Source organism: Neobacillus sp. 114 (genome assembly GCF_030127045.1).
In the GTDB taxonomy this organism is placed as follows: Bacteria; Bacillota; Bacilli; order Bacillales; family Cytobacillaceae; genus Neobacillus; species Neobacillus rhizophilus.
On record NZ_CP126144.1, the window covers coordinates 3,331,370 to 4,254,115 of the forward strand.

The 922,746-nt window shown below is 39.2% G+C and carries 850 protein-coding genes, 1 other RNA gene, 28 pseudogenes and 4 riboswitches (1 of these 883 running past the window's edge); of the genes and pseudogenes, 209 read left to right on the forward strand and 670 right to left on the reverse strand.

The features are described from left to right. Window positions 1–293, forward strand: partial view of a DUF3298 and DUF4163 domain-containing protein gene (locus QNN06_RS16290; RefSeq protein ID WP_284035436.1) — the 3' end only. Its footprint begins 328 nt before the window's first position; the window shows 293 of its 621 coding nt (coding positions 329–621); its start codon lies off the left edge, out of view; its stop codon occupies window positions 291–293. A 63-nt stretch (window positions 294–356) separates the two neighbouring features. Here QNN06_RS16290 and QNN06_RS16295 read toward each other — a convergent pair whose 3' ends face one another. Continuing rightward, window positions 357–1,016, reverse strand: coding sequence for a DUF429 domain-containing protein (locus tag QNN06_RS16295; protein ID WP_284035437.1), 660 nt, complete (start codon window positions 1,014–1,016; stop codon window positions 357–359). A 173-nt stretch (window positions 1,017–1,189) separates the two neighbouring features. On the opposite strand from QNN06_RS16295, the gene QNN06_RS16300 reads away from it, so the two are divergent. Further along, on the forward strand, window positions 1,190–1,453 hold the full coding sequence (locus tag QNN06_RS16300; protein ID WP_284035438.1) for an HPr family phosphocarrier protein: 264 nt from the start codon (window positions 1,190–1,192) through the stop codon (window positions 1,451–1,453). Window positions 1,454–1,578: 125 nt separating this feature from the next. Here QNN06_RS16300 and QNN06_RS16305 read toward each other — a convergent pair whose 3' ends face one another. From QNN06_RS16305 to QNN06_RS16320, 4 genes are all read right to left on the reverse strand, one after another. Continuing rightward, entirely contained in the window at window positions 1,579–2,847 is a 1,269-nt protein-coding gene (locus QNN06_RS16305) for an MFS transporter (protein WP_284035439.1), read from the reverse strand. Window positions 2,848–3,155: 308 nt separating this feature from the next. Continuing rightward, window positions 3,156–3,956, reverse strand: a complete 801-nt coding sequence (locus tag QNN06_RS16310) for a hypothetical protein (RefSeq protein ID WP_284035440.1) — start codon at window positions 3,954–3,956, stop codon at window positions 3,156–3,158. 31 nt (window positions 3,957–3,987) lie between these two features. Continuing rightward, complete coding sequence (locus QNN06_RS16315) at window positions 3,988–5,169, reverse strand: methyltransferase domain-containing protein (RefSeq protein WP_284035441.1); 1,182 nt, start codon at window positions 5,167–5,169, stop codon at window positions 3,988–3,990. Window positions 5,170–5,346: 177 nt separating this feature from the next. Then, on the reverse strand, window positions 5,347–6,057 hold the full coding sequence (locus QNN06_RS16320) for a potassium channel family protein (protein WP_284035442.1): 711 nt from the start codon (window positions 6,055–6,057) through the stop codon (window positions 5,347–5,349). A 190-nt stretch (window positions 6,058–6,247) separates the two neighbouring features. Between QNN06_RS16320 and QNN06_RS16325 the strand changes: the two genes are divergently transcribed. Together QNN06_RS16325 and QNN06_RS16330 are read left to right on the forward strand one after the other, a co-directional pair. Continuing rightward, window positions 6,248–7,141 carry a permease gene (locus QNN06_RS16325; protein ID WP_481819262.1) on the forward strand — a complete coding sequence of 298 codons (894 nt, stop codon included), beginning with the start codon at window positions 6,248–6,250 and terminating at the stop codon, window positions 7,139–7,141. Between the two features lie 13 nt (window positions 7,142–7,154). Next, entirely contained in the window at window positions 7,155–8,033 is an 879-nt protein-coding gene (locus QNN06_RS16330; protein ID WP_213119708.1) for a TIGR03943 family putative permease subunit, read from the forward strand. Between the two features lie 70 nt (window positions 8,034–8,103). Here the strand turns inward: QNN06_RS16330 and QNN06_RS16335 are convergent, their stop codons facing one another. The 4 genes and pseudogenes from QNN06_RS16335 to QNN06_RS31400 all read right to left on the reverse strand — a co-directional run. Beyond that, window positions 8,104–8,319, reverse strand: a complete 216-nt coding sequence (locus QNN06_RS16335) for a hypothetical protein (RefSeq protein WP_213119707.1) — start codon at window positions 8,317–8,319, stop codon at window positions 8,104–8,106. Window positions 8,320–8,348: 29 nt separating this feature from the next. Continuing rightward, window positions 8,349–8,432, reverse strand: a riboswitch (cyclic di-GMP riboswitch). A gap of 239 nt (window positions 8,433–8,671) precedes the next feature. Next, window positions 8,672–9,889 (reverse strand): metallophosphoesterase family protein, encoded by a 1,218-nt coding sequence (locus tag QNN06_RS16340; RefSeq protein ID WP_213119706.1) that lies wholly within the window; start codon window positions 9,887–9,889, stop codon window positions 8,672–8,674. A 337-nt stretch (window positions 9,890–10,226) separates the two neighbouring features. Next, window positions 10,227–11,168 carry an alpha/beta hydrolase gene (locus QNN06_RS31395; protein WP_213119804.1) on the reverse strand — a complete coding sequence of 314 codons (942 nt, stop codon included), beginning with the start codon at window positions 11,166–11,168 and terminating at the stop codon, window positions 10,227–10,229. Window positions 11,169–12,194: 1,026 nt separating this feature from the next. Next, a pseudogene (locus tag QNN06_RS31400) lies at window positions 12,195–12,830 on the reverse strand (flavin-containing monooxygenase); the annotation flags it as partial. 369 nt (window positions 12,831–13,199) lie between these two features. Between QNN06_RS31400 and QNN06_RS16350 the strand changes: the two are divergent. Next, window positions 13,200–13,979 (forward strand): alpha/beta fold hydrolase, encoded by a 780-nt coding sequence (locus tag QNN06_RS16350; RefSeq protein ID WP_217037073.1) that lies wholly within the window; start codon window positions 13,200–13,202, stop codon window positions 13,977–13,979. 162 nt (window positions 13,980–14,141) lie between these two features. On the opposite strand, the gene QNN06_RS16355 is transcribed toward QNN06_RS16350, so the two are convergent. Continuing rightward, entirely contained in the window at window positions 14,142–15,845 is a 1,704-nt protein-coding gene (locus QNN06_RS16355; protein WP_284035444.1) for an NAD-dependent malic enzyme, read from the reverse strand. A 310-nt stretch (window positions 15,846–16,155) separates the two neighbouring features. Here QNN06_RS16355 and QNN06_RS16360 point away from each other — a divergent pair, with 310 nt between their 5' ends. The 3 genes from QNN06_RS16360 (at window position 16,156) to QNN06_RS16370 (ending at window position 18,361) form a co-directional block, all read left to right on the forward strand. Continuing rightward, a complete protein-coding gene (locus tag QNN06_RS16360; RefSeq protein WP_213119703.1) occupies window positions 16,156–16,461 on the forward strand; it encodes a DUF4257 domain-containing protein in 306 nt (101 codons plus the stop codon). 166 nt (window positions 16,462–16,627) lie between these two features. Next, window positions 16,628–17,431 carry an alpha/beta hydrolase gene (locus tag QNN06_RS16365; RefSeq protein ID WP_217037069.1) on the forward strand — a complete coding sequence of 268 codons (804 nt, stop codon included), beginning with the start codon at window positions 16,628–16,630 and terminating at the stop codon, window positions 17,429–17,431. 126 nt (window positions 17,432–17,557) lie between these two features. After that, a complete protein-coding gene (locus tag QNN06_RS16370) occupies window positions 17,558–18,361 on the forward strand; it encodes a metallophosphoesterase (protein ID WP_217037068.1) in 804 nt (267 codons plus the stop codon). Between the two features lie 63 nt (window positions 18,362–18,424). Here QNN06_RS16370 and QNN06_RS16375 read toward each other — a convergent pair whose 3' ends face one another. Beyond that, window positions 18,425–19,129, reverse strand: coding sequence for a hypothetical protein (locus tag QNN06_RS16375; RefSeq protein WP_217037067.1), 705 nt, complete (start codon window positions 19,127–19,129; stop codon window positions 18,425–18,427). 128 nt (window positions 19,130–19,257) lie between these two features. Between QNN06_RS16375 and QNN06_RS16380 the strand changes: the two genes are divergently transcribed. Continuing rightward, complete coding sequence (locus tag QNN06_RS16380) at window positions 19,258–20,022, forward strand: DUF3891 family protein (protein ID WP_284035445.1); 765 nt, start codon at window positions 19,258–19,260, stop codon at window positions 20,020–20,022. Window positions 20,023–20,175: 153 nt separating this feature from the next. Here the strand turns inward: QNN06_RS16380 and QNN06_RS16385 are convergent, their stop codons facing one another. Further along, a complete protein-coding gene (locus tag QNN06_RS16385) occupies window positions 20,176–21,720 on the reverse strand; it encodes an ATP-binding protein (RefSeq protein ID WP_284035446.1) in 1,545 nt (514 codons plus the stop codon). Between the two features lie 171 nt (window positions 21,721–21,891). Between QNN06_RS16385 and QNN06_RS16390 the strand changes: the two genes are divergently transcribed. Then, window positions 21,892–22,071 (forward strand): small, acid-soluble spore protein, H family, encoded by a 180-nt coding sequence (locus QNN06_RS16390; RefSeq protein ID WP_217037063.1) that lies wholly within the window; start codon window positions 21,892–21,894, stop codon window positions 22,069–22,071. Window positions 22,072–22,584: 513 nt separating this feature from the next. Here QNN06_RS16390 and QNN06_RS16395 read toward each other — a convergent pair. After that, on the reverse strand, window positions 22,585–23,511 hold the full coding sequence (locus QNN06_RS16395; protein ID WP_284035447.1) for an alpha/beta hydrolase family protein: 927 nt from the start codon (window positions 23,509–23,511) through the stop codon (window positions 22,585–22,587). Between the two features lie 339 nt (window positions 23,512–23,850). Between QNN06_RS16395 and QNN06_RS16400 the strand changes: the two genes are divergently transcribed. Then, window positions 23,851–24,291, forward strand: a complete 441-nt coding sequence (locus QNN06_RS16400; RefSeq protein WP_284035448.1) for a GNAT family N-acetyltransferase — start codon at window positions 23,851–23,853, stop codon at window positions 24,289–24,291. A 253-nt stretch (window positions 24,292–24,544) separates the two neighbouring features. Here QNN06_RS16400 and QNN06_RS16405 read toward each other — a convergent pair whose 3' ends face one another. The 6 genes from QNN06_RS16405 to QNN06_RS16430 form a co-directional block, all read right to left on the reverse strand. Then, window positions 24,545–25,855: a TRAP transporter large permease gene (locus QNN06_RS16405; RefSeq protein ID WP_213119693.1), complete on the reverse strand. Its 1,311-nt coding sequence runs from the start codon at window positions 25,853–25,855 to the stop codon at window positions 24,545–24,547. 14 nt (window positions 25,856–25,869) lie between these two features. Further along, window positions 25,870–26,337, reverse strand: coding sequence for a TRAP transporter small permease (locus tag QNN06_RS16410; RefSeq protein ID WP_284035449.1), 468 nt, complete (start codon window positions 26,335–26,337; stop codon window positions 25,870–25,872). Between the two features lie 126 nt (window positions 26,338–26,463). Next, window positions 26,464–27,546 carry a TRAP transporter substrate-binding protein DctP gene (gene dctP / locus QNN06_RS16415; protein ID WP_284035450.1) on the reverse strand — a complete coding sequence of 361 codons (1,083 nt, stop codon included), beginning with the start codon at window positions 27,544–27,546 and terminating at the stop codon, window positions 26,464–26,466. A 72-nt stretch (window positions 27,547–27,618) separates the two neighbouring features. After that, the gene (locus QNN06_RS16420; protein ID WP_284035451.1) at window positions 27,619–28,275 is read right to left on the reverse strand and encodes a carboxymuconolactone decarboxylase family protein; all 657 of its coding nucleotides are present in this window, start codon (window positions 28,273–28,275) and stop codon (window positions 27,619–27,621) included. Window positions 28,276–28,313: 38 nt separating this feature from the next. Continuing rightward, entirely contained in the window at window positions 28,314–29,096 is a 783-nt protein-coding gene (locus QNN06_RS16425) for an enoyl-CoA hydratase/isomerase family protein (RefSeq protein ID WP_213119689.1), read from the reverse strand. A gap of 20 nt (window positions 29,097–29,116) precedes the next feature. Beyond that, a complete protein-coding gene (locus QNN06_RS16430; RefSeq protein WP_284035452.1) occupies window positions 29,117–30,682 on the reverse strand; it encodes a class I adenylate-forming enzyme family protein in 1,566 nt (521 codons plus the stop codon). A gap of 152 nt (window positions 30,683–30,834) precedes the next feature. Between QNN06_RS16430 and QNN06_RS16435 the strand changes: the two genes are divergently transcribed. Continuing rightward, window positions 30,835–31,296: a LysR family transcriptional regulator gene (locus QNN06_RS16435; RefSeq protein WP_284035453.1), complete on the forward strand. Its 462-nt coding sequence runs from the start codon at window positions 30,835–30,837 to the stop codon at window positions 31,294–31,296. Continuing rightward, on the forward strand, window positions 31,293–31,757 hold the full coding sequence (locus QNN06_RS16440) for a LysR family substrate-binding domain-containing protein (protein WP_284035454.1): 465 nt from the start codon (window positions 31,293–31,295) through the stop codon (window positions 31,755–31,757). Before QNN06_RS16435 ends, QNN06_RS16440 begins: the two co-directional genes overlap by 4 nt. 216 nt (window positions 31,758–31,973) lie before the next feature. On the opposite strand, the gene QNN06_RS16445 is transcribed toward QNN06_RS16440, so the two are convergent. The 17 genes from QNN06_RS16445 to QNN06_RS16525 all read right to left on the reverse strand — a co-directional run bounded on the left by QNN06_RS16445 (window position 31,974) and on the right by QNN06_RS16525 (window position 60,787). Then, a complete protein-coding gene (locus QNN06_RS16445) occupies window positions 31,974–32,738 on the reverse strand; it encodes an SDR family NAD(P)-dependent oxidoreductase (protein WP_284035455.1) in 765 nt (254 codons plus the stop codon). 251 nt (window positions 32,739–32,989) lie between these two features. Beyond that, the gene (locus QNN06_RS16450; protein WP_284035456.1) at window positions 32,990–34,654 is read right to left on the reverse strand and encodes a hypothetical protein; all 1,665 of its coding nucleotides are present in this window, start codon (window positions 34,652–34,654) and stop codon (window positions 32,990–32,992) included. A 189-nt stretch (window positions 34,655–34,843) separates the two neighbouring features. Continuing rightward, entirely contained in the window at window positions 34,844–40,675 is a 5,832-nt protein-coding gene (locus tag QNN06_RS16455; protein ID WP_284035457.1) for a hypothetical protein, read from the reverse strand. Between the two features lie 110 nt (window positions 40,676–40,785). Continuing rightward, complete coding sequence (locus tag QNN06_RS16460; protein WP_284035458.1) at window positions 40,786–43,521, reverse strand: hypothetical protein; 2,736 nt, start codon at window positions 43,519–43,521, stop codon at window positions 40,786–40,788. Next, entirely contained in the window at window positions 43,518–47,012 is a 3,495-nt protein-coding gene (locus QNN06_RS16465) for a DUF6603 domain-containing protein (protein ID WP_284035459.1), read from the reverse strand. The genes QNN06_RS16460 and QNN06_RS16465 overlap by 4 nt, the downstream gene beginning before the upstream one ends. A gap of 40 nt (window positions 47,013–47,052) precedes the next feature. Further along, a complete protein-coding gene (locus tag QNN06_RS16470) occupies window positions 47,053–48,225 on the reverse strand; it encodes a DUF2515 family protein (protein WP_284035460.1) in 1,173 nt (390 codons plus the stop codon). Window positions 48,226–48,397: 172 nt separating this feature from the next. Beyond that, a complete protein-coding gene (locus QNN06_RS16475) occupies window positions 48,398–49,567 on the reverse strand; it encodes a CaiB/BaiF CoA transferase family protein (RefSeq protein WP_284035461.1) in 1,170 nt (389 codons plus the stop codon). A gap of 40 nt (window positions 49,568–49,607) precedes the next feature. Next, window positions 49,608–51,164 carry a long-chain-fatty-acid--CoA ligase gene (locus QNN06_RS16480; RefSeq protein ID WP_284035462.1) on the reverse strand — a complete coding sequence of 519 codons (1,557 nt, stop codon included), beginning with the start codon at window positions 51,162–51,164 and terminating at the stop codon, window positions 49,608–49,610. Window positions 51,165–51,204: 40 nt separating this feature from the next. Continuing rightward, window positions 51,205–52,761 carry a class I adenylate-forming enzyme family protein gene (locus QNN06_RS16485; RefSeq protein WP_284035463.1) on the reverse strand — a complete coding sequence of 519 codons (1,557 nt, stop codon included), beginning with the start codon at window positions 52,759–52,761 and terminating at the stop codon, window positions 51,205–51,207. A 25-nt stretch (window positions 52,762–52,786) separates the two neighbouring features. Then, entirely contained in the window at window positions 52,787–53,245 is a 459-nt protein-coding gene (locus QNN06_RS16490) for a hypothetical protein (protein ID WP_284035464.1), read from the reverse strand. A 90-nt stretch (window positions 53,246–53,335) separates the two neighbouring features. Then, window positions 53,336–54,826, reverse strand: coding sequence for a sodium:solute symporter family protein (locus tag QNN06_RS16495; protein WP_284035465.1), 1,491 nt, complete (start codon window positions 54,824–54,826; stop codon window positions 53,336–53,338). A 17-nt stretch (window positions 54,827–54,843) separates the two neighbouring features. Then, the gene (locus QNN06_RS16500) at window positions 54,844–55,074 is read right to left on the reverse strand and encodes a hypothetical protein (RefSeq protein WP_284035466.1); all 231 of its coding nucleotides are present in this window, start codon (window positions 55,072–55,074) and stop codon (window positions 54,844–54,846) included. A 33-nt stretch (window positions 55,075–55,107) separates the two neighbouring features. After that, window positions 55,108–56,661, reverse strand: a complete 1,554-nt coding sequence (locus QNN06_RS16505; protein ID WP_284035467.1) for a class I adenylate-forming enzyme family protein — start codon at window positions 56,659–56,661, stop codon at window positions 55,108–55,110. 140 nt (window positions 56,662–56,801) lie between these two features. Continuing rightward, window positions 56,802–58,397, reverse strand: coding sequence for an acyl-CoA carboxylase subunit beta (locus QNN06_RS16510; RefSeq protein WP_284035468.1), 1,596 nt, complete (start codon window positions 58,395–58,397; stop codon window positions 56,802–56,804). A 62-nt stretch (window positions 58,398–58,459) separates the two neighbouring features. Further along, window positions 58,460–59,380, reverse strand: a complete 921-nt coding sequence (locus tag QNN06_RS16515) for an NAD(P)H-dependent flavin oxidoreductase (RefSeq protein ID WP_284035469.1) — start codon at window positions 59,378–59,380, stop codon at window positions 58,460–58,462. A 204-nt stretch (window positions 59,381–59,584) separates the two neighbouring features. Continuing rightward, window positions 59,585–60,229 (reverse strand): TetR/AcrR family transcriptional regulator, encoded by a 645-nt coding sequence (locus tag QNN06_RS16520; RefSeq protein WP_284035470.1) that lies wholly within the window; start codon window positions 60,227–60,229, stop codon window positions 59,585–59,587. A 174-nt stretch (window positions 60,230–60,403) separates the two neighbouring features. Further along, the gene (locus QNN06_RS16525; RefSeq protein ID WP_284035471.1) at window positions 60,404–60,787 is read right to left on the reverse strand and encodes a VOC family protein; all 384 of its coding nucleotides are present in this window, start codon (window positions 60,785–60,787) and stop codon (window positions 60,404–60,406) included. Window positions 60,788–61,090: 303 nt separating this feature from the next. On the opposite strand from QNN06_RS16525, the gene QNN06_RS16530 reads away from it, so the two are divergent. Beyond that, window positions 61,091–61,402 (forward strand): hypothetical protein, encoded by a 312-nt coding sequence (locus QNN06_RS16530; protein ID WP_213119670.1) that lies wholly within the window; start codon window positions 61,091–61,093, stop codon window positions 61,400–61,402. 113 nt (window positions 61,403–61,515) lie between these two features. On the opposite strand, the gene QNN06_RS16535 is transcribed toward QNN06_RS16530, so the two are convergent. Further along, entirely contained in the window at window positions 61,516–61,785 is a 270-nt protein-coding gene (locus QNN06_RS16535) for a hypothetical protein (protein WP_213119669.1), read from the reverse strand. 204 nt (window positions 61,786–61,989) lie between these two features. On the opposite strand from QNN06_RS16535, the gene QNN06_RS16540 reads away from it, so the two are divergent. Both QNN06_RS16540 and QNN06_RS16545 read left to right on the forward strand, forming a co-directional pair. Then, entirely contained in the window at window positions 61,990–62,268 is a 279-nt protein-coding gene (locus QNN06_RS16540; protein WP_217037024.1) for a hypothetical protein, read from the forward strand. A gap of 155 nt (window positions 62,269–62,423) precedes the next feature. After that, the gene (locus QNN06_RS16545) at window positions 62,424–63,050 is read left to right on the forward strand and encodes a DUF2238 domain-containing protein (RefSeq protein WP_217037022.1); all 627 of its coding nucleotides are present in this window, start codon (window positions 62,424–62,426) and stop codon (window positions 63,048–63,050) included. Between the two features lie 166 nt (window positions 63,051–63,216). On the opposite strand, the gene QNN06_RS16550 is transcribed toward QNN06_RS16545, so the two are convergent. The 10 genes from QNN06_RS16550 to QNN06_RS16595 form a co-directional block, all read right to left on the reverse strand. After that, window positions 63,217–64,890, reverse strand: coding sequence for a thiamine pyrophosphate-binding protein (locus QNN06_RS16550; protein WP_284035472.1), 1,674 nt, complete (start codon window positions 64,888–64,890; stop codon window positions 63,217–63,219). A gap of 179 nt (window positions 64,891–65,069) precedes the next feature. Beyond that, window positions 65,070–66,038: an NAD(P)-dependent alcohol dehydrogenase gene (locus tag QNN06_RS16555; protein WP_217037018.1), complete on the reverse strand. Its 969-nt coding sequence runs from the start codon at window positions 66,036–66,038 to the stop codon at window positions 65,070–65,072. Window positions 66,039–66,775: 737 nt separating this feature from the next. After that, on the reverse strand, window positions 66,776–67,498 hold the full coding sequence (locus QNN06_RS16560; RefSeq protein ID WP_284035473.1) for a DUF4386 domain-containing protein: 723 nt from the start codon (window positions 67,496–67,498) through the stop codon (window positions 66,776–66,778). A 60-nt stretch (window positions 67,499–67,558) separates the two neighbouring features. Next, the gene (locus tag QNN06_RS16565; RefSeq protein ID WP_284035474.1) at window positions 67,559–67,783 is read right to left on the reverse strand and encodes a helix-turn-helix transcriptional regulator; all 225 of its coding nucleotides are present in this window, start codon (window positions 67,781–67,783) and stop codon (window positions 67,559–67,561) included. A 2-nt stretch (window positions 67,784–67,785) separates the two neighbouring features. Then, a complete protein-coding gene (locus QNN06_RS16570; protein WP_284035475.1) occupies window positions 67,786–68,232 on the reverse strand; it encodes a hypothetical protein in 447 nt (148 codons plus the stop codon). 555 nt (window positions 68,233–68,787) lie between these two features. After that, a complete protein-coding gene (locus QNN06_RS16575) occupies window positions 68,788–69,252 on the reverse strand; it encodes a DinB family protein (protein WP_284035476.1) in 465 nt (154 codons plus the stop codon). 29 nt (window positions 69,253–69,281) lie between these two features. Continuing rightward, a complete protein-coding gene (locus QNN06_RS16580) occupies window positions 69,282–70,316 on the reverse strand; it encodes an alpha/beta hydrolase (protein ID WP_217037009.1) in 1,035 nt (344 codons plus the stop codon). 217 nt (window positions 70,317–70,533) lie between these two features. Next, window positions 70,534–72,840 (reverse strand): RNA polymerase recycling motor HelD, encoded by a 2,307-nt coding sequence (helD, locus tag QNN06_RS16585; protein WP_284035477.1) that lies wholly within the window; start codon window positions 72,838–72,840, stop codon window positions 70,534–70,536. An 89-nt stretch (window positions 72,841–72,929) separates the two neighbouring features. Next, the gene (locus QNN06_RS16590) at window positions 72,930–74,108 is read right to left on the reverse strand and encodes a macrolide family glycosyltransferase (RefSeq protein ID WP_284035478.1); all 1,179 of its coding nucleotides are present in this window, start codon (window positions 74,106–74,108) and stop codon (window positions 72,930–72,932) included. A 121-nt stretch (window positions 74,109–74,229) separates the two neighbouring features. Further along, a complete protein-coding gene (locus tag QNN06_RS16595; RefSeq protein WP_213119657.1) occupies window positions 74,230–74,718 on the reverse strand; it encodes a GNAT family N-acetyltransferase in 489 nt (162 codons plus the stop codon). Between the two features lie 310 nt (window positions 74,719–75,028). Here QNN06_RS16595 and QNN06_RS16600 point away from each other — a divergent pair, with 310 nt between their 5' ends. Then, window positions 75,029–75,595 (forward strand): acetylglutamate kinase, encoded by a 567-nt coding sequence (locus QNN06_RS16600; protein ID WP_254124824.1) that lies wholly within the window; start codon window positions 75,029–75,031, stop codon window positions 75,593–75,595. A gap of 139 nt (window positions 75,596–75,734) precedes the next feature. Further along, entirely contained in the window at window positions 75,735–77,189 is a 1,455-nt protein-coding gene (cls, locus tag QNN06_RS16605; protein WP_284035479.1) for a cardiolipin synthase, read from the forward strand. 438 nt (window positions 77,190–77,627) lie between these two features. On the opposite strand, the gene QNN06_RS16610 is transcribed toward cls, so the two are convergent. The 5 genes from QNN06_RS16610 to QNN06_RS16630 all read right to left on the reverse strand — a co-directional run bounded on the left by QNN06_RS16610 (window position 77,628) and on the right by QNN06_RS16630 (window position 82,884). Further along, window positions 77,628–78,998 carry an MFS transporter gene (locus tag QNN06_RS16610; RefSeq protein ID WP_284035480.1) on the reverse strand — a complete coding sequence of 457 codons (1,371 nt, stop codon included), beginning with the start codon at window positions 78,996–78,998 and terminating at the stop codon, window positions 77,628–77,630. Window positions 78,999–79,108: 110 nt separating this feature from the next. Further along, window positions 79,109–79,999 (reverse strand): DUF6282 family protein, encoded by an 891-nt coding sequence (locus tag QNN06_RS16615; protein WP_284035481.1) that lies wholly within the window; start codon window positions 79,997–79,999, stop codon window positions 79,109–79,111. A gap of 63 nt (window positions 80,000–80,062) precedes the next feature. Next, window positions 80,063–80,965: a cupin domain-containing protein gene (locus QNN06_RS16620; protein ID WP_284035482.1), complete on the reverse strand. Its 903-nt coding sequence runs from the start codon at window positions 80,963–80,965 to the stop codon at window positions 80,063–80,065. Between the two features lie 17 nt (window positions 80,966–80,982). Next, window positions 80,983–81,762 carry an HpcH/HpaI aldolase family protein gene (locus QNN06_RS16625; protein WP_284035483.1) on the reverse strand — a complete coding sequence of 260 codons (780 nt, stop codon included), beginning with the start codon at window positions 81,760–81,762 and terminating at the stop codon, window positions 80,983–80,985. 366 nt (window positions 81,763–82,128) lie between these two features. Further along, the gene (locus QNN06_RS16630; protein WP_284035484.1) at window positions 82,129–82,884 is read right to left on the reverse strand and encodes an IclR family transcriptional regulator; all 756 of its coding nucleotides are present in this window, start codon (window positions 82,882–82,884) and stop codon (window positions 82,129–82,131) included. A gap of 1,435 nt (window positions 82,885–84,319) precedes the next feature. Between QNN06_RS16630 and QNN06_RS16635 the strand changes: the two genes are divergently transcribed. Then, the gene (locus QNN06_RS16635; RefSeq protein ID WP_284035485.1) at window positions 84,320–85,420 is read left to right on the forward strand and encodes a DUF4236 domain-containing protein; all 1,101 of its coding nucleotides are present in this window, start codon (window positions 84,320–84,322) and stop codon (window positions 85,418–85,420) included. Window positions 85,421–85,496: 76 nt separating this feature from the next. Here QNN06_RS16635 and QNN06_RS16640 read toward each other — a convergent pair whose 3' ends face one another. Then, window positions 85,497–87,404, reverse strand: coding sequence for a 3'-5' exonuclease (locus QNN06_RS16640; protein WP_284035486.1), 1,908 nt, complete (start codon window positions 87,402–87,404; stop codon window positions 85,497–85,499). A gap of 235 nt (window positions 87,405–87,639) precedes the next feature. Between QNN06_RS16640 and QNN06_RS16645 the strand changes: the two genes are divergently transcribed. Continuing rightward, window positions 87,640–88,026: an ABC transporter ATP-binding protein gene (locus QNN06_RS16645; RefSeq protein ID WP_284035487.1), complete on the forward strand. Its 387-nt coding sequence runs from the start codon at window positions 87,640–87,642 to the stop codon at window positions 88,024–88,026. Window positions 88,027–88,125: 99 nt separating this feature from the next. Beyond that, window positions 88,126–88,827, forward strand: coding sequence for a hypothetical protein (locus QNN06_RS16650; RefSeq protein ID WP_213119636.1), 702 nt, complete (start codon window positions 88,126–88,128; stop codon window positions 88,825–88,827). Between the two features lie 213 nt (window positions 88,828–89,040). Here QNN06_RS16650 and QNN06_RS16655 read toward each other — a convergent pair whose 3' ends face one another. From QNN06_RS16655 to QNN06_RS16660, 3 genes are all read right to left on the reverse strand, one after another. Beyond that, the gene (locus QNN06_RS16655; protein ID WP_284035488.1) at window positions 89,041–90,246 is read right to left on the reverse strand and encodes a YecA family protein; all 1,206 of its coding nucleotides are present in this window, start codon (window positions 90,244–90,246) and stop codon (window positions 89,041–89,043) included. Window positions 90,247–90,824: 578 nt separating this feature from the next. After that, on the reverse strand, window positions 90,825–90,938 hold the full coding sequence (locus QNN06_RS31405) for an SEC-C metal-binding domain-containing protein (RefSeq protein ID WP_217036987.1): 114 nt from the start codon (window positions 90,936–90,938) through the stop codon (window positions 90,825–90,827). Window positions 90,939–91,078: 140 nt separating this feature from the next. Then, a complete protein-coding gene (locus QNN06_RS16660) occupies window positions 91,079–91,414 on the reverse strand; it encodes a hypothetical protein (RefSeq protein ID WP_217036985.1) in 336 nt (111 codons plus the stop codon). 477 nt (window positions 91,415–91,891) lie between these two features. Here QNN06_RS16660 and QNN06_RS16665 point away from each other — a divergent pair, with 477 nt between their 5' ends. Continuing rightward, entirely contained in the window at window positions 91,892–95,743 is a 3,852-nt protein-coding gene (locus tag QNN06_RS16665; protein ID WP_284035489.1) for a hypothetical protein, read from the forward strand. A gap of 238 nt (window positions 95,744–95,981) precedes the next feature. Continuing rightward, window positions 95,982–96,404 carry a hypothetical protein gene (locus QNN06_RS16670; protein WP_284035490.1) on the forward strand — a complete coding sequence of 141 codons (423 nt, stop codon included), beginning with the start codon at window positions 95,982–95,984 and terminating at the stop codon, window positions 96,402–96,404. A 3-nt stretch (window positions 96,405–96,407) separates the two neighbouring features. Here the strand turns inward: QNN06_RS16670 and QNN06_RS16675 are convergent, their stop codons facing one another. The 3 genes from QNN06_RS16675 to QNN06_RS16685 form a co-directional block, all read right to left on the reverse strand. Then, window positions 96,408–98,486 carry a sigma-70 family RNA polymerase sigma factor gene (locus tag QNN06_RS16675; protein ID WP_284035491.1) on the reverse strand — a complete coding sequence of 693 codons (2,079 nt, stop codon included), beginning with the start codon at window positions 98,484–98,486 and terminating at the stop codon, window positions 96,408–96,410. 43 nt (window positions 98,487–98,529) lie between these two features. After that, window positions 98,530–98,733 carry a hypothetical protein gene (locus QNN06_RS16680; RefSeq protein ID WP_217036977.1) on the reverse strand — a complete coding sequence of 68 codons (204 nt, stop codon included), beginning with the start codon at window positions 98,731–98,733 and terminating at the stop codon, window positions 98,530–98,532. A gap of 411 nt (window positions 98,734–99,144) precedes the next feature. Next, window positions 99,145–100,746 (reverse strand): catalase, encoded by a 1,602-nt coding sequence (locus QNN06_RS16685; RefSeq protein ID WP_284035492.1) that lies wholly within the window; start codon window positions 100,744–100,746, stop codon window positions 99,145–99,147. A gap of 229 nt (window positions 100,747–100,975) precedes the next feature. On the opposite strand from QNN06_RS16685, the gene QNN06_RS16690 reads away from it, so the two are divergent. The 3 genes from QNN06_RS16690 (at window position 100,976) to QNN06_RS16700 (ending at window position 101,796) form a co-directional block, all read left to right on the forward strand. Beyond that, window positions 100,976–101,194 carry a DUF1659 domain-containing protein gene (locus QNN06_RS16690; RefSeq protein ID WP_213119627.1) on the forward strand — a complete coding sequence of 73 codons (219 nt, stop codon included), beginning with the start codon at window positions 100,976–100,978 and terminating at the stop codon, window positions 101,192–101,194. 150 nt (window positions 101,195–101,344) lie between these two features. After that, the gene (locus QNN06_RS16695) at window positions 101,345–101,563 is read left to right on the forward strand and encodes a DUF2922 domain-containing protein (protein WP_213119626.1); all 219 of its coding nucleotides are present in this window, start codon (window positions 101,345–101,347) and stop codon (window positions 101,561–101,563) included. Between the two features lie 89 nt (window positions 101,564–101,652). Next, window positions 101,653–101,796: a YvrJ family protein gene (locus tag QNN06_RS16700; RefSeq protein WP_481819220.1), complete on the forward strand. Its 144-nt coding sequence runs from the start codon at window positions 101,653–101,655 to the stop codon at window positions 101,794–101,796. 388 nt (window positions 101,797–102,184) lie between these two features. On the opposite strand, the gene QNN06_RS16705 is transcribed toward QNN06_RS16700, so the two are convergent. Continuing rightward, the gene (locus tag QNN06_RS16705; RefSeq protein ID WP_284035493.1) at window positions 102,185–102,727 is read right to left on the reverse strand and encodes a TetR/AcrR family transcriptional regulator; all 543 of its coding nucleotides are present in this window, start codon (window positions 102,725–102,727) and stop codon (window positions 102,185–102,187) included. A 176-nt stretch (window positions 102,728–102,903) separates the two neighbouring features. Between QNN06_RS16705 and QNN06_RS16710 the strand changes: the two genes are divergently transcribed. Beyond that, window positions 102,904–103,836, forward strand: a complete 933-nt coding sequence (locus QNN06_RS16710; protein WP_284035494.1) for a DsbA family oxidoreductase — start codon at window positions 102,904–102,906, stop codon at window positions 103,834–103,836. A gap of 13 nt (window positions 103,837–103,849) precedes the next feature. After that, window positions 103,850–104,155, forward strand: a complete 306-nt coding sequence (locus QNN06_RS16715) for a monooxygenase (protein ID WP_284035495.1) — start codon at window positions 103,850–103,852, stop codon at window positions 104,153–104,155. Between the two features lie 86 nt (window positions 104,156–104,241). On the opposite strand, the gene QNN06_RS16720 is transcribed toward QNN06_RS16715, so the two are convergent. From QNN06_RS16720 to QNN06_RS16815, 20 genes are all read right to left on the reverse strand, one after another. Next, window positions 104,242–104,934, reverse strand: a complete 693-nt coding sequence (locus tag QNN06_RS16720; protein ID WP_284035496.1) for an aspartate/glutamate racemase family protein — start codon at window positions 104,932–104,934, stop codon at window positions 104,242–104,244. Window positions 104,935–105,025: 91 nt separating this feature from the next. Beyond that, window positions 105,026–105,424, reverse strand: a complete 399-nt coding sequence (locus QNN06_RS16725; protein ID WP_284035497.1) for an ester cyclase — start codon at window positions 105,422–105,424, stop codon at window positions 105,026–105,028. A gap of 350 nt (window positions 105,425–105,774) precedes the next feature. Further along, window positions 105,775–106,146: an SDR family oxidoreductase gene (locus QNN06_RS16730; protein ID WP_284035498.1), complete on the reverse strand. Its 372-nt coding sequence runs from the start codon at window positions 106,144–106,146 to the stop codon at window positions 105,775–105,777. Next, the gene (locus tag QNN06_RS16735) at window positions 106,094–106,387 is read right to left on the reverse strand and encodes an SDR family NAD(P)-dependent oxidoreductase (protein WP_213119800.1); all 294 of its coding nucleotides are present in this window, start codon (window positions 106,385–106,387) and stop codon (window positions 106,094–106,096) included. Before QNN06_RS16735 ends, QNN06_RS16730 begins: the two co-directional genes overlap by 53 nt. Before the next feature lie 173 nt (window positions 106,388–106,560). After that, window positions 106,561–108,108: a long-chain-fatty-acid--CoA ligase gene (locus QNN06_RS16740; RefSeq protein ID WP_284035499.1), complete on the reverse strand. Its 1,548-nt coding sequence runs from the start codon at window positions 108,106–108,108 to the stop codon at window positions 106,561–106,563. Between the two features lie 114 nt (window positions 108,109–108,222). Then, window positions 108,223–109,518, reverse strand: coding sequence for an MFS transporter (locus QNN06_RS16745; RefSeq protein WP_213119617.1), 1,296 nt, complete (start codon window positions 109,516–109,518; stop codon window positions 108,223–108,225). A 19-nt stretch (window positions 109,519–109,537) separates the two neighbouring features. Then, a complete protein-coding gene (locus QNN06_RS16750; RefSeq protein ID WP_213119616.1) occupies window positions 109,538–111,232 on the reverse strand; it encodes a thiamine pyrophosphate-binding protein in 1,695 nt (564 codons plus the stop codon). Between the two features lie 147 nt (window positions 111,233–111,379). Further along, complete coding sequence (locus QNN06_RS16755) at window positions 111,380–111,499, reverse strand: ferredoxin (RefSeq protein ID WP_213119615.1); 120 nt, start codon at window positions 111,497–111,499, stop codon at window positions 111,380–111,382. Window positions 111,500–111,715: 216 nt separating this feature from the next. Next, window positions 111,716–112,417, reverse strand: coding sequence for an LrgB family protein (locus QNN06_RS16760; protein ID WP_213119614.1), 702 nt, complete (start codon window positions 112,415–112,417; stop codon window positions 111,716–111,718). Between the two features lie 9 nt (window positions 112,418–112,426). Next, on the reverse strand, window positions 112,427–112,822 hold the full coding sequence (locus QNN06_RS16765) for a CidA/LrgA family protein (RefSeq protein WP_213119613.1): 396 nt from the start codon (window positions 112,820–112,822) through the stop codon (window positions 112,427–112,429). Window positions 112,823–113,258: 436 nt separating this feature from the next. Then, window positions 113,259–114,236: an MBL fold metallo-hydrolase gene (locus tag QNN06_RS16770; protein ID WP_249366816.1), complete on the reverse strand. Its 978-nt coding sequence runs from the start codon at window positions 114,234–114,236 to the stop codon at window positions 113,259–113,261. A 267-nt stretch (window positions 114,237–114,503) separates the two neighbouring features. After that, complete coding sequence (locus tag QNN06_RS16775; RefSeq protein ID WP_213119612.1) at window positions 114,504–114,695, reverse strand: ferredoxin; 192 nt, start codon at window positions 114,693–114,695, stop codon at window positions 114,504–114,506. A gap of 52 nt (window positions 114,696–114,747) precedes the next feature. After that, complete coding sequence (locus tag QNN06_RS16780) at window positions 114,748–115,950, reverse strand: cytochrome P450 (protein ID WP_213119611.1); 1,203 nt, start codon at window positions 115,948–115,950, stop codon at window positions 114,748–114,750. A 30-nt stretch (window positions 115,951–115,980) separates the two neighbouring features. After that, window positions 115,981–117,141 carry a thiolase family protein gene (locus QNN06_RS16785; protein WP_213119610.1) on the reverse strand — a complete coding sequence of 387 codons (1,161 nt, stop codon included), beginning with the start codon at window positions 117,139–117,141 and terminating at the stop codon, window positions 115,981–115,983. Window positions 117,142–117,143: 2 nt separating this feature from the next. Further along, window positions 117,144–117,536 (reverse strand): Zn-ribbon domain-containing OB-fold protein, encoded by a 393-nt coding sequence (locus tag QNN06_RS16790; protein ID WP_213119609.1) that lies wholly within the window; start codon window positions 117,534–117,536, stop codon window positions 117,144–117,146. Between the two features lie 72 nt (window positions 117,537–117,608). Further along, a complete protein-coding gene (locus QNN06_RS16795; protein ID WP_213119608.1) occupies window positions 117,609–118,445 on the reverse strand; it encodes a 3-hydroxyacyl-CoA dehydrogenase family protein in 837 nt (278 codons plus the stop codon). A gap of 1,030 nt (window positions 118,446–119,475) precedes the next feature. Beyond that, window positions 119,476–120,195, reverse strand: coding sequence for a LutC/YkgG family protein (locus QNN06_RS16800; protein ID WP_249366815.1), 720 nt, complete (start codon window positions 120,193–120,195; stop codon window positions 119,476–119,478). Next, on the reverse strand, window positions 120,192–121,622 hold the full coding sequence (locus QNN06_RS16805; RefSeq protein WP_213119607.1) for a LutB/LldF family L-lactate oxidation iron-sulfur protein: 1,431 nt from the start codon (window positions 121,620–121,622) through the stop codon (window positions 120,192–120,194). Before QNN06_RS16805 ends, QNN06_RS16800 begins: the two co-directional genes overlap by 4 nt. A gap of 39 nt (window positions 121,623–121,661) precedes the next feature. Beyond that, window positions 121,662–122,378: a (Fe-S)-binding protein gene (locus QNN06_RS16810; protein ID WP_213119606.1), complete on the reverse strand. Its 717-nt coding sequence runs from the start codon at window positions 122,376–122,378 to the stop codon at window positions 121,662–121,664. 408 nt (window positions 122,379–122,786) lie between these two features. Beyond that, entirely contained in the window at window positions 122,787–123,512 is a 726-nt protein-coding gene (locus QNN06_RS16815; protein WP_213119605.1) for a FadR/GntR family transcriptional regulator, read from the reverse strand. A gap of 430 nt (window positions 123,513–123,942) precedes the next feature. On the opposite strand from QNN06_RS16815, the gene QNN06_RS31410 reads away from it, so the two are divergent. Next, window positions 123,943–124,152, forward strand: a complete 210-nt coding sequence (locus QNN06_RS31410; protein WP_481819263.1) for a hypothetical protein — start codon at window positions 123,943–123,945, stop codon at window positions 124,150–124,152. Window positions 124,153–124,902: 750 nt separating this feature from the next. Next, the gene (locus QNN06_RS16825) at window positions 124,903–126,027 is read left to right on the forward strand and encodes an NADH:flavin oxidoreductase (protein WP_213119604.1); all 1,125 of its coding nucleotides are present in this window, start codon (window positions 124,903–124,905) and stop codon (window positions 126,025–126,027) included. A gap of 667 nt (window positions 126,028–126,694) precedes the next feature. On the opposite strand, the gene QNN06_RS16830 is transcribed toward QNN06_RS16825, so the two are convergent. Continuing rightward, window positions 126,695–127,075, reverse strand: coding sequence for a GNAT family N-acetyltransferase (locus tag QNN06_RS16830; protein ID WP_249366814.1), 381 nt, complete (start codon window positions 127,073–127,075; stop codon window positions 126,695–126,697). Window positions 127,076–127,339: 264 nt separating this feature from the next. Here QNN06_RS16830 and QNN06_RS16835 point away from each other — a divergent pair, with 264 nt between their 5' ends. From QNN06_RS16835 to QNN06_RS16845, 3 genes are all read left to right on the forward strand, one after another. Continuing rightward, the gene (locus QNN06_RS16835; RefSeq protein WP_213119603.1) at window positions 127,340–127,558 is read left to right on the forward strand and encodes a hypothetical protein; all 219 of its coding nucleotides are present in this window, start codon (window positions 127,340–127,342) and stop codon (window positions 127,556–127,558) included. 236 nt (window positions 127,559–127,794) lie between these two features. Next, on the forward strand, window positions 127,795–128,391 hold the full coding sequence (locus QNN06_RS16840; protein WP_213119602.1) for a hypothetical protein: 597 nt from the start codon (window positions 127,795–127,797) through the stop codon (window positions 128,389–128,391). A gap of 275 nt (window positions 128,392–128,666) precedes the next feature. Continuing rightward, a complete protein-coding gene (locus QNN06_RS16845; RefSeq protein WP_213119601.1) occupies window positions 128,667–128,891 on the forward strand; it encodes a hypothetical protein in 225 nt (74 codons plus the stop codon). 324 nt (window positions 128,892–129,215) lie between these two features. Here the strand turns inward: QNN06_RS16845 and QNN06_RS16850 are convergent, their stop codons facing one another. Continuing rightward, window positions 129,216–129,647 (reverse strand): MerR family transcriptional regulator, encoded by a 432-nt coding sequence (locus QNN06_RS16850; protein ID WP_213119600.1) that lies wholly within the window; start codon window positions 129,645–129,647, stop codon window positions 129,216–129,218. 193 nt (window positions 129,648–129,840) lie between these two features. On the opposite strand from QNN06_RS16850, the gene QNN06_RS16855 reads away from it, so the two are divergent. The 3 genes from QNN06_RS16855 (at window position 129,841) to QNN06_RS16865 (ending at window position 131,860) form a co-directional block, all read left to right on the forward strand. Further along, window positions 129,841–130,011 (forward strand): SPW repeat protein, encoded by a 171-nt coding sequence (locus tag QNN06_RS16855; RefSeq protein WP_284035500.1) that lies wholly within the window; start codon window positions 129,841–129,843, stop codon window positions 130,009–130,011. Window positions 130,012–130,153: 142 nt separating this feature from the next. After that, window positions 130,154–130,348 carry a hypothetical protein gene (locus QNN06_RS16860; RefSeq protein WP_217036955.1) on the forward strand — a complete coding sequence of 65 codons (195 nt, stop codon included), beginning with the start codon at window positions 130,154–130,156 and terminating at the stop codon, window positions 130,346–130,348. Window positions 130,349–131,320: 972 nt separating this feature from the next. Further along, complete coding sequence (locus QNN06_RS16865; protein WP_213119598.1) at window positions 131,321–131,860, forward strand: GNAT family N-acetyltransferase; 540 nt, start codon at window positions 131,321–131,323, stop codon at window positions 131,858–131,860. A gap of 130 nt (window positions 131,861–131,990) precedes the next feature. On the opposite strand, the gene QNN06_RS16870 is transcribed toward QNN06_RS16865, so the two are convergent. The 4 genes from QNN06_RS16870 to QNN06_RS16885 form a co-directional block, all read right to left on the reverse strand. Beyond that, entirely contained in the window at window positions 131,991–132,890 is a 900-nt protein-coding gene (locus QNN06_RS16870; RefSeq protein WP_213119797.1) for an NAD(P)/FAD-dependent oxidoreductase, read from the reverse strand. 305 nt (window positions 132,891–133,195) lie between these two features. Beyond that, the gene (locus QNN06_RS16875; RefSeq protein ID WP_213119597.1) at window positions 133,196–133,930 is read right to left on the reverse strand and encodes a glucose 1-dehydrogenase; all 735 of its coding nucleotides are present in this window, start codon (window positions 133,928–133,930) and stop codon (window positions 133,196–133,198) included. A gap of 107 nt (window positions 133,931–134,037) precedes the next feature. Continuing rightward, window positions 134,038–134,484: a MarR family winged helix-turn-helix transcriptional regulator gene (locus QNN06_RS16880; protein WP_249366812.1), complete on the reverse strand. Its 447-nt coding sequence runs from the start codon at window positions 134,482–134,484 to the stop codon at window positions 134,038–134,040. An 885-nt stretch (window positions 134,485–135,369) separates the two neighbouring features. Then, the gene (locus tag QNN06_RS16885; protein WP_213119596.1) at window positions 135,370–135,939 is read right to left on the reverse strand and encodes a dihydrofolate reductase family protein; all 570 of its coding nucleotides are present in this window, start codon (window positions 135,937–135,939) and stop codon (window positions 135,370–135,372) included. A 341-nt stretch (window positions 135,940–136,280) separates the two neighbouring features. Between QNN06_RS16885 and QNN06_RS16890 the strand changes: the two genes are divergently transcribed. Continuing rightward, complete coding sequence (locus QNN06_RS16890; RefSeq protein WP_213119595.1) at window positions 136,281–136,436, forward strand: hypothetical protein; 156 nt, start codon at window positions 136,281–136,283, stop codon at window positions 136,434–136,436. Window positions 136,437–136,797: 361 nt separating this feature from the next. Continuing rightward, window positions 136,798–136,935: an anti-repressor SinI family protein gene (locus QNN06_RS16895; RefSeq protein WP_213119594.1), complete on the forward strand. Its 138-nt coding sequence runs from the start codon at window positions 136,798–136,800 to the stop codon at window positions 136,933–136,935. Between the two features lie 271 nt (window positions 136,936–137,206). Here QNN06_RS16895 and QNN06_RS16900 read toward each other — a convergent pair whose 3' ends face one another. After that, window positions 137,207–137,536 carry a hypothetical protein gene (locus tag QNN06_RS16900; protein WP_213119593.1) on the reverse strand — a complete coding sequence of 110 codons (330 nt, stop codon included), beginning with the start codon at window positions 137,534–137,536 and terminating at the stop codon, window positions 137,207–137,209. Window positions 137,537–138,647: 1,111 nt separating this feature from the next. Here QNN06_RS16900 and QNN06_RS16905 point away from each other — a divergent pair. Continuing rightward, complete coding sequence (locus QNN06_RS16905; RefSeq protein WP_213119592.1) at window positions 138,648–139,583, forward strand: alpha/beta hydrolase; 936 nt, start codon at window positions 138,648–138,650, stop codon at window positions 139,581–139,583. 1,254 nt (window positions 139,584–140,837) lie between these two features. Here QNN06_RS16905 and QNN06_RS16910 read toward each other — a convergent pair. The 5 genes and pseudogenes from QNN06_RS16910 to QNN06_RS16930 all read right to left on the reverse strand — a co-directional run. After that, window positions 140,838–141,866 carry a YheC/YheD family endospore coat-associated protein gene (locus QNN06_RS16910; protein WP_213119590.1) on the reverse strand — a complete coding sequence of 343 codons (1,029 nt, stop codon included), beginning with the start codon at window positions 141,864–141,866 and terminating at the stop codon, window positions 140,838–140,840. 19 nt (window positions 141,867–141,885) lie between these two features. Beyond that, the gene (locus tag QNN06_RS16915) at window positions 141,886–143,100 is read right to left on the reverse strand and encodes an ATP-grasp domain-containing protein (protein ID WP_213119589.1); all 1,215 of its coding nucleotides are present in this window, start codon (window positions 143,098–143,100) and stop codon (window positions 141,886–141,888) included. 249 nt (window positions 143,101–143,349) lie between these two features. After that, window positions 143,350–144,732 carry a Mur ligase family protein gene (locus tag QNN06_RS16920; RefSeq protein ID WP_213119588.1) on the reverse strand — a complete coding sequence of 461 codons (1,383 nt, stop codon included), beginning with the start codon at window positions 144,730–144,732 and terminating at the stop codon, window positions 143,350–143,352. 189 nt (window positions 144,733–144,921) lie between these two features. Further along, window positions 144,922–145,391, reverse strand: a pseudogene (locus tag QNN06_RS16925) (SRPBCC domain-containing protein). Between the two features lie 332 nt (window positions 145,392–145,723). Next, window positions 145,724–146,005, reverse strand: a pseudogene (locus QNN06_RS16930) (NAD(P)-dependent oxidoreductase); the annotation flags it as partial. Here QNN06_RS16930 and QNN06_RS16935 point away from each other — a divergent pair. Together QNN06_RS16935 and QNN06_RS16940 are read left to right on the forward strand one after the other, a co-directional pair. Then, window positions 145,997–146,101 (forward strand): annotated as a pseudogene (locus QNN06_RS16935) (Rrf2 family transcriptional regulator); the annotation flags it as partial. The pseudogenes QNN06_RS16930 and QNN06_RS16935 overlap by 9 nt on opposite strands. Then, window positions 146,101–146,406, forward strand: a pseudogene (locus QNN06_RS16940) (beta-ketoacyl-[acyl-carrier-protein] synthase II); the annotation flags it as partial. The pseudogenes QNN06_RS16935 and QNN06_RS16940, both read left to right, overlap by 1 nt. 211 nt (window positions 146,407–146,617) lie before the next feature. On the opposite strand, the gene QNN06_RS16945 reads toward QNN06_RS16940, so the two are convergent. The 13 genes from QNN06_RS16945 to QNN06_RS17005 are packed head-to-tail and all read right to left on the reverse strand — an operon-like array spanning window position 146,618 to window position 158,379. Then, entirely contained in the window at window positions 146,618–147,046 is a 429-nt protein-coding gene (locus tag QNN06_RS16945; protein WP_213119587.1) for a bifunctional adenosylcobinamide kinase/adenosylcobinamide-phosphate guanylyltransferase, read from the reverse strand. Next, the gene (locus QNN06_RS16950; protein ID WP_213119586.1) at window positions 147,001–147,636 is read right to left on the reverse strand and encodes a histidine phosphatase family protein; all 636 of its coding nucleotides are present in this window, start codon (window positions 147,634–147,636) and stop codon (window positions 147,001–147,003) included. The genes QNN06_RS16945 and QNN06_RS16950 overlap by 46 nt, the downstream gene beginning before the upstream one ends. Further along, on the reverse strand, window positions 147,588–148,346 hold the full coding sequence (cobS, locus tag QNN06_RS16955) for an adenosylcobinamide-GDP ribazoletransferase (RefSeq protein WP_213119585.1): 759 nt from the start codon (window positions 148,344–148,346) through the stop codon (window positions 147,588–147,590). Before cobS ends, QNN06_RS16950 begins: the two co-directional genes overlap by 49 nt. Further along, window positions 148,346–148,894: a bifunctional adenosylcobinamide kinase/adenosylcobinamide-phosphate guanylyltransferase gene (locus QNN06_RS16960; protein WP_213119584.1), complete on the reverse strand. Its 549-nt coding sequence runs from the start codon at window positions 148,892–148,894 to the stop codon at window positions 148,346–148,348. The genes cobS and QNN06_RS16960 overlap by 1 nt, the downstream gene beginning before the upstream one ends. Continuing rightward, window positions 148,891–149,976: a threonine-phosphate decarboxylase CobD gene (cobD, locus tag QNN06_RS16965; protein ID WP_284035501.1), complete on the reverse strand. Its 1,086-nt coding sequence runs from the start codon at window positions 149,974–149,976 to the stop codon at window positions 148,891–148,893. The genes QNN06_RS16960 and cobD overlap by 4 nt, the downstream gene beginning before the upstream one ends. Before the next feature lie 13 nt (window positions 149,977–149,989). Further along, window positions 149,990–150,964 carry an adenosylcobinamide-phosphate synthase CbiB gene (gene cbiB, locus QNN06_RS16970; RefSeq protein ID WP_249366811.1) on the reverse strand — a complete coding sequence of 325 codons (975 nt, stop codon included), beginning with the start codon at window positions 150,962–150,964 and terminating at the stop codon, window positions 149,990–149,992. Then, window positions 150,961–152,469: a cobyric acid synthase gene (locus QNN06_RS16975; protein WP_213119582.1), complete on the reverse strand. Its 1,509-nt coding sequence runs from the start codon at window positions 152,467–152,469 to the stop codon at window positions 150,961–150,963. Before QNN06_RS16975 ends, cbiB begins: the two co-directional genes overlap by 4 nt. Window positions 152,470–152,502: 33 nt before the next feature. Further along, window positions 152,503–153,054: a cob(I)yrinic acid a,c-diamide adenosyltransferase gene (gene cobO / locus QNN06_RS16980; protein WP_213119581.1), complete on the reverse strand. Its 552-nt coding sequence runs from the start codon at window positions 153,052–153,054 to the stop codon at window positions 152,503–152,505. 28 nt (window positions 153,055–153,082) lie between these two features. Then, window positions 153,083–154,129: a nicotinate-nucleotide--dimethylbenzimidazole phosphoribosyltransferase gene (gene cobT, locus QNN06_RS16985; protein ID WP_284035502.1), complete on the reverse strand. Its 1,047-nt coding sequence runs from the start codon at window positions 154,127–154,129 to the stop codon at window positions 153,083–153,085. Next, on the reverse strand, window positions 154,126–155,514 hold the full coding sequence (locus QNN06_RS16990; protein WP_213119579.1) for a cobyrinic acid a,c-diamide synthase CobB: 1,389 nt from the start codon (window positions 155,512–155,514) through the stop codon (window positions 154,126–154,128). The genes cobT and QNN06_RS16990 overlap by 4 nt, the downstream gene beginning before the upstream one ends. After that, the gene (locus QNN06_RS16995) at window positions 155,501–156,358 is read right to left on the reverse strand and encodes an ABC transporter ATP-binding protein (protein ID WP_213119578.1); all 858 of its coding nucleotides are present in this window, start codon (window positions 156,356–156,358) and stop codon (window positions 155,501–155,503) included. The genes QNN06_RS16990 and QNN06_RS16995 overlap by 14 nt, the downstream gene beginning before the upstream one ends. A gap of 3 nt (window positions 156,359–156,361) precedes the next feature. Continuing rightward, window positions 156,362–157,402 (reverse strand): FecCD family ABC transporter permease, encoded by a 1,041-nt coding sequence (locus QNN06_RS17000; RefSeq protein ID WP_213119577.1) that lies wholly within the window; start codon window positions 157,400–157,402, stop codon window positions 156,362–156,364. Continuing rightward, window positions 157,399–158,379 carry an ABC transporter substrate-binding protein gene (locus QNN06_RS17005; protein ID WP_213119576.1) on the reverse strand — a complete coding sequence of 327 codons (981 nt, stop codon included), beginning with the start codon at window positions 158,377–158,379 and terminating at the stop codon, window positions 157,399–157,401. Before QNN06_RS17005 ends, QNN06_RS17000 begins: the two co-directional genes overlap by 4 nt. 168 nt (window positions 158,380–158,547) lie before the next feature. Further along, window positions 158,548–158,737, reverse strand: a riboswitch (cobalamin riboswitch). A 240-nt stretch (window positions 158,738–158,977) separates the two neighbouring features. Between QNN06_RS17005 and trmL the strand changes: the two genes are divergently transcribed. Further along, the gene (gene trmL, locus QNN06_RS17010; RefSeq protein WP_213119575.1) at window positions 158,978–159,448 is read left to right on the forward strand and encodes a tRNA (uridine(34)/cytosine(34)/5-carboxymethylaminomethyluridine(34)-2'-O)-methyltransferase TrmL; all 471 of its coding nucleotides are present in this window, start codon (window positions 158,978–158,980) and stop codon (window positions 159,446–159,448) included. Window positions 159,449–159,517: 69 nt separating this feature from the next. On the opposite strand, the gene QNN06_RS17015 is transcribed toward trmL, so the two are convergent. From QNN06_RS17015 to QNN06_RS17025, 3 genes are all read right to left on the reverse strand, one after another. After that, entirely contained in the window at window positions 159,518–160,579 is a 1,062-nt protein-coding gene (locus QNN06_RS17015; RefSeq protein WP_213119574.1) for an acyl-CoA dehydrogenase family protein, read from the reverse strand. A gap of 67 nt (window positions 160,580–160,646) precedes the next feature. Continuing rightward, the gene (locus QNN06_RS17020) at window positions 160,647–162,125 is read right to left on the reverse strand and encodes an aminotransferase class I/II-fold pyridoxal phosphate-dependent enzyme (protein ID WP_213119573.1); all 1,479 of its coding nucleotides are present in this window, start codon (window positions 162,123–162,125) and stop codon (window positions 160,647–160,649) included. Window positions 162,126–162,359: 234 nt separating this feature from the next. Then, window positions 162,360–162,641 (reverse strand): hypothetical protein, encoded by a 282-nt coding sequence (locus tag QNN06_RS17025; RefSeq protein ID WP_249366810.1) that lies wholly within the window; start codon window positions 162,639–162,641, stop codon window positions 162,360–162,362. A 333-nt stretch (window positions 162,642–162,974) separates the two neighbouring features. Here QNN06_RS17025 and QNN06_RS17030 point away from each other — a divergent pair, with 333 nt between their 5' ends. After that, the gene (locus QNN06_RS17030; RefSeq protein WP_284037938.1) at window positions 162,975–164,168 is read left to right on the forward strand and encodes a benzoate/H(+) symporter BenE family transporter; all 1,194 of its coding nucleotides are present in this window, start codon (window positions 162,975–162,977) and stop codon (window positions 164,166–164,168) included. Window positions 164,169–164,178: 10 nt separating this feature from the next. Next, a complete protein-coding gene (locus QNN06_RS17035) occupies window positions 164,179–164,406 on the forward strand; it encodes a hypothetical protein (RefSeq protein ID WP_213119571.1) in 228 nt (75 codons plus the stop codon). 61 nt (window positions 164,407–164,467) lie between these two features. Here the strand turns inward: QNN06_RS17035 and hxlR are convergent, their stop codons facing one another. Next, window positions 164,468–164,833, reverse strand: a complete 366-nt coding sequence (hxlR, locus tag QNN06_RS17040; RefSeq protein ID WP_108669074.1) for a transcriptional activator HxlR — start codon at window positions 164,831–164,833, stop codon at window positions 164,468–164,470. Window positions 164,834–165,295: 462 nt separating this feature from the next. On the opposite strand from hxlR, the gene hxlA reads away from it, so the two are divergent. From hxlA to QNN06_RS17055, 3 genes are all read left to right on the forward strand, one after another. Further along, complete coding sequence (hxlA, locus tag QNN06_RS17045) at window positions 165,296–165,928, forward strand: 3-hexulose-6-phosphate synthase (protein WP_217036918.1); 633 nt, start codon at window positions 165,296–165,298, stop codon at window positions 165,926–165,928. Between the two features lie 8 nt (window positions 165,929–165,936). Continuing rightward, the gene (gene hxlB, locus QNN06_RS17050) at window positions 165,937–166,494 is read left to right on the forward strand and encodes a 6-phospho-3-hexuloisomerase (RefSeq protein ID WP_284035503.1); all 558 of its coding nucleotides are present in this window, start codon (window positions 165,937–165,939) and stop codon (window positions 166,492–166,494) included. A gap of 115 nt (window positions 166,495–166,609) precedes the next feature. After that, a complete protein-coding gene (locus QNN06_RS17055) occupies window positions 166,610–167,329 on the forward strand; it encodes a 3-ketoacyl-ACP reductase (protein ID WP_284035504.1) in 720 nt (239 codons plus the stop codon). Between the two features lie 117 nt (window positions 167,330–167,446). Here QNN06_RS17055 and QNN06_RS17060 read toward each other — a convergent pair whose 3' ends face one another. The 11 genes and pseudogenes from QNN06_RS17060 to QNN06_RS17105 form a co-directional block, all read right to left on the reverse strand. Further along, on the reverse strand, window positions 167,447–168,346 hold the full coding sequence (locus QNN06_RS17060) for an aldo/keto reductase (RefSeq protein WP_284035505.1): 900 nt from the start codon (window positions 168,344–168,346) through the stop codon (window positions 167,447–167,449). Between the two features lie 174 nt (window positions 168,347–168,520). Continuing rightward, complete coding sequence (locus QNN06_RS17065; protein ID WP_213119566.1) at window positions 168,521–169,237, reverse strand: SDR family oxidoreductase; 717 nt, start codon at window positions 169,235–169,237, stop codon at window positions 168,521–168,523. Window positions 169,238–169,330: 93 nt separating this feature from the next. Continuing rightward, a complete protein-coding gene (locus QNN06_RS17070) occupies window positions 169,331–169,843 on the reverse strand; it encodes a type 1 glutamine amidotransferase domain-containing protein (RefSeq protein ID WP_217036912.1) in 513 nt (170 codons plus the stop codon). 145 nt (window positions 169,844–169,988) lie between these two features. After that, window positions 169,989–170,288: an iron-sulfur cluster assembly accessory protein gene (locus tag QNN06_RS17075; protein WP_284035506.1), complete on the reverse strand. Its 300-nt coding sequence runs from the start codon at window positions 170,286–170,288 to the stop codon at window positions 169,989–169,991. A 155-nt stretch (window positions 170,289–170,443) separates the two neighbouring features. Then, the gene (locus QNN06_RS17080) at window positions 170,444–171,466 is read right to left on the reverse strand and encodes an LLM class flavin-dependent oxidoreductase (RefSeq protein WP_284035507.1); all 1,023 of its coding nucleotides are present in this window, start codon (window positions 171,464–171,466) and stop codon (window positions 170,444–170,446) included. A gap of 43 nt (window positions 171,467–171,509) precedes the next feature. Then, window positions 171,510–172,316: pseudogene (locus QNN06_RS17085) on the reverse strand (LLM class flavin-dependent oxidoreductase); the annotation flags it as partial. 38 nt (window positions 172,317–172,354) lie between these two features. After that, complete coding sequence (locus tag QNN06_RS17090) at window positions 172,355–172,702, reverse strand: ArsR/SmtB family transcription factor (protein ID WP_213119562.1); 348 nt, start codon at window positions 172,700–172,702, stop codon at window positions 172,355–172,357. A 175-nt stretch (window positions 172,703–172,877) separates the two neighbouring features. Further along, complete coding sequence (locus tag QNN06_RS31415) at window positions 172,878–172,991, reverse strand: zinc-ribbon domain-containing protein (RefSeq protein ID WP_481819264.1); 114 nt, start codon at window positions 172,989–172,991, stop codon at window positions 172,878–172,880. A gap of 9 nt (window positions 172,992–173,000) precedes the next feature. Next, window positions 173,001–173,444: a YfmQ family protein gene (locus QNN06_RS17095; protein ID WP_284035510.1), complete on the reverse strand. Its 444-nt coding sequence runs from the start codon at window positions 173,442–173,444 to the stop codon at window positions 173,001–173,003. Window positions 173,445–173,543: 99 nt separating this feature from the next. Further along, window positions 173,544–174,974 carry a MocR-like pyridoxine biosynthesis transcription factor PdxR gene (gene pdxR, locus QNN06_RS17100; RefSeq protein WP_284035511.1) on the reverse strand — a complete coding sequence of 477 codons (1,431 nt, stop codon included), beginning with the start codon at window positions 174,972–174,974 and terminating at the stop codon, window positions 173,544–173,546. A 111-nt stretch (window positions 174,975–175,085) separates the two neighbouring features. Further along, on the reverse strand, window positions 175,086–175,280 hold the full coding sequence (locus QNN06_RS17105) for a hypothetical protein (protein WP_284035512.1): 195 nt from the start codon (window positions 175,278–175,280) through the stop codon (window positions 175,086–175,088). Between the two features lie 387 nt (window positions 175,281–175,667). On the opposite strand from QNN06_RS17105, the gene QNN06_RS17110 reads away from it, so the two are divergent. After that, window positions 175,668–176,657: an aromatic acid exporter family protein gene (locus QNN06_RS17110; RefSeq protein ID WP_284035513.1), complete on the forward strand. Its 990-nt coding sequence runs from the start codon at window positions 175,668–175,670 to the stop codon at window positions 176,655–176,657. A 300-nt stretch (window positions 176,658–176,957) separates the two neighbouring features. Here the strand turns inward: QNN06_RS17110 and QNN06_RS17115 are convergent, their stop codons facing one another. The 4 genes and pseudogenes from QNN06_RS17115 to QNN06_RS17130 all read right to left on the reverse strand — a co-directional run. Next, window positions 176,958–177,902, reverse strand: a complete 945-nt coding sequence (locus QNN06_RS17115; protein ID WP_217036902.1) for an aldo/keto reductase family protein — start codon at window positions 177,900–177,902, stop codon at window positions 176,958–176,960. 704 nt (window positions 177,903–178,606) lie between these two features. Beyond that, window positions 178,607–178,813 (reverse strand): hypothetical protein, encoded by a 207-nt coding sequence (locus QNN06_RS17120; protein ID WP_213119556.1) that lies wholly within the window; start codon window positions 178,811–178,813, stop codon window positions 178,607–178,609. A gap of 218 nt (window positions 178,814–179,031) precedes the next feature. Further along, on the reverse strand, window positions 179,032–179,358 hold the full coding sequence (locus QNN06_RS17125; protein ID WP_213119555.1) for an antibiotic biosynthesis monooxygenase family protein: 327 nt from the start codon (window positions 179,356–179,358) through the stop codon (window positions 179,032–179,034). Between the two features lie 172 nt (window positions 179,359–179,530). Then, window positions 179,531–179,680 (reverse strand): annotated as a pseudogene (locus QNN06_RS17130) (penicillin-binding protein); the annotation flags it as partial. A 299-nt stretch (window positions 179,681–179,979) separates the two neighbouring features. On the opposite strand from QNN06_RS17130, the gene QNN06_RS17135 reads away from it, so the two are divergent. Beyond that, window positions 179,980–180,225, forward strand: coding sequence for a DUF2164 domain-containing protein (locus QNN06_RS17135; protein WP_213119554.1), 246 nt, complete (start codon window positions 179,980–179,982; stop codon window positions 180,223–180,225). Between the two features lie 620 nt (window positions 180,226–180,845). Here the strand turns inward: QNN06_RS17135 and QNN06_RS17140 are convergent. The 9 genes and pseudogenes from QNN06_RS17140 to QNN06_RS17180 form a co-directional block, all read right to left on the reverse strand. Next, on the reverse strand, window positions 180,846–183,161 hold the full coding sequence (locus QNN06_RS17140) for a xanthine dehydrogenase family protein molybdopterin-binding subunit (RefSeq protein ID WP_284035514.1): 2,316 nt from the start codon (window positions 183,159–183,161) through the stop codon (window positions 180,846–180,848). Window positions 183,162–183,442: 281 nt separating this feature from the next. Next, entirely contained in the window at window positions 183,443–183,826 is a 384-nt protein-coding gene (locus QNN06_RS17145; RefSeq protein ID WP_284035515.1) for a DUF1259 domain-containing protein, read from the reverse strand. 366 nt (window positions 183,827–184,192) lie between these two features. Further along, window positions 184,193–185,116, reverse strand: a complete 924-nt coding sequence (locus QNN06_RS17150) for an ABC transporter substrate-binding protein (RefSeq protein ID WP_284035516.1) — start codon at window positions 185,114–185,116, stop codon at window positions 184,193–184,195. Between the two features lie 544 nt (window positions 185,117–185,660). After that, on the reverse strand, window positions 185,661–186,500 hold the full coding sequence (locus QNN06_RS17155) for a YitT family protein (RefSeq protein WP_284035517.1): 840 nt from the start codon (window positions 186,498–186,500) through the stop codon (window positions 185,661–185,663). 265 nt (window positions 186,501–186,765) lie between these two features. Further along, the gene (gene folE, locus QNN06_RS17160; protein ID WP_284035518.1) at window positions 186,766–187,404 is read right to left on the reverse strand and encodes a GTP cyclohydrolase I FolE; all 639 of its coding nucleotides are present in this window, start codon (window positions 187,402–187,404) and stop codon (window positions 186,766–186,768) included. A gap of 46 nt (window positions 187,405–187,450) precedes the next feature. Beyond that, window positions 187,451–189,187, reverse strand: coding sequence for an aromatic amino acid hydroxylase (locus QNN06_RS17165; protein ID WP_284035519.1), 1,737 nt, complete (start codon window positions 189,185–189,187; stop codon window positions 187,451–187,453). Between the two features lie 539 nt (window positions 189,188–189,726). Continuing rightward, entirely contained in the window at window positions 189,727–191,154 is a 1,428-nt protein-coding gene (locus QNN06_RS17170; RefSeq protein WP_284035520.1) for an aldehyde dehydrogenase family protein, read from the reverse strand. A gap of 16 nt (window positions 191,155–191,170) precedes the next feature. After that, on the reverse strand, window positions 191,171–192,802 hold the full coding sequence (locus QNN06_RS17175) for an acetolactate synthase large subunit (protein WP_284035521.1): 1,632 nt from the start codon (window positions 192,800–192,802) through the stop codon (window positions 191,171–191,173). A 2-nt stretch (window positions 192,803–192,804) separates the two neighbouring features. Beyond that, a pseudogene (locus tag QNN06_RS17180) lies at window positions 192,805–193,086 on the reverse strand (glutamate synthase-related protein); the annotation flags it as partial. 362 nt (window positions 193,087–193,448) lie between these two features. Here QNN06_RS17180 and QNN06_RS17185 point away from each other — a divergent pair. Next, on the forward strand, window positions 193,449–194,219 hold the full coding sequence (locus QNN06_RS17185; protein WP_249366808.1) for a cysteine hydrolase family protein: 771 nt from the start codon (window positions 193,449–193,451) through the stop codon (window positions 194,217–194,219). 489 nt (window positions 194,220–194,708) lie between these two features. On the opposite strand, the pseudogene QNN06_RS17190 reads toward QNN06_RS17185, so the two are convergent. After that, a pseudogene (locus QNN06_RS17190) lies at window positions 194,709–195,056 on the reverse strand (transposase); the annotation flags it as partial. Between the two features lie 289 nt (window positions 195,057–195,345). Between QNN06_RS17190 and QNN06_RS17195 the strand changes: the two are divergent. Then, window positions 195,346–197,028 (forward strand): GMC family oxidoreductase, encoded by a 1,683-nt coding sequence (locus tag QNN06_RS17195; protein WP_284035522.1) that lies wholly within the window; start codon window positions 195,346–195,348, stop codon window positions 197,026–197,028. A gap of 860 nt (window positions 197,029–197,888) precedes the next feature. Here the strand turns inward: QNN06_RS17195 and QNN06_RS17200 are convergent. The 13 genes and pseudogenes from QNN06_RS17200 to QNN06_RS17260 form a co-directional block, all read right to left on the reverse strand. Then, window positions 197,889–197,993, reverse strand: a pseudogene (locus tag QNN06_RS17200) (DUF1048 domain-containing protein); the annotation flags it as partial. Between the two features lie 52 nt (window positions 197,994–198,045). Next, window positions 198,046–198,387 (reverse strand): DUF1048 domain-containing protein, encoded by a 342-nt coding sequence (locus QNN06_RS17205; RefSeq protein WP_217036888.1) that lies wholly within the window; start codon window positions 198,385–198,387, stop codon window positions 198,046–198,048. Continuing rightward, window positions 198,384–198,728 (reverse strand): PadR family transcriptional regulator, encoded by a 345-nt coding sequence (locus tag QNN06_RS17210; RefSeq protein ID WP_213119543.1) that lies wholly within the window; start codon window positions 198,726–198,728, stop codon window positions 198,384–198,386. The genes QNN06_RS17205 and QNN06_RS17210 overlap by 4 nt, the downstream gene beginning before the upstream one ends. A gap of 504 nt (window positions 198,729–199,232) precedes the next feature. After that, the gene (locus tag QNN06_RS17215; protein WP_284035523.1) at window positions 199,233–199,631 is read right to left on the reverse strand and encodes a VOC family protein; all 399 of its coding nucleotides are present in this window, start codon (window positions 199,629–199,631) and stop codon (window positions 199,233–199,235) included. Between the two features lie 468 nt (window positions 199,632–200,099). Continuing rightward, the gene (locus QNN06_RS17220) at window positions 200,100–200,249 is read right to left on the reverse strand and encodes a hypothetical protein (protein ID WP_213119541.1); all 150 of its coding nucleotides are present in this window, start codon (window positions 200,247–200,249) and stop codon (window positions 200,100–200,102) included. A 289-nt stretch (window positions 200,250–200,538) separates the two neighbouring features. After that, window positions 200,539–200,799 (reverse strand): hypothetical protein, encoded by a 261-nt coding sequence (locus QNN06_RS17225; RefSeq protein WP_213119540.1) that lies wholly within the window; start codon window positions 200,797–200,799, stop codon window positions 200,539–200,541. A 244-nt stretch (window positions 200,800–201,043) separates the two neighbouring features. Then, window positions 201,044–201,628: a hypothetical protein gene (locus QNN06_RS17230; protein ID WP_284035524.1), complete on the reverse strand. Its 585-nt coding sequence runs from the start codon at window positions 201,626–201,628 to the stop codon at window positions 201,044–201,046. 407 nt (window positions 201,629–202,035) lie between these two features. Next, complete coding sequence (locus QNN06_RS17235) at window positions 202,036–202,629, reverse strand: TetR/AcrR family transcriptional regulator (protein WP_284035525.1); 594 nt, start codon at window positions 202,627–202,629, stop codon at window positions 202,036–202,038. Window positions 202,630–202,700: 71 nt separating this feature from the next. Next, complete coding sequence (locus QNN06_RS17240; protein ID WP_284035526.1) at window positions 202,701–203,735, reverse strand: alpha/beta fold hydrolase; 1,035 nt, start codon at window positions 203,733–203,735, stop codon at window positions 202,701–202,703. A 304-nt stretch (window positions 203,736–204,039) separates the two neighbouring features. Then, window positions 204,040–204,477 (reverse strand): GNAT family N-acetyltransferase, encoded by a 438-nt coding sequence (locus QNN06_RS17245; protein WP_481819265.1) that lies wholly within the window; start codon window positions 204,475–204,477, stop codon window positions 204,040–204,042. 234 nt (window positions 204,478–204,711) lie between these two features. Further along, complete coding sequence (locus tag QNN06_RS17250) at window positions 204,712–204,900, reverse strand: FAD-dependent oxidoreductase (protein WP_284035528.1); 189 nt, start codon at window positions 204,898–204,900, stop codon at window positions 204,712–204,714. Window positions 204,901–205,028: 128 nt separating this feature from the next. Continuing rightward, on the reverse strand, window positions 205,029–206,147 hold the full coding sequence (locus QNN06_RS17255) for a sensor histidine kinase (protein ID WP_284035529.1): 1,119 nt from the start codon (window positions 206,145–206,147) through the stop codon (window positions 205,029–205,031). Next, window positions 206,144–206,830: a response regulator transcription factor gene (locus QNN06_RS17260; RefSeq protein WP_284035530.1), complete on the reverse strand. Its 687-nt coding sequence runs from the start codon at window positions 206,828–206,830 to the stop codon at window positions 206,144–206,146. Before QNN06_RS17260 ends, QNN06_RS17255 begins: the two co-directional genes overlap by 4 nt. A 214-nt stretch (window positions 206,831–207,044) precedes the next feature. On the opposite strand from QNN06_RS17260, the gene QNN06_RS17265 reads away from it, so the two are divergent. Further along, window positions 207,045–207,443 (forward strand): DUF6223 family protein, encoded by a 399-nt coding sequence (locus tag QNN06_RS17265; protein WP_284037939.1) that lies wholly within the window; start codon window positions 207,045–207,047, stop codon window positions 207,441–207,443. A gap of 27 nt (window positions 207,444–207,470) precedes the next feature. On the opposite strand, the gene QNN06_RS17270 is transcribed toward QNN06_RS17265, so the two are convergent. The 9 genes from QNN06_RS17270 to QNN06_RS17310 all read right to left on the reverse strand — a co-directional run bounded on the left by QNN06_RS17270 (window position 207,471) and on the right by QNN06_RS17310 (window position 217,074). Further along, entirely contained in the window at window positions 207,471–208,007 is a 537-nt protein-coding gene (locus QNN06_RS17270) for an MFS transporter (protein WP_284035531.1), read from the reverse strand. A 141-nt stretch (window positions 208,008–208,148) separates the two neighbouring features. After that, window positions 208,149–209,393: an acyl-CoA dehydrogenase family protein gene (locus QNN06_RS17275; RefSeq protein WP_284035532.1), complete on the reverse strand. Its 1,245-nt coding sequence runs from the start codon at window positions 209,391–209,393 to the stop codon at window positions 208,149–208,151. 153 nt (window positions 209,394–209,546) lie between these two features. Next, complete coding sequence (locus tag QNN06_RS17280) at window positions 209,547–210,323, reverse strand: SDR family NAD(P)-dependent oxidoreductase (protein ID WP_284035533.1); 777 nt, start codon at window positions 210,321–210,323, stop codon at window positions 209,547–209,549. Between the two features lie 16 nt (window positions 210,324–210,339). After that, window positions 210,340–211,485 carry a thiolase family protein gene (locus QNN06_RS17285; protein ID WP_284035534.1) on the reverse strand — a complete coding sequence of 382 codons (1,146 nt, stop codon included), beginning with the start codon at window positions 211,483–211,485 and terminating at the stop codon, window positions 210,340–210,342. A 22-nt stretch (window positions 211,486–211,507) separates the two neighbouring features. Beyond that, window positions 211,508–212,716 carry a CaiB/BaiF CoA transferase family protein gene (locus QNN06_RS17290; RefSeq protein ID WP_284035535.1) on the reverse strand — a complete coding sequence of 403 codons (1,209 nt, stop codon included), beginning with the start codon at window positions 212,714–212,716 and terminating at the stop codon, window positions 211,508–211,510. Window positions 212,717–212,772: 56 nt separating this feature from the next. Further along, a complete protein-coding gene (locus QNN06_RS17295) occupies window positions 212,773–214,053 on the reverse strand; it encodes an acetyl-CoA hydrolase/transferase family protein (protein ID WP_284035536.1) in 1,281 nt (426 codons plus the stop codon). 33 nt (window positions 214,054–214,086) lie between these two features. Beyond that, window positions 214,087–215,394 (reverse strand): TRAP transporter large permease, encoded by a 1,308-nt coding sequence (locus tag QNN06_RS17300; protein WP_284035537.1) that lies wholly within the window; start codon window positions 215,392–215,394, stop codon window positions 214,087–214,089. Beyond that, complete coding sequence (locus QNN06_RS17305; RefSeq protein ID WP_284035538.1) at window positions 215,381–215,902, reverse strand: TRAP transporter small permease; 522 nt, start codon at window positions 215,900–215,902, stop codon at window positions 215,381–215,383. Before QNN06_RS17305 ends, QNN06_RS17300 begins: the two co-directional genes overlap by 14 nt. A 77-nt stretch (window positions 215,903–215,979) precedes the next feature. Next, a complete protein-coding gene (locus QNN06_RS17310; protein WP_284035539.1) occupies window positions 215,980–217,074 on the reverse strand; it encodes a TRAP transporter substrate-binding protein in 1,095 nt (364 codons plus the stop codon). Window positions 217,075–217,310: 236 nt separating this feature from the next. Here QNN06_RS17310 and QNN06_RS17315 point away from each other — a divergent pair, with 236 nt between their 5' ends. Further along, window positions 217,311–218,234: a LysR family transcriptional regulator gene (locus QNN06_RS17315; protein ID WP_284035540.1), complete on the forward strand. Its 924-nt coding sequence runs from the start codon at window positions 217,311–217,313 to the stop codon at window positions 218,232–218,234. Between the two features lie 55 nt (window positions 218,235–218,289). Here the strand turns inward: QNN06_RS17315 and QNN06_RS17320 are convergent, their stop codons facing one another. The 4 genes from QNN06_RS17320 to QNN06_RS17335 all read right to left on the reverse strand — a co-directional run bounded on the left by QNN06_RS17320 (window position 218,290) and on the right by QNN06_RS17335 (window position 221,364). After that, on the reverse strand, window positions 218,290–219,066 hold the full coding sequence (locus QNN06_RS17320; protein WP_284035541.1) for an enoyl-CoA hydratase/isomerase family protein: 777 nt from the start codon (window positions 219,064–219,066) through the stop codon (window positions 218,290–218,292). Between the two features lie 328 nt (window positions 219,067–219,394). Beyond that, on the reverse strand, window positions 219,395–219,718 hold the full coding sequence (locus QNN06_RS31240; protein WP_349654943.1) for a VOC family protein: 324 nt from the start codon (window positions 219,716–219,718) through the stop codon (window positions 219,395–219,397). Between the two features lie 86 nt (window positions 219,719–219,804). Further along, window positions 219,805–220,971, reverse strand: a complete 1,167-nt coding sequence (locus tag QNN06_RS17330) for an acyl-CoA dehydrogenase family protein (protein ID WP_284035542.1) — start codon at window positions 220,969–220,971, stop codon at window positions 219,805–219,807. 30 nt (window positions 220,972–221,001) lie between these two features. Continuing rightward, on the reverse strand, window positions 221,002–221,364 hold the full coding sequence (locus tag QNN06_RS17335; protein ID WP_284035543.1) for a MaoC family dehydratase: 363 nt from the start codon (window positions 221,362–221,364) through the stop codon (window positions 221,002–221,004). A 995-nt stretch (window positions 221,365–222,359) separates the two neighbouring features. Between QNN06_RS17335 and QNN06_RS17340 the strand changes: the two genes are divergently transcribed. Next, a complete protein-coding gene (locus QNN06_RS17340) occupies window positions 222,360–222,857 on the forward strand; it encodes a DUF6431 domain-containing protein (protein WP_284037941.1) in 498 nt (165 codons plus the stop codon). Window positions 222,858–222,897: 40 nt separating this feature from the next. Continuing rightward, a pseudogene (locus QNN06_RS17345) lies at window positions 222,898–223,197 on the forward strand (helix-turn-helix domain-containing protein); the annotation flags it as partial. Window positions 223,198–223,416: 219 nt separating this feature from the next. On the opposite strand, the pseudogene QNN06_RS31420 reads toward QNN06_RS17345, so the two are convergent. From QNN06_RS31420 to QNN06_RS17355, 3 genes and pseudogenes are all read right to left on the reverse strand, one after another. Further along, a pseudogene (locus tag QNN06_RS31420) lies at window positions 223,417–223,542 on the reverse strand (biotin/lipoyl-containing protein); the annotation flags it as partial. Next, complete coding sequence (locus tag QNN06_RS31425) at window positions 223,512–223,679, reverse strand: hypothetical protein (protein WP_481819279.1); 168 nt, start codon at window positions 223,677–223,679, stop codon at window positions 223,512–223,514. The pseudogene QNN06_RS31420 and the gene QNN06_RS31425, both read right to left, overlap by 31 nt. A 411-nt stretch (window positions 223,680–224,090) precedes the next feature. Further along, window positions 224,091–224,753 (reverse strand): TetR/AcrR family transcriptional regulator, encoded by a 663-nt coding sequence (locus QNN06_RS17355; RefSeq protein ID WP_284035545.1) that lies wholly within the window; start codon window positions 224,751–224,753, stop codon window positions 224,091–224,093. A gap of 631 nt (window positions 224,754–225,384) precedes the next feature. Here QNN06_RS17355 and QNN06_RS17360 point away from each other — a divergent pair. Both QNN06_RS17360 and QNN06_RS17365 read left to right on the forward strand, forming a co-directional pair. Beyond that, complete coding sequence (locus tag QNN06_RS17360) at window positions 225,385–225,786, forward strand: hypothetical protein (RefSeq protein WP_284035546.1); 402 nt, start codon at window positions 225,385–225,387, stop codon at window positions 225,784–225,786. Window positions 225,787–226,111: 325 nt separating this feature from the next. Next, window positions 226,112–227,917, forward strand: a complete 1,806-nt coding sequence (locus tag QNN06_RS17365; RefSeq protein ID WP_284035547.1) for a multicopper oxidase family protein — start codon at window positions 226,112–226,114, stop codon at window positions 227,915–227,917. 264 nt (window positions 227,918–228,181) lie between these two features. Here the strand turns inward: QNN06_RS17365 and QNN06_RS17370 are convergent, their stop codons facing one another. The 8 genes from QNN06_RS17370 to QNN06_RS17405 form a co-directional block, all read right to left on the reverse strand. Next, on the reverse strand, window positions 228,182–230,158 hold the full coding sequence (locus tag QNN06_RS17370) for an acetoacetate--CoA ligase (protein WP_284037942.1): 1,977 nt from the start codon (window positions 230,156–230,158) through the stop codon (window positions 228,182–228,184). A gap of 94 nt (window positions 230,159–230,252) precedes the next feature. Beyond that, window positions 230,253–231,041 (reverse strand): enoyl-CoA hydratase/isomerase family protein, encoded by a 789-nt coding sequence (locus QNN06_RS17375; protein ID WP_284035548.1) that lies wholly within the window; start codon window positions 231,039–231,041, stop codon window positions 230,253–230,255. Between the two features lie 44 nt (window positions 231,042–231,085). Beyond that, complete coding sequence (locus QNN06_RS17380; protein WP_284035549.1) at window positions 231,086–232,264, reverse strand: acetyl-CoA C-acetyltransferase; 1,179 nt, start codon at window positions 232,262–232,264, stop codon at window positions 231,086–231,088. Between the two features lie 154 nt (window positions 232,265–232,418). Continuing rightward, a complete protein-coding gene (locus tag QNN06_RS17385; RefSeq protein WP_213119524.1) occupies window positions 232,419–232,715 on the reverse strand; it encodes an antibiotic biosynthesis monooxygenase family protein in 297 nt (98 codons plus the stop codon). Between the two features lie 27 nt (window positions 232,716–232,742). After that, window positions 232,743–233,627, reverse strand: a complete 885-nt coding sequence (locus QNN06_RS17390) for a VOC family protein (protein ID WP_284035550.1) — start codon at window positions 233,625–233,627, stop codon at window positions 232,743–232,745. 200 nt (window positions 233,628–233,827) lie between these two features. Next, window positions 233,828–235,402: a bifunctional 3-(3-hydroxy-phenyl)propionate/3-hydroxycinnamic acid hydroxylase MhpA gene (gene mhpA, locus QNN06_RS17395; protein WP_284035551.1), complete on the reverse strand. Its 1,575-nt coding sequence runs from the start codon at window positions 235,400–235,402 to the stop codon at window positions 233,828–233,830. Between the two features lie 450 nt (window positions 235,403–235,852). After that, window positions 235,853–236,830, reverse strand: coding sequence for a fumarylacetoacetate hydrolase family protein (locus tag QNN06_RS17400; RefSeq protein ID WP_217036875.1), 978 nt, complete (start codon window positions 236,828–236,830; stop codon window positions 235,853–235,855). A gap of 48 nt (window positions 236,831–236,878) precedes the next feature. Next, the gene (locus QNN06_RS17405) at window positions 236,879–237,595 is read right to left on the reverse strand and encodes a FadR/GntR family transcriptional regulator (protein WP_217036874.1); all 717 of its coding nucleotides are present in this window, start codon (window positions 237,593–237,595) and stop codon (window positions 236,879–236,881) included. Between the two features lie 807 nt (window positions 237,596–238,402). Here QNN06_RS17405 and QNN06_RS17410 point away from each other — a divergent pair. Further along, window positions 238,403–238,885, forward strand: a complete 483-nt coding sequence (locus tag QNN06_RS17410) for a sigma-70 family RNA polymerase sigma factor (protein ID WP_284035552.1) — start codon at window positions 238,403–238,405, stop codon at window positions 238,883–238,885. Window positions 238,886–239,143: 258 nt separating this feature from the next. Here QNN06_RS17410 and QNN06_RS17415 read toward each other — a convergent pair whose 3' ends face one another. The 3 genes from QNN06_RS17415 to QNN06_RS17425 form a co-directional block, all read right to left on the reverse strand. Beyond that, complete coding sequence (locus tag QNN06_RS17415; RefSeq protein WP_064551977.1) at window positions 239,144–239,362, reverse strand: helix-turn-helix domain-containing protein; 219 nt, start codon at window positions 239,360–239,362, stop codon at window positions 239,144–239,146. A 10-nt stretch (window positions 239,363–239,372) separates the two neighbouring features. Continuing rightward, window positions 239,373–239,858, reverse strand: coding sequence for a DUF2975 domain-containing protein (locus QNN06_RS17420; protein ID WP_217036869.1), 486 nt, complete (start codon window positions 239,856–239,858; stop codon window positions 239,373–239,375). A gap of 372 nt (window positions 239,859–240,230) precedes the next feature. After that, the gene (locus tag QNN06_RS17425; RefSeq protein WP_284035553.1) at window positions 240,231–245,276 is read right to left on the reverse strand and encodes a lamin tail domain-containing metallophosphoesterase family protein; all 5,046 of its coding nucleotides are present in this window, start codon (window positions 245,274–245,276) and stop codon (window positions 240,231–240,233) included. Between the two features lie 229 nt (window positions 245,277–245,505). On the opposite strand from QNN06_RS17425, the gene QNN06_RS17430 reads away from it, so the two are divergent. Together QNN06_RS17430 and QNN06_RS17435 are read left to right on the forward strand one after the other, a co-directional pair. Further along, entirely contained in the window at window positions 245,506–246,630 is a 1,125-nt protein-coding gene (locus QNN06_RS17430; protein WP_284035554.1) for a HupE/UreJ family protein, read from the forward strand. Between the two features lie 142 nt (window positions 246,631–246,772). After that, window positions 246,773–247,303 (forward strand): DoxX family membrane protein, encoded by a 531-nt coding sequence (locus QNN06_RS17435; protein WP_213119515.1) that lies wholly within the window; start codon window positions 246,773–246,775, stop codon window positions 247,301–247,303. 187 nt (window positions 247,304–247,490) lie between these two features. Here the strand turns inward: QNN06_RS17435 and QNN06_RS17440 are convergent, their stop codons facing one another. The 3 genes and pseudogenes from QNN06_RS17440 to QNN06_RS17450 all read right to left on the reverse strand — a co-directional run bounded on the left by QNN06_RS17440 (window position 247,491) and on the right by QNN06_RS17450 (window position 249,507). Then, a complete protein-coding gene (locus QNN06_RS17440) occupies window positions 247,491–248,447 on the reverse strand; it encodes an ATP-grasp domain-containing protein (protein WP_284035555.1) in 957 nt (318 codons plus the stop codon). 15 nt (window positions 248,448–248,462) lie between these two features. Further along, window positions 248,463–248,724 (reverse strand): annotated as a pseudogene (locus QNN06_RS17445) (LLM class flavin-dependent oxidoreductase); the annotation flags it as partial. A gap of 111 nt (window positions 248,725–248,835) precedes the next feature. Then, on the reverse strand, window positions 248,836–249,507 hold the full coding sequence (locus QNN06_RS17450) for a YrrS family protein (RefSeq protein WP_284035556.1): 672 nt from the start codon (window positions 249,505–249,507) through the stop codon (window positions 248,836–248,838). A gap of 383 nt (window positions 249,508–249,890) precedes the next feature. On the opposite strand from QNN06_RS17450, the gene QNN06_RS17455 reads away from it, so the two are divergent. Beyond that, entirely contained in the window at window positions 249,891–250,631 is a 741-nt protein-coding gene (locus tag QNN06_RS17455) for a hypothetical protein (protein ID WP_217036862.1), read from the forward strand. A 117-nt stretch (window positions 250,632–250,748) separates the two neighbouring features. Here QNN06_RS17455 and QNN06_RS17460 read toward each other — a convergent pair whose 3' ends face one another. Beyond that, entirely contained in the window at window positions 250,749–251,174 is a 426-nt protein-coding gene (locus QNN06_RS17460; protein WP_217036861.1) for a hypothetical protein, read from the reverse strand. Window positions 251,175–252,362: 1,188 nt separating this feature from the next. Here QNN06_RS17460 and QNN06_RS17465 point away from each other — a divergent pair. From QNN06_RS17465 to QNN06_RS17475, 3 genes are all read left to right on the forward strand, one after another. After that, window positions 252,363–252,950, forward strand: coding sequence for a TetR/AcrR family transcriptional regulator (locus QNN06_RS17465; RefSeq protein ID WP_213119510.1), 588 nt, complete (start codon window positions 252,363–252,365; stop codon window positions 252,948–252,950). Window positions 252,951–253,129: 179 nt separating this feature from the next. Further along, window positions 253,130–253,819: an alpha/beta fold hydrolase gene (locus QNN06_RS17470; protein WP_284035557.1), complete on the forward strand. Its 690-nt coding sequence runs from the start codon at window positions 253,130–253,132 to the stop codon at window positions 253,817–253,819. A gap of 103 nt (window positions 253,820–253,922) precedes the next feature. Further along, on the forward strand, window positions 253,923–254,729 hold the full coding sequence (locus QNN06_RS17475) for an alpha/beta fold hydrolase (protein ID WP_284037943.1): 807 nt from the start codon (window positions 253,923–253,925) through the stop codon (window positions 254,727–254,729). Between the two features lie 442 nt (window positions 254,730–255,171). On the opposite strand, the gene QNN06_RS17480 is transcribed toward QNN06_RS17475, so the two are convergent. From QNN06_RS17480 to QNN06_RS17555, 16 genes are all read right to left on the reverse strand, one after another. Further along, window positions 255,172–256,293 (reverse strand): NAD(P)/FAD-dependent oxidoreductase, encoded by a 1,122-nt coding sequence (locus QNN06_RS17480; RefSeq protein WP_217036854.1) that lies wholly within the window; start codon window positions 256,291–256,293, stop codon window positions 255,172–255,174. Between the two features lie 63 nt (window positions 256,294–256,356). Continuing rightward, on the reverse strand, window positions 256,357–257,367 hold the full coding sequence (locus QNN06_RS17485; RefSeq protein ID WP_284035558.1) for an ABC transporter ATP-binding protein: 1,011 nt from the start codon (window positions 257,365–257,367) through the stop codon (window positions 256,357–256,359). Next, on the reverse strand, window positions 257,364–258,353 hold the full coding sequence (locus QNN06_RS17490) for an ABC transporter ATP-binding protein (protein ID WP_217036853.1): 990 nt from the start codon (window positions 258,351–258,353) through the stop codon (window positions 257,364–257,366). Before QNN06_RS17490 ends, QNN06_RS17485 begins: the two co-directional genes overlap by 4 nt. A gap of 15 nt (window positions 258,354–258,368) precedes the next feature. Further along, complete coding sequence (locus QNN06_RS17495; protein WP_481819221.1) at window positions 258,369–259,292, reverse strand: ABC transporter permease; 924 nt, start codon at window positions 259,290–259,292, stop codon at window positions 258,369–258,371. An 11-nt stretch (window positions 259,293–259,303) separates the two neighbouring features. Then, entirely contained in the window at window positions 259,304–260,218 is a 915-nt protein-coding gene (locus tag QNN06_RS17500; RefSeq protein ID WP_217036851.1) for an ABC transporter permease, read from the reverse strand. A 78-nt stretch (window positions 260,219–260,296) separates the two neighbouring features. After that, complete coding sequence (locus tag QNN06_RS17505; protein WP_284035559.1) at window positions 260,297–261,862, reverse strand: ABC transporter substrate-binding protein; 1,566 nt, start codon at window positions 261,860–261,862, stop codon at window positions 260,297–260,299. A gap of 58 nt (window positions 261,863–261,920) precedes the next feature. Then, on the reverse strand, window positions 261,921–263,264 hold the full coding sequence (locus tag QNN06_RS17510) for a M20 family metallopeptidase (protein WP_284035560.1): 1,344 nt from the start codon (window positions 263,262–263,264) through the stop codon (window positions 261,921–261,923). A 31-nt stretch (window positions 263,265–263,295) separates the two neighbouring features. Beyond that, on the reverse strand, window positions 263,296–263,631 hold the full coding sequence (locus QNN06_RS17515) for a DUF1904 family protein (RefSeq protein ID WP_217036847.1): 336 nt from the start codon (window positions 263,629–263,631) through the stop codon (window positions 263,296–263,298). A gap of 107 nt (window positions 263,632–263,738) precedes the next feature. Beyond that, window positions 263,739–264,812 (reverse strand): NAD(P)/FAD-dependent oxidoreductase, encoded by a 1,074-nt coding sequence (locus QNN06_RS17520; RefSeq protein WP_284035561.1) that lies wholly within the window; start codon window positions 264,810–264,812, stop codon window positions 263,739–263,741. Then, window positions 264,813–265,151, reverse strand: a complete 339-nt coding sequence (locus QNN06_RS17525; RefSeq protein WP_284035562.1) for a (2Fe-2S)-binding protein — start codon at window positions 265,149–265,151, stop codon at window positions 264,813–264,815. Between the two features lie 25 nt (window positions 265,152–265,176). Continuing rightward, window positions 265,177–266,265, reverse strand: coding sequence for an NAD(P)/FAD-dependent oxidoreductase (locus QNN06_RS17530; RefSeq protein ID WP_284035563.1), 1,089 nt, complete (start codon window positions 266,263–266,265; stop codon window positions 265,177–265,179). A 4-nt stretch (window positions 266,266–266,269) separates the two neighbouring features. Continuing rightward, entirely contained in the window at window positions 266,270–266,578 is a 309-nt protein-coding gene (locus tag QNN06_RS17535) for a (2Fe-2S)-binding protein (RefSeq protein ID WP_217036842.1), read from the reverse strand. A gap of 44 nt (window positions 266,579–266,622) precedes the next feature. Further along, the gene (locus QNN06_RS17540) at window positions 266,623–267,342 is read right to left on the reverse strand and encodes a GntR family transcriptional regulator (RefSeq protein ID WP_284035564.1); all 720 of its coding nucleotides are present in this window, start codon (window positions 267,340–267,342) and stop codon (window positions 266,623–266,625) included. Between the two features lie 1,181 nt (window positions 267,343–268,523). Next, on the reverse strand, window positions 268,524–268,868 hold the full coding sequence (locus tag QNN06_RS17545) for an avidin-fold protein (RefSeq protein WP_284035565.1): 345 nt from the start codon (window positions 268,866–268,868) through the stop codon (window positions 268,524–268,526). Window positions 268,869–269,110: 242 nt separating this feature from the next. Then, on the reverse strand, window positions 269,111–269,386 hold the full coding sequence (locus tag QNN06_RS17550) for a hypothetical protein (protein WP_284035566.1): 276 nt from the start codon (window positions 269,384–269,386) through the stop codon (window positions 269,111–269,113). 169 nt (window positions 269,387–269,555) lie between these two features. Next, window positions 269,556–270,104: a hypothetical protein gene (locus tag QNN06_RS17555; RefSeq protein WP_284035567.1), complete on the reverse strand. Its 549-nt coding sequence runs from the start codon at window positions 270,102–270,104 to the stop codon at window positions 269,556–269,558. A 454-nt stretch (window positions 270,105–270,558) separates the two neighbouring features. Here QNN06_RS17555 and QNN06_RS17560 point away from each other — a divergent pair, with 454 nt between their 5' ends. From QNN06_RS17560 to QNN06_RS17570, 3 genes are all read left to right on the forward strand, one after another. Continuing rightward, window positions 270,559–270,741: an SDR family NAD(P)-dependent oxidoreductase gene (locus QNN06_RS17560; protein ID WP_284035568.1), complete on the forward strand. Its 183-nt coding sequence runs from the start codon at window positions 270,559–270,561 to the stop codon at window positions 270,739–270,741. Then, window positions 270,729–271,352: an SDR family NAD(P)-dependent oxidoreductase gene (locus tag QNN06_RS17565; protein ID WP_284035569.1), complete on the forward strand. Its 624-nt coding sequence runs from the start codon at window positions 270,729–270,731 to the stop codon at window positions 271,350–271,352. Before QNN06_RS17560 ends, QNN06_RS17565 begins: the two co-directional genes overlap by 13 nt. 828 nt (window positions 271,353–272,180) lie before the next feature. Then, the gene (locus QNN06_RS17570) at window positions 272,181–272,678 is read left to right on the forward strand and encodes a P-loop nucleotide/nucleoside kinase family protein (protein ID WP_284035570.1); all 498 of its coding nucleotides are present in this window, start codon (window positions 272,181–272,183) and stop codon (window positions 272,676–272,678) included. Window positions 272,679–273,083: 405 nt separating this feature from the next. Here the strand turns inward: QNN06_RS17570 and QNN06_RS17575 are convergent, their stop codons facing one another. After that, complete coding sequence (locus tag QNN06_RS17575) at window positions 273,084–273,329, reverse strand: hypothetical protein (protein WP_284035571.1); 246 nt, start codon at window positions 273,327–273,329, stop codon at window positions 273,084–273,086. Window positions 273,330–273,600: 271 nt separating this feature from the next. Here QNN06_RS17575 and QNN06_RS17580 point away from each other — a divergent pair, with 271 nt between their 5' ends. The 3 genes from QNN06_RS17580 to QNN06_RS17590 are packed head-to-tail and all read left to right on the forward strand — an operon-like array spanning window position 273,601 to window position 277,174. Further along, complete coding sequence (locus QNN06_RS17580; RefSeq protein ID WP_284035572.1) at window positions 273,601–274,560, forward strand: AAA family ATPase; 960 nt, start codon at window positions 273,601–273,603, stop codon at window positions 274,558–274,560. Then, entirely contained in the window at window positions 274,557–275,846 is a 1,290-nt protein-coding gene (locus QNN06_RS17585; RefSeq protein ID WP_284035573.1) for a DUF58 domain-containing protein, read from the forward strand. The genes QNN06_RS17580 and QNN06_RS17585 overlap by 4 nt, the downstream gene beginning before the upstream one ends. A gap of 2 nt (window positions 275,847–275,848) precedes the next feature. Then, window positions 275,849–277,174 carry a hypothetical protein gene (locus QNN06_RS17590; protein ID WP_284035574.1) on the forward strand — a complete coding sequence of 442 codons (1,326 nt, stop codon included), beginning with the start codon at window positions 275,849–275,851 and terminating at the stop codon, window positions 277,172–277,174. 181 nt (window positions 277,175–277,355) lie between these two features. Here QNN06_RS17590 and QNN06_RS31430 read toward each other — a convergent pair whose 3' ends face one another. The 8 genes from QNN06_RS31430 to QNN06_RS17630 form a co-directional block, all read right to left on the reverse strand. Then, window positions 277,356–277,511: a GNAT family N-acetyltransferase gene (locus tag QNN06_RS31430; RefSeq protein WP_481819266.1), complete on the reverse strand. Its 156-nt coding sequence runs from the start codon at window positions 277,509–277,511 to the stop codon at window positions 277,356–277,358. Further along, window positions 277,512–277,787 carry a hypothetical protein gene (locus QNN06_RS17600; protein WP_213119489.1) on the reverse strand — a complete coding sequence of 92 codons (276 nt, stop codon included), beginning with the start codon at window positions 277,785–277,787 and terminating at the stop codon, window positions 277,512–277,514. It lies immediately after the preceding gene. A gap of 407 nt (window positions 277,788–278,194) precedes the next feature. Then, window positions 278,195–278,407: a hypothetical protein gene (locus tag QNN06_RS17605; protein WP_213119488.1), complete on the reverse strand. Its 213-nt coding sequence runs from the start codon at window positions 278,405–278,407 to the stop codon at window positions 278,195–278,197. 527 nt (window positions 278,408–278,934) lie between these two features. Next, a complete protein-coding gene (locus QNN06_RS17610; RefSeq protein ID WP_284035575.1) occupies window positions 278,935–280,407 on the reverse strand; it encodes a DUF2357 domain-containing protein in 1,473 nt (490 codons plus the stop codon). Then, complete coding sequence (locus tag QNN06_RS17615; RefSeq protein WP_284035576.1) at window positions 280,382–282,604, reverse strand: McrB family protein; 2,223 nt, start codon at window positions 282,602–282,604, stop codon at window positions 280,382–280,384. Before QNN06_RS17615 ends, QNN06_RS17610 begins: the two co-directional genes overlap by 26 nt. 393 nt (window positions 282,605–282,997) lie before the next feature. Next, on the reverse strand, window positions 282,998–283,960 hold the full coding sequence (locus tag QNN06_RS17620; protein WP_284035577.1) for an alpha/beta hydrolase: 963 nt from the start codon (window positions 283,958–283,960) through the stop codon (window positions 282,998–283,000). Between the two features lie 99 nt (window positions 283,961–284,059). Then, entirely contained in the window at window positions 284,060–284,794 is a 735-nt protein-coding gene (locus QNN06_RS17625) for an SDR family NAD(P)-dependent oxidoreductase (RefSeq protein WP_217036826.1), read from the reverse strand. 110 nt (window positions 284,795–284,904) lie between these two features. Continuing rightward, complete coding sequence (locus tag QNN06_RS17630; protein WP_217036825.1) at window positions 284,905–286,530, reverse strand: flavin-containing monooxygenase; 1,626 nt, start codon at window positions 286,528–286,530, stop codon at window positions 284,905–284,907. A 272-nt stretch (window positions 286,531–286,802) separates the two neighbouring features. Between QNN06_RS17630 and QNN06_RS17635 the strand changes: the two genes are divergently transcribed. Next, a complete protein-coding gene (locus QNN06_RS17635; RefSeq protein ID WP_254124816.1) occupies window positions 286,803–287,414 on the forward strand; it encodes a response regulator transcription factor in 612 nt (203 codons plus the stop codon). Window positions 287,415–287,588: 174 nt separating this feature from the next. Here the strand turns inward: QNN06_RS17635 and QNN06_RS17640 are convergent, their stop codons facing one another. The 9 genes from QNN06_RS17640 to QNN06_RS17680 form a co-directional block, all read right to left on the reverse strand. Beyond that, window positions 287,589–287,747 (reverse strand): SDR family oxidoreductase, encoded by a 159-nt coding sequence (locus QNN06_RS17640; RefSeq protein WP_349654944.1) that lies wholly within the window; start codon window positions 287,745–287,747, stop codon window positions 287,589–287,591. Window positions 287,748–288,074: 327 nt separating this feature from the next. After that, window positions 288,075–288,800 (reverse strand): beta-ketoacyl-ACP reductase, encoded by a 726-nt coding sequence (locus QNN06_RS17645; RefSeq protein ID WP_284035578.1) that lies wholly within the window; start codon window positions 288,798–288,800, stop codon window positions 288,075–288,077. 52 nt (window positions 288,801–288,852) lie between these two features. After that, a complete protein-coding gene (locus tag QNN06_RS17650) occupies window positions 288,853–290,085 on the reverse strand; it encodes a CaiB/BaiF CoA transferase family protein (protein ID WP_284035579.1) in 1,233 nt (410 codons plus the stop codon). Between the two features lie 41 nt (window positions 290,086–290,126). Continuing rightward, the gene (locus tag QNN06_RS17655) at window positions 290,127–290,987 is read right to left on the reverse strand and encodes a helix-turn-helix domain-containing protein (RefSeq protein ID WP_284035580.1); all 861 of its coding nucleotides are present in this window, start codon (window positions 290,985–290,987) and stop codon (window positions 290,127–290,129) included. Between the two features lie 87 nt (window positions 290,988–291,074). Beyond that, a complete protein-coding gene (locus QNN06_RS17660) occupies window positions 291,075–291,782 on the reverse strand; it encodes an ABC transporter ATP-binding protein (RefSeq protein WP_284035581.1) in 708 nt (235 codons plus the stop codon). 3 nt (window positions 291,783–291,785) lie between these two features. Continuing rightward, entirely contained in the window at window positions 291,786–293,594 is a 1,809-nt protein-coding gene (locus QNN06_RS17665) for a branched-chain amino acid ABC transporter ATP-binding protein/permease (protein ID WP_284035582.1), read from the reverse strand. Beyond that, on the reverse strand, window positions 293,548–294,435 hold the full coding sequence (locus QNN06_RS17670; protein ID WP_213119476.1) for a branched-chain amino acid ABC transporter permease: 888 nt from the start codon (window positions 294,433–294,435) through the stop codon (window positions 293,548–293,550). The genes QNN06_RS17665 and QNN06_RS17670 overlap by 47 nt, the downstream gene beginning before the upstream one ends. Before the next feature lie 102 nt (window positions 294,436–294,537). Next, on the reverse strand, window positions 294,538–295,758 hold the full coding sequence (locus QNN06_RS17675) for an ABC transporter substrate-binding protein (protein WP_284035583.1): 1,221 nt from the start codon (window positions 295,756–295,758) through the stop codon (window positions 294,538–294,540). Window positions 295,759–297,302: 1,544 nt separating this feature from the next. Further along, the gene (locus QNN06_RS17680; RefSeq protein WP_213119474.1) at window positions 297,303–297,707 is read right to left on the reverse strand and encodes an ATP-binding domain-containing protein; all 405 of its coding nucleotides are present in this window, start codon (window positions 297,705–297,707) and stop codon (window positions 297,303–297,305) included. A gap of 203 nt (window positions 297,708–297,910) precedes the next feature. Between QNN06_RS17680 and QNN06_RS17685 the strand changes: the two genes are divergently transcribed. Further along, window positions 297,911–298,342: a PaaI family thioesterase gene (locus QNN06_RS17685; protein WP_213145835.1), complete on the forward strand. Its 432-nt coding sequence runs from the start codon at window positions 297,911–297,913 to the stop codon at window positions 298,340–298,342. 268 nt (window positions 298,343–298,610) lie between these two features. On the opposite strand, the gene QNN06_RS17690 is transcribed toward QNN06_RS17685, so the two are convergent. The 10 genes from QNN06_RS17690 to QNN06_RS17735 all read right to left on the reverse strand — a co-directional run bounded on the left by QNN06_RS17690 (window position 298,611) and on the right by QNN06_RS17735 (window position 308,404). Further along, complete coding sequence (locus tag QNN06_RS17690) at window positions 298,611–299,360, reverse strand: SDR family NAD(P)-dependent oxidoreductase (RefSeq protein ID WP_284035584.1); 750 nt, start codon at window positions 299,358–299,360, stop codon at window positions 298,611–298,613. A gap of 12 nt (window positions 299,361–299,372) precedes the next feature. After that, window positions 299,373–301,010, reverse strand: a complete 1,638-nt coding sequence (locus QNN06_RS17695) for an AMP-binding protein (RefSeq protein ID WP_284035585.1) — start codon at window positions 301,008–301,010, stop codon at window positions 299,373–299,375. A gap of 52 nt (window positions 301,011–301,062) precedes the next feature. Next, the gene (locus QNN06_RS17700; protein ID WP_284037946.1) at window positions 301,063–301,767 is read right to left on the reverse strand and encodes an ABC transporter ATP-binding protein; all 705 of its coding nucleotides are present in this window, start codon (window positions 301,765–301,767) and stop codon (window positions 301,063–301,065) included. A gap of 4 nt (window positions 301,768–301,771) precedes the next feature. Beyond that, window positions 301,772–302,488: an ABC transporter ATP-binding protein gene (locus QNN06_RS17705; protein WP_284037947.1), complete on the reverse strand. Its 717-nt coding sequence runs from the start codon at window positions 302,486–302,488 to the stop codon at window positions 301,772–301,774. Next, window positions 302,488–303,432 carry a branched-chain amino acid ABC transporter permease gene (locus QNN06_RS17710; protein ID WP_284035586.1) on the reverse strand — a complete coding sequence of 315 codons (945 nt, stop codon included), beginning with the start codon at window positions 303,430–303,432 and terminating at the stop codon, window positions 302,488–302,490. Before QNN06_RS17710 ends, QNN06_RS17705 begins: the two co-directional genes overlap by 1 nt. Beyond that, on the reverse strand, window positions 303,419–304,303 hold the full coding sequence (locus QNN06_RS17715) for a branched-chain amino acid ABC transporter permease (RefSeq protein WP_284035587.1): 885 nt from the start codon (window positions 304,301–304,303) through the stop codon (window positions 303,419–303,421). The genes QNN06_RS17710 and QNN06_RS17715 overlap by 14 nt, the downstream gene beginning before the upstream one ends. A gap of 72 nt (window positions 304,304–304,375) precedes the next feature. Beyond that, window positions 304,376–305,617, reverse strand: coding sequence for an ABC transporter substrate-binding protein (locus QNN06_RS17720; RefSeq protein WP_284035588.1), 1,242 nt, complete (start codon window positions 305,615–305,617; stop codon window positions 304,376–304,378). Between the two features lie 23 nt (window positions 305,618–305,640). After that, window positions 305,641–306,399 carry an SDR family NAD(P)-dependent oxidoreductase gene (locus tag QNN06_RS17725; RefSeq protein ID WP_284035589.1) on the reverse strand — a complete coding sequence of 253 codons (759 nt, stop codon included), beginning with the start codon at window positions 306,397–306,399 and terminating at the stop codon, window positions 305,641–305,643. A 232-nt stretch (window positions 306,400–306,631) separates the two neighbouring features. After that, window positions 306,632–307,969: a sigma-54 interaction domain-containing protein gene (locus QNN06_RS17730; RefSeq protein ID WP_284035590.1), complete on the reverse strand. Its 1,338-nt coding sequence runs from the start codon at window positions 307,967–307,969 to the stop codon at window positions 306,632–306,634. Between the two features lie 9 nt (window positions 307,970–307,978). Continuing rightward, window positions 307,979–308,404: a hotdog family protein gene (locus tag QNN06_RS17735; RefSeq protein WP_284035591.1), complete on the reverse strand. Its 426-nt coding sequence runs from the start codon at window positions 308,402–308,404 to the stop codon at window positions 307,979–307,981. A 277-nt stretch (window positions 308,405–308,681) separates the two neighbouring features. Here QNN06_RS17735 and QNN06_RS17740 point away from each other — a divergent pair, with 277 nt between their 5' ends. Next, entirely contained in the window at window positions 308,682–309,143 is a 462-nt protein-coding gene (locus QNN06_RS17740) for a hypothetical protein (protein ID WP_284035592.1), read from the forward strand. 129 nt (window positions 309,144–309,272) lie between these two features. Here the strand turns inward: QNN06_RS17740 and QNN06_RS17745 are convergent, their stop codons facing one another. The 3 genes from QNN06_RS17745 to QNN06_RS17755 form a co-directional block, all read right to left on the reverse strand. Beyond that, window positions 309,273–309,551 carry a hypothetical protein gene (locus QNN06_RS17745; RefSeq protein ID WP_284035593.1) on the reverse strand — a complete coding sequence of 93 codons (279 nt, stop codon included), beginning with the start codon at window positions 309,549–309,551 and terminating at the stop codon, window positions 309,273–309,275. Window positions 309,552–311,137: 1,586 nt separating this feature from the next. Next, window positions 311,138–312,463 carry a hypothetical protein gene (locus tag QNN06_RS17750; RefSeq protein WP_284035594.1) on the reverse strand — a complete coding sequence of 442 codons (1,326 nt, stop codon included), beginning with the start codon at window positions 312,461–312,463 and terminating at the stop codon, window positions 311,138–311,140. 611 nt (window positions 312,464–313,074) lie between these two features. After that, window positions 313,075–313,221, reverse strand: coding sequence for a hypothetical protein (locus QNN06_RS17755; protein ID WP_284035595.1), 147 nt, complete (start codon window positions 313,219–313,221; stop codon window positions 313,075–313,077). A gap of 286 nt (window positions 313,222–313,507) precedes the next feature. Here QNN06_RS17755 and QNN06_RS17760 point away from each other — a divergent pair, with 286 nt between their 5' ends. Next, complete coding sequence (locus QNN06_RS17760; protein ID WP_284035596.1) at window positions 313,508–313,996, forward strand: sigma-70 family RNA polymerase sigma factor; 489 nt, start codon at window positions 313,508–313,510, stop codon at window positions 313,994–313,996. 511 nt (window positions 313,997–314,507) lie between these two features. On the opposite strand, the gene QNN06_RS17765 is transcribed toward QNN06_RS17760, so the two are convergent. From QNN06_RS17765 to QNN06_RS17820, 12 genes are all read right to left on the reverse strand, one after another. Then, window positions 314,508–316,094, reverse strand: coding sequence for a class I adenylate-forming enzyme family protein (locus QNN06_RS17765; protein WP_284035597.1), 1,587 nt, complete (start codon window positions 316,092–316,094; stop codon window positions 314,508–314,510). A 20-nt stretch (window positions 316,095–316,114) separates the two neighbouring features. Continuing rightward, on the reverse strand, window positions 316,115–316,672 hold the full coding sequence (locus QNN06_RS17770) for a helix-turn-helix domain-containing protein (RefSeq protein WP_284035598.1): 558 nt from the start codon (window positions 316,670–316,672) through the stop codon (window positions 316,115–316,117). Window positions 316,673–316,747: 75 nt separating this feature from the next. After that, window positions 316,748–318,685 carry an oxidoreductase gene (locus tag QNN06_RS17775; protein WP_284035599.1) on the reverse strand — a complete coding sequence of 646 codons (1,938 nt, stop codon included), beginning with the start codon at window positions 318,683–318,685 and terminating at the stop codon, window positions 316,748–316,750. A gap of 70 nt (window positions 318,686–318,755) precedes the next feature. Continuing rightward, the gene (locus QNN06_RS17780) at window positions 318,756–319,640 is read right to left on the reverse strand and encodes a cyclase family protein (protein WP_284035600.1); all 885 of its coding nucleotides are present in this window, start codon (window positions 319,638–319,640) and stop codon (window positions 318,756–318,758) included. Between the two features lie 11 nt (window positions 319,641–319,651). Further along, window positions 319,652–320,353, reverse strand: coding sequence for an ABC transporter ATP-binding protein (locus QNN06_RS17785; RefSeq protein ID WP_284035601.1), 702 nt, complete (start codon window positions 320,351–320,353; stop codon window positions 319,652–319,654). Window positions 320,354–320,379: 26 nt separating this feature from the next. Then, window positions 320,380–321,123 carry an ABC transporter ATP-binding protein gene (locus tag QNN06_RS17790; RefSeq protein ID WP_284037948.1) on the reverse strand — a complete coding sequence of 248 codons (744 nt, stop codon included), beginning with the start codon at window positions 321,121–321,123 and terminating at the stop codon, window positions 320,380–320,382. 26 nt (window positions 321,124–321,149) lie between these two features. After that, window positions 321,150–322,013 (reverse strand): branched-chain amino acid ABC transporter permease, encoded by an 864-nt coding sequence (locus QNN06_RS17795; protein ID WP_284035602.1) that lies wholly within the window; start codon window positions 322,011–322,013, stop codon window positions 321,150–321,152. A gap of 1 nt (window position 322,014) precedes the next feature. After that, a complete protein-coding gene (locus tag QNN06_RS17800; protein ID WP_284035603.1) occupies window positions 322,015–322,911 on the reverse strand; it encodes a branched-chain amino acid ABC transporter permease in 897 nt (298 codons plus the stop codon). A gap of 65 nt (window positions 322,912–322,976) precedes the next feature. Then, window positions 322,977–324,191 carry an ABC transporter substrate-binding protein gene (locus tag QNN06_RS17805; RefSeq protein ID WP_284035604.1) on the reverse strand — a complete coding sequence of 405 codons (1,215 nt, stop codon included), beginning with the start codon at window positions 324,189–324,191 and terminating at the stop codon, window positions 322,977–322,979. Window positions 324,192–324,219: 28 nt separating this feature from the next. Further along, window positions 324,220–324,633 (reverse strand): Zn-ribbon domain-containing OB-fold protein, encoded by a 414-nt coding sequence (locus QNN06_RS17810; protein WP_284035605.1) that lies wholly within the window; start codon window positions 324,631–324,633, stop codon window positions 324,220–324,222. Between the two features lie 6 nt (window positions 324,634–324,639). After that, a complete protein-coding gene (locus QNN06_RS17815) occupies window positions 324,640–325,788 on the reverse strand; it encodes a thiolase C-terminal domain-containing protein (RefSeq protein WP_284035606.1) in 1,149 nt (382 codons plus the stop codon). Then, window positions 325,775–327,352: a class I adenylate-forming enzyme family protein gene (locus tag QNN06_RS17820; RefSeq protein WP_284035607.1), complete on the reverse strand. Its 1,578-nt coding sequence runs from the start codon at window positions 327,350–327,352 to the stop codon at window positions 325,775–325,777. The genes QNN06_RS17815 and QNN06_RS17820 overlap by 14 nt, the downstream gene beginning before the upstream one ends. A 580-nt stretch (window positions 327,353–327,932) precedes the next feature. Between QNN06_RS17820 and QNN06_RS17825 the strand changes: the two genes are divergently transcribed. Next, window positions 327,933–328,433, forward strand: a complete 501-nt coding sequence (locus tag QNN06_RS17825) for a sigma-70 family RNA polymerase sigma factor (RefSeq protein WP_284035608.1) — start codon at window positions 327,933–327,935, stop codon at window positions 328,431–328,433. Window positions 328,434–328,677: 244 nt separating this feature from the next. Here the strand turns inward: QNN06_RS17825 and QNN06_RS17830 are convergent, their stop codons facing one another. Continuing rightward, a complete protein-coding gene (locus QNN06_RS17830) occupies window positions 328,678–329,004 on the reverse strand; it encodes a nucleoside triphosphate pyrophosphohydrolase (protein ID WP_284035609.1) in 327 nt (108 codons plus the stop codon). Window positions 329,005–329,224: 220 nt separating this feature from the next. Here QNN06_RS17830 and QNN06_RS17835 point away from each other — a divergent pair, with 220 nt between their 5' ends. From QNN06_RS17835 to QNN06_RS17860, 6 genes are all read left to right on the forward strand, one after another. Beyond that, window positions 329,225–329,443: a DUF1659 domain-containing protein gene (locus tag QNN06_RS17835; protein WP_284035610.1), complete on the forward strand. Its 219-nt coding sequence runs from the start codon at window positions 329,225–329,227 to the stop codon at window positions 329,441–329,443. 139 nt (window positions 329,444–329,582) lie between these two features. Beyond that, a complete protein-coding gene (locus QNN06_RS17840) occupies window positions 329,583–329,801 on the forward strand; it encodes a DUF2922 domain-containing protein (protein ID WP_284035611.1) in 219 nt (72 codons plus the stop codon). 104 nt (window positions 329,802–329,905) lie between these two features. Beyond that, window positions 329,906–330,043 carry a YvrJ family protein gene (locus QNN06_RS17845; protein ID WP_284035612.1) on the forward strand — a complete coding sequence of 46 codons (138 nt, stop codon included), beginning with the start codon at window positions 329,906–329,908 and terminating at the stop codon, window positions 330,041–330,043. Window positions 330,044–330,391: 348 nt separating this feature from the next. Continuing rightward, a complete protein-coding gene (locus QNN06_RS17850) occupies window positions 330,392–331,240 on the forward strand; it encodes a hypothetical protein (protein WP_284035613.1) in 849 nt (282 codons plus the stop codon). 150 nt (window positions 331,241–331,390) lie between these two features. Continuing rightward, a complete protein-coding gene (locus QNN06_RS17855; protein ID WP_284035614.1) occupies window positions 331,391–331,654 on the forward strand; it encodes a helix-turn-helix domain-containing protein in 264 nt (87 codons plus the stop codon). Window positions 331,655–332,186: 532 nt separating this feature from the next. Then, a complete protein-coding gene (locus QNN06_RS17860; RefSeq protein ID WP_284035615.1) occupies window positions 332,187–332,702 on the forward strand; it encodes a competence protein ComK in 516 nt (171 codons plus the stop codon). Between the two features lie 1,377 nt (window positions 332,703–334,079). Here QNN06_RS17860 and QNN06_RS17865 read toward each other — a convergent pair. The 27 genes and pseudogenes from QNN06_RS17865 to QNN06_RS18000 all read right to left on the reverse strand — a co-directional run bounded on the left by QNN06_RS17865 (window position 334,080) and on the right by QNN06_RS18000 (window position 378,977). Continuing rightward, window positions 334,080–334,448, reverse strand: a complete 369-nt coding sequence (locus QNN06_RS17865) for a hypothetical protein (protein WP_284035616.1) — start codon at window positions 334,446–334,448, stop codon at window positions 334,080–334,082. Further along, window positions 334,438–335,826 (reverse strand): GTPase, encoded by a 1,389-nt coding sequence (locus QNN06_RS17870; protein ID WP_284035617.1) that lies wholly within the window; start codon window positions 335,824–335,826, stop codon window positions 334,438–334,440. Before QNN06_RS17870 ends, QNN06_RS17865 begins: the two co-directional genes overlap by 11 nt. A 14-nt stretch (window positions 335,827–335,840) precedes the next feature. Continuing rightward, on the reverse strand, window positions 335,841–337,940 hold the full coding sequence (locus tag QNN06_RS17875) for a GTPase (protein WP_284035618.1): 2,100 nt from the start codon (window positions 337,938–337,940) through the stop codon (window positions 335,841–335,843). Between the two features lie 198 nt (window positions 337,941–338,138). Then, a complete protein-coding gene (locus QNN06_RS17880) occupies window positions 338,139–338,861 on the reverse strand; it encodes a macro domain-containing protein (protein ID WP_284035619.1) in 723 nt (240 codons plus the stop codon). Further along, window positions 338,842–339,978, reverse strand: coding sequence for a DarT ssDNA thymidine ADP-ribosyltransferase family protein (locus QNN06_RS17885; protein ID WP_284035620.1), 1,137 nt, complete (start codon window positions 339,976–339,978; stop codon window positions 338,842–338,844). The genes QNN06_RS17880 and QNN06_RS17885 overlap by 20 nt, the downstream gene beginning before the upstream one ends. A 170-nt stretch (window positions 339,979–340,148) precedes the next feature. After that, on the reverse strand, window positions 340,149–341,288 hold the full coding sequence (locus QNN06_RS17890) for a hypothetical protein (protein WP_284035621.1): 1,140 nt from the start codon (window positions 341,286–341,288) through the stop codon (window positions 340,149–340,151). Window positions 341,289–341,510: 222 nt separating this feature from the next. Continuing rightward, window positions 341,511–346,418, reverse strand: a complete 4,908-nt coding sequence (locus tag QNN06_RS17895) for an AAA domain-containing protein (protein WP_284035622.1) — start codon at window positions 346,416–346,418, stop codon at window positions 341,511–341,513. 172 nt (window positions 346,419–346,590) lie between these two features. Continuing rightward, window positions 346,591–346,806, reverse strand: a complete 216-nt coding sequence (locus QNN06_RS17900) for a YdbC family protein (RefSeq protein WP_284035623.1) — start codon at window positions 346,804–346,806, stop codon at window positions 346,591–346,593. A 12-nt stretch (window positions 346,807–346,818) separates the two neighbouring features. Beyond that, on the reverse strand, window positions 346,819–350,028 hold the full coding sequence (locus QNN06_RS17905) for a DEAD/DEAH box helicase (protein WP_284035624.1): 3,210 nt from the start codon (window positions 350,026–350,028) through the stop codon (window positions 346,819–346,821). A 99-nt stretch (window positions 350,029–350,127) separates the two neighbouring features. Beyond that, window positions 350,128–352,674 carry a BREX-1 system phosphatase PglZ type A gene (gene pglZ / locus QNN06_RS17910; protein WP_284035625.1) on the reverse strand — a complete coding sequence of 849 codons (2,547 nt, stop codon included), beginning with the start codon at window positions 352,672–352,674 and terminating at the stop codon, window positions 350,128–350,130. A gap of 114 nt (window positions 352,675–352,788) precedes the next feature. After that, a complete protein-coding gene (pglX, locus tag QNN06_RS17915; RefSeq protein WP_284035626.1) occupies window positions 352,789–356,259 on the reverse strand; it encodes a BREX-1 system adenine-specific DNA-methyltransferase PglX in 3,471 nt (1,156 codons plus the stop codon). 47 nt (window positions 356,260–356,306) lie between these two features. Further along, window positions 356,307–359,786, reverse strand: a complete 3,480-nt coding sequence (gene pglX / locus QNN06_RS17920; protein ID WP_284035627.1) for a BREX-1 system adenine-specific DNA-methyltransferase PglX — start codon at window positions 359,784–359,786, stop codon at window positions 356,307–356,309. Window positions 359,787–359,802: 16 nt separating this feature from the next. Next, on the reverse strand, window positions 359,803–363,351 hold the full coding sequence (gene brxC, locus QNN06_RS17925; RefSeq protein ID WP_284035628.1) for a BREX system P-loop protein BrxC: 3,549 nt from the start codon (window positions 363,349–363,351) through the stop codon (window positions 359,803–359,805). Window positions 363,352–363,369: 18 nt separating this feature from the next. After that, window positions 363,370–363,918, reverse strand: coding sequence for a DUF1788 domain-containing protein (locus QNN06_RS17930; protein ID WP_284035629.1), 549 nt, complete (start codon window positions 363,916–363,918; stop codon window positions 363,370–363,372). A gap of 5 nt (window positions 363,919–363,923) precedes the next feature. Beyond that, window positions 363,924–364,520 (reverse strand): DUF1819 family protein, encoded by a 597-nt coding sequence (locus tag QNN06_RS17935; protein WP_284035630.1) that lies wholly within the window; start codon window positions 364,518–364,520, stop codon window positions 363,924–363,926. A 24-nt stretch (window positions 364,521–364,544) separates the two neighbouring features. Then, window positions 364,545–367,001 carry an RNA polymerase recycling motor HelD gene (gene helD, locus QNN06_RS17940; protein WP_284035631.1) on the reverse strand — a complete coding sequence of 819 codons (2,457 nt, stop codon included), beginning with the start codon at window positions 366,999–367,001 and terminating at the stop codon, window positions 364,545–364,547. A 331-nt stretch (window positions 367,002–367,332) separates the two neighbouring features. Next, complete coding sequence (locus QNN06_RS17945) at window positions 367,333–369,819, reverse strand: pPIWI_RE module domain-containing protein (RefSeq protein ID WP_284035632.1); 2,487 nt, start codon at window positions 369,817–369,819, stop codon at window positions 367,333–367,335. 2 nt (window positions 369,820–369,821) lie between these two features. Further along, window positions 369,822–372,290, reverse strand: coding sequence for a hypothetical protein (locus QNN06_RS17950; RefSeq protein WP_284035633.1), 2,469 nt, complete (start codon window positions 372,288–372,290; stop codon window positions 369,822–369,824). Further along, window positions 372,275–372,907, reverse strand: coding sequence for a pPIWI_RE_Z domain-containing protein (locus tag QNN06_RS17955; RefSeq protein ID WP_284035634.1), 633 nt, complete (start codon window positions 372,905–372,907; stop codon window positions 372,275–372,277). The genes QNN06_RS17950 and QNN06_RS17955 overlap by 16 nt, the downstream gene beginning before the upstream one ends. Continuing rightward, window positions 372,892–373,932, reverse strand: a complete 1,041-nt coding sequence (locus tag QNN06_RS17960; RefSeq protein WP_284035635.1) for a restriction endonuclease-related protein — start codon at window positions 373,930–373,932, stop codon at window positions 372,892–372,894. Before QNN06_RS17960 ends, QNN06_RS17955 begins: the two co-directional genes overlap by 16 nt. Before the next feature lie 20 nt (window positions 373,933–373,952). Continuing rightward, window positions 373,953–374,906, reverse strand: a complete 954-nt coding sequence (locus tag QNN06_RS17965) for a helix-turn-helix transcriptional regulator (protein ID WP_284035636.1) — start codon at window positions 374,904–374,906, stop codon at window positions 373,953–373,955. Window positions 374,907–375,113: 207 nt separating this feature from the next. Further along, window positions 375,114–375,434, reverse strand: a complete 321-nt coding sequence (locus tag QNN06_RS17970; RefSeq protein WP_284035637.1) for a thermonuclease family protein — start codon at window positions 375,432–375,434, stop codon at window positions 375,114–375,116. Next, a complete protein-coding gene (locus QNN06_RS17975; protein WP_284035638.1) occupies window positions 375,400–375,705 on the reverse strand; it encodes a hypothetical protein in 306 nt (101 codons plus the stop codon). The genes QNN06_RS17970 and QNN06_RS17975 overlap by 35 nt, the downstream gene beginning before the upstream one ends. Window positions 375,706–375,777: 72 nt before the next feature. Beyond that, the gene (locus QNN06_RS17980) at window positions 375,778–376,197 is read right to left on the reverse strand and encodes a hypothetical protein (RefSeq protein ID WP_284035639.1); all 420 of its coding nucleotides are present in this window, start codon (window positions 376,195–376,197) and stop codon (window positions 375,778–375,780) included. A 373-nt stretch (window positions 376,198–376,570) separates the two neighbouring features. After that, window positions 376,571–377,976, reverse strand: a pseudogene (dnaB, locus tag QNN06_RS17985) (replicative DNA helicase). Further along, the gene (locus tag QNN06_RS17995) at window positions 377,879–378,202 is read right to left on the reverse strand and encodes a replicative helicase loader/inhibitor (protein ID WP_284035641.1); all 324 of its coding nucleotides are present in this window, start codon (window positions 378,200–378,202) and stop codon (window positions 377,879–377,881) included. Before QNN06_RS17995 ends, dnaB begins: the two are co-directional and overlap by 98 nt. Continuing rightward, a complete protein-coding gene (locus QNN06_RS18000; protein ID WP_284035642.1) occupies window positions 378,195–378,977 on the reverse strand; it encodes a conserved phage C-terminal domain-containing protein in 783 nt (260 codons plus the stop codon). Before QNN06_RS18000 ends, QNN06_RS17995 begins: the two co-directional genes overlap by 8 nt. 625 nt (window positions 378,978–379,602) lie before the next feature. Between QNN06_RS18000 and QNN06_RS18005 the strand changes: the two genes are divergently transcribed. After that, window positions 379,603–380,649 carry a hypothetical protein gene (locus QNN06_RS18005; RefSeq protein WP_284035643.1) on the forward strand — a complete coding sequence of 349 codons (1,047 nt, stop codon included), beginning with the start codon at window positions 379,603–379,605 and terminating at the stop codon, window positions 380,647–380,649. A 195-nt stretch (window positions 380,650–380,844) separates the two neighbouring features. Here QNN06_RS18005 and QNN06_RS18010 read toward each other — a convergent pair whose 3' ends face one another. The 5 genes from QNN06_RS18010 to QNN06_RS18030 all read right to left on the reverse strand — a co-directional run bounded on the left by QNN06_RS18010 (window position 380,845) and on the right by QNN06_RS18030 (window position 387,923). Next, window positions 380,845–382,041 (reverse strand): methyltransferase domain-containing protein, encoded by a 1,197-nt coding sequence (locus tag QNN06_RS18010; protein WP_284035644.1) that lies wholly within the window; start codon window positions 382,039–382,041, stop codon window positions 380,845–380,847. 221 nt (window positions 382,042–382,262) lie between these two features. Continuing rightward, window positions 382,263–382,811 (reverse strand): hypothetical protein, encoded by a 549-nt coding sequence (locus QNN06_RS18015; protein ID WP_284035645.1) that lies wholly within the window; start codon window positions 382,809–382,811, stop codon window positions 382,263–382,265. 201 nt (window positions 382,812–383,012) lie between these two features. Next, entirely contained in the window at window positions 383,013–384,818 is a 1,806-nt protein-coding gene (locus QNN06_RS18020) for a DUF2357 domain-containing protein (RefSeq protein WP_284035646.1), read from the reverse strand. Continuing rightward, window positions 384,802–386,844, reverse strand: coding sequence for an McrB family protein (locus QNN06_RS18025; RefSeq protein WP_284035647.1), 2,043 nt, complete (start codon window positions 386,842–386,844; stop codon window positions 384,802–384,804). Before QNN06_RS18025 ends, QNN06_RS18020 begins: the two co-directional genes overlap by 17 nt. Before the next feature lie 2 nt (window positions 386,845–386,846). Further along, window positions 386,847–387,923: a hypothetical protein gene (locus tag QNN06_RS18030; protein WP_284035648.1), complete on the reverse strand. Its 1,077-nt coding sequence runs from the start codon at window positions 387,921–387,923 to the stop codon at window positions 386,847–386,849. A gap of 553 nt (window positions 387,924–388,476) precedes the next feature. On the opposite strand from QNN06_RS18030, the gene QNN06_RS18035 reads away from it, so the two are divergent. Beyond that, entirely contained in the window at window positions 388,477–390,162 is a 1,686-nt protein-coding gene (locus QNN06_RS18035) for a coiled-coil domain-containing protein (protein ID WP_284035649.1), read from the forward strand. Between the two features lie 719 nt (window positions 390,163–390,881). Here the strand turns inward: QNN06_RS18035 and QNN06_RS18040 are convergent. Beyond that, window positions 390,882–391,100 (reverse strand): hypothetical protein, encoded by a 219-nt coding sequence (locus tag QNN06_RS18040; RefSeq protein WP_284035650.1) that lies wholly within the window; start codon window positions 391,098–391,100, stop codon window positions 390,882–390,884. A 130-nt stretch (window positions 391,101–391,230) separates the two neighbouring features. After that, complete coding sequence (locus tag QNN06_RS18045) at window positions 391,231–391,455, reverse strand: hypothetical protein (RefSeq protein ID WP_284035651.1); 225 nt, start codon at window positions 391,453–391,455, stop codon at window positions 391,231–391,233. Between the two features lie 197 nt (window positions 391,456–391,652). Here QNN06_RS18045 and QNN06_RS18050 point away from each other — a divergent pair, with 197 nt between their 5' ends. Then, a complete protein-coding gene (locus QNN06_RS18050) occupies window positions 391,653–392,276 on the forward strand; it encodes a hypothetical protein (protein WP_284035652.1) in 624 nt (207 codons plus the stop codon). Between the two features lie 391 nt (window positions 392,277–392,667). Here the strand turns inward: QNN06_RS18050 and QNN06_RS18055 are convergent, their stop codons facing one another. The 6 genes from QNN06_RS18055 to QNN06_RS18080 form a co-directional block, all read right to left on the reverse strand. Beyond that, window positions 392,668–392,928, reverse strand: coding sequence for a hypothetical protein (locus QNN06_RS18055; RefSeq protein WP_149870114.1), 261 nt, complete (start codon window positions 392,926–392,928; stop codon window positions 392,668–392,670). 284 nt (window positions 392,929–393,212) lie between these two features. Further along, window positions 393,213–393,575 (reverse strand): tyrosine-type recombinase/integrase, encoded by a 363-nt coding sequence (locus QNN06_RS18060; protein ID WP_349654945.1) that lies wholly within the window; start codon window positions 393,573–393,575, stop codon window positions 393,213–393,215. Window positions 393,576–393,747: 172 nt separating this feature from the next. Continuing rightward, on the reverse strand, window positions 393,748–394,137 hold the full coding sequence (locus tag QNN06_RS18065; RefSeq protein ID WP_284035653.1) for a site-specific integrase: 390 nt from the start codon (window positions 394,135–394,137) through the stop codon (window positions 393,748–393,750). Window positions 394,138–394,439: 302 nt separating this feature from the next. Next, complete coding sequence (locus QNN06_RS18070) at window positions 394,440–395,231, reverse strand: endonuclease NucS domain-containing protein (protein ID WP_284035654.1); 792 nt, start codon at window positions 395,229–395,231, stop codon at window positions 394,440–394,442. A gap of 600 nt (window positions 395,232–395,831) precedes the next feature. Then, window positions 395,832–397,823, reverse strand: a complete 1,992-nt coding sequence (locus QNN06_RS18075; protein WP_284035655.1) for a hypothetical protein — start codon at window positions 397,821–397,823, stop codon at window positions 395,832–395,834. Between the two features lie 5 nt (window positions 397,824–397,828). After that, on the reverse strand, window positions 397,829–399,721 hold the full coding sequence (locus QNN06_RS18080) for an McrB family protein (protein ID WP_284035656.1): 1,893 nt from the start codon (window positions 399,719–399,721) through the stop codon (window positions 397,829–397,831). Between the two features lie 116 nt (window positions 399,722–399,837). Between QNN06_RS18080 and QNN06_RS18085 the strand changes: the two genes are divergently transcribed. After that, entirely contained in the window at window positions 399,838–400,278 is a 441-nt protein-coding gene (locus QNN06_RS18085; RefSeq protein ID WP_284035657.1) for a hypothetical protein, read from the forward strand. Window positions 400,279–400,751: 473 nt separating this feature from the next. Here QNN06_RS18085 and QNN06_RS18090 read toward each other — a convergent pair whose 3' ends face one another. From QNN06_RS18090 to QNN06_RS18205, 25 genes and pseudogenes are all read right to left on the reverse strand, one after another. Beyond that, window positions 400,752–401,015 carry a hypothetical protein gene (locus QNN06_RS18090; RefSeq protein WP_284035658.1) on the reverse strand — a complete coding sequence of 88 codons (264 nt, stop codon included), beginning with the start codon at window positions 401,013–401,015 and terminating at the stop codon, window positions 400,752–400,754. Between the two features lie 58 nt (window positions 401,016–401,073). Beyond that, window positions 401,074–402,918, reverse strand: coding sequence for a DUF2357 domain-containing protein (locus tag QNN06_RS18095; RefSeq protein WP_284035659.1), 1,845 nt, complete (start codon window positions 402,916–402,918; stop codon window positions 401,074–401,076). Further along, the gene (locus QNN06_RS18100) at window positions 402,902–404,860 is read right to left on the reverse strand and encodes an McrB family protein (protein ID WP_284035660.1); all 1,959 of its coding nucleotides are present in this window, start codon (window positions 404,858–404,860) and stop codon (window positions 402,902–402,904) included. Before QNN06_RS18100 ends, QNN06_RS18095 begins: the two co-directional genes overlap by 17 nt. Window position 404,861: 1 nt before the next feature. Continuing rightward, complete coding sequence (locus tag QNN06_RS18105) at window positions 404,862–405,971, reverse strand: hypothetical protein (RefSeq protein WP_284035661.1); 1,110 nt, start codon at window positions 405,969–405,971, stop codon at window positions 404,862–404,864. A gap of 268 nt (window positions 405,972–406,239) precedes the next feature. Then, on the reverse strand, window positions 406,240–406,974 hold the full coding sequence (locus QNN06_RS18110; protein WP_284035662.1) for an SIR2 family NAD-dependent protein deacylase: 735 nt from the start codon (window positions 406,972–406,974) through the stop codon (window positions 406,240–406,242). Window positions 406,975–407,006: 32 nt separating this feature from the next. After that, a complete protein-coding gene (locus QNN06_RS18115) occupies window positions 407,007–407,801 on the reverse strand; it encodes a hypothetical protein (RefSeq protein WP_284035663.1) in 795 nt (264 codons plus the stop codon). Between the two features lie 72 nt (window positions 407,802–407,873). Continuing rightward, window positions 407,874–408,833 carry a winged helix-turn-helix domain-containing protein gene (locus QNN06_RS18120; protein ID WP_284035664.1) on the reverse strand — a complete coding sequence of 320 codons (960 nt, stop codon included), beginning with the start codon at window positions 408,831–408,833 and terminating at the stop codon, window positions 407,874–407,876. A gap of 12 nt (window positions 408,834–408,845) precedes the next feature. Further along, window positions 408,846–409,163 (reverse strand): Ada metal-binding domain-containing protein, encoded by a 318-nt coding sequence (locus QNN06_RS18125; protein WP_284035665.1) that lies wholly within the window; start codon window positions 409,161–409,163, stop codon window positions 408,846–408,848. A gap of 627 nt (window positions 409,164–409,790) precedes the next feature. After that, window positions 409,791–410,687, reverse strand: coding sequence for a sulfurtransferase (locus QNN06_RS18130; protein ID WP_284035666.1), 897 nt, complete (start codon window positions 410,685–410,687; stop codon window positions 409,791–409,793). A 486-nt stretch (window positions 410,688–411,173) separates the two neighbouring features. Continuing rightward, window positions 411,174–411,656 (reverse strand): DUF2975 domain-containing protein, encoded by a 483-nt coding sequence (locus tag QNN06_RS18135; RefSeq protein WP_284035667.1) that lies wholly within the window; start codon window positions 411,654–411,656, stop codon window positions 411,174–411,176. A 379-nt stretch (window positions 411,657–412,035) separates the two neighbouring features. Beyond that, on the reverse strand, window positions 412,036–413,094 hold the full coding sequence (locus QNN06_RS18140; protein WP_284035668.1) for an NADH:flavin oxidoreductase: 1,059 nt from the start codon (window positions 413,092–413,094) through the stop codon (window positions 412,036–412,038). A gap of 5 nt (window positions 413,095–413,099) precedes the next feature. After that, window positions 413,100–413,804: an ABC transporter ATP-binding protein gene (locus QNN06_RS18145; RefSeq protein ID WP_217036595.1), complete on the reverse strand. Its 705-nt coding sequence runs from the start codon at window positions 413,802–413,804 to the stop codon at window positions 413,100–413,102. Beyond that, window positions 413,797–414,507, reverse strand: a complete 711-nt coding sequence (locus QNN06_RS18150; protein ID WP_284035669.1) for an ABC transporter ATP-binding protein — start codon at window positions 414,505–414,507, stop codon at window positions 413,797–413,799. The genes QNN06_RS18145 and QNN06_RS18150 overlap by 8 nt, the downstream gene beginning before the upstream one ends. A gap of 11 nt (window positions 414,508–414,518) precedes the next feature. Next, window positions 414,519–415,514, reverse strand: coding sequence for a branched-chain amino acid ABC transporter permease (locus QNN06_RS18155; protein WP_284035670.1), 996 nt, complete (start codon window positions 415,512–415,514; stop codon window positions 414,519–414,521). Beyond that, entirely contained in the window at window positions 415,515–416,381 is an 867-nt protein-coding gene (locus QNN06_RS18160; RefSeq protein WP_217036598.1) for a branched-chain amino acid ABC transporter permease, read from the reverse strand. Between the two features lie 63 nt (window positions 416,382–416,444). After that, window positions 416,445–417,728, reverse strand: a complete 1,284-nt coding sequence (locus tag QNN06_RS18165; protein ID WP_217036599.1) for an ABC transporter substrate-binding protein — start codon at window positions 417,726–417,728, stop codon at window positions 416,445–416,447. A gap of 16 nt (window positions 417,729–417,744) precedes the next feature. Then, a complete protein-coding gene (locus tag QNN06_RS18170; RefSeq protein WP_217036600.1) occupies window positions 417,745–418,629 on the reverse strand; it encodes a cyclase family protein in 885 nt (294 codons plus the stop codon). Between the two features lie 4 nt (window positions 418,630–418,633). Continuing rightward, a complete protein-coding gene (locus QNN06_RS31435; protein WP_481819267.1) occupies window positions 418,634–419,062 on the reverse strand; it encodes a Zn-ribbon domain-containing OB-fold protein in 429 nt (142 codons plus the stop codon). A gap of 3 nt (window positions 419,063–419,065) precedes the next feature. Further along, window positions 419,066–420,247, reverse strand: a complete 1,182-nt coding sequence (locus QNN06_RS18175; RefSeq protein WP_217036601.1) for a thiolase family protein — start codon at window positions 420,245–420,247, stop codon at window positions 419,066–419,068. After that, complete coding sequence (locus QNN06_RS18180) at window positions 420,244–421,824, reverse strand: AMP-binding protein (RefSeq protein ID WP_217036602.1); 1,581 nt, start codon at window positions 421,822–421,824, stop codon at window positions 420,244–420,246. The genes QNN06_RS18175 and QNN06_RS18180 overlap by 4 nt, the downstream gene beginning before the upstream one ends. Before the next feature lies 1 nt (window position 421,825). Beyond that, complete coding sequence (locus QNN06_RS18185) at window positions 421,826–422,242, reverse strand: Zn-ribbon domain-containing OB-fold protein (RefSeq protein WP_284037951.1); 417 nt, start codon at window positions 422,240–422,242, stop codon at window positions 421,826–421,828. A 5-nt stretch (window positions 422,243–422,247) separates the two neighbouring features. Then, the gene (locus QNN06_RS18190; protein ID WP_284035671.1) at window positions 422,248–423,399 is read right to left on the reverse strand and encodes a thiolase family protein; all 1,152 of its coding nucleotides are present in this window, start codon (window positions 423,397–423,399) and stop codon (window positions 422,248–422,250) included. Window positions 423,400–423,412: 13 nt separating this feature from the next. Then, window positions 423,413–424,195, reverse strand: a complete 783-nt coding sequence (locus QNN06_RS18195) for an IclR family transcriptional regulator (RefSeq protein ID WP_284035672.1) — start codon at window positions 424,193–424,195, stop codon at window positions 423,413–423,415. A gap of 528 nt (window positions 424,196–424,723) precedes the next feature. Beyond that, window positions 424,724–425,194 (reverse strand): annotated as a pseudogene (locus QNN06_RS18200) (SDR family oxidoreductase); the annotation flags it as partial. Between the two features lie 64 nt (window positions 425,195–425,258). Next, window positions 425,259–425,537 carry an SDR family NAD(P)-dependent oxidoreductase gene (locus QNN06_RS18205; protein ID WP_284035673.1) on the reverse strand — a complete coding sequence of 93 codons (279 nt, stop codon included), beginning with the start codon at window positions 425,535–425,537 and terminating at the stop codon, window positions 425,259–425,261. A 768-nt stretch (window positions 425,538–426,305) separates the two neighbouring features. Here QNN06_RS18205 and QNN06_RS18210 point away from each other — a divergent pair. Then, window positions 426,306–427,178 carry a LysM peptidoglycan-binding domain-containing protein gene (locus tag QNN06_RS18210; RefSeq protein WP_284035674.1) on the forward strand — a complete coding sequence of 291 codons (873 nt, stop codon included), beginning with the start codon at window positions 426,306–426,308 and terminating at the stop codon, window positions 427,176–427,178. A gap of 239 nt (window positions 427,179–427,417) precedes the next feature. Here QNN06_RS18210 and QNN06_RS18215 read toward each other — a convergent pair whose 3' ends face one another. From QNN06_RS18215 to QNN06_RS18275, 13 genes are all read right to left on the reverse strand, one after another. Continuing rightward, window positions 427,418–428,806: a hypothetical protein gene (locus tag QNN06_RS18215; RefSeq protein WP_284035675.1), complete on the reverse strand. Its 1,389-nt coding sequence runs from the start codon at window positions 428,804–428,806 to the stop codon at window positions 427,418–427,420. Between the two features lie 227 nt (window positions 428,807–429,033). Further along, complete coding sequence (locus tag QNN06_RS18220) at window positions 429,034–430,845, reverse strand: acyl-CoA dehydrogenase family protein (RefSeq protein ID WP_284035676.1); 1,812 nt, start codon at window positions 430,843–430,845, stop codon at window positions 429,034–429,036. A 110-nt stretch (window positions 430,846–430,955) separates the two neighbouring features. After that, a complete protein-coding gene (locus tag QNN06_RS18225; RefSeq protein WP_284035677.1) occupies window positions 430,956–431,726 on the reverse strand; it encodes a citryl-CoA lyase in 771 nt (256 codons plus the stop codon). Between the two features lie 77 nt (window positions 431,727–431,803). After that, a complete protein-coding gene (locus QNN06_RS18230) occupies window positions 431,804–433,954 on the reverse strand; it encodes an acetate--CoA ligase family protein (protein WP_284035678.1) in 2,151 nt (716 codons plus the stop codon). 3 nt (window positions 433,955–433,957) lie between these two features. After that, complete coding sequence (locus tag QNN06_RS18235; RefSeq protein ID WP_217036612.1) at window positions 433,958–435,865, reverse strand: TRAP transporter permease; 1,908 nt, start codon at window positions 435,863–435,865, stop codon at window positions 433,958–433,960. Between the two features lie 122 nt (window positions 435,866–435,987). Beyond that, complete coding sequence (locus QNN06_RS18240) at window positions 435,988–437,178, reverse strand: TAXI family TRAP transporter solute-binding subunit (protein ID WP_213119405.1); 1,191 nt, start codon at window positions 437,176–437,178, stop codon at window positions 435,988–435,990. Window positions 437,179–437,561: 383 nt separating this feature from the next. Next, window positions 437,562–437,966 carry a Zn-ribbon domain-containing OB-fold protein gene (locus QNN06_RS18245; protein WP_213119404.1) on the reverse strand — a complete coding sequence of 135 codons (405 nt, stop codon included), beginning with the start codon at window positions 437,964–437,966 and terminating at the stop codon, window positions 437,562–437,564. Between the two features lie 2 nt (window positions 437,967–437,968). Further along, window positions 437,969–439,138, reverse strand: a complete 1,170-nt coding sequence (locus tag QNN06_RS18250) for an acetyl-CoA acetyltransferase (protein WP_284035679.1) — start codon at window positions 439,136–439,138, stop codon at window positions 437,969–437,971. A 69-nt stretch (window positions 439,139–439,207) separates the two neighbouring features. Continuing rightward, window positions 439,208–440,380 carry an acyl-CoA dehydrogenase family protein gene (locus QNN06_RS18255; protein WP_284035680.1) on the reverse strand — a complete coding sequence of 391 codons (1,173 nt, stop codon included), beginning with the start codon at window positions 440,378–440,380 and terminating at the stop codon, window positions 439,208–439,210. After that, a complete protein-coding gene (locus QNN06_RS18260) occupies window positions 440,380–441,546 on the reverse strand; it encodes an acyl-CoA dehydrogenase family protein (protein ID WP_284035681.1) in 1,167 nt (388 codons plus the stop codon). Before QNN06_RS18260 ends, QNN06_RS18255 begins: the two co-directional genes overlap by 1 nt. A 119-nt stretch (window positions 441,547–441,665) precedes the next feature. Then, window positions 441,666–442,406, reverse strand: a complete 741-nt coding sequence (fabG, locus tag QNN06_RS18265) for a 3-oxoacyl-ACP reductase FabG (RefSeq protein WP_284035682.1) — start codon at window positions 442,404–442,406, stop codon at window positions 441,666–441,668. 262 nt (window positions 442,407–442,668) lie between these two features. After that, window positions 442,669–443,478, reverse strand: a complete 810-nt coding sequence (locus tag QNN06_RS18270; RefSeq protein WP_284035683.1) for an IclR family transcriptional regulator — start codon at window positions 443,476–443,478, stop codon at window positions 442,669–442,671. A 447-nt stretch (window positions 443,479–443,925) separates the two neighbouring features. Continuing rightward, a complete protein-coding gene (locus QNN06_RS18275) occupies window positions 443,926–445,332 on the reverse strand; it encodes an alpha/beta hydrolase domain-containing protein (RefSeq protein ID WP_284035684.1) in 1,407 nt (468 codons plus the stop codon). Between the two features lie 312 nt (window positions 445,333–445,644). Here QNN06_RS18275 and QNN06_RS18280 point away from each other — a divergent pair, with 312 nt between their 5' ends. Together QNN06_RS18280 and QNN06_RS18285 are read left to right on the forward strand one after the other, a co-directional pair. Beyond that, entirely contained in the window at window positions 445,645–446,961 is a 1,317-nt protein-coding gene (locus QNN06_RS18280; RefSeq protein WP_284035685.1) for a neutral/alkaline non-lysosomal ceramidase N-terminal domain-containing protein, read from the forward strand. Between the two features lie 632 nt (window positions 446,962–447,593). Next, window positions 447,594–447,815 carry a YdbC family protein gene (locus QNN06_RS18285; RefSeq protein ID WP_217036620.1) on the forward strand — a complete coding sequence of 74 codons (222 nt, stop codon included), beginning with the start codon at window positions 447,594–447,596 and terminating at the stop codon, window positions 447,813–447,815. Between the two features lie 991 nt (window positions 447,816–448,806). Here the strand turns inward: QNN06_RS18285 and QNN06_RS18290 are convergent. From QNN06_RS18290 to QNN06_RS18300, 3 genes are all read right to left on the reverse strand, one after another. After that, entirely contained in the window at window positions 448,807–449,784 is a 978-nt protein-coding gene (locus QNN06_RS18290) for a M20/M25/M40 family metallo-hydrolase (protein ID WP_284035686.1), read from the reverse strand. Window positions 449,785–450,155: 371 nt separating this feature from the next. Next, the gene (locus tag QNN06_RS18295) at window positions 450,156–450,485 is read right to left on the reverse strand and encodes a hypothetical protein (protein WP_217036621.1); all 330 of its coding nucleotides are present in this window, start codon (window positions 450,483–450,485) and stop codon (window positions 450,156–450,158) included. Window positions 450,486–450,571: 86 nt separating this feature from the next. Continuing rightward, the gene (locus QNN06_RS18300) at window positions 450,572–451,132 is read right to left on the reverse strand and encodes a hypothetical protein (RefSeq protein WP_284035687.1); all 561 of its coding nucleotides are present in this window, start codon (window positions 451,130–451,132) and stop codon (window positions 450,572–450,574) included. Window positions 451,133–451,770: 638 nt separating this feature from the next. Here QNN06_RS18300 and QNN06_RS18305 point away from each other — a divergent pair. Beyond that, a complete protein-coding gene (locus tag QNN06_RS18305) occupies window positions 451,771–451,908 on the forward strand; it encodes a hypothetical protein (RefSeq protein WP_165976406.1) in 138 nt (45 codons plus the stop codon). Between the two features lie 235 nt (window positions 451,909–452,143). Here QNN06_RS18305 and QNN06_RS18310 read toward each other — a convergent pair whose 3' ends face one another. Together QNN06_RS18310 and QNN06_RS18315 are read right to left on the reverse strand one after the other, a co-directional pair. Then, a complete protein-coding gene (locus QNN06_RS18310; RefSeq protein ID WP_284035688.1) occupies window positions 452,144–452,578 on the reverse strand; it encodes a CBS domain-containing protein in 435 nt (144 codons plus the stop codon). A 220-nt stretch (window positions 452,579–452,798) separates the two neighbouring features. Continuing rightward, the gene (locus tag QNN06_RS18315; RefSeq protein ID WP_213119389.1) at window positions 452,799–453,803 is read right to left on the reverse strand and encodes a DUF3231 family protein; all 1,005 of its coding nucleotides are present in this window, start codon (window positions 453,801–453,803) and stop codon (window positions 452,799–452,801) included. Window positions 453,804–454,120: 317 nt separating this feature from the next. Here QNN06_RS18315 and QNN06_RS18320 point away from each other — a divergent pair, with 317 nt between their 5' ends. Beyond that, window positions 454,121–456,379: a beta-glucosidase family protein gene (locus tag QNN06_RS18320; RefSeq protein WP_284035689.1), complete on the forward strand. Its 2,259-nt coding sequence runs from the start codon at window positions 454,121–454,123 to the stop codon at window positions 456,377–456,379. Between the two features lie 228 nt (window positions 456,380–456,607). Here QNN06_RS18320 and QNN06_RS18325 read toward each other — a convergent pair whose 3' ends face one another. From QNN06_RS18325 to QNN06_RS18360, 8 genes are all read right to left on the reverse strand, one after another. Next, entirely contained in the window at window positions 456,608–456,970 is a 363-nt protein-coding gene (locus QNN06_RS18325; protein ID WP_284035690.1) for a hypothetical protein, read from the reverse strand. Between the two features lie 16 nt (window positions 456,971–456,986). Then, window positions 456,987–457,343 (reverse strand): hypothetical protein, encoded by a 357-nt coding sequence (locus tag QNN06_RS18330; protein WP_284035691.1) that lies wholly within the window; start codon window positions 457,341–457,343, stop codon window positions 456,987–456,989. A gap of 13 nt (window positions 457,344–457,356) precedes the next feature. Next, window positions 457,357–457,539 carry a hypothetical protein gene (locus tag QNN06_RS18335; protein WP_284035692.1) on the reverse strand — a complete coding sequence of 61 codons (183 nt, stop codon included), beginning with the start codon at window positions 457,537–457,539 and terminating at the stop codon, window positions 457,357–457,359. Window positions 457,540–457,568: 29 nt separating this feature from the next. After that, complete coding sequence (locus QNN06_RS18340) at window positions 457,569–457,937, reverse strand: Hsp20/alpha crystallin family protein (protein WP_284035693.1); 369 nt, start codon at window positions 457,935–457,937, stop codon at window positions 457,569–457,571. 125 nt (window positions 457,938–458,062) lie between these two features. Further along, entirely contained in the window at window positions 458,063–458,308 is a 246-nt protein-coding gene (locus QNN06_RS18345) for a hypothetical protein (protein WP_213119384.1), read from the reverse strand. 28 nt (window positions 458,309–458,336) lie between these two features. Further along, the gene (locus tag QNN06_RS18350) at window positions 458,337–458,870 is read right to left on the reverse strand and encodes a spore germination protein (protein ID WP_213119383.1); all 534 of its coding nucleotides are present in this window, start codon (window positions 458,868–458,870) and stop codon (window positions 458,337–458,339) included. Between the two features lie 230 nt (window positions 458,871–459,100). Further along, window positions 459,101–459,613 carry a hypothetical protein gene (locus QNN06_RS18355; protein ID WP_213119382.1) on the reverse strand — a complete coding sequence of 171 codons (513 nt, stop codon included), beginning with the start codon at window positions 459,611–459,613 and terminating at the stop codon, window positions 459,101–459,103. Between the two features lie 107 nt (window positions 459,614–459,720). Beyond that, entirely contained in the window at window positions 459,721–459,969 is a 249-nt protein-coding gene (locus tag QNN06_RS18360) for a hypothetical protein (protein WP_213119381.1), read from the reverse strand. Window positions 459,970–460,517: 548 nt separating this feature from the next. Here QNN06_RS18360 and QNN06_RS18365 point away from each other — a divergent pair. Next, the gene (locus QNN06_RS18365; RefSeq protein ID WP_284035694.1) at window positions 460,518–460,886 is read left to right on the forward strand and encodes a hypothetical protein; all 369 of its coding nucleotides are present in this window, start codon (window positions 460,518–460,520) and stop codon (window positions 460,884–460,886) included. A gap of 151 nt (window positions 460,887–461,037) precedes the next feature. Here the strand turns inward: QNN06_RS18365 and QNN06_RS18370 are convergent, their stop codons facing one another. Further along, window positions 461,038–461,241 (reverse strand): zinc ribbon domain-containing protein, encoded by a 204-nt coding sequence (locus QNN06_RS18370; RefSeq protein ID WP_213119379.1) that lies wholly within the window; start codon window positions 461,239–461,241, stop codon window positions 461,038–461,040. Between the two features lie 215 nt (window positions 461,242–461,456). Here QNN06_RS18370 and QNN06_RS18375 point away from each other — a divergent pair, with 215 nt between their 5' ends. Further along, window positions 461,457–461,750 carry a transposase gene (locus tag QNN06_RS18375; RefSeq protein WP_284035695.1) on the forward strand — a complete coding sequence of 98 codons (294 nt, stop codon included), beginning with the start codon at window positions 461,457–461,459 and terminating at the stop codon, window positions 461,748–461,750. Window positions 461,751–462,023: 273 nt separating this feature from the next. Here QNN06_RS18375 and QNN06_RS18380 read toward each other — a convergent pair whose 3' ends face one another. Then, the gene (locus QNN06_RS18380; protein WP_213119378.1) at window positions 462,024–462,176 is read right to left on the reverse strand and encodes a Fur-regulated basic protein FbpA; all 153 of its coding nucleotides are present in this window, start codon (window positions 462,174–462,176) and stop codon (window positions 462,024–462,026) included. 512 nt (window positions 462,177–462,688) lie between these two features. Here QNN06_RS18380 and QNN06_RS18385 point away from each other — a divergent pair. Next, complete coding sequence (locus QNN06_RS18385; protein WP_213119377.1) at window positions 462,689–462,850, forward strand: hypothetical protein; 162 nt, start codon at window positions 462,689–462,691, stop codon at window positions 462,848–462,850. A 408-nt stretch (window positions 462,851–463,258) separates the two neighbouring features. Here QNN06_RS18385 and QNN06_RS18390 read toward each other — a convergent pair whose 3' ends face one another. The 4 genes from QNN06_RS18390 to QNN06_RS18405 all read right to left on the reverse strand — a co-directional run bounded on the left by QNN06_RS18390 (window position 463,259) and on the right by QNN06_RS18405 (window position 469,310). Continuing rightward, window positions 463,259–464,428: a M20 family metallopeptidase gene (locus QNN06_RS18390; RefSeq protein ID WP_249366796.1), complete on the reverse strand. Its 1,170-nt coding sequence runs from the start codon at window positions 464,426–464,428 to the stop codon at window positions 463,259–463,261. 46 nt (window positions 464,429–464,474) lie between these two features. Then, complete coding sequence (locus tag QNN06_RS18395; RefSeq protein WP_249366795.1) at window positions 464,475–465,815, reverse strand: M20/M25/M40 family metallo-hydrolase; 1,341 nt, start codon at window positions 465,813–465,815, stop codon at window positions 464,475–464,477. 12 nt (window positions 465,816–465,827) lie between these two features. Continuing rightward, entirely contained in the window at window positions 465,828–467,630 is a 1,803-nt protein-coding gene (locus QNN06_RS18400) for a S9 family peptidase (protein WP_284035696.1), read from the reverse strand. A gap of 108 nt (window positions 467,631–467,738) precedes the next feature. Then, complete coding sequence (locus QNN06_RS18405) at window positions 467,739–469,310, reverse strand: ABC transporter substrate-binding protein (protein WP_284035697.1); 1,572 nt, start codon at window positions 469,308–469,310, stop codon at window positions 467,739–467,741. A gap of 127 nt (window positions 469,311–469,437) precedes the next feature. Between QNN06_RS18405 and QNN06_RS18410 the strand changes: the two genes are divergently transcribed. Beyond that, window positions 469,438–470,334 (forward strand): LysR family transcriptional regulator, encoded by an 897-nt coding sequence (locus QNN06_RS18410; RefSeq protein ID WP_217036629.1) that lies wholly within the window; start codon window positions 469,438–469,440, stop codon window positions 470,332–470,334. A 23-nt stretch (window positions 470,335–470,357) separates the two neighbouring features. On the opposite strand, the gene QNN06_RS18415 is transcribed toward QNN06_RS18410, so the two are convergent. From QNN06_RS18415 to QNN06_RS18470, 12 genes are all read right to left on the reverse strand, one after another. After that, on the reverse strand, window positions 470,358–471,581 hold the full coding sequence (locus QNN06_RS18415; protein WP_217036630.1) for a threonine synthase: 1,224 nt from the start codon (window positions 471,579–471,581) through the stop codon (window positions 470,358–470,360). A gap of 172 nt (window positions 471,582–471,753) precedes the next feature. Beyond that, a complete protein-coding gene (locus QNN06_RS18420) occupies window positions 471,754–473,214 on the reverse strand; it encodes a M20 family metallopeptidase (RefSeq protein WP_481819222.1) in 1,461 nt (486 codons plus the stop codon). Window positions 473,215–473,229: 15 nt separating this feature from the next. Further along, window positions 473,230–474,588 (reverse strand): CapA family protein, encoded by a 1,359-nt coding sequence (locus QNN06_RS18425; RefSeq protein ID WP_213119370.1) that lies wholly within the window; start codon window positions 474,586–474,588, stop codon window positions 473,230–473,232. A gap of 35 nt (window positions 474,589–474,623) precedes the next feature. Beyond that, window positions 474,624–476,003, reverse strand: a complete 1,380-nt coding sequence (locus QNN06_RS18430; RefSeq protein WP_307852113.1) for an amidohydrolase — start codon at window positions 476,001–476,003, stop codon at window positions 474,624–474,626. Beyond that, on the reverse strand, window positions 475,985–477,040 hold the full coding sequence (locus QNN06_RS18435; protein ID WP_284035698.1) for an ABC transporter ATP-binding protein: 1,056 nt from the start codon (window positions 477,038–477,040) through the stop codon (window positions 475,985–475,987). Before QNN06_RS18435 ends, QNN06_RS18430 begins: the two co-directional genes overlap by 19 nt. Then, a complete protein-coding gene (locus QNN06_RS18440) occupies window positions 477,030–478,031 on the reverse strand; it encodes an ABC transporter ATP-binding protein (protein WP_217036632.1) in 1,002 nt (333 codons plus the stop codon). Before QNN06_RS18440 ends, QNN06_RS18435 begins: the two co-directional genes overlap by 11 nt. A gap of 49 nt (window positions 478,032–478,080) precedes the next feature. Further along, a complete protein-coding gene (locus QNN06_RS18445; RefSeq protein ID WP_284035699.1) occupies window positions 478,081–478,983 on the reverse strand; it encodes an ABC transporter permease in 903 nt (300 codons plus the stop codon). Window positions 478,984–479,011: 28 nt separating this feature from the next. Further along, window positions 479,012–479,965 carry an ABC transporter permease gene (locus tag QNN06_RS18450; RefSeq protein WP_213119366.1) on the reverse strand — a complete coding sequence of 318 codons (954 nt, stop codon included), beginning with the start codon at window positions 479,963–479,965 and terminating at the stop codon, window positions 479,012–479,014. A gap of 179 nt (window positions 479,966–480,144) precedes the next feature. After that, entirely contained in the window at window positions 480,145–481,737 is a 1,593-nt protein-coding gene (locus QNN06_RS18455; protein WP_213119365.1) for an ABC transporter substrate-binding protein, read from the reverse strand. A 63-nt stretch (window positions 481,738–481,800) separates the two neighbouring features. Then, window positions 481,801–483,057, reverse strand: coding sequence for an amidohydrolase (locus tag QNN06_RS18460; protein ID WP_284035700.1), 1,257 nt, complete (start codon window positions 483,055–483,057; stop codon window positions 481,801–481,803). A 1,008-nt stretch (window positions 483,058–484,065) separates the two neighbouring features. Further along, window positions 484,066–484,563 (reverse strand): DinB family protein, encoded by a 498-nt coding sequence (locus tag QNN06_RS18465; RefSeq protein WP_213119363.1) that lies wholly within the window; start codon window positions 484,561–484,563, stop codon window positions 484,066–484,068. Window positions 484,564–485,201: 638 nt separating this feature from the next. Continuing rightward, window positions 485,202–486,068 (reverse strand): helix-turn-helix transcriptional regulator, encoded by an 867-nt coding sequence (locus tag QNN06_RS18470; RefSeq protein WP_213119362.1) that lies wholly within the window; start codon window positions 486,066–486,068, stop codon window positions 485,202–485,204. Window positions 486,069–486,190: 122 nt separating this feature from the next. Here QNN06_RS18470 and fabF point away from each other — a divergent pair, with 122 nt between their 5' ends. Then, window positions 486,191–487,426, forward strand: a complete 1,236-nt coding sequence (gene fabF / locus QNN06_RS18475) for a beta-ketoacyl-ACP synthase II (RefSeq protein ID WP_213119361.1) — start codon at window positions 486,191–486,193, stop codon at window positions 487,424–487,426. Between the two features lie 216 nt (window positions 487,427–487,642). Here the strand turns inward: fabF and allB are convergent, their stop codons facing one another. The 4 genes from allB to QNN06_RS18495 all read right to left on the reverse strand — a co-directional run bounded on the left by allB (window position 487,643) and on the right by QNN06_RS18495 (window position 492,567). Next, on the reverse strand, window positions 487,643–489,019 hold the full coding sequence (allB, locus tag QNN06_RS18480; RefSeq protein WP_284035701.1) for an allantoinase AllB: 1,377 nt from the start codon (window positions 489,017–489,019) through the stop codon (window positions 487,643–487,645). Window positions 489,020–489,063: 44 nt separating this feature from the next. Further along, window positions 489,064–490,467: an NCS1 family transporter gene (locus QNN06_RS18485; protein ID WP_284035702.1), complete on the reverse strand. Its 1,404-nt coding sequence runs from the start codon at window positions 490,465–490,467 to the stop codon at window positions 489,064–489,066. Window positions 490,468–490,726: 259 nt separating this feature from the next. Further along, window positions 490,727–491,467, reverse strand: a complete 741-nt coding sequence (locus tag QNN06_RS18490; protein WP_284035703.1) for a maleate cis-trans isomerase family protein — start codon at window positions 491,465–491,467, stop codon at window positions 490,727–490,729. 41 nt (window positions 491,468–491,508) lie between these two features. Next, a complete protein-coding gene (locus QNN06_RS18495; RefSeq protein ID WP_284035704.1) occupies window positions 491,509–492,567 on the reverse strand; it encodes a carcinine hydrolase/isopenicillin-N N-acyltransferase family protein in 1,059 nt (352 codons plus the stop codon). A gap of 137 nt (window positions 492,568–492,704) precedes the next feature. On the opposite strand from QNN06_RS18495, the gene QNN06_RS18500 reads away from it, so the two are divergent. Further along, window positions 492,705–493,610: a LysR substrate-binding domain-containing protein gene (locus QNN06_RS18500; protein ID WP_213119356.1), complete on the forward strand. Its 906-nt coding sequence runs from the start codon at window positions 492,705–492,707 to the stop codon at window positions 493,608–493,610. A 78-nt stretch (window positions 493,611–493,688) separates the two neighbouring features. On the opposite strand, the gene cshA is transcribed toward QNN06_RS18500, so the two are convergent. The 5 genes from cshA to QNN06_RS18525 all read right to left on the reverse strand — a co-directional run bounded on the left by cshA (window position 493,689) and on the right by QNN06_RS18525 (window position 498,175). Then, a complete protein-coding gene (gene cshA, locus QNN06_RS18505) occupies window positions 493,689–495,140 on the reverse strand; it encodes a degradosome RNA helicase CshA (RefSeq protein ID WP_217036641.1) in 1,452 nt (483 codons plus the stop codon). 394 nt (window positions 495,141–495,534) lie between these two features. After that, window positions 495,535–495,735 carry a cold-shock protein gene (locus QNN06_RS18510; RefSeq protein ID WP_213119354.1) on the reverse strand — a complete coding sequence of 67 codons (201 nt, stop codon included), beginning with the start codon at window positions 495,733–495,735 and terminating at the stop codon, window positions 495,535–495,537. A 226-nt stretch (window positions 495,736–495,961) separates the two neighbouring features. After that, window positions 495,962–496,231 (reverse strand): HU family DNA-binding protein, encoded by a 270-nt coding sequence (locus tag QNN06_RS18515; protein WP_213119353.1) that lies wholly within the window; start codon window positions 496,229–496,231, stop codon window positions 495,962–495,964. Between the two features lie 701 nt (window positions 496,232–496,932). Further along, entirely contained in the window at window positions 496,933–497,562 is a 630-nt protein-coding gene (locus QNN06_RS18520) for a hypothetical protein (RefSeq protein WP_284035705.1), read from the reverse strand. A gap of 16 nt (window positions 497,563–497,578) precedes the next feature. Continuing rightward, complete coding sequence (locus QNN06_RS18525) at window positions 497,579–498,175, reverse strand: hypothetical protein (RefSeq protein WP_284035706.1); 597 nt, start codon at window positions 498,173–498,175, stop codon at window positions 497,579–497,581. A gap of 1,063 nt (window positions 498,176–499,238) precedes the next feature. On the opposite strand from QNN06_RS18525, the gene QNN06_RS18530 reads away from it, so the two are divergent. Beyond that, window positions 499,239–499,814 (forward strand): hypothetical protein, encoded by a 576-nt coding sequence (locus tag QNN06_RS18530; RefSeq protein WP_284035707.1) that lies wholly within the window; start codon window positions 499,239–499,241, stop codon window positions 499,812–499,814. 56 nt (window positions 499,815–499,870) lie between these two features. On the opposite strand, the gene QNN06_RS18535 is transcribed toward QNN06_RS18530, so the two are convergent. Both QNN06_RS18535 and QNN06_RS18540 read right to left on the reverse strand, forming a co-directional pair. Beyond that, window positions 499,871–500,191: a hypothetical protein gene (locus QNN06_RS18535; RefSeq protein WP_284035708.1), complete on the reverse strand. Its 321-nt coding sequence runs from the start codon at window positions 500,189–500,191 to the stop codon at window positions 499,871–499,873. A 153-nt stretch (window positions 500,192–500,344) separates the two neighbouring features. After that, entirely contained in the window at window positions 500,345–500,512 is a 168-nt protein-coding gene (locus QNN06_RS18540; RefSeq protein WP_349654917.1) for a CPBP family intramembrane glutamic endopeptidase, read from the reverse strand. A gap of 149 nt (window positions 500,513–500,661) precedes the next feature. On the opposite strand from QNN06_RS18540, the gene QNN06_RS18545 reads away from it, so the two are divergent. Genes QNN06_RS18545 through QNN06_RS18555 form a run of 3 tightly spaced genes read left to right on the forward strand, consistent with a single transcriptional unit; the run spans window position 500,662 to window position 504,339 of the window. After that, entirely contained in the window at window positions 500,662–501,747 is a 1,086-nt protein-coding gene (locus QNN06_RS18545; protein WP_284035710.1) for an endospore germination permease, read from the forward strand. Then, the gene (locus tag QNN06_RS18550; RefSeq protein ID WP_284035711.1) at window positions 501,744–503,174 is read left to right on the forward strand and encodes a spore germination protein; all 1,431 of its coding nucleotides are present in this window, start codon (window positions 501,744–501,746) and stop codon (window positions 503,172–503,174) included. Before QNN06_RS18545 ends, QNN06_RS18550 begins: the two co-directional genes overlap by 4 nt. Before the next feature lies 1 nt (window position 503,175). Then, window positions 503,176–504,339, forward strand: coding sequence for a Ger(x)C family spore germination protein (locus QNN06_RS18555; RefSeq protein ID WP_284035712.1), 1,164 nt, complete (start codon window positions 503,176–503,178; stop codon window positions 504,337–504,339). A gap of 415 nt (window positions 504,340–504,754) precedes the next feature. Here the strand turns inward: QNN06_RS18555 and QNN06_RS18560 are convergent, their stop codons facing one another. Next, a complete protein-coding gene (locus QNN06_RS18560) occupies window positions 504,755–506,170 on the reverse strand; it encodes an FMN-binding glutamate synthase family protein (RefSeq protein ID WP_213119345.1) in 1,416 nt (471 codons plus the stop codon). 2 nt (window positions 506,171–506,172) lie between these two features. Beyond that, complete coding sequence (locus QNN06_RS18565) at window positions 506,173–507,585, reverse strand: FMN-binding glutamate synthase family protein (protein ID WP_213119344.1); 1,413 nt, start codon at window positions 507,583–507,585, stop codon at window positions 506,173–506,175. Window positions 507,586–507,807: 222 nt separating this feature from the next. Here QNN06_RS18565 and QNN06_RS18570 point away from each other — a divergent pair, with 222 nt between their 5' ends. From QNN06_RS18570 to QNN06_RS18580, 3 genes are read left to right on the forward strand one after another with little or no spacing between them, the layout of a single operon-like run. Continuing rightward, a complete protein-coding gene (locus QNN06_RS18570) occupies window positions 507,808–508,290 on the forward strand; it encodes a DUF2975 domain-containing protein (protein WP_284035713.1) in 483 nt (160 codons plus the stop codon). Between the two features lie 34 nt (window positions 508,291–508,324). Continuing rightward, entirely contained in the window at window positions 508,325–508,813 is a 489-nt protein-coding gene (locus QNN06_RS18575) for a DUF2975 domain-containing protein (protein WP_284035714.1), read from the forward strand. A gap of 10 nt (window positions 508,814–508,823) precedes the next feature. Next, the gene (locus QNN06_RS18580; protein ID WP_217036647.1) at window positions 508,824–509,039 is read left to right on the forward strand and encodes a helix-turn-helix domain-containing protein; all 216 of its coding nucleotides are present in this window, start codon (window positions 508,824–508,826) and stop codon (window positions 509,037–509,039) included. Window positions 509,040–509,228: 189 nt separating this feature from the next. On the opposite strand, the gene QNN06_RS18585 is transcribed toward QNN06_RS18580, so the two are convergent. Beyond that, window positions 509,229–510,758: a DHA2 family efflux MFS transporter permease subunit gene (locus tag QNN06_RS18585; RefSeq protein ID WP_217036648.1), complete on the reverse strand. Its 1,530-nt coding sequence runs from the start codon at window positions 510,756–510,758 to the stop codon at window positions 509,229–509,231. A gap of 184 nt (window positions 510,759–510,942) precedes the next feature. Here QNN06_RS18585 and QNN06_RS18590 point away from each other — a divergent pair, with 184 nt between their 5' ends. The 3 genes from QNN06_RS18590 to QNN06_RS18600 all read left to right on the forward strand — a co-directional run bounded on the left by QNN06_RS18590 (window position 510,943) and on the right by QNN06_RS18600 (window position 514,070). Continuing rightward, a complete protein-coding gene (locus QNN06_RS18590) occupies window positions 510,943–511,869 on the forward strand; it encodes a TetR/AcrR family transcriptional regulator (protein ID WP_284035715.1) in 927 nt (308 codons plus the stop codon). A 671-nt stretch (window positions 511,870–512,540) separates the two neighbouring features. Beyond that, window positions 512,541–513,449, forward strand: coding sequence for a Gfo/Idh/MocA family protein (locus QNN06_RS18595; protein WP_217036650.1), 909 nt, complete (start codon window positions 512,541–512,543; stop codon window positions 513,447–513,449). A gap of 258 nt (window positions 513,450–513,707) precedes the next feature. Next, window positions 513,708–514,070 carry a VOC family protein gene (locus QNN06_RS18600; RefSeq protein WP_284037952.1) on the forward strand — a complete coding sequence of 121 codons (363 nt, stop codon included), beginning with the start codon at window positions 513,708–513,710 and terminating at the stop codon, window positions 514,068–514,070. A gap of 274 nt (window positions 514,071–514,344) precedes the next feature. On the opposite strand, the gene QNN06_RS18605 is transcribed toward QNN06_RS18600, so the two are convergent. From QNN06_RS18605 to QNN06_RS18615, 3 genes are all read right to left on the reverse strand, one after another. Further along, a complete protein-coding gene (locus QNN06_RS18605; RefSeq protein WP_284035716.1) occupies window positions 514,345–514,839 on the reverse strand; it encodes a DinB family protein in 495 nt (164 codons plus the stop codon). 189 nt (window positions 514,840–515,028) lie between these two features. Then, entirely contained in the window at window positions 515,029–515,466 is a 438-nt protein-coding gene (locus tag QNN06_RS18610; RefSeq protein WP_217036652.1) for a GNAT family N-acetyltransferase, read from the reverse strand. A gap of 174 nt (window positions 515,467–515,640) precedes the next feature. Next, window positions 515,641–515,985 carry an avidin-fold protein gene (locus tag QNN06_RS18615; RefSeq protein ID WP_284035717.1) on the reverse strand — a complete coding sequence of 115 codons (345 nt, stop codon included), beginning with the start codon at window positions 515,983–515,985 and terminating at the stop codon, window positions 515,641–515,643. Between the two features lie 335 nt (window positions 515,986–516,320). Here QNN06_RS18615 and QNN06_RS18620 point away from each other — a divergent pair, with 335 nt between their 5' ends. Then, on the forward strand, window positions 516,321–516,548 hold the full coding sequence (locus QNN06_RS18620; protein ID WP_284035718.1) for a heterocycloanthracin/sonorensin family bacteriocin: 228 nt from the start codon (window positions 516,321–516,323) through the stop codon (window positions 516,546–516,548). 236 nt (window positions 516,549–516,784) lie between these two features. Here QNN06_RS18620 and QNN06_RS18625 read toward each other — a convergent pair whose 3' ends face one another. Together QNN06_RS18625 and QNN06_RS18630 are read right to left on the reverse strand one after the other, a co-directional pair. Beyond that, window positions 516,785–516,940: a hypothetical protein gene (locus QNN06_RS18625; RefSeq protein ID WP_213119337.1), complete on the reverse strand. Its 156-nt coding sequence runs from the start codon at window positions 516,938–516,940 to the stop codon at window positions 516,785–516,787. A 727-nt stretch (window positions 516,941–517,667) separates the two neighbouring features. Continuing rightward, window positions 517,668–518,099 carry a DUF2383 domain-containing protein gene (locus QNN06_RS18630; RefSeq protein WP_213119336.1) on the reverse strand — a complete coding sequence of 144 codons (432 nt, stop codon included), beginning with the start codon at window positions 518,097–518,099 and terminating at the stop codon, window positions 517,668–517,670. 181 nt (window positions 518,100–518,280) lie between these two features. On the opposite strand from QNN06_RS18630, the gene QNN06_RS18635 reads away from it, so the two are divergent. Further along, on the forward strand, window positions 518,281–518,379 hold the full coding sequence (locus tag QNN06_RS18635) for a YjcZ family sporulation protein (RefSeq protein WP_213119335.1): 99 nt from the start codon (window positions 518,281–518,283) through the stop codon (window positions 518,377–518,379). Window positions 518,380–518,540: 161 nt separating this feature from the next. Here QNN06_RS18635 and QNN06_RS18640 read toward each other — a convergent pair whose 3' ends face one another. Together QNN06_RS18640 and QNN06_RS18645 are read right to left on the reverse strand one after the other, a co-directional pair. Further along, the gene (locus QNN06_RS18640; RefSeq protein ID WP_213119334.1) at window positions 518,541–519,812 is read right to left on the reverse strand and encodes a sensor histidine kinase; all 1,272 of its coding nucleotides are present in this window, start codon (window positions 519,810–519,812) and stop codon (window positions 518,541–518,543) included. A 1-nt stretch (window position 519,813) separates the two neighbouring features. Then, window positions 519,814–520,488 (reverse strand): response regulator transcription factor, encoded by a 675-nt coding sequence (locus QNN06_RS18645; protein WP_213119333.1) that lies wholly within the window; start codon window positions 520,486–520,488, stop codon window positions 519,814–519,816. 225 nt (window positions 520,489–520,713) lie between these two features. Here QNN06_RS18645 and QNN06_RS18650 point away from each other — a divergent pair, with 225 nt between their 5' ends. The 3 genes from QNN06_RS18650 to QNN06_RS18660 are packed head-to-tail and all read left to right on the forward strand — an operon-like array spanning window position 520,714 to window position 522,903. Beyond that, window positions 520,714–521,169, forward strand: a complete 456-nt coding sequence (locus QNN06_RS18650) for an FMN-binding protein (protein WP_213119332.1) — start codon at window positions 520,714–520,716, stop codon at window positions 521,167–521,169. A gap of 8 nt (window positions 521,170–521,177) precedes the next feature. Further along, window positions 521,178–522,092, forward strand: coding sequence for an FAD:protein FMN transferase (locus QNN06_RS18655; RefSeq protein WP_213119331.1), 915 nt, complete (start codon window positions 521,178–521,180; stop codon window positions 522,090–522,092). Next, window positions 522,070–522,903, forward strand: a complete 834-nt coding sequence (locus tag QNN06_RS18660) for an RnfABCDGE type electron transport complex subunit D (protein WP_213119330.1) — start codon at window positions 522,070–522,072, stop codon at window positions 522,901–522,903. Before QNN06_RS18655 ends, QNN06_RS18660 begins: the two co-directional genes overlap by 23 nt. A gap of 133 nt (window positions 522,904–523,036) precedes the next feature. Here the strand turns inward: QNN06_RS18660 and QNN06_RS18665 are convergent, their stop codons facing one another. The 13 genes and pseudogenes from QNN06_RS18665 to QNN06_RS18730 form a co-directional block, all read right to left on the reverse strand. Next, window positions 523,037–524,056: an aliphatic sulfonate ABC transporter substrate-binding protein gene (locus QNN06_RS18665; RefSeq protein WP_213119329.1), complete on the reverse strand. Its 1,020-nt coding sequence runs from the start codon at window positions 524,054–524,056 to the stop codon at window positions 523,037–523,039. A gap of 57 nt (window positions 524,057–524,113) precedes the next feature. Beyond that, entirely contained in the window at window positions 524,114–524,953 is an 840-nt protein-coding gene (locus QNN06_RS18670; RefSeq protein WP_213119328.1) for an ABC transporter permease, read from the reverse strand. A gap of 13 nt (window positions 524,954–524,966) precedes the next feature. Further along, the gene (locus QNN06_RS18675; RefSeq protein ID WP_213119327.1) at window positions 524,967–525,737 is read right to left on the reverse strand and encodes an ABC transporter ATP-binding protein; all 771 of its coding nucleotides are present in this window, start codon (window positions 525,735–525,737) and stop codon (window positions 524,967–524,969) included. After that, window positions 525,718–527,088 carry an LLM class flavin-dependent oxidoreductase gene (locus tag QNN06_RS18680; RefSeq protein WP_213119326.1) on the reverse strand — a complete coding sequence of 457 codons (1,371 nt, stop codon included), beginning with the start codon at window positions 527,086–527,088 and terminating at the stop codon, window positions 525,718–525,720. Before QNN06_RS18680 ends, QNN06_RS18675 begins: the two co-directional genes overlap by 20 nt. Before the next feature lie 608 nt (window positions 527,089–527,696). Further along, on the reverse strand, window positions 527,697–528,044 hold the full coding sequence (locus tag QNN06_RS18685) for a hypothetical protein (protein WP_249366791.1): 348 nt from the start codon (window positions 528,042–528,044) through the stop codon (window positions 527,697–527,699). A 31-nt stretch (window positions 528,045–528,075) separates the two neighbouring features. Then, window positions 528,076–528,234: a hypothetical protein gene (locus tag QNN06_RS18690; RefSeq protein ID WP_213119325.1), complete on the reverse strand. Its 159-nt coding sequence runs from the start codon at window positions 528,232–528,234 to the stop codon at window positions 528,076–528,078. Window positions 528,235–528,279: 45 nt separating this feature from the next. Further along, window positions 528,280–528,816 (reverse strand): NADPH-dependent FMN reductase, encoded by a 537-nt coding sequence (ssuE, locus tag QNN06_RS18695; protein ID WP_284035719.1) that lies wholly within the window; start codon window positions 528,814–528,816, stop codon window positions 528,280–528,282. A 71-nt stretch (window positions 528,817–528,887) separates the two neighbouring features. Beyond that, the gene (locus tag QNN06_RS18700; RefSeq protein ID WP_213119323.1) at window positions 528,888–529,106 is read right to left on the reverse strand and encodes a Fur-regulated basic protein FbpA; all 219 of its coding nucleotides are present in this window, start codon (window positions 529,104–529,106) and stop codon (window positions 528,888–528,890) included. A gap of 238 nt (window positions 529,107–529,344) precedes the next feature. Next, the gene (locus tag QNN06_RS18705; RefSeq protein WP_284035720.1) at window positions 529,345–530,100 is read right to left on the reverse strand and encodes an alpha/beta hydrolase; all 756 of its coding nucleotides are present in this window, start codon (window positions 530,098–530,100) and stop codon (window positions 529,345–529,347) included. A gap of 567 nt (window positions 530,101–530,667) precedes the next feature. Further along, a complete protein-coding gene (locus QNN06_RS18710; protein WP_217036666.1) occupies window positions 530,668–530,934 on the reverse strand; it encodes a heterocycloanthracin/sonorensin family bacteriocin in 267 nt (88 codons plus the stop codon). Between the two features lie 531 nt (window positions 530,935–531,465). Further along, window positions 531,466–531,918 (reverse strand): annotated as a pseudogene (locus QNN06_RS31245) (GNAT family N-acetyltransferase). 45 nt (window positions 531,919–531,963) lie between these two features. Next, window positions 531,964–532,224, reverse strand: coding sequence for a hypothetical protein (locus QNN06_RS18725; RefSeq protein ID WP_284035722.1), 261 nt, complete (start codon window positions 532,222–532,224; stop codon window positions 531,964–531,966). A 382-nt stretch (window positions 532,225–532,606) separates the two neighbouring features. Next, a complete protein-coding gene (locus QNN06_RS18730; protein WP_213119317.1) occupies window positions 532,607–533,191 on the reverse strand; it encodes an undecaprenyl-diphosphatase in 585 nt (194 codons plus the stop codon). Between the two features lie 154 nt (window positions 533,192–533,345). Between QNN06_RS18730 and QNN06_RS31440 the strand changes: the two are divergent. Beyond that, window positions 533,346–533,417 (forward strand): annotated as a pseudogene (locus QNN06_RS31440) (DNA-binding response regulator); the annotation flags it as partial. 91 nt (window positions 533,418–533,508) lie between these two features. Here QNN06_RS31440 and QNN06_RS18735 read toward each other — a convergent pair. From QNN06_RS18735 to QNN06_RS18750, 4 genes and pseudogenes are all read right to left on the reverse strand, one after another. Continuing rightward, window positions 533,509–533,982 (reverse strand): divergent PAP2 family protein, encoded by a 474-nt coding sequence (locus tag QNN06_RS18735; protein WP_213119316.1) that lies wholly within the window; start codon window positions 533,980–533,982, stop codon window positions 533,509–533,511. A 472-nt stretch (window positions 533,983–534,454) separates the two neighbouring features. Next, window positions 534,455–535,018 carry a glycosyltransferase gene (locus QNN06_RS18740; protein ID WP_349654946.1) on the reverse strand — a complete coding sequence of 188 codons (564 nt, stop codon included), beginning with the start codon at window positions 535,016–535,018 and terminating at the stop codon, window positions 534,455–534,457. 126 nt (window positions 535,019–535,144) lie between these two features. After that, window positions 535,145–535,638: pseudogene (locus QNN06_RS18745) on the reverse strand (MGDG synthase family glycosyltransferase); the annotation flags it as partial. 745 nt (window positions 535,639–536,383) lie between these two features. Further along, window positions 536,384–536,896: a GNAT family N-acetyltransferase gene (locus QNN06_RS18750; RefSeq protein ID WP_213119315.1), complete on the reverse strand. Its 513-nt coding sequence runs from the start codon at window positions 536,894–536,896 to the stop codon at window positions 536,384–536,386. 446 nt (window positions 536,897–537,342) lie between these two features. Between QNN06_RS18750 and QNN06_RS18755 the strand changes: the two are divergent. The 3 genes and pseudogenes from QNN06_RS18755 to QNN06_RS18765 all read left to right on the forward strand — a co-directional run. Continuing rightward, window positions 537,343–538,577 (forward strand): annotated as a pseudogene (locus QNN06_RS18755) (IS110 family RNA-guided transposase). Between the two features lie 319 nt (window positions 538,578–538,896). Beyond that, window positions 538,897–539,202: a hypothetical protein gene (locus QNN06_RS18760; protein ID WP_213119312.1), complete on the forward strand. Its 306-nt coding sequence runs from the start codon at window positions 538,897–538,899 to the stop codon at window positions 539,200–539,202. Continuing rightward, window positions 539,202–540,590, forward strand: a pseudogene (locus tag QNN06_RS18765) (IS1182 family transposase); the annotation flags it as partial. The gene QNN06_RS18760 and the pseudogene QNN06_RS18765, both read left to right, overlap by 1 nt. A 134-nt stretch (window positions 540,591–540,724) precedes the next feature. On the opposite strand, the gene QNN06_RS18770 reads toward QNN06_RS18765, so the two are convergent. From QNN06_RS18770 to QNN06_RS18785, 4 genes and pseudogenes are all read right to left on the reverse strand, one after another. After that, the gene (locus tag QNN06_RS18770) at window positions 540,725–541,549 is read right to left on the reverse strand and encodes an alpha/beta fold hydrolase (protein WP_158176608.1); all 825 of its coding nucleotides are present in this window, start codon (window positions 541,547–541,549) and stop codon (window positions 540,725–540,727) included. 97 nt (window positions 541,550–541,646) lie between these two features. Continuing rightward, window positions 541,647–541,718, reverse strand: a pseudogene (locus tag QNN06_RS18775) (VOC family protein); the annotation flags it as partial. Window positions 541,719–541,752: 34 nt separating this feature from the next. Further along, window positions 541,753–542,085, reverse strand: a complete 333-nt coding sequence (locus tag QNN06_RS18780) for an antibiotic biosynthesis monooxygenase family protein (protein WP_066303880.1) — start codon at window positions 542,083–542,085, stop codon at window positions 541,753–541,755. A gap of 63 nt (window positions 542,086–542,148) precedes the next feature. Further along, window positions 542,149–542,895 (reverse strand): SDR family NAD(P)-dependent oxidoreductase, encoded by a 747-nt coding sequence (locus tag QNN06_RS18785; RefSeq protein WP_213119311.1) that lies wholly within the window; start codon window positions 542,893–542,895, stop codon window positions 542,149–542,151. A 168-nt stretch (window positions 542,896–543,063) separates the two neighbouring features. Here QNN06_RS18785 and QNN06_RS18790 point away from each other — a divergent pair, with 168 nt between their 5' ends. Next, on the forward strand, window positions 543,064–543,420 hold the full coding sequence (locus QNN06_RS18790; protein ID WP_007085798.1) for a winged helix-turn-helix transcriptional regulator: 357 nt from the start codon (window positions 543,064–543,066) through the stop codon (window positions 543,418–543,420). Window positions 543,421–543,734: 314 nt separating this feature from the next. Here QNN06_RS18790 and QNN06_RS18795 read toward each other — a convergent pair whose 3' ends face one another. The 6 genes and pseudogenes from QNN06_RS18795 to QNN06_RS31445 form a co-directional block, all read right to left on the reverse strand. After that, on the reverse strand, window positions 543,735–544,754 hold the full coding sequence (locus QNN06_RS18795; RefSeq protein WP_213119310.1) for a DUF3231 family protein: 1,020 nt from the start codon (window positions 544,752–544,754) through the stop codon (window positions 543,735–543,737). A gap of 291 nt (window positions 544,755–545,045) precedes the next feature. Then, window positions 545,046–545,501, reverse strand: coding sequence for a C40 family peptidase (locus QNN06_RS18800; RefSeq protein WP_284035723.1), 456 nt, complete (start codon window positions 545,499–545,501; stop codon window positions 545,046–545,048). Between the two features lie 401 nt (window positions 545,502–545,902). Then, on the reverse strand, window positions 545,903–546,493 hold the full coding sequence (locus QNN06_RS18805; RefSeq protein WP_213119308.1) for a thermonuclease family protein: 591 nt from the start codon (window positions 546,491–546,493) through the stop codon (window positions 545,903–545,905). A 197-nt stretch (window positions 546,494–546,690) separates the two neighbouring features. Next, window positions 546,691–547,199: pseudogene (locus tag QNN06_RS18810) on the reverse strand (hypothetical protein). A gap of 25 nt (window positions 547,200–547,224) precedes the next feature. Further along, entirely contained in the window at window positions 547,225–548,268 is a 1,044-nt protein-coding gene (locus QNN06_RS18815) for a DUF3231 family protein (RefSeq protein ID WP_213119307.1), read from the reverse strand. A 375-nt stretch (window positions 548,269–548,643) separates the two neighbouring features. After that, entirely contained in the window at window positions 548,644–548,742 is a 99-nt protein-coding gene (locus QNN06_RS31445; protein ID WP_378582383.1) for a putative holin-like toxin, read from the reverse strand. 1,138 nt (window positions 548,743–549,880) lie between these two features. Here QNN06_RS31445 and QNN06_RS31450 point away from each other — a divergent pair. Further along, window positions 549,881–550,003 (forward strand): annotated as a pseudogene (locus QNN06_RS31450) (hypothetical protein); the annotation flags it as partial. Between the two features lie 206 nt (window positions 550,004–550,209). Here QNN06_RS31450 and QNN06_RS18820 read toward each other — a convergent pair. The 6 genes from QNN06_RS18820 to QNN06_RS18845 all read right to left on the reverse strand — a co-directional run bounded on the left by QNN06_RS18820 (window position 550,210) and on the right by QNN06_RS18845 (window position 560,421). Continuing rightward, window positions 550,210–550,581, reverse strand: coding sequence for a hypothetical protein (locus tag QNN06_RS18820; RefSeq protein ID WP_213119305.1), 372 nt, complete (start codon window positions 550,579–550,581; stop codon window positions 550,210–550,212). Window positions 550,582–550,789: 208 nt separating this feature from the next. Continuing rightward, on the reverse strand, window positions 550,790–554,956 hold the full coding sequence (locus tag QNN06_RS18825; RefSeq protein ID WP_284035724.1) for a 5'-nucleotidase C-terminal domain-containing protein: 4,167 nt from the start codon (window positions 554,954–554,956) through the stop codon (window positions 550,790–550,792). Between the two features lie 458 nt (window positions 554,957–555,414). Then, a complete protein-coding gene (locus QNN06_RS18830; protein ID WP_217036503.1) occupies window positions 555,415–556,716 on the reverse strand; it encodes an MFS transporter in 1,302 nt (433 codons plus the stop codon). A gap of 407 nt (window positions 556,717–557,123) precedes the next feature. After that, a complete protein-coding gene (locus tag QNN06_RS18835) occupies window positions 557,124–558,434 on the reverse strand; it encodes a WD40/YVTN/BNR-like repeat-containing protein (RefSeq protein WP_217036501.1) in 1,311 nt (436 codons plus the stop codon). A 29-nt stretch (window positions 558,435–558,463) separates the two neighbouring features. Continuing rightward, window positions 558,464–559,444, reverse strand: a complete 981-nt coding sequence (locus QNN06_RS18840; protein ID WP_217036499.1) for a hypothetical protein — start codon at window positions 559,442–559,444, stop codon at window positions 558,464–558,466. A 161-nt stretch (window positions 559,445–559,605) separates the two neighbouring features. After that, a complete protein-coding gene (locus tag QNN06_RS18845; protein WP_213119301.1) occupies window positions 559,606–560,421 on the reverse strand; it encodes a lipid II flippase Amj family protein in 816 nt (271 codons plus the stop codon). Window positions 560,422–560,809: 388 nt separating this feature from the next. On the opposite strand from QNN06_RS18845, the gene QNN06_RS18850 reads away from it, so the two are divergent. The 3 genes from QNN06_RS18850 to QNN06_RS18860 all read left to right on the forward strand — a co-directional run bounded on the left by QNN06_RS18850 (window position 560,810) and on the right by QNN06_RS18860 (window position 564,765). Next, window positions 560,810–561,910 carry a CotS family spore coat protein gene (locus QNN06_RS18850; RefSeq protein ID WP_213119300.1) on the forward strand — a complete coding sequence of 367 codons (1,101 nt, stop codon included), beginning with the start codon at window positions 560,810–560,812 and terminating at the stop codon, window positions 561,908–561,910. Next, window positions 561,907–563,547 (forward strand): glycosyltransferase family 4 protein, encoded by a 1,641-nt coding sequence (locus QNN06_RS18855; protein ID WP_284035725.1) that lies wholly within the window; start codon window positions 561,907–561,909, stop codon window positions 563,545–563,547. The genes QNN06_RS18850 and QNN06_RS18855 overlap by 4 nt, the downstream gene beginning before the upstream one ends. A gap of 207 nt (window positions 563,548–563,754) precedes the next feature. After that, on the forward strand, window positions 563,755–564,765 hold the full coding sequence (locus QNN06_RS18860; protein ID WP_284035726.1) for an NAD-dependent epimerase: 1,011 nt from the start codon (window positions 563,755–563,757) through the stop codon (window positions 564,763–564,765). A gap of 74 nt (window positions 564,766–564,839) precedes the next feature. Here QNN06_RS18860 and QNN06_RS18865 read toward each other — a convergent pair whose 3' ends face one another. The 6 genes from QNN06_RS18865 to QNN06_RS18890 all read right to left on the reverse strand — a co-directional run bounded on the left by QNN06_RS18865 (window position 564,840) and on the right by QNN06_RS18890 (window position 571,236). Then, on the reverse strand, window positions 564,840–565,490 hold the full coding sequence (locus QNN06_RS18865) for a FusB/FusC family EF-G-binding protein (protein ID WP_284035727.1): 651 nt from the start codon (window positions 565,488–565,490) through the stop codon (window positions 564,840–564,842). Window positions 565,491–565,633: 143 nt separating this feature from the next. Then, window positions 565,634–565,903 (reverse strand): CD3324 family protein, encoded by a 270-nt coding sequence (locus tag QNN06_RS18870; protein ID WP_213119295.1) that lies wholly within the window; start codon window positions 565,901–565,903, stop codon window positions 565,634–565,636. 219 nt (window positions 565,904–566,122) lie between these two features. Beyond that, window positions 566,123–566,578 (reverse strand): GNAT family N-acetyltransferase, encoded by a 456-nt coding sequence (locus QNN06_RS18875; protein WP_213119294.1) that lies wholly within the window; start codon window positions 566,576–566,578, stop codon window positions 566,123–566,125. Between the two features lie 200 nt (window positions 566,579–566,778). Beyond that, on the reverse strand, window positions 566,779–567,237 hold the full coding sequence (locus tag QNN06_RS18880) for a DUF3995 domain-containing protein (protein ID WP_249366790.1): 459 nt from the start codon (window positions 567,235–567,237) through the stop codon (window positions 566,779–566,781). A gap of 263 nt (window positions 567,238–567,500) precedes the next feature. Beyond that, window positions 567,501–570,188 (reverse strand): metallophosphoesterase, encoded by a 2,688-nt coding sequence (locus QNN06_RS18885; protein WP_284035728.1) that lies wholly within the window; start codon window positions 570,186–570,188, stop codon window positions 567,501–567,503. A gap of 280 nt (window positions 570,189–570,468) precedes the next feature. Then, entirely contained in the window at window positions 570,469–571,236 is a 768-nt protein-coding gene (locus QNN06_RS18890) for a TSUP family transporter (RefSeq protein WP_217036488.1), read from the reverse strand. A 111-nt stretch (window positions 571,237–571,347) separates the two neighbouring features. Between QNN06_RS18890 and QNN06_RS18895 the strand changes: the two genes are divergently transcribed. Both QNN06_RS18895 and QNN06_RS18900 read left to right on the forward strand, forming a co-directional pair. Beyond that, window positions 571,348–572,136, forward strand: coding sequence for a TrmB family transcriptional regulator (locus QNN06_RS18895; protein ID WP_284035729.1), 789 nt, complete (start codon window positions 571,348–571,350; stop codon window positions 572,134–572,136). A 178-nt stretch (window positions 572,137–572,314) separates the two neighbouring features. Then, window positions 572,315–572,998 (forward strand): hypothetical protein, encoded by a 684-nt coding sequence (locus QNN06_RS18900; RefSeq protein WP_284035730.1) that lies wholly within the window; start codon window positions 572,315–572,317, stop codon window positions 572,996–572,998. A gap of 181 nt (window positions 572,999–573,179) precedes the next feature. On the opposite strand, the gene norA is transcribed toward QNN06_RS18900, so the two are convergent. Continuing rightward, a complete protein-coding gene (gene norA / locus QNN06_RS18905) occupies window positions 573,180–574,373 on the reverse strand; it encodes a multidrug efflux MFS transporter NorA (protein ID WP_284035731.1) in 1,194 nt (397 codons plus the stop codon). A 121-nt stretch (window positions 574,374–574,494) separates the two neighbouring features. Here norA and QNN06_RS18910 point away from each other — a divergent pair, with 121 nt between their 5' ends. Both QNN06_RS18910 and QNN06_RS18915 read left to right on the forward strand, forming a co-directional pair. After that, window positions 574,495–575,316, forward strand: a complete 822-nt coding sequence (locus QNN06_RS18910; RefSeq protein ID WP_284035732.1) for a MerR family transcriptional regulator — start codon at window positions 574,495–574,497, stop codon at window positions 575,314–575,316. Window positions 575,317–575,332: 16 nt separating this feature from the next. Next, complete coding sequence (locus QNN06_RS18915) at window positions 575,333–575,773, forward strand: YaiI/YqxD family protein (protein ID WP_217036478.1); 441 nt, start codon at window positions 575,333–575,335, stop codon at window positions 575,771–575,773. Window positions 575,774–575,996: 223 nt separating this feature from the next. Here QNN06_RS18915 and QNN06_RS18920 read toward each other — a convergent pair whose 3' ends face one another. Further along, window positions 575,997–576,473, reverse strand: coding sequence for a hypothetical protein (locus QNN06_RS18920; protein WP_213119284.1), 477 nt, complete (start codon window positions 576,471–576,473; stop codon window positions 575,997–575,999). A gap of 124 nt (window positions 576,474–576,597) precedes the next feature. Here QNN06_RS18920 and QNN06_RS18925 point away from each other — a divergent pair, with 124 nt between their 5' ends. Beyond that, window positions 576,598–577,434 (forward strand): S1C family serine protease, encoded by an 837-nt coding sequence (locus tag QNN06_RS18925; protein WP_213119283.1) that lies wholly within the window; start codon window positions 576,598–576,600, stop codon window positions 577,432–577,434. A gap of 141 nt (window positions 577,435–577,575) precedes the next feature. On the opposite strand, the gene QNN06_RS18930 is transcribed toward QNN06_RS18925, so the two are convergent. The 4 genes from QNN06_RS18930 to QNN06_RS18945 all read right to left on the reverse strand — a co-directional run bounded on the left by QNN06_RS18930 (window position 577,576) and on the right by QNN06_RS18945 (window position 581,143). Continuing rightward, complete coding sequence (locus QNN06_RS18930; RefSeq protein ID WP_213119282.1) at window positions 577,576–578,358, reverse strand: TerC family protein; 783 nt, start codon at window positions 578,356–578,358, stop codon at window positions 577,576–577,578. Window positions 578,359–578,605: 247 nt separating this feature from the next. Next, window positions 578,606–579,664, reverse strand: coding sequence for a DUF3231 family protein (locus QNN06_RS18935; protein WP_249366788.1), 1,059 nt, complete (start codon window positions 579,662–579,664; stop codon window positions 578,606–578,608). Between the two features lie 176 nt (window positions 579,665–579,840). After that, the gene (locus QNN06_RS18940; protein WP_213119281.1) at window positions 579,841–580,500 is read right to left on the reverse strand and encodes a hypothetical protein; all 660 of its coding nucleotides are present in this window, start codon (window positions 580,498–580,500) and stop codon (window positions 579,841–579,843) included. Window positions 580,501–580,765: 265 nt separating this feature from the next. Next, complete coding sequence (locus QNN06_RS18945; RefSeq protein ID WP_213119280.1) at window positions 580,766–581,143, reverse strand: hotdog family protein; 378 nt, start codon at window positions 581,141–581,143, stop codon at window positions 580,766–580,768. A gap of 193 nt (window positions 581,144–581,336) precedes the next feature. Between QNN06_RS18945 and QNN06_RS18950 the strand changes: the two genes are divergently transcribed. Beyond that, window positions 581,337–581,693: a hypothetical protein gene (locus QNN06_RS18950; protein WP_213119279.1), complete on the forward strand. Its 357-nt coding sequence runs from the start codon at window positions 581,337–581,339 to the stop codon at window positions 581,691–581,693. A 43-nt stretch (window positions 581,694–581,736) separates the two neighbouring features. Here QNN06_RS18950 and QNN06_RS18955 read toward each other — a convergent pair whose 3' ends face one another. The 8 genes from QNN06_RS18955 to QNN06_RS18990 form a co-directional block, all read right to left on the reverse strand. Further along, a complete protein-coding gene (locus QNN06_RS18955) occupies window positions 581,737–582,852 on the reverse strand; it encodes a GerAB/ArcD/ProY family transporter (RefSeq protein WP_213119278.1) in 1,116 nt (371 codons plus the stop codon). 10 nt (window positions 582,853–582,862) lie between these two features. Then, window positions 582,863–583,081: a hypothetical protein gene (locus tag QNN06_RS18960; protein ID WP_213119277.1), complete on the reverse strand. Its 219-nt coding sequence runs from the start codon at window positions 583,079–583,081 to the stop codon at window positions 582,863–582,865. After that, on the reverse strand, window positions 583,078–584,238 hold the full coding sequence (locus QNN06_RS18965) for a Ger(x)C family spore germination protein (protein WP_213119276.1): 1,161 nt from the start codon (window positions 584,236–584,238) through the stop codon (window positions 583,078–583,080). The genes QNN06_RS18960 and QNN06_RS18965 overlap by 4 nt, the downstream gene beginning before the upstream one ends. Further along, the gene (locus QNN06_RS18970; protein ID WP_284035733.1) at window positions 584,238–585,782 is read right to left on the reverse strand and encodes a spore germination protein; all 1,545 of its coding nucleotides are present in this window, start codon (window positions 585,780–585,782) and stop codon (window positions 584,238–584,240) included. The genes QNN06_RS18965 and QNN06_RS18970 overlap by 1 nt, the downstream gene beginning before the upstream one ends. 127 nt (window positions 585,783–585,909) lie before the next feature. After that, entirely contained in the window at window positions 585,910–587,466 is a 1,557-nt protein-coding gene (locus QNN06_RS18975) for a glycine betaine ABC transporter substrate-binding protein (RefSeq protein WP_284035734.1), read from the reverse strand. Continuing rightward, the gene (locus tag QNN06_RS18980; RefSeq protein ID WP_284037954.1) at window positions 587,456–588,604 is read right to left on the reverse strand and encodes an ABC transporter ATP-binding protein; all 1,149 of its coding nucleotides are present in this window, start codon (window positions 588,602–588,604) and stop codon (window positions 587,456–587,458) included. Before QNN06_RS18980 ends, QNN06_RS18975 begins: the two co-directional genes overlap by 11 nt. Before the next feature lie 363 nt (window positions 588,605–588,967). After that, a complete protein-coding gene (locus QNN06_RS18985; protein ID WP_213119274.1) occupies window positions 588,968–589,138 on the reverse strand; it encodes a hypothetical protein in 171 nt (56 codons plus the stop codon). 157 nt (window positions 589,139–589,295) lie between these two features. Then, the gene (locus QNN06_RS18990) at window positions 589,296–591,146 is read right to left on the reverse strand and encodes a PAS domain S-box protein (protein WP_349654918.1); all 1,851 of its coding nucleotides are present in this window, start codon (window positions 591,144–591,146) and stop codon (window positions 589,296–589,298) included. A gap of 469 nt (window positions 591,147–591,615) precedes the next feature. Here QNN06_RS18990 and QNN06_RS18995 point away from each other — a divergent pair, with 469 nt between their 5' ends. After that, entirely contained in the window at window positions 591,616–592,050 is a 435-nt protein-coding gene (locus tag QNN06_RS18995) for a hypothetical protein (RefSeq protein ID WP_284035735.1), read from the forward strand. Window positions 592,051–592,233: 183 nt separating this feature from the next. Here the strand turns inward: QNN06_RS18995 and spoIIP are convergent, their stop codons facing one another. Further along, a complete protein-coding gene (gene spoIIP, locus QNN06_RS19000) occupies window positions 592,234–593,385 on the reverse strand; it encodes a stage II sporulation protein P (RefSeq protein WP_284035736.1) in 1,152 nt (383 codons plus the stop codon). Between the two features lie 554 nt (window positions 593,386–593,939). On the opposite strand from spoIIP, the gene QNN06_RS19005 reads away from it, so the two are divergent. Continuing rightward, window positions 593,940–594,761, forward strand: a complete 822-nt coding sequence (locus QNN06_RS19005; protein ID WP_213119771.1) for an MBL fold metallo-hydrolase — start codon at window positions 593,940–593,942, stop codon at window positions 594,759–594,761. A 256-nt stretch (window positions 594,762–595,017) separates the two neighbouring features. Here the strand turns inward: QNN06_RS19005 and QNN06_RS19010 are convergent, their stop codons facing one another. Next, complete coding sequence (locus QNN06_RS19010) at window positions 595,018–595,788, reverse strand: SDR family NAD(P)-dependent oxidoreductase (protein ID WP_213119270.1); 771 nt, start codon at window positions 595,786–595,788, stop codon at window positions 595,018–595,020. Window positions 595,789–596,013: 225 nt separating this feature from the next. Between QNN06_RS19010 and QNN06_RS19015 the strand changes: the two genes are divergently transcribed. Continuing rightward, entirely contained in the window at window positions 596,014–596,232 is a 219-nt protein-coding gene (locus tag QNN06_RS19015) for a hypothetical protein (protein ID WP_213119269.1), read from the forward strand. Between the two features lie 32 nt (window positions 596,233–596,264). Here QNN06_RS19015 and QNN06_RS19020 read toward each other — a convergent pair whose 3' ends face one another. The 5 genes from QNN06_RS19020 to QNN06_RS19040 all read right to left on the reverse strand — a co-directional run bounded on the left by QNN06_RS19020 (window position 596,265) and on the right by QNN06_RS19040 (window position 599,512). Further along, window positions 596,265–596,861, reverse strand: a complete 597-nt coding sequence (locus QNN06_RS19020) for a YdeI/OmpD-associated family protein (RefSeq protein ID WP_213119268.1) — start codon at window positions 596,859–596,861, stop codon at window positions 596,265–596,267. A gap of 14 nt (window positions 596,862–596,875) precedes the next feature. Next, window positions 596,876–597,253: an SET domain-containing protein gene (locus QNN06_RS19025; protein WP_213119267.1), complete on the reverse strand. Its 378-nt coding sequence runs from the start codon at window positions 597,251–597,253 to the stop codon at window positions 596,876–596,878. Window positions 597,254–597,352: 99 nt separating this feature from the next. Continuing rightward, entirely contained in the window at window positions 597,353–598,369 is a 1,017-nt protein-coding gene (locus tag QNN06_RS19030) for a DUF3231 family protein (RefSeq protein WP_284035737.1), read from the reverse strand. Between the two features lie 21 nt (window positions 598,370–598,390). Beyond that, window positions 598,391–598,939 (reverse strand): CBO0543 family protein, encoded by a 549-nt coding sequence (locus QNN06_RS19035; RefSeq protein ID WP_213119265.1) that lies wholly within the window; start codon window positions 598,937–598,939, stop codon window positions 598,391–598,393. 183 nt (window positions 598,940–599,122) lie between these two features. Beyond that, window positions 599,123–599,512, reverse strand: a complete 390-nt coding sequence (locus QNN06_RS19040; RefSeq protein WP_213119264.1) for a cupredoxin domain-containing protein — start codon at window positions 599,510–599,512, stop codon at window positions 599,123–599,125. 335 nt (window positions 599,513–599,847) lie between these two features. On the opposite strand from QNN06_RS19040, the gene QNN06_RS19045 reads away from it, so the two are divergent. Both QNN06_RS19045 and QNN06_RS19050 read left to right on the forward strand, forming a co-directional pair. Continuing rightward, a complete protein-coding gene (locus QNN06_RS19045; RefSeq protein WP_213119263.1) occupies window positions 599,848–600,453 on the forward strand; it encodes a TetR/AcrR family transcriptional regulator in 606 nt (201 codons plus the stop codon). After that, window positions 600,450–600,866, forward strand: coding sequence for a cupin domain-containing protein (locus QNN06_RS19050; RefSeq protein ID WP_284035738.1), 417 nt, complete (start codon window positions 600,450–600,452; stop codon window positions 600,864–600,866). Before QNN06_RS19045 ends, QNN06_RS19050 begins: the two co-directional genes overlap by 4 nt. A 255-nt stretch (window positions 600,867–601,121) precedes the next feature. Here QNN06_RS19050 and QNN06_RS19055 read toward each other — a convergent pair whose 3' ends face one another. The 3 genes from QNN06_RS19055 to QNN06_RS19065 all read right to left on the reverse strand — a co-directional run bounded on the left by QNN06_RS19055 (window position 601,122) and on the right by QNN06_RS19065 (window position 604,898). After that, entirely contained in the window at window positions 601,122–602,237 is a 1,116-nt protein-coding gene (locus QNN06_RS19055; protein ID WP_284035739.1) for a glycosyl hydrolase family 18 protein, read from the reverse strand. Between the two features lie 422 nt (window positions 602,238–602,659). Then, entirely contained in the window at window positions 602,660–603,778 is a 1,119-nt protein-coding gene (locus tag QNN06_RS19060; RefSeq protein WP_284037956.1) for a cysteine desulfurase family protein, read from the reverse strand. 241 nt (window positions 603,779–604,019) lie between these two features. Beyond that, a complete protein-coding gene (locus QNN06_RS19065; RefSeq protein ID WP_284035740.1) occupies window positions 604,020–604,898 on the reverse strand; it encodes an endonuclease/exonuclease/phosphatase family protein in 879 nt (292 codons plus the stop codon). A 288-nt stretch (window positions 604,899–605,186) separates the two neighbouring features. Between QNN06_RS19065 and QNN06_RS19070 the strand changes: the two genes are divergently transcribed. Both QNN06_RS19070 and QNN06_RS19075 read left to right on the forward strand, forming a co-directional pair. Further along, window positions 605,187–607,004 carry a bifunctional metallophosphatase/5'-nucleotidase gene (locus QNN06_RS19070; protein WP_284035741.1) on the forward strand — a complete coding sequence of 606 codons (1,818 nt, stop codon included), beginning with the start codon at window positions 605,187–605,189 and terminating at the stop codon, window positions 607,002–607,004. A gap of 267 nt (window positions 607,005–607,271) precedes the next feature. Continuing rightward, on the forward strand, window positions 607,272–607,589 hold the full coding sequence (locus QNN06_RS19075) for a hypothetical protein (protein WP_284035742.1): 318 nt from the start codon (window positions 607,272–607,274) through the stop codon (window positions 607,587–607,589). A gap of 183 nt (window positions 607,590–607,772) precedes the next feature. Here QNN06_RS19075 and QNN06_RS19080 read toward each other — a convergent pair whose 3' ends face one another. The 4 genes from QNN06_RS19080 to QNN06_RS19095 all read right to left on the reverse strand — a co-directional run bounded on the left by QNN06_RS19080 (window position 607,773) and on the right by QNN06_RS19095 (window position 611,064). Further along, the gene (locus QNN06_RS19080) at window positions 607,773–608,621 is read right to left on the reverse strand and encodes a DUF1002 domain-containing protein (protein WP_284037957.1); all 849 of its coding nucleotides are present in this window, start codon (window positions 608,619–608,621) and stop codon (window positions 607,773–607,775) included. Between the two features lie 355 nt (window positions 608,622–608,976). After that, the gene (locus tag QNN06_RS19085) at window positions 608,977–609,645 is read right to left on the reverse strand and encodes a TerC family protein (RefSeq protein ID WP_284035743.1); all 669 of its coding nucleotides are present in this window, start codon (window positions 609,643–609,645) and stop codon (window positions 608,977–608,979) included. Window positions 609,646–609,811: 166 nt separating this feature from the next. Continuing rightward, window positions 609,812–610,270, reverse strand: a complete 459-nt coding sequence (locus QNN06_RS19090) for a hypothetical protein (protein ID WP_284037958.1) — start codon at window positions 610,268–610,270, stop codon at window positions 609,812–609,814. A gap of 5 nt (window positions 610,271–610,275) precedes the next feature. After that, a complete protein-coding gene (locus QNN06_RS19095; RefSeq protein ID WP_284035744.1) occupies window positions 610,276–611,064 on the reverse strand; it encodes a hypothetical protein in 789 nt (262 codons plus the stop codon). A 156-nt stretch (window positions 611,065–611,220) separates the two neighbouring features. On the opposite strand from QNN06_RS19095, the gene QNN06_RS19100 reads away from it, so the two are divergent. After that, window positions 611,221–611,733 (forward strand): GNAT family N-acetyltransferase, encoded by a 513-nt coding sequence (locus QNN06_RS19100; RefSeq protein WP_284035745.1) that lies wholly within the window; start codon window positions 611,221–611,223, stop codon window positions 611,731–611,733. A 179-nt stretch (window positions 611,734–611,912) separates the two neighbouring features. On the opposite strand, the gene QNN06_RS19105 is transcribed toward QNN06_RS19100, so the two are convergent. The 3 genes and pseudogenes from QNN06_RS19105 to QNN06_RS19115 form a co-directional block, all read right to left on the reverse strand. Then, window positions 611,913–612,656: an SDR family NAD(P)-dependent oxidoreductase gene (locus QNN06_RS19105; protein WP_217036431.1), complete on the reverse strand. Its 744-nt coding sequence runs from the start codon at window positions 612,654–612,656 to the stop codon at window positions 611,913–611,915. Window positions 612,657–613,136: 480 nt separating this feature from the next. Continuing rightward, entirely contained in the window at window positions 613,137–614,615 is a 1,479-nt protein-coding gene (locus QNN06_RS19110; protein WP_284035746.1) for an Lsa family ABC-F type ribosomal protection protein, read from the reverse strand. Between the two features lie 497 nt (window positions 614,616–615,112). After that, window positions 615,113–615,659: pseudogene (locus QNN06_RS19115) on the reverse strand (DUF1697 domain-containing protein). 304 nt (window positions 615,660–615,963) lie between these two features. Here QNN06_RS19115 and QNN06_RS19120 point away from each other — a divergent pair. Beyond that, window positions 615,964–616,971 carry a DUF3231 family protein gene (locus tag QNN06_RS19120; protein ID WP_213119249.1) on the forward strand — a complete coding sequence of 336 codons (1,008 nt, stop codon included), beginning with the start codon at window positions 615,964–615,966 and terminating at the stop codon, window positions 616,969–616,971. 643 nt (window positions 616,972–617,614) lie between these two features. Here QNN06_RS19120 and QNN06_RS19125 read toward each other — a convergent pair. Both QNN06_RS19125 and lepB read right to left on the reverse strand, forming a co-directional pair. Further along, window positions 617,615–618,145 carry an AraC family transcriptional regulator gene (locus QNN06_RS19125; protein ID WP_284035747.1) on the reverse strand — a complete coding sequence of 177 codons (531 nt, stop codon included), beginning with the start codon at window positions 618,143–618,145 and terminating at the stop codon, window positions 617,615–617,617. A gap of 80 nt (window positions 618,146–618,225) precedes the next feature. After that, window positions 618,226–618,768 (reverse strand): signal peptidase I, encoded by a 543-nt coding sequence (gene lepB / locus QNN06_RS19130; RefSeq protein ID WP_217036525.1) that lies wholly within the window; start codon window positions 618,766–618,768, stop codon window positions 618,226–618,228. 387 nt (window positions 618,769–619,155) lie between these two features. On the opposite strand from lepB, the gene QNN06_RS19135 reads away from it, so the two are divergent. The 5 genes from QNN06_RS19135 to QNN06_RS19155 all read left to right on the forward strand — a co-directional run bounded on the left by QNN06_RS19135 (window position 619,156) and on the right by QNN06_RS19155 (window position 625,119). Beyond that, window positions 619,156–619,371 (forward strand): (4Fe-4S)-binding protein, encoded by a 216-nt coding sequence (locus tag QNN06_RS19135; RefSeq protein ID WP_213119248.1) that lies wholly within the window; start codon window positions 619,156–619,158, stop codon window positions 619,369–619,371. Between the two features lie 31 nt (window positions 619,372–619,402). Beyond that, window positions 619,403–619,693: a GNAT family N-acetyltransferase gene (locus QNN06_RS19140; protein ID WP_284035748.1), complete on the forward strand. Its 291-nt coding sequence runs from the start codon at window positions 619,403–619,405 to the stop codon at window positions 619,691–619,693. A gap of 903 nt (window positions 619,694–620,596) precedes the next feature. Next, a complete protein-coding gene (locus QNN06_RS19145; RefSeq protein ID WP_284035749.1) occupies window positions 620,597–621,649 on the forward strand; it encodes a M14 family zinc carboxypeptidase in 1,053 nt (350 codons plus the stop codon). A gap of 697 nt (window positions 621,650–622,346) precedes the next feature. Then, on the forward strand, window positions 622,347–623,321 hold the full coding sequence (locus QNN06_RS19150; RefSeq protein WP_284035750.1) for a metal-dependent hydrolase: 975 nt from the start codon (window positions 622,347–622,349) through the stop codon (window positions 623,319–623,321). 163 nt (window positions 623,322–623,484) lie between these two features. Further along, window positions 623,485–625,119 carry a bifunctional metallophosphatase/5'-nucleotidase gene (locus tag QNN06_RS19155; RefSeq protein WP_284035751.1) on the forward strand — a complete coding sequence of 545 codons (1,635 nt, stop codon included), beginning with the start codon at window positions 623,485–623,487 and terminating at the stop codon, window positions 625,117–625,119. Between the two features lie 536 nt (window positions 625,120–625,655). On the opposite strand, the gene QNN06_RS19160 is transcribed toward QNN06_RS19155, so the two are convergent. Together QNN06_RS19160 and QNN06_RS19165 are read right to left on the reverse strand one after the other, a co-directional pair. Beyond that, window positions 625,656–626,096 (reverse strand): hypothetical protein, encoded by a 441-nt coding sequence (locus QNN06_RS19160; protein ID WP_307852109.1) that lies wholly within the window; start codon window positions 626,094–626,096, stop codon window positions 625,656–625,658. Window positions 626,097–626,466: 370 nt separating this feature from the next. Continuing rightward, entirely contained in the window at window positions 626,467–628,248 is a 1,782-nt protein-coding gene (locus tag QNN06_RS19165) for a PhoX family protein (protein WP_284035752.1), read from the reverse strand. 247 nt (window positions 628,249–628,495) lie between these two features. Between QNN06_RS19165 and QNN06_RS19170 the strand changes: the two genes are divergently transcribed. Both QNN06_RS19170 and QNN06_RS19175 read left to right on the forward strand, forming a co-directional pair. After that, entirely contained in the window at window positions 628,496–630,031 is a 1,536-nt protein-coding gene (locus QNN06_RS19170) for a CehA/McbA family metallohydrolase domain-containing protein (RefSeq protein ID WP_213119241.1), read from the forward strand. Between the two features lie 108 nt (window positions 630,032–630,139). After that, complete coding sequence (locus tag QNN06_RS19175; RefSeq protein ID WP_213119240.1) at window positions 630,140–631,195, forward strand: HupE/UreJ family protein; 1,056 nt, start codon at window positions 630,140–630,142, stop codon at window positions 631,193–631,195. Window positions 631,196–631,539: 344 nt separating this feature from the next. On the opposite strand, the gene QNN06_RS19180 is transcribed toward QNN06_RS19175, so the two are convergent. From QNN06_RS19180 to QNN06_RS19215, 8 genes are all read right to left on the reverse strand, one after another. Next, on the reverse strand, window positions 631,540–632,607 hold the full coding sequence (locus QNN06_RS19180) for a phosphotransferase family protein (RefSeq protein WP_213119239.1): 1,068 nt from the start codon (window positions 632,605–632,607) through the stop codon (window positions 631,540–631,542). Between the two features lie 78 nt (window positions 632,608–632,685). Further along, the gene (locus tag QNN06_RS19185) at window positions 632,686–633,921 is read right to left on the reverse strand and encodes an acyl-CoA dehydrogenase (RefSeq protein WP_284035753.1); all 1,236 of its coding nucleotides are present in this window, start codon (window positions 633,919–633,921) and stop codon (window positions 632,686–632,688) included. 89 nt (window positions 633,922–634,010) lie between these two features. Beyond that, window positions 634,011–634,793, reverse strand: coding sequence for an enoyl-CoA hydratase/isomerase family protein (locus tag QNN06_RS19190; protein ID WP_284035754.1), 783 nt, complete (start codon window positions 634,791–634,793; stop codon window positions 634,011–634,013). Beyond that, complete coding sequence (locus QNN06_RS19195) at window positions 634,790–635,677, reverse strand: 3-hydroxyacyl-CoA dehydrogenase family protein (protein WP_217036393.1); 888 nt, start codon at window positions 635,675–635,677, stop codon at window positions 634,790–634,792. The genes QNN06_RS19190 and QNN06_RS19195 overlap by 4 nt, the downstream gene beginning before the upstream one ends. 63 nt (window positions 635,678–635,740) lie before the next feature. Further along, on the reverse strand, window positions 635,741–636,916 hold the full coding sequence (locus tag QNN06_RS19200; RefSeq protein ID WP_284035755.1) for a thiolase family protein: 1,176 nt from the start codon (window positions 636,914–636,916) through the stop codon (window positions 635,741–635,743). A gap of 34 nt (window positions 636,917–636,950) precedes the next feature. Beyond that, the gene (locus tag QNN06_RS19205) at window positions 636,951–638,087 is read right to left on the reverse strand and encodes an acyl-CoA dehydrogenase family protein (protein ID WP_249366784.1); all 1,137 of its coding nucleotides are present in this window, start codon (window positions 638,085–638,087) and stop codon (window positions 636,951–636,953) included. A 148-nt stretch (window positions 638,088–638,235) separates the two neighbouring features. Next, entirely contained in the window at window positions 638,236–639,678 is a 1,443-nt protein-coding gene (locus QNN06_RS19210) for a sigma-54 interaction domain-containing protein (RefSeq protein ID WP_249366783.1), read from the reverse strand. Between the two features lie 169 nt (window positions 639,679–639,847). Next, window positions 639,848–640,513, reverse strand: coding sequence for a hypothetical protein (locus QNN06_RS19215; RefSeq protein ID WP_217036385.1), 666 nt, complete (start codon window positions 640,511–640,513; stop codon window positions 639,848–639,850). A 290-nt stretch (window positions 640,514–640,803) separates the two neighbouring features. Between QNN06_RS19215 and QNN06_RS19220 the strand changes: the two genes are divergently transcribed. Then, complete coding sequence (locus QNN06_RS19220) at window positions 640,804–641,022, forward strand: hypothetical protein (protein WP_284035756.1); 219 nt, start codon at window positions 640,804–640,806, stop codon at window positions 641,020–641,022. A 228-nt stretch (window positions 641,023–641,250) separates the two neighbouring features. Here QNN06_RS19220 and QNN06_RS19225 read toward each other — a convergent pair. Then, window positions 641,251–641,901: pseudogene (locus QNN06_RS19225) on the reverse strand (IS3 family transposase); the annotation flags it as partial. Between the two features lie 119 nt (window positions 641,902–642,020). Here QNN06_RS19225 and QNN06_RS19230 point away from each other — a divergent pair. Together QNN06_RS19230 and QNN06_RS19235 are read left to right on the forward strand one after the other, a co-directional pair. Further along, entirely contained in the window at window positions 642,021–642,203 is a 183-nt protein-coding gene (locus tag QNN06_RS19230) for a hypothetical protein (RefSeq protein ID WP_284035757.1), read from the forward strand. Next, complete coding sequence (locus tag QNN06_RS19235; RefSeq protein ID WP_284035758.1) at window positions 642,200–642,325, forward strand: hypothetical protein; 126 nt, start codon at window positions 642,200–642,202, stop codon at window positions 642,323–642,325. The genes QNN06_RS19230 and QNN06_RS19235 overlap by 4 nt, the downstream gene beginning before the upstream one ends. Window positions 642,326–642,674: 349 nt before the next feature. On the opposite strand, the gene QNN06_RS19240 is transcribed toward QNN06_RS19235, so the two are convergent. The 7 genes from QNN06_RS19240 to QNN06_RS19270 form a co-directional block, all read right to left on the reverse strand. Continuing rightward, window positions 642,675–643,628, reverse strand: a complete 954-nt coding sequence (locus QNN06_RS19240) for a DUF6282 family protein (protein ID WP_284035759.1) — start codon at window positions 643,626–643,628, stop codon at window positions 642,675–642,677. Window positions 643,629–643,669: 41 nt separating this feature from the next. Beyond that, window positions 643,670–644,698, reverse strand: a complete 1,029-nt coding sequence (locus QNN06_RS19245; protein ID WP_284035760.1) for a hypothetical protein — start codon at window positions 644,696–644,698, stop codon at window positions 643,670–643,672. Between the two features lie 16 nt (window positions 644,699–644,714). Then, the gene (locus QNN06_RS19250) at window positions 644,715–645,227 is read right to left on the reverse strand and encodes a UGSC family (seleno)protein (RefSeq protein ID WP_284035761.1); all 513 of its coding nucleotides are present in this window, start codon (window positions 645,225–645,227) and stop codon (window positions 644,715–644,717) included. Continuing rightward, window positions 645,224–646,111: a DUF1932 domain-containing protein gene (locus QNN06_RS19255; RefSeq protein ID WP_284035762.1), complete on the reverse strand. Its 888-nt coding sequence runs from the start codon at window positions 646,109–646,111 to the stop codon at window positions 645,224–645,226. The genes QNN06_RS19250 and QNN06_RS19255 overlap by 4 nt, the downstream gene beginning before the upstream one ends. Before the next feature lie 390 nt (window positions 646,112–646,501). Further along, the gene (locus QNN06_RS19260) at window positions 646,502–648,118 is read right to left on the reverse strand and encodes an MDR family MFS transporter (RefSeq protein ID WP_284035763.1); all 1,617 of its coding nucleotides are present in this window, start codon (window positions 648,116–648,118) and stop codon (window positions 646,502–646,504) included. Between the two features lie 187 nt (window positions 648,119–648,305). After that, complete coding sequence (locus QNN06_RS19265) at window positions 648,306–648,707, reverse strand: acyl-CoA thioesterase (protein WP_213119224.1); 402 nt, start codon at window positions 648,705–648,707, stop codon at window positions 648,306–648,308. Window positions 648,708–648,790: 83 nt separating this feature from the next. Then, window positions 648,791–648,973, reverse strand: a complete 183-nt coding sequence (locus tag QNN06_RS19270) for a hypothetical protein (protein WP_284035764.1) — start codon at window positions 648,971–648,973, stop codon at window positions 648,791–648,793. A gap of 327 nt (window positions 648,974–649,300) precedes the next feature. On the opposite strand from QNN06_RS19270, the gene QNN06_RS19275 reads away from it, so the two are divergent. Beyond that, on the forward strand, window positions 649,301–650,218 hold the full coding sequence (locus QNN06_RS19275) for a LysR family transcriptional regulator (protein ID WP_284035765.1): 918 nt from the start codon (window positions 649,301–649,303) through the stop codon (window positions 650,216–650,218). A 653-nt stretch (window positions 650,219–650,871) separates the two neighbouring features. Beyond that, window positions 650,872–651,090: a hypothetical protein gene (locus tag QNN06_RS19280; protein WP_284035766.1), complete on the forward strand. Its 219-nt coding sequence runs from the start codon at window positions 650,872–650,874 to the stop codon at window positions 651,088–651,090. 313 nt (window positions 651,091–651,403) lie between these two features. Here QNN06_RS19280 and QNN06_RS19285 read toward each other — a convergent pair whose 3' ends face one another. The 11 genes from QNN06_RS19285 to QNN06_RS19335 all read right to left on the reverse strand — a co-directional run bounded on the left by QNN06_RS19285 (window position 651,404) and on the right by QNN06_RS19335 (window position 663,905). After that, complete coding sequence (locus QNN06_RS19285; RefSeq protein WP_284035767.1) at window positions 651,404–652,171, reverse strand: enoyl-CoA hydratase/isomerase family protein; 768 nt, start codon at window positions 652,169–652,171, stop codon at window positions 651,404–651,406. 28 nt (window positions 652,172–652,199) lie between these two features. Beyond that, on the reverse strand, window positions 652,200–653,372 hold the full coding sequence (locus tag QNN06_RS19290) for an acyl-CoA dehydrogenase family protein (protein WP_213119219.1): 1,173 nt from the start codon (window positions 653,370–653,372) through the stop codon (window positions 652,200–652,202). Window positions 653,373–653,429: 57 nt separating this feature from the next. Beyond that, window positions 653,430–654,215 (reverse strand): enoyl-CoA hydratase/isomerase family protein, encoded by a 786-nt coding sequence (locus tag QNN06_RS19295; protein WP_213119218.1) that lies wholly within the window; start codon window positions 654,213–654,215, stop codon window positions 653,430–653,432. A 24-nt stretch (window positions 654,216–654,239) separates the two neighbouring features. Then, window positions 654,240–655,010, reverse strand: coding sequence for a 2,4-dienoyl-CoA reductase (gene fadH / locus QNN06_RS19300; RefSeq protein WP_213119762.1), 771 nt, complete (start codon window positions 655,008–655,010; stop codon window positions 654,240–654,242). Between the two features lie 62 nt (window positions 655,011–655,072). Further along, window positions 655,073–656,080 carry an ABC transporter ATP-binding protein gene (locus QNN06_RS19305; RefSeq protein ID WP_213119217.1) on the reverse strand — a complete coding sequence of 336 codons (1,008 nt, stop codon included), beginning with the start codon at window positions 656,078–656,080 and terminating at the stop codon, window positions 655,073–655,075. Next, complete coding sequence (locus QNN06_RS19310) at window positions 656,062–657,027, reverse strand: ABC transporter ATP-binding protein (RefSeq protein ID WP_213119216.1); 966 nt, start codon at window positions 657,025–657,027, stop codon at window positions 656,062–656,064. Before QNN06_RS19310 ends, QNN06_RS19305 begins: the two co-directional genes overlap by 19 nt. Window positions 657,028–657,034: 7 nt before the next feature. Continuing rightward, window positions 657,035–657,955 carry an ABC transporter permease gene (locus tag QNN06_RS19315; RefSeq protein WP_213119215.1) on the reverse strand — a complete coding sequence of 307 codons (921 nt, stop codon included), beginning with the start codon at window positions 657,953–657,955 and terminating at the stop codon, window positions 657,035–657,037. Window positions 657,956–657,968: 13 nt separating this feature from the next. Further along, a complete protein-coding gene (locus QNN06_RS19320; protein WP_284035768.1) occupies window positions 657,969–658,904 on the reverse strand; it encodes an ABC transporter permease in 936 nt (311 codons plus the stop codon). A gap of 79 nt (window positions 658,905–658,983) precedes the next feature. Continuing rightward, entirely contained in the window at window positions 658,984–660,606 is a 1,623-nt protein-coding gene (locus tag QNN06_RS19325; protein WP_213119213.1) for an ABC transporter substrate-binding protein, read from the reverse strand. Between the two features lie 13 nt (window positions 660,607–660,619). Further along, a complete protein-coding gene (locus tag QNN06_RS19330; RefSeq protein WP_213119212.1) occupies window positions 660,620–661,774 on the reverse strand; it encodes an acyl-CoA dehydrogenase family protein in 1,155 nt (384 codons plus the stop codon). A gap of 1 nt (window position 661,775) precedes the next feature. Beyond that, a complete protein-coding gene (locus QNN06_RS19335) occupies window positions 661,776–663,905 on the reverse strand; it encodes an acetate--CoA ligase family protein (protein WP_284035769.1) in 2,130 nt (709 codons plus the stop codon). A gap of 210 nt (window positions 663,906–664,115) precedes the next feature. Here QNN06_RS19335 and QNN06_RS19340 point away from each other — a divergent pair, with 210 nt between their 5' ends. Continuing rightward, window positions 664,116–665,018 (forward strand): LysR family transcriptional regulator, encoded by a 903-nt coding sequence (locus tag QNN06_RS19340; protein ID WP_213119210.1) that lies wholly within the window; start codon window positions 664,116–664,118, stop codon window positions 665,016–665,018. Between the two features lie 133 nt (window positions 665,019–665,151). Next, the gene (locus QNN06_RS19345; RefSeq protein ID WP_213119209.1) at window positions 665,152–665,913 is read left to right on the forward strand and encodes an SDR family NAD(P)-dependent oxidoreductase; all 762 of its coding nucleotides are present in this window, start codon (window positions 665,152–665,154) and stop codon (window positions 665,911–665,913) included. A gap of 108 nt (window positions 665,914–666,021) precedes the next feature. Here QNN06_RS19345 and QNN06_RS19350 read toward each other — a convergent pair whose 3' ends face one another. From QNN06_RS19350 to tpx, 6 genes are all read right to left on the reverse strand, one after another. Then, window positions 666,022–667,794, reverse strand: coding sequence for an ABC transporter ATP-binding protein (locus tag QNN06_RS19350; RefSeq protein ID WP_284035770.1), 1,773 nt, complete (start codon window positions 667,792–667,794; stop codon window positions 666,022–666,024). Window positions 667,795–669,060: 1,266 nt separating this feature from the next. Further along, window positions 669,061–669,858: a hypothetical protein gene (locus QNN06_RS19355; RefSeq protein ID WP_284035771.1), complete on the reverse strand. Its 798-nt coding sequence runs from the start codon at window positions 669,856–669,858 to the stop codon at window positions 669,061–669,063. Then, window positions 669,851–672,337: an FtsX-like permease family protein gene (locus tag QNN06_RS19360; RefSeq protein ID WP_284035772.1), complete on the reverse strand. Its 2,487-nt coding sequence runs from the start codon at window positions 672,335–672,337 to the stop codon at window positions 669,851–669,853. Before QNN06_RS19360 ends, QNN06_RS19355 begins: the two co-directional genes overlap by 8 nt. Continuing rightward, on the reverse strand, window positions 672,309–673,016 hold the full coding sequence (locus QNN06_RS19365; RefSeq protein ID WP_213119205.1) for an ABC transporter ATP-binding protein: 708 nt from the start codon (window positions 673,014–673,016) through the stop codon (window positions 672,309–672,311). The genes QNN06_RS19360 and QNN06_RS19365 overlap by 29 nt, the downstream gene beginning before the upstream one ends. Window positions 673,017–673,449: 433 nt before the next feature. Then, the gene (locus QNN06_RS19370) at window positions 673,450–673,593 is read right to left on the reverse strand and encodes a YrzI family small protein (protein ID WP_284035773.1); all 144 of its coding nucleotides are present in this window, start codon (window positions 673,591–673,593) and stop codon (window positions 673,450–673,452) included. A 1,109-nt stretch (window positions 673,594–674,702) separates the two neighbouring features. Next, a complete protein-coding gene (tpx, locus tag QNN06_RS19375) occupies window positions 674,703–675,203 on the reverse strand; it encodes a thiol peroxidase (RefSeq protein WP_284035774.1) in 501 nt (166 codons plus the stop codon). A 239-nt stretch (window positions 675,204–675,442) separates the two neighbouring features. On the opposite strand from tpx, the gene QNN06_RS19380 reads away from it, so the two are divergent. Further along, window positions 675,443–675,604, forward strand: coding sequence for a hypothetical protein (locus tag QNN06_RS19380; RefSeq protein ID WP_284035775.1), 162 nt, complete (start codon window positions 675,443–675,445; stop codon window positions 675,602–675,604). A 157-nt stretch (window positions 675,605–675,761) separates the two neighbouring features. On the opposite strand, the gene QNN06_RS19385 is transcribed toward QNN06_RS19380, so the two are convergent. The 4 genes from QNN06_RS19385 to QNN06_RS19400 all read right to left on the reverse strand — a co-directional run bounded on the left by QNN06_RS19385 (window position 675,762) and on the right by QNN06_RS19400 (window position 680,362). After that, window positions 675,762–676,931 (reverse strand): uracil-xanthine permease family protein, encoded by a 1,170-nt coding sequence (locus tag QNN06_RS19385; protein WP_284035776.1) that lies wholly within the window; start codon window positions 676,929–676,931, stop codon window positions 675,762–675,764. A gap of 241 nt (window positions 676,932–677,172) precedes the next feature. Continuing rightward, complete coding sequence (locus tag QNN06_RS19390) at window positions 677,173–677,823, reverse strand: response regulator transcription factor (RefSeq protein ID WP_213119199.1); 651 nt, start codon at window positions 677,821–677,823, stop codon at window positions 677,173–677,175. After that, entirely contained in the window at window positions 677,823–679,247 is a 1,425-nt protein-coding gene (locus QNN06_RS19395; protein WP_284035777.1) for a PAS domain-containing sensor histidine kinase, read from the reverse strand. The genes QNN06_RS19390 and QNN06_RS19395 overlap by 1 nt, the downstream gene beginning before the upstream one ends. A gap of 188 nt (window positions 679,248–679,435) precedes the next feature. After that, a complete protein-coding gene (locus QNN06_RS19400; protein WP_217036365.1) occupies window positions 679,436–680,362 on the reverse strand; it encodes a hypothetical protein in 927 nt (308 codons plus the stop codon). Window positions 680,363–680,618: 256 nt separating this feature from the next. Here QNN06_RS19400 and QNN06_RS19405 point away from each other — a divergent pair, with 256 nt between their 5' ends. The 3 genes from QNN06_RS19405 to QNN06_RS19415 all read left to right on the forward strand — a co-directional run bounded on the left by QNN06_RS19405 (window position 680,619) and on the right by QNN06_RS19415 (window position 683,832). Beyond that, on the forward strand, window positions 680,619–680,939 hold the full coding sequence (locus tag QNN06_RS19405) for a hypothetical protein (RefSeq protein WP_213119196.1): 321 nt from the start codon (window positions 680,619–680,621) through the stop codon (window positions 680,937–680,939). A 319-nt stretch (window positions 680,940–681,258) separates the two neighbouring features. After that, window positions 681,259–682,431 (forward strand): LVIVD repeat-containing protein, encoded by a 1,173-nt coding sequence (locus QNN06_RS31250; protein WP_349654919.1) that lies wholly within the window; start codon window positions 681,259–681,261, stop codon window positions 682,429–682,431. A 234-nt stretch (window positions 682,432–682,665) separates the two neighbouring features. Continuing rightward, a complete protein-coding gene (locus tag QNN06_RS19415; RefSeq protein ID WP_249366872.1) occupies window positions 682,666–683,832 on the forward strand; it encodes an alpha-helical endospore appendage domain-containing protein in 1,167 nt (388 codons plus the stop codon). Between the two features lie 347 nt (window positions 683,833–684,179). Here the strand turns inward: QNN06_RS19415 and QNN06_RS19420 are convergent, their stop codons facing one another. The 5 genes from QNN06_RS19420 to QNN06_RS19440 all read right to left on the reverse strand — a co-directional run bounded on the left by QNN06_RS19420 (window position 684,180) and on the right by QNN06_RS19440 (window position 690,285). Beyond that, window positions 684,180–684,887 (reverse strand): alpha-helical endospore appendage domain-containing protein, encoded by a 708-nt coding sequence (locus QNN06_RS19420; protein WP_284035778.1) that lies wholly within the window; start codon window positions 684,885–684,887, stop codon window positions 684,180–684,182. 370 nt (window positions 684,888–685,257) lie between these two features. Beyond that, window positions 685,258–686,751 carry a PAS domain-containing sensor histidine kinase gene (locus tag QNN06_RS19425; protein ID WP_284035779.1) on the reverse strand — a complete coding sequence of 498 codons (1,494 nt, stop codon included), beginning with the start codon at window positions 686,749–686,751 and terminating at the stop codon, window positions 685,258–685,260. A gap of 197 nt (window positions 686,752–686,948) precedes the next feature. Further along, complete coding sequence (locus QNN06_RS19430) at window positions 686,949–687,611, reverse strand: DJ-1/PfpI family protein (protein ID WP_284035780.1); 663 nt, start codon at window positions 687,609–687,611, stop codon at window positions 686,949–686,951. A 159-nt stretch (window positions 687,612–687,770) separates the two neighbouring features. Further along, a complete protein-coding gene (locus QNN06_RS19435; protein ID WP_481819223.1) occupies window positions 687,771–688,817 on the reverse strand; it encodes a flavin-containing monooxygenase in 1,047 nt (348 codons plus the stop codon). Window positions 688,818–689,262: 445 nt separating this feature from the next. Beyond that, complete coding sequence (locus tag QNN06_RS19440; protein ID WP_284035782.1) at window positions 689,263–690,285, reverse strand: nuclease-related domain-containing protein; 1,023 nt, start codon at window positions 690,283–690,285, stop codon at window positions 689,263–689,265. A 1,137-nt stretch (window positions 690,286–691,422) separates the two neighbouring features. On the opposite strand from QNN06_RS19440, the gene QNN06_RS19445 reads away from it, so the two are divergent. After that, window positions 691,423–692,679, forward strand: coding sequence for an MFS transporter (locus QNN06_RS19445; protein WP_284035783.1), 1,257 nt, complete (start codon window positions 691,423–691,425; stop codon window positions 692,677–692,679). A gap of 189 nt (window positions 692,680–692,868) precedes the next feature. On the opposite strand, the gene QNN06_RS19450 is transcribed toward QNN06_RS19445, so the two are convergent. From QNN06_RS19450 to QNN06_RS19470, 5 genes are all read right to left on the reverse strand, one after another. Continuing rightward, window positions 692,869–694,188 (reverse strand): alpha/beta hydrolase family protein, encoded by a 1,320-nt coding sequence (locus tag QNN06_RS19450; RefSeq protein WP_284035784.1) that lies wholly within the window; start codon window positions 694,186–694,188, stop codon window positions 692,869–692,871. Window positions 694,189–694,529: 341 nt separating this feature from the next. Next, window positions 694,530–695,204 (reverse strand): DUF2642 domain-containing protein, encoded by a 675-nt coding sequence (locus tag QNN06_RS19455; RefSeq protein ID WP_284035785.1) that lies wholly within the window; start codon window positions 695,202–695,204, stop codon window positions 694,530–694,532. A gap of 28 nt (window positions 695,205–695,232) precedes the next feature. Beyond that, a complete protein-coding gene (locus QNN06_RS19460; RefSeq protein WP_213119188.1) occupies window positions 695,233–696,600 on the reverse strand; it encodes an arsenic transporter in 1,368 nt (455 codons plus the stop codon). Window positions 696,601–697,018: 418 nt separating this feature from the next. Then, the gene (locus tag QNN06_RS19465) at window positions 697,019–697,480 is read right to left on the reverse strand and encodes a heterocycloanthracin/sonorensin family bacteriocin (protein WP_284035786.1); all 462 of its coding nucleotides are present in this window, start codon (window positions 697,478–697,480) and stop codon (window positions 697,019–697,021) included. A gap of 182 nt (window positions 697,481–697,662) precedes the next feature. Further along, window positions 697,663–697,971 carry a hypothetical protein gene (locus QNN06_RS19470; protein WP_213119187.1) on the reverse strand — a complete coding sequence of 103 codons (309 nt, stop codon included), beginning with the start codon at window positions 697,969–697,971 and terminating at the stop codon, window positions 697,663–697,665. Between the two features lie 387 nt (window positions 697,972–698,358). Between QNN06_RS19470 and QNN06_RS19475 the strand changes: the two genes are divergently transcribed. The 4 genes from QNN06_RS19475 to QNN06_RS19490 all read left to right on the forward strand — a co-directional run bounded on the left by QNN06_RS19475 (window position 698,359) and on the right by QNN06_RS19490 (window position 699,004). Next, entirely contained in the window at window positions 698,359–698,445 is an 87-nt protein-coding gene (locus QNN06_RS19475) for a YjcZ family sporulation protein (RefSeq protein WP_213119759.1), read from the forward strand. A gap of 44 nt (window positions 698,446–698,489) precedes the next feature. Further along, complete coding sequence (locus tag QNN06_RS19480; protein WP_213119758.1) at window positions 698,490–698,576, forward strand: YjcZ family sporulation protein; 87 nt, start codon at window positions 698,490–698,492, stop codon at window positions 698,574–698,576. Window positions 698,577–698,629: 53 nt separating this feature from the next. Beyond that, window positions 698,630–698,740: a YjcZ family sporulation protein gene (locus QNN06_RS19485; RefSeq protein WP_213119186.1), complete on the forward strand. Its 111-nt coding sequence runs from the start codon at window positions 698,630–698,632 to the stop codon at window positions 698,738–698,740. A gap of 93 nt (window positions 698,741–698,833) precedes the next feature. Then, on the forward strand, window positions 698,834–699,004 hold the full coding sequence (locus tag QNN06_RS19490) for a hypothetical protein (RefSeq protein WP_213119185.1): 171 nt from the start codon (window positions 698,834–698,836) through the stop codon (window positions 699,002–699,004). 612 nt (window positions 699,005–699,616) lie between these two features. Here the strand turns inward: QNN06_RS19490 and QNN06_RS19495 are convergent. The 7 genes from QNN06_RS19495 to QNN06_RS19525 all read right to left on the reverse strand — a co-directional run bounded on the left by QNN06_RS19495 (window position 699,617) and on the right by QNN06_RS19525 (window position 706,920). After that, window positions 699,617–699,790: a YjcZ family sporulation protein gene (locus QNN06_RS19495; protein WP_213119184.1), complete on the reverse strand. Its 174-nt coding sequence runs from the start codon at window positions 699,788–699,790 to the stop codon at window positions 699,617–699,619. 36 nt (window positions 699,791–699,826) lie between these two features. Continuing rightward, the gene (locus QNN06_RS19500) at window positions 699,827–699,916 is read right to left on the reverse strand and encodes a YjcZ family sporulation protein (RefSeq protein ID WP_372447621.1); all 90 of its coding nucleotides are present in this window, start codon (window positions 699,914–699,916) and stop codon (window positions 699,827–699,829) included. Between the two features lie 249 nt (window positions 699,917–700,165). Further along, the gene (locus QNN06_RS19505) at window positions 700,166–701,746 is read right to left on the reverse strand and encodes a SagB family peptide dehydrogenase (protein ID WP_284035787.1); all 1,581 of its coding nucleotides are present in this window, start codon (window positions 701,744–701,746) and stop codon (window positions 700,166–700,168) included. Between the two features lie 22 nt (window positions 701,747–701,768). Continuing rightward, window positions 701,769–703,709 (reverse strand): TOMM precursor leader peptide-binding protein, encoded by a 1,941-nt coding sequence (locus QNN06_RS19510; RefSeq protein WP_284035788.1) that lies wholly within the window; start codon window positions 703,707–703,709, stop codon window positions 701,769–701,771. Further along, a complete protein-coding gene (locus QNN06_RS19515; RefSeq protein WP_284035789.1) occupies window positions 703,706–705,658 on the reverse strand; it encodes a putative thiazole-containing bacteriocin maturation protein in 1,953 nt (650 codons plus the stop codon). Before QNN06_RS19515 ends, QNN06_RS19510 begins: the two co-directional genes overlap by 4 nt. 171 nt (window positions 705,659–705,829) lie before the next feature. Next, a complete protein-coding gene (locus QNN06_RS19520) occupies window positions 705,830–706,153 on the reverse strand; it encodes a heterocycloanthracin/sonorensin family bacteriocin (protein ID WP_284035790.1) in 324 nt (107 codons plus the stop codon). A 458-nt stretch (window positions 706,154–706,611) separates the two neighbouring features. Next, on the reverse strand, window positions 706,612–706,920 hold the full coding sequence (locus tag QNN06_RS19525) for a heterocycloanthracin/sonorensin family bacteriocin (protein ID WP_213119179.1): 309 nt from the start codon (window positions 706,918–706,920) through the stop codon (window positions 706,612–706,614). Window positions 706,921–707,219: 299 nt separating this feature from the next. Between QNN06_RS19525 and QNN06_RS19530 the strand changes: the two genes are divergently transcribed. Next, window positions 707,220–707,555 (forward strand): L,D-transpeptidase, encoded by a 336-nt coding sequence (locus QNN06_RS19530; protein WP_213119178.1) that lies wholly within the window; start codon window positions 707,220–707,222, stop codon window positions 707,553–707,555. A 180-nt stretch (window positions 707,556–707,735) separates the two neighbouring features. Beyond that, window positions 707,736–708,245, forward strand: coding sequence for a J domain-containing protein (locus QNN06_RS19535; RefSeq protein WP_284035791.1), 510 nt, complete (start codon window positions 707,736–707,738; stop codon window positions 708,243–708,245). Window positions 708,246–708,294: 49 nt separating this feature from the next. On the opposite strand, the gene QNN06_RS19540 is transcribed toward QNN06_RS19535, so the two are convergent. Continuing rightward, window positions 708,295–709,155: an MBL fold metallo-hydrolase gene (locus tag QNN06_RS19540; RefSeq protein WP_284035792.1), complete on the reverse strand. Its 861-nt coding sequence runs from the start codon at window positions 709,153–709,155 to the stop codon at window positions 708,295–708,297. Between the two features lie 164 nt (window positions 709,156–709,319). Between QNN06_RS19540 and QNN06_RS19545 the strand changes: the two genes are divergently transcribed. Next, window positions 709,320–709,946 carry a metal-dependent hydrolase gene (locus tag QNN06_RS19545; RefSeq protein WP_213119176.1) on the forward strand — a complete coding sequence of 209 codons (627 nt, stop codon included), beginning with the start codon at window positions 709,320–709,322 and terminating at the stop codon, window positions 709,944–709,946. 75 nt (window positions 709,947–710,021) lie between these two features. On the opposite strand, the gene QNN06_RS19550 is transcribed toward QNN06_RS19545, so the two are convergent. Continuing rightward, complete coding sequence (locus QNN06_RS19550; RefSeq protein WP_213119175.1) at window positions 710,022–710,210, reverse strand: hypothetical protein; 189 nt, start codon at window positions 710,208–710,210, stop codon at window positions 710,022–710,024. Window positions 710,211–710,533: 323 nt separating this feature from the next. Between QNN06_RS19550 and QNN06_RS19555 the strand changes: the two genes are divergently transcribed. The 5 genes and pseudogenes from QNN06_RS19555 to QNN06_RS19575 all read left to right on the forward strand — a co-directional run bounded on the left by QNN06_RS19555 (window position 710,534) and on the right by QNN06_RS19575 (window position 716,544). Continuing rightward, complete coding sequence (locus tag QNN06_RS19555) at window positions 710,534–711,505, forward strand: LCP family protein (protein ID WP_213119174.1); 972 nt, start codon at window positions 710,534–710,536, stop codon at window positions 711,503–711,505. 106 nt (window positions 711,506–711,611) lie between these two features. Then, window positions 711,612–711,935, forward strand: a complete 324-nt coding sequence (locus tag QNN06_RS19560; RefSeq protein WP_372447626.1) for a YnfA family protein — start codon at window positions 711,612–711,614, stop codon at window positions 711,933–711,935. Window positions 711,936–712,440: 505 nt separating this feature from the next. Continuing rightward, a pseudogene (locus QNN06_RS19565) lies at window positions 712,441–713,918 on the forward strand (flavin monoamine oxidase family protein). Window positions 713,919–714,141: 223 nt separating this feature from the next. After that, window positions 714,142–715,314, forward strand: coding sequence for an MFS transporter (locus tag QNN06_RS19570; protein WP_213119754.1), 1,173 nt, complete (start codon window positions 714,142–714,144; stop codon window positions 715,312–715,314). A 354-nt stretch (window positions 715,315–715,668) separates the two neighbouring features. Further along, window positions 715,669–716,544 (forward strand): DMT family transporter, encoded by an 876-nt coding sequence (locus tag QNN06_RS19575; protein WP_284035793.1) that lies wholly within the window; start codon window positions 715,669–715,671, stop codon window positions 716,542–716,544. A 322-nt stretch (window positions 716,545–716,866) separates the two neighbouring features. On the opposite strand, the gene QNN06_RS19580 is transcribed toward QNN06_RS19575, so the two are convergent. Both QNN06_RS19580 and QNN06_RS19585 read right to left on the reverse strand, forming a co-directional pair. Further along, entirely contained in the window at window positions 716,867–717,133 is a 267-nt protein-coding gene (locus QNN06_RS19580; protein ID WP_213119171.1) for a hypothetical protein, read from the reverse strand. A gap of 323 nt (window positions 717,134–717,456) precedes the next feature. Next, a complete protein-coding gene (locus QNN06_RS19585; protein WP_213119170.1) occupies window positions 717,457–717,942 on the reverse strand; it encodes a DinB family protein in 486 nt (161 codons plus the stop codon). A 351-nt stretch (window positions 717,943–718,293) separates the two neighbouring features. Between QNN06_RS19585 and QNN06_RS19590 the strand changes: the two genes are divergently transcribed. Together QNN06_RS19590 and QNN06_RS19595 are read left to right on the forward strand one after the other, a co-directional pair. Further along, the gene (locus QNN06_RS19590) at window positions 718,294–718,815 is read left to right on the forward strand and encodes an ECF transporter S component (RefSeq protein ID WP_284035794.1); all 522 of its coding nucleotides are present in this window, start codon (window positions 718,294–718,296) and stop codon (window positions 718,813–718,815) included. A 341-nt stretch (window positions 718,816–719,156) separates the two neighbouring features. Next, complete coding sequence (locus QNN06_RS19595; protein WP_213119168.1) at window positions 719,157–719,417, forward strand: aspartyl-phosphate phosphatase Spo0E family protein; 261 nt, start codon at window positions 719,157–719,159, stop codon at window positions 719,415–719,417. A 389-nt stretch (window positions 719,418–719,806) separates the two neighbouring features. Here QNN06_RS19595 and QNN06_RS19600 read toward each other — a convergent pair whose 3' ends face one another. From QNN06_RS19600 to QNN06_RS19685, 18 genes are all read right to left on the reverse strand, one after another. Next, on the reverse strand, window positions 719,807–720,037 hold the full coding sequence (locus QNN06_RS19600) for a DUF3231 family protein (protein WP_349654947.1): 231 nt from the start codon (window positions 720,035–720,037) through the stop codon (window positions 719,807–719,809). A gap of 231 nt (window positions 720,038–720,268) precedes the next feature. Beyond that, on the reverse strand, window positions 720,269–720,817 hold the full coding sequence (locus tag QNN06_RS19605) for an NADPH-dependent FMN reductase (RefSeq protein WP_284035795.1): 549 nt from the start codon (window positions 720,815–720,817) through the stop codon (window positions 720,269–720,271). A gap of 43 nt (window positions 720,818–720,860) precedes the next feature. Further along, entirely contained in the window at window positions 720,861–721,361 is a 501-nt protein-coding gene (locus tag QNN06_RS19610; RefSeq protein WP_213119166.1) for a flavin reductase family protein, read from the reverse strand. 43 nt (window positions 721,362–721,404) lie between these two features. Further along, a complete protein-coding gene (locus tag QNN06_RS19615; RefSeq protein WP_213119165.1) occupies window positions 721,405–721,698 on the reverse strand; it encodes a hypothetical protein in 294 nt (97 codons plus the stop codon). Window positions 721,699–721,782: 84 nt separating this feature from the next. Next, a complete protein-coding gene (locus tag QNN06_RS19620; RefSeq protein WP_284035796.1) occupies window positions 721,783–722,661 on the reverse strand; it encodes an SMP-30/gluconolactonase/LRE family protein in 879 nt (292 codons plus the stop codon). Window positions 722,662–722,723: 62 nt separating this feature from the next. Further along, window positions 722,724–724,631: a sigma 54-interacting transcriptional regulator gene (locus tag QNN06_RS19625; protein ID WP_217036328.1), complete on the reverse strand. Its 1,908-nt coding sequence runs from the start codon at window positions 724,629–724,631 to the stop codon at window positions 722,724–722,726. A 104-nt stretch (window positions 724,632–724,735) separates the two neighbouring features. Beyond that, window positions 724,736–726,046 (reverse strand): TRAP transporter large permease, encoded by a 1,311-nt coding sequence (locus tag QNN06_RS19630; protein WP_284035797.1) that lies wholly within the window; start codon window positions 726,044–726,046, stop codon window positions 724,736–724,738. Between the two features lie 40 nt (window positions 726,047–726,086). Beyond that, window positions 726,087–726,545 carry a TRAP transporter small permease gene (locus QNN06_RS19635; protein WP_213119161.1) on the reverse strand — a complete coding sequence of 153 codons (459 nt, stop codon included), beginning with the start codon at window positions 726,543–726,545 and terminating at the stop codon, window positions 726,087–726,089. A gap of 153 nt (window positions 726,546–726,698) precedes the next feature. After that, a complete protein-coding gene (locus QNN06_RS19640; RefSeq protein ID WP_284035798.1) occupies window positions 726,699–727,763 on the reverse strand; it encodes an LLM class flavin-dependent oxidoreductase in 1,065 nt (354 codons plus the stop codon). A gap of 469 nt (window positions 727,764–728,232) precedes the next feature. Continuing rightward, window positions 728,233–729,852 carry a long-chain fatty acid--CoA ligase gene (locus QNN06_RS19645; RefSeq protein WP_284035799.1) on the reverse strand — a complete coding sequence of 540 codons (1,620 nt, stop codon included), beginning with the start codon at window positions 729,850–729,852 and terminating at the stop codon, window positions 728,233–728,235. Between the two features lie 103 nt (window positions 729,853–729,955). Beyond that, complete coding sequence (locus tag QNN06_RS19650) at window positions 729,956–730,750, reverse strand: enoyl-CoA hydratase/isomerase family protein (RefSeq protein ID WP_213119158.1); 795 nt, start codon at window positions 730,748–730,750, stop codon at window positions 729,956–729,958. 37 nt (window positions 730,751–730,787) lie between these two features. After that, window positions 730,788–731,207: a PaaI family thioesterase gene (locus tag QNN06_RS19655; RefSeq protein ID WP_284035800.1), complete on the reverse strand. Its 420-nt coding sequence runs from the start codon at window positions 731,205–731,207 to the stop codon at window positions 730,788–730,790. Between the two features lie 60 nt (window positions 731,208–731,267). Further along, complete coding sequence (locus QNN06_RS19660) at window positions 731,268–732,500, reverse strand: acyl-CoA dehydrogenase family protein (protein ID WP_284035801.1); 1,233 nt, start codon at window positions 732,498–732,500, stop codon at window positions 731,268–731,270. Between the two features lie 28 nt (window positions 732,501–732,528). Continuing rightward, entirely contained in the window at window positions 732,529–734,652 is a 2,124-nt protein-coding gene (locus tag QNN06_RS19665; protein WP_284035802.1) for an acetate--CoA ligase family protein, read from the reverse strand. A gap of 248 nt (window positions 734,653–734,900) precedes the next feature. Then, on the reverse strand, window positions 734,901–735,650 hold the full coding sequence (locus QNN06_RS19670; protein WP_284035803.1) for an SDR family NAD(P)-dependent oxidoreductase: 750 nt from the start codon (window positions 735,648–735,650) through the stop codon (window positions 734,901–734,903). 332 nt (window positions 735,651–735,982) lie between these two features. After that, the gene (locus QNN06_RS19675) at window positions 735,983–736,729 is read right to left on the reverse strand and encodes an SDR family NAD(P)-dependent oxidoreductase (protein WP_213119153.1); all 747 of its coding nucleotides are present in this window, start codon (window positions 736,727–736,729) and stop codon (window positions 735,983–735,985) included. A gap of 152 nt (window positions 736,730–736,881) precedes the next feature. Next, window positions 736,882–737,967, reverse strand: a complete 1,086-nt coding sequence (locus QNN06_RS19680) for a TRAP transporter substrate-binding protein (protein WP_284035804.1) — start codon at window positions 737,965–737,967, stop codon at window positions 736,882–736,884. Window positions 737,968–737,992: 25 nt separating this feature from the next. Further along, a complete protein-coding gene (locus QNN06_RS19685; protein WP_284035805.1) occupies window positions 737,993–738,760 on the reverse strand; it encodes a carboxymuconolactone decarboxylase family protein in 768 nt (255 codons plus the stop codon). A 458-nt stretch (window positions 738,761–739,218) separates the two neighbouring features. On the opposite strand from QNN06_RS19685, the gene QNN06_RS19690 reads away from it, so the two are divergent. Then, the gene (locus QNN06_RS19690; RefSeq protein WP_217036303.1) at window positions 739,219–740,700 is read left to right on the forward strand and encodes an aldehyde dehydrogenase family protein; all 1,482 of its coding nucleotides are present in this window, start codon (window positions 739,219–739,221) and stop codon (window positions 740,698–740,700) included. A 652-nt stretch (window positions 740,701–741,352) separates the two neighbouring features. On the opposite strand, the gene QNN06_RS19695 is transcribed toward QNN06_RS19690, so the two are convergent. From QNN06_RS19695 to QNN06_RS19725, 7 genes and pseudogenes are all read right to left on the reverse strand, one after another. Then, window positions 741,353–741,727, reverse strand: a complete 375-nt coding sequence (locus QNN06_RS19695) for a nuclear transport factor 2 family protein (RefSeq protein ID WP_284035806.1) — start codon at window positions 741,725–741,727, stop codon at window positions 741,353–741,355. 127 nt (window positions 741,728–741,854) lie between these two features. After that, window positions 741,855–742,355 carry a DUF2975 domain-containing protein gene (locus QNN06_RS19700; protein ID WP_284035807.1) on the reverse strand — a complete coding sequence of 167 codons (501 nt, stop codon included), beginning with the start codon at window positions 742,353–742,355 and terminating at the stop codon, window positions 741,855–741,857. A gap of 200 nt (window positions 742,356–742,555) precedes the next feature. Then, on the reverse strand, window positions 742,556–743,962 hold the full coding sequence (locus tag QNN06_RS19705) for a M28 family peptidase (protein ID WP_217036299.1): 1,407 nt from the start codon (window positions 743,960–743,962) through the stop codon (window positions 742,556–742,558). Between the two features lie 329 nt (window positions 743,963–744,291). Continuing rightward, window positions 744,292–745,392 carry an MBL fold metallo-hydrolase gene (locus QNN06_RS19710; RefSeq protein ID WP_284037960.1) on the reverse strand — a complete coding sequence of 367 codons (1,101 nt, stop codon included), beginning with the start codon at window positions 745,390–745,392 and terminating at the stop codon, window positions 744,292–744,294. A 77-nt stretch (window positions 745,393–745,469) separates the two neighbouring features. Next, complete coding sequence (locus QNN06_RS19715; RefSeq protein WP_284035808.1) at window positions 745,470–745,829, reverse strand: hypothetical protein; 360 nt, start codon at window positions 745,827–745,829, stop codon at window positions 745,470–745,472. Window positions 745,830–745,871: 42 nt separating this feature from the next. Beyond that, window positions 745,872–746,372 (reverse strand): DapH/DapD/GlmU-related protein, encoded by a 501-nt coding sequence (locus QNN06_RS19720; protein ID WP_284035809.1) that lies wholly within the window; start codon window positions 746,370–746,372, stop codon window positions 745,872–745,874. Window positions 746,373–746,576: 204 nt separating this feature from the next. Then, a pseudogene (locus QNN06_RS19725) lies at window positions 746,577–746,777 on the reverse strand (alcohol dehydrogenase); the annotation flags it as partial. A 256-nt stretch (window positions 746,778–747,033) separates the two neighbouring features. Between QNN06_RS19725 and QNN06_RS19730 the strand changes: the two are divergent. Beyond that, a complete protein-coding gene (locus QNN06_RS19730) occupies window positions 747,034–747,747 on the forward strand; it encodes a HoxN/HupN/NixA family nickel/cobalt transporter (RefSeq protein ID WP_284035810.1) in 714 nt (237 codons plus the stop codon). A 600-nt stretch (window positions 747,748–748,347) separates the two neighbouring features. Here QNN06_RS19730 and QNN06_RS19735 read toward each other — a convergent pair. From QNN06_RS19735 to QNN06_RS19750, 4 genes are all read right to left on the reverse strand, one after another. Next, window positions 748,348–748,839, reverse strand: a complete 492-nt coding sequence (locus QNN06_RS19735) for a PTS sugar transporter subunit IIA (RefSeq protein ID WP_284035811.1) — start codon at window positions 748,837–748,839, stop codon at window positions 748,348–748,350. A 127-nt stretch (window positions 748,840–748,966) separates the two neighbouring features. Next, window positions 748,967–750,292 (reverse strand): 6-phospho-alpha-glucosidase, encoded by a 1,326-nt coding sequence (locus tag QNN06_RS19740; RefSeq protein WP_213119145.1) that lies wholly within the window; start codon window positions 750,290–750,292, stop codon window positions 748,967–748,969. A 63-nt stretch (window positions 750,293–750,355) separates the two neighbouring features. After that, window positions 750,356–751,957, reverse strand: a complete 1,602-nt coding sequence (locus tag QNN06_RS19745) for a PTS transporter subunit EIIC (protein WP_284035812.1) — start codon at window positions 751,955–751,957, stop codon at window positions 750,356–750,358. A gap of 129 nt (window positions 751,958–752,086) precedes the next feature. Then, entirely contained in the window at window positions 752,087–752,860 is a 774-nt protein-coding gene (locus tag QNN06_RS19750) for a MurR/RpiR family transcriptional regulator (protein ID WP_284035813.1), read from the reverse strand. 298 nt (window positions 752,861–753,158) lie between these two features. Here QNN06_RS19750 and QNN06_RS19755 point away from each other — a divergent pair, with 298 nt between their 5' ends. The 3 genes from QNN06_RS19755 to QNN06_RS19765 all read left to right on the forward strand — a co-directional run bounded on the left by QNN06_RS19755 (window position 753,159) and on the right by QNN06_RS19765 (window position 755,281). Then, a complete protein-coding gene (locus QNN06_RS19755; protein WP_284035814.1) occupies window positions 753,159–753,329 on the forward strand; it encodes a hypothetical protein in 171 nt (56 codons plus the stop codon). A 139-nt stretch (window positions 753,330–753,468) separates the two neighbouring features. Then, a complete protein-coding gene (locus QNN06_RS19760; protein ID WP_213119141.1) occupies window positions 753,469–754,644 on the forward strand; it encodes an MGDG synthase family glycosyltransferase in 1,176 nt (391 codons plus the stop codon). A 103-nt stretch (window positions 754,645–754,747) separates the two neighbouring features. Then, entirely contained in the window at window positions 754,748–755,281 is a 534-nt protein-coding gene (locus QNN06_RS19765; protein WP_213119140.1) for a phosphatase PAP2 family protein, read from the forward strand. Window positions 755,282–755,356: 75 nt separating this feature from the next. Here the strand turns inward: QNN06_RS19765 and QNN06_RS19770 are convergent, their stop codons facing one another. Continuing rightward, a complete protein-coding gene (locus QNN06_RS19770) occupies window positions 755,357–757,198 on the reverse strand; it encodes a S9 family peptidase (RefSeq protein ID WP_284035815.1) in 1,842 nt (613 codons plus the stop codon). Between the two features lie 314 nt (window positions 757,199–757,512). On the opposite strand from QNN06_RS19770, the gene QNN06_RS19775 reads away from it, so the two are divergent. Next, window positions 757,513–758,442, forward strand: a complete 930-nt coding sequence (locus tag QNN06_RS19775) for an HD-GYP domain-containing protein (protein WP_284035816.1) — start codon at window positions 757,513–757,515, stop codon at window positions 758,440–758,442. A gap of 115 nt (window positions 758,443–758,557) precedes the next feature. On the opposite strand, the gene QNN06_RS19780 is transcribed toward QNN06_RS19775, so the two are convergent. Then, window positions 758,558–759,520 (reverse strand): DUF4097 family beta strand repeat-containing protein, encoded by a 963-nt coding sequence (locus QNN06_RS19780; RefSeq protein ID WP_284035817.1) that lies wholly within the window; start codon window positions 759,518–759,520, stop codon window positions 758,558–758,560. Between the two features lie 3 nt (window positions 759,521–759,523). Continuing rightward, window positions 759,524–760,036 carry a DUF1700 domain-containing protein gene (locus QNN06_RS19785; protein ID WP_284035818.1) on the reverse strand — a complete coding sequence of 171 codons (513 nt, stop codon included), beginning with the start codon at window positions 760,034–760,036 and terminating at the stop codon, window positions 759,524–759,526. A 217-nt stretch (window positions 760,037–760,253) separates the two neighbouring features. Between QNN06_RS19785 and QNN06_RS19790 the strand changes: the two genes are divergently transcribed. Next, on the forward strand, window positions 760,254–761,447 hold the full coding sequence (locus QNN06_RS19790; protein ID WP_284035819.1) for a sensor histidine kinase: 1,194 nt from the start codon (window positions 760,254–760,256) through the stop codon (window positions 761,445–761,447). Beyond that, a complete protein-coding gene (locus tag QNN06_RS19795) occupies window positions 761,448–762,098 on the forward strand; it encodes a response regulator (RefSeq protein WP_284035820.1) in 651 nt (216 codons plus the stop codon). It abuts the gene before it with no gap. Window positions 762,099–762,222: 124 nt separating this feature from the next. Here the strand turns inward: QNN06_RS19795 and QNN06_RS19800 are convergent, their stop codons facing one another. The 5 genes from QNN06_RS19800 to QNN06_RS19820 all read right to left on the reverse strand — a co-directional run bounded on the left by QNN06_RS19800 (window position 762,223) and on the right by QNN06_RS19820 (window position 767,174). Next, window positions 762,223–763,149, reverse strand: a complete 927-nt coding sequence (locus QNN06_RS19800) for an AEC family transporter (protein WP_284035821.1) — start codon at window positions 763,147–763,149, stop codon at window positions 762,223–762,225. 45 nt (window positions 763,150–763,194) lie between these two features. Continuing rightward, window positions 763,195–763,503, reverse strand: coding sequence for a hypothetical protein (locus QNN06_RS19805; protein ID WP_284035822.1), 309 nt, complete (start codon window positions 763,501–763,503; stop codon window positions 763,195–763,197). Between the two features lie 578 nt (window positions 763,504–764,081). Further along, window positions 764,082–764,954 carry a LysR family transcriptional regulator gene (locus QNN06_RS19810; protein WP_213119131.1) on the reverse strand — a complete coding sequence of 291 codons (873 nt, stop codon included), beginning with the start codon at window positions 764,952–764,954 and terminating at the stop codon, window positions 764,082–764,084. 137 nt (window positions 764,955–765,091) lie between these two features. Beyond that, window positions 765,092–765,937 carry an aldo/keto reductase gene (locus tag QNN06_RS19815; protein WP_284035823.1) on the reverse strand — a complete coding sequence of 282 codons (846 nt, stop codon included), beginning with the start codon at window positions 765,935–765,937 and terminating at the stop codon, window positions 765,092–765,094. 13 nt (window positions 765,938–765,950) lie between these two features. Further along, the gene (locus QNN06_RS19820; protein ID WP_217036281.1) at window positions 765,951–767,174 is read right to left on the reverse strand and encodes an MFS transporter; all 1,224 of its coding nucleotides are present in this window, start codon (window positions 767,172–767,174) and stop codon (window positions 765,951–765,953) included. A gap of 199 nt (window positions 767,175–767,373) precedes the next feature. Between QNN06_RS19820 and QNN06_RS19825 the strand changes: the two genes are divergently transcribed. Further along, the gene (locus tag QNN06_RS19825) at window positions 767,374–767,745 is read left to right on the forward strand and encodes a winged helix-turn-helix transcriptional regulator (RefSeq protein WP_217036279.1); all 372 of its coding nucleotides are present in this window, start codon (window positions 767,374–767,376) and stop codon (window positions 767,743–767,745) included. Between the two features lie 171 nt (window positions 767,746–767,916). Here the strand turns inward: QNN06_RS19825 and QNN06_RS19830 are convergent, their stop codons facing one another. From QNN06_RS19830 to QNN06_RS19910, 17 genes are all read right to left on the reverse strand, one after another. Then, window positions 767,917–768,606 (reverse strand): DUF421 domain-containing protein, encoded by a 690-nt coding sequence (locus QNN06_RS19830; RefSeq protein WP_284035824.1) that lies wholly within the window; start codon window positions 768,604–768,606, stop codon window positions 767,917–767,919. A 14-nt stretch (window positions 768,607–768,620) separates the two neighbouring features. Continuing rightward, entirely contained in the window at window positions 768,621–769,133 is a 513-nt protein-coding gene (locus QNN06_RS19835) for a DUF3189 family protein (RefSeq protein ID WP_213119119.1), read from the reverse strand. Window positions 769,134–769,215: 82 nt separating this feature from the next. Beyond that, window positions 769,216–770,199: a quinone oxidoreductase family protein gene (locus tag QNN06_RS19840; protein WP_284035825.1), complete on the reverse strand. Its 984-nt coding sequence runs from the start codon at window positions 770,197–770,199 to the stop codon at window positions 769,216–769,218. Window positions 770,200–770,313: 114 nt separating this feature from the next. Further along, window positions 770,314–771,531 (reverse strand): CaiB/BaiF CoA transferase family protein, encoded by a 1,218-nt coding sequence (locus QNN06_RS19845; RefSeq protein WP_284035826.1) that lies wholly within the window; start codon window positions 771,529–771,531, stop codon window positions 770,314–770,316. Window positions 771,532–771,591: 60 nt separating this feature from the next. Further along, window positions 771,592–772,761, reverse strand: a complete 1,170-nt coding sequence (locus QNN06_RS19850) for an acyl-CoA dehydrogenase family protein (RefSeq protein ID WP_213119116.1) — start codon at window positions 772,759–772,761, stop codon at window positions 771,592–771,594. Window positions 772,762–772,951: 190 nt separating this feature from the next. After that, window positions 772,952–773,752, reverse strand: coding sequence for an enoyl-CoA hydratase/isomerase family protein (locus QNN06_RS19855; RefSeq protein WP_284035827.1), 801 nt, complete (start codon window positions 773,750–773,752; stop codon window positions 772,952–772,954). Between the two features lie 14 nt (window positions 773,753–773,766). Continuing rightward, the gene (locus QNN06_RS19860; RefSeq protein ID WP_284035828.1) at window positions 773,767–774,708 is read right to left on the reverse strand and encodes a hydroxymethylglutaryl-CoA lyase; all 942 of its coding nucleotides are present in this window, start codon (window positions 774,706–774,708) and stop codon (window positions 773,767–773,769) included. 133 nt (window positions 774,709–774,841) lie between these two features. Next, window positions 774,842–775,420, reverse strand: a complete 579-nt coding sequence (locus QNN06_RS19865) for a Fe-S-containing hydro-lyase (RefSeq protein ID WP_213119113.1) — start codon at window positions 775,418–775,420, stop codon at window positions 774,842–774,844. 12 nt (window positions 775,421–775,432) lie between these two features. Then, complete coding sequence (locus tag QNN06_RS19870) at window positions 775,433–776,284, reverse strand: fumarate hydratase (protein WP_349654920.1); 852 nt, start codon at window positions 776,282–776,284, stop codon at window positions 775,433–775,435. 22 nt (window positions 776,285–776,306) lie between these two features. Then, the gene (locus tag QNN06_RS19875) at window positions 776,307–777,824 is read right to left on the reverse strand and encodes an FAD-binding protein (RefSeq protein WP_284035830.1); all 1,518 of its coding nucleotides are present in this window, start codon (window positions 777,822–777,824) and stop codon (window positions 776,307–776,309) included. 53 nt (window positions 777,825–777,877) lie between these two features. Continuing rightward, window positions 777,878–779,233, reverse strand: coding sequence for an MmgE/PrpD family protein (locus QNN06_RS19880; RefSeq protein ID WP_284035831.1), 1,356 nt, complete (start codon window positions 779,231–779,233; stop codon window positions 777,878–777,880). A gap of 61 nt (window positions 779,234–779,294) precedes the next feature. Continuing rightward, window positions 779,295–779,960: a GntR family transcriptional regulator gene (locus tag QNN06_RS19885; RefSeq protein WP_217036264.1), complete on the reverse strand. Its 666-nt coding sequence runs from the start codon at window positions 779,958–779,960 to the stop codon at window positions 779,295–779,297. Between the two features lie 91 nt (window positions 779,961–780,051). Further along, window positions 780,052–781,518 (reverse strand): SLC13 family permease, encoded by a 1,467-nt coding sequence (locus QNN06_RS19890; protein ID WP_217036262.1) that lies wholly within the window; start codon window positions 781,516–781,518, stop codon window positions 780,052–780,054. A gap of 71 nt (window positions 781,519–781,589) precedes the next feature. Beyond that, on the reverse strand, window positions 781,590–782,942 hold the full coding sequence (locus tag QNN06_RS19895; RefSeq protein ID WP_284035832.1) for an MmgE/PrpD family protein: 1,353 nt from the start codon (window positions 782,940–782,942) through the stop codon (window positions 781,590–781,592). Window positions 782,943–783,604: 662 nt separating this feature from the next. Continuing rightward, window positions 783,605–784,468, reverse strand: coding sequence for an HpcH/HpaI aldolase/citrate lyase family protein (locus QNN06_RS19900; protein ID WP_284035833.1), 864 nt, complete (start codon window positions 784,466–784,468; stop codon window positions 783,605–783,607). A 90-nt stretch (window positions 784,469–784,558) separates the two neighbouring features. Continuing rightward, window positions 784,559–785,827 (reverse strand): TRAP transporter large permease, encoded by a 1,269-nt coding sequence (locus tag QNN06_RS19905; protein ID WP_213119105.1) that lies wholly within the window; start codon window positions 785,825–785,827, stop codon window positions 784,559–784,561. After that, a complete protein-coding gene (locus tag QNN06_RS19910; protein ID WP_213119104.1) occupies window positions 785,824–786,381 on the reverse strand; it encodes a TRAP transporter small permease in 558 nt (185 codons plus the stop codon). Before QNN06_RS19910 ends, QNN06_RS19905 begins: the two co-directional genes overlap by 4 nt. Window positions 786,382–786,605: 224 nt before the next feature. Here QNN06_RS19910 and QNN06_RS19915 point away from each other — a divergent pair, with 224 nt between their 5' ends. Genes QNN06_RS19915 through QNN06_RS19925 form a run of 3 tightly spaced genes read left to right on the forward strand, consistent with a single transcriptional unit; the run spans window position 786,606 to window position 789,143 of the window. Further along, window positions 786,606–787,190 carry an amino acid synthesis family protein gene (locus QNN06_RS19915; protein WP_213119103.1) on the forward strand — a complete coding sequence of 195 codons (585 nt, stop codon included), beginning with the start codon at window positions 786,606–786,608 and terminating at the stop codon, window positions 787,188–787,190. Continuing rightward, window positions 787,187–788,140: an NAD(P)-dependent oxidoreductase gene (locus QNN06_RS19920; RefSeq protein ID WP_284035834.1), complete on the forward strand. Its 954-nt coding sequence runs from the start codon at window positions 787,187–787,189 to the stop codon at window positions 788,138–788,140. The genes QNN06_RS19915 and QNN06_RS19920 overlap by 4 nt, the downstream gene beginning before the upstream one ends. Next, the gene (locus tag QNN06_RS19925) at window positions 788,085–789,143 is read left to right on the forward strand and encodes a DctP family TRAP transporter solute-binding subunit (RefSeq protein ID WP_284035835.1); all 1,059 of its coding nucleotides are present in this window, start codon (window positions 788,085–788,087) and stop codon (window positions 789,141–789,143) included. The genes QNN06_RS19920 and QNN06_RS19925 overlap by 56 nt, the downstream gene beginning before the upstream one ends. Window positions 789,144–789,447: 304 nt before the next feature. On the opposite strand, the gene QNN06_RS19930 is transcribed toward QNN06_RS19925, so the two are convergent. The 4 genes from QNN06_RS19930 to QNN06_RS19945 are packed head-to-tail and all read right to left on the reverse strand — an operon-like array spanning window position 789,448 to window position 792,637. Then, on the reverse strand, window positions 789,448–790,518 hold the full coding sequence (locus tag QNN06_RS19930) for a tartrate dehydrogenase (protein ID WP_284035836.1): 1,071 nt from the start codon (window positions 790,516–790,518) through the stop codon (window positions 789,448–789,450). A gap of 1 nt (window position 790,519) precedes the next feature. Then, window positions 790,520–791,104 carry a FumA C-terminus/TtdB family hydratase beta subunit gene (locus QNN06_RS19935; RefSeq protein ID WP_213119099.1) on the reverse strand — a complete coding sequence of 195 codons (585 nt, stop codon included), beginning with the start codon at window positions 791,102–791,104 and terminating at the stop codon, window positions 790,520–790,522. Window positions 791,105–791,116: 12 nt separating this feature from the next. Next, a complete protein-coding gene (locus tag QNN06_RS19940; RefSeq protein ID WP_284035837.1) occupies window positions 791,117–791,959 on the reverse strand; it encodes a fumarate hydratase in 843 nt (280 codons plus the stop codon). Window positions 791,960–791,962: 3 nt separating this feature from the next. Next, the gene (locus QNN06_RS19945) at window positions 791,963–792,637 is read right to left on the reverse strand and encodes a GntR family transcriptional regulator (RefSeq protein ID WP_213119097.1); all 675 of its coding nucleotides are present in this window, start codon (window positions 792,635–792,637) and stop codon (window positions 791,963–791,965) included. A 366-nt stretch (window positions 792,638–793,003) separates the two neighbouring features. Between QNN06_RS19945 and QNN06_RS19950 the strand changes: the two genes are divergently transcribed. Next, on the forward strand, window positions 793,004–794,395 hold the full coding sequence (locus QNN06_RS19950) for an amino acid permease (RefSeq protein ID WP_217036256.1): 1,392 nt from the start codon (window positions 793,004–793,006) through the stop codon (window positions 794,393–794,395). Between the two features lie 109 nt (window positions 794,396–794,504). Here the strand turns inward: QNN06_RS19950 and ytaF are convergent, their stop codons facing one another. The 6 genes from ytaF to QNN06_RS19980 all read right to left on the reverse strand — a co-directional run bounded on the left by ytaF (window position 794,505) and on the right by QNN06_RS19980 (window position 799,497). Then, entirely contained in the window at window positions 794,505–795,110 is a 606-nt protein-coding gene (gene ytaF / locus QNN06_RS19955) for a sporulation membrane protein YtaF (protein ID WP_217036237.1), read from the reverse strand. 167 nt (window positions 795,111–795,277) lie between these two features. Beyond that, window positions 795,278–796,033, reverse strand: coding sequence for a twin-arginine translocase subunit TatC (gene tatC / locus QNN06_RS19960; protein WP_284035838.1), 756 nt, complete (start codon window positions 796,031–796,033; stop codon window positions 795,278–795,280). Window positions 796,034–796,160: 127 nt separating this feature from the next. Further along, window positions 796,161–797,096 (reverse strand): LCP family protein, encoded by a 936-nt coding sequence (locus QNN06_RS19965; protein ID WP_284035839.1) that lies wholly within the window; start codon window positions 797,094–797,096, stop codon window positions 796,161–796,163. A 92-nt stretch (window positions 797,097–797,188) separates the two neighbouring features. Continuing rightward, window positions 797,189–797,836 carry a helix-turn-helix domain-containing protein gene (locus QNN06_RS19970; RefSeq protein ID WP_217036231.1) on the reverse strand — a complete coding sequence of 216 codons (648 nt, stop codon included), beginning with the start codon at window positions 797,834–797,836 and terminating at the stop codon, window positions 797,189–797,191. Window positions 797,837–798,184: 348 nt separating this feature from the next. Further along, window positions 798,185–798,919, reverse strand: coding sequence for a TPM domain-containing protein (locus QNN06_RS19975; protein WP_217036229.1), 735 nt, complete (start codon window positions 798,917–798,919; stop codon window positions 798,185–798,187). Further along, entirely contained in the window at window positions 798,919–799,497 is a 579-nt protein-coding gene (locus tag QNN06_RS19980) for a LemA family protein (RefSeq protein ID WP_213119090.1), read from the reverse strand. The genes QNN06_RS19975 and QNN06_RS19980 overlap by 1 nt, the downstream gene beginning before the upstream one ends. 201 nt (window positions 799,498–799,698) lie before the next feature. Between QNN06_RS19980 and QNN06_RS19985 the strand changes: the two genes are divergently transcribed. Next, window positions 799,699–800,352 (forward strand): hypothetical protein, encoded by a 654-nt coding sequence (locus QNN06_RS19985; protein ID WP_217036227.1) that lies wholly within the window; start codon window positions 799,699–799,701, stop codon window positions 800,350–800,352. Window positions 800,353–800,636: 284 nt separating this feature from the next. On the opposite strand, the gene QNN06_RS19990 is transcribed toward QNN06_RS19985, so the two are convergent. The 13 genes and pseudogenes from QNN06_RS19990 to QNN06_RS20050 form a co-directional block, all read right to left on the reverse strand. Next, window positions 800,637–801,902, reverse strand: coding sequence for a glutamate-5-semialdehyde dehydrogenase (locus tag QNN06_RS19990; RefSeq protein WP_284035840.1), 1,266 nt, complete (start codon window positions 801,900–801,902; stop codon window positions 800,637–800,639). Between the two features lie 88 nt (window positions 801,903–801,990). Then, a pseudogene (proB, locus tag QNN06_RS19995) lies at window positions 801,991–802,761 on the reverse strand (glutamate 5-kinase); the annotation flags it as partial. 23 nt (window positions 802,762–802,784) lie between these two features. Then, window positions 802,785–803,606 (reverse strand): pyrroline-5-carboxylate reductase, encoded by an 822-nt coding sequence (gene proC, locus QNN06_RS20000; RefSeq protein WP_284035841.1) that lies wholly within the window; start codon window positions 803,604–803,606, stop codon window positions 802,785–802,787. A 14-nt stretch (window positions 803,607–803,620) separates the two neighbouring features. Beyond that, window positions 803,621–803,809, reverse strand: coding sequence for a Fur-regulated basic protein FbpA (locus tag QNN06_RS20005; RefSeq protein ID WP_213119085.1), 189 nt, complete (start codon window positions 803,807–803,809; stop codon window positions 803,621–803,623). Between the two features lie 362 nt (window positions 803,810–804,171). Beyond that, entirely contained in the window at window positions 804,172–804,444 is a 273-nt protein-coding gene (locus tag QNN06_RS20010) for a hypothetical protein (protein ID WP_213119084.1), read from the reverse strand. After that, on the reverse strand, window positions 804,444–805,157 hold the full coding sequence (locus tag QNN06_RS20015) for a pirin family protein (RefSeq protein ID WP_284035842.1): 714 nt from the start codon (window positions 805,155–805,157) through the stop codon (window positions 804,444–804,446). The genes QNN06_RS20010 and QNN06_RS20015 overlap by 1 nt, the downstream gene beginning before the upstream one ends. A gap of 267 nt (window positions 805,158–805,424) precedes the next feature. Further along, the gene (locus QNN06_RS20020; RefSeq protein ID WP_213119082.1) at window positions 805,425–806,402 is read right to left on the reverse strand and encodes a ring-cleaving dioxygenase; all 978 of its coding nucleotides are present in this window, start codon (window positions 806,400–806,402) and stop codon (window positions 805,425–805,427) included. Window positions 806,403–806,421: 19 nt separating this feature from the next. Beyond that, window positions 806,422–807,099, reverse strand: coding sequence for a ribose-5-phosphate isomerase RpiA (gene rpiA / locus QNN06_RS20025; RefSeq protein ID WP_213119081.1), 678 nt, complete (start codon window positions 807,097–807,099; stop codon window positions 806,422–806,424). Window positions 807,100–807,144: 45 nt separating this feature from the next. Continuing rightward, window positions 807,145–807,756, reverse strand: coding sequence for an alpha/beta hydrolase (locus QNN06_RS20030; RefSeq protein WP_213119080.1), 612 nt, complete (start codon window positions 807,754–807,756; stop codon window positions 807,145–807,147). A 26-nt stretch (window positions 807,757–807,782) separates the two neighbouring features. After that, window positions 807,783–808,391, reverse strand: a complete 609-nt coding sequence (locus QNN06_RS20035; protein WP_213119079.1) for a flavin reductase family protein — start codon at window positions 808,389–808,391, stop codon at window positions 807,783–807,785. Window positions 808,392–808,413: 22 nt separating this feature from the next. Beyond that, window positions 808,414–809,352, reverse strand: coding sequence for a ring-cleaving dioxygenase (locus tag QNN06_RS20040; protein WP_213119078.1), 939 nt, complete (start codon window positions 809,350–809,352; stop codon window positions 808,414–808,416). Between the two features lie 122 nt (window positions 809,353–809,474). Continuing rightward, window positions 809,475–809,873, reverse strand: a complete 399-nt coding sequence (locus QNN06_RS20045; RefSeq protein WP_213119077.1) for a DoxX family protein — start codon at window positions 809,871–809,873, stop codon at window positions 809,475–809,477. A gap of 61 nt (window positions 809,874–809,934) precedes the next feature. Continuing rightward, window positions 809,935–810,357, reverse strand: coding sequence for a MarR family winged helix-turn-helix transcriptional regulator (locus tag QNN06_RS20050; protein ID WP_213119076.1), 423 nt, complete (start codon window positions 810,355–810,357; stop codon window positions 809,935–809,937). Window positions 810,358–810,562: 205 nt separating this feature from the next. Between QNN06_RS20050 and QNN06_RS20055 the strand changes: the two genes are divergently transcribed. Beyond that, the gene (locus tag QNN06_RS20055; protein WP_213119075.1) at window positions 810,563–810,838 is read left to right on the forward strand and encodes a hypothetical protein; all 276 of its coding nucleotides are present in this window, start codon (window positions 810,563–810,565) and stop codon (window positions 810,836–810,838) included. A 51-nt stretch (window positions 810,839–810,889) separates the two neighbouring features. On the opposite strand, the gene QNN06_RS20060 is transcribed toward QNN06_RS20055, so the two are convergent. After that, on the reverse strand, window positions 810,890–811,189 hold the full coding sequence (locus QNN06_RS20060) for a TIGR04104 family putative zinc finger protein (protein WP_213119074.1): 300 nt from the start codon (window positions 811,187–811,189) through the stop codon (window positions 810,890–810,892). Between the two features lie 210 nt (window positions 811,190–811,399). Here QNN06_RS20060 and QNN06_RS20065 point away from each other — a divergent pair, with 210 nt between their 5' ends. Both QNN06_RS20065 and QNN06_RS20070 read left to right on the forward strand, forming a co-directional pair. Beyond that, complete coding sequence (locus QNN06_RS20065; RefSeq protein WP_213119073.1) at window positions 811,400–811,768, forward strand: recombinase zinc beta ribbon domain-containing protein; 369 nt, start codon at window positions 811,400–811,402, stop codon at window positions 811,766–811,768. A gap of 102 nt (window positions 811,769–811,870) precedes the next feature. Next, the gene (locus tag QNN06_RS20070) at window positions 811,871–812,281 is read left to right on the forward strand and encodes a GNAT family N-acetyltransferase (protein ID WP_213119072.1); all 411 of its coding nucleotides are present in this window, start codon (window positions 811,871–811,873) and stop codon (window positions 812,279–812,281) included. A 109-nt stretch (window positions 812,282–812,390) separates the two neighbouring features. Here the strand turns inward: QNN06_RS20070 and QNN06_RS20075 are convergent, their stop codons facing one another. The 3 genes from QNN06_RS20075 to QNN06_RS20085 all read right to left on the reverse strand — a co-directional run bounded on the left by QNN06_RS20075 (window position 812,391) and on the right by QNN06_RS20085 (window position 814,545). Further along, window positions 812,391–813,161 carry a hypothetical protein gene (locus QNN06_RS20075; protein WP_284035843.1) on the reverse strand — a complete coding sequence of 257 codons (771 nt, stop codon included), beginning with the start codon at window positions 813,159–813,161 and terminating at the stop codon, window positions 812,391–812,393. After that, a complete protein-coding gene (locus QNN06_RS20080) occupies window positions 813,148–814,197 on the reverse strand; it encodes a hypothetical protein (protein WP_213119070.1) in 1,050 nt (349 codons plus the stop codon). Before QNN06_RS20080 ends, QNN06_RS20075 begins: the two co-directional genes overlap by 14 nt. A 168-nt stretch (window positions 814,198–814,365) precedes the next feature. Then, complete coding sequence (locus tag QNN06_RS20085; protein WP_213119069.1) at window positions 814,366–814,545, reverse strand: hypothetical protein; 180 nt, start codon at window positions 814,543–814,545, stop codon at window positions 814,366–814,368. 219 nt (window positions 814,546–814,764) lie between these two features. On the opposite strand from QNN06_RS20085, the gene rnpB reads away from it, so the two are divergent. Beyond that, window positions 814,765–815,149, forward strand: an RNA gene (gene rnpB, locus QNN06_RS20090) — RNase P RNA component class B. Window positions 815,150–815,220: 71 nt separating this feature from the next. On the opposite strand, the gene QNN06_RS20095 is transcribed toward rnpB, so the two are convergent. Beyond that, on the reverse strand, window positions 815,221–815,400 hold the full coding sequence (locus QNN06_RS20095; protein ID WP_213119068.1) for a hypothetical protein: 180 nt from the start codon (window positions 815,398–815,400) through the stop codon (window positions 815,221–815,223). Window positions 815,401–815,518: 118 nt separating this feature from the next. Then, on the reverse strand, window positions 815,519–815,710 hold the full coding sequence (locus tag QNN06_RS20100; RefSeq protein ID WP_213119067.1) for a type II toxin-antitoxin system Phd/YefM family antitoxin: 192 nt from the start codon (window positions 815,708–815,710) through the stop codon (window positions 815,519–815,521). A gap of 226 nt (window positions 815,711–815,936) precedes the next feature. On the opposite strand from QNN06_RS20100, the gene QNN06_RS20105 reads away from it, so the two are divergent. Next, window positions 815,937–816,461: an HD domain-containing protein gene (locus QNN06_RS20105; RefSeq protein ID WP_213119066.1), complete on the forward strand. Its 525-nt coding sequence runs from the start codon at window positions 815,937–815,939 to the stop codon at window positions 816,459–816,461. Between the two features lie 80 nt (window positions 816,462–816,541). On the opposite strand, the gene QNN06_RS20110 is transcribed toward QNN06_RS20105, so the two are convergent. From QNN06_RS20110 to QNN06_RS20125, 4 genes are read right to left on the reverse strand one after another with little or no spacing between them, the layout of a single operon-like run. Further along, on the reverse strand, window positions 816,542–817,561 hold the full coding sequence (locus QNN06_RS20110; RefSeq protein ID WP_213119065.1) for a thiazole biosynthesis adenylyltransferase ThiF: 1,020 nt from the start codon (window positions 817,559–817,561) through the stop codon (window positions 816,542–816,544). After that, window positions 817,558–818,325 (reverse strand): thiazole synthase, encoded by a 768-nt coding sequence (locus tag QNN06_RS20115; RefSeq protein ID WP_213119064.1) that lies wholly within the window; start codon window positions 818,323–818,325, stop codon window positions 817,558–817,560. Before QNN06_RS20115 ends, QNN06_RS20110 begins: the two co-directional genes overlap by 4 nt. 1 nt (window position 818,326) lies before the next feature. After that, window positions 818,327–818,530 (reverse strand): sulfur carrier protein ThiS, encoded by a 204-nt coding sequence (gene thiS, locus QNN06_RS20120; RefSeq protein ID WP_213119063.1) that lies wholly within the window; start codon window positions 818,528–818,530, stop codon window positions 818,327–818,329. Between the two features lie 11 nt (window positions 818,531–818,541). Continuing rightward, the gene (locus QNN06_RS20125) at window positions 818,542–819,138 is read right to left on the reverse strand and encodes a thiamine phosphate synthase (RefSeq protein ID WP_261363817.1); all 597 of its coding nucleotides are present in this window, start codon (window positions 819,136–819,138) and stop codon (window positions 818,542–818,544) included. 150 nt (window positions 819,139–819,288) lie between these two features. Further along, window positions 819,289–819,398: riboswitch (TPP riboswitch) on the reverse strand. A gap of 215 nt (window positions 819,399–819,613) precedes the next feature. On the opposite strand from QNN06_RS20125, the gene QNN06_RS20130 reads away from it, so the two are divergent. Beyond that, a complete protein-coding gene (locus QNN06_RS20130; protein WP_284035844.1) occupies window positions 819,614–820,720 on the forward strand; it encodes a histidine kinase N-terminal domain-containing protein in 1,107 nt (368 codons plus the stop codon). A 262-nt stretch (window positions 820,721–820,982) separates the two neighbouring features. Here the strand turns inward: QNN06_RS20130 and QNN06_RS20135 are convergent, their stop codons facing one another. Beyond that, on the reverse strand, window positions 820,983–822,374 hold the full coding sequence (locus QNN06_RS20135; RefSeq protein ID WP_284035845.1) for an IS1182 family transposase: 1,392 nt from the start codon (window positions 822,372–822,374) through the stop codon (window positions 820,983–820,985). Window positions 822,375–822,710: 336 nt separating this feature from the next. After that, on the reverse strand, window positions 822,711–822,878 hold the full coding sequence (locus QNN06_RS31255; RefSeq protein ID WP_213119060.1) for a zinc-binding dehydrogenase: 168 nt from the start codon (window positions 822,876–822,878) through the stop codon (window positions 822,711–822,713). Window positions 822,879–823,070: 192 nt separating this feature from the next. Here QNN06_RS31255 and QNN06_RS20140 point away from each other — a divergent pair, with 192 nt between their 5' ends. From QNN06_RS20140 to QNN06_RS20150, 3 genes are all read left to right on the forward strand, one after another. Continuing rightward, the gene (locus QNN06_RS20140; RefSeq protein ID WP_213119059.1) at window positions 823,071–823,373 is read left to right on the forward strand and encodes a hypothetical protein; all 303 of its coding nucleotides are present in this window, start codon (window positions 823,071–823,073) and stop codon (window positions 823,371–823,373) included. 256 nt (window positions 823,374–823,629) lie between these two features. After that, window positions 823,630–824,670, forward strand: coding sequence for a tripartite tricarboxylate transporter substrate binding protein (locus QNN06_RS20145; protein ID WP_213119058.1), 1,041 nt, complete (start codon window positions 823,630–823,632; stop codon window positions 824,668–824,670). Between the two features lie 93 nt (window positions 824,671–824,763). Beyond that, the gene (locus QNN06_RS20150) at window positions 824,764–825,549 is read left to right on the forward strand and encodes a class I SAM-dependent methyltransferase (RefSeq protein ID WP_213119057.1); all 786 of its coding nucleotides are present in this window, start codon (window positions 824,764–824,766) and stop codon (window positions 825,547–825,549) included. 84 nt (window positions 825,550–825,633) lie between these two features. Here QNN06_RS20150 and QNN06_RS20155 read toward each other — a convergent pair whose 3' ends face one another. The 11 genes from QNN06_RS20155 to QNN06_RS20205 all read right to left on the reverse strand — a co-directional run bounded on the left by QNN06_RS20155 (window position 825,634) and on the right by QNN06_RS20205 (window position 835,462). Next, entirely contained in the window at window positions 825,634–826,338 is a 705-nt protein-coding gene (locus QNN06_RS20155; RefSeq protein ID WP_213119056.1) for a response regulator, read from the reverse strand. After that, a complete protein-coding gene (locus QNN06_RS20160; protein ID WP_249366776.1) occupies window positions 826,331–827,947 on the reverse strand; it encodes an ATP-binding protein in 1,617 nt (538 codons plus the stop codon). Before QNN06_RS20160 ends, QNN06_RS20155 begins: the two co-directional genes overlap by 8 nt. 146 nt (window positions 827,948–828,093) lie before the next feature. Then, a complete protein-coding gene (locus tag QNN06_RS20165) occupies window positions 828,094–828,540 on the reverse strand; it encodes a PaaI family thioesterase (protein WP_213119055.1) in 447 nt (148 codons plus the stop codon). A 40-nt stretch (window positions 828,541–828,580) separates the two neighbouring features. Then, window positions 828,581–829,912, reverse strand: coding sequence for an MFS transporter (locus QNN06_RS20170; RefSeq protein ID WP_284035846.1), 1,332 nt, complete (start codon window positions 829,910–829,912; stop codon window positions 828,581–828,583). Between the two features lie 37 nt (window positions 829,913–829,949). After that, the gene (locus QNN06_RS20175; protein ID WP_213119053.1) at window positions 829,950–830,372 is read right to left on the reverse strand and encodes a MarR family winged helix-turn-helix transcriptional regulator; all 423 of its coding nucleotides are present in this window, start codon (window positions 830,370–830,372) and stop codon (window positions 829,950–829,952) included. Window positions 830,373–830,621: 249 nt separating this feature from the next. After that, a complete protein-coding gene (uptA, locus tag QNN06_RS20180) occupies window positions 830,622–831,221 on the reverse strand; it encodes an undecaprenyl phosphate transporter UptA (RefSeq protein ID WP_213119052.1) in 600 nt (199 codons plus the stop codon). A 36-nt stretch (window positions 831,222–831,257) separates the two neighbouring features. After that, on the reverse strand, window positions 831,258–832,037 hold the full coding sequence (locus QNN06_RS20185) for a COG4705 family protein (RefSeq protein WP_213119749.1): 780 nt from the start codon (window positions 832,035–832,037) through the stop codon (window positions 831,258–831,260). A gap of 103 nt (window positions 832,038–832,140) precedes the next feature. Then, window positions 832,141–832,830 carry a polysaccharide deacetylase family protein gene (locus QNN06_RS20190; protein WP_213119051.1) on the reverse strand — a complete coding sequence of 230 codons (690 nt, stop codon included), beginning with the start codon at window positions 832,828–832,830 and terminating at the stop codon, window positions 832,141–832,143. A gap of 41 nt (window positions 832,831–832,871) precedes the next feature. After that, on the reverse strand, window positions 832,872–833,537 hold the full coding sequence (locus tag QNN06_RS20195) for a TVP38/TMEM64 family protein (protein ID WP_213119050.1): 666 nt from the start codon (window positions 833,535–833,537) through the stop codon (window positions 832,872–832,874). Window positions 833,538–833,556: 19 nt separating this feature from the next. Further along, window positions 833,557–834,732, reverse strand: a complete 1,176-nt coding sequence (locus QNN06_RS20200) for an MGDG synthase family glycosyltransferase (RefSeq protein WP_213119049.1) — start codon at window positions 834,730–834,732, stop codon at window positions 833,557–833,559. 67 nt (window positions 834,733–834,799) lie between these two features. Further along, window positions 834,800–835,462 (reverse strand): phosphatase PAP2 family protein, encoded by a 663-nt coding sequence (locus QNN06_RS20205; RefSeq protein WP_213119048.1) that lies wholly within the window; start codon window positions 835,460–835,462, stop codon window positions 834,800–834,802. Window positions 835,463–835,639: 177 nt separating this feature from the next. Between QNN06_RS20205 and QNN06_RS20210 the strand changes: the two genes are divergently transcribed. Next, complete coding sequence (locus tag QNN06_RS20210) at window positions 835,640–836,356, forward strand: response regulator transcription factor (protein WP_213119047.1); 717 nt, start codon at window positions 835,640–835,642, stop codon at window positions 836,354–836,356. After that, complete coding sequence (locus QNN06_RS20215; RefSeq protein WP_213119046.1) at window positions 836,346–837,962, forward strand: HAMP domain-containing sensor histidine kinase; 1,617 nt, start codon at window positions 836,346–836,348, stop codon at window positions 837,960–837,962. The genes QNN06_RS20210 and QNN06_RS20215 overlap by 11 nt, the downstream gene beginning before the upstream one ends. Before the next feature lie 113 nt (window positions 837,963–838,075). Here the strand turns inward: QNN06_RS20215 and QNN06_RS20220 are convergent, their stop codons facing one another. The 12 genes from QNN06_RS20220 to QNN06_RS20275 form a co-directional block, all read right to left on the reverse strand. Then, window positions 838,076–840,253, reverse strand: coding sequence for a transglycosylase domain-containing protein (locus QNN06_RS20220; RefSeq protein WP_213119045.1), 2,178 nt, complete (start codon window positions 840,251–840,253; stop codon window positions 838,076–838,078). A 125-nt stretch (window positions 840,254–840,378) separates the two neighbouring features. Beyond that, complete coding sequence (locus QNN06_RS20225) at window positions 840,379–841,056, reverse strand: LrgB family protein (RefSeq protein ID WP_213119044.1); 678 nt, start codon at window positions 841,054–841,056, stop codon at window positions 840,379–840,381. After that, the gene (locus QNN06_RS20230; protein WP_213119043.1) at window positions 841,053–841,421 is read right to left on the reverse strand and encodes a CidA/LrgA family protein; all 369 of its coding nucleotides are present in this window, start codon (window positions 841,419–841,421) and stop codon (window positions 841,053–841,055) included. Before QNN06_RS20230 ends, QNN06_RS20225 begins: the two co-directional genes overlap by 4 nt. 140 nt (window positions 841,422–841,561) lie before the next feature. Continuing rightward, window positions 841,562–842,443 carry a LysR substrate-binding domain-containing protein gene (locus tag QNN06_RS20235; RefSeq protein ID WP_213119042.1) on the reverse strand — a complete coding sequence of 294 codons (882 nt, stop codon included), beginning with the start codon at window positions 842,441–842,443 and terminating at the stop codon, window positions 841,562–841,564. 110 nt (window positions 842,444–842,553) lie between these two features. Continuing rightward, window positions 842,554–843,363, reverse strand: coding sequence for a formate dehydrogenase accessory sulfurtransferase FdhD (fdhD, locus tag QNN06_RS20240; protein ID WP_213119041.1), 810 nt, complete (start codon window positions 843,361–843,363; stop codon window positions 842,554–842,556). A 22-nt stretch (window positions 843,364–843,385) separates the two neighbouring features. Next, entirely contained in the window at window positions 843,386–843,748 is a 363-nt protein-coding gene (locus QNN06_RS20245) for a Na-translocating system protein MpsC family protein (protein WP_213119040.1), read from the reverse strand. A gap of 96 nt (window positions 843,749–843,844) precedes the next feature. Continuing rightward, on the reverse strand, window positions 843,845–844,324 hold the full coding sequence (locus tag QNN06_RS20250; protein WP_213119039.1) for a helical membrane plugin domain-containing protein: 480 nt from the start codon (window positions 844,322–844,324) through the stop codon (window positions 843,845–843,847). Further along, on the reverse strand, window positions 844,324–847,296 hold the full coding sequence (gene fdhF / locus QNN06_RS20255; RefSeq protein WP_213119038.1) for a formate dehydrogenase subunit alpha: 2,973 nt from the start codon (window positions 847,294–847,296) through the stop codon (window positions 844,324–844,326). The genes QNN06_RS20250 and fdhF overlap by 1 nt, the downstream gene beginning before the upstream one ends. A gap of 335 nt (window positions 847,297–847,631) precedes the next feature. Then, window positions 847,632–848,447 carry a formate/nitrite transporter family protein gene (locus tag QNN06_RS20260; RefSeq protein WP_213119037.1) on the reverse strand — a complete coding sequence of 272 codons (816 nt, stop codon included), beginning with the start codon at window positions 848,445–848,447 and terminating at the stop codon, window positions 847,632–847,634. Between the two features lie 276 nt (window positions 848,448–848,723). Continuing rightward, the gene (larA, locus tag QNN06_RS20265) at window positions 848,724–849,986 is read right to left on the reverse strand and encodes a nickel-dependent lactate racemase (protein ID WP_213119036.1); all 1,263 of its coding nucleotides are present in this window, start codon (window positions 849,984–849,986) and stop codon (window positions 848,724–848,726) included. A 223-nt stretch (window positions 849,987–850,209) separates the two neighbouring features. After that, window positions 850,210–851,178, reverse strand: a complete 969-nt coding sequence (locus QNN06_RS20270) for a 2-keto-3-deoxygluconate permease (RefSeq protein ID WP_213119035.1) — start codon at window positions 851,176–851,178, stop codon at window positions 850,210–850,212. Between the two features lie 108 nt (window positions 851,179–851,286). Next, on the reverse strand, window positions 851,287–852,450 hold the full coding sequence (locus tag QNN06_RS20275) for a glycerate kinase (RefSeq protein ID WP_213119034.1): 1,164 nt from the start codon (window positions 852,448–852,450) through the stop codon (window positions 851,287–851,289). 145 nt (window positions 852,451–852,595) lie between these two features. On the opposite strand from QNN06_RS20275, the gene QNN06_RS20280 reads away from it, so the two are divergent. Continuing rightward, a complete protein-coding gene (locus QNN06_RS20280; RefSeq protein ID WP_213119033.1) occupies window positions 852,596–853,690 on the forward strand; it encodes a CdaR family transcriptional regulator in 1,095 nt (364 codons plus the stop codon). 86 nt (window positions 853,691–853,776) lie between these two features. Here QNN06_RS20280 and QNN06_RS20285 read toward each other — a convergent pair whose 3' ends face one another. The 10 genes from QNN06_RS20285 to QNN06_RS20335 all read right to left on the reverse strand — a co-directional run bounded on the left by QNN06_RS20285 (window position 853,777) and on the right by QNN06_RS20335 (window position 861,157). Beyond that, window positions 853,777–854,289, reverse strand: coding sequence for a DUF3231 family protein (locus QNN06_RS20285; RefSeq protein ID WP_213119032.1), 513 nt, complete (start codon window positions 854,287–854,289; stop codon window positions 853,777–853,779). Window positions 854,290–855,269: 980 nt separating this feature from the next. Continuing rightward, window positions 855,270–855,794 carry a GNAT family N-acetyltransferase gene (locus QNN06_RS20290; RefSeq protein ID WP_217036163.1) on the reverse strand — a complete coding sequence of 175 codons (525 nt, stop codon included), beginning with the start codon at window positions 855,792–855,794 and terminating at the stop codon, window positions 855,270–855,272. A gap of 214 nt (window positions 855,795–856,008) precedes the next feature. Further along, entirely contained in the window at window positions 856,009–856,719 is a 711-nt protein-coding gene (locus tag QNN06_RS20295; RefSeq protein ID WP_213119030.1) for a ZIP family metal transporter, read from the reverse strand. A 135-nt stretch (window positions 856,720–856,854) separates the two neighbouring features. Continuing rightward, window positions 856,855–856,977 (reverse strand): YjcZ family sporulation protein, encoded by a 123-nt coding sequence (locus QNN06_RS20300; RefSeq protein WP_213119029.1) that lies wholly within the window; start codon window positions 856,975–856,977, stop codon window positions 856,855–856,857. Between the two features lie 138 nt (window positions 856,978–857,115). Continuing rightward, window positions 857,116–858,351: an MFS transporter gene (locus tag QNN06_RS20305; protein WP_213119028.1), complete on the reverse strand. Its 1,236-nt coding sequence runs from the start codon at window positions 858,349–858,351 to the stop codon at window positions 857,116–857,118. Between the two features lie 64 nt (window positions 858,352–858,415). Then, complete coding sequence (locus QNN06_RS20310) at window positions 858,416–858,994, reverse strand: DUF2087 domain-containing protein (protein WP_217036155.1); 579 nt, start codon at window positions 858,992–858,994, stop codon at window positions 858,416–858,418. Between the two features lie 443 nt (window positions 858,995–859,437). After that, window positions 859,438–859,575, reverse strand: a complete 138-nt coding sequence (locus QNN06_RS20315; RefSeq protein ID WP_213119026.1) for a hypothetical protein — start codon at window positions 859,573–859,575, stop codon at window positions 859,438–859,440. A 275-nt stretch (window positions 859,576–859,850) separates the two neighbouring features. Continuing rightward, on the reverse strand, window positions 859,851–860,255 hold the full coding sequence (locus tag QNN06_RS20325) for a DUF3147 family protein (RefSeq protein ID WP_213119025.1): 405 nt from the start codon (window positions 860,253–860,255) through the stop codon (window positions 859,851–859,853). Window positions 860,256–860,270: 15 nt separating this feature from the next. Continuing rightward, window positions 860,271–860,630, reverse strand: coding sequence for a DUF3147 family protein (locus tag QNN06_RS20330; RefSeq protein WP_213119024.1), 360 nt, complete (start codon window positions 860,628–860,630; stop codon window positions 860,271–860,273). Window positions 860,631–860,851: 221 nt separating this feature from the next. Next, on the reverse strand, window positions 860,852–861,157 hold the full coding sequence (locus tag QNN06_RS20335) for a BC1872 family protein (protein ID WP_213119023.1): 306 nt from the start codon (window positions 861,155–861,157) through the stop codon (window positions 860,852–860,854). 254 nt (window positions 861,158–861,411) lie between these two features. Between QNN06_RS20335 and speD the strand changes: the two genes are divergently transcribed. Beyond that, window positions 861,412–862,692 (forward strand): adenosylmethionine decarboxylase, encoded by a 1,281-nt coding sequence (gene speD, locus QNN06_RS20340; RefSeq protein WP_213119022.1) that lies wholly within the window; start codon window positions 861,412–861,414, stop codon window positions 862,690–862,692. Between the two features lie 133 nt (window positions 862,693–862,825). Here the strand turns inward: speD and QNN06_RS20345 are convergent, their stop codons facing one another. The 3 genes from QNN06_RS20345 to QNN06_RS20355 all read right to left on the reverse strand — a co-directional run bounded on the left by QNN06_RS20345 (window position 862,826) and on the right by QNN06_RS20355 (window position 864,534). Next, entirely contained in the window at window positions 862,826–863,920 is a 1,095-nt protein-coding gene (locus tag QNN06_RS20345; protein ID WP_213119021.1) for a PrsW family glutamic-type intramembrane protease, read from the reverse strand. 106 nt (window positions 863,921–864,026) lie between these two features. After that, a complete protein-coding gene (locus tag QNN06_RS20350) occupies window positions 864,027–864,287 on the reverse strand; it encodes a CGCGG family putative rSAM-modified RiPP protein (protein WP_213119020.1) in 261 nt (86 codons plus the stop codon). 124 nt (window positions 864,288–864,411) lie between these two features. Then, window positions 864,412–864,534, reverse strand: a complete 123-nt coding sequence (locus QNN06_RS20355) for a hypothetical protein (RefSeq protein WP_261363816.1) — start codon at window positions 864,532–864,534, stop codon at window positions 864,412–864,414. Window positions 864,535–864,777: 243 nt separating this feature from the next. On the opposite strand from QNN06_RS20355, the gene QNN06_RS20360 reads away from it, so the two are divergent. Then, entirely contained in the window at window positions 864,778–865,437 is a 660-nt protein-coding gene (locus tag QNN06_RS20360; RefSeq protein WP_284037962.1) for a DsbA family oxidoreductase, read from the forward strand. 95 nt (window positions 865,438–865,532) lie between these two features. On the opposite strand, the gene QNN06_RS20365 is transcribed toward QNN06_RS20360, so the two are convergent. The 12 genes from QNN06_RS20365 to QNN06_RS20420 form a co-directional block, all read right to left on the reverse strand. After that, entirely contained in the window at window positions 865,533–865,757 is a 225-nt protein-coding gene (locus tag QNN06_RS20365; protein ID WP_213119807.1) for a hypothetical protein, read from the reverse strand. A 74-nt stretch (window positions 865,758–865,831) separates the two neighbouring features. Continuing rightward, window positions 865,832–866,920 (reverse strand): threonine aldolase family protein, encoded by a 1,089-nt coding sequence (locus QNN06_RS20370; RefSeq protein ID WP_213119018.1) that lies wholly within the window; start codon window positions 866,918–866,920, stop codon window positions 865,832–865,834. A gap of 51 nt (window positions 866,921–866,971) precedes the next feature. Beyond that, window positions 866,972–867,982 (reverse strand): ABC transporter permease subunit, encoded by a 1,011-nt coding sequence (locus tag QNN06_RS20375; protein WP_213119017.1) that lies wholly within the window; start codon window positions 867,980–867,982, stop codon window positions 866,972–866,974. Then, window positions 867,979–868,851, reverse strand: coding sequence for an ABC transporter permease subunit (locus QNN06_RS20380; protein ID WP_213119016.1), 873 nt, complete (start codon window positions 868,849–868,851; stop codon window positions 867,979–867,981). Before QNN06_RS20380 ends, QNN06_RS20375 begins: the two co-directional genes overlap by 4 nt. 156 nt (window positions 868,852–869,007) lie before the next feature. Beyond that, on the reverse strand, window positions 869,008–869,448 hold the full coding sequence (locus QNN06_RS20385; RefSeq protein WP_213119015.1) for a MaoC/PaaZ C-terminal domain-containing protein: 441 nt from the start codon (window positions 869,446–869,448) through the stop codon (window positions 869,008–869,010). Window positions 869,449–869,453: 5 nt separating this feature from the next. Next, on the reverse strand, window positions 869,454–870,980 hold the full coding sequence (locus QNN06_RS20390; protein WP_213119014.1) for an acyl-CoA synthetase: 1,527 nt from the start codon (window positions 870,978–870,980) through the stop codon (window positions 869,454–869,456). Window positions 870,981–871,003: 23 nt separating this feature from the next. Beyond that, window positions 871,004–872,542, reverse strand: coding sequence for an acyl-CoA carboxylase subunit beta (locus QNN06_RS20395; protein ID WP_481819224.1), 1,539 nt, complete (start codon window positions 872,540–872,542; stop codon window positions 871,004–871,006). A gap of 54 nt (window positions 872,543–872,596) precedes the next feature. After that, window positions 872,597–873,784, reverse strand: coding sequence for an acyl-CoA dehydrogenase family protein (locus QNN06_RS20400; protein ID WP_284035847.1), 1,188 nt, complete (start codon window positions 873,782–873,784; stop codon window positions 872,597–872,599). Window positions 873,785–874,005: 221 nt separating this feature from the next. Continuing rightward, on the reverse strand, window positions 874,006–875,154 hold the full coding sequence (locus tag QNN06_RS20405; RefSeq protein WP_213119011.1) for an acyl-CoA dehydrogenase family protein: 1,149 nt from the start codon (window positions 875,152–875,154) through the stop codon (window positions 874,006–874,008). A 12-nt stretch (window positions 875,155–875,166) separates the two neighbouring features. Continuing rightward, a complete protein-coding gene (locus QNN06_RS20410) occupies window positions 875,167–875,511 on the reverse strand; it encodes an AtuA-related protein (RefSeq protein WP_213119010.1) in 345 nt (114 codons plus the stop codon). A gap of 3 nt (window positions 875,512–875,514) precedes the next feature. Further along, window positions 875,515–876,879 (reverse strand): acyclic terpene utilization AtuA family protein, encoded by a 1,365-nt coding sequence (locus QNN06_RS20415; protein ID WP_213119009.1) that lies wholly within the window; start codon window positions 876,877–876,879, stop codon window positions 875,515–875,517. A gap of 559 nt (window positions 876,880–877,438) precedes the next feature. Then, window positions 877,439–878,224, reverse strand: coding sequence for an enoyl-CoA hydratase/isomerase family protein (locus tag QNN06_RS20420; RefSeq protein ID WP_213119008.1), 786 nt, complete (start codon window positions 878,222–878,224; stop codon window positions 877,439–877,441). A 236-nt stretch (window positions 878,225–878,460) separates the two neighbouring features. Here QNN06_RS20420 and QNN06_RS20425 point away from each other — a divergent pair, with 236 nt between their 5' ends. Then, a complete protein-coding gene (locus QNN06_RS20425) occupies window positions 878,461–880,599 on the forward strand; it encodes a sigma-54-dependent Fis family transcriptional regulator (RefSeq protein WP_213119007.1) in 2,139 nt (712 codons plus the stop codon). A 209-nt stretch (window positions 880,600–880,808) separates the two neighbouring features. Here QNN06_RS20425 and QNN06_RS20430 read toward each other — a convergent pair whose 3' ends face one another. The 6 genes from QNN06_RS20430 to QNN06_RS20455 all read right to left on the reverse strand — a co-directional run bounded on the left by QNN06_RS20430 (window position 880,809) and on the right by QNN06_RS20455 (window position 886,675). Then, window positions 880,809–882,377 carry a class I adenylate-forming enzyme family protein gene (locus tag QNN06_RS20430; protein ID WP_284035848.1) on the reverse strand — a complete coding sequence of 523 codons (1,569 nt, stop codon included), beginning with the start codon at window positions 882,375–882,377 and terminating at the stop codon, window positions 880,809–880,811. Window positions 882,378–882,391: 14 nt separating this feature from the next. Beyond that, entirely contained in the window at window positions 882,392–883,951 is a 1,560-nt protein-coding gene (locus QNN06_RS20435) for an AMP-binding protein (RefSeq protein ID WP_284035849.1), read from the reverse strand. 343 nt (window positions 883,952–884,294) lie between these two features. Further along, window positions 884,295–885,023: a 7-carboxy-7-deazaguanine synthase QueE gene (gene queE / locus QNN06_RS20440; protein WP_213119004.1), complete on the reverse strand. Its 729-nt coding sequence runs from the start codon at window positions 885,021–885,023 to the stop codon at window positions 884,295–884,297. Continuing rightward, window positions 885,016–885,498 carry a 6-carboxytetrahydropterin synthase QueD gene (queD, locus tag QNN06_RS20445; RefSeq protein WP_284035850.1) on the reverse strand — a complete coding sequence of 161 codons (483 nt, stop codon included), beginning with the start codon at window positions 885,496–885,498 and terminating at the stop codon, window positions 885,016–885,018. The genes queE and queD overlap by 8 nt, the downstream gene beginning before the upstream one ends. Before the next feature lie 4 nt (window positions 885,499–885,502). Further along, complete coding sequence (gene queC / locus QNN06_RS20450) at window positions 885,503–886,162, reverse strand: 7-cyano-7-deazaguanine synthase QueC (protein WP_284035851.1); 660 nt, start codon at window positions 886,160–886,162, stop codon at window positions 885,503–885,505. Window positions 886,163–886,214: 52 nt separating this feature from the next. Further along, a riboswitch (PreQ1 riboswitch) is annotated at window positions 886,215–886,257 on the reverse strand. Window positions 886,258–886,372: 115 nt separating this feature from the next. Further along, complete coding sequence (locus tag QNN06_RS20455) at window positions 886,373–886,675, reverse strand: MTH1187 family thiamine-binding protein (protein WP_213119001.1); 303 nt, start codon at window positions 886,673–886,675, stop codon at window positions 886,373–886,375. A gap of 205 nt (window positions 886,676–886,880) precedes the next feature. On the opposite strand from QNN06_RS20455, the gene QNN06_RS20460 reads away from it, so the two are divergent. Further along, window positions 886,881–887,195 (forward strand): DUF3870 domain-containing protein, encoded by a 315-nt coding sequence (locus tag QNN06_RS20460; RefSeq protein ID WP_213119000.1) that lies wholly within the window; start codon window positions 886,881–886,883, stop codon window positions 887,193–887,195. A gap of 54 nt (window positions 887,196–887,249) precedes the next feature. Here the strand turns inward: QNN06_RS20460 and QNN06_RS20465 are convergent, their stop codons facing one another. The 4 genes from QNN06_RS20465 to QNN06_RS20480 all read right to left on the reverse strand — a co-directional run bounded on the left by QNN06_RS20465 (window position 887,250) and on the right by QNN06_RS20480 (window position 892,035). Then, window positions 887,250–888,458 carry an acyl-CoA dehydrogenase family protein gene (locus tag QNN06_RS20465; protein ID WP_284037963.1) on the reverse strand — a complete coding sequence of 403 codons (1,209 nt, stop codon included), beginning with the start codon at window positions 888,456–888,458 and terminating at the stop codon, window positions 887,250–887,252. A gap of 54 nt (window positions 888,459–888,512) precedes the next feature. Next, window positions 888,513–889,700: a CaiB/BaiF CoA transferase family protein gene (locus QNN06_RS20470; protein ID WP_213118998.1), complete on the reverse strand. Its 1,188-nt coding sequence runs from the start codon at window positions 889,698–889,700 to the stop codon at window positions 888,513–888,515. Window positions 889,701–889,930: 230 nt separating this feature from the next. Beyond that, complete coding sequence (locus QNN06_RS20475; RefSeq protein WP_284035852.1) at window positions 889,931–890,494, reverse strand: DUF2062 domain-containing protein; 564 nt, start codon at window positions 890,492–890,494, stop codon at window positions 889,931–889,933. A gap of 266 nt (window positions 890,495–890,760) precedes the next feature. Then, window positions 890,761–892,035 (reverse strand): L-cysteine desulfidase family protein, encoded by a 1,275-nt coding sequence (locus QNN06_RS20480; protein ID WP_284035853.1) that lies wholly within the window; start codon window positions 892,033–892,035, stop codon window positions 890,761–890,763. A gap of 195 nt (window positions 892,036–892,230) precedes the next feature. Here QNN06_RS20480 and QNN06_RS20485 point away from each other — a divergent pair, with 195 nt between their 5' ends. Together QNN06_RS20485 and QNN06_RS20490 are read left to right on the forward strand one after the other, a co-directional pair. After that, window positions 892,231–892,422 (forward strand): hypothetical protein, encoded by a 192-nt coding sequence (locus QNN06_RS20485; protein WP_284035854.1) that lies wholly within the window; start codon window positions 892,231–892,233, stop codon window positions 892,420–892,422. Then, window positions 892,422–892,616, forward strand: coding sequence for a YwbE family protein (locus QNN06_RS20490; protein ID WP_284035855.1), 195 nt, complete (start codon window positions 892,422–892,424; stop codon window positions 892,614–892,616). The genes QNN06_RS20485 and QNN06_RS20490 overlap by 1 nt, the downstream gene beginning before the upstream one ends. Window positions 892,617–892,697: 81 nt before the next feature. Here the strand turns inward: QNN06_RS20490 and QNN06_RS20495 are convergent, their stop codons facing one another. Together QNN06_RS20495 and QNN06_RS20500 are read right to left on the reverse strand one after the other, a co-directional pair. After that, window positions 892,698–893,225: a methylated-DNA--[protein]-cysteine S-methyltransferase gene (locus QNN06_RS20495; RefSeq protein WP_284035856.1), complete on the reverse strand. Its 528-nt coding sequence runs from the start codon at window positions 893,223–893,225 to the stop codon at window positions 892,698–892,700. Next, the gene (locus tag QNN06_RS20500; protein ID WP_217036120.1) at window positions 893,222–893,815 is read right to left on the reverse strand and encodes a bifunctional transcriptional activator/DNA repair enzyme AdaA; all 594 of its coding nucleotides are present in this window, start codon (window positions 893,813–893,815) and stop codon (window positions 893,222–893,224) included. Before QNN06_RS20500 ends, QNN06_RS20495 begins: the two co-directional genes overlap by 4 nt. Before the next feature lie 120 nt (window positions 893,816–893,935). On the opposite strand from QNN06_RS20500, the gene QNN06_RS20505 reads away from it, so the two are divergent. After that, window positions 893,936–894,880: a DNA-3-methyladenine glycosylase family protein gene (locus tag QNN06_RS20505; RefSeq protein ID WP_481819225.1), complete on the forward strand. Its 945-nt coding sequence runs from the start codon at window positions 893,936–893,938 to the stop codon at window positions 894,878–894,880. 81 nt (window positions 894,881–894,961) lie between these two features. Here QNN06_RS20505 and QNN06_RS20510 read toward each other — a convergent pair whose 3' ends face one another. Further along, entirely contained in the window at window positions 894,962–895,270 is a 309-nt protein-coding gene (locus QNN06_RS20510) for a YdhR family protein (RefSeq protein ID WP_213118992.1), read from the reverse strand. A gap of 45 nt (window positions 895,271–895,315) precedes the next feature. After that, window positions 895,316–896,098 (reverse strand): DUF169 domain-containing protein, encoded by a 783-nt coding sequence (locus QNN06_RS20515; protein ID WP_213118991.1) that lies wholly within the window; start codon window positions 896,096–896,098, stop codon window positions 895,316–895,318. A gap of 133 nt (window positions 896,099–896,231) precedes the next feature. Between QNN06_RS20515 and QNN06_RS20520 the strand changes: the two genes are divergently transcribed. Continuing rightward, complete coding sequence (locus QNN06_RS20520) at window positions 896,232–897,113, forward strand: LysR family transcriptional regulator (protein WP_213118990.1); 882 nt, start codon at window positions 896,232–896,234, stop codon at window positions 897,111–897,113. A gap of 32 nt (window positions 897,114–897,145) precedes the next feature. Here QNN06_RS20520 and QNN06_RS20525 read toward each other — a convergent pair whose 3' ends face one another. The 4 genes from QNN06_RS20525 to QNN06_RS20540 form a co-directional block, all read right to left on the reverse strand. Then, window positions 897,146–898,414: an MFS transporter gene (locus QNN06_RS20525; RefSeq protein ID WP_213118989.1), complete on the reverse strand. Its 1,269-nt coding sequence runs from the start codon at window positions 898,412–898,414 to the stop codon at window positions 897,146–897,148. A 22-nt stretch (window positions 898,415–898,436) separates the two neighbouring features. After that, window positions 898,437–899,093 carry a carboxymuconolactone decarboxylase family protein gene (locus QNN06_RS20530; protein ID WP_284035858.1) on the reverse strand — a complete coding sequence of 219 codons (657 nt, stop codon included), beginning with the start codon at window positions 899,091–899,093 and terminating at the stop codon, window positions 898,437–898,439. Window positions 899,094–899,190: 97 nt separating this feature from the next. Next, entirely contained in the window at window positions 899,191–900,567 is a 1,377-nt protein-coding gene (locus QNN06_RS20535) for an APC family permease (RefSeq protein WP_249366773.1), read from the reverse strand. 38 nt (window positions 900,568–900,605) lie between these two features. Further along, on the reverse strand, window positions 900,606–901,799 hold the full coding sequence (locus tag QNN06_RS20540; RefSeq protein WP_213118987.1) for a MalY/PatB family protein: 1,194 nt from the start codon (window positions 901,797–901,799) through the stop codon (window positions 900,606–900,608). 407 nt (window positions 901,800–902,206) lie between these two features. Here QNN06_RS20540 and guaC point away from each other — a divergent pair, with 407 nt between their 5' ends. Continuing rightward, window positions 902,207–903,190: a GMP reductase gene (gene guaC / locus QNN06_RS20545; RefSeq protein ID WP_213118986.1), complete on the forward strand. Its 984-nt coding sequence runs from the start codon at window positions 902,207–902,209 to the stop codon at window positions 903,188–903,190. A gap of 46 nt (window positions 903,191–903,236) precedes the next feature. Here the strand turns inward: guaC and QNN06_RS20550 are convergent, their stop codons facing one another. Genes QNN06_RS20550 through QNN06_RS20560 form a run of 3 tightly spaced genes read right to left on the reverse strand, consistent with a single transcriptional unit; the run spans window position 903,237 to window position 906,147 of the window. Then, a complete protein-coding gene (locus tag QNN06_RS20550) occupies window positions 903,237–905,039 on the reverse strand; it encodes a DHA2 family efflux MFS transporter permease subunit (RefSeq protein ID WP_213118985.1) in 1,803 nt (600 codons plus the stop codon). A gap of 8 nt (window positions 905,040–905,047) precedes the next feature. Further along, window positions 905,048–905,695, reverse strand: coding sequence for an HlyD family secretion protein (locus QNN06_RS20555; RefSeq protein ID WP_284035859.1), 648 nt, complete (start codon window positions 905,693–905,695; stop codon window positions 905,048–905,050). Window positions 905,696–905,712: 17 nt separating this feature from the next. Further along, entirely contained in the window at window positions 905,713–906,147 is a 435-nt protein-coding gene (locus QNN06_RS20560) for a MarR family winged helix-turn-helix transcriptional regulator (RefSeq protein WP_213118983.1), read from the reverse strand. A gap of 234 nt (window positions 906,148–906,381) precedes the next feature. On the opposite strand from QNN06_RS20560, the gene QNN06_RS20565 reads away from it, so the two are divergent. Continuing rightward, on the forward strand, window positions 906,382–906,507 hold the full coding sequence (locus QNN06_RS20565) for a LysR family transcriptional regulator (protein WP_213118982.1): 126 nt from the start codon (window positions 906,382–906,384) through the stop codon (window positions 906,505–906,507). 62 nt (window positions 906,508–906,569) lie between these two features. On the opposite strand, the gene QNN06_RS20570 is transcribed toward QNN06_RS20565, so the two are convergent. The 6 genes from QNN06_RS20570 to QNN06_RS20595 form a co-directional block, all read right to left on the reverse strand. Beyond that, on the reverse strand, window positions 906,570–907,679 hold the full coding sequence (locus QNN06_RS20570) for an FtsZ/tubulin family protein (RefSeq protein ID WP_217036073.1): 1,110 nt from the start codon (window positions 907,677–907,679) through the stop codon (window positions 906,570–906,572). A gap of 89 nt (window positions 907,680–907,768) precedes the next feature. Continuing rightward, window positions 907,769–908,698, reverse strand: coding sequence for an AEC family transporter (locus QNN06_RS20575; RefSeq protein WP_217036071.1), 930 nt, complete (start codon window positions 908,696–908,698; stop codon window positions 907,769–907,771). Between the two features lie 40 nt (window positions 908,699–908,738). Further along, window positions 908,739–908,882, reverse strand: a complete 144-nt coding sequence (locus QNN06_RS20580; protein ID WP_213118979.1) for a hypothetical protein — start codon at window positions 908,880–908,882, stop codon at window positions 908,739–908,741. Window positions 908,883–908,908: 26 nt separating this feature from the next. Further along, a complete protein-coding gene (locus tag QNN06_RS20585; RefSeq protein ID WP_249366772.1) occupies window positions 908,909–910,201 on the reverse strand; it encodes a CitMHS family transporter in 1,293 nt (430 codons plus the stop codon). 242 nt (window positions 910,202–910,443) lie between these two features. Beyond that, a complete protein-coding gene (locus QNN06_RS20590; RefSeq protein WP_284035860.1) occupies window positions 910,444–911,145 on the reverse strand; it encodes a response regulator in 702 nt (233 codons plus the stop codon). After that, window positions 911,129–912,739 (reverse strand): ATP-binding protein, encoded by a 1,611-nt coding sequence (locus QNN06_RS20595; protein WP_284035861.1) that lies wholly within the window; start codon window positions 912,737–912,739, stop codon window positions 911,129–911,131. The genes QNN06_RS20590 and QNN06_RS20595 overlap by 17 nt, the downstream gene beginning before the upstream one ends. 241 nt (window positions 912,740–912,980) lie before the next feature. On the opposite strand from QNN06_RS20595, the gene QNN06_RS20600 reads away from it, so the two are divergent. Beyond that, window positions 912,981–913,631 (forward strand): cell wall hydrolase, encoded by a 651-nt coding sequence (locus QNN06_RS20600; RefSeq protein ID WP_284035862.1) that lies wholly within the window; start codon window positions 912,981–912,983, stop codon window positions 913,629–913,631. 61 nt (window positions 913,632–913,692) lie between these two features. On the opposite strand, the gene QNN06_RS20605 is transcribed toward QNN06_RS20600, so the two are convergent. The 4 genes from QNN06_RS20605 to QNN06_RS20620 all read right to left on the reverse strand — a co-directional run bounded on the left by QNN06_RS20605 (window position 913,693) and on the right by QNN06_RS20620 (window position 918,046). Beyond that, window positions 913,693–914,721 (reverse strand): threonine aldolase family protein, encoded by a 1,029-nt coding sequence (locus QNN06_RS20605; RefSeq protein ID WP_284035863.1) that lies wholly within the window; start codon window positions 914,719–914,721, stop codon window positions 913,693–913,695. Window positions 914,722–914,860: 139 nt separating this feature from the next. Further along, the gene (locus tag QNN06_RS20610; protein ID WP_284035864.1) at window positions 914,861–916,084 is read right to left on the reverse strand and encodes an MFS transporter; all 1,224 of its coding nucleotides are present in this window, start codon (window positions 916,082–916,084) and stop codon (window positions 914,861–914,863) included. A gap of 218 nt (window positions 916,085–916,302) precedes the next feature. Then, window positions 916,303–917,100: a DUF2935 domain-containing protein gene (locus tag QNN06_RS20615; protein WP_284035865.1), complete on the reverse strand. Its 798-nt coding sequence runs from the start codon at window positions 917,098–917,100 to the stop codon at window positions 916,303–916,305. 133 nt (window positions 917,101–917,233) lie between these two features. Further along, window positions 917,234–918,046: an MBL fold metallo-hydrolase gene (locus tag QNN06_RS20620; RefSeq protein ID WP_284035866.1), complete on the reverse strand. Its 813-nt coding sequence runs from the start codon at window positions 918,044–918,046 to the stop codon at window positions 917,234–917,236. Between the two features lie 105 nt (window positions 918,047–918,151). Between QNN06_RS20620 and QNN06_RS20625 the strand changes: the two genes are divergently transcribed. After that, window positions 918,152–919,228 carry an ArsR/SmtB family transcription factor gene (locus tag QNN06_RS20625; RefSeq protein ID WP_284035867.1) on the forward strand — a complete coding sequence of 359 codons (1,077 nt, stop codon included), beginning with the start codon at window positions 918,152–918,154 and terminating at the stop codon, window positions 919,226–919,228. 102 nt (window positions 919,229–919,330) lie between these two features. Beyond that, window positions 919,331–920,167, forward strand: a complete 837-nt coding sequence (locus QNN06_RS20630; protein ID WP_284035868.1) for an RMD1 family protein — start codon at window positions 919,331–919,333, stop codon at window positions 920,165–920,167. On the opposite strand, the gene QNN06_RS20635 is transcribed toward QNN06_RS20630, so the two are convergent. Next, on the reverse strand, window positions 920,148–920,390 hold the full coding sequence (locus tag QNN06_RS20635; RefSeq protein ID WP_284035869.1) for a hypothetical protein: 243 nt from the start codon (window positions 920,388–920,390) through the stop codon (window positions 920,148–920,150). The genes QNN06_RS20630 and QNN06_RS20635 overlap by 20 nt on opposite strands. 179 nt (window positions 920,391–920,569) lie before the next feature. Between QNN06_RS20635 and QNN06_RS20640 the strand changes: the two genes are divergently transcribed. Continuing rightward, complete coding sequence (locus QNN06_RS20640; protein WP_213118969.1) at window positions 920,570–920,716, forward strand: hypothetical protein; 147 nt, start codon at window positions 920,570–920,572, stop codon at window positions 920,714–920,716. A gap of 46 nt (window positions 920,717–920,762) precedes the next feature. On the opposite strand, the gene QNN06_RS20645 is transcribed toward QNN06_RS20640, so the two are convergent. Then, window positions 920,763–921,824 (reverse strand): LLM class flavin-dependent oxidoreductase, encoded by a 1,062-nt coding sequence (locus QNN06_RS20645; protein ID WP_284035870.1) that lies wholly within the window; start codon window positions 921,822–921,824, stop codon window positions 920,763–920,765. A gap of 164 nt (window positions 921,825–921,988) precedes the next feature. Here QNN06_RS20645 and QNN06_RS20650 point away from each other — a divergent pair, with 164 nt between their 5' ends. Then, complete coding sequence (locus QNN06_RS20650) at window positions 921,989–922,735, forward strand: YoaK family protein (RefSeq protein WP_213118967.1); 747 nt, start codon at window positions 921,989–921,991, stop codon at window positions 922,733–922,735. Window positions 922,736–922,746 lie beyond the last annotated feature (11 nt).

The following is a 922,746-nucleotide window of genomic DNA, read 5'->3' on the forward strand; positions in this document are numbered from 1 at the left end:
CCCTGGTACAACTCAAGGATCTGTTCAAACCTGGTAGCGATTATATCAAAAGACTCACTACCCTTATTCAAGAGCAAATCAAAAAACGTGATATTTTCCTTCTTGGAGATTTCACCGGAATTAAGCCTGATCAAGATTTTTACATTGCCGACAAAACACTCGTCATCTATTTCCAGCTTTACGACATCACTCCATATGCCTTCGGATTTCCAATTTTTCCAATATCGGTATACGAGCTGATGGATATATTAGATGAAAGCGGCACGCTTGGAAGGATGGCTGAAAATAATTAATGGCTAAGGTTGACTATGGACATTTTGCTGGGTTTTTTTAAATTTTTGTCCCCACGACCCTATTTAACAACAATAATCAAAAGGGTGCAACGGGGGATCGGCAGCTAAAATCCACTTGGGCTGAAACTGTTTATCCCTCCAATGCCAGGCCCCTAATGCTGCGGCGCAGGCATCTATAGAATGGCTTTCTTCCTCTATTAAAACTGGCAGGTTGGTCAACTTTTGCTCCCCAAGCCACTTTCTAATGAACCTCCTCGCAGTCAAATCCTGCTTGTAGCTTAGAACATAATCCAGATGTGATCGAGAAATTCTTGACCCAATTACGGCACCCGGGTGCACTTCCACCATCGAAATGGGATTCTCCGTTTTCAAATTTCCTATTTCCCTACTGAGCTTAATCCCTCTCAGGGTAAGATAAACCATCCTATTAAAAGTAGGTGGCATAATGGAACCGGATTTCATCCCTAAGGACACAATGTACTGCCTTAGTTCCTTATCGCCCGGCCGATCCCCGCCGCCATCTTGATATGATAAAGGAGCGTCGATTCCGATTACAACTTCATCATTCTGACTTTGATGAGTAACTTCATTTAAAATTTCCAGATCACCAATATTACTTAATTGCTTGATAAATTTTAACGCACCAGCTTGGTTTTCAAATACAGCCAAGACAGTATCTTTATGATTGCTCGGTCCTGATAAATCAATCCCAATGATTTTCATTATATGCTCCATCACTTTCTATAAATATTATGGCAAATCTTCTCACAAATTTTATGACATAAAGCGAGTATTCATTTAAAATTCTTAATAATAAGGGGTACACTACCATACTTTTATAAAGAAGTGATTGTTTCTTTGTCAAGAAATAAGAAAGTTTAGAAAGGAGAGTTTTTATGATGCAACAAACTGTTGAGCTTAATAATAAGGATGTTCTAGGCCTAAAACCTATTACTCAATTAGTTCAGGAAGCTTCACGATTTCACTCCGAAATTTCTCTTACTCACAAAGGCCGAAAAGTGAATTTGAAATCATTGCTTGGTGTAACGACACTCATGTTAGGAAACAAACAAAAAGTGACTATAGAAACTTCTGGTCAAGATGAAAAGGAAGCACTAGAACACTTATTGAAAAGCTTGAATCGTTTAGCTGACACATAGGACGTTCCTTCTTCCTCAAAATTTTTTAAATATAAACCGTGCCTCCGCTTCAACTCCTGCTTTTAAAATCAAAAAGACAACCTTATTGGTCGTCTTTTTGTTTAGTTAACTCCAGTTTACCAATCTCATTGTCCTGTAGTTACGTTATGCTTTTCTCCAAACTTGATCGGCTTAGAGAACGATAGACTTTGAGGTAAAGTTATCGATGCCAAGCTGGCTAGAAGCGCAAGGATACCCGCAGCACTGAACGAAAATAGATGCGTTCCAAACACTTCGTACCCCCATCCGCCTAGGAAGGAACCAATTGCTGCTCCAATTTGATGCCCTACAAAAAATGCTAACCCATTTAAAATTCCCAGCAACTTTACTCCATATAAGTCACCTAATATCGCTGTGGCCATGGCGACTGAACCGGCCCATACCAATCCTCCGATAATGGAAACAAGAAAGAGCTGCCAAGTGTGGGCTGATAAAACAAGACCAAAAAATCCAAGTCCTCGGACAAAAAACACTAAAAATAAAATATTTCTTCTCGGAAAACGGTCCGCGAGCTGTCCCAAAAACAATGTTCCAAAGATCGCGACAATTCCAATCAAACCTACCCCAAAGGAAGCGGTCATTGGCCCAAAATGGTGATCCATCAACATAGGAACCCCGTGCGATCCTAATAGATTCATCCCAAATCCACAAGCAAATAACACAAAAACAATTTTCCAATAGGTTGTTGTCCTTAAAGCATCCTTCAATGTGATGGTTGCCGGAGCTTCCTGTCTAGTAATTCCGCTGGCCTTGCCCGGACTATCGGCCTCTTCCGGGACATCTTCCCGCATGATAAAAATCGCAGAAGGAAGAATAATAAATATAAAAATTCCTCCAAAAAATAAAAGTGTATTTTTCCAGCCGACAAGGCCGATCATCCATGTTTCAACGGGTGTCAAAATCGCAATACCCGCCATTCCTCCGGTCGTCAAATAAAAAAGGACCTTCCCTCTTTGGCGGACAAACCATTTGCTAACAATCGGAGATAAGGTGATATTGCTTAAAAAGGAAAGCCCTATCGACAGGAACACACCAAAAGAGAGGAAAAAGGAAAGCATCCCCTTGGAATAAACCGTCCATATCGTAGAAATACATACAATGGCCAACCCGATCAACAAAACAATACGGGTATTAAAAATTTTTAAAAGAAAACCTGCTAGCACCATTCCAATCCCATAAACAAGCATTCCGACGGAAACAACGAGCGAAATTTCAGTTCGCGACAATTTTAAATCTTCCATGATTGGATTTATAAAAGGTCCGATTCCCATCCTCATTCCTGTTGTAAGCAAACCGATAATGGATGCTGAAATGACAATATACCAGCCAAAATAGAGTTGTTTGTCTTTATTCATGTTGTACACCTGCTTCCATTTCACAAAAGAACCCAATACAAACGTACCTTAACATCACTTCGCATCCTTCCTTCGATAGCCATAAAAAGATAGAAATTCCACATCACGATCCAATTAATGATTTTAATATCATATCCCTTTAAGTAAACATTATAATTAACTATTCCGAAAATTACAAAATCAAAAACTATCTTCGAACACAAAAGTTTATTTTTTTAGGCAAATAAAAAAAGACAAACTTTATTAGATTTGTCTTTTTGGTTTGGAAAAATTCTTGATCTGACTACAATACCCGGATTGCCCTACTTTTATTTTTCAACTTCGACCAACCCATCTGCACTGAGAACTCGTTCTATTTGTAAAAGAATCTGTATAAATTCCTTATAATCGTGATAGATTTTTTCCTGAGAATGGGCTGTATTGTTTCGTAATTCCTCAATTTTCCTGAAAAATTCCTTGCATTGACTATTTGATTCAAAGCCCAGCTTCTCGACTAATTTTGGCGTTTTCCGAATGATCGTGCCTTTATCGGATAACTGTAAATTGTCCACCAAAGTCAGGGCTTCATTTGTTGCTAACCGCTCTTCCAAAAGCTCTTTAGCTTTGGTTAATCTTGATTCTGTTAACTTATCAGCCCAGCTGTCATCCGGATAAAATTCTTTAATAACTGAAATGATGTACATTTCCAGAAGTGAAACGAAACTGAAGGCTAGCATCCTTATTGGCTGCTTTTGTAAATCGGCCACCGTGACGATCCTGGTAACTTTGTTCTTTTCAAGGATAAAGGTGAATTCTCTCTCCTGAAAAATATCCAGCAAATCAATCAAAGAAGTGGAATCTGAGATAAGGTTATCGGCATGAAAATCCTCAACAAACTCACTTATGATTCCTTCTTTTTTTATATCTTCTCTTTTTACGTATCCAATAAGTTTTCCGCACTGATTAACCCCATAAATATCAAAATCGCGATCAAACATTTCCTTTTTAACAGCGACTGCATCATCTTCCGCTTCACATGTCTTGATCTCTTCTGAAAGCAATTCCACTGTCAGATTATTTTCATAAATATCTCTTAATTTCCGATAACCTTTTAGGGCATTGGATTTCAACCGTGACTCCCCCTTCCTGATAAATCAGCTTTTATTCTGGACGGTCTTTCAGGCTGTCGTACTTTACAATCGGTCCTAGGTGACTGAACTGCCCTGCTGCCTGCTCCATTAGCAACTCTGCCTCTCCGTATTTCCCAGCAGGAAGAATGTCCAAATGTCTATGCCCCATATTACCATAGCTATAAACAAGCAGAAAATCATTCGTTTCCCAAAGTTCAAATCGATACATAAACCAGTGGTTGGGCACAGCCAAATACTGCCCTGATTTAAATGTTTTCTCTCCTAGTCGGTGAAAGGCAAACTCCGCATTCACCGTGGTATATGATTGGCCAGCCTCTATTATGAGTGGCTGATTTTTCGTATATAGGTGTTCCATCCCTTCCAAAGTGGAAAGTCCTGTTTCCTTTTTTGTCGCTACAATGATAGGGGATTGCTTTTTTGTTCTAAAATCATAATAGTCGAGGATCTCACTGTCGCTCCATTGTACATGAAGATTTGCTTCTTTTAGCAAATTTGCCCACTTCCCGACATCTGCCGGGTTTTCCAATCGCTCACAAGAGAGATAGGTTCCGTCCGGAGTTAAAAAGAAGTCGACAATTTGTAAATACCAGCTGTCGCCGAACGTTGGTTTTTCCTTCAGGTGATCTGGCAGCGACCAATATTTTTGAATGAAAATGGGCCCCATAATCTCATGAAAGCTGCGTACCGAAATAATCACATCAAAAGAGTGCTTAGAAAAATGATCGAGGAGCTCCATAAAGTCAATTCTATAAAAGCTTACATTAGAAAGGCCTAGCTGCTTGGCCAACCGCTTGGCACACCGGATTCCATTTTCGGACTGGTCGACCCCGATGATTTCCGCATCAGGAAAAAGCTTAGCATACCAGCATGCCGACAATCCATTATCACACCCGATTTCCAAAATTCTATTTGGCTTTAATTGTTTTTGCTGGCTTACCCAGGTGAGCAATGACTTGTGAAAGGACATCGTCCACGATTCTGCTGCTAAACTAAATGCCAGAGTTTGATTCTTCACATCATATATGTTCCCTTTCCTTTTGCGGGAAATAAGCGGTTCCAGTTCCTCTGCCAAGACGGAATCAACAGCAGTGACGTGCTTCCAAAAGGCGAGCTTACTTTTGCATTCTTTGATTCCGAGTGAATTAAAATAGTCGTCAATATTGGGTTTCTTTTGTTTCGTCTCAATTGACATACAATTATCTCCAGTTTATTAAAATCATTACTTATTATTAGGACTTGGTATTAAAAATAGTTAGTATAATATTAATCGTTTTTTATTATTTTTTCAAAAAATTTTATCAATCAATATTGAAAAAGTGCCAGGGACGATCAACAGGTTGGTCGTTCCTGGCACTAATCAGGAAAAGCGTTAGCTCTTCTTTTGTTCTTCTTGATAAGCCTTCAACTGCTCTATCATCACGAGAAGCTCTGGTTCACTAATGGTTGGGTAGTCGTCAATTTTATCTCTTACGTATTTCAATTGGTCGGGCAGATCCGTTTTTTTATTTGAAAAAAGCGAGGCAACCGTTCCTGTTACAACACCTATTAAACCGATTCCGACGAACATAAGTACACTTGCAATTAATCGTCCAACAGTTGTCTCCGGGTATAAATCCCCATACCCTACCGTTGTGGTGGTCACGACAGTCCACCACAGGGCATCACCATAGCTGTCAAAGCTAGGTTCAATCCAGGCCATTGGAATGGCTGTCAGAAATAACAACGCAATAACGGTTATAAATAATTTATCAAAACGGTATTTTTCAATCAAAAGATCTAGAAGCGAATTATTTCTTTTCACTACGAGGATGAGCCGGACCAAGCGGATAAGGCGGATTAAACGAAGGGTTCTAAATAATTGATCGACGGGTATTAGTGCAAGTAGTTCTATCGGGTGATTCTTGACAAATCCCCATTTATTTTTGCTTAACATCAACCGTATCACATAATCGACAGCGAAAAGCCCCCATATAAACCAGCCCAAAACATAATCTTCCCGCTCGGGCAATTCAGCGGCCAAAGAAAAAATAATCAGACCCGCTAGCAGACATTCATAAACAAAACCAATCTTCCTTTTCAACTTACCTCCCCCCTTTCTAAAAGAAATTCCCCATTTACCTAATTAATATTAAGGGAAAAGCTTAGTAGAATACAAGGTTTAATGATGCATGGGGACGGTTCTCGTGCATCACTTCCACTTTTGGAAATAAAACATATAACTATTTGTCTTCCTATCTGTTATAATTGCTATGTTTTTTTATAGCTTTTTCATTTCAGGAGGTTCTCCTATGAATCAATTATTGCAATTAAACACGATATTTATCAGTATCATAATAGAAGCAATTCCTTTTATTGTGATTGGAGCTTTTGTGGCGGCTTTAATCGAAGTATTTGTGTCGGAGAATATGATTGTTCGTATCATGCCGAAAAATAAGATTCTTTCGGTAATAACTGCTAGTTTAGTAGGCGCAATATTTCCAGGCTGTGAGTGCGGGATTGTTCCCATTACGAAAAGATTAGTTGAAAAAGGTGTGGCCCTTCCCGCCGCGATTTCGTTTATGCTCACCGGTCCGATTATCAATCCGATTGTTCTTTTTTCAACGTATATCGCCTTTGGTAATAGCTGGACGATGGTTTGGTATCGAGCTGGGTTTGCCATCGTGGTTTCTATCTTAGTTGGGATTGTTCTTTCTTTTGTCGTTAAAACAAATCAATTGAGAATGAACGCTGACGAACATGTTCATGTCCATGACCATTCGAAACAAAATACGAAGCAAAAATTGGTCAGTGTGATCACGCATACCATCGATGAATTTTTCCACGTTGGAAAGTACTTGGTGATGGGTTCGTTAATCGCTTCAGCGATGCAAACCTATATTCCGACTTCGACATTGGCGACTCTTGGACATTCAAAAGTAGCGGGTGTTCTTGTCATGATGGCGCTGGCGTTCATTTTGTCAATTTGTTCTGAAGCGGATGCGTTTGTTGCTTCGTCTTTCAGAAACACATTTTCACAAAGTTCAATTGTGACGTTCTTGGTGTTTGGTGCAATGGTTGACATCAAGAACCTGCTGATGATGTTCGGAACGTTTAAGCCAAAATTCGTCATCCTGCTTGTTTCGTTAATTTCAGCATTCGTATTTATCGGGTCATTACTACTGTAAAGGAGGGGGAAAAATGTTTCGCGTCGTGATTTTATTATTGTTTACCAACTTGTTTTTCTATTTACATTTATCAGGAAACATTTCTAAGTATATCAATATGAAGTATTCCTTTCTTTCCTACAGTATGATTTATGCGTTATTTTTCCTGACTATTGTAGAAGGAATCAGATGGTATCTTAAAGAGAAAAAGTCGGAGAAGCAATTGGAATGTGTTGAATGCCATCATGATCATGCACATGAACATGATCATGACCATAAAAAACCGTCGTTTGGGAAAAAACTAAAAAGAACAGTTTCTTATACGATGATTATTCTTCCCGCTTTGACAGGAGTGTTTTTGCCGGTTGCGACTCTTGATTCACAATTAGTTAATGCCAAAGGATTTAGTTTCCCTACATTAGAAGACGGGGCCGACCGTTATGGCATGCACCAAATTTTAAATCCGGACATGAGTAAATTTATGGGTCAGGATGCGTTTACGGAATTGGTTAAAAAGGAATTCAAATCGTATAAAGGAAATGACCATATTACCCTAACAGATGAGGACTATTTAAAAGGTCTGGAAGTCATCTATAACTATTCCGGTGAGTTTGTTGGGAAAACCGTAACGATGAAGGGTTTTTCATATAACGGTCCGGGGTTAAACGGCAACCAAATCTTTTTATTCCGGTTTGGGATTATCCACTGTATTGCCGACTCTGGTGTGTTTGGGATGATGATTCAATTCCCTGAAAATGTCCACATTCCAAATGATCAGTGGTACGAGGTTACGGGAACGGTGGACACGATGTATTACCAGCCTTTTAAAATGAAAATCCCTATTTTAAAAGTGACGGATTATAAAATTATTGAGCAGCCAAAAGATGCTTATGTTTATAGGAATAGTTTTTAATATAAAAAAGAAAGCTCCAAGCACTTTAAAAAGTCCTTGGAGCTTTCTTTTTCGAGTGGCTTCTCCACCTCTAATCAGAAAAGCCAGAGTGGAAAAACGTCTTTTTTCTATCGTAGCGTTCTAAGGCAACCAAAAATAACCTTCTCTTCAACAATTCATTTTCTAACAATTTATAATTTTTGTCTGCCATTTTTAGTAATGCCGTTATGTACCCCTCTATAATATTTTCATCACTAAGTTCCACCACATCCAATTCAAATTCTTTGTCACAAGCATAAGTAGTCAAATTGAAATCCCCCTAAAATATCTACTATTTTAGGCAGCTCAGCCATCGTAGTTACAAACCTTAGACCTGAAGCTTTGCGTCCCAACCTTTCGAGTGGTTTGCCTTTTTCTAAATAAACTAATTATTTATATTATATTACAATTTTTTCAAATATTACATAACAAAAATTTTTTCTGGCAAACATAACCAAGAAAAGTGACAGTTTTAAATTTGTTTCCATTGTTAACATCCCTGCCAGCTTTCGTATTGGCAGGGATGTTAAATAAAACTATAATTTTTTTAAACGTCCAGTTTGGATTTGAATTGATTACGTTATGAAAAAAATAATCGAATTGAATTCAATTCCTAAGATCTATCTTCTTACCACTTTTTCATTCTTTTTGCCTTCATCTATTGGCCCAGGTGCAATACTTTGGTCATTGGCTGTCAAATCGATGCCATAATCTTTAGCAAACACCATATGAGTTTCCACCAGCACGTCCTTTGAGTTTTCGTCTAAATTGAAAACCCTGGCACCGCGCAATCTGTTTCGATCAGCCCCCGAAAGGCCGTATGCACCAAAACCAGTGCTGCCGGAATAGCCGAGCAGGATTCCATAATAGTTACCCATATAAGTATTAACGTGGTCATGACCGCAGAAGACCCCCTTGACATCTCCTCTTTCCAGCATAGCTGAAAACATTCCGCTGTTGATTGGCCCCGGACATTCCTCTTCATTTCTTTCTCCAACGATTTTGTGTTTGTTTACAGCATTTGCGTGATCTGCATCCGTTCTTCCGTCCACACTTCCGAACCACATAAATCTATGTTCCCAGAGTGGGATATGAATAAATACAAGCGATGGAACCTTGTGCCCCCATTGCTGCTCCAGTTTTTTCGATGTCTCATAATACCAGCTGACCTGGTTCATACGAAGCCAGTCCCATGTCGGGTATCCTTGAAAATTTTGTCCCGCAATCGTTTGAGGGGCATATCTTCCACTGTCAAGCAGCCAAAGGTTGAATGCCGCATCTGTACCTTTAGAATTTTTGATAAGAAGATTCATGTTTCCAGTACCCGTAATGTCTTTAACCCCAGGTGTGTTCATATTGTATCGGTAAGACATATAAATGCCCAACATGTCCTCCTCATTTAGGCCGCTTTTCGGAGTGGAATCCTCATCATGATTTCCGTATGTAATGGCCCACTTAATCCCTCTTTGCTCCATCGGCTGCGCCACATTGTTGATGGCTTGTTTCATTTCGGTAGGGGTGTCACAGCCCCCAGTGATGTTGTCTCCGTTAAGGACCACAAAATCCGGTTTCTCTGTATCAAGGACTTTTTCCATAAGCTGTATGGTACGGCGGTCAATATTTTCATCATCCTGTGTATCATTAAACTGCACGATCTTGAATTTTCCGTCTGGATTAAATTGAAGTTTCATATCATTATTTAATTCGGCATAAGCTGTCCCAGTAAACAAATCTTTTGGAAGGCCAGCTGCTCCCAGTGTTAAGGCGAGTGTACCTATTCCCCCTATTTTAATAAATTTTCTTCTGTCCATCTCCTTGTGTGAATCTAAATTACTCATAGCAAATCCTCCTCAAGTTTTTATGTGCACAGTTTAAAAAATATATCTATTAATAAAATAGCAAGGAGATTTTAATTCTCTATATGGCTTTTGTAAATTATTGATTATAAATTGGTAAAGAATTCAAGACATAAATAAATCCACCTGAGCCCAGCTACTCGAGGTGGATTTATTTTTATTAAATTCGCAATCAAGGTCAGTTGTTTCACATAAAAAACATGTGATTGGGCCACCCTGTTTTCATTTGACTATTTATTACTTATGTCACTTTTACAATGGTTATAAAAAATATTTGTCCCGTCCAGTTATGAGTTAGACTCCTAAATCAGCATTCTATCTATATAGTTTTTACAGCACTAAAAGCTTGCTTCAATGCATTGGCCGCCTGGTTGATGGCGTTATGCGCTTCTGCCAGCACCCCTGGCATCCAGAAGAAGCCGTGAATCATTCCGTCATAGCGAGTCACTTCCACCGGTACACCTGCTGCTTTCAGCCGTTCTGCGTAGGCTTCCCCTTCATCGCGCAACGGATCAAAGCCTGCCGTAATCACCAGTGCTGGCGGAAGGCCGCTTAAGTCCTCTGCCAATAAAGGCGAAGCATACGGATTTTGACCATCCTCTTCATTTCGAAGATAATGATTCCAGAACCAGACCATTGTATTCTTTGTTAAAAAGTAACCCTCCGCATTATCACGATAAGAGTCCGTGTCATAAGCGTGATTTGTGACAGGATAGATGAGCATTTGATAGGCAAATGAAGGGCCTCCCTGTTCACGAGCCATCAAAGCCACAACTGCAGCAAGGTTTCCGCCGGCACTGTCACCGCCTACGGCAATCCGCTCAGGGTCCACTTGAATGGATGCAGCATTTTCCGCTACCCACTTTGCGGCCGCATAAGAATCCTCGGCAGCAGTCGGGAATTTGTGTTCCGGCGCCAAGCGGTAATCGACGGATACGACAACACACCCGGCTCTGTTTGCTAACATACGGCAAGGTACATCAACCGTATCCAGGTTGCCGATGACCCAACCTCCGCCATGGTAGTAAACCAATGCTGGGAATGGCCCTTCACCCGCCGGCGTGTAAATGCGAACAGGAATTTCCCCTTCAGGCACAGGAATCGTCCTGTTTTCTACTTTGGCTACCTCTTCAGGAGCACCTGCTAATAGACTAAAGTCACCCATCCTGGCAAGTTCAGGAGTAAGCAGCTCCATTGGCGGCGCACCGGCGGACTCTAATTGTTTTAAAATAAACCACGCTTGCGGATCAATGTTTGACATGAAAAATCCCTCCTTCACTTTGCTATCATCTGTGCTATCATGTGCTAGCACAGAAGTAAACCCTTCATAGCCTCTTGCTGCAATATCATCACAAATGATGCGATACAATCCAACTCCTCCGGCAAAGGCAAGGAATCCGCGCGGCTTGCCGTCGATATTCGCACCCATGTACCAGGAATCTGTTTTAGTTAGCAGAGACATGTCGGCAATAGCATGGCATTGCTGGCTCCAGAATGCTTCCGCCTTTTCAGTGGCCTCAAATGCTTCCAAATGATGCTCACGAAGATAATCAATGCAATCAGCAACCCAATCCACATGCTGCTCAATCGAAACCATCATGTTGCTTAGAACCGATGGGCTTTGCGGACCGGTCAGCATAAACATATTCGGGAAGCCGGAAGTGGCAAGTCCAAGATAGGTCTTCAACTCTGAGCCATCTGCCCACTTATCCTTGAGTGAGACATCGTTTTTTCCACGAATATCAATTTTAAATAAAGGTCCTGTCATGGCATCAAAACCAGTCGCAAACACAAGGACATCTAATTCATACTCGTTGTCTGTCGTCTTGATTCCATCTGGAGTAATTTCCATAATTGGCGCGGCCTTAATATCAACAAGTGAGACATTTTCTCGGTTGTAGGTTTCAAAATAGTTGGTATCTATGATAGGTCGTTTAGTGGCGTAGTAGTATGTCGGCATTAACTTTTGTGCTACTTCGGGGTCATGAACAATTTGTTTAATCTTGGAGCGGATAAAGGATGCGGCGGTTTCATTCGACTCTGGGAGCATGGCTATATCATTGTAGTTGTAGGTAAGTGTAAATAGTCCGCCCTCTTGCCAGGCTTTTTCATATAAACGTTCCCGTTCTTCTGGGGAATCCTCCAGGGCAGACCGCATTCGAGGTCCATACGGTACACCGTGCTGCGAGTAACGCATGAGTTGTTTAGTCTCATCATAATTTTCCCAAGTCTTCCTAATATCCTCTTCCTCAAGGGGATGATTTTGTGCCGGACAGCTATATTGCGGTGTCCGTTGAAAAACGGTGAGGTGACCCGCTTCTTTGGCAATAACCGGGATTGCCTGAATTCCACTTGAACCAGTTCCGATCACCCCGACACGCTTGCTGCTAAAGTCCACCTTCTTGTGCGGCCATCTTCCTGTGTGGTACATCTCGCCCTTGAAGCTGTCTAACCCCTTAATTTTAGGGATGTTAGAAGAAGAAAGACAGCCTAACGCGGTGATAAAGTATTCAGTAACGACTGAAGTACCATCGTCCATGCGAATCTCCCAGTTCCGGTTTTCTTCATTGTAGCGAGCGGCTGTTATTCTTGTCTTGAACTGAATGTCTCGCCTTAGGTCCAGTTTATCTGCCACAAAATTTATGTAGCTTAAGATTTCCGGCTGCTCAGCATATCTGGATGACCATGTCCATTCGTTCAAAATCTCTTTTGAAAAAGTATAATTGTAGTAAATACTTTCGATGTCACAACGTGCACCGGGATAGCGATTCCAATACCAAGTGCCCCCAACATCATCTGCAGCCTCATAAACGCGAACCGAATACCCGGCCTCCCGGAGCCTATGAAGCATATACAACCCAGAAAAACCAGCCCCAACTACTACAGCATCAAACACACGACCACTTTGTTGATTCAATGCCATTTACAAATTCCTCCTTTGGGATATGGGGACGATTCTCATGTTTTACTATGTATTTTCCATGACCACCTGATTGAAACGGCATGATGCAACAGAACGTCCCCGCGCCAACTGTAAGCGCTATCAAATATATTCTTTCTGGATGATTAAAAGTCCTTTTAACAGAATAAATTTTTTGGGAGGATCGGTTATGGGATGGTTCCTGTGGTTCATTAGCCAGCACTACAACCACAAATTAAATATTTTTAAAAGTTTATCCTAAAGACAGTATAAAAAACGCTATAATTATAACAACATGCATATTTATCACAATTAAATTAGGATTCTTTGCTCTATAATAATAGAATAATACATTAATAGGAGGAGATTACCTTGCTTTGCGCGTCGGTAAACGGAGTCAATCTCTACTATGATCGATTAGGCAGCGGCGATCCGCTCGTACTCATTCATGGGTTGGGGGAACGAAAAGAAGGCTGGAAATTTCAACATGAGCTGGCCGAACACTTCGATTTAATTATCCCCGATTTACGGGGCTTTGGAAAAACCAGGTGTTCAGAAAGTCAGGAAATAACCATTAACGCGTTTGCAAGAGACATTGTTGAATTATTGGATCAATTAGGCTTGAACGAAGCGCATATCCTTGGCTTTTCAATGGGCGGTATGGTTGCTCAGGAAATTTATAAGATACGTCCGGAAAAAATAAAGTCTCTCATCCTTGCAAACACTCTTTTTTATGTGCCGAAGTGGTTAAAAAAACTATTGCTGCGGACAAACAAAAAATTTACAAGTAACTTGACGATTGAAAAATTCCACACAGGAGCGACTTCGAGATGTTTGCATGATAAAAATGAAGAAACCGTTCAAAAAGTCATGCCTATCTGGTCCGAACATCTTGACGGATTTCTTCCAGGAGTACGCGAATGTTTGGAAATTGATTATCGGCAAACATTGAAAAAAATGAATGTTCCTACTTTAGTCATTTCCTGTCAGAATGACAGAATTTGTCCCCCCTTCAATCAAAAAAGAATGCATAAGTTAATACCAAACTCCAAGTTTTATACGATCAAAAAAGCGGGCCATGTGGGGAAAATTGAAAGGACAGGTGAATTTAATCGTGTGGTATTACACTTTTTAACATCTGGCTCTGCCTGAAAGTATAAGTGGATAGGGACAATCTCCTTTAGAAAAAAAGATAAAACAAAATTTGAAAGACCGAACATGCAGTCCATGTCCGGTCTGATTTCATCTTAGGGGTCAACTCAAAAAACCTGTACCAAGTACGATGCACAAGATCCGTCTCCATGCATCACTCTTTTAAATACTTGTCCAAATTCCTACACTTTTTATTACCTTATATTCAGGTTCCCACATGGCTTCGGTAACTGCTTTCTCCACATTCTGAATGTCCGCCCTCGCTATTCCTTCGTTTATGGCCGCTTTGGCTACTTCAACGGCTACGTATACTGATACTGCATGCAATTTTTCAATAGGTGGCAGGAGCGATGCACCTGATGTGCTAGTGTCTATCATTTGGGCAACGGCATTTGCTGCAGCTGTGAACATACCTTTTGAAATGATTTTAGCTTTTGCCACAACGGCACCAAGTCCAAGCCCTGGGAATACAAATGCGTTGTTTGCCTGCCCAATTTCGTAGGAAACTCCCTTGTATACTACAGGATCAAACGGGCTGCCAGTTGCAATTAACGCCTTTCCTTCCGTCCATTTGATTAGGTTTTCTGGGACTGCTTCAGCCAGTGCGGTTGGGTTGGACATTGGGATGATAATTGGCCGTTCAACATGCTTGGCCATTTCTTTTACAATTTCCTCAGTAAATGCGCCCGCTTGTCCGGAAGTACCGATTAGAATGGTTGGTTTTACCCTCTGGACTACTTCGATTAATGAAATGATGCCATCCTCATTCCGATCCCAGTCCCTTACTTCTTCCGCTTTCCGCAAATAAGGTTTCTGGAATTTCAAGACGTCCCCAGATTCATCAGTCAACAACCCCCGGTAATCAATTGCCCTGAAACGGTCATAGGCCTCTTCCCTCGTTAAACCTTCAAGAATCATAGCATCTACCAGTTGGTCAGCGTTTCCAATGCCGGCCGACCCTGGTCCGAAGATTACAATCCGCTGATCCTTCAGATATGTGCCTGTGACTTTCAAGGCAGACATAATCGCAGCAAGGGTAACGGCACCTGTTCCCTGGATGTCATCGTTGAAGGTAAGGATATTGTCACCATATTTGGCCATGATGTTGCGTGCGTTCACATTTCCAAGATCCTCCCAGTGAAGAAGCACTTCAGGAAAAAACTTTCTGGCTGTATGGATGAATAAATCAATGAACTCCTCGTACCGTTCACCTCTAACACGCGCGAATTTGTTACCGATATAGATAGGATCAGAAATCAACGTCTGGTTGTTCGTACCAACATCTAGGACAACTGGCAGAACGCGGCTTGGATCAATACCGGCAGCTGCTGTATAGACGGCAAGTTTACCTATAGCTATATTAATGCCGCCTACCCCTTGATCCCCTATTCCGAGAATGCTTTCCGAATCCGTAACAACGATTAAATCAATCCCATTTTTAGGCAGATCGAGATTATGAAAGGCTGTTTCAATGCCGTCTGGGTCATCAATGGAAAGATACAAGCCACCCGGTCGGCGGTAGGTATGGGAGTATGTCTCAATCGCTTCACCTACAGTCGGAGTGTAGATAATCGGAAGCATTTCTGCTAAATGCTCCTTCAAAAGACGGTAAAACAAAACAACATTGCGGTTATACAAATCATAAAGCACGCCGTTTTTGAACAGATTGGTGGTCCTCATCGAATATTGCTCATAGACCTTTTTCACCTGTTCCTCAAGCGTGAGCACCCGAGGTGGCAGCAAACCATCGAGTCCAAGATCCTCCCTCTCTTCTTTCGTAAAAGCCGTTCCTTTATTCAAAAAAGGATTAGAAAGAACTTCTTTACCTCTAAGCGATGTAATAATCACATGTTCAGGAACATTCATGGATTCTCCCTCTTTCTAAAGTCTCATTTATCAATAGGTTGATGCATGGGGACGGTTCTCATGCATCATTTACGAGATGGATGATGTATAAGAACGGTTCTCTTGACTCATTTTCAATAAAAATGAGGCAAGAGAACCGTCCCTATGTTTCATATTGGGAAATTTTTTGGAATTTAATGGTACATTCATCAGGATATCAAATATCAGTATTTTTTTCATATACTAGTGAGTTTCCAAGTTTAGTATAATGGTAATACACCAAGATTTACCTTAGGTCCAAAAAATTAGGCTTAAGGAGAGTGAGAAACAGGTGTTAGTAAACATTATTTTCTCTTTATTAATTGGTGGGACAGTTGGTATTTTGGGACATGTTCGGAAGCATGGGAAAATTATTATGCCGCGCCGAACTAAAAAGTTTCTTTATCTCGGGTTTCTTGAGGAAATGCTTCTAGGTGCCATTGCTGCGCTTCTTCTCGTTTTTTATACCGCTCCTAATTCCTTTATCGAGAATATCTTCTTCTCGCTAATTGCCGGAATTTTAGGTGATGCAGCACTTACAAGTTATAAAATTATCAGACAGCACAATGAAGAGAAAGCAAAATCCAACAATCAATAACGGCAAAGGAATACTTTTCAACCCCACAGCATCAGTCTTAACTGATGCTGTTTTTTGTTATTCAATCCATTATAAACACTGGCTTTATCTACATAAGTAATTTTGTAATGAATTGCTAAAGGGAGACAAAAACTAACAAAAATATTTCAGTTAAAGGAGTTAGGACATGCAATTAAAAGCACCCGAACCGTTTACCTTTGAAAGCGGCGACCGCGCAGTTTTGCTTCTTCATGGTTTTACCGGCAACACAACAGATATACGAATGTTAGGCCGTTTTTTAGAAGAAAAAGGCTACTCCTCCCATGCGCCCCTATATAAAGGACATGGCAGCGCCCCGCCTGAAGAGCTTATGAACTCCACATCGGATGATTGGTGGAAAAGTGTATTGGAGGGTTATCAGCTGTTAAAAAATAAAGGCTACGAAAAAATCGCAGCAGCGGGAATCTCACTTGGTGGAGTTTTTTCTTTAAAGCTCGCTACCGAGGCCCCGCTTGTTGGTGTTGTCCCGATGTGTGCACCATTGGGATTCAAAAATAAAGAAACACTGCCGAACATGGTACGTGCCTATGCTAAACAGTACAAGGAGTTACAAGAAAAGACAGAACAAGAGATCAATAGCGAATTGAGTGCATTTCAGGATAACAGTATGCCGGCGGTCGAAGGTTTACTGAGGCTAGTATCCGATGTTTCCTCTCAGCTGCATAAAATAAAAGTCCCAACTTGCATCGTTCAAGGCAGGCTTGATGATATTATTGATATGGAAAGCCCGCAAATCATATTCAACGGGATTCAATCTGCCAAAAAAGAAATCAAGTGGTATGAGAATTCGGGCCATATCATTACACTCGATGATGAACGAAATCGTGTCGAGGAAGATGTGTTTCAATTTTTGGAGCAATTGAATTGGGAAAATGATGAACAGATTATCCCTTCTATTCAAGAAACGGAAGCACCGCAAATATGGTGGTAATTTTTAAAAGGTGCCGGGCACTACTCTTAAATGGGTGGTGCCCGGCACTTTTTTGCTTTAATAAAGGAAATTGGATTGGTTTTAAAGAAATTGTATGAAGGACTATTTTTACAGGGAGGACTGTAGATGAAAATCGCGATTTTGTCAGATATTCATGAAGGCTTGAATCGAAAACGGACTCAGAGCCAAATCATGGATGTTTTGTATAAATGGATAGAAATCAATCGGCCCGATGTGTTTATGATCAGCGGTGATATGACAGCGGGTCCGGATAAAAGCCTTGCTTTTTTGAATAAGCTTCAACATGATTTTCCGAAGACTAAGTTCTTATTTGTCCACGGTAACCATGATGTCTATCATGAAGATTCGCAGGCGGCTTATGAAAAATTGCTTCAATTCCCAGGGAATCTTGGAAATGGCCCGGTTGAATTAAATGGGGACTGGGTCGTTATTGGTGATGGCGGTTGGTATGATTATAGTTATCAAATTGAAGGGTACACGGAAGAACAATTTAGGATCGGCACGTTCAACGACTTTACCTGGCCGGATAAGCAATATGCCCATTGGCCAGGTTCGGATGGCGAAGAAACGGACCGCTACGTCCAAAAGCTGGAGAAGTGGCTGCACGAGTATCGCGGGAAAAATATCATCATGGTCACCCATGTCGTTCCCTTTCAAAAATTCTTGCAAGTGAAGAATGACCCTTCTTGGGACTTTTTCAACGCCATGATGGGCAGTGAACGCTTTGGTGAATTGGCATTGAAATATGGTGTAAAAAAATATATTTTTGGCCATATCCATACCAGATACCATGAGCACTATAACGGAATCGAAATGATCTGCAACCCGTTAGGATACTATCCACATGAATGGAATCACCAATCAGTGGAAGAAGAGATTTTTTCGACAATCAAAGTCATTGAGATTTGATGTCCCCTGTTGACTAGAAAAAGCCGTTTTTTCTCCATAGCTCGAAAAAACGGCTTATATTATTTATCGATTCGGACGCTTATCCACCGGCATTTTAACTTTATAATCTGTCCTAAAAAAACTATAAATAGGCCCTGACAATTTTGAATGCACAACGGTTGTTGCGGACGCGGGATTTCCAATATTTAAGGATATCGTGACATGATCATCGTTCGGGTAATTAGGATCATAGATATTAATGGACAGACTGTTCTCATTCAAGTGATACCCATATGCAAGAACCTGATGATTTTTTCCAAACTGAAAAGGATTGAGGGATTTTATTCTTACCAAACCAAGCGGTGATAGCTTTCCATGATCAAGATCATTTTTAATTCTTGGCCATTCCTTTATTATCATTCTCCAAGACCTTCCGTGGGGAGCAGCCCCTATTTTACTAGCCAATGTTTCATCATCCCGGAGTACAGGATTCATCAAAACTAAATATTTTATAAAACCCAAGGGCAAATTTAAACTATTAATCTGCCGGTTAACGATATAGTCAAATAACGGACCAGCGGATGGGGCTGTCGGATTAGAGGGGATTGGCATGTTTGCTTCAAAGTAGTCCATGACAGCAAAAACCATTCCGCCACAAAGGCCATAAGATGCATCACCAATTGTAATCTGCCTACCCAAAATATCAAATTTCTTTATCGGAACATTTGGAAAGCTGTTTCCGAATTTAAATCCAGCTGAGCTTGGTCGAAACTCTGATAAGTTTGGCATCATGACTTCCCCCAATTGCATGTAAATAAATAAAAACATATAGCCGAATCGTCTACAAAATTATGCATTTCTCCTAATCCCATAAATATTTATTAAGAAAGAGCATTTCTAGAAAGGAGTGAGGGAAAATGATTATTTATGATCAGGAAGACAGCTTTATTATGATAAAACAGGATGACCACGCCAGGATATCAGGCATATTTGCACAGTCCTGGAAAAATGATTATTTTTGCGGAATGGATTTAAAAGATGAAGTGGTTCTAGCCATAAGTGAACACGATCGCGGCTGGATTGAGGCTGATGAATGGCCTTTATGGAATGACGAAAAAGACAAACCATACTCATTTATCGATCACCCCATGACGTTAAAGACTGCTATTTATAAAAAAGGAATTGATGAAGTAGAATTAATGAGCAAGTATGCCAGTCTTCTCTGCAGTTTGCATTTTGTTTCTTTTCTGCAGAACGAAGTCCATCCCCTTGCAAGGGAATTTGTGACGGACGAAAGAAAAAGGCTCCAGTACCTATTTAAGGATTTGGGAATCAAGGGAAATAAGGACATGGAAAACCTGTTCATGTATCACCTTAAAATTCTAAAGTTTTGTGATAACCTCTCCCTTTATATCTGTCTGAACGAACCTGGGATAGAAAAAGCAGATGAGCACCCCTTTTTCCGAAACGGATTTCCGGAAGCGTTTCCATTCGCAAATGACCAGCCCATCCAGGCACACTGGACGGATCGGGAAACAGTTGAACTTTCACTCTCTCCTCTCTCCAAGCAGTTACAGGTTTATTTACCTTTTAAGGAAGTTAACAAAGAAGAAATAATGCTAAACGGTCTATTGAAAGCTTATGCTGAAACACAAGAAACGATTAGAAAAGTCGCGTTCTGATGCACGGGAACGGTTCTCATGTCTCATATGCGCTAGAATGTGAGGCAAAAGAACCGTCCCCATGTTTCATCTTTGTGAATCCAGGACTTTTATTTTCGATTTTTCATCTATATTTGCGAATCTTTTTTTAGCAACAATTTTTTAGAAAAGATTTTAGCTTTCATAAACAATTTTGTTTTTTTGAGGACTTTCAAATGAAATAGTAAAAGTGGTGCCTTGATTCAAGTTGCTATTCACATGAATTGATCCCTTATGGTTTTGGATGATCTTATAGCTCACCATCAGCCCTAAGCCATTCCCATCTTGCTTTGTCGTAAAAAAAGGCTCTCCGAGTTTTTTAATCTGTTCTGTCTCCATCCCTATTCCTTCATCCTTTATGGTGATTACTATATTTTGCGTTGTCCTTTCCAGCAAAATATATATCTTACCTCCAGAAGGCATAGCCTCGATAGAATTCTTTAGTAAATTTAATAACACTTGTTTTAATTGATTTCTTTCGCCAGAAATGATGACATCCTCTATGGGAAATTCGTATTCAATTTCCACATTTTTCAGATTTGCTTCCGGCTCAAGAAACTTAATCACACTGGTTAAGATATTATTAATATTACATTCATTATATTGAATCTGATGTGGCTTAGCAAAAATCATCAATTCACTTACAATGAAATTAATACGATCAATTTCATCAAGAATGGTGTCCGTATAGTAGTAAGGTTCTTTTCCATTTTGATTCATTAGTTGTACAAATCCCCTAATGGTTGTTAACGGGTTTCGAATTTCGTGGGCTATGCCAGCAGCCAATTCTCCAATCATCGAAAGTTTCTCGGTATTGCGTAGCGTTTCTTCTGAATTCCTTTTTTCAGTAATATCATATTGAATGGAGATATGTTTATAACGCTCTCCATTTGAATCAACAAACGGAATGATTGTTGTATCTAGCCAATATTTTGTCCCATCCTTCGCTTGATTAAGAATTTCGCCCTTCCATACATTTCCACTTTCAATTGTTTCCCATATTTCATGGAAGAAAGCTGGCGGATGAAAGTGAGAAGAGTATATATCGTGTGTTTTCCCTATTAATTCTTCTATTGTATATTGATATAAATTGCAAAATTTATCATTTGCATATAAGATTTTATCTTCGTGGTCAGATATTGCAAAAATGGTCGCTTCATTTAAGGCCCTCTCTAAATCTGCATACTCTCTAAGTGTCATTTTTAAATCCTCTTTCGACTCATCTAAGGCAATTTTAATGTCTGACATCTCCACAGAGTAAATATTCAATAGAGTTTTGGAAATAAGCTGGAATAAATATTCAATTATTTTTATCACTTCAAAGTAGTTTTTTATGGAAATCCTCTCATGAAGCAATTCTAGTTCAAGCAAATCGATAATTGAATATCGAGTTAAGTACAAGAAATGGATAGATTGATCCAACGAAGCTTTAGATTTTATTAATTGAAGACCAAAGACTTCAACAAATTTTACAAAGTTCATTTTGTGTTCTTCAGTCTGGCTAATTAAGAACTCTCCTATATGAATGAATAAGTTTTCCACTGAATGCCTTGGAAAATCCAATTCCTCAACTATGGGGTTGAAGAAATTATCTTGTCCAAATGGTGACTCGATTCTTTGAAAAATCTCCCCACTCAATTCTTTTATTTTTGAACCAATATACTCGTAATGTTTGCTCATCGTATCCCTCATAAAAAAGTAATATTATACTTAAATATTAGACACAATTTTACTAAATTCCTCTTTTCGAAAAAATTTCGACAGGTGATGGCATTGCTTTTTTAATTTGTGCTTGGTTTATTTTCTTATAATGTTATGGCTTTTTGGAAAAATAACATGGAGGTGATGGAAATGGATCTAAATAGAGCCAAGGAAATATTGGCAGCAGAAAATGAAATAGCGGTTCAGTACCACGGTATTCCAGTTTGGATTGAAAGCATTGAAGACACTTCGAGTATGGCGTTAGTTTCCCAAAGAGGGACCCATGATGAAAAGCGGCTGGTTTCAATTGATGGTTTGGCGGAGAAATGAAAAGAATGTTAAGTGAAAGGCTGAATCGTAATGGCGATACAGCCTTTTTATTAGAGGAACGGTTTTACTACTTTCGCAGACCCACGAATTTTTCATGCTCTTCTTTTATCAGAAGAATGAATTGCTCCCTTTCCGAATCCATACTAATAATTTTTTTAACATTTGTTTCGTTGCTTAAAAAGCGCTTCACTTTTCGGTTGTTATAAATAATATATTGGTATCGATAATCTTTTTCTAGCTCTGAAAACCAAGCCTCGTCTTTTAACCTGATAATGTTCTTTTCAAACTTGGCGGTGGGATTGGGGATTAAATGTTCAATAATTTCGCCTGCAATATCTATTAGAAAGTCAATAACGAGAATAACTGCTCACCCCTCCGAAAAACCCTACTACACCCATCCCTCAATATATTACCATACAAACCAAAAGACCGTACATGCTGCAACATGTCGGTCTGATATTCGGCGACTCTCTAAAGGACCATAAAATGATGCATGAGAACCGTCCCCATGCCTCAAACTGAATGGATCCAATCGGCGATATCATTTATTACCTTGCTGTCAACGTTTTGGGTAACTTTGTACTCTTTTTGGACTTTTAGGATATTACCATAGATGGCTGGCATAAATAGGTGGTTTAGGTTTGGATAAAGTTTAAATGTTACATTAGGATTTTGATCCAATTGCTTTTTGTAAGCTTCAAAATCATCTTCTACGGTTGATTGAACATCTTTTTCCCCTTGTATGATTAAAACCGGTTTATCCAAGTCCTTAAGATAATCAATGGCTGGGTGTTCACCCATTTCTTTAAGATAATAAGCTTTAACGTGTTTCCCTAAAACGGGTGTTGATTTTGCCTCTTCATCTGTTAGGTTGTAAATGTTATCAAACTTGGATGATAAAGCGGCTACCTGCTTCTTTGCAATGAATCTTATAACCCTGTTCAACGACTTTAATGCAAGGTCATTTTGTGTCATCATGATTTCTTCTAATTTTCGTGGTGATCCAGCCATAATGATAATGCCGGCAAAATTTCCGCCTTCCGCGTCAATTCTTGGTGCTAACATCCCCCCCATACTATGGCCGATGATAAATATTTTATTAGAATCAATCCGTGGATCATTTCGTAACAAATCAGCAGCGAGTATGGCATCTTCAATGGTTTCTTCTCTAACAGACAATCCATTATCGTGTTTCAACTCTTTACCGTAAACGAAGGTTCTCTTGTCATAGCGAATGACGGCAATACCTCTTTCCGACAAACCTTCGGCAAATTCTTTAAAAATATAATTATTTCCTACTTTGCCGTCCATATTACTTGGGCCGGAACCGTGCACCAAGATCACCGCTGGAATGGTACCATTCCTCTCTTCAGGAATGGTCAACATCCCATTAAGCGGGTACTTTGTTCCTGCGCCAACCACAATTTTTTCGTCAACCATTTTATGTCCCTCCACTATTTATCTCAATTTAATCACTTGGCATTTTTGTTTTAAAAGGTAGTTAATTTGACCTATCGCATAACACAGGATTATTTTACCATAAAATTAAGATTTTGTTAGATTGTTAGAAGAAATTAAACAAAGACTTGTACGGCATGCGCGGTATTCGAACTTGAGTTGTGATTGGCTGCCAAAGTCCTTTATATGTACTTTTTTAAAATCCCTTTCTTCGAAGGTGTGCTTATATAAAAATTATATACAACTTTTACCTAATAATTTATAATTTTCCTAATAGATTTGGAATTTATTTTTTAAAACTAAAAGGAGAATAAAAAACACATGTCTATTTCATTGCGACCGATAACTAACGAAAATTGGGAAGATTGCATTGAATTGCAGGTTGCCCCTCACCAACAGTCCTTTATTGCCTCAAATTTATATTCGCTGGCTGAGTCAAAATTTGAGCAATCCTTTGTACCGATGGGAATTTATTTAGATGATAGAATGATAGGATTTCTGATGTACGGCAAGGACCCGGAGGATGGTACCTATTGGATTATTCGCTTTATGATAGATCAGTCCTTTCAAGGAAAGGGCAATGGCCGAGCGGCTTTATCACAAGCCGTAAGCCTTCTTGCAAAGCTCGAGGACTGCAGCGACTCCATCATCCTTGGCGTAAAAGAAGAAAATACAGACGCCAATCGATTTTACCAAGCATTAGGGTTTCATGATACCGGGCGTAGGGAACATGGAGAAATATTGTTAGAATATGTGTGGTGAGACATGGAATGAAACATGAGGACGGTTTTCATGCTTCATTTACCTCTGCCAATAACCTTCAAATATCAAATAAAGTGATGGCTCAAGTCGGAAATTCCATTGAATGGATTGTTACGTAGTTTAAAATTCTGTCTTCCAGTTTGAAAAATATTAGAAAAGTAGAGTAGTCCATTTTTTGAACGGACTACTCTACTTAAAAAGATAGTCTAACATTAAGGTCAAACTGAATATATTGAGGCTGTTGTTTGATTCTTTATGACCTCATCGTATTAGGCAAGAAAAGCGCAATTTCAGGAAAAATATAAATCAAGATTATAAGAAGTAAAATTGGAATCATGAAAATCAATGCGCCCTTGAATATATCAACCAATTCTAAATCATCTGAAACACCTTTTAGTACGAAACAATTCATCCCTACAGGTGGGGAAATTAAGGCCATTTCTACTACAAGGACAATGATGACTCCAAACCAAACTAAATCAAATCCTGCCATTTTGAGAACTGGCATAAGAATAGGAATAGTTACCACCATCATTGCAAGAGTATCCATTAGCGCTCCCAAAATAATGTACATTATGATGATTAATATAAAAATCATTGTTGGTGTTAGATTCTTATCAAATAGGAAATCAGCCAATAAAATAGGAAGACGAGTAATAACCAAAACATAGTTTAAAATAAATGCGCCCATTAAAATAGCAAACATAAATCCTGTTGTTTTTATCGTACTGAAAATAGCCTCAGCAAATTTATGAAATGTTAGTTTTTTCCTTATTAAACCAATAATAAATGCACCAAAAGCACCCACCCCTGCTGCTTCAGTTGCAGTAAATAATCCGAGATACAGGCCGCCAATAACTATTAAAAACATTATGATAATACTAATATTTGACTTTAAAGAAATAAATCGCTCTTTCCAGCTAACACTTACATCTACAGTATTTGATACCAAACTCGGCTTCACGATGACGCTAATGACAATTGTTAGCATAAAGAAAATAGTCAACAATATACCAGGAATAACACCGGCTGTTAAAAGGGCACCTATGGATTGTTCTGTAATCATTCCATAAATGATAAACGTGGTACTAGGGGGAATTAAAATACCCAATGCGCCGCCTGCCACAATGGACCCACCGGTTAAACTTTTACTGTATCCTGCTTTTAACATTTCCTTGGAAGCAATGACTCCCATTGTTCCTGTATTTGCGACACTCGAACCGGAGGCAGCCGCAAACATAGCCGAAGAACCAATCGTTGCTAGTCCGAGTCCACCTTTAAACTTTCCAAACCATTTTCGAAATGTATCAAACAATTCTTCACTTATACCAGCTGTATATAAAAACTGCCCCATCAATACAAATAAAGGGATCGTCGAAAGAGTATAGCTATAACTCTGATACCATACGATACTATCAATTGATGTCATGAGGGTATTCCATCCCTTTAGATAAATGATAGCTAATGCTGCAGGAATTGCCATAGCAATAGCAATCGGGATTCGCATGAACATTAGAATAAAAACTGAAATAATAACGATTACTCCAACCACTTCCACTGACATTTTCTCACTCCTCCTTATGAAAAGCTACGAACTGATTTCATTAACCTTAAAAGGGCTTCTAATCCCCAACCGCTAAAACCGATTATGATGAAAATCTTAAAAGGATAAAAGGGGATTTTTAATAGATCAGAAGCCTGTAAAAAGTTCATTCTTGAAATAAAAACCCAACATATTAAGAAACAAAACAAGAGCATTAATAATTGGGAAATAAAGTTTACTGTAGCTTGGATACGGGGAGGAAGTTTATCTACAATTAGCCCAATTGAAATATGCGAATCAGATTGTTCCGTTAATGCAAGTGAACCCATAATGAGTAAGACCATCGTAAACTGAACTAACTCAATATCTCCAATAACAGGATGTCCTGAGGTTCTGGAGATAGAAAAATACGTAACTGCTAACATCATGAGAGTAAGAGTAAAAAAAGATACCCATTTATTGATGTTGGTGATGAATTGTATAACTTTCATTAAAAACTGCATGACTCTACCTTCTTTCATTAGAAATTCAGAAAAGAAGAAGGATCTTTTGAATAGAAAACTGCGTTATTCAAAAGATCCTATTCCAATTATTTCAAACCAACAAAATGGTACGTTTTATCTTAAAAGTTAAAAAGGAAGTTCAACGCCCTCTTTTTCGATTAATTTTTCAAATTCCTTTAATATTTCGTCACCAGGATATCCCTTTTTATTTGCCTCTTCCGCCCAGTGATTCCATATTTTCTCGCTAGGTTTTTTAAATGCCTTTAATTCCTCACTACTTAATGTAGTCACCTGACCGCCCTTACTTTTTACTTTCTCACCATATTCTTTCATGGCTGCATCAGCTTGGCTTTTGTACATTTCCCCAGTCATTTCACCTAACTTGGGTCCTAATTCTTCAACAAATTGCTGCTTTAGATCATCAGGGAGTTTATTAAGAGCTTCCGTGTTCATTAAAAACAAGAGCGTAGTGGCACCTAAGTCAATTTTTGTTAAATACGGGGCAACTTCATATAATTTAAGTCCTACGGCACCAACTGATGTATAGGTTGTTTGGTTAACAGTATTCTTTTCTAACGACTCATAAATTTGTTCAAGCCCTAGGGATACTGGTACGCCACCCCAGCCTTTAACAGTTTCGATTCTTTCTGATCCTTGAGCAATAATTTTCTGCTCCTTGACATCTTTAATGGATTTAACGGGTTCCTTACTATACAGCTGATAAGAGTCCGTAGAGGATATTGACAAAAGAGTGGACTCCTTAAATGCGTCTTTCATATACTTGTCGCTAAGTTGTCCCAAAACATCTGCCTTAACCTTTGGATCAGTAATCCCAAATGGTAAATCACCGATGGTTAATGGGTAAAGATTACTGTCAAGATGAAGACCCGGGCTTACATACCCAATATCATAAACGCCGCCCTTTATATCATCATAAGCAGTGGCCAAAGTTCCAAGAGCACCACTATTATAAATTTCAATCTTTATTTTTCCATCTGTTTCTTTTTCTACGAGATCAGCCCAAGGCTTTACAACATCCGTATGAAATTTATGGGTAGTTGGAATTTGCACATTAAAGCTTAGTTTGTATACTTTCTTATCTCCGGAGGTTTCTTTTGAACCTGCTTCATTTGCTGACTTCCCACACCCCAGTAAACCAATTGAGATAATGAGTATTATGGTAATCAAAATAGTAAATTTTTTGGACACGAGGCTTCCTCCCTTTTCATTCGAACATGTGCAAATTAAATTATTAATCGATGACAAATCTTCAAACTAGTTTTATTCATCAAACGCATTTAATGCATTTACACCATGTGCCAAAGCAGAACCAGCCTTTAATGCTGTTGCTACCATAATAGCTTCAGCCACTTCTTCCTTACTCGCTTTCGACCTCTTTGCTCCTTTAATATGGATATCAATACAATATGGGCAGCCTGTGGTATGAGCAACAGCAACGGCTATTAGTTCCTTTTCCTTTACACTTAGCAATCCGGATTTTAATGCTTTTTTATCAAAATCTACAAATGAAGCAAAAATGTCGCCATTAAGAGTAGAAAACTCTTTTAATCTATTAAAATATGATTTCTTAAACAACTCTTCATCATCTACATTGTTATAACTATTTAGTGCGTTTACACCATGTGCAAGCGCCGAACCCGCTTTTAATGCAGTTGCTACCATAATAGACTCAGCCATTTCCTCTTTTGTTGTTCCCTGGGATTTCGCTTTTTGTACATGTACATCAATGCAATAGGGACATCCTGTGGTATGAGCAACAGCTATAGCTATTAGTTCTTTCAATTTTGAATTTAGCTGTCCACCTTTTAAAGCAAGGTAATCAAATCTGACAAATGCCTTAAAAGTATCAGGAACTAAGTCACTAAATTCTCCAAGACGTGAAAAATATGATTTTTGGTATAAACTATCATTACTCATTTTTTATTTCCTCCTTAAGTTATCTTTAAAAAATCTGCTTATTTTCTTTTGCTAGAAACAAATTTATCTATTTCTTCTCGAGCTTCCCCATATAGCATCATTTGTTCTTGGAGTTCCGGCTCATAAAAGAGAAGATTTTCAAATCTTGGGGTTGCTGCATTGACGATTTTTTTGGTTAATCGAATAGGCGAAAATGGACTTCTGCTCAACTTGCCTATTAATTCTTCTGTTGCAGCCGTTAATTCTTGTAATGGAACTACTTTATTTACTAATCCAATTTTTAAAGCTTCTGATGCATCAATTGCCTCACATAACATAATAAATTCCTTCGCCTTAGCGGGGCCAATCAGATTGACCAATCGAGGAGTCCCCCCTCCAGAGAAGAACAATCCGCGTTCGACCTCAGGAAGACAGGCTGTTGCATTGTCTGCCATAATCCGAAAATCACAGACCATGGCAAGAGCTAGACCAGCGCCATACATGGGACCATTTATCGCCGCAATGGTAATTTGATCGAGTGCATCAAACTTTCTTAAGAACTCATGTCTTGTGATTTGATCTTCCCTTATGAATGAAGAGCTAAAAGAATTACTCTCAATTCCTTGTAAAACCTCATTCATATCGGCACCAGCCGAAAATGTCTTACCATTGCCAGTGAATACGATAAATTTATAATCTGTATCTTTACGAACCTCAGTAATGATGTCGTCAAGTTCTTCGTTCATTTGTTTATTCATAGCATTCGCTTTATCAGGTCGATTGAAAGTAACCTTTAGAACTGGTTTTCTCCATTCTACCGATATAGTTTGATAGTCTTTCAATTCATCCTCCCCCTTCAAATTTAAATTCTTCTATCAGCCAATTCCCAGTATGGTTCACGTAACACTTTTTTATCAACTTTACCGTAATTTGTTAAAGGGAATTCCTCTACAATTTGAATAGACTTTGGCACCTTATATTTTGAGAGATTAGTTTTGCAATATTGCATTACATTTTCAACATTCAATTGGTTGTTTTTAGGGATAATAAAGGCGGTAACCGCTTCTCCCCAATCCTTATCTGGAACTCCAATAACAGCTACCTGACGGACATCTGGGTGCTTTTGAATGACATTTTCTACCTCTGAAGAATATACATTCATGCCACCACTGATGATCATATCTTTTTTCCTATCCAATAGATAAAGGTAGCCCTTTTCATCCATAACTCCAACGTCTCCGGTGTGCAGCCAGCCATCTTTCAATGTTTCGGCTGTTTTCTCAGGTAATTTGTGATATCCAATCATATTTGTCAGCGCTTTCACAGTGATTTCACCTTCAACACCACGACTTACTTCAAGTCCATTTTCATCGACAATTTTAATTCTGCTCATGATCGTTGATTTACCGCAGCTTTGTAATATTTTTGTATCTTCGCCGTCGATGCGATGATCATACTTTTTCATCCAAGTGGCAGCACTTTGAGTTTCAGTTAATCCATAAATTTGAAGAAATACCTGGCCGAACATCTCCAACCCTTGCCTCAATCGGGCGGCAGTTATTGGTGCAGTCCCATATTGAATGGTTCGAATGGAACTAACGTCAATTTCCTTGTCTTCCATAAAATCAAATAACCGATAGAGTGTTGTTGGAACAGCACTTAGAAACGTAATCTTATTTTTTTCAATATGTTGAAGGACGTTTTCCGTATCAAATTTACTTTCAATATAAATTTGAGCCCCTTTCACCAAACCAGCGTACAAATAAAGTCCTGCAGCGTGAGGAAGTGGTGTGGTCAATAGGATTTTTTCATCCTCTCTCATATTTGTTTCAAGAATGATGGATAGAAATGTAAGAACTGTTCCCTGATGAGTGTGCACTACTCCTTTTGGCTTTCCGGTGGTACCACCGGTATAGAGGATTAATGATAGATCAGTAGGTTTAGTAGAAATCCCTAACAAGGCTTCCGATTCTTTTTCTTGAAAGGATTCCCATGAGATAAATTGATCTGGTAATTTTTCCTTACTGCCAACTCCTATGATCGTTTTAAGGTTAGATAATTCCAATTGTATATTCTTGATTATTGGAAAGAATTGTTCCTCAACGATTAGAACTTCCGAATCCGAGTCGTTTAAAATATAAAGAATATCATTCTCTCTGAGCATATTGTTAAGTGGGACTTTTGTTCCTCCAGCAAAAAAGATTCCTAATTCACTTACGAGATATTCTGGCGTGTTAGATAGTAGCAGCGCCACTCTTGTGTTATTTTTAACTCCGCACCTAATCAAACCATGAGCGACTCTATTGGCTTGATTATGTAGTTCACGATATGTGAGTGATTGTGAATGAAAATGTACCGCTGTTCGATCAGCATGATTTACAAACAAATTGTTTAATAAATCGTTTACAGTTTGAATGGAAAAATCCAATTTACTCCTCCCCCTTTGTTTAATTGTTTGAAAATTTGAATAATATTTAATTCTTAGTAAAAGGGTACCATTTTACATAGTTACGGGTCTAATACATGTTATAATCGTTTTAATATTTAAAAAATATTATTCTGAAAATAAAAGAGGATTTTATGGAGTTAAGACATTTACATTATTTTATTGCCGTTGCGGAAGAACTTCATTTTGGCAGAGCTGCTCAACGTCTAAATATGAGCCAACCGCCCCTTAGTCAGCAAATTGCACAATTAGAGAAAGAATTAGAGGTTGAATTATTTAAACGGACAAAACGCCATACAGAATTAACACCTGCTGGAAAGTATTTTTTAGAACAAGCTTATGAAATCTTAAATAAAATTGAAAAAACCAGTATGGATGTTCGAAAAATATACCAAGGTGAAAAAGGCCAATTATATATCGGATACACAGGAATCCTAAGTAAGTTACTATTACAATTAATTCGTACCTATCGTTCAAGATATCCAAAAGTTGAGGTAGTTTTACAACATTTGTCTTCTGCCAATCAGATTCGCTCTTTATACGAAAATAAGATAAAACTCGGTTTTGTTTGTCCGCAATTGAAAGCAGTACATTGAATTCAAGATTAGTCGGCTATGCACCATTTGTAGTGGCCATTCCTTCAACTCACCCCCTTGCAAGGGATACATCACCATTAAGTCTGAAAGAATTGGAAAGTGAACCCTTCATCATGGCTCATCGAAAAAACGAACCGGGCTATTATGATACAATCATTTCTATTTGCAATCGTGCCGGGTTTAGCCCTAAGGTTGTCCAGGAAGCAGAAGGCATTTTCACCATTCTAACCCTTGTCTCAACAGGGATGGGATTATCGCTTGTTACCAATTTAACACTCGAATATGGGAACTCTGGCATTGTTTTTAGACCTATTTTAGATGACAATGCAAAAATGGACCTTTCTTTGGTATGGAGAAAAAATGAGGACTCGCCATTAGTAACCACTTTTCTTGATGTATTTGATGAAATGTTCAAGAACAATTCTAATTTAAATGTGGAGTTTGACTATCAGCAGGGATAACTTGGAGGTATTCAATTTAGGATTATAATTGGGGACATATCAATAAAACTACAGTTTTTAAAGTGACACACTATATTTATTGTATAGATTAACAATTCTAACAAAATCAAAAAAACCCATCATCGGTAAGGTATTCAGGCGGAGCCAAGAGGACGGTTCTGCCAGCATAAAAAAGCCAGGAGAAAGGTCCCCTGGCGTGTCTTTTTGCCATATGCATTAAAGCCCTAAAGCTGTCCAACCTCCGTCAGCTTTTAAGGTTTCACCTGTAATATAAGATGAAGCATCAGAGGATAAGAAAATAGCTGACCCTATTAATTCATCAGGCATTCCTAATCGATTTAGTGGTGTTCTTGCCTCCACCTTTTGGGCAAACTCAGTTCGTTGATCCTTGATGGCCTTTACCAAAGGGGTTTCAATATATGCAGGTGCAATCCCATTTACCCTTATGCCATGAGGAGCCCATTCAACCGCCAATACCTTGGTCAGCATATTCACGCCGCCCTTACTAGCACAATAAGCTATTGACCCAGTAAGCGCCGTTTCCCCTCCAACGGAGGAAACATTTATGATGGTTCCTTTCTTTTGCTTAATCATTTGACGGCCGACTGCCTGGGCGAATAAAAATACACCTGTTAAATTAACACCGATAACCTTATTCCAATCATTTAGGTCATATTCTTCTGCCGGCCTTTTCGCGGTTATTCCAGCATTGTTTATAAGTACGTCAATTTGGTGGAATTTTTTAACTGCCTCATCTACTACATTTTGAATGTCTTTAGGATTCGTAACATCACACGGAATAACTAAGGCCTCAACTCCTGTTTGTTCAATTTCTTTCGCAACTTCATCCAACTCAACTTTTGTGCGGCTGCAGAGAACAATGTGGCTGCCAGCTTTAGCCAAACCTACAGCTATTGCTTTACCAATCCCTTTACTAGCCCCTGTAACAATACTTACTTTTCCGGTTAAATCAAATAACATATAAATTTCCTGCTTCCGATTTTTTTATTAATCTAGTAAAATCTGATTCAAAATAATGATACTTTGAATCTGGTTTGTTCCTGAATAGATTTATTATTAATATTATTCATTATTCGACACATGGTATAGAAATCCTTTTACATTCGGCTATGATCATATCCTTTTTTAATTTTTTACTTCTTTAAAAAATTTAATGATTCCGCCGTTTCTAGAAGCCTCCAGAACCTTCCGCCCGACCTATCACGAAGCCATTAGAACTGCTCCCCTGGCTCTGCCACATCAAATCTAAGACCGATTCCTCCTTCACCATGCCCAACGCTTTTGCGGTGTCCAATCCAGAGGTAGGGCTCGCCGTTTATCCATCGGGCATATTGGTATGCCCTGCTGACCTTGATTCCTTCTCGTGGAACCTCTTCCTCCTTGATAATCAGCGGATCGGCGGCAAGTATCTTACCGATTGGCTGGATTAGTTGGCCACTTTCGGGATGGAGGACTGTACCGCGCTTAAGCCCAATCGTTCTGGCTTCCTCGGTAGATCCTGGCGGTCGAACTGGAACGAATGGCACCCAATGATCTGGAACAACCGTACTTACCCGATACTCCAACGGACCGGAACGAGTTGCAGTCACACCAGAAGACTTGATCTCCTTTTGCATCTCCTTCCGGCGGAGCACGTCCTGGTAGTCCTCGTGGCGATTAAGCGGCAGACCTGCAGGACTTTCAACGACCATCTCGACTCCCCATGCCATATTAGCAGTCTCATCCCTTAACAGATGCACCTCTTCCAACGGGGACCCCTCAAGGCTTGGTCCAAGCACTGGAGGCAGGAAGAATAGATTAAGAGGATCATTAGGAACCGACAAATTGCCGCGAGTATCCTGTGAGAGCTGGAACATGCGCCAAGGCTTGCCAGTAGGTTCGGTTTTGCTGACCGGATCGATCAGTACCGCTTCACCGAACGTATTCCAAACTCGAACAGAGGAAATTTGACAGATGGATCCAACGTCTAAATCCATTGGAATCAAAAAGAAATCGTTACTATAGACCAACATGAACTCCATCATAAGCATTCGCACGAGATCATCCGGCGGACTGTCAATCGCGCCAATATTAACATTGGCATTCTCGAATTCCCACCAACGGGAAGACGGCATCCCAGGAAAGCTTACCTGCGTAGGCAGAACTGACTTATTGATCGTTTTTACAGATGGAGACCATCCTGGGACGGACAAGTAAGCTTGATGATCAACGGAGAATGAATACCAGTCAAGACGTCCTCCCTGGTATTCCGGTGCTACAATAACAAGTTGGCCGTTCGGAACCCCTGGTGAGGCGGATACCGCCGCTGCAGTGGCAAAGTCGTATTCCATTCTCTCCTCTTTCCACGTATCAGCAGGCTGGGATGGATCTGGCCGGCTGACTATAGATTCATACCAAGAAAGCCATTCCGTCGCCAGTTTTATCATCTGAGGCTGGTCTGCTGGATCGATAAGCGGCTGAGCAGGAAGCTTGAGGGTTCCCTTATTCGGATCCCAACCTTTTTTCATATCTGTGTACAGCCTGCTACCGTTGACCGTACGCCTTGCGAACACATCATGATAGCGGATACTGTCAGAGTCCATTCCCTGCCGCTGTTCTGAAGTTAGTGGCTCAATGGGATATACCTTAAGATACTTCGTTCTGTATTTCATAGTCATTGTATCGCCTAACAAACGTAAAAAATGAAGGCCCGATTCGACCTGATTCCGGGTGCTATCAGCGTGGGGGACGGAGCCTTTCTCTCGCTCCACCATTGTCTCTAGTGGCAGTAGCGTACTGTCGTAAGGACTCGCATCAGTTTTAATTGGAAGCCGCTGCGGTCTTCCTGGAGAAAACATGCTTAACTGACTTTGCTCGGCTTGCAATTGAACAGCCACCGGGGAGCCGTTATCCTCACCTTGAAATTCGCCAAACTGCCACTGGCGGGCGAGCATCCACAAAGGATCATAAACCCTGGCCTGCAGACTTGCCTGTATAGCTTCACTACGGGTCCTCGGCTCGAGACGGGTCCAAGTTGTAATTGAGGGCATCTTATTCTCCTTTCACATTCTTTTTTTAGTAATTATTCAAGACTTTTCTTTAGAAAAATCATACAGATTCATCCCGATCGTCTCGTTCGCGGAGTTAAATGCAAAGTAAAGTGCCGGCAGATATTGTCCCAAATCACCCAAGGCAGCTGAATCCACAGCCCGCAGTTTACTAAGCTCAAGTGTCTCTAGCAGAATGGCTTCGAGCGTATTTTCATCCCAAGGCCGATTCACGTCCGGCGCCACTGCAAGCAGTACGGCCTGGGGTGCAACCGCACCTGGAGCATCATAGTGGAAGGCGACCGCCGTTGTTTCCTTTTTATTAGGAAACACTTCAACTATCTCGTCAATCACCAAACCTGATACCCAATCGTTTCTGTTAAATCCACCAGGGCGATGAGCGACAAGGGACAATTGCCCACCAAGTTTTTCGCCCTGGGCACTCTTTTCTCCTGCCCATTTATCACCAGGCTGATAAGGCAACTGAGCGACATCAAAGGAGATTCTTGCCCTGCCGCCACTAGCAGCTTCCGCATAAAGCAGCAACCTCTCCAGATTTCCAACTTCCTTGCGTACCTTGGCGATTCGTTGAAACCATGGGGTTACCTCTTGAATCCCCAGTTTGTCATCGAATGAATTTTTGAGAAGGGCAGCGTTTTTCGGCTTTAATTTTGGAAGAACGCGAAAGTCTGCGCCAAAAATGGCTTGCAGCCGCTTCCGGTCATGCTCTACCTTGTCGGCCCTCGAGGCCTTATCACGGTCGAATTCAGCCTCCAGGTTTGTCAACTGATCGACCAGTTGGGACAGATCATTTACGAGCCATGATGCTTGCTGTTGAAGCTGATTTATCTTTTCATTAACTGTTCCCCCTGCAGATATAGGAACCGCATCCCCTATGCAGTAAGAAAGCTGAATGAGCGCTTGATACAAATCCACTAATAACGGATGACTCGTGGTCAAATCCCCCAACAATTGCACACGATTCTGCAATTCGGTGACAGCTTGGTCCGCTCTTTTCTTGAAATCGTCTAAATCAATTTCATGGGCTTGATCAACATCTGCACGAACAGCCTCACGAGGTTCTAGCAAATCGCTATGTTCAAGTTCACGGGCCGCAGTAATAACGGCACGGGCTGAACGAACTATCTCGAAGAGCTCAGGAAAACTGAGCTTATCTGCACCCCAACTGCCGTCACGGTCAAGCAGCAACGTCACAAGCATGCCTGGACGCATCTCTTCTGCTAAAAGTTGAGTCCGTTGTTCAATTTCAGATGCAGAGGCCCTGTAATCTTGAGACCCGAAAACCGGTTCAGGCTTCTGAGGAATGGCAGTATATAGAACATCTAGCGGCGACAAACGTAACTGTTTCAACGTAATGGTATCTTCTTCAAACGTTCCGGTTTTTGGATCCTCAAATAGTACCCTGCAAATCACCTGGGACGGGTCGCCAAATAATCTGGCCGCCCAGGCATTCAAAGCCGGCTCGGCTTTAGCGCGCATCTGTCTATCCTCATCAAAATCCCAACTTTGCAGATACTTATCGTCTGTAAAAACATCTCCCAACATCACTATTACCCGATGCGTAACACCAATCCCGCTGCGTGCGGATTGGACGACCTCCGGCTCAGGCGGCAGCAACTCCCCCCTAGATAATCCTTCAAGGCTGGCGGCAGTTCGAGTAGGGTTTCCCTGAACCGTTTGGTAAACGCTCTCTGCTAAAGCGAGATCACTTAAAGCGTCTACTAAATCGGCTATTTTTTTAATCTCTTCCTCCAGCGCAGCATGATCGGAAGTTCCACGCGCAGGCAGCATTGTTCCGAGAACATCAAATGGCACGGTGTCTATGTCCCAAATTCCGTTTTCCGTTCCTTTTTGCCAACGCCGCAGCAGCGCAAGACCGTCCACAACACTGGTTGCAGCTGTAACCTCCACATCCCCGGTTTTGGGAATCAGCTTATTGGCTGACAAAGGAGCAAGATTACGTAAGACCTTAATGTATTTATTCAGCTGACCCGGTGAACGCTCCTCCAAGCCACGTTCGAAGCGGTAGCCAAGTAGGGCACCCATTGGCTGTCCTTGACGGATGCCATCAAGAAGCCATAGTGCTAGCCGTACGCGCTCAGAAGAAAGATCTACTGCAAGCAGATCTCCATTTCCTGAGCCAGAGTGGGCAAGATAACCGCTGCGTAGAATAGCCGCTGTTACAGCATGTGCCGGCGATGGAGCATGAATATAGCCATTGCTGGCACTTCTCTGAGATGGACGCAAGTTCTCAACCCAGCCGTAACCACCAGTATAGATGCCCTGAGGCTTTTTTCTGCGAAGCTCACTAAGACGTTCAGATGCACAAGCTGTTATCCAGGCATCCAGCCTATGCGAACTGAGATCAAGACTTTCCTTTAGCAGCTCTTCCAACACGTCCACAGACTGCTCTGCCAAATACTGCAGTTTCTCCCGTTGCTCGGCAATGGCAGCAATATCTTGATGAGCAGGATCTTTGTAGCTAAGCTTGTGCAAATAGTCCGCTATTTTTATGCCCGGTTCCGGCGGTGCCGGTTTTTGAAGCAAGCGCAGCGGAGTCATCGTGGTCCTTTCGGGGATGTCGACCAGTTCGGGCTCCTTCATCTGCTCCTTTTTGACAAACCCCGCTCTTATGGCTGCACCCGCATATTCCCACAGCATGGAATGCTTTAAAAGTAGATATAAAAGGGACCGGTACGGCTTTGAATTTTGCAGGGTTAGAGGATCGAGTTCAGCAATTTCGGCGATATAATTGGGATTAACTTGGCCTTTCCCCGATATTCCTTCTTGTACAAGGGCTGTTTGAAGCTGTGCGGCCTCGTTTTCTAACACCATTTCCACCAGCCTCGGCTTCCCTGCTAAGCCAATAAGCTTGAGCCCTGTCTCGGCCGCTGCCAGATGGTTCTTCCACCAGACATCGTCAAGGGGCCTCTGCATAAAATTCCACAGCTCATTTGTATAAAGTGGACCCATAACCGGACGGACTGTATAGCTCCCAGAAACTCCGTCCATACCGAGCATCTCCACCAGGTCCTTATTGCCGTTTATGGTCCTTCCATAGTACGGCACGTTCGTCAGCGAACGACGCCAGATGCTGCGCAAAGCACTTAGCAGGTTTGCGCGTCCGCTTGCCGTACCAAGGTAGACACGGCTGCTCTTGCCCACATCGGCAAGGGCTAAAGCCAAACTGCCCCCTTTTTGGTTAGCCGGCCCGTTAGTCAGAAGGCGAACGGCCCATTCATTAATGGCACCACTCACCCGGTCAAAACCGCGTAATTGATGAAGATAAGAGACAGTGCTGGCATCGGATTCTGCCAAATAAACGACGTTCACTTCCGGTATGACTCCTGCATGATTTACGTTGATGCAGAGACCTTTTACTTGCCCGGTTGGCCAATCACGGATAATCTGCTGATTCGTCCACCGGGTAACCACTCCATTGTCCGTCAAATCCCAACCGATTTGGCATTGGGCTGGTCCGCTTCCATCGTCCGGCGCGGTCACGATGATCAGCTCCGGACGACCGTTTTGGTCGAGATCAGCAATAGCGGCAGCAATGTGAACGCTATTGCTTGTGATTGGTATCTTGATTGACATCACGTTGCTCCAACTGGCCGGCTTGCCGCTTTGATCCAATTCCCAGCCAATACAGTAAGATGCATTCCTGATTCCTCTCGAAACTGTTACCCGCAAGATAAACAAATCAGGCTTGCCTGTTCCATTTAGATCGGCACATACTACAGCACTGGCAACCACGTCTCCTGCCGGACCGTTCGGTACCGTCAGAGCATTGCTCCAACTTTTTGCAATCCCCTGTTCATTGACCTGCCAGCCAATCTGATATGCTTCATTACGTCCTAGAATTGTTTGAACAGAAGCAAAAAGAATAAGATCAGATAGACCGGTTCCCATCACATCGGCTGCCGTAAGTGCCAATACAGGCCTAACATTGCTGTTAAGGGTAGTTCGAGAAAAAATGGAAGACAGATTAACGGGAATTTTATACTGATCCGACCAGTGACTGACGCCGCGGTCCAGCGTTACATTCCATCCGATGCGAGACAACAGCTGCAGTTGTCCCTCCGGCAAGTGAACCATAAGGAGATCCGGCTCAAATAGTGGCCTGTACTTATCAAGCGAGGTGACAGGAAGCAGCCCATATGGTTGATTCCCTACTCGGAGTGCTGGGAGCGGACCACGCGCCCTGACGTAATCAGCAAACCAGGAGCGCCACCGTTCAAGATCATTCTCCATTTCGATTCCATCCATCATCTGGAACAGAAAATAACCCCAAGTAGCCGGCCAAAGCACATGATTGATGATTTTTGCGTCAATCTGATCCACCCCGTTTGCATAAGGCACATGCTGAAATGTCGCAGCCGGAATGCCAAAAGCGGAAGCAGCTAACGAACTATTTGCCTCCGGCACTAACGAGGTGTTGAATTCCGCAGCAAAGCTATTCCAATGTCCGGTATCCTGCTCGCCATAACCAGACTGAACCTCTTCTGTATTATTCGATGGGGTGCCAGTCGGAATAAATCCCAAACCGTGGGTATAATGATGGGCATCCATCAGAGCGGCCAAATCACTTGCAGATTCCTGTTCATTCAGCGAAACCTTTACGCCCAACACTACGAGCCGGTCAATTCCTGACAACAGCTCCGTTGTCAGGCGAATACGCAGCGCCATGCCGATCTTGATGGCTTGCTCAAAGTCTGCCATCCACAAGATGCCTTCGTCCAGAAATAGTCCGCTATTTCCAAGCTGCTTGCCTGATTCCGAGGATGGAGAAGTCGCGATGGTATCGATAATGGGGTTGCTCCGGGCTACCACCGCTTTCTTTTCTCCCTTGTACAAAAATACTGTCCATCTGTCGGGCAATAAAGCAGCTTTGGCAGCACTCCCCCAGGCAGAGGCTGCAGGTTCACCGGGCCCGTTTCCATCTGGTTTGGTTTTCTCTTTAATCCAAGCTGCCCGCTCTCCTCCAAATCGCTGAGCAAGTTCGGTCCATGCCTGCTTTGTCTCTTCCTCGCTTTCGGCTTCGTCTGCCTTTTGCCAAAACGCTTGACCCCAGTTTATTTCAATCGGTGTCAGTTCGCGGCGAAGGCTGTCCTGACCGATATCATCCGGGTAGATACGCACGAGCAAGTCAGTGCCGTCTACGGTGATGACGAATCGTGTCTCAATCCGTACGGGAAACAATGCGATTGGCAGGTCTGCTTTTAATTGCCGCAGCAATTGTTCCAACTTGTCATGATAGCGCTGGATGGCATCCTTTTCAGCCTCAATGCGTCCCTGTGCATCAGAAAGCTTTTGCTGCAGTTGTTTCAGCTTTAGTGTGGTTGAAGCTTCTACCATTCGGGCTGCCTTTACCGCTGCTTCTGCAACAGGAATCTGCCCCAAAAGCAGCGAAAGCAAGTCTATTTGCTGTTTGGTATTCGCTGCTATCTGTGCTGCCGCATCAGCCTGAGCCTGCAGCTCCTTCAGTTTTTTTTCCAGTTCCATAAGCTGCATAAGCTGTTGCTGGCGAAAAATGGGGGGCAATCTGTTGACTGCCGCTCTTCTATTGGCCAGCTCAGCTGTAGCAGCCTTAACTGCTGCAGCCAAACGATCTGCCTCCGCCTGCTCTGCCTGAAAGCGTGTTTGCAAGGAAGGCAGCAAACTTGTTTGATTTTTCAAATCATCAAGACGATGCTGCTTATCCTGAGCATTCTTTGATGCCGCAGCACCTTCCTTTTCCGCAAGCTTGACTTGCTCCTTAAACTTTGCCGCTTCTTCAGCCGCGGCACCTGCGGATTTTCGCGCGAGAAGCAATTCTTCTCGTAAGACTTGTAATTCACTATTCGGCATAAAAACCTCCTGTTATAAACCATTGGAATAAGTTGATTATTACATCGAGTCGCTGCTATGTCTCAAAAAAATAATCGACAGTCAGATTCCTCCCGGCAATATCTGTGCCTCTAAATTGGCAGCAAGTCGCTTGCATGTACAGCAATTCGAAATGGACGCTGCAATGTAATATAGGCCAGCGCTGCAGAGTTAGAAGCTGAGCTCCATTTAATGTTTGCAGGCGTTCCAGGCGTTTGAAAACTAGCCTTCAAACCGCCTGAAAGCTGGACATAACGCCCTTCTGATAGATGGACGTCATTCCAAGATAAATCACGCCATGTCAACGGCATTCCGGTTGATGGCTGTGACACATCCAAGCCGAAACGAGGCTCGGTCGGCTGCTGCTGCAGGAAAAAGAACCAGCCGGGATCGGTTGTGTCATTTCCTCGGGCTGTGCTCTCAGACAAATCAAACCCCAGGAAAGTAATATCCGGTTCCAATTTCCCGGAGAATTGGGAAAATTTTTGTTCATCCGTCGACGGGGAAGACTTCGGCTGACGACTCTTTTTTCCGTTTATCGTCATCCACTCCCCTTTGATTGCATATATGGTGGCGTTCGGATATCGGCGAAGCAGATCCCCCCGTATCAAGAGCACCAATTGCTCCTGTACCGACGTATTTGACATATGGTCACCTAGCGCTTTGACCCACTCGTGAATTGGCGGGATATCCTTCGTCGAAGCTTGCCGCGGGATGCGCCCTCTTGCATCCCAAAACTGACGGAAGTAGGTACCGCGCTGATCGGTTGGATATCTCCGCCAAAGCAATTCACGGCTCATCTCATGGTTAAGTCCAACCATAAAAGCTTCGATAAACCGGGGATTGGTTTCCAATAGCGTTAGGGTATTAGGGGGCACATGCTCGAGCCCCGGTAATAGCCAGTCCTGTGAGTGATCTGCCAACGCACGGTACATCGGAGTAGGAAATTCAGGCGCTGCCATGATCTGCTCGAGAGGATCCGCGGGCCGCCACATTGGGTCCGGATTGAAGATACGCGCCTGCATCCGTTTCGTGACCGTCTTCTCTGGGTCAAGCCTATCCAATAAAATTTTCTTTCCTTCTTCAATCGGCAATCTTGGCGGATCCTTCGGGTCCCGCAGGATCGGATCCACTGTACGGAGAATGGCTTCCTGAATGATAATGGCAGCATCCTTAAACCCTTCTAATGTTTTTTTTGCATCCAATTTACTCAATGCCTCTTTATTGGCCTGTTCTAATCTTCTCCTAACTCCGCTACTGTCGGTAATACCCTCTAGCACGGCAGCGCCGCGAAGGCTCTTGAGCGGCTGATTCAGCCTATATTTAAGCGAATTTATTCCCTTGATCAGATCTAGCTTCTGACTACTCCCGCCACCGGTGACCCGTCGGGCGACAGGCCCGTTCGGACGGGTAATCCTGCGGAATGCGGCGGAAGCAGGGACCTCAGTAAGTGTAGTCCCCCGTTCTTTGGCCACGATCGTCTGCTCCTCCCAAAGAAGGCGCGAATGAACAGCTCCGGTTAACTGGAGCAGCGATTCTGCGGGCAGATTGCTCAAATGGCTTTTAAGAATTGCTGTGCCGACCGAACGGCCAAGCTGTGCCTGACGGAGAGCTTGGTTGGCTCGGTCTATCTCGCCTATCTGTTCCCAGGCTGAAGCCATTAGCTGATCCTGCTTTTCCTGAACAATTTTGGTACCCACACCTGATGCAACACGAAGTCTCGGATCCAGATTCAGCTGTTCCAGCCATGGCCTAGAGGTTGAATCGATAGATTTCTTTGCTGCATGCCACCTGCCGTAAATCGGTGGAACGATTACGGAATCGCTCAAGTCTGATATGGTCGTCAATGTTTGTGGCTTGTTCAGCAAATCTTTTAGGGCTTCCCTAAAATTCTTAGGTATACCATTCAAGCCAGGGGAGGTTCCTTCAGAAACACGGAGCGCCCCCTCCAGACCAGGAACATTACAGGAAGGAAGATTGTAGCCAGGACCGGTGACATTTAGCGGTCTTACCCCGACCAAATCCGGGTCCATCCGACGCGGCTCAAGTGCCCATACAAGGGACTCAAAATCACCGGCTTCTCCTGTCGCAAACTCCCAATGATAGTAGACCGGAAGCCTTAGGTCAGTTGTATCTGAAGTGTTTTTTACATCCCAGGCCGGCAGAAGACTGCCGTTTTCATCTACCTGCTCGCCTAGTCCCGCTTTCACGCCAATGTCAAAAGCAGGAACGACGCAGGCGATATAGGACGTACTCGGAAGCAGATAACGCGGGCAGATGAGCCGTGAAAGGTTCAGCTTCGGATCTCCTTTCAACATGCCCTTCAGGCCTTGATCGCCTGCCGCCTCACCATTCACCTGGGTATGCGCCCATGCCCAGGATTCGCCCAAATCAGGCAGCTTTTCATGATACGGAGACTTTATAGTTAGAATGGGAAGTGATTGAGATGTAGCCATTTCCAGCTTCGCTTCTTGTTTGCTTAGAACAATCAGGATAATCCACGGCCGCAGGCGATTGCCTTTGGCGGCAGCAGGTGTAAACATCCAGGGAAAATCAGGACGGTCAAACTCAATTGACGCAAAATAATTCGCCTCAAAACCTGTCGTAAGATGCGGAGGGTCTGTCCGCAGTACCTGGCGCTGGTCAAATCCGGTCACATCACCAGGCCCATAAAGTCGTACTTGTACACTCGCCGTCAATGTATGGTTTACTTGCAGGCTGACAGGCAATTTTACGCGGCTATCCATCGCACCGATGAACGAATCTTCTTTGGGGATATAACTTGCCAAGCCTTCCCTCATCCATGGCAAAAAGGTATATCCTGTCATGATTTCACCACCTCATGGCTTCCGACCACCTGAACTCGCGTGCTCTGGCTGGAGCTGGTCGTATTGTATTTAACCCGAGCAGCCTCTGCCTCGGTATATGTGATTTTGCTCGCGGTTCCAAATAATGAACCATTTAGGGCTTTCATATCATCGGCGTTCACTACACTGTACCCCCGCTCTTTCATCATGATTTTTCTAGCAGGCCCAGCAAACCGTCCCTCACCAGTATGGTTCATTGGAGAATTCGCGGCAGAGCCAAGCTCAGTGAGAATCGTGAAGGTTCCTGGATCCAGTGTGTGGCGTCCCAAACTCCGGGCAACCTTTTCCGTTTTGTCGATAACAGCTGTTTCATATTCAAAATCGGCGGTCATTGCCGTACCGAACGAGAGATCCTGAAGCTGAGCCCGGACGCCGGACTGAAGCTGCTCGAAAGCGGGCCTAGAGAGCTTCTCGGTGTCGCTCATTTCAATAAACATAGCTGGCGCAAACGCGTCCTTGACAGCGGTGAGCTGGTTAACCACGGAATCTCCAAATGACATCGAGGTAATTGCAAAGGTTTGTCTGCCTCCAGCAGGTTTGGCATTGCCAAATTTCGTAATCTCTAGTCCAAGTGGGACCACCTTCTGGCTCACTGACAATTCACCAAGCGGGTGCACCAGCACCTCCGGCCCTGGCAAAAGCTCCCTCGTTGTCACGAGCATTCGGCCATCGCCTGGAAGCCGGGTGCTCCAATTACGCTGGTCCGCCAATGCGGTTTGCAAAGAGGCAAGCGCATCAACCGGAGGCAGTGCGGGAGAGGGCTGTGGATCCCCGATTTTTACCTCGAAGGCAATCTCCCGCTTCCCTAGAAAATCGAACATAGCCTTTCCATGAGCATGAATAGGCTTTGGCCCTGAAAGTGTCATTTCCAGCTGTACCGCGAATAGGCTGTCACCGTTTCGCTTCAGGGCAGCTGCCCCTCCGATATCGACGGTGAAGCCGAATGGATCAAATTGGATCAGGGCATCAAAGCCAAGGTACGCCTGGACACTGAACCGTCCGGCGAACGTGTCCTCTTCAGCATATAAATCCAGCCGGGCACCGACTTGATAAGTGTTGGAGGTGACGGCCATGTAAGCTTCAAGCCGGAGTCGCGGATTGTCCGAATCGGCTAGCGAGATTGTCATTCGGTTCAGCTTAGGGAAACCTGGAGGCGGCTGGAAACGAGGATTAAATCCTCCTGCCGCGAGCGCAAACGACGGACTGGCGCCAAAGTTCAAGCGCATCGCCATGTCACCGGTAATCACAAAGGCAGCAAGGCGAGAATCAAACAGCGTGGCATCAATAGAGACGTCACCTTTATCGAAATCAATGGCGCCCACGACATCCATCTGAAGCTTGGCAACGGCCGCTTCCTCCTGAGGCAGCACTAGCTTCATCCGACCCAGCAACACCAGCCGTACCGGGTTGGGAAGCTCGAGAAGAATACCCAATTCAGCCGTTAGAACAGGCGGTGTTCCCCAGGAAAGCTTCGCCATCGGGCCAAACACGAACCGGCCTTGTGCAGGTGGAAAGCTTGACTTAAGATCATTGATAATCTTGGGGGCATTTTCCACCGGATTACGCGGAAACATGATGGAATCGAGCGCACGGTTCTTTATTCCTGCCCTTAAGACATCGAGCGACATCGTGCGGTTCGCCCCAAAGAGCCCTCCGAGCCCGTTCAGTGTGAACCCGAATCCAAGCTGGATAGGCGGGAATTCCGCAGCGATGATGACAAGCAGCGAGAAGCCCTTGGAACCTTCCGGTAAACGCGTAGTCAAAAGGCCAATCGCCTTGATGGAGATGCCACCCTTGATTTCCAACTGCAGGATGCCAGCGTACTGCTCAGTTGCATGGTCAAAATACAGATAACCGCCCCCTGCTACTACGCTTGCATCAATTTTCAAGCCAATCCCGGTTGGAGGTTTAAAATCAAACCGCAAATCGAGGTTGCCGAAAGTGCCCGGCGGCTCGTCATCATCAAGAGGAACCATGGACAACTTGGCTCCCACCTCTGCAATGCTCGCCGCAAACGGACCCAGCGTGAACTTTCCACTGACTGCCAGGATCAGATCAATGCTATTTTCAGAAGCGTCGATTCCATAAAGCAAGTCCTGGATTTCTACCAATCCGATCGTCTGGTTCACCGGAAGGGTGCGGATCAAACCGGCACGCCCGCCAAAAGTAAGGCCTGATTTTGAAGACCATGTCAGGGAACCTCCAAACTTGAATCTTTGCGGATCGTTGCCCAAAATTTGGGATAGAAAGCCATCGGCATCAGAAAGATCAATAATCAGTTCAACATTATTGACGTCAATTTCAAAGGCAAAATCGGCATCTGCTGCTGAGCCTTTTACTAGGAGGCGGAGTGTATAGTCAGAGAGCTCAACGCGATGTGACTCTTCCGTCCCAAGCAAGACAATCGGGTTTTCCGGATTGACCTTTAGCGCAGCTTCCGCATCACCAAGTGTGCCGGCAGCGGAAGCTCGTGCCTTTACCTTACCAGGGCGAACCTCAAGGCGGATCCCCTGGTCTGAACTGAAACCCCCAACAAGACTAAGACTAAGTTCACCAAAATCAAAGGTGGGAAGAGTGCCGCTGATAGCAGGTCCTACAGCCAAACCGACAGGAGCTGCTCCCCGGTTGCCCTCCGGCGTGATCGGGAGGAAAGAAAACCCAAATTCAAACAGCTGCTTGGAAAAATCGGCGCCTCCAAGTATTGGCAGGCGAAGTTCCTTTACGGCAGAACGGTAGGCGTTGGAGCTGTCAAAATACTCATCAAGTAAGGCTGGATTGGGGAAATAAAGGTCTGCTGAGTAACCTAAGACCTCCAAGAACATTTTGAGGCCCTGCAATAAGCGCTCCGCGTCAAACACCGGCGTCCCCCACCCATAAACCGCTTCGATTAACTCCGCTGGGCGAGTGAGAGCCAGCTGAAGCCGATCCCAGCGGATGACTGACTTTGTATAGTTGATGCGTCCTGTGGTCATCCCCACATTGACCAATTCCTTTTCGACGATTCCCAGCAAGGAAAGTGGGCCATACAAAATTGGCCGGTACCCATGCAGATAGGTGACAAACAAATCATCGATAAGTTCCCCGGGAAACTCTTCCCAGAATTTAGATTGATTGAAAGGAAACGCAAGATCCTGCACATTCAGATCAGTGAGAGTACGCATCTTTGACACGATCCCAGGAAGAAGGTGAAAAAGCCTCTCAGCCATATCCACAAGAGAGTTTGCATCCCCTGTCAGTACCTGATCCATTAGCAATTGGACTTCTTCAAAATCCTGTGTCACGGCAAAAAGGTAACGTACATCCTCGATTAGGAATGCGCCAGAGGCGGTTTGCCAGCCGTGCTTCTCGAGAAGCTGAGAGAATTTCTCCGCACTTTCAAGACTTTGCCGGAGCGGATCCAACACAAGATTCAACTCTTCCATCAAGGAGAGCAAAAAAGTAGGGTTGGCCATGTTTAACCTCCCAATATTGTTTTAAGAATCTTCATCCCTTTTAAAGAAAAATTTCGTCTTGTTCACTGAGCGGCGTTGATACAAGCGGCTTCGGTGATGATGGTGTACTGAGCCAGCGAAGCACGTCAGCACCAGATCTGTCCATTACAGAGATGGGCAGCGGAACTGGTTTCAGATGCAGGTGGGCATACCGCAATGTTGCTCCAGGGAATCGCGGCCATCCATGGCTAGAAGTAGAGGTTTGGATCACTGGCGGGCTGAAAGTCTGCCCCCCTGGCCACAGAGCCGAAAAGTCTGTGCTGTAATTTAATGGGTTGTAATTGGTTCGGGTACCCATATGTAGAGGATGTGACATCACCCAACGCTCGATAAGATTACGCTGTAAATCTGTCTGCTTAAACAACCCAACAAACAAATCGCGGCCAGTATTAATTCTTGATCCTAAGGTACTGAAGTCATCAACTGTATAGATAAGCAGATGGTCAGGGCTGGAATCTGACAGAGATTTTGCAACAGGGAAAAGGAGTTTCGTTTTACCTCGGCTGCCTATCAATTCAATGATGCGCTGTGGGCCGATCACAGCACCCAATTTGCCCAAATATCGGTTATGGGGGTCATGGACCAGCCGATCTTCGATTTGGTTTTGTTCATTAATGATCAATGCGAAGCTATGCCTTTCAACCGCAGGCTCAAACCACCACTCAGGGTACCAACCTTGAGACTTTGCATTGTGATAGAACTCCTTCCACTTATCCCTTATAAACCTATCGCAATCAAATGGAGGACTAATAAGCATATCGAACAATTCATCCGCATGATCTGGATATTGCTTAGCCCAATCATATGCTTCCAACTGCGGGCACACGTCATGATAAATCAGGAAATTGCCTGTTTCTAGAAAGGCAAAGATGGATTGGATTTCAACGGTCTCAAAATGATCCAAAGCCTCCTTTAGAATGGTCCGAAACGGCTCCGATATAGGGGGTTGTGCTGCCCCGTTGATGAATGTCTTCCAGTACTCAAAACGCTTCAAGTCGCTCATCTGATACCCTGCGTTTCGTGAAACCAGATGTGCAAGCAGTGACCACGCCAGTTCCGGATGTTTCTCGTAAACCTTGAGATAATACCAGGTCCGGGTAACATTATTAAAGTTCCCCAGCAAACGCTCGGAGAGGATTTTTGCCTTTACTGTCTCTAAACCAGGCCATGACATAGGTACTGTCCTCCTTCATCGAACTCACTAATCCAAATTGTATAGTGCCTTTGTATTAACCGAAAGGTAATAATTTCCTATTTTTATAATTTTCTAAAAATTCTATGGCAAAGGGACGGTTCTCATGCCTCGTTTTTGCTAGAAAACGAGACAAAAGAACCGTCCCCGTGATTCACATAATGCCTTGTTTTTTCCAACCTGCAATATCCTCGTTTGAATAACCTAATTCCAAAAATACTTCTTCATTATGTTCTCCAATACCTGGAGCACTATTTTTTACTCGTCCTGGCGTGCTGGATAATCGTATTGGCACATCTATGTGCCTGATTGTTTTTGATTCAAGTTCTGGCTCAATGAACATCTGACGGTATTGGACTTGGGGATCGTCAAGAACTTCGTCCAAATTCAAAACCGGGGATACACAAGCGTCCTTCCCTTCAAATAAAGATATCCACTCTGGTAATGTCTTTTTCTTTATGACCAATCCAATTTCTTCTATCATTTTCTGCTGACCTTCAAAATCATCATTTAAACGCGGGATTAAATGCGGAACGCCTATTACATGGCAGAAGACCTTCCAAAATTTTTCTTCCAAGGCACCTACGGACAAATATCGTTGGTCAGACGTTTCATAGATATAATAACAAGCCTTTCCTCCACCAGTCCTTAGCTTTCCACGTTCCGGAAGCTTTTGTTTGGTGAAATAATCAAGGAAAATAGATTGCATCCAAGATAAGACTCCATCAGTCATGGAAATATCGACAAATTGTCCCTCCCCAGTTACATTTCTGGCATGTAAGGCGATCAGGATGCCGATGACAGCCATTTGCGCACCACCACCGATATCCGCTATCTGAACTGATGATAACTTTGGCGGGCCTTTAAAATCCCCTTGCAAGCCCAATAACCCTGCATAGCTCAAATAATTAATATCATGTCCGGCCATTTGAGAATAAGGGCCTTCCTGGCCATAGCCTGTAATGGCACAATAGATGAGTTTCTTATTTATCTTTTTAAGATTTTCATAGTCTAACCCAAGTTTTGCCATTACCCCTGGACGAAAGGATTCAATGACGATATCCGCTGTTTTTGCTAATTGCTTAAAAAGTTCTTTTCCTTTTTCAGATTTAAGATTTAATGTAATACTTTTCTTATTGCGGTTAAGAGAATGAAAAAGGGCACTATTTTCGTCCACTTTTGGTTCAAACCATCTGACATAGTCTCCTAAGCCAGGTTCTTCCACTTTAATAACATCTGCTCCAAAATCTGAAAAAAACATCGAACAATAAGGACCAGGCAGCAGTCTACTTAAATCCAAAATACGCAATGATTTTAGCGGCATATAACTATCAACCTCTTTTTCAAGTAAAATAAAATGCCCTCTATACTTGCTTTACTCTATTTCTCCAATAAGGCTCTCTTAAAATGTTCTTTAAGACCTTTCCGCCGGCATTCCTTGGCAAAGTGGGCAAGATTTCAATAGAAGATGGTTTTTTATAACTAGCGATATTGTTTTTGCAATATTCAATAATCTCAGAAGCTAACAATTGCTGACCTTCCTTGAAAACTACGAATGCTTTAACCGATTCCCCCCATTCACGATCCGGAACGCCAATAACCGCGGTTTCAAGCACTTGAGGTATTTTTTCAATGACCTTTTCAACTTCAGCTGGGTATATATTCTCTCCCCCACTTATAATCATGTCTTTTTTCCGATCCATGATATAAATATAATGCTGCTCGTCCCTTATTCCAATATCTCCAGTATAAAGCCAGCCATCTTTTAAAGTCTTAATAGTTTCTTCTTCTCTCTGCCAATATCCATTCATCAGTTGTCGCGTTTGGGCAATAATTTCCCCCATTTCACCAGGCCCTACTTCATTTCCATTATCATCAACAATTTTCACTTGACCAAGGACGACCGACCTGCCCGCTGCCTCCAAAAGCTTTGGTTGATGTTCCAGTGCATACCGATGATCCCCTGGAGTTAATATCAATAACGGCGTCCCTTCGGTTAATCCATACCCTTGCAAGAAATCGCATTTAAAAATTTCCATCGCCTTTGTCAATGTCTTCGTGGGGATGGATGCTCCACCGTACATAAGCAAGCGTAGACTGGAATAATCGAACCGCTGTAGCTCCTTCACTTCCAGCGCTTTTGTAATCATCGTTGGGACAGGCAGTGAAAAGGTGATTTTGTAATCACTAATGGTTTTTAGAAATAATTCCGGATCATAATTTTTCATGGTGATGACTTGGGCACCTTGAATTACGGATGGCAGTAATGTCCCAAATCCTGAAAGATGAAAAAGAGGAGAAACAATTAATGTATGGTCCTTCTCTTCGACACGGGCCTCTATTATAAATCTGACAGCTATCTCAATTAAACTCCTATGGGTGTGAATAACCCCCTTCGGCATGCCAGTAGTACCACTCGTATACATAAGTCCAAAAATATCCTGTTCCTGAATGTTTTCCTTAGGTTCATCAGGTGCGGCGGCTTGAATCAATCTCTCATAATGTAGAAACTGGCTATTGCAGTCGTCCCCATTCACCATGATAAGGTCTAGTTCTTCCTGTTCAAGTGAACAATTTTGGCCAATCTCACGATATTCATTGCCAACAATAAATAGCTTTGGAGTACAATCCTGAATGATGAACTTAATCTCTTTTTCTTTTAGCCTGTAATTTAACGGTACCATGATAGCGCCAAGTTTGGCCGCTGCATACGTGATTTCAACGTACTGAAAACAGTTTACCAATAGAATTGAGATTCGATCACCTTTTTGAATTCCCAATGATAATAAGGCATTTGCTAATCTGTTTACTCTGTTATTGAGATTTTTGTATGATAGCTTAATATTTTGAAATGTATCTACTAATGCTGTTTTATCAGGGTAACGGGAACTTGTTACCAGTAACGTCTGTCCGATATTCATTAGGATTCCTCCAATCGTCGTTTTGAGCGGGAACGAAAATTCATCCAATCAAGTTTGGATCTGCGTAAATATCCTTTAAACTTCTGCGCAGGATTTTTCCCGCTGCATTTTTTGGAAGTTCATTGATGAACCTAATATATTTCGGTTTTTTGTAATTCCCAATTTCCCCGTCACAATGACTAAGGATATCTTCGGAAGATAATGTCGAACCATCCTTTCCTACAATAAAGGCGCTGACGATTTCACCCCATTTTTCATTAGGAAGCCCAACCACACAAACTTCCCAGACGGACGGGTGGGTCAAAATGATTTCCTCAATCTCAGTGGGATAAATGTTTACCCCACCACTAATAATCATGTCTTTCTTTCTATCTACAATATAAAGAAAACCTTCCTCGTCCACATAGCCCATATCTCCAGAAGATGCCCATTCCCCTCTGTAACACTTATTCGTTTCGTCTAAATTTTTATAGTACTCCGCTCCTAACAATAACCCTTTTTTATATACCTCTCCCACTTCGCCCTGTTTCACTTCATTTCCATTTTCATCAAGAATTTTTATGTTTACCCCGTAAAATGGCAATCCACTGGACCTATTTTTTCTAAGCTGATCCCTTGGTTTGAGCAAGGTATAAAAACCATGTTCAGTTGAACTATACATGGTATATAATCCGCACTTAGGAAAAAACTGTAATGTATCCTCCTTAAGCTTGGTCAATAGAGCGGCTCCCCCACAGATCAATACACGTAAAGAGGAAACATCATAGTTATCTTTATCAGAATCATTTAAAATCTCACTAAGCATGGTCGGTACCACCGGCGTCACCGTAATTTTATCTTCTTCAATAATGCTAAGAATCAGTTTCGGATTAAATGTTTTTGTAATGTACAATGATCCGCCAACACTTAACAGCTGAAGCCCAAACAAAAATCCCAGACCATGATAAAAAGGGCTGGATATTAATAAATAATCGTCTGGCAGCATCGTGAATTCAATGGCCACCCTCTTCCAATGTTCAATCATCGATCGGTGGGTTGTTAAAGCTGCTTTAGGGGCACCTGTCGTACCGCCAGTTAAACCCAACCAGAAATTATCATCTTCATGAACATAAACGTCAAAATTTTTATCATCTTTCTTTTTTATTCTAGATTCGTAGTTTGCCATTGCACCGTTTCCAATGATTAGTATGTTATCTTTTGGAATTTGGACCTCATGTTCAATTTCACGATATATATCCCATAATTCTTCTGATAAAATGAGGGCTTTAGTGTCCGAATGTTCAATCGCATATTTCAGCTCCCTGGAAACAAACCGAAAACTTACCGGGGCAATAATGATTCCGGCTTTCGCCAACCCAAAAATGATTTCTGGATATTGTCCGCAATTGGTTAAAAAGGTGACGACGGTATCGCCTTGTTTAAGCTGAAAATCCTCGATCATCAATCTGGCAACCTGGTTACTTCTATTATTAAGTTGTGTGAATGTCAATACAAAGCCTTCATTCGTTTTAACCGCGACCTTATCTTTTGTATCTAACTTGCTGGCAAAATAGTACGGGATTTCCCCTACAGTCAATTGGTCATGACGCAAAGACATCAAATATCCCTCCAAAATCAATCAATTAATTTTCTATAATCATAAAATTTTTCCAGCGCCTTTTTACATTCAGCCTTAATATCCAGGCAAATTGAAACATGGGGTGACTTTTAAGATCCCAAGGTTTCTTGTCTAATTGATTGAAAAATTGAGATAATAATTGTTTTACCTTACGGAAGTCTTCTTTATCTACTGTTTCGATGATGATAAAACAAACATTCTCCAATTTATCGCTATTTCCAGTAAAATTAATCAACAACCTCTCAACCGGACTTGCCGTCGCTTTGATTAGACTTAATTTAAATGGAGTGGAATGATTGGCTATAAAGGTATACCCCTTTTTATTGCTAAGAAGATATGATCCTGAATTTTCTTCCCAATTTCCTTTTACACTATTAACTTCAAAAAAATGAGTTATGTCTTTCCTAAACTTTTCTATGTCATAGGCTAAAAAGTTTTTCCAAATGCTTTTGAATTTTGCCATAAGCCCCCTCCTTTCCTTACGTAAAGAAAAAGTACCTTGATATGAAAAAAACGTGAAGGGACAATTTCTCCATATCAAGGTTTTTCTTATTTATCCAACAACGGATTGTGCATTCTTATGAACTTCATCCATTTTATGAATCATTTCCTGTGATTCACTTGATGAAGCGTTAAAGGTAGCATTCGAAACGATGATATTAGCAATTAAACCTAGCGGCAATGCGATTAAGAACTCTGCAAAGGTAGGGAGGGTGATAACTTTTAACGAATTCAGTGCATATAAAACAGCGAAACCACCGCTTCCAATAATCATATTTGCCAAAGCCCCTTGCCTTGTAGCCTTTTTCCACCAGATTCCAAGTACTAGAGGACCAAAGAATCCAGATGTCATCATCGCTGTTGCCTGTGAATACAAAATGACCAATAGTGCAGGAGGATTTAGTGCAAACAGTGCAGAAACAATCCCTGCTACAAAGATGGATATCTTTCCAATCCGCAGAACTGTTTTTTCCTTTGTATTTGGAAAAATGGAAGACCAAATGTCATTACTTACAGCAACGGAAATAGCCAGTAATAATCCACTTGTTGTTGACAAAACCGCTGCGATGATGGCAGCAGTCGCAAAACCTTGAAGAACGGGAGGGAAATATTGCTCCATTACAGCAATATAAGCATAGTCGGGATCTTTTAATGCCTGTTCTGTACCAATTGGAAATAAGTTTAGGGCTGCTGCACTAACCCCAATAAAGCCTACCAAACAAAAGATTCCGTAAAGAAGGCCAGTATACCCCATCGTCTTTTGTGCGACATTGCTGGATTTAGAGGCGAGAATTCTCATTGAAATATGCGGAAAACAGGAAACGGTAAACGTCCATACAAGAGCAAAACCGATCGCTGTGGTAAGAGGTACACCTAATGCAGACCAATTCGGGCTAATTTCAATTGCTTTAGAAATCATCTTGGCTGGTCCGCCTAAGTTAATGACTGCAAATATTGGAAGAAGGATCATGAAGATAAACATAAGTACGGCTTGTATGGCCTCGGTCATCGTAACGGCCCACATACCACCAATTGAGGTATAAAACACAAAGATAATCGTCACAAGTAAAAGTGTCCAAACATAGTCCCAGCCTAATAAATACTCTGCGGTAATCCCTGCCGCTTTATACTGTGATACCAGATATAAAGTGAATGCCACTACAACAATTGCACCGCCAACAATTCTTAGAACTTTCCAATTGTTATACCTTTCTTTAAAAAAGTCTACCAAACTATTGAGCTTCATCGAACTCAGATATGGGGCAACTAATACAGAAGCAATGATAAAGCCGGATACCGACCCAACAATGGCTGACCAAATATAGCTTAAGCTAAAAGAATAGGCTACTCCAATCGATCCCAAGAAGGAACCACCACTAGCAAAAGCCGCAAAGGTAGCTAACGTATTTATTGGCAGGTTTACTTTTCCTGAAGCAACATAAAAATCACTACGGTTATTCAAAGCCTTCCTATTAAAATACACACCAATTAAAATATAGGCCAAAAAGAACGCACAAACTAACAACGTTTCAAAAATTTTCATTTAAACACCACCTATATTTATAGATTTTGATTTTTATCTTGATCTATTATCGTCTCTTTTTCCTTGCTGCCTCCAGATAAGAAAATAGCGAGTAATGGTGTTAAAATTAAAGTAGCTCCAGATGATATAGCAACCCAAGAGAATTTACCAGGTTCTGGATCTCCACCCCATGGTCCATAAATGACTACAATCGTTGCGAAACACCAGATTAATAGAAATGCCGCTTTACTTGGAAGTTTATACCACATACTAATCCCTCCATTTGAATTCATTGAGTATCATTACACAATACCAGATTTAGATTTCGAATCTCGCAATTCTCTCCTCAAGATCTTTCCGGCTGCATTTTTAGGAAGTGAATCAAGAAATTCAATGTATTTTGGTTTTTTATAATTCGCTAACCTCCCATCGCAATAACTTACTATATCTACTTGGGTCAATTCGTCTTGATCACTCTTGACAATAAAAGCGCTTACAACCTCTCCCCATTTCTCATCAGGTAGTCCCACAACTGAAACTTCTTTTATTGAAGGATGTGATTGAAGGATTTCCTCGATTTCCGTAGGAAAGATATTTACACCCCCGCTGATAATCATGTCTTTCTTCCGGTCTACAATGTAAAGGAAGCCTTCTTCATCCAGATACCCCATATCACCGGAGGATGCCCAATCTCCCCGAAAATTCTGTTCCGTTGCTTCCTTATTTTTGTAATATTCCTTCCCAAGGAGCAAGCCTTTCTTATATATTTCACCTACCTGGCCTTGCTGAACAGGATTCCCATTTTCATCGAGAATCTTTATTTGCATCCCGTAAAAAGGAAGTCCGCAGGATCGATTTTTCCTCAATTGATCCTTTGGTTTGATGATAGTGAAGAAGCCATGTTCGGTAGAACCATAATATTCGTATAAACCTGCATTCGAGAAATACTCGATAGTACCCTTTTTTGTCCTTGTCAATAATGCCGAGCCGGCACATACAAGGACTCGCATCGATGTCACATCGAAATCCTTTTTCTGAGGATAATTCAGGATATCATTGTACATAGTTGGAACCATCGGAGTGGCGGTAATCTTTTCTTCTTCAATAATTTCTAATACCAACGAAGGATTAAACGTATTGCAAATGTACAGTGAACCCCCAACACTTAATTGCTGAAGTCCAAATAAAAATCCAAGTCCATGATAAAAGGCACCGCAAATTAATTCATAGTCATCTTCCAGTACGGTAAATTCAATCGTAATTCTTCTCCAGTGCTCAACCATACTTCGGTGTGTTGTTAAGGCAGCCTTTGGATATCCCGTCGTACCGCCAGTAAGTCCCATCCAGAAATAATCATCTTCCTCTGCCGTAATCTGAACATTTTGACCGGACTTTTGGCTGATCCTATTTTCATAGTTGGCTAATTCTCCATTTCCGATAATTAATACATTTTCAGGGGGTATTTGGATATCATCCTTTATTACCTTAAAGACTTCGTACAAAGATTCCGACAAAATAATAGCTCTTGCATCAGAATGATCAATAGCATATTTAAGCTCCCGTGCTACGAAACGAAAGCTAATGGGGGCAACTATTAGCCCAGCCTTTCCAATTCCATAAATAATTTCCGGGTATTGACCACAGTTATGCAAAAAGGTGATAACGGAATCTCCTTTTTTTAACTGAAAATCTTCCGTTATTAATCTGGCTATTTTATTACTTCTCTCATTCAACTCGCCCCAAGTGATGGAAAAGCCGTCATTGGACTTCACTGCCAATTTATTCTTTGTATCAAATCTCTGCCCAAAAAATTGAGGAATTTCACCTACGGTAAACGTATTATGTTTTACAAACATCCGACTACCTCCATTATTGACCTATTTTCTTCATTCTGTTCCACATGCTGGAGTATGATAAACCTGAACCACCTCCTTGAATTAATAGGAAAAACTTATTATTACTGAATATTCGGACATTTTTATACAAAATTTTCCTTCTAAATCGGACTAATTCCATGTTTTCTTGGCGGTACTTGAAGTGGTAAATGTTGAGGCAATCTTTCTAGTGTTTTTGCGATCAGATATCTCGTATCGAGTGGATTCACAACATCATCTACACCAAAACCTTCTGCCCCTCGTATTGCCCCTGTTTGTGATCGAAATTTACTTATTAATTCCTGTCTTTTTTCTTCTTTATTTTCTACACCTTCTAATTCTCGAGAATAAGCTACCTCAACTGCACCTTCGATACTCATCGCACAGATTTCCGCAGTCGGCCAGGCAATCTGATAATTTGATTGATTGGCCAAAACTAAATAGGCAAACCCATACGCTTTTCGAACCACAACCGAAATTTTTGGTACTGTCACTTGGGCAATTTCATATTGAAGTTTTCCAGACTTACGGACTAAACCAGCCAATTCAGATTGCTGCCCCGGTAAAAACCCTGCAACATCTATGAAGGTGATCAAAGGAAGGTGGAAAGCATCACACAAACTAACAAATCTTGCTGCCTTTGTACAAGCAGCTGCATCCATAATTCCTCCTAGATAACGAGGCTGATTCGCGATAATCCCAACAGTCCTGCCATCGATTCGGGCAAAAGCGGTGATGATATTTTTGGCATATTGAGGTTTTAATTCATAAATGCTGTCTTTGTCAAAAATAAAATTGAGAATTTTCCGCATATCATAGCCTCTGTTTAACGATTCAGGTATCACCGATAACAGTTCAGGATTCACCTGATTCAGCGGCTGCTGATTTGGTACTCTCGGAGAACTTTGACTTGCATTTGAAGGAAGGTAGCTTAAGTATCTTTTAATCTCTTTTATACATTCTTCTTCACTTTCCACAACCAAATCGGCCATCCCAGTTCGCTGTGTTTGAAAAATGGCTCCGCCTAGTTCTTCCTTCGTTAAATCTTCACCAATTGCAGCCTTCACTAATTTGGGGCCAGCGATTCCCATTGTTCCATCTTTTACGATTGGAACGAAGTCACATAAAGAAGCAAAGTTAGCTGGACCTGCAAACCCAGGTCCCATAATGCCGCAAACTAATGGAACCCATCCTGACATCAGAGCTAAATCTGCAAATGCAGTTAAATGAGTTTCTATAGCGAACTCCTGTGCATCCAATCCCTCTTGTATCCGATGCCCTCCGCCTTCCATTAAAAGAACGACGGGATATCCTGAATCCTTAGCCATTTTAATGATACGTTCTATTTTTTGCATTCCCTTTCGCCCCATCGATCCACCCAATACAGTAACATCCATGGCGCATACGGCAGCCGTTCTGCCTTCAATCTCTCCAATCCCCGTAATAACACCATCAGCTGGAGCATCCTTTCCTTCCATCATTTCCATACCCTTATGCTGAACTAACATGCCAAATTCAATAAATGTGCCCTCATCCAAAAGCAGGTTGATTCTTTCTCTGGCAGTTAATTTTCCTTTGGAGTGCTGTTTTTGAACGGCCTCCTCTCTTTGCTCATCCAGTTTAGAGCTCTTCTTCTCGGATAACTCCCTAAGTAAATCATCCATATATCCTTGTTTTTTTTCAGTTACATGTACTCGTCGATATACATCTGAATTCATCAGCTGTCCTCCCGCATTTTCATTTTTTTTAAATAGAAAAATAAAGTCAAATCCAAGATAATTTAGAGTGTCTTTCTTTGTTTTTCGGAAACGGTATATTCTAAATATAGCTGTTCAACTATTTGTGCAGTAGGAAGGACCTCTTTCACTGCCCCCACGCCTTGACCTGCGGACCAAATGTTTTTCCATCTTTGCTTTCGAATATCCCCCTTATTAAATTCTTCATAGGGCGGTAGATTTTTAGGGTCTAGACCCGCTGCTTCAATGGTGGAACGAATAAAATTCGCTGGCATTCCGGAAATTTTATTCGTTGTCATTACATCATCTATGTTGGATGCCAAAAGCTTTAATTTATACTCATCAACTGCCATACTCTCATTTGCACTGATAAATCTCGTTCCCATATACACCATGTCTGCACCTAGGGCTTCCGCTGCACGAATGGAAGCACCATCCATAATGCAGCCCGCTACGACAACGATTCCATCAAAGAACTCCCTTACTGCCCGAACGAAGGCAAATGGATTTAACCAACCTGTATTGCCTCCTGCTCCTGCACATAGCAAAATTAAACCATCTACCCCTAATTCCACTGCTTTCTGTGCATGCCGGAGTGTTGCAACATCTGATAAAACCAATCCACCATAGGAATGAATATGTGGTACAACTTGTTCTGGAGACCCAACACTCGTAATCACAATCGGAACTTTGTGACGTTTCACAACATCTAGCTCTTCTGATAATTTTTCACTGCGGATAACTATATTTACTGCATATGGCGCTGGGTTTAGGGTATGTTCAAGTGCAGTTGAAATTTGAGTCAGCCAATGGTCTAGTTCTTCTGTCGTGCGAGGATTTATTGCTGGAAAGGATCCAATCACACCGCTGCGGCAAGCCGCAATGACAAGATCAGGACCCGACACTCTAAACATCGGTGCAACGATTGCGGGGAGTTTAAGGTTGGAAATAGGTCTATTGTCCATTTATTTAATGCCTCCATTCAAAGTATTATTTCTTAAAAACTATCCTTACAAGCTCATGGAGTTTGGAACCTTTTAGATGAAGTTATGTACAACTTATAAATATACTTTTTTGCACAAAAAAATTACTATTGAGTTACAAAAATATAGTAACTCCATAGTAACAAAAAGTCAACTGAATTTTCAGAATATAAAATCTTTTTAGTGTTAACTCGATACATGTTTAATTCCATCTACCAGAATCGCTACTACATTTTTTGCAATTTTGGTTGGGTCACTTTTTCCATCCCACCATCTAGGCACTGAATTTGCTGCGTTGAAAAAAGTATTAATGATAATCCTATCATCCATATCCTTAAGCTGATCGGGGCTCTCACACCGCCAATCTTTCAAACATTTAAAATATGGTTCTTCAACCATTTTTCTATATTCTTTTACCTGGTTTTTATATTCTTCAGGAAATGAGGAAAGCGACAACAAAGTTGGGTACGATAAGGGAAAATCTTCGTGAAAATAACTAAGAATATGAGATTCTAACATTTTTGTCATGCGTTCAGAAGGACTTTGAATGTCTTGCAGCTGTTTCAGATTATTCAAGGCAAATTCATACACCACTTTGTGACATTGAAATAATAGTTCATCCTTCGATGAAAAATAGCGATAAAGGGCTGCTCTGGTAATTCCAATCTCGTGGCCGATATCCTCCAAGGTTGTTTTGTAATAACCTTTTTGGCCAAAAAGCCTAAAAGCAGTCTTAATGATTTCCTTTTTTTGATTCATTCTATTTTGATGTACTTTTTCACTTACATTTTCAGGCTTTTCGTCATATATATATTCATTTAAGAATTCCACACTTACTCCCTCCCAAAGGCAAGATTTTGTTACTATAAAGTAACTAAAATGATAATGGCTTACAAATATATTGTCAATAATGAGACACGGGGACGGTTCTCGTGTCTCATTTCGGCTAGAAAATGAGGTAGAAGAACCGTCCCCGTGTTTTGAGATTTAGTCCACTTAATGTTTTTACCTTATATAATTTGAAACCTCAATTAAGTTAAGATCCGGATCCCTAAAATATACTGAATTGATGCTTCCTAACGCACCAGTTCGTTCTATAGGACCCTCAATAATGGTAATTCCATGCTTTTCTATGGATTCTACTATTTGTTCTATTGGAGTATCCGCAATAAAACATAAATCTGCCGAGCCAGGTGAAGGCTGTATTGCTTTTGGCTCGAACTCCTTCCCACTTTGATGCAAATTTAATTTTTGATTTCCAAATTTAAGTGCTTTTCTCCCTTCACCAAAGGTTTGAACCTCCATACCCATTACTGAAGAGTAAAATTCACATGTAACTTCAATATCTTTAACTGTTAAAACTAAATGGTCTAGCCCCTTAATATTCATCTCGCTCACCCTCTTAAAAACAATTAATTTTATTCAAAGACGTACTGAATCGATGTTGATATAAATACTCTTTTAACAATCGGTAGCTCAAAAATATCACAAATATTTCCAGCTGCCAATATAGAAATTTGCCTCGGTTTTGTCCTTAATCCAAAAGTGCGATTTTATCAAAGATTTACTAGGTCCCAAACACCAAATTATAGTCCAGTAAAAGCGAAAAAAAATTTCCATAAAATTTAACAATTTGTTAAGAAATGATAAATTGCGATTCCTATATATTAGGAGAAAAGGAGGTGAGCAGGAATGTCAGATGAACCACGAGAGCTTCCTCATGAAGAACCTCAAAAGCAACCTTTAGAACGGAATCAAGAAAACATCAAAACTCTTAAAGATGAGATTAAAAATGAAATTAGAAATGAATTAAAAGAAAAATTCACCCAATCCCGCAAGAAAAGAAAGCATCGAATTATATATTCTGTTTGTGTCTTTGCACTCGGTGTTTTGATTGGCTTTAGCGGCGGTAGGGCAACCCATTCAGAACATCACTTTAACCAAGTACACAAGGGCCACTTTGAACATGGTCAATTTCAAAAATGGCATGATATGCGAAAATAGTATACAAATAAATACAGCCTGGGAAGAACCGCTCCCCCTTCCTAGTCTGTATTTAATCGTATTTTAGTGTGATTTGAGGTAGTTTTGATTTATTAATTAGACCACAATTTGATTTACTTAAGTTTTCCTTGAAATTGATCATATTTTTTCATTTCATGAATCGTCTCTTCAATTTCCCTGATAAAATATTTAAATACTTGATGATTCCCTGAATCACTAAAGTTCTTTTTATCAATTGAATTAAGCAGCCCTATAACTGCTTTAAACTTTAAATCATCAAAAAATGGGATTTCGCTTTTCCCATTGATTTCACCTTCAACTTCCACCTCCCCTTCGTCATTCTCCAGTCTAAATGTAAATTTTCCCGTGTTATCAACGTTCAATTAAGTTCGCTCCCCTATTTAGATGCATGGGTAGATGCATGGGGACGGTTCTCGTGTCTCATTAGCGCTCAAAAATGTGGCACGAGAACCGTCCCCATGTTTCACCCTTATATTTTTTAATTGATTTGTAAAAATATACACAGATAACAATCAATAAATAGGGCAAAATAATATAACTGAATACTAAAGAAAGAGGGTCTTAGGATGTTTTATACCTATAACCTATACAGTTCGGATCAATTGGGATTTACAAACTCTTATCACATCCAATCCGAATTGCCACCGCATAAATTTCGGGCCATTATGATGGAATTTCGGCGTGGAGGAAATAATGATCCGCAAGCATTTGTGAAATACATGCGCGAACATTTCCCAGATAGCTTTCGTTTATTCGAGTATGATGATGTTGTGCAATATGATGCCGACCAAGAAAACTCGGTTATCCTTTCCAACCTTTTAGACCAAAATAATCAAACTATTTAGGGCTGTTGAAAAAATAGGTTCAACAGTCTTTTTTCAGCTAATTGAACCTATTGGATATCAAGCTGAGCTTTTTTGAAATGTCTCTTATCAGTAATTGGTTTATGAGATTAAATGATAAAAGTGATCCTGGAAACCCTATAGGAGTGAAATAAGAAATGAAAGGAAAAAGTGTCAAGACGATTCATGTTCTGTTATTACTGGTTGTAATCGCCGTTTTAATTTGGTCACTTATCAAACCTGCAAGCTTCATGTCATGGACATTGGAAGCCACTCCTGCCATCATCATATTAATAATCGCACTATTAACGTACAAAAAGTTTCGTCTTACTACCCTCTCTTACGTCATTATTGCTATTATGGCTATCTTGGTGTTTGTCGGCGGCCATTACACCTTTTCAAAGGTTCCTCTATTTAATTGGATAAAAGATAATTTTGATTTCAAAAGAAATCACTACGATCGATTTGGACATTTTTTAAAAGGCATGTCAGGTATCGTAATTAGAGAATTATTATTAAGGAAAACCCCATTGAAAAAAGGTAAATGGTTATTTTGGATTGTGACAAGTATTTCTCTCGCCATTTCTGCTATGTATGAAATCATTGAATGGATAAGTTTTCTTATACTCAAGGGAGGAAAAACAGCTAAAAACTTTCTAGGGAACCAAGGTGATATATGGGATGCACAATGGGATATGGTATTAACCTTAGTTGGTACCATCATTTCCTTACTATTTCTTTCCAAACTGCATAATAGGTTGTTGCGAAAAGAATTAGGAAAGTGATACACGGGGACGGTTCTCATGCTTCATTTTCGCCAGAAAATGAGACAGAAGAACCGTCCCCGTGCTTCATTAAGGAGTTACAATATTAATTTTATGATTAAAGTTATCCAGCATTTATTTCATATTTCTATACTGCCCTGTACAAATCATGTTGACTTTAATAGCTTTACTGAAGATAAACTTTAACGGTTGAATCAATAACCACATCCAGCAAAATCGGCTTTTTTTCTTGAAAGGCTTTTTCAAATGCCGGTTGAAGTTCCTCGGACCTTTCAATTCTGACAGAATCAATTCCAAACCCTTTAGCAACATTAACAAAATCTACTGGGGGTTCGTTTAAATCCATCCCCGGGAAAACGTTGTGCTTGGCGGATTCCCCTTTGATATTAAGAATTCCGCCTTTCAGAATCATGTAGCTTTGGTTATTCATAATCACAAAAACTACTGGGAGTTGATACTTGGCAGCATTCCATAATGATTGAATATAGTAAAGGGAAGAACCATCCCCAATGATATTGACAACCCTTTGGTCAGGACGCCCCAGCTGAGCGCCAAGGGAGGCCGGCATACCGTACCCGAGACCACCGCCCTTCAATGCGATAAGGCTTCCAGGCTGGTTCAGTTCCAAATAACTGTGGGTATATCTTCCTGAAGTCACGGATTCGTCCACAACTAAAACATTTTCCGGCAGTGCTTTATTTAATTCATACATGACTTCGGCAGGAGATAAAGGAAATTGGCCTTTTGTTTCTTCTAGTTCCTTTAAACGTTGCGCATCACTATGTATTTTCTTCTGAATAGTCTTTTCTTTTAACCTATCGAACCGGGCTTTTTCCTCATCATTTAATTGAGTTTCAATTAACTGTGTAATCTCCTGAATCGCAATCCTTGGGCTGGCGGCAATGGCAATATCTACGTGCATGTTCTTGCCAAGCTCCCATTCACCACTGTCAATAGCGATTACCTTGGTTCCCTCTTGGATAATCGGCTGGTCAAAGTAAAGGAGCGGGGCTTGACTTGTGACTCCCACGAAAATCACAACATCAGCTTCAGAAAGGGCTTTCTTGATAAAGGGCCCATTTGGCAGGCATCTTCCCGCGTATTGGCGGTGACCATAAGGGAAGTTTAATCTGGAGGCCTGATGCTCTACATATACTGGAGCACCAATCTTCTCCGCAAGTCGAACCATCTCATTCACTCCTTGGCTGCTTGCCAAGTGATCCCCGACCATAAAGACAGGGTTGCTGGCATGCCGAATCCAACTAGCCGCCTTTTGCACGGCTTCAAGATCTCCCCTGATATTGGAAGAAACAATGGTAAGCGGGATTGTTTCTGCCTCAATCTCCTGCCAAAGCACATCCGAAGGAAGAGAAAGAAAAACAGGACCCATCGGTTCTGTCATAGCCACTTTAAAGGCCCGATGTAGGACAATAGGTAATTCCTGCGCATTTTTGACTTCCCAGCTCCATTTTGTGTAATTTTGGGCCATGCTTACCATATCTCCCCAAAGTGCTGGTTCCTGGATAGCGAGTCTGGTATCCTGCTGGCCGGCGGTCACAATAAGTGGTACCCCCGCACGATAGGCATTGTAGATGTTCCCCAATCCATGAGCCAAGCCGGGGGCAGCATGAAGATTCACTACGCCTGGTTTTCCAGTTGCCTGGGCATAGCCTGCAGCCATCCCAACACACACATCTTCGTGTAAGGAAAGAATATACTTAAGATCCGGATAGTGCACCAGCCCGTCAACCAATGGCAATTCAGTTGTCCCAGGGTTTCCAAACAAATACTCTACTTCATATTTTTGAAAAGTCTTTAAAATAAAATCTCTAGCAAGCATCTCTCTCACCCTTTACACATTTTAGTAGTTTTTTTCTTTTCAGAAAATATTATACTACAAAATTCTGAAATTTTTATATATTTAAAAAATAGGAGAAAATTAGAGGCTGATTAGAAAAGACGATACCACTCAAAGTATCGCCTTTCTTCATTCTATCCGTTATGATTCCTTAAAAGTTTTCATACTGTAATGACAACTTTTCCTTGAGCGTGCCCCTGTTCAAAGTACTTGAAAGCTTCTTCCACTTCACTCATCTTAAAAGTTTTATCAATAACTGGTTTTACTTTTCCGGCTTCAAGGAGTTCTTTTATATAAATTAAATCATTTTGGTTTTGCCTTTGTAATAGGCTAGACATTTTATTCCTCCCAGTGAGCGAGAACCAAGGCCCTAAGGTCATGGTTTGAAACAGCTGTGCACCCGAACCTCCGACGTGAACAAAATTTCCATTAGCATTTAAGGACCGCTTATAAGCTGAAATCGGATGGTGCCCATTCACACCGAGAATCAGGTCATACTTCTGTCCTTTTTCGGTAAAATCCTCTTTTGTATAATCAATGACATGATCTGCCCCGATGGAACGAAGGATTTCTAAATTTCTCGTACTGCAAACACCTGTTACTTCAGCTCCGTAAGCTTTGGCAATTTGTACCGCAAAAGTCCCAACACCACCAGATGCACCATTTATCAAAACCTTCTGTCCCGCCTTAATCTTGCCTTTATCCCTTAGACCCTGTAAGGCTGTAACTGCCGCCATTGGTACCGCAGCAGCTTCCTCAAATGTGATATTTTCTGGTTTTAACGCCAATGCGCTCTCAGGAACAGATACATATTCAGCAAAACCACCCCAGCCAGCTCTGGAAAGATCTCCAAATACCTCTTGGCCTGGCTGAAACTGTTTAACATCTTTACCAACTGCTTCGACCCGGCCCGCAATGTCACCCCCGGGTATGGGGTATTTTGGTTTTAGAAGACCGAAGGCAAAACGGGCTAAGAAGGGCTCTCCTTTAAGAAGCACTAGATTACCATAGTTCAAGGATCCTGCATGTATCTTTACCAGTACCTGATGGTCCTCAGGAATAGGTTTATCTACTTCTCTCAGATTAAGAACATCGGGTGAACCATATTTGTTATAAACGATGGCTTTCATTGATTTTCCTCCACATCCTTCGAAACTATCAAATTTCTTCCTTTAAAAACCTATTCTTTTATTAAAATATATAACACCTTTACAATCACGTAGAACACTCCTACGTGACCAGTTACTCTGTTTCAGACCCATTTTGGTCACGTAGATTATTCCTACGTGACCAGTTACTCTGTTTCAGACCCATTTCGGGCACGTAGATTATTCCTACGTGACCAATTACTCTGTTTCAGACCCATTTCGGTCACGTAGTTCATTCCTACGTGACCAATTACTCTGTTTCAGACCCGGTTCGGGCACGTAGATCATTCCTACGTGACCAATTACTCTGTTTCAGACCAGGTTCGGGCACGTAGATCATTCCTACGTGACCAATTACTCTGTTTCAGACCCGGTTCGGGCACGTAGATCATTCCTACGTGACCAATTTCTCTGTTTCAGACCCGGTTCGGTCACGTAGATCATTCCTACGTGACCAATTACTCTATTTCAGACCAGGTTCGGTCACGTAGATCATTCCTACGTGACCAATTTCTCTGTTTCAGACCCGGTTTGGGCACGTAGATCATTCCTACGTGACCGGTACTTCGTTTGAACCCGTTTTGGACCTTTTTGGAAAATATCCTCGCTGCTTATTTACTAATAAGCTTTTGCCACCAATTTGAATGACATTATGAGGTAGTCAAACTATCAGTTCTTAATTAAGTCTGCTATCTTAATTGTTTCGGAACCGCATTATCTCAAGTGGAGCTTCCAAACGTATTCTTTTTTGTAGACAAGGCAGCAAGTGCAGATACATTGAATCCTTTAAAGATGAGCCATACGGCTAAAATCATTTCATTAGCCGCTACTGGCAGCGACAGTAATGCACCCCAAATCGAAAGTTGTTGAATGACTCCAAACATTTCTAACAATGCTGCGATAAAAACAAGTGCAGCCCCTGTCATACCCAAGATGGGAATAAATCTTGGTACGAGCTTCGATTTAAAAAATATATAACTGTACATCATCGTATTAATGCCCAGCATGAAATTCGGACCAAGCAAAAATGTCCAGTCATGTATTGCTATTAGTACTGTGCCTGAAGCATGAAAAGAGGCAATATCCGGAGCACCCGCTGCTGTATATTCCCGGCTTAAGGTTAATAGGGACAGGACGCTTATTACACCAACCGTGATGATAATCGCTTCAAGAAATCTGAAACAAACATGCCAGAGAGCAATCGTTTCATTGTACTTTCGTAAAAAAGGAAACATAATCGTTGCTGTACCAACAGCTGAAACGACAAGTATTAGCTCCATAAGCGCTCCTGTTATCACTTGGTTGGCTTGTTCAGAACCTTTTATCAGGTAATCAGGACCTTTTAGGATAGGATTATATAAGTTTAGACCAATTACCGCCGTAACTGCTGCAAGTATAAACAGTATTCCCACCATTTTTGCCGCTTTTTTATTTGAATTCATTTTGTTATCCCCTTCTCTTAATAAATTCAAAAACGGTAAAGCATATAACCATCATAGTTTTTATTTCTTTGTGTTTTCCCCATAGAAGAATACCTCTTCCAACGGTAAGTTAAAGGCGTGAGCAATGCGAAAAGCAAGTTCTAGGGATGGGGAGTAATTTCCCTTTTCGAGAGCCACAATGGTTTGTCTTGTAACGCCCACCTTGTCAGCCAGTTGCTGCTGGGTCATTTCATTATGGTCAAATCGTAATCTCCTGATATGATTGCCGACAAGATTTTTACCCATTATTAGACTCCTTTCCGATAGTGATAAAGTTTCGTAACGGATCCAGTCACATCCGAAACGAACCCCGAAATGATCAGGATCATGAACATGACCTGTGACGGCTGAAAGATAACCAGCGATCCCATTGCAAGTAAAAAGCCGAGTATAAAGACAAAAAAGGAATTTCGATTTGCTTTCAAGTCAATTAACTTATCCAGTTCATCCGCAAATGTTGGTTCCTTTTCCCCAGTAGTTATTCTAAAGATGATGTTAAAAAGAATGCTGATAATGATGTGTGCAACTATTGAAAGCAAAGTCAGGATGAGGACGAATGAACCCCAATAGCGAAAGGTTTCCAGCGACTCCAGCCCTCCTTCAGGTTGCCGTGGGTACATGTACAAGCAATATGTTCCGAAAATGAGTATGGCGCTAATCAACGATACGATGCTTTTCTTTTCTTGATAGGTCATGGTTTCCCCCTTATTGTATTTTTTATATAATTTGGTAAAGCATGTTATACATAATGTAATATAAACTTTACATAAAGTAAAGTATAAATTACAAAAATAAAACCGGACATCGCAAAATGGGCAATGTACCGGCAGGTCCTCCTTATATGTTGTTGTTCTAAAGATGCTCAGGGCTATTTAAATGAACCGCGTCCGCTTTTTTCATATAATCACTTTGAACATATGAAAAAACAAAAAACCACACGTGTGACAAAATCACCATATGGTTATTAGTGAACACTACAATAATCTTTTAGATCCTCCTTTTATTAAAATAAATGGTCGCAAACTTCTGTTTTACACAAATTATACTCACGAGCCGAATAAACGGCTTATTTTTACCAGTGCGACACTTTTCTTGTATTCCCGGGCCGAATAGAGGGCTTCTTTTTACCAGGAGCGCTATTTCTTGCGCTCACGGGAAGAATAGGACTGCTTTGTGTTTTTCAGTAGTCACGGACAGTTCTCATGCCTCTTTTTCACTAGGAAATGAGGCAGAAGAACCGTCCCCGTGTTTCATTCCTTTTTAATATGTTCCTCTATTTGTTCCTTATGTTTTAAGTCATGCTCGATCATTCCTGCAAAGTACTCTCCTATTGTCATGTGTTCTCTTCCGGGGTAAGGTTCGGTGAATGTTTCTTCTGGGATCTTTTGTAAAAAGGACACAAGTTCCTTTCGAACAGTGATAAATTCGGTAATAAGGTCCTCTTTGGAAATACCTGATCTAGCATATTCGGATGCCATTTTATTAACAGCTTCCACATCTATATTTACCTCCGGAAAATCCTCATTATAATAAATATAGGATACTCTATTGGTTATTAGAAATTTGTCCCACGAAATAAAATGGGAAATGACGCCTGCAATCCCCCATGCCCCTTCTTTAAAGGGTCTAAACCAAAGATCATTTGAAATTTCCTTTAGAGAATCAACCCATTCTATTAAACTTGTTTTTTCTTTAAGAATTTGATTTTTTCTCATTTTTCCTCCTACTCCTAACTCTTGGTAAGTTAAGAACCTTGCGCCTCTAATAAATGGCTAATAAGTCTTTGCTCATTTTCTCTTGCATCATCAGTGTGAAAAGCATGGGAAGATTTCTCAGACCAATATAATGATTTTCCTTTGGGGGCATCAAGTTCTTCGAAATATCGAGTGATGAGTTCAGGCATGACATGTTTTTCTTTACTTCCATGGATAAACATAACCGGTATATTTAAGCGTGGCACCTCACTGAAAAAATCAAATGTATTGATATCGTGGATCAATGCATCTGTATAGGAGAGCTTAAAACCTCTCAAAAGGGAATTATATATATCTATAAGAGAATAATCCGGCGAACGCAACATGATTTTTAACCCCGAAAAAAAGGTAGCAGACTTTTTGTCACCCGCATCATAAAACATAGTACGATATTTTAACTGCCATTTCCTGATAACAGACCACTGTTTAAAATCCTTCGTATAAGGCGGTTCTCCTACCGCCGCAAGCTCCGCTAACGCACGTTTGTTGTTTGTCTCAGTGGCCATCTCAATCAACCACTTATAGCTTAACTTATCATTTTCAACCCAGTTCGTAATCTGAGAAAAACCCGTATAAGAATAGTATTTTTCCGGATATTTGTAGGCAAGGTTTAATCCGATCACACTGCCCCAGGAATGAGCCGCCAGATGGAGTTTGTCTTGTTTGAACCGAGATCTTAAATAATCTGTGACATCTTTGGCATCATCGATAAATTGCTTCAAGTTCATGGTTTCTTTTGGTATATCTTTGGAAAAGGATTTTCCTGTACCGCGTTGGTCCCAAAAAACCACTGTAAAATTTTTAATTAATTCTTTGGTGGTCATGACCAATGTGTAATCAGTGCCTCGATTTGAGACACCAGGAACAGGCATACTGGGACCTCCATGAATAAAGAGCAGGATTGGACTTCCTGGTTTTTCAGTCTGAATAAGAATGCTTTGTTTTATACCGCCAATGGGAATGGTTTCAAGTTGACTGATTCCGTTCTTCGTGATCGTATAATCACTTTTTTTAAAAATTTTCATTTGTATGTTCCCCCGCTTTTTCATTCATATAAAATATAAATCTTATAAGCTGATTATAACCTAATTACATTATCTGGATTGCAATCTTTTCCAACAAAAGAGAGAAATCCTGAACACAAAAAACTGCTAGAATATTTCTAGCAGTTTTGAGACACAGGGACGGTTCTCATGCCTCATTTTCGAAGTGAAAATGAGGCAGAAGAACCGTCCCCATGCTTCAATTTTCAAAATGCAATGACTCCGCCCTATTTAATAAAAAGTCCGCCTGGTCTCTCCCATACAGATATAATCGGTGCATCGGTCTTGTCATCGAGACGTACAACAATTTGATGTCCAGGTCCGCTTGTGAATATGGTTCATCCAAGCAGACAAGCAAAACAGCATCAAACTCCAAGCCTTTTGATAAATATGAAGGCAAAATCACGATATGCCCCTTCTTCATTTCCTGTTTTTCTTCTAATGATTGAATAGGAAGTTCACTATTTTTAAAGAGCTGCTGAATTCTCAGGCATTCTTTTTCTGTACGTCCAATAATCGCGATGGAGTTCAGCTCTTCACTTTTGAGTGAGGATATATCCTGTTCCAGCAGCAGCCTAACCTGTTCCAGATTCTCAGGATCAATCTTTTTATAGTATGGTTTTTGACCATGACGAATGACGGGTTCGACTTTTGGCAAGTCCAGATCAATCAGCATCAGGATGTCGTTTGCCAAATTCATGATTTCGACGGTTGTTCGGTAACTTTTTTGCAAGGCTTGATAATTCGCGTTCGGGAAGATCTCATTCAAAACCGGTGTCCAGCTATTCAAGCCACGATAGGAATGAATCCCTTGTGCCAAATCCCCCACAATGGTAAACAATTCCGTTTCAAATCCTTCCTTTAGTGCGGCAAATTGAAAATAGCTGTAATCCTGAGCCTCATCAATGAAAATACTGCGCATTTTATGTTTTTCATCGATGCCTTCTAGCTTTGCTTTCATATAAAATAGCGGTGCTAAATCCTCCAGTTCATATGCACCCCGTTCAAAGATACGCTGACAATATTTACTTAGAACCTTACATTCTTGTTCTGTTAGAGTGGTGGAATGCTTTTGAAGCATATCTGGAGAAGTCATCAGTTCCTTATACAAGGTAAAAATATCTTTCATGTCAAATGCACCCATATATTTTTTTACAGCGACTTTTGCCTCCTGCTCAATCCTCTTTATCCGTTGCTCTTTTCTCTCCATTAAGGTGACCACTTTTTGCTTTCTTTTTTCTGGATCCTGCCTCCAGTTATAAAGGACCTTTTCGAGTGCTTCTTCGTATTTCTTATTCAGTTTTGATAACATAATGGATTTTTTCCTTTTTAGATCATCTTCTAAAAGGTTTTTTATTTTTCCAAGCCTTTTGTAGATTGGTAAGTACGTATATTCTTTTAAAAATAGTCTTTTAAGCTTTTTCCCTTTCATGAGCACGGAAATTTCAATAACAAAATCCTCTTCTGGGGCAAGATTGCTTTCCAATTCCATGATATATCGATTGATTAATTCCATAAATTCTAGGGAACCTTTAAAACTTGATACCCATTGAATCGATTTATTGGTTCCGTTACTTTCAAGGATCTTCATCAGCTTGGAATTGGGTGAAAAAAGTTTTATTTTCTGGCCTAGACAGCTTCTCATAAAATCGATATAGGTGGTTTGATTGATTTTGTTGACACCGAGTTCCGGTAAAACGGCAGAAATATAATCAATAAACAGTCGGTTTGGCGCGAGTATCATTAATTTTTCGGGAGGAAATTGAAAGCCAAAGGAATAGAGAAAGTAGGATATTCTATGGAGTGCGATCGTTGTTTTCCCGCTTCCCGCCGCTCCTTGAACAATAATAGGGTGCTTCAGAGATGCCCTGATTACTTCATTTTGCTCGTTTTGAATGGTCGCCACGATTTCTGTTAAGCGATTGTCAGCTTTACCAGACAAAGACTTCTGCAAAAGTTCATCGTGTGTGGTTAAATCGATGTCACTGATTTCTTTTAATAATCCATCGACTATGTCATATTGCCTCTTTAAGGATAGATAACCAGTTTGTGTCTCCCCATAGGCGTCATAGGACACCTCTCCGAGCCGACCATCATAGTAAACATTGGCAATCGGCGACCGCCAATCCACAATAATCGGCTGCTGTGTGACACGGTCGAACAACGACACCTTGCCAATGTACAAAATTTCTTCTTTTTTCGTACTATCGCTTGTGAAATCAATCCTTGAAAAATATGGTTTGCCAATCACACTCTCCAACCGTTTCAATTCACTTTCCGCTAATTCAAGAAAGCTTGCATTCGCGAGGAGATCGGTGTAGCTCGTACTGCTATCCTTAGAATTCAGTTCAGCAAAGGATTGCCTCATACTTTCAACGAAAAATTCTCTATTACCCTGCGAAATTTCCAAAACGGTCCGGATATATTCCTTCGTAAACTCTAAGCGCTCCAGTTCTGCTTGATAATCTTTATGGCCACTTACAGAAACTTGATCTTTAGTACCCATCCTATAGTCACCTCACTAAGTGACACACGGGGACGGTTCTCGTGCCTCACTTTCTCTAGAAAATGAGGCAAAAGAACCGTCCCCATGCGTCAATTTTTATATTTGAAAATCTCATCCACAGCTTGGTGGTATCCACCCGATTTTTGAAAAGATTCTCCGATGCTTGCAGCAGCTTTTTGGTAAGATGGTTGTTTTAACACTTGATCCAAAGTTTCACTGAGTTGATTTGCAGTCAGGTTTTGCATCTGTAGTGTAATACCGGCTCCGAGTTTGGCAACTTGCCCGGCAATGATTGGCTGATCCGCGCTTTGAGGGATGACAATGAGCGGAACCCCATAATAGAGACCTTCATGGACACTGTTCATTCCACCATGGGTGATGAAAACACTCGTGTATTTCAATACTTCTGTTTGTGGAACGTAATTTTTCACAATGAAGTTCTTAGGAATCTCCCCTAAATCGGATAGTTGCGTTTTTTCCCCAATAGACATGACAACAGTATGATCAGTGTTTCCAAATGCCTGAAAACAAAGCTTATAGAAATCTATTGCTTGGTTAAAGACAGTACCTAGTGAAATGTAAATTAGGCTTTTTCCCTTGATCGGAGTATGGTCAAAGTTTTCTTGGGTTGCTCGTAAAGAAATGGATGGACCCACAAATTTGTACGACTGGTCAAATGATTCTCCAAAAGGTTGAAATTCCCTTGTTGTATAAACGATGGTAAGTGGTGCCGGGTTACAAAAGACTTCGTAAGGAGAATCGATCTCCACATCATATTTTTCTTTCATTTTTTTTGTGAGGTTCTGATACTCATTATGAATTTCTGTTGGGATATTTTCTGAAAGATGGTCCAGCATTTGATCAAATGATGCTTTTGTCTGTGCAAAAGAAGTACAAGAATTAACGGCCGGAAGCTTCAGTATTTGTGCTAGTATCCGTCCGCAGCCAAACATGGAATCGTGGATGATATAATCAAACTGTTCTCCTTCAATTTGCTCAAGAACACTAGGAATCATGATATCCGCCGTACGCAAAAGACCGTTGATTCTTTCCAGTAAATAATTTCTTCCACCTGAAATAAAAGCTTTTATAAATTTCTCACCATCAAACGTTCTTACAGTAGCGCCCGTCTTCTCAACACGTTCTCGAAAAGCCTCTATTGTAAAGTATACTACCTCTTCTCCACGCGAAACAAGTTCCCTTACAACTCCAAGAGTCGGATTAACATGTCCTTCAGAACCACCATTAATAAACAAAACACGTGCCATAATCAACACTCCTTAGCTAATGAGGCATGGGGACGGTTCTCGCTCCTCACTTTATCGACAAAAGCGAGGCAAAAGAACCGTCCCCATGTTTCATTCACTCCATCTAAATAGAGTAAAACCATTATGATAATATTTTAACCATATTGTACCAGATTACACCACCATGCTCTGAGTTTGAATCCCCCATGTTGACATATCCAAATTTTTCATAGAAGACAATTAAGTCTTCTTTACAAGTAAGTGTGATGGTCTCACGTTTTTTGGCAGTCGCTGCTTCTTCGATATGAGCAAGAAGCGCTGCCGCTACACCGCGGGTTTGAAAATGCGGAGTAACCGCTATTCCAAGAACACTTTGATGTCCACCTGTCAGTGGATTAGCTTTGATTTCTCGAAATAAGTCATCTGTAATATATGGTGTTTCGATCACGGGTCCATTAACAAAACCTACAATTGCACCTTTCCTTTCAGCCACAAAGAAACTATCTGGTATTAAACGAATCCGCTTTTCAAATGCTTCTTTCGTCGCAGCCTCTTCTATTGGAAAACACAGGCTTTCAATGATAGTAATCTCAGTTAGATCTTCCATTTTAACATTACGGATATTCAACATTTTCAATTTGCCTCCAAATTCCAATAACTTCTAGATGCTAATTCCCATCTGCCCCTACAAAATATATAAGACTTCCACTTTATAAATTATTATTATCTCCATCTACTACTATAATAGGTTTTTGTTCAGAACAAAAGTAAAGTTTTACATTTATGAGGCATGGGGACGGTTCTTTTGCATCACTATCACTAGAAAATGAGACAAAAGAACCGTCCCTGTGCATACAACACCTGTGCATACAAAATTGTACAGGCACTTTTTTTAAATGGGAATATACTGAAACTGAGTTTGAGTGTTTGGGGGTGAGACTATGAATCCGTGGTTCAACACTGATGGTGTTAGCGAACGGGAAGATCGTTTGAAAAGCTCCATGCGTATGGTTTGGGAACAGCACGTATTTTGGACAAGATTGGTGATCAATAGCATAGCTTTTAATTTACCTGATCTAGCCGCGAATACTGCACGACTTCTCCGGAATGCCACAGATATGGGAAATTTATTAAAGCCTTTCTATGGAAATAAAATAGCAGCACAGTTCGCCAACCTAATAAGGGAGCACCTGGTCATTGCTGCAGAACTGGTTACAGCTGCGAAAGCAGGCAATCAAAAAGCTGTGGCAGATGCTCGGAGAAGATGGTATGCAAATGGAGCAGAAATTGCCGAATTCCTAAGTAAGATCAATCCATTTATATCAAGAAAAGAATTCCAAGAAATGTTTTTCGAACATCTAGCCCTTACTGAAAGGGAAGCAGTATTAATACTCCAACAAAATTTTAAAGAAAGTATTGCAGTATTTGATAAAATTGAGTTGGAAGCTTTAGAAATGGCGGACACCATCACCTTTGCCATTGTGAAACAATTCCCTAGGAAGTTTTGATAAGACTATAGGGGACGATTCAACCGGCTCTTTTTCCAAAAACAAATAGCCATAGGAACCGTCCCTGTGGCTTTTCCTTGGCTTTTGCTGCAAGAATTATATATATTGAAGTAAAGAACTTGGCGCTGGAGAGGTACCAATGGAATTACAAAATATTAATACTATACTCATCGCACTTATTACTGTCTTGAATATATTATTTGCCATAGTGGTGATTTTTGTTGAGAGACGGGATGTCAGTTCTACCTGGGCGTGGCTTTTGGTCTTATTTTTTCTGCCTATTATAGGGTTTTTGGTCTATATCTTTTTAGGCCGCCAGTTAAAGCAAAAGAATTTCTATAAACTTTCAGAAGAAGAGAGACGTTTTTTAAATGAAGCTGTAAATGTGCAGATGGACAACTTAACTCGTTCAGATTTTCTACATAATCCTATGCTTCAAAGGTATGGGGATCTTATTAAAATGAACATGAAGTCGTCGAACGCCTTACTATCTAACGATAATGATGTACAGATTTTTCATCACGGAAAAGACAAGTTCGATGCGTTGTTTCAAGATATTCAGAATGCAAAAATCGAGATTAATCTGCAATATTACATCATTCAGCGTGATTCCTTGGCGGTAAGGTTACGGGATGAACTGACAAAGAAAGCAAAGGAAGGGATACGAGTTCGCGTTCTCTACGATGAAGTGGGTTCACGGCGGATGAATCGTTCCTTTTTCAAGGAACTGATCGAGTGTGGCGGCGAAGTGGAAGTGTTTTTTCCTTCTTTTTTAAAATTAATCAACTTTCGGATTAATACGAGAAACCATAGAAAAATCTGTATTATTGATGGCGAGATTGCTTATATTGGCGGATTCAATATTGGTAATGAATATTTGGGGCTGGATAAAAAGTTCGGAAATTGGCGCGATACTCATCTACGAATAATGGGTGAGGCAGTCAATCATATTCAAGGGAGATTTGTGCTGGATTGGAAGCAGGCAACGGACCAAGAAATAATCAATCATGAAGCCTATTCTATGAATCAGGAGCGGCATAGCGGAAGCAGTACCATCCAAATTATAGCCAGCGGTCCGAACTCCACAACCGAACATTTGAAAAATATGTATTTGAAGATGATCATGTCAGCGCAAAAAAGTGTCTATATCCAAACACCCTATTTTATTCCTGATAGCAGCTTTATGGATGCCTGCAAAATCGCCTTACTTTCCGGGGTAGATGTTCGGATCATGATTCCCAGCAAGCCTGACCATCCCTTTGTGTACTGGGCAAACTTGGCTTATGCCGGTGAGCTTTTGTCATATGGTGCGAAGATTTTGTTATATGAAAATGGATTTTTACATGCCAAAACGATATTGGTGGATCAAGAGATAGCCTCTGTCGGGACCACTAACATTGATATGCGCAGCTTCAGGCTAAACTTTGAAGTCAACGCCCTCATTTATGATGAAAAGATTGCTCAAGATTTATATGATTTATTCGTAGAAGATTGCAATCATAGCTCCGAACTAACCCTTTCACGATACCAGGAACGATCCGGGTTCGTGCGATTCAAAGAATCCATATCCCGCCTTCTGTCGCCGATTTTGTGAAGATGCATGGGGACGGTTGTTTTCGTGCATCACTTTTATTAGTCTAGTTTAAAACATGCATAAATCAATATAAAGTGCTCTAATGATGTTAACATTAAGGTTGCCACTCGATCCCTTTTTTTATGCCAAAAGCTAATAACCAGTGTGCATATTCATTAATTTTTTCTTGAAATTCCATATGTGTAACTGATTTCATATTTTCTTTTTGAATCATTGCACTTGATGCGATCAATATGGATTCATTGTTATTGTTATCCATCACAAATTTAGACTATTGAGTTTCATGAATGAAATCCCAATAATCCGTATTCTAGAAAAAAAGGGTGACAAAAAAGTCTGTTTAGTAAGACCTATTTGCACCCTTACAATTTTAAAAAATAAATATAATTAGAACTAGTTTTTTCTCAATATAAATCTATATCTTTTGGTTTCGCAACATCAATTCCAAGAAGCCCCTAAGTCCGCCCCAGTCCCATCTGCCTCTTGGATACTATTATTGTTTGAAGAATTAAATACTACGTCCTTTGTCTCTGGTCCAATTAGAGCAGCAATTGTTATTAAAATCCCTGAAATTACTATTAATACAACAGGTGTATATATATAAGGCATGAAAGCTGACAATCCTAACATATAAAAAGGCGAAAACGCAGGAATAATTATACCAAAACTGTAACCAATTCCATACCCCGATGCCCGAACACCTGTATGAAAACGCTCAGTTATATATGCGGTTAAGACACCAAAAACACTCTGTGAAAGCACCGTTACTAAAACAACAAGTATATTTAGAGTTATAGTATTTTGGAATCCACTTTTCAACATCCAGAAATAAAGGATTGGAACAATAGTAAAGGTGATTATACCAAGGATGGATATTGTTGGTTTTCTACCAATCTTTTGACTTATTAACCCTGCCAGTAGATACGCGGGAATACTGAAAAGTGATGCTAGTAACTGTGCATTGGAAATATCAAGACTATTTACGCCTAGGATCTTTAAAATTCCGGGAAGAGCCGAGGTTAATCCATTTACCGTGAACCAAATTCCAGTCATTAGAATTAAAACCTGAAGCAATTGTTTGAAATTATCGCCCTTAAATAACTCTTTTAAAGGGCTAGAATTCTTGTTTACGCTTTCTTTCCATACTTTTGATTCGTCAACTTTGCGAGAGTAATAAATATACATTACAAAAGTTAAAAAGGCTCCAATAAGGAATGGTATTCTCCACCCCCAAACCGTGTATATGGAATCACTACTACTAGACATAGTTACTAATAACGCGGAAGTAATTAGAGAAATCAAAAGATTCCCCGTAGGAGCCCCAGAGTTGATAAATCCACCCAAAGGACCTCTTTTGTTGTGGGGGCTATATTCCATTGCCAATGTGTTTGCAGAAGTGTACACTCCACCCATGAAAATACCTGAAACAAACCGAAGTATTGCCAGAATTGTGATTCCCCACAGCCCCCATATACTATATCCAGGCAGCAAGGCCATAAATAATGTGCATAAAGCAACTCCGGCGAGCGATGTTTGATTAGTCCTTTTGCGCCCAATTTTGTCTGCAAGATTACCAAATATAAATGAGCCTACTGGGCGGCCTAACATTGAAAGAATAAACACAAGATAAAACAGTGTTGTAGCAATCGTGGGCGATAAAGTACTTGGTTGGAAATAGATCATCGCTGGAGTAAGAGCTACAATAGGAAGATAAACATCGAACATATCCACTGTAAAACTGAAATACGCACCAAGGAAAGCCTTTCTCCCTTGGGGGCTTAACTTTTCTTGATTTCCTACCTCACTCATATGAAACCACCTTTCGTAATTTTAAAAGAATATTTCCACCAAAGCCAATCAATATAACATCCTATAAAATTCATAGTTTCGGGTATTGAAACATGAAGGGCTCGTATCATTTAATTCTCTACTAAAAACGATGTATTTACAGAACTCATTCTCTTGACTTCGTCTTCCGTGAAACCATTCTGAATAAGATTAGTAACGAAGGTGGTAAGCCCTTCATCAGGATATGGGCTTTCTATTTGACCAAGATCGGAGGATAAAATACAATTTTCCGGCCCAATGTATCGGATTTGATTGTATAATTCATTCCACGTAACTCCATATTCGGGCTGTATACATCCAAAACACAAATCCATGAAAGCCCCCATTTCTGCCAATTCCTTTTGTTCTTCTTTATTTAAGGCAATCGATGGAAAAGTGGGATGGGTTACTTTTACTTTTTTAACACTTTGCTGCTTTGCGGCTGTTACAAGTGCAAATATTTCCTTCTTGTTTAAGTGCCCGGTTGCTAGAATTAGATTATTTTCTGCGATAAGGTCAAGAACCTCACGAATTGAGGAAGTCAGCTTTCCATCCTCCAGAATTGTAATACCCGCCTGTCCCTTTCCTTGTTCTTTCCGCTCCATTTGTACCTTTGCCCAAGGAGGCAGTTTTGCATAACCAGTCCGACTAAACATATATTCAATCTCGTTTGCAGCATCAAACGTTGGCATCCAAACGATTTTCGCCCCGTCCCGTGCTGCCATTTCGACAGCAGAAGGATTAATACCGCCCACCGAGTTATTTAAAGTGATTGCACCAATCGGATTTACATCGGGATAAAGTTTCTTTACCAGTCGGGCTCTTTCCGCAGAACAAAAATAATGGGATTTTATACCAAACCCTTTCATTCCGAGTTTTTGGGCACGTCCTGCATATTCAAAGTCATCTAATTTTCTTTGGCTTATATCAGGACCAGTATGAACATGCAAATCGTAAGCACCTTCAAGAAGTTCTTCATACATATTATCCTCTCCTTTAATAGAATTCATTGGCAGTTAGAAAATCTAGTTTGGCTGTTCACCCTTTTATTCTTCGGGAATCGGGTATTCATCAGCGTTAAGGACCCATCCTTCTTGTTTTGAAAAATCGATTCGTGGCGGGCAAAAGATGTCAACTAATTGGTTTAAATTAGGGTTAATAGCCTGTGATGTATGGATAGCCTGTGCAGGAATGACTGTAGCGGAAGGGCTTCCACAACTCTCGTGCTCATCTGCACGCCATTGGGTCATATCTGTCGTCCACGGCCAGCGAATATGGTGAACGAATTCCCCTTCCAGTGCCAATGAACATTGTTCAAAGTCATCATGAGCATGAGGAGAAAGTTTAGAAGGATCACGCGGACCATAATTAGGCTCCAAAAAATTAACCATGAATGTCGAACATCTCCAGATACGGCCAAATCGTCCTTCTTTTTTAGGAACATTGAGACTATATACTCTTACCTTTGACCCAGATGGGGGATTTGGCCACGGTTGAAACAGGGCCACATTTGGATGATCATTTTTATAGGATGATTTGTTGTAAGGCAACTCAGCAAGATCAGAGTTTACCGTTGTAAAAAGTCGGATAACTCTTCCGCCTTTGGTAACCTTAACTTCACTTTCACCTGGAGGAACGATAATAAGACTGTAACCTTCAGAGATGGTCTCCGTATCACCAACTTTGACTATCGCTTGACTCTCCTTGTCTGGCAAGAGAATAACATATTCATCTTGTTGGTATTTGCGAAAGAACATACTACCTTCAGAGGCCTCTGAATAAGCTAAAAAGAAATTTTGGCCACGATGCCACCATGTCTTTGTGTAGTCATCAGATTCAACGGGAGCTAATTCATAGAACTTTCCATATTCAGTACCAGCGAACTGAGTTGTATTAGTCTTTGAAGTTTGATTGTTAAGTTTCGACCGCGGGTCTTCCGTATCAAACATTTGGACACCTCCTATATTTATTTACTAGATATTTCTTCGTATGTTTCGCGTAGAGATGACATGAGAGATTTAGCTCCCTTTGAGAGGAAAGAAATATCTCCACTAATTGCAAGATAGCGATAACCAGCTGCCAAATACCTACGTACATCCGCAACTGTTCCTGCAAAAGCTCCCATTATTGTTCCGGAATTGGCTGCTGCCCTCTCAATCTCCGCTACTCTACGCTGGACTGTAGAATCGATGAAATTTCCTGGGACCCCGAAATCGACACTTAAATCCATTGGGCCGATAAAAGCAACGTCTAAAGTCTCGAACATCGGTTCACAAGGGTGATCAATTTCTTGCGTTTCAAATTGGCCAATTGTAAGTACACGGGCATTTTCATTTACTAAGTACTCTGGTATTGGGATGGTGCCATAACCAGCAAAACGGTTGGCGTTTCCAACAGACCGAGTTCCTTGTGGAGGAAAATGCATCATCCTGTATAATTCCAGGGATTCCTGTGCTGTTCGTAACCGTGGCATTTGAATACCGTCAGCTCCTGCCTCGAGAAGTCGATTTACCAATCCTTGAGTGGGTTCTGGCAATCGTACAACAACAGGTAATTCAGCAGCTACACACGCTTGAATAACTGATCGTGCCTCCGACTCCGAAATTTGGGCATGCTCCATATCACAGATTACGAAATCAAAGCCCGCAATGGCCAAGATATCAATAATTTCTGGCCGTGGCAATTTAACAAAAGTTCCGAAACATGGGCCCACCTCTAATTTCCGTTTCAAATCTGAATCCTTCAAGTCTTTTCCTCCTTTGTTCTTCATGATTTACTTGATAGTCACTATTTGCAAGTGCTTACGAATAATATAAATGATAATTCAGAATTTTTCAATATGAAATTCAAATTTCACATAGTGAAATAAAGTGATAAAAGGTTACAAATATACTTCATTTGATAAAAGATGATTGGTAGTAATTTTTTAAATATGAGGTTTTAGAGAAAACTTAAATTTTTTTAAGCTTTAGGATTTTAAAAGGGGCCTTTTTCAAAAATTGGAAAATAAAACAGTAGAATTGAAAGGTTCTGAAAAAAATCAAGTTCTTTATAAAGCAATTAAGGAGGCCCCCCAATGGTGACCTCCTTAAAAATATTAGACGTTTGATGTCTATTTAATAATTATCCCCAAATTTTCTGCTTCTCTAGAAATTTGCGTGGAAACTTCTTGCATTCTCCCAATTATGGACGGTATGTGTTCACTTTCGAAACGTACTGAAGGCATTCCCAATCCCAAGCTTCCAATAATTTGCCCTGATACCTTTATGGGTACCGCCAATGCAGTGACTCCTGTGTCCACTTCTTCTTGACTAATATCATAGCCTATCCGCTGAATCTGTTTTAACCGCTCAAGGAACTCCTGTCTATCTATGATTGTTTTATCAGTATGTGGCACCCAATTAGTTTGACGCATGATAACGCTCAACTTTCTGTTTGGTAAATTGGCTGCGATAACTCGAGCAAAAGAACCAGCATAAATACCAATTCGATTTCCGATTGTATATTTAGTACTTAAGGGTAGTTGACTTTCCACGGCATAAATACAAATTACATCATTTCCTTCCAACTTGCATAAGGCGATAGTTTCATTTAAGTCATGAGCCAGGGCAGTAATTGGCTCTTTGGCAATAGTTGTCAAGTGGTCTTGCTTCCAAAACAAATTGATAAATCTAAGAATCTTCGCTGATAATTGTACTTTGCCTTCATCAAATAATAGCATTCCTGATTCACTTAACACTTTTATATAACGATAAGCAGTGATTGGGGCAATTTGAAGTTCAGCAGCGATCTCTTCCAGTGTCAGTACAGGACGATCAACCGAAAATAAATCCAGTATCATTAAACCCCGTTTAAATGATTGGGACATATGACTCAGCCTTTCATTAATAAAAATTCAATAAATTCCCTTGTGAATATGTCGATTCTTGATTAATTATAATATGAAATTATATATTCACATAGAAGAACTTAATTAATTTGTTAGTTCTTTAATCCAATATGCTTTATTTGTATCTACATATCTTACAATGTTATCAAATAGGTTTCTATCCTCTGAATATAAATATAGCCTTTCACCTATTTTATACAAATGTCATCAGTCAAATCTTCATATTCCAACCAGTGCATTCTAATAAAATGATTTATAGGGTGTTCCTTTTGGTTATCGCCTCTAGTACTCAAAGACAAAGTTTATACATTAATTTTTACTAATATAGACCTTATTTCCATATGTATATTGCAATCTGCTTAAGTTTTTATTCGTTAAATGGTGTCTATCTTTTAATCAAAGAATAAACCTGTTGAATTTTCTAAAAATCCCAATATACCAAGCATATTAAGTTCTGTATCAAAATTGATCATAGGTACTATATCTCTTATTACTTCGGGTAATATATAAAAGGTGTCCTTTACAAATAAACTATAATTGTCTTCTTTATACAAGTTTAAAGCAATTTCTTATAAGATTACTGCACAAGAACTTTTTAATAAATAATTTAATGGGAATAAATTATTTATTATTTCATGACTATTCATTCACCTCCAGATTTCTCTTGTATACATCTCAGGGCCTCATTTTAAGCACTCTTTGAAAATCATCAAGATAACTGTATTATACCGTAAAGGGAAATTTCGGAAATATAGAGTAGACTTTTTGGGGGAGGTTTTTGTCTTCTTACGCCAAATCTCGCCCCGCCCTCTTCCATCCCGATAAACCAAATGGGACTATTCATATTTCCATAACCCAACCACTTATAAAGACATTTTTTCTAAAAAACGATTAGATTCTGTTTGATCCAGATCCATAAGCCCCTTTCAACTGATTTCCTGTAACTTGGAAAAAACGTCAAGCTGCCGAACCATTAAAATTGGAATGATATGATAATAAAATGGCTTCATTCTATATTCAATTCCCTTTTCCTTGAAGATGGTATGCTGCCTAATTTCATATGTTCCTTAGGCAGTAAGAATCGGTCCTCTACAGCTGTTTAGTATAGACGCTAAATCATTTTTTCTGTCTTGTAAAAGAAAACTGTACGAATAAAATCCGGCTAACCATACCTTTTCTAACAGAATCATAAAATCATTGATATTACCTGCCCTTAAATCCGATAGATTAATAATGGCAACACAATTCAATCCCTTCAGCCGCATTAACCGTATAACCTGGTATTTTTGTCATTCAGCTTTATTAAAGGTTCAATTCATTTAATAAATAAATAGCGATGTCTTAGGTGGTTCCGTTAGGGCTTTTTCCTCACAACCTTTGTTTGATATAATTTGTAAAAAGGAGGAATGTTACGATGGGCTTTGGTTTTAGGAAAAGTTTCAAGATTGCTCCAGGAGTTCGTTTGAATGTTGGCTCTAAAAGTATTGGGGTAAGCGCCGGTGTAAAGGGATTACGATATAGTGTTAATTCAAGAGGCGGGAGCAGGATGACTGCAAGTATTCCTAATACAGGAATATACTACACATCCACCGGTGGAAAAAGAAGAAGAACGACAGCTTATAGTAGACAAAGAGAAATCCAAGCAAGACAAAAGGAAGCTGCTCGACTAAATGAACTAGAACAAGCAGCTCTTGCGGTTGATGCATATCAAAATACATTGGACCGAATACATTCCATTCATAAGGAAGCAGATGATTCGATTAATTGGGTCAAAGTGAGGAGTACAAACCCGCCTTTTCGAAAAAATGAAGGACAAATTGGTCTCCATGAAAATGCTGCAATTGAAAAATTACATAATTTCAAACCAAATTTAGTGACAAAATTGTTTGGACATCAAGAGAAAGAGCTAGAAAAGCTGCAAAAAGAAGTAATGGAAGCAAGAAAAAAAGATGACGAGGAATACCGTTCGTGGGAAAGAGACGTTAGAATAGCGACAAAGGTCATTGAGGGTGATATTGATACATACTTCGAAGTCATTCAAGAATTTGAACCATTCGATGACCTTACCGAATTTGGCAGCGGTTTTGAATTTTTCGCCGAAAATCCAAAAGTAATGGAAATAGAGTTTGACGTCCACAGTGATACAGTAGTTCCAAAAGAACAACTATCATTAACCAAAACCGGTAAATTATCTGTAAAACCAATGCCAAAGAGCAAATATTTTGATATCCAGCAGGATTACGTCTGCAGCTGTGTTCTAAGAATCGCCCGGGATATGTTTGCCCTTCTACCATTAGATACAGTCTATATCCATGCTACTGATACGATATTGGATTCCATAACAGGATATCAAAGACAGATGACAATTCTTTCTGTAAAGATCGATAAAAGAACATTAAACAAATTAAACTTCGAACACATTGACTGCTCTGATTCCATGCAAAACTTCAAACATAATATGAAATTTAAAAAAACCGCTGGCTTTAGTGAAGTGGAAAAATTAACGGTTGAATAAGATGCACGGGGACGGTTCTCGTGCATCACTTTCACTAGAAAAAGAGGCCAAAGAACCTTCCCTATACATACTTAAATTAATTGACCTTTTCCATACCATCCCTCTTCTGCTTTCTTAACATGAGGATTTGATCCAAATATTTCGTGTACTCCGATTCCCCCGAATAGGACAAGCAAAGATACTCCTTGGCTCTTGTCATCCCAATATAAAGGAGCGATACCTCCCTCTCCTTATCTTCTTCGAGCGGAAATGGCATCGAATCTACATTGACAATAAAGACTGCACGAAAATCCAGGCCCTTGCTGCTGTCGATAGTGCTAATTTTAACCTTGCCATCGTCCTTTTTATAGGAACGCTTGGAAACATCATTTTCCGTAATCCAGAAAAACGGCAAACCTGCTTCAGATAATGAACGCTTAATAATATCAATGATCGGATACAGATGAGTTCGTTTAACCCGGTATAGGATTAACATTTCATCAAGAGATACTTTTCGCTCTTCATGCAGCTTTTTAATTTGTCGGGCCACAAGTCTCATCTCATCAAAAAAATTGGCAGCCTTTAGGATTCCGGGCTCTGGTCCTTTTCTCTTTGTGCTTTGCGGGGCAATAATTTCCCCTTCCAAATCACGATTGACTACTTTATTTTTAAACATGGAATGTTCACGGTAGAAATCCCAGGCAAACTTGACAATCTGCTGGGTATTTCGATAATTGATCGACAACACCTTCGAACGTCCTTGAAAGCTCAAACCTGTGTCTTGAAGGTAAGAGCGTTTTCGTTTATAGATGGTCTGCGCTCTATCTTCCACCAATAAAAGTGATTGGGTATCGGCATTGATAAGCAAACTGACCAAACGAAGCCAGTCAGCTTCAAAATCCTGTCCCTCATCAATCAAAACAGCATCATAGGTCGGAAGAATCGCTTCCTTCCTCTCTATTTTTTCGATGATTTCAGGTAGCTGCTGCTCCCTGATTTTTAAATCATTTCTTAACCAAGAATGAAAGTTACGAACAATGATGTTTTGATTTTGCACAGTCTTTACATTTGAATCAAAATCGAACAAATCCTCCGGTTCATTCAGCATGTGGGTAATCATTTGCTGGATGGCATTGGCCAGTGAAATATTATAGCAAAGGATCAGGATTTTCCAATCAGGATTCTGCTTGGACAACATTTTCGCCCGGCTTGCTAAAATAATCGTTTTCCCGCTCCCGGCAACCCCTCGTATCAAACGGTTCTTATCACCAATCTGTTTAGCCAAATTCTCCTGATGAAGATCCATTGTCTTAATATCATGTAAGGATAATAAAAGCTGATCTTGATATGGGACAGGCGCTTTAAATTCAGCACTAATCCGGACTTCTGGGAATAGATGATAACGAATAGCATTAATGTCCTCTAATGAAAGTGGTTCCCTAAGGCGAAACGGGACTACAAACATATTCAGGATCTTTTCCATTAGAACTTCTTCAGAAAATCCTTCCTTCTCCGGGTCAATTTCATCCCTTGTCAAACAAAGGTGTGGTTCAATAACCGTGTAAAGCCCCTCTTGTACAAAATCCTTGGAAAACATCCTCGTAAAAACAACACCATGGCCATACGGGAATTTTAATTGAAATTTATATTTTCCATCCAATTGAATCAGGTTTTTATCTTTTTTCAAGACATCCACAACATGGAACATATTATCCCTGGCCTGCTTCATTGGACTTTTGATGACTGCCTGATCGCCGGAATTTGTCACAATATGCCATTCATCGTGATTAAGTTGAAATAATGTATTTTTTGTATAATCTTTCACTTCCAGCACAACGATACCGAGGTCCGGACCTATAATCACAAAGTCAGGCCTTTTCCCTTGTATCTCAGGCTCGAAGTATACTATGTAATCATCTGGAAGATAAGTCTTTAAAGTTCGAAAAAATAACCGTTCCCCCGTCGTGGCAGATGATCGAATAGTTTCAGGAATCGTAATCGCCATAACAACCGCTCCAAAACTTGAAATTTTCTCCATTATACTACAAATAGTGCGATTGACCTAAATAAAAGATGCATGGGGACGGTTCTCGTGCCTCACTTTTGCTAGAATATGAGGCAAAAGAACCGTCCCCATGTTTCAACAAAAGTATTGTCATTTCTATAGGACTTATTTCATAATAGAATGGAAGATATATCCTAGTAAAATTGATAAATATGAGAACTCTTATGAAAGTGGAGTGGAAATATTGATTAAAGAAATCCTTGATAAATTTTTTAAGACAACACAAACTACACCTCAACCAAAGGAACCTCCCATCAGCCAAGCGGAAGTCGAGGCATTAATTAATGCGAAACTGAAAGAACATGCAGCAACTATTGAAAATGGCGTTGCGGAAAAAGTCATCGAAAAACAAAATGCCGGCGAAGATGATTATAAATTAACTTCTAAACAGGTGGAGTATGCCCTTTCTTTAATCGATAAAGTAAAGGACGAATTCGAATTGGCAATAGCCCCGACTGAATTAACCGTTAAAGATTTGAATAGGTTAATTGCTTATCAAAGGTATAAGAATAAAGGGACCCTAATTAATCTTTTGAAAAAGGGAGTATTAAAAAAAAAATAATCTCAATATTTTCTTCATAAAAATCCCCTTGGTATTCAACACCTCATTTAGAAACAAAATTAATGATCAATTCGTCTAATCTTAAAAGGGGTGCTGACTATGAAAAATTGGGCTATCTTTATTTTGATTATATTCGCCTTAACAGGTTGCCGGTCTACACCATTTGATGGACATGCAGTAATTGATTGGGTTGATTTTTTAAAATGGGACGGTATTGAATACGATGGGATTTACTCGGGTGTTTTGGCTGACGAAGAGTACCTTGGAGATAAAATTGGGACAGTAAAGTTCAAAGTAGCGGATAATGTGACGAATCCAAATTATAAAATTCGCAATGGAGATGCAGCGTTTCATGAAAAAGGCACAGAAATTTATGCAATTAAAGGTGTTCCACAATTTATTGCCGTTAAATCTCCCCGCGATATTCATGGGTATCGTGTTTATTATTCAAGAAAGGATTTCGATTATAAATGGCACTTTAAAGATATGCCAATGGAGAAAGTGAACCGAATAGAGATTTATCTTGCTTACCAGCCGGAAGGGCCAAAAAAATTGGTAAACATAGATAACCCAGAAGAGATAAAGAAATTTCTTCAAGTATTAAATGAAGGTGAGAGTAGTCCAAATTTCCAGCCAAATATGGATAAAGGTGATCCCACTGTTTATGACATGGTCTTTTATACGGATCAACCTATTGCCTATAAATATGATTTGCTGTTTGATGGTATCACCTATTATTGGCATCCATGGGATACAGCGATATTATCAAATGGAATCGGTGATTTCCTGCCAAAACAATAAAAATATAAATATAGAATAGTATAGTTCATCTAAATGGGCAAAGCTATTAAAAAACTCTCATTGTTTAACAATGGGAGTTTTAATAAACGGTTTTAGTTTAAATAATATTATTACGGTAATTAAACTACCGTTCAGAGGCACGGGGACGGTTCTCGTGCATCACTTTTATTAAAAATGAGGCAAAAGAACCGCCCCCATTCATCACACTACCCCCTATCTCCCGCAACAAAATTTAAACTTTTTCCCTCTCCCACAAGGACATGGGGCGTTTCTGCCAACTTTCTTTTTTGTATGAATATCAACTACATTCGTTTTCTGATTTGGCTTCAGCGCTGACGCTTGCTGCTTTTTGGGGGACAACTCCACTGGGGTATAACCTTTAAGAATCCATTTTCTCGTGTTATTTAATAGGACTACAGCTTGATCCATGCAAGCTCTAACGTTGTCAATATTTTGGAATTCCAGTCTGTCCGATAAAAATTGCATGACTTGATTAGGACTCACGTCATTGTTAGTCATATAAACACATTCTTCGGCTATATGGTCTGCTTCTTTCCCCGTGATTTCGTAATTTCCAGTTAGAAATTGAACGAATTGTGTATAGCTCTCGTTTCTTTCAACATAACCAGGTTCACCTGCCATTAGCAGCTGCTCTTTAGAAAACGGATAAAACTCCAGATTTTGTCTCATCTGTTGTTCCTGTTTTACTTTTTCCGGATTAGAAACTCTCTCATGCGAATATCCCTTAGAATCGATATGGATTAGGTTATAGTAGGATCTCGCTTGGCGAATGATTTTTAGATAATCTGCAAGTTGGATTGGTCCTTCCAAATATCGATTAAGCAAATCTTCTAATTCATTAATATCGGCTGTTCCGTAATAGTAAAGAAGCCCCTGGGTTAGTTTAGTCCATTCGGAATTTCTCCGACAGACCGATTGCACTTGCTGGTCATTTCCTTGGAAAAACGTACTTTTAACAATCTCTTCAGGGACGACCAAAATCCTTTTGCCGTTATTCGTGCCGGTGAAAACAATCCCGTAGTTACGGAAAAAACTAATCTGCCGTGATTCAATTTTCGGCGCTTCAATAAATCCGCCATTACCCACGATTTCTTTTACAAGGCTATATTGCTCGAAGTCCATATTCTTGAAAGTTTGTTCCAGCATGGTTGGAATCTTCGAACTCAATAATTCAGCTAATTCCCCTTTTTTCAACTGGCTAGCACCACTTATTTCCAAATGCTGCCTGATCTTAATTAAATCATCTTTTGAAAGACGCATGAGGACGTCTCTTAACGAAATAGGAAAAGAAATCTCACTCCAGTTTTTTAAATCCTGTTTCTGCTGAATGGTACGTTGTGTTTCCTTTAATCCGTGTACCATATTATTTATGGCTTTTTCTACATTTCTATCAGTCAAACCGGTCCACCTCGAAAAAATTTTGCATTTCATATATTATATCAAAATAACATTATATCATATTGATGCACGGGGACGGTTCTCGTGAATCACTTTCACTAGAAATGAGGCAAAAGAACCGTCCCCATGCATTTTAAAATAGTTTCTTCTTTAAAACATCGGTTATAATAAACTGTATAGTGTATATTATAAAAAGACCGAACATGCAGCAACATGTCCGGTCCAGCAATAAATGATTCCCTCAGCAGGGGATCGGCGTGTAGGCAGGATAATCCACCCGAGCCATCAACTCAAGGGTGGGTTATTTTTTTCGGTTAAATGACAGAATGCTTACAATCAATCCAGCAAATCCAATTGCAAACATTAATGTTTCAAAAACTGTCACCCAGCATCACCCCCATTCTATTTGGGAGTGTGCCGACCACCCTTGAGAAATCCTATTCTATTGCATTTAAATTATACTACTCAATCGAACACAGGAACATATGTTTCAATAAGATTTTTTGTCCCCTCTAATTGCTGTTTTAAAACCATTTGAATCTTCAAAGTTCCTCGCTACAATCAAAAATCCTTAACCTCTATCTCCAGCAAAAAAGTTTAAACTTTTTTCCACTTCCACAAGAACACGGGGCGTTATCCATTTCCAACTGAATATTGATATAGAACAAATTATTTCTTGTATATTCACGCATATTTTATAAAAAAAGACCGACCATGCAGCAACATGACCGGTTAAGCAATATACGGTTCCATCAAACGGGTAGGTTTGGTAAAAATAATCCACCAGAGCACCTCTGATTAAGGGAAAGTAATATTTTGCTATATTTTTTGTTTATTCGCAAAATCTCGAATTAAAATTCGAAAGGAAAGTATTTAATTCATTGTCTGATTGAAATTTAAAAGAATAGCCATAATTGATTGGCTGTTTTCCCTTATTCCTTTTCTTAGGAAACTGTTTTAAAGCAGTACTATGATACTTCTTAAAGCTTTTAGTTTCTAATTCTTCATTTCCTTCAACTATTTTCGGATTTAAAACAATTGAAATCTCCTGATTTGGTAGTAAATAAACTACTTGCTTTACAATAATATTCTCAAATTCTACAGCTTTTGTTGTTTCTTTTTTTATATTATAGTTATTTTTCAAAAAGATTTCTTTCAGATTATTCATTGCTAAATACTCCCTCTGATAATTTTTTCTATGAACTACTGTTCCAATTTATCTTTCCTTGCCCATTAAAAATGATTATGTACATAAACCCTGGTGGATAAGCTCTTATGCGGAAAGGTCTCCTACAAGGGCTTTTTAAGAATAATTATAATTCTAACAGATTTAGAAAAAATGTATCTACCATATTTGGTAAAACTGAGTGATTAATCACGCAAAAATAAAAAGTACTGTTTTAATATATCTTTATTAATGCATGTTTTTCCTTCATGCTTTCTAACCAAAGACCCTCAAAGTTTATTAAGTTGAAAAGATGTTTACAAAGAGAATTAAGGGGATTATAATTAAAATCACAATTGTCAAAATTATCAGGTTATAATTCTCCCTTCATTTGTTCAACTATTGATAACAGGATTCTTGCGACAGTGAAGATATTAAATAAAATCATGAGAGATATGCTCTCTAAATTGGAGGTAAGCTATGCCGCTTTGGCCGCTTTCACAACCAACGCACCTCGGCATTTTCGTGACCGATCCGGTAACTGGTCAACCCACGAAAAACCTTTCCCTTTATGCAGAAGTCGCAATTCCACAAATAGTTCCATCACCCCCTCCCGAGACACGATTCATCGAACATATATATACAGCACTTAACGAAATTGATCCATCAATTACAGCTGCCATTCGCACTTCGGTAGAGCGGGCTGTGTCACAAGCACTGACGAAAATGATAGACAAGGCGAGTCTAGACGCGCTTCGTACTCAAGATTTTAACAAAGCTAGAAATGTATTTGTGTACATTTTCAAGGAAGTGCTCAACATGGCCGGGCGCGACCACTACACCGACATTAAGTCATCTGATCTCGAACCGTTGATCATTACCGCTCTTAAGCAAGCGGCAAAGGAGTTCGGACTCATTCTTTTGGAAACGCCCGAGGATTCAAGTTACATATGGGCCGATCCCCTCGGCGTACTGACGACAGACCATGTTGGCTATGCTTCCTTCGATTTAAGACGCCTGCGCCCTGAGGTTCGCCAAATGCTGACGGATGCAATCGAGATACGCCGCAACGATCCCAATTCGGTTCTCAAAATCGCAATATGGGTACAGCCATACGGACAAGATGAGCGGTTCGATGCACTAGCGCAGGCACGCTTTGCTTTTGATGCCGTGGTGGCTCGCTTGTCGATCAAAGCCCCTGTCATGCCTGCCGCTTTAAACAATATGGGACTACGGGCGCTCCAGAATCCTGCGCTAACCGATTGGCGGCTGTCACCCGCATCATTCGCCGCCAGTCCAAAGACGCTGGTCGGAGAGGACGGCTGTGAGGAACTTGTGCCTGCGAACCTGGCGCTGCAAGAATTCGTCCTTCGTCAAGTAGTGCGTGTAACGGATCCGACGGATGACCTGAAACTGCCCGGTGAATGCAAGTTTGCCTATGTCGATGAGTACAAAGTGTCCTGGTACCAGCTAGGTCATTCACTAGGTGAAATTTTATACAGCCTTCCTCTTGCACCCGGTGAGAACGTGAAGCTAGCGGTCATAGACTGGTCCTGGGACAATTTAACAAAGCGTGATGAAAAGACCAAACTGACCGAGGAGTTGCTGCATCAAACCCATCGAGATCGCACTATCACCGAAATAATGAGAGCTGGACTTAAAGAATTTCAGCACGGCTCGTCGTTCATGGGCGGAACCGCAATCTCGGCAGGTGCGACAGGCGCATTAGGTCCGATTGGCGCCGCGCTTGGCGTTACTGGAAGTCTCGGCGGTTCAACTGCAACCACGGACGGAAGTCGTGAACTAGCGGCAGAGAACGTTCAGCGACTAATGGACACCTTCTCACAAGCAAGCTCGGCCCAGCGCGAGATCAATTCGACGGTAGTCATTCAAGCCCGTCAGGAGGAGAAGGAGAGCATCCAGACAAGGACATTCACCAACTATAACCATAGTCACACGCTCACAATTCTTTATTACGAGGTACTCCGCCATTTTCGGGTCGAGGTTGATTGGATTCGTAGACGACCTGCTTTACTAATCCAGCTACCGGAAAGAAAAAAGGAATTCACTGACGAGGATCTTATTAGTTACCGCTATCAGTTTGAACCGATGCTACTGGATCCGACACTAAGGACTGCCTTTGATGCTTTAGAAAAGAGAGAGGCAATCAAAGAATACCAAGAAGTGAACGGGATTAAGCCAAAAGAATCAGTACCCTCCGGCTGGGAAGGTGATATCGAGTTTGGTCTTTTTGAAATCGGACTTAAAACGGCAGAGGGCTTAAAAGATAAAACTGACGAGTTGGTTATGGCAAACCTCATTATTTGGGACGGACAACAAGTACACCGTCCTCTGCTTCAATTATGGGAAAAACATAATCCAACTGACAATGTCAACATAGGTAATCGCCTAAACGACACTGCGATGGGTTGGTTTATTGCCGTGCCAAAAGATTATGCTTCAGGCAAAGTCAAGTGGTCACATCTGGTTGGCTTTGAGTTTGTATTGTATGATTCTGACGAGTGGCGGCTGGATCGCCTAGCAATAAACGGCTTTCATGCCAATGGTGCCATCGCCTTAATCGAAAACAGCGATGTTGATTACTATTTCGATACAAATGGAAGCTCTAACACTGTAACATTCATTAAGCGGCCTGGCCCGCACCCTGCTCCAATTCCGGGGATCCCCAATCCGGAGCAAAGTTTAACGCAGGAAGAGTTACACCAGATAAAAAAGCTGGACGCACATTTCAAAAATAATATAGACTACTACAATCGCGTTCTGCTGCTAGGCACTGAGCCAAGCTCCATTGCGATACAAATGGAGGGAAAGGGCTATGCTGACAAAGTAGATCCTACACCACTCGAGGTGATGGGAAGCTACGTTGCCTACCCCCTCGCGAAAACGGAAACGCAAATCGACGAAACGCTGGCTGTCGATCTTTCTGCTGCCCTAAACGGCAATGACCCAAACCGGCGGCAATGGGCACAAAACAAGCTGGACGCCATGGGCGAAGCGGACCGCAAAAAGATGCTTGAACATGTCGCACTAGCATCAACAAAGTCTGAACGATTAATCACACTTCCGACGCGCGGTGTATTTGCTGAAGGCAAGCTCGGTCACTGCAACATCTCAGAAGAGATCGACAACACGAGATTTTGGAAATGGGAAGAACATCCGATTCCTTTCGAGGCTACTGGGATAAATCCGGTCACTCCAATACAGCCGCAGCCACAGCAAATAGATGCAATGCCTACACCGTTTCCGCAATCTCTTGTTAATATTGTGAATCCGTCATCGGCGCCTGATCCATCGGGTCTAGCGGCAGCGATGAGCCTTCTAGCAACACCTGATATTTTCCGCGATATGTCTGGGCGGCAAGAAGTTTCAGACCTGCTAAAAAGACTCTCAGACAATACCATCGAGATTGCCGAAGCCGGTAACAAAGCGCGCGAGATTCAAACAAAATACATGAACGATCTCGATCGCCAACAGAAAGAATACGACCTTGGAATATATAAAGCTGCAGCCGAGGTTGAAGGTAAAAAAGTGGAAGCTGAAGCGAAAAGAGCTGCGCAGGCTCAAGCAGCAAAGGCAGAGGCTGATGCCAAGAAAGCCGAAGCGGATGCAAAGAAAGCCGAAGCGGATGCTGCAAAAAGCCAGTCAGAAGCAGCCACATATTTTCCTAAAAAACAACGTGATGCAATTAGAGAGAATGCAGCCCAAAACTTAATCAAGCCTAATAAAAACGTGGAATTAATTTTTCAAATGAACCATTCTATTACCAATCAACCGTTAGATGGAGAGTTTAATGTCATTGTGGTTGGTGGTCAACAAGAAGAATTTTCAGAGTTCAACTCTTCGGCTGGAATCGGTAAAGTCTCCATTCCACTCGAACCGGGAGAATATGCGATTACTATTAGCGGCAGAAGAACAAGTTTGCCTCGTGCCATGTTATCCCAAGTTACAATTCCAGCAGTAGGCAATCAACCTGCTTTTAACGTAAACTTATCAGAGCGTATATCGCCTAAAGAAATTTTACTTAGTGGTACCGGAAAATTTTCAGTTCCTGCCAACGCAAAGCGTATAGTCCTCTCGATTAGTGCCGTAGAAAAGGATGATGGAAAGGTTACGATGGAAGTTGATTATTCCCGGGAGCAAGGTGTAGAAATTCAAGGGGGATTCGAGCTAGGAGCGAAATTGAAAGACTTTGAACTTGGGAAAGTCGGTTTCACTGGTACCTCCATTGACATAGGTACAAACGGAACGAAACATTCAATTCCGATCACTTTTGTCTACTTGACGGGTGGATTGAGTATCTCTCAACACTGAAATAATAGGATAGCCACGAGGACGGTTCTCGTGGCCTTTTTCATTCATTTCTTTAATTAAAAAAGCCAGCAGAACCGTCCTTCTGGCAGAAGGAATTTTTAATTCAATTTATTAAACTGAAAAATTTCAGTTCTTTCTTCACCCGTTAACATATCTTTGATTTTAAAATTATTATTTTTTACTTCGTCCTCCCCAATTATAATTACATTACGTACTTTTTCTTTATTTGCTATTTCAAGTGCAAACGATCGTTTCCCGTCATGTTAATCCAATTGATACTGCTGTTGTTTCCTGTACAGAAATGCATACAGACGGAATTAGAAATGCGATTCCTACGAATGTAGAAATAAAGGGAGATACCAGAAGCTTCACGCCGGAAGTTCAAAAGTTACTTGAGAACAAAATGAGAAAAATTTGTGAGGGTATCTGCGATATGTATGGAGCCTTGGTTACCTCTGAAATGGTAGATATGGCATCAAACCCTAAAAATGATAAAACCGCTAGCGTTGTTATGGAGAAAATCTTATCTTATGACCATTCAGTGTTGCAGTTTAAAGCGGGATTGTTGATGGATCAAAAACTTGCGAATGAAGTACTAGAGATTTTAGATTATTCGATGGCTGAAGCTGCAAATATGTATGACAAAACAGGTAAGCGATAATTTTTATTTCAAAGAAATCTTCACAACATCATCCAAATATTTCGTTGTATTATATCCATAAATTTCAAGATTCTTAGGAATCACTTTCTCTCCAGCTTTTTTACCTTCTATCCGCATGCTTTGAACTGTAGCGAAATATTGGGGCTGCTCGATTTCTTCAAATGAGACAGGGGTTACAGCATTCATATCGTATTTTACCCCGTTTTTATCAACGATCACTACTTCAGAATTCATCTCCACTGAGCTGAGCTCATTTTCATCCTCAACCACAATATTAAAGTTAAGCGCCTCAAATGCTCGATTCTCGATTTCATTATTGCTTATGACAATCACGGTAGGCTGTCCAACTTCCAGCTTGTCGATGGAGATTGTACTGCCTGCATATTCAAAGGTTTGAGGGTATTCCAGAGACGCATCCAGCTCAATGGATTTTTGGTCTTCAACAGCTATATTAATAAATCCGAATTGAACGTTAATCTCTTTTGGTTCTTCTCCATAAAGTGGGGCAAAGTTTGTTTGAAAAGTACTCCAATTCAGGTCTTGATGTGAATCCAAAAAAGAGCCGCCATATCTATCAGCTTTCAATTTTTTATTGTTCACTTCGATATTGTCAATATTAAGAACTTCTATCCGCTTCTTTGGCTGCACATTATTAATAGCATATTGAAGAAGTGTCGCTGTTGGAGCAATGGTTAGCTTATCAATTCGAACTGGGATCCCCTCGACAACTGTTTCTCCATCCAACGCATATTCGATGGAGGACTGCTTTGTTACAGGAATCTCGAAGTTCCACTCCCCTGTTGCATTTTCCATATTCTCATACCCATTAAAACCATGCTTGTCAGATGAATCACGTAACAATTTCTGAAGTTTTGTAATCTTCAGCTTGATGGTCCCGTTATCCTTTGTCAGTGGCCGCAAACTGATCTTTCCTTGATACACGTTCTTTTCTTTATTATTTATATCCGATTTAAGGTCAGGTGGATAGTACCTTGGATTTGTTTCACGACTCATGATTTCATATTCGTTCTCCACAAAAACCCCATCATCGTAATTCATCATATATTGGTTTTCTTCATCCATATCTTCTATTTCATAAAAAACAAGCGTCTGAACATCATCAGCAATCGCGCCTTTAATTCTAATTTTCACCCCATCGCTTTCCGCTTCCAGGTTTAGCCTATCACCCAGGTCATGTTGCAAAAAGGCACGCAACTCTTGATTTTCTTCAGTCCAAGAATAGTAGAGGTTGGTAATGGTCCCTGTAAAAACTTCTAGACCTAGTAACAACACTAAAACACCAGCAATAACAATCCCTATTCTTCTCCGTTTCTTGGTCTTCAATTGTCTGTGCTTTTCTTTTTCAACCAGCCTTGCTTTGACGTTCCCTAAGAAATCAGATGGAACACAGAAATCCTCCATCCTTTCAGTAAGGTTTAACATCGTTAACATAACATCCTGAAAGGCAGTTAAATCCTCCTGACAGACTTGACAATGATAAATATGTATCTCGAAATCAATCTTTTTCGACCGTTCCAGGTTTCTTTCTAAGTAATCGATGTAATACCTATGGTACTCCTTGCAGCCATTAAAGGATGACCCGTACCACATTTCTTTTTTTAGTGACTGGATACCAGAAAACAAATACTCTTTCATCTTTTCCACTGAAACTTGGAGAAGATGAGCTGCTTCCTCGTGAGAGACTCCTTTTATATATGTAAGGGCAACCGCTTCTTTCTCATACTTCTTCAACTGATCAAGGGCTTTAAATAAATCCTGTCGTGGTTCACTTTCTTCTAAAGTTTGTAAACTTCCATCGTGAGAAAGCTCCCGGCAGGTATGTATGAAAATGGATGTAACCCATGTATCGAATGATGTTTGATTATTAAATCGAGGTAACTCCTTGTGGACTTTTATAATAGCCCGGTAAAAAAGCTCTTCCATTTGCTGCTGATTCCTAAGATAGGTCCAGCCAAGTGTAAAGTATAATAGTTTATGCTGATCGAACCAATCAACGATAGATTCCACGTTTTTTTCTCTAATCATAGTGATTGACATGGAATCTATTTTTGCAGGGATCATAAATGTGTTTCCCCCTTTTAACTATCACTTGTATTATCAGAATTTATTTACTTTTTCTTTGATTGATATATTTTTGTGTTAGTATTCCTGCATTATAGACTGAAAAAATCATCACAAGGTAAAGTATAAATTGAGAAAAATGGAATTCTCCTTCACCAGTAAACTTTGTATAATTAAAAGAATTGTAGATAAAGCAAATTGCAACTAAAATTGATAAGATGAATTGACCTTTTAAAGATTTAATCATCGTACCCCTCCAATCGTGATTCAGACAAATTCTACGTTTCTAGTAAAAACCTTTCCCCTAAACAACAACCATATTATACCATATTAGGGTTGTTCCATCTCTACACAGATATGTATGGTTGGAAGATTATGTGGATTGCAAAAATCTCACTTGAAAACATCTTTTATACTATTGCTTCAAAATATCCAAAATCAGCATCAAATTGGAAATACAACAGTAAATACAACTAGTTTTTGGTGTCGATACAGAGTACACATGAGCGGATGAAGCTTTGAAGGATATTTCCGACGTCATAAATAAAGCCAACTACTCTATTTTAGGAATAGTTGGCTAATATTCATGCGGAATTTAGGTATTACTGATGATAATTGTTTCAATAAAATCGTTAAGAACTTCTCCATGGTTTAAAAATTAATAAGGATCTGCTTCTTGTCCCATCTGTTTTGCTTTGTGGGCTGCTTCATCTGCTGCTGCGGAGCTGGTATTGTTTGAATCCTTGCTCATTTCCATTGCCTGGGCTAAACCTTCTTTGACTCGTTTTCCATATTCCTCATCCGCATTCGTAAAATATTCAAGCATCTTATCTTGGATTTCAGGCCGGCAGATTTTAAGTGCCTCTACCAAATTACCGATGAGTTCATCCCTTTCCCAATCCTCGAAGCTACGATAGGTCTCTCCAGCTTGACCAAAATCATTGGTGCGGTCAATTTTTTCACGAACCAATTTATCGTTATAGTGCGGTTCATGGACTTTACCTATTTGCTCTGCTTCCTTTAGGCCTCCTATCACGGAAGGCTCATAATTGACATGTGGATTTTGACCAGGGGCGAGATCCACATGATAGGACATTTGGCCTCCGCGCTGATTGGTTGCCACGCGCTTTTTCGGCGCATTAATCGGAAGCTGTAAATAGTTCGTTCCTACTCGATAGCGCTGGGTATCGGAATAGGAAAATGTTCTGCCTTGGAGCATCTTATCATCCGAGAAATCCAGTCCATCAACCAATACACCTGTACCGAACGCGGCCTGCTCGACTTCATTAAAGTAGTTTTCTGGATTTTTGTTTAAAACCATTTTTCCAACTTTTAAAAACGGATATTTGTCTGTCGGCCATAGTTTTGTATCATCCAAGGGATCAAAATCCAACTCTGGATGGTCATCATCACTCATAATTTGAACGCAAAGTTCCCACTCCGGAAAATCACCACGCTCAATTGCCTCATACAAATCCTGGGTAGCATGGCTTACATTTTTAGCTTGGATCACCTCTGCTTCCTTTTGGGTAAGATTCTTAATTCCTTGTTGCAGCGGTTCCCAATGGTACTTAATTAAAACAGCCTCACCGTCTTTGTTAACCCATTTGTATGTATTGACACCCGAACCCTGCATCTGACGGTAATTAGCAGGAATACCCCAAGGGGAAAATAGAAATGTAACCATATGGGTGGCTTCCGGGGTACGAGAGAGAAAATCAAACATTCGCTCAGGGTTACTTAAATTAGAGACCGGGTCGGGCTTAAAAGCATGAATCATGTCTGGAAATTTCATCGCATCCCGAATGAAGAATATTTTTAGATTATTTCCAACAAGGTCCCAATTCCCATCCTCTGTATAAAATTTAACTGCAAAGCCTCTTGGATCACGGGCAGTTTCAGGAGATTCCGCGGCACCCGCAACGGTTGAAAAACGAACAAAAACTGGTGTGCGTTTTCCAGATTCCTGGAACAACTTGGCTCTTGTATATTTGGCAATGGACTCATCTCCTACTTTACCATACGCTTCAAAATAACCATGTGCACCCGCTCCGCGAGCATGTACAACTCTTTCAGGCACTCTTTCACGATCAAAATGAGAAATTTTCTCTATAAAATCATAATTCTCAAGCGTGGATGGACCCCGATTCCCTATTGTTCTAATATTTTGGTTATCTGTTACAGGATGACCTTGACGATTCGTTAAGGAATCAACACTTTCACCAGTCCCCTTCAGTTTTTCCGATTGATTTTCTTTCAATTTCGCTCCTCCATCTCTGCAAATTAATTCTATTTATTTATTTCCAATTCACATTCATGTATGTGCTTTCCATATTAAAGTTTCAAATGGACTGTTTTCATGTTTTTTTCAGGTCCACTGAAAAAGAGCAGATGGACCATCACTTCGAAAAAAATAGAATAAATTTTTCTCCCCCCTGTCCTTTTCGCCTCCAAAAAGCTAAATAAAAGGTGAAAGGAGGTGAACTACGATGGCACAAGCATTATTAGAAGGTTCAAAGCTTCGGTTGGCATTTCAGGTCGACATTGATGAAAAAGGAAATCCAGTCGTAAAAACCAAAACGTTTAGCAACATCAAAAAGGAATCAACTGCTGACCAGTTATTCCAGGTTGCACTAGCCATTTCTGCATTATGCAACGATCCGCTTAACAAAACCGAGCGCAGCGACAGCACTGAATTAACTGCGTAATCAAGAATGATGCACGGGGACGGTTCTCATGGTCTAAAAGCTGTAACAGGCTATATATCATCGAATCTTCCAATCTAACATGGATGTAACCATTTAAAAATTGAGGCAAAAGAACCGTTCCCATGCCTCAAAGAAAGGAGGTGAAAAAGTATGGCAATGACGTTGGAGTTGTTGTTTGGTACGGAGTTTGGGAAGACTGCTCGGATTGCGGTTGATAATCCTAAGGAGCCTGTTGATGAGGCTGCTGTTAAGCAGGCTATGGAACAAATTATTGCTGCGGATGTATTTACATCTGCTAGCGGACGATATGTTTCTTCGAAAGGCGCGAGAGTCATCGACCGCAATGTGGTTGAGTATGAAATTGTCTAAACTTAAGGTAGTCTAGTCAAATTCGATAGTGTTTAGGAAAGAGGCCGGTTCTGAATCCGGCCTCTTTTTAAAAATTGGAAAGGAGGAGAATGACTGTGGATCAAATCATTTCATTCATCAACGAGGTAGGATTCCCCATCGTTGTGACACTTTATCTGCTTTATCGGATTGAATCAAAGCTGGATTTAGTAGTGCAGTCGATACAGAGTCTGCCTGTGCGGATGAAGGTGTGAAGGTAAATTTCCAATCATCATTTAACGTTTCAAGTATAAAGAGGTAGTTTGAATACTGACAGCTGAGGAACCTATAGTTGAATAAGAAAAAAAGCTGCCAGAGTGACAGCCTCAAACTTTAATAAAAACACAGGTTTAACAATAACTCATAAAAATGCAGTTGCAATTAAGATAAGTTCTTATTCAGCTAACCTGTCCAATATATACAGTATTCCAAGGCGTAGTATTTAACGTAAATAATGTTAAATACTACGCCTTGGTTTTCTTTAAATATAATTATTCACAATCTTTTTGTCATACCTAATGGTTTATAGCCTCAGGCTATTAATCAAGGAACCTTCAAACCTCCCATACAGGAGTTTTAAGGCAAAAGAACCGTCCCCATGCATCACTTTATGATGAATGGGATGAGTGGTTTGATGTATTCTTCTGGCGGTACTTCCCTATTTCTTCTCCATTCTACTGCTGTTCCGTAGAGTCCCCAGCTTTGCATGACGGCTGTTTGTTTTAGTGCTTGATTTTCATCATTCGGTTGTCTTTTTAATAGCATTTTGTAAAAAATGATTTCTAGTTGTTCCCTTATAATACGAGCGATGGTGTCTTCGTAGCCTCTGTGGCAGCGATTGGATAAGGAATTTTGAAAATTTGTAATGGCTACGAAGATACTAACAATTGTTTCTTCATTTAGTTCGTTTTGATCGACCTGATCGGAATTCAAATTGATCAATAGGACTTCCGATAGGACCTTTTCTAATAAGTCATATTTATCCTCGAAATGATAATAAAAGGTTGCACGATTGACCATTGCCTCTGTTGTAATATCTTTAATGGTAATATCCTTGAATTCCTTTTTACCTGAGATTTCAATAAACGAATCCATGATTAATTTACGTGTCCGAAGAATTCGGGGGTCCGTTTTTTCCTGTTCCATTCAAAAATACCTCCTACTTTTTCGACAATTTTTCAAATGTGTTGTATATACGATAAATCCAATTATCTATTGGTATTGGTGTTTTTCATTATGTACTACAATGCAATTGTACAACAAATATGAAATCAATTCTAAGTAAGCAACTTTTTTAACAAACACTAAGGAGGTATCTCGAAATGAATGAAAATAATAACATGATTTGTGATTTAGAAACAGGCGTATGTGGTGTAGTTGAAGAGGAAAATATGGAAATCATTGATTTCAATCAACCAAAGAAAACCGTTAATGTATATTATGTGACAGACCCGATCTGCTCCCATTGCTGGGCACTCGAACCAGTTCTTCGCCGTTTTTTAGAGCAGTATGGCCAGCATTTTAACTTCCATACGGTTATGGGCGGCTTGCTGGAAAAATGGCATGATGGCCCCATCGATCCGGCAAATGGCATCTTTAAACCTGCGGACGTGGCTGGTCACTGGAGAGAAGTTGGTGAATATTCCCGCATGCCTATTGATGGATCGCTCATGATTGACAATCCCGTTCAATCATCCTATCCCCCTTCTCGTGTCTTTAAAGTGATTCAAAAAAATCATAACGACGCATTGGCCTTTGAATATTTACGACGTGCAAGAGAAGCCCTTTTCGCCTTTAATCAAAATATTTCAGATGAATCCATTTTGATTGAGATTGTCAACAAGCTGGGACTTGATGGAAAAGCAATTGTACATGAAGCTGAACAACAAACCGGACAGCAATTATTAAATGAGGATTTCATGTTGGCACGAAACCTCGGTGTTCGTGGGTTCCCAACCATTATCATCGTCAATGAAGAAAATAAAGGAGTAAAAATTGTCGGTGCCCGTTCATTGGAAAACTATGCTGCTGGGTTAAAGCAAGTTCTAAATCTGGAAGAACTGCAGCCAAAACAACAACCATCCCTCTCTAACTTGCTTGAAAAAGAAAAACTTCTGTTTTCAAAAGAAATTGAAGTGATGTATGATGTTGAAAAATCGGAGATTAACAGCTTTGTTGGCAAAGAACTTTCACCAAATAGCTATCAAGTGAAGGAAATTCTTGGAGAACTGTATTTTACTACTACTACAAAATAAGGGAGATTAAAAAATGGCATACGTATTACAAGTGGATTTCAACATGAATGGTCCATTCGGGGATGAAATGGCGGAGGCGTTTTCGAATTTGGCGAAAAGTATTAATGAAGAACCCGGCTTCGTTTGGAAAATCTGGACAGAAAGCCCTGAAGCGAATGAAGCAGGTGGAATTTATATTTTCGAAACAAAAGAAACAGCTGAACAGTATTTAGATATGCATTCTAAACGATTAGCCGACTTTGGTATAACTAAAGTTAACGCGAAAATCTTTGCCATCAATTCTAAGCTTACTGAAATTACTAATGGTCCAGTAAAATAAATGAAGAAATAAGATGCACGGGGACGGTTCTCGTGCATCACTTTCGCTATAAGAAATGCTGCACGAGAACCATCCTTGTGGATTTTTCATAATTCTAACGCTTTATTTACTGATTCAATAGCATGGATGACTGTTGTATCGAACAGTGGAACTACAGAATCCTCTCGTTTCACCAGTAATCCAATTTCCGTACATCCTAATATAATCCCTTCGGCTCCCCTGTCCACTAAATTATTGATCACTTTTTTATAATATTCTTTCGAGGTTTGCTTGATCGTACCTACACATAATTCATCATAAATGACACTATTTATTCGATCAATCTCCTCATTATCTGGTATTAATACCTTTATCCCATTTTCCATAATCCTAGATTTGTAAAAGTCATCTACCATAGTATACTTAGTGCCAAGTAACCCAATTCTATTTAGCTTCATATTCTGTATTTGTTTTACGGTTGCATCTGCTATATGGAGAATCGGTATAGTTATTTTTTCGTAAATATAATTGATGACCTTGTGCATAGTGTTGGTGCAAATCACAATGAAATCTGCTCCTGCTTTTTCCAAGGACAAAGCGGCTTCAGCCAAGGCGAGCCCCGCAGATTCCCATTCTCCACTAGCCTGGTAACGTTCAATTTCATCAAAATCAACACTGTATAAAATGCACTTTGCCGAATGTAATCCGCCCAATTGGCGCTTAACTTCCTCATTGATGATTCGGTAATATTCTATGGAAGACTCCCAACTCATTCCGCCTATTAAACCGATTGTTTTCAAATGCTTCTCCTCCATTTAATAGATAAGTAATCAAATTGTTTTCTTAATTCTCCCTATTCCGTTAGCTTCTTAGCTATGTTCCATTTTGCTTCTAGTTTTCGAAAGTTTCATGAGTTCCCTTTGGAAGTGCATCTAATTGATACAGCACATTTGCATCTGACAACTCGCACCAAAGCTCTTTAACCTTTTTTCCCTCAAAATAATAGATCATCATGCCAGTTTCCTTAACCCTTTGATTTGTAGAAGGGATATTAAACCAGCCTCCTTTATATGTGCTGAAACCTGTATATCTTACAACCAGCTTATTATCTTGTTCAATTAAGTCGTTTATTTCCCATTGATCGTCTTGAAAACAGGTACGGTACCACCCCATAAAGTCCTTTAGCTTCTGACGAGTAGAATCACCACTAGACCCATGATAAATAAAATCTTCTATGGTTACTTCATCTATAACGCTTAAATCTCCTTTTGTAAAAAGTTCAAAAACCACCGCTCTACTACTTTCTTTTCTCTGAACTAATCATAATTTGACTCCATTTCTCTCTATCTAAACTTTAAAAACGCTAAATTATTATTTTCGTTACTAATGAAATAATTTCCTTCTTACCCTCACCAGAAAAAAATTACCATAGCGGCCCCATCTTACCTTTTGTATTGCTTGTTATATATCCAACAAAAAGACTAAAAGCCAACTACCAATTTGAGATAGTTGGATTTTAGTCTTTTTTTGATTTTGCCCTTACCTTTTGCGGCGGCACATGCAAAACAATCGTCTATTTCCGGGAGTGAAATTCATCCACATTCTCCCAATCACTGATGCACGAGAACCATCCCCACGCATCACATACCGCCTGTTACACCAATGCCCTCACCTGTAATGGCTGCGTCACCGGCTGAGGCTAGAAAAACAGCGGTTGCTCCAATTTCTGATGGTTCTAGCAGGCGTTTCATCCATTGTTTTCCTAAGATATGATGGTTTAGGGCTTCCTCTACAGTGGTTCCATTTTCTGCTGCTAATTTAGGTAATTGTTTTTCAATTAATTCTGTTCGTACAGGTCCAGGCATAATTGCATTTACCGTGATGCCGTCTTGAGCGGTTTCAAGAGCTGCTGTTTGGGTGAATCCAACGACACCAAATTTAGCCGCTACATAGGCTGATTTATAAGCGTCTGGAAGTCTGCCATTTAGCGGAAGAAATGTTAATGATTCCAATTGTTCCGCGCTCAGCCATGATTTGATCGACCACACTTTTTACCATTTCTTCATTCGCAACGTCGACCTTATAACCCTTTGCATTTCCTAATTTAGCTGCAGCGTTTTCAGCAGCTTCCAAATTTAAATCCAAAATCGCAACAAAGTCACCATTATTGATGAATGATTTTGCAATTGCATAACCGATACCTTGTGCGGCACCTGTTACACAAATGTCAACGCAAAAATTTTTGCCATCAATTCTAAGCTTACTGAAATTACTAGAGGTCCCGTAAAATAAAAAATTAGAAAAACTTCAAAAAGAGTGGCGCGACCGCCACTCTTCTTCTTAGCAAAATAATGTACCGTAATGTTCTCGATAAAAAGCCTGAACTTATACAACATTAGTGTACCAACGTAAATATCTAGGAGGTTTCAACAGTTTACGGTCCTCTCGGAATACTGTTCTTTTATAGTACGGCGAACAATTTTCCCTGTCGGATTTTTTGGCAGCTTTTCGACAAAGTCTACCGACTTAGGTATTTTATAGCCAGCCAATTTATCACGACAATAATCAATAATTTCTTGCTCTTCGACTACTTCTCCCGATTTCAACTCAACCACTGCATGCACTTTTTCGCCCCATAGTTCATCATATAACCCAATGACTGCTACTTCGTACACTTTTGGATGACTTGCAATTACGTTCTCCACTTCTGTAGGATAGACATTTTCCCCTCCGCTGATGATAAGGTCTTTTTTTCTGTCTCCCAGGTAAATATAACCTTCCTTATCCATTCTGGCCATATCCCCTATTGATAACCAATCTTCTCGGTGTGCTTCGCTCGTCGCTTCAGGGTTCTCCCAATACTCATCTAATACTACGCAGATGCCTTTAACATAAATCTCTCCAATCTCACCTACGGGAACTTCATTTCCACTTTCATCCAGAAGACGCACTTCCTGACCCACTACGACTTGACCGACTGAACGAGCTTTTCTCGACTGATCCACAGGTCGCAATAAGGTTACGATACCTGCTTCAGTAGCACCGTAAAATTCATATAAATCTATCCCTTCAAAAAATTTAAGGGTATCTTCTTTAGTTTTTGACATAATTGGAGCTGAACTACTCAAAAGCATCCGAAGAGATGACACATCATACTTATTTTTAATTTTTTCAGGTAAATTCAATATCATAGTAAGCATAGTCGGAACCAACGAAGTAAAAGTAATTTTCTCTGTTTCAATAATACGTAATAACTCTTCTGGATTAAAGCCAGTAGAAGGAAAGACGACACTTGTTCCACCATTCAAAGCCACCATTTGTACGAACCAAGTGGAATTCCCATGGAACATTGGCATTATTAACAGCATTTTATCTGTACAATTAATTCCCCCAAATTCCTTGGAGAACACGAAATGATTTGTTACCAGTTTCCGGTGAGTAATCACTGCTCCCTTTGGAAATCCCGTCGTACCGGAAGTATATCCTATTAAAAGAGGATCGTTTTCTCTAACATCCACCTCGGGATTATCTGATGATGAGGATCTTAAACACTCATCATAATTAATGCCTTTACCCTCTTCACCTAAACCTACATAATGTGCAAGACTAGGTGTATCTTCTTTAATCTCTTCGACTATTTCAGAAAAGGATTCTTCGTATATAATCGCCTTAGCTCTAGAGTTATTAATTACATACTTAACCTCCGTGGCAGTAAAACGAAAATTTACCGGAACCACAATAATACCTGCCTTGGCCAAACCATGGTGTACCTCAAGCCATTCTGCACGATTGTAAAACAAAACTGCACAACGATCCCCTTTTTTCAGTCCCATATTCATCAAGGCATTAGCTAATCGATTAGCTCTTTCTTCTACTTCAGCATAGGTATATCTCGTCTCACCAAAAATTATTGCCGTTTTGTTAGAGTATTTTGCAGCAGTAATAGATAGTAATTTTCCAAGTGTGAATTCCATTATGAACCCCCCTCACATTTATACTCTATTAGAGACCCGAAATCTTATATCTTCAAGGTTTTCGGGTCCACCCATTATTGATAATTTAGAATTAAAAATTCACTAAGAGGTTAACTACAATGAAGGCGGTTTCATATAACTTTGTTCCAAACTTTTACTATCTCTATTTGTTGAAAAACTTAATAATACGGATAATAGGGCAGCAAGAAGCATTCCAAAACCTAGTATATAAAACCCAGAACCAACATTTGAACCGTCACTAGCTAAGGCTACAATTGGTGGACCAATGACCCCACCAAAATTGCCAAATAAATTTATGAAACCATTATGCGAACCCGTGTGTTCTGGGGGGATATTATCCAAACACCAAGCCCACCACGCCCCAAATGGTGTATAAATCCCAATCGCACTTATGCAAAGCAAGAGGTAACTCAAAACCGGATCATGGATAAAATGACTCACTAAAAGCGCTGTTCCACCTAGTGTAAGTGGCCGAATTACATATTTTCCACGAGTCATATTCCTATCAGAAAGTCGTGAATTCAAAAACATCGCAATAGCACCCAGTAGTGGTGGGATGGCACTTAACATTCCTACGGTTGTTAGCGTGCCGCCGTTTATTGACTTTACCACTGTAGGCAGCCACAACCCATATGCGTATAATCCTGTCAACCAAAATAGGTAAATTAAACCGAGGACCCACAGACGGGATGACAGTATGGATTTTATAAAGGGTTGTTTTTGAGTAGGACCATCATTTATTTGAATACCCCTATTGTTAAGAATGAACTCTCGTTCTTTCTCAGAAAGCCTTTTATCCTCCATGGGGTCGTCAGCTAATAGGAAGATTGCAAATACCGCTAAGAGTATTGGGGGCAGGGCTTGTAGGAAAAACATCATTTTCCAATCCCATGTATCAATCATCCAACCTGCCAATGGAGACAAAATAACACTGGATAAAGGAATGGCTAAAAGGAATAATCCTGAGATTTGTGCACGTTCATTTACTGGAAACCATTTAATTGTCAAAACCATGAATGAGGGCCACATAGCACCTTCTGCCAATCCCAACAAAAACCGAACAGCTACTAGACTCTCATTTGACTGCATGAATCCAGTCAAGCAGCTGAAAATCCCAAAGAACGTCGACGCAGTAATAATAACCCACTTTGCACTAAATCGTTGGGCGATCCATCCTCCTGGCATTTGCGTTAAAATATAACCCCAAAAGAACGCCGACAACAATAAGCCCATTTCTTTTGATGTAAGACCCAATTCACTAGTCATGCTTGGTGCAGCCATTCCGATATTCGACCGATCTATAAAAGCAAATAAATATACTAGGAACAAGAACAATCCTATACGGTACCATCTGGTTTTTGGTGGTTGGTTACCTGATTTCAATCGCATATCATTCCCTTCGATAAGGTTATTCAGTTACACTTTTATAGTTAATAGGTTGATCCTCTGGAACTTGGGCAAGCCCCCTTGCCAAGTCGGGAGAAACGACATTTGCATCCGTTTCTACATTAACCAGCGCTGGAACACCGGCTTCGATAGATCTTTGCAGAGCATCTGGTAACTGCGACAGCTCTGTCACCCATTCTCCATGTCCCCCGAATGCTTCCATAATTAAGTCGTAGCGCGTACGATTTAAAGTAGTTCCAACTGTGTATTCTGGACCAAAGTCTAATTCCATTGCCTTTCTTTCAATATTCCAGCCTCCATTGTTACTAACAACGATTACGATTGGAATTTGGTGTCTCACTGCAGTGTCTAATTCGGATAAGGTAAATCCTAATGAGCCATCTCCAACTACCAATATTACTGGTGATTCTGGACGGGCAATTTTGGCAGCTATAGCTGCAGAAATGCCAATACCAATTGTGCCTAATGCTCCAGGATCTACGTAATGTCCTGGCAAGTCACGACCAAACGCAAGCCTGCCATAGGAAAGGATATCTCCGCCATCAGCAACTAAGGTTGTATCTTTCGTCAAATACTTATTTACTTCGTAACAAAGTCGAAGCGGATGGATCGGCGAAGATGTCAACTCGGCTGCTTGTCGATCTAATCGATCCCTGTTATCGCGATCCTTCTTTTGCAATTTCTGTACCCATGAAGTAAACTGTTTAGATACATTAGGATGATCTTGTAATGCCATATCTAGTTCCAAGAGAAATTTTCGAACGTCACTAATCACAGGTACATCAATAGGACGAGTTCGGGCGATTTCAGTTGGATCCGTATCTACCTGAACGAATATAGAATCTTTTGAGAACCGCGGCTCATAACCATAGCCTAAAATAAAGTTAAGTCGTGCACCGAGAATAATAACTACATCCGCAGTTGCCATTGCGAGCGAACGTGCTGCTCCTACATGCAATGGATGTGTATCTGGAAACACACCTTTGTTCAGAGATGTCGTCAAAACAGGTACTCCATGGCGCTCTGCAAAATCGATCAATGCTTCGTGAGCACCAGAAAAGAATGTACCACCTCCGGCAATAATTAATGGTCTCTCTGCATTCCTCAGAATAGATGTCACTTTTTGGACAGCAGACAGATCAGGAGCTGGTGGGTCCACGACTAATGTGTCACTTACCTGTTCCAACCACTTTGGATCTGCCTCGGCTTTAAATACACTTGTCGGTATATCTAAGAAAACAGGTCCTGGCTTTCCACTACTCGTTGTTTGAAACGCTCTATTAACCCACATAGGGATTTTCTTTGTTTCAAAAATGAGTTCCGCAAATTTTGTAATTGGCTTCATAATACCCGCTTGATCAATTTCCTGCATCGCGCCCATTCCCATTTGAGGAATAGGTGCATGTGCTCCAATTACCACCATAGGTGTGGCAGCCTGAAAAGCTGTAGCAACACCGGTTGTTGTATTTGTTACTCCAGGGCCAGCCGTTGCTAATACAACAGCAGGTTGTCCCGTAAGACGAGCCCATGCATACGCCATATGAGCGGCAGCTTCCTCATGCCGTACATCAACAATACGGATTCCATAGTCAATCAACGCCTTGTATACCAAACTAATGTGTCCACCATTAAGTGAAAAGACCTGTCGTACTCCCTTTTTATAGAGAGCCGCAACAAGCAGCTCAGCTCCATTCATGAATTTTCCCTCCAAAGTTTATAATTAAAATTACATTGATAACAAATCTAGCAAAAGATGAAAAACTAAGTTAAATTTAGTCAACTTCTCATCCAATATGGCACCTGCAGGACAATTCTCTTCAACTTTACAAATTAGCTCTAATAACTAGGGATCTGATTGGTAAACACTCGACTTACCTTCCTTTCCGATTTTAAAAACTTCTGGTGCGATTTCTAAACACATTTCTTTTCCTAAACATACGTTTTGATCAATAGTGACCTTCATGAAGAATCACCTCCTTTCAAGAAAATGCCTTCTTCACCAAGCATTCTTTCTTGCTCTTAACTTCCAATGAAAATAAACATATGAGCTTGTTAATTTAGAGTCGCCGTTTTTTATAAATTTAGAGTTTTCGGATAGTTTTGGTCGTAAAAATACCTTGATGTGTAGTAAGCACTCTCTAGTTGTTTCAGTTCGATCTTTCGAGTAGTATTTGGGCAATTATAAAATAGTCTTAAACCATATTAATAGAATTGGAGTTATGAAGCTTGTAATAGTTCCGGTAATAATAAATGCTATACTGCCAATTGCACCGGTTAATTCCCCCTCTTCCATGGCACGTACTGCTCCTAGTCCATGATATGAAACACCTATAACTAAACCTCTTGAAATAGGATCTTTAATCGAGAAACGATCCAAAAAGTATCCGACAGTTAGAAATCCAAATATTCCCGTGAAAAAGGTTATTCCGACAGTAATGGAGGGGTCTCCTCCCATAATCTTAGATAGTTCCATCGCTATAGGGGTAGTAACGTGCTTCGGTACAATCGAGTACACCAAACTTGGAGGAAATCCTGCAGCGTAAAACAGCCAAAAGTTACTTAAGATTGCGGTTAAGGAACCAACGAAAGTACCTAAGAAGATTGCTTTCTTAAATTTTATTAAAACGGCCACATTTTTCTTGATAGGTACTGCTAGTGAAATGACAGCTGGACCTAAAAACCAAGATATGAGTTTTCCACCCTCATAATAGTCTTCATATGGAAATTTAAATCCTATTAATACAGAGCCTACCATCAAAATGCTTAATATCATTGGGCTTGTCAATAAGGAAGGAATCTTTCCATGTACCCAAACAGCAATGCAGTAAACACTTACGGTTAATATCAAACCATAACCAATAGTGTAAGGATGTATCCCCATTCTTTACAGTCACCCTTCCACTTTTTGGTCATTATTTATTTGTTTTTTATCCTTCTGCATGTAAATGGATGTAATAGCTGTTAAAGACATGACCAATATAGTAGAAATCAAAAACATGACTAACAACATAACCCCGTTATTTTTTAAAATATCTCCGGAATATAACAAGGCTACTCCATCAGGTACAAACATAATGGGCATAAACTTAATTAAGCATTGAGATCCATCTTCAATAAAATGTAGTGGAATAATATCTGCTATCAATAAAATTGCTAGAAGAACCATTCCCAATACACTCGCTGGAATTGGTATATGGATCCAAACAACTACTTGCTGCACCAGCCAATAAAAAATACAAAGCACCAAGATTTGCAAGGGGATTAGAAAAAATTTAAGTATTCTCATACACTTTTCCTTCCAATTAATAAATTATTTAGCTTGTTTATGAATTTTTTACCATCACTGATAATTGGTATATTAATTGTACGTGTACGACCTTTCTTACTTTAATCAGTCTCTTTAATCTTTGAAAATCTTGATGGATGACCATAACTAAATATAAAATGTAGTCTTACCCCTAAAATTTTTAATACATTTACATTTGCAGTTGCAAGTTAACGTGCAGCTAATACTTGAGTGGGATTGAGATGAACCGGTGATCAGGTGACTAGTATAAATAAAAAACAATATTGATATAAGAGAGAATACTCTCCACAATTTGTAAAATGGTAGTTTTCTAATTTATAAGACCATTGAGGCGTAAAGTATGTCCGTTCTTAAGGTTCATCCCGCTTTTGTTGAACTACTGCTCAATCAGGAGAAATTTGTTTTCGAAGTCTTACTAAACCCTTAGATGAGTTTTATCGATTTTTTTGCTGAAATAATCGGCAATACCCATTGCACTAATAGGTAATTCCAGTTGTAAGTAATCATATATTTGATGCGAATCAGGTACTCCTAATCTTGTTAATTCACCTTTAATACGATCAAACATTTGATCAGCAATCCATGTGTGGTCCTTATTTAGTTGTACAGCTTTTTCACCAATTTCTACATAAAGCGGTAACCATGACTTGATTTGTTTAAACACTTCTTCTACATCTGAGGCAACGCCAAAATGTCCAAAATAAATGCGACCTACATTAAGTTTTTTTATTCTTTCAAGAGAATGCAGAGTTCCATCTGGTTTAAATTGATTCGGAGAAGTTAAAGGTAAAATTAATTTAATCCCAAGGTCTGCAAGAACTACCTCGCAGTTCATTCCTAGTGTATCACCCGTAAATATTCCATTACTAACTGAATCTAAAATGCAAAAATGGTGATCACTGTGACCCGGAGTATCAAAGAAAGTCAGTGCGCGGTTCTTACCAATCTGCAATGTTTCGCCATCTTCTTTAATGATGATTTTCTCTTCTGGTACGGGCAGAATTGGTTCAAAAAAACGGTTAAAATCATCGCCATAAACTGCTTTTGCTCCCAATTTTAGTCTAGAAGGATCAATTAAGTGACGAGCACCTTTAGGATGAACAAAAATGGTAGCGTTCGGACAGTCTTGCAATAATAATCCAGCTCCTCCAGAATGGTCAAGGTGAATATGAGTAATTATAATGTTTTTCACATTTCTTGGATCAATGTCTAATTCTTTTAATCCATTTAATATATGAGGCACAGACTTGCTAGAACCGGTCTCCACTAGTGTAATGTCATCCTCAATAATTACATATGTACCTGTACGATTAGATAATCCTAGGTCAAATACGTCGATTAGATGAATACGATTGCCGAGATCATATAATTTATTTAGCATATTTATTTCCATTCCTTTTGCTTCGCTCAAAGTATAAAAGCAGTAAAATTTGTTTGTATCGAGTGTATTATTAATCTAATCAAACGAGGACCAGTGCCAGATAAACATATATAGTTTAATAGTGTGTCTACTTAACCTATTGCTCCACTGGTCCTCATATAAATACTTCCCCGAAGTCTTATTCCCAGATATTCATCCCTTCTGCAAGCGGAGGACGGTTCGTTCACATATGTTCATGGTTATTCTAATAGCTCCCTAGGCTGAAAATTTAGACCCCCATTAGTCATCTTCCTCGATTATTATTGCGCCAACAGGACAATTCTCTTCTGCCTCACGGATTAAATCTGCTAATTCGGGATCCGTGTTATAGGCTTGCGACTTACCATCTTCACCAAATTTAAAAGCTTCTGATACAATTCCGATACACATTCCATTACCTATACATACGTTTTTATTAACTGTAACCTTCATGAAGAATTACCCCCATTCAAGAAAGAATTAAAAGTTTTTTATATAAATTTAGTTATATTTTTATATAAACATCAAGTGATTTTAACAGGCGGCCTACCATTGTCGATTCCCAGCTTAATTGATCATGTGCTAATTCTAAATGGTTAATTCTTTGCAAAAAGGTGCTGACAGCAATTCTTACTTCTAATCGCGCTAATTGATTACCAAGACAATAGTGAGCTCCATGACCGAATCCAAGATGAGGATTTGGATCCCGAGTAATATCTAATTGATCTGGATTTTCAAACTTTTCCTCATCCCTATTAGCAGATGCATTTACAATTAGTAGTCGCTCACCTTTTTTTATGACTTTATTACGAATTTCGATGTCTTCGGTAGCAACTCGAACCACTGATTTGGCAGCCCCATCATAACGAACAAACTCCTCTACAGCTGTGTTAATTAATGACGGGTTTTCTTTTAACAATTTCATTTGATCTGGGTTTTTTAAAAGAGCTAGTAAACTATTAGCAATCATTCCTGTCGTTGTTTCATGTCCAGCTTGAAACAAAAGAATACTCTGAGCAATTAATTCTTCAGGACTTAAAATCCCTCCTTCATTTGCTTCAATAAGGGAACTTATAAGATCTGTTCCTGGGTTTCTTTTTCTTTCTTCGAATTTTTCTTCAAAGTAAGCCGACATCTCTTTAACAGCAAGAAAAGCTTTCATGTGTCGATCTTTTACTGATAAATCAATGAAAACTAAAGTATTAAGATCATGTGTCCAGGTTTTGATTTTGTCAAAATCTTCCGATGGCAGCCCCATCATTGCTGAAAGAACATTTGACGGAATTGAGAATGCATAGTCTGAAACAATATCTATACGTTCTCTTTTTTCAATTTCATCTATAGCTTGATTTACTATATTCTGTATTGTATCTCTCATTGCCCCGATAACTCGAGGAGAAAAGGCCTTTTGTAATACCTTGCGAATACGAGTGTGATTTGGAGGATCGGTTAAGGGCATCCACTTTTTCATTACTTCAGCAACATATTTTCCCTCTGTCGGCATTTTATCCATTACTTGTTTGCTAATACGATCCGCGGAAATTCGAGGATCTTGTAAAAGTGCATACACATCATCATATTTAGTGATGATCCATCCTTTCCAGCGATCATTCCAATATACCGGATCTTCTTGACGTATTTGTTTAAAATAGGAATAGGGATCACTTACAGCTTGAGGATCCAACAGGTCATTAGTAATTGCAATCATTAATAATTCCTCCTTAAAATAGGTTTAATTTTATCTTGCTAATATAATAATGGAACAAATGTTACCGCTTAAGTTCGAAATACCTCCTCCTCCCATCGTCTCTGCCACACCGACAAGAGGGAGTTTCCCGTTTCTCTCTATTTGTCTATTTTCTGCTCTTCCATGAAGCTGCAAATAAATCTCATAAAGCTGTGCTACGCCTGTCGCTGCTAATGGGTGACCTTTGGACAATAATCCTCCACTTGTATTCACTGGTTTAGCTCCAGTTAATTCGGTTACACCATCACTAAGTAATTTCCCGCTGTCACCAGGTTTGCAAAATTGTAGACCCTCATAAGCTAAAAGCTCTGCGATCGGATATGCATCATGCACTTCAGCAAAATCAATGTCATTAGGTCCCAATCCTGCATCTTCATAGGCTTTAGAAACAGTCTTATTAATTAACTTTTGACTCCAAACGCTTTCTTCAGGTTCGTAAACGGTATCTCCACTCATCAGCACCGAAGACTTTACACAAACAGGATTTGAAATTCCTAATTTTTTCGCATATTCCTTTGACACTAGTATGGCAGCAGCTGCACCATCACCAATTGGGCAGCATTCTAATAGTTTAATAGGATCAGCGATTGGTCTTGATGACATAATTTCTTCAAGGGTCATTTTTTTACGATATTGAGATTTTGGATTTAAGGTCCCATTATAGTGGTTCTTGACCGATACTTGAGCGAGTTGTTCTTCAGTTATGCCGTACCGATCCATATATCTACGACTCATTAATGCATACTGAGCAGGTAGAATTAATCCTTGACTAACTTCATAATCTTCCAAATTTAAGGGTATTGGCCCGCTTATACTTGTTGATAATTGTTCAATACCAACAGCCAAAGCAACGTCTATGGCTCCCATTGACACTTGTAGCCATGCTTCCCTAAATGCACTTGAACCACTTGCGCAGGCATTTTCAACATTTGTTACAGGGATTCCTGTTAAACCAATTTCCATTAAAATTTTTTGCCCGATTCCCATTTCCCCGTAAACGCTCCCAATAAAGGCAGCTTCAATTCTTTGTTTTTCAATCCCGCTATCTTTCAAAGCTTCAATAATTGCAGTGTACCCCAGTTTACTAATTGGTGTTTCTGGAAATTTTCCGAATGGTGTCATTCCCATCCCAATTACCGCAACATCTCTCATTTTTAAACCTCCTCTATTATCTTGAATTCAAATGCGTTGATTGTTTCTCCATCTTTTGTAGTGATTGGAGTACGAACTCCTTTCACACGTTTGTTACTATCAAGTTGTTGGTGACTCTCGACATTTACCCTTGCTAGTAGACGGACTCCCTCATCTAAATCTACAAAGGCTAGTGTATATGGTGCTTTATAAAACGGTGAATCTGTCCGAATGGTTGTATAGGAAAATATGCGGCCATTTGAATTAATCTCAATATTCGTCAATGAGTCCAAACAATCAGCGCATATTTCCTTTAACGGAAAATATTTTCGTTCGCATTTAGGACAATAAGAACAATTCAGTTTAAGATTATCGTCATGAGAATCAGGGACGATCAACTTTTCTAAGTTATACAATCAAATCACTCCAATTCATAAAATTCAGTTTAATGGATTTAAAAGATCTTTCCGAATATGTAGGCTAAGAAGTTATGCGTATTTATAAAACCCTTCTCCTGTTTTCTTACCCAACATTCCTGCCTCCACATATTGCTTTAAAGTACGAGATGCTCTAAACCGGTCTCCATAAGCTTCAAACATGTCAGAACTTAACATTAAAAATATATCTAGACCGATATGGTCAACTAATTCTAGGGGGCCCATCGGATGATTTAAACCTGTTTTTACAATTCCATCGAGTGTTTCTTTATCACATACGCCTTCTTCTAAAATTCTTATACCTTCTGAAATTACAGCTGCCGCGATACGGCTCACTACAAATCCCTGGACATCGTTCACTACATAAGGCTTTTTGCCAATTTGCTTTGTAATATCTACTACCATATCAACCGTATTCTCATCTGTTTTTAAACCGCGAATAATTTCAACTAATTCCATACGATGCGGTGGATTAGAAAAATGCATTCCTAAAACCCTACAAGTATTTTCACAAGCACTAGCAATGGAAGTAACACTTATTTGTGATGTATTCGTTGCTAGAATCGTATCTTCTGGCACCAAAGGTTCAATTTCACTAAAAATACGTTTCTTTAACTCAAGATTCTCCGGAACCGCTTCCACAATCAACGAATATTCAGCAATTTGACTGTCAATTTGTTCACTTGTTGAGATACGTGCAATAATTTGTTCAATTTCAGTATTGTTATAGTTAAAAGACAAATATTTCCTAATATATTGAAATGCTATCGTTAGCTGTTCTTTACTTTTATCAATCAGCAAAACATCAAAGTTTGCTTCCGCAAAAACTTGAGCAATGCCGCGTCCCATTGTTCCTGCACCCACAACACATACCTTTAATTTATTCACTTTAATTCCCCCAAATTTTCATATTGTTATGACCTGCCTTCAATCCATTTTGCATCGTAGTTACCGATCGTAACGGATTAAATCGAATTCCATTTGGTTATAAACAGTCTCAGATTTTTAAAGATTTATTGATCTTTTTCAACCTAGAGTAGTATCCACCTCCTTTATTGAATTTACAAACATTTACTATCAGTAATGATTAGGGACATGCTTGCTAAATTCCCCACAATTGACCACTACTCTCAATAAATATATCAATAAGGTAACCGTGTGATCTGATCACTATATCGAGCGCATAAATTAGATAACAGCTGTTTTGAAGTCGATTATACGGGATATCACCTTTATATAAGTTACCGACTGGATTTGGTGTCTGTGTGATTCTTCTATTTTCACTATTCATATGTTGTAAATTATACAAAAAATATTTTTTAGTTTTTTAATATGTGGTTTAATTCCAATATTCACCCAACACTGTGATCAGCGAGAACGAAACATGGTTATTAGGTGACCTGATCACTTTGGACAAAAAAATATATTTCACTTTTTATCGATAAAATCCAAACAAGGTATTATGTTAATTTTTAAGAAGACATTTGAAGATATAAAGAATTTAAACATAACAATTACTATGCAAATTAACTAAATTAATGTGGTTATTAGGTGATCTGATCAATAATTATAAAAAATATAATTTCAGCTAGTCTTCTTTGTGCAACAAGGGCTACCAGCCCCCTCTCCAAAATCTTACGAACATCCATAGATCTGTTTACAATAATAGATTGAGAGTCTATCTTGTTAGTATAATTATAATAACTTAGTCAATTTTCTGTCAATAAAAAATATTCTTTATTTTGGAAAACCTTTATTCCCTGCAACCTTCTTAATTAACAGATTATTGATGGTTTTTATACAGTAAATATAGTAAGAATGAATAAATAATAGGTTCTTTCAAATCACTTTTGGAGGAAATGACTGTTAGTTGAGATTCCGGCGTTACCCCTTTTAGGGATTTGCTAGAGTAGTCCCCTTATATGTCATTTATCACAATATACGTTGCTTTTATCGGACCATGTACTCCGACAACAAGGTTCAGTTCAATATCAGCTGAGTTACTCGGGCCCGTGATAAAATTGATACAGGAGGAAACATGTCCTGTATTTTGGTACATTTCCCGCATTTTCACCGCTGCTTGAGTCATTCTAGGAACCAGCGAACTTTTGGGAATCAGTATAATAGAGGTCTTCGGCAAAAAGCTGACAGTTCTTCCCCTGTCTTTGTCACTGAACAAAACGACCGTTCCAGACTCAGCAAGCGTTATTTCACTAATGGTGATCCCGACATTTGCATGCTCAGCCTGATGAACATTTTCTTCCCATAATGTATAATCCCATTCAAAAACATCAACATTTTCAGATGGCCACTTTTCTTTCATCAGGGAATCAAGACCCCATTTAGAGAACCGTTCATCCTTCCATGTTACAACGGGACCGCCGCCATATTCAGAGACCACCTCATTTACCACCTCTGGAAGTCCGGCCAAATCAACGGTAAATATCTCCGTATGGATTTTTTTACAATGTTCTTTTAACATCTCCAGCAGTTCATACTGGTCAGCATCCTTATAGATTTCGTACTGAGGCTCATATTTCCATTTCGTCCTTTCCATTGGAGCAGAAATCCGCGGACGGTTCAATCGGCTAGCAATTTGATTTAAAAACTTATCTCGATTATAGATGGTGCCAATCATGATTTTTCTCCTTTCTCCCGATTTTTAAACCAATCTCTGAGTCTCTCTTTATTTGGTGCCGGAAAATCTCGAATTTCCGTCCAAGCCTTTAATAGTCCTGGTCCTTTAGAAATTTTATCCCCTGAGATAAATGGAGACATTGCAGCAGGGACGATCTTCGAACCAATTTTATAAAGAGTTGGTGATGCAGCACCTAACCCGAATGCCTTCATTAATAATTTTTCCGAAACTGGTGCTTTACCTTCCTTTTCTACAATGACTTCCCGATGTTTATGAAGCAGGTTGTGAAGCGGAATTTTCACTGGACAAACTTCTGTACAGGCACCGCAAAGGGTGGATGCATATGGCAACTCCTTGTATTCATCATAGCCCCCAAGCAGCGGTGTAAGAACGGCACCGATTGGTCCAGGATAAATGGAACCGTAAGAATGTCCGCCAATATGACGATATACCGGACATACATTGATACATGCTGCACAGCGGATACATTGCAATACTGACTGGAATTCACCACCAAGAATGTTGGATCTGCCGTTATCCACAATGACCAGATGGAATTCTTCTGGTCCGTCAACATCAAGTTCTTCCTTAGGCCCAGTCAATACGGTGATGTAGCTTGTCAGTTTTTGTCCAACTGCATTTCTTGTTAGCATACTGACGAGCACTTCCATTTCTTCAAAGGTTGGAACCAGCCGCTCCATTCCCATTACGGTGATTTGTGTTTTCGGCAGTGCGGTCACCAAGTCGGCATTTCCTTCATTTGTGACCAAACAAAAGGAACCAGTTTCTGCAACCGCAAAGTTACAGCCAGTTATCCCGATATCCGCTGCTAAAAACTTTTTCCGAAGAGTAACCCGTGCCTGATAAGCAAGTTCTTCAGGATTGGATGATTTCGTGTATCCTAATTTCTTTTCAAAAACTAACCTGACCTGCTCTCGATTTTTATGCAATGCCGGTGCTACAATATGGGATGGCGGATCATGCTCATCAAGCTGAAGTATGTATTCACCGAGATCTGTTTCAACAACCTCACAGCCCTCCTCTTCCAGCATTGGATTCAAGCTTATTTCTTCAGTCATCATCGATTTTGATTTCACAATTTTTTTTGCTTTTTTCTTTTGCACAACACTTCTGATGTATTCATTCGCTTCTTCCTTTGTCTGGGCGAAAAAGACATGCCCGCCAAGTTTAGCAACGTTTTCACTTAATTGCTCTAAGTAATAATCCAAATATTTAAGAACATGCTGCCTGATTTCTTCCCCATGATTGCGCCATTCCTCCCAATTGCCCAAGTCTTCAGTTGTCGCTGCCTTACGCTTCATGCTCATCCCGTCTTGTGCAGAAGCAACTGCACCACGCATGAAATCATCATGAATTCCGTTATCAACACGTTCCGTAAACTGTTCCGTGCCAATCTTAATTGCCATTGGAAATCCTCCTATTATGATTTCGAAAAAGTAAATAACTTAATGACTATTCAATACTTCCGCTATATGTAGGACCTTAACCGGTTTCCCCAATCTTTCCATTCGACCGCCGATGTTCATCAGACAGGCAGCATCTGCACCGACAAGATAATCTACTCCGGTTTCTTCAACATGACGGACTTTCTCATCAACCATTTGCTCCGAAATTTGTGCCATTTTGACAGCAAAGGTACCTCCAAAACCGCAGCATTGTTCCTTACCTGGTAATTCAGTGAACTTCAAGCCTTTAACATTTTGCAATAGAATCATCGGCGGTTCTTTAACTCCTAATAATCTTGTCATATGGCATGAGGTGTGATAGGTAACATTCCCTTCGAAACTGGCCCCGACATCTTCAATTTTTAAAACTTCCACAATAAATTGAGTTAACTCATATGTTTTTTCTGCCAGTGTCTGTGCCTTAATTTCCCAGACAGGATCTCCCGCAAAAATATGAGGATACTCATTAAACATAAAAGCACATGAACCGGAAGGAGAGACAACATATTCGGCATCACTGAACGTTTCAATCATCCGCTTCATGGCCTCTTTTGATTCCTTTACATAACCACTGTTATATGCCGGCTGGCCACAGCAAACCTGCGACTCAGGGAATTCAATTTCACACCCAAGTCTTTCAAGCAGTTCAACTGCCGCTTTGCCAACATTACCCTGAAACATATCAACCATACACGTTGCAAAAATAGTAACCTTCATTTTTCACTTCCCCTTAAAAATATTCCACTTTACTTAACAGGTCATCTGATGACCTAATTATTTAATATTCTATATATTACAACAATTAACCATCTTTAGAAAGGGTTTTCAGCAAAATATTTCTTAAAATTAACTAAGCAATTCACTTTTTGTTGAGAAACAGTTGAAATAAAAGAGTAAAAAAGTCCAAATAACAATATTTGGACTTTTTCTTAATTGTATTTACATTCATTGCACCGCGTAAGGAAATTAACTATACCTAGTAAAAAACCTAAACCCCAGTTAGAAACTTGTAAATAAACATAGAAAATTACGTAATGAATGAAACAATTATTATTTTGGGTAAGTTATTAGATATAAATAATTAATATATTTAATATCTTTCTCTCGCTTTGTCAAACGATCATATCAATTTTCTTCCACCATTTCATCGTATTGGTCAAATAGCTCCTGGGCACTAACTAAATGTGCAACTATTCGTTCCTCGGCTTTGTTAACATTTTGTTCCTTGATTGCTAAAAAAATCTCGCGATGTTCTGCCAATAATTTTTCTGGCATGTCTGGAGAGACATAAAATTTATCCCTGATAGCCCTCAATGCCTTTTGCATTGTAGTTGAAAGTTGTTCCATCAACGATATCAAAATTTTATTCTGACTGGCTTCTGCAATTGCAAAATGGAAGGCCCAGTCCGCTTCCCCACCAATATTAATAGATGTTAAATCCGATTCCATTTTGTTAATAGCTGTTTCTATTTTTTTTAAATCTTCGGTTGTTCTTCTTTGAGCAGCGAATGCTACTGTCCCCTTCTCTAAGATCTTACGAACATCTAACAAATTTGTTATGTCATCTTTTGTAATGAAAAGATAATCGGGAATCGACTGGTTTAGAATAGAGGAATCAAAATTACGAATGAATGTCCCTTCTCCATGTCTTGTTTCTATCAAACCAATCGTTTTTAATACACTCAATGCTTCACGTATTGTTGATTGCCCAACATTAAATGAACTTGATAGTGAACGTACCGATGGTATCTTATCTCCAGGTTTTAAATCTCCATTAGATATAATTTCTTTTAGTTGTTCAACAACATCCTCGTATAAATTTCTTGGCTTAACTTGCTGAATTTCCCACACATCCACCACTCCTTTTTGTATATACCTATTTGAACCTAAAGTTATTAGGTTTTTGATGCTAGGTAAATATATGTGAGTTTTTTTTCAAAATCAGTTTTACAAAGAGTTTTTTTGCAATTATTCCACATATAATTTTATGTCTATTAGAAAAATAAATTTTACATTAAACATCTTTCTTTTATTTTTGTTAAATATCATCCTCAACTTTTTTCGTTGTCGCCTTGCTCATTTATTCACATTTAACTAATGTATAAATGGTTATTAGGTGATCTGAACACTTGGTTACTATTTGAGTATATGAGCCAATGACCCCTTCTGTCAATATATATACTGAAGATTATAATAATTAATTATATATAGGTGATCTCTTCACTAGGATGTTATGTGTCATGTGGTATAGAATGCATACATCATGCCAGATCATGTTCATATGGTGGTTAATGTTCCTTCCAAAGTATCGATTTCAAGTTTCATACGATATTTAAAAAGGAAAAGTGCATTTAGTTATGTAGACCCAATCACATCATTAGTGATTTCTGCTGTGGTCTTGCAGGAACAAAAGACATTAGTTCAATTGTGTAGCGGGCATTACTTTTTATTAACGAAACTCAATATTTGGAATTTTCAAAACCATTCATGAAAAAACCAGTTAAATAACGAAATAAACAGTGGAAAGCTTTGGCTTCCCACTGTTTTGTAAAAACATGTTTATTGCCTAAAAAGTTTTTCATTTTGGGTTTCCACATTAAAAACCCGTTTGTTTAATGCAGTCGTTTTATCATCTGTATATTGAATCATTTTCTCTGTATAATCAACCTAAGCTTTGGATTAAATTCCTTTGCAATTTTTCTTGACCATTTTTTATTTCTATTACATCTAAACGCAGCTTATCCTGACGCTCTTTTAATGCGCAGATTTCTACTTCTAAACCTCTTTGTCCTGCTACAAAACCTACTTGGCCATCTTCTAAAGCCTTTTGACGTTCTACTAAAGCTTGTTAACCTGCTTCTAAGCCCTTTTGACTTGCTATTAATCCTGCTTGACCTTCTTCTAAGTTTCCGAGACGACCATTAATTTTTTGTAAATCGTTGAGGATTAATTTAACGCTCTCTTCCATTAAAAACTCCCCCTAGTATCCTTAATTGTCGTAAAAACCAAACGTGTTTTCTTATTTTATTATAGCATCTTCAAAAATCCTGGCACTTATATAAAAAGACATTCATTTGTCTACGTTACTACCTCAAAAATAATTTGTGTTGATATAGCGATATTTACAAACACTTTTTTGAAAATTATAAAAACATAAGACTTATATGTTTATATTTATATAGAGTAATTGGTAGAATAAAGGAAGCATGATTAAACAAATAAGTAGAAGGAAGTGCTCGACTTGGATCAAAAGTACGCAGGTTATACATTGTTTCAATCTGTACCATTTGGAAATGAAAAGTTAGCAAGCCGGTTAGTAATGGCTCCCATGACAAGGATGTTTTCGCCAGAAGGTGTACCTGGAGATAATGTTGCTCAATATTACCGCAAACGTGCAGAGAATGGGATTGGGCTCATCATAACTGAAGGAACAGCAATCAACCACCCAGCTGCCGTAATGAGCCCTGATATTCCCCGTTTTTATGGTGAGGACGCCTTAAATGGCTGGGCAAATGTAGTACATGAAGTCCACCAGGCAGGTGGTAAAATCATTCCACAATTATGGCATGTTGGTGCAGCACGAAGAGCAGGCAGTGAACCAAATGTTGACGCACCTCCTGTCAGTCCGTCTGGATTTACTTTAAAAGGCCAGAGAAATGAGAAAATAAAGGCTTTAACGAAAGAAGAAGTCGCTGAAATGATTAACGCATACGCCGAAGCTGCAGCAAATGCGAAGCGCATCGGCTTTGACGGAATTGAATTGCATGGAGCACATGGATACTTAATCGATCAATTTTTTTGGGAACTAACGAACAAACGTACAGATGAGTATGGCGGGGATATAGGCGAGCGATCAAAGTTTGCGGCAGATGTTGTTCGTGCTTGCCGGAAAGTAGTCGGGCCAGATTTTCCGATTGTCTTTCGTTATTCACAATGGAAAGGAACCGATTATCAAGCGAAATTAGCTACCAACTCTAAAGAGCTTGAACAATTGCTCACCCCTTTGGTTGAAGCGGGCGTAGATATTTTCCACTGCTCTACAAGACGTATCTGGGAACCTGAATTTAAAGATGAAGATTTATCATTAGGCTTAGCTGGCTGGACGAAACGAATTACTGAAAAACCAACGATTGCCGTCGGTTCCGTGGGTATTAACCGCGCTTATCTAAGCAATCAGGATAATGATAATGTCACAATTGTTGACAATCTTAAAATCATAGATGAAAAAATCAAAGCAGGCGAATTTGACTATGTGGCAGTCGGCCGTGCCGTGCTAGCTGATCCAGAATGGGCAGTAAAACTCAAAAATGGTAAACTGGATCAAGTAGTGCATTATACCAAGGAATCCGAGAAGCAACTGATTTAAGAACCGTCCGTTTTTTCAACCTTCAACTAACAACTTTCAAACAATGGGTAAGCCCTTCTTTAATTGAAGGGCTATCATTGTCGCCTTGTTCAACTAAAGCACCCTAGCTTAAGTCCATTAATTTTGCAATCTTCCTTCTTAGTCATTCCTGTCTTACTTTTATTTAAACAAGTGTTAACGTTTATAATTTATAGTTTCATCAATCAATATCTTAACTTTTATGTCCTTAATTAAATCTTTCTTAAAATTGTTGATTATATTTTAGCCTTTCTATGCACCCTAACGCTTTAAAATACCAGCGGTTCGATCTCATAGAGGAAAAAACCACTATATATAACGAAAACAGCATTAAAAAAAGCCTAACAAAAAAGAAAGCTCAGAAAAATCTCAGTTATTTCAAACTACAACATTTAAAAGATTCTTGTTTTAAGCTTTTAATAAATACGTTTCAAGCACCTGAGGCCTTACATTTTTTATCATGTAATTACATCGCAATTGGAGATTAGCAGATAATCATGTAGTTTTATTCTTCTTCCATACATAATACTGAGACATCATTCCAGCCATAAGCAACATCATCTACTATGCTGCCTCCAAACTTACTTTTCCTATGAAGATATGCCTTACCTCCCAAACGTTCATAAAAACCAAGACCAGATTTATTTCGTCACATTACCCATACCAATATAGAAGGAATGCCCTTTTCTTTAAAATGCTTAGCAATAGCTGAAACCAGTTGTTTTCCTATTCCTAATCCCCTACATTCCTGCAACAGATAAAGTGAGTATAATTCTCCTTCAAAATTTTCGTCATCAATACTTTTACCAGCTGCAAAACCAATAATTTTTCCTGCATCATTAATTGCAATATAGATAAAGGGTTCATTTTCATTATTTAAAAAGTGAAGCCACCTTTGTTCTGCTTCTTCGTACGATAATCTGTCCAAATAATCGTCTGGTACTAAACCGTGATAAGTAGTTCTCCAACCATCAACATAAACTCTTGCTACGGCTTTTATATCTTCTTTATTTGCTTTTTTAATCTTCAAACTATCACCTCTAATAGTACGAATTGAGATTATTATAACATTCTTATTGAGCTGTTCTGCTTCGATCGTTCAATATCTAACGTTTCCATTTTACAATAAGGTGGCTGTCCGTTTTAACTCCACAATCATATAGAACAACCAAAACTCCCCTCTAATTATGAAGGGAGTTACACAGAAACGATAAACTATTTTAATTACATAAACAAAGTAGATTGGGTGATAATGAAGGATAGAAATTAACTTTAGTAAGAAAAGGAGTTCATGATGACTGGACAAAAACCAAATTTTCGTAAAGAACCGATTAAACCGTCACACGAAAATGAACCCGCTTTTAATGTTTTTCTTGATGAGAAATTAGTTGCTGAGATACGCGGGCGTGACCCTCAACATCAAACAGTGATCCCGATGAGGGAATTAAGCGATTATGAAGAGGATAAACTTCATGAATTTATTGCTGCAATGTATTCCGACGACGAATATTAATCCACAAGCTACTTAGGCATGAGTTCGATATTGAACCGGACTCATGCCTTTCATTTGCCTTAAGTTACTTGTAATAATAGTATCTATACTTTTTTAATTCCACTTTAAAAAGCGCTTCCCCGCTCTCCTTTGACTAATAAAAAATTACGCTTCGGGGATATCTTTTGCATTTCAGATAAATTCAGGAAAACAATAGTGTGATAAAATAGGAGTAAAACCTGCTACCGGAGGATTCTATGATTTGGATTTTGGTTCTAGTCTTTTTGTTTGCTTTTTTGATGGGCGTTTTTCAGGTTCCCATTTGGATCATGTTTGGCGTATTAGCTGTTGCGGTTGTTTTTATCCTTTTACGAAACCCGCTTATATTTGGAAAAGATGCCGAAAAGATGATGGTGTACTTAAAAAAATCCAAATCTCCACATTTGCATTTCCTATACCATTATCTCCACGGGAACCTACCAGCTGCCGAACAAGCCATGGGGAAAATCCGTTCCAAAAAATTAAAACAAAACTCCGAATTGATGCTCTTAATGGAGCATAAACAATACGAAAAAGCAAAAGAGCTTCTTTCGAAAATGGCTAGACATAAAACAAAGTGGTACACTTTGGCGGATATCGCTATTAATGAAGGTGACAATGCGTCATTCAAACAATATAAAGATAAGATTGCAGACACCTTTTTCATAAAGATATTGGAAGTCGATCAAGCCGTTTATGATGGGAAAAAGGAAGAGGCGGTTGCGCTGCTAGATAAAATGCTTCCTAACCTTAGAGGTTATAAATTACTAACCGCCTTTCAGTATCGAAAGCAAATACTTAAAGGAAGAGTCTGAACGAATTTACCAAATACGGAATGCCCGAAAGCTTATGTTTTCGGGCTTTTATTTATGTAATATACTAAACCCCTTTTTTGCCATCACTTTCACTGTACAGTATGTGACAATTGAATGCGCAGCCCTCTCGCGCCTGCTTTGAAAAAGCCACCTATTTTTCAGGTGACTTTAGAGATGTTTTTTTAACTTACAGTCACAATAAATAATATCGACACTTTTGGAGAATACTTTAAGAAGTTTTAATTTAAATGCGATCTGTAAAAGGAGCGGAAATAATGGAAAATATAGCTGATAATGTACATATAGGTGAATTAATAGCTGTTTCCAAGGTTTTTCTATTAAATCCTTATCAAATGGTAACATTACTAGAAAATGGTGAAATGGAAGTATTCGAAAATAAGGAAGCTTTTTTTGAAAAATACGGGAATAAGGAAACCTATGACGAATTATCAGATTGGTGTGAGTTAAATAATGGAAAAATCTTTACTAAAACAAAATAAGAAGAAAACCTCGCAAGGCTATCTCCCCAAACATCAGATTTGAGCAACGAATGCCTTGCCATCGTTTTTTTGTGTACATGGAAGGTTCTTGTCACCAAGGGGCTGTCCTTTTGAAACAGGCTCTTTCTGTTTTGTTATTTTTCCTGTGAATTAAAATGCCTTCACTTAGTTTATTTTCAAAGAATTTTTAAAGCTCTATATCGATTTCTATATAGGTTCAATACCTTCACATTTATCACCTCAACTATTTTAACTATTTCTTGTTCAATTAAACTCAGTTCAACAAAAAAGGACCACCTGCATGTGATCCCGTATACGTTAGTGTTATTCATTATTCTTTAGTTCAATCAACGCTCGTGCACGTTCCCTTAGAGTCACTAGCTCGGTTTGGACAGTATGTATTCTCCTAATCTTTTGTTCAATGATCTCGAGTTCGCCATCGAGGATTTTAATGATTTCAGTCAATTTTGCTTTTTGTTCTTGTGGATCAGATACCTTTTTGTATTCTTCTTTTTGACTTTCTAACATTTCCGTGAGTGATAGAAATTCCTGTAGTTCTTGTAAAGTAAACCCTAGTACCTCTTTGGCAGCCGAAATTCGCTTTAAGAACTTAACATGCTTCTGTTTATAAAGCCTTGTTCCTCCCCCGCTGCGTTCTGGGGAAGGTAAAATACCCAACTCTTCATAATACCTAATAGTCCGTTTACTCAAACCAGTCTGATTTGCTACCTCATCAATTTTCAGTAACTCATCCATCAAAAACTGACCTCCTGATATGTTAAACAATATTATAAATAAATTTTACGTTTACGTCCAATATCAATTTAACTTAATTTTCCAAATTTCACAGTTAATTAAAATGTGTAACCCCGTGAATATTTATTTTTGAAAGACATATATATTTTAATGACATTGACGTCAACGTCAAATATTAATGGAGGTGTTGATTGTGTGGCAACTTTGGCTTACCGGTTTGATTGGTATCTGGCTCATCATATCTCCTTGGGTGTACGGTTTCTCCAGTGATGCAGGGGCAATGTGGAATAGTGTCATTTTTGGAATCATCGTCTTCATTCTTGCTATTTGGGTAGGTACGGGTCAGAAAAACAATAAATCCTAGTGGAAGTCTAATCGGACAACAACAGCGGGGAATAACCGTAATTCCCCTGCTGTTGTGTAAAAATATTTATAGAGGATACTTTGATATAGATTAGTTAATTAATATGTTGAAAATATTTCAATTGTTCAGAGGAGCGGGCGTTATGGACTTCACTATCCGCAAGATATGTACAAAGATCATTACAGGTGCACAAAGTGATGTCGAGGAACAGGCCAATGATTTTTTGAGTAAACTCGACCTATTGAATTACGTGGATGTTAAAGTGGCAAATTCGGACAATGGAACAATTTCCGTAGTAATAGTATACAAGGAAGTGCGAAAACTTAATCATACTTAGTTCTAACTGAATCACTGAAGGGCCGATATATGATTGTACCGGTGGCTGCAAAAGAAAAGGAGTAAATTCTTAGGAGCAAAATTAAAAACAGCCGTTTATATATATGAAAGATAAAAAAATATTAAATTTGATATGTTGTGGGTTAAGTAGTTCCTAGCGTTTAATTTCTCTAGGTTAGCTTTCATATAAGAGGGTGTCGCCTGGAATTAATAATACGCTATTTGCAAGATAAATATATAGCCGACATCATGGTTAAAGCCAACTCCTATATTATGGGAAGTTGGCTTTAATTCCTTTTGTGACGATATACAAATTAAGCTTTCCCCCTTTCCGAGCAAAAGCAAATTTTACTCCTAATCCTGAGAGCGGATTTCTTCCAGTCTTTCAATTTGTGAGGCACAAGAACCGTCCCCATGCCTCACCACAAATTGGTAAAAATTATCATTTTATGTTATATTAAATTAATGTAACATTACAACTATTCGAATCTTCTTCATTGTTATTAGTTATAGACGGGTTAACTTGAAATGAGGGGATATTCTTATATGCAACGGATTAAATTAATGGTATTTCATTTTTTAAAACAACCTTTATGGTTTAAGATGTTAATCAGTATAACTTTTCTCATCTCTGTTGTTTTTAGCAGTTCTTTCTTTTCTGATAATCACTATTTTCAAAGTCTTTCAAAATTATCTGCCAGTATCTTCTTTTTTGCTTTTGGAATAAATATGAAAAGTAATACAAAAATTTCTATCCTTTTCTTCAGTTTGGCTATAGTTTGTATATTTTTAAGTGTCATCTCAATAATTTAATTAATTTAGGTCCTTTACGCTTACTAAAATCTGTATCTAGTTTTATTCATTTTTCCATCCTTTCTCTTGGTACAAACTTCATCTTCATATACAACCCGAACAATTAAAATTAAAAAATGATATATAAATTCACACAATTCTTGTAATGGAGAGAAAAATTATGCTTAAGACCCAGAATATTTATATAAGATTACTAACATTAAATGACTCTAATGATGTTCTTCAGTTTGAAATAGATAATCAAGAATTTTTTCAAACCTATACAATGAAACGCCCTTCTGATTATTTCACATTGGAGTTTCAAACAGACCTAATGAATCAAAAAATAGAAAAGGCAAACAAAGATACTGAATACAATTTTGGGATTTTTACAACTGATAACCATGAACTTATCGGAACGATTGGACTCTATCGCATTTTACTTGATCCTTTACAGAGTGCCATTATCGGTTACAGTTTAAGCAAGAATCATAATGGTAAAGGTTATGCCACAGAAGCCGTAAGACTTGTATTAGACTATGCATTTACAACCCTTAAATTACATAGAATTGAAGCTGGTGTTATGCCGAATAATATTGGTTCAATTAGAGTGTTAGAAAAGGCGGGTTTTGAAAAAGAAGGCATTTCTAAGAGCAATGTTAAAATAAATGGTAAATGGGAAGACCATCAGGTTTTAGCCATCATAAATCCTCAAGAATAGAAATTAATCCACTCCTATCTAATAAGGAGTGGATTTCCTTTTCAGCTATAAAATAATATATTTTATAAAAGCACAAACCATCTTAGTGAACTCTCCCGTTCGCGCTGTAAGTATTTGTTTTAATAATGTTTTAAAAATCCTCTTGAGTTAAGTCTGTATTAACTCCAATTGCGGCTCTACTGCCCTCGGCCGCGGCAATAATCACTTGTGAGGGAGCAATAACGGAGGCATCACCTGCAGCATAAACACCTTCTATATTAGTCCTGCCGAACTCATCTGTTATAATTCCACCAAGCTGGTTTAGTTCGCATCCTAAAGATTTTCCAAAAGGTGAAGCCTGAATCCATTCGGGTGTTACAAATCCACCATCCCTCTTTTCTATCTTATCATCCTCAAAAATGACAGCTTCTAGAATTCCATTTTCACCAACAAGTGTTTTGATTTTTTGTTCAAATACCTTTATTCCTTTTCTTTGCAGCACCTCTTTTTGCTCGGAAGTTAAAACCTTGTGTCCATTGGTACAAACGATTAAGTCTTTGCTCCAATTATAAACAATTTTAACCATATGGTAAGCAGATGGGAATTCTGATATGACTATAAGCGGACGGTCTTTCAACTCCCATCCATCGCAATAGGGACAATTAAAAAGACTTTTTCCGTAATAATCCATTACGTTTTTCACGGACGGATGGATTTCCTTTAGACCAGTCGCTAAAATAACTTTCTTTGCTAGAATACATTCCCCTGCTTTTGTTACAAGTTCAAATAGAATTCCCTTTTTTTTAATGTCAGTAATTTTTTCATTTCTGATCACTACAGAAGGATATTTAGCTATGTCTTGGTGAGCAATTTCTCTAAATTCCGTAGGTTCAATTCCATCTCTGGTTATAAAGCCATGCGACTCACGGGTGACAGCGTTTCTTGGAGAATTATGATCAAATAAAACCACATTCCTTCTTGCCCTGCCTAATACAAGTGCAGCATTTAAACCTGCTGGTCCCCCTCCTACAATTACACAATCAAACATAATATGCACTCCTTTAATTAAGTGGAAGTTTGATTATTGTCTACCCTTATCATCTACTCTTACATTGTATTCACCTTGAAGATGTTAAAAACCGCACTCTTTTTGTGGAATACCGCAGAATTTCGTGGACCCTCCGCTGCGTAGTTGCACAAAGCAAGGGGAAAACGTACTTGTTTGAACCATTGAGTTTAGTTTGTAGTTAAAAAGTAATTGACATTACTTGTCACCAAAGTGAAAAGGCTAGAATCCTTGATGTAACAAGAATTCTAGCCTAAATTAGGTTATTTCATTTCTTCACAATCTTACCTTTACATTGCAGTTATTCCGCCATCAACGATAAATTCAGCACCAGTTGAGTAGCTTGATTCATCAGAAGCTAAATAAAGAACAAGGTTGGTTACTTCTTCCGGCTGTGCAACTCGTTTTAAAGGAATATGTTTTGCGAATTCCTCTACCGCTGCTTTTGTATCTTCCTGCACGACCATCGGAGTTGCAATTACACCTGGATGTACAGAATTTACGCGGATGCCATAGTGGGAACATTCCATCGCAGCTGCTTTTGTTATGCCGCGGACGGCGAATTTTGTATCTGTATAGCCGACAGCACCGCCAACAATACCATTGATGGAAGATATATTAACAATAGAGCCGCCGCCAGCTTTTTGCATGGATGGAATAACTGTTTTCATTCCTAAGAATACAGATACTTGGTTAATATCCACGATGCGGCGGTATTCTTCTTCTGTCGTTTCTAGGATAGATTTTGCCATTGTAATACCAGCGTTGTTTACTAAAATATTGACAGGTCCAAATTTTTCTTCAGCCTTACCAACAACATTGGCCCAATCTACAGCACTCGTAACATTTTGCTTTATAAACAGAGAGTTTTCACCTAATTCACTTGCTAACGCGCTACCCTTTTCTTCACTTAGATCGGTTAATACAACTTTTGCTCCTTCTTCAACAAAGCGTCTAGCGTGAGCTGCCCCCATACCTTGGGCAGCACCAGTGATAATTGCAACTTTTCCTTCTAAACGAGCCATTAATAATTCTCCCTCCATTACTACAACAATTTTTTGTTTTCATTTATATTTGTAAAGTGCATAATACTTCAGGTATTCAGATAGTCCGGAAAATAATTGTTAAGAGACTAGTATGTCAACTTTTTATTAACAGAAATATTAGCTAATAATTTTTTCTGAATTTCAATGTAATTTGTAAGTTCTTCCTCAGAAAGAATACTAAATAATTCCTTATGAATTTTTTCACCGATAGATTCAGCCTCTTTTATAGCTTCCATACCTTTATCTGTGATTCTGAGATAGACCGTCCTTCGATCACCTATATCATAATTTCTTTCTATCAAATCAAGCTTAACAAGTTTTTCAGCCATATTCGTGATAGTACTTTTCGAATATCCTAATGCTTCTGTTAAATCAATTTGTTTTAAAGGTCCCCTAGCTTCTATCTCAGCTAAAACAACAATTGTTGATATACCAATGGGATAAGAAAATTCATTTGTAAATCGAACAATATTTTCATTGGTTATCTGTTGAATCATATGTGTAAGATCGAAAATATTATTATAACTGTCCATTTAAAACCCCTTCTAGCTAAAGTATTTGGATCACCCCCCCATCTAACCATGAAAGTTTGATCTGTATTATATTTTGAATCTGGAAGCTAAGGATACATAAACATTAAAATGTTTACTCATGAACATTATAAATTCAAAATGTTTATATGTAAACTAAATTTTATCGTAACGTTGCAACTTTGTGGCGGGTGGGAAGTTGATGATCTCAGAAAAATATTAATAAAGCTTCCTCAACTACCCCAAGTACCATCTTTCTGCCCGTGAGTGCAAGAAAAGTGCCGCGCCGGTAAAAAAAAACCGGTCTATTCTGCCCGAGACCATAAGAAAAATGCCGCACCGGTAAAATAAACCGGTCTATTCTGCCCGTGAGCATCAAAAAAATGCAGCACCGGTAAAAATAAACCGGTCTATTCTGCCCGTGAGCACAAGAAAAGTGCCGCACTGGTAAAAATAAGCGGTCTATTCTGCCCGTGAGCACAAGAAAAGTGCTGCGCCGGTAAAAATAAACCGGTCTATTCTGCCCGCGACCACAAGAAAAGTTCCGCACCGGTAAAAATAAACTGGTCTATTCTGCCCGCGACCACAAGAAAAGCGTCGTACCGGTAAAAATAAACGGTCTATTCTGCCTGTGAGCACAAGAAAAATGCCGCACCGGTAAAAATAAACCGGTCTATTCTGTCCGTGAGCACAAGAAAAGTCCCGCGCCGGTAAAAATATGCCACTTAGGTTGCCCGTGTAGGCTAAAAAAATAGCACTCCAGCTCCTTAGAATGATGTATTTTTCAGTGGTCTCGAACCGTTCCAGTCTGTTTACCAGCTAGATTACAGCTTTGTTAGCTCGTGTTCCACAAAGATTTGTCCAGCTGGTCAAGTATATTCAATTTGATTAATTCCTATTCAAATGATAGATGAGTTGCACAACACCAGAGGAGAACGTTCTTGTATTTACCAGTTTTAAATTCAACCTCTGCTTTATATCAATAAACAACGGTTTTCCTTCTCCTAAAATAACAGGGTGAACCGATAATCTAAATTCATCAACAAGCCCTAAATTAATAAACGTTGTAATAAGACTTGCGCCGCCATATAACCAGATGTCTTTGCCAGGCTTATTCTTTAATTTAATGACTTCTTCCAAAATTTCATCGTTGATGTATATGGCTTTATTACCGGTTCCTTTTTGCGTTCTGGAAAACACGTATTTCTCTTTGCTATGAACTAATTTCCATATTTCTTTATCGGTATCAGAATCTTCGATACCTGGAGTAAATTGTCCCCACAAATCGTAGCATTTTCTTCCATACAGAATCGTATCAATTTGATGTAAGAAATCATTAAACCCCATTTCAGGATCCATGATGCACCAATCAATTTCCCCATTTTTTCCTTCAATAAACCCATCTAACGTAACAGCTAAATCTAAAATTATTTTTCTTGGTCTTACGTTATTAGACATACCTCTTCCTCCCTTTAATTATTTAAATATTGTTTCTACATTTAACGTTTTTTATTTTTCACTAATGGGAGCATTTATTTCTAATTAAAGTTACTTCCTTATTAAACTGAACCGTTATTTAGTTAATATTCTTTATTATCCAGTCTATTCCTTCTTCTGGTCGAGTCGAGCATTAAGAAAGTCAATTTGTTATGCGTTGTCTGCGAAGAAAATCGACCCAGTCCAGATCATTTAATTCTTTGTAATGATAGTCATGAAAACTTAAAACAACGATGACAAGCATTGCTGCATAGAGATAAAAAAAGCAAAAAATCAACTTTTAATTGAAGGAGGTTTTTATAATGGGTATTTTAGCGAAAATCAACTGTAAATTAAAAGGTCATGTTTATGAAGAAACAAATCAGAGACCCGATGGATTCGGATATATTGCCACTTGGTTTGTATGTAACCGATGTGGTGATGAAAAAGTAGTCACCGAGCGCGAAGATGAAGTTTAAGGCTAGTCATCAACTGAATGTGCCTACGGATCCATTTTTAGAAATTTGTTAAAAGAAAACGTTTTGAATAACTGAGGAGGATTTGGGGATGTCCCAATCCTTCCTCTGTTCCTTTAAATCAAAAAATAATAGGAGCTGCCGATTGCAACTTCTATTTCCTCTAAAGCACATGTCTGATTAGTAAATTAGTTTCACAATCTGAGAGCCACATTAATTACATATTACGTATTTATCAATTATTTTTCATTCTTTTCTATACCACATAAATTTACCGTTATGTTTCGAAAATTATATTGAGAGTAGTTTTAATCTCGATTGCATACTCTTTTTTAATAAATCTGTTTTAATTGGAGTGGTAAATATGAAAAAAAACGAGTCTGATCTTCCTAAAGAATGGATTGAGTTAGTAAAAGAAGCAATGAAATCTAATATTACTAAAGACGATTTTAAGATTTTTTTAGAAAAAGAAAAAGAGAAAAGAAAAAAACATAAATTGTAGAGTTTATAGTTAACGTACATAGATAAAAAAAGCCTATACATAAAGATTTATTTTAAATCTTTATATGTATTGGTTTTTTATTTAACTCAGTGTTATTACATAAATACAACCTTAGATCAAGAAAAAGAGCCGCCACAGCAACTCTTAACTAAGCAAAACAGCCAGTTAGATAAACTGGCTGTCAGACTGTCATATAAGGTAATTGCTACTTTAGCCGTTATAATAAAATAGCAGCGAAACAGAAGAATTAAGCAAACAATCTATAATAATATTAGCCAAAAAACACCTTTACACTACCTTCTTTTCGTGCTGCTACCAAACAATTTAGAATGAAATTCTGGATTTGTTTTTGATCCCAAGTTTCGGAATAACTTTCTGCCTGGGAATTATCATTACTGAAAAATTGATTGTAATCATTCAAGGCTTTTTCAATTTGTTTAATTGAAAAGGTAGAACTGTCGCCACATCCACTGACTCCTGCATAGAATTGATTTGCATCCAGTAAATCGTAGAGTATGATAGCATTATAATTTCCCATGCTAAAACGTGCATAGGCAATTTCTTCTCCTGCTTTATTGTATCCGGAAATATCGTGACCCATTAATGATCCTGCTCCTTTTTAAAAATAGCTTTGATTTGACCAGCAATGTTCCCTCTTCTTAAGTTTTTAAATGAATTTATGCGTTTAAGGATTTTATAGGAAGTTATAATAAGACGGCATGGAAGGTTAAGGTTGATGAAAGTGAAAGGGGAAAATTGCAGCTTTTAATAGACTAGTATACAAAAATGATAAATACTTATTATTTTCAATATAATTTCGACATTTTTCAGCCTCCCTTCCGGTAAAGTATATCATATCTCACTTTATAATAATTCTGACTCCTCATAAATTTTTCTACAATTATGTGAACTGCCATTTCACCGTGATCATTCAGGAGACTCTTTCTTTATTTTCATTAAAAAATGTAGAAAATTGCCCGCGCCACACGAACTTACTTCTGTCAATTGCAGTGCCGTTTAGAGTAGCAATTTTATTGAACTTTGCTGCTGAATCCCGCATCTAGGATCAAGAGGGTCCGCACTTATCGGTTATCGGTTGGGGGATCAGCTTAAGCACCCGAGCTGAAAAAATAGACGGAAAAATTTCGTTTATTTAGTGATTATTATTAAAAAAAGCTTAAATAGACGGACAGATTCCGTCTATTGACTCGAAAAATGCGAAAATGGGGGATTTTTCTTTGCATAATCGGAAATTCTTCCCTTATTTGCCCCGAAACGAGCTCCATTCTGCATCTAACCGGAAAATCTCCACTTATTTTACTAGAGTCTTAGAACATAATTAATTATGGAATCTCCGACAATTCATTAACAAAAATTGATGCACCTATGGATTAAGTAAGTTTATATTCACACTTGATTTTTAACTTGAATGATTATGAAGCCAACTACCCAGCCTTTGGGTTAGATGGCTTTTATCCTTAAAAGGCGAAAAATTAAACTTTCCACATTCACGCAGTACAAACAAATATTCATCCTTATCCGCAGAGCATAATCATTCCAGCCTGCCAATCATTGAGGCACGAGAACCGTCCCCATGCCTGTGCCTCCCTATTCAAAAACAGGCATAAAATGGCCACTTTAGAATTTCCGTTTCTGTGTTTCCTTACATATGATAATGTACCGATGACATCAAATGGAAAGGAGGAGTTCAGTTGAGTGATGAAACGAATGGGGAATCAAGTAAATCAGGGAAGTCACTGTGGAAACCGCTTTTGGCTGCACCTGCTTTATTTTTTCTTGCCCCATTAGGGATCGGTTTGTATCTAACTCATCCATTCCCGGCAAAAACGACAAAAAATCCAAGGGAATATGGTCTTGCATTTGAAGAGATTGAATTTTTCAGCCGAAAAGATCAAGTAAAACTGTCTGGCTGGTGGATTCCAGCAGTGTCAAAGAAAAGCAAAAAAACAGTCATTACGGCACACGGTTACATGAATGAACGTGCCATGGAAAAAATTGAAGGACTGCGGCTCGTTAAAGTTCTATCAGACCAAGGTTATAATGTACTAATGTTTGATTTTCGCAATGCAGGTAAATCGAAGGGAAAAACCACGGGGATCGGATATTTCGAAAGACACGATTTGTATTCAGCGATTGAGTATGCGATTCAGGAAAAACATCAGGAAAAGGTTGCTCTCCTTGGCTGGAGTATGGGAGCTGCTACAGCGCTTATTGCTGGATGCGAACACCCTGCTGTTTCCGTAATCATTGCCGACAGCCCCTTCTGTGATTTAGAACCCTTTCTAAAAGAAAACCTTTCGCATTGGACCAAGCTGCCAAAACGGCCATTCACACCGATTGTTTATCATTCCATGCGCAAGCTCCTTAAAATTGACCCCAAAGAAGTTTCACCAATTAATCACGTGAAAAACACAAAAGGAAAATCCTTCTTCATCATTCATAGTAAGACAGATAAAGCCATTCCTTTTGCCGAGAGCGAAAAATTATATCATTCGATCTCATCTGATAACCCAAAAGAATTGTGGCTAACAAAAGATTGCGAACACATTCATTCGTATCGTTTGCATAAAAATGAGTATACACGACGTGTAATTAGGTTCCTAAATAGGTACTTAAAGCTTGATTAAGCCCATTTCCTACCACTTTATATCAAAAAAAGAATAAATACTTCTTTTTCAGAATGATCCACTTGACAATCAACTAAGTCTTCAAGGAATTCAAAATCTTAATTAAAAAAAGTGCCCTATCACACCCCGAATTTTGTTGAATCATTCGACAATATTCGGGAGTTGACAGCGGCATTTTTTAATAGTCTGTAAACATTACATTCTATGGCTCAGTGGATGACTTTTTTTCAAAAAATCAAGGTGAGTTTTACTATATCGAGACGTTTGGCGAAAATGCGATTGGATTTATTTATTTTTTGGTCTTAAAAAAAGTGATTGGTCAATCACCTCAGATAAATCTAATAATAGGTACTCTGTTTTCACAAGTTCATTTACCTCTTGTATCATTTCCTCTAATTCACGCACACCTTCTTTGGGGTGGTTTAACAAAATTGAGGTAAAGCGATTAAATGTGTTTCTCGGGACAATTTTCATAGCTTCTAAAGAATGTTTTTGCCATTTAAAAGCCGGATGATGTACATATAATCAATTTAAGCCAAAGAGTATTCCCATTAAATTTGTTTGCACAGAGACGATTACCTTATATAGCATCAACCAATCTGACCGTTAGTCGAATAAGAAAAAGCCACCAATATGATAGCTCCGATCTTTAACTCTTGCACCTGAGTTTAAGTACAATTATTCACGCCTTTATTTGTAGGGCTGAAAGTCCATTGAGTTCATGATAGTTTTCTGCAATATCATATTGCTTTTTTCACGAACAATCACATTCCACTCGAACCAAAGAAATTAATATTATTAAAGATTATTTTAAAACCGTATCTAATTGCCATTATTAAAATTGTAGCTGAACAAGGGGCAGGTTGGGTTTAATCTGTCCTTTATTATTTATTCTTTCTATTACTCGATGAAATACCATTAGTAGGTGGCTAGTAGGAAGGTCGTTTAATGTAGATTATATGATTCGAATAGAGGTAGATTTTTTTATAACAAAAATAAAAGATGAACTGTACTAAGTTATATGTAATGGTGACGACATAACGGAGAACATAAAAGAAATAGATATAAACAGGACGCAATAACAGCGTCCTTAATGTCAGGGGATTTTTTCACTATATAGACTATGATTATATTATACTGGATTGAACAAACGTTTATTTCGTGTTTTATTTTATTTTCCGTTTAGTTTAAATGAGGCGTGTTTGAGTTTTTTCCCAAAAAACGTAATGTAATAAACGACAGAAAGTTTTCGATTTAATGTTTATTTTTATCAGCTAAATATTTTGCATACAGAATCGTATTTTTAGCTACATCTAATTCAACATTATATATATTAGGTGGACCGGGTCTCCAATTTACTTCAAAAAGCCATAGTTTTTGGTTTTCATCAATTCCGACGTCAATTCCTAATTCATCCAATTCATTGCCATATAAAGAATCAAAATGATTTGAAAACCTTATTGCAAACTGTTCAAGATATCTTTGAATATCATACCATGAGTCACCAAACTCTGTTTTTAAAAAAATATCCAGGTAAGTACTATAACCACCACTACCCATATTAGAAGTTATGGTCCCCAACCTCCCAATCCTTGGATAAATAGATGTAATAACCCATTTTCCTTCTCCATTTTTTTGTACATGCAATCGGAAATCAAAAACATGGCCGGATTTTGTTTGACTTGTAATAAACTGTTGGATCAAGTAATCTTTTTCTTGTATTTTATGGGATATCCAGTCTAACAATTGTTTTTCATTAAGAGATGATTGCACTTCTGCAGCATTCATTTTGTATTGATGGGATCCATATTTTTCAATTAAAACAACGCCACCACCTTGATGGCCTGACAACGGCTTGATAATAACTTTTTTATAGTGGTTGATCATGTTTAAAAATATTTGAACGTCAGTTAATTTATAAAAAGGTATTAGATATTCGCTATATTTTTTTGCTTTATTTATTCTGTTATATACCGATAATTTGTCCCCAATCGAATGACTTGTGAACGGAATCCTATCGAATAAATAATCAATGATTTGTTCGGCTTTATCACTGACAGGATAACTTGCATTATAAATCACATCAGGAAAAGGAAATTCACTTTCAATCCACTGTCCATTTTCATACACTTTCCCCACTATTTTGTGCTGTTTTATATTTACCCTTCCTGGGGTAAAGTAAAAAAAGTCGACACCTTCAGCTTTTGCTGCGGCGGCATACGCATATGCTTTCTTTACTTTATTTGGATCTGCACGATGATGAAGCATGCCAATCAGCGTCATGATCTATCACTCCATATTATTAAATTGGGGCAAGGTAGAAACGGATCTCACTTGCTGCATTCCTGGCAATTCTTTTCGCTTCTTCTTTAACATCTGAGGATGCCAAAATGTATCCGCAACGATCTCCCATTGATAAAGGCGGGCGTACTATCTGTCCTTGTTGGGGTTTTATATGCACCTCTTCTACACCGGGATATTGAGAGATGCGATTTTTCCCTGTTACCTTGATTAATTTTCCTCTAGAATCAACAGTTAAATAATGTGCGTATACATACTTACTGCGTTTTTTAGTAAGGGAAGGCTCATTTCCTAACATTAATTGAATGGTTTCCTCTACTAAATTAATTCCAAATCCGACTTCAATGATTCGATTCATGGCTCCACCTGAGATTCTTGGGTTTATTTCAATTAATTTCCACGCCCCATTTACAAAGCGCATTTCTAAGTGACAAGCACCATTTTTCATTTGAAAAGCCTTTACGATGGAACTTACTGTTTCAAGGATACTATAGTATAAACGTTGATTGATATCTGGTAGTAAACAATATCCGGTTACGATAAATCGTTGTAAAAAAGTAATTTGTTGTTCGATTATCGCGACAATATGAACTTTTCCATTGTGTACTAAAACTTCAATTAAATATTGGGGTCCTGTTAGATACTCCTCCAGCAAAATCTGTTCACTTTTTTTTAGTAATTTTTGTATTGCCAGTTTCAACTGATTCTCGCTTTTTGCTAACAGAACATCTTTTGAGCCGGCAGATAAGGGAGCCTTTACAATAAGAGGTAAATATCTCTTTTGTTTCTGGATAAATTTCTCTAAGGATTCATCTGCTGTATAAATTGCATAATGAGGAGACATAGGGAGTCCTTTGAGAAGCTCACGAGTTAAAACTTTATTTTCCATTTTTAGAATTGGATCAGCAGAAACAACATTGTGACAAAATTCTTCTGATAAGGCTGCTGCTACATGAACAAAAGAATCTACAAAACTCAAAATGCCTTTTATTTGTTTACCTTGTTTTTGCAGTTTGACGAGGTTTTTTTTTAATTTATCGTAATCGGATAATTCCACTAAAATCATTTGATGGACATCGGGAAATTCAGTTCTTTGATAAATGAAATTTTTTCTATTGGTTAATAACACCGTAAAATAGCCGAGTCGTTCTGCAGCTTTTATTGCTTCTCTACTTGATCCCGATTTGTTTGTTTCAATAAATACAATGGTTCGCATAAGCTTTGTCATCCTATCTTTGATGGTTTTTATGTAAGGTTTAGCTTTAACGTCTTTGTTTAAGTGAAAAAACACAGCTTACCTTTTTAATATATTGTCTTAAGACATGAATGGTCTGGACAATTGTCATAATTCTTAAGATGTAAATTAATAAATTTGTAAAAATGAAAAGAGCGTCTGCAATATAAGCAAAACGCTCTTCAAAAGTATTATAAATGGAAGGGTGTTGTTGGTTCGACGGCTTCCAATTTACCTTCTTAAATATTCGATGACACCCTTGAAGTCTGAGTCATTCCCGCCCGTTTTGAAATAAACAATGTCATTTGGGATTAAAAATGAATCAAAAAACCTCTTCATTTCATCTCCATCCGAAAAATGATAAACATTATGCGGATTTATACCTGCCTCTATAGCTGGCTTTGCAAAATCTTTTGCAATGGATCCTTTTGTGATGAGAACATCGACCCCCAAATCACCGAGTAGATATCCTGCCTTTTCGTATTCTTCATCTGCATATTTTCCCAGAGATGCCATTCTTCCCAAAACAGCAATTTTTCTTTGGGATGGAAATGCTATATGGCTTAATGTTTCTAAGCCTTTTCTTAAGGAAGCAGGATTTGACTTCCAAGTATCATCCACCAACGTAATTCGATTTCGTCCTTCAATTATTTGAAAATGGGATCCCATATGATGATAAGTGGATAATCTCTTTAAAGCATAGTGAAGATCCACTCCTAAGATTGCAGCGGCTGCTAATGAAGCGGCAGCATTATATACATTATGCTCACCAAGACCCGGTATATATCCTTTATACTCATTTTGCCTTAATTCAATCCAAAAAGTCATACCGGATGAATGATATTGAATCCCCTTTATCCTAAAAGTGGCATCTTTGTTTTTTCCGAACGTTATAATTTCTCCTTTAAACTTAGAAGTATCGAGGGAGGAGAGGTAGGGGTCGTCCCTATTTAGAATGAGAGTTCCCTGATTATTCATGCCTGTCATTATTTTTGCCTTTTCTAAGAGATAATCATCGAATGATCGAATTTCATCCGTATGATCCACATCAATCATGGTCATAATCCCAATTGTCGGGTAAAAATAATTACAGGATTCCATCATATCCCCTTTTGTAGATACAGCTGTTTCAAATACAGCCACATCCGTATTTTCATCAATTCCCATTAAATAAGGAAGGTTGTAATATTCGGCATTTTTGCTGGATATGGTTGCCTGGACATTGTGTGTTTCTTCCAAAATGTGTTTTAGCATTTCTTTCGTAGTAGACTTTCCACATGTACCAGTAATGGCGACTACAGGAATGTTAAACAGATGCCTGTAATACGAAGTGAATTTAAAGAAACTGTATTTAACATCCTTTACCATAATGATTTGCTCAAGATTTAATCTTTCTATATCAGAAAATGGTGTATCTGTAACGATGAATACATTCTTATACCTCTTTATCTTTTCAACAGGTACTTCTTCTTTGTTGTTCCTACGAAAAAATAACGTATGACTCCTAATTTCAGATCTGTCATCAGTGACCGTCTGGATCCGTATACCTTTTTGCTTTTTTTTAGGCTGAATGTTCATTGCAGTTAAAATGTTCTCCAATAATAATGTCTTCAAAATGTCCCTCCTAATTTCTTTTTAGAAAATAAAGCATCTCCCCTAATATTACTTTTTTTATATAGGTAGCAGTGGCGAATCCCTTTGATTTCAAAAGCTAATGTATTATATGACATGTCCCCTATTGCAGGTGTGTGATAAACTAAGTCCAAAAATTAAAGAAAACTTCTCCAGTTCAAATTCTAAAACTCATAAGTTTATGACGGTCTTGAGGGCCTCTTCGGAAACATATTCAGCACGGTTTATCATCTTAGTCTTTCCACCAAATCCATGAATTCCAATGTGATCTCGGTAGACGGCATGGAGTCATTCAAATTGCCTTCGGCATCCGAAAAGTAATCGGTGTAGACGATCTTCTCCGGATCGATAATCTCCTTATAAACCTCTTTGCCCCATGATTCCATACCAAAAAATTGACCCTGATTCTGATCGACACACTTCATACAGTAGTGGCCAACGCCTCCCGGACGGAAATCGACTGTGCAGACCGGAATCTCCCAGCCCCTCGGCCCCCACCAGCGTATAAGATGCTCCGGCTCTTTAATCATCCTGAATACAAGATAGCGTGGCGCATCGAAAACGCGCTCCAGTACCAATACCCGATCGTTCTCTACTCTCGATAACAATGTGTTGTTTAACCTCGATATACAAACCCACATAAATCAACGATTATACATAAATAGCCAAAAGTAAGTGTTTCCTAGACTGTAGGTCGGAGGTTCGAATCCTCTCTGGGACGTCTAAAAACCTTGATAATTCAAGGTTTTAATTTTGGATTAAATTGGAGGTTTAGTTATTGCCGGAAATTTGCCGAAACGAAAGGAAGCCTTCAATGGATTGAGCCCGTTTATACGTTTCTTATAAGTATCATTCATAAATCTCAACCATCAACCTTAATTTAATAATAAAAAATTGCACCCAATAACCAGATAGCAAAATGCCATTAGCATGAACACTAATGGCATTTTTTACATTTTTATTTTATAACTACTTATTCTGCTTCACCAACAACTGTAAAGCGTTCGTTTATATGTTGTGGATTTTCAATTTCATCCAATACAGCAATAGCAAAGTCTGCATAGCTAATATAACTGTCACCTTTTGAATTAACCAATAGATGGTCTTTTCCAGACTGATATGAACCAGTTCTTTTTCCTTCTGAATCAAACATAGCGGAAGGACTAATGAATGTCCATGTAATATTAGATGTTTCCTGTAGTTCTTGAAGGTTGCGTCCTTGCCCTTTAGCAGTTGGTTTAAACATATTCAGGAAAAAGAGTTATTTACTGTGCATGACAATCCAAATCCTGAATGTCCCGTAGGCAGGAACATCCAAAATACAATTGAACCATTATTCACAGCAGCCCAGAAACAATGGCCATAAAGAGGTTGTTTGGAGATCATGCCTATCAAATACCAGTTACCGCCGCCAATAAATCAATGCTTGGGCACATGCTTGGTGCTGCTGGCGGAGTAGAGGCCATTGCATTGGTGAAAAGCCTACAAGAAGGAATCGTACCTCCAACTATTAATATAGAAAATCAAGACCCTAATTGTAATTTAGATTATGTATCAGAGGGTGCAAGGAGTATGCCATTATCAATCGGTATATCCAATTCATTTGGCTTTGGAGGTCATAATTCATCCATAATATTGAAAAGATATGAAATATAATAAAATGTTTCATTTTTTTATTATTATATAATTAAGTATTGAATAAATTAAAAAAGACCAATCATGCGGTAACATGTCCGGTCCAGCAATAGACGGTTCCCTCACTATGGGATCGGCATATAGGTAGGATAATCCACCCGAGCCGTCAACTCAAGGGTGGGTTATTTTTTTCGGTTAGATTCCTTATTAATAATTTAAACTCAGCGTAAAACTATTTGAGTCTCTTTGATAACCCATTCCATACAAAATCCACTTCATCTGAAACACTTACTGCATCCTGTGCGATCCACCCAGCTAGATCCCTTAGTCTTCTTTCATCCTTGTGCAAAGGAACAATCCCCTTCCCAACCTCTAACATGATAAGGACTATTCTGTTGTTTCTATTTTTCTCCTCCTTAAGGAGGGTCTTAAATATGGTTTTAAATCCCCTTCGAATCTCGTCATTGTTTTCATCATTCTGAAGCTCAGACGCAATCCATTTTTCCCAGCCCTCCATTACTAACGTTGAACCATTCTCCCATTTTGCTTCCCAATCTCCCACCCTATCTCCTTCATAGGCAGATACCCAGCTGAATGTTCCATTATTTGCTTTTACTACTTTTCTTTTTCCTGAAAAGGCACCGCCAATAACGAGCTGCATACCCATTCCCCCTTCTGATGCTCAAATGTTAATCGAATACCATGTCCATGTGAAATAGTAAGATCCCAAAAAGACCTGGAGGATACATATTTTGAAACAAGGTAGCGTATGACACCTCCATGGGTCATAACAAGAATTTTCTTTTTATTGCCAGGGCTAGTTTCAATCGCTTGCTGAAATAACTCATAAAAAAAGGAATCAATTCTAGATTGGAATACATCAGCTGACTCTCCATTCGGTATGGAATAGACCTCCCAATTCTCCAGCCAGTTCCGATAAGCTATCTGATTCTTTAGCTCGTCATACGTCTTTCCTTCCCAGTCTCCAAAATTAATTTCTCTTAATCTACAATCTATTGAAACCTGTGAGGGAATGCTTAAATATGCTAAGGTCTCCTGACAACGTAGTAAATCACTAGTAAATACATGGTCAAAGTTTAATCTCGATAACACTTTTTGTAGATTATTCAACTGAGAGAGTTCGCTTTTTATTACACCGATGTCAGAATGGCCTAAATACCTTTTCTCCTTATTCCAATTTGTTATCCCATGACGAACGAGATATACATCCATGTGATCACAAGTCCCCATAATTCGCCTCCTTCAATCGCTGTACCTAATAAATCTCCATTCGTCCCCTTAAAAGTATGTTTAATCCAAGCTCCAAATAAGCCAATAAATACAAGGTATGCTGGAAGTAAATATAGAAAGTCGTGAAAGAAGAATAAAAGTACACATACAGGGATTACTGCATACAAACTATCAAGCCGATTTACGTTTTTCTTCCACTCCCATGCTAAGCCATGTTGTTTAGCGGTAGGTAGATAAATCATTAAAACAACGGCTCCTAACCGTGAAAACGCCATGATAAAAAGAATAGAATACAGGGGGAAACCAGATTCAATCAACGAATAAATCAATAATGATTTCCATGCTAGTAAAAAAAGAAGTGAAATGATACCAAAGCTTCCTACATGTGGGTCTTTCATGATCTCCCATTTTCTCTCTAGGGGAGCATTTGAACCTACTGCATCTGCTACATCCATCCAACCATCTAAGTGTAACCCTCCAGTGAGATATACCCATAAAGAAACAATGAGCAATGTCATGATAGGTATAGGAAGATAAAACTGAAATATGTATAAAATGATCGTGATGATAGACCCCAGCAATGCACCGACAAACGGATAACTCCTTAATGCCCATCTACTTGTCTGTTTGGTCCATGGACATTCAAAGGATAGAGGAATTCGTGTTAGAAATTGAACCGCAAGTATAAATCCAAAGAACATTTGCTTCATCAAATTTCTCCCTTCCAATACATTGGAATCCCTGCTTGGACCTGGGCAGCAATGTCTGATTGCTGCACAATCGTTTGATGGAGACGCTGTAAGGTATACATATATCTTTGTACAGCTTCATCAGTGGAAGGAATCCCTTCATTCACATCATTCGAAACAATGAGAAGGTGAAATTGCTTTTCATGTGCAAGATATAACCAGCGATTTACACTGTTTTCTATCCTTTCCATTCTATGTTCAAGCTCGAACATGACATTACTTAACCATATGGTTAAACAGTCTATTAAAATAACATCACCTTTTTTAAATTGTGACAGAATCGGTTCAAGGTGAAAGGACTCTTCAACCGTTTGCCACTCCTTCCCTCGATCTTGCTGATGGAATCGAATCCTTTCTTCCATTTCATCATCACTTTTTTTAGCTGTCGCAATGTAATAAAGAGAACTTCTTTGATGTTTCTCCTTCAATTTATGAAAAAACGAAAGAGCCGTTTGCTCTGCAAAATGACTTTTCCCCGACCTGGCACCACCTGAAATAAAGAGAATCATGACTCATTTCTCCACTTTTGAAGCGCAGCTAGTAACTGTTCATTTTCAAAGTTTGAACGTATGGCAATTCGTAAGAACTCACCATTTAGTCCTTTAAAGTTGTGAGTGTGCCGCGTAAGGATTCCGTGCTCCAATAAAAAGGAATAAAGCTCGTTAGTTCGTTGCGGCTGTTTCTGATCTCGCAAAAGATAAAAGTTTACTTGTGATGGGGAAAGGTAAAATCCTAATGAAGTTAATCTCTTAAACACATTTCTAGATTCCTCTTGCAGCCATGCTCTTGTTTTGTCAACAAAACTACGATCTTCAAGTAATCTCGGAATTAAAGCATCTACTAAAGAGTTAATACTCCAAGGAATTTGTTCGTTTTTCAAAACATTTATGATAGTTGGATGGGCAATTATATATCCGATTCTCAGCCCAGGGATGGTATACATTTTTGTTAAAGAACGTAATAATATTAAATTTGGGTAGGACGATAACCATGGAGTAAGTGTAGGAATGGAAATCGGTAGAAAATCGACAAAGGCTTCATCCACTACTACATATGTACCCGTTTTTTTCCCTACTTCTAACAATAGCTTCAAATCTTTTTCAGCTATGACAGTTCCAGTTGGGTTATTAGGGCGGCAAAGAAACAGAACATCTTTTTTGATAAACTTTTGTTGAATCAATTGGACTGGTAATGTAAATCCACTTTCATGACCTACTAAAATATCTTCCACATCAATATGGTAATGATGACAGGCTCGTTCATATTCCAGGAAGGTAGGGTGAGCAATGAGCGCTTTCCCTTTTTCGAAATATTTTGCTACTAAAAAAATGGCCTCTGCTCCCCCATTGGTTAATAGGATCCTGTCTTGGTCTATACCTTCATGCTCTGCTACCGAAGCGCTACTATTCGAATATGTTGGCTCTGGATAACGTGTGATCGTCTTATAATGTTCTTGTAATGCATCTTGCAACCAGGAAGGAGGTCCAAAAGGGTTTAAGTTTGCGCTAAAATCGAGTAATGCTTTATCTCCTTCAATATGGAAGAGTTTTTTTATTGTTTCAGGTTGTCCGCCATGATTTGGCCATTTCATCATTTCACCTCATTTACGATCTAACTAACAGGAGCAAGCATACACCAATCAGGAAAAATACAATCCATCCTCCATGCATAAAACGAATGGCTTTTTCGATGTCGGAGCACACCAAATTCCTTAAAGGATCTCCCATTTGTGCACGAACTGACTTTCTTCCCCGATAGTAATTGATTCCACCAAGCCGAATTCCGATTAACCCCGCTGCCATTGCCTCTGACCAGCCACTATTTGGACTGGGGTGTTTTCTTGCATCCCTCCACGTTATGTTCCATCCATTTCTCTTTTTAGATCCTTTTATAAAAAAAGCTGCAAGCCACATCGAAAGTGCTGTTAATCTCGCGGGAATCCAGTTTACTAGATCGTCAAACTTGGCTGATGCCCATCCAAATTGCTTGAATCGCTCATCTTTATGTCCAACCATAGAATCTAACGTATTGATGGCGCGGTACACCATAGCAAGTGGTGCTCCTCCGATGATTGCCCAAAATAATGGCGCTGTTATGCCATCGACTGTATTCTCAGCAACAGTCTCAACAGTTCCTCTAACAATTTCACTTTCCGGTAAGCTTTCCGTATCGCGACCTACGATCATACTAAGCTTTAATCTTGCTTCTACTATATTCCCATTCACTAAAGGAACTAGGACTTCTTTTGCGGCAGACGAAAGACCTTTTATCGCAATCGTAGTGGAAATAAGATAGATCTGTGCAAAAACACCAACAACTGGATGTAATTGATAGGCGACAAAGACGAGAAATAAGGAAAGGAAAAAAACGACTAGAACGACTGTTGCGGTAAGGCAAATCCCTTTCCAGACTCTACCTTCTCCTCTATTCCAGCTCTTTTCTAAAAATGTGATTAATTTCCCCATTAGTACAACAGGATGCGGAAGCCACCTAGGATCACCAATCAATAAATCTAATACAATTGCTGCAAATAAAATCGTGCAGAATAAAATTGTTGGTTCATATACCATTACCATCATTTCGATTCCTTTTGAAAGTCCGTTATGAGCTTATTAATTCGGTCTAACTGGATATTTTCTCTCACAACCTTGGCTAATACATCGAATCCTTCTTCTCTTTTTTGGGAAAAAGAGGCTCGGTTCTTGATCGGCTCTAATCCTTTCTTTAACCTTATTTCATTTAGAAAAACCTCACGAAATAGATCATTATTGAAAATACCATGAAAGTACGTTCCGATAATTTGTTTATCCTTTGTTATCGTTCCTTCCCTTCTGTCAGCTAACTGAACAAAATGGTCGCATTCCTCTTCAAAGGACGATTCACCCATATGAATCTCATAACCCGCAACTAGAATGCTTTCCTCGCCAAAACGTGCCATTCCTACAGAATGAACAGTTGTCTTATGTGTGGTCATGGAGGTTTGCATCGGAATGAGCCCTAGTCCTTCTACACTTTTATGTGATGATTCAACTTCGTATGGATCTTCGATACGATTCCCCAACATTTGGTAACCACCACAAATACCAACGATCATCGTATCCTTTTGTGCCAAATCCAATATCCGATTGGCTAGTCCTGTGCTGTGTAAAACCATCATATCCTCAATGGTATTTTTACTCCCAGGTAAAATCAGTAAATCTGGTTCTCCTAAGTCTTCTACAGCTTTTACAAAGCGAACATGACAATCCTTTTCCGCAAATAAAGGATCGATATCAGTAAAATTAGATATCAATGGATGACGTATGACCGCAATATCAATTTCCTTTGAAGCATCGAATTTAGAAGTATAGTTGTTTAACACAACTGAATCCTCTGCCTCAATTAGTAAGTTATCGATAAACGGAACAACACCTAAAATCGGAACGACAGTATATTCTTCAAACCAGGTTAATCCCGGCTGAAGTAATGATACATCACCTCTGAATTTATTAATGATGACTCCAATTACTCTATTTCGATCTTCCGGTTCTAGCAGCTGCAAGGTTCCTACTAAACTGGCAAATACTCCACCCTTTTCAATATCTCCAACTAAAATCACGGGTGCGTTAGCGATTTGGGCAACCCTCATATTGACAAGCTCCCGATCATTTAAATTAATCTCAGCAGGACTGCCTGCTCCCTCAATAACGATCCGGTCATAACGAACAGACAATTTTTCAAATGAATCTCGAATTAATGTTAAGCCTTGTTGAAAAAAGTCCTGTCGGTATTCTCCTGCCTTCATCTTTTTAAATGGCTTTCCATGAACAACAATTTGGGATTCACAGCTACTGCTTGGCTTAATCAAAATGGGATTCATATCCGTTGTTGCAAGAATGCCTGCTGCTTCAGCTTGGACACCCTGTGCACGACCGATTTCTTTCCCATCAAATGTAATATAAGAATTTAAAGCCATGTTTTGTGATTTAAAAGGGGCTGTTTTAAATCCATCCTGAACAAATATCCGGCATAAAGCGGTAACAAGCGCACTTTTGCCGGCATCTGAATGAGTACCTTGAATCATTAAAGGAACAGCTTTCCCCATAAACATTCACTCCTCAATTTTGGGACTTGCCCCTTAAAATTCAATTCCTTTTACAGCTGGTATACCCTCATCGTAGTAATGCTTTTCCACTTCAATAACAGATACCAGATCCGCGATATCTCTAATTTCCCGCTTAGCATCTCTTCCTGTCAAAACGAGATGAACATGAGCTGGTTTATTTTTTATTAGATCAATCACTTCATTTAGTGGTAAAACATCTTCAATAGGAAATGTATCAATTGCTAACGCATTGTTTATTTCATCTAAAATCACTAAATCATATTCTCCGCTCATTACTGTTTCCTTTGCCTTTGACCAACCGGTCTTTAACGCTTCTCTGTGCTCCTCAGGGGTTTTTGTCCAGGTGAATCCTCTTCCTAGCTGTTCCATCTCAATACCAAGTTTACTTAAGGCAATTTGTTCCCCGTATGAACGCTCTGGTGATTTAATAAATTGATAAATCTTTACTTTTAGCCCTCTACCAACTGCTCGTACTGTTAAACCTAATGCAGCTGTCGTTTTTCCTTTACCGTGACCTGTGTACACAAGTGTTAAGCCTTGTTTCCTTTTGTTAACTTGATCCATGTTGGGGCCTCCTAGTTTTGTGAAGTTTTCATTTGTCATTCTTTGAAATTCCTGCTGAGTGAAAGGTTGCCATTTCTTTTAACATTAATGTAGCCGATTGGATAATTGAATGGGAAATGGCTGCTCCTGTTCCTTCTCCAAGTCTTAGTCCTAAATCAATAATGGGCTTCTTCCCTAGTAGTGAAAGTGCGATCTGATGACCAGGTTCAATAGATTGATGTGTGACAATCATATAGTCATCAACACCATGAAAGATTGATTTTGCAACTAAAGCTGCAACGGTACAAATAAATCCATCTACAAGAATCGGTACTCTCTTGCTCGCCGCAGCAAGCATTGCACCTGCTATTCCTGCTATCTCTAGTCCTCCCACTTTAGCAATGATATCGATGGGATCATTTGGATTAGGGCTCCTTCTTTCAAGTGCCTGTTTAATAATTTCAGCTTTATGTACTAATGTTTCATCTGAAATCCCCGTACCTTTACCTACTAGTGAAGAAATATCTCTATTGCTAAGAACAGCTAAGATTGCACTACTTGAAGTCGTATTCCCTATTCCCATCTCGCCGAGTATGAGACACTGTGCCCCTTTTTTGATGATTTGTAAGCCTTGCTGATAGCCTACTTCAATCGCTTGTTCAGCTTCTTCACGGCTCATAGCATTCTCACGATAGAAATTGGCAGTACCATAACGAATCTTTTTATTTATTAGACTCTCATGTTCAATATCGTTTGCTACTCCAATGTCGATTACCTCAAGTAAGGCACCTATTTGTCTACTAAAGACATTTATAGCGGCACCACCGTTTAAAAAATTCCGAACCATCTGTTCTGTCACGGCTTGCGGATAGGCAGAAACACCTTCGTGAGTAATTCCATGATCCGCTGCAAAAACCAGGACTCCAGGTGGTGTTACACTTGGAAATGCTTCATTTTTCATTTCTGCTAGTTTAATCGCCAATTCTTCTAGCCTCCCAAGGCTTCCAATTGGCTTTGTCAACGTATTAATATATTCACTAACCTGTCTGCCCATTTCCTTATTAACTTTTGGAATCGATTCGAAAAGTTGTTTCATCCTATTCTCCCCTTACTAGCTTTAAACTCCAAACATTTTTCAATCCAATTCTCAACCAGCGCCGGATTCGAGCCAAAGTGAAAATGAGTGTAGCCAGCTACTAAATTGTGCTGTAGATATCCTTCCTTGCTTACACCCCGCATCCCTTTCGTTTCATAGGCATGTGGGAGCTTCTCTTCGTTAGGCAAAAAGGAGGAATAATGAAATTCATGCCCTCTTGCACTTTGGTTTTTTAGAATAAAATTGTCATTTAGACCACTAATCTCTCTGTACCCTAAAGCTTGCAAAGATGTTTTCATTTGTACCTTGCCTGGGATTACCCCAATCATTTGATACTTCTTCTTTTTCGTCGTTTCAATGGACTCGGTTAAATACATGAACCCGCCACATTCAGCAAGAGTAGGCAATCCAGCTTCAATTGAATTCTTGATAGAATTCTTTGTCTTTACATTACATTCCAGCACATGAGCGAATTCCTCCGGGAAGCCTCCTCCTATATAAAGGCCATCAACATCTTTTGGCAGTTCTTCATTAGCCAAAGGTGAAAAATATACAATCTCTACACCATTTGCTTCCAACATTTCTAGATTCTCAGGATAATAGAAATTAAAGGCTTCATCCTTTGCAACTGCCATTTTCATGATTTTTTCTTCCTTCTGTTCAAACATGGAGGATGTTTCACTTACAGTTAGCGGCTCAGCTTCAGCTAATTCAAGTAGCTTGTCCATATCAATCGTCTCTAAAACCAAGTCTCCTAATTTATCGAAAAATGGTGTAAGTTCTCCTCGTTCAATGGAAGGAATAAGTCCAAGATGTCTTTCTGGGATTTCAATGTCTAGCTCTCGTTTCAAGTAGCCGATAACAGGAACATGACATTCTTGTTCAATCGCTTTTTTGACAAGCTGAAAATGACCTTCACTCCCAACTTTGTTGGCAATTACTGCTGCAATATTTGGCCCTTCTGCAAACATTTGAAAACCCTTCACAATCGCTGCTGCACTTCGGGCCATACTTTCACAATTGACAACAAGCAATACCGGACTTTTGGTTATTATACTAATCTCTGCAGTACTTCCTTCATTCGTTTCCGGACTTTTCCCATCAAAAAATCCCATAACTCCTTCTATAATCGAAATATCAGCTTCACGACTTCCATGCGTAAAAATATCCAAAACTCTATCATGTGTAAGCATCCAACTGTCTAAATTACGAGAAACTCGATTGGTGACAGCTGTATGATAAGAAGGGTCAATATAGTCAGGTCCGCATTTAAAGCCTTGAACCGTTAAACCACGCTTGATTAACGCTGACATTAAACCAATTGTCAGTGTTGTTTTTCCAACACCGCTTCCCGTACCTGCAACTACAATTCTATTGATGGACATAGCCATTCCTCCGCTTTCTGCTGATTCCTTCTTTACCACTCTTCATAGAAAGTGTACGCTGCGCTATACTTTCTCCTTGAAGGATAATTTGTGGTACTCCAAAAACAGGGTGTTCCATTACAATGGGTGTAGTACCGTAGATGTGTTGAATCAAATCTGCTCGAATGATGTGCTTTGGAGCTCCAGCCGCTACTACTCTCCCATTATGTAACAGGAGCAACCGATTACAATACAGTGCAGCTATATTTAAATCATGCAGAACCGCGATTACGGTCAGATCATCTTCTTGCTGCCATTCTCGAATCCGATCCATCAAAAGTACCTGATGACCAATATCGAGATAGGTGGTCGGTTCATCAAGCATCAGAAGCTTTGGCTGCTGTGCCATTGTCTTTCCAAGAGCTACTCGCTGCCGCTCGCCCCCGCTAAGGCTTTCAAGCAGGCGATCACTTAACTCAGATAACCCCATTTTCTCTATAATGGAATCGATTAGTGGTTCAATCTCTGTTTTTTCTTCACCGAGCCAATTTTGAAAAGGAAACCTCCCCATTTCTATAACCTCTCTTACTGTAAATCCAATTGGAGGTAGAGATTCCTGCTGCAATACTGCCAACCATTTGGCTAGTTCCTTGCGTGTATAAAGTTCAATCCGTTTCCCATTTAATTCAATTCTTCCGGCTGTTGCACGATCCACTCCCGACAATAGCTTTAACAATGTAGACTTGCCGCTACCGTTCGGTCCAATGATCCCCAAGCATTCTCCACGTTTCACAGAAAAGCTAATTTCATCAAGCACAGACTGGTTGTCAAACCGTTTACTTAAGCTTTCCACTTCAATAAACATCCATCAACTTCCCCCTGTCATTTGCTTATTTCTACGAAGCAAGTACGCAAAGAATGGAGCGCCAAGAAATGCGGTCACAACCCCGAGCGGAATCTCCGTTGGGCTAAGTAATGTACGGGCAATCGTATCTGCCCAAAGGACATATATGGCACCAAATATCACGGACAATGGCAGTAATAATCGGTAATCCGGCCCAACTATTAGCCTCACTAAGTGTGGGACGACAAGCCCGACAAAACCAATCGTTCCTACAATTGACACTGCGGCAGAGGTGATTAGGGTGGAAACGACCAACACAACGAGCCGTGTACGTTTAATGTTGACACCCAAATGGGCTGCCTGCCGCTCTCCTAATGCAAATAAATTTAATGTACGTCCATATGACAGCAACACCACTATTCCAATTGCTAAATAAGGCATGAGCACAAAGGTAAATGACCAACCTCTTAAGGCTAAACTCCCCATCAGCCAAAAGACGATTTCATTCACCACCTGATCTGACAATGACACCATAAAGGAAACAAGTGATCCAAGAAAAGCAGAAACGACAACCCCAGATAAAATGATTGTTTCTACTTTAAACTTTCCATGTACATTTGCTAAACGGAGTACAACAAGCAAACTAATCAGGCCTGTCATAAATGCAACCAGTGGTATGGTCCAAATACCAAATAAACTAGTATGAAACCCGAATAGAATTATGAAAGCAGCACCTACCGCTGACCCAGATGCTACCCCTAATGTATACGGGTCAGCTAACGGGTTGCGCAACACTCCTTGAAAGCCAGCACCAGCAAGTGATAAGCATGCTCCAACAAGAATGGCAAGAAAAACCCGTGGCAAACGAACTTTTAAAATGATTTGCTCAGCTGATTCAGGCCAGTTGGAATCTATGAGACTTTGTAAAAAAGGCAGCTGGTGCAAGAGAATTCCCCAAACTTGCGAAAGAGCTAGATTAGCAGTACCAAGCGATAAACTAATGACCACTGAGAAAAGCAGGAGAACGAAACCCGCTCCCCCCCATATTGCTAATCTTCTTTTCATTTCTTAAACGATTCCGGATAAATTGCCACAGCAATTTGCTTCAGTGCATCTGTTATTCTTGGTCCGGGTCTGGACATAATATTTCCTTCAATCCCCGTCAGTCGACCTTCTTGAATGGCTGTAATCTTATCCCAGCCACTTCTAGATTTAATTAATTCCTCTAGCGGTTTGCCAGACTTATCATCAACAACATTAGCGGAATACAAAATGACATCCGGGTTATCCTGAATGATCTTCTCTTCATTGATGGCATTCCAGCCTTCCAGATCTGAAGCAATATTAACGCCGCCAGCCAGCGTAATCAGTTCATCCATAAATTCACCCTTGCCAACCGTCCAGCCTGGAGAAAATTCAATATAGACTTTTTTCTTATCTTCTTCCTTAATTTTTGCAGCAGCTTCTGTGACAGTGCGAATATCTTCCTTCATTTTAGCCACTAGTTCCTCTGCTTTTTCCTGAGTATCTGTTATGATGCCAATTTGGATAATATTATTTAAAATATCCTCCATCTTTTTCGGCTCAGTTTTATATAACTTAAGGTCTAAACCACGAAATTTCTCAGCAATATCATTTTTCATGGAAATGCCACCGATTACTAAATCCGGATTAGCAGCAATAATGGCTTCCTCATTTGGCTTAGTCACCCCGCCTACTTTTGGCTTTGTCGTTGCTTCTTTAGGGTAATCATCATAATCAGATACACCAAAAATTTTATCGCCCAGGCCTAGAGCGAAAAGAATTTCCGTTTCTGATGGAGAGGTAGATACAATACGTTCCGGTGCCTTATCAAAAGTTAATTCAGCACCCGTTGCATCCTTCACTGTAAGCGGGTAAACTGTTTCTTTAACCTTTACCTCTTCAGTTGCTGTTTCGGATTTTTGTTTTTTATCAGCACCTGAAGATTCTTTTGATGTCCCACATGCGCTGATTGTCACCATCATCAATACAGTCAAAATTAATGCCAAAAACTTTCTCATTACTCAATTCTCTTCCCTTCGTTTATAGTTCGAGATGAGCTTGATATCTTGAAGTCTTTCCCATAACAACGAAAAAAGCCCTGCTTCCATTCGGAAACAGGGCGCGCGAAATCAGAAAAAATAAATATATTTATACTGATTATGCCGATCCTTTTCCACGAAGGATTTCGTTGGCAAGCTTAATAGGCAGGTTTCCTGGCTTACGGGTAACGTGACTTCCTCTCCTTCCCATTCCTAAGTTGGAACAGTGGTACTGCGAGGTTATCCCCGAATAACAGTGGCGGGACCGCGCCGGATTCTCACCGACTTCCCTTTTAACCTTATCCAATGATAAGGCACCTACTAGCTATGTAAGATTCAATTGGTCAAGCAAATTACTCAACTAGTATTATAGCAAATACTTCATGATAAGCAAATATTTGGTTTTGCGATATAAGATTAGAATAGACCTGTATCGCCGGTAAACATAAATGGATCCACAAACTAAACTTGAAGAATTTCAAATGCACATTTATAAAAGACCCTTTTACAAAGTACATTTCTTCACAAACTGTATGCTATAATTTGTAGGGTAAAAGAAAGTAAGAGGTGACCATTCTTGGCAATACATGTTGTACTATATCAACCAGAAATTCCGTCTAATACGGCAAATATTGCACGGACGTGTGCCGCAACGGATACAGCCTTGCATTTAATACGGCCGCTTGGCTTTTCAACAGATGAAAAAATGATAAAACAAGCTGGTTTAGATTTCTGGCAGTCTGTAAACATAACGTATTATGACTCATTGGATGACTTTTTTTCAAAAAATCATGGTGAGTTTTACTATATTGAAACGTTTGGTGAAACAGCACATTCATCCTTTGATTTCAGCGATGTTTCAAAGGAACATTATTTTATGTTTGGAAAAGAAACAACGGGTTTACCAAAAGATTTACTAAGAACACATAAAGATCACTTTTTGAGAATACCAATGAATGACCATGTTCGTTCACTGAACCTCTCGAATACAGCTGCGATATTGGTGTATGAGGCTTTGCGACAGCAGGGATTTCCTAATTTAAAATAACAAAATCTTCCTAACTGGAAGATTTTGTTTAATTGTTTAAACTAAGTTAAATATTATTTAAAAAAATTATTATCCACCTAACTTAATCATCTCTAAATGCTTGATTGTTGGACTAAGATTTACTAAAAAGTAAGCTTCTCTCAGCCTTCTAAATGGTGCACTCCCTTGTAAATAAGCTTGGCCACCGGAATAGAGCATGTCGGCATGGACCACTTTCAAGGTCAATTTAGCTATTTCTAATCGTGTTAACAATATTTCCTTCCAAATAAGCGATAGATCTAAAGTATTTGCAAGTTTATATGCTTTTTCGCGGATGCACTGTAGTTCTTCAATCAATTCCTTTGGCTGCGGTTTTAAATGTTGATTAACTTCTACATCCCTGGAATAACACTCTTCCATAGATTTAAGAGAAGCATAAGATACTCCTATTCCCAAAGGAATTTGGTAGAGTGCTAATGTTGGTCGTACTTTTTGTATAAATGAGTCTGCTTCTTCGGCGATAATCCAATCATCTGGAACGTACACATTATGCAAGGAACAAGAGTAAGTTGCACTACCATTTATACCAACAAAATTTGTTTTACTTTCTAACGCTAAACCTTCAATTTTTACAGGTATCATACACATTATTCGCTGGTGGTGATTTAGAGATGCTAGGATAACAAACCAGTGATCGTCCTTCAAATTTGAAACACTAGGCAAACTGCCATTTATGATATATCCCCCATCAACTCTTTCAGCTTTAAGCCTGATAGTTTCCAGCCCAGCATAAAATTTTAATGCGTTTGATAAACCAGTCCCTACCAGTTTATCTCCTGATTCTAATAATGGTAACAAATTTTTATTAATAAAAAAATTGTTGCTCAATCTCACAGACGCTAGACCGGCTAAATGACACCATAATGTAAAAGCTGATGTCATGCAATACTTCGCAGTTTCTTCTATTAAATACATCTCTCTATTATTGACATGTTCCTTTTGTAATCCGTTTGGATGAAAAAAACCTGCTTTACCGACCGAACTCAGAAATTCTTTAGGATAATAAGCATGTTCATCTATTTGCCTGATAAATGGTTGAAGATATTCATCAATGATTTGTTTTAAAACTACCTCTTCTTTATTTGTTATCACATTTGCACCCCTAATCCTGATAGGATATTTCTATTTCCTCCATTCAATGCTCTCTTGCTTCTGTTTGTTAACTATTAAATGGTATATATTCCTTGATAACTCGAATAGTTCTTAGTTGTTCATCCTCTGCACCTTGAACAGGAAGACCGACTTCGATATTTTTTCTTGTGTATACTATATTCTCTTCCGTAATTATTTCACCCGGTATAAAAATTGGGATGCCTGGCGGATAAACCATTACAAATTCTGCAATGATTCTTCCAACAGACTGTTCAAATGGAATCACTTCCGTTTCAGCGTAATAAGCATCCCGTGGTGTTAAAGCCAACGAAGGAATTTCAGGTAACAAGACTGAACTGTTTATATTCATGTCCGCTTGAACTTTATATTCTTGTGACAATACAGTTAATGCTTTTATAAGTGTGTTTAAATCCTCCTGAGTATCTCCAGGTGTTACAATACAAAGGATGTTGTACAAATCGGACAATTCGACTTCAATATTAAATCGATTTCGCAGCCATTTTTCAACATCATATCCTGTAATCCCTAACTCTTTTACAGATATTAAAAGCTTGGTAGGATCCATCGCGACGGCTGCACTTGATTCCAGAATTTCATGCCCCATACAATAAAGATGAGGAATTTCATTAATTTTCGAACGTGTTTCTTCTGCTTTTCGAATCGTGCCCTCCAACAGTGCTTGTCCTTCTGTAGCTAATGATTTTCTGGCTACGTCTAATGATGCCAGTAATAAATAAGAGGTCGAGGTTGTCGTTAACATACTCAGAACCGATTGTACCCGTTTGGGTGAAACAAGTTTTCCCCGTAAATTTAGAATGGAGCTCTGAGTAAGGGAACTGCCTAATTTGTGCACACTTGTTGCAGCCATGTCAGCCCCTGCCTCCATGGCAGATAACGGCAGTTCCTTATGGAAATGAATATGCGCTCCATGGGCTTCATCTACAAGAACCGGAATGTTTCTAGAATGTGCAATGTTGACAATTCTTCTTAAATCCCCAGAGATTCCATAATAGGTTGGATTGATAACAAGAACAGCTTTTGTATCCGGGTGTAAAACTAATGCACTTTCTATGGAATCTGGTGTAATCCCATGAGAGACACCAAACTTGGAATCTACTTCCGGATGAATAAAAATAGGAACTGCACCTGAAAAAACGATCGCACTCATGATTGATTTGTGAACGTTTCGCGGTACCAGAATTTTATCACCCGGTGCGCAAACAGACATAATCATGGCCATTATGGCCCCGCTCGTACCCTGAACAGAGAAAAAGGTATAATCCGCACCGAATGCTTTTGCAGCCAACTCTTGTGACTGTTTGATGATTCCTTTTGGAAGATGTAAGTCATCAAGAGGTCCAATGTTAATTAAATCGATTGAAAGTGCATTTTCACCAATAAATTCTCTAAACTCAGGATCCATTCCATTCCCCTTTTTATGACCGGGAATGTGGAATTGGATTGGATTTTTTTCTGCATGTTTTTTTAAAGCTGTAAATAACGGAGTTTCAAATTGGTTTACCAATCCTTTTCTCACCCTTTCTCATCTTGCAAAGTAAAGTGAATCAGAGTTGTAATAGATGATGAAAGTGTTCTCTTGAAACATACTTTCCTAACCCATCAAGTGTTTCTGTAGCATTAGACATTATTTTCTACTTCCTTTGCCATCACTTCATTTATTCCTAAATATACCAATTCAAAAAGTTCTTCTAAATCCTCTTCTTCCACGCAAGAAAAAGCGATTCTTAATTCAGTTGTGTTAATGGCTATAGTGCCTACTCCATGATGCAATAATCTTCTTCAACTCAATGGCATGTGCATCTGGATAACGATTAAGTCCTGTAAGACTACCAGAGATTGCTTCAATGGCTTTAGGAGATGGTCCGAGGGGATTCTCATTAGATGCTAGTTTTATTACCCTTTTTAATCCAAATTCTTTTTTATCTCGTTCATAACCAATCCCCACAATCAATTTAGTTTTAAATCTAACAACATTTGAATAATTAAATAGACTGGTAAAGATAAAAATTTGTGAACACATTCACACAATAACCTATAATATTAATAGAACGTGTTGTTTACTTCATATACACAATATAAAGGAATTAAAATTTTTTTAATCATCCACTTATACTCTTTTTTAACCATCCATTCCTAAAAAAAGATAGAATACATTCCTGATATAGGAACTTTTTTTAAAAATGTAAATGGATGGTAATAAAAACTGATGATTGGATGATGTAAAAACTGATAATCCTTTATAAAATTAGATTAGTATACAATGGGTCTACTTGAGCAAAACGCAAAAAGGTAAATATTGTATAAGCAAAAGAGGGGAAAACACAGATTACATGTGGAATAGGGGGAATCCATTATCTTTAAAGACTTAAATCATAAAAATATTTCGGCAGGTATGGTTGCGGGAATATTCGTCATAACAGGTCCGACTGCGCTTATATTGGAAGCATCTTCAAACGGAAACTTCAATACAACACAGTCGATCTTATGGATATTTGCAGTCTACGTATTTGGCGGGTTATTTGGAATTATTCTTCCTTTGTATAGTAAAATACCAATTGTTGGAGGCCATACACTTACGGGTGTAGCATTTTTAGCAACGATGACATCTCAGTTTACCTTTAATGAATTAATTGGGGCATATTTAATTTCAGCATTACTAATGGGCATCATTGGATTTCTTGGTTTTTTCTCAAAATTTATTAAGTTAGTGCCTAAAGAAATAATTTCTGCAATGTTGGCAGGAATGATAACCCACTATATGGTGAATTTTATTGTTTCCATAAACACTCTATTTATTGTTGGATTTATTTCTTTAATCACCTTTTTGATTTTTTTGAGATGGAAACTTAAGTTTCCACCTGTTATTTCAGCAATTATTATCGGGTTTATTGTATTGAACCTGTTCTATCCATTGAATAGCATTGAAGGTACTTCAGCAGCGTTTATGCCTAAAATTCAGTTTCCTGACTTTAATACATCTAGTTTCCTTTCAATCGCTATCCCTCTTACTCTTCTAATTCTAAGTAATGATATAGCGGTTGCTATTGGTGCATTGGAACAAAATGATTATCGGGCTCCTATAAATAAAATTATCTCCTTTAGCGGGTTATTTTCATTAATAACTAGCTTTTTTGGAGGTCAATCTGCAAATATCGCAGGTATGGCAACGGCAATCTGTTCAGATAAAGAAGCAGGACCAAAGGAAAAAAGATATATGGGGGCTGTAATAGCTGGTGTTCTTCTTTTAGTTTACGGATTATTTTCCTGGAAATTGGTTCCACTTATTCAAACCTTGCCAAAAGAGTTTATTTCCATAATTGTTGGATTTTCTTTATTAAATGTGTTCGGAAATAGTTTATATCAGGCTTTTTCGAAGCATTCAATAAAAACTAGCACTGTATTTGCCTTTATTATTAGTTTATCCGGCACTACAATTCTAAGTATCAGCGCGCCGGTTTGGTCCTTACTTATAGGTTCATTCATTGCTCGATATATAGAAAATATTACTGAAGAGAAAGGCGAAAAAAGTGTAAACAAAACAGCATAAGTATGAACTGATGCAGCTTAATAAGGAAATTGAAACTGAATTAGAAATGAAAACTACGGACCTCATAAAAAAAATGCAAGAGCTGAAGGTGGCTCTTCAAATTGGGACACACACCCTTAGCCCCTTTTCCAAACCCATCAACGAAAAGGTATGGTTAGCCGCTTTGGGAAAAATGAAAATAAAAGTTAATTATCAGCTTTATTTTGAGACATTACAAAATACTAAAAATAATTATTAAATTATCATGAAAAGAGGCTGACCCCCTTGGCCGGAGTCAACCTTAGATTACCAGTTAAAATTTACCTAATCGACTCTTGTCTTACTAAAGGATTCAACCCAGCAGTTTCCATATAATCTTTTCCCCAGTTATACATAGCATCGAGAATCGGCATCAAGCTTCTTCCTTGTTCAGTAAGGGAGTATTCTACTTTTGGAGGAACCACGGGATAGACTTCGCGTTTTACAATCAAGTCTTCTTCCAGTTCTCGCAATTGATTAACTAGCATTCTCTGCGTGATCCCTGGCATAAGAGCTTTCAGTTCACCAAATCGCTTCGTTCCCTCTTTTCCTAGATGCCATAATATAAGCATCTTCCATTTACCACCGATAACAGAAAGAGTTAATTCTTTTTCACAATTAAACATCTTATCCTGCATTCGCGACATTTCACATCACCTCCATATTTATTATAACCCACAGTATACTTTTTTCACTATATGAAATAAAAGTCTGTACTTGTAATATACTTCCATACATTATATATATACAGTGAATATATAATTCAATTCTGCTGTTCAAGAAAGGGGTTAAAGAATGATGGAACAATTTAAAGCTGAGGTGAGTGGCTTAACTGGTGGAGGAAGCGTTCCAACAACTGTATTTCCCTTTATTTTAAGCAGTTTGTCTTATAGTATACTTTTTAACACTATGTAAAATAAAAGTGCGTACTTTTATTGTTGTTATATACGTTGTATACTTGCTATTGTTCAGCGGGAGAATATGATATCCCTTATTGCTGGCCGGTACAGATAATGCACTATAAGGATATTTTACTGTAAAAGTATTATTACTCTTTGGAGATATTATCACTGTACAACAATAAAAAAAAATTATAGGAGTGAATATAGATGGAATTACAATTAGCATTAGATTTAGTTAATATCCCAGAAGCAATTGAGCTGGTAAAAGAAGTAGAGGAACATATTGATATCGTTGAAATTGGTACACCGGTTGTAATTAACGAAGGTCTTCATGCTGTAAAAGCAGTTAAAAAAGCATTCCCTAACTTAAAGGTATTAGCAGACCTAAAAATCATGGATGCAGCTGGTTATGAAGTAATGAAAGCTTCTGAAGCAGGTGCAGATATCGTCACAATACTTGGAACTGCGGAAGATATGTCAATCAAAGGTGCTGTTGAAGAAGCGAAAAAACAAGGTAAAAAAATCCTTGTTGATATGATTGCTGTAAAAGACCTTGCTGGACGTGCAAAAGAAGTGGACGCTATGGGTGTTGATTATATTTGTGTGCACACTGGCTACGATCTTCAAGCTGTTGGAAAGAACTCTTTTGAAGATTTACAAACCATCAAAGGTGTTGTAAAAAATGCTAAAACTGCAATCGCAGGTGGTATAAAGTTAGACACACTTCCAGAAGTCATCAAAGTACAACCAGACCTTGTCATTGTAGGTGGCGGGATTACTGGACAAGCTGATAAAAAAGCTGCTGCTGCCAAAATGCAAAAAATGATTAATCAAGGGTAATTCAGATCATGAATACAACTCAATACGTAGCTGAAATCATAAAAGAGTTAAATCGCTCCGTAGATTTAATTTCGATTGATGAAGCTGAAAAATTAGTTAATGGGATACTTGAATCAAAAAAAATCTTTGTTGCAGGCGCAGGTAGATCTGGATTTATGGCTAAATCATTTGCTATGCGAATGATGCACATGGGGATTGATGCCTTTGTGATTGGCGAAACAGTAACCCCTAACTTTGAAAAAGATGACATCTTAATCATTGGATCAGGTTCAGGAGAAACGAAAGGTTTAGTTTCCATGGCTGGGAAAGCAAAAAGCATCGGTGGGACGATTGCAGCTGTAACCATTTTCCCTGAGTCCACTATTGGACAATTAGCGGATATCACAATTAAGTTGCCTGGCTCACCTAAAGATCAGTCGGAGAGTGATTTTAGGACGATTCAACCAATGGGCTCATTATTTGAGCAAACACTTTTACTATTTTACGACGCTGTGATTCTTCGGTTCATGGAGAAAAAAGGTTTGGATACCAATAAGATGTACGGTAGACACGCCAACTTAGAATAAATATATTATTCCTCGAGTTCTAAATAGGAAAGACCGCAAGCTGTTTCCATGCAAGATTGCGGTCTTTCTGTTAGAATGTACTACTTCAATTTGTAATAATTTTAGGAGTGAAAAAATGATTTCTTTAAATGGAAAAACTGCAATAGTTACTGGCGCAGGAAGAGGCATTGGACGTGCTACTGCTATCGCCTTAGCAAAAGAAGGAGTTCATTTAGGCCTAATCGGCTTAAATATGTCTAATCTAGAAAAGGTAGCTGCTGAGCTAGCACAATTTGATGTAAAGGTTTCTGCAGCAACAGCAGATGTGACCGATCTTGAATCCGTTACCCATGCTGTTGAACATATCAAATCAGACTTAGGCCCAATTGATATCCTAATCAACAATGCTGGTGTTGCTAAATTTGGTGGGTTCCTTGAACTAACACCTGAAGAATGGGAAAAAATCATCCAAGTCAATTTAATGGGTGTGTATAATGTAACAAGAGCAGTATTACCAGGAATGATCGAAAGAAAATCAGGGGATATCATCAATATCTCTTCATCTGCTGGCCAAAAAGGTGCTCCTGTTACAAGTGCTTACAGTGCTTCTAAATTCGCTGTTTTAGGGCTAACAGAATCACTTATGCTAGAAGTAAGAAAACATAATGTCCGTGTTACTGCTTTAACACCAAGTACGGTCGTTACAGATTTAGCCATTGATACAAATCTTGTTAAAGGCAATGAAGAAAACGTGATGCACCCAGAAGACCTTGCAGAATTAGTCGTGGCTAGTTTAAAATTTAATCCAAGAGTATTCGTAAAAACAGCTGGATTATGGTCAACAAATCCATCATAAAACGAAGCAGATCCGTTTGGGTCTGCTTTTTTAGTTGGTACGAACTTCTCCTATATGTATCAGTGATACAAGGACAAAAAGACAGAAAGATACAAAAATACTCTCTTATAGTAATTTCTATATAATGTCCAAAGGCATTTTTCTAGTCGGTTGCGGAAATACTTCATCAAGTCTATTTAAATCCTCTTTTGTTAATTCAATAATAGTAGCTTCCGCATTTGCTAGTACATGTTCTTCTTGAACAGCTTTTGGAATAGCTAGACAATTGTTAGAACGGATTGTCCAAGCGAGAGCGATTTGTAAGGGTTGTACAGCGTATTTTTCTGCAATCTCTTTAATGGTTGGATCCGTTAACAGTTGTCTTCTTAAAGAACCTCCTTGAGCTAGCGGGCTATATGCCATAATAGGCATGTTATGTTCTCGCTGCCATGGTAAGAGATCATAATCTATACCCCTTGAACCAAGATGGTATAACACTTGATTAGTCATACAATTTTTTCCCTTAGGGGTGTTCCATAACTCTTTCATATCATCGGTATCAAAATTGGAGACTCCCCACCTTACTATTTTTCCTTCCTTGCGTAGCTTTTCCATTCCTTCAATGGTTTCTGCTAATGGCACACGTCCTCGCCAGTGTAAAAGGTACAAATCAAGATAATCGGTTCCCAGCCTATTTAAACTGTTTTCACACGCTTTGGCAATCATATCTAATCCTGCATGATGAGGATACACCTTTGATACTAAAAAGACGTCATCTCTACGTCCTTTAATTGCTTCACCTACTAAGCGTTCAGAATTGCCATCACTATACATTTCCGCCGTATCTATTAGTTTCATGCCTAATTCTATTCCGAGTTGTAAAGCTTTGATTTCCCTTTCTCTCATTTGAGGATTTTCTCCCATGTACCAAGTTCCTTGTCCTATTCTTGGTAGAGAAGTTCCATCAGGCAATGTAACTACACGACTTTCAAGGGAATTTTTTATTTTTGTTAATTTATTTTCGTCCTGTACACTCATTAAAAATCAACACTTCCTTTTGTATCTTTTTATGTACCTAATAACAAAAAAGGCGGCAATACTCTTTTGCAGTATTGCCACCAGTAAATTACTTAATTCTTACCTTATTTCTATTTTAGTTAGAACCGCTGCTTGGCAGGGTGATAAGCTTCCGTTCAACATCCATTTAGGCCATTATACTAAGTGGGCTCCACCATCAATAAGAACAGCTGTCCCAGTAGTAAAACCATTTTTAGCAAGGTATACATAGGTTTCAGCTATGTCTTCCGGCTTTGCAATCCGTCCAACAGGGAGCTGTTGTGCAATACCGTTGAACAGTGCTTTCCTCTGATCATCTGGCATTCCAGCATAGATTGGAGTGTCTACAATTCCAGGTGAAACCACGTTTACCCTAATAGGGGCTAGGTCTACGGAAAGTCCTCGAACCAATCCTTCAATGGCTGAATTGATTGCCGCTAACGTAGTAGCGCCTTGAGGAGGACGAACGCCATATACACCAGAGGTTAAGGTGATTGAGCTCTCATTGTTTAAATATGGAAGTGCTGAACGGACGGTAATATATTGCCCCCAGAACTTACTATCAAACGCCTCTTTAGCACTTGCCACAGGCAATTCGCTAAAGTGCCCCATTGCGCCTTCTCCTGCTGTTACCACAAGGTGGTCAAATTTTCCAACCTTGCTGAAAAATTCTGCTACTTTTTCTTCGCTTCGAAAATCGATTTCAATTCCTTCTACATTGCCACCAAGAACTTGTTTTGCTTCATTTAATTTGGAAACAGAACGGCTGGCAATAATCACTTGAGCAGATTGATCGAGAAACGCTTTGGCAGTTGCTAAACCAATACCAGAAGTACCCCCTAAAACAACTACTCTTTTACCATTTAATGACATAGTAAAAACCCTTCCTTCTTAAAACCTTTTTTGTATTGAAATTCATTGTGAAATATTAATTTCTAAAACGATACTATTCAGTACCTTACGCTATTATTCAGCTAATAATTTTAAGGATTCACGATTAAAGGCAGGAATGTCATCCGGAAAACGGCTTGTTACAATATTATTGCTTACCACAACTTCTTCATCTTTGTAGTTAGCACCTGCATTTTTGAGATCGTTCCTTATTGATTTGAAACCTGTTATGTCGACGCCTTTTAATAGGTCTGTATCAATTAATACTTGTGGGCCATGGCAAATGGCAAAAACAGGTTTACCTTCTTGTATAAATGATTTTGCGAATTCACCAAAACGGTCGTCTTCACGTAATAAATCAGGAGAGAAGCCGCCAGGAATTAGTAAAGCATCAAAGTCTTGAGGATTAACTTCCCCAATTCCTTTATCTATTTTTACTGTTTCACCTTTTTTACCAGTAATATCTTTTCCAGCCTGTATGTCGATTGTGATCACTTGATGACCAGCATCTTTAAATGCTTGTGCTGGTTCTGTGAATTCTACATCTTCAAATAAGTCTGTTATTAGTGTAGCGATTTTTTTGCTCATTATGATAAGCTCCCTTAAAATTGTAAAAGCATTGTGGTATTATTCCCATTTAACACAATAAATACAAGTAATCTACTGTGTTTAGTATATGTTACTGCTAGATATATGGGGGTATAAAAATATTTAGTATCGCTCTGTCACGTGTTTAATGATGGTGATGCTCTTTGGAAGAATTCGTGATGTCAAATCCTGCTTGCGGCACATAGAAATACTTGATCCAGACCCCATCTAAAAACGGTTCTCTTTTATCAAGTAAAACATCAATGTCTTTGTCTGTTTTCACAATTTCATCGTGTTCTGTAGAAGTATCAAGCTTTATATCGTAATGGGCATGGTCCCCATGGTCCAGTGTAACGTATACCCGAACCATTTTCCCATCAGCCTCTTCACTTTCCAACATTTGTTTCAGCACTTTAGCAGCATTCCGGTTAATTTTGCATTGCATAATTTATGTCTCCTATTCTAATCATTTTTATATTTTTAAAATACACCATAATCCAATAAATCCCCTTTGTTAAAGAATCCTGTAAAATCTAGCGGTTTCAGGTCATGTTGTCAACGTTTTAAGAAATTCACAAAAGGATTTCCCTTGCTTCCTTTTTAACTTTCGTTTTTTGTAATCTCTGCCAGAATTTCATACGAACGGAGGCGGGCTTTGTGGTCGAAAACTTGGGCAATGGCCATGATTTCATCAGCCTGGCTCTCCTCCAAAAATGTATGCAGCTTGTCCTTTACCGTCTGCTGGCTGCCAACAATCGATGAGCCTAATTGCTGCTCGAGAGCCTTTAATTGGTAGCTGGTGGCCACTTCGGATATGTCATCTACCGGTGGTTGAAGCGGTGTAAGGTTGCCACTCATCAGATTCAAAAATTGCTGCTGTATTGTTGTAAAAAGGCGCTTTGCCTCTTTATCCGTTTCTGATGCAATGATATTCAATGCCACCATCGCATACGGCTTATCGAGAACTTTCGAAGGCTTAAACGCCTTGCGATAGATCTGTAGAGCACCCAGAGTGTTAAGTGGCGAGAAATGGGCGGCAAACGCGAATGGCAAACCCAGTTCTCCGGCCAGCTGCGCACTGAAGCCGCTTGAACCCAGCAGCCAGATTGGAATATTCAAACCTTCACCTGGAATCGCTTTTATAGGGTTCCCTTGTGCCAGGGATGGATCAAAGTAACCGCGGAGTTCCGCTAATTGCTCAGGAAAGTCATCTCCGGTACTTCCCAAGTCGCGTCTCAATGCACGAGCGGTCCCCTGATCTGTACCAGGTGCCCGCCCCAGACCAAGGTCAATTCGCCCAGGATATAATGATTCAAGAGTGCCAAACTGCTCAGCGATGACGAGCGGTGCGTGATTCGGCAGCATGATTCCTCCTGAACCAATCCTGATTTTTGATGTACCGGCTGCCACATGGGACATCACCACAGAAGTGGCGGAACTAGCGATAAACGGCATATTATGATGTTCAGCGAGCCAAAAACGGTTGTAACCAAGTTTTTCAGCAAGCTGTGCGAGTTCCAATGTATGGCGGAAAGAGTCGGCTGGAGTACTTCCGGCTGTTATCGGTGAAAGATCAAGCACCGAGAATGGAATTTCGTTTAGTTTTTTTGCATGTTTAGACATAAGTTCATCTTCTTCCCTTATCTAATTTTTTTATAAACTAATCTCATACTGGAATTTCATGAGTCGGAAAGTAAGGCCGCACAAACTCTCCAAGCTCCTGTATGACTTCCTCGGGAGGGCGCTTTGAAAAATACAATACAAATGCCAGGTGATTGACACCAATGGATTGAAATTGATATAGAATTTCTAATAACTGTTTGCGCCCTACACGAAATCCTAACGGAATCGGAACAGGAGACGCATCGGGATTTTCCGATAAATCGATAAATAAAGTCTGAGTGAAAGGTTTAAACACTCCTGGGGCGTGAATTTCCGACAACTCGCGGTACTCGTTAATCAATTGAGTTTGTTGTGGGATAATCCTCGGGTACTGGATCCAGCCGTCCCCATTCTGGGCGATCCATTCAATCGATTGATTGCTGAATCCTGTCACCATGGTCGGAATCGAAGAAAAAGGCTTGGGGATCATTCTCATATCCGTTCCTTCGATGACGCCTAAATCGCTGTTGATTGTCGGACTATCCTCCTTTAACAGCCGTTCAAGGAATGCATAATTCTTTTTAAACAGCCCTTCACTTTCGAGCTTGGATATTCCCAAAGCTGTGAAATCTTTATCCCGGTCTCCTGAAGCCACTCCCATGATCAGGCGTTCGGGAAACAACCGGTCAACAGATGATGCTTCCTTTGCCACTCGGACAGGATGGCGCAGCGGGAGAACCACACTCGCCGTTCCAAGTGCAATATCCTTGGTATGGGCCGCAAGATAGGTCAAATAAATCCATACATCATACATTTGACCATTATCATCAATATTCAAATTCTGAATCGTAACGTCCCGAAGCCACAATGCCGGGAAACCATGATAAACTCACTTCAATTCAATTCTCCTTAAATTTTTGTGCCGATGTATTTTTCGAACTTTTTAATCGTCTCCTCATTACGGCGATAATACGTCCATTGTCCGATTCGCTTCATTTCAACCAGCCCGCTTTGCAGCAGAATCGATAAATACTGTGAAGTAGTGGATTGCGAAATCCCGGCCTTGCTTCGGATATCCCCTACGCAAACCCCGCCTTCAAATCCTTCATCAGCAAAAATATGGGCTTGCGGTGAAAAATGACTGTAGGGATCTTTTAACATTTGAAGAATGCTCACCCTCGTCTGGTTCGACAATGCCTTAAAAATTTCAACGGCTTGTTCATCATTTAAGCGTTCCAATTCCTGCTTCAATGTCATTGCCTCTTTCTATATCGATTATCACTATCCCAATGGAAGCTGGATAGATGATCTGAAAGAATCACGCCAAATCGGTAATTCGCGATATTAATATATTAGCCATCTGGTCCGTCCAAATCAAATGATATGTTTCGAAGAAAATACGGCGAAAAGCTCCCATCTTAAAAAAGACCACTTAAAAACCTACATATAACACCCTATTATATATGGCAACTTTCCATTCATGACCCTTAGAACACTTCCAAAAGACCTTTTTCTGACTGGCAATTGTCAGTTCGTCTGGTTTTATGTGCTTCTTTTATACGTCTATACTATTTGAAATAGTTAACTTTTGGAGATGCTCAGAACTAAGACTATAGGAAGCAACTTTCTTCTTCCATTGCTTTACTACATCAACGCGATCATTGTAACAATATAAGAAGAGATTTACCTCTTTTTTCTTCCTTTTTACGTTTATAATAAACGGAATAACATTAGTCTCTGGATGTAGAAATAATTTCTCATTGCCTGGAAATATTGGATATTTTTTTAAAAAGTTAGCCTCATTAAAATAATTAATCAAACTAATTTTTTCCACCTCTTCTAGGTACTTTCCATTAAATGTTATTGTAATATTTTTTGAATCAAGTTGTGGATGTAGTGCAAATTTGCTTACAACCCAACCTACAACTGCACTTGGGGGACTCATTAATAATTTGAAAGTTACACCAATCACTATAATAACAGCAGCCGTCCATGTCATTTCATATCTACTCCTTGATAAATATCTGGTTTACCTCAAGCTCTTATTTTAAAAATTAATAGATTAAGAATCTTAAAATTTTCAACAAAGTAGTTGTCATTAAAGGAATTTAAGCGCAGCTGCAAACCTTTTGATTCCTTCATGTATGGATTCTTCATCTTCCCTTGCAAAAGTAAAACGGACGAATCCCTTTTTAGAACCCATGGTTGAACCTGGGACAAAAATGACTCCTCTTTTGATTGATTCCTCAAGCAATTGCATTTCATTATAGTCTTTTTTCACATTGCACCATAGATGAATTCCTCCTTGAGGGATGAAAAATTCCACTTGATCCGCTAAAAAATAATTTAGGGAGGTGACAATTTGATTCCTTCGTTTCTCTAATTCCTTTACCAATCCTTTGATATGTGAATTGAAATTTTCCGATTCTAGAAAATCATTGGCAATCCATTGAGTATAACTTGCATGCCCGAAGTCAATTTGTTGTTTCGCATCTGATAATCTTTCAATAACCGGTCTTGGTCCAATAATCCAGCCAATTCTTAACCCAGAAGCGACGATTTTTGATAAGGAGCTAATATATAATACATTTCCGTGGATATCCATCGATTTTAATGTTGAGACTTCTTCTCCTGTAAAAGAAGTTAAACTATATGGATCATCCTCGACTACGGGAATCCCGTATTCAGAAGATATGTCTAAAATAGCTTTCCTCTTAGTTTCACTAAGCAGAGTTCCTGTCGGGTTTTGATAAGACGGATTCAAAAATATCATTCTGATTCGGTGTTTTTTATATAATGTCAGCAAATCATCCGGTTCAATACCATCCTTGCCTACTGGTAAATAATACGGTTTAATTCCTGCTGATTTAAATATTGGAAGATTGTAATTGTAAGAGGGATCCTCTAAAGCAACTGCATCTCCTGGTTTTAACAGACATTGAACAACTAAGTGCAACGCTTGTTGTGCTCCAGATGTAATTAAAATAGAAGAAGGATTTGTTTCAATTTTACGAAACTGCTTAACATGCTTTGTAATGGTACCCCTTAATAGCTCGTTCCCCTGTGGATGATCATATCCTAAGCTTCCAATAAATGATCTAGTTGAGGTAATCTCACGTAAGAATTTCAGAGGAAAAAGATCTTCCGACAGTTCCCCGCTCGCAAGATTGATCAACTTATGTTCTACTGCTTCTTTTCGAATCCTTTGTATTACAGGTTGATTTGGTAAAAACGAGCCAGCCTCGACATACCTGTTCCAACTCGGTATACGCTTCTTGGTAATTCCCCAAATATCTTTACTAATTGTCGTCCCGCTTCCCCTATTTCTTTGAATGAGTCCATTTGATTCCAATTCGTCATATGCAGCAACCACTGTACTTCTGTTTACATTAAGTTCCTTAGCTAAATTTCTTTCGGAAGGTAGTGGTTTATCAGGGGGAAAAGTACCATCTGCAATTCCATTTTCGATAAATTCTGCAAGCTGCTTATAAATAGCTTTTTTGGCGTTTCGATCTGGTTTCCAATCCATATTCAACATTCCTTATTTAGTGATTATTCGTGATCTTATTATTCTTCTTTTTTTTCAGGAAAAATCTTTTATTATAAAAAAACCTATCGTCTACGACAATAGGCATTTTTATTAGGTAAAAAACACAATAAATATTCCAAGAGCTATTAAAATTAGTGGAATAGAAATAGCATAAATCAACGTCAAATTTGTTGTGTTTCTTTTTGTGGAACTACTATAATTATCGTCAGCCTTTCCAGCGATAAATAATGTTGAAATAATTGCGATTAAGATGACAACGATTACCAAGGTAATTAATATCTTCATATAACACCTCTTATGAATAAAATATAGATATATTAATGATTGTAGTTGGACCACTAAAGTCCTATTTTATTTGTCTTATTATTAGGAATATCACTTTTAAAATTATAATATATGGAGTTTATCTAATGACCATCCAATTATCCTTAAATTCAACCATCCACTTTATCGAAATCATAATTACATTTAAAACTAAACTTCCAATGGGTGATTTTATAACAGTTAGTTTTTATTTATAATCAATAAAAGTTTTAATAATTCCAGGTTAGGTTTTCTAAAAGATAAAAAAGGCTGTATAATACAAAAGTTAAGATGAAATTTTATGACCTATTTTGTTTAATCGATGTTTCTCCGGTTATATAAAACTATAAGAATTAAAGAGGTTAGGACATGGGAAGATATAAAATCGGTTATCGCACATTAAAGACAGCCATTGGCACGGCAGCAGCGATCATCATTGCTCAATTTTTCGGCTTAGATTTTTTTGCTTCTGCCGGCATTATAACGATTTTATGTATACAAAACTCCAAGAAAAAATCCCTTAAAACCGCGTATGCCCGTTTTATCGCTTGTATTCTCGGCATTGGCTTTTCCTTTATATTCTTTGAAGGGATCGCCTACCATCCTCTCGTTATTGGATTATTACTTTTGCTATTCATACCGGTTACTGTTCTTTTTAAGGTCTCCGAGGGCGTGGTAACGAGCTCCGTCATCATTCTCCATATCTACTCAGGGCACCAAATAACGACGGGGATCGTTTTAAACGAGGTCTCTCTTATTGTCATTGGCATAGGAACTGCCCTTCTAGTCAACTTGTATATGCCAAGTCTAGATTCCAAGCTAAAGCAGTATCAAGTAGAAATTGAGAAAAATTTTCGCAAAATTTTTGAGGAAATGGTATCTTATTTACGGACAAATGAAAGCCGTTGGATGGGGAATGAAATTACGGAGACGGCCGGCTTGCTGGAAGAAGCTAAAAGTTTGGCGTTTAGAAATGTAGAGAATCATTTTTTACGTTCAGAAAATTACTTTTATCATTATTTTCAAATACGTGAAAAACAATTTGAAATTATTGAACGGGTCTTACCGATCGTGACATCCATTGAACCGTTAGTCAAACAGAGGTATATGATTGCAGATTTTCTTGAAGTAGTAAGCAGTTATATTCACCCGGGGAACACGGCACAACAGTTGTTATTTCGTTTATATGATTTACAGACCCAATTTAAGGATGAACCTCTCCCGGAATCACGGGAGGAATTTGAGGCCAGGGCTCAATTATTTCAATTGATAAAAGAGATGGAACAGTATCTACTGATAAAGAAATCTTTAAAAGTAAAATCGAAAGTAATTACCAACCACTTAATAACCGAAAAATAAAAACGTAAATAAACTGGAAATGATGGTTTAAGGAAGAACCCTCCCCCTTATTGACAGGGTGAGGGTTCTTGTATTTTTTTCTATTTATTGACTTTAAGTTTATAGGAAGTATTTTTAAAAAGGGCCGTAAGAAAAGCAATGCTGAAAAAATGTATTGCTTTTCTTCAATTCTTGCACCCTTTAGTTGAACAAGAACTCACAGTGAAAAGGTATTTAATTGATATTCGAATACGAAGAAACACCAATTCTACGGTGTTTCTTCCTAATCTTTCAAAGAAAAAATAAATTCTTAACAGAGCCTTATCTTAAAATGTCCTCAATTCGAGCGAGGGTTTCAGCATTTAACTTTACGCCTGATGCTTTTACATTTTCCTCCAACTGTTCAGGGCGACTTGCCCCTACAAGAGCACTGGAGACATTTTGTTGTCGTAAAATCCACGATAGTGCCAGGGTGACAAGTGACATGTCATTTTCTTTGGCGACCTCTTTTAGTAATTCCACTTTATCAAGATTATCCTCAGTGAGTAATCCAAAAAGATTACTGAATTTTTCTTGTGATGCACGGCTTCCTGCAGGAGCCTGAGAACCCTTCTGATATTTACCAGTTAAAACACCCTGGGCAAGAGGAGACCAAACGACTTGGCCAATGCCATGTTTTTCACATACTGGGATGACGTCCTTTTCAATATACCGTTGAAGCATGCTGTATTGTGGCTGATTCACAACAATTCGGTCAAGGAGCTTTTTGTCTGCAAGATGAACTGCTTCAGTAATTTGCTCAGCTGTCCATTCACTAACCCCGATATATAATACTTTTCCTTGGCGTACAAGGTCATCTAAAGCCCGCAATGTTTCATCGAGCGGCGTTTCCTGGTCAAAACGATGACAATAATAAATATCCACATAATCGGTGTTCAGGCGTTTTAGACTCGCATGACATTGTTCCATTACATGTTTTCGGGATAACCCACGATCGTTCGGCCCATCACCCATTGGCCAGAATACCTTTGTGGCTAAAACATAGGAATCACGTACGAACTTCTTTAGGGCTTTTCCGACTACAATTTCTGCTTCCCCGCGCATATAAACATTGGCAGTATCAAAAAAGTTTATCCCAAGGTCATAGGCTTTATCGATTGAAGCTGTAGCATTTTGTTCCTCTACATACCCACCATAAGTAAGCCAGCTGCCTAAACTTATTTCACTCACTTTTAGTCCTGTTTTTCCTAAACGACGGTATTCCATGATTATCCCTCCCAAATAATTTCGTGACACAAAATAAAAATACTATATGTTTAATCTCTATGTCCAATATTTTGTAACTTGTTCCAAAATAAAGAAAAAGCCAAAATGAATGGGCTTTTTGCATTACACCAAATCCATTTCTGTTGTTTAAGGAACCTGCCTGTTAGTTGAAGAAGTAAAGCTGCCGCATTTGCACAGCATCTATACAACAAGATAGCCGTTTGTGCAATAAAAATGACCTTACCTCCTTAAGGCAAAGTCATTTCATGCTTCTTAATTCATTTGATTTAATACTATGTTGTTCAATCTTTTGGAACAATTTATTTCGAATTTCTTTATCAATGCAACCATCAAGCAATATTTTATTGTACTTAATATGGAATTGATGCCAAGCTATACTATAAGTAACAAAAAATTTCATATCAAATCCACTTTAATATATAGTTTTCTTGCAATTGTTCTAAGCGTTTTTGCTGATACCACTCAACAACTTTCAGTTGCTTTGCAGTGAGGTAACCTTCTTTACTTCTCGGTGCATTTTTTCTCAAATGTGACCGAAAAAGGTGGTTTAAATGCTTGAGATAGTAGTTTGTAAGAGTAATTTTTTCAAGGTCAGGACAGTCATTTACAACTCTTGTGAGCAGCTCTGATAATCACCCCTGGCATATGATCCAACAACTGCTACTCAGGTAAAAACTATTTAATCACTCTGTCGATTGGACTTGAGAAGACTTTTGTACTTGTGTTACGGCGGTTAAAGCAGATGAAATTTCGTTTGATGCCTGTTTAATCGCCTCCTGGGCGAGTGTAGGATCGGAATTTGCCTTTTCAATTGCTTTTGTTAATAAGTCCTGTGTGAGTGTTACATTTGCTTTTGCTTGATTTAGTTGATTTACATCAATTTGAGTCATAAGAATCTCTCTCCTTTTATTTTGAATACTTCTATATAATCACCTTACATTTTATTTTTATTTATGGAAAAAACTACATCAAAATTGTAATAGTGTTTAGTATTTTTGTTTTAATTCTTATAACTAAGTTAAAAACTAATATTCATTTATATCATTAAAATGTACTAATATTTCTTCCCTAGTTCCCTTCTTAGCAAACAAACAAGTAAAACAATTAATTACATTTCAAAAAATTTATGTCTTTCTACCTTACAAACCCTAAGAGAAAAATTTTTATACCATTCTATTTTTCCTTTTTCTTGTGCCATTCTATGGGCTGAATTTTCCTTCCAATCTTTTATGGATTCTAAAGAGTCCCAATATGAAACTGTAATTCCTAACTCCCCATCACGAGCACTTTCTACCCCTAAGAATCCCTTCTGCTGAGAAGCTAACTCAACCATTTTGTCCGCCATTTTTCCATAACCTCTGTCACCCTCAGTTCGCTGTGATGCAAAAATTACTGCGTAATAAGGTGGTTCAGGAGTTTTTGCAATTCCACTCATATTTCATTCCCCCAAATTCACTGATTTCTTAAATTCTTACTTTTTCATTATAAAATTTTATTACACTAAACTTTGTTACTTGAATAAGAAAATAGCATTACCCCATTGTTGAAGTAATGTCCCCTTTAAGTGTATTTTTCACAAATTTTTATTATAAAAAATGCTGCCATTAGCGTGAAGATGCTGTGATAGGTGATGCTTCAAATGAATTAGAATGATAACCATTGTAGTGTTCCAATATCACTTTATTGTCCTTTAGAATATACAATGCAAAAGCACTACTCTTATTTTTTTCATTTATGATCTCTACCCAAGAAATCAATTATTCAAGCTTCTCCAAAGTTTCTACTCCTTTTTCCCCTTCAGACTGCAGTTATCTCTATTTATTCGCTAAAGGTAATTACAATCCTTCTTTCATTAATCTGGCCCTATAGAGTTGAAGAAGCACCTTCTTATTTGCTGCACATTTTCTCTGAATTGCACAATAATAATAGTCCTGTTTAAAATTAGGAAGCTGCTTGAGTCATGCGTGTACATATATTTTCATAAAATTACAGCCTTTAATTTCTTGATTTTCAGATATATAGTTACTGGGTAATAACTATTTAAGGAGTGTCTCAAATGTTTATTAAACTAAAAAAAGAACAACAAGAATTAATGATTTCTGACATCCAATATTTCTTTTCTCAAGAAAGAGATGAAGAAATAACTGAATTTGCTGCAGAAAGGGTATTAGATTTCATTAAGGAGAAGCTTGCTCCTCACTTTTACAACGCTGCTGTCTTGGATGTTAAACATGTAGTTGAACAGCAATTTTCTTCTCTTGAAGATGAAATCCTAACACTTGAACGTCCGATTAAAAGATAAATAATTATACAGAGTGGAATATTTCATTTTCCACTCTTTTATGTCGATTTTGGTGTCAAATGCACCGTTGATCATTAATTGCATCTTCAGCTCAACTCCCGTTACTGAATAATAAAAAAGCGTTTTTTTATTGAAGATTTGCACCCGTTCAATAAGGCGAATTCAATACTCCTCTTCGGTATCAAATAAATAACTAATAAACTCTTCGTGTAATGCGGTTTCTCTTTGAAGTGACTCCCTCGTGTCTCTATCCCCGTATAAATTACACTATTCTTATCCATAGCATCAATTAAAGAAACCTTCATGTTTTTACACAGCCTTTTAGCCTGTTTTACAATATAATCTTGTATTTTTTTTTGAAATTCCTTGTTGTACTAACCTGCCCCCTATTAGTGGAACAAGAAAAAGAGTCGCAACTTCGACTCTTCGTTATTGATTATAAGGTTCCTGTTCAATTCTTTGATGAACTAGCACAGTTTGATGGTAGTTTATATCCAGACTGAACAGCTGGTGAAGTAACTGCTAAAGGCGATCAAGAAGCGGCATAATTACTTTGCTGTAACTAACCTGCTCAGTCCTCATATATGACGACCTTCAAATGGAACTGTATCGGATAAACTTTATTGTTTTTCCTTTGCTTTCCAAATCAATTCTGGAATTAATGGAAGATTATGAAGCGAAACACCAGCTGCTAAGGACAACGCATTCCCTAGTGCCCCAGGCATTCCCATTAAACCTAGTTCTCCTATTCCACGAGCTCCATATGGTGCATCAATCTGTGGATTTTCAACAAAACCAACCAAGTAATTAGGATTCTCTCCATAGCGAAGTGGACGATACGTCCGAAGCTGCGGATTCAAAACCCTCCCTAAATCATCAAAGTAAAATGTTTCTCTTCCAGCGAATGCCAGCCCCATACTCATTGCTCCCATAACCTGACCTAATGCGGTTTTTTCATTCAACACCCTGCCAGCATCCACCACCGCTGCAGCATTAACCAATCTATACGTATAATCTTTACGATCAAATTCTACCTCTACACCATAAGCCGCAACAGACCACTCTGGACCGGGTTTCCCAGCTCCAGTTTCGGGATCCAAAGATGTTATATGACGTAAAATATATTTTCCTCTGCCAATGATTTGACCACCTATAGCGTTACCATTTGGATACTTATATCCATAACCAATTTCTTTAAAATCGAGACCCATGGATGGATCATCCCTCAAAAACACCCGGCTATTTGCCACTTCCAAATCTTCTTTCGGTGCTCTTAGCACACATGAGGCCACTTCTTTTAATTGGTTAATCACATCTTCTGCGGCATTTAAGGTAGCCCTGCCTGCCATAAATGTACCCCTGCTGGCAACGGTCTTCCAATGTTCTGGCATGGTCTGGGTATCAATTTCCATTCTGACATGAATTTTATCGACATCCATTTTGAGTCTCTCGGCGAGAATTTGAGCAAGCACAGTCTTAGTTCCAGTTCCAATTTCAATAAGGCCTGACATTAAATTGATACTACCATCTCGATTAAAGGTTAAAGTAACACCGGAGGGAGCGTTGGCATCAATCGTTGACGTTTTCCAACTGCAGCTCACGCCTTTTACTCTAACAAAACGTTCATCTATCTCTTTAACCGGCCCTTCGTCCCATTTCATTAAATGTTTTACTTTCTCAATACAATGTGGTAAATCCCCTAAATTGCTTTTATTTAAAGGAACCCTTGTCGGTGTTGTATTTCCTGGCCTAATGGCATTTAAAAACCTAAGTTCCAGCGGATCCATCTGCAGTTTTTGTGAGAGTAAATCCATTGTTCTTTCAATCACAAACGTAAGCTCGGAATGTGAAAATCCTCTGTAAGGGGAGGCATACGGATGGTTGGTATACATACAGTATGAATCACACCATACATTCTCCACATTGTAGGGTCCTGTGCAATCGACCGCCCCAGATCTCGTTACATCAATTGCTTTATCCGAATAAGCTCCCCCATCCCACAAAAAAAGGATTTCCATAACTTTAATTTTTCCGTTACGGTCAGCCCCAATTTTAACAGTTGCATCTAAACCAATGTGACATGGAGATGTAATGATATCTTCTTCACGCGTATTAAAAACCTTTACGGGTCGGCCACCAACAGCCTTCGATGCTAAGTACGCGAGTATTTCAAGCTGAACGGGCGCTTTTCCACCGTAGCCTCCTCCAACAAACGGCGTGTGAACAACAATTTTCCCTATATCTTCACCAAGGTATTCCGATATCAGCGTTTTGACCATATAAGGTGCCTGAGATGAGGTCATTATATTGATTGTTCCATCGCGTGAAATCTCACAGGTTGAACATCTCGTTTCCATTGCGGCATGATCTGATGGGGCAAAGGAATAGCTTGCTTCTACTGTTACCTCACTCTCAGACCAACCTTGTTCCATATTGCCCTTGCGAATTTTTATATGGTTTGCAATATTTGTTCCCGGGACCGGGCTTGAATCTTCCTCCTTTTTGTATTCACCTAACCTTTCATGAACGAGTGGAGTATTCCTTTGGAATGCCTGTGTAGGTGAATTTACCACAGGTAATAATTCATATTGCACCTTCACAAGGTCAGCGGCTTTCTTAGCCTGTGAAGGATTATCAGCAACAACTAAGGCAACAACTTCACCGTGATAACGGACCTTATCGACAGCAATCGGCGGGCGGTCGCGAATAGCCTCACCTGTGAGTGGAAAATGGTCTCCTGTGATAATTGCCCTAACTCCCGGTATTTTTTGTGCTTCTGTCGTGTCAATCGCAGTGATCCTAGCGTGCCCATATGGACTGATGATCTTGGTACAAGAGAGCATCCCGACTGACTGGTAATCATCTGTGTATTTCGCATCTCCTGTCACTTTATCCCAAGCGTCTTTACGAATGATTCCTTTTCCAATTACATCCAAGCCAATCCCTCCTAACCGTCGGTTTTCATGAACCTTTCCAATTAAATTAATATTCGTGTAAATTAAGATAAATACACTACGTTGAAATAACCCAAATATTTAATGATACCCGCTAAAAAAATCGTGCTTATTCAAGTAAACTGCCCCTTTAGGACAATAAAAAATGGTATCCTTTGATATTTCATAACATAGTGTCCCTCTTATTGAGCTAACCTGCTTCTTTAGTGCAGTAAGAAAAAAGAGCTGTAGATCAATTCATCGATCTTCAACTCTTGCGCGATTTATCTCCTTAACGCTCTTCTGACCTTCCTTGCAAAAACTAATGGATCATCAACAGATTCGATATTAACGTAAATCAAATTCGGATTATCAAAAAGCCACTCATTGTGTATTGATGAAACTATTATCCCTTGTTTAAGAATGGAAGCAACAAAATTCTCAACTTCTTTTTGCAAGAGTGCTACCCTACCTAGGCACAATGCTCGTCTAGTCTGATTATTTCTTGATTCAAATGAGAAAGAAGAGGTTACTCTGAAACGTTTTCCTAAAATTATTACTTTTATGTCATTTCGATTTATGGTTGCTACGCATTTTCCACCTGCAAAACCCTCTTGTCCGCCGATAATTCTAGCAAACTCTTGACAAATTAATTCATCATTAGACAATGCTATTCATCTCCTCCCTGGTATTACGAGGATATGAATAAATAAATAAATCTGAAACGGACATACATCTATTTTGAAATAAAAAATTAAGATATTCAACGAACGCACCCAGTTAGCTTAAGTACATTCCTTTACAATCTCTATTATATTTCAAGTGTGTTCCTCCATAATCTGGCCCTTAACATAAAAAAGAGCACAATTCTTGCTACAGAATTGCGCCCGATTACGGAATAAAAAGTTTAAATTTATTAAACAGTATGTTCGATCTACGACACAACAACTTTTTCTTATACTATGGCATGTTAAAGCTTAATGTTGATTTTTTACTAAAGGAAACCCACCAAATCCTTGTTGAGGAATTATCACTTACACCCATGATAATTCTGTATCTGAAATAGCTACAACCTTTTTCATGCATGTTTCTGGAATATCAAACAGTTGTGGATTGAAGAGGGCAGCTAGTAACTCAATTCCGTCTACCAATGTGGTACTTGGCCTTGTAAAGTAATCTGCATCTGCAAGATAGACTGCTTTGTTTTTTACTGCATTCAATTCGCTCCACCCCGGTTTACTTGTTAGCTGATCGATTTCCTGTATCGATCGTTCCACCTGAAAACCACAAGGTGCAATAACCAATACTTCTGGATCATATTGTCGTACTTTTTCCCAAGGAGTCACTACAGAGTAACCTGCAGGATTTGACAACATATCCACTCCACCCGCCAAAGAGATTTGGTCAGGAATCCAATGCCCACAATTATAAATGGGATCTAACCATTCCATAATCATCACTCTTTTTGGTTCTACTTGATGTTCACGAAGTTTGTCAGTAATTGCATGTACTCTCTTTTGTAAGGAAGCTAAGTAATCAAGCCCAATCTTTTCTTCTCCAAGCTCCGTTGCAATGGTTAGAGCATTCTGATAAACATCCCGTAGCCTTCGCGGTATTAATGGTACCACTTTTGGTTGCTTTTTAAGGGATCCAATGGCTCTTTGAACAACAGAGGTACTAATTTGACATACGTCACATACATCTTGAGTAAACACAAGATCAGGTGCTATTTCTGATAATAATTCCATATCAACATAATATAAACTTTTTCCCATATTTGATGATTCTGTTACAAAAGTTTCAATTTCTGCACTTGAAAGATTACGTCCCTCGAGATGGGTACGTACAACTTTTGGTTTATCCGATGGACATTCAAATGTGACTCCATTCAGATATCTTTCTAGTCCCATTTCATAAATCATATTAGTAGCGGCGGGCAAAAACGAGCAAACCTTCATTTTGATAGCCTCCTCAAGTTAAATTCTATTAATATTTTGTTTTCAATTTTTTCCAATCGGACGTTTCTTCAGCAATTGATTTCTTATCTAATATAAAATCGAGTGAAGTTAAAAATGTGTAAATTTTTACCATTCTATTATGTTCATTCCAAACACTCTGATTTTCAACTAACCTGCGAGTTGATTTAAGTTCACCCCTTCAGAATCTCATTTGTATTTTAACATAAATATCCAGTTTTATTAAAGGAAGTTATTCAATAAAATGGCCCTATACATAAAGAAAGAGCACAATTTTTACTGCAGAATTGTGCCCTTTCATGAAATAAACAATTATTAACCAAATTTTTAATATATGGTGTTATATAACTTCAGTTAAACCTTCAGGTAATCTACATCCACGAGACAACTTTTTTGCAGAAGTATTGTCAAAAAAAAGAAGGCATTAAAAAGGGGCTAACTTTACCTGTAGATTAGTAATTAAAACAGGTAGATATCTATCTAATACCAACACTTCAAATTTAAACTCTTTTAAATCAGCTTCTTATTATGCTTTAGAAATATCAATAAATCCTTCTCCGAACACATCACGAACATCGTGTATAGCGATGAAAGCATTCGGATCAGTAGATTGAACAATTCGTTTCAACTTTATTACTTCTTGCTTACTAATAACAATATAAAGAATTTCCTTTGGGGTTTTTGTGTAATAACCATGACCAGAGTATACGGTTACCCCTCTGTCCATAGATGTAGTCACCTGTTTGGCAATGTCATTCGGTTTATCAGAAATAATCGTAATGGCCTTCTTCGGATTCAAACCTTCGATTACAAATTCCATCACTTTCGTTCCTACATATAGCATAATAATTGTCAGCATCAGCTTTTCTGCACCAATGATAAAATAAGATGAAAAAGCAACGATTAAATCAAAAAACAATAGACCATAGCTAATACTCCATCCTAAAAACTTATGTGTAATCCTTGCTAAGATGGTAGTACCTGCTGTTGTTCCGCCAACCCGAATAATTAAGCCAATCCCAGCCCCAATAATGATACCTCCAAAAATGGCATTCACCATCAATTCATCAGAAGCAATATTCCAGCCCTCTGTCAGATGAAGAAAAAGCGAATTAAAAACCACTGCAATAATGGTATAAATCGTTGTTACCTTATTCAAAAATTTATAACCAATAATTAACAAAAACGCATTCAGAATTAAGTTAACTAAACCTGGTGACCACTCAAATAAATAGTAGGTAATAATTGTGATACCAGTTACCCCGCCTTCCCCAAGCTCGTTCGGAATAACAAATACATTAACACCTATTGCAAAAAGAAAGGCACCAATAATGATAAAAATGATGTCTGTGGTTGTTTTTTTCATACTCTACCTCACTGCTTATAAAAAAATTTATTCAGGCACAAAACTCTCACCATTATATCGTGGAACATTTAAATCGTACAATAGTCTGTTATTTATTAGGAGTAAAGTTCAGGGGGAGAGTCTACTAGCCTCCTTACCTTTGCTTATAGGGGTCCTGCCACAAATACGTATTTTTTACAACGTTGAGGAAATCCAAATAAAAAAGGGCATTTCTCCTTCTTGGAGAAATACCCACTTTTTATTGCTTCAGGACCAAAAAAATCTTTTATCTTTGTAAAAGTGATAAAAATTCAGCCCTTGCGTCAGATTGATGGGCAAAAACCCCTCGAACCGAGGATGTCGTTGTAGAAGCACTGGATTTCTTTACCCCTCTTCCACACATACACATATGCTTGGCTTCAATGATCACCATCGTTCCTTTTGGACGAAGAACTTCCTCTATTGCCTCAGCTATCTGGTTCGTCAGGCGTTCCTGCACCTGAAATCTCTTCGAGTATCCCTCAACTAGTCTTGCCAATTTGGAAAGACCCGTTATTTTTTCATTGGGAATATAACCAACATGTGCCACTCCAAAAAATGGGGCAAAATGGTGCTCACATAAAGAATGAAATTCAATGTCCTTCACCAATATTAATTCCCTATGGTTTACATCAAAGGTTTTCCCCAAATGGATTTTAGGCTCCTCACGGAATCCTTCCGTATATTCAAGAAAAGCTTTAAGCGCCCTGTAAGGCGTTTCTTGAAGACCATCCCGCTCAGGGTCATCCCCGCATAATGCAATCAGGTCTTTAAATGCCTGCATGATATTTTCCATTTGAAACGTTTTTTGTTCGATCCCAGTCGAATCACCCTGAAAGACTTCCGGAAATTTTTTAGAAATAATATCTAACTCTTTTATAAACATATTTTCTCCTCACTTGCTAAACTTTTAAAACTAGCCTCTACTTTCTTTATTCTTTTGCTAACAGTAATCCTCTTTCTATCATTTCCGGGAAGTCCGGATGAAGCTTTTTGATGTCGTTCAGCTGTTGGAGCAAGATCGTTTTCCATGATGGTAACAAATTTTGCTGTTCCAAGAGTTCTATTATTTCTAGACGTAACAGCCAATCTTGTGGAAACTCGACTGACAGCCTATCAAATACTTGATTAAGTCTTTGTTGCATAACGTCTCTGTCGATGCTTGTTTCTCTTAATGCCCTTACTTCACTGTATAGCTTTTCAAGAACTGTTTCTTCCTTAGACTGTAGTGGATTCTGCTCTAATTCATTCAAATCGCAGAAAAACTGTTCTGAATCTGCTGCACCAGCGAAAACAGAAGTAATCGACTCACCAACCGCTAAATCAAACGTGCCCCAATCTGAAGCAAAAAGGATTTCTTCGTTGAGGGATACCGTACAATTCTCGATGGAAATCACCAGGAGCTTGTTCTTAACTCGAAGGAATGTCTGTGGAGTACCTGTCACGGTCACTCCGCTTTCATATTTAAGGACACATTCTTTTCCAATTTCAATTCCGTTCATTTTCAGTACATCGTCGGTCATCTCATCTAGAGGTTGAGAAAGTGCCCTAATTTTTCCAATCGGTGCACCGAAGCCCTCACCATGCCTTACCCTTCCGTGCTCTGGAAGCTCTTGATAATTAAAGGCTAACGCGGAAGGTCCTTCAGTTCGAATATAAATCGCTTCACCTTTCGCATCTTTTATAATAGTGTTTAAAGTTCCTGTAAGTTGAAGGCCGGAATCAAATTCCATGGTGGTCGTATTCCTAGACCGCAATGCCTTTTCCAAGCTTTCTGTTCCACCTTTTTTGAATGCCATGGTTTCTGCAAATTCCTTGACTGCGTCAATTAATTGCTCAAAGCTTTCACATACAAATAATTGCGGCTGGGGTTTTGTGATATCAAAGCCCGTTTCAATCACTCGTTGCAAATCAAACGGGATTTTTTCAACCGACTCCGTTAAACTGCTTCTCCCTTCTGCCACAGAAGAAAGCAAACCCGCACCGTATATTTTAGGTTCATCAATACTTCCAATTAAACCGTATTCAACCGTCCACCAGTATAGTCTTGAAATTTTTTCTGCCTCTGATAGTCCGGTAACACTAGCTTGTTTTTCCTCAAACAGGACTTTTGCTGCCACAATCTCTTCCTCTGTCGCTGTACCTGATTCTAACAAGTTGGAATAAGCTCTTGTCGCTTCAAATAATTCATGTTCTTCACCTGTGGCAAGGGCTTTTGAACCAATGTGTCCAAATAATTTTACATATTGCGAGAATTTCTCATCAACCAGTATGGGAGCATGTCCTGCCGCTTCATGAATAATATCAGGAGCTGGGGTATATTGGATGTTCTCCAGCTTCCGAATATCTGACGCGATCGGTAGAATCCCATTTGCCTGAAAGTCGAAGAATACGACACCTGGAATGAAACCGTCAATATTGGACGCTCTCCATCCGAATGGTGATAGGGCTTCATTCATATCATGAACATTCGGTATTTTTTCTATTGAAATACCCGAGGATTTCAATCCCCCTGTGTATGCAGGATGGGCAGAATTTTTTAAAAAATAATGGTTTTGCCTCATCACATAACGCCAAACTGCCTGATCAATGGCTGTATATTTTTCGTACTGCTGGTTCACAACATATTTTTGTAAGTGCTTCGGAATTCTTGCTGATGTTTTTTCCATTTGTTATTCCTCTCCTTTAAAAAATAAAAAAGAGAGTCCTCACGTCCCCACAAGGGACGAAGAAACTCTCCGCGGTACCACCCTTTTTGACCCGCATAATTTCACAAACAGGTCCACTTAAAAGAATTAGCCTTTTTGGTTGCATGTGTATTTCATAAGACTTCTAACCTGGACTTTCACCACCCGTCCAGTCTCTATTTGCTGATAGAAGGTACTACTAGAATGCTAGGCTGATATAATTTTACTAACACACTTAAACGCTAAAACGCTTTTAAGTATTAAAGTGTATTTATAAAATACAAGGATTTTTACTTCTTGTCAAATGGTTTTTTGTATTTTTTAATTCCTGTTATTAATTTTTGAATTAATCCCCTCCTATCCTATTGAGTACACCGGAAAGTCTTAATAAAAGTTTGCTTTCGATAAAACTCAATCCAACTGAAAAAAATTAGGACCTTGGGGAAGGTCCAGACTCATTTCAAGGTGATATCTTTCAAAAAGGATACAATTTATGAGCCATGAGAACCGTCCCCACGGTGCTATTTTAATTTAATGCCAATAAATTTCAGTTCCGTCATTTCTTCTATGGCATATTTAATTCCTTCTCTGCCTATACCACTTTGTTTTACACCTCCGTAAGGGATATTATCCTGCCGGTAGGTAGAAATATCGTTAATCCAAACACCGCCTATTTCTAATTGGTCTGCTACCCGGATTGCCCGGTCAATATCCTGGGTGAAAACACCAGCTTGCAAACCGTAAATGGAGTCATTAGCATATCCGATAACTTCCTCTTCTGTATCAAACGGAATAACTGATACAATCGGAGCAAAAACCTCTTCTGCGATGATTTTCATATTACGATCGACATCAGTCATGATGGTTGGAGAAAGAATGGTCCCATTTTGTTCACCGCCCACTTCTATTTTCGCACCATTTTTGACCGCGTCTTCAATCCAAAGCTTAGCCCGCTCTGCTTCTTTCTCAGTGATCATGGGCCCGATATCTGTGGCTTCCACCATTGGATCTCCAATTTTCAAAGCCCTAGTTTCTTTAATGAACTGTTCCAAAAATGGCTGATAAACATTTTTTTGTACAAAGATTCGTTGAGCATGGATACAAACTTGTCCTGAAAAAGAAAATGCTCCAACCACTAATCTTTTTACAGCCGTTTCTATGTCTCCATCTTCGAAAATGATATTAGGGGAATTGGAGCCTAATTCAAGGGTTACTTTTTTAAAGCCGGCAGTTTCACGAATTTTCTTTCCGACTGCTAAGCTTCCTGTAAACGAAACTTTATGGACTTTTTCATGTGTGACAAGTAGTGCCCCTACCGCTCCCGTTCCCATTAACAAATTTAAAGCACCATCCGGAAGGCCTGCTTCCTGAAATAACTTGACTAATTTATAACCCGACACAGGTGTTTTCTCGGCAGGTTTGAACACAATCGTATTACCTGCAGCAATTGCTGGTGCAATTTTATGCAATGACAAATTCAGCGGAAAGTTAAAGGGTGTGATGGCTCCCACCACACCTAATGGGATTCGTTTCACAAGCCCCATTCGATTTTCGCCGCCAATGGCTGCATCCATTGGCAGGACTTCTCCTGTAATATTTTTGGCAAGTTCAGAAGCAAACCGTAGGACTTGAACGGAACGATTGATCTCATCTCTGCTATATTTGATTGGTTTACCAGCCTCTTGGACAATTGTGTCTGTAAAATCTTCCTGCTTTTCCTCTAATAGGTCGGCTGCTTTTCGCAAAATGTCACTCCGTTGATAAGCAGGCATCGTCTTCATCGTAGAATGAAAAGTTTCAAAGGCATTTTCTACTGCTTCATTCAGATCAGTTTTTGTCGCTAAAGCCAATTCCGCTACAATTTCTTGGTTGTAGGGATTTTTTACTTCAAGAGTTTCCCGATTAGGTTCATTTCTCTCTTGACCATTGATAATCGAGCCGAGCCGCATGTTGATCCTTCCTTTCTTAGCATTGAAGATGACTTAATTTCTCCGTTAATTTCATGTTTTCACTATAATCAACTGGGCAATCAATAAAGACTGGTTTGTTCATGGCAATGGCTTTTTCTAGTGCAGGCTTAAGTTCCTCTGCATTTTTAATTTGCATTGCTTCAAATCCGTAGGACGAGGCCAGCTGCACAAAGTCAGGATTTCCAAATTTAATATGGGAAGGACGGTTAAACTTTTTCATCTGATGCCATTCGATTAAGCCATACCCTTCATCTCTCCATAATAAAACAATAATTGGGAGATTCAGCCGTTTAGCTGTTTCTAACTCAGCGCCGGTCATTTGAAAAGATCCATCCCCGCAAACAGCGACAACGGTTCGATTCGGCTGGGCAAGTTTCGCTCCTATCGCTCCAGGGACCGCGATCCCCATTGATGCCAAGCCATTAGAAATTAGACAGGTATTCGGTTGATAGGTATGGAACATTCTCCCTATCCATACTTTATGTGCCCCCACATCAGAAACCACAATATCCTCTTCTTTTAAAACAGCTCTTAGATCGGAAATAATTTTCTGAGGTTTGAGTGGGAAGCTTGTATCATCACGAAATTGCTGCAGCTCAGCGAGTGCCTTATTCCTAACGTTCAATACCCATGAATTATTCCTTTCTTTTTGGGAAAGAACCATATGTATCTCATCTAAATTCCGTTTGATATCTCCTACTACATTTAGTTTTACTGGATAATTTTGATCGGTCTCTGCTTCTTCTGTATCAATGTGTAAAATGGAGGTCGTACCATTAGGATTCCATTTAGATGGGGCATATTCTGAAATATCAAAACCAATTGCGATAATTAAATCGGAGTGATTAAATCCACAAGTAATGTAATCATTCCCGCCCATGCCTGCTGTAAATAAACTTAAGTCATGGGTCCAGGGAAGAGCTCCTTTTCCCATGAAAGTATGGACGACAGGGATATTGGCCTTTTCCACTAGAGCCCTTAATTGTTCAGCAGCATTTCCTCTCGTTATTCCGTTACCAGCTAGTATGATTGGGTGTTCAGCTTGTTCAATAAGTTGAGCTGCCTCTTTAATTACCTGATCCCCTGCTTCAGTTAAAGTATGGACTGTTCCCTTTAATGGAGTTCCCTGAACTTCCATTCCAGCAACATCATTAGGGAGATCTATGTGGACAGCCCCTGGTTTATCCTGAGTCGATACTTGAAATGCCTTACGAACTGCCTCAGGTATGATTTCTCCCTTTTTTATTTGTGCATTCCATTTTGTTACAGGTTCATAGATATGAATTAAATCATAATATTGATGACTAATTTTATGCTGCCGGTCTAAACTAGCTTGGCCTGTTATTGCAACAATTGGATTTAAATCCATGTTGGCATTTGCGACACCTGTTAAAAGGTTTGTTGCGCCTGGCCCTAATGTTGCTAAGCACACACCAGGTTTTCCCGTTAACCTTCCGTAGGTCCCTGCCATAAAAGCAGCACTCGTTTCATGTCGGGTTACGATAAAGTTAATCGTTGAATCCAGTAGAGCATCCATAAGATCGATATTTTCCTCACCTGGTATCCCAAAAATATATTCTACGCCCTCTTTCTCTAAACACTTAACTAATAATTCAGCTGCCTTCACTATTAAACACCCTTTACAATGGATTGATACACTACTTCTAATGAATAAACATGATCTCTTTCGTCTTTGTAAACGATATGTTCAGGTTTAAAATGCACTGGTGAATCTAATCCAGCTGCTGCAGCCAGACGGAACAGCCCTGTTCGCATATAAATTAAATATTGGCCGTACGATACTTTTTCTCATCCATTACAAGAGCCTTTTGTAAATCGGGATCCGGTTGTTGCTACCCCGACTGGACAAGCATTTGAATGGCCTTTTAAGGCTTGGATATAACCTACTGTGTATTTTTTGTATAGTTATTCATGTAAAGCCACCTTAATTTAAAACAAATTGTTCACCATAGTTTTCCACAAATTTATTTCCTTATCCTAACCTCTAACTAACACTTACCTCCCGTTAGTGAAACAAGAAAAGCTGCCAAAATGACTGTCTAGATCTTTAACTCTTGCACCCTTTTAAGTATATTTTCTTCACAATCTTCCGCTAAGCCCCCTCATTTACTCATATCTTTTTTTTTTATTATTTTTGTTTTAAATTTCCAAACGAAAACTTTATTCAAGATGAAGAACTTTTTCTCACATGAATTTCACCAGATTAATAATCACAAAATAGGCGTAAAGAACTTTATTGAAGGAGAATCTTAATGAGAAAAATTCTACAATGTTTTTTTCTGTTTTCATTTATTGTCAATCTTAATCTTTATTGTTTTAATCAAAACGTAGTTGCAGCACAAATCAAACCTCTTCCAACACCTGGTATGAAGGTCTCTCCAAAGAATACTGCTTTGGTGATTACAGATCCTCAAAATGACTTTTTAAGCCCAAAAGGTGTGGCATGGAATTTAGTCAAAGACAGTGTTGCTAAAAATCATACGATTGAAAACATTGATTTATTATTCAAAACAGCAAAGGAAAATAATTTCAAAGTGTTTGTGTCCCCTCATTACTATTATCCATATGATTTAAAATGGGTGTTTGGGGGAGCTATGGAACATTCAATGCACGAACTTAAAATGTATCAACGAAAAGGTCCATTATCGCTTGAAGGCTTTAAAGGCTCTGGTGCTGACTTTCTTGATAGATATAAGCCATATATTGAAGATGGCCAAACTGTAATCACAAGTCCTCACAAAATTTATGGACCCGAAGCCAATGATTTGGTTTTGCAACTGCGAAAACAAAGAATTACCCGCGTCATTCTTGCAGGTATGTCTGGGAATCTTTGCGTTGAATCCCATATGCGTGAACTAATTGAACAAGGCTTTGAAGTGTCAGTGGTTCACGACGCAACAGCAGCAGCAAAAATAAATAATTTAGATGGAGATATGGCTGCAAAAATAAATTTTCGTATGATTGCCAGTGCCTCATGGTCTACAAATGAGACTATAGATAAAATGAAATCAAGTCAGAAATAAAAGCCTCGAGTTTGGAGGCTTTTTTTGATAGATGATAATTGCAAATAATAATCACATAAAAGATGTACTTGTTGTTAATCGCCCGAATACTTGCTTATTCGCAGGATATCATATCCCTTTAAATAGGTTTAACGGATAAAAGAAATGATTTCAGATCATTATGACTTCGTAAAGGCATAGTTAACTAAAGGAGTGAACTTCTACTCCATATTTACCATATAATGTACATGCTCCACGCCGCCCCTAGAGGCTTTCTCTCCCATGTCTCAACGGGTCTTTTGCCCTTACATTCCTTCGTCATGCCTATTCCAAGGGGTGGAGGCCAGTTATGCTAACCTGATGGGTCAGTGCCTTGAATGGAAGAAACCTGGTACTCCGTACATATATGAAATCCTACTAATAAGCCAACGATAAAAACAATTTGTTATATCCTAAATGGGAACGAATCTCAGATTCTATAAATTATTAAGACGCCAATGGTGTTAGTGGTTAAATTTTATCAGAGCAATAGGACTCATTTCGTTTCGAAATATCTACAAAAATTCTTGCCAACTTGCCAATTTACTTCATAATTGATTTCATTTTCTTCATTTTTTTGACTTTGACGTTATGAGAATGTAAAACTTGAAATTCTGGATTATTCATCACAAGGCTCATAGTCGATAAGTAAAGGAATCTCCTTAGTCTAGATCGTCCACGCTTAGAAATCACAATTTGGTCTTTCCACCTAGCTGTACTAGTTTCAGCTAAATGCAACCCTGCATGGCGAAGAAGAGAATTACCGTGAGAAAATTGAATTAACTCCCACGCCTCACCTAATATACCAGCTAAAGTAAGCTAGGATATATTTCCCAATTGAGCTTTATGACTGTTAAACATTTGAGGTGAAATTGCATAAAGATTTCCCGTTAATACAAAAAAATAACTTGCCGCACATCTACAAATACACACTATTTCCTTTAAAAGAAGCAACTAATATTAATTACAATTGTCCCTAAAAAGTAAAACGGCTACCAAAAACTCAGAGGTACGAACTAATATGGACACTCACATATAGGTGATGTTTGTAATACATTTAAAATAAGACTTTTGTCAAAGTTAATAGGCTTTGGAGAGGAATGATGAAATGTCCGCAAAAAATACCTTCGATTATATTGTAATAGGTGCGGGAACTGCTGGTGGGGTAATTGCAAAGAAATTATCGGATGATATAACAAACTCTGTAATTGTCCTGGAACCAGGAACAAATATGGTTAAAGAACTTAGCAGTCCTTCTGGGGCAGTATCAGGGATATTGGCTTCTGATAATAGGCATTCCTTTAATATGCTTACAAATGCAGAGCCAAGTATTGGGAATCAGCAGCTTAGAATATCAAGCGGAAGAACAATCGGAGGAAGCTCCGAGCATAATGCCATGTATGCTGTACGGGGAAGCAGTGAACTTTATGATGAATGGGCACAAATGGTTGGATCTCAATGGAGTTATAATAATGTCAGTTCTTTTTTCATAAAAAATGAAACTTATACAGGAAAGACGCAGGAACCCGAAGAACGCGGAAGAAAAGGCCCTATTTTTGTCAGACAGCAAAACATTCCCGAGGATGGGCTTACCTATACGCTAGCAAAAGCTGCATCAGATGTATTAAATATTCCCATTGTCGAGGATTACAATACTGGTATAAGGGATTGTACATTTTTTAAATCACAATTTTTAAATAAGGAAGTGAATGGACAATTCGTTCGTTCATCCACTGCCACTGGATATTTAAATAGACAAATTGTCACACAAGGAAATGAGTTCCATCCAGATGAAGATGGGGTTGGCCGCAGAAATTTAGTTATTTTGGCTAAAACAACCGTGAATAAAATTCTATTTGAAGAGGATGGAGGAATTCAAATTGCCGTAGGTGTTGAATTTGTCCGAAACGGTATATCAAATAGAGTATATGCTACAAAGGGGATTATTGTTAGTGCAGGCAATTTTTCGTCTGTTATATTACAACGTTCTGGAATAGGGAACCCTGATGATCTGGCTAAAGCAGGTATTAAAACACTTATAAACAGCCCCAATGTGGGGCATAACTTTCAAGCCCATTTTACGACGGGAATGGGAGTAGAAGTTAAAACTGAGTTGATTTTAGATCTTATGACTGCAGACCCAGACAATCCATTTCCACTGGGTGCTTTTAAAGGAGACGGCAGAAGTGAAGGCCGACGCCTACAAATATATGGATCCCCAACACCAACGTTTCTCCCTACTCAAGATGTACTGGCTAATAACTGGGCTTTTGATCCTAAAAAGAAGAGCAATATTATGAGCATTGGACTTTTTGACCTAAACCCAAAAAGCAGGGGTACTATATTGGCTGCACACAGCGATCCTGAAGCTTATCCTTCCATCGACCTTAATCCGCTTGGCGACCCTGATGACCTGGCTTTCATGGTTGATCAATATATTCAGACATATCACATTATGAAGAAAGCACGTAAAATCGACCCTGAAGGCATTTACAAAGTGGTATACCCACCTGAAAAAATCTTTGAGATAAGCAATAAGGAAGAACAACGTAAAAAATTAGAAAGTTACGTTAGGGCTTCATATCGCAATATCTTTCACTTTGGAGGTCAATGCAAGATGGGCAGAAGTATTCGTGACGGCGTTGTAGATGGATATCTAAATGTTTTTGGCACTAAGAACCTGAAAGTCGCCGATCTTTCTATCTCCCCCATTTTACCAGATGGCAACACTACCATACCGGCACAAATGATTGGTTTAAATGCTGTTAAATTTATTCAGGACCAAGAATGACTAGATGAAATCTGGTTTAATTTAAGACTAAAATATCTAACAAGAAGTCCATCTGTTTTTAATGATGAAAAAGGATGTTGGTTAGAAATTGACCAACGTCTTTTTTTATCCCATAAATAATTCGAAATATCCTGTGCTTAACAATCTTTGGGTTCAATTTCTCCGAATCACCTTTCCGTTATGAATAACAAAATGCCGCATTGATTCGCAGCAATATCCTGTACAGGTTATTTTTACACTATGGTGGAAGCACAGCTTTTACATTGGCGACACAATTCAATAAAAACCGAAATGACAACCTTGTGAAGGTAGTTGTTGTTTTTATTAATGTGAACTATACTGCACGGTTGGTTGTATACCCCTTTTTATATAAATATTGGTAATTTGATAAACTAAGCATCCATCCAATCATATTTAGATGAACACTTATAATTTACTGTAACTTTAAATGAGAGAATGATAATGGTTTACTACATATTTTTGCATCACTACAATCCATGGTATAAACCAACCGTCGTTCCATTTATTCCCCCATCACCGATACCACCAGCTGCTATCACCTATCGAAATTTGAACGAGTATGGTTTAAAATACCCTTATTAGACTAGACTGCAGTACAGCAACTAGATCTTGTATGAAAGCCCTCGTTACGGGAATCGCTGCATGGATCATACTTTTTTCCTCCTTATAAAAAGCGCAGTAAGGCGCTAGATTGCCTATACTCCTCTACTCAGTCTGACTGATAATAAGTATTACTTACTACCAGGTTAAAAATATAACTGAATAGAGAAGGTGACACATTACATTTGTACTAGCTATTCAGTAGGATGAATTATCTATTGAATTTACTTTATTTCCAATCACTTCATGATACCCTGATTCAAATTTTCACGATACTTGTCGACAAAGGTTTTAGCGGTTGCCACTAGTTCGTCGGCAAAGGAAGCCACTTCGTCCTCAATGATGGTTTACATTTTTAGTGTCGATGCCAGGCGAAAATCCACTAGGAGTTCGACGTTAGCCACGACCAATCGTATCGTTTAACTTCTTCCGATACTTATCCTTCCAAGTTTGCTCATCCTTCACTAGGTCGTCGCAGAAAGCAGCCACATCCTCGCCCGTAAGGTCAGTGACTTTCTTGCCTTCCGCTGCACCTTCCTCGAAGAGGTCGAGAATGCCGCCAAAGATACGGCTGCTGTCCTTCCAGTTGGTGGGACCACCACCAGCAGTCCACATATATTTTTGGATAGCTTTGTAAGCATTGTGGTACTCACTTGGAAGTGCCTTCGCACGCGCCTCCATCGCCTTCCATTCCCGCTTGTCATCCAGACTTCCGATAATTTTTTCAAAAATACTCATATTAATTCTCCTTTTAATTTTATTTTAGTTTTAAGTTCGTTAATTTTGCTTGAAACAAAATCCCATTTTTTCCAAAATATTTCAAGCTGCTCTCGACCTGCTGCGTTAAGTGTGTAAAATTTTCTCGGTGGTCCCATAGTGGATGGCTTTTTTTCGATGTCCACCAGATTGTGTTTCTCAAGCCTTATTGTAATTGTATAAACTGTGCCTTCAACTACATCAGTGAAGCCAAGTTCTCGCAGCTGTTGCGTGATTTCATAGCCGTAAGTTTCGCCACGGCTGATGATTTCAAGCACACACCCCTCAAGCACCCCTTTCAGCATTTCTGTGATATTTTCCAATTTTTTACCTCCATTTATATTTTTTTCAGTACTCTGTAACACAGGTATTCAGTGTTACTCACTACTAGTATATAGTATTACCGAATAGTGTAATTTGTCAATAAAACTTTTCGTCAAAAAAGCCCATTATTACGGCTTCAAATGTTTTTTTATCAAAATTGACAGCTTAGACTTTTGCCAGACATGTGATTAATCTCAAGAAGATCTAAATAATTTAAAAATAATTGGTGAAGAGGTTGATGACCAAGAACTCGCTATTTTGGTGGACTTGATATACATGTTAAGGTGACCAAGATGATGATTAGTAATACAAACGGTCTCGACTTCGCAAAAAAACAAGCGACTATTTAGTTACAAACGCATTGAGAGCAATCAATGTCTTAATATTTTTTGAATAAAAAAAGCCGAAAATATGCAAGAATTGAATAAAGACTTGCATATTTTTCGGTCAATTGATAATTGAGATATTTTTAACAAAAGAACCCGTTAATTTAAGTTCAATGTTTACTTAGGAAGATTTATTTGCCATGAAACGCCGAAACGGTCATTTACCCAACCAAACTTTTTACTGAAACCATAATTGTTTAAAGGCATAAGTGCTTGTCCACCTTCAATAAGTTTCTCATAAAGAAAGTCAAGCTCTTCTTCAGTATTACAAGTAATAAAGATTGAGAAAGAAGGTGTAAAGGAGAATTGATGTTTGACAAAACTGTCAATACACATAAATTCTTGGCCTTTCAAGGTAAAAGTAGCCTGCTTGACGGTGCCTTCTGGACCAGCTTCATTAGCCCCATATCTAGCTATGCTTGTAATTTGAGAATCCTCAATGATAGATGTATAAAAATTCATCGCTTCTTCTGCGTTGCTTTCTTGAAACATTAAAAATGGTGTTACCTTTTCCATTTTTATCTACCTCCTAATTATATATATTAAATTATACTATAGTTGATTTTCTTTTTAAAAGGATGTTCCTACTATAAAAGCTAGTTCCTTCTTTACTAGACTCGTAAGCACATAAAAAACCGAGTTAGCCGCAGACATCCCAACTTTAACATAAGAGCCTGTTACTTAAAGAAGAGAACTTTTTTCCTTTCCTTTCAGCCCAGTGTCCTTAAAAACAATCACCGTTTATTTGAAATTAACTTTTTCAATTTTACAAATCCATTTATAATATGCAATCAAAATTAATAGCAAAAAAGGGTCCTCGATTATTGAATACCAAAACTTCCACAAGAGCATCTATACCTTTTTTTCTTTATGAGGTCGGGTATTGGAAAATCTGGCGCGGATCTCAAATACTTTTTAATTGCAAATAAAAAGGAATATCTGATTAGAAGATATTCCTATAATTGATAATTAAAAACGATTTACTTACTCTTTATTTTTAAGATTGATACGTTCCGGAAGTTCGTTATCAGGTATATCCCCCTCGTCCACTCGATCATTTTCTAAATTTTTCCGAACGCTTATTTTATAAGGTCCTTCTTGATAAGTGTCTACCCTCCATGATTTGTCACTCATACATTCTACCCCTTTCATTTTATATTTTTATACACGCATAACCAGGGAGTCCTTTTTGTACAACATCCGCCTTCATTCTTTTGCCATATCGGCCAACTGCTTTAGCCCCCCATTCATAATCCCTCATTTCATTATTCTTATTTTTGGAAGAAATATCATTTATAATTAATAAATTAATTTGTTTTATTATGGTAATTATATAAAACTCACTTGAAAGTTTCAAAATAATGGAAATAACAAGAACGAGATTAACTTACAAAATAAAACAAGGAGAGTATTACTCTCCTTGTTACCGAGGTTCCTGTCCGTTTATCGGCGAACCTGTTGAAGTATGTTCATTTACCCAATCAAGAGACACTTTCGAAACAGCTGACCAATTTGGAATTTCGTTGCGATGTTGCTCAACCCAACTCATACAATATTGTGGGTCTATGCTCTTTTCACCACATTGTTCTAAGAAAGACTGGATGTTTTGCTCCGTACAATTTTCCCATGAACCACACGTTTCAGCCCAAATCCGTTCCATTTCCTGCTTGATATCGTTTACCATATTTCATTCCTCCTTGATTAAATCTGACAAAATAAGTTTGTCCAAGGAGAAGAAATATATTTACAGAAGTGCAAGCAAAACAGTTTGATATGATAGTAATGACATATTAAGTTTACTGTCTGCTTATTACTCACTAGTGCGGATTTTTCACTGGCTCAACCAAGACATTGTGTTTGGAGGAGCGGATTACTTAAAAACCTATATATATGTATTCTAATGTATAGATTTGCGAACCAGGAGCTTTCTATTGAGTCGAATTCATCGCGTTTATCTCTTCTAGAATATGATTGGAATAAGTTTGGCAATAGTGCATAACGGCATCAACGACCACTTTGGAAGAATATTCCAAGTAATTGTCCATATAATTCCTATTATCCGGTTCCAGAAATATCCCGATAAACCCAATCAATAAATCGTTGACTAGCTTGGTATGGAAGTAAACACTTTCCGCATAGGCTATATGTTCTTCACTAGTTGAGCCTTTATAGACTAACTCCTTAAACCTAGGCGTGTTTTCAGCTATGAAATTAGAATCTTTCACTTGGTTAGGAACATTTGCCATGATCGATTGGAAGCTTTCATGCGAAAGAAACTGCTCTTCTTCAATGCACTCCGTTAAAAAAGATATGGCAGTATTAGTATAGGCAGATTGAAGGGTAACATTTACCAATAATGACTCTAAGTACTCTTCAGGAGAACCCACACTGTCTCTTGCTTGTAGTATAATCTTTTTAATTCCTTCTAGCAGCTCCGTTTTATCCCAATTGGGCTCCCTAACAATTGCATTAAAAACATCCGCTGTGTTTTTCGATAGCAATTCTATTGACAATGCTTTCATCCCCTCAAATTAGTATATTTTCGTTAATATTTATTAGCCAAAGGTTTGGCTCGTCCTTTACAACTATGTTTTAGCTTAAAGAACATTTCTGACAATCTCACAAAAATTTTGAAAACATACTTTAATTATAACGTAGACATCAAACGACATAAACTTGAATTTAAAAATAAGTGTGTGGAGTAAATAACTTTTTTATGAAAGTAAACAAGAAGACATACCTATTCATCAGATTTTTGAGGCAGTAGAACCGTCCCCACGTTGCATTTCAATGTTATGAAAATCAAATTTAAAAAGCCTAATTTCTCGATATTTTAAGGAGAAGTTAGGCTTTAGTTATTTCGTAAATACTCCAGATTATTAAAAAAGAAGTTATTAAATATCGAAATCCTCTTTGGAAATTAATTTGTCAATATACGTATTAACACATCCACATTTGGCAACCCATACTCTTCATCAATCTCGTCTTGGGTAAGAAGACTGTTGATGATGGTAAAATACCATGACAACATCATTCGAGGTTCGCCTGGCGAAAATTCACCCGATTCCTGACCTTTAACAAAGATAGGAATTATTGGTTCAATCAGAACATTTGTTGAAACTCCTTCAAAGATCTGTGTGACCTTTTCGGGAACATCCTCAGCCGTGCGGGCACGTTCCATTAACATAAAGGCGTGCATATTGTCCTCATCAAGCATGTGTTTCGTTAATGTTCTAATTTGTTCAAAAGGTGTTCCCGGTAAATACCCAACATTCTTTAGTTCCCTTCTTGCTTCTTCCATCAATTCTTGGACAAGAGTGATGAAAAGTTCCTCTTTAGAATTAAAATAGCGGTAAATTAAACCTTCACTAATGCTTGCTTCCTTCGCAATCATGCTCGTTTTCGTACCTGTATATCCTCTGCGGGCAAACATTTTAAGCGCCGCTTGTTTTATTTGTTCCCTGCGTTCGTCACGGATTTGATCAAGCTGCTGCTGTCTGTTTAATGGAGACACCCTTCCAACCTCCGGATCTATAAATGTCATATTCATTATATCATTCAACTAGAGAATTTTTACTTTTACTATTAGTGGATAGTCGATGGGGCAAGTGGACGCACTCTCTTGATCAATTCCTCAAGAAACTGATTAGGCCGGGCAAAACACGCAAGATGGCCAGCGTTTTTGATTAGAACAAACTCCTTTTGAGGGGCCTCAATCTCATCGTAATATGCTCTCGCCAGTTCAGTTGGCGTGATAATATCATGATCTCCGTGAAAAATAAAAACCGGCAGCTCAAATTTACTGTACTTTTTAAAATCAAAGTTTATTAATTCATTAAATAAATGGTCAAGGGAATAACTCATACCTTTAAAAATATCCATCATATCACGTATTTTATGTTCCGGGGAAGAGAGCATGGAGGGCAAAATTAAATCTGTAATCATATTGGGGACATCCTTAATTGTTTTAACAATAAGTCGATTCTTCTTGTCAAAATCTTTACGGCTCCATTTGGATTGATCAGCTCCCATTTTCTCAAGCAGCTGAACACCCCTCATAATACCTGCACCACGGAGAGCGTTGACTGTTAAAGTATACACAAGATTTTGTGAATCCGGGGCATTCTGATCTGTGCCGACATAGGCGTAAAAAAGATCTGGCCGAAGCTTTGCCATCATGATACCAATCAGACTGCCCACAGAACTTCCAATCAGAATGACCTTCTGATGACCAAGATTATCACGCAAGTATTCTGCTATTTCTATCCCATCCTCCGCGAGACGGTCGAACGTGATGGCTCCGCTGCCCTCTTTACCGTTCTTGCCAAAAGTCTTTCCTGCTCCACGCTGATCCCACTGAACCACAATGAAGTGTTTCTCCCATGAACGCAACAACGGACTGAAGATGGAATAGGTCGAAGCCGGACCACCGTGAATCAATAACAAAACAGGGTTGTTCCGATTCTCGCCACGAATTGTAATCCACTGATCGATACCGCCAATTTTCACATAACAGCCCTCTACGATGCTGTTAGTTGTACTGATTTGAAGATCTTTGGCATTCTTTCTCTGGTTTCTCTTCCTCAGAACGATCCCTCGCAGGAAATTAAATTGGCCCATTTGAACATGCCCTCTTTCCTTTTTAGTCTATGAGTGAGTAATTTACTCATTATCAGGATGAGGTATTTTACAGAAATTGTCAACAAAGAAATTTCATCAAGAAGTTATGTCATTACTCGTACCTTTCTGTGGCGATAATCATTCAATTGAATCCTTTTTTTACAGTAGATGCAGTATTTACAAGATCAAGTATCTCTTTGAAAGACAAGGTGTTGATAAAGTGAGGAGCCAATGGAATGAAACAAAATACATCTTCTACCTTACAAAAAGTGGCGATTGGGGGGGTGGGATACGTTACCAATTTTTAAAGCTTCAGCTTTAAACCTTCATGTGTTGCTTTAAAACCTAATCGTGCATAAAACCTTAACGCATCTGGTCTTTTTTTATCAGTTGTCAATTGTACTAAATGACAACCACGTGCTTCTGCACGCTGAATTGCCCATTTTATAAGTTCAGTACCTACACCCTTACCTCTTACAGAAGCTGATGTTCTCACTCCTTCGATAGTAGCTCTCCATCCACCTTGATGTGTTATATAAGGTGTAAAAGTAATTTGTTGTACCCCAATCACTTCATCACCGTCACAAGCCACTACTAACTCGTTATTAGGGTCAGATGTAATAGCCTCAAATGCTTTTATGTAACTATTAGGAAGTGGATGCTCATAACACTCACGTTTACTTCCCAAAACATCATCAGCAAGCATTGCAACAATACTGTCTAAATCTTTTTCAGTCGCCATTCTAAACCTTATTCCTGTCTTCAACAAAATCCCCCCTCTTATTAGTAAACCTTTTATTAAATTCTATGCTACCTGAATTCACTCCATAAGTTAATTGCTATTATTTTATCACATTTAATAAGTTTCACTTATTGATAGATTTTCTTATTCAACTATTTTGCCCCTGTTAGTGCAGTAAGAGCTAAGTGGATACGGTGGAATGGATACCGTCAGCTGCTATGAGCGCATCTCCTTCTATGGTATTCCCATCTCCAAACGGGCAAGTCCTTTCCAAGCGTTAGCTCCTAGACCCAGCCCTGCCCCAACCTCTTTTAATTCTTTGGTACGTTCAAGAACTTTAACCCGAAATCCTTCTTTTTGTAATGCGATTGCTGTAGTTAATCCAGCTATCCCGCCTCCTGCAATAATAAAGTCATATTTCATTTTAATATCCTCCATTTTACTTACCGATTTTCAATACCAGTTGTAGCGATGGCAGCTATAAAGGGATAAAAAAATACCCATCTCAAATAGACTTGAATAAATTTGTCTAAAAAGAGCCTTTTTTACTATCATTTACCCAAAGGCAAATAAACAGTAAATGTCGTACCTTGATCAGGCTCACTCATGACGCGGATGAACCCGCCGTGGGCTCTGACAAAATGATGAGCGATCGATAATCCGAGCCCCGTTCCGCCTGTATGCCGCGAACGAGCTTTTTCTACGCGATAAAATCGATCGAATAGGTGGTCCAGCTCTTCGGCTGGAATTCCGATGCCGGTATCTATCACTGAGACACATGTATAGACTGCATGCCGATCTAGGACATTGTCTTCAATTACAACTGAAATCTTCCCTCCATCCGGCGTATAGCGGATTGCATTTGTCAACAAATTGATGAACACCTGGGTAATCCGTCTCGCGTCGGCCATCACCGTTACCGGCCTCGTGTTCGAATAGAAGCGCAATTCCAGTCCGTTCTCCTCAGCCTCCATTTTCACATCTGCAACAACTTGTTCAAGTCTTGCCGACAGATCTAGAGGTTTGCAGTCCAATGCCAACCGGCCCGCCTCAGCCAACGACAAGACATGAAGATCTTCTACAAGCAGGCCTAAGCGGATCACTTCGTCATGGAGTCTAAGCAGCATTTCCGGAGGGACGTATTGACCTGTTTGTTGAGCATTTTCTAATTTTAGCTGCATGATAGACAGCGGAGTTCGAAGCTCATGTGCGATATCAGCTACTAACCGCCTGCGGGCATCCTCAGCTTCCCGGAGGCGAAGTGTCATGTCATTGAATGTCTGGATTACTTTACCGTATTCGTCTTTTGATTGTACAGGAACGTTCACGTCCAGATCCCCCTCTGCGACGCGTTCGATAGCGGCAACGAGCTTTCTAAGCGGAATCGTCAGCACCCCCGAAATCCATAAACTGAATAACAGTCCGGTTGCTACAAATAATACCCATTTCCCAAGCCAAAATTGCTGCATCTTACCTAAAACGTAAGTCTTCAAGATCTCGATTTGTTCCCCGGGCGGTGAGTTCAAATAAGATGCTCCCATTTCTTCCTTACGAAATTGCTCGAACAAAAAATCAATGTAAAAGTGATTGGTAAGGATATGAAAGCCGCCGAGGATAACAACGAGCACTCCCATGCAGACAAATATTTTTTGGCGTACCGTCAACGTCATGATTGTTCACCGAACCGGTAACCGAAACCGTATACCGTTTGAATATAACGAGGATTGGACGGATCATCTCCCAGCTTACGGCGAAGATTCCGGATATGGGAATCCATCGTCCTTTCATATCCCATATATTCGTCCGAGAGTGCGGTTTTTAATAATTGAAGGCGGCTGAAAACCATTCCGGGTCTCGCAGCCAATGTGTACAAAATTTTGAATTCCGTTGGTGTCAGTTGGATCTCCTGGCTGTCCTTGAATACCTGACATTTGGCCTCGGAAATGATCAGGTTGTCTCTTTCCAAGAACATCAGCCTGTCTTCAGGTCCGCGCAAGCGACGAAGCAAAGCACGAATGCGCGATGCAAGCTCGCGTAAGCTGAACGGCTTCGTCAAATAATCGTCTGCCCCGATTTCCAGACCGACGATTTTATCCGCTTCCTCCGATCGGGCCGTGACCATAATAATACCGCAATTTGAAGTATGCCTAATTTCGCGGCATACCTCGATACCGCTTTTCTCAGGGAGCATCCAATCAAGCACGATGATTTCAGGCCGTTCAGACCTGGCAATCGTGAGCGCTTCCTTGCCAGTACAGGCAGTCAATACCCGAAACCCTTCACGTTGCAGATAGGTGTACATTTCTTCAAGCATGCCCGGTTCGTCCTCCACAAGCAACAATTTCGTTTCCATTCCAATCACCTCTTTTCAATTTAGTCTGCTTCCAGTGCTGAAGTACACCACTACCGAAAATTATACCGTGATTTAACATGTTCTGGAAGAAATCCACAGAAAAAGAGGAAGATCTGCATAAGTTCTCGACATTCATTGTTTAAACTGACTGTGAAATGAGAGTAGCAATATTCAGTTTGCAAAAACACCAATTAGGAGGAATTAACAAATGAAAATGAAGCTAGTTTCATCCGTAATACTTTGTGTATTTCTACTTGCACCGACACTGGCCTATGCTGAAGTGGCAAACGGTAATGTCGGATACTCTTTTACCCCTGGGCGACTCTGGGCCACGATGGACGCGATGGTGGGGCTGATCAGCGCAATCCTCGCTGGGCTGTCACTGGCTCGGTCCAACGGTCGTTTCGGTACCGGCAGCGGGCGACGTGGGGCCATCGTGGCCATGGTGGCGGGGTTAATTGTCACAGCGTACGCTGGGGTGCACGTGACCATATTCCCAGGTGGTCCCGGCACCGGTGATGGGCGAGTCGGGGCCATCATTGCCATAGTGATGGGGTTGACCAGCATGGTCCTCGCTGGGCTAACTTTGGCCCGCTCCCGTAACACTGGCTGACCGAACCTATAATTGTATGTATAAGCTCTAAATGGAATATCCTGTATCCTCCTTCTCTTTATATTTATTCCATGACAGTAACAACAGACTGCAAAGAATTTTTGATTTAGCTGAATTCAAAACACCTGTACATCCGTAACATTTAAACCATAAACATGCTGATGCAAAAATAGCACTCAAACTGTAAAACCCAATTCCTTCTCCCTTTCGAGAGGCAGGCAGAATAGAGGCAGCTATTGTTCCCGCAGATGTCCCGATAGTTCCCATGAAAATTCCTTGAGTAAACCGAGTAAATAATAAAAAACCGATATGAATTTTTATCAAATATAAACAGGCGCTAATGAAATAGAATACTACACGTATCATTAATATTTTAGCAGGACCCGCCTTCGCAATTAAATGACCCGCAATAAGACGCCCTGCCAATGAACCGATTAAATAGATACTTGAGACCAAACCTGCAATAGTAGTAGATGCTCGATATATATCCACCGCATAACTGGCAATCGTGACAATTAATAAGTAAAACACTAGCATAGTTAGAAAATTAATTAATCCTACCAAAATAAAATTCTTTGATCATATACGATCCTCCATATTCCTACATTCGCTCCTTTAAAATCATTACCCGCCGATGTGAGAATTAAATGATGATTTAATTCTCTCCATACGACGGGCAATACGAACCAGGATATTAATTTTCTATTAATTGAAGTCAGAGTCCCCTTTTAACAGCCTTCTAGCGATTGTACGGCGTTGAATTTCTGCTGTTCCATCAGGTACACGCATGGAACGCGCCCAGCGCCACACTTTTTCAAATTTCATCTCATTCGTTAATCCCATTCCACCACAAATTTGCATGCAGCGGTCAACGACACGGAATGCCATTTCCGTCGTAAAGGCTTTGATCATGGAAATTTCCTTTAGAGGTAATTCTTTTTGATTTTCCATTTTCCAAGCACAGTGTAGCAGCATATTTCGTCCTGCGTAAATATCCATCGCACATTCGGCAAGCATCATTTGAATGGCTTGATGCTTATCAATCGTCACTCCAAAAGTTTCACGTTGTTTGGCATATTCAATCGCCTGATTTAATGCCCATTGCGCCGCACCAACACAGTTTGCGGCCATAACGACCCGGCCAATGTCTACCCCATGCAAAGCTGCGCCGAATCCATCATGCAGTTCGCCAATAATATGTGATTCAGGCACACGCGCATCTTCCAATGAGATGATCCCCACCCGGCTTCCAACAGAGCCTAGAATAGGAATGACAGAACTGTTTGTACATGTCTCCCCGTCAAATGGTACGAGAAAAGCCGTGATGCCGCCTTTTCTTTTCGATACAAGCTCAGGATCCGTGATAGCAAAAATAATCGCATATTCTGCGTATGGCGCGTTTGTAATCCATTGCTTCGTTCCATTGATGACCCAATGGTCACCCTCTTTAACAGCCCTCGTTTTAATATTCCACACGTCAGAACCAGCATCAGGCTCACTTAATCCGAAACAGAGCATTGATTCTCCACTTTTAACTTTAGGTAAAACTTCCTCTCTTAACTCAGGTGTTAACCCTAATAAAACGGGGGTTAACCCGCCAGTAAATAAACCTGGAGGGAAAATCTCTTGAACTAATAAGCTATGTCCATATTTTTTCATTAAAGCTTCATGAATTAATGCAACAGCAACTGGTCCAAATTCATCGCCCATACCGCCTAATTCAGGCATGCCAAACATGGTAAAAAAGCCGGCTTCAGCTGATTTCAGACGCACCTGTTTCAATGCCTCCTGAAATTCTTTTATGTATTCACCATTTTCATCGTATAAGTAGCGTTCATTTTGATAGGCTTTGACGAACTTTTCCTCTAAAGGAGCGACTTCCACTTTTATAAAACGCTCTAAACTGGCAATAACCTCTTTTACTTCTTCTGATACTTTGAATTCAACCATTTTTCAAACTCCTTTTGATAGATAATCTTGTCTTCAAAAGCCCAATCAAATATGACTAGGCGATTTGCACTAATAGATGTTGGTGACTAAGGCTAAAAGCGCCGCAGTACGAGGCGATGTTAGCTTAGTTCTTCTTCCTTTAGCTGAATAAAGTTAAACTCCTATGTGATAGCCACCCGAAATATTTAGAACGTGACCCGTAATATAGTTCGCATCTGATGAGGAAAGGAATAATACACCTGGTACAACATCCTCAGTCGTTCCAAATCGATTTAACACAATTTTACTTTTATATTTTTCAGCAAATTTCTCATCACCACGAATAGTATCAGTCATTCGTGTCTCGACAACGCCAAATGCAACAGCGTTCGATTGGATACGGTATCTTCCCCATTCTCTACCCGTTGACATCGTTATACCAAGTAGTCCTGCCTTAGAAGCACTATAATTTATTTGCCCAATCGTTCCTGTTAAACCTGCCACAGATGTGACATTAATGATTTTACCGTTTGTTAGTGCCTCGGGGTTTTGTTTTGCTCTTTCTTTGTAAATCGGTGCCACTGCCCGAATGCAATTAAAGACGCCCTTCAGACCAACATCAACAACTAAATCCCATTGTTCGTCCGTCATTTTGTCAATCATTGCCGGTCTGGTTACGGCTGCATTATTGATTAGTATGTTTACAGTTCCAAACTCATTAACTGCTGTATCAATTAACTGACTTGCATTTCGAGAGTCAGCTACACTGCCGACTGACGCGACTGCCTTTCCACCTGCTTCTCTAATTTCCCTTACAACAGAATAGGCAACCTCTTCATCGATGTCATTAATGACCACGCTTGCACCTTCTTGCGCCATTTTAAGTGCAATTGCACGTCCAATTCCTCTTCCAGAACCTGTAATAACAGCTACTTCGTTTTCAAAACGCATACTTTTTCCCCCTGAATTAAATTTTTTCAATAATTGTCGCTGTCGCCATTCCTCCGCCGCAGCACATAACCTGTAATCCATACCGCTTATCCGTATCTTCAAGTTCATGCAGCAAGGTCGTCATGATTCTGGCACCACTTCCACCTGTCGGATGTCCTAGTGCGATTGCTCCACCACGAGGATTCACTTTCTCTACAGGTACACCGATTTCTTTCATCCACGAAAGCGTAACTGAAGCAAACGCCTCATTGCATTCATAAATATCGATATCTTCAGCTGTTAAGCCTGCTTTTTTTAATATTTTGTTCGTTAAAGGTATCGGTCCAGTCAGCATCATTGTTGGATTAGAACCAATCACATCTCTGGCAATAATTCTCGCTCTTGGTTTTAATCCTAATGCTTCTGCTTTTTCTCTAGACATAATTAGAACAGCAGCTGCTCCGTCACTAATTTGGCTGGAATTTCCCGCCGTTATTTTTCCATTTTCAATAAAAGCTGGTTTTAATTCTTCTAAAATCTCTACCGTCGTAGTCGGACGAATTCCTTCATCTTCTTTCACGAAAATTTTTTCACCATTTTTTTCTACTTCAATCGGAAGAATTTCTCTTTCAAATGCCCCACTTTGTCTGGCCTTGTCAGCCAACTGGTGACTTCTTGCCGAGAAACGATCCAATTCTTCACGTGAAAGCTCCCATTTATCAGCAATTCTTTCTGCCGACTCTCCTTGGGATATCATTTCATATAAATCTTTTAATTCTTGAGGTTCAGGTACCCGATCCGCGCCCAATGAGTATCTTGTCATGCTTTCGACACCTGCCGCAATGACAACATCATAATCTCCCGCAACAACACCTTGAGCTGCTAGATTCACTGCTTGCTGGGAAGAACCGCATTTTCTATTGATTGTAAAGGCAGCTGTCTCTTCTGATAGACCAGCCATTAATGTTGCAATTCTGGCGATATTGTTCCCTTGCTCATGAATTTGCGTGACACATCCAACAATCACATCTTGGATCTCTTGAGGATTAACTCCAGCACGTTCAACTAAGCCTTTTAATACTGCTGACAATAAATATTCAGGTCTCGTATCTGCATAGACGCCTCTTCGCCTTCCTATTGGTAACCGGACCGCTTCAACTATGACTGCTTCTCTATTTCCCATTTTTATTCGCTCCTTATTTCAGCTAAATTATTGAGACTGTTGTTTTCCCTGCAACACCTTGCTCAGCTAAATTGATAATTTCTTCTGGTGTGTAACCAATTTCTTTTAAAATTTCGCTCGTATGTTCACCTAGCCCAGGCGGATGGCTTCTAACCGTAATATCCATATCTGAAAATTTCACAGGAAATACCGGTGCTCTTAATCCTTTAATAAATGGATGCGGAATATCTTTAATCGTTTCACGAGCAATCACTTGTTCAGAATGGATCACTTGTTCTACAGAATTAATCGGACTGCAAGGAACACCATTCGCTTCCAATGTTTCAACAATATCGGCACATTTCCACTCAGAAAAACGTTCATTTAAGATGGCCTCAAGTTCTTCCTTATAAGCGACCCGATCTTTATTTCTCTTAAACTTCTCAAATTCCAATAAATCTTCCCATCCTAAAGCCTTACACAATTTAACCCACAAACGATCATTTGCACATGCAACAACAACATATTGATCTTGTGCTCTAAATGCTTGATAAGGGTATAAAGAAGGATGACCAGCACCCATCGGCTTTGGAGATACTCCAGTCGCCTGAAATGCAGGAACTAAATAATTCATCATCATAACTTGACTATCTAGCAAACTACAATCAAGATATTGCCCAATTCCCGTCTTGTCTCTCTGCAATAAGGCTGTTACAACACTCATCGCACCTAAAGTTCCGGTTACTAAATCAACGACTGAAAATCCCGCTTTTACTGGAGGTCTGCCGATTTCTCCGGTGAGTCCCATGAGCCCTGAATAAGCTTGAATCATTAAATCATAGCCTGCCTTATCTTTAAAGGGCCCAGTACGGCCAAATCCAGAAATGGACAAATAAATAATAGATGGATTGATTTCTTTGATCGCTTCATATCCGAAACCTAGTCTTTCTGCTGTGCCTGTTCTAAAGTTTTCAATAATGACGTGGGATTCTTTTGCCAATTTTTTCACGATATTGATTCCTTCTTCAGACTTTAAATCGAGCGTGATGCTTCGCTTGTTTCGGTTATTTGCCATATAAAATGTGCTTTCCCCGTCCCATTCTGGTGGAGTGAAATGACGCGTTTCATCGCCGCTCATTTTTTCAACTTTAATGACCTCGGCACCTAGATCACTTAACATTTGACCTGCAAATGGTCCAGCTAAAGTCTGAGCCAATTCTAATACTCTTACATTTTTCAAAGGTAAAGTCATCATTTTGCCCCCTCAGTAAGTATGGATTACTATTTTCTTATTACTGTTTTAATAGATTAGAAAACATTGTTTTTCCATTTATACATCAATTCTTCACGAAAATCGGGATGGGCTATCGATATTAATTCCTGTGCTCGTTCTTTTAATGACTTTCCAAAAAGTCGAGCCACTCCATATTCCGTAACAATGAATTGAACTTCCGATTTCACCGAGGTGACCTTCTCTACCGTTGCTTTAATGCGTGATTTTGTTCCGTCTTTTGTCGTTGAAGGGAAAGCAATGATTGCTTTTCCACCTTTTGAATATTGGGCACCACGAATAAAGTCCATTTGTCCGCCGACTCCCGCAATCGTGTGGTTATTAATGGATTCTGCATTGACTTGTCCTGCCAGATCGACTTCTAGTGCTGAATTAATGGAATGAAAGTTATCAATCTGGCTAATAATTGCCCCACTATGTGTAAATTCAACTGGATGAAGTTCAAACATAGGATTGTTATCCACATATTGATTCAGCTTTTCTGTTCCAAGCAATAACGTGCACACCATCTTATTCGGTTTGACTGTTTTTTTACGATTCGTAATCACACCACTATCGATTAAATCAATCACCGGGTCAGTAATCGATCCCGAATGGACGCCCAAGTCCTTTTTATCCATTAATGAATACAGGACACTATTCGGTATATTTCCGATTCCCCATTGGATTGTGGCTCCGTCCGGAATTAAACTTGCAACATTTTCACCGATTTTTTTCTCCACACTGCTTAATTTACCTTCGGGGATCGTAAGCAGTGGCCGGGATGATGGAACGAAGCAATCAATTTGATTGACACTTATCCAAGTTTCACCATATGTAATCGGCATTTGTTCATTCATTTCAGCAATGACAAATTTGGCTTTTTCTACTAAAGAATGAATGGCCTCGACCGAAATCCCTAAATTACAATAGCCTTCCTTGTTTGGTGGAGAAACTTGAATTAGGGCAACATCAACTTCCGATTCACGTATAAATTTAGGTATTTCTGATAAATTCATAGGAACGTAGTCACAGTCACCTGTTCGCATCGCTTTTTTTAGCCCTGGCGAGGAAAGAGAGGTTCGAATTCGAAAATAGGGCAAACTTTCTTCTTGAGCATATAATAATGGACTTCCCGCCACATTCACATTCAGAGTCGTTCCTTTTAGACGTTCCCTTTGTCTAACTAATTCTTCAACTACTGTTTGTGGTTCACTGCAGTATGCAGCAAGAAAAAGATTTTGATACGGCTGAATACACTTTATCGCTTCTTGAACAGAACAAATGCGAGAGTTATAGAGCAATTCCCAGTCTTTCATAGCACTCACCTTGCTTCTTTTTGAGTAAATGATTTAATACATCTTACTTGGTAAATAGATTGCAATATCCGGAAAGAGGTAAAGAATGACAATAAGAACGAGAATCGGAACGGTAAACAAAAGTGCACCTTTAAAAATTTCCTCTAAAGACAGCTCAGGCGCAGCACCCTTCAGAACAAAACAGTTCATTCCTACTGGAGGTGTAATCATTGCCAATTCAATGAGTAATACGATAATAACCCCAAACCAGATAAGATCCATTCCCATCCCATGGATGAGAGGCAAAATAATTGGAATTGTAATAACAACCATCGCCAATGCATCCATAATGGCGCCTAAAATGATATACATAATCACGATGATGGCAAATAAAGCTGCTGGTGGTAGCGATAATCCATTAAGGGAATTAGCTAAAAATAGTGGCAACTTCGTAATCGTAAAGAAATAATTCAGCAAAAATGCCATAATGATAATCGCAAACAGAAATCCTGTTGTTTTCAAAGTACTAGACATCGCGCCAACAAACTTCTGAAATGTAAGCTTTTTTCTAATTAAGGCAATGATAAGCGTCGCAAAAGCCCCAATTCCTGCAGCCTCAGTAGGATTGAAGTAACCCATATACATTCCGCCTATTACAATGCCAAATAATACGAGAATCCAACCAGTTGTCTTTAAAGAAATAATGCGTTCTTTCCAACTAACTTTTTCTTTGATAATAGGTGCCAAATCCGACTTGATTAAGGCAGCAATATAAATGGTTATCATGAAAAGCACCATAAGAATAAGGCCTGGAACAAGACCTGCGATTAATAATTGACCAATGGACTGTTCTGTCATCATTCCATAGATAATAAAAAGGGTACTTGGTGGAATTAAGGGACCTAATGTTCCACCTGCAACAATTGTTCCTCCAACAAAAGACTTATTATACCCATAATGCAGCATTTCCTTCGATGCAATAATGCCCATTGTTGCAGTATTTGCTAAGCTTGAACCTGATGCAGCGGCAAACAATGCTGAAGATCCAACAGTTGCCATACCTAAACCGCCTCTCATTCGACTTAACCATGCCCGGAATGTTCCAAATAATTCTGTGCTAATTCCACAAACATATAATAGTTCACCCATTAAAACGAACATCGGAATCGTACTTAAGGTATAACTAAAGCTATGATCCCATACAATCGTCTCCACAGCTGTTTTCAAGGTCTCCCATTCTTTTAAATAGACAATCCCAATAAATGCTGGTATAGCCATGGCGATTGCAATAGGCAGCCTTAAGAACATTAATGCAAACATGACTAGTAATCCTAAAAGCCCAATTAATTCAACTTGCATCATTTAAATCCCTTTCTTTCTCATTCTGAATTGGTTGAGAAATTGCAAGAATAGACCTAATCAACTTTAAAAACGCTTCTAACCCCCACATGATAAAACCAAGGATGATGAGAAAATCAAAGGGATAATAAGGAATCCCTAAAAGGCTTGTACTCAATTTCATTTTGGTCATATGATTTATTGCTACTTCAATAAAAATAAAAGCGATTACAAACGTAACAATAACGTTAAATAGACACGCGATTACATCCATAATTTTTTGCCCTTTATAAGGGAATTTGTCAACGATCAGACCGATAGAGATGTGACCATCCACTTGCTGGGTGTAAGCTAATCCACACATAATTAGAACAACCATGCCTAATTGAACGATCTCGACATCACCTAATATGGGAGTAAAAGTCATTCTACTAACTACAGCAAAAGCTATAAAAAGCATCATGAATGCCATTGTAATTAAAGCAATCCACTTTGTAATCCGAGTTAAATTAGTGATAATTTTCGATAACAACTTGACACCTCTATTCTATTTATAATTTGAAGCTTCTAACTTCAACCTAAAACTAAAGTTAGAAGCTTCGGTAACGATTAAAATGGTTTTGGTAATCCTTCTGCTGCCATTATTTTAATAAGTTCATCAACCATCTCTTGGCCTGGATAGCCTTTTTTATTTGCCTCTTCAATCCATTCATCCCATGATACTTTTCCAGCTTCTTTAAAACGCTGAACTTCTTTATCAGACAATGTAATAATTTTCCCGCGATCCTTCAGTTTTTCTTCTAATGTTTTGTAAGCATTTTCAACTTCTGTTTCATAGCTCTTAATTAGCAGCTCGGAAAGTTTCGGATTTAACTCCTTATCAAATATTTTTTGCAAATCGTCAGGAAGGGACTCATAGAAACTTTTATTCATAATCGGAATAACTGGCATGACAGAGCTATGAACTTTCGTAATATAAGGTGCCGGCTCGTAAAATTTCAAACCAACTGAGCCAATTGGTGTATAAAAGGTTGAATCAATCTGTTTCTTTTGCAATCCTTCATACGCTCCATCGGTAGATATCGTGACAGGAACAGCACCGATCGCTTTTTCTAGCGTGGTTTCACTGTTACTGCTCGAACGCATCTTCGTTTTCTTTAAATCATCGATTGATTTAATCGGTTTAGAAGAAAACAAATCATATGGATCTGTTGTTAGCGGGTTCATCACGATAAACTCTTTAGACAAGGATTCATTGGCATATTTTTCTCCGAATTTTTTCAATACTTTTGAAGCTTCTTCAGCATCATTGAAAGCAAATGGCAGATTTCCAATCGTATACGGGAAAAGATCCGTGTCTGGGAAGTAGGATGTCACCGCTACTCCAACTTCATATAAGCCGCCCTTTACGTCTTGGTAAACAGAAGTAGATTTTCCTAGTGCAGAGCCATGATAAATATTTACTTTTACTCTACCATTTGTTTTTTCTTCAACCAGTTTTTTCCATGGTTCATATACATTGTAAGCGTAATGATGAGTAGATGGGGCCCAATTGTTTACGTTTAATTCATAAACTTTATCAGAACTGCCCTTCTTACTTGATACGTTTTTACTGTTGCTTGCTTCCTCTTTTCCACAACCAACAATTAATCCAATTAATAATAAAATAATGAACAACAAATAGCTTTTTTTGATAGCAGACATTTTTCTCCCCCTTAATTTGATTTAAACTCGGCGTATGTAACCGCATTCAATTCTTTTAATTCATTAATATCTGCTCTGACGATAAAGAATAGATCTTAATCCCCCCTTTTTTACTACCGAAAAATTATTTAAAATATAAAACTTTGTTTAATTATATCACTGGTAATATTTTTGAAAATTCGATAAAATCTATATATATATTAATATTTTCTATATAGGGGGTCTGCACATACATAATGGAACTAAGACATTTAGAAGTATTCAATGCCATAGCACAATCTAATAGCTTTTCTGACGCAGCTAAGAAGCTCTTTATCTCTCAACCTACTGTCAGTGCCCACATGAAAACATTAGAAAACCGACTCGGATTGCAGCTTTTTTCAAAAAAAAATAACCTATCACAAGCTGGAGAAATTTTATATCAATATTCATCTAAAATACTAGCTTCTGTAGAGGAAGCAAAGAATGTTATGGAAAACTATAAAAAAGGCTTATCCGGCTCCTTTTCTCTAGTAACATCGCATACGATTTGTAATTGGGTATTGCCGGATCTTCTGTTAGAATTCAAAAAAAAATATCCTTCCATTGATATCATTCTACATACAGAATTTTCACCAGAATCAATTGAATTAGTACTTAATCACAAAGTACAGTTTGGAATTATTCGAACTCCTAATCAGAACTTTTCACATCCTCAATTAAATTCACAAATAATTGGAGTAGATCATTCCAGTGTTCTAATATCAGCTGAACACAGATTAGCCAAATTAGAAAAAGTAACTTGGAACCAACTAATAAATGAACCTTTCATTATATATGGCAATAATACAAGCTACTGGAAACAAATCGAGGGGGTTTTCACTAAGTTCGGTGTTCGCCCTAAAGTTAGTATGCAGTTAAACGATATTAATGCAGTGATATTAATGGTTAGACTAGGAATGGGGATAACGATTTTACCTGAAATATCTGTCGCTGAAGAATTAAGAAAGGGAATTCTTAAACCATTATCTATAGAAGGTTTTCCATCAATTAAGAGATATTCAAACTTAATTTATCATAAGGATTTAGCAGATGTTGGATATATTAGTCACTTTATCGAATTTATGAATTCAATATCATTTCTCGATTATAAAGGAAATAATAGAGAAAAAAATCGCTAATCATCCCGATCGAAGAATAAATTCTTCTTCGATCGGGATGATTCTTTTAAATCTTTTAAACTTCTAATTTTCGTTTATTCGCCTGAAGAAATTCTTTGATTCTGTTACCTGGTATATCTGTTGCAAATGACATCGCTAATGCATTTTTGCTGTCCTGAATCGCGATATCCAGAAAACTGTTCTGCCATGTTTCCATCAACCTCTTCTGTATGGCTTTCGTTTCCTTTGGATTGCTAATCAACTTCAAGGCGTATTCTCTTGCAACATCCTTAAGTTCTTCTGGTGCTACGGTTTTATTAATCATAGAACCGTTCTCATTGATACGCTGTACTGAAACCGGTTCAGCCATTAACAGCATTTCCTTAGCAAGCCCCAATCCGACATATTGTTGAAGCAATACAGCATCTACCACTGATGGGATACCCAATTTCACTTCTGGCATTCCAAAAACGGCATTCGTGGAGGCCAATCTAATATCGGCTGCAAGGGTCATTTCGAGTGCTGCACCCATACAGTACCCATTGATTGCTGCAATAACCGGAACTGGTAATTTCCGAATCAACTCACAGACACGTCCTACCTCTGAAATCATCTCGTGTGCCCCATGTGGATCCAAACCGATAAACTCGTTTACGTTCATTCCGGTTGCAAAGGACTTGTTGCCACTTCCTGTAATAATAATCGCCCCAACCTCATCACCTTTCCACAACGATTCCAAATGGGCGATGAGTCCCCGCAGCATTCCTCGATCAAGAGAGTTCAACTTAGCCGGATTATTTAAATAAATCCATCCAATCTGTCCTTCACGTTCAAAAAGCAAATGATTATCCATTTTTTAACTCCTTTCATTATTGGGGAGATAGACAGTTCCGGACAATGCATTTTTCACGATGACTATTTAATCAACCCAACCATTTTTTGTTGTTATAGTGATACTATGTAAATCATATCAAAGTGTGGTAGCCTCTAAATTTTGAAAATTCTATACACTCATAGATAAAACAAATGAAGGGGAAGTGTTCGTTGCTGTTATCGGGACCAGACCAATCGATGTCTTAATATTTTCTGAATGAAAAAGCCGAAAAATATGCAAGAAATGAATAAATACTTGCATATTTTTCGGCCTATTGATAATTGAGATATTTTTAAATTACAATGTTTCACATTGGAAGATTTATTTGCCACGAAACGCCGAAACGGTCATTTACCCAGCCAAACTTTTTACTGAAACCATAATTGTTAACTATCCGACAATCAGCTGCTTGACAATCGCCATGTTCTTTCCCAGATACAACTGAATCAACTGCAGTTAAAAATGCAGAAGAACTAGCTATTAAAGAATCCGTTAAATCAGTAGCTCTTATCTCACGCTTAAGGTCTAGTGCATGAGCGATAATTGCAGACGAAGACTTTTCCTTATAAGGAGCAGTTGTAGTCGCAAAATACAGGGCATCAATCTGCTTTTTATCAATTCCCGTTGATATGGCCTTAACTTAGTCCCAATTAATTCTTTTACATCACTCAACATTCAAATTCCTCCTTTTAATCCAGACTTCTACCAAGTCTCATGTTAGTAGGATTTCGGCATTCCTAGAACGTGTTCACTGAGATAGTTTAAAACCATTTGTTGGGATACTGGAGCAATTTTCAACAATCTTGCTTCACGCCAGTATCTTTCTATATGGAACTCTTTGGCATATCCAAAACCACCAAGAGTTTGTAAGGCTCTGTCGCAAGCTTCAAAAACCGCTTCTGCTGCCAAATATTTGGCCATATTGGCATCTGGTCCAGTTGGCAACCCATTGTCATATTTATTTGCTGCTCGTTGCCAAAGTAGTTCTGCTGCCTCTAATTTGGCATGACTTTCTGCAAGAGGATGTTGAATAGACTGGTTTTTACTAATTGGTCTGTTAAAGACGACTCTTTCATTTGCGTAATTGATTGCTTTTTTCAATGCGACTCTACCCAAGCCACAAAATTCAGCAGACAATAAAATTCGTTCAGGATTCAGACCATCAAGTAAATGGTAAAATCCTTTTCCAACTTCCCCCACAACATCACTTTCATCTACTGGTAAATCTTCAATGAATAACTCATTCGAATCAACCGCATTTCTTCCTAACTTATCTATTTCACGAAGTGTACAGTATTTCTCATCAAGATCAGCAAGAAATAACGTCATTCCGTCCGTTTTCTTTTTACAGTCAGATAATGGAGTAGTTCTTGCAAGTAATAAAACCTTACTTGCCTCTTTCCCTTTTGAATTCCATACCTTTTGTCCGTTAATAATATAACGGTCTCCATCTTTACGGGCAAAAGTGGTGATACTAGTTGTATCGGTACCTGCATCGGGTTCTGTTACTCCAAATGATACGTGTAGTTCACCTCTTGCAGCTGAAGGAAGGTACTTCTGTTTCATTTCTTCGGAACCATGTTTGACAACAGGATTTAATCCGAACATGGAAAGATGTAAAGTCGTACCCCCATTCATTCCAGCCCCAGATTCAGCTACAGCGTGTAAGATAATGGCGGCTTCTGTGATCCCTAATCCTGCACCACCGTATTTTTCTGGAATTGCAACCCCTAACCATCCAGCTTCAGCAAAGGCATTATAAAACTCCCAAGGGAATCTATGTGCTTTATCACATTCAAGCCAGTAATTATCATCAAATTTGGAGCAGAGTCTGCTCACTTCCTTTTTTAACAGTAGCTGATCTTCATTCCATTCAAAATTCATATCCATCTTCCTTTCGATTGTTTTCATAGATTAAGTGATAGTAATTGAGTTAAATCTTTTTTTCATTAGTGCAGCACGTTGACATTTCATGACGATTTCTCCATTTTGATTTTTAGCACGATGTTCAAAAAATAAAAGCCCCTCATTTGGACTTGACTTTGATTCACGTTTGTTAATGACTTCTGTTTCAACGTAAATGGTGTCACCGGCAAAAACAGGTTTAGGAAATTCTACTTTATCAAAGCCGAGATTTCCTACAGTTGTTCCAAGAGTTGTATAATTCACAGTAAGACCGATTGCGAGTCCTAGTGTAAACAAGCTATTCATTAGCGGCTTACCAAATTCAGCTTTAGCTGAATATTCTATATCAAGATGCAGTGGTTGATGGTTCATTGTAAGCGTTGAAAATAGTACATTGTCGTATCATAGACAGTTCGTCCTGTTTCATGTTGGTATACTTGTCCAATTTCAAAATCTTCATAATAGTCCTGACAATGGGTTTCCTCCTCTATATTCTAATAATTTTTACTACAGAATTTAATGTGTTTTTTAGCCCTTAAAAAAATTAATAAAAAGATTGCATAAAATTAAAAATAGGACTCAATAATTATTTGAGTAGAAAGATATTAATTTATTCTGTTTCCCACCTAAAATTTTAAATTCCTAAACGTGAAACCTAAATTATATATATAATTCTAAATGTTCAGATTTATTATGTCTAATACATATATTTGATATATTAATAGTTTATCTCTATAAATGTTCAAATGAGTTATTTCGCAATTGGGGTATTTTCATACAGGTTTCAGGGTGTTCCATGAAGCCGGATAGGAGGGAATTTTTTTTCTACCTCTCTACTACATCAAACCGTACTAGAGGTGTTCCTTGCGGTTCACTGGTGACGTAGTCACGGAAGTGGCATATTCCAATAATCCAAGCAGAGGGTTCGTTACATGTCTCGTTCGAAGCTAAAATGGATTCACAATTAGCTAAAACCTATAAATAGTTGAAGGAATTATATAATTTAAACATTCTATTAATCTTGTTACAAAAGTTTATGACAATTCTTCAGGTACTAGTTAAGTTTCCTATTAGAAAGTAAAAGAACATGACTGAATAAATTTGTGAAACTCGAAGGTTCAGTCATGCCTATTGTTCTTGCCATCCCAATATGACCTAAAGTTGACGGTGTTGCCTGTCCAGATTTAGACGGTTATAATGTCCATGTATGCATAATTCGAAAGATTTCGACATTTATAATTCTGGAGAAAGGAAATGACGCCTCCCTTAATGTATATCTGCGCCAACAGATATACAGGAGACGTCCCCTAAAAAAACCCATATGATTATTGTATCAGATTATATATTAATTGAAAACAAAGGAGTTTTTGGTTAGAGGTGCGGGGAGGATTCCTTCGCCCTGTTATGGGAAAAGCATAAGCATAATTGGTACAAGAGAAAGTTCTAGAGAGACAAAAGTGTATAATATCCTGCGATTAGGGTGTGATCAATGGGGCCGGATTCATCATGAATTACCAGATTTCTTAGTTCCATATAAGAGATATAAGGCAGAGTGTATAGAGTCGGTTCTTACGAACCCTTCTACACATGGTGTTCCAGCTGATCAATCTACTTTATTTCGTTGGTTTGATTGGTTTAATTATTTCGTAGATTACTGGGCTAATTGCCTCTTATCCATTGTGCTTCGAACTAAACAGGATAAGATCCCTTTGAATTTGACGTCCGCAAATTCAGAGACTTCAATTCATAGAATTGGACGACTGGTAGGGAATGCCCCCAGATGGCTGGAGAGAATTGTCCGTCCGATTGTGAATTTTAATTTATGGCTACAGACCCGTTCTGCATTCTTGTCCGAAGATAGCTGATTTACCCTCATGATAATCACATATGTAGAGGAGTGTTATCATGAGAGATCAAAAAAAGGCAGAAGAAATCGCAGTACAAAGGTTCCAGCTCTTCTCCCCTCTGTTGGCGGATGGGCTAGATGCTGGAAAAGCAAAGGAATTGAAAAACCATATTTGTAAGACCATCGGTCTTTCTGAAAGAACCATAATGCGTTACCTTGAGCAATATCATAACGAAAGTTTTGAAGGGATAAAACCAAAAGGTATCTCGGGTAAAATGAAAAAAGAGGCCATTCCCTCGCATTTGTTGGACCAGGCGATTCTCCTTCGAAAAGAAGCTCCTACTAGAAGTTTTGCACAAAGTCTTCCCAAGTTGCCTGATTTTCAGGTTCTTTAATGCTACTAGTTCTGGCCAAATTCTCATACGAATCCGTATCAACATTGATTACATGCTCTACTGTATTTTTATTAATAACTCCTTGCAGCTTGCTAATCAACTTATCTTCAGTAAAGATTGCCTTAGGAGAAGCGTTACCTACGATATATTCAATTTCTTTTTCTACGAGACGTATATTCCCTCTTATTCTGGCTTAACAATAAATAACGGCTCCCCATAATCCACCACTCGGCCTTCTTCTACGAGAACCTCAACGATCGTGCCATTTACATCCGAGGTTATCTCTTGGAATAGGTTGAGTGCTTCCACCCATGAGGATATTCAGCCACTTTAGGGAGAGGCTTTTTCATTGAGATCCTTACTCCCCCATTCGTTAATGTGAATTCCTGAGTGGAGGATCGATCGATCAATTTAATCATTTCTCTTAGTTCAAGCATTTTTAACATCGATTTACACTCCTTTAGCGTTTGGTTTAAATAGCTTTCCAACAATTGAATAGAAACTCTCTTTCTCTCAATCAATTTAATTTTCTTTCCGATAAATGCAGTTTTTTTCACTCAAACCGACTAGTTGGTCTCAAAACTTTATAAAAGACCACCCCATATTCCGGGATTTCCTTTTTGTAATGCATACCGACGGACTAGTTGGTCTGTCGAGGTTAAAAAATAATCACGTGCCAATGGAATAATGGATCAGTGAACAAATAGGCCTGTAATCGTTATGTTGGGACCGACTAGTTGGTTTTTATTTTCAAATATTCTAAATAAAATGTCAATACCTTTCTCCAAAAAAAAGACCGACTAGTTGGTCTGCCAAAATCGCAAATAATGGCAAAATTTTAGACAAACCAACTATTTTCACTTAAAAAAGTTATCTCCTAATCGTAATTCTTCGGGATAGGAGTTTAGGAAGAACTTAGAAAACTTATGATTTTCACTCGCCGCTTTTGTTAAGATTGAATGTAGGATAATATCTGAATATATATCCGCAATTTCCTCTATTGTGTATCGTCCGTTTTTTTGATACCACTTATAAATCCAGTTGATCATTCCAAATATCGCCATAGAAATGATGGGTACCGGCAGTTCTTTACGAAACTCCCCACACTCGATACCATCGTGAATAACTTGAAACATTAAATTTTTATACTGATCTCTTTTAATCTCAATGTTATTAAAGTATTCCGGAGGCAGATACGAACTTTCTTGATAGAAGATCGTCACTTCATTTCTGTACAGATCAATCATCGTAACAAAGGATTTAATGATATTATGAAGCCTCTCGGTTGGGGTATTCCACTGCTCGCAAGCGGCTTGTCCCTTTTCCAATACGTAGGAAATAAATTGATCGTGGATAATATAAAGCAGTTCATCCTTGGATTTAAAATTATGATAAAATCCTCCTTTTGAGGCACCGCACTCTTTTACAATCATATCAACCGTGACTCTGTGAAAGCCGTGTGCTTCAAACAATTGAAGCGATGTTTCGATAATTCGTTCTCTTAAAGACTTTTTCGTCATTCATCTTCACCCTATTTTATTTTACCATTCCTTCTAGTAATTCAGTAATATCTGATTTCAAAATTTCAAGTATCGACAAAAATATTAGCAAAATGTAAAAAACAGAAAATCTATATTGTAAAACTTCTCTACCCAATAAATACTGAATAATAAAAAAAAGACCGAACATGCTGTAACATGTCCGGTGGTGCATGGGGACGGTTCTCGTGCTTCATTTTCACTAGAAATTTGTGAGGTTTGCTTTTAAACACACCTTATCTTCATATACATATTATTTGGCCTACTTAAAACATTCATCGACGATAAGATTTATAAAATCCCACCAACAATGTCAACTAAGTTGACATTTTATTGTATTTTAATTAAAATATAATTAGTGAACTTGATTAACAATTAGAGGAATAAGAAAAGCGATCATGTTTAATATAGTAGAAATAGTCACCTATGCTGCACTTGGTTTCTACAATATATATTACCTTAGAACAATAGATTAACAGTTTAAAGGTTTGATTAAACCAAAAATTATGGAATGAAGAAACATGAGTGATTGTTTTGGAGTGGGGATTTGATTTAATCATGAAGTCCATTAAACCCATTTAAAATCATGTATCTTAAGAATGGAGAATATTGCATGTATGAAAAACTTTATTTTATTTATAATCCGTTAACCGGCTGTAAAGATTGGGTATCTGAAAGAGAATTTAATATTGGCTCACTAAAACTGAAAAGTATATTCGGTGTTCTTTATTTTAGCGATTTAAAAATCATGTTACATTTTAATGCCCCTTTCAAGACTGCGATTGTAAAAGAATATAGGTTAGCAAATGAACAATCGATTGCCCTACATCATGTATGCCGATTGATAAGTCAAGCAGAATTGATGGAATTTCTAAACCTGGAAGCGAAAAACAAAGCTCAAAATGATAACAACGATGTTCCCTATCCATCTAGTGTAGAATTGAGAGATGGTTATTTTATTTGGAATGAGCATTCAGGTTGTTATGAAAAGGAAGCAGTTTTAACGACGGACTGATGATACCTAATAGGCGTAATAATGCACCTCAAGGGTGGATTATTTTTTTCGGTTAAATGACAGAATGGTTACGGTTAAACCCATTTAATATCCATTCCAACAATTTTCTGGTGCGCGGTGACGGTTCTCATGATCTAAAAGCTGACTCATGTTATAAATCAACCAACCTTCCTCTCGTACAAGCAGACAAAAAGTGAAGCAAAAGAACCGTCCCCATGCCTCATCATTAAATAAGCTGTTTAAAGTATATACGAATATCCAAACAGATTTATTGTACATGCATAGGATAAACATTGAATCTGTTTTTGAAAGGAGCAGCTAAATATTGTCGTTTTTAACGAAGTTTGTTGATGCTTTGCCTCTGCCTTCCGTGATACAACCTGTTGGTTATCGAGACGGAATCCCCTACTATGAGGTAACGATGAAGCAGGTTAGACAAAAGTTACACAGAGACTTACCGCCTACTACAGTTTGGGGTTATAACGGAATGTATCCTGGTCCTACATTTGAAGTTCTCAGGAATCAGCCTATTCTTGTCAAGTGGGAAAACGAATTGCCATTTGAACATCTTCTGCCTGTGGATAGAACGGTTCATGGTGCAGAACCCGATGAACCTTCTGTTAGAACGGTTGTGCATTTACACGGTGGACGTGTACGACCGGAAAACGACGGGTATCCCGAAGCCTGGTTTACGCGAAACTTTCAAAATTTCGGCAGCAAATTCTTGCATAAAGTTTACTACTATCCTAATTGTCAGCGTCCCACAACGCTTTGGTATCATGACCATGCAATAGGGATTACTAGATTAAATGTTTATGCAGGGCTTGCCGGCTTTTATCTGATTCGAGATAAAAAAGAGGAGAAACTAAATCTCCCACGTGGAAAATATGAAATACCGTTAGTGATACAGGATCGGTCATTCTATCCTAATGGTGAGCTTTTCTATCCATCGCAGCCAGGCCATCAACCACCTCCAGCACAACAGCCGCCTCCACCAATTTTTCCAGCTCCGGAGCCACCTCCACCATTTGATGAAAGTGCATTACCCAATCCATCTGTCGTTCCTGAGTTTTTCGGTAATACTGCTTTAGTTAATGGAAAAGTATGGCCCTATCTTGAAGTGGAACCACGAAAATACCGTTTCCGTATCTTGAACGGCTCTAATGCCCGGTTTTACCGATTACGGCTAAGCTCCGGCCAAGATTTTATTCAAATAGGAACGGATGGCGGCTTTCTAGAGAAACCTGTTAAAGTTTCCAATGCCACAGGGCTATTACTTGCTCCAGGGGAACGTGCAGATGTTATTGTGGATTTTTCAAAACATCGAGGTCAAAAAATCATCTTAACAAACGACGCACCAGCACCATTCCCTAATGGCTCCCCTGATAGCCCTCCCCTTCCGCAAATTATGGAATTTCGAGTTCGTAAAAAACGCTCAAAATCAGATAAAAGTCAAATTCCTAAAAAATTAAGCTGCTTAGAGAGACTCGAACCAAATGGTGTGACGGTTAGACAGAACTTCTTAATGGAAATTGATGATCCAGAATTTCCTGCCCGCTTAAAGCTTTTACTGAACGGTATGGATTGGAATGAATTACCGATTACTGAAACCCCTTATAATGGTACAGTGGAAGTATGGGAGCTGTACAACCTGACGGGTGACACACATCCCATTCACTTGCACCTCGTCCAATTCCAAATCCTTAATCGTGAACCCATTTCAATTGATGAAAATGGAAATGTCATTATTGTAGGTCCTGCACGCGAGGCTGATCCTAATGAAAGAGGCTGGAAAGATATCGTTCGTGCCAATCCCGAAGAAGTCACTCGTATTATTGCCCGCTTTGGACCATTTACTGGAATCTATCCTTGGCATTGTCATATCCTTGAACACGAGGATCACGAAATGATGCGTCCGTATGAAGTACTCCAAAATCCGAATTTCGACCCGTGCATTCCGATTCCAGAAATGTGTCCGGATGATTCGTTTACTCAATGCTGTCAAGAGGAATACGAACAATGTGGATGTAAAGAAGACCATGATGAGTCCAGTTCCCATTATGAATCGAGTTCCTATGATGAGTCCAGTTCCTATGATGAATCCAGTTCCTATGATGAATCCAGTTCCTAGAACCACGTTAATAATATCAAGGAAATGCGATAAAGAAAGACTAGCTTAAAAATCGGAGCTAGTCTTTTCATATTTCTTAATTACTGGAATGCTGCCCTCTAATTTGCCGACAATCCCCCTCTTTATAATTCACAATAAGTGGCTAAAAATTTTTAAAGCTTTTATTTGTATAAAAGAATCTAGGTTTTCAGCAGATGAAGTTAAAAAACAAGACGGTACCCCTTGCCTCAGTTTTTGAGGCAGAAGAACCGTCCCTGTGCTTCCTTATCTAGATTCTAACAATCTTTTAAATTCAACAAAGTAATCCAACGTTTCTGGATTGTTCAGGGAACCCAAGTTAACAGCTTGCTCAATAGGTACACCCATTAATATTTTTTTAATCGGCACCTCTATTTTCTTGCCGTTCAGTGTTTTCGGCAGTTCATTTACAGGAAAAATTTCATTCGGTACGTGCCTTGGAGAACAGTTTTGCCGAATGGATTGATTAATTCTAGTTTTCAATTCATCTGTAATGCTGAAGCCTTCCTTTAAAACGATAAATAAAGGCATGTATGATTGTTCGGCGCTTATTGGAATATCTACAATTAAACTATCGATTACTTCTGGAATACTTTCAAGAGCACTATATATTTCACTTGTACCCATTCGAATACCTCCACGGTTAATCGTCGCATCTGAGCGGCCGTAAATGATCGCCGATCCTCTATCGGTAATCTCGATAAAATCCCCATGTCTCCAAATATCAGGGTAAACATCAAAGTAACTCTCTTTATAGCGTACTCCATTCTTATCATTCCAAAAATAAATGGGCATGGACGGCATCGGTTCGGTTACCACAAGTTCACCGATTTCATTGATCACTCCTTCTCCCGCATCATTAAATGCCTTCACAGCTGATCCCAAAACACGAGCTTGAATTTCCCCGGAATAAACAGGCAGGGTCGGGCTTCCCCCCACAAACCCGGAACAAATATCTGTTCCACCGCTAGTAGAAGTCAGCCATATATCTTCTTTTACATACTCATAAACCCAGTCAAATCCGCTTTCAGGCAGTGGTGAACCTGTAGAGCCTATGCTTCTTAAATGAGAAAGGTCAAATTGTTCTTTTGGTTTAATTCCTGCTTTCAAACTGGCCATTAAAAAGCTGGCACTGGTGCCAAAGGTTGTCATTTTTGTAGATTCGGCAAGGCTCCACAATGTTTCATCATTTGGGTAGCTTGGATTTCCATCATACAAAACAATGGCCGCGCCTGTCAGTAACCCGCTAACGATTACGTTCCACATCATCCAGCCTGTTGTGGTGTACCAAAAAAAACGATCGCCCTTCTTAAGATCCACTTGAAGACCGAGGAATTTTAGATGCTCAAGCAGGATTCCCCCCTGACCTTGTACAATCCCTTTAGGTTTTCCGGTCGTACCTGATGAATATAGGATCCAGAGTGGATGATTAAAAGGCACCGGCTCGAATGTTAAAATGGCATCATCATTATCAGAAATAACCTGCTCCCAAAGGACTGTATTATTCAACTCGGATATTTCCGGTTGCGTTTCTAGATAGGGAACTAGAATTGTCTTTTTTAGTGATGGAAGGTCAGCTTGTATCTTTTTGACAAGCTCCAACCGGTCATATCTCTTACCCCCATACTGATAGCCATCAACAGCAATCATGACCGTTGGTTCAATTTGCTTAAACCGGTCAATGACACTTTGAATGCCAAATTCAGGTGCACAGCTCGACCAAACAGCCCCAATACTAGCACATGCCAGAAATGAAGTTAACGTTTCAGGAATGTTGGGTGCATAGCCTACGACCCGATCCCCACTTTTGACCCCTAATGACTTTAAATATGTAGCTATTGCAGCTGTTTTCTTTCTTAGTTCAGCCCAGGTAACTTCCTGAACTGGACGAATCTCGGATTGATGAATGACAGCAGCTTTTTCTGGATCTTCATTCCTGAATACATGCTCTGCATAGTTTAAAGTGGCTCCCTCAAACCATTTTACGTTTGGCATTTTATTTCCGGATAAAACAGAAGTGTAATCTGTTTCTGATTTTATATTAAAAAACTCCCAAATAGCTGTCCAAAAATTTTCAATTTCTGTTACAGACCAATCCCACAATTGATTGTAATCTTCAAATTTCAGCCCTCGATTTTCCTCCAGCCACATCATAAATTTCTTTATATTCGACTGATTTATCGTTTGTTGGGAGGGCTCCCAAAGCAACTTCCCTTTCAGCATTTCCGTTTCCAATCCGATCCCTCCAATTAAAGATCAAACTATGAATCAATGTAATTTCCTATAAAAAATTCACTATCTTACTAGGAGTCCAATCCTACCCCTTTAAAAAATCAGCTTCGCGCTTTTCAAGAAAGGCAGCGATACCTTCTTTTCCCTCGATGCTGCTTGCTCTTGAAGCGAGTAGCAAGGATTCCTTGCTCATTTGTGATTCCAATGTTTCTTGGAGTGAATGATAGAATAATTTTTTCGTTTCGCCGTATGCATTCATCGGTCCTTTTGCCAAGCTTTCTGCAACGCCTAGGACAACCTCCCATAATTGGTCATCAGGAACGACTTGATTGACAATCCCCCAGTCACATGCCTCTTCTGCGGTTAACTGTCGATTTGTATACATTAACTCAAGTGCGCGACGCATCCCGACAAGGCGAGGTAAAAAATAGCTGCCTGATCCATCAGGTGTTAAACCAATTCGGTTATAAGCCATCACAAATTTTGACTTCTCCGACGCATAGACTAAATCACATGCACATGCAAGACTCATTCCGGCGCCTGCAGCTACTCCGTTAACCGCCCCAATGAACGGTTTATTCATTCTTGCAAAAAAGGAAATCGCTTGATGTAAGTATGCCGTTACAGATTTCAGATGAGAACTTATTTCGTCCCCTTCCTTTGCGAAACTTTTTAAATCACCGCCAACTGAAAACTTATTACCCGCTCCAGTGATCACCACTACTCTAATATCATCACGCTCGGAACAAACAATCGCTGCATCCATTAATTCCTTGGCCATTTGCAAATCCAGTGCATTTCCTACTTCCGGACGGTTTAACGTGACAATTCCAACATGGTTTTCAACGGATAAACTAACAACTTTATTTTCCAAATCGATTCCTCCCTAAACCTAATAGTTTAATTGTTTTTTCAAAATCAGACCCTCTCAATAATCATGGCAATTCCTTGACCGCCGCCAATGCAAAGGGCAGCTAAGCCATATTTTAAATTCCTTTTCTTCAGTTCAAGCGCTAAAGAATAGGTAATTCTCGCACCACTTGCACCAAGAGGGTGTCCCAAAGCGATCGCTCCCCCGTTAACATTTACTTTTTCCTGGTTAATTCCCAATTCCTTTATGACGGCTAATGATTGCGCCGCAAAGGCCTCATTCAATTCAAATAAATCAATGTCAGCCAAGGTTAAGCCTGCTTTTTCTAATGCCCTTTTGCTTGCTGGTACAGGTCCAATCCCCATGATTTTTGGATCAACTCCTGCTACTGCCCAGGAAACAATTTTCGCTAACGGATTTAAACTATTTTCAATGACGTAGTCTTCTGAAGCTAATACGACCGCTGCAGCACCATCGTTAATTCCACTGGCATTACCCGGCGTTACTGTACCGTCTTTCTTAAAAGCCGGTTTTAATTTTGTTAAACCTTCTAAACTGACACTATCTCTAATATGTTCATCCACTTTAATAATTGTTTCTTTTCCTTTTTTATCATGGATGATAATGGGAACTACTTCTTCTGCGAAGCGCCCTTCATCTCTTGCTTTTCCAGCCTTTTGCTGCGAGGTAACCGCAAACCGATCCTGTTCTTCTCGTGAAATATTATACTTTTCTGATAGATTCTCTGCGGTCATCCCCATCCCGCAGCCGACATATTGATCAATTAACGTTTCCCAAAGCATGTCCACCACCACTGGTGCCTTACTAGGGGAGCCGAACCGCGTTCCTTTTAAGATTTGCGGAGCTAAACTCATATTCTCGGTGCCACCAGCCACAATGACCTTTGCTTCCCCTAATTCAATAGACGTTGCCCCTGTTACCATAGCCTGTAATCCTGAACCGCATAACCGATTCAAGGTAAGGGCAGATGATGACTCCGTTAAGCCGCTTTTTAACCCAATATGTCTGGCCAGATAGGCGGAATGTGCTCCGGTCTGGACAACATTTCCAAATACAATTTCATCCACATCGGAAGCAGGTATACCACTTCTTTCAAGTGCCCCTTTAGTTGCCGCCACGCCTAATTCAAGATCACTAATATCCTTTAATGAGCCTCCATACGTCCCAAAAGCTGTTCTTGCTCCATCAACTATATAAGTTGTCATGGTTTCTCCTCCTGTGCATTCATTTTTTCTTTTATTTCTTCTTTCTATATGTAGAATCCTGCAATTTCATTTAGAAAAAAAAGGGGGACGAAATAGTCATCTTATCTTGACCTATGTCCCCTGCGTTAATAAAAATTCATGTAAATAACCAATATTATAGTAATTTTATTTTTTCATAGTGCCCTGCATGTGGAACGTGTAAATAATAAGGGCCAATTATAGACTTCATTTCCTGATAATCTATTGAATTTTTAAACCCTGTTACATGGTCATCTACTGATTCCCATTTAATTAAAACCAAATATTTATTTTCTTGCTCCATGCATCGGTGTAGTTCATTTCCTAAGCAACCCTTTGCAGACGAGACGATAACGGCCGCCCTTTTAAAAGCGTTCTCAAATTCCTGCTCCGTTCCCGGTTTCACTTCAATCAACATGATTTCTTGTACCATAACGTTGGATCCCCTTAAAGAAACTTTTTATACTTTAGCCAAATCCAATTCAAACTCTGTTCCCCAAGCACTCAAAGCTTCCCAAATCTTTGGCTTGAGCGGAAGTACCTCATGCCATGGACGAGGCTCAAATATCCCAAGCTCTGGAATAAACACATCCATATCAATATACAACTCCACAACATTTTCTTCCGGATCATGATGATAAGTCGCAATATTATGTCCTGCAGTATGGCGGGAAGGACCCCAAAGAGTTGGACGCCCCTGCTTGGCCAATAAATCTGAGCTAGCATACTGATGACTTGCATCCTTTAATTGGAAAGCAATATGGTGTAAACGTGTCTCATCGGAAGCAACAACATTTAATACATGATGATCCGTGTTGCATGTTAAGAAATTAGCGAAGCCTACTCCAATTTGGTCAGTAAATGAGAAGCCTAATGCATCCCGGTAAAATTCAATGGTCTCCTGAAAGTTCTTCGCATAAAATGCCACATGCCCTAATTTAAGGGGAACAATGCCTGAAGAACCAAAACCAACAGCTGATTGCTCCATCTCTGTAAATAATTCAATGACATTACCGGCTGGATCCTGTAATTCTAGTAATCTTGAAACACCCGGCTTGGCATCTATTTTCAAGCTAGAAGCAATTCCTTTTGCATGTAATTGTTCCTGTACCTCTTCTAAAGTGAGATTCCCATCTAATTGGTAGCCGTATCTGCGAACCGCTTTTTCTTCTGCTGGCGTGATCACAATATTATGATGGTCGAAACCGTTACTTAAATAGGTAACTCCGTCCTTCTCCTCTGTAATCCGATATCCCATTGTATTAGTATAATAGTCGACCATGGTTTGACTGTTTTTTGCAAAAAAATCCAAGTACACTAAACGAAATATTTTTACGGTTGACATTGCGGATTCCCCCATAAGGTTTATTTTTAAAAAGTTTATAATCCTAAATTATTATTTTTTTAATAAAATATTGTATAATGTACTTCTAGACTTTCCCAAGTCTACCAACTGTTTCTGTTTTGCCCCAAACAAATCAGAAACGAATCATAAAGGATGCCCGTCCTTTATGATCATTCGGCAGCTGTCTTAGAAGTGTATGGTTATCTAACAGCTGCCTTATTCATGAACTGTCCCATTTGTTTGATTAAATCTTCAACTACTAAGGATAATTCAGCCAATTTTGCAGCGCCCCCAAACATATAATAATCAGGGCGGACCACAACAGCCTCTAAGCCAGTTGTATTAAAATACTGTTTGTATTTTCCTTCAATATCTAGTACCTGATTAGCTGATTCTATTTGTGTATCGTAGGCTTCAGAAACTGTTATAAATTTTGCACCTATGTTCTCAAGGAAGGTGATCTGTTCCTCCTGTAAAACGTTCCTAGGGTCACCTACTGGACTCATAATCATCCACCCATTTCCAACGACATCATCAAACAATCCAGTCTTGCCCTGATAGTTTACCTGACTCTGAAAAGATAGTTTTCCCGTGTAATCCCCTGGTTCCCCTAGAATGCCATCAGTCAAAAATGGAAATTCTGGCATAGGCGGCACCTTGCCGGTAAAGAATGCCTCATCCCTTTGTGCAGCAGCCTCTGGATCGGTTACACAAATCACTTTTCCTAAAAACAAGGCTGCTTCAACCACATCACGATTATGTGGTTTCCGTTCTTTCGTATACATATCGAGGAAGTTGTTATCCACTTTTCCACTTAAGACCAAATCAAGCTTCCAAGATAAATTCTTGGCATCACGAAGTCCTGCACACATCCCTTGACCCATGAATGGCGGAGTTAAGTGGACAGCATCGCCAGCCAATACCAGTCTGCCTTTTCTCCATTCATCCACCCATAAGGCTTTAAATGTATAAATCGCTTGCCGTTCCAAAACAGCATTCGCAGGAGTAATATCCCACGGCTCCAATAACTTCCATGCCACTTCTTCCTTATTTAGATCTTCCTTTGTTTCTCCTGGAAGGGCCATGAATTCCCAGCGCCTTCTTCCTGGACCACCTGAAACAACTGTAGTGGGACGAGCTGGGTCACATAGTTGTAAATTCATTGGTTTCCATTCCCTCTCGGTCTGAGGAATGATATCAACCACAAGCCAATCTGCTACAAATCCAAGATCTGTGATCGTATGTTCCATATTTCTTCGGACAAAACTATTAGCCCCATCACAGCCAACCACATATTTGGCATGGACTTTGGTTTCTACTCCCTGAAAATCCTTTACAACTAACTCTACATGGTCATCAAATTCATTTAATGCAACAGCTTCTTTTCCCATATTCACGTCTACTGTTGCCTGTTGGCGGCAGGCTTTGTCCAATAACCCTTCGAGCTCCGGCTGATTAAAGAATAAATGACCCGGCCATCCCGAAACCCCAAATTCAGAAAAGTTCAATTCTAAAAGAGTTTTCCGCTCAGCATTACACCAGGTGTATAAATCGTTGGCAACCTCTGTGATTCTCTCAATTTCACTTGAAGGAATAACCGATTGTAGAATCCGAGCAATTTCATCATCAAAATGAACGGCTCTCGGCAACGGATATTCGTGAGAAAATCTTTCATATATGCCAACCTTCCATCCTTTTTGTCCGAGCAAGGTGGCTAATAGCTTTGATACAGGACCATAACCGACAATAGCAACATCATGAATTTCTTGATTCATCTACCAAACCCCTTTTCAACTATTAATAATTGGATGAACCCTTCGTGTAAGCGGATACATTTAAAACAACTAGGCTCTGTTATAACTGAATGTTGATTTTACTGAGTTTGAAAAATAAACGGAAGAATTCCGTGTATTTTGGGAAATACTCTTATTTCCTTAAAAATAAAGGAAGTTTTTCCGGTTATGTCATCTAAATCTTTGGATTTTGTGTTATTTAGAGCAGTTAATCGAAATATCTTCGCTTATCTCTGCTTTTTAAGCTTCCTCTTTATACAATAGCCGTAAATTCTTCGCCTAAATTTTCATACCTACACGAAAATCAACCATGAATAATAACACTTATGATGCTTTTCAAAATGTAGTGCAAATTGGGTTAAAATAAAGGAAAGCTGGGATCAGGATGATTAGAACGACTTATGTAATTCCCAGCAATATGTGATAAGTAAATTAGGAAATGGCAACTTTACTTGGTACTACTTTGTTTACTTGCTCACCAAGGTCGATGGTTCCATCTGCACTTCTGATTTGGCAGCGAATCACGTCACCATCTTCAAGATATTTACCATTGTTTATTTGGCTTTCCACAAGTAAATCTAATTTCTGTTGGTATGGCAGTGCTAGGCTTGAAATTTGACCAAGTACATCTGGAGAGAGATTTAAGGCGACACCCCCTGTTGTACCGGTAATAATTAAATCTCCTTTTGATAGATTCATAATTTCTGATAGTTCAGTAAGTGTCTCTGCTGGTTTGAAAAGCAGTTGGTTCGTGTTGGCCGATTGGCGCAGCTCATCATTGACAAAACATTTTAATTCAAGGTCATGAATGAGAGCGATTTCATCTTTGTCTAATAAGTATAGGTACGGCCCTGTAGGTCCAAATGTTCGGTAGCTTTTCCCTTTTAACCATTGACCTTCGCAAAGCTGGACATCCCTTGCAGATACATCATTCATAATGACAAGACCCGCAACATATTGATGAAGGGTTTCATCTGTCACTTCTACGGCTTGGGAAATCTCAGTTCCTAAAACTAATCCTAATTCAATTTCATAGTCTAATAGCTGCACATGTGATGGTCGGATAATTTCCGAATACGCTCCACAAAGTGAGCTATCTGCCTTGCCAAAAATCAGGTTAAACGGCGGGCGCGTTGCTTCCAAGCCAGCTTCAGCACGGTGAGAAGAATAATTTGCACCTTGGCAGACAATTCTTGCCGGCTGTGTTACCGGGCTTAGGACCGTCACTTCATCTAATGAAACAGTCTCACCAGTTCCACTTTCTTTTACTTGTCTAGCCTCTTCTACACCTTCTTCTAAAAATTGTGCTAATGAGCTATAAGAATTTTTCAGGGCAAGAATTTGATTGTTTGAAACAACTCCCCAATTCTCTTTACCATCCTTTTCGAATCTTACAACTTGTAATCCCATTTTTTTGCTCCTCTCTAAGTCGATCTATTTTTTAGTAAAAAGTTAGCTTTAAAACCCATATATTTTTTCTAAAATACTTTTCACACGTAAGATTAATTCCGTCATTTTTTGTCGGGCCAACTCTTCATCCCTTGCAATAACGGCATCGTAGATAGCACGGTGTCTATCCAGCACTTCTTTTGTTGGCGTATCATAAGGTGATTCCGGAAAATCCTTGGCAGCCTGTATCGTTTTTTCGCGGCTTTTAACTAGTGCTTTTCGAAGTGTTTTAACTGTGTTAATAATGAGATCGTTGTAGGAAGCCTGCAGGATTCTTTCATGAAAATCATAATCCGCACTTGCCCAGGCCTTTTCATCCCCAATTGATTGCTCCAGACGCTCAAAAGCATCAGTTATTTTCATCATGTCTTGATCAGTTGCCCGTTTAGCCGCCAATGCTGCGGCCGTCGGTTCAAGGCCCAATCTCACTTCTGTCAAATGCACTAAAAAGTCGGTATTATTCTCGTCCTCTACGACCCAAGTTAATACATCAAGATTCCACCATTGCCAATCAGAACGGGGAAGGACAATCGTCCCAGCTTTTTGGTTGGATCTCACAAGCCCAAGTGTTGATAATCCTTTAAAGGCTTCACGAACTACGGTTCGACTTACCTCATATCTTTCACTTATATCTTCTACCTTTGGTAATATCTCACTTTGAGCGAATTCCCCTGTTACGATTTTCTTTCCAAGCTCATGGACTAACTGATCACTTCTATTTTTCATTTTGAAACCTCCTCCTCCCCTAGCATGGCTTTTCACCTTCAAAATAGAATACATAATATGAAATTGGTTTGGAGGTTATTTTGTAAAATAAACCGTGTCGGTGCTATTAAAATTGTAATTAAACACCTGCCTTTTTAAAGGGTATGCCTGAAACAAGAAATATTAAATATTACTTATCTGAATATTATAATAAATAATATTTATTATGCCGTCAATATTTTTTTTAAGAGTCATTATTAAATTTTTTTGCAGCATCCAATCGGAAATGACGGCAGATTTGTATAAGGTAACCAATCTTTTGGACTTCCAAAAACCAATATCGAGGCATGAGAACCGTCCGAGACTACTGAGAAGCAATAAGCCGCCCTATTCTGCCCGTGAGCACAAAAAAGGTTGCAAACCGGTAAAAATTATACCTTCTATTCTGCCCGTGAGCGCTACAAAAGTGCCTCACTGGTAAAAATAAGCAGTTTATTCTGCCCATGAGCACAAGAAAAGTTGCGCACCGGTAAAAATAAGACCTGCTTATTCATCCTGTAAGCCAAAGAAAATTAGCGCTCCAGCTCCTTATTAGGATGTAATTTTCAATGGTCTCGAACCGTCCCATGCCTCATTTTCTATACAATCGGTCGAAACTTTCTAAAATCAGCTCCAAATTGGAATTTAGAGAGGATAATTTGCAGTTATCGGGGGCTAATTCAGCACCAAATTAGAAATGAGTCGATTCGCTGAATTTGAGAATTCCCGCTATGGTAGAGATACCTGGGAATACAATGGAAATGCGCGCTTTCCTGAAAGGGTACACCGTTGGAAAGCTTCGAACAGTTAGCAGAACATTATAAGCCGATGATCCACAAGATCATCCACTCTCTTCATCTTTACACAGACCTGGAGGAATTTTATCAGCAGGGCCTAATTGCCCTTTGGGAGGCTAGCCAAAGATTCAATCCGGAAAAAGGGAATTTTACTAACTATGCTTATACGTTTATTAGAGGCAGCCTGCTTACGGAACTCAATAAAATGGCGAAGTTTAAGGAAATAAGTATTTGTCCAGCCGAAGAATTCTTGGTAATGGTTGCCGATTGCCAGCAAGACCTATCTTCAGAAAAAGAGATTCTATTAACCTACGCGCAAAGGCTGACACCGAATCAACGGAAATGGCTTCTGTACACCATCCATTCCGACCTATCAATCAGAGAAATTGCTGATAAGGAAGGTGTTACTGTATCAGCAGTGAAGCAATGGCGGGAAGGTGCGCGTAAGAGATTGAGGGAGTTAATCACAAACTGAACTCACGTCCTTGTCTGTTCGCTAATATGTATTTGGAATTAATATACGGTATTTATGTCTTATACTTTTGAATGTAAAAAGCCGAAAATATGCAAGAATGAATAAAAACTTGCGTATTCTTCGGCCTATTGATAATTGCTGATATTTCGATAAGTTTTTAAAAATATTATAAAATGAATAAACGCAAAGAAGGGATAGCTTAATGACTATCCCTTAAATTCTCCATTGACTCCCGTTAAATCAATTTGTTGTCTGTTTTTATTGAGTGTCTTCGTCGCTTTTGTACTCCAAAATATCACCTGGCTGACAATCCAAAGCCTTACATATCGCTTCTAATGTTGAAAACCGAACCGCTTTTGCTTTCCCATTCTTCAGAATAGAAAGATTCGCCATAGTAATTCCAACCCTCTCCGAAAGCTCGGTTACGCTCATTTTTCGTTTTGCTAACATCACATCAATATTAATAATAATTGCCATATCCTCCACCTCAGACCGTCAAATCATTTTCTGATTTTATGTTAATCGCTTCTTGTAGAAGCCGTTGGAGGATAGCAGCAAAAACGGCGATAACCAACGATGCAAAAATGATGATGAGTCCCACTAATCCAATAGGAGGGTCAACTTTCTTCGCTATAAAATGAAAGAGTGGCATACCTAATACATACAAACCACTGATTGTAATCGCACACCACTTTATGTTCTTTAACGCCTTTACAGATATTTCCGAGAACGCTGTGTTCTCGTCAATGTACCGTAAAAGGGTGAAAGCCTGATAGAGAGCAAAGTAATAAGGCACAGCCGCTCCATACATCACGATGAAAATGAGATATTTCATTGGGGCAATATTTGGATACAATGCTGCTGCAAAATTCGCCAAACGGGGCACTAAAAATATACATAAAGCAAGCACTGCAATTCCAGCCAGAAAAATAATTACCTTTAAGAAAGTGGTTGAACCTCGTTCACCATTCATTTAAAACACCTCACTTATTTAATAATAACATGATTTTAGCACATGATTTATCGTCTTACAATAAATTAATATTGTTTTTTATTGTATAATTATTGGTTAACAGAACATCCTTTTTATTTAAAGTAAAAGGATACCTAATCGTTGTGCGGATGTTAACTTTTTGCTACCCATTTTCATTGGTCGGCAGATGTTAACATTCTTATATACATAAACCGCTAATCTCTTACCATCGGCTTCATAGTATGTTGGATATACATAAAAGAAAGTATTTCGAGTCTTCCCTTCCATAATGTATGACTAGATAAGAGTTTATCCTATAACAACAAGACAAAAGGCGATGCGGACTCCCGCATCGCCTTTTACTTCTCTAAATTAAACTTCAGTTGTTTTTCTTCTGACTAACCAGGCTATACCACCAATGGTGATGATCATAATTCCGATAAGAATGATGTTAAAAGTATTGGTAGCTGTTGAAGGCAACTGACTGCCATGTGCTGCCGGTTTCTTGTCAGGGTCCTTTGCTGCTGGACTTTTTCCTTTTCCTAAGTCATCTGGCTTAGATGTAACAGGGGAAGTCCCATCGTTACCTCCTGGAATATTTCCCTGATCATCTCCCGGATTATCTCCTGGAACGGATGGTTCTGCCGGTGCGGCACTTTCATCCTTTCCTTTTGTAAAGGTCCAGATATCTGAAACAGCTTTTCCGGTATAGCCATCTTCTGCCACGGCATACCAAGAATAGGACTGATTTTCCGTTAATCCTTTCCACTCGGTTTGGACAATCGAGCTGCTCGGGATATTTTCAACCTTGCCGATTTCAGTATCGGTAAACACATTGACTGTAAAATAATCAGTAGCAACGCGCTTTAGCTGCGGCTGCAGGTCTACCTCTAAATTTCGCTCATCCTTTTCGGGGAATTGAGTTGGATCATAGAAATTATAATTGTCTAAATACGGTGAATACGTATTGACCATTATTTTATTATTTTTTTGATCAAAATGAAGCAGCTTCATGTATCCTTGGCCGCCCTCAGGTCCGCCCTGGTAGTCTCCAAGAATTTGATATACTTGGCGGTCCGGTATCCCATCGCCATTATCGTCGATGGCATCAACCAATGTTTCCGAATCATGATAATGACCGCTAAGCACGGCGATAACATTTTCATTTGGCAGCACGAGTTGATTATAAATCCGATTACCTAATGGACTGCGGTTGCCTGAAACAAGCAGATATTCATGGAAGCTCAGGATTGCTTTACGATGTGGATACTGTTTCAAGACATCACTCATCCATTGAATATCTTCATCTTCCACTCCCCAGCCCATGTACAGCATGATATAGTCATTTCCATTAGCAGAGATTAAATCATAGTGGCCGCGGTTATTTTTATACGATTCACCATAGTACGGCTTGTCCTTAAATCGGTCCTCACCAAACCATTTATAATATTGGGTATAATCACCTGTCTTATGATCGACATCATGATTTCCCGCCAAGACACCATACGGAATATGATTGTCATCAAGCACTTTCATAGACTGGTCGGCATTTTGCCATTCGTCTTCCATGTGGGCTTTGTCAACAATATCACCGGTATGGAAGACATATTTGATTTTCATCTCATCCTGCTTCTCGGCAATCCAATTTGTCATTCGTTCATAAATATGCGGATAGCTTTGTGCATAATATTGTGTGTCTGACATCCATACAAATGTATAATCATACTGGTCTGGTGACGATGGAATTTCGTCCTGGATTAACACATTAATCTTATGATCCTTAACAAAATCGCTGACCGCCACATTGCCTTTCAATTCAAAGTCTTCATCCCCGGCGATTTTATATTGAATCGTTGTCCAATCGCCAAGCTTATGATTCCATGCATACATGGCTACCTTTCTGCCCGGCAAAGACTTCCCTTTCCATTCCAGTTCGACAAGGTCTGTTTCGTTAATAGAAGGATCCACTTCTACCTCAAACCGCTGATATGGAAATTGCGTTGTTGAATCCGTCACTAAATATTGCTGATCCTGCCTCGAAACGATCGAAATATCATCCGCCGTAAATGCTTGCTCGCCTGCAGGAACCATTGTTTTTGGCGGTTCCGTATCTGCAGCATTTTTAAATGCCTTAACACGATCGGTTTGGCTGACATCATATTTAAACCCTTTATAGAAAGTAACGTCTAAATCATCGTTCGTTGGATCGGTTACTTTTACCTTTAAAGAAGGATTTCCATTTACCGGAGTTGCACTTCCATCTGTCGGTGATATAAGCTCAGGTTTGTTTGGATTTTCATTCGCAACCGAAAAACGAATGAGCTTCTCTGCTTTGTTTCCTACTTTATCAAAGGCTGTAATAGTCAGCTTATGTTCTCCAGGAGCCAGCTTGGATGAGGCTGTTTCATATGGTACTGTAATTTCCTGATCATCCAGCATGACTTGAAGTGTTTGCACCCCGGCAATAGCATCAGCTGCATCGGCTTCGATGGTAAACTTGCCTTTGTAATCCTTTCCGTCCTCAAGGTTGGTAGACAGCACAGGTGCGGTATTATCCACTTTTACTGAGGCGGTTACTTCCCCATCAGAGTCTTGCACTTTTACAATATGCTCACCGTCGGCAATCTTCGTGGTATCCCATTTGTATGATTTGGAAGATGCTTGATCCGCTGTAATCGTAAACGTAAAATCTTCAAACGGCCTGTAAGTTCCGTCATCCCCCATATCATAAATCTTGGTAGGATTATTTTTCACAGGGTCTCGTAAAATAGTACCATCTGCCAAAACTAACCTTACGTTTCTAATATCAAAATCATCACGATTTTCTTCGGACTCTTCCAATTGAAATGGTGATGCTTTATTGCCGGAACGAATGGTAATCACATTATCTCCAATTCTAAGGCGATCGGCATCAATAGGTACTGTAATCGTATCCCAATTTGTAATGGTATCATCAAAAATCCGGATAATGTCATCCCCCATGGTGACGCCATTTTGGAAAAAGAGATCCACACCGCTTGCTTCAAAAGCGAAATAGGCATTATGTTCTAGGGATTGGTAGGTATCTTCGGCCACCTCAGTTCCATCGATAAAAAGCTTCACTTTGTCCGGTGACTCCGTCTTGGATGTTCCTTTAAGTATCTTTTGTTTTGAAACAATTTCATTCGAATTCACATTTAGTCGCAAGCTTGAATCGTCAAGATCACTTGTTACGTTGATTTTAAACGTCTCACTTGCCACTTCATTGGCACCATCTGAAACAACAAAGTAATATTCCACGTATTGATTCCCAATGATTTCAGGAGAGTAGATCGTATGATGATACATCATATCATCGAAATCTTCTACTAACAGTACCTGGGTGAATTCCTGTTGATGGTTGGGACGATAAAATAATCGGACTGTTTTTACTTCCCTATCATCAGAAGCATCGGCAACAATATTAATGTTTTCCTTTTGATTCACTTTTGTTTCTTTTGTCATGTTTTCAATTACAGGCTTGATCGTATCATCACTTATGTGGACAGGCTTTGCCGGGACTTGGGATGATTCAACCGCTCCCGGTGTTGCATTTTTGACAGCAGCGCTTATTTTAACCATTTTCATCGATCCATCAAGCGGGTACTTATAGAAAATCCCTTTGTCCGGCTTGGTATCAAGGACATTGGATTCCTCATTATAGTAAGCAACGGCGATTTCCTTTTTCTTATTGGTTGCCACAACAAGGCCTCTTGTCGATGCATTAGCCATCCCTGCACTATAAATCTTAACGATATCTTTGTTTTCCACTAAGCTTGAGCCATAGTTTGCGTTAAAGTCAGCAACTGTTTTTTGCGTGTTTTGTTCATTAATAATCCAGAAGACGAGCGTTTTTTGAGAAGGAACCACCACATCATCCGGGATGGATGCCCAAATAACGTCTGTTGATGGATCGGTGCCGTACCTATACTGAATCTTGTAATCCTTAAAGTTTACATCTTTATCCGTATTATTATAGATTTCAATAAATTCATAGCCATCCGCTGATCCAACATTCGTGGAATCCGGTACAACTTCAGTTACTAAAAAGTCGGGAATCTTTTGAAAATCTACGTTGGGTTTCTTCACCGTAATGAGATTTTCTTCCGTCTTTGAACTATTTGTCCCGTCGGAAGCTTCGATATAGTATGTAAGATTGGACTCTATATTTACACCCGGGATTTCCGCGGAGTATTTAGTGGAATCATCCTTACTTGCATTCATCGAAATCGATGTAAAGGTTTGTTCTCCCATTGTTTTATAATAGAGAGTGACAAATGGCTTGGCCATGTTGTCTGTTACCGTTGCTTCAATTTTTATAGGCGTATAAGCATCACTCCCGGTTACAGGTGTATGGGTAATGACAGGTGCTTCCATATCCACAGGAGTTTCATCGATATTTACTGGCTGAGCCGGAACCTGTCCGCTTTCAATGGTTCCAGGTGTCGGTGGAGCGAGGACACGGTATTTTTCCATCTCTGTTCCCGATGCCGGATATTTGTATTCAATCCCTGCGCCATTGTTATCATTTTCATTCCCTAAATAGCTGGCAGATACAATTTCCGTCCCGGCCATGTCTTTAATCACAAGGGCACGCAACCCGCCGTTGGCAAACCCTGGGAACACATCCTTAAACTCGACAACTTGATCAGCAGTTAAATTCGAGCCAAAATTTGCATTAAAGTCTGCTAATGTATAGTTTCCATTATTGAACCAATAGACAATCGATTGCTGTGGTTCCAACGTAACGGAAGGGACATGGAAAGGCAATTCCTTTCCTGTGTCAGTATATTTATAAACAAATGAATAGTTCTCTAGTGAAAGTCGTTTATTGGTATTGTTATAGAGTTCAATAAACTCGTAATAATCCGTTCCTCCCCCTTTAGAATTTGGAGAAAGCTCGGTAATCAAAAGTTGTGGGAATTGATTAAAATCTTCCCCTTCTTGAATAGCACTATCGGTTTGATTTGCCGCTGATGGATTCGACAGAACTTCCTGCTGTAGGCTGGATTCAGGTGCAGCATTAACAGCCGGGGTATCCGCTGTTTGTTCGATTAGCTGACTGTTATCTAGTTTTGGATTTTGTATGGTATCCAATGAACTAGAATCTACCTGACTTTTACCTTGTTGATTCGGGTCAATCTGTTCAAATTGACCAGTACCAGATTGATTTTGATCTACTGGTTTACCTTGGCTTTCGCCCAACTGGTTCGGATCCGCCGCTTCGCTTTGGCTGATTTCATTCTGAGTAGCATCCACTGATTGTTTGTCAGATGCCAGCTCTTCTGCATAAATCCTATTCGGTGTAGCTGCCAAACTCAAGTTTGATAGAATAATTGCTAACATACATGCAAGTATCAGCAGCTGCCGCACTTTCCTACGTACTTTTACCTTTTTCATGGGCTCCCCCTCTTCTCATTTACATTACAACCATATTCCATTTTACCTAGGTATTGATAAGGGGATTTTAAGTAATTGTTAATATTTTAAAAAAATTGTTATTTTTCTGTAAAAACAAAAAATTCTTATCCTTTTCTTAACATGCTCTTCATACTGGTTTAAAGATTGTTTAATAGACTAAACATGTACCAGAACATCTATTGCTTTTTAGAAAAAGGGAGACATGTTTATGCAGAAAAATAACAAACTTATGGCCAGCATTTGTTTGATTTTTATGGTGGCCGTTTTTCTGCTTCAACCAAATGGAGCGGAGGCGCATTCAGGATCAATAGGATATTCAGAAGTCAAAATTGAAGGAAATAAAGTCAGCTATGATTTATACTTGCTTGCGGATCTCCTTGGCGGGCTTCTGAACATCGATGCAAATCAGGACGGTTATATGAAAGAAGACGAAATAGCCCAATCAAAAACTTCCATTGAGCAGTTTGTTTTAAAAAATCTTACCGTCAACAACAATGGACTCCAGGGTAAGGCAGCCATCAATGATATTTCGCTTGTGAAGCGCTCCAATCTTTCGATGTTCCGCATAAAAATAGAGTTCGTGTTTAAAGAGCCGCTTCAGGAATACGAGATTGATTATTTTATTTTTTTCAACGGAGTGGACATGAACCATCAAAATTTTGCGACCATCCATAATGGTGATCAAGTCATTGAAAATATATTCACGAAGGATCATACCGTTCTTCAAGGAAATACCTATTTGAAAAAAGAGAAAACAACAGGAGAAACAGTGGTACCAAGTAACAATCAAAATAAAGTAATCGGTTTTTGGGAATACGTCCTCATGGGGATGAAACATATTTGGTCAGGAATCGACCATTTACTCTTTTTATTTGGACTTCTCCTCGCCAAAGGGACCTTTCGGGAGTATGTAAAAACCTTAACAGCTTTTACGATTGGACATTGCTTGACATTAGCCTTGGCAGCGACCGAAACTATCTTTATTCCGAGTACCATCATTGAACCGTTAATTGCCCTGAGTATTGTTTATGTAGCCATCGAAAACATTTGGTCAAAATCCTTCAAATGGCGTTGGCTAGTCGGTTTAGGATTTGGGCTGATACATGGGTTTGGCTTTGCCGAATTATTAATTGGAAAATTAGGAAGCCATTTCGTTCTCCCACTCTTTTCTTTTAATCTAGGGGTCGAATTTGGACAAATTCTCGTCCTTATCATCTTTATTCCATTCATTTGGTATCTGCAAAAAGCCCGCTGGCAAAGGCAGTTTGTTAATAGTCTTTCCACTGTGATCTGCGGAATAGGATTTTTCTGGTTTATAGATCGGATTCTTTAGCAGAGGAGCATCTTGTTCAAAAATTTGCCAAAACATTTCGAACAAACTATGAACATATCACTATTGTCATGTTGTTAATGGTAACTATCCCGTATATTGGTAGTAGAAAGAAACAAATTAATCAAGAAAGGTGGAAAGCCTTATGTTTAACAAATTCTTACGCGAAAACAAAATCTCTGCCGTCATTCTTACGGTGATTCGTTTATATCTTGGCTATTCTTGGTTTACTGCAGGCTTGGGGAAATTAACCGGAGGATTTGACGCCGCAGGATATTTAAAAGGAGCCATTGCCAATCCGGTTAAAGGACCGGACGGAGCGCTTGTGTTCGGCTGGTATGCTGACTTCTTAAAAGGCTTTGCCCTGCCAAACGTTGATATTTTCAACTTTGTTGTTCCTTGGGGTGAAACGCTCATCGGTTTGGGATTGTTGTTGGGCTGCTTGACAACAGCAGCAGCATTCTTCGGATTGATTATGAACTTCGCGTTCTTCTTGGCAGGAACCGTATCTCACAACCCTAGAGACATTATTTTGGGCTTCATCATCTTAACAGCAGGCTACAACGCCGGCAGAATCGGTTTAGACCGCTGGGTAATTCCATTCATCAGAAAATTTATCAGAAAATTCATCAAGAAAAATGCCGCCGTTGATAACCATAAAGCAACTGTGAATTAACAACAAGAAAAGAGGCGAACGGAAACCCGGAATCGCCTCTTTTCATTGGAGTAAAGCGTTCCGCCCCGCTCGGAAAACTGCCGTATAACACGGGTCTGACCCCCATCGCGTTAAAGCTTTAGCAAATTGGGGGTCTGACCCTATGGCCCTTATCAGGTACCATGGGAATTTTCGTTACTTCACCAAATTAAGCTGTTGCTGTTGTTACGTATTTTTCTTCTAATGTCTTCTTTAACAATAAAGCCAATTCGAGCATTCCGTATTTTCCTGCTTTAGCTTCTGCATCAGAATTATAGTTTGTGTTAGTATTGATATCGTAAGTAAAAATTTCACCTTCAGCATTTCTGATGAACTCGATGCCAGCAACATGAATATTATTACCAGCTAGAACCTTTTTATATTTTTCTAAAATTTCGTCCTCAAAACCTTCAAAGATTTGAAACTTAGGCTTCTCTTCTACCTCTTCTCCTACCGGGCAGAATAAATCGCCAATTTGGCATGCGTCTGCGGGGCAAAGTTCAAATCCTTCCGAAGTATCAACCTTAACGGCATATACAAAGTTTCCTCCTACAAACTCACAACGGGTGATGTAGCTTTCAGGAGATTTAATGTATTCTTGAATAAGGGTAATGCCATCGACCGGTTCTTCGAAAGCAGGCCCTTCCACATAAGCTTTTAAAGCTTCAACACTATGGAATAATTGAACACCTAAACCTTTACCGGCACGGTTATGCTTCGTAATAAAGGACTGTCCTGCAAAGCTTTTGGCTGCCTTAATAATGTTTTGTTTTCCAACCGCTGCAATTGTTTTTGGCGTCTTCACACCATACTTGTTTAACTCTAAGTATTGTATAACCTTGCTAACTTCTAGTTTAAGAGCGCTCGTTCCATTTAACACCGTCCGGCCATGTGCTTCAAGCCAAGCCAATACTTGTCCAGTAAATTCTGCTGCAAAACGATGATCTCGTGTATGAGAAGATGCACTCATTCGGCTATAGAAGATTCCTTCGGGCGGCTCAGTTGATAAGTCTAGCGTTCCCTCATCTAAATGCCATTCTTCATAAGGAACACCAAGCTCCTCTAATCTTTTTGTTAAATGGATGGTCCACTCACTATTTTCGTGTATCACATATACCTTGCTCATCTTGATGACCCCTTTTTAGTTCATTATTAAACTACGTTTTTGTTCAACTAATGGCCTAACCTGCTTTGCAAAGCGTTCCATTTCCTCTAATTGAGGTGAAATTTGCAACAACAATAATTCTAAGCCAGCTTCTTCATATTGTAAAATCCGATCTGCAATTTGCTCAGGTGCTCCTACTAAGTTCGGCCGCAGATACAGAGTAATCCTGTAATTGGATTTGCTGCTCTAAGTGTGATTTTTTAGTGATGTCTTTAAAGCCAGCATAACCGCTGGAATCTACTATATATTAAAGCATTTTAAACTATTAAAGAATCCAAGCGAAATAAAAGGCTGTCTAGCGTTTCTAGACAGCCTTAGGATGTTCCTTAGGTACATCCTATTTTCCTTTTTATGAAGCTGGTTCAACTTTTGTTGCTGTATAGCCTGAGCCGTTCCATTGTAGATACACACGATATTTTGGCGACCCTTGTTGTTTTGCTGATATCGTCCCGACTGAACCGCCCGGGTTGCTTTTGTCGCTCCCTAAAAACCATACAGTCATATTGCTTTGATCTAATCCAGTAGCAGAAGAGATTGTCTGCAGCATCTGCTGCCAATCTTGAGAACTTGAATCATAGTTAGTAACATGCTGCTGATCCGTTTGTGCCGGTGTTTCCGGTGCAGGTGATGTTGTTGAATTTACCTGTGAGCTATCCGAAGAAGCTGAGGATGCATTGCCTGCTGTAGCATCACTTTTCGTTTGATCTTTTTGAGTTTGACCGCTATCCGTTTGATCACTTTGAGTTTGATCTTCGGACGATAAGTCGTCATTTTTTTGATTACTTGTTGAACTCTCTTTCTCAGCTGGCTTATCATTCTTTATATTTTGAGCAGATTGTTTTTCGTCAGAAGCTTGAACACTTTTTTGAGATGCTGACTTGTTATCTCCCGACGAAAACACCGAATAAGAAACAAATGCAATAAGTATAAGGACGATAACAATTGCTCCGTTTAAAATGATATTGATTTTTTTTCTTTTTGCTCTGTGCGTTGCCCGTGAATTGTCTAGAAAATTATTCAAAATATCCACTCTCCCAAAACTGAGACTCTCAACATTCTACCATGTGTGGAGAATAACATGAAGTATTTCAACACCATATTCCACATTTTGGTACCTTTTATCTATTTTTTTATGCCTTTCGTGAAGCATTTTAACTATTTTGGAAAGCAACTAATGTGCACCTTTTATGACCAGTCACATTTCATTTCAATTTTTTTGTTTCCTGACTTTAAGTACTATGATTCTATTTAAATTTATTTAAATCCAATCCTAATGCGAGCCTCCTCCCCCCCATTTAAACCAATTGCAGTAATTCCAAGCTCCTCTGCTTAAAAAGAGCTTCGAATTTAATAATTATATTAGAATAAGATATAATGATAAAAAATACTTGAGGTGATTTTACATTGGATTATTATTCACAGTCAGACCAACAAGTAGAAAAAGAGAATGAAGAAGAAAATATAGAAAGAGATTATCCGACGAGGCAAGCTGTCAAAAGGGAGCGAGAAAAAAAGGAATATAATAATTTGTTTATGGGGAAAAACAAGAAAAAAGCCGATGATAATGGCTTTGCGGGAGTATCGTCGATATTTAGGTTCTTTTCATCAAATAAGAAAAAGACAGTAAAAATGTTCTGGATAAAACTAATCTTTAAGATTTTTGTTGTAGGGGCTGTTTTTTTCGACATCAAATTCATCCTGAACTTTATGAAAGATCCTATTAGTAATTTTCCGCATACATTATTTGTAGTTGGAATGTGCGCAGGAATTAATTTTATTGCCGTCTGGATTCTATTTTATAAAAATCCATTGATACGGTTTTATCTATCCCTATTTTCAATAGTAGGATCATTTGGGTATTACTCCTATGTAAATTATACGAATCTTACCTTTTTAGGTGTTAACATCATAGCTTCAGTGCTTGTTATTATTTCGTTATTAATAGTCATAAATCCAAAAATAAATTATTATGTAAAAAACATCTTGTTACTGGTGATACCTATTTTAGGTATATATTTTAGTGGTAATAAATTCGCACTTGTATGGACTCTTCTGTTTACTGCCGGATTGATATTATTATTTAGAGTGCCTAAATCAAATAAAAAAGAAGAACGAATAAAAAGAAATAAAAAGCAAGCAGCCTAATAGGTTAAAGTATATGTTTTGAATGAAAATAGGCCGATAATATACAGGTGGTGTAAAACACTTGTATATTATCGGCCTTTAAAAATTAATAATATGTAAGACAATAGACTCATTTAATTACAATTTTAACAGAAGTTTATCCAATTCACGTACTTGGTCATATGCTTTTAATAGATGTACCGGTACGAGTGTTCTTCCATGTTCCCAAGCATTCTCTTCTACTTCTGCTAAAAGCTGTTTCTTTTCTTCTTCTTTGCCATAATAGAGAGTCTTTAAAACTCGTGGATTTTTCCTGAATTCTAAATAATATCCTAGCTGATGATAAAGAATAATTTTCGTAAAATTTTCATCTGATTCTTTCACTTTAAAGTTAATTTTAGCGTTATATCCGTTAATTTGTATGTAGTTAAACTTTATCGTATTTGTCGATACGTTATAACTCATTGGTGCAGTGATTTTATTGCTGAATTCAACATTTATTTTTAGTTTAAGCTCTTTTAATATTTTTATAATGATCTTCTCAATATCCCACATATAAAGCATATAATTTTTCCCTTCCTAAAAAAACATTGGCAACTCTTAATAGTCTTACAATTGGAATAAACTTCATAAACAAAGCAAATGGTAAATGGTCATGTTAAATTTGTTTTAACAATATAATAGGCTGCATAATGTAACAAGAGCCATTTTTCATAATTTTTGTTATAGACTATACTCCCTTTTACTAATAAGGTGGATAAAAAAAACGTGCTTTTCTAATAGATTGTTGCTTTCTGAATATAAAAACTGCTCCAAGTAAGTCGGAATAACTTTTGCCTCCCTGTAAGTGACCAAACACTTGGAAAAATAACTTGTTCAGTCGCATAAAACCTTTCTATGCACCCCTTCTCTTGGTAAAATTAGTGACTCGGTCGCATAGAGCCTTTCTATGCACCCCAACTCTTGGTAAAATTAGCGGTTCGGTCGCATAGAGCCTTTCTATGCACCCCAACTCTTGGTAAAATTAGCGGTTCGGTCGCATAGAGCCTTTCTATGCACCCCAACTCTTGAAAAAATCAGCGGTTCCGTCGCATAGAGCCTTTCTATGCACCTCAACTCTTGAAAAAATCACCGACTCGGTCGCATAGAGCCTTTCTTTGCACCCCAACTCTTGAAAAAATCAGCGGTTCCGTCGCATAGAGCCTTTCTATGCACCCCAACTCTTGAAAAAATCACCGGATCGGTCGTATAGAGCCTTTCTTTGCACCCCAACTTTTGAAAAAATCACCGGATCGGTCGTATAGAGCCTTTCTTTGCACCCCCAACTCTTGAAAAAATTACCGGCTCGGTCGCATAGGAACAAAAACAACAAATTTACGAAAACAGCATAAAAAAGACCGTCCTTCATGTAAACGGGTTCTCTTCAGGGGGGCATAATAGGCAAATCACACATCGTAAATCGCACACCTACTCACAAGTATCGAGTAGGTGTTTTTTTTTTGATAAAAAGGAATTTGTATAAATTTACAAAAAAAATAAATCTTATCATTGACTAACCGTTCATTCAATAATAAAATAATACTGTGAATTATGTTAAATAATGGAAGGTTTGATGTGTATTCATTAAGACATTAACAGTAAAAAGTTTCTGGGTATTCAAGTGAAATAGATTTTGCTGAACTTATGTTGACACTTACTTATTTGAACATTTATATGAAGAAATCACTGCTTTTATGGAGGATTGGAATTAAAATGCCGCGAACACCTGAAGAGAATGATCGTATTCGCCAACTTTCAAAACAAAATATTCGTGCTGCCGCTATGGAATTATTTATTAAACAAGGATATTATGCTACCTCTATAAACGATTTAGCTAAACAAGCGGGCATTTCTAAAGGGTTACTATACAATTACTATAAAGGAAAAGAAGAACTGCTGGCTGAAATGGTCGAGGCTAGAATCAGGGAAGTGATTGAAGTAATGGAAGGAGCAACCGCTCTCGAGAAACCCAGTGAGCAACTTAAACACATTATCGAAGGAGCGATTGATAATATCCATCAAAGTCCAGAAGTCCATCGATTCTATCTGCACCTGCAAACTCAGCCAGAGGCAGACGAAGAGTTGATTAAATACAGTAAATTAATTATTAAAGAGAACGCAAGAATGTTTGAGGTACAATGTGAAATATTTGAAAGGCTGGGAGTAAAGCAGCCAAGGAAACGGTCGTTATATTTTTCATCCGTCCTTCAAGGTATTATGTTGATGATATCTACCTATCCAAAAGAGTTTCCGATTGAAGAAATAAAAAATCAGATCATTCAAGAATTTTGTACCGCATAAAAACGTAAGTGAAAATGTAAACCATTAAAATAGCAGAGCACTCTTAAATTACAGGCCTTCTTTTATCATGCCAGGTTGGATGCAGTTTCCAGGCAATACTCACACATTCGTTGAAATATGTAGGTATGGAAATTAAATATCGGGTTTCAAATGGCGAAGCCCCTTAGGAGATGAGCGAGATGGAAACACGGGTAAATCAAATTGAATTGAATGGACTCACTTTTCAATATCGAGAGAATGGGGACCCTTCTGCAGCACCGCTTGTTGCACTTCATGCACTGGGAAAAAGTGCAGAATCATGGGATCAGGTGGCAGTTGCATTAGGAGAAAAATACCGCGTATTAGCTTTAGATCAGCGGGGTCACGCTGGGAGTGCAAGAGCTGGAACTTACACCTTTGAGTTGATGTGCGATGATTTGCTTCATTTTGCGAATGCGATGAATTTAGAACAATTTACGCTGCTTGGTCATTCCATGGGAGGAACTGTATCCTATCTTTTCTCGGAAAGATTTCCGTCAAGGATAGAAAAGTTGATTGTTGTAGACACCCCACCTCCTTTTCCCGATAAGCCAATCGAGATTCCTTCTAACCCCCCTGGTCCCCTTCCGTTTGATTGGCTGGTTGTACCTTCGATTCTAAGGCAACTTAATGACCCTAATCCCGAATGGTGGGCCCGTCTTAAGGACATTATCAAGCCGACTCTTATTATAGGCGGCGGGTCTAGTCATATTCCCCAAAATAAATTGAAGGAGGTTTCTGAACTAATTCCGAATTGCGAGTTGGTGACGATCGATCATGCCGGGCACTTTGTGCATGATGATAATTTACCAGCCTTCTTGGCTGCCGTAAAAAGGTTTCTTTTTTCATGAGTTTTCGAATGCTTTCGATTTCTTAATTCCTACTAGAAGTACGAGATAATGACGGTCCTGATTTTTTTGATCTTAAAATCTAAAAATGAGTGAGGGATTGGCGATGCCATTTTTCAAAACCAAAGAAGGTTTGCAACTGTTTTACCAAGATTGGGGAACAGGCAATCCGGTAGTTTTTGTTTCTGGATGGTCACTAAGTTCTAGAATGTGGGATTATCAGAGAATTTTTTTAGCAGATAAGGGCTTGAAGTGTATCGCATATGACAGACGCGGTCATGGGCGTTCCGATGATCCGGGGAACGGATACGACTTCGACACCCTGGCAGACGATCTCGCTGAACTGATTGAATACCTGAATCTTCGTAATGTCACGCTTGTAGGTCATTCTATGGGTGGTGGCGAATTGATTCGATATTTAACACGTCATGGCAACGATCGGGTGGACCGTGCAGTGCTTGTCGCTGCCATTGTGCCATTTTTGATGAAAACAGAGGATAATCCTTACGGAGTACCAAAGGATGTCGCAGAAATGGTGCGTGAAATGTGGAAACGAGACTTTCCAAATTGGTTACTTCAAAATGAGCTGCCATACTTCAATCGTTCTGATACCAGCGCAATAGGTGAATGGACTCGGTGGGATATGTTGCAGACTTCGCTTAAAGCAGTGGTTGAGTGTAATAAAGTTATCATCGAAACGGATTTTCGCGAGGAGATGCGGTCTATCACTGTACCTATACTCATTATCCATGGTGATAAAGATCGATCAATCCCGGTAGAAATCTCCGGCCAAAAGTCAGCAATGTTGTTACCCAAGAACCGGTTTATTTTGTATAAAGATGCCCCGCATGGACTATACATCACACATTCAGAGCGGCTAAATGATGACATTTTAACATTTATTAAAGGTTAGAGCTTACTTAAAAATTCCACCAAATGAACCCCCCTAACCAAAACGAACACAAGGAAAAAGAATCAGTTGACTACAAGGCAACTTTTGAAACGGTATTGTTAGTAGAATCCATTTTGAATCATCAATTAATCACAAAAACTACTTTGCTTCCAATTTAATAAATGCAATATAATCCCGGGACTAGATATTAATCCCGGGATTTTCCTAGCTTAAATTTGTGGATGTTCTTTCTATGCCTTATATATCCTGGTTTTCGACTTCAACGGTTTTACAGAGTTATGCCTTGCAACTGCTTTGGCTTGCGATGTGACCCTCCAGTTGATAGAAAAAAACCTTTTAGCATAAATCCGAGTTCGTGCATAACAACTGTTGTATCTGCATTTGCTGATACAGCGAAAAATTGGTGAATAGTCGTTTTTTCTCCCCTTAACGAAAGCTATTATTATTGCACTTTTAATGATGTTCTATAAGGATGATAAGGTGAAATATCTAATTCTAGTTTTTCATTGCTTGCCAGTTTTGCTGCTAAGGTGCCTACATAAGGCCCCATCGTTAATCCCGATGCCCCTACACCGGTAGCAACAATTAAACCATCTATTTCCGGAACAGGTCCTAACAACGGTAAAATATCTGGTCCCATTGGTCTAAAACCAATTCTCGTTTCAATAAAAGTACTATCTGCAAGACCGGGAGCTACAAATAGTGCTTCCTCTAACACTTCTTTCGCTCCACCAGCAGTTACACGATAATCATATCCTGATCCGGTCTCTCTGGTTGCACCAACCACAACTCGGGAATCATCAAAACAGACCATATAATGACTGCTTTGCGGTAGAATAACCGGCCACTTAGAAGTATCTTGACCTGGTAATTTAAGATGCACAATTTGACCCTTTTGTGGTTCAATAGAAATATTTATTCCGAAGGGATCCAGCAACTCTGCAGCCCATGCACCTGCGGCGATGACAACCGAATCAGCTGAAATCAATTCGCCATTTATATTGACGCCCGTTACTTTTCCGTTTACTACTTCAAGACTAGCTTCTCCAATATAATATTTGGCTCCATGTTTTTGGGCTCCCCTTTTCAGGGCATCCCTTAACATTCTTCCATCAACTCGAGCTCCACCCGTTACCAGTACAGCTGATAGGTCATCCCTAAGAGGAGGGAATAACTGCTGTGCCTCAATTGGTGATAGGCGAACAACCTCTCCTACTTCAGGCGTTTCTTCTTGATGTTTTCTAGCCTTTTGTTCGATTGTATTAAGCTCTTCTTCATTACTACTTACAGCAATTGCACCAACGATTCCATATCCAGTTTCTGATTCGCCATCCTCTGTCAATTGGGAAATTAAAGAGGAATAGAAACAAGCACCCGCATTTGCAAGTGTATACCAACTTTGGTTTTCAACACTGGTAATCCATGGACAGACAATGCCCGCACCGGCAGCAGTCGCCTGGCCATCATGAAGTTTATCAACAATAATCACTTCTGCGCCATTTCTAGCCAAATAATAAGCAGCACTTGAACCTACTATTCCCGCTCCAACTACAACTATTTTCAATTGATTCATTCCTTTCACCTTTTTTTAGCTAACAATTAAATAAAATGATATTATCGAAAACAACTAACTTAATGGGAAGTGACATGAAACAAAATGTCCATTACGAGCTTCCTTCAACTGAGGCTTTTCCATTTTGCATTTTTCCGTTTTAAAAGGACATCTGGAGTAAAATTTACAACCATTAGAAATATCGGTTTGATCCGGTAAATCATCCTCTATTATGACTCTATTTTTTCGTTCCCTTAAAGTTGGATCAGGTACAGGAACAGCTGATATTAAACCAGTTGTATATGGATGCATCGTTTTATTGAATAATTCTTCTTTTGACGCAAGTTCCACGATTTCACCCATATACATAACTGCGATGCGATTACTTATATATTTAACCGCAGGTATTCCATGAGCAATGAAAATATAGGTTAAATCAAATTTCTTTTGCAACTCTATCAATAAATTCAAAATTTGGGCTTGAATTGACACGTCCAATGCGGAAACCGGTTCATCACAAATGATTAACTTTGGTTTTAAAGCAAGCGCGCGGGCAATCCCGATCCTTTGTCTTTGGCCGCCGCTGAATTCATGAGGAAATCGTTTCGCATAGGTCCGGTCCAGCCCTACGATTTCCATTAGTTCGTAAATCCTGTTTTCAAGCTCTTTCCCTTTTGCCAAATGGTGGGTGCGAAGCGGTTCTGCAATAATATCAAAGACTCTCATTCTCGGATTTAACGAGGAAAACGGATCCTGAAAAACCATTTGGATGTCCTTCCTGATTTTTTGCATTTCCCGATTAGAAAGTTGGGTTATGTCTTTTCCCTCAAAAATAATTTTTCCTTCAGTAGGTTCAAGCAAGCGTAATAGCATATTTCCCGTTGTAGATTTTCCACACCCTGATTCCCCGACAATTCCCAGGGTTTCACCTTTATTAACAAAGAAATCAACACCGTCTACTGCTTTTACAAATTGCTTTTGTTTTCCAAAGAATCCCGAGGATGTTGGAAAATGCATCTTTAAACCTTCTACTTTTAATAAAGCTTCCTGGTCCGTTTCTGTCAGTACAGTAGAAACTGCCATCATTCATTCACCCCCTGTTCTTCATGAAGCCAGCACCTTACTTGTGCCCCATGAGCTAACTCCATTAAAGGTGGCTCCTGACTCTGGCATTTATCCATCGCAAATGGACATCTTGGATGAAATTTACAACCCAAAGGCAATTCAGAGGGAATAGGTACGTTTCCTTCTATCGACTCCAATTGATCCTTCAATTCATGGATCTTTGGCGTGCTATTTAATAAACCTTTCGTATAAGGATGCAGTGGATTTTTGAATAAATCAAAGACATTGTTGTGTTCAACGATTTGCCCGGCATACATGACAATGACCCGGTCGACCATTTCCGCAACTACACCCAAATCATGAGTGATCATAATGATGGATGTTTGATATTCCTTGATCAAATCCTTCATTAAATTTAATATTTGGGCCTGTATGGTTACATCCAATGCTGTTGTCGGTTCATCAGCTATTAATAATTGGGGATTGCAGGATAGTGCCATGGCGATCATCACCCTCTGCCTCATTCCACCACTAAGCAAATGAGGAAAAGAATAATAAAGTTTTTCCGCTCTTGGTATTCCTACTCGTTTTAGCATTTCAATGGCTTTCTGCTTCGCTTCTTGCTTGGTAACATTTTGGTGCAGCTGAATCGCCTCTGTAATTTGACTGCCAATTGTAAACACCGGATTTAACGATGTCAGTGGTTCTTGAAAAATCATGGAGATTTTATTTCCTCTAATTTTTCTCATTTGCTTTTTACTGAAACTAGTCAAATCTTCCCCTTCAAATAAAATTTCCCCGTTAACAATTTTGCCAGACTCATCAACCAGTTGAAGAATCGAAAGAGAGGTAACACTTTTTCCACAGCCCGATTCCCCTACAATTCCTACTGTTTCGCCTTTATTAATTGAAAAAGAAACACCATTTACAGATGGTACAACCCCATTTTCGGTATAAAAATGGGTATGCAAATTTTTTACTTCTAATAGTGTTTCTGTCGCCCCCATTGATTTCATCTCCTTCTACTTTCTTCCTTTAATTCGTGGGTCTAAAACATCACGGAGCCAATCCCCAAGGAAAATAATCCCAAGGACTGTAATCGTAATGGCAAGTCCAGGAAAGGTTGCCAACCACCAATTTGTTGCTAAATAATTTCGTCCGTCCGTCAGCATTCCTCCCCATGAAACAGCTGGAGGCTGGATCCCCAGTCCAAGAAAACTTAGGGAAGCTTCTAAAATAATAGTGGAGGCTACGCTTAACGTAGAAATTACGATGAAGGATGAAACAATATTAGGAAAAATATGTCGTAACATAATAATCCTATTTTTCGTTCCAATAGACCTGGAGGCTTTTACAAATTCCCGTTCCTTTATACTAAGAACTTCGCCTCTAACCACCCGTGCATATGTAACCCAGTTGGTAAGTCCAATAACGACAATTAAAACCGTAATTCCCGGTTCAAAAACTGCCAGCACGACTAAAATGAATAAAATGCTTGGGATAGCAAGAAACGAATCAACAATTCTCATTAAAATATTGTCGATAATGCCACCGTAATACCCAGCACAGATCCCGACTAAGATCCCAATTATCCCAGCTAAAACAACAGAAAACACCCCTACTGATAGTGAAATTCGGGTACCATAAATAATTCTGCTTAATATATCCCGTCCTAAATTATCTGTCCCTAGAATATAGGTGGAGGACCCTCCATCCGACCAGACGGGCGGCTTTAACATATCTGCCAAATTGTTTTTTTCGGGGTCATACGGAGCCAACACATCTGCGAAAATAGCGACAAAAACGACAGCAAATACGATAAAAAATCCCACTGTTCCTGTCTTGCTTTGAAGTAATAACCTGACCCATCTCCTTAAGGGATTAGCAGTTGATTTTGCCCTTTTATTTTTTTTCGCAATAGTAGTTGTCTTAATATTTGCTTCCACAATATCACCTCCTAGGAATATTTAATTCGCGGATCAAGCAATCGATATACAAGATCTGTTAAAAGATTGATAAAGATAACTAAAAATGCAATTACAAACACAGCCGCTTGGACCACCGCCATATCTCTACCATTTACGGCTTGAACTAGTAAAAGACCCAAACCCGGCCAAGAAAAGACTGTCTCCGTAATTAGAGCACCACTTACCAAGTGGGTTATTTGTAACGAAGTAATCGTAACAACAGTGATAAGTGAATTTCGAAACGCGTGTTTATAAACTACCAACATATCACTTACCCCTTTACTTTTGGCCGTTCGAATATAATCTTGATTTAAGATTTCCAACATACTCGACCGGATAAGCCTAGTCATTTCCGCTGCAATTCCGGTTCCCAAGGTAATGGCCGGGAGAACTAAGTTTGCAAATGTGCCTCTACCTGATACGGGGAATAGTTGATTATTTACAGCCAAAAATAAAATGAGCATGATGCCCAGCCAAAAACTTGGCATTGCTTTTCCAAGTACAGAACCACCCGTAATAAACAAATCAATAAAACTATTTCGTTTTTTTGCTGAATAAATTCCTAGTGGAATAGATAAAACAATAGCCACTAACATGGAAGCCGCCGCAAGCTCAAATGTTGCCGGAAGCCGTTCAACCACAAGCGGCAAAGCTTCTTGATGGTATCGAAAGGATGTACCAAAGTTACCTCTAAACAAATCACCAATAAAATGCAAGTATTGAATAAAAAATGGATCATTCAAACCAAGGGATTCTCTTAACGCTTCCCTGTCAGCTTCAGTCGAATCTTCAGGAAGCATTAACGAGACAGGGTCACCAGCTAAATAAACAAGGACAAAGACTACAAAGGTAATGATAAATAGAACTGGAATAATTTGTAGTAATCGCCGTACCAAGTATTTCATTTAATCCCTCCTCACGATAGATAAACGGGGCTAGACTATGATTCCTTCTAGCCCCGCAAGTTTAATTGTTTGATAGAACTACTTAACGGAAATATCTTGGAAGCTAATCACTTCATCTAATCTTGGTTTAAAATCAATTCCTTTACTTACTCCATAATTAGCATTTTGTTGGAATAAGAAAATATGTGGTCGCTCTTTAGCAACGATTTCCTGAATTTTTTGATACTGCTTGATTCGTTCTTCACCATTTAAATTACGTCCGGCATCATGATACAATTTTTCCACTTCTTCGTTATAATAATCTGTTTGCCCAGCCGCACGGCCTTTTGTGTAGTGGACTAGGGAGTAAGAAGCATCCAGCAGTCCGTCGGCCAAACCAATCATAATTAATTCCTTATTAGAATTAGAATTGTAAACATCTAAAAACGCGCTGGACTCAAGTAGTTTTAAATTCACTTTAATGCCAGCTTCACCCAACATGCTGGCGACTAATTGTGCAACTTCACCATCCAGTGGATATCTTCCTTTAGGTGCTGTTAATTCAATTTCAAGATTATCTTTATATCCGGCTTCAGCCAATAATTTTTTGGCTTTTTCCAAGTCATATACATAAGAATTGTAAAGATCAGGGTTTGATCCAATAACACCTTTTGGAACACGCGAACGGACTGGGACGCCTGTTCCTTTCAATACAGAATCAACAATTGCTTTTTCATTAATTGCTAAATCAATTGCTTCCCTTACTTTAGGGTCGGCTGTTGCATACCCCTTCGTAGTCCGAACAACCAAAAGCATGACACGAGTTGTATCGCCGGTAGAAAGTGTCACGTCTTTTTCATTTTTAATCCGATCCCATTCATTTGGAGGAATATCTGTTGCCAGGTCAACCCCGCCTGTTAATAGTTCTCCAACACGAGTAGAACTTTCCGGGATTGCTCGTACAATAACTTCCTTCCATTTTGGCTTTCCGCCAAAATATTCACCAAAACCTTTTAAGACAACTTGGTCATCTCTTTTCCACTCGACAAATTGGTACGGGCCTGATCCTACAGGTTTTTTCATAAATTCTTCTAGACCAACTTCTTCAAAGTATTTCTTAGGCATTACATCTGCGCCACTTTTTGCAAGCAATGGCAATAAGGTTGGCATAGGACCATCTGTAATAATTTCTAAATTTTGATCGTCGAGAACTTTGATTTCCTTTAGCTGTGTAAAATATGGAAATTCCTTCAGGGATTTATCTGTCATGACACGTTCAAGGCTAAATTTGACATCTTCTGCAGTTAACGGATCGCCATTATGGAATTTTACCCCGCTTTTTAATTTGAATTTCCATGTTACGTCATCAACGTTTTCATATGACTCTACTAACTCTGGCTTAATTTCCATGTTTACATCGCGGGCAAATAGCCGGCTGAACATGTTCCGAAATACACGATCACCATTAGTACTTAAAGAATTTTGTGGATCTAGCGTTGTGATATCGGCGCTCTGCGCTAATAATAATGTGTCTTTGTCCTTTTTACCTTCGGCGCCAGAACTACTGGTCTCTTTTGAACCTGTTGAAGAATTACTGCTGCATCCAGTGATAATCAGCATTGCCATTAACGCTACAACAAACACCAATTTGAATGACTTTTTCATTCTCTTACCCCTTTTTTATTATTTTTAAAAATTTCAGATTTCTCATTTTAAAACTGAGTTATCTGAAATGATGAAGAACCGCTGCTGTTACCTTAATTCCTTGAATATAATCATCAACAAAAATATTCTCATTTGGAGCATGAAAACGTGATTGAGTATTGGCAACACCAATCTGAACAGCCGGAATATCTGTATTTTTTAACATTTTATACATCGGACTAGAACCAGCTAAATTCCTTAAAATAATTGGCTCTTCCTGATACACTTCCTCAACACTTTGAAGTACGATATCGACAAAAGGGTCATTTGGATTTGTATTAAATGGATGCATGCCATGCGACGGTATAACCTCTATATCATTAAACCCATGCCGGTCTAGGTGTTCTCTTAATAATTGGGCAATTTTCTCAGGTTTTTGATTGGGAACCAAGCGAAAATCCAACTTCACTTTGGCGACAGATGGGAGAACAGTCTTAGAACCCTCACCCGTATATCCTGATTCAATTCCACAGATTGTACATGTTGGTTCAGCCGTTAACCTTTCTTTTAACGCATCACCGGTCACATTTTTCAAAAAGCTGTTAATCCCATAGGTATTCTTTACTTCCGCTTCATTATAGGCCATTGATTGAATGAACTTTCGGTCCTTATCCGTTAATGGAAGAATATCATCATAAAACGCTTCAATTAATATTTCTTCCTTTTCATTTTTCAGCGTATTAAGGGCCCAAATCAGCCTCCAGGCAGGATTTTCAATAATGGCTGCCTCCGAAGAATGCAGATCAGTCTTGGCACCCTTGCAAATCAACTCAACATAGCAGATCCCCTTGACCCCAAGCCCGACATGGAGCCGTTTGTCTTCGACTTCACGCTGTCCGCCTTCCCAGATAATCCCATCCGTTTGGAGTTTTTCTGGATATTTACTCGCAAAAAATTCCAAATGCGGGCTGCCAACCTCTTCTTCACCTTCGAAGATAAATTTTACACGGATTGGCAATTCTCCATATATTTGTTGATAAGCATGCACGGCACAAATTCTGGCAATTAAATTCCCCTTATTATCCGCGACTCCACGTGCAAAAATCTTCCCATCCCTTAGTTCAGCTTTAAATGGATCACTTGCCCATTGTTCAATCGGATCTTCCGGCTGAACATCATAATGATTATAAAAAGTAAGACATTTTTCTTTCCCATTTCCAAGTTCGCCATATATGATTGGATAACCGTCTGTCTGTATTTCTTCCACTTTTGACCCAATCTTGCCAAGGAATAATTTGACAAGTTCCTTCATTTCCAGCATTCCACGGTTCTGTGCGGAAACGCTCGGTTGATTGCACGCTTCCAGCAGCCAGTCCAAATACATCTCGGCATGTTCTTCAATATATTTAAATACCTGTTTCATCACAATCTCCTTCATTATAAAAATATTAGATTTAATCACTCTCAAAACTTATTCCATTATGGTAATAGGCTGAAGGATGAAAGACCGTAAAAGCAACTTCCACTTCAGGGATGCCCAATGACTGAACATATTTTGCAACTGCCTTGGCAAATTGATCCTGAACTTCCTTCCCACGTTCAAACCATTTCACTTCAACGAATGGAAATCCCGCAACCTCCGTTCTATCAAATACAAAAGTAGAAGTCAGGACTTCGAGTAAAAAGTTGTTCGTATCACAATCACAAATTTGAGCCAGTTCTTTAACCAATGGGGTGCTGACGAATTTCATCTGGTCAACAGTGAGTCCACTGATCCTTAAATGAGGCATTTACATCACTCTTGTGAAAATTCTAAATTTATACCCTTTTGTAAATTTTCAGATATTATTAGTCGCATTTTCCCTTGTAATTCATTCCTTGAGGTGGTGCGAAATTATTAGGCAAATCTTGTAATCGAATAATGATCAATCGGGATAGAAGTATCGTTATCTATAATTAACTCCGTCATGAGCGTTCCGATTAATGGGGAAAGTGTAATACCACTATGTGTGGCGGCAACAAACAGATTTTCGATTTCAGGGACTTTTCCAAGAATCGGCAGCCCATCCTGCGGCATGGCTCTGATTCCCGAAAAGGCACGGACCACTTTTGCTTTTTTGATCGAAGGGACATAATGAACCGCCATATTGGCTGTTTCTTGTATCACATCCAGTGTAGTGGAACGATCAAAACCAGCCTGTTCCATCGAATATCCAATCAAAACCTCTCCATTGTTAGCTTGTCTCAAACCACTTATCGTATAATTCAAAAATGGCTTTAAGGGCTCGGTTACTAAAATTTGTCCTCTCAACTGGTTGACAGGAATATTAATTCCGACCATTTTCCCCAATTCTCTTGACCACGTTCCACCGCCAAGAACCAAATTTTTAGTTAGATAGGTTTCTTTTTCAGTAACAATGATAAACTTACCATTCGATTTTTGAATCTCCAGGACTTTATTATATGTAGAATAATCGACACCATTTTTCTTGGCCATTCTCATATATCGGTCAATTAATCGAAATGGATTGACATTTCCATCAATAGTACTGTATGTGGCACCTACTACCTCGGGATTCATGAATGGCTCTTTTTCCAATACCTCATCTTTGGTCAGAACCTTAATATTAATCCCAATTTTTTTATAAGATTCCGCCAACTTCAAAGCCTTTACTCTGCTTTTTTCATCGAAAAATGGAGAAAGTCCCCCTGTACGTTTGTATTCAACATCACCAATTTTTTTAGATAAGTAAGGATAGAGCTCTGCACTATACATGCTAAACTCTGCATACCAAGAAGGAGTTTTATTATGGACCCATACCCACGCCTGCGTAGATCCGGAGGTTCCAGTCAAGGGGAATTTTTTATCGATGACCAATATCCCCTGTTGATAACGTTCTGAAAGATGATAGGCAATGGATTCTCCTAGGACTCCCCCACCGATAATAATCGTTTCATAATTTTTGTTCATTTAACCGACCTCCCCATCCTTTACTTCTACTTCATCAAGCACAGATTTCACAGTGGAAAAATCCTTGCTATTTGTTGATAAGGTTTCAAGTTTTATAGGAGATATCGGCATCCGCATCCGCGGTAGGGGTATTTCCTGCAAAGGTTTCCCTAATTCCTCGTGGATAATATTCGCTACTAGAAAGTTACAAATTTTGGCCTGGCAGGCACCCATTCCACAACGTGTCAATCTTTTAATATCATCGAAGGTTCGGGCTCCCAGCCGGATAACCTCTTCAATTTCTTCATAGCTTACCTCTTCACATCTGCAAATAACGACTGATTTATCCAATTCATTCACCTTCTAACCTCTTAGCCTTACGGGATTAAGAGAGAAATTGATCCTTCAGCAAGGGATGTTTAAAGTTTTCAACATGGTTCACTCTTGCATGCCACGAATCAGGGAAAAGTTTCGTTTCAAGTGTTTCTAACTCTTTCCACATGGATGATCTAAGCTGCTCCGCCTTTTCTTTGTCAAGAACACCCAATGCTTCACAAACACTAATCCCCGCTATTCTGCCTGTAACTAACAAAAAACCTTGAGTTGTTATTCCCGCCGCATTCCCTGCTAAATAGACATGTTCATGGCTAGTCTGCATTCGTTTATTATATTGAGGAAGCCATCCCCCCAATGTTTCTTGGTACCCAAAAGAACAGTTACATTGATAAAATACATCTAGGATCGGGGCTCTTCCACCGTCTACACAAACGAAATCAACTTTTTCGGTTATAACTTCTTCTAATAGCCCAATATCGATTTCTTCCACTTTCCCCTGTCCTCTGGCTTCTTTGACTGATGCGTTTAAATAAACAGGAATGCCAGATTTATCAATCAATTCGTGTTTGTCCAGATCCCTTGCAGCTATATTTTGTCTTGATTCGAAAATACCTTTTACTTTGACGCCTACATCTGATAATTGAAGTGCAACGTCTAGAGCAAAATCACTTGATCCTAGGATGACAGCATTTTCGCCAGGGAGAACTAAATCACGATTGATTAACGTTTGGGCAGCACCTATGGTCATAATTCCCGGCAATGTCCATTTTGGAAAAGGTATTCCCTTTTCGGCTGCACCTGTTGCAACGATAATTTTTTTCGCCTTTACCGGAAAAACATTTTTCTCGTCTGTAACACCTATAGTTCCATCTTTATACATACCAATGACACGGTGACCAAGTAAATAATGGACCGGGAGATTTTCTAATTGATCAACCAATTTTTGAGCCAATTCAAACCCGCGCATGGGCGAATAAGAAGCAGGTAAAAAACGTACCAACTGTGTTTGCTGTATGAGCTGTCCACCCTTGGTAAAGGATTCATCTACAATCATTACATCCAAACCTCTCACAGCAGTTTCAAATGCTGCTTCTAGTCCCGCGGGGCCGGCACCAATAATGAGTACATCTGTCTCCATATTTTTACCCCCTTACATCCGGGTCTTCTGAATTAGTGAAAATTTCCATTCCGTCCTCAACCTCTTTCATACAAGTGCGAACATGATCCTCACCATTTACAGTCATATAACAACTACAGCATCTTCCACGTGAACAAAACAGTCCTCGAGGTTGTACCAGCTTTCGGCTTAGACCCAATTTTTTTATTCCATTTGCCATTAATGCCGATGCAATTGATTCGCCTTTATAAGCCTGATATGGTTTGCCTTCGAAAAAAAAGGTTACAGGTTCTCTCAATCGTTCACCAAAAACTGGATGGTCATGAATATGCATGCATACACCTTCTTATCAAAATTAAACTTATAGTTTAATAGTTATTATAAGTAAACTTCAGTATAGTAAGTTTCTTTGTCTTGACGCACGTAAAACTTGGAGTATTCTACAATTTCCTCATGCTTGGAATAAGTGAATCTTTCCCATTCAAATACAGGTGTCCCAGATTCTATTTGGAGTAACTCTGCTTTGTCACCCAAGACTATATATGGTCTTATGAACATCTTAGCCCTGCCCAAGGATATACCAAATTTATTTCTAAGTATGTTATAAACCAGTTCGTTATCTAGATCACTTTGTACAAAATTCGGGCACTTATCATATGGCAGATATGTATATTCCAGTGCCATTGGTTCATTTTTTTCAATTTTATTACGTACAATCCTAATTACTTTTGCATCAGATTCAATTCCTAGCTTTGGGCCTATATCATCCCCTGCCTTATCAATAGAGTAACTAATTAATTCATGTGGATGTTCTTCTTCTTCCTCAGAAGTTAATGATATTAAGGTATTGATATCTTGTTCATTCATTGTTCCGGAAACAAACGTTCCTTTCCCTCTTTGTCTATAAAGGTACCCTTTATTTACCAGTTCAATGACGGCACGTTTGACGGTGATCGTGCTTACGTCAAACAGTTCAGCCAATTCATTCTCAGTTGGCAGCTGATAGCCAATTGGCCATTGGTTTGTTTTTACTTTTTCTTCTAAAACCTGCTCCACTTGCCGATATAATGGAACATGAAGTGTTTTATCAATTTTCATTTGTTTATCACCTTTGAAAAGTTATAACTTTATATTTTTATAATAATGTAATTAATAAGAATAATTTACTATTGTTGCTATTTAATGTCAATCATTTTTTGAATATTTAAAATAAAAAATAATCTAAAATCCCGGGACTAGATATTTATCACGGGATTTACCTTAAATTAAAGGCTTGCCAATAAGGTTTCGACCTTCTATTGGGAATGCCTCTTTCATTTTTTAATTACTGCTGTGTCGTATTCCCACTGAAACTATCTTCAAATTAAGTATTGCCTTTTTAAGAGTCTAGAGGAAATCAATTTTAATAGTAGTTTAATTGCATTTTGTCTATATTTTCTATTGGTATTCCAGCTTCTATATAACTACTTATCTATTCCCAACTAACCGACTAACCTTTTTAAAGGTCTGGAAAAATAGATTTTTAGTATTTAAACTCTTACCTTGCATAACTATAGTTGCGGAAATAATGACCAAAGTTTCATCAACTCTTAATGGATCAATAGATATTTCATTAAACACGGAAGTGGAACTTTTCAACCAATTTCAGCTCCGATAAAACAAAAAAACCAACCTCTTTATTGGTTGGTTATATAAGCAAACCTTTTTTTCTTCTAATTCCCTTAACGGTTTCAATAAGTACCATTATTGAATAACCAAAGAGGAAAATTAAAAATAATACAATACCGTAAAAATACAAAGTAGCCTTATAACCAATTGGGGCAATTAATTGAAGTGATGTAAACAGAAAAATAATCAAATATACTTCAAATAAAATAAGAAAACATAAAAACAGAAGATACGGTATAACTATTTTTTTATGGAAAATCTGTCTCAAAGTAAAGCCTTCCCACATTAAATCAGCTATTCGTCTCAAATAAACCCCTTCTTACATCCTTTTGTATATTATATTCTGAATTTTTCGCAAATATCCTTTAGTCTTATTGCATTTTAGGCAACAAATTTTAAGTGATTTTTCAATCTTCTCATCTTATTTTCTTCTATTAATAATTCGCATAATATCCATTTGTCAAAAAGAGGAAAATTGCTTATGCAAGGAAGGATGTTTGTTGTGCCAGATGATGATTAGGAAAGATGCCGGAATCAGAATAAAAGGCTTTGCTGGTTATTCTAGCAAAGCCCATGTTGGTTAAAGTAAAACTTTTTGATTTTTTAATATTTTATATTACAACTTCCTCAATGATCGAATTTCCCTCAGTTGACTCAGCATCAATCCATTTCCATTTCTCATAAAGTTTAATTCGACCATCAGTTAAGATTTCAGGAGTCGAAACGCATTCTCCTCCTCTAATTTCATTTTTTGTATTTATATGATTATACCTAAACTCTAAGCTGCCATCTTCATTTACGATTCCAATCAGTAAACCTTTGACGATTTCTCCCCCACTATATGTTGCTGAGATGATATTTCCCTCTTGATCATATTTAAAATAAGTTTTTGATGAAACTTCTCCGTTAGCTGTATTTTCAATTGAAACAAATGTACGACCATTATAATTTATCAAATTGTTTTCTCCCCCTCTTTAAATAATTTCTCTTCTCCTTTATGGTGAAACTAGTATATTCTCGAAAATATAATATAAGCGGTTGTTATGTAAAGCTTTATTAAAAACGCTTGGTTTTTTCAAGGGAAAATGAGGCAAAAGAACCGTCCCCGTGTTTCCCATAAAAATAGATAAACGGAAAATGGACTTTCGTTTTCATTTTGATAGCCCCTCCCTCATTAACTGAATAGGATTTTTGAATTTTAAGCACCAAAAATTAAAGTTCCTCCCATCATATAAATAAATGGAAACAAGAATAAAACAGAGTTTGCTATTATAGCACCAAGAGCCATTGGACTCCTTTTAATATGAAACGCTTTTGAAGCAAAAAAAAGACCGACCGAACAAAAAATAAATGGGAAAAATATTGGTAATCCTTGTATTTTCTCAAGTGTGATAATATCGAATAAAAAATTCACAATAAATAAAAGAGGAACTAGGAACAACAAATAGGATAGAAGAATAAATTTTCTTTGCATAATCAATCACCCCTGTATTTGGAAATAAACTCATTTTAATCAACTTCAACCACTTAATTAATATACATATCTAATTAAAACTCTTTACCCCATTCATCATCTAAAATGACTCCATTTTCAGCGATGTATTCGATAATAACCGAACCATGTTGCAATTTGGCTTCGCTTTTTATAAAGATATCAACTCATTAAGAGTTTTTTCGTCCAAGTCTGTCCTTTTTCTAGGAACCGTAATACGGATGGCCGGTTCAACGACGAACTCTTTATAACTTCTAGGATTAACAGGGTCAATACCCAATTCCTGCCCAATCCTATCATTGCTAAAGAAAACATGGATCACAGTTATTTTTCCAAAATTCTCTTTAATAAAAGGACCTATTTCAGTTTCTAACTCCCCCGTCCATTTATCAGCAATATATGTGTCAACCATTTGTTCGGCTTCATTATCATAATAGACTAAAAATTCTGTATTACTTTTCTTATCTCTAACCTTAGCAGCATAATCAAATCCAAAGTTCCCCATATTATCATACAGAGTGTCATAAATCTCAAAATTATCATTAAATTTATCTTCTAAATATTGCTCTGCTTGAATCTTGATCTTTTCCTCTTCATCTTTATCAGGCTTCATTTCTACTAGAAAGACTACTAAAAGTAGACCAATTCCTAATAAGATGACACTCAAAACACCGATTGTAATTTTTAGGAATTTATTCAAAACATCTCCTCCCTTAATTAACATTTTACCATAATAAACCAATAGGACTATAAAAGTATCCTGCATCGTTATTTTAAGTGTAATCCTTTACAATCTACACTCTATATTTCAACCTAAATATCCAGGTATGAACTGGTAAACTGTCTGTCATTCAGTGGTAAAAACTATGTTCAAGGAAGGTACATATCAATGGCTGTAATTACCTGATGTCCTCTCGATGGGGCTTCTTTACAAAAATTGCCCTCTGGCTTTAGTTAAAGCTTTAACTAGCCAGGGGCTGACCCTTCCTTATAATCTTTCAACAGCTTCATCCACAATTTGTTGCTTTTGTTGTTCGATGATTTCGATTGAATTAAAAAGAGGTCTTTCCTACCACATAAAAGAAGAATTTCATCCACTTTACTCACATATGATGAATAGGTAATTTTACATAACAAAAATATGGGGGTATAGGATGAAAGTATCCAATAAAGTGATTATCGTAACAGGTGCTGGTGGCGGGATTGGGAGAGAGCTCGTCCGGCAACTCCTGGAAAAAGGAACTAAAGTCGCTTCCATCATTCACAAAAACGGGCTAGAGGAAATAAAATCATTAGCTACTGTATATGGCGATTCTCGACACACATGGCTGATGTAGCTAACAGAGATGCTGTAGAAAAGCTTCCAGAAGAGATCATCGCGGCTCACGGCTGCATAGATGGAATCATTAATAATGCGGGAATTCTTCAACAGTTTCAGACTGTCAACGATCTTGATTATGATCATATTCAAAAAGTCATGGATATCAACTTTTATGGAACGCTCTATATGTGTAAATCGTTCTTGCCATACCTTTTAATTCGACCAGAAGCGCACATTACCAACGTCTCAAGCATGGGTGGATTTCTTCCGGTGCCGCTTCAATCGATTTACTCCGCTTCAAAAGCGGCTGTCAAAATGTTTACGGAAGGCCTGCATTTAGAGCTTAGAGATACCAATGTAGGCGTAACCCTCGTCTTTCCTGGGGCAGTCGACACTAACCTCGTCCAAAATGCGAAAATAGAATTCGAAGGAGCTGACAACCATTCCTATAAGATGCTCAGCCCAAATGAAGCGGCTGCGCTCATTATTAAAGGGATGGAAAACAATAAATACCGAGTATTAGCCGGAAACGATGCAAAAATCATGGACTTCCTATATCGTTTACATCCAAAAAAAGCAACAGACCTCATTTTGAAAAAAATCAAAACACCTGGCAAAAAAGAATGACCTCTTAATTCCATTTCAATCCCCTTTCATTAGCCCCAAAAAAGCATCTGCTAATCAATATTTCTATGTAACTAAAGAAATGCGGGAAGAAGAGAATGTAACTATTTAATGGCCCAGAGTCTTACGCTCTGAGCCTTCATATATACTTTTTTATTTGGCTCTGTTATTATTCATTGTTGATTTTCGTGTAGGCATGAGAATTCATAGGCGGAGGATTTCCGGCTAATGTATATAGATGAAGATTAAGAAGCAGATATAAGCGGAGAAATTCCGATTAACCGCTCTAAATTAGACAAAATCCAAAGATTTGAATCATATAAACGAAAAAACTTCCTTTATTTTTAAGGAAATAAGGGTATTTCCCAATTTAAACGGAATTTTTACGTTTATTTCAAACACATTGAAATCAACATTAAGCTATAACTGAGCTTTTTATTTAAAAAGCTTGTTATGCTTGAGCAGTCATCCATGCTACCTACAAAGAGTTTCCCTCCAATCCACTAAAGAAATTAAGGTTCCCTAATATGTTTATCACAATAATTTTCATCAGGCTCAGGAATACCATCACAGCCCTCCACCCGACATCGTCTTCTAGCTTTAGGTACAGCCGGAACCGAGCCACCATCATCAAAAGATATTTTCATAATGCTATTCCCATTTTTCCTCTGTCCATTGGTCCAATTCCCTTGCACATGGAGATTGTGGAGGTTTCACTTAAACTAAACCAGGTTTGTTAAAGAAGGAATATAAATGAAATTGGAGAATAATTAAATTGGAACTAAACGAAGTAAAAAGTTTAAACGAAAATAAGCGCGGAGGATTAAAAATATGAAACAATTGGGGACGCTATACTTTTTCTGCGGAAAAATGGGAGCTGGAAAATCAACTAAATCAAAACAATTGGCGATAGATAAACATGCGGTACTGTTGTCTGAGGATGAATGGCTTTCATCTCTTTATCCCAATCAGATTGCATCATTTGAGGACTATCTAAAATTCTCAGCGCAGATCAAGCCGTTAGTGAAAAAGCATGTCCAAAACATATTAAGTGTCGGTACAGATGTAGTGATGGATTTTCCAGCTAACACTCAAAAACTGCGAAAGTGGTTTTTGGATATGGTGTCAGAGGTCAATGCAAGCCATCAACTAATTTTCCTTAATCTAAATAACGAGCAATGCTTACGTCAAATTGCACAAAGGCGTAACGAACAACCCGAAAGAGCGGCTTTCGACACGGAAGCGGTGTTTATTCATGTTACTAAATTTTTTGAAGCACCAGAGGCATCTGAGGGTTTAAATATTTTAGAGTTTAGTGGAAAAGAATAACGAGGAGTTCAATGATTCGTGTGTATAGAGTACCTTTTGTTCTGGAAGGTGCTCTATATGATATAAAATGAAATGTGAGTAAGAAAAGTTTCAATCTGCTAGAATCGATAGTTAAACAACGATTGATTATTGGGAGTTAGAAGATGAAAAATAAAAAAAGAAATAGAGACGGCTTTTTTAAAGATACCCTAGTTGAGTTTATATTCGAAGTGATTTGGAACATCTTAATGTTTATACCAAGAATGATAATTCGCTTAATAGGGAACATTTGGTGAAGTTAGTCAAAATAGAGTTAACAAGGGCGATTGAAAATAATCATTCTCTTTAATGTCTCTGATTAAATTACACGAAAAAATATCCACCAGAGTTTCTAACTCAAGGGTGGATTGTTTTTTCTAGCAAATACTAGTCTTCAATGATGTTGGGAGCATGTTTGAAAGTTTTCACAAAATCAACCAAACAGCTTTCACAAATATCAAATTTCCATCTTTGTTCATCATACATTGATTCATATCCAAATGTTAAATTAAAGGAATGGAATTCATCTTGTTCGAAGCCGAAGTCAGTAATTTTTTTAGACTTTCCACATTTGTTGCAAGTGATAGATTTCAAAACTTTTTTTGTTACTTGTATTTCATCATAATCTTTCATATAGATCCCCCATTCAAAGATTCTGTTATTTACGAGCATCATACTTTCATTTTACTAAAATATTAGCTAAATAACATTTTTTTAAGACAACAAATCGCATGCCTCTCAAGTCACAGCCACTCCCCCATTCATCTAAAAATTGAAAATTAGGGTCATACTCCCCCACCCCTGTCCTACTGCTTGATCCTTTTTCTATGGAAGATATTATGTTATCAATTTTCAAAATATTAAGCTAAAATAATAATAGTAAACCGCTTTCAGGAGGATTCAAATGGCAAAACATCTATCTCAAGAGATCTTGGAAGAGATCTTGCAGGAAATGTCGAAGGTCATTATTGGTAGAAAACAAGAATTGAAGCTGCTATTAACAGCCCTGTTAACAGAGGGACATGTGCTGCTTGAGGATTTGCCCGGTACAGGGAAAACAACGATGGTCAAAGCATTTGCGAAGGGCCTTGACTGTCAGTTTTCACGGATTCAGTGTACACCGGATCTGCTTCCATCAGATGTCCTGGGTGGATCGATTTTTAATCAGAAGACGAGTGAATTTTATTTCAGGAAAGGCCCTGTTTTTACAAATGTACTTTTAGTTGATGAAATAAACCGGACCCTCCCTCGCACCCAATCTAGTTTGTTGGAGTGTATGGAAGAGAGGCAGGTATCGATTGATGGACAAACCTATCAGTTGGAGAGACCTTTTATCGTTCTTGCAACACAAAATCCGGTTGAGATGGAAGGGACCTTCCCGCTGCCCGAGGCACAGCTTGACCGATTCTTAATGAAGCTAACTTTAGGTTATCCTTCTCAAGAGGAAGAAGAATTAATGCTTGAACAGGTTGGCGATGAAACCCCTTTTGGGGACATAAAGAGCCTCTTACATCCACTGCAAATTCAACATCTGCAGCAGCAATCTCAAGAGGTTGTCGTCCATGCAGGCATTCGAAAATATATTACGGAGCTAGCGCACGCGACTAGAAATCATTCGCTTGTATCCATTGGCGTAAGTCCGAGAGCAACGAAAGCCCTTTATAAGACGGTGAAGACATGGGCACTTATGCAAGGAAGGACGTTTGTTGTACCTGATGATGTGAAGGAAATGGTCAAGCCTGTTTGGAGTCATCGTCTTTTTTTAACAACAGAAGCGCAACTGAACGGGACGAATTCAGAGGATGTCCTGGCCAATATCCTTGCTGCACAGGAAATCCCAAATGAAGAGGTAGTTCGTATATGAGTGCGGATCAACAAACCACTCAACAGGAAACGGAAGAAACGGATAAGCCGGGAAAAGCCATAGACACAAGTTATTTTTTTCAAAAGCATGCCATATGGGTGCTGCTTGCTTTCTTTCTAGTAGGTGTTTGGTTTCGATTTGTTCCGCTCATTTTGGTGAGTTCTTTTTTAATTTTCCTAGGCTTCTTCATTATAGCTTGGAAAAACCAATCTTTGAAAAAGGTTCAGCCAACACTAGAACTATCTAAATCCAGGTTATTTGCGGGCGAGGAGTTTCAATTTCATGCTTCTGTTTTTAATGATAAATGGCTTCCTTTAATTTGGCTGGAATGGGAGTTTCCAAAAAATAAAGCCATTACAATCGGTGAAGAAGAGCGAGATACCTATTTCATCCGATTTTTATGGTTACTCTCGCATCAGCGGGTGAAATGGGCGATTGACGGGAAAGCACACAGGCGCGGTGTGTATGATTTGGGAAGTGTAAAGCTTCGATCGGGTGACGGCTTCCGCTTTGCAGAGTCTGAGGAGGAGCACTCACTAACTAAACCGTTATATGTGTATCCCAAATTGGTCCCTGTCATGTTCCCCGCCTTTCGACCTTCGATGCAATGGGCGGCAAAAGGAAAAAATGGCGGATTTTTGGAAGATCCTTTGATCATTAGTGGCATCCGCGATTATCAGTCAGGCGATGAGCTTAGAAGATTAAATTGGCGGGCAAGTGCTCGGACAGGGAGACTTCAGACAAATGTCTATCAGCCTGTGGTGTCGGAGCAGATTATGGTCTATGGCGATGTCTCTGGCTTTGTTATGAATAGAACCTTGTATGATGACCAGGTGGAACAAAAGAAATACACGACAAACCAGATTGAGAGGTTTGAAGAGTTTCTCTCTGTGATTGCCTCGGTTGCGGTGAGATACCATGATCAAGGTATACGGGTTGGTTATGCAACTAATTCGATTTCCTACAAGGGAGAAAAAATGAGCGTCGTCACACCAAACCCCGATTTGGGGCAAATGCTAGATGTATTGGCGAAAAGTACTCAAAGAGTTCCCCAAAACGATTTGGTTCTGACTGAACTACTTTTCAACCGGCTTCTATCGGGGCCATTATTCATTTTTTGTGAAAGTGTGACGAAGGACCATGTTCTTTGGTACCAGAAATATAAACAAAAGCTTCCAGATGTACGGTTTTTTTATCAACAGGAATCGGTCTTTGCCGAGAAAGTATCTGCTAAGAAACTGGATATTTTTCTTAAGACAAGCAGCTCTGTAGCAGAGGGGTCATGAAGATGGAACGGATGAAAGGAATTCTTAACTCTTTTATTGTCGTATTTAGTGAAGGTATATGGATCTACTATACTATTGTACTGTTTACAAGCCTGGAGTGGAATAAGTTCGTTTCTTTCAGTGCAGCATGGTGGTGGATTGCAGGTATTGCCGGCTATTTTCTCAATGTTTTCCTTTCTAAAAGGACTTTTTTAGTTGGTGTTATGGCAAACCTTCTCTTTATGGGAATAGTGCTTTACCAAAATTGGAAGACCATCTCCGTTCCGGATGGTGCCTGGTTCTTTGGGCTAGCAATTAGTATAGCAGCAGGGTTTATATGGATTCGCATTGCTGGTCTTTATGACAAAAAGCCGAAACGACGGGACATGCTGCGTTGCTTTGAAGTGAATATTATTTTGTATCTTGTGTTCGCTTTCACCTATATGAAAAAAGGTTGGGAAGTTGACGCTCTACATGTTTCATTTATTTTAGCAATAGCTATAAGTTTAATTGGGATGATCCTATCTCTACAAAGTCATGCTCAGGATGATGAGGGATACTCAGCAGATATTCGTAAGGTCGGTCATGCAGGGCCGCTCACAAGTTTACTAATCGCGGCGCTCGTCTCCATCCCTTTTTTTTCCTTGGTTTTGTTACTGCCAGGCGTTAATAAGGCTGTGATTTCTGTGGGAGTAAGATTTTGGGAGGGCTTGAAGTGGGCCGGGTCAATCGCTGCACGGTTTATATTATGGGTCGTAGGATTATTTCCAGGCTCCCATATTGGAAAAATGGAAATCTTAGAACCTCGAAAGGATGTTATGGCACATGATGCTGTGAAAGAAACGGTATCCTCCTTTTCAACCATTTGGTTGATCGTTGGAATTGCAGTCGTTCTGTCGGCTGTTTTCATGTTCGTACTGGTGAAGGTTTTGAAAAATAAACAAACCATTAGTGGTATGAAACCAAAGCAGGTTGTGATCTCAAAAGAATCCTGGTGGGGAAATTTTAAAAGAAAACTGTGGGCCCTCATGAATAACGTAAAGGTAAACTGGCGCAAAAGATTTCCTCATTTTTATTATGATTCGGTCTATTGGTACTACTATCAATTGCAGAGATGGGGGAAAAAGAACGGCTTTCCAGTTCATAAAACGGAGACCTCCCAAGAATATATTAATAGAATCATAAAGGAGATTCCACCGGATAAAACGGTGCTGGAATATGAAGGCAAGAAATATGGAGTGAAAAATTTGCTGGAGAAGCTAAATCAAGACTATCAGGCGGCCTATTATGGCGGAGTGCCAAGTGAAGCCCAGGAAGAGTATCGAATTTTGCTGAAGGGACTTTGGTAGTAAAGCTAAATTCTAAAAACTTAGAGCCTTGCTCTTTTGCTGATATCGTCCCGACTGAGATTAGCAAGGAATTTAGCAGTAATTTAGACATTATTAAAGCACCTTTTCGAAGGTGCTTTAATTGTTTATTTATTGGCATCACAACAATTTATATAGGTAATATTCATTTACAAATTTCCCGTTAATTTTTAACCATTGGACGCTTTCTCCATTTAAAACGAACCCATCTTGAAATTCCAACTTCCTCTGCCCATTCAAACACTTCGTTAAATAGTTTGGTCGCAATGCCTTGTACTCGATAGTCTTCAAGAACTCCTTCAACAGTTGTTTTAAATATTTATGTACTCGTACTGGCACCAATGGCAACCAATATCCAAAACCCAAATTTATATATAAACGTAATGATACCTAATACAATTCCAGTCCAACTCATCCCTTTGCTTTGACCTTTTTTAAGTCCAACCGCTCCAAACACAATGGCTAATATCCAAGCTGGCAACATAAACCAACCCAAAAACGGTACAAGTCCCAATACCAAACCGACCAATCCCAATACCAGAGCCGATACCGCCATTCCATTTCCCTGTTGTCTTGCTTCCATTTGATTTTCCATCTAACTCCCCCTCCCATTTAAATGATATTCTGATGGGTTCTTTTTATTACTTTTTATTACTATTGTGTTAAATTCCTACAAATATTCACTATCCAGATTCAAACATCTTAAAACTAAACTAAACAATTTTCTACTCAAAAAGGGTCCAAATCATATGTGATTTGAACCTAAAAAATGAAATGCTAATTACGTTTTTGTACTCCTAATAGGAACCCGTTCTCCTTCATGTTACGGTCTTTTTTTCTATCGTTTTCCACATTGAACCAATAATATATGCATTAAACTAAACGCAGTCATAAGATTGTTTTTCCATAAAAGATTATCAATATCTTTTTTTCTCAGCTGAAGCTTTTAAGAGTGTTACACGAGTTCCCAAATACAAAATGAGCCCTCGCTGTCTGGCTCCCTTAAAACTTATGAGGTTCTTTTTTTGGTGGGTATTCCATTATCTCTCCATTTGCGTCTATAGCTCGATATTCCTCTGCAGAATAATACTTTTCTAAAGCTTCAAAGACAATTTTCCAACAGTTCCTGTTCGTCCATAGCATTGTTTCCCATTCGCCAAAATCGTTATGCTGAATTTGTATTACCGGTGCATTCCAGTAAATTTCTTTAATCATTTCATAGATTCCTCCTCTTTCATTACTATTCTGTCCTTTTCTTATCTGCAATTATTCATGGACAGAATCGTATCCTCAACGTCTGGTATTAAAAATACCTTTCTAGTAGTTCGTAGTAATTATTTTTATTTTTATAAATATCAGTTATAATATGATTAAATGTGGAATAATTTAAAAAAGACCAAACATGCAGTAACATGTCCGGTCCAGCAATAGACGGATCCCTCAGCAGGGGATCGGCATATTGGTAGGATAATCCACCCGAGCCGTCACTAACTCAAGGGTGGATTATTTTTTTCGGTTAAATGACAGAATGGTTACGATTAAACCTGCAAAACCAATCGCAAACATGAATGATTCATAAACTGTCATCCAGCATCACCCCCTTTCTGTTTGGGAGTGTGCCGACCACCCTTGAAATATCCTATTCTATTGCATATATATTATACCATTCCCACACGCCGATAGGAACGTATGTTTCCATTTAAATTCAACTTGAATTTTTCAAAGTTACCCTATTTAATATCCTATCTAGACAACAGCTTAACACTCCCGACAATCTTCGAACTCAAATATTCATCCTCATCCCCTGGCATCACCCGAATGGCCCCCATACCATAATGATCATGGTAATCGTGATGGAAATATCTCATCCCTTCGGACACTTCGTCGGTTGTGGGTGTAAGGATATACACCTCCTGAGCCGCTCGCTCACCGGTGTCCCGCATGAGAATGCCATCACGGTATTTATGCATTTCTCCCAATGCCGTACCAAGATTGTCCGGAACGCGATATTTCGGGTCAAACACAATCAGGCCGTTTTCCCCTTCCAGAACAATATCCGGAATCATTTTTTGCGTAAATGTATGAAAAGTTGGTGAGTTGAATTGATAGGCCCGTTGGTAGTACAGGCTCACACCGCCCCGCAACTGAATTTTGCTTTCCTTATTCTCGGCCAGATTCAAAAAAATGCCATCCTTCGTCATCCGGTACAATCCACCCGTATCACGCACACGATCCGCTTCCCTCAGAATCCTGACCACCTTCATAAAGCACCACATTTCATACAATTGAAAGGTGTCTTTTAATGAAATCGGGTAATCAAAGCCGATGCCCTCGCGGTTATGCTTATAAAGCTGGTCGAACCATTGATACCACAAGCGGTAAACGGGATGCTTCCGGAATTTTTGCGTAATCGTATAAGGACCTTTGTTTGCTGTGACTTCATTCATAAACGCACTGTTTAACCAACGCTTGACAATCCCTTTATATCTCAACGCTTTGCCGGTTACCTCCTCATGTTCAACCACTTCGTACTTGCGGAGGAGCCGATACAAATCCTGCAACTGCTGCTTTAGCACTTGATTTTCGTATAGATTTCGCGTTTCCAATGTCTTCACATTTTGTACCGTACTTGGAATCTCGTCGCCGTGCCCTTGCAGATCCAACCACCTTAAAGTAACGTGTTCCGAATGCTGGACCTTTTCCCGTTTCATCATCATCGTATACTTGTCCAAACGGCGAAGCGGCTGCTTTTCAATTTTTGAAAAAATATGCTTCAACTGATGAATGGATCGATCCAAATAACTCCATTGGGTCCAAGTGATATCACGATTTCGCCCTGATGCATTGACATGGGTCGTTAACCCGCTGAGCTGAAAGCAGCTATTCGCCTCCGACAAGATTTCTTCCAGCATCAGGTTGAACTGTTCTTCCGTCAGTTTCCGGTCATCCGGATTAACAAAGGTCTTAAATTCCTGACCGTTTATAAAAACATGAACCGAGCCAGATTGAAATGGCGTTATAAACGTGGCAAAGCCTTTCCCCTCTTTTTGAAAAAACGGGACTGGAATCCCCTGAAACCTCACATCTATTTGCGTACTATGAAAACGCAGCTTATATTCAGTCGCTTCTCTAAGATACGCATCCAAAAACGGAATCCAGCCTTGCTGCTTATCAAAAAGCTCAAGAAGATTAGCGCCAGAATTGGGTTGCACCATAATACTCTAACTCCTCTTTCATCCGTTTCACGTGCTGAAGTGAGATAGAAGCAGCACCAATATTCATGGTCAGCCATTCCTCCAAATTCGCCAGCATATCAGAAATCCGCTCATCCCCACGGACTTTAGTTAATACCTTTTCAGAGATCACGCGATCCAATGCCTCCATCGCAGCCAGTTGATACTCTTCAGGAAGCTGATGATTGGCATATAGTTTTTGCAGCATTTCCCCCATGGAACGATAGCCAAAATGCAGCTCATAAACGGATAACGTACGATGAAGTTCCCGTAAAATCGTAAACTCGTTCGTAAGCGTAGCTTTCAAATCCTGGTCGACCCTCTCCCAATACGAATCAAAGTCAACATCAGATAGCGTCATGACAAAGGCACGGTCCAGCACTTTATCTGAGATGGAATGGGTGGTTTCGTCAACATTAATTGTTCCCAACACATAGACATTCGGCGGAATCACCAGTTTCTTCGGAATATCGGTAATCAGATCTTCGTGGTGCAGCGGAATTTCCTTTCGGGATTCAACTGCACTTAGGTAATCACTCAAGTAATATTCCACCCGCGCCAAGTTCATTTCATCGAGTAAAATAAAATGCGGCCTATCCCGCTCTTTTAACGCATTCAACAGAACCTGGAGGAACTCTGTTTTGACATAACGTTTCTCAAAGGAACTATAATAACCAAACAGGGCAGTCGCATCTGTCCAATCGGGCCGGACTGGGATGATGGTAAAATACGGATTTTCACCCTCGTATTCCAGACCATAAACGGCATTGGCATATAAACGGCAAAGCTGGGTTTTCCCTGTCCCGGAAATTCCGCTTAAAAGAACAAAATGCTTATCATCCAAAGCGGTCAGATTCAAATGTAAGTCACGAATAATTTCATGAGAAAATGTAAATTGACTGTTGGAAATCATGTTAATGATTTCACTGAAAGTAAAATTCGGTTCCAAACCTGGTTCCATCTCGGAATCGTCCGCTTCTCCAGTCCCTTCAGTATTATCATCAGACGGCAATTCCAGTTTTCCTTTAACATGATGAAAGATTAGGGCAGCATCGATAAACGTTTTCTTGACCTTTTCGGTCCCTTCCACAAAGGACCCTGTTTCATTATTGAAGGTTCCCACATAATAGGAACTCCCATTTACCTGGATATGATGCTCATTCAACAATCTCATCGCATTGGCCATCGCCTTCGTGTTCTCCTGGGTATGTGACGCAAATAACTTGGTTATCCACCATTCGATCGTCCCGTCTCCAATGATCGCCCTGGCGCTCGTAAAAATATGATTATGTCCTTCCAACTGAACGACAATTGACTGGAATGGCGAGCCCTTTTCATCAAATTCTAGGTAGGAAATAAACCCCTTTGTCAGCATTTGCTCCCCATCATAAATATAAAAAGCCTGTCGATTTCCATGTTTTAGATCCTCCAGTGGCCCAATATCAACAGAATAAGGACGGCCTAGCAAATGGGTTTCCTTTATGTTTCGGGTTGCGGCCAAGTGCATCAAGGCATCATATGCTCTTTTTGAAACATCAATTTCTTCATTATAAAAACTTCGGAATGGGCCAAGCTTTTCCCAAGCGGTAACAAGCTCAGCAATCAAGGACTCCTCTTCCAAGCTCCCTTCCAGTGGCACGCTTGTCCCAATTAGAAAGTTAGGCCGTTTCCGTGGTTTAATACAGCTTTTAACAAACGGAACAAATTCCTCTTTTGGGATCACCGACTTCTCCTTCCACCCGGTAAAAATAGAATAATCGGACGGAATCGCATCAAGGACACGGTTTATTTGATCGTTCCGAACCCATGCCCAAAATGGGATGAAATTTAGTTCAGAATGGATAATCATCATACCGCTGATTCCATCAAATTCAAGGGTGAGGAAATTGTACTCCATCCAATCCACTATTCTATTCAGTTTTATATAGTGTTTCCGGCCAATATCAGATTCCTTTTTCTTGTCGGCATACGTTGGATTACGAGCATCATGATAGGTAGTGGTTAGCGTCGTATCATAGCTTTTGATTATGTATTCATTCCCGATAGTAATCCCGATTCTTTCAACAAATTGTTGAAAAATTATTTTTACAACCGGTGAAATTTCGTCCAGCACCTTCCGGCAGCGAATTTCTGTGTTGTCTTCGTTAAATAGTGATTGAAAATATGTAAGATTTAGCATGTAATCACCTGCTTAATATGTTTACCTTTATGGAGGATTTTACTAATCTCCATTTGGAAATTCAAGGTTATTTATATTCTACCAGATTTAGAAAATTTAGATTTGCCAAATTTGGTGAAACTGGAGGTTATGGTCCTACAAAGAAAAAATTAAATGGGGGTAATTTAATTGAATCTATCTCTTAAAGGCCCATTTAAGGAGATTCCTATAGATCCGAATTCTTTGTATAACTCTACAAGGTATAAGAATCCAAATGACACATATCATCCTTAACAAAAAAAACGTGCAGACCTTAAATAGTAGTTAAGAGTGCTGCACGTTTTTGATATTTTACTTCCAATTAGCCCGAGTTAATAATGAGGTTCTTCTCTATTTTTATCTTACTATACTTCATTACTTTTTTTGCAGGAGAACTTCACGATGCAGCACATGTTTGACCGCACCGACATATTCTTCAAGTGCCCGCCTGCTAATGCTTGCGTTTGGCACAACCCCCTCAAACCCATGGAAACATCCCGGATATAAATGAAATTCAACATCTACACCTGCACGGCAAAGTCGTGTCACATAATCAAGTGTTTCATCACGAAAAGGATCTAATTGGCCTACACAGGTGTAAGTATAAGGAAGTCCAGATAAATCAGTTGCCCGGGAAGGTGCAGCGTATGCAGGAACATCATCGGATCCGTTAGCACCATTTAAGTACATCGTCCAGCCTTTTTGATTCAAATCATGATTCCAAACCATGTTTCCAGTTATTTCTAGACTTGATGGAGAATTATTTCGATCGTCGATCATGGGGTACAATGGCATCTGGAAACATAACGCCGGCCCTTTTCGGTCTCTTGCCAGTAAAGAAAGAGCGGCAGTTAGTCCACCCCCTGCACTGGCACCCGCCGCACCGATTCGGGATGGGTCAACCCCTAACTCCTCAGCATGTTCTGAAAACCATTTCAGCGCTGAATAGCAATCCTCCAATCCTGCCGGATAAGGATGTTCTGGAGCTAGACGATAATCAACGGAAACAATGACGCAATTTGCCTCTTTAACAAAGCGTTGACACAAACTATCATCACCTTCCGGAACTCCAAGAACATAACCTCCCCCGTGAATCCATAACATACCAGGCAAAGTTCCGCGGTTTTCTCTTGGTTCATAAATGCGCACCCGAACAGTAGGATTATCATTTGGGCCGGGTACCAGCCTATCATAAATGTTAACAGCCTCGTCCATTGGTAATTCAATAGTTTGCGAGAGGGTAGCCAATGCCTGTCTAGTTGCTTCAACATTTTCTAAGTCAAGTGGCGGAAACAATTCCAGTATTTCTATTAGTTCAGGATCAATCCTATTTTTCATCTATTATTCACCTCTGTTTTTTTATTTCACCTATTAGGCAGGTTTGTTTAATTGTATGCGTTTACAATTTTAAAAAATCACTTTTCCTTCTAAGAAAGTTTATGCGGTTAAACCTCCATCAATAGTTACAATGGAACCATTCATGTAACTAGCTTCATCTGATACGAGAAAGCAGACAACATTGGCAATTTCATCAGGAGAAGCAGGTCTTCCAAGTGGACCGTTCTGGACTGGATCAGACATATCCATGTCCTTCGTCATATTCGTTACAACACCACCCGGGCAAATAGCATTGATCCTGATTCCTTTTGGTCCGTATTCAGCAGCGGCGGTTTTCGTGAGACCTACGACACCATGTTTGCTCGCAGCGTAGCCGCCTAAAAATGGCGTACTTTGAACACCGGCTGTTGAGGCCGTATTAATAATGACTCCCGATTGCTGCTCGTCCATTACTTTTAATACGTGTTTAAGCCCGAGAAAAGATCCTTTCAAATTAACCGCAATGATACGGTCGAATGTCTCTTCACTATAATCGGCCAAAAGTGATGGAATGCCAAGAACACCAGCATTGTTAAAAAACACATCAATTCTCCCAAACTCTTCTATTGTTTTGCTAACATACCTCTCAACATCGGGTCCCTTCGATACATCTGCTTCTATAAAAATTCCTTCTCCCCCATTTTCATTTACAAGGTGAAGCGTTTCTTCTCCCCCTTTTTTGTCATAATCAACGAGGACGACCAGCATTCCCTTCTCTGATAGTTTTAAACTGACAGATCGGCCAATACCGCTTCCGGCCCCTGTAATAACTGCTACTCTATTTTTTAAAGGCATGCCAACACTCCCTTTCTCTTTGTTACGAGATCGAAACTTGCTACAAAAATGCCTATGGCCCAATTTATGCATTGGTCATGGAAAATAGCAAACTACCGAGATCAAAACCATTAACGCAAAGCTTTGATTGTGGACAATGTAAATCCATTGTATCCCGAAGCAGCGACTTCATTGCATTTTTGTGTGTAATGAACAAATCCCCCCAGATAAATAAGAAAACTTCTAGGCTTCCCAGCAATATTCGCTCCAGTGTACCAGGATTCAGTTTTCACATAAAGAGTCGCCTCCGCTACCTCCCGGCAATGCTTACTCCATGCTTCTTCTGCCTCTACAGTAGGCTCAATTGCATCAACACCTTTCTCACGAAGGTATTCAAGACAGTCGATAATCCATTCCACATGCTGTTCAATCGCTGAAGGCATATTGACCAGTACTGACGGACTTTCAGGCCCTGTTATCATAAAAAAGTTTGGAAAGTCGGACGTTGCAAGCCCCAGGTATGACCTTACCATAGAGCCCCCTTCCCATTTTTCTTTCAACGACATCCCGCCTTTTCCACGTATGTCCATTTTAAACAATGGACCTGTCATCCCATCATAACCAGTTGCAAAAACAATGATGTCCAGTTCATACTCGCCATCTATTGTCCGAAGGCCGTTTGGGGTAATCTCTATTATTGGCGCTTCCTTGACATCGACTAAAGTGACATTTTCTCGGTTATAGGTCTCATAATAACCACTATCCAAGATTGGGCGCTTTGTCCCAAAATAATAGTCTGGCAGCAGCTTTGCAGCAGTTTCCGGATTATGAACAATTTCTTTTATTTTTGAACGGATAAAATCACTGACGGTATGATTTGCTTCCTCATTGATTAAAAAATCATTATAAGAAGACGTTAGACCAAAGCCACCTTCTTCCCAAACCTTCTCAAATAACTCTCTTCGTTTTGCAGGTGAATCAGATAATGCTGAGATATTTCTAATTTGAAGGCCATTACCCGTATCGGTTTCGCGCATAAGTCTTTTAATTTCAGCAAAGTTTTCTTTCGTTTGTTTAATAAACGCTGGGTCATAAAGGTGGTTTCTAGCTGGAATTGTATATTGGGGGGTTCTCTGAAAAACAGTCAGGTGACCAGCTTCTTTTGCAATGACGGGGATAGCCTGAACACCACTCGAACCAGTGCCAATTACCCCAACCCGCTTCCCTTTGAAATCGACTTTCTCTTGGGGCCATTTGCCGGTATGATACCATTCGCCCTTAAAACTTTCCAATCCCTTAAAATTAGGGAGATTAGCGGAAGATAAGCACCCTGCACCAGAAATGAAATACTTTGCTGACACACTTGTTCCATCATTTAATTTTACATTCCAAAGATTCATTTTTTCATCATAATGGGCTGCAATAATCCGAGTCTTAAACTGAATGTCCCGACGCAGGTCAAATTTATCGGCTACATAATTAAGGTAACGAAGGATTTCTGGCTGATCAGGGTATCTAGAAGTCCAATTCCATTCTTGATAGAGCTCTTCTGAGAAAGAATAGTTATAATAAATGCTTTCGATATCACAACGTGCACCTGGGTAGCGGTTCCAATACCAAACACCGCCCACACCATCCCCTGCTTCATAGACTCTGGTTGAAAAGCCTGCCTCTCGTAGACGATGGAGCATGTATAATCCAGAAAAACCGGCTCCCAGCACGACGACATCCAAATTATTAACTTGATTTGCGGACATATTTTACCTCCCTAATTTTAAATCTAAATGAAAAAACATCTATTAATTGAAATTGAAGAATACACCTCCTTACCGTGATTTTTATTTCAACCTTGATACTTCAATTATCTATTTAAAGAGTACTACCTTTTTAATCGATTGAATATTCCGTATTTTTAGAGTATAATATCCCAAAAAAAAGGGGATGTTTTATGGTCACATTCACTACCATTCAGCAATCACTACAAAGGCTGGAGCCTATCTTAAACCACGAGGAAAAGTTTTTTAGAATTTTGGAGATTTACATGGAACTCTTCCCTGTCCAAGATTCCTTTTTGTTAAGATATTCTCCTTTAGGTTATCTTGCCGAAGGAATGATTTCTCTTAATCCATCGGGAGGTATTCATATAGGAGAAATTCGTGAAGACATTCGTTCTTTTCCCATTATTTTTTCTGCAATTAATGAAAGAAAAGCAAAATATTGTACTGGGCTTGAATACCTTAAACAAATGAGTATTAAATATCCTATACCTTCTAACCTCAATTCCTTTGTAGTCGTTCCGATTTTCTTTAATTCGATTGTTTTTGGTTATATTTGTAGTACAGAGTTTGAAGAGAACGCAAAAATCGATGATCAACTGCTATTAACTTTTACCTTGTATGGAAAAGAAGTTGGAAAAGAGATTATTGGTAGGAATTATGATAAAGGAATACAATTCTTAAGCCGGCGAGAATTGGAAGTAATGAGGAGAATTTCATTAGGAGAAAGCACAAAGGAAATGTCTGAAAGTATGGCAATTAGTGAATTAACCATTAACCAATATGCAAAAACAGCGATTAAAAAGCTTGGAGCAAAAAATCGATCACACGCGGTCGGAGAATTATTTAGGAAAGGGATTTTATAAAATTTTATAATGGGAGCGTAATCATTTCATTCTAAAAGGCGTATCAGTTTAGTAAATCAGTAATAAAAGGATTGAGTCCTGTGCAGTACAGAATTCAATCCTTTTAGATTTTTCTTTATTTTTTTTATCTATCTGCCTTCTTGTTAAATATTACTTTTTTATATTTAACTTTTTTTAATATTCCCAAGATAAATTTTTCATTTTTACTTGTGGTACCGCGGCGTTCTGAGCAAGAATACCACCATCTGCATTTATTACTTGTCCAGTAATGAAATCAGATTCCTCACTTGCTAAGAATAAAGCTAAGTTTGCAATATCTTTTGGAATACCAATTCGATTTACTAATTTTGTTTATTGCGACTAATTCTGCCAAACCCGAAAATAAAATATACAAAAAGATTGCCAGTATAACTAATTACATATGTTATACTTGATAGCCTGGGCACTTCATTCTTGACCCAAAATTTTATTTTTTGGTCATTTTTTCTACTCTTAATTATTTTTAAAAATGATTATGCATGAGTAATTCTTTTGGTGACATAAAAGGGTAGCTTCGATTTGTGTGGAATCCTAATAATAGACCAATGATAAATTGAAAATAAAAAAAAACTGCCCCTTATGAGCAGTCCTTCAACAACTTTTTATCACTTATGGTGCTTATTATATAGAAAGACCTCCGTCTACCGGTATAACAGCTCCATTTATATAGCTGGAATCTTCGCTGGCCAAGAATAAATAAGTATTGGCGATATCTCTTGGTGTACCTAGCCGTTGAAGTGATACCTTCTCTTTCATTCCATTTAGAATTTTTTCGGGCATTTTTTCTGTCATTGGGGTCATGATAAAGCCTGGAGCCACTGCATTCACATTAATTCCTTTCCGGCCAAGCTCCTTTGCCCAAGTTTGCGTCATCGCAATAACAGCAGCTTTCGTTGCAGCATAATTTGTTTGACCAAAATTACCCATTCTCCCTACTATACTACTAGTATTGATAATTCTACCATATCCTTCTTTAATCATATGAGGTACAACAGCCTGTGTACAATGAAAAACACCAGTTTGATTAATGGATATAACCTGATCCCATTGCTCCTGAGTCATTTTTACAAGAGAAGAGTCCATTGTAATACCAGCATTATTTATTAATATATCAATTCTCCCAAATTGTTCGATAACTTCATTGACCATCCTATCCACTTGATCACGTGTTGAAACATCTACCCCCAATCCAATACCGTCAACCTCTTTTGCTGTTTCTTCCGCTAAACTTTTATTATAGTCAGCCACAACAACATGTGCACCTTCGCTAGCAAATAACAAACTAGTATCTTTTCCAAGGCCGCCAGCGCCACCTGTTATAATAGCAACTTTTCCTTCTAGTTTCATAATTTCCCCCTTTCATTCTCCCAAAACAATCCGCATATCCTACTAATTAATATTATAATTTTAAATCCAGTTCCCTAAGACTATGATTATTCGTTTCAAATCCAATTATATTATTTGCGATAAAATCCTCTATTTCTTTCTCGGAAAAACCCAACTGCCCTAAAATTTCCTCTGAATGTTCACCTAAAGCTGGTGGAGCGGTAAACTCTTGTACGGGTTTTCCTGAAATCTTAATCGCAGCGCCGGGAACAGGAACTTCAACATCTCCCATCGTTAAAGTTCGAATCATTTCTCTATGTTGGATTTGAGGATTATTGATGACTTCCTCTAAATTATTGACTGGACTGCTGGCAATACCCTTTTCTTGTAAAAGTTGAAAAGCTTCCTCTTTTGTATGTTTAATCGTCCAATTCGCAATCGTATTATCCACTATTTCTCTGTTTTTAAATCTTTCTTCTTCCCTCAAGAATGGCGAATCACTTTGACCCCATTCATTTTTGCCTATTAGTTCAGCTAATTCTTTCCACTTTTTCTCTGGTGCATTAATATAGGCTCCTAAAAATACGTACCCATCATTGGTAGGGAATGCTTTCGAATATTGAAAACGATCACTCATTCCCCACCTTTGTTTATTGATGCCATGCAACTTGGCTTCCGCGACGCTAAAGCCTAATAAAGAAACCAAACCATCAAGCATACTAATATCTACAAAGCGGCCTTTTCCTGTTTTTTCTTTATGAAACAAGGCTAACATTGTCCCTAAAGTTGCTTGCAAACCAGCAATATGATCGGCAATAAAAGTTCCAACATAGGTTGGCGGCCCATCTGGATGTCCAGTTAATTCTGCTAACCCACTCATTGACTGAATGACACCATCATAGGCTCCGTAATCCCGATAAGGGCCGGTTGCTCCGAATCCAGTAATATGTACCATGCTAATTCTCGGATTTATAGCAGAAATAGTTTCATAGCTAAAACCTAATTTTTCAGGTACATTGGAACCATAATTGGTTACTAAAACGTCTGACGTTTCTACTAAGCGGTGAAGGATCTCTTTACCCTTCGCACTTTTCAAATCTAATGAAAGCCCTCTTTTATTCCGATTCTCTGAGGCAAAATACAAACTGACATCATCATGCATCGGGGAAGATGTTCTTCCAACCTCCCCTTCCAGTCGTTCAATCTTTATGACATCAGCACCATAATCAGCAAGCATTTGGCTGCAATAAGGTCCAGCAATATAATGGGTTAAATCCAAAACTCTTACTCCAGATAGTACACTCATAAATTCCACCTCATTTTTTTAAAAAATATCTTTAAGAATCGCTATATATCATGCCTTGTCTGTTGAGTTGGAATGGTTGCAATCGCCTTTACTTTAGAACTCACGAGTGCGTTGCCAGTGAGTTCATTTTTTCGGAAGTTCCCTGGTGAAGTACCGACAATTTTCTTAAACGTCTTGATGAAATGAAAAATATTATTGTATCCTACCTCTCTACCAATCTCTGCTACATCGTAATCGGTGTTAAGCAGTAACTCCGCAGCTTTATCAATTCGCACTTTATTGAGATATAGATTGATGGTCATACTTGTATTCTCTTTAAATGTTTTACAAATATAATTTTTGCTATGACCAACAAACTTTGCTAAATGGTCCAAAGAAATTTCATTTCTATAATTTTCTTGAATATTCTCTTTAATTTGATCTACCACTTTAGACTTTTTGGGATTTGTTGATAACTCAATTTTCTGAAATCTAATCATGTAGTATAGCACAGCAATAAATGTATGCGTTGCTATTTCTAAATACCAAGGAAGTGTATCAATTCCTTCTTTAAAGACCAACGCCAGCATTTCTTCAATATTATCTGTTCCCTGGCACACAATTGGTATCTGATTTAGACTTTCTTCAAGCTCGTTATCAAACACAACATACTTTACTTCCAACATTCGTAACGGATTTCCATCTACATCTCGTGTGCTGGAAATGCCATGGATATCATTTGGCCTGGTAAAAAGATACATCCCCCGACCCATTTTCACTGATTCATTCCCTACAATAAAATCTCCTTCTCCACTAATAACATAGTAAATTTGATAGTAATCATGTTTATGAGGAGTAAGACTGCTGCCTGCTGGATATTCACTTTTCGCAAGCCATAGTATATTTAACATATTAAGAGTCATTTACGTAATCACCTTTGTGGTAAAATTATTATTTTTTCGTGTTCATTATATTAATTTAGGTTTATATTGTAAATGCTCATTGATCATTTAAACATTTCCCAGATATGCTTTGGCAATATCTGAGTTAGTCCTAATTTCCTCTCCCCTGCCCTCAAGAACAATCCGGCCGGTTTCTAGGACGTAGGCGCGATCGGAAATTTTCAATGCACTATTTGCCATCTGCTCTACTAATAGCACTGTGACACCTGAAGAACTAATTTGCTTTAAAAGGTCAAAGACTTCTCCTACAATGATTGGAGCAAGCCCAAGTGAAGGCTCATCAAGAATTAACAATGAGGGGTCCGTCATTAAGGCTCGTGCAATAGCCAGCATTTGCTGCTCGCCTCCGGAAAGAGTTCCTCCCATCTGATTTTTTCTCTCCTCGAGCCGTGGAAAACTTTCAAAAATAGATTGCAGTCGTGTCTGGACTTTCTTAGCATTCTTTTCAATGTACGCTCCTAAAAGAATATTTTCCAGAACAGAATGTTGAGGGAATATCTGCCTCCCCTCCGGCACTAACCGAATCCCCCTCCGAACCAGTTGATCAGGCCGATTTTTGGAAATTTCCTTATCCTGAAAACGAATGCTCCCTTGTTTTGCTTGATGCAGACCAACAATGGTGTTGAGGATCGTACTTTTTCCTGCACCGTTTGCACCCAAAATGGTAATAATCTCTCCTTTTTTCACATGAAAAGATATATTGTGTACTACTTCAGTCTTTCCATAACCAATCGTTAAGTTTTCTACTTGTAACATAGATTATGCCCCCTCGCCCAGATATGCTGTTTTTACAACAGGATTAGTATTTACGCTGGCAGGGTCGCCCTCAGCAATTTTTTTACCGTAATCGATTACTGTAATGTAATCGGAAATTTCCATCACAAGATCCATATGATGCTCAATCATCAAAATCGAAATACCGGCATTACGGATTTTATGAATGATTTTTGCAAATTCCATCGTTTCCGTTTCGGAAAGGCCAGCGCATGGTTCATCCAATACTAAAAGATCTGGCTTCATATAAAGGGCTCGAGCAAGTTCCAATAACTTTTGCTGACCTGCAGAAAGGCTTTCCGGATCGTAATTTGCTTTGTCGTTAAGATTGATTATTTTTAAATATTCCATCGCCTCAAGAAATGATTTCCGTTCTTCCTTCTTCATTTTTCGAGTCCGGAAAATAGAGTCGATAATCGAATAGCTATAAAACAAACGTCCCCCGATTGCAACATTTTCAACTACTGATAGATTGTTAAAGAGCCTAACATGCTGATACGTCCGTGAGAGACCCTTCTTCGTTAGATTAAAAAATTTGTCACCGGTAATTTCCTTCCCATTGAAAGTGATGGAGCCTTCTGAGGGTTTGTCTATCCCGGTAATCATATTTACTGTAGTACTCTTACCAGCACCGTTGGGACCTATTAGTGAGTGAACAGTTCCTCTTTTAATGGTCATATCTAAACCGTCTACAGCCGTTACTCCCCCAAATCTCTTTGTAAGTCCCTTAACAACCAGAATGTCTTCGATTTCCGAATTATTCTTAATAACATTACGTTCAATGTCAAACTCATTGCCCTCAGTTTTTTCCACTATATATTTGTTATTGTCGATTTCCTTAAAATACTTCTTAATAGTTCCTGCAATACCAGCGGGCATTACCTGCGGCAAGATGACGAGGAGCGCACCGAATACAATTTGCTTTAAGTCAGGAGCCGCATTAAATAGCATAGGTATAAATGTGACAAAAACAGCCCCGATGATTGGACCACTAAGAGTACCCTCACCTCCAACAACCGCCATCAACAGTATGAATACTGTAAATTCAAAATTAAAGGTATCTGGGCTCAAATAACCGCTAAAGCTGGCATATACACTGCCCGCCAGACCAGCAAGTATAGAACTTAGAAAATAACCAGCAATCCTATACTTGCTATAATTAATACCTACCCCCGCAGCTGCAATTTCATTATTTTTGATTGCTATTAAGTCTCTGCCCCACCGGCTTTTCATCAGATTCCTCTGTAAAACTACACAGAACAACATAATAATGAAAATGACATAATATTTCTGAAAGTTATTCAAACTAATGCTAAAAATGTCCCAGGAAGGTATGTACATTCCCCCGGACCCGCCAGTAAACCATTGCCATTCATTCAGTATTTGCTGCACTATTTCTAATAGTCCTATACTAATAAGGGCCAAGTAATGGTGCTTGACTTTAGAAGCTGGAAGGGAAACTACCAAACCTACTAAACCTGATGCTAATGCACCTGCAAGCAATCCTACAAGGAACGGCATATTATAGCGGGTAATCGCTACTGCGGAAACATATGCACCTACACCGTAATGAGCGGCAAAAGCGAATGAGGTAATTCCGCTAAAACCCGCTGAAATGTTATACCCTACTGCAAGAATAATATAAATAAAGATTAATGATATAAGCCGCATATAATAGTCACCAGCAAATAGAGGGAGAACAAAACTGATCAGTAAGGCAGCTGCACAAACCATTTTAAAAATACGACTATATTTTTTCTGCATTGAGTTCGCCTTTATTAAAGAGTTTGGCACTTAATATCCCCCCCGGTAAAACGATAATAACTATTATCATAATTAAAAAACTGATAGAATCTACGAATCCGCCTGGAACAATCATATTTGCAATTTCCTCTATCAGCCCTAGTAAAAGCCCTCCAACGAATGCACCCCTGGTGTTTCCTAGACCGCCAATCAATGCAGCTGCAAAGGCTTTAATACCCACTGAGTAGGTCATTGTATAACTTGCGAAGGTTATCGGGGCAATAAGAGCACCACTTATTGCTGCTACAGCACCAGAAATTGCAAAACACATCAACACAATGCGATTACTCCTAATGCCCATAATCCGAGCGGTATCTGGACGAAAGGAAACTGCTCTAACAGCACGGCCGAAGTTAGTCTTTTGCATCACAATCTGATAAAGAGCACCTATTAATACTGCAACAAGAATCATCATAATCTCATGTACCATAATCTTCGTGCCAAAAATCGGAATAACTTTTCCATCAAAAAGGAATGGATACGCCTTTGGCTCTGTACCGAACAACATTCGGGCCGTATTGTCTAGAATGATTCCTGCACCAAAGAGAGTGACAATCCATCCTGAATTCTGGGTTAGATCTCCTAATTTTTCTACAGATACTTTATAAATCACTATACTTAGGACTATGTTAATAATGACAGCCAGAATAATAGCCGTAATATAATTCATATGAAAAATACTTAGTAACCAGTAACTTGTCATGGCACCTATCATAATGACAGAACCGTGAGCAAAATTTATAATCTGTGTGGTAGAATAAATTATGCCAATAGCAAGCGCCATTAATGCGTAAATGCTTCCATTGGAAAGGGCAGTTATTATTTCTTGCATCAATAGTCTCCTTTCAAATTTGATTAATAGTTTTATAAAAAATTTCCCCAAATTACTTGATAAGTGCCGGCACCACTAGGTGCACGACACTTATGTTAAGAACTAATCCGCTTTTTTAAAGATTTCACCGTAAGCCATGTCACCTATTTTGACCTTTAACAATTCCGCAACAGGAAATCCTTCGTGAGATTCTTTTGAAAATGCATATTTATTTACATATACAGAATCAAAATCTTTTATATCCGTTTCCAAAACCTTTTTCACCTTATCACTATCAGTTGTACCGGCTTTTTCGATGGCCCATTTCAGCAAATACACTGCATCGTATGCTTGAGCAATCATGCCTGCACTAGTATCTCGTTTGTCTTTTTCGCCATATTCAGAAACGACCTTTTGGTACATCTTCCAATATTTTGGAGCTAACTCTTCTTTGCCAGTGTCTAATGCCCAGCTACCAGCAGTAACAGTTTTCACTTTATTAGCACCAGGACCGGCCAGTTCAGTGAAATTCGGCATGTTTAAACCTGTATAGCCAATAATATCTAAATCATTAATGTAGTCAATCCGTTCAAGGGCCCTAACAATTTTTGCACCATCAGCACCCAAGGTCCAGAATAATGCCACGTCTGCTTTAGCATCCTTGATCTTCTGAGCAACAGGTGTCATGTCTGCATCATCTGCTTTATAGGTAACTTTGACTGCAGGGGTTACACCATGACTTTTCATGGCTTCTTCCATAACGGACATACCATCCGTGCCAAGTGCTGAAGTATCAGCAACCAGTGCAATTTTTTTAGCTTTTTCTTCAACGGCAATTTTCACAATAGCCTTTGCCTGTATAGCATTTGACGGCAGCAGTCTAAATGCATAAGGATTATTTGGATTAATCAGTTGGGTGCTAGTTGCTATCGGAAGTATGGAAATAATTTTGTTTTGCTGAAGAAATGCCATTGAAGCAGCGGCAGGTGTAGAGTTGGTAGGACCAACCATAAAATCCACCTTTTCTTTGTCCACCAACTCCTCCACTAAAGTTTTCGACTTAGTTGGGTCGGCTCCATCATCACGTTTAACTACTTTCACTTTCGCACCCAAGATACCACCATTTGCATTAATCTCCTTAACCGCCAAATCTACCCCCTGAGATTGCGCCACCCCAAGTGTTGCACTAGAACCAGTCATGGCTCCTATATTACCAATTACAATCTCTTTCGGTTTACCACTGGCCTCTTTAGCTGTATCATCATTTGTACTGCTACAACCAGTAAAAATTAATGACAAACTCAGAATGATCGAACTCATAGAAACAGCGCTTTTTCTTCTCATCTTTCTCCCCCATTATTAGTATTCTTATCCGGCTGAACAACATATTAATTTCCCTTGTTGCCCTCAGATCATTTTATTCCTTACATTAAAACCGATATCTTAACTGTTAAATTGTACTTAGAAAAAAAGAATAAGTTTTTCATACTATCATTATTTTCGTTTTCGGGAATTTCGAAAAGAAATGATAGGTTTATAAAATGTAAATTTAAGAGTGCCAACAATAATGAAAAATTAATGTTTTTCAATTAACCACTCTTAAGTGTATCCTTTATCCAATATCATTCAGAAATCTACTTGGTATTAAAAGATTCTTTAGGTAAATTAAGAGAAAGCTTTTTAAAGTTATAAAGCATTTTTGATAACAGCATGTGATAAATTCCCATCGATCAAAATTTTTGTCTAATGCTTCGTTGATACCAAGTCCGAAATATGTAACCCCTTACATTAAACTCAACACCTCCTTTTTGTATTCGAATAATATATAACAACTTTTATAAATTGATTTACTTATATTATCCGAACTATATTTTGCATTGTTTACCAGGTTTGTAAATATCCTTATGATATTTAACCATAAATTAGCATATTAATTACCTACAGTCAATGAGTTATCTTAAAATTTATAAAATTCAAAATTAGGTATTTAATATAAATTTACTTATATCACTCAATTTATTGGATATATAATATGTCAACTTTTTAGCAATAGGCTTAGGATTATTAAAATTGAAAGTTACTAGTAACTACGAAAAAGTATCATTTCACCTGTGTAAATATACTCTAAAGTTTTATAGCCCACGTTAGCTCGACGTTTCTTATTTCTAATTTCAAATTGGAAGATCCCACCACTCCTCGGCTCAAATTCTATCGAAATGAAGCTCAGATATTTTACAAAAATAATGATTATTTTATTAGAATTTTTTCTAAGAAAATATTCAGCAATAACAATAAGGGCCTCTATTAAGGCCCTCAGAATACCACTATATAAAACTGAGTTTTATGAATTTATGGACCTTAGATTACTCACCCATTTAACCTTTACCGGAGTTACTCCCCCTTACGTTCAAATTGATAACATAGTATTGGTTTTATGCCATACTAAAAACAGAACTACTTTTCAAGATTTAGCTTGGAGCAATATCTACCTAAATAAAACAAAACTCTCCAATTAGAGTGCATCGGAAGGTATTTTTGCATGGATTTACATATCAAGCACTATTTACGAAACTTTCCTCAAAGCCATCAATCCAAGCTTCAAAGAGTAATTCTTTTGGTTACATTCATTAAATGTCCTATCTTTTTCCTTATAAATTAGTTTCTTCGGAGTCCAAATATCAGTAAACCCATTTTCCACCGAATAATGGTATAGCTCTTTAAGTTTATTACTAGAATAAACCTTCATATCCTCTCTTCTTCTAAGTTCTGGAATAGCAATTAATGTTTCATTCCTGTCTATTACCGTTCGTATAAAACTATATAAAATCTCCAAATGTAAACACTAATATAAAAAGAAAAGCCGCCCATCATAGGCGCCTTAGTCTTCTTTATAGTATATCATCAAATTTAGATGTCGCTTTTACAAGCTGTTTCACATAGCCATCAAGCAACTCCGAAGGCTTATCTTGATAAAATCCTTTCACTTCCTGTTGGGCCCTTGTTAGAAGGACATATAATAAGCGAGCATGCAGGTCATCTTTCGGGAACGACTCTTCATTGACATTCACTAAAATAACACCATCGAATTCCATTCCCTTACTATTATACGAAGCCAAAACCGACACAAAGCCAGGCTTCACATCTTCTTCAGGATTAATATAAACAACACCTTTTCCGATTTCAGTTGTTAGATAGTCTACTAACTTTTTAGCTTTTTTCTCATCTTTATGAATGATGGCAATCCGTTTATATTTTTTCCTCCACTCCCTAATAGTTGCCTTTATCTTTAACATCAATAATTTCCTTCGTTGAGCGGTAGCTATTTCTCCTGGAATTTGAGAGTATGGAGGCTTTAACGTGTGAACTAGAAAATATATTTACTATTACAATCACAAACGAATTACCTAATTTAGCTTAATTCGGTAATGTATTCTAAGAATTCCGAAAAATATGATATGATATAAAGGGAGAAATTTTAACAATGGGGTGAATATCGGTGAACAAGCAAGAATTTATGGCACATATGGAGCAGGCTTATGATACAAGCGCCATCAAGCCGGAAAGTATATTTATGTTCAATATGTTGCAGTTTGAGTTTGATTATGATGATGAGGCGAAAACATGTACCATTACGTGTCCGGTTACTGACATTATGTATAACCCGGCTGGGATAGTGCACGGCGGCATCTTTACCTTTCTCGCTGACACTGCGATGGGTCATTTAAACTTTCGGCTGAAGGACGTACCTTATGTATCGCTAGAATTGAAGACCTCTTTTTTTAAAGCAACGAAATCCGGAAAATTGATTGCAACGTCTCGTTATAAGAAGGATGGCTATAAAATTTCATTCATGGAAGCGGACGTCCGCAATGAAGAAGGCGAGTTATTGTGCACGACCTCGGGCACATTTTATCGATACGACAAGTAACCGAGGGTGACCAGGGGGATGGCTCTCTACTTTATTTTATTATTACTTCTTCTACATAACTAGTTCAATCTACCATTTATTATTATCTTAGGCACCATCCAAATAATTGAATCAATACCAAGCAATTAATTAAAAAAGGGGGAACATTTCCCCCTTTTCATCGTTTTATGGAAATAACCCTTCATCACTCAGTTAACATAATAAAAATATCGTTTATTACGGTTCCAATGGCATCAACTGGCATTCGAACCGTGACGATAGTTTGCTCCTAATTGATCATACTTTGACCGCCGTTAATGGAAACAACTTGCCCTGTGATCCAGTCTGACCAAGACGATAATAACAAAAGAATACAGCCTGTTATATCGTCCACTTTGCCAAGACGTTTTAACGGATATTGCTTAATTATTTTTGCAAAAGTGGCTTGATCATAGGTTTGTCCCTGATCAATGAGTCCAAGGGAGACGGTATTACACTGTATATTGTTTCTGCCAACTTCTTGAGACAATGATTTGATAAAGCTTATAGTACCCCCTCTAGCAGCTGCGGAAACAATTAAATTCCGGTCCCCTGTCCTTGCTGAATCTCCAACAATATTAATAAATTTCCCGTTATTTTTATTTATCATATCTGGGATAAAGGTATAAGCTAAATGAAGAACGCCATGAAAACAAATATCCACTTCCCTCTGCCATTCACCCGGTTCATATTGGAAAAAGGGCTTAAATTGTGCCCAGCCTGCATTATTCACAATGGCATCAACGCTTCCTAGTTCCCGGCCAATGGATGCCTTCATTTCTTGAACTTCCTCTAAAGAGGATAGGTCCCCCTTTACCATAACAACTTTGACTCCATGCTGCTCTATTAATCTTTTAGTCTCGAGTGCTTCCTTTTCTGAGGTTTGATAATGAAGAGCAATATTGGCTCCCTCAGATGCTGCAGCTAATGCAATCCCGCGGCCAATTCCTTTCGCGGCACCAGTGACAAGAACGTTTTTGCTTTTAATATTAAGCTCCATTCGATTTCACTCCTATTTCTCTATAACCGATGCACCGCGTATCCTCTCTCTCAAACGGTTTTTTTGTATTTTTCCACTTGGTGTCCTTGGGAATTCATCAATAACCTCTACATGTTCCGGCCAATATTGCTTCGCCACTCCCTTCTCAGCGAAGAATTCCTGCAATGTTTTTAATGTTAATGGGTTTTTTCCTGGCTTCATACTGACGAAAGCACAAGCCTTTTCTTGCAGCCTGAGGTCAGGCATCGCAATAATCTGCGCATCAGAAATGTCAGGGTGTTCATACAAAACATTTTCAACATAGGCAACAGGAATATTTTCACCACCGCGAATAATAATATCTTTACTTCGGCCAGAAATCCGAATATATCCGTCCTCATCCATAATTGCACGGTCGCCTGTTATGAACCAGTCATCCTTAAATTCCATTCTGGTTTCTTCAATCCGTTTCAAATAGCCAACAAAATGGAATGGACCTTTGCATAAAAGATTTCCTTCCTGATATGGAGGACAAGGGTCTCCATTTTCATCAACGATTTTCACTTCCATACCTGGAAAAGGAATACCTTCTGAACCTACAAGCTTTTCCTCAGAATCATCTAGTTTTGTTACAGTAACCAGAGCATTTTCCGTTTGACCCCATCCTGCTAAAATAGTGAACGGTAATCTTTCTCTAGCATCTTTTACCAACGCTCTCGGAATTGGAGCACCAAAAGCGCCATAAATTTGAAGTGAGGTAAGATCATAGTTCTCAATTCCTTCCAATGAAAGGATATCTTTCAGGAATGGAGTGGCACCTGCCGTTTGACTAATCTTTTCCTTTTCTACTAATTCAATAAATTCTCTCGGATCCCAAATGTCTTGATAAATACCAGTGCCGCCAATGTGAGTTGGTACTCGGACACCATATATAAATCCTGTCTGATGGGCGAAGGTTGACCCCATATGCACCACATCGTCTTCATTTAAACCTAATCTGTTAATCCACGATTCCGCTGCAATACAAAGGGTGTTGTGTGTATGCATAACTCCTTTGGGATCCCCAGTTGTTCCTGAAGTAAAAACAATTTGGGTCAAGTCATTTGGATCGTGAATAATTTCATCTAACAGTGCCGGATCCTTCCGTTCTTCCCAGGGCACTTCAAGTAAGGAAGAAAATGACTTCATACCGGTCGGAACCTGTTCTCCAATTACATATACATGCTCCAATGCTGGCCATTTATGTTCAAGTCGATTAATCATATCAGGATAGTTGAAATTTCGGAATTGATCTGGAACCACAATCATCTTTGATTCTACAAGCCCCACCATATAACCAATCTCCCGATCACGGTAAATTGGAATCAACGGATTAATGATGGCCCCAATTCTTGTTATTGCATAATGCAGAATAACGAATTCATTCCAGTTTGGCAATTGAACAGAGATGACATCCCCCTTGCCCAAACCTAAGTCCATCAGACCCAATGCTACCCGATCAACCAATTTCCCTAATTCCTTGTAGGTATACCGGCTCTTTTTATCAATAATGGCAACCTTGTTTGGATACTTTTCAATTGCATCATTTAAGTAATCCAAAATGGTATGGTTGGGCCAGTAAGACTGGTAACGCTCAATGTATTCTTGAGTAAGCACTGTTTCGAATCCCAAATTTACCAACCTCCTATAAATCTTCTAAAATCTCTATTATTTTTACACCTGGCTAAATACCTAAATAGGCCATTTTTACTCTTTCATTTTGTAACAACTGGCTTGAGTTTCCAGAAAGCTCTATCAAACCGTTTTGTAGGACATATCCAAACTCCGAGATAGTTAAGGCGATGTGAGCATCCTGTTCAACAAGTAAAACACTCACACCGGTTTGGTTGATATTTTTGATAATTTCAGAGATTTTCTGAACGACGATCGGTGCAAGACCTATCGAAGGTTCATCTAGTATAAGGAGCTTTGGTTGTGACATCAACGCACGTCCAATCGCTACCATTTGCTGTTGTCCACCACTCAGTCTTCCTGCTTCCTGGATTAACTTAGGTTTAAGATCTGGAAAATACGAAAGGACCTTTTCAAAAGTTTCTTGAATTTGATTTTTATTCTTTTGTAAATAAGCACCAAGCTCAAGGTTTTCCTTAACAGTCATCTCTGGGAATAATCGCCTGCCTTCAGGTACCAGAGCAATCCCTTTTTTGACAATTTCCGATGCCTTTAAGTGGGATATTTTTTCATTACAAAAAATCACATCACCACTGTTAGGCTTCTTTAATCCCGTTATGGCTTTTAAAATGGAGGTTTTACCGGCACCATTCGCCCCGATTAACGTTGTAATACTGTCTTGTGTGACATGTAAATCAACACCCTTAACCGCCTCTGCTTTTTCATAATTGATACAGAGGCCCTGTACTTGTAAAATACTGTTAGCTTCCTCCAAGGTATGCTCTAACGACTTCTGCATTCTGACGAACCTCCTCTGGAGTACCCTCGGCAATTTTTTCTCCATAACTAAGCACAACAATACGGTCACAAAGCTCCATTACTGCTTTCATGTTGTGTTCCACAATAACAATGGTAATGTTTTTCTCAGTATTTAATTTTTTCAGAACCTCTACTGCTTCCTTAATCTCTACTATGTTCATTCCTGTTAAAGGCTCATCTAATAGCAATAGCTTTGGCTTTGTTGCAAGCGCCACTGCAATTCCCAGCATTCTTTGCGTTCCATGTGGTAAATTCTTAGTAAGCTCATCTTTAACATGAATTAAATTTAGAAACGTTAATATTTCCTCAATTAATGTTCCCTTTTCTATTTCACTCATTTTTTTGAGGACAGTGCCCATATAAACATTTTCATAAACTGTCATTTCATCAAATAAGACATTATGCTGAAATGTCCGAACCATTTGCCTTTTGTTTAAATATTCTGGATTTTTATTCGTTACATTCTCCCCATTAAAGTAAATTTTTCCGGAGGATAAGTTGTAAAAGCCTGAGATTAAATTAAACGTCGTACTTTTTCCGGCTCCATTTGGTCCGATTAATCCTAAAATGTCGCCGCTATTTACATGGAAGGAAACATCATTTACTGCTGCAATACCGCCAAAAATCCGAGTAACTTTCTCCGCTTTTAATAAGGGCATCAAGCTTTAGCCTCCTTCTGGCGATCTACTTTTGCTTTTTTAGCTCTTTGCAGGTTAGGCGACCTTAATGTTCCTACCAGGCCATTAGGCAAAAACAACATGGCTAGAATAATCGCCAGACCGTAAGCAAGTGTTTCAAACGAACCAAACCCTCTAATATACTCAGTTACAAAGGTTAATAAAATAACACCAACAATTGGTCCAACAAAGTTGTTTCTTCCTCCAATAATCACAAAACTAAGAATAATAATGGATAAATGGAAGGAGAAGTCCTGTGGACTAATAACCGTATTAAAATGTGCAAATATAGACCCGCTCATCCCTGCTATAAAAGAGGAAATGACTAAAGCAAGGACCTTGTATTTCATACTGTTGATTCCAATAGATCTGGATAAATCATCTGAATTTCGAATGGCTATTAAAATTTTTCCAAAGTTTGCTTTTTCAAGCCTGTACAGTGCATATAATAGAAGAAGTGTGAGAATGGCGATAAAGCCATAGTACTTTTCCATAGGAAACGGTATACCGGCAATCCCATTGACTCCTCCTAACACATCGGTCCAGACGTTTTGGAAAAATAACCGTACCATTTCGGCAAAGGCAAAACTTAGCAACAGAAAATATGCCCCTTTCACCCGAAAAGCAATGGACCCAAAAACCATACTGATCAACGCGGCAATCAGACCACTTAAAAGGAGCGCTCCAACAAAAGGAACTCCAAATTGCATGGTTAAGGCAGCAGATACATACGCTCCTATTCCGAAAAAACTGGCATGAGCAAGATTAATCTCACCAACCAGCATCGTAAATCTGAAACTGACTGCCAATACGGCATAGACACAAAGTATAGAGAACAGATGGGCATAATAAGGGTCAACTATTATAAATCCAATGGCTGCAACTACCAACGAAAACACGATCCATTTAAGATTATTTGCTGACATTGCCCATCAGTCCTTGTGGTCGGATTAAAAGCATTACCATCACTAAAATAAACGACAAAGTAGTTGCAAATGCTAAATTAAAATAAAAAGTTCCAAAACTCTCGATTACTCCTAGGATAAATCCGGCAAGGATACAGCCCGGAATACTTCCCATACCGCCTAAAATAATGATGATGAAAGCTTTCATCAGGTAAGCTCCTCCAATATACGGGTCTACAATAGATGCGGGTGACACCAATACACCTGCAGATGCCGCTAAAATAACCCCAACCACAAACCCCCATCTGGTAATAGATTTGTAGTTTATCCCTTGCAGCTCCGCCGCCTCTTTATCTTGGGAAATAGCTCTCATTGCCTTCCCGAATTTTGTTTGCTTAATAATCAGGGCCATTCCAACGGTAAAGAGCAGGGCCAAAATAAAAATGGCTATTCTTTCATTTGAGATGACACCGCCAAATAATGTATTCGTCCCTTTAAAAATGGAAGTGATGTTTTTCGGGTTTGCAGAAAAAAGGATTAGGTATAGGACTTGAAGTACCATTGACAGACCTAAAGAAATAATTAGACCTGAAACCATATCACCATGAAAACGTGAAAAAATAGTCATTTCTATAAAATAGCCAACCATACCGACAATTACGATGGAACAAATAAAGGCTATTAAATAGGCTAAATAGATATTTATTTCTGTTAAAATTCCCCACTGGTCGATAAACAAATAGGTTAAAAACGCACCCGCCGTATAAAACTCGCCATGGGCAAAGTTGACAATTTTCATCACGCCAAAAACCAATGTTAGACCCAACGCAAAAATCACGTAAATGGCTCCTGTTTGTAAAGAGTTAACGATCAATTGAATAATAGAATCCACAGTGCATTCACCTCTTCTCCAGGATAATGTTCTAAGAGCAGGATGAATGTTTCATTCACCCCTGCTCCTAACTTATTTAATCCCTTTTTCCTCTAATTCTTTAGGGATCATTCTTTTTACTTCCACCGGAGTTCCAGCTTGTATTTGGGTAATGGTGATTGGAAGAAGCATTTGCTGGGCTATTCCATAAGTTTCCTTATAACCAAATGCAGTTGGCCCGTAAGAACTTTCTACTTTAACCTCCTGTAAAGCCTTGATTAACTTATCCGGGTCTAGAGATTTGGTCTTGTCAATAGCAGCTTTAAGTGACATCATTCCATCATAAGGCTGCATGGAGATCGCGTTTAGTGTTTGATTTAGATCTTTTTTGGCTTTTTTTGCAAGGTCCTTCTGAACAGTAGTTGCAATTTCGCTGCTAAAATCTGGTGCTAGCCCTAAATAGACGTCATTCGCAGCATCTCCTGCTGCATCAATTAGTTGGTCAGCACTTGTACCTGCACCAATAATTTTGACACCATTCCACCCTTGTTCTGACAACGCCTTCAAAATTAGACCAGCGTCTCCCGGCGGTGTTGCCCCTAAATCAATAATATCCGGTTTTTTTGCTAAAACTTTTGTTACAATTTGTGAAAATTCTGTTGTTCCTCTTTCGTAATAGTCCTCCACTACGATATCAATCCCTTTACTCTTCCAAACTTTAACAGACACGGCTGAAGTATCTGTTCCAGTTGCATCATTTGGGTTGATAACGGCTACTTTTTTTAGCTTATTGTCTTTATCAAGAATATAATTTGCAATCGGTTCGATAACCTCACGCGGTGTATTTAAAGTAGTGAAAGTGTATGGGAATTTTTCCCCTTTAATATCAGGTGTCCATGCAGAAGTAAAATGAATGACTTTTGCTTTCTCCGTTAATGCATGTAATGCAAGGGTTGGTGCACTTCCAACCGAGCCTACAATAAATTTCACTTTATCTTTATTAATAAGAGTTTGTGCAACTTGCCCACCTGTTGTTGCGTTATATTTATTATCATAGGCAATGACCTCAAAGGTATATTTCTTACCGTCAGCTGTTACGCCGCCTTGTTCATTGATTTTGTTGGCTGCTTGTTTTGCGGCCCATTCAGCAGTGATTCCCCAGTTGGCAGCTGCCCCCGATAATGGGACACTAAGTCCTACTTTAATAACATTCTTTGATTTCCCTGAGGTTTCTTTAGTAGATGAAGACTGGCTTCCACAAGCCGCAAGCATTAGTAGAAGAGAAATTAGAAACAGACTAAATAATTTTTTCTTTACAGGTTGTAAAACACCCATTTAAATCACCTCTCCCTTTTCACTTATAGATGCGGCCATATTCCACCCGAAACGGGAAGGATATGGCCGGTTATATAACTCGACTCATCACTTGCTAAAAACAAGGCTGCATTTCCAATATCAGTTGGTTTTCCTAATCTACCCAATAAGGTTTGATTGCGGTACTCTTCAAGTGTTTCATGATCCATTCGTTCAAGGACAGAAGTTTGAATTAACCCCGGGGCAATGCAATTGACATTAATAGTTGGGGATAATTCTTTTGCGGCTGTTTTTGTAAAGGACGCTACGCCTGCTTTTGCTGCACCATAATCTGAATAGCCTTTTTCACCTTCAAAATGAATGGTGGAAATATTGATGATTTTCCCATACCCGTTTTGAATCATGATTGGCGCCACTAATTTTGTGCAGTTAAATGTCCCCTTTAAATTCAACTCCATTGTTTGGTCCCATCGCTCGTCATCAATTTCGAAAATTGACTTTTCAAGTGTCGAATCCCGAATACCTCCGACAACATTTACCAAAATATCAATGTTACCGAATATGGAGCTCACTTCCTCTATCACTTCTCTCATTTCATTAATTGCTAGCACGTTAGCTCTGATAGCAAAAACATGTTTAGGATCCATGTATTCTTGTAATTTTTCTTTCGTCTGATTCAGTCTTCTCTCAGAAATATCTGTAATAGCAATTTTGGCGCCCTCTTCCGCAAAACGTAAAGCAATGGCCTGCCCCATTGGACCTCCAGCTCCGGTTACAAATGCAATTTTATTTTCTAACCTCATTGATCCTCACCCTTTTTTATGAAAGAATTACTCATTCTTCAACCCCCCTTTGACCTATTAATATATGCAAGTCTCATGCCATCTTTTTTTGATGAAAACACTGGATTTTGTTGCATACTTTTGCAATTTTGCAAATTTTTTAACAAAAATGAGAAACATATTTGCGAATAATAGAGTTCTAAAAAAAAAACACACAATTCTTTGTGTGTCATAAATAAAACAATGGGTATGGTTATTTAAGATCATATTTAGCCATTTTACGATATAGGCTCGCCAAATGAATTTTTAACTTTTGAGCTGCTAAGGTTCGATCACCGTTGGATTCCTTTAATGCCCGCTGGATGGCTGAAATCTCCGCTTTTCTAACTTCCGCCTCCAAGCTATGTAAGCTTTCATTTTCTTGAATTTGCATATTTTGTTCCGGTATTTCCGTATATGCAGAAAAATTTAAGCAGTCTAAAGTTAAAGCATTCCCCTCAACAATATTCATGCCGCGTTCAATAAAGGCTTTTAGTTCCCTAACATTTCCGGGCCAGTCGTTAGTTATCAGCCACTCCTGCAGATCAGGTGCAATATACACTACTTCACGATTAAATTTTTCATTAAAATACTTAATCAAATGGAGAGCAATTGGTATAATGTCCTCTCTTCTTTGCCTTAAAGAGGGAATTTTCAATTCGAATACAAATAACCGGTAAAACAAATCCTGCCGGAATTTCCCCTCTTGAACTAGTGATTTTAAATCCCGATTTGTCGCCGCAATAATTCGAATATCCACATTTTTGCTGATAGTTCCTCCTAGCCGCTCTACTTCTCTCTCCTGTAAAACGCGCAAAAGCTTTCCTTGGGCATGATAAGTAAGTTCTGAAATTTCATCTAAGAAAAGTGTACCATTTTGTGCTAATTCTATTTTTCCAGGCTTTCCTTCTTTTTTTGCACCGCTAAAAGCCCCTGCTTCATACCCAAACACTTCAGACTCAAATAATTCATTAGGAATAGCTGCGCAGTTCACAGCAACAAATGGATGATTCCCCCTTAAAGACAGTCCATGTATTGCTTGCGCAAACAGCTCCTTCCCTGTGCCACTTTCTCCTGTTAATAGAACGGTTGAGTTACTCGTTGCAATTCTTGCTGCCAACTCTTTAATTTGAATCATTAACGAACTTTCACCGATAATATCATCAAAGCTGTATCTGTTACTTTTATTCATTTTTTTCATGATTTTTGGCTTTTCAGCCGCTTTTAAAAAAGAATCTATTTCATGAGGGTCTACTTCCCCAGTTTTAACAAGGGCTGAGTAAATAAAATTGCGTCCTTCTTTATGGATTCGAATAAGGCATGGGGTTCCTTTAATTACACCAGAAATGACTGGTTTCTTTGGATCTTTTTGAGGTGATTTTTTGAAAGTATTTTCAATTATGTAGTGAATCCGCGCACCTACTAATTCTGATTCCACAAGAGAGAAATGCCTGCAAAATTCAGGACTTGCCCTAAGGACTATCCCATTTTCATCCACAATCATCATTCCCAAATTACCTGTGTGAAGATTCTTTTCCATAATATACTCCATATTCATCCCCTAAGAACCTTGATTTGATAGAACAAGTAATACTACCTGCCCTTTTACCACTTCAGTTCCTGTCTGATTATAGCAGGTTACCTTTTGAGTAACCCAATTCCGTGATAGATTAATATCAATAATCTCTAACTCTGCCATGACCTCATCTCCAGCATGAACAGGGTGAATAAACACCAATTCCTTTTGAAGCAGTATACAAGGACTACCTGGAAGTTTTTGGCTAATTACCTGGGTGATGAGTCCTTCTGTTAATAGACCCGGGACAATCGGTTTTCTATAAAAATTCTCCCAGCCCTTTTCATTTGCCTGATAAATTGGACTTATATCGTTTGTTAATTCAATACAAAGCTTCACATCTGTGTCCGTAAATATCCTTTTACTCCTAGCTATTTGCCCTATAAATAACTGATCAATTGTCAGAGCCATCTCCTCATTCCTTTTAGAGTTAAAAATATTTAGAATATTTAGTTCTTATATTCAAATATACAGATTATCAAAATATTAAGCAATAATATGTTAACTATACAAATTAATAGAGTCAGTCCCCCATCGCTTTAAAGCAGAAGGCAGAGGTAGTTTCCCCCATTACAAACTTATTTTAGAACCTTACCAACATGTTGGGCTTCCCCGGTGAATGCCAAAATTATAGTCAATTTTAATTGCAACGATATTTATGTTAAGTTCGTCTCATTTTATAGGGGGGATGTATTTGAAAAGAATAATAAATTTATTTTTCGTTTTTCTAATGAGTTTTACTTTTCTTGTTAATACAACTTATGCAGATTGGGCATATGCATTTGTTGTCTATAATGGGAACATTTATATTATTTCAGATTCGAAGGTTGAACCAAAACAAATTGGCAAGAAAATAGGCGAGGTCACTAAGTACTCTGACAATGAAGGTACTTATAGCGGGAACTTTTCGAATAAGTTTCCTAAAGGTACTGAGTACTACGAAATTAAAGATGTAACAACAAAAGAGGCAATCGCCATTAAAGATAGCAGAGATTCATTTATTAAAGCTAAATATGACGGCAAATATGCTAGCAGTGGGGACTACGACCACAGGAATTATATTATAAAAAATACATTAGTCTATTTTGGTATAGGATTAGTTTTGTTATTCGGAATCATTTATTCATTCAATAAAAGAAGAAGAAAATAATACGACGAAAAGGATGTTAGAAACATCCTTTTGACGGTGCGGAAAAAAGTTGTGTGTAAATAAGTTTCAAAGTAAGCGTGAAATAGCCACACCATTCAAAAGAAGTAGGCTATTTCACGCTTACAATTCTTAAAATGGCAAATCGTCGTCATCTTGTTGATGAATTACTTTTCTCTCTGCACTTTTATCCAAATAATAATTCCCTTCATCCTCTTCCATCTCTTCACGAGTTATACCGAAAGGAACTCCATTTTCAGTATACCCCTCTATAAAATAAAACATCTCATCACCAAAATCTTCATCCATTTGTGCGTTTTCAAGCTTTCTTTTTTCCTTCTGTTTCTGTTTAGACATTCTAAATTGTTTGACCTGCTCTTTATACGACTGTTTAAATTGATAGCCCAGCATTTACAATTCCGTAATAGCACATACCAGATCAACTCCAAACCATTTACTATAACCTTTCGCAAGATTTTTTCCATAATACTGTTCAGCCCATTTCTTGGCATTTTGAAGACGGCCAGGCCGAGTATATCACTTCCTTCTTGGGGTGTTATTCTTGTTGCTTTTCTCGTTTCCCATGTAATAGCCTCGCTTATTTTTATTGGAAGGATAATTTATAAACCTTCTTTCAATCTATCATATTTCTTAGCCACTCGAATTTAGACAATTTGCCAGGAAGTTAGCCTCGACACTTTGGAAAGAAAAAATTTGATTATTTACTAATGAAGCTATGAATGAAGCGCCCGTTCATGAAAATTATTAATAGTAAAGATAGACATGATATCTTACTAATGTTGATTTCATTGTGTTTGAAAAATAAACGTAAAATTCCGTTTAAATTGGGAAATACCCACATTTCCCTATAAATAAAGGAAGTTTTTCCGTCTATATGATCCAAATCTTCGGATTTTGTTTTATTTAGAGAGGTTAATCGGAATATCTCCGTTTATATCTGCTTGTTATGCTCCCTTTTTATACATTAGTCGGAAATTCTCCCCCTATGATACCTACAAGAAAAACCACCATGAATAATAACAGAGCCTTGCTTTAACTTCCCCCATTAAAATCGCATGCTACTCTAATTCCATTTACTAAATAAGGGATTATTTTACCCTATCCACAAGTTTAATTACAACAAACGTATTCTTTTGTGATGCATGAGAACCGTCCCCATGAATCTTTTTTTAAAGCAACGAAATCCGGAAAATTGATTGCAACGTCTCGTTATAAGAAGGATGGCTATAAAATTTCATTCATGGAAGCGGACGTCCGCAATGAAGAAGGCGAGTTATTGTGCACGACCACGGGCACATTTTATCGATACGACAAGTAACCGAGGGTGACCAGGGGGATGGTTCTCTTGGCATTTTTTTGCATTTTTAAAATTCTGGAAAGCCAAAGCAGGGATTACTAGCTTTGGCTACAGAAATACGCAACCATAAGAACTGTCCCTGTGGCACTTTTAACATCCATATCCTCTAGAATTACGATGTCATCACTTTACATCGCTATTACTCCCTCTACATAACTACTTCAAACTACCATTTATGATTATCTTAGGCACCATCCAATAATTGGGTGGTGCCTTTCACGATTAATTCCTTTTTGTTAGGCTATGTTATACTGAATGTTGATTTTACTGTGTTTGAAAAATAAACGGAAAAATTCCGTTTAAATTGGGAAATACCCTTATTTCCTTAAAAATAAAGGAAGTTTTTCCGTTTATTTGATCCAAATCTTTGGATTTTATCTTATTTAGAGCAGTTAATCGGAATTTCTTCGCTTATAATTGCTTGTTAAGCTTCCTCTTTATACATTAGCCGGAAATTCTCCGCCTATGAATTCTCGTACTATACGAAAATCAACAATGAATAATAACAGAGCCTTTTGTTAAAAATAGAATTAAATTTGCTTAACTTAATGGCTATAGTGTCATCAGGCATCAAATTGCATAGCTTTTTTTATCGAAAGTAACAATACTTGTTTAATGGTTACAGCTTTATGCCATGCCACTTTTTCAAATGCTCAGCATGGGTGGATAAATAAGAATGCGGGTCAAATAGTTTGTCATAATACTCCAAATCTAGATGGTGCGACTGTAAGTACATTAATGAATAGACAGAAGGTACGGTTGCCGGAAATTTCCCGAATGTATCATACATGTATTGAGCCTGCAGGGCAATAATTTCTTTAAATTCTTCATCATGAACTTGTGCGTTGCTGCGCACGAACGACGGATACTTCCAAATTCCCTTCGTTTCAGGATGAAATGGACCGTCCTTCCCAAATTTGCGTTCCACTAATGCTTCAACTGCATCTCTCATGGTCGGATAATGTGGAGGTGTATACGAAGTAAATACTCCTTCAAGTCCTGTTGGGTTAGGTATTGCCCAACGTTCATCTGTATCATAGCGGAAACCAAGACCGGGAACATCCGGATCACCACTGGCTCCTAAAACGGTTAAGCGATCAATTCCATCAAACATCCAGCCACCGAGCCCAATTGCTTGCTGCAATAACATTCCTGAGTATGTTGCTGTGGCCAATTCTGCAGATAGTTCAGCAAGCGAATATTGATCAAGGAAGCTAAGGGGAACCGGATTATCGACATCCACAATATGTCTGTATTTCTCTAAACCTGGGATTTTCCGTTTATTAATATCGTCATAGATAACTAGTCCATTTTGAACGTAGAAGCATAAATTTAAAAGTGTATGCTGGGCTAAATCCCCAACTGGAAACACTAAGAAGGTACCTGGCTTATTGGCCACCCAAGAATTATGCCCCTCCATATAGGGCTCATAATTTGGAATATTCAGGCGATCGTCAGATAATTTCTCAATTCTTTTTTGATGTGATAGCAGTAGTTCCTTTGTAGAAAGTTTCCCATTTTCTGAACGTCCCACTTCTGGTGCAAAATCCCGGGTACGGAAAATGTATGTCCCTGTGTCATCCGTAAAAAACACTTCAGAAGTATGAAAGCCTGCTGCAGATGGATGGGTTCTGCCCGACGCTGATCCAGAATAATTGGATAGATACGGTTTATAACGTTCATGTCTAGTAACTGAATGATGCCAACCCGTTACACCACTGACCCCCAATAATATTAGTAGTTTTTCTAAATTATTTAGCGGAACTGGTTCGTGTTTTGATTTATATGCAAGCGGTCCGTCAGGTATTTCTGCTCCAAGCAAAAATCGGCGGGAACGCCTTCCAAAAAGTGCTTCAAGAAGTGGGAATTCTGTTAATTCTCTTAGTAAATCTTCATTTATGTCCGCCTCAGAAAGATCAAATCCACTTTGCTTCATTTTTGCCATCGTTATATATTCCTCCCTAATAATAAATTATTTTCTAATCTATTTATAAAAAATTCTTTGCTCACAATAGGTCATGATTTCTTCTTCTACCATTATGTTGAAAAATGGGTTTTGTGTATGACACTTTTTCTTTTTTACCTTTGTCAGCACGGTTTCATTCTCTTTCCATCTGAAATAAATAATATAAAATGTGATTTTGTCTATTTTTCTATTATTCTGTCTATTTAAATTATAATTGAGATATACGTTGATTGAGAATTAACAATATTTAATATGGGGTATAAGTGCCACTTATACCTATAAATTATTTTGATGCTTTCTACACAGCCTCTTGTATGGAGCTTAAAGTGGGCGTCATATCATTTATAATTATGCAGCGAAAGCTATTATAAAGCATCAACATATACTCATGTGGTATTACACCGTCTAATTCTGGACTGGCAACACCGTCAACTTTCGGTCATTTTGGGATGGCAATAACAATAAAGGGACCCGGACCCTACCTTGAATGATGACTCTATCGGATTTCAGGGGTGAATTCACGGTGTGCTAAGTTTATCATGGCGGCGATTAATTAGTATCTATTTCAGCAGCATTTACCCTTGTTCATCTTAAAAAATGAAATTCAATCGTTCCAATGAAGTTTTCGCTGCTTTTATGATATATCCCCCATCGGCACCCATATTTTCAAGGGTTAAAATTTGAAATTTAATTCTCTCCGTTTCCAATGGAGGGAACTCAACAATTTTTGTATACATCTCGAATAAACCACCTCATTGTAATAGCTTCTCATGTAAGGATTCTATTTATGGATCAAAAAATACCCTTTGAGAACCTTCCCCAATCTCAATTTATATAGTTTTGATCGAAACTTCTTAAAATCTGCTCCAAATTAGAAATAAGACAGTAGATTTTGCCATTTTCAGGGGGGAATTCGGCACCAAATTAGAAATTAGTGAATTCGCTCAAATCAAAGAATCTCGCTATGGTAGAGATACCCGGGAATACAGAGGCATAAGCGCGCTTTCCTGAAAGGACCTAGCGTTGGAAAGCTTTGAACAGTTAGCAGAACAATACCAGCCGATGATCCACAAGGTCATTCACTCTCTTCATCTATACACAGACCTGGAGGAATTTTACCAGCTTGGCCTCATTTCCTTATGGGAGGCCAGCCAACGATTCAATCCGAAAAAAGGGAATTTTACAAACTATGCTTATTCATATATTAGAGGCAAGCTGCTTATGGAACTCAATAAGATAGCAAAAATCCAGGAAAGAAGTTTTTGTCCGGAGGAGGAATTCTGGGAGATGGCAGCTGATGGCCGGCAAGATCCATCTTTAGAAAAAGAAATCCTATTATCCTGTTCGGAAATGTTGACCCCGAAACAACAGAAATGGCTGTTTTACACTCTCCATTCCGGTCTATCCGTCAGGGAAATTGCCGACAAAGAAGATGTAACGGTATCTGCAGTTAAGCAATGGCGGGAAGGTGCACGTGGGAGATTGAAGTATTTAAGAGTGAACAATCCTTAACTACGTGGGATTTAGAGGTTAACGTTTAACCGGCTAGATCCAGCGAATACCTAAGACGTGGCGAATAAGATTATTTAAGAATAACTTTATTATGAAATAATTAGCAGGCCGGTACCTTTAGCACCAGTTAATGAGGCAATAGAATCGTCCCTGTGTGCCTCTCCAAATAGTTATCAAGTGAAGGAAATTCCTAAACTTTTTGAGATTACTAAAGTGCCATTAAAATAATTTAAAAAAACTATAAAACTTTACAACAAAGTTTTTTTGGCTTCGATAGGTATTTTACTTCAGGAAAAAAAGAGTAGCTCTGTCACCACTCTTCTACTTGTTGAAGTAATGTTCCGTCTTTTTCTTGTAAAAAAACTGTACTTATTTTACAACTAGGAGCTTTCCTGTATCCATGTTTAACAGCCCGTTGAATAAAAAAAAGGCTAAGATTATTCTTGGCGTATTATTATTGCAGGGGTTGGATATGGATAATTAATTCTTTATTAGAACCAGCATTACTTAATTAAACAAGTTGACGTTTCAAAACTTTTCCGCTAGGGTTCCGGGGCAATTTGTCAAGAAATTCGATAACTTTTGGTACTTTAAAATGTGCAAGTTTTTGGAGGCAATATTTCCGTATTTCCTCACTCGATGATCTCATACCTGGTTTTAATACAATTACCGCCTTGATTTGTTCTCCGAAAATCTTATCAGGAATACCGACCACAGCTGCTTCCAGTACCTTTGGAAACGAATACAGGACATTCTCTACTTCAATGCTATAAACCTTTTCTCCAGCCCTATTTATCATATCTTTTATTCTGTCGAGAATATAAACATATCCTTCATCATCAATTTTTGCTACATCTCCCGTATATAACCAGCCGTTCCGTATTGCTTTGTTGCTTGCCTCTTCGTTTTCCCAATAACCACTGATAACTTTAGGACCACGAATAATTAGCTCTCCAATTCCATTAGTTGGGAGTCCATTTCCATTTTCATCAACTACTTTAACCTCAACAAGTGGTACAGGAAGACCAACTGAATCATGTTTTCGCAATGCATCTTGATCTGGAAGCAAAGTATCTAGGCCATGCCCCTCAGTCAACCCATATCCATTATGAATTTTCATCTGCGGGAATATTTTTCTTAGTTTTTCAATTAAATCAAACGGAGCAGGCGCTCCTCCATAAAGAATCGCTCTAACATTAGATAGAATCTCAGGGCGAAACTTTTGAGAAGAAAGCATAAACCAGTACATCGTTGGTACCCCAACAAGTATCGTTGGCTTATATCTTTGAAGTAGTTCCAATACCGTTTCAGTCTGGTAAGATTTTAGTATATAAACTGGTATTCCTGTATAAATAGCTCCTAGAAATTGCAGCATCCCTGTGATATGAAACATCGGAACCATCATTAATGTACTATCCTTCGGCTGAAGCTGGTACGTTACAGCAAAATTCATTCCAGTAGATACAAAACCCAGATGGGTTAGTAATGCACCCTTTGGATGTCCAGTCGTACCTGATGTAAAAAAAATAGAGCAGGGTTCCGTATCGATTATTACGGGAACATCAATGTCACCCACAAAGGGCTCGGTTAATTCTGAAAACAGTTTTTCCAAATCAGTTGTTTTTTCAGAGACAAACACTTCATCGAGTTGATCCATGCATTGAATTTTGGTGTAGATTCCTTCCCAATACTCTTTTTCTGTAATCAATAACCGTGCCTTTGATTTAACAATTTCATATTCTATTTCAGTTGGCGAAAGCCTAACATTCAACGGTACAGAAATTGCTCCAATATGAGCAAGTGCAAAAAAGCAGATTGGGTATAAAAATCCATTCCCCAAAAGCAGCGCTACTTTTTCGCCCTTTTTGATTCCATATTTATTCTGAAGATTAAAAGCAACTCGACATACTTGGTCCCATAGTTCCAAGTATGTCATTTGTTTTTCCTGAAAAACCAGGGCTGTCTCTTCTGGTACCCGGGTTACTGTTTGCCGTAGTAATTCGGCAACATTTGACGGTCTTGGTTCAAAGACGGGTAATCCGAATTTATTCTTTTGTATGGTTAAATGGTCAGGTAAATTCTTCTCCCAATAAGTCAATGGTTTCACCTCTAAACTTTTTAATAATTTACCTGCATTAAAACACCTAAAAGGACAACTTCCTTTTCAATAGGTAAGAACATATGTGATTTTTGACCATCGAAGTAAACTGAATCCCCTTCTTCCATCCGATATTTATTGCCGTCATAGAAAAAATCTACATTTCCTGATATGACATAAACAAATTCTTCTTCTTCATGAATAAATGGTTTTTTGTCCATTACAATAGCAGGGATTGTTACAACAAAAGGTTGTATTTTTGAGAGTCTTTTTTTATTAGCTAAAGAATAATAGTTGTAACCAATCTCACTATATTTACCTTTCAGTGGTTTTCGATCCTTCTTCTTAATTATTAATGGACCGGTGTCGTCTTCATCCACCTCAAAAAACCAAGACAATTCAACTCCGAAAACCTTTGCAATTTTAGATAAAGTTGCAATAGCTATTGAAATGTTACCTCTTTCAATTTTTGATATAAAGCTTTTGGAATATCCACATTTTCTTGCTAGATCCTCTTGTGTAAAATTTAAATGTAATCTTAGCTTTTTTATTCTGTCAGCGATTATTTCTTCGGTCAATATTCTACCCTTCCTCTCCAATCACTTTATAAATATAAGTATCAAGACTTTTTTTTGTATTAAAAATGGTTAAAATTAAGATAAACTATTTCCTGCTATATACCCTTCTAAAACTGCATCTAGAATTTTTCTTGGCTCTTTGCAGCTACCTATTCGATCGTATTCATTATTTATAAATAGATCATTGGGCTTAAATCCTCTGGCAGATATTATTAAATCAACATTAATACTAAACGTTTCACCTTCATTCGTTATTAAAATCAGCTTATTGTTTTCTACCCGATCAATATCAGTATTCGTTAGAAATTGGATTGGAAGAAACTTTATGTGTGACATTATATCTCTTCTATTCAACGGATCTATATTTCTTCCAATTTCTCTTTTCCCAGAACGACTTATCGCTATCACTTTATTGTTATTCTCAGCTAGGTAGTGTGACATTTCAAGGCCAGCCCCTCTTGACCCCAATACCACTACTTTCTTTCCATTAATGGTCTCCTTATTTCTAAATGCTTCGACAACATCCATAATTGGAATGGAATGGTCTGTTTTAATAGGATCATGTTTAGGGATCATTCCGGTAGCTATAATTAGCTTATCAAAATCCATTTCTAACAAATCAGCTTCAGAAACCTTTTTATTTAGTTGTACGTTTACCTTTGAATACCCAATCCTTTTTATAAGAGAATCGAAGAACCAAGCCCATTTCTCCTTATGGACTCCAGCAGCTGCCACATCCAATAATCCACCTAATTTGTCGTTAGCTTCAAAAAGTGTTACATGATGGCCTTTTTCTTCTGCTGTAAGTGCAGCCACCATTCCGGCTGAGCCTCCGCCAATGACAGCCACCCTTAGAGGTTTGTCAGCCTTAACTAACGGAAGTAAATCAGCTTCTCTACCCGTTACGGGGTTTACTGAACAACGAACCTCAGCATGCTTAGTTACACGTTCAGCACAATAACAGCATGATGTGCATTTGATAATCAAGTCTTGATTTCCTTCTTTGGCTTTTTTGGCCCAGTGCGGATCTGCTAAAAAACTTCTGCCCATTGCAACAAAGTCAATATCTTGGTTTTTTATAATTTTGTCTGCAAATGCTGGATCCCTGATTACTCCGACCCCAATGACTGGAATATTTATTGCTTCCTTCACTCTTCTAGCCATTGGAATTCTCCAACCCTCGGAAAATGACATCGGTTCAACATTTCGATCGATCGATTCAAATATACCCGTAGAGGCATGAATTGCAGATGCGCCAGAATCCTCAAAAAATTTTGCGAATTTTATACCCTCACCTATATTCAAACCTTCCTCGATGAATTCATCCATACTAAATCGAATGATAACTGGAAAATTTCCGTCTACAGTTTTCTTAATACCTTGTATAACATTCTTTATGATTCGCCCGCGATTTTCTAACGAACCCCCATACTTATCTGTCCTTTTATTCGAATATGGTGACAAGAAACCATTTAATAAATAACCATGAGCTGCATGCAGCTCTACACCGTCGTATCCAGCCTTGTATGCTCTATATGCTGCAGATATAAATTTATCTTCAATCATTTTTATTTCTTCTATGGTTAATTCTTTCGGGGATTCCTTCATAACCTTGCATGGTATCGGGGAAGGAGCAAGGGGTTGTCTGCCAATCACGCTTTTTCTAGTTTCTCTTCCGGCATGATGTAGCTGTAGAAATGCTTTTGACCCATGACTTTTTATTTCCATGGCTATAGCACGATGGCCAGAAATAAATGAATCATCATCAATAAGAAGTTGATGGGGCGAACCTAGTCCATGTTCCCTTTCGACACATGTGAATTCAACAATGATTGCACCCGCTCCCCCCTTGGCTCTTTCCGCATAATATTTTATCATTTTGGAAGTTACCTCACCGGAGGAAGAAGCCATATTTGTTTCCATCGGTGCCATAATTATTCTATTTTTTAGATTGATATCACCAATCTTATTTTCGGAAAATAAGTGTGTATAGGTTTCCTTCGTTAAACTCATACAACCAACTCCTTATAATTAATGATAATAATCGTTTTATAAGTATTTCTATTTTATTAATAGGGGCTTTTCATAATATTGCTAGAGGATTAATGGGACTTCCTACACCGCCTCTTATTTTTAAAGGCGTTGCTACAAAGAAAAATTCATATACCTCTTCTTTCGCGAATTCATCAAGATTTAACATTTCCATTAAATATATTCCTAGTTCTCGAATCATTAGAACGTGAAGGGAATCCTTCGCTTTTTCCTCCATAGGTATCGGTTCAACTGCTAAATTATCTACCCCTAATCCAACAATGTCTTGTTTAGCTAAAAATCGGGCTGCCTCAATCCCGATTCCGGGCTGACTTTCATAAAAAGTTTCAGGTTGTGTTTCGAATGTTTTCATAAAGCCTGTTCTTAGGAGAATAATATCCCCCTGTTGGATTTCAACTTTTTGGACATCTAAACATTGCATTATATCTTCTGGAGTAATGACATACCCTGGGTCTAAATTTTGCACCCCTTTTAATAAGGCAATATCCAATAAAATCCCTCTACCTACAATCCATTCAATCTTTTCGACACCGCACTTTTTTGCACCTGTACTTCGAATGTTATTTTGATCATGGCCATTATAAATTTGCTCATCTGTCCAAACATGTCCAAGTCCATCAACATGGGTAGTCCCGTGTGTAGGCATCACAATATAATCATCAGCAATTTTTACCCCGCCCGGTGATTGTATTCCCGATTTATAATCCCCCCCATCGATAGTCATAAAATGGAGCGCAGAATTCCTCCCAGGAAACACAGGAACTTTGGTTTGGCGAATTGGATAAGATAAGCTGTATACCTTTCCCTGTTTAATATATTCCTTTGCTTTTAACAATACTTGAGGAGTCAATAAATTTAAGGTACCTCTTTCATCCTCTCCTCCCCATCGATTCCAGTTCGATAAAGTTTCCAGCATTATATCACTCCCTACATAATTTCTAATAAATTATAATTCTGCGTAAAAGTTTCAGAGTCGTCATGTGCAACTATTTTACCTCTTCTTAATCCATATACTCTGTTGGCGATTCTGAAAAGATGATCAATATTTTGTTCAACGATTAAGATGGATGTTCCTAGGGTTTTGTTAATCTCGCATATCGCATCCATGACCGTCTGAACAAAAGAAGGGGCAAGGCCAATTGATGGCTCATCTATTAACAACAGTTTAGGACTAGTCATTAATCCCATTGCAACAGCAAGCATTTGTTGCTGACCACCAGACATTGTGCCAGCCTTTTGCTTTTCTCTTTCTTTTAATATAGGAAAAAGTTTATATGATACTTCAAGTTTTTCATAGATTTCCTTTTTATTTCTTAAAAAATAACAACCCATTTTCAAATTATCTAATACTGTTAGGGACTTGAAGACTTGATGTCCTTGGGGTATATATGATAAACCTTTTTTTACAATTTCTTCAGGTCTTAACCCACTAATTTTCTCCTCCCTAAAATAAATGTTGCCACTTGATGGTTTTATCTGTCCATGAATGGTACTTAACAAGGTTGATTTGCCTGCACCATTATGACCAATTAAACCGACAATTTCCCCTTCATTAATGTTTAAAGATACATCTTCTATAACTGTTTTTTTACTGTAACCAGCGGTTACATTTCTTATATCTAATATCATATTTATCACTCCGTTAAACCCTATTTTTAAACAACATTCAAATATCGTTCTTTTAGGTCAGGGTCATTCATAATTTCATTAATTGGGCCAGTCGCAACCGCATGGCCATTATCAAGAAAAATTGCATAATCCGCCAATTCGCTGACCACATAAAGATTATGCTCTACAATACAAATAGTCTTTCCCTTAGAAACTAGTTCTTTTACCAATCTTATGACTGTATCCAGCGTTTTTTGATCTAATCCTGAGCACGGTTCATCAAGTAATATCGTATCAACGTCTAGGGCTAGCATCCTTGCAATTGATAATAGTTTCAGTTCAGCATAGGATAAATTATTGGCAACCTCATCCTCTTTCCCGGATAAACCTACATACGCTAAGTGCTGGCTAGCCAATTTACGTCTTTCATTTTCTTCTCGCTTGATATTCCTCCAATTTAAGAAAAGATGTCTCATTTTTTCCCCGGATTGTTGCTGAAATCCGACCATCACGTTATCAAGAACAGTTAAATCTTCAAAAATGCGCAAATCCTGAAAGGTCCTTCCGACCCCAATATTCCCCATTTGATATGCTTGTAATTTAGTAATATCTATATTATCTTGATATATTTTTCCTGAATCTGGTTTTAAAAACCCTGATATTAAATTAAAGATTGTTGTCTTCCCAGCACCGTTTGGGCCGATTAAAGCGGTAATCTGATTAGACTTTATTTCGAAGGTTAAATCTCTGATTGCTTGAATCCCACCAAATGATTTATTAACTCCTTCCACACGAATCAATAAAATCACCCCCAATTTTAACTTTTAGTCGATAGAATGCCCTTCGGTCTTAGTAAAGCGAACAAGACTAAAATCAAACCATAAAATAATTGCTCTATCCCAGCAGCAATAGAATTCGGTAAATGAATAAAACCTATTATCTCCGGAACAAGAACTAGAAAAACAGCCCCAATTATAACGGTCCATAATTTCTTGGTTCCTGCGATAATGATAATGGTTAATAAAAACATCGTTAAATGTACATTAAAATCAGTAGGGTTAATAAAGGTTATATAATGAGCATATAAACTTCCTGAAATTGCGGCAATTGCCCCAGTAACTGTAAAAACCAGGATTTTGTATTGAACAACATTTTTCCCCAAACTTTTTGCTGCCACTTCATTATTTCCCATCGCTCTTAGAACTCTACCAAAAGGACTTTCGATTAACCGGCCGATGATGATATAGCAAACAATTAGAATGATGAAGGAAAAAATTAAAAACTCAGGTTTACCGATAATTGGGTACCCGAATAATTCCGGTTTCATAATTCCTGGGAATCCTCTTCCTCCATTCGTCACTACTGTCCAATTGGAAAATATTTGGTTAAATATTATTAGTAGTCCGAAGCTTGCTACTACCATATAATCCCCGCTCACTCTTAAGGTTAAAAGAGCAAAAATATATCCAATAACTCCTGCTATTAGGATCCCTACGATCATTCCCCCCAAAAAATTTATTCCCAATTTTACAGTAAATATTGCTGTCGAATAGGCACCGATACCGATAAACCCTGCATGTGCTACAGAAAAAATATTTGCGTGGCCAAGTAATAAGTTAAATGACATAGCACCAATTATGTATATGACAATAATGATGCATAAACCTAATACATAATCCATACTATACCTCCACGTTTCCTATTTTATTACCAAATAGTCCTGTAGGTTTAATCAGAACAATGATAAATAATACGAAAAATGCTAAAGTTAATTTCCATTGGGAATCGATGACAAGTAGTCCTAAATTCTGCACAATCCCAATAATTAATCCCCCTAAAAATGCACCATTTAAACTACCTATTCCTCCTACAAATGCAGCAATAAATGCGATTAACATTGCTTCAAACCCAACGGTTGTATACAAACCTGAGTTAAGACTTATAAAAAATGCTGCTGGTGCGCTAACAAAGGAACCAATAAAGAAAGTTAATAAATATATTTTCCGGCTATTAATCCCCAGTACTTTTGCTAAACTTGGATTATCCATTACACAGCGAATAGCCCTACCTAATTTAGTGAACCTTAGTGACGATTCTAGAAGAACAAGCATTACTATTGTGATAAGAATGGTTAAGATATCAGTCGCTGCAATGGATGCCCCAAAAAGATCTATTCCGTTACTCGCACTCCCAATTGTAGATTCTCTTATATTAATAACACTTCTGCCGAAGATAAGTCCGAGTGTATTCTCCAGAATAATTCCTGTTCCAAGAGAAGCTACTACGATAATGAATGGCTTAAATGGACGTTTTCGTATTGGTTCATAAATGATTAATTCATTAGCCAAACCTGCTGCCCCGCCAACTAAACCGCTTATTAAAAATGCAAGAATTAGCGGCAAACCGAGCACGCCAGTACATACATATAAGAAGTATCCCGATAATGTGATTATTGCTCCGTGGGATAAATGCATCGTTTTTGTGACTCCAAATATTAAGGCAAATCCTACTGATACCAATCCAATCTGAGTTCCTAACGCAATCCCATTCACTAATAATTGGATAAATAAATCACTCATAGTAATCCTCCCTAAAAACTGCTTTTGTGAGTCCCCATATAAATTGAGGACTCACTCTATTAAACTTATTTAAATTTTTCAAACACCTTAATATCAACATCTTGTACTTTCTGGAAGGATGCATCTTTCACTGTCATAATTGTTACTGGAAGATTGGCGCTTCCATCTTTATTAAATGATAATTTTCCAAATGGAGTTTCAAATGTTTTGATAGCCAGCAAAGCATTTCTCATTTCTTCCCCTGTCAAAGGCAAATTGTTTTTATATAAATAACTAACCACATCTTTTAACATATAGGCTGCTGCATAGTAACTTGTAGAATTCTGAAGAGGGTCTTCCTTATATTTTTCTTTAAAATGTTCAACAAACTTTTTAGCCATATCGTTCGTCGGGCTGGCTGGATTCCACTGCTGAGTTGAAAATAATACACCTTCCGATGAACCTTTTGCGGCTTTTATTGTATCGGGAACTGTCCAAAAACTTGTTCCTAAGATTTGAGAATCAATACCTAGTTCTTTAGCTTGATTCAAGGCAATGGCAATCTGCTGACCACCTACTGCAATATAAATCGCTTCGGGATTAGCGGCTTTTATTTTACTTAATTGTGCTTTAAAATCTGACGCTCCTCCTTCCGCTACTTCAATGGCCATCACTTTTCCCCCAAGTTGTTCCCAAGCCTTTTTCATCGCATCCTTATCACCATTACCCAAATCATCGTTTGGATACAAAATGGCCAGTTTTTTCTTTCCAAGTTCATTGTACGCATAATCAGCAAGAGCACGGATATGAATCGTTTCTAGTGGAATATTTGAAAAAAGATATGGACTTAGCCCTGCTAATACTGGGCTTGTTCCTCCACCGTTAATCATAACTGTTTTATTTTGTTCACCTATTGGTGTTGTTGCCATTATGACATTACTTACTGAGTTAAAAATCCAAGGTACTTTTTCAACACTTATTAGTTTATTAATTCCGTTTACAGCCGTTGTAGGTTCTCCTACGGTATCCTCGATTTTTAATTCCAGTTTCGTCCCGTCAATCCCGCCAGCCTCATTTATTTCATCAAAAGCTAATTGAACACCCCTACTTTGCTGTTCTCCATAAGATGCAAAAGGACCAGTCATCGCAAATAAACCTCCAACCTTTAATGCAGAAGGTTTTTTATTATCATCTTTCGAATTATTATCGCCAGAGCTTGTTCCAGTAGTCTGATTACATCCAATTAATAAACCCATCAATACGAATAAAATCAAGCCAATTTTCACTTTAGTTTTTCTCATAACTTTCCTCCCAAGAGTTAATAAATAATTAATTTAATAGTTTAAAAACTGGCAGTTTATACGTACCAAAATCCTGATAAGAAGTCTTGACTTTAGCTCCAATACTTATTACAGATTCATCAGACAATTCATCTTGTATGATCCAACTTTCAATCATTACCCCCTCATCTAATTTTATTAAAGCGACAACATATGGAACATATTTTTCGAAAAATACAGATGGTGCTCGGTAAACAACACTATAGGAGTAAATTTCACCAATTCCATTAGATTTTTTCCATTCTATACAGTTGGAAGAGCAATAACGGCAACTTAAATTAGGCGGGAACTGAAATCGCTTACAATCATTACAGTTTTGAATCATAAGCTTTTCTTGCTTACAATGATCCCAATAGTATTGAGTTACTTCATCACTTCCAACGTTTAACATATCATTTTCCAATTTGACTTACCTCCCCAAAATTAATGTACAGTGCGAAGATAAAATCCCTCCATTACCATGAACTAAAGCTATCCTAGGATTGTTAGGAACTTGTCTTTCTTTACCTTCATTTCTTAACTGTGTAACCGCTTCTGTAACATGTAATATTCCACCATTAGCACATGATAACATTCCTCCATTCGTGTTTGCTGGCAGTTTTCCTCCGAGAGATAAATAACCCTTTTCCACTAAAGTACCTGCTTCACCTTTTTCACAAAAACCTAAATCTTCAAGTTCTAATAATACTGTTATAGTAAAACAATCATATAGTTGAACTAGGTCAATATCTTGGTGGGTGATACCTGCCATTGAGAAAGCTGTTTTTCCGGAATTAATTGCTCCAGTATACATTAAGTTTCTCGAATTCATAATATTCTCATGAGTATGTCCTTCACCTATGCCCAAAATATAAATAGGAGTATTTTTAGAATCACTTGCTCTTTCTTTTGAAGTTAGGAGTAAAGCTCCACCAAAATCAGTAACAATACAACAATCCAAAAGATGAAGTGGGCTAGAAATCATTTTTGAATTAAGTACATCCTGAATCGATATTGGTTTTTTCATTTGTGCATCTGGATTTTTTAAAGCATGTTCCCGGAAAGTAACCGCAACCGATGCTAATTGCTCTGGAGTAGTTCCAAATTCATGGATATGCCTTTGAGCTGCAAGTGCATATTGAGTTGGAATCAATGGACCATATGGTACCTCGAATTGTTCGTTACCGTTTTCAGCTAATTTAGAAACAAAATTTCCTCGCATTGTTCCAGAAGCCCGATTATCTGCCCATGCAACTAATATATAATTACAGAATCCAGCTGCAATTGCTAATGCTGCATGCTCCACAAGTGCACAACCGGTTGCTCCTGAAACTGAAATTGTACTGCTGAAATTCGGTGTAATCCCCAATTCCTGGGATAGTCTGGAACTAAAATCCATTTCAGGCTCAACCAATGAATAACCTGTTAAAATACCATCTATCTTGGATTTATCAATACCGGCATTTTTTATCGCTTTATTGGCAGCTTCAATTGCTAAGTGAATCGCTCTCCTACCCGGATTTTTTTCTCTGCTGGCTTCCCCTGACCCAATAATGGCCACTTTTTCACTTAAATTCATTTTTAAAACCCTTCCTCTCCTCCATTGCTCTTAATAACTTTTTTTCAATTTTTCCTACTGCTGTCTTAGGTAATTTATCCATGAATTCTATATACTGTGGAACTTTGAAATTTGCCAGCCTTTCTTTGCAATATTCTTTCAATTGTTGTTCGGTTAAAGAAGCCTCTTTTCGAACAACAAAGGCTTTAGGGACTTCCTCGCGTAATGGATCAAACACGCCAATCACTCCAACTTCCGAAATTAGAGGATGAGATTCTATTGCCTCTTCTATTTCTCTAGCCGAAATGTTTTCACCAGCTCGTTTAATTATGTCTTTTCTGCGGTCAACCATATAGAAATATCCTTCATCATCATAAAAACCGACATCTCCGGTATATAGCCATCCATCCTTTATCGTTTCTTTTGTTTCTTCTAACTTATTATAGTAACCAGACATTATTCCGTATTTAGAAAAACACCTAATCACGATCTCTCCATGTTCGAAAGGTTTCTGCTCTTGACCAAATTCATTTACTATCTTTACCTCGTAACCTAATGTTGGAATTCCGCAGCTTTGCCTCTTCCTATTTAAATGGAAGGGATTTGCGAGCGGAATTGAAATCGATTCGGTTAACCCATATAGTTCAATAAGTACACTTCCAAAAATGGCTTCAAAACGGTCACAAACCTCATTTGACAATTTTAATGAAAAGCCAATCGACTTAAAGGTATCATTTCTATACCGGGAGTCATGAATATGATTTAGTATCATCTTAATATGAGTAGAATTAAGATGTGTAATGGTGGGCCTAAATCTTTCTATTCTTTCGATAAATACACTCGAACGAAATCTCTCAAATAATAGAAGGTTACAGCCTGCTGTCAACACTGCAAAAATTTGTCCTAATCCGTTCATGTGAAATAAGGGGAAATGGTGCATGAAAATATCATTATTTTCAATTTTGAGGGTCCTTGCTACAATTTCTCCGCTGAAAATATGATTGCCATGTGAGTAAATAACTCCCTTAGGCCTGGCTGTAGTACCTGATGTAAATATCATTGTAGCGGGGTCATCTGGTAAAATTTTTAATGTCGGTAAAGGAATATCAATATTAGCATTTTCAATATATTTCTTAATTTCAAATAAACCATCATTGATATCTAAATTTAACTTTTGGTGTAAAAAAATCTTATCTATTTTAAACTTGCTTTGAATGTGGTTTATGTATTCTGTATCACCGGAGCATCCTTCAAAAACAATAAACTTACTATTGGTGTATTCGATAATATAAGAAAGATCATCTTTTGTATTTGCAATATTAGACATGACAACAACTGCTCCAATTTTATACAAACCAAACATTATGGAGAGCAAATCCGGAGTTGTTCGATGATGAACTACAACATATGTTCCTTTATTTATCCCTTGATTAAAGAATGTCCCTGCATATTGGTTGACCTTTATTGAAAAATCTTTCCAAGTAATTGAATCCCCAGTTTCTGTTGTAATAAATGCGTTTGATGGCTGCCTTTTAACGTTCGTATTTAATAGTGAAATTAGATTCCTATTTCCAACTAAATCCATTGAAATCCCTCCATTTTAAAGAATTAATCTTGAAATTAACCCATTCAATTAAAGTTTATAAAAGGTAACTACCAAATTACATATCGGAAACAAAAGTTGAATAATTGCTATAATATATTGACGTGATAATCAGAATATTCCAAATTCAGCGGGCAAAAAAGACTAATATTTTTAATATTTAACTAAATTAATAATGAATTAGTGTAACTATGAGGAAATAGGAGTCAATATACAGTCTCAGAATATGAAGCATAATTAACAATGCCTTTCTGAAAGACATGACTCTCCCCTATTTAATGACATGGCACCAAAAACACAAGTTTATGTAGCCTCTTGTCCGAACAGCACCAACAAAGTAAACATCAGAAATCTTCCAATGGCCCCATCTTTTATACTATGATTCAAAATTCCTAAAATCTGCTTCAAATTGGAAATGTGACAGTAGAATTTGTTGCGATCGGGGGGGAGAATTCGGCACCAAATTAGAAATGAGTGGATTCGCTGAAAATAGGAAATCCCGCTATTGTAGAGATACCCGGGAATAAAATGGCAAAGCGCGCTTTCCTGAAAGGACCCACCGTTGGAAAGCTTTGAACAGTTAGCAAAACAATATCAGCCGATGATTCACAAGATCATCCACTCTCTTCATCTTTACACAGACCTGGAGGAATTTTACCAACTTGGCCTCATTTCCTTATGGGAGGCCAGCCAACGATTCAATCCGGAAAAAGGGAATTTTACAAACTATGCTTATTCATATATTAGAGGCAAGCTGCTTATGGAACTTAATAAAATGGCAAAAAGCAAGGATAGAAGTTTTTGTCCGGAGGAGGAATTCTGGGAGATTGCAGCTGATGGCCGGCAAGACTCCTCTTTAGAAAAAGAAATCCTATTATCCTGTTCGGAAATGTTGACCCCAAAACAACAGAAATGGCTGCTTTACACTCTCCATTCCGGCCTATCCGTTAAGGAAATTGCCGAACGGGAAAGTGTAACGGTATCGGCGGTAAAGCAATGGCGGGAAGGAGCGCGTAGGAGATTGGTTGATAATACGGATACTTTTAAAGAAACTTTTAATTAATAGTATAAAAAATGTTCATATGTAGTCTGTTAAAAAGACTGATTCCCAATTTGGTATCAGTCTTTTTTTAATCATTATAATATTAAATCACGAGGTACTAGAGGGGGTTTCCGTATTTCGATTAAATCCTTAGATTCAAGCTAAAAAACTTTGAAACTTTATCTGTTAAATAAGCGGCTTTCATTTCTCCCACTTGTAATTTATGACTCAATATATTGTCACCTGCTGCTCTTTTGCTTTAACCTTATTTATCTTCAACATTAATTAAATATATCCTATCTTTAAATCCACCACGCTGTTCCAGCTTTCTTTTCCGAATTTCCTCGACTTGTTCAATGGAAAACCCATAATAATCAGCAAGGGAATGAAAAATCTCCAACAAATCAGCTAACTCTTCCAATGTCTCAGTGTTTGTTGTGCTGGATACATACTCATCGAGTTCCTCGTAGCATTTCTCTTGAAGTGCCTTTATATATTCATCATCATTTAATACTTTACAAGAACATTTCTTGCCCGTGCTCTCAATAATTTCTGGTATTTTATCGCGGACCAGTTTATTATAAATTGGCATTTTTACACCCCATAAATCCTCTTCTTTATATCCTATTTCATTTACTCCCTATAGGATTATTTTACCATAATCATTAGTTTAATAAATTATAACTTCAAAAACCGTAGGCATAGCGATGCATAAAAAAACTGCCTCCTCGAAAGAACCAAAATAATTTTTTCTAACCCTATCCTTTTGGCCTCCAAAAAGCTAAATAAAAGGTGAAAGGAGGTGAAGGACAATGGCACAAGCATTATTAGAAGGTTCAAAGCTTCGGTTGTCGTTTCAGGTTGACCTTGATGAGCAAGGAAACCCAATCGTAAAAACCAAAACGTTTAGCAACATCAGAAAGGAGTCAACTGCTGACCAGTTATTCCAGGTTGCACAAGCCATTTCTGCACTATGCAACTACCCGCTAAACAAAACCGAGCGCAGCGACAGTACTGAATTAACTGCGTAACTGGAAAGTAATTAGTGATTAAAATGGACGGTTCTTCTAATCTAGGTCAACGAAGCCTCCAATCTAATAAGCAGGTTATGAGTTAAAGATTGAGGCAAAAGAACCTTCCCCATGACTCAAAGAAAGGAGGTGAACGAGAATGGCAAAAACATTGGAATTAATGTTTGGAACGGAATTTGGTAAAACCGCTCGTATTGCGATAGAAAACCCAAAGGAGCCGATTGATGAGGCTGCTGTTAAGCAGTCAATGGAACAGATTATTGCAGCGGATGTCTTTACATCTGCCAGCGGAAGATATGTTTCCTCAAAAGGCGCAAGAGTCATCGACCGAAATGTGGTTGAGTATGAGATTATCTAAGCTTAAGGTAGTTTAGTCAAATTCGAAATTATTTAGGAGAGAGGCCGGGGCAGTTCAGACTGAAACAGGCCTCTTTTTAAAAATTGGAAAGGAGGAAAATTGTTGTGGATCAATTCATTTCATTCATCAAAGAGGTAGGATTTCCCATTGTAGTGACACTTTATCTGCTTTATCGAATAGAAACGAAGCTGGATTTAGTGGTCCAGTCTATACAACGTTTACCTGAGCGGATGAAGGTGTGAAGGGTTTATTCGACATGATAATCTTTAAAGTACAAAACATGGTAGAGAGAATTATAACTGTTCTCTCTCCTCCCGTGTTTCTCTTTAACCGCTTCTTCTACACAATTCCCCCTCCCTTCTACCATTTTCCATGCAAATATAAAAACTATCAAATCGGTACGAAAATCACAAAATTGGCCTTCTCATTTCCAATTTGGAGCCGAAAATCGCATTTTTCTACCCAAATTCGCTCCAAATTGGAAATGAGTGAATTCGACTCATTCTGCCAAACCCGATATCGTAAAGGTGCCTTAATCATTAAAAAGATAAATGGCCATATACAAATGATCATAAGGGTGGCGCATACATATGAGTTTAAAATCAGCCAGTATTGAAAAATTTAACGAGTTTTCTCAATTTACTAGTCTCACTGAATTTAACCACCATATCGAACAATGGCTGCTAGAGCATAAGGCCGACTTCTCCAAAGGAGAACTTGTTGGTTTAAAACGTCTCGTCAGATTTGCCGCAAAAATCCCTGGTGTCTGCAATGCCAAAATCGGAACCATCCTGAAGGCCATTCACGCGGAATTCCACGACAATGGCATTTCCCGCTCAACCTTTAAACGGATGGTCTTAAAAGCTAAGGAATTCGGAATAATCACCGTCTACGAAACAGAGAGAAAAAACGGCTCACAAACTAGCAACCTGTATGTTTTTAATCGTTTTCTTTCAAATGAACCACCTAAACCAGAAAAAATGAACCAGCCAATAGAAACTAGTAATCTTTTAAAAACTGAAAAAGATCAAAAGAATAATAAACGTAAAGAAGAACCGTTGGAATTAGATCATAGCTATGTTAGCAATCGTGTTCCACAAGAATTTGTCCAGCTGGTAAAGTACTTTTATTCTGACGCAAAGACAATTGAAGAATTCTGGCATATGACACAAATTGCTGCCTATAAATATAACAGCGAAAACGAAACAGATCAGATGCTTGAGATTGCTATTGAATCCTTTAAACAGCTGATTCGCAAATTAAAATCCACTAAAGCTGTCAGAAATCCAATCGCCTACTTTTATGGCGTTTTGCAGAATAAATTTATGCGCCGATTTTATGATGAGCTTGACGCAGAATATGGTGTTGTACCGGGGCCTATGGTTAATGATTCTTGGATCCACAGTATGTTTTTGGCTTATTATGAAGACAAACTTTAATTGTTTATTTTTATCATAGCTTTTGTACAAAGCAAAACAGCTAAACCGTGCCAAGGTCAAAAAAATTCGCAATACCACGTTTCTGTCGGCTATAGCCCGTGGAGCATTTTACATTCTAATTATGTAATGGTCTTAAAAAGGAGAATTCTCTTGAGAAAAGATAAGGCCATTTACATAGGTGAAGTGATTAAAAGGATTCGTTCTGAAAAAGGGTTGACACAAGAGGAACTTGCTCATGACAGCGATCTGGATCGGTCATATATGAGTGATTTGGAGACAAATAAAAAAGGCCCATCCCTCTTTACTGTCTTTAAATTAGCTAAAGGTTTACAGATAGAACCCGAAGATCTAGTAGAGGAAATTAAGGAAGCCACAGAATTTTATAGCACGATTGAAAAGGAAGAGGATGACTAATCTTAACGTCTTATGATAAAGGTTTGAGCCTGCATTGCACGTAAGTTGATGAATTTGGTGGAATATTCCAACAAATTGACAAACACGACATAAATCGACTATTTTTGACACAAAAAGTTACGAATTAGACATTAAAACAATCCCAATTGTGTAATTTTTTGTGTTATTTTTTATTTGTAAATATTTTTTGAAAATAACAATAAATCTTCACCTATTTTTACAGTTAACTGTAAAAAATTCATTAAATAATTGATTTAAATACATACTGAGATCCGCTCTTTATTCACCAGGTTCAATTAGCCATATCTAAATGCTATTGTAATATTCGTATAGTTATAGTGATTCCTCTAGGTGCTTTTTTATTTTGTTTTGGGAGGTGAGGTTAATGTGAGCAGCAAAAAAATAAACCAAGAACAGATGTCCTGGACAGACGGTGTTCTTGGTCTAATAAGTTAGCGGCAAACTAACTTATTGATAGTATACCTTTTTTCAAAGATTTATCAATCAAAACCCTTTAAGGAGCGAAAATTCTTTGGATATTGAAAAATACTATTTTATCAAACCAGATTTTATTCACATGTCAGGTTATTATGATCGAAATGGCAAGAGCTGCACTCTTGTTGAAGAATTACACAGGAAACTGGTTGTGGACCGTTCTCCATTAGAAATACTAGCAGATACCATCAGATGTATTGGTTTTGACTTAAACAGCGCAATTGCCAACGCCAAAGAGCTCCTAGGGAATATCCCGATGTGCCCTATCCAGGTGGATCCGATTCATAACATTTGCATCTTTGCGACCAAATCAGCCAAAAACGAGGATGCCATGTGGTTTAATCCAAATCATATCGTCAGAACCAACGGGTATTATTTAAAAACCCATGTAATACTTACAAATGGGAGTATTCTAACTGTCCCTTGCAAGGTATCAGCCTTTAACAATAAATTGCAAAATGCTGACCAATTACAAAAAATTTCAAAGGCAATTGGAAACGATCCTATCGGTTTTCTGTTAGACCCTAAGCGCTTCCGGTTGCAGCATAGTTAAAAAGTCAATCCTAGTTAGCCTTTGTTTGGTGGCAATATCATTTGGACAAGGAGTCGGGTATAACCGCTCAACAGAGGCTTTAAGCAATACATAAACGGCTAATTAAAATCACAATCCTAACCGAGTTTACCTTGTAAGGTTTAAACAGATGAATTGGTGGCAAGATGATTTGATTTGCCACCAGTCTGTCACCAACTTCACACCAAGTTACACACCCCTCTCTCCTTGGCAAACTTTGACTTAACTAAAAGCTAGCTTTTGCTGGTAAGATGCCTGGAAAGTGATAAATATTTGCCAATATTGAAAACAGGTACTACAAGTTGACTACCGAATAAATATGATATGTTGGTGAGGTGCATGTTGGCGGATATAGCAAAAGAAATGCTAAGTCAAATTTGGAATTCGTTTTGGATTTACTGCAAGGGAAAAATTAAACTTCGGGTGCTTAAAGTTGGAGATTCATACGAAGTCATGGTGTAGGATGGAACAACAGCCGTTTGGCATTGTTTTGGGAGTACGCCGGAAGCTGTAAAGGGGATGGCCCATTACCTATTTCAACTGACATACGAAGAAAAATAATTTAAAGGGCCAAAATTGTCCCTTCTCTTTAAAATTCGAATATTTTTAATTTTCAACTTTTGATTGGGAACTCTTCAAATTATGTAAACGCAATTAGTCAGCTTTCTTCCAATTTGGAATAGCAATTTCATTCAGTCTTGATTGTTGTCTTCACTGGATTGATAAAATAGGCTAAAAATTCAAGGTTCGGGGAACTGCTTAGGAATCGAAACCACCAGAACAGGCACACAAGTCTCAAGCAGTTTTGAAGTTACGGGCGAGGTATTATTGATAGGTATTTTTTTATAACATTTGTTGCCGAGAATCCTTGATTAAAATGGATTCTCGAGCAACATAATATTATTTAGTTATTTATAATTTTTGTTTATAAATTGTGGTATGTTACAAAAATGCTACCACACTGCAATTTTATTTTTGGAGCTATTCCTTATAGTTACCGACAATATCTGCAGACCATTTCTTTAAAGGGACTGAAGATTATTTTTTATTGTCATCCCATTTACTTTTAAACTTTACGTATCGATTTACTGTTATTAATTATCTCTTAAGTCTCGCTTATATCGGGGAAAACAATTATGAAACTCCTCCCTTTTCAGCTAGGAAAAATCCCTTCCCCAAGTATTTAGTTCTACTACTACTATTGATCATTCTTATATTCTTTAACTATTTGATAAAGGAGACGCTGCATGTTTATATGTGTTGTTTGATTGGGGGGTTACCTTTAAATCCTTGTGAAGACCTTCTCTTCAATCAAAAACCTGCATAGAAATAATTCTACACAGGTTAATTTAGTTCTATTTATCTTAGTGTTATATATTTTGATTCATGTTCATGTAAACTACTAATCAAACCTCTAGTCCTTTCAAGTAATCCTACTAATGTTTTAAACAAATCACTTCGAGATTGCTGCATGTCCCGAAGCTCGGCTAGCTGTTGGTCGACATTTTCAATCTGTGTTGTTAGTGTTTTAGCCACATAGGTGCCAGTGGCTTCGTTGAAATGCATCTCAATGGAATGTGCCGCATCATTAAACCCGCTTCTGATTGCTGCTCTGCTTTCCCTTAAATCTACCTCTAATTGAGCTGCATCCATATCCTCTTTAATCTGTAACACAAAAGTGAGAACCGTACCAGCAACAGCAAATACTCGTCCCGCATTAGCATCCACGCGACCATTTTACTGCTTCCCACGGTTTAAACTTATACCCAAAAAAATGACCTATTTGCTTTACCGTTTCATGCATAGACGTCCCAGAATAATGGTTAAGGTTAAATAAACCATTAAATCCTTCCTTCAAAGTGAAGGACCTCTCTATTAGGAATTTTCCCAACTTTTGTGAGATATCCCCAGCCGTCTTAAGATTTCCCAACACCTCAGGTGAGATATTTGCTTCTTTGATTCGATAAGCAAGCCGTTGAAGTAACTCCTTTGCCAGTTCGCTATTGGCGATGGAAGTTATCCGTTCACCTAGATTTTCTAATTGTTTACTAATCACCTGTTGTATTGAGGTATTCAATTCATCTGTGTAAACTTGAACCCGATTTTGCGCCGCTTGTAATTCAAAATCCACTTGTTTTTGGTCTGCTGAACCATTAACCATATCTGCAACCTTACGGCCTTCCTGACGAATTTTACTCCCTGTCCGTTGGATCTCGCTTTCTACAGCTCGAGGTATACGTTCTTGGGTTTCAAGAAGTGCACGCCGCTGTTGTAACAGTAATTCCTCCAACGCATCGACGTCAGCATCCCCAGTCGATTCAGCAACGAGTGCTTCTTGCAATACCTGTTCTAGGCTGTATAAAGCGGTTGTGTACCGTCCAGCAAGGCCCTTTTCTCTAATAAACAGGTTTAATTCTTTTGTGAAAGAGTCAAAGCCGCTTTTGCGCCAAAATATATTTGAAATTTCCTCATCGGTCTCGCGTTTGCTTTCATTTGCTGACTCAGCGTCAATAAAACTAATTCGAAAATCTTCTGGTGAGTACGGGGAGACAACCTTACGCAAGTCCTCCTTAATAACTTCCTGCATTTCAGGTGAATTACCTTTCACTGCTCTGCGCATTTTGTTTACTACAAGCATCATTTCATGTGATTTGTCTCTGTCAATGGCGAGTTTACGAAAATGCTTGCCAAGATGTGAATCAAAAAGTTCATTTGTTATCACAAAAACAAGCAGATCTGCATTCGAAATAGCCTGATAGGTGATCTCATCATGATCAGGCATAACTTCAGTATGAACTCCTGGAGTATCTATTATTTTAACCCCTTCCCACTCATAGGTATGGGCTTTCTGTGTTTTAATAGCAGCACCGGTTTCAATATCCTCACGATTTGTCAGAACCTTCAATATCGTGGATTTTCCGGCACTATATTGACCAGCAAACACAATCTCAATTTCCTTATCTTCCGCGAGAATCTGGGAAGGTATTCGACCAGATAAGTTTCGAACTTTTTCACTGTTTGAATTTGATAATTCTTCCCGCGCATTTTTCAAAAGGGCATTCCCTTGTTCTACCCACTCAAGAATTTCAAAATTTGATTGACTCATAGAATTTCTCCTTTTCATAACATCACATGTAATCCTGTAAGCTGCTGTGCCAGTTTTACCCTCATTAATGTCATTGCATCGATATCGTTTAGTGGGATGTGGGCAACATTTAATTTTGCTTCAATACTAATTTTATTCCTGTCACAACCACGACCAATCGCTTGTGAAAGAATTGATTTTTGGTTTCCTGTATCAATCACAAACCAAATAGACTCATCTAATAAATACCTTAACCCCTTCTTGAGGTCATCCGGAAAATAGGTATCTGGTGCAACTAGAAAAATCGTGGCAAATCCGGGTATCCTTGCAAGGTCACGGATGTGGTACTCCATACCGGCACCATTGCAATTACGTAGAGCCTCTTCTATAAGAGAATGCCCCAATTCTTTTTGTCGAAGATTTAGCTTCCATGCTAACGTACGCTGTGCATCTGCCAGTTCAAAAATGCTGGAAGTGACTACTCCAAAATCATTTAAAAGCATATTTATCTGCTTCGAAAGCACCTCATTATTTAGCCAATTATGAAGTTGCCGTTTGAGATTCTTCTCTATTTTATCTATATTATCGTAAAGGGCCTTTGAAAGTTTTACCCTCCTTTTCCTTGCTTTCTTTTCACGGTCATCAAATAGCAGCGAAATTAACCACCCAGCTAATCCGACACCCGCTGCTGCCCAGCCCAATGGACCACTGCCAATAATGACAGCTGCTAACCCAATTCCTCCGGATAAAATAGATGTTCCCCAATTCCACCATCGCTTCGTATCAAATACTCCATTCATTTTGATGGAGCGATCACCGGAAAATTCAGCAACAAATTTAAGTTCCTTTTCTAATTCTCTAGCAACTTCATTTAAAGCTTTCCTGCAATCTTCCTGAATCTTTTCCTGAAGACGTTTTGCTTTCTCATTTAAACCCGTTGATTGTATATGCTTGTCCCACTTTTCTCCAGCGTACTTATCCTCGTAATGTTCTTCAGCAAAGTCAGATACATCGTTTCGAAGATGATCCATTTGTTGTGATACAAATGTATTGATTCTTTCCCGTGAATCCTCCATAAAAATTTGCGACCAACTTTGAAACTGCCGACGCTTTTCAATAAGGACCCGCCCACTTGCTGAGTTCTGTGCACTAAAATCAAGAAGGTTTTTTATGATTTCCATCATCTGTGCAGTCGTACTATCGATGAAGCTTTTGGTCCTTAGGAAAACTCCGCGACCTCTTACTTCATTAATAATACGCGACTCCAACTCATCAAAATGACTTGCTTTAAGAAGCGATTCACGGTATCTCGTATAATTTGGATTATCAGCTAAGAAGCGAGACCTTAAATGGGTAAAAATAAATGGAATACGTTTACCCGGAACATATTCATCAGTAAAATCATATAGTTGACCAACAAGCTCGTTTAGCCTATTTCGGTTAAAATAATCTGACTTCCGGAGAAACAAAACGAGGTCATCCTCATCATCCACTGCCGCTTTCACATTACAAATGCCTATGACTGGTTTACCTAATTGAATTATTCGCGCCAAGCATTCTGCCTCAGCAGGCTGGGGGGCATCATCCGTAATCATAAATAACACTAAATCTGCCTGCGCAGCAGATTTGAATGCTAATTCTTCGTCTTCTTCTCCTTCAAAAGCTGCAATACCAGGTACATCTGTCACTTCTAGTCCGTTCCACAGATACTTTCTCACATCCCGGGTAGTCCTTTGTGCACCAAGACCAATCGATTCACCTTTCCCTTTTGTTAAAATTTCCATGAGGGTAGATTTACCGGCCATGGTCCGGCCAAATAAGGTGATCGAAAAAGTATCCAGCCTTTTCCTCTTTTCCTCCAAATCTTTTTCTGCTGTGACTTGTAATTGGTTAAGTTCTTTGATGACCATCAGTAACTGATTTCTGAGTTGCTCAACAATTCCTGTGGTTCGCACAGTGCCATCTTCATATTTTTCCAAGCAATCGTGTAGCGTTTGTGTTACGTTCTCAATTGCCTTAGAGGTTTCTTTCAGATTTTGTCTTGCGATTTTATAACCAAGTTGAGCAGATTCACAACATTTAAGCAGAGCTTCTTCTAAGCTATCTTCTCTTAATTTGGGGCGGCTTATCTTCAAGTTACATCTCTCCAGGTCTTTTCTTTTTCAAATTATATTCTTTGAATTACATGATTCTTGTATTTTTAAATCGGGCATCTTTGTATTCAAAAAAACTCTCCACCCACATTAAAAAAAGTAGCTACGGCTTCGGGCTGTATTTTCAAATACAATTACCTTATTTTTATCCCAGCTGGCACCCTATTAGTAAGAATTGAACTAATCAAATAAATTCAACTGTTCATTTTCCTCTTTAATAATAGAATTAGCCATTTTTGAAATCGCCTTCTGATAACAATAAGAATGTAATTTTTCATATGATTGCATACCTAGCCCTTTAATTTTGGTTAAAAGAAAAAATCTCTTCACCGGCAGTGCTTCCTCTATATTATCAATTGCAGCAGATCTTAAGCCGATATTTTTAAAATCTGAAGGTTTCAAAGAATAAAGTACCTCTAACATTTTACCCTCAATACCTTCCGGCGGTATTTCATCTAAACAGATGTAAATTTTCAAATCATTAATCATTTCAAAATAGTATTCCATTACTTGTTTTACATCTGACCAATTTAAACCGCCGTTACTGGTTCCTAATTTCGGAAACGCGATGGATTTAATTCCATAATCACGGTATAGTTGAGAAAAATTTACTAACCCGTCAATAATCCATTTAATATTTGAGGGCTGCTTCCAATCATTTTTAGTGGGAAAGTTAAGGATTTTAATGTCACTATCATAATAGGAATCCAATTTTCCAACTTGTATTTGGTTGTTTTCACATTTTAATTCGTATTCTATAAACATTTTCGGATATCTCAATTTGAATTCAAGTGCAATGCCGGCCCCCATAAACCCCTTACAATTCACTGTATTTACAATCATATCTACTGAATTTTTCTCGGCGCATTCAAATACACTGCCCTTATAATACTCGTATGCCATGTTGATCTCCTTTAACAAATTGGTCTTTATTGACGATAAATCTATAGCCCCGTGTTATTCCGTATTGATTTTTATATGAAAGTAAATCTTCAGTGCTTCTAAATATAATAGAATCAATAAATTTTGTACTGACTTCCTTTGGAATTAACAATTCGGATTGTCTTAAATTTTTTTCATAATTGTTGTTTGTCCTGCCAGATGAATGGAATATTAAATCTATATTTACTAGTTTCAAGTCTTCCACGTTAACATCAATCAATTCACAATACTTGCTACCAGCATTCCCAATTGCTATTTTTGCGTTACTTTCTGATAGTAATGCCTTATTTAGTTTAATTATCGCTATTTTGTCTCCAAGTGCCTGCTCGAAATGATAAAATGTTCCTGTCTTTGGCCTAAAATAAAATCGAACACAGTTTTGAATATATTCGGTAGTATTGCTTAAAACACTGTGTGTTTCTGGTAGCATACTTCTCATATCAATTTTCATCGGACGTTTAGCACGTGAAAAAAATTTCCCTTGCCCTAAAATCGATGCTAGATTTTCAAATGCTGTCATATGATAGAATCCATCGAATTTATACTCACTGTTATTACTTATGCGGGAGTTTATATAATGAACTAATGTATCACTTTTATGTAGGCGATTACAATCGTAACCATCTCGGTCAAAATGGGTTCGTGTATGTTTATTTATACCATGAAAATTAAAGCCATTAGTATCAAACCCTTCACTATCGAAACCCTTTTCATCATAATATGTCCCAGCTAACTTGTGTAAACCGCTTTTATTAAAACCCGAAGAATTAAACCCATTTAGGTCATACCCGTGGCGATCGAAACCATTTTTGTCATGGCCAGTTTTATCATATCCCTCTCTATCAAATCCGTATTCATTATACCCTAACCTATTTACCCAACATTTTCTTTTAGAATCGAAGAACCTGTACTCACTATTAATTTTTAAATAAGGTAATGACAATTCAATTGAAAGGTTTTTTATTCCACTTTTAAAGGCAATAGTCATTTTGTCTATATCTTGATCATTGTAATTTAATTCTAAAACTTTCCCTGTACCAAACTTCACATGTTCAATTTGGTCGCCAATCTTCACCATAAGACAATTCTGCCTCTCTTATAGAATCTAAATTAAATTATTAATCTATTATTTTTCGAAACCTTCTAATTAAATGCGATGACCTTTGTAAAACACATAAGATTATTTCATTTTTGACAATTTGTTTAAATAAGACAATGCCATTTCAAACCTTTTGTGGAATATTCTACTTAGCAAAACTGCTTTTTATTTTTTAAAACCCAACTGGAAAACTCCCCTGTTTTTTCTTCAATTTTAGTTTTTTCCCTAGGTTTTTGGGTTTTTGCATATTCTGTAAATATATTAACAAAGTCAAACATGCTCTGGTTGTCTCGAAATAATGTATGGAAAACTCTTCTGGAGTGTTCCAATGAATATTTATTAATATATTCTTCCAGTTTTTCTTTATCAAAATCAATCTTTTCTTTACCTCTTAGCTTTTCGCGCTTTTTGATGTCAACGTAGTCTAATGGAATAATATCATAGACAAATTTTGCTCCATCTATTTCTGCAAGTTTTTCTAAATCAAAGCTAATTGAACCTAATGTCTCTATTTTTTCAGGTATATCCGAAACTTTCTCAATAACAGGGAGAATATTTTTAGATATCCTATTTCTGAACGTTTCTTTTTTGCCACTATGCACAACAATTCCACGTACCTCAGAGCATGGGAGTATTAGGCCATTGCTATAGATAAGACGATAAACAAAATAGGACGCCTTTATTGCATTTCTTCCGGTCATACCATTTGTTAGTTGAATTCCTATTCTAGAAATATCTTCTGCCTGATTTTTATCTTTAGTAATAATACCAGCTTTATAATTAGGAGAAAGCAGCCTCAAATAAAGACTGGAATTAACCATGTAGCTTTCCTCAATAGAATACTCTGCCATCATATCTGGAAAAACAAGTGATAAATCCTTTAAAAAAGAATGATTACTATACGGCATGTATGAATTACTCACTATACCTGAAACTGTCATGGTATGTAGATTAATAACAAATTGATAATTCTTTAATTTGCTCCTTATACTTGGTTCTCGGAGAAAAGTGTTTAAAACGTTTGAAGCTAAACCTTCTTTAGATAAATTATTAATAATGTAAGGAGGAATATTTATTAATCTGAAAAATGCCATAAGGCCATACTCATTAAAATTGACCCACTCACCATTCCTTCCAAAAAACTCATCATTACAAAATATTGAATTATTATCAAAAAAATCCTCTAAAGGAACAAGGACAAGGCTCTCTTTTTCAAGCTCAACATAATAATTTAATTCATCCCATTTGCTAAATTTCATTTGCTGGATTTCTTTGGTTTTAAACACCATTCTAATCCCCCTAGAAACATTTATTAACGATACAATTCAACAATAATCTAATACTTTCCTCCTAAAGAGACGCAAAAAACCGACAAACTTTTGTCGGTTTTTTTATATTTTATTTATCGCTTATTAGAATGTTGATTTGGTGTACTACAATTTACCTAGTCTAATATAGTCTTTAAATGAATCATTCATACAGTCAACAATATTATCTGTAAAAGATTTCTCTTATTGGTTATAAGAAGTAAACCAAGCAGGTCTTTTCTTTGTTGCACGACCACCATTTTCAGAATAGGTAAATTGAATGCCCTTTATTTTGAGCTCTTGAATTATAGGTTTTAAGCCGGCTTTATCAATAACCCATAAAGCTCCGCCTTTTTGACGCCTATCAATAACTTCAAATCCCTGTTTTTTTAAATATGAAACTATAGGAAATGGTACTTCATTTTTATTACCATATATTTCTTCTTCCTGTATTTTTGTTGATGTTTTCACATAAGGGGTATCAAAAAAAGTTAGCTGTTCTGGCTCGTTAGGTATAAGCTCAGTTTGTTTGCCTTTATTATATTGTTTTTTTAAAGACATATATTTTATGGTAGTATGCTCTTCATCTTGTACTTCTTCTAATAAGGGATCAGGTTTAGTCGGCCTTTTCCTTGGATTCTTAGGATTTTGTACCTTAGTACTCATTACTTCTTCATTAATGACTTCTTGCTCTAAGTTTATCCCTTTTATTTTTATTAGTTCAGGTTCTTGTTCCACATTTGTATTTGTTTTGGTATCTACAAAAACACTCTCGGTCGGTACATAAGGTTCAATCCCCATTTCATCAAGTTTAACCCATAATGACTCCATGGCTTTGGAAGGATTAGCATAAAAGGCACTTCCTCTGACACGCCAAAAAGTCCAGCCAACTCTTTCAAGGACTCGCTGCCTTTCCATGTCTTCTTCCCATTTTTCTAAACCATGCCATCTATCACCGTCACATTCAACAGCTAATCTTGTGCGCATGCCTTCAACAACAAGGTCAATTCGTTTACCGAGTGACCCGACTTTCATTTGCGGAATGACACGGTACCCTCTTGATGAGATTAGGGCATAGACATCCCGTTCAAAATCAGAGTCGAAATCAAGACCATGTTCTTTTAATTCTTCTTGGACCCTATGTGGTTGCTTGCAATATTGTAGTAACTGGTAGCGTACATCATTTGGTTTTAACTGATTAAGATCAACAGAGTGAAACAAAATCATTTGGTCTCTTGCACGACTTGCAGCAACATTATATCGTTGTAAATCGGATCTTTTCGTTAGTGAAGCAAATCCGACGTTTGGTGCAATAACCATTGAAAGAAAAATAATGTCTCGTTCATCACCTTGGAATGCATAAGCATCCCCAGTAATTAACCTTCGATTGATCATTTCCTCTTCGCCTACTTTTTCGCGTAGCAGGTTTTCAATAATTCGTGCTTGGTCATGACCTTGAAGGGATATCACTCCAAATGACTTTCCTTGGTATTTAGGGTTTTCTAAGCAATTAGCAATGAAGTTCACAATGGCCTCTGCTTCGGGTTCATTAATTGTTTTTGAAGTCCCTTCTAGTCTATATCCTTCTTCCACCCTAATAGCCTTGACAGGCGGGGTAAACATATCTTTAGCCAATGGAAGACGAAGTGGATCAATCATACCGCCATACATTAAGTCATTGCTGAATTGAATAATTTCCGGAACACAGCGATAATGCTCTTTTAGCACAATCTTACTATCAAAAACCCTGTTCGCCGTATCATATAAACTTGTGCGTATATCAAATTGCATTTTATTAGGGATATCATAGAGGAATCGTTCAATCAAATCATGAACCTCACTAATTTCCGTTCCGATGCTTTCAGGGCTAATTTGATTTTCATCCCCCACAATAATAGCTTTTTTAGCTCTTAAAAGTGTGCTTAACGCAAATAAATTACTTTGACTACTCTCATCAATAATGATGACGTCAAACAAATCCTCAGTGAGTTCAAAGTTTTCAATGACACGCTGAACCGGCATGATCCAAACAGGAATAGCCCCTTTTGCCATCATCATTTCTTTGCTGGCATCTTTACGATATATATTTGTGTATTTTCCTGTTCCTTTTCCAATCCTTTGAACGGCTTTCAACCAAGCGAAAAGGCTTCTCTTTTGACTTCCAGTTGTTCTATTTATCTGTTCCTTCCAAGTGGCCACAGCGACTAATTCCTTAATAAATTTTTGTTCTTTTAACTGTTCTAGTTTTCTTTCTTCCTCTAACTTTTCGATTATTGGCTTCGATTGGATTTCTTTTATCCAGTATTCAACCTGTTTCCATAACCATGCTTTAGCCAGATCTTCGGGTGGGAAAAGCGGAGTGCCTGTTCCACCTTTTTCCATCAAGTCCATTGTCCATTTAGGGACAACGGTATAAAGTTTATCTCTTAACTCGATAAACTGATTGTAGTCTGCCTTGAGTCCCTCTAATCTAGCCACTTCTACATATCCTGTTTTCCACAACGTTTTATCCCGATGTTTTAGAGCATTGGAGAAGTCATTCCAAATAGGATGTGAGACCGAATGATCTTTTCCATTTATCAAGTAAACCTCGATAGAATCGAAAAATTCTAAAACCTCACTCCTCATTTTTTTATAATTTAATACAAGCAATCCATCTAAAAGCTCCCTAAACCACTCTACACTATTTAATAGAGGTTTCCCAGGTTTTCCTATTGTCACTAAAAGTTCTATATACTCTCTATTTGAAGTAATGCACCAATTGGCCGCTTCTTCAATTAAATTACATTTTTCCCTTAAAAAGATCCCAAGTCTTTTCTGAGTTTCTTCTACCTGTGGCCCTTCAATTTCATTTAATATCCGGTTCCACTTAATTGAAAGCTTATGTTTATTTGTTCTTAACTCAATCTCCTTTAGTAAAAGCGACACATCTTCACCATGCCGAATGGGATTATCGTTTACTTTTATCTCTTCAAATAAATATTTGAGTTTTCTGCCAAATACATTTTTATAAAACCAGTTAATTTTCGAGTTAGCCTCAAACTTTTCCTTTAGGTTTTGAAGGTCTTCTTTTACCTCTTGCAGACTTTTTCCACGTGGAAAGGTAAAAGAATGCTCTATAAGTTCTTTTTCGAGTGCTTGAATTACAATTAATGTACCACGAACTTCCTCCACAACTTGTAGCCAATATTTTGTTTGTTCATTGTCCTTCATACAATCTTCAATAATAGTTCTTAACCAGGGTTCGTTTTGAAGATTAGTTAGTGTTTCAATCGATTTATTTGTTTTATTAATCCAAAGGTCAAAATCAACATTTGAAGTTTCATTTGGTGACCAATTAAGAATGGCCTCATTTGTTTGGTCAATTTTTTCCTCAATACTAAGAATATCATCCACTTTATTCGAAAAAACAGCGGGTATTGGCAATGTGTCACTTAATGGGCGTTCTAATGCTAAAGATTGGATATCTTCTTTTGAAAGAGTACCCAAAAGTTCAAAGAACTTTGATAACAGTTTATCCGAAAGAGGAAAGTCAGTATTTGGCTTTATCTGATCAGGCAACCAGGAATACTCCTTATTTTTTTGAAGCCATTTGGTTCCTTTAAGTGGTGTTAATACTAATTCACCAAATTTTGCAACTTCATTTTCTCTTTCAGCTGCTGCATTAATTTGCGTATCAATTCTTGCAATGTTCCTCTTTGTAGTCTTTAATTCTATTGTTAACCGATCAATATTTTTCTGAAGTATTTCGGTCTGCTTTGAATCTAAATTTTCTGCAATAGTCTTGACAGAATCCTCAATTTCCTTAACTGATTTTGAATCCCCACCAAGCACACTAACGCAAAGAGCCCGAATTTCTTCTGGGATTTTATCTTTTAAAACCTGAAGTGCTCGTTCTTTTTCACTTGTAACAAGAACCCTTTTTCCATGTGCTAGAAGGTGACTGATTAAATTTGCAATTGTATGGCTCTTACCGGTACCTGGGGGCCCTTGAATGACGATGCCACTATTGGTAGCTAGCTTTTGTGCAATTAATTGTTGCTCCTTATTTGTAGGCAGCGGAAACAGCAACTGTTCACCCACTGGTCTCCAATTTTCCTGTGAGTTGTTTGAGTGCTCTGCATCAACATTTTTTGTTTCCGTAGTAGTTAAAATCTGGATAGTCTCTGGTACGGGAAAACCTTGTTTAATTTTTTCAATAACCTTTGTTAATTCCTGCTTCCATAATCTTCCGCCCACATTCCTTAAAAAAAGGCCTGAACTATAAGATATAATTGGTGACTTTAAACCTTTTACAACTTCTTGTTTATCTAATTTATATAAACCATTTGGGCTTAACGTATGGATGACTTCTTGCAGGAATGGTTTAAGCTGCTCTTTATCTAATGGTGATATATCAAAATCTGCTACCTGATTCTCCATCTTCATAAACCTTGTAGCATTTGGTAATTCAATGTGTAAAAACATATCGGTTTCCATTAAGGTGCCTTTACTTGTTGGAACCATAAAAAATATTCCTTTTTTTGCATCGAAGATTAATTCAAGTTTGGTAACAAGGACATGTCTTGAAATTTGAAAAGCTTCAATTTCCCATTGAAGCAATCCATGGCCACATGCTAATTCCAAATCTTCTCCTTCCCGTTGGAATCGTTGGTATAAGGAAAATAACTCCATGTATATATGCTGAACTTTTTTCTTTGGAGATGCTTCCTTTGCCCATGTTTGCCATTCTTTTAACCAGCGGCCGAACGCAGAAACACGTTCCAAGTCATCTTCAAATTGTTCTACAACATCTTCACCCTCATCATCTTTTCCAATAAACAGTCTAGTATGTACTTTCGGCTGCTGATCTGGATCATCATATTTAATAATCCAGTTTTTTATTTCCGATGTTGGTTTGGGAGGGTGGGGAATTTCCTGCTTGTGTACTTCATACCAGGCCTCTTCATTAGTTCCTTGTCCACCCATATAAAAGCCCTCAATATCCGGTAAATCTTTTTCCCACCAAACCTTTTCATAGTCATTAATATTACGAATGACTTTTTCATTTAAATTCTTTACAGCAAGTAAATATTCAAATATCCTCGCTACTTTAGCAGGTTCTATTGACATTGATTCCCCTCCTTTTAAGCAATAAGACCTATATCATGATATTACCATATATCAGGAAATATTATCGATATCTAGGAAATAAATGGATTAAGTAATAAGGGAACGGAAATAATTTATGACAGTTTACCAAAAAAATAACCGAAAGGGAAAGCCTTCGGCTAAGGTTTAAATTTTATAAAGGTTTAATAGCATCCTTCAATTTTTCCAATTCATCCTTGGATAAGGTTACACCTTTCCCCATCTTCTCATGATTTTCCGACCAGTCACGAATATCATACTTTGGTTCCCGTCCATTCCAGCTGACGAGGTTTAGTTCTTTTTTCCAACCTTTCGCAGATTCTGAAAGAACAGCGATTGTTTGGACAATCTCATATTGAATTTCCGCCAAACAAAACACCTCCTAAAATAATTGATTCATTTCAACATGCAATTTCCGTTCGTCCACAATCACAAAATCCTTTATGGTATAAATAATGGTTTGTTCCCTCAGATCCCCTAAATCCTGAATATGATGGTCTGGTATAGAGCCATTTTCTCGGTCTACCAAAATGATAAACCGGACATTTCCATCTCCATCTTCACTCATGAAATCTACCAAGGACATTGCAGGAAAATGTTTAATCAACTTTCGCCCTTCCGAAAGCTCATATTGCTCAATAGACTGCCTGTAATCCACCGGAATTACCCGGTTTACACTCCCACCCGATGGCAAAATTGTAAACTCTACAATTTTTACCGGAGGAATGATATTGATATTTCGCTCTCGTTCCAATTCTTCCAACCGGACTTTACGTCTGTCCTCAATATCGTAAAGCTGTGACTTCATTTGGTTGATCAAGGCTGAGTTTCGGTTGTCAATATTTTCATCTCGGTAGTGATCAAGCTTTCTTGTTATTTCCTGGTATTGAGAGTCAAACGCTCTTCGTAAAAATTGAATCTTCTTATTCAACTGCATTTCATTTGAAAGCAGTAGCCCCTCCCGTTTGGCCATAACCGAATTCATAGCATCCATAAATAGCTCCGAATCATTCCACGACTTATCACTTATCACAACATCTGCAAATGAGTTACCTAATAAGCAGTACGAATCAAGCTCGATTATTTCCCTCGATTTAAGTCTGGCAAAATAAACGACATCCTTTAAAAGTTCCCGCCCTGTCCCATCCATCAGCCCAATTTCATACCCTTCAACCTCTAGCGCCTCGGAAATGGGCAATGAAACCTGAAAATGCGGTAATGGAACGCCTCCAGCTTCCTCTTTCAATAATGTTAACGATAATTCGAATAGCGGGTTATCATTTTGAATCAAGACTACACCTTCATCAATGGCTTCTTCACTTTTGGTAAAACGATACGAGTCTTCTTTGCCCCCAAGGGAAATATGATGTTTCCTAGCAAACTCCCGCAGTGATTTTGGAAGGCGGTCGATTCGATAAAATTGCCCGTTTTGCGACATATTGATTCTCACTCGGTGTCTCTCCAAAGTCTCGACGGTAAGCTCGGCATATACCCGTGGCGGGACTTTCCCAATCGCAATTTCGTATTGTTCCCGATTTAAACCGGGCAGATCAATAGCATCAACGGCTAACCTTTCTTCTTCAGCAATTTTTAACAGCTCTCGATGCTCGTCAGACAGTACATCTTCCAAATCACGCTTGATGTCATCCAGATGCTCCCGGTGGAGAATGGCGTGCTGCATTAACGATGGCAAATCGGCCATCTTATCCTCCAGACGGTCACCGATAAAATCATAGACCAAATCCTGGCCTAAATCCTTTCGCATCTGCTCCATCTTATTGAGCAAGGTAATCAGAACATCCCCTTCCCGGGTATTGCCGGCAACCAGGTTAAACACAAATACTTCATTCTTCTGGCCAATCCGATGAATCCGCCCCATCCTCTGTTCGAGTTTATTAGGGTTCCAGGGTATATCATAGTTAATCATCTGATTGCAGAACTGAAGGTTAATCGATTCCCCACCAGCATCTGTTGCTAACATAATACAACAGTCATTCCTGAATTTTTCCACCTGCTTCCGTCTTTCGTCCATAGAAAACTTGCCAATAATTTTGGAAATCTCCAAGCCATGTGCCGAAAGCTTTTTCTCAAGATAATGCAAGGTATCCGTTGATTCTGTAAAAATAAGAATCTTTTCGCCATTGTTTAATAGCCCATTTTGGCCGAATAACGTATCCTCTAACTCGAGATATTTCCGCTCCACATAATTGGTTCGGATGTAACCAGAATAGGAAATTAACCTTTCTAGTTCACTAATTTCTAGCTCCAATTCTTGCGGATCAATACTATCAAAGGATTCTTCACTTTTCTCCTCGATCAGTTCCTGTTCGCCTAAAGGTGCTTCCTCGTAATCATCTGTTAGGTCTTCAGCAAACTGAATCTTCTCCATCTCCCTTACTTCTTCTAACAGCAAGACCAACCGTGCATGCCTGCGCTGTAGTGATGAATGGATGGCTTCAACCGATGAAGTTAGCCTTCTTTGCAGGAGCATCATGGCAAAGGCGGTGCTGTTATGTCCACGGTTGATCGCTCGATTGAAATGGTCCCTGACATAAGTGGTCACCGCTTCATATAATTCCAGCTCTTGATCGGATAAATCATAGGTAATAGTCTTTGTTGTCCGCTTCGGAAACAGTGGTGCCCCGTTGAACTGTTTCAAATTTTCTTTCAAACGGCGAATAATAAACGGATTACTTTTGTCACGCAACGTCTCTTTTATTCCTATTGATGAAAAAATATCCTCATCCACCAGTCGCATCAGATGCCGAAAATTTTCCACATCCCCTTTGTGCGGGGTCGCGGTTAACAATAAGCAATGCTCACTTTGCCGCAATAGTGATTCCCCGAGCTGATAAATTTTCGTTCGCTTCGTTTTTTTCTTTTTTCCGCCGGTTGTATATGCTGCCATTTTATGAGCCTCATCGACGATCACTAAATCAAAGTCTGCCTCCAATAACAGACTTTTCACATCATCACGGGATGCCCAATAAAGGGATGTGATAATTCGATCATTCTCCACAAAAGGATTTTTCCCAATGGAGTCGTTCAAGGATGACCGGGTAATAATTGTAAACGGCTCGGAAAATTTGTCCTGCAGTTCTTGCTGCCATTGCTTTAACACAAGTGGCGGTACGAGAATCAGAATCCGCTCGGCACTTCTCCGGGCTCTTAATTCACGAATGAGCATACCGGCCATAATCGTTTTCCCTGCCCCAGGGTCATCAGCAAGCAGAAAGCGAACGGTCGGAACCTGGAGCATTCTCCCATAAACCGCCTCGATTTGGTGCGGTAAGGGAATCACATTTTTATTGCCGAGAGCCCTCGATCTCGAAAACTTTTGGTCTATGACCAATTCCTGATAGAGGAGGTAGCTCCATAATTCCTCCGTCGAAAGCCTCTTTTTCTCATTGAGTTGATTTAATATTTCAATGGACGAAAGCTGGTCAGGCAAAATCATCGCCTGATAATATTTGCTTGTTTCTTTGCCAAAAGCTTCGACCCGATAAAAGCTTCCCTGGATGCTTTCGACCTTTTTAATTTCAACCAATTCCGGCCATAATGGACCCCTGACTACGTCCCCAACCTGCAGCATAATTTTCCTCCTAAAAATAAAACAAATCCATAGACTCATTATACCAAAAAATAACAAAGCCTACCCGTCATCTAAATGGACAGGTAGGCCTACAAAAGCTTAGATACTATAAAGTTTCAGCTCGTACTCTTCCTCACCATACAATTCCGTAGTCCGTCCTGAAACATCCTCCAATTTTAATAAGCAAACATCACCCGTGACATAACGGTCTTCAAGAAGATGGAACACCACATCGGTTTGCCGTTCCGTCACCTCACCCGTAGAATCAAAGGTAATCGTTAATTCATTAGAGATTCGCTCATTGTTACGATAGAATGCGGCTCGTAGTGTTCTTGGATATAAGTGGTTCGACACCTTTTCCTCTTGGAAAAAGGGGACGATGAACTGGTAGCTCGTAATTACTTTTTGAATCGAGGCGACACGGACATTAACCCGCTCTTCCTCCGACTTTCGTGCCTTCCCTTTCACCTGGCGGTACTCAATTAACGGAATGATGCACTCCTGCGGCATCGCGGCCCCATGAACGAAGCGCTGGCCGCCGCCAGCCGTAAACCGATTTAAGCCCTTTGCAATGACAGCCTCAAGGTCTATCCCCAGGTAATCCAAGGAAATCTTTATAGTCCCTTCAGGTGTGCTCAGATTCTTTCCAATCGCAAAACGGCGATTTCGGTCAAGGACTTCGCCTTTCATGCTCTCTGTTTTTTGATATTTTTCCACCTGGGAAGATTGAAATAAAAAGCCATGATCGCTAGTCAAATAAATCCGGACAGCTTCATAGGTTCCGGTTAATTTTTTTATAGCCGAATTTAATCGCTCAATCGTCTGTTCTACAGCTTCATAGGTATAGCCTTCCGTTTTACCGGAGTCGCCGATGGCGTCAATATTGTCATGGTACAAATAGACAACTCGCTTTCCCTTAACCAGGGCCATTCCCTCTTCTTTTCCTAAAGGAATAAAATCATCCAATTTTAACGCAATAGAATCAGGTTCGTGGGATTGCAAAATTTTATTTCGATTCACGAGTCCCCTTGTCGAGATTCCGTCCACATAAACCGTACCATCTGTGGCAACATTGGTTATTTTTCCAGGGAGCAAACCCGCCATCCCAATTTGGGTATAGGTCGGCAATGTCGCCTGCATCGGGATTAACTTGATCTCCGTATTCAAGCGCTGGCTAAATTGATTGGACAGCTCCTGTCCAATTTCATAGCGCATCGCATCGGAAATAATCACAAAAATTCGTTCCCGCGACCCTTCTATTATCGGCCGAATCATAGTCCGGTAAAAGTTCTTTTGCTGCAGGACATCGTAAAGCGGCCATTTGTCTTTCAGTTCAGTTTCCATTATTTCATCGGTGTATCGGCTTAATTCGACTAAGTAACGATTTTCGTACCAGAAGGTCAATTTATCAAATAATTCTTGATATCCCTCTAATCCCGATTGACCTAAAAAGGCGAGATACAGGTGCCGGTACGCTTGATCAAGGTTGAAATATTTTTCGCTGTATAGCGTAAACCATTCGGATCCGGACCTCGGAGCATCATCTTTTTCAAAGGCCAGTCCCCACTCGTATAAGCAAAGGGCCTTTTCCAATAGCTGATATGGTTGAAAAAACCGCGTTTTATACCAGTAGCTCTTGCGGCGCTCCGAAAGAATGCTCCTCCACTCTGAGACAATGATACTTTCTTTTAAAAGCAACTCATGAAACACATCGAGAATCTTCCGCTCCACCACTGCAAAGGTGTCGCAGCGGAGAAACGACTGGTACGTATATTTTTCAACTGCCTGTCCAATATTCCATTTTTGTTCAAGAAAATCCAGAGTTTTCTCAAGTGCCGTTCTTTCTTCGGATTTTAACCATTCTTCAATAAAGACCCTGCATATATTGGGAACAGTAGATGGATAATGGACTGTTAAAACCTTTTCATCCAAATGTGACGCATAGTGCTGATATACAATGGTTTCGATAATATGGGCCAGCCGATTTTCTTCTTTCTTTTCAATGCCAAAATACTCTTCCACAAATGTAAAAAATAATTCTTCATCTATGTATTTTGCAATTTTTTTCAGTTCGTCATTGGCATCGGATATACCTGCAGTGGACAATACACTTTTTAACAAATCCTGCGGATGAATGCTTTTAGCATTACAAAGGACGGCAATGATGGTTTGCTTGACTTGGTCCATCGTCGGTTTATTCGGAAGCAGCTTCTGGAATCTCGCGACACGCTGCCGGTTGTCAAAGAATTTTGTATGTTCTTCAAGAAATTTGCGAATCGGCAGGTGATCCAAGCGAAGTTCTTTTATGCGAATCGCAATTTCATCCGCTTGAAACTCGCCATATTTCCCGCTATATAACAGAATATCTAACAAGAAATTTTCTTTATCGTCCGGCTTGGCAAAAGGAGCATAGATCAAATAAGAATGATCCGGATCTTCCAGTTCAAGCAGCACTTTTGTACTAAACGCACGATCCTGGTGCAAGTGATGCACCTTAATTTGTTCCTGATTTAGCGCCTCTTCAATTTCAGATAGATCCCGTGTTTTGCTTTGCGGGTCATACCAAAAAACAACCTGGCGGACAGCGCCATTATTCTCTGATTGCTGCTCCTGAAACAGCCGCAGCAGCTCTTCAGTGATATTCATAAAACACCAACTCTCACAATACTAAATCTTCTTATTTATAAGAATAAAAAAGAAAGGCACAATTGTAAATATTACCGAAAGAATGGATAGAGTCTCCACTCTACCCATTCCAGTTTACTTTATCTTGGCTAAGACATTTTGAAGCTTTTCATAGTTTACTACTACCCCATCATCCAAATCTAAAGCAATCCGCTGATTCGCAAGCTCCGCCAGTTTCTTGTCAAAATCAATCAGCTCTTCCTGCTGGGATTTAATGGTGGCTAGCTGCTTATCATAACGCTTCTTCGTGGCAGCTGATAGATCTGGATTCACGAGATCTTGTTCCAGGCGTTTTTGCTCCTGGCTCAGCTTTTCTTGTAAGTTTTGCACATAAGAGAAACGCATGGTTGCCAGAGTCTCAGGGATATAACGGTGCAGATAAAACAATGCACGGAAACCTTTCTTATTACCGGACTCCGCCATCCAGTATATCGGACGTTTTTGATAAATCTTACAATGGTCTGCATAAAATTCATCAAAGAAATAACGGCGCAACCTCTCAACCGGCGTCTCATTAGCCTTCATCGTCAACGACTCAGCCAACCAACGAAGATTTTCCGCCAAAGTGTCTTGTCCAAATAAAATCACTAACAACTCCTGAAGACGTGCAACTACATCATCTTCAAAATACTCCGTATCCGTAAGGGGAATAATCCCATCAGAATCAGGCTGGAATTGTTTATACTTTGTGGAATCCCACTCACCACCAGCATAAGCTAGACCCTCAAAATCTAGAGAATAACGGCCCATCATGAGACCCATACAATAGGATAAAAAGGATTTTGCATCGCGGTCACGGTCGGCATTGCGGACTGTTACTTCTTCTTCAAGAACTTCAGAAGTTAATTGATCTTCCAAGCCATAAACCTTGAGGAAAAATTCGTTTAAGGTTTCTTCATTTTTCTGGAGCTGCCGAAATCTTTTTCGAGTCTCCATCTCCCAATAAGCAAAGCAATCTGAAAGTTTGGTCAGCGTCCCCGGTTGTTTTAAGAACGGGTTCTTTGTAAAACTCCAAGAATTCTCATAGGAATCCCAATCAGCTTTAGAGATATCAATATTTTCACGAACGATAGAAATAACAACTTGTTTTTTATGACTTTCTTTAATTGGAATACGTTTAAGGTCACCAACTTGGAAACTCAAGGTTGGATTTAAATACTTTAAGATTTCCCTAGTAATCTTGCTTGTCAGTATCCCGTAAATATAAAAAAGCATTTCCTTAGAATCGACAAAGAGGGAAGAACCCTTGACATCAAATAGAAAGCCTTTTGGGGTATAGCGGGCCCCGAAATAACTGGAACTGACATCGGACCAGGTTATTCCTTCCCGTAAATAATATTCTGTGTTTTGCGGACGTGATCGGACCTTTCCATTCTCATCGACAAAATGTCTAATCTCAAATCCATTGTTTTCCCAATTGACAACATAGTCTTGGTTGCCGTACCATTTCCGAAAGGCACCACCCTTATTATATGGAAACCATTTTTTTTCACTTTCTATCGTCTGCTGGATTGATTCATATCCATATCCGATATTTTGGATTTGGACCTCATGCCATAATCGCAAAAACCTGTCATTATTGGCAGTCGCCAGCCCCTGCTTTGGTTCCGCAAATTCACTTAGGCTTGGACAAGTCTCAAAAATCACCCTGATTTCTTCTGTTGCCCAGTAGGCAATCGGCAATCCATTGATTCGACTTATGTTTTTATTATCAAATGTATATCGGTAATTGACAGGATAGCGGATGGCTTCTTTCACTTTGATTGGCTGCTGGTCAGCTCCCTTAAATTGTTCCAGCCTGATATACTCTCCGTTTGAAATCTGATTTTGATTTTGCAGGACAAATGTGCAAATTGGTACTGTCGCCTCTGTGAAGGCCGAATATTCAAGCTGGATTAAACTTGTAATGCTTTGGTTTTCGACGATATATCTTCTTAATTTTTCATGGGTGGCGATAAACATCCATGTAAACGGGGTCATTAAACCCGCAAACCCATTCTTTACAGTCATTTGGCTGCAACGAAATATGAACGCAGAATATAAGTCTGACTTGAAATCTTTATATTGTTGAGTCATAAAACTTTTTAAGACTGGGTTGTATTTATTGTGATAGGGAGGATTGGTAATGACAATTTCATAGTCTAGTGCCAATAGATAAGCCTGCTTCAAAACTGGCAGCACCTTTTCCTTGATTTCGGCTTTGTATACCTCCTCTACCAAATCTTCGGCTTCAAATGACTGTATTAAAAAGATTTGTTCACGATAAAAGGAGGCGGATTCACTAGGAACAATAAGGGACCCGAATTGTTTGGCATTTGCAAATTGTTGATGAAGCTCCCAAGCCCAGCTAATTTCCCCAGCCTTTTTTGAAAAATAATCCTCTGTATCCGTTGATAGTGAGTCACTGTCTTGGATTTCCACAATATTAAGGCTATATTCTTTTGCCTTCTTAATGAAGCGACGGTATTTTTCCTGGCCTTTCATCATGATGGCAAAACTAGCCATTTGGACAGCGCGTTTATCGATATCCAGTCCATAAAGATTCTTTTCAATAATAAGGGCTGGAATATCTCGCTCAGCATATCCTGCAGCTAAGTACATGTCATAAAGTAGGTCAAAAGCGTAAACCAAGATATGCCCCGATCCGCAGGCAGGGTCAATAATCTTGATTTCTTCCAAATTTGTAACGTTTGGTATCGGTAATTTTTCCGTTGACTTTAAATAAAATTCCCAATCTTTGGAAATCGTATTTTCAGGGACCCATTCATCGTATAGTTTGCCCAATGAATTTTGCACCATATATTCCACAATCCATTTTGGTGTAAACAGTTGCGTGACAACAGGAAGATCCTCTTTTTTGACAGCATTGTTTTTCAGTCCGCCTACCTGTTCTTTTTTCTCAGACATATAAAATTGATAAAGCCACCCGATTACTTCAACAACCTGAAAATCTGTTTCGTCTAAATCGGACACTAATCTATTAATTAGTGAATCCGCATATAACAATGATTTAGGCAACAATAATTCTGTAAAATCCTCAACTTTTTCAAAAAGGAACGGCATGATTTCGCTTAGTTCATTACATTGTGCAACTAACAGTTTTCGGAATGCTGCTTCGCGGTTACCCTGAGCCAATAAGATTGCTATCTCCTCTTTATTTACAGGTAAGTCCGTGTATTGGTATTCCGTTAAAATATCCGGATCCACTTTCCCTTTTGTTTCACTCGATAGAATCCGGACTTTGGAAGGGAGATAGTTGTGAACCTCCATAAAGCGGATCGCGATTAAACGATTAAACCAAGTATAAGCTACTTCTTCGATGACATTATCATAGCCCTTTGCCTCTATTTCCTTTAGCAATTTCTGAATACCCTTCCGAAAGGACAACGGAAATTTCTTATGGTTTATTTCAACGTAATCCGTGCCTGATCCAAGCTGAGGGAGACCTTTTGAAGTGATTCCAAAAGTCCCTGCCCGAAGAGCAATTTGATTTCGAAGTTCATTTCGTGCATAGACGGCAAATTCTTTTAAAGCTTTCTTGTTCATTCTCATCACCTATTTTCTATGAGGAGGTTAAGGTTTTCCCCTAACCTCTAATTAATCTTTGCCAATACCGTGCTTAACTGTTCATAGTTCACTACTACCCCATCATCTAAATCTAAAGCAATCCGCTGATTCGCAAGCTCTGCCAGTTTCTTGTCGAAATCGATAAGCTCTTCCTGCTGGGATTTGATAGTGGTCAGTTGTTTATCAAAGCGCTTCTTCATTGCAGCTGATAAATCTGGGTTTATTAAGTCCTGCTCCAGGCGTTTTTGCTCCTGCTGTAACTTTTCCTGTAAGTTTTGTATATAAGAGAAACGCATGGTTGCCAGCGTCTCTGCCGTATAACGGTGAAGATAAAATAACGCCCGGAATCCTTTTTTATTCCCTGACTCGGCCAGCCAGTATATCGGACGTTTTTGATAAGTTTTGCAGTGATCGGCATAAAATTCATCGAAGAAATAACGGCGCAGTCGCTCAACTGGCGTCTCATTCGCTTTCATGGTCAGCGACTCAGCTAGCCAGCGAAGATTCTCCGCCAATGTATCTTGACCGAAAAGAATCACCAACAACTCCTGAAGCCTCGTAATCACGTCGTCTTCAAAATACTCCGTATCCGTCAGTGGAATGATTCCGTCTGAATCCGGCTGGAAGGTTTTGTATTTGCTTGCATCCCACTCCCCGCCGGCATAAGACAGGCCTTCCACATCCAAAGAATAGCGGCCCATCATTAAGCCAAGGCAGTAGGATAAGAAAGATTTCGCATCACGTTCACGGTTTGCTAGTCTTATTGTAACCTCGTCATTCAAAACTTCCGGCGTTAGTTCTTCTTGTAGTTCATATAATTCGATAAATATTTTATTTAACTCAGTTTCATTTTGCTGCAGTTGAATAAATTGATTTTTTAAAAATTCATCCCAACTGGTATGTCGATTCTCTAAAGTAACCCCGTTTTTATTATTAATTAAATACGGATGTTTTTTGTAATTCCACGAAATTTCATAAGAGTCCCATTCGATACGAGAAATATTTATATTTTCAGATACAATTTTTTTAATAGTATCATTATTTTTTTCACTTAAATTCACAGGTATACTTCTAATATGGCCTACCTCATATTGGAGGGTCTGACTTACGAATTCCAAAAGATAAGTTGCGACTTTTGATGATAAAAATCCTAATAAATATAAAGTCTCAGAATAACCTTCTGGAAATATTGCCGATCCACCGTTTATCAAAACTATTCCTTCTGGTAAATATCTTGCTCCAAAATTGTTTGAACTTATTGCGGACCAATTAATCCCTTCCTTTAGGTTATACGCAACATTCCGTACAGTTGATCCTTCGAAGCTTTTTATCTCTTTACCATTATCCTTATAATTTACTAACAACCATAGATTTCCGTACCACTTCCTAAATTCTCCACCTTTTACACACGGATACCACTTTTTATCAAGAAACTGGTTTGTACTTACTTTTAATGTAGAATTATTTATATCAACCTCTGACCAAAATCTTAAAAATCGCTCGTTATCCCCAGTAGTCGTTCCTAAACAAGCTGTATATTGATCACCTAATTTAGGTAACTTTTTATAAAGGTTTCTTACCTTATTAGATGCCCAGTAAGAAATGGGAGCACCAGAAATATAATGATAATCAATTTGTGAAATTTTATATTCACATTCCTTGTTAAGGAATGCATTTTCCTTTTTACTGGAACTTTTAAAGTCCACAAGTCTATAATATTTGGCAACGAAATTTTCTAAAAATAAATTTCGTAAAATAAAACTTGTACTTTGTACAACCTCTCCGCCTATATCTTCAAAAGCTCTTGTCCCTAAATGTATCATATTATAAATAGTAAAAGATTTTATTACTTTGCGTCTTAAATCTTCATAGCTTTTTAAAAACATCCATGAATGTTGATTAATACAACCAATAAATCCTTCACTTTTAGCAAAATATGCACATCTCTCCATAAAAACTGTGAATAGGTCTGACTTTGAATTTGGATAGAATTTCTTAGTGTAATTATTTAAAGAGTTGTTCATCCCTTTTGCATTCATATAAGGTGGATTAGTAATTACTATGTCGAATTTTGAACTTAAAACTTTTGCTTGTTTAAAAATATCATTAATTAGAGATAGTTGATCAAAAACTTCAAATGACTCTAGGGTTTGCTCCCCTTCTTTTTCAAGTTCAAAAACCTTAAGAATTATTTTATCGATATTTAATTTTTCAGGACGAAGTATAGAACCATAATTTTTTGCATCAATAAATGAATTCATTATATATTTAATGTTAGACTCTTCCTCATCTGTTTCCCCGATTAATTTTGCTGCTTCTTCAATAACAACACTATTAGATTCTCGGATAGAAAAAATATTTAATTTAGGTGGATTCCTAAATATCCTTTTAGTTTTTCCCCGCGCTTTCATTAATAGTGCAAATGAAGCTAACTGGGCAGCTCGGTCATCGATGTCAATTCCAAACAAATTTTTTTCAATAATTAATGATGGAATTTCTTTTGATGAATATCCACGTTCCTCATAAATCTTATATAATAAATCAAATGCATATATCAAGATATGACCTGATCCACAGGCTGGGTCAAGGATTGTTATTTCCTCAGGTATTAAGTTCGGATTTCTTAGTAGTTCTAGTTTAGCCTGGACATCTGGAACTTGACCTGCGGATTCAACAAAATATTTCATTTCTTTTTTTATACCAGACTCTGGATGAGATTCTAACCACATTTGCCCTAGTGAGTTTTCTACCATATATCGAACTATCCAATGAGGGGTAAACAATTGTGTTGCAGCTGGAATATTTTCTTTGGTGATTTTTTGATTTTTCTTTAATCCGGCAAATACTTCATCTTTCTTTTCAGATATATAATATTGATACAACCATCCAATGACTTCTACATGTTCGAAGTTTTCATCTTCTAAATCTTTTCCAAGCTTATTTATTAACGAATCCGCATGTAATAACGATTCAGGTAGCAATAACTCCGTAAAATCCTCCACTTTTTCAAATAAAAATGGCATGATTTCGCTTAATTCATTGCATTGTGCAACTAACAGCTTATGGAACGCTTCTTCGCGTTTCCCTTGAGCTAATAAGGCAGAAACTTCCTCCTTATTTACGGGTAAGTCAGTGTATTGATATTCAGTTAAAATATCCGGATCGACTTTTCCTTTGGTTTCGCTTGATAGAATCCGGACTTTCGAAGGAAGATAGTTGTTGACCTCCATAAAGCGGATTGCGATTAAGCGATTAAACCATGTATAAGCAACTTCTTCAAGAACAGGATCGTAGCCCTTTGCCTCAATTTCTATCAAAAGCTTTTGGATCCCTTTCTTATAGGAGAGAGGAAATTTCTTATTATTTATTTCGACGTAATCCGTACCTGCAACAAGCACAGGAGAGCCTTTGGGGGTAATCCCAAAGGCTTGTGCTCGTAATGCGATTTGATTTCGAAGCTCGTTACGTGCATACACGGCAAATTCTTTTAAAGCCTTTTTATTCATCGCATTAAGTTCTCCTTTATTTCTTTATAATGACTTTCCCATGAGCCAATTGGGCTCGTAATTCTTTCTCCAGCTTTTTCAACCAGTCCATCAGGTCTTGTTCGTTCCTTACCTCATATTGTCCGGTCGGCAGGGCAGCGGACATCAACTGTGCTGCGGTTACCTCTACTGGTTCGATTGGGGAAATGGGCGGAGTAACCCTTGTATATTCTTCATACATTTCCCGTACTTTCTCTTCCAAACGTCGATAGTCGTTATTGGCCATTTGAGTATAGGTGTAAACCCGTGAAATGCTTTCAAGATTTTCCATCTGCTCTATACGATCCTGCAGTTCATCGAGTTTCTTCTGAACAACTGCCTTAATTTCATCGATATTCCCGTATTGCGATTGCAGGCTTTCCATATTGTTGCGGATGGCTTCCATCTGTTCAAGCTGTGTACCAATTTCTCGTTTAACAAATACGGATAGCCCGTTTTTCAATTGGTCGTTATAAATTGGCAAATTTGGAATCTGCTTGAACGGATTATCGTTTGTCAAAATAGAGATGATATTATTTTTTACTTTCTGGACTTCCGCATCGTGCTGGGCCACATCTAAATCATCATGACGTTCTTTCAGCAACCGGACACTTTCGTCAAAATGGCGAATGGCATTCCCATTGAAGAAGGAATTCAAATGCTGTACTTCTTCTAGCCATTCTTCCAAATCCTCATCTAATTCAATAAACTCATCAACTAAATTCTCCTGTTTGGAAATGGACAACAGCTCGGTAATGCTGTTCTTAATTTTTGAAAGCTTAATACCTCCCGGGTATGGGAATTGCTGATCCTCCCGCTGCTTGACTCGTTGCATCTCTTCAATCGGACTAACGAAATGCTGACGAACCTGTTCCCGAATGTTTTTAACGACTTCATCATAAGTATCGCCGATATCGTAGAAGTTAAAGAGCTCACGCATAAGTTCGGTTACTTCTTTTCGCAGTCTTGGTGGAAATACCGGCTGTCCCTCAACAATGACCTTTTCCCTTTCCGAGGCTTTGGTCAGACGTGCGATAAATTGCGGATGCGATACGTCAAAGCTCTCGTTTAAATAGGTTAGCTTTATTTTTTTATTAGCAGCCGCAACAAGTCCAGCAATATCATTTTCACTCCAGCCATATGGCACGGCTTTATATTTGTCTACAAGAGATTTCATCGTAATCATTTGACGGTGGCGGCTTTCTTCCAGGAACCGGATCAGCGTTTCAAACGCTAAATGATTGGCAAATGTGCCATCAAGTCTGCCTGGAAGTCCTTTTGTCGCCCATTCATAAATAACGTCGTTCGCATTTTTCACTGGTACCGGTTCATCGATATAGCCTAAATAGCTATATGTGTTACGAACCAAGATTTCAAAAGCGCTTTGCAGCTGGTTTTCCAATGACCCCTTGAATTCATAGTCCTGCCCCTGGATAAAATATTTGGCATGGGCAGCCGCTTCCTCAAGTGCCTCTTTCGCCTTTTTTTCAAACTCGCTGATTTGCTGGCGTTTTTCCTCGAGGATTCTCTTCTGCTTTTCAGTTAAGCTCGTGGAAATCTTCTTATTGGCATAAGTCTGAATTTTCTGGGCGTATTGCATCGGCTCAAAGAACTTTTCTGCATACTCCTCCGGTATATACATAATCATCATTCCCGAGTTTGCATCGGCACGGGCCTGCTCCTCGGAAATTTCACCAGTATACACCTGCAGGGTCAGGGCGTTCGTTCGGCCACCGCGATTATACGTATCGAACGCTTTATTAAATTCAAAATCATGTGTCTTTTGATAACGATAGGAACGTAACTGAACAACCTCTTCAAAAAATACTCTTCCGAGCACATCAGTGACATTCGCCTCATTCACATGCTCATTTTGAATTTCTCGGTTAATCTCTTGCTCATCATCACTTAAGAAAACAAAGGTCCGGTCGGCATTTTCCGCAATCAATAATTGCTGGCGCAATCGGATAAGTGACCTTGTCACCTGTTTTTCCAGCTCGTTTTTAATGCAATCGACACTGTCCACAAGGAGCGTGGTGATGTTCTCCACGGTCGCTTTGATTTCATCGATGCCCTTAATCATAAATAATACTTTTAATACTTCAATATCGAAGTCAGTAATGCCTTCTCTTCTCCCGGCTTCGCTAATCGTGGAAGACACACCGGTGCTTAAAAACCGTTTAACCGTTTCGTAAAATTGCGAGAAACGGGCAAGCTGGTTTGTGTCCTCATTCATCAGTTGGATAGCTACTTCCTGAAACGCATTCAACAGGGAGCGTTCCCCTTGCGAAAGGTGGGCACCCGCTTCCCCTTGGCGACGCACTTTATTAAAGACGCGCTGCAATAGTTCAACCTGATAAGGGACAAACGGATAAATAGCCGCATAATCATCAGCATTTTTATAGCCGTTCGGCAGAACTGATTTGTCTTTTTCGAATGTTAAGGTATTATTTAAGCTCTGACCAACCTGATCGAAGTCGATTTTTAAACGGTCTTCCGTCGCCGGCGTTTTTTCTAATAAACGACGTTTGATGACTTCATCTGTATTCGAACTGGTCAGGTGGATTTTCGTTGCAAACCGGCCTTGAATTTTGGAGAAATTCTCTGTTCCCTTCAATTTCGTTACCGCATCGATTTGCTCCTGCGAAGTGACGATGACCCAAACCTTCCCCTGACAATAATTCCCTAAATCCTCAGTAATTGTTTGAAGATTTAACATTAAATCGGAATCATCTCCGATATACTGGCCAATTTCATCGACTAAAAAGGTGAGACGGTAATTTTCCTCTTGGCTTTTCACGTGCTGGGCCACGAGCTGGGCAAATTCATCGGAACTTATATTGAAATTCTTATTTGCAGCGTTAAGGACAGCTTCTGCCGTATCCTTTGTATAGCCTAATTGAGAAAGGGCTTCAACAAACGATTTTTTCTTAAATAAAACACGTGCCCGGCTGTCAGCCCATTTCGTGCGATCGATTTCTTCAAAGCACTCGACAAATTGTTGGTAAACACCCTCTTCTGCCAGCTGCCGTTCCAGGTTGGCAATCCATGGCGTGGAGGAAAATCCCAAATATTCGTTGAACACCTTTAAGAAAACTTCAACAATGGTCGCTTTCTCTTTTTTGCCACTTGCTGATTTGGAATCGACATTAAACAAAATCGCATGGCTGTCAAAGTTAGCGGATTGTTGAAGGATTTGCAGCAGCTCTAGGTCCTCTGTCTTTTCTTTGAAAAAGTCAACCGCCCTTTTTCCATAAACTGTTTCGTTATTTAACAAGTAAGACAATATTTTGAGAAAGTGTGATTTACCGGAACCAAAGAAGCCAGAAATCCACACACCCATTTTAGTGGTTTGATGTTCAAAGCTATAAGCATAATTCTTAAAGAAATAAGCCATATTTTCGCTTATTTCTTTGGTCATGACGTACTCTTCTAATTCTTCTTCAATAACCCGTTCATCCCGCTGTCCAGCTTGGACAACCCCCTGAATTTCACGGTCAATTTTTTTCTTAAACAATTCTTTAATCGTAAAAGAGTCCTGTAACATACTTTTCCCCCTCCATATCTAAATAGAAAATGCCCGGTAATATCCATTAGATTCAAAACGATTGAATAGGCTTAATCCCTGCCCGGTATACTCTCCTGGATAAAATACGATAATAGGTGTACTCGTTACCCGTGCGTGGAGCTGATTTAAGAGTTCATGGGTACTCACCAACGTAAAAACACTGCCAACCCCCATAATAAATATCATTTGGGCATCTTCAGCCGCTTCGGCAATCCGTTCCACCAACTGTTCTTCCTCTATCGAAGGGCGGATGGCATCAAATAATTCTGCCGTCCCCTGTTCGGCTTCAAATTGCTTTAACCCCTCAAGGCCACCGATATCCACAAAAAGGTCGATGATTAACTCGAACAGGTTTAAAACTTTAATGTTAAGAGTCAATTTATCTTGATAGTATTTAATTGAATTTCTTACCATTAATTCATAAGCTGGATTGTAGTCAAATACAAAATACGGCACCTCGTTGCCTAAACCGCGCATTTTTTTAAAGTCTTCCTTCTGGATTTCCTCAAAAAACCGATTCAATTTCTGTTGAATTTCCACTTCCATCACCGTCAATCGTTTAATGTTAAAAGAATCATGTCTTTATATTGGGAATGCCGTTCCACATACTCCGTTAATTCCTTACTTAAAGGAATTGGCTTGATTTCAAACTCTTTCTCTTTTTTCACGAGCAACTCCGCATCTACCAATATTTTCAGCGTGACCTGCTTTAGCTTATTCTTTGTTTTCTCTGTCCAGTTTCGAACCTCATCGTACTGCTGACCTTTTTCCTCAAAAAAAGTATGCACATTTCCATCTGAAATGAAGTTTTTATATCGTTTCAGATTATAATGGACCACTTCTAGGACAAAATCATGCGGAAACCTGAAGCCTTTCAAAAAGGCATATAGTAATATAGCATTAGTATTAGATCTTGAGCCGCTTAACAGGATTTCCCGCAACCGGTCATCCAATTTTTCCGACCGTTTATAAACCCGAGGGAATAGATCCTTGATTGCAGCCTCACTCCGGCAATGAAATAAATTTTCATCAAAGACTTGCTTTTTAATGTCTAATTTTGAAAGTCCCCTTAACTGCAGATTTGAGACGATTTTTACTTCGTTTCTATATAGATGCTCGGCTGTAAACCCACCGGAATAAATTTTCATTTTCGTATCACAATCCTTACATTTCTACTCTTTTAGGCTCCTCTTCAATTCTGCCCAACGATGCCATACATTTAACCATGCGTAGAAATCCTGGCTGCGCTCCCGGTCATCTTCAAAGGCCTCCATCACTAATTCTTCCTCTTCATCATCAAACAATCTTAATGTTTCTTCTTTAGCGACAACCTTCATTTTTTCAACCTGCGGCACGGTGTTTGGATTAGTAATATCAGTAACCAGCCAATCCTCAAATGATTTTCGTGGCCTCGGCGGTGCATTTGGGTCACGGTCCTCGAGCAGCACAGACAAGCTACCGCGGTAGAACATGTGCAATTCGTGGTGGGCACGGGTTATCGACATATATAGTAATTTCGCATGCTGTGTTTCATCCTTGAACGTTTCAGCACTCACATCATGCATGATCACCGCATCAAACTCCAGTCCTTTTACTAAATAGGAAGGAATAATCACAATCTTTTCATGCAGCTCCTGTTTTCCCTCGGAAATTAATTGGAGGCTCCCAACGTTCCTACGTTTTAGTTGATCAAATGTGTCAATGGCATCCTGCATAGTTTGAGTTAAAATCGCAATCGTTTTATGGCCCTTTTCCTCAAACTGATTGATAGATTGTTTCATTTCATCATACAGTTCGCCGATACTAGCTACATTTTTAATAGAAGGAATGGCACCAGGGCGATTGACCGGTATAACTAACGGGAAATCGTACTGGCTATTTAATAATACCCTGTTAGCCATGTCCATGATTTGTCGTGTGGATCGATAGCTCGTTTGCAGGTGCAGACGCTTATATTCTTTTTCCTTAAACACATATGATTCGATCTCCTCCCACCGATCCAATCCATAGAAAGAGAAGATCCCCTGGCCGATATCTCCGAGAATGGTCATTGATTTCGCATAATCCTTAAGGAACGCAAGTTGAAATGGACTGTAATCCTGGGCTTCATCGATAAAGATGTGTTCATAGGATAATTTTTTTCCATTAATTTTCGCATGTAAATAAATAAGCGGTGTAATGTCTTCATAGGTAAATTTCTCTTGCTTCACCTGCCGCCCGCTTTTCAACATGAGACTTAACAATTCCTCGTCTAAATCACGATGGAATTTTTCAAATACTTTCTTTTGGAAAACAGACTTGTACATTAACAAAGCCGGAATGTCTTCCATCTTCTTCACGTATAATGATATTTCATGTTCTAGTTTATCCTCAAACAATTTAACACGGAGCTTTTTAGCATTTTCCAATGCCTCATAAACGGCTTTTCGAACTTCCCCTTCCGGAAGGGTTACCACCCAGCGGCGATACGAATCTTCGAATTCATCATCAATCCGGGCCTTCACCTTTCTAAACTCCGACTTACTCCAATTGAGGATAAAGTCCTTAACTTCCTTCATGCGCATATTTAGCGGGAAGGATTCCTTTGATTTATAAAATTGGTCGATATTCTGTTTCGCCAGACTCACGTCTTGATCAATAAAGATATCACCGTGTGGCAGCATTGTAATCCCTATATATTCAACAAAGTCATCTAGCATCTTTTTAAACCGAAGTGAACCTTTATACTTTGAAACCTTAATGTGGTCTTCTTTGTCCGGTGAACTTTGTACCATTACGTATTGCTCATGAAGGTCGGAAATATCATTCACATCTGTAAAATAAGTAGAAGCCCAATCGTAAAAAGTCCGCTGCTCAATTCCTTCAATTTCAATTTCCGGAACAACTTCACGGATATAGGATAGGAAGATTTCGTTCGGAGCCAAAATCAAAATATCCTGCGGACGAATTTGTTCATGATATTGGTATAGCAAATAAGAAATTCTGTGGAGCGCAATAGTTGACTTCCCGCTCCCGGCAGCCCCCTGAACAATTATTGTGTCCTTTAGTGGTAGCCGGATGATTTCATCCTGTTCAGCCTGGATGCTGGCAATAATATCCCGGAGCTGGTGAGCATCCCCAGTATTAGTGAGGATTTCTCTTAGATAGTCATCCATGTACTTGACTTGCTTGCCTTCCTCATCCTCGACAATTTCGCTTTTGCCAATATCATTGACGGTTACCACTTTACCGTCTTTCACGATAATTCCCCGCTTGCCATGAATAGTGATTGGCTGTGCATTTTTTCCTAATGTAAAGTTGGATTGAACTCCTTGATAGGCATTGTAAAGCTTGCCTAAATCCGTCCTCCAATCGACAACGACAATCTCACCGTCGTCGTCAATCCCTTTTTTCCCTATGTAGACCTTTTCGCGGTCATAATCATCCTCGAATTCGAGCCTGCCGAAATAAGGGTTTTTCCGGGCTTCTTGAAGCTGTCGGTTCTTTTGGGTGTTACGTTCTTTAAGCTGTGCCTCTACCTGTGAAGTCACCTGCCTTTTTAGTGATTCATCTGTTTTATGTATGATTTTATCAATTACCTGAAGTGTCTGATCTAAATGTCTTTGCTCTTCTTTAACAGCTTGAGTCATTTTTTCATCATCACCTTACACCTTATTCTACTATAATTACAGACTAATTGATGGCTGGCAATAGTTGTAATTGTAAATGTTTGCATGGTTGTTAAATTCATTTTACCATTTTTGGGGAGTTGAAGGTTACCAAAAATGGTAAATGTGGCCTACAGTTAGATTATTAGTTTATTTTTTAGATCCGTTTCTATTATAACACCTTCAAAAGCTAGTTATTGGGCATCATTCTACTAATTTAACTGTATTTTTAGCCACAAAAAAGGTGAATTAGGAAACTAAAATAGCAAAAAGCACCTAGATTGGTGCCTTTTCCTCTTGATAAAGATTAATGTTATTCACTAAATGAAATGGCAAATTGTGCATTTTCATCTTCATAAATCCACTCCTCAAAAACATCCGGGTCATTGTCTTCATATTCATCCACCAACACCGTCATATATTTCTTGATTGACTTCATAATATCCAGTGGATAAGGCAGAATCGTGTGAAAAGGATAAGCGATGTTCAGTTTCCGCATATGATGCGTTAATGTTGCCAAAAGGTCCCGTTCTTCTTGATTCGCAGTTCCAAGAGGAATGAATTCAACGGGACGTTGGTGAAGTATTTGCTCACCTGGGTATTCAAATTTTTGCTTGCGTAATGGCGATTGCATGTTATCAGGTCTTTGACCTATAGAATAGTAAATACCTGCTGTGTCTTTAAACAACCCTTTATTTCTATTTTCCTTTACAATACCTTTAGGATTGATTCGGTATTGTGAAACGTCATCTGTCGTATTTACCCTAATTACCCTAATCCTCTCGGTGGCGTCGGGATGTTCCAGTGTAAATGGCAACTTGTGATAATCAAGCAATGGGTTTGTCAATTCTGCCCATTTTTGATTTCTTAATTTTGCATCTAGCAAGATCACAATATCAGATTCAGATTCAACCAAGCAGTTTTCTATTGCTCGTTTAAAGAACGACATATATCTCTTATATGAATCATTCTGTTTTTTTGCCCTATCTAGTAAGGAAGATAAGGTTAATTTCCCAGATGCAAGCAATGCTTCATTAACGGATAACCACTCATTTTTGCCAAAAAGTCTTATTTTGACTTCATTCTGATGAAATCTAGTTACAACAGGAAGAAAAACTTCCTTTTTGCGCCCCTTTGGGGTTCCTTTAATCATTCCGAGTCCTAAATAGATTGTATCTTCGTTTAAATTACTGGCTCTTGCCGGGAGAAATCCATGATCCATTAATAGGTCAAAAAAACTGTTCACAATCCTAGATTTGGCTTTATCTTCACCTTCCTCATGTTCTAACGGATAGATAAATTGTGATACCCTGCCGGCAAAGGCCAAACCATCTCTGTCAGCTTTTTTCGGGTCTGTACCAGATTCATAATTCTCCTTTAATCCGATTTCTACTAACGACATTGTCGGCAAGTCATTCCCCGTTTCAGACGCTGCCATTTTCTCTATCCATCTTACTCGCTTGTCATATGCTTTACTGTCTTGACCTGAATCAAGTGCTTCAGCAAGCTTTCCTGTATGGCGGGAGACAAATTCCAAATTTATGGCAGGCTCTGCATTTAACCGATAGGTGCCATCAACATTTTCAAAAATAATTTCTTGTAGTAAATAAGTATTAATTGCCTGATGGTAAAAATCCTCTTCACCCCAAATCTCAAGTCTAAGAATACTTCCAGGAGCGAATGAGTGCCGTAACGGGAATCGCTCATTTCCTATCGAATCATTACGACTCAAAATATTGGTACACGGTTTTAGTGGGCTTAATTCTTCAAATATATCCTTTACAAGATCGAACAACGCCCATTTCTCAGGCAAGCCAATCCCATTGACAACTTTGCTAAGATTATATTTCGATGTAAATATCAAGTCGCTGTAGACCGCAAATGCCGATGGATTAGTACTTTCCATAAATACCATTGGATCTTTTATTACTTGTTCCGGTTGGAATGGACATCCTAAAAGATCAGCAAACAAGGCATCAGTGCCTTCTGCCCAGGCAACCTGTCCAGATTGTTTTTTATATTTTAATTGTGCATAAGACAATGGTTGCAAACAATCGCTAGTAAAAGGGTCTTTTATTGAAATTAATATCGATCCCTTCCGCTTGTAATGGACATCATTTAGTTTCTTAATACCTCTTTGTAAGATTCTACGGATACAAAAGCTTACATTTAAGATGGATGGTTCCGGCAATCCGCCCCTTGTTTTAAGTGAGAAACGAATCACATAGGAAAATGCTCCGCTTTTCTCCTTATTCTTTACTGGTTTAGACATGCACTCATGATTCCCGTTAAAGTAAACATGATGGAAAATTAGATTCCTATTGGTTCCGTTTGATAGTTTTAAATTACGGGGCTCCGAAGCAAATTTTCTAGCCATTAGCCCCGGAATCCAGCCATACTTCCATTCGTCCTTTTTATACTCTTTATATAAATCACCCATTCTAGACGACTGCCAAATTAGAGGTGAATTTTGAATTTCAAATGGCAGCTCCTTAACAGTGCAATCATTTTCTTTCGCAAACCAGTTTAAGCAAATTAACTTGATAATTTCAGAATCTACCTTTTTATCGGCAAGCAGCCACGGTTCATTCGCTTTCCAACTCACGTGAAAAATAGTTGAAAAAACTCCTTGAAGCTTCTTCCCTAAATTTTTCGGTTTCCATTTTAATTTGTAGTCGTCCTTATCAATTTCCAGGAAATTTCTCCAGCTAACAGGGAAATGTAAATAAAAAACTTCTTCGGTTTCAAAAACAGTTGTGTCTACCTCAAAACTAAATAACTCCATTACATCATTTGCCATGTCTAAAAAACACCCACTTTGTTAATAGTTCCTATGCTTCTGGAAAACGGACCGTACAGACTTGCAAATAACGGATCATTTTCACTTTCTGACATAATTTTCTCCCAGTACTCCAGCAATGAAGGTTTTCCATTTGGTTTTTCCATGTATTTAGCATCACAATAAAACACGTGAGCATCCTTGCCGCCACGAAGCAGTCGGCCAATTAGCTGCCAAGTTGGGATAAAGGTAAACCAGGCGAGAACTGTTCTTTCTTGGTTGGTAAGGATTGACCAATAATCAGGCTTACGGTACATGTCCTCAAACTTCCCCCTACTTTTTTTCCTTATTTTCCGCATTGCCTCCGCATAGGTTAGGTTATTATTTGCAATCTCTTCAAAGTAGAGAGGCAAGTTCCCGTGCAGGATTTGCACAAAATAACTAAGATCATTGGGAACCGGATATGGTCTAATTAAGAAAAATGCTGAGCCAAATAAAGCACCATTTCCATATTTATCCATTATGTTATACCCGCGGCTGATTGCGAGCATAGGGGCAACTAAAATATCGGCATTCTCTAATGCAAATTGCTCCACCCTAGACCGCGGAAACCAAATTTCATTTTTCTTATCTTTTTGTGATAATAGCCGGTATCTTCCTTTCCATTCTGGAAACTGTTCCAAAGCAGCCCCCACTATTTCTACATCATCATAGGAATTGACGACTAATAGGACCTTCCTCTCTTCCTCTATTTCCTTCCAATAATGGAGTTCAGCTCGAATTTTTGAAACAATTTCTTTGATAATCACTTGCAAATTGCTATGCCTTCTCCCTTGTTGCTGAACTCCTGATACCGGTATTAACTTCTCTCCGTTTTCAGGATCCCTAATTTCTATAAAATCTTGGGTCAACCTTGATGGTTTTCGTGAAGATTGAATAAACCATTGCGGTTCCACCTCGATATGGTAGTGAAGTGATTTTGGTGCATAACTTGTTCCCGAAAGGAGGATGACCGTAGGACCTTTCTTCCCATCCGCTGCTTCATAGAGATAGGGCCACTCGTTTAATAATTGTCGCCCAACTGCCAAGTATTGAATGATTTTAAATTCTCCTGTCTCAATTCCATCCTTTGTTTCATAGCGGTAACCAAGCATGACCCCTGTCATCGCCTCTTTCATGAAAGGTCGAAAATCCTTTATTTGTGTTAATAATGGAATTTCTACATTACTATTTAGATAGTGTTGAACCACTGGGTAAAACTGTAGGATCCATTTCATTGCCCGTTCAATATGAGCAAGGTAGACAAAGAATTCTATCTTGCTATAGATTTGAGCTGCTTTGTTTTTTTCCGGAATACTGCCTCCCAGCTTTGTAATCCAATTATTGATTAATAACCGTTTATCCCGTTGCGATGACAGATTAATCAGTCCATGCAGTCGGTCGTCCAAATTTACAATACTAGAATAGTTGGAATTCCGTACAAACTCTCTCATTTCCTCTGCTATTTCTTCCTGTTGTTTCTCATCATCGGAAAGCTTCTGACTAATTTCAAAAATTAAATAATTCAAGTAGATTACCTTATTCATTAATGATTCTCGTAGATTGGTAGACTTCTTGATTTCAGCATAAAGGCTCCAAACAGATTCATGCAGATGGTCCAGATTTTTTCGCCATTGCGTAAGCAGATCATTATCTGCGAGTTCATAGTTCCCTTGTAAAGTATCATTTAGCTGACCGTATAATTTTTCAACCAGATGTTTTGGGTTTCCAAATGCGGAATGCTCTTCGAGAAAAGCTTCATCAAACTGTTTCTGAACTTGATCAGCTTCATCAACAAAAATGACATCCAGTAAATCATACATTGCCTCATATAGTAATCTTTCTAATGGGTCAATTGAAGCAGGCAGCCTGCTATTTAATACTGCGCCAGGAGTAGTCACCCAAACATCCGCATCCATAAGTTGGCCCCATTCCTTGTATACTCCACAGTAAGAGGTTAGCGGACATTTTTTAGGGCTTCTTTCATCCTTTTGTTTGAGCGATTTACATGGATAATGCTTAGAACCATCATTATTTAAATCTCCTGCTAATGCTTGAATGGTACAAATATCGGATAAATGAGAAAGCGATTCGTGGGCAGTAATTTCATTTAAAGAATTAATGGGGTTGCTTAATAAATAGTTTTCTAGGTGTAACCTTCGATTCCCACGCCCGACTAATGAAACTACTTTCAATCCCAATTTGCTTAAATCGCTCACTCGTTCCAAAACTTGGGCGACGTTACCCTCAAGAAGGCCAACTTTAGCCTTTTTGGTTTTTACAAGCCAATAAGTGTTCATTGTTCTAAATGTCGACTTTCCTGCAGCGAGTCCTCCGCCTATGTGTTGGACCCCTTCGTAAACAAAATTGGATTGTTTGCTTCTGGATTCCAATTTCAGTGGAGCTACCTTGTTCTGCCACTCCATTTTCCCATTACCTATAATGTTATCCATTTCCTTTGCGACTTGCATCCAATCAAAAGATAGATCAAAGGCAATAGATTTTTTTCACGATAATGCGGCAAATGAGTATTCGTAAATACCCATTGGCTTGGAATTTCACCTTGAAACTTTTGTTGAATATTATCCTTTAATCTTGTATAAGAAAATTTTCCCGCTTTAGCAAAGTCGAGATCAATAGTTTTCCTAGCCACCGGGTGTCTTAAAATATTTTCATAGTCTTCTTTACGGTTTGGATCGAATCTTGGGGTCAAAAAAGATATTACACCCTCATCCGTTCTTTCTATTAATCTGTAAATTGATGGAAGTTCAAAATAGTCCTCCAATTCCCTTTCCCAGTGGGATTGCCCAGTAAATTGCGAAAAGATGATTCTTAAACGGGAGAGTATACTTTTATCGGCTCCTAATGGCACAACCGGTTCATCGTAACCAGTAAATATTGACCATGCTTCTTCCAATTTTAGATTTTTGTCTATGAGATGGCATCCTACTGCCATTAGTTCGACATTGATAATCGTGTCCGTCCAATCTTCTATGTCTTGTATCTTTTTTAATCGTTTTTTTATTGGAGCTGTTAACTCATGAGCCGTTTTCCTCATTTTAGCCTCCATTCAGCCTCTTTGATGGCTTGTTTTTCTGATACTACTTTAAAAAGTGTGTTCTCATTATTTTTTAGGAGCGATTTAACGGTTTCTATATAGCCTGGAAAGAGTTTTACCCGGTAATCGGGGATAACGTACCATAACTCATCTTCTAATTTATAAACATTCCTATTAATATATTGAGCCAGTTGAAAAGGGCTTCGATAATCCTTGACGTCCATGAGTATCCTTTTGTCATTAGCCTCTGCTAGAATGTCATATTGGTCAACATTTGGATATAAGGTAACCAATAGCCCTTTTTTTCTTAATTTTTCTGCTAGCCACATCTCAGACATACCTGGCAACAAAATGTATTTTTGAATTCCTGGAGTTAGCCTAAAGAGTTTCTGGTCCGTTTGTGGAAAATGTTCCAAATCCTTAAAATCCTTCAAGGAATGGCAGATACTTTCTTTGTTGCAACGCCAGTGACCATTTTTCCACTCCAAGGTCCAGCCGCAATGTGGACATCGCCTGTGTTGGTCCGCGTTTTCCATTTCCTCATAACAAGCGTGGAATAAATTGGCCAGTTCCACATCATTTAACTTACTTTTAAGCTCATATATTTTATAAAAGGGTATAACTGCATGTTTTGGATTTGATAAAAAAGTCCTGATTTCACGATATTTGTTATCTAAGGTCAAATCCCGACAATAGAGAAGGATTCGTTTCATAACCGATTGTTCATATTCATCGGGAGATTGGAAGTCTTCAAGAAAATCTTCTGCTTCGATGGTGACCCCTATCTCTTTATCCAGCAGACTTGCATCTGGGGGAAATAAATTTTGCATGTTGGGGATTCCCCATTTACCTGATGGCCGCTCCAACAACCTTATAAAGTTAGGCAGGACGATTGGCGGCTCCACTCCTGTTTTGGCACACTCTCTGATAAATAACCGCTGCCCTTGGTGTACTTTTTCGGGGACTGTTTCTTTATTTTCTTCCCATTTTTTTAATCCCGATATTAAAAGAAAAAGCAGCTTGTAGGGTCCTTCCATAGTAAATTCCTCCATATGTATTATTTATAGATATTTGTCCATCTTAGTGACTTTTCTATCATCTCAGTCCGAACTTCTCTTGGTTCGATAATCTCTGCATCCGGACCAAATTGCATAATCCATTTTATGATCTCACGTTCGTCATTTACGGTAACCTCAAATAGCAGGCTTCCATCGTGGAGGTCAGTTAATTTTGGTGTTACATTAAATTCTTCTTCCTTAACATAACGAGCAACATCTTTACTAAACTTCACCTTAAACCGAATCAGTTTTTCTCCACGGAGAATTGACCATGTGTTCTGCAAATACTTTTCCAAGTTTATATCGTCTTTTGTAAACTTTTGATTCAATACCTTAACATTATGGAACCTACTTAGACGGAATGTGCGAATTTCATTACTCTTATGGTCGTACCCAATAATGTACAATCGGTCCTTTCGCGGCGTTAAAAAGTATGGATCAATCTTCCTCGTTGTCGTTTTATTTCTGCTCTGAGTATGGTAGGTTGCCTCAATTGTACGAGATGACAAGACGGCATCACTAAATAGAGGTAACAGGTCGTTTTCTGTTGATGTTGTAGATGGCTTCTTCCCACTCTGAATTACCCTTGATATATCTGAAAGTAATGTTTTTCTTTCTACTTGTTCAGCAATATGAGTAGCCATTACTTTTTCATAGGCGGATATAAAAGCCTTGGTCTTGTACTTTTCACTTAGTAAAGCGGGGAGTAATGTAAATGCTTTTAGTTCTTCCTCATCCCAATTCAAAGGATACTGTTTAAAATTTCCAATAAACCTATAACCTTTACTATGGCCTTCGTTGGTTAGAGGAATATTCGCTGCACTTAGCACCTCTAAGTCCCGATATATATTTCTCTCGGAAGTTTCGCAGATTTCGGCCAATTCCCTAGCCTTTATCCCTGGAGAGGCTTGAATTTTATTAATAATTGTCAATAATCGAATTAAGCGTTCCACAGATTACGCCTCCGTTTTGCCAGCTTATTACCTAAACTTGCATTTATTGTAACACATGTTTATGACAACATATTGTCACGGAACATTTGTTTTGCAACTAAAAAAACTTGGTTAAAAAGCTTAACCAAGTTCCTACAAAGTTCCGTATTTAAAAAACCCTTTTAGCATTACCAAATTACATGCTGTATATGTCATTCCCCCCAGATACTATTCACACCCCTCAAACCCCCATTTCGTCACAAACCCACTCCGACTCCATATGTTTATTTGGATGCTTCTTGCCAGATTCTCATTGTCTTTATTTAGATTCAGATATTTATAGGGTGGATCCATAATATAGCCCACGCGTGCCAATCCTTCTTTTAACAGCGTTTTCTGAACCGACTTCCCATCGAAATAGACATAGGCCAGCAACCTCCCGTATCCATCTCTTCTATTTCCCGGCTCCACTTCCAATGTAAGTGAGCCGTTCTTGACCAGCTCGTTATTCCGTTCAAACGCTTCCTTGGCATAGGGCTGAACACACATGCCCGGCTTTTTCGATTTCGGCTGAGTCGATTAACAAATAGCGGACCGTTTCAATTTTTCCCATTAATCTTACTTTGATGGTATCGCCATCGATTGTTTCCAGTAAGGTAACAGGGACTTTGCCATCTGGCAACAATCCCACTCCTGATTGACTGTCCCCTTTCTTCTGCTGATGGTTGACACTCGGATAATTCTGTTCCGTCTCTGGAAGGTTTACCATGAACAGGGCAGCTGCTGTCAGGAAGGCCGTGCCGGCTAGTTGTTTTCGCATAACCTGTCCCCCCTAATCTCGCACCCTCGTATACTGTTGCATGCCATCATTTCCATCCGGTCACGAGATTACTTACCCTTCCTTACAAAACGAATCATATATGCTGCGTATTTTCGGGTTCGTAATCGATGCTGAAACATATGGAATCAGTGAGTGATCCATTACCCTTCTAAACTCAGGAATCCTGTCACGTTTCACTCCTTCTAGAAGCGTCCATTTCCCCCAATCCTTAATCGCAATTTCGCTAGTTTTAGGATTAAACCGGATCATCTTGTATTCCAAAGCGAATCGGTCTATTAATGCTTGAACACGTTCAATCGAAACACCCAGTTCTAGAGCCATAAGTTTTCTTGCAATTTGATAGATTCCAATACCAGTCGCATGACTATTCGTTAGCAGATAAAGATAAAAGAATCTATCTTCTACACTCATCTGTTTCGAAAAAAACGGATCTTCCCAAATTTTAATATTAATTCCTCTACGATTTCCCATACATAACACTTCCCTTTTCATTATTTTTTAAAGCTCTTTTCTAAAACATTATTGCTTTCTGAAGCTCATATGGCTCATTCTAAAAAATAGAGGGAGAAATTCCCCTTATTTAGCAAAATGGATGTAAATTAGCGGAAATAGAAGGAGGAATTTCCCTTATTTGATATTAAACCGCTAAAATCGGGAGCTTTTCATTGAATAACGGAAAATCCTCCGCTTATTTTTTACTCTTCCAAGGGGCCGAACCCATAATCCAGCTTTTTCGCAGAGTGGAGCTGATATAAACCACTACTTTTCTTGCATAACAACAAAGTTTACGAAAACAGCCTTTTTTTAAGAATTTCCGGACACTATTTGAGGCTACTACTTATGCTTAGAGATTAACGAACGCCCCATATTGCTTGTTAAACCCAAGCTCAATGGTCCCGGTGGGTCCATTGCGGTGTTTTGCCAGGATGATTTCCATCCTGTTTTTCTTCGACGATTCACTCGAATAATAATCGTCGCGGTACAAAAACGCGATCAGGTCGGCATCCTGTTCAATTTGCCCGCTTTCGCGGAGGTCTGAGAGAATCGGGTGTTTGTCATGTCTGGTTTCGACTCCCCGGCTTAGCTGCGATAGGGCGATGACGGTGACATTCAGTTCCCTCGCCATGGTCTTGAGGGCACGGCTGATTTCACTGATTTCTGCCTGGCGGTTTTGATAGTTTTTTCGATCGCCCTTCAGGAGCTGCAAATAGTCAATCACCACGAGCATCCGTCTTTGCTCCCCGTAGGCTCTGCGCGCTTTGCGGACCTTCGACCTAATATAAGCCACATCCATTCCAGCCCGGTCAAAGATATGCAGCTGCAGGTGTGACAGCTTTCCGATTCCATTGGCGAATTGTTCCCAATCCTTGTCCCCAAACGACTGTTGGGGATTCCGCATTTTGATGCTGTCGATTCGACCTGTGCATCCGGTCATTCGCTTGATCAGCTGCTTCTTGGACATTTCCAGTGAAAATATCAAGCTCACGTCCTCTTCTGCCGCTTGAAGTGCCAAACTTAGCGCGAAGGCCGTCTTTCCCATACTTGGCCGTGCCCTGATTATCATCAGGTCGGAGGCTTGAAATCCTCCTGTCAGCCTGTCCAAATCATGAAAGCCGGAGGAGATTCCTACGAGTTCGCTCTGATCCTGCTCGCACTCTACAAATAGCTCCACCAATGATGAGGTAATCTCGCCCGTATCATCGTCCGTCTGACCTTCTTCAATACTCATCAGCTCATGGATTCCATCCCTTACTGTTGTATCACTATCCTCACTGGCTGCCTGGTACATTATTTTTTCGCCAGCTGCGATCAGCTTTCGTTTTTTGTCGTACTCCTTGACCAGTTTTTCATAGGTATGGAAATTGGCAATACTTGGCACACTGCCTGTCAATTGGGCAATGTAGCTCATACCGCCCGCGTTTCGAATCTGCTCGATCCCGATTTCATCGAAAATGGTCACCAAATCTACAGCCTTCCCTTTTCAACTAGGCTGCGAATGCCTGTATAAAGGAGCCTAAGCTCCGGAATGTAAAGTTGCTCCGGAAGTAGATTACATTCTTTGACCAACTCACTATCGAGGAAAAAGGACCCGACAAATGCTTCTTCCGCTTCTTGATTATAAGGTTCAAATGGTCTCATCCTGCTACTCCCTTTAGATGCCCAATAGCTTTCTGATATTGGCCAGTTCTTTTTGCATGACATCGCTATTTGCAGGCACATAATGACGGGTAAGGATGACCTTAGTTTCATCGGGATTCGGAACAATCCCTGGAACACTGGACTTTATGTAAAGCTCCGACACTTTCGGCGGAAACGGCGATTGCCGCACATGTTTTAACAGATTCTCCTCCACGTCCACAAACGTAAGGTCTTTTAGCGCATCGTGCCAAAGGTTTACTTTCTCTTGATCAAAATTAAACTGTTCATAAAACACCGAAATCATTTTCATTAGGGCAAACGTTTCCCGCTTAATCATCTAGATCAAAATCCTCCTCGGCTAACTCTTTTTTCCATGACTTTTGGTTGCGATAGGCCTCAAATTTCGACCCAAATAATGTTTCCGGCCGGAGATATTTGCACATGACCGGGTCCTCCAGCCATTCTGCCGCTTTTAAGTCGATCACTGCTTTAAAATCCTCCAGGGTGAACCCTTCTCTTGCCCTTGCTCGAATCAGTTCCTTTGTTTTCGGACTGCTTGGCTTGTAGGCTGCATTTGTTTTTTCATTCAGGTAGTGAATGACTTCGGCAACCGGTATTTTCTCTGCTGCTGGTGTTAGTGTTGCTTGCTGTTGTTGTACGTATTCGTCTATGTTGTCATCCAACAACTCATATAAGTCGACCTGCATGTGGTTTGGATCTGTTTCTGTTTCGGTGGTCTCATCCTCTGCCGGTTGAGGTTCCTCTGAAGGAGTCATTGGCTCCCCTTCTGTCAGTTCCTCCAACCTTTGGTAATCGATGGTATACCACTTGGTCTTATCCATTTTCGACCGATTCCAGTTCCCGGATAGCAGCAATCCTTGTTTTTCCAGCGAGTGAATCGTACGTTTAATGGTGCTTTCAGACCAGAACGGAAGCTGTCGCTGCCAATCTTTATACGTGTTGAATATCCACTTCCGGCCTTCAATGACATGTCTGCTACCATGAACCCAATAATGGATTTGCTGCAGGATGACGGCTTCGTTCAAGCCAATTTTGACTGCCAGTGATGGGATAATCATCACCGGGTTTTCGTTGATCAATAATTTACTCACCCTATTCCCCTCCTCCTTTTCAATCGCCAATGGACTGGTTCGTCGTGCTTGAAGGGCTGACCGATGCATCGGCTCAACCACTTCACCTTCTATATATCGATTAGGGCTTAAAAAGGACAGGGTAGTTTAATAATTTTTTTTTGAGTTTTTTATATTTGTAGATAGGATGTTTTTACTTGCGGACAAGCGGGTTTTATTTGCAGTTTCGTATTTGCGGGAAGAATATATATTTTTCTCTGTTGTATTCTCTGAAGTAATCTATGTGTTATTCTCTGATATTGCTTAGTTCGGGATGGTTCCACCCATGATGCAGACTAGATTCATGTAGGGGTCATGTTAAGACGAGCATGGCTCATTATATATCCTATCAATGGTCTAAAAATGGTGTCAGTCCCCCAGCACAAGCAAATATTTCTTTCATGCTTTCTTAAGGTTCCGTAAACAAAAACAAATGTTCAATCGGCATCATAACATTCTTATTGAGTAACGTTATAGTAAACTGTCAAACTGAAACGATCAGTTTGAATCCCAAAGAACCCTATATTAAGATTCGGGCCCCGCTGATGACTTTTGTAAATTGAAAAGAGGTATAATATATAGATGAATGGAAATTGGAGGAGTTATGATGTTGGTCAAGGTTCAAGTTGACGGAAGTACGCCCAACAAAAAGAAACTGAAGAAAAACACTCACGAGATATCAAAAATTACATATAAGAGTCTGGGACTTGTTGAAAGCGCCTTAGAGGAGTTTCTTCAGGAAAATATTGAAGTATTAACCCAAGAAGAAGATTACGAACTCAAGATTATCGGTAAACAAGTTCGCAACAATGCGAATAAGCGGACGGACTTGGTCGGAATAGACAGTAATGGAAACGTGGTCGTGATTGAAATCAAACGGGATGAAGATGATATGAGGACTCGAAGAGATAACTTCGAATCCCAAGCCATTCGCTATGCCGCCTCTTTTGCCAAAATCACCAGTGTCCAAGAAATTGTGGAAAAAGTGTATGCCGATTATTTAGTTCACCATGAAAACGTCAAGGAAGAAGAGGCCGTTGAAATTGGCATTGAGAACATTGTTGGGTTTTTAAATGATCACGAGGCATTTGATAACTTTAATGCCGATCAACGTATCATATTAGTCGCATCGAGTTTTGACCCAAGTGTCTTATCCGCCTCCGCTTGGTTATTAACAAAAGGACTCGATATTTCATGCTTTGAAATTGCACCTCAATTGATTGAAGGGGACAATGGTGATGAGTACCTCCTAGAAATCAAGAAGCTGCTTCCGCTTGGATCTGATGACGATTATTTCTCAGAAATATTGACGAACGAAAACAAGCGGCCTACAGCCCGAAGACAATCGAGCTGGACGCGAAAAAGTTTTCCAAAACTCACCCACATGCTGGAAGTGGGGCTTGTGTCGGAAGGCGATGAGATTTTCTTCAAAAACAAGGAGAGCGAGTCCCTCGGAAAGATTCAAAGTGGTAATAATGTCGAATTTAATGGAAAAATTATTTCTTTAAATGCATGGGCGAAACAATTTGCACCAAGCGGTAAGGTCAATGGATATGATTATGCGGTTGTAAAAGAAAAGAACAAGACATTGTCGGAGATTCGTGCAGAAGGGTACCACTTATTTGATGGAATGGGCTTCGATCCAATCGAATAGGAACAGCGGAATATCTTTAAGAATATTAAAGCAATAAAACCCAGCCTATATGTGGGTTTTATTGCTTTGAATACGCTTAGTGTCTCATAGTAAATGATCAATAAATTCTATGTTTTACTTTATTTACTTCTAGCCAAAAATCTGAGAATTACTCTCTTTTCCCAAATTAGAAATTTATCAAGTAAACCTGTTCCGTTAAATCACTTCCAACTGATCCCGTTCCTCAATGTTTTTATAAAACGCAACTTCTGCAAATGCTTCATACTCTTCCGCCATCTTTTTGAATTCTTTCTTAATAGTTGAAAGCGACCCTTTAGGGACAATCTTCAAGTCCCTGTATCCCACATTACTATAACGGTAAGCAAGCAACCTTGCTCCTAACTTCCAAACCTCTAGTCTTAGGGTTCCTGATCCGTTTAAAAACATAATTTGCATTCCAGTTACGAATTCCTTATTGTCTATTTCATCAAACTGTACCTCAGCCTCTACATCTAACAGATGGGTTCCAAAGGAGGTTGATAGCAAAGCCCTGTTTAGGTACAGATTCAAAGCCCCCTCCACTATTCCCCTATCTGTCCGTTGTTTAGAAATATAGAAAGCAGGCATTGTCTGTGGTTCTCCTGACTCATCGTAGGTAATCTTTTTTGACTTTTCCCAGTCAACATATAGGCCGGACCGTTCAAGATCGACCGCTCTTGCCGCAATATAATCGACATTTGGCAGCCGTTCCATCGATAAAATCATCCCATTATCAACTAACAGTGATTCCAGCTGTGTAAAGGTTACTACCTCTTTGCCGCTTTCTGTTGCCAGTTTTACACCATCTTCGATACTCCAGGACCGCGGCAGTAGGGACGGTTTGGCAATTTCATGTATGGATGAAAGGGATACAATCAGGTCAAACGTTTTTGCCGAAAAATGATTTGCTGCTTCGGTAAAATCCAACTGTCGAAACTCAATATTTTGCAGCTCCAATTGTGTCGCTAACTCTTTCGCGCAGTCCAGCGCTTTATCATTTACATCTATCGCTACAACTTCTGAATCTGGAAATAATGTTGCATAAAAACAGGATGCAAACCCATTGTCACAGCCAATATCAAGGATACGCTTTGGATTCAATTCCTGAAACGTCATCACCCATTCAAAAAACTTTCGATACTGATCGGTAGAATAACTGGATACATCTAAACTCAATCTAAGATATTCATTTTTTCTACGATAAATATTTGCGTAAATATTGCCCCCTTCATCCATACGATTTTCCATCATTCTGAGGATTCGATCAACTGTTCTTTTAGGATGATTCTCGTATAAATAAGAGTCAAACTCTTCCAGATTTTTATGAGTCGGCATGTTCACTTTTTCAAAATATGCTTGGATTTTCGCTTCCATTTCTATTCCTCCCGGTTCTATCAATCATTTTTTGAGTGAATAAATGGGTGCAGATAAGTTCTCAATTATTAATGAAATCAATGAAGGTACCGGCTGTATGAAAAATCAGCCCCCCAGCACACTAAACTTTTAACGTCCCAGGGGAGTGACCCTTGTACTCCATGAATTCAAAGTTGTCAGTTGTCAACTTTATTTTAAAAAGCTGACTTTTTTGCAAAAATTTATTTCTTCATATACTTCTTTATATATTCAATCATCGGCTGTTCAAATATCTCTACATCTTCTTCGACTTCAATCTCCGTGGTGGAACCAAATCCACCAGGACCAATAAAATGTTTCCCGTGCAAATAATAAATTGCAGATTGGACAATAAGGGTACCGTTATCAACTTTCAATAAGTAACCAAGTGAACAAGTTTCATTTAGGTATAAATCCTTTACCGGCTTTACGTCCTCCGGTACACCACTATCCTCGTCTTCCACTTCTATCTCATAATCGTCAATATCGATTAGATAATAAGTTTCACCATCTATACACTCAATTTCTCTTTCCAAACCTGGTTGCGAAAAATTTACATACAAATAATTTTGTACATCTACGAGATTTTCCATGTAATATTCAAAGTCGTACACATCAATTTCATCTGACCAGCAGTCATCTAGATTTTCAATCACTTGTACGGTGGGAGTCATGATTCCTTCACCGTTTTTCTCTGATTCCTCAAGAAACGCTTGTAATTTAAATTTTTGTAAGTCTATTTCCAGTTTCATTAAAACCCTTCCTTTTTGACTAATAATTTGTTAGTATATCTCTTTATAAACAAAGCTGTATTAGGCCAATTTTCATTTTAAAGTATAACATTGCCCAAAAAATTAGGCCTACCAAAAATGGTAAACCTAATTTGCTATGTCCGTTTTAGTTAAACTATTACTCGAATTTTTGTTAGCCTTTATTATAAAAGCACGCCAAACCTACTGTTTTAACAATACCGTCTCAGTAACAATCCCTTCATCCTCTGCCTCCAAAATCAAGTCCTCTATGAGGCTTTCAATGGTTTGGTTAAAAACGTCCAAGTCCGTTGCAGGTGTAAGCGGGATTAAACTGATACTTCTCCCCTCTTTCGCTTCCACATCTGTGTCGCCCCATTTTTCTGGGTAGAGGACGAGAACCTGATGAACGGGGCGGAATTTTTCCCAACGTCTTTTTTTATTAAAGATAAAGGGTGAGCGAACATTGTCGGCATAGCTTGTTAATTGGCGCATTACTTCGCTTCCCAATATGGCATTCTTGTTCCGGTATTTGGATTCCAATAAAATCGTCCCGACGAAAATATCTTGGATGTAAACATCGATCCGAATGTCGGGGTTATTATTTTCTGCCGTTGTGTAAATTGGCCTATCCAGCTGATTCGTATCGGCTTGGTTGGATGGGATGATCGCATCATATATAACCGATAGCCGCAAATCGTCTTTTGTCAACTCGACGGTCGTGCCTTTCGGAATAGTAGGAATCACAAAAAAATTGGCTCCACCAAAATCTCTATGATCAAAAAGCCAACCAGAAGAGTATGTAAATCCGTAACGGCTTGACTCCAAAGTTTGCAGGACTTTAAGATAACACCAAATTTCATATAGATGGTCTGTTCTTTTCCAATGATATCTCCAGTCTGGATGCAGTGTGATGTCCGTTTCCTCGGAAAACAACATCCTGTCCATTTGCAAGATAAAGCGATATCGCACATCCACGTACATCATGGTTGGAATCATTTGTACCCTTCCGTCGGAAAGTTCCTGATACCATCTGCTTGTCTTTAAAATGGTGAAGGCGCCTTTCATTTGTGCTGCTCGGTCCCGATACCCTCTTAATTCTTCTACATATTGAACTCTTTTTTCATATGGAATATAGGAGGAAAAAGCTTTTGTGTTTCCCCTTGTTAACCGTTCAAGATTACGATCTACTGCTTCAATGAAATTCCTTAGCAACCGCAGCCATTTTTCAATAATTGCTTTAAGGATACGGTTTTCTGGCAGATTATAGTTCACCCGTTTCTTTGGTGATTTCACGTAATTCGTTGATTCGGGATGCCTTAATCTGTATCTAATGGATACATCATCTACCTGCGCCGGGCGGTCAACATGCTGAAGCTGATATTCCTTTATTAGCGAGAATCTTACCCTTTGGGATAAATCCGCCAGAATGGCTGATATTTCCGCAAAATGATGGTCCAATACCCTGAATTGTTGAAGCAATGTCGGATCAAGTATATCTTCATCCATATGATAAAAGGCGTTCTGCTTGCGGACGACGTCATGTGCAAGCCCTTTTAGGAAGCTTTCCACTTCTAAACGCATAACATTAAGCTGCTCATCTGTTAAACGGTTCGTAATCACCTTGACCAGTGAAAGATAGGTTTTATTCGAAAAGACTACCTTGACACAATAAATTCCTGGGATATAAGGATAATAACCGGGACTCTTATATAAAGTAACCTTTTGGCCAGCCTCGATGTAAGGTTCCCCTGTTATTTCGTCTCTCGGCAGGGCTTCCCCAGTAAGGACCTCTAATCCATCCATATACAATCTCGCATCATCGTGTTCACACTTAAAACTCAATTCTAATTCAACAAATTCCCGTATTTCCAGGTAGCCATGTACCTTTTCATCCCAGTCTTCAAGGTTTTCAACAAAGCAGGATAAAATTTTTTCTTCATGTGAACCATTTCCATAAACATGAATGAATGAAACCGTAAAATCATCCGTCCTACATGGTGTAACCATTAAACCTCAGCTCTTTCGCTTTTTGTTTGATTACCTCTCTGCTCATTTTGAAATCGGAGACCATTGGGTATTCGTTAAAGATATCCATTAACTTGCCAGTGACGACTTCTCCAGAATCCCTTTCATATTTTCCAATTAAGTCATTCAATTGGTCCTCAGATCCCCTTACCTTGGTTAAAACACGCTGGACAAACTGAAAATCAAATGCTCTTTCACGATTCACATATTCCTGTGACGGAAGATTCTCAAGGAACACGTCCATTTGTTTGACGATACGCGGTCCTACTCCTACCTGTCTATTCGCCGATTGCATAACATTATGAACGTCCCAGAGAAGCGCTAGCTCCTGTTCTGAAAGTGTTACGGTCCGATTTTCACGCATAAATGATTTATACGTTTCAAAATCTAATTCCTCACTGCGTGCTGTTAATCCCTTTTTCTTTTCAGGCATCTCTTTCATATTTTCAAAAGGCATCACCGTTAAAGTGATCACATTGGCTCTATCCAGTACCTTATCTGAGAAATGATAAGTGGATTCATCCATATTCACGGTTCCTACGAAAAACACGTTATCTCTGATCACGATTGTCGGCGGATATTGGGCGGAATTATAGAGCCGGCTTTCCAAGTCATCGTTATAAAGCCTTAACACTCTTTTCCCCGGGTCCATCTCGAGAATCGATAAAAATTGTGAGAAGTAATGTTCCACTCGTGCCAAATTCATCTCATCGAAGCAAATAACAAATATTTTGTTGGGTTCATCCTCTGCTTTTCGTAATGCGTTGATAAGTCCTGAGTCTCCAGGCCGGTAAACCATGTGCATGGTATCTGCGTAACCGATTAGGTCGGAATCGGATGTCCATGAGGGGCTGACAGGAATAACCGTGAATTGTTCTCCCTTAAGTCCAAGTGAGTGACTGTAAACCTCCACCAGTTTGCTTTTCCCCGTTCCGCTCATACCGGAAAGGATGACTAATGATGAAGATTTCATCGACGTATGAAAGTTTATGAGATCCTCTCTCTGATACACCAAGCCCGCATCCTGTGTATTGGTATATAGCAATTTTAAAAAATCTAGTTCTTTTTGATCTGTCATCGGAACAGTCGCGGCAGCGTTCACTCCTTCAGAAATATCCGATTCCAAATCCGGTTGCGGTGTTTGGACTGCTTTTTGTTCCTCTTTTGCTGTTAGTACATTAGGTGTTGTATTTACTGCCGTTGCAGCAGGTGATTTTACTTCCAATTCGCTTTCTGTAACGGGTGGAATAGGCGTTGCGTTTTCAATAGCATTGGTAATATCCTGATACGTTTCAATCGGTATAAAAACGAGATTCCCGATCGCATCGCTGAAATAACACTCCTCCAACCATTTATCCTGAAAGGAGATCATTTTAAGTTCGTCACTAACATCGAAACTGAAACCACCATGCGCGTACTGGTGCCTTAGAAATTCTCCAAAGATAGATAATTGTTCTTCTTCCTCTTCGTCAACCTCACGCCAAACCACAAAGGATGGTGTGTCATCACTCTCATGGGAGATGTTATCGATTCGTCCAACAAATTTTTTATTAGAGAGTCGGAGTATAAACTCATCCATATTTTTCATACCATGAACTTCTTTACTAAATATCGGTGCAGGGATTAACCGTAATCCTTCATGGAAGCTTGGCAGCTTTGGCATGACACGGACATTCAAGGCATTATATACCTCTTCATGGTTATATCTGATCCGCCTTTCTACTTTAAAAACGAATAAGCGATCCCTTAACCATTCACGCAGACTATTCTTTCTATTTTCTTCGGATTCCAGAAAATCGTCTTCAAACCCCCATCTTTCAAGATCAGAGTAAAAACATGTTACCGTTTTAACGTTAGGAAAGCTTTCTGACGGCTGCGAAATAATCCGGACTGTAAATTGAAGACTATTGTTTTTATTGATAAATATGGTATCTCTATAGGGCAGGTCAAACTGATCGGGCTCATCTAAAACTCCAACTAAATCACTATCCCAGATTTTTGTGCTCATTTTTATCTCCCCTTTTTGATGTAACTCTTCATCGATGGAAAATCCATAAATTCAACAATTTTTTGGTTATGTATTTTTTTTATTTTCTTTTTCATCTGCGGCGGAACTAGATAACACATAATCCAAACTTCATCAAAATCTTGAAAGACGTTTTTTTCCAATGCCTCATTTATGTCTTTTGGTCCGAACACATGAAAAATAGGGTCCTCAGATTCTTCCGTTAATTTATTTCTAGGGTCGCCGACTAAGGCAATGTGGGAAGGTTTTTTTGCCCCTTGATCTTTTGCTGACTCCACATCCATCCTTGTATTAGAGCTAAGTAATAACGCATTTAAATGCGATATCTCCGCTTTTAACGTTTGGATTGTTTCTTTTAAACGTCCTGTTTCTGCTTCGGCTAACGCAAGTTTTTCATTTGCACCCGATACATTCGATTTTTCCCTGCCCAAATCTTGTTGGAGCTGTGCTCTTTCCTTGGCCCATTGCTGTTTCTCTTCTTTATACTTGTTTTTTAATTCCGTATACTGTTTCTCCCATTTATCGATGGTTTTTTGAAGCTTTTCATTTTTCTCCTCTGACTTTCTCTTTTTCTTTTCCCACTCCAATTCCTCATCGGGTTCTAAGGTAAGCTGGACCTGCTCACTAGATGCATTTTTATTGGTAACATTTAGCTCAGAAATTGAGTTTGCTCCATGCTCTTCGAGTAAGCTATCCTCTAATTTCCTTGCTTTCAGATGGTGTAGCTTTTCTTCACTAGAATAAAGGACACCCAAAATAATATGGAGGTCTACAGAACACTCCTCGTAGAGCTGTTTAAGGCTTTCTACCGATTCCTCGCGAAGGTTAATATCTTTGCCATCAGGATTTTCTTTGTGATGGAATGTATCATAAAAATGTTTGATCATATTTAGGTTTTTCGGTTTTAAAGCTTCTAAAATGGCCATAGACCTGACTGTTTGAATGTTATCTTTAGTTATTTGTCGGAAACCCTTTACTTGGATCTTCCAAATATCAATTAAATCAACTAATTCTCCATCCGGGATGGAACCCAAAACCTTTTTCCAAGCCTCCCTGCCCACTGTTTCCCCTCCCATTCACTTTTTTATAAATTAGGTGTTATCACTGAATGCTGATTTCACTGTGCTTGAAAAATAAACGGAGAAAATTCGCTTAAATTGGGAAATACCGATATTTCCTTAAAAATAAGGGAAGTTTTTCCTCTTATCTAATCAAATTCTTTGGATTTTGTCTTATTTAGAGCAGTTAATCGAAGATTTACGCTTATATCTGCGTCTTAAGCTTCCTCTACATACATTAGCCGAAAATTCTTCGCTTATTAATTCTCATACCAAACCGAAAATCAACAATTAATATTAACAGAGCCATAAATCCAAAAAATTTTACAAACAGCCATCCTTATTTGATTTCGCTGAACACAAAAACGAAATGCTATATGTGATGTCCATTATGCTTCCATTTTTTTTAATACTGTTATTTTTGACTATATCTTGATTAATATGACTAGATAATTTCTATCAGGTATTTTGTGGGTAAAGGGTAAACTTTCCACCTTTTATAACCAATTTTCATATTATAATTATTTTAGAAAACTAATGAAGGGAGTTAGAAGAGATGTCAAGTATCAACAAAATCATTTCAAATCTTGAAAATGAACTGCAGCAGCTTTTAGCCCCTTATAAGAAACAAATTAACGAGCTTGAGAATGAAAATAGAAAGCTACAAAATGAAATAAAGATTCTGATGGACGAAAAAAATAATCTACAAGAGCAACTTGACAGTTTATATAGAAGGAATTCAACTGTGTCGGCTGATAATCAAATTTTGGAATCAACCAATCCATTAAGCAGTCCGGTTACTTTTGAGATGATTGATAATCTATTTATTTCCTCTTCGATGGAAAATTCATTATTTTTGCTTTTGATTTTTAACCATTGTGTCGAAGAAAACGACCTGGAAAAGATTCATTATATTCTTGAATTACTGACTCATAATCCTAAACCGTTGCTCCAAAATGACGAAGGAATAAAAAATTTAGCTGCTCGAATTTATGATGATATTATCGTGTCAGGCGATAAGGACAATGAACTTCTTAATAAGATTTTATTAAGTTTTTTCCAGCTTCTATATAACCTTTTCAACACACAGCATAAAATTTATTTAACCGGATTTTTAAATGAAAATTATTCAGGTTTATTGGATAGTGCGCTTTATTCAAATGAACCGAAAATTATTATTCCGTTCTTAAAGCTTCTGATGAAATTTGAAATGGAAACTGAACTTGAGGATGTACTTTCCCACATCATAAGAGTAGAATGGGGATTTTTGGATTATAACCTTACGAAGGAGGAGTTTGCCTTTTTCTTATGGTACGCCTACCTCTTTGACTTGGATCAGCAGCTCTTGGATAGATCCGAAGATTGTATTCGATGGATGGATGAAAAGGAAAGTGTTTTTCAGTTATATTCATTTCTATATGACGCCATTAATAATCAAAAAGCGGATGAGGAACAATTGGGCGATCTATGCCACGGCTTAAGACAGAGTGGTCTTTTTAATGAAAAAGAATCTCAGAAAATAATCGATAAAGTGCGTACCCATGTGGATAGATTTAAGGTGATGAAACCGTCCTACATGCTGCCGACCTATTTAAAACCGCTAATCATGGTCGGTAATGAAAAACTCAGAGAATTAGTGCGCGATTTAATGCTACAAGAAAAACGAGTCTTGGTTCCTTTTTATAAGGATGAGGGCGTTAACCTTTTAAGCGGCGGTTATGCAGAAATGTCTATCTACCTGGCTGAATATAAAGTGAACAAAAAGAAGAAAGAGAAGGCTTTTGTAGATTCTAAACTGATAGAGGAAATTCACAAAAGAAGCTATCCCGAAAAGTTAAAAGTCGTGAAGTATAGTCCTAAGGACATCATACCGATTCAGTCGAAAAACACGGTCGAAGAGAAAAAGAATGATTCTTTCCAATGGCCAAGTACGGAAATTAATGAAAATGCTCAACATGATCATCATGAACAACCACTGCTAAACGAATACAGTGAATTAAAAAAGCAGGGTTATCAAATTACCGGTCTTACTCGCTCAACACGGTGGGCCATCCTCCAAAAGGCAGTCCCTGTCTTAGGATTAAAAAAAGTGGCATACACCATCGCTTATAATGTCCGTTTAAGAAAAGGACAAAAAAATGGCCCAACTAAATTTAGTTATGACATCGGTGAATGGGAATATGATTTGTACAAATTAAAGAAAACCTATTATAAGAAGGACTTTACTTGGCCGAGTTATTAAACATACTTAATAAACCGAATCAGCAGCATCCCCTAAAGGTGCTGCTGATTCGGTTTTATTATAAAAAATACATTATTGCAATCCAATGGAACTAAATATAGAAAATTTATGTGGCTGCATTAAAAGATATGGGTAAGTTATTTACAATAGAAAAGAAACGTTTGGAAGAATTAAAAAGCCAACATCCTGGATAAGTCTTTTTCTATAGATGGTTTTGGGAATTGCTGAGACATCTATGATATGAATCCATGCAACTTTATAGGTTTTGATTACAGCCACATGAATGTACCACGTCTGCCATGTTTTCTACCATCAGTTGCCATGGAATTTACCACTTGCTGTCAACGCATTTACCAATAGAAAAACTTTAGAGATATTGAACTGAAGAAACCTAATCCTCCTATTTTTACCGAGGAATTAGTCTTTTGTTAAGCTTTCCGTAATAGCGCCAGAAAGTGGACTACCAGCTTTTATTGCACAGTATCGTTGTACTGCGCAACAACTAAATCTGTTGTTATTCTTCTTGTTAAACACAAGCACCCGTTTAAGTACATTCTTTCACACAGTTAGCACAAATGGTAAGTCAATTTTGTTCTCTCGTTGCTTCTATACCAATATTTCTAAAATCTTAACTTTATAATTATAAACTCCTTAAGAAGTTAATGAAAAAAGCCGCTACAATGTTTAGTGGCTTTTTTCCAAGGTTATCAATGATGTTTTTATGCTGCATGTTTTGTTAATTTCTTTAATACTTTAGTTGCTACTTCTTTTGTTGCTTCAGGATTTTTAACCATTGTGTATATAATTCCTCCAGCAAGTCCTACTATAGATACACCTGCAGACACTGAAATAATAATTGCTGGCTTACCACCCAATTTAACCGTTTTGTTAACATGATTATATTCTGCGTAATCTTTTTCATTTTTGTTATTTTCCATTTCAATCATCACCCTTAGCTATTTGATATAGTATTTCTTGCAATTTGCTTTAATCCAGAATTACTTTAATTACTGTTCCAACAATGGAGATGTTTGTCATGTTGGAAATAGAACTATAATTACTAATGGATTATTTCTTTATCAATTTATTGACTATATTTTCATCCCACGATAAAACTGACCATGTGCGTCTACAGAACCCTCCCTCTCCATTATCTTTTTGCGTCACTTGGCCACCAACTTGCTTACCTAGTTCCGTTAAGGACCAATTGCCTTCTTCGCCATCGAGGAAGCCCTTGTCTTTCAAAAGCAAATATACTTCTTTAACTGTCATTCCTAGTTTTTTTCCAATCATTCTGGCAGACATCCTCATAAAGCATTTACCTCCTTTAGTCTCTTTTATGTTAATACGTTCCTTTGCAAGAAAAAGTTTCTATTCTCGTTTTTCTGCTGTTTCTTTGGGTTATCTAACATAATAATAGCGCGAAGTTTCAGGTTGCACAAGACTTACGAAAGGTATATAATTCATCACGAACGGAGGTTCTTTATAACATGGATGACTTATTAAAAGAAAAGGCAACGTACTGGAAAATTAGATTAAAAAAGTGTATGTATGCAGGCAGATATACTCAAACATCCTTTGCTGAAGCCTTAAACAATAAATATGGAACTAGTTATGGCCAAAAAGATGTTAGCCGATGGTTGAATACAGGAGCCAAAATTAAAAATGGAGAAGTTGGCTTTCCAAAATACGATACTATGCTTCTAATTGCAGATTTCTTAAGTGTAGATGTTGGCTATCTCACTGGTGAAACTGATGAGATTTCTTTTTCATTAGAGAAGGCGTGTTCTTATATGGGATTGAATGGCGAAGCGATAAAAGCCATAAGAGAAATTACACACCCTGAAAATGAAGCCTCCTACATGAGGAAAGATATGAGAGAGTCTTTTAACAAGTTTCTTTCAGCAGAGGGCTTTCCTAATTTTTTTGATAGGCTACATGATCTTCACCTTACATCTATATTACCAAATCAAGAGAATCGCGTATTCGACACCCAAGATAGTGCTATTGACAACATCCGTGGTGTAGAATACAAAGGAAAAATTGCACGATATGAATTGAATGAAGCTCTGGTATTACTAGTTAATGAATTATACCCTAACCCTCACAAATAGATTTGAACATAAAAGAATGAATAATATAACTTATATTAGATTATTCAAAGGTTTCCACCACAACAAAATACCAAGATACCTAGGAAGAACTATGCTGGCATTTAATTAATCATATTGAACGTTGCCTTTTGTGGTTTTTGTCATACACAATCAATTATTCAATTAATAAGGGCATAAACCCTTTATGGTTCTATGCCCCTTATAGATTAGCTTAATAAACTTCTACCCGTTTGTTTAAGTGAAATTCATCACAAAATCTTCTAAAAACAGAGGTTGTTTATTGCGCAGTAAGAGTCTATTGCCCAGTAGTTGTTACACAAAAAAAGAGGCGTAAGACAAATTGACTTCCGCCTACTTCATATAACGTTAGCTATTGAAAAGGAACAATAGATTAAAAACAGGCTTTACATTTGCTCCATTCGTTTCTTGTAACTCTGTTAGCCTCTTGTTCTAACTCTTTATAATCTAAGGAACAAATTTTTTCATAATTTGTCCTTGAACCTTGATGTTTTGACGTATGTAATGTGTAACAAGTAGCATGATGCATTTTATTCATTTCAGCAGTACCGAAATGATTAAAAACATAACCTGGTTTGTTATCAAGTAGCCATTTCTCATATCCGTTTTCATCCTTATAAAATTTATATATCATTTGAACCCCTCCTCCTTTAATTGATTAAAAATTTCTATGAGTATAAATGTTAATTTAGAATATATTAATTGCACTCATATACTATAAGGACCTTAAGATAAATTGTTCGATATTTATTGAAAAACACCTTTAAAATCACCTCTAAAAGGGAAATATAAAAAGAGTGGTTACTTCTAAAACCACCCTTTCTCTGTGTAATTTTATAAGCCTAATGACAATCACCCTTATTGAATTAGGTACCTTTATGCTGCTCACGTTTTCTTTCGTGAGTTATCTTTGCATACCTAAGTGTGGTCATCTGGCGAACTGTGACCTAACAGCTCTTGAATAGCTACGAGCTCAGCTCCATTATTTAATGTAAGGTTGCAAACGTGCGTTAAAAACATGAGGGCTAACTTTGTCTTGAGACCCGCTTTCTTAGCTATTATTCCTATTTCTCTTTGAATACCTCGTCTAGATAACATTCTATAAGGTTTTCTCTCTGTAATCATTAGGGCTGTACAGTCATCTTCACGTTGTTTTAAGTATTTATATAAATGATACATATCTCTAATTGAAAAATAGACTTCCCTTTGTTTATCTCCTTTACCTATAACTAATGTGCTCATATTATGTTGGTTGATATAAACTTTATTTAATCCATGAATTTCAGATAAACGACAGCCAGTTGCATATTATATTCCAAGCAAAGCTCGTTGTCTATCTGTTTCACATGATTCTCTTAACATTTCCAGCTCTTCGATTGATAATGCTTTAGGAAGGCGATATTCACCTTTCGGAGCTTTTAATTTTGTAGTTGGATCACGTTTAATATATTCTTCAGAAGCTAACCAACAAAAAGCTCTTTAAAACAGATAGCTTCTTTCTAATTGTGCTCATTTTTAAGGCTCCATCTTGACTTAGGAACAATCGGACATCAGCAGTAGCAATGTCCTCAGACTTCTTTTTTACGATATCAGCAAACATACTTAACTCTAATAAATAGTTGTCTAGAGAAATAGAACTTAGTGCTTCAAATCGTTTAGCTGATGTAAACAGATGTATCGTATCCTCAATATCCGGATGAACCACGCTTGACTCAACTTTTTGAATATAATACTTTGATAGAACAGTAGACAATTTATTTTTTGTATGTTCCACTTCAATGTTAGGATACAACTCTATTAAAGCTGCCACTATATCTAATAATATTTGCCCTCCTAAGTTCACAATAATCGACTCTCCTCAGTTTTTATAGGTAAACCAAGGATTGCCTAATTAAGTGCTAAAAATACTTAAATTATGTATAAGGCGATTGAATAGTAAAGTATTCTCATTCACTTTTAGCCTGTAAATAAAAAAGACAATCACTTAAAGTGTAATCGTCTTTTAAATGGTTAATCTAATGCCAGTATTGATGTACTGCGCATTAAATTACTTTATTTTTAAAGTTGTTCTTTTTCAATATAAGCATCAGTTCGTTCCATAAAATATGAGGTTAATCTGCTTATAGTATCACAATAAGACATCTATTAATGATTTATTGAACAAGTAAGAACATCTGTAATAAGTGGTTTTATATAATCAAGATCCCTTACGTTTTTTAATTTTATATCGATTTGATTTTGTTCTCTGTCTTTTTTATCTGGATAAATATCTGTATATCTGTATAGTTCTGGAATTTCGACTTTATATTTATTAAAGATATCATCACGCTCTCCACTATTTTTTGTAAGATGAAATAATAATCGATTTCCTACTGTTGAAATGGATAGGAATTTTTCATTACGGTTAATAATCTGAAACATAATTCCATCCGAAATGTTACACATAATTGGGTTATCTCTAGTGTGGAGAGTAGTTGAAATAAAGTTAAAAATCTCTTCTGCTAATTCTTTTTGATTATTTAATTTTCGAAAAATTTCATCTTTAGTTTTATACTTAGAACCTCCTTTTGGAACTTCTAAAATTCTATCCAACTTTACGTCAATATCTTGTTTATTTATCCATTGGCTTTCTATTTCTAAGTCTTCAAGTTTACTAATTAAGCTTTGTTCTATTTGCCTGTTAGAAATTAGTATGAACCTTGCGTCCTCAGATGATACTAGTTTCTTATATTCAATTATCTGTTCTATTGCTTTTTCATCAACATATTCCTTTACTTCAACAAATAATTGCTTACCATTTTTGTCTTCAAAGAGTATATCACAACGTTTTCTCGTGTTACCTATTAATGTTTCTCTCTCAATTAACTTAAGTTGTTCTTCTATAATGTTGTGACAGGCTATAAGTTTATTTTGTAGTACGATTTCTTCGTTCTTCATATTTCCCCCCATATCCTTCATGTATATTTAAAAGTTAATGAACTAATTTAATTCCATAAATTCTATAAAATCTATCAGTTCCCTTTATTTTTAGTGGATATTTTAAAAGTTGGGGCTGAAGGAAAAGAAACAACAGAACTTTCATCATACTACTGGTATTATCTAGGGGTATTATCTTTAGTGGGACTTATAACAATATTGTTACCCAATACTGCCATCGAACATTCTGTTCAAATCTTTTGAAGATGCCTAGAATTGAGGAACTTAGATGATTTGGGTCAAAGAAGACAATCACTTAAATTGTAATCGTCTCTTTAATCTTTTTTGTATTACCAGTATAAGTAAAATAAGAAAGACGATCACTTTAAATGTAACCGTCTCTTTGATGCATATTCTATTACTAGTATCGTTGTACTATGCAGTAGTTGTCAAACAAAAAAGTCAGAAGTAATTTCAAACTTCCGCTTAAAATTTTCTAACGTTAATTATGTTAGGCTTAGACTATGTTGCCGAATATCACATGTGTTTTGATAGAATGGTGATACTGAAACGCGTAAATAATGGTTTTGCGTAAAGATGCAGCTCCTAATACCAATCCACCTAACCAATTTCATTTCCAAAAAGATCGTGCTCCATTTTATGACCATTAACATCTCTTGAACAAATGGGGCAGTAGACATTCCATTGATTGCCGACTTGCACATTGTAATTACCCGATGGATATTTTAATAATTTTACCTTAAATTGCGGATGATACTGCTTTCTATATTTACAAACATTGTTCACCCAAACTTCATTACATGAGTCGCAAAGATATGTTTGCTTATAAAAATCGTCAATCACCTCTGAACTTTGACCACAGCTTGGACACATATTGTGCTTACCTAAATAGAAGTGAAAAATTCGCTTCAAATAGGTCTGAATGTTCTCAACTTGACCTGGCATTGCTGAAAATTGACTCAAGGAATAGACATTATCCGTATCAATATTCCAATTAGTTGTATGTTTATCAATATGAACAAGGGCCGCCGTTTTCATTTCAATATTGTGATTGGCTATTCGTAAATATCTTCGCCCTGAACGTTCTAAATCTTTTGCAAGTATGTTCGGACTAAGAATTGTATAAGGTTTGTACTTCGCATCAAGCGAATGAGCGTGCCAAATCGATTTCTGGTTTTTTCTAGTAATAATAATGTAGTCCGGTTTGACACTTCCTCCATCATCAATGGTCATCTCCGGTTCGTAATATAACACCATTGTATCCTGCTTCGATGAAAAGATTTGTTTCCATCCACTTAACGATTTATGCTCATCATAATAGTTTACAAGTGAATCACTTAAACCTTTTGCTTTAAATTGAAGTTTTTGAAACTGATGTATAAGCCTGAAAAGAACCCAAATTTCAAATAAATTTGGTGAATTAAGTATTGTTCTCTCAAAATCACGCTCTCTTGGTGTTAATTCTGGTACAAGTTCCATTACTTTTTCATATATTTCAAATACAGGTCGATATACATGATGACTACTAAATAAATGAGTCCAAATCGGCTCTTGTTCTGTCACATCAAATAAAATATCGCTTAGACACTCATTAAGCTTCTCGTTACAATGCTGCCAAATTTGTTGTCTTTTTTGCAAAACGTTCAAATCATCGTCGATTTGTCGCTTACGCCTTTGAATTGTTTCAGCAACGCGGTTATCACGCTCTTTACCTAAATTATTTCCAGTTATATCCTTTACAATAGCCGCTAAATCGTTGGATATAGCTTTTTCAGTAATAGATTCTTGGAGTATTCGTTCACGGATTTGTTCTAGCATCGCTTTGATCATCTGATGTTCGGGTAAATCAACGACTTTTAATGTTGTTTTGACCGACAACTTCTCACGGTATGGGAACATAGCTGATTCTAGGATTGTTTTTGCATCCCAATTTTTGATCTGTTGCTTCATTTGCTTTTCTCTTGTCGTAATGAGTGTCTCTGCCGGACTATATTTGATTTGCTGTAGCCACTTAATCCATTCATCAAATAATTTTTTAAATTTTTCAATAGGAAACAGACGAATTTGCAAATCACGAATCATGTCACGGTCGTCTTTTTCTGCAAGCTTAAATACTGCTAGCTCTTCAAACTGTTTCTTCACTTCCATCTGCATCATATAATATTGTTCAACAGAAAGTAAGCTGGGTATGACTTTGACTTTTTCGGAAGCTAACTTCTTGCCTTCCTTGCTATAAGCTATAATTTCCCATTCGCCACAAGCATTTGCACCAAATAAAGCATCCTTTGATTGTTCATAGCCATTTTCCATCCATGATTGCCTTTTTTCGTACCAAAGATCTTTTTCCAAAGCTGACGTACAGAGATGAATTTTGTCCCCCCATGAATCTTGAGCAATTACCTCGTCAGCACCTTGAATTACTACACCGATACGTAAAAGCTTTCCTTTTTCACGGGTGTATTCGTTCATAATGTAATAGCGCCCCTCCCTAGGTAATTCTTCATACATTTGGACAAGTTCTTCAGCATATTCGATTTTACCGATTAGTGACGGTTGCTTTTCTTCTTTAACATAAATACTTAATAGTTTCATAACTATCACCAAAAACGAATAACACGGTCATCTCTAAGCATTTGTTCTAACTTTTCAGCCGATCGTGGATAAGCTTCTATTTCTTGTTGGAATTGTTTTAAGCACGCAATACCCTTTTCATCTCGAGTAGATAGCTCAATACGTGGCAGTATCTTTGTAAAAATCAATTGGTCAAAGTATTTATCAAGTAAAGCTTTTGTCAATTTATCTTTAGGAACACGGTCTAAATAATGAACGACTTGTTTTTTTCCTCTACTATTTAGAGGGGCATTTGCAATTTCGTCTAAGCTTTGGGATAACTCAACGAATGCTTGTGCTTCCTTTTCAAACGCCTGTACCTCTTTATAAACCGCACTAAACTCATCTAGAGTTACTTCGAGGTGACCTGTAAGCTTCTTAATATTTAGCTTTGTTGCCAATTTCGTTTTTTCTTGTTTATCCATATGGTTAATCTCAATAATAAAACTTCGATCAATCACTTTTGGACTTAATGATTTTACCGTATGGTCCATATTCATTGTTCCAATAAAACGAACGTTTTTGGGGATTTCAAATTGATACGGATAACTATATATTAAGTCACTAGCATTTAGTAGCTCTTCATATTTGGTGTTTGGACTATTTTCATTTAACAGATGCTTAGCCTGTAAAAAATAGCGCTTATTATAGAGCTGAAGTCTCGGTTTCTTCTGTTCGCAAATACTTAAAAACTCAGAAAAATAATATTCAACATGAGCTAGGTTAATTTCATCTAAACAGATTAAATGCAAATGATCAGGATCACTCGCCGCATCAGCTAGTGCTTCCATAAATGGTGAGGGCACATAGCATTTATCAATCGGGTTAAAATAGCCAAGAAGATCTTGCGTATCGGTCCACCCAGACTGGACAGGGACCATTTTTGCTTTAGCCCCTTTGATCGCTTGGGCAAAATGGGTAACGATGCTTGATTTACCTGTTCCAGAAGGTCCGGATAAAATAACCAACGTGTTTATTTGTAATGCTCGTAAAAACATCTCGATGACAGTTTCATCATAAATGAGGTCATCTTCTGAATTGTGATAGATAAGGCTTTGTAGAAGTTCTACTGCTGTTTCAGCGTTCCATAAATGAAGTTCACCGGTTTCCTCTTCTGTACTGTTGTTTTCTAGTTCTGTGTAATTTTGAATGTTCTCAAGTATTTTTTGCCACTGCAGTTGTTGTTCCGTTAATTTCTCTTTACGTTCGGCGTAATCAAATTCTTGTCGTTCTAGCTGTTCAAATTTAGTACCCAATTTTTCAAACTTTGCCAAAAGATCCTTCTCTACTAAATCATACGTATCGAGGAGTTTCGTTACGATAACTTTTTCAGCATCTCGGCCAAACAATTTTTCGGCATTTTCGGCTAAGATCGATCCGCCGAGCCGTTTCAAAGTTTGCATAAAAGATTCCTCGACATCTGTATATGTTTTAAGATCTGGTGTTATTAAATTTAGAATATGCTTTGTATACTTCGCTTCAAACAATAGACCCTCTGTTATGCTTTGTGTTAGCATAGCTTTCGATACAGTTGAGGAGACCGACCATGGAACTTGCGGTTTAAATGGATGAGCACACAGTTCATACTCTCCATTCTCATTAATTTGCATAACTTGGGCATTGACAACCACGGACTCCCCATTCGATAATTCTTTAACAGATTCAACAATAAAAACGATCTTATCCCCAAAAAAATCGCTCTTTAAGAGATTAACAAAATAATCTAAACTACGATTAAAATCTCTCCTTTTTATCTTATTTCTTTCAAAAAGCTCTTTTTGTTCTCGTAAATAATTAATATTTTCTAAAGCATCATGCTCCAACCATTCTTCAAATGTAGATGTAGGCTTTTTTGTCGTCGTTAGTCCTTCTGTCATCATGAATAGAAATTTCCCTTCAATTATTTGTCTACTATTATTTTACTATAAAGCCAGCTACGTAAGATGCTTTCTTTTCTGTAAATGCCATTTTTTACATACTAAATATGAAATTTTTTATGAATAGAGCTGGCGTTTGGCAAATATTTCTTCTACATATTATTAAACCAGATTATTATCCTAAATTTGACCAACATACATATCGAGCATATCAATATATCAAATCTGGGAAAATTAAAGAAATTGCTGAACTAAAAAATATAAATAATTTCTATTTTGATACCTACCTTCCGTTTATTCATGAAAAATTAAACGATATAAAAAGCCAAACGGAAAGAATTAATAGAATCAGTAAAATGGACCGGGCATTATTTGCCTTTGGTAAGTTTTTAAAAAGCGGGTACGCGAAATTATTAGGACCTTCGTTGGAGTTTGAGTTTTGCAGAAGGCTATTCTCTTCTGTATATGTAAATGATAAAGAACAATTTTCAAATGAACTAAATATTTACTTGGCAAAGAACCCAGAAAATGTGGAGCTTGCAGAAAAATTATTAAGTTAAGAGATTTTTATATGAAAAACAGTAATTATCGAGTAAGATGGGATATGGGCTGTTTTTTAATGGAACATTTTAGTATAGAATTCGAACAGTCAGAAGGATCCGAACTGATTCTCTCACTTTGCTGCGCTATTAAAAACGTATTCTCAAAATCAGACCATGAAGTGGGCAGATTGTTTAAGGAAATTGTGAGACTACAAACTGTATAGTGAAAAAAAGCGAAGGAAGATTGTCTTTTAAAGGTAATTCAGAAAAAACATTAAAAAGATTCTCTCTTTTCCACTTCATGATATTCCGTAATAAACCTTACTCCCAAAATGAAAATTCCAACATCTGGTTAAAAATCAATTCTTATAGTTTAAATTATTGATTGAAAAAAAAGCTAGCATGAAGAAAGCTTATTTATCCTTCATGCTAGCTTTTAATTAAAAAATAAAGATACTTTATACCAAAACATTATCCCATCAAAATATCTTCTATCTCTCTTTATTCAAGGATTCCAATCGTACCACATTTTGTAAATGTTCATCTTTCCTATGATTTCTAATAAACTTTGACATTACTCGTTTAAAAAAAGCCGCCAGCTTTGTACGTTTTTTCTGACGGAAGTGGAACCCAACTTCATTCATCCATTTTAAATCCGGCGATTGGCCCTGTTTCATTTTGTCTTCTATTATTCCTTGAATGACATTCTGCTTGATTGCTTCGAGTATCCTTCTTTTTGATTCTGAGAGCGCCATTGCAGATCCCCCCCTGTGTATTAAAATATCAATACATTATTGATGTCAGTAAGTATATTTAAACCAGTTCCCGAACCATGTTTATATTCGAGGAACTATCTTTGAAAACAGTACCCATAATCAGCTCACTTGTCTTCAAAAGACGATCAATACCTTCCCTAATTTTATCAACAAGAAGGTCATTCGATTGACCTGGAGTCATCTCTACTAGACACACTTTATGATCAGGATATTCGTAACTTCTCGATGCACCGAACCGGTTCGGATAAACGGCCCATACTTCCTGGACCGGGCTGAACCGGCTGATAAGCGGGTTTTCGACGGCTCCAAACAGAAAGTTCGAATGAATATTATCACTATAGCTGACCAGCTGCCGCATGACCTCATTCTGCCTTTGATTGTAAATGAGATTTTCGTCCCATATCTTATTTCTTGGTCGGTACTTAAAATCGACGATGATGCTGCCAATATATACATCTTCTTTATAGACATCCAGTCTTGCATCCGGGGTGGTGTGCGTTCCCCTTGTATATAAAGGTTTTTTCGCTGTCGCAAGCCTGCTCTGTGTCGGCAGGTGTCCATCATAGACTAACACGATTTTCAGTTTGTCCTTCCTCAATACTACCTCCGTATTGGCAGGAAGCGATGGAATGAACCCATCGTTTTTGCCGAAGTCCTCATTGAAGATCCAACCGCTCTTAGGAGAAAACGCTAATTCATCTCCCGTGAAGGCCTTAATGAACTGGATATATCCCCAAATCTCATAGAGCTTGTCTGAACGTTTCCACTGATATGCATAGGATGGATAAGTTCGTACTTCGCTTTTCTCCTGATGGAGTTCTCGATATAGCTGGTAAAGCGCACGGTACCTTGGATCGCTGTTCATCACATGCGGGATGCTTGATTCATGATAGGCTCCTACACTTTCGTACCATGGCGCCGTCTTGATCCAATGGATGGCTCCCCGCATCTTTCCGGCAATCCCGATTAATTTTTCAAGTTCCAGCAAGGTGATATCCTTTTGTGGAGCGGTTTCGATGGGACTTGAAGCATGAAGTTCCGTCAGGTTCCCCGCTGTCCTTTCAACGCTTTCAATAAATCCGGTCAATGTTTTGGAAATGGAGTCAATGATTTTTTTGACCAGACGGTTTTCCGGCAGATCATAGGTCACCTCACTGACGGGCGCCTTGAAGGTCTGCTCATTATTCGAGCGGAAGGCGGCATGACGAATGGTTTTATCGTCTATGAATCTAGTCCTCTCTTTGGAAACAAAGGTATAGCCTTTGTTGATTCGAAAATTGACCTTTCGATACAGATCAGTCAACGCCGCCATCACCGTGGAAAATCGCTTGTTGATCACGAAAAATTGCTCCAGCAGCCCTAGTGGGATTTCATCCATCCTGGTATCCAAGTCTGTTTTTTTCAGCAGCACTTCCCTCGCCAAACCGTTTAATTCCTGCTCCACTTCCTGCTTCATCAGCTCCAACTGCGATTCGTTGAGCTGTTTCGGAACAACTTTCACCCAGTTGTAATACCTGTTCCCATCATAAATTACCATCATCCGATAATAGCCCGGAATCAGCGGGTAATATTCATCATTGTGGTCAAACAGGATGACAGGATGTTCAGAAGGGGAAAGGTATACTTCCCCTACTTGCGAATCGGTTTTCAGATTCGGATCAGGAAGGATTTCCAAACCATCCATGAAGAACTGGGCATCCGCCCTAATGGAACGAAAAGTGATGGATACGGCTAAATATTCCTTTATTTCGATGGAGGCTTCGTCCCTTTTTTCAAAAAAATCATCTTCATTCGTAAAAAATGGTCCCGTTGTGATAGGGTTGTCCTGATTCCCTAGTCTTTGGTTAAAGATGACTTCAAATCCATTAGAGGGTATAGCCATTGTGCTTCAGCTCTTTCGCCTTTTGGACCAGGACATTCCGGGTGTCGTAGAATTCGGACACCTCATCGTACTTGTCCAATAGGTCACCCAGGATGCTTGCTTCAATGTTCTCTGTGACGGTATCGTAAATCCCGATGAACCTTTTCAAGAAATCCTCCGGCCCCCTTACTTTGGTCAGGATTCGTTGCACCACTTGCTTATCGAATGCCTCTTCCCTCGTGAAACAGCTGCTATCAGGAAGGTTCTTAAGATATTGATCGATTTGCCGGACAATTCTTGGGCCGACTCCCAGGTTTTTATTGATCTTCTGCAGCTCGGTATGGATTTCCCATAGCAGGGCCAATTCACTTTCCTTCATATGAATATCCTTGGTTTTGTCACGGTAGCTGTCGAACAAATCCAAGGTTACGGTTCCGTTTCCTTCAGGAAGCTTTGTTGTTTCCCTCATCTCTCTCGTCAACATCATGAGACTATCAAACGAAAGGACATTTAGAGTAATCACGTTCGCGCGATCCAGGACCTTATCGGAAAAATGGTAGGTGGATTCATCCAGGTTGACCGTTCCAACGAAGATGACGTTATCACCAATTGGGATGACGGGTGGATACATCGATGAATTCTTCAGCAGGTTTTTCAAATCGTCATTATATAGCCTCAAGCCCCTGTTAGGTCCCGCCTCCATCTCCAGAACCGAAAGAAATTGCGAAAAGTAATGCTCCACCCGTGCCAGGTTCATCTCGTCAAAACAGATGATATGAAGCTTGTTGCTGTTGTCCTTGGAACTCAACAGGGCGTTGATGACCCCGGAGTCTCCCGGCCGGTACTCTTTATTGAGTGTATCCGCATATCCAATGACATCCGCATCATCCGTCCAGGCAGGCCGGACAGGTACCAATGTCATCTGATAATCGTCCGTAAGCCCCAGTGCCCTTGTATAGGCTTGGACCAGCTTCGATTTACCCGTTCCGCTCATCCCGGCCAAGATCACCAGGTTGGAAGATTTCATCGCTGTATGAAAATTATAGAGATCCTTTTTGTCATAAAGCAGTCCCTGTTCCATCGTGGTTCGAATGAATACCTGCATCAATTCCGCTTCCGACATGCGGCTCCGGTCAACAGTTACCACAGGGTCGGGTCTTTGTACTTGTGCAGCCGCCAGACGCCGCTCCGTTTCCTCCATATAGGGCGATTTTCGATAAGGAATCTCCAACGGCTCAGCCGCTTCTATGGTCCCATCGATGTACGTAAAGATTTCGTGCGGTACGAACAACGTATGATCAACCTCGTAACAATCATCGAGCCACTCTTCCTCAAAAGGAGCCGATTTCAAAAGCTTATTCCTGGTAAAGGAAAATCCTTCCTCCCCGTAATGGTGACCGGAAAACTCTCCATAAACGGTGTAAACTGAATCACTGTTTTTCCACAAGATATATTCCGGTGTGTCCTTTTGCTCATGGGAAATGCTATCAATTTTCCCCACCCATTCACTTGCTTGTAGCCGCAGTTCAAATTCTTCCTGCGTCATGCCATGCTCCTCTTCCGAAAAGATCGGCATCGGCGTCAAACTTACCCCCTCATGATACCTTTCCGATTTTGGAATGAGGATCAGGTCTGTTCCGTCAAAAACTTCCAGTCCATCGTAGCGGATTTTCTGCTGCGGTTTGAATACCAGCAGGTTATCCCCGAGAAAGCGATAGACCGCCCTTCTGCCTTCCGTTTCCTCCAGATGATTACCTTCAAAGCCCCATTTTTCCAAATCCGTCCCGAAGAAAGTAATCAATTTGATGAGCGGGAAACTGTTTGGCGTTTTACTGATGATTCTTACATAAAACTGCAGTACATCTTGTCCATTTTTGAAGATGGCTTTTTTACGCAGTGCGTATTGTACCGATTCCTCACTGGCAAGGACGCCTATCAAGTTGGTGTTCCATGTTTTGTTCACGTTAAAACATCCCCTTCAGCATATGGTCTTCCAAGTCGGCAAATGTCGTAAATTCCTTCGTTTGTTTGTTTTTCACGACGGATTTTACTCGTTTTTGAACGCTTCTTGGGATTTTGTAAGTCAACAGCCAGACTTGATCGGCATGATCCAATGCCGTTTGTCCTTTTTCTTCCTGAAACTCTGAACCTTTTAAAATGGTTAGTTCAAATTTGTCATACTTCAGCAATTTGCTTGAATAAGGGTCACCGATCATCGTAACCTTTATCTTGTCATTTCCTGATTTGTTATGATTATTCTGAATCTCTAAATCTGTTTCTAATTTGAGGACGCGTGCATGTAGCCTATTAATCTCTTCATCCTTCAACTTCACTGTTTCTGTTTGCTTGGCCAACTTTTTATGTAATTCTTCCTTTTCTGCTGAAGCGCTCTTCCTATCAATACGCACCAAGCCCATCTCTGCTTTAAGGGATTGGATTTCCTGCTGGAATGCCTTTTTCTCGGTTTTCCATTCTTTCCTTTCATTTTTGAGGCTTGTTTGACTGCTTGCCTCTTTAGTCTTTAACTCCTCGTTTTTTTGTTCCAGTTTCTTCAGCTTCTTTTCCAGCCTCTCGATTTCCTTAAGCGCCGTTTTTATCCCCTTTTGCAGCTGTTCCAAGATTTCCTGCTCGTCCACTTCCTCTTCATTCGCAAGCTTTTCATCCACTTGCTTTTCCAGTAGGTCGAGTTTTTCTTCCTCTTTAAGTTTTATATATATTTCCTGAGCCTTCCCATGATCTTCCTCATCCTCACTGGACAGCAGCACCCCAAGTAAGATGGATGGATACAGCCCTTCCTCTTCTAGCACCTGTAAAAGCTCCTCGATACTTTTCCCTCTTAACGACTCGATTTCGGAACGGTCTTCGACGATAGAATCAAAGAAATGATATAGTTTTTTGCTATTCTTTTGACTAAGCGCTTCCTTTATGATCCTGTTTCTCACCATTTTGAAATTTGCTTGCTGGGGATTTAACTGGCGAAAACCCTTTATTTTGATCATCAGATTGTCCGCAATATTGGCAATTCCTTCATCGGGGAACGTATCCAATATCCATTTCCATATTTCCTTCTCCATTTTTTAACCCTCCCAGTGGTATGTATAAAATTTCTAATATTTCTGAAAACAAAATTTAAAAAAACTACTTCAAACAAAGAATGGAAGTAGTCAAATAGATACATGTATTTTCATATTAGTATAGTAATACATGTGATGTTGGCAAAGATAACGAATGAAATGACTATACGTCACTCTTTGTTGTGCTTCCTAATTTATACAATTGCATTACAAGTATAACATGGTTCTATAGGAAAAAGTTACTATACTCAGAAAATTATTTTTCTTTTTATTCTATGATTTCGTTTACTTTTGCTAGGACATTTCCGACCTTATCCTGAATAATGAGGCTAAAGTCTTGATTCTTTCCGTTCGTTTCTGTGTTAATATAGACGGTTTTACCTTCTGTCATTTGCGGCAGTTGGCTTGCTGGGTATACCTCCAGGCTTGTTCCGATCACAATCACAAGATCTGACTTATGAATATGCGAGAGGGAAGCGCTCCAGCATTCCTCCGGCAGCATTTCACCAAAAAGGACAACATTTGGCCGGAGATTGCCACCGCATTGACTGCATCTCTCCTTGTTCAGGAATTGCTCCCTGCTTACGATTCTAGAACAGTCGGCACAGCGAAACTTGTTGATGGAGCCATGAAGTTCGTATACTTGATCGCTGCCGGCTGCGCTGTGGAAACCGTCGACGTTCTGTGTACAAATGGCTTGGATAAGGCCTTTCTGCTCCCATTCCGCCAATAGATGATGCCCTCTATGCGGCAGGCAACATTCAAGCAGATTAGTTCTCATGCTATAAAATTCATGAAATAAATCATAATGGTTATCGAGAGCCTCGGTGGTGGCAACTGTTCTTGGATCAATATTGTTCCACCAGCCATCCTTCGAGCGAAAGTCCGGGATGTTTGATTCTGTGGACATCCCCGCTCCTGTTAGGATTGTTGTGTATTTAGACTTCTGAAGCCACTCTGCTAACGTTACTATTTGTTCGGAATAATCTTGAGTACTTTTCATGATTCTCTCCATCCTTTCAATCCATATTTTTATCAGACAAGGCTGAACTGCTTTTCGGCTTGTTCTTTCATCCAATCTACTAATACGTCTACATTTTCTTCCTTTAGTAGTTTGCCGGCTGTTTCCTTCATGTCTTTGCTGCGTTTAAAAGAGGATTTTTTGAGTTTTCGAATCTCGGCAGCATATTTTTGTAGCACCTCGGCCATTTGCACCGTGTCCTGATAAATCAAACTCATGTCCCAGCGCCCTGTTTCCACGGCCCTAATACAGGAACCTGACCGGTTATCGAATTGGACTTCCCATGTATAATGAAGATTCAGCCCATTTAAATATTTCTCCTGAATCACTTTAAACCATGCTCCCTGATAGGCGCCTGAAAGCTGGACATTTGGCGGGTAACGGTGATGGCCGCTGCAGCCTGCAAGAGCCGTAATCCCTGCTAGATTCAGTGATTTGACAAACATGGCCATGTTCGCATCCAGGTCCAAGGCATTCACTTTGATACCAAATCGCCGTTGTGCAAAGGCTCTCCATTTGAAATGATAGCCCTCCATATGGACTGGGAATTCCTTGCCTGGTACATTGATGATCTTCTTCATCGCAGCAATCGGAAACCGGCTCACTAATAGCTGGAATTGGTTCCCTTGCCAAAACGTTGGAATTCCTAGGTCGTTGAGCAATCGTTGTGTTTTCATGATATCTGCCCTGGTGTTTTCCTCTGTCAGAATGATGAAATCGTCTTTCGTTTCAACAAACAACCCTCTCATTGTTAGTGCCTCTGCCATCCGTTCTGTCGCCGTCATCATTTCTAATTTTAGTAGGTTCATACTTATCATCCTCCCTTATCTTTTGCACCCTAAATATATAAAAATCCGGTTACGATGGTCGTAACCGGATTTTTACCCCTTACGGAGGACCTTTGCAGGGATATCGGCATTCCAAACATATTCGCCGTTCTGGGTTGTTATTAATACACTCTCTTTAATATCGCTCCTACCCATTGCCTTTGCTAATTTTCTTCGAATGGCCGCAATGTATCGTTTGACAACGGCTGGATTCAACACTTGATCATTCCATACCGCTTTTTCAATTCTGCTTTTATCACAATAGATCCCTTTGTTATCGATCAAATAACCCAGCAGTTCCGCCTGCTTCGGCTCCAGCCTAACAGTATCGCTGCTTCCATAAACAAGTTTTTCAGAGTCTGCCAGATTAAGAACCACGTATTTTCCGTTCATGGCATCATCGAGTATTTGGTCGATATCATGATGGGTGATTCTCTTGCGCTTTTCGTCATTTTCTTTTAAAAGTATGGGCTCCAGATGCTTCTTTTTCAGTTTATCCATGTATAATTCGATGAACCAAACATGTTCCTTCCTCACATCCAATGCGGCCGCTTCCATAATCAAATCCATACCCTTTTGCGGGTATCCGATTCTTGTATAGGCAAGAGCCAGGTTACATAGTAGTTTGATTCGTTTGCTGCCGTTTATTCCCTTTTCCAACGCTTCTTTTCCATAAAATAAGACGGCTTCCCACTTTCGGTCCTCTTCAGCCAAGATAAAGGATAAGTGGTAAAAGGCATCGGGTTTGTCGGGGCTATGGAGGGTTGCCCTTCGTAATATGTCATAGGCCCTCCGATAGTTGCCCCTGCGCATTTTTTCATCCCGCCCCAATTGAAGGTATAGATTGGCGAGCATAATGGAATACCTCGGTTCTTTTCTATCGAGTTCCAAAAATCGTGTGTATAACCGGATTCCTTCCTCCAACCATACATTCCTTCCGTCACCCTCGTCCAGGCCCTCCCTATCCAGCCAATTATCCTCGAAATCTAACAATTCCTCCATTTGTGATTGCATGGCAAGATCTCCTTATCGATTAGGGTTCTGAAGCTTTTGTCTTTCTTTCCATTCCGTATATTTTTCTCGAAGGCATGATGCACATGGCCTGAATCCCGCTGCAATCGCGGTCTCCTCGTCTGCAAAAAACACGCGATTCTGTACATAGCCTCCTTTGGCAATGGCCCGTAATGCCGACGGGCAATCCATACGCCCGTAGACTTTTGTTTTCCTGTGGCCGCCGTATGTACCTGGAATTTTACTCTGATAAGGTTTCTTATCCGGGCCTAGCAGTGTATATGTTTTGTCTTGCTGCCCGCTTTTTTGGAGTTCCGCTTTGGTATCTAGCATTTGCTAACCACCCTTTCATGCTAAACTACAATTCTATTCTTATAATTAGAAATAATATTTGTAAGTCAATTCAGTTTACATAATATAATTATGGTTTACTCACTTTTTATTTTTGGCTCTGTTATAGCTGAATGTTGATTTCACTGTGTTTGAAAAATAAACGGAGAAATTCCGTTTAAGTTGGGAAATACCACTATTTCCTTAAAAATAAAGGAAGTTTTTCCGGTTATATGGTCCAAATCATTGGATTTTGTCTTTTTTAGAGCAGTTAATCGGAATATTTCCGCTTATATCTGCTTTTTTAGCTTCATCTTATACATTAGCCGGAAATTCTCCGCCTATGAATGGTCATACACCTACACGAAACTCAAAAATGAATATTAACAGAGCCTTGTTTTTAAAACTTATGTCACATTCCCTTTTCTATTTAAAAATTAGCAGTATTTCCCATTTTACTGGGCCCTTCATATTAAATTATACAGTTTTTCCCTTACCTAAGGGTAAATAAAAAATAGGTCTACCAAAAATGGTAGACCCTTAAGCCATTTTAAAGTAAAGAAGCTTCCGTAAACCATCTTGTTTTTCGCCAGCTTCTTAATAGATATGACTTATCCCTACATTCCAGATTTAGCTGCCTGTAATCAATGGGCAGTCAGGATCACTTGCCCACTCATTCATCGAACCATCATACACGGCTACGTTTTTTTGCCCAAGCATATTTAGAACAAGCGCATTCCAGGTAGCGGCTATCCCGCCACCACAATAGGTAATCACTTTTTTATTAGGGTCCAGCGCTCCGACTTTTTCAAAGGCCTCCCGCAATCTGGATGTATCGTATAATTGCCTTGTTTTCGGGTCGCCATGACTTCCAAAGAAGACATTGACACTGCTAGGAATATGGCCTTTTCGTGGATAAGTGTTTGTTTCACCTCGGAAATCTTCCGGTGATAAACTATTGATGAGAATAATATTTTCATTATCCATGGCCCTTTTTACATCTTCTTTCGTTGCCAATAGTTCCGGACGGCGTTTCCCGGAAAATTTCGCCTGAGGATTATGGCCGGGCTCAGTAGTGGTGGGCCGCCCTTCCTCTTTCCATTTTTGATAACCGCCTTCAAGTACGGAAATATCATCAAAGCCTTCATAACGAAGCTGCCAAGCTAATCGTGAAGCCCATTGGGCAGCGACCACAGGATTGCCTACCAATGCCCCTTGATCGTAAATGACTACATACGTTCCGTCTCCAACACCCAGTTCCTCCATTTTTTTGACAAATTGCTCACGTGGCGGAACAGTCATGGGCATGGGGGCTTCCGGGTCTGATAATTCATTCATTAAATCGGCAAAAACCGCCCCGGGGATATGACCCTGATTATACGCATCTCTCCCCGACCACATGCCCACCTCTTCCCCTTCCTTATCGGGGATTTTTAAAAATGTAGTGGCGTCAATTATCCTTAAATTTGGATCTTCTAACCTCTCCGCTAACCAATCTGTATTTACTATCAATGGATGCTTACTCATGTTTTCCCTCCGTTTCACTTATCAAAAAACGTCTTCATTAACCTTTCCATAGAAAAGAAAAGTTATGAATGCCCTGTCACTATTGGCTGAATGTCCTATAGGGTGGCGTTCCAGAGCAAAACAAACACAGGCTATTGATTTTTAAAGGGTTCCGTATTGAGGTGCATATTATATAATAGAAAACAAAAATGGCTTGCAAACTGACAGTAGTTTTGGCACGCCATTTTACGTTCATTAAGTCACATTTAAAATTTGAAACCATCTTAACTATCAGTTTAAACACTTGATAAAGTGCGTTGTAAAAAGGTCATGCCCCTCTATATAAAAGGATGAAAATGATACATTTTATGGAATGAACCCCTAAGAAATCTGTTGCCGCATATGCAGTTCAGGAAACAGAAATATGCACAAAGCGAGAACAGGAATTCCAAATAACAGCTATCTTCAAAAATAATGTGGTTGCTACCTCTCGTATATTTCAAAATGTTATTTGTTTTTTGGCTGTGAATCCAAGACATTCTTTATGGGTTTTTGAAGTACGTCCACAATGGCAGCGATAATACTTGTTGCCAAGATGCCCATTAGACCTAGGGATATTGGACCTGCTGCATCATCACCTGTGAAATGAACACGTACCCTTAAATAAACTATTGCTAAAAAAATGAAGAAAATGACAGTAAAAGTGGATTTTTTAATTAACTTTAAAGATTGAAGAGATAACTCAGAGAAAACATTATTCTTTTCGATATAGGTTAAAAGTTTAAATATTTGATACAACGCCACAGAAAACGTAATACATATTCCATATGCACATACCAAAAGTGGATAGAGCGAATAATCACCTGGGCGCTCTATCGCATCTCTTCTGGCTGCTTCAGGCAAAAAATATATACACACGGCAAGCACTGCAATTCCAACCAGAAAAATAATAACCTTTAAGAAAGTGGTAGAACCTCGTTTAACATTCATTTAAAACACCTCACTTATTTAATGACAATACGAATTTAACATATAGTTTATCGTTTTACAATAAATTAGTATCGTTTTTTATTGTATTATTATTGTTATTGAAATATGCTTTTACAAAAATAAAAAGCATTTCTCATTACAAAGAAATGCTCTTACTTTAAAAAAGTGAAATTACAACTTGTTCACCAAAACTGAACTTTTTAACGACTTCAAACATACATCGACTAAGAAGTTCTCCTAAGATTATAGTAAATATAATATGAATTCTTCTTCCTGACGTTCTGGAGAATTAGCTGTTTGAACACAAAAAGTGTACCAATAATAGTACACCTTTAGTTGCGTTATATAAGTAATCTTTCTGCAGAGTACTTATTTCTTACTATGAATCATACGTAACACATTTCACTGGTTCATTCTTTAAGTATAACCGTATACAATCATTCTTAAATATACATCTTCTGAATGGCCTTTTTTCCTTCATTTTATTAACGAAATCAGCATCGGCCAGTGCTGCTCTTCCAATTGCAACCATATCGGCTTTGCCTTCGTTAACAATTTCTTCGATAAGACCAGGGTTAGAAATTTTCCCAACTGTAATAATTGGAACGTTCTTTACTTTCTTTTTTATTTGTTCAGCTAAATGTACATTTAATCCATCTGCCATTTCGCTAGTTGGTACTTGCCGATAAGAACTGTAAGATCGGCTTCCTCCTAGTTCAATACGACCCCCAGCAGAGACATGGATAGCATCCGCACCAGCCCTTACCAGGTTCTTACTTATATAAGTTGAGTCAATGATAGTATTCCCCCCTACCATAAACTCATCTCCATTAATACGACAGACTATTGGGAAGTCTTCCCCTAACCTCTTTTTTGTTTCTCTAACGATTGTTTCTGCAAATTTAGTCCGTCCATATAAGTTTTTACCATAACTATCTTCTCTCTTATTTGCATATTTTGATAGAAAATCTGCGATGGTATAGCGGTGAGCCATATGATAATCAACAATATCAAATCCAGCTTCTTTTACCCGAACTGCTGCAGAAACAAATTCATTAATAATCTCCTCAATTTCCAGAACGGACAAATCGGCGGGCTTCTTGTTTATGGCATGCAAAAAATCTCCAAGCTGTAAAGACGCAACAGCCCCTTCTTCTCGAATAGCCCGAGCTAATTTAAACAATCCTGGAACAAATTTATCATCAAATGCAGATAAATTATTTGTTGGCTTCATTTCACGCATCGGATTGATCGAAGTAATTTCAACTGTAATTAAGCCAATTCCTCCTGAAGCTCTTTTCCTATAATGTTCGATCAATTTCTCAGTTACAAACCCATCATCAGATGCTAAATTTGTATCCATAGGCGCCAACACAATTCTGTTAGGAACAACTACCTTCCCTATATTAATAGGTTCGAACACTTTATTAAGATTCATTTGAATCACCTTCCTAAGTAGGCTTCCTTTGTTTTAGGATTATCTATAAGCGCTTGGCCTTCTCCTTCTAAAGCAATTCTTCCATGTTCAATTACATAACCATAATCACAGATTTGGAGGGCGTGTCTTACATTCTGTTCAATTAGTAGAACTGTAAGGCCTTGTTTCTTTAATTCTCTGATGACGTCAAAAATTTGACTAACAATAATAGGTGCCAGCCCGAGTGATGGCTCATCCAAAATTAGTAATTCAGGTGAGCACATTAATGCCCGACCAATTGCAAGCATCTGTTGCTCTCCACCAGACATTGTTGAGGCAATTTGAGATTCACGCTCTTTTAGCCTTGGAAATAGGTTAAATACATAGTCTATTCGTGAGTGCCTTTCTTTTTTTGCTTTTGAAAATGTAGAAGCTACTAGCAAGTTTTCTTTTACCGTTAGATCAGGAAATAGTTTTCTTCCTTCAGGAACTTGGACGATACCCATACGAGTTCGCTCATATGGCTTTAATTTTGATATATCCCGGTCTTTAAAGAGAAGTTTTCCAGACTTAGGTTGTACCAGACCACAAATTGTGTTGACCAAAGTAGATTTTCCAGCAGCGTTTACCCCCACAATGGAAATCGTATGGCCCATAGGAATATTTAAATTTATATCATTTAAAACCGTTACCTCATTGTAACCAGCATATAAATTTTCTATTTTAAGCATGGATTTCATCCCCCAGGTAGGCTTCAATTACTTCAGGATTCTTTCTTATTTCGCTTGGTGTTCCCTTTGCAATTAATTCTCCATAGTTTAATACGACAATTCGGTCTGAAACGGTCATCAAAGCCTCTAGTAAGTGTTCCACTATAATAAATGTAATATCTTTGTTTCTATTTAACTCTTGAATTTTCCTTACCATTACCTGTGCTTCTACGGGGGTTAAACCGGCCATAACTTCGTCTAATAAGATTAATTTAGATTGAGTAGCTAGGGCCTTTGCAATTTCCATCGATTTTTTCTGGGGAAGGTTAAGATCTTTCGCCAACATACCGGCTCTATTTTCTAAACCAACCATTTTAAGTGCGTCCCTTGCTATTTTCTCGGCTTCTGTTGCACTTTTTGCATGTAAGAATGCAGCCGGTTTAACATTATCCAATACTGTAAGGTCAGGGAAAATTTGTACAATCTGAAAGGTTCTCGCTAATCCCTTGTTACAAGATTCATAGGGTCTTAATCCAGTAATATTCTCACCCTCAAAAAACACCTCACCAGCTGTTGGTTGAATAAAGCCGCTAATTAAAGCAAAAAGCGTACTTTTGCCAGCGCCATTCGGCCCAATTAGACCCACAATCTCCCCTTTTTCAACTTCAAATGAAACATTATTTACTGCGACTAACCCTTTAAATTGTTTCGTCAAATTTTTCACTTGAAGAATGCTCATGAACTTACCTCCGCACTGGTGCCATTTTTATTAATGGCTGCTAATTTTCTTTTAGCCATTAAATCCTTGAATCCTTTTATGACGCCATCTGGCATATACATGACAATAACAATCAGAATGATTCCGTAGATGACGAGATGTAAACCAGGCAGTACTTCTCCCCAGTATAAACGAATCACTTCACTGATAGGCTGGAGAACAATTGCACCAACGAGCGGGCCTAATGGATGCTTCATACCTCCTGCGATAACAGCAATTAAAATCGTAATTCCAAAACTCCAATCTGCCATATGCGGATCAATAAACAAAGTATATTGAGCCATAAAGCTTCCGCCTAAAGCACCAAAGAATCCACTAAGCATAAATGCAATCATTTTATATTTAAATGGATTAATTCCAATGGCTTCTGCAGCCTGCTCATTCTCTCTGATTGAAATAAGGTAACTACCCATTTTATTCTTCGTAATCCACCTAATAATGATCAGCATCACTATTACCATGGTTAAAAGAATATAATAATATGGAAGTTTTGAGGAGAATTGAAAGGCCAGCCAACTATCTTCCATTACGGGAATTAAAAGTCCATAGGCTCCACCTAGCGGCTTAATGTTTTCGATTAAAATTCTTAGAACTTGACAAAAAGCTAATGTAACCATCGCAAAGAAAATTCCCTGAAGTTTATATCGGAAAGATACGAACCCAATCAATAAAGCTATTATCGTACTTATTATCGCTCCCAGAAACATCCCGATTAACGGGGATAAACCATTATTTATTAATAAATAAGTTGAGGTGTATGACCCGATAGCAATAAAAATGGGATGCCCTAAAGATATTTGCCCTGTTAAACCTCCAATAATACTCCAAGCCATTCCTTGATATGCCAGATAAAGCGTTGCAATCAAAAGCTCTAACCAGAAAGTATTCCCGACGTTAGGAGCAAATAAAAAGAATAAAAATATGATGGCAAGTCCTGTTAAATTTTTATTCATTTAAATTGCCCCCCTAAATAATCCTTCAGGACGTAGTATCAAAACAGCAATAAATAATAATAGTGGAATAACTAAACCCAATGAGCCAGGAATTAAAGCAGCTCCTAAAGTATCACTGAGCGAGTATAATAATGCACCAAACATCGCTCCACGAACACTGCCAAGACCACCCAGAATTACGATGATAAATACTGGCAGCAGGTAAATAGAACCCACACTTGGTGATACGAAGGTTATTGGAATGAGCCAAGAGGATGCTATCCCCAGCAGGGCAATTCCAATGCCCGCAGATAATAAAAGAACTTTCTCAACATTTACACCTACTAAATGGGCGGCCTGTGAGTTTTGGGATGACGCCCTAATAAGTCTTCCAAAGTCTGTGAATCTTAAAATATAGTAAAAAATACTACTTACTCCAATTCCGACTACAAATCCCCAAAATTTATGCATACGAATGGAAACAGGCCCTAATTGATAAGAGACATCCGCTAATGAGGATGTAATTGATTTTAAATCTGATGAAAAAAACAATAAAGCAAGATTTTGTAACACAAATGAAATTCCAATGGTTAAGAGTATTTGGCTAGATTCCGGTGCATTTTGAATCTTCTTTATGAAAAATTTATAAAAAATAACACCGATCAAGAACATGACAGGTACAACAATAACTGCAGAAATGTAAGGGTGTAATCCGATGGTGATAAAGACTAAGTATGCAACATAAAGAGCAACCATTAAGAAATCACCGTGTGCAAAATTAACAATTTTCATTACACCAAAAATTAGTGTGAGTCCAATAGCAACTAATGAAAAAATCCCAGCATTTAGAATACCTTCAACTATCGCTTGTACTATTACTGTACCCATTCAAACACCGCCTCTCAATGATAAGGGCTCGTGAACATATCATGAGCCCCTATATAAACAAAGTTATTTAAACCATTGACTATCTACAAATTTTTTCGAAGCATATTTTTCTGGCCAGATGGTAACCCACTTACCTTCCTGTGCCTGACCAATCATAATTAATGCATCAGCTTGCCCTTTTTCATTAAACTTAATTTTTCCTTCTTTAGTAGGAATGATATTGGCATCTGGTGAAGTAAATTCAGTTGTTGCAAAAGTATCTCTAAGTTGTTTGCTATCAATGCTAGCAGACTTCTCTAACGCCTCGTGAATGATATAGGAGGCCGAATAAGCATAAGCTGCATCATCATTCATGGCATTTCCAAATTTCGCTTGGAATTCTTCTCCAACTTTCTTAGCAATTTCTGAGATATCTGGAAGCCATGCTGTTGAGCCAACTTGCCCTTCAGCTAATTTGCCAAGTTGGAAAAAGTCATCATGAACCTCTGTAGTTCCAATACTCAAGTATGGGCGTTGAAAATTTAAGCTTGCCATTGTTTGCTGAGCCTTCATCGTATCATTTAAATACGAAGCAGCTAAAATAGCATTTGCTCCTGAACTTTTAATTTTTGTTAATTGAGTTGAAAGGTCTTGAGAACCGCTTCTAAAAGAAACATCCGCTACAATATCTAGTCCATACTTTTTCCCAATCTCTTTTATATCTGTTCCAGTACCTTGACCCCATGCACCATCTTCCCATAATGATGCTACTTTCGTAATATTCTTGCTGAAATTATCGTTTAAATATTTCAAAAATTCATATTGTGTTTCAACCCATACTTTTGAAGGCGGTCTTGTTCTGAAAGTATTCTTAAAACCAGATTCGGTAATGATGTTACCAGCAGAATAAGGCACTAGATAAGGAACTCCCATTCTTTCAGCTGCTTGAGCAACAGCCATCGTAACGCCGCTTTCATATGATCCTGTAAGCATAACTACCTTTTCATCGTTTACTAGCCTTTGTGCCTCTCGAGCACCTACATCCGGTTTCCCAGTATGATCCGCATAAACAAATTCTAGTTTTGCTCCGTTTAGTGCTTTAACTCCGCCAGAGGCATTAATTTTTTCCAAGGCAAGTTCGTACCCTTTTTTCACTTGTTCACCGATTTGCGAAGATGGGCCACTTAATGGGATAACCACACCAACCTTAATAGGTCCTTCTATTTTTTCATTTGAATTTACCTTAGTAGATTTACCATCTGTTGATTTACTCGAACTAGATTGTGATTCAGGTCTTACACAAGCAGCAAGCGAGGATAGTAGAAGTATCAATATTGTTAGGGTTATTAAACTTTTCATTTTACGCATCAAGCGTTCCTCCTCATTAAATGATTGCTAGTGGGTTGATCGGACTGCCAACAGCTCCTGTTATGGCAAGTGGTGCGGCTACAAACATACATTCATAAACTTTGTCCTTCGCTAATTCCTCAAAATTGAACAATTCCATAAAATAGACCCCTAGGTCTCTTAGAGCCTTCATATGAACTGGAATTACTGCGCCTTCTCTTTCTTCAGGTTTCACTTCTACAGCTAAATTATCTGCAGCAATCCCAATAATCTCTTTTTCGGCAATCCACTTAATACAAGCTTCCCCAATTCCTGGTTCATATTTCTCGAATTTTTCAGAATTCTCTTCAAGCATTTTTAGCCAACCAGTTCGAATGAAAAGCATATCTCCTGAATTTATGGTTACCCCCTGGGAAGCGGCACATTGATCAAGGTCTTCAGGGGTAATAACTTCTCCTGCTTCTAAGTACTCCACTCCTTTAAATAATGGAATATCTAATAGTACCGCTCTTGTCACAATCCCTTTTACTTTCTCAATTCCGCAATATTTAGCTCCTTTACTCTTTATGGAGTTGTCAGAGAAACCATTGTAAATCTGGTCGTCGTACCATACATGAGATAAAGCATCCATATGCGTGGACCCATGAGTGTTCAGAAACACATAACCATCAGCGAACTGCACATCTCCTACTCTTTTCGCTCCGGCAGCATAATCACCACCATCACGGGTTAAAACATGAAAAGGTGCTACTCTTAGGGCTTTGTCATATGGGGTTTTGTGAGTATGAATCGGCATTGCAAGACTGTAAACCTTACCTTTATTAATCATTCTTGATGCCTGAATGATTTTTTCTGGGTTTATAAAATTTAGTGCACCGAGCTGATCGTCTGCACCCCATCTTCCCCAATTTGATAAACTCATAGAATCAACGCCCTTTTTCTATATTTTTCTCGAAACAAAACAATGAATAATCTGTATAATGGCATACTACAATCGAAACATCATCACCAGGTTTAGCCTCGGAATAGTCATCTAGTAATCTAGATGCTACACGGATCCCTTCTTCAAGATCGACAATGCAGACGGTATACGGTAATTCATCCTTGAATATTTCTGGGCCAGCCCAAACCTTTGTAAGGGAGTATAGCTTTCCTTTTCCTGAAAGTTGAATCCACTTTAGATCCTCAGAAAAGCAATTTGGACATATTAGTTTTGGTGGAAAGGTTATATCATCACAACAGTTACATTGTGTTGTTGTAAAGGTTTCGCTTCTTAAAGACTCCCAAAATGATTGAACAAAGCTACTTTCCCGAGGTGCATATGCTATTGGTTTATTGATTTTAATAGATCTAATTGTTTACACTCTCCTTTCAAAAATATGGACTAACGCAGCATTGTAGTTACCAAGCTCACAACTGGTTAATCCAATTTCAGCATCCTTAACCTGCCGTGTTCCAGCTGCTCCTCTTAATTGCTCAACGATTTCTAGAATATTGTATAAAGGCGTAACCATTGGTGGATGCCCTCTCGATATACATCCACCGGATGTACATATTGGGATGCTCCCTCCTAATTTCGTCCTTCCTTCTTCAGCCCAATAAGCTCCTTCCCCTTCAGGACATAATCCAAAGGCTTCGCTGGCAAGAACTTCAATAATTGTACATGGTGCATAAATTTCCGCTACATCAATATCGGACGCTTGAATGCCTGCTTTTTCATAGGCTAATTGACTTGCTCTTCGTGCTGCCTCGAGTTTAACCATTTCGTTTGGTTTATCCGAGATTTGGTGGGCCCCTTCATGATAAAAACCTCTACCCTTCACCACTACGTAAGGCTTTCCCAGACTTTTAGCCGTTTCAACATCCGCTAAAATTAGAGATACGGCTCCATCCGATCTTGGTGGGACCTCTAATAACCCAAGAGGCTCGACCACTGGCCTGGCATTAAGTACATCCTGTAACTCAATTAATTTACTATACTGTGCAAGAGGATTGAGACTAGCATGAAATCTATTTTTTATAGCTACAGTGGCAATTTTTTCTCTAGCAACTCCATATTCATGCATATAACGGACTGCATCCATTGCATACCAAGAAATCGGTGTAAATCCAAATGGTGCATGAAAATCAACATCACCTACCGACCGCATCGTCATGTTCATATGTTCAGATGAAGGAACCGCCGTTTCCATTGACACTCCTAGTGCAACGCAGATTTTACAGTTTCCAAGTAAAATTTCATTCATGGCTTGATTAAAGGCAAATCCGCCTGTCATCCCATTTCCAACTACTTCCATTACCGTTGCACTGCTTTTTATTCTTAAGTGGCCAGCCATAAAAGTGGCGAAATATCTTTGTTTCGTATATGGTCTTGGATGGGCAAATACTAAACCCTCGATATCCTCTTTCGAAATCCCTGCGTCTTTTATGCTCAGAGAAAAAGCCTTGATCAACATTTCATGTTCAAGCTCTTTTTCATATTTTTTAATAGGAAGTGCGCCGATACCTATAATTGCAACCTCTTTTTGAATGAGAATCACCTACTAACATTTAATAATTCATCTTTTAATTTTGCTTTTTGGATTTTACCAGATTCCGTCATTGGGAATTGATCAACAATGATTAATTTTTTAGGGATTTTATAGCTAGCTACTCTTCCTTTTAAAAATAGCTGTATTACCTCAAGAGATAAAAGAGTTCCGGCTTTTTGTTTAACCAGTGCAACTGGGATTTCACCATATTTATCGTCAGGAATTCCAATCAAAGCAACCTGTTCAATATTCGGGTGTTCATAGAGAAGTCCTTCCACTTCTTGTGGAGAAAAGTTTTCTCCGCCAACTCTGATAATCTCTTTAATTCTTCCTAGAAAATAGAGGTAGCCATCCTCGTCCATCCTTCCTAAATCACCTGTCCTTAACCATCCGTTATAAAATACCTTTTCTGTCTCTTCCTTGTTTTCGAAATATTCTAACATTAAATTGTAGCCTTTTAACACAATTTCCCCTTCTTTTCCAGGTGGGAGAAATTCAAAAGTACTAGGATCCATGATACGAATTTCACAAGATGGGTGGGCTCTGCCGCAAGAATTGAGTCTTTTTTCGATTGGGTCGTTTATATCACATATTCCTACATTAGGAGAAGCTTCACTTAAACCGTAGATACATAAGATATCTTCAATCCCCATTTTCTCCTTAATTAGTTTTGTGATTTCAGGTGAGCCTGTTGTCCAGCCAGTTCGAATTGATGAAAAGTCATCTTTTTGAAAAGAACTTAGCTCCATAACTAATAAAAATAATGAATCTATTCCACTATAGGTAGTACATTTGTATTTTTTAACCATTGCCGCTGCTTGTTCAGGAACAAAATACGCTTGTGAGAAAAATGGCACTTGGTAAATTAACGCAAGAAGTACCTGCATCGTAACTCCACCGATATGACAGAACGGTCCTGCAGAAAACACTTTATCTTCAGATGTAATATTCATTCTGGCACCGACATAATAGGCATTTTGCAGTAAACCGCAATGTGTTAAGAGTGCACCTTTTGGAAAAGATGTTGTCCCGGACGTGTACTGTATTAAGACAGGGTCGTAGTCGCTGCTTTCGACTTTTTCATAAATCCCATCATTCGTTACAGCTGATTTCCACGATTCTCCAATATTAGGTGCTTCCTCTCCAATCCAAATTAAATTTTTGAGAAATGGCAATTCACGACTATCATATGTAAATGGATCATTAGTCGAATTCCATGAAATGATTTTATCAAGATAACTATTATTTAAAAATTTTGCGCGTGTTATCAAAACTTTACTTTTCGAGTGGCCTAATACGTATTTTGCCTCTGTGTCTTGAAATCTTGTGTTTAGTGGTACTAGGATTGCACCGATACTTCCAACAGCCAATAGTGAGACAACCCATTCAAAACAATTTGGGAGCCAGACTGCTACTCGATCACCTTTTTTAATCCCTATTTCTTGTAAATATTTAGATAGTCCATTTACTTGAGAAACTAGATTTTCATATTTATACTCAATATCATCAATTACGGAACATAATTTATTACCAGGATAAGTCTGGATTCTACCTAGTAATTCATTAAATGTTTTAGGACTATGCATGCTACCTGTCTCCTTCCGCATTCGTAAATGTTAGAACGGCTGCTTGATTGATTTTATGAAACAAAGGAATTAATGGCATTCCATTATAGAGTTCTTCTTCTATTACATCTACTATTCTTGAAAAAAACTGAACCTCTCGATTTTCTCCATCTTTTATTTTCACAAGTCCGAGAATATAAGGTAAATCGCTATTTAGAATCTCAGACGGAGGTCTATGGACGATGGTGTAAGAATAGAGTTCCCCTCTTTTCGGAAGTGATTTCAATTGTAACCTACTAGACAGACAGCTTTTGCATAAAATACGAGGGTAAAATTGTATTCCACTGCAATCTAAACACTCTTGCACTCTTATTTGTTCTTCGGCCAGCCCCTCCCAAAAGCCTTGATTCTGAACCAAACTCTTATCAGGTTCCACCATAAGTTTCACGCTTTTTCACCTCCAAGTATCAAGGTCGATTGTGCGGACAGCATTCCGCCATTCCCATGAACCAGAGCTAATTTAGCATTTGGAACTTGTCTTTTATCTGCTTGGCCTCTTAATTGACGAATAGCCTCAATGACATGATTTAATCCACCCGAAGGTCCTGGTTGACCATGAGACAGTAATCCTCCATGTGGATTAATAGGCAATGAACCGCCTAAATTCAATTTCCCTTCACGCAGCCACTTTACGGCTTCGCCTTTTTCACAAAAGCCTAAATCCTCAAGCAATATTAAAACGGTAATAGTAAAACAATCGTAAAGTAAGGCAACATCTATATCTTTTGGAGATATACCAGCTTTTTGAAAGGCAGTTTTTCCAGAGGTTGTTGCCCCAAAACTTAATAATCCCTCTTTCTGAGAAATGTGTTCATGGGTTGTTTTTTCGCCGTATCCAAGTATATAAATCGGTTTGTTTTTGTAATTTTCTGCATTTTCTGAAGAGGTCATGATGAGAGCTGATCCTCCATCGGATATAACTGCACAATCATATAGATGTAACGGTTTTGCAATGACTTTAGATTTCATAATTTCTTCAACCGTTAACTTTTTTTTCATATGTGCTTTTGGGTGAAGCATTGCGTTATCTCGATGCAAGACAGATATTTTTGCGAGGTCAAGTTGATCAATTTCAAAGGTTTCCATATATTTAGTTGCAATCATGGAGTAAAAGGATGGAATGGTGGCACCATACAATGCTTCAAATTGCTGGTGCCCAAAATTAGAGAGTTTTTCAATTGCACCAGATCTTCCAAGACCTGATAATCGATTCTCCCCGAAGGATATTAAAACATTTTTACAGTAACCAGCTTGAATAACAGCAGCTGCCAACCCAACAGCTGAACAGCCGCTTGCTCCACCTAGTTGGACTGTAGTATTAAAATTAGGCTCTAATCCTAGATATTCTGCTAAATAACTGCTTGGCATAGGATGTGGCTCGGTTAACGAATATGCTGTAATGACACCATCAATTTCATCTTTTGATATCCCAGCATCGAAAATCGCCTCTCTCGCTGCTAATGCTTGGAACTCAATGGAAGTAATATTTGGGATTTTCCCCATATTTGTATCTCCCACGCCAATAATTGCGGCCAAATTTTTCCCCTCCCTATCTAATTTTCAAATCTATCTCCCCTGCTAATTTACTGGTAAATTCATTTGCAGTATCTTTCACTTTTTGGACCACTGCGTCTATATCCTTTTCAGTCATGTAAGTGGAAAACCCTAAAGTCCCTATTACAAGCTGTATATCTCTATTTGAGTTAAAAACTGGTGCAGAAACTGCGACTACCCCTTCTATATATTCCTCTTTACTTACCAAGACCCCGTCCTTTCTTATAACATCTAATGTTTTTATATACTCTGAAATATCTGTAATGGTATACGGTGTAATTTGAGTGAGACCTCCCTTTAAGATTTCATCTCTCTCGTTTTCTTCCATATAAGCCAAGAACCATTTACCATATGACACGTCTTTTATCGGGAATCGATTCCCGACTGAAATTTTTATTTGAATCATTCCAGTACTTTCTTCCTTGGCAATATACATAAGCCGATCGCCGCTAATTCTTTCGACTAAAAAACTGGTTAAGGAAGTTTCACTTGTCAATTTTTCTAATAACGGTTTGGCTAGTGAGTGATAATCTATTTGTTCACTTGCTCTGCTACCAAGTACAACTAACGAGGGACCCAAACTATATCTTTTTGTACTCTGGTTGTAAGAGACCATTCTTTCTTCTTCTAAAGTTTTCAAAATTCTCATGCATGAACTTTTACTAATGGATAAGGCTTGGCTAATTTCAGCTAAAGTACTATTGCTATATTTGTACCTGCTTAACAACTTAAGAATACTTACGGAATGGTGTACTGCTGGTACATGATAATTATTCATATTCATCACCTTAATCGTTTCAAATATAAAACGTCGTTTCCTATTTGAATTTTATCATCTCGATTTTTATTATTCAATATATTTTTTAGTGTTTTCTGAATTTTTTTATAACGGTAATAATTCGTTTGTCACTCAAAAAAGGTGTACCAAAAATCGTACACCTTAAAAATATTATGGGATTAAAATATTTAATATATAATATTTTTTGTCATTTCTAATCCAATGGTAGTGTTCTCAATACATTTAATCTGACCCACTAGGTTAACTAAAATTTTGCCAATAAAGTTTCTTCCTAAAGGCTTCATTAATTCATTTATCTCTAATAATGCTTTTTTTAATTTTGTGTAAATTTCTTTATAATTTGAAATTTATTAAAGTCATATTTATACATTGATGCATTAAACAATAATTTATCAATCAGATTTTCAAATAAAATATCGCCCGTTTTTTTTTATTTCACAACTCATATGGCGCAGATTTTTCAGGCTGGTTTATAAGCTTTTTTGAGACCTCTTTATAAATCAAAAATTATTTAAAAATATCCCGTTTACTAATCATAGATGTGGCAAATCGCCATATTACCTTTGGTTTGGTCTTCCATTGGATTTTTGCATCATTATCTTGATTTTCGAGCACTTTCGCGGCAAGGAATTTCGTTACTGGTTCGACCTTATCGCCCAAGATGTTGAAGATTTTCCGGTTATGTTCATCAAGCGATTTTCGTAGAAAGTCTGTCGCGAGCATTCCTGGACTTAATGTCCCCACTTTTATATTTTTCTGCTTGGCTTCAATTGCCAACGAGCGGGTAAAATAGCTGACGGCACTTTTGGATGTCCCATATAAAGTTATCTTTTCGCGCATCATTCCATTGCTGCCGAAGCCCTCCATGTTAAAAATTTGGCCGGAACCTTGTTTTAGCATATGATTAAAGGCAACATGGCAGCCATTCATAACACCTTTAAGGTTCGTACGAATCACTTTATCGTACTCCTCTTCGGCCCTTTCCCAAAAATACTTTCGCTCCTAGTCAATTCCTGCATTATTAATCCAAATATCAATAGTGCTAAAATGTTTTTCGGCATAAAATCCACAATTGTTCTAATTCGTCTCGATTATAGGCTCTTGCTGCATATCCTTCAACAGTATCAGGATTTATCTTTCTTAAGCTTTGCAATGCTCGCTCAACACTTTCCTGGGATTGTCCGTTTATCGTTACCCTGCATCCCGCCAGTAAAAATTCCCGGGCCAGTCCATAACCAATTCCTCTTGTACTTCCAGTGATGACAACATGCTTCATGTTCTCGCCAACTCCATTTCCATGAAAAAAATCGATTATCTTCATTATGAATCTTTTTTTCAGTGGACATATGCTGCTGGAAGTGATATTTATTTAGATTTCGTGAAAATTACTCCCAGTCATTTATTACCCATCTATGCGCTCCGATACTTGATAATATTTGCAGTTCGGGCTCATATAACCTTTCTATGTGCCTCAATGATTGATTAAATCTGCGGTTCTGGCCCATTTAACCTTTTTATGCGCACCATTGATTGATTAAATCTGCGGTCTGGGCTCATATAACCTTTCTATGCGCCCCAACGCTTGTTTATATCTTTGTTCGGGCTCATATAACCTCTCTATGCGCCCCAACGCTTGTTTATATCTGCAGTTCGGGCTCATAGAACCTTTCTATGCGCCTCAATGATTGATTAAATCTGCGGTCTAGGCTCATATAACCTTTCTATGCGCCCCAACGCTTGTTTATATCTGCGGTTCGGGCTCATAGAACCTTTCTATGTGCCTCAATGATTGATTAAATCTGCGGTTCGGGCTCATATAACCTTTCTATGCGCCCCAACGCTTGTTTATATCGGCGGTTCGGGCTCATAGAACCTTTCTATGCGCCTCAATGATTGATTAAATCTGCGGTTCGGGCTCATATAACCTTTCTATGCGCCCCATTGATTGATTTAATCTGTGGTCCGGGCTCATATAATCTTTAGATCAGAATGATATCATGTACCCATTTTTATTTTTCAAAAATAATTGGGCTTATTTATCAGAATCAAAAAGTTCTTTCCCTCGTCAGTATAAATGAGGTGAAAATAAATGAAAAAATTTAAACGGTTCTTGCAGGCAGTCCTTTGTACATTGTTGGTCGGTTCAGTATTTTATTTTGGTCAGGCGACTACATTCGCTAAGGACAATTATATTGTTATCAAGAAAGGAGATACATTATATAGCATTTCGAAAAAATACCATATTTCCGTTGAAGATATAAAGGAATACAACCAACTAACCAGCAACACGATTATTGCCGGTCAAAAGTTAATGATTCCAGATTTTGAACAAACCAAACCATTATATGTTGTCGTTGCTGGTTCATTTAGCAAGAAAACGAATGCAGATAAGCGGGTTGCTTTTTTGAAAAAGAAAGGAATTGAAGCGACCGTCGTTAAAAAAGTCATGAATGGTAAAAACTTATATCGTGTTCAAGCGGGTGCTTTTTCGAATAAATCCAATGCAGATAAAATGAAGAAGAAGGTAAAGGATATTGGGATAAAAGATGCTTTTCTTTTATCTGAGAAGCCTCTTCATATAAATGGAATCACACTAGGAACTTCTGACAATCAGCTCCTTAAAAAATTCGGTCAGCCAACCAAAACAGCGGATGATAAGAATACTAGGTCGCTTTATTATCAAAACGAAGGTGCCGGGGTCCGGATAAACTTTAATGCAGCCAATGATTCCATTGAACAACTGCAGGTATATCCGGAATTTCTAACAACCACTTACATCCCCACTGACAAAAACAAAATCCTCGATGCTTATGGAAACCCAAATGAAATAAAGACCGTTACCTGCTATGAAAGTGCTAGTTGTGAACAAATGATTTATACATTTAATAAAAGCCAATTAATCGTTCAGATTGACCGTGATGGTAAGACCGTTCAATATTTGGAATTACGAAAAACCAAATAAAAAAATTCAACTGAAGGACGTTCACTCTTCTCTTGGCATCTCGATGTTTCAACTTGAATCCGTTCATTACAGTCATATTTATTAAAGGATTCAGTAAAAATTACTGAGTCCTTTCTTACTTCCCGAATTGGTATGAATAGCTTCAACTCCTTTTCGAATGGTCTATAGTTGTAACAAGCCCACTCCAGCCACTGCTGGTATTAATAACTTCTAATATTTAACAATAGCCAATTCTACTTTTAATGAATCAAATAAACAAATGTTGATCCAATTATAAGCATGATTAACAAAAATACTCCGTTCCACCGTAACCCCACGGAAAGGCTAGATTTCCCTAATAATCTACTTACAAGTAAATTAATAGGATTAATTGGACTTATTACGGAAGACAAAGACCAGGACAGCATCAACAATAATGCCAGTACCTCGGGCCGTGTTCCGAGCATGTTCGCGTCCATTTGGGTGACTAGGGCTGAAACGACGACTAATTGATGAACCCCAATAAAGGTAAGGACCAAGATCGTTCCGGCGACAAAGAGGATAAAAAGCAAAAAAGAAATGGAAGCTGTATGAGCTAGGAAAAGTTTAATACTGTCAGCCGCGGCTGTTCCAGTCAATGCTTTAGAAAAAAGGCCAGCGCTGATAAATAAAACAATCTCATTTTTCATATTAACAACAGATGTATTTTTAAAAATAATAAACTGTCCTGTAAAATCACTCCATTTCCCTTTCGTTACAGCCCAAATAACAGGAAAGGTAATTGATACTAAGCTCACTAAAAACAACATTGACCACTTAGTTAAAAATTCAAGGAGGAATGTCATTCCAATAATCAGAGAAAATAGTCCGGCTAGATTAAGCATATTTTTTTGATGTTTTTTTCCTTGTTGTACATTAATATTTTGTTCATCACTAGATGTCACAAACCGTGCGATGACATCACTATCTTTTCTTCGTTTTAACCAAATCCAAAATAATAAATTTCCGGTGACTAACTGGATAATGGCAAGGGTAAATCCTAACGGTATGTAATGCAAAATAGGAACTTTTAGTTGGTAAAGAACCAGGGCAACCGATGCGTAATAGGGAGACCATAAGATTACAGATGAAAACCCCACCAAATAAGATTTTGCAAGTATTTCAGGGGCTAGTTTAAAACTTCCAATCAATTCATGCAGGATTCGAATGGTACCAATATTCAATACCGGTCCTAGGCAAAACAATAAGAGCGAAATGCTGACAAATAATTTTCTTAATTGATGAGCTAATTTCTCTACAAAAAATTGAATGGAATGATAATAACCGCCGAGTTTTATAGGAATTGTTAACAGAGGAACCAATATAATAAGACTTAATAAAGGAAGGTAGGAGAGTAAGCCTTTCACTGTCCCCTCAATCGCTGCACCTTTATATATATTTATAAAAAATCCAAGCATAAACATACAAATACTAAAATAACGAGGAAGAGGCTCGGCTTGTTTAAGGTTGGATAAAAAAACAACGATGGTGAAGGCTGTGAGAAAATAATCAAAGATATTGGAATGGGTAAAATTGTGAAGAATATAGAGCAAACACATGGCAAGGATCAGTAAACTTTTCACTTGTATATTTTCTTTTGCTCTAGGCATTAACCTGGTTTCCAACAATTTTTTCAACTCCGTCAAATAAAATTTCTTTTTCATCAGCGCGACTAAGGAAATGAATCACCGATAATAGGGATAGCCCCCATTAGGAACACTTGGAAGTTTTGGCTGCTTATTAAATGGGGACTATTATATTTTTTGAAAGAACCTATTTTTGTGTGCTGAACATCAACTATCCTATCTCTTGCCTTTATGGCGGATCCTCAACTCTTTTACTTAGTTGACGCTTTAGTTGATACTTTTACATTCTTCTCCATCACGGTCAATAATGGATCGATAACATTTTCAGGAATACTCTCCCAATCGATAATCGCATCAAGCCATTCATTTACGTTCTTATCAAAAATGGCCGTATCATCCTCCAAGTGTAAGTATCGTTGAAAATAATGGATAAATAAATATAATTTTCGATAACCGCCGTTCGACGAAAGTTGAAATTCTGCTTCTTGGAGGAGCAGGCTTGCCGTGAAAAGATGGTACATACGGTTCATAAACCGTTTCGCGGAAATTTCTTGCTCCAGTGATCTTCCTTGAACAATTTGCTCTACTTGTTCTTTGAATTTTTCCATTTTCCCTCGGCAAAGTTCGGCTCCACGTTGCACATGAGCATTTTTTAAACCTGACAGCCGCTTTTCCAAATCACTAATAAATGCCCTTCCGCCATCATCCTTGTGAATGGCTCTTAACACATCCAAAGCCACGATATTGGTTGTTCCTTCCCAAATGGAGCCGACATGTGCATCTCGAACGAGCTTTGGATTTACCCACTCTTCAATGTAGCCATTGCCCCCGCGAATTTCCATTGCCTCTGCAGTTACATATCGTGCCTGTTTGCAAACAGTCCCTTTAAGCAGAGGGGTTAAAATCCGAAGCAGTTTTTTCGATTCATCATGATTACCCTCAGCCTGATCAAAGACATGGGCTGTGTAAAAAATGGCCGATGAGGCTGCTTCCGTCATAAGGAGCAGTTCAAACAGGCTCTCTCTCATTAAAGGCAAATCTATTAGGGCCTGACCAAATGCCTTTCTTCCTCTTACTGTCACCAGCGCCTCTGTAAAACTTCGTCTCATCATGGCTGCAGAACGTACGGCATTAGAAAGCCGGGAGGAATTGACCATCGACATCATTTGTTTAAAGCCACTGTCTAGATTTCCGATGACATAACCAGCCGCCCCTTCGAAAGTAACTTCTCCGGAGGCCATATCCCTTGTTCCTAGCTTATCTTTTAACCGGTTGATTCGATATCGATTTCGCTCACCGTTTTCCAGTTTTTTAGGTACTAAAAACATGGCCAGACCTTTTGTACCCGCACTCGCTCCTTCTGGACGTGCCAACACCAGCGCAACATCAGCAGATACGTTAGAACAAAACCATTTATCACCCCAAAGCTCCCAATGGTCACCTGCCTTTTTAGCTGTAACCAAGTTGGTTCCTACATCAGATCCGCCTTGCTTTTCTGTCATGAATTGTGCACCAGTCCAAAGTTCACTTGTATCGGTACTGACCATTCTAGGTAAGTATTTGTTCTTTATTTCAGGACTTGCATATTGTTCAATTACTCGGGCCGCTGAATCGGTCATACTCATTGGGCAGCAAAGTCCAAACTCGGATTGCGCAAATAAATACCAAAATGCATATTTTAACACCCTCGAAAAAGGAGTTGGCCACCCCATCACACCTGGTCGATGGGACATGGCTACTAGCCCAAACTCACCATAACCGATTTCCTCCATTCGATGATAGGACGGGTGATATCTTATTTTATCAACCCTTTCCCCCTGTCGATTGTAAGGGATTAATTCCGGGGGATTTTGGTCTGCTTCACGGGATAATTCATCTAACTCAGTACCTGCCACTTCCCCCATTTTTGATAATAGCGGAAGTACTTTTTCATATTCATCCTCCGAAACATAGAAACGCATCAATAAATTTAAGTTTAGATCATCAAGGAAAAAATTAAGTCCCTCCGCCTCTGGCATTCCACCCAGTTTAGGTTCCAGGCTTTTTAAATGATTCCTCTTCAAGAATAAAAACCTCTTTCCCATAAATGATTATTTTAAGATAAAATTTGTTTCTCTTTTTCTAAAAAATTAGTTCATTCCTGATTGCCCGGAATGAACTATAAATACTTAAATTATCCTCTATAGTCCGTATGTTCTTCGATATAGTCGAACAATTGCTGACCGAAACTCTCTTTTCTTCCCACCTCAACTTCCTCTACGATATGAGCGACTAAACCGACAGCCCTCGCAGCAACCGCAAACGATTTGACAACCCGATAATCAATTCCCATGTCGGCCATGATAGCACCAATGGCTCCAACAGCATTGAGGGTAATCGTCTTTCCTTTTTTCTCGCAAATTTGTCTATGAATCTCTTTAAGAAGCTGTGAGTTCTTTCCATTGAAGCCCAGCTCCTCAGCGATCGCAAATAACCGGGTTGTTCGTGGATCTTCGGGTTTATGAACGGGATGACCAAATCCGGGAAGCTGCTTTCCGCTTTCCTGCCTCTCATTAATGACATGAGAGGCGATTTCTTGTAGAACTCTTTCCTCTCCATATTTTTGAAAGGCATCCTGAAGCATTTCTGCAACATATTCCATTGCCCCAAGATAAACAGTTCCCGCACCAAGCAAGCCTGCCGCAACGGCTGATTGAACAGATTCGGGCGCTCCTAAATAAGTTAGCCTTGTTGAAATAGAGCTTGGAGTATACCCATGCTCGCAGATGGCTACTAATAGTGCGTTAAGCATCTTGGATTCATTTTCTGTCGGTTTCCGATGCATCGCTCCGAGAAATGCCATATCAGCCAGAGTAATTTTTCCGATTAAATCTTCTGTTAGGTCATAACCGTGAACAAAAATTCGATCACGGGTTGATTTACCAATTTTCGTTCGAAATTCCATCGTTAGTAATACCTCCAAAATTTTATATTTGTGAAAAACATTAGCATGTTTTTAACTCCTGACCTATTCGTTTTGGATTAAATAGTTCCTGCTGAAACAGTAGATTCCACGCCGTTTTTCCAGATAATAATTCCGTCTAAGGCAGCGATGCCTTTCCCTTCTTCGAACACCCATAATGGATTTATGTCCATCTCACTAATTTTTTCCTTATGTTGTGCCGCAAACTGTGAAACCTTCACAATGGCCTCCGTCAGGGCAGAAACGTCTCTTTTCTTTTTACCTCTGGTTCCTTCTAACAAAGGATAACCCTTTAGTTCTATTAACATATCAAAGGCCTCTTGTTTACTAACTGGTGCCCGGCGAATCGAAGCATCCTTTAGCACTTCGATGAAAATTCCGCCAAGACCGCAGACAATTAAAGGTCCAAATTGGGGATCTTGTTTTACCCCGATAAACATTTCGATTCCTTCATCTTGAAACATCTCCTCTGCTAGAATTCCTTCGATCTTTGCATCTGGAGCATATTGTTTAACAGATTGCAAGATTCCGTCAAAGGCATTCTCTAGTTGAAGAGAATTTTGAATGTTAATCTTCACACCGCCTGCGTCTGTTTTATGCAGAACATCACGGGAAATCACTTTACATACAACCGGGTATTGGAGATGTTCTTTTACTGCTTCTAAATGGCTGCGATCTTTAATGAGCGTGCCCTTTGGAACGCGGATGTCCAGCTTTGAAAGCTCTTCCTTGACACGTTCCTCTGTCCAAATCCCTGACATGTCTCCAGACTTTGCATTAGGCTGGTTTTCCGGCACTTGCAGCCCTGCATCTTCTTTCCTGCAGAATGCCGAAAAATCGACTAAATATTTTAAAGCCAACATTGTTTTATAAGAGGTAGAGAAAACGGGAATGCCAGCTTCTTGCAGAATGGTTCTTCCTTCACCGGTCAACTCACTGGTTCCTGTGATTGTGACAAGAATCGGTTTGTCTGTTAATTTATCAATCTCAGCTATTTTTTTACAGATTTTCTTCCCTAGCACGCCGCCAAACGTAGTTTGAAAAACTATTGCATCAATGTCTTGGTCATTAATTAGAATCTCAAGTGTGTCCGTTAAAATATGCTGTTCTTTTAGCGCTTGAGCAGTTACATCAATTGGATTAAGCGCTGAACCGTATGGAGGGATAATGGCTTTAATTTCTCTTGCTGTTTCCACAGACATACGAACCATTTCCAATCCTAGCACTTCGCTATAATCTGCCATGGCAATTCCTGCTGCACCAGAATTGGATATAGTGACAACACGGTTGCCAGCAGTCTTCTTGCCTCTCCTAAAAACCTTCATGGCATCAATCATGTCATCGACATCATTTACGGAAATGAATCCATATTGTTTGGCAATAGCTTGGAACGTTTCTTCTGATCCAGTTAAGGAAGCCGTATGGGATAAAGCGGCTTGCCTGCCAATTTCAGAACGGCCAGACTTTAATAAAATAACTGGTTTATTCAACCTTTTAGAGGTTTTGGAAATTTCAATCAGCATTTCCCCATCAGGTATGCCCTCAAGATAACCCGCCACGACTTGTGTATCTTTATCTTCGAGCATATATTCGATGCAATCAAGCGAATGAATATCCATTTGGTTTCCTGTATTGACGATATAAGAAAAACCTATATTCTCCTCTTGAGCTAATCCAAATAAGGAAAACCCGATCGCACCACTTTGGGAGGCAAAACCAACATTGCCCGTTTGGAATCCTTTTTCTGTTTCAAAAGAGGTGGCAAAACCCATAGGGATTGTCTTTTTAACGTTTAATAAGCCTACGCAATTCGGACCCAGTATGTGAATCCCAGCTTCCTGAGCTTTTTTCAATACTTGTTCTTGGAGCTTTCTTCCTTCATCACCAACCTCAGCAAAACCTGAGCCGAATAGAACCAGATGGTGGATTTGTTTCTTTTTACAATCTTCCAGAATTTGCAGCATCCGTTTGGAGGCAACTGCAATTAAGGCTACATCAACCTCTCCGGGAATATCTAATAGGCTTGGATAACAAGGAATTCCCTCAATTTCATCATATTTTGGATTAACAGGATAAATTTTCCCCTTATAATTGTGATGAATTAAGTTTTTTATTGGTTTACCACTTATAGAGGTGAAGTCCTTCGATACTCCAACAATCGCGATCGATTGGGGATTCAAAAAGCGGTCAATCGCATTTATTTTTGACATATTTTAAACCTCCTGTCCTTTTTCCTTGTTGACATTTAGTGAAACTTTAATTTTAAAGAGATAGATTAATCCCAAGACAACGAGTCCGATAATCAGCAAATATAGATTCATGAAAAACATCAATAACCCTCCAGCAAATAACAATAACCGTTCTACAATCTTTAACGCTCCTGCTCCTAAAAGGTATCCTTCGAGGGATGAAGCAATCATAAATATCCCTATAATTGACAGAACTATGCTAAGAACTGTCTCTAAAGGCTCGCCGCGTCCAATTAAGATGGCCGGGTTGTAAATCATAAAGAAAGGCACTATGAACTTTACAGAGCCGAGCTGCACCGCCTGAAAACCTGTTTTCATCGGACTGGCACCAGCGATACTTGCAGTGGCAAACGCTGCTAATGCAACAGGCGGTGTGATATAAGAAACAGTTGCCCAGTAGACCACATATAAATGGGCGGCAATAGGATCCACACCAACGGCTATCAAGGCCGGTGCCATGATAACTGCTAAGAACACATATACGGCAGATACTGTCATCCCCATCCCTAGAATAAAACTAGTAAGCGCTCCGCCAATTAATATAAGGAAGGTGCTGTCTCCCGCTGCAGCAACCAGTTCTCTTGACAGTGAAAATGATACTCCTGTAGCTGACAAAGCTCCGACGATAAAACCGACCCCTGCAATGATCACGACGATATCGGCTAATACTTTTCCAATTTCTAACAACATGTCGAAAAGTTGCTTCTTGCTCATACGTGTTTCTTTTTTGATCATAGCGATGATCAGTAAGGCGACACTTGCGTAGTAAGGTGCCTGGCCTTCAGAATTTAAAAATCCTAAAAAGGCGATCATAATGAGAATAGCAAAGATATAATACCAGCCATCTTTCAATGTCTTCCAAAAAGATGGTACCTCTGATTTTGGCAATCCTTTTAAATGATTCTTTGCGGCATATCCATCAATCTGAATAAATAACCCAAAGTAATAAAGGAAGGCAGGCACTGCCGCTGCAAGGGCGATATGATAGTAAGGTGTTGCCAAAAAAGAGGCCATAATAAATGCAGCCGAACCCATAATCGGCGGGGTAATGGTTCCGCCTGTCGAGGCAGTTGCTTCAATCGCAGCTGCATAGTACGGTTTATAACCAGACTTTTTCATTGCCGGAATCGTCATAGCACCAATAGTTACTGCATTTGAAACAGCACTTCCGCTTAACATACCAAAAAAAGCACTTCCAACAACGGCTACCTTTGCTGAGCCACCTCGGGTTCTCCCGAATAGAGATAGGGCCAGGTTAAAGAAGAAATCTCCGCCGCCGGTTCGAGTGATCACTACGCCAAACACAAGAAAACCAAGAAGCAAGTTTCCGATCGTAGTATAAGCAATCCCAAAGACGCTATTGGAACTTAAAATATGGTTTCTAGCTAATGTTAAAAAGTCATAGGATTGCCCCTGTAATAGACTGATAGGTACATTGGAAGCAACGAGGGGATAAAGGGAAATCACCAAGCAAATAAGGGATAAGACTAGGCCTGCAGTTCGACGAAGTGCTTCAAGTAATAAGGCCCATAACACAATACTGAAATATGTAGGAATGGTTGGAGCGTTCCAATCCCAGCCTTCTTCGATGATACGCTTTCCTTGTAAACCAAGGTAAACAGTAATGATGACCGAAACAGCAAAAAAGACAACATCATACCATTTGACGGATGTTTGAGTTTTCTTGGCAGGGAAAATTAAAAATGAAATCGGCATAAAACAGCCTAGCAAATAGATGAGGTAAGCATTCTGGATGGGGTTAATTCCAAACAAATGGATATAAAACAACATATTAATAGAAAGAAAAACACCAATAACAGTGGAAACTGCCACGACTACTTTCCAAAAAAAATTAAGCCTTTCTGTTTTCAAGCGAGATCCCCCAATCTTATTATTATCGAATTTTTGACAGTCTCTCCATTGCTGAGATCTTGATAAAAAAGAATGTCAGCCAGCTTTCAGCGGCTGACTTTCTTTTTTTTTTATATAGAAACTTATTTTATAAGTTCCGCCTTTTTCTCTAACCAATAGGCTGGAAACTTATCATTAGAAATGCCTTCCTTTTTAGATTCATCGACTACCTTATTCCAGGCAGTTTTTAGTTTCTTATATCTTTCGGCCAATGCATCATTTTTCGCTTGTTTTTCATCACTCCACAAACCTTTTTCTTTTAAGAACTTAATCGTCCCCTCGTGGAATGGGATACCGCGTGGCTCTGTCAACACTTTATCTTTAGAATATAGGGCCAAGTTTGGTATCGCCTTTTGATAGTCATTAAAGTTTTCATCCATGGCTTTTAATAACTGATAAACAGTATCTGCATCCTGGCTGGCATAACCACCGATAAGATATCCATGACCCATGACGTTTGTTGCGCCTTTCATACCAGCACCGTTATCCATTGTATATGGGAACAGCCATGATGCAGTCTTTTCTACACGTGCCCAGCCTTCCTTGTCATTAGGATCCATTTCAAGCCAGTGAATTCCGCCCTTACTGTCTGCTTCAAACATGGTGGAAGCGGTTGGATTAATTCCGGCTACGTCGATTTGCCCTTGTAGCAGCGCATCACCTTGTCCTGCATAGGAAGTAATATCAACCGGTTTTACATCATCCCATGTGAGACCGGCAAAGGCTAATATTGCTTCGTTTTTAATATTAACGGAGGAATTACCAGTAATTCTAGGAACCCTCTTTCCTTTTAAATCTGCAATCGATTTAATATCTGAATCTTTTCGAACCGCAAACCCAAATTGACTAATTGGTGCCCAAATGGCCCTTACATCTTGAGGACCCCAATCGGGTTTCGCAAATTCTTCCATTGCTTCAAAAGAAAATTGAATTTCATCACCCAATTTTCCAATAGAAGCTTGATTACTCTTTAATGGCAGCATTCGTCCTACCCCGCTGGCGGATGGAAGCATCCTAATTTGTGTTCCATATTTACTAGTCAATGTGTTTGCAATTGCTGACATTTCTGCGTATCCACCGGATCCAACATCGTATACGCTCCATGTCATTTGTTTGGGAAGTGAGACAGCACTAGAAGCTGTAGAAGAACCTTTGTTTGAAGCTGGTTTTTTCTCAGTTCCGCTGCTTTTCAGTGATCCATTACTGCTGCAGCCCACCAATAAAATGGAGAGTAAAAAGATAGCCATTAAGAATTTTAGCGGTTTTTTCAACATCCATAATCCCCCTTCATTTAAAGCCTTCCTACCTGAAAAAGATGTTACATCATTACTTTTTCAGGTAGGAAACCGTTTTCATATTTCTACCAAATTTATTTTATATATAAAATTTATTTTCGTCAATGAAATTTTATAAAATTCAGTATTTTTCGTTAACATATATTCCATCTAATGAAAAAAGGAGATATTGATCGTTTTGATAGGAATTCCTCATAGTGTTTGCAAAGTTGAAACATTGTGAAAGGATCTTAACAGATGAGGTTTTTAAACTATTAGAATAGTTTTCGCTTTAAACCAAAACTATTTCCGTTATGGATTCCATGCCTTCTTGGTTTAAGGCTAGAGGAGCATCAATATTGGATGTTCCCCTAGTGTTCATGTTAGATAGCTCTTGGTTTAAATTTCGGTAATGTAAAATCTCCTTCTACTTGAAAGACCACTTCAACCGGCATATCACAGTCTACTTTATCTACATCTACATCAATGATATTACTAAGCATACGAACCCCTTCTTCTAATTCGATCAATGCGACAACGTACGGAACTTCATCTTTAAATGCCGGGCCCCCTGGGCGCCTTGCTATGGTAAAGGAATAAACCTTTCCAACTCCAGAGGATTGCACCCATTCGACTTTTTCAGAAAAACAATTTGGACATAAAACCCGTGGATAAAAAATGTAGCTGGAGCAGTCCTCACATTTTTGAATCAATAGTTTATGCTCTTTACACCCTTGCCAAAATACATCAGAGTCTCCATCAGGTATAGGCAGCGGTTTTTCTATCATTTTTAATCCCTCCCTAAAATAACCACGGATGTAGAGGAAAGCGTTCCGCCTGTTCCCGCCACAAGAGAAATTTTTGAATTTTTCACTTGCCTCTCTCCCGCCTCTTCTCTCAACTGTCGCACAGCTTCAATTAACAAGAAGATTCCGTACATTCCAGGGTGAGCATAGGAAAGCCCCCCGCCATTTGTGTTCAAAGGAAAATCCCCGCCTGGAGCTGTCCGCTGATTCGAAACAAAATCCCCTCCCTCTCCAGATTTACAAAAACCTAGAGACTCTAGTGTAAGTAAAACGGTAATCGTGAAAGAATCATAGATTTGAACAACATCAATTTCATCATGAGTGACTCCTGCCATCTCAAATGCTCTCTTTCCTGAGACAGCCGCTGAAGTTACTGTTAAATCCGGCATTGCTTGAATGGACCAATGGCTGTGAGACTCTCCTTGTCCTAGAACCCATACCGGTTTTTTTCGGCAGTCTTTGGCCCGTTCAGCTGAGACCAAAACAATCGCACCCGCTCCATCCGTAACTAAACAGCAATCTAGTAAATGTAATGGGTCACAGATCATTGGCGAAGTTAAAACATCTTCAATCGTTAAATGATCACGCATCGTAGCGTGTGGATTTAATTGCGCCCATTTTCTGGTAGCTACTGCAATTTCCGCCAATTGTTCAGGCCTTGTCCCATATTGGTGCATATGGCGATGGGCTGCCATAGCGTAAGCACCTGCAGGCGACGGCAATCCATATGGAGTTTCGTATTGGGCCGTTAAGACTGGCGGTCGTCCAGCCAATGTACGGGATTTTTCAGAACGCTGCGTACTTCCATAGAGGATTAAAGCTACTTCACATAATCCTGATTGAATGGCTGCAGCCGCATGGCCGACATGGGCTTCAAAGGCTGATCCGCCTATTTGAGTGGAATCGGTATACTTCGGTTGAATCCCTAAGTATTCAGATAACACAACAGATGGAAAGGAACCGATGCCAGGTAATCCCCAAAGTCCGGCAACAAATATCCCATCGACATCATCCTTTGATAATCCGGCATCCTCTAATGCTCTTTTTGCAGCAATCGCCTGTATTTGTAAAACCGAATGACCGTGTTTTACTTTTCCTTTCTCAAGTTCAACATCTCCAACGCCGACAATAGCAGCGGCCCGTTTGATTGACATCTTTTCACCTACCCTTTATTTTTTTTGTTACGCACAGAAATCGTTCTCGTTCCTTTAATTGGTAAATGATTAAATTGTTATTCCTTGAGGTTTTTCAGAAGGTGAAAGCAAGTTTTGCATGACAAATTCAATCATGATGGACGGATGGGTAATGTGGTAAAGATGGTAAATAGAAGATTTGTACCAATAATGAATGCTTTCTTCCCATGTAAAGCCCATTCCACCATGAAGCTGGATCGCATCTTCACAGACTTTTTTATACATTTCTGTACTAAAATAGCGGCTTGCCATAACATTCAATAAGTTTTTATCCTGATTTGTTTCCTGTTGAGCTGCTATATAAAAACTGTAGCTGCGCGCTTTTTCAATAGCGACATGCATATCGGCTATCATATGTTTCACTGCTTGGAAGGATCCAACTGGAACTCCAAATTGCTTCCTCTGGGTCACATAATGAATGGTTCTTTTTAATACTTCGTCTGCACCGCCAATGATTTCCCCATTAGTACAAAGTAAATACTGGATAACTTTCTCATTTAACAATTCTTGGTGGTCAGTGTCGAATCCTTGAATAAAATCCACTTTATTAATCCAAACATGATCAAGCTGGATCGTTCCTTGCGGTTTGGCCAGTTCCACTGATTCCTCGGCTGAAACCGTTACGCCCTCTAGTCTGGTATTTAATAATGCTAGAGAAACACCCCCGCTACTGTCACTTACCGGCAATAGACAATAATCTGCGTGCTGGATAAACGGGATATGTTTGATTTCACCTGTCAATTGAATTCGGCTGCTTTCCCGATTTGCTATTTTGATAGATGGCCAATTGAAGTCTATTCCGTTTTTGGACTTTGCCAGCCGAGGCAAGGCCGTGGTGATGAGGCTTTCTCCAGATAGCAATAGGTCTAATTGTTGTTGTTGAACAGACGATAAATTTAATTGACTTAGGAGCGGGACAATGAATCCAGCTGTTAACAAATAAGGGCCAGGAAACGGTCTTTCTCCAAACGTTTCTGACAGATACATCAAGTCAAGAGTTGTCATATCCTCAAAGACCTGCCATTTTCCTTGTGCCAGTATTCCCAGCCAGCCATTATCTGCCAGTTTCCCCCATGCATCCTTTGAAAAGCCGTGGTTCTTTTCGACTATTTCTTTAAAATGTTCTAGTGTCATTTCTTTTTTTAACAATGATTGCAGAGCCTTTTTTAACATTTGCTGCTGTTCAGAAAAGCGGTATTCCATTATGCTCTCCCCCCCTTTGAGCTAGGCAGTCCCAGAGATTTAGCGATAATATTTTTTTGAACTTGTGTCGTTCCGGCATAGATCGTTTCGGCTCGTGAGATAAGAAATTTCTGTAACCAAACTTCATGTTCTCCTTTAACTAACGATTCTTCTCCTAGAACTTCCACGCCTAAATTAAGTAAATCTTGATGACTTTCACTCCAAACTAGTTTGGCTATGGCGGGGATGGCACCGTTATCATCACCTTGAGCAATAAGGGCAATATTCCGTAAGGAGATACTTTTTAATATTTCACAGGATAAATAGGACTGTACTAATTTATTTTGCAGGACGGAGCTGATTGCTTGCGAGTTGCCAATGTCAATCTGTTTTTGAAAAAGCGAAACTAGCTGCTGGAATTCTTGCTGCATTTTTAATGCGCGCTGCGCAAAATGAATTCCACGTTCGTTGGCAAGCGAATAATTAGCCATTTCCCACCCGTTATTTATTTCTCCAACGACATCCTCGATTGGAACAACGGCATCATCTAGAAAAACTTCAGCTAGTTCTGATTCACCGGCAATATTTTTTATTGGCCGTACTGTGACTCCTGGCTGTTTCAAATCTAAGATCATCAGGCTAATGCCTTTGTATCTGGATTCTCCCGTTCGGACCAAGATATAGCATTTATTTGCATAGGGAGCATAAGATGTCCATATTTTTTGACCATTTAATACATAATGGTCTCCTTTACGTTCTGCTTTTGTTTGAAGACCAGCTAAATCCGAGCCGGCAATCGGTTCTGAGAAACCTTGACACCATATGTCGTCATGATAAAGCATCCGGGGTAGATAGTGCTTCTTTTGTTCTTCTGTTCCATAGCGAATTAATGTCATTCCAAAAATGCCAATTCCATTGGAATTTAACACTTCGGGTGCATTGATCCGTACTAATTCTTCAATATAAACTAACTGTTGTTCCAGGGTTAATCCGAGGCCGCCATACTCTTTTGGCCAAGCAGGTGCTACCCATCCTCCCTGACCCAACATTTTGCCCCACGTTCTTCGTCTTTCCACCAATTCCTCGCCAGTTACTTCATAATTCCACTCCTTCGGAAAGTTTGCCACTAACCAGGTACGAAAAGACTCGCGAAAATACTCCGCCTCTTGTGAGTACTCAAAATTCATTCAGCTTACCCGCCTTTCATTGCTCATATTTTGATGGCACACAGCTTCAAAGGTGCCCTACACCTTGAATACTCCCTCATTGTTCATTGCTAACCGAAAAAAATTCTATTATTCTGTTATTACATAAAACGGCCGCCAGTCACTTCTAAAACATTACCTGTCATGTAATCTGAATAATCGGAACAAAGGAATACCACAGCTTTGGCAATGTCCAATGGTTCGCCGATTCTATTCATTGGGATTTCAGCAATCTTTATTTGCCGAACTTTCTCTGGCACCGCACGTGTCATATCCGTGTCAATAAAGCCAGGTTGCACCGCATTCACATTTACCTGGAATTTAGCAAGTTCTTTTGCTGCAGCCTTCGTCATTCCGACAAGCCCAGCCTTTGCTCCGGCGTAATTCACTTGGCCCATATTTCCCACTTTTCCAGCAATCGATGAAATATTAACCATCTTACCTTTTTGCTCCTGTCTCATATGAATGGCCGCCGCCTGCATACACAAGAAGGTTCCTTTCATATGTACTGCTATTACTTGATCGAATTGTTCTTCCGTCATCTTGTGTAACATGGCATCCCTTGTAATTCCTGCATTGTTTACCAGAATATCTAAACCTCCAAATGTGTCAATCGCTGCTTGGATTAGTCCGTAAGCGCTTTCTTTTCGCGAAACATCTACCTGGTAAGCTAAGCCTTTTGTTCCCAGTTTTTCAATTTCCCTCGCAACTTGCAGGGCGGATTCTAAATTTAAATCTCCAACCACCACATTTGCCCCATGCTTTGCTAGAAATAACGAGATTTCTCTGCCAATTCCTTGTCCTGCCCCGGTTACCACCGCGATTTTTCCGTTTAATTCCATTTCAAGTCACTCCTATATTTTAAGATGATGAAAGAAAGGAAACATTTGTTAATCTAATCAGGATTTTATATTTAAAAAATTTTTTTGTCAATGAAATATTGTAATATTTAGAAAATTAGGCCATTGGTTATACTGAGGAAGGAAGACCTTTACGATTTGGTTCTTCCAGGGAGTTTAGTGAAAAAAATAAAAAAGGAACGTTCGATGGGGATACGTTCCATTAGATGATTATTTAGATTTATGAATTTTTTATAAAAAAGACTTATTTTTTACTTTCGTAACCGCTTATTTTGAAACTAACTTCCTGTCCAATTCTTTTAATGAGTTCGCCCATTTTTACAATTTCTTTATCGTTAAATTGGGCGGTCATACCAATAATTGAAATGGCCATATCCACTGATCCGTCAGTATTAAAAAGAGGTGCCGAGATCCCTACGATTCCATCAATGTACTCTCCAAAGGTTGTGGCATATCCATTCTCACGGATGGTTGGCAATTCTTTTATCAGTTCTTGAATCTCCTCTGAAGACATTGATCGCAGTCCTTCATTGCTATGTAAAAGTTCGACAGCATCTTCTTCTTCCAAATAAGCTAGTAAACATTTACCATAAGAACCATCAATGACTGAAAAGTGTCTTCCTACTGATACATTAATTCCAAACTCTTCGCCTTCAGACTTAGCAATAATGGTTGAACGGTTTTTACCAATTCTGCTGACAAGAAAAGCGGTTAGTCCCGTTTTTTCTGAAAGACTCTCCAAGTACGGAATAATGACAGAGATATCAAATTGATTTTCTTTTGCTCTTTCTCCTAAGACAACCAGATACGGGCCAAGACTATACCGCTTTGAACTTTTATCAAAACGAACAATCGATAGTTCCTCTAACTTTTGCAATATCCGAAAACAAGTAGTTGGGGTAAGGGAAAGCGCTTTAGAAATCTCAGTTAAATTACTTTTACTAAATTTTTTTCGGCTTAGTAAAGTTAATATTTTAAACGCACTATCAAGAGCTGGAACGTTGTATTTGGGCTTTTTCTTTTCTTCCATACCATTATTCATATTATCTTCCATTCAAATTCCCCTTTAATTTTATAATAATAGGCACTAAGTAAAGCTATTTTAATTGACCGTATCTTCGAGATATCTTTAAATTACCAATTTTTAATAATTTTATATATAAAAAAATTTTTTGTCAAAGAAAATATTTTTCCTTTTCTCCAATATTTCTGTTCACGTTTTTCATTGTAATAAAAGCCAATTGATTGTTCAGATTGATCGTGATGGTAAGACCGTTCAATATTTGGATTTACGAAAAACTAAATAAAAAAGGATAACCAAGCGGCGCCGCTCACTCCCCTCATGGCATAACCATTGAAATAATTCCTTATATTGTACGATACGACATGGCCGAATTATTAAACACACTTAAAAAACCGAATCAGCAGCATCCCATAAAGGTGCTGCTGATTCGGTTTTATTTTGAAAAAATACCATTATAGTAAATCCATTATTTTCATTCTATTTACCAATTAAACTCTTAGCAGCTGCCTCTCTTATTAATTCTGCATCATCCTTAAGTATAAAACCTTGCTTAAGAATAGTATTGGTAGCTTGGTTCATTTTAGAGACATAGGAGCCATGATTAGGATATAGCTGACTTAGAAGTGCTGGCTTAAATGGTTCTGAAGAGCCGTATAAACGCTCAAATCCTGGTCCCGAGTTATCTCCTGTATTAACGCCAGTTGGAACTTCGTGTTCTGGCAATCTAATTCCTCCCAAGGCATTTCCGTAAGTATCCCTTGCTTTCGTCACACCATCTGCCATCCACGAAAAACGAGGAGCAGTTGGTGGAACCGCCTGGCCATCAATCCACTTTACCATGTAGTCATAGGCAGCATCTTGCACATAAGTAAATGGTATTCTGCTAAATGGAGGACGTGAACTCTGAATAGGCGTGATTCCGCCTAAATCCCGAATTAGGACTGGTTCATACCCCACTCTCTGTATCCAATCCACATGGGATGTTCCAGCTACCTCCCAACGGCGGAGGTTTTTGGAATCTGCCTCATCGCTTGCAGCATAGGTTGTAGAGCTTGTCGCTTGTCTTACGTCCGTTTCAGCCATCATACGGAAGATTTTGGTGTCGAGATCTTTTCTTAAAGGCACAGATGTTCCACGGATGACGAAACCGTCTATCACATTATGAATCGGATGAATGGAGTTATAGTAACGTGCAAGATAACCGGCAGACTGAGAATGACCTGTTGCAATGATTTTGTTTACCTTCAGCCCTTCCAGTGGATTTGTTCCCTTTGGATTCCTAAGTGCTTGGGCAACTTGAGAATAAATATCATACGACAGAGCATCATTGGTTATTTTCCCTTGATCCGTTACATCTAACGTTTTATAACGTTCACTCCAACCCTTTAAACGATTAACACCAACACGCTGTGCAGAGACTCCCACCCAAGCATATCCTGCACGGGTTATGTAGTCACGAGAGAGCATCCAGTCAAACTCAATATCTAACCCTGCTGTAACGTTGTACCATTCTAGTAGGACCGTACCATTAAAATTCTTTTGATTTGCTGGGCGACGGACCACGATTCTAGTTTTATATTCTTTATCACCATTTTCAATTGACGTTCCTGTTTCTAGAGAAGGGGTTGTATATTGCCGGGCAGTACCTTCCACGAAGAACTCTTCTTCCACATATCCTCTATTCGCTAAATCCATATTGGTTGCCCCAAACGTATAATTATGAGACGGGTCACCTGGAGTAACCGATAGGATCGGTCCTGTAATAGTTGGGTTGGGTACGGTTGAAATACTCGAAGAAGTATCGGCTGAAGCTGAAGCCGCAAACAAAGATGTAGATAGTGCAATGATGGAAAGTAAAGACAGACCTTTAGAGAGCGCTTTCAATAATGTTCACTCCTTTTCATTCCAATAGGTTTTCTGTTCATTCCTCTCTTTGTTTTCTCCTTTCATTAGATTTGGACAGCTAAACGAATTTGAATAGCTAATTAAATAATAGCATGATAGATATTTCGAATCCCGAATTTTCATTCGACATTATCGGACGTTAATTTTAACGATTCACTCCTTATAAACCGGTGAAATCAGTCCTACTATGATAGAATCTCGAACTAATTGTCGCAATTTTTAGATTAAATATCATTGCATTTAGTACTGCGTCGACTTCACAATAAAATAATAGATATTGGAGGTGTTTGGATGGTTAAAAAGTTTAGTAGATTCAAATCATTATTTACTTACATAATGGTGATGACAACTCTTTTGCTGGGTGGAGTTGTGTATTCACCATCGTATGGGTTTGCACAGGCAGGAACCAGCGCAGATTTCTCAGCAGGTGTCGCTAAGGTAAGTCTTTCACCAACTCAGAGCCAATTGGCTGGAAAAAAGTTATACATGGGCGGCTATGGCGGCTATATGAGTCGAGGACCTGCTGAAGGTGTGTCTAACGATGGCATTTATGCACGTGCGCTGGCAGTAAAGTCTGGTCAGGATTCTCTTGTCTTCCTTACCATTGATACAACAGTTATCGGCAATGTCATTCTCGATGCCATTCGTCAAGGTGCATCAAGCCAGACCGGGATTCCAGAAGACCATATCGTCATAAGCGCTACCCATACGCATGCCGGGCCAGATTTGAATGGACTATGGGGTGGCGTGCCAGCCGATTATAAACAATTGTTCATTGAGAATTCAATCAAGGCAGTGGTTAAAGCGACAAATCAAATGAAGCATGCCACTATTAGAACGGGTTCCACGACGGTACCGCAGGAGTTAGTCAAAAATCGCCGGGGCCTAGGATATACCGATCATGCATTAGGGATTTTACAGGTACAGTCCGGAAACAAGACATTGGCAACACTGGTAAATTTCGCTGCCCATCCAGTTGTACTAAGGGATGATAACAAACTTCTTTCCTCCGATTTCGTCGGTTCGCTCGAGAAGGAAATTGAGTCACAATACGGCGGCACTGCCATGTTTGTAAATGGTGCCCAAGGGGATGTTGAACCCAATGTAAACTGGAAGGTGCCGGTTTCTGAACAATATACGTTAGCTAAGGATTATGGTCAATCTCTATCAAAATACGTTTTTGAAGCAATAGAAAAGAGCAAGACGGTCCCTCCGGGCATTGCTTTCCAAACACAGAATGTCACCTTCCCGGTGGAAAACCCATCCTTCATCTTCGCCAAAAATATGGGTTTATTTAATGGCTATGCTGCAATGAGACAGGAAGGACTCCAATATTTTTTCGATAGCAAGATTTCTCGAATTACGCTTGGCAAAGGTAGGAACGCCGTTGAAATGGTGACCCTGCCAGGTGAAGCGGTGACTAATTTGGGTCTGAATATTCGAGACCTTATGCCAGGTAACCATAAAATGCTTCTGGGCCTAACCCATGATACGTTAGGCTACCTCATTCCAGAATCAGAATGGAGCACCACAGGTTATGAAGAAACCGTTTCATTAGGAAGAGAAGCTGGGGACATTGTTAGAAGAACGATTGAAGGATTGTATTAATCTATAGGCCATCCTAAGGGTTTCCACACCATTTTCGAATCATTGGTTTGGAAACCCTATTTTAAAAAGTGGCTGCCATATTTATTTAAAGATATCCCTTTTACTAATCATAGATTTGGCAAATCACCTTATAACTTTTGGTTTGGTCAGCCATTGTATTTTTGCATCATTATCATGAGTTAATACCGAGGTTTATTAATTCCCTGAATTAGTTTACATAATAAATTTATGAATTGAAACTTTTTTCTGCGATGTGTTCGTGCAGCCCTGCTTAATCGATCATTGTTATTGACGGTTGTTAGCTGGTAAAATCCCAAAGACAATTACAATTTTTGGGGTTAAAATCAACTTAAGAAAAATATTGAGGTAAAAAAAAATGAGAGAAGAAAACTTTTAAGTAACTACTTATTCCGGTCCAAGTGGGCTTTTAAAAAGCCATTGCGTAGCGATTTCGTTCTTATCATGTTCTAAAGTTGTTTTAGGCTGCATGACAAGATCTAGATAGAACGAGGCGTTGCGGCCAGTGCTGGATTTTTATCGTTGTTCTAGCACTATCTATAGGTGAATAGAGTGGTTTATCGCAACCCGGGCTTGACCATAATAATGGACAGCAAAGGAAATGGAGGAACAGTATGGCGGAGATTAAATATGAGATCACTTCATCAATAGGCAAACTATCCGAATCGCCTAAAGGCTGGAATAAGGAATTGAATCTTGTTAGCTGGAACGGAAAAGAACCCAAGTATGATTTGCGGGATTGGGCACCGGACCATGAAAAGATGGGAAAAGGCATCACACTTACAAAAGAGGAACTGCAGGCTTTGAAGGATTTATTAAATGGGATGGAATTGTGATTTTGAATAGATAGGGCTGACTAGTAAAAAAAGTCAGCCCTTATTTTTTTAGGTTTAATTGGGTGAGGCGTAATGCATGAGAACCGTCCGAGACCGCTGAAAAACAGTCCTAAGTATAAGTTCTTAAAGACATAACGGCCTCGGTTGAGGGTAAATTTTCATTAACAAGCCATTTATTCTGCCCGTCCGTACAAGAAAAGGCTCTCGCTGGTAAAAATAAACTAGTCTTTTCTGCCCGTGGGCACAAAAAAAGTGCCGCACCGGTTAAAATAAGCCTTCTATTCTGCCCATGAGCACAAAAAAAGTGTCCCACTGGTAAAAATGAACCGGTCTTTTTTACCGTGAGCACAAGAAAAGTGTCGCATTGGTAAAAATAAACCGATTTATTCTGCCCGTGGGCACAAGAAAAGTGTCGCACCGGTTAAAATAAGCCTTCTATTTTGCCCGTGAGCACAAAAAAAGTGTCCCACTGGTAAAAATAAACTGATCTATTCTGCCCGTGGGCACAAGAAAAGTGCCACACCGGTTAAAATAAGCCTTCTATTTTGCCCGTGAACGCAAGAAAAGTGCTGCGCCGGTTAAAATAAACTGGTCTTTTTGCCAGTTGGCACAAGAAAAGCGCCTCTATTTAATCAAGGAGATATAATGTGAACCAATGTATTCAACCTAAGTGTATAGGTTTTATTGATCTGTACCTTTCTAATATCTGTTCCACCTTCTCTCCCCTCCAGGTATTATCTACCTATTGTTTGCCTTTTTTAAATTAATTGACATAATAATATTATTCGATATACAAAGAGTGTAATAGCAATTGTTCTATTAACTTAAGAGCTTTTTCCCAAGAATCGGCCTCAATTCCTTATTTTTTAACGCTCTTTTCTCAAGTTTTCATTAATATTCAATGCCTTGAGTTTTGCTTTTACATGATTGTTAAAAAGAAAAAAGGCTGTCGCACACTTTTAGTGAGACAGCCTTTCTTCTTTAATTGGGATTATTTAGAAGTGCTTGTCTTGTCCATAAATTTTAATAAATCTGTTAATAAAACACTAAAAGTAGATAAATGTTCCTGAATTCTTCCTGGAAACGCATTTTCGATAAACTCAATAGTATCGTCTGGTGTATGCCAAACTTCGCCATACTCAACTGTTTGTGTATAGCCATCTAAATCCCCAATTTCCCAGTTGGTGGCTTCTAAATATCCGTAAGGGATTCCTTTCTCTTTAAATGGTGCATGGTCGCTCCAGTCTCCAGTTGTGCCAGCTGGGTAATCAGGGTTCAGTCCTGGATTTGTTCCCACGTTTAGTTTTTTCTTGTCTACGATAGCTAATGCTTGGTTACGAATGAAGCCAGATTCTCCTTCATCTCCATAAACAAACATTTTATCACCAACAGCAAGACTGTCCATATTAATCATCCCGACTGTATTGGCGATTTCATCGGATGTCATATGATTTGCATAATAGCTAGAGCCTTTTAATCCTGTTTCTTCTGCTCCAAATGCGATAAATACAATCGAGTAAGGGGTTTTGATATTCTTTAAAACTTCTGCCGTTTCTAATAGGACACCCACGCCTGAAGCATTATCATCAACGCCTCGCCCTACGGAAACTGAATCATAGTGGGCTCCTACGATAATTTGTTTAGTAGACTTTCCAGGCTTATAGGCAATCACATTTGAAGTTGTAACCTGTTTCCCTCTGCTTGTATAAGTAAATTCTTGTACATCAGTCTCAAACCCAATACGCTCAAACTGGCCCTTAATATACTGTTCTGCTAATCTTTCATTTGCACTACCAGCTACCCTTGGACCGATTTCATAAGCAAGGTAATTCATGTGTTCATAAGCCATCGCACCATTTTTGTGTGCGAGCGATGGATGATATGTAACGGTTTGGGCAGAAACACTCCCAGCAATGGTCATTAATCCAAAAAGCAATGTAACAAAAGACAACATAAATTTACTCTTCACCAAATCACTCCTAACATATTGTTATTTATATAGATTAATATATTCTTATTAAAGAAACAATAGATATGTAAAATTTCCCCATCTAAAAAGCGACAATTCATGGAGTGATGATACGATTTGGAACTGACTGTTAATTGAATACATGCCTTTCGATAAAGTAGGTTTAATATAAAAAATGCCCTATCATTAAGACGGACCTCAGTTAAAATGTTGTTATGAGGAAAATCAACAATAGGGTGGAGTTCTTTTTATTTTCCGAACAGCCTAGCAAAGAACCCCCGTTTTTAGATAAGACTAGCTGTCGTTTACCAAAAAAAGGCGAGATTTTGAAGCTGAAATTTAAAAAAGCCGGATTCCCGGCTTATATTTTTTTAAAACACTACGATTGAAATTTGAAAATCCAGGTCCTCAGACCATTGGATATAACTTCGTATATATATATCACCATTATCAAATGGAACGACATTCAAGGTCCACATGTTAGCTGCACCAAGCCAGGGCACAACTTGACCATCGACAATTTTGATTTCAGTAATAGATGCAAAAACTTTACTCGAGGAATTAACAACGCCCGGTAAAGAACCGTGGGCATCGAAAGTTGCATGCGCCCTTCCAGAACCTATAAATGCATTACCTCCACGATATTCACTATTTTCTACCGGCATAAAATGAATTTTCTTTGGTTGATTGTAACTATACATAAGCCACCCATCCTTTTTTATCTTAAATTATGATAAACAAAAAAATAGCCCGTCAATGGGCTTCTCCAAAGGTTTATCAAAGGTACTTATACTAGTTTGCCACGCTCTTCCTTCACGTTTTTTCTTACTGTATTGCCTAACCATACAAAACCAATTCCGGCAATCAATTGCGCAACATACGTCCCAAATGGAATCAATTCTGCAACAGAGGCTACGATTAAAAGCCACCCTGCCCATCGGACACCTTTCCATGCATTCGCAATTCCGTATAGCAATACTCCAAATAGTAACAAATAGACCGAGAACATATGACCTATAAAGCCGGTTGGCAGTGAATCTAATACTTTAGAATCAAAAGCTAGCAAATCTTCGATTAAAAATGATTGATACCATTTCACACCTAACCAGAGAGATAATCCAATTATTAAAAATATAAAACTAAACAATCCGAACGCTCCGAGATTTTTAAACTGGCCAAAATAAAGTCCGATTGCTCCAAGCAAAACGAAAATGTACCCAACCTGATCTAAATATGTGGCATAAATGGAGTCGGGAGTCACATAAAACCAAACTTGCGTTACAATGATTAGTAAACCACCCAAAACAGAAAAAAGTGCCAAAGCATTTACCAATTTCTGTGATGTCATAACAACACCTTCCTTAGGCAGTATTTCATTCATATCCATTGACCGTGTCATTAGCCGGTTTCACAGACTTATTTCCCAGTTCATTCCCCCTTTGTAAGATTAAGAACATATTAGATACATATGGTTTATGTATTAATATATTCATGGAAATCGCAGCTACAATCATTCATTTGAAAATGGATAAAAGTCCTCTACATTTGTACCTCTGTTTTATAATGCAACAGCTTCCTTCAACCATTCCCTTGGATTGCCTCCACGTCCCTTTGGCCAGGTATACTTAAACTTTTGATCATCTTTCCGGGTATACTTAACACTATTATCCTGAGGCAAATTTAAAACACACTTTCAGCTAGCTGCTTAAATGGTTCATATACAATATGTCTCTTCCCCACGCAAAAAAATAAAAGCATCATTCGCTAAAGAAGAATAAACGTTTTTAGTTCTGATGTCGGTCCTCCGAAAATAACTATGAAGGTCCGAAATTAATGATTATAGTTCAACCGCTAAGTGTTTGCTCTAATATCAGAAATATTAATGACTGGGCTTGTTTTATTTCTAGCCCATTCATCGAACATAAAATCTTCGTCACTGCTGCATACTATATTTATAAAATATTTTAATGAATTGAGGTTTTGAAAATGGATGAAATGAGAACTACAAATCAAGTTGAAGAAGTAAATAAACACCTTAAAGAGATTCCCAAGGAAGTCGAAGCAAGAAGTATTGAAAATCAGCCTCAAACCGGTAAAAACGAGAAAGCCATCGAGCCGTTTTAATCACCTAATACTGTAGGAAAGCCTAAGGTCCGATTTGACGAGGTTAACAATAAAAACAGAGTATGGGAAATTTCCATACTCTGTTTTTATTTTTTGAAATTAATTGCACTACACTGCCGGTTATATATTTGAAGTGGAATTCATCATAATTGATTAATAAACCGCCAATCACTTCTATTATAAAAAGAGTGGCACAGACCCTGGTATGGATCTGTGCTTTTAAAAGTATCCCTTACTATTGTTGTGGTGCAGAAGGAGTTGAAATACTTTGTAATGCCTGTTCTGCTTCGTTTGCATATTGATTTTGTACGGCTAAATCACCTAATGCAACCATTCCTACTATTTGTCCATTTTCGACTACCGGCAGTCGGCGAATTTGCTGCTCTGCCATTAAATCTGCTGCTTGATGAACATCCATATCAGGTGTACCTTGGACGATTTGCTGTGCAGTCATGACTTCAGATACTGGTGTTTGTGCATCTTCACCTTGTGCTGTCGTACGAAGAGTAATATCGCGATCTGTTACAATTCCAACAATTTGTTTGTTGTTATTTACTACGGGGATCGCTCCGATATTATATTCGCTCATTAACGCTGCTGCTTCCTGTACGGTCTGTGTTTCGTTAACTGTAACAACATTTGATGTCATAATGTCTCTTAATTGTGCCATGAAAATTCCTCCAATCATATTTACCTTTATAGGATAGGGAACACTGGCGATATTATTAATGGAAGTTTTTTCAAATATTTCTAAACCCTTTTAACAACCGGTGCTTGAACGATAAAAGGATTTTGTCGTGATGATAGCTCCTTCGCTTATTAAAGTAAAAGGAGTTGATGAAGGATTTTCCAATAATTAAAATGCCCTACCGATTGAAGGGCATTTCTTGTTATTTTTGTTTTGCAATTTCTGTTCTATTAGGTGCAAGCGGAGGCTGTTCTAACCATTTATTTTTCACCATAATATTAAACCAATTATTTGTAACCATAAGATTTTGTAAAATAGTACCCTCATAAGTGGTAACTAGGTCTGTTCGCATGGCTGATGCAAGGCCTGCCCCATAATAGGTTTGTGCAGTTTGAAACAAAAATCCCGTGTGATACATTAATAACTTATCAGAAAATGGAGAATCAGTTGAAATTGTCACTTCAGTTTCCAATGATTTTGGAACTGGTAAGTTATCCGCTTGAAGTATTTTTGCTAATGCTTTTATTTGTCCATCAGCTGTTTTCTCAGATTCAGTTAAAAATTTTCTTACTTCTTTGGATTCCGCCACCTGGCTGAATGCAATAGAAAGGGTTTTAGCCATAATACTTTTTTTCAGGTTAAAAGAAATAGAAATGATTTCTATAGCAGTAAGAGTTCTACCTTTCCCAAAAATACCGTCTTTGAAATCATTGCTTGAAATATATTTAGGGTGTTCATCTGCGTAAAATAATGGGTCTCTCTGAAAAAGTCCTTTATCAAGCAATAATTCAATCGTTTGGTGATACAACTTTTTCGCATCGTTATCACATGAGTCGTAAAAATCCCTTAAGTCTTTTCTAACAGAAATGCTTAATGCAGTGGTATGCCCCAATAATCCATGTAAAGTCATTACATGTAAATAGTTTAGGCAGAATGCATCTGAAAACAATCTCTGTTTTCCTAAATACAAGTCGGATTCATTAAATCCAATTGGAACAGGAAACCCTTCATTCTCAATAAAAGTGATAATTTGTCTCTTTTGTTTTTCGAATGTCTTGAGAGCATCATTAAAAACCGCTTTTATTGCTTTATCTTCAATAATTGAGTACATATATTTATTTACTATATCTATCGCTGTTCCGTTTACATACTCGCCCCACAAAGAACCAATTTCAGAAGATGACAATTTTAATTTTTCCGTATCCATATTTTCACCTCCCTAGTATTATTTCCTGATTTCAGAAGATATATGATTTTCTGGTTTTTAATGTAAGAAGAGAGTTGCTTCCGCCCTTGATAAATTACAAATAAGAAATATTACCCATTACCAAATAATCATTTTTATTTTTTTTAATAGTCAGATAAAAATTTCACAAAAAGTTATAAAAATACCACAAATGGAATCTTGGCATGCTTCATTATAATGAAATTGACATCATTGTGACAGCGTTTTCAAGAGAGAGTACGGAGGTGAAGAGTGAGTTAAAGGTAAAATCTTTATTCCAATTTGGGGAGGTTGGTAAGGTGTTTAAAGTAGGAAAAAAATTTAAGAAACTCGTGTGGTCTACATTTGTATCGAGTGTAGCTGTGGCAGCCTTAGCAGGCGGGGCATTTTCCGCACAGCCAACACAAGTGAAAGCTGAACAGGCTGCTGTTTCATCCCAGCTGCCTTGGATGGATACGTCGCTTTCGCCTGAAAAACGTACCGAACTGCTTATCAATGCGATGACGCTTGACCAGAAAATCCAACAGCTTGCGGGGAAAAGTGGAGCAATCCCGGAGCTTCCGGAATGCGGAAGCCCTGGCAGGCACGTTCCTGGAATCCTTGAACTCGGGATCCCAACGTTCAGAATTACCAATGGCCCTGTAGGTCTAGGCGGCGGTGACTGCAGCCCGCAGGATAAGGCGACTGCATTACCTGTTGCCATTGGGCTAGCAGCCAGTTTTGACCCTAGTCTTGCCTACTCTTTTGGTAACTTAATGGGTGGTGAGGCCCGCACGCTTGGGCTGCACGAACTCGAAGCACCAGGCATGAATCTTGCACGCTTGGGCGAGAATGGCCGTAATTTCGAGTACATGGGTGAAGATCCTTATCTTGCTGGTGTTTTATCCTCTAAAGAGATTCAAGGGATCCAAGATAATGATATTATCGCCATGTCAAAGCATTACGTCCTTAACGATCAGGAACAAAACCGTGGGTCTGTGAACGTTAACATCGACGAAAATGTCCTTCATGAGCTTTACCTGCTCCCATTTGAAATGTCAGTAAAGGATGGCAATGTTGGTTCTATTATGTGCTCCTACAACCGAGTAAGCGGAACCTACGCCTGTGAGAACGACTATCTGTTGAATACAGTTTTACGCGATCAGTGGGGATTTAAAGGGTATGTGCAATCAGATTTCGGTGCCACCCATTCGACTGCCCCAGCGCTAAACGCCGGATTGGATTTTGAAATGCAGAGTGCCAGATTCTTCAACACTGCCAACATTAATGCCGCACTTGCGGACGGCAGCTTAACGATCGATACTGTTAACCAAGCTCTCAGCCGCCGATACGTCCAAATGTTCAAATATGGAATTTTCGACCGCCCGATTGTACGGGGTACGATCGATGCTCAGACGAATGGATCAAAATCGCGCGAAATTGCAGAACAGACAGCCGTATTGCTAAAGAATGAGGGTAACCTGCTTCCGCTCGACCCATCTGTTCATTCTATTGCCTTAATCGGTAAGGCAACCTATGTTGACGCAGCCGTTGCCGGAGGAGGCGGTAGTTCACGGGTAAGTCCGCTTTATACCGTTTCACCACTAAAGGGACTTCAAAATACTTTAACTAAACTAGGCTCTAACGCAGCGATTACCAAGGTAACCGTGGCTAATGACAATAGTAATCTTAACGAAGCTGTTGCTGCGGCTAAAAATGCCGACATCGTCATCCTTATGGCTGGTGTTGTAACCAGCGAAGGCCGTGACCGCCCTAGCCTGTCCTTGCCGGACAACCAGGATGAAATGATTTCAGCTGTGACGGTAGCGAACAAGAAAACGGCTTTAGTCCTTAAAGATGGAGATCCTGTTCTTATGCCATGGGTTAATGAAGTCCCATCGATACTAGAAGCATGGAATCCAGGTCAAGAAGATGGGAATGTTGTTGCAAACCTGTTATTTGGTCTAGCCAACCCTTCCGGAAAGCTTCCAGTGACTTATCCAGTTTCCAAAGCGGACACACCAACAAGCACTCCAGAGCGCTACCCAGGCGTTAATAAAGGTGTACTCGACAGCACTGGCAAAGAGATTCCGCAAGTGTACTATTCTGAAGGTCTTGAGATGGGTTACCGCTGGTACGATGCACAAGGCATCAAACCTCTCTTCGCATTTGGTCATGGTCTGTCTTATACCAACTTTGACATCTCTAAATTAGTTGTTACGCCTAAGACAACGGACGGGACTAAGAAAATTCAGGTATCCTTCTTTGTAGAAAATACCGGTAAAGTAGCGGGTGCGGAAGTGCCGCAAGTATACTTAGGTCTGCCTAAAGTGGCGAATGAGCCGCCTAAACGTCTTGTTGGATTTGAAAAAGTCTGGCTCAAACCAGGTGAAAAGAAACGTGTGACGGTTACCATTGACCCAGCAGCAAGCAACCACCCGCTATCCATCTGGGATTCCAATGCTGATTCTTGGAAGACTTTAGATGGTGAATACAAAGTGTACGTTGGCAACTCTTCTGACAACATTACTTTAACAGATTCCATCAACGTGCGGACCCCAGCTGGCCATAGTAAATAAGACAGTCTAATAAGTAAAGAAGCTGGCGAAAACGTACTGTTTTTCGCCAGCTTCTTTTTTGTTTAAATCTGATAGCTATGATTTTTTTATGAAACCAGGCATTTAAAACTATAATTGAAGTTCTACCAATATGTCTCCTTACAATAATCACTCGTAAAAATGCTCAAAGCAGTGCGATTTCAATTGTGAAATCCACTGCTTTCGAGGGGCTGACTCCCAGATTCTGAATCAGAAGGAATTGGTATCATCTTTGACAGCATTATTACTATTTTCCTCATTCTCATCATTCACTTCTTCAATATGAAGTTCTGAGTTTAACATCTCTTGTTGAATTTTATCTAATGCCTGTCCATTTTGTTGTTGTTCTAATAAATCATAATGGAATATATCACTAATCGCATTCTCATCGATTGATGCTATAATTTCGTGGATATCGTTATGATCACCGGTTATCGAGCCAAATCCTTGGGTTTGTTTTTTATAATTGACAAAGCCGCTTGGAAAATTGGTTCCAAGATTAACACAGGATGCACCCTCTACCGTTCCGATTGAAATCGATCCAATAAAAAAAGCGGGGGAAAAACGTTTCAATATCAACATCCCTTCCCTAATTCATGGTATAAGACACTGGCTTTCCATTTATGTTTATTTGAATGTCATCCCTTTTTTCTATTTGTCCTTTTTGTGAATTCTTTTGAACAGCCGGATTTTTAGGAAGCTGCTTGCGATTGACGTTGGGAGAGAACGTATTTCCAAGATTCAACATGCCGCTCAACTCTTTTATATCCAACTTTTCAAGCTGGAATGCTAGTTCAGCAATATTTAATTCTTGTAGATGAAGATCTTTCACGTCCATTTTTACAATGACGGATGGATTGTTTTTATCGTGGAGGGATTTCTCAAGTGTGCTGAACTTTTGGAATAATTCATCAAGCTTTTTTAGTAGATTTTCTTGGTCCATCAATCTCCATTCCCTTTTAAGAGTGTTTCTCTATCACTCCTGCATTTGATTTGACTTTATTATTTCCTTTAATGGTCCCAAACCCTTCGTTGATCACAACTTCGTTTTTTCTTCCCTTTATGATGTTTGTTCCCACCAATAATCCTGAAGAATCTTTTATATCGTTAATTTTTAATGAACCGTATTTAATGGATGTCATGATCAATCTCCCTATTATTTTTCTTTTTTTTAAAAAGGGATTGTTATTAATAAAATTCCCCTATCAAAGATGGCCTGAAGTTGTTCCAAATGACACTCTTCTGGAATCGTTATCTCCCTTCGAAAAAAACCGTAAAACCGTTCGCTGCTGATTACTTTCATATCATCATCTATATAATCTTTGTTAATGTTTCCTTCAATTGTTAAGATACGATTCATTCGTTTTACAGACAAGTCCTCTTTCCTGGCCCCGGCGAGCTCAATGGAAAGTATGAAGTTCTGGTTTAATTTGTATACATCCATCCTTGGTTCCACAAATGGTGAGATTTCCTGCAATAATTCGGAGAAATCCTCTCCTAACATCTGTTTGACGTTAGAACGCAAATGAGGCTTTATCACCCATTGAAAACCTCCCTACTACGGCTAGTCTTATATATATCATTATGTTCTGTTTAGAAAGGTCATGCCTAAAAGGCCAATAAATCTGTAATAAATAAAAATGGGCAGATACTTTAAATTTAAACTTAAAGTACCTGCGCCTGAGCACCAGGTATAACATCTGGATCAATCATATTTCCATCATTTACATCATTATCAATAATCGGGTTGAAATTTTGTATATTAGTAATAATACCACTTTGCTGAGCAAATCCGTTGTTCGTCTTTCTGTGAGCTGACCAACCGGTTAATTGGTTTTCCCCAACTGATACGTCAGAGTTTGTATCTTGATGATTTACATTAATGGCTCCAATTACTATACTAATCGCCAAATCTCTCACCTCAATTTCAGTGGGATTTTTATTTCTGAAACTTATCGCTTATTGGAGAGTCAATCACATCATTATCAATCACGATATTGGTATTGGATGTTAGCTGACTAATTCCTGCCGTTCTCCCTGTTCCCTCATTTGTTTTCCTATGGGCACTCCATCCATTTAGGAAGTTATCTCCAACTGAAACTGCTGCATTTGTAAATAAACTGTTTACGTTTATTTCCTTAATATCAATTTGTTTCGGCCCCTCTGGCTGTCCGTCCATGAGAGTGACTGTATGATTTTCGGTTGGGGCGTCAATTGGTTGTATATCTTTCCTTCCATCCATGTAAGTCACTGCATGACTCTCCATGGGGCTGTCAATGACATCATTATCAACCACTAAGCTAAACGTTTCGGCGACTTGTGAATGATACACTATGCCAAAACCGTGATTATTTTTGTGATGAGAGGACCAGTTATTCACAGTATTTATTCCGACAAATATTCCCGATGCTGTATCAAGGGAATTTACATTAATTCCCTTGATTATAAGATTAGTCACGCGTCTTTTTTGCATCCTTAGCCTCCCACACACATTTTTCTTCAAAAGGGCAAGTGCCGTTTTTGGAAAAAGTTTTTAATAATAAAATATGATTAGATATATGTCTTGGTTCTTCACCATTCTGATGGCATACAATATGTGGTAACACGAAATATTACTGGCATGGGATTTAAATAATAAAAAACCTTCCGGTAGGAATCAAACGGAAGGTTTCTTGGAATGCTTTGTAGGAAAAAAGGGTTAAATCATAATTCTTTTTCAATGATTGCGATTTTGATATCACGATCATCCATGACTGCATCTATAGTATCTTGATCATTAGTTAAATTGATATTCCCCATTAGCTGAATATTATTCCCATTTAAATTACCGTGATTGGTATTTTCTTTTTGATTAGCATCAATCCCATTAACATGACCCTTGCCAACGAATACCGAGCTTCCTGGCTGCATCGAATTGACGTTTACACTATTAAGATTAAGATTTGTTAAGTTGTTTTCATCACTTGAATTCTCGAGGGCAATATGAATGTCCCGATCATCAATTGGTGTATCAACTATGTCAGGATCAATTAGGATGGAAGTATTGCAAAGCAGCAAATTAGATTGTCCGCCAATACTTCCGAACACACTGTTTTGCTTGCCATGAGCACTCCAGCCGATTGCAGTATTTTGCTCCCCTATAAAAATACCACACTGTCTCTCCATTGTTTGGACATGAATGTTACCTGCAAAAGTAAAATCTGTAGTTTTACCCATTTATGGTTCACCACTTTAGTTCATTATGAATGAGGTTTTATGCTTTAATTTATGTTCATGAATCTTGGATTGTGCACTCACCTAAAAAGCCGCGTCTTACTGTTTGCTTATATATTCGTTGCAATGATCGGCTTAATATCTTGATCAAAGATAACCCCATCTATAATTTCAAAACTATCCGCGACACTATTTATATTTCCGGCATTAATGGTGTTAATACCGTAAATTCCCCCTGAATTTAAATTGTATTTCCTGTTAGCATCCATCCCATTTACAATACCTTCACCAACAAAAATGGCGGAACTAGGTTGAGGAGAATTTATGTTTAATATTCCTACGTTAACAACTGAAGCCACCCAAATTCCCTCCTATTCTCCCGTTACTGTTAATTATTTTATGTTCATACCATAAAGTGTGGAACATAAAATCGACATCTCAAAAATACACCAAAACAGCAGCAAAAGAATGGATCTGCGAATACAGTTCACCTGAACAAGAAACTCTTGCTTACATTAATTTGTATAAAAATTATTAAATTAAGAGGTGCTCATTGGTATTACCTTATTTTTGTATAAAAATAAAGTGCTTGGCAATTTTAATAACAAGTGATTACTAAGGAAAAATTGGAAATATAAAAGGGATTATTCTATAACTCGAATATCGGTGGTTTTTTGCGTATAGAGGGGTTGATAGCATGTCAGTTAAACAATATTGGAAAGAAATAAACAATAAGAGTGAACGGGTTTCGTCTTTAATGCATTCTTTTTGGCGTGAGCATTCTGACTGAGGAAACTGGCAGTTCTGGGTCATCCTACTCTTCTTGCTTGTTCCGCTGATTGTGCTTCTAATTCAGCTTAACCGAAATAGAAGTCTTGAAATTCTTTTCTTTGGCTACACAGTACATATGTTATGGACATATACAGACCTCATACTTATAAGACAAGGTTATGTAGACCATCGCTATTTCCTAACGCCATTCTTGCCACAAGCCTTAGGCATTACAGCATCCCTTATCCCTGTTTCCTTTATGCTTGTCTATCAATATTGCCTGAATCAAGATAAACCTTTCATTATATGGACTACTGGACTAAGTGCCATACTTGCTTTTGTTTTTGCACCTATTGAGAAGTGGATGGGTCTAGTTTCCATCTATAAGGGATTTACGATTGTTCATCTATTTTTTATAGATATTGTTATTACAATGATTTCCTATGGGCTGACGAAGTTTTTTGTAAGGTTTTATACAGCAAGACAGTCGAATTTGGACAACTAAATCTTTTTTCATAAAAACGTAAAATGGGGTCAGTCCCCCAGTACGTTAAAGCTTTAGTGCACTGGGGGACTGACCCTTAAATCCTGCCTTTAAGATATTTAATGAATATCTTCGATTCACTTTACATAATAAAATTATGGTTAATCTTTTATTAACCAAAGAATAAATCTAATATATTGGACGTTTTAGAAGATTGCTTATTATAGAATTCCGAGTAACCACATTTTTTACAATACACGACTATAAAGGTATTGTGTTGAATATCTAAGATTTTCGATAAACCTGTTCCCGTCATCGCCACTTCCTTTGTTCCTGCATCTTTGCTTCCGCATTTTATACAGCCTTTTTCAGACATACATGTTCTCCTCCCACAAATAACCAATTTAGTTTCCCTATAATACGAAGGTTACTTGAAAAGGTTTCAGTTGATTTATAGAGCATTGTCCTGCAGCCACTCCTTGCTCTATGAGGAACAATAAAGAAACCGCTGGAAGGCTTTACTTTTCAGCATTTACTTAGTATGTTTAATCCCCTTTTATTTCGTGAAGAATGATAAGCGAGGTGATACTGATGAAGCTCCTTTTCATTATCGGAAGTATTGTACTCCCTATATTAATGGTTGTACTTCAAAGAAAATGGTCCATAATAAAGATCATATTTGATTTAACAGCAATCCTATCGGCACTTATTTTTGGAAATATTTCTTCAATCGCCATTTTTGAGATTATCAAAGATGATAAAGTCTTTATGACTAATATTCATGGGGTATTTCTAAATCCCTTCTTCCTTATGACAGGCGCTTACTTGGGGCTGTATTTTCTATATATCCTTGTTTTACGAGTAATAAATGATATTAAAAACTAACCAAAAAGTTTAGAACTCTATTCCATATAGTTGCTTTCGAACCAGTCTGCAGTGTATTATCATAAAACATTCGTAATAGATCAACGTTCATCTATCACTTTACCGATCATGCTCTAACATTAAATATCATTTTAATGCAAACCGTTGATAATAAAAATAATCCGCCCCAATCACGTTTGGAGCGGATTATTTATTAATGGATTATTGTACTTTGTTCTCGATTGGTATGTTTTTTATATTGGTTCCGCATAGCCTACAGAACGCACAAGGTCATTAGTGCCCATAAAATTTAACCTCTTTTTCAAGTTCATTCAATGTCAACTCATAAAGATGCTTGTTATTTTTTTTATAGATTCCTTGTTTAATGAGCTTGTTAATTAAATGCTTCTTTTTTAACTGAACAGCTTTTCGTAGTAAATTTCCCATTTTATATCACCTCTATTTATAGAAGAAGCTGGCAATCATGATTAGGTTTGAGGCATGGTATTTTATGTTCCCTGTAAGTTTATTAGCCAAAGAATCCTTTATAAATTTCCTTTTTTGTCTTCTGAATCGATTTTTCATAAAGTTTCAACCCTTTCTATTATTTTTTAATTTATTTGGCTTCCGCCTTGTGTTTATTTTTTAAATTCTCGTTTTTTTAAACTGTACTGATTTAAGCTCCTATCACTAATTCCTCCTTTCGAGTAAGTTATTTTCTCTACTCCGTTCCCCTTGACTGTTGTCATTATAGACAAGCAATCTATCAAAAATATGTCGATTTATCTGGAATTATTAACTCTTAACTGAATTGTTAACTCTCTTTAAAAAAAGAAAGACTTGTAATCAAGCAGTAGTTCATACTTAAACTTTGCCCCTACGTTTAAAATGGGGAAAAGTCCAAGCACTTTCAATTTTTTCACATATATTACTGTAAAGATTCGAGGTGGAAGTGGACTATGGAGATAGTTGTTCTGTTTACTATAGAGGAGGCAGAGACCCGAATCCAAAACAGGATCAATGAGATCATAAATAATAACGATCAACCAAATTATGAAAAACTCCCTGGGCTCATTGAGGCCTTAAAAATAATACTAGAATGCAATAAAGCGGAGAATTAACTGATTCTCAGCTTTTTTGCATTCTAATTTGAAATTGTAGTATAAAAGTGTTTAAAATTTCATTAGAAGAGCCCCCTTCGGATAATTAACCTGAAAGTTCCTCATATGATGGGTTTACTTGAAGAATTTTACCTTGTCATCCATTCGTTAGATCTTACCTTTAAGATATTTAATTGTATAGCTTCTATTGAGTTTACATAATAAAATTATTGTATATAAACATTAATAATTGTTCATTCTATAGTATTATCCAATATTCCTCTAAAATGAGGAAGCCTCTAAAATCACTTCTTACCTTTATCAGCTTTTCGTACAAAACAAACATCCACAAACGTTGAAGTACAACATTTGTGAGTGTTTAATCTAGTAAAATATTAGGAATATCCAAATCGTTACCTCAAAGGTGGATTATTTTTGTTTTTCCTTAAATTGTGTAGTCCGGTGCATATGGGTCAATCTGCTGATGGTTTCTGCCAGCAACGCCGTTCGTTCAGGTAATGATGAAATGTCTAAGTACTCATCATCCCTATGGCCGTTCCCGCCTTTTGGTCCTAGCCCATCGACAGTTGCGATGCCCATTGAGCTGGTGAAGGAGCCATCTGAACATCCTCCTCTAAATGACTCTTTAATTTCAATCCCCATTTCATTCCCAATGTCCTGCACTAAACCAATCAATTCAATCGATTTCTTGGTCTTCACCATTGGAGGCCGATTTAACTGGCCTGCTAGTTTGATTTTTGTCCCTTTGATGTTAGGTTCAGAGCAAATCTCTTTCATTTTCTGCTCCACTTCTTTTATTTGCTCCAATTTTGTGATCCTTACATCCACTTCAGCTTCCGCAATGGGGGCGATTGTATTGGCGGAAGTTCCTCCTTTTAACAATCCAACATTAACGGTGATGCCTTTCTTATAATCAGTGATTTTATGCAATTTTATGGTTTTATAAGCGATTTCTTCAATCGCGCTGCGGCCCTTTTCATGCTCAGATCCTGAATGAGCAGGCACACCTTCTACTTTAATTTTGTACCTTGCTCCGCCCTTTCGCTGCGTTACAATCGAACCATCTTTCCCTGCCGCTTCCATAATAAGGGCATACTCTTTATCTTTTCCTATCTGTTCGATAAGAGATCTTGAGTGTCTCGAGCCGATTTCTTCGTCACTATTGAGAACAATTTCAACATTCTTATACGCATCATCTTGCCTCTCAACCAATGATTTCATGGCAAATAGGACAGAAACCAAGCTTGCCTTCATATCGACGACACCAGGTCCATAAGCATAATTCCCCTCTATCTTAAAAGGCCGCTTTTCTGCCGTCCCTCTTTGAAAAACAGTATCCATATGGGCGACAATCATTACTTTGGGATCGATGGCATCAGGGTGCCTGATCACCAGATTATTTCCTCGTTCCTCATGGGGATGGACATGTACATCAAAACCGATTGATTCATATTCTTTTGATAAAACAGCACCTATTTCATCAATCCCTTGCTTAAAATAACTGCCGCTATCCATATTCACCAGCTTCTCTAAAAGATTCAGCATGTCCTCCATCTTCTCATTATCTATATCTTTCAACTTCTCCACTCCTAACATTTTATTACCAATAAAAAGCAAGCATCATTTAAAATTCATGGATGACTAGTGCAGCAAATTTGATTCCTTCGATAAAGTCATCGATATAAATATTCTCATTGGGAGCATGATTGTGAGAGCCAGCATGACCAACTCCAAATCCTACTGCTGGAATACCAAACTTTTGACAAAGGGTATACATTGGACCAGTACCTGCCTGTGACCTCATGACTTGCGGCTTCTTTTCGAAGAATTTCTCTGCACTGCTGACCACTTTCTGAACAAGAGCGTCATTCAATTTTGTCAAAGCAGCCCGCTGCCCTTTCAAGCGGACGATTTCAATATCCTCAAATCCATGTTTATCCAAGTGTTTCCTTAACAGCTGCAAAATTTCATCAGGATCTTGTTCAGATACTAACCGGAAATCAATTTTTGCTTTTGCCACAGAGGGTAATACCGTTTTTGCTCCTTGTTCGGTATACCCTGATTCCATTCCACAAATCGTACAAGTAGGTTGAAAGATTAGTTTTTCTTTGAGATTGAAACCTGTTAAGTTATTTAAATATGATTTGAGTCCAAGCTGCTCTAATTCTTCCTTTTCTTTATAATCGATGGACTCTGTTAATTCTTTTTCCTCAATGGTCATCTCTTGAATCCGATCGTAAAAACCGTCTATTAAGATTTCTTCCTGTTCATTCTTCAACGTACTTAATGCCCATACCAATCTCCAAGCAGGGTTTGTGACAATCGCTGCCTTTGCTGAATGCAGATCTACATTTGCCCCTTTTGCATGCAATTCTACATAGAGCATTCCTTTACATCCAAGTGTGATCTGCAGCCTCCCATCGGTACTTTTAAAGCCATTTTCCCAAATGCATCCGTCCGTTGTTAATTTATCAGGATGCTTTTCGGTAAATTCGGAAAGATGAGGACTGCCAATCTCTTCTTCCCCTTCAATAATAAATTTAATATTGATTGGCAACTCCTTATATACCTGCTGATAAGCATGAATGGCACATATTCTTGAAAGTAAGGTCCCTTTGTTATCAGCCGTCCCTCGTGCGAATAATTTTCCGTCTCGAATCTCTGGAGAAAAAGGCGGACTTTCCCATAATTCAATTGGATCCTCCGGCTGAACATCATAATGATTATAGAAAGTAAGGGTTCTGTCTTTGCCGGAATTTAATTCTCCATAAACAATGGGATTTCCCGACGTTGGTATGTTTTCTACTGCAAAGGATAATCGCTGTAAGTACTGTTCTACTAGATTAACGGTTTCTTCAGTACCACGGTTTTGAGCAGCAACACTTGGCTGCCTGCAAATTTCCATTAACCAATCCAAATACATTTCTTTATGATCTTCAATATATTGATAGATATCTTCTATCAAAAGAACGCCCCCTTACTTTTCCATGGTTGATTTTGTTAAATGCTTGAGAAAAAATTCAATGGTATTTTGATGCATCACAATGTGATTTGCTCGTTTTTCAGTCTGATGTCCTTCATTATCGAAAACCGTTAGTTCCACTTCTTGACCCCGTGCTTTCATATCCGTCACAAGCTGCTCTGATTCACTGACTGGTACACGAGTATCATTCAGTCCGTGGAATACCAACAACGGAACCTTTATTTTATGGGCATGATGTAAAGGAGCAATTTCATCAAAGAAATCACTTTCTTGATCTAGAAAACCATATTCACACTCTCTTAGCCTGCGCCTCCATGCACCTGTATTGGTTAACAAGGTTCGTAAATTCGAGATTCCCACAATATCAACGCCAGCTGCCCATACATCAGGATAATGAGTAATCGCTGCCAATACCATAAATCCACCATAACTTCGTCCCATAATACCTATGTTGTCCGGGTCGACTTGATGGGTTTCTATTAAATCCTTCACCAGCCATACAAGGTCTTTGACAGAGTCCATTCTTTTACGGGCATCGTCCAGTTGAATATAGGTCCTGCCATATCCGCTGCTGCCACGGACATTAGGTGCTGCCACCGCAAAGCCTTGACTGGCCAAATACTGAATCACAGGGTTAAATTCTGCTTTCGTCTGTCCTTCCGGTCCACCGTGAACATAAATAACAGCAGGCTTATTTTTTTCATTCTCTTGATTATAGAAAAAGTAAGGAACCTCCAATTGATCAAAAGAGGTAAAAGAACATAATTGGGGTTCAACAGAGTGGCGAGAAACTGTATCAGATTCACTGATATTCGTTAATCGTTTAACGCTTCTAGAGGATATCGAATATTTCCAGATGTCTCCCGGCATAGAAGGTGTCTTCAATGTAAAGATAAATTCCTCATTATTCATCCAGGAAATGGATTCAATCACACCTGCAGGAAACCCAGTAATTTCTTCTTTTTTATTCGAATGAGGTTCATACAACCATAAGCGCAAGTAGCCCGCTTCGTTTACCGTTAAGGCCAGTCTTTGTTCCTCAGGAGACTTCTTGATTTCTTCAATATCCCATTCAGGCCAATGGACAAGTTTCTTTAATTTCTCGGGGGCGGCAAAAGAAAAGCTGCTTATATAATAGGTCTCTGCTCCAAAATTTGTTAACAGATAGCCTCCATCTCCGTTTTTTTTCATTACTACATTTTTGTAACCAGCTGCTTGTTTGTCATTTCCGATTCTGGTTTTTTCCTGTGTCTTCAGATTGAATCGGTAGATGGCATTGTCAAGGTTGGATTCCGTAATGCTGATTAATATATTTTCATTATCAATCCAGCTAAGCACATCGCAATTTCCGTCGTATTGAAAGACCGTCTTTGATTCCTTTGTTTCAAAGTCTACGATAAATACATCGAAATAGCCTGGTTGACGGCGGTTGCTCGTATAGGAAACATACTTATTATCTGGTGACCACCCTCCTACATAGTGAAAATGCTCTGGCGATTGAACCAATGGTTCTACCGATGAACTCCCTTCGCGGTATAGGTATAACTGCTGTTTTTCATTCCCCTTCCAGTCCATTCCAATAACTGTCATTTTTCCGTTAGGTGCATGATAAATCCCAAGCGTACGCTCTTCCATGCTTACGTATGGCACTGGCTTTTGCTCCTGATCAAGAGTCCAAACTTGCGGAAGGCCTGTCAAATTAGAAACAAATGTAAATGTCCCATTACCAGGAATGAATTGTGATTTAAAGGCTGAAGGTACATTTAAAAAGTCATCCAAGATGTTTTGATTATTCATTACGGTTCCTCCTAATAATCATGGAATGATGGATATTTCCGTTAAAGAAATACTCCACCCGCTAATCAGCCATGGATAATTGGGAGGAGTATTTCTCTTATGGAGCTTCTACTGTTTCTTTTTTACGTTCCAAGGAATAGCTCCTTGGAAAGGAGTAAAGCCTTCAAGTTTGTTGCTGGTAGTCATGATGGTTGAATAATGCCCAAATAGAGTAAACGGCAAATAGTCATCCCACATGTAGGTTTGTAATTCTTCCCAGAGCCCTTTCGCTTCTTCTTGTGAAGCTGAAGTTCTAATCTTAGCAAGCAAGTCCGTAATCTTTTGGTCATTGGTCCAGCCAACGTAATCCGGATTCACCACCAATAACTGTGATGGAGTGGTGACATATCCTGTTCCCACAACCATGATATCCCAGTTATCTGGATTCTCCCTTCTTTCGATAAGAGTCGGCCAGTCAAATATTTCCAGCTTCACCTTCATCCCAATTTGTTCTAACTCCTCTTTCATCACAACCGCCGAGTTATACATATAATCGTAATCTCGTGTAGAATACAGGGTGATTTCCTCTCCCTTATAACCAGCTTCCTTTAGCTTGGTTTTGGCCGTATTAGGATCGGCAAGATTATAAGACTCTTTTCCTGCGCCAGTGGCCCAGTCTACTTGTTCCGTGCTCATATAACCTGGACTTAATTTGAATAAATCCTTATGTCCAAAGCTTGCAAGCATGATAGCGTTCAAATCTAATGCAGTATTGACAGCATCCCTGATTTTTTGGTTCGTGAACAATCCATGCTTTTTGTTGTAGGATACATTTAATGTACCTCCATCAAAAGATACATAGGTTTTTAGATTTTTATCACTTTTCAACTGTTCATAATTGTCATAAGGCATGTAGGTCGCAATATCATACTGGCCCGTTTGGACTCCGGCCATTCTAGTTGACGGGTCCGTTACAATATAATAATAGACTTCATCGACATAGGCCGTTTTTCTTCCGGCAATACCACTGGGTTCCTCATCGACAGCTGCGTAATCATCAAAGCGTTTTAATCGAATATATTGATCTTGTTTCCATTCAACATATTCGAAAGGACCGGTCCCGATATATTCGGTTACGCCATCTTTTCCAGCAGATTCAATGATTTCCTTTGGCATAATGGCTGGAAATTGACCACGTCCTGCCATAATATCTAACACATCTGAAGCAACCGATTGTAATTTTAGTTCTACGGTATAATCATCCTTCGACTCGAAATTTGCACCGCTTAACAGTAATTTTGCCCGGGATGACAGTTTCAGCCATCGATTCATCGATGCCGTCACATCCTCAGCCTTCATTTCCTTCCCATTATGAAATTTAACACCCTTCCTTAAGTGAAACGTGTAGATTAAACCATCGTCACTCTTATCGATTGACTCTGCTAACATCGGAACTGGCTGCTGCTTGGCATTTTGGGTAACCAATGTTTCATAAATATTTCTGGTGACCTCGAGGGCAACGGTTTGTGTCGTTAAATGAGTGTCTAGTGTTGGAGGCTGTGCGTTAAGTGCAATTTTTAAAATTCCGCCTGTTTGTTCGTCAGATGCCGCTTTTTTCGTCGTTTTACTCGTAGTTTCACTGCTGCATCCAGACAGCAAAACCAATAAAACCACCATGAGAATTGAAAATTTTTTCACCATCTTCATCCTTTCAAATTTATGTTTACAGGACCTTTCACCTATTCCTATCATAAAATTGGTATTGTAATATTCTTAATAAGGTGTAAATTCTGTCATTTTTACAAAAATATGACTAAAGGAGGTAACAATGGATTATCATCTTCTCACTTTTGTTACAGTTGCCGAGAAAAAAAACTTTACGCGTGCGGCCGAAGCACTACATATTTCTCAATCAGCTGTTACTTTATCCATTAAAGTACTGGAGAAACAATATGAGTTAAAGTTGCTTGACCGAAGTAATAAATATGTGCGATTAACAAAGGCTGGGGAAATCTTGTATCAGCATGCAAAGCAAATTCTATCCCTATATGACCGGATGAATCGGTTAATCGATGAACTGACTCATTCAGCAAGCGGAATTCTTACGATTGGTTCCAGCTATACATTTGGGGAATATTTACTTCCTAGAATCATTTCAGAATTTACAGAAGAATTTCCACTCATTAAGCCTAATATCGCCATTCGGAACTCCCATCGTATTATTTCACAGCTGCTTCGTGGCGAATTGGATTTAGGCATTGTTGAAGGTGTGGTAGAGAATCCTAAATTGCATATTCAACCATTTGCCCAAGATGAAATGGTCCTGATTGTCTCACCTAAGCATCCACTTGTATCAAAACAAGAAGTAGAACTGCAGGGCTTAAAAGATGAAACATGGATTATTCGTGAGAAAGGTTCTGCGACCCGTCAGGCTATCAATCAACTTTTCTTAGAAAATAATTTCTCACCTAACGAAATTCGCTCTTTTGGAAGCTCTCAGATTATTAAAGAATCGGTTGAAGCCGGTTTAGGGATTTCTATTTTATCTATTCATACCATTCGTAAAGAAATGGAACTCAAATCATTACATACCTTAAGAATTAAGAACAACCCGCTCATTCGTAATTTTTGCTTTGTTATCCCTAAGATGGACCTTCAACCTAGATCCGTTAGTTTATTTTTATCCTTTCTAGAAAACTACTCAACCTTAGACATTTTCGTTTAATTTTAGTTATCAGCATGATTTGCTTATGATTTAATACTCTTCTTAATTGTGTCCCCTTTTTGTAAGATCGGCACCTCAACGGTAATGGTGTCGGGATACTTAATTCCCATTCCGGTATTCAGGGCAACAACGATCTCTTGCTCTTTAATCCAGCCTTGTTCCCTTAATCTGCGAGCTGCGACAAACGTTGCAGCTCCCTCGGGGCAAACGAATGCTCCCTCAAGGCTGGCCAGGGTCTTTTGTTCCGCCAAAAGCGCCTCATCCTCAATCGCAACAGCACAACCATTTGTTTGATAAATGGCTTCAAGGACTAAAAAGTCCCCCAATGCTTTTGGAACATTAATACCGAATGCAACCGTCTCAGAATCATTCCAGAACTCTGATTCTGACCTTCCTTCCTCCCATGCTTTAACGATCGGGGCACAGCCTTCTGCTTGAACAGCGACCAAGCGAGGAAGTTCTCCTTCCACCCAGCCCAACTTTTTCAGTTCAGTAAGTGCCTTATAAATACCAATAATCCCTACGCCGCCGCCTGTTGGATATAAAATGACGTCGGGCAGCTTCCAATCCATTTGTTCGGCGATCTCGAGTCCCATCGTCTTTTTACCTTCAATCCGGTATGGTTCCTTTAAGGTCGATGCATCGAATAAACCATGTTCTGCAACCGACTGCGCCACAATTTTTCCTGCATCACTGATTAGTCCATCAACAAGATATAAGTTTGAACCCGAGATCGCTGATTCATTTCTAGTAATTTTGGGTGCATCAATTGGCATAACGATGGTAGATTGGATTCCTCCTCTTGCCGCATAAAGTGACCAAGCAGCTCCCGCATTTCCATTGGTAGGCATGGCAAGTTCTGTTACACCTAACTCTTTTGCTTTGGATACTCCTACTGCTGCTCCACGAGCTTTAAATGTTCCCGTCGGTATGATTCCCTCGTCTTTCATCCACAAGTTTGCTATTTTCATATCTTCACCCATAGCAGGCATCTTAATAAGCGGAGTCATCCCTTCACCTAATGTAACGACATCACTCTCATCACCAACAGGAAGCAGTTCATGATACCTCCACAAGCTGGATACTCTACCAACTAAATCTTCTTTGGAAAGTTCCTTGCCTAGTTGTTCTAAATCGTATTCCACTAATAACGGTGATCCACAGGTACATAACTGATTTTTCTGTTCGTGTGAAAAAGTGTTGCTGCATTTGGGACAATATAAATGAGATATGTAACTGTATTTCATAGGGCTCACTCCAGTCTCTATCGTTCTTGTAAAACATCATACTTGATTGTTTTTGATAACTGAAATTAATAATATTAATGGAAATCATTTAGAAATTTAATGACATCATTTCTAACTGGCTACCAGCTATAAAGGAGGGCCGCTTAACTTATCATTAAGCAGCCCCACAACTTTACACTAATAGACTTTCCTTTAATATAGTAGGAATTACTCCAGACGGAATCGGACATTGGTATGGGTGTTCCGCCAGTTGTGCTTGTAATTCCTTTTTGGCTTGCTCGATGATTTCCTGATTTTCCAATGCTTTAATGGCTGTTAGCGCCAATGCTTTAGAAACCTGCAGCAACCCTTTGTGGGAAATGGAAGACTTTCCTTGGGTGACCATTTGCCAGCTGTGAAGCACTGTCCCCAAAGCAGAAGTCGTATACATACATTGGGCCGTTGGCGTAATCCAGCTTACATCGCCTACATCAGTGGAGCCGGAGAGGAATCCCTTTCCGTCAAAAGGAATAGGCTCAGCAGATAGGAAGGGACCTTCAGGATGAATCGGGAATCTTTTAGAACTAACTGCCTGGAAATACTCACCATTTTGTTTTTCCGCATCCGTTAATGTATTCCAAATCTGCTTGGCAAATTGATATTCTTCTGTCGAATAGGAAGGCATCCCCACCTCTTGAAGAGATTGTTCCAATACTTTACCTAACGTATAATTTGGATTATAGTTGGAGCAAGCTTTATCAAAATGAATTTCAACCTCAGTCTCCGTCATTAAAGCGGCCCCTTTAGCAATCTTACATAGTCGGTCATAGATTTTCTTGGTTTTGTTCATATTCTGATCACGCACAAGGTATAGTACCTCAGCCTCTGACTGAACCACATTTGGTGAAATACCGCCAGAGTTGGTGATGGCATAGTGGATCCGTGCTTCTTGGCTGACATGTTCACGCATATAATTAGCCCCAATATTCATGAGTTCCACGGCATCCAAAGCACTTCTTCCTAGATGGGGAGTGGCTGCGGCATGAGCGCTTCTACCCTTAAACTTAAAATAGACTTGGATGTTGGCTAATGAACTGCACCCCTGAACACCGGTACGGCTATTTGGGTGCCATGTCAATGCAAAATCCACATCTTCAAATACCCCTTCACGGGCCATAAAGGTTTTTCCTGATCCGCCTTCCTCACCAGGACAGCCATAGAAGCGAACCGTTCCTTTTAATTGATTCTCCTCGATATATTTTTTCAATGCGGAAGCTGCTGCTAAAGCACCGGTCCCTAATAAATTATGACCACAACCATGCCCATTGCCACCAGGCTGAACGGCTTCCTGAAAGTCTACATCACATGTTTGGCTCAATCCGGATAATGCGTCATACTCTCCTAAGAAACCTATTACTGGTTTCCCTTCACCAAATTCACCGATAAAAGCTGTTTCGATTCCTGCAACACCGCTTGTTACCTTAAATCCCTCTTTCTCTAACTGCTCACATAGATACTTACTGGAGATGTATTCCTGAAATCTTGTTTCAGGATTTTCCCAGATAAAGCCACTGATTTTCTTCCATTTCTCCTGTGTTTGGTCGATATATTCGTTGACCCAATCAACTTGCTTCAAAACCACTTCTCCCTCCATTTACCGCTAATTTTTCTAGACAAATTTCACTTCTGCTTTCTCTCTCTCAGCGGTTGCTTGCCCATAAATCCGGCCAATTCCATCTTCGATGATGATGTTGGTACCAAACGGTTCCGATAAATCTTGAAGCCTTTTGAGTATGGATTCATTCTTTGTAATTTCCGGGAATCCATTTTGATGGCGCTTCTTTCCATGAGAGAGTTCAATCGGATATAAGATTATTTCGACTAACTCTCCGTCTTTCATGGTCCAGAAGGGAAGGACAGACTCCATCATTTCCGGTATACTCAATAATCCTTTTGTACCGTTATGGGATTTCTTGTCCATTGCCTTCATCACGCCATATTCGTTCGGAATATTATGGTTATCATAAAAATCCTGCGGCAGGGCATCCAGGGTTTCATTTTGAAAAATAAAGTTTCCTAGACTATGAAAAATCGGTCTTCCCTTGTATATTTCAATTCCCCTCAATGTATGCGGCCCATGGCCAATGACACTATGGGCACCGGCATCAATAAATCGTTTCGCAGCTTTTCCTACAAAATCAGCTCCGATTCGTTTATTCGTCCCCTTCATTTCATGGGCATGAAAGTTAACCAGTACATAATCCGCTTGTCTTAGTGCATCATCGATAACCCCTTCAATACGCTGCATGTCTTTTTCATTAGGTTCAGTTACAAGGCCCTGTTCCTCCCCGACTTCAAATAACATCGGGTAACCGTATTGATCTCTTCCAAAAGGTACAATCCCTTCAGGAAATGGCAGAATGAAGGCTTCATTGATGGACATTTGGGTGAAGGCATTTACCTCTGTTTTATCGGCAATGTTCTTTAACACCGCGAGTTCTTCAGAGCTAATCATATGTTTACGAACATGGCGAAGACCATTAATTCCAGGTCTTCCTTTGATATTATGCCTTTGTTCTGTGGCCATGTGGGTTAAATGAGAAACAACCGAAACGGAAATAAATCCAATACGGCCAGCGGTTGTATCCAGGAAAATCGGCTTTCCTGCTTCATATAAGTTCTCTCCGGTTCCTGTATGGAGTATGCCTGCTTCATCCAGATGACGGTTCGTTGCTTCGAGTCCGTCATATCCATAGTCAAAGGCATGGTTGTTTGCAGTGCCAACTAGATTAAAACCATAGGCTTTTAGATCGTCTAAACGATCGGGTGTCGTTCGGATGTGAGTACCGCCTGGAATGGCTCCAGGGGTACCTTCATTTTGCAAAATACTAATTTCAAGATTTGTGATTCTTCCATCCGCTTGCTTGATCACTTTTTCAATCGCTTGAAAACTTTCTTCCTGATAACTTGGAATTCGTCGTGTAGGTAGATAATCACCGGTGGCTGCAAATGAAATCGTACTCTTCATCGTTTGACACCCCTTATCCTTAGTTAGGAAAAAACTTATACTAATGCCTTTTTAATATTGAGTTTAGTAGAGTTTAATACCACTTGGGCTAATGCCTTTACGCCAATCTTCATACCAAGTTCATCAATATCAAATTTTTCATTATGATGACCGGCTGCAAGGGTTGTTCCGACGACACCGTATGTTGCCAATCCCCCGTTGCTTTTGACCTTTTCCATCATGTAGGTTGCATCTTCAGAACCAGAACTTTCATTTGAAAGCAAATGAACTTGACTGATTTCTTCTATAGTATGAATGGATTCTTGAACAAATTCTGCCAATTCCTGACTACAATCTACTGATTTGGCTTCCCCGACGATGTCAATGTTTACCTCCACCTGATGTGCCATTGCTGTTCCTTTAAGAATATTGATAGCATTGGCTAAGATATATTCATTCACTTCAGGGGTATCACCTCGGGTTTCAATCTTAAGCTTTGCAGAGGACGGAATAATATTTCTTCCTGTTCCTGCGTTTAAAACACCGACGTTGATACGTGAATTACCGTCGCCATGGCGGGAAATTCCGTGTAAGTTAAGCACCGCCGATGCCGCAGCAAGTAAGGCATTTCTGCCTTCTTCCGGACATTTGCCTGCATGGGATGCGACTCCAGTAAAGGTGACATCGATTTTCGTGGTGGATAGGTAGCCGTTATTGGCGCACACATACTCTCCCAGCGGCACACCGGTGCCAATATGATTGGCAAGGAAAACGTCCACATCATCTAGAACACCAGCAGCCACCATTGATTTTGCTCCGCGGACGCCCTCTTCTGCCGGCTGAAAAATCAGCTTAATTTTCCCTGAAAGCTGATCCCGAATTTGCGAAAATAATTTCGCCAACCCTAATCCGATTGAAGTATGGGCATCATGGCCGCATGCATGCATCATTCCTTCATTCACCGAACGAAATCCCATTGCAGCAGGTACATGTTCAGGAACGTTGGCCTCCACTAAATCTAGCGCATCCATATCAAATCGCAGGCCAATTGTTGGACCAGGGCGCTTGGTATCCAGAATACCAACCACACCGGTATGGCCGCCTTTTACATGTTCCAGCCATTTTTCATTCGCTCCTTGCACCAGCGCCCGTTGCTCATGCTGCCGTAAAATCTCTTCTGGAGGGACACCCATTCTTGCCTGGGTGTCAATGACTTGTTTCCCAATCTTCACTTCATATCCCCATTCTTCCAGCTTTTCTGCAACTAATGAAGACGTGCGGAACTCAAGCCAGCCCGATTCGGCATGTTTATGAAAATCTCTTCTCCATTCCACCATCTCAGAAAAAATTTCTTCTATTAAACCATTCATCTCTGCGTTCATTTCATCACCCGTTTCAGATAATTTTTTAGTTGCGATTACTCTGCTAAATGGCATGCCACAAAATGTCCTGGTCTCTTCTCTACTCTTTTTGGAACGACTTGTTTACAGATTTCCGTTGCTAAAGGACAGCGAGTATGAAAGTTGCACCCTGAAGGAGGATTAATAGGAGAAGGAATTTCTCCTTTTAAAATAATCTTTTCTTGTTTTATTTTTGGATTTGGATGCGGAATGGAAGATAACAAAGCTTTAGTATACGGATGAAGCGGATTGGCAAAAAGTTCATCTGTTTCGGCTTCTTCGACCATTTTCCCCAAGTACATGACACCAATTCGATCGGAAATATGTCTTACTACACTTAAGTCATGTGCTACAAATAAGTAGGTCAGCCCAAATTCTTCCTGTAAATCTTCGAGAAGATTAATGATCTGTGATTGAATGGATACATCCAGTGCCGAGACTGGTTCATCACAGATGACAAGCTTTGGGTTCACTACTAATGCACGCGCCAGCCCAATCCTTTGCCGCTGACCGCCAGAAAATTCATGGGGAAAGCGATAATAAGTGTCTGCATGTAAGCCTACCTTTTCAAGAATGTCGAAGACCCTTTCCATCCGTTCTTGACTGGTGCCGATATTGTGAATCACCATCGGTTCAGCGATACTGTCTCCAATTCTTTTTCGGGGATTCAACGAGGAATACGGGTCCTGAAACACCATTTGTAAATTTTGCCGTTGTTTCCTAAACTCTGAGTTTGATAGTTTAAAAATGTCAGTTCCTCCAAAAAACACCTCGCCATCCGTCGGGTCAGTCAACCGTAAAATCGTACGACCAAGAGTACTTTTACCGCAGCCAGACTCGCCCACCAATCCATATGTCTCTCCTTCATATAAATGAAAGGTCACATCATCGACTGCTTTCACATATTTTTTGGTGACCCCGATCGTATTTTTCACGGGGAAGTATTTTTTGATTCCTTTAATATCAAGAAGCTTCTCTCTTGCATTCCCTATTATTGGCCGGGCTTCAAAGGCGGCGGTTCCATAAGAACCGTTCCCATGGTCACTGTCCAGTTTCAATGCTTCATGTTGCATTCGATACAGCCCCCTTTATTGTTTGATGATGCCAGCACTTAATTCTTTTATTGTGATCCAGCGTTTCTAATTCTGGCTTTTCATTCATGCATTTTGCATCTGCAAAGGGGCACCTTGGAGCGAATCTGCATCCCTTTGGAATTTCATTAAGGGATGGAACCATTCCTTTAATAATGGAGAGTTTTTTATTTCGATCTCCAAAAAGCTGAGGTATCGAGCTGATTAACCCTTGTGTATATGGATGAAGCGGATTTTCGAATAAGGATTCCACATCTCCTTCTTCCACGACTTCCCCTAAATACATAACGGCTACGCGTGTACAATGCTGGGCCACCACACCCAAATCATGGGTAATCAGCATAATTCCCATATCTAATTTCTGTCTCAGACTGTCAATGAGTTCCAAAATTTGCGATTGGATCGTCACGTCCAATGCGGTGGTCGGTTCGTCTGCTATCAACAGTTTGGGCTGACAAGCAAGGGCAATGGCAATCATGACCCGCTGCCGCATCCCGCCTGAAATTTGATGAGGATATTCATGAACCCTTTGTTCAGGTGCTGGAATGCCAATTAATTTCAACATTTCAATCGCTCGTTCGTAGGCTTCTTTCTTCGATAGTTTCTGATGGAGCATAATCGGCTCCATGATTTGATCTCCAATCGTAAAAACAGGATTGAGAGAACTTAAGGGATCTTGAAAGATCATAGAAATGTCATTTCCCCTAATCTTCCTCATTTCAGAATCCGATATTTTTAAAAGGTTTTTTCCTTCAAAATTAATCTCACCATCGTAAGACGTTACCCCTTTTTCTTCAAACAATCGTAAAATCGACTGTGCTGTCACACTCTTTCCGCATCCAGATTCCCCAACAATGGCTAACACTTCACCACGATCGACATGAAAGGAAATACCATCAACTGCTGTAACCTTCCCTCTTTCAGTTCGGAAATGAGTTTTAAGGTTGTTTACTTCTAATAAGTGGTCGCCCATTATTCGTATCCTCCTTTCAAAACTAGCTTTTCAAACCCAGATTGTTCGATTATTTCTTGGCATGGTTTGTATGCGGGTCTAACAAGTCTCTCAACCCATCACCAAACAGGTTCAAGCCTAATACACTTAAAATAATGGCCACCCCTGGGAAAAAGGTCATCCACCAAGCATTAAAAATAACCAATTTGCCATCAAAAAGGATGTTGCCCCAGCTTGGATCCGGTGCCGGAACACCCACACCTAAAAAGCTCAAACCGGCTTCAATAATAATCGCATCAGCGAAGATAAAGGTAGAGTAGACAATTAATGGGGATAGAGTATTAGGTGCTATATGCCCCCAAATAATTCTCATGGAGGAAGCCCCTTGTGCCTTCATCGCTTCAATATAGGTTTGTTCTCTTACTACTAAAGCTGCTGAACGTACTACCCGAGCAACATAAGGGGTAAATACTGCGGCCAATGCAATAATGACATTATCAATTTTCGTTCCTAATGCTGCCATTAATGCGATTGCTAATAAAATAGCAGGAAAAGCCATTAATCCATCACAAATCCTCATTAAAACATGATCTAACACCTTATAATAAGCGGAATATAAACCGATAATCATGCCTAATACCGATGTAATGATGGCAACAGAAAGTCCAACTCCCATAGATGCCCTTGCCCCATATACGACTCGTGCAAATAAGTCCCGACCTAAATTATCTGTTCCAAAAAGATGATCTGCACTTGGAGCTTTTAATCTGCTAGTTACTACCATTTCATAGGGAGTATAGGACGAGAGTAAAGGTCCGAATAAGGTAACCAGTAAGGTAAGAAGGATAATGACACTTCCGGTAACCGTCAATTTATTGGAAAAAAACCGGCGGACAAACAAACGTCTCCGTTCTCGGTTAATATCTCGTCTAAAATCGCTCAATTCTCGTCTCTTTTCAACAGCTACTTCCATTCGATTTCCTCCAGTCAGAGCAAATTTTTTACGATTCTTTCTTTAGTCGTACCCGTGGGTCGATGACACCATAGAGTAAGTCAACTAATAAATTGATCAAAACATAGGTTAAAGTAACCATTAAAACCGTACCCTGGATGACCATGTAGTCTCTTCGTTCAACGGAATTGATGATTAATTGGCCAATGCCAGGAATATTAAACACCGTCTCGGTAACGGCAGCTCCGGCAACAAGCGTTCCAAAGGTTTGCCCAATGACTGTTAAGATCGGGATAAACGCATTTCTTAAAGTGTGCTTATAGATGACTTTTCTCTCATGAAGTCCTTTTGATCGAGCCGTTTTAATAAAATTTAAATTCAACGTTTCGACCATGGAAGACCGAGTCATCCGTGCAATAAGTGCGGCTTGGCCGGTACCTAAGGCAATAGCTGGCATGATCAGATATTTAATATGTTCCCAAAATCCGGCGCTCAAAGGCTTATACCCGGCTACCGGAAGCCACCTTAAGTTAATAGCCAAAATAATAATTAAAAATAATCCGAAGAGAAAATGGGGGATAGAAATGCCCAGCAAGGAAAGACCCATAAACGTTTGGTCAGTCGCCGTTCCCCGCTTTCTAGCAGCCATAATTCCTAAAGGCAAGGCAATAAGAATAGCTGTAATTTGAGACAAAATGGCTAATGATATGGTAGGACCAAGATGCTCTAAGATCGCCTCCGTTACCGGTTTATCCATAAAAAATGAATCGCCCAAGTTTCCTTGGAAAACACCTTCAACCCAATGGAAATATTGCTGATAAACAGGGTCATTTAGTCCTAGCTCCTCTTGCAATTGCTTGACATCTTCGTGACTTGCTTCAGGACCAAGTATCACGGCTGCTGGGTCTCCTGGTGTTAAATGGATAATCATGAAAACGACAATCGATACGATGAGAAGAACTGGAATAAGAGAAAGAATTCTTTTTAAAATATACGATTTCAAATTAAACAAGCCTCCTTTTGCAGAGTATGTAACGGAAGATAACAAGCAGGATTTATACTAGTAAAGGGCAAACCTCACTGCACAATTTCCAGATTGAGATGTTTGAACATCCTTCCGGTCACTGTCTTACTCGTGGGGTCACCCCTTACCAATCTACCTCTTGTTATTCTAAGAAGTTATTATTTTGTTAGACTTGTATTCCATAGGATCATACCTTCGAAATAAGTATTTCCTTTAATTTCGTTATTTCGATAGACATGGAAGGTATAATAATCACCGATTTTAATGTAAGGTACATACTCTTTCCAAGCATATTCCTGCATTTCTTCCCATTTGGCATAAGCATCCTTATCAGATGCAGCGGTACGAATTTGTTCTGTGAATTGTTGAAGTTTCTCATCGGCCGGCCAGCCTGCGTAATTAGGGTCTAATGGTAACGTTTGAGTAGGCAAAGATACTGGAGAAAATCCAGTAATAAATGCATCCCATGCAGCTGGATCATTCCGTTTAGATGTTAATGTTGCCCAGTCCACAACGTCCAATTTCACCTTAATTCCAATCTTTTCTAATTCTTCTTTCATGACAACAGCAGAATTATAGCTATACTCATAATCCCTGGTTGTTAGAATGCGGATCTCTTCTCCTTTATAGCCTGATTCACTAAGTAACTGTTTAGCCTTTTCTTTATCATTTTGGTTATAATACTCTTTCCCGGCATCTGTGTACCACTTTTTCTGGTCTTTATACATTAATCCATTATCTAATCGGTAAAATTTCTTATTCCCAAACGCCCCAATCAATACGTCTTTATTATTAATCCCTGTGTTTACTGCCTGACGAAGTTTTTCGTCCGTAAATGGCCCTTGTTTTTTGTTAAATACGAAGGACAGACCCCCATATAAATTTAAGATTGGTTTCATATCAGAGGAACTGCTAATTTGTTCATAGTTATCAGAAGGGATTTGATAAGCAATTTGATATTGACCTGTTGTAATTCCACCTAGTCTAGTAGAGCCATCAGTCACAACTTCAAATATAATGTTATCTACCAAAGCTTCCTTTTTACCTGCTAATCCATCCGATGGTGCATCTACAGGTTTGTAATCATCATATTTTGCCACTTTAATATATTGGTCTGGTTTCCATTCAACAAATTTAAAAGGTCCGGTCCCGACAATTTCGGTTATCCCGTCCTTTGGAGCATTGTCAATAATTTCTTTCGGCATGATGCCAGCAAATTGGTTGGTGGAAGCAATGACATCTAATACACCAATGGTCGGCTTTTCAATTTTTAATTGAACCGTATATTTATCTACTTCTTCAAATTGGCCTTTTCCAATCGCATTCGCAGCCCGTGTTGATTTGGTTAACCAGCGGTTCATCGATGCGACTACATCTTCTGCAGTCATCTCTTTACCATTATGGAATTTAACACCCTGTCTTAATTTGAAGGTATAGGTTAAACCATCCTCACTTACGTCATAGGATTCTGCTAACATCGGTTGCACTTCATAATCCGGGTTTAACACCAATAAGGTTTCAAAGATGTGTCTGGCGATTTCTTTTGTAGCAGTGGTGGTAGAGATTTGGGGATCTAATGTTGGCGGCTGAGCATCAATCGCAACGTGAAGATCTCCCCCTTTTTTCGTTACAGCCTCACCGCTAGCGGATTTCGTTTGTTTGTCTGAATCACTACTGCAACCGATTAAGGCCATTGAGAGCAATAACAGACATGTGATTAACCAACTGAGCTTTTTAAACCTTTTTGTCATAAATAAACCCCCTTTTTTATTTAAAAATTCGGAAATCGGTATGTTAGATTTAGAACTATTCTTCTAAGTTAACATCCGTTTTCCAATTCTTACTAACAGTTGAACGGCTAGCGGCAGAACAGCCTCATCAATATCAAATTTGTGATGATGGTGCGGCGCCGGTAATGGGGAACCAATATTCATGTAAGTTCCCTTTCCTCCTCTATCTTGAACCCTTTTAATAAGGAAAGAAGCATCTTCGCTGCCTAGGCTAATGTCACAATCTTCTTTGAAAGAAGTAAACCCATCGATTTGCTTTGCCTCTTCGAGCACCACCGAAACCAACTCTGGATCAGGTTGGATTGTGGTCGCTTCACCGATTATGTCTATCTTAGATGTTAATCCGTGCATCAGGGCACTATGTTCTACAATCGACTTCACCCGTTCTTCTAGTTCGTCTTTTATTTCTGCTTTATCAGACCGGACATCAATGACCATAGAAGCTTCGCTCGGAATAATATTTGCTGCAGTTCCGCCTTCCAATATTCCTACATTCACCCGAGTGGTTCCACCGCTGAAACGAGGGATGGCATGGATATTTAATAGAGCAGTTGCTGCTCCTAATAAGGCATTGCGCCCTTTTTCAGGCGTACCGCCAGCATGTGATGGAACACCGTAAAAATAGGCTTTCATTTTGGAAGAAGCTAAAAATTTTGAATTTCCTCCATGAACTTCTCCTAGTGGTAAATCTAATCCAAGGTGAGAGCAAAACAGAAAGTCCACGTCATCGACAATCCCTTTTTGGGACATCGCATATCCGCCTCGTCCTCCTTCTTCAGCAGGTTGAAAAATTAGTTTCAAGGTACCAGCAAACTCTCGGTCTGCTAATCTTTCAGCTAGTAACAGCCCCATGGCCGTATGGCCGTCATGTGCACAGGCATGCATAGTTCCAGAGAATTCAGAGGAGAATTCTTCTGCGTGCGGATAATGATCCTCATCGCTGCTCTCATGAATTGGTAAAGCATCCATATCAAATCGGAAAGCTACTGTAGGCCCTTCCTTTTTTCCTTTCAATTCTCCTACGACTGCGGTATTGCCGCCTTTCATTTTTTCAATTATTTCTAGATTGGCGCCGTATTTTAGTGCTCTTGCATATGCCTCGTCCAATTCACGTTTAGATGGGACCCCACGACGAGAGTCAGAATCAATTGCGTCCTCACCAAATAAAACGTTAAACCCTAAAAACTTTAGGACCTCAACCACTTTGGAAGCGGTTCTGAACTCAGAAAAGCCTAGTTCAGGATAACGGTGAAAATCTCTTCTTAAATCTATTACATTCACGAAGAATTCCTCCTTATCTCTTGTAATATAAGTAAAATAATGGTATAAATTAGAATCATGTAAGATATTTTGACAATAGTTTTTTAAGTTATTAGAATATTATCAAAGTTAAGATAATAAATAAAATTAGTTTTATAAATATTGATAATGAGTTTTTTTAATCATTGACTTAATAGAATAGAATTTAAACTGAATTCTATTCTTGCTTTAGAAAAAGCGTTTCTGCTATGTACAGAAACGCTTTTTTGTTCAATAACATAATAATCTAGTCCCATTTGAAAGTTCTATTTCATTACAAAGTACAATAAACCAGTGATAACTTAATTGGTAAAGAAAATAATCCACTCATTCGTTCTCGCTTGGAATGGTTTTTATATTGGTCCGCCTTGCTTAGTAAATTCCCCATTTTTTATCACCTCTATTTATTAACTCTCTTTAAAAAAAGAAAAATATGTAATCAAGTAGTAGTCTATTCTTAAACTTTGCTCCTACGATTAAAATGGGGAAAAGCGCAAACACTTTTAATTTTTTCACATATAATAATGAAAAGATTCGAGGTGGACGATGGAAAATGGAGATAGTTGTTCTGTTTACTATTGAGGAGGCAGAAACCCGAATCCAAACAGGATCAATGAGATCATAAATAACAACGATCAACCAAATTATGAAAAACTACCTGGGCTCATTGAGGCCTTAAAAATAATACTAGAATGTAAAAAAGCGGAGAATTAACTGATTTTCCGCCTTTTTGCATTCTAATAACTATCCCTAAATGTGTTGTACATGCAAAAAGACGCCTTCTTATATAAGAAAAGCGCCCGACTGTTGAACAATGAAATATGCGAAAAATCGCTCTGCAAATACGTTCTAATTTATTTGACTAACACACCCGTTTAGCCATCCATAAAGCAGGAAAATCACCCGCTTCACCATAGAGAATGAAAAGGGCTTCACACCGTCAATACTTCTTTTACGGCTGGGCGAAGAAGGTCACTGAATTATGGTGCTTTAGGACCAATCAACGCCACTCCAAGAGGATTGCAACTTTCGCAACAGAACAATTTGTCCAAGATGATACGTATCGTGCATCATGATATTGCTGAGTAAACGCTCAATAGAGTACCTGTTAGCTGCATACGGAGCTTTTAACTTTTCATCGTCAAGGTCCGCAATGATCGTTTTTAATTTATTCATGACTTCATTAAGGCGCTGCACTGTCTGGGCCCAACCAATTTCGTCTTCTGGATCCCCAGGATTTCCAAAGGTTTCTTCATTGTCTTCTGCCTTATGCGGATTCTCTGTGCCCTTAATTCGATGGATTACGTCTTCATTCCAAAATATCAAGTGGTTGACAATCTGCCAAATCGAATTGCTGATTCCCGAACTTGTCCATGCTGCCTCAGCTGCGATGACTCCATGAAGCGCCTGATCCATGGATGCAAACCAATCATTCTCATGGAAATGCATGTCGAGTTGTTCTAAAAACATTTTGGTTACAACTTGCATACAACCAATCTCCTCACTGTTTAGTGTAATCTTTCAAAGTTAAAAGACAAGAAAAAATCTGACTATAGTATAAATTAATCGGTCCTAAAAAGGTAAAAACCAAATCCAAGTGGTCCCTTCCATTTTGGACATACCTTTCTCTCCAGCTTCTAATTCTCTCCAACATGGCAGGGTATTCCGAAATTTCCGGGTGACGATAACAATAATCCTCAATTAATTTCGAAAAAAGCCATTCATACGCATAAAATTACCTTCATTTTCGACTGTCGGCCATATAACGAAAAAATATTCTCAATGAAATACTCCATTCTTTTATTTTGAGAATACAACAAAACCATGATCACTATGACTTATTCGGCCCATCCAGCTTTTATTCCTTCATCATGACAAATAAAGTACCCTAGGGCAGGCTTTTTTTAGTGTCTACTCTATAGGGTACATTTTATTTTTCTGGTTGACCTGTTGGCTAAACGACTTACCTGGCCTTTGATTTCATAAGTGGCTTAATTCATGTAATGCTTTGGCATATATGGCTGTCGCTTTGATTAAATCATCGATTTCTATAAATTCATCAATTTGGTGAGAGCTATCTACCTTACCAGGGAAAAGCTCACCGTAAGCCACTGCATTTTATATTTCTAGTTTACGGGTACCGAATTTTCAACCGAAACCCTCTTCATTAATCGCTTTAATTTATTTTCTGTATCTGTTTCCTCTACTGGTGTATAAATACTGCACCGTAAATCCATATCACCTTGAACTTGAAGAGAAGTTAAATTAAACAACATTTTGCCTGCTTTAGCATGTCTGAATTCAATTATCATTTCTGGAGCCTTACTTACTTGACTTTCTTGCCATAAATCCTGAAATTCTGAATGTGAATAACTCATTTCTTTAATAAATTGGTTGTACCATTCATCGCCTAAATAGTGTCCATAATAGGTACGGAAAATAGCAAGAAAACCCTTCGCAAAATGTTCCCAATTGACGGCCAATGCTTTTAATTCTTTTCTAGTGAACACTAAACGAATCAAATTTCTTTGATCATTCGGTATTTGTTCAAAATCTAAAAAAACATGAGCAGCTGCAGGATTCCAGCCTACTATATGGCAATGTCGATCCGTAATGATAGTCGGACAATATGTTAATTCAGTTAGTATTCGCTTTAAAGAAGGGCTAAGCTCTGATTGATTCTTTTTTTGGTTTGTAATTTCTGATTTTGCCTCTAATGCCAGGTCATATAAGTAGTCTCTTTCATCGTTATTTAATTGTAGAGCTGTAGAAATACAATCAAGTACGATTGAAGAAACTTTTATATCTCTTCCTTGCTCTAGCCATGTATACCAAGTGGTACTCACACCTGCTAATTGTGCAACCTCTTCTCTTCGTAATCCAGGTGTCCTTCTCCGGGTTCCGGCAGGCAAACCAACAGACTCTGGCTTAATTTGGGCACGCTTAGCTTTTAAGAATGTCGACAAAGCTTCAAGCCTAGTTTTATCATTCATTTTTAAAACTCCTCAACTTATCAATTTAACCTATTAGTAATTATACCAGGATAAACTATCACTTGTAATAGGATAAAGGAGATGTAAAATACAAGTAAATTATTTATTTGGAGGGATGAAAAGTGGAAAGAGTTGTGATTACCGGTATGGGGATAGTGTCTCCAATAGGAAACAACATCCAAACATTTTGGAACAATTTGATTAACGGGGAATCTGGTATATCCACTATCGATACATTTGATGTTACTAATCATAAGACAAAAATTGCAGGTATCGTCCAAGATTTTGATGCAGATGAAGTTTTAGGAAAGAACGAAGCTAGACGTTTAGATCGTTTTTCTCAATTTGCTTTGGCTGCAGCTGAACAAGCTTGGGTAGATTCTAAGTTAGACCTAGATCATATAGATGTAGAAAGGTTAGGCGTATATGTAGGTTCAGGTATAGGGGGAATTGAAACCTTAATTGAAAATATTGATGTGCTTAGACAGAAGGGGCCAAGAAGAGTTAGCCCGACCCTAGTACCAGCCATGATTTCTAATGCTGCTGCAGCACAAATTAGTATCAAGTGGAACGCAATGGGCCCTTCTTTGTCGCCCGTTTCTGCTTGTGCAATTGGAAATACAGCTATTGGTGAAGCTTTTAGACTTATTCGTTCTGGAGAAGTTGACGTTGTGTTTGCAGGTGGAACAGAGGCAGCTATAACAGACTTATCAATAGCAAGCTTTGGTAATGCTACAGCATTATCAACAAGAAACGATGAGCCCACTAAAGCTAGTCGTCCATTTGATGAAAATCGAGATGGATTTGTCATGTCAGAAGGAGCTGGAATTCTAATCTTAGAATCTTTATCTCATGCTCTACGTAGAGAGGCAAAGATATATGCAGAAGTCATTGGATATGGTGCAAGTTCAGATGCACACCATATCGTAGCTACACATCCGGAAGGTAAAGGGGCCTATCTTGCAATGAGATCAGCTTTAAAAAATGCAAATATATCGCCAGAAGAAATTGATGTTATTAGTGCCCATGCAACAAGTACAAAAGTGGGAGACATCTCCGAAACAATGGCTATTAAGCAGCTGTTTGGTAAACAAGCTTATCAGATTCCAGTAACAGCTAATAAATCTATGATCGGTCATATGTTAGGGGCAGCAGGCGGGGTTGAAGCAATTGCTTTAGCAATGAGTTTAAAGGAAGGTATAATTCCTCCAACAATAAACTTAGAAAATCCTGATCCATTATGTGATCTCGATTATGTACCATCAATTGCTCGCCAAGTGAAAATAAATACGGGTCTGTCTAACTCATTCGGTTTCGGAGGTCATAATGCGGCAATTGTCTTAAGGAAATACGAGTGAATAAACTTTCTCTCGTAAATCTAACCGTTTCTTAAGGAAACAGTTAGATTTATTCCGTTAAATGGCCCGATTGTTGAATAAAAGCTAATGACGATTGATCACCATTTCTTAAGATGAACCCTGTAGAGTCGGCTCCGCTCTCTCTTACATCCTCACTCCATACAGAAATGGCGCAGGAATTCTTCCTACGCCATTCTACTATCACGATATATTGATTTAAATTTCTACTAAACTATTTGCGGAAAGATATTTCCCAACTGGTTGGCCAACGATCCCTTTTTCAAGATCAAATACAAGCTGTCCTCTTACGAAGGTTTTCGTGACACGACAATTAATTGTCCGCCCGAGATAAGGGCTGTGCGGATGACGGTAGTATAAATCTTCCTTCCTTACCTGATAGGATTGATTCGGGTCAAGCAGGATGATATCAGCATCTTTATCCAAATCAATACTGCCCTTTTGTCTCAAGTTAAATCTATTAGCCGGATTTGTGGCAATCAGTTGAGCAAAACGGTGAACAGATAGGCCGCGCTTCTTGACCGCTTCGTCAAACATTAAATCAACATTATTTTGACAGCCCGAGATGCCTCCGAAGATTTCAAAAATATTGTTGGTGTCACTTTGCTTCATTTCTGGCGGACACGGGGAGTGATCGGATGTTAGGAAATCAATTTTCCCTTCCAAAAGTGCTTCCCATAATTGATCCTGCTCTTCCTTTTCGCGTAATGGCGGAGCACATTTTGCAACAGGGCCGATTTTTTCAAAGGCTTCCAAATCCATCGTGAAATAGTGGGGACAGGATTCTAACGTTACATCCTGGCCTTCCTCGCGGGCTTTAATAATCTCCTCTACCGCTCGCCTGCTGCTGATATGAACAAAGTGGAGCTTGCATCCCGTTTCTTTTCCTAAAAATAACGCCTGGCTGACAGCATCAACTTCCGCTATAACAGGTCTTGACTCCACATAATCCCTTATTGTTACCTTTCCCTGTTTCATTTTATCTAAGGCATATTGATCTGTAAATTCAGCATTTTCAGCATGAATCGATAAAAAATGCCCCAATTCAGCCAATTTCTTCATGCCTTGATACAGTGTGAAGACATCCACGTTTTTAAAGTCACCGACTTCATCAGTGCCCGTTGTCGCCATGAAGCATTTATATGCGGCAACTCCCTCGTTGGATAGATCCTCGAGATCCTCGATGTTCCCAGGTACTAGTCCTCCGTACAGAGCGTAATCCACATAGGCTTTATTTTCTGCACATTTTAATTTACGTCTTAATGCTTCTTTATTCGTAGTCGCTGGAAGCCCATTTAATGGCATATCAACAATAGAAGTGGTTCCGCCGGCGGCCAAGGCTTTGGTTCCTGTTTCAAACCCCTCCCAATCTCTTCCCGGCTCAGAAAGATGAACATGGCCATCCACCATCCCTGGCATGACATATTGACCAGTTGCATCGACATATTCTTTGGCAGATTCGTTAATATGTTGGGATATCTCAATAATTTTGCCATTCTTAATACCGATATCCACTTTTTCAACAGAGTCCTTTAAAACGACACTTCCATTTTGGATCACCAAATCAAACTTCATTTCCCCTCATCCTTTCTATTATATTTCTGGTGAAATTTAATTTTCTATTTCTCAAAAATGGTTCCTTTTTTAAATACAGATTGTTTAAATCCATATTTATTCAACAAGTAGTAGGAAATTCCGCCCACCACTAATCCAATCGGCCAACCAAGATCGACGACAGTAAAGGCACTGGCTGCGCCAATGACCATGGCTATCACTGCAGCCATATTTAACCCGCTGAACTGACCATTCGGATTGTACAATTCATGAATATCTACCTTTTTCTTTCGTAATAGTATATAGTCAACGACTAATATTGCCGTAATTGGTGCTAAAAAGGCTGAATAGGTTAGGATAAAGATTCGGAGTCCATCTGATGAACCAGGCTGAATCAATTTCCAAGGGAAAGAAACCATTGCAAGCAAGCCTGCAATCACGACAGAAACTTTATATTTTACTTTTGTAAACAATTGAATGATGTAGGCTGCCGGAACAATGTTTGCAATCAGGTTAACAGCAACAGCTCCAAGAACAACGAAAACGGAAACGATGAACGTAATATAATCATTGTTAACAATTTTTGCGAACGCTTGAACAGGGTTCGCAAGGCCTGTTGCAGCAGCAAGCATAACGCCAAGACTCATGACCGTAAAATACGTTACCGTAACCGGAGTAAAGTACATGAAAAACCGTTTAGGAGCTGATACTCCTACTTTTAATTCACGTGAGTAATCAGATGCACTTAGAAAAAGCGCAGCGTAGTTTCCAAGGAAGGCCATTGTGAATGACCAGAATGGGAGCCCCCATGTTCCTTTTGCTTCTACCCAGGTTGAATGAATGACTGCACTATGGTCTTTTAACACTACTACAGCTGCATAAACAAATGAGGACATTAGGACGATTGCAATTAGAGAGTTCAACCACTTAATGGTGTGGAAACCTTTTAAAGATAAAACAATTTGGATGATTACAAGAATGACAAAACTAATAGGAATACTATTAATTTTTCCTCCCGTTGCAATTCTGATGATTTCACTTAATCCAGTTGCTCCGATCCATGACTGAAACCCATACCATACAATCGCAGGAACGCCTCTCAGGATGGACGAAAGAATGGCGCCCTTCATCCCAAACGCCATTCTTAAATGAATGACATATGGTACACCATTTCGATAGCCAAAACCGTCATTCATTAGAAAAGCAGCGCCGATAATTGTCGTTGCAATCAGTAATGACACCATTGTTTGCAAGAAATTCATGATTGCGGTTCCAGCCACAACCAATCCCGTTCCTATCGCCATATTACCTAGACTTACTCCATCCCCTGTGAACGCCAATCCAAAACTTAGTGGACTCATGATTCTTTTTTCAGGGTCATTTGGCCGTAAACTTTCTTCTACGCCTGTAATGTCATATCCTTGTGTTGGTTGACTTTCTTGATTTGGCTGAATTACTGGACTTGTCATCATAGCTCCCCCTTTATTTTAAAAAGTGATACTTATGACCAGATTGATGTTGAGAATTTCATTACCACCTGAAGTTCCCGTAAAATATGGGTTCTAGCTAGTCCATCCACACCACTTTCTAATGGCAACTCATTGATTCTTGTACGTGTTTATTCATACTAATAAAGCGTTTTCATTTCTTACTGCACCACCTGCCAAAAGAAGAGACTTGTTTGCTACTCTTCTAGAAATATAGATTAAGACCATCATGGTTTCACATTTATTCATTTACAGTTGCCCTAGAAAACAATTCTCCCCACCCTTTTACATTGGCAGGTTCTATATCTACCATTTTCAAGCATTCCCAAATAAGTACATTAATCGTGTCATACATTGGCAGTTTGTACTTTTCTTCATAATAGTTAACCTTAGCAACCGGAGGAAAATTCGTACAAACGATGCTTAAAGCATCAGCTGGAGATACAGTTACTTCCTTAATCTGTTCTTCAATTCTTTCCTGAGGCACCAAACTAAACGAACGATTGTGTGTAATATTAAGTCCGGAACTATTCACCGTTTCTATTCCACACTCATTCTTATATTGTTCCGCAATTAATCTATTAATTTCAGGAATATACGGAGTGACAAGGTGTACGGATTTAATATCATGCTCTTTGAACGCTCTTATTTGCGATAACATGGAAGTGGTTGCCGGGATTCCTGTCCTTTTCGTAATCTCTTCGCAAAGCTTTCGGTCTACATCAAAACCGATCCATCCTCCTGATGTTCCGTTCCATGCAATCACATCGACTTCGGCATGTGCCAGTAATTCTGCAGCCCTAAGCATGGGTTCCATATTGAATTGACTTAATGAATCCTGCTCCAGTGATATTTTCGTCACTTCGAAACGGCTATAATGACAAGTTACCTCAGGTACATCATGCAGCATTCTTGAGCAAATCGGCTCCAAAGCGGTATTCGATGATGGTGTCAGCATGCCAATTTTTTTAGGTTCTTTCATTTTGAATTCCCTCCTGTAATTTTTTATTACCGGCATCCAAATCATTTTTTAAAAAATAAAGCGCTCTCATTATTGCCAATTTTTCTTCCTAAATATCTAGCCCCGATTGGAGTGATGTTCCCAGCCCAATCAGTGTAATACCCTTCCTCCTCTAGTTCGGTTAGTACAAACGGTATCCATCTGCCCCAGGTGTTTTTATTTTCACCAAAGATAGCTGAATCAACATTATCCACTTCTCCATCTGGCCAGCCGTATGTATACCAGAAAGTAAGATTTTGTGGATCATATATCTCAGTACTGACTGTCCCGCTTTGAAGCCCATGATTGGAAATCGACTTTTCATGCGGTGCTCTTGGGTCAGGAGTGCGATCACTAATTAGTTTTTTCATCGTTTCTACATCAATTTGCGATGCGTTTTCTTTTAGGAGACTCATCGCTCGATGATAACGGAATTCAGAGGTATCAAAATGAATGGTATTTCCTCTTTTGCTATCATCGAGTGGTACCATCGGATCCGTTTCCCACCTATTGGCTCTTGCTGCTATTCCCAAGTCTTTACTCGTGAAGGTCTCGGCCACAGTAACCGTCTTATAGCCAACTTCTACAACAGCCATGTTCCCATTCCTATCCGCAAAAAGGTAATTTCCCTGAGTGCCGAATCCCTTTGGATTCTCTTTCACAAATGTGATGGCCTCATCGACCGTCGAAACCGTTGCTCCCATTTTTAAAAACCAATCCACAGCATGTAATTTTTCAGGATTTTCTCCTTCTTTAGGAACCACCCACGCTCTCGTCCAGGAAAAACCAGTTTCATTCATCCCCCTATCCGAACCGATATCAACCAGTTCCCCGGAAGGGTCTTTAATCAGGCAAGGGGTATGCACAAATTTATATCCCCCATCTTTTGGGATGGTGACAACGACAGGTTTCCTCGGGCCTTCAAGGTAAGGATTATCACTGGTAGATGCCAGAAACACACGCCTTCCAAGAGTCGCTGTACCAGTTGCTCCCATTATGGTGCAAGCAGCTAATACCGAGTGATCGGAGCCAAAAATAAGAAGAATGGCCCCTACTATTACTAGGTTTAAGATGATTTTCACTTTTCTCCCCCTTAACTTTAAAAATAATTGAATATTCAATTAATTGGATTATAATTAAAATTAAGTTATTACGGAAATACTGATTTTTTATATGTCCTATAAGTCAATGCTTATAGGTATAAGAAAGAGGGAATCCAATGGACATTGAGCAAATGTATCGTATTTTTTTAACTCTCTCGAAGGATAAGAATTTTTCTAAAGTAGCAGAAAAGTTACATATATCCCAGCCTGCTGTCAGCCAACATATTAAAAACCTAGAAAAGTTGTACAATGTTCCATTATTTATTCGCTCGAAAAATATTTCATTAACTCCTGCAGGCGAAACATTAGTAACCTATGTGGAGAAAATTCTCTCATTATATGACGAATCATTCCTTGCAACCCAAGAACAACAGACCAGTAATAACCCAATAAAAGTGGGGACAAGTTTAACGATTGGTACATATTTTCTTCCAAGGATTATCTCCCAGTGTAAGAAACAGATGATAGAAAATGTTATTCAAGTTAAGGTTGGGAGAACGAAAGAAGTTATTCAAAGACTTTTACATGATGAAATTGATGTGGGACTTGTCGTGGAGGAAATAAAGATGAATTCGCTGATAGAAGAATCATTCGCGGAAGACGAGATCGTGTTAATCCTCTCACCGGATCATCCTTGGGCGCAAGACGATGAATTAGGGATCAAAGAGTTGCTTGAGGCAAATTTCATTATTATGGAGATCGGTTCTCATAAGCTTGCGGAGAATACCTTGAGACAGCTTGGGATAGAATTTACCCCCTCGAATTCGATGGAAATCGGAGATACTGAGGCAATGAAACGTACAGTAGAAAATGGGTTAGGAGTAGGAATTTTATTCTATTCGGCTGTAAAAAGTGAAGTGCAAAAAGGTACCCTAAAAGTCATGAGAATTTCCGGACATAAAATGGTGCAAAAATTTTACTGGGTGACAAAACCTACCCTATGTGCGAATAAAAATGTCGATATGTTTAAGGAAATCATTTTTTCCAAGAATACACATGTTGCTTCTGTCGAAAAAAATTAATTTTAGTGTCAGTCCCCCGGTGCGTTAATGCTTTAATTCACCGGGGGACTGACCCCTAAATCCCCTGTATTCATTTTATTATGCTTTCTTTTTTCGAGAGGACATGGAAGTTTTCTTACGTTTGCTATTTCCCCCTTTTGCTCCAAATTCCATTTTCCCATTAGAGTGTCTCCTTGATTTCTCTTGGCCTTTTATTTTAGGCTTATTGGCATATCGGGGTGCTTCGGAAGTTAGCTGAACGGGAACATCCCTCTGTTCCTTGGACAACAGTTTCAAGGCAATTGAAACTAACGCTATGGAGTCGTATTGATCTAGCAATTCGCTTGCTGCACGTTTAAACTGTGTGTACTGCTCCTCTTCAACCAATTGCATCATCTTTTCTACTGCCGCTTGCTGTATAGACTCCCTTGCCTCTGCTACCGTCGGTATAGATTTGCGCTGGATCTTTCCTTTCGATGCTTTTTCAATACTGCGGATTTGTCCGGTTTCCCTCGGTGTAGCAAATGTAATAGCTAACCCAGTCTTACCTGCCCGCCCCGTTCTGCCGATTCGGTGAACATAACTTTCCGGGTCTTGAGGAATGTCAAAATTGTAGACGTGGGTAACCCCTGAAACATCAATTCCCCTCGCAGCCACATCGGTTGCAACTAAAATATCAATGTTACCCTCGCGAAATTTATTCATCACAACATCTCGCTGTCGTTGATTTAAATCTCCGTGCAATCCATCAGCAAGATATCCTCTTTTATTCAATGCATCACTTAATTCATCGACGCGTCTTTTTGTTCTTCCAAAAATTACCGCTAATTCTGGGTTATCCACGTCTAGCAGACGGCAAAGCACTTCAAATTTATCCCGTTCATTAACCTCATAATAAATTTGCTTTACAGTTGGAGAGGTAACTTCCTTCGCTTTCATCTTTACTAACTCTGGATCGTTCATAAACCTTTCCGCAAGATTTTGAATCGGTTTTGGCATGGTTGCGGAGAACAGCAAGGTTTGCTTTTCTTCAGGGGTCTCTTTTAGGATTCGTTCTATATCCTCCAGAAAGCCCATATCTAACATTTCATCAGCTTCATCCAAAACCACCACAGAGATGCGGTCTAACTTTAGCGTTTTACGTTTAATGTGGTCCAAAAGTCTTCCGGGTGTTCCCGTAATAATGTGAGGTCCCTTTTTTAATGCCTTAATTTGGCGATCTATCGACTGCCCTCCATATATCGGGAGAGAGGTTATGCCCATGTATTTCGCCAGTCGATTGATCTCTTCTGAAACCTGAATAGCTAATTCTCTTGTAGGTGCAATTGCAATCGCCTGAACATATTTTTTACTCGTATCCACTTTCTCCAAAATCGGTATAGCGAAGGCAGCCGTCTTTCCGGTACCTGTTTGCGCTTGACCAATAATGTCCTTACCCGTCAAAGCTATGGGAATGGCTTTCTCTTGAATAGGAGATGCTTCTTCGAATCCCATATCTGTAATCGCTCTTTGAATGGGCTCACTAATACCCATTTCATGAAATGTTGTCATATCAAAACCCCTTCTATGTGTTTACTATTTTTTAGATTGGACTAAACTCCTTGATTGAATGCACGTCTGTGTTGATTTTTACAAGCTAATTAGGAAAGTTAAGGAATGCACCCTCGGGTGTACGGTAAATTGAGGTACCTGATTTTGTAAGGTTCCCTTTTTCAAATGACAGTTGATAGGTTCGAGAAAAGTAAATAAAAAGAGCCAACTTTTCATTCATCCTATTTCAAATTAGGTAATTTCGTGATAGTATGCTACACTGAGTGTACCATTTGATTTACCGTTACATGTCCCCCACTCATTCGTGAGTGGGGTTTTTTTGTTTTTATTAAAAAAGAGGCTGTCCCAAAAGTGTAACTTTTAGGGCAAGCCTCTTTATTCGTTCTTCTTATAATTAGGCTTTGTGAACGTTTGAAGCTTGTGGTCCACGTTGACCTTGCTCTACGTTAAAAGTAACTTCTTGACCTTCTTCTAATGATTTATAGCCTTCACCTTGGATAGCTGAAAAATGAACGAATACGTCTTCTCCACCTTCACGTTCGATGAATCCAAAACCTTTTTCACTGTTAAACCATTTTACTTTACCTTTTTCCAATTTTGCTGCCTCCTATTGTGTAAAAATGCACACAATTGTTGAATGATAATAACCCCACCAAGATTTTTAAGAAATCTTGGTATGATTATATTATTATCTAGATAGATGAAAGTTTATTCAGTATAATTTGTTTAATATGAAGCCATCCAAGAAGGGAAGTTTAAGGAGCAAATGCTGATTTTCGTAACAACATGGCACATATCTTAAAATGTGATAACCCTTAAACCTATATTTTCTGTATTAATGACTTACTTGCCCGGAAAACAGGAACTTTGCCGGCTTGAATGATCGATTCTTCCCCCGTTTTAGGGTCGATACGAGTACGAGCTTCACGTTGACAAACTTCAAATTTACCAAACCCTAAAAGTGCAAGAGAATCTCCGCAAACTAATGATTGTGTGATGATATCGAATACTGCCTCTACAGCTGATTCTGCATCTTTCCTAGATAGCTCGGACTTCGCTGATACTGCATTTATTAATTGAGTTTTGTTCAAAAGTTATCCCTCCAATTTGTAAAAAACTCGCTTTTCTAGTGGTATTTAAAACCTCTCCAAACATAAAATTAGGATTCTTACCTAAAACAATGAAAGCCCTGCCTCTCTTTCATCCTTACGGCTCCTGGACCGTGCCAGTGTGAATGAGGATTATAAAACTCAAAAATTACTTTAATTAACTCATTCGGAAAATATCGATTTGTACGGAGAAAATAAGAAACAATCGATTATGAGGATATAAAGAGGTCCTTTAAAAATATGAGTTAAAGGAACTGGATAGCGATGGAAAAAAACTTAAGAAACGAAATCATTCAATATTTGTTACCTTTTTAAGGATACCACACTCTTTCTTATTTATCAAAAATTTCATAATATCATTAGTCTTCATTTTGTGTCAATGATTTTTCCCCGTTATGCTTTATGTATTTGGAGTAAAAACTTATGCAAAAGAAAAGGTTTGATATTGAAACGCTTAAGCTAATTAGATTTTATTTACTCCATATTTAATTATATAATGATCATCCCAAATTAGTGGATACCATCTGAAATTGGCTCAAATAGCAAACTTTTTTGGAATGTTAGGGTTCGAGAGTTAAACGAAAGTATAGAAATCTGGATCCCACAAGGATTTTTACTGCAAACTGTAAAGTGAAAAAAGCGAAGGCAGATCGATTTAATCGCCTTCACTTCCATTATTATTATTATTGTAGGTTGAAGAAAACCTGTCCATCCATAAGCTCTTCATAACGGAGCTGCGCCTTTTCTCCAGTTTTGACTAGTCCAGCAATATACCCTTCTTTCTCATTTCCTACGTACATTTCAAATGAAAAATCTGGATCTGTTGTACCATATGCATCGCCAGAATAGATGTCGCCACTCTCGCTGACCATCTTAAAATTCATGATTCCATCAATGTTAAAGGATAAATCTTGTGTTTTTGATTCTGTGAATTTTACTTTCGCTTTAACTACTACCCATTCATAACCTTCTGGTGCTGGCTCATTGAATTCGTTCATTGCTTTTAATGTTTGGAAAGCTGCGTCACCACGAGTGACTTCCTCCATCATTAAATCAAATTTGATGGGAAAAGACTCTCCCGCATTATTAAACAATTCATCATCTACAGTAGCCGTTTTTTGAAATGGGACCGGGTTGGTGCGGGAACCTAGTTTTGATACCGTTTGCTCTTGTTTCTTTTCTTCATTCTTCTTTGGCTGCTCTTGTTTTGCGGCGGCTGTATCCTTGACTGCCACATCTTTCGTGTCTTGCCCGCAGGCAGCTAGTGCAAGAATGATTACTAAGGATACTAGAAATAAACCCATCTTTTTCATGACTGTTTCCCCTTTTCTATTTTTTATCTAATGCATCTGGATAAACGATTTGGTCAAATACGTTTTGAGTCGCCTGGTCTTTAATGTTGATGGTAACTTTATATTCTTCCGGCTTAACTCCATTAAATAATTCATACATCATCCCAGACATCCCAAGACCCAGTGCGGCAAATCCATCAAAGCTGTTTTCGTAAGCTGCTTTGTCTACTATAAGAGTAAATTCAGAGAAATCATCCTTGTAAGTTATGTCTTTAATAGATTGAAAATCTTTGCCACTTTTGGTATCGTTGATCGTTTGGATGACAGTCGTTTTCATTTCCTGCATCATTTCTTTATGTTTTGATTTAGACATTTTATAGGTGACTGAACCGTCTTCATTTTTCGTTGCTGTAATACCCTCTTTTTGGGCATTTGCCACTACTTCGTCAACGTTCTGATCTTCAAACATGCTGGCTGGCAAAGTGATTGTGACACTTAATAGTCCTTTATCAACATTCACTGCCTCACTATTTGGTTTTTCTTTTTCCTTAGGTTGTTTATCTGTTTTTTCAGCTGAACATGAAACTAATAATAGCAACATAGCAGCTAGAAAAAGGCTTGTGATTTTTTTCATACTTTTTCTTTCCCCTTTTAATTAGTATTTTAAAAATGAATTAGATTAACAGATAAAGAGGGACAATCTCTTTATAGTGAATTTATGAAATAATAAGTTTTTCAAACCTATCCAATTTCATCCCTTTCTATTAAATTTCCAACCTGTTCCCTTTTTAACGCAAAAGAAAAAAACAGGCTTACCATAAATGGTAAACCTAATTTAAATCCAAAATTCCCCTTATCCTACATTGCTTCGCATAAGTTCCAAATAATCTAACGTTTAGATGTTTCTAGCCTATCTATACGCCTTTATCCTTGAAATCAGAAGTTCGGTTGCATATAACCTTTCAATGCGACCCAACTTTTGAAACCATCAGCAGTTCGGGCGCTTATAAACGTTCTATGCGACCATACTTTTGAAACCATCACTGGTTCGGGCTCATATAGCCTTTCTACGCGACCATACTTTTGAAACCATCAGCAATTCTGGCTCATATAACCTTTCTATAGGACCATACTTTTGAAATCATCACTGGTTCGGGCTCATATAGCCTTTCTATGCGACCATACTTTTGAAACCATCAGCAGTTCGGGCGCTTATAGCCTTTCTATGCGACCATACTTTTAAAACCATCAGCAGTTCGGGCGCTTATAGCCTTTCTATGCGACCATACTTTTGAAACCATCACTGGTTCGGGCTCATATAACCTTTCTATACGACCATACTTTTAAAGCCATCAGCAATTTGGGCTCATATAACCTTTCTATGTGACCCAACTTTTGAAACTATCACCGGTTCGGGCGCATAAAACCTTTCTATGCGACCAAAATGCTTGATAACATCAACGGTTTGGGCTCATATACCCTTTCTACGCGACCAATTGTTTTTTAGAAGCCAAATTGCGTCGGTCTTTTTTCATTAGTCCTACTTCCCATAATCCTAGCAACACTGAAAATTTTTTTATTTCAGCAGGTAGTGACACGCATCTCGGCATAAATATAATATGGCAGAGACCTGATTAAAAATTGATTATGGGGTGATTTATATAAAGGGGGAGCAAAGAGCTAAAGCAGTGCAGGAAATGGGCTCGAAGCGGTGGAAAAGAATCATAAGAAATTTTGGTATTTCCTTTATGGGAGCGCTGTTTACAGGGATTCTTTACGGGGTTTTATTGAGATTGGTGATGGGAATCATTGCGTTTTTCTTCCCGCATATGGCGAGTGGATTTCATTTATCCGGAACCTTGCTGCTCGTTGTTTTAGGGATTGCCGTTACCTTGGCCAACAGTATCCTTTATACGATTATTTTTCAATCCTCAAGAACGAGCTTGGTCCGAAAGGGATTTTACTATGGATTGTTAAGCTTGATTATTTTTGGGGTCCCAATGTTTTTGTCAAACCCAAACAACGAATTATTTGGGCCGCAAGCCCCATTAGGAATCTCGTTGTTTTCGGTATTGTTTTTTATAGGGGCTTTTATTCATGTTTGGTCCATCAATCGGATAACCAATTGGGTGAACCATTCAAATGGCATGTTGAAACTTGCTTATATAAGCTTTGCCATTCTTGTCATACCCGCGGCCGTCATGCTGTTTAATATGTTTCATGAGATATTTAATGAAATAATTCCAAAGATTATAGAAAACTTTTCATTGTAAAAATTAAACTGCACCCTAATATTGGGTGCGGTTCTTTTTGTCTTGGAAACTGGTTATTATATACCTTTTGGAAAATGAAAGATTACAAATTTTCTAGTCCACATTTCACTTGAAACTATGATTTCTCCTTGTTCATTTTGAAAAACAAAACCCGAACCTAGTTGTTCTTTAAAAAACCAGCCTTTCTCTTCCATAAAACTTTTTAAATTCTCATACGCTTTCCCTTGTTTCATTTCTGAAATATACCATTGGTAACTATCTTCCTCTGCGATTTTAACTATATTTCCATCCGATTTGTGAACCTTGTTTATTACTTCGGATTTTGAAACTGAATCAATCGGAAGCGAAGGGTAATAAACATCCTTCAGATAAATCAATAGGACTCCAAATAGGATTAATACAATAGAAATAGATTTAACCCATTTCCTCATGTGGAACACCTGCCTTTATATCGAGGGATGATACCTGTTTAAGGATATTTTATACCAGATAACAAGATACCTCCAATTATTTCCACAAAAGTTGATAAACTAGGCAGGAAAATGGATCAAGACGAACAGCAAGGAACAGTATTGATTTGCCTTTAAAAACTTAAGTGATTTAGCCATTTTTTGTAAAATAAATCCTCTAAACAATACTTCCTCAGGAAAAGGATAAATGAAGGTTGTCATCCAGCGTATTCCTAGATTAAGATTCATATTTGCCAGTTAGTAAATTGATGAGCATTTTATGATCCATATCATTTCATTCCTTATACGGGTTAACACATAAAGCCCATCTGTTCCATGCATAATTTGGAAATACAAACCAAACCTAACAACAGCAGGAAACTTTAGGTGGTGTTTACGTGCAATTTTCTAGGACTCAATTAATTTTTGTTCTCATCCTTTTCATTGGTATTTCGAATCATGTGCTCATCATTCCTCATTTGCTAACAACAGGGAAGCGTGATGCATGGATATGTGTATTAGTTGCCTACGTCTTTTTACTCATTTGGGGTATGGTTCTATATTTGATCATGAAAAATAATCAACAGAGATTAAGTCTTTATGACTGGGTCAAAGCACGAACAAGAAGTGAAATCTCTTATATTTTCATTAGTAGCCTTGTGGTGTATGTTTTCGCAATTAGTGCCATTTCATTTTATGATTTAATTCAATCCGTTCATATTTATTTTCTGCCGCAAACTCCATCCTTTGTTGTCATGCTCCCGTTCCTGTTGATTAGTGTCTGGTCCGCCTATAGTGGTCTAAAATCGATAGTCTATGTTTCAGCCGTTTTATTGCCGATTGTTTGGTTACTTGGCATTTTTGTCGCTTGTTTTACTATCCCAGCAAAAGAATATTCCTACCTTTTCCCGGTCCTTATCCATGGCTACCAACCGATCGTAAAAGGGTCCATCATTGTTCTTGGGGGAAGTGCGGATTTGCTTGTGCTTTTGCTTCTCCAGCACCATTTAAAGCAATCGTTTACGTTGGGGAACCTTTTCTTTCTCATTACGATTTTGGCTGGTCTGATTCTTGGCCCTACAATGGGGTCATTATCTTCATTTGGTCCAGCGGTTGCGGCTGACATGCGGTTCCCAGCATTTGAACAATGGCGTCTCATCACCTTGGGAGAATATATTTCCCATGTTGACTTTTTAGCAGTGTTTCAATTATTAAGCGGTGAAATCATCCGCATTTCTTTAGGTCTTTATTTGCTTGCAAATATGGTGAAAGCTGAAACGCCTGCTCCTAAAAAAAAGTACGTGTTTGTCCTTATTTCGCTTCTTCTAGGAATATTGACGGTCATTCCAATAAGTGACATGTGGGTGCAAACGATGATCGGCAAATTCTTTTATCCGGGGGCTCTTATATTTTCAGTGTTCATTTCGCTGATATTATTGATCATTAGTTATCTGCCCATGAAGAAAGGAACCCAAAACATATGAACATGAAACAATACGATCATGCTTTGGAAAAAGGAGCATTGTCCTGCGAGGAGGTGAATAGTTTTTTTTGCCATTATGCGGATATTACCTTTATCCCCGTTGAAAAAGACGATAAACTTCAAGCGTTTTATTGCAAAGGAATGCTTGACTCCACACAGTTAAACGAATATTTTAACCGCATTATTCTAAGCATCGGAAGCGAAGAACCACGAAGGGATTTTGATGTGCTCCCTCCTGTCCGGCACGTAAAAAGCATGAATGACATGGTCAATCATGTGTTTTCAGGTTCGCTGATTGTGTATCGGGAAGGGGCTCCTCTTTTTCATGTGTTTGATATAAGCAAGGTTCCACAACGAAAACCGCAGGAATCGACGACAGAGGTTTCGATTAAAGGACCGAAGGATAGTTTTACCGAAGAGATGAATGTTAACATCTCCTTGATACGCAAGAGAATGAAGTCAGAACAGCTTTATTGCGAGTCCTTTACTGTAGGATCGTTAAGTAAAACCGAGGTTTCATTGCTTTATTTACATGATAAAGCCAATAAAGACATCATTGAAGAAGTCAGAAAACGGCTTGCTGACTTTCAAAGTGAAAGTGTTGTCAGCAGTGGTCAATTGGAACAATGGCTTTCCGATCGGTCGTTTTCTTTGTTTCCTTTATTGGATTATGTCACGCGTCCCGATTTTGTCATTGAAAGCATGCTGCGGGGAAGGTTTATTTTAATAGTAAATGGATCCCCTACCGTATTAATTGGGCCTATTAATTTTTTTGAGCTGATTAAATCGCCTGAGGATGTTCATTTTCCTTACTATCTTGTTGTGTTTGGGCGGTCTATTCGAATTATCGGTTTCTTAGTCGCTATTTTCCTGCCGGGGTTTTGGGTGTCACTCTCTTCTATCAATATGGATCAATTGCCTTTTGCCCTCTTGGCCACTGTCGTTGTTTCGCGTGAAGGATTGCCACTGCCAATCGGACTTGAAGCGATTTTTATTCTAGGTTTGTTTGAGCTGTTGAGAGAAGCGGGAATTCGAATGCCGACCGTTCTTGGTCAAACGGTTTCCATTGTAGGAGGTATCATTATAGGGGATGCTGCGATTCGAGCTGGGCTTGCCTCCCCCACAATGATTGTGATTATTGCGTTAACAGCGGTCGCAAGCTACACACTAGTGAACCAATCATTAGTTGGAATCGTAAGCATTCTTCGGCTTTATAACTTACTGCTATCTATTTTTTTAGGTATATATGGGCTTATTGTCGGATTCTTAAGCATTCTTATTTATCTTTCCAAATTGGAGTCATTTAAAATAGCTTATCTCGAACCCATTGCCTCGTTATCATTCAAAGAATATTTGGCAGCATTGTTTGTAAACCCATTTGACCGTAAAAAATTTGGCATTTCATTTTTGCAGAAGCGGAGAAAGTAATATGAAACGAAGTTTACTTATGGCTTTTTCTATCATTCTTATTCTATCTCTCGTCCCAGCTTGCTCCCATGACATCGGGGAAATTGAAAATCAAAACTTCGCAACCGCCATTGGTGTTGATTTTCGCGATGGGAAATATTATGTCTATATTCAAATGCTGGGCTTGACCTCTGTTGCGAAAAGGGAAGGTGGCGGCAATTTGCCTCCTGAAGTTTATGTTTCCAAGACAAGTGGGGCAACGTTTATTGATGCGTTTTTTAAAGCTTATCAGACAGCGCAAGAACGGTTTTTATGGGCACATGTCACTGCCATCGTATTGAGTGAAGCAGCGTTAAAAAAAGGAATGGGTGGTGTCTTTGATGGCTTGACACGTTATTATGAATTCCGGCCAACTCCATGGATTTTCGGAACAAAGGACTCCATGATTGATATCCTCTCTGCAGCTGGTTTTTTTAGTCAAAACTCATTAAATACGATTCTGCATAGTCCGGAAAGTTCTTATGAACAAAGCTCTACCATTAAGCCGGTAAAGTTATATCAATTTGCGCGGGATTTTTTTGAACCTGGCCGCACCACTTACATCCCTTCGCTCGCCATCAATGACAAACAATGGAAGAAAAATAAAAAGAACGACGCGAAATTAGAAATCGATGGAGCGTTTTTTTTAGACAATCAAAAGTACAAAGGACATTTTCCTTATGAGAAATTAAAAGGAATGCGCTGGCTGAATCCGCAGACCGTACGAACTTCCATACTTTTGCCAAACGGAAAAAGTCCCGAATTTCTTGCGGTACTTGAAGACCAAACGGTAAAAATCGTACCTGAAAAACAAAACGGCCATTTTCGCTTTACGATTCGCTACCTTGCCAATGGTGTTGTGAGTAATCGCATGAAGAACAATACAATCAATGTGGCCGCTATGGAGGAATTCGTGAAAAAGGGGATCATAACGGAGGTTAGGCAATTATATCAATTAGGCTTAAAACATAAGATTGATTTTTTCAACTTAGAACACCAGCTTTACAGAAAATATCCTTCCGATTGGAAAAAGCTAAAAGATCAGAATACTTTGCTCCGTCAAAATAGTATAAAGTCAATTGAAGTGCACATTACGCTGGAGCATTCAGGTTCATTTAAAAATCGGAAGATCATGATTCGGGAATGATGGTTATTGAATTGGTTAGTCTTCTCCCTCACTTCTTCTTGAGTCAAGTGCTGGTTAGCTTAACAAGAAAAAACTGCCGTTGCCGTTAACTCAAGTTCATATCTAAGTAATCTTATTCAGTTTAACTCCTTTATTCGACCGGGTTCATGGCTATTCCGCCTGCTCGATCGTTTATAGCAGGACCTCAACCACAACTTGACCAATTTACGGAATCAATTTATTGGGAGTACATTCATCTGTTAGTTAATATGGCATGATGAGCTATGCAAAACAAATAGGTTCAAAAATGGAAAAATTTATTGAGGGCGAGTTAGGTATTCCTGTCAAAGAAAGACTCCGGCTGTTATTTGGTGCCTGAAACCACCGAAAATATCCCCCATCCTATGGCTGGGGGATTAACCTTTTTCTATCGAGACTAATTCTCAAATTGCTTGTCTTCCCATGGTCTAAAGGAAAACGGAATTCCGACCTTTCTAGCCGTCAATTCATCATAGGAAACTAAATCCTTTTTTGACAACTCTTTCAAAGAGCGTTTACCCATTGATCTTAATGCCATTTTCATTTCTTCAGTACAAGCTGTTAGGAATTTCTCCGCTGTTTTTTCCCCTACATCGGTTTTAAATTGATCCTTGAACTTGCCGTCATACCAAATTGCTTGTGTAGGTGGTTCGAATGGAAGGGCATTTAATACTTGATCGTGTGCAAGAGCAAACAGCATGGCGGTGCCTACATATACAGCGTCGGCTCCTAGTGCAAGCACTTTTAAGAAATGTCCGGGGACTAACATGCCTCCTGATACGATTAAACTAATTTTCCCCTTCATCTTTCTTTTTTCTAGATGGTTCACAGCTCGCACTACAGCATGTAATGTCGGGATTCCAAAATCATCAAACAATATAGGCGGTGCCCCGTGCATGCCTGCTTGTCCGCCGTCAATGGTAATAAAATCAACCCCCATATAGAGTAAATGATCAAGATCTTCTTCAATTTTCCCACCTGCGCCAAGTTTGACACCTATGGGGACTCCACCTGATCGTACCCGAAGTTCATCCACAAGTTGTTTTAAATCTAGCAATGTTTGATCTTCGAAAAAGTTTTCATAAATGACTGCTTCTTCATTTTCCTTAAGTCCCATTACTTCAAGAGCACGGCCTGCTAACCTTTGTGGCGGAACTTTTTCGCCCATACCCGCTAAAGCGCCCTGTCCTAATTTAATTTCAATCATATCAGCACGCTTCAATAAGTGATCTTCCTTTGCCCAATCTGTTTTAGCAATTTGTAAAATATACTTTCCGGCAGCGTTTAATTCTTCGGGTAGAATTCCCCCTTGACCAGAGTTAATCGCAGTTCCTGTCTTATTTGCTGCTTTAGCCAAAGAAAGTCTAGCTTGTTCACTAAGTGAAATCCCAAAGCCCATTCCACTGATCATCAATGGAATTTCAATTTTCATTGGCTTTTTTGCCATTGGTCCAATGGTAACGGTAACATCTACCTCATCCACACCATCAATGGGAAATGGTGATGTTTGTGCCGGGATAAAAGTAATGGGTTCCAAATGCGGCCATTTTTTTGCAGAGCCGCCGAGCGGGCGAAAAAGGACAGTTCCCGTTTCTGCCCGTAAGCTATTTTCCAGCACATTTTGAATCCCCATATGCCGAAGGCCTGGTAGCAGTTCCATAATATTTTCTTGATAACTGTCAGATAATATAATTTTACCAGCCATTTTCACGATTCGTTTCATAATCCAGCGCCAACCAATAAGCATGAATAGAATTATGACAAATAATAGGGACATTAGTGCAAAAGTCAAATAAAATAAAATGTTCGCCATAGTCAGTTCTCCAATTGTTTTTCTTCCCATGGATCAAAGGAAAACGGAATTCCCACCATTTGGGCAGTCAATTCATCATAGGATACCAGATCCTTATTTGATAACTCTTTTAAAGAACGCTTACCCATTGCTCTTAATGCCATCTTGATTTCTTCTGTACACGATGTTAAGAATTTCTCTGCGGATTTTACCCCTTCTTCAATCTTAAATGTATCCTTGTATTTCCCTTGATTCCAAACAACTTGTGTTGGCGGTTCAAACGGAAGGGCATTCAATGATTGCGGATGTGAAACAGTAAATAACATAGAGGAGCCTACATATACTGCATCTGCTCCAAGGGCGAGCACTTTTAAAAAATGCCCGGGTACTAGAAGTCCTCCAGAAGCAATTAAACTAATCTTACCTTTCATGTTTCTCTTTTCTAGATGATTAGCAGCCCTGACAATCGCATGCAGAGTTGGGATTCCAACGTCGTCAGATAAAATAGGGGGGGCACCGAGTGTGGCAGCTTGTGCTCCATCAACTGCAATATAATCAACACCCATATAGATTAAATGATCAATATCTTCTTCAATTTTCCCGCCAGCCCCCATTTTTACGCCAATGGGAACACCACCTGTTATACTCCGAAGCTCATCAACAAGTTCTTTCAAATCATCCAGCGTTTGATCTACAACAAAATTATCATAAATCACGGCATCCTCGTTTTCCTTTAACCCCATCAGTTCACGGGCACGACCCGTTAAATTATTAGGAGAGATTTTCCCGCCTGTGCCGAATAATGCGCCTTGTCCCAACTTAATTTCGATCATATCGGCCTGCTTAATTAATTCTTCCTCCTTTGACCAATCTGTTTTGGAAAACTGTAAAATATATTTTCCGCTGACATTGAGTTCCTCAGGCAAAACGGCCCCCTCACCAGAATTAATGGCGGTTCCAACATTATTCGCCGCTTGTGCCAATGAAACTCTCACTTCCTCACTGAGTGCAATCCCATAGGCCATGCCGCTGATCATTAACGGGATTTTTATTTTCATCGGTTTTTTTGCTTGGGGTCCAATGGTTACTTCTACATCAACATTTTCTTCACTATCAATCGGAAAGGGTGATGTTTGGGCAGGTATAAAGGTAATCGAATCTAAATGCGGCCATTTCTTTGATGAGCCAAGCGGACGGTGGAGAACATCGCCTGTTTCTGCCCGCAGGCTATTTTCGAGCATATTTTGAATGCCCATATGCCGGAGACCGGGCATCAATTCCATCACATTTTCTTGATAACTGTCTGTTAAAATAATCTTTCCCATTTGCTTCACCATCCGCTTCATGATCCAACGCCAGCCAAAAAGCATGAATATAAAAATGGTAAAAAAAAACGCAACGATCCCAAAGGTCAAGTAATATAAAATATTCGCCATCGTTATTTCTCCAAAATCTAAATAGTTTCAAACAATACTATTATATTCCAAAAAATGCTAATTCTATAAATATCATGATGATACTAAGAAAATATTGGAGCAAGCTTTAAAAACTATGTATTTATAACAGCAAAAATATAATAATAAAAAATAAAAATTTATTGATAATCAATAAATTTCATGTTACATTCACATTAACAATAAATATGTGAGGTGCTGTTTATGAAACAGGTATCAACACTCTTCTTAAAGATAGCTGTTATTCTTATTGGAATCCCAGTTCTTGCTTTGTGCATATTTTTGGTTCCTGAGTTAGGGAAACTTGCTACAAAATTGCTTCCAGGGTTTGCTTCTATAAAATATCTCGTCTCCATCGTTTTTTACGCATCTGCGATCCCTTTTTACTTTGCTTTGTATCAGGCTTTCAAACTATTACGCTATATTGACAAAAATATTGCTTTCTCGCAAATTTCTGTAAAGGCATTAAAGAATATCAAATACTGTGCCATAACCATCAGTTGTTTACATGTGCTAGTCTTGCCGCTCTTCTATCTCTTTGCGGAGAAAGACGACGCCCCTGGTGTCATCTTTGTCGGAATGGTTGTACCTTTTGCTTCCATGGTGATCGCTGTCTTTGCAGCTGTTCTTCAAAAACTGTTAAAAGAAGCGATTGATATCAAATCTGAAAATGACTTAACGGTCTAGGTTTGTATTACAAATCATTTGTGAGGTGTTTTTAATGAACCGATGGGCAACTTTTTTCCTAAAGGGAGTTATTATTCTGATCGGAATGGTGGCACTTGGTTTGTGTATATTTTTGCTGCCTGAGATAGCCAGTAGAGATGCAGAAGCGCATCCAGAGACTGCTTACTTGCAATATCCCTTTTTACTAGCTGCTTATTTATTCTCTACGCCCTTTTTCATCGCGTTGTATCAAGCATTTAAACTTTTAGTTTACATTGATAAAAACAATGCTTTCACGGAATTATCTTTAAGGGCATTGAAGGTGATCAAACGCTGTGCTATTACCATCATCGCTTTTATTGCAGCTGAAATCATATCTGTCGTTATATTGAGTGCAGGTACAGGTGAAGACATAACAGGTATCATAAGCTTGGGATTTATGCTCACTTTGGCTTCAAGCATAATCGCAACCTTTGTTGGAGTCCTCCAAAAACTTGTAAAAGTAGTCATTGATATAAAATCTGAAATCGATTTAATAGTGTGAGGTGAAAACCATGTCGATCATAATTAATATTGATGTGATGCTGGCTAAAAGAAAAATGAGCGTAACTGAGCTTTCGGAGAGGGTCGGAATTACGTTGGCTAACCTTTCTATCTTGAAAAATGGAAAGGCCAAGGCGATTCGTTTTTCCACTTTAGAGGCCATTTGCAAAGCATTAGATTGCCAGCCTGGAGACATTTTAGAATATAAAAGTGACCAAGATACTTAAGAATAATAGACAACAAATTTCTTCGACGGTCTGCAAACTGAATAGAAAAAAAGCGAAGGCAGCTTGGTTGGATTGCCTTCGCTTTTTCCTCTATACAGCTAAAGGAAACTTCTAGCCGAAACAAAAAGACAATCCTGATAAATAATCCTACATAAAAATAGAGGTGACAAATAAATCACCCCTTTTCATTTAATTATTTTCAGCTAATTTATTGACAATCTTTTTATCCGTGCCATTCTCTTGAACATCCTCAGCTTGCTTCGTTCGTTTAATAAAGAATGCCAAAATAAGCGCTATACAAGCGATTCCTACAGACACTAAGAAGGAATCATTAATCCCTTCAAGCATCGCTTTCATGCCAATTTGATGTTGTATTTCTGCTAATTCCGCTGGTGTTGGTTTACTTGTCAAATGTTTCATCGTGGATGCCGCTATATCTGTAGCATGTGTTTTAGTTCGATTTGACATAATCGTTACTAACAAGGCCGAACCAATTGCACCTGATACTTGCTGCAATGTACTGTTCATTGCTGTTCCATGCGGGTAATAGCGTGCGGGCAATTGATTTAAGCCATTGGTCATAACTGGCATCATAACCATTGACATCCCAAACATCCTTGCAGAATAAATCAACATTAATTCTGTGTATGAAGTATGAAGTGTCAACGTACTTAAGAAATAACTTGTTATAATCGTGATTGTTAAGCCAGTCACAGCTAAGATACGGCCGCCATATTTATCAAATAACTTTCCAGTAATTGGTGACATAATCCCCATTAAGATAGAGCCAGGGAGCATTAGCAATCCAGATTTTATTGGCGAAATCCCTCTAATCGATTGAACATAAATAGGTAATAGCAGCATAGCAGAGAACATTGCCATCGTGATCACGATTGATATCGCAGATGAGAGTGAAAACATTGGATATTTATAAATTCGGAAGTTAAGCATTGGTACTTCCAATTTCAATTGACGCCAAATGAAAATGATGATGGCAATGGCGCCAACAGCAATGGTTAGATATACTTCAGGACTGTCCCAACCTTTATTCCCTGCAGAACTAAATCCATATAACAGTCCGCCAAATCCTATCGTCGATAAGAAAAAGGATAGGAAATCAAGACGAATCTCCACACTCTTCTTATTATCTTTTAGCAAGAAAATAGCGATTAAGAGGACGATTGCTGCAATAGGTGAAACCAAATGGAAAAGCATTCTCCAGTCATAGTGTTCAATTAACCAGCCTGATAATGTTGGACCAAGCGCTGGTGCGAAGATGAAGACTAAACCAAATAGTCCCATCGCAGCGCCACGTTTTTCAGCCGGGAAGCTGGTTAACATGACATTCATTAATAACGGCATCATTATCGCTGCCCCAGAAGCTTGAACCATTCTAGCTCCTAATAAAACGGAAAAATCCGTGGCAAAACCTGCGAGAACTGTACCGATCAAGAATAAGACCATAGCCGTTAAAAATAAACGACGTACCGTATATTTTTGGATCAAAAAGGCTGTCGCTGGAATCATGACACCATTCACTAACATATATCCAGTTGATAGCCATTGAACGGTTGATGGCGAAACATCTAGGTCATTTATTATGGACGGCAATGCAACATTTAATAATGTCTCGTTTAACATTGAAATAAATGCCCCGATCATCAGGATGGAAAGAATCCCCCACGGCGGACGGTTGGTTTCAATTGTTGAGTGTTCCATTTTTTACCCCCCTAAACTGCTAGTTCATTTTTTGTACTTACGTTTCACGCATTCATAATAATATACTAACGGTTCAATCTTTGCAACAGAAATATTTCTTGTTGTTACAGGGTTTGTTTTATAGTTCTAAGTAATGTACTATATATTTATACAGCGAGTATAATTTGAATTAAGGTGATTTTATATGTATGATCGAAAACAACATGTAATCGAAAAAGCATTTCAATTATTTATTGAAAAAGGATTTCAGAACACATCAATTCAAGATATTTTAGACTATAGCGGAATTTCCAAGGGTACTTTTTATAATTACTTTTCTTCAAAAAATGAGTTATTAATTGCGGTGTTTACTTCGATTTTCAAAAAAATGGATAGAGAACGAACTAAACTAATGATTGATCAAGATCCTGCTGATATTGAAATTTTTATAAAACAAATGGAATTCCAAATGAAATCGAATCAGCAGAATAGAGTTTTTACTCTTTTCCAAGAAGTTTTTTTCTCCAATGATAAAGAATTAAAGGAATTTCTCGAGCGGGGGAAATTCATGATGCTCCGATGGGTATACAAAAGGTTTATTGACCTCTTTGGTGTAGAGAAGCAGCCATACTTAATGGATTGCGCCATTATGTTTATCGGTATCCTCCAACAAAATTTTCATTTTGAACATAATGCTCATGGTTCAAATACGAGGGTAAACCAAATAGTTAGGTATAGTGTTGAGCGAATAGTCAAAATCGTTCAGGAAGTTGCGGAATCGGGAGCCCAATTAAATGATCCTGAAATTTTAGATAAATGGCTGCCGGATTGTCAAAAAAAAGATCAGGAGGTTAAAGACCAGCTTATCCAAATAGTTTCTTCCATTCGAAAATCAATTCATCAAGAAATACCAAGTGAAATTGATCAAGAGAAATATATAGAATTATTGGACTTTATTCAAGATGAAATATTACAAACAAAAGCCCCTCGTAAATATTTAATTGAAAGCACTGTTGTAACGTTGAAATCATTTAAACCCGCTATTTCAAAAAAAGGATTGCAGCAGTTGGAGCAATGGCTCTCTAATTATTTTCATCAATTTGATGAAATGGCGTATTCAAGGAAGACCTGATTGCCCTGTTTGCAGAAAATGAGCTAAACTTGAAGACTCTGTGATATTTACCCAATAACAATAATCCCATCATTAGAAGCGATTTACATTGTATTAAAGGCTGAAACTTTTTAAACTTCTTAAAATAATTGATTCAATACAAAAGTCCCTAATCGGTTGGGGACTTTTTTTATTTATAACACCCCACCTTGCTTTTTTAAATAGAACTATAGTCCGTTCATAATTTTTAGAATCTGGTCATTAGAAAACCGACTCTTCAAGAATCTTCCTCCTTCCGTTTATATAACGTAAGAAGAGCTAAAATGTATATAGGAAGTCGATAATAATTTCGTATAGAGAGAGAACAGTTTAATTTTTTTTAAGAAAGGCTCTGTTATAACTGAATGTTGATTTCACTGTGTTTGAAAAATAAACGGTAAAATTCCGTTTAAATTGGGAAATATCCATATTTCCTTAAAAATAAAGGAAGATTTTCCGTTTATATTATCCAAATCTTTAAATTTTGTATTATTTAGAGCAGTTAATCGGAATATCTCCGCTTATATCTGCTTCTTAAGCTTCCCCTATATACATTAGCCGGAAATTCTCCGCCTATGAATTCTCATACCTACACGAAAATCAACAATGAATAATAACAGAGCCTAAAGAAAAAATAATTTGGAGTGGAAAATATGCGAATTGGAATTATTGGACTTGGCGATATTGCCAAAAAAGCCTATCTGCCGGTTCTTTCCGAAAAAGAAGGAATTGAACTCGTACTTTGCACACGGAACTCTGATACTCTGAACACCTTGGCTCAAAAATACAGAATCCAAAAAAAAGTTCAGACAGTGGACGAACTTATTGCAAAAGGTATAGATGCTGCTTTTGTCAGCACCGCAACCGAAGCCCATTTTGAAATAGCAGAAAAATTACTGGAGAATGGAATCAATTTATACGTAGACAAACCGATTTCAATGAATTTCCAGGAAACCGAAAGAATCGTCAAACTGTCAAAGGAAATAGGAAAAGTCGCAATGGTCGGCTTTAACAGGCGATTCATCCCAAGAGTTAAAGAACTAAAGGAACACGGGAAACCCAGTCTGATCATCATGCAAAAAAACCGCTTTGCAGCCCCTGACTATATCCGCCGCTTTGTTGTGGAAGATTTTGTCCATGTGGTCGATACGCTTAGATTTTTAATGGGTACGGATGTTAAAGATGTCAAAGTGGAGTACCTGAGAAGCGGGGAAATACTCAATCAGTTGGTCATTCAGCTTATTGGCGAAGGCTGTACCGCGATTGGAATCATGAACCGTAACGGCGGGGTAACCGAAGAAATCATTGAATATATGACCGGCCATGATAAGTATGTCATCAACAGTCTGGTGGAAACAACCCACTATCAAAACAAAGAAATAAGTGTGACCAAATTTGGGGACTGGGAGCCGACCCTCTATAAGCGCGGTTTCTATCAAATCACCAATCATTTTATCGACTGCGTCATAAACAATAGGCAGCCCGAACCGTCCATTGAGGATTCCCTGCTTACTCATAAAATTTGCGAGCAAATCGTAAGGTACATAGATCCCGAGGTTTAAAAAATCAAAAACCGTCCTCGCCTGCCCACAGACGGGGATAGTTCCCCCCCAACATCAACGACCAATCCCTATTTGTTGAATAATCAAGAGAAGACTGGAGTACAGCATCATTTCTTATTAAACGATCCTCCCCATTACTTGAAAAAGAAATTTCCTACATATAAAAATTACATTTTTCACTATTGGTACTGTCAAATAAAGACTATTTTATAAAAGTACGATACATACTATTTCCGTTAGGAGGAATGCATTGTGAAAATGGAACATGTGGGAATTATGGTCAATGACATGGACGAGTCTTTAGCGTTCTATCAAAACATCCTCGGTTTAGAATTAAGAAATAGAGAGTGGTTAAATGACACTGTTGAGCTTGCCTTTTTATTTTTTCCAGAGCAGCCGAGTGTAGAGATTGAACTTGTCTACGGCGGCAAGGTGGAAAACGAAGGAATCGTGAACCACTTGGCCTTTACTGTTGAAAACATTGAAGCTGAACTCGTACGCCTTAAAGAAGCAGGCGTCAAATTAGTAGATGAAGAACCTCGAGGCATTTTAAATGATACAGTTAAAATCGCCTTTTTCCAAGGTCCGAATGGTGAGAAGCTAGAATTGGTAGAAAGATAAGTCAATATAGCAATAGGAGAGCGATAAAAAAAGGATTTTTTTAAATCTCAAGAGTGATTATGTTGAGTCCGCCGCACTCTTATTTATTTAAAAAATTGTTTATTCACCTAAAACAAACCTGCTCTTTTGTTCAATAAGAAATGGAGGTGCTTCAGCTACCTCCGTTGTTAAACTCAAGCACCCGTTAGCACAATAAGAAAAACCGCCATAATGACAGCCTAGATCTTCAACTCTTGCACCCTTAAGTTCAAGTAGGTGCTAGTGCAACTTTTATTTATTCATCTTCTCCTGCATCTATTTTCCAGCTATTTTGCAACTTCCGGATATAAATGATCTGACCAATGTGATATGCGTTATGAGTTGACACATTTCCGATTATTGCCCACCATTTCACGTTTCCAGGAAAACCATTAACATCACTCTCAACTTTTTCTTCAGTTAATAACTCTTGCCAATGTAAAAGCACCTCTAATAGTTGTTCTTTTAAGTTAGCAAAAGTATGATTTTCAGGAATAATAAAGCTGTTATTATTATTTCCTATGGGAAGCACAGCATCAACGTGAGCTTTTTGGTACCTTGTTTGCCATGTTTGATTCCAATATAGTAGATGCTGCACAATTTCAGCAATACTATTACTTTCTTCGTTTGGCTTCCAAAATGCATGTTCCTCAGACAATCTTTCTACTGAATCTGAAAATGGTATGTACCAACTAGGATCATTAACATTTGCCAACAACTGATCCGATAAAACATCTTTTGCATGGCCCATAACCGACACTCCTAATTTTTATATACTGTTTTTTCTAAATATTTATACAACGTCATCATATTATGTTCTACATAGTATATTGAATGTCCTGTTTTTATTAAACTAACCGTTTGTTCAATAAGAAACGGAAGTGCTTCAGCTACCTCCGTTGTTTTACTCAAGCACGCGTTAGTGAAATAAATTAGTTTCTTATAATTGCAAACTCATAGTAATTGTCCGAATGCTAAATCCCAATTTTTCATACAGTTTAATTGCTTGATTCCCTGCAAATGCACTTAGACGGATTTCTGAATATCCATCTTGTTTTAGATGGTCAATACCCGCTCTCATTAACAGTTTGGAAATCCCATTCCCTCTAAATTCTTCTATAACAAATAGTTCGTAAATAAATCCATTCATCATATCAGTAAATTGGTCTTTACTAGTCCCTATAAGAATCCAGCCCATTAATTTATCGTTCTCAGTTGCTATTAAATAATAGCTTCCCTTCTCCAGCAGTGGTTCTACAAGATGTTTAATTTTTTCAGTTGTAGGTTTTACTTTACCTAATGTGCCATCAAATACAGCTATGGGCGATAGTAAAATAATATTTTTAAGTTCTGAATCATCAGGTTTTCTAATTTCCATTAATAAAATCAGTCCTTCAATATCGTTTTATTAAGTTTAGCATAATATTCCAGTAATCTTCTTCAGAAGTCTAAAATTAAATTAGTTCCTCGTTCAAGTAACTTGCTTCGTTAGTGAAAAAGCGACTGCCCTTATCGAACAATCGCCCCGTCTGTTTAATAATAACTATTGAATTTATATTACAACTTCCTCAATAATTGAATTTCCCTCAGTTTTTTCAGCATCAAGCCATTTCCATTTCTCAAATAGCCTAATTCGCCCATTAGCCAGGATTTCAGGAGTTGAAAAACATTCTCCTCCTCTAATTTCATTTTTTATATTAATGTGATTATACCTAAACTCTAAACAACCATCTTCATTAACAATACCAATTAGTAATCCTTTGACGATTTCTCCTCCACTGTACGATGCTGAGATAATTTTCCCTTCTTGCTTATATCTAAAAGTTGTTTTTGAAGATACTTCGCCGTTAGCAGTATTATCAATTGATACAAATGTACGATTGTTATAATTTATCATATTTTTTCTCCCCTAATTTCTTGTCCTAAATACATTCTTATTTATTCTTGTTCATATGAACTCCAAGGATAAAGTTGACAAGTTTCCTTCGTTAAGAAATAAAACAAGTTAAATAAAATTAGCCGCCATCGTTGCTTCCAGACACAACATTTTATGATACTTTTACCATGAAATAGGCTTTTTAACTAGTAACAAACACCTAATTGTAATCATATTTTGTTGAAGAGAGTACACGTAGTATCTCTTAATAACACATTGCTGACATAATTTCTTCATTCAAATCTCTTGTTAAGTGTCAGTAAAACCTAATTATTAAATATACAGAGGAGGTAAAAATGTTCAATTTTCATAATGAACTTCAAACTTTGGGAATGGGTAATTTCCACGTTGGTCCGTTAATACCTATGGATCCTCGGAGTCAGGACCCGCGAATATTTGTCGGTATGCCTTGCGGCGGCATGATGTGCGGCGGCATGATGTGCGGCGGCATGTTGTGTGGCGGCATGATGTGTGGCGGCATGATGTGTGGCGGCATGATGTGCGGCGGCATGATGTTTATTTAGTTGTTTTTGGAGGATGGTAAATTTCATCAAAAAAATGTTTTTTATGAAAAGAAGTTCATGTTTTTATTAGGTCAAATTTAATGTCAAACCAATGGGTGGAGGATACACTTTACCTTTTTAATTTTTCATTCATGATTTCTTAATAGAACTCAAAATGACGTGTATTAGCACACGTCATTTTTGTTTGGACCTATTTTATTTAGAGCTGATATCCGCCATTTCCTTAGGTTAGTTGGTTAATCATTAGACAATTCTTCCGGCTTATTTAATTGCTGCTGACGGTCATTTATACTACGGTTTGAAAAACTAGGGAGCGGGTTTTCTTCTTTCCGCACTCGTCTTTTATTTAGCCATTCCCGAATACGTCTGCGCAACCTTGACCTCTTTTTCAATATATATCTCCCCTATCACCTTCACATTTTCCTTGGGCAATCCACCGGGTTAACATCATTTGAGTTTCACTAGTAGTATATGTTTTCATTTTAACAGGTTATGGGGAAATTTGTTAAATTTATTTGTATCTTATTGTACGGTCTGCAAACTGCAGATTAAAAAAGCGAAGGCGGCTTAACACTGCACCCTAATCATTAACACAACAATAATCGGGATACAGTTCTATTTTGATTTGTTCCTCATGGTTATTTGTTTACTAATCTCGTCTCGAAAACTGGTCATTATATACATTTGGGAAAATGAAAGATTACATATTTTCTAGTCAATGATAATTAAAATGCTTCTATTAATATGCAACAAAGAAGCAACATGATGGCCCGGGATCATAAAAAACACCCCCTAGAGCCATTTGACGCTTTTAATTATTCATTACAATCGTCTCCTTTATTTTTTTAATTAAAAAGGCCTGCCTTTTGATTTGTATAAGGCAGTCCTTCGTTTGTACAATCGGGGGTTTTTGTTGTTTTTTGTTAACCTTTTTCGGACAATTCCTCTTTGTTTTTAACCGTTTTTGTCCGAAAATACCCCTCGTTCGGACAGTTCCCTAGTTTTTTCAGCAGATTTGTCCGAAGCTACCCTTCGTTCGGACAATTCCTCTGGATATTACACCAGTTTTGTCCGAAGGTGGTTGAAAAGTGATGCATAAGAACCGTCCCCATGCATCACTTAATGCAGCAATTCTCGTAACTCCTGTGCAATCCTGCGGTTTGTATTGATCACTTCTTCGACGATGCGTTTGCTTTCGGGGTCCAGGTCTCCCTTTACGAGTTCTTCTGAATACTCAACGCCATATTGCTCCATTCCCTTTAAAGCATCCTGGATGATCCCCTCTGTTTCATTGGGGACCATCATCTTATGCATGTAGGTTTTCAGCTTGCCTGAGACTCCTTCACTATCTGCGGGAACTCCGTGTAAATTTTGAATCCGTTCGGCGAGAACTTTGGTCGATTGCTTCGCCTCTTGCTGCAGGGACTGAAACTTCTGCTTTATGGCTGTTTCCTCCAGCTTTTGGATATGATGTTCAAAAGCGTGAATTCCCATATAGGTTCCTCTTAATAATGTGTTTAATTCCTCAATGACTACCTCTTCTTTGTCCATTCGTTTCACATCCTCAAGGTTTATTATGAAGCGTGTGAGAGGTTTTATCCTATCTTTTGTTGTTTCGAATTAATCCACAAAAATATTATTATGTCAGTATAATTCCATGCTTGTCCATTTCACTCATACTCGTTTCAGCATAGCATGTACTATCCCTTAGATAAAAGGAGGTGATACATTTATGTCTGACGGACATGGAATGGGCACATCTTTTGCTTTAATCGTAGTACTTTTCGTCCTATTGATTATCGTTGGTACACAGTTTATGAGAGGGTACTAAGCTTAGAATCAAAATTGTAACGACTCATTTTAAGGATAGAAGCGTCGATAAGCGCTTCTATTTTTCTACATATATAAGGAAAAAAGTTTGTACTAATTTTTTTATTATACTTTTCCTTAAAGAACCATCATTTATTCGTTCTTCCGACGGGAACAGTGAGTTCAGATATGCCGTTTGTTAAGAGGGACATGCATAATAATTTGCGTCCCCATTCCCATTTCACTCGTTGCACGGATTTTCCCGCCATGTAATTCAATAATCCACTTGGCAATGGAAAGTCCAAGACCTGTACCTTCATATTTTCTAGTCCTCGCTTTATCACCTCGATAAAAGCGGTCAAATATCAAAGGTAGGTCTTCTTTAGAGACCCCTTCCCCTGTATCAGCAATGACAATATGGGCATTAGATCCTTTTACATTGCATTGAACGGTAATTTGCCCGTTATCGGGAGTATATTTCAATGCGTTATCTAAAATAATCATAAATAATTGATAAAGCCTTTCCTTGTCTCCTAAAATTTCTACTGGACTTTGGATATTAGAGATCAGGTTTATGCCTTTTAGCTTGGCCAATTCCGAAAAGTCTTGAACCACTTTATTTAATAAGGTATCTAATTGAACTGTACTAAAGATCATCTCCAGCTGATTAGAATCAGATCGCGCTAATGTAAGAAGCTCGGAAATCATTTTCGTCATATACTTAATTTCACTAATAGATTGTGAGATATTTTCACTTTCTTCCTCAATACTGCTTTTAGGGTGCCGAAACAAACGTTCCAAATTCAGCTTCATAACAGCAAGAGGTGTACGTAATTCATGTGAGGCATCTGCAACAAACTGAGATTGTTTGTTCCATGCCAATTGTATTGGCACTAATGCTCTATTTGCTAAAAAGAACCCTGCTAGAATGGCTACAACAACGCTTATTACACTTCCAAATTCAATAAATATTAAAAGATGTTCCAACATTTCTCTTTCACGTTTCAAATTATAAATTAATTGTATTCTTTCAACATATTTTGTACTGCCATTGATGCTTATTGAATTATGAATTGGAATGTTAATCGTTCGATAATAGAAACTTCCAATATGAACGGTACTTGTTGACTCTGAATTTCTCTCTTTTAACAGTTCAGCTTTAACCTTTTTTGAAAATATATTTTTAGGGATTTCAGCCTGAAGGATATCGTTTTTTCCCCAAAAAAGGAAAATCGTCCGTTGATCATCGTCATTTTCTTCAGGTTTTATAAATTTAGACATATCACCTTTGTGCTCTCTGGTAATATGTTTTTTAGCATGTTGTAATGTTTCATCTACCTGGCTATTTAAACGATATTCCATATAAAAATAAAGGAATGTTCCAAAACTGCCTAATATGATTAAGAGGACAATGGAATTCAATAATACTAATCGCTGCCTTGTCTTTTCAAACATCTTATTCCTCCGTAAGCATATAGCCTACACCTCGTATGGTACGAATGATTTCGCCATATCCAAAAGGTGCTAATTTTTTTCGTAAATAGTGGATATACACATCAACAACCGACTCTCCCGCATCAGATTCAATCCCCCAAACACGATCGTAAATTTGGTCACGCATGAGAATCTTTTCCTGATTTTGTATTAAATAATAAAGTAATTCATATTCTTTTTTAGTTAACTTTAACGTATTCTCCCCAATTGAACATTGCAATAGGTTCGTATCCAAAGTGATTTCACCATAGATAATTTTGCCCTCAAGGCCAATTTTTCCCGCACGCCTAAGGACGGATCTTACTCTTGCTAAAAATTCCTCAGTAGCAAAAGGCTTTACCAAATAATCATCTGCTCCGACATCTAAACCCTTTACCTTATCTGCAACACTATCTTTTGCCGTTAAAATGAGGGTTGGAACATTCATCCCCTTCGCATGCAGCTCTTTAATAAGTGAAATTCCATCTAAACCCGGCAACATGAGGTCAATAATAAGTAAGTCATACATCCCAGATTGGGACATAAATAACCCTTCTTTTCCGTCTGCAGATTGATCCACCTCGTATCCTTCTTCTTCTAAGATTGTTGATACGATTTTTCGAAGAGCCGAATCATCCTCTATGACTAAAATGTGCATAATCTCACCTTATTCCTTATTCTAAAAATTAAAACAATGATTTTAACTATATATTTTATCAAAGAAGTATTTAATTTTTATTAGAAACATTCTTGTTTTTGGAACTTCCCTACAAAAAATTTTTATTGGAAAGAATTTTCATCTTTCTAAGAGAATTTTAAGATTGCCTCATTATACTAATGTTAATCATTAAAAACCAAAAAGAAAAATTTAGGAGGACTTTTAATGGCTAAAATGGATCGAAAGTGGGTCGTTTTGTGTTCAGCGGCGGTTGCTGCTGTTTACGCCACCGGTTATTTTTCTACGGAAGCTGAAGCGACGAAAACGACATTGAGACAACATCCCCCTATCAATATTCAAACAAATGCAGATAACCCAAGTGTGGCTGAATCCAAAAATCAGCCAAAAAAATCATTATATAAAAATGGTACCTTTACGGGCATGGGAGAGAATAGACGCGGTTCGATTGAAGTCGCAGTAACAATCCAAAACGATAAAATTACGGATGTTGAAATTAGCGATTTTGCTATGCATTATTCCGAAAGTGATGTCGTCGGGCTGCCAGATGAAGTTTTACAAAATCAAAATGCACAAGTATCGAATGTTTCAGGGGCAACATACAGTACCCAAGCTTTTCAAGACGCAGTTCAAGACGCACTCTATCAAGCTCAAAATAGTTAGGAGAATAAATGAAAAAAGCGAAATTATTTATGGATACAGTTGTAGAAATACAGGTAGTGATGAATGGAACAGTAACCAAAGAGCTGGTTGAAACAAAAGTGGACAGGGCTTTTGAAGCGTTCCGGAAAGTAGAACAGGCCTGCAGTCGATTTAGTCCTGACAGTGAATTAATGACTGCCTGCCGGGTTATTGAAAAACCGGTACAAATCAGCCCGTTTTTATTTGAACCTCTGAAGTTTGCGTTGGAAATGGCTAAATGGACGGATGGTGAATTTGATCCTGCCATTGGAAAAGCCATGGAGGAGCAAGGATATAATCGACATTATTTAACCGGTAAATCCATAGAAACGCCTTCTGCCGATTCCACAGCTACATTTAGGGATATTATTTTAGATGAACATGACCATACATTATATTTAAACAAACCTCTTGTGATTGATTTAGGTGCGGTTGCTAAAGGGTTTGCCATCGATTTGGCTGCTAATGAACTAAGAGATTTTGAAAGTTTCATGGTTAATGCAGGAGGAGATCTGTTTGCCGGAGGAATGGATTGGAATGGACGCCCATGGAAAGTAGGAATTCAACATCCCATGAAAAAAGATCAAATTATTGATGTGATTGAAATTTCGAATGAAGCAGTTTGTACCTCTGGAAGTTATGAACGAAAGAATACCAACATTCCCGGGATGCATCATATTATCAATCCAAAAACGGGATATTCTCCAAATGATTGCGTCAGTTCCACCATTATTGCGCCTTTTGCCATGCTGGCGGATGCCTTTTCAACCACGGCGTTTTTGTTTGGTCGCGAAAAAGGAAAGACATTAATCGAAAGAGTTGGCTTAAGGGGACTTTTCATTACATCTGATTTACAAATTGTGAGAGTTGGAGGAACACAAAATGACAGCAAAGAAATGGCTTAAAACACCAAAAGGTTATGTGACCTTTGCTTTGATTATTTACCTGTTGATAGCCTCAATTGGGTCTAAAGATATAATGGGTATTAAAAATGCTTTTGTGGCTGTTTTCGTTTCGGTCATCGTGGACATTCTTTGTCGTACAGTGAAAAAAAGAAAATGGAGCATGCCAGATAGTGCCATTATTACTGGGTTAATTATTTCCTTAATCTTAAGTACAACTTCATCTGTAGGAGTCATTACAGCAACGGCTGTTATGGCCATTTTATCCAAGTATCTTCTGGTCTATAAGAAAAAGCCAATCTTTAATCCTGCAGCCATTGGTTTGCTTTTATCTGTCCTTTTTTTTCATTCTGGACAAAGCTGGTGGGGGGCATTCGGAGATCTTCCCGCTTGGACGATAGCGTTTCTTCTAATGGGAGGATACGCCATTACTAACCGAGTAAATAAGTACCCTCAGATTTTTGCATTTTTTGGTACATCTTTTTTACTATTGCTCCTTATCGGTTATTTCAATATTGGAGGCGAAACGGATGCCCTCCGTCCACCTTTTATCAATGCTACGCTCTTCTTTGGCTTTTTTATGCTTACAGATCCGCCTACATCGCCGGGAAAAGATAAAGATCAAGTGATATTCGGTATCCTCACGGCAGTGGCGGGAACGCTCATTTATGGACTTTTTGGAGGATTGACTTATTTGTACATCGGGTTAGTGATCGGAAATTTGTATTCCTTCCTCAAAAAACGACTAGCTTCAAAGGCCTCAATGAGCCGTTCTAATGTAATAAAGAATAGAGGTTTGCAAACTTTCAGATAGAGTGAACTCAATCCGTGGGAATTTTATTACCCCCACACTGATAAATAGGAAATAAGTTTAAAGGGGCTTTTGAGGAGCCCCTATCTGCCATAATATACATTTTAGTTATATGATAGAAACACTTTCATTCACTCTATTTGTTTGTTAATTCCTTCAACGCCTTCTCTACAAATTTGTTCTCAATTACTTTGGACGTATCCAGCTTTTTATTTATACCGCCAACAGAATATAAAAAGTCAGCCTGCTCCTGGTGTGCTTTGCTAAATTCAGCTGTTGCCGGAGACAAAATAGGGTCACTATTTTTCAGAACCGTTTGAATGATTTTCACGTCCACCTTCTGGGATTCCGCTATTTCCTTTGCTACGTCGTCAAGGTTTTCGACGTAGTGCCTGCGGACCTCTTCGTATGTTTTTAAAAATAAGACGGTTAAATCGGGGTGTTCTTCGGTAAATTTTGTTCTTGCAATCAGAAAGCTAGGTGCATTTATATTCAAGTCCTCTCCTGATGCTAATACCTTTGCTCCCGTTTGAAAAACTGCAGTCGTCACATATGGCTCCCACACAGACCAAGCATCAATGGAGCCATTATCCAATGCCGGCCGCGCTTCATCCGGCTGGAGCTGAATAATCTCGATATCTTTATCGGTTAAGCCGGCACGATCCAATGCCATGTATAAAAAGTTATAAGCACTGCTCCCTTTTGCGACAGCTATTTTCTTATTTTTTAAATCCTTCAATTCTTTAATGGAGCTTCCTTTCGGTACTAAAATAGAGTTTCCCTTTCTCCCATCAGCTGTAACACCAATGGCCTTAAAATCGACATTCCCTGACTGCCCGGCAATGACTGGTGTACCTCCCACAGACCCAAAATCCAGCCGGCCTGAAGCCAATGCCTCAAAATGCGGCGGTCCGCTTGCAAACTCATTCCATGTAACCTTTACTCCCTCTTTTTCAAATGCTTTTTCAAAGTATTTATGATCTCTTGCATAAGTGAGGATTCCTGTTTTCCCTTGAACCCCTATGTTCACAACAATTTCCTTATTCGCAGCCTTTGATGAAGTTTCAGAATTTGAAGACGATGCTGCGCAGCCGCTTAGTAAAAGTAAAATAATGACGGCTAGTAAGCTATAATATTGCACTAATTTTTTGGACATTTAATTACCTCCATTTAAACATATATGATTAGTCGGATTAAAACCAAAGGTTCCCCGTTACCCCTTGAAATTATCCTGCCATTTTAATAGTCTTTTTTCGAATACTTTCACAATGGAATCTGAAACTTTACCAAATACAGCAAAAATGATAATCCCTACAAACACAATCGATGTTTGCGAGAATTGCCGTGCGTCCATGATGAGATAGCCGATTCCTTCACTGGAGCCCATTAATTCGGCCGCAACCAGCGCCAGCCACGCAACGCCTATGGACAATCGCAATCCTAATAGTATGTTTGGGAGCGCTGAAGGTAAAATCAATCGTGTAATCAGCTGCCAGCGATTAAACTCCAATACTTTTGCCACATCAAACAATTTTGAGTCTACACTTCTGATACCTAAAAATGTGTTCACATAGAGCGGGAAGAATGCCCCTTTTGCAATCAATAATATTTTCGATACCTCACCAAACCCAAACCATAATATGAACAATGGAATGACCGCCAATGTAGGGACGGTTCTAAGCATTTGGATGGTCGGATCTACCGTTTGTTCAATATTCTTTTTAAAACCAACCGCCACTCCGACCAACAGTCCGAGGGTCCCGCCTAATATGAAACCACCTAAAGCCCTCCATAAACTAATTTTAAAATGCTCAATTAAATTACCAGTTAAAACTAAATCAATAAAGGTTGTAAGGATCGCGCTGGGTCTTGGCAATAAAGTCGGGGATATCAGGCCCCAAGCCCCTGTCAGTTCCCAAATGACCAAAATGACAATTGGAAAAATAAATCCTTTTAACATGATGGTTACCTTGCCTAGGTCTCTCTTACTTTTTAAAACTCTCTTTTTTGAGGAGTTTACTTTATCCAAAGATATCGCTGATTGGTTACTCATTTTTGAACCTCCTTTAAATTCCGGCGCTATCGATTAACTCTAACTCTTCCACTTTTTCGAATTCCCTTAACACGAGCTGCCGAAACTCTTGAAAGGACTTGGTTGATTTTTTTCGTGGAAATGGCAAATCGATGTTGATTATGTTTTGAATCGTACCAGGCCGTGCACTCATAATGATGACTTTATTTCCCAAGTAAATCGCTTCATCAATATCATGTGTCACAAAGACCATCGACGTTTTCTCTTCCTTCCAAATATCCAAGAGCGCATCCTGCATATGCGACCTAGTAAACGCATCTAATGCGCCAAAGGGTTCATCCAGCAGGAGAATTTTTGGTTTTCTCAGTAAGGCTCTCGCGATCGAAACTCGCTGCGCCATACCGCCTGATAGTTCCTTTGGATACGCTTTTTCAAATCCCTCCAGCCTGACAAGCTTGATTAGCTTATCTACATTCTGTTTCACTTCACTATTTGTTAATGGAAGGCTAGCCGCAATGTTCCTTTCAACCGTCAGCCAAGGAAACAGTCGAGGTTCTTGAAAAATAACACCTTGCCTGATGCTTGCACCGGTCACCCTTTCTCCATCTAACTTGATTTCACCTGAGTACTCTATATCCAATCCCGCCATTGCTTTTAGGAGAGTACTTTTTCCGCAGCCGCTTGGCCCGATAATCGTAATAAATTCACCATTTTTGACATGTAAATCAATGTTGTTTAAAACATGAGTCACATCCCTTCCTTTTACAAAGGTTTTATTTAATTGGTTAATTTCTAATAGTGTCATAGTAGTCTCCTTTTATTTTTTCAAAATGATTAGCTGGTCTTTCTAGGCCCAGATGGTCTCGTAATGTTCGTCCCGTATATTCTTCTCTGAACAGTCCCCTGTTCTGTAGTTCTGGAATGACCAAATCAACAAAATCCTCCAAGCCGCCTGGCAGATACGGCGGCATAATATTGAAGCCATCCGCTGCACCATTTTCAAACCATTCCTGCAGCTGGTCCGCGATTTGAACAGGTGTTCCTTTAATCTCTCGATGTCCCCTTGCACCCGCCACGCGCTGATATAATTGACGGATCGTTAAATTCTCTCGATCTCCTAAATCCTTAATGAGCTGGAATCTTGTTTTTGCTCCGTTTATATCGTTGATATTTGGTAATTCTGGCAGCGGCTCATCTACTGGATAGCTCGATAAATCAAAGCTAATAAGTGATGACAACAGCCCTACTCCGACTTTTTCCGGAATTAATTCAACTAATTGCTGTTTCTTTTCATTTGCTTCTTTCTCTGTTCTTCCGATGACCGGAAACACACCTGGCATGATTTTCAAAGAGTCTTCCGTTCGGCCATATTTCTTTAACCGGCCTTTTACATCCTGATAAAAGGCTTGCGCCTCACCGATGGTCTGCCAAGCTGTAAAAATGACTTCTGCCGTCTTCGCCGCAAGTTCTTTTCCTGCTTCCGAAGAGCCTGCTTGGATTATCACCGAATGTCCTTGGACTGGTCTTGAGATATTTAATGGTCCTTTTATGGAAAACCAATTACCCTTATGGTTTAAGTGATGCACAAGATTGGGGTCAGCAAATCTCGCAGATTCTTTGTTGATTTGTAGGGCATCATCCTCCCAGCTATCCCAAAGCTTCCTGACCACGTCTACAAATTCTTCGGCTCGTTCGTACCTCAACCCATGCTGCAGATGATGCTCCTTACTGAAATTCAGCGCCTCTTCCTCGCTTGAGGATGTCACCACATTCCAGGCAGAACGCCCTCCGCTAAGATGATCAATAGTTGCGAACTTCCGTGCGAGATGAAAAGGTTCATTGTAGGTTGTGGATGCAGTGGCTGCCAAGCCAATATGCTTAGTCACTGCTGCTAGTGAGGCAAGCAGTGTTAACGGATCAGGTCTTACGTTGACGCTCTGCTCAATGCCGACGCCATTTCGGTCATTTACCGCATAACCGTCTGCGAAAAAGATCATATCAAATTTGCCGCGTTCTGCTGTTTCTGCCAGTTCCCTATATAAATCGAAAGATAGAATCTGTTCTGTGGGACTTTCAGGATGCCTCCAAGATGCTACATGATGGCCTGGAATCATAAAAAATGCCCCTAAATTCATTTGACGCTTTTGATTATTCATTACAATCGTCTCCCTTTTTTACATTATTTTTTTATATAAAAAGGCCTACCTTTTGAGTTGTAAAGGCAGGCCTTCGTTTGTACGATCGGCGGTTTTTGTTGTTGGGGCTCTTCGTTCGGACAGTTCCTCTGCTTTTTTCACCGGTTTTGTCCGTAGCGATCCTTGGTTCGGACACTTCCCCTTCTTATTTCACCAGTTTTGTCCGAAGTGACCCTTGGTTCGGACACTTCCCCTGCTTTTTTCACTGGTTTTGTCCGTAGGAACCCTTGGTTCGGACACTTCCCCTGCTTTTTTCACCGGTTTTGTCCGAAGCGACCCTTGGTTCGGACACTTCCCCTGCTTTTTTCATCAGTTTTGTCCGTAGGAACCCTGCTTACGGACACTTCCCCTGCTTTTTTCACCGGTTTTGTCCGTAGGAACCCTGCTTACGGACACTTCCTCTGCTTTTTTCATCAGTTTTGTCCGTAGGAACCCTGCTTACGGACACTTCCTCTGCTTTTTTCATCAGTTTTGTCCGTAGGAACCCTGCTTACGGACACTTCCTCTGCTTTTTTCATCAGTTTTGTCCGTAGGAACCCTGTTTACGGACACTTCCTCTGCTTTTTTCATCAGTTTTGTCCGTAGGAACCCTTCTCATGATTTTTAATGAAGTCATTTAGTTTTTTCATTAGTCCTCCATGACCAAATCTTAAAAATTTAGTTGATTGGGTTTTATTTTCCTGGTAGGCAAAATCCAGAAATGCTAATATAAAAATCCTTCTAGGTGCAATCTGAACAATACCATATTCGAAAAACCAATCATCAATCATGTTATACACCCCGCGATTAATACGGTATTGCTGGTTGCATTTATGAAAGAAGTGAAGGTCTGGAAGATTTAAAAAATGGTTTGTTATTAAATTGTTATTCTCGGCTGACAATGATAAATCCAGATTGTTTATGGTGTTCTTTTGCATTTAATTTAAATACCTCCTATTCTCATCAAATTCAGCCTAAACCAAGATTTTGGTTGCTGATATTTAATATAGTAGCTTCGACGTTTTTCGGGATGGTCTTTGTTGTTGCGTGCTGTTTAGTCCAGGCAATTAATAAAAATAAATACAGGATTAAGATGACTAAAATGAATTTGTTTACGTGTGATTTCATTGGTATACCTCCAAGAAATTCTTTTTTGGTATCCAAAAATTTGTATTAATTAATGGCCACTACCTTCTCCAGCAATTCCAGTACTGCTGATGCCAGCCGTTCTTCGAGTTGCGGATCGACAAATTTGATTTCATCACCTGTATAGCTAATCTGTGCGTCCACTATATAAACACCTTGTGGAATTTCTCGTGCGCCCAATGTTGAAAATAAAGGTTTAAATGCATATTCCAGTGTTAATAAGTGAGCAAGGGTACCACCCGATGCAATCGGCAGCACTGTTTTGCCAGCAAGGCCTTTTTCAGGAATCAAATCAAAAAAGCTTTTTAAAATCCCTGGGTAACTTGCTTTATAGACTGGACTGACCACAATCAGCGCTTCCGAATCCTCTACCAACTTTTGGGCCCGCTTGATTCCTGGATGATCAAACTGTGCGTGAAGCAATGCTTCTGCGGGCAGGTCCCTAACGGACAGGTGCTCTACCTTTGTTCCCTTTTTAACTAGGATGCGGCCGATAAATGAAGCAACGGCGGCGGTACGTGAAACGCTCGTTGGACTTCCAGAAATAATTAAAATGTTTGTCATCAATATCTGCTCCCTCTTTTTAAAAATTTAAAAATAAAAAGGCCCCTAACTCTAATAATAGTTAAGGACCTTCAGATGCCTGATCGGTCATATTTATTATGCCATTTGATTAACCCTAGATTCGTATGTGGATGGCAGGTTTGTATAAATCGCCTATATTCATTCTCCAATTCCGTAAGTGATAATTCAAAAAGATGTTTATCAGCTTTCTTATAAACGTTAAAAGCAATCAATTTATCTATTAATCTCTGCCGCCTTTGTTCCACGGCTTTCCTTAGAAGGTTCCCCACTTAAAACACCCCTTATATTTAGTTAATGTAGACAAAAAGGCCCTGCAATGTTTAATCATGTGATTTCAACATTGCAAGGCCTTCAGTAGACTGATCGAACCTTTACTATTCCGATTGGGTAACTTTGAATTATAATTTATCAGCATTTTCCATCATTGTCAACTACAAATTAATGCACGGGTACGGTTCTCGTGCATCATTAATCGAGAACCATCCACAACGGTCCCTATAGTATAAACTAAAACTTTTTTTCAATAATTTTCTCTATATATGTTTGTGAGTTCTTGATGATTTCATCCCTGTCATAATCCATCGATGCCACATGATAAGAATGATAAAGTGTCACCACTTCTTTATGAGTAGAACCAATATGGTTGAATATATAATCTGTGCATTCATGAGGAACTACATGATCCTCGAGCGATTTAAAGCAAAGGATAGGCTGTGTGATCGTTGGGATGATATCAGGCGTTTTCTTCATGAGCGCTTGGAGTTCATGAATGGACAGAAGCGGGACTTTGTTATAGGTTATTTCATGAACACCTTGTAATCTTATATCCGGCGAACCCTCAGGAAGAAATCTTGGTTTTGATTTCCCAACCAAATATTCATAGTCTGGTAAACTTAAAGCAGCGTTTATGGTAACGACTCCCTCTATGTCTGCATATTTATTTGCCAGCCAGAGTGCTAATGCCCCTCCCATCGATTGACCGATGACAAAAATAGTGGAGCAGCGTTCCTTTAAAAACTTGTAACCTGCTTCCAGAGCTGAAAACCAGTCATGATGCGTAGTATTCTCTAGGTCCCGATAATGTGTTCCATGACCTATTAACCTTGGGGCATAAACCGTATAACCCAGTTTGGCAAATTCTTGTCCCAAGTATTGCACACTTTGAGGAGTGCCCATAAATCCATGGGAAATTAAGATACCAGTATCGTTCCCTTCTATAAAAAATGACTCCGCTCCAGCCAAAACAGGATATTGTCCTTTCATCCCGCGTCCCCTCCTTAAACGATCATTTCCGTTTTTCTAATTAACAGGATTATAATTCATATTATCCCTACCTGTCAACTAGGAATTATGAAACATGGGGACGGTTCTCGTGTCTCAAAATGTTAGAATCATCCTCGAAGGGCTTATGTTCTAACCCTCTTTCCTGAAGTCTCAATTCATACATATTTTATTTCACTGAAGGAAGCACAATAATGAATATCTATACCCTTCCATCAGGAATGTAGAGAGAATAATGAAAAAATTACATTCAGTTCAAGAGGTAATGGAAAAAAATTTAGTGGCAGGATATTGATTTCAAAAAAAGAAAGTTAAAGCCAAACGAAATAACTAGATGCAGGCATCCTTTGTACGGGGCAGTTCAAAAAAGGGTGCTTTTTTCTTCGGATATTCTACAACTATTGGCAACGACAACTAGCAACAACTAAAGTTACTACTAGCGAATTATCTGTTTATGTACGATTCTTTGTCCAATATATTAAACTGTAAAGAGATGCCCCTGCGAGATTTGCAGGGACACATCTTTTCATAAAATTTTTCCGGAAATTTTTAAATAACAACAGCGCCGACACAGTTAAAGCAGCTAAAACCGCCACAACGAAAGCCCCCACAGTGAAAACCTCCGCAGCGAAAGCCCCCGCAGTGAAAACCTCCACAATGAAAACCTCCGCAATGAAAACCTCCGCAGCGAAAACCTCCACAATGCATCCCGCCATACAGGCGCATATCCAGGCTCTGTGGATTAATTGGAGCTAGCATACCAACTTGAAAAGGATCGATTCCCAAGCCTTGAAGTCCATTTTGAAAATTTTGCATTTTTACTTCCCCTTTATTTTAAACAGATTACACCCGAAAAGAGAATAAAACAGTAAATTGTCAGTTTTGTGTAAAAACATTAGATAATCTTTTGTACTCCCTTCAACAAATTATGTTTCCTCTTAGGTCCCTGTTCCTAAATAAAGAGCCTATTTCAAGTTTAGGTTTTATAGAATGTTGATAAAGAAACACAATTTATGGATAAGCTAAACCAAGATTCTTGTTTCATTGCTAATAATTTGTAATATGACAAGTTAATTTTTGCTGTTAATCTAAAATGTGGCGACCGTAGCAACCCTTGTGATCAATTAAACTGCTACTTATGTTTTAATAACGATAAATAAAAAGGACTGCCAAAGCAGCCCATTTATTGTTCAACTATCGCACCCGTTCGTTTAAGTGGAAATCTTCACAATCTTTTTTTACCTAACAAAATCTAATCCGTTGATGTGTAGGGGCATATCAAAAAGACGCCTTCTTACTAAAGAAAAGCACCCTATAACGTAATTAACATTAAACTTCTTGATTTCTTTATTTGAGGGTGAGAATAAACTCCTCCACATCTTCGCCACGTGCATTAGAGTACCCACTGTCCTCACCAGTAATCACGAATCCACATTTCTCTAAAACCTTAAGAGATCCGGCATTATCTTTCGCAGCACGAGCATAAAGAGGACGAATTGTAATGTGTTTTAGAAATTCCCTTAAAGCTTTGGTTGCGATTCCTTTGCCCTAATATTCCTTTCCAATCCAATAGCTAACTTCTCGTTCTCTAAACTGCTCGAATTGTGAAATATGCCCAACCACATGATCTTCGTAAATGATTGTCTGCTTCATAATGTTCTGATCCGCAAGAATTTTGTTCCAGTGTGTCATGAAACGATCCCAATCACTTGGATCTTTACTCGTAAAGGCAGCCATATGGTTCGCTTCACGGTCCTGTTGGTGCGTGAAAAAAATAGGAAGGTCATCTTCAATCACCAGATTCCATAACTCACCTCTAAAGTTTAATCTTTAATATTTCCGCCCCTAATCGGTAAAAACAATACCACTGTCCGCCCAGTTCTTTCTTTGCTTGCTTGGCTCCGGTGAAAACATTTGTACCATAATTTTGGTCTCGTCAATTTCAATTTTTCCGAAATGATAATCCACCTTTTCTAAATGAAATCCATAGTAATTCAGGTAGGCTTGAAGATCAGGGGTTATCTCAACGGGGGTTTGGAAATTGATTTTTTGTTCGGATCCTGCCAATCGTTCTAGAACTTTATGTATTTCTATTTTGCTGTTCATAGCCGTGATCCTTCCATTACATAATTTATGATTAGTATTGCTATATGTAGATCAATTTATAATAAAGGAACATGAAGAAGGCATGTGATACACTCTCGAACGATGTTTTCCCTAGATTAGGAAATGGCTTTTTATTAAGCTAATTGTTTTAACTCTCTTAAAACAGTAGCAATTATTCTAAAAGACTAGAATTCACGAATTAAAAGGAGCCGTTTTGAGTTCAGACTTCTTATTGATTGTATTGAAAAAATGAAACCTTCTTAGTAGTGAATAAAAGTATTGATTTACTGAGTGAATTGAACATGTCTTTTTTAGGTGATTAAAGAAAAAATCCGCCTAAAGCAAAAAAAACATCGGCAAAACCGATGTTTTTCTAATTGTATTATTTTGAAACACTTTGTTGTTCAGTTTTAGGGAACAGTGGAATTCGGTTGTAAGTGCTAATAATTATCCGTGCAATTGGTTTAAATACAGAACTAAATGCATATACAAATCTACTTGTAATTATTGCTACAATAACGCTTGCTAGTACATCAAAAGGGTAATGATGCCCTACATATACACGAGAAATTCCAGTTAAAATAGCAAATAAGAGCATTCCAAATCCAATTTTACGATGCTTTCGCCATAATACCGCAAGTGCAAGAGAAAATGCACCTGTTGAATGATCGCTAGGGAATCCCGAATCTTTTGTATGCTGAATCAATAAATTAACGTGATGCGTTACAAATGGACGTGGTTCATAATAGATATGTCCTAAGATAAAATTAATAAATAACCCCAATCCTCCAGTAATTGCAGCAAATACAACTGTATATTTATATTTTTCCTTCCCAATAAACCACATGAGAAGTAAAACTAACGCATAAATAAGCAAGGCATCTTTAGTAACGAAAACCATCAGACCATCTAAAAAGTGGTGATGTCCTGCATTTTGATTAATAGCTTGAAATAATTTGTAATTCATCTAAACCCCTCAATCCCCTTCATCTAGAAATGAAAGTAAAAGATCAAAATTAAAAACGAAACACCCATTAAAAACTGGGCAACTTAAGTATAGCCATTTAAACTTACTGTTTTCTGAATAAAACATTAAAATATCCTTAAAATGAAAAAACAATGGAGCAAATGACTTTGTAACAAAACCTTTTGAAATTGAAGAACTTTTAGCTCGAATTAGTGGCTGTTTACGAAATATAAAATCTTAATTTCATAAATCTCTATAAACAAGAGTCAGATATAAAAAAATGACCAAACTTATGAGGTCATTTTTTTATATCTTAATTATTTAAATGGATAGAAATAAAAAGTTAAAACAGCAACTAAAATTCCTGTAATGACTCCAAAGAACACTTCAGCGGGTTTATGTCCTAACAATTCTTTTAATTTTGCTCTGTACTCTGTTTTCTCTAAATTGGGATCTTTAAGAGCTACAATTAAACGATTGAAATCAACTAGTAATTTATTTAAGACTTCTGCATGATAACCAGCATGCCTTCGAACCCCAGTAGCATCGTACATCACGATTAGGGAAACCATAAGGGCTATTGCAAAATCATTTGAATAAATACCTGAAGTTATTCCAACCGCTGTAGTCAAAGCGATAATTGTAGCTGTATGAGAACTGGGCATACCACCTGTACTAAACATCAATTTCCATTTTAATTCCCTTGATGTTAAAAAATGAATTGGGATTTTTACAAATTGAGCAATTAGCATACCTAAAAGAGAAGCTAATATGGGATAAGATAAAAACATTTTTCCTCCTAATGCTTAAAAAGATATTTAAATAAAAATGTTAATATAGAAATAATCTTACAAAAAATGGAATCATTTAAAAAGTCGAAGTTTTAATTACTAAAATAGATCAATAAATGTAAATATTAATTCTACTTTCTTCTTTACCACTGTTTGTTGTAACGTTCACCGCACCGGTTATGAGAAGTTTTTCACCGGAATCATGGGAGGACTGTCACCCTACAATTTCCTGCAACAATACCTTTTTTAGGAATAAGCCAAATGGACGGTTCTAGTACTATAATCCGTCAATTCTTGAATAGGTCATACCTTTTCTTGATAGTTCTTTAAAGACTTCTTTTAATGCATGGATGGTATTCAGCTCCGATCCCCATACCCGCAGTTAGGATAAAGGGAACCAACCAGTACAATGTCAGTAAGAGAACCACCAGAAGAAGAATCTTAGTCATTTACTGAACGCTCCTTTATTGACTTAATAACTAAGCGAATACATAAAATCCTTTATAGGATACTGGTTTTCCTTTGTTCGATTAATTGCCTCAATGACTTCAACCAACGCAAACGCAGCTTCTTTAGGATGAAATCGTTTTGAATTTCCTCTCATCTCTTGTAGTAGTTTCGCATTGCACAGTATTTTGGTTAAAAGATCAGTTAATTCATGCTCATTTTTTGCCTCTATTGCCACACCGGATCGAACTAAAAAATTAGCGTTATCCTGCTCTTGACCAGGAATTGGTTTATAAAGCAGCATAGGTAATTTCATGGCAATCGCCTCAAACGTAGTGACTCCTCCCGGTTTTGTAATCATAACATCGGAAATAGCCATGATCTCGTGAACATAATGTATATAACCAGTCACATGAACCAGATGTTTGGAATCCTTTAGCATTTCTTTCAATTGAATTTGAAGTTTTTCATTATACCCACAAACAATAAACAACTGTACTTGCTTGGGTATTTCTTCAAACTGTTGAAATGTAGAAACACCTTCACCAATCAGGCCATAACCACCTCCCATTACCAAAACCGTAGGCATATGACAATCTAAACCATACTTCTCGCAAATTTTCTCGCGGTTAAAAGTTTGAAAAAATTGCTGTCGAATCGGAATCCCTGTAACTGTAATCTGATCGTCTTCCACACCTAATTTTATCAGTGCTTCACTAACTGCTTTAGAGCCGACGAAATATTGATCTGTATTAGGATAAATCCAACTGCTATGATCGGTATGATCAGTAATCGTTGTCACGGATATACATTGCTTAAGCCATAGGATTTTAACTTTGATATTACAGCGGCCGCTAATGGAAAAGTACTGACTACAACGGTTGGCTGAACTTCATCGATTAAGGTTTTCATTCGTCCAATTCCAGTTGATAAAATCTTCTTCATCATGTTTGATAAAGTGTTCATTTTGCGTGTTTTTTGATAAATATAGCCATAGATTTCCGGAAAATTTTTCACTCCCTGCAAAAATAAGAAACGGCTAACCTGATTAGAATAGGGGTGGACCCATTCCATAAAATCAACAATTACAGATTCTAGGGTAGGAAATCGAATTTGTATAGCTTCTTGTAGAGCATTGGCTACTTGAACATGACCTGCTCCATAATTTCCAGTTAGAATTAATATCTTTTCCTTTTTTGCTACCTTCATCGATTTCCACTCCTTAAAATGGTATCTTTATACTTATCACTATATCGAGTACATTCCCTTCCTAATATTAGATTTGCCAATTGTTCTGCATTTTTATTTATTCTGGTACTTCTATATATAACCAGCCTTTATTTCCACGTGGTCTATAAAAAAGAAAAAGTAGTGAAGCTAGGGATCTTCAGAAAGGCTAGGTTTTTGGGCCGTTTTGGATAATGATCCCGATCAGGATGGATTTTTTCACTTTGAAGATATCAAGATCGTCTTTGACGGTGATAAAATCCCTTTACTTGGTGGTCGGACAAAAAGAAAATAAACAACACAACTAAATGACTAACCTTTTTCGACTGTACTTCTGTACTTCTGTACATCCGCAAGACCTCCCAGGTTAAGACAACTATCTTTCCTCTTTTACTCGCCTGATTTACTCTACAAAGTTACGCACATCTTTTGGACTTTAACTTGCTTGGGAGCCTAATCCCTTTATAGAGCCTTAGTATCAGACTTCTGTTCGTCGAGTCAAGATTTTATTCCACGCTTCCTCCAGCCCTTACCTCACGATAAGTACCTTACGCTTCCTTAGTGGTTGGTCCATGTGTACCCCCACAGTGGACTTTCACCACCTAGATAGTTGCCATGCCTGGCACACCAAGAAAAAGAGCCGCCACCGCAGCCCTTTGTTAAACTCACGCTACCCGTTTGTTTAAGTACCTTTCTTCACAAAGTTTTTTTAAAACTGAAAAATCAGCTATTCTCCAATTAAGTTATAACGCCAATTATTGCACCTCATAAAGCTTCCTGGAGGATATTCAAATTCGCATTCAGTGATTAACTGAAAGTCAAGCCTCCGACAAATTGCATTAGAAGCAGGATTATCAATCGATGGGAATGCGTGTATGTATTTATATTTGTTCTCATTAGATGCTTCTTCTATTGCTAACTTTACTGCTTTTGTAGCTATTCCTTTCCCTTGATAGGGGGTTAGAACACTCCATCCAGTTTCATATACACTTTCATTATTCAAAGTAGTCTGCCAGTACCCCACAGAACCTACTGATTCTAATTCTGGCAACAATATTATGCTGAACATACGTCCTCTATTACCAAGTTCTAGATATCGTTTATGTCGTTTCAAAATCTGCTCTTTACTCTCTGGACCTCCAAGATGCTGCATCATTTTTGGAGCGTTTATTCGAAAAAGTAAATCAAGGTCATTATCCTCCCAAGGCTTTATCTGAATGGTATGGTTGCTTGCTTCCAAATATTCTTCATCCCCTCAATACTTATTATTTACTCTTTCTTTACTAAATCTAAAATTCCTCTATTTAATGATTTTGTTGTTTAACCTGCTTCGTAGTTTAATAAGAAAAAAACGCCAACCCAAGTAAGGCTGACGCTATATTGGCCTAATTCTCGACCTTCACCCCGACAATGCAACTCTCATTAAAGCACCCGTTCGTATTATAAGGTCAGCCAGATATTTCTGGTTGACCATTTTTTATATGGTTTTATGATAACGGTAGCCGGGGTAGAACGTAAGCACCCGTGGGGCTTAGATCCCGTCAAGTAAACAGTTCGCCCCCTACTTGTAGAAACATGTTTGAGGCTGGTTGGGACGTAGATCTCGTATAACAAGCGAAGCTATGATACTACAAGAAGGATTAGGGGTACCGGTGAATTAATTTTATTAGAGGAGGAGATTTAATAATGAATCCAGTCATTGGTCTGGATGTAGCTAAAGGAGAAAGTCAGGTTCAAGCTTACTTGGAAAAGAAAAAGCCATACAAAAGTAGTTTTAAAGTAGCCCATACCCTTGAAGGACTAGAAAAATTACATCAATTTCTTAAAGAAATTGAAAGTTTAACTGGGGTTAAACCTCCGATTGTACTCGAAGCTACAGGGCATTATCATACACCTGTTGTCCAGTATTTTGAGGACAGAAATTATTTGTTAATCATTGTTAATCCATTAATCTCTTATCGGGCAAAGAGCTCAAGTTTACGCAAAGTAAAAACAGATATAATCGATGCTAATCATCTATGTGAACTGTACTATAAGGAGGACTTAGAACCTTATAAAAAACGTGGGATCCAACTATTAAACCTTCGTAATTTGACAAGACAACACGAAAGTCTAACAAGTATTGTCGTTCAAATAAAACTACAATTCCAAACAATTCTTGATCAGGTTTTCCCTGAATTTAAAGGTGTTTTTGGGGACCTATATTCAGTTGTTTCTTTACAATCTTTGTTAGAGTACCCCACATCTAACGATGTACTTTTAGCTGGCGAAGAAACTTTAGCAGCTAAAATCAATGAGTTATGTAAAAGTCGTTCTTATAAGTGGGCTGAAACAAAGGCAAAGAAACTTATAGCTGCAGCAGAAAGGAATCCTTTTCAGGAAACCTTATATCAAAGCCATATTTTAACCCTAGAAATGTATATTAAAATGCTTTTAGAAAATCAAAAGCACCTATCTACGTTCGAGGAAGAGATAGATGCTTTAGCAAAAGAAATCAAAGAATATAAGATTATCCAATCAATCCCTGGTATCGGAGAAAAAATCGCGGCAACGATTATTTCTGAAATCGGTGAGATTGATCGGTTTAATCACCCTAAAAGCTCGTAGCATTTGCCGGAATTGACCCCAGTATTTTTGAGTCTGGTAGATTCAAGGGAACCGTCAACAGAATCACTAAAAGGGGGTCCAGTAGATTACGGCATGCTTTGTTTATGGCTGTTAAATGTGCCATTCGTGATTGTCGTAAAAAGAAAACGACAGATAATATCATACCCCGAAATAAGCGATTACGGGAGTTCTATGATAAGAAACGCGAAGAAGGAAAGCCTTATAAAGTAGCAATAATAGCTTGTGCAAATAAGCTTTTACAATGGATATATGCACTTTTAAAAAGCAGTTCCACTTTCCAGGATATAGCTTAAAACAAAAATAAAACCAAAAAATACAAAACCTTCCAATAGTTAGGATTAGGAAGGTTATTTGGCATGAACATTTTTAGTATAGCATGAAATATTTTAAGTTTTTATTGAAAAATGTTGGCAAACTATTAGCTGGTTTAGTTTAAGTGAAATTATTCACATTGTCATAAATTTTAAACCTTAAAAATGGATGGGGCTGTCCCAAAAGTCATTAAAAAATGACTTTGGTGGCAGCCTTTTTTCTACTTATAAATACAAAAAAATCGTCCTCTATTATAAAATGAAGTTACCACACAACACTTTAATAGGAGGACGATTTTCTATGAGTAATCAAATGATCACTACCCAAAATTATACCATCGAACAGACTTCTCTTCCATTATCAATTGAGGAAAAACCATTCCAACCTAAGACGGATGTGGATTCCTCAAATACAGACCGCAACCACTTCAAACCAGTGTTTATCCCTTACAACAACCAACAAGGCATGGCTATCTTCGACCTTCAGGGATTGATCCCTGAACATCATGTTGCCCGTGTCATCGACCGCATGGTCGAGTCCATTGAGGATAATATTTCTACCAACACTATAAAGGCGGTGGACGAAGCTCCTATCATCCGAAAATGATGGTGAAGGTGCTTTTGTATGCCTATTCCCAGAAGGTCTATTCCTGCCGGGAGATTGCGAAGCTGCTGGAGGAGAACATTCCCGCCATGTGGCTCGCGGCGATGCAAAAACCCGACTACCGGACAATCAATCGTTTTCGAACCCACCAGATGGCGGAACTTTTGCCTTCCCTTTTTGAGGAGATGATTCTCAAACTGATGGAGGAAAAGTTCATCACCCTGGAAAACTACTTCCTCGACGGTACGAAAATTGAGGCCAATGCCAATAAACATACGTATGTTTGGAAAAAAGCTATCAATAAAAATGAAACGAAGCTTTTGGCGAAAATCGAGGAAATGTACCAACAGATCCAGTCCGTTGCGAATCGGGAGAATGAAGACCTCCACGCGGAGGAGTCTAAGAAAGAATTAACGGTTGAGCAAAAGCTTCAAATGATCGAATCCGTCCTGGAGGAGGAAGTCGAACGGAAAAAGGTAGATTGGGAAACGGAGACCGAAAAGGAAGTCAGGAAGGAAAAGCGGCGTGTACTTGGAGGATTGAAAAAGTCATTGAAACTTGTCCGGGAGAACTTCATCCCCCGCTATCTGAAATACCAACACCAAAAAGAACTACTCGGCGACCGTAACAGTTATTCCAAAACCAATCCCGATGCAACTTTCATGCGGATGAAGGATGAGCATATGAAGAATGGTCAGCTCAAGCCCGGTTATAATGTTCAGATGGCCACTGAAAATCAATTCATCCTGTTCTATTCGGTCCATCAACGTCCGACTGATACACGTTGCCTGATTCCGCATCTTGAAGCCTACCGGCAAACAAACCTTCCTATGCCAAAGAGAGTGGTTGCCGATGCAGGTTACGGCAGCGAAGAAAACTATCGCTACTTGATTGGGGACAGCGAGACAGAACCGATTGCCGAATTCCTCATTCCGTACAATACATATTTGAAGGAAAAAACAAAGGGCTATCGGAACAATCCATACAATGCAAAGAATTGGGATTATGTAGAAGAGGACGACTTGTTCATTTGTCCGAACGGCCGCCGTGTTCCCTTCAAGAAGTACATGAAGAAAAAGAATGCCTCCGGCTTTGTACAGGACTTCAAAATCTACGAATGTGAAGACTGTAGTGATTGTCCACTGAAGGCCTTGTGCACAAAGGCGAAGGGGAACCGGCAGGTTCACTGGAACCCAGTTTATGAAGAATTAAAAGAGACGGCAAAGAAAGCCCTTGAAGATGAAACCCTTAAACATGTCTATTCCCGCAGAAAGATTGAAGTGGAGACAGTTTTTGGAAATCTCAAGGGCAATTTGGCGTTCCGTCAATTCCTGCTTCGGGGACTTGAAAAGGTCCAAACGGAATTTGGCATACTGGCAATAGCCCATAACTTGCTGAAAGTGGTGGGCCTATTGTGCAGAAACCACCTTATAAAACGAAAAATCAAAAAAGAAGGTGGAGAAAAACGATTTATTTTTCTCCACCTTCTTCATTTTAGGGACTTTTTAGACAGCCCCTTCATTATTTATGAATTCACCATAGAACTTGCAAGTTCTTCAATTACTTTTGCTGTTTTTACTACATCTTCCGCAACTAATAAGTGCGTGCAGTTTTCAAACGGAATCACTTCAGAATTCGGAATCTGTTCCTTCATGTATTCCGCTGTTTCTTTTGAGTAAAGTGTACTCTTTTCTCCATACACAATTTGTGTTGGTACAGTGATTTGTGGTAACACGTCACGATAATCGCCAACTGCCATCGCATGCCACATTGCCGCTAATACATGAGGGGTATTGCCGTTGACTACTAAATTGAGCTGCTCTTCCATCATTTCACCAGTCAAGTATGGGACGGTCACTTTAAAGAAAGGCTTTGCGAATTCCATCAAGCTATCATTGATCACTGTCAAATCATTCAATGAGTCTTCCCGCGTATATTTACCGTGATAAAGACCTAAATTCCAATCCTCTTCATTGACTAATTTTGGTGTCATGTCGAACAACGATACGGCCTTCAATCTGGATACACCGAAGTTTTTTACATACTCGAATGTCGTAGAAACCCCCATCGAGTGTCCAACTAATGTGACATTCATCAAGTTAAGATGCTCCATTAGTTCTTCCAAATCGGAAGCGAATCTCTTCAATGTCAAACCATGCTCCGGGCGATCAGAAGCGCCATGTCCTCTCAAATCAAAAGACACTACATTGAACTTTTTGCTCAATTCTTCAAATGGTTGATCGAATGCTGTATGATCCGATGACCAGCCATGGACGAGCACAATCGGTTGTCCTTCTCCTTTTTGCTGATAATACAATTTGACGCCGTCACTTGTTTCGAAAAATGCCATGATGCTTTCCTCCTTCTAGTAGGTCTCAACATAAAGTTGTTGTTAAATTGTTTATAAAAACACTTTATTGCATAACTTTTTCTACCATAAATAAAGTTTACTCCTGCATTATCTGAATAAGGTTGCCGCATGTATCGTCGAAGACAGCTATTGTGACTTCGCCCATTTGTACAGCTGTAGATGCTATTTCTCATTTATAAAAATTAATATGCATTCGTTATATGACTTCCCCATTCACGGTTAGGTTGCAACCAGCTAACGCTTCTTTCCACAATTAAATCATCCAGTCTTACTTCGTAATCCTTGCGGTATGGTTTAGTAAATTCTTCATCAAGCCAGCTATCTCTCGTGCCTTTCCATGTTTCATAAATGAGCAGTTCATCCGGTTGATCCAGATTATCCGAAACAATAGCGCTAATAAATGCCTTTTCGGATGACATCTCCTCAATTAGAGAAAATAGCTCCTTGCGGAATTCTTCTTTCTTCCCTGGTTTAGCCTTAAAACGAATATTGAGTTGAACTTGTTGATTGGTCATATTGACTCCTCCTATAAATTTTATATTTTGCGGCGACCTTATAGTAATCTCTGCGCAGTGAAATTATACCTGTGCTAGCCCGCCATCTACGAACAATTCAACACCCGTCAAGTAACTGCTTTCGTCTGAAGCAAGGAAAGATACAGCGTTTGCTACTTCTTCAGGTGTCCCAATTTTTCCAGCTGGAACAGTATTTCTGCTATTTTCCAGTACCTCTTCAAGTGCATCACCAAAAAGCTCATCGTATGCAGGTGTAAGAATACCTCCTGGACTAACCACATTTACACGGATTTCAGTACCTTTTAGGTCAAGAATCCAGTTGCGAACTAGTGCTCTTAATGCTGCTTTAGATGCTCCATATACACTAAACGCTGGGTTGCCAATTGATCCAGCAGTAGAGCCCGTTACAATAATAGAACCTACTTTGTCCGGGAAAAGTGATAACGCTTTTTGAACAGTAAAGATGGTTCCTTTAACGTTAATGTCGAACGTTCTATCAACCTGCTCTTCAGTAATTTCACCTAATGGAAGGAAGTTTCCAATTCCTGCATTAGCAAAAAGAATGTCCAACTTACCTTTTTCCTGCTTTATAAGGTCATATAGTTTGTCTAAGTCTTCAAGCTTAGAAATATCCCCTTGTACACCGGTTACGTTCTTACCAATTTGGTTAACAGCTTTATCAAGTTCGTTTTGTCTGCGTCCCGTGATATAAACATATGCACCTTCGTTTACAAACTTTTGTGCTGTAGCAAGACCAATCCCACTTGTTCCACCCGTTACAAGCGCTATTTTACCTTCAAATTTACCCATACTTAACACTCCTTTAGTATTAATTTTATTTTAAGTCTAATACCTTTAAAAACTTGAAGAACAACTTACAAGATATAGTATCCTTCAGTAAGCACATTAATGGAAGTACCCACTTTTTTGTGATATAGTAACTAAAAAGTAATAAATGTGGAATGGAGAGGTTTAGACTTGAAAAAATTTAGTTGTGGTTTTGAAGTGACAAAGGAAGTTATTGGCGGAAAATGGAAAGGTCTTGTATTATACTTTTTAATGAATGGACCAAAGAGAACGAGTGAATTAAAGCGCATTGTCCCAAATATAACTCAGAAAATGCTGATTCAAACACTTAGAGAGCTTGAAGACAGTGGACTTGTGAGCAGAAAGATGTATAATCAAGTACCACCGAAGGTTGAATATTCATCCACTGAACTTGGAGAATCTCTTAAACCTATCTTGCAGGAGCTCTGTCAATGGGGAAGCCATTATGCGGAGCAAGAGTATGCAGAAGGTGAATTTGAAATCGCACAACCAGAAGAGGCTTCTTAATGAGGAAACCAACTTATAACACCTTATATGTAAGGTATTTTATTGTTGTACTAAGATTTGTCCAAATCCTTTAATGTAGAATCTAATAATATTGGTTCCGATTCAAATATTGATAGAAGGTCAATTTAATCTGGGAATATTGGCATTTTCGCATCACCTTTTAACTACTATTTAACATCGTCTTATTGAACAAAACTGCCCGTTAGTTTAAGTGAAACCCTTCACAATATATCAGGAAAGTAGATACCTAAATCCTAATGGAAATGAAAAAAGTCCTTACGCTTATTTTTACAGAAGGACTTTAAATATGTTTATTATTGATTCTTTTTCCTAATTAGTTCATCTCTATCCGATGCCATTGGAGGCTGTTCCAACCATCCATTTTTTATCATAATATTAGCTCCATCTTCAGCAAACAACTGCACTTCTAGGGATAGCCTGTTATACATGGCACTAATATCACCTCTTGGACTTTGACTGACAGCTGTACCGTAATACCCTACGCTCAAAGTAACCAAACCAGATGTGTAGAACATCATAAGTTTGTCCGAAAATGTATACGCTGTACTATTAGTTATTTCTGAGTCCCATCCCATAGGTGCAGGGAGTTTACTTTCCTCTAATTTACTTCTAAATAATTTAATATGTTTATTCCCAATTTCTAATCCTTTTAAAAAGAATTGTTTTACATCCTTATTTTGCGCAACCTGACTAAATCCAATGAGTGTCGCAATTCCCAAAGCGTTTCTTTGGAGATTGGCAAATAAATTGTCTACTTCAGCAGCAGTTAATGGTCTTTTCTCTCCAAACACATCTAACATAAACCATTGCTTTTTCACAAATTCAACCTTTTCTAAATTAGGCAAGCTGGGAGACCTGATAAATAATCCTTTTGACAATAATAATTCCGTTGAATTTTTATATAATTGCATGGTTTCGTCTAGGCAATCCATATAATAGTTCCGAATGTCCTCTCTTACAGATGCTGCTACACTACCAGCATACGACGTGAGACCAATCTTAGACATTTGGGTTATAAAATTAAGTACAAAACTGTCAGAATAAAGTCTAGGAGCGGATAAATCTACATCCTCATTTATACTAAAACCATATGGAACTACATTTTTTTCCTCTGTTAAAATAGCTGTAATCTTTTGGATATGTGATTGAGATAAATCTAAAGCATATTTAATTAGAGGCTTAATTTCTTCATCTTCAGCTTTTTCTAAAAAAAACGAAAGAACACATATGCTTGAGCTATCGTTTAAGTATTGTATCCAAAGTTGAGCAATTTCACCCGCTGTCAGCCTGATCTGGTTTCCTTTTTCCTCCATAAGTAACCTCCAAAAAAGATATACTAAAAAATAACTTCCCCTTAAATTACGTATAGTATGTATTAATTACCTTTAAAACCCAACCGTGTAAGCACCCCAAAAGTCAGAATTCAGCTCTAACTTTTGGGGTCAGTACAGAAGCGCAGCTCTTTTCACTCTTGCCCCCCGTTTATTTAATAAGAGCTTAACCCTCAAAATTTTCAATTACTTTCAAAAACCCTATTTTAGGAGTAGTTTTTTAAGTTAAGAAAAATACTATTAAATGAAAAAGACCATCGTCATCGATGGTCTTTATACTCGCTTTGCTCCAATATATCTAGGATGCCAATATGGGTTGCTTGTGTAGGTGATAATGACCCCTTTTGATGAGGATGCCATGATCATTTTCCCGTATCCGATATAGATAGCAACATGGGTAGGTGCACTTGCTTTGGATGGTCCATAGAACAGTAAATCACCGATCTGCAAATTAGATGGTCGATATCCGTTTCCATAGTACATTTGGGCTGCAGTACGATTAAGTGTTCTTCCAGCTTTTCCGTAAGAATACTTTACAAGACCTGAACAGTCAAATCCGCTTGGCGACATCCCGCCCCATCGATAAGGAACCCCGATATTAGATTTCGCAATCGAAACCGCTGCTGTATGATAATTATAAGTTGCTGCTTCCGCGTTATCACCCTTGGCGGCGAACAAAGAGCCACAAGAAGCTAAGATAGTAAAGGCTACGATGAATTTCTCTAGCATGATTGTTTCCTCCTAGTGTGATTTGATAGGTTCACTATACTAGAAAGGTATAACAGACTCATCACAACAATATGATAATCTCATTACAAAGTTATTCTAATATAATCATAAAACGCTAAATAATTATTTTTTGCATGTTCAGAGCTGCTTTCTTTTTGCTATTAACCTGCCCTCTTTAGCTAAATAAGAAAAGCGATTGCTCTTATTGAACAATCGCCCCCTTTAGCAAAATAAGAAAATGAATTTCAACTCAACTCGTTACACCCTGAGTAAATAATTTACTTCCTAATTGAAAAAGTTTTGGAATGTAGAGAGTACTCTCTCTAAAATATTGGGGATATTAACCATCATTTTCGTTAATCAACACTCAATTTGTACATGCAACAGAAAACCAAATTTTATTAATCTAAACACCCATTAAATCCCCAGTTCGTCACAAACCCCGGACTGCTCCAGATGTTAGCTTTGTTGCGTATCGCTAGCCGTTCATCGTCCCTAAATAAAGTTAGATATTTATAGGGAGGATTCATCACGTAAGCCACCCGCGCGAATCCTTCCTTCAACAGGCTTTCTTGAACCGACTTTCCATCGACATACACATAGGCGAGCAGCCGACCGTAGGAATCCCTTGTGTTCCCCTCTTCCAATACCAAAGTTAAGACTCCTGACTTCATTTGCTCGTCATTCCTTGAAAAAGCTTCTTTCGCATAGGGCTGGGTGCACATTCCCGGCTTTTTCGATTCCGGTGTATCAATCAATAAATAGCGGACCGCTTCAACTTTTCCGTTTACTCTTGCACGGATTGTATCTCCATCGATGGTTTCTACTAGAACCGCCGGTACCCGCTTCTGTGTATAAAACTCAGACGCTATTGCTGGAGTTGTTTCCCTATTCTGTTGAACGCTGCTCCATTCGTTTTGGAGGGATCCCGGCTGCAATGCCAGAAGGGCTGCTCCTGCGACAAGGGTCATGCCGGCTATTTGCTTTTTCATTAAGCTTCCCCTCCTCCCCGCACAGGCAAATTCTTAAACCGTTTTCACCACTTATTTAGTGAAATGAATCGAAAAAGGAAAGGGTCGAAAGAAAAAACTTTTTTGACATGGCGAACTTGTGAAACAGAATGAAACTCCTTTCTATAGGAGATAAAAAGACGCCCATACTAAAAAAGGGAACGCAAAAAAAGTGTACCTTAAATCCGGTACACTTTTACTATAAATTTTTGCCTTTTTAATAATGCTTTTAATACTATACCTATGACAACACCTGGAATCACGCATAACTTTGTAAACCAAACTGTTCCCAAGGAAACCCCCAATAACTTTACTTTTGCTGAATACATATGGCCCACAACGAAAAATGCACATAGAAAAAAGGGTAAGAACGAATAAGGTTCTTTACCTCCACCTGCATCTTTAAATGAATCCCACATTGCAAAAAATAGACACAAGGATAATACATCAGCCACTGGTAATCGGTCTTGTCAATGGCGCTTTCGATTTCACCGTTAAAACTAAATAAGATTAATTCATTAAAATGAGATTGACCATTAATAAGAAATTCTAATGATATAAATATGATTCCTTTAAAGTATTTTTCATTCAGTAATTGACCCAATCCAGGGAGTGAGATACTCCATAACAATTTTTTTTTGGATTCAAATCTTTCTAACCTTTTTCTTTTAGATTTTTTAGAACACATCGTTAGACTTCGGGAATATGGATGGTTACTCTTTTTTTGCTAACTTATTTCTTTCAATGGCATAGGGGGGCTGCTCCATCCAACCGTTCTCCACCATGATCTCTGCTGCATCTTCAACAAATGATGCAAGGCTCAATAATGACTTTGTGTACATAAGCCCTATATCATGTCTACCATTTACTGCCTCAGAATTTCCAAATGCCCTAATTTTCATGGAGAACATATCCATCTTATGAAACAACATTAATTTATCTGAAAATGGAGCAAAAGTTGATTTTGTAACCAAATGGTCAAGATAAGATGGCGTAGGCAAATCTTCTTTATGGAGTTTTTCCATGTAGGTTTCAACATTTTTATGAGTCATTTTCTTCCCGCGAATAAACAGCTCTCGAATCCTTTCCGATTTTACCACTTGGCTAAAAGCCATAATGAGTGCTTTACTTGTTACATTATTTTCAATATTGTCGTAAAGGTGAGTAACTTCTAACGCGTGTAATGGCCGTACATCTCCCAAAAACCCATTTAAAAATTCTTTTTGAACAAATTCCACTTTATCGGGTACTGGAATAATAGGGGGTTTGATAATAAGACCTTTACCCATTAATATCTCTTTGATTTGTTTCATCAAATCAATGGTGGAATCCAAACAATAAATAAAAAACTCTTCTACATCCTTTCTATAAACAAGCGGTATGGCAATGTGATATATACTTAACCCCGCTTTGGCAGCATATTTAAGATAATGAACATAGTATTCATCTTCAAATAAACGAGGAGCACCAACGTTGAGATCTTCCTCTACTGAAAAACCTTTCGGAATCGGGAAATTTTCCTTCTTGAATATCGCTTCTGTTTTTTTCATAAAATCCGTGCTTAATTTTAATGCGTTCTCTAATAATGTCTTAATATCTTGATCCTCAACATGTTGAAGGAAATAGCGTAAAATGCATCCTGACATGCTGTTACCCATAAAGGTCGCCCAGAGTTTACCCATTTCTGCTGAAGTAAGATTTTCGGTTAGGTCCGTTTTTTGTGAACTTATATTAATTGGCATTAGTGGCGGTTCCATTATGAAGAATCTCCCTTCTCGAGTTTTGAGTTAGTATTCTCCTCCATGCAAATCATATTCAGGTGTCACTTAATCTTAATTAATCAAAAGGATTACAAAAAAAGATAATGAGAAATAACTTTTCTGTACAAAATATTTCAACAGGACTGATCTTAAACATCAAAATGGCAACTCCCTCGTATACTCTTTTTTATTTGTAAAATACCAATTTATTGCATATAATAAAGATATACAGAGTAGCATAAAAAAGGGATACCAGCTCCAACTGGCATCCCTAATATACAGCCACACTGCATGAAGTGCAGTGACCGCCAAGCTATATTATGAGCAAAGAAGTAACCTTACCCTTTTACACTGGCAGGTGCGGGGGGAAGGTTACTTTTTTTTGAAGAGAGCTATTAACACTGAGATGAACGTTAGAATGAACATTCCAAACCCAAACATCAGAGTCATTGCTTCGACAAAAGTAACCATCAGTGGCCTCACCCCCCTTCAAAGGAAGTCGGTTAATACCACCACCTTCCAAAAAAGAAAGTTAGCGGCCACGGCTCACCCCACTATGCAGCTGTACATCTTTATTATATCATTCGCCCCTGTCTAGCCACAATTTTTATCATTATGTAAATGTTTTTTGAACTTTGTCATTAATGGTGAATGAGCAAAAATATGGTCAGTCCCCCAGTTCATTCAAAGCGTTAATTGACCGGAAACTGCACCCAAGATTCAAGATTACTATCTTACCGTTCGAAACAGCACAGTTTTCCCCTCCATTATCCATTATCCCTTTTACTACACGCGATGCTCAAATTCTACTAAGTGTATTTTCCTAAATAAGCGGATTTCCTCACATAGTTTGCAATCGACGCAATTTGCTGGGATAAACTTAATCTAATGACGCAATTTGCTGCTTATTAGATATGCATGTCGGTGGGACAGAGAATTTTACATGTTCCGCACTTATTTTTAAGGTGCTCTCTTTCCTTAAGCTTACGAGCAGAATAGACCCTTTTTTAACGGTGCATCACTTTTCATGCGGTCACAGGCAAAATAGACCTCCTTATTTTTACCAGTACCACGCTTTTCTCACGCTCACGGGCAGAATAGGCGGCCTATTTTTACCAGTACGACACTTTTCTTGCGCTTATGGGCAGAATAGACCGCTTTTTTTTACCGGTGCGTCACTTTTCTTGTGCTCTCGGGCAAAATAGACCTCCTTATTTTTACCAGTACCACGCTTTTCTCACGCTCTCGGGCAGAATAGGCGGCCTATTTTTACCAGTACGACACTTTTCTTACGCTTTAGGGCAGAATAGACCGCTTTTTTTTACCGGTGCGTCACTTTTCTTGCGCTCTCGGGCAAAATAGATGGTTTATTAAGGAACATTTTTATCTTCATCCGAGACTGTTTTGTCTATCCCCTATACCGGCCGTTTCGTAAAATTGAAAGTAGCCCAATACTCACCTATCAATAGGTACGTGTCTCCACGGAATAGATGATGCCGGTCTGCTTTTGTTTGCCATTGTAGTGATTTCAAAAATTGCAAACGTGAACAGCCGCAGCCAAAAAATAAACTGACTAGTTGTTAATCGATGATGGAAAGTAGATGTCGCAAAGTGGCAAACAAGATCCGTGTCAGGACCTAATACGCAACAAACGATTAAAGACAGCATGGTTGGATTTAATGAACAGCTAAAGGTTAATTTAAACTTTTTGCAAAATATGATCCAGACGTAGAAACTGAAAATTGAAACGTACCTTTTTAATTTTAATATGACCTGCTGTTTATAAAATTAACTTTGTATAATGAATACTTCTTGTTTTATTTAACAGTCCTAACCATTTCAACTATATTAATAAAAACCAAGCGTCTCCACATATTGTAGAAACGCCTGGTTTATTGAGACTTCATATTGGATTTAATTTTTTTATATCAGTAATTTTTAATAATGGGGGTAATAATGGTGGTAATATGGATATGGATATGGATATGGGTAAGGATGGCCATATCCAATGCCTGGTCCGCCAAACCCAAGTCCTGGTCCAAATCCTAACCCTGAGCCTGGTCCTCCTAAACCAAGACCTGGTGCGAAACCAACCCCCGAACCCGGACCACCTAAGCCCATACCTGGATAAAAACCAGGTCCAATTCCTGGTCCCCCAACACCAAGTCCCGGTCCAAATCCTAACCCCGAGCCTGGTCCTCCTAAACCAAGTCCTGGTGAAAAACCTACCCCTGAGCCTGGTCCTCCTAAACCTATTCTTTCATCAATTGGAACATGGACAATATAATTTATATGATTATTCGGAATCACTTTCATCCTCCTCATTTCGTGTTTCATTAGAGCATATGCCTTTTGGTAATAAACTCCTGGGTATTCGCCCTGAATCTTCAAATTATCTATGACATATGCGGATGGGTATTTTTGTAGCTAACCTTCTCGTTACTTGATAATACGGTTTCTGTAATATTATGTTATGAAAAAAATGGCAGGCTGCCCAAATAGCAACCTGCCTTCTCACTTACTTTTCGTTTTTCTTTAATACGTCAACAACAGTTTCCATACTAACATTGCCAGCAGCATCTGTGGCCGTCACCGTTAATAAATTCTTGTGTTTTTGCTTTGGCACCGATACGGTAAACTTACCGTTAGCATCTGCTACAGCTGTACCTATCTCCACAGTACCCATCATTACCTTAACATTTGCACCGGCTTCTGTTGTACCTGTGACAATCGTATCATTATGAATGACAAGATCAACCTGTGGAGCATCTGGTGCAGTTACATCCTTAATTGTCACGACTGTCGCATCACTTACATTGCCAGCCGAATCTGTTGCCGTAACAGCTAACTTGGTACCAGCTACTTGTTTAGCAATCTCGACGACAAAGTTGCCGTCCTCAAATGCAGTACTTGATCCAAGAATGGTTCCACCAACAGATACTTCAACCGTTGCACCTGCTTCCGCTGTACCTGTTACTTTATCCGATTGATCCGTCACTTCGTTTACAGAAGGAGCATCTGGAGCTGTGAGGTCCGCAACCGCTTGGACGATTCTACCCTCAATCACTGGTGAAACAGGATTGAACTTTTCTAAATAGGAAGTAAATACTTCAAAGTCTACAATGTATAACTCTGTGATTCGTCCTTCGTCCTTCGCCGTTTTAAACATGCTGTATCCATCGCCGCCGTCAGCAGTGAAGGCATTCGTCGCTAAACGATACGTTTTATCCAGTTGGAGTTCTTCATAACCATCAACCGTTAAAGCCTCCACATACCAGACACGTTCACCTACTGGTTTCGATGGATCGTACTTAAACTTTAACCCTGATACTTGCATGAATCCACCTGCACCAGGTGCACTCACACTGTGCTCTAAAGCAGCAAGAATTTCTTTTCCTGTTAGGTCAAGAGTAACAAGGCTGTTGCCAAATGGAAGTACAGTTAACACTTCTCCTAATGTGATATCTCCTTGATCAATGGAGGCCCGGATTCCACCGCCATTTTGCATAGCGATATAAGTTGGGATGAACTCATTGGCTTTGGCGGCCATTCCGTCTGCAATTAAGTTTCCTAGGTTCGTTTCCTTGCTGCGTAAATCAATACGTTCACCATTTAATGCAACAGATGTACTTCCTACCACCAGTTTTTGTAGTTCTGTTAATGGAGCTTTATACTCCTCCACCTTCACTTTTGCTGCATCATCCTCTGCATACTTACTTAAATCCTTTAGTTCACCGGCGTAATCAGAAATCACCCCATTTTCGTCGAATGTTACATCAACAACACCAAGGTATTTTAAATACTCGTTAGCTTGGACAATTAGTGTCGGTTCCGCTTTATCTACAACCACTGGAGCATCTAGTTTTGTATGGGAATGCCCGCCAACAATGACGTCAATACCGTCTACCTTCTTTGCTAAATCCAAATCTGGTTGATAGCCTAAGTGGGATAAAGCAATAATTTTGTTTACACCTTGTGCTTCAAGCATTTCAACTGTCTCATTGGCTTTTTCGACTGCATCTTCAAATACAATGTCATCAGCAGGATTCGCTAGGAATGTTGTATCTTCTGTTGTTAATCCAAAAATACCTACTTCTTCACCATCCACTTTTTTAATAATGGCTGGGAAGATTTCTCCATGTTCATTCGTTCCGCCGATTGAGTTATGGAATAGTGGTCCTAAATCCGGATCCTTTGTCATGTTAACGTTGGAAGAAACAATTGGGAATTCTGCCTGCTTGATAAAGTTCGCAAGAGTGGCCGAATCCTTATCGAACTCATGATTTCCAAGAGTCATGGCATCAAAACCTAGTTGTTTCATAAAATACAAGTCTGCTAGACCTAGATACTGTCTGAAATACAATGTTCCTGAGAACACATCCCCTGCATTTAGCAACAGGCTATTTTCCTTCTGGGAACGCACTTCGTTCACAGCCGTAATCAGTCGTGGGAATTGCTCTACATAAGCATGTGTATCGTTAGTATGAAGAAGTGACAGCGTAAATGGTCCTTTTTCCACGCTTAAATCTAATTGAGCAACCAATGCATCATGGTCACTAGCGCGTCCATGTTCTTCCATATACGGTGAGTTAAAGTTCACGATATCCAGTTTAGCTGTTTTAGCTAAATTATTGGATACTAAAATATGATCCAACACTTGTGCATTTCCTTGATAGTTGTAAGTGTATCTTTCAGAAGCAGGCAGGGTTTCAACTAAGTTCGTTAAGTCATCACCTTTTAATGCTGCTAGTGGTGCTGAAAACTCAAAATCGTTCAAGTCACCTAATACCACTACATTTGCATCCTCGTTTTTTGCCTTTATGTCAGAGACAAAGTTATTAACGATCGTCGCAATTTGTACACGCTGTGCTTCACTCTCAAGGTGTGGCGGTTGATTTTTTCCAAATAAAGGTTCATCGCCGCCTTTTGAGTTAAAGTGATTGTTAATGACAATGACTTCTTCTCCTTGGAAAGTAAACTCAGCTGCAAGCGGCTTACGGCTGCTGTTGAATGCAGCATTTGTTGGGTCAATGCGGCCAGGGTTTAAGGTGAGAGAACCATTTTCATAGGCGACAGCCGTTGTGGCATTTCCCTTAGGGGCTTCGTTAAGAGTCACACGAGCAGGATTGTATAAATATCCTACACGAATATTTCCTCCCGGTACTCCACCGTCTTTTCCGTCCACTGGTGCGATTTCTGTCCAAGCATAGGCTGGTCCGCCAAAGCCTTTGATGGCATCACTTAATGCCTTGTAGTTTGCATCCGCTTTGACAACACCGTTATTCGTTTCCCCGCTTTCGTCAAGCACCTCAACTAGACCAATGATATCTGGAGATCCTAAGTTCTCGACCATCGATTTTGCCAGCTTATCGCGTTTGGCAGTATCTGTTGCTACAAAGTTTTCGATATTGTAGCCTGCGATAGTTAGTTTGTCTTCTTCCTTTTGAATAGTTGTGACTTCATTCGTTCTTGGTCGTTCTACTAGGTTAGGTAGATTAGCTGCTTTTGTGAGGATCTTAAAGTTACTAAACGTATAGCTGACCACTCCTGTGACAGTTCCATCAAAGGAGTCTCCCGCTTTCGTTACATAGCTCCGGTCATCAAGCTGAAGAAGCATTTTCTCAGGATTTTGATTTTCTTTTGTTAAAAGCGGAGTTCCTTCTTTTGTATATGCTTTTCCATCCACATGACCAGAAATGACAGGTACTTCTCCATACTTCTGTGGTCCTGTTACAGTTGGATTTTCAATGGAAACAAGCATCCCTTCAAGACTTTCATAAAAATCAATGCCATCCTCTGCCGGGTCAAATGTCCCGAATTGATCGTTGTCGATGACAGAAGTTGGCGGAATTGCGTCCCTACCGATTACGATTGGAGCCGGAAGCTGATTTCCACCAGAAACCTTAGTAACCTTGCCTGATTGGGCATTAATTTCTGTCATGGCTAAATCGGTTTGCAGCTTCTCTGCATATCCATCTAGTACCCACTCTTTGACCAGTCCCGAAACCGTTACGCTATCCCCCACAGCCACACCGTGAGATGGCTTGTAAACGAGAATACCTTCTGACGTATTAGAGTTGTTATCTGGGTTTGGATCCTGCATGTAAAAATTGCTGCCGTCTACTACATAGGTTACTACTCCAGGTACATCTGCTACATTTTTATCTTTATAAGGTGAAGTATGTGATTGACCTTGAATGTCGCGAATTTTTAAACCTGTTTCGCCATTTCCGGGTTCATCTGGAGGTGGTGCTGTGCCATCAAACAAAATGGCCGATGGAGATTTTAGGCCAGGTACTGAAAAATAAGCTTCAAGTGAACCCGTAACAAAAACCTTTTTACCTATGATCGAGGGATTAGTTTTTAATCCATAGGTAGCGCGGAAACTAGAAGTTATTTGAATCGGTAGTATTTTCGTTGCATCCCTTTCCGCAGGGCTATCAGCGATGGCAAAGTTTGTATCATCTGCAAACGGAGCCTCAAAATCATATGTAGCTTTTCCACCACCGCCACTCGCTGTATAAGCTACAATATACCCTGTCACAGTGGCTGTCCCTTTATTATTCGCAATTGCCTGAGCAACCGTAATAGGTTCAGCCGCTTGTGCACGAAATGGGAGAACCATGCTAATCAACATGACAAACATTGTCGTTACCGCAAATAGCTGTTTTCTAAGCCTCTCCACGTGTGTTCCTCCTTTAAATTTGTTTATTTATTACCCTCTATAAAATAGTACTTCCAAATAATCTTCTAAATCTATCAATATATCCTCCTTTCTCTTGTAGGAAGCACTAGAGGTATACTACCAATTTACCATTTCTTCTAGTTATTTCCTTTCGTTTAACTGAATTTTAACCCTCACAAAACAAGGCGTTAACAATTTTTACAAAAGAAAATATTGAATTCTTTAAACTTATTATAATATTTTCCAATTTCTTCTTAATGAGAACAAGTACCTAGACCTTCCTTCTTATATAGACTATCTGCTAGCGTAATAATCATTGATACATATTTTACTCAAACAAAAAAATACGACGGTATAAGCCGTCGTATCAACCTAAATCAGTAGAAATGGTATGGTGGTCAAAGATTCATATTATTGGGGGGCAGCCACGAAAATGGATGCCCTTCTTTCCCTCATCATTATAGAGACTTGTTCGCCGTTTCCTTGGTTTTTAACAAAGCAATAAATGCTATTAAGGAAGCGGCGATTAAGTAGAAGGCAGGTGCAAATTTGTTGTTTGTTTGAAGAATGAGAAATGTAGCAATGAATGGTGCAGTTCCGCCAAAGATGGCGTTACCCAAGTTGAAAGACAATCCAAAGCACGTAAAGCGTACAGAGGTTGGGAACATCTCTGATAAGAACGTGGCGAGCACACCATCATTTCCGGCCAATATAGCCCCAAGGAAGATCTGTGCTAACACGGCGTATACTCCTCCCAAAGGAAGAAGCATGAAGGCCGGATAGGAAAACAAAATAAACAATAAACTGGCTCCAATCAACACTGGCTTCCTTCCTATGCGATCTGCAAGTGTACCAACAATAGGTAGAAAAATTACATAAGTTCCAAGTGAAGCGATGGTCGACAGAATTGATTTAACACTGTCAAAGCCCAACTCATTAGTAAGGTAGGTGGGCATGTAGCTAAGAATAGTATAAAAACCAACGGCATTGAGGCAGATTACTCCGAAAGCAACAATGATCTTTCTCCAGTTCTGACGAATGCTCTCGAAAACAGGATCCTGGGGCTTTTCATGGTCCATCTCTTTAAAAGCAGGCGTTTCTTCAACTCTCGTCCGCAAATACAAGGCGATTAAACCTAGAGGTCCTGATACAAGAAAGGGAATACGCCATCCCCAGCTGTGCAAAGCATCCTGATTTAGAGAGAATTCAAGACCTGCCGCGGTCAAAGCCCCTATTAACAGTCCTGCAGCGGTACTCGCCGGCACAACACTGACAAGTAGTCCCCGGCGTGAACTCGGGGCATATTCGGCAATAAACAAGGAAGCTCCAGCATATTCACCCGATGCCGAAAAACCTTGAACAAGACGGCAGAGAAGAAGTAACGCGGGTGCGGCCATTCCTATCGTAGCATAGCTGGGAATTAGCCCAATTAGAAATGTCCCAAGTGACATCATGATGATCGTAAGAGTCAAGATCCGCTTTCGCCCAAGCTTGTCACCAAAATGTCCCCAAACGATTCCCCCTATTGGCCTTGCTATGAAAGAGATGGCAAACACCCCGAATGTACCTAGCAATGCGGCTCGATCGTTCCCGGGGGCAAAGAAGACTGCAGCGATGACAGTTGCTAGATATCCGTATGAAGCGTAATCAAACCATTCAATTAAATTCCCCATGCCTGCTCCAAAAACAACTTTCTTTACGTCCGAGTAACTGACTTTCTTCGTTTCTATCGTATTTTCGGCTTTTTGTTGGACTTCCACCTAGTATTACCCCCTTGTTTACAAATCGACTATCAAACAAACTATTCATACAATTCAGATAATTATAGTTATTTAAAGACCTTTGGAAACTAGGTTCCAAAGGCAAAAAAATAACAAAACGACGTTTTGTTTTACCTATATCGAAAGCGCTTACAAGTAGAATAGCATAGTAATATTTCTACAACAATTGGTATCAAACGCTAAACTTGTTGTTGAAAGTTCCGAATATTTTGTATTTACTGGACAAAGATACCAAACTTTGAAATCGACTATTTTATTGAGAAAGGTCTACTGTCGTATAATCTGCTGTTACTGTCGCATAAGCCGTTGTTACTGTCGCATAATGATAATTTCAAAAAAAAGAGCATTCCTCATGACAAAGAAATCCTCCATAAAACCTTTACTATTTAATTTTTTCTATCACGAAGTACCCCATCCGGATCGACTAAACCAGCGAAAGACCATGTCTTCCCTTGATCCTGTGAGGTGAACTTTGCCAATACCTTTCCACCCAAATAATCACCTTGTGGACCTTGATTCACTAACAAAGTTCCCTCCGTTCCGTGAAAGGTAGGAATCTCTGCTATTGTGAAGTATCCCTGATATTCTTCCGGTATCGGAACCTCTACACGTTCCCAGTTTGCTCCACCATCGATTGTCCGATATAGATTTGGAATTGGCGGCTGTGCTTCATATCGTAATTCACCAAAGGAGATGAACCCTAATTGATCGTCAATAAACCCTCCGTCTGTCACTAAGGAATAGACATCCTTAACAGATCCGGCGTTGTACCAGGTCTCTCCGCCATCGTTTGTTTTAAATACAAAGTGTGCCTCCCAACTCATCGTTTTATCACCTGTCACGATAAGAAAGCCATCCTTGTCCGATGTGAACCCCAGTAATCGCAGCCTCAAAGATGGCAGCTGGTCCGAAACCAACACTTCATTCCAGGATTTCCCTTTATCCCGACTAACCAGAACCGTCAACCCCTTGTTAAGTACAAACGCAGTTATCTCCGGTGTAATCACATAGCTGCCATTCATTAATTGTTGGTCCGTACCGCCCAGTCCACTGCTTAATAAATTTTCAACCGCAACAGGAACTACTCTCCATTTTTCACCACCATCATAAGTGACCCTAAGCTTATCATCCTTAATCTCATACTTTATGCTTTTCGAGGGTTCCTCGATTCCGGCTTTCTTTCGATATTCTTCCATCATTTGAACAGGTGGCAGCCCAATTTGCGTATCGGTTATTCTTTCAATATTTGTTAATGTGTACGTTAAATTTTCTTCCTTTTTGATGCTTAGTTTCCAAACGATATTAGGAACGACTCGGTCATCCTGCATCTTTCCCCAACCGTAATCGATTTTTGGTGTTCCTTCAGGTAACTGAACTTGAAACACAACCGCCGCTATAAAATAGTTCTCATCTCCCGATAACTTCGTAAATCTAGTAAAGCTCTTACTCGCAATCGCACCTTCACTCTCTAACTGATTCATGAAATCAAACCAGATTCGGTAAGCAATCGTTTCTGGTTTTTGATCACTTTCTTCTACTTGAATTGTATAAGGGAGTTTAATATTTATATCTTCCTTTTTTACTTCGACTGGTTTCGTATTGGGATTTTCATGATCCCCATTAAACAGTTGAAAGATAATGAAGAGAACAATTAATATAGAACTAAAAATTATTAACCTACTTTTCGTTGTTTTCAATGGAATTCATCCTTCATTCAAATATAAACTTACTCTTCATGAAAAAATGGTTTATAGATATAACGCTGTGGAGTAATCATATCCTCCTTGCCTGGAACGTATAAGGAGATGGTTGGTCCCGAGTTTCCTGGAGCAGATATGGAAGGAATAACCTTACCTTTTTCATCCATATAGCGAATCCCCTCCCGAATAATCCCCCAGTTTCTTATTCCTTTATACATGACAGCATAATGCTCTTCATTCCACCGTTTTACTTCATCTTTAACGGGTATCCATTTTAGCATATTGATAACAATCGATAAATCGTTGTTCGGATCATAAACCGTTGTTCCTTCCCCATGCCAATCTTGTTTATGGATCTTAACCTTATTGCTCTTTGTTTTATCAAAATAAATTAAATATCCTGATTGTAGTTTCCGGTCTTGGTCAAACCCATAAACATACATATAAATGTCTGTGATTGTCCCATCCTTTTCAAAGTCTATTTTTAAATCATTGGTCATTAAATACGGTTCCAGCTCCATCTTCTCTTTTACAGAATCCAGTATTCCATCTAGCTTTGCTGCGTAAAAATTATCATTCTCTAGCTTGACTCGTGTCTCTGTTTTCAACTCCTGGATTTTCCAGGCTAATGCCCCGTTAAAATTGACAGCATTCGAGCCAACATAATATCCTCCAACCATCGTAACCAATGAAAAGAGAATAACCGTCCATTTCCAAAAGTTTGGATGAACAGGCTTAACAATTTTTAAATCTTCGTTTATCTCTCTTTTCACTAGCTTACGATAAGTAACAATAATATGGATAAACATTAATAATAGCAGAAAGCTGATACCTAAAAAAATCGGAATATTTGTTTTCATTTGTCCTATTTTTGTAATGGTGTACAGAATTCTCCACCACATGATATATAGTAGAAGGATAAACAAACTGCTTTTACTTCCAAAAAATAAATATCGCAATATCAGTCGTCGATATAATTTTTTAGTCAATTTATTTTCAATTGCCATACATATAACCCCTCCTGGTCAAATTGCATCCTGTTTCAAATCCTCCACTAAACTATCATATTAAAATAATACCTATTCCAATATATAGAAGGCAAAATAAAAATACTGTATCCCTATAAGGAAGACAGTATTTTTAAATTTAATGAATATAATCGATTCTATTAAATCCACTTAGCAAACCAAGCTACATAATATGCTGCAGGGATAAATAGTAGTTGAGCAACAATTGTTCCCAAGAATTTAGAGCTTATCATTGTCAGAGAATAGCTTTTTAAGTAAATGTAATCGGTTTGCTTTTTCATTACTCTATCAGCTAACACCGACGCTTTGGGGTCAATAAACAATGTCAAAAGAATCGTTGCTATACCATTTATAATTCCAGATGACATCAATGCTGCCTGAGCATAATCTTTAGGAACTAACATTGAAGCATAAATTGAAGATAGAACACCAATCGTAAAAACAGCTGAAATGATGACATTAATCACAAAGAGCCGTTTTGGAATGGTTTTTAATGTAATTCCCTTCAGATATGCAAATCTCGGCATCCTTAAACACATAAAAACTTTTCTTAAGCCATTTCGATTGAATTGATGAACAAACAGCGCAATGATTGAACCACGTTGATTTGAAAGTTGAACAATGGCTCTTGAAAAGATATTGATGAACGTCGGAAATAAAAGTATCCCCAACAAAACCCCTATGGAGGTTACAGCTATTAAGATCCTATATTGTTCCTCTATAAAGTGCAATTTGTTTACATCAGGTGCTTCTGCAATAAGTTTTGCTGTAAGAGGTTGTTGAATCATTGTAGAAAACCTTGAAACAATCACCAGTGTACTAAACAAAGATAAAGCAGTGGCGATTAATCTTACTCTTGCTCCTGAAATTCTTGTTGAATAAGCTAATGTTTCAATCATTGTAATGATCAATAAAAACAGAGCGATAATAATTACTTTACCTGAAATTAGTCCCATAAATAACCCCTAAAAAAATATGATAGCCGTATTATAAACTAAATTATTTTCTTTTGGAATTATTAGATGAGATCGTACAAGGATAATTCATTCTTAAAACTCCATTACCTCATCTTGGTTATTACATACAACATGATTTGACCAACTTTACTAATCCGATATAGCGGGACAAACTCATTGTTAAAATGGCGAATTACCGTTCTAATAAAATAATTTATTTTTTGAATGAAGTACACTCAAATCCGCTTTTAACTTGTACATTTTTGTACAAAAAGCATATTAATGATAAGTAACTGGAATTGGTCAAAACAAAGTTTGTTATTTTTCAAATAGCTTTTCGTTAATAATCTGTAAAAGTATAAGTTACTCCAAAAGGAGCGGTGCTACAGTGGAGAATCAAGTAATTGTACCATGGGAAGTGGACGAACTAACTCATGGAGAATTTTATGTTCCAGATTATATCAATGATATAGGATTGGAAGTACTGAAACAATACAATTTAAAAGTCAATAGCATGCAAGTGGTCACAACAAAGCCTGACAAGGGTGGAGCTATCTGGAAGCTGGAGACCAATTCAGGGCCAAAAAGCTTTAAGCTTCTCCATCGAAGACCAACAAGAAGTATGTTCAGTCTTGGTGCACAAAGATATTTGGTGGATGAAAAAAATGCAAGGGTACCAGCGATTATCACCACTAAATCCGGTGAGGATTACGTACAGGCTGGAGGAAAGTTGTGGTTTGTTGCGGAGTGGATTGAACCACTAACTCCTGTAACAAAGGATTTAGAAGGCGCAAAACAACTTTGCTATGCACTTGGTGAATTTCATCGATTAACTCAGGGGTATTTACCTCCTGCTGGGGCTGAAATTGCTTCGAGGTTGTATAAATGGCCAAAAAGCTATAAAAAAATCGTAACGAAAATGGATTGGTTCCGAACAACAGCCAAAGCATATAGTTCAATGCCTGCAAGTCAGGACCTATTAAATGTTGTGGATCTATTTGAAGAACAAGGAAAGAGAAGTGTGGAAGCACTTAATCAGTCACAATACCCAGAACTAACAAAACTTGGAAATACTAGTTGGGGGTTAGTACATCAGGATTACGGCTGGTCAAATGGGCAAATGGGACCGAACGGTATGTGGATTATTGACCTGGACGGAGTGGCATATGATCTTCCAATACGTGACTTAAGGAAATTGATTACAGGTACCATGGCAGATTTATATAGATGGGATGTAACGTGGATGCGTGAAATGATTCAAGCTTATCACGAAGCACATCCAATTAGTCCAGAACTATATGACATCTTAATGATTGATATGTCACTTCCTAATGAATTTTATAAAAATGTCAAAGAAGTACTATATGAACCAGAAATATTTTTAAATGAAACAACTTCTCAACTAATTAGAACCATTGTCGATACTGACCAATCTAAGTGGCCGGCATTAAAAGAAATTCAAAACGATTGGAGCAATAAGAAATCATGAATATTTTAATGATCGCTACTGAAAAACTTCCAGTACCTCCTGTCCTGGGAGGGGCCATTCAAACCTATATTTCTGGAAGTCTGCCATACCTAGCAAGGTCTTATAATATTACTGTTTTAGGTATAACGGACCCATCGCTTCCTAATGAAGAAATCAAAGATGGAATTAAATATGTCCGGGTACCAGGAAAATTATTAGCACTCTATCAGCAAGGAATCGTTCAATTTTTAGCCTCCAATTCTTTCGACATTATTCATATTTTTAATCGTCCTCGTCTGGTTATGCCGATTCGAAAAATGGCACCTCAATCCAAAATTATCCTTAGCATGCACAATGATATGTTTAATCTTGAAAAAATTGAACCAAATGAAGCAAATGCAGCAATAAATGAAGTCTCAATGATCGTTACAGTCAGTAACTATGTGGGGAATGTCATCCGAAACCTCTATCCCCAGGCATCATCAAAGCTCCGAACTATTTATTCAGGCGTTGATTCTGAGAGGTTTTTACCTGGTAATCATTCCAAAATAGAATCTATTCGAAATCGACTTCGCAAAGAACATGGCTTAGAAAATAAGAACGTTATCCTATTTGCCGGGAGACTTTCCGAAAACAAAGGAGTAGATCGTTTAATCCGGGCATTACCGCTGCTTACAAAAAAATTCAAAAACTTAGCTTTAGTTATAGTAGGAAGCAATTGGTTTAGTCAGAACAAAGTAACCGATTATGTAGCCTATGTTCGCTCTTTAGCGAAACAACAAGACGTTCCTGTTGTGACAACAGGCTTCGTATCACCAGCTGAAATTCAAAATTGGTTTGCGGCTGCCGATTTATTTGTTTGTACGTCCCTTTGGCAAGAACCACTTGCACGAGTTCATTACGAAGCCATGGCTGCCGGCCTTCCTATTGTGACAACGGCAAGAGGAGGAAACCCAGAGGTAATTAATTTAGGGGAAAATGGCTTTGTAGTCGAAAATCCAGAAGACCCGGCAAATTTTGCAGAAAAGATTTCTGAAATATTATCAAATAAATCATTAATGCAAAGTATGGGAAAAAGAGGAAGAGAACTCGCTATAAGTAATTATAACTTTTCTCGAGTTGCAGATGAAATTATGGAAGTTTGGAGGCTTACGCTGGAAATGCCTCTTTCTGCACCGCTGCCAGATGGATATGTAGCCCCAGAAGTTGAAAATCCCCCAAATTTAATTCCTCTAAATAGCAAATATGGAGAGGTACTTGGTAGTAAACAAACAAGCAATTTATCCTTAGATGATTCAAATGATGAAAAAGAGAAAAAGAAGAAGAAAAAGCAGTACAAAGAAAAGGACAAAAAGGATAAAGTCAAAAAGAAAAAAGACAAAAAGGATAAAAACCAAAAAGATAAAGACAAAAAAGATAAAAACCAAAAAGATAAAGACAAAAAAGATAAAAACCAAAAAGATAAAGACAAAAAAGATAAAAACAAAGAGAATAACAACAAAAAAGATAAAAACAAAGAGAATAACGACAAAAAAGATAAGAACAAAGAGAACAACGACAAAAAAGATAAAAACAAAGAGAATAACGACAAAAAAGATAAAAACAAAGAGAATAACGACAAAAAAGATAAAATCAAAAAATATGAGGGGTATATATAATTTAAGATGAGTGAAACCAAAGGGTAAAAAGGATTAAGAGTATATGATAAATCACACAAAAGGTAACCGAAAAAAGAAGCATTAAAAAACCGACTGATCATTTAAATAATTCAATCGATGTAGCTAATCGTCGAAAAAAATCAAGGTGCATTACAAATGGCACCTTGATTTTTTGAAAGATCATAAGAAAGGAGCCAATAGAAAACCATGAATATATTAGTGACAGGAGCGGCTGGTTTTATTGGGTTTCATCTTTCTAAACGTTTGTTAGATGAAAATTATCATGTTATCGGTGTAGATAATCTTAATGAATATTACGATGTTCGGTTAAAGAATGATCGGTTAAATATACTGAAAAAAAACGCTAATTTCAAATATTATAAAATAGATTTGGCAAATCAAGAATCGCTAATACAAATATTTAAAAGTAATACGATCAATATTGTAATCAATTTGGCAGCTCAAGCTGGAGTCCGTTATAGTCTTACCAATCCTCATTCTTACGTTCATTCAAACTTATTGGGGTTTACAAATATTTTAGAGGCTTGCAGGCACTATCAGGTAGAACATTTAATTTATGCATCTTCAAGTTCTGTTTATGGAGCAAATTCGAACATTCCATTCTCTACAAAAGACTCTGTCGATCACCCCGTAAGTCTATATGCTGCTACAAAAAAATCAAACGAGTTAATGGCTCATACGTATAGCCATTTATTTAATATTCCAACCACAGGCCTTCGTTTCTTTACAGTGTATGGGCCTTGGGGAAGACCCGATATGGCCTATTATTCTTTTACCAAAGATATTATAGATGGGAAAACTTTAAAAGTATTTAATAATGGTGATATGAGCAGAGACTTCACTTTTATTGATGATATCGTGGAAGGGATTATTAAATTACTAGATCATCCACCCAAATCCAATAATAATTGGGATACAAATAACCCTGACCCGAGCTCAAGCTATGCACCCTATAGGATTTATAACATTGGCAACAATAATCCTGTAAAATTAATGGTATTTATTCAGATATTAGAAAAGCTAATTGGCAAAAAAGCAATTGTAGAATTATTACCTATGCAGCCAGGAGATGTTAAAGAGACCTATGCAGATATTACAAGTTTGCAAAATGATGTAGGCTTCTATCCTGCTACACCATTAGAATTAGGATTAGGCCAATTTGTAGATTGGTATAAAAAATATCATTTAAAGTCCTGAAAAATTCCCTCAAATTTTTAGAGGGAATTTTTCAATACTTTAATTTATTGGAGCAAAGGCAAAATGGGCTGTATTCATAATCCTTGTGAGTCTTTTAGAAAAGTTGTTAAATATTCAACATCGGTTATATTTTTATTGCATTCTCTGCTATCGGCACAAATAAGATTTCCAATGGACTTGTAATAATCTGGGTTCTTTGATTTTTTCGCTTTTGTTACAGTAGAAAAATAGGCAACCTCACCAAAGCAATTGCAGAAGGAACAAAGATTTTTTTTACTAGTCGGTGCAAATTCGCATTCAATGCCGACCATTTTCCCCTCCAGCTCATATACTATAAATTTCTTATTGGATCTTAGGTCGTTCCAGCTTAAATAGGTCAGTTGGCTGTGGTCTATATTTGATAAATCAGGCATCTTTAATTTTTTTTGTTTCGGAAACATTTTTTTCAATTGCTGTTCGGTGATTTTTGGAAAGGGCAGCAAATAGTCCGAAAGATGCTGGATATATTGCTCATACTCTTTATCTGTTTTCAGTCTCGAAAGATCCAACATTTCTTGTTGTTCCAAAGTGGCATTTGGAAATAGGTCCGAAATTTTGGCATTGGCTAAGTCAATCACAGCTGCCAAAACGTTTTGGGGTACGTTCTTTTTGGTACTGTCCCTAATTACAGCAATCTGTTTTTTTATATAATTTAATTGTTCATTTTTAATAAATTTTTCAGTCATCTCTTCTATCTCCATTCATTTTGCTAAAGCTCTTTACACTTATTTTAAAAAATATTTGAAACTTCAAAAATGGATAAAATGACTTAGAAATGTTTTTTACATAAAAACAGCACTGATGAAGGATTTTCACCAGTGCTGTTCCCCTACTTTTTATGTGAATAGACAATTTTCTTAATCGTTTCAGGTGAAAGATAATACTCGTCAGCCAGTTGCTGGATGCTGCTGCCACTAATAAAAGAATTTCTAATGTCGGTATTTCGGCGGTCCAGCAGCCCTCTTCCTCCACTTGAAGTTCCCCATTTCCGGTACTCCGTTTCCTGTTTAGGAATATAAAGGGTTTCCCCTTGAATATACTTTTGGATTTCGACAATTAGCTTTTCTGGTAGAACTTTGCTTGCATTCATATACTTCAATATTGCTCGCCCCTTATTTGATTTTGAATAAAATAAGGTGCAAAGCCAAAATATTAGAAAAGCTTCTTCAGCGATAAAATTAAATGTTTCGCCCCATGCAAAGTATCGCCTTTTCAATAATTGGCTTTGCATGAGTGAAAGAAGTACCAGACAATCTAACGTGATTCTCCATCTGTACGCACCCCCTTTAAAATTTAATTATAGCGTAATTCAATGATTTCATCTCACCTTTTTTAATTCCCATTTTAACATATCATTCACAGTTCCAATTTTATTCATTTTCAACTTTTCTAACACTTTAATGGATGGAATATTATCATGTAGGCACTCAGCAACTACTTTATCTACATGATCATTTGTAAACGCCCAATTAATAATTTCATTTACAGCTTCAGTTGCATAGCCTTTGTTTTGTGCTGAAGGTATGATTCCATATCCTACTTCAACCGTATTTTCTGAATTAGGTTTACCTTTAAATCCAATATCCCCAATAATCGTATTGTTTTCTTTGTTGATAACTAGCCAGACACCCCAACCAAATTGAGTAGAATCCTCTTTAAGTTTTTCCAAAAACATCTTTATATGAGGGCCTATTTTGTAATCTTCTGGTGAAATCGTTGATAATAATTCATCTGTGCAAGGAACAATTTTTAGTCTTTCTGTCTGTAATTCCATCTTTATACTCCTCGTAAATTATAATAAGTAAGGGATTTTTCTAAACATTTTCTATAAAACTCTATAAATTCCTTTAAATTCTCGAGATTAAATTTTATTCTTCTTTCACTAAACTCCAGTGGTGGAATAAGTGAATTTAACGGTTAACTAAATCTAGTAAGTTTCATTCTGCCACTCTAGGGCCATATTATTGAACCAATTTAAATTCTTTTGACGGAAAAAAAATAAAAAACCCCACCAACCATCCAGTATGGTTCCCAAAAGATTAGTCTCCAAAAGGTAGCATATGGGCCCAGGTTAAATTCCAGAATATGAAATGCATTTAATAGAATTGTGATGAAATTTAGAAACCCGTACAAGAACAAAAATGCCCCTCCAATTTTTGCCGTGTAATAAAGCATTCTGTTCATGATTTGTTTTTTCCAACGAATAATCAGCATTAAAAGGAAGATGACACCGAATAATTTAATGAAACCAGTAAGCCAAACGATGGCCATAAATGAGGGCGAAGGGTTTAAGGACATCTCGTAAATGGAACCACCTAAAGATCTAACCCCCATTAAGCCACCCATTGCCCAATAAAAGCTCATTCCTGCAAAAATAAGTGTCCAAATTATGCCCAGAACGACACACCAAGAATTCCTTTTCATTAAAAACATTTGACCATCCACCTTCTCCCCTGTCAAAGATGCTATAAGTTTCTATATCTTCAATCTTTTCTAACGCTATTTAATTCATTAAAAAGCATTTTTATACCTACTATTAAAAACTATTCCTGAAGCGCTTCTTTATGTAAAATTTGAGTTAACAATAAAGTCAACATTAATCTTTAATAAAGCCATAAAATTAAAAAAGTGCATGAAGTCAGTACTCCATACACTTTTTTACTAGTTATTAAAGATAGTTTTCATTAAACACAATACTAATCTTTCGAAATTAGCTTTTCAATCGTTTCTCTAACTTCACTACCCGTTGCATGTTCCTTTACAATCTTCATTAAGGATTGGTGGATTTTGTTAACATCAGTTTTTGCTTGTCCATCCAGCTGATGTATTGTATTTGTTATAAGTAAATTTAACCATGTTTCTTTTAAACGCTCTGGCTTTCCGTTGTTCTTTTGACCAAGAATGGATTTCATTTCATTTACAATCTTGTCTTCTGCTTTTTGAAGATTTTCAGTTAATATACCCCGTTGATTATTAGGTATTTGTTCGACTAATTTATTTGCAGTTTCAAGTGTAACAAGATCGTTATCAACTTCTGCTGCACTTTCGAGCCTAGAATCTAACAATGTATTAATTACTTGCTCTGCTTGTACGATTGTTTTGACGATTAATAGTCGTTCAAGTAATGTATTTTTGTCTGTACCGTCTGCTAATTGATCAACTGCTTGTTGCGCCTTTTCAATACTTTCTTCAGAAGGTGATTGTTCAGCTTGCCCCACTGCTTCTTTTGCTAGCTTTAGATTTAAGACTTCTTGTGCTTGATTTACTTTAGCGGAAACTATAGTTAAACGAACTTGTAACTCAAATTTATTTTCACCATCTTCTAGCTCTTCAATTAAAGCTCTCGCATGATTGACTGCGTTGACAACGGCATCAATCTTTTCTTGCTTATCCAATACGGCTCCTGCTAACTCCTGTGCTTTGACTACTGCTTCCATTGCAAGTTTATTAGATTCACTTTTTCCGTCAACAATCTCTATTTTCATAGAACCAATGATAAACGGTAAATTTTTAGCACCAACAATTCTAAAGTCTGCATTACCATTTTGACGATTGGTAAACTTTGCTTGTGGCATATCAATGGTTACAGTTTGCCATTTATTAATATCTTCTTCCTTAATGGTAACTTTTTGCGCAGGTTGATAGGCAGCTCCTGTTTCAGCTGATTCATATTGAAGTGTAAAAGTACCAGCGACAGGTGAACGATATTCAATTGTGGCACGACTATTATATGGTCCTCCATAAATATATCGATCGTCGACTGACAGATAAAGGTTATTTCCTTGATTAAACATATTTTTATCGACTTGTAATACCGTTCTGCCATCAATAATAATTTCGTGAGCTGGACCACTTTCGTACGGAATCCAAGTTAATCCATTTGGCTCACTGTCAAAATCCATAGAAACAAACTTTGCTGGCTCGTCAGGAACGATTTCAAGCTTCATTGATCCAATCAGCAGCGGCAGGTTATTAGCTGCTAAAAGACGCATATCTGCACCATTATTTTGGCGATTCGTAAATTTTATATCTGGTATTTCTAGTGTCGCAGTTTTCCATTGGTTTATTTCATCACTCGTAATATTAATAGATTGCGATTTTTGATAAGCTGATCCTGAGTCGGCCGACTCGTATTGAAGACTAAAAGAACCTGATTTTGGTGAACGATATTCAATGGTTACTTTCGCATGATAAGGTCCTCCCAGGATAGATTTGTCATCTACAAATAAGTAGGCGTGATTGCCGCCGCCCATAGGATTTTTTTCAAGCTGAAGGGCCTTTCTGCCATCTATCGTGACTTCACTAACTGGTCCATCTTGATAATTCTGATAGGATAAACCATCTGGAGCAGTTGTATCATCAAAATCCATTGACACACTGTATTTATTCGGAACCGGTTTTACACCTGGATTTGGGTTAGGATCGACCCATTCCATACGATCAGCAATATATGCCTTACCGGTTGCTTTATCCTTTTTCAATGTAAATTCGTACTGATCCTTACCAGAAAGAGTAAGATATTCTACTTTTAATTCCTCTTTCCTCACCGTAAGACGAACAGCACCTAAATTCTTATCATCACGAAACAAACTTCCATCTACCGGGGAAAATATAGGAGTGGTACCATTCCCGCCATTTCCTGAAATCACGATGTTATAGCCATCTTTCGTTTCAATATGTTCTGCATGATGATCATGTCCCGCTAATATCAAGTCGACACCTGGCGTCATAACCCATGAACGATCAAAATTATTTCCTGCTTTTCCAGATGAATAAACCGGTTGATGCTCCCCTACAATGACCCATTCTGCTTGACTATTGTCAACCGTGTTCTTATATGCATCATAAATTGGAGGCATTTGCTCGCCGGTTGATTTATTACAGTTTGCATCTGGGTTTACGAAATCAACCAAGCCGTTGCCAAATCCTGCTACATATGAAACCGGGACCCCAAATTTATCAATACTTGGTTGAACACTTTCCATGGTACAGCCGTTTCCATAATCGTGGTTGCCCATGATAGGGAAAAATTTGCCTGCTTTGATATCTTCTATATATGCTTCTTGTGCTTTTTCTACTTCTTCTGGCAGTCCACGTTGATAAGTATTATCCCCAACAGTTAATATGTAATCTGGATTCCACGAATGAACCATATCGGCCACCTGTTGTTCACCTTCACAATTGCCAACTCCACAACCGCCATAATCACCAATAACTGCCAATATGAGTTCATCAGCAACTGGCTTTGTAGGATCTACTTTTTCGGTAATACGTTCCATCTCACCATTCGTTTCAGCAGCTAAACTACTAAAAGGGAAATTAACTGTGCCAGATAAAATTGTGGCTATTGTCAAAATCCCGAGATACTTTCTATATTTTTTCAAGACTACCTCTCCTAACATAGTTTTTAGAGCTAATTTCTAATCATAGTTTCGTAATAATGTTAACAGGCTTCAGTTAATTTAATATTAAGACAACATAAATTTATGGTAAATTTTGTACTATCTGTTCATATTTTGTTTTTTTGTCCTGAAAAAAGCATCAAATGTATTTGGAAATTAAGAAATGCTGTTAATTCCGATAAAAAGTATATCCCTTTTCCAAAAACTTATAGAAAGCAAAATAAAAAACTGTCCCCCTTTAAGGAAGACAGTATTTTTGAAGTTACTGAATATAATCATAAATATTTTTCGCCAGCAATAAGCAGGTAACGACAATAAACAACGCACGAACATAGCTGCTTCCTCTTTTGATCGCAAATTTTGAGCCGCAAATGGCACCAGCAAGCTGAGCCACTCCCATGATTAAACCATAAGTGTAATTTACTTGTCCTAGAAACATGAACATGAACAATGCGGCAATATTACTGCCAAAGTTTAAAAACTTTGCGTTCCCCGCTGCTTTTAAAAAATCAAATCCAACCAATAAAAAAGAAAAAATTAAAAATGAGCCTGTTCCTGGACCAAGAAATCCATCATAGAAACCAATTGCAAAAATGGCAATCGTAAAAATAATGAAGTGCAGTACGGACAATTTTTTGGGGGTTGAAATGCTGCCCCAATCTTTCTTAAAAATAGTATAAATAGCAACTGCTGCGAGCATAACCAGCATCAATGGCTTGAGCAGTTCAGGGTTTATTAAATGAACTGTCCACGCACCAAGCATCGAACCGATAAAAGTGAGCGGAAATAATTTATAAACTGACTTTATATCAAGTTTACCTGACCGATAAAACATAAAAGTACTTGTTAAAGAACCTATAGTCGATGCTAGTTTATTGGTCGCTACTGCCCCTGCCGGATTCAGCCCTGTAAATAATAATGCAGGTAATGCGATCAGGCCGCCGCCCCCTACAACCGAATCAATAAATGATGCTAAAAATCCGAAAAGAATCAAAATAATTAATAACGTTGGGTCTAAGTCAAGATGCATTTCATTCAGCCTTCCTTATAGTCACTACTAAAATAGTAACTAATAAATTGCTTATTGTAAATAGGTATTGTAAATTTGAAATATAGGAATGAAAATTGGAGGACGGAAAAAGTGAACGACATTGTGCAACGGCTCAAAAAATTAGGTTTTAACGAATACGAAGCTAAAGCTTATTTATCTCTTGTAAAACAAGGCCCTGTCACAGCCTACCAAGTCAGTAAAGAGTCAGGTGTTCCAAGAGCACGAATTTATGAAGTGTTAAGTAATCTTGTTGAAAAAGGGATTGTCTTGAAGGAAGAAATTAATGATACCACTCGTTATTCCCCTTTGCCCGTTGAAATTTTTTTGCAGAAAGCTCAATCAGAGTGGCAAGCGACTTATACAGAAATAAGTGATTCATTAAGAAATTTAGAAACTTCTGTGGAAAAAATGGACAATCGAGTTATTACTTTAAAGGACTATAAAACAATCATTAGCTATTGTCAGTCATTAATAAAAAAAGCAAAAAGGCGTATTGTTATTTCGATGTGGGACAATATGTATGAGGTATTGAAAGAGGAACTGGCTGCGGTGGCGGCTGATCAAGTCAAGCTACATGGTATTACATTACATGTTGAAAATCCTATTAAAAATCTAGAAACCCATCGCATCACAACTTTTACTGAAACCCCTTCTACAGAGCGTTGGTTTATTTTATCCATAGATTCTAACGAGATGATTTATGGGCCATCAATTGAGGAGCGTAGTGTTGCTTTTTATACAGATGACCCTGTCCATATTTACTTATTAGAGGATTATGTGTGGCATGATGTGCTGGTAAACCGGCTTGTCCGACGCAGCCAAGACGATTTGGACAATTGGATTACCACTGAGCGGAAAGCCTTCTTTATGGAAAAATAAAAATGTTAAAAGGTTAAAGGGGATGCCCCTTTCCTCAGGGAAATAGGCGATCAATCACTTATCATTAAGAAAATACAGCCCTACACGACTGGCAATGATATACGCTGCAAATATTACTATAAATAAATCTTTTTCTTCATGCGAATAATAATAAAAATGTGTACAAAGAGGGGTTTTATTGAAGAAGCTTACGCTACTATCTCTTATTTGTATAATGTTTCTTACCTCATTGGAGAAGCCGCCAAAAGTCGTGCCATTTTTACGACCAATCGTAAGTGGGCTCGCAGAACATACTAATGTCCCAGTTTTATTGCCCACCTATTGGAAGGGACAAAAGGCAAAAAAACATACGTCTGTTATTGTGAAAGCTTATGAAAATGGGTACATGATTTATTTTGTATCCACGGATAAACCTTATCGAGCAAATGACCCGGCGATATATCATCCACCTGAATCAAATCGAGTCGGAGAACTAACCGGAAATGTTGGAACTATGATACCAAGCGACCGACTGAGTGGTTTAGTCTTTTACAAAAAGAAGGGCGGCGCTAAATTATGGATCCAGCCGTGGATTAGGTCGGTCATTTACGCAAAGCGTGGATCGTGGACTATGCATTTTGATGGTGATAACGGAGATGAGCCGTATCAGCAGGCAGATGACTTGTTCAAAGCAATGAAGAAAGTCAACTGGCTAAAAAACAAAGACATTCATGAAGGGTATATCAGCGTTATTGGCACGAGGCTTGATGCATATACTAACATATCTTGGGATACAGGTGATGGATTTGTTTATAAATTTTTTTATAAAGGTCCCATTAAGGAAGCGGTAAAAATCGTCGATAGCCTACAATATGTTGAATAAGCAACTTTATGAATGGCAGCTCTGTTAACAGAGCTGCTTTTTTGCTTGATTCCAAAAGAATGGCAATCATCAAGACGTTCCATTGAGGAAAAATAATAATCTTTGAACTTTGTCTTTCATGATAAATATCTCACTTCTATATAGGTACAGCCGAATAGCTCAGATATTTGTCCACACCCCTTTAATTGGCTGCACTAGCCTTCACTTTTCTTGAAGAATCATTCGCTTGCTTCTTCCAAAATAATGTAAGAACTATTCCCAGGGATAGGATCAAAGTCGCAAAGTAGTATGGGTAGTTGATATCTATATCAAATAATATCCCCCCAAGAATGGGTCCACTTATGTTCGCTAAACTTGTAAACATAGAGTTCATTCCGCCAACGAAACCTTGTTCGTTTCCGGCGATATTTGAAAGGTATGAAGTAACTGCTGGACGGAATAAATCGAATCCTACAAAAACCATAAATGTAACAAGTAAAATAGAGAAATATGAATGAACAACCGTCATTAAAAAGACAAGTATGGCTGATAAAATGAGGCTATATTGAATCAGTTTAATTTCACCCCAAATTCGTGTCAGCCTATCAAATAATATGACTTGGGAAATTGCACCAAGGATTGCTCCACCCGTGATGACTATTGCAATATCGGATGGTTTAAATTGAAATTTGTGGTCCACAAATAGACTAAAGAACGATTCAAAAGCTGCTAATCCAAATGAGGCAATAAAAATTAACATAAACGCAAGGAAATATTTTGGGTCAATAATACGTTGGAACCCAACCTTACCATCTGTGACTTGTTTATTATTATCTTCATTACGATTTGGCTCAGATAATAAAAGGATAGAAAGTATAGCTGCAATAGTACCCAGTGCTCCTGCAAAGAAAAACGGTATACGTGTTCCAAACTCCGCTAAAAATCCACCAATTCCTGGCCCAATAATAAATCCTGTACTAATTGCAGCTGACATATAACCTAATGCCTTCGGACGAGTATCCAAATTTGTAATATCAGCAATAAAAGCTGTAACAGCTGGCATAATAAACGCAGCACTAATTCCACCTAAAAGACGAGAAATAATTAGCATTTGAATATCTTTGCCGATTCCAAATAAAAATTCCGAAATGCCAAAAATAAATAAGCCAATTACAATCATCATTTTCCGACCCCAAATGTCTGCTGCTTTCCCTGCAAATGGCGAAACAATCAATTGAGCAATGGCAAACGCCGCTGTTAAATAACCAACTGTTGTTCCAGTAATGTCTAATTCATTCATCAATGTCGGTAAGACTGGAATGACAAGACCAATTCCCAAAAAGGCTATGAATAAATTCATTAATAATAATCCTAAGGTGACCTTATTATTTTTCATTTTTTACATTCTCCTTAACAAAACTACCTACTGCAAACCACTTCATTTTGTTTATCATTTGTTTACATTTCCCATCCTAGTGTATATAGTTACTATATAGTCAAGGGCGGTGTTGTAAAAAATGGATAAAAAAAATGGCAAGTATTTAAGTACTGGGGAATTTGCGAAGCTTTGTAAAGTAAACAAACAGACACTCTTTTATTATGATCAAATTGGACTTTTGTCTCCCCTATGGAAAAATGAAAAAGGTTATCGTTATTACTCCATTCACCAAATAGAGCTATTTTTTGTTATTGATTTATTAAAGGATCTTGGTATGTCGCTAAATGATATTCAACAATACATGAATAATAAATCGCCTGAAAGTTTTTTATCGCTAATGTATCAACAAAAACAAGAGATTGTGAAAAAGCGTCAGGAGATTGAAATGAAGGAAAAAATGATTGATGCAAAAATAGCATTAATGGAAGAAGCGTCGCACCTTGATTTTCAACAAATTACGCTTAAACAATTACCAGAGGCAACACTTTATCTAAGTAGAAACATTGAGAATATATCTGATGAAGAATTTGTAGAGGTTATTTCAGATTTTATTAATGAATTGAACATATCTCATCTTGATTCAGGATATCCAATCGGTGGTATAACAAAACGGGAGCACGTAATGAAGGGAGAATTCTCTAATTATAGCTTTTTATATATTGAGCAACCGCATCCAAAAGTTGGATATCCCTATTTTCAGGCTGTGAAAGGTGATTTTCTTATTGGCTATCATATTGGGGATGAGAAAACAATACATAAAACCTATAAGCGGCTTTTTTCAGAAATGGAGCGTTTAAATTTAGCCTTAGGAGATTATGTTTTTGAAGAGTATATTTATGATACAGTTGTAATGAATCATAAGGAACATTATGTGACCAAAATTATGATACAAGTGGAATAAAACTCTGGAGGATAATATGAAAATTTATGTTGATGCAGATGCTTGTCCTGTAAAAGATATAATTATCTCTGAAGGTACGAAAGCTGATATTCCTGTAATCCTTGTTACTAGTTTTTCACATTTTTCTAATGCGGAAAATCCAGCAGGAGTGGAAACAATTTATGTTGATTCTGGAGCAGATGCTGCGGATTATCGGATTATGAAGTTAGCAGAAAAAGGAGATATCATTGTTACGCAAGATTATGGTCTTGCTTCACTAGGCTTAGCAAAAGAGTGCACGGTCCTTCACCATACTGGGTATAGCTATACAAATGAAAACATTGACCAATTACTTCAAGCACGTTATTTAAGTGCAATGGCTCGAAAAAGCGGAAAGCGTACAAAGGGACCCAAACCATTTACATCGGAAGATAGAGAGAAATTTAGGGTTCTTTTTAAAAGGGTGATTTCACCTTAATAAGGAACCTGCCATTTTCAAGCAAACCTAAAAAAATAATATTTTTGACAATATCTATTTATACAGTTAAAACTTCTCCCCATTTATTAAATTCTCACTGCTCGTAAATGAAGAAGCAGAATTCAGTTTAGTATTCCCAAATGAATGGACAACAGTTTCATTACGACTGTTGTCCTTTTACATTAATCTCTAACGCGTTCTATTATTCCAAGTTTTCAGCTGATTATATCCCAAAAATGCTATTAAGAACGGATAATGGAGTTTCGTATTTAATGCCAAACTCTCTTCCGGTGTAATAAAACACGGGATTTTTCAAAGCATAGGATAATGATTTTTCTTTTTCCAATTCCTTTTCCAGCTGGTCCAACGAATCTGGCATTTGGCCAATACTACCTGGCTTTCCTTCGCCAATTAACGTCACGGTTACAGAGGCAATTTGCTCTTTTCCTCTCATGATAAAAATATCCCGACCGCCGTCTGAAAAAGCTTTTAGATGAAGATCATCGAAAGAAACTCTAACCTTATCGTTCTTTTTTCGAATCACAAAGCCCCTTTCACGAAAATAATCCTCAAAGCTATCTAAAAATTCCTGAACCTTGCTATGTAACCCAGGTTCAACTATTGTTTGGAATAACTCCTGATTTTGTTCCTTTACATGGTTTAATTCCACTTTCAATTCTTCGATTACTTTACCATTCATGTTCATTCTCCTCGTTCTTTACATTCCAATCTATTGTATCGTGAAACCATTCTTAACGCCATTTTCCATACGCAAACCGCTATAATAGGAATATACCAAACCAAACCACTTATGGAGGATCCACATGGACAAGGAAAATCAGGATTTTCATGAAGAACAGCCGGATTGGGAAGCTCTTTTTACAGAAGAAGAAGCAAAAGAATGGGAAAAGGATAAAGCAAAGAGGAAAAAGCGAAAAAAAATGGCTGCTAAAATCGTCAGTTCATTGCTTGTGTTTGCCATGTTAATCAGCGGATTAGGGATGTGGTTTGATGTCTTTAATCTGCCTGCCATTCATTTTGTCAAGGTGTCTAATCAGCTTTCGAAGAAACCGGAAGTGAAAGAATACAAAAAAGCCGTCGTCACTCTGGAATGGGACGGTGCGAAAGGAACTGGCTTTAATATCGCTCCAGATGGGTTAATTATCACTAATGAACATGTTGTTGAAAAATCGAATCGAGTGAATGTGCATTTTAGCAACGGGGATTCCTTTGCAGGTAAGGTCATTGCCAAACGGCCGGAATGGGACCTTGCCATTGTTGACATTGAGAAGGCAAAAAAACTGCCCGTCCTGTCGATTGCTGTGGAAAAAGAGTGGGAGACTTGGGCGGGTGAGAAAATTATTTTTATCGGCAATCCTTTAGCTTATACGCAGATTGCCAATGAAGGAACCTTCATAAGTCCGGTCCTCGTGAACGGATTGGATATTCCGGTTATGATGATTGAGGCGCCGATTTACAAGGGAAATAGCGGCAGTCCGGTGATTAATCAAGATGGGCAAGTCATCGGAGTTATCTTTGCCACATTGCAAAACCCAGAAATCACCACCAAAGAAATCATTGGTGCAGCCGTTCCCTCCTATTACATTCAGCAGATTATGGAAGAAATTAATAAAGATAATAAGCTGGAGGAACAGTTCTGATGAAGTGTAACCAATTAATCCCTGTGGCCATAATTGACACACCATTAGCAATAGTAGCACTTTACAATGAAACAAAGAACTACAACGCACAATAAAGAAAGGGATTGCCAGCAATCCCTTTCTCTTAACTATAGCCTTCTTTCATTTACTTCCTTTAGCATTCGCCTGTAATGATCTATTTCCAGGAGTAAACCAACCAATTAGAGCAATAGCGACTAATACTCCATAAAAAATCAGCGTCCAAGCTGTACTGTGTGGAAATTCATGATTTAAGATACCAATATCTTCATGTGCCAGGGTGATTACAGCCAGTTTGACACCAACCCAGGCAACAATTACATATGCTGTGGTTTCCAAGGCTGGACGTTTCTCAAGAAGTTTCACAAACCAAGTTGCTGCAAATTTAATCAAGATGAGGCCAGCAACACCACCAATAAGAACAACTAAGAACTGTCCTCCGTCCATACCTCCGAATTTGTCTAAAGGTGAATCTGGAAGACCCAGAGCAAGAGCAACCGCAGCTAGAATCGAATCTATTGCAAAAGCGAGGTCAGCTATTGCAATCTTCCCTACGGTTGGCCCAAAACCTTTGCCTGCGGATTCCTTTTCATCATCCTTGTGGATATTCTCATTTTCTTTGCCGAATCGTGCTTGAATGATGTGCTTTAATCCTAAGTACAGAAGATAAATTGCACCTATTGCCTGTATCTGCCAAACGTTTGCAATAAATGAAATCGCAAATAGTGCAGCAAACCGAAAAGCAAATGCTAAAATGATTCCGTAATTTATAGCTTTTTTTTTCTGATCGTCCGGTAAATGTTTAGCTATAACTGCTAGCACTAGCGCATTGTCTGCAGATAACAATCCTTCTAATCCGATTAGAATTAACAATGCCCAACCGTATTCTAGCCATATTGAATCCATCCATTTCTCTCCTTTCTTTATAATAATCCATCAAGCTCTCTTTCAAGTAACGGTCATGATGGAACTTACAAAATATAGGAAGATTATTCCGTGAGGGCATACCATTTTGGAATGACGGCGAAGACAACATTACCAACCAAGTTACCACCTCGAGTAAAGCAAGGGATACTGAAATCTCTCCTTCTAAAATGGAAAATACCACCGTATTTTTCAATTAGCTTTAAATTGAATGTTGTTCACGCTGTTCCTATTGTATCTTAAGCCTGTCATACGCTTTTGGCGGTGACTCCAACCAACCTTTATCAATTAAGATATTCATGCCATCGTCAACAAATAAGCCTATGTTTATTAGAGTTCTTGCATACAACATATCTATATCTCTTCTTGCTGTTACTGCCAGTGAGTTTCCAAATGACCTTATCTTCATTGCGAACATATCCACTTTATGAAACAGCATTATTTTATCGGAAAAAGGAGGATATGTAGAGGGTGTAACCAAATGGTCTAAGAACGCCGGTGATTGTATGTGTTCAATGTGAAGTTTTTCCTTATACTGCTTTACCGCTTTATCAGTCATGGTTAAACCTCGTTTGAATAAAGCTTTTATTTTTTCATCTTTAACAATCTGATGAAATCCCAATAATAACGCCATACTTGTTGTGTTAGTCTCAATGTTATCCCAAAGATGAATGATTTCTAATGCCTGTAATGGTCGGACTTCTCCAAAATAACCGTTTAAGTAACTTTGTTTATCAATTTTATCAATTCCATCTGGTGTCGGAATGATAGGAGGGTTTGCAATAAGTTTTTTTCCCATTAAAACATTATTAATTTGCCCTAACAAGACAGTTGCACATTGATTACAATAAATAAAGAACTCTCTAATATCCTCCCTCAAAACCAATGGAACTGCTACTGCATAAAGGCTCATACCTGCCTTTGCAGCATATTTTAAATAGTGAACGTAAAATTCATCGGCGTATAAACGTGGGGCACCAAGATTTACATCATCTTTTGTAAATCCACTCGGTATAGGGAAATTATCTTTATTAAAAAATCCTTCGATCCTTTGTATGAAATCCTTTGATAAGGCCAAACCATTTTCTAATAGCGTCTTAATTTCTTCGTCCTCGCAATGCTGAAGAAAATAACTTAAGATTTGAATCGACATACTGTTTCCCGTATAGGTAGCCCAAAGTTTACCCATTTCAAACGTCGTTAAAGGCTGGGTCTCATCAATTGAATATGAACTAAAATTGATTGGCTTCATTACATTCATTGGATTTAAATCTTTATCGGTGGTCATAACTAATCTCCTTTTCCCGCATTTTCGCTTATGATTTCCATTGGGGAATAGTTTAATTCCAACAGATTCTACCTCTAACTTATCATGGTAATTTGAGCAACACAGCAAGGTCGTTCCTCCATGCGCTTTAGTGCTTATGTATCCAATTTATTGAGCATGAGAACCGTCCCCATGCATCACCAAGAGAATTTATAGGTTTTTATTCCGTTTCCTACTTGATAGGTTGTAACTGTTACTGGTTTTCCTGCAATGTTTTGTTCTATATACCTCTTTACGTAGTTCCCTACGAAGTTTTCTTCTGCGCTTTCTACTCCGTATACGTATAGTTTATGACTATTGAGATAGTCTGTGTTCGTTGTTAATGTCCAGTGTCCACTATCTACATATTCTTTAAATAGTTGTTGTTGGGTCTTTTGGGGAACTACTGGCTGTGGTTCAACTGGCTTTTCAATTGGAGCTGGTTGTTCGGGTTTTTGTTCTATTACTTGTGGTTTTGGCTCTTCTACTTCCGGTTTTTGTTCTGTTTGTGGTGTTTGTATTACTTGTGGTTTTGGATGTTCTACAGGTTGATTTTCAGGCTTTTGAGTTAATTGTGGTGTTTGTTCAACTTTCTTATTTTCCTCTTGCTTTGGTTGCTGTGTTTGATTATTATTGGTTGGCTGTTTATTTTGTTCTACTGGTTCAACTGGTTTTACTTCTTTAGCCTTGTCAATCTTATCAACTTTTACTTCTACTTTTTCTTTCTTTGGTTCCTTTGAGCTCTTCTCTTGTGTTGCTGTTTTACCACAACCAGTTAATAATCCTAATGTTAAGATAACTGATAGTAATTTTTTCATGATGTTTCCTCCATTTAAGTTCGGACTATTTTATTTTTCTTCATCTTGTTCGTTAGTATTCCGAAAAGAAGGTAACTATCAAGCCGATCAGGTACTACGCTTATTACATTATCCGCAATTACATCATCACTCCGCCCGAAAACAATAAAAAAAGCCACCCTAACGGTGAACTGCCCCGCTCAAGTAGACAGTGGAATTTTAAAAAATAAACTAAGCGGCTTTACCTCTCGATTCCAAAGAGCTAAAGCCGTTTAGGCTAAGAATTTTATAATATCACGCCCGCAAAGTTTCCCTTCAACACTTGTTTCTCATTCTGATTAGTACATAAGAAAGATGCTATAATGGCGGTTCTATTATTATCTTGCTTATCAAACTGCTCAATTGTTACTTCACAAATAATGGTATCCCCCGTAAATACAGGTCTTAAAAACTCAAAATTCATCGTACGAGCGAGTACATTGTAATCTCCGCCAACCTTTGTCGGTAATGTAGCAGTTAACAAGCCTTGAACTACAAGTCTCCCCTGTTCATCTGGAGTAATATGATGATTCCCTTCATCCATCGATACTTTTGTAAACATTTCAACATCTTCTTGTTTGAATGTCCGTTCAAACTTAATTACGTCTCCTACTTTTGTTGCCAATCTGGTCTCCCCCTTGAATTTAATACTAATATCAGTATAGATAACTCGGAAGATTCAAACAATTGTTATCATGTTTTTTTTCGATTAGTAATATAGCCATAAGAGAAAGGCCCAGATATTTGTCCACACCACGATTAAAAACAAATCATATTTTATTGTAGAAGAAAACGGTAGAAAGGATGATAAAAGCATTATGGAGTTTGAGAAAGAACACAAGCCTCCACAGGATGATGGCGATCCCTTTACAAATCTAATGTTCGGGAAGAAACGAAGAGCCCGCGAAGAAGAAAATACGAATCCACCAGATGAATTACCAGACCACCATGAATCTTCCCATGCCCCCCAAAGAGACCCTTGGTTGTTTGGGGCAAACAGTACCCATAATCCGCCACATATTCACAACCAGTACAACCAAATCGAACATCTTCTTAACCAAGTAGATATCATATTGCTCATGGAAACCGTTGATGAGGCAGTTAAAACCTATAAACTATATCAACCCATATTTAAGGACGTTTCAACTTACCTGAGAAAATTCTTTAAGAAGTGAACTATAGACCTTCGTCCGAATAAGGTTCGGTTCCCTTACCCTTTTAAGTTTTCAATTTGTTTCCTATTTTGTTTTTCTTATTGGATTGTTTTATTGTGTCCACCAATAAATATAGGAAAGGTATGAACTCCAAAAAGTATAAAAAAGCAGCCCATGCCTGGTAAAGGAAACTAGTTAGTTCTGCAGTTCCGCTTGCTGTGTTTATCGATAATGCAACCATAACTGCTGCTAACGAAAACGTCAGAGGGCGGTGATCTTTTAAATGAAATAGATGGGCAAGAATTTGAACAGAAATAGTAAAAAAAACGGTCACTTTTAGAAAAACCATGGTTGCCCAAATCGAAATTAATAAATGATCCAAGTTTTGAATGAAATCAGCGATTCGAATGTAGCGAATCATCTCTATCATCGGATAGGTAAGATGACTAGATAAATTCGGACCAAAAAGTAATAATAGCCAAATAATATTTTGTCCAATAAATAGAGCAGAAAAAAAAGTCGCCCACATGATTGACTTTAGTGTTTTATGCTTTTGAGTTAAATATGGAAATATAAAGAGTAAAATAACGACTTCTCCAAAAGTTGGAACTGTCTGGAAGCTGCCGATAAAGATTCCTTGTCCGCTATGGTTCGTAACAAAAGCAATCCAGCGGTCCCATTGTAATTCCTTACCAATAAAAATCGCATTTCCAATATTCCCTAGAATCACAAGATAAAATAGGCCTTGGGCAATCCGGAATAAATTTTCAAAGCCTAAACGTGCTGTGACCGCTACAACCATTCCAAACATGCAGCCAACCGCCCAATTAGGTGTCCTTGGGAGATAGGTCTGCACGATGAAATCTTCATATTCTCTTAAAATGATTCCACTAATTTGCAGGAAGGATACGAAAAAAAACACCATAATTGGAATATGAATCCATTTGGGAAGAATCTCACTACCATAGTGGACGAAAAATTCATTTGGTCTTCGGGTCGCAAGTTTTATGACAAAATAGGCTAGAATAACTCCTGCTATACCGCTAATATAAATAACGAGCACTGAATCGTATTGAGATAGGTAAATCAGTTGACTCGCTGCAAATCCAACCAATGTGGAGTAATAATAAAGAATGAAAAAAAGCATTAATTGATTTTGAGTGATCTGTTCTGTCTTCAAAGGAGTCCACCTAACCTAAAATTTTCTGTTGAATCGGTTCAAAAAGGAACTGAATCATATCACTTGGACTGGGCATATGCTCAAATAAGACAGTAGAAAGGCAATAAATAAAGGAAGCCCCTATGATCCCAAATACAATCCAATAGGTTCTTTTTTTCCGTTTTTTACTTTTTAAATACGTCCACTCATATCCAAAGATAATGAGAAATCCGATAATAATTAAAATCATAAACTTTTTTCCTTTTCCCAGAATGAATTGTTTTCAGCACCTAGTCTTTTAATATGCAAATCAACCTGAACATTCATTTTTACTTTTTCATGATAAGATTCGGGCCAATCTTTTTTAACCATTTTCCATATTTTTGGTTTGTGCCAGGATAAGTATTCACTGAATTGGAAAACATCCGCTTTTACCTCTTGAGAAGCCTTTAAAGTGGCTTTAATCCTATTTCGGATTTGCTTTTCAGCTTCATGCTCAAGTTGCGCTATTTGGTTTTCATTTGTTAAAGTCATATTGGATTGAGATTCAGAAATATTCCCTTCCGCTTTTATACCCACATTAAAAGTGAACGGTTCTTTTTTAGAAGGGCGGATCTTTGTATGGGCGTCCGTGACTAATAAACTGATTAACTGTTGGTCGGCCGGAGCTTTTATAGTTACTTCGGCACCTTTTATCAGGTTGCGAAGCCAGAACGCTCCTCGGCCCACTTCTGTGTCTACTTTCCCTACCATTTTATAATTATGAAACAATGCCATCTCCCCAGGAGAGACAAAAAGCCCCTCTTTCCCGCCTTCACTAAGCATTTTTATCGTTTTCTTTGATAAAAGGCCGACAATCATATCACCGCTAGTTGTTTCAAGGAATTCCTTTGGTGTTGCATTGACCGTCACCTTTCTTTGCGCAAATGATATGGGAATGGAGGTTGGAAATCGTTCAAATATCGGAGTCAATTCTTCGATATCTTTTGCTTTTCCTGGTGCAATTAATAAAGTTTGATTGATATTCAAATTTGGTTCACGGAGAACAAATTCCAAAATACCCCTTATACCTTCCCTTGCCATTTCTTCGCTGATGATAATAATCCGCGTATGCCCCCAGCTAATATTTCTGGTCAGGGTAGCCTGTATTTTTTTATAGGCTTCCGTAAACGTTTTTCCAGTTGCAGTTTGAAGCGAATATGGTTTTCCTGTTGTACCGGCACCGCCGAGATCACTAGGGACAAGGCGATTTGGCAGGGAAAAAGATAGGCTTATCTCCATTTTGCCATTTGCGGCTTTATCAACGTAGATGCCGGAGACAAAAGCGCGTTCATTCAGTTCAAATTGGGACCAGCAGCCAGTTAAAAAACAAGGGCATAACACGATGAGCCATTTAAGTTTTTTCATTAATCTTCATCCTCCCCTATTATGGATTTCTCAATGTTGGAGCGACTACGATCATTTGACCCAGAAAAGGAGGGACGGCGCTGCATCTTCCACCATGGAGCGCGGATGAAAATATCTTTTAAATCGCTAGTTCTAAGCGGCGCTGTTGGTGAAAGATAAGGCATTCCAAACGAACGTAAGCTTACGACATGAATATAAATTAAAATAACACCAATCATTAAACCGAATATTCCAAATGTGCCCGCTAAAAACATAAGGGGAAATCGAAGCAAGCGGACGGAAAATCCTAAATCATAACCCGGTATGACGAAGGAGGCAATCCCGGTAATCGAAACAATGATCACCATAATGGCAGAAACGATTCCTGCCTGCACAGCTGCTTGGCCGATGATAATTGCACCTAGGATCCCAATTGCCTGCCCCACCGCTTTTGGAGTACGAATCCCTGCTTCCCGTAAACCTTCAAAAGCCAGTTCCATCAATAAGGCTTCCACAATACTTGGAAACGGGACATTTTCCCGTGATGCAGCAACACTTAATAACAAACTAGTAGGAATCATTTCCGGATGAAAGGTGGTAATCGCTATATAAAAAGATGGAAAGGTCAGCGAAACGATTAACCAGCCATAGCGGAGCATGCGGATAAAACTGGTAAGAAAATACCGTTGATAATAATCTTCAGCAGCTTGGAGAAACATGTAAAAATTTACAGGTGCAATAAGCGGAATGGGGTCACCATCCACAAATATAACCACCCTTCCTTCCAGCAAGGCTGCGGCCGCCACATCCGGCCGTTCTGTTTTTTGTGATTGCGGAAACGGTGATAGGGGCCGATCGTCAATACACTCCTCAATATAGCTGCTCGCTAAAACGCCATCGATTTTAATCCTGTTTATTCTTTGTTTCACTTCTGCTATTAAATCATCTCGACAAAGCCCCTCAATATAGCTAATAATGACCTTTGTTTTTGTATACTTTCCGATGACAAGTTGTTCCATTTTTAAGGCAGGGGATTTTATTCTTCTGCGAACCATGGTGACATTCGTATGGATATCCTCCAAAAATGCCTCTCTTGGCCCCCTGATGACATTTTCATTCGTGGTTTCACTACCGGTTCGCTTTTCAAAGCTTGTTAAAGGAAAAGCGATCATCCGACTGTCGCCCTCGAAAAAAACAATAATTTTTCCATCTAAGATGTATTCTGCTGCTTCCTCCATATCAGAAAGGATGGTGGTACACATTGTGCTGATCGCCTGTAAATCCAGAATTTTATGAATCAATTCACTTGGTGATGAAGTAAAATGGGGTGAAACAATATATTTTAACACTTGTTCATCAAATGTTTGCTGATCCACCATACACTGCAAAAACACAATGCCGCAGCGCGTCTGATTGGCAGTTAATTCGTGAAAGGTGATGTCAATACTTTGCTGGAAGGTTTCTTTAAACCATTCCATTCGCGTATCAAAATCTGCCCCTAAAAAAACCTTTTTATTTTCCTTTTGGGTTTGCTGCAACCCTTTCAATTTTGAAAAAAACGACATCCTTCTCACTCCACGAACTTTTTGTTAGGATTCCCCTTTTTAGTTAAAAGTATTTTCTAACATAAAAAAACGGAGAATTAGTTGATTCTCCGTTTTTGCTTCAAATAATATGTTATTACATAAACCTTTATTTAATTAATCCTTTTTCCTTTAGAAACTCTCTGGCTACATCTCTAGGATCCTGTTTATCTAAATCTACTTTGGCGTTCATCTCTGCCATATCGTTTTCAGATATTTTTCCGCCTAGCTCATTGATAATTCCTTTTAGCTTAGGAAACTTCTTCAATGTATCCTCACGAACGATTGGAGCTGCAAAATAAGGGGGAAAGAATTTTTTATCATCTTTTAGAACTCCAAGGTGATAACGGACAATTCGTCCATCTGTCGTATAGGCAGGAATAACATCTACTTTCCCTTCTTTTACAGCAGCATACATTAGATTTGGGTCTAGACTTCTATGTTCTTTGAAGTTAAGCCCATACGTTTCAATCATTGGATCATAGCCGTCTTCTCGTTCATAAAATTCAGTGGGGCCTCCAAAGCTCAGCTTGGATGATTGAGGTGCCAACTCAGAGTCGGTCTTTATCCCCAACTGATTAAATTTTTCCCGATTTAAGGCAAGTGCATACGTGTTCTGAAAACCAAAAGGCTTGAGCCATTCAATCTGGTATTTTTCATGGTAGCCCTTTTTTACTTTGTCATAAACTTGATCAGGGCTTAACTGGGGATTATACTTTTCTTTCAAGATGGTCAAAAGACCTGTTCCAGTATATTCAACATACATATCAATATCGCCTTTTTTAATCGCTTCCGTTAAAATCGGTGTTTCTCCGAGGCCCTCTTCCACCTTCATTTTATAATCGGTTTTTTCTTTCACATATTCAGCAACGATATACGGAAGAATGTACTGCTCTGTCCACTTTTTCCCTGCAATAACAATGGTATCATTGGAATTTCCTCCCCTTAAGCCAAAGAAGCTAATCAGAATCGCTACAGGAATGATAATAAAAAGTGCTTTTTTCCAAGGGATATTTTTCCTTTTTTTAGGGTCTGATGCGATTTCAAACCTTTTAAGAATTACATCTATAACAATTGCCAAAATGGCTGCTGGTATGGCACCTGCCAAAACCAATTCATTCCGGGTGGTGGACAATCCCCTATAAATGATATCCCCTAGTCCGCCGCCACCAATAAAAGCAGCCAGCGTAGCGACACCAATCGTAAGAACAGTTGCTGTACGTAGCCCTGCCATAATAATCGGGAGAGCCAATGGGAGCTCAATCATTCGTAAGATTTGGTTTTTGGTCATTCCCATTCCACGTCCTGCTTCCACCGCAGATTGGTCCACGGAGAGAATTCCCGTATAAGTGTTTCTTAATATAGGAAGCAATGCATAAATAGTAAGGGCAATAATCGCTGTGATATTTCCTATTCCAAAAAAGGGAAGCAAGAATCCGAACAAAGCAAGACTTGGAACCGTTTGAAACACGGAAGCAATTCCTATTATGGGCTCTGCTATTTTCCTTCTCCTAGCAATAAAGATTCCGGTAGGGATGGAAATCAGCGTCGCAATCAGAATGGAAACAAGTGATAAAAATAGGTGCTGCTGCAGTGCTTCAAAAATTTCAGTCCATCGTGTGCGAAAGGTATCAATCATTAACTGAAACATGTTTTCATTGCTCATTCACAACATCTCCTTCTCCAGGTGATACAGTTTTCATTCCTGCCAACCCTCTCATCATGCTGGAGCGAGTAATGAGCCCAACTAGTTTTCCGTTTTGAAGAACAGGTATAGAAGTTACTCCTTTAGCAAAGATTTCAGCTACTTCTTGATAAGGACAATCTGCCTCGACTGTGAAGTAATCCTTGTTGATAATATCCGCTAAGGTTTTGTTTTCATCGGTATAATACCGTTCTACATGATCCAGAGTTGCAATACCAAGCAGATCACGGTCATTCGTCGTAACAAGCAAGCTATCTACTTTATAAGTCATCATCGTATTTAAAGCCTGGGCAAGTCCTCGGTTTGGTTTGGCAGTGATTACTTTTTTAATCATTAAATCGTTGGCAACTGGATGAGCGTATTTTCCAACCTGCAACCGATCTTCCCCAATAAATCCTCTTATAAATTCATTTTTTGGATGGCGAAGAATCTTTTCAGGAGTATCAAATTGCAGGATTTCCCCATCCTTCATGATCGCAATTCGATCAGCTATTTTAATGGCTTCATCCATATCGTGAGTCACAAATACAATTGTTTTCTTAATACTTTCCTGGAGCCGAACCAATTCATCTTGCAGCTGTTCCCTGCTTATCGGGTCGAGTGCACTAAACGGTTCGTCCATCAGGATAATCGGGGGTTCAGCAGCTAAGGCGCGAATGACCCCTATACGTTGTTGCTGCCCGCCGCTTAATTCTGATGGAAATCGTGATTTAAAAGCCTCAGGGTCAAGTCCTACCAGGTCAAGCAGTTCATCCACCCTTTTCGTGTATCGCTCTTTTTCCCACCCTTTTAAACGTGGAACCAGGGTAATGTTATCTTCAATCGTCATGTGTGGAAGAAGACCAATTTGCTGGATGACATATCCAACGTTTCTTCTAAGCTGTACAGGGTCCTTTTCTGAAATATCTTCCCCATTAATAAGAATCTTGCCCTTTGTGGGCTCAGTCAAACGGTTGATCATTTTCATGGTCGTTGTCTTTCCGCAGCCACTTGGACCAATTAACGTTACCAATTCTCCCTTTTCAATATGAAAGTTGATATCTTTTAAAGCCTCAAATCCATCCGGGAATTTCTTATATACATGTTGAAAGGTAATAATAAATAACCGCCTCCATTCCTCTGATTTATAGCCTTTTTCTTTTTAAGTAAATGACCTTTAATATTAGGTATGAGATTTTCGTTAAGTTAGAATCCAACTTTCGAAACATCTTTTCTTGATAGAGTTAAAGATCATTTAAGCTGTATCCGTCCAAGGAACTAAGTCGTTGCATTCCATTAAGGAAAGTCATGAAATAGGAGAAGAGAACGAACTATTAAGTGTATTTAATTACCACGATCAACCCAATTATGAAAAACTCCCTGGGCTCATTGAGGCCTTAAAAATAATATAGAATGCAAAAAAGCAGAGAGTTAATTGATTCTCCGCTTTTTTGCATTCTAATTTGTAAATGTACTAGTAAATCTATCCTGCTTTCTCAATTAAGCAGTTTTTCTCCCATGTTTCATATTCTTTAAATGCATTCCAGCTCAACCATGATACAAGGATTCGTAACTCATTTGGTCCAACATACCAGTATTCCCAACGCTTCTTTGCTGAATTCTGATAAATACCTGTTTTGTATACATAATGCATGTGAAAACCACTCCTTGTTCAGTTAGTATTTAAATAATTTTCTGAAAATTTATTATTAATATTAAAATTCTCCAATTATCTAAAAACTCCTGCTAAAGCGATTTCATTTTTTAAAACAGTAAAATAGTATTAGAACCTCATTTATGTAGATGTAGCTCTATTGTTTATTATTTAAAGGCAAAATGACTTCAATGATGGTCCCATTTTTATCGCTCCAAAACTGTAAACTTCCGTTATGATTCTCAATGATTTGCTTAGAAATCATTACTCCTAATCCAGTTCCGCCTTCTTTTGTTGTAAAAAATGGTTGACCGATTTTCTTCAGAATATGTTTGGGGATTCCTGTTCCTGTGTCTTGAATGGTTATTTTTGCGTTATTCTTACCGTGCTTCTTTATTTCGATTATAATGGTTCCACCATTCGGCATGGCTTCGATAGAATTTTTAAAGAAATTAATGAAGACTTGTTTTAATTTGTTCTTATCACAGCTGATAGTTAAATTACCGATCTGATTAGCGAATTCTATTTGGATATTTTGCATAATAGCTTGGGTGTCAATTAAGGTTTTTACTTCTTGAATTAATGTATTTAGGTTTTCTTCATTAAATTTTACATCCTGTGGTTTGGCAAGAATCAATAGCTCACTTAGAATGATTTCAATCCTATTTATCTCACTTTTTATAATTTCCACGTATGTTGAATTGTCTAACGGCACTTGCATTAATTGCAGGAAACCTTTTATCGCTGTAAGTGGGTTGCGGACTTCGTGGGCAATCCCTGCAGCTAATTGTCCAGCTATTGATAGTTTTTCAGAATGAAGAATGAGCTCTAGGGTTTTTTTCCTTTCCGTAATATCCCGAACAATAAGGTGCTGAGCAGACTGACTTTGGAAAAAAGTTGGGATTCCTTTTATTTCAACATCCAATAGAGTACCGTCAAAACGCTTAATTTTATACTCAGTGAAATCGGTTGTCTCACCATTAAATACCTTTTTTATTCTTCTTTTTGCTTTATTACGATAATTGGAATGAATATATTTCATTATGGAAGTATGAATAATCTCTTCAGAGCTTGATGCGCCCAATAAGGAAACGCCTGTTTCATTAATAAATAATATTTTGTCGTTCTTGGCGATTAAGACGGTATCTGGGGAGTTTTCAATCAAATTTCGAAATGCTTTTTCTCGACCCCAGAGTTCCTCTTCTGCTTTTACTCTTTCCGAGATATCCCGAAAAACACTGACTACCTCTAATATTCTTTGTGTATCTGAATTAACAATTGGCTTACATATCGCCTCCAGCCATATAAGACTTCCATCTTTTTTGATGAATCGGTAGGACCCTCTATTATACCCCTTAAGGTTATTTAATAACTTTTCACGTTCTAAAAAAGCTTTTTGCACATCCTCTTTATAAAATAATGATGATAGTTGTTGTCCAATTATTTCATCTTGTTCAAATCCAAGAAGATGCTTGACAGCGGGGGATACATATAGAATAGTTCCTAACAGGTTTGTGTTTACAATGATATCAAGAATATTATCTGTTAATACTCGGTGAAATTCTTCAATTTGTCTTACTTCTGCCCTTGCTCTTTTTAACTCGGTGATATTTTTTATAACTGCATATAATCCAACTATTTTATCGTCTACGCTTATTGGAATATTCGTGATATTTAAATCAACTGTATGACCCTGTTTGCTTATCATGAAGCAGTCAAAGTTTTGGACCTGTCCTAATGTAGTTTTATGAAAGTAATGGAAAATCTTATCCAAACTTTCAATGGGGAAAAGTGTTTGAAATTTCATTAGGAGAGCCTCTTCGAATGAATAACCTGAAAGTTCCTCATAGGATGGGTTTACTAGAAGAATATTGCCCTCTAAATCTAAGACCATGATTGCATCTTGATTACCATAAAACCGTGTTTTATTGCTGCTAACCCATTCGTCTAAATATTTATTTAATAAGAACCGCTTTTCACTTTTTATTCCCTCAACAGGACTGTTCATATCTCTATATCAGTTCCTTTCCCCTTTTGATACAAAAAAAAGCCAAAATAGGAGATTCCTATCTTGGCTTGTGTCTAGCTCAATCAAATTGTCTAACTCACCTTCACCTTTAAGCTTATGTAGTTAAACAAAACAAAGACCGTTTTGGGTCCTTTTCCAGTGTTTTCAAGAAAGGTTTTCCAATATAACTGGGAAATCTGTTTGAATATGTTTATTTTCCAAGCCAATCTTCCTTAAGATAAAAGCATTATATCTATTATCCGATTTTATTATAAATTCAATTGGATGAATATTCAACTGATTAACATCCCTTATTTATTAATAGTTCGATGCTAGCAATCTCCAAATATGTAACCCACAGTTTGCGCATTTGCCTTTAAGTGGCAAAATTCCCCTTCAATATGCATAGATGAAACTATATTTGTAAAGCCTTTCTAGTATGAAATATGATGGAGGAAATTGTGTAAATATGTTTTCATTTCGCGGAGATGCCCATAAAATTTACCTAAAACTAAAAAAGGCATGGAATAATGAACAATCATTTCAATCAGTAAAAGAAATTCACCAAATAGAACAAATTCAGAACTTTTACCTTTCGATTGATAGCCCAGCATTAAAAAAAATATATTTAAGTATGATAAAAGAGAAAAATGGCTCCGGCATCATTCCGATCCTTGTATCTTCTGGTCCGTGGCTATTGCTTCTATTTTCAGAGCAATTACATAAATTTCTCTTCAAAGAAGGAAGTGTACTTTGGGTATACTTTGTTTTGGCCTACGCATTCATACTCACCATAAGCGTGATTTTGCATTTTCATGAAAAATCCTGGGCCTCTGTTCATATCGAAATTATCCAAGAAATTTTACAAGAACGAAAAGAGAAATCCCAGGTAAAAAGCTGTTAAAAAACAGACCCTCATTTTGATGATTGGCTTTTTTATAGGTTATTCCTATATAAATATCCCACTGAAAAAATAAACCCTGTAATGAAAGAACTAATGGTTATTTCAGATAAGCCGGTCAAGAAGAAAGATATTAAACTGCTAAAGAAGGTAAAAACGAGCCATTTTATAGAGGATGGAAGCTGCTTAACCATTCGCATTCACCTCGTTTGATCCATTTGTTTTCCAATAATAGTCTGCAAGTATTTCTGCAAATACATCGATGGTGTTATGCAGCTCATTCAAATTATTATCTACACCACCAACTTCGAGCAGCATAGCCTTATTGGATAGGTCTTGATTATATACGCCGTTCCCATCCTTATAGGTTTTTAAGAATACCCCTCTGCTTATTCCTGGATACTTTTTTTCTAACTCTCCATTCAGAGCTTTGGCCACTTCCAGATTTTCTAGATAATTTTTGTTTTCTTTTCCTACTACAAAATAGAGCCTTGCATAGCTTTTACCATTAATCGTTTTAGTAGTGGTCTCTTTCCCGAGTGAATCACGATGAATGTCAATAAAATATTTAAATTGATTGTTATTGGCTGCGGCTGCTTCGACAATCTCTCGGGATTCTACATATGCTTTTGTTGATTCCCATCCCTTTTTCAGCAATTCTTGTGTCATATTGGTTTTGTCTTGCTCCACGCCGATACCTTTACTCATTAAATCTTGAGCTAATCGATTGCCTAGCCCAATGACATTTACCCTTTCATCCGAGCTTATGGCATCGTCAGGTGTTTTGGCATCTTTTAAAACGGGGAGGAATGACTCCCAGCTATGGGATTGATAAATAAATACGGTTTTGTTTTCAGGATTTTGAAGCTGCCCATCATCGTTTGGTTGATTTTCTTTTAATTTCTCTTCAGATGCTTCTCTCTCCTTTAATAAAGCCTTATTTGGAGGAGCCGATTCTTTTGGAAGGTTCCTTAGGTTCGTCCCCTCCCCTGCAACGACGATTTCTGTTTCATGCATTCTTAATCCAGGTATTTCATTTCCTAAGTACGTTCTAATATCTGTTGGTTTGATGGTGGTTGCTATTTGGAATGCTACATCTGTTATTTTTGGGATGGTAAAAACGGGAGTATTCACTTTTAGGAAAAAGGAATGATTCTCTGCTTTGAAAAATTGAACAAAGAGTTTTTCTCCATTTAAGATTCCAATAGAATTACTCATTTTAAGGGAAGTAATATTTACATGTAACACAACAACCAAAGAAATAGTGAAAAACATTAATAGAACTACTAGTACAGAACGATAAATAAATTTTAGTGGGAAGAGTTTTAGCGGATTCAATGGAAAACCTCCTTATCTCATGTGTATGAGTTAATAAGGAGTTTAGGAGGAAAAATAGAGTTTTTTATTATTACAAAATAGTTACTCTTATTACAGCTGTAAAAAGTAAAAGCCAGCACCTTTAAAGGCCAGCTGACTTTTTAGTGATATCACACAAATTTCAATTACCATGTCATTCTCCTTCTGTATATGCTTCCGATGTTTTATCTTTGCACTCCCAGCATTCCGCACGATTTCTCTCCATAACTGACAATTCCTCACCACATGAAATGCAAATATCCATCAATCATGTCCCCTTTCCAATATTTTGCCCTTAAAAACCACCAACTTCATTTAGCACCTATTGTAGTTACATTATATTCTGAAAATTAGAACATGCATATTTTAATTATGTTACAGATTCATTTCATAGTATTTTCTTACCATTTAATAAAATCCTTTTAATCTTTTTAAAATTGGAATATTCTGTAAAAAAATTCAGATGTAAGTCTAATCGAAAAACCCTCTAAATATAATTTTGTGTATATCCTTTTTTTGGAAAGGGTGTGGTAACTCTGAAAAATTATATTTGCGAGACTTGCGGTGTTCAGTATGAAAGTTCAATGGAAGAACCGGAGCAATGTACGATTTGTAATGAAGAAAGGCAGTATGTAAATCCAAATGGGCAGTCGTGGACCACGTTGGAGAAAATGGTTAATGAAGGCTATCAAAACAGGTTTACTCTTGAGGAAGAAGGTCTATTCAGCATAACCACAATTCCAAAGTTCGGAATTGGCCAAACCGCTTATTTGGTTAAAAGTGAAGGCTTCAATGTATTATGGGATTGTATCACGTATATTGACGAATTGACCATAAAAAAGATAAAAGAATTAGGTGGACTCCAGGGAATTGCTCTTTCCCACCCTCACTATTACTCTGCACAAGTTGAATGGGCAGAGCGATTCGATGTGCCGATTTATATACATGAGGATGATAAGGAATGGGTCATGAGGCCGAGCGATAAGATCCTTTTCTGGTCAGGTGAATCCCTTGAATTGCATAAAGGGGTCATAATTCACCGTCTAGGCGGTCATTTTAAAGGCGGGGCTGTTTTAGAATGGCTAGATGGGAATAAGCAAAAGGGAATTTTATTTTCAGGTGATATCATCCAAGTTGTCGCCGACAAAAACTGGGTTAGTTTTATGTATAGTTATCCTAATCTGATCCCACTGCCTGCATCTACAGTGTGTGAGATGGCTAATATCGTAAGTGAATTGAAATTTGACCGATTGTATAATGCTTTTCATGGGATAGTCAAAAAAGATGCCAAAATGGCGGTTCAGAAGTCAGCGGACAGGTATATCGATGCGTTAAGTGGTACGTTGTTTGATACTTAAACTGTTCTTCTTTGGCTCTTTTCTAAAAGAGTGTTGCAATAAGGAATCGCAAATAAAAGGGCTGAATTCGTAAATAACACTCGGATAATCGTAAATAACAGGGGCGAATTGGCAAATAACTCGGAAAATCGTAAATAAAAGGTTGAATTCGCAAATAAAACTCAGAAAATCGCAAATAAAAGGGCTGGATTCACAAATCCTCTTTTTCAAAAAAACAAAACCTCAAACTCTAGATAGTTTGAGGTTTTGAATAGGATTAAAGTGCCCCCATCCCGCCATCAATACGGTATTGTGCACCAGTTATAAATGCACTATCGTCTGACGCTAAGAATAAAACTAAATTAGCAATGTCAGCTACTTCTCCGTACCGTTGAAGAGGTATGCTTTTGGCAAATTGGTCTTTTGCACCTTCCGGGTTTTCCGGACTAAATCCAGATTCTAAAGAACGCATCATTCTCGTATTAACAGGCGATGGATGAATGGAATTTACTCGGACGTTCGCTCCCGCCGCCTCAAGTGCAGCAACTTTGGTTAAGCCTATTACCGCATGTTTGCTTGTGACATATGGTGCAACACCTGGTGTTCCTCCGAGTCCCGCTACAGAAGATGTATTAATGATACTGCCGTAACCCTGTTTCGTCATAACAGAAAGAACGTGCTTTAATCCTAAGAAAACACCATTCACGTTAACGCGCTGGACTTTTTCAAAATCCTCAAGGGACGTTTCTATGATTGGCTGAACTTTCCCTTCAATTCCTGCATTATTAAAGAAAATGTCGATTTTCCCGAAACGGTCAACCGTTTGTCCAACATAATTTTGGACGTCTGTTTCCTTTGAAACGTCTGCTTGGACAATAAGTACATCGCCAAATTGACTCAGTTCCGCTTTAGTCTGCTCAAGGGATTCTAGCAGCAAATCAACTAGAACAACCTTTGCACCTTCTTGTAAAAAACGTTTGGCCGTTTCCTTACCAATTCCGCCTGCCCCACCTGTAATTAGCGCAACTCGATCATGTAACTTACTCATCTCATTTCACCTTCCTATATTCAATGGGTTTTACAAAATTTAGTAACACCACATGTCCATTATAACTTTTTTCAGACAATTACTAATATTGAAATTGCAGAAATAAGTGACAATTTATTGAATACTAGTCTATTTAATTACTAGAATAGGTCCAAACCAAAAAAATTCAACCAAAAGGCAACTTAAAGATAAATTGTTAGCATATAATGATTGCGGGTGATGGATATGGATCGTTATCTCGAACAAACATTTGAAATTAGGTTTTTGAAAATCGGGATTATCGCCAATGCGGGAATTGTGCAAATTGGTACGGGGTCGTCTGCAACGATTCCAAAAACTACTCCAGTCGGTTATACGACAATCGGAGGGACCTTAGCTCCTCTTTTGGCACCACCGTCTGTTCCATTGCAGGCACCGGTACGTGATGTTTCAAAAAGGTTGTAACCTGAGAAAAACTCCTCGGGGAATCGAATAAACTAATCATTTAATCCCTTACCATCCAGAATTTGCTGCATATATTTTTCAATCCTCGACTCCCGAGTTTTGGATTGTTTGGGTTGAGAGAAATACAGTATGTACGCTCTTTTCCGCCCCGGAGTTAATGCTTCAAAAGCCGTTTTTAAAGCAGGCATTTCAGCGAATTTTTTTTGCAGTTCTTCAGGAATGTTGTATTCTGTAGTCTTTTTAAAGTTTACTTCCAAACCGCTTTTTTCCACTTCAATGGCTTCATGAATATAGGCTTTTAAAATGGTTTCCATTTCAACGATTTCCTGAACATTAGTAAACCGAATTTGGCGCGCTGCCTGTACATTCTCCGTTTGTTGGATTAGAATGCCATGGGGGTCCTTCAGCAAAGCACCTTTGTGAAACAGGAACGCACAATATTCTTTAAATCCATGGATTAAAACGATGTTTTTATTCTCAAATGTGTAACAAGGGTGCATCCACTTAAATTCTTCGGTCAACTCATCACAGTCAAGAACGATACCTCTTAACTTCTCATATTCTTCTTTCCACTTTTTAGCTTTATTTAAAAATTCATCAACCTTAGGATTCAATCTACTATTTGTCATCAAGGGACACTCCTCTAGTCCTGATCAAACCACAGTGGATCCTTGTTATCGATGTCGCCATTATAATTAATTAGAATCTCATCCCCAGCTTTTATATCTGTGTAAGCAAAGAAGTCAAAAGTGTGGTTATCAAAATTAATTTCATAAAATGCATTAGGCTCATATGAATGGTTAAACAACATTCCATAACCTAGAAGGATGGCAGAATGATTGATCCCATACTCAAAAGCGTAATCAGCAAGCAGGGTTTTCTCAATGTGTTCGTGCTGTTCATTTGGGTAAGCAATGACAGGGGCTTCATGTAAAAGCTCTCCTTTTTTGATATCACGTGTAGCAAATACTCCTCTATCGAATTCTCCATCACTTAGTGGAGATTTTTTTATCTCAATCATGTTGTTCTCCTATTCATCTTTAAAATTTTCTTACTAAACTGTACCATTAATTTGAACATAATGCTCTTTTTTTTACACTCTTTTTTAAAATGAAGTATTCTACCTTTTCATTATATTTTGATTTCTAAGTGATTCTCTATCAATCGATTGGGGAGGTTTTTCAAACCATCCATGATCAATTAAAAGTTTTGTACCTTCCTCAGCATAGGTCCCGACCCTCAGGATGTACCCTTCATAATTGACCGTTAAATCTTTTCGAAATGATGCAGCAATGGCAAGTCCAAAATCTCCAATTCCAATGGCACTTTGTACATTTGTATGAAATAACATTAGTTTATCGGAAAAAGGTGGATCAGTGCTATTGGTAATGGTGGAATCCCATGTAGAGGGATAAGAATTATCGTCTTCTTTTAGTTTTATCATAAAGTCTTCCACCATTTTCTTTCCTAATTCATATCCATCTTTAAAGTAGTCACTAATTTTTTTGGATTGAGCGACTTGGCTAAATCCTAAAAGTATTGTTTTCGCCACATTTGCCACTTCGATATTAATTCCTAAATGGGCAATTTCTATTCCAAGGAGCGGTCGCCGATGACCTATTAAACCACCAAGAAATTTTCTCTCTGTTATATACTCAATTTTATCAGGATAAGAAATATAAGGAGATCGGATAAAAATCCCTTTTTCCTGCATCAGTTCTGCATTACGGTCATATAGCATTTCGGTTTGAATGTAAAACTGTTTGAATAAGTCACGGACATCTTTACGGGCAGAAATTGACTTTGCCAAACTATATGAATTCAATCCTGTTCTACCCATATGATGCAAGTAACGCAAATACGTTATATCCGAAAAAAGCTTCTTTGCTTGCAAGTTCACATCCTGGTCTCCAAATCCATTAGGAAGAGGAATGCCTTCTTTTGTAAATAAATCCGATATTAGTGGCACATGGTCTTGGGAAAACTTTAGCGCAAGTTTAATAATAGTTTTAACGTCCAGATCTTCGCAGGTTTGAAAAAAATGCTTTAAAACACAAATAGACATGGTGTCACCAATATAGGTACTCCATAACATTGATATTTCAGCAGATGTTATTTTGGGTATGTGTTTAACCATGAATTTTCCACCCCATCACATTTATTTAGATATTCGAGTTACTCCTTGAACTAACCATTTTATAAATACAGCCTTTGCAACATATATTGGAAGCGAATAGATGTATTTCCAGTTATCTAATTTATAAATGTTAAGCCAAACTGACAAAGGTTCAAAAATAAAGGTAAAAATAGTTGCCATTACTAAATTTACAATGATAAATGATTTCCATTTTTTATAGAATTGATAAACAGTCATATGTGCAACAATAAGTATTCCGTAATCTATTGGGACCAATCGTGGTAATACCTGTACCAATTTATAGGGATATGACCAAAGGTGAGTAGTAACACCTATATCGTCCAACAGTCCAACTAAAAGCATCAATAAACTTCCAAAGAGTAAAATTTCCTTTAATCTAGATTTATCAACGTACCTCCACCATATAATCCATGGAAGAATAAAAATAATCAAAAGTAACCACCATTGAAATGAAAACAAATCGTGATGGAACCAGTATTCATTTTTCATTTCAGTTAATTTATATTCGATCTTTCGAATTTCTTCATAACGTGGATAAGTTGCTTTCAACTTCTTCACTCTCTCGCATCAGATGGTTTTATTATCCCCTTTTATATATTTTTCCTATTCAATCAGGGTGGAATTAACTTATAAAAGGAACGTCGGGTTATGATGGGGAGATAGCTTTTATGATGATGTTTGATTCAGTTACCGTTGCCTATAAAAAAAGCAAGGCCCGAATGGCCCTGCTTGTTATTTGACTATTACTTTTCCAGCCATTCCTTCCTGTAAATGGTACCGGCATATAAGATCATATGTACCGGGCATATTCGGTTTCACAGTAATGGTTTTTTCTGTTCCCGGCAGGACTTCGACGTCAATTTTTAGCTTTTCCACAGTAAAGGTGTGCTTTTTCTTTCCTTTGTTTTTCAATATTAACGTTGTCATGCTTCCATTCGGAATCGTGATGACTTCCGGTTTAAAGTAATCATCATACAACTCGACCTCAATTGCTTTAACTGACTCAATAGGCTGTGTTAGGACGCCGGATTCGGCATTTACACTGAGTGAGCCTGAAGTTGTCACAACCACAATCATCGCAAGCAAAACGGCCAATCCAGTTAACCACTTTTTCAGAGACATTCGTAACCCCTCCTTTCCTAACACTATTTTTTTCAAAATTATTAAATATTATCATTATAAATTTGGTTCCAATGTTCTCCAAAAAGTAATTCTTTTTTGAAGCATTGACCCAAGCAAAAAAATCTATTTTAATGCCAATCTTCTGGAATCCATCCTTAACGTGTAGTGACAGGCACAACACAATACATTTAATAATTATAATTTATATTTAATATTGACCATATATACTCAATTAGTGTAAAATTATTAAAGGGAATATTTCCCATAAATAAAAACAATTGGAGAGGAGTGTTGAATGAATCCTGAAACATTCCTACTAGGAGAAGTATCCAGAAATGAATAAAAAGCGTAATTATCATTCCGAGCTTCGGAAAAAAAGTAAACAAATAACCATCGAAACAATCATCGAAAATACCTACAAGCTGCACTCCGAAGGAATAACAGATATAAAAACAATAGCAGAAAATTCAGGTGTGTCCGTTCCAACAATTCGAAAATACTTCCCTACAAATGAAGACCTATTTAGAGGATGTGCAAATCACTTTTTAAAAGTAAACAAGTTGCCAGAGATATTTAAGTATTTAGATATTCAAAGTTTTAATGAGAAGGTTGAGGCGATTGTAAATGACTTTTATTCCTTTCATGAAAAAACTATGGAATCGGTCTGGTTGTCTTTCCGTTTGGCAGAACAATCTATTGTGATGAGAAACTCAACATTGCAAAACGAAGCGTTAATAAAAGCTGCTGTACAGGTAATGCTTCAGGACATCATCATTTCAGAACTCCAAAGTAAGGAGCAGCTACAAGGCTATATACAAGGTTTATTGCATCCCCTGTTCTATAAGACATTAAGAACAGTGAGTGGCTTGAGGAAAGAGCAATGTATAAATCAAACAGTAAAAATAATTTTGGAGACAATTAAAGGAGGAGAAAATAGTTGAAAACAGCAAACGTAAAAAAGCTTCCGCTATTGGATCTATGGTATGACAGTGATAATAAAAAGAGATGGAAAGCGAATTTTCCATTTACACCAAAGTTTCCACTTTGGTCTGGTATCCAAACAGAACAATCAAGCGTTGTGTATTTTGAGCTAGAACCCGGGTGTAAGCTTGGAGAGCATTATGAGAGTAGTGAGGAAATCCTTTTTGTCATTAGTGGGGATGTAGATGTAGTTGTAGGTGATGAGCGCTTTGAAGTCTCTGATGGGGAGCTTTTAGTCATACCACCATCAACCCCACACTTCGTCCAAAATAAAGGGGAACAGGTTGCAAAATTTCTCGGCTTCTTCGCAGATTCAGAATCATATTCCACATTTTCCGAGGATGTATCCCCAGTTGGTTCAAAGGTTTTATAATTAGTGGAGTCAATGGATGTAACCTACTACTCAAGCCACAGTAAATTCTCCTTAACCTAATCTTCATTCTTAAAAAAAAACCCCATTATAACAGGTTTTCATTATTTATCGCAAAACTTGGATTTACAACTAAAATGTATAATTACTTGCACCGCGTAGCGCGGTGCTTTTGGTTTTGTAAATAACTATTGAAGGATAACCAGTATTACAATAAGATTATTTTCACATTAGTTCAAGTTTTGGAGGACCATTCCCTCACTTTTTTACTTTTATTTTCTCGGGTATCGTCGTCCAGTACTTTGGATCTTCTAAACCGAGCCGCCAAATCCCGATTCCCCGTAGGTTATATTTTTCTACAAGGTCTAGCTTATACCGCAGACTATCGCTATTCTCAAACCAAACCTGATGGCTATGTTGTTCTTCATCTACGTAACTGAAATTGGGTGTTTGCGAACGGGAGTCCCATTTAACTTTAGCTTTATATTTTGTTTTTTGTCCCATCAACTCTTCATAGGAGGTATACCTGGCTTCGCCTTCTGTTGTTGCATCCCAGTCCCATCCATAACCAGCGATTCCGAGTAAAATTTTTGCTGGTGGGACTTTTTGTTTCAAAGCATAACGAATCGTTGCTTTTGTCCAATCGACCGATGCGGTTGAACCGGGTTTTGTTCTTGGGTTATGTTCATCGTAAGTCATTATCATTAACCCATCTGAATATTGGCCAAGCTTTTCGTAATCAAACCATGGTGACCAGGGATTAGCACGGGTATCACCTGTGTTTGCCGGGACTGAAACCGTCACTACTTTTCCATCACGATGTATCGCATCAGATAATTTTTTTATCATTAGACTAAAGGAATCTCGATCAGTCAAATTCAAATTTTCCATGTCAATATTAATACCGTCATAATTAAACTGTTTTACTTCATTGCGCAGGCTTTGAATGAAAACATCGCGTTTTTTATCGTTATCGAGGACATTACTAGCAACCTCTTTGCCCTTCTCAACGGTTTCATAGAAAAGATTATGTACAACCATATATACCTTTAGGTTTTTTTCATGAGCACTCTGAATAACCTTTGTCTTATGATCTGCTGGAACGGAACTTATAAGACTTCCCGGACTTTTATCGTCTAATTTATACCAAAAGGGTGCGATGCTGCTTAAACTTTTGAATTGTGAGTCCACTGTAGGCTGCGACCCTGGATACGTTCCTTCCTGTTCAGTGTAGAAACCTAAAACTTCACGCGGAGTTTTAGGTTTATCCTTTTTGTGCTCCTTTTTTGTTTGTACCTGACTACACGATGACAGTAGTAATAAGACCAAACTTAACGAAATAATGGTGAATGACCGATAACAATACTTCGCCATAATACACCTTCTTCCAATTAGTATATTTCTTAACTTGATTAGAAAAGGTGTAACTTATTCACGAGTGAGGCATGGGGACGGTTCGAGACCACTGTAAACACTTACTAAGAGGAAGATTAGAGACATTTTTACCTTCTATTAATGCATAATTGTCTGTGATAAGGTGTATAAAAGACATTTTGCCTATCCACAAGGTCGATTTTGTCTTTAATAAGGCACATAAAAGACATTTTGCCTATTCGCAAGGCCGATTTTGTCTTTAATAAGGTGTATAAAAGACATTTTGCTTATTCGCAAGGCCTTTTTTTGTCTTTAATAAAACGAAACAATTGTTTTTCAGTGGTCTCGGACGGTTCTTTTGCTTCATTCTGAAATAATATAAAAAGGACAACAGTTGAATCTCACTGTTGTCCCCGATAAGTTTAATCTATCGTTTCCCTTAACCATTGCAATACCTGATCGATTTCATCCTTCGTCGTATACCTGCCCAAACTAAAGCGAATGGCCCCCATGCCAACCTTTTCAGGAACAGCCATTTCCTTTAATACCGGTGATAATTCGATGCTGCCGGCATGGCAAGCCGAACCGGTTGAGGCCGCTAACTGTGGGATCGCCGTCAGCAGATCTTGTCCAATTTTTTCGACAAAGCTTACGTTCAATGTATTGGGCAGACGCTCCACAGGATGTCCATTTAACTGAACTTGGTCCCCGAACTCTACTTTTAATCCGCCCCAAAAATAGTCGGTAAGTTCCTTCAATTCACTTTTTCCAACCTGGCTTTCAGCGATTTCACAAGCTTTTCCCAAGCCGACTGCCAACAAGGTATTTTCCGTTCCTGCCCGCAGCCCGAATTCATGACCGGCCCCATGAATGAGCGGTTCCAATTTGATTCCTTCTTTTATATAAAGCGCTCCGATTCCTTTAGGAGCATATAGCTTATGACCGGCGATGGTCAACATATCGACTTTTAACTCGTTGACATTAACCGGCACTTTCCCGACTGATTGAGAAGCATCCGTATGAAAGGCAATCCCGTGCCTTTCAGCAAGGTTCCCAATCTCGTGAATCGGCTGTAAAGTCCCGGTTTCATTATTGGAGTGCATAATCGAAATCAGTATGGTGTCCTTCGTAATGGCTTGTTCAATTTCTTCAACTGACACTCTCCCGTATTGATCCACTCCTACGTAGGTGACCCTCGCCCCGATTTGCTCGAGAAATTGGCATGGATTTTTCACAGCTGGATGTTCTATTTTTGATGTAATAATATGGTTCCCTTTGCTTTTATTCTTAAAATAATAGCCTTTTAATGCCTGGTTGTTGGCTTCACTTCCCCCGCTAGTAAAAATGACTTCTCTCGGAGAACAGCCAATTAAGCCGGCAACCTGTTCCCTTGCCTTCTGTAACAATTCTTTCACTGGTGCCCCAGCCCAATGCAGCGCTGACGGATTTCCATAATAGTCATGCAGGAGCGGCATCATGGCATCGGTTACTTCAGGAGCCAGAGGTGTACTAGCGTTATAGTCCAAATAAATTTGTTGCATATATCGATTCATTCCTTCCCCAGAGGATTCCCAATTCCCATTTAAACTTTCATACTGTTCTATTGGTTTATCGTATGTATTCTATGTTTATTTTACGAAGACTTGGCATTTATAACAAGTTCCGCGGCTTTCTTCACTTCATTCAACTAACTATTTGAAACACGAGAACCGTCCCCTCATTCCAAAAATACCCGCCAAGCCATTACAGCTCAGCGGGATTTTCTGATTCCTTCGGAAGCATTTAGTTTCCACCATTTTCATATGGCTCTGTTCTCTCCAAAACAATTTCTGCAGTTATGGGCAGGTGATCCGATGCTAACGTTTTTATTACTTCTTTTTCTACTGTTTTAATTTCAGCTGATGTAAAAATAAAATCGATTCGTTTGGTAGGATTGTCGGCGGAATAGGTATAAGCTTCAGGCTTATCATAAAAAACGTCAAGATAATGATCATACATCGGCTGCATTTCAATGCTATCTGGAACAGCATTTAAGTCTCCCATTATCACTTTTGGTCCTTCAGATTCTCCTGCTATAGAAATAATTTCCTTAATCTGTATTTGTCGTTCTGCAGTTGTCAAGGCCAAGTGTGTATTATAAAAATGAAGATGATTACCTTTTACATTAATAGTCGCTTCAAGGAGACCACGCTGTTCAGTGTTTCCGATTTTTGTAAGGGGATGGTTTTCAGAATGCAAAATTGGATATTTGCTTAAAATCGCTGTCCCGTACTGCCGGCGTGGCTCACCTTCATGTAATGGATCTCTGTCCAAGTTAGCTGCATAAACATAAAACATTCCTAGACGATCTGCAAGCCACTTTGCCTGGTCTTGAAAATCACTACGTTCCGACCAGTGTTTGTCTACTTCCTGAAGTCCGATAATATCTGCCTCTTCATACTCAATGACCTTTGCAATTCGTTCCAAATCCAATCCTCGGTCAACACCTTCAGCGTGATGAATGTTATAAGACATTACCTTTACGTTGACTGATTGTCCTCTAGGAAATTCCATTTCAATCCCTGCTGCTTTTGTCTGCACCCCTGTTAAAGAAACAATAAAAAATGCCATAGACAGAAGGCTTAGCATCCATTTCCCTCTTTTCTTTGTGCCGATTTTCATTCGCTCATCCCTCCCTGATTGCTTTCTTTCTATTAAATATTACTTGATCAATTTGAAGTATTGATTTCTGACGTGTAAAAAGCACATTAAAAAATGTTAAGAACTGGTAAAGCAATCAGTTTTGTTCCTCAAGAATCTTATGAACAACCATGAACAGCGTACTTCCATTCGCATTCTATAAATAAATTAAAAAAGATTGAATTTTCAATATTTTTACCCTTCTTTAACTATCATTTAACAATTATTTGCTACCATTTTCTTGTAACTAATCATTTAGGGGGAATGAAATTGAAAAAGTCGTTCAAACGTCTATTTGCTGTCACTACTGCAGCGGTCCTTGGCGGGGGAATCCTAATGAACTCTTCACAAACTCTAGCATCCAATAATGCTGGACAAGCAGTGTCCAATCAAGGTCAGGGCAACAAGGACCTTGTCAATCTCCAATTATTAAGTTTGACGGACTTGCATGGCTATCTTCAGGCCTTCAATGACAAGTCGAATGGTCAAATCATGACTACAAATGGACCGCTTACAGTTGGTGGTGCAGCGTATTTGGCCGCCCATATCAAAAACCTAAAAGCAGGTCACGAAAATTCAATCCTTTTTTCCGCTGGGGACGATTTCAGCGGTTGGCCTTTTGAAGTGGCATCACATCATAATGAGCCAACAATCGAATTCCTTAACGCGATTGGATTGGAATTTTCTGCGGCTGGCAACCATGAATTTGATGCTTCCAGGGAGTTCTTGACGGAGCATATCATGAAGGGAAAAAGCTTTGGAGTCCCGGGTGTTGATAGTTCATTTACTGACTCTACAGGAAAGAAATTCAAAGGGACCGATTATGACTACCTTTCTGCAAATATTCGTGATGCAAAAACTGGGGATCTGGTGCTAAAGCCTTACACCATTAAAATGATCCATGATGGCAAAGGTCGTGCTATCCCCATCGGTTTCATTGCTCTTACCACGCCGACAACCATAACAGGGTCCACTTCGTTTCAAGAAGGGGTTCTAACAGCGGATCCTCTCGTGGAAACAGCCAACCGGTATGCAAAGGAATTGCAGGAAAAAGGTGTTGAAACCATTATTGCTGTCGTCCATGAAGGTGGATCGACCAAAAGCGATGGATATGACATTAACGGGTCTGACAGTCCTTTTGGTCCTATCTTCGATTTTGCAAAAGAAGCTTCACCGGCGATTGATGCGATTGTATCCGGACACTGGCATGCAAAGTTTAATGCCTTTATTGAAGATCCTGACGGTAACCCTCGTCCTGTTGTAGAAGCCGCCAATCATGGACGCCTTCTTAATGAAATCAACTTGTCGATTGATCCAAAAACCAAGGATGTAGTTCGTAATTTATCAACATCCACAAACCACCCGGTTACACGAGATATTACAGCAGACCCGGAGATTGAGAAGATGGTTTCTTACTGGGTAGAACGTGGAAAGGAACGCTGGGCAGAGCCAGTTGCCAAACTGACAGGCGATTTGACACGGGCTCGTAATGCAAACGGTGAAAGTACACTTGCAAACTTTGTTGCGGATGCTCACTATTATTCTGGTAAAAAAGCAGAGAATCCAGCCGAATTCGCTTTGACCGCGGCCAGTCCATTGCGTGGGGATTTACTGTACAAAAAGGGAACAAATGCGGCTGACAGTGACGGGCAGATCCTATTTGGCGAAGCGTGGGAAGCCCATGGTTACCAAAACCCGCTATTAGTCGTGACGCTAACTGGCCAGCAAATTAAACAAATCCTTGAAGAGCAGTGGAGAAAAAATGCAAACGGCACTGAAAGCTTTTATCCGCTAGCTGTTTCCTATAACGTCCACTATAGTTACGATAAAAGCAAACCAATAAATGATAGAATCGATCAAAAGACAGTTATCATTAATGGGGAATCCCTCGATTTGAACCGTTCCTACAGGGTAGCTGCTCTGGCGTATATGGTCATTGGAGCTGATGGATACCCGACATTTACACAATATCGCCAACCTGTTCGCACTGAAGTTGATTATTGGGCTCTCCTAAACTATTTAAAGGAGCAGAAGGTCATCGAACCGCCAGCATTAAACCGTGTAACTTCTATAACAATTACTCAATAAGTGATAAAGCTGGAAACATGATGATCCAACGTTTCCAGCTTATTTTTGCCCATAGTTATTTCTTCACACTTGGAATTGATAAAGGCTCGTGTAAAGTGAAAGAAGTTGTAGGTTTCGTTATTTGTCTATTAATTTTCAATTCAAAAAATTAAAGTGTTTTTTCAATAGGATTAAGTTGTGTAAAGAATTGGAAAAATGCCTTCTTTTTTCCTCGAAGGCTTGTATGATAAGACTGTAAGACAATATGGAACTCAAGGAGGAACAAAGATGAAAACTTTCAGAACATGGTTATTTGCTTTGATGTCCGCATTGTTGTTACTGGGAGCTGCAACGGCATGCTCAAATGCCAGTTCAAAAACGGATGATCCGAACACGGAACAAAACGACGATAGTTTACAAAATGATGGATCTCAACAGGATGATGGGTCACAAGATGACGATGGTACTCAACAGGATGATGGCACAGAGAATGACGATAGCTCGCAACAGGATGATGATTCACAGAATGACGATAGTTCGCAACAAGATGATGGGTCTCAACAAGATGATGGTTCACAAAATGAAGATGACAATTCTGGTCAATAAGGAAAAGTAGCATGCAAAATTGAACAAGACGGCTGCTGCCGTCTTGTTTGTCATAACTCCTATCCTATTTATACATCTATCATTCAATCCACAATTATGCATTTCATTTCTAAGATCTTTCAGACGTGGAGGACATATCCTTCGTTTTTTTGATTAGGAACACGCAAGAATAAATTTTATCCATTAGTTTAATTGGGCACGAATCACTTCAATTGTCCGATTTAAGAAATCCTGCAGCTTTTGTAAAAATGACTGCCCCTCATCTGAATGTAAAAAGTTGGAGACTTTTTCTGCCGTATCACTTACCTGGTTCTTTACTTGGTTCCAGTCAATGTCCATCCCCTTCAGTTTGTTGAAGAAATCTACTAACTTATTTAACTCTTCATTTGTTAACGAAATCCCAAGCTCTGTTGCAGCTTGTTGAATGATTTCCCGCATGTCAGCTTCTGTTTTTGGATCATTTTTGGCGATTTCATCTTTGACTTTTCCCATAAGAGCAGCGGCTTTGTCCGCTCCAATGGAATCACCAAGCTGTGCGGTTTTCACCATTTCTTCATTGGCCGCTTTTTTGACCTCTTCTGGAATTTCTTTATTCGTGGTTGTTTCATAAGCTTTCATAATCCCCGTCAAAGCAGCCGTTCCTGATACTGCAAAGGGAGCAGTAATCTTGATTGTTGCATCCTTTACCCCTGCTGTCATCAAGGCATTTTTATACATTTCCTCTGTTACCCAAGTAATATTATTCGTTTGAACCTTTAACCCGGAATCCTTAGCGTCGATTGTGATACTTGCTGATGAAATAGCTTTGTTGCCAATTTGTGCCTTGGGAACAAACTCCCCTAAATATTCATGCTCTTCTTGATTGGTTACGGTAATCATTTGTACGTTTTCCGGTGCCCTTAACTCTGCTAACATGTCATTTTTTTGCTGTTGCGTCAGGTTTTCTCCTAACGTAACAATTACATCTCCTTTTGATGCGTCTGCAAAGCAGATCGAAGGGATCGAGACAAGCATCGCTATAGCAAGAAACATTGCCTTTAATTTGAGTTTCAAAATAAAACCTCCTTAAAGCGCCATTTTTCATTGGATGAGTATCTTTTCTATAAAAATACCTCCTGAAAATTTGGCTTTGCATTATCATAACACTAGAGGTTTGGCATTTCATGATAAGAATCGGTAACAATTATGCTAATTCTATGAAGGTATTTACATATCGGAGAATAATGTTACAGCTAGAGTACGATTTCTTTACCTCCCCATTTTTTTATCACAAAAAGACTAAAGACGAGTGGTTCCAGATGTAATCCATGGCCCCAAAAAATGATTTCACCAAGCAAAAAGGACAACAGTCTAATTCCTATCGTTGTCCATTTAACCTTATATTATTTTAGCCTTCTTTAGCTGCATTAATCTTTGAAATGATATATCCAAAACCTATAACAAGAACTGTAATAGCAGTTGGTACCAATAAGTGAAAATCATTTGGGAGGATTGGCTGGAATTTTGGTTCTCCGACCATCATTTCACCTGCTGTCCACGCTAATATTCCAGCACCAGCATAGGTGATAATCAGGTACTTTTCCATAGCTTTTAATATGAATTGGCTTCCAAAAACGACGATTGGGATACTAACCATCACACCGATGATAATACCAGCTAAATTTCCTTTAACGGCACCGGCAATAGCTAGTACATTATCAAGGGACATCACTGCATCAGCAGCAATAATGGTTTTCACTGCCGAAAATAAACTTGAACCACCTTCCCTATGAGAACCCCCTGCCTCATCAACTAACAGTTTAATGGCTATATATACGAGAAGCAGGCCGCCAGCAAAGGTTAAGAATGGTAACTCTAATAGGTACACTATTGCTACTGCAAAAATTAATCGTAAAATAATGGCTCCAACTGTCCCCCAAAAGATCGCTTTCTTTTGTTGTTTCTTTGGAACATTACGAGCTGCCATAGCGATTACCACTGCGTTATCTCCACTTAATACGATATTGATTAAAATAACCTCCAAAAGCACCGTGAACGACAAACCAAATATCTCCAATTTAACCACCTCTGGCTTAAGTTTAGCTAAGCCATTTATATTAATTTGGGGTTTGTTAAAGACCACCTGATTTGAATTAATTAAAAATATTTTCTTTTTGCAAAAGATAATTTAAGTGCAATCCTTCACAACCTTTAGTTTAAAAACATGTTCAACAAATAACGAATCATCTTACTTTTGCTACTCCTAATGCATAATGCCTCCAAAGGACGTCTTCTACTAATTCTGCTTGTGCTTCTTCACAGTCAACAATTAAGATTACTTCAGAATGTTTTCCTTTTAAAACCTTTTTCTTCTTCTTTATAACCAATTCCATAAAAAGCCGAATAGCAAATCCAAGAACAAATCCAACAAACGCACCGATCAGTCCCCAATAAATTGGTCCCCAAGCCAATTTAAACCCAATACTTGCACCAATAACTGAAAATGCAGTGGCAAGCCCCATTCCAATATCAATCAGGCTTGTTCCGTCTGAGCGATGAATGTTATCTAAAATTTTTCTCTCTTCCGCTCTATTATCCAGAGGGACCGCAAATATGCTATCTTTATGAATCCCTTTTTTTTCTAACGTTGAAATTGCCATTTCTAAGAATCCAGTGGTTTCAAATGTTGAAAATAGCTGCACATCGATCACTTCACTTTTTGTCCTTTTAGTATTTTGAAGCCCTCGGCTTGATAATTCTCGGTTAAATGATTTCGTAACTCTTTTTCGAAAAGTTTATTATTCTCAACCGTATTCATATACGAATCAAAAACTGCAAATCCATAGTGTGAGGGGATAAAAAGAAGCCACTCTGGATTTAACACGTCAGTTGCTTCCTTTATTTTCCCTAAAAATAAAAGTACAACAGCTTCTTGAGCATGAGAAAAATAATAAAATATTACTAACCATATGATGACAAAGAAAGCAGTTAAAATCCTATGTATATAAAGCTGCCCTAGCCCAGGGATAAAAGCCGACCACATAACGGCAAGAATGGGATTTCGCTTATCTAAGTAGTTAATCTCTAACGCCCCTAATGAAAATGAATTAAAACGATGTTCCTCTCGCTCGGCTAAAAGATACACCTTATTCATATCCACTGTTGTCCGGTAACTGTCCCAAATACCGAAAAGGTAAACAGGGATATACATAAGAAGCCATCTTGTATCTAATACCTCTTTGACCATGTCAATATTACCCTGAAAGGAATAAATCATCGAAGAATTAACATGAGCTTTAATATTAACAACCACTTCCCAAATAAATAACGCATATCCTCTAAGATATTTAGATAATAGCATATGCCCAAATCCAGGGAATGCAGCAGACCACCATGCAATAATGTATGGATTTCTTAAATGCAATTGGGTTGTTCCCCAAATACTAACATGGGCTTTATACCGTCTGGCTGTATTATCATTTGTATAGTTGTTCATCTAATCCACCTTTAGGAACAATTTATAATATATTTCCAAATGTGGGATAAATTTATGCCTGCCTTATTATATTAACCAGCCTAATTACAGAACAGTTGTTTCTATTTTTCCTTTATTCTATAATCTACTTATACATATAAAGAAAGGAGCACCTACATGGAATCTAAGACTAAAAACAATTTGGTTCAGCTGGTTAAGTATACAGACCGTTACGAACCATTTATTTCGAATTTTTACTTGCCTCCAGAAAAGCTACAATTCACCTGTTATCCTTTAGAAAAAATTAATAATCCAACCACATCTCAAGACACCATTCATGTGTTAATACTAGTTAAGGATATTCCAGTTGGCTTTTTTGCCTTAGAAACTGGTGAAAAAGTCTTGAAATATACAAAAAATTTGAATGCTAGATTATTAACAGCTTTTTCTATTAATAATGACTTGCAGGGTAAAGGTTTTGCCAAGCAGGGACTTCTTTTATTACCCCGTTTTGTTAACAACAATTTCCAGAATGTTAACGAAGTAGTATTAGGAGTAAATAAGCGAAATACGGCTGCTATCAATCTATATAAAAAGACTGGATTTGTAGATCACAATGAAATCTTCTTAGGGCCAAACGGCGAACAACATATTATGCACTTATATATTTCACGTGAAGGGCTAGTTTAGTTCTTCTCTTTTTTTAATCCTATTTTCCCCCCCCCTTTGAATGTGGCATATTAGCTGAAATACAAACAGAAGATTTATTATCACCTGATTCTTGTCTTAACGGCATTATTTAGTTGTGCATCTAATGATGACAATAAAATACCCCAACTACCAATGTTGGGGTCATAAGTTTAATTTAATTACAAATCTGAAATCATACCGCCATCGACAACGAATTGTGCTCCGGTTGAATAACTAGAATCGTCAGAAGCAAGGTATACAACTAAATTAGATACTTCTTCTACTTCTGCTCTTCTTCTTAGTGGAATATCTTGTTCAAGTTGCTTAAGATATTCTTCAACATCTGGTTGGTCAGCCATAGGTGTTTTGATAATTCCTGGATGTACAGAATTTACACGGATGTTATATTGCCCAAGCTCAGTAGCCGCACCTTTAGTCATGCCAGTTACAGCATGTTTAGAAGCACTATAAGCAATAGCCGTTGGGGCACTTACCAAACCATCTACGGATGAAATGTTAATAATAGAACCTACGCCAGCTTTTTTCATTGAAGGGAGTACTTTTTGCATTCCTAAAAATACACCAAGCTCATCTACTTTAAATGTTAATTCGAAGTCTTTTACAGTTAGTTCTTCCAATGTTTTGAAGATACCAATTCCTGCGTTGTTTACTAAAACGTTGATAGGACCAAATGTATCTTCTGTTTTTGCTACAACTTCTAACCAGTTCCCTTCATTAGAAACATCTAATTTAAGAGCGATTGCGTTTTCTCCTAATTCATCGGCTAATTTTTGCGCACCTTCGAAGTTAAGATCAGTAATCGCTACTTTCGCACCTTCTTCAACGAATTTACGAGCATGCATAGCACCCATACCTTGTGCTGCCCCTGTAATGATTGCTACTTTTCCATCTAATTTTCCCATTTTGAATTTCTCCTTTCGAAATTTTCAAGTCTTTTTCTGTTAAGAAAACAACTTCATGAACAATTTCTATTATGCGCTTTTAGTGAACAAGTTAATAATATACCTTCTATTAATTACTTTCAATTAAAGAGTCTCGAATTAAAAGTATTTTTAATCCTTATACCATAGGAGCTCTTCCTTATTGATAAATCCTCAAAGGTTATAATCCTTAAAATTCTCGAAAAATACTTCTTTTTTTGTTTAACTTAACTGCCCTTTAGAGTCGAATAAGAAAAAGCCACCATTATGGTAGCTCCGATCTTTAACTCTTGCACCCTTTAGTATTTTGAAAAAAGATTGATCAAAATGGATTCTACTCTAACAGATTTAAGTTTAGTCTTCATAAAAAAAGTTTGATCATTTTAGCTGCGTTCTTCAACTAAAGCAGTATAGTTTAATAACTTGATTTACTGATTAAATCTTCAAATTCTTCATATTTAACTACATAAATATAGTTTTTGTTGCAACTGTTTGTTGAAATGCCTTATCATGCTCAACAATAACCATTGTGGGATTAAATCTTTGAATAAGCTCTTCAATCTGCATGCGCGAATAAATATCAATAAAATTTAACGGTTCATCCCATATATATAAATGAGCTTTTTCACATAAACTTTTGGCTATAAGCAGCTTTTTCTTTTGTCCACCAGAATAATGAGATATATCTTTCTCAAATTGAATTCGGTCAAAATCCAGCTTACGTAGGATGGATTTAAATAACGTTTCATCAATCTCATGCATTTCAATAAAATCCGTTAACAGTCCCTTCAAATGTGAAGTATCTTGTTGGACATAGGAAATAATGAGGCCTGGACCTAAGTGCATTGAACCTGTATGCTGTATCGGGTTTCCTAGAATTAATTTTAGGATACTACTTTTTCCGCTTCCATTCTTTCCATCAAGTACAATTCTGTCACCTTGTTCAACTATAAAGCTAATTGGCTTATTCACTATTTGGTCATCGTACTTAACGGACACATCAGCCAAAACAATCAATTCATCTGACTGAAATTCCAATGGTTCTAATTTTAATGACTCGGTTTTTTCCACATTTTTTAGCAGTTTTGACTTTTCCTCGATAGCTTTTTGTTGCCTTGCTTCAATGTTCTTTGCTCTCTTCATCATCTTTGCCGCTTTATGTCCTACAAAACCCTTGTCTAACTTAGAACCTGAATTCGTTGTTCCATTTTTGGAAGCTTCCACTTGATTAGACCAACCAGCTGAACGTTTTGAAGACTGTTTTAATCTCCCTATGTCTTTTTGTAGACGCTGATTTGTTGCCTCTTCGTGTTCCTGCTGTCTATCAAAATTTAACTTCCATGAAGAATAGTTACCACTTTGAACTTCAATATTTGCTCTATTTATAGATAAGATATGGTCAACGCATCCATCTAAAAAGATTCTGTCATGTGAAATTAAAATAAACCCTTTTTTCTTCCTTAGATAATCAGAGACCATCTTTCGTGCATCAGTGTCTAGATGATTGGTTGGCTCATCAATTAATAAAAATTGACCCTCATTCAAAAAAAGTGCGGCAAGCAACACCTTTGTTTGTTCTCCATTTGATAATGTTTTAAATGGTCGGTACATGACCTCGGCATCAACATTTAGATAGGATATTTCACGAAGAAATTCCCAATCTTCTGCTTCGGGGCAAATTTCTTCAAGGATTTCATGAGTATACTTGTTTTGATCCGAAACTGGATAAGGAAAATAATTAAATTCTACCGAGGAAATGATTTTCCCAGAATACTCATAATTCCCTAATAATAAATTAAAGAATGTTGTTTTACCTCTTCCATTTCTACCGATAAATCCAAGTTTCCAATCCGTATCTATTTGAAAGTTTACACCTTCAAAAATATTATCAAAACTACCTGGATAAGAAAAAGTTAAGTCTTGAACTTGTATCATTGACATGATAATTCCTCCTTTGTATATCAACACTTTTACTTTTTTATACAAAGTCGGTACATCCATCTATTCTAAATTTCTCCGTATAAGTTTGATGGATATTAACGACTTATACGGAGTATTACATGCGTAACAATAGTGTCTGAATTGCTCATTTCTCTCGCTCCTTTATTTAAATAAAGTTACAGATTAAAAAACATCAATCTTACCTATGGGAGAATAAAAAATCCCCCCAATTTGTAATTGGAAGGATTAGTCTTTCACTAATATTAAATAAGTCCTTTTTTGCCATTGAAACCATGACAAATAAAGTATAAACTGATTTATAAAAATGGATAGACTAACCCTATATTCTGTAGTTTGAAGTTATTCATTTCAAATATAAATATAGATTGTTAATCATTGTCCATCCATCAGTCCTCTCATAATTGTATTTCTATATTAACAATTTTTTTTATGGAATACAATATCAGCATCATCTTCACCTCAAATTATCGGGAGAACTATCTGTTTTGAGCTTGCATTAGCTCATATATCTTACGAGTGGTGTTGACATTTCTTACCGTAACTTGTTTGTATATCTTTGATCCAACGATCTTTGACATTCCGCTTTTGGTTACATTTTTCTTATCAACCGACCATAGGATCGCACCTGGGACATATTTCACCGTGTCAATATTTGGTTTAATGACCAGATTCTCTAGTACAGATTCATCATCAATTTCATCCCATAAAAACATGACATCACTTTTCATGTCTTTGTCATTTTTTCCATGTGTCTGGAATAGCGTTAATGATTCTTCTGACATCATCGACACTACGAACTACTACTTTAATTTGTAATCCAAAATCATTATGTATCGCTTTTTCTAAAATAAGTGATAGTTCAGTTTTTGATAGGCCTTTGTTTGAAAAAATAATATTACCTGTATTGATGTATGTCACCACATCATTCATCCCGACTTGTTCAAACGTTTGTTTAAGCAACTTCATGTCAATTTTATTTTTTCCACCCACATTAATCCCCCGAAGAAGAGCGATATAAACCATAAGCATCCTCCTTTCAACTTTTTACATATAAATCCATTATAGGCTTAGTGACTATATTTGTGATCCTATCCTGCCCGGTTATTCGAATAAGGAAAAGGTGTAGCTTTAAAATAAAGATTGATTAAAAAGTTCCATTCCACTCTTATTTAACAGCAAATTCCACGCTTGTCCACTCAAACCCTTCCGGATTTTTCCTTTTTGTTTTTTTCGCTTATTCTGTACAAATATGAAAGGAAGAATAAGTTTTTTTGGTATGAGTAATACTTAAATTAGAAAAATCCAATATTAAGAGGAGAACTCTTCAATGAATACAAAACATATTGTTGGTTTATCATCAACAGAAATTGCAGGATTATGGGCTACTTATATTATGGATAGCTTATCTATCTGTCTCTCTAAGCATTTCCTGCAACAGTCGAACAATGAAGATGTTAAGCGCATAATTAAACTAACATTAGATATATCACAAAAACATATTGAGGAAATCAAGAATATTTTTGAAAAGGAGAATTTCCCTATTCCCAAGGGATTTTCCGATGAAGACATTGATCTTTCAGCTCCACCTTTGTTTTTCGATTTATTTCCTGTAAGCTTCGCTTACGGGATGAGTCGTATGGGTTTGATGTCCTATAGTATGCTAATTTCTAATGTTGCCCGCGAAGATATTCGATCTTTCTTCTCTAAGTGTTTAACTTCCACATTGGATCTTTATAATACATCAGTAAATCTAATGCTTTCTAAAGGGATATACGACCGCCCAACAATGATCCCTTATCCCGATAAAGTTGAATTTGTTAAAAAGAAAGAAACATTTTTATCCAAGTGGTTCGAAAAGCAACGTCCTCTAAATGTTCTTGAACTATCTGAAATATTTTTTAACATTGAAAGGAACTATTTTGCTGTAGTCATACTCACTGGATTTATTCAAGTTGTGAAAGATGAACAAATAAAAAAATTTTTGACAAAAGGAAAAGAATTAGCTCAAAAACAAATTCATTTCCTAAACCATACTTTAATCAAGGATGATCTGCTTGGCACTATAATGGTTAACTCAGAAGTGTCAACTTCTACTGTATCTCCTTTTTCAGAAAAGCTCATCATGAACCTTGTAACTATACTCAATACACAAGGAATAACCTATATTGGTCATGCAATAGCTACATCAGCACGAATTGACCTTGCTATTGAATATTCAAAACTAATTCCTGAAATATTGCAGTATGGGAAGGAGGGCGCCGACATCTTGATAGAAAGGGGATGGATGGAGGAACCACCACACGCTCCGAATAGGAAGGAGTTGGCAGAAAATTAGGTTTAAATTAAACAAGGGATCTCAACGATCTCTTGTTACAGTTATATGAAGCAAAATTTCCCGTTTTAACAAATTAAACTTGACACAATATAAAAAGAATTAAGATCTCTAACGGAACATTTTTTAAATGATATTAGTCTATCTTTTGTACAATATAAGATGGGCTTTAACAAAAAGACTCAACCCTTTCTCCATTATCCTTCTTTGAATTACATTAATCTGTACATATTCCGATTCTTCTAGAATAATACCGTATTTGCCTCTCTAACCATCAGTTATACCAATAAAAATACACAAAAAAGGCAGTCCCCATTTTAGAAAACTATTGAGAATACTACAAGAACAACATCTAACATTCGCTAAAAATTTCTACAAATTTTTGTTGAACCCTTTTTCAACTCCCTGACCTTTAGTTCAATAAAGAAAGGAGTTAACCCCTTGCACACTTTAGTCAACAAGAATTAGCAATTAGTACGCTCAATATGGTTCACTCATATGCCGACCGGATACAAACTTGTCCTGAAAAGGAAAAAGCTCCGGCCTCTAAATCAGCTGCGGCAGCCAGACGGAACAGCCCTTTTCATAAAATTAGTCGCCCAGTTTGCGTGTCCATACCTTACTTATACAATACATTTTCATCCCATCATGTCGATGGATGACGTGAAGAATGATCATTTCTAAACTGCCTAGGGGTTAAACCTGTGTATTTTTTAAATACTTTTATAAAATAACTTTGATCATTGAAATTTAACCAGGTGCTGATGTCTGAAATCGAATAATTTGTTATAACCAACAGCTTTTTTGCTTCGTCTACTCGTTGTTGCTGTATATATTCACTTATAAGAATACCTACTTCTTTTTTAAAAAGCGATGATAAGTAATTGGGACTTAATCTACACATTTCTGCGAGTTGTTCCAGTGTAATGTCTCCATAAAGATGGTTGTAAATATAATGCCGACAAGCAGTTATGGGTGCAGAATATTTTTCTATATTTAATCCGTGAACACGATTGGTAAAATCACTTATGGCTTCTTCCGTTAATCTCAATATGGCCTTTAAGTTTCCTAATTCTTCTATTTGTTGAATATAATAATCACTTAAAGTAAAGGCCGTTTCCTCATTTAAGCCCCCTTCAATGGCAGCTCTGCAAACAAGGGCAATGCCCGTTATCATTACTTTGGTTGAATAACAAAAAAGCCGCCAATTATGGCAGCCGGCTCTTCAAGTAAAGCACCCGTTTAGCTTAATAAGAATTACTCTGTTTCCCTAATATTCGAGAAAGGGTAAACGACAAATTCACTTTGTCCAACAAATTGGTTTTTTGTGAAGTATCCTAAGCCATTACGACTATCCTTACTTTTTAATCTATTATCACCCATAACGAAATATTTGTCTTTTGGAACTGTGATCGGTCCAAAGTCGCCTGTTAACCGTTGACTTCCTATTTCTTTAGCTAATTTAAGATTTTGTGAAAGATAAGGTTCTTTAACTAATTCACCGTTAATAAATAAATTATCATTTCTCATTAAAATTGTATCTCCTGGGAGACCAATTATTCTTTTTACATAATTTACTTCCTTCCCTTTAATAATGACTATTTCTCCTCTACTAAAACTATCTGTAAAATTTAGTTTGTTTACAAATATTTTTTCCTGATTATGTAATGTTGGTTCCATTGAAGCCCCTTCTACTATGTAAGGTGCAAATAGGAATGTTCTTACAAAAAACACCACTCCAAATGCAATCATCAATGATTTGCCCCAACTTTTTAATTCCCTTTTTGAATTTAATTTCATTAGATTACCCGCCCTCTTTAATTTTTCTCCTAATTTAATACATTCTCCATTCACAATCAATTCCCCTTTTCATTGTCTTATTTTTCCTTTCTAATTCAACTGCCCTTCAGTGGAACAAGAAAAAGGGCTGCAGCTGCGACCCTTTGTTTATCCAATTATAAATAACTTCACTACGTCTACATTATTTTAAATAACACGTCTCAAATTGGAGATTCCTCATAACATAAAGTACTATTAAATTAATATTGTTTTTCACAAATTTATCATGTTGCTACCAAGCGGCTCGTTTGTTGGTAAAACCCACAGTTTTGTGAAATTTAGATCAGAAGAAGAATTAAGAGTAATTTAAAATTATTATTCCCACAGAACTATTAGAAGGAGGATATTATGAGCGAAAATATTAAAACTTATGAAGCTGAAGGTATCATAATATATTGGAAACCCAATATTTGCAAACATGCAGCAGAATGTGTAAAGGGATTGCCAAGTGTATTCAATACCCAGAATAGACCTTGGATATCACCACAGAATGCAACAGCTAAAAAAGTCATGGAAGTGATTGATCGTTGTCCAAGCAGAGCACTTACTTATGAGCAAAAATAAACAGAACTAAAAAAGTTAGGAGAATGAGGAAATGACTGAAATTAAAATGGGCAAGAATGAATTCTATATTGAGGAATCTAATGAAATTATTGCAAGAATTCAATTTATCCCAAGCGGAAAAGATGTAAATGGAAGAAATTTAATTATTGTAAGCCATACAGTTGTATACGAGGGACATAATGGTCGTGGATTAGGCAAAGAATTAGTAAACAAGATAGTTGAATATGCAAGAGATGAAAACTTATATATTATTCCTGTATGTCCTTACGCAAAAAGTGTTCTTGAAAGTAAGGAAGAGTATCAAGGTGTACTAGCAAATTGATGCCATTTTATTATATATCCGTTGAATGAACTACACTTAACTGGACAAAAAAATAAGGTCCAGTAGACTAATCACAAAATCAGGGCATACCGCTAATTAGTATAAGATATCTATACTAGCAACATTATTAGGAGAAGGCGAGTATGCTAGCCTAGCTAGCAAGCCAGATGTCTTTGCCATCTGGCTTCCTGGCTGGCAAAGCATGCCCCTGGAGCCCCTTGTCAAGTTGCGGTGGTTACCCACAAAATTCTGAAGTTTATTATATCTTATTCGGTTATGGAGGAACGCCAATATGACAAGGACTAGAAGAACATTTACCCCTGAATTTAAAGCTCAAATGGTCAAATAAAACTTTTTGTTGTTTATCTTTATTAAAAAGGGATTTAACAATAATTTTTTCAATTTCTTTCTTCTCCCAACCCCTCCCAAAAAATAATTTTTCCATAAAGCACTATACATTTTGCAATGCTTGTTCAACTTAACTCCCGTTTGTTCAATAAGGACTTCTACTAAAAAAGCATTAATCCTTCCTGGATAAACATCCCCGTTAACTTAATAACAGACTTCCCCTCCAGGCAATGTAAATACATCAAATTCACCGTCCCTTGTAGTGACCAATTCTCTGGGGAAGTCGATTGATTATCAATTTTTAATTCGGGCCTTCTAGGACCCTTTCCTCTAATTCTGCCTGTTTGTTTTTTGCCATTAATAACTGTTTAATTATGTGAGAGCTAAAGAGCAAATCGGTATTTTTTATTTCCAAAATCACCCTTAGTAGGCAAATTGAAGGATAAAAAATTCAGTAATTAATCACTATGTACATGCCCCCATTTTAATTGTAATATTTTCCTTGTAGTGAATTTTTGGAATCTTATTACAATTAAATTAAATGGAGGTTATAAAATGAAAAAGAAAGTCATTGCATTATCATTATCTGGTTTAATGGTAGTCGGAGGTTTTGTAAGCGCTCCCAATTACGTTGGGGCAGTCGGTGAAGGGCCGAATTATGGCGGAAATGAGTCGATTCAGACTTCTATCCTACATACATACAATGAACTAGTTGAAAATCTTAAAACCCAAGATGCAAAACAAAAGGATATGGAACTAGAAGTGATTGGTCAAACTGTAAAAGGCCGTGATATTTATCTTGCAAAATATATTTCTAACCCTAACAATCCTACCATCCTCTTTTTAACCCAACAACACGGTAATGAACAACTGACGACAGAAGGCGCTCTAGAATTTATCAAACACTTAGGAACGAACAAAATGAAAGGTGTTCTTGATCATGTAAACATCCTTATCGTACCAATGTTAAATGCTGACGGAGCAATGGGTGATGTCAACTTTTCCCTTGATGACTATGTCGCTGACGGCGGAAGGCATTTGACTCGCTATAATGCTGTTGGCGCAGATTTAAACCGTGACCATGTTGCCAAAATACATCCAGAAACTCAAGCATTGCACAATAATGTGTTACAAAAGTACAAAATAAATTATATGATTGATCTCCATCATCAAGGAACTCAAAGTGAAATAGACGGGAAATATGTATCAGGCTCCATCCTTTATCCGACAAACCGGAATGTAAAGCCGGAAGTCCTAGAACGTTCCAAAAAATTAGGAGCTGTCGTGTTCAATGCGATTAACTCTAAGGGATGGGGGAATATTGGAAAGTACAATGGCGGTTCAGAGGAAACAATTGGCCGTAATGGTGCCGCAGTTCAATATGATATTTCAACACTTCTCTTTGAAATGCGCGGCATGTCTGATCACAACTATGAGTCTTACGCGCTTGGACAAAAAAGCAATGGTTATTTGATTCAGCAAACGATAACCACCCTTGATGCAGCAACTAGAGCCATCGCTGATGGTTCAATTGAAAATGTGGATACAAGTTTTTGGAATACCCTTCCAACCCAAACGACTCGGCCTTCTGGAGAAGAAACAGAATAAACGCCTTATATCAGCGATGATCGTCCATGTTCATTAGGAAAAAGTAATATTTTTCTTCGTTTTCTAACTGGTCCACGGTGCCTGACACTCAGCATGTTAAAGCTTTAACGCAAAGGGTCAGGCATCAATGTTCAGTTCATTTCTCCACTCACATCTAAGGGAAAAAAATTATCAAATGACGGCAGCGCAATTGATGCATGTGTCTGTACCGCTTAATGTTATGGCTCCTGAATGGTATCGACTCTTGATAAAGGGAAGAACTGCTGTGATAAGGACCTTGCAAGCTGCATAGACCAATTTTTCAAGACCTAGATTACTGGACTTGGTACCAAATTAACTCTTGGTACGGTCCTAAAGGCCTAGCTTGCTAAAAAAAAACGACGCGAATTTCCACGTTGCTTTTTGACGTTTAAGGTTGACAGTAGCAATCGCTGCAATTATTACTGCGATTTCTACGGTGCCGAGGATGATGCACAAGAAAACGATGTAAATCCTACAACTCATTTAAAAATATGGGAAGAAAAGTAAAGGGTGTGAATTGCACCCTTCTTTTTTATCTCTCTTTCAATAAACTTCCGAGAACCGTCCCCATACACCATTACAAAAACAAAATATACATTTTACATTAGATTAATAAAGTAGAGTCCAACTTCAAATATAATAAAGTAGAAGCTTACATTTTTAGAGGAGTGATGATATGGATACAACTTCTCACATCTTGATGGGGTTGGGATTGGGTGCCCTTGCTCAAATTGATCCTGTGATCGCTAATGATGCGGCACTGGAACAAGCTGTTGTTTTAGGTACAGTCATTGGTTCCAATGCCCCTGATTTTGACTTTATGTATCTTTTGAAAGGAAAGGGCAGCTACTACCGAAACCACAGAGCATGGTCTCATTCTCTTCTTGCTTTACCATTATGGAGTGCTGCGGTTTCAGGAATTATTTTTTCCCTTTTCAACGTGCCGTCTTTTTCTCATCTATTCTTTTGGACCTTCTTATCCGTTATTCTGCATGTCTTATTTGATTTGTTTAATGTGCACGGAACGCAGGTCTTACTCCCTTTCTCAAAAAAATGGATTGCCTTTGATTCGCTCCCCTTATTTGACCCAACTATTTCTTTCGTACATATCCTAGGATTTTGCCTGCTGCCTTTCAATGAACCTGGAAAAACCTTTCTTATTATCTATCTTTTTATCTTCCTATATGTTGTTGTCCGGACCATTTACGCATTTTTAATAAAAAGAAAATTAGAGCACCACTTTATCCGGTCCCTACGGATTAAATTGATTCCACGTACGTTCTTGTTTCAATGGGACGTCTTAATCGAGACAAATACAGACTTTTTATTTGGCGTCTATTCTGAAGGAAGTCTACACATTGAGCATACTTTTTCAAAGGAAATAGACTTTCCGGAACTCGTTTCAGATAGCCAAAACCATCCTACCGTTTCCGATTTTCTTTCTAGCACCCAATATGCCTTTCCGTCTGTTCGGTCTTGGAAAAATGGATACCTCATCTATTGGAAGGACCTTCGTTTTCGAACCAAAAAATTTTTTCCTACTCTTGCCATTCTATTTATTTCTTCTGATTTCAAGATGAAGAATTGCTTTATCGGTACCTTGCATTCCTTGAAGCAATACAAACAGGTTATTCGAAAACTAAAAATATAAAAAAGGGTGATTTAATGAAAAAAACATTATGGATGATTACTAGCGAAATAACAGGTTATGTTCATAGCACAATACTTCTCCCCCATCCTCACACTCTTTTTTACATAAAAATTCCGCCATAAATTTTATCCGCACCCTAAAAAATAGTTTAGGAGGAAAAAAAGTGAAAGGCGCATTGAATGGGAATGCCATCAGAAAAGCTGTACCTGCTTTGATCCTTACGACTGTGTTTTCAGCGGCTTTTGTTTTAGACTCAGGGAGACCTGAAACGACAGGCATTTCTCGCATTATCGAGACTGGTCAGTCGCGCATTCACGTTCAATTGCTTGGGGTTAATGATTTTCACGGCCAATTAAATGTAACTCGTGAAGTAAACGGAAGGCCAGTTGGCCGCGCGGATTATCTCGCTGCCTATTTAAAGGAAAGAAAAGCGGAAAACAAAAACACCCTTATCGTTCACGCCGGCGACATGGTTGGCGCGAGTGCACCCGTCTCTTCGCTTTTACAAGAGGAGCCCGCAATCGACGTGTTAAACCGAATCGGCTTTGATATCGGAACGTTAGGGAATCACGAATTTGACCGGGGTGTTAAGGAAATGCTCAGATTGATTCGCGGAGGTTTCAACCAAAAGTCCGAATTCTTTATCGGTGCTGGGTTCCCCTATCTATGTGCCAATGTTCTTAACGCCAAGACGAATTCCCCACTCTTCCCTCCTTATAAAATTATGAAAGTAGCAGGCGTTCCAATCGGCTTCATCGGCGTCGTAACGGACGATACCCCTTCCATGGTTGATTCGAACGCGGTTGAAGGAGTCAAATTCATCGATGAGGTAACTGCCATTAATCAAGCTGTGAATGAATTAAAGGAACAAGGCGTGAAAGCAATCATAGTCCTGGCCCACAATGAAGGTAAACAGTCTTCCCGCGACGATGCCGCGACCGGTGAGATTGTAGATATGGCCAAACGGGTTGACGATGAAGTAGATGTCATGTTTGCCGGGCATAGCCATTCCTATCTAAATACAGAGGTTGACGGAAAGCTGCTTGTCCAGGCTGAATCCTACGGGACTGCCTTCTCCGATGTGGATTTGGAGATTGACCCGGAAACGAAAGACATTGTGAGAAAAAAAGCGGAGATTGTTGTTACCTATCATGACGGCATCAAGCCAGCACCAGAGATGAAAGCATTAATTGAAAAATACGAAACAGAAGTAACCTCTGTTGTGGACGAAATTGTTGGAACTGCTGCTTTTGATATAGCTGGCAATCGGAACGAAAACGGAGAATCTGCTTTGGGCAATCTGATTGCTGATTCCGAGCGTTCCATGATGAATACGGATTTTGCTTTTATGAACCCTGGTGGAATCCGAGCAGATCTTCAAGCTGGGACTGTCACTCATGAAGAGCTGTTAACGATATTGCCATTTCATCATCATCTCGTTAAGATGCGGCTGACTGGAGAACAAATCCGACAGGTGTTAAATCAACAGTGGCAGCAAGGTCAAGTGCGGATGCTGCAGGTTTCCGGTTTGAGATACACCTGGAATGATACGAAAGCTAGCAGTGACAAAGTAGTCGATATGTTTATAGATGACGGTGTTCGCATTCAACCTGAAAAAACCTACACCGTGACAGTAACCAACTACCTTTCAAATGGCGGTGATCATTTCACTGTTTTTCAAAATGGTACGAATAAAGAGATTGGACCTATTGATGTTGATAGTTTTAAAGAATACATGAAACAAGATAAAAAACCTATTCGCTCTTTCATTGATGGGCGAGTCCTAAAAGTTCACTAATAGGATCCCTGCTCGTGAATGAAGGACATTTCCTGACCGCGATTCGTTCATTTTGTCCTTCATCCCCTTCATGAAGGACATTTCTTCCCTGTGGCTCCTCCGTTTTGTCCTTCATCGCCTTGATGAAGGACTTTTCAAACTTCGGCTTTCCTCGTTTTGGCCTTTTCGTCCAAAGTGGTCAATTCGTTACAAATAATTCAAGAAAATATTACTGCTTTTTAATCAAACCTTAAAAAAGAAAGTCTACAATTAACGTTAGTAACAAGATGGAATAGCACAAAAAATATTATTCATAAAGGTAGGGTGATTTATGAATATTTCCTATAAAAACTATCAAGGCGGATATAATAATTTGGTAATAGTAGAAAGCGATGGAGTGGTTACCATGAGTTTAAAAGATAAGGAGACCGCAATAAGAACCCATAAAAGAAAATTAAAGCGGTTAAAGGCTAAACAAAAATGAAACATAGGGACGGTTCACATGGCAATTTTAATTTCATGTTTAAAAAAGCCTGCAGAACCGTCCCCGTGGGTTCTTAATAGTTTTTTATCAGCATTTTATCAATTTCACGGACTTTATCATATGAAATTAATAGTTTCTCAGGTACCAAGGTTCTGCCATATTCCCAGGCATTCCTTTCTATTTGAGATAGAAGCTGTGCTTTTTCTTCATCTCCGCCGTAATGAATAGTCCTTAAATCATGTTTGTTTTTCCTAAAATCTAAATAATAGCCGAGTTGGCGATAAAGAATAAGTCTAACACATTCTTCATCTGACTGTTTAATTTTAAAGTTTATATTAGCTATGTATCCATTTATTTGTAGGTAGTTAAACTTAAGAGTATTTGTCGATACGTTATAACTCATCGGTGCAGGTAATTTATTGTTGATCTCATAACTAATATCTAATTTGAGCTCTTCTAAAGTACTACTTATGATCTCCTCAATATCCCATACATAAAGCATTTTATCGATCACTTCCCTTCCTAAAAATTATCATTCAAAGTAATTTTCTGCCTTCTTCTCTATTAATTTTTAATAAAGGAAGGTGGAAAGTAAATCCTTCAATTTACCTTAAGCCTTTATACCCACGTCAATATCAAACGATATTTTCCTATTACATGTTTTTGAGAATCAATGAGAATATATTTAGGGAAAATGCCTTTTTAGAAAAGCATTTCATAAGGAGCAAAAATCTTAACGAGGCTTTATACTCCCAAACCAGCTAACTCTTGAAACATTCGGTCGTATATAGATGTGATGCAAAAGAACCGTCCCTATGCATCATTTTGCACACAAAAAAAGCAGCCTTATGCACCAAGACTGCTAAACAATGTAAATGCTAAGCTTATTTTTTATTTTTCTTCTCATCAAAGCTTGGAAGCCCGGAAATATAGCCTACATAAGCTGGATTTTGTGAACTGTTCATGAGATAGGCGTGCCCATCAAGGTTTTCAAGCATTTGCAAGCCGGTAGATTCTCCGCCGCCAGGTACCGATAAGATTCTTGACAGTTTCTTTGTCTCTACATTATAGGCCCATGTATAGTTATTTTGATGGAGACCGGAATCCTCCCCAATAAAAAGAGTTTTCATTTTTTCTGAATACACCACATTATCCGGATTGGCAATTTTATCAACATTTGCAGTATTGCCGTCTGCATCAGGAGCGGCTAAATCCTCGCCCATTAAATATCCGGCCATGCTGACTGGCACATAATGACTGTCAATTTTTTGGCCATCAGTCGTTTTACGATTCGGCTTGAAGTCGATCTCATAGATCCCGCCTGCGCTAATCTTCGGCAATTGGATGTGGTCAACAGGTGCGGTTGGTTCAGGCAGCATCGTGTTCTCCTGATAAGAGATGGCTAAATAAGCTTTATTGTCTTTTTCGTTAAAATCCAAACCTTCCATTTTATTAAATTCTACCGTTGCCCCAAGGTATGCAGCATAACGGTGTGTTTCTAAAAATGCGGCTGCTTTTTCCATTCCAGGCTTCACTTTCACCCATTCAACCTTTTTTCCGTTTGCTGCCGTTTTAATCGCTGTATAGCCCTCAGCTTTGCCTTTTGCTGCATCATCAGTGACCTCGAACATATCACTAAATTTTAACGTAGAGGCGAGTTTTTCAATTTCTTGATCTGTTGCATGTCCCAGCTTAACCCATTCCAGCTTGGCTGAACCGCCATTTTCCGTTCCTGTTTGGACCCATTTGGCTGCATATAAAGTACCTGCCGATAAGTCCTTTTCTTGATCCGCCACATACATAAAGAATCCGCCCGGGTTACTGTCCACTCCATAAATGACCGTTTTGTTATCAGGCATAACCTTGACTCGTTCAAATGCCATCCGTCCCATACTGTAATGTTTGACCACTTTTGTCGAGCCGTCTGCTTTAACTGTTACTTCCGGGACATGCCCATAATAGTAGGGGTTGCCAATTAAACTTGCATCCCCATAGTAGTTTTTTGTAAAGTTGGTCACTGCAGAGGAAGTCGGGTTTACTTCGTGTGCTCTTGCATCGGGATCTGTCTCTTCCGAACCAAGATGGGTATTCCAAGGAGTTAAGATTCCCGCACACGGCTTCCAAATCCCATGAACTTCTGAAAAATCAATCGGCTTAATATCAACGACTGTCAATTTTCCTGTTGCCGGATCCATTTTAACTGTACTTAAACTCATCGCACCCGGGTTTTCAAGCCCATTTTCGTTTTTGGGCATGGATTCATAATGGCTAATTAGATAATAAGTATTTTCCGGCAGTCCAGGGACCTTCATAAGGCTGTTCATGTCAGGAGCTGAGGAAACATACGGCTTTCCATTTGCTTTTGTCATGATTTCGCCCTTTGCATTGATTGTCACTCCTGCTGTATTCCCATTAATTACATCACCAGGTCTGAATAATGTTTCATAACTTAGGGGAACCGTTTTCTTCGTTCCATCGTTGTATGTAACCTTCACAGATGCTCTCGTGTACATAAGGTTATTTTTCTCTTGGTCTGTTTTAGGCGCATCCATTCCAATAAACTCAACCGACTTTATTTTGCCTTCTTCCTTTGGGGCAGCCATCGCTGCGTTGAAAGTTGAAAGTGTTAATGATGCTGCTAGGACTGGTACAACCATTTTTTTCATTCCACTTCACTCCTACCTATTGGTTTTGATCTTCCCTTATGAGTTTAATGGAAAATGGTTAAACCCGTATTAAGTAATAGTTTGAATTTTGTAAATTTTTATCTACTATTACATTCCAAAAGAAATAGTCCTTTTGTCTTATTTTTCCTAATTTACACAACATTTACAGAATATTTATTCTCCCCTAATAAAACTTATTTAATATTTAAGCTGTTGAGCAAGCATATTAATAAGGGGGCGAAGGAAAATGAAAACTCGTTTTAAGAAAGCTATTCCTTTCATTGCAACAACAGTTCTTGCAACAACTGCTCTTACAACCCAATCATTATTTAATGAGGGTGGTAATCAAAAAGCAGAAGCACAGTCAGTCTCAAATGAAGATGTGAAAAAGAAGGATGCTACATGGCTTGCAGGTGATCACCACGTACATAGTGAATGGAGTGTTGGTTGGGACAATTCTACAAATCCTCCGACTGCTATTAGAGGTGGGGATGCTATATATCCAATCTCTAAAAATGCCGAAAATGGTAAAAAGTATGGACTGGATTGGATGATGACAACAGATCATGGGGGCCCTAATCATTCCAAGGTTAACTTAGAACAAGCCTATCCCGAATTATTAAAATCCCGTGCAGCTGTTCCTGAAGTTCTTCAATTCTATGGAATGGAGTTTGATACACCAGCAGCTGATCACAGCACATTAATGATCCCAAAAAGCGAAAATGAATCACAAATGCTCTATGACATTGAAAGCAAGTTCAATTCACGTGATGCATATCCAAATGATCCAAGCCGAAACACGGAATCAAAAATGATTGAAGCTCTTAACTATATGAAACAAATGGACGAGCTTCCGATTCATATTGCTCACCATGCTTCCCGTTCAGCGACAGGTATTGGTGTTTGGGGACAAACGACACCGCAAGAATTGCGGAATTGGAATGATACCGCACCAAATATCTCGATTGGGATGGAAGGAGCACCTGGTCACCAAGCGGCTGCAATCAACCGGGATGGTTCGATAGATCCTAAAGGATCTCGTGGGTCATACGGAAACGTAAACGCTCCAACAATGGGTGGATTTGACCAAATGTCAGCTATCGTTGGCGGTTTATGGGATTCGATGTTAGGTGAAGGAAGACATTGGTGGATTACTGCTACCTCTGACTCACATGTTAACTGGCGTGATGGAGGAAGTGACTTCTGGCCTGGTGAATATTCTAAAACATATGTAAAAGCAGTGAAAAATTATGAAGATGTAATGGAAAACCTTCGTAAAGGTAATGTGTTTGTTACCACGGGTGATCTTATCTCAGAACTTGATGTTAGACTGCAAGCAGGAGGCAAATCACCATTGCATGCGAAGGCAAAAGGAAATACAGCAACAATCGGCGAAACACTTACACTTCCAGGTAATAAATCTGATGTAACGGTAACAGTTCGCATCAAAGATCCAAACGCTGCGAACTCTCATGGAGATAAGCCAAATGTAAAACGTGTAGATTTAATCATGGGAGAAGTGAACGGTAAAGTGGAAGACCGCTCTACTGCTTCTAATCCTACAACAAAAGTTGTGAAGCGTTTCACTGAAAACGATTGGAAACAAGACGGTGAATACATCACGATTACTTATACTTTAAAAGATGTGGATAAAGATAGTTACATTCGTTTACGTGGTACTAACACTGATCAATTAGAACCAGAAAAAGATCCTAAAGGTGAAAACCCATGGAATGATCTTTGGTTCTACTCCAATCCAATTTTCATGAAAGCAAGTAAATAATTAAGAATTTAAGGATTCTTGACGAGGGGCATTCATACTCCTCGTCTTTCCATTATCTTTTGAAAATAACACCATTGCGAGAAAACAATAGAAATGGACGTGGAATTAATGAAAAAGCTATGGTTACCTATTTTATTCTTTTTACTAGCATTTAGTTCAGTTCTTCCTACCCCATCATCTGCCCATACCAATAATAGCGAAGGTTTTTCAAGCATTGAAGTGAAAGAGAAATCGCTAGATTACGAGTTAAAACTTGATTTAGAAGAACTCGGGCATGCCCTTAATAAGACAACAGCAGAAAAGGAACTAATTAACAATAAGATTGTGGAGCAATATATTAATACCCATATAAAACTTTATGCGGACAGCCAACTTATTGAAGGCAGCGTGGAAAAAACAGATATAGAGACGATTAAGGAAAGACCCTTTGCGGTCATTAACTTAGCTTATAATATTGAACATAAACCTGAAAAACTAGTAATGGAATATAATATGTTTATGGACGACTCCGATCCAAGTCATGCCAATTTCGCAACCATTAAAATGGACGGGAAACAACAGGAAAAGATTCTTACATTTGAATCGAGGGAATTAGAAATTGGTGAGGTAAGCCTTTTGCAAAATGTTAAACAGTTTGTCGTTCTTGGCCTAGAACATATTTTTACAGGCTATGACCATATCCTTTTTATCATTAGTTTGCTTTTTGGAGCAAAAACATTTCGTCACATTCTTTCTTTAGTCACTGCCTTTACGATTGCCCATAGTATCACACTGGCTCTTGCTACTTTCGACATTGTTCAACTGCCAAGCAGATTTGTGGAATCCGCTATCGCTTTAAGCATCATCTACGTTGCACTGATGAATATTTTTAATAAGGACTCGAAACACCAGCCATGGCTTGCCTTTGCTTTTGGTTTAATCCATGGATTCGGTTTTGCAGGAATATTATCGGAAATGAGATTAGATACGAACCATATGGCTCGGTCCCTCTTATCTTTTAATATCGGAATCGAAATCGGCCAACTTATCATTGTTTCGTTGGTATACCCGCTGATTTTATGGATCAAAAAATTAACGTTGAAACCAATTAAATGGGTCATTCCCGGGACCTCAGCAGCCATTTTAGCATTTGGACTTGTTTGGTTTATTGAAAGAGCTTTTTAAAAAGGCTGTTTTCGTAAATATTGTTGTTTCTTTCTATAGAATCGGCGTAACAAAGAGTAATATTACACTTATTAAGAGGATTTTCCGAAGCTTTTTGTGCAACCAGCACCCTTATTTGATTTTACGAGTTTTATTTGCGAAACTAACCCTTTTATTTGCGAAATCCCCCCTTTTATTTGCGATTTCTATTTCTTTAATTGCGAATTCTTATTAGCGACAATCTTTTAGAAAATAGCCTAAAAAAAATGCCATAGGGACGGATTTCATGGTACCTTTGGGACACCAGGACCGTCCCAAATCCCACAATCATTTTGAGGCAAGAGAACCGTCCCCATGCATCATTCCTAAAGCCCTTTAGTTGACAACAAGGCAAATTCAATATAGCTAGCAGCTGCTCGATTCATCCGTGCAAATCTCTCATCATGGGTCTGTCCTTTGAAGTACCGGTAATAGATTTGCTGGGCTATGACCGCCAATTTGAAGTACGAGAAGGTAAGATAATAAGGGATATTGGAAACGTCAATACCGCTTTTCTTCGCATACCTTTCTAAAAATTCTCTGCGAGTATAGAAGCCTTCTTTTGCTGTAATGGGTTGGTTTCCTGCCCCTCCTTTTAATTCATCAGGGTCGCCGGATTCCAGCCAGTAACATAAGGCAACCCCAACATCTGCGAGCGGATCGCCGATTGTTGCCATTTCCCAATCAAACAAACCGGTCATCACACGAAAATCCTCCGAAAACATCGCATTATTCAATTTATAATCATATTGAATGATGGTAGGTTTAGGGGAAACAGGGATGTTTTTTTGCAGCCATGAAGTTAACTCCTTAACACCGGGAACCTCTTCCGTTTTTGCATTTTCATACCGTTTAATCCAGCCGCCAGTCTGCCGCTCCATAAAACCTTCCGGCCTTGAGATGTTTAGTAATTCTGTTTTCGTGTAATCGACCTGATGCAGTTCTACCAATTGATCGACCATGATTTCCGATATTTTTCTCCCTAAACCAGGATGATAGGGAACATGCGTTGGGAACTCTTTATCTAACACCAACCCTTTTCTTCTTTCCATGATAAAAAAAGGACTGCCGACAATGGAGTGATCATTGGAAAAAATATACGGCTTTGGCGCAGTTGAAAAGATCGGGTGCACATTCGATAAAATCGTATATTCCCGCTCCATATCATGGGCTTTTGGGGCAACAGGTCCGTGCGGCGGCCGCCGCAGCACAGCCTCCCATTCACCAACTCGTATTAAATAGGTCAGATTGGATTGACCTGCACCAAATTGTTCAATCTCCAATTTACCCGCAGGGGCGTCCTCGATATGTTCATGAATAAACTTTTGCAGCTTCTCTTGATCGAGCTCCTCCCCTTTTCTCACATCAATCGTGTCACGAAAGGTTTCCTTCATTTCTTTCCACTCCATTCTAAAAAAATGTTCAGGCAATGGAGGACTGACCTCTCATTACCTGAACATTGGGTATTGTTTTTAACTCCGGACTGCCGATAATTCTGGAGTTTGATATTTTTTAATTTCCAATCTAGCAATCTGACGGCGGTGTACTTCATCAGGACCATCGGCGAGTCTTAATGTACGTGCCTGTGCCCAATGATAGGCAAGCGTGAAATCATCACTTACGCCGGCAGCGCCAAAAGCTTGAATCGCACGGTCAAGGACTTTTAGTGCCATATTTGGTGCAACCACTTTAATCATCGCAATTTCGGCTTTCGCTTCTTTATTTCCAACTGTGTCCATCATATAGGCCGCTTTCAATGTCAATAAACGTGCTTGCTCTATTTCAATTCTTGATTCTGCAATCCACTCTTGAACAACACCCTGCTCCGCAATTTTTTTACCAAAAGCAGTCCGGTTTAGCACGCGCTTGGTGAGGTCTTCAAGTGCACGTTCTGCCAGGCCGATTAATCTCATGCAATGATGAATCCTGCCCGGTCCAAGCCGCCCTTGGGCAATCGCGAATCCTTTTCCTTCTTCCCATAGCATATTCTCAGCTGGCACCCGGACATTTTCATAGACAATTTCCGCGTGTCCATGAGGGGCATCATCATACCCAAACACCGGCAGGATTCGTTCAATCTTCACACCTGGTGTGTTTAATGGTACGAGAATCATAGACTGCTGTTCATGCAGCTTTGCGTTAGGATCATTTTTCCCCATCACAATCGCAATCTTGCAGCGTGGATCCCCTGCTCCTGAAGACCACCATTTCCTGCCATTGATGACATATTCATCGCCATCTCTGATAATACTTGTTTCAATATTAGTTGCGTCACTGGAAGCCACATCTGGCTCTGTCATCGAAAAACAGGAACGAATCTCACCAGCCAGAAGCGGTTCAAGCCATTGTTTCTTTTGCGCTTCCGTCCCATAACGAACAAGAACTTCCATGTTTCCTGTATCTGGTGCGCTGCAATTAAATACTTCCGGTCCAATGACGGATCTTCCCATAATCTCACAAAGCGGTGCATATTCCAGATTGGTTAATCCAGCCCCATACTCACTTTCAGGCAAGAACAAATTCCATAGCCCTTCTGCTTTTGCCTTTTGTTTCAGTTCTTGCATAATCGGAGGAATATCAGACCAGCGTGTTTCCTGTTGATTCAGCTGCTCCTTATATAACTTTTCATTTGGGTAAACATACTCCTCCATAAACTTAATAACCCTCTTTTGCAAGTTAACAACCTTTTCAGAATATGAAAAATTCATCCTATCCATCCCCTTTTCATGTTTTTAGATAAATTTAAGATTGTACAATAGACCTGAATCGAGTGCTGGCATGTTCATTGTTACCGATTTTATTTATGGGCAAATACGGGCTCTCTTTTTTCAATAAATGCTGAAACTCCCTCTTTCACATCTTCTGTTAAAAAGACCTCTCCAAACAGTTCAGCTTCTCTCTCGATTCCGGCATGGAATTCCATATTTGTTCCTTCATCTACCGCCTTTTTAATCCGAGATAGGGCCTGCAGAGAATACCCGCTGATTTTCTTGGCCATCGCCAGCGCCGCGTTCATTCCTTGTCCTGTTGCGACAACTTTGTTCACGAGTCCAAGCTTCACCGCTTCATGTGCCGAAATGGGGTCGCCGACAAACATGAGCTCTTTCGCTTTTGCCTCTCCTACTATTCTCGGAAGACGCTGGGTGCCTCCTCCGCCTGGGAAGATTCCCAATTTGATTTCCGGCAGGCCAAGCTGTGCATGTTCTTCGGCAATCCGGATGTCACAAGTGATGGCAAGCTCACAGCCGCCGCCGAAGGTCAGGCCATTTAAGACAGCAATCGTCGGCTTTGGCAGGAAATCGATTTGGTTAAAGACGGCATGCTGCTCCAAAACTCGGTCCTTCATGCCTGCTTTGCCAATGGATTGAGGGAACTCCTTAATATCTGCTCCCGCCATAAACGCCCGGCTGCCGGCGCCCGTCAAGATGGCCACGACAATGTCGTTATCGCTGGCAATATCATCAAAGACAGCCTTTAACTCACTGGTTACCTGCCCGCTTAAAACATTTAGCGGCGGATTATCAATCGTCACAATTGCAATATGATCGTTTTTTTCCAGTTTGACTAATTGCGTATTCACTTTGCCTTCACCCCTGTTTTTTCGTATTCATACCAGCCCTTGCCGGTTTTCCGGCCAAGAGTCCCAGCCTTCACTTTTTCTTCCAGGCTTGCAGACGGCTTATCCTCTTCATTGCCTGTTTCTTTATATTTTTCCGCTAGTGCATAGTAGCCGACATCAATGCCGGATAAGTCCATTAGCTCAAAGGGACCCATCGGGTGGTTTAATGCTTTTTTGACTATCGTATCAATGTCTTTATAATCGCAGATTCCTTCCTCATACAGCTTAAGCGCCTCGTTGTTTAAGGCAAACAACAGACGGTTGGCTATAAAGCCCCATGTTTCCTTGCGCAGCAAAACGCCTGTACGATTGATTTTTTCACAAACAGCCAATGTGACAGCAGCCGTTTCTTCAGACGTGGTTTCACTCATAACAACCTCGACACAATCCATCACTAAAGCTGGAAAGAAGAAGTGCATATTGCAGACTTTCTCCGGCCTCCTAGTTACATCGGCAATTTTTGAACTAGCAATAGTGGAGCTATTGGATGCTAAAATGGCATGAGGTGGTGCCAAACGATCAACAACAGCGAAAAGCTCCCGTTTGACATCTAGCTTTTCAACAACCGCCTCAATGACAAAGTCTGTATTTCCTACCGCCACCTCCAAATTAGTGGTAAACGATAAACGGGCGAAAGCCTGATCCAAACCTTCCTGACTGATTTTCCCTTTTTGAACCCATTTTCCCATTTGAAAATCGAGGGCTTCCTTTGCTTGTTCCAACGCCTTTTCCTGGATATCGTAGATCGTTGTTGAAAATCCGCCTAACGCGCATAACATGGCAATTTGGTGTCCCATAGACCCTGCACCTAACACCGAAATATGTTTAACATCCTGTATATTCAATTATTTCACTCCTTCCGGTACTAACCGGTTAGTACTTTGGCAATATTCAAAAAACAAACTTTCTTATCCTTCTCGCTCAATCAGAGCAGCAATACCTTGGCCGCCGCCAATACAGGCGGTAATTAAAGCCCTCTGTTTATTCGTTCTTTGTAATTCGTAAACGGCCTTCGTAATCAGAATGGCGCCGGTTGCTCCGAGTGGATGCCCGTGCGCAATAGCCCCGCCGTTAACATTAAGCTTTGCTTCGTCGATTTCAAGCTCACGGTTGCAGGCAAGAACCTGAGCAGCAAACGCTTCATTAAGTTCTACTAAATCAAAATTATCGATCTTTAATCCTGTCCGTTGTAATAGCTTTCTAGTTGCCGGTACCGGACCAATTCCCATAATGTTAGGATCTACACCGCTCACGGCAGAGTCACGAACAACTGCCAGCGGCTTTAAGCCTAATTCTTCAGCCTTTTCACGGGACATGATTACTAATGCGCTGGCCGCATCATTGAGTCCTGAGCTGCTTCCTGCTGTCACTGTTCCACCTTCAAGGAAGGCTGGCGGTAATTTAGCTAATCCTTCAAGCGTCGTAGATGGTCTCGGATGCTCATCCATACCAACTGTGATCGGCTGCCCTTTTCTTACAGGAATCTCAATTGGCACAATTTGTTGTTTAAAGAATTCTTGTTCCATGGCGGCTGCCATTCTTTGCTGGCTTCTTAATGAATAGGCATCCTGTTCTTCTCTAGAAATATTATATTTTTTTACAAGGTTTTCAGCCGTGATTCCCATTGGCGGATCACCGATTTCCTTTGGTGAAAGCTGCGATTTACGAAAACTTGGAGGCGCTGCACTATATGCTTTTGTAGGGCGATCCATTAAATATGGAGCTCTGCTCATGCTTTCTGTTCCACCCGCCACATAAATATCTCCTGCTCCGGCATTAATTGCCTGGGCAGCTAAAACAACGGCATTGATACCAGACCCGCACTGACGGTCAATGGTTAAACCAGGAATTTCAAGAGAAAGTCCCGTTTGCAGGGCTGTTAACCTAGCAATGTTTCCGCCACCGCTTAACACATTTCCAAAAATAACATCATCAATTTGATTCGCGTTAACACCTGCTCGATTTAGCGCTTCCTTTATCACCACTGCACCAAATTCATGGGCATTCAGGCTTGCTAATGCCCCGCCCTGCCTTCCAATCGGAGTTCTTACGGCTGATACGATCACTGCATCTCTTTTTGACATGCTTTTTTCCTCCCTATTCATCTATTAACTATGTTTATAGTAAAACCTGTCTTGCAATGACAAGCTTTTGTATCAAATTTGAACCTTCATAAAACTGGGTAATTTTCGCATCCCGCAACATTCTTTCCACCGGGTAGTCTTCGGTATAGCCGCTGCCTTCTAGCATTTGAACCGCATCCGTAGTCACCTTCACCGCGACATTCGAACAGAATAGCTTTGCCATAGAGGCTGCACCTGCCACTTCACTTGACCCTTTTTCCAGCAATTCTCCACCGTAGTAAAGCAATCTTCTTGCCGCTTCAATATCTGTAGCCATTTCAGCCAGCATCAGCTGGGTATTATGAAATCTCAAACTCTCCCTCGAAGAGCGCATAAATCTATGGGCATACTTAATTGCCTCTTCATAAGCGCCTTGTGCAATCCCCAAAGCTAGAGCCGCAACATTTAATCTCGTTCGATTAAGCGTTTCTTTTAAAATTTTAAATCCTTTGCCCTCCCCTCCAATTAGCTGTGAATGATGAATTTTTACATTTTCTAAAATAACCTCTCTTGCTGGAATCCCTTTTACACCCATTTTCCCTGTTTCTCTTCCCACTGTTAATCCGGGTGTTCCCTGCTCGACAATAAAATAGGTGATGCCTGCATTTTTTATTCTGGGGTCCATTGTTGCAACAATCGTGTAAATGTCTGCTACCCCAGCGTTAAACACGAATAACTTTTTACCATTCAAAACATAATAATCGCCCATTTTCTCAGCTGTCGTATAAACCGTTTCAAGATCACTGGTGATTCCCTCTTCTGTAATCCCAATCGCCCCTATTAAATCACCTGATGTGAGAGGGGGTAAATACTTCACTTTTTGCTCCTCCGTACCACCTAGAAGAATAGGGTTCATCACCATTCCTTGATTCGTCAACAGTATGGATGTTGAACCGCAGCAGCGAGCAATCTCTTCAATAATGATCAACTGATTCAAGTGTGATAGGCCGCCACCGCCAAAACTGGTAGGTACACTTGTTCCGAATAATCTATTTTCTGCTAACTTCCTGACGTGGGTGTCCGGTATTCTTTGAAGTTGATCCACATCTTTTGCTGCAGGACGAAAGCAATCCTCTGCAATAGACCGGATAAAATGCCGAACCACATGAATCTCTTCCTGAATCAATTCCATTGCTCCTCCCATTGTCATTATTCTTTTAAAATGCAATTTCTGTGCCAAACTAAATAATCAGGTTATTTAGGCTATAATCCCTCGGTAATGCAAAAACACAACAAAAAAATAGTGCAAAATTGCAACACGTTGCGTTTTTGCACTATTTTTAAAAATTAGAGTACTTTTGTACCTTCCTTGATAACGTGGAAGCATCGACGTCTAATGCTTTAGCTGCCGCACGAATGCTGGGATAATTCTTCAAGGCACGATCAATGACCTGTTTTTCATAATGTTCCATTTGCTCTTTCAGGGACTTTAAATTGTTAGGCTTAGTGATGATGTTGTCAATTTCCCTTTGGGGTTCAGACTGCTTTTTTTCTTTATGTTGCGGTATAAACAATTCATTTCGAATGTCCTCAGCAGTAATGATCGGTTTTTCAATCATAATGCACAGCCGCTCAACTATGTTTTGAAGTTCTCGCACGTTTCCCGGCCAATGATAACGTTGAAAGCTATCCAAAACTTCTTTTGAAAAAATCTTATTCACGCCATATTTTTGTCTGATGTTATTGATAAAGTGATAGGTTAATGGAACGATATCATTTGGTCTTTCCCTTAGCGGAGGAATATGAATCGGAATGATATTTAATCGATAATAGAGGTCCTTTCGAAATCCTCCTTTTTTGATTAAATCTTCCAGATTTTGATTAGTTGCAGCGATCACCCTGGTGTCAATTTTGATCGGCTTTGTCCCGCCGACCCTGGTAATTTCAAATTCCTGCAGCACCCTTAGTAATTTGACCTGTAAGTGTAAGGGGATTTCGCCAATTTCATCTAAAAGAATGGTCCCTTTAGCGGCCTGTTCAAATAAACCAATCTTACCCTTAGGGCTGGCTCCAGTAAACGCCCCAGATTCATAGCCGAATAGTTCAGATTCTAACAGATCATTGGGAATTGCCCCGCAATTCACTTTAATCAGCGGCTGGCTGCTTCGATTACTATTTTCATGAATTAATTTTACAACAACCTCTTTCCCTACTCCTGATTCCCCATATATAATGACAGTTGAATCATGCTGAGAGACTCGTAAGGCGCGGTCAAAGACTTTCTTCATTTTCTTGTCGTAGGCGACAATGGAATGAATGGCGGTTTTATTGGATTTTAGTTCCTCCAGCTGCTGAGTGATTTCCTCATGCTCCTGCTCTAATAGAAAAATTTCATCCTTGAGCTGGTTTAATACCGTTACGTCCAAAATCTGACTGACAACTTTAATGATTTGTTCCTGTTTATTTTTAATCGGGATGGCGGTTACTAAAACTTCTTTGCCATTATAGAGTTTTGTCAGTTGGGTACTAGGTTTGCCTTCTTTAAAAACCTGCAGTTCGGCAGTTTGGTCGATGATTTCCTCGATTATTAAATCCCGATGTTTGCGGCCAACAACATCACTTGCCGATAATCCCGTTTGTTCCTTAAATGCCGGATTTACTTCGGTAATCCTGCCGTCCTTATCGGTGATGACCACTCCTGTTATGGAATGCTGAAACATTTGCTGATACGTTTCATATATCTCTTCCAGTTTCTCTAATTCGCTCGGTGCGTCAGATACCAACGTCCATTTACGATCACTGTTTGTTATTTCCTTGGTCCTCCTTCCAATTAGAGTTGTATGTAAATAATGTGATTATAGTTATTGTATTCTATATTTTCTGAAAAATAAACGATTTAATCTGTTTATACCTATTCATCCCTATCCGCAACTCCTGGATTATAATAGATTCTTATAGATGATTTTTCCGTTGAGATTTTATAATCTCAAAATATTGTGTATCGCCCAACCCATAATCTTTAAATTTTTCCAATAAAGCTAGCATAAGTTCTTCTTCTGGAACATCACGGTGTTTGCGAATATACTGCAGAAGATCACTGTCTACTCTTAGGTAATTCAAATATAGCTCTATCCCCTTCTTTAATGGTTCGGGATCGATATTTTCAGGCATAGTTTTATCAATCAACACTTGTTTGTAAATGTCATAATATCCCTTCGCCTTTAGGGAAAAATGGCTCACAGGCTCAAATTGATCATCGACTAGATAAAGATCAATAGAGTCTGTATGCTCTACTTGGTCTAACCAAGCAAGGATAGTCAGAATGTTGATTTGACAAAACATATCGGCATCAAACCATAAGACAATATGAGTAAATTTCTCGCTGAAAAAAGGCTGCAATGGTGTTAGTGTGTGTTCAGTGTATTGTTTAGGCGTTACATGATGGACCTTCGCACGCATTTGGATGAAATCATTTGAAAATAGATTAGGACTCGTGTTTCCATAACACATTGCCTCGTTAAAGGGAACCATTAATTCTTGTTCAAGAAACTTTGTCTTATTGTAAAAATTATACATAGCTAGTCCATTCAGAATATGTAATGTTCTTTTTCGGATCATTGTTCACAACCTCTTCTTCATTTAATCTAAGCCACGGGGACGGACCATCCCTTTTGTTCATGCATCTTTGCTTCCATATTTTATGCAGGCCCTCTCAGACATACTTGTCCCTTTCTCCTGCAAAACCGTTATATTTGTACTAATATACGTAGGTAACTCGGTAAGGTTTCAATGGATAAGAGCTTTTTATTTTTAAAGTTGTTTCAAAATAACAAAACTGCCCGTTTCCATTTTGTGCTAAAATAGAAGAAAGTTGTATATAAAGGTGCAGTTCCAGGAGGAGTAATTTGATGGGAAAAAAGAAAGTTAATACGCCAGCCAAACTCATTATTTTTTGTATTCTTTTTGGAATCATTGTGATCTTTAATAGTGTATTAGTGATCGGCTCACCCTATGTATTTATCAAAGTGTTGAATCTTATCGTTGTCATCATACTTTCCTCGATAGTGGGTGCATTTATAAGAGAAATCTTTATTTTAAATAAAAAGAAAAAGTCTCACACAACTTAAATCGGTCATGAACAGGAATCGGGAAAACACGGGGACGGTTTTCATGACATTTTTCATTTATTTCTTGTTAAAAAAATCTGCAGAACCTTCCCCATTTCTTTGCCTTCACTCCCCCAAGAACATAAGCTTTGAGGGACAAAAAAGGCTATGTTGTATAACCAGATATAAAAAACCTCAGAGTTTTTCTTATACTGAAGTGACCCCTAAAAGTTAGACACGGTTATTTCATTAGGCAGCTTGGGTAAAATGAGTTCGGTATTGCACGGGACTCATTTTTAATTTTGCTTTTATTCGCTTTGTATTGTAGTAATCGATGTATTTTTCTAATTCTATTTTGAAATGCTCTACACTTTCAAATTCTCTCATGTAGAGGAACTCAGATTTCATAATTCCAAAGAAGTTCTCTATAACAGAGTTGTCGTAACAGTTTCCTTTGCGAGACATAATTTGGACTATCCCTCTTGATTCAAGTGCGTGACGATATTTCTTCATTTGATAATGCCAGCCTTGATCGGAATGCAGAAGTAGCTGGTGGTTCACAGGTAAACGTTCGAAAGCCTTCTCCAACATATCTGAAACTAGGGAATAGGTTGGTCTAGAACCAATTGTGTACGTGATTATCTCCCCATTAAATAAATCTAAGACAGGCGATAGATAAAGTTTTTCACCGAATAATTTAAATTCTGTAATGTCTGTTACCCACTTTTCATTTGGGGTATTTGCTGTAAAATGGCGGTCTAAAATATTCGGCGCAATTTTACCAACCGTACCTTTATAAGATTTGTATTTTTTCATGCGTACGATACACTTTAACCCTAGTTCTTTCATAATCCGTTGAACCTTCTTGATACGATTCGCAAGCTCATCACGAATACGGGCGACAGCCATAATCCCCTGTTCTATAAGACATTAAGAACAGTGAGTGGTTTGAAGAAAGAGCAATGTATAAATCAAACAGTAAAAATAATTTTGGAGACAATTAAAGGAGGAGAAAATAGTTGAAAACTGCAAACGTAAAAAAGCTTTCGCTAGAAATAGCTGAAATTCTTGGAAAAAGCAATGCTAACTGCCGGCAAATATTTCGCCGTGCGAAAAAAAACATGGAATTTGACCCAAAGAAACATCTTTCGATTTTAATGGAGGAATCTACAGTAAAAAAAGTTTGTACAAGTCCGTCTTGAATGGAAACGTAAACCAATTATTAGAGGTTATTAGCGAAGATGTCGCAATGTACTCGGATGGCGGTGGTAAAGTAGAAGCCGCACAAATACCTATTTTCGGCGCTGCCAAAGTGGTTTATTAACTCCAAAGTCTCATGAAAATGTATGCAAGCAAGTTCACCATCAAATATACAGCCGTCAACGGTCTGCCAAGACTAATTTTAACAACCGATGAACACATACAATTTGTGTACTCCTTTGCTTTAGTGACAATCGAATTCAGACGATCTAACGGTTGCTAATCCCGATAAACTACAACATTTACAATAGAAAATCCCGTACGATCACTAAATCACAGCACTCGCTGTATCATTTCGATTTTGCCTCTCATGTTATGACAAAACCCTCACAATTTGACTATTGTGAGGGTTTATTTTGTAAAAAGATTAAACCTCTACCTTGCTCCACAGCCCTCAACTTTCTTTTCTGCCATTATACTTTCCCCGAAAGAAGCCTCTCAGGAGTCTCCCGGATCATATCCACGATTTGTTGGCTGCTAATTCCGGATGATTGCAGCAGATGGACAAAAAAGTTCAGCCCCTCGATTGGGGATGGATGATGATGCTGGCCAAAATCTGTCACCATGAGATAATGGCTGTGGCCCACTTCTTTAATATCTGTTAAAATCTCAGCTACAGACCGGACGCGATGGTTGGGCAGGAAACTGATTAAGCATTTTTCTAAAAAGAATCCTTCGTTTGCGACCTCCATTTGATCTTCCCGCGACATGTTGATCAAGTGTAAATCGGGATGCTGAATCACAAATTTTCTGATTTGATATTGATGCAAGACTGGAATTAAAGCTTTAATCTCAGGAACTGAAAGGTGCCCGCTTGCCAAAATCAGCTGATGTCTGGCTACGTATTCCAGGATCCTTTCAACTTCTCTTTTCACTTCTCCATTGGCATCCAAAATGGTTAATCCCCCGTATTGGCCGGGCTCATAAGATGCCATATCCGTGGTCAGGGTTGCTTTAAAGCGCTCATGATTATCCGCATCAACAGTGGGAAACCAGACGATTCCACCCCCCAATTGATGAGACATTTTGACCGCATCTGCATTAAAACCGCCGACATAACGATTCAATACAACGCCGCCTATTGTTCTGATTTCCGGAACTACCTCTTGAACTAGCTGCGCCCGGGCCGCAGTATCGCCTTCATGTGCTTTCAAAACGATTCCCGACATTCCGCAGCTTCTCGCTTCCATTGCATACTCAATATCCGAGTACTTTCGTTTTGACACACTTGGAGAACTATGGGCGTGAAACTCAATGCCTCCTTCAAGCAGTTCAGAAATAGATTCTGCTTTCGGCTGTATTTTGATCCAATGATCAACTTCCAGTGAAAAGCGGTCATTATGAATAGGCCTTTTCCAACCGTTCATTTTACCCCACCTTGTTTTTTAGAATGAATGTAATGAATTAGTTAAAAACTTTGCGAAACGCAATTTGTCGCACCAAAGTTGGGCACATACTGGATGTGGTAAGGATCATTCCCTCCAACAACCACGATTTTAATGTCATCCGGTTTGTCGCATACATACGCTGTATCACCTTTTAGATTCTTCGGCATATCAGGCTGAAATAACTCCTTGGGAAAATCAGCAAGCTTCCGCTTCGATTTTTCAAACAAACACTCCTTAACTGCAGTTTTCGTCCAGCCGTCCTTCACCATCACTCTTACATGGCCGGGACTCAATAAAATACAGGGGTTGCCGCGTCCAGTCAAAAAATTATTATTGCCTATATTTGACATGCAATCTGCTAATAAACTCAACTGAGAGTTGCTGTCAATCCCGCCCGTGAGAACATTATTGGTTCCTTGACCTCCAAAAATCGTCACGACATTTTCGCCTTTTGCGTAGCCTAGTTCAACCGATAATGGCTCCCACTGACTTTCTTCTTCATTTTCCGGGATGCAGAATGTATATTTGCCAGGCATCCCCAATGTTGCTTTATCGATTTTTCCCGGAAACGCCCCGCCAATATTTAATAAAATCATCCTAAGTGCTCTTCCGATAGTGGCATTTGCCCGGTTTCCCGGTCCTAGTGCCCCCATTCCTGCATTCATGCCAATTTTATTTCGAATCTTGCCATTGACAATTGTCAACGGGGCGACAGGATTTGTCGTTGCCTGGATGCCGCCTAAATTAAACTCAGGCTTAGTAATGGCCTGAATCATTGCTATTAAGACAGGCGAATACTCACGCCTACAGCCCGCCATGATTGCATTGACGGCAATTTTCTCAACAGTGGCAACCCCTTTTCTTGGTTCCACCTCGGCGATGACTTGGTCACGCGGCATGCCGATGTAACTGATAAATGTTTCGACCAGCTCTTCCGTCGGGGGGATGATCGGCAGACCATCTGTCAACTTCTTTTCGTAAACGTATTCAAAAAATGCATATGGATCATCAGGTACATCAATAAACATTTCGTCCCCGGTTATTTCCATGAAATCGCCTCCACATCTACTTAATCAGCTGAGTAATCAGAATATCAATAATGTTTCCAGCCATTTTCTTAAGCGCTTCTTCAGATTCCTCTTCAATATGCCGCGAGAGGATGATTTTAGGGATCTCCGGAACTTCCCTGCTTTCCGCAATGGCATTGGCTAGCTGGGTAAAGTTTTCAGTTATACACACAAGGGAGTTTTTCCCCTGTTTAAAAATTTCAATTGAGTCGTGGACACTCCACGATGTACATGACCCTCAATTGCCTAACCCGACGATACAAATATCGGATGCTTCCGCTATTTCTTCAATCAGTTCCGCCGGGGCTGCGTTGCTTAATGGAATATTCCACTTCGTCACCTTTTTTACGTGATACTTGTTCGTAAGCGTTTTCTCGATCTCGTTAATAATAAAATTCCAACTCGGCCAGCCATTGTCAAGCAAACCAATGTTTTTCCCAGCCAATGTTGATACCTTTGTCGTTTCTCGTTTGAATTTTTTTGGACTTGCCACCGGATTCATGATTTTCATATTTGCCTGCTCCCTTCCGAGATTATAAATTGAAGAAATTCTTCGTTTGCCATTTTCTCATCAAGTAATTTATGGAGATTTTGTTCAGATATCCAATTCAGTGTTTGGCAGATAGCCTCACTCTGAAAAGCGTTCAAATTCATTTCTTTTAAAAAGTCAACAGCCATTCCTATTTCTTGCTGCCGGCGTTTTGAGTGGATAATGTTAGAGGTAATGGCATAGTCAACCCAATCTGAATACGACCGATTAAGGAACAGCTCGTCCAGGTTTTCCGCCATTATCTGCTGGATATTCCACTTTTCCGCAAGTAATATTTGTTCCCAAACAAGACATTGAATCCCTTTTGTGATGATACTTTGGCACATTTTCATTGCGGAAGCCTGCCCTACGATCTGACCAACTCTTTTGAGATGGAAAACCGATGATGGCAAATGATGCAATTCGATTTCTCCACTATAGTAAATTGGCGTTTGGCTTCCGGTAACCTGAGGCGAGCGCATGATGACGCCGTCAAGATATGGACAATTGGCAGCTTGAAAATATTTGCTGTTTTCCATTTTGACTTTCGGATTGGTTGAATTCAAATCCAGGAATACATGATGTTTAGAAACGAGGAGTGAAATATTTTTTGCAATTTGCGATGCACTTGATGGTGTAACAGTAGAAAGAAGATTGGATGTGTGATGAACGAGAACTTCCAATGAAGGAACATATTCAATCCCAAGTTGTTTAGCTTTATTCCGTTTAGAATCTGCTCTGGTACTTTCTTCACCATAACGGTGATCATAAACAAATACCGTCCAATTTTGCTCTTTTAATAATTTTCCATAAATCATTGCCACTTCGCCAAAACCGATGAAACCAATGGTTTTTTTCGGGGACATTTAACTCCTCCCTTGCCAATTCTCTTTTTTTCGACAATTTCAATATCCATCAGCCAGTTTCTTGTATATCCCCTCCATAAAAATAGTAGACTGCAACGGAGCTAACTCGATTATACTCTTAAAATTTTAATAGTTGCGATACATGTTTCCTATTGGTCTATAGCATCTGGCTATGGTGATTTGATATAAGAAAAGCGGAAGAGTCCCGATCACCGGCGTACAGCCTGGAGCTCTCCAACCCTTAGAATTTCTTCACCAGTTGCCTGTCAGCTACTGAGCATCTTGATACTTACTCAAATTGGACTTTCTCCAATTAGCAATTAACGGCTTGCTGGGCACACAAATAAGAAAAGCTAAATGAGCAAATTACCTTGTTCTTTTAGCTTTTAATTACTTGTAATATGTAGATGGTTCCTTTTTTTCGGGGGGAAGTCCTGGTGCAACGTTTGTCCGATTTGAGCGTCTAAACGGGATTTCTTTTAAAAAAAATGACAATACCAATCCAATTGAAAGAAAAATACTAGTAAGAAGAAAAGCAAATGTTAACGAATGTCCTAGCGCTTCCCTAATCATTTCACTTATTTGGATCAATGTTTCCTGCATTTCAGGTGTTAATGACTCTTTTATATTTTCAATTTCCTTATGATTCATCAAAATTTCTGGATCTTGGAGCTTTTTGAAAGTTGAATTTTGCTCAATGACACTGTATAAATCTGATTCTTTTGATAAACCTGTTAATTCAAACTGTAACTTTAAATTCATAATTGTCCCCATTACAGCTACACCAACCGTACCACCAAGTTGGCGAAAAAGTTGAACAGAAGAAGTTGCAACCCCTAGTATTCTTTGTGGTACTGCATTTTGAACAGACAATAATACAACTGGTGTACTTAGGCCAAGCCCAAAACCTATCATAATTATATTTACAACTATTCTTAAGGTAGTAGAATATATATTCAAAAATGATAATAAAAGCATCCCAGATCCCATTATGAGTAACCCGATGATGACAAATATTTTGTATTTTCCTGTTTTAGACATTAATTGGCCACAGATTACATTCGCAAAAACCATACTTAATATCATTGGCATCATGATAAGTCCAGACTTTGTTGCAGAAGTCCCTATTACCCCTTGGATGAAATACGGCATATACATAATTGTTCCGAACATTCCCATCCCTAATAGGAAAGCAATGAAATTAGATAGACTATATATGTCATTTTTAAATAAGCTTAAAGGAAGGACTGGACTAGAAGCCCTTTTTTCCGAGTAAATAAAAAATAGGAAAGCACATGCCGAACAGACAAATAGAAAAATAATAATTGATGATATCCAGCCATAATTCCTTCCGCCCCAAGTAAGAGCAAGAAGTAAAGGGACAATTGTTAATGAAATAAATAACGAACCATAATAGTCAATGGATTCTTTCGTTTTGACAGCTTGGCTCGGATAGATAAATAGAATCATCAGAAAAGCAACAATTCCAAGAGGTAGGAAAACCCAAAATACCCAATGCCAATCTGCATTGTCTGCAATCCATCCTCCAATTGTTGGCCCACACATACTCGAAATACCAAAAACACTTGACATGAAGCCTTGCCATTTCCCTCTTTCCCTAGGAGAGAATAAATCCCCAACTATTGTGAAAGCAGTTGACATAATCATTCCAGCTCCAAAACCCTGTATACCCCGAAAAAGAATAAGTTTAATCATGCTGTCTGATAGACCACAAAGAAATGAACCTATTGTAAATACACTAATACCTATTAAGATGAATATTTTACGTCCATATATATCTGATAGTTTTCCTACTAATATCGAAGTTACACTAGATGCTAGCATGAACATTGTAAATACCCAACTGTAATAATTAATACCATTTAAGTCAGAAATTATAGTAGGAAGAGCGGTAACTACAATCGTTTGATTTAATGAAGCAAAAAGCATTGCTGACATTACTGATAGCATAATTATGAGTTTTTTTCTCAGTACAAGATTTTCCATCTTGTCCTCCCCTTGTACAATGATCAAAGATTTATGAACATTTTCATCTTGGTATAGTTTATGGTATTTTCAGAATGCTAACTAAAAGAGGGGCTATAGATTGCGATATTTTCAACAATAATATCACCCTATAAGCCCTGTCTAAATTAGATTGATAATGAAATTGCTTTTCTCTTTAAGCTCAGTTTTACTCGGATGCTCTAAAAAAACGAGCAATTTCCTTTATAACTGGAATGCTCTTTCGTACTGATCTATCTATCATTACATTTGTTACTAAAGCTTCAACTATTTTTTTGCCAGATTGATTGTAAATATCTTGTTGGAAAACAAAACTCTTATTTCCAAGACGAATTGGAGAAGTTTTTACTTTTAGTATTTCTCCCAATTTTGCTTCCTGGATATATAAAATCTCAAGTTTTAGGACAACTGTGGATACCAGTCTTTTTCGCATTTCATTGAATGATATCCCTGCATCCCTGTACCAATCCCCTCGAGCTTTTTCTAGATAGGTTACATAAACGCTATTATTAACGTGTTCTAATTCATCAATGGCTTCTTGTTCTACTTTTATTTCTGTTATGGTTTCCACCAACAATCACCAGCTTACTATAATATTTGTTAAATTCCTTTCCAAATTGGTGCTCTCTTTTTTAAACTTGAGCTTAGCTTGTATTAGTTATTCTCAATTTCTATTTTCCATTTTTTTAGTTTTGATATTACTTCATGAAAGTAATCATTAAATGGATAAGAACTTGCAATCTTCTCTAATTCTTCTTCATTTAAGATTTTTAATGTTTTATCCAATTGGTTAAGTACTAAAATTGAGCTATTTAAAAGTTGAATTACTTTATCCATACTTATATTTAGTCCCCCTAAAAATCTATGGTCCGATTTTATCCAACCGATCCACTTGATCGGTAACACTAAAATCGATCGTATTTTGAGGTTAAAAAAAATCCTACTTTTTTCTATATGTTTATTTTCTATCTTTCTTTCAAGTTCTTCTTATAGCTTAATCTAATATTCGCATATCTCATCCAATTAGATTCAGAATATCAATATTATTATTTTTCAACTCTGAATATTTAGTATATTATAAACATACATCTTAGCTTAAATAGATTCCAATACATGTTACCTATAAAAGGATAGTTTTAGACTATGAGAATTAGGAGGTAAAGAATGGATATCCGTCAATTGAAGTACTTCGAAACTGCTGTCCGGAATAAGAACATTACAAAAGCAGCAGAAGAACTACATATCTCTCAACCATCCTTAAGTGTTCAAATTAAATCTCTTGAACAAGAACTAAGTTGTAAGTTACTAGAGAGGAATACCAAGGAAATCAGTTTAACGGAACCAGGTAAAATTCTATATAATCATGCATGTGATTTACTTGTTCAATTTGAAAATATTTATCGAGATATGGAGGATGTGAGTGAAGTAGGCTCTGGAGAAATAAACGTTGGTATGTTTCAATCTGCGTCCTCTTGGTTCCCGAAAATTATAATGGAATTCCAAAAAGTATATCCTAATTTACGCTTTAAAATACACGAAATAGGTTCAAATAATATAGAAAATGCATTAAGAAATTATGATATACATTTAGGAATTTCCTCAAGACTTTTTAATTCAGATATCTATAAATATTCCCCCTTTTTTAAAGAGGAATTACTTCTTATTACAAATAAGGATCATCTCTTCAAAAAATTTAAGTCAATCAATATTTCTGATTTAATCAATGAGCGATTTATTCTTTATAAACAAGGATATAAACTTCGAGAAATAGTATTGGAATCGTGCGAAAATGCTGGTTTTAAGCCGAAGGTTTTTTACGAATGTGGAAATTCAGAAACCATGCGCAATTTAGTACTTTCTGGATTAGGTGTAGCCATTGTTCCGGAAACATCAATAAGATTCTCAGACCTCAACGGTATAAACATATTAAAAATAAATAACTTTACTCCAAGTAGGACATTGTATACCGTATTACTGAATAAACGTTACCATAAACCTGTTGTACTTGAATTAAACAAACTAATTATTAATTTTTTTGGAAAACTGGATAACATTAAAAAGGACAAAGACGAAAAAAATTAATTACACAGAGTTAAATTTTAAAATTATCTCGTGAAGGAATAATAAAAACAGACGGTAATTAACCTGAATTATTCTTACCTTGGTATGAATAATTCTGGGAAAAGTAACGTTGGCTCAGTGAACATAGATGATTTTGAGGGTGACCTAAATTTGGGACACTAGATAATATGATACTGTATAAAAGATTTACAATGGTTTAACCTGAAAAAATAAAGAGCTTTCGATGTGATATTTCATTCCTTTTATAAGCGATTTTGATGAAAACTTTCACCATATTAAAGATAGTCATAAATATTATGAAAGCTGAAAAGATACTTGCTATCATTTATTGCTATTCTGTACCTCCTTCATGTTCATGCGGCTCTTTTTAGATGTAATTCCAGTGAACGATTTTTTCTTAACGCTTGGATTAATTATGGTTCTTTCATGCAACATTGCTTCCACATTTTATACAGCCCTTTTCAGACATACTTGTTCCCCTCCCCTACAAACCGATTTATTTTTACTAATATAGGTTGGTAACTCTATAGGTTTCAATGGATAAGATCTCTATTCTTTTTAAAGTTGTTTTAAGAAAGCAAAACAGCTCATTCCCATTTTGTGTTTAAATAGAGGAAAGTGGTATATAGGAGCAGTTTCAGGAGGGAAATGGGATGGGTAATGAGAAAGTAAATACGCCGGCCAAGCTCATTATTTATTGTATTCTTTTTGGAATCATTGTGATCTTTGATAGTGTATTAGTGATCGGCTCACCCTATGTATTTATCAAAGTGTTGAATCTTATCGTTGTCATCATACTTTCCTCGATAGTGGGTGCATTTATAAGAGAAATCTTTATATTAAATAAAAAGAAAAAGTCTCACACAACTTAAATTGGACATGAACAGGAATCGGTAAACCGCAGGGACGGGTTCCATGCCATTTTTCATTCATTTCTTGTTAAAAAAGACAACAGAACCTTCCCCATGGCTTTGTCTTCATTCCCCCCAAGAGCATAAGTTTTGAGGGACAAAAAAGGCTTTGTTTAATAACCTGAGACAAAAAACCTCGGAGTTTTGTTATACTCCAAGGTTTTTCACTATCAATTATTATGTTGAATACATTGGTAATCAATTACGAGTCATTTTTATTGCAGCAAGTAATTCTCAAGGATTGGACACCAGCATTTCACGAATTCAATTTGAATTATCTCCCTTTCCAAATCGGTTCTCTCTTCTCAAAAAAGGCTTTTGCCCCTTCTATTCGATCTTCGCTTTCGTATACATTAGGTCCTATATCCATATGTAACGCTTGGAATAACGGTACACCCATGGTTTTCCAAATCGTTTCTTTCATTCTTCTTACAGATAAAGGGGCATTTCGGCAAATTCCGAATGCGAGTTCATTCGCACGATTCAATAAACTTGAATGATCAGGCAGCACTTCATCGACTAAACCAATTTGAAAGGCTTCGTCCGCCCTAATAAGCCTGCCAGTATATAATAGATTAGCGGCTTTGGCTGGTGAAATAAGTTTTGGCAGTAATGTAGAACCAAAAGTTGCACCCATCCCTCGTTTTGCTTCGGGAAGACCTAGTATACTATTGTTAACAGCAAGGCGAAAATCACTTGCCAATGCGATTTCACAGCCTGCGCCGACTGCCGCTCCGTTAATTGCACTAATTACTGGCTTCCAAGTTTCTATAATGTATTCAAACATCTTTCCTCTTGATGAATAGCCTTTCTTTGATGAATCCACGTTTTCTAGTGACTCTTTTAAATCTATTCCGCTGCAGAATGCCTTATCGCCTTTACCGCTCAAGATGAGAACTCTAGCATTTTGATCAGCTTTGAATTCACCCAAATATTCAATAAACTCTTGCGACATTTGCGTATCAATGGCATTCATTCTCTCAGGTCTATTAAAAAATAGATAGGCAATATTTCCATCTTGTTCGTAAATAAGCGAACCCATTTAGTCCTCCTTGGGAATGAATCTTTTTCTACCTTTTTAGGATTTCTCTAGCTATGGTCCAACGATGGATTTCCGATGCTCCCTCAATAATTCTTAAAGAACGGATGTTACGATACATAAATTCTATTGGCAAATCTTTTGTAAGTCCCATCGCCCCGTGCACTTGAATAGCACGGTCAGCTACTCTCATTGCCATCTCTGTTCCAAATACCTTTAACATGGAAGCATCATGCCTAATATCCTTCACTCCATTATCCATTTTCCATGCTGCATGATAGGACATAAGACGTGTGGCGTGAATATCGATAGCGGAATTGGCCACCCACCATTGCACTGCTTGCCGTTCTGATAAATATTTTCCAAATGTTTTTCGTTGATTTGCGTGTTCTTTCATCATGCTTAACAATCTTTCTGCCATTCCAACGGAACGCTGAGCCATTTCTAATCGACGGACAACCAATCGATTTTGCATAGGAATAAACCCTTCGCCTAATTTGCCTAACACCTGGCCTTCATCTACTTCGACGCTATCAAAGTAGACTTCATATGGATGTTGGTAGCCGATCGTCGGAATCCCTCTCGCCACTTTTAACCCAGGCGTATCTTTATCGATTAAAAAAGCCGTAATTCCACCTCGCTGCCTTTTTTCTGGATCTGTTACAGCCATTGTGATGAAAAAGTCAGCATTATTAGCGGAGGAAATCCATATTTTAGTACCGTTGATGATCCACTTTTTTCCCTTTTTTATTGCTGTTGTCTGCATTCCACTGATGTCTGATCCTGCATTCGGCTCACTAATGGCAATGGCAGATTTTTTTTCACCATTTGCGTAGGGAATGAGGTAACGATCTTTTTGTTCTTCTGTACAGCATTCCATTAGAAAATGCAGGTTCGGTGCATCTGGGGGTAATGTGAATGGAACGATTGTTTTAGCTAATTCTTCTGTTACAATAGCTTTTGCTAGAAATCCAAGGTTGGCTCCTCCATACTCTTCTGGAACATCCAATCCCCAAAGGCCCAATTCTTTCGCCTTGTTGAGCAGTCCAATTTCAATATCTTCAGGTAATAATGGTGTATTTTCTAAGCCCCTTTTAGCTTCGTTTTCTATGACCATTTTCTCTAAAGGCATTAACTCTTTTTTTACAAAATCGCGAACTAACTTTTGCAACATCTCTAGTTCCTCTGGTATTGTAAAATCCATCTGTGAAATCACCCCTTGTTATTCATGGTAAACAAATTACTTTCATTCAATAGAATGTTATTTTCCATTAAAATTTGGTTTTCTTTTTTCAAGAAAGGCTGCAACCCCTTCTTTGTGATCCTCTGTTTCTTTTATAATAGCCATGTGGGATGAGATAAGATCCAATGCTGGTTCCAGCTCTAGGTCTAAAGATTGTCGAACCGACCTTTTAATCATTCGAATCGCCACCTGAGGTCCAGATGCAATTCTTTCTGCTAATTCCAAGGTTTTTTCCATAAAATTTTCTTTCGGATAAACATGATTCACTAAACCAATCCTTAACGCTTCCTGTGCCTCAATAAAGTCTCCTGTCCAGAGGAGTTCATAGGCTTTACTTTGACCTACAATTCTTGGCAAAAAGTATGAACCCCCGTCCCCTGGAATCAAGCCAACCTTCACATAACCTTCATTCACCTTTGCTGTGTCTGCCATCGTTCTAAAATCAGCCATTAATGCCATATCAAGTCCTGCTCCAACAGCAACACCATTGATGGCAGCAATAACTGGCTTATCAATTTCTTTTAATAGAAAAGGAATCCTGTGGATATTCCCCCAGAGGACATTTTTAGAATCCAACGGGGTAGGTTTTCCCCCTCTCATGTTCCCTACATCCCCTCCAGAACAGAAAGCGTCCCCGGCACCAGTCACAACAATAACATTAACATTGTCGTTATTTTTGGCTTCTTCTAATGAAGCTACCCAGGCATCAATCATTTCATTGTTAAACGCATTTTTCTTTTCGGGACGATTTAGGGTAATTATTTGAACTTTATTCTCAATTGTTGTAAGTAAAGTAGATGACATTTTATTTCCTCCTCTTTTTAACAGTTATCGTTTATTAAGATGGCCTCCGCCATCAAGGATAAAATTTGCCCCAGAGATATAATCGGCATAATCACTAACAAGATATGAAGCTAGGTTGGCCACTTCCTGAACAGTGCCCATCCGCCCCAATGGAATTCTATTAAGTACTGTTTCTTTCACTTCCGGAGTTGGCCACAATTTTACTGCCGCTCCCGTTCCTTCAATCGGCCCAGGGGAAATATAGTTGACTCTTATTCCATACCTTGCCCACTCTACAGCCAGCGTTTTAGTTAATGCGAGCACCCCGGCTTTTGCAGCGGTCGAGTGTGCCGTTCCAGGGTTCCCTGACAAAACATGTGTAGATCCGATATTTAAAATCGCCCCTTTCGAATTTTGACGGACCATCTGTTTTGCAGCTGCCTGACTGCAGTACCAGGTGCCATTTAATACAATGTTTACGACTGAATTCCAAGCATTCACTGACATTTCTAATGAAGGTACTCTAAAATTTCCAGCGGCATTATTTACTAAAATATCAAGTTTGCCAAACTTGGAAACTGCCTTGGAAACCATGTTTTCAACATCATCAGGATTACGAACGTCAGTCTGCACGTATATTACCTTTTTATTAAACTCGGCAATTTCTATAGCAGCACTCTCTAAATTCTTTACATTTCTACTGGCAATGACAATGTCTGCACCTAATCTAGCAAACTCCAACGCCATTGCCTTTCCAATCCCTGTCGCACCGCCAGTAATAATGGCAACCTTATCTTTTAACGCTCCCTTTTGCATGAGGGATTGTTTATATGGGAAATCCAAAGGAAGGAACTCCTTTCATTAGTATTTAGGGATAGTTAAAAAATAGCACCGTTTTCTACCAAATGGCAGGAGACTGAATGTTCCTTGTTTATTTGAAATTCACTTGGAATGCTTTTCTCGCAAATCTCAGTCTTAAACGGACATCTTGTATGAAAAGAACAACCCGGTGGTGGGTTTTTTGGACTCGGAACATCTCCTTCCAGAATAATTCTTTTCCTCATCAGCTTTGTCTTTGGATTTGCAATAGGGACAGATGACAGTAGTGCTCTAGTATAAGGATGCTTTGGGCTTTCAAATATTTCCTTTGTCGTGCCCATTTCCACAATTTTTCCTAAGTACATCACTGCTACGCGGTCACTTATGTGTTCTACCACACTTAAATCATGAGAAATAAAAATATAGGTTAAACCAAATTCTTCTTGCAAATCTTTTAGTAGATTAAGAAGTTGGGACTGTATCGAGACATCCAATGCAGAGACAGGCTCATCACAAATGATGATATCAGGGTTTAATGATATTGCCCGTGCGATACCAATCCGCTGCCGTTGTCCTCCAGAAAATTCGTGTGGATAACGATCCATGTGCTGTGAGCCTAACCCAACCATTTCAAGCAATGATAGAACCCTATTCTCAATTTCCAATTTTGAACCATATCCATTGATCAGTAGAGGTTCACTTAGAATTTTACGAATTGTAAGTTTCGGGTTTAAAGAGCTGTATGGGTCTTGGAAAATAATTTGAATGTTTCTGCGGTATTGTTTTAATGCCGATTTATTAGCTTCATGTATATTGGCATTGTTTAAATAAATTTTTCCTGATGAAGGATCCACAAGCCTTGCTAAACACATTCCTGTTGTACTCTTTCCACAGCCTGACTCTCCGACTAAACTAAACGTCTCTCCTTTTCTAACGGTAAAACTCACATCATCTACAGCTTTAACTGAACCGGTTATACCACCAAAAACACCTCCCCGAATCGGATAATATTTCTTTAGGTTTTCTACTTTTAGCAATTCTTCCGTTTTTACAGCTTGTTCCAACATCTAACCCTCCTTCCGTCTTCAGTCTGTTCTAATTTGGGTGCTTGCTGCCGGCACATATCTGTTGCCATTTCGCACCTTGGGTGAAAACGGCATCCTGTTGGCATTTTTTTAATATCCGGAACTACCCCTTTTATTGTGTGAAGCTTTTTCTTGGAAGTCCCCAGCATAGGCATGGAAAGTAAAAGTGCCTTTGTATAGGGGTGCTTAGGAGATTCAAATATTTCATCGACCGAACCTTCTTCCACGATCTGACCAGCATACATGACGATTACCCTAGAACAGGTTTCCGCTACAACACCCAGGTCATGTGTGATTAGAATTACTGTCATCCCGTAAGATTTTTGCAGGTCTGAGAGGATATCTAAAATCTGGGCTTGAATCGTGACATCAAGAGCAGTTGTCGGTTCATCTGCAATTAATACCTTTGGATTGCAGGCCAAAGCCATAGCAATCATCACTCTTTGACGCATTCCCCCAGATAACTCATGTGGATATGCCTTTAGTTTTTCTTCTGGGTCAGGTATTTTTACCCTTCTTAGGAGTTCAATCGATTGTTCTCTTATTTCTTTTCTAAAAAAGTTGGTATGGTATTTAAAAGTCTCAGCAAGCTGATTTCCAATCGTAAAAGATGGATTTAAAGAAGTCATCGGTTCCTGGAAGATCATTCCTATCTCTTTCCCACGAATTTGATTCATATTCTTATCGGAAAGATTCGTAAGGTTGGTTTCTTCCAACAAGACTTCACCCGAGGATATCCTTAGACCTGATTCCGGCAACAGTCCTAATATGGACAACGCTGTCATACTTTTACCAGATCCACTTTCACCGACAATCGCAAGCGTTTCACCTGCTTGAACTTGAAAGTGAATATTATCCAATATAGAGTAAGCATCCCTGCCCGTTGTTTCTACATTCAAATTATTAATGTTTAAAACAGGACTCAACATAACACCCTCACTTTCGCTCCCTGATAATGTGTGGATCAAAAGCATCCCGTAATGTATCTCCGAAAATATTGAACGCAATAACTACCACCATAAGAGCCACCCCGGGATAAACGGCAACCCACGGTGCACTAGTAAGGAACCGTAAGCCATCCTGTATCATGTTTCCCCATGTTGGATGTGGCGGCTGAATCCCTAACCCCAGAAAACTGAGGCTGGCTTCCACTCTTATCGCCGATGCCATATGGAGCGTTGCCATTACCAGGACCGGACCAAGAATGTTTGGGAGTATATGAACGACAATAATTCGAAATGTGCTAGCGCCGTAAGATATGGAGGCTCTTACAAATTCTTTTTCCTTAAGTTCTAACGTTGGCCCACGCGCAACCCTTGCACAGCTAACCGTTAAACCTAAACTTATCGCTATAATCAATGTAGTCGTATTTGACCCCAATGCCACTAACAGCATTAGCCCTAACAAGAGCATGGGAATCGCTTGGATTGATTCCAATATCCTCATTAAAATATCATCCAGCAAACCCCCTTTTAGAGCAGCTACCATGCCAAGAGCAGTCCCTATCAAACTACTGATTAGCACTGATATAAAACCAACTAACAATGATGTCTGAGAACCATAGATTATACGGCTCAGTATGTCCCGACCAAATGCATCTGTGCCAAGCCAGTGATCACCTGAAGGAGGCAGCATTCTTTCAGCAGCATTTTGATTTATAGGATCGTATGGGGAAATTATCGGTGCCAATATGGAAATGGTGATGGTTAATAACAAGAAGATTAAAGAAAACATTCCCAATTTACTCTTTTTAAAAACTGACCAGAACACGTTTTTGCGGCTTTGTTCTACCTCTGGAAGAGTTTCGGGCACGCTTGTGTCAGTGAATAGGGTTTCTTTCATAACGGGTTCACTCAAAAATACTCCTCCTTTATTGCGGGCGAATTCTTGGGTTTAAGATTGAATAGCTTAGGTCAACAATCAAATTAACAAATATAACCAAGATGCAAAACAACACCAAACATGCTTGTAGTGTAGGATAGTCCCTTGTTTCAATAGCACCCACTGCCAAACTTCCTAAACCGGGCCGGCTAAAAATGGCCTCAGTCAAAACGGCACCGCTAATTAACGTGGTCATATTTAATCCGATTACGGTTACGACCGGAATAAGAGAATTTCTTAAAATGTGCTTCGAAATGACCATTTTCTTTGGAATTCCTTTTGCTTTTGCTGTCCGGACATAATCCCTATTGACCTCATCCAACATACTTGAGCGGGTAATCCTCATCACGATTCCTGCTTCAATCAAACCAAGGGAAAGTGCCGGTAGGGCTAGATGATATAAATTTCCTACGAAATTTTCACCCGCTCCCATTGAAGGAAATATAGGAATTTTTAATGAAAAGACGAGAAGCAAAAGTATTCCCAGAAAAAATGCAGGCATTGAGATTCCCATCAGGGCAAACAGTCTAACTAAAGCATCAGAGATAGAATTCCGTTTTATTGCAGAATAGATGCCAATAGGAACACCAATAATTACAGCAATTAAAATACTAGCCAGTGTAAGTTCTAGTGTGTATGGTAATAAACTAATAATTTGATCAGATACGGACCTTCCTGTCGCGATTGAATTACCAAAATTCGCCTGAATCATACTTTGAAGAAAATGGAGATATTGAGCCCAAACCGACGTATTTAAACCTAGCTTCTCTCTTAGTGCCTGAATGGCCTCAGGAGTGGCATTGTCGCCTAAAATCACACTGGCTGGATCACTCGGAAGAATGCGAAGGACAAAAAAGATGACTGATATAGTTATAAAGATTGTGGGAATGGTCAACAAGATCCTTCTAATCGAATATTTAAGCATTTTTATCCCTCCCATTTAAGCGGATAAAGTACAAGAGGTAACAATATAAGGTTACTCTTGTACCTTACACCACTCTCTCTTAATCTTTTAGATCAGTATTTTCATCGATATAGTAGTTATAAATCATCGTTCCTTTAATCTTGTTTTGGTTATACCCCAAATCGACTTCTTTCCTTCTAACTAGAACGGTATTCGTTTCTACCAGAGGAACATATATGAAGTCCTTTTTGATTTGTTCTTGTGCTTCCTTATAGATTTGTTTGGCTTTTGTTTTATCTAATTCAACACGTGCTTGTTCAATTAATTTATCAACTTTGTTGTAATGGCTGTAATTTGTCACTCCCGTTGGCGTTCCGACCGTTGAAGGACCATAGAAGAATTGGGTAAGCACTGTGTCAGCATGAGGCGCTCTTACATAGCCATACAAGGCAATATTATTTAAATCTTTCCTTGCATTTGCATGATAAGTTGCATGTTCTACTTTTTCCAATGGCATTTCAATGCCAACCTTTCTTAACTGGTCCTGGACATAGACCATAATATCCAAATAAGAATTCAACGTACTTATATATTGTTTTGGTAGTGTAAGACCTTTTTCATATCCTGCTTCTTTTAACAATTCCTTCGATTTTTCTGGGTCATAATCGTATGCACCCACCTTGGCAGCGCCAAAATAAACAGCTGATACATTTCCAGTTGGCAAGCTCGCAGCATCTTTTCCTACGACTTTATTTACATATGTTTTAATATCAATAGCATGTGCGATTGCTTCTCGGACCCGGATATCATCGAGCGGCGGCTTTGACATGTTTAAATGTATTCCCCATAATAACGCCGGAGTAGTGAAATCTAATACTAAATCTTTATTTTCTTTTCTTTTATCAATCCAGAGCTGGTCACCTATTCCCAGGCCTAACTGTATTTCTCCCTTATCCATCGCAATCTCTACGGCAGTTGGGTCTGTCATAATCTTAAGGATGACCTTCTCTAGTTTGGGTTCTCCTTTAAAAAAGTCTTTATTCTTAATAAGCACTACTTTATCCTTAGGGCTGTATTCCTCAAAGATAAAAGGTCCCGTGCCGACTGGGGATGTCATAAATTTATCCCCCGCATCTTCAATTGCTTTCTTGTTTACAATCATTCCTCCATGATAATTTAAGACTTTTAATAGAAAAGATGCATCCGGCTGCTTAAGATTAAAAACCACTGTATATTGTTCAGGTGCCTCAATATTTGCCACGTTATCATAATCAGCTCTCCATGGAGAACCTGTTTTTTCATCCATTACCCTTTCAAATGACCATTTCACATCTTCAGACGTAAGTTCGCCATACCCTTTTTGCCACTTCACACCTTTTTTTAGGTGAAACGTCCATTGAGTGGCATCACTATTACTCTCCCATTTTTCTGCAAGATCCCCTTCAATCTTTTCAAAGTCTACCGTTCCGGTAGGGAATTTGACTAGGCCATTAAAGATGGTTTGTACAATTGTTACTTCATTAACAGGTGACGCGAAATGTGGGTCAAGCTTTTCTGCCTCACCAGACATGGCTACATTTATAGCTTTTTCCTTTGAGGAATTGCTTGTTCCTTTTGATTCGGATGTCTCTTTTGTTCCTGATTGCTTTTGTTCTGTACACCCAGATAGGACAATCACTGCTGCAATTAAAATAGATAAAATAATATTTATTTTTCTTTTCATATTTCCCTTCCCCCTATCTGAGCATTTTACGAGCAATGATAAATTTTTGGATTTCGGTAGCTCCTTCCACAATTCTCATGACACGTATATCCCGGAACCATCTTTCTAAAGGTAACTCTTTCGTTAATCCCATTCCTCCATGAATTTGAATCGCCCGGTCAACTACTTTGAAGGCCATTTCTGTCGCATATAACTTACACATGGACGCTTCTTCCAGGACATCCTCTCCTTGCTCTAACCTCCAGGCAGTTTCATGGGTTAGCAATCTAGCAGTTTTTATTTCAACTGCGGAATCTACCAGCATCCATTGAACAGCCTGACGCTGTGCAAGAGTTTTTCCGAAGGTTTCTCTTTGCTTGGCATGTCGGATTGACATTTCCAGTGCCCTCTGAGCCATGCCTAAACAAGTGGCGGCCATACGAATGCGCCCATATGCAGCCCACTCCTTAAATAAGTTGAACCCCTGGCCCTCTTCACCTAAAATCTGAGAATCAGGAACGACGACATTGTCAAAGAGTAATTCTGTCGAATATTGAGGCCTAATTACAGGTACCTTTCGGTTAACTTTAAAACCTGGAGTATCAGCATCGACGAGAAACATTGTAATTCCGCCTCGTCCGCGTTTTTCTTTGTCTGTAACAGCCGTGACGAACAAAAAGTCCGCCCGATCCGCAAGTGTACTAAAAAGCTTGGTTCCATTAATAACCCAATGATCCCCTTGTTTGACAGCTGTTGTTTGAATAGCTGCAGCATCTGATCCTGCCGCAGGTTCGGTGTTTGCCATTGCCGACCTTTTTTCTCCCCGAATCATGGGCAGTAAATATTTTTCGATTTGCTCATCTTTTGCCTTATATAGAATTCCCGGCGGCTCTCCTCCAAACGGACTGTGATGTGCTGTTCCAATAGTGGTTTTACTTTTTTCCTCTTGTGCAATGACCATACCCATAGGACCTACTCCTCCGCCCCCAAGTTCAACTGGAGTTGTCAGCGCCCATAAACCGTTTTCTTTTAATTTGTTCGAAATTCGACTGTATTCATCTTCCGGGAGTTCGACCCAATCAGGATCGGTATTGCATAAATGCTGTTCTAATGGTAGACATTCCTTTTCAACAAACTTTCTTATTGTTTTTTGCAGCATTTGTAATTCGTCTGGTAACCTAAAATCCATTTTAAACACTCCTTATAAAGTTCTTCTCCTCTTCCTCAACAATCACCAAAGCATCAACGATTTTAATTCCACTCTTTGTAATGACAACAGGATTTAAATCAATCTGAATCTCCTGTTTTAAGCTGGCGCAAATTCGTGAAAACCTCGAAATAAATTCTGCTAATAAGTCAAGATCAATTGATTGTTGCCCGCGTACTCCAGTTAAAACTTTAGATCCGTTTAACTCTTGTATTAATGTTTTTGCTGTATTTTGAGATATTGGAGGTAAAACAGTTTTGGTATCCTTAAGAACTTCCACGAAAATGCCACCAAGGCCAAATGTTAGGGAAGGACCGAGCTGAGGATCAACATGACAACCCACAAAAACTTCTATTCCATCAAGCACCATTTCCTGGACTATAATGTTGTCAATTTCTAATCCCGTGTTTTGTTTAATATTATTTTTAATCGATAGGTAAGCGTTTTCAACTTCTTCCGGTGAACAGAGATTTAATGCTACCCCACCTACATCTGTTTTATGAGGAATTTTATTTGATACTACTTTCAGGGCAACTGGAAATCCTATTTCCGTCGCATATTTCACAGCTTCTTCAGGAAATCTAGCTATTTTCTCTTTTGTAACCGGTAATCCCTGTTGATTTAGCCATCGTTTTGCCTCATACTCATTCAGATTATTTTCGATGCTTTTCGTCGTAATCAGGCATTCCCTTCGTTCAGAAATAAATTGGTAGATTTCTTTTCGTCTTTTGAAGTTTGAATGAATATCAATAAACTTTCTTAGAGTCTCTATGCATCGTTTTGGGCTTTTAAAAAATGTTAGCTTTTCCGATTTAAGTACTTCAAATCCCGGTTTCGCTAATTGATCCCCTGCCATCCACACAACAACAAGCGGTTTATCCATTTCTTTTGACTTTTTAATCAAAAACTTTGCCATATCTCCTGCACGTGGTCCTGTTACCATTGTTAAAGCCACAATTAATATATCAATGTTTGGATCATTCGCAACTGCATTTACCGATTCATTAAACAGTTCTTCAGAACCAGCTACTTGAGCAGTTAAGTCGACGGGGTTAAGATCCGAGCCGAAATCCGGTAAATATTGTTGTAAAATTTGCTTTGTTGGTTCTGCAAGTGGCGGCACATCAATACTATTTATGGCACAATGATCAGCTAATATTACCCCGGCTCCACCAGAAGTTGTTATAATACCTACCCGATTTCCAGGCGGCCTTTTGGTCTTAGTTAAAATTTTGCACAAATCCGCAACTTCTTCTATATCTGAAACCTTTGTTATCCCAATTTGTTTAAATAAACTGTCATATAAATCACTTGATCCTGCTAGTGCTGCTGTATGCGACGATGCAGCTTTAGCACCGAGTTCCGAATTTCCAACTTTAAATATTAGGAGTGGCTTTTCCTCCCTTAAACATATTTCTGCTAAATCAAATAATCGTTCAGGCTTTTTAAAACCCTCAACATACGATACTAATACCTCAGTTTGGTCATGTGTAGCAAATTCAATCAAGAAATCGGTTACTTCAAGATCGGCTTCATTTCCTGTACTGACTACGTAGTTAAACCCAATACCTTCCTCTTCCAACTGGTTAAAAGTTGAAAATCCCAATGCACCACTTTGTGATACAAAACCAACGGGACCCGGAATAATGGAGGGAAGTTCCAACGCTCCGCTGAAAGTAGCTGCTACTTCATCAACGATGTTAAACATCCCTTGGCAATTAGGTCCTAAGATTCTTATATCTCCGTTTTTTGTTATATTTTTTAAATAGGATTGAAGATATTCACCTTCTGTCCCCGCTTCTGCAAATCCCGAACTAAATATAATGGCAAACGGAACCTTTTTTTCCAGACATTGGTCAATCACTCTTGGAATACCTTTAGCTGCAACGATTATAATAGCTAGGTCAACTGTGTTTGGAATTGATTTTATATCCGGATAAGCCTGGATTCCCTTTATTTGGTCGTATTTTGGGTTTACTGGGTAAATGTCTCCGCTATATTTGTATTTTAGTAAATGTGATATTGTACGTCCGCCAATACTTTTTTCATTTGGTGAAGCGCCAACAATTGCAATTGATTTTGGTTTAAAAAACTTTTCGAAATCTGTTTTCATTTTATTGCCTCCTTATCTATCAATTCGCTATGTGACCCTGCAGAAACTCTACCTCCCTTTTTAAAATCCTACTTCCAATCTTTACTCTTATGGAAAATTTCGAATTTTTATTGTATTCTAAATATACAAATAATAGAAAATAGTTTCCAATACATGTTTCCTATAACCTCATAGTTTTGGACTATACAAATAAAATGGGGGTAAAAATTTATGGAAATTCGTCACATGAGATATTTTGTGTCCGTTGTAAGAAATAAGAATATTACGAGAGCAGCTGAGGAACTTCATATTGCACAACCATCACTAAGTGCACAAATTAAAACTCTTGAACAAATGGTAGGCTGCAAACTTTTAGAACGAAATTCTAGGGAAATTAGCTTAACAGAAGCAGGAAGAGTTCTTTACAAACATGCATGTCAAATTCTGTTACAGGTTGAAAATGTTTACAAAGAATTGGAAGAAGTAAAAGAAGTAGAATCTGGGGAAATTAAAATCGGTATATTTCCGTCTGCTACCTATTGGTTACCGCATGTCATCACGGAACTAAAGGATCACTACCCAAATCTCAATTTAAATGTTTTGGAAGCAGGGGCAGAAAACATAGAGAAATCCTTATTAAACTATGAAATCCATCTTGGTATTACCTCCAAGTTTTTCCATTCCGACAAACTCAAATTTATACCCATTTACAACGAGGAAATGTTACTAATAACACATGCCAATCACTCTTTTAAGAACCTTCAACAAGTAAATCTTTCCGAATTATCCAATGAAACTTTTATTCAATATAAACCAGGCTATCAATTGCGTGATATTATCATAAAATCATTTCAGGATGCCGGCATTGAACCACGTGTACTATGTGAATGTAGAAGATTAGAAACCGTTAGAAGTATGGTTCTTTCCAATCTTGGTGTTGCTATAGTGCCAGAATCTTTTTTAGAATTCGCAAATCATCGTGATTTTAATATCACAAATATAATAAACCCCACTCCTTTGAGAACCCTTTATGTAGCATTCCATAAAGATCGATACTTTCAGCCTATTATCCATGATTTGAAGGATATCATCATTCAATACTTTGAAAATCAAAATCAAGCTATATTAATTTAAATCAATAAAAAAATACATAAAAAAATAATGTTGCGAGAGAGCATGCCTAACGGCTCTTTCGTTTTTATGAATGGTTTCCATTATACTAATTACTTAGAGACACATTAAAGAAGCAAAAAAGGAGCTTTAAAAAATGGACTTGCAATTACAAGGCAAAAACGTACTTATTACTGGCGGTTCAAAAGGAATCGGGAAAGCAATTGCCAAGGCATTTGTTGATGAAGGAGCAAATGTTACGATTACCGCCAGAGGTCTAGGTTATTTAGAAGAGGCAAAAGCGGAACTTGGCGGCAACGTATTAATTTATCAGGCTGACCTTACTAATCCAGAGGAACGGGACAAATTGATTCACACGTTTATTGAGGAAAATGGAACGATTGATATCCTGATTAATAATGCCGGCGGCAGTAATGGCGGTAAAGCAATAGAAACCGATATGGAGCTTTTTCATCAGGCAATGGAACTGAACTATTTTTCCGCAGTACATATGAGTAAACTGGCTGCCATTCATATGAAAAATCAGCGGTCTGGATCAATCATTAATATTACCTCTGTCTATGGTAGGGAAAGCGGCGGAAAGGTTACTTATAATAATGCAAAAGCTGCGCTCATCAGCTTTACGAAGTCTTTGGCCGACGAAGTCATCCCATATGGAATCCGGGTGAACAGTATTGCTCCCGGAAGTATTTTGCACGAGACTGGCAATTGGATCAGACGCATGAACGAAGACCCGGAGGGAATCAAAGAGTTTGTGAATAAGGAAATTCCCGCAGGCCGCTTCGGTACCCCAGAAGAAATCGCCAATGTTGCGGTATTCCTTGCTTCTGAAAAAGCATCCTGGATTGTCGGGGCCAGTATCAATGTTGATGGCGGACAATCGAAGATGAATTTTTAATTCAAACTAGAAAAAATGACTTCTTGACTTTAAAACTAACATTAGGGTCAGTCCCTCGGAACGTAAATATTACATTTCACTTGAGGATCTGACCCACCCAATATTTTATCAGCCAGCTCCCAATTTCATTTCTTCTTCGGCAGTCGAATTTTGCTTTGAATATAGTTCTTTGTAATAACCGTTTCTTTTTAGCAGGGTCTTATGATTTCCGCTTTCTACAATCCTGCCGTTTTTCAAAACAAATATCATATCAGCATTCAAAATCGTTGATAGTCTGTGGGCGACCATTATGATGGTCTTATCTTGATCAAATTGATTAATCGACTCTTGAACAAGTTTTTCACTTTCATTATCCAGAGCGCTGGTGGCCTCATCCAAGAAAATCAACGAAGGATTCTTTAAGAATATCCTGGCAAGGGCTACCCGCTGTTTTTGGCCGCCAGATAGTTTAACGCCTCTCTCCCCAATTTCTGTATCATAACCATTTGGCATTGCTGAGATAAAATCATGTGCAAAAGCCTTTTTGGCAGCAGCGATTATTTCTTCATCTGTCGCATCAAGCTTTGCCATTTTAATATTGTCCTTAATCGAAGTACTGAATAAAAAGTTATCCTGCGTGACAATTCCCATATGCTCTCTAAGGTTTTCAATCGCGTATTCTTTGATATTGACCCCATCAATTAACACCTCACCTTTTGTTACATCATACATTCTCAGCAAAAGCTGCAGAATGGTGCTCTTACCGCCGCCGCTTTCACCAACAAACGCATAAGTTTTACCTTTCTCAAGGGTCAAAGAAACATTATCTATTATGTTCCTCGCTCCATCATAGGAGAATGTCAGGTTATTAAGCTCGATGCAATCGTTAAATTCCTTTAACTCAACTGGGTTTGCTTTTTCGTTAATTGCCTTAGGGGTACCAAAGAAATCAAAAATCCTTTTTAATGCAACACTTCCTTCGGTAATTGCTGGATAGGCGTTAACTAGAGCGGCAACAGGACTTCTCATTTTATCGACATAGGCAAAGAAAGCAATCAGGCTTCCCATCGATAAACTGCCATCAATCACAAACAAACTGGCAATGATCGCGACGATAAATGGTGTCATATCACTTAAAACATTGACGAATGCTAACATGATCGCATTAATTTTGGCGTGCCGATCTGTTAATTTGTCAAATTGAGTTAAGTGTTGATCGAGTTCCTCTTTGTCTCTTTTTTCCGAAGCAAACAACTTTGAGAGGAAGGCACCTTGGATTTTTTCAAAAATAAACCCGCTCATTACCGATCGATATTGCATCATGCTGCGGGTTGACTTTTTTAATCTTTTTGACAAGATATGAGCAAGAATAAATTGTAAGCCAACTAGGAAAACAGACAGGATCGTTAATTTTACGTTAAGGGTCAACATTACCCCCACAACGAACACGAGAACAATCATTTCAATCCAGATGTTCCCAAAGAAGGCAGTCAAGAAACCCTTCACCTTCTCGATATCATCGAAAAAACGTGTAGCGATTTCTCCGCTTTTGTTATCTACAAAATATTTCGCATCAAGAGAATGAACTTTCTTAAAGGCATCTTTGCGAAGGTGTTTCATAATATTGTTGTTGGCCTTGTGGATACAAAATTGCCTTACGTATTCCATCGGTGTTCGGATGAAAAGGAATATGGCCAGCATACCAAGCCCAATCATCATTAGCTGTTCAAGCATTTCCGTGCGGGACAATTGCTCATTTTGCAGCAGAGAATCAAAAATATATTTTAAAATTAATGGAACAAACAGCGGTACCAGGAAACGAAAGACGCTCCCGACAAATCCAAGCAAGTATAAACCCCTTACCGGTTTCACATATGGTAAAAATGACTTGAAATCTTTCATTTTATCAAACTCCTTTCAAAATTGATCCAGCGCCATTCCGACTAAAAATCTTCTAATGTATTGGATGATTTCATTCTACGTTGTTTTAATAGCTTCCTAACCGCATACTTTCTGAACCCCCACCGCATACTTTATGGACCTTTACCGCAGGTTTTTTGAGTGCTGCCGCAAATTATTGCGGATGCTTTTTATGCAAAAAAAACCCGCTATCGCCGATTTTTAATAGAAATGCCTATAACCAAACATTATTATTATTAGGCTCCTATTGTTGGCTTAATAGGATTGTAAATTACTGAATATTAACGTAATCAATTGATTTAGTGAACTATAAAACGCTCTTATCTACCGAACCATGACCTTGCCGACCAATTGGGGAGTCTCTTATCTACCGAACTATTTCTCTGTCAAGCAATTAGGGAGTTATGAACGCTTCTTATCTACCCAACCATGGCGCAGTCAAGCCATTGGGGAGTTATGGACGCTTCTTATCTACCGAACCATGGCGCTGCCCAGCAATTGGGGAGTTATGAACGCTTCTTATCTACCCATCCATGGCGCTGCCCAGCAATTAGGGAGTTATGAACCGCTCTTATCTACCGAACCATGGCGCTGCCGAGCCATTGGGGAGTTATGAACCGCTCTTATCTACCGAACCATGGCGTTGCTAAGCCATTGGGGAGTTATGAACCGCTCTTATCTACCGAACCATGGCGCTGCTAAGCCATTGGGGAGTTATGAACCGCTCTTATCTACCGAACCATGGCGTTGCTAAGCCATTGGGGAGTTATGAACCGCTCTTATCTACCGAACTATAAAGCTGCCGAGCCATTGGGGAGTTATGAACCGCTCTTATCTACCGAACTATAAAGCTGCTGAGCCATTGGGGAGTTATGAACCGCTCTTATCTACCGAACTATAAAGCTGCCAAGCCATTGGGGAGTCATGAACCGCTCTTATCTACCGAACCATAGAGCTGCCGAGCCATTGGGGAGTTATGAACCGCTCTTATCTACCGAACTATAAAGCTGCCAAGCCATTGGGGAGTCATGAACCGCTCTTATCTACCGAACCATAGAGCTGCCGAGCCATTGGGGAGTTATGAACCGTTCATAACTCCCAAACCTAAATGTTCTTGTATGTATTGGGAGTTTAAACCGTTTTTTCAATAGTAGATTATAAAAAAATCAACAATATTACCTAACAAATGAGCCTATAAATAAAAAGAGGCAAATCTAGTTCGATCTGCCTCTCCATCCTATTTCACTCTTAATCAACCTTTATCACAAAAGGAACTGTAAAGACTTGGTTATCTCTCTGAAACTGTAGCCAAATCTTGTAAACTCCGCTTTTGGGAAACTCTGTTTCAAAAAGAGCCTCCGGACCACTTCCCTGCCCTTCAACTGCATGAACGTGCAAGTAACGTTCACCGTCCTCGGATAAAACTACCACATGACCTATTGCACCTAAGTATGGCTCAAGGTCCGTAATCGGTTGATTGGTTTTTTCATCCGTTATTGTAAACTTAAGAGTAAGCTCCTTGTTTGCCTCAGCAGAATCCATCGTTAAGACAACTCGATTGCCATCCACACTTTTCACAAGGTCGTCGTCAACCACCACAGAAACAGAAGCCTTTTCACTTCCCTCAACGTCAACCCACGCCATTTTGGTCATTGAATCGCCGTCAGATGGCTCAAAGTCTGCAATTAGCTTATACTTGCCGCCTGCCGGGAAATTATTTGTAATCTCGAACAATCCGTTCCCTTTGTACTCTGGGTGGATATGATTGAAATAGGCTAAATCCTTGCTGACGATAATTAAGTGCAACAATTTTTCGTGAGTAATCGCAAAATCATTAATTGGTTGCCCGTCATTCTTCAAAATCTTTAGTTGTATCCGTTGCTCGTCACCCGGTGCACTTTCAATCTTCCAGTTCTCCTTAACATCATCAGCGGTAATTCGGGTACCGACTTCCGCAACCTTCTCATTCTCCCACGATTCATTCGATCCCCCACATGCAGAGAGCAATAACAAAGGTAAGAACAGCACTAAAATGATTCTACTCATAGCGAAGCGCCTCACTTAACTTGATTTTTGCCGCTCTGGATGCTGGAGCGATGCTTGAAATAATGCTGACAATAATCCCAAACAAAGCTATTATTGCGATAATTAACCAAGAGACGCCGAATTCAAAGGTTAAGGAGTTTACTTGTATAAACGTGGAAGTCAAATAGATTAACAGTATGCCAAACAAGTTCCCGATGACGGTTGCAGCAAGCCCTATTCCAAATCCCTCTAATAAAATCATCCCGATAACCTGACGGTGAGTAACACCAACTGCCCGCATCATCGCTATTTCCCGGACCCGTTCCATAATATTGATCAGCAAGGTATTCGCAATCCCGATACCGGAGACGATAATACCCAGGATAACTAATGCGTTCACCATACTGAATGAAGCTGTAATGGTACCGCCAATCATGGAAACCCAATCCTCCGGACCCCACATTTCCTCAATTCTTCCACCGAATTTAGAGTAAATATTTTCTCGCAATTGCAGTGGGCTGATTTGTGCTTCCTTGATGACTAACGCATTTCTTTCATATTTAACACCGAAGTTTTCCTTGAAGTTCTTGTCGCTCATAAACGCCCCGTAACCACTATTTTTCATTGTATTAACCATAGCGGCCACTTTAAAGGTCTTTTCACCATGAATGGTATCTAATGTAATGCTATCTCCAATTTTTCCTCCCCAAGTTGCAAAGGAGGTTTGGTCAAGGATAATTTCATCGTTTTTTAAACTCTTAATTAATGCACTGTGTGAACCATTTGATACGGTAAATAACGGGAACCGGTCAATCCAGTCTGCCCCCACTCCGTATACAGGGAGCATCCGCTTCTCGCCGTCCAAATTCCAGACAATTCCCTGCATCGAATACGTTGCTGCATCTTTGACGCCGTCTGTATTTTTAATAATGTCGAGATCCTCTTTCTCAATATGGTGAAACATGATGTCGAGATTTCCGCCGTAAGATTGGTTAATCATTTTCTCATACGACTGTAGAAGGGCAGAATTTAGAGAACTCATTAACACAATCATGGCAATCCCTAGCGAGAGAATCACGGAAGTCATGGAAGTACGGCCAATATTTCGATTTAAATTACGGATCGCGACGTCTCCGGAAAATTTGAATGCAAGACGATAGAACGCTTTCAGAAGAAAACTAAACAGTCTAAAGAGATAAGGAAACACTAGGGTGATGCCAATCATAAGCGGCAGGACTAAAATCAAATGCTTGATGAAAAAGCTTGATAGAATAAGCAGGACACCGACGATTCCTAACCATTTAGAATGACCGCTTGGCTTTGCTTTGTTTTCTTTTAATACTTCAATCACACTCGTCTTACCAACCTTTTGAATCGGGTACCAGGAGGCAATAATCGGAACGAGGAGTCCGGCTAGAATTGATACGATCAAACCAGTTGCTAATTCAATGGAACTGGTGCTTTGTACGCCATACACCATGAAGATGAGCAGTTTCAATCCATGGGCAAGGCCATATCCGACCGTAAGCCCAAACACAGTTCCGATGATGGCAACCAGTAATACCTCTGTTAAAACCATTCCCTGTAATTGTCCAGGTGTATATCCAATCGTTTTCATCACGGCAAATTCACTTTTTCTTTCTTTTATACTCACGTAGAGCGAATTAAAAATGATGAAGGCACTCAGTGCGATTCCGAGAAAACCAGCAATATATAGGGCTAAGAAGAAAGTATTCAAATCTTTAAAGGCTGTATCAAAGTTAATAATCATTGGCTGCATATAAATACCTGGATTGCTTTTCACAAAGTCATCCAATTTATTCTCTACGGCATCAAGCTTATTAGGGCTTAATGCTTTCACCTGGATTGCTTGGATTTTTCCGTTTAAATCAAACCAATCTTGAACAGTTGGGAGTGGAACTGCGACTGCCCAGTGGTGATATTTAGCCATATTCCAACTGGAAGGGCCCATTAAGTCTTTTGTGTATCTAACAATTGCTGTGATCTTAATCGTTTTGACACCTTTGTCTGTATCAAAGGATACCGTATCGCCAATCTTAGATCCCCAAACCTTTGCCGTTCGATCCGTAATAACGGCCCCTTTGCCTTTTAAATCACCTTCGATTACTTTGAAACCAGTAACTGTGGTATCAAGCTGGCTATAGCCGGTGAGCACGACTCGTTTCTGGATGGAAGAGATCCCTTTTTCTTTGGTAATCAACTTGGTATTCTGCTTTAACATCGCAACGGATTCATAATCCTTTCCCGAAGACATTTGCTTATGAACATCCTCAGAAAAATAGGCTTCAGTTCCAGCAATATTAAAATCTGCTTTTGCTATAGCCTCCTTTAGGTAAATAGGAAAGGCTTTTTCTGCGGTATTTACAGCTGCTATGACACCAAATGTGGAGGCGACCCCTATCACGATTGATAACATCGTGAGAAAAGTCCGCATCTTCCGCCGCATTAAATTACGCCATGCGATTTGCCACTTTTTCATTTCGGTATCCTCCTTCCTCTACGATCATTCCATCTCTTACAACAATGATTCGATCTGCCACTTGCGCTGCCTGTTGATCATGAGTCACCATGACCACCGTAATCTTTTCCTCTTTGTTAAGCCTTGATAAAAGCTTTAAAATATCTTCTCCATTCTTTTGATCGAGGTTGCCGGTAGGTTCATCTGCTAGGATTAAACTTGGCTTCATCGCTAACGCCCGCGCTATTGCTACTCTCTGCTGTTGGCCGCCGCTTAGCTGCGAAGGGAAAACGGACTCTTTACCTTGCAGATTAACTTCGGACAGCAATTTTTGCACAATCGTTTTGATTTCATTTTTTGGAGTGTTATTAGCAGTAAGGGAAAGGGCAATATTTTCTCCGACCGTCATCATTGGCAGGAGCTGATAATTTTGAAAAACAAAGCCCACCTTTGTACGACGAAATAATGTTCGTTCCTTTTCATTCAATTTGGTTAAGTCAATTCCATCTACAATGATATTTCCAGTGGTAGGCTGATCGAGTCCTCCTAGTAACTGCAGCAATGTGCTTTTCCCAGAACCACTGGGTCCCATGATGGCCACAAATTCCCCTTTACGGACTTGCATAGTGGTATCCTTTAGTGCAAAGAAATCACCCGACTCCAAAGTATACATTTTCGAAACATTTGAAACTGAAATCATATTTTTTCACCCTCCATTTATTGGCGTTTAGTTTTCTATATCTTCATTGTAGTAATGAAAGAATGTTGCCAAACCGCACTCTTTTTGGAGGTCACCGCAGTCTTTTTAAGGTGCCGCCGCAGGATTTTGCGGCAGCCCGCAAGTTTATCAGTGATTGTGATGAGTTGCTCTTGGATAAGGTTGGGTTTCTCCCGGATGGCGGTCCATTACTCTCGGATAAAGTGCGGGTACTCTCGGATAGCACCTTTACTCTCGGATAAAGCGCAGTTAATCTCGGATAAAGCACCGTTACTCTCGGATACCGGTCCATTACTCTCGCGTGAGCCAATATTACTGGCGAATTGCCTGCCCTTACTGTCGGATAAGCCGCTGCTACTGTCGTATTACCATAACGAGGCCAAAAAAACTGCCAGGATTACCCCCTGGCAGTTTTTTAATGCATCAAATAATGATTAGAGATTAACCGATCTTTATGTTCTTCATACAGTTTTTCAACCATTTCGTGGTGAAGGGCTTCTTCCGGTGAGACTAATCGTTTTTTTATACTAACGGTAAAGAATAATAGATTCAATGTCATTGTTATTGTCCTCCTTAATGGGATTTAGTCAATCCCACTGTTTGTTGTTTTCTATATTCACATATTACTCAGTTCAGCCTCTTCCCTAACCGCACTCTTTTTGAAGACCACCGCATTCTTTTTGTATTAGACCGCAGAGTAACTGCTAAAGAATACGGGCCGCGTTTTCCATCGCAAAAAGAAATGGCCCAGTTCACTGATACTGGGCCATTTCTTATTCGTATTTTAGCCTCCAATGAGTCTCCGATTTTTCTCACCCTGCAAAAATAGAAAAGTCTACCAAATCTATATTACAGAACACAATCATTAATCCCTTACTGGCCTTGATAGTTCAGGGAGCTTATATCTCTAAAATTCCCCGTTAACACAACAAAAAAAGGGGTCGCCGTAGCGTAAGCCGTTCTCTTTTGGAATACCTGCAAGGGAAAACGCAAGTATAAAAGCAATGCATTTTCAAGATTGAAATCAAATTTTATAGGGAGATATTAAAAAGGAATCTTAATTTAATTAACGGTTCACCGTAATGCAACTTCATTAAAAAATCCCATTTAAATAAGAGGTCTTATCCCCAATTAAGTAACCAGCAGAAGTAAAATACGCGGAGATTTTTCGGTTAAATGCAGAATGGAACTTGTTTAGGGGTAAATAGGGGGAGGTTTTCCGATTAAGCAAAGCAAAATCCCCTGTTTTCACGTTTTTCGATTTAATAGGCGGAATATCTCCGTCTATTGAAGCTATTTTTATTGATATTCACTAATTAAGCGAAATTTTTCCTTCTATTTATTGATTCATTATCCGAAGCAACAAAAAGAGTGGACTTCAACAAAAAATGAAAATGAATCTTATCATTCCAGACTTATTAGCATACGACAACGTATCTGAAATGGCTACGTGACAATAAAAATTGTCAACATGTCAAACAATATTTTGATTTTATTTGCGATTTAACCAACCAATTTCACTAAAAACCTTGACATATCAAAAAAAAAAGCAAAGCGAATTTCTACGCGAAATGCTTTGCTTTTCTACTGTCTTTTATAGTTGCGGGTACCTCGAAAAAGAACGGCTTAGCCGCAGGGTTCCCTCCTCTAACTTTAGCTACCATTTAATTATAATACTTCTTTAGCCGATTTTAACGCCGCTTCATAGTTTGGGTGGTCTGTTGATTCATTAACATACTCAACATATGTGACTTGGTCATTTTTATCAACAACAAAAATAGCACGTGCTAATAAACGTAGTTCTTGGATAGCAACACCATATGCTTCACCGAATAAAAGATCACGATGATCTGATAATGTTTGTATGTTTTCAATACCATTTGCTGCACACCAACTTTTCAGTGCAAATGGTAAATCAGCGCTAATAGTAAGCATCTGAACATTATCTAATTTGGAAGCTTCTTCGTTAAAACGACGTGTTTGCGCATCACAAACAGGAGTATCAATAGAAGGTATAACAGATATTAGACGAACCTTCCCGTGTGAATCAGTGAGTGTAACAGGTGATAAATCATTTGCCAGTACCTTAAACTCAGGAGCTTTATCCCCGACCTTTAAGTCGTGTCCAATTTGGGTTACTGGATTTCCCTTCCATGTAAAATTAGCCATTTTTATTCCTCCCTTTAGAGTTAGAGGGTCTATTCAGAATTAGCTTCCTTCTAGATCAACTCTCCACCTGTAGCACCTTTAGCCCATAAATGAAATAATCCCGATCAAAAAGGTCTTTTTCTCAACGATTATATGATATTTACCATACACATATTCTTTATACCTTCATATTAATACGGATTTAACGAGTCCTTTATGTAAATAATACGACTATTAAATAATAATAGAGGAGGATTTATATGCAGCAACAGAATCAACAAGCTAAAGGTAATGCGGGTTCCATGATGCAACCCCAATTTGCCGGAACTGATGCCCAAAAAGTAAAACAAGAAATTCAAAAAGATGTAAATGCAGGACAAGGTGCAATGACTTCCCGAGAGGCAGGAGCAATGCGCGATTAATTTTTACAGGTAGAATTAAAAAAGCAGCAGTTCAGCCGCTGCTTTAAATGGTTCATGGGGACGGTTCTCTTGTTTCATTTTGGTTCACAGAAGGCTTACCACTTTAGGATTTAGGAACAAGTAAACTGATGCCCAAGAACCGTCCCCATGCATCTTTTTAACTTTCGTTCTTAGTTGTAAAATCGGGTACGAGCCAATGGATGAGCAAGCCGGCGATGGTTGCGTAGGCGATACCGTTATGTGCATATCCTACTCCGATAATGAAGATGATTGCCACGATGACCAAATTTTTCATATTTGCCAGGCTTACTTTTTCCTCAATGAGGTGACGAATCCCCATTGCGGCGATCATACCAAACAACAGGATACATATACCGCCCATCACTGCCACTGGAATTGATTGGATTAGAGCTCCAACTTTACCGAACAGGCCAAGGAGAATCGCAATAACAGCAGAACCTTGAATGATCCTGCTGGAAAACTGGCGTGTGATGGCCAGAACCCCGAGGTTTTCAGCATAAGTGGTTTGCGCCGGTCCGCCGACGAATCCGGAGATAAGGGTGGCAAGACCGTTCCCCAATAGAATACGGCCGAATCCAGGATCTTTTGTGACTTCTTTTCCAGTAATCTCGTTTAATACAAACATATGGCCTAAGTCTTCAATAATTGTAACAAGAGCAATCGGTGCCATACCAAGGATGACAACCCATGTGAATTCAGGCATCACGAAATTAGGGAGCGCAAAAATAGGGGCATCTGCAATGTTTTGAAAATCAACATAGCCGCGGGCAGCGGAATAAACATAACCGACGATAAGACCGATGATAATTGGTAAGAGGCGGATCACCTTCGTGCCAGCAAGAGTCGCGATAATGGCGGCAAGAAGGCTCACAATGGCAGCGTCCCAATGTGTCGCGGCCATATTGGTGACGGCTGTTGTCGCCAAGGAAAGCCCGATAATGCTGACAACCGGACCGACGACGACTGGAGGAATTGCTTTTCGCACTTTATCAAAGCCAACTGTGGCAATGATAAGTGATACGAGTGCATAAACAACTGATACGCTGATTAGACCTGCCACCGCTTGACCTGGCGAGTGCAGCTTCCCCACATATAACGCAAGTGGAGCAATAAACGCAAAGGACGAACCTAGATACGTAGGAACTTTTCCACCTGTAATAAGATGGAAGATCAAGGTTCCTACACCACTGGCAATAAGGGCACTTCCTGGATCAAGACCTGTGAGCGCTGGCACCAAAACTGTTGCACCAAACATCGCAAACAAATGTTGTAATGACAATGGTATTGCTCTTAAAAAATTTTTCAATCCTGTTTCCCCCCCCTTTAATAGTTCCTTTGTCTATTCAATGTTAAATATTCGCATAAAAAATATTTTATGTCTTTTTTGTTTACCTTTTTGTATTTTCTGTTTTTACTACGTTCATACACAAAAAAGAGGCTCCCAAAGGAACCCCCATTACACGCTAAAATCAGTGCGATTTTAATTGTGAAATCCACTACTTTTTTATTTATTTTTTCAAATACAGGTACGCCAAATGAGAATGTTATTATTTCAATTCTTCCTCAGGAATCAACCCAAGCTTCTTGGCCTTGGCAATGGTATCGACTCTTGTTCGGACGCCAAACTTTTGGTAAAGAGCCGTCAAGTTATATTCTAATGACCGCTGGCTCATCGCTAGATTGGAGGCGATTTCCCTTGTGCTTTTCCCTTTAGCTAGTTCTGTCAGGATTTGTTCTTCATTGCTGGTTAAAACCACTTTTTCATTAGCAGTGGACTGATCCGATATGATCCCTGGCCTTCTTAATTCTCTGACCAATGAAAGCGGCAGAACTACCTGTTGCCTTAAGGCACTCCTAATTCCCGCAACTAACTCATCCCGCGATGAAGTTTTTGAAAGAAAACCAGAAACACCTGCTTCAACCAGCAAATTAAAATGAGGCTTGATATCGAAGCCTGTATAAATCAATACAGTCAAATCCGGATTATAGGCCAAAGCTTGCTTTGCTAACTCAAGCCCATTTAGGTGTGGCATGTATAAATCGAACAACAATACATCATAATGGTGCAGCTTGATTAAATTCATCGCATTCAATGAACTGTTTTCAACCGTAATGTTGAAATCCGGTTCTTGTTCTAACAGCATTTTGGTACCTTCAATAATGGATAAATGGTCATCTACAATTAAAATATTTACCATTATACTAAACTCCTTTCTAAGTTAATGGGAAGCTGTAAAGCAGCAAATAACCCACATCCCGGCTCCAAACTGATCTCCATCTTCCCTCCAAGACTTTGCGCTCTTTGCTCTACATTTGTTAATCTCAAATGATTCGAGGAAGAACTCTCCCCGATTCCGTCATCACTGTAAACCAGCTTCAATTGATGATCCTCATGGTAGAGATCAAATTTTATTTCATTCGCCCGAGAGTGTTCCTCTGCATGATTAAGGAGTTCCTGCACAATCCGGTAAATCCCGATCGTCTGCTCCTCGCTTAACGGAAGCATGGAGAGATCTTCTGACGTAAAAGTAATTTTATAGGTGGAGCAAACCTGGATATGCTCGAACAAATTTTCCAATGATCTTTTTAGCCCTAATTCTCTTAGCAGCGGAGGGCGTAAGTTATTGCAAGTCACCCGAATATCATGAATGATATCCAACAAGCCCTGTTCAATCCCAACAAGCTTGGTTTTGACTTCCTTGTCTATTTCATAGCGGTTTAAAAGGGATTCCAGTCTACGGTATAAATCAATTTGGTCCTGCAAAACTGTATCATGCAAATCACTCGATAACGTCAATCGCTGCTGTTCCTGCAGATTAAACATCAACCGCAGCACCCATTGCGGCGTTTCCTTACTACGGGTGGCGGTTTCTAGCTGCTGGATCAGATTCTCTATCATATTTAAATTTTCAAAAACCATCATCGAATAATAGGCCAGCGTTTCCAGCCAAATGGATTCCATCTTTTCCCGAATGGTACTTGCATTGATGGACATGATGTATGGGCTCTGCAGCCGCTCGCCTATTTTAATCAGTACCTTGTCGGAGACCGTCTCCATTTTTCCTAATGATAAATGTATATTTTTTGGAAAAATTTTCATTATGGTAGGATTCGAGTTTGGTAAAATGGTTATAAGTTCCTTGATTAGTCTCTCTTCCAGGTCCGCATGTTTCATCACGAAAGAAAGATCATTCGAAAAATTCTTCAGGCTATTTTGTAAAACTTCATGGCGGTTCTTGTGGTACTCGAGCTCTAGTTCCATCCGCTTTCGTTCCGTAATATCTCTAATCGAAACCACTTGAAGATAATTCTCTGTATCTGGAAGCGGCGTGGTTTTACACTCACCATAACGCACTTCCCCATTCTTCCTAATCATTCGATATTCGGAGGTATTACTTTGTTTAGAGGTTAGCAGGTTATGGTGCCTTTGCAGCATATTTTCCTTATCCTCAGGATGAAGAAGGTCAAATCCGTCTCGATTGTGCAGCTCTTCAGGTCTATAACCCAGAGACTCATAAACATTTGGGGTAATATATATAATGTGACGATTTCGATCCACAATCATGAGTACGTCGCTTGTATGATTGAGGATAGTTTGAAAAAATTGCTGGTTGTTATCCATAAAAGCACCACCTAATTTCTCCTCTTATTCTTAGTTTAACTGAAACTTCTATATTCAAACCGCAAAATTCTTGCGTGTTTGGCACACTTTTCGTGCACTTTCTAGATTTTTTGTTTTTTTCTTCACAGCTTTAACGAAAGGGAGAGTCCAGCCTGCCCTCCCCCTCCACATGGTTCACATTCTATTTATTATTCCGTCACTTCAATCACAAACGGAAATGCTCTCACTTTACCATTCTGTTGGAATTCAGCCCAGATTTTATAGATGCCAGGCTTACTAAATGTAGTTTCAAAAATCGGTTCCGTATCATTGGACGGGTGCACATGGAGAAATTTCTTGCCGTACTCATCAAGTATCACCACATGGCCCATTGCTCCTAAATATGGAGTCAAATTGGTTCTGTCAAGATCGAAGGAAAGTTTAACGTTCTCCCCTGCTTTAAAAGAACTGACGGTCATTGTAACCTTTTCCCTATCGACAACCTTGGTGAAATCAGTATCTGGAACTAATGAATGACCATGTGCATCCGTATTTACAACTGGTGAACCAACCACAAATGGAACTGGTTCTACTGCATAAGCATGAGATTTAGGCTTAATGTCGATAAATGCCTTATAATACCCTTCAGGAAGTATATTTCCAATCGTGAACTCACCTTTACCTGTTCGCTCAGGATGTAAATGGTAATACTTCTGAAGCTGTTCGTCGACAATGATCAAATGAAGAATCTTTTCATGATTGACTTCTAAATCATCAATCGGATTTCCTGCCTTATCTTTTAAATAAATTTTAATATTGTCTTTATCATTGTAAACAAAGGTATTTACTTCGCTGCCATCACTATGTGAAGAACCCCCATCATGGCCATGGCTTCCTTCCTCCCCATGAGCGCCCGTTTCCGCTGCCTCGCTGCCATGATCTGAACTCCCCATATCCCCCATGGTATCCATGCTTTCCTTGTTATCCTTATTCTTTTTGTTTTTCGTATTACCCATATCCTGCATTCCCGCCTCTGCAGCTGTTGACTTTTCATCTGCAAACCATTTGTCATAAGCCTGAAAACCTACAATGACAATCGTTACATAAAGCATTCCCGCTATTGCCCATTTTCTCATTTCTTTCACTCCTTATAATGTTGAATGGATAAATTCTTCCATTTATTATGTTCTTAGCATACTGCTAAATGGCTAACTTCAAACCGCAAATCACTTGAATCACCCCGCAAAGTTTTTGATAACCTCCTCCAAAGAAATGGAGGAAAATTGACCATTAAACAAAAAGGGATACATTGCGCTTAGTGACAGGCGAACTAACACTTTCGTATAATAAAAGGGATGAAATACCGATCAAAAATAAGATGGTGAACTCGGAATGAGAATAAATTTATCAGAGAAACAAATGGCGGAAATAATACGAATCGTTCAAAAAGAACTTTTTATTAAAGCAATAGTACCAACAGATGAATATCTATTCATTCACTGTTTTTCGAAAAAACAGAAAGAAACCGTCTATTATCATCTGTTAACAGAAAATGATTCGCTGATTATCCGCTGCTATGCACGCGTGATTGACAACTTCGGACTGACCATAATAATCAGAAGCACTGCTAAAAATGTATTGGAATATCTGATAAACCAAACCGGATTTCAGAACACGATCTATATAGAAAATGGGCTAGAATTTAAATTTTAAAAAAGACGGACTCTAAAGTTAATAAGATATAAAGGGCAGTTAAATTCCAATAGAAAAAGCCTGTATCATTGATTAGCAAGTAATCATTGATACAGGCTTTTTTTAAAAATTTCCTTTTGAACTCCCTTAACCCTCGATGTTTAAAGTAATATCTACTAAATATTGTGCAAATAAAAAACTCCCGCTTTCCCATAGGGAATTACTAGCTTTAATTCTGTAAAAGAATACTTCTTCCGATAACACAGGGACAAGAGTACTGTCCACTTAATAGTTAATTGAGTAAATTATAAAGATAAAATATTTAGGAGTTGAAATAATATTGTCTAATCCCAACATTTCGAATATAACACCTACCATTTCCCTTAGTGTTGGACAAACTGTTCCATTGTTGTTGGCTACCATTGCCCTTGAAGAATTAGCACTCGCACACCTTTTGAATGCTGAAGCCGAAAAACTTCAATTCGTTCTTGGTACATTAACTCCAACAAGGACTACATTTTCCCCAGCAACCCTTTTGTTATCCGACCTTCTGGCTGTTGACTCGAGTGTTCAAAGAACCCTTCGTGATGTCATAAAAAAGGAAATGTTACTTGAATTCAAATTTGAAAATATATTGGATTTAGTAGCCACTATTACACCATCTCCAACGGCATTTCTGTTTGTATCAAATAATGAAGGGAACACGGTATCGATTTTTGATATTACAGATCGGATAAATCCTGCATTTATTCGGGAGTTTGGTGGTCCTCCACAGTTGGAAGGGCCTACTGGACTTGCGATTACAGGTACTACTCTTTATGTCGCAAATTTTAACAGTAGTATGAACAGGAGTTTTATAAGCATTTATGATATTTCTACCCCTACTGACCCTGTATTTGTAAGGACTTTTGGTGAAAGAGGAGAATTAGCTAGACCTATGGGATTGGCGATTTTTAATGACGAACTTTTTGTCGCCAACCAAAACAATAATTCAATACAACAATATAATATTTTCGTTCCTCTTAATCCCACACTTATAGGGCCGATTGTTGAAGGAGAGTTAGTTGGACCTAATGGATTGGCAATCAAAGACAGAACGCTTTACGTAGCCAATCAATTCAGTAACACTATCCAAACTTATCAGATTATCGATTCGATGCCGCAGCCTTCAGGAAGCTTTGGTGATGATGAAGAGTTGGATGGACCAACTGGTTTGGCGGTTAATGGTGACGTTCTCTATGCGGCCAATTTTAACATCAGCAGGGCAGAAGTTTATAGTATTTCTCCTCCTGTTCCTATAAAAATAAACGAGTTTGGGATGGGAGAGTTAAGTGGGGCGCAACATATGGTGATTTACCCACCTAATCCTTGTTACGTCGCCAATATGAACAACAATACGGTATCAATTTATGATGTGTCCTTTCCTCCCAATCCTACTCGTGTCGGGCAGATTACATCACATTTACGGGCACCTGTCGGAGTGGCTATTTTTTTTCCAGGAGCACCTATTTAACCTAAGGAAAAAATGGTTTGCAGGGCGAGCAACGCATCAAAACGGTGGGCATCTTGCCCGACCTTACATATCGTTCATCATTACAAAAAAGTTTTTCTGTTAAACCTGCAACGAGAACTTCTGTACACTACATTCCTTATTTACCTTATACATGGACAAGGGTACAGTCCACTTAATAGTTAATCGAGTAAGGTATATAGAATTAATTTAATATATTTAAGGAGATGAAGAGTATTGTCTAATCCCAGCATTCCAAATATTACTCCTACTATTTCCCTTAGTATAGGACAGACAGTTCCATTGCTTTTGTCTTCCATTGCCCTTGAAGAGTTGGCTCTCGCTCATCTGATGAACGCAGAAGCCGAGAAACTTCAATTTGTTCTTGGCACATTAACCCCAACAAGTACCACATTCTCCCCTGCAACCATTTCGTTGTCCAACCTTCTTGCTGTTGACGCAAGTGTTCAAAGAACGCTTCGTGATGTGATTAAGAAGGAAATGTTGTTAGAATTCAAATTTGAAAATGTTTTAGATTTAATCCAAATCCTTACACCCCCACTTGTTTTATTGGGCCAACAAACATTTACCCTTACAGGAGCGGTGGTAACAACTACTGTTCCAGCAGGTGCAACTACCGCAATAATTCAAGCAATTGGCGCTCAAGGAGGATTGGGAAATGGTGGTACAGTAGGTGGCAGAGGTGCGTCTTTACAGGGTGAATTTGCTGTAACACCAGGAGAATCACTAGCCATACTCCCTGGTGAAATGGGCGGTTCTGGTTCCGGAGGTGGCGGCGGCGGTGGCGGATCCTTTGTATGGAGAGGATCGAAACCTTCCGATCTTACATCGTTAACTTTACTGATTGCAGCCGGAGGTGGTGGTGGTGCTGGAGGCAATAATAGTGGCCTCGGTAATAACGGAGCAGACGCTTCAATATTCGATATCACAAATACTGGTCCCGGAACCACTGGTAATCCAGTTGGCGGTGCTCCAGGTTCTAACGGCATGGGTGGTGCTGGCGGCACCGGTGTCGTTTCCAGCACTACTAGGGGCGGCGGCGGCGGCGGTGCCGGAGTTTTCTCTGATGGTGGAGATGCATTAGACCGTACCGTTGGCGGCGGTGGCGGGATTAGAATTAATAATGATATTAATGGTGGTGCCGGTGGAGTTCCTGGAGACACTGGGTCCCCTGGGGGTTTCGGCGGTGGCGGTGGATCAGGACTTAATGGCGGCGGTGGCGGCGGCTACAGCGGCGGTGGTGGTGGCAGTAGAATAGATGTTGTTTTATCTGCTAGTGGCGGCGGCGGCGGTGGTTCTCGAAACAACGGAACGAACCAAGTCAACACAGCCGGTGTTGGTATCGGAGACGGTCTTGTTAACATATTCTATTTTGGATTTTAAACAACGACTATAGAAATGACAGTACTGGCATTTTTGTCTTAAATAAATCCAACCAATTTTCCGTTGAAATTCAGCATGGAAAGCCTATTCTTTAAGGAGACGGATAAGAATGGGCTTTTTTATGCATTAAACAATTACAGTCGCATTGGTGATTTGTAATCCCGATCCTCCTTACTCATCTCTTATTTTGTAAATTGTAGTAATTGAATTGAATAATATCTAAAAAAAAACCTTTACCCAGCAAAAAAACCCGTATAGGGTTTTTTCATTTTACATGTGACAGCTATGGACAATTCGTAACAACTAGTTCGACATTGCCAACCTGTGTTGTGGTTGCAAAATGGAGGTTACGGACACATTCTAACCATTACTTCACCGGGGGCGATAGTTTGATTAGCTGTAAATACTAGTCCAGCACCGGGTATTGTCAGGGTAGCGGAATCTTGATTACCCATACCACCATCTAATAAAGTAAGTATGAAATTGAAACCTGGTGTACCATTTAATGTTCCCGTTCCTGTAATAGTAAATGTAACCCCCAAATCAGTGCTGACACATGTACCCACAGACCCATCGGGGTTTAAAGTATATTGATCTGCTAAAAATGTAAAAGTAGGAGTGAGTCTAGGAAATTGAAAACCAAAAAGGTCTCTTATTGCTGTATTACATGAGTCTGAACCTTCTCCAGGACCACAGATATCACCACGTCCATCAAGACCGTCACCCATTCTCCTTTGCAGATCAGCTGCTGCGGAACCGTCCCCTACGCGTGTAAATACAGCGTTAGAAATATTAAATGTTACAGCACAAACGCAAAATGGAGAAGGGGGTGGGGGGGCAAGCTCATCAGCAATCGCCTGTTGTACAACCTCATCTGCAAATTCATCCACTTCAAGAAGATCATCAAAAGTGACTGAACCTTCTGTAGATCCCGGTTCAGTCCCGAGAACTTGTTGCACTTTTTCAGCAGCCTCATTGATCTCTTCAGCATTTTCAAGATTTTCTAAAGCATCGGATAAAATTGATTTTGGATCTTTTTCATCTTCAAATTTCACAGTATATGATACCTCACTTTCATAGAAATAAATTCAATGTCCACCAATTCAACTAATGGTAGGAATTCGTTTTTCGACCAACCTACCACTGCCGCTATAACCACTCACTAAAAGTACCTGCAGTACCGCCAGCACCTCTCACAAAGCGAATCGGTATGTACATTAATGCGGTTACATTAGCAATATATTAATGGGTGTTAGTAAATGAATCGGCGCTTGTCTATTATTGATTTATTTTAAAAGCCAATAGGAAAAAAGCCGATTATCCATTTCCTGTGAACTAGGATAATCGGCTTTTTGTATAACTTTGTAAATCATAATACATAAATTTTTATTTAAAAAGTTAATTTACAATAGTAGCTACTATATATTAAACACTAAGTGGTACCTGCAGCTTCACACTCAGGCCCGCTCCTGGCTGTGAAGTGAATTCTATTGTGCCGTTAAGACTCTGAATCCTTTCCCTCATACCAGAAAGCCCCATACTTTTAAAGGACGGAGTTAATTTTTCAGCAGCAAAGCCGACGCCGTCATCCAAATAGTTAAGATGAATACACTCATCCGTTCTGCTTAGATGAAAATGCAGACTACTAGCTTCGGAGTGTTTCGCGGCATTGTTAAGCAACTCTTGAACAATGCGGTAAATTCCGATGGTTTCTTCTTCATTTATCACAAGGCTATCCGTATTCTCGACTGTAAAAATAATTTTAAAGATTGATGATACTTGGGTATAATCAAATAAATTTTCTAAAGCGCTAATTAGGCCCGCTTCCCTTAAAAGCGGTGGACGGAGCTCATTGCAGGTCATTCTAATTTGATGAATCGTGTCCAAAAGCCCTTGAACAATTCCCTTTAGCTGCCGGTCCACTTCACTATCAAATTGGTATTCCTTTAAAACGGATTCCAAGTTTCGATATAAAGCCATTTGATCCTGCAGGACGGTATCATGCAAATCGCTTGATAATTCCATTCTTTGTTTTTCCGATAAGTTAAACAATAATCTTAAAATCCACTGTGGTTTTTCACTTTTTTGAAGGGCTGTTTCCAATTGACTCATCAGACTCTCAATTACATTCAAACTTTCAAAAACCATTACGGTGTAATGAACCAATGTCTCCAGCCAAATCAAATCCATTGATTCCTTGATGGAAGAGGATTTAATGGTGAGAATATAAGCCATTTCTTTCCGGTCACCTATTAAAATATAAATCTGCTCGTTTTCAACCTTGAGTTTTCCAACCGTTAAATTTGTCAAAACAGCCGCCAGACTTACTGGGTACTCCCCTTCTATCGCTTTCGATTCCCGATCATATATCATCATTTGCGGTTCAGAATCCGGGATTACTGTGTTAAGCTCATGTATTAGTCTGCTTTTAAGCTCCGACACCTTCATAACTCCAGATAGGTCCTGTGAGTAGTTTTTTAAACAATTTTGCAGTTCTTGATATCGGTTCTTTCTTCGCTCAAGCTCCGATTCCATTCTTTTTCTCAATGTAACATCCCGAATGGACACAACGATAAGATTGTCGGGATGGTTTTGAACCGGCATGACCCGCGATTCAAAATATTTTAATTCGCCGTTTTTATGAAACACGCGATATTCGTCCACCCTTGGTTCACCTGTCGCGATCGCTTCTTTATGTGATTGCATCAGTCGATCCCGGTCTTCCGGTAAAAGGGGATCAAATGCATTTACCCCAACAAATTCTTCCGGACGATAGCCTAAAATTGTTTCGACAGATGGTGTAGCAAACTGAACGATTTGATGTTGGTCAACAATCAAAAGGATATCGAGTGTATGCTTTGCAATCGTTTCAAATTCCCAGTTCATATAGGTCTTATTTTCCAAACTTTCACCGCCCATGGATAAAATTTCCTATAAATCCCATTTTACACGATGAACTAAGAATTGAATACATAATGTTCTTTCCAGTACGTACTTTTTTCATTTTAATGGTTGGATATGAAAAAAAATCTTTTCCCTGTAATGGCTTGTCTGTTTTATACGAATAAAGGGAGGGGCTGCAATTTCGGCACCCCCTCAAGATTTGTTGGTATAGGTTAAATTTCAATATCTGCCTTTAATCTCCAGTCATACGGGTATTCTTCAGTAGCCGCCGTCCTTTCTGCCGCAGTTTCACCCATTAATTTTCCAACAAGATACAGTGACATGTCGATACCAGCTGATACACCTGCAGAGGTAAGAATATTTCCCTGATCGACATAACGCACCTTTGAAACAACCGTAATATCTGGATAATTCGATTTTAAGTAATCTAAAGCTAGAAAGTGGGTGGTTGCTTTTTTTCGAGATAGAACACCTGCTTCGGCCAAAATGACTGCACCGGAGCAAACAGAGGCAACGATACCGCCTGATTCGTAGAAATCCGAAATCCACTTGATTAACTCTTTATTTTCAACACATTTATGGATGGCATATAGCGGCCCGCCAGGAACAATTAAAATATCTATTTTAAACTCATTGCTCTGAAAGCCATAATCAGGTTGGACCTCAAGGCCATTATGAGAAGAAATGATTCCCCCAGTTTGCGAAATCGTTTTAACAGTAAAAGGTCTTTCTTCAACCGTTAGGCCTTCTGTTAACATTTTCGAAACTTTGTCATCTTCAAATACGGTAAGAGAAAATACTTCAAACGGCCCAGCATAATCTAGTACATCTACATCCTCAAACAGCAATATACCTACATTCCATTGTTTTTTCATAATAATCCTCCCCAAACTAATCATTAATGGATGATACATTCCTATCATAGAACTCAAGTAGTCTTTAAAAACCGCAAAAAAAGCGTTAACTCGCGCAATCATTTTTCAGTTTCCCGCAATAAGCCTAGGCAAAAAAAACGCCAAACAGCAAATTCAGTTTTATAAGTCTTTCTTTATCATGCATTTATAAAGATACTCCGCATCGTCCCCAACGCCTAAAAGCAGGGCCGATCCCCTGCGGTGCTGCCATGGCAAACCAAGAAAATAGAGTCCGTCAATTTCCGTTACCCCTCTTTCATGCTTTACCTTTCCGTTAGAATCGAGAAGATTGGGGATATCAATCCATGAATAGTTCGGAGTAAAGCCAGTAGCCCAAATAATATTTTTTATGGTTATGGAGGTGAGATCCTCAAATTGAATTTCATTTTTAAGAACAGACTTGGTTCGGTTCTTTACTTTGACACTATGATTCTTTATCTTCTCCCTTAGTTCGTATCCGAAAATGGGGTCACCTTGAACTTGGATCTTTTTACCAATGAAAGAGTGACGATCTGCCTTTAATATCCCCAGTTTATCAAACCACCAGAAAATGCTCTTGCCAGCTTTATTTAAAGGCATGAAGCGGATTTTTTGACTAACAGATAAGTATGTTTCATGACTTTCCGATAGTTCTACCGCGATTTGGGCACCCGAATTTCCGCCACCTACCACTAATACAGGACCATCCTGCAGCTGAGATGGGTTTTTATATTCTGAAGAATGAAGCTGCGTTAATTCTATTGAGAGTTCTTTCGCAAAGGATGGAATACACGGTGTGTGGAATGGACCTGTGGCGATGACAATTCTCTTTGTTTTTATCATTAAATCGTTTGTTGATATGACAAAAATATCCTTTTCCTTTCGTACTTTTTGTACCTGAGTATTGAACTTTATTGGCAAATCAAATGCTTGAACATATTGATCGAGATAATCTGCAATTTCATCTTTTGTTGGAAACCCCTTCGGATCACCTGGTAAAGGCAAACCAGGTAACGAGCTATATAATCGCGGTGTAAACAAAATGAGAGAATCATAACGATTTCGCCAAACATCTCCTGCCCTGCTTTGATTATCAAGGATCAAAAACGAAAACTCTGTTTGCTTCAAGTAGTAACCCATTGATAAACCAGCTTGCCCGCCACCAACAACAACCACCTCGTAAATCATAAACAAGCCCCCCTTGTATCCATATAAATTCCCATTCCATTTGGTATGAAATCATCTTACGGCAGAAGAAGAAGTTACAACGCGCAAAAATGAGCTCCACCCCCGCAAAGATTTGTAGGGCCTGCGAAACCTAAATTTTAACTATCCCTCCTTTTTTATGTAAATCTAAACTTCTATATAAATCAACTAGTTTCACTTTTGCGGGGAATCAACACTATTCTGGAAAAATTAGAGGTTTATTTGCGAAACCGGGAAATATATTTGCGATATCCCCCTATTTATTTGCGAACCTAAAAGAGAAGAGGGAACTCCCTAAATTTATTTCCGATCTATAACGAAATATTTGCGAGCCCAAGATAAATATTTGCGAAAACCCCCTATTTATTTGCAAACCCAAATCAGAAAATTGTGCTCCTAAAATTTTTATTGAGAGAGCCATCTGATATTAATTTCCGCTTCTCGCTTTTCTGCTCATATTTTTAACTTCCTTTTTAGGATCCCAAGGAAAACTAGCGGGCGAATACGTCCGCGTCTTTTTCGCACCGGAAGAAATAAGATTTAAGGAACGGAGGATTCTTCCGGCGGTATGTATGCAATCCAAACGAGCAAATTCTCGGAACTGCTTGTTTGTGATTTTCAAATCATACAGCAAAAAATAGTCCATTAACATATTTATATGAGCATCCTTGGAATAAGTTTGGCAGGTAGGACAATACCATTTACGCTTTTTGCGAATAAGAGGATGATGAAACGTAGGGCACAGAGCACCAGATATTAAGTCTGATTTTTGAATTCCGAACTTTTCTAACACGAAGTTTGTCGGAGGAGTATTCATTTTAATGAGGAGCCGGGATAATCTTCGCATATCCTTCGTGTCAAGTACAGGAGTTTTATAAAAACCTTCAAACATTTTAATTCTATTAAGGAACGCATCGGCCTTGCAAATCCGCTTTTTCACCTTTCCCGATTCTGGGCCAGTAACAACATATGTTGCATACGGATTGCTTAGGATGACCACATAATCAACCGGAACTGGAGGGAAGTTGTGCGCTGCCAGTAGTTTTTGTAAGTATTCTTGATGCCGTTCTTCTTGAGCAATTGGATTAGGATATCCTTTAATTTCTCCATGCCACTCTTGAATAAACTGTTTGTTTTCAGTGTCAAACGTTAGGTTTCCACCTATATTTTTCGAACCTACAGCAATAATGGAATCTGAACTAATTAGGAGTGTATCAATTTGGCAGTTGTACGGGCCATCAGGTAGGTTTAAATCGTGGAGTATGAAGTATTTCTGTTCTGGAAGGGATCGATAGTAGAAATCGAGCGACTCTTCGCCTTTGTAGCCAATCAACCTCCTTCGATGTTCGTCCTCAATCATTGGATATCTAGGGTGACTTTTCGGGAGCCGCCTCAAAATAGCCTCTAAGATGAGAATAATAAGCGGAACTACTCTTACTTTCAGTATCAAAATAACTCCTCCTTTCTATTTTCGAAAAATAAATTCTCTCACAATATCGAAAATCCTGCTGAAATTTATCGAAAGATATTAAAACATTGTGTCTATTCTTTTTCTAGAAGCCTATAAAAATTACCTTTTTATTAAATTCCAATCTAATACCTACTAATTTGCACAGGCTTTGAAACTTATTTGTGGTATCTTCCAATATATTTGTGAATCTCATCCTTTTATTTGCGAATCCCCTCGATATATTTGCGAATTATTACAAGTAGGGCCCGCCTCCACAAGTTATTTGCGAATACTCACTGTTTATTTGCGATTCTACTCCTTTTATTTGCGAATCCCCTCATATATTTGTGGATCTAAAAAAAAGCATCGGCCCCCCACAAGTTATTTGCGAATACTCACTGTTTATTTGCGAATTTACTCCTTTTTTTTGCGAATCCCCCCGATATATTTGCGGTTCTAAACAAGAAGGACCTGCCTTCCACAAGTTATTTGCGAATACTCACTGTTTATTTGCGAATCTACGCCTTTTATTTGCGAATCCCCCCGATATATTTGCGGATCCAAAAAAGAAGGGCTGGCCCCAACAAGGTATTTGCGAAAACTCACTGTTTAATTGCGAATTTACTCCTTTTATTTGCGAATCCCCCCCATATAATTGCGGATCTAAAAAAGAAGGACCTGCCCCCACAAGTTATTTGCGAATACTCACTCTTTATTTGCGATTCTCCTCCTTTTATTTGCGAATCCCCCCATATATTTACGGTTCTAAACAAGAAGGAGCTGCCTCATCAAGTTATTTGCGAATACTCACTCTTTATTTGCGATTTTCTTCCTTTTATTTGCGAATCCCCCCATAATTTTCGGTTCTAAACAAGAAGGACCTGCTCCAACAAGTTATTTGCGAAAACTCACTGAATAATTGCGAATCTACTCCTATAATTGCGAATCTCCTCCTTTTATTTGCGGATTCTTCCACCTTATTTTGCGGTAATCATGCTGTATGTTTGCGGTTTTGGCTTCTCCAAACTGGCGTAAGATAGTTTCAAAGCAAACGAAGCCGATTCTTAAGAACTAGCCGCCTTAAGAATCACAAGCTGAATTTTCGCTTTCCTAAAAATTTGAAAGGGTGTTGTAATTATGTCAAGTCAACCACAAATCCAGGCACCAACGATGAAATCGTTGTTTGCCAATCGCTTTGTTCAATCGATATTATTATCAGGACTGTTTTTACAGTTAGGCATCTGGGTCCGAAACTTTGCCATCTTAATGTTCGTAACAGAACAAACCAATAAGGATCCATTCGCAATTTCAATGATTTCCGTTGCTGAATTCGGGCCAATCTTCTTATTCTCCTTTATCGGCGGGACCTTTGCCGACCGGTGGAGACCGAAACGTACGATGGTCTTATGTGATCTGCTAAGTGCACTGTCCATATTCGCTGTATTACTGGCGCTCGTATTTGGCGGCTGGAAAGCCATCTTTTTCGCCACCCTAGTGTCATCTGTTTTGTCTCAGTTTTCACAGCCATCTGGTATGAAATTGTTTAAGCTTCATGTACCTGAATCCTTAATGCAGCTTGGGATGTCCATGAATCAAACGCTTCAATCTATTTTTACGGTATTGGGACCCATCATTGGTACGCTGATCTACTTCCAATTCGGTATCGATGTATCGATCGCCATCATGGGCATTTGTTTTCTATTATCCGCTCTTGTTCTTGCGTTCTTGCCTGCTGATCAAAAGGTAGAAACGGTTTTGACAACAAATGTTTCAGCGGAGATGAAGATGGGTTTGCGTTATGTATTTTCAAATAAGCTTTTCCTTTATATGGGGGGATTTTTCCTTGCCGCTGGTATGGGGCTTGGCCTTGTCAACCCGCTGGGAATATTCTTGGTCACTGAGAATCTAGGATTATCTGCACAAAACCTGCAATGGTTTACCGCTTTAAATGGTGCAGGTATGATCCTTGGCGGGGTTGGAGCAATGGCGCTCTCCAAAAAGATCACACCGCAAAAGATGCTACTGATTGGATTTATTTCGAGTGCCGTATCTGTTGCGGTATTGGGGTCTGTTAATCTCGTTTGGGCAGCCTTACTGGCTCAATTCGTATTCGGAATTATGGGCCCGCCTATCCATATTGCGTGTAATACATTGATTTTAACAAACGCCGAAGAATCTTTTGTAGGTCGAGTCAATGGAATCTTAAACCCTCTATTTATGGGTGGAATGGTGTTAAACATGAGCTTAGTAGGTCTATTAAAGGCAGAATATCCGCTTATTGTTATGTATCTAATGGCATCCTCTCTATTCCTAATCGGTGCATTAACTTTACTCCCAATGCTAAAGCTTAAATCAGCCAAACAGGTAAAAGCTATCCCTATGCAGCACCATTAAAAAGGCATGAGAGAATAGTAGACAAAAGGCACCCGAATGAGTGATTCGGGTGCCTTTTATTTGGATAAAAGAATTGACCGCTTTTTAAATTCCCGGGAGTGCTATTCTTCAACACAAGGCTTCTTTCGTGTTCGTTACTTGTTCTATTCCTTTGCTAATTTCTCACGTCATCTCCAATCACAATCATTTCTAGTACGTTTTAGCGGCATGAAAACTACCTTCATCCTTCACGTAACTATTAAAGAATTCTAGGACAATCTCATTCATCGTTTCAAGCACTTTGTATTTATCAGCAGCATGAGCGGTAGTGCTCTTATCTGTTGAACCATTAATCATCTTGGCAAAAAACGGTGATACAACAGGTAAATCAGTTAGGCTCAAGTGATTTGTTCCTTTTATAAACACCTCATATGCATCAGGAGCAGTGTCCGAGATATACTTTTGCGGCAGCACGAGATTTGGGTCAGTAACGCTATCCATTAAATTCTTCATCGTATCCGTATAAATACTTAGCAATGGGACCGGATAAATATCTTTATTAATGACTGGCTTGCCATCCTTCACTCCTAACTCTTCTCCAAGCAAGTCTGCATCCAGATTGATGACAGCAGCGATATCATGACGATCTCTGCCAAGCTTTGCAGCTGCGGCACCACCTAAGGAATGACCAATTAAACCGATTTTATTTGTGTCGATCAGTTGATACACTTCATCCGAAGCCTGATTACTCGCTTGTTGCTTTATGGTATTCATTACAAAATTGATGTCGTCTGTTCTCAATTTCAACCACTTTTGCTCGAGCTTAAAGGAAGTCTCCTCATCATATACGCCATTATTCGCATCCTGCACTTCCTGCATAAAAGACTGATCTGCCAACGTCATATTGCCATCACTATCTCTCGTATACAAAGAATGATAGGGATGGTCAATCGATACAACGACATACCCGTTACTTGCTAGATTTTCAAAAGTAGAAGAATTACTTGCCTTAATTCCAAACGCACCATGAGAAAAGACGATAAGTGGATATTTCCCTATTGCATTCTTTGGATACCAAAATTCAATATTTACCTTTCTCTTCTCCTCTGAATCGGTGAAAGTTTCGTTTCGCTTGTCATCTGTTAACGTAAACATTTTTGTCGTGACATCGTAAAAGCCAGTTGCTGCTACTGCCTTATGCTGTGGAAAAATGATGGCAGGTAACAATGCAACAGCGATCAATACCCATGTCCCAACCGCCTTAAAGATGTTCCCGACAGGACGATATTTCTTCTCTTCCTTGTTTCTTAGTAATGAAATAACGGCGATGATTCCAAAAATCAGAAGCACAGCTGCTGGGATCTCCCACCTGAGACTCCACTTGATGATGGTTACGAATACTACGAAAACAATAAGCGCGCTAATGCGCACCCAATTTCTGATGCGCTTCTGGTTGGATTTAGTCTTGATGCTGTAAACTGCTAACCCAACCTCGATTATCCCTGCTAAAATAAGTAAGACAATCCCCATAAATTTCTCCCCCATTTTACAAATCCATCTTGATACCAGTGCCGTCATTTAATGGTTTGTTTTCCTTTATTTATGAAAAGAGTTAATGCTAAACCGACAAAATAATTTTTAGCCTGAACAAAATTAAAGTCAATAACATATCATAACCATAGGTAGGACACCAGAAAAAAAAGACCGTGACAAAAACGACACGGTCAAATATAGCGTTAACGTTGATTCAATAATCCATTCTCGTCTGCCAACAGAATGGATTATTCATTTTGTTTATATTGACTAAACACGACATTACTCTGCCTTTCTTTAATGTTGTTATATCAATCTCTCAAGTTTTCACATCGTTGTTAAGGTAATTGTACTGTTTTAATATGCTCCACATTCCGATAGATCCGTTCCCCTTCGGCTGTGACTAAAGCGATTTTGTTATATTGAATCTTTTGGAGTACGCCTATTTTTTCAGGATCATCTCCACCATCAATAATGACAAGTTGATTTTCAAATTTTTTCAACTGCTCATCAAACGACCTTGCCAAAGCAGTGGATTTAGGCATAAGGGGCAGATTTTCACTTGTTAAGGAATATGGTGTTGTATTTGGCGGATAGGGAATGAGCCATTTCACATGATTCATTGAGATACACATTGTTTTATATACAGGTGAGTGAAATACGAAATAGTCGTTCATAATGCTAGTTAGGTAGCCATGAATGGATTTATTCCCTGTAACATAAACATTCAAGAACAATCCTTTAGCAACAGTTAATGCCTTTCGAAAAGAAATGGCATCTGTTTCAATTGGTTTTTCCGTCGGTGGGATATTAGTAAAATCTTCTTCTTCTAATTCAGTTTCTTTTAATCTTTGTACATGAATGAATGGAATATAAATGAAACGATGGTTTTTGCTATCGTACAAGACGATGATGTCTAATCCGCTATCTAACAGGATTCCTTTGTGAAAATTTCCTCCCGAAAGTTCAACTTCAATTTTCTTTCCTATTAAATCAACAAAATCAATCGGCATCTTAATTCTCCTTTTTCACTAAAATATCTTAATGCGAAAGAGCGCCGCCAAAAAGCCAAGAAACCCAATAATATAAAACGACTAGGGTAAACAGAGTTGCAGGTGGTATGACGACAACCGTAATTTTGATATACTCCCACCAACTGATCATTACTTTTCCTTTCCTTACGATATGCATCCACATCAATGTAGCAAGGGTTCCCATCGGAAGCAGCAACGAGCCCATATCGCTGCCAATCACGTTCGCCAAGTAGGCAATTTTCAATTCGAGCAAACTAAGATCCATATGGGTTAAGGTAAGTGTTCCAACCATGAGGGCTGGGTGATTATTAAAAATATTGGAGAGAACGGATAGGAGCACGCCCATCATGACACTCGCGTGGAGCAGGCTTCCAGAAACTATCGGTTCCATGAAACCAATCAACCAGTCTGTCAATCCGATGTTATTGAGACCGTAAATGATGGTATACATACAAAAGGCGAAAACGATAATATACCACGGCGTTTTCTTCAGCATATCGGCTGGGGAGATTTTTAAGTATGCCCATCTCCATGCTAAAAGAATAAGCGAACCGATTACAGCCATTAGAGAAACGGGAATGCCCAAAAATGAAGCAACAAACAGGCTGCAACGGACAGCAAACACGAACAGCAAAACATTACGCATAAATCTTGAACGGGCTTTTTCTGAAGGATGTTCAACACCTTTAGCTGGTTTAAGCGGGTGATACTTTGAACTTGTCAGCCCTGAAACATTCGTAGGAACGGTTTTCGGTAAGATTTTCTTAAAACGAAGGAACAAGAACCAAGTCAGCAGCAGTAATCCTAGCGTTGCAGGTACAAACATCATCGCCGTATGCAGCCACAAATCCATATGGACGATTTTAAGGGCAATTAAATTTACAATGTTACTTACTCCAATTGGGGCACTGGAAGCAGTCGCAATTAGCGCTCCAGATAGCAAATACGGAATTTTCTGATGGTTTTTTAAACCCATGTTGTTTAACAACATGACTAAGATTGGGGTTGTGATTAAGATACTTCCATCGTTATTGAAGAAAAGTGTCATAAGAAAGCACAAAAGATTGACATACCAGAATAAACGTATTCCTGACCCCTTTGCTCTTTCTGCGAGCTTCTCAGCCATCCAGCTAAAGAACCCAAAACTTTCTAATACAATTGCCATGACAATCGTTGCCATGATCGTAATCGCAGCACCACTTATGGTTTCTGAAATGATCCCCAGGTCTGATAATGAAACACTTCCACTAAGGACGACAATAACCGCACCGATTGCGGCAGGTATCGCTTCATTGATGCCTTTTGGCCGCCAAAGAATAAGTCCGAGGGTAACCAAAAAAGTCACAATGGTGATCCAGACGGTTAAATGGACCATATTTTTTCTCCCTTCATTTTGTGATTTCTCAGGAAGTATCCTGAGACCACATACCCTCCTCTACAATCGTTCCGCTGATGTCCCCCCCTACCATCTGTCCCTCTTGTGTTGTTGTACTTTATCCTATGAAAAACGAATAAGACAGGCTTTAGACTTGTACCCTTTTTTCAATAAATCAACTGGAGTCTAAAAAATAATCACAATATAACTTTACCGATGTCCAAACAGAAGGAAATATCCAATAAAGAATGAAACTCTAATGGCTAAGTCTCACGAAAAAAAAAAAGCGAAGCAAATTATGCTTGCTTCGCGCAGTAAGATTTATACAAATTCAATCTAAAAGGGACAGTACGAATAACAGTACCGTCCCTTTATTATTTTATTTGTTATTTTACAAAATGCCGTTACTTGAATAAGTTTATACGACCACAACGCTGACACAGTTATAGCAGTTATAGTAGCCATTATAGTAGCCATCATAGTAGCCGCTATAGCAGCCGCCACAACCACCACATCCGCCACACGAAAACCCAATACCGAAACAGCTAAAACCAATGCAGCTAAAACCACCACAACGGAAACCGCCACAACGAAAGCCTCCGCACCTAAAGCCCCCTCCGCATCGCATGCCGCCACAACCCATGCCACCGCCACAGCGCATACCGCCACCACAACCCATGCCGCCACCACAACGCATGCCGCCATGCAGGCGCGGATCCAGGCTCTGTGGATCCATCGCAACTAACTCACCAGCTCGATAAGGATCGATGCCTAACCCTTGCAGCTCATTTTGAAAATTATGCATTTTTTCCTCCCCTTTGTATTTCATCAGGTTAAACCTGAATAGAGAGATGAATGTGTAAGATAAAACACTAAACACGCCGTGTACTCTCTTCAACAATTTATGATTTCTTATAGGTCGCTGTCACTAAATAAAGAGCCTATTTTTCGTTGAAGATTTATAAAATGTTCTCAAAAAAGTCTAAAAATAGTATTACCTAGATTAAAAGATTTGTTATGTATGTAAAACAGTTGTTTATATTTCCTCATAAATGCTAACTATTAAACTTCATCTAGAAAAATGATACTATGCTTTAACTCTTTATTGGAATCTAAAACACCTATTACAATTTGATTATCTTCAGTTATTGTCACATATCTGAATTGTTCATCCCCATTAATAAGTATTACTGGTTCCAGCTTTGCCTCCATCTTAGCAAAGACATTCTCTGAATACTCAAGTTTTAGAATATCATCAATTTCTTCTGCGGTTTGTCTAATATATCTAAATAGGAAATCTTGTATTGAAAATTGCTCAATCATCGTTAAATTTTTCTTAAACTTTAACTCATTTACTGAAACTGTTTTCACTTTAATCACTCCTCAAATAGTAATTAAAGTTTATACTTATCAATTCATAACCTCAACGATATTATAGTGACAGAATATTTACATTTTGATTTCAAGCATATGCTGTATATTATTCTAAAAAAGTTTTTTCTTTTTTATACGCTTGTCCACACACTTTAGCAATGAATGAATATGTTATTATTACCTCCGTCAACCATATATTAAAACCTCCTTTAAGGCGTTTGCACGAATTGCAGACGCCTCTTTTTTATATTTTCAGGGGAAAATTTTAAAAAAAATAATTATTTCAGAATACCGTGATGCTTGTCCACGCAATCCTTGTCCAAATAAATATATATACATAGAGGAAAGTTTCTTTCCTCCTATTAAAAAAGGGTGGTGAGGGTTATGTATGGATACGGCGGCAATAGCTTTGTGTTAATCGTAGTACTATTTATTCTGCTTATCATCGTTCTAACTAGCCTTGTTTATTGATTGATTGATTTTCGTATAAAAACCAACAAAGGGTGGTGAGGCACATGTATGGATACGGCGGCAGCAGCTTTGTCTTAATCGTAGTTTTGTTTGTTCTGTTAATTATCGTTCTAACTAGCTTTGCTTATTAATCCCAACGATAGAATCCGATGAATATAAACTTTTCAGATAGGAGGTGTTATACATGGAAGAACGCAGAGAACGCAGAGAACGCAAAAACAATGTTGCTGCATTAATTGTGGTTTTGTTTGTTCTCCTTATCATCGTAGGAGCTTCCTTTATGAGCGGCTATTAATTTAGTGGCGCTCCTAATTGGTGAAGGACAGGTTGGGTTAGATTAATCTGTCCTTTTACCCGATATTAATATATAGGAAAGGAGGTTTTATGCATGTTTCCCTTTCCAGACGGCTTTAGAAGAAGACGATTCGTTCCCATTGAAATTGAAATTGAAATTGAAAGAAGAAGAAGAATAATTGAAATTGAAATCGAAATAGAGAGAAGAAGACGAATCGCAATTGAAATCGAGAGAAGAAGAAGAAGAGGCGGATTCTTCTTGTAAAAAATAATCTTTTGTAAATTCAACGCTTGTCCACTCTCATTTATTCTAGTTGCATATAATATTACTAGCCGCAGCCAAAAGCACCATACCATATACACCACTTAAGGAACGTTTGCGTTTATCGCAAACGTTTCTTTACTGTATTAAGATCTGGAAGTTCTCCAAATACCTCCAACATTTCTACTAAGTACAATTTCTCCCTTAAGTGTTTTTTTCATTAGGGAACTTTTAATGGAGATAGGCACTCAGATTGTCTATCCAGTCCGTTACTTTTCCCCATATAAAAAAAGGGCTTTTCCACTATGAACAAGTAGCCAAGTTTTCCAATAAAATAATACAAACTAACCTATAAGACAACGTTTGAAATAATAATGTAGTGTAACCCATAAAAATATGTACGAAGAAGATGGTATCCGACACCGTCTTCTTCAGGAGATATTATGTTTATTAGATATGGCCTACAATAGAGTATGCCTAAAAGTCTTTTATGTATGGGCTTTTTATAAAAATCAAAAGAAGAGTTCCCTTAAAATTTCGCTGTTACATCTGCCAGACAATAATATAAATGATTCTTCATAAAAAAAAGGCCCTTTAAAGGACCTTGATCAAACCTTAATAGTAACAGGCACATCCAACAATAATTAACAGGATAAATAATACAACGATTAAAACAAACGTGTTTCCGCAACCGAAACCTCCGTAACCATAACTGACGCATCCACAACCTCCGTAGCCATAACCGCCGCATCCGCAACCTCCGTAGCCATAAGCACCTAATCCATCCATCAATAATCACCCTTTCTTTAAAGCATTCAAATTTTTTTACCAGACACCACAAAAAGAAGCACAAATAATAATTAGCAGGATAAACAAAACAACGATTAATGCAAATCCACTGCTGTTACCTACCACGTATTTGATACTTCCTTTCGAACTGTCAATACAGACTATGTAAATGGAGAAAATTTGTATGGGCTAACAACTATAAAAACCCCTGGAAATGTCCTGGGGGGTTATATACCTATTTGTGTACTTGCCCATATTTTTTCTAATTCGCCAAAGATTGTTCATTAATGGTTAGTTTAAATAACAAAAAACCCTAGTCCTTTAACTAACCTTGGACTAGGGCACCTGATATCGGAATATACAAGGTAAACAGGTCTAACTTTTTAAACTTCCTTTTAACCAGGCACGGGAACGGTACGGCCCCACAGGGATTTGGATGAGGCTCGTTATTTGTTTCTCTTCGGCTCGATAAAGTTCATCACATTGCTTCGCATCAAAACCTAATAAAGGGTGTCCCCCTAACCCTAAGGCACATGAGATCAAAAGCAGCCGTTGCAAGAGGATTCCCGCTTCCATTTGTTGAATTCTGTATCCTCTATAGCCCAGTTTTTCTTTAAGATGTTCCTTGTCTCCAACCAAATGCAGGCAGAGCGGAACTTGAAACAGATTGACATTGGGCATGGTTAAACCATTTTGTAATATCTCACGGAAATCCCCGTTTCTAATTCTACTCAGTGCATGAGCGCCTTTCTCATAGGTGTAAGCACCATCTGAAACACCCTCCACGTTATAAAAAAAGCCGTACAACGAAACACGAGTCCCCGTTTTTCCATCTGTGCCGTCAAGATCATTCTGGTAAGGTCTGGAAAAAACCTCCTTCAACAAGGTGGCTAGTTGAGTTTGACTGACTTTCCCCATCATAAAATCAACATCAGGAGAATGCCTCTCTCTACAAACAGAAACAAGATCGTACGAAAAGGACTCCGTATATGGTAGCATGATCAATTCCGTACCATATGACCTTTGAACACGATCACCCTTCTTTATCTTCACAAATGACTGGGTTGTTTCAAACATCGATGCCCCGTTCATCTCTCTGAGTAGCGGGTAATCAAGGACTCTCTTTGAACGGTTATAGGTTTCCGTTTTCAGCAACGGCACTTCCTGGGACAATTCAGCGGCAGAAACAATCTCCTCCGTATAAACGTGGTCATCACACTGGATAAATGGATTGATAGATAAAGGGATCACCGCATAGACACTTTCGTCCTGTTCGGTTAGTCCAAGTAAATGATTAATAGAGCGATCAAGAAATTGGTAGCATACCATTGACGAGAATCCCATCCGATCTGCCACTTCTAATGTTTGCCCAATGACCACACCAGTATCTAAACCTTGTAGACGGTAGGAAAAATTATTATATTTGTAAAAATTTTTCCAAAAAACCGTCGAGACAAAAACCGTGCAGAAACAATCAGAAACATCACAATTCCCAAGGCTCCTGGACAAATAGGAATCATAATTTCCTTCTCGGAGCAAGCGAAGGCTGTGATGGGCTACATCGTAATGGTAAATTCCCGTTGGTACGTCCTTTATCTTTGCATACACATATAATTCATTGGGATACAATGCCCCGCCAGAAGGAACAAATTTTCGTAATAACTGAAGATAGTTTACAGTAGTTATATCCTCGGGATCTTCAAGGTAAGCGGATTGTGCGTAATGCGTTAGACCGTATACATACCATAAGAAAGACCCGAGCTCCTCTAGTCCTTGCTCTGCATGGGCATCTCGCTGCTCAAGCGTTAACGGTACTTCACCGGTTAATGGAATCTCGGGTATTCCGCGGTATAGTTTATAGGGAAGCGGCGCATCGTCCCAATCGACTTGCCAATCTGGCGGAGCGATTTTTTCCGGATCAAAGTGAAGGTGGTGCAGAAATGTCTCCAGTTTCAAGAGTAAACCTCCTTCCTTTCCATTATGGGAATGGATGCGGATCTGGATTTAGCTGCTCATACGCCAACGGCTGTTTGGCGTATCCAAGTTTCACTGGCACTTGGAGAACCCTTTCCAGTCCTTTGACACGGGTCAGGTGATGTCCGAATGTCATCGGCAGCATGCCAGGAATCAATACCTTTACACAGTATAATCCATTCCGTTTGGTGATCGGTGTTGTTTGGTCCACCACAATAACCTCGAGGTGCAGTTCTTGGAACCGCTGAAGAATATCCTGCAGGTCATCCTTCAAATCGGTATTCGCAGGAGGCTGTTTAAATTCCTCAGCAAACGTTCGTAATGGACGATTGTCATCCAATAAAAAGTCGAGCCGGTTCTCTGCTTCCTTCAGACCGTAGAGCAAGCCATGGTCCGGCATCAAACGGACTGCATATGGATCCTTCAGCATTTGTTCATATTTCTGCCGGTCTTCCTCCAATATTTTGTCATGCCGAACCATCATTCCAGCGAGCTCGAAAAGCGAACTTTTTACAGCTCTGACAGGATCAGGATTCGCTCCTGCAGCACAAATGAGGTTTACCCCCTTTGATTGTCGGTTTTTTGCAATTGCAAAAACGCTGGGGATTTCATGTTCCATCGTTGAATTGTAAAGATAAACGTCATATCCCGCGACATCACGTAAGCGGTCCACCATCAACTCTACTTCTTTATCGTCAGCCGAACGAGGGTCAAGCCGAGGAAGGGCCAGCTTGGCATACCAGGTTAACAAGAAGGAATCCCGCTCGACGACCTCCATAATCCCATGGAAAATGGCTTCCTCCAAGCTCCCACCCAACGCACACCCATTAGAGGTTTCATAAACATAGCCATCCCCATTTCCCAAACTGTAATAGGCAAGTAACTCCGGTACCAATATTGGACGTTCTTGTAAAAAAGAATAACCCCAAACCCAATTCATGGGTGCATCAGGATGAAACGGTTTAAACGGAAAATGAGGCTTTGTATATTGTTCCTGGTCATGCAGACCTACTGATGCAGGATCTAATGCGATATGCTTTACATTGTTATAACTATCTCGAACTTTCTTCCTTTTGCCTTGAGGCTGGATTCCGCAATATCGCTCCAACCCCTCCAAAATTGCCGTCAATTCACTCATTTCATAGGAATTAGTACGGCCCGCTACTCCCTCGTCCGCACCAAATAACGGCATGTTTACTAAAATATCGGCAAATGGCAGCCTGAAATCCGCCATTTTTCCATTCATGACTCCAGTACGTTCATCCAAATAGTCTGCAGCCAGCACCGTTTTCAATTCATCCATCGAACGAGTGCGATAGCCTTCACCATTTAATTTAGGACTGGATTCCAACCTGATTTGTGCTAATTCCGGTGTGTCTTCAGGGATTGGACTGCAAATCGGGCATAATGGTTCAGGCAGGAAAAAGTGACTAGAGGTCGTTAACGATCTCAGATTGGTAATGAACATTCTTTCTTCCAAGGAGGAGGGTTCTCCTTGAAGAACTTTGTCAACCTCTTTTCTGATCAAGATGGCCATTTGCGATAGCCCCGTTCGGGAAGCCCAGGCATCACGCAGCACACTTTCACCTGAAGTCAATCTCGCCTGAATTCCCCACATTTCAAGGCGGTCGGGTCCGGCGATCAAGCGCCGTTTGTCAGCACAGAGTGAGCATCCCGGTTTTTCTCTCCGTATCATTGGGCCGATGATCCCCTCACCAAAGGAAACGAAACCTCGAAGCCAAGGAATCCCGGCGGTCCTGCATCGCTGTTCAGCTTGTTGATGAACGGCTGGATGCCAGGCATCGTCTAGCAACAGGACTAATTCTGTTTCTTTGGGAATCTCTTCCAAAATGCCTTGACGCCTTACTAGATAGCTAGTAGACAGAAGATCATAGACGTACTCCGCTAATAAACCAGCTCCGTTAATAAGGACCTGTGCAGTCATTTGGAATCCCCCTCTCGTACCTGCACACCATACACACCTGCCAGCTCTTGTTGTAAAAAAGGCTCTATCGACAGGTCATAGACTAATAGCTGTTTATTGTTTCTGTTTAACACCTGCATAGCAGATTTTAATAGCTCCAATTGTGTCATGTCTTCACATGAGGAGAATTCGAATTTGGTACCTATTCTTTCCAGATAAATCATCGAATCATTCTCTTGCCTCTCAGCGGAACTTATCCCGTTTTGAGCATCGAAAAGTGCTTGCTCGAGTGTATTGCGCAATGCCAATGTTGAATTTAAGCCTGCTCCTGTGTACCAACGCCCGTTTGACTTTACCCATACAACTGGGAAGCCTGCTACATCCTCTTTTACACCAATCGCCGGTGAACCCTTCAAGGTAGTCAGGGCATTTATATAAAATCTGCATGTTTTATCTTCAATGGCTCCAATCGGCACACGATAAACCGTGTTGTGCCCTTCAGCCTTTCTTTTTTCCAACTCTTCATCCAGATAGGCTTGCAGCCCCCGACAAACAGCCTCTGCAATTGTTTCCCCTGAACCGATGCCCATAAAACCGACTGGTGCTCCCTCTGCCTGATTCCTGTCCCTATATATATTGGAATCTATCATTTTTGAAACATACATTTCTATGCCCTTCAACCCAGCTTTTCTTCTTGCTTCTTCATGTGTCAGGCCCGAACATAACACTTCCTGTAGCAGCTCCGCAGGTCCCTCTGACAATGGGTCAACAGCCTGAACATAACACTGGGAAAGAGGAAGCTGAGGCAAATCCCGTTCCTCCCAGGTATGGAAAATACCTATTTCCTCTGAAGTTAATCGACTGAAATAGTCTAAAAGCAAACCCGGTTCCTCATCCCTGTCCGCTTCTTGTTTCAGTCTTTCATCAAGATTTTCAATCAGTTCGGGTGTATTACGTTTAGCTGCTAATGAAGGATGTGTGATGAAAGAAAGCCAGTCTCCTTCCATCGTTTCAAGATTAAGCAGGTAAATTTGATTACTTTGATTTGAACCTGCAACTCCTGTAGCCTTCTTGAAAAATTCAAAAACAGAGACATTGGCTAAAAGCGCTCCTGATGTGGAAAAATACTCTACAGGCTGCTTTCCTGATTGCAGGTAAGATTGATGAATTCTTCGCCATGCTGACTCGAAGCATTCCTCTGATTCCGGATGAGTCAACGGACCGGAGAGCCCCACTTTTTCCAAACAGATGGCTGGCAGGAATGCCTTCTTTTCTTCTTTGCAGACTTGATTTAGACTCCTTAATTCATTTAAATTTCCCTCCTGAGAGACATATAGAATCCAATCATAGTCCTGAACGGCTTCTTTCCAAAAATTTATCCCTGCCCCATGACGGTAAGGGACTTCTGCCAATTCCACATCAGAATCGATTTTTCTCGCATTCTCCACCAACTCATGAACACGGAGCCGATTGGTTGGAACCCCATCTGTTATCATGACATTTAATTTGGGCAGTCCTGATTCGAGTAAAGCAGATACCAAAGAAACCATGAAGGGTCCTGAACCTACAGCCAAAACCTTAGCTTGGCGGTATTCTTGAAATTTGTAAGCCGCTGAATCGACAAAATTCTCGATGAATTCAATTTGTGAAACATATTTTTCAAGAACTTGACGATTTAATTCATGGGGAATATCTTTGCTGACATCACGAACAAACCCATTCTTGGACAACGTTTCTCCAATCTCGAATACCCTGTCACGGTACTGCGGCGTTAGTCCGTGTGTCAAAGTTTCCAAAGTGTGCTCTCCATTGAACATCGGAAACAATTTTTCAATCCACTGATAGATGGTTTTGCCTTCCATTCGGAATGAACTTGTGTTATTTCTAAAATAGACACCCCCCTTTTGATCTGGGAGAAAAAATGTATCCCTTTTGACCTTTAGACGTGAGGACGAGGTAAGTTCTGTCACTGGCGCTCCTCCTTATTCCAATCGTTACTACTTGCGCACTATCAGTTTATGTACGATTTTTTGTCCAATATGATAAACACAGTAAAAAGTGCCCCTGAGGCACAAGTCCGTGCAGGGGCACTTTTGTTTCATAAATTAACTTTTTTGGGTAATTGCCAAAAGCCAAACCAATTAAATAAAACCGATACCGATACCAACACAGCCAAATCCACCGAAGCCGAAGCCGCAACCAAAGCCGCAACCAAAGCCGCAACCGAAACCGCAACCGAAACCGCAACCAAAACCGCCGCAACCAAAACCGCAACGGAAACCGCAACCAAAACCACAGCGAAAACCAAAGCCTCCGCAACGACCAAAGCCTCCACAACGACCAAAGCCGCCACAGCGCATACCGAACAGGCGCGGATCCTGGCTCTGTGGATCCATTGCAACTAACTGGCCAGTTTGATAAGGATCGATTGCCAACCCTTGTAGCTCATTTTGAAAATTTTGCATTTTTTCCTCCCCTTTGTATTTAATCAGGTGAAACCTGTATAGAGAGATGAATGATCATATTTGTGTCAATCAAGAAATCAGATTCGCTTTGTTCTCTCTTCAACAAATTATGATTATTTATAGGTCGCTGTCACTAAATCAAGAGCCTATTTTATGTTGAAGCTTTATAGAATGTTCTCAACATACGTCTAAAATTTGTATTCACTATATTAAAAGGTTTTGTAGGTATGTTACTTAGTTGTGTATACAATAATAGGTACAGGAAATAGGGGGTACAAAAAGACCCCGACATCCATCGGGGTTTTGATTTGGTAATTTTCAAAGGTGATAAGTGTCTTGATTGTCCATTCAGGGAGGTTAATTGTCCACGGATGGTGTCAGGCACCATACACTTATCCTGCAGGGACACTTCCTTCCCATAATATTCCCCTATAAATTTCCAGAAGTTAAAACAAAGTTTAAATAACAATAACGCCAACACAGTTAAAGCCGGCACAACTACCGCAGCCGCCTCCACAGCCTCCACAGCCTCCACAGCCGCCGCAGCCTCCACAGCTGAAACAACCAAAGCCGCCACAACGGAAACCGCCACAACGAAAGCCGCCGCATCTAAAGCCGCCACAGCCTCCACAGCCGCCACAACGGAAACCACCACAGCGCATCCCCATGATCCGCGGATCTTGGATCTGTGGATCCATTGAAACTAGCTGACCAGCTTGATATGGGGCGATTCCCAACCCTTGCAGCTCATTATGAAAATTTTGCATTTTTTCCTCCCCTTTGTATTTAATCAAATATAGAGAGTTGAATGATATTTTGGCGAATCAAGACATCAGATTCGCTTTGTACTCTCTTCAACAAATTATGATTTCTAATAGGTCGCTGTCACTAAATAAAGAGCCTATTTTACGCTGATGGTTTAAAGAATGTTTCTAAAACACATTTAAAATTAATAGTTTAATTGGTTTCGTAAGATTGTAAGTAAAAATAACCGCCCGCCAATTCTTGTTAATGAACATTTGCATGTTTTATTTAATACACTATTCAAAAAATGGAGTTGATCCACATGGCTAAATGGATTGATGTATCAACATCAAAACACCAATTAAAACTCTTTGATCGTCATAAGCTTTTAAAAACTTACCCAATTGCAGTTGGAAAAATATTGACACCAACTCCTACAGGAACATACACGATTATAAACAAGGACCCTCATCCTGGCGGACCATTCGGAGTCCTTTGGATGGGATTGTCAAGACCTCATTACGGTATACATGGAACAAATAATCCATCTTCTATCGGTAAGAATGTCTCACATGGTTGTATTAGAATGTTTAATCATGATGTTCTTGAATTGTCATCTTTAGTCCCAATTGGTACGCAGGTTTTTATTCATAAATAACGCATCTGTTCATAAAATTGGGGATGTTCGTACCTTTAGAGCATCCTTTAATTAAAAATATCTCAATGTAAAGAGACTTTAATTTATTGTCACATTCCTGTTCTTTTTCTGAAAAAATTCAGTGATATGATGGTTCTATCTGAATACAAAATGCTAGATTTTAAAAAAAGCGAGTGAAAAATGATGCTGAATATAAAAGAAGCGGTTGAGCAATTAACCTCGTCTGGCATAGCAGCCAGTGACGATGACGTAATTGCGTGGATTAAGAAAGGCAAAATTAAGGCCGAGATAAACAAAAGAAGAACAACTACCTACAAAATCAATGTTAAGGATCTAATTGAATTTATCATCCAAACGCATGCCGCTCAACTTACTGCTCAATTAGAAGAGTCCCTAGAAGAAAATCGCAGACTTACCGAACAAATAGAGATATTAAAAACCCGTATACATATTGAACAATCAAAGGTACGCACCTTAAAAAAAATGCTTAACACACAGATTGAAGTCACTGAATCTAGTACTCTTCACTACGGAGAGTTATTGGGATTAAATCAAGACCCGAGCAGCCATTTAATGAAAAAAGAATTTAAGAAACTGCTAAAAGCCCTCCATCCCGACCGCGGCGGGGATGAAAGGCTTTTTAAAGTGTTTAATCAACATTACGAGAATCTTAAGCAATCTAGTTCATAAGATTTTTGCTAAGGCTCTTTTACATTAACAAGATTGAGTAGGGTAAAAGTTATCGTTTTAATTCAAATCCATTCACAAAATACTCAATCGTTTCCGATTCGTCTTCGTTTAAATCTCGGTTTAACGCTCTTGCATATTCCGACTTAATTTGTTCTGCATCACCATTATATTTTTCTGTATAATCGGCCACTGTCTTTAACAATTGCATTTCGTTGTTAAACTCAGTCCGCGATATTGGTTTCCAGTGGGAAAGGATATAGGTCTCTGCATCAAACTGTTCCAGGATTGCCGCCAGTTCCTTTGTTCGTTTGGTTGTATAGTTCCGTTTGGGAGAAAATATATCAGGATAAATGCTATCAGCTAAAAACAATATCTTCTCTTCTTTAATATAGATCACAACAGAATCAGATGCATGGTCCCCTCCCACATGCTTTAATACACAAGTTACCCCGCCAAGATCGATTTCGAGTTCGTTGTCAAAAACGACTTGTGGCAATGTAATATGTATATTCCTATGATCCACAAACTCATTTTTGATGCAGCTGGCACAAAATTCAATTTCTGTGCCTTCCTTCACCCGCTCATCCAAAGCCTCATCCGTCCATGCTAAAGGCATTAGTTTTTCTATTTCACCTTTTGTTTCTTTTGAAGAAATGGATACACTATCCTTTAATGCGCACAATCCAAAAATATGGTCCCAATGCCAATGTGTTAACACAACCATTTCAGGACTACCGACATTTTGTTCCTCCAGCATTTTTAAAAATAATAGGGCATGTGCTTCCGAATTCCCAGCATCAATCATTAATCTTTTTTCTTTTCCCACGACCATTCCTAAAATCGGTCTGTCTGTCTCCGAAACAGGTGTCATATACCAAAATGAATTGCCTATTTTGTTTATGGTTTGCATTACGATTTCACCTCGTTCTTCATCTTTAAGTGTTAAACAATGAGAATCCTAATCCCAGTCTACTGAAATTTAATTTAACTTGTAAACAGAACGGATGTTTTGGTGTAGAATAGGAATGTCTGTTTCTGTTTGACTAGATTAATAATTTTAGAGGTGGAATGAAATTGAATGGTACAGCACATGCAGTAATTGGATCGGCAACAGGATATATTGTGGCTAATACATATCAGACGTCTCCTTCTGCAACACTCTTGTTTGTCGGATTAGGTGCCGTGTCAGGATTGATGCCTGATTTGGATATTGACGGGAAGCTTCGTGGAAAAATTACACTGTCGCATAAGATGGTTCGACTAGCTGCGATGATCATTGGATTGCTGATGATTTTCTATAGTGTCTTGGAGAAAATGGCGGCAGAACGATGGATGGGGGTCGGTATCGGGCTTTTGATCGTGCTGGTTGCATCCCTCATTAAGCAAAAACATATGTTAACCATTACGGGAATTGCTGTTCTGGTTGGCGGATTATCTTTAGGGGAGCTTTGGATCATCCTTTTAGGAATTTACTTTATCATTGCTTCCATGACTTCTCATCGTAGCTATACTCATTCTATATTAGGCGTTATTTTCTTCGGGGTCATTGCTTTCCATTTAGAGTCTTCACTTGGGATCGAAGGTGTTTTCTATACTAGTTTAGCTGGTTACATCAGTCACCTAATCGCTGATTTAAAAATCTTGCCATTTAACAAGCGGGGGATTAAACTGTTCTTGCCGCTGACGTCTAAGGAACTATGATTCTAGCTGAAAATTAACGTTAGCTGCCCTTTTTAGGGGCAGCTTTTTTTGCCTCCAGATTGGCACTTTAATTCGTTAAAAGATTTCTTTTATAAAAATAAAATTCTTAAGAAGTTCACTTTCATTGATGGATATCCTATTGGCTAAGTCTTTCGTTCTAAAGACAAACTCTTTAACTCCTATAAATTCTGATTCACTAATCAAATAAAAATGTGTTCCTTTTTTATATCCATTAAACTGCTTTTTTAGTTTATATACTTTCATTGCATAACCTCTAGTGATGATTTTATGTGGTTGTTACTAGTACGTTCGGGGTGCGTGGAAATGACCTTCACCTTTCACATAACTTACTATTATTTTCGTTACTAATCAAATAATTTCTTTAATGCTTTACGCTGGCACATTGGCTAATGGCATGCCCCTTTCCCGCAACCTTTTATTCATATAAAAAGAAATTTAAAAAATTGTAACCTGATAGTTAAATAAATGTAAACTATTTATGGGATAATCACTACTTCAGGGATTCGTAAAATTTTCCAACTTACTAGTCTTGGAACATGGATATAAGTTTAGTCTAGGTGGTGCAAATGTTGACACGGATGAAAAAGAAACGAATAAGATGGGGCAGAGTTTTTGGAGCCCTACTTGTAATTGGTATTATCACAGTTGGTCTCTTTACCATTTTTCAATACATAGAAGGAAAAATTAAAACAATCAACCCACCGCTTAAAAAAGTGGAGGGAAAACATACAGTTCAAGATGCAAAGAGTAACATCGATGAGGTCAATGTGCTTTTATTAGGAAGTGACTCACGGGGAGAAAAACAATCCCGAACAGATACAATTATGATCGCCCATTATGATCCAAAAACACATCAATTTAAACTAATTTCCTTAATGCGCGATATGCTTGTTTCCGTACCCAATCATGGACAGCAAAAACTAAATGCCGCCTACGCTTTTGGCGGTCCTGAATTGCTAAGCAAAACAATTCAAGAGAATTTTGGGCTCGATATTCATTATTATGCCATTATTGATTTTAAAGGCTTCGAAAAAGCGGTCGACCTGCTTGTTCCAAAGGGAATCGAAGTGGACGTGCCGTATGAGATGTCTTATGGGATTGGCATGACGTTAGAAGAAGGCAAGCAGCGGCTCCATGGGAAAGAACTGTTAGGCTATGTTAGGTTTCGACATGATCGTTTAAGTGATTTCGGTCGAATTCAAAGGCAGCAGGAAGTGATTTCAAAATTAAAGGAAGAAGCGTTAGGTCCAAAAAGTGTGTTAAAACTCCCCGAGCTAATCGGTCTTTTGGATAAATATATAGAGACCAATATGAACAGTTCTACCCTTATTGGAATTGGAAAAGACATACTTACGAGAAAGAACAGCGAGATTGAAACTTTACGCATTCCTGAGGATGGCAGTTTTCAAAATAAACGGGATGATGAGCTTGGTGATGTATTGGAAGTGGATTTCGTGAAAAACAAAGAAGCTCTAGAACGTTTTTTGGACGGGAATAGTGATAGTCAAAATGAAGATAAAAGCAACTCACCCGACTGATTTCCTAGTTGCTTTTGCCGAAGTACACCAGTTTGTGATTTGACCTAAATTTAATTGAAAAATATAATTCCAATTAGATAGGCTTTTGAAAGGTGTATGTCATTTGATTAAATCAATTGTGTTATTTATACTTGCAGGACTTGCCGAAATTGGCGGCGGTTATCTAGTTTGGCTATGTTTAAGAGAAGGTAAACCATTGTATTGGGGAATTTTCGGAGGATTTATCCTTGCATTATATGGTGTCATAGCAACATTTCAATCATTCCCATCCTTCGGCAGAGTATATGCTGCGTATGGAGGAGTATTTATCGTTCTGTCTATCTTATGGGGATGGGGAATTGATCGAAAAGCTCCTGACTTATATGACTGGATTGGTGCGGGAATATGCTTAATTGGAGCTGCCGTGATCTTGTTTGCACCTCGCCAATAAAACTTTAAAAAATGAGAAACATCTGAGTGATGTTCCTCATTTTTTTTGACCTAATTTTCGATTTCAAACAAAATATTTGCGAATCCGAGCAGAATAATTATGGAATTCCCCTTTTTTATTTGCGATTCCCCCCGTTTTAGATGCGGACCTAAACATGAAGACGCTGCCCCCGCAAGTTATTTGCTAAAAATCCCTATTTAATTTCGAATCCCCTCCTTTTATTTGCGAATCGCCCCGGAATATTTACGGACCTTAACAAGTAACGGCTGCATCTACAAGTTAATTGCGAAAACGCTAAGTTTAATTGCGAATCTCCTCCTTTTATTTGCGAATCCCCCTGTTATATTTGCGAAAAGAATCAATACAAGAAGAGGCACCCTCTCTTTTTGTTTAAATACATAAATACATAAATAAATGATGCATCAGAACCGTCCCCATGCATCACACATAGACATCTCAACCAGTGAATAAAATGTATTAATCCTTATTTAAACAAGGTGGTGAGATGCCAATAAATTTGAATGGACCAATAACATTATCACCCCAACAAATGATTCACATGATTAGGAATGGGCTTGATAAAACACAAACTCCTAAGCAGATTACCGTAGTCGGTGCGGGAATTGCAGGGCTTGTGGCAGCCTCCCTATTGAAGGAGGCGGGGCACAAGGTTACTATTTTAGAAGCCAACAGCATGGTGGGCGGCCGTATTTATACGATTCGCAGCCCATTCAGCAATGGACTTTATTTAAACGCCGGCCCTATGCGTATTCCTGATACCCATTTATTAACTCTAGAATATATTAAAAAATTTGGGTTGCCTGTAAACCCTTTTATCAACCGGACTCCCGCAGACATTCTTTATGTAAATGGGGTCATGACCCGTCTCAGCATATTTGAACAAAATCCTGAAATTCTTAACTTTCCAGTCCTGCCGAATGAAAGAGGCAAGAGCGCAGAAGAACTATGGAAATTAGCTACAGATCCGATTGTGCAATTTATTAATAAGGACCCCGAGACACATTGGCCGCTTATCGAAAAAGAATTTAAAAACCAGTCACTTGGAACGTTCTTAAATTCTTACCATTATAAATTTGGAACGACTTTCTCTGATGGTGCCATTGATATGATTGATGTCCTTCTCGATTATGAAGCTTTTATGGGGATGTCGTTCTAGAAGTGTTCCGTGAAACGGCGGGCTTTAGAACCAATCGTTTCTATGAAATCACTGGTGGAATGGATCTGCTTCCGAAGGCATTTTTGCCTCAATTAAAAGAGGATATTTGGTTCAATCATCGGATAACAAAAATTGTCCAACATGACAAAGGTGTAGCCATCCATTCGACTGATCCTCGTACAATAACTAATTCGACTACTACTAGTGATCTTGCCATCATTACCATCCCCTTTTCTGTTTTACGATTTGTAACTATTGAACCCTACCATTCTTTTTCTTATTACAAACACAGAGCCATTCGTGAAATCAACTATATGGCCGCCACTAAAGTTGGAATTCAGTTTAAGAGCCGTTTTTGGGAAAGGTACGGCCAATACGGCGGTAAATCTATCACAGACCTGCCCATCCGGTTCACCTATTACCCGAGTCGAGGGATCGGCACATCTGAACCTGCTGTTGTGGTCGCAAGCTATACATGGGCGGATGAAGCGATGACATGGAATGGTTTATCAAACGAAGATCGAATTCAATTCGCCTTAAAGAATTTAGCTGAAATATTTGGTAACCAAGTCTATTCTGAATTTGTTTCGGGTACTTCTTATAGCTGGGTCGATAATCCGCTGGCCACTGGAGCGGTTGTGGCATTTGAGCCCGGCCAAGAAAATGAATTGTTTCCTTATATGACAATGCCAGAAGGCAGAGTTCACTTTGCCGGAGAACATACGACACTTACCCACGGTTGGATGCAGGGTGCAATTGAATCAGGCATTCGCGTTGCCAATGAAGTGAATCATCTGCCAATCTAGAAAAAAGGATGGGTTTCCCCTTGTTTTTTACGGGGAAAACCCATCTTTTTTTCATTAATCACCAATTGTCCTCCCAAAAAATGCTTTTACAAATTAAGGCTTGAAAAAGTGACAATTATATGAAGCTGAGATATTATTAAAAAAGGAAAAAATTTGTACCACAAAATATCGCTTTGCTATTGATTGGAGGAGCACACCATTGGAAACAGCATCACAACCCATAATGAAAGGAAAAGAACCCCTTTTTCGCCGGGGTGTTTTTACCTTCAGCGGATCACATTTTTTAAATGATTTAGTGACCACAGGTATGGTTCCGGCACTGGTTGTGCTTTACAAACAAGCCTTTGACCTAAACTATACCCAGTCCACTTTAGTGGTTTTAATGTCTTATCTAACATCCTCCGTCTCCCAGCCTTTGTTTGGCATGTTCGCGGACCGTAAGCCTCGTATCTGGCTGTATCCGGCAGGAGTGTTCTGTTCGATTATGGGGCTGGCTTTAACAGGACTCGCACCATCTCTGCCTTGGCTGCTTTTATTTATTTCGATTTCCGGTCTCGGATCGGGCGCGTTCCATCCGGAAGCCTCCCGAGCAACCCACCTTGCTTCGGGATCTAAAAAAGCTCTCGCACAAGCCATTTTTCAAGTCGGTGGAAATGCAGGGCAAGCCTTTGGGCCATTATTAGTTTCTCTGTACGTTAGCCACTCCGGTATTCAGGGACTGCTATGGCTTATACCTATAGCGTTCTTGTCGCTTCTATTAACCGGCCAAATTCTGCCTTGGCTGCGTGAAAAATTAGAGACTACTAAGCTTCAATCTAAGAAACAAATAAATGGAGACAACAATTTACTTGGAGCTACCTTGCTCTCTTGTGTTATCATCCTGCGTTCCTGGTGCCAAATTGGCGTTGTCGTCTTTTTGCCTTTTTACTTGCACAACCTCACCATTCAACAGTCAGAGATTCTTAGCTTTGTCTTTGTCGGGGCAGGAGCACTTGGTACTTTTGTCGGCGGGGTTCTGGCAGACAAACTTGGCATGAAACGTTTACTGGTCAGTTCCATGCTGCTTGCAACACCGTTTGCTCTTATTTTTCCACATGTACATGGGGTGTTGTCGGTTCTCGTATTGCTCTTGTTTGGTTTCAGTGTTCTTTCATCTTTCTCGGTCAGTGTGGTTTACATGCAGCGCATGCTTCCGAAGAACATTGGTCTGGCCTCCGGTCTTTCGATTGGTTTCGGTGTAGGTGCCGGTGGAATTGGATCAGTGTTTATGGGCGGTATCTCAGACATCTTTGGGATTGCGACCGTCTTCACCATTCTCTCGCTGCTTCCGCTTGCTGGCTCGCTGATCGCGGTCTTTTTACCGAATGATCGTATGGAAAAGAAACTAGCTGCTTGATGAAATGAGAAAACATATAGTGAATAAACTTTCTATTAATATGGTCAATGTTCTTATTAGTAAATGAACGAAGGAAAGACGACTGCATTCTTTTAGTGCAACCGCTAAAGATTACAGAAAAAAGAAATGGCTCAGTTCACTGAGCCATTTCTTTTTTCATATATAGAACTGCAACTGTTTGCTATAATTAAACACAGAAAATTTTTAATATAAGAGGTGAATCAAAATGTATTGGACTCCATTATTTGAAAATGATGTACCAGTAGCACACTTCTGCTCTTAATGGAGAGAAGGTGACTACATCTCTCCGTTTAGGGCATTTTTGACCTAAAAAAAGACGGAGGGTATAAAAAAATGAAAAACACCTTATTAGGTTCTATATATTTAACTTTAGCCGCCAGCATCTGGGGTGGCATGTATGTTGTTGTCAAAATTGTAGTAGCGGTCATACCTCCACTAGAACTTGTATGGATGCGTTATTTAGTGGCTATTGCCGCACTTCTCATCATCGGCTTCTTAACCCGGCAAAAATGGCGAATTGAGAAACGTTATTTCTTATTAATTATAGCAATCGGCGTTATTGGTAACGCCGTCTCAATTGTTGCACAGGAAACGGGGACAATGCTGTCCACAGCACAAATGGGAGCCATTATAACTTCTTCAACACCCGTATTTATGGTTATTTTTGCTCGCTTCCTTCTTAAAGAACGATTGACGTTAAAAAAGGGGCTTTCCGTTTTTCTAGCGACGATTGGAGTTTTTCTCATTGTCGGAATCGGAGATGTGGATTTATCAAGTAAACTTGGTGGTATTGCACTGCTTATTGCTGCATTAACGTGGGCACTTATGTCTGTACTTGTAAAGCATTTGCCGAGTGACTATTCACAAATTGTGGTAACCACCTATTCCATCGCGGTAGCCCTAATCGTGTTGACCCCTTTTGTTTTGCCGCGGTTAAACGAAATTAATATTTCTGAATTGACTCATCCGACAATTTGGGGAGGACTCTTATATTTGGGTATTGTCTCAACAGCAGGTGGATTCCTACTTTGGAATCGCGGTTTACAAATGCTTAACGCCTCAAGTGGGGGGATATTTTTCTTCTTTCAACCCGTGGTTGGGACATTACTTGGATGGCTTATTCTTGGAGAAACCATAGGTATCACATTTTGGATAGGCTCTATTCTGATTCTCACAGGTGTTATATTCGTTATCATCGAGAAAAAATAGTATTAAAAACCCCTTCAACTGAATTTGATGGGGTTTTGCTTCATTTTTCTTTAAAAAAGATCTCTGTTCTGGAACTAGCATGAACCGTTAGCACAACAAAAAAAGAGCCGCCATAGCGACCTCCATCTTGAACTCTCGTACCCTTTAAGTACAATACTTCACAATCATTTTTTTAACCTCAATAAATTCAATCCTCTAAATGTGTTGTCCATGCAAAAAGACGCCTTCTTATTAAAGAAAAGCGCCCGTTTGTTGGATTTATTATTAGTAAATCTTTAGGGGGTGTAACTAAATTTACATTTTTATTTATTCTTGTCTAATCTCATTGCCGGTACATTAACTGAACTTTTTCAAGATCACTTATAAAGAGGTTAATTTCCTCTTGGCTCAACAGTATGGGCATTTGATCATATAAAGTAATGATTTGACCATCTATGTCATTCCGGTGTTTTTTCAAATAATCATAAAGACTTTTTAACTGGCTTTGTTTAATAGTCGATTCTGTGGTGAAATGTTTTACTTTCTGTAAAGAAAATTCGTTCATGAGTTCATCAAACTCACCCGAAATAATGCTCCCCGTCAGCAACATGTGATCACTCCTAAACAAAAAGGTTAGTTTCTGTTAGTTTAACCAAAAATTTCAAATTCATATTAAGACCACTGCTAGAAAGTTGAAGAACAATATTTGGCCCAATTCAAAAAGGACTTTTTAAGAATGGCGCCCTATAATGGAATAAATAAAAAATGATCTCAATCATAAAATCAATTATTGTCATCTTTTACTAAAGCACCCGTTACTTTAAGTACAATTCTTCACAAACTCATATTTCTCCACAAAAATTGAACATGCAGCAGTACCTGGAAAAGGCGATTAAAGTAAACATAAACCGACTAAATTAATACCGCTTTAAATTATTTATTCAAATGAGAGGAAAGACCCCGACCAATAAGGTTTGCAGAAACTGGCTTTTTTCCTAATTCCCTTGCCCAAATTGATAACTGTCCTATATGGTGAATTTCGTGAGCAATGGCATGTCGCATGATTTCACCCCAAGTATCCGTCACAATTCTTCCATCTGGTAAAGTATCGTAAAATAATTGATTTTCCATGCTAGCATCCCAATTGTTCACAAAGTTTTCCACTTCTAAATGAAATTCAGCGTCCAATTTTCGAACCTTGTTCAAGTTTTTATAACTATCGAAACTCTCCTGAAAGTCAGTTTTACCTTGTAAGACACGTATCCAGCTCCATTCGACATCAACAATATGGAAAAGTGTATGCAATATACTTCCCATTCCACCCGTTCGGTCCTGCAGAAGTTCTTCTTCACTTAACTCTTCACACCAACGATACCAGTCTTCTCTTACCATCCAGTTATATCTAAAAAAAATTTGCAAAAGTGCCCCTCCCCATTTAGAAAATAAATTATCTGTTAAAATACTAGTTACAATTCTATAAGAGCAATACCAAACATTGTTAATATTACTATTTCTATAAACATAGGTTGAATTCCTTGTTCAACTCCCTGCCCATTTAGTTTAATAGCAAATGGGACAGCGTAGCGATCCCCGCACCAACTGAAACTCTTAAGAATCTTGTTGGCACATAAAAAAATGGGGAACAACCACAAAGCCCATCTTCAACTCAAATTTAAATAAGTACAAAAATAATCTTTTCTTCTACTTGATTTAAGTATATATTTAATATTTGATATATTATTTTACTTTTTAGAAAAGAAGAGGTTAGATATGAATTCGACATTTTCAACAACAGAATCAACAAAAACAAAAGCCATTGTCATCAGTGCACTTTTCATTGCCTTAACCTTCGTAGCCACGATGTTCATCAACTTAAGGCTCCCAATCATGGGGAACGGTGGTCTAATCCATTTGGGTAACGTTCCTCTTTTTATCGCAGCCTTGGTTTACGGTAAAAGAACCGGAGCCATTGCTGGGGCGTTTGGTATGGGTTTGTTTGATATTGTCTCAGGATGGGCATTATGGTCACCGTTTACCTTTGTCATCGTAGGTACAATGGGCTTTGTAGTCGGTCTCATTGCCGAAAAGGTGCCCGGAAAAAGAGTACTTGTATATTCTCTAGCCGTTGTAGCTGCACTAGTCATAAAAGTTGTGGGCTACTATTTCACCGAAGTCATCCTCTACGGGAACTGGATCCAGCCATTCGGCTCCATCCCTGGAAACATAATGCAGGTCGTAATAGCAGGCATCATTGTTGTCCCTCTTGTAGGACGCCTAAAGAAAAGAGGGTAACATGGTTCATGGGGACGGTTCTCTTGTTGCATTTTGGATCACACAATAACACATATCTATGAACAAATAAGTTAAGGAACAAGAACCGTCCTTGGGTAAATAGGGACGGTTTTTTTGTTTCAATTTGGTGGTTCACACATGAATACACCTCTTAGAACTAGAAAGTTGATACACAAGAACCGTCCCCATGCATCAGTGCGTCGAAAGTCGATGAATTTCGTCGCTTTTTATCTTTTTATACCTTGTTTTATCGAAAACGTTCTACGGAAGTCTGAAAATGTTATAATACTTTTTGTGTTAATTTAATTATTAAACAAACATTTTCGGGGTGTGTTTTTGCAATGGGACAAGCACAATTAGCAGAAGCTATACGTAATAAAAGAGCCGAGATGATTCAAATAGGGATGTCAAAGGGACTTGATAGTGAAGAAACCATTTATTGCAGTCAAGAGCTAGATGACCTTTTAAATGAATATAACAGATTACTATCACAACCCAAACGTTTTAACCCTATAAATGATTACATTGATTATTTACTCTTTCTACATAAAAGCACCTATAAAATCGTCCGGTTAGGTTATGATGCATGGGGACGGTTCTAATGCATCATTCAAGCATGAAGTGCCATGCGTGATATATTCTTTAAAAGGGTCCTTGGCACTTCTATTTTTTCAAATTGTCATCAAGATAATTAGCTGCCCTGCCATATAGAATGATAAGACAAAAAAGGCAAACACAGGAATGTGCTTACCTTTTGGACAATGTGGAAATCGATAGTTTTTTACATACTAAGTTATGTTAGGATGGGCATTCTTATTAAATGGTCTAGCCTCATGTTCTTTACCATTTTTATAAAGAATCTAACCTTGATCACGAATGTAATAACCAAATTAAACAAACGAAGTATATTCAAACTAACTCCCCCCACACTGAAATTAGTATCGGCGAACCGACACTAGCTTTATTTTGCGCTTTCAGTCCATCTCTTTATTCAATTTCCATTATTGATAATCCGGGCACGGTCCTCCATTTGTGGGGGTTCCTCGAACCATCCGTTTTTAATCTTAATTTCGATCCCTTCTTGTGCATATAAATATACATCTTTCGCAATTAAGAATGATTTCATCGATAAATCATTTCGTAAACAGAAGATGGCCCCCGCTCCCGTTCCTACAAGCCCAAATCCATTCAGTATGTAATGTAATTCAGTATGTAATGTAATTCAGTATGTAATGTATATGGGCAGCCATATTTGTTTAATTGGCTGCCCACACTTTTACACTTTATTCTCCTAAAATTTAAATAGTTTATAACAAGAACTTTAAGTTTTAATTTACTTCATCATTTAAATTCGGAGCTATTTTAATTTATTATATTCCAAGCTCAATAAAGCCAATGATTCAGCATTCATTTTTGGTGCGAAGGTTGATTTATTGATTTAGTTGTTTTTTCATTAGTTTTGCTTGACTCCCGTTAAACCTTCACTCATATAACAAAATTGCTGGCTAAATTCACGAATGCATTCCAATAGTCCCACATCTTCTACTTCATTTTTATCATTAAACTGGCTGTTATGGGCAAAAATGGTAGTTGGTACGACGTACCCATTTAAATACCCAGCAAGCGGTTTTAACTGATTTTCGGCTACTAGAAAATGCTGTTGGTTTCCTCCAGTCGTCACGAACCCCATCACTTTATGTTTGAATGCTGCCGGTGGAACTAAATCAATTAAATTTTTAAATGCACCGCTAAATGAACCTTGGAAAATAGGGGTTCCGAATACAAATCCGTCCGCCCCCATCATTTGGTCAATTACCTTTTTGGTGTCACCAGTGTAATTGGAGATTGGACGGCCGTCACAAAATTCAATTTGATAATCCCTAAGATCCAAAAATTCTATTTTCAACTCAGGATTATGGATTTTCATTGTATCTAAGATTTTTCCGATCACAATCGCTGTTTTACTCCCGACAACAGTTCCTGATATCCCTAAAATTTTCATTTCATTCCCCCCCTAAGAGTCAATAATCTAGCGAAAAGAGATTCTATTGATTTGGCCAATCTGCAGGAATTCCAGCAACATTCCGATTGTAATATAATAGGGGTTCTTTTTCGTTAACGAATAGGTCGATTACTTCGCCTAAAAGGATAAAATGGTCACCGGCATCGATTTTATTGACTGTTTTGCATTCAAAAATTCCTAAGGAATCTTTTATGATTGGCAGCCCATTTGAAGAAGTTTCCCATTGTACTTTTGAAAAACGGTCTTTTTCTTTCCCTGCAAACGCCCAGCATGCCTCTGCCTGATCTACAGCGAGGGTGTGCACGGCATATTTTCCACCTTGTAAAAATGCGTTTAACGCGGATGACCTTTTATCAATGCACCAAAGCACCATTAAAGGGTCGATGGATACAGAAGCAAAGGAATTGACGGTTAAACCAACGGGATTCTTGTTTTCATCCATCGTTGTCACAATGGTTACTCCAGTCGGATATTGCCCCATTATTTTTTTAAAAATAGATGCTCTTTCGGTGGTTTTTGTCATCTCATAATTCTCCTTCTCAGCATATTTTTTATAAAAAAATCGATTATTTAATAGCTTCCTCAATGACGAAAGGTCTGACATTCCAAAAATCATTTAGTCTTTTCACAAGACCTCCATGTCCAAACCGTGTTCTTGCTGATGTCCCCATTTTCATCTTTGATTCAACAACAAAGTTGGAAAACTCGACAATGACTTGCCTTCTTGTCATTACATCCTGTATCCCCTGTTCGAAAAACCATTCATCAATTCTGTTGTAAATCCCGCGATTGATTCCAAAGTTCTTTTCAATACTTTTTTGAAAGGTATAGTCTGGAACGTTTACATTAGTCGTTAACACAACCGGTACCTCCCAACCTATTAAAATATTCATTCCTTCATATGGTACTTCCAAGGCCTTAATCGGTTAGGGCAAAATCATACTTCAAACATTCAATGCCGGAACTTTCACTTCAATTGTTTCAATTTTGCCGCACTTCAAATGAACTGCATCCACAGGGTCGGAGGTTTGTGCGGTGCAACAATAAAGGGTCCTTCCTTCTTTTCCACCCAGGGCGACAGCATAACAGTTTTGGCTAGTTTGAACCTTATCTGTTATTTCTCCCCCCTCTTTTACCCGATAAACCGCATTTTCTATAGGGTTGGATGCCCAAATGGCTCCTTCCGAGTCAATGCAAATTCCATCAGGATAAATATTGTCGAATTGAGCCCATGTCCTTCGGTTAACAAGGGTCCCATCTTTTTCTACATCAAATGCAGTCAAACAATTTCCATACGTTTCTGCGATAATCATTGTTTTTCCGTTATCAGCCAAAACAGTCCCATTTGGAAAAAGCATGTTCTCAGCAACTACCTTTACATCTCCATTCGGCTCAATACAAGCAATTGCAGCAGTTGGCAGTTCCATATTTTTCAATGCTTCCCGGCCGTATTTTTTAGCTATAGCAGAAAGATTTCCGCCGAAATTTCCGACATATGCCCTTCCTGCTTTGTCAACGAGCATGTCGTTGCAATGGTATGTGGCAATATGATTAAGATCTGCGTATTCCGTTAGCTCCCCGTTCGTTTCTAGACGGTATACTTTTCGATTGAGCATAGATACTACAAGCATCCGTCCATCAGGAAGCCAACCCAGTCCTGAAGGTTGGTCATCCAATCGGCAAACCGTTTCAACTTCACCGGTGTCCATATCAGCCTTCAATACCTGTTTGCTGAAAAAATCTGAAAACCATAAGTAACCATTATAGATTCTAGGATCCTCACTAAAGGTCAATCCAGTTATGAAGTCCGTCGTTTTGTTCACGCCTTAAACCTCTTTTCACTAATTTATGATGAATAGACAAAATTTTTAGAAATTTAACTCTGTTAATCAGGTTGATTTAGCTTCCTCCATAAAGTACTGCGGCTGATGCCTAGTAATTTAGCAGCTTCTATTTTGCTTCCATTAGCTGCCTTAATGGCTTCATAAATCTGCTTCTTTTCTACCTGTTTGATTACATCCTGAAATGTATCTTGTTCCCCTATTTCTTCCTGCAGAACGATACTATTTTCATCGATTGCTTCACGGAGGTTCCTTACCAATTCTTTTCTGGTAACCATAAAAGGATGTTCTAAGTAAGCAAACATTCTCTCCAATGTATTTTCCAATTCTCTTATATTCCCCTGCCACTTATGCTCGGACAATATATAGGCTATTTCTTTACTATTTTCATTTATTAGTCGAGCAAACTGCGGATAGTGTTTCGTTGTAAAGAATTTCACCAAAGGCTCAAGGTCAGACAACCTATTTCTTAATGGCGGAAGAAACAAATTTAAGACTGCAATTCGATAATATAAATCCGTTCGAAATTCATTATTTTTAACCTTGTCGATCAAATTTACATTCGTTGCCGAAATAACCCTTACATTAACAGGAATGGGGGTCGTGCTGCCTACACGCATGACCACTTTCTCTTGGAGAACCCTAAGAAGTTTTGCCTGCATGCTTAAAGGGATTTCTCCAATCTCATCTAAGAACACAGTCCCATTATGGGCTTTTTCAAAGAGTCCTGGTTTTCCCCCTTTTTTTGCTCCCGTAAACGCCCCTTCAATATATCCGAAGAATTCAGATTCAAGCAGGTTATCAGGAACAGCAGCACAGTTGATGGCAATAAAGGGCTGGTCTTTTCTGTAGCTTTTATTGTGGATGCTTTGGGCAAACAATTCCTTCCCTGTACCGCTTTCCCCAAGAATTAAAACATTGGAATCGGTCCGGGAAAATTTGATTGCCTTTTTGATAGTGGTTACTATTCCTTGGCTTGCACCAACAATGTCTTCAAATTGGTATTCGGCCGTATTGGGTTTGCTATACATTTTGCGTCTTATTCTGTTTCCGCTTTCTTGAACGGCATTAATATCGGAAAAGATGCCGACCATCCCATCATAATGATGGTCTACAACAATCGGAAATGTACTCAGCAAGAAATTCTTGTCTTTAAAGGAGACAATTTGTTCCTTTATCCCTTTTTTCCATTCAGTATTACCAATACCTTTTGTATCAACAAGAATTTCTTTTACATGTAATCCACGCAGGTCTTTTTCCTCGATTCCAAGGAGACTAGTGGCTTTGCGGTTGACATTGACTATATGTCCAGTATCGCTGGATATAATTACTCCTTCATTAAAATTCTCCATAATGTAATTTTCTCTTTGAGAATTTCTTTTTTCTTCGAAACGGGCATTTAGAATACCTAAAGCAATATCAACTGCCAGATTAATACTTTCTTCTCCGTACCAGACAATTCCATGCATTCCATATTCTTTTGCGAGTCCTGTAATCAGCCCTGCACCAATGACAACAGATTGATGATTTTCCCTTAGCTGAGTAATGATGGTCTCGGCATCATTCCATGTATCATACGTATATTGGTGAATCCTAATTTTAAAGAGCGATTCAAGCTGCTCTATATTTTGATCAATTATATAATCTTTAAAATTGATTAAGTTGACTTCATCGCTATGTTGGCATCCCTTTTGAAGGGCATTCAGGAGATCATTGACCTGCAGCCTGATCGGAACTATTTGCCCGAGCAAATTTTGTTCTTTAAACACTTTATAAATTGCTGGACCACAAATAACAACATCTTCATTACTGATGACATTCTTGTTATCAAGAATACGCTGACCTACCATTGATTCAATGACAAGCCCTTTTATCGTCCTATTTTTCTTTTCTATTGCCCTTTTAATTAAGTCGTCCAATGGCGATGAACCTGATATAATAAGTCTTGCCATTTTCTTTCCTCCCAAGATTCCCCTTACTTTGCCAAACTTCATCTAATTTTGACTACAACATTTATTATACACCTTGTAATCTAAATATTCTGAACAAAGAGAAACTATTTCACCGAGGTCGGTAAGAACAAAGCAATTTCAGGGAATATATACAATAATGCTATTAACACGAGAATCGGTATGACAAAGATGATGGCACCTTTAAATATACTGACTAAATCCAGTTCTTTTACGACTCCATTCAACACATAACAGTTCATTCCCACCGGAGGAGTGATTAGGGCCATTTCCACTACTAAAACAATAATGACGCCAAACCAAATCAAGTCAAACCCAAGTGCTTCAACTAATGGGAGTATAATGGGAATCGTAACAACAACCATTGAGAGGGAGTCCATGACACAGCCAAGGACCATGTACATTAGAATAATAAGGATAAAAATCACCGCTGCGGATAAATCTCTCGAGAAAAGAAAGTCTGAAATCATTTGTGGAACTCTAGTAATCATTAAGAAATAGTTTAAGATAAATGCCCCCATGACGATAGCAAAAATAAATCCTGTCGTTTTAATCGTTTCATAAACAGTAGCCGTTATTTTCTCCTTCGTTAATTTCCTGCGCATAAAGCCAATTGCAAACGCACCAAGAGCACCGACTCCTGCAGATTCTGTAGCACTGAAAAATCCTACATACATTCCGCCAATAACGATAATAAACAAAACGACGATCCAAATAGTAGGTTTTAGAGAGCTAAACTTCTCTTTCCAGCTTATCTTTTCCTCTTCTTTCGTCTTTATATGATGGTTTGGATTTATGAATATAGCGATTGAAATCGCAAGCATAAATAAAAGTGTTAGGAGAATCCCGGGAATAATTCCTGCAATTAACAGTTTCCCAATCGATTGTTCAGTCATCATTCCATAGACGATAAACATTGTACTTGGTGGAATCAAAATTCCGAGTGTGCCTCCGGCTGCTATGGAACCCCCTGTTAAGCTTTTGCTATATCCAGCATTTAACATTTCTTTGGCTGCCATGACTCCCATCGTCCCGGTAGTGGCCAAACTGGAACCGGAAGCGGCAGCGAACATGGCGGAAGCCCCGACTGTGGCAATACCTAATCCGCCTTTTAATTGGTTGAGCCAGTTCCGGAAGGCCGTGAACAATTCCGTTGTCAGGTCCGAATAATATAGTAACTGTCCCATCAGAACAAATAGGGGAATTGTACTTAACGTATAAGAAAAGCTTTGTTCCCAAACATTGGTATTAACAACTGAAAAAAGGGTTTCCCATCCTTTTAAATAAACAATCCCCAAACAGGCAGGTACGGCCATCGAGACAGCGATAGGCACCCGGAGAAACATCAGGACAAAAACCGCGATTATGACAATCATGCTTACAGTAGTTATGGACAACGTTTATCACTCCTTTATATAAACCTTGAGGCAAATTAAACTAATCTATAAATTTTTTATTGAATAATTTTTTGATCAGCTCCAAACACCAGGCTGCAAAACCGATGACCAATAAAAACTTAAAAGGATATAAAGGAATTTTTAAGAGCAAGGATGTTGTTGAGTATTCCATTTTTTGTATAAAGACCCAGATTACGACCAGGCAGAAAACTAATGTAATCAACTTCCCAATAATCCCCAATATATTTTGCAGGGATTGAGGAAATTTCTCGGTTAATATTCCTATGGAAATGTGGGAATTTGTCGATTCTGTAAAAGCCAGGGATGCAAAGATGATGACAGCCATTAGAAATTGAACAATTTCTATATCCCCGATAATTGGAACACCGATCGTCCTTGATACAGAGAAACAAAATACAAGGGCCACCATCAGCAAGAGGCCGACATAAGCAATCCATTTATTAATGTCCGTTATATATTTAATGATTTTATCAAACAATGTACCAAATCCCCTTTCTATTCATTCTTAATCAATAAGGGAAAGATTGGATGCTTCAAAAGGGGCCTTCCGATTCCAATCATTCCATCTGAATTTTCCGACAGCCCCTATCTTGCTGCATCCTTCTATTTTGCGTTTATTCCAGCAACGACTTTAAATTTTTTGGTAGGTTTCTACATTGCAGAAATAAGGCATTACCTCTTTGGAGAACAAGTTCATCGATTTAATCACCCGATCATTAGGCTGACCGCCGATATTCATCCAACAAATAATATTATTCAGCCCTGTTTCCTTTTGGAATTTTTCAATATCTCTTCGAACTTTATCAGGAGAGCCGACAATCGCGTTTTCAGATTTAAGGAATTCATTATAATCAAGCACTTTATCCCGCTGAACCACTCCGAACACCGGACGATTATCTCGTTCAGACATATACCACATTAATCCTTCCTTAAATTCTTCATACGCCTGTTCATCAGTCTCAGCAACATATACGAAAAGGAGCTTACCTGAACGGGCCATTGCATCATTTACATAATCCTCCGAGTATCCAGCAGCAAGGGCCGTTTCCCGGTATAAACTGATTTTATGAAGAGTGTCATCGTTTTTGATTCCGCCTAATACAAACGAGTAGCCGTCCTTCGCAGCATTGATAATGGACGCGTCATTTTGAGAAACCATCACGAAGAGGGGAGGGCCGGGTTGTTGAATTGGCCTTGGGTTAATTGGAATATCATTGAAGTTAAAAAATTGACCTGAATAAGAAATCCTCGGATTGGTTAATGCTGCCTTTAAAATATCTAGAGATTCTTCGAACCTAGCATGTCTCTCATCGAAATCCACATTGTAAGCATCAAATTCTAATTTGTCATACCCTTTTCCAACCCCCACATATAAGCGGCCGTTACTAATAACGTCAACTAAAGTCATTTCTTCAGCCAGCTGCATTGGATGGTGCAAAGGTAATCTGGCAACAGCAGATCCTAATTTAATTCTTTTAGTCTGGGCCGCAGCAGCAGCTAAGTAAACGGTTGAAGAAGTGACGACCCCGTAGTCTCTGGCATTGTGTTCTGCCATCCAAGCGCTGTGGAACCCAAGTTCATCTGCCACTTTGATTTGCTCCAAACCGTTTCTTAATTCTTCGTCTTCCGATTTAAAAGGTGATTTTGAATTCAGGAAAAATAGACCAAAGCTCATTTCATTTTTGTGATTTGTCATATTAACATTCCTTTCAAAATTTATTAGCTGTTTAATATTAATAAAGAATTTAAACTTCCACTTTCGAACTAATCAATTTTTATTTGTATGGATAGCTCAACTGAAAACCCTTACAATGGAAAAATTCCTAAACATATCAATTTGACATATTCAGACAAAATCCCTTTAAAAGACACAATAAATCGCATGGGCTTTCTTTACTAAAGTGGGAAAATTCCTTTCACTTTTAATAATGCAAATATTGTGCCAACTTAATCGCTAATGACCATTAGTCTGTGAAACCCTGCCTGGACCACCACAATTTCTATACATTTTAGGAAAAAGTCCCCTACTAAAACAAACCTTATATCCATCCAAATAATTGCTATGTGCCACGTAGCAAAATAAAACGTTTCAAAATTGAAACATATTGAAACCTTTGAAACAGGTCAAAACATTTGAAACACAAAAGTTGGAAATTATATTTGGTCTATTCTTTAACGAAAAAGTTCTCATATTCTTCGCGAAGTTTCCTTTTTAGGAACTTTCCAACACCTGTTTTCGGTACTTCCTGGATAAATAAAATGTCGTCCGGCAGCCACCATTTAGCAAACTGGGGTGCTAAATAAGCTAGCAACTCATCCCTTGTCACTTTATCTTTATAATTGTCGTGCAAAACGACAAAGGCTACAGGCCGTTCCTGCCATTTCGGATGGGGAATCGCAATGACCGCAGCTTCAAATACAGCTTCATGGGTCATTAGCGCATTCTCAAGCTGTACAGAAGAAATCCATTCGCCGCCGCTTTTGATCAAATCTTTCGTTCGGTCTACTATTTTGATATACCCGGCCTCATCAATCGTTGCTATATCTCCGGAATAAAGCCAGCCTTCCTTGATAGCCTCTGCCGTTTGCTCCGGCTTTTTATAGTAATGGTCAGTAATCCATGGCCCACTAAAGAGGACCTCCCCCATCTCTTCACCGTCCATTTTTACTTCTCCAGACTCATTTATGACATTAACATCTATCAAAGGCACTGGTATTCCCTGTTTAGTAAGCTGGTTTATTTTTTCTTCTCCTGATAGATTTTGATGATAGCTTTTTAGTTTGCTGACTGTAGCCACCGGTCCCGTTTCTGTCATCCCGTAAGCATGCATGATCGGCACGTTGTATTTTTCCATAAATGAGGAAATCAACCCTTTCGATGCAGCCGACCCACCGCATAGGATATAACGCAGGCTGGATAAATCATAACTTCTTCTATTCAATTCATTTAGAACCCCGATCCATACAGTCGGTACACCTGCCGTTATCGTTACACGTTCAGACTCTATCAATTCCAAGAGTGTTTGCGAAGTAAAGTTTGGGCCAGGCAATATTTGAGTCGTGCCAAACCAAACGGACGCAAAAGGAAATCCCCACGCGTTTACGTGAAACATCGGTACCACATGCATCGCTCGATCTTCCTCAGACAACCCCATCGTATCCGTAAGACCGAGCATCATGCTATGCAATACGATACTTCTATGGGTAGATAATACGCCTTTTGGGTTTCCGGTCGTTGCCGAAGTGTAACATAATCCAGCAGCTTCATTTTCGCCTATATCATCTGGAAACAAGAAACTATTATCACCGGTTGCAATAAGCAATTCATAGTTATAGAGATGTTTTTCCTCCGTACGGGGTAGCTCAGCCTCTTCCGACATGATGATAATTGCCTTTACGGTTGGAATTTTATCTATTATGTTCTCAATTAAAGGATATAGCCCTTTATCGACAAGCAGTATCTTGTCTTCGGCATTGTTTATAATATAAGCAAGATGTTCGGAAGAAAGCCTGATATTGATGGTGTGCAAAACCGCACCCATGCTGGGAATAGCAAAATACGCTTCCAAATGCCGGTGATCATTCCAGGCAAATGTCCCGACCCGATCTCCTCTTTTAACCCCAAGCGTTTGCAAAGCACTCGCCAACGAACGGGTTCTTTTGGCAAATTCCTCATAAGTTAAGCGGATCATGCCATTTTCAGTTCTGGAGATAACTTCTTTCGTCGGGAAGTATTTTTCTGCCCTGTACAGTAGTTTGTCAATTGTTAGCCGCGTTTCCATCATAAATATCCCTCCCTGTTTTATTGGATTTTTTGGGGAGAAAAATACGCGTAGCACTAGGTCCCCAATGTTTAATAGACTGCTATTTTATAGAAAAAATGATTTGCTATACTTCCTGGCTGTTAAACCACTCAATTGTGCCTTTTAAGCCTAGTTCATTTATTTTACGGTACATTAATTTGATTCCTTCCGCCGTATGGATAATCGCATCCTGTTCAGGTCCATACATCAAGCCTGTACGGAACCCTTGTAAATCCATAATCCGATTATGGGCCATCTTTTTCAGCTTCAGGACATCCGCCGGAGTTTTAGCAATGCCTCTTGCAATTTTAAGTGTTTCTTCTTCAAGACAATCCGCATCAAAGCATTCGGCGGCAAACCCATATTGGACAGCTTTTTCTCCACTTATGCGGCTTCCTGCTGTAAGATCTAACATTTTTGCCCGTTGCGGCCCGACATGCCAGCCCCAATAGATGCCGACAAATCCCCCGCCAAGAGGCAAGGATGGGAAACCAAATTGAGCCTTCTTATCCGTAATGACAATATCGCAGCAAGCTAGCATTTGGGTCCCTCCCGCTAAAGCAAAGCCCTGAACTTGGGCAATGACCGGTTTCGGATATTCCCACAGTCTAAGCCAGCGCCGTGTGCATTCTTCCAAGTAATCTCTGTCCTCCGTGACGCTAGGCTCCCTGTATTTGCCGACATCGTACCCGACGCTAAAGGCCCTGCCATTTCCTTTAATGATTAACACACTGATATCCTGATCTTTTTCAAGCTCGTCAAGGGCCTTGTCGAAGGCTTGGAATAGCTCCCTGCTTAGTGCATTTAATTTATCAGGACGATTTAGGATTACGTATGCAATTCTCCCTTTTTTCTCAATGAGGACTAATTGATCTTCCATAAAAATTCACCCATTCCTTGTTTTAGTATTGAATCAATTATTTCTTTGAAATATCCTTTAAAACATAAGTCGCCCTGCCAGTAGCCAGCAATTTTCCAGCTTCATCCTTGACATCGCCAACACCGACAGCAAGCAGTTTCCCTCTGTTAATGACTCTGCCTTCCGCAAAAATTCTTCCTTGTGTGGCCGGCCGAAAAAAGTTGATGTTTAGCTCCGCGGTTAAACTAATCGTCTGTTCAGACATTACGCTCCTTACAGCCGAACCAATGACCGAATCTATTAATGTAGTAATCACACCGCCGTGAACCATTCTTGCCCCTTGCAGCAATTGGTCCTGTACTGCCAAGGATAAAGTTGCGGTTCCATCACCAATATCCTCAATTTGAAGTCCAATTAAATCCCGAAACCGATTATTTTTCATCCATTCTTCTTCACGAAGAACCAATTCATTTTTCATAGCAAGCTCCCTAAAAATGATTTTTTTATCGGTGAATGTCCCAATCTGTCCAAAAAACTATTAGAATGTTAAATCTCCGCTTAGTAAACTTTTTGCAATGGTTCGGCGGTGAATTTCTGAGGTGCCATCCGGAATTCTTACAATCCTTGCCAGGCGGTATCCCTGCTGTAATCCAAGTTCATTGGAAATCCCTACCCCACCATGGATTTGCATGGCCCGATCATAAACTCTTCCCATCATTTCCGTACAAAAAGCCTTTACCATTGAAATTTCCTTACGAGGTTGTTTTTTACTATTTTCAATCTTCCAGGCACAGTTAAGGGCCATATTTCTGGCTGCATAAATATCCATAGCAGATTCTGCAAGCATAGCTTGAATCATTTGATGTTCTTTAATTGGCTTACCAAAGGTTTTACGAATTTCCGCATATTCTACTGCCTTCTTTAATGCCCATTGAGCAGAACCGATACATTTCCCGCTCATCCCAAGTCTTCCCGTATTAATACCATTTATGGCGATAGAAAAGCCCTTATCGACTTCCCCAATTACATTTTCATCTGGGATCCGGAGATTATCGATACTAATGATACATGCTTCTCCCCCTAACTCACCCATAACTGGGATAACGGAGTCAACGGAGAACCCCTCTGTACTCGTTTCAACGAAGAAGCAGGTAATGCCGCCTTTTCTTTGCGCTTTCAATTCCGGATTTGTCACGGCGAACAGCATGCAATAATCAGCGTGGGCAGCATTTGTAATCCATTGTTTGCTGCCGTTAATGACCCATTCATTTCCTTCTTTTACGGCATTCGTTTTAATGCTCCATACATCTGATCCTGCATCCGGTTCCGTTAAACCAAAGCAAAGTGTTTTTTCCCCAGAACGGATTCCGTCTAAATATCGCTCTTTCAATTCCTCTTTTAAGCCGGTTAAAATTGGTGATAAGCCGTTGGTAAATGGTGACGGGATGACGATTGGATCAACCAGCTTATTAAATGGATACGAAATATTAATTGCCTCTTGGACGAGTAATGCTGTCATTGGCCCGAGTTGTTCTCCGCCAAGCTCTTCTGCACCAAACATCGTATAGTAGCCTGCTTTCGCCGATTCCATCCGAACAATCTTCCGTAATTCCTCCACTTTAGGGTGGTGGCGTCCATCTTCCGTATAGTAGTTCCGTTCATTGTATAACAGCTCATGATTTTCCTTTTCAAGGGGTAATACTACCTTTTCAATAAATTGTTTTAAACCTTTAATAATTTCTTGTGTTTCCTCTGGAATTGTAAAATCCATGTTCTTTCACTCCTAAATTTTTAAACTATTATTTAATATTTGAAAGTGCTTTCTTCTTTAAAGTAATCAGGGCATCCGCGACGGTTACGCCCTCCCCTTCTGCATGGACCATGATTGGATTTAGATCGATTTCCTCAATCTCATCATGGGTCGAGATGAATTGGCTGAACTTTGCTACTACTCGGCTCAATTCTTTCAGATCCCGAGGTGCGGACCCGCGAAAACCTTTTAATAAGGCTTTGCTGCGAAGTTCATCTAGCATTTCTTCTGCGGTTTTCTCGGAAATAGGTGCCTTTCGCATGACTGCATCTTTGTACACTTCGATATGAATTCCGCCTAAACCGACGAGAATCATTTGCCCGAAAACAGGGTCCTGATTCGCACCGATGAACATTTCCACAGAATCCTTTGACAGCATTTCCTGGACTAGAATACCTTCGAAAACTGCATTTTCAACTTGGCTTATTTGCTGCTTAATAAAGTTAAATTTATCTTCGAGTTCTTCTTCGGTTGTTATGTTTAATTGGACGAGCCCTTTGTCACTCTTATGCAAGATTTGCGGGGACATCCCTTTAAGGGCAACAGGATACCCTATTTCTCTTGCTCTTATTTTTGCTTCCGCTAGTGTTTCAGCAAGTTGTTCTTTCGTGATCGGAATTCCGATTTGTTTAAGTATTTCTTTACTTTTATGTTCTGTCAGCACGGAAGGAAGATTGTCAAATGATAGGCCATTCATTCCGTCCATTCTAGCAGTCTCGGATTCTTCCTTATAGAATTGGCTGAAATATTTAAGAGCTTTCATGGCATTTACCGCCCGGGATGGATCCTCAATGACAGCTAACCGGTTTTCCATAAATGATTTTTTCGAATCCTCCGAGTTTAGCGAAACGGTTATAATCGGAGTTTCTTTATACTTCCTGGCAATGTTAGAAACGGATCGAATGTGGTTTTGCGCATGTTCAGGATACAGTCCGCTAAAGGCTAGGAAAACAATAGCGGAGTCGTACTCCCCACTTGAAAGAACAATTTCCATAAAATCTTGCAATAAGTTTTGCCTAGTATTTAATTGTGCTGTTGTATCAATCGGATTTTTCACTCCTGCAATCGGCAGAAGATCACTAAGCTGCTGCTGCACTTCAACGGAAGGCTCCGGTACAGTTAACGATGCTTCCGTCAATTGGTCTGCTAGCAGAATGCCAACTCCACCCGATACGGTAAAGACAGCCGCTTTATCTCCTTTTGGGAGCGGAAGCATGGAGCAAGCGTAGGCTGCGTCGATAAATTCTTCAATCGTTTCGGCCCGATATACTCCGTACTGTTTTGCAATGGCATTAAATACTTGGTCCGATCCGGCTAAGGAACCTGTATGGGAAAGGGCCGCACGCTGACCCGCATTCGTTTTTCCAACCTTAAAGGCAATTACAGGTTTTTTCTTTTCAGCAGCCAGTTTAAATGCGTTGATTAACTTATTTCCATCCTTAATGCCTTCCATATAGCAAGCGATTACATCTGTATCCGGATCTTCAGCAAGGAATTCAATACAATCCGCCACATCGATATCGCTTTCATTTCCAGTTGCGACAAAATGGCTGAAGCCGATAAAATTTTGTCTAGCGAGCGTAAAAACGTGGGAACCAAATGCTCCGCTTTGACTGACAAAACCAATGTTGCCTTTAAGCGGCGTTTGCTTTTCCAAGATGGTTGAAAAAGTAGCAAATACCTCAGACTTAAGGTTAAACATTCCAAGTGTGTTGGGTCCTAGTATCCTAATCCCGCTTTTCTTTGAAATCGCCGTCATTTCTTCCTGCAGTTTTCTTCCCTCTTCACCAATTTCGGAAAAGCCGGAGCTAAAGATGACCGCTGCCTTAACCCCTTTTTCTGCACATTGTTTTAATACGTTGACTACCAATTTGCTCGGCAGTGAAATGATCGCTAAATCGATATCTTCTACTATGTCTAGAAGGCTGGAATAACACTTCAAACCAGATATTTCGTTGTAATTTGGATTTATCGGAAAAATTTGGCCTTTATAGCCATTTCTTTGTAAATAATTTAAAGGTCTTCCGCCCAATTTATTGCTGTCGGGACTTGCCCCGATAATCGCGATACTCTTGGGTTGAAAAAGAGCCTCTAAACTTTTCTGTGAAGCCATTCGATTACTCCTCTCTATTTGAAATTAATATCCTTATCATTAATACTTGCAATAATCGTGCCAATCTAAATTTCCACTATAAAACCCAGCAAATTCTGATTTTCCACCACAAACTTGTTAGAACTTTTTTAGACGGCACATTTTGTGTTTCATCTTTGAAACATCAAGGTTCCAAAAATAACACGCTCATGTTTTGACAAAAAAGGCACTTGGAATAGAGTGCAATTCCAAGCGCCTTTTCATCATAATTATTGAGCTGTATATCCGCCATCGATAATTAACTCTGAACCAGTTACAAATCGGGACTCATCCGAAGCTAAATAAAGGGCACCATAGGCAATATCAATCGGTTTCCCTAAACACTTCATAGGGATTTTTTCACTCAAAAAGTGTTTGCCGTCTTTGCCGCCCGACATTGCTGTTTCAATGACTCCTGGATGAATGGAATTCACCCGAATAAAGTCCTTAGCTAGTTCCAATGCTGCAGATTTGGTCATTAACCTAACTGCACCCTTTGAGGCATGGTAGGCAGTACTTCCTGGAGTTCCAACCAAGCCTGATCCAGATGAGGTATTGATGATTGATCCTTTACCTGATGTTTTCTTAATTAATGCTGCTCCATACTTCATTCCTAAAAAAGTTCCTGCGGAGTTAACGGATTGAATCTTTAAAAATTCATCCACAGTTGTTTCTGCTAATCCATTTCTGCTTAAAATTGCCGCATTGTTTAAAAGAATGTCCAATTGGCCAAATTCTGCTTCTGTTTTCAAGATGACTTCTTGCCAATCCTCTTCAACAGAGACATCATGCCTGATGCCAATTGCTTCTCCTCCCTGCATTCTAATGGCTTCGACAGTCTTTTGAAGGGCTTCTTCGTTAATATCGGTTACAACTACCTTTGCACCATTTTCAGCAAATAATATGGCTTCCTCTCTACCAATACCATTTGCAGCTCCGGTAATAATTGCGACTTTATTTTCTAATCTTTTTGCTGTCATCGTACCTATCCCCTTCTCATCTTAACTATTAATGGACTATTTTCTAGGCTCTGTTATTACTGAATTTTGATTTTACTGTGTTTGAAAATAAACGGAAAAATTCCGTTTAAATTTGGAAATACCCTTATTTCCTTAAAAATAAAGGAAGTTTTTCCGTTTATTTGATTCAAATCTTTGGATCTTGTCTTATTTAGAGCAGTTAATCGGAATTTCTTCGCTTATATTTGCTTGTTAAGCTGCCTCTTTATACATTAGTCGGAAATTCTCCGCCAATGAATTCTCGTACATATACGAAAATCACCAATGAATAATAACAGAGCCTATTCGATACATTATTGGGCTGTAAAACCACCGTCTATCACCAACTCTGTACCTGTTACAAAACGGGACTCATCGGAACCTAAATAAAGTGCACCGTATGCAATATCAATTGGTTCCCCCAAATGAGGCCAAGGTGTTTTATCCTTTAAGAAATGTTCACCGTTTTTCGCACCGGACATGTTTGTTTCAATTACGCCAGGATGAATCGAATTCACTCGGATTAAGTCCTTTGCTAGCTCAAGCGCTGCGGATTTGGTCATAAGTCTTACAGCCCCTTTTGAAGCATGATAGGCCGTACTACTGGGACTGCCAACTATTCCGTACATGGATGATGTATTAATAATGGAACCGCCGCCAGTCTTTTTCATTAAATTTGATCCATATTTCATTCCTAAGAAAACACCAGTAGAGTTTATAGATTGGACCTTTTCAAATCTTTCCAAAGAGGTTTCCGCTAAGCCTACCCTTCCTCCGATACCGGCATTATTCATCAGAATATCTAATCCGCCCAGGTTATCCTCGACTATCGACATTACTTCTTGCCAATCCTTTTCTTTAGAAACATCTAGTTTTAAAGAAATGGCCTCTCCTCCGTTCGCCTGGATGATCCCCAATGTTTCCTGAAGCCCAGCCTCATCAATATCAGTTATTACAACCTTTGCCCCATGCTGAGAGAATAAAGCGGCTGTTCCTCTCCCAATTCCATTACCGGCTCCAGTAATCATAGCTATCTTATTTTCTAATCTTTTTAATGACATGCTTCAATCATCCTTTCTATCTATAAAAATCATTTCTTAAGTATTAATTTAAAAATTGGTTAGATTAATAAATAAAAGAGGAGACTAGGAAGAAAACATTCCTAGTCTTGAGTGATAATACTTTTTTACATATTAGCTTCTATTCTATTTTATTAAAAAGGAATTTCTACTCCCTCATCCTTTAACTGCTGCTTAAAATACTTCATCATTTCATCACCTGGATAGCCCTTTTTATTCGCTAGATCAACCCAGTTGTCCCACAACTTTTTGGCAGGGGTTTTAAATTTATTTAATTCGTCAGAACTTGGTGTTATCACTTTTCCGCCCTTATCTTTTACTCTATTTTCAAATTCTTTAATGGAATTTTGCATGGAACTCATATAAAGTTGGGACATCAATTCTTGGTGTTTTGGACCTAATTTTTCCACGAATAACGTTTGAAGATCTTTTGGCATCTTATTGAATACGTTTGCATTAAGGAACAAGCCATTTGAAGAAACCCCTAAATCAATCCTTGTCATATACGGTGCCACTTCATTTAAATTAAACCCAATCGCGCCTGTTGTATTGTAGATAATATCATCAGCCATACCTTTTTCCACGGATTCATATAACTGTGAGTTATCAATAGATACAGGAGCAGCTCCCCACATTTTGATTAATTCATTTCTAGAATATAGACTATTAACTATTTTTCTATTTTTTATATCTTTAACGGTTTCAATAGGATCTGAAGTATATAGCTGTGCTGTATCTGTAGAAGAAGCACCGAGCCAGACAACATCTTTAAATGTATCTTTCATAAATTTCGCGTAAAATTTATTCATTACTTTTATCGCAACTTCAGAGTTAGGAATGGCAAAAGGTAAGTCTCCAATTGATAATGGGAACAAGATATCGTTCTTGTCAGAACTTGCGTATAAAAGTCCCACATCAAACACGTCACCGCTGATATCATCATAACCAGTATCAGGTTTACCTAATGCTGAGCTTGGAAAAACATGAACTTTTACTCTTCCATTTGTTTCCTTTTCAACAAATTCTGCCCAAGGTTCTGCAACTTGTTTCGTATAAGGGTGGGTAGGTGGAGCAAGGTCATTGTAGTTTATTTCTATTACATCTTTACTTGCTTTTGTGGAGCCCTTGGATGATGTTGACGATTCTTTTGCCTGGCCGCAAGCTGTTAAAAGGATTGCTGCCAGTAACATAATGGAGATAATCAAATTTCTTTTTTGCATATGCATTTCCCCCTATAAAATAGTTTTATTTATTCCCCTTTTCAGCTAGCACCGATCTTAAAATCGGAATTCCCGCATAAAAGGTATCAACACCTTGCGCACTTGTAATTTTTAAAACTTCCATAATTTCTTCAAAGGTCGCCCCTTGCCGTAAAGCACTTTGAATATGGACCCTAGTACCAACAGCAAATAAATGTGTTGTGGCAATATCAACGGCAATGTAAATAAATTCCTTTAACTTCGGGCTTAGAATGTCATTTTCCCAAGGATTTGTCAGAAATTGATAATAACTTTCAAAAAACTGCTCATCATTTAATAAGAGAGTGTCTCGGAATGAATGCCAGTAGCCCATCTTTTGAATAAACTTTTCTTTTAACTCCTCCTGATGTGCATCCAATTTTGCATTTGCGAAGGCACCTGTTTCTTCAACTAAAATTGGAACCCCGACCGCACATGTATGCATACCTAGTACACTGACAAGTTTAAAAACTTCTAATATTTCTTTTTCGGTAGCCCCTTGATCAATGGCGTTTTCTATGTGGGTTCTTAATGTGTCCGTGCTTAGATTCGTAGGAGCGGAGCTTAATGCAACGTTTATTAATTCTCTGGACTTGGCATCAAGAATGTTATTTTTGTAGGGAGTCGCTACTAACTTTTTATAAATCTCAAAGAATTCCGGGTCTTTTTCTGCTAAATAACTTAAAGTAGAGTTCCAATATCCTAAGTCTTTTTTGTAAGATGCTTCATGATCCTTCACTAACTCGCTGGTTTTTGTTGTCTCTTGATTAACCAAAATTTTTTATCCTCCTTTGTATTTCAAAATCATTACTTTGTAACTTTTTAATATGCAACTTTTGTGCCACATTTCTTTTTACAAAAAAGTAATCAGGTTCTTATATTCATAGAACCTTGCTATTTCCCCTGATTTTTTTGGTTTCAAGAATAGATGATGGCCTTTTTTACTATTTATTCGTGGAATTTTTATGTTGGGATGTTTTAAAAATGAAACAAATTGTTTCGGCATTGGGACATGGACAGCACTAGATTAAATGGCACTCTCTTTGGTATTGATAATAATACTTTCAAAGTAGTTTTGGCATGCTTATTGCATATTAACAGTTAAGGAGGTGGATTCAGTAAGATAACTAGAATAAACCGAATTTAGCAGGTATAAACCGTAGTTCATGATTTTGTTTAAATTGAGAGAAATATTTCTGTATGACAAATATTTGTAAATATGGAGGAATGTAAATGGTACAAACTTTGGAATTGAGTCAAAAGGTAGTAGAATTTTTAAAAGGTACTAAAAAACTATTTATCAATGGGCAATGGGTTGAATCAGTAAGCGGAAAGACATTTGAAACCAAAAATCCGGCTACCGGCGAAGTTATTACCAACGTATATGAATCCCAAGAAGCAGATATTGATCGGGCAGTAAAAGCTGCACGGGAGGCATTTGACAATGGTCCATGGTCTAAGATATCTGGTTCAGACCGTAGTCGGCTCATTTATAAATTAGCCGACCTAATGGAAGAGAATTTAGAAGAGCTTGCACAACTTGAAACATTAGATAATGGAAAACCTATTAATGAATCTAAATTTTTTGATGTCCCGACGGCCATTGAACACTTCCGATATTATGCCGGCTGGTCAACTAAAATCGTAGGGCAGACCATCCCGGTAAACGGTAATTTTTTCACCTATACTAGGCATGAGCCGGTAGGTGTAGTCGGACAAATTATTCCATGGAACTTTCCACTTTTAATGGCAGCTTGGAAATTAGGGGCTGCACTTGCGACTGGTTGTACTGTTGTATTGAAGCCAGCTGAGCAAACGCCACTTTCAGCCTTGTATTTAGCTAAGTTAATGCAGGAAGCCGGTTTCCCTGATGGAGTGGTCAATATTGTTCCTGGATTTGGACCGACAGCAGGAGAACCCCTGGTAAGGCATGAAATGGTTAACAAAGTCGCCTTTACTGGATCAACAGTAGTGGGAAAACAGATTATGCGACTTGCTTCCGACTCGCTTAAAAGAGTGACATTAGAGCTTGGAGGAAAGTCACCTAATATTATACTTCCTGATGCCGATTTGACAAAAGCCATCCCTGGTTCATTGATGGGAATCATGTTTAACCAGGGACAAGTTTGCACTGCGGGTTCGCGTCTTTTTGTCCAAAAGAAAGCGTATGATAATGTCGTAGCTGACCTTGTCTCTTATTCAAAAAGTATCAAACAGGGCCCAGGGCTTGATACCAATACGCAAATGGGACCACTTGTTACGGAAAAACAGCAAAATCGCGTGATGAGCTATATTGAAAAAGGAAGACAAGAAGGGGCTGAAATGTTAACAGGTGGAAGAAATCCATTCGATAGTGGATACTTTGTTGAACCGACGATATTCTCAGCCGTGCAAGATAATATGACAATTGCACGGGAAGAAATTTTTGGTCCGGTCCTTGTTGCTATGCCGTTTGACGATTTAGACGAAGTGATCAAACGCGCTAATAATACCGCTTATGGCCTTGCTGCAGCCGTTTGGACTGAGAATGTTCGCAATGCCCACTATGTAGCTAGTAAACTACAAGCCGGGACGGTCTGGGTCAATAGTTATAATGCTGTAGATGCCGCCGCACCATTTGGTGGATTCAAGCAGTCCGGAATTGGACGTGAAATGGGATCTTATGCGCTTGATGCCTATACTGAAGTAAAAAGTGTTTTTGTTAATATGGATTAAGGTTAGTTTGCTTGAAGTACGCCAGAAAAAAGACCATCCATTTGGATAACGGGTTCCGTTAACTCTCGCAAACATTAAAAATGTAATGCAAAATGACCTTCAAATTGTATGGTAATTTGGAGGTCTATTTTTGTTGATATAAAGGGATTTCGATATTTATCTTGGGAGAATTTGTAGTGCAATTTGTATATTAAAATGTGGGGTACAATAGCCAATTTACTCAGCAAAATATACTCATTTTTACTTACAAATTAATATACAAAAAATATTGGTTAGGCTCTGTTATTAACTGAATGTTGATTTCGCTGTGTTTGAAAAATAAACGGAGAAATTCCGGCTAAATTGGGAAATACCCATATTTTCTTAAAAATAAGGGGAGTTTTTCCGCTTATAATATCCAAATCTTTAGATTCTGTCTTATTTAGAGCAGTTAACCGGAAAATCTTCGCTTATATCCGCTTCTTAAGCTTCCCTTAAATACATTAGGAGGAAATTCTCCGCCTATGAATTCTCATACCAACCCAAAAATCGATATCTTTTACCAAAAATAAAATATACTACAATTTTTTCCTTTCTAATCTCTCCCGTTAGCGAAAAGGCGTTCCTGCAAATAGCAGAAACGCCTTCATTTGAAATGCTACAATAAACAAGCTTAAAACACGCCATTTTCATTGGGGGAATTCTCCGGTATGAGCTGACCTACATCCCACAATTCGACGATGGATTCGTCATTGAAGCGGAATATATGGACCACAGCCACCCCAAGGTCATCAGGTTTTTGTTTTATATGGGAGTAAACTACAACCATATCCTCATCTTCAATGACACGTTTTACTTCAAGGCTTTTGTTAGGATTCTGGGCAGCATTCTCTTCCATTGCGAGCATTAGAGAGTCAGCATCTCCACGGAAAAAGGGATTATGATGGCGAAAATCCGTACTAATGTACCTACTGTATGCTTCGCGCACTTCCCCAGACGCAACCAGTTGCAAAAACGACACAGCATTTTCTTTTAAAGAGTTCTTCATTGCAAATCTTCCTTTCCTTAAAGTGTAACTTTTAGGCTAATCTTTGTAATTTTGGTTAATCACATAAGATTCAATAAAAGGGGTCTCGATACATCTATCTTAATAATAATCAACAAAGTTTTCCAGCTTAGATCATTAAATCATTTTCAGATTTAATATCAACTGCGTTTTTACAAAGCTTTTGAAGAACCGTTGCAAAAACTGCGATCACAATGGAAGCAAAAATAATGACCAAGCCGATAAGTAAAATTCCTGGATTTCTCGCATTTTGTGAGATGAGAGTGACAATACCTGCTAAATACCATGCACTGATTGTGATGGCGCAGAATTTTATATATTTAATAGACGTTATTGATAATTCTGAGAAGGCTTTGTTATTGTCAATATAGCCTAACAGCTTCAACACTTGAAAAAGTGCAAAGAAGAACGGAATAGCTGTCATATAGATCCCGATTAACAAAGGATATTTCAAATGGGTAAACTCAGGGTACATGTCAGCAAATACATTTGCTTGCCAAGGCAACCAATATATACATGAAACAAGGACAGTTATTCCGACTATACAAACAGCTATTCTTAACATAAGAATTTTTCCTCGGTCAACAATATCCATCAGCTCTTGATTCATTTAAAAGCACCTCACTTATTGAACTTTGATTTCATTTTATCGGAAGATTTTATCGTTTTCCAATAAATTATTAGTGCTTTTTAATAAATCAGCAAAAAACCCCGACATTAATCGGGGTTCTCTCTGTGAAACTTTCAATGGAGATGAGCACCAGGTTTGTCTACGGGCGGTGTCAGGCACGATTGAAAGAACCACTTCTTCTATGCTCCCGGCGGACGATTTTCAAAGTCATAGTCGACCGGTTGCGGTGCTACTCTTGAATGTTGTAGGGCCGGGGTGTCCGGACGAGCAATTTGATAGACGGAAGCACCGACAATTTCAGCTGTTTCTTGCAGTTTGTTTTTGTCAATTTTGTCTAACGTATCAGCAGGTGTGTGATACCATGGCTCAAGTGGCGAGTGAATGAATAAAGCTGCCGGTATGCCTAGTTCATGGAATGGCTGGTGGTCACTTCGCCCCAATTGGCCATACGGGACCACTTCACCCAATGCCGTTCTGGCTCCTGCAGCAGAAGCTAGATCGGTAACTAAGTTTTTCTTGCCGTCAATGGTATACATGATTAAGCCGTTCGCCTTATTGTCGCCTCCGGCATCCTTGCTGCCGATCATATCCATTTGGAAGTGGGCAACTATGCGGTCAGCTTCATCTGCACTTAATGTCCCCGCATAATGGTAGGAACCTAACAGACCTAGTTCCTCTGAACCGAATGTTACAAAGCGAAGCTCTGTATCAATCGGTGTATTGGCCATGACTCTTGCAAGCTCCAGTACAGCCGATACGCCGGAAGCATCATCATTCGCACCCGGTCCGTTCTGAACGGAATCATGGTGTGCGCCTATCAGGACAACTTGGCCGGTGTCTTTGTTTTTATTCGGCTTCATTTTGGCTATCACATTGTAGGATGTTTTTTCCTCAACTCCAGATCCTGTGACTTTAATATGTGCTGTTACAGATCCATTTTTCACTTGCTCTGCCAGAGCCAAACCTTGGGCTTTAGTAATGGCAACAGCAGGAATATTTTGACCATATGTAGCTTGGCCAAACGCGTTCGATGTTCCGGTATTGTTGTACATCACAACACCAACTGCTCCTTTATCAAAAACATTTTGCACCTTTTCGACGAAGGTGATGTCGCCGCGCTCAATTAGTGCGATTTTTCCTTTTACACCGTCAGGCACCGTACCTTTAATCGCTTTGCCCACATCCAGCAATTCTGCTGTTACCTCTCCACTGTATGAACCGGAAAAGACATAGGGCTTCAAATTCTCCCCGCCAATTTCCAATAAGCCGCTGACGTTATTTCTAACAACTGTATAGATTGGGAAAGGCTGCACCTCTGTCTCATAGCCATATTGTTTAAAATGGCTCTCTATGTACTGAACACCTCTAAGTTCTCCAGGAGTCCCTGCCTGGCGAGGAACTTCTGATAAAGAGGCAATGTGGTTATACATGTTGTCAGCACTGATTTTTTTGATAATCTTGTTGTCAAATGCGGATGCCGCATTTGCGTTTGGTACACCTGCCTCCGGTCCTTTGGCATAGGCACCATTGACACTCAAAACTAATCCCGCCGTTAACAAAGCAGCCATCGTTTTTTTTCGTTTCATCGAACTCCCCCTTAATGATTTGTAAACGATTTCCAGTAAATTATCATTTAATTTAATAGTTTAGTAAACTTCAATAGTTTTACAAAAATCTACAAATTCATCCATTATCACAAACCTTTTTACTAGATAGAGGCTGAGATTAAATCTATGTATGTCGAGAAATATATGAATAACGAAAAAAGATAGGTCTACAATCCTTATCACAATAAAAATAGGACTCGTCTATAAAATGCGAGTCCAATTACGTCTTTCATTCTTAAAAATAGTCAATTTTTTCCTTAATAATAAAGGATTGTGCCATATTTAATTGTTCTTTTCATCTTTTTTACCTACTTATTCAATTTTGTCCACCAAGAGGAGGTAGGAATGGACTCATCTAATAGAACTGTTTCGCCAATTTTAGGAGTGATCATACTTACTCCTGATTTTTCAGATGCCTTTAATGCGCGTTCTATCGGTTCTGTCCAACCATGATAAGCAAGGGTAAAGGCTCCCCAGTGAATTAACATCATATTTTTACCATTTACATCTAAATGAGCCTGAACAGATTGTTCAGGTGTCATATGAACCCATGACCAACGACGGTCATATTGTCCCCCTTCTATTAAAGTAAGATCAAAAGGTCCGTACTTCTTCCCAATTTCCTTAAAGTGTGTGTCATACCCTCCATCTCCGCTTGTATAGAAACGTGTCTTTTCCCCAAGTATGACCCAACCGCCCCAAAGAGTGGAATTTCTATTTAAAGGTCCTCTGCCAGAAAAGTGTTTGGAAGGTGTGAATGCTACCGTTAAGCCTTGAAACTCTGATTCATCCCACCAATTTAATTCTGTTATTTTTACTTTTTTAACTCCCCAATCGATTAAGTGTGCACCTACACCAAGAGGAACGAAAAAATGATTAACCTTGTTCTTTAATTTTTTAATAGATGGATAATCTAAGTGGTCGTAATGATCATGAGTAATAAAAACAGCATCAATTGGCGGCATATCATCAATAAGATGCAGCATATCTTCGCTGTAACGCTTGCTCCCTACGAAAGAAACTGGTGAAGCAACTGGACCGAGCATGGGATCTACAAGTATCTTTTTATTATCGATACTAACTAAAAAAGCAGAATGACCAAACCAAGTTAAACTATCTTTCTCACTTTTAACTTTGTTCCAATCAATTTCGGAAACAGGAATTTGACCTTTAGGATTACGGTCTTTAGCACCTGAAATATTTTCCTCAAGCATGGAGAAATAATCAGCTGCCCCCATATTTAACTTTGTTGGTTTTGGATTGAGAAATTTACCATCAGCATAATTGGCCAATTGACTGAATCGCTCTTTTTGCTTTTTGCTTGGGTTGCTGCCGAAAGCTGGACTTATGTTGATAAACAATAAGATGAAAACGATTAATGAAACTAAAAAAATGAATAAATAAACCATCACCTTTTTCATAACCCCTCCCCACATATTTCATGAAACATTCAATATTTATCTGCTATTTGTTAGATAAAGGATAATCACTTTTTGATACATACTGCATCCAGAGTCCACCATCGTCCAGTTTTTTTATATCCTTTAGGAAGAAATTTACTGGTTGTGGTTTTTTTTGATAAGAGTCCTTTTGCATCTTTATTTGCAACGTAATCAGTTCTAGGAATCGTCGAAATGTTATCTTGTTTTAAATCACATTGATGGCCAAAGGTAAAATGTTCCTCCATGGTTACTCTACCACACATCCATACTTTACATCCGGATCGTCCGTGAATTTTTTCATACTCGTTAATAAAATATTGGGTTCGTTCCTCTTTCAAATAATCCCCAATGATTTTCCCATCCAACGAAGTCAGCATTTGACAAATTATATATGGTCTTTCCAAAGTTATTACTCCTTTCTATAAAAGTAATCGCAGAACAAATCATTATGCTTGTTGATTGTGATATAAAAAGCCCTGTTTGAACAGGGCAACACCAGGGACGACAGTGACATTTGCTCCAACCCAGACATTGTTGCCAATGACAATTGGTGCAGGATGTATAGTGCTGCGTTTTTTCGGGTCAATGTCGTGATTAAGAGTTGCCAACACGACATTATGCCCGATGAGAACACCATCACCAATCGTAATTCCTCCTTGATCCTGAAACCGACAGCCCGAGTTTATAAAGACATTTTTGCCGAAAGTGATGTTCTTCCCGCAATCTGTATAAAAAGGAGGAAACACTGCAAATGTTTTATCGACCGGTTTACCTGTCAACTGAGTAAACAATTCTCGAATTTCTTCCGGAGTATGATAATGTCCGTTCAGCTCAGCGGTTAACTTCATTGCCATCTGCGAAAGATCGTGCATCATCTGGTGCATTTCTGAACCGCCCTCAACTGCTTTACCTTGGTTCAAGTGTGCTAAGAAATCATGAATATCCATTGGTTTCCTCCTATAGACAAAGCTTTCTATTTTGTTAATCGTTTCTACAAGGGCGCCGACATCTGCCTAATTTATTGCCCCGTTTGTTTAAATTTATTATTTAAGATTCTCGCTAAAATAGGTAATGCCTGAAGTTAACATATCATTAATAAAGGAGGCACACCGATATAGGAGTGCCCCCTAATATATTGCTAGTTACACCTGTTATTCATTCTCCATCGTGCTGATATCGATCACAAATCGATACCGTACATCTGAAGATAATACGCGCTCCCAGGCCTCATCAATCTGATTGGCGGAAATAACCTCGATCTCCGGAGCAATCTGGTGTTCAGCACAAAAGTCGAGCATTTCCTGCGTTTCGCGAATTCCACCTATCATCGAACCAGCATACGACCGGCGATGACCTAATCAACATCTGTTAATCATTATAAATTGAACCAAGATGCTTTCAATGGTTAAAAAAACTCATTTCGTTGTTTAATCAACAAATCTATAAAAATTGTTGATTATTATTTCAACAATTTTATCAATAAAGATAATCCATTCTATGATATTATTGATTAATGCTTAAAACCATTCTACATTCTTTTGTTAAATTCCATCCAACTTACAGATGTATGGTTTTTGCTTTTTTACTATCTTTTAAGGAGGTTTTTTAATGGAGGTAAGTTTTTTATCGGTTCTTGCTCTAGGATTTGTGCTCGGTATCAAGCACGCAATAGAACCAGACCATGTGATTGCTGTATCTACCATTGCTAGTCAAAGCAAAAAATTATTTCGTTCGTCTTTAGCTGGAGTTTTCTGGGGGATTGGCCATACTGCTACATTATTTATTATCGGGATTATTATTATTCTGATGAAAGGCGAAATCCCTGAAAAATGGGCGATGTCATTAGAATTTTTAGTCGGTATCATGCTTGTTTATCTTGGTGTTTCAACTATCCTTTCATTTAGGAATATCCACGTACATCAGCATAATCACGATGAAGAAGAGCATAAACATGTCCACTCACATAACTTTAGTGGTAAACATGTACATAAACACAAACATAAAAATGTTTCCTATTTGAAATCCACGGTGATTGGCTTAATTCATGGTCTTGCTGGGAGTGGGGCTATGGTACTTCTGACCATGAGTACTGTTAATAGTGTCTGGGAAGCAGCAATCTATATCCTTATATTCGGTGTAGGAACAATAATTGGAATGCTTTTCTTTACCACAATTATAGGAATTCCCTTCGTTTTTAGCTCCAAAAAAGTTGGCCTAAATAAATCACTTACTCAAATAACGGGCTTGATTAGTATCGTGTTTGGGATCTTTTACATGTACAACCTTGGGGTAACTGAAGGATTATTTAAACTTTGGATATAGTAGTTTCATTGTTAGAGAGATGGATTGATTTTCATCTCTCTTCTTTAACTCCCCTGCATTGTAAGCTGAATAAAAAAGCTGCCCTTGGGTTCTTAACATCTTTTTCATCTATAGTTAATGTTCGTGAGAACTGATTTTGTTTACAATTGAATTATATTCTTGGTCGCTAATAATCCCTAACACTTTACATAAGTAGGAATGTAATAGGATTTTTTTCTTAATTCGTTTAGATGGAAACACCATTATCACTCCCTTTATTCTTATATTATTTAATTCCTCTAAAAAGTTTCCTTAACGCAAAAAGTTTTCCTTAATAAAACTATTATCTTTATAAATCCATCGAGATTAATCGGTTTTTGACAATTTCAAGTTTGGAATGGATGGTACAATCTCGAACTAACCATACTTGGTTGGAGAAATTGAAAAAACACGAAGAAATTACAATTCATACTCTTTAAATGTAGCACATGAGCAAAGCCTTTTAGAAAATCACAAAAAAAATAAAAAAAAGACCAACGTACACACACGTTTGGTCTTTTTGCAATATTTTGTAGAGTTCTCTTGTAACACAACTTTCTAACCCAACAACGAATCATTTTTCTACTTCATTTTCACCTGCAACAAAACAGATTCCCCACGTTTAACTGAGGTATCTTCAGTTTTAGTTAAAGTGTCGACTGCATCAAAGTTTGTTATCACAACTGGCGAGATGATGCTTTCCGCTTTTTCCTTTACCAGCTCCAAATCAAAGGTAACAAGCTTGTCACCCGCTTTAACTTGGTCACCTTGTTTTACATGGCCTTCGAAGCCTTCTCCACCCATCGCAACGGTTTCCATTCCGATATGAATGAGGATTTCCAGACCATCTTTGCTGCGAATTCCAACAGCATGATTGGTTGGAAAAATTTGCGCAATCTCACCGTCCAGCGGTGCTACGACTACTCCTTCAGTTGGCTCAACTGCAATCCCGTCACCAATCATTTTTTGGCTGAACACCTGATCAGGAACATCTTCAATTTTGACCACTTTTCCTGTAATCGGAGAAACAAGTGTCATCGTTGTCTCTTTTTTTCCAAATAGCTTTTTAAACATTCTATTTACCTCCTATACGTATGATGCCCGTAGGAAGAGGCGAAAAAGCTTTCCGCTTGATTCGCCTCTTCCTTCATTATTACTGATACGTGTGATTGAGACAAGAGAACCGTCCCCATGCATCATTTTAGTGCAGTTCTGGCCAGTATGCTTTGTTGGCTTCGATTAGGTCGTCTAAGATTTCTTTTGCTACTTTGGCGCTTGGTACTGTTTTTGATAGAGTTAGAGCTTGCCATAGTTTTTGGTAGCTGCCTTCGATATAGGCTTGGACGACTAGTTTTTCTACTGTTACCTGCTGGTACATTAATGCTCTTTGGAATTCAGGAATCTTTCCTTGGCTTAATGGTTCTGGACCGTCGCTGCCGATAATACATGGAACTTCTACCATGGCGTCATCATCAAAGTTGGCAATGGCACCATTGTTTTCGACGATCAATAGCATTCTTTCATGTGTGTTAAAGGCAATGGCACGAGCAAGGTCAACGATAAAGACTGCATGAGCGCCCATTTCAAATTCACAGCCTTCCGCTGTTCCTCTTTCAATGATGTTTCTTGCTGTTGAGAAGACCGTCTTTTCCCTGCCGGCAATGACTTCATTAGCACGGGTGAATTCTGGGTTGGAATGCTCCACCACATAATCAGGATAGAAATAATATTTTAAATAGGTGTTAGGCAAGAATCTTGGATCTACCGCTAACAGATCCTTCGCTTTCTTATGTGTCTCCTGCCAGCTTGCATCCGTATGCTGGGTGTCCACTTCTTTTTGTGTCAGATAGCCATTCTCTGCGACATAATCACGAATTTGTGGCAGATATTCATGTCCTTCTTTGTCTTTTATGCTTGTCCACCAGCCAAAGTGGTTTAATCCGAAATAACGTACTTCCAAGTCCTTTGGCTCTATGCCGATAATGTGCGACATTCTGCGCAGCGTCCCGACAGGCATATCACAAATGTTCAATACCTTGGAATTTGGACGAAGCACGCGGCAAGCTTCCGCTACGATTGCTGCAGGATTGGAATAGTTTAACATCCAAGCATCCGGTGAATATTTTTCCATAATGTCAATCAACTCAATCATGTCACCAATGCTTCTCATTCCATACGCAATCCCGCCAGGTCCGCAGGTTTCTTGGCCGACGACACCATGCTTTAATGGAATCTTTTCGTCTTTTTCGCGCATTTCATATTTTCCAGTACGAATATGGGCAAAACAGAAGTCGATATCGGTGAATGCTTCCTCTGGATCAGTTGTAAAAGAGTATTCAATATCCGGTGCATTTTCTTTCATTACAATGTCCAGCGCTTCCCCTAAAACAGCTTGTCTTTCTCTGTCATTATCATATAATTTTAATTTTCGAAGCGGGAAACGGTCCAGATTATCCAATAGCATCATCACAATACCCGGTGTATAGGTGCTTCCTCCGCCTGCAATTACTACTGAGAATTTCTTCATGTTCTCCATTCCCTTCTATTATCTGTCTTCTCTTTGTTGTTATAGGTTTCAATCTGTTAATGTTTATTCGTTTGTGCTTAATCCTAAGTAGCTGTCTACCGCTTTACGGATGTTCGTTACCTGTAAGCCATAAACAACCTGTACATTTTTATCTTTGATGATAACTCCGCTAGCACCTGTTTCTTTTTTCAACACATCTTCATTTACCCTTTCAGGATGCTCCAGAGTTAAGCGAAGTCGTGTATAACAATTGGTGACTGTATTAATATTGCTTGCTCCACCCAAAGCATCGACGATTACAGTGGCAATTCCGTCATTTCCCTGCGGCACAGGAGTACCAGCAGTTCCTGCACTTTTCTTTGCTTTGTAATCGTTCTTCGAATACAATTTCGTCTCATTACCTTCATCTTCTCTTCCAATCGTTTTGAAGTTAAATTTCACGATCAAGAAGCGGAAGACAACATAATAAATCACAAAGAAGATCAATCCGATTAAAATGTACATTGGCCAGTGTGTCTTTTGAATTCCGAGCGGTAGATTGAACAGTAAGAAGTCAATCATTCCGTTTGGTCCAATCGCACGTACATCAAATAGATGGAACGTTACCATCGCTAAACCGCTTAAACATGCGTGAACCACAAATAGTAATGGTGCAACGAACATAAATGAAAATTCAATTGGTTCTGTGACACCTGCGATAAAAGATGTAACCGCAGCAGGAATCAAAATAGCTTTGACCTTGGCTTTATTTTCTGGCTTCGCAGTGTGGTACATGGCTAAACATGCACCGATTAAACCAAACATTTTGGAAATACCGCGCGCATCCCAAACAACGCTTGGGGAAAGCTCTTTTACGCTTGGATCGGCAATTTCCGCATAATAAATATTTCTTGCCCCTTCGAATACTTTGCCGCCAACTTCAGCACTGCCGCCCAATTCTGTGTATAAGAATGGTGTATAGATAAGGTGGTGAAGACCGGTTGGAATTAACAAACGTTCTAATGCTCCGTATAGGAAAATTCCGAAGCTTCCGCTGTGGTTAATCAGTGTTCCAAGCTTGTTAATGCCAGTTTGGAAATATGGCCAAATAAATGTAAGAGCGATGGATAATAGCACAACGACTGGAATTAGAACGATAAAGACAAATCGTGAACCGCCGTAAATTTGAAAAGCGCCATTGAATTCTGTATCAATAAATTTGTTATGGACCATAGCAGTGATGATACCGAGGATTAGTCCAAGGAACACACCCATGTCGAGGATTTGCACACCTAATACAAGAGTTTGTCCAGTCCCTTGCAAGGTTTCTCCTTCATAAAGAACCCCGCTCAGCTGCATAAATTTATTCATCGCATTGACAAACACCAGGTACCCCAACAATGCGGTAAATCCAGCAACAGCTTTTTCTTTATTCGCTAAACCGACCGTGATCCCGACACAGAAAATAAGTCCCAAGTTACCAAGAATCGAAACCAATGATCCTGTTAAAATTGTTCCAAAACCAGTCGTAATCGGATTATTTAAAAATGGGATGACTTCTAATAGTCTTTGATTGGTTAGTAAATTTCCCAGGGCAATTAAAATACCCGCAATCGGCAAAATAAGTACCGGAATGAACATCGCTTTTGAAAAGCGCTGCATGCCATCCATGACTTTCGCTTTCATTTTGCCTTCCCCTCCTGTATGTGTGTTTTTGTATTCGTTTTCGTCGACAGGTTTAGAATACAATGTAACCGTTTCATAGTCGATAGATTCTACAAGATAAAAAACGTGTTTCACATATTGAAACACGTTTCACTCGTTGCTGCCTTTTTTAGTCAAAATCGCTTCAACATACTGCTTGATGATAAATTCAAACATCAGCATAAGACTCGGAAAAAAGCTGTTTGGCAGCATATTTCGATCGTCCAGTTTGCTGTGGTCAATGATTTTAAAATTCAAATCGGAAAGCTCTGCGATCCGATTGTCTGTTTCTTTTGTGAATGACACCGTAAAAATCTGATGCTCTTTGGCTGCTTGTAATTTATCGATAATTAGCTGTGTTTCACCTGATTTGGAAATGACGACTAAGGCCCCGATATCTTCCAAATTATTTTCGAATACGCCAACCGAATCAGTTCCGCTTGCAAAAATTGTTTTTCTGCCCAAAACCAATAATTTTTTATACAAGTATTCTGCTGCAATGGCGGAAAAACCGGTGGCGTAAATAAAAATATAGCTTGTCTTAAGGTTTAGTACATTGTGTATAAAGGATTGGAAATCTCCCAGCGAATTATGGTCGAGAAAATCCTTCTCACTAATTTCCAAAAAATCCTCCATCACGCCGCTTTGCGGTAAATCTGCTTTTTTGACAAGCGGCAGAAGCTGATAATACATATCGACAAATCCGGTATAGCCTAATTTTTTGGACAGACGGATGACAGTTGCCGGAGAAGTGAAATTTTCTTTTGCTATTTTCCGTACGCCCATTTGCAAAACAGTGTCGATATTTTCAATGATAAATTGCACAATCTGGACATCTATTTCGGTTAAATTTTTCCCTTGAACAATTTTACTGATATCAATCATATTTTACCCACTCTCACTCGATGAAGCCCTTGCTATCAATAGTTTTCATTATATCGGAATAGGAGTTTTACCACAAACTTATGTCGAAGAAAAACATTTATAGTAAGAAGTTATATAAAAGAAAATTAACCAAAAATCCAGTTTCGTAAATTATAAGTAAATTTTAAATAGAAACTATTAAAGCCGTTTATAGATACGGTTAATTCATGTTAAGAATTGGAAAATCGCCTCTTTTTTTCCTCAAATGCTTGTATGATAAGACTGTAATAAAAAATGCAACATTCAAGGAGGAAGAAAGATGAAACTCAAAAAATGGTTATTTGCTTTGATGTCAGCATTAATGTTACTCGGAGTTGCAACAGCATGCTCAGATACCAGTTCAAAAACAGATGATACGAACACTGAACAAACCGACGATGGTTCCCAAGATGATGGATCACAAAATGAAGATGGCAAGTCTGGTCAATAAGCAGGAAGAAAAAGATGGAACAAGACGGGTACTTCCGTCTTGTTTGCTATTTTCATATCTTCTTTCTTTTCATATTTCTTTACGTAGGTGTCAGTACTCATAGTACGAACTATAAAAAAACTTAAAAAGGGCTGATACTATGGATAAGACATTATTGATTATTTCATCAGATCATACAGGCCATGGTCATAAAAGTATAACAGAAGCACTGTGTGAAAAGGTCAAATCTTTCAATGGAGTAAAAATTCACGTTGTGGATGGGTTTTCGCTTGGCAAACCATTACTGTCAAAAATCGGTGGAGCTTATGGTCCCCTCACAAGAAATTCCGAAACACTATGGAAAATGATCTGGAAACTATCAGCTGAAAAACCTTCCATCGTAAACCATTTTTTTGAAGGACTTATTAAAGATCATTTTCTTAAAATCCTCGACGAAATAAAGCCCGATATGATTTTATCAGTTCATCCCAATTTTAATGGCTCTATCTTGAGCATCCTAGAGAAGCAAAAGGTAAAGATCCCTTTCATTACCTTAATTGCTGACCTTGTAAACATTTCCCCTCTATGGCTGGATAAGCGGGCAGAAACCATTATTTGTCCCACGTTTGAAGCCCAATTTAAGTGTATTGAATTTGGGATTCCGCTTAAGAAGATAAGGGTAATAGGATTTCCAGTCCGATCTCGCTTTTTCCGAAAGAGCCATCCACAACCTGAACTCTATAGAAAAGAAAATCCCTTAAAATGTTTGATCATGAGCGGCGGTGAAGGTGTAGGAAACATGGAGAATATAGCGAAAAGCCTCCTTAATCATTTCAATTGTACGGTAAAAATTGTAGCGGGAAGAAATGAAAAACTTAAAGCAAAGCTAGCGAGAGCACTTATGCCCCAATATGGTGATCGAGTTGAGATTTATGGGTTCACGAAAAACATTCAAGATTTAATGCTGCAATCTGATATTGCTTTTACCAGGGGAAGCCCCAATGTCATGTTTGAAGCTATTGCTGCCAATACACCGCTTATCATTACAGGGGCTTTGCCAGGTCAAGAAGAGGATAATCCAGCCTTCGCCGAAATCTTCAATTTGGGAGTAGTTTGCAAAAACCCAAAGGAAATTAGACGTACTGTAACGAACCTACTCGAAAATAATGGTGAAAAACTCAACAAAATAATAAACTCCCAAAGAAAATTTATCCATGCAACCGCCGCCGAAGACATCCTGACATTGATATTGAGGCATGGGGACGGTTCTTATGCATCATTTAAACCTGAAGAGCCAACCGAAAAGGACAATTTACAATTCTTAATTTATTCTTAACACCAGTTTCATAAAAACTAGCCGTTTTCCCTTTATAATGGAGGAAACCCCATGTTTGGGTTTTGGATTGAAGTGGGAATTTTACTTATAAGGGGAGCCGAGCATGAGCAAATTCATACATGTCCTTTACGGGTTCGATTGTCGAATCTTCCAGAAAATTAACCGGTATTTTCATCTTTATTTGTTAAACCTCTTTTTTCGAACGATCACACATTTCGGAGGAGCGAGATTTACGATTATCAGCACGATTCTGCTTTTTCTAACTGCATGGTCCAGGGAAACGCGGCTTCTTGCCATTTCCAGTGCTCTTGCTTTGGCATCGAGCCATATCCCGGTCCATCTTGCAAAAGAATTTTTTCCTAGAAAAAGACCTTATATGACGATTGAAAAAACGAATATACTGGAGAATCCCTTACAGGACCATTCCTTCCCTTCGGGTCATACAACCGCCATTTTTGCCGTATTGACTCCCTATATCTTAACGATCCCGACATTTTCTTTGGTTCTGATTCTCGTGGGTGTATGTGTAGGGGTTTCAAGAATTTACTTAGGCCTTCATTATCCATCCGACGTGGTTTTCGGAGCAATCCTTGGAATATTAGCAGGCTGTTTATCCTATTCTTTACTATTAATGTAACAGAAGTGGCATACGCCATACATGTGCATGGCAAAAAGGACTAACCAAGGTGGGTCAGTCCTTTTTGCCTGAGATTCAATCAAAGAAGAAAGGATATTCCCGACTCCTTTTAAATCCCCTGCTTCTTTTGTCTTCGATTCCAAAACATCGTTCAAGAAATTCTACGATTGCCTTGTAGGCAATTTCTTTGTTTTTTAGCTTTGAAATCGTATGGCCTTCATCGTCGAAGCGAATAAAGTCAACAGGGTGTTGTTTTCCCTTCAATTTATTGACGATTTGCTCTGATTCTTTAATATGGACACGAGGGTCACCTTCCCCATGAATCACCAATAACGGAGTGGTTATCCGATTTGCATGATTCAATGGATCAATTTTATCAAAAAAGTCTCCATCTCTTTCAATCGTTCCGTATTCCGCTTCCCTAAGCTTCTTGCGCCAAGGATGGGTAGTTTCCAAGAACGTTCTAAGGCTCGACATACCCACAATATCAATCGCGGCAGACCATAGCTGTGGATAGTGGCTGATGGCTGCAAGGACCATAAATCCTCCATAGCTGCCTCCCATTATTCCAATTCTATTAGTATCAATGTTCCCATTCACCTTTAGCCATTCAACTAAAAAAACTATATCCTTCAGAGCATCCATTCTTTTTCGTACATCATCTAATTTCGTGAACGTTTTTCCATAACCTGTACTCCCACGGATATTTGGTGTGCACACCGCATACCCTTTACCGATTAAATATTGCACAACAGGGTTGTAAACAGCACGAGACTGGCTCTCAGGACCGCCGTGAATGACAATGACTAAAGGAAATTTTTCAGTTGTAATCTTTGGTTTATAAAAAAATGCTGGAATTTCAAGATTATCAAATGAGCGATAACTTATAAGCTCTGGCTCAACTAATTTATCTTGCAGTATTGGGGAACGGGAAACATAGGTAAGTCTCTCCGACTGTATGCTTTCTAAATCTAGCTCCCAAATATCAGATGGATATGCCGGGCCATTAAAAACATAGGCCAATTTCTTGCTATCAGGGGAAAATTTTAAATCTTTTATGATTCCAGTCGGTGTTTTCCACGAATACAGGTAACTTCGGTTGATGTCTAAAAGTACGCCCCTGGATACTCCACCCTCATTTACGCAAAAGGCTAACAAATTTTTATCATTATTCATTTCGAGTTCTTCAAAATCCCAATTTCCTTGCTCCAGCCACACAAAATGCTTGGTTTTTATATGGATAAGTGCTAGCCCGAAAAATTCGCTATCTTTATTAGTTAATACATAGATATGATCCCCATCCTTGTTAAAATGGACTTCTCTGAAACTCGCTTCTCCTTTATGCTCTGTTATCCAATCAACAGACCCTGTTGCCAGATCGAGTACGCCTAAATCATTATCCAGGGGAGAATTTGTCTTTTGGACTAATAATGATTTCCCATCAGGAGACCATTCCACTGCTGTAAAAAGGCCATCTCCAGTTAACAAAGGATGAAATTCCAGTGTTTCTAGACTTTGAATATAAATATCAAAAAATGCTAGATTGCGGCGATTGCTTGACCAGACAATCCATTTTCCATCCGGGGAGCTGCCTCCATATCGATGAACATGATTTGGTGATTTTGTCAGTCCGATTAGTTTCCCATCCTCCTTGAGTAAGAACAACTGCTGATTTTCATTTCCGCCCACATCCATCCCAATAATCCGGTCAGAAGTGCCCTTAACAAGTCCAACAAAGGTAATTCTTTCTTTTGTAAAAGAAATTTGAGCAGGCCATTCTTCCCCACGATTGAGTTCCCAAACCTGTGGTATGCCCGTATAATCGGCAATAAAGCTAAGCTTTTGACCATCAGGGGTATAAACAGGATTCTTCGCATAGCGGACATGCAAATAAGGGTCTATACTCTCTTTAAACAAGAACATCCCTCCCATTCATTTAAGGGATTTTAGTAAAGGGCCATTTTCAGCCATCCAATCCATTATATTTAAGGACAATGGAAGTTATTCTTGAAGAAACAGAGGAGCGGGTTGTTTTAGTCAGCTTGTAAAAAAAGACTTTAATCTATAAGAATGCGACTCTTTATTTACAAAAACGATAACTTTTGTAAGCGCCAATATGTCTGAATCATTTTAAAAAACTTGCTATTCGGTAAAAATCACCATTTGGAAAATATTATGATACTCTTAACAAGGAATCTTTATTCCGTTTTGTTTTTTAAATGGAGGGTGCAATGTTAAATATCTTAGATAAATGGTTTAATCATTATAAATTTTACCGATATGCTTTTTTTATATTTTTATTATTGAGTTTATTCATCACCATTGTCTTCCATAATGATAATTTTTTTATTCTTTATAATATTTCTGTCATTTTTTTAGGTTTTGGATTTTATAATAAACCTGTATATTTGGTTGTTTTCACCATTTTAGTAACTACTTCAAGATTTCAATTCGTCCCGCGTGCAGAAGAGAGTCTCTTTTTTATTTATCTAGTGAGCTATCTATTTATGACGTTTATTTCAGCAGCTATGATAACCTATGTTCAAAGAGTGAAACAAAAGAGTCTAGATATAATTACCTCTCTCGTCAAGGCTCTGGATTCTAGAGACCCTTATACTTATGACCATTCTGAAAATGTATCGAGATACGCTATGCAAATAGCAGAAAAGATGAATCTTTCTAAGGATGTTTGTCAGATCATTCGCACAGGGGGATTATTGCACGATATTGGAAAGATTGGTATCCCTGAACAAATCTTGACCAAGCCAATGGAATTAACAGACGACGAATATAAGATTATAAAGTCACACCCAGTCATTGGATATGATATGCTTAAACACGTTAAGCGTTTTGAGAAAAACGGTACTTTAGATATTGTTTTATATCACCATGAAAGATTTGACGGCAATGGTTACCCAGCCGGATTAAAAGGCAATGAAATCCCTTTATACGCTCGAATAATCGCAGTTGCTGATACTTTTGATGCCATGATGTCCCGACGTGTTTATAGAAATGAGTTTGATTTAGAACATACTCTTCATGTAATCCGGCAAAATAAAGGGACACAATTTGATCCTCAAGTAGTTGATGCGTTTCTTAGTTTGTTTAACAAACAAAAGATGGAAACTATGAAGCTAACGACTCTAGTTAAATCACCATGAACCGAAAAGGAAGCCACTTTATTAATGGCTTCCTTTTCGGTCTTTCCTCCACAAGCTCGACGCCATTTTCCTTTCGAAAACTTTGATAATGCAAGATACCTAAGTTAATAAACAATCAGTCTGTCACTTTAAAATCGCCCGAACTTGTTCTTGCAGTTAACTTTAAATTACCGTCTCCGACCTGGCCAACAATCCGATGTTCCGATTTTTCGGAGTAATTCATTTTATCTATATTCGCTGTTCCGTCACCTGAACTACTTTTGTAATCAACTTTCATTGAATTGGCGGGGTTTGTGAAACTTACGTCGATATCTCCACTGCTCGATTCCAACGCTACATTCCCTTTCATTTCTTTCGTTTTTACAAAAATATCTCCAGAAGAGGTATTCATTTTGATATTTTCCGAAACGAGATAATCAGAAACAATGTCACCGCTGCTAGTAAATAATTCGACTGTCTTGGCTTCGTGATCATTTATCCTTAAATCTCCACTACTTGATTCAATACTTAGTCGATTTGCACGACTATCCTTTGCAATGATATCTCCACTTGAAGCTTTAAGTGTGAGAGTGTCCTCAATCGCTGCATCTCTGACATCTATATCACCCGATTGTGTCTCAATTGCTAATTTTTTGGCTTCCATTTTATCTAGGGAAATATCACCTGATGCTGCGGCTATTTCAATAGAATGATAAACTTTTTCAGGTACTTTGACATTAAGGCTTACTTTTGTAAAATTGAACATCATAAATTGAAACTTATTTTCCTTTGCCATAGTGATCGTAACTGTATCACCATCTTCATCAATATCTAACTTATATAAACCTTTACTCTTTTTCCCTACCTTTCCTGAAAAATCAGCTTCAATCTTATTTCCACTCGTAGGCTGAACCTTTACATCCACCGTTGGAGAGTCAATGATAATATTACTAATGTCTTTTGCTGAAACATCTTTCTTTTCATGAACATCTACAGAACTGAATGTAAATGCCTCTACGCCTGATGTGTTGATCGACATAATCACACCTATTACCCCAACAATCACAAGTGCTAACGCTGTATACATTATTTTTCTCATTTTTTATTCTCCTTTTATTAATTTCATATTCCAATTGACATACTTACTAAGTATCAGAAATAATCTTTTTCCTGCTTGGAACAACCCTGCCCCAATCGCAAGTCCGATTCCACAAAGAATAATGGATAGAAATAATTCAAAAGTCGTAAAGCCCCCAATAAACACCTGGGTAAAGACAAAAAGTGGTGAGACCACAAAGCAAGCAGATACAATCCAAAAAGACAGATAAACCGCAAAAATGGCAATCAATGGACCTAACACAAAAATAAAATTAAAGAAAAATAAACTGATGGATGCTAAAATGATTCGACCTATATTTCGGTAAGAATCATTTTCTATACTTATCGGCGGCGGGTAGTCGTCTGCGAATGTTACAGATAAATTGGTATCACCTTTTCGATTTTCTTTTGCTACTACCATTAAATCCTCATACAGTTCGATTAGCTTTTGGCGATCCTCAGCTGACAGCCCTTTTAATCGTTCCTGCAGTTCATGCAACATATCTTCGTTTTTCATGTCCTTCGTCCCCTTCTGTAACCCTATGACCAAATTATATAAAGAAAAAGTCATATGACCGGAGTGAAGGTAGTCATCAAATTCGAATCAATTCCTTATTACCTGTTGATTTACTCTCAATGTCTTAACATTTATTTATTTTAAGACTGTTAGATTTACCCAATTTCTTGTAATATAGGAAAAGGTAGGTAAAAAGCAGCAGAGGTTGAGGTGTGCGATGAAAAAAACAGACCAAGATTGGATCTGGGTGGATTGGTTTATTTTTTTCTTAAGATTATGCTGGTATCTTTCTGGCATTCTTTACTTCTATCTTCATATGGAAGATTTAGGAGGACAATCTTTTTTCCTTTTTGTAGGTATTTTAACAGTTTCCTATATTGTCCCTCATATTTTTTGGAGGCCCGGATACAAGGATCCTGTCTTCTATCCAATTACAGAGCTAATCGTTGCAGGTGGAGCTTCTATCTATTTCAATATTGTCTCACGGCTTGATCTTGGCGCCTCCATGGTCCTCATGCCCATATTGATGATTGGTTTCCTAGCTACAAAACAAACTGCCAAATGGACCTATCCTTTGTTTTTTCTTGGATTGCCGATACCAAGGTTATGGACAATGGATACAGTCGATTATTTTCTGCAATACATCGATATCTTTATCTTTTTCGGCTTTGGTGCTTGTTTTAACTATGTGATTCATTCACGTCAAAAGACAAAACGAATCATTGAGGAAAATCATAAACAATATCAATTAATTCAAGAACAGTATCGGGTGCTTCAGCAATATGCGGAGCAAATTGAGAAAGTCACGCTGCTCCAAGAACGGAATCGACTCGCTCAAGAGCTGCACGATACGGTTGGTCATCACTTTACCTCCGTAACGGTTGGGCTTGATGCCATTTCCTATTTACTTGAAACAGATGTTGATAAAGCTAAACAAAAAATTGAAATGCTAGCAAACGTTTCCCGTAAAGGCTTAGAGGACATTAGAAAAAACATTCATCAAATTGCCCCAGCTGAAAATGATGAACCTCTGTCATTTTTATTACATCAGATCGCTGATAATTTTAAAAAAAATACAGATACCGATGTCCAGTTCCATATGAAAGGGAAAGAATTTTCTATTTCTAAAAATATTAAACTCGTGTTTATCCGTTGCCTGCAAGAGGCGCTTACAAATGCCAAAAGACATGGTGGTGCATCGGAAATTAACATTGATTACATTTTTAGTAACTCGGAAATTGTTTTAATAATCGAAAATAATGGAACCCCTATAGATGCCCTCCATCCGGGGTTCGGCATAACAGCTATGAAAGAACGGATCGGGGAGTTATATGGAAATCTCGAAATTTCAAGCGGAGAACATTGTGGAGTGAAGCTGACGATTACAGTACCGATAAAAGGAGTTGCCTAAATGAGTATTATAAAATTATTAATAGCGGATGATCAAGAACTTATTCGTGAGAGCTTGTCAATCGTGCTGGATATGGATGATGACATTGAAATCATCGGTTTGGCAGAAAATGGTGCAGTAGCCATTGAATTATGTGAACAGCATAAACCCAACACGATTTTAATGGATATAAATATGCCGGTAATGGACGGGATTTCTGCGACGAAAATCATCAAACAGCGCTGGCCTGATATAAAGATCATTATTTTAACAACCTTCCAAGAAGTAAATCATGTGATTGACTCTTTGACGCTAGGGGCAGAAGGTTATTTGTTGAAGGCTATTCACCCTAAAGATTTGCTTGCAGGTATTAAACTTATCCATAAAGGCGGCACCCTGCTCCCACAGGATTTAGCCAAATTGCTTGTTCAGCAAATCAATAGCCCTGAAACTCAGTCCCTGCAAGGAAACAAGAATCAATACGACCTGACTGAACGTGAAGAAGAAGTACTAAAATGCATTGCCCAAGGACTAAGCAATAAACTAATTGCGGAAAGACTGTTTTTATCTGAAGGAACGGTTAAAAACTATATTTCCAGTATCTACCATAAACTGGACGTGAAGGACCGGTTTCAAGCAGCGGTAAAGGCACAACAAGAAGGGTTAATTTAAGAGTATTTTAGGTTACGATAAAGTGAGTGAAAAATTATGCTGAATGCAGGTCCTCTTGGTGAACAGTTTATTATGAATTTAGTGTTATAAATCAGTGAAAAAATTATGTGTTAACTAAGACTCCTTATGAAAACATCAAATGAGCAGAAAAAATAACTGTCGTTACTGTCATCATACTGAATATGGTAGACAACAAAACGGCTTGAGCTGCATATTCAGGATGGTTTCCATATTCCAGTGCAAACAGCGAACTATTTCTTGAAGTTGGAAAAGAGCTCGCAATAAACAATGACTGTGCTGTAATACCGTCCAGCTTCAATGTTAAGATGATGATCAATGCCATACACGGTGAAAAAATGAGACGTCCGATCAGGCTTAGAACTAAAGGCAGCGAAAAGCTGCTTATTTTCAGGAATGCGCTTTGTGCGCCAAGAGTAACAAGTGCGATTGCTATAAATGCGTTTGAAGTATTTTCAATAGGGGTCCAGATGAATTCTGGAATTTTTATTGATACTGCATTGAGAAAGACCCCAAACAAAAAAGCGTAGAATACAGGGTTTTTCAAAAATGCTTTGAACGCCTGGAATTTTGCCTTATCAACAGAAACAGAATTAAATAATCCATATGTATAAGTTAAGAGGTTTTGAAATATCATCACCACAACTTGGATCGATAGACCAAGAGGATTTTGCTGAAAAACAACCTGGCTAACTGGTAATCCATAATTACCCGAATTCACTAGTACCACACTGTTTTTAAAAGTGGATGAAAGGCTGCTCTCAAATTTCGCCATTTTTGATATGCCTGTGCTGAAAACCATTAAACAAAGACTTTGTAAGACTAGGAAACTAAGAATTTGCAGGAATGTATCCCCTCTAATTTTACTCTGATAGACATTGCTAAAACTCACAGCAGGCATGAGGAAATACGTATTTAATTTCGATAAGGTATGCATATCGAATTTAAATTTTCTATGAAGAAAAGCCCCAGCTCCAATAAGGGCAAATATGGGTAAAATAACATACAAAGTGATGTGAAATAAAATGCTCATAAAATAATCCTCTCCATTTAAAGAATGATATCTGTAAATTAACTATTAAGATTCAAATATTTGTATAAAAATGGAATAACCATTGTTATATTCAATTGTTAATGCTAGATCGTACGGTCCATTGCTTTCATCATAAATCTGCTTGATGCCGTTGACCGGTAAGCAAAAATATTTTCCTGTAATTGGTTCACTCGCCGTTATTCTTCCGGATTGAATATGAATTTTTGAGCTTGTAATGTAACTCATAAAACTAAATCCAACTGTCCCCTCGATCTCATCCGTCAAGATTGCCTCGATATCTTTCCCTTCTTGCTCCGTTATAAATGTAATAAGTTTCTTTGAATTGTTCTCCAATTACTCTCACCCCTTATCCATTTCATTTTAAAAACAATATCCAAATAGTTGAAATACAAATAAATTATCGACCTTCATTCAAAAAAGGAATGACACCGATTCCTGTTTGGCACCAATGAAAAAAGCCAGGCGCACAGCCTGGCACAGTTTCAATGACCTTTTTTCGCGGAATTTCCATTTAATTGGATATACTTTCCGATTTGTTGTGGTTACTTTCCAAATTTGATCCGATACTTTCCACTTTGATCATTTTACTTCCACTTTTTCACGAAATACTTACCAAAATCACCATTTTACTTTCCTACCCATATTTTACGTGGTATTTCACACAATAAAGCCAGGCGCACAGCCTGGCTCAGGTAATTTTCAATGACCTTTTTTGAGGAATTTCCATTTATTTGGATATACTTTCCGATTTGGGGTGGTTACTTCTAAATCCGAACTGATACTTTCCACTTTGATCATTTTACTTCCACTTTTTCACGAAATACTTTCCAAAATCACCATTTTACTTTCCTACCACATATTTCATGCGGAATTTTACGTTAAAAATAGCGTGAGCATTTGCCCACGCTTTTTTAAATAGAAGATTTAAAATCCAATTTTTTCACAAACTCTACAAACTCTTTAATTACTTTGGTCTCAAGAGATTTTTCATGATAGAACATCCATGTTTTTCTTACAATAGGATCCCCTTTTTTATTTTTTAGAATGATCCGGTTAAGGTGTTGATGCTCCTGAATAAGAACACTAGGAAGGATTCCGTATCCCAATCCGTTTAATACCATTTCTTTGCATGTATCGGCTTTATCCACTTCCATGCCTATAAAAGGCGGCTGTGAAAATTCTCCACTCCACCAATTATCAATCATAGTCTTTAATAAGGCATCTGTTTCATATTCAATTCTCGGCAGTTGAGGCAAGTCACGAAGTTCAATTTTTTCTAATGAAGTCACACAGAGATTTTCTTCAAAGAGTAGTATTTTTGAATCTGGCCATTGATAGTCCCCACGGACCATTCCAATATGAACATCTCGATTATATACAAGATTAAACACATCCCTGCTCCATCCCGTGGTAACTTTATAATTTACTTTTGGGAACTGTTCACGAAAAAGCTTTAAAAGGTGTGGCAGCTTGTGCCTGGTTATGTAATTAGAAACCCCTAACCGTAAGGTTCCGCTAACCTCTTCTCCCATATCTATTACTGTATCTTTAATCTGTTGGAGACGACCCAGCATTTCATCCGCACATTGAGCTAAATATTCTCCTTGGGGTGTAAAGTGAACACCTTTCGTTCCCCGTTTGACAATTTCGACTTGATATTCTTTTTCTATTTGTTGAATTTTTTTCGTTAATGATGGTTGGGATATATATAAACTCTCAGCCGTTTTCGTGATATTCTTTTTTTCGTATAGAACCTTTAAGATTATCCAGTCCTGTTCATCCATTATCTCTATTACCTCTTATTTCCAAAATCATTAAATCACTATTAATATTACCATATTAAAAATAAGGAAAATAAGATATTTTATTATTTGTAAACTAAACAAGGACCCATCTTCATGATGAGTCCCAAATCGGTGATTTAAAAATCAAAATTGTCTGGGTCTGGACCAACACGGTGATTCTGGTTCAAGCCATTAATTCGTTTCATGTCTTCTTCTGTTAACACAAAATCGAATACTGACGCGTTTTCAACAATGCGATGTTCTTTTGTTGATTTTGGAATCGTCACAACGCCATTCTGTAAATCCCAGCGTAAAATCACTTGTGCAACTGATTTGTTATACTTATCCGCGATTTCTTTCAGCACTTGGTTATCCAGTAATTGGCCTTGCATGAGCGGAGACCAAGCCTCTAGCTGAATGCCGTGTTCCATGCAAAACGCTCGAAGCTCTTTTTGAGTCAAACGAGGATGGTACTCCACTTGGTTCACCATTGGAATGATTTCAGCGTCTTTCATTAAATCCTCTAAATGATGAATCTGAAAATTACTTACTCCGATTGCTTTGACCCTGCCTTCTTTATAAAGAGTCTCTAAAGCTTTCCAAGACTCTTTATATTTACCTTCTACAGGCCAGTGAATGAGGAATAAATCCAGGTATTCTAAACCGAGTTTATTTAAGCTTTTTTCGTAGGCTGCGATTGTTGAGTCATACCCTAAATCAGCATTCCAAACCTTTGAGGTTACAAATAAGTCTTCTCTGGAAATGCCTGCCTCCTTCATTCCTTCTCTTATACCTTGTCCGACTCCTTCTTCATTTCCATAAATAGCTGCTGTATCAATGCTCCGATATCCATGCTTAATCGCTGTTTTTACTGCCTGAACCAATTCCAGACCTTCTTCCACTTTAAACACTCCGATGCCAAACCAAGGCATTTGTACGCCGTTATTTAATGTTGTTGTATCTTTTAAATTTTTTGCTGTCATAAGAAATTACCTCCTAATTGTATTGAAAAAATTGTTTTCGATTTGTGTCAGCTGTTTTTTCATCTTTGCGCTCCAGAGCTCTGCTCCAGCCTGTTAAAATCACTGCTCCTGCTACCATCAATGCCCCTATCCAAGGCGTATGAATGAGCCCGATTGAATCCGTTATTACCCCACCTAAGTATGAACCAATTGCGATTCCTGCGTTAAATGCGGCAATGTTAATGGCAGAAGCAACATCTACTGCACTCGGTACAAAACGTTCAGCCAACATTACGACATAGACCTGAAGTCCAGGCACATTCATAAAAGCTAATAAGCCCATCAGGATGATGGTTATGAGGGCAGCAGTCTTAAATGGTGCAGTGAACGTTAAGATAAATAGAACGATGGCTTGTAGGATAAACATATAAAATAATGCGGCAATCGGCTTTCGGTTTGCTGCCTTCCCGCCAATAACATTTCCGATTGCAATTGCAACACCGTATACAAGCAAAATCACAGCAACTGTTCCTTCTTTAAAGCCTGTTATTTCTTGAAGCAGTGGAGATAAATACGTAAAGACAACGAACGTCCCACCATATCCTAATGCTGTAATCGCAAATAAAAGTACTAATCGGCCATTTGACAATAATTTGAACTGATCGCGAAATGCTGTACGAACGCCTTTACGTAACTGAGATGGAACAAGGATGCTAGTAGCAATAAAAGCAATGATTCCAACTGCCACTATTACCATAAATGAGGTTCTCCACCCAAATTCTTGGCCGATGAACGTACCGAAAGGAACACCTGTAATGGTAGCGACTGTGAGCCCTGTAAACATAATGGCAATAGCGCTTGCCCTGCGGTTTTCAGGTACTAAATCGGCGGCAATAGTAGATCCAATCGACATGAACACCCCATGTGAAAATGCGGAAAGAACACGGGCAACTAATAAAACACCTATACTTTCAGCACCGGCTGCAATGCTGTTGCCTATAATAAAAACAATCATGATCCAAAGTAATAAGGACTTTCGTGACATACTAGATGTAAAAGACGTTAGGATCGGCGCCCCAAATGTTACCCCTAATGCATATAAAGAAACTGTTAATCCAGCTGTTGTAACCGAGATTTGTAAATCTTTCGCAATCAGAGGCAATAAACCTACACTGATAAATTCTGTTGTTCCAATTGCAAATGCGCTCACTGCCAATGCCAAGAGCGCTAATGTACTCTTTTTTTTATCAAAGGACATAATATGGTTCCCCTCCTGAACACAGTATGGTTGTATTATTTAATCTGCTAGCAGATACATATTGAATATGTTGAAGTTTGACCGGCACATGTTATTATGGAACATATCAGTCTAATAGAAAAGAACGTACTTTAAAGTGCCATAGGCACCAAAGAGTGCGATAGGTACTTTTTAGTACCTATGAAATTGGAGGTACACCATGAATAATAAGAAGTATAATATTGCCGTTGAAGCCACATTGGAAGTTATTGGAGGAAAATGGAAGTGTGTCATCCTTTGCCATCTTACTCACGGCAAAAAACGTACAAGCGAATTAAAACGCCTGATGCCAAATATTACACAAAAAATGTTAACGCAGCAATTACGTGAACTGGAGGATGACGGGGTCATAAACCGAATCGTCCATAATCAAGTACCACCGAAAGTGGAATATGAACTTAGTGATTATGGATTAAGTCTGAAAGGTATACTTGATTCATTATGTGCTTGGGGAGAAAACCATATTACAAAGGTTTATGGGGACAAATTCGCCGTTTTGGAGGAAAATGTACTTAATGATCATTTAAGGTAAGATGATTTTTTTGAAAGGAAATTCGGTTCAAAAGACTTACATACTTGATTTATGTATCACTTATTTCAAATAAAAAGCCAGGATTTCCTCCTGGCTATATATTTTAATAGTATTCAGAAAAAAGTGTTGTATCGAAATCTAGCTTTAATGAAAAAAATCGAAGGAATGGGATTATTTTAATTGCATGCGAAACAATTCAATATATAAATTTCCTTTTGTCCCTATTACAGCATATGAAATGTCATTAACATCAAGTTTTCTCCTTTTAAGCTCAGTCATTATCCATTCTTCGTCATAGCCGTTTTCGGTTAAATTTGCATATAAGATTTCCCCATTATAGATCATCTCTACTGGTATATTCCTTGTTGGTGACAGTAAATTTAAATCCTGCTTGGTCGCATTTTGGTATTTCTCTTTTTTTAATATAGAGAGTGAACCATTTGTCTCTAAAATAGCGCACTCCACCTCTTCTATGTTAAAGATATCTTTAGCACGTAAAGCCTGTTTAAGAGATTGCAGTGAATAACCCATTTGCTCCATGGACTGTTTGAGAATTTGTCCGTTTTGAATTAAGGTGGCCGGTTCACCTGCAATCCATTTCCCTATGTGGGGCTTTTGAACAGTGACCCAATTTAGCATAAAAACAATGGTACCCATTAAAATAATCGCAATAATAAAATACAGGAATTTCACCTTAACATTGAATGCTAGATTTCCTGCAATTGTTCCCATCGTAATTGAAGCAATATAAAGATGATAGGACCTATGTGCAATCGTCTGTTTACCGAGAACCATGACAAATAACCATAATAAAATAAAAGCGGTAAATGTCCGTAAGATGACTTCAATAGCCCCTTGCATTGCTGTTTCTCCCATTACTTATACATTTCATTGTCTAAAATAATCACATTTTCATTGAATGGGGTTTTTCCGACTTGTTTGGTGTTTTCCACCAACCGATAAATATTATCGCAGCATTGCTTGGCACCTCTCACTAGTAACGGTACACCAATAAAGTCTATCTTTAAGCCTCTAGAAAAAAATCCCCCAAAAGACATTGAAAGCGGAACGGTTGGTGAGGTATTGGAAAAAACGATTTTTTCTTCAAACTGAAATTTCTCTTGAAGTAGTAAAATCATCTCCTTCATCGCTGGTACAACGAGTTTGTTTCTTTTCCGGCCAATCGTATAAACTTTGTTCCCATCCTCATCCGTACCATGAAAAATGAGTTTTCCAAAATCCTTTTTCGTAAGTTTGTTAAAATATTTCACATTTAATATTTCTTCGGTAGTTAGTTTTCTTTCCGATTGAGGTAATTGTTTTAAATGATAGGCCGCAGCCAAAGAAGTAGTATGTGTGCCGCCATAGTCATTATAAATATAAATCATGGGAATTCCCCTTAAATATTTTATTTATATTTAATATGGGTATTTATTCCTCTTTTTAACCAAAGTAATAGGTATGAACTAATTAAAAATTTGGATCAACATTCAATATTATTTTTCCTATACTTAGCCTATTTTCCATAAGGTTATGGGCCTCTGCCGCCTCTTCCAACTTGTACTCATGTCCCACTTTAATATTCAGCTGATTATTCACTATAAGAGGAAAAACTTCTTCAGCTGTTTCTTTTAATAAATGCGGCCTTAGCTTTCTCGTTGTCCCTAGACTAAACCCTAATACATTTCTGCAGCTAGCATGTAAATCTACTGTTTTTATATTTCCTATATGGCCGCTGGAATTACCGAAGTGGACCAGCCTGCCATATGGCGCTAAACAATTGAAGCTATTTTCCGTGACGGCTCCAGAAATGGAGTCGAGAACAATATCCACACCCTGCCCATTGGTAATCTCATTTACGATGGGAGCGAAATCTTCCTCCTCATAGCAAATAACGAAGTCGGCTCCACTTTCTTTAGCCATTTTTATTTTATCCCTGCTGCCGACAGTCCCAATGACCTTTGCTGCTCCCAATATCTTGGCAACTTGTATGGCAGTTGTCCCTACTCCGCCAGCAGCCGAATGAACTAATACTGTTTCTCCCTTTTCCATGGCAGCGATATTTTTCAATAAACGGTACGACAAAAAAGACACAATCGGACAAGCTGCTGCTGTCTTGAAATCCAATTCATCCGGGATGGGAAAGACTAATTGATCCGATGCCACCACATATTCCGCATACGAACCATTTTTCGGGAAGGCGATGACTCTTTGTCCTTCTTCAAGCCCCGATACCTTGCTCCCTATCTTTTCAATAAAGCCTGTGGCATCTAGACCTGGGATAAACGGTAGTGTTGCTCCTTTTTGCCCGTATCTAGATTTAATATCGGCAAAATTCACACTCGTTTTCACAACTCTAATTAGTACTTCATTGTCAGCTATAACTGGCATTTCAACATCTTTATATTTTAGGTTTTCTGTACCGCCAAAGCCGGTGACGACAATTGCTTTCATTACGGTTTCTCCTCTCTGTTCCCTTTTACATTTACTGTATTTCCTGGCAATTAATATTGTCAACAGGAAAACGAACGCCCACTGCCTACATTTTAGCAGTGGGTTCCTTGTAAACTATTTATGCGATTCTAGCTTTTTAGCGTCTATTTGGATGGTCCCATCCTTTAAAAGCTGTTCTATTAGTTCTTTGTTGTAACCAAGCTTGCCTAATATCTCCTCTGTATTCTCGCCCAGTTTAGGCGGGGCCTTTTGAATGGACACCGGTGAACTGCTAAGCTCAAAAGGAAGTCTTGGCAGTTTGAAGTCTTTAATAGTTGAGTGTTCAACATCAGTCCACATCTGGATCGCTTCTGTCTGCTGATCCTGGACTACTTCTGATATTTTCTTCACCTTTGAGCTTGGGACTCCTGCATCTACTAATAGCTGTACCCACTCATCCGCCGTTTTAGCTTGGAGAATGTTTTCAATCGCCACTCTTAAATTTTCTCGATGCTCCACTCGCTCAGGGTTATTTTTGTAGCGCGGATCCTCAACCCATTCTTCCTTTCCGAGTACCTTGCATAAACGTTTGAATAAGGAATTATTGGAGATTCCAATAATCACAGGTGCGTCACTTGCGTGGAAGGCCCCATACGGTGCAAACGCCGTATGTCCGGCACCATTTTTCTTAGGCTCCGTACCTGTCGCAAGCCATGACAGCATATGATAGCCGACCCAGAAGACCCCAGTTTCATAAAGGGAAGTAGTGACTAATTGTCCTTCTCCCGTCATTTGTTTATGAAAAAGTGCCGAAATCACCCCAATCGCTCCCCACATCGCACTCCCTTGATCGAGGACTGAAACTGGAACACGGGCAATCTCTGCCCCTTCCGCACCGTTAATTCCAATAATGCCGGAATCTGCTTGGGCAATGGCATCGTAACCGGGGCGGTCACAAAGAGGGCCATCTTGGCCGTAGGCTGATAAGGAACAATACACCAACGAAGGATTCAGTTCTTTTAGACTCTCATAACCAAGGCCCATTTTTTTCGCTTTTTGAAAGCGGAAGTTTTCTACAAAAACGTCTGCAGTCTTGACAAGGTCGTAGACAATCTCTCGGCCGCTTTCCTTTTTTAAATCGATGACGATCGATTGTTTATTACGGTTGATATGAAGGAAATAAACACCTTCCCCTTCCCAAAAAGGACCCATTCCTCTCGAATCGTCACCAATATCAGGTCTCTCAATTTTAATAATTTCTGCACCTAAATCAGCTAGAATCATCGTTAAACTTGGCCCTGAAACATTTGTTGTTACATCCACTACTCTAATGCCGCTTAGTGGTCCTGGCATCTTGGCTCCCCCTTTTCAAAGAGAGGACCCTTTTTTAAAAAAGGTCCTCCTGATGTTGTTTTAGAATGAACGTGGTAATCCAAGGACATGCTGTCCAACAAAACTTACAACCAGGTTATTGGTAATCGGTGCTACGATGAATAGACGTGCTTCCCTAAATTTCCGTTCGATGTTGTATTCTTTTGCGAAACCATATCCGCCGAATGTGTCCATTGCGGCATTCGCTGCGCGCCATGTAGCTTCGGATGCAAGATATTTTGACATGTTCGCCTCGGCCCCGCAATCCATTCCAGCATCAAACATTTCAGCAGCCTTATCTCTCATCAATTTAGCGGCTTGGATATCCATATAGCCTTTAGAAATTGGGAATTGAACCCCTTGGTTTTTCCCAATTGGACGGCCAAATACTTCGCGCTCATTGGCATATTGGACCGCTTTATCAACAAAGTACATGCCATCACCAATGGATTCAGATGCAATGAGAATTCTCTCTGCATTCATTCCGCCTAACACATAGCGGAATCCTTTTCCTTCTTCCCCGATTAGATTTTCAACCGGGATTTCCGCTCCTTCAAAAAATACTTCTGTAGTCGCATGATTGATCATCGTATCAATCGGGCGGATGTCGATTTTATCCGCTTGTTCCTTCATGTCTAAAATAAACAGGCTCAACCCGTCAGTCTTTTTTGCTACTTGGTCTTTTGGTGTCGTTCTAGCCAATAACAACATTAAGTCGGAATGCGCCGCTCTTGATGTCCAGATTTTTTGACCATGAACCACGTATTTGTCTCCAACTCTTTCAGCAAAGGTTTGGATGCTGGTTGTATCGCTTCCAGCGGTAGGTTCGGTGATGCCGAATGCTTGCAGGCGAAGTTCGCCGCTTGCGATCTTAGGAAGATATCTTCGTTTCTGGTCCTCATTCCCATGGCGGAGAAGAGCGCCCATGGTATACATTTGGGCGTGGCAGGCACCGGAGTTGCCGCCTGAGCGATTGATCTCTTCTAAAATGATGCAAGCTTCCGTCATTCCTAGTCCAGCACCGCCGTATTCTTCAGGAATTAATACGGATAACCATCCCTCTTCGGTTAGCGCTTGGACAAAGGCGGTAGGATAAGCATCTTTTTCATCAGTTTCCCGCCAGTATTCCTCCGGAAAGCGCTCACATAAAGCTCGAACGCTTTTCCGAATCATTTCGTGTTCTGTGTTTTCTACTAGTTTTGTATTTGTCATTTTTATATACCTCCACGATCATTTTTTAATGGTTTACATAGTACTGTTTTGTATACCCGCAAGTTGGACTGGGTTATCCGCAAGTAAAGACCGTTTATCCGCAAATTACACTCGGTTTTCCGCAAGTTACACTCGGTTTTCCGCAAGTTACACCCACTTATCCGCAAATAACCCTTACCTATCCAACGAGTTAACGCCCTTTCCACTCCGGAGCCCGCTTTTCATTAAAGGCATAAATGCCTTCCAACCGGTCTTCTGAGTTAGCACATCTATAGTAGGCTTCTAATTCTAAGGCAAGACCCGTGGCCAAATCTGTTTCAGTCCCTTTACTAACCGCTTTCTTTAAAGCTTTTAAGGAAAGAGGTGCATTTATAGCAATGGTTTCAGCTAGTTTAATAGTTTCCACTAAAAGGGCTTCACTCTCAAATACATGGTTAATTATTCCCCACTGCTTACCTTCTTCTGCTGTAATCCGTTTCCCGGTATACAACATTTCCTTCGCTAACCCAATTGGTAGAATGCGAGGAAGCAATTGAGAACCGCCGATGCCAGGAATTAATCCCAGTTTCGCCTCCGGCAGTCCGAGTCCAACACCCTCTGCTGCGGTTCGAATGTCACAGCTTAGAGACATTTCAAGGCCGCCTCCCAGTGCGTAACCATTAATGGCAACAATCACTGGATACGGGAATTCGCGGATACACTCGGTTACTTTTTCAAAATAATCATGCTGTTTCTTCCAATCCTTCTGGGACATGCCATTCCGCTCTTTCAGGTCGGCCCCCACACAAAAGCTCTTAGTCCCCGACCCGGTAAGCACCAAAACACGGACCGTTTCATCGTATTTTAATTCCTCAAAAGCTTCGATTAATTCCAACGCCATTTTTGTATTCATCGCGTTCATGGATTCCGGACGGTTCAGGGTTAAAACGGCGATTCCTTGATGGCTCTCCGCCCGCTCTAGTTTGATCGTTTCATAGGTTTTAACAAGCATATATCCTCATCCCCTCAACATAAAGAACTTGTAGTTTTATTTGGTACAGGATACAAGCGTGAGCTTTTCCCTGCTTTTGCGACTTGACCTGGCAAGTCATGTTCCAGTAATTCCCCCAGCCGATGGGAAGCTTCGATTAAACCATCAAGACCGATAGAAGTGCGGACGCCCATTTCTTCTAACATATGGACCACATCCTCCGTGCAAACATTACCTGTTGCGCCAGGGGCAAATGGACAGCCGCCAATCCCGCCTAAGGATGCGTCGAAAACGGTGATCCCAGCTTCTAAACCGGCAAGGATATTGGCAAGCCCCATTCCCCTTGTGTTATGGAAGTGGCAGCCAAATTCAACATTCTTCCATTCATTCATGACTTCCTTCGTCAATTGATAGACCTGCTTCGGATTGGCCATACCTGTTGTATCTGCTAGTGTAATTCTTTTGATGTTATGTAAGAGAAGTTGTTCAATCAGATTCATGATGCGTTGTCGCGGAACTGGACCTTCAAAGGGACAGCCAAATGAGGTAGCAACTGTAACGTTAAGGTTGATCTCGTTATCTGATGCAAATTGAGATAAATGCTTGAAGTTTTCCAATGACTGTTCGGTGGTCTGCCGAACATTCTGTTCGTTATGGGTATTACTTGCTGAAAAAACATAATTGACGGACTTTACGCCTGTTTGTTTAGCCAGCTCGAGCCCCTTCAAATTAGGAACAAGAGCGATCAGGCTCAGCTCAGGGTATGACTTTAGATGTTCGTGAAATGCTGCCGTATTGGCCATTTGCGGGACGAGTTTTGGATGAACAAACGAACCAAATTCAATCTCGGATACATTCGCCTTCTGCAATAAAGAAAAAATCTCAACCTTCTCATCCACCGTTAATACTTTTGACTCTAACTGAAGCCCATCCCGTAAGCCTACTTCGTAAATCGTGACTTGATTAGGCAATTTCATTGTATGGTTCCTCCAACAGGAAAATGATGTTTTTCTATATAAATAGGATACTGTATCCAAAATACATTTTCAATAGTTTTTCGAATATTCATAAATTTATTTCTCCTTTCTCAAAAAAACAAGGCTGCCGACCTTAACAGTCAGCGCCTTGTACATGATTTTGCTCAAAAAATTGCTGTTTCCCTATTTTGTACCAGTCATTTCCCTTACTATCAATGATGACCACGGCAGGAAAGTTTTTGATGGTTAATCTATAAATCGCTTCTGGGCCCAGGTCTTCGTAAGCGACCACTTCTACAGATTGAATGGTTCTGGCAATCAATGCTCCCGAACCGCCGATGGCAGCAAAATAAACGGCTTTATTTTTCTTCATCGATTCAATGACTTCTTCACTGCGGTAGCCTTTTCCAATCATTCCTTTTAAACCAAGATCCAATAAGACGGGAGTATATTTGTCCATCCGGCCGCTGGTGGTAGGACCGGCTGAACCTATCACAGCTCCTGGCTTGGCAGGAGTCGGACCGACATAATAAATCGTTTGTCCGGCAACATCAAAAGGTAATTCTTCCCCTTTTTGCAGCGTTTCGAACATTCTTTTATGGGCAGCATCCCTGGCTGTATAAATGGTTCCGCTTAATAATACTCGATCGCCCGCTTTTAATTTCAGCAATTCTTGTTCGGATATTGGATTGGTGATTTGAATAGCTGACACTAATGCTCCCCCCTAAATTCTGACCTCTTTATGCCTGCTGGCATGACAGTTCAAATTCACAGCGACGGGCAGCGCGGCAATATGACAAGGTTCAATCTCGATTTTCACATCAAGAGCCGTTGTATTTCCGCCCATTCCTTGCGGTCCAATACCTAGCTCATTGATTTTTCCCATCATTTGCTTTTCCAGCTCCGCGATTTCCGGCCGTTCACTGCGATGACCAATTGGCCTAAATAACGACTTCTTCGCTAAATAGGCACAACGCTCGAAATTCCCGCCGATTCCCACTCCAACCACTAACGGTGGACAGGCATTCGGCCCTGCCTGGGCGACAATGCTTAAAATATAGTCCTTAATCCCGTCTAAGCCGTCTGCAGGCTTCAACATCTTTAAGGCACTCATATTTTCACTGCCGCCGCCTTTAGCCGACATATGAATGACCAGGTCCTCACCCGGTACCAATTCAATATGAATAATCGATGGGGTATTATAGCCCTTACTCTTCTCCCTAGTGATCGGATGGTCAACAATTGAGTGTCTTAAATAGCCCTCTTCATAGCCTTTCTTTACTCCTTCGTTAATCGCATCGTACAGACTGCCGCCGCTAATGTGGCAATCCTGTCCGACTTCGACGATAAAAACGGATACACCTGTATCCTGACACATCGGCACGCGCTCAGACCTAGCGATATCAGCATTCAGCAGCAATTGCTCTAAAATGTCTTTCCCTGTTTCGGAGGTTTCTTTTTTCAAGGCAGCTTGAAAGGCTTGAATAACATCCTGGCCCAGCTCAAAATTGGCCTCTTGGCACATGTTGGCCACCTGATTGACAATCTCTTCATAAAAAATCGTTCGCACAGCCATCTTCCCCTTTATGTAAAAAAAGTTATGTCCTTTCACTCACAGTTTCTTGCCTGAATTCAATGGTTTTCCCTTTAATAACAAGGTTTCCTTCCCATTGTTTCTGTTCCCCTCTTACATCCTGAAGGATATGGGCCCCTCTGCTTTCTTTCCTCATCGCTCCGGCAAACGCGGCTGCCCATGCTGCACGGACTTTATCTTGGAGCTGAAGTGCCGTGACTCCTTTATCCTCATTTAATTCCGCCGCCAGTAGGTCTAATTCTTTTTCCGCCCGCTGTAAGGAATTAGTGGTTCTTTCGATGCCAACAAGGTTCCACATGATTTCTTTTAGTCGTTGAGATACCTCCAACTCTTTTCCATTAGGTAAAGTGTTTTCCCCAAAAGCAGGGATCTCGAACGCTTTTGAAACGGACACACCTTCTTGAGCCGCCATCGTGCCGGTCCGACGCCCAAACACAAGTGCTTCTGTCAGGGAACCTCCTCCAAGCCGGTTCGCCCCGTGGAGTCCGCCGGATGTTTCCCCACAGGCATATAATCCTTGTAAACTCGTTCTGCCCCATTCATCCACTTTAATCCCGCCCATGCAATAATGCTGAACAGGGTACATTTTCCACTCCCCTTGATGTCCTTTTTTAACAAGCCGGTATACATATGGACTGTCCTTCGCCAAATCCTCAGCAGAAACATTAGAAAAGTCTAGGTACACATCGTTTTGTTTGAACATTTCGTAGCTTAGAATATCTCGTGTTTCCAGCTCTTTTCTTGGAAAATCCGCCATAAAGCGTTCCGCACCCTCATTTAAAAGGACGGCCCCTTTTCCAAAAATCCTGGTCATGACATCTACGTTCGCAGGATGTTGGAGCCGGTACGGATAAAACTGAACAAATTCCATACCGACCAGCTCGGCACCATGTCTCCACGCCATGCCAATCCCCTCTCCTGATACATCCTTTGGATTATCAGTAGACGCATAAAGCCCTCCGAATCCACCTGTTACTAGTATCGTAGAAGGCGCATAAAAAGCATGTAATTCCGCTGCCTTTTCAACGACCACACCGACCACAACCTGGTCCACCTTGATTAAATCAATCAAGGTGGACTGCTCAAACAATTCTACGCCGATTTCCAGCGCATATTGTCTTAATACCTTTGTTGTGTTTTTCCCGAGGCCGTTTGCGGCATAAACCCTGCGCGGAAACGAGTGTCCGGGCGTACTGATTTTCCGCTCTCGTTCCAAGGGGATGCCGAATTTACTCTCCAGTTCGTTGACCCTGAAGGTACACTCCTCAGCTAAAATTCTCGCTAGCATTGGATTTGATAGATTTCGGCCGCCACGAATCATATCTTCGAAAAAGGTTTCGGGCGAATCCCCTGTTGAAAAAATGGCTGATTGGACACCATCTGAAATAACGGATGAACCGCCGAATCCGGCTTTCCCTTTGGTGATTATGGCAACACGTGCCCCTTCTTCCCTAGCCGCTATCGCTGCTGCAAGCGCAGCCTGGCCCCCGCCAATCACGATGACATCAACATTCATGGGCATTTTTCAAACCACTCCCAATAATTTAGTTCGATATGAAATAAGGATATCCTCCATTACTGCTTTAAATGGCTGATTTCATGTTTCCTCAGCCATTCTCTCGTGCTGGATGAATCTAATTTAAAAATCGCTTCTACCTCTTCCTCAGGATGTTCTAATTTTTCTGCAGTCATCATGATAAACTTCTGGATTAGTTCCTCTTTTGTGGCCATTTTTTCAGGGTCACCCTTTGGATAATCGGTTGCTTGTTCAAAAATTTTCCCGTTTGTAAGAGCAATTTCGACTTTGGCGCCCCATTTTTCCGGATAGGCTCCCTCATAATAGGCATCGACGACTACGTCTACTTTTTCCATAAGATTTAAAATCTCGGAATCTTGTAAGCTCTCATTCGTAAAATCCTGTAACGAAGCGGAGCCCTTTACTGCGGCCAATGCAGCGCAAAACTGACTGCTGAATTTACAGGCGTAGATACTGTCAGGGTTGGGTTTGTCGGTAATATTCAGGACGGTTTGATAGGTCTTTATCGTGATTTTTCCTATCTGTTGATACGCAATGGAATGTTCATTCATGATGTCGAGGATACAATCGATGGCTGGATGGGTATGGCGGCATGATGCATGGATCTTAAAGCTGTTCTCGATTATTTTCCATTCAGTTCCAAGATTCTTCGTGATTTTCGATGGATCTGCTGATTCAGCCATCGCGTTAAAGAACCCTCTTTTTCCTTCTAAAATTTTTGTTGCTCCTGAGAAATTCTTTTTGGCAAGCAGGGCGGCGAGTGTCCCGTTGTAGGCTGCTTTAGCGGTGTGTAATTGTTTTGTGTTGGCCCCGTCTTCGATAAATTCCCACAGTCCTGCCGCCTGACTGCCGGCATTTCCGAGGGCATGCATCGTTTGCTCCACATTTAAGTTTAATAGCTTCGCCACAGCAGCTGCGGAGCCATATGTACCGCATGTGGCGGTATTATGCCAGAAATAATAGTGCGATGGAGACACAGCCTCGCCAATTCGGTAACACACTTCATAGCCAACTGCTACTGCGGTAATCAATTCTTTCCCGCTGAGGTCATAGGCTTCTGCTGCGGTAACTGCGGCCGGAATGACTACTGTGCCGGCATGTATAATAGAAGATTTATGAATATCGTCGAGCTCCACAATATGGCTGGAGGCGGCATTGACCAGCACTGCATTGCCTAGTGAGGATTTTCCTCCCGTGACGAGACTTGCTTGTTCATGACCGCCCCATTCTTCGACAAGTTCCTTCACCGCCTGAATAGGCGGCATTTCTTTTCCAGCGATGGCAGAGCCATACCAATCTAGGATACAGATTTTCGTAAACTCCACGACATGTTCAGGTAAATCTTCAAAACTCGTTTGGCACACATATTCAGCTAATCTTTTCGATAGTGTCATTTTACTTCCCTCACATTCTTGTATTGGATATTGGATACAATTTTATCAAAAAAAGAGAGAACTATTTTTTTCCCTCTTCTTTTAATCTTTTCACTAACATATTGCCGGTTCGCGAAATATGGTTGGAAACGAGATTCGCTGCAGTTTCCTTGTCTCTATTTAACACGGCATTTAAGATACTTCTGTGCTCAACATTTGATGTTTCCTTTTGACCTTTTAAAATATGTGGAGTTTGCTGCGGCAAACCATTCCACAAGGTACTAATGAAGGAATTGAGCCGTTCCCAGCTGCACCGCTTCATTAATAGACGATGAAATTCAATATTGTAACGGATAAAATCATCCACATCTTCGCTCGCTTCCATTTGCTCTACCAAGGACGTTAATTGTTGATGGTCTTCATCAGTTAAATACTCCACACTTTGGTAGACAGCCATTTTTTCCAATTCCGTCCGGAGAGCATATATCTCTTCGATATCGCCTACTTCAATCGACTTAACGACTGCCCCTTTATGCGGCTCAAGCTTGATCAGTCCTTCTGCTTCGAGTTTTTGCAGAGCTTCCCGGATTGGCATCCGGCTGACTCCCATCGCATCGGCAAGATCCGATTGTTTAAGGCGTTGGCCAGGTTTTAACTCTCCTTTTAAAATGGCTTCGCGAATAATATTACATACTTTTAAATGCAAGGTATCTCTGTTTTCTATCATGAGTCGATTTTTTTCAAGCATATTAAATACCTCTTATTATCCTATTTTTGATTAGGATACAGAATCCGTTTTCAAATGTCTATAGATTAAGCTTATTTCTCATAAATATTTCTTATAGAAGCCCAAGCCAGTTCCACCAAGTAACCGCAATCACAAGCACAACGACACTCATTAGACCCGTTAACCACAATCCAGGCATGAGGAACTCTTTTTGCTGAATCCGGCCTGAACTATAGACAATGATATTTGGCGTGGCTTCTACAACAAGAATATAGCCATGTAAACAAGCTATAGAGGCTGTCAAACAAATCAGCACAGGATCTGCCCCGGCTTTGGTGGATAAGCCAATAAAAATCGGGACAAGGGTGACGACCGCCGTTGAAACATTTGCCACTGCTAAATGAAGGATATGGGTAATCACCAGAATCGTGATGACGGCGACAACCGGTGAATGGAGAAAGTAGAGAATCCAATCTGAACTTAAGCTGTCTCCAATCAACTTGGCTGCTCCCGACTTATTGAAAGCGTAGCCTAGAGACAGTGTTACCCCCATCAACAGGACGGTATCAAAATTGATTTTTACTAAATTGCCCCAACTGGTGAAGCCGATTCCCGGTAAGGCCATTAACACCACCCCAATCAGTGCAGGCACACTGGGGTGCAGCCCATGCAGGGGCTCAGTAAACCATAATGCCACGATAATGAAGAGGATGGCTAAACACTTTTTCTCCTCAACATTTAACCTCCCTAATTCCTCCAGCTTATTTTCCAATTCTTGTTGTACATGAGGAAAGTGTTTCTCTTCTTCTGTTAAGGGGAAGCTTTTCAATAAAGTAAACCATAGTATTGGGATCATGATGAGCCAGATTGGGAAGGTATAGGTAAACCACTGAATATAGGTGATTTTAATCCCGACAAACTCTTTTAATAATTCAACCGTTAAAATATTCCCAATCGCAGCCGTCATCACCGCAGTACCACTGACTGTCCCGCCAAACGCCACGCCAAGAAGAATCATTTTTCTAAGATTCCCTTTTGCCTTTTCCCCGATGGTATCAAGTGACATTGTTGCAATCGGAAGCATCAGCTGCGCACGTACTGCAGCGGCTGGGATAAAAAAAGATTGGATTTGTGGAATCATTAGGATGCTTGCCAAGAGCCCCTTAGCCGTACCTCCCCATTTTGATAAGAAAAAATAGGCGATTCTTTTGGTCAGTGTCGTATCATTGACCCCTTTTGCCAGCATCATCCCGCCAATGATCAGAAAAACAGCGGGTGAAGCAAATCCACTATAGACGACATCCGTTGTGACTACTCCGAATACGAGCATTATTATTAATAAAATAACCGCTGTTAAGCCAATCGGAATCGGCTCAAACGTCCAGTAAAACACACTTAGTACCAAACAAGACAGCATCATTCTGGCTGATCCTGTATAGTTGGCGGGAAGGATAAAATAGACTCCCGCCATCAACGCGATTCCAAGGAGCAATAGGATAATTTTTTTTACTTCTAGGGAAGACTTTTGCTTCTGCTTCGCTACAACATTTACTTTCACCCTTGTATTTGGGAAAGCCATAATTCTCTCCTTTTTCGATAGAAATACATAATCACCTTAGGAACCTAACCGCTGTTCCCTCGGTGATTTGTTTAGTATTGATTGGCGGTCTCTTTTGGCTGGCAGAGCTGGAAGAACGAAGTCAAATCCTCGACCTCTTCAAAGCGGTCGATAAGGTCAATGAGTTCATTTTTTGCCGCCGAACAGATGATTTCTCCTGTAACATCCAGGAATTTCTCTTTGATTTGTTCATCTGACATTGGAGTATCCGCGCTTCCAATCGCATGTTCAACAAAAAGAGAGATTTCCCGGCCATCTGTTAACTTAACAGTTAAATGAACCTGATCTTCTTTTATCTTCTCATCGATCACAAGCGTTATTTTGTCACGAAGATTTTTTACAGAAGGGTCGTTCACATATTCATCAGTGAATTCATAGACGCCTGCCTTCAGGTTAAAGAACCCGGCTGCAACACAATGATAGACACTAAACTTTCCTTCCAGTCCTGTTGTGATGGCCGTTTTGCCAGTTAGTTCTTTCACAAGTGGATGGGCCGTGATAACGATTGATTCCACTTCTTCTGCTTGCAGTTTATGCTCCTTTTGGATCGTAATAATGGCATCAATCGCCGGATGGGTAACGATTCCGCTAGCAAAAGGCTTGTAGCTGTTTTTCTCTACTTCCCATTTTTCACCCCATTGTTCTGTCACGAGCTCAGCCTTATTTTCTTCGGATAACACGTTTAGGAATCCCCGCTGTGCTTCAAGCGACTGTTTGGAGGCTGTAAAACCCTGAGCCCCAACAAGTGCAGCTAATAAACCATTCATCGCCGCTTTTCCCGGGTGATAAGGCTTTGTCATCGTGCCAAACATTTCGCGTAACCCAGTTGGGTCGGTTGCCGCGATCCCCAGGGCATAAATGGTTTTTTCAACGTCTAATCCCATCAGCTTACAAATCGCTGCTGCCGCTCCAATTCCGCCCACACTACCGGTAATATGCCAACCGCGCCAGTAATGAGACGGATAGACACTTAAGGCAAGCCTTGCTTCGACCTCGCATCCAATAATAAATGCTTCAAGAACATCCTTCCCGGTTTTCTTTTGCTGCTCGGCATAAGCGAGGATGGCTGGAAAAACAGGTGCTGACGGATGTAAAACCGTTTCTAGTAAGGTATCGTCAAAATCAAAGATATGCGATGACATCCCATTTAATAGGCTCGCAAACAGGATATCGACTTTTTCATTTCTTCCCAGCACAGTTGCTTGCGGCTGACTGGCCGTTAATTTTGACACGTTCAGCACCATATCCATCGATTCATGGTTGGCCGCGCCGATCGCCACCCCAAGCCAGTTTAATAGACTTCTTTTGGATTCTCTGATCGCATTTTGGCTAAAATCCTCGTAAGAAGTATTGGTAATATGTAAAGCTAGTTTTTCGGTTACCATTTGGTTGACCTCCATTATTCTCGTTTTCTCTTAAAAATCGATATTGTAGAACCCCTCTTCATGACCGGTTTTCGGGTACGTAGAACTTCTCTACGTGTCCGGTTTCTACTCCTGGACCGGTTTTCGGGTACGTAGAACCTCTCTACGTGACCATTTACTGCACATGAACCGGTTTTCGGGTACGTAGAACTTCTCTACGTGTCCGGTTTCTACGCATGAACCGCTTATTGGGAACGTAGAACTTCTTTACGTGACCGGTTTCTACTCCTGGACCGGTTTTCGGGTACGTAGAACTTCTCTACGTAACCATTTACTGCACATGAACCGGTTTTCGGGTACGTAGAACTTCTCTACGTGACCATTTACTACTCCTGAACCGCTTTTCAGGAACGTAGAACTCCTCTACTTGTCCGGTTTCTGCACATGAACCCCTTTTCGGGTACGTAGAACTCATCTACGTGACCATTTACTACTCCTGAACCGCTTTTCAGGAACGTAGAACTCATCTACGTGACCATTTACTACTCCTGAACCGCTTTTCAGGAACGTAGAACTCATCTACGTGACCATTTACTACTCCTGAACCGCTTTTCAGGAACGTAGAACTCATCTACGTGACCATTTACCACTCCTGAACCCCATATCGGGCACGTAGACCCTCTCTATGAAACTCCCGACGACTCTAATAACGCTTTCGCTTTTTTATAAACCGGATAATCCACCAGTTTATTCCCTACAGCAATCGAGGCAATCCCTTGCTGCTCAGCAGCTTCAAAGGCATTGACAATTTCTAATGCCGCTTCCATTTCCTTTTTGCTTGGCGAGAAAATTTCGTGTATTGGCTGCAATTGCTTAGGATGGATGGCCAGCTTCGCCTTGAACCCAATTTTCCTCGCCCTATGTGACTCATTAATGAGCCCTGCTTCATTTGCAAGATCAGGGTATACCGAATCTATCGGACTGCCAATCCCCGCTGCTTTCGACGCAGTTACCACCTGCGACCTGGCAAAGAGCAGTTCTATTCCCTCATCCGTTAGTTCGCAATCGACATCCAAGGAATAATCAATGGAACCAAATGCTAATCTTTTTACCAAATAATGGGCTGATGCGATTTCATAGGCAAATTGAACCCCTCTGGCCGTTTCAATTAACGGGATTACGGAAAAGGAATGAAGGTCCCTTTTCTGTCTTTCAAGATTAATTAAAGCTGTTTCACATAACGTCTTTATGCTAACCAAGCTTTCAGCCTTTGGTACCATGACACCGCTGGCTCCGGCTTCAATGGCAGCTTCTAAATCCTCTCGCCAAAAATTCGTGGTCATATCGTTGATTCTAATCAACACATCTTTCTCCGGCTGGTTATTTAGGAGAAAATGTTTCGCACGTTCTCTTGCCTCTTGTTTTTCAGAGATCGCTACGGCATCCTCAAAATCAAAAATGACACAATCGGCAACACTTGCCAGCGCTTTTTCAAACATTCTGGTGGAGGCCGCAGGAACAAATAAATAGGATCGCATTAATTCCATCAAACTCCTTATTTTGGGATATTGGATACAGAAAAAGAACAGCTTACCCTAGTAAATGAGTAAGCAGATTCTCTTATTTTGGAAATCAGGTTATTTCGCTAAAAGCAACGATACCTGTGGGAAAATCACCACGATAGCGAGCGCTAAAACCATAAGCGCAAAGAATGGCAGCACCCCTCTAACAACTTCCCCAACCTTTTCCCTCGTGATTCCACTGACTACAAATAAATTGAGCCCAACAGGTGGAGAAATCATCGCTAACTCCATGTTTATGGTCATAATAATCGCAAAATGAATGACATTAATATCAAATATTGCAAGTACAGGTAAAAGAATTGGCAGTGTTATTAAAATAATGGCGACGGCTTCTAAGAACATACCCAATATAAAGAACATAATATTGACACCAATGATAAAGAGCCATTTATTGCTTGTACTTGTTTCAATCCAGGTTGCAAATGCCTGAGGTACTTGTTCTGTTGTCAGGAACATACCAAAAATCATTGCCGATGCGATGACTAGAAAAATCATCGACGTAATATTGATAGACTCCTTCGTGACTTCTCTAAATGTTTTAAAAGGCATTTCTTTGTAGATAAAGACAGAAACAATTAATCCGTAGAAGCAAGATACAAATGCAGCCTCTGTTGGTGTTACCGCACCAGAATATATTCCACCTAAAATCAAGACTGGCAGAAAAAATCCCCAAGAAGCTTTCGCTGTCTTTCTCCATCTTTCCTGCATCGACTGTTTTGGCAATTTACCAAAGTTATGAATTCTTGCATGAATAATCGCAGAGATTAATAGGATTCCACCTAACAATAAACCAGGGATGATACCAGCTGAGAACAATTTTCCGATTGATTCTTCGGCCACCGTTCCATAAATGATTAATGGAATCGAAGGTGGAATCAAAATTCCCAGTGTCCCTGATGCGGCTACAAGCCCCATTGCATATCTTTTACCATATCCAGCTTCCACCATCGCCGGTATCATAATACTTCCGACAGCCGCTGCTGTTGCTGGGCTTGAACCAGAAATGGCTGCAAAGATCATACAAGCAAGGATGGTGATGATCGCCAACCCTCCACGGATATGCCCTACCCATGATTTTAATGCCTCAATTAAATAGTGTGAGATACCGCCTTTTGACATAATAATTCCGGCAAATACAAAGCCAGGAATGGCCATTAGGGTGGCTGAGTTTAATGAATTAAACATTTTCTGAATAACGGTGTAAAGGGTAAAATCTGCCATTGATAAAGCGATGACACTTGATAATCCTAAACTAACAGCGATCGGTACGCGTAATAAACACAGGACTGCAAAAATTATGAATAGCATTAAGACTGGATTCATGCTCCTACCCCTTTCTCACCTGATTTTCCATCACCATTTTGCATTGATTCATATAGCTGTTCAATCTCGCCGATAAGCTCGCTTTGATCACCTCTCGCCGCTCTGTAAGCCTTTACAAAAAAGTAGAATCCGAGAAGTCCCATTCCGATTGGAAGAACCAGATATGAAATCCAAATTGGAATCCCAACATCAATTGTTTTAATTCCTTGTTCTTTTGATAGCGTTATTAATTCAATGGAAGAATAAGCAAGGTAGAAGGAAAATCCACCACCAATTAGATTACTAATCGTTGCAACTATTCTTTTGAGACCTTTCGGAAGCACGTCAAATAATAATTCTACTTGGATGTGCCGGTTATCCTTCAGCGCCAGCCCAAAACCGATAAATATGGACCACGTAAGTAGAAATTCAAATATTTCCGTAATCCATGATTCTGGTGCATTGAGAACATACCTTGTAAAAACTCCGTACAAACTTACGACTACTCCTCCAATAAACAGCACTCCTGCCAAACCTTCTTCGATGTGATCAAGCCATTTAAAGAGTTTCTTCATAAAAATCAACTCCTTATTCAGTAGATTGTATCCAATATACAACTGGACCTTAATTTAAAATATACAAGATAGTTTCCAAAAAATAAACAGAAAATTTATTTTATTTTATATTTTTTGTGTATTCACAACATTTATTGTTTTTGTTATAGTGGAAATATCAGCATTTGTTGAAACAACTCGGGTGTAGATTGTATCCAAAATCCATTATAATGAGGAGGTTGAAGATGAAATTAGAAATAAGAAAAATTGTGACCATCTCGGAGGAGACCTTTATAGAAGGTTTCAAAAAAGCAGATAAGCCCGTTCGGGTCGCTGCTGCTCTAGCCGTCATTAAGAATCCTTATGCCGGCATATACGTAGAGGATCTACTTCCTCTGATCAAAGCCTGTTCTGAACAGCTCGGTGAACTTTTGCCAAAGAAGGCAATGGAAGCTTTAGGCGTTACAGGTGATGAAGTCGAAGGCTATGGAAAGGGTGCACTAGTTGGACTTGATGGAGAAATCGAACACGGTTCTGCCATTATCCATACCCTAACGTTTGGAAATCCATTTCGGTCCCAATGTGGAAATGCTGAAACGCTCCTTCCTTCCGCTGAGAAACGGGGTGCCGCCGGCAGCAGTTTGGATTTAGCGATTAAACACAAAATGGATGCAAAAATTCGCAGCCACCACATGACCTTTGAAACAAGGATTCCTGATGCACCTCGAAACGACGAAATTGTCATCGCCGCCGTCGTCACCACGAGTGGACGGGCGCACCCGCGGATTGGCTCTTTACATAAAGAGCTTGAAGGAGTTTTTCCTTCATGATTCAGAAAATAGGTTTTATCGGGCTTGGTAAAATGGGCTTGCCTATGGCAAAAAACCTAATAAATAGCGGATTTACTGTTTACGGCAGTGATGTTAACGAAGCCGCTATCAATGAATTCCAGAGCTATGGCGGGAAACCGGGCTATTTTACTGATTGGATTCACCATGTACAATGTATCATTCTTATGCTTCCTTCATCTAAGATCGTAAATCAAGTCATAGACCAAATTATTGACCATTTCTCCTCAGATCAACACACTCACCAAGAACCATTAGTCATCATTGATATGAGCAGCTCCTACCCTGATGAAACGAGAAAGAATTTTAAAAAATTAACAGAAAAAAATATTGAATTTATCGACGCACCCGTCAGCGGCGGGGTCAAGAAAGCAGTCACTGCTCAGTTAACCATCATGATCGGAGGACCAGTGGAATCATTTACTAGATGTAAGCGTTTGCTAGGTTCGATGGGCAGTAACCTCTTTCATGTTGGTCCAATTGGAAGCGGTCACTTAATCAAGGCCATTAATAACTATCTTTCTGCTGCTCATCTGTTAGCGAGCTGTGAGGCCGTTCAATTGCTCCAAAGTTTTGATGTGGAACCGGAGAAAGCGATTCATGTATTTAATCATAGTACAGGCCGAAGCGGTTCAACAGAGTATAAATTCCCATCCTTTATCTTAACGGATAGTTTTGATTCAGGGTTTAGTCTGGAACTGTTAAGAAAAGATCTAGAAATGGCGAATGGGTTATTTTTAAATGCGGAGGCGGCGACAAATCTGCCGCAGCTCGTGTTTGACAGATTCCATGAAGCAAGTGTTGCACTAGATAAGGATGCGGACCATACAGAAATCTATCAATTTGTATCAAGTTATTTATTAAGGGGGAAATCAAATGAAAAAGATTCAGAAACTATTGATAGCAACAGTAACTCTTCTATTAGTATTTAGCCTTGCAGCCTGCGGCTCTTCTTCAAAAGAAACAAGCGGTAGCTCATCTAGCGGTGAAAAGGGCAAATCTGGTGATGGCGTTCAGGAAATGACCATCAAAATATCCCACGTTGTCGCGGAAAACACTCCTAAGCAAGCCGGGGCCCTTGCCATGAAAGAATATATCGAAAAAGAATCCGGCGGTAAAATCAAGGTTCAGGTTTATCCAAACAGCCAGCTATTCGGTGATAAAGATGAATATCAGAACTTAGTAGCCAACAACGTCCAGTTCATTATCCCGGATATGTCCAAGTTGGTTGGTAATGACCCTGGCTTTAACGTCCCTGCTATGCCTTTCTTGTTTAAAGACGATGCAGCGGCAGAAGCTTTCTGGGATGGTGAAAAAGGCAAGGAAATCTTTAAACGGTTAGAAAAGGACGGCGTGCTAGGTGTTGCAATGTGGCCAAATGGTGCAAAACACATGACAAATAATAAGAAACCGATTACGAAGCCAGAAGACTTAAAAGGCTTAAAAATTCGTACTCAAGGCGGTCAGTTGCTCGAAGAAATTTATAGTAAGCTTAATGCTGGTTCCGTCTCCATTCCATTCAACGAGCTTTACACTGCCCTCCAGCAGGGGACGGTTGATGGAGAAGAAAACACTTTTAGTAACATCGAATCAAAGAAATTCGATGAAGTGCAAAAGTATACAACTGTAATGGGACATACTCGCGTGGACTATGCTTTATTAACCAATACGAAATTCTGGGATGGTCTGAATGATAAAACGAAAGCCATTGTTCAAAAAGGTGTGGAAGAAGGAACAAAGGTTGCGCGTGATTCTGCAAAGAAATTAAATGATGAAGCTCTTAAAAAGCTAAAAGACCGTGGTCAAACCAAGATTAATGAGCTTTCTCCAGCAGAAATTGAATCATTCAAAAAGGATCTTCAGCCAATTTATGATGAATGGGCTAAGAAAATCGGCGAAGATATCATTAAGGATGCAGAAAGCAAGAATAAATAATATTTAGTGCAAGCCCCTAATCTATGAGATTTATATAGGTTAGGGGTTTTTTAATTTGAGTTAACACTTAGAACGCAATTCATTTGAAATGCCAGGGCATATTTTACCGTTTGATCTCTGTTTAGACCCTATGGGGGTAAAATATGACTTCTATTTTTACCGGTCAGCCATCTCTCCAACACTTCACAGGTAAAATAAGACCTCTATTTTTACGGGTCACCTCCTTTCTAATACCTTTTGGGGAAACACAAAAAGAGGCTGCCCAAGTATTGATTTGAGCAGCCTCCCTTTCTTAACTATTAATTTAAGACACTGAACAAACCTCTTTCAACCGGCTGCAAATAGCTTCCCCAACCTCATTGGTGGAGGATGTGCCGCCTATATCCGGAGTTTTAATTCCGTCGTTGGTAACATCTTCGATAGCATCCAAAAGCTTTTGACCGAGTTCATGCTCGCCAAAGTGATCGAGCATCATCTTCGCTGTCCACACCTGTCCAATTGGGTTGGCAATTCCTTTACCATAAATATCTGGCGCAGATCCATGTACTGGTTCAAACATTGAAGGGTACTTTCCATTTAAATTAATATTGGCTGCAGGCGCGATCCCGATACTTCCCATGATGGCCCCGCCAATATCCGTTAAAATATCCCCGAATAAATTACTAGCGACAATCACGTCAAAAATTTGCGGTCTTGTTACGAAAAAGGCAGCCAACGCATCGATATGATAGGAAGCGGTTTGAATATCGGTATAATCTGCTTTTACCTCATTAAAGACCTCATCCCAAAACGGCATCGAATGGAAAATCCCGTTTGACTTTGTCGCGGATGTGACATGCCCTCTTCTCTGTTTCGCTAGTTCAAATGCATACCGCATCGCACGTTCTGTGCCTTTTTTTGTAAAAATGGCATTTTGGATAGCGACCTCATCTTCCCCTCGATGAATCCTTCCGCCAACCTCACTATATTCACCCTCACTATTTTCCCTGACAACAATTAAATCAAAGTCATTTGGATTAATTAAAGGTGATTTCAATCCTTTAAAAAATTTAGCTGGACGAATATTAATCGATTGCTCAAATTCTCTGCGAATCTTAATTAATAAACCCCATAAAGAGACATGATCTGCAACAACCTGAGGGTTCCCGATTGCCCCTAGAAAAATGGCATTAAAGTTCTTTAAAATATCCAAGCCGTCCTCTGGCATCATTTTTCCATGCTCCAGGTAATAATCACAGCTCCATGGAAATTCTGTATACTCAAATTTTAAGCCGCCATGAATTTCAGCCACTGTATCTAGAACTTTTGTTGCTACTGGCACTACTTCTTTCCCAATTCCATCCCCTGGAATGACAGCAATTTCTAGTTTCTTCATATTATATACCTACTCCCTTATTCGCGTTTTTATTGTAATTTTCATACTTGGCTATTTCCTGTTCATACAAATCTTGACCGTGCGCATCATAGGCAACAAGTAACGGGAAATCTTCTACCTCAAGCCGTCTGATTGCTTCTGGCCCTAAGTCCTCATAAGCTACTACCTCAACATCTGTTACCCGTCTGCTTAAAATCGTGGAGAGCCCGCCGACGGCAGCAAAGGAAATGGCGCCATATTGCTTACATGCTTCTTTGACCATTTCTCTTCTTGGCCCCTTACCAATCGTTCCTTTTACCCCATATTCATACATGGCAGGAGCATAAGGATCCATCCGATAAGCTGTTGTCGGAGCCACTGGCCCAATGATTTGCCCAGGTTTTGGCGGACACGGACCGGCATAGAAAATGACTTCGCCCCTTAAATTAACTGGCAAAGACTGGCCAGATTCAAGCAGGTCTACCATTCTTTTGTGGGCTGCGTCGCGGGCCATATAGATGGTCCCTGTTAAGAGAACCTGGTCCCCTATCTGCAACATTTGGATATCTTCATCTGTCAGCGGTGTTTTTAACCGGTATTCTGCCATTAAAATCCCCTCCTATAACACAGCCGTCTTTTTACGGGCAGCATGACATTGAATATTTACCGCAACTGGCAGTGCAGTTATATGACAGGCATATGTTTCAATTGGCACCCATAGCGCCGTACTGGTCCCGCCTAACCCTTGCGGCCCTATTCCTGTGTTGTTAATTTCCTCAAGGAGTTCTTTTTCCAGCTGCGCAATATGCGGTTCATGATGATGAACACCGATTTCCCTCAAAACGGCATGTTTCGCCAGTGAGGTTACTTTATCAAAGCTTCCGCCGATGCCAACTCCGACGACAACAGGCGGACAGGCCTTCCCGCCTGCTTCTTTAATCGTTTGTAAAACAAAATTTTTAACCCCTTGCCTCCCTTCACCAGGAAGTAAGAATTTCATCGCACTCATATTTTCACTGCCCCCGCCTTTAGGCAGGACCGTGAATTTAATCTGGTCTCCGGGAACGATTTCAGTATGTACGACTGCCGGTGTATTATCCCCGGTGTTCACGCGAATGAGTGGGTCACCGACAACTGATTTTCTTAGATACCCTTCCCGATATCCCGTGCGCACCCCTTCTTGGATTGAATCCAAAAAGTTCCCGCCCGTTATATGGACATCTTGGCCTACCTCTACAAATACAACGGCCATGCCCGTATCATGACAATACGGCATGTGATTGACCTTGGCTTCTTCGGCATTTTCTAGAAGCTGCTGCAAGATTGTTTTCCCAATCGGCGATGCTTCTGTCTTCTCAGCCCTTCTAAATCCTGCTAATACATCTTCAGGAAGGTAATAGCAGGCCTCCCAGCAAAGCTTGGCAACGGTTTCAATGATTTGATCAACATGAACGATTCGCAAAAATTATCTCTCCTCTAATTGTTCGATTACATGAACTAAGTTACTTAGATCCTCTTGCGTATGCTCTCTTAATCTATCAGCTGCTTTTTTCGGGTTTCTTTCTTTTATTGCATCATAAATCTCCCTATGTCCTTTTAAAATCGTATTGAAGCGGTTTTCACCTTGGATGTTTAATACACGGTAATACTGGATCAAACCATTCAAACCCTCAACAAGCTTCATTAATCTGGGGTTCCCGCTGTACTGGATAATTAGTTCGTGAAAACGGGCATTACATGCAATAACCCTATCTGTTATTACTTCTTTCATTGCTTGCTCAGAATCTTCTAACGTTTTTTCAAGCTCCTGCAGCTGTTCCTCTGTCGCTCGTACCGCTGTCAGTTCAACAGCAGTAGATTCCAGGGAAATCCTGCATTCGTAAATATCCCGCACATCCTGTAAGTTTGGTTTGTAGACTGATATTTGTGACTTTTGATCCATTACTAGTAAACCTTCCATCACCAGTGCCCGAATCGCTTCTCTTACTGGGCTCCGGCTGGTATTATAAAACGTCGCAATTTGAGCTTCATATAATCGATCCCCTGGTTTGTATATACCATTAAAGATGCTTTCTTTTATCGATTGTTGAATTTGTTGATAATAAGGTAACGGCTTTTGCAATGGATTGCATTCCAACATTTGCACACCTCTTTTCCAATTTTTAATTCGTATCTAATTTTCTTGTCGACAGTCGAGTGTTATATTTTTATTATAATTAAAAAATTCAGATATTTCAAATCCGAATTTTCATTTACTGGCCTGTTTTAGGCTTTTTTAGCAAAAAGACCAGGCGGTTCAAATTTTATTGGATTCAAAATTAAGTTTTACAAGTATTACGTATTCGTGAAAACACTTTTGTAAGTTTACTTCATTTTTTTCAAACACATTAGTATTAGGCAACTTTTGTATATCTCCATTTATTAAAACATAGTTGTTTTATTAACCTTAAAAACTTCAATTAAAATAATAGGTTGTTACTTTTTAAGGTAGAAATGGAGGTAATCAATGAAATCTTTTATGAGAAGGAAGTCCATTAACGAACTACAGCAAGAAGGCACAAATAGTACCGGACTTCAACGTGTCTTGGGATTATGGCAGCTGACAGCGATCGGGTTGGGGGGAATCATTGGTGTAGGAATTTTCGTTCTGACTGGAGTGGCAGCTGCAGAACATGCAGGACCTGCCGTTATCTTATCATTTATTATCGCGGGGCTTGCCAGTGCGGCAGCGGCATTATGCTATGCGGAATTCGCCGGCTTAATTCCAGTCGCGGGCAGTGCTTATACCTATAGCTACGCTGTCTTGGGTGAGGGAGCCGCTTGGCTGATTGGGTGGGATTTATTGCTTGAATATACCCTGGTCATTGCAGTAGTGGCGATTGGATGGTCAGGGTATATGCAAGAAATATTACAGCAAATCGGTATTCATGTTCCTGTATGGGCACAGGGGGCTCCAGGAACAGGTGCCGGCCATAAAATTGACCTGATTGCCATGATAATTAGTTTAGCCATTGCCGGGCTGCTAACGATTGGGATGAAATGGGGAGCACGATTTAACAACTTGATGGTCATCATCAAATTAAGCATCGTGGTTGTGGTCATTGCCGTCGGCAGCTTTTACGTTGATACTGCCAACTGGCATCCGTTTATGCCATTTGGTTTTCACGGTGTGATGGGTGGTGCCGCACTGGTATTCTTCGCCGTATTCGGATATGACACATTAACCACTGCTGCAGAAGAAGCGAAAAATCCGCAACGCGATTTGCCACGGGCGGTGGTCCTGTCCTTAACGATTGCTCTTTGCCTTTATATCGGCATGTCCCTCGTGATTACAGGAATGGCTCCATATGAAACTTTAGGGAATGCAGCCCCGATTGCGAAGGCCTTTAGTCAAGTGGGGTTGAATTGGATTACCTTGATTATTTCTGCGGCCGCCATCACTGGGATTTTATCGGTACTGTTTTCCTTTATGCTTGCCGGTTCACGTATATGGTTCGCGATGAGCCGCGATGGTTTGCTTCCGAACTGGTTTGCAAAAGTACATTCCAAATATAAGACCCCCTACCGCCCTACACTGATTATTGGTGCGGTAACAGCTGTTGTTTCCGGCTTAACTCCAATCAATGAAGTCGCAGAACTCGTCAACATCGGAACCCTGTCCGCCTTTATCCTAATTTGCGCTTCCATCATGGTGCTGCGCGTCAAACAGCCTAATCTGGAAAGGCGATTTAAAACGCCGTTGGTTCCATTCGTCCCTATTATCGGGATTGGTTTTTCGATTTATCTAATTATCAGCCTGCCTTCGATTACTTGGATTCGCTTCGTGATTTGGATGTTGGTGGGGTTTGTTGTTTATCTTTTGTACGGTAAACGAAAGAGCAACCTTTCTAAAAATTAATCTTTAATGGAGCTGCTTCGGCGGCTCTTTTTTTGTATGGAAAGCTTTTAATGAGTAGAAATAAAGAAGAGAGTTGGCAAACACCCCACCCCTCTTTTTAAATCAGTTTTTATACAATCATTTCGTAAACACCAATCATTATTAACAGTATACCCGCAGCAAAATTAGAATACTTGCCAACGTTCATACCACAAATTTTACCTCCAAGTTTTACTCCACTCCAAATGGATAGTACCGAAAATAATCCAATCGAAATTGTTGTTAAAACTGGAGAAAGACCTGTAATACCTGCTCCCAACCCCATTACTAAACAATTGATTGCTAACGCAAACCCTAATAATATCGATTCCTTTACTGAAATCACTTTATCATCGTTAACATCTGCCGAATCTGGTTGACTGATAACATGTGATAAATTAGAGTCAACTTTCACTTTGCTTGGAGTTTCTTGAACAGAAAAGGAGTCTGCTATGCATTTAATCCCAATACTACTAATAATTAAACCACCAACAAAATTGGCTAATGCAATAGAAATAAACTGCGTAACGAATTCACCTGCAATAATGGAAAGATAAGCACAAACCATTGAGACGATAGCAATAATCAAATTAGAAGCAAAGGGAATTCGCGTTGACCTTAATCCATAAGAAACACTAATGCCTAAATTATCTAGATTTGCCGCAATACCTATTAACAAAATAGATAAATAATGCATATTCTCCTCCTGTGGGTGTGCTGTTCATCTAGCTGCCACTTTAGAACAATTCTTTTGTGTATTTATATATTCGAATGGTTTGAATTATGTTAATAAGGTTTCAACTCTTCGAAAATATAAAAAGGAGACCCATTGCTGAGCTCCCTCAAAAAACTCTATTCATTTTTTTAATTGTTAATTAGCTCCATTTCTTTATTAAAATCTTGAACACTAAGACTTTTTTGCATTCGTTTGAAAACCATTTTGGATAATAAAACGCTTATCTCATATATTAGAATCAGTGGAATTGCTACGGAAATATGAGAAATAAATTCTGGCGGAGAGATCATCGAGGCTATTATGACCAGAATGAAATACGCATATTTTCTGAGTTTTACTAATTTATATGGATTCACAATGCCTAAAGTTGTTAAAAACATCGAGACAAGAGGCAATTCAAACGCTACACCAAAAGGTAAAGTCATATTTATTAAAAAACTAAAATATTTATCTGCCGTAAAAGAGGTTGTAAACATATCATTTCCTAATTTGATAAGAAAGCTCATAACATTTGGGAAAATAAAAAAATAACCAAATGCCAGCCCTCCAATAAAAAGAAAGAACAAGGCAGGAATATACGCTAATGTAACCTTCCTTTCCCCTGGCTTTAAAGCAGGTTTTACAAATAACCAGATTTGCCATGCAGCTATTGGGATTGTTCCAGTTACAGCAATAACAGTTGCGATATGAAAATAGATCCAGATAATATCGCTGGGGCCGAGAACCATTAATTTATAATCAAGATTGCCCATAAAAAAAACATATATTTCTTTGACATAAACCATTCCTAAAATAAAAAATAATATGAAAACAATTGCCGAAATAATTAATCTTTTTCGCAACTCATCAAGATGCTCCGTTAAATTAAGTTCTTTATCATCCATAGTGTTACTCCTGCCTAATAAATTGAGACATTCCATAAAAAATGCAAGATGCCCACTTTCCATCATGCATTTTTCATGGGCAATTTTATCAATTTTACATCTTCATTTTCTTAATAACCCAAAATGATTATAATGATAAAAAATCATTTAGAGCAGACTTATTTTGTTCCAGGTTGATACTTAACACTGCACCAACGTTGTTGAATTGCTTATTTGTATAAGACCCATCCACGGGAATACGCATTGTTTTTATGTCATTAGATTGATTAGTAAGCAAATCTTTTCCCAAAGACAATAAAGTAGGTGTATCCAAATTAGTATCAACATATGGGTTTATAACCCCTAACATTTTAGGAAGTTTTAAAATACTTCCTACGTTCATAGCTTGATCCTTCAACTTGCCTATGACTTCCTGTTGTCTTTGAACCCGGCCAAAGTCACTTAATTTATCATGTCTAAAACGTACATATCCTAATAGCTTGTCCCCATGCAAGGTTTGTTTTCCAGGTTCTATTGTCGTTCCTATTCCATACGACATTTTAGAAGGAACATCCACTTCGATTCCATCTGGTGCAATAATATCGGCAATCTTTGAGAACCCTTCAAAATCAACTATAGCGTAATAATTTAAATCAATATCAAAGTTTTCTTTAATGGTTTGTCGAAGGAGCTCTGGCCCGCCATATGCATATGCTGCGTTTATTTTTTGCTTTCCATGACCCGGAATATTAACATATGTATCTCTCATAATAGAAATCAACTTAGATTGATGAGTATCCTGGTCATAATGGGCAATCATAATGGAATCCGTTCTGGCATGCTCTTCCCCACGAGAATCGCTTCCCAAAAGGAGCACATTAATTCTTCCAAATTTCACATCTTCTCCTTGAAAAGCTTTCGCTTTTTTCGTATCATCTTTAAATTTCCCGCCCTCAGCAAGTGAAACTCCTTGTTTATATTGATAAGTTGCATAAGCACCCACACTGCCAATCATTAAGAGAAGAATTAAAAGAATAATCCTTGTCCACTTGACACGTTTTTTCCTACGTTGCATTCTTTCCATAGTACACCTTCCCGATTATTTTTATTTTGTAAATCCTATCAATTCCCATTAACAACCAATTATAGGAATTAAACAATTTCTTGAATTCACGATCACTGTTTAATTGTTAGTAAATTTGCAACAAGTTGAATGGCCATAGCATCATCAATATAACCGACTGGAAAAATGTAATCTGGAATAACATCCACTGTTACTATAAAATAGATTAGTGCACTTCCAGCAATTGCAAGCTCTCTTGGCGTTCCCTTATTTAAACGAAACCTCTCAAACATATCTTTTAGCTGGCTTATAAAAGGACCTAAACTGCCAATCTTTTTAAGCTTTTCACCAAAGCTTTTGAGAATACTTTCTTTTCCCTCTTCCGTTTGTGCATATTGTTCATAATTTGCTAACTGCCGTTCAACACTTGCTATGCTAAATTCAGAATCTATTAAATTAGAGGCTTCAAGTAACTTTTGAATACTTTCAACAGACATAGTGATATCAGATTGCTGAATTTCTTTTTTCTCTTCAACTGCAAAGCCTGCAGCGATAAATAATTCAGAGATGGGAACCCCTAAATAATCAGCAAACTTTTGTAAATGCTCCGGCTGCGCTTTTCGTTTACCATTTATGATCCGGGAGATTGTGGCTGTGTCAATACCAGTAAGTTCACTCAGCTTCCGCATGGATAAAGAACGTTCTTTTAGCAATTTCTTCAATAACAAACCAAGTTTGTTATCCCTTTTCTGTTCCGCCATTTTCGCTTTCATTCCTTTTTTACAATTCGTCGTATGAACATAGGAAACTATTAAAAACATAAAGAAAAATTTTCACAAAATTATGTACAGTTTCTCCAGTTCGGAAAAAAATGCTATTAGAAATATACATTTGCGTTGACAATTTGTCAACACGAATTTTTCCTTTGTCAAAATTAAATGATGGCTTTTCAATGTTTCAGCTTTTTTGTAAAGGCTATTAAACCAATATGTGCCCGTCAAATTGTTAAAAATATAAAAAGCCTCAGACTAATTTAACAAGTCTAAAGCTTAAGGGTGGGGATGACTCTTATAACCAGTTATATTTATGGAAATTAACTATCATCAAGTTTACCAGCCGCGGCTTGCACCGCCGCCACCCGAAGAGCCTCCTCCACCGCCTCGGCCACCACCTCCACCCCCTTTGCCATCGTCTCTAGACAGAATGGAAAGAACGAGATAGGTTAGGGCCCCTCCAAAAAATTTGAAATCAAGAAACACAAGAATAATGACCAAAAGAAAAATTAACCAACCTGGAATGCCGATTCCTTCATCCTCTCTTGGCTGGTCTCCTGCTTTACCATATTCGGCAAGAACCTCTTTTACCAGTACCCTATATGTTTCGACTACAGCTATATTGGGCTGCTCACTTTTTAGGTTGGGAATGGCGTATTTATCAAGAATTCTGCCTGCTTTTCCATCGGGAATCCTCCCTTCCAAACCATAGCCAACCTCAATCCTCAATTTTCGCTCGTTCATGGATAAGACGAGGAGCACACCATTGTTGTCCTTGCTGTTTCCAATTCCGTATTGCCGAAATGCTTCATTGGCATATTCTTCAATGGTTCTGTCGCCTATTGTTTGGACCGTTAAAACGACAACCTGCGCAGTTGTTTGGTCTTCAACCTTTCTTCCTAAGTTTTGTAATTCTTCTTTTTCCTTATCATTTAATATATGGGCAAAATCCTGGACGTAAATATCGCCAACTGGTTCTGGGATTTGGACATCCTCTGAAAATGCCTTTCCTGCAAAAAGGAAAATAGTCAAAAATACCAAAAGAAAGCTGATGGCCTTCTTTGCCTTCATTATCCATTGCCTCCTCCAAAATCAACCTTTGGAGCTTCAGAGGCCTTAGGATCTGCTTCAAAATATTCCTTTTCATCAAAACCTGTTATAGCTGCAATCATTACACCCGGAAAGCTTTTTACTTTTTTGTTATAAATCGCAACCTGGTCATTATAATCCTTGCGAGCAACGGCAATTCGATTTTCTGTTCCAGCCAATTCATCCATTAATTGTGTAAATTGACGATCTGCTTTTAGATTAGGATAGTTTTCAACAACAACAAGCAAACGGCTCAATGCGCCAGATAATTCGGCGTTAGCTGTGGCCTCTTCCTCCGGCGTTTTAGCACCGGCAAGTCTTGCACGTGCATCTGAAATAGAAGCGATGACTTCTTCTTCGTGGGCTGCATATCCTTTTACGGTATTTACTAAGTTGGGTACTAGGTCCAGTCTTCTCTGTAATTGATTTTCAATTTGAGCATAAGATTGATCGACGTTTTCTTCTAAATTAACAAAGTTATTATAACTGGACATTAACATAAATCCGAAAACAACGATGAACACTCCAATTATACCTAATCCAACAGAAACTTTTTTCATTTTCACAGCGCTCCCTTCCATACAGTATATAGCGCTTGAAAATAAATGCCTCTTTATAGGAATATTTTCACAAAACTGGACCTGCAGAATTGGCCAAGTGAATCGTAAAGCCCAGATGAGAAATACCTAGCCCTAAAGCATTTCACTGAAATATCCAAAGTATAATAATGATTAAGATCATAAAATGGATGTGATTTTGTTATGGAATGGAAACCTGATAGGTTATTAGTTTTAATTCTTCTTTATGTGATTCTTAGCGGGTTCATGTTCTGGCTGCCAATAATAAGAGGATTATTCGATGGACCAACATACACGTGGTCAGGATGGATGGGATTAGGCGGATCTGGAATAGGAGGGCAGTATTGGCTGTTATTGATTCTTGTTTCCTTAATGACTTCAATAGTTATTTTGGGGTGGAGAGGAGCTCAAAAACCATTTCATTGGTTATTGCTAACATGGTTTATTCTTTTAGTCATTGAGTCAGGTTCTTGGTTCTTTTCTTCAGAAAAGGTCCATTTTAAAGGGGATACCCTAGGACTCGATTTTTCTTTGGAAAAAATAATTTTTCCTTTCGATGTATTTTTTTTGGTTCTTACTTGCTTATGGATTATTCGTGATAAGAGGTCAACTTCTCCCTTCCAATCACCTTCTTGGAAAAGATTAAATCGTAATCTATTAATTGTATTTTTTTGCTTTTTCCCAATTCAATTAGTACTTCTTAGGTTTTTTGATAATAACAGGATATTTGACCAAATTGGAGTAATTCTGACTATATTTCAATGGATATTATTAAATTTATCGTTCTATCCATGGCAAAGTCGAAAACCACAGAAAAGCCCATCCAGACGTTCTTAAAAATTGGCTCTTTTCTAATATATTTCTGCTATAAGGATTCGCAAATAAAAGGGTTGAATTCGCAAACAGAACTCGTAAAATCGCAAATAAAAATACTGTATTCACAAATAAAACCTAAACATACCCCAAAAAAGTTTAATATTACTCTTTGTTACGTCGATTCTATAGAATGAAGCAACAATATTTACGAAAATAGCTTAAAAAAATAGTTATAGCCTATTGTAAAAAAATCAAAGAAGCTGATCTAAAAGCACGCAATATGCCTTTAAATCAGCTTCTTTACCTTATCTTATATGGCCATTTCCAGCCATTATATATTTGGTCGTCGTTAATTCAGCCAATCCCATCGGTCCGCGTGCATGCAGCTTTTGGGTAGAGATTCCAATTTCTGCACCGAGCCCAAGTGCCCCGCCGTCCGTAAATCTGGTAGAAGCATTATGATATATCGCAGCGGCATCCACTAAGTCCATAAACTTCTTAGCAGTTTTACAGTTTTCAGTAATAATAGCTTCCGAGTGTTTCGTTCCATATTTATCAATATGTTCAATCGCTTCTTCCACACTTGTGACCGTCTTAATGGCGAGATCCAAACTCAAGTATTCTGTCGCCCAATCCTCAACGTTTGCCAGTTCAGCACCAGGAATAACCGCCGCCGCTTTTTTATCAGCATGGACGGAAATATTGTGGTCTTTCAACGTTTTAATCAACGCCTGTTTATTGTGCTCCAGCCAGTCAAGATGGATAATTGCCGTTTCCACCGCGTTACATACAGCAGGTCGATCCGTTTTGGCATTCACCATTATGTTTAGCGCCTTTTCCACATCCGCTTCCCTGTCAATATATAGGTGACAGTTACCCACTCCTGTTTCTAAGATAGGTACTGTCGCTTCATTGACAACTGAATAAATGAGCGAAGCCCCACCTCTTGGAATTAACACATCTATATGCTCTTTCATCGTAAACAGCTGCTGAGTGGCGGTGCGGTCTGTACTCTCAATCAACTGAACCGCCTCTCTATGGATTGCCGTCTTATCCAGCGTTTCCTGAATCACTTTAAAAATAGCTTTATTTGAAAAAATGGCTGAGGAACCTCCCTTCAGGAGAATGGCATTTCCTGATTTCAAAGCAAGCCCTGTTGCATCAACAGTCACATTCGGCCGTGCCTCGTAAATCATACCGATCACACCTAAAGGGACACATACTTTTTTAACAAGAAGTCCATTATCAAGTGTCCACTTGGAAAGGGTATCGCCGACAGGATCTGGAAGCTTGGCGACTTCACGAAGTCCGCTAGTAAAATCAAAAACTCGTTCTCTTGTTAATGTAAGACGATCCAAATAGGCCTCGCTATACCCTTCGATTCTCCCGTATTTTATATCGATTTCATTAGCCTTCAATATGTCCTCCTCTTTCGCTTCTAGCTGATCTGCTAACAGATTGAGGGCTTGATTTTTTTCTTCTGTCGATAAGATACTTAGTCTTTTGGCCGCTTTTTTTGCCTTGATTGCCTGAATTTCAATTTTTGTTGAATCCTCTCTTAAAAGAACCATCGAATCCCTCCATTTTTTTTAAATATGATTGGGAAGATAAATACCCTTTCTTTTAACCTCCTGTTTTTGAAACCATTTCCCGTTTGATAAAATAGGTCCCCGTTGCTTCTTGATGGACGGCATCTTTTAATATATTAGGCGTTCCCGCTTTCCCTAAAAAGGAAAGGATTCCGGACGCCATGGCGATTTTAAAGGCATCAATTTTCGATTTCATTCCGCCTGTTCCAACCGAGCTTCCAGAGCCGCCGGCTGCTTCTTCGATTTTAATGGTAATTTCGTGAATGTGTTCCAACCTTACAGCGTGGCTTTTTTTGCGGGGATCTGCATTATACATCCCATCAATATCCGAAAGAATAATTAACATATCGGCATCGATTAGTCCTGCTATCTTGGCGGAAAGAACATCATTATTTCCAAACTTTAAGCGATTGACTGTCACCGTATCGTTTTCATTTATAATTGGAACAATTCCACGATTTAGCAGGACATTGATTGTATTTCTAGCATTGTTATGACGGTTTTCATCCGATAAATCCTCTCTAGTGATGAGAATTTGTGAAGCAACATAGCCGTGAGATAGAAAAAGCTCAGAATAGATTTCCATCAATAGACTCTGGCCAATCGAGGCGGATGCTTGCTTTTCCGGCAGAGCGCTCGGTGGTTCAGTAAAACCAAGTTTTCGATAGCCCGCTGCTACAGCACCAGATGAAACAAGCAGCACCTCGTGGCCTTCATCCTTTAATTGCACAACTTCTTCCACCAATTTTTCCAATTTCCTGCGGCTAATTTCACCACGAAGGCTTGTGAGTGAGCTGCTGCCAATTTTGACAACTACTCTCTTTTTAAAGCCTGAGGTCATCCAATCACTCCTATTTGGCGTCTTTAATAGTGGCTGTTCATTTCCTGAGAACGTTTTGCTGCTTCTTTAACGGCTTGCATAATAGCCCTTCCTCCGCCATGCTTCTCCAATGCCTCCAATCCGGCAGCCGTGGTACCATTCGGAGATGTCACTTTTTCTCTTAGCTCTGCCGGCGTATCCGTTTCCTGTATCATCATTTTGGCGGCACCCAAAATGGTTTGTGCACTTATTTGCTTAACTATAGCGGTATCAAGGCCGCACTCTTTTCCTGCCTTTTCCATATGTTCAATTAAGTAATAAAAATATGCAGGGCCACTCCCAGCGATCCCTGTAAAGATATCCATTTTATCTTCGTCAATTTGATAAACAGTACCCAAACATGATAATAATTCCCTCACGATTGTCATCACTTTTTTTGTGGCATGTTTACCGGGACAGATCGCCGTGGCCGATTCACCAATCATACTGGATGTATTGGGCATAACCCGAACAACAGGCTGCCCTTGTGGAAGATATCTCTCAATCGAGTTCGTGGGAATCCCTGCTGCAACTGATAGAATGATATGATTAGGTTTAAGCTTATTTGAAAGGTATTGTAATGAGGATTCTATGTCTTTGGGCTTCATGGCTAATATGAAGATGTCAATATGTTCAAAGGTTAACTCTTCTCGACTTATTCCCTTAATATCGTAAGTATTCTGGAGTTCCCGCAAACGTTTTTGATTCCTTCGGTTGGAAACCAGTATTTGTTTGGAAGGTATTTTGCCGGTATTAACAATACCTGCAATCATCGCCTCAGCCATAGAACCGGCTCCTAAAAAAACGACTGTTTGTTTGTTTAACATCCCATTCCTCCTTTTTAAGGGTGAAGATATTTTTCTTTTTTACTGGATTCCAAATTATAGATATAGTTGTACTCTTCCTCTAAATCACTTAAAGTCCATTCATATAGATGCTTATTATTCTTTTTATAAACACCTGATTGAACAAGCTGATCCATCAGAAATTGTCTTCTTTGCTTAACCACAGTTCTAAGTAAATTTTTCAAAACAGAAACCTCCCGTTTTTCAAAAAAAATAATAGTAATTAGTTGTCTTCTACATTTACGGCAATTGATGGAAGGCAGGGCGTTGTGTTAAGGATCAATCTCCCCCTTTCCCATAAATGCCATTATAAAGAGGCGTTTTTTAAGAATTTGTCGATTGGGCTCGCATTTATTAAGTCTTAAAGGAATCTTTATCTTTCTTTAATAAAAGAAAAATAGATGTATTATTTGAAAAAAGGATTCCGTATTTTCAAAGCGGCATTAAAGATATTTAAAATGAAAAAACCCGCCATTCTCCTAAATGGCGGGTAAAAAATTCATTTTCAATATAATTCTGATTAGTTGGCAGTCCTCAACATTCATCACTAAACTGGATAAACCGTTTTATGATCAGCTAGTATCATTAATTGATTTTCCTTAGGCAGGAACTTTATTTGGGCATCTGAGGAGTAAAACCAAGTCTTTTCCTTTTCTTTTGTTACGAATAAATTTAACTCATCTTGAAATTCCAACACCTTCGAAGCGGTTTCCTCATCGATAGGGAGCGATATCAGCCAATGATCCTCTTTTTCATCAATCGTGTAGGTTTCTGATTGACATAGCAATCGGCTGCCTATGGAATGGCGAATCATTAACATTAGAATTCACCTCCGGGTAAGTCAATTAATAAAAAGAAACTATCTTGACTTGCTTCAATCGTAATTTCCGGAAGATTTGTGATTCGGGCAGCATCCCTGGACTTTAAAATGTTATCATTATTAATTGATATTTCTCCCTCAATCGTAAAGACGTATATTCTCCTGCCTTCTTCCTGCCGAAAGGTCAGTGTCTCCTTCCCATCCAATCTGGATAAATAAAGGGTTAAATCCTGATGAATTTTAGCTACCCGCTCCGAACCGGTATGAGAGATAACTGGTAAGAACTGATTATGCATTTGCTCTAAGTCATATGAAATATCCTCATAGGAAGGCGTTAACTTCTTTTCATCCGGTGAAAACCATAGCTGCAGGAATTGGACTTCTTCCTGTTTTGACGCGTTAAATTCAGAATGAAGCACTCCGGTTCCAGCACTTATCCGCTGAATACTTCCAGTGCCGATGATTCCAGCGTTCCCTAAGTTGTCCTCATGCTTAAGCTGTCCCTTTAATACAATTGAGACAATTTCCGCTTCACGATGGGGATGAATGCCAAAACCCCGTCCCGGCTGGACTGTATCGTCGTTAAAGACACGAAGCGGGCCAAAGCGGATATTGGATGGGTCATAATATTCTCCAAAAGAAAAACTTAAATTACTCTCCAGCCAGTCATTTTTTACTGTATAGCGTGCACTTGCAGGGTAAAGCTGAATCAATTTCTGTCACTCCTCTGATGATAGTAAAATCATGAAAAAAAAGTTGGAAAATATAGCAGACTTTCATCCGCTATATGCTCCAACCCCCTTCATTAGCTATATAAGCTTGGCATATTTAGGAATACAAGTGATGACGTAAATGATAGTCTAATTTTTAACATTTGAAATCATCCTTAATTCGAGATAATTGTAATCGAAATAATTTTTATTGTCAAAAAAAGCAGTTGAACTTTTTTAAAAATTATTGATAAGTAATATCGGCGAATTTTATTCTTTTTCAAACACTTTGGTACTTCTTACTGTATCAATCGGCCGGACCAGTTTTTCAATTTGCTCGCGTTTCGATTCAAAAAATGGCGGTAATGATAGTTTTTCACCAAGTGTTTCATATGGTTCATCCCCCATAAATCCTGGTCCATCTGTTGCAATTTCAAACAGAATTTGCGGGGCAACATTCGTATATAAGGAACCAAAATAATAGCGTTCCACATAACCGGAATTCGGCAAGCGGAAGGATTGCATGCGTTTCGTCCATTCATCAATTTCAGCACGGTCTTCAACTCGGAACGCAGCATGGTGTACAGTTCCAAACCCTTGGCGTGCCCGGGGAAGAATGGCATTATACTCAACAATCACCTGTGCGCCATTCCCGCCTTCTCCTGTTTCAAACAAATGGTAAGAACCATCTTTATCAATTTCTTTAAAAAGTAATACCTCTTCCATAATTGCTTTAAAGTAATCGAAGTTGGAAACACGGACAAAGACCGGTCCTAATCCTGTAATGGCATGTTCTAATGGGATTGGTCCATTTTGCCAAGGTATACCTGCGGCAACACCTTGATTGTTCTCATCGGAAATCAATTGGTATTGCTGATCATCAAAATCAACAAAGGACAGTGTTTTCTTACCAAATTGCTCTTTGATTCCTGTATGTTCAATATTTAACCGGTTAAACCGGTTTAGCCAATAATCTAATGCAGTATCATTCGGTACACGAAAGGATGTTTTTGAAATCTCGTCTGTCCCATGAACCCCTTTTGGAATTCCTGGGAAGTCAAAGAATGTCATGTCCGTCCCTGGACCGCCTACATCATCTGCAAAAAATAAATGATATGTTTGAATATCGTCTTGGTTCACAGTTTTCTTTACTAAGCGCACCCCTAATACATATGTGAAGAATTCATAAATTTTTTCTGCGCTGCTTGTAATGGCTGTAACGTGATGTACACCCTTTAATTTGTTCATGTTTATTTCCTCCCAATTATTACTGTTTTTCTCTTTCTAGCAAAACCGGCTTATGACCTGGATCTATTGTAATCACCATATCTGCCATGCCAACAAACAAGCCATTATCAACCACACCGGGAATGTTGTTCAGGATACTTTCCAACTCTTGAGGCTTTATGATACTGGGAAATGAACAGTCAATGATAAAGTTGCCATTATCCGTTTGAAATGGCATTCCATTCGTTTGACGCAATTTAGTTTTCCCTTGTAATTCCCTTATATAATTCTCAGTCTGCACCGCCCCAAAAGGAACGACTTCGACAGGAAGCGGAAAGGCTCCCAATGTTTTCACCATTTTCGATGGGTCAGCCACTACAATAAATTTTTCCGCAGCCTTGGCTACGATTTTTTCCCGAACTAGGGCTCCGCCACCACCCTTAATGAGGTTCAGGTTAGAATCGAATTCATCGGCCCCATCTATTGCAATATCTATTTTCTTAACCTCGTCCATACTGGCTAATGGAATTTGTAATTTTTTTGCTAATTCTGCTGTTTGAACCGAGGTTGGGATTCCTTGAATGGAAAGCCCCGCTTCCACTAGCGCTCCAAGTTTCATAAGTGTAAAATAAACGGTTGAACCAGTTCCAAGCCCAACTACCATCCCATCTTTAACGAAATCAGCTGCTAGTTCTCCCACTATATTCTTTTCATTCAAGGTTTCCGCCTCCCTCTTCCTGGCCATTTTCGAATGCAGTAATTATTATTTAATTATTTCCTTCCGATACCAATTTGCGGCAGCATTTACCTCTTCTACCGTTAATTGATGTCCTCGATTCTCCCAGTGAAGCTCTACTTCTGCATTGGCGTTCTGTAATAACGATTGAAGTTCTGTAGATTCCATTGGTGAACAGATTGGATCATTCGTCCCAGCAGCTATAAACACGGACGTTCCGGTCAAATCAGGAAGCTCAATTCCTTTTCGCGGTACCATTGGATGATGAAGAATGGCAGCTTTTAAGGCATTTTGGTAATGAAATAATAAACTTGCCGCGATATTTGCTCCATTTGAGTAACCAATCGCAACGATATTGTTTCGGTCGAAACTATACTTTTCAGCAGCTTCATCCAGAAACTCATTTAGCTCTTTTGTTCGAAAAATAAGATCTTCTTCGTCAAAGACTCCTTCCGCTAGCCTTCTAAAGAATCGCGGCATACCATTTTCTAATACATTCCCTCGAACGCTTAAAACATTGGCTTCATCGTCAATCATGCCCGCAAGTGGCAGCAGGTCTAATTCATTGCCACCCGTTCCATGAAGCAATAAAAAGGTGGGTTTTGTTTGGTCTTGCCCTTTATTGAATACATGTTTCATCCTTGTTTTCCCTCCAGAATGTGGAACTATTTAGGTCTTTCAATTTCAAAAATGTCACCAATTTTGGCATAACTATTTCCCGCCAATCGGCTGACAGCAGTTAGTCCCCTTGGGTCTATTCTTCCATTTTCATAAATGCTGCTTTCAATATGATATTGAACAATTTTTCCGATAATCAAATCACACCCAGGAGAATCTTTTCCTCCCAATTCTATTGAATGCTCTAATAAACATTCCATCCTGACTTTCGCTTCCTTTACTCCCGGGACTGAAATTCTCACGCTTTCCACTGGAGTTAAATCCGTTAAGTCTATTTCACTTTGGTCAGGGGGAAGAGTCGCCGCTGTTTTGTTAACTTCTGCAACATTTTGTTCGTCAACGATATGGACCACAAATTCATTGGACTCCAGGATATTTCGCGCTGTGTCCTTTTGCCTCCCTGCTGAACGTTGAATGGATAAAGAAATCATTGGGGGGTTAGCTGACACAATATTAAAGTAGCTAAATGGTGCACCGTTCAACACCCCATCCTTCGAAATCGATGTGACAAACGCAATAGGCCTTGGGATAATGCTTCCTATCAAGAATTTATAATTTTCTCTTTCGCTAATTGTTGCAGGGTCAATCGAACGCATAGAAATCAGTCCCCTCGAGAAATTAGTCTAATGGCCTTACTTCAATTGGAATCAGCACTCGTTCTAGTTGTGCTCTATGTGGTTCATACTGGGAAGGCAGCATCAACTTTTCTCCCATTGTCGCTTGTGATTCATCATGCGCAAATCCTGGAGGATCCGTTGCAATTTCAAACAGAATTTTTCCATGCTCTCTAAAGTAAATTGCATTAAAGTAGTTTCTATCCTGTACTGGTGTTACCCCGTACCCATGGCGCTTTACATATTGCTTCCAATCTAATTGATCCTCATCATCCTTTGCCCGCCATGCAATGTGGTGTACGGTACCGACACCCATTTGCCCGAGTCCAATTGGAGTTAATTTCAGGTCAATAATATTACCGATTTCAGCTGTTGAACGATAACGGGCTAAATCGCCTTCTTTACCGACAAATTCGAGCCCCATTACCGTTTCTAACAATTCCGCTGTTTTATCAGGCTGTTCCGATAAAAGGGTTGCTCCGCCAAATCCTTTTATCGCCACTTCAGGTGTTACTCCCCCAAAGCTCCATGTATTAGCTTCCCCTTCTTCTCTTTCGACAATTTCCAAATGAAGTCCATGTGGATCATCGAATTCTAAATATTGCTCTCCAAAGCGTTCTATTTTTGTGAAAGGAATCTCGAACTTTTCTAATCGCAGTTCCCAAAATCCCATCGCTCCTTTAGGAACCACATATGATGTTACCCCAACTTGACCGTCTCCAATGATTCCTTGACGAGCACCTGGCCAAGGAAAGAAGGTTATGATAGTCCCTGGTTTTCCACCTTCATTTCCAAAATAAAGATGATAGGTCCCTGGATCATCAAAATTGACCGTTTTCTTTACCAAGCGCATCCCTAAAACGCCGGCATAGAAATCTACATTTTCCTGTGGATGTCCGACAATGGCTGTGATATGGTGTATACCCATTGTTTTCTTACTCATTTTTAAACACTCCCTTTTTCGTGAGATAATTAAATGAATTCGATACCTTAGTTTATTCCTAGTCCATTAATTAAAATCTTTTCATTTTAATTATAAATTAAGATTCTTAAATTCGAGATATTTTAGAATAAAAATGCATCTAATGCATATTGACCAGGGCCGATTAAAGCTACACCAATTGCAACAGCAAGCAAAGTCAGGTTAAATTCATATCCATTTGCTGTTGCCCATAATCCATTAGGAGCATGAACCTTGATAATCGCCATTGCCATCGTTCCTGCAATCAAAATTCCTGCAAGCGGGGTTAATAATCCTAAAGCAAACAATAATCCGCCGAAAAGCTCTGCCAAACCTGCTAGAATTGCCATGGTCACTCCTGGTTTTATGCCAATAGATTCAAACCAACCACCTGTGCCTTTCGGGCCGTAACCACCGAACCAACCAAACAATTTTTGCGCACCATGCCCTACAAATAGTAAACCAATTACCAAACGAATAATTAACAAACCAATATTTAACATTTTAAAAGCCTCCTAATTGTTTTTATCTCGGATTCGAGATATTTTAAAAAAAAATTAAAATCTACACTTTATCTCTTACTTTTTTTAAAAGCCGGACCAATGTTTCTTCCTCATCAGAATTTAATGAATCAAACATGGAATTCACGAATTCATGATATTTTGGCATGATTTCATCCATCAAAGCATTACCAGCATCCGTTAAGGTCACATGAATCACCCGGCGGTCATCCGGACAGGCATTTCTGCATAACAGACCTCTTTTTTCAAGCTTATCTATTACATAGGTCATCGAACCACTCGAGATTAATATGCAATTTCCGATTTGTTGAATGGTTTGTTTCCCTTTTTGATAAAGTACCTCCAGAACAGAAAACTCCGTAATACCAAGATTGTTTTTTGCGATTTCATCTTTAATGCGTTCATGAATAGCTTTTGATGTTTGCATTAATACTAGAAAGGGCAAATTCGAGCATTTCCTGTTCATTTCCTTCACCTCCTCCGAAATCTTGAATTAAATTATCTTGAATCTGAGATAATCATATTACTTAAATTTCTTTTTGTCAATAACCTTTTTTCGATTTTTGTTAATCAACTGGTTAACTTTCCAACTTACAGAATGATGCACGAGAACCGTCCCCGTGCATCATTCTGTAGATTCAGGACAGATTATCACTTAGAGGTGACATTATATGGACTTCCCCACAATTTATACAAATTTTTGGGATGCTGTCATAGCTGTTCCAGTTGTCATGATTTTAACACAGCTCTTGAAAGTATTTTTTAAAATTTCAAAAAAATATGTCCCTGTGGTCGCATTGGCACTTGGGTTGATATTTGCCATATTTATTAGCCACCATCACAGCTTAAAGGCAGGAATTTTTATGGGATGGTTTTATGGATATGCGGCAATCGGGAATTATGCTGCATTAAAAAATACAATATTAGTTTTTAGAAAAAACGCTTAGAAGCGGGCACGGCGGGAGGGTAACTTGTACTTTTTTAAATGAAACGATCACTCACCAAAGTGGCTCATCTTTTTCACTTAATATTAAAAATAATGGCATTGTAAACAGTACCAATAATATTATAGGAAGTTCTAATATTAGCATGGATGTTAAAGATAAATTAAACATTACCGTAAACGGAATAGTTATTATCGGGAATAAAGCCAATAAAGATGTGGCGTTTTTTGAAGACTTGCTTTGATATTGGATTTCTTCACAAAGATTGCATTTCATACTTTTGCGGAATGTTAATATTTTTTTTAATGAATCCAACCAAGACCATTTTTCTCTACAGTTTTGGCAAGTAGGCATTAGGTGGCTCCCCCCCCCTTTTTATCCTTTTAATACCTTATACGTTATTTTTTAATCCTAAGTTTCATTTTATTGGAAATTAACAACTTTCGGTAAAACTGCTTTACAGATTTTTAGGACAAATTCAACTACTAAATTACTCTACTATTAATGAATAATGATAGATTCTTGGTCATATAATAGTCTTAAAAAGGGAAAGAAGTGGTTCGTATGTCATTTTTTGCAGGAAAAATCTACTGTAATTTTTGTATGAAACCATTTAGAAGAAAGCCCGGCAATGGTCCAGGAAAGTGGGTATGTCAGGGAAATACGCATCATCATACTTGCAATCCAAATACCGTGGAAGAGAATTGGTTAAAATCCGTGATAGGAATGAGATTGTATTGGGACGAGAAGGATTATTTAGATAGATTGCTAGAGGAACAATTAAATCATATTGTTTTCGAAAGCAAGCATAGACTAGTAATTAAGTTCAACAATCCTATGATTGACGAAATCAGGCTTTTTGATGGAAATAATTACTATGGTTCAAACTTTAGGGTTTATGATTTGGGTTGGCAGTATGAAGATGTTTCATAATATAGATAACTGGCACCATTAAAACCTTTCTATCTGGTACTTTCTGGGGAGCCATCCATCCATTACAATTATTTTCATCTTAACAAATTGGAGGATGGAAAAATGAATGATTCTTTACAATTAACGTACAAAATCAATGTTCCAATCAGTGCAGAGGAGCTTTCTACAGTTTTTAAAGCATCCGGCATTAAGCGGCCTGTTGACGATTTACCTCGGCTGCAGCGGATGCTTGATCATGCTGATATTACAATTACGGCTTGGGTTGGTGAAAAACTGGCTGGAGTAGCCAGAGCTATTACCGATTACAACTATTGCTGCTATTTATCGGATTTAGCTGTAGACAAGACCTATCAAAAAATGGGGATAGGCAAGGAAATGGTCAGATTGTTGCAAGATCAAATTGGAGATGAAGTGACGCTCATCTTACTGGCCTCTCCGATTGCCATGGAATATTATCCGCGCATTGGGTTTGAGAGAATAGATAATGGATATATGATTGCACGGAATCGTTGAGCATATGTTTTTTCCATAACGCCCGGGACACCGTTTCTTCCTGTCTCCCGGGCGTTATGAGCCTTGCATAGCAGCGCCCCAACCCTCTAATAAAAGGAAAATCCATCTTTTACTTAAAAAATAGTACCACCAACACTAATAGAATGGATACACCCTGCCCTACAGCCAGCCCAATCAGCCATTTTTTAAATAGCTCTTCCTTCTTCGCAGTCGCATCCGCATTCAGTTTCCATTTCTCTTCCCATTGCTCCTGAAAATCTCTTTGGTCCTGCTGCTGTTTTAGGTTCCATTGCTTAACCTCGGCTAGCAGGCTGACTTCAACATTTTGCAGGTATTTAGAAATATCCGATACTCTTTCACTCATTGCCTCATATTTTATATTCGTGATGGAGGCCTGGTCGGTAATTCCCTGTGTAAATAGAACACTAATCTGCTCCTGCGATGACCGAATGGCCTCTAGGACCTTTTCGGTTTGCATTTCCATGAACTTATAATCATTGCGCTGCCGTTCTTTTAAATCCTCTAGCAGCTGTTCCGTCTTCGATAAATATTCTTGATATTGCTGATGCCACATGGCAATCTTTTTTTCCAATAGGGTTAACGTTTCATTAAAATGGTGCATCCTGCTGTCAAACAATTCCGACTGAGGAGCGATGATTTCTTCTTTTAGCTTGTCACTGATATCTAGAGGAAACTGACTCAGTGACTGCCGCATATTTTCAACAGACTCAAATACTTCCCCATTCAATTCGGCTATCGTTTGTTCCCGGTCTTTTAATAATGTCTTTAATTCATCATAAAAAAGAAGGTTATTGATTTTTTTTAACGATTGAATCGCTTCATTATATTTTTCATCCACGGTTCTGTTAGAAGTGCTCATTTCCAATAATCCTTTCTGCATGCTTTAAAATCATCAGGCTGTATTGATGATACAACCAGCGTTCCACGTCCGGCGTCTGCTCCCCAAACAATTTTGCCTGCCATTTTGAAACGGCTTCTACAAATTCTTCTTTTAAAAATTCATCCAGCTTTTGGAGCCGTTCTAATTCTTGGTTTTGTTCCCAGAGCGCCCTTGTAAATTGTTCTTCTAACGTTGCCAAGCTCAATTCCTTTTGCCGTTTTTGCTCTTGTAGTTCGGCTGCTTTTTCTGAGGCCATTTGATGCTGCTCCTTTTTGGCCGCAGACTGCAGCAAAAGATCTCTTTTTCCCATTTGCTTAACATGATTCAATTGGTTTATATAATACTCGTAAACTAACATGTTGTTTTCATTTAATGTATCTGCAACAATCCGATAATCCTCTTCAAAGTTTTTCAGGACTAAATACTGGTCAAGTCCCCGGCCATGCTTCAAGGAAAGGCTGGACGCCTGCGGATTGGATTGGAATACATAGCTTATGTCAGGAGCGGCATCGCGAAAAATTCGCGCTAATTTTCTTTCATTATCATCCAGCTGCTTTCGATAGAACTCCGCCATCTCCGCTTCTACCTCATTAAAGCCTTCTATCAGTCTGGTCGTTTTCCTATCCTTGAACACGACTTGATCTTTTTTCGGATCAAATTCAAATTTCATATTTAAAAAACAGTTGAATTTTTCCAATTGAATAGATTCTAACTCCAATAGCAGCCCTTCATAATGGGTTATTTCCTCTTGTAAATACTGGACAGCCTTGGTCAGATTCTGATAACCCAGCTCTTCTTCTTCAATGCGATCCTTTATAAGCTTTATTTCTTTTTCCAGCCTGTCCAGATCAAGATTGTTCTGTCTATGAATGCTTTTCATCTGCATTATTTGATATTCCGGTGTGAGTACTGTCTTGTCATCAAAGCACGTAAACTCTTCATTAAAGCGATCCATAGCTTTATGTAACCATTGATCCTTTTCTTCCTCGAGTCTAGCAAGCAAATCGATGCTCATGCTACATAACCTCTATTTGTTATTTTTAATAATAAAAACTCTCTATTACCATATTTAAGATGATATATACCATCTTACTATAATTTCTAGATTTTTCTAACCTTCCTGTCCAATTTTTTATAAAAATAAAATGCCAGGCATACTGAGGATGCCTGGCATAGTAAGGTTTTAACCCTTGAAATAAAATAAAGCAATTAAAAAAATGATTAAGCCTATTAAGAAAATGGGGCCAACACCGGAACTGTATACGACATAAATTTTAACGTGGATAATCACATTGATTATAAGAACAATCAATAAGATTAATAGCAAGAACATGACGATCAGCACATTATTATTCTTGTTCAAAATATCAGCCCTTTTCAGAAGCTTATGAGGGGAACGAATGCTTGTCCTCTTACATAAATATTTTCACTTTGGTGATTTTATGCTAAGAGTCCATTAAAGAATGACCCACTATTCACTTAGAAAAAACTGAATTGGTAACAATGGAATAAAACTACCATGGATTTTACTTAGTATTCCTGTTATATTAGTTATTGTCGCTTCTAAGCGAAGGACACATGGAATGGTGAGTAGTCGCGGTTCCTTTATAGGAGCTGAGGAAAGTCCAGGCTCGCACAGTGCTGAGATGCCTGTAGTGTTCGTGCCATCTGCAAGGGTGGGCAGCCAATCTTGATATTGGCTGACGGCGGTGAAATCATGCTAAGTCTCTAAGGATATGCTGAGAATAGCCTGAAAGTGCCACAGTGACGATGCTTTTCTGGAAACGGAAAAGGTGGAACGGGTAAACCCCACGAGCGAGCAACCCAAATTTTGGTCGGGGCACCATCCCGCGGGAAATGAACCTAACGGATGGATCAACCAATCGTTGATAGATAGATGACTACTGCTTCCTGTACGAGGCTTGACGCTGTTTGCAGTACGGAAGTACAAAACCTGGCTTACAGCCATTTCATGTGCAAATTTTAATAAGTTCTCTTAACAGGTAAAACTTGTGTTTTACCTGTTTTTATTTTTGGTTTATAAAACAGTCACTGACCCGCGGCTCCTTATTTCAAGTGGATCTTGTGCATCAACCGGTTGATTGACTTCGACCATTGGTGCCTTTGAATCTGCATCCGTTATGTCTTTGACGGGACTCATTTCTGCGGGTGTCCCCATATCATTCATCGCTTCAGGAAATTTGTTTTCTTTTTCCACTACTATCACCTCCACACTCTTATTATTCCGTTTTACCGTCCAAAAAATGAACCTGGAATAAAATTGATTGAGGGATATTTTAGAAAATGAAATCAAAAAATAAAAGGAGGAGTAAAAATTACTCCCCTTCTGCTACAACGATATTATACCCTTGTTGTTTCGGACCATTTTCGTATTCTTCGGCCGAAATTATGTAATATGTTTCGCCATCGTTATTCGTAATCACGACTTCACTAGGACTTTTATCTACCTTGGCATCCATAAGTTGATCGTATGGAGGACCTAGTAGTTCGGTTAAGTTGTTACTCAAGTAAGACACCTCCTATTGGAGTGATTCTAACAGAATTTTATGAAAAATAAAAGGAAAAATCACCAACTATGTTGAACCCTTTGCTTTAAAAAACCCTCCTTCTCTAAAATCCCCTTATATTCCATAACCTTTCATAATATATTTCTGTCAAATCAAGAACTTTTTCTAACAAAACAACATTAATTGTTTTATAATACAAAATAACAATTTTAAGTAGGTGATTAAAATGAGAGAGGTAACATTAATTCAAATTTTCAATCATCATATTGCAAAAAAATATTTAAGCCGGTCTGGAATTGTACATGCTATTGCTTGTGCCTATCATGCCTTTAAGTTGGCAAAAGAACGCGGCGTTTCTGTTGACCTGGCGACGAAAGCGGCATTGCTGCACGATATGGGGCATTACACTTGGTATCGCAATGGAAAATGGGATTATGATTTATATAAACAGAATGATATACATGCGATTAAGGGAGCGGAAAGAGCCCATAAATTGTTGATCCGGTTGGGAGAAAATCCGATTATAGCCAAAGAAATCGCACTGGCAGTTTTATTCCATACGGATTCTTATATGCCGGAAGGTTTTATCAACCGGACCCCGTTACAAGAAATCGTCAAATTAGCCGATGAGATGGATGAGGAAGAAGGCGGAATGCATCATTATCGAAAAATGGATCGAGATAGAGCCATAAAAATGATTGAGCGGTTAGACGAAATGGTTGAGGAGGAATTGAAAAGCAGTGAGTTATAAAATAGAGAAAGGCGATGCTTTCCGAAAACATCGCCCTTCTTGATAAAGTTTTTCTTTAAATAGGTTCGCTTCACTACCATTTACCCCAAATATTTATGGTACAACGCTTTAGCTTCCGAAATATCCTTAGTTCCGTGAACTAATGCCCTTCCATCTTTAAAAATCACTAGTCGATGAGCATTCTCAGAATAGGATAGAAGGTACGGGTTTCTCTGTACAGCTCCAGTTTGTTTCGCCAATATTTTTTCTAACGCTTCCAGGTCGCGCACCATTGGAACGGAGGGACGTATTTGAACCGAATCCCTTCCACAAAGTACTGCCGTTTTTGTTTGATTTTCAAAGGATAAATAAGGGTACGAGCGCTGAGGTCCGCAAGAAGGACAATCCTTCTTCTTCAATTTGTCTACTTGAATGGCACTATATTGGTTTTTCCATAAATCAAAGGAAACAAGTTTGTTTCTTAATGAATCCATATCCCCAACCAAGATTTTCAATGCTTCACTTATTTGAAAGGAGACAACCATGTTTACGGCTGGACTAATTATTCCTGCCGTGTCACAGGTTAACCCTCCCAGAGGAACTGTTTCAAGCAAACAAGAAAGGCAAGGCGTTTTTCCAGGAATGATCGTGTAGGAAATGCCGTAGCTTCCTACACAAGCACCGTAAATCCAGGGAACTCCGACTTTTTGCGAGACATCATTTATTATCATTCTTGTTTCAAAATTATCCGTTGCATCCATCACCAGATCTGCTTCTTTTGCCCAGTCTTCAAGCTCTAGGGCTGAAGCATCTGCAATGATGGCCTCAATGTTCACAGAAGAGTTTATCGCTATTAACCGATTTTTGGCCGCGATCGCTTTTGGAATTCTATTTTTCGCATGTTCCTCTGTAAATAACTGCTGCCGCTGTATATTGGACCACTCGACATAATCACGATCCACAATGGTGAGTTTGCCAATCCCAGCACGGACAAGTGCTTCAGCACTTGCAGATCCAAGTGCTCCAACTCCAATGATGAGTACATGTTTATTGGAAATTTGCTGCTGACCATCTTTTCCTATTGGAGAAAACAACTCTTGCCTAGAGTATCGATTATTCACCTGATACTCATTCCTTCCTTAGGGCTGCTGGCTGTCGCATATCTCTTTTTCTCGATTCTGCCCGCTTCATAACCCAGCCTTCCCGCTTCAATCGCCAATTTCATCGCTTTTGCCATTTTAACCGGATCCTTTGCAGCTGAAACCGCAGTATTTAACAGCACCGCATCAGCTCCTAATTCCATTGCATAAGCAGAATCAGCAGGCGATCCGATACCAGCATCGACAATGACAGGAACTACGGCTTGTTCAATAATAAACTGGAGGTTTACCGGATTGATAATCCCTTGACCAGAACCAATTGGCGACGCCCCTGGCATGACAGCATGACAGCCTGCTTCTTGAAGTTTCCGGGCTAGCACCACATCGTCCGATGTATAAGGGAGTACAATAAAGCCTTCCTTCACCAATTCTTCGGTGGCCTTTAGCGTTTCAATCGGGTCAGGAAGTAACGTTTTATCACAGCCGATCACTTCCACTTTAATCATGTCGCATAAGCCTGAAGCTTTCGCTAACTTAGCGATTCGGACAGCCTCTGCAGCTGTTTTCGCTCCTGCTGTATTCGGCAGCAGCGTATATTTATTGGTTTCTAGCTGCTCCAAAAAATTCGGCTGGCTGGCTTCAAAAATATTCATCCGTCTAACTGCAAATGTAAGGATTTCTGCTTCGGACACTTCGACCGCTTGCTTTTGGATGTCGAAGCTTGGATACTTCCCCGTTCCCAGCAACAAACGAGAGTGAAAGGATAATGGACCAATTTTTAACATATCAACCGCCTCCAACAAAATGAACTATTTCAATTCGGTCTTTATCTGCTAATCTAGTACTTTGGTGTTCTAACTTGGATAATATTCCACCATTTACTTCTACTACCACAACCTTATCGTGGATTTTATAATGCTTGAGAACATCTGAGACAAATATGATATTGTCTGGTATTTGGGTCCACTCGCCATTTAAGGTTACCTTCATGTTCTTACCTCCTATACCGAAAAATTTTTCAATACTTTGATATAATCTTTAACGGCTAAAATGGGGTCACGCGCTTCTAATACACCAGACATGACAGCAATCCCGTTTGCCCCCGCCTTGATTACCTGCCCAGTATTCTCTGGTGTTATTCCGCCAATGGCAATCACCGGAATATCCAGTTGAGTGAGCCTTGTCAATTCCCCAAGCCCATTTGGGGGCTTGCCCGGTTTTGATTGGGAGGGAAAAACATGCCCGTATAGGAGGTAGTCAGCACCCTTCTCCTTTGCATTTTGTCCTTCCTCGTAGGAGTGAATCGAGGTCCCGACCCTAAGTTGAGGAAAATGTTCTTTTACACAGTCTGAATCTAAACTATGATAGGCTAATTGAACTCCAAGGGCCATTGCCACGATTGCAACATCTACCCGATCGTTAATCACGATTTTTGCTGGAGGGACGTTTACATTTGTTAAAAGTTCGACTGCTTGAAAAAGTTCCTTTGCTGATTTTTGTTTTTCCCGCAAGTGTAGCGCAGTTACAAATGGATGAATATCCTTTGCTATTTCAGCCAACTGGTCGACCGACATTTTGCCATTGGATATAAGATGCAACTCTTTTTCTTTTAGACTAGTAAAAATACAAGTCCCCCCCCTTTGAGTGGATTTCGCTGGTCTAAGGAAACGCAAAACAGGCAAACCAAAAAGCCACTTCCTTTTGTAAGAAAGTGGCCGAAATTTAGAAATAAAAATTTTGCTCTCCAAAAATCCCGTTGTCCACTTCCCTACGCTGGCATTAACCAGATCAGGTTCATAGAGTCCCGAAGTCACACTTCAATCTCAGCCTTTTCAAAAAGGCACCTCTAGCGGATTTGATTCATATTCATTTGAACATATTACCTTATATGGATTTATGTTAACACATTAATCAGAAAAGTCAAACATTTCAAGTTGAAATATTTACTCGTACGTTCATCAAATTGCTTCGAATTTTTTCTCATGTACACCCTATTTTGAGACACGAGAACCGTCCCCATGCATCAAACTTTTATGCTATAATCACTTTAATATAGTGGAAAGCAGGCTGTATATGGATAAAAAAGTAGGCCAATTTCTAATTGAGAATGAACAAAAGTTTATACATTTTTGGGAAGAGCAAATTATTGTCCATCATTACCGGGATAATCCAGAGCTAATATTACAGAACGGTCATTTAATGTACCATCTCATAACAAATTCTATGTTAAATGGATTCTCGGAAGAAGATGTTAAGTTATTGGCGCACAAAGTAGCCCGGGAACGGGTCAAGGGCAATATCAATATTGGGGAGTTTGTTTATAATGTTAATCTGGGTAGGAGTATTATTATTAAATACTTAAACCTTTCCGGACTCATGCCCGAAGATCTTCAGGCAATTATTAACTTGGTCAATAAACAGTTCGATTTATTCTGTTATTTTGCTGTTTCTAAGTACACCGAAATCAAAGATAAGAAACTTCAAGAACAAAATTTATTTATTTCCCAAACACATAAGGACCGACTGGCGATTCTTGGCCAAATGTCTTCGAGCTTTGTCCATGAATTTCGCAACCCGCTTACTTCCGTTATGGGCTTTATAAAACTATTAAAACACGAGCATCCCACTCTACCGTATTTAGATGTCGTCAGCCAAGAATTAGATCAACTTAAGTTCAGAATTACTCAGTTCCTTCATACATCAAAACTGAACATGCTGGCAGAAAGCCAGAATGAAGACATTACCATCCATTTATTAATAGAAGAAGTGCTTGAATTCCTATATCCAAGCATCGTCGATGGTAATGTCCAAATTCATACTAATATTGATGCTGATATTTGTATTACTGGCGATAGGAATGAGTTAAAACAAGTTTTTCTAAACCTGCTAATAAATGCAGTTGACGCTGTGTGTGAAGAAGAAAATCTGCGAAAAATTGATATCCAAACAAATATAGATGATCACCAAATCAAAATTCGTATTTCTAATAATGGCCCCACTATCGATCCTGAGGCAGTACAATTAATTTTCGAACCATTCTTCACTACTAAGAAACTAGGCACCGGTATCGGCTTATTCGTTTGTAAGAATATTGTTGAGAAACATCACGGTGAAATAGAATGTATATCAGATAATCACTTAACTACCTTTCAACTTACATTTCCTATTAAACAGAATTAGAATTCAAAGCACCGCAAAGCGGTGCACAGATTGTCGAGAAAGTATATTTTTCTCGGCAATTTTTTATTTTATCAGAATCCGAAATTCATTTTTATGAAAAATTGTCCCTGCTAATGGGCCTGTTGATTTCCGCTCCAGGTGCTTCGCTTTCCGCGGGCGGTTCGGGGAGCCTCCTCGGCGCGTTCCGCTCCTGTGGGGTCTCCCCTGTCCCGTACTCCCGCAGGAGTCTGCGCACCTTCCGCTCCAATCAACAGGGAGATTATCAACCTAAAGAATTGCAACACACTTTTTCCAGTCTGAATAAGTGTGTTACAATCTTTTTCATGTTCTGGCAAGCTGCAGTAAGAAGGGTCTGCTCACTTGCTTTTTTTATCCCCCGTAACCGGCAATAGCGAAGCCCGTGCAGCTCTTTTGAGTCTGCGAAGCTTCGCTCAATTTTTTCCTTTCTAAATTTATAAAGCTCTTTTCCTGATTTAGATAAGCGATTTATTCTTACCTTCTCTTTGTGCTCCTCCCATACATGTCGGGTGACAACTTTCACTTTATTTTTTGATCGGGTGCATTGGGATAAAAACGGACAGCTTTCACATTTCTTTGAATCTGATTTGTATTCTCTATAGCCCTCTCGGGTTGTTGTCTTGTAGGGTAATTCTTGATTATTAGGACAAATATAAAGATCCCGTTCTTTGTCATATGTAAATTTCCATTTAAGGAATAAGCCGGTAGTAGGATGGAATCTACTATGGGCAATAACACCAAATATATTACTATCCGAAAGTCCCTTACAAATAGGATTAGTGAGATAGCCTGAATCTAAAGCAACAGCTTCAACCATAAAACCAAACCGTTGGACCTGACGGTCCAATCGATTCAGGTAAGGAACGGAATCATGAACATTACCGGGAGTGACATAGACATCAGTAATGATATTGAACTTCATGTCTGTAGTCCGATGATCAAGATAACAGAACATTTCCTGCTTATTTTCACGGGACATAAAACCACATTCAGGATCTGTTGTGCTTACCCGAATTTCTTTTGTCTCTTTCACTTCCTCTTTTTCCTTTAACGGCTTTTTTCCATGATTAATTCTATCCTCTTCTATAGCTTTATTAAGATCCTCAAGATATTCGCGAGTTTCAACTTCTACCTCTTCCTTTGTAAACTTATGATTATTGGCGTTTGCCTTTAAATGAGTAGAATCCGTAAATAAAACTCGTCCTCCAACCATTTTGTGGTTCATTGCCTGCAGAACAATCTCATCAAATATTTCCTGAAATATATCGGTATCAATTTCCGTATTGATAACTTTGAAACGATGTTGGCGATTCCAACTGATCGTAGAATGATGTTGAACCGGATCGTGGAATTTTAAACCTAAAAACCACCAGTAGGCAATGTTCATTTTAATTTCTCTTTCTAGTTGTCTTTCAGATCGAATACCAAAAAGGTATCCAATAAACATCATTTTAAAAAGAATTAGTGGATCAGATGGGCGGCCGTTATCCTCACTATAAAATGGACGAACTTTTTCTAAAAGAAATGAAAAATCTATATATTTATCAATCAAGAGAAGAAGGTGGTTGTCTGGAACTAATTCATCGATAGAAACAAATTCGTATTCACTTTGGCTAGACTCTTTTGGCTTTAACATTGATTTCACCACTTATTTTATTATTTATTGGTTGAGTTGCAGGTCTTTTTATTAACACCTGTTGATTTGCGCGGAAGGCACGAAGACTCCTGCGGGAGTACGGGGCAGGGGGAGACCCCACAGGCGCTTGCGCCGAGGAGGCTCCCCGGCACGCCCGCGGAAAGCGAAGTGCCTGGAGCGCAAATCAACAGACATGTTGAAAAATCTATGTATTAATAATATTATAACAAATTAACGCGGTGAATTGTTAAAGAATGCGAATAAAAATAGAGGCTGCCGAGGGTTTCTCGACAGCCTGAGCACCGCAAAAGCGGTGCATTCTTTAATTAATAGTTTTCAAATTGTAATAACTACCTTACCTTGAGCATGACCTTGTTCAAAACACTTGAATGCTTCCTTAATTTCACTTAATTTGAAATTTTTATAAATAACTGTGCGATTTTTCCAGCCTCGATAATTAAGAACATCGGGAGTGCAGTACTTTGTGTACACAACTGCATTCATTACCCCACCTCAATTCCGTTATAATCATGCATATGACTTGAGTATTACGAATTAGACCAATAGTCATAATACGTGACAAATCCTTTGTCTTAATAGGTTTGCTTCTGTATACTCAAAACCATAGTAGGTATTTGTTCGAGGAACGTTTTCTGCCAGCTTTTCCTTAAATACTAAAAGCCGAGGAGTGATGATGTGATAATTCGTGTTTACGAGAAATTGGAGGCGGCCCTTCTGGATTGGGAAATGATGAAGAACGCTTTAGAGGATGAAAGCGAAGAATGTGCCGAACGGTTTGAAAGACATTTTTATGAGTTTATTGACGAATTAAAGATTTGGTATCAGCAGTTGGATCAACCACCAGCCACTATCGATGATGCAGAAAATCTTCCTGAAATCAGTGAGATGATCGAGCGTTTACCCGCACCGCTCCAACTCAACTTTTTAACAGAATTGGAGTTAATTGTTGAAGGAGAAGATCAAGTCCGCTACGATTGACCTCCAACAATCCTCACATGGATAAAGGCTTTGCTCATTTTTCCAGCAAAGCCCCATTGTTCAAAGTATTCTATTCTTCCATTCGCTTATTAAATTTATTATTTGCATTAAATTCATATTTTTCATAGGTTCCACTAGAATTCTGTGATAATTATGAAAATAATGTTATAAATGTTCACAATATGTTCACATTTTTCTCTCAGTGGTAAGATTCGTGTTGAAAGCGTCTTCAACATATTTACAAGGGGGAAAATACATGGTATCGAATACTAGATTCAGAAAATTGGGCAGCCTTTTTGCCAGCGCAGCATTGATTTTCAGCTTGGCTGCATGTAGTGGATCATCAACTTCATCAAAAGAAAGCAAGGATAACAGTAACAAAGCATATCCTGAAAAGCCAATTGTTGTTACTGCCCCTTCTGGTGCCGGCGGTGGTCTTGATACAACTGCCCGTGCTCTCTCTAAAGTTTTGCAGGAAACAGGCCTATCTAAAACAGCTTTGTCTGTTGAAAACAAACCTGGCGGAGGACAAGCCGTAGGTCTTGCTGATTTTGTCGGCCAAGATTCTAAAGATCCTTATCGACTCTATCTTCCATCTGTTCCATTGTTAATCAACAATCTTAAAAAGGAAGGAAACAGCCCTTACTCCTATAGGGACCTAACTCCATTAGCACAATTAACAAAAGACTATGGAGCGATTGTTGTCCCCGCAGATTCAAAATATAAGGACCTGAAGTCACTCTTTGAAGATTTAAAGAAAAACCCTAGCAGTCTGACATTGGCCGGCGGCTCGGCGCCTGGTTCACAGGATCATTTAGTGGCGATGCTCCCTGCTGTAAAAGCAGGTGTGGATGCGACCAAGATCAAATATGTGTCCTATGACGGAGGTGGAGAAGCAATGACCGCGTTAATCGGAGGGAACGCAGATGTTCTTGCCACTGATATTTCTGGAACGGGGGAATATCTAAAGGCCGGGAGAGTCAGAGTGCTCGGTGTCTCCTCTCCTCAGAGATTAAAAGGACTTTATGCGGATATCCCTACTTATAAGGAAGAAGGAATAGACGCTGAGTTTACGATCTGGCGCGGACTTTTCGGCCCTAAAGACATGCCTGATTATGCTGTGGACTACTGGAATAAAACATTAACTAAAATGAGCCAAACTTCTGAATGGAAACAAGTATTAGAAACCAATGGATGGGAAGATGGCTATAAGAATTCCAGTGATTTTGCTGCCTTCTTAAAGGAACAGGAAAAGTTAGTTAAAGAGATCTTAACCTCACTAAATATGGTAAAATAGATAATTATTGGGGTTTTACTTTTAAGAGAGCTCTATGTGCGGGAAAAGATCGACTATTCCCGCCTTTTCAATTTTGTTAAGGAGGAAGAACCAGTGAAGGAACAATCGGATCAGGTAAAAAAAACAGTGCAGAAACAATTTGGAACCAATGCCGATAAATATGTCACCAGCAGCACACATTCAAAAGGGGCTGACCTTTTGCTTTTACCTAAGTGGCTCGAGCTGCCTTCTGATGCGACGGTTTTAGATATTGCAACTGGAGGCGGCCATGCGGCCAAAGCACTTGCCCCTCATGGAGCATATGTATTTGCAACCGATTTAACATACGACATGCTTAATAATACTAGGTCTCATTTAGCGGATTCCGGGCCTAATATTTTCTTTGTAACTGCAGACGCAGAAGCTCTGCCCTTTTTAGACCAAACCTTTGATGCAGCAGTTTGCCGTATTGCTGCCCATCACTTCCCAAACCCGGACATCTTTGTTAGGGAGGCTGCAAGAGTATTAAAACCGGGCGGAAAGTTCGTCCTTATTGATAATGTCTCTCCTGCTGATAAGGAATTAGATGAGTTTGTGAATCATTTGGAAAAAACGAGGGATAACAGCCACGTACGAAGCTACTCCTTAAACGAATGGGAAACATGGTTTAAACAAGCGGGATTTAAAAAAATTCAAGAAAATCTCCGTAAAAAAAGGTTTGATTATAAAGAATGGGTAGTGCGGACAACTTCTTCTGAGGAGCAGGTAAAGGAAGTTGATCAGTATCTACTATCCGCTAACGACAATATTAAACATTATTTTTCTATTAAATATTCAGAGAACACTATAGATTCCTTTGAAATTGATGAATGGATGGTAATGCTTGAAAAAAGTGAATAAGTTAAAAGAACCCGATTAAGGCTTACTCTGCCTAATCGGGTTTTTTGTTAATAGATAAGTTTTGGCAAAGAAAAAATGACCAGATTACTTCCTCCTATATCTCCTTTCAGGACGCCCTATAGTCCCGTAGATGACTTCCACTTCTAATTCATTGATTGAAACCAAATACTCAAGATATCTTCTGCCAGTAGAATGGCTGGCTCCAATCATTTTTGAAAATTCTTCTGCATTGATGTTTTCATTTATTTCCCCTATTTGCTGCCTCACTTTTTTTAATGTATGTTTGTCAATGCCCTTTGGCAGTAATCCAGGTAATTCCTCCCGGGTAAAAGGCTCTTCCCGTGTTTTTTTTACCCTAAAAAAATCATTCACATCTTCCTGTTCGACAATGGTTAAATTCACTAGTTTTTCTCTAGTTTCCTTGAATTGTTCCATAGCCTCAAAAAACTTGTTTATCATAATAGGTTTAAGTATGTAACTGAATGCTCCTCCCCTGATGGCTTCACTTACAGTACCAACATCATTAGCAGCTGTAATCATAATGACGTCCACGCTTCTCAGTTTCTTTCTAATCTCCCATAATAAATCAATCCCATTTATGTCAGGTAGAAAAACATCTAGCAAAATGAGGTCGGGAGTAAAAATATTAAGCATATCAAGTGCCTGTCTCCCTGTATTTGCAATGGCAACTACTAGAAAACCTTCTGCTTTATCAGTAAATTTTTCATAGATTTTTGCAGCTGTTTCATCATCTTCTACAATCATTACTTTGATTAGCCCCTCATTCATTTATAACACCCCTCTCATAGTTGCCTTTTGGTAGAACGATGGTAAATCGAGCCCCGCCTGAATCACTAATGGAAATAAAAATCTCCCCATCCAGTTGATTTAACGCATTATTAACAATGGCTAGTCCCAAGCCGTGATTTTCTCCTTCTTTTGTCGTAAATCCTTGATTAAAAATCAGATCCTGCCATTCTTCCGGAATACCGTTGCCATTGTCTTCTATATCAAAAATGATATCGCTTCCAATATCTGTGAACGAAACTTTCACAGAAGCCCCATAAGAATGTGCCCGTACGGCTGCCTCCATGGCATTATCTATCAGATTACCAAGTATCGAAACCAATAGTTTCGTATTCAATGCAGCAGGGATACTCTCCAGGTTGCTGTCTTTATCGATTTCTAAATCAACCTTCAATTCCTTTGATCGATTTATTTTTCCGAGTAAACATGCTGCAATAAAAGGATCTTTAACCGAAGAAGTTAAGAAAACCACAATATCCTGGCGTTCTTTAACTTCGTCTGAAATAAGGTTCCTTGCCTCTTCATACTGTTCAAGGGTAATCAATCCGTAAATAGTATTTAATTTATTTAGATACTCATGATTTTGGGAACGAATATGGTCTGAAACATTTTGAACTTTAGAAACTTCATCGATAATTTCCTCTATTTCAGATACAGGGCGAATTGTTAATACCGCTCCCCGTGTTCTTTGTTTCTCTAGTATGGGGGAGGCGTCTACTAAATAGAGCTGATCGCCGAAGATTATTTTGTGATTTAAGGTATTTTGTTGTTTTTCCATTACCGATTCTATCAGCGCGTTTAAACGGCTATGCTCGATTCTCATCCCCTTCTCAAGGCGACCGTGTTTCAGCAGCTCTCTTGCCCGTTTATTGATAGAGGTTACTTCACCGTCTTTATTGACTGCAACGGTAGCATCTTTAATAGATTCTAAGGTCGCTTCTTTTTCTTCAAACAAATAGGTTATTTCTTCTGGCTCGAGGTTAAAAATTAATTTTTTTATCCTCTTTGAAATAATGACAGCCCCTGCTACCCCAACTAACAAAATAAAAATGGCAGACTGAAGTAACTTAATCCGGTAGCTATGTATTTTCCCCTCAACTTCAGAGGTTAAGAAACCAACTGACGATACGCCGATTATTTCTCCGTCCTCATTATAAATAGGGGTTTTTGCTTTGATTGCCTTTCCTGAAATGCCAGTTCCTTCGTATATAATCGAAGCGCTATTTTCAAATACTTGTTTGTTGCTGGTACCCATGGGTTTTCCAATATATTTTGTGATATGGTGAGAATACCGTATATTTTCTTTATTCCCAATTACGACATAGCCGGCACCTGTGGCTTTACGTATTTCTTCTGCAATAGGCTGGATGGTTAAAGAAGGATTCGAATCCTTAAAAGCATTGATAATTTGTCCCTTTTGAGCTGTCATCTTTGCTACCGCCATAGCCTGGTTTCCTAATGAAGTTTTAATCATATCATCAATCATAGAGGAAAAGAGGGCACTTACGGATACAATCATGATTAGAATTATAATAGAAATAAACACAATCATTTGTGTTAGGAGCCGTGGCTTTTTCAATCTTTTGCCCAATCATTTCCCCTCGCTTATATACATGATGTAATTGTTTTAATTATATAACAATTATGATAATTACAAGTAAATATGTAAACTTCTTCTGAAAAATAAAAAAAGAGAAGGCACTCCTTCTCTCTTTACATTTTATAATGATGTCCTATTTATTTTAGCTGAACTCTCTTTCGTTCAGGATTACCTTTTAATATCATGCATGTACTAGTAGAATGCCCCACTAGACTCCCTTTTTCATCATATACATGACATTCCAGCAATCCCACTGTAGAGCCTTTCTTAATGAGTTTCCCTTCTGCACGAAGCTTCGATTTAAAAATTGGTTTAAGGAAATTAAATTTAATTTCGACTGTCGTAAATAATTCGTCGTCGGCCAGCGTTGTGACAAAAGCATATCCCATCGCAGCATCCGCAATGTCACACAGAATCCCGCCGTGCAGTGTCCCCATTGGGTTATGTAACCGTTCAGAAGCTTCCATTTCAATCACAACTCTGCCTTCTTCCACCTCTACCACTTGAAACCCAAGGACTTCCGCAACCGGTGCAATAGGTACTTCACCAGTTATCATTTTCTTCATACCTTCTAAGCGACTCATAATATTCACCTTCCAAAATTATTTTTATGATCAGATTCTATTAAACTTGAATATTGATTTCTCCTTTATGGGCCCGCTTTCCATACCAGATTAGTATAGAGATTGATCCCAGAAGAACGACAATTAACAGCAAATAGATATTCTGAAATCCGGTAATGAGTGGTTTATTCGTTTGCCAGCTGATTAATACACCACATACTGCGACAGCTAACGATCCTCCGAAGAATTGGCTAAGTTGGCTTAAGCCCATTCCAGAACCGATTTGGTCTTTGGCCAATATTCGCGAAACTTCATTCGACAAAGCGGATAATACCGTTGAAAGAGCAGGGGCGAATATGATATAGCCGATCATGACGATGTAAGGCGATACCTGAACCAGCAGCGTCATCAAAATCATACTTGCAGCCAGGAAAAAATGCCCGATTATGAGGAAGCGGTAATTTCCATACTGGTCAATCCAGCGGCCAACTTTCCTGATTAATAGAGCAGCTAACAGTGAGCCAGGACACATCATCAGCCCAACGGTGCCAGCAGACATATGAAACCAATCGGCCAACAGTAGGGGCATCATAAAAATCATTGACATATTCAGTATAAATGCACAAAAACTAACAACCAGGAGTTTGCGGTAACCATGATGATGAAACAAGTTGGGGGGTACAAATGGATTTTTTACCTTGCGTAAGTGCCAAATGTTCGCTACGAGTGCACCGAAGCTAAGCAGCAGGAACCATATGGATAATTGCATGACGCTAATCAATATTGATACCACAACAATGGCTGTAAGGGCGGCACCAGGGATATCAAAGTTGAATTCTGTATGGATTTCTTGTGGCAGCAGCCTCCACAGGACCGGAACCAAAGGTATGACCAGGCTGGTGATTAGAAACAGTCCATTCCAGCCCATAAACTGTGTAATCACTCCACCAATCACGGGTCCTAACGCAAAAGCCAAAGAAGACCCGGAGGCGATAATGGTAATGGCCCGTCCACGGCGCTCGAACGGCACGTAACGGCTTGCCAGGACAATACCTAATCCCGGCACGGCACCGGCACCACTTGCCTGAACCAAACGGGCAGCCATTAGAATCCCGAAACTATGTGCGAAAAAACCCATTACGGATGCCGCGCCAAGCAGGGTCAAACCAACAAACAGCAGCTTTCGGATTGACACATAATCGGATAATCGGCTAAAGATGACAGTGGACAAAGCAAACACAATGGAATACCCCGAGACAATCCAGGAACCCTCACCGGCAGATATGTGCAGCTCGTGTATGATGGTTGGGAGGGCAACGTTAAACATTGTTGTGTTCATAAGGACCAAAAACGAGCCAATTGCCCATAAGGGTATAATAATTCTATCGTTCAAGTTGTCACCATCCTTTGCGAATAGTCTTTTTCCTGCATTACTTATTCTTGATGCCAATATCATAAAGTATTTTTTTAAATTGTTGAATCTCTACATCACTTAAATCTGACATCACTTCTTCATTCATCTCATCCATTTTCTGACATAATGGAACCTCCATCGACCTCCCTTTATCTGTTAGAAAAACTAGCTTGTTTCGCCGATCATTCGGATCAACACGTCGATCAATAAACCCGTTTTGTTCCAAGCGGTCGATGATCCCTGTGATGGTTGCGCTGTCTAATTGAAGTCTTTCGGCTAATTCAAAACCAAATTGTCCATCCTTTCTCCACAGCTGACGAAGCAGTGCATATTGAACAGGTGTCACACCGTAGGATGATAGTTTGGATTTACTCACTTGGTTCACCTTTTGCAATGCTTTTCCTAGTAGAAAATGAACACAGATATCGACTTTTTCCATAATCCACCTCCATTATTACTATTTCGAACTTTCTGATTAGTAAGAATATAACACATTCAAATTCATTTGTATACAAGTGATTTGTATGCAAGTAATTCAGCAGTTTTCTATTTCAAGGATTTTTTAATTTATAGAGAAATTTACTAAGAAGTTTTCTCAACAAAATAAATAGATGTCTCAAAATTAATAATGAGACATCCTCTTAATTAATAGTCTATAAAATTGTTAAACGACTTACTTTATATTGATCTAGTTTGTATTTATCTTTTTATTTTTCCATTTATAAAGGGCATAGCATATGGTGAAAACCACGGCTATGATAATGACAGGTGTAACATATGGACTTGCAGCCTTGTTAATTTGGTTCCATTTTGATCCCAGTGTCATCCCTAAATAAAGAAAAAGTATCGTCCATGGAATAATCGCTGCCGTAGTATAAATGCTAAACCGCGCAAATGACATCCGGGCAATACCTGCAGGAATGGAAATGGCATGTCTCACGACAGGGATGAAGCGTGCTGTAAAGATAACTCCTGACCCATATTTTAGGAACCATTGTTGAGCGACATCTAAATGATAAGATTTAATCAACAAATACTTTCCATATTTATCTAGAATAGGTCTCCCGCCATACTTGCCCAACCAATATAAAAACCATTGAGCAATGATACCTCCAATTGTCCCGGCAACTACCGCTCCTATGAGTGAGAGCTTTCCAACAGAAATTAAATACCCCCCATAGGCTAATACAATTTCACTGGGAATTACCTCTACCATTAAACCAAGAGTAATTCCAAAATAACCTAGACCTGAAAGCAAATCAAAGATGGATTGGATAAAATGTGACATATAATACCTACCTTTTTTTAAGAAAGTGATGCTTCCTTATTCTGATTTTTTCTGTCCACTCTCATCTATTCTTGTTTTGGTTAGGTAGATGACCAAGCAAAGAATGATAACCAGGAAGATTGCGCTCGTTCCTGTAGTACCTAATCCGAGTCCGCCGTGCTTATGTGATTGTGACAAAAAGTCACCAAGAGAGGCACCGAAAGGGCGTGTCAAAATATAGGCAAGCCAGAAGGCTAACACAGCATTTAACTTGAAGAAATAGTACGCAACAGTTATTAGCGCAATCATTGCTGCAAATATCAGTCCAGAATTAAAGTAACCTAAATTCATATCCTCTGATAAAAGATCACCGGCAGCTGTACCTAAAGCAAAGGTAAACAGAATCGTCAACCAATAAAAGGCTTCTCGCTTCGTCGTAAAGATAGAGTGAATTGATAGAGTCCTTTCACTAACGAACCAAACGGTAAAGGTTAAGATCAACAAGATAGCGAAGCTGATGGTGGACGTTTGTAAAGGAACTCCTAAGTTATCCGTAAGATTATCGGTCACCAGAGTCCCTACCACGCTGATTAGCACCACCACTAGCCAGTATATCGCCGGCACATATCTGCTGGATTTAAACTGAAATAACAAAGTGATGACCAATAAAACAGTCATGACTAACGTCGTATTTGTCAAACCCCAGTGCAAATTAAAGTTTAGGAAATCCGCTGCTGTCTCTCCAACTGTTGTAGCCATAATTTTAATAATCCAAAAGAATATCGTGACCTGTGGAACCTTATTCAACATCTCACTGCTTAACGATGAACTTTCCATACTAATTTTTTTCAAGTGTTTCACTCCTGTTCTAATTTATATTAATTACCGGAATCGCCTAAAAATCAGAAGCTATGATTTCCTTTTAACAAACTATACTTGTCTACAATTCATCGATTCTTACACAGGATTTACCCTGAGATGATAGTTCTTTAAAAACATCTTTTAATGCATCAATTGTATTGGCCGGAGCATCTTGATCTGCTCCAAACGTTTCCCCACAATCGTGCAGAAGAACGACATCCCCATTCTTTATATCCCGTATCAATCTAGTTTTAATCTTCTCGCTGCCGCCTTTACTGCGCCAGTCTTCTGCCATTACTGACCAGTGGATCATTTTATACTTTTTCATTAGGAAAAAATCAAATAAGTTTAATAATCCCCATGGCGGACGATAATAAATTGGACGTTCCCCGGTAATGTTTTCAATGATGGCAGCAGTCTTCCCTAATTGCTTCCGGATTGTCCATGGACCCATCACCCAGTTGGATTTATGAACGTAATTGTGCATTCCGATTAAATGCCCTTCTTCATGCATTCTCGCAATTAACTCCGGGTATTTTTCCGCTTTAGAACCAAGGACAAAAAATGTTGCTTTGATATTATATTTTTTTAACAAATCCAATAACTGCGGAGTGAAAATACGATTTGGACCGTCATCGAAAGTAAATGCGATCTTTTCTGAAGTCTCTTTCCGTTTTAATACTCCAATGCTAAAACCGGCAGAAAGAATAAATGGAATTAACCAGTACAGTGCTAATATGAAACAAAGCAGAAGAATAATCTTAACCATTCTTTGTTTTCTCCTTTCTATTAAGTTTTACAGAAAAAGCCTTAATCCATTTTTCTCCTTAGAACGATACTTAAGATAGATGACAAGATAAAAAATCCACCGCCCACAATAAACGGAAGGAATCTTCCGTAACGAACGCCAGCAAATAGGCAGCTAACTGATATGGTATAAGGCAATATCCCTAAGGCCGTCGTCCATAGAAATCCCTTTTTACTCACGCCCAATATACCTGCTGCATAATTGATGAAATGATACGGGACCAATGGAACGAAACGGATCAACAAAAGCCCTATATCGCCTCGTTTTCGCAGCCATCGGTCGATTTTTTCCAGATATGGTTTAGCCATTGGTTCAATGATTGGACGTGCAATCCAATCAGAAAGATAATACGCAAGGACGGCACCTGCTATCCCGCCAATCCAAGAATAGAATCCACCTGCAAATGGTCCATATATCTCGATAAGGAAAAGGGAGACAAATTCCCCTGGTGCCGGTATTACATTGACAACTGTTTGGATCAAAATACCTAAAATGACACCAAAAACACCTAGATGCCGGATGGATTCAAGCCATACTTTAGCAGCGCCTGTATGAAGAAAATACAAATATAACCCTGTTAGAAGTAAGAAAATCATCAAACTTCCTATTGATAGAGAGCGGGCTCTCGATTGTTTTATTTTGGATGTCGACATCATAATAGTTTCCATATTTCACCTTCCTCTTGACTCATACCCCAAAAGAATACATATGGTCATCAAGACTGATATGGGTCCCTTTTGTATCGAGAATGATTTCGACTGATGCAATCGAAGATTCTTTTGGATGAAATTGTTTCGAACTCTCCCTCATCTGATGAAGCAATTTTGGAGTGTTCAACAATTTGGATAATTGATTGGTTAAATCCCGATCCGTTTTGGCTTGAACTGCCACCCCCGAACGGACTAGAAATTTTGCGTTATCCTGTTCTTGACCGGGAATCGGTTTATAAAGAAGCATTGGCAGCTCCATAGCAATCGCCTCAAAAGTAGTGACGCCGCCTGGTTTCGTTATCATGAGATCAGAAATAGCCATCAACTCATGAACGTAATCGATATAACCAGTGAGTTGAATGCGATGCTTGGAATTCTTCAGCTTTTCCTTCAATTGCAAGCGAAGTTTCTCATTATGTCCGCAAACTATAATCAATTGAATTGGCTGCGGTAATGCATCAAACTCCTGGATGGTGGAACTCCCATCACCAATCATACCGCAGCCTCCTCCCATCACTAATACTGTGGGCATTTGAGGATCTAAGCCATATTTCTCGCAAATTTCTTCCCGTTTAAAGGTTTGCGAGAATTGCTGGCGAATGGGAATCCCTGTATGGGCGATTCGTTTCTTTTCAACACCTAAGCTAATCAAAGCATCACGAACCAACTTGGAGCCAACGATATATTGATCCGTGTAAGGATAAATCCAGCAGCTATGATCGGTATGGTCGGTGATGGTTGTAACGGTAGGAATATCTGTTAATCCAAAAGATTTTAATTTCGACATCACAGCAGCAGCCAACGGAAAGGTACTGACAACGACTGTCGGCTCCACTTCTTCAAGTAATTTTTTCATCCTTCCCAGCCCTGTAGACAAAATCGTCTTCATCATCTTAGAAAAAGTGTTCACTCTACGTGTTTTTTGATAAATATAGCCATAAACCTGAGGGAATTTTTTCACCCCTTGAAGGTAGATAAAACGGCTTACCTGATTTGAATAAGGATGGACCCATTCCATAAAATCAAAAACAACCGGTTCCAAGTCAGGGAAACGAATTTGTATCGCTTCGTTTAATGCATTGGCTACTTGAATATGACCATCACCATAATTTCCAGTAAGGATTAAAATTTTTTCTTTTTTTACGGCATTCATTTTTCTCCACTCCTTTAAAAGGTTTAACGTATCTATTGGTATCAGGTGATCAATACAGCAACGATGGCTATACTGAAAAAGATTTCTCGCCAACGGATTTCACTGTGCGTTTCTGTACAAACACCCGCATATATCCGTACTCCACCATTTTGAATAAACATTCGACCAATAAAATGGCGGCTAAACAATCCATAATCACATGCTGTTTTATAAACAAAGTGGCAAGGATAATGGAAGTCGAGAAACATCCTATAATCCATTGCATCCACCTGTTCTTCCACGAACTGTCACGAGAGGCCCTTATCATTAAATAACTGCTCATCACATGAATGCTTGGGAAGCTGTTGTATGGATGATCGATTTGATAAACAAATTGCAACATCCGTGATAGTAAATCATTGCCCACTATCTCAGGGCGTACTGGACCTTCCGTTTGGTAAAAATAATAAATAAGGAAGCTGGCCAGCAATCCTAGGTCAAAAACAAGTATTGTTTTGAATGCAAGTGAAGTATCTTTAAAACAGAAATAAACCAACGTAATGGTTATATAAACAATCCATGCAGCATAAGGAATCACAAATAGCTTCACAACAGGAATCGTTTTATCTAAACTTGTAATTAATGTATGAACACCGCGAGTGGGTGTATTTAAATATGGATAAATCAACATCATCGCCGGAATGCTGAACAGAAAACAAAGCACTCCAACTATTTTCCATTTTTTGTTCACGCTGAGTACCTCCTCGCATGTATGTATCTTACAAAAAACTTCTTAAGGAAAAATATCGTTCCTTCTGAAGATTTTCTTAAGAGTTTAAAGAGAACTTCAGAAAATCTTCAGAAATTCTATTGTTTTTTCTTAAGAGGAATAGAGTAAACTTTAGTGAGTTAGAAAGGAGAGGTTTTCATGGCACAAGAAACCATTCTCATTATTGATGATGAAAAAGAAATCCGAGATTTGATAGGGATTTATCTGGCGAATGAAGGATATAACGTTTTAAAAGCAGCCGATGGGATCGAGGGGTTACAGTATCTTGAAGAAAACACAGTTCATTTAGTTGTTTTGGATATCATGATGCCTCGTCTCGACGGTATTCAAGCCTGTATGAAAATCAGAGAAAGAAGAAATGTTCCTATTATTATGCTATCTGCCAAATCGCAGGATATGGATAAGATTATGGGACTAACCACCGGTGCGGATGACTATGTAACAAAGCCGTTTCAGCCTTTGGAATTAGTCGCAAGAATCAAATCGCAGCTTCGTCGTTATCTTCGGTTAAATCAAACGGACGGAAGCCATCAGGCAAATACAATCCAGCAGCTGGATGTCATTTCGATTGATGAACTAGTCATTAACATTTCTACACACGAGGTTAAAGTGGATGGGAAAGATATAAAGTTAACACCTAGGGAATTCGCCATTTTAGAGCTATTGGCCCGCAATCCTGGAGTTGTGTTTAGTACAGAAAAAATCTATGAACAGGTTTGGAATGAGCCGTTTTATGAATCCGAAAACACCGTAATGGTTCATATTCGTAATTTGCGCGAGAAACTGGAGATTAACCCGCGGAAACCACGGTATATCAAAACGGTTTGGGGGGTGGGCTATAAAATTGAACAATGAGAAGAAGTTTTTACATGGCCATTCGAGAGGTGGATATTTGCAAAAGCTTACTAATTTAGTGAAGACTAGTATCCGCATTCAGCTGATATTAGCCTTTGCCTTTTGTACTATTATTTCCCTTTTGGTCGGTTGGGCCTCAAGCCCCTTTTTTGTCAGTGAGGATCGGAAACTTGATTTTACGGAAGGCGTCGTCACCATTGATGAAAGTGGACGAGATTTGGTGAAACAAATGAATTTGATGAATCAAGACATAATCGAACTTGTCAAGGATTTAGGGGATCAAGATCCAGATTTCAAAAGTCAATTTCTTCAGGGGTCACAGCCTTCGGGGAAAGGAAACGCGGAACGGTTAACCGTCCCTTATGACGGGAAGTCCTTTTATGTATTATCGAAAGATGAATTAGTTCAATATTTAATAAATACGCCTAAACAACTAAACAACATTAATGCATTGATTACAGATTCCGGTGGTACAGTCCTTTATCGATCAAAAGGAGCAATTGATACTCAAGTTAATCTCCAAGAGGAAATGAAAAAGGCCAAAATGCCCCTTGCTGGCAAGGAGCATGATGATCATCCGATTGTGACAAGAATTTATCCGATCACCATGGATGGCGGAAAAAACTACCTACTTGTCAGTGGAGTGCCAAAATCCACCTCCGTTTATGTGAAAGAAACGGGAGTCACCCCTTATCTTCTTGGACTTATTACGTTTATTCTCTGTTATTATTTCATAACAAAACGAAAGATGAGGGAAATAGAGGAGATTGCGTTAGGTTTAACCGAAATCGCCAAGGGGAATTTAAAAAATCGGATTCGTGAGAAAAGTCAGGATGAGGTAGGTTCACTAGCAACCAACATTAATTATATGGCTTCAGAATTAACCGAAATGATGGAAAGGCAAAGACAGACTGAAAAATTAAAGGATGAGCTAATCACCAACGTCTCCCATGATTTACGTACACCCTTAACTTCGATCATGGGCTATATGAGACTAGTGAAAGACCATCAGTATAAGAACCAGGCACAATTGGATGAATACGTTGATATTGCATATGGTAAATCTGAACAATTAAAAATTTTAATCGAGAATTTATTCGATTTTACCCGTCTAACTTATGAAGGTATCCAGCTCAAAAGAGAAAAGGTCAGCCTAAACCAAATGCTCAGACAGCTAATGGATGAACTTGACCCGATCGCAAAAGATCACGATGTCATGATTAGCAGCAATCTCCCAAAAGAACCGATCCTAATGGAGGTCGACCCGAATCAAATGGTGCGCGCATTGGAAAATGTGTTAACAAATGCCATAAAATATAGTACCCCTTCTGGGGAAATTCATGTTCATATGGTCAAAAACGAACACTCTGTTCAGATATCTGTTTCAAATCCATGTGATTCCCTATCTGAAGAGGAGGTTGCTAGATTATTTGATCGTTTCTACCGCGTGGATCCCTCACGTTCCTCCAACAAGTCTGGAGCTGGATTAGGCCTAGCCATCACAAAAAGCATCATTGAATTGCATCAAGGAACTATTCGTGTTGATTATAAAAATGAGGTCATTCAAATTTCCATCGAATTACCTTTTCAGGAGGAACATGAATAATGCAAGGATCGTTAATGGAAAACGGTCCTTTTTTATTGGCATTGATTTTACACACCAAAACGAAAAAGACTGCCGACTTAGTCGGCAGCCCCGAAAATCCTTTTCGTACAATCTTAATCTTCCTTATTTTTCCCTTTACCCTTGCCTTTTCCCTTTTCTTTTTCCTTTTCTTTTTCTTTTTTCCACTCGTCCTTTTTATGCTTCTCTTTCCCATTATTCCAGCCATTTTCGATTTCAGTTTTTACTTTTTCAATTGGCTTTGGCGGCACTTCGGCGGAAGCGATACCTTTGATATACAATTCGTTATTGACCTCATACACGCTGTTAGGCTGCTGGAAATTCGACGAATCCGTCCCAAATGACTGCATCATCGATTTAAACATAAGCGAAGCAATTTTCGTTGTATTTCCGGCTTGATAGTTGCCAGAACCGTTTTGGGCATATCCGGTCCAAACTGCCATTGTGTATTGTGGTGTGTAGCCTGCGAACCAGCTGTCATTTGTCGCGTTGTTAGGATATCCATATTTCGCACGGGTTTGGGCGTCAAAATTGGTAGTACCCGTTTTTCCCGCGACATCCAAACCGGGGATATTGGCTGTTGTACCTGTTCCGGCATCGACGACAGTCCGTAACATATCAGTCACCATATAGGCAGTGTAATCCTGCATCACTCGCTTTGGTTTCTCAGCGAAATTTACCGTAGTGCCGTCTGCCAAAACAACCTTTTGGACAAAATGAGGTTTATTGTAAATTCCGCCATTTCCAAAGGCACTGTAGGCACCTGCCATTGCTAGAGGGCTGACTGTATTGCTTCCGATTGCATAAGACTCAAAGACCTGATTATTTTTAAATGTAATGCCTAGCTGTTCCGCAAAGTTCTTCGCTTTATCAAAACCAACCTCACGGAGTGTGAGAAGGGCTGGGATATTATACGAGTTTTGCAGCGCGGAGCGGATGGTCAACATTCCATGATATTGATGGTCCCAGTTAGAAATCTGCTGACCGGTTGAATAAGTTGTTGGCTGGTCATTAATTAAATGGGCCGTAGACCACTTTAAATTTTCAATTGCTGGGCCGTAATCAAGAATCGGCTTAAAGGTGGAACCCGGCTGACGATTGATGTCAACCGCCAAATTGTGGCCAAGAAAATCAGCCTGATAGTCGTTTCGGCCGCTGCCAATTGCCCTGACTTCTCCCGTTTTTGTATCCATAAAGACAAACGCTCCCTGATACTTCGCATCTGGGTAAGCAATGATTTCATTAGTGTTCATCATTTTGTCGGCATAATCCTGTGCCTTTGGATCAAGCGTCGTATAAATCGATAACCCATCGGCACTGACGTCTACATCCTTTAGCTTTCCTTTGATCTCTTTTACCACTGCATCCAAAAATGCTTCATATGGCATTCCCTGCTGCTCACTTTTTGGTATAACCCCTTCTGTGACTGGAACTTTTGAGGCTTCCTCCATCTGTTTTTCGGTAATATAGCCGTGCCGATGCATCAAGCTTAAGACTAGATTACGGCGGTTGGTAGCCGCTTCTTTGTTTTCTTGCTTGGTTGGGTCGTAATTATTGGGACTTTGCGGCAGTCCGGCTAGCATCGCTGCCTGCGAGAGAGTCAGCTTTTTCAAATCGTTTGGCTCTAGCCCGTAGTAGTTCTTTGCTGCGGCAGCCACTCCGTATGAGTGGTTGCCAAGGTAGATTTTGTTCAAATACATCATTAAGATTTCGTGCTTGGAATACTTTTTCTCAAGCTGATACGCCAAATCCCACTCCTGCACCTTCCGCTTCAATGTTTTTTCACGTGTCAGAAATGAGTTTTTGATAACCTGCTGTGTAATCGTACTCCCGCCCTGTGATCCGAAATCCCCTGTTACATTGACAAAAATGGCTTTCGCCGTCCTTTTGATGTCAATGCCATGATGGTCATAAAAACGGGAATCCTCCGTGGCAATGAACGCATTTTCCAAGACTTCTGGAATTTGCTCATACGAAATTTTCGTCCGCTTTTCCTTCCCATATTCATAAATGAAGTTTCCATCTTTATCATAAAATTTCGTCGATAGAGGGTCGACTAATTTGGAGGCATCTAGTTCAGGTGTACCCTTTAACATCGATGCGAACGTGATAGCCCCCGCCCCGGTGGAAACAAGTCCAATCACTAAACAAAAAATGACCACCTTTTTTAACATCGACCCTTTTATGGGCAATTTTTTGTTTATTTGGCGGCTTTCCCTTGTATTCTCCGCTTTTTTTCGTTCCTCACGAGATTGATAAGTTTCTTCTGTCATATTTCTTCTCTCCGATGATGCATAGGGACGGTTCTTCTGCTTCAGAAGCAGAAGAACCGTCCCCATGTTTTTTTTTTACATATAAACATATTCGTAAGGAATGCTCTCTTTATGGGGGATTTCCACTAAATCATTGCCGGTATCAGCAAAGCCCCCAACAATAAGGTTATAAAAGCAGCAAAAATCATAGCCAGCGACGAAAAGGTCGCTTCTTGCTCCCCATATTCCAGCGCTTTGTTTGTTCCGGCCCCATGGGCGCCCATTCCTAGTGCAAGACCTTTTGCAATCGGTGTCTGGATGGATAGCCATTTAATAACGGAGGGGCCGACAACTCCGCCAATCACGCCGGTCAAGATGACGAACACGGTTGTTAACGTTGGCAGGCCGCCAATCTCTTTTGATACCTCAATGGCAAACGGCGTAGTTATGGACCTCGGAAGGATCGACGTCATAAAATCATATTTCAAATGGATTATTTTTGAAAGAGCAAATGTTGAAAAAATCGCCACCAGCGAACCGGTAATGGTACTGATAATAATGGTGCCTAAATATTTTTTGACCGTTGGCAAGTGTTTATAAATAGGTACCGCGAAAGCAACCGTAGCTGGCCCCAGCATATGTGTCAGCCATTTTGTTGCATCCAAATATTGATTCGCAGATACATGCATGACTGAAATGGCAACGATTAAAAGAGTCGGGGCAAGCAGTAAATGATGAAATAAAGGAAACGGCCATTTCCCATAAATTTTTTTCGATAAACGATAGATGAGATAAGTGCCTAAAATACACAATACCATCATCATAGCTGCTCACTTCCTTTCCTTTTTGTTACTTTTTCTGCAATTAAGGCTGTCATTCCCATGACCATGACGGTGCTGACCCCAATCAATACGACGATTTCGGCTCCTTGAAAGCTGATGATTTCATCATAATTGACAATTCCTACTGCAGACGGTACGAAGAATAGGAGCAGCTCTGCCAGCAGCCAGTTAGCGCCCTTTTCAATCCATTCCAGCTTGATGATGTGTAGGCAAAGTGCCAAAAACAATAGGAACAAACCAAACATTGAAGCAGGTATCGGTAGTGCAACGATTTCTTTTAGTGCGGCTCCGAGAAATAAAAAGACATGTATGAATAATATCTGTAAAATAATAACTCCAATTTTCATCGTAAAAATCCACTCCAAAAGAAGAAAAAGGAGATTCCTTCATGCTCCTTTTTACTTCTCGATTTAAACTATAGAGTAATGTTACGACGAATTCCGCTATTCGTATAATACATATTTAGAATGATTTTCATAACTCAAAGTTATAATGACTCCTTCAAAATAAAGTCGATAAACGTTCTCCCTGCATTGGAAATATAACGGTCTTTTTTGGTGATAACTGCAAGCCTCCAAAGTGTGGCCGGTCTCAGAGTAATGATTTTTAATTCCTTATTCAGCAAGCGATTGCAAATGGATTGCGGCAGAATGGTTATCCCCAGGTTGGCTGCGACCATTTCCGACATTAGGTCCCATTGTGTGCTTTTAAATAAAATCTTCGGCTCGAAACCACCCGATATAAAGAATTGATTCCGTAAAATCTGATTTAACGAAAATTCTTCATGATAAAAGATAAACTCTTCGTCTGCCAATTCCTTTATTTCCACTTGTTTACGGGCAGCGAAATGATGGTCTTTGTGAACCACCAGCATTAATTCTTCCTCCACAATCGGGTAAACACGAAACTCTTGTTCATCAATCGGCAGAACGGTAACGCCTAGCTCAAATTCCCCTTCTTCCACACTTTTCACGACCCTCGCCCCGCCGTACTCGGTGATATTTAATTTAATATTTGGAAAGGCCTGATGAAACTTTGCCATCACTTTTGGAAAAAATAAACTTCCGATAAAAGGCGGAAGGCCAATGTTTATTTCTCCCCTCTTCAGATCGGTCATGTCATTTAATGTCTTGGTCATTTCATCAAGCAGGCCGGAAATTTTCTGGGCATATTCTAGCACCACATTCCCAGCGTCTGTGAGATTCGTTGCCTTATTGCTGCGGATAATCAAGGTCATGCCAAGCTCTTCTTCTAACGCCATAATCGATTTACTCAAGGCAGGCTGTGAAATATGTACACTCTCCGCTGCCTTGGTAATGCTTTTGTGTTTAGCTGCCTCCATAAATAGATTTAATTGGCGTAATTCCATGAAAACACCTCATCTTAAGGATTCTTTAGAAGAATTTTAACATATCTGCAGAACTTACCAATACTATTGAAAAACAAAAATACCGCTTAGCAACGACTAGCGGTACCCCCTTATTTCGCTAATTCAGGTGTCATGATCCGTTCCGAGTTTGTATAAATATTTAAGGCATTATTTCGGATAAAACCCACAGTCGTAATCCCCAGCTCTTCTGCCAACCTTAGTGCCAGTTCCGTTGGGGCAGATTTTGACAGGACGGTTCCACATTTAATTTTTGCTACCTTCAATAATACCTCTGAGGAAATGCGCCCGCTAAAAGCAATCACTTTGTCCTCGATGGAAATGTGATGCTTCAGACAGTGGCCGTAAATTTTATCCAAAGCATTATGTCTGCCAATGTCCGTCCGCGCTACAATGATGCCATTTTCATCACATAATGCGGCGTTATGGACACCGCCCGTATCTTGAAAAATGGTAGAGGATTCCTGCAGCATCTCCATCAGACGAAAGCAGTTGTCGACGGTGAGCACTTTGTTTTTCACTTCAATCGGCTTAACGGTTCTGGCATCATTATAAAAATAAAAACTCTGCCGGCTTTTCCCGCAGCACGATGTTACAATGCGCTTGGAGTGGAACATTTCATTCAACTTATTCACTCGATGTGTCGTCACCATTGCTTTACCTAGTGTTTCAATTACTTGCAGTTCCTTTATATCCTCATAGCTGCTGATCATCCCCTCTGACGCCAAAAATCCGACGACAAGTTCCTCAATATTCTCCGGACTGCATACGAGGGTGGCAAATTCTTGGTCATTTAACATAATCGTGATTGGATATTCCGTCACAACCACATCCTCAACAAGCTGCACGACACCATTTTCATATCGCAGCACCTGGTTTGTTACCTGCATTTGCTGGTCCATACTCCCTGTCTCCCTTGTTCCCTCATTTACCTTTTTGATCTATTGGTTTATCAAAAACAAATACAGTCATGGCGATATCTTCATCTATATTAATGTCGGAAAAGAGCCGCAGCACTCTTGCTCCCATTAAGGTTTCAAACTTATCCACAACCTCTTGTCTTTTATAGATTTCCTTTACCAGCTTGGTCCGAGCCTCATGAACGGTTTGCTTTCCTTGTTCAGAGTTAATCATAAACTTCTCTACATTCGTAAGGTTGCCTTTCATTTCACTAATTGCCCAGTTTTCCACGAAGCGGGTACTAATTTCTTTTGGGCCATTTCCAACGTACTCTTTTCTGATTTCCCGAACCAGCATACTAAATTGGTGTTCTAAATTTTTTCCCATTATCGACTTCCCCTTCATTTGTCGTCTTAGAATAGTTTTCGATTGAAACAAGGAAACCCATTCATTTTAAAATCATCAAATGGGTTTCCCCCTCCTTTAATCCTTTAAGCCTTCCCCGACACCCTTCAAGAGATTTAAACCAAAACCAATTGCCCTATTGATATCCGGATCGTTCAATACCTTCAATAAATCAAGTATTCCTACTTTTGAATTGGATTGGAGCCCTTGTTCCGCCTTTTCCAAACCATTTGCAACGCCATTCATCAGCTTTTTTGTCATTTCGGGATCAAGTGTCGTCAAGGCGCCGCCTGCTGCCATTGCGTTGTTGATGAGATTCGTAACGGGCTCTCGTGTCATTTGGCCAACCGCAATTTTTGCCACTTGCTCTTTTGCTTTGACAAGGCTGTTCATAGCATCTAAAATACCGCTTTTGTGGAGCTCTTGCAACAGTTGAAGTGTATCCAGCAAGGAATCTTTATTTTGGGCAACCTCGGAGAGAAGACTCTCCAAGGATTGCGCTTTTTGTTGCTCTTCTGTCAATTCTACTTTTTTTATGATTTTAATTGGCTGAGCCACTATGCGTTCCTCCTGTCATACAGGCCTGGCTTTACCTGTTCATTGACGCTTGAAATCGGCACATAATCGCCTCGTTCCCATTTCCTGTAGATTTCAAGACCCATCTGCGGCGTTCGTGTAGCATTTCGCGGGTTGAATCTTGGCAGCGGATTTTCTCCATCGATTTCCAGGACTTCCATTCGCACCTTTGTTTGTTTATAAGCAGGTGTATGTGTTACAACATCAACCGCCCCGCCTGTCAACAAGTTTACCGCGCTCTCATGGCTTGAGGAGTGCATTGGGACATACACGGTTTTTCCTTCAACACGGTCTGTTACAAGAACCGGAAGACGAATCGCACCATATGGTGAAACGAGACGGACAATCGTTCCATCCTTCACCCCACGCTCTTTGGCAAGCTCAGGTGAAACTTCAACAAAAACTTTCGGGAACTTGTACTGTAGCCCTTCTGATTTATGCGTAAGGTTCCCTTCATGGAAGTGTTCAAGCAAACGTCCGTTATCAAGAGCCAAGTCAAACTCATCCGGGAATTCCACCGGAGGTACGTAATCAAACAATCCGAACCGAGCTTTCTTATCAGGGAAGTTAAAGCCGTCCAGGTAAAGAACAGGCGTGTCCGTTCCGTCTGGCGATCCCCATGTAAAGCTGTTCCAGCCTTCAAGCACATTGTAGTTACAATGTTTAAAAAACGGGGTCAAGCTTGCCATTTCTGAAAAAATCTCACTTGGATGGGTATAATTCCAGTTAAAGCCCATGTGGTTTGCCACCTGCTGTAGAATCCACCAGTCAGGCTTGCTGTCACCAGTTGTCTCCAATGCCTGGTATAATCGTTGGACACGGCGCTCTGTATTGGTGAATGTACCCTCTTTCTCAAGGGAAGGCACGCCTGGCAAAATCACATCTGCAAACTGAGCCGTTGTCGTTAAGAAAATTTCTTGAACGACAAGGAAATCGAGTTTAGCAAGCATTGCTTGAGTATGGTTGGAATCGGCATCCACCCATGCCATGTCCTCCCCGACGATATACATTCCTTTCAATTCGCCCTTATCAATTGCTTCAAGCATCTCAATATTATCAAGACCAGGCTTTGCAGGAAGTGTTACGCCATAAGCTTTTTCAAACTTTGTACGAACTTCGTCGCTTGCTACTTGCTGATAGCCAGGGAAGATATTTGGCATCGTGCCCATGTCAGCGGCACCTTGTACGTTGTTATGTCCACGAAGCGGGAATGCCCCTGCATTGCGGCGCATCATATTTCCTGTCGCAAGGAGAAGGTTGGCAATGGCAACTGATGTATGAGAACCTGCAATATTTTGCGTGACGCCCATTCCCCAGCAAATGGCGGTCCCGTCCGCATCATGAATCATTTCCGCGATTTGGATTAATGCTTCTTGCGAGATGCCAGTCATTCTCTCCGCTTCTTCGAGCGTATAAGGAGCAATCATATTTAAGAATTCATCATAATGGTTGACATGCTTTTGAATGAACTCTTCATCATGCCAGCCTTGGTCAATAATGTATTTTGTTACAGCAGACAGCCATACATAATCTGTACCTTGTCTTGGACGCACAAACAAATCAGCGCGGTCGGCCATTTCATGTTTGCGGACATCGATGGTGATTAATTTTTGCCCGTGAAGCTTATGTGCTCGCTTAATTCGTGTAGCAAGAACAGGGTGTCCCTCTGCCGGCGCACAGCCTACTAAGATAACAAGTCCAGCGCCCGCAATGTCTTGAATCGTTGCGGAGTCACCGCCGATGCCGCCTGTTTGCTGCAAGCCCCAAGAAGCAGGCGACTGGCAATAACGGGAGCAGTTATCCACGTTGTTGGTGCCAAATACCTGACGGCTTAATTTTTGAATCAGGTAGTTCTCTTCATTAGTGATTTTAGAAGAAGCGATAAATCCTAGTGCATCGCTTCCGTACGTATCTTTGATGCCGCCCAATTTTTCAGCCACAAGATCTAAGGCTTCATCCCAAGAGGCTTCAACAAACACATCGCCCTTACGTATTAATGGAGTGGTAATCCGTTCTTTTGAATTGACAAAATCCCAGCCGAATTTTCCTTTTACACACGTAGATACACTGTTAACCGGCGCATTTTCAGATGGTTCAATTTTTAATATCTCATGATCTTTTGTCCAAACTTCAAATGAGCATCCGACGCCGCAGAACGTACAAACGGTTTTTGTTTTCTTGATGCGTGTGTCGCGCATCGCTGCTTCAACTTCAGATACGGCAAAAATGGTTTGGTAATCCGGTTCTACCGCTTTAACAAGATCAATCATTGGAGTTAGCAAGTCATCTTCTATTCCCGTCATGAATCCGGCATTGCCAAGCATCGATTTTTCCATCAAGGCATTACATGGACAAACCGTGACACACTGCCCACAGGAAACGCAGGATGATTCATTGATGCTTTTTCCGCCATCCCACAATACACGAGGCTGCTGGCTCTCCCAGTCGATCATCAATGTTTCGTTGACCTGCAGGTCCTGACAGGTTTCCACACAGCGCCCGCACAAAATACATTGGTCCGGGTCGTAGCGGTAAAATGGATGGGACATATCCACTTCATAGCCCTTGGAACGATGCGGACGTGTCTGATGCTGGACACCCATCATTTCCGCCGTATTATGGACACGACAATTGCCGTTGTTGTTGTCGCAGACCGTACAATACAATAAATGATTTTCCAAAATCCGGTCCATCGCTTCTTCCTGGGCCTTTTTCGCCACCTCGGAAGCTGTCAGGATATTCATCCCTTCCTCCATGACAGTCGAACAGGCCCGCATAATAGTGCCGTTCACTTCACACATACAGGTATCACAGCTTTGGACTGGACCAAGAATTTCTGAATAACAAACATGTGGATGCTGGATATCCTGTGAAATAAGGTAATCCAAGATTCGAGTTCCAGCCTCAATCTCACGGGCGGTTCCATTAATAAACACATTCACTTTTTCCGACAAAATAAAACCCTCCTAAACATAAAGAAAACTCGCCGACTGGTGAGCCCCTAAGGGCGAAGACAGAGGCGTAGTTGCACTTATACTTTCTTATTAGCCAAAAAACCCCCCATAAAACAGTTGCTATACCTAATTGGTATAAACCGTTTCATGGGGGGAGAATTTCTGAGCATATTTTATATACTAGCGATCATTCCCGCCATATTATCTGTGAGCAAGCAGGAAATCAAAGCAACAACTGTTACCTGATTTCAATGCATTCTTCACTAATTTTAAACATTAATACTATGAATATATCATAAATTTGTATTTTTTGCGAACTACGGCAAGTTAGATTGCTAAACGGCCTTCTTTATGTTGTTTAATGCTTGTGAAGCATTAGTCCGTAATGCCTCTTTATATACCATCCAGTAGATCAAGGCGACGAAAATTCCTCCGCCAATGGCATTGCCAATAAATACCGGTACAAAGTTACTAAAATAATCGGTCCAGCTAAGGCTGCCGGCAAAAATGGCCGCTGGAATCACGAACATATTGGCCACGACGTGCTGGAAACCGATTGCAACGAATCCCATGATAGGGAACCAAATCGCAAACATCTTTCCACCAATGTCTTCAGCACCAAATGCCATCCACACCGCCAAACAGACCAGCCAGTTACAGCCGACTGCAGAAATTAATGCTTGAACAAAGGTTTCACTTGTTTTTGCTTGGGCGATTGCCACTGTTTTTTCCAAGAATGGCCCTGTTTCTGTCAAGCCAACCACATGGCCAAAGAAGTAAGCTACAAAGATAGCACCGACAAAGTTACTGACAACAATCAGCAGCCAATTCCTCATTAGTTGTAGGGTTGTTGCCCGCTTAGCCAATACTGCCATCGGCAAGGCCATCATATTCCCCGTCAGCAGTTCACCGCCGGCAATAATGATCAGCATGAGGCCGACCGGGAACACCGAAGCGCCAAGAAATGAGCCGAATGACCCCCATTCTTTTGGCAAGTTGCCACTCACCCGTATGTCTAATAGAAAACCCAATGCGATAAACGCTCCTCCTAAGAAACCTAACAGCAGGGCATGACGAATCGGCATTACTGCTTTCTTCGCGCCCGCTTCAACTACTTTTCGGGCAATTTGATCAGGACTATGAAATGCCATTTATTTTCCTCCCTTATGTATTAAAAAAAACAAAAAGCCCACCATAAAGCGGTTTCATGCAAACAAATTCACATAAACCGTTTATGATGGGCTAATATCTAAGCATTTAAAAATACTAGTAATCCTTCCCGCCACTATAAAAATAGAATAACAGAATGAAAGTGCGACATCATGTTACATTTCATCAATGAACATTCTATTTCTTATTAACATTTTATAAGATAACATATTTCTTATTTTTTGTGAACATTTTGTGACTTTTTTTATTTCAAACTACTACTCTTCAACATATGGAATTGTCAGCGGCCCGAGCGGTAAGACAGCCACAGTCATGTTTTCTCCATATGCCTGTTTAAGTTCTTCAAGTGTTTTCTCAATATTATGTGTTGGTTTAAGCATGGCCCCTTTGACTTGTTCGTCTGTTAGCTTCGAATACACATAGACATCCGACCATACTTGAATGACCGCCTGTTTTTGCACCTGCCATTGGTCGAACATTTTAAATTCGGGATTATTGATTAGGTCAAGTAAGCCTTGCGGGCTGTCTGCGAATTCAAAGATTTTTGCATAATTTCCATGGCTTGGCAGTCCATCAGAGCATTCTGAAGCAACGATTATGGCGCCGCCTTTTTTGACAATCTTTTGTGAAGCGCTCATTCCTTTAACGGCCTGGTAAAGATTCTGATCCAGCGGGTATCCAGAATTGGAGGTAATAACCACATCAAACCGCTCGTCACAGCGGACCATCGCATGTTCCTTTACAAAGGCACATCCCTTGTCATGGGCTTCGTATAACTCTCCCGCAAATACATTTGTGATTTCTTTTTCTTTATTCAGTGTCACATTTAACATAAAATGTGGTTTACAAAGGCCATTGATTTCCCGTGTCATATCCTGGACAGGGTTATTGACCATATTTCCCCATGTTGAAAGAGGGTCGCCAATCATTCTGGCATTGTGGAAAGTCATAATCGTATCAATTCCAGCAATGCCCGGCATAATTCCCTTTGGTCCGCCAGAGAATCCTGCAAAAAAGTGGGGCTCGATAAAACCTGTTACAATACGGAAGTCAGCTTCCACATACTCTTTATTGAGATATACATCACAGCCAAATTTGCTGCGTCCGAGGTTTACCTGTGTGCTTTTGTCGTGACAGTTATTATTGATGATCCGAATATTGTCTACAACCCAGTCACCCAACATTTGCACAAATTCTTCCCTTGTCTGATCGCGGTGAGTCCCTGTTCCATTGATGACAACGAAATTCTCCAATGGGACGTGGCTCAATTCTTCAATCAATAATGGAACAAGAATATGGTTCGGGGTCGGTCTTGTAATATCACTAATAACAATGGCAACGGTATCTGTAGGCTTGACCATTTCTCTTAAAGGGGCCGTTCCAATTGGGTTTCTCAGTGCCTGTTTAATCGCTTCCCGTTCATCTTCCATCGCTGGGAGGTCTTTTGGTTCTACGACAAACGCATTGTCAGGAACTTCAATTTCAAGTCCGTTTTGGCCATATAACAGGTTTGTTTTCATGTCTATACACTCTCTTTCGCAAATGTTTTCAGTATATACTAACGTGCTTCTAGTTAATTTATTTCCGTTTAAGGAGAAAAAAACCTAATTGCCAAACCCCTGAGATCGCTCTCAGGGGTTTATGGTTGTTTTACATTGCCTTTTGTTAAACACCTTAGAGCATAACATACGCGGATCATTTATGAATCCATTTTTAAATAACGGATAGTTTTCCAGGGATTTCTTAACTTGCTCTGTTCGCTTGGAGTTTGAATTGCTCTTTTTTCTTGAGTCTATTCGCATACCATGCAGTAACAATCGGACATAAAATTGCAGTTACAATTACGCTCGCTGCTACCATGATTGTTGCAGTACCAGCAACCTCTGCATAAGCAGGATTGGCAGCAGCAACGGCTGCAGGAACACCAGCAGCATTTCCGGCAGTAGTAGCGGCTGCTAGACCAGCAATTCCATTTCCGCCTGTCAATTTGTCTACAACGAATAAAGCAGAACCTGTAATAACTACAACAGCAACACCTAATAAAATTCCGGTTAAACCGGCAGTTGCGACTTTGTTGAAATCAAGCCCGGCACCAAGTCCAAATGCGAAGAACGGTATTAAAACAGGAGCAGCTTTTCCGAAAAACTCACGGCAATCCGGATCCAAGTTTCCAATAATCATCCCTAAAACCATTGGTAGAATCGCGCCAACCATTGTTTGCCATGGGAAACCGGCAAGACCGGCAAGACCTAAAGAAACCATTGTCAAGAAAGGACCGGACTCAAGAGACATTATTGAGTAAGCACCCGCATCCTCAGCTTTACCGAATTGGCCCATCAACGCCATGTACATACCACCATTTGTATCATTCATGGAAGCAACAATCGCCAATACTGATAATCCTCCAAGAACCATTCCATTACCGATAAACTGTGCAGCAATGATACCGATTATGGCCGCTACTCCAATTTTGGTTAATAGTAACGCGCCGCCCTTCTTGGCGATGTAAGGTGTCGCTTTAAAACTTAATGTTGTACCCATGCAGAAGAAGAATACTGCTAAAATTGGCAGTGCTCCTCCCCAAAGCGCCCCGGTGAAGGACCCGAAAAAAGTAGGGGTGCCCGGAAATAACGTGTTTAGTGTTGCACCAATGAGTAGGGGGAACAGCATCATCGAACCAGGAATTCTATCAAGTGTTGCTTTGATTTTCATAGATTTAAAGCTCCTCTCAAGGATAATATTAATATTTTTCAAAGACAAACTTTAAAGCGAATCTTCCACAAGAAATCGGGCTGCATAAACATCAACGGATTTAACTTTTTATCCATTCTTAACTTGGTTTTCAATCTGCCTCTTTTGATAAAAAAACGATCGAACAATTTGCTCAGCGGCAAATTCCGCTAATTCTTCAGCATGTTCCATTGCTTCTACTAAATCCATTGGCCTATTAATTATACTGTGAACACTAACAACACCATATTGATAAAGCGGATCAATTCCCTTGCCGACAGAACCTGCGAGAATGACGGTAGGAATATTTTTCGAATGTGCCACCTGTGCGACACCCATTGGAGTTTTGCCGGATGCGGTTTGAAAGTCTACCTTTCCCTCACCAGTAATGACAAGGTCTGCACCTTCGACCAGTTGATTCAGCCGGGTATACTCAATGACCACGTCAATACCTCGTCTCATCTTGGATGGGAAAAAGGCTTGAAAAGCACCGCCGATTCCTCCCGCCGCTCCTGATCCGGGAAGATTATGAATTTGGATACCTGTTGTCTTTTCAATGACATCTGCAAAATTAGATAAACATGCATCAAGAAAATCTACATCATTAGGTGATGCGCCTTTTTGTGGTCCGAAGACACTAGATGCACCATCGGGGCCAATAAAAGGATTTTGGACATCTGATGCGATAAGAAACTTGCAATCTGCAACTCTTGCATCAAATGATGACATTTCGATTATCTCAACTTTTCTAAGTTCTCCACCGCCAAAGCCAATCTCTTTGCCATCTGCATCCAGAAGCTTTAACCCAAGGGCTTGCAGCATTCCAGCTCCGCCGTCATTGGTGGCAGAACCACCTACTGCGAGAATGAAGGATTTGTAGCCATCATTAAGTGCCCGTTTAATCAATTCCCCAGTTCCGTAGGTTGTTGCTTTTAACGGATTCAACTGAGATGGGGGCACAAGAGCTAGTCCCGACGCTTTAGCCATTTCGATTACACATGTCTCTCCATCACCCAATACACCGTACTCTGCTGCAACCTTGTCGCCTAAAGGTCCTGTAACATTCACCGGGACAGTATATCCGTTCGTTGCAGATACTAGCGTTTCTAATGTTCCTTCCCCGCCGTCTCCAACGGGCAATAGGACCGTTTCTGCGTCAGGGTACGCCCGGAGAATCCCTTTTTCAATTGAGCTTGCTGCCTCTACTGAGCTCATGCTGCCTTTGAATGAGTCAGGGGCGATTACTATTTTCATGGCAACCTCCTTAGAAAACGTTTTCATTAAGTTTATGGAATTATTATACTTTTTCTACTTCTTTAATTCATCGTGTATAATAAACAAAAATAGTTAAAAAATTATATGTTTTTTTGTAAGGTATAACTAATTTATTGGAGGAATTATGCTAACAAAGGAAATCGCTTCCACCATCGTAAAAGAAACCTCTCTTCGCCTTGATCGCAATATAAACATAATGGATGAACATGGGATCATCATTGCTTCCAGGAATTCTTCGAGAATAGGGGATATTCATGAAGGAGCTCTAGCAGTTTTAAAGACCGGTAAAACAGTTACTATTTCAGAGGAGCAGGCAAAAGAATTAAAAGGATCTCAGCCGGGAATTAATCTACCTATCGTGTTTAAAGACATCATCGTTGGAGTCATAGGCATCACCGGAAATCCTATCGAAACACAGGATTTCGGGGGATTAGTCAAAATGACGACGGAGCTCATGATCATGCAAAATTATATTTCCACGCAGCTGGAATGGCAGCAGCGAACCAAGGATATGATTTTAGAAGAATTGCTAAAATCGGTACCGTCTATAACTAATATTGAACGGGGACTAAGTTTGTTGGAAAAACGGCTTCACCCCCCGTTTATTTCATGCGTAATCCAAATGAACGAGCGTTCCATCTCTAACAATACTCTTATTAAACAACTGGAACTAACGATAAGTGGACAAAATGCAATTATTGGCTTCATTAACATAAATAGAATTTTTATTGCCTTTTCGGAATGCACCCTGACTGAAACATCAAAAGTGTTTGATAGGATTGCTCATGAACTGAGACGCCTTAAGGTCTCCCACCGCCTATCGTTCAGTACTCCTTTTTCCGACATAAAGAATTTTCAAGAATCTTATTTGGACTGTGACCTTGCGCTCGATATCACCGATAAGACGCTGGAAATTGTCCCCTTCTCCAAGGTCGAATCAAAAGCCCTTATCTATAAGATCAAGTGGGAAGATGCAGAAAAATTCTCTAAACGAATAATGAATAGTACATTGAAAAGCTACTTGGAGACATTGGAAGCGTTTTTCGATCACAATCTAAACATCCAAAACACAGCTGATGCCCTTTTTATCCATCGAAATACATTAATTTATCGGTTAAATAAAATTAAAGAAGAAACAGGGTACGATCCGAAAGATTTTAGGGATGCTCTGACTTTGCAGCTAGCCATCTGGGCCACTAATAAAATTGAACTGGGATGACCGGGGCCTCCAGGCTATAGTTCATAAATATAGGCAATGTTGAAACAATAAAAGGATGGAGACAATTTGTCTTCATCCTAATATCCTTAACAGTCACCATGTTTATTTGGATGTAATGGCGGCGGGATCAGCCAGCCTTTTTCTTTGTTTAACCTAAGAACTTTGCCGCCAAGCGCTGCCTTTTGGTTATGGATTTGCACATACATCATGGCGATATCTTCCCTAATGGATTTACCGATAACTTGGCTGCAAGTCACTAATCCTGCAGCTATATCGGCCGAAAGTACGGCAGCAATAGCGGGATCAGGAACGCGCGCTCCAACCGGAATATCCTCTAAACAAGCTTCCGGCGGCTCTGGTGAAGCTGGAGGTAAACCAATTCCGTTTTCCTTTAAAAGTTCCTCCACTTGTTTCTTTTCCTGCTGGCAAAGTTCAATGGCTTCCTTTAATAATTTTTTTAAATCGTCGTCACCTGCATGGTTTATCATCGTTTGATAACCCGCAATCATGCCATTACCAGCTAAAACAGATGCCCATAGATCAAACACTTCGCCATAATGCATCGGCTCTTCCTTAGGATTTCCACTCAAAATACCCATTGCAATCCTCCTCAAATTATAAGAAAAATAATTCATTCCCGTGCCACCTTTCCTAAAGCACATTCAATAGCATTTCCCATAATCCGAAAAAAATGAAGGTTCTTTTTCCTCATTTTCTGGGAATGTGAGGCAAGAGAACCGTCCGAGATCACTGAAAAACACTCCTATGTTTTGGGTTCTTAAAGATAAAACGGCCTCGGTTGAAGGTAAAAGTAAAAATGGCTTACTATTTTCCCGTGAGCGCAAGAAAAGCAGCGCTCCGGTAAAAATAAAACGGTCTATTCTTCCCGTGAGTACAAGAAAAATACGGCAATGGTAAAAATAAGCCGTCTATTCTTCCCTTGAGTGCAAGAAACGTAGAGCTTCGGTAAAAATAAAACGGTCTATTCTTCCCGTGAGTACAAGAAAAATACGGCAATGGTAAAAATAAGCCGTCTATTCTTCCCGTGAGTGCAAGAAACGTAGCGCTCTGGTAAAAATAAAACGGTCTATTCTTCTCGTGAGTACAAGAAAAGTACCGCAATGGTAAAAATAAGCCGTCTATTCTTCCCGTGAGTGCAAGAAAAGCAGCGCTTCGGTAAAAATAAAACGGTCTATTCTTCCCGTGAGTACAAGAAAAATACGGCAATGGTAAAAATAAGCCGTCTATTCTTCCCGTGAGTGCAAGAAACGCAGCGCTCCGGTAAAAATAAAACGGTCTATTCTTCACGTGAGTACAAGAAAAGTACCGCAATGGTAAAAATAAGCCGTCTATTCTTCCCGTGAGTGCAAGAAAAATGTCGCACTGGTAAAAATAAGCTAGCTATTCTTCCCTCTAGTGAAAGAAAAGCATCGCACTGGTAAAAATAAGCTAGCTATTCTTCCCGTGACCACAATAAAAGTGTCCCTCCGGTAAAAATAAGCCATTTATTTTCCGATTTACAAGTTCTACCATAACAAAGGTCCGTCTAACATTTTAGACGAACCCATCTCTATATAGTTTAAATCATTTTATAATAAATTATCGTCGCATCAAAATCCCCATTTTCAGACAATGCATATTTAGGAATCCGACCTGCTTGAATATACCTTAAAGAAGTATAAAGACTATTAGAAGGATCTCCTTCCCTCGTATCAAGAACGATTAATGTTCTCCCCATTTGTTTAGCCGTTTCGTGAGCCTTCTCCATTAATAACCGAGCAATTCCATTCCGGCGATAATGTGGGTGCGTCATGAGCTTGGCGATTTCAGCCCGATGTCTGCCGTTCTGCTTTGAACATAGATGTAATTGAACACTCCCGGCGATGATATTATTTATCTTAGCAACAAATAAGACCACCTCTGGATTTAAGACGGATTCCCAATACCCCTTTGCCACGTTTTCCCCTAATGGCGGTAAAAATCCAATCGAAGCACCATCCCCAACAACTTGGATAAGAAGTGCTGAGAGTTCGTTTAAATGTTCCTCAATATAGATGCATCTCTCTATTTTTATGTTTTTTCTAACTTCTAAGCCATTTTCCATGAAAAATCCCCCAATCCCTATTTATAAAATATGGATCAAATGTATCAAATATAAAGGCTGTTAAATAGGCATTTGTCAGAAAATCTTACATATTTTTTCTATTTCGATTTTATTTACTACAGACCTTTCGAGAAGAATAAATCTTTTATAAAAAGCCCAAAAAACAAAACGGCTTGAAATTTCCAAGCCGTTTCAATTTGGGATCATATAGGTTCTAGACAACACTATGTAATATGAAAAAGAGCAAGATCCCACCTATAAAAAACAAAGGTGTACTTTTAAATGTCCCTTGATTTATTAAAGGCAATAACATAGCCCCGCTTAGATACAGAAAAATCCCAGCTGTTACTGATAAGCCCATAGCTACAATTGTTTCTTGAAAGTCCTTCATTTCCGATAACAAAACAGCAATTCCTGCTCCGAGCCAGGTAAAAAGCCCCTGAATGACAAGATAGATGGCAGTTTTTTTGCGGCCATTTAAAAAGGCGAGCATAACCGAAGTATAGGAAAGCCCTTCAGGTATTTTATGAATTACCAGTGCAATCGTAACAAAAACACCTAATTCAAAAGATGAGGCATAGCTAATTCCAATCGATAATCCTTCAAAAAAATTATGGAGCAGCATTCCAATTGTTAATCCCGTTGCCCCAGATTTACCACTGTTTTCTACCCCATTTTTTCCATTAAAAGTTCCTGGCAGAAAAATAAAATACATAATCAGGAAACCAAGCAAAACGAACAAACTGCTATCATGATAGTCTTCTATGGCATGAGGAATTAAATGTAAAAGAGCAATCGATAATAACAGGCCAGCGCTAAGAGCAACCAATGACAATAAGGTTCTTTCCGGCCAATTTTTTCGAATTAAAACGAGAAATCCGCCAAGAATATAGGCAAGAGATGAGATTAAAACAACAAGAAACAAAGTGGTAGTCAGCTAAACCCTCTCCTTTATTATTTATTCTCCATTATGTATTCACCATTTAAAAAAATGATTCCAACTTTAGGGACCATTAAAAAATGAGGTGCCCTCAAAGAACACCTCATTTTTTACTTGTAATTAATAAAAGCTAGCCCCAACGATAATTAAAAGAATAAACAATACAACAATTAATACAAATGGGCTAAAGCCGCCATAGCCGAAACCATAGCCATAACCACCGCAACCGCACCAGCCGCACATAATAAAGTCACCTCTCTAATTGGTTTAATTATTCTTATGCAGCCGTGACAGTAAACGTAAATGCGAATATAATAACCTTTTAAAAATGGATGTCTGTCCTGCTTGGTTTACGTTTCTATTACGATTTCAAGGGGGGCATCATTTTTTCAAAATTTCCGGACTGGGCATGCTGTCCCTTTCTCGAACCCGTTTAACAGACAGGAAGACCATCAGGAAAATGGCAATTAACATATATGCGCTGCCGCCAATTAACCCCAAGGTTCGTGGGGTCAGGTATTCTAAAGCGACCCCTGATAAAAGCATCGAAATACCCAATAATGGATTGCCAATGGATGCCAATAACCCAAACATTGTTCCCTGGTGTTCCTCAGGAATTTCCTTCATCAGAACCGTATCAAAACAGGCATTCCCAATCCCGGACATAAACGCGGCCCCGCAAAACACGAGAAACGCTGCGGCTATATAATGGGTTTGGCTCAATACTACCAGGAAAGCCCCCTCAAGCATGAGACTGGCCAACCCAATCCCAAAGATATTTTTTCGCAGTCGGTTGGCGACAGAAAAACTTAATGTTAAACCAATCCCTAACGCTCCATAAAACAGCCCAACACCTACATCCCCTAAATGGTACTCTTTAATGGCATACACGGTAATCAGGACATTATCAATTCCGTTCATAGACGCAATGACTACTTCACAGAAAAGAAGAATTTGAACCGGTACAGACAGTAAAATTACCTTTTTAAAGGTGGGAATCGGCTTTTCCTTATGCTGCTGCTTTTCATCCTGAAGGCTTTTCTTTTTAGGAAATGTGATCGAAGAAATGATAATCGCTGCACCTAAAAAGGAGGCGGCATTAATCATAAATGTTAAACCCGCTCCAAATAAGTAGGAAACAATCCCCCCTGAAAAGGCGCCTACAATCAGCACAATCCCAACCAATACTTGTTCCAGACTATTTATTTTCATCAGATGCTCTTTGTTGACAAGCTGAGGTATCGCTGATTTTCTCGCTGGTGCATAAATAGCCTCGCCAACCGCTAACATAAAGGTACTGACATAAACAATCCAAAGGTCTTCTTTTCCATGAACCAGTAGAAACGATAAGGCAAACACGATGCGGATGAGGTCCGTTGCCACTAAAATGGTTTTTCTTGAAAAACGGTCTGCCAGCCTGCCTCCGATTGGGGCGAAGATAACAAAAGGCAATAGCCGAATCGCCAGCGTCATGCCGACTGCAAAGCCTGACCCTGTTAACTCGATCGCAAGCGCTAATACAGCAACGGAACTGAAGCGATCACCGATTCCATTTACGACACCGGCTAGAAACAAATTCCGGTACTGTTTTTCCTGTTTAATAAAGGAAAGAGCCATCTCCCAGGAACTCCTTTCATTATCATCTAATTTTACAATTATCTAATTAGTTGTGTAAAAAAATTTATTTCAACCACCAAACCTCAACTGGATTTAACTCATATTGATTATTTTCACGGTACATAAACTGACACATAATGAGTTCGCGACGTAATGTAGCGTAATCCTCATGATACTGTTTTAAATATTCATTGATTTCTTTTTCCTGATAAACTTTACCCAGTTCCAGCCCTTTGACCATATGCTCAAGCACAACTAGCTTTTTCTTTCGCTGCGCAGGGTAGGTTTTCAGTTTCCCTTCTTTGGTGAAGAAGTTTTTAATGATCGCTTCCCTATCCTCCGCTGTCACCGACATTTCCATCTCTGCTCCGCCTCCCGTTCCAACATTCAAAATAGCCTTAGCACTCATCTCTAATATTTTTGTATTGAGAGAAAAATAGATGGTGTTTTTATCACGCCGTTCCTTGATCAACCCCACCTCTCTAAGTTTTGCCATATGGTGAGTTATCGTTGGCGGTTTAAGCCCCAGCTTACCGGCAATCGCCTGCCCGTGCAACGGCCCCTGTTGAAGCAAGGCAATGATTCGGATCCTAGTAAGGTCACCAAGTGCTTTATGAAATTCCACGATTTTGTTTAATTGCATGTTTGCGTACACCTACTTTAATGATTATCTAATTAGATATTATTTGAATTTGATTTCATTTGCAATAGGCGAGTGAATTTTTTTTTTGAATAAAGCAAATAAAAAAACCCACCAATTGAGTGGGTTTTATAAACATTACAATTAATGTCTGCATTTCGGACAAGGCTGCAAGTGTTCCTTCACAGTTCCGCATGAAGCGCATTGATCGGTGCCCTGTTGACTCTTTTTCACTTTCCATTGATCGTATGTTAAATGTCCTGCACTGTCGTCGTTCAAATACTTGATATAGTCATTACCATAGATATACATCAAAGGTCTCACCTCCATTGCTCATTACAATGTATGCGCTTACATATATAAAAAACACTAAATAGCATAAATAAAAAAACTATCTTTCTATGTATTTTTACAAAAAAGATAGTTTTTCTGGATAGTCTTTTTTATTATTTTTTAACAGGCGTACACACAGCAAATAAATTTTCAGACGGGTCAGTCACATTGATTTCAACAATCTTAAATCCGCCATTTCCTAGATCTTTGCCCACGTTCTTGATTGGTGTTAATACTTGGTTGTTATTCATCGTCCATACTTCCTTCCTACGTAATTTCTCACACAGAAGCTAATATATGACGATTGTTAAAAAATGTGCATATTTTTTTGTAAAATTTGTCTATTCCGAACAGGAGTTTTCACTTGAAATTATGCGGCTGCCTGTATTGAATTAACAACAGAGGAATTATCTAGACTTGACGAGGTTTTCCCGGCTCCCGCAAGAAAAGTTCCCCTTGATATTATTTAAAGATGAAAAATGCCAGGCTGCTTGCCTTTTTCGGATGGTGCCTGGCATTTTTTCTATTATTTATGATGTCTGAACCGAGCTTCTGCCAAAACCATTTTTCTACTAAATAGTTTTATATTTAATTTCTCCCTTAATGTTGACACCATCACTGAGCTGATCAGCCAAAAAAGCAGACCGAGCAGCATACTTAGCGGCCAATTATGAGTCAGTTTTAAGAACAGCCAGACGGTCGCTGCACAAATAACGCCTCCAATCATGCCGTAGACGGAACCGCCTGCAATTTTTGCTGCGTTCTTTGTTCCGGAAGTAACCCCTGCCATTAAGACGGCCGTAATCATCACAGCCGGAAACGCAGCGAAAATCCCCCCTAAGATTTCCCATGGCGAAACCACTATAATTAAATAGCTGGCCATAACAGCTGCCCCGCCAAGTAAAAACCGCAAAAGTAAATCTTTTGTCATTGTTAACACCCTTTCCTAATTGACAGTGATGGCAACCACTACGATTGAAACTGCCAGCCAGCAACCTAACGCCTCGATGAGTCCTTTTTTCCATCCGTGTTTCTTTAATAGAAGGACAGCCACAATGGCCACGAGTATATTAATTCCCATCCCAACCATGGCTCCTTTTGAGAGAATAATAGATTGGGAAACAAGAGCTTCACCTTTCAAATCCAGTCCCGCTGTAAGTAATGCCGCTAAAAATACGGCTGGAAAAGCAGCGAATATTCCGCCTGCCTTTTCGCCCAATTTCCTCGCTACAATCGTTGAAGCGACAACCGCCAAGCCCCCTAAAATAAATCTTATAAGTAAAGCACTAACGGAAAGTCCACCCATCCTTATCACCTGTCCATATCACATATATTTGTGAATGATTTCACATAATTACTCGATATGTTTATTTTACTCCTATTTATCCGCAGCTCATGTGAACATTTCATTAACATTTATGAAGCGTTATCAAGTTCTAAATAGGTACCAAAAGCAAAACGAACGAATGCTTGAAAAATTCGATCGTTCAAAAGTTGGGTTTAAGTTTCAAAATAATATTACATTTGTTATAGCCATTCATCCGGAACCGAACTATTATCAGCGATTGCAAAGGCTGCCTCTGTTATGGCCGCCGCTAACGTATTGCCCGTTTCGCATACATCATTAAAACATGCCTGGCGTGCACCGGCTGTTTTATATGTAAACCCTAACTCTTTCAATCTTTCAACAATTAGCATCGCGTGCTCCAGGTTTTGATCGGGTTGAAACTCGTCTACAGGTATGAAAATTCCCTTTTCAAAATCATACCAGCGATCCCATCTGTTTAACTTCCAGCCTAGTATTCTGCGCGCAATTATTTCAGTCTTGTTCATAGCCACATTACTCCCTATCCTCAATAGATTTTCCTATTTTACCATTTTCAGATTCAGAAGCCTGTATCAATTTTCACACATACACTAAATTGATTTTGACAATTTATTTATTGTCCTCAAGGTCTTAATTTACTGAAACGAATTTACGTATTTATCACTTCCCGAAATACACTCACATACCTTAAATATGAAAAATTTTTTAAATCAATAATATGAACTCATAAATGAATCAGAACGAAGAAAGGGATGGAAGTATGGAGATGAAAGGTCAGCACCTCATCGTGGATGCTTACGATTGTCGGGCGGAGCTCTTAAATAACGCTGATGAATTAAAAACCTTGATGCTTGATACCCTCCGTGAGCTGGAATTGGAAATTCTGCTGGCCTGCTTCCATTCCTTTTCACCACAAGGAGTAACGGGAATCATCGCGATTTCTACCTCCCATTTTTCCATTCATACTTGGCCCGAATACGGGTATGCAGCCTTTGATTTATATACCTGCTCCCCTCAGGATACCTGGCCAGTCCTAAGAAAATTCCTTGGAAAAATCGGTGCCGGGCGGGCCACAGCTATTGAAATTAAAAGAGGGATGGAAAGGCAGATTTCTCCTATATATTCAAAAGAGCCACATCCGAGGTTCACAGACAGCAGGCGCCCGGGTAATGCATGGGACATGAAAATTCTTAAGGAAATCAAGAATGGCGGGCACCATATCCTCTACCAGGGTTCTAGTGAGCTCAATGACATTTTGCTTGTCGAGGCAAAGGACCTGAGATTGTATCTGAATGAAGAATTCCAGTTTTCTTCGCTGGATGAAAGACATTACCACGAAGCCTTGGTCCTGCCAGCAATGGAACTCGCAAAATCAAGGAAACGGGTGCTGATTTTAGGAGGCGGGGATGGCCTTGCCGTTCGGGAGGTCATTAAATATCATGATGTCAGCCATATCGACCTTGTTGAAATTGATCCGATGATTATTAAGCTTGCCGCAAATGAACCGGCATTTGTTGATGTTAATGAGGGTTCGTTGAAAGATAACAGGCTGAAGATTCACACATTGGATGCGAAACTTTACTTAATGGGTGAAATGAACGGTTATGATGTCATCATCATTGATTTTCCAGATCCAGTTGACACTGAAACCAGCTTATTATATACGAAAGAACTATTTGATCAAGTCGGGCGGCACTTAAACACCAATGGAATCATCGTCTGCCAGTCATCCTCCCCAGCGGACACACCCCGGGTCTATTGGAGTATCGCTAAAACACTGCAGGCTGCAGGCTTCAAAACGGAGGCTTTTTATTCAGTGGTGCCATCGTTCGGAATGTGGGGATTCCACATCGCGCAACGGGGCAATTTTGTGAAAAAATGGCCGCAAATCTCCGTTCACCATGAAGCTATAGAGGCAAACGTGGAACCTTTGTTTCACCTGCCGCCAAAGTTCCACCCGCCCAAAACCGGCTTGATTATTAACAGCAAAAATAACCTTAAGCTGCATGAACTTTATCAGCAAGAAATGGGTAATATTTGATGCTGGGAATAAAAAAAATGCGATTGAGATCATCTTCAATCGCATTTTTTATTTTTGGCTGCAATCGAACTATCATTCTTTGAACGTAATAGGTAATTGCCGATTGGCACTCGTCAATATGCCCCAATCACCTTTATGGCTGTGTCGGCTGAGTAGGTTCATACGCAATCCGCCATTTTTTATTGGCGATTTCTTTAAGGCCCCTGCGAATCATTAAGAAAACGACAACCCATGAAGAAACCATAAGAAAGATATGTCCGAATGGGGACATGCCTTTAATCGGTGTATCCCATAATGCGTGCATCGCTACGACTAGAAGGAAAACAAATAAAAAGTACGGCTTAATCAATAGTGAAAAATTGAATTTTTGATCTCCTTGCGCTTTGCAGAAGGCGCCACCTGTCAATGCCGCCCAGGCCACATGCCCGCCGGGAGCTAAAACACTGCGCCATAGGATCGTCGTATAAAGGTGTTCGAAACTCCCTCCTGTTAACAGGCTTCTTAACGCATAGCCTGCTGTTTCAAACGCGGCAAAGCCTGCTCCCACTGCTGCCCCCACCAAAAGCCCATTTAGCATATACCTGTATTTGTGGTTTCGAACAAACCAGATAACAGTCATCACTTTGGCCACTTCCTCCACAATACCAATTGTGATGGGGTTGATGTTGTTTTTTACAAGATTAAAAAACACTAGTGCCACCAGCATCGAAAGGATGCCTCCAATCAAGACCACATAAATGACCCTATAAAAAGCTATATTTTGCGGTGCATTCATTTCCCAGAAGAACATAAGCGTCGTTATGGGAACTGCAAAAGCACCAATAATGATGAGACCCGGTAAAAAGTTAAAATTATGGAAAACGGTGACACCTATGTGCATTCCTAAGAATGCAAGCAGTGCAATCAAAAATACTCTTGCAAAAAGCCAAGGCTTCGGCCATGTTTCCTTTACTTCTTCTATCTTCGGTGTTGTAATTGCTGTACCGACGATGAAAAGACGGTCCGCCTCCAGTGTACTATGCTTGCGGAACACCCTTGAAAAAATGTTCTGAAATCTGGGTTCGACTGAACGTAGCTGCTTCGGCATAGCATCCACGTAAGAGGCAAACTCATAAAATAAACTGTCTGGATCGGGGTCCGTATTCCCACCCAGTTTAAAGTTTTTTCCGCAGTTGAGGCAATACCTTACCCCCTCCGGATTAGAATAAACGCAGTCCGGGCAATTCAATTGGCATCCTCCTCTTGGTAAATGACTGAAATTGGATGTTTAACATGTTTTTACTATGCCCGTTAACTGCATACAAAATTATTTTTTTATAATGAAGATTATTTATCTAACCTCTTTTCCAAACCCGAAACACGTAACCTCCGCAGCCGCACTGGTCGATAAACATTACATCAATTTCTGCACCGAACTTGGAAAACAACTCCTTTGTTAAATACTCATCAGGATTCCCAAAGACGGCAGGTGTGACGACATTAACATAGTACCCCTTTGCTGTCTGTTGAACAGCATCGATAGCATCCACAATAACCAATTCCTTATCATGTTCATAATCCTCATGCTCAAGTGATATTGACCAATTCTTTTCCATTTCATTCACCTCTTCCGTCTTTTTTAAAATGAACTAAACTGGTAAGAGATGATATTCATCACTCATCATGTTCAACTAAAAAAGGGCGGCTTAATTGCAGCGCCCTTTTTAATCATTTTTTACTTTATTTTTTTGTTTTTTCTAAAGCTTGTAACGCTACCTTTTCAAGCCCAGTTTGAGCAAATTCTACATCCGTTTTCGGCATTGCAGGATTATACTGTTTTTGCTTGTTCTTCTTTTTAGACATTTCTTCATCATCCTTTTCGATTCATTTTTCTTACTAAAAAAAATGCCTGTCCGGCACTTCCTTTATATTTTGTGTTCTTTCTTGAAGGCTATGCTATTTAGGTAATGATGCAGTACTTGCCAACAAGCGGCATTTTTGCATCCCAATTTGGGAACTGCTATAGTTTTATTACAATATGTTAATTTGGAGGTATATCGCATGTTAATTGAAATGTGGACTGACTTCGCTTGACCATTTTGCTATATTGGCAAAAAGCGTCTGGAAGACGCTATTCAGAAGGTAAATTTCCCTGTCGAGGTCGTTTATCGCTGCTTTGAACTCGATCCAACGATGAAACGGGATGTAGGCTATAATATTTACGAAGCTTTATCGAAAAAATATGGCATGAGCGTGGAACAAGCCAAAGCCAATAGCAGTAACTTGGAACGAATGGCAGCTGAGGTTGGATTGGAGTTTAATTTCGACACACAAATCCTAACGAACACCTTTGATGCCCACCGGTTGGTGATGTTCGCCAACAAACAGGGCCTCATGCATGAAATGACCGACCGCATACTGCGTGCTTATTTTACAGAGGGAAAACATATCGGAGACCATGCTACACTCGTACAGCTGGCGGAGGAAGTTGGCTTAAACGGAGAATCTGTAAAACAGCTGCTATCCAGCACAGACATGAGTGGTGAAGTTCGAGGAGACGAGGGGCTTGCTGCACAATATGGTATCCGCAGCGTACCGTTTTTCATATTTAACAAAAAATACTCGCTTACCGGGGCTCAGCCGACCGAAACATTTATCCAGGCTTTGAAACAAATTAAAGCTGAGGAATCATCTATTACAGATTTGGGTGACCAGGACAGCGGTCCAAGCTGTGACGAGAACGGGTGCGAAATTCCAAAAAAATAGCTACTCTTGAGAAATTAAGGTCCGAAGCCATTTTGGTTTCGGACCTTAGTTCTTTCCAACATTCAAAAAATGCAATGGATGATTCCATCATTTATTTAATCATTAAAATCCGAAGCGTCATTGTAATCATAACGGAACCCATCTTTTTGTGCGGACCTGTTTTCTGTTAAATTGCTGATGGCGTTACTTGCGGCATCTACTGTTTTCATAGCTGCATTCTCGGTTGCTTCTAAAGCATTATGCACTGATTCAAAACCTTCTCCTGCCGCATTTTTGATATTTTGCGCAATATTAGCATCATTTTGTCTTTGATTCGCCATTCCCATCACCTCCTAAATCACATTTAGGATTTGTTAGAAAGGTTTTATTATTCAGCTTCTTACTCTTGATAACACTACAAAAATTTAGTTCTCATCTTCTCATCCAATAATTTAAACGCGTCCATTAATTTTTCGCGAGGAAGTATCTCGTACAAATCCCCGACACTGACTTCAAAATAACTGTTCGTCTCCGTCACTTCTCTTATATGGCCTGATAACCCAATCCCAGATTCCACACAGATTTCAGTTAAAACCTGCTCCATTTCCTCTTTCGGAGCATCAAAATGGACATGAAACATGTTCGAGACAGGCACTTCCGGTTTTGTGGTAACACCGTAACATTGATTATAAAATCCAGCGAGCTCTTTTGCATGCTCATAATACTGCTTCATTTTCCCAATCCGTTTTTCAAAATAATAATCGGCACTCAAATAATATGGATAAAGACTGATTAAATCCCCGCCATGGCGTCTTTTCCATATCTTTGACTTCTCAATAAAGTCACTGTCACCAGCCAGAACCGCACCGGCAATACCGCCAATTCCCTTGTAAAAAGAAATATACACACTGTCGAACAAGCTGCAAATTTCGGCAGCCGTTTTTTCATAATAAGGAAGAATTTCAAACAGTCGTGCCCCATCCAAATGAAGCATGATCCCTTTTTCTTTGCAATACGCAGAAATCGCCTCAAGTGTTTGATAGTCAGGCAGCTGCCCGCCAATTTCCCTCTGTGGCAATTCCAAAAGTACACAAGCGGCATCTTCCTTCATGCCTGCGACATCTTCGAATTCGATGACTCTAGTTTTATCGGCTAACAAAACCGATTCAATCTGATGCAGCTCCCTTAATCCATCTTCCTCATGCACCTCTAAATGGCACAACGGATGGTAGGCGACCTTCTTCAAGCCTTTTTCATCACACCAAATTCTCATCGCGATTTGCTGGGCCATTGTCCCGCTTGGAAAAAATACGGCCGCTTCCTTGCCCAATACAAACGCCATTTTTTCCTGGAAGTCCTCGATCAATTTCCCCTTCCCATACATTTCACTTTCAAGCTGCCCGTCCAGGTTTTCGAATGCCTCCTTTAAAACTTGGATTTTTCTAGGACCGTGTCCGTTTACTTGAAATGTAGTTTGTTTAAATGCATCCAGCAATTTATTCATTTTTCCTGCTCTCTTTTATGAACTACTGACCCAACTTCATTATACATTTATCTACGAACCCAAACTCTTTTTTTCATTTACAAAAATAAACTGATCCGGACCAGGGTTCCCAACAGTACGAGTCGACGTTTGAACTAATTTCGGCATCCGTGTTAATTGCGGTAATCCGGCCATTTTTTCTTCAAGTTCCTTTTTTATCATATTCACAACTTGGATGACCAAGAAGAATAACACGATTGTTGTGGATATCGTCCATGGGGCCCTGATAAAATCATATAAATTCTGACCGATTAGACCTGCCCATTCATTAGATAAGGAAGCAGACTTCGGCGGTTCATCAAAGCCCACGATGCCACCCTCTGTCGGCCCTCCAAGGAAAAATCCGAATATTCCCAAATGCATGGTGATCTGGAGGGTTGTTAATAGTTGTTGAACCGTAAATAAAATGCCGTAAGAGCGAAAAAAGGGCAGTAAATGCCTTTTAATAATATGAAACTTGCTCGCTCCCATCAGCAAGGAGGTGGTGATGAATGACTTGTTCAGTAATTCCTCAGTTAATTCCTCCGTAAAAACGATCACCGACGGAATGCCAATCAATACCACCATCAGAATTTGATAGACAACGACTGTGGAAATCTGCCTTTCTTCATGGAACATGACGGGCAACATCAATATGATCCCTAGAAAAGTAGACGGAACAAAACGAAATACCGTAAAAAAGTCATTGACGTATTTTTTTAGCCACGGTGCCCAAAGCGATATAAATACGCCCACCAAGCCGCCGATGATCACTCTAAGGAATGCCACAACAATCGCTGTGATTAAGGTGAATTTTGCCCCATACAGCAATAGCAGCAGCATATCCTGTCCATTGCGGTCTGTTCCGAAAATATGCTCGGAAGACGGCGGAAACGGAGCGCTGCCGATGACCTTTCCCGCTTCGTTGATAATCATGACTTTTTTATCATAATCAGCCGGTCCATACAGCGGGTATAGTAAGCTAGCGATGAGAAGGAGAAGTAGAATCGCCGAGCCAATAGCAGTTTTTCGATTGCTCCTCATATGCTTGCACTCTCCTTTCGATTCACTGTTTTGATAGCGATTAAACTGAGAAATTCCATTACTAACAGTGGCAAGATAAATAACAACAGACAAATGACCAGACCAAGGAACCCCCCGCCCCTTAACGTAACCAATTGAAGGACTTTGGTAAAGCCTGGCAGATTAAACATAAATTCGATTAAAAATATATTGGATAGAATGATCCAGATACTCGTTCTAAGCTGCATGATAAATAACGGAAAAATGTTGCGAAGCATATGTATGATAAGAATTCTTAATGGACTAAGCCCTTTCGCCCTGCTGTATTGAATATAGTCCTTAACCACTTCTTCCTCGAGCACCTTAATAAGAAATTGGCTCAGCAGCATCGCGGGTAAAAAGGAAACCGTTACTACTGGGACAACATAAGGCTTTGCCCCGAACACTCCGTAAAGTTGCAAAAACTTTAGGCCTGTCTCTCGATAAAGCACAATCACGAAGAATTGAATTAAAAAGATGACCATTAAATCAGGAACACCTTCAAAAAAGTTGATTCCCTGCTTTAGTACTCTACTGATTTTCTTAGGCATTAGTTGGACAAGCATGGCCGCAAGCATTCCAGTGCCCATAACAGTCAACAGAGAATAACAGAAAATGGTCATCGTATAGCGATAGCTTTCAGTGAAATTTTGTTCATCGAACAGGGAAATGTAACTGGTGTCATCAATTCTTGTTAATTCTTGCAGGTTTCCCTTTACACTGTTCCAAAACGGTTCCAGGTTGAACGTTAATGTTTCACCAATGCCGAGTAATGCCGGCAAATTGAAGACAAATATAAATCCAGCCACCATCAAAAGCAGCCTAAATGGTAACTCTAACCACCTTTTCACTACATCACCTCTTTTTTTCTACGAAAATAAAACTCCAACATAATTAGACGTAAATAGAAGCAGTTTTGTTTACAAAATTTTGGAACTTTTTTTAAAAAACACAAAAAAACTGGGAATTTCTATTCCCAGCACGTTGTTCTGAATCTTTTTGTATTTTTAAGAAGGCTGTCTTTTATTAATCAAGGCTTTCGAAATTCCGACGATGCATGGTTCGCCGGTTTGTTTGACTACCGATTGTTTGCATGTGACGACTCCGGTGCCATTGCCTTTATCCTGAAGGTCGATGACTTCTAGTTCGACATGGATGGTATCGTGAATGAAAACAGGCTGGATAAAGCGCAGTTTATCAATTCCGTAATTTGCCACCACGATTTTTGGATCCATCTTTGTTAAACCTACCGCAAACGATAGAACCAGCATTCCATGGGCAATTCTTTGCTTAAAAATTGTGCTTTTCGCGTATTCAATATCCGTATGGAGCGGATAATAGTCTCCTGTCAGTGCAGAAAACATCACAAGGTCTGTTTCCGTAATCGTCCTCCCTCGTGACTCCCACTTTTCACCTATCTCAAATTGATCAAAGTATTTATCGTACATCTATCTCACCCTTTCGAATTGTTTTGCCTTAGGACGGTTTTTAAAATTTTTCCGGTCGCATTGCGTGGCAGTGCCTCGACAATTTCCAGCTGCTTCGGCATTTTATAGCGGGCGATTTTTCCTGCAAGGAATTGTTCTAAGTCCTCTACAGTTAATGTTTGGCTGCTATCCTTTAGAGCAACGACCGCTTTAACCGATTCACCCCATTTTTCATCCGGATAGCCGATAATCGCGGCCTCCCGGATATTCGGATGCCGGTACAGAACCTGCTCAATTTCAATCGGATACACATTTTCCCCGCCGGTAATAATCATGTCCTTCTTGCGGTCGACAATATAAATGAATCCATCCTCGTCAAATTGGGCTAAGTCACCTGTGTAAAACCAGCCGTTTCGGATTGCCTCTTTCGTTTCCTCCGGCTTGTTCCAATAGCCAACCATCACATTCGGCCCGTTCACAATCAGTTCCCCTACCTCACCAACCCTGACATCCCGATCCATCGGGTCGACAATCCGGACCGTCGTGTGCATCGGTTCTTTCCCCACCGAGCCATTCTTGCGGATGGTATTTTCTTTATCAAGGATACTGACAAACGGAGCCGTTTCAGTCAGTCCAAAGCCTTCGTAAAATGGTATTCCCCGTTTTTGGAAAAATTCAATTACCGTAATCGGACAAGGTGCCCCTCCGGAAACAGCAAATTGGAGTGACGAGATATCGTAGGCATCAAAATTTGGCACACTCATTAACGCCTGCCACATCGCTGGGACAAGGAATAGAGTTGTTACCTGTTCATCGTTTATTTTTTGCAAAATTCTTACAGGGTCAAAACCATCAACCAAAATATTAGCCCCGCCCTTATAGATTAGCGGAAGCGTAAACACGCTCATCCCGCCAATATGAAACAGCGGCGCCGCTGCGAGTGTCGCATCCGTGTAATCAACAGGGGTGTTGTGAATGAAGTTAATCGCATTCCATTGGGTATTGCCGTGGCTTAACATCGCCCCCTTCGGCCTGCCGGTTGTACCGGATGTGTACATCATTAAATGGATATCATCGAGTCCAATTTCAAAGCCAGGCTCTTCCGGGGAAGCATTCTCCAGCAAATTTTCATATAGCAGGTCTTCTTCATGTGGCTGGTTGCCGACGTGGATGTATTCGAGCAAACAGGATTCCTTTGTCCGCAGCTGATCCACGAGCGGCCGCATCCGGCAGTCATAAATAAAATGATAGCCCCTTGAGTCATTGACAATATATAGAACCTCTTCAACACTCAAGCGGAAGTTGATAGGCACAAAGATGGCGCCTATTTTAGCACAGGCAAATACACCTTCGAGCATTTCGTTTGTGTTCAAGAGAAGTGCATCAACCCGGTCACCCTTTCTGACCCCCAAGGCAAGGAGGGCATTAGCCAGGCGATTGACCCGTTCGTTAAATTCCAGATACGTAAACCTTTTTTCATTATAGACAAGCGCCAGTCTGTCCGGCCGAACCTTACAATGTTTAACAAGCCAGTTTCCGATCCCCTGAACCATACCCAACACCCCTAATCTTTTTCCTAACTTAAAATGGTTGAATGCTTTTTTGCCGGAAGCGGGAAATCCTTGTTTTCGAATGTTTCATAGCGGCGGATCAGTTCCTGGCGCAATTCGCTTGGAACAACCAAATCGTCGACGACAAGCTCACCTGATAGCTTGATAATGTCATAACTTGCCCGGTACTCCTCGCGCAGTTTTTGCACCAAGGCGGCCCTTTCTTCAGGATCGGCCACGGCTTTAATTTTGTTATAGTAAACGGCGTTGACCGCTGCCTCAGGTCCCATGATGGCAATTTCCGCTGAAGGAAGGGCAATCGTCGTATCAGGTTCATAGGCAGGACCTGCCATCGCATAAATCCCCGCTCCATAAGCCTTCCGAACAATCACACACATTTTCGGAACATTGGCCGTTGAGCTGGCGAAAATAAAATTTCGGCCTTTGCGAAGAATCCCCTCCTGCTCCACCTTTGTGCCGACCATGAACCCAGGCGTATCACATAAATACAGCAGCGGAATGTTGTAGGCATCACAAGTCCAGACAAATTTAGCACCTTTATCCGACGACTCTGGAAAAATTGCTCCGCCCTTATACATCGGCTGATTAGCAACAATGCCGACCGTTTTACCGTTCAAGCGGGCAAAGCCGGTAACCAGCTCCTTCGCATAATTGGCTTTGACTTCAAGGAAGCTGTCGCCGTCAACAATTGATTCGATTAATTTCCGGACATCGTAAGCACGGTTTGGCTCAGCAGGAATAATATTATCGATTTCGGCTGGATTTCGTGTTGGTTCCTTGGCCGGAAATTCCGGCAGCTTCCCGTCAAAATGATCAGGCAAGTAGCTTAATAGTTTTTTTACAAGCTCGGCCGCTTCCTCTTCGGATTTGGCGATAAAGTCGGCCGAACCGCTTTTGGTCGTATGCATCGTGGCGCCGCCCAATTCCTCGATATCAACCTGCTGCCCCGTCGCCATTTGGACCATTCTTGGTGAAGCAATCGCCATCCCAGAAATTTTGTCGACCATGATGACAAAGTCGGAAAAAACGGGCATATAGGCGGTCCCTGCAAAACATGGACCGTAAAGTACAGCAATCTGCGGCACTCGTCCGGACAGCATGCTGTGGTTATACCAAATCTTCCCTCCGGAGTATTTCTCCACATGGTAGCCGCCGGCTTCGTCAATCCGGCCGCCGGACGAATCAATCATATAGACAATCGGCCGTCTGCCGCGAATCGCCGCCTCCTGAATCCGCAGAATTTTTTCGCCATGGAATTTGCCGATGGAGCCAGCCTTAACGGTGTAGTCGCTGGCCATAAAAAATACAAGTCGGTCATTGATTTTTCCGGTGCCTGTTACTACCCCGTCAGCAGGCAGTTTTTCCTTTGTGGCGTTGGCAAACAGACCGGTTTCATAGTAAGGCTGTTCATCGTCAAAATAGAGCCTAAGCCGATCTCGGACAAACAGTTTTCCTATCTTCTTTATCTTGTCGTGGTCAGGTCCGCCCTGATAAATGCGTTCACGTTCCGCTAGGATTTTTCGTTCACGTTCCAAGGTCAACACTCCCTTGCTAGTTTTTTAGATTTCAAGCTTCCGTCAGGTTTCATTTGAAAGTTTTTAAGACTTATTGGCCTTATCCGCCGGGGTGTCCACGGGTGTCAGGATTCCCAGTTGTTTGGTAAGTATTTCATTCATGATTTGTGTCGTGCCGCCGCCAATCGTTTGAATCCTGGCATCACGCCACAAACGCTGAATCGGGTATTCCATCATATAGCCATTGCCGCCATGAATTTGCACCGCTTGGTCGCAAACACGATTCACCATTTCACTGGCAACAGCCTTTGCCATTGTCGCTTCCGTGACACAGTTTTTCCCTTGACTGTACAAGTAAAGAGCCCGGTAGGTAAGATTCCTTGCTTTTTCAATATCGACAGCCATGTCCACCATCTTGTGACGCAGCACCTGAAACTCAGAGAGCGGCTTATTGAATTGGATCCTTTCCTTACTGTATTGGACCGTTAGCTCGAGCGCCTTCTCAGCGGCGCCAATGCAGCCTAACGCTAGAATCAGCCGCTCATACTGAAAATTTTTCATAATATAAACGAAGCCTTCATTCTCCTCGCCAATGAGGTTTTCCTTCGGCACGATGACATTATCGAAAAATAATTCCCCGGTATCTGAAGAGCGCCAGCCTAATTTCTTTAGCCTTTTTCCAACCGAAAAACCGTCTGAATTAGTTTCAACGATAAATAAACTAATATTTCGATGCTGCGGCCCTTCCTTTGTCTTCGCGGCAACAATTACATAATCGGCATTTCCGCCATTCGTAATGAAGGTCTTCGAACCATTCAGGACGTAATAGTCGCCATCTTTTTTAGCAGTCGTTTTAATTGAAGCCACATCGGACCCGCCACCCGGCTCGGTTACCGCCAGTGCTGAGATAGCCTCCCCTTTAATTCCTAGTATGAGGTATTTCTGCTTTTGCTCGTGGTTCCCGTAGCGCCAGATGTTCGTCATCGCAATAGTTGTATGGGAGCCGATGGCCGCACCTACACCTCCTGCTCCACATCTAGCTAGCTCTTCGGTAAAAACAGCTTCCATGACGACATCAAGACCGCTGCCGCCATACTCCTCTGGAAACTTAATCCCAAGAAAGCCCAGCTCCCCCATTCGTTTATACAGGCTTCTCGGCGTTTGGCCGTCTTTTTCCCATTGCTCAATATTTGGGGTTATTTCTTTTTCCACAAAGGAGCGAACCGTTTTCCGAAACATGTCGTGTTCGTCCGTAAAAATCCAGTGACCCATCATACCCCTCCTTTTCACTCTATAAATAGGTAGCTTTTTGTAGATTATCAGTTTGTAATTTGAACTCTAAAAGGTATTCGCCGAAATCACGAATTTATTCGCCAATTTTAGAAACTTATTCGCCGAATTTAAAGTATTATTCGCCAAACCAATGTTCAACAAGGTTTTCCCTCTTAAAATTGGTAATTTTTCTATTAATTTGCCCACTTATCTTACCTTTTTTATAACCCCATCTGCTTTGCAATAATCTCCTTCATAATTTCATCCGTGCCGCCGCCAATTCTCGGCAGCCTGCTGTCCCTCCAGGCACGTTCGATCGGATATTCCGCCATATAGCCATTCCCGCCAAAGATTTGCAGCGCGCGATCAGCGACCCAATGCGACATTTGCGCGGCTGCTAATTTCGTCATTGAGATTTCTTTAGAAGGCACCTCGCCTTTTGAGAACCGGTAGGCGGTCGCGTAGGTCAATTCCTTACAGGTCTCAATTTGCGTTTTCATTTCTGCAAGCAGGTGGGCTATGACCTGGAAATTGCTGATTGGCTGGTTAAACGCTATTCTCGTTTTGGCGTAGTTCAACGCCAAGTCATAAGCATGTTCTGCACCACCGATAGCGCCAGCCGCACCAACCATGCGCTCGCCCTGAAGCTGCCACATGATTTGATAAAAGCCCTTGCCCTCTTCCCCCAGCAGGTTTTCATGGGGAACGCAGACATTATCGAAAATCAGTTCTGCTGTATCAGAGGAACGCATTCCGACCTTGTCGAGCTTTTTCCCGACAGAGAAACCAGGGCGATTCGTCTCCACCAAGAACAACGTTATTCCCTTCGGACCCGGATCATCGCATGTTCTCGTAACCAGTGTGATGAAATCCGCCCGCGTCCCATTGGTAATGAAGGTTTTCGCCCCATTAATGACCCATTCGTCACCTTCTCTTCTTGCCCGCGTTTGAATCCCCATGACATCGGAGCCGTTGTTCGGTTCGGTAATCCCGATTGCAGCAATCTTTTCCCCTCTCAGCGCCGGTTTGAGGAAACGTTCATGCTGGTCCTTAGTTCCAAACTTATAAATCGGGGGCGTGGCCATATCGGTTTGGACAGCTATTGCCATCGGAACACCGCCGCAGCCACATTTATTCATTTCCTCCGCGAGGACAATTCCGGAAAAATAATCACCGCCTTGGCCGCCGACCTCCTCCGCATAATGCAGTCCTAACAGCCCCAGCTCCCCCATTCTCGTAAAGACGGAGCGGGGAAATTCCCCCTTTTCTTCCCATTCATCCACAAACGGTGCAATCTCTTTTTCTACGAATTTACGAATCATTTTTCGAAGCTCGTCATGTTCTTCCGTAAAATATGGTTCATATGGCATCACTTGTTCACCTCATTTTCTTAGTTCTGCTAATAATGAATCATCCACTTCTAATTCGAGCCGCATCATATTTGCACCAAAGCACTTGCCGAGATTATCCAGCCTTAATGAGGCTGAACCGCCGCCCTCTAATGCCTCCTTGCAAACAAAGTTAAGCGCAAGAATATTTGGCAGTTCATAGCGGGCCACTTCTCCCTCCACAAGTCCTATAAAATGCTCCTTCACCCGTGCGGCGGATAATTTTTCTATAAAAATTTGATAGATGGCAGGGTTCGGGGCGAACACACCGATATTCACCATGTTGCCTTTATCCCCGGAACGAGTTTGCGCAATGTCTTTCAGCTTAACGATGGCCATAGTTTACACCTCCTGCACTTCAACTTTCACATGATTTTCAACTTCATCCCTTGGAATCAGCGTCGACCACATCCCGAGTAACGCCCGTGGAGAAGAGTTGCCCGTGAAACCGCTCATCGATGGCGGGCCATTCAAAGCCAGCGGAGGGAAGAGTCGGCTAAACCTAGCCGCTTCCTGCTTCGTCTTTGCTTTGACCGCCATCCGTAAATACACCTCATTTAATTCCTGCTCAGGTTCAAAAGCGAGAGGACCACTTAATGAGTTGTATCCAAGGTAATCAGTGCGAACTTCCTCATAGTTCCACCGGTACCTCTCTAGCTGCGTCCGAATGATTTCATCTACCTTTTTTGCTTTTTGCAAGGCATCTGGCCACGCAAACCCGACAACTACTTGCGCGGCAAAGCCGTTCTCATAACCCATGACAACTTTTAATGTATCTGTCTGCGGTTTACCTCTAACCCCGGTCACCTTCACCTGATTCAGCCCGCTATTTTCCAAATGAACGCTGGTTAGATCGACAATGACGTCAGGGGTAATATAGGACGACGGATCATGAATTTCGTAGAGCATCTGTTCTTTTACCGTATCAACCGTGACCAGGCCTCCCTGTTCTTCAACCTTACTAATGGTAAAATCACCATTTTCCGACACCTCGGCAATCGGGTAGCCCATTCGGTCAAAGCCTTCGATATCCTGCCAATTGCCGCTGAAATTCCCGCCGGTTGATTGCGCAGAACACTCGAGCAAATGCCCCATAAAAATACCGCTTGCAAGTCTATCCCACTCGTCTTCTTTCCAGCCATATTCATAGATTAACGGAGCCAAAAACTGGGCCGTATCCGTGGTCCGGCCGGTGACTACGATATCTGCACCGGCCCGTAACGCTTCCACAATCGGCTTGGCACCGATATAGGCGTTGGCAAACTCCAGTCTGTCTTTAACCGCCTCGATACCTTCACCAGTTTCAAGATGATTAAGGGAATATCCTTTTTCTAAAAACTCAGGTATTCGGTCCAGTACATTGTCCCCGGTCACGACCGCTACTTTTAAACCGCTCATTCCCATTTCCCTTGCTACCTTTAGGATTTCCTGTTGAGCCCCAAGCGGGTTAATGCCTCCTCCATTCGTTAACAGCTTAATACCCTTTTCCTTTACAAATGGCAGCAGCGCCTTCATTTGCATCGGCAAATCCTTGGTGAAGCCTGCCTGTTCATTTTTTCGTTTATCCTTAACCAGGATGGCCATCGTCAGCTCGGCCAGGGCGTCGAAACAAAGATATTGCACATTCCCTTTTGCAGCGGTTGCGACAGCCGCTTCGATGCTGTCACCATAAAAGCCTTGGGCAGCCCCAATTCGTACCTTTTTCATGACAAATTCCTCCTTTCAGTAGTCGGTAATCAGCTTTTTTTGATGTAAATTACATTGCATCAGCAAATTTCGGGGTTCTATCGGCGGATTTTATCGTGCTATCGGCGAATTTCACCTATCAATCAGCGAATCTCAGCAATTTATCGGCGAATTCTACCATTCTATCGGCGAATCCCTTCGTTCTCTTCCCGAATCTCACCATTTGATGCGATTCCCATCGTTCTATTGGCGAATTTCTCCGTTCTATTGGCGAATTTCTCCGTTCTATTGGCGAATTTCTCCGTTCTATTGGCGAATTTCACGATGCTATTGGCGAATTACACCGTTCTATCGGCGAATTTCACCTATCAATCAGCGAATCTCAGCAATTTATCGGCGAATTCTACGATTCAATCGGCGAATCCCATCGTTCTCTTCCCGAATCTCACCATTCGATGCGATTCCCATCGTTCTATTGGCGAATTTCACGATTCTATTGGCGAATCACACCGTTCTATTGGCGAATCACACCATTCTATTGGCGAATCCCCCTTTTCTATCAGCGATTCAAAAATCCCCCCTATTTCCCCGCCCAATTCGGCCGTCTTTTTTCCAGAAAAGCGGATGCACCTTCTTTTAAATCCTCACTCATAAAGGATACAAGCCTAAGCGTTGTCAAATAATCAAACGACTTTAGCAAATCCATCTGCTCGGTTGTAAAAAAAGCATCCAAACTGAGCTTGACCGCGAGCGGACTGAAACTCGCCACCTGCTTTGCCAGCTTCATCGTTTCCGCCTCAAGCTCAGCAGGTTCTACGATGCGGTGGACAAGGTTTAATTCCTTCGCCTGCTCCGCCGTAAAAATCTCCGCAGTCAACATCAGTTCCATCATCTTCCGGTCGCCGACTGCCCGCCGTACCCAGGGCATAATCACAAACGGCACGAGCCCCAATCGCAGTTCGGTTAAACCAAGCTTAGCTTCGGTTGACGCGATGGCAAGGTGGCACATCGCGACTAATCCAGTTCCGCCTCCCAAGGCGGGCCCATTTACGCTAGCAATCAACGGAGTGGTGACTTCAGCACCCAGCTTGAATAATTCCGTACTTTCCCGCCCTTCAAAATAAAGTTCCGGGGCTGTTTTCTCGAAATTCTTTTTAAAATCATTCAGGTTACCGCCAGCCGAAAACGCCGTACCGGCACCGGTAAGGATAATTGCGTGGATGTCGGGATTCTGGTCCGCCTCCCTTATCGCCAAAGTAAGCTCTCTTGTCGATTCCTGTGTCAGCGGGTTTCTCATTTCCGGTAAATTCAACGTAATTTTGGCAACGTTTTCAATTTCTTCGTAGCGGATCGTTTCATAGGACATGTCGTTCACCTCTTAAATAGGAGTATCAATATACATGTTGCAAAAAACGTGCCAACCTTTTTACAGACATACAACATCTTTTTTCCTATAAAAAAATAAACACCTTGTGCACAAAAGTGAACAGTTGTTCAAAGATGTGTACACTGTAGCGATTGTTTTATTTGAATGTAAGCGCTATAATAATAAATGTGTGAAAAGTACAAATTTTCAGATTAACGTGGAGGTGTCTCTTTCGATTGAAAGTTAGCAGCTTTACAACCGTCAATTTTGTGCAGTTATCCCTTGAAAGCACAATACGCGACGCCATTTCTGCGTTTTTATCCCATCGGGTGGACATCGGCTGTGTAACCACCGAAGACAGAAAATTGCTTGGAATTCTACATAAAAATGCGATTTATCGGGCGTTGCTTGAAAACACACCTCTAGATTCTTCCATTCGGCCACTCATAAAACAAGACGTTGTCACGATTCAAAAAGACCAGACTTTGCTTGATGCAAGAGAAATTATGATCGAAGGCAATGTCAGTCAGGCCGTCGTCCTCGACCAGCATCAAAATGTATTTGGTATCATGTCAAAGCTAGATTTGGTGTACTCAAACATGACCGCCTTGGAGGATACACTGAACCGGATGAAATCATTGGTTGAAAACCTGCAGGATGCTGTGATTTCTGTAGACTCCAATCTAAAAATCACAACCTTTAACCACACCGTTTTAGACCTGCTGCAATTGAACGGCAAAACGCTGTTGAATGCTCCCATTGACCTGTTTCTCCCCGATTTCCGAAAAGGGTTAATTGAGACCATGAAAACGGGCCAAATTCAACAGGCAAAACGTTTCAGTTTTAAAGACCTCACAGTAATCGCTTCCTTTATTCCTATCAGAGAGCTTAACAGAATTACCGGCGCCATGGTGGTATTGCGAGATGTCACCTCCTATGAAATCATTGCCGCTGAATTGGAAACGACCAATCAGCTTAAGAGGATTCTCGATAGCGCCCTTGAGCTTGCCTACGATGGGGTGGCTGTCACAGACAAGCACGGGCTGATCACGATGGCCAATCAAGGGTTTCTGGATCTGTTTTCCCTTGACCAGCAAGACCAGCTTCTCGGTACCCCTATTTCAAAAATAGCACCCCAGCTTCCTTCTGAACTCAGCCTGAAAATGGATAAAAAAATTGAGGGAAAACTCATTGAAATCAACCAGCGGAAATGCATTGTGGCGCAAATGCCTATTTACCAGGATGGTCAAAAGCTGGGCGCCATTTTTAAAATCATTTTTCGGCAGCTAGAAGCCTGGCGAGACCTTCTTTTTCACATGGAAAAATTAGAAAGTGAGATTTCTTTTTATCGAGGAGAATTATCCCGTATTTCCAAAGATTCGGACCCATTTGCCCACGTCATCACACAGAATTCACAAATGGAAAAATTCAAACAGGATGCGGTAATTGCGGCAAAATCTCTATCAAATGTGTTAATTACCGGAGAAAGCGGGACCGGTAAAGAGCTGATTGCCGAAGGGATTCACCGGGTATCAGGTTGCAAAGGCGCCTTTATTAAGGTGAATTGCGGGGCTATCCCTGAGGAATTGCTGGAATCTGAATTCTTTGGCTATGCGGATGGCGCGTTTACCGGAGCGAAAAAAGGAGGAAAGCCTGGTAAATTCGAACTGGCTAATAATGGAACACTGTTTCTTGATGAAATCGGCGAAATGCCTGTCTCTCTGCAAGTAAAGCTTTTACGAGTCTTGCAGGAACAAGAATTTGAAAGAATCGGCGCCACCAAAACCACAAAGGTAAATGTCCGGATTATTTCTGCCACTAACAAGGACTTGGCGGAGCTTGTAAGGCAGGGAAAATTCAGAGAGGATCTCTATTACCGGATTCATGTCATTCATCTACACATCCCGCCATTAAGAGAACGACTCGATGACATCCCGTTATTGTGCCGCTATTTTATCAATAAAATTAATTTCAAAACGAAAAGGAACATCATCGGCGTCTCTCCGGAAGTAGCCAGCAGCTTGCAGACCTACCACTGGCCAGGGAATATCAGACAATTGGAAAATGTCTTGGAAAGGGCCTTCCATTACAGTAGTTCGGAATGGATTGAAATCGAACATCTTCCGCAAGAATTGAAATTACTGCCTCAAGAGCAGGTACTTTCTCCAAAATCTAAAACAACCGAGACCCAGTTGCCCATTGACCGGAAGCAATCCATCAGCCGGACGGAAAAGGAAGTAATCCTGCAAGCTTTAAAAAAATGCCGAGGAAACCGTACAAAAGCCGCCGAATTGCTGGGAATCAGCCGAACGACACTGTATCAGAAAATGAAAAGGTATCAGATTATTGAAGAATTGGAGTTTCGCTATACCTAGGGGCTGTTTTCGTCTTCCACCAATCCTTTTTGGAGTGTATCTTTACACTCTATCGGCGAATTTTGAGATTCTATCGGCGAATTTTATGTGTTTATCGGCGAATCTTCGTCTTCTATCGGCGATTGTACAAGTTCTATCAGCGAATCGCTGTCCATCCCCACAAAATACAAAACAACCACACGGGCACAGCCCCATGTGGTTGTTTTTCCTCACTGCAGCTGTTTCAAGTATTGCTCCTTCAGCGCAGATTTTTGGATTTTGCCGGCTGGTGTCTGCGGGAGCTGGCTGACAAACACTACCTGCCTCGGCACCTTGTAATCTGCTAAATGCTGCTGGCAAAATGATTTGACCTCTTCTTCGGTGATAGTCGCCCCCTCTCTAGGGATAATGTAATAACGGCCCACTTCGCCAAGGAATGAATCGGGCACGCCAATTCCGGCTGCAAAACCTATTTTCGGATGCGACATCAGGATATTTTCCACCTCGACAGGGTAGACATTATAGCCGCCTTGAATGTACATTTCCTTTTTTCGCCCTTTTAAAATGACATACCCTTCATGGTCTAAATAACCCATATCTCCGGTATAAAGCCAGCCATCCTCTGAAAATGCTAACCTCGTTTCTTCTTCCAGTTCAAAATACCCCTTTGCCCGGCAGCCTCCCTTTACCGCCACTTCCCCGACTTCGCCGCTTGCAAGCTCCTTTTGTTCCGCATCGACAATCATCAAGCTAAAATCGCCGATAGGAACGCCGATACTTTGCTGCACTTTTTCAAGAGAGTCAGTTAGCCGGGTCATGATGCAGGCACCGGATGTTTCACTAAGACCATATAAATTGATGATTTTGGCGTTAGGAAATTTTGTTTCAATCATTTCACATTGGGTAGGGTCGACGTTGGATCCGCCAACGATGCAGACCTTAATGGAACTAAGGTCATATTGATTAATATGTTTATGGTTTAATAGCATGTGATACATAGTAGGCACACCGCCAAAGACGGTTGGCTTGACATGATGAATAACCTGCAGGACCTTTTCCGAAATAAACTCAGGTACTAGGACAATACTGCCATAGCAAACTAATAACGCATGAACCGCACAGGTAATGCCTCCGACATGGTTTAACGGCAAACTTCCTACTGTGCAATCCCCCGCCCCAAGCGACAAATGGTCTGCTTGGGCCTTTGCCGAGGCCAAGATACTTCGGTTGGTGATCATCGTCCCCTTTGGCTTTCCGGTGGTGCCGGATGTATAGATGACAACGGCCGTATCCTCTTCCAAGACTGCTTGCTTTGCGGCCTCAAGCCTTACCCGATCAAGCGGCCTAGCCAACAACTCGTCAAAAGATAGACTTCCTTCGAACCCATAGCCTATGAAAATATATTTTTCCACTGTCGGAATCTTATCTTTAAACTTCTCGAAAAATTGGACAAAATCAAAGCCTTGATGACCAGAAATGGAAACAATTCCCTTTGTTTTTGAATTGTTCAGCATATACTCCAGTTCTGAATCTCGGTAGCGGACATTCAGGGCCACCACGCCGACGCCGATTTTGGCTGCCGCGAAATACGTATACAGCCATTCCAGTTGGTTTAACGCCAAAATGGCGATCTTGTCGCCTCTCCCAAATCCCTCCTGGAGAAGTGCCGACGCCAATACATCGGTGACGTCATCCAGTTCCTTATAACTAATCCGTTGGTCTTCATAAATTAAAAATGGCTGATCCGGGAACCTATCAACGGCATTCGCCAATACTTTATGAACAATCCAGTCCTGCAAAAACATCCCCCCTTTTAAACTACTGGATTATTAGAATATAAATTTTTAAACTGCTCCCGCAATACGTTCTTTTGGATTTTGCCAGTCGTTGTCTGTGGAAGCTCGGTAACTATTAACACCTCTTTTGGGATTTGGAAGGTCCCTAAACGTTCTTTGCAGTGTTTAATAATTTCCTCTTTCGTCGCTTCCTCCCCCGGTTTTAACACAACAAACGCCGTGACAGCCTCAATCCAGCGTTCATGCGGAAGACCGACAGCAACCGCATTTAATACTTTGGGATAAGACAATAGCGCTTGTTCTACCTGAATAGATGCTACATTTTCCCCGCCTGTCTTGATCATGTCCTTCTTCCTGTCCACAAAAACCAGCAGCCCATCCTCGTCAAAATATCCTAAATCCCCGGTATGATGCCAGCCGAATTGCCGTGACCGCTTCGTTTCTTCCGGATTATTGAGATAGCCGTCCATAACATTCGGACCGCGGTGAACGATTTCACCCACTTCATTTTTTCCTAGCAGGTTTCCATTGTCGTCCATTATAGCGATGTCCGTAATCAAGGATGCTGTCCCCCAATATGGACCTGATTTTCGTAACTGGTCCTCAGGTTTAAACACACAGGTAGCCGGATACATTTCGGTCTGCCCCGACCCTAATGCAAACTCGCAGCCCAGTTCACTGATTCCTTTTTCCAGCGTATTGCGATCCATTGGGGCCATGGCGTAAAGGCAATAGCGCAGGCTTGATAGGTTATATTTTTTAAAAAAAGGATGGTAGAGAAATGCCCGGTACATCATCGGCAGGCCAAACATCCAGGTAATCTTTTCCTTCTCGACTGTTTTCATAAAAGACTCTGGTTCGAAGCCTTGGATTACCACAACTGTTGCGCCTAAGTGGAAAAAGGACGAGACAAGCGTATGCTGTGCACAATGAAACACCGGCATCATCATCGTCGCAATGTCGTCCTTCGCCATCCCCGCTTCGATAATATTGGCAAGACTGGCAATAAACACAGCTTGATGGTTAATGAGGACTCCTTTCGGTGATCCAGTCGTTCCACTTGTAAACATGATTTGGGCTAGGTCACGGTCAGAAATCGCAACTTCCGGTTCTTCCGTTTGGTTGGAATTTAAAGCATGCTCAAATTTTTCAGCCTCAGTGGCACCCTTTCCTATAATGAGCAATTCCGGACACATGCTTGAATATTCTTCTTTTTTGTCTTGTAAAAATACCTCGTCACAGATTAGTACTTTTGCGCGGACCTCCGCAAGAATATACGACTTTTCGTTAAAGGATACCCCTGGATTGATCGGAACCCAAACCAAACCGGCCTTTGCGATTCCAAAAATGGCAACCAGAAACTGCCAACTGTTTCCGCAAATAGTGGCAACCGAATCTCCTTTTTCTAACCCAAGGTCCAACAGATAGTGAGCAAAGCGGTTGCAATCTTCATTAAACTCTTGGTAGGAAATCCTTTTATCCCCGGAAATGATGGCCGTTTTGGCTGGATTTTTGGCTGCCGTCCTGCGCACAATATCGCCGATGGCCACTCGGTTTAAAATGGTGATTTCACTCATGAGCTTCCCCCCCGTTTTTTTTTCAAATTACTCCTCAATTCTTGTAATCGCTTCCATTTTTGCTTTCGTTCAAAAATCTTCATTCCGAGTAGAACAGTTTTATTTTACCTTCTAATCCTACATTTTCAGAATCCTCCTTATCCATGGGTTTCAATACCTACCTTAAGAAATGCAAGAATTGTACCAGTTTTTTTAAATAAGGGATGTATTACCTGGCGCCTTACATAGGCATATACTCCTTGAACAAATGTTATAAAAAAAACACAGTTGTATAGTTTTATAAACAGTTTGATTGTGATGTAAAAAAAAGCGATGCCGCCCTGGACATCGCCTGTTTTTTCACCTAAACTCCTCTTTTATTTCCCCACAAAAAAGTATGCAATTGCGGAAGAATCTTAACGTTATTCATATCAGAGTCCTGCATGACTCTATCTATCAATCTTTCATATTTATTAATAAGATGCAGCAGCAGCTCTTGATTATCCATCGTTGACAGATGATCATTACCAACCTGTACAAAGAAGGGAACTTCCGGATAACGGAAATGAACAGCTTTGGCATATTCATAATCAAGATCATCAAATACCACAATCTTCAAGCTAAATTGTTGTGGTACATCATTTTGTTTAAGTTTCCCAATAATTTCATCTAAAATTTCAAAATCCGTCTCCATTTTTGAGCTTGGCGGCTTGGGTGAAATCGTTAATTCATCAATCTCAAAAAACCAATCCTGCCACCTGCTTCCCTGGGTTTCCAGACCAATTTTTATTTGATTAGCCTTTAGGATTTTAATAAATTCATCGAGATTTTTCAATAAAGCAGGATTCCCGCCAGAGATCGTCACAAAGGAGAAATTCTTGCCTCCGATTCGTTTCAGCTCTTCCCAAATTTCTACCGCTTCCATCATTCGAATATCATTTTTACCGGTGCCATCCCAGGTAAAGGAGGAGTCGCACCAGCTGCAGGAATAGTCACAGCCAGCAGTTCTTACAAACATTGTTTTCTGGCCGATAACCATTCCTTCCCCTTGGATGGTGGGTCCGAAAATTTCCATAACAGGTATTTTACTCAACTTCCATCCACTCCCGTCTAGCTTCCGCATAGCTTGTCGGTGTCTCAAACAACCGGACAAATTCTACTCTTGCGCCACAATACTGTTCTTGTCTTTTCTCTTTCTTTAATGCCTCAGCCATTTTCTCGTAAATCCAGACCACCATGTTTTCCGCCGTGGTATTCATTGGTGGAAGGGTTTCGTTCAGATAGCGATGGTCGAGATACACCTCAATTTCATTTTTCCAAATGTCTTTAATGTCCCCGAAATCCATCATCAAGCCGCGGTCATCAACAAAACCACTGATTCCAAAAATGACTATATACGTATGGCCATGAAGGTTTTTGCATTTACCCTCATAGCAATGCAAATGGTGGGCAGCATCAAAGGTAAATTCCTTGCTGACCAGCACTCTTTTGGAATGGTATTTTAATTGATTGCGTTTGATATCTTCATCCATTTTTTGGAGTTTATCTACGATGTGAAAACCATACATGGGGTTAAAACTCCTTTCGTGTACTCAAGTATTGGTCAAGGCCTCTTTTTCTCAATACACAAGCCGGACATTCCCCACAACCAACGGCAATGATCCCGTTATAGCAGGTTAATGTTTTTTCCCTAACGAAATCCAGTGCATTCAATTCATCAGCCAACTGCCAAGTTTCAGCTTTGTTTAGCCACATTAACGGAGTATGAATGACAAATTCCTTGTCCATTGATAGGTTCAATGTGACATTTAAAGACTTGATAAACACATCCCGGCAATCCGGGTAACCGCTGAAATCCGTTTCGCAAACACCAGTGATAATGTGCTTTGCCCCAACCTGGCTTGCCAGTACTCCCGCAAAAGAGATGAATAACAGGTTTCGTCCTGGTACAAAAGTGGAAGGTAATTCACCATTTTCTCCTTCCTTCACTTCAATGTCTTTACGGGTCAAGGCGTTTGGTGCCAATTGGTTTAACAATGACATATCTAAAATATGATGCTCTATTCCAAGTTCATTCGCGATATTTTGGGCGCACTCGATTTCAAGCTTGTGCCTTTGATTATAGTTAAAAGTAACCGCCACTACTTCTTCAAAATGTTCTAAAGCCCAAAACAAACAGGTGGTGCTATCCTGTCCTCCGCTAAAAACTACAACTGCTTTATCTTTCTTCATTATAAATTCTCCTTTAAATAGAAAAACAGGACTACTAAAGAAAGCAGTCCTGTTTTCCTTAGTTTTTTAAAGAGGGTAGCTAGAACCTCTACCGCAGAGTGCGGATTTTTTATATGACTATTCGATTATAAACCATTTCGATCATTTTTCAATCTATCTTTCAAGATTATTTCGGTTTTGTACACTTTTCAAAAAACATTCACTCTGACCTTACAATTTTGTTTGTACTGACTGCAGCTTCCGCTCCATCGAATGTTCCTTGTCACGACGGTCATCAATTCTGAGATTGGTACAGACTCTTTGTAAGCCTTTCTGGAATGGGACTTCATGAATTTCTTGAACAATTTCTAAGAGTAATTTTAAATCCCCTTCAATCAATGTACTCATCGGGGTTAACTGATACTTTACTCTGTCTTCATATCGCTGAAGAACTTTATGTATTTCCGCCACATACTCACTAACACTTGTAGTACCTGTCCCTACTGGAATAACTGTTATATCAATGATGGCCATAGCTTCATCCTCCTAAGTTCCTTTATAAAAAAAGAATATCATATGAATCGGTTAGAACAAAAATTGATGACTAAGTTAGAAGATGGTATTACTTCTTACCCTGTTTAGGAAGAATGCCAATAGAATAAATTTTTACTCACATTGGTCTTATCAATTATATCTATTTATATTATTCTAAGATTAAAACTAATAGGGAGAGATTTGTTTGAATACCTATTTTATTGCCGGTCACGCCAAGCTGCCAACCGGGATGGCAGCAAGAAGCATTTATGAAACGCTGACGATTACGGCTGAGATTGATAAGCATTATGGCGTGATTGTTGATGCCTCATGTACGCTGGCTACGGAACATGGAAGGGACTATATTTCAAGGCTATTGAAAGGGTATAGTTTACGTCACGGGATTGACAAGCCACTCGAAGACTTAAAAAATGGCTATTTAGGAAAAGCCAATCACGCCCTGATTGCGGCATTAAAGGATTTGTACAAGCAATATGAAACTATGAATTCCGTCCAATAAAAATAGAAAGAGCGGATCGACAATACCAATCAATCCGCTCCCCCAATGAAAAACCTAAACCGTAACTTTCTCACTCTCAAACGGCCAGGCCGGCAGCATGTTGCTTAGCGCCTTATCCTCTCTGTACCCCAGCACATACTCCGCCTGCATAACCGTATGAATTTCCCGCGTTCCTTCGTAAATAACCGGGGCCTTGGAGTTCCGCAAAAAGCGCTCAACCGGATATTCGCTTGAATAACCGTACGCCCCATGGATTTGCACCGCATCATCTGCCGCTTTATTGGCAAAATCACAAGCCTGCCATTTCGCCAGCGAAGTTTCACGAGTATTGCGAACGCCCTTATTTTTCAACTCGCCAGCACGATACACCAGTAAACGGCTCATTTGCAATCCTGCTTCCATGTTGGCAAGCATTTGCTGCACCAGCTGATGCTTACCGATATCTTTGCCGAACGTTTCCCGTTGATGACAGTATTTTACGCTTTCCTCCAAACTGGCCATAATCAAACCGACTGCTCCTGCGGCAACCGTGAAGCGGCCGTTATCAAGTGCGGACATGGCAATTTTGAAACCTTCCCCTTCCTGGCCAAGCAAGTTTTCTTTCGGAACGCGCACTTGATCGAAGAACAATTCCCCGGTATTGCCTGAGCGAATTCCGAGTTTCCCTTTTATCGCCTTAGAAGAAAAGCCAGGCATCGTTCGTTCCACAATAAATGCGGAAATTCCGTGGTGCTTCTTCTCTTTATCCGTATAGGCAAACACGATAAAATGGTCCGCCACATCACACAACGAAATCCATGTTTTCTGACCGTTTATAATATAGTAGTCTCCATCCTTCACAGCAGTTGTTACAAGCGAGGCCACGTCCGAACCCGCTCCAGGCTCCGTTAATCCAAACGCTCCAATCTTTTCGCCTTTGGCCTGCGGAACTAGGTATTTATGCTTCTGTTCTTCTGTTCCCCATTGCAACAAAGTCATGCTATTTAACCCGATGTGAACCGATACGGCAGTACGGAAAGCGGTGTCGCCTCTTTCCAGTTCTTCACAAACAATGGCCAGCGAGTTATAATCCATGCCGCTGCCGCCGTACTCTTCCGGAATGCAAACCCCCATCAAATCCAATTCTTTTAAACGCTGCCAAATGACCGGATCGAAATAACCGCGTTCGTCCCACTCTCGCATGTTCGGATTGATTTCCTTATCAACAACGCTTCTTACCATTTTTCTTAACATTTCCTGCTCTTCCGTGAATTCAAAATTCATCACACATTCTCCCCCTGCTTTTTAAAAATTCAACTTCGGCACTTGGCCAATTTTTTAAATAATGTTATCCGCCTTCAAACGGCTAATCTCCTCAAATGTAAATCCCACTTCCTGCAATATTTCGTCGGTATGCTCACCGGCCATCGGCGGATGACGTTCAACCCTTGTCTCCGTTCTAGAAAGTTTTATAGGCGAGCCAACGAGCTTCACCAACCCTGCCTCTGGATGGTCTACTTGAACGACCATATTCCGGGCCGCAACTTGCGGGTCGTCAAATACTTGGTCTATTGTGTTGATAGGACCGCATGGAATATTGTTGGCAGAAAATAGCTCCATCCAATCGCTGACCTGCTTTAACTGAAGTTGGCTATTTAAGATTCTCGTAAGTTCCTGACGATTTTCCACTCTTACCTCATTGGTACGGAACTTCTCATCCACCGCCAGTTCGCTTAGCCCAATTACCTCACAAAGCAATGCAAATTGCCGGTTATTTCCGACGGCAATGATCAATTCACCGTCTGCTGCGGAAAATGTGGAGTAAGGCACGACATTAGGATGGTCATTTCCAAGCCTCCGTGGTACCTTACCTGAAATCAAATAATTGCTGGCGACATTGGCAAGCGAGCTTACCGCCGTATCCATCAGGGACATATCGATTTTTTGACCACGGCCCGATTTTTCCCGCTCAAACAAAGCGGCTTCAATAGAAATTGCAGAATATAAACCGGTTAAAATATCGACCATGGCCACGCCAATTTTAAGCGGGCCGCTTTCTTCGTTGCCCGTAATGCTCATTAGGCCGCTCATACCTTGGATGATATAGTCGTATCCGGGCAAATGGCTATTTGGTCCTGTTTCCCCGAATCCGGTAATGGAGCAAAAAACGAGCCGGGGGTTTATTTTTTCCAAAGAATCGTACCCGAGCCCCCATTTTTCCATCGAGCCCGTTTTAAAATTGTGAATGAGGACATCCGCTTCCTTAGCTAACTTACGGATAATTTCTCGGCCCTCGTCTGACTTTAGGTTGACGGTGATGCTGCGCTTGTTCCGATTGGCACATAAATAATAAGCGCTCACTCCGTTTTGAAACGGCGGGCCCCAGAACCTGGTTTCATCACTGCCGCCCGGGGCTTCTACCTTGATGACATCGGCACCAAGGTCTGCCAAAATCATCGTACAATTTGGTCCAGCCAGAACCCTTGTTAAATCTAATACTTTTACACCTGCTAGTGCTCCACTCAAATATCCCACCACCTGTTAAAAAATCAAAAAAGCCAGACCAAACACACTTTAAAAGTGGTATGGACTGGCTTGCGATCCATTTTAGCAGCCGGCTAAGGCTGGTTCTGGAAACTTATCAGTCGAATCTTATGTTTTGAATACATCTCCATTACCTTCCGCTGACAGGCTGGATAGGATGAAGTTGTTTTTATTTTACATGAATTTTCAGAATTATTCAAGTAAAAATTTACTTAAATATAGTTTTTGTTGATGCTATTTAAGCGAATTTCATGTTTTTGCCGTCTTCTCTTTTTACGATTCGTAAGTTCCTTTTCGTAAAAATAATGAATGATAAAGTAGGAAATCACACCAAGTACAATCCCGAAAATCGACATTCCGATTAATGTATGGATACTGCCGTGTAGAAACCCAACCAACACAGTAAAATCACCGTGCATTAGTTTTGGAAAAGAAAAAGGATTGTGGTGTCCGATTCTAACCTTTATTGGAAAGAATAATTTCCCTAGCTTACCGGCAAATGGAAGCAGGATTACTGGAAGTAATGTTAATTTTCCGATGACGTTTCCAATTATCGAAGCTGGAAGCGAACCTTTTGCTATTCGGACAGCTGGAATAAACAATATATATATTAATGAAGCCGTTGATATGACCAACATTTCTAAACCGAAACCAATCGCGAATCCTAAGGCAACCTTTTTGGCTCCTCCGGGAGAACGAAGCAGTTTCATGAAGTTTAATTTAAATGCACGTCCAAGACGTTGAAACATATTATACCTTCGTTGTTTTGTATTCATGCTTTTGACCCCCGGTTGAACGAATTCCGTCTAAAATTAGTATTTCCTGTCAAAATGAATTCCATAGATAGTTGAAACATAAAGAGGTCTTATTAACGTTTACATTTATAGTATATTACAATTTCGTGTATAAAACTAGATAAAAATACTAAGGTTTGCACGATTCGCATTTTGTCGAAATTGCTCCAGAAGCTTGTTATTCCGGCATTTTCCAGTAACAAAAAAGCCGGCCAAATACCGCCGACTTTTCTGCCAATTTCTTGTAATTACTTTTCCAGCATTAATTTTAAAATAAGCTCATCTGTCTGTCTTGTTCCTTCATTTCCAAGCCTGCAAAAGCTTTCAATACTTTTTTCGACATCATCGTGGATAAAGCCGTCGGTTGATTGAATCTCTTGATGGTTCAAGGCTAAAAGAGCTGATTGGACGGCAACATTGGAACAGGTTGAGACTTTCATCGCACAGCCTGCCTTTGCCCCGTCACAAATCATTCCGGAAACATTGCCAATTGTATTTTGAATCGCCGCTTTCACTTGGTGAAGACCTCCATCCAGCAAATATACAATTGCACCACTCGCTCCCATCCCGGCAGCAGTGACACCGCATAGGGCAGAAAGGCGGCCAAATTTAGATTTGATATGGATGGTGATCAAATGACTAAGGGCAACGGCCCGAATCATTTTTTCTTCGGAAACCTGAAGCTTATCTGCCGCGGCAACAACCGGAAGGGTAACGGCAATGCCTTGATTGCCGCTTCCGGTATTGGCCATTACTGGCATTGTGGAACCTGCCATTCTCGCATCCGAGCCGGCTGCGGCCAGCGACATCGCAGCCGTGGCCAAATCATCGGATAAAATGCCTTTTTTGACATTTTGTATTATCGTCTTACCGACATTCAGCCCATAATTTCCAGAAAGCCCTTCTAATCCAATCATGCGATTTAATTCAATGCTTTTTCTTACAAGCGAAAGATCCTTAAGATCTGCCGTTAATACCCACTCATATATCTCATCAATGGTTAGCGCTTCCAGGTCGTCTTCCTCTGTCTGCAGTCCGATATTTTCACATCCACCCATGTAAACAGCTTTTCCGTCCACTTCTATTAAGGTGATATTGCTATGATTATCAGAAATAACGACCTTTGAGTTGTGCTGATCTGTTTCTATCATCACTTCAATATAGAGTCTTTTGGGTGAATTTGACTGGCCGGCTGTTACCTTGCCATCTTCTATTAATTTTAAAGCTGCCTGTTCATCTTCTCTCGTGAGTCCGTCCAATACTTCCAAGCTTTTATTCGGGTCGCCGGCAGCGGCGCCAAGTGCGGCAGCGAATTCTAGCCCTTTCGCTGACATGCCTGGAATCCCAACTGATTTCGCGTTTTTAATGATATTTCCGCTCGCTTCAACACGAATGGCACGAATTTGTCCTTGCGCGTGGCTCTTTGCAGTGGCAGCAGCCAAGGCAATTGCCACTGGTTCAGTACAACCAAGGGCCACAACTAACTCTTTTTCCAAAACTGCTAAAATTTTATGCTTTTTCATGTTGTTCCCCCTGTTTAGATAAGATACTAGTATCTTATCATAATTGCTGAGTTGTTTTTTAGGATGTTTTTTCCAAACTATTCACGCCTTCAATTAAAAACAATTATCCGCCAAGACTGATGATATGTACTTTCTTTCCAAGCAAAAATAGAGTATACTCAATTAACTATCATTTACATAAAGGAGATAGATCAGATGTCTGAGAACCACCAACCGGAAACAGAAAAAAAGAAAGTTAGCCTGCAGGAATTGGCCAAACAGCAGCTGCAAAACAAAAAAAACCAAGCTGCCGCTAAAGGAAAAGAGAATGGCAGCCTGCAAACGCAAAAAATGAAAAGCCAGCAAACCAAGAAGCCAAGCAATACTCGAAGAAAAATGGGCTCTTAATGAACGGGCAAAATCGGAAGGACATTGTGCCAGGGATTTCTGTTGATATTGTTTTAAAAAAGGATCAGAAAACTGGAAAGCTTACCAGGGGAATTGTTCAGGATATTCTCACTAAATCATCCAGCCATCCCCACGGCATTAAGGTCAGATTGACGGATGGACAAATTGGACGAGTCCAAGAAATTCACACCTAATTTTCCCCGCATTAAAGCACACAATAACCTGTGTGCTTTTTCCTTGGCCTACTTTACCAACACCCCCACTGGAGACCAGCATTATTCAGATGGAACTATTTCGAGATCAAGCAGCTGCGTCTTCATCTCTAATCCGCCGCGGTAGCCTGTCAACGAACCATTTTTGCCAACAACACGGTGACATGGCACAGTTATTAACAATGGATTAGCACCAATAGCGGCTCCCACTGCTCGAACAGCAGCTGGTTTATTTATTTTGTTTGCGATGTCAGAATAGGATTTGGTCTGTCCGAACGGAATTTCACAAAGGGCATTCCAAACAGCGACTTGGAACTCAGTCCCATGTAAATCATTCGGGACGGTGAAATTCGTTCGCTTCCCTTCAAAATATTCTATTAGTTCGGCTTCATACGGCTTTAGCTTCTCCCCATCTTCCACCAGTGGACTGCCGGGAAACCGTTTTTCAGCCCAAACCGCTAATTCTTCAAACAGCTTGTTCTGAGAGCCGACATAGCAAAGTCCCTTCTCTGATGCTGCAATATAGAAATTCCAAGAATGATGATTAAATAATGACCAATAGATGGGTGTCTTATTAGTTTGTGGTGTCATTTTGTTTCCTCCGATTCATGTAATTGACGGAAATTAACGGGTGTATCTCCCGTCATCTTTTTAAATAATGTAATAAAATAAGGCGTATTAGGGATACCTACCATCTTTGCTATTTCCACAATTGCCCGGTCAGACTGGAGCAATAAATTTTTGGCTGCATTAATCCTGATCTGCAGAATATATTCGACAGGGGTAATGCCAGTAATCTTTTTAAATGTCCGGTGCAAATGAAACGGACTTCCATGACTAACTTCAGCCAGCGTTTCTAGCGTTAGCTTTTCTGAATAATGCGTATCAATGTAGTCTGTAACAAGCTCAACCCATTCATGATCGGGTAATCGCTCATTTGTAGGCTTACATCTTTTACATGGACGGAATTGTGCCAATAGCGCTTCTTCAGCGTTTTGAAAAATCCGGACATTTTCTTTTTTGGGAACACGAGATTTGCAGGACGGCTTACAGAAAATCCCCGTGGTCTTTACAGCATAGAAAAAAAGATCATTGTATGAGGCATCATTGTCGATAATGGCCTGCCACATTTCATCTGTCATCACAACATCCCTAGAGTTATCTTGAAATTCAAATCTCATTAGACCACCTCTGCCACTATTATATCTCTGGAAATAGCAGAATGAACGTTTATAGTGATAAAATAGCAAGATATTGAAATGATATTTTTGTGATAATACTTTATAGAAAGAAATGGGGGTATGAAATTGACAGATTTTCAATACGCAAATGACTGCTGGCAAGAAGTCAATGGGAACATTATCATAAAGCTGCCGGAAGACTTTAATCTAAGAGCGAATCTAGGCTATTTGGAGCGGAACAAGAATGAATGTATGTTTGAAGTCGAAAACGGCATCATTACAAGGGCTGTTGCCGTAGGAGAAAGACAAGCTTTAGTACAAATTCATGTAAATGATCGGAATCAGATGATCGTTCAGTTTTTAAAAGACATTAGACCTGGTAATCTAGCGGAATGCGCTGCGGTAGTCTCGTACATCTGTGAATGGTTTGATCTGAATCGTGATTTGAAGCCATTTTATGAAATGGCCAAATCGGACCCACTGCTTAAAAACCCCGTTCAAGAATTCTACGGACTACGCGTAATCGGCGTTCCCGATTTATTTGAAGCGCTCTGCTGGGGAGTCTTAGGGCAGCAGATTAATCTAGCATTCGCCTATACTTTAAAAAGACAATTTGTTGAAAAATTTGGCGAATCTATCGAGTGGAATGGAAAGAACTATTGGTTGTTTCCAACCTATGATCAAATCGCAATGCTAACACCTGCAGATCTAGCCGATATTAAAATGACATTGAAAAAGAGTGAATATATACTGGGAATTGCCCGATTGATGGTAACCGGAGAATTATCTAAGGAAAAATTATTGAAAATGGAAAACCTTAAGGAGGTTGAAAAAGGCCTAATCAGGATTCGCGGGATTGGTCCATGGACAGCGAATTACGTCATGATGCGCTGCTTACGATTTACCTCAGCGTATCCGATTGATGATGTCGGCTTGCATAACGCCATCAAGCATCTAACTGGTTCAGAGAAAAAGCCTACAAAGGAAGAACTATTAAAGCTATCTCAGAGGTGGGCCAATTGGCAAGCCTATGCAACTTTTTATTTATGGCGTGTACTCTATTAAAAAAAATCTAATTAAAAATGTAACTACCCCTCGGTAAAAAAACTGAGGGGCAGCATGTAAACATTCGCTATATTACTAAAATCATTTTTCTATTGGATATAACGTAAAATTGCAATCTACAATTTCATAACGAAGAGTATCACCTGTCTCAAATCGTTCTGCAATGGACGTATAAATTGGACCATTCAAATACTCTTCTACGGCTTCCTGGCTTTCAAATATATAAATGCCCCCGCGTTCTTCCGTTTCAGGGTTACTTACATATAATTTTTGAATAAGTCCCCTTTCCTTTAGAGCACGGAACTTTGGCAAACTCGCTTCCGACATTTTTGAAAGCTCTTCGATAGATTTAGCGCTTTTGAAAGTCACTTTCAATACTTTTAAACTCAACATTATTCCTCCTCTTATTTATAATACTGGTATTCTTTTTTGTAGTTATTTCCGCTTCCCATACGTAACTTCTAGTCCTGCCTGCACATCCATTTGAATGCCGTACTGTGGAATCGGATAACGCATTCCGTTTTTGCTTAAAGCCTCCAATCCATCTAAAGCTTTTAACAAATCTTCCGGCGCCAAAGCCATCAATAATTCATCGTCCAACACCCCGCCAAACCTTCGTTCAGCAAAACAAGGGATGGAAAGGCTAGGTTTTCTTGTCGCAAGGGCACGCCCCCATGAATCCGCACAGGAAGATTCCCCTACGACACTCCATTCAAATTTTTCAAAATTCCTCCACTGCAGGCCGTTAATAAAAAGAATCATTTGCCCAGGTGTCCCATAGATCAGACAAATGTCGGGGTCAGCGATACGATTCAACATAAGTGGCGACACGGCCATCGCTTCATATTTTCCATGGGGGACGACCGTCATCTCCTGCTGGTGTTTCGCTGAATCCTGCTGGTTTTCAAACCAAACGCCCGCCATTTGCTCTCCTGATAGCCACTCCTCATTTCTGGGGTGTAATCCCAAGACCACCTGGCATTGGGCCCCAACGAGGTCTTCGGCAGTGATTCCTACGGTCCAGCCCAATCTTGAAGCTTGGGCGACAATTTGGTCGGTTGTGTGAATGCTTTTTGGCCGCCGTATCTTAGGAATGGCTTCCATATCCTCTTTCTTCTCAAACATTTTCATCCCTATTGGAATGGTTTTAATTTTGAGGTACTGATTTAACCTGTCGACAATTGCTTTCCAATCATACGTCTTCTCTACATTTTCCATTTTATAACCCCATTTCTCTTCACATTTTTCATAATACTATTGTATGAATTTTCTGAATACACACAACACTCTACTATTATTAATCTTGGAAACTGATATAATTAAAAGAACACTATGATGGATGGTGAACTATTTGCGTATAGAACAGCTAATGTACGTTGTTGAAATTGCCAAAACGGGGTCGCTTTCTGCAGCGGCGGAACGCCTGCACGTGGCGCAGCCAAGCATTAGTCATGCGATATCTTCTCTTGAATACGAATTGGGCGTTAAAATTTTTAAACGTTCCAAAAACGGTGCTTTACCAACTGAAAGCGGAAAAGCAGTGATTTTAAAAGCTCAGGAAATCCTCAACAAAGTCGAGGAGCTGCAAGAAACCGTTAATATTGAGCATTCGCTTTTAAAAGGAAGGTTATCCATTGCATCCATTGCTGGCGTCAGTACTAGTGTTTTGCCTCGGGCATTGGTTATTTATAAAAAGAAATATCCCGGTATAGAACTAGAACTGATTGAAGATGATACGCGCACAATCAAACAACTCGTTATCGATGGAAAAACAGATATCGGTTTGTCAATTGCCGATGATGTGGATTCCAAGCTTTTGAGTGGACACCTTTTTACTACTAAATCTATTGCATGTGTAGGGAAACATTCCACTTTTGCGAGACATAATGAAATATCTATAAAAGAGATCTTAAAACATCCCGTTATTTGTTCCTCTGATTCTCTTAGGAATATCTTAAAAAAACACGGAACGCCAAACTATTTAATCAAGTCGAAAAATTTGGAAGCAGCCAAACATATTATTGCGCAAGGAATGGCAATTGGTTTCTATACTGAAATGTCATTAAAGGTTGACCCTTATGTACATACAGGAGAAATCATCCCATTAGACATTTCTGATGAAAAAATTGAAGTCAATTATTGTTACATTCAATTAAAGACCCACCGTTCCATTGCTAGCCAAGAGTTTATAAAAATACTAAAAGAACAAATTAGCTATTTCCAAAGAATTTAATGATGGCCCCCATAAATTGAGTGGCGTTTTTTTCACATGACGACCGACCCCTGATTTTCCTGTGCTTTGACGTTTTTCTTGTATAACGATCTTAAAGTCGGCGAGATCAGGATTAAGACCACTACAATCACCACAAACAGGCTGCCAGTGGACATCATATTGATTTTCGGAGGGATTAATTTGCTGAAAGAGCCGTATATAAAGTTCCCGACCGCCATCGCCCCAGAAGCAAGGATAAAATTGACACTCGCCACACGCCCGCGAAATTCATCATTTGCCCTCTGCAAGACAAATGATAGATTAATTGCCATAAAAACAGCTTGGGATGCACCTACCGTTACGCCGACAATAAAGGCTAGCAGAGGCGTACCTGTGAGCCCAAGAAGAAATAAGGTCAGGCCGCTTGCCAATGCCGTCATAATATAAAGGATACCCTGCCCCCTTGGGGTGGATATGGAGGCTGTACTTAGATTGCCAAGGATGGCCCCTAATCCGATAAACATCATCAAACTGCCGTAAATTCCACTGTCTGCCCCTAGACCCTCGTGAATAAACTGAGGAAGTAACGATGTATACGCCATCGTTAATAAACAGTGGAGGAAAACCATGAGAATTAAGAGCCCAAGTGCCGGTGTCCTCCGAATGTACATCATCCCTTCCACGACAGGCTCAAAAATATTTTTGAGATGCAGATTTCCTAAAGTTGTGGCAGTTTGATTGGTTCGAATCCATAATGACTGGATCCCTGCCCCCATATAGAGCAGAAAACATAGTGCAAAGACAGTGCCCGGACCGGCCATAACCAGGATTGGACTGGCCAGAGCTGAACCGATAAAGCCTGCGCCATGCGATATCGTGCCTTGCAGGGCCGTGGCATTGTAAAGAGTATTCTTAGGAATTAGGTCAGGCATAATCGCGTTAGTACAGGTCATTTGCAGATTAAAACAAATGCCCAAGAAAAATGCACACATAATCACTACCCATGGTGACACAATCCCAAGCAAACTCAACAATGCCAAAGCCCCTGTGTTGCATGCATTTGAAAATACGGCTATGGTCAATAAACGCCGCCTATCAAAACGATCCACCAATACCCCGATTATCGGTCCGAAAAGAACCCCAGGAATCATCGTGGCAAAAACGGCTGTCCCTACAAGTGCGGTAGAATTAGACAGCGAATAAATAAGCCAGCTGGCAGCTACCGTAAAGGAATATTGTCCTGAATTGGCCAACGCTGAACTAATCCATAAATAACGAAAATATCGAAATCCCAGTGATGCAAATGTTTTTGGAAGCTTCATTATGTATCTCCTTCTAGTTTGCTTACTCTCCGTAGGCATTTAATGCATTAATACTATGAGCAAGCGCGGAACCTGCTTTTAAAGCGGTGGCGACAAAAATCGCTTCCGTTAATTCTTCCATTGTTGCTCCTAGTTTCTTTGCTGTTTTTGTGTGGGCATCGATGCAATAGGCACAACCAGTCACATGGGCCACGGCTACTGCTATAAATTCTTTTTCTTTTTGGCTTAATAGACCCGGCTTCATCGCCTGATGGCTAAATCCCAAATAGGAACGGAATAACTCGGCGTTTTCTTCACGAAAATCCTTCAATCGTTTCATATTCGATAATGTATAAAGGTCATCTTCATCTGTTCCGTCGTATGCCTGGAGCGCATTGGCGCCATGGCCTGCAGCAGATCCGGCTTTCAGCGCTGTCGCAACCATGATGGCTTCAAGCAATTCCTCTTTCGATACTTCAAGGCGTTTGATTTGACCGACATGGGCTTCAATACAGTAGGGACATCCGGTGACATGAGCAACAGCGACAGCAATCAGTTCCTTCAATTTCACCGACAGTAAGCCTTCCGCCATTGCCTTTTGATTAAAAGCACCAAAAGCACGATAGGTTTCGGGTGCCAGTTTTGCTAACTCCGAAAGTCTTCTGCGATCCGATTTTTTGTACAAACTTTCATTACTCATATTTATTCCCCCTCTTTTAAAAAGAAGACTCAAAGCCTATTTTGGAATTGAATTGAGTCTCCTATTCCCGTATATTAATTGAACAAATTCATTTTCATTACAGTGCCTTTATGTTAATGTCAGATTCTAGCTCAGGCTCAGCATTAAAACCTAACTCTTCTCCTGATTTTAATTTTTGTGACTTCGACGCAATCATGACATAAAAAGCAGAACAAACAATGTAAATTAACACTCCAACTAGCAAGCCGGCAGTTAAGTTTTTCAGCAGAAGATAGCCTTGAACCACGGAAAGGACGATTGCAATCCCGACAATCCCGTATAAGGTCCTTGGATTAAATTTGAATTTTGATTTCTCATATAACTCCGGATATTTTTTCGGAAGCTGCGTTGCCGCGATAATCGGAATGAGGTTAGCAAAAAATCCGATGCCGCTTCCTAATGATGCAATTACGGTTAGAGAAAATCCTGAAATTATCGGAATTAATCCAATCAGATAAAAAAGTGTTAGAATCAAAATTGGTGTACCAAACTTACTGCTAACTACCCCTAGTTTCTTTGGTAGCCAGCCATCTTCACAGGCAATCAGGATTCCTTTCGTTGCCCATGACATTTGTGCATTTAAGGTGGTCGCCAGCGCAAACATCGCACCGCCAATAATAAAGAAGAAGAAAACAGGCTCAGGCAGGATTGTTCTGGCTACTTCCGTCAAAGGCTTATTGGCCACGTCGGCAACTGGCAGAACACTTGAAGCAACGGCCGCCATGAGCGCATAAAGAATTCCGACTCCAACCGTTGTTGTGATAATCGTTAGGGGTATATCACGGCCTGGATTTTTCATTTCTCCGCCCAGTTCGGCAACATATTGAGCGCCTCCTGTAGCAAATGAGAGCAATGCGACTGCCGAAAGGAAACCGGTAATTCCTCCTGGGAACATTTCTCTCGTGTTAAATACGGAATAATTAATCTCCGGAACCCCCCACGCCACGAACAAACCAAGGGAAATGACCAAGACGATGACCATAATTTTTTCAGCAATTGCGGCCACTTTTACGCCGACAAGGTTGGTGATATAGAAAACTGTTAACATGATAAAAGCAACTAGTTTAATAGGGACACTAGGATACAAGCTTTGTAAGTAATCCGCAAATGATAGCGCATACAATGCAATGGTTAATTGTGTAATGATGAACAGCAGAAGCCAGAAGAACCCTAACTTAGGTGATAAGAGACGACTGGAATATCGGTAAAATCCCCCGGTTGTTGGAATTGCTGCTCCCATAATGGCAGTAGGCATTACCTTAAACAAGGTAAAGATTGATGATAGAACAAAAGCCAAAACCACACCAGTTCCGGTCATACCAATCGCAATCCCAGTAAGGGACATGATACCTGCTCCAATGATTTGACCTACCGCAATTCCCATCGTATCTCCTAGACCCAAAACCTTCTTCAATTTTGCTTCCTGATTACTCAAATTCCCTTCACCTTCCCTTTTTTACTAGTTTTTTATATTTAAATTTTTGCCGCAGTACCCTGATGACTTTTTACTGCCTTTTCCAGTCTTCTCAGCCCCTCTTCTAAAATGGATCTCGGACAGCCGATGTTCATTCGAATAAATCCTTCCCCTCCCGGTCCATAGGTGTAGCCTTGATTAAAAGCAACATTGCCGTGCTTTAACATGAGTTGTTTGAGACCTTCTTTATCCAAACCAAGTTCCCGACAGTCCAGCCAGACAAGATAGCTTGCCTCAGGTTTAATAACTTTGATTTCCTTGATATTGTTTTCCATATATTCGCTCAGGAAATTCAAGTTTTTTTCAATATAATCAACAACTTGTTCTAACCATTCACCGCCAAAACGATAAGCGCTTTCAGTTGCGGCAATCCCAAATGTATTCGTATGTCTTAGAGACAATCGATTCATGGTCGCATTAAATTCATCTCTCAGCTTTTGATTGGGGATGATGATATTGGAAGTCTGCAAGCCTGCTAAATTAAAGGTTTTGCTAGGAGCCGTACAGACAATGGTATGCTCAGCAAATTCTTCAGAAATGGAGGCAAAGACTGTATGCGTCTTTCCTTTAAAAACTAAGTCACAATGGATTTCATCGGACACAATGAGAATGTTGTTCTCAATACAAATCTTCCCTAGCTCAGTCAACTCGTCTTTTGTCCAGACACGTCCTGATGGGTTATGAGGATTGCAGAGAATCAGCATCTTGACGTTCTCATCGATTCTATCTCGCAGGTCTTCAAGGTCCATTGAGTAATTACCGTTTTCATGTTTTAGCTGGTTATAAACAACTTGACGGTTATTATTGACAATCGCATTAGTAAACGGATAATAAACCGGGGGCTGGATCACAATTTTGTCTCCAGGATTCGTAAAGGTTTGCACAAGATAATTTAATGCCGGTACCACACCTGGACTATAGCAAATCCATTCTTTTTGTACACTCCAGTTGTACCTTTCCTGCATCCAATCGATAATTGCACGATAATATGAATCTGGACGTGTGGTGTAGCCAAAGATTCCATGCTCAGCCTTTTTGATGATTGCTTCGATTACTGGCGCCGGTGATTGAAAGTCCATATCAGCCACCCACATGGGAAGTAAATTCTTTTCCCCGAATAAATTCTCTGTTTCATCCCATTTTGCCGAAGCTGTATTATGCCTATTAATTTCGATGTCAAAATTGTACTTCACTGTTGATTTCCTCCTTAATCAGTTTTTCAAATACACAAAACTTTTTGTGAGATAACTAATAGTTTTGTTTCCGAATTAATTGAATATTTTGTTTTATTTAACCATATAAATTGTCCCTTCGTAAAATATTGATTTTTAATAGAAGTATTCAATTCGTCTATAGTTAAACGTTATAAAAGTGCTGGAGTCTGCCCCCAACACTTTGTTAGCCTGCTTGTATTTTCTTTTTAAAAAGATTGTCTAGATTGCTACTTTAGAATGAAACTCGGTCCATTGTGTTACATTAATTTAGAAAAAATAAAAATGAAAATGTTTTGACATTTGGATAAAAATGCTGTAAATTATCAAATGTACGAACAATAAAAACATAAACTTTATATAATATTCGTGTTTAGGAGTGTAATTTCATGGATACAGTATTTGATTACGAAGATATTCAACTAATTCCCGCAAAATCAATCGTAAAGAGCCGTTCTGAGTGTGACACAAGCGTCGAATTTGGAGGTCATAAATTTAAATTACCGGTCGTCCCTGCAAATATGCAGACGATCATCGATGAAAAAATTGCTATTTTCTTAGCCGAAAACGGTTACTTCTATATCATGCACCGTTTCCAGCCGGAAACGCGTCTTGACTTTGTGAAAGATATGCAAGCACGCGGCCTAATCGCATCCATCAGCGTAGGAGTGAAAGAAGGAGAATATGAATTCGTCCAGCAGCTTGCCGATGAAAACTTGACACCCGAGTTTATTACCATCGATATCGCCCATGGACATTCCAATGCCGTTATTGATATGATTAAGCATATTAAAAAACTAATTCCTGGCAGCTTTGTCATCGCTGGTAACGTTGGAACACCTGAAGCCGTAAGAGAGTTAGAGCATGCTGGTGCCGATGCAACTAAGGTCGGTATTGGACCAGGTAAAGTATGTATTACGAAAATTAAGACCGGATTCGGTACTGGAGGCTGGCAGCTGGCAGCCCTAAGATGGTGCGCAAAAGCCGCTAGCAAGCCGATTATCGCGGACGGCGGTATCCGCACCCACGGTGATATCGCTAAGTCTGTCCGTTTCGGGGCATCCATGGTGATGATTGGTTCGTTATTCGCAGGTCACGAAGAATCTCCTGGTGAAACATTCGAAAAGGATGGAAAGTGCTTTAAGGAATATTTCGGTTCTGCTTCAGAATTCCAAAAAGGCGAACGAAAAAATGTCGAAGGCAAAAAAATGTACGTAGAACATAAAGGAAAATTAATCGATACATTAATTGAGATGGAGCAGGATCTTCAATCCTCTATCTCCTATGCAGGTGGAAACAAATTGAAGGATATTCGTACGGTTGACTATGTTGTCGTGAAGAATTCGATCTTTAATGGAGATAAAATTTATTAAAAAAAATGCCTGCCACTCCGGCAGGCATTTTTTCTTGGTAAAATTACTATTTTTCAGCACTAGGTCTTGCTCTTTTGATAAAGAATGCCAGCACCAAAGCAACTGCTGCAATTCCCGTCGCAACGACAAAAGCGTCATTGATACCGCTAATCGTGGCTTCCTTCATGGCTTCACCATAGATAGAATAGGTTGCCAGCATCTTCCCTTGTTGAACAGGAATCCCTGCCATAGCGGCAAGTCCCTGACCCAGTCCAGATAATTTAGCTGCAAGGTATGGGTTAGCACTTGTGATCACATTTGTGAAATTCGCAGAATGGAATTCACTTCTTGTTGTCATAACGGTAACTAGAAAGGCTGTACCAAGGCTTCCGGCAACGGTTCTTGCCGTATTTGAAGCGGATGTTCCATGTCCTGCCAGCCTTAATGGCAATTGATTCATCCCCTCTGTCTGAACCGTCATCGCTAAGAAAGACATCCCAAACATTCGCATAACATAAAGCAGCATAATATAGCCATACGATGTAGACATTGTTAGTTTCGTAAATTGCCATGTCGTGACGACCGTAATAATTAGACCAAACACAGCCAGCCAGCGCGCACCCATTTTATCAAATAGCCGTCCGGAAATTGGCATCATAACCGCCATGACAATGGCACCAGGCAGCATTAACAGACCTGAATCCAATGCAGTAAAGCCGCGGATATTTTGCAGATAGATTGGCAGCAAGATCATCGCTGCAAACATCGCCATATTAATGATCATCCCAATGATCGTCGTTAGGGCAAAGATGTCATATTTGAACACACGCAATTCCAGCATCGGCTGGTCTGTGGTCAATTCCCGCCAAATAAATGCGATTAAACCAATGACTCCGATTGATAATGAAACCACCACTTGAATGCTGTCCCAGCCATTATTTCCTGCCTCACTGAAACCATATAGCAAGAACCCTAAACCAACCGTAGATAAAATGAACCCGGGTGTATCGAATTTTGGTTTTGAAATTTCAATGACATCCACCATCCAAACACTCGCAAGGATAATGGACAAAATGCCAAAGGGAATAACAATATCAAATAACACACGCCAATCATAATGACCAATCAACCATCCTGAAAGAGTCGGACCAATTGCCGGAGCAAACAGCATGGCGACACCCATAAGCCCCATTGCCGCTCCACGTTGATTTGGAGGGTATATGGTCAGAAATACAGTCATCAGGAGCGGCATAATGATACCGGCACCCGCTGCCTGGACAATCCTTCCCAGCATTAACAACGAAAAGGTTGGCGAAATCGAGCAGATAACGGATCCCAGGGTAAAGGATATGACGGCAAAAATAAATAATTTCCTCGTCCCAAGTCTTGCCGTTAAAAAAGCGGTGATAGGAATAATGATACCGTTCGTTAACATATATCCTGTTGAAAGCCATTGAACCGTGCTTGCGGAGATGCCTAAATCATTCATAATATGCGGAATCGCCACATTCAATAATGTTTGATTCAGAATCGCCACAAATGCACCAAGCATCATGGCTGCAACCACTTTGCCACGTTTCCCTTCAAATTTCTCCGCTCTTGAGGAATTGGCGTCTGGTTTTCTTGCTGGTTGTTCTTTTTCTTTCGTCTTTTCCACCGCTTCAGTTTGGGGCTTTTGTCCAGGTTGTTCGTCTTCAAAAGACTGCACTTCTTCTTTCACTAAAGCAGTGCTATTTTCCTGTTCAGGCTGGTCAACATTTTCCGCCTGCAGTTCCTGTTTTTTAGATTTATTTTGTTTTTTCAACATTACATTTACAAATAATAATAGAAGGACCGATATTAGAATATAACCTGTAAGGTATATGGACATGTCATCACCTACTTATGAATTCGCACTGTCACATTCATACCAGGAACTAATCTTTCTCCATAATGATCAAGCGAAATTTTGACAGGAACGACCTGTGTTTCTTTTGTGTAGTTTCCTGAAGCATTGTTTTTTGGTAAAAGTGAGAAAGTGCCGGCTGTTGCCAAGCCAATTTCTTCAACCTTGCCGTTTAGCGTGATATTTGGAAAAGCATCAACATAAATATCGACATCCTGGCCAACCTTTACATCATCCAAATCGGTTTCTTTGACATTGGCAGTTACCCATAAATGATCAAGGTCATAGGTGACGGCAAGCGGTGTTCCTGCTGCAACCATTGTATTTTCGACAGCTGTTGTTTGGACAATTGTTCCATCTGCAGGAGCTTTAATGTCTATATCGACCGCCCCTTTGTCACTAACCATTTGAACTGTACCCATGGAGTTATCCTTTGAAAATGTATCTCCTGTCTTTCCTGTCCAGTTTGACAATTTTCCAGTTGCAGGTGCAGCAACACTTACCTGCTGGCCGGCAATTTGGGCGTTATCGGTGGATAAATAATTCACAGATTGATTAAAGTAATAATAACCTGCAAAGCCTCCACCCACTAAAATAATCAATAGTATGACATTTAATATGATCATGCGTTTTGCGTTCATAAATATGAAGTCCTCCTTTATTCACTTAAAATATCTTGGATTTGCTTGTGAATGCGCAATAACTGCTGAATATCCTCTTCCGGCAATTGCTTAATCTTGTTAAGCTTTTGGACAAGCTCTGATTCATTCAATATCGCTTGTTCCAATTTTTCTTCGCCTTTTTCCGTCAGATGAATCGTGATCGCACGGCGATCATGGGGCGGATTGCGGCGTTCAACAAAACCGCTGTGCACCAGCCGGTCGACTACCCCGCTGACGGTGCTGTTCGTTAATTTTAGGATTTCTGCCAGTTCCACTAATCCCAGATTTGGACGCTGGGAAATTTTATACAAAGCCTTCAGCTGAACAACGGTTAATCCGTTCTTATCAGCATCTTTTTTCGAAACTTTAAAAAGAAGCTTGCTTATATCTGAAAATGAATTCAGGATCTCACTGTTATAGGCAGTCTTCATGTCCCCTCCTCCTTTTTAGGTATTATTTACTATACGAATATTTCGTATGCGAAATAATTTGTGTTACCTATAATCGCACATATTCCTTTTTCCTGTCAATTGGTTTATCTATCCATTAATAAAAATTTAATATTTATAAACTACCTCCAGTTACAATATTTAAAGGAATCTTCCTTTCGACGTTGAATTTCTTATTAACACTTTCTAAGAACTAACACATAAGGGGGAACAAGCTTGCAAATTGAACAATTAGAATTTATCGTTTCAGTTGCAAAATACCAATCCTTTTCAAAAACGGCTGAGAAACTTCATATCTCCCAATCGGCTATCAGCCAATCTGTAATATCTCTTTTCAGTTAAAACTCTACCAACAATTTCTGCGTAAAAAAGACACCCCATAAGAGGATGCCCTTTTAACTACCCTATTTCTGATACTTTGACAACTTGGAGGGTACTCCCGATGACTTTCGTTCAGGCGGTTTTGCTTTCAGATTGGAAGCCCAGGAAACGGATGATTCATATCTCTCTGCATGTTCCTTCTTGACGAGATATTGCAGACGCTCTTTGTTTTTCTCCAGTGATTCCTCCAAGGATTGCAGGCGGCGCCTTGGGAAAGACAGCCCTGCCAAGATTGTCGTAATCGTCGGATCCCCTTCTGTTATATAGGTTCCCTCAAATAGCTCTAAAGGCTCCCCGATCCCCTCAAAAATAGACGGCGCATTTATGAGTTTCGTGACTGTCTCCGGCCCTTCATATATAAGTCCTGCCCTAATGACCCCGACTGTATCGACAGGGCAAAAGATGGAGTTTGCCCAAGAGCGTTGAATGCTTTCGGCCACTTCTGCCGTCGTCTCCGCATTAGTAACGGGTGCCGACGAAATCAACGTTACTCCTCTTGTATTGAGGATATTCATCAAATCCGTTTCATCAAAATTGCCGTAAAATGAACTCTTTTGTGTTACTTCCAGGACATGGCTGATGGCCTGCATAACCTGATGGTTAGACTGAAAATAAATTTGCTGCTTGCTTGATTGCGGATTTACTCTACGCATTTGATCGTTATCCACTAGAAATACGGAAGAAATGCCTTCAATTTTGGAAATCTGCTCAATGCATTCAGCCGCATTAATCCGATTCCCCGCCAGCACATTACGCTCAGGTACCACCGCAATCGCCCCAATATTCATCCCAGGCAGCTGGTCTAATAAAATATCAATTAACAGCGGACTCATCCCCGACCCGGTTCCGCCATCAGTCGAGAATGCAACGAATATCAGCTTAACGTTTTTAAAGGATTTTTTAACAAAGTCAATCAGTTCCCGATAATGTTCGTGAACCGCCCGTAAACCGACTGAACGGTCCTGTCCTGCGCCATTATACCCGGGGACAAAAAATTTCTTTTCAACCTTTGTATTGACGGCCCCATCACGTTGATTAGTATTGATAAGGGCAGTTTGAAAGCCCATCGTCGTTGCAATTTCAGCAATATTTCCTCCTGCTTGACCTACCCCCAAGATGCCGATTGATTTCACCTTATCGCCTCCTTATCTACTATGAAAATATTCATTTTTTGCGAATTTAGACTTATCCATTGAAAAATTGGCCTGTCTAATACGTGCATTTAAGCCGCAAAAAGGATTTTCGATAGGTACACTACAATGGCAACGGTAATACTGCTTATAATGGTCGTTAACAGTACCGCTTGCGAGGCATACTCTGGGTAATTATCATACTCGAGCGCAAGCAGGGAACTATTTCTCGATGTCGGAAAGGAACTGGCAATAAATAATGCCTGTGCAGTAATCCCTTTAAGACCAAGAACCGTGATAACGAAAAAACCAACAATTGGCGAAATAATCAGCCTGCCGATGACAATCCAAACTATGGGCCGGGAAATGTGAGTAATTTTTAAATACGCGACCTGGGCACCTAATGTAACTAGCGCAACCGCTAAAAAGGCGTTTGATGCATTTTCAATTGGCTTCCAAATATAAAAGGGAATTTCCACATGAAGCCATTTCAACAATACGGCCAACAATAGAGCGTAAATCACCGGTAGCCGCATAATTTTCCGCAAAACTTCCATCCCGCTGCTCTGGGCAGACACACAGTTATATAAACCGTAAGTAAATGTGAGTATGTTTTGAAAAATCATGATGATTATTTGGATGGACAAGGCGATCGGATTCCCGGCAAAAGCCATTTCGCTGACTGGCAGACCGTAATTTCCGGAATTGCTTAAGACCATACTATTTTTAAATGTGGACGACAGCTTGCGGTCAAATTTGTTTGCTTTTGCAATTACCATACTGATAAGAATTAGAATAAAGTTAAACAGCATTAAAAAACCTAACGTCTGACTAACGACCGCATTCGGCAACTTGCTCTGATAAATATTAACGAAACAAACTGCCGGTAATAAGAAATACACTGTCAAAGTTGACAGTGTAGATAAATTTAGCTTAACAGTCCGCTGCAAGATGGCACCTGCCACGATTAACACAAAGATCGGGAAAATGATATCGAGCAAAATATGAAACAGTATATTCATTGAAAAACCTTCTCTCTCTATATAAAACAAAAAATCCTATTTATTCTTTATCGTTATAATAAATCACCTCAGAAAGAAATTTGCAACCTGATACATTGCCAAACGCTTCCCTTGCTTCTAGCTCAGAATAAAATTCATACATTGAGACATTATTTTTTCCTAAAAAGACGGTAATAATCCACATATTGAATCCCCCAGCCTACTTTTCTATTAAAAAGGAATAATGCCTAAAACAATTGCAACCACCATCATCACCAATGTCGAGCCGCATGCCCATTTCAGGAAAGTGCGCTGCAGGTCGCCGAAGTCTTCGCCAACCATTCCAACCAAGAGGTAGGTCGAAGGGACAAGAGGGCTTAATAAGTGCACAGGTTGTCCTAACAATGATGCCCGTCCAAGAAATGCCGGGTCGATTCCATATACACTCGCTGCTTTAGCAAGCAAAGGCAGCACCCCATAATAGAAAGCATCATTTGACATGAAAAAGGTTAATGGTGCGCTAATAATCGCTGTAATCACAGCAAAATGTGAACCTAGAAAATCCGGAATATAGGAAATCATTGTAGTTGCCATGGCATCTACCATTTTTGTACCTGTCAAAATACCTGTAAAAATCCCTGCCGCAAACACCATTGAAACAACTGACAAGGCATTGTCTGCATAGTTGGCAACTCGTTCCTTTTGATCGCTTAAGCGTGGGTAGTTAAGCGTAATCGCAATAGCAAATCCAAGCATGAACAAGACTGTTGTTGGAAGCCACTCTTGGATTAGTGCTACTAATAGAGTAATCGTCAGAGCATAGTTTATAAGAATTAACTTAGGACGTTTTAGGTAGGCAGCCTCTGAAGTTGCAGCTACCATATTGCTAGTGCCAGGATCGATTTGCAGGACACCGACCCGTTTCCGCTCTTTTCTTCCAAGCACGAAGGCCATAAACAAGACGAACACGATTCCACCCGCCATACTTGGGATTACCGGTGTAAAAATATCTGACATTTCCATATGCAAAGCAGTCATCGCTCTTGCGGTTGGACCGCCCCATGGAAGGAGGTTCATGACGCCAGAAGCCGATACGGCAATTCCGGCAAGTGTTAAAGGTCTCATGCCAATCCGTTTATACAATGGCAGCATCGCTGAAATCGTTATCATATAGGTGGTCGTCCCATCCCCGTCAAGAGAAATTAATAGGGCAAGGACAGCCGTTCCAATGGCTACTTTGACCGGGTCTCCTTTTACCACTTTCAAAATCGTCGAAATGATGGGGTCAAACACTCCCGCATCAATCATTATTCCAAAAAACAGAATCGCAAACAGAATCATTATTCCGGTTGGAGCTACACTCTTGATCCCCTCAAGCGCCATCGGCCCCATTTCCTTCCCAAACCCGCCAATCAATGCAAAAATAACAGGTACAACGATTAGCGCTATCATTGCGGGAAGGCGTTTTGTCATAATCAATGTCATAAAAATAATAATCATTAAAAATCCTAAAATAGCAAGCATTGTAGTCACCCCTTTTGTTTGTAAATTAAATATAATCAAAATATTCGGCAGTGAAAACGTTACCAAAATAAAGTTTTTAACGTAATTTAAGTAGATTTTGTACATATTGTTCACAAGATGCTAATTTTCCCATAAATGAAAACTCGCCGATTGGCGAGTCCGCGAGGACGAAGACAGAGGCGTAGTTGAATTTATACTTTCTTATTAGCAAAAAAAAAAGAAGGCGGCATTCCCACCTTCCTTCATGAAACTGGATAATATTTTCGTTCTGGCCTGCCGACAATTCCGTAGACCACTTCTGCTTTTACCTCCTGTTTGGAGGAGAGATATTCCAGATATCTTCTTGCTGTAATCCGGGAGGCGCCAATTTCTTTGCCAACTTCCTCTGCCGAAAGGCCATCTTTCCTTGCCTGAAAAACAGCTTTTACTTTTCCTAGTGTTATTTCATCAATACCTTTTGGCAGCACTACGCTTTTGCTTTTGCCTTCTCTTTCCGCTTTTCCATGCCTAAATAGAAGATCTACATAGTTTTGATTAATTTCCTGGGTGGAAGAAAGCAAGGTACGCTTTTTGATATATTCCTGGATAACATCATCAAATCTTTCTTTGTTTACCGGCTTGATCAGGTAATTTTCGACCCCGTAATTTAAAGCTTTTTCTAGAAATTCCTTATCGGTTGCCGCCGTGATCATAATAATACTAACCTTCGGATACTTTTCTCGTATCGCAGGCAAAAGATCGGAACCCAGCATATCAGGCATATACACATCAAGAAGAAGAAAATCAGGGTTTTCCTTCTCAAGCACTTGAAGTGTCTGTTCACCATTTAATGCTTTGCCTACAACTTCTATTTCTTCAAACATATTTAAGAATTTTTCATGCATATCAGCGATTCGAAAATCATCTTCCGCAATAACCGTTTTGATCCTATCCAACCATCTCATCCCCTTGCGCGTTCTTTGGAATATAAACGGTAAAAATAGCGCCGCTTTCAGAATTGCTTTGCGCCTCTATCATCCCATTCAATTCTAATACAGCCTGTTCAGCATTCGACAAGCCAAATCCTCGCGGTGCCGTACCCATTTTAGAGGAATAGCCCCGTTCAAAAAGGAGCGGAATTTCAGCCTCATCAAACCCTTTCCCGTTATCAGAAACTTCAAAAATGATATCACTTCCGATATCTGTTGCAAAGAATTTAACAACAGGGTCTTTACTTCGGTAAACAGCTTCAAAGGCATTATCAATCAAGTTTCCCAGAATGACAATGAGGTTAGAAAGCTTAATATGGTCAGGCATTGCTTCCAAGTAACTGTCTGTATTAATCTCAAAGTTTATTTTCTTTTCTGATGCTTTTCCTAATTTCCCTAATAAAATGGCCTGTATTTTTGTATCTTGTATTTGCTTAAAAACAACCGAATTCTGAAACTGAAGTGCCTGGGTTTCACCTTGAATCATCTCGATGGCTTCGTTGTATTCCCCAAGCTGTAACAAGCCCAGTAAAAAGTAAAGTTTGTTGGTAAATTCGTGGGTCTGGGCACGGAGGTCCTCCGAATATCTTTTTACTTCAGATATGGTATTAATCATTTGCTCAATTTCCGTTTTGTCACGGAAAGATGCCACGACGCCTTTAATGCCGATTTTTCCATCCATGATTGGCGTACAATTCACGATCACGGTTTTATCATTCCAAACCATTTCCTTGTCCGTTTGCGAGATTCCTGTTTTTAACACCTCATAAAGATAGTTGGAAGGAAACAGCCCATCCACTTTCCTGTTTCTTACGGTCCCTTGCAGCTGCAGAAGCTCCTTCGCCTGTTGATTCATCATGGTGATGTAACCACCTTGATTGATTGCTAGAATCCCTTCTTTAACAGAATGGAGGACTGCGTTTTTCTCCTTATAAAGGGTGGCAATTTCGTACGGTTCAAGCCCCATTGTATCCCTGCGGATGTTGCGGCCTAGTAGAATACTGCCGATTAGCGAAATGAATAAGGCAAATAATGAAACGATCAATACCCTTCTGATGTTATCGGTAATTTGCTGATTGACATCTTCGAGAAGAAATCCGACTGACACAATTCCAATAATCTCTCCCTGTTTGTTAAAAATCGGGGATTTTCCCCTTATCGATGGTCCAAGTGTCCCTTTCGCCTTGGAGACATAGTACTCCCCTTTAGTAAGGGCCCTGTCATTATCTCCTCCGGTCATCTTCCGGCCAAGTTTTGTTTTTTCAGGATGCGAGTATCTGACCCCATCTTTATTCCCAATTACAACAAACTCAGCACCCGTTTCTTTGCGAATTTTTTCCGCAATAGGCTCAATAGTTATGGATGGGTCATCCGATTTAAATGCATCGATAATGGTCGGAATGTATGAAACTGTTCTCGAGATTTCCAGTGCCAGCCTTCCTTTGTTTTCCTCGATTTGTTTGCTTTCCATATAACTGTAAAATCCGGTCAACAACAAAATCAATATGAGACTAAGGATTAGAACCAGCCCGAATATCTTGGTTTGAAGGGAAACTTTGATGGTCTTCATGATGCACACCCCCTTAAAAAATCTCTTTTTTCATTATAGCTTCTAAATATAGATTTTTCTTTAAAAACTAGCAAATTCATATTTTCTGTTAGTTTCCGATTATCAGCGACCTCCTTTATATTTTTTCAACATAACACAATTGTTATTTCTATGAAATCAAACTGTAATACTATTCTTTTTTTTCAATTCATAGAAATAGACACTAAGAGATTACGTTAAATCAACCAGGAGGGAAATACCAATGATAAAATTAATAGCCACTTTAACAATAGTAGTATCACTCTTATTTGCTTCACCTGTTTTTGCTTATACGGTTAAAACCGGGGATACGATGACTAAGATTGCAAGAGAACATAATATGACTTTACAAGATTTAGCGAATCGGAACCCGCAGGTTCAAAACCTCGATTTGATTTATGTTGGACAAACTATACATACTAATGATTCTGAGGCTGAAATGACGGTAGCAAGGACAGTTGCTGTGCGGGCTGCGGCGGCATCTGCCGCGTTAAAACTTGAAGAGAATCAAGGATATTCAGAACAAGAACTAGATTTGTTGGCGCGATTGGTCAGGGCCGAGGCAGAGATTGAGCCTTACGAAGGAAAAGTGGCCGTTGCCTGTGTTGTTTTAAATCGTGTTACGAGTTCGGCATTCCCTAACTCGATTAGAGAGGTTATATATCAAAAGGGGCAATTCCAGCCTGTCCGCAATGGGGCCATTAATAAACCCGCAGATGTGGATTCTATTAAAGCAGTGCGGGAAGCATTGAACGAGAAAAGGAAACTAGTAGGAGATTCATTATTCTTCTATAATCCGGCAATTGCAACCAGTCGCTGGCTTGATACGAGAACGACAACTGCCTCGATTGGGGATCATGTGTTTAAAAGATAGTTTATATAGAAGAACCGGGCTGGTTTACCTTTGCCCGGTACTTTGTTTGATTAAATCAATTTTATCCAATTACCTTTTTCAAATCTTCAATAAACTCCAACACCTTGTCTTCTTTTGTCGCCCAAGAGGTAACAAGGCGGATGGCTGAGTGGTCGGAATCTACCTTTTCCCAAATATGAAACCCATACTTCTTTTCCAATTCCGCGATCACCGCATTCGGGAGAATCGGAAAAATTTGGTTAGATGGTGACTCGGTCAAAAAAGAAACATTCAATTTCTTCATTTCAGCAATAAGCAATTCCGCCAGTTTATTCGCATGCCCTGCCAGGTCAAAAAACAGGTTGTCCCGAAAAAGTTCAAGAAACTGGATGCCCAGCAGTCTTCCTTTTGCCAAAAGCCCGCCCTTTTGCTTTATATGGTAACGGAAATCTTCCATTAACGACTCACGGCAAATCACCAAGGCTTCCCCAATCAGTGCTCCGTTCTTCGTACCGCCTATATAAAAGGCGTCTACCAATGACGGAAGGTCACCTAACTGAAGATCATTCTCCGAGGAGCACAATGCCGACCCTAGTCTCGCGCCGTCCATATATAAAATCAGATTGTTTTCATCACAAAAATCTTTTAATGCCGCCAGTTCGTTCTTTTTATATATAGTTCCAATTTCAGTGGAATTGGAGATATACACTAGCTTCGGCTTCACCATATGCTCATCCGGGTGTCCGTCAAGAACTGCCTGAAGATGCGAAGGATTCAACTTGCCATCCTTCGTTTCAATTGAAATGACTTTATGCCCGGTCGCTTCGATGGCTCCTGTTTCATGTCCAAGAATATGGCCAGTACTTGCTGCCATCGCCGCTTCATGTGGTCTTAAGAAAGCAGAAATTGCGGTTAAGTTCGTTTGCGTACCACCAGCTAAAAGATGGATATCTACGTCAGTACGCTCCAGTTTTTCTTTGATAAGTTTAATCGCTTCAATGGTATAGCGGTCCTCGCCATATCCGTCCTCCTGCACAAGATTAGATTCCACTAAAGCATTTAAAATTCTAGGGTGCGCCCCTTCACTGTAATCATTTTTAAAGCTGTACATTCTTATTTTGTCCTCCAGTTGTTCAATAGTACTATTATATTACCATTGTACCATTCCTTTTTTAAAAATTTCTCTATTTACACACTAAAAAAGCCATTACCGGGGCCCAAAACCCACCGGTAACGGCTTTTTATAAAAGTTACACTGCCTTTGCAGTAGAAACGAAGCGTTCTTGTGTTTGCTCCGCCTTTCCCTTTTTCAAGCTGAGCATCGCAATAAAGGATACACAGTAAAGCACTGCGAGGTAGCCCATGGCAACTGTTACGTTCGCATGTTGCAGGATAAATCCTACTAAAATCGGTGATAATCCGCCAAGCGCCCGGCCAAAGTTGAAAATCGTGTTAGTGGCGGTACTGCGCACTTCTACAGGATAGTAGTGGCTAATCAAAGCACCATAGCCGGCAAACATTCCATTTGCGAAAAATCCGACGATGGCACCGCCGATTAAGACACCGGCACTTCCTGATGCGTACGAGTATAAAAATACTGCTACTGCTGAAGCTAATAAGAAGATTCCGTATGTTCGTTTCATTCCGAAGCGATCGATAAATTGTCCAAATGTTAACATCCCGACAATCATTCCAACCGCCGTGCTGATCGTCCAAAGTGCGGAACCTGATACCGACAAACCTTGTGATTTTTGAAGCATTGATGGCAGCCAAATCATTAAGCCATTATAGCCGGCAATTTGCACGGTTGCCATGATAGCCAAAGCTACTGTAGTAAAGGACGTTCTGCGAGTCGCAAACAATTGCTTTAAATTCCCTTGTTTTTTAACCAACTTCTTCTCTTGTTTGGCGGCCACCCATTCCGGCGACTCGTCCAAGTTTTTACGAACCATAAAGGCAAAGATTACTGGGATAATGCCGACGAAGAACAATCCTCTCCATCCCCAAGTTGGGAGAATGAGGGCACTTAGCAGCGCGGCAAGGATAACACCGTATTGGGCACCGACGCTTACATATGAGGAAGCGCGCCCCTGCTTGTTCTTTGGCCATGCTTCTGCAACTAGCGCCATACCAATTCCATACTCTCCGCCTGCACCTAGGCCTGCGATAAAACGAAAGATATATACTTGTTCAATATTTGTGGCCAAACCAGTTAACGCTGTTCCGATGGCAAACAAAATAATCGTATAGGTGAAAACTTTTACTCGGCCAAACTTATCTGCTAATATACCAAAAATCGTTCCCCCAACAAGCATTCCCAAATTGGTAATTGAAGAAATAAGTCCGCCTGTTGCCATATCAATATGAAAATGGGCAATAATCATGGACATGGCGAAGGAAATAAACATGATGTCCATTCCTTCTAACGTTAAACCTGCAACTGATGCAACTACTGTTTTTTTCTGATAATTCATTGCTGTCATTCTCCTTTCGAGCCTCTCTGGACCCTGATTAAAAGATACTTTTGCAAAAATAAAAACCCTTCCGTCGGTAAAGAGACAAAAGGGTTTCATATACACAAAAAGATATATGAGTGTTTCCGTACAACCCTTTTTGGCCTCTCTGGACCATATTAAAGGAGATTTATTTTTTCTTATAGTAACATAATTATGGTAGGCTGTCACGCATAAATTTAATCCTGAAGCCTCGGCTTCGTGGGGTCACAATTCGGCATTTCCAGATTGGCTGCTTCCGCCAGTTTGGTAAGATAATAGCATTCCTCCCGCCACATATGGTCCGCCATCAACGGGGCAAATGTTCCCAATGCCTGATTGCTTAACTCCAGCTCCTCTATTTCTTTTAAAAAGTTTTGAAAAAGCTTGATTTCCAAGGTTGCGTCCGCATTAAATTTTGCCAAAGCCGGAAAAGCCGCCAGATTGGTCCTTAAGTAACCTGCCATCTCGACTGCCTTTAAATAAAAAGCCTCAAAATGCTTCGTAAATGTATCACTTTTCTCTCTTAATTTTTTTTCCACACCATCCAAATTAGAGGATATAGCATCCGAATGGCCGGCAGCATCCAATAACCAAACAAGATGATGATGCACTTCATGGTAGACAGGCGGGACCTGCCCTGCTTTCAAGTGCTTTAAAATCCGTACATATTCCTCTAATTCGTTGACCATATGGTTGAGGAAGGTTGGGGAAAGGTGGATTTTGATTTTTCCAATCAGGTGTTTACGTAACATGTCTAATTTAAATTCCCGAAGTCTCATTACCGCTGGTTCTGCTTGGGCTGCCATTTGCTTTGGATCAGTTGTTTTTACTTGATTCAAAAGACTATCGAATATCCGAATGAAATTGACGGCTTTTTCAATCTCCTCTTTTTGAACGGGTGCCAGTGCCTCGTAAATAAACCGCGAATGGTCTCCAAGTATTTGCAGCCAGAAAGCATGCTCAAAGCTGGCAGTCTTGGCAAAGGTGTTATTCATGTTGAGCTCCCCCTTAAAAAATACTAAACATTTTATTCTCAAACGCCATTATTATTTTATGAAGGAATACTGCCGCTCTATAACCATTCAGAAGCTTGTAGGTACCTCATGATATTTGAAGAAGTTGAATCGTTCATTTTGAAACACGAGAACCGTCCCCGTGCATCGTTTTCATGCTTCTTACATCGTTCTTTGTTCCAACTGGGCCGTGGCCTGGTACGGCTATTGTAAAATCAAGGTTTTCTACAATTTCTAGAATTTCCATCCATTGCTGAGGGTTTGATTCTTCAAAGTATGTTGGCGGGGTTTGGACAAATAATAAGTCTCCCATAAATAAGACCTTTTCTTCCGGAATCAAGAGCATGGCATCGCAGTAGGAATGTCCGCCGCCTAGGGTAAATAGTTTTGCGCTTCTTTTGGTTCCGCTAAAAACCTTTTCGTCATTAAACGTCTGCTGGGGTAGTGTTAACTCGAGCGAAGGCAAGGAGGCTTCCACTTCCATTAAAAAACTGATTTTGTTCGCCAACTCGTGATCATGATTCCGATCCAATTGTTCTTTTAAAGTTTGAATATATTGAGTAAGTTCCGAGATGCCCCTTTTCTGCTGCTCAATTCGAGCCGGATGAATGTCCCGCATTTTCTCATACGTGATTTGACTAGAAATAATCGTACTTTCCTTAAACACCTGATTGCCGCGAATATGGTCCCCATGAAAATGGCTATTCACCACCCATGTAACCGGACGGGCGGTTTCACTTTCCGCTGCCATTTTCAAATCTTCGGCTGCCTGCGGCGTATTAAATGTATCAAACACAATCGTCTGATCCCCTAAATCTACGAAACCGGCGTTTCCAACCGCACCGCCACCTTCCTTTGCTATCGCGGCATAAACCCCTTCCCCCACTTTTTCCAGATCGAAATGCTTGCTGTAAAATTCTCCGTTCATCTAGTTCATCTCCTTTTTACCGATTGTATTATAATGGAATTATATGACGACGGCCTTTAGCCGGACTACTTATTGAGCAAAGAGTAAATCAGTTGGGGGATCACGATGTCTTTTTCCTTAGAAGTTACAAATCTATCATCTGAACAAATATCTTTTGGGTACTCAGCCGCACACGAAACTCTAATCGCCCTTCACGTGTTCATCGATTGCAAGCACCACCCGCTCCATACCCCATGGGTCATAAATGCCAGGAAGAAAGTGAACCCCGCTTTAAAACAAGAAATTGATGCATTCAGTATTTTTTATAAACGGCCCATTGTTACTTTCTGGGGACTACAAGAGAATTCTACAATCAGCGATTTTGAGGAGGATTTGAATAAACTAAGTTGCGGCTCTTCAGATGCATTTTTCCAAACTGTTGCAGAAACCATCTTAGGCCCCAAAAAAACGAATCAACAACAGGAATTTGTCCAATTAGCTTGCAGTCGTTACCCGGAATCAAAGGAAATTATCTTGGCATTGTTGGAAAAACCGGAACAGGTGAAACAAAGATTTTTGACGTTTCTGGAGGATTTTTGGAAAACATGCTTGAAAGATGACTGGAGTAGAATAGAGGAACTTTTTCTAAAGGATATTGCTTCCCGCGGCAGAAAGCTTATGAAGGAAGGACCCCTCAAGCTATTGGGAAGCCTTTCGCCAGAAATTGATATTCATCCTAATCAAAAGAAGGCCGTTATCAGAAGAATTTCAAAACGGGAGATTTATTTTGAGAAAGACGATGTCTTACTGTTAACGCCTTCCTACTTCGCCTGGCCGCATTTATTTGTCAATTCCCATAAGCCAGTGGGGGTTAACTACTCTATCATGGAAAATCAACAGGAGGCTGCTCGTTCCATGCCTCCAGAGGATTTACTAAAGTTGTTCAACGCATTAGGCGACTTAAGCCGGCTACAAATTGTCAAATATTTATCCCAAAAGCCACGGTCGACCAGAGAACTGGCCGGACTGATGGGAATGACTGAGGGTGCCGTTTCTAAACATATAAAACTACTAAAAGATGCTGGCCTAATCGCTTCCAATCGAAAAAGCTATTATGTTTTCTATCATTTGCTGGAAAAATCCTTTACTGAAATTCAATCAGGTTTGGCACAATATATCAAAGGAATCAATTCTATGGATTAACAACCTGATGAGGGTGCTTTTTCAAAAATAATGCAGGGAATTCGTTGCAACATAACGAATACACTTTAATAAGCTTAGAAAATTTACTCAAAGGTGGTAACAATGGAGGCCATAACCTTTAAAGCATTCGCCATCACAAATGAAATTGATTTAAACAAAATTGCCATTCATTGCGGAATACCGAAAAAATTCACCTGGGAGGAGCCTTTAGTTCTAAAGAGAGATGTTTTACGCTCGATCCTTATGCAAGAGGTCTCCGACATGCAAATGGTATTGATCTTTTCCTTCGGCAGTATCGTCTTTATCAATCATACAAACGAAGAGGATTTCCACATTGTATTTCGCTTTATTCGCTCCTTCGAGCCGGATGTTGACCTTAACATTGCCGGCAACTACACGGACGATTACAGCCTGCACATCGGAGAAAACGAGAGCCTCGAACTCGCTGACGAATACGTGGTAGTCCCGGCAATTGAGGATTTCTATCCTGAGCTAATTTCCACGGTTCTCGCTAAATCAGTGGCCCTCGAAAAAACAGAAGAACAACTCGGAAAGATTCATGATAAGCTTGAAAACATGATAGACCGGCTTGAAAAAGGAAACTTGAGAATCGGCAACAAGGAACTCGCCCGGACAACAGCGAAAATTGTGCGGCACGAGTATAACACCCTTGCCTATATCATGATTCTGGATAAGCCTGACATCACATGGACCAGCAGCACGGCCAGTGATTTTTATGATAGGATGATCGAATTTTTCGAACTAAATGACCGCTATAAAATCTTAAAAAGCAAAACGGACATCTTATACAATATCATGGATGGGTTTTCGACCATCAGCCACTCCATCCGCGGCCTGTTCGTGGAATGGATTATCGTCATTCTCATCCTGTTTGAAATTGTCCTGACCATTTTGCAAATTATAGGGTGGATTCCTTAAATTTATTTTTTACATCTTCTCTGATTGATTCAATCAGCTCTTCCGGTATTTCTGCCGGAAGAGACGTACCATCCTCATACACCCATCTGTTCATTACTTCTAGGTCCGATTTTTTGAATGTAATACTATATTGTTTCTCCTGATGAATAAAATCCACCGTTACATATTCTTCGCTTGCAAAGTCATCATCGATAATCATGTTGTTAATCTCATATGATTTCACGGTTTAAACTCCTTTAACATTCATGTATTAAATTTTAGCTTGTCCTACCTTCAGCCAAAATCCAACACGATTTTTCGATTTTTTTCGCAAATTTATAACATATTTTTAAAATAAGCTTCATATAAAAATAAAGAAAGGTTTGTACAATGATAATAAGGATTTCGGAAGGCGGGAATAGAATGGACAACAACACTCCTGTAATTTATAACGGCAAGAGGTATGTCATCCTTTTTAAGTACACTTCTGGGTACTGCGAAATTAAAGAAGTAGGAAGCTTGCATCACATCGAATTGGTTCATTTATCAGAATTAACAGATGTATCATAACACCACAAAAGGCATGCCACTTAAGCATGCCTTCTTTTATTTAGACCTATTCTTTTCCTCCGCCAGACGCTTCCCATTTAGCAACTTCCTCACGGACAATTGGTGCCACTTCTTTTCCTAAAAGCTCAATCGCTTTCATCACGTCTTCATGAGGCATGGTGCCAACAGGGACATGCAGCATGAAACGGGTGATTCCTACATTTTTTCGCAATTGAATAATCTTGGAGGCTACCGTTTGCGGATCGCCTACATATAATGCCCCTTCAAAGCTGCGGGCGGCATCGAAGCTTGAACGGTCGTATCGGCCCCAGCCGCGCTCCCGTCCCAGTTTGTTCATAGCATACTGTGTCGATGGGAAAAACTTTTCCACTGCTACGTCGGTCGTCTCCGCAACGAATCCGTGCGAATGAGACGCAACTGGAAGCTTTTCAGGGTCATGACCAGCGCGGGCAGCGGCCCGTTTATAAAGTTTTACCAGCGGTGCGAAATGAAATGGGCTTCCTCCGATGATTGCCAGTACTAATGGAAGCCCCAGCAGACCAGCGCGGACCACCGATTCGCTCGTGCCGCCGCTCCCAATCCATACGGGCAGCGGGTCCTGAACCGGTCTTGGGTAAACACCGCGATTGTCGATAGCAGGACGGTGTCCTCCTCGCCAGGTTACTTTTTCCGATTCACGGATCTTTAATAAAAGCTCTAGTTTTTCATCAAAAAGCTCATTATAATCACTTAAATCATATCCGAACAACGGAAACGATTCAATAAAGGAACCGCGTCCAGCCATAATTTCGGCCCGTCCGTTCGAGATACAGTCAAGTGTTGAAAAATCCTGAAATACCCTGACTGGATCGTCAGAGGAAAGAACCGTCACAGCACTAGTTAGGTGAATTCGTTTTGTTTGCGATGCCGCTGCCGCTAGAATCACCGCAGGTGCAGACGCTGCATAATCCTCGCGATGATGCTCGCCTACACCAAATACATCAAGCCCAACCTGATCTGCTAGAACGATTTCCTCAACCACTTCCCTAATTCGCTGGGCATGGCTTATCACCTCGCCGGTTTGGACATCCGGCGTAGTTTCCACAAACGTGCTAATACCTATTTCCACTAAAAAACCCCCTAACTGACTTTGGCAGTCAGCATTATCTAATTCCTTTTTATCATTTATTTTGCGTTTGTTCCAAGAAAATAGCCTGAACACCTTATTTTAATATGTAATATGTTGAAAAAATGGTTAATCTATTAGGAAAAGCGTGCTTGGGGAGAGTCTTCATGGATAAAACTTATAATAAGAAGGTATCGCTTTATGCTGTACGGGAGCAAATACATAGAGGAGTTGAAAGAGTACCGCATTTAACGCCTGAATCCGTCGGATTGGGTGTCTTGCTGGCATTAATCGGCGGATTCTTGGATGCTTATACGTATGTGAGCAGAGATGGGGTTTTTGCAACTTCCCAAACCGGCAATCTTGTATTGTTGGGAGTTGAGGTTTCAAAAGGAAATTGGGACCAAGGTTTGAGGCATATACCTCCTATTTTGGCGTTTGTAATCGGGGTTGTAGTTGCTCAAAGCTTGAAACAACCGTTTATTACGAGGAAGTTTCCCCATCCCGCCCGATCGGTGCTTTTCTTGGAAAGTCTTGTCCTTTTGTTTGTCGGAGCCCTGCCAGCGGCCGTGCCCAATACGTTTGTGGTTATAACGATTGCGTTCGTGTCTTCCGTTCAAATTTCGTCGTTTCGGACTTTGGTTAAGTGGCCCTATAATTCTGCGATGGTGACTGGTAATTTGCGTACGGCGGCCGAAGCAGCCTATACCGCTTTTGTACTTCGCAACCGCCAAGGCATCCAGCAATTTTTCGATTTTAGCGTTGTGATCGTTTCATTTTTAGTGGGGGCGTTACTGGGAACCCTGTTCACCCAACATTTTGGAACAAAAGCGATTTGGTTTGTGTCGGGGATATTGATTTGCGCGTTAATGGTGTTGAATGCGAATCCGAGGACTCTGTTGAATAAGGGGTAGAAGTTTTACTT

Excerpts from the sequence above, each read along its gene's own strand:
- QNN06_RS20315 (WP_213119026.1), bottom strand. The coding sequence starts at position 859,575 with ATGAATAACAACCAAGTATTAACACCAATCAAGAACGTGGGCAAAGAT.
- QNN06_RS19900 (WP_284035833.1), bottom strand. The coding sequence starts at position 784,468 with ATGGAATTAATGCGATCCTATTTATTTGTTCCTGCGGCCTCCACCAGA.
- QNN06_RS16710 (WP_284035494.1), top strand. The coding sequence starts at position 102,904 with ATGAATGAAAATAATAACATGATTTGTGATTTAGAAACAGGCGTATGT.
- QNN06_RS16545 (WP_217037022.1), top strand. The coding sequence starts at position 62,424 with ATGAAAGGAAAAAGTGTCAAGACGATTCATGTTCTGTTATTACTGGTT.
- cshA (WP_217036641.1), bottom strand. The coding sequence starts at position 495,140 with ATGACAACATTTCATGAAATGGGTATTAGTGAGCCCATTCAAAGAGCG.
- QNN06_RS19905 (WP_213119105.1), bottom strand. The coding sequence starts at position 785,827 with ATGAATCCAGTCTTAATGCTATTCATAATTTTTGCAGTCCTGTGTTTA.
- helD (WP_284035631.1), bottom strand. The coding sequence starts at position 367,001 with ATGACTCAAGCTGTTAAAGAAGAGCAAAGACATTTAGATCAGACACTT.
- QNN06_RS18565 (WP_213119344.1), bottom strand. The coding sequence starts at position 507,585 with ATGGCGAATATTTTATATTACTTGACCTTTGGGATCGTTGCGTTTTTT.
- QNN06_RS19135 (WP_213119248.1), top strand. The coding sequence starts at position 619,156 with ATGAGCGAAAATATTAAAACTTATGAAGCTGAAGGTATCATAATATAT.
- QNN06_RS16500 (WP_284035466.1), bottom strand. The coding sequence starts at position 55,074 with ATGTGGTATAAACTTCCAAGTAAAGCGGCATTTCTATTAATCTGGTGT.
- QNN06_RS16695 (WP_213119626.1), top strand. The coding sequence starts at position 101,345 with ATGGCAATGACGTTGGAGTTGTTGTTTGGTACGGAGTTTGGGAAGACT.
- QNN06_RS19430 (WP_284035780.1), bottom strand. The coding sequence starts at position 687,611 with ATGAAAAAACAATGGAATGTAGGTATATTGCTGTTTGAGGATGTAGAT.
- QNN06_RS18195 (WP_284035672.1), bottom strand. The coding sequence starts at position 424,195 with ATGAATAATTATCATGTACCAGCAGTACACCATTCCGTAAGTATTCTT.
- QNN06_RS20190 (WP_213119051.1), bottom strand. The coding sequence starts at position 832,830 with ATGGTTAAGATTATTCTTCTGCTTTGTTTCATATTAGCACTGTACTGG.
- QNN06_RS19935 (WP_213119099.1), bottom strand. The coding sequence starts at position 791,104 with ATGGCAGAATACCGGTTAAAAACACCGCTGACAGATGAAGATATCCAA.
- QNN06_RS18110 (WP_284035662.1), bottom strand. The coding sequence starts at position 406,974 with ATGAAAAGTACTCAAGATTATTCCGAACAAATAGTAACGTTAGCAGAG.
- QNN06_RS16365 (WP_217037069.1), top strand. The coding sequence starts at position 16,628 with ATGCAATTAAAAGCACCCGAACCGTTTACCTTTGAAAGCGGCGACCGC.
- QNN06_RS17220 (WP_213119541.1), bottom strand. The coding sequence starts at position 200,249 with ATGAGTGACAAATCATGGAGGGTAGACACTTATCAAGAAGGACCTTAT.
- QNN06_RS18435 (WP_284035698.1), bottom strand. The coding sequence starts at position 477,040 with ATGCAACATGAAGCATTGAAACTGGACAGTGACCATGGGAACGGTTCT.
- QNN06_RS20070 (WP_213119072.1), top strand. The coding sequence starts at position 811,871 with ATGAATGATTCTTTACAATTAACGTACAAAATCAATGTTCCAATCAGT.
- QNN06_RS19255 (WP_284035762.1), bottom strand. The coding sequence starts at position 646,111 with ATGTCCCCGAAAAAAACCATTGGTTTCATCGGTTTTGGCGAAGTGGCA.
- QNN06_RS20585 (WP_249366772.1), bottom strand. The coding sequence starts at position 910,201 with ATGCTTGCTATTTTAGGATTTTTAATGATTATTATTTTTATGACATTG.
- QNN06_RS19105 (WP_217036431.1), bottom strand. The coding sequence starts at position 612,656 with ATGGGAAAATTAGATGGAAAAGTAGCAATCATTACAGGGGCAGCACAA.
- QNN06_RS18015 (WP_284035645.1), bottom strand. The coding sequence starts at position 382,811 with ATGAAACTGGAAATAGACTTACAAAAATTTAAATTACAAGCGTTTCTT.
- QNN06_RS19790 (WP_284035819.1), top strand. The coding sequence starts at position 760,254 with ATGAAAAAAACAGACCAAGATTGGATCTGGGTGGATTGGTTTATTTTT.
- fabG (WP_284035682.1), bottom strand. The coding sequence starts at position 442,406 with ATGGAATTAAACGGAAAAATCGCGGTGGTAACCGGGGCAGGACAAGGA.
- QNN06_RS20550 (WP_213118985.1), bottom strand. The coding sequence starts at position 905,039 with ATGTCCATATACCTTACAGGTTATATTCTAATATCGGTCCTTCTATTA.
- QNN06_RS20490 (WP_284035855.1), top strand. The coding sequence starts at position 892,422 with ATGAACGGGCAAAATCGGAAGGACATTGTGCCAGGGATTTCTGTTGAT.
- QNN06_RS17105 (WP_284035512.1), bottom strand. The coding sequence starts at position 175,280 with ATGAAGATATTAATTACCTTGGTAATCGTTGTCATCTTAATCGCAATT.
- QNN06_RS17265 (WP_284037939.1), top strand. The coding sequence starts at position 207,045 with ATGAAGCTAGTTTCATCCGTAATACTTTGTGTATTTCTACTTGCACCG.
- QNN06_RS17275 (WP_284035532.1), bottom strand. The coding sequence starts at position 209,393 with ATGGTTGAATTCAAAGTATCAGAAGAAGTAAAAGAGGTTATTGCCAGT.
- QNN06_RS16525 (WP_284035471.1), bottom strand. The coding sequence starts at position 60,787 with ATGAATATTAAGGGGCTAGACCATTTAGTTTTAACAGTTAAAGATATT.
- QNN06_RS19695 (WP_284035806.1), bottom strand. The coding sequence starts at position 741,727 with ATGAAGAACTCTTTAAAAGAAAATGCTGTGTCGTTTTTGCAACTGGTT.
- QNN06_RS18285 (WP_217036620.1), top strand. The coding sequence starts at position 447,594 with ATGGCGGAGATTAAATATGAGATCACTTCATCAATAGGCAAACTATCC.
- QNN06_RS17745 (WP_284035593.1), bottom strand. The coding sequence starts at position 309,551 with ATGCTGGGCTATCAATTTAAACAGTCGTATAAAGAGCAGGTCAAACAA.
- QNN06_RS17405 (WP_217036874.1), bottom strand. The coding sequence starts at position 237,595 with ATGAAAAATAGAAGTGATCAGTTAGTCCATGAGCTTGGAAAGAAAATC.
- QNN06_RS17995 (WP_284035641.1), bottom strand. The coding sequence starts at position 378,202 with ATGATTAAGCGGGAAACGTTTGCCCTAATGAAAATGATTTCGGTGTTT.
- QNN06_RS20435 (WP_284035849.1), bottom strand. The coding sequence starts at position 883,951 with ATGAGTGAAATCACCATTTTAAACCGAGTGGCCATCGGCGATATTGTG.
- QNN06_RS17250 (WP_284035528.1), bottom strand. The coding sequence starts at position 204,900 with ATGAAATATGACTTTATTATTGCAGGAGGCGGGATAGCTGGATTAACT.
- QNN06_RS17205 (WP_217036888.1), bottom strand. The coding sequence starts at position 198,387 with ATGAGTATTTTTGAAAAAATTATCGGAAGTCTGGATGACAAGCGGGAA.
- QNN06_RS20200 (WP_213119049.1), bottom strand. The coding sequence starts at position 834,732 with ATGAATGCCGTAAAAAAAGAAAAAATTTTAATCCTTACTGGAAATTAT.
- QNN06_RS17600 (WP_213119489.1), bottom strand. The coding sequence starts at position 277,787 with ATGGAAAATCAAATGGAAGCAAGACAACAGGGAAATGGAATGGCGGTA.
- QNN06_RS18035 (WP_284035649.1), top strand. The coding sequence starts at position 388,477 with ATGTCAAGTATCAACAAAATCATTTCAAATCTTGAAAATGAACTGCAG.
- QNN06_RS19820 (WP_217036281.1), bottom strand. The coding sequence starts at position 767,174 with ATGTCCTTTGATAAAAAAAAGAGTACATTAGCGCTCTTGGCATTGGCA.
- QNN06_RS17620 (WP_284035577.1), bottom strand. The coding sequence starts at position 283,960 with ATGAAAAATAGGATTGATCCTGAACTAATAGAAATACTGGAATTGTTT.
- QNN06_RS17655 (WP_284035580.1), bottom strand. The coding sequence starts at position 290,987 with ATGACTCTTAATATGTTAAATATACTATGGCTTGCGAAAAGTGAATAT.
- QNN06_RS19395 (WP_284035777.1), bottom strand. The coding sequence starts at position 679,247 with ATGGATAACAACCAGCAATTTTTTCAAACTATCCTCAATCATACAAGC.
- QNN06_RS16370 (WP_217037068.1), top strand. The coding sequence starts at position 17,558 with ATGAAAATCGCGATTTTGTCAGATATTCATGAAGGCTTGAATCGAAAA.
- QNN06_RS17755 (WP_284035595.1), bottom strand. The coding sequence starts at position 313,221 with ATGTATACAAAAATTGTTGAGTTCCCTCCATTGGAAACGGAGAGAATT.
- QNN06_RS18230 (WP_284035678.1), bottom strand. The coding sequence starts at position 433,954 with ATGTCAAAAATAAATGCGATTGACCGCTTTTTGAATCCCCAATCGATC.
- fadH (WP_213119762.1), bottom strand. The coding sequence starts at position 655,010 with ATGCAAAAGGGAGCGTTAAAAGATAAGGTTGCCATTATTACTGGCGGT.
- QNN06_RS18145 (WP_217036595.1), bottom strand. The coding sequence starts at position 413,804 with ATGCTTAAAATAGAAAATTTATATGCTGGTTACAATGAGGTAACGGTT.
- QNN06_RS18115 (WP_284035663.1), bottom strand. The coding sequence starts at position 407,801 with ATGAACCTACTAAAATTAGAAATGATGACGGCGACAGAACGGATGGCA.
- QNN06_RS19120 (WP_213119249.1), top strand. The coding sequence starts at position 615,964 with ATGAATACAAAACATATTGTTGGTTTATCATCAACAGAAATTGCAGGA.
- QNN06_RS16540 (WP_217037024.1), top strand. The coding sequence starts at position 61,990 with ATGTTTTATACCTATAACCTATACAGTTCGGATCAATTGGGATTTACA.
- QNN06_RS20130 (WP_284035844.1), top strand. The coding sequence starts at position 819,614 with ATGGATAAAAAAGTAGGCCAATTTCTAATTGAGAATGAACAAAAGTTT.
- QNN06_RS18780 (WP_066303880.1), bottom strand. The coding sequence starts at position 542,085 with ATGACCAATCAACAAGTTCAACTCAATATTCGTTTTAAGGCTAAACCA.
- QNN06_RS18365 (WP_284035694.1), top strand. The coding sequence starts at position 460,518 with ATGTTATGGACATATACAGACCTCATACTTATAAGACAAGGTTATGTA.
- QNN06_RS18375 (WP_284035695.1), top strand. The coding sequence starts at position 461,457 with ATGAAGCTCCTTTTCATTATCGGAAGTATTGTACTCCCTATATTAATG.
- QNN06_RS17430 (WP_284035554.1), top strand. The coding sequence starts at position 245,506 with ATGCAGAAAAATAACAAACTTATGGCCAGCATTTGTTTGATTTTTATG.
- QNN06_RS18350 (WP_213119383.1), bottom strand. The coding sequence starts at position 458,870 with ATGCAAAAAAGACGCGTGACTAATCTTATAATCAAGGGAATTAATGTA.
- QNN06_RS20575 (WP_217036071.1), bottom strand. The coding sequence starts at position 908,698 with ATGAATATACTGTTTCATATTTTGCTCGATATCATTTTCCCGATCTTT.
- cobS (WP_213119585.1), bottom strand. The coding sequence starts at position 148,346 with ATGAAGCAAATGTTCTTTGGATTTATACTTGCGGTTCAATTTCTAACA.
- QNN06_RS18960 (WP_213119277.1), bottom strand. The coding sequence starts at position 583,081 with ATGATTTTAATTATTATCGGATTTCTCATTATCTTTGGATATGAGTGG.
- QNN06_RS16910 (WP_213119590.1), bottom strand. The coding sequence starts at position 141,866 with ATGACGCTGATTGGCATGCTTCATCATCGTGCAGATCCAAATAAAGTA.
- QNN06_RS18465 (WP_213119363.1), bottom strand. The coding sequence starts at position 484,563 with ATGCAAGTTGTAACCAAAATGTTTTTAGAACAACTCGACATGCATTTC.
- QNN06_RS17415 (WP_064551977.1), bottom strand. The coding sequence starts at position 239,362 with ATGGCAATTATTATTAATATTGATGTGATGTTAGCAAAACGAAAAATG.
- QNN06_RS19660 (WP_284035801.1), bottom strand. The coding sequence starts at position 732,500 with ATGGATTTTACAATTCCAGAGGAAACACAAGAAATTATTAAAGGTTTA.
- QNN06_RS18445 (WP_284035699.1), bottom strand. The coding sequence starts at position 478,983 with ATGGAAGTAGCTGTTGAAAAGAGACGAGAATTGAGCGATTTTAGACGA.
- QNN06_RS17815 (WP_284035606.1), bottom strand. The coding sequence starts at position 325,788 with ATGAATTTAAGTGAAAAAGTGGCCATTATTGGGTCAGGGGAAGCCAGC.
- QNN06_RS18455 (WP_213119365.1), bottom strand. The coding sequence starts at position 481,737 with ATGACAAAAAGGTTTAAAAAGCTCAGTTGGTTAATCACATGTCTGTTA.
- QNN06_RS17025 (WP_249366810.1), bottom strand. The coding sequence starts at position 162,641 with ATGTGTTCACAAATTTTTATCTTTACCAGTCTATTTAATTATTCAAAT.
- QNN06_RS19490 (WP_213119185.1), top strand. The coding sequence starts at position 698,834 with ATGTTTCCCTTTCCAGACGGCTTTAGAAGAAGACGATTCGTTCCCATT.
- QNN06_RS18470 (WP_213119362.1), bottom strand. The coding sequence starts at position 486,068 with ATGAATGATAAAACTAGGCTTGAAGCTTTGTCGACATTCTTAAAAGCT.
- QNN06_RS19475 (WP_213119759.1), top strand. The coding sequence starts at position 698,359 with ATGTATGGATACGGCGGCAATAGCTTTGTGTTAATCGTAGTACTATTT.
- speD (WP_213119022.1), top strand. The coding sequence starts at position 861,412 with ATGGAGATGAAAGGTCAGCACCTCATCGTGGATGCTTACGATTGTCGG.
- QNN06_RS17460 (WP_217036861.1), bottom strand. The coding sequence starts at position 251,174 with ATGCTTTATATGTGGGATATTGAGAAGATCATTATAAAAATATTAAAA.
- QNN06_RS17150 (WP_284035516.1), bottom strand. The coding sequence starts at position 185,116 with ATGAAGGTTTGCTCGTTTTTGCCCGCCGCTACTAATATGATTTATGAA.
- QNN06_RS19825 (WP_217036279.1), top strand. The coding sequence starts at position 767,374 with ATGAATAATAAGAAGTATAATATTGCCGTTGAAGCCACATTGGAAGTT.
- QNN06_RS19340 (WP_213119210.1), top strand. The coding sequence starts at position 664,116 with ATGGAAATTCGTCACATGAGATATTTTGTGTCCGTTGTAAGAAATAAG.
- QNN06_RS18165 (WP_217036599.1), bottom strand. The coding sequence starts at position 417,728 with ATGCGTAAAATGAAAAGTTTAATAACCCTAACAATATTGATACTTCTA.
- QNN06_RS16330 (WP_213119708.1), top strand. The coding sequence starts at position 7,155 with ATGTTTCGCGTCGTGATTTTATTATTGTTTACCAACTTGTTTTTCTAT.
- QNN06_RS19370 (WP_284035773.1), bottom strand. The coding sequence starts at position 673,593 with ATGACATTGAATCTATTATTCTTTACCGTTAGTATAAAAAAACGATTA.
- QNN06_RS18225 (WP_284035677.1), bottom strand. The coding sequence starts at position 431,726 with ATGGAATTTCGAACGAAAATTGGTAAATCAACCCGTGATCGAATTTTT.
- QNN06_RS16765 (WP_213119613.1), bottom strand. The coding sequence starts at position 112,822 with ATGAGAATACTTAAATTTTTTCTAATCCCCTTGCAAATCTTGGTGCTT.
- QNN06_RS16945 (WP_213119587.1), bottom strand. The coding sequence starts at position 147,046 with ATGCAGCTCGTTATTGGCGGTGCCTTTTCAGGAAAAAGAAAAGTAGTA.
- QNN06_RS20525 (WP_213118989.1), bottom strand. The coding sequence starts at position 898,414 with ATGAAGCTTCCAAAAACATTTGCATCACTGGGATTTCGATATTTTCGT.
- QNN06_RS16800 (WP_249366815.1), bottom strand. The coding sequence starts at position 120,195 with ATGATTGGCACCATCTATAATCGAGATAAGTTTTTAAATCAAATTGCT.
- QNN06_RS18635 (WP_213119335.1), top strand. The coding sequence starts at position 518,281 with ATGTCTGACGGACATGGAATGGGCACATCTTTTGCTTTAATCGTAGTA.
- QNN06_RS17485 (WP_284035558.1), bottom strand. The coding sequence starts at position 257,367 with ATGATGGCAGTTTCTACTGTACTGACAGAAACGGACCAGGAAGCTTTA.
- QNN06_RS19055 (WP_284035739.1), bottom strand. The coding sequence starts at position 602,237 with ATGGCGAAGTATTGTTATCGGTCATTCACCATTATTTCGTTAAGTTTG.
- QNN06_RS16390 (WP_217037063.1), top strand. The coding sequence starts at position 21,892 with ATGGATCTAAATAGAGCCAAGGAAATATTGGCAGCAGAAAATGAAATA.
- QNN06_RS19285 (WP_284035767.1), bottom strand. The coding sequence starts at position 652,171 with ATGGGTTCGCTTATTTACGAACAAGATGGAAATATTGCCTATCTATTT.
- QNN06_RS17390 (WP_284035550.1), bottom strand. The coding sequence starts at position 233,627 with ATGTCAACCGTAAAAATATTTCGTTTAGTGTACTTGGATTTTTTTGCA.
- QNN06_RS17000 (WP_213119577.1), bottom strand. The coding sequence starts at position 157,402 with ATGAAAAGAAGATTAGCAATATGGGGGGGAGCGGGTTTCGTTCTCCTG.
- QNN06_RS20115 (WP_213119064.1), bottom strand. The coding sequence starts at position 818,325 with ATGTTAAAAATTGGTCCATTATCCTTTCACTCTCGTTTGTTGCTGGGA.
- QNN06_RS19650 (WP_213119158.1), bottom strand. The coding sequence starts at position 730,750 with ATGGAAGATCAATTAGTCCTCATTGAGAAAAAAGGGAGAATTGCATAC.
- QNN06_RS18490 (WP_284035703.1), bottom strand. The coding sequence starts at position 491,467 with ATGAAAGAACCTAAAAAAATTGGCATGCTGACACCATCATCGAATACC.
- QNN06_RS16420 (WP_284035451.1), bottom strand. The coding sequence starts at position 28,275 with ATGAGTAATGATAGTTTATACCAAAAATCATATTTTTCACGTCTTGGA.
- QNN06_RS20555 (WP_284035859.1), bottom strand. The coding sequence starts at position 905,695 with ATGAACGCAAAACGCATGATCATATTAAATGTCATACTATTGATTATT.
- QNN06_RS17335 (WP_284035543.1), bottom strand. The coding sequence starts at position 221,364 with ATGAACCATCAACCACTGCATCTTGATATAGAATATTCAGCTAAAGCT.
- QNN06_RS17630 (WP_217036825.1), bottom strand. The coding sequence starts at position 286,530 with ATGTCCGCAAATCAAGTTAATAATTTGGATGTCGTCGTGCTGGGAGCC.
- QNN06_RS17615 (WP_284035576.1), bottom strand. The coding sequence starts at position 282,604 with ATGCTAAATCTTACATATTTTCAATCACTATTTAACGAAGACAACACA.
- QNN06_RS18910 (WP_284035732.1), top strand. The coding sequence starts at position 574,495 with ATGGATAAAAAAAATGGCAAGTATTTAAGTACTGGGGAATTTGCGAAG.
- QNN06_RS17935 (WP_284035630.1), bottom strand. The coding sequence starts at position 364,520 with ATGAAAATTTATTCCGGTGGGTTTACAGCCGAGCATCTATATAGAAAC.
- QNN06_RS18125 (WP_284035665.1), bottom strand. The coding sequence starts at position 409,163 with ATGCTAGATACCAAAGCGGAACTCCAAAAAAGCGGGCAGCAAGACAAA.
- QNN06_RS19260 (WP_284035763.1), bottom strand. The coding sequence starts at position 648,118 with ATGGAAAATCTTGTACTGAGAAAAAAACTCATAATTATGCTATCAGTA.
- QNN06_RS19640 (WP_284035798.1), bottom strand. The coding sequence starts at position 727,763 with ATGACAAATCACAAAAATGAAATGAGCTTTGGTCTATTTTTCCTGAAT.
- QNN06_RS17065 (WP_213119566.1), bottom strand. The coding sequence starts at position 169,237 with ATGTCATTAAATGGTAAAAGAGTAGTTGTTTTAGGGGGTACTTCTGGT.
- QNN06_RS16445 (WP_284035455.1), bottom strand. The coding sequence starts at position 32,738 with ATGTTATTTGATTTAACCGGAAAAGTAAGTATTGTTACAGGGGCTAGT.
- QNN06_RS16475 (WP_284035461.1), bottom strand. The coding sequence starts at position 49,567 with ATGCCGCTAAAATCATTGCGTATTTTGGATTTAAGTAGACTGCTGCCT.
- QNN06_RS18005 (WP_284035643.1), top strand. The coding sequence starts at position 379,603 with ATGTTGGTCAAGGTTCAAGTTGACGGAAGTACGCCCAACAAAAAGAAA.
- QNN06_RS17840 (WP_284035611.1), top strand. The coding sequence starts at position 329,583 with ATGGCAAAAACATTGGAATTAATGTTTGGAACGGAATTTGGTAAAACC.
- QNN06_RS17725 (WP_284035589.1), bottom strand. The coding sequence starts at position 306,399 with ATGAGGTTAGAAAATAAAATTGCATTTGTAACCGGAGCTGGAGGTCCA.
- QNN06_RS17580 (WP_284035572.1), top strand. The coding sequence starts at position 273,601 with ATGGCAAAACATCTATCTCAAGAGATCTTGGAAGAGATCTTGCAGGAA.
- QNN06_RS18420 (WP_481819222.1), bottom strand. The coding sequence starts at position 473,214 with ATGGAGGGAGAAGTGGTTTTGAAGCAAGTTGATTGGGTCAACGAATAT.
- QNN06_RS17575 (WP_284035571.1), bottom strand. The coding sequence starts at position 273,329 with ATGAAAGATTATGATGAAATACAAGTAACAAAAAAAGTTTTGAAATCT.
- QNN06_RS16960 (WP_213119584.1), bottom strand. The coding sequence starts at position 148,894 with ATGATTCTCTTTATTTCAGGTGGTGCCAGGTCGGGGAAAAGTCATTTT.
- QNN06_RS20580 (WP_213118979.1), bottom strand. The coding sequence starts at position 908,882 with ATGTGGATTATTACCGTCTTTTTAGGAAAAAATAATGTCTCAATGTAT.
- QNN06_RS17835 (WP_284035610.1), top strand. The coding sequence starts at position 329,225 with ATGGCACAAGCATTATTAGAAGGTTCAAAGCTTCGGTTGTCGTTTCAG.
- QNN06_RS18925 (WP_213119283.1), top strand. The coding sequence starts at position 576,598 with ATGGACAAGGAAAATCAGGATTTTCATGAAGAACAGCCGGATTGGGAA.
- tatC (WP_284035838.1), bottom strand. The coding sequence starts at position 796,033 with ATGGATGATAAAGAACTTAATTTAACGGAGCATCTTGATGAGTTGCGA.
- QNN06_RS16615 (WP_284035481.1), bottom strand. The coding sequence starts at position 79,999 with ATGTATGAAGAACTTCTTGAAGGTGCTTACGATTTGCATGTTCATACT.
- QNN06_RS18760 (WP_213119312.1), top strand. The coding sequence starts at position 538,897 with ATGAGTAATCAAATGATCACTACCCAAAATTATACCATCGAACAGACT.
- QNN06_RS18620 (WP_284035718.1), top strand. The coding sequence starts at position 516,321 with ATGTTCAATTTTCATAATGAACTTCAAACTTTGGGAATGGGTAATTTC.
- QNN06_RS17970 (WP_284035637.1), bottom strand. The coding sequence starts at position 375,434 with ATGTGTGTTCAGCCCTATGCCAAGGAAGCGTTTGAACGGAATAACGAG.
- QNN06_RS17705 (WP_284037947.1), bottom strand. The coding sequence starts at position 302,488 with ATGCCCTTATTAAAAGCGGAGAAAGTTACTCGGATTTTTGGCGGTATT.
- QNN06_RS20420 (WP_213119008.1), bottom strand. The coding sequence starts at position 878,224 with ATGTCCTATGAAACGATCCGCTACGAAGAAATTGAAAACGTTGCCAAA.
- QNN06_RS17005 (WP_213119576.1), bottom strand. The coding sequence starts at position 158,379 with ATGAGAAAGTTTTTGGCATTAATTTTGACTGTATTGATGATGGTGACA.
- QNN06_RS20225 (WP_213119044.1), bottom strand. The coding sequence starts at position 841,056 with ATGATGATGGTATTGTGTATTTTAGGCACTTATCTCATCTATCGTTTA.
- QNN06_RS18305 (WP_165976406.1), top strand. The coding sequence starts at position 451,771 with ATGGATGAAATGAGAACTACAAATCAAGTTGAAGAAGTAAATAAACAC.
- QNN06_RS17360 (WP_284035546.1), top strand. The coding sequence starts at position 225,385 with ATGTATGAAAAACTTTATTTTATTTATAATCCGTTAACCGGCTGTAAA.
- allB (WP_284035701.1), bottom strand. The coding sequence starts at position 489,019 with ATGAAGTTTGATTTGGTGATCCAAAATGGAAGTGTCGTTTTAAAGGAC.
- QNN06_RS16530 (WP_213119670.1), top strand. The coding sequence starts at position 61,091 with ATGTCAGATGAACCACGAGAGCTTCCTCATGAAGAACCTCAAAAGCAA.
- QNN06_RS19665 (WP_284035802.1), bottom strand. The coding sequence starts at position 734,652 with ATGGCTTCACAGAAAAGTTTAGAGGCTCTTTTTCAACCCAAGAGTATC.
- QNN06_RS17225 (WP_213119540.1), bottom strand. The coding sequence starts at position 200,799 with ATGGTAAACGATATCAAGCAGGAAATGGAACGGATTTGGGCTGAAACG.
- QNN06_RS18385 (WP_213119377.1), top strand. The coding sequence starts at position 462,689 with ATGGAGATAGTTGTTCTGTTTACTATAGAGGAGGCAGAGACCCGAATC.
- QNN06_RS16410 (WP_284035449.1), bottom strand. The coding sequence starts at position 26,337 with ATGCAGTTTTTAATGAAAGTTATACAATTCATCACCAACATCAATAAA.
- QNN06_RS19580 (WP_213119171.1), bottom strand. The coding sequence starts at position 717,133 with ATGTTGCTGACGGGGAGCATTATTTCGGGTGAGTTTGATGAACTCATG.
- QNN06_RS16340 (WP_213119706.1), bottom strand. The coding sequence starts at position 9,889 with ATGAGTAATTTAGATTCACACAAGGAGATGGACAGAAGAAAATTTATT.
- QNN06_RS18950 (WP_213119279.1), top strand. The coding sequence starts at position 581,337 with ATGGAGTTTGAGAAAGAACACAAGCCTCCACAGGATGATGGCGATCCC.
- QNN06_RS19925 (WP_284035835.1), top strand. The coding sequence starts at position 788,085 with ATGAAAAAGATTCAGAAACTATTGATAGCAACAGTAACTCTTCTATTA.
- QNN06_RS18985 (WP_213119274.1), bottom strand. The coding sequence starts at position 589,138 with ATGCATTATGTATACAAAACAGGTATTTATCAGAATTCAGCAAAGAAG.
- QNN06_RS18185 (WP_284037951.1), bottom strand. The coding sequence starts at position 422,242 with ATGGTGGAACCTGATAAGAGTTTGGTTCAGAATCAAGGCTTTTGGGAG.
- QNN06_RS19270 (WP_284035764.1), bottom strand. The coding sequence starts at position 648,973 with ATGGATAAAGTAATTCAACTTTTAAATAGCTCAATTTTAGTACTTAAC.
- QNN06_RS18300 (WP_284035687.1), bottom strand. The coding sequence starts at position 451,132 with ATGACATCACAGAAATTGGTAAATGCTTTGGCACTTTTTTCTGTTTTG.
- QNN06_RS20385 (WP_213119015.1), bottom strand. The coding sequence starts at position 869,448 with ATGTACGATAAATACTTTGATCAATTTGAGATAGGTGAAAAGTGGGAG.
- QNN06_RS17955 (WP_284035634.1), bottom strand. The coding sequence starts at position 372,907 with ATGGAGGCTAAAATGAGGAAAACGGCTCATGAGTTAACAGCTCCAATA.
- QNN06_RS18670 (WP_213119328.1), bottom strand. The coding sequence starts at position 524,953 with ATGAGTAACCAATCAGCGATATCTTTGGATAAAGTAAACTCCTCAAAA.
- QNN06_RS19200 (WP_284035755.1), bottom strand. The coding sequence starts at position 636,916 with ATGTCAAAAAGAGATGCAGTGATCGTATCAGCCGTAAGAACTCCGATT.
- QNN06_RS20175 (WP_213119053.1), bottom strand. The coding sequence starts at position 830,372 with ATGGAAAAAGTCGATATCTGTGTTCATTTTCTACTAGGAAAAGCATTG.
- QNN06_RS16760 (WP_213119614.1), bottom strand. The coding sequence starts at position 112,417 with ATGGGGATACATCCTTACACTATTGGTTATGGTTTGATATTAACCGTA.
- pglX (WP_284035626.1), bottom strand. The coding sequence starts at position 356,259 with ATGAACAAGAAAGCTTTAAAAGAATTTGCCGTCTATGCACGAAATGAA.
- QNN06_RS16900 (WP_213119593.1), bottom strand. The coding sequence starts at position 137,536 with ATGGGTCACGATATTTCCGGATACAATAAAGCAGGAGAAGAAATTGCC.
- QNN06_RS20600 (WP_284035862.1), top strand. The coding sequence starts at position 912,981 with ATGATAAAATTAATAGCCACTTTAACAATAGTAGTATCACTCTTATTT.
- cls (WP_284035479.1), top strand. The coding sequence starts at position 75,735 with ATGGAATTACAAAATATTAATACTATACTCATCGCACTTATTACTGTC.
- QNN06_RS17475 (WP_284037943.1), top strand. The coding sequence starts at position 253,923 with ATGCCATTTTTCAAAACCAAAGAAGGTTTGCAACTGTTTTACCAAGAT.
- QNN06_RS19110 (WP_284035746.1), bottom strand. The coding sequence starts at position 614,615 with ATGTCAATGATACAAGTTCAAGACTTAACTTTTTCTTATCCAGGTAGT.
- QNN06_RS19025 (WP_213119267.1), bottom strand. The coding sequence starts at position 597,253 with ATGATTGAGATAAAAAAATCTCCACTAAGTGATGGAGAATTCGATAGA.
- QNN06_RS20455 (WP_213119001.1), bottom strand. The coding sequence starts at position 886,675 with ATGGCCATCATTGATATAACAGTTATTCCAGTAGGGACAGGTACTACA.
- QNN06_RS18525 (WP_284035706.1), bottom strand. The coding sequence starts at position 498,175 with ATGAAAAAAATCACAAGCCTTTTTCTAGCTGCTATGTTGCTATTATTA.
- QNN06_RS18105 (WP_284035661.1), bottom strand. The coding sequence starts at position 405,971 with ATGGAGAAGGAAATATGGAAATGGATATTGGATACGTTCCCCGATGAA.
- QNN06_RS19365 (WP_213119205.1), bottom strand. The coding sequence starts at position 673,016 with ATGATTTCAGTTTCAAATGTTTCGAAAATGTATACTTTGGAGTCGGGT.
- QNN06_RS19965 (WP_284035839.1), bottom strand. The coding sequence starts at position 797,096 with ATGGAAAGAATGCAACGTAGGAAAAAACGTGTCAAGTGGACAAGGATT.
- QNN06_RS20410 (WP_213119010.1), bottom strand. The coding sequence starts at position 875,511 with ATGGCCATCGTTAAGCTGAAAGACATTGCGCAAACTCGTTCCGGGGAT.
- QNN06_RS19710 (WP_284037960.1), bottom strand. The coding sequence starts at position 745,392 with ATGGTTTATTTATTCATTTTTTTAGTTTCATTAATCGTTTTCATCTTA.
- QNN06_RS18070 (WP_284035654.1), bottom strand. The coding sequence starts at position 395,231 with ATGAAGAACGAAGAAATCGTACTACAAAATAAACTTATAGCCTGTCAC.
- QNN06_RS16875 (WP_213119597.1), bottom strand. The coding sequence starts at position 133,930 with ATGGCTCGTTTAGAAGGAAAAGTTGCAATTATCACTGGTGCTGCCCAA.
- QNN06_RS16810 (WP_213119606.1), bottom strand. The coding sequence starts at position 122,378 with ATGAAGGTTACTATTTTTGCAACGTGTATGGTTGATATGTTTCAGGGT.
- QNN06_RS20020 (WP_213119082.1), bottom strand. The coding sequence starts at position 806,402 with ATGAACAAATTAAAGGGTGTACATCACGTTACAGCCATTACAAGCAGC.
- QNN06_RS17035 (WP_213119571.1), top strand. The coding sequence starts at position 164,179 with ATGCAGCTTAATAAGGAAATTGAAACTGAATTAGAAATGAAAACTACG.
- QNN06_RS20495 (WP_284035856.1), bottom strand. The coding sequence starts at position 893,225 with ATGACACCACAAACTAATAAGACACCCATCTATTGGTCATTATTTAAT.
- QNN06_RS18555 (WP_284035712.1), top strand. The coding sequence starts at position 503,176 with ATGAAACGAAGTTTACTTATGGCTTTTTCTATCATTCTTATTCTATCT.
- mhpA (WP_284035551.1), bottom strand. The coding sequence starts at position 235,402 with ATGAATCAAGAAATTCATGATGTTGCTATTGTCGGTTATGGTCCTGTA.
- QNN06_RS18875 (WP_213119294.1), bottom strand. The coding sequence starts at position 566,578 with ATGGAATTACAGACAGAAAGACTAAAAATTGTTCCTTGCACAGATGAA.
- QNN06_RS17245 (WP_481819265.1), bottom strand. The coding sequence starts at position 204,477 with ATGGCGACTGAAAAAGATTTAGACAGTATTGTTGCAATGCTTGCTGAT.
- QNN06_RS16755 (WP_213119615.1), bottom strand. The coding sequence starts at position 111,499 with ATGAAGGTCACTATTGATCAAAACGTATGTTTAGGAAAAGAAATGTGT.
- QNN06_RS18370 (WP_213119379.1), bottom strand. The coding sequence starts at position 461,241 with ATGTCTGAAAAAGGCTGTATAAAATGCGGAAGCAAAGATGCAGGAACA.
- hxlA (WP_217036918.1), top strand. The coding sequence starts at position 165,296 with ATGGAATTACAATTAGCATTAGATTTAGTTAATATCCCAGAAGCAATT.
- QNN06_RS17370 (WP_284037942.1), bottom strand. The coding sequence starts at position 230,158 with ATGCTGAAAGGGAAGTTGCTTTGGGAGCCCTCCCAACAAACGATAAAT.
- QNN06_RS17530 (WP_284035563.1), bottom strand. The coding sequence starts at position 266,265 with ATGGAGACAGATGTACTCATTATTGGTGCCGGCCCCGCGGGACTAGAA.
- QNN06_RS19180 (WP_213119239.1), bottom strand. The coding sequence starts at position 632,607 with ATGAAGGAAACCTTTCGTGACACGATTGATGTGAGAAAAGGGGAGGAG.
- QNN06_RS17110 (WP_284035513.1), top strand. The coding sequence starts at position 175,668 with ATGGGAAGATATAAAATCGGTTATCGCACATTAAAGACAGCCATTGGC.
- QNN06_RS16890 (WP_213119595.1), top strand. The coding sequence starts at position 136,281 with ATGGGTATTTTAGCGAAAATCAACTGTAAATTAAAAGGTCATGTTTAT.
- QNN06_RS17735 (WP_284035591.1), bottom strand. The coding sequence starts at position 308,404 with ATGGCTCTGACAATTGATCAGTTATTTATAGGGCAAATAGCTAGGAGT.
- QNN06_RS18155 (WP_284035670.1), bottom strand. The coding sequence starts at position 415,514 with ATGAATAAAAATTTAACAGGACTTGCCATCATATTTTTATTCTTTTTA.
- norA (WP_284035731.1), bottom strand. The coding sequence starts at position 574,373 with ATGAAAAATAATAAGGTCACCTTAGGATTATTATTAATGAATTTATTC.
- QNN06_RS18840 (WP_217036499.1), bottom strand. The coding sequence starts at position 559,444 with ATGGCAATTGAAAATAAATTGACTAAAAAATTATATCGACGACTGATA.
- QNN06_RS19590 (WP_284035794.1), top strand. The coding sequence starts at position 718,294 with ATGAATTCGACATTTTCAACAACAGAATCAACAAAAACAAAAGCCATT.
- QNN06_RS19835 (WP_213119119.1), bottom strand. The coding sequence starts at position 769,133 with ATGATTTATATTTATAATGACTATGGCGGCACACATACTACTTCTTTG.
- QNN06_RS20640 (WP_213118969.1), top strand. The coding sequence starts at position 920,570 with ATGGACAACAACACTCCTGTAATTTATAACGGCAAGAGGTATGTCATC.
- QNN06_RS20010 (WP_213119084.1), bottom strand. The coding sequence starts at position 804,444 with ATGTTAATGATTCGCCATTCCATAGGCAGCCGATTGCTATGTCAATCA.
- QNN06_RS17520 (WP_284035561.1), bottom strand. The coding sequence starts at position 264,812 with ATGAACAAAAATTATGAAACGATTATTATCGGTGGGGGAGTCCTAGGA.
- QNN06_RS19530 (WP_213119178.1), top strand. The coding sequence starts at position 707,220 with ATGGCTAAATGGATTGATGTATCAACATCAAAACACCAATTAAAACTC.
- QNN06_RS19450 (WP_284035784.1), bottom strand. The coding sequence starts at position 694,188 with ATGGGGATTGTCTTACTTATTTTAGCAGGGATAATCGAGGTTGGGTTA.
- QNN06_RS16515 (WP_284035469.1), bottom strand. The coding sequence starts at position 59,380 with ATGGACAATAGACCTATTTCCAACCTTAAACTCCCCGCAATCGTTGCA.
- QNN06_RS19360 (WP_284035772.1), bottom strand. The coding sequence starts at position 672,337 with ATGAAAAAGTGGCAAATCGCATGGCGTAATTTAATGCGGCGGAAGATG.
- QNN06_RS19405 (WP_213119196.1), top strand. The coding sequence starts at position 680,619 with ATGAGAATAAATTTATCAGAGAAACAAATGGCGGAAATAATACGAATC.
- QNN06_RS18570 (WP_284035713.1), top strand. The coding sequence starts at position 507,808 with ATGAAACAGGTATCAACACTCTTCTTAAAGATAGCTGTTATTCTTATT.
- QNN06_RS19425 (WP_284035779.1), bottom strand. The coding sequence starts at position 686,751 with ATGGGCGGTGAAAGTTTGGAAAATAAGACCTATATGAACTGGGAATTT.
- QNN06_RS16775 (WP_213119612.1), bottom strand. The coding sequence starts at position 114,695 with ATGAAGGTTACAGTTAATAAAAACGTATGTATAGGTAATGGAATGTGT.
- QNN06_RS20595 (WP_284035861.1), bottom strand. The coding sequence starts at position 912,739 with ATGAAGACCATCAAAGTTTCCCTTCAAACCAAGATATTCGGGCTGGTT.
- larA (WP_213119036.1), bottom strand. The coding sequence starts at position 849,986 with ATGAAAACAAACCTGTTATATGGCCAAAACGGACTTGAAATTGAAGTT.
- QNN06_RS31410 (WP_481819263.1), top strand. The coding sequence starts at position 123,943 with ATGGTGGTTAATGTTCCTTCCAAAGTATCGATTTCAAGTTTCATACGA.
- QNN06_RS16785 (WP_213119610.1), bottom strand. The coding sequence starts at position 117,141 with ATGAGAGATGTTGCGGTAATTGGGATGGGAATGACACCATTCGGAAAA.
- QNN06_RS18580 (WP_217036647.1), top strand. The coding sequence starts at position 508,824 with ATGTCGATCATAATTAATATTGATGTGATGCTGGCTAAAAGAAAAATG.
- QNN06_RS18640 (WP_213119334.1), bottom strand. The coding sequence starts at position 519,812 with ATGTTTGAAAAGACAAGGCAGCGATTAGTATTATTGAATTCCATTGTC.
- QNN06_RS17785 (WP_284035601.1), bottom strand. The coding sequence starts at position 320,353 with ATGATATTAGATATAAGAAATGTAACCGCTGGTTACAGTAAAAAAACA.
- QNN06_RS19800 (WP_284035821.1), bottom strand. The coding sequence starts at position 763,149 with ATGAGCATTTTATTTCACATCACTTTGTATGTTATTTTACCCATATTT.
- QNN06_RS19535 (WP_284035791.1), top strand. The coding sequence starts at position 707,736 with ATGATGCTGAATATAAAAGAAGCGGTTGAGCAATTAACCTCGTCTGGC.
- QNN06_RS20275 (WP_213119034.1), bottom strand. The coding sequence starts at position 852,450 with ATGAAAATAGTAATCGCCCCTGACTCATTCAAAGGCAGCATGAGCTCA.
- QNN06_RS18660 (WP_213119330.1), top strand. The coding sequence starts at position 522,070 with ATGACAGCAAAGAAATGGCTTAAAACACCAAAAGGTTATGTGACCTTT.
- QNN06_RS17165 (WP_284035519.1), bottom strand. The coding sequence starts at position 189,187 with ATGGAAAAAACATCAGCAAGAATTCCGAAGCACTTACAAAAATATGTT.
- QNN06_RS16845 (WP_213119601.1), top strand. The coding sequence starts at position 128,667 with ATGGAAAATATAGCTGATAATGTACATATAGGTGAATTAATAGCTGTT.
- pglZ (WP_284035625.1), bottom strand. The coding sequence starts at position 352,674 with ATGAATATCACTGAAGAGCTGCTGCGGCTGTTTCAGGAGCAGCAATCA.
- QNN06_RS16385 (WP_284035446.1), bottom strand. The coding sequence starts at position 21,720 with ATGAGCAAACATTACGAGTATATTGGTTCAAAAATAAAAGAATTGAGT.
- QNN06_RS19555 (WP_213119174.1), top strand. The coding sequence starts at position 710,534 with ATGTTGACACGGATGAAAAAGAAACGAATAAGATGGGGCAGAGTTTTT.
- QNN06_RS19895 (WP_284035832.1), bottom strand. The coding sequence starts at position 782,942 with ATGGTAACCGAAAAACTAGCTTTACATATTACCAATACTTCTTACGAG.
- QNN06_RS17425 (WP_284035553.1), bottom strand. The coding sequence starts at position 245,276 with ATGAAAAAGGTAAAAGTACGTAGGAAAGTGCGGCAGCTGCTGATACTT.
- QNN06_RS19845 (WP_284035826.1), bottom strand. The coding sequence starts at position 771,531 with ATGCCAGGACCACTAAGCGGCATTAGAGTAGTGGATGTAACAACAAAT.
- ssuE (WP_284035719.1), bottom strand. The coding sequence starts at position 528,816 with ATGACAAACATTTTAATTATTTCTGGAAGTCCAACGAGCGTTTCACGT.
- QNN06_RS18055 (WP_149870114.1), bottom strand. The coding sequence starts at position 392,928 with ATGATATATAAATTTTATAAGGATGAAAACGGATATGAGAAATGGCTA.
- QNN06_RS18705 (WP_284035720.1), bottom strand. The coding sequence starts at position 530,100 with ATGAAAGGACAATATCCTGTTTTGGCTGGAGCGGAGTCATTTTTTATA.
- QNN06_RS19400 (WP_217036365.1), bottom strand. The coding sequence starts at position 680,362 with ATGAGAAAATGGGCAATAGCGGGAATGCTTTATGTAACGATTGTCATT.
- QNN06_RS17930 (WP_284035629.1), bottom strand. The coding sequence starts at position 363,918 with ATGGAAGTGGAAATTCAACAGAAATTGAATCGGTTTTTTGAGGAAATC.
- QNN06_RS18890 (WP_217036488.1), bottom strand. The coding sequence starts at position 571,236 with ATGCATCTTGACTTAGACCCAACGTTATTAATTATTTTGATTCTTTTC.
- QNN06_RS16680 (WP_217036977.1), bottom strand. The coding sequence starts at position 98,733 with ATGATTAAATCTTTAAAAGGTCAATTCATCTTATCAATTTTAGTTGCA.
- QNN06_RS16865 (WP_213119598.1), top strand. The coding sequence starts at position 131,321 with ATGCTTAAGACCCAGAATATTTATATAAGATTACTAACATTAAATGAC.
- QNN06_RS19780 (WP_284035817.1), bottom strand. The coding sequence starts at position 759,520 with ATGAGAAAAATAATGTATACAGCGTTAGCACTTGTGATTGTTGGGGTA.
- QNN06_RS18010 (WP_284035644.1), bottom strand. The coding sequence starts at position 382,041 with ATGGAAGCGAAAATCCAAGCATATTTTGAAAAAGTGAACATGCCGACT.
- QNN06_RS18415 (WP_217036630.1), bottom strand. The coding sequence starts at position 471,581 with ATGAAATACAGTTACATATCTCATTTATATTGTCCCAAATGCAGCAAC.
- QNN06_RS18500 (WP_213119356.1), top strand. The coding sequence starts at position 492,705 with ATGGACATTGAGCAAATGTATCGTATTTTTTTAACTCTCTCGAAGGAT.
- QNN06_RS17895 (WP_284035622.1), bottom strand. The coding sequence starts at position 346,418 with ATGTCAATAGAACCTGCTAAAGTAGCGAGGATATTTGAATATTTACTT.
- QNN06_RS19295 (WP_213119218.1), bottom strand. The coding sequence starts at position 654,215 with ATGTCATCTACTTTACTTACAACAATTGAGAATAAAGTTCAAATAATT.
- QNN06_RS16630 (WP_284035484.1), bottom strand. The coding sequence starts at position 82,884 with ATGTCCCAATCATTTAAACGGGGTTTAATGATACTGGATTTATTTTCG.
- QNN06_RS31395 (WP_213119804.1), bottom strand. The coding sequence starts at position 11,168 with ATGTCAAACATTGATCCGCAAGCGTGGTTTATTTTAAAACAATTAGAG.
- QNN06_RS19970 (WP_217036231.1), bottom strand. The coding sequence starts at position 797,836 with ATGGCGGAACAGAAAAGGGATAACAAACTTGGTTTGTTATTGAAGAAA.
- QNN06_RS19280 (WP_284035766.1), top strand. The coding sequence starts at position 650,872 with ATGGGTAATGAGAAAGTAAATACGCCGGCCAAGCTCATTATTTATTGT.
- QNN06_RS17295 (WP_284035536.1), bottom strand. The coding sequence starts at position 214,053 with ATGAAAGACTGGGAATTGCTCTATAACTCTCGCATTTGTTCTGTTCAA.
- QNN06_RS16895 (WP_213119594.1), top strand. The coding sequence starts at position 136,798 with ATGAAAAAAAACGAGTCTGATCTTCCTAAAGAATGGATTGAGTTAGTA.
- QNN06_RS18440 (WP_217036632.1), bottom strand. The coding sequence starts at position 478,031 with ATGGGCGACCACTTATTAGAAGTAAACAACCTTAAAACTCATTTCCGA.
- QNN06_RS19830 (WP_284035824.1), bottom strand. The coding sequence starts at position 768,606 with ATGCAAGGGGCTATTGAAGTCATCTTACGGACATTTACCGCTTTTATT.
- QNN06_RS20365 (WP_213119807.1), bottom strand. The coding sequence starts at position 865,757 with ATGGCGAATCAAAGACAAAATGATGCTAATATTGCGCAAAATATCAAA.
- QNN06_RS16505 (WP_284035467.1), bottom strand. The coding sequence starts at position 56,661 with ATGTTTGTAAAACATAATACGTTTACCGTAGGTGAAATTCCTCAATTT.
- proC (WP_284035841.1), bottom strand. The coding sequence starts at position 803,606 with ATGTTAAACAAACAAACAGTCGTTTTTTTAGGAGCCGGTTCTATGGCT.
- QNN06_RS16660 (WP_217036985.1), bottom strand. The coding sequence starts at position 91,414 with ATGAATAATCTGAAAGAAATCTTTTTGAAAAATAACTATAATATAAAA.
- QNN06_RS19840 (WP_284035825.1), bottom strand. The coding sequence starts at position 770,199 with ATGAAAGCAATTGTCGTCACCGGCTTTGGCGGTACAGAAAACCTAAAA.
- QNN06_RS16490 (WP_284035464.1), bottom strand. The coding sequence starts at position 53,245 with ATGGCAAAATTCAAAAGCATTTGGAAAAACTTTTTAGCCTATGACATA.
- QNN06_RS19915 (WP_213119103.1), top strand. The coding sequence starts at position 786,606 with ATGAAATTAGAAATAAGAAAAATTGTGACCATCTCGGAGGAGACCTTT.
- QNN06_RS20390 (WP_213119014.1), bottom strand. The coding sequence starts at position 870,980 with ATGGTTCAGGGGATCGGAAACTGGCTTGTTAAACATTGTAAGGTTCGG.
- QNN06_RS18740 (WP_349654946.1), bottom strand. The coding sequence starts at position 535,018 with ATGCCTACGGTTTTGGTAATGGGAGGTGGTTATGGCCTGATTGGTGAA.
- QNN06_RS19325 (WP_213119213.1), bottom strand. The coding sequence starts at position 660,606 with ATGAAAAGAAAAATAAATATTATTTTATCTATTTTAATTGCAGCAGTG.
- QNN06_RS17280 (WP_284035533.1), bottom strand. The coding sequence starts at position 210,323 with ATGCGTTTTGAAAACGAAGTAGCTGTTATTACAGGTTCTGGAAGAGGA.
- QNN06_RS19705 (WP_217036299.1), bottom strand. The coding sequence starts at position 743,962 with ATGAAACGAAAAAAAACGATGGCTGCTTTGTTAACGGCGGGATTAGTT.
- QNN06_RS19100 (WP_284035745.1), top strand. The coding sequence starts at position 611,221 with ATGGAATCTAAGACTAAAAACAATTTGGTTCAGCTGGTTAAGTATACA.
- QNN06_RS18975 (WP_284035734.1), bottom strand. The coding sequence starts at position 587,466 with ATGAGCAATGAAAACATGTTTCAGTTAATGATTGATACCTTTCGCACA.
- QNN06_RS20105 (WP_213119066.1), top strand. The coding sequence starts at position 815,937 with ATGAGAGAGGTAACATTAATTCAAATTTTCAATCATCATATTGCAAAA.
- QNN06_RS16470 (WP_284035460.1), bottom strand. The coding sequence starts at position 48,225 with ATGTCATGGCCTGGTTTAGAGACAGTAAAGGCAAAAATCCTCTCCGAG.
- QNN06_RS17080 (WP_284035507.1), bottom strand. The coding sequence starts at position 171,466 with ATGTCTAAACATGCAAAAAAACTAAACGAAATTCCATTCTCGGTGCTT.
- QNN06_RS19980 (WP_213119090.1), bottom strand. The coding sequence starts at position 799,497 with ATGAAAAAAGTTTCTGTTGGATTAGGTATAATTGGAGTGTTCATCGTT.
- QNN06_RS19435 (WP_481819223.1), bottom strand. The coding sequence starts at position 688,817 with ATGATTTACGAGGTGGTTGTTGTTGGTGGCGGGCAAGCTGGTTTATCA.
- QNN06_RS20500 (WP_217036120.1), bottom strand. The coding sequence starts at position 893,815 with ATGAGATTTGAATTTCAAGATAACTCTAGGGATGTTGTGATGACAGAT.
- QNN06_RS17740 (WP_284035592.1), top strand. The coding sequence starts at position 308,682 with ATGTATTTGAAAAGAATAATAAATTTATTTTTCGTTTTTCTAATGAGT.
- QNN06_RS18725 (WP_284035722.1), bottom strand. The coding sequence starts at position 532,224 with ATGAACAGCAAAATAGAAATACATAAAGTTCTAGAACGATTGGCAGGA.
- QNN06_RS19785 (WP_284035818.1), bottom strand. The coding sequence starts at position 760,036 with ATGAAAAACGAAGATATGTTGCATGAACTGCAGGAACGATTAAAAGGG.
- QNN06_RS16860 (WP_217036955.1), top strand. The coding sequence starts at position 130,154 with ATGGACTTCACTATCCGCAAGATATGTACAAAGATCATTACAGGTGCA.
- QNN06_RS17535 (WP_217036842.1), bottom strand. The coding sequence starts at position 266,578 with ATGCATATTCATGACCATCCAGTTTTTGGTGAACGATTGAGAGAACCT.
- QNN06_RS19065 (WP_284035740.1), bottom strand. The coding sequence starts at position 604,898 with ATGAAAATCGGCACAAAGAAAAGAGGGAAATGGATGCTAAGCCTTCTG.
- QNN06_RS17730 (WP_284035590.1), bottom strand. The coding sequence starts at position 307,969 with ATGGAGTATATTATGGAAAAGAATCTTCACACAGGTAATTTGGGAATG.
- QNN06_RS18845 (WP_213119301.1), bottom strand. The coding sequence starts at position 560,421 with ATGGGACTAATTTCAGGTAAAGTAATTATTATCGCTCTGTTTTTATTG.
- QNN06_RS19170 (WP_213119241.1), top strand. The coding sequence starts at position 628,496 with ATGAAAACTCGTTTTAAGAAAGCTATTCCTTTCATTGCAACAACAGTT.
- QNN06_RS18865 (WP_284035727.1), bottom strand. The coding sequence starts at position 565,490 with ATGACTGAAAAATTTATTAAAAATGAACAATTAAATTATATAAAAAAA.
- QNN06_RS16840 (WP_213119602.1), top strand. The coding sequence starts at position 127,795 with ATGATTTGGATTTTGGTTCTAGTCTTTTTGTTTGCTTTTTTGATGGGC.
- QNN06_RS18255 (WP_284035680.1), bottom strand. The coding sequence starts at position 440,380 with ATGGAATACCGCTTTTCTGAACAGCAGCAAATGTTAAAAAAGGCTCTG.
- QNN06_RS19350 (WP_284035770.1), bottom strand. The coding sequence starts at position 667,794 with ATGAAAGATTTCAAGTCATTTTTACCATATGTGAAACCGGTAAGGGGT.
- QNN06_RS19345 (WP_213119209.1), top strand. The coding sequence starts at position 665,152 with ATGGACTTGCAATTACAAGGCAAAAACGTACTTATTACTGGCGGTTCA.
- QNN06_RS17550 (WP_284035566.1), bottom strand. The coding sequence starts at position 269,386 with ATGCAAAGAAAATTTATTCTTCTATCCTATTTGTTGTTCCTAGTTCCT.
- QNN06_RS19815 (WP_284035823.1), bottom strand. The coding sequence starts at position 765,937 with ATGACAGCAAAAAATTTAAAAGATACAACAACATTAAATAACGGCGTA.
- QNN06_RS18295 (WP_217036621.1), bottom strand. The coding sequence starts at position 450,485 with ATGTATAGTTACAATCAACCAAAGAAAATTCATTTTATGCCGGTAGAA.
- QNN06_RS18800 (WP_284035723.1), bottom strand. The coding sequence starts at position 545,501 with ATGCTAGAGAAATTCATCGTAGCCTTTACTATCTTAGCTTCTTGTGGC.
- QNN06_RS16400 (WP_284035448.1), top strand. The coding sequence starts at position 23,851 with ATGTCTATTTCATTGCGACCGATAACTAACGAAAATTGGGAAGATTGC.
- QNN06_RS17505 (WP_284035559.1), bottom strand. The coding sequence starts at position 261,862 with ATGAAAAAGTCATTCAAATTGGTGTTTGTTGTAGCGTTAATGGCAATG.
- QNN06_RS20515 (WP_213118991.1), bottom strand. The coding sequence starts at position 896,098 with ATGGAAAATGTAGAGAAGACGTATGATTGGAAAGCAATTGTCGACAGG.
- QNN06_RS17750 (WP_284035594.1), bottom strand. The coding sequence starts at position 312,463 with ATGGCAAAAATGAAGCAAAGTGGATTTGATCTTTCTGAGGCGGACATA.
- QNN06_RS17960 (WP_284035635.1), bottom strand. The coding sequence starts at position 373,932 with ATGGAAGGACCCTACAAGCTGCTTTTTCTTTTAATATCGGGATTAAAA.
- QNN06_RS17095 (WP_284035510.1), bottom strand. The coding sequence starts at position 173,444 with ATGACATGGACGGCTGCTGTTATTATAGTGATTGGTGTAACTTTCAAA.
- QNN06_RS20245 (WP_213119040.1), bottom strand. The coding sequence starts at position 843,748 with ATGGGAAAAAATTTAGAACACCAATTTAGTATGCTGGTTCGGGAAATC.
- QNN06_RS17135 (WP_213119554.1), top strand. The coding sequence starts at position 179,980 with ATGTTTATTAAACTAAAAAAAGAACAACAAGAATTAATGATTTCTGAC.
- QNN06_RS18215 (WP_284035675.1), bottom strand. The coding sequence starts at position 428,806 with ATGCCTAGAGCAAAAGAAAATATACAAGTGAAAAGTTTACTGATCCTT.
- QNN06_RS19125 (WP_284035747.1), bottom strand. The coding sequence starts at position 618,145 with ATGATAACGGGCATTGCCCTTGTTTGCAGAGCTGCCATTGAAGGGGGC.
- QNN06_RS20610 (WP_284035864.1), bottom strand. The coding sequence starts at position 916,084 with ATGAATTATCAGAAAAAAACAGTAGTTGCATCAGTTGCAGGTTTAACG.
- QNN06_RS20355 (WP_261363816.1), bottom strand. The coding sequence starts at position 864,534 with ATGTCTAAAAAGAAGAACAAGCAAAAACAGTATAATCCTGCAATGCCG.
- QNN06_RS17780 (WP_284035600.1), bottom strand. The coding sequence starts at position 319,640 with ATGCTGGAAACTTTATCGAACTGGAATCGATGGGGAGGAGAGGATGAA.
- QNN06_RS19045 (WP_213119263.1), top strand. The coding sequence starts at position 599,848 with ATGAATAAAAAGCGTAATTATCATTCCGAGCTTCGGAAAAAAAGTAAA.
- QNN06_RS20210 (WP_213119047.1), top strand. The coding sequence starts at position 835,640 with ATGGCACAAGAAACCATTCTCATTATTGATGATGAAAAAGAAATCCGA.
- QNN06_RS20065 (WP_213119073.1), top strand. The coding sequence starts at position 811,400 with ATGTCATTTTTTGCAGGAAAAATCTACTGTAATTTTTGTATGAAACCA.
- QNN06_RS19860 (WP_284035828.1), bottom strand. The coding sequence starts at position 774,708 with ATGAAATTGCCTAATCAAGTCACGATTTACGAAGTAGGCTTACGGGAT.
- QNN06_RS19480 (WP_213119758.1), top strand. The coding sequence starts at position 698,490 with ATGTATGGATACGGCGGCAGCAGCTTTGTCTTAATCGTAGTTTTGTTT.
- QNN06_RS19870 (WP_349654920.1), bottom strand. The coding sequence starts at position 776,284 with ATGGCTGTGCGAACGATTTTTTATGAAGAGATTGTCAATCAGGTGGCC.
- QNN06_RS16990 (WP_213119579.1), bottom strand. The coding sequence starts at position 155,514 with ATGTCCATCAATAGAATTGTAGTTGCAGGTACGGGAAGCGGTGTTGGA.
- QNN06_RS20485 (WP_284035854.1), top strand. The coding sequence starts at position 892,231 with ATGTCTGAGAACCACCAACCGGAAACAGAAAAAAAGAAAGTTAGCCTG.
- helD (WP_284035477.1), bottom strand. The coding sequence starts at position 72,840 with ATGGGTACTAAAGATCAAGTTTCTGTAAGTGGCCATAAAGATTATCAA.
- QNN06_RS19670 (WP_284035803.1), bottom strand. The coding sequence starts at position 735,650 with ATGACAGCAAAAAGATTAGAAAATAAAGTCGCAATTATTACCGGAGCT.
- brxC (WP_284035628.1), bottom strand. The coding sequence starts at position 363,351 with ATGTTACAGGACTCTTTTACGATTAAAGAATTGTTTAAGAAAAAAATT.
- QNN06_RS16880 (WP_249366812.1), bottom strand. The coding sequence starts at position 134,484 with ATGGACAGTTATAATAATATTTTCGATCTTACACATATGATTCAACAG.
- QNN06_RS18860 (WP_284035726.1), top strand. The coding sequence starts at position 563,755 with ATGAATATATTAGTGACAGGAGCGGCTGGTTTTATTGGGTTTCATCTT.
- QNN06_RS19040 (WP_213119264.1), bottom strand. The coding sequence starts at position 599,512 with ATGTCTCTGAAAAAGTGGTTAACTGGATTGGCCGTTTTGCTTGCGATG.
- QNN06_RS17670 (WP_213119476.1), bottom strand. The coding sequence starts at position 294,435 with ATGCAAGAAATAATAACTGCCCTTTCCAATGGAAGCATTTACGCATTA.
- QNN06_RS20040 (WP_213119078.1), bottom strand. The coding sequence starts at position 809,352 with ATGAGTAAGAAAACAATGGGTATACACCATATCACAGCCATTGTCGGA.
- QNN06_RS20560 (WP_213118983.1), bottom strand. The coding sequence starts at position 906,147 with ATGAAGACTGCCTATAACAGTGAGATCCTGAATTCATTTTCAGATATA.
- QNN06_RS18240 (WP_213119405.1), bottom strand. The coding sequence starts at position 437,178 with ATGTTGAAAAAACCGCTAAAATTCTTAATGGCTATCTTTTTACTCTCC.
- QNN06_RS17290 (WP_284035535.1), bottom strand. The coding sequence starts at position 212,716 with ATGACTTTACCTTTGAAAAATGTAAGAGTATTAGAATTGGCTCAGACT.
- QNN06_RS18650 (WP_213119332.1), top strand. The coding sequence starts at position 520,714 with ATGGCTAAAATGGATCGAAAGTGGGTCGTTTTGTGTTCAGCGGCGGTT.
- QNN06_RS19140 (WP_284035748.1), top strand. The coding sequence starts at position 619,403 with ATGACTGAAATTAAAATGGGCAAGAATGAATTCTATATTGAGGAATCT.
- QNN06_RS16355 (WP_284035444.1), bottom strand. The coding sequence starts at position 15,845 with ATGAATGTTCCTGAACATGTGATTATTACATCGCTTAGAGGTAAAGAA.
- QNN06_RS16805 (WP_213119607.1), bottom strand. The coding sequence starts at position 121,622 with ATGGCAATTAAGATTGGCACGGAACAGTTTACGGAACGTGTTGATAAC.
- queD (WP_284035850.1), bottom strand. The coding sequence starts at position 885,498 with ATGTATGGTTTTCACATCGTAGATAAACTCCAAAAAATGGATGAAGAT.
- QNN06_RS17820 (WP_284035607.1), bottom strand. The coding sequence starts at position 327,352 with ATGGATTTAGTTGGAAATAGGAATCTAATTTCACTATTAAATACGAAC.
- QNN06_RS20220 (WP_213119045.1), bottom strand. The coding sequence starts at position 840,253 with ATGACAGAAGAAACTTATCAATCTCGTGAGGAACGAAAAAAAGCGGAG.
- QNN06_RS18675 (WP_213119327.1), bottom strand. The coding sequence starts at position 525,737 with ATGACACTATTAGAAATTAACCAATTAAATAAAACCTTTGTAAAAGGA.
- QNN06_RS19910 (WP_213119104.1), bottom strand. The coding sequence starts at position 786,381 with ATGAAGAAACTCTTTAAATGGCTTGATCACATCGAAGAAGGTTTGGCA.
- QNN06_RS17420 (WP_217036869.1), bottom strand. The coding sequence starts at position 239,858 with ATGAATGGTGAACGAGGTTCAACCACTTTCTTAAAGGTAATTATTTTT.
- QNN06_RS16770 (WP_249366816.1), bottom strand. The coding sequence starts at position 114,236 with ATGGAAATAAATATGCTAAATAAATTATATGATCTCGGCAATCGTATT.
- QNN06_RS16590 (WP_284035478.1), bottom strand. The coding sequence starts at position 74,108 with ATGGCACGTGTTTTGTTTATTAATGGTGGTTCTGAAGGACATGTTAAT.
- QNN06_RS16635 (WP_284035485.1), top strand. The coding sequence starts at position 84,320 with ATGGGCTTTGGTTTTAGGAAAAGTTTCAAGATTGCTCCAGGAGTTCGT.
- QNN06_RS18645 (WP_213119333.1), bottom strand. The coding sequence starts at position 520,488 with ATGCACATTTTAGTCATAGAGGATGATTCGGCTCTTCGAAAAATCGTA.
- QNN06_RS20415 (WP_213119009.1), bottom strand. The coding sequence starts at position 876,879 with ATGAAAAAGGTACGAATTGGGGCTGCCCAAGGCTTTTATGGTGACAGC.
- QNN06_RS18425 (WP_213119370.1), bottom strand. The coding sequence starts at position 474,588 with ATGAAGAGTACGATTTCATTTGCAGCCACCGGTGATTATCTACCTACA.
- QNN06_RS18595 (WP_217036650.1), top strand. The coding sequence starts at position 512,541 with ATGCGAATTGGAATTATTGGACTTGGCGATATTGCCAAAAAAGCCTAT.
- QNN06_RS18710 (WP_217036666.1), bottom strand. The coding sequence starts at position 530,934 with ATGCAAAATTTTCAAAATGGACTTCAAGGCTTGGGAATCGATCCTTTT.
- QNN06_RS18205 (WP_284035673.1), bottom strand. The coding sequence starts at position 425,537 with ATGAAGATAATCGATTTTTTTCATGGAAATGGAGTTGGCGAGAACATG.
- QNN06_RS18135 (WP_284035667.1), bottom strand. The coding sequence starts at position 411,656 with ATGAATGTTAAACGAGGTTCTACCACTTTCTTAAAGGTTATTATTTTT.
- QNN06_RS18855 (WP_284035725.1), top strand. The coding sequence starts at position 561,907 with ATGAATATTTTAATGATCGCTACTGAAAAACTTCCAGTACCTCCTGTC.
- QNN06_RS19930 (WP_284035836.1), bottom strand. The coding sequence starts at position 790,518 with ATGAAGAAACTAGAAATTGCTGTCATTCCAGGGGATGGAATTGGGAAA.
- QNN06_RS18040 (WP_284035650.1), bottom strand. The coding sequence starts at position 391,100 with ATGGAAAATAACAAAAATGAAAAAGATTACGCAGAATATAATCATGTT.
- QNN06_RS19975 (WP_217036229.1), bottom strand. The coding sequence starts at position 798,919 with ATGAAGGCAAAGAAGGCCATCAGCTTTCTTTTGGTATTTTTGACTATT.
- QNN06_RS18335 (WP_284035692.1), bottom strand. The coding sequence starts at position 457,539 with ATGACATCCATTAAATACGGTTCATTAAAAATTAACGATATAAAAGAT.
- QNN06_RS16560 (WP_284035473.1), bottom strand. The coding sequence starts at position 67,498 with ATGAATTCAAATAAAAAAGCGGCAAAAATGGTGGGAATACTGTTTATA.
- QNN06_RS16405 (WP_213119693.1), bottom strand. The coding sequence starts at position 25,855 with ATGTCAGTGGAAGTGGTTGGAGTAATCGTTATTATTTCAGTTTTTATT.
- QNN06_RS19985 (WP_217036227.1), top strand. The coding sequence starts at position 799,699 with ATGGAATGGAAACCTGATAGGTTATTAGTTTTAATTCTTCTTTATGTG.
- QNN06_RS17905 (WP_284035624.1), bottom strand. The coding sequence starts at position 350,028 with ATGCTGCAGGTTGGGGACGTAGTCAGGGGTCCATTATGGCCGGAATTG.
- QNN06_RS17385 (WP_213119524.1), bottom strand. The coding sequence starts at position 232,715 with ATGGTACAAGAAATCATGTTGATTGAAGTGAAACCGGGAACGGAGCAG.
- QNN06_RS20080 (WP_213119070.1), bottom strand. The coding sequence starts at position 814,197 with ATGAGCATCGATTTGCTTGCTAGACTCGAGGAAGAAAAGGATCAATGG.
- QNN06_RS20325 (WP_213119025.1), bottom strand. The coding sequence starts at position 860,255 with ATGACAAAAGATTTACTTTTGCGGTTTTTACTTGGCGGGGCAGCTGTT.
- QNN06_RS20625 (WP_284035867.1), top strand. The coding sequence starts at position 918,152 with ATGTCTTTTTCCTTAGAAGTTACAAATCTATCATCTGAACAAATATCT.
- QNN06_RS16565 (WP_284035474.1), bottom strand. The coding sequence starts at position 67,783 with ATGGGTAAAAATCTTGTCGGCAATCATATCAGGAGATTACGATTTGAC.
- QNN06_RS20300 (WP_213119029.1), bottom strand. The coding sequence starts at position 856,977 with ATGTGCGGCTGGTGCGGTTGCGGTGGTTATGGCTATGGTTTCGGCTAT.
- QNN06_RS17300 (WP_284035537.1), bottom strand. The coding sequence starts at position 215,394 with ATGATGCAAGTTGAATTAATTGGGCTTTTAGGATTACTAGTCATGTTT.
- thiS (WP_213119063.1), bottom strand. The coding sequence starts at position 818,530 with ATGAAGGTAACCTTAAATGGCGAGTGGACCCAAATACCAGACAATATC.
- QNN06_RS19720 (WP_284035809.1), bottom strand. The coding sequence starts at position 746,372 with ATGGATATTCATGATTTCTTAGCACACTTGAACCAAGGTAAAGCAGTT.
- QNN06_RS17880 (WP_284035619.1), bottom strand. The coding sequence starts at position 338,861 with ATGGCATACGAGTATTATAAGGGCAGTGTATTTGAATGCGCCGAGAAA.
- QNN06_RS19745 (WP_284035812.1), bottom strand. The coding sequence starts at position 751,957 with ATGAAAGCGAAAGTCATGGATGGCATGCAGCGCTTTTCAAAAGCGATG.
- QNN06_RS18655 (WP_213119331.1), top strand. The coding sequence starts at position 521,178 with ATGAAAAAAGCGAAATTATTTATGGATACAGTTGTAGAAATACAGGTA.
- QNN06_RS17585 (WP_284035573.1), top strand. The coding sequence starts at position 274,557 with ATGAGTGCGGATCAACAAACCACTCAACAGGAAACGGAAGAAACGGAT.
- QNN06_RS17465 (WP_213119510.1), top strand. The coding sequence starts at position 252,363 with ATGCCGCGAACACCTGAAGAGAATGATCGTATTCGCCAACTTTCAAAA.
- cobT (WP_284035502.1), bottom strand. The coding sequence starts at position 154,129 with ATGAAACAACTTTTCGAATCGATTCCAAAAGTTAATAAGGAAATGGGC.
- QNN06_RS18685 (WP_249366791.1), bottom strand. The coding sequence starts at position 528,044 with ATGCAAAAGAACACCATAAACAATCTGGATTTATCATTGTCAGCCGAG.
- QNN06_RS18680 (WP_213119326.1), bottom strand. The coding sequence starts at position 527,088 with ATGAATAATCAAAAGCGTCAAATGAATTTAGGGGCATTTTTTATGATT.
- QNN06_RS18045 (WP_284035651.1), bottom strand. The coding sequence starts at position 391,455 with ATGATTGGAAAAAAACTAGGAATGACAGTTAAAGAAGTATATTTGCTT.
- QNN06_RS17830 (WP_284035609.1), bottom strand. The coding sequence starts at position 329,004 with ATGCCAATTTATAATAAACTGGTCCGCGATAAAATACCAGAAATTATT.
- QNN06_RS18075 (WP_284035655.1), bottom strand. The coding sequence starts at position 397,823 with ATGAAACTATTAAGTATTTATGTTAAAGAAGAAAAGCAACCGTCACTA.
- QNN06_RS19675 (WP_213119153.1), bottom strand. The coding sequence starts at position 736,729 with ATGTCATTAAAAAGATTAGAAAATAAGATAGCTATGATTACTGGAGCC.
- QNN06_RS18130 (WP_284035666.1), bottom strand. The coding sequence starts at position 410,687 with ATGAGTAAGCATCCATTGATAGTAAATACAGATTGGTTAGCGGAGAGG.
- QNN06_RS16995 (WP_213119578.1), bottom strand. The coding sequence starts at position 156,358 with ATGTTTATTGAAGTGGAAAGCTTAAGTAAACGGTTTGACAACCAGTCT.
- pglX (WP_284035627.1), bottom strand. The coding sequence starts at position 359,786 with ATGAATAAAAAGGCTTTAAAAGAATTTGCCGTGTATGCACGTAACGAG.
- QNN06_RS16780 (WP_213119611.1), bottom strand. The coding sequence starts at position 115,950 with ATGATTGCAATTACTAATGACCTGTTGGATCCTCAAGCTGTAAGTGAT.
- QNN06_RS19290 (WP_213119219.1), bottom strand. The coding sequence starts at position 653,372 with ATGGATTTTACAATACCAGAGGAACTAGAGATGTTGCAAAAGTTAGTT.
- QNN06_RS20135 (WP_284035845.1), bottom strand. The coding sequence starts at position 822,374 with ATGTTAAAGCCAAAAGAGTCTAGCCAAAGTGAATACGAATTTGTTTCT.
- QNN06_RS17870 (WP_284035617.1), bottom strand. The coding sequence starts at position 335,826 with ATGAGTCAATCAAATTTTGAAATTCTTGAGTGGGTAGAACAAGGGAAT.
- QNN06_RS16835 (WP_213119603.1), top strand. The coding sequence starts at position 127,340 with ATGACTGGACAAAAACCAAATTTTCGTAAAGAACCGATTAAACCGTCA.
- QNN06_RS20620 (WP_284035866.1), bottom strand. The coding sequence starts at position 918,046 with ATGAACGGAGAATTTTACAGCAAGCATTTCGATCTGGAAAAAGTGGGG.
- QNN06_RS19945 (WP_213119097.1), bottom strand. The coding sequence starts at position 792,637 with ATGTTGGAATGCAATCCATTGCAAAAGCCGTTACCTTATTATCAACAA.
- QNN06_RS18550 (WP_284035711.1), top strand. The coding sequence starts at position 501,744 with ATGAACATGAAACAATACGATCATGCTTTGGAAAAAGGAGCATTGTCC.
- QNN06_RS17625 (WP_217036826.1), bottom strand. The coding sequence starts at position 284,794 with ATGCCTTTAAAAAATAGAGTAGCAGTTATTACAGGGGCCGGAAGCGGT.
- QNN06_RS20475 (WP_284035852.1), bottom strand. The coding sequence starts at position 890,494 with ATGAATACAAAACAACGAAGGTATAATATGTTTCAACGTCTTGGACGT.
- QNN06_RS20530 (WP_284035858.1), bottom strand. The coding sequence starts at position 899,093 with ATGAGTAATGAAAGTTTGTACAAAAAATCGGATCGCAGAAGACTTTCG.
- QNN06_RS16580 (WP_217037009.1), bottom strand. The coding sequence starts at position 70,316 with ATGAAAATTTTTAAAAAAAGTGATTATACGATCACGAAGAACGGAATC.
- QNN06_RS17885 (WP_284035620.1), bottom strand. The coding sequence starts at position 339,978 with ATGGTGAAGATTGGCGACCAAATTGAACATGTGAAGTTTGGTACAGGG.
- QNN06_RS19145 (WP_284035749.1), top strand. The coding sequence starts at position 620,597 with ATGAAAAAGAAAGTCATTGCATTATCATTATCTGGTTTAATGGTAGTC.
- QNN06_RS17570 (WP_284035570.1), top strand. The coding sequence starts at position 272,181 with ATGAAACAATTGGGGACGCTATACTTTTTCTGCGGAAAAATGGGAGCT.
- QNN06_RS17255 (WP_284035529.1), bottom strand. The coding sequence starts at position 206,147 with ATGACGTTGACGGTACGCCAAAAAATATTTGTCTGCATGGGAGTGCTC.
- QNN06_RS16375 (WP_217037067.1), bottom strand. The coding sequence starts at position 19,129 with ATGCCAAACTTATCAGAGTTTCGACCAAGCTCAGCTGGATTTAAATTC.
- QNN06_RS19880 (WP_284035831.1), bottom strand. The coding sequence starts at position 779,233 with ATGACACTATCGAAAAGATTAGCTGAATATGTGTGCCAAACGAGTTTT.
- QNN06_RS18805 (WP_213119308.1), bottom strand. The coding sequence starts at position 546,493 with ATGAAAAAGCAAATAGCCGGCATGACCCTTGTCGCAGGAGCAGCCCTT.
- QNN06_RS17285 (WP_284035534.1), bottom strand. The coding sequence starts at position 211,485 with ATGGGAAATAGAGAAGCAGTCATAGTTGAAGCGGTCCGGTTACCAATA.
- QNN06_RS20290 (WP_217036163.1), bottom strand. The coding sequence starts at position 855,794 with ATGGAAAATGGCTTAGAAGTTAGAAAAAACATAAAAATAGAGAGATGC.
- QNN06_RS18935 (WP_249366788.1), bottom strand. The coding sequence starts at position 579,664 with ATGACCACCGATAAAGATTTAAATCCAATGAATGTAATGAAGCCAATC.
- QNN06_RS16750 (WP_213119616.1), bottom strand. The coding sequence starts at position 111,232 with ATGAATGGAGCTGAGCTGCTTGTTGCGGCTCTCTATAAAAAGGGAGTA.
- QNN06_RS17590 (WP_284035574.1), top strand. The coding sequence starts at position 275,849 with ATGGAACGGATGAAAGGAATTCTTAACTCTTTTATTGTCGTATTTAGT.
- QNN06_RS17155 (WP_284035517.1), bottom strand. The coding sequence starts at position 186,500 with ATGAAAAAAACAACCACAGACATCATTTTTATCATTATTGGTGCCTTT.
- QNN06_RS18430 (WP_307852113.1), bottom strand. The coding sequence starts at position 476,003 with ATGCCATTTAGCAGAGTAATCGCAACTAAAAAATTATCTGAAACGGGT.
- QNN06_RS19485 (WP_213119186.1), top strand. The coding sequence starts at position 698,630 with ATGGAAGAACGCAGAGAACGCAGAGAACGCAAAAACAATGTTGCTGCA.
- QNN06_RS19680 (WP_284035804.1), bottom strand. The coding sequence starts at position 737,967 with ATGCAAAAAAGAAATTTGATTATCTCCATTATGTTACTGGCAGCAATC.
- QNN06_RS18210 (WP_284035674.1), top strand. The coding sequence starts at position 426,306 with ATGAAAAAATTTAAACGGTTCTTGCAGGCAGTCCTTTGTACATTGTTG.
- QNN06_RS18605 (WP_284035716.1), bottom strand. The coding sequence starts at position 514,839 with ATGGGCCATGCAAAAGATGTTTTATCGGATCAGTTGTTGGCAAATGTT.
- QNN06_RS18050 (WP_284035652.1), top strand. The coding sequence starts at position 391,653 with ATGGATGACTTATTAAAAGAAAAGGCAACGTACTGGAAAATTAGATTA.
- QNN06_RS17055 (WP_284035504.1), top strand. The coding sequence starts at position 166,610 with ATGATTTCTTTAAATGGAAAAACTGCAATAGTTACTGGCGCAGGAAGA.
- QNN06_RS18120 (WP_284035664.1), bottom strand. The coding sequence starts at position 408,833 with ATGCAATCACAAATGGAGGAATTGTTAGATTTCGAGGATAATTGGCTG.
- QNN06_RS17680 (WP_213119474.1), bottom strand. The coding sequence starts at position 297,707 with ATGTTAAAGATAAAGGCAACTATTAGGGAGTGGAGGAAAAAATATAAA.
- QNN06_RS17185 (WP_249366808.1), top strand. The coding sequence starts at position 193,449 with ATGAGAAAAATTCTACAATGTTTTTTTCTGTTTTCATTTATTGTCAAT.
- QNN06_RS18485 (WP_284035702.1), bottom strand. The coding sequence starts at position 490,467 with ATGACAAGTCCAGTAATTCAGCCAAATCAAGAAAGTCAACCAACACAA.
- QNN06_RS19875 (WP_284035830.1), bottom strand. The coding sequence starts at position 777,824 with ATGCCCATGAATGTTGATGTCATCGTGATTGGCGGGGGCCAGGCTGCG.
- QNN06_RS20630 (WP_284035868.1), top strand. The coding sequence starts at position 919,331 with ATGGAGGCCATAACCTTTAAAGCATTCGCCATCACAAATGAAATTGAT.
- QNN06_RS16305 (WP_284035439.1), bottom strand. The coding sequence starts at position 2,847 with ATGAATAAAGACAAACAACTCTATTTTGGCTGGTATATTGTCATTTCA.
- QNN06_RS18575 (WP_284035714.1), top strand. The coding sequence starts at position 508,325 with ATGAACCGATGGGCAACTTTTTTCCTAAAGGGAGTTATTATTCTGATC.
- QNN06_RS16510 (WP_284035468.1), bottom strand. The coding sequence starts at position 58,397 with ATGAATTCAGATGTATATCGACGAGTACATGTAACTGAAAAAAAACAA.
- QNN06_RS20060 (WP_213119074.1), bottom strand. The coding sequence starts at position 811,189 with ATGCCTACTTGCCAAAACTGTAGAGAAAAATGGTCTTGGTTGGATTCA.
- QNN06_RS18095 (WP_284035659.1), bottom strand. The coding sequence starts at position 402,918 with ATGGCTATACCCTCTAATGGATTTGAAGTCATCTTTAACCAAAGACTA.
- QNN06_RS16700 (WP_481819220.1), top strand. The coding sequence starts at position 101,653 with ATGACTGTGGATCAAATCATTTCATTCATCAACGAGGTAGGATTCCCC.
- QNN06_RS17690 (WP_284035584.1), bottom strand. The coding sequence starts at position 299,360 with ATGGAGCTTAATATTAAAAGCAAAAACGTTCTTGTCACTGGTGCCGCG.
- QNN06_RS20650 (WP_213118967.1), top strand. The coding sequence starts at position 921,989 with ATGGATAAAACTTATAATAAGAAGGTATCGCTTTATGCTGTACGGGAG.
- QNN06_RS18180 (WP_217036602.1), bottom strand. The coding sequence starts at position 421,824 with ATGCATAGTCCTAAAACATTTAATGAATTACTAGGTAGAATCCAGACT.
- QNN06_RS19305 (WP_213119217.1), bottom strand. The coding sequence starts at position 656,080 with ATGTTGGAACAAGCTGTAAAAACGGAAGAATTGCTAAAAGTAGAAAAC.
- QNN06_RS18530 (WP_284035707.1), top strand. The coding sequence starts at position 499,239 with ATGGGCTCGAAGCGGTGGAAAAGAATCATAAGAAATTTTGGTATTTCC.
- QNN06_RS19645 (WP_284035799.1), bottom strand. The coding sequence starts at position 729,852 with ATGATGGAAACGCGGCTAACAATTGACAAACTACTGTACAGGGCAGAA.
- QNN06_RS18540 (WP_349654917.1), bottom strand. The coding sequence starts at position 500,512 with ATGAATCTTAATCTAGGAATACGCTGGATGACAACCTTCATTTATCCT.
- QNN06_RS17610 (WP_284035575.1), bottom strand. The coding sequence starts at position 280,407 with ATGGTGCAACCCAATTCTGGCGCTAATCTTCTTGAGCTTTTTGATAAG.
- QNN06_RS31255 (WP_213119060.1), bottom strand. The coding sequence starts at position 822,878 with ATGAATGCAGTTGTGTACACAAAGTACTGCACTCCCGATGTTCTTAAT.
- QNN06_RS20260 (WP_213119037.1), bottom strand. The coding sequence starts at position 848,447 with ATGGCATTTCATAGTCCTGATCAAATTGCCCGAAAAGTAGTTGAAGCG.
- QNN06_RS16640 (WP_284035486.1), bottom strand. The coding sequence starts at position 87,404 with ATGGCGATTACGATTCCTGAAACTATTCGATCATCTGCCACGACGGGG.
- QNN06_RS20335 (WP_213119023.1), bottom strand. The coding sequence starts at position 861,157 with ATGAACAAGACTGAAATAATTGCGCGCAGAATACTAGGCTGGAAGTTA.
- QNN06_RS17330 (WP_284035542.1), bottom strand. The coding sequence starts at position 220,971 with ATGAATTTTGAATGGAATGAAGATCAGCTACTGTTAAAAAAGGAAGTG.
- QNN06_RS19550 (WP_213119175.1), bottom strand. The coding sequence starts at position 710,210 with ATGAAAGTATATAAACTAAAAAAGCAGTTTAATGGATATAAAAAAGGA.
- QNN06_RS17440 (WP_284035555.1), bottom strand. The coding sequence starts at position 248,447 with ATGAGCAAGGTATATGTGATACACGAAAATAGTGAGTGGACCATCCAT.
- QNN06_RS17490 (WP_217036853.1), bottom strand. The coding sequence starts at position 258,353 with ATGGGGGCGACAGAAACACTATTAGAAGTAAAAAATTTGCATACCCAT.
- QNN06_RS20370 (WP_213119018.1), bottom strand. The coding sequence starts at position 866,920 with ATGAATAAATTGCTGGATGCATTTAAACAAACTACATTTCAAGTAAAC.
- QNN06_RS19605 (WP_284035795.1), bottom strand. The coding sequence starts at position 720,817 with ATGAAAATTTTAGGGATATCAGGAACTGTTGTCGGGAGTAAAACAGCG.
- QNN06_RS19275 (WP_284035765.1), top strand. The coding sequence starts at position 649,301 with ATGGATATCCGTCAATTGAAGTACTTCGAAACTGCTGTCCGGAATAAG.
- QNN06_RS16950 (WP_213119586.1), bottom strand. The coding sequence starts at position 147,636 with ATGGGGACTTGTGATCACATGGATGTATATCTCGTTCGTCATGGGATA.
- QNN06_RS17310 (WP_284035539.1), bottom strand. The coding sequence starts at position 217,074 with ATGTCTGCTATCAAAAAAAGCTATTTGTTGTTCATTATTTTATTATTA.
- QNN06_RS19060 (WP_284037956.1), bottom strand. The coding sequence starts at position 603,778 with ATGCAACAAATTTATTTGGACTATAACGCTAGTACACCTCTGGCTCCT.
- QNN06_RS20235 (WP_213119042.1), bottom strand. The coding sequence starts at position 842,443 with ATGGAATTACGCCAATTAAATCTATTTATGGAGGCAGCTAAACACAAA.
- QNN06_RS16740 (WP_284035499.1), bottom strand. The coding sequence starts at position 108,108 with ATGGAATTCACACTTGGAAAATTACTATCTATTACTGCTGCAAAATAC.
- QNN06_RS19850 (WP_213119116.1), bottom strand. The coding sequence starts at position 772,761 with ATGACAAATACAAAACTAGTAGAAAACACAGAACACGAAATGATTCGG.
- QNN06_RS17660 (WP_284035581.1), bottom strand. The coding sequence starts at position 291,782 with ATGTTACAAGTAGAAAACTTAACGATTGGTTATGGAAAGACTGAAGTA.
- QNN06_RS19775 (WP_284035816.1), top strand. The coding sequence starts at position 757,513 with ATGTTAAATATCTTAGATAAATGGTTTAATCATTATAAATTTTACCGA.
- QNN06_RS19575 (WP_284035793.1), top strand. The coding sequence starts at position 715,669 with ATGAAAAACACCTTATTAGGTTCTATATATTTAACTTTAGCCGCCAGC.
- cbiB (WP_249366811.1), bottom strand. The coding sequence starts at position 150,964 with ATGATGGTAATGGTATATGAACCAACAATTTTATTCTGCACGATTTTA.
- QNN06_RS19330 (WP_213119212.1), bottom strand. The coding sequence starts at position 661,774 with ATGGATTTTAGGTTACCAGACGAATTACAAATGCTGCAAAAAACAATA.
- QNN06_RS20285 (WP_213119032.1), bottom strand. The coding sequence starts at position 854,289 with ATGGGTATTTTGAGTGGAAATCCTAAGGAAGAGCCGATGCATTATGGC.
- QNN06_RS20155 (WP_213119056.1), bottom strand. The coding sequence starts at position 826,338 with ATGAATGAGGGGCTAATCAAAGTAATGATTGTAGAAGATGATGAAACA.
- QNN06_RS17510 (WP_284035560.1), bottom strand. The coding sequence starts at position 263,264 with ATGAAACAGGTATTTAAATATATTGAAGAACATGCCGAGATGTATTTG.
- QNN06_RS18690 (WP_213119325.1), bottom strand. The coding sequence starts at position 528,234 with ATGAAATCACACGTAAACAAATTCATTTTAGTCATCTTAATCCTGTAT.
- QNN06_RS18735 (WP_213119316.1), bottom strand. The coding sequence starts at position 533,982 with ATGTTTTTATCTTATCCCATATTAGCTTCTCTTTTAGGTATGCTAATT.
- QNN06_RS18880 (WP_249366790.1), bottom strand. The coding sequence starts at position 567,237 with ATGTTTTTAATGAAAAGGAATTCTTGGTGTGTCGTTCTGGGCATAATT.
- QNN06_RS19165 (WP_284035752.1), bottom strand. The coding sequence starts at position 628,248 with ATGAAAAAAATGGTTGTACCAGTCCTAGCAGCATCATTAACACTTTCA.
- QNN06_RS17675 (WP_284035583.1), bottom strand. The coding sequence starts at position 295,758 with ATGAGAAGAAAAAGCGCTGTTTCTATGAGTTCGATCATTCTGAGTTTG.
- QNN06_RS17060 (WP_284035505.1), bottom strand. The coding sequence starts at position 168,346 with ATGAGTGTACAGGACGAAAATAAATTAACAAAAATAAAAAATTCCCTT.
- QNN06_RS17560 (WP_284035568.1), top strand. The coding sequence starts at position 270,559 with ATGAAAGTATCCAATAAAGTGATTATCGTAACAGGTGCTGGTGGCGGG.
- QNN06_RS17975 (WP_284035638.1), bottom strand. The coding sequence starts at position 375,705 with ATGCGAAAACAACTAGCCGGCACGGCCTTCCTGACAGCAGCTGCCCTG.
- QNN06_RS17070 (WP_217036912.1), bottom strand. The coding sequence starts at position 169,843 with ATGAGCAAAAAAATCGCTACACTAATAACAGACTTATTTGAAGATGTA.
- QNN06_RS19075 (WP_284035742.1), top strand. The coding sequence starts at position 607,272 with ATGAAAACTTTCAGAACATGGTTATTTGCTTTGATGTCCGCATTGTTG.
- QNN06_RS18560 (WP_213119345.1), bottom strand. The coding sequence starts at position 506,170 with ATGGCGAACATTTTATTTTATTTGACTTTTGCACTAATGTCCCTATTA.
- QNN06_RS17565 (WP_284035569.1), top strand. The coding sequence starts at position 270,729 with ATGGCTGATGTAGCTAACAGAGATGCTGTAGAAAAGCTTCCAGAAGAG.
- QNN06_RS18995 (WP_284035735.1), top strand. The coding sequence starts at position 591,616 with ATGTTTTCATTTCGCGGAGATGCCCATAAAATTTACCTAAAACTAAAA.
- QNN06_RS20045 (WP_213119077.1), bottom strand. The coding sequence starts at position 809,873 with ATGTTAAATATTGGTTTGTTAATTATTCGTTTGGTAATTGGTTTACTA.
- QNN06_RS19455 (WP_284035785.1), bottom strand. The coding sequence starts at position 695,204 with ATGCCGATTGATTTTGTTGATTTAATAGGAAAGAAAATTGAAGTTGAA.
- QNN06_RS18730 (WP_213119317.1), bottom strand. The coding sequence starts at position 533,191 with ATGAATTACAAATTATTTCAAGCTATTAATCAAAATGCAGGACATCAC.
- QNN06_RS16570 (WP_284035475.1), bottom strand. The coding sequence starts at position 68,232 with ATGACCTATCAAGAAAAGAAAAGCATCGTATCGTTGATTAGCGCCATA.
- QNN06_RS20330 (WP_213119024.1), bottom strand. The coding sequence starts at position 860,630 with ATGGGTGGACTTTCCGTTAGTGCTTTACTTATAAGATTTATTTTAGGG.
- QNN06_RS19335 (WP_284035769.1), bottom strand. The coding sequence starts at position 663,905 with ATGAAAACAGATTTCGAAAAGTTTTTTAAACCAAAATCAATTGCAATT.
- QNN06_RS19030 (WP_284035737.1), bottom strand. The coding sequence starts at position 598,369 with ATGGTTAAACACATACCCAAAATAACATCTGCTGAAATATCAATGTTA.
- QNN06_RS19570 (WP_213119754.1), top strand. The coding sequence starts at position 714,142 with ATGAAAGGAAAAGAACCCCTTTTTCGCCGGGGTGTTTTTACCTTCAGC.
- QNN06_RS19020 (WP_213119268.1), bottom strand. The coding sequence starts at position 596,861 with ATGACAAATAGTAGATTGAATCCTAAGGTTGATGAATTTTTAAATAAA.
- QNN06_RS19015 (WP_213119269.1), top strand. The coding sequence starts at position 596,014 with ATGGATCGTTATCTCGAACAAACATTTGAAATTAGGTTTTTGAAAATC.
- cobD (WP_284035501.1), bottom strand. The coding sequence starts at position 149,976 with ATGAAATGGCCAAATCATGGCGGACAACCTGAAACAATAAAAAAACTC.
- QNN06_RS17800 (WP_284035603.1), bottom strand. The coding sequence starts at position 322,911 with ATGAGTGATTTATTTATCCAATTATTAGTGAATGGGATTGCGTTAGGA.
- QNN06_RS20145 (WP_213119058.1), top strand. The coding sequence starts at position 823,630 with ATGGTATCGAATACTAGATTCAGAAAATTGGGCAGCCTTTTTGCCAGC.
- QNN06_RS18940 (WP_213119281.1), bottom strand. The coding sequence starts at position 580,500 with ATGAAAAAATTACTATCAGTTATCTTAACATTAGGATTATTAACTGGT.
- QNN06_RS20055 (WP_213119075.1), top strand. The coding sequence starts at position 810,563 with ATGGACTTCCCCACAATTTATACAAATTTTTGGGATGCTGTCATAGCT.
- QNN06_RS18270 (WP_284035683.1), bottom strand. The coding sequence starts at position 443,478 with ATGGAAGATAATATGAATAATGGTATGGAAGAAAAGAAAAAGCCCAAA.
- QNN06_RS16435 (WP_284035453.1), top strand. The coding sequence starts at position 30,835 with ATGGAGTTAAGACATTTACATTATTTTATTGCCGTTGCGGAAGAACTT.
- QNN06_RS19390 (WP_213119199.1), bottom strand. The coding sequence starts at position 677,823 with ATGGTAAATATTTTAATTGTAGATGACCATTTATCCATTATTGAAGGT.
- QNN06_RS17775 (WP_284035599.1), bottom strand. The coding sequence starts at position 318,685 with ATGAGTTTAACGAAGGAAACCTATACACACTTATTTTCCGAAAATAAG.
- QNN06_RS16315 (WP_284035441.1), bottom strand. The coding sequence starts at position 5,169 with ATGTCAATTGAGACGAAACAAAAGAAACCCAATATTGACGACTATTTT.
- QNN06_RS31425 (WP_481819279.1), bottom strand. The coding sequence starts at position 223,679 with ATGTTAAAAATGCTTGAACTAAGAGAAATGATTAAATTGATCGATCGA.
- QNN06_RS20030 (WP_213119080.1), bottom strand. The coding sequence starts at position 807,756 with ATGAAACATGTATTCAATAAAGGGCAAGACCAAACAAAACCCACCTTT.
- QNN06_RS31405 (WP_217036987.1), bottom strand. The coding sequence starts at position 90,938 with ATGCGTGAATATACAAGAAATAATTTGTTCTATATCAATATTCAGTTG.
- QNN06_RS19990 (WP_284035840.1), bottom strand. The coding sequence starts at position 801,902 with ATGGTTCTTTTAAGAGAGGATTCAACAAAAATTGAAATTCAGGCAATC.
- QNN06_RS18770 (WP_158176608.1), bottom strand. The coding sequence starts at position 541,549 with ATGGCATTTTTCGAAACAAGTGACGGCGTCAAATTGTATTATCAGCAA.
- QNN06_RS18355 (WP_213119382.1), bottom strand. The coding sequence starts at position 459,613 with ATGGGTAAAACTACAGATTTTACTTTTGCAGGTAACATTCATGTCCAA.
- QNN06_RS18410 (WP_217036629.1), top strand. The coding sequence starts at position 469,438 with ATGGATTATCATCTTCTCACTTTTGTTACAGTTGCCGAGAAAAAAAAC.
- QNN06_RS16595 (WP_213119657.1), bottom strand. The coding sequence starts at position 74,718 with ATGTTGAATATCCGTAATGTTAAAATGGAAGATCTAACTGAGATTACT.
- QNN06_RS19890 (WP_217036262.1), bottom strand. The coding sequence starts at position 781,518 with ATGGCTTTCCCAAATACAAGGGTGAAAGTAAATGTTGTAGCGAAGCAG.
- QNN06_RS18815 (WP_213119307.1), bottom strand. The coding sequence starts at position 548,268 with ATGGAACCGCCACTAATGCCAATTAATATAAGTTCACAAAAAACGGAC.
- QNN06_RS17470 (WP_284035557.1), top strand. The coding sequence starts at position 253,130 with ATGGAAACACGGGTAAATCAAATTGAATTGAATGGACTCACTTTTCAA.
- QNN06_RS20280 (WP_213119033.1), top strand. The coding sequence starts at position 852,596 with ATGCTAACAAAGGAAATCGCTTCCACCATCGTAAAAGAAACCTCTCTT.
- QNN06_RS19765 (WP_213119140.1), top strand. The coding sequence starts at position 754,748 with ATGAGCAAATTCATACATGTCCTTTACGGGTTCGATTGTCGAATCTTC.
- QNN06_RS19205 (WP_249366784.1), bottom strand. The coding sequence starts at position 638,087 with ATGGAATTGATTCAGGAAGAGATTCATGTGGTTCGGCATTTTATCCGG.
- QNN06_RS17650 (WP_284035579.1), bottom strand. The coding sequence starts at position 290,085 with ATGAGTGTACTATCTGGAGTAAGAGTTTTGGATTTAACCCATTATATT.
- QNN06_RS17090 (WP_213119562.1), bottom strand. The coding sequence starts at position 172,702 with ATGACATTGAAGCAGGAATTGGAACGCTTAAATGATGAACAAGCCGTT.
- QNN06_RS18630 (WP_213119336.1), bottom strand. The coding sequence starts at position 518,099 with ATGGACAAAGAAGAGGTAGTCATTGAGGAATTAAACACATTATTAAGA.
- QNN06_RS17355 (WP_284035545.1), bottom strand. The coding sequence starts at position 224,753 with ATGACGAAAAAGTCTTTAAGAGAACGAATTATCGAAACATCGCTTCAA.
- QNN06_RS18590 (WP_284035715.1), top strand. The coding sequence starts at position 510,943 with ATGTATGATCGAAAACAACATGTAATCGAAAAAGCATTTCAATTATTT.
- QNN06_RS19810 (WP_213119131.1), bottom strand. The coding sequence starts at position 764,954 with ATGGATGAACAGGACTGGATAATCTTAAAGGTTCTATACGAAAAAAAG.
- QNN06_RS20480 (WP_284035853.1), bottom strand. The coding sequence starts at position 892,035 with ATGAAAAAGCATAAAATTTTAGCAGTTTTGGAAAAAGAGTTAGTTGTG.
- QNN06_RS20050 (WP_213119076.1), bottom strand. The coding sequence starts at position 810,357 with ATGAACAGGAAATGCTCGAATTTGCCCTTTCTAGTATTAATGCAAACA.
- QNN06_RS17710 (WP_284035586.1), bottom strand. The coding sequence starts at position 303,432 with ATGTCAGCAAATAATCTTAAATGGATCGTGTTTTCGTTGGTAGTTGCA.
- QNN06_RS19625 (WP_217036328.1), bottom strand. The coding sequence starts at position 724,631 with ATGGCAAGACTTATTATATCAGGTTCATCGCCATTGGACGACTTAATT.
- QNN06_RS18160 (WP_217036598.1), bottom strand. The coding sequence starts at position 416,381 with ATGGGTACAGTAATAGTACAAGCGATAGTTGAAGGTATTCTAAATGCT.
- QNN06_RS17195 (WP_284035522.1), top strand. The coding sequence starts at position 195,346 with ATGTCCGCAAAAAATACCTTCGATTATATTGTAATAGGTGCGGGAACT.
- QNN06_RS17980 (WP_284035639.1), bottom strand. The coding sequence starts at position 376,197 with ATGGGAAATCGTAGAGGAATTAATATTAAAATTTGGGAAGATCCGTTT.
- QNN06_RS18085 (WP_284035657.1), top strand. The coding sequence starts at position 399,838 with ATGAATAGAGCTGGCGTTTGGCAAATATTTCTTCTACATATTATTAAA.
- QNN06_RS18785 (WP_213119311.1), bottom strand. The coding sequence starts at position 542,895 with ATGGGTAAATTTGAAGGTAAAATAGCGCTTGTAACGGGTGGAACAAGT.
- QNN06_RS19320 (WP_284035768.1), bottom strand. The coding sequence starts at position 658,904 with ATGCTTAAATATTCGATTAGAAGGATCTTGTTGACCATTCCCACAATC.
- QNN06_RS18520 (WP_284035705.1), bottom strand. The coding sequence starts at position 497,562 with ATGAAAAAGATGGGTTTATTTCTAGTATCCTTAGTAATCATTCTTGCA.
- QNN06_RS17215 (WP_284035523.1), bottom strand. The coding sequence starts at position 199,631 with ATGGAAAAGGTAACACCATTTTTAATGTTTCAAGAAAGCAACGCAGAA.
- QNN06_RS16460 (WP_284035458.1), bottom strand. The coding sequence starts at position 43,521 with ATGACAGGATATACCTTTTTGCCATGGATGAGGGAAGGCTTGGCAAGT.
- QNN06_RS19950 (WP_217036256.1), top strand. The coding sequence starts at position 793,004 with ATGAAATCTTTTATGAGAAGGAAGTCCATTAACGAACTACAGCAAGAA.
- QNN06_RS18400 (WP_284035696.1), bottom strand. The coding sequence starts at position 467,630 with ATGAATAATCAAAACATCTTGGATGACTTTTTAAATGTACCTTCAGCC.
- QNN06_RS20075 (WP_284035843.1), bottom strand. The coding sequence starts at position 813,161 with ATGAGCACTTCTAACAGAACCGTGGATGAAAAATATAATGAAGCGATT.
- QNN06_RS19740 (WP_213119145.1), bottom strand. The coding sequence starts at position 750,292 with ATGAAGAAATTCTCAGTAGTAATTGCAGGCGGAGGAAGCACCTATACA.
- QNN06_RS19080 (WP_284037957.1), bottom strand. The coding sequence starts at position 608,621 with ATGTTTCTTGCTATAGCGATGCTTGTCTCGATCCCTTCGATCTGCTTT.
- QNN06_RS16555 (WP_217037018.1), bottom strand. The coding sequence starts at position 66,038 with ATGAAAGCCATCGTTTATAACAAATATGGTTCACCCGATGTTCTTAAT.
- QNN06_RS19355 (WP_284035771.1), bottom strand. The coding sequence starts at position 669,858 with ATGAGTAGAATCATTTTAGTGCTGTTCTTACCTTTGTTATTGCTCTCT.
- QNN06_RS31445 (WP_378582383.1), bottom strand. The coding sequence starts at position 548,742 with ATGGTTACTTTTGTCGAAGCAATGACTCTGATGTTTGGGTTTGGAATG.
- QNN06_RS17435 (WP_213119515.1), top strand. The coding sequence starts at position 246,773 with ATGTTTAACAAATTCTTACGCGAAAACAAAATCTCTGCCGTCATTCTT.
- QNN06_RS16650 (WP_213119636.1), top strand. The coding sequence starts at position 88,126 with ATGAAAAATTGGGCTATCTTTATTTTGATTATATTCGCCTTAACAGGT.
- QNN06_RS16495 (WP_284035465.1), bottom strand. The coding sequence starts at position 54,826 with ATGAAAATTTTTGAAACGTTGTTAGTTTGTGCGTTCTTTTTGGCCTAT.
- QNN06_RS17795 (WP_284035602.1), bottom strand. The coding sequence starts at position 322,013 with ATGGATTATGTATTAGGTTTATGCATCATTATTGTCATATACATAATT.
- QNN06_RS19520 (WP_284035790.1), bottom strand. The coding sequence starts at position 706,153 with ATGCAAAATTTTCAAAATGAGCTACAAGGGTTGGCAATCGATCCTTAT.
- QNN06_RS16600 (WP_254124824.1), top strand. The coding sequence starts at position 75,029 with ATGAATCCGTGGTTCAACACTGATGGTGTTAGCGAACGGGAAGATCGT.
- QNN06_RS17380 (WP_284035549.1), bottom strand. The coding sequence starts at position 232,264 with ATGACAACTTATATAGTTGATGGAGCAAGAACAGCTTTTGGGACGTAT.
- QNN06_RS19495 (WP_213119184.1), bottom strand. The coding sequence starts at position 699,790 with ATGGATGGATTAGGTGCTTATGGCTACGGAGGTTGCGGATGCGGCGGT.
- QNN06_RS16850 (WP_213119600.1), bottom strand. The coding sequence starts at position 129,647 with ATGGATGAGTTACTGAAAATTGATGAGGTAGCAAATCAGACTGGTTTG.
- QNN06_RS16915 (WP_213119589.1), bottom strand. The coding sequence starts at position 143,100 with ATGCGAACCATTGTATTTATTGAAACAAACAAATCGGGATCAAGTAGA.
- QNN06_RS17240 (WP_284035526.1), bottom strand. The coding sequence starts at position 203,735 with ATGGGCCAATTTAATTTCCTGCGAGGGATCGTTCTGAGGAAGAGAAAC.
- QNN06_RS18795 (WP_213119310.1), bottom strand. The coding sequence starts at position 544,754 with ATGGAGGAAAAAGGAAACCAGATCAGGCTGACAGCGGGTGAAATTGCT.
- lepB (WP_217036525.1), bottom strand. The coding sequence starts at position 618,768 with ATGAAATTAAATTCAAAAAGGGAATTAAAAAGTTGGGGCAAATCATTG.
- QNN06_RS18245 (WP_213119404.1), bottom strand. The coding sequence starts at position 437,966 with ATGATAGAAAAACCGCTGCCTATACCTGATGGAGACTCTGATGTATTT.
- QNN06_RS17515 (WP_217036847.1), bottom strand. The coding sequence starts at position 263,631 with ATGCCTCATTTAAGGATCAGTGGACTCACTGTTGACCAGATGAAATTC.
- queC (WP_284035851.1), bottom strand. The coding sequence starts at position 886,162 with ATGAAGAAAGATAAAGCAGTTGTAGTTTTTAGCGGAGGACAGGATAGC.
- QNN06_RS17500 (WP_217036851.1), bottom strand. The coding sequence starts at position 260,218 with ATGAAATACTTGGTACGGCGATTACTACAAATTATTCCAGTTCTATTT.
- QNN06_RS19735 (WP_284035811.1), bottom strand. The coding sequence starts at position 748,839 with ATGTTTAAAAAGCTATTTGGAAAAAAAGAGACAACGATGACACTTGTT.
- QNN06_RS18930 (WP_213119282.1), bottom strand. The coding sequence starts at position 578,358 with ATGGATTCAATATGGCTAGAATACGGTTGGGCATTGTTAATTCTAATC.
- QNN06_RS18280 (WP_284035685.1), top strand. The coding sequence starts at position 445,645 with ATGGTTAAAAAGTTTAGTAGATTCAAATCATTATTTACTTACATAATG.
- QNN06_RS18380 (WP_213119378.1), bottom strand. The coding sequence starts at position 462,176 with ATGGGAAATTTACTACGAAAAGCTGTTCAGTTAAAAAAGAAGCATTTA.
- QNN06_RS16575 (WP_284035476.1), bottom strand. The coding sequence starts at position 69,252 with ATGAGAAAAAATCAAATTCTTAAAGAAAAAACAAGTTTAATAGAATGG.
- QNN06_RS16550 (WP_284035472.1), bottom strand. The coding sequence starts at position 64,890 with ATGCTTGCTAGAGATTTTATTTTAAAGACTTTTCAAAAATATGAAGTA.
- QNN06_RS20305 (WP_213119028.1), bottom strand. The coding sequence starts at position 858,351 with ATGGCTCTTTCCTTTATTAAACAGGAAAAACAGTACCGGAATTTGTTT.
- QNN06_RS18020 (WP_284035646.1), bottom strand. The coding sequence starts at position 384,818 with ATGGTTACACCATGTAGGACGGATGATTTTACGGTTTCATTCATTCAT.
- QNN06_RS20195 (WP_213119050.1), bottom strand. The coding sequence starts at position 833,537 with ATGGAAACTATTATGATGTCGACATCCAAAATAAAACAATCGAGAGCC.
- ytaF (WP_217036237.1), bottom strand. The coding sequence starts at position 795,110 with ATGCATTATTTATCTATTTTGTTAATAGGTATTGCGGCAAATCTAGAT.
- QNN06_RS18310 (WP_284035688.1), bottom strand. The coding sequence starts at position 452,578 with ATGGCACAATTAAGAGACATTATGACATCAAATGTTGTTACAGTTAAC.
- QNN06_RS18970 (WP_284035733.1), bottom strand. The coding sequence starts at position 585,782 with ATGTCGTTTTTTTCAAAATTGAAAGGGTTGCAGCAAACCCAAAAGGAA.
- QNN06_RS19610 (WP_213119166.1), bottom strand. The coding sequence starts at position 721,361 with ATGACAAAAACCACCGAAAGAGCATCTATTTTTAAAAAAATAATGGGG.
- QNN06_RS17540 (WP_284035564.1), bottom strand. The coding sequence starts at position 267,342 with ATGAAAATTGATAAAACACTTCATGTTCCATTATATCGGCAAGTGGAG.
- QNN06_RS17115 (WP_217036902.1), bottom strand. The coding sequence starts at position 177,902 with ATGGAATACCGTCGTTTAGGAAAAACAGGACTAAAAGTGAGTGAAATA.
- hxlR (WP_108669074.1), bottom strand. The coding sequence starts at position 164,833 with ATGTCGCGAATGCAGGATAAGATGTTTAATTGTGAAAAAGAATTAACT.
- QNN06_RS16690 (WP_213119627.1), top strand. The coding sequence starts at position 100,976 with ATGGCACAAGCATTATTAGAAGGTTCAAAGCTTCGGTTGGCATTTCAG.
- QNN06_RS19700 (WP_284035807.1), bottom strand. The coding sequence starts at position 742,355 with ATGAATCAAGAGCTGATGGATATTGTTGACCGAGGAAAAATTCTTATG.
- QNN06_RS16610 (WP_284035480.1), bottom strand. The coding sequence starts at position 78,998 with ATGAGTGAGGTAGGAAATCAAGAAAAGTTAAGCCCCCAAGGGAGAAAG.
- QNN06_RS19885 (WP_217036264.1), bottom strand. The coding sequence starts at position 779,960 with ATGCTTGAAAAAAATCGACTCATGATAGAAAACAGAGATACCTTGCAT.
- QNN06_RS16705 (WP_284035493.1), bottom strand. The coding sequence starts at position 102,727 with ATGGAACAGGAAAAAACGGACCCCCGAATTCTTCGGACACGTAAATTA.
- QNN06_RS19795 (WP_284035820.1), top strand. The coding sequence starts at position 761,448 with ATGAGTATTATAAAATTATTAATAGCGGATGATCAAGAACTTATTCGT.
- QNN06_RS19690 (WP_217036303.1), top strand. The coding sequence starts at position 739,219 with ATGGTACAAACTTTGGAATTGAGTCAAAAGGTAGTAGAATTTTTAAAA.
- QNN06_RS18610 (WP_217036652.1), bottom strand. The coding sequence starts at position 515,466 with ATGGAAATTAGAAAACCTGATGATTCAGAACTTAAAAATATTATTTTA.
- QNN06_RS17320 (WP_284035541.1), bottom strand. The coding sequence starts at position 219,066 with ATGGATAATCATTTGCTTTTTGAACGTGAAGGACAGATTGGATGGATT.
- QNN06_RS20590 (WP_284035860.1), bottom strand. The coding sequence starts at position 911,145 with ATGAGATGGTTGGATAGGATCAAAACGGTTATTGCGGAAGATGATTTT.
- QNN06_RS20350 (WP_213119020.1), bottom strand. The coding sequence starts at position 864,287 with ATGGAAAAGAATTGGTCAATATCACTTGAGCATGAGGATTATGAACAT.
- QNN06_RS19215 (WP_217036385.1), bottom strand. The coding sequence starts at position 640,513 with ATGATCCGAAAAAGAACATTACATATTCTGAATGGACTAGCTATGTAT.
- QNN06_RS20185 (WP_213119749.1), bottom strand. The coding sequence starts at position 832,037 with ATGGAAAGTTCATCGTTAAGCAGTGAGATGTTGAATAAGGTTCCACAG.
- QNN06_RS18025 (WP_284035647.1), bottom strand. The coding sequence starts at position 386,844 with ATGAGCACAAAAATCTGGGATAGTGATTTAGTTGGAGTTTTAGATGAG.
- QNN06_RS20505 (WP_481819225.1), top strand. The coding sequence starts at position 893,936 with ATGAAATTGACAGATTTTCAATACGCAAATGACTGCTGGCAAGAAGTC.
- QNN06_RS19175 (WP_213119240.1), top strand. The coding sequence starts at position 630,140 with ATGAAAAAGCTATGGTTACCTATTTTATTCTTTTTACTAGCATTTAGT.
- QNN06_RS20035 (WP_213119079.1), bottom strand. The coding sequence starts at position 808,391 with ATGCGTTCGATTGACCCTGCAACAATTAGCGAAAGAGAAAATTATAAA.
- pdxR (WP_284035511.1), bottom strand. The coding sequence starts at position 174,974 with ATGGATTGGAAACCAGATCGAAACGCCAAAAAAGCTATTTATAAGCAG.
- QNN06_RS19750 (WP_284035813.1), bottom strand. The coding sequence starts at position 752,860 with ATGATTGATATCAGTAAAATTGTTCAAGGGAAAAATTTAACCGAAATA.
- QNN06_RS16665 (WP_284035489.1), top strand. The coding sequence starts at position 91,892 with ATGCCGCTTTGGCCGCTTTCACAACCAACGCACCTCGGCATTTTCGTG.
- QNN06_RS19655 (WP_284035800.1), bottom strand. The coding sequence starts at position 731,207 with ATGAAAAATGAATTGGTTCTTCGTGAAGAAGAATGGATGAAAAATAAT.
- QNN06_RS19095 (WP_284035744.1), bottom strand. The coding sequence starts at position 611,064 with ATGAACAACTATACAAATGATAATACAGCCAGACGGTATAAAGCCCAT.
- QNN06_RS16485 (WP_284035463.1), bottom strand. The coding sequence starts at position 52,761 with ATGTCTTTGCGTCATGACCAATTGACTGTAGGGGAAATCCCGTACTAT.
- QNN06_RS16675 (WP_284035491.1), bottom strand. The coding sequence starts at position 98,486 with ATGATCCCTGCAAAAATAGATTCCATGTCAATCACTATGATTAGAGAA.
- QNN06_RS18140 (WP_284035668.1), bottom strand. The coding sequence starts at position 413,094 with ATGAATCTTAATAAAGTGTTCGAACCTATTAATATAGGGAAGGTAGTT.
- QNN06_RS16295 (WP_284035437.1), bottom strand. The coding sequence starts at position 1,016 with ATGAAAATCATTGGGATTGATTTATCAGGACCGAGCAATCATAAAGAT.
- QNN06_RS18920 (WP_213119284.1), bottom strand. The coding sequence starts at position 576,473 with ATGAATGGTAAAGTAATCGAAGAATTGAAAGTGGAATTAAACCATGTA.
- QNN06_RS19245 (WP_284035760.1), bottom strand. The coding sequence starts at position 644,698 with ATGGAAATAACCGGGGACGAAATGTTTATTGATGTACCTGATGATCCA.
- QNN06_RS17260 (WP_284035530.1), bottom strand. The coding sequence starts at position 206,830 with ATGGAAACGAAATTGTTGCTTGTGGAGGACGAACCGGGCATGCTTGAA.
- QNN06_RS20615 (WP_284035865.1), bottom strand. The coding sequence starts at position 917,100 with ATGAATAACACCTTTGCCAAGACTGCCAGCTTTGAGCATGCTTTCTGG.
- QNN06_RS19380 (WP_284035775.1), top strand. The coding sequence starts at position 675,443 with ATGCAGCAACAGAATCAACAAGCTAAAGGTAATGCGGGTTCCATGATG.
- QNN06_RS19540 (WP_284035792.1), bottom strand. The coding sequence starts at position 709,155 with ATGCAAACCATAAACAAAATAGGCAATTCATTTTGGTATATGACACCT.
- QNN06_RS18915 (WP_217036478.1), top strand. The coding sequence starts at position 575,333 with ATGAAAATTTATGTTGATGCAGATGCTTGTCCTGTAAAAGATATAATT.
- QNN06_RS17170 (WP_284035520.1), bottom strand. The coding sequence starts at position 191,154 with ATGCGGCTCGGCTCGATTATCAATGGTCAAGAGAGAAATGAACCTAAT.
- QNN06_RS18600 (WP_284037952.1), top strand. The coding sequence starts at position 513,708 with ATGGAACATGTGGGAATTATGGTCAATGACATGGACGAGTCTTTAGCG.
- guaC (WP_213118986.1), top strand. The coding sequence starts at position 902,207 with ATGGATACAGTATTTGATTACGAAGATATTCAACTAATTCCCGCAAAA.
- QNN06_RS18080 (WP_284035656.1), bottom strand. The coding sequence starts at position 399,721 with ATGATGACAGAAGGACTAACGACGACAAAAAAGCCTACATCTACATTT.
- QNN06_RS18990 (WP_349654918.1), bottom strand. The coding sequence starts at position 591,146 with ATGAACAGTCCTGTTGAGGGAATAAAAAGTGAAAAGCGGTTCTTATTA.
- QNN06_RS18170 (WP_217036600.1), bottom strand. The coding sequence starts at position 418,629 with ATGAGTTTATCAAATTGGGGAAGATGGGGTGCAGACGATCAGCTCGGT.
- QNN06_RS18315 (WP_213119389.1), bottom strand. The coding sequence starts at position 453,803 with ATGGATACGGAAAAATTAAAATTGTCATCTTCTGAAATTGGTTCTTTG.
- QNN06_RS18665 (WP_213119329.1), bottom strand. The coding sequence starts at position 524,056 with ATGTCCAAAAAATTAGTGCAATATTATAGCTTACTAGCCGTCATTATT.
- QNN06_RS19510 (WP_284035788.1), bottom strand. The coding sequence starts at position 703,709 with ATGACTGCACAGGTCCTTATTAACGGAGCTGGTTTATTAGCGGAGTAC.
- QNN06_RS17890 (WP_284035621.1), bottom strand. The coding sequence starts at position 341,288 with ATGGTGTTTAAAACCAAAGAAATCCAGCAAATGAAATTTAGCAAATGG.
- QNN06_RS16745 (WP_213119617.1), bottom strand. The coding sequence starts at position 109,518 with ATGCGATTGAAATCAGGTAACCAACCACCAAAAACCAGATGGTACCGT.
- QNN06_RS19185 (WP_284035753.1), bottom strand. The coding sequence starts at position 633,921 with ATGAATTTTTCATATTCTGAAAAGGTTGTTAACTTGCAAAAGAGGGTT.
- QNN06_RS18090 (WP_284035658.1), bottom strand. The coding sequence starts at position 401,015 with ATGGCGCTCTCAGAATCAAAAAGAAGGATACTCGAAGCAATCAAGCAG.
- QNN06_RS19755 (WP_284035814.1), top strand. The coding sequence starts at position 753,159 with ATGAAACTCAAAAAATGGTTATTTGCTTTGATGTCAGCATTAATGTTA.
- fdhD (WP_213119041.1), bottom strand. The coding sequence starts at position 843,363 with ATGGACCAGCAAATGCAGGTAACAAACCAGGTGCTGCGATATGAAAAT.
- QNN06_RS16715 (WP_284035495.1), top strand. The coding sequence starts at position 103,850 with ATGGCATACGTATTACAAGTGGATTTCAACATGAATGGTCCATTCGGG.
- QNN06_RS18965 (WP_213119276.1), bottom strand. The coding sequence starts at position 584,238 with ATGAAAAAACTTAAATGGCTCATCGTGTTATGCCCTTGTTTTTTAACT.
- QNN06_RS20165 (WP_213119055.1), bottom strand. The coding sequence starts at position 828,540 with ATGAGTCGCTTAGAAGGTATGAAGAAAATGATAACTGGTGAAGTACCT.
- QNN06_RS19855 (WP_284035827.1), bottom strand. The coding sequence starts at position 773,752 with ATGCTTGTTAAAACCTATGAAACGATCAAACTAGAGCGGGCGGAGAGC.
- QNN06_RS17645 (WP_284035578.1), bottom strand. The coding sequence starts at position 288,800 with ATGAAACTAGAAGGAAAAGTTGCTATTATAACAGGTGGCGCTGGCGGC.
- QNN06_RS18615 (WP_284035717.1), bottom strand. The coding sequence starts at position 515,985 with ATGATAAATTATAACAATCGTACATTTGTATCAATTGATAATACTGCT.
- QNN06_RS17605 (WP_213119488.1), bottom strand. The coding sequence starts at position 278,407 with ATGATTAAAGAAATTTACTGGAATGCACCGGTAATACAAATTCAGCAT.
- QNN06_RS19240 (WP_284035759.1), bottom strand. The coding sequence starts at position 643,628 with ATGAACGGTTGGAAAAGGCCTATTCATAATGACCGCTTTTCACTGGAA.
- folE (WP_284035518.1), bottom strand. The coding sequence starts at position 187,404 with ATGTTTATAAAAGAGTTAGATATTATTTCTAAAAAATTTCCGGAAGTC.
- QNN06_RS17315 (WP_284035540.1), top strand. The coding sequence starts at position 217,311 with ATGGAACTAAGACATTTAGAAGTATTCAATGCCATAGCACAATCTAAT.
- QNN06_RS16975 (WP_213119582.1), bottom strand. The coding sequence starts at position 152,469 with ATGGGGAAAGCTGTTCCTTTAATGATTCAAGGTACTCATTCAGATGCC.
- QNN06_RS17120 (WP_213119556.1), bottom strand. The coding sequence starts at position 178,813 with ATGACTCAAATTGATGTAAATCAACTAAATCAAGCAAAAGCAAATGTA.
- cobO (WP_213119581.1), bottom strand. The coding sequence starts at position 153,054 with ATGGATCAAGTTAACAAAAGGAAACAAGGCTTAACACTTGTGTACACA.
- QNN06_RS16480 (WP_284035462.1), bottom strand. The coding sequence starts at position 51,164 with ATGAATATCGGACAGACGTTACTGGTAACAAGTTCCCGTTACCCTGAT.
- QNN06_RS19920 (WP_284035834.1), top strand. The coding sequence starts at position 787,187 with ATGATTCAGAAAATAGGTTTTATCGGGCTTGGTAAAATGGGCTTGCCT.
- QNN06_RS20375 (WP_213119017.1), bottom strand. The coding sequence starts at position 867,982 with ATGAGGAGCAATCGAAAAACTGCTATTGGCTCGGCGATTCTACTTCTC.
- QNN06_RS16300 (WP_284035438.1), top strand. The coding sequence starts at position 1,190 with ATGATGCAACAAACTGTTGAGCTTAATAATAAGGATGTTCTAGGCCTA.
- QNN06_RS16455 (WP_284035457.1), bottom strand. The coding sequence starts at position 40,675 with ATGCCGAATAGTGAATTACAAGTCTTACGAGAAGAATTGCTTCTCGCG.
- hxlB (WP_284035503.1), top strand. The coding sequence starts at position 165,937 with ATGAATACAACTCAATACGTAGCTGAAATCATAAAAGAGTTAAATCGC.
- QNN06_RS20605 (WP_284035863.1), bottom strand. The coding sequence starts at position 914,721 with ATGTACAGCTTTAAAAATGATTACAGTGAAGGGGCGCACCCTAGAATT.
- QNN06_RS17945 (WP_284035632.1), bottom strand. The coding sequence starts at position 369,819 with ATGGCAAATGATGTAATGGAGTTATTTAGTTTTGAGGTAGACACAACT.
- QNN06_RS19220 (WP_284035756.1), top strand. The coding sequence starts at position 640,804 with ATGGGAAAAAAGAAAGTTAATACGCCAGCCAAACTCATTATTTTTTGT.
- QNN06_RS17125 (WP_213119555.1), bottom strand. The coding sequence starts at position 179,358 with ATGAGTGGAATTGCAAAAACTCCTGAACCACCTTATTACGCAGTAATT.
- QNN06_RS16465 (WP_284035459.1), bottom strand. The coding sequence starts at position 47,012 with ATGGCCAACCCTACTTTTTTGCTCTCCTTGATGGAAGAGTTGAATCTT.
- QNN06_RS19760 (WP_213119141.1), top strand. The coding sequence starts at position 753,469 with ATGGATAAGACATTATTGATTATTTCATCAGATCATACAGGCCATGGT.
- QNN06_RS18585 (WP_217036648.1), bottom strand. The coding sequence starts at position 510,758 with ATGGAACACTCAACAATTGAAACCAACCGTCCGCCGTGGGGGATTCTT.
- QNN06_RS20405 (WP_213119011.1), bottom strand. The coding sequence starts at position 875,154 with ATGCCATATGAACCATATTTTACGGAAGAACATGACGAGCTTCGAAAA.
- QNN06_RS17400 (WP_217036875.1), bottom strand. The coding sequence starts at position 236,830 with ATGGGATTACAAGTTGTAAGATTCGAAAAGGATGGTAAAGAGAATTGG.
- QNN06_RS16620 (WP_284035482.1), bottom strand. The coding sequence starts at position 80,965 with ATGTTTGATACGGAAGACCCGCGGTCGAAACTTAACAATCAAACTTCA.
- QNN06_RS17850 (WP_284035613.1), top strand. The coding sequence starts at position 330,392 with ATGAGTTTAAAATCAGCCAGTATTGAAAAATTTAACGAGTTTTCTCAA.
- QNN06_RS18250 (WP_284035679.1), bottom strand. The coding sequence starts at position 439,138 with ATGTCAATCAAACGGGCCGCTGCTATTGTCGGCGTTGGAGATGTTGAA.
- QNN06_RS20400 (WP_284035847.1), bottom strand. The coding sequence starts at position 873,784 with ATGGGTCACTGGATTTTTACGGACGAACACGACATGTTTCGGAAAACG.
- QNN06_RS20465 (WP_284037963.1), bottom strand. The coding sequence starts at position 888,458 with ATGAATTTTGAATTCACGGAAGAGCAGGAAATGTTAAGAAAAATGGTA.
- QNN06_RS20270 (WP_213119035.1), bottom strand. The coding sequence starts at position 851,178 with ATGAAAATCAAAGCAACACTTGATAGAATTCCTGGTTCGATGATGCTG.
- QNN06_RS19460 (WP_213119188.1), bottom strand. The coding sequence starts at position 696,600 with ATGGTCCATTTAACCGTCTGGATCACCATTGTGACTTTTTTGGTTACC.
- QNN06_RS19310 (WP_213119216.1), bottom strand. The coding sequence starts at position 657,027 with ATGTTGAGTCCTGTTTTAAACATTAATAATTTGAATGTAGAAACAACG.
- QNN06_RS19445 (WP_284035783.1), top strand. The coding sequence starts at position 691,423 with ATGTCAAGTCAACCACAAATCCAGGCACCAACGATGAAATCGTTGTTT.
- QNN06_RS16380 (WP_284035445.1), top strand. The coding sequence starts at position 19,258 with ATGATTATTTATGATCAGGAAGACAGCTTTATTATGATAAAACAGGAT.
- QNN06_RS20230 (WP_213119043.1), bottom strand. The coding sequence starts at position 841,421 with ATGAAAATTGGAGTTATTATTTTACAGATATTATTCATACATGTCTTT.
- QNN06_RS16395 (WP_284035447.1), bottom strand. The coding sequence starts at position 23,511 with ATGGTTGACGAAAAAATTGTGGTTGGCGCAGGAACAAAGTACCCGCTT.
- QNN06_RS18405 (WP_284035697.1), bottom strand. The coding sequence starts at position 469,310 with ATGGTGAAAAAATTTTCAATTCTCATGGTGGTTTTATTGGTTTTGCTG.
- QNN06_RS17950 (WP_284035633.1), bottom strand. The coding sequence starts at position 372,290 with ATGGATAACATTATAGGTAATGGGAAAATGGAGTGGCAGAACAAGGTA.
- QNN06_RS19730 (WP_284035810.1), top strand. The coding sequence starts at position 747,034 with ATGGAGGTAAGTTTTTTATCGGTTCTTGCTCTAGGATTTGTGCTCGGT.
- tpx (WP_284035774.1), bottom strand. The coding sequence starts at position 675,203 with ATGGCTAATTTTACATGGAAGGGAAATCCAGTAACCCAAATTGGACAC.
- QNN06_RS17805 (WP_284035604.1), bottom strand. The coding sequence starts at position 324,191 with ATGAGAAAAACTAAAGTGAAAATTGGCTTGATTTTATTCGTATTGATG.
- QNN06_RS16885 (WP_213119596.1), bottom strand. The coding sequence starts at position 135,939 with ATGTCTAATAACGTAAGACCAAGAAAAATAATTTTAGATTTAGCTGTT.
- QNN06_RS20310 (WP_217036155.1), bottom strand. The coding sequence starts at position 858,994 with ATGCAATTAAACAAAATCGTGGAATTTCATAAAGCACTTGGTGACCTT.
- QNN06_RS19525 (WP_213119179.1), bottom strand. The coding sequence starts at position 706,920 with ATGCAAAATTTTCATAATGAGCTGCAAGGGTTGGGAATCGCCCCATAT.
- QNN06_RS17720 (WP_284035588.1), bottom strand. The coding sequence starts at position 305,617 with ATGGGTGTTTTACAACCTGTAAAGAAAAAATTATTTAGTCTGTTTCTA.
- QNN06_RS19150 (WP_284035750.1), top strand. The coding sequence starts at position 622,347 with ATGGATACAACTTCTCACATCTTGATGGGGTTGGGATTGGGTGCCCTT.
- QNN06_RS19010 (WP_213119270.1), bottom strand. The coding sequence starts at position 595,788 with ATGAGTAAGTTACATGATCGAGTTGCGCTAATTACAGGTGGGGCAGGC.
- QNN06_RS18260 (WP_284035681.1), bottom strand. The coding sequence starts at position 441,546 with ATGAATTTTGAGTACTCACAAGAGGCGGAGTATTTTCGCGAGTCTTTT.
- QNN06_RS19595 (WP_213119168.1), top strand. The coding sequence starts at position 719,157 with ATGGGACAAGCACAATTAGCAGAAGCTATACGTAATAAAAGAGCCGAG.
- QNN06_RS17075 (WP_284035506.1), bottom strand. The coding sequence starts at position 170,288 with ATGCAATGCAAAATTAACCGGAATGCTGCTAAAGTGCTGAAACAAATG.
- uptA (WP_213119052.1), bottom strand. The coding sequence starts at position 831,221 with ATGTCACATTTTATCCAATCCATCTTTGATTTGCTTTCAGGTCTAGGT.